Here is a 922746-nt window from a genome sequence, read left to right as displayed (position 1 = left end):
GATAACCGTCAATTCAGGATATTCAGCCTTTACAGCCCTTATGGCCTGCTGTACTATTCCGTCGGTATGATAGGCCTCTTGGGCCCATTCATCCTTTTCAGCCGGTATTCCAAAAAGAATAACCGATTGAATTCCCAGCCGGATAACGTCTTTCAGCTCTATTAACAATTCATCCACTGAAAGGTGAAATTGGCCCGGAAGGGCAGGAATTTCTTTTTTTATTCCCTTTCCATGGACAACAAATAATGGATAAATTAAATCGGATAGATTGACCCGGGTTTCCTGAACCATGTTCCTAAGACCCTGGGTTCTTCTAAGCCTTCTTTGCCTTTTCAACAGCTCCATATGATTATACCCCCTGCCTCTTCAAAATTTCTTCTACCAAGCCTTGGGTTGTATGTACCCTGGCCTGTATGTCTGCCCTTAGGTTAAATTCCTCCAGGGCCTTGGCTGTAACTGGCCCTATGGCTGCTTTGGTAATGGATTGAAGCAGCTCTTTATTTTCTTCTCCCAGTATTTTAATCAGATTTCTGACGGTTGAACCACTGGTAAAGGTTATGATGTCAAGCCCCTCCCTTAGGGTATTGATCAGGGTCTGCCGATTTTCTTCGGGTATGTCGGTCACATATAAGGGAATCTGCTGCACCCTGGCCCCCAGGGCCCTTAGCCCTTCCGTCAGGCTTTTCCTGGCAATCTCTGCCTGGGGCAGGCATACCCTGGCCCCGGGCGTAATAATCCCCTCCAGGGCCTTTAGCATCCCCTCGGCTGTAAAGGTTTCCGGCAGTTGATTCACCACAATCCCCTTTTCTTCAAGGGCTTCGGCTGTGGCACTGCCAATGGCCGACACCTGACAGCCCGACAGCCGCCTAATATCCAGCCCTATGGCCCGTAGCCTCTGAAAAAAGTAATTAACTCCATTGGTACTGGTAAAAACTAAATGATCGGCATCTTCTGCTTCTCTTATTTGTTGATCGACCATGGCCACATCAGGATTTAGGTTTAGCTCAATGGTGGGAAACTCTATAACCTCTGCCCCCAGCTCTTTTAATTGCTCTGTTAACACGCTGGCCTGCTGACGGCTTCTGGTCACCATCATTCGTTTTCCGTAGAGGGGCATTTTTTCATACCAGCTTAGCTTGTCCCTGAGCTTGACCACCTCTCCCACCACGATGATTGCAGGAGATTGGAGCTTTTCTGCTTCTGCAAGGGCTTCAATGGTTTGAAGGGTACCGGTAACCACCCGCTGCCTTGCGGTGGTTCCCCGGTGAACCAGGGCCACAGGGGTACTGCCGGGCTTCCCATGATCTAGCAGCCTTTGAGTAATTTCCTTTAAATTTCCCATCCCCATTAGAAATATCAGGGTTCCCTTTAGTCTTGCCAGGGCTTCATAATCCACCGAAGGGGCCTCTTTAAGGGGGTTTTCATGGCCTGTAATGACATGGAAGGAGGTGCTTACATTTCGATGGGTCACTGGAATGCCCCCATAATTCAAGGCCCCAATGGCTGAAGTAATACCCGGCACCACTTCAAAGGGAATATCTGCCTCTCTCAGGGCCAGGGCTTCTTCTCCACCTCTGCCAAATACATAGGGGTCTCCGCCTTTAAGCCTAGCAACAATCTTTCCTGCCCGGGCATGGCTTACGATTAACTCGTTAATTTCCTCCTGTGAATAGGTGTGATTTTGTGGCGATTTCCCCACATCAATGGTTTGGGCTCCCTGGCTTTTATGCTTTAGCAGGGCCGTATTGATTAATCGATCATAGAGTATTACATCGGCCCTTTTAATGGCGTCTAGCCCCTTCTTGGTTATCAGCCCTTCATCACCAGGTCCGGCTCCAATTAAATATACATAGGGCTTAATCAACATAATCCCCCCTGTTCTTAGGAACTTTTATTTCTGCCAAGAGCCTCCGGGCACCCAGTTGAATCATTTTTTCCCCCAGGCTTTTTCCAAGCTGATGGTAATCCTTAAGGTCACCGGCCATTGATTCCTTTAATACCTGACCTCCGTCGGGGCTGGCTACCATGGCGGTCAGCTTTAGTAGGTGGCCTATTTTTTCTCCATAGGCTCCAATGGGAATATGGCAGCCTCCCTCCATTAGGGCCAGAAAGCTCCGTTCAGCCATTACTGCCTGATAGCTTTCCTCATCATTAATTTTTTGAAGCATATGATAAAGCTCCTCATCGCTTCGGCGTATTTCACAGCCTAGGGCCCCCTGACCCACAGCAGGAACAAATTCTGACAGGGTAAATGCCTCGTCGATTCGATGGGCCAGGCCCAACCGTTTCAGCCCGGCAACGGCCAAAATGACCCCGTCCATTGGCTGGTTTTCTAATTTTTCAAGACGTCCCCCTACATTGCCTCGAATGGGGATGATCTTAAGGTCGGGTCGTATATTTAATAGCTGTGCCTGCCTTCTTAGGCTGCTGCTGCCAATCACCGCCCCTTCTCCCAGCTGTCTCAGGCTAACCTTCTTTTTGGTCACCAGGGCATCCCGGGGATCCTCACGCCTTGGGATGGCTGCCAAATGTAGCTGCTCAAGGGTTTGGGCCGGCATATCCTTCATACTGTGGACAGCCAGGTCAATTCGATTTTCAAGGAGCGCATTTTGTATTTCTTTGACAAACAGGCCCTTACCACCTATTTTATCAAGGGTTTTGTCCAGTATTTTATCACCCATGGTCTTGATTTTAATGACTTCATATTGGTGCTGCGGAAAATGCTCCCTCAATTGCTCTACAATAATTGCTGCCTGGGCCAAGGCCAGTTGACTGGCCCGGGAGCCAATTCTAATGGTTCTCATTTTCTTCACCCTCTTTATATTTAAATGCCTCGTAGATTTCCCAGAGGTCTGCTGTTCCCGTAAGACCAGCCTGTACTAAAATTTCATATAGTTCCTTTCGTTTTACGGAATCTTTTATTTCTAATTGGGCCCTTTCACGGATCTTTCCCAATATATCCACTAAATGACCATGGTCTTTGCCATACCGCTGAGCTAATTCGGCAACAATGGCCCGGGACAGCAGGGGACTTTTCCCCTCCGTTGAAACGGCAAAGGTAAGGCTGTTTTGCCGGTGGATGGCGGGTATAATAAAATCTCCCCTTTCCGGCATGTCCACCACATTAATCATAATGCCCAGGGCCCGGGCTTCCTCACAGCAGGCTTGACTGACCAAGGGATCATCGGTGGCTGTAATGATTAGCTCGCTGCCCCTTAAAAGCCCCTTTTCATAGAATCTTTTCTGCCATTGAATTTTACCCCCTTGTGCTAAGGTCAGAAGATGCGGGGTCAATTTGGGGCTAATGACAGTCACCTGGCCTCCATGCTGGAGCAGGGAATTTATTTTTCGTTCGGCCACCCTTCCGCCCCCCACAACGGTACAGCGTCGACCGGCAAGCTGGAGCATGATTGGATAGTACATATTCATTCCCCCATCAATTTTTGGTATTATGGAAATCAAAAAGCTCGTCTACAATGGCGGCAACCTCTTCGCCCCGTCCCCCGATACCGGCATTTTTCATTTGTAGAATCGGCCTTCTCCAGATTTTTTTAATTAGGCTCTTGACGACCTGTTCTATTTGCCCTTTATCTCGGTCCTCCACATGGGGAAGCTTTTTAAAGAGCCTTTCCAATTCCTCCTGGGTTAACCGGTCGCTATAGCTTTTTATAGCTTCGATTCTTGAATAGATGGGCAGACATCGATACCAATTACAATATTCCTCCACGGCCTCTTGAATCGATTGGGCTGCTTCCCCAACGCATTGCTTTCGAAAGGCCATGCTCTCCTTTGCAATCTCATTTAATTGATCAATATGAAATAGCGTGACTCCTTTTATTTCGCCTATGGAAGGCTCAACATCCCGGGGCAGGGCAATATCCACTATACATAATGAGCCTTTGCCTTTATAGCTTTTTTGAAAGGCCTCCTGCCTCAGTACGTAATGGGGGGCCCCTGTGGCACTGATAATTACATCTACCTTGTTAATCAGGTGGTAGCGTTCCTCAAAGGGGCAATATTGAATTTGTTGATAGCTTTTTTGAAGTTTTTCAACAGTTTCCCTGGTTCGGTTGCATAGGTAAATTTCCTTAATATTTTTATCTATTAAATTTTCTATGGCAATCCGACTCATTTTGCCAAAGCCAATTACCAACACCCGCTTATCGGTTAAGCTCCCTACCTGCCGCTCAATTTGTTTCACTGCAATGGTGCTAATAGACAGGGGATTGTTTGATATTCCCGTTTTGGCTTTAATCTCCTTGGCGGTGGAAATGGCTTCAAGAAAAAGTCTATTTAATACCTTGCCGCTGCTTCCCTCCTCCATGCCAAAATAGTAGGCTTCCTTCACCTGCCCCAGGATTTGATCTTCCCCCAGCACCAGGGAGTCGAAGCCGCAGCAGACATTATACAAATATGTAACTACTAATTTTCCGTCTAAAAAATGATATTGGCCCTTCAGCTCTATTTCAGTAAGCTTAAAAAAGTCTTGATAAAAGCCTTTGAAATATTCACAGGCCCGTGAGGAATCCGCTACCAAAGCGAAGACTTCGCTTCGGTTACAGGTTGAAATAATAATGGCCTCTTTAATAAAGGGATCCTGATTAAAGGCCTCATAGGCCCTTTCAAGCTTTGACTTTGTAAAAGCCACCTTCTCTCTAAGGCCAATGGTAGAGCTTTTGTGGGTAACCCCAAAAACCACTAAGTTCATTTTTAATCACCTTTTCCTCTTATCCATTAATAAACCCCTTGAACTGGGTCAAGGGGTATGCTTTCATCATTTAATACCAGAACACCTTCTATGACCCGTAGAATTGATGTTATTGTTAAATAGGCAGGTCTTCTGGCTCAGATTCATTACTTCTTCTTCCTTCCCGGTTTCCCAGTGGTTACTAAGAAGAAGCTCCTCTTTACAGCGGCGGGACCGCGTGGGATTTTCACCCAACTTCCCTTTTTCATAACATCGATTTGATGTTAAACCTATTTAAAAATGATCTATATTTTTTATTTTCTGTTTCGTTATAACTATATCAAATTAAATGTCCTATACCAAGTTTTTTTTAACTGTATCTTGATACAATCTAATTATGGTTTAAATACTCGGCCGGTCTTTTATCTAACAACAGTGGCAGACAGGCTAAAAGGATTAAAATAATAAAAACTGCAAGGGTTTTAATGGAAAATATTTCATCAATACCGTCACCTAAAAAAGTATATAAAAATACCTTAGGGGTACTTCCCAAAGCCGTTCCCAATAAAAATTGAGAGTAGTTAATTCCTGCCAGGCCTGCACCGTAGCTTATGGGGTCAAAGGGAAAGCCTGGGGTTACCCTCATCATAAACAGTTTTTTTACCACCTTTTCTCCACCCAATTCCTCCAGCTTATCCCTGTGATGCTTTCCAATAATCCTGACAAAAAATTTTTGAAACCGCCCGGCAAAATAACGGCAAAGGGAGGCACCCGTCAAAAGCCCCACTAGGCTTAGAATACTTCCTATCAAACCTCCATAAAGCACCCCTCCCAGTACAAATAGAACCGGACTGGGAATAAACAGAAAGGGTCTAATGGAGGATAGAATAACAAATACCGCTACCCCCCACATACCAAAGGATTCCACCAGGTTTTGCAGCTTTTTTATATCTACAGAACGGCCACCCAGGCCATTTGTAAAAAGAAGATAAACCCCCAGGGCTAGTGCAAGAATTAGGACTAGTCGAAGAATTTTTGTAAATGGCTTCATAACCCTACCCTATTCCTTTCCTAATTGCCTTAATCAGGCCTGCCTGCTACTACTTAGTCTGGGCCTGCTTAAGCCATGTCAAATTATTGCTTCTATATAGATTCTGAATTTCCTGCTTTTTCTAAATCAAAATAAAATAAGACACCGTTCTTTTCATTTCTTACACCAAAATTGCTTTGATGCAGCTCCAGCACACTTTTGACAATGGCTAGACCTAACCCTGTTCCAGGTCTTTCCTCTCCTTTGTAGAAGCTCTCCCATATATAGTTCATATCCTCTTGGGGGATGGGCCTTCCTTCGTTAAAAACCCCTACCCATATTTTTTCACCTTGATCCTTTACCTCTACCCGAACCAATGCATTATGATAGCAGTATTTTACTGCATTATGAATCAGGTTGTTTAATACCTGTTCAATTCGATATTCGTCGCCCAACACCATTAATTCCCGATCAATTGCCACCACCTCTAATCTAAGCTGTTTTTCCCGTTTCATTAATTGAAACTTTGAAAGAATTTGATCGATTCGTTCCCCCAGGTCAAACTGGCTGATCTTAACTTTAAAATTACCTGATTCCAGCTGACTTAGATCCAATAAGTCCTTTACCATGGTACTGATCTTGTTGGTCTCCTCCTGAATAATCTGATAATAGGCTTCCTTTTCTTCATCGTTATTGGCTATACCATCCTGTAAGGCCTCTGTATATCCCCTGATTAAGGCAATGGGGGTCTGCATTTCATGGGACACCCTGCCTACAAACTGCTTTCTCATCTTATCAAGATTCTTCTCTTGAATTAACTCTTGTTTCAAATTTTCAAAGGCCGCCTTCAATTGATCCGTTAAAAAATTAAAGGTTTCTCCCAGTTGCCCTATTTCATCACTACGGGCTTCTTCCCATCGTACATCAAAATTTAAGCGGGCCATTTCAGTGGCCACAGCATTTAGCTTTACCAATGGCTTACTGATGGTTCTGGAAAAAATTCCTGCCAAAAGCAGGGCCAGAAACAAGGCTACTAATAGAATATAGATGGAAAATTGCCGGGAAATGGACACTGATTCCTCGATTGGTTCCAGGGGGGTTTGCAGGGATAAAATATAGTTGTCGGCAGGATACAAAAGGGCCAGCTCACTCATTTGCCCCATGTGGCCTGTTACCTTGTAGTTAACAACCTTGCCCTCCATTGCCGCCTCCCAGGCTTCTCGGGGGTACCCCATCATTCTATCAAAGCCAATTAAATTTCCGGCCTGATAGAGGGTGCTTCCCCAATAATCCATGACTCTGATTCTTCCGCTCATTAGGGCTGCCATTTCTTCCATTTCAGTAAAAAGTTCCTCGGTGAATCCTTCTTCTTTTATCATTCTATTAATTTTAGCTGAATAGTTTTCCATTTGATTAATCTTTTTTCTTTGATAAAATTCTCCATAAAAGTTTGTTTGAAGTATTAAAAGAACACCCATAATCATAACGGTAAACACCACAAAGAGTGAAAACAGCCTCACAAAAATACTTTTCTTTTTCATTCCTTCACCTCAAGGCGGTATCCTGTACCCCTTACGGTTACGATTTTTTTTCCGAAATCCTTTAATTTGTGTCGTAGCCGCTTAACATGGGTATCTACCGTTCTCAGGTCTCCATAATAATCGTATCCCCATACACCATCCAGTAGGCTTTCCCTTGATAGGGCCAAATTGGGATGATGGGCAAAGTAAATCAGTAAATCATACTCCTTGGGGCTTAAACTCAATATTTCTTCATGTAAAAAGGCCTGGTGGGATTTTTTGTCGATACAAAGGGGGCCCATCTCGATTAACTCAAGGGATACTTGCTGCTGACTGCGTTTTAGTAAAGCTTTTATTCTTGCCATAAGCTCCTTAACACTAAAGGGCTTAGTCATATAGTCATCGGCCCCCAGCTCGAAGCCAAAGAGCTTATCACTTTCTTCACTCCGGGCTGTCAGCATTATAATCGGTACTGTACTGGTTTCTCGAATCCTTTTACATATTGTCCATCCATCGTATTGGGGAAGCATGATGTCGAGTACTACCAGATGGATTTCATTTTCCTGCCATAGCTTAAGGGCCATTGCACCATCGGCGGCTTCAAATACGTTGACCATTTCACGCTTTAAATAGGCCGCAATTAGCTTTCTCAGCTTTTCTTCATCCTCAACAACGAGTATATTGGTCCCGACCATGGCCTTCACCCCTTTCATATTGTACTAAATCAATTTGAGATTATACCGACTTACAATCTCCATACAGCTCTCGTCATTTAAATGCCACAGGGTATTAGCGGCAATAGTTTGTAAAAAATACCGGGCTGGTATTGAATTTCCCAGTGCCTGGTATTTATATTATAACCTATTTAAGTTGTTGAATAAATACCAGTATCTATAAAATGCCGGCAATCCTGCAAAGTAGAAAGCTGAAACCGGCATTGAGTAGTATTCAACAGCCTACTATTATCTAAAATTTCGATAGTCATACTCAAAATGATATTTCCTCATTGATTCAATAGACATGATATGGCAGGGAAATAATTTCCTGTCATATCCAAAGACTCAGGTAGGGCTATTTATTATCTTCCATCAATTCATTATAATACTTTTTTGTGACACCTCTGTGACAGAATGAAGACTGAGTGTGAATATAATAATCTTAATATTTCACTGCCTTTTCATTTTCAATCTAAAATGGTAAAATGATAGTAATCCATGTCTTGACTTGTTGTATTTTGTCTAATTCTGGAGATAAAAATGATCGATAAACGGAGGATGCTAAAGGTGAAGAAACTAATTTACATATTAATACTACTGATGGGTCTGGGAATGGTATCAGCCATTCTGCTACCTTCCTACCTTTCCGTTATAACAATTGATGCACCTACAGAAATTGTCATTCCCCAGGGAGCCTCGATGAACTATGTGGCCGATATGCTTTATGAAAAGGGCATGATTCGGAGTAAACTATGGTTTAAGTACCAAGCTAAAAATAATGAAGTTGATCGAAGCATTAAGCCAGGCACCTATGTATTTGAAATCGACAACACCCTTGAGGATGTTTTTAACTTGCTCATAAAGGGACAGAATGAGGCGCCTATTGTTCTTACCATACCTGAGGGGTGGACTTTGCACCAAATAGCCGAACGGGCAGAGACTTTAGGCTTTGGTCCTGTTGAGGAATTTATCGCCGCAACCAGAGAGTACTACAAGGAAAAGAATTATGACTTTGAAACTGATCAGCTATTTTTTGAGATGGAAGGATACCTGTATCCTGATACTTATTATTTCAATGAAAATCAAGGTGTAAAGGACATTGTTGCTCGATTAGCCAGCACGATGGAACAGCAGTTTTCGGAGGATGATCTTCAAAGGGCCAAGGAGCTAGGGCTTACCATGCATGAGGTTTTAACCATTGCCTCTTTAATAGAAAGGGAGGCCTATCATGATGAAGAAAAGGCAGCCATCAGTGGTGTAATCTACAATCGAATGAAGGCCAATATGCGGCTTCAGATTGACGCCACAGTTATCTACGCAATCGGTGAAGGTAAAGAACATATTAATCGTGTTCTGTATTCCCATTTGGAATATGATCACCCTTTTAATACCTATGCAAATTTAGGATTGCCCCCTGGCCCCATTGCTGCCCCCGGAAAGGCTTCAATTCATGCCGCCTTGTATCCGGAATCCCATGACTTTCTATATTATGTTTTAGGCGAGAACGGTCATGTATTTGGAAAAACCTACGAAGAGCACTTACAAAATAAGGCTGCTTACCAAAAAATGATTAACGGCAGCTAGTCCAGTGAATAACAAGTTTTAGCCGTAACGGGCTACTATAGCCATACAATCAATTATATCTTGCCCCGGTCATATTGAATGACTGGGGTATTTTTTTTATTAAAAAAAAGAATTGACTGGTTATTGAAAAATTAAATAAATTATATGGAACGGTCTAATTCGATACTGCATAGTTTACTAGTGGGAAAAAAGAAATATTGGCTTTTATAATCCCAGAGAAAGGTTAAAAAGTCAGCATACAATGTATTAATCTATTGATTCACAACAAGTGTTTAGGTTATCTCCCTTTAATTGCTTTTTTTACACTAAGATTTTTTTTTTTTTGAAGGAGGTACGATTCTTTTATGGATGATACCCGTAATTATTATTCTCATCGGACTGGTGTTAGACCCCATGTTGAGTCAGACCATAGATATGTTTCAAAGTCTAGATGTGGTCATCGACCAATTTGTCCGACTGGTCCTACGGGTCCCACCGGTCCTACAGGCCCCACTGGCCCTACTGGTCCGACTGGCCCTACCGGTCCCACCGGTCCTCAAGGTATAGCTGGCCCAACCGGTCCTACTGGTCCTGCCGGCCCTGCTGGTGCTACCGGTGCTACTGGCCCTACTGGCCCCGCTGGCCCTGCTGGTCCGACTGGCCCTACCGGTCCTACTGGCCCCGCTGGCCCTGCCGGCGCTACCGGCCCTACTGGTCCCGCTGGCCCTACCGGCGCTACTGGCCCCGCCGGCCCTGCTGGTGCTACCGGCCCTACTGGCCCCGCTGGCCCTGCTGGTGCTACTGGTGCTACCGGCGCTACTGGCCCCGCTGGCCCTGCTGGTGCTACTGGTGCTACCGGCGCTACTGGCCCCGCTGGCCCTGCTGGTGCTACTGGCGCTACTGGCCCCGCCGGCCCTGCTGGTGCTACCGGCCCTACTGGCCCTACTGGCCCCGCTGGCCCTGCTGGTGCTACCGGCCCTACCGGCGCTACTGGCCCCGCTGGCCCTGCTGGTGCTACTGGCGCTACCGGCCCTACCGGCGCTACCGGCCCTACCGGCGCTACTGGCCCCGCTGGCCCTCAAGGTCCTATTGGTCCTCAAGGCCCTGCTGGTCCTCAAGGTCCTATTGGTCCTCAAGGTCCTGCTGGTCTTCAAGGTCCTATCGGTCCTCAAGGTCCTATTGGTGCTACAGGTAGTACTGGACCTGCTGGTCCCACTGGCCCCACTGGTGCTACTGGAGCCACTGGTGCTACTGGTGCTACTGGCCTGCAAGGTCCTATTGGTCCTCAGGGTCCTGCTGGTCCTCAAGGTCCTGTTGGTCCTCAAGGTCCTATTGGTGCCACTGGTGCTACTGGAGCCACTGGTGCTACTGGAGCCACTGGCCCCGCTGGCCCTGCTGGTGCTACTGGCGCTACTGGTGCTACTGGAGCCACTGGCCCCGCTGGCCCTGCTGGTGCTACTGGCGCTACCGGCGCTACTGGCCCCGCTGGCCCTGCTGGTGCTACCGGTGCTACCGGCGCTACTGGCCCCGCTGGCCCTGCTGGTGCTACTGGTGCTACCGGCGCTACTGGTCCTACTGGTCCTGCCGGCCCTGCTGGTGCTACTGGCGCTACCGGCGCTACTGGCCCCGCTGGCCCTGCTGGCGCTACTGGCCCTACAGGCCCTACTGGCGCTACTGGTCCTACTGGCCCTGCCGGCGCTACTGGTGCTACCGGACCCCAAGGTTTATCAGAATATGCTTATATTTATAACACAACTGCACAAACCGTTGCAGTTGAAGCCGACATCACCTTTAGTAATAATGGCTTGATCCGAGGCAGCATTACCCATGCGCCAGGAACTGCCTCAATTATTATAGGTACAGCAGGTGACTATTCCGTATGGTTCTATGCAGCCGGAATAGAACCTAATCAATTCACCCTATTCTTAAACGGTGTTGCTGTGGCTGGTGCAACCTATGGCGTAGAAGCCGGAACTCAGCCTAATCCTGGTTGGGTCATTATCACTGCAAGCGCCGGCGATATACTAACGGTCAGAAACCACACCAGCGAAACACCTGTAATACTTCAAACCTTTACAGGCGGAACAGAAGCCAATATCAATGCATCTATTCTTATTCAAAAAATTGACAGCTAACATTTTTCCGGTAGTCTCTATAACAATTCAGCAGGGTAATTGAAAATAATTACCCTGCTGTCTCTAATTATTATTTGCTTTCAAAATAAGTACATTAACAGAATAAATTTCTTTTGGGGTGATTTTGTGATTACAATTAGTCTATGTATGATTGTAAGAGATGAGGAGCAGGTTATTGGCAGATGTCTGGACTCGATTAAGGACCTTGTTGATGAAATGATTATAGTCGATACAGGTTCGGTTGATGGTACAAAGGATATTGTCAAGGCTTATACTGATAAAGTTTATGATTTTCAATGGATGAATGATTTTTCGGCAGCAAGAAATTATGCCTACTCTATGGCCACCATGGATTATATTCTATGGCTGGATGCTGATGACGTGCTACTTAAAGAGGATCGTATGAAATTTAGGGTACTCAAGGAAACCCTCGACCCAACAGTAGATGTTGTTATGATGAAATACAATGTCGGTTTCGATGAGCATGGTAATACAACCTTATCATACTATAGAGAGAGATTATCAAAAAGAGAAAAGCAATTCAAATGGCATGAGCCAATACATGAATATTTGGAAACATCAGGGGTTATTATTAATTCAGATGTTGCTGTTACTCACAGGAAGGAGGGGGCAGCTGATCCCGACAGAAATCTAAGAATCTATGCCGACCTGTTATCTCGCGGTACTTCCTTAAGCCCCAGGGGGCTTTACTATTACGCGAGGGAGCTTTATTATCATGGTCACTATGCCGCGGCGATAGATTATTTCAATCGCTTCTTAAATACGGAACAGGGTTGGGTTGAAGACAACATATCGGCCTGTTATCATCTTTCAATATGCTACTACCATCAAAATGACAGGCCCAACATGCTTAAATCTCTTTTAAAGAGCTTCCACTATGATTTACCTAGAGCAGAAATTTGCTGTCAAATGGGCTTTTATTATATGGATGCTGGGGAATACAACAAGGCAATTCAATGGTATAAACTGGCGACTCAACTACAGGAGCCTGCCAATAGCTGGGGATTCATACTGCATGATTACTGGGGATTTATACCCAATATTCAACTATGTTTATGTTATTATGAAATTGGTGACATTTCCGAAGCCATCAGGCATAATATGAAGGCTTCAGAGTTTAAGCCAAATGATCCTGCCGTCCTTCATAATAATGAATATTTTAGACGCTACTTGGCTAAGGTAGCCGTTGAATAAGAGCTACACCCGCCATTAGCCCAAATAATAAGCCCCTGTTCGTCACCGATAGATTCAGTACATATAACACCTTTAATCGTTGTCTGTGCTGAACCTATACCTGTGATATCAGGGGCTTTGAAAGGGCTGATGGCTTTTAATTTAATTACAGGCTTTCAATATTTACAACATCGTAACCGACTTCTGAAATAGCTGCCCTCAAAGTTTCATCTTCAATGGGCTGAGACATTTCAATTATTGCATTTTTCCCGGCTAAATCTACCTTTACATCTGTGATTCCCGCCACTTCAATTAGGGCATTTTTTACATGATTTGCACAATGTCCACAGGACATACCTTCAATACTGATTTTCCTTTTCATTTTTTCTCCTCCTATTTAATTATTTTAAATTTATATTTTTAGCTAAAGAGTTGGTTTAAATCGTTTTAGCCTTAATGCATTACTAAGAACCGATACTGAGCTTAAAGCCATAGCCCCAGCCGCAAACATTGGGTCCAGTAATGGGCCTCCGAACAGGTATAAAATACCTGCTGCCAAGGGAATTCCGGCACTGTTATAGGCAAAGGCCCAAAACAGGTTCTGCTTAATGTTTCGTATGGTACTTTTACTTAACTGAATGGCTGTTACCACATCCAGCAAATCACTTCTCATTAATACAATATCGGCTGATTCCATGGCCACATCAGTACCTGAGCCTATGGCAATTCCTACATCGGCCTGGGCCAGGGCTGGCGCATCATTCACACCGTCTCCCACCATGGCCACCTTCTGCCCCTGATCCTGAAGTTTCTTAACTTCATTGGCCTTATCTTCAGGCAATACTTCAGCCAGAACGATATCGATTCCAACCTCCCTGGCAATTGCTTCCGCTGTTCGCTGATTATCTCCTGTAATCATAGCAACCTGTATTCCCATATCATGAAGCCGCTTGATTGCCTTACGGCTATTTTCCTTTACCACATCTGCCACAGCTATTATTCCCACCAGACTTTCCTCAATGGCCACATACATGGGGGTTTTGCCTTCTGTTGCCAACCGATTTGATTCTGATTCCAGATCAAGGGGAATATTTTTTTCAAGCATCAGCTTCTTATTACCCAACAGCAGGTTTTTTCCTTCAATTTTTACTTCAATTCCTCTGCCGGGGATGGACATAAATGATTCTACCTTTTTAAGGGGCAGATTTTTATCTTGCTGGGCTTTTACAATGGCTTCCCCCAGTGGATGCTCGGAACCTCGTTCTCCAGAGGCGGTCAGGCTTAAGAGCTCATCCTCTGAGATGTCCCCCCTTGAAATAATGTCCGTTACCCTGGGCTTTCCTTCGGTGATGGTTCCTGTTTTATCAAAGACTATGGTTTTTATCTTATGGGCAGTTTCAAGGGCCTCGCCGCCCTTAATTAATACACCGTATTCTGCCCCCTTTCCTGTACCCACCATTATCGCCGTTGGTGTTGCCAGGCCCAGGGCACAGGGGCAGGCAATCACTAACACTGAAATAAAAATAGTCAGGGCAAATACAGTGGAATGGCCCGTTACAAACCATAGTATTGACGCTATAATTGAAATACTAATTACAATCGGCACAAAGTAGCCTGAAATAATGTCTGCCATTTTAGCAATGGGAGCCTTGGAGCCCTGGGCATCCTCCACCAGTTTGATGATTTGAGATAAAACTGTATCCTTTCCCACCTTGCTGGTTTGAAACTGAAGGCTTCCATTTTTATTGATACTGCCTCCAATTACTATGTCACCAACATGCTTTTCAATGGGTATACTTTCACCCGTCAGCATCGATTCATCAACAGAGCTGTAACCCTCTATCACGACACCATCCACCGGTATTTTCTCTCCTGGCTTAACTAAAACAATATCTCCCACCTCAACCTCTTCAATGGGAATAACCATTTCCTTTCCATCATGTATCACAAGGGCAGTTTTGGGCTGCATTCCCATAAGCTTTTTAATGGCCTCTGAGGTCTTTCCTTTAGAAACCGCCTCCAGGTATTTACCCAAAAGAATTAAGGTGATAATTACGGCAGCCGTTTCAAAATACAGCTCCATTACCATCATGTGATTACCGGTTAAAATTTCATAGATGGCATATAACCCATATATAAAGGCAGCGCTGGTACCTATGGCTATTAATGAATCCATATTGGGGCTTCTTCGATAAAGGGCTTTAAAGCCTACTGTATAAAACTTGTTTCCTGCAACGATGGCCGGTATCGTTAATATAAGCTGAACCAAAGCAAATCTTAAGGGGTAGTGATGGGGGTCAAGAAAAGCAGGTAAAGGGGCTCCCATCATGTGACCCATGGCAATGTATAATAATGGAGCAGTAAAGATAGCTGACAATAAAAACTTCTTCCAAAGGGTCTTGATATCCCGCTGACGTTTCTGGGCTTCCTGATCGGTACTCTGTTGAATTTCAAGCTCCAGGGGTTCATAACCGGCCTTTTTAATGGCCTGTTTAATCTGGGAAATTCGAATTAAGGTGCTATCATAATGAACGACTGCCTTTTCAGTAGCCAAATTAACATTGACAGTTTTAACACCCTCCAGCTTTTTTAACGCCCTTTCAACTGCACTGGAACAGGAGGCACAGGTCATTCCTGCCACCGGTATGGTAATTTCTCTTACTGTTTCCTCTTCCTTTAATTGATAGCCAATTTGACTCACCTTATCAATGATTGCTTCAAGGCCTACCTGATCAGCATTGTATTTTACTGCCAGCCTTTCGGTGGCTAAATTTACCGTAGCGGACTCAATTCCCTCAAGCTTCCCGAGGGTTCGCTCGATGGCCTTGGCGCAGGCTGCACAGGTCATACCTTCCACCATCAGACTTTTATTAATTGATCCCATATACTTCCCTCCCTTATTTCATTAGCTTTTTAAAGGTTTTCAGTACCTCTTCAATGGCCTCTTCTTCGCCATTTTTCAATTGATGTACAATACAATTCCTCAGGTGACTTTCCATTAATACCATTGAAATGGAGCCAAGGGCCGAACGTGAAGCCTCTATTTGATTAATGACATCATAGCAATAGGTACCCTTTTCAATCATATTTTTAATTCCTCGAATTTGCCCCTCTACCCTGTTTAAGCGATCCATTAAGGATTTTTGAACCTTAAGGGACTCCTCTGAGGACCTTTTTACGGAATGATCTTGCTTGTGACCCATTGAAGCACCTCCTTTATTTTAATATACCATACCCCCCTACCGTATATCAAGGAGAATTTTTTAGGATGACGTTATTTTTATATAATCCCTTAATGATCATATGCTTATTCCCCCTAAAATGATAAAAAGACTACCTAAAAGGAAGCCTTTTTGATTCTTATTTTTGCTCGGTTTCTTCATTATTTTTTTCTTGTCCAATAGTAGTTACCGAAGCAATGATAGATTGGGGGTCCTGGATAATGTGAAATTCTTCACCGACTTCCATATCGGCAATTCTAAGGGCATCGCCTGTTCTAAAATTGGATATATCAAATACCAGTTTTTGAGGGATGCTGCCGGCATAGCATTCTACTTCAACCTCATTAAGCTGCTGCTGTAAGATTACACCGCTTTTTTCTACATAATTCCTGCCTGTTAACACGATAGGTACCTTCACATGGATTTTGTCATTTTGATTAATCCGTTGAAGGTCCAGATGGATAATTTCCCGTGTTACCGGATCTCGCTGAATTTCCTTTATCACGACTGAATAGGTTTGATCACCTATGTTTACCTGGAGCATTCCTGTTTCCCCATAGGTTCTGATAAAAGATTCTGCTTCCTTTTTATTTATTTTTACAGGCAGGGTATTCATATCCTTGGCATAAATTACAGCAGGAATGTACCCATCATGTCGTATTCGATGACTGTTGTTTTTTCCTACGCTGCTTCTCACTCCACTATTAATTAAGTCCATAAAAACACCTCTCCTTATTCATTTATTTATGAATTATTGCCAACGACAGTTATTTTATACAGTCTGGCCCTTAGGAGAGGTGTGATTGAATTATATTTCTTCTTCTACCGGCTGCTCCAGCTTTGTTGTGTAAACCAGGGAAGCAATGACGGCCTGTTTATCTGTCAATATCTCAACGTACTCATTTGCTGCCAATAATAAATCAGATACGGTTAAGTTGTCTTTTTCCAGCAATAGTTTTGCATCTACTTCTACTCGTTCGGGAATGTATTTGGGATAGGTTTGTATTTCGATTTCTGGTGTTTGAATTTGAAGTATTCGATCGCTGTTTTCTACCTTTTCTTTGTTGGTGATATAAATAGGAAGGGTTAGTCTGACTTTTTCATGTTCATTCAAGGTCTGTAAATCCAAGTGCAGTAATTGGTTTTTTAAGTTATCCCGTTGAATCTCTTTGATGATAGCAAAGGTCGTCACATCTTCAAAATTTAATCCCAGGCGAAGGCTTGTTCCATATTGGGAAAGTAATTTTTCCAGCTCCCGTTCCTTTAGGTAAATAAGTTGTGTGTCCTTCCCTCTGCTGTATACCACGGCTGGTACCTTTCCACTCTTTCTTTCCTTCGCAACACTGTTTTTTCCAACCATTTCTCTTTTAAATGCTTGAATCTGCGGTGTTGCCATTATTATTCCTCCTTTAGATGTAAAATATGGTGCTTATTACTATTAAATCAAAGTTTTAAGAAAACTTCAATAAACTTCTATCTTAATATAGAAAAAATCCCAGTTCTTGACCGGGAAAAACTAAGTTAATCAACTGAACGCAGTATTCTTTCTGCTATATCCATCAGGCGCATATCCCCTACCTTTTTATCCAGGGCGATAAAGATACACTTGATTTCTTCAAGGCCTTCGTCATAATAGTAGGAATAGCTGTAACAAATGAATTCGTCTGGTATAATACCTTCAATCATTGCTACCTTTTCATCGGCCAGGCTCATCAGCTCTTCAACTAAATCTTCTTCCTCGATGGGCCCTAGATCGTCAAGTAAAAGGTCTTCCTTTAGCTCTGCTACATTTTGTATAATTTGATAGATCAAGGTATCATCTCTTTTTGATCCCTTTGTTAAATCCTTTACTAGCTTAAAATGATATTTTTGTTTTATTTGCTTAAGTATATCTTCACTATCGAAGCATTTATTCCCTGCTACTACATAGCTCATGGCTAATCCTCCTCTATTTTTCACCTAATACCTTTCATTGCTCTTTTAAGTATCTGTTAATGTCTATTCCCACTTCCGACGATTCTCCAATAATCCTCTACATTTCGATAGACACATTCAATTGACGCCTGGGAAAGTTGCTTCATCATCTCTTGATTGAGCTTGATAAGCTCCCTTTCTTCTTCCTCAAGGGTTAAATAATCAAAGGGATACTCCGATTCCACCAGGCTTGTACCTTTTACTGGCTTTATTTTAAAGATCTCGGAATTTAAACCCATTTCTCTTTTTCCATTATTAAGAAGTATATATTTCGCCCTGGTATTTTGAATTCTGATGATTAGATAAATCTCCCAGTTCCTTTCCATAGGCCAGCATTTTTTTAACCAGAGCATCATATTGCTTCATTTAATCACCTCTCTTTATTTATTAATTCTAGTTTCAGGGCGGTAAATCCTGCTAAAAAACTTTTTTGCCACTCAGGTGCATTAGGAATTCACTGCGGCAACAAAGGATGTCACTGGAATTGTCAGTATTAAACCAATACTACCGCTTAGGGCCCGTATAATTTCGGTGGCTATGAATTGAGAATTAATGGCTGCTTCTACTGACATATTTGAAAGGGCAAGGAAAAATAATAGTGGCAGGGATGTTCCGGCATAGGCCAATATTAGGGTGTTGGTCATGGTGGCCATGATATCCTTTCCTACCATGAAGCCTGACATGATTAAAGAGGAAACGGAAACCTTAGGATTGCTCCGTTTAATTTCATGAATGACTGAGGTGATGGTCATGCTGACATCCATAACTGCTCCTAAGACTCCGATGGTTATACCGCTGTAGAGCAGCCCTCTATAGTTAATTGCCACATTGGTTTGGGTTATCAGCATTTGAATGGTCTCATCTGAAAGGCCGTTTAAGTGAATACGGTTGCCGAAATACAGGGCCAATATTCCTGAAATCAAGGTACCTCCAATGGTGCCCAGAATAGAGCTGAGGCTTTTTTTTGTGAAACCGTCGATTAATATAAAGCTGACAAATATAATGATGCAGCATACCAGTACTGTGGTAAATATAAAGCCATGGCCCTTTAAAATCATTGGTAAATATATTTTAAAAATGCATAGCCCCGTTATAATTAACGATACAAATGATCTAAGCCCCTTAAATCCACCAATAATCATTAATAATAGGAAAAACATAATAAATAATAGTAGCAGGGGCCCTTCCCTTACTACATCCACAAAGGAAACTCCTAATAGCTGATCACCCTCAATCGTGAGCTGAATAAATATTTTTGTATTATTTTTTAAACTAATATCGTATTCAGAAAGGGCAATGGGCTGGTAGGCAAAGCGCAAATGCTTTCCCTTCAGTGCTCCCTCCAAAACCTTCACCTCTAAAACCTGAGGTGTGCCTTCCTCTGGCTTGGCTTCTTCAATGGATAAAACCTGGGCCTTCACCTTAACATATTGCCTATCGATTCCGTAGGCTACAGAGCTGAAGCATAAAATACCCATCAATACAATCCATAATATTTTCAGGCCTTTGTTCATTTCAAGAATTCCTCCCTAATTATCGCCTACTAGCATATATATTAAGGAGCATTACAACATATTAGCAATTATTCATTAAATTCATTGCCTTCTATTACTATTAAATTTTAATTTTTATCATTTACTTAAAAGGAAAATAAATGAGAATACTACCCTCCTTTGGTAGCATGAAAAAAGAAAGGATTTTCAGGTGAATCAAAGGCTATTGCATAGGATCTTTTTCAAGCCAGGTCTTATTAATAATGAAGGATTGATTATTGCAATACAGGCACTTTCGTTGTATTCCTTGGCCGTATTTGACCTTGTCTCCCACCCAATCCAGCTTATTTTTTTCACTTTTTTCAATAACTTTTTCAGAGCCGCAGTTGCTGCAGATTACTTTAAATCCGCCCATGACTTTGACCTCCTTTTATTGCTGTTTACTGATTTTTTTTATTGGATACTAAATTTAAACCTCTCGAAAGCAGCTTAATCACATCAACGTTAGTTCGATAAATCAGACTTCTAAGGGAAGGAGTTTTCATAACGGTTAACAGCCGATCAAAATCTTCATTGGTGGCAGCATTTAATAAAGGCCTCAGACTTTTAAGCTGCTGGCTTTTTTTCCTCACGCTTCCCAGCAGCTGGTCAATATCATAACCCTTCGCAATACTTTTTGCCACCATTACCCCCGAAACAATTGCATTAAACTGGCCAAAGCCCAGAAAAGGTTCAACTCCCCCTCCGGCAGCTCCAGCAAAATAGACCTTCCCTACCCTGTTGGTGGTCACCAAACCGGCATGGTGGGGAATAGACCATGATTCAACCATATTATACTGCTTTAAAATGTCACGGCTCTCTAAAAACCGACGCCAGTATTGATTAAGCTCATTCTGTTGAATACCTTGAACCACATGGGCAATGACTGCTTTATTTTTACTATAGGGTGCCAGGTAAATATAGGCACCCTTTGTTAGGTCATTATCGAGCCACATCTTTAACGTATCCGGTTCAAAATCTCCCTCAAAGACACCTCCGCTAAGCCACGCCCGCATTACCTCCTGCCAAATTCCGTATCTTGTTGGGGCAAACCAGTGCCCATCTGCTGCCACAATAAAATCAAAATCCTTTTCTATATCCTCTGGATGCACATTACAATTAAAATGCACTTGTGATTTTACCTGTTTATGTAATTGATTTTTAACGGAATTTTCCTCCTTGCCACGAATCATAAAGTGACCCAGCTGCCCTGAAACGGTAGCTTGATTGTTGGGCGAATAGTGAATCACCTTTCTGAAGGGGCCCAGGGGCTTTAGCGTAATTCCCAGCTGCTGGTTTATATATTGAATAGGGTCTGAAACAGGGCGGGTTAATAATCCTAAAAATGCCGACACATGGGGATGATATTCGCCAATGAAATCATTTCTTTCAAATATGGTGGGGTAAATACCATGCCTTTCTAATTCAATGGCGCATGACAAGCCTGCGGTGCCCGCACCTATAATCGCTACCTTCACCTTAACACGCTCCTCGCAACGAATGTTTTGATTGTCTTATTTTTTACATATGAGCGTTTAATATACTATCCTAAGGCCTATTAAAATTAAACTGAATAAGGAATAAATTATAAATTAAAACAAATAATAGCACTAGAGCAAAGTCTTCCTTTTCAAGACATAAAAGGATGCTTTGTTGAAAACTATATATATATCTTTAATTCCATTATGAAAAAAAGAGCTTCTCTATAGATTTATAAAAAACCTAAAGGGGAAGGTACCAGACCATGAAAAAAAATAGAGGAACTAAAAGACCAATTAAAATTGGAAATACTTCAAGCCAAAACCAAATTAAAAATAAAAAGCTCCGAAGCGTTGTAGAAACAATAGAAAAGAAAAGCGTGGCTGACCTGGAAAATCACCTGGTATCTGAAAATTTACAGGAAAATTACGATATAATCAGCAATATTTTTGACAACAGCTTTGGCTTTACCCTGCGAAAATTTAGTATTGGTGAAAACAACACCGAAAGCTTTATTATATATATTGATGGTATGGTCAATCGTGAAGCCATTCACGAAAATATATTAAAGCCATTGATGACGGAATTTAGTTATCCTCATGATCATGCTAGAATTCATCATGAGAGTTTTTTATCTGACCTAAAGGACACCTTAATTTCAATAAGTGATGTAACACCTATTCATTCCATAAAAGAGGCCGTTAAATTCGTTCTTTTGGGTCATTGTGTACTTTTTGTTAACAATAACGATGTGGCACTTTCAATGAATACCCTGGGGATCGAATCACGTTCGGTTTCTGATCCAATTGTAGAAACCTCCCTCAGGGGGCCCATGGAGGCCTTCGTTGAAAACATACAAATCAATACTTCTTTGATTCGCAGGAGAATACGAACCCCCAACTTAAAAATGGAAAAATTCACTGTGGGTCGATTAAGTCAAACCGATGTCGTTATGTGCTACATAAAGGGTATTGCCAACGAAGGTATATTGAAGGAAGTAAAGGAGCGTATTGAGAAGATTGATACCGACATCATCCTGGAAGGAGGCCAATTGGAATCCTTCTCAGAAGACAGCTGGATATCACCCTTTCCTCAAACTGAGATTACAGAAAGGCCCGATTCCTGTGTCGCCTCCCTGGCTGAAGGACGAATAGTTCTGGTAATCAATGGGAGTCCCTTTGTGTTGATTGTACCCGTTACCCTAAGCTATTTTTTCACAGCGGCCGAGGATTACTACCACAAATTTTATTTTGCTTCCTTTGTCAGATTACTAAGGTATTTTGCCTTTTTAATTACACTGGTGCTGCCTTCCTTTTATGTGGCAATTACCACCTATCATCAGGAAATGATTCCCTCTGTTTTGCTAATCTCAATTGCCAATGCCAGAGCTGAAATTCCTTTTCCTGCAGTGGTAGAGGCGTTATTTATGGAAATTACCTTTGAAATTATTCGAGAAGCGGGGGCCAGGCTGCCCATCTCCATCGGCCAGTCCCTGAGTATCGTTGGTGGTTTGGTTATCGGCAGCACTGCTGTGGATGCAGGATTAGTTTCTCCAGGGATGGTCATCGTAGTGGCCGTTACTGCCATTGCGTCCTTTATTATTCCTAAAATCAATTCCTCAAGGGCCATCAGTGTCCTTAGGTTCCCCATACTGTTTCTGGCATCCACTATGGGGATCTTTGGGATCATTGTGGGCCTGCTGATCCTTTTAATCCATTTGGCATCCTTAAGGTCCTTCGGAGTTCCATATTTATCACCCTATACCCCCCTCAGCTTGGAAAATTGGAAGGACAGCTTTATTAAGCTACCGGCATGGTTCATTTTCAAACGGCCAGCCTTTTTGGAACCCGAAAATTTAGTCCGAACCGATCTGGACTCAGAACCCAAGCCGCCCAATACAACCAATTACATGGATGAGGAGAACTGATTATGAAAAAAAAATTAATCTTACTTTTCACTATTATCTTTCTTTTGCTACCTTTGACAGGATGCTGGGGACAAAAAGAGATCAATGAGTTAGGTATTGTTCAAGTAATGGGAGTCGATTTAGAGCCCGATGGAAATTACCGGATATCGGTACTGGCGGTAATTCCCATTGGTGGCCTGCAGGAATCACTGGATTTATCAGGCGTATGGCTTGGCAGTGCAGTTGGGAAAAGCATCAATGATGCCAGTAAAAACCTGAGAAATGTCGCTTCAAAACGACTGGTATGGATCGACAACCGCATAATCCTTATTGGAGAAGAGCTTGCAAGGGAAGGTGTAGATGAAATTTTAGATTATTTCATGAGAAATCGAGAAATAAGGTATAGAAATTATGTAATGGTATCGGAAGGAAAAGCCTTAGACATCATGTCTATTCCTGCTGATGCAGAAGCTAATTTACCCGAGGAGCTATTGGGCATTATCCAAAATGTTCAAGATTGGACCAAGGCCTATGTTCCTGATCTGAATGCCTTTTTAAATTGTTACCTGGATCAAGGAATAGAGACCGTTGCAGGAAGGCTGACCTATTCTTCTGTTGACTTTGAAACCTATTCAACTGCTAAGGAAAATTATGGAGAAGTAATTGAAAGTGAGAAGAAGAAGGTTATAGCCGACAGGGGATGTGCTGTATTTAAAGGGGATAAGCTGGTGGATTTTTTGGGGAATATAGAGACCCGAGGCTACCGCTTAATTACTGGAGAAATCAATGCTGGAGCCATAACCATTAATGATCAGGAGCAAATGGTCAGCATGGAAATAAGAAATGTTAAGAGTAATATTACTGCAGAGGTGGATAATGATATTACCTTTACGATTCATCTCAAAATGAGCGGGGATATTATCGAAAATGCTTCTGATCACAATATTATAAACCAGGCTACAATTGATCAATTAGAGAAAAAATTTGAAAAGGAGATTGTAAAGGAGTTGGAATATACCGTAACCCAGGCACAAAATGAGTATAAGTCAGATTTTCTGGGCTTTGGGAGGGTCTTATACAGAAGACACCCCGATGTGTGGCGGGAAATTGAGCAAGATTGGGATACGATCTTTCCCAATGTAACTGTAAAATATGATGTTGATGTCAGTATCGATAGAATGGGAGAACGCTTTTAAACATTTGAAGGGTGATGATTCATATGTTTTATATCATAACCATATTTTTTATCCTTATTGGATTTTTTGAAATTAGAAAGCTGGTAAAAGATAGGATGAAAAAAGAATTATTGATGTACCTGATTATCATGACGATTGCCATCTATTATAGCTATGGGGCCCTATTGAAGTGGAACTTACCAAGGCCGGGAAAAGTAATCTCTCAACTATATGAGCCAATTTCAAATTATGTTTTTGCTCAAACCAAACATAGAACGAAGTACTAAAAAATGGAGCAGAGATCAGTACTGCTCCATTTTATTAATTTGAGGAGGTGACCTTCTATGAGTCTCAGCGGAAACACCCTTGCGGTAATAATCGGTGCTTCCATTTTTACAATCTGTATCATAACCGCCATAATAGCACAAAAATGCCTGTTTGGAAAAGTAACTAAAGGCCGGGATATAAAAAATAAGCATAATGATTCTTAAACTGATTTACCACGTTTTTTTAATAGAATTGCCGCCAGGAATAAAAACAGTCCTAAGCCATACTGGATAAAAATAGCGATAAAGGGATAGGAATAATAAGCAAATTGTAGCATTTCAATGTCGGTTTTAAAGGAATTGACACTCAGTGCAAAGGCAATAAAAATGGTGGGATAAACCAAAGGCTTATAGCTGGGTATGTTTACGACTTGAGAAATACCCACGCTTGAGGCCCAAATAAGACTGGCAGAGGTTAAAATACCTGCGGCAATGGCTATAGACATCCAAATAATTTCAACCCTTTCAAAAAAGTTACCCAGTTGAATATATTTAGTAATTTGAAGCCCTGGGTTTACCATATTGGCAGTTTGCTCAACCCCAAAAATGCCAATACTGGTAATCACCATCATTAAAATAACCAGCATCCCCATTGTAATGGCTGTAAACTTACCTAAAAAGGCCTTTTCCGGCCGATTACAGATGGGAATATACATCCCCATAATCAGGCAAACCCCAAAGTAAGTAAATAAAAAAGGCGTTCCCGTTAAGGCCGGGTAAAGGCCATTGTATAATTGGGGCCTTAATTGATCTATCTTAATCACGGGAGACAGTAAAATAAACAATACAATAAAGCTTAAAAAATATAGAGGGCCTAGAATTTCACTGACCCGGGCCATACTCTCTATTCCCCTTTTAACTCCATAGCCAATCACTAAATATCCAACCCCCACTGGAATACTAACGGGCATTGAAGGTATAAAGGCATTACTCAATAATAAAGCCAGGGCCCTCATGATATTGGAGCTGACCAGCAGAAAATAAAGTGGAAACATAATACCGATGATTTTTCCAAGATAGCTGCCTAAAATACTCTGGCTATATTGAACAAAATTTTCACCGGGGAATCTAAGCCCCATATAGGTTAAAATTATGGCAACAATTACATCCAGAAACCATGCTCCCAATATGGCAAGCCACGCATCCTGGCGGCTGTGCATCACCAGAAATCCAGGAATTTGTAATGTTGAAAAGGAGGTAACTATTGAAAAGAGCAGCCATATATATTGATGAATACTAATTACTTCTTTTTCCTTTAGCTTCATTTCTTTCCCACCCTTAAAATTTATTAAAAATAGTCTCACCCAGAGGCCTTAGGACAGAATGAATTACCTCTAATAGGGTTAGAACCTCCATTTGACATAATATATAGGTTATAATTGGAAACATTACCATTACCCCAACGGTAATCAATTCCTTCCACCTTCGGTTTATGTATAGTGAAATACCATCAGATAAGCATAGCAGAAAAAAAACCAAAAAAAACGAAAACAAAAGCATATGCTATTTCTCCTTTAATCCATGGCTTTTACTGAAATAATTCTGTAGAATAAGGTTTATCTTAATTACTTTATTATGTTCAAACTAACCTTCCCTTATTCGATGGCAAGCACTCAATTTTTGACGATATGATTATAAATTTTAGCCAAAAAACTACTATGTTTCAGCTTAAAAACTGGATTATTATAAATTAACTGCTTAATACCTGGGGTTTTTAATAGTAGTATTAGCTTATCAAGATCATTGTTGTCAAAGGTGTTCAGGGCCTTTCTGAACTCATAGAGTCTGAGCATATCCGCTTCTATCGGTTTTACCAATTTGTTATAGTCTAAATTTCTTGCAATGGCCTGGCCCGCCAGTAAGCCACTTTCAATGGCATTAAGCTGGCCAAAACCCAATAAACTGTCGGTAAAACCTCCTGTATTTCCTATAAAATAGATATTATCTAACTGATAAGGCCATACAAAGCCACACTGATGCTCTGCATCTCTTATTTCAGTGATGTGGTAGTTTAGTTTCTCTGTAGAAAGAAAAAGGTCCCAATAGTGGTCTATTTCGCGTTGACTAATGCCGTTAATAATTAGCTTGACGGCAGCCTCCTTGGGGCCATTGGGAATCAGATAAGCAAAGGCATTTTTAGCATATTCGGTATTTGACCACATTGATACTGCACTGGTGTTAAAATTTCCCACCACACTGGCCGAACGAAATTGGGCGATAAAGATATCTGTCCAAACATTCAACTGCTTTGCAATATTGCTGTCTCCGGTAGCAATGACGATATGGTCAAAATCATTTTTTATATCTTCTAAATGGATCAAAGTATTAAATTCAATGGGAAGCTGTACCTGGGAGTAAATTTGATTGGCAAGGGCATGCTTATCTTTCATTCTATTGATGATATACCCCAGATTTCCCTTCACCACAGCCTTAAATCGAGGACTAAACATTACAATTTCCTTTAGGTGGAAGGTGGGCTTAATCACTAAGCCATATTTTCTTTTAAAAAGCACTAAGGGATCAACAATAGAACGATTAAAAAGGTGCATTGTAGCACAGGAAAAACAAATTTGTTCTCCTATATGGCTCTTTTTTTCAAAGATAACGGGGGTTATACCATGCTTTTTTAGCTCAAAGGCACAGGCTAAGCCCGAAATACCGGCACCTATTATTGCTACCTTCATTATGAACACCTTCCTTAAACGCTTCTGTATATGACTGATTGTAAGTATATTTAAATTTGTAATGGCTCTTTAAGAATAATATTTGCGTTTATAAGGAAAAATATTAATACTTTATTTTAAATAAGTTGGGGAGGAAGAAAATTGGAAAAGCTCTCACAGGAATATATTTTAATGATGGTTTTTACCAATGCATTAAACCGGGAAAAGCTACTGGTATCTAAATACAGGGCATATGAAGGGGCTCTGAAGAATAAGGAATTAAAGGAAATGGTTAAGGAATTTTATGGTACTGCCCAGGAGCATTTAAAGCTTATGAAGGATAAAATGATTAAACTGGATATTAAATAACGAAATTAGGTGAAATTATGAAGGAAGTAAATATTCTAAAGGACATTCTTCAAAGTCGAATAACCAATCAAAAATTTTATAATGAAAATTTGATAGACATTAGAAATCCAGAGGTACGGGCCTTATTTACCCAGCTTCGGGACGACGAAATGCGGGCCATTGTTAAGCTGCAGCAGAAAATTGAAAGGCTGGAAGCACCTTCTGGTATCATTTCAAAGGTATTTCCCCCTCGACCTAAATTTTAATAAATTATTTCTTAAACTGGATGGTGGTACAGGATGGAATGGGTAATCGTTTTTATAGCCAACTGGATATTGTTTTTTCTGCTGGTTGATTGGAAAAAGCTAAAGCTTAATATTTGGTGCGGCATACTGGCTGTAGCCCTGCAGTTTGCAGTAGATGTACAGGCTATCAATTTAGGCTGGTATGAGGTCAATGATAAGGTGATACCCATTTTGGGTTCTTCCGTATTTTTTGTCATCGGTCCGGTTTTAGTTATTGGAACCCTAATAGCTCAATATCATCCAAAAAAACGATGGCTGCAGGTTGTCAATGTATTGGTATTTGCTGTTCTTTATTCTATTTTTGAGCTTATGGTGGTAGCAAGAGGAGCCCTTGTATATCATAACTGGGATTATGGGACTAGCTTAGTAGTAAATACCGGCGTTATGGCTATATTAAGCTGGTTTACCATTGTTGTGTTAGATCAAAAAGGAGAGATTACATCATGAGTCTTGGTTTATACATTTTTTTAATCATTATATTGGGGTTACTGGTGTTGGGTTGGTTTAAAATAATGGAAAAGTATGGGGGTTAAGGCATGAAGGTAGCCATTATTGGTGCAGGAAAGGCAGGGCTTTCCTGTGCCCACGAATTGGAGAAATACAATATACGGCCAGTGGTATATGAGAGAAACAGCTACATTGGTGAGCAATGGGGCCATGCTATCGCCACAATGGAAATTGCCCAAAGGCCGGTAAAGGATGCCCTTAAATACTTTAATGATCATCTGGGAATCAATATAAAACCTTTAAACACCCTTAACCGGGTGATTCATATTTCACCCAATAAAACCACTGTCATACGAGGAAATCTAGGATATTTATATAAGTCAGACAGAGATACGGATTCAGTAAAATATCAGATCTATTCCAAGCTAAAGAATACCCAGGTATTATTTAATGAAATAGGTGACTATGAACAGCTAATGAAGGAATATGACCATGTTGTTGTGGCTACAGGAAACCCTTCCTTTAGCGAGGAACTAGGCTGCTGGCAGAAGTTTGTAAGGGCCTATGTAAGGGGGGCCACGGTGCTGGGGAATTTTGATCCAAATACCTTGATTGTTTGGTTAAATAAGGATTATTGTAAAAACGGCTATGCCTATCTTACTCCCTTTAATCATCAAAAGGCCTCTATAAATTTAATTACCACCGATGTAGACGAAAAGGAAATCGATTACTATTGGGAATTATTTTTATATGGTGCCAATATTCAATATGAGATTATTGAGGAATACAAACTTGAGCATAACCTGGGTATTGCCTACCCCCGGATCTACAAAAATTTAATACTGACAGGCAATGCAGCGGGGGGCGCAGACCCTTTCTTGGGCTTTGGGCTATATAACGCCTTGACCATGGGAGTTGCTGCCGCCAGAACCATTGCCAAGGGATGGGATTATGAAAAGCAGATTAAAGGGGTCATTCAAAGAAATCTACAGCTGAAAAGATTTAGAAAGGCCTTTAATAATTTAAATAACAAGGATTATGATAACCTGATAACCGCCATCGGGTTACCTGGTATTCGTCACTTAATCTACGGTACTTCTTTAAATATCACTAAAACGGGGGCCTTGGCCATTAGTTTAATGGAAAGGCTTAAATCAATAAACAATAAAAATTAAGTGTCAATTTTTTTATTGAGGTAGCTGTAAAAATAATAGACCCATAAATAGGTAACAATGTATGTAAGCAATGACCAGGGAAACATTCGCCACCGTACAAACACAACTGTTTTGGTCAGTAGACTTAAATACTCAAAAACTAACATTCCTATGATCCATGCACCCGTATAAAGCAATACGGGTATTTTATTTTTGGGTAAAAAGTGGGTATAGATCATGTTTAATATCGGATACACCAAAATCCCTGCCAGGGCTATATATAAGGGGGAAGCTTCTTTTTTGATGTAATAATATAAATTATAGTATTCACCCAGTATGATTTCATAAAAGAGCGAATATGCCATGGCGGCTATGCCAATTATAACATGGGGTAATTTGATTGGTTTTCGAAAATTGATGATAATAAAAATAACCCAGAGTACGGCTATAGAGCCATAGAAAAATAGATTTGCCATTAATTCATAATCCTCCTTTTTTGCTTCAAGTCCTTTAGATAAGAGACCACCAGTAACAAAAAGGGAATCCCGGCAGCAACTGTAAACATATAAAAGGGATAAATATAGTGGAAAAAATGAGTGATATCCGCCATTGTTCTGGCAAAGATGATTGAAAAGCTTACAATAACGACCCCCACTGGTGTCACCATTGGACGATAGGTTTTCAGCTTCAAGAGCTGTGATAATCCAAGAACTGCCGAATAGTAATACAAAACAATATTGATAAAAATACCGGCAATCCAAACCAGCATGATCAACACATCGAAGCGTTCAAGAAATGGACCCAAATCTACAAATCTTACATATTCCAGTGCTGAAAACAATAATTTTTCAGTAATTGGCCCAAAAATAGCAATTGCAAGGACCCCTATCATCAGCCCCTGACCCAGCAGTACGGTTACAATGTTAATGTGCTTCCTAATCTTCTTTTTTTCTTCGTCTTTAACATAGGGTATAAGCTGTAAAAGAATAAAGGACTTTAATAGCCATGTTTGAACCAGTAATCCGCCCTTAAGGGGCGGTACCCAACCATCATACAATATGGGTAAGAACCGCTGAAAATCCATCTGCGCAACATTAAGAATACCTGTTAGCAATAATACAATGACCCCGATGGGCAGCAGCACCTCATTTACCCTGGCAATCACTTCGATTCCGCCATAGACACTATAGGCTGCCACTATCATAATGGTAATACTAAAGAGGTAAATAGGGGCATCTGGATTAAAGGAGGTAACAAATATTTCTCCCAGCTTCCTTACTACGGTACCTGTAAAAAAAATTAAGGAATAAGCATAGATAAAGCCTACCAATTTCCCCAAGGGAACACCCAATATATCAACGGCATATTCTACGATGGTCTTGTTGGGATATTTAAGACCCAATGTCAAAAACAGATTAACTAAAATTAAGGAGCTGATTGTTCCTATAATTACAGCAATCCACGAATCTTGTTTGGCTTCCTGGGCAACAAAGGCTGGTAACAGTACATCAGCGGTGGCAATAACAATGGTAAAGATTAAAAGTGTAAGCTGAAAAACAGAAATTTTCCCCTTTTCCTGTATACCAACTGAAACTGATGTTTTTCCCATAGTATAATCATCCTTATTCCATAATAGTCCTATGGTTTATTATTGCCCTGGGGCGGAAGAAATATTCTTTCGGTAGAAAAGGTAAAGGAACCATCTTGTCAGATTGATGATTCCTGCTGAAAAATTAAAATTGAGCCTTTAACCTTCTTTTGAGCATAGCCCTTAATACTCCTTTAGCTGCCCAGAAGCCAATACCGAAGGTGATTAGGGTGGGAATGATTATAATCAAGGGCTTGGCCAGTAAATCTGCCATGGCTCCCCCCAGGGTATAGGCCATCATATAGAAAACCATGGGTATTTGTATGGCAGGAAAAAAGCCCGCCGCCATTAAACAATTTCGCTGATGTTTATAGCCCCCCAATATTAGGCCCCATAGAAGATCTGTCAATAAACCGGAAACAATTGAAACTAACAGCATCAATACTGAAAAAACACTTAAAATAACCCCTAAGATTATTCCGATTATCGTAACCGTTCCAAACTTTTTAGTATAATTGGCAACTAAAAGAACCCCGCCCCCATAAACAGGTGCTACTAAGAGAGCCCGATAGGCAGGCAAAGGCAGTATTCCCATTATGGGAATCAGCATATAGGCCGCAACAAACATTAAGGCTACTGTCAGGGTGACAAAAATCAGCTCTTTTAGTTTAAATAGCTTCATAACAACAATCTCCCATTCGCTTCATAATCTCTATCTAATTATACTTTAAATTTATTCCCTTTCATGTGATTTAAATCAAATGAAGTAGATGTTATGAATTAAGCTGGTACAGAATCGACTCGATCCCCTCTCTCTCAATCTTATGGCTGAACCGCTGGCCCGATGTGATACATTGAATATAGATTTTCACTAACCTGTTTAATAAATGGGAGAGCTCTTCTATTTCCTGAACCTCTGCCAGGGGTCGGGCTAAATGGGGATGTCGTCCTAATCTGCCTCCAACAATTACCCGGAAGCCCCTTTCGCCATCTACAATTGAGCGAGTGGGGCAGGCCCGGCTACATCTTCCACAATCAATACATTGAGCTACATCAATTATTGGTTCATTCTTTACCTGGATTAATCCTTCAGGACAAGCCTTACTACACTTTTTACAGCCAATGCAATGACCTTGATTGATATGGGGCCTTGCATAACCAATAATACCGATATCTTTAATTTGGGGCTGAGAACAGCAATTAGGACAACCACTAAGGGCGGCCTTGAATCGTTGATGATATAGAAAGGTACCCTTCACCTGCTTTTCAATACTAGCCTCTAATTGACTGCGTTCAACGATTTCTTCTATCAATATGGCCACCCCTTTGTCATCAATCAAAGTCAAGGGGCAGCCACAATGACCGCCGCAAAGTTTAATCTCTTTATATTTTGTATTTTTTACTCCTTCAAGGGATGTGTCTAGCCGGCTAAGGTCTACCATCTCCTTTCCCTTTGCCGCTTCCAAATCTACCACCTCTACTACTTGCTTTCCCCTTGCCATGGCCACTTCCTCTGCTTTTTTTCTAGCAAAACCCTGAACAAAGAAAGGCGCTTTTTTAATTCGAGCTTCTGCCTCCTTCGACCATATCATTTGTCCTTCCTCCTAAGCATAACTATGAATACTTGGTAATAGCGTATTGACACCAATATAGGTGAATAGTACACAGATAAAGCCAATTACACTGAATACAGCTGCTTTTTTGCCCCTCCAGCCTTTAGAAATTCTAGCATGTAGATAGACAGCATAAATAATCCATGTAATAAATGACCAGGTTTCCTTTGGGTCCCATGCCCAATACCTGCCCCAGGCCTGTTCAGCCCAAATGGCCCCGGTTACCATCACAAGGCTGAGGAATAAAAAACCTAAACCAATGGCCCGATAGCTGATTAAATCAAGCTTTTCCAGGTCAGGAATATGCATTTTGAAAAAGTGTTCCCTTGGAAATTTTTCTTTTAATAAATACATACCTGATACACCACAGGCTACCCCAAAGGCTCCATAGCCAATTATTGCCGTGGCCACGTGCAAGATGAGCCAGTTGCTCTGTAATGCCGGCATTAGGGGCCTTATATCCTTAGATTGCATCGCTGCATAGCCAATAATCAGAAATACAATGGGTGCAACAAAGGTTCCCATGGCTGTAAAGCTATATTTATGCTCAAAAATGATAAAGCATAGAGCCACTCCCCAGGCGAAGCAAGTGGCAAATTCGTATTGATTGGTTAACGGAAGCCGGCCCGCTGCCAATCCCCTGGTAATCAACGCAATGGTATGGAATAACCAGCCCAGCCGAATAAGCAAAGTGGCATATCGGCCGTATTTTTCACCCCGCATGACAAAAAATAAAAAGTACAGCACCATGGAAATTCCATACATTGTAATGGATACATTAAACAGGCTGCTTTCTAAATGTATATATCTTTCAAGATTCAACTCCGGCACCTCCTATATCAAAAGTATTGATGACTTTTCTCAGCTTTTCTATGTAAAACTGCTGCCCTTTAGTGCTATCGGCCCAAATAATGGTCTTTTCATCCTTCGTCTTTAATACCTTTAGCTGCTTGGGATGAAAATAAAAGGAAAATAAAATGCCATGAAGCAGTAAAAGTCCTCCTAATTTAGCTCCGCCGATACCGGGGTCGCTGACAATTTGCAGCAGGGTAAAATGCCTTGGCTCATTGACCACAAAGCTGTACTCTTCCCACTGAATTGGCACATTCATTGATACTACATTCATGTCAACTCTTATTCCTTCATAAAAGAGAACATATAAAAGATGGGGGTTATTGCTATAGGGACTGATAGTGGCCGGCATGGCACCCGTATTGATATAATCTGGATAAAAATTGACAAATTGAAGGGCGATTCGTTCATGATCATCTACATGAATTTCATTTTGGTACAGTACCCTCTCGGCAATTTTTTCACCATTTTTTAATAAGGTCATATCTACGGCCCAACCGGTACCATTTTGATAAATACTGAAATCCTTAGCCCGATAGGGATGATTCACCGAAAGCTGCCCGGAATCTATATTATCTTCATTTTTTAGTGTGATGCGGCTGATATATTGGTTAACGGTATGATCTTCCCTAAATTGTATCTCAAAATCATCAATTGTTAACAAATAGTCAGTCTTCTCGATGGGCTCTGTTACTCCTGGTACCCCATAAACATATGTATTAAAACCTAGAAGCTGCCCGATTAAATATGACAATATAATAATGAGAAGCCCCACATGGGTTAGCCAGGAACCGAGGTAGCCAAGATTGTTTTTTTTACCACAATAATAGATTCCCGATTCTGTGTTCTCCTTTTTTATTCGATAAAAGCCTGCCTTTCGAAACAGCCTTTCTACATCGATGGGTTTATCAAACTCCCTTTTAAAAAGGTAATTCTCCCTTTTCATCTCGTCTGTTAAAGCTGGAAACCGCCGTATTCTTTTAAATAGAACAGGAAATCGAATAATACTGCAAAGAATCAGATTCAATGACAGTGCCAGCATCATAGCAATAAACCACCATGATTGGTATAGCCGATGCAGACTCAGGGTAGAAATTAGCATATATACAAAGGCATTATATTCCCTTTCATAGTATATTAAAGGGTTATTTTGAGGTATAATGGTACCTGCAATTGAAGCAACCCCAATAATCAGCAATAAAATCATTCCAAATTTCATTGAATAAAAGGCGCTCCAGATTTCCTTCAGGATATGCTCCTTTTCCTTTTTCATTGTAACGCTCCTTTATTGAGTTGGGGCCACATATGCAGCCCCTTCCCTTATTGATATTCTTTCAGTAGCTCTAATCCTCTTTCGGCATACATTTGAGCCTCATCAAGGGTTTGATGGGTAAATTCTGGATTATGGAAACCTGTACTGTTTTCAACAAATACAAAATCCCATCTAAGCTGTGCCTTCCTGTGGCAATCCCTTATTTCATCCAGCTGTGCCTCAGTGTATTGATCTCCTTCTACTGCTGTCTCCAGCTGATGAATTAATTCTACAATGATATCGCTCACCTCGTTGGTTCGATCCTCAACACTTTGTTGAATCTCCTCTACTCTAGTCACCAGTTCTTCAGCCGATTCACTATGGCAGGTCAGACATGAAGCCTCAATGTTTTTCAGCGGACTAGTCCAATGGTGGGAGCGATAAAGCTCTCCTGCATCATTTTGAACCTGGGGCATGTGACAGTCTATACAGCTTAGTCCCATCTTGCTGTGCAGGCTTCCCTGATAGGTTTCAAATTCTGGATGCTGTATTTTGATTAAAGGTGTTCCTGTAGTAGGATGAATCCAGTCAGAGTAGCCGGCATCATCATAGGCTTTTTCAATTCCGGCAAGGGTGATACCGTTTTCCCATGGTACCACAACTTCCTTTGTCTCTGGGTCCATGTAATACTCAATATGACATTGAGCACAGACCAGGTCTCCCATGTTAAAGTCCATTTCAACCTTCTCCAAGGCCTCTGTTAGGTGACTCCTTGTCAGAACCACTTCACCAGGGGTATTCTGGTGGCAATCATAGCAGCTAATGGAATTGGTTACCTGGGCAGCGATTTCATCAAAGTCCATGGCATGAACCGCTTTACCATATTCATTGATTAATTCCAGGTAATCAGCCGTCTTACAGCTTAAACAGGAGGCCCCGGGCTTAGGTCTTGCCGTATGAATCACATCCTCCAGGGAATAGACATGCCCCCTTGCCCTAAGATATTCTTTACTAAACCCCATTCCTGCATATAATGTCTTTAGATTCGGATAGAGCTCTAAGTAGTCCACAGGCACCGAACCGCCAAAGGTCGTAGATTCCATTTCGGCATTTTTTAAGTAGCTTTCATATTCATTGGAATAGGTATCTTTCCAAAAATCAGCTGCCATAATTTCGTCAGGGCTAATTTCTGTTTCCTGGACCCTTGGAGTACAGGCCATAAATACAAAAACAGAGAAAAGTAAGAAGATCACCAGTTTATTTTTTTTCATATTTTCACCTCCCCCTTACAACAATTGGTAATCATTGTTATTATACTAAATTTACCATTTTTATGTTGTGATTTTAATCACAATATCCATTAAATAAATAATTATCATGAGAATAGCCCGATTATCCCATATTTATACTAAATAATGGGAAAATAATCGGGCTATTTACCGCGTACAAGGAAAATCCATATTATTGAATTGTTGAAAATGAGAGCTTTCCTATAGCTTATAAAAAAAGAAGCGGCTAAACCGCTTCTAGGTAAATTAATCTACTGTATATGGAATTAATGCCATATGTCTGGCCTTCTTAATGGCTTGAGTTAAGTCTCTTTGATGAATGGCACAGTTTCCAGAAATTCTTCTTGGTAAAATTTTACCACGCTCTGTAATGTACTTTTTGAGCTTTTGAACTTCTTTATAATCAATATGGGTTGTTTTATCTGCACAGAAAGAACAAACCTTCTTTTTTGTTCTACGCTTTCTCTTATTGAGCATTCTTTTCCCTCCTTCTAACTAGAATGGAATATCTTCATCATCGTCTATGGCTTCGAAATCATTTAAATCTATATCAGTTGAGTTAAAATCGTTAAATTTACCCGGCTGGGATTGATTCTGAGATTGGGGGTTTCTATCTCCCCATTCAAGAAATTCTACCTGGTCAGCTATTACCTCGGTAACATAGCGTTTTTCACCGGTTTGGGTTTCATATGACCTACTTTGCAATCTTCCCTGAATACCTACTAACCGTCCCTTCGCCAAGTAATTAGCACAGTTTTCAGCAGTTTTTCCCCATACAACAATATTGAAAAAATCTGCTTCCTTTGTTTTTGAAAAGGTTCTATTCACTGCAATACTAAAGGTGGCCACTGCTTTTCCGCTGGTAGTAAATCGTAACTCTGGGTCTCTGGCAAGCCGCCCGATTAAAACAACACTGTTCATCGTTACTCCACCCCTTTAAATTACGCTTCTAATCTGACAATCATATGTCTGATTACTTCATCAGCAATCTTTAGGTTTCTATCCAGCTCCTTTGGAATATCGGCAGCAGCATTAAAATTTACTAATACATAGTAACCTTCATTGATCTTGTTAATTTCGTAGGCAAGCTTTCTTGTTCCCCACTCCTCAACATTTTCAATTTCACCGTTGGTTTCAACGATTCCTTTGAATTTTTCCAATAACTGCGTTCTTTTTTCCTCTTCAGTGCTTGGCTTTAGAATGTACATTAATTCGTACTTGTTCATTATTTTCACCTCCCTTTGGACTTAGACGGCCCTGCTTTTAACAGGGCAGAGAAGATTTTCTCACATTAAAAAATTATATCATTTGTATCATTAAAAAGCAATGATTTTTATTGAACTATACAATAGCCAGTTTTTTTTGGAAGTACTTCTTAAAGGCCCGTTTGCATTTTAACGCAGCCGCAATTTCCAGGTCTGGTGGCGCTTTAGCCTTAAGCTTTAGTTGTAATGTATCTTCTTCCATTATACATTCCACCTTCTCGATGCTTCCATGCTCGCTTCGATCCAGCTTTTCTGCAATATGAACCAAAAGGCTGAGTTTTTTAATCATCTCATAATCCTTCTGATCAATTAGCATTTGAAATTGTCGCCAATCCCCCTTGTATTCCAGCTCTCGGTGCAGTGCAACAATTAAGGCACAAAGCACCAGCTCCCGGTTTCTAAGGCCGTTTAACCTGGAATTTAACACCAGGTAAAACCCATGCTTATGATAATTATAGTAATCTACATAGGTGCCAATATCGTGAAGCAGGGCTCCCACAGCCAGGAGCTTTCTTTCCCCGGCTCCAAGCTGATGCAGCTCCTTTGTTTGGTCAAAGATCATGAGAGCAAGCTTTTGAACATGGTAGCTGTGCTTAAGATTAGCATGATAGTTCTTTAGTGTATTATTGACACTATGAAACAAAACATTCTCTAATATCCTATTTTGCTTTGATTTTAAATATTGTTCAAAAAAAACCCCTTCACGAAGGCCATTTCCACTGATTATTAGCTCCTTTGCCTTAAGATACTGCATTAGCATTTTAATAGGAACCATCCCGCCCACAATGATGTCTGCCCGTTCTTTATTAATACCTGTAATGGCCCTTCTTTGACGGAGGTCTGCCTTGGCTACCCTGCTGTAAATATTATAAACCTCCTTAGCCGCAAGGCGATAATTATGTAAGCTAGACAAGGGAAATCCAATTTGATTCTTGTCTATTTTTCCAAAGGTTCTGGCCGTTCCACCCAATCCTACCACCGGTAAATGAGAGTTTTTGCTGAGCCATGGCACAGTTTTAAGCTTTTCCAGGATATACTCCTCAAGCTTTTTTAATTTTCCAGGTGAAATTTTATCCTTTTCCAAAAATACTTCACTTAGGAGAACCGCCCCGAAGGGAAAACTAATGGACTCTTTAAACCGTCGATTTTCAACAAGGGTCAGCTCTGTGCTGGCGCCACCCACATCTATGATAATGCAGTCGGCAATGTCAATGGTATTGATTACGCCCAAATAGCCGTAATAGGCCTCCCTTTCCCCTGTAATAACCTGAAATTCAAGCCCTGTTTCTGTCCTCACCTTCTCTAAAAAAAACTGTTGATTTTGAGCATTTCTAACGGCTGCCGTAGCAATCAAACGTACCTGATCAACTTCATGAATTTCGATTAGTTTTTTAAAAAGTCTGAGGCCATCAATGGTTCTCTTGATGGCCCTGGGCCTTAAGGTCATTGTTTCTCCCATTCCCTCACTCAGCCTCACCATTTCCTTTACCTGATCAAGCATTTTATAAGAGCCATCTTCATAGACCTTCATAATAATCATTCTTGCAGAGTTTGAACCCAGGTCTATGATGGCGAGCTTATTTCCCACCTATCCATCACCTTCTTCATCAATATAATCTTACTGAATGCTTTATCCCTTCATCTCGGGAATATGCTGAATCCATTGGTGGTCTCCCCCCGCCTCCAGGCCATTTTCTAAGGCCCTGGCTAAAAAATAGGCTTGGCAATCTAGCAGCTTTTTCCCTCGTTTGTCTATTTTTTCATAGTTTCCTTCATTATTTAATATACTTGCCCTTACGTTATCCATTAATTCAATTTGGAGCATATGTATAATCCGTTCCTTTATTTTTGCCTCCATAACCGGGAAAAGTAATTCAACACGACGGTCCAGGTTCCTTGGCATCCAGTCAGCACTGGACAAATAAACCGATTCCTGATGGTTGTTATAGAAGTAGAAAATTCTGCTATGCTCTAAAAATCTCCCCACAATGCTTCTTACGGTAATGTTTTCACTCAGCCCCTTTATGCCTGGCCTTAGGCAGCAAATTCCCCGAATAATTAAATGAATTTTAACGCCCTCCTGCGAGGCTCCATAGAGGGCTTCAATGATTTCGGGATCTACCAGGGAATTCATTTTGGCAATGATTACCGCCTTAAGCCCCTTGACAGCATACTTTTTTTCTCTATCGATTAAGGCAAGAAATTGATCCCTCAGGTTTCCGGGGGCTAATACACATTGCTTAAGCTCCGGAGACCGTGTATACCCAGAAAGGAAATTAAAAATGGCTGTGGCATCGGCTCCAAATTGAGGATGACAGGTGAATAAGCTAATATCGGTATAAAGTCTGGCGGTTAAATCATTATAGTTTCCTGTTCCCAGATGAACATATCGCTGAATTTTACCCTGTTCCTGCCTGACCACCAGGGTTATTTTACTATGGGTTTTGAGCCCCACTAGGCCATAAATAACATGGCACCCGGCTCTTTCAAGCTGTTTAGCCCACTGTATATTGATTTCTTCGTCAAACCGGGCCTTAAGCTCCACCAGTACCGTTACCTGTTTTCCTGAAATAGCTGCCCTTGCCAGGGCCTTAACAATAGGCGAGTCACCGCTGACACGATACAAGGTCTGTTTAATTGCCAACACCTGGGGATCCTTTGCAGCCCTTTCTATAAAATCTACCACTGGCTGGAAGGATTCATAGGGATGATGCAAAAGGATGTCTTCTTTTGAAATTGCTTTAAAAATATTATCGTAGCTTTTAACTGACTTAGGAAGGGGCGCCCTATATTGGGGGTAACGAAGGGATTCAAATTCCTTTAAATTGTATAGCTCCATTAAAAATCCCAAGTCAAGGGGGCCATTGATATAATAGATGTCTTGTCTATGAATTTCCAGGGCCGCCCTTAGGATTTCCACCAATCTTTCATCGGCATTTTGCCCCACCTCAAGGCGAACGGCCGCCGCCCATTTTCTCTTTTGAAGGGATTTTTCAATTTCCTTTAAAAGATCCTCTGCCTCTTCTTCCTCTATGCTTAAGTCTGCATTTCTGGTGATTCGATAGGGCATAACGGCTATTATTTTCTTCCCTTGAAATAAGCTATGTATTTCCTGGCGGATGACATCCTCTAATAAAACAAATGCAGCCCCCTGACCCGGCAATTTAATTAGCCGGGGTATCACCAAAGGAACCTGAACCGTTGCAAATACCCATTCATTCCTTGATGCCTCGCTTTGTAACAGCACCGCTAAATTCAAGCTTTTATTTAAGATCAATGGAAAGGGCTTTCCTGAGTCAACTGCCATGGGGGTTAAAACAGCAAATATCTGATCATTATAATAATCTTTAATAAATGCCTGTTCTACAGCATCCAGCTCCTTGATTTTTTTTATAATTATTCCCCTTTGACGGAGCTTTGGCAGTACACTTCTATTCAGTGTATTATATTGATCATACACCATTTGATGAACACGAAGAGAAATTTCCTTTAACTGCTGACCCGGTGTCAGCCCCGATGGGTCCTTTTTATGAAAACCTGCATTCACTTGATCCTTCAGCGAGGCTACTCTAACCATAAAGAACTCATCTAAATTTGAATTAACAATTGATAAAAATTTTAATCGTTCCAGAAGGGGATTGCTTCTATTCTTTGCCTCCGTTAAAACACGATCATTAAAGGACAACCAGCTTAGTTCCCGGTTAATAAACAATGTTCTTTGTTTCATTTGATCCTCCCCTACCCTTGGTCTATATAAAATTATACACCTGTTTTTAATTTTTTATATATACCCATTTAGTCCATATATATTTAGCTTTATTTATGATCGGTATAGGCAATTCAGCTTTCTGTTTTCACGGTTACCATCATTTTATTGATACTGGTATTATTCAACAACTTTTATTTTTTAATTAACTAAAAAAATTAATTAAAATTATGTATAGAAATAATTCATCCAGGCAAAGCTATTATTGAGATAGCCCCCACAATTAACATTTATTCATCCCAATCTCCCCCTTACAATGCACAAGGGAGAACGGCTTAAGTCCGCTCTCCCTTGTGTTTTTTATGAGGACAATACTTCTTTTAATAAAGTGCCCAGTCGTTTAATTCCCTCTTTGATTTTTTCCTCAGGCATATTGGAATAGTTCAATCTAAAGGTATTTTCCTTTCCTCCGTTAGGAAAGAAGGAGCCCCCTGGCACAAAGGCCACATTTAATTCCAGGGCTTTTACCAACAGATTCTTTGCATCAATATGGTCGGGTAAAACGACCCATGAAAATAATCCCCCCGACGGATAGGTATATTGTAAGTTATCAGGGAAGTATTCCTTTATTGCTTCCATCATCACATCTCGTCTTTTTCGATAAACATCCTTGATCTTTGAAATATGATCATCTAAATCGTAAAGCTCCAAGAACTTATCCAGCTCCCTTTGGGCCATGGAGTTGGTATGCAGATCTGCCCCCTGCTTTACATAAATGTATTTTTGAAGCAGTGCCTTCTCAGCTGATACCCAGCCGATTCTTAGACCGGGGCAAAAGGTTTTTGAAAAGGTTCCTAAATAAACGACTCTTCCTTCGGTATCAAAAGACTTGACTGAGGGAGGTCTTTCTCCTTCAAATCGTAGCTCCCCATAGGGGTTATCTTCAATAATCGGTACATCATAACGGTTGGCCAGTTCCACCAGCTTCTTGCGCCTTTCAACAGACCAGGTTTTTCCGGTTGGATTTTGAAAATCTGGAATAATATAAATCAGCTTCACATTTTCTCGACTGGATAGTACCGTCTCCAGCTCATCCATCAGCATACCTTCTTCATCGGTGGTGACTTCAACAAATTCCGGAGAATAGGATTTAAATGCATTGATGGCACCTAAATAGCTTGGGCTCTCACAGACAACAATATCCCCTTCATCTAAAAATATCTTACCGGTGAAATCCAAGCCCTGCTGTGAGCCACTGGTAATCAAAATATCCTCTGCACCAGCCTTAATTCCTGTTTGGGCCATGCGCTTGGCAATCTTTTCCCTTAACGGAGGAAATCCTTCCGTGGTGCTATATTGCAGAGATTGGGTTCCTGATTCATCTAAGACCAGTTCGGCCACCCGTTTCAATTCTTCAACAGGAAATAGCTCTGGCGCCGGAAGTCCTCCCGCAAAGGAAATCACCTCAGGTTTCTCTACAAGCTTTAAAATTTCCCTGATTTCTGAAGCCTTTAAATTATCCATTCTTCTAGCATATTTAATTGCCATTACAAACACCTCCGATTTAGTAATATCAGGAATGAAAACGTTATCAACCCCTTATATTATATCATCTTTTAAAACTAACTCCTACAGAATTTATTATTTTTGTCAATTGATTCAATTTTTTTAATAATTAAAAAATAACCTTATTTTTCAACAGTTTCCTTAGGAATTAACTTTTTCAGCCTTCTTTCCAATTCTGTTCTGGCAAGCCATATTTGCTTTTCACATTTTATGCATTTGATTCTAAAATCCGCCCCGGTTCTCATCACTTCAAAGTGATGATTACCACAGGGATGCTGTTTCCTTAGCTCAACCACGTCTCCAACCTCTATCTTAACTGCCATATGCTTGGTCAGTAATCGTTCCTGACCCTTCACCTGCCTTTCATGAATATTCATAGGTTTTAGGACTCTTTATGGATGATAACCCTTCGTGGGTAGGGTATTTCGATTCCAGCCTTATCAAAGGCTTCCTTAAAGGCTTTACGCATTTGCCGTTCCACAGCCCACTGTTCCATGGCAATTGATTTTGCCACTACTGAAATCACCACCTCTGACGCATCCAGCCTGGTCACCCCCAGGACAGTGGGTCCTTCTACAATGGCATCATTCTCATTCTTAAGCCTTTCCGAAGTCTGCTTCAATACCTCAATGGCATGGTCTATATCTTCCTCGTAGGTTATTGACATTTCCACCAGGGCCCTCATATTACCATTGCTACGGTTGGTTACCTTTTTAATTTCTCCGTTGGGAATAATGTATAAATTGCCATTAAATCCCCTGATCTTGGTCACTCGAAGGGCCATTTCTTCGACAATTCCATCAACCCCGTCGATTTCTACATAGCTTCCTACGCCAAATTGGTCTTCAAATAAAATAAAAAAGCCTGTAATAATATCCCTTACCAGGTTCTGGGCACCAAAGCCAAAGGCCAGTCCCCCAATACCTGCTGCGGTAATCAGGGCAGTTACATCAGTACCAAAGGACTTCATAATGGTTGTAAAGGCAATAAAATAAATTAGATATTTTATTATGCTGTTGATCAGCCCCTTCAAGGTCTCTAGCCTTGGAATATCCATTTTAAATTTTGCTTTTTTCTGGGATTCAAAGAACCGATTAACAATGGAATGTAACAACTTTATTCCAATCCGGGCGATACAAAGTACGACAATCACATTAATTACTTTTCCTAAAACCAAGGTCAGCTGTTCAGGATTTTTGATAAAATCCATGGTTTCATTGAACATTTGCTTGATTGAATCTATAAACAAAACATCATCCCCTTTATTATTTCTAATCAGTCTACGGGCCTGGCCTCTCTTACTCCATTATGCCTGATTAATTCAAAAATGCCCTTCGTATTAATTTTTCCTTCTGCTGCCAATCCTTTCACTTCCGTCAAAAGCTTTTCATCAAAACCAATAGACAGGCCACAGCTGGCTGTAATTTCCCTGGGGGTAGGCATAATCGTAAAGGAATACCCCATCTTGTTAAGCTCTTTTTCTGCAGTCAGGGCAAAATGCGTAGATTCGAATACCATTACATAAAAACGACTATCGCTCATTTTTTGTCTCCATTACAATTTAATTGTATTTTTTGCATGATTCATTTTTTCAACGATGGTATACATATTACCTACTCCTCCCACCACCAGCTTGTCCTTTAATTTATAATAGTCTAAACAGGCACCGCAGGATAGTATTTCAACCCCATTGGCCTCCAGCATCCTAAGCTGTGGAATGGAATCGGAGCCCTCAACGGTTAAATTTACACCACTATTAAGAAAAATAAGGGTTTTGGGATAGGGGAGGGTTTCAGTCAGGGCATAGAGGTAGCCCTTCATCAACATTTTCCCCAGCTCCCGGCTACCATCTCCAAGGCAGTCGCCGCTAACGACAATAACCAAATCCTTTTTCGGGCTGTCATCCGCTTCGATATCCATTCCTTCTAGCTCAGCCATCGAGTGTTCCTTATAAATATTAATATAATAGGAGCCCTGATTTTCCTGTACATCTACCTTAAGGGTCAAGTGGTCGGCCAACCTTGATATTTTCTCCAGATCCTTCCTATTATCTACAATTGTGGTGACCACACCTTGATCAATAGAGGCCAACGCTTTCTTTGTATAGATTACCGGTAGGGGATCGGTCATTCCCCTGGCATCCACCTGCCTATTCATGTATTTCCCTCCAGCCCTTGATTTATTTATATCCATAGTATACCAATCCCAGCGGGATTCTTCAATGTATTGTACCCATTATCAATTATTTTTATGGAAGCACCTGCTATCATTAAAACAAATACATAGCTTAATTAATTTTTAAATTAATTATTTTTATTTTTTTATTATTATTTTTTTGTTTTTTTAACTTTAATATTGACATATTTTATATTTCACTATATTATTAACCTATAGATGAATGGATGTTAATATTATCCATACAATAAGGAGCGATGAAAAATGAGAAAAGAGGTTTTAGGGAAATGTCCTATTTGTAATCACGATATGACTGTCACAAGACTTCACTGTGCCCATTGTAATACAACCATCGAGGGGGAGTTTGAATTATGCAAGTTTTCAAAGCTCACCCAGGAGCATAGGGATTTTATAGATGTATTCCTTAAAAATCGAGGAAATATTAAAGAAATAGAAAAGGAGCTGGGAATTTCTTACCCCACCGTTAGAAGCAAGCTGGAAAATGTAATTCAAGCCCTGGGCCATCGATCTGCCCCTGTGGTAAAGGTGAATAAAAAGGAGATACTGGAAAAGCTAAGCCAAGGTGAAATCACCGCTGAAGAGGCTGCTAATTTATTAAAGGAATAATTACTGTTAAGGGAAGGGAGTGTTATTATGAGTGAAGAAAGGTTAATGATTTTAAAGCTGTTAGAAGAAGGAAAAATTACTGAAAAGGAAGCAGAAATGCTGCTGAATGCCCTTGGTGAGGAGGAATATGAACAATTTACCAAGGATACCCACCATCGTCATGAAAGGGATGATTTCTCCTTTAGAGACTTTATTAAGGATGAGGATGAAAACCTTGAACGTAAACTTGAGAATCTGGGAAAAAAAGTGGAAAGCCTTGGATCTGAGCTGGAAAATAAATTTGAGGGCTTTGGTGAAAATCTAGGTAAGCGAATGAGCGATTTAGGGAATGAAATTGCTGATAAATCTGTGGACTTTGCTGAAAAGCTGGTGGGGGTAATCGGTAATCTCGTAGAAAATGGAAACTTCAAAGGTTTCTATTGGGACCCCGGCAATCGGCACCGATCCTATGAAGAAACCATTGAGCGGGACATTTCAGATATAAGGGATCTATCGCTTATTTTTAAAGCGATCAATGGAAAGATCACCATTAATCAGTGGGATCGGAACCAAATTCAGGTAAAAGCCTTTATTAAAGCCGACGCTGAAAGTTATGAATCTGCCCATCCCATTCTGGAGGTTAAAGAATCGGAAGGCTCCCTGGCCTTTACTTATAAAAATTTAGAAAAGCTAGGCCTTCAGCTTCAAGTCAATTTACCAAACCGAGCCTATAAGACAATAACTGCAGAAACGGTCAATTCATCGATTATCATTGAGCGGCTTCAATGCGAAAGGCTTTCATGCCGTACTAAAAATAGCTCCATTCAGCTGCATAGTGTCAAGTCGTCGGAGGAGATTGGATGCACCAGTGTTAACGGTAAAATTGTGCTTGATGGAATTGTAGGAAATAAGCTTTGGGCGGCCACTAAAAATGGCAAAATTACTTTATCAAATGTAGAGGCTACCCAAATAGATCTTCTTTCTTCAAATGCTAAAATTACTGCCGAACATTTAAATTATAAAACCTTAAATTCATTTAAAATGAAAACCTCAAATGGCGGAATTTATATTTCTGACCCATTGCCGCCACGACAAGTTAATTTTGATCTATTGACCAGTAATGGAAAAATTGAGCTTCCCTCATCGGTGGAATACAGCGAAAATATTAAAAGCCATTCTACAGCTAAGGTAATAGCCCTTTATAAGCACGAGGATACGCTCAATGAGCCACTTCAGCTTAAGGCCTATACTACTAATGCCAATATCGTTCTTTTTTAATAGACCCCTAAAATAAAGCCACGAAGGCCATGTGCTGTTCGTGGCTTTATGCTATTAGATTACACTTTTGTTAGGATAAATTCTCTTTAATTTAGTTCTTATAAACAAGAACTTTTCTATAGATAATAAAAAAGCATGGAGGTTATCCATGCTTAATTTTTTATATTATGTAATGCTGTGCACCTCACTTCGACAGGTTGCCATAGGCGATACTCAAGCAGTTAGCTCTAATTAGGCCACCCTACGGCACACGAAAGTGATCACTTACCGTTGCTTCCTTCCGGACCTGGCGGGGTTCGTAAGCTCCCGTTGCGTAGGACCCAATTTTCATCACCACTTACTTCAGCCGGCCCTACATACAACAAACCTAGGTGAGGGATTAAACCCTGCTATAGCGGATTGCAGGTTACAGGGCACCGCTACCTCCCCGTCTAGCACAGCAAACTATTAAACTTTTTAATGGCGGAGAGAGCGGGACTCGAACCCGCGGGGCCTTTCGGCCTTACACGCTTTCCAGGCGTGCCCCTTAGCCAACTCGGACACCTCTCCATAATGATTTATTTTTGCCTCAATGTCTTGAAAAAATCCTTCATTATTTCACTGCACTCTTCTTCCATTACACCAGTAATGATTTCTGTTTGATGATTGAATCGAGGCTCATTAAGCAAATTCACCACAGAACCACAGGCACCGGCCTTTGGATCCATTGCACCGATTACTACCCGGTCAATCCTACTTTGTAAAATGGCCCCTGCACACATAGGACAGGGTTCTATTGTAACATACAGGGTGGAATCTGTCAACCTCCATCCCCCTAGATTTTTACAAGCCTCTTGAATTGCAATGATTTCTGCATGGGCCAAGGAATTTTTCGAGGTTTCCCTTAGATTATGACCAACCCCAATGACCTGATCATTCCTCACAATTACAGCACCAATGGGAACCTCTTTTTTTTCAAAGGCTTTTTGGGCTTCCTTCAGGGCTAGCCTCATATATTCCAGATTCAATGGGTATTACCCCTCCCATGATAGAAATCGAATTAATAGCCAAGTTCGATTATAGCATAAATTGTTCAGTTAGACAACTAAAATATATTATCTTTGAGGCTACTAAATGGTTCAAGTACCAATTATTTGCTTCTCGTTATTCTTAATTTAACTATTAAATTTTTGACCTTGCTAGTGGTACTAATAGAGAAGTCCTACTGAAGGGACTCATTTCATGCTACAATAGTGTTAGCAACATTGAAAATTTTATTCCATCGGCTTTAAACCCTCTTATTGTATGTTTTTTAGGGGTAATTTCTTACTGTTTGTGGCATGATATTTTGTAGAATATATTTAAATAGGCATACCTTTTCCGTTTTTGCTGAACTAAATTATATAATATACATAATATGAAGGAGGGTTTTTATGAAGAAAGTTGCAATTGTTGGTACACTAGACACAAAGGGGCCTGAGCTTCAATTTATTAAGCAAATAATTGAATCAAAGAACCTTAACACGCTAGTAATTGATGTAGGGGTGAAGGCTCCATTTTTTAACCCAGACATTACTAACGCTGAGGTGGTTAAGGCGGCTGGTTCAGACATTACAGAATTGATTGAGAAGAATGATCGAAGCTACGCTATGGAGGTCATGTCAAAGGGGGCCTCCGTCATTGGAAAACAGCTTTTTGAAAAAAACAGCTTTGACGGCGTCATTAGTATTGGGGGGTCGGGGGGATCATCTCTGGCCGCAGCCTTTATGCGATCATTACCGGTAGGGCTACCCAAGCTCTTGGTCTCAACCATGGCCTCAGGTGATACAAGGCCCTATGTCGGTGTTTCTGATTTAACAATGATGCATTCTGTTGTTGATGTTTCAGGCATTAACTCCATTTCCTCGGCGGTACTTTCCAACGCCGCCCATGCAATTGTAGGTATGGTGACCAATGAGGTTAAGCGGCCGCCCGATAAAAAACCGATTATTGCTGCCACCATGTTTGGTGTGACTACTCCCTGTGTTACCCAGGCCCAGGCAGTATTGGAAAAGGCAGGCTACGAGGTGGTTGTTTTCCATGCCACAGGAACCGGCGGAAAAAGTATGGAAAGCTTGATAGAATCGGGCTTTATTAACGGTGTTTTGGATTTAACCACAACAGAGTGGTGCGACGAGCTGGTGGGTGGTGTGCTGGCGGCCGGGAAGGATCGGCTGGAGGCAGCAGGTAAATTGGGGATTCCCCAGGTTGTTTCGGTGGGGGCCCTCGACATGGTCAATTTTGGGCCCTATGAGACGGTACCCGAAAAATTCAAAAATAGAAATTTATATAAGCATAACCCTACGGTCACATTAATGCGTACAACAGTGGAGGAATGCAAAGCCTTGGGTAAAATAATTGCTGAAAAACTAAACCGGGCCAAGGGTCCAACGGTGCTACTTCTGCCCTTGAAAGGTGTATCTGCCATTGATGTAGAGGGACAGGCTTTTTATGGGCCTGAAGAAGATGCGGCTCTATTTGAAGCCCTTAGAAGCAGTATTGATCCGGAGGTTGTTGAATTGATTGAGCTGGATACCGATATTAATGACAGCAGCTTCGCTGCCTTTGCGGCGGAAAAGTTGATGAATCTGATGCAAAAATAAATCTAGAATAGAAACGGGAGGATTCAATAAATGAGATTAACACGGGAAACAGTACTTAAAAACTTAAAAAATCAGGTAGAAAAGGGGAAACTGATTATCGGTGCCGGAGCAGGAACCGGAATTTCAGCCAAAAGTGGTGAGGCCGGCGGAGTTGATTTAATTATTATCTATAATTCTGGCAGGTATCGAATGGCAGGTCGTGGCTCCTTGGCTGGGCTGCTTCCCTATGGTGATGCCAACCAAATAGTAATGGAAATGGGCCGGGAGGTATTGCCTGTTGTTAAAAATACACCTGTCTTAGCAGGGGTATGCGGAACTGACCCCTTTAGATTGATGGATGTGTATTTGGAAGAAATTAAAAATGCAGGCTTTGTAGGAGTCCAAAACTTCCCGACGGTGGGCTTGATTGATGGTGTCTTCAGGTTAAACCTAGAGGAAACCGGTATGGGCTATGACCTGGAGGTGGACATGATCAGGCAAGCCCACCTTAAAGGGCTGTTGACCACTCCATATGTATTTAGCACAGAAGATGCTGTTAAAATGGCCAAGGCAGGGGCAGATATTTTAGTGGCCCATATGGGCTTAACCACAAAGGGCACCATTGGGGCTCAAACTGCCCTGTCTTTAGATGACTGCGTCAAACGGATACAGGAGATTCATGATGCCGGAAAAGAAATTAACCCCAAAATTATGGTAATCTGTCATGGCGGCCCCATTGCTGAACCTGAGGATGTAAAGTATGTATTATCAAGGACCAAGGGCGTAGTGGGCTTCTTCGGAGCCTCCAGTATTGAACGTTTTGCCACTGAAGTAGGAATCAAGCAGCAAGCAGAGGCCTTTAAAAATATTACATTGTAAATTAAAATATTTACCAGGCAAAAGCCCCTGCTTAATCGTAGCCAGGGGCTTTTGCTCTTGCTGTTTTTAAAATAACCGAGCGGCTTTAATCGCTTCCTTCTTTGCTTCCTGTAATATATTATCTAAAGATGCTCCCTCAATATCCAAGCCCTCTCCACGAATTGCCTCAATCCGTCTGATTCCAAACATTCTACATAATCCTTTAAAGTACTCATACCCAAAATCAGCCGAATTGATATAGCCCCCTGCCGTTGTAATGTACATCATTTTATCTGCCCGGCAGAGTCCTTTTTCGCCATCCTCTGTATAACAAAATGTAATTCCGCTAACAGCCACATGTTCAATATATACCTTTAACACGGCAGGAAAGGATAAATCCCAATAGGGTGCGCCGATGACTATTTTATCGGCAGCGGCAAATTGACGGGCATAACGAAATATTTCATGGTCCCTATTGTTTTCTTTAAGTAACTGATTCCTTTGATCGAGCATAGCAGAATGATAAGGTTTCAGATTTTCTTCCTCCAGATTAAGGGTAATCACTTCCACATCGGGATTAAGGGCCTGGTATTCCTTCAGAAACTCACGACACAGCCAATGGGTTCTTGATATTTCTGAACCACGGACACAGGCATTTATAAACAAAATCTTCTGCAAAGACAACACCTCCTTCATTTGAATTATAAAAGACTTCTTACTACATTGCTTTGCAGAAACTATACAAATTATACAAAGTTTATGCCCCATTTTAAAGATAATCTATATTTAGTATACCATTAAAATATAAAGCAAAAAGACTTGAACTACAAAAGTCCAAGTCTTTTTGCCTTAATTTAATTGGTGTTCCCGGCGGGAGTCGAACCCACGGCCTACTGCTTAGGAGGCAGTCGCTCTATCCTTCTGAGCTACGGAAACCTATTCAATATTTATTTTGACACATAAAATATTGTAGCACAATTTTAAGCATAGGTCAATGGTAAGGACTTTCTATAGAAAAACAATATCGCCTTATTTATTAAAGAAAGGTAAAATAAACCAGCCTGGCTGGTTTACTTTACCTTTATTAGCTCCATCCCCATAAAGGGTCTTAATGCTTCGGGAATGGTTACACTGCCATCTTCATTTTGGTAGTTTTCCAATATGGCTGCCAGGGTTCTGCCGACGGCCAAGCCGGAGCCATTTAGGGTATGAAGGTAGGCTACCTTGCCCTTAGGCTCTGGACGATACCTAATATTGGCTCTTCTGGCCTGGAAGTCTTCAAAGTTGCTGCAGGATGAAATTTCTACATATCGGTTGTAGCTGGGCATCCATACCTCAATATCGTATTTAAAGGCGGCTGTAAAGCCCAGGTCTCCGGTACAAATCTTGACAACCCGATAAGGGAGCTTTAATAGCTGTAATACCCTTTCGGCATCCTGTGTCAGCTTCTCAAGCTCTTGATAGGATTCTTCGGGTCTTACAAATTTTACTAGCTCAACCTTGTTAAATTGATGCTGACGGATTAAGCCCCGGGTATCTCGCCCTGCTGAGCCCGCCTCTGACCGGAAACAGGGGGTATAGGCCACATATTTGATGGGCAGCTCATCACCTTCAATGATTTCATCCCGATGCAGGTTGGTGACGGGTACTTCTGCTGTTGGTGCTAGGAAATAATCCTTTTGGGCTATTTTAAAGGCATCCTCTTCAAACTTGGGAAGCTGCCCTGTACCTGTCATACTGTCCCGATTGACCATGAAGGGGGGCAAAATCTCTGTATAACCATGATTTGATGTATGAAGGTTTAACATAAAGTTAATCAAGGCCCTTTCCAGACGAGCCCCAGCCCCTCGATACACTGTAAATCTTGCTCCGGTTATCTTGGCAGCCGCTTCAAAATCTAAAATATCTAAATCTGTTCCTATATCCCAATGGGCCTTTAATTTAAAATTAAAGTTCCTGGGTTCTCCCCATTTTCTAACCTCAACATTATCATCATCGGTATCTCCCTGGGGAACTTCGGGGTGGGGTACGTTGGGAATTCTTAGCAGTACCTCCTTTAAGGTATCCTCCACCTCCTTTAGGCGACCATCTAATGCCTTAATATCAGAAGAAAGGACCTTCATCCTTTCCATAATTTCCGCAACGTTCTTACCTTCCTTTTTAAGCCGAGGAATTTCCTTCGACACTGTATTTTGTTCATTTTTCATCTGCTCTACCCTTTGAAGCAGGCTTTTTCTTTCATCATCTAACTGAATTACCTCATCAAGGCTAAAGTCTGCCTCACCTCTTCTAGCCATGGCTGCCTTTATTTCTTCTAAATCAGTTCTGATTCGCTTTACGTCTAACATCTTGATACCTCCTTAATTTAGTTAACAAAAAAAGCCCAGTCCCAATAAGGGACGGAGCCTATCTTCCGCGTTGCCACCCTAGTTAATTAGATTCGTAATCTAATTCCCTCAAAGCACGATAACGGATGCCAGCCGAAATTTCCTACTTATGATTTCAGTCTTTAGCTCCAGGACGGATTCAACAGCTCGCCTAATCGGTTTTCACCTACCACCGACTCTCTGGTTAAGCTAACCTGTTTACTGCTTCCCTTCATTGCCTTTAGTCTATCAATTAATCTGTATTTTACCATAGATTCATTAAGCTCGCAATGGATAAATTTAAATTACTTTGGTTAGTTTGTGAAACTGTTTCATTTTTTATCCTTTAATATTGCTTAGTATATAAATTTTTTTATTGGTCAATAATCCAGCTAAGAAACCAATACAGGGGGGAATAAAAAAATGAATGAACTTGAGATTGTTGCTCAAATAGGTGATTTAAAGGAGCTAGATTATCAGAATACCCTGGCCATCGCCTCGATCATTGAACTATTAATAGAAAAAAAGGTAATTACACAAGAGGAATTGGCCAAAAAAGCCCATGGCTTGGACCAAATCAGCTTCATAAAATAATATAGTTAAGATAAGGGCCGGAGGGATTTCCGACCCTTTGTAATTACATACACACTATCTCGTGAAGTGATATATTCCGGCAGACATGTATCTGTCAGCACTATCGGGAAAAATTACGGCAATCTTAACTGGCTTCGTTGCCTTGGCAGCCTGTCTTAGTACAGCCACCATGGCTGCCCCCGAAGAAAGGCCCCCCAGCACGCCTTCTTTTTTGGCAATTTCCCGAGCCATTGTCAGAGCTTCTTCATAGGAAATTTTCTCAACTTCATCCACTAAACTTAAATTCATTATTTGGGGAACAGTTAAATTACCAATTCCTTCGATTTTCCCTATATCCAATTGGGGCTCTCCTCCACCAATAACTGAGCTGATGGGGTCTGCAATCACCCCTTTAATATTGGGGTTCTGCTCCTTTAAGTATTTCATGGTTCCGGAAAAGGTTCCTCCGCTGCCTACACCTGCAACAAATATATCAATGTTTCCATCTAATTGATGGTATAATTCCGGACCGGTGGTTAAATAATGGGCCTGTGAATTATCATTGTTTTCAAATTGATTGGGCATATAGGCATTTTCAATAGATTGCACTAGCTCTTTGGCCTTGGCCACCGCCCCGTCGGTTCCCTTTTCATAGGGTGTATTGACGATTTTTGCCCCCAGGGCCTCCATAATCATCTGTTTTTCCATTGAATACCTTTCGGGGATACAAATAATAACCGGATACCCCTTTTGTGCTGCCGCCATGGCCAATCCGATGCCTGTATTGCCTGAAGTTGCTTCAATAATTGTCGTACCCTCGGTTATATGCCCCTGCCTTTCAGCCTGGGTCAGCATATGATAGGCTGGCCGGTCTTTAATGCTAAAGCCCGGGTTAAACATTTCCAATTTAGCATAAACCTCCACATGGGCCGGCAAATTAAAATTACATAGTTTTAACACTGGCGTATTTCCAATTAGCTCTGCAATACTCTCAACGACTTTTTTCATTATTGAAAATCCCCCATTTCTCTTCTGTACCAGTAGTATTTTCTTTAAGGTTAAAATCTATAAGGATATTAGCTTCTAAGTTTTAGAAGAAGTATTTATCTGTACTTCTAGTATGTTCAAAAAAATAATTTGATCTCACTATTATCTTATCCTTTATTGCATAAATCGTCAAATTTCTTATTGCCAGGCTGCTAAAAAATCCTCCTTTAAATCTTCAATATCTTCTATGCCAACACTTAATCGAACCAGTCCATCGTTGATTCCTACTTGCTTCCTCTCGTGGGGGGGCATAAAGGAATGGGACATTTTGGCAGGTATTGATATTAAGCTCTCAACCCCTCCCAGACTGGCCCCAAGGGTAATATATTTTAACTTTGTTATCATTGATTCAGCCAACGTTTCATTAAATAGCTCGAAGCAGAGAACCGCACCAAAGCCTGATGCCTGGAAACGGCAGATTTGGTGCCCCGGATGGTCTTCAAGGCCAGGATAATATACCTGCTTTACCTCTGGTCTGGTTAAAAGCCATCTGGCAAGCTTATCGGTATTTTCCTGTTGACGGTCCATTCTAACCCCCAGGGTCTTTAGGCCCCTTAGCAGCAGCCAGCAGTCATGGGGACTCAAAACCGCCCCTACAGACTTTTGAACGGTATAAATCTTCCTGGCCAGGGCCTCATCCTTAACCACCACCAGTCCCCCTAAAACATCACTATGGCCCCCTATATATTTCGTTGCACTATGGATGACAATATCTATTCCCAAGGTTAACGGCCTTTGAAGATACGGTGTCATAAAGGTATTGTCTATAACTGTTATCAGCTTATGATCCCTGGCTATGGCCGCAAGGCTCTTTAAGTCCACAATCTTCAAAAGCGGGTTGGTGGGACTCTCTACATAAATGGCCTTTGTATGGGGTCTAATCGCCTGTATAACTTCATCTTGATTGGTGCAATCAACATAGGAAACCTGCAGATTAAACCCTTCAAATACTTCCTTTAGGGCCCGGTAGGTGCCTCCATAAACATCTCTGGAAACCAGTATATGGTCGCCCGCCTTAAAGGTCATAAAGACTGATGAAATTGCCGCCATACCAGAGGAAAAAGCAAAGCCCCGTATCCCTTCCTCCAGCTCCGCCATCATAGCTTCCAAGGCCTCACGGGTAGGATTTCCTGTTCTGCTGTATTCATATTTCTGTTCTGTATCGAGATCTTTTAGCTTAAAGGTTGAGGAGTGATAAATTGGAACGCTTACACTGCCAGTTCCGTCATGATATTGTCCCAGATGGATTAGCTTGGTGTTTTTTTTCATGGACCTAACTCCTTTATATTAATTTTTCCAACTCTATTATAATAGATATTTAATGACTAATGTAAACTTTCATAAAAAAACCTATTGGCCTTAGCCATAGGTTTTTTTATGAATAACTTTCCTGCTTCAGTTTTTTCAAAATATCCTCCAGCTCGCTCAAATGGCTGCCATAGGTTGTCCAATCTCCCCTCTGCAGGGCTTCCTGGGCCTTATCATAAGCTTCATTTGCCTTTTCGATCAATATTTTTATTGTTTCAATGTCTTCCTCGAAATCAATTCCGGGGATTTTTGATTGGTCTTCTTGATCAGGAGGTGCTGCTTCACCGAAAATCTTCTGTAAAGCTAGCTCCAAGGTATCCGCCATCACTACCTGGTCTTCGTAGGCTACAAATACCTGCTTCACCGACGGAATACTGATTTGATTTGTCGATTGAATATAAAGGGGCTCTACATACAGTAGGCTTTCCTCTATGGGTATCACCAGCATATTCCCTCGTATCACCTCAGAGCCGCCTTCTCCCCATAGGGAAAGGCTGGAAGCTATATTGGGTTCAGAATCGATTTTCCCCTCTATTTGCATGGGGCCTGAGATATTTCGGTCCTTAGGCAGTTGGTAAGCGATGATTTCACCATAATGGGCTCCGTCATTCCTGGCTGCCAAAATGGCTGTTAGGTTGCTAAGATTTCGAGGGGTATAATTTACAGTCAAAACAAATTCTTCCCTTTCCTCATTGGGGAGCTTCATAACCATATATTGTGATTCTGCAGGCTGCTCCAGCTCATAATATTTTTCATAGGCTAAATGCCATACATCCTCTTGATTATAAAAGACATTGGGGTTAGTCATATGATAAATACCGTACACCTGAGACTGTAGATCAAATAAATCCTGAGGATATCTGATGTGAGCCCTCAGTCCCTCATCCATATGATCTAAGGGCTGAAACAGTTCAGGAAAAATTTTTTCATAGGTTTTGATAATGGGGTCTGTTTCATCTGCAATATAGTATTTTACATCTCCATGATAGGCATCAATAACAACCTTTACGGAATTTCTCATATAGTTTACTCCATCCTCCCCAAAGGGAGTGGCATTGGGGAACCTGTTGGAAGCTGTATAACCATCTATGATCCAATAGAGTCTTCCCTCATTAATGACAATATAGGGGTCTTCATCATACTGAATAAAGGGTGCAATTAAATTTGCCCTCTCATGGATATTTCGATGGGTTATGATTCTACTTTCAGAGGTAATACTTCCTGAAAGCAACAGCTTCATTGTTCCTTCCCGATAGCTGTAGAGCAAACGATTAAGGAAGTTAAGCGGGATTCCGGCACTTCCTTCATACATTGTCTCGGCATTATCATTTCCTACGGGATAATCAAATTCCTTCTCCTGGGTATTGACAACGATATAGTGATTGGTTAACTCACCAAAATAGATTTCAGGTCTTTCTATCTGTATGTCAATATCACTGACAGGGGGAATATTTCTTATAGATAATTGAGGCTGCCCTTGGCTGGTAACCGCATTCACCGGAGAAAGGGCCACACCATAGCCGTGGGTGTACTTCAAATGCTGATTGATCCAATTGCGGGCATTATCATCGAACAGCTCAATGTTTAACTCCCTTGGCCCTAAAAATACTTGGGTATAGCTGTCGTTAATCAAATAACGGTCGATATCTACATCCAGAAACTGATAATAAAACCGTATGGCCTGGAGCTGATTGAAGCTCTCTATTGTGGGTCGATAATCATTTAATCTGATGTTATTAATGGTTTCCTTATTGTTTTGTATGTCTTGGATTGTAAGACCATCTTTCACTTGAAATTCCTGAACCTGTATTTTATCTAAATCATAGGCCATTCTTGTATATGCTATGTTATTTTCAATAAAGGGAAGCTGCTTGGCCCTTTGGTTTGGCGTAACGACTAAGTTATCTACCGCCCCCGCAACGATATTCCCAATAATTGTGATCAAAATCAGGCTTAGGGGACCGATTATTGCCAGCTTTAATTGTTTTTTTCTATAGGCCCACAGGATTCCTAGGGCAGTAAGCAGTGAAATAACCAATTGTACTCGGTAGAGCTTTAAATTAACCAACACTTCAGTATACCCCGGGCCAAAGATAACACCCCGTTCTGCCCCCTGGGCGAACATAATATCATAGGCCCCTAGGTAAAAATCAATGGCTAGTATTATAAAAAAAACTGCTGAAACAATTACCAACTGCTTTAAAGCTACCTGCAAAAGATCCCGAAGTAAATTATTTCTCCACTTAAATTTACCATCTACCTCATACAGGGTCGGCCTTCTAAAGGTTATGATTAAGAAATAAAAAACTACAGTTAATATTACCATTAAAAACAAAAGTACCATAAAAATTGCCATCATCTCTTTAAGCAGGGGCAATTTAAATAAATAGAAGGAAATATCCTTATTAAATATAGGATCAACGATATCAAAGCTGTTGGCGTTTTGATAAACTAAAATATCAAGCCATCTACTGCTAATGAGTGATGAGGCGATCAAGCCCATCAATATAGATGGAAGGACAATAATCTTATTCAGTAATCCTTCACTGACCGATATATGATAGGATTGGATTTTGTCATAGTAGTTTTTCTTTAATGACCTTAAATAATAATAGCTTATTAAAAAAAACAGAATGAAAACAGGAACTGCTATTTTTAACTGGCTGGTCATTTTTTGAGTAAATACCGATGCATAGCCTAAATCGTTAAACCATTGATAGTCTGTAATCATATTTACCAGTTGATTGAAAAATAAAAATAAAGTAATTAATAAGCTGCAATTAAAGTTACAATCACTTTTTGTTTTTTCTTCAAGGGCTTCCCTCCTCGTTATTATATAATATTATTTTTTACCCCAAAAAAACTCCGATAGTATTTTTAATTATACTATCGGAATTGGTATATTACAAATTATCCTGTACATTTAAATTATTAAATTTTTAAGATTGCTGCTCTAATTTCATATCTCCCGGCTTGATCCAATTCTTTTTTCTCATCAATTCAGCTATTACCAAGGTGAATAGAGCCGGCAACAGAAAATGTATTAACCCCATCTTCAGCAATACCAATACAGCCTGATCTCCATTCTCCACAACCATACTGGTGAAGGTTCCAAATTGACCTACCAGCCCACTGGTTCCCATTCCTGCTCCCACACTATTGTTTTCCATCTTTAAAATTGTCGTGGCTATGGGCCCCAGCAGGGCGCTGGCCAAGGTTGGAGGAATCCAAACGAGAGGGTTTTTAATAATGTTTGGCACCTGCAGCATACTGGTACCTAATCCCTGGGCAATCAACCCTCCAAGACCATTTTCCCGATAGCTTGCCACTGCAAAGCCGATCATTTGAGCTGCACATCCAACTGTGGCAGCTCCTGCCGCCAAGCCGCTCAAACCTAAAGAAATTGCCAGGGCTGCACTGCTGATTGGCATAGTGAGAACCATCCCCATAACTACTGAAACGATTATTCCCATGGGAATGGGCCTTTGAACCGTCGCTTGGTTAATAATACTGCCAAGGCCCGACATTAGGGCCTGAACAGCTGGGCCCATCAGTATACCCGCCATGGCCCCTGCTGCAATTGTCATGGCTGGAACCAAAACAATATCCACCTTTGTTTTACCTGCAATTAATTTCCCCACCTCAGCACCCACAAGGGCTGCCACGAAGGCGGCGGCCGGTTCTCCTATCCTTATTAAATAAATTCCTGCTTCATTTTGATAAGCTGTACCGGCTCCTATGGCCCCGGTAATAATTGATGCAAAAATAGCCAAGGCTGGTGCTCCTACAGCATAGGCCACTCCTGCTCCTATGGCCGGACCCATTAAATACTGAGCAACCTGCCCGAATTCTATAAGTGTCTGTATTCCCGACAATTCACCGATTTGCTTTAGTATCACCCCAATAATGAGTGATGAAAATAGCCCCAGTGCCATTCCATTGAGTGCCTTTGTTAAATAGTCCTTCAAAGAAAATTTATTATTTTTCACTGCCTAGCCTCCCCTGAAATCAATAAATGTAAGTGGTGTAAATTCAGCTGTCTTGTCACCTAATAGTAAAAATATATCACAGCTTCACGCTTCAATCAAGTACCCTTTTTCTTGAAGAACCTTTTTTATTCGGTTGTAGCTGTCTTCATCAGGTACTTCAAGGGTATGAAAGTGAACACCATCGGTTAAGGATGAAAGGGGCTCTGCCTTTTCTGATCGAATTTTATTCATAAACTCCTCTAGCTCTGTTTTATAGCTGATATCTATAATACTTCTAATTTCCCCATATAGAGGATGTTCTACAATTACATCAATAATTCGAGCACCGTTATCTATCATAACCTGAAGCTCTTCCTCCATCTGTTCATAGTTCTGGTGTTTAGTAATAATTGTTTTCAATAGTTTATCCTTATTATGCTTAAGTAGAACATATCCCTGGGGGGTTGCAATAATTTCTGTCCCTTGGGCCCTCAGAATGGCTATATCCTGAACGATTACCTGTCGGGAGACCCCAAAGCCTTGAGCCAGGGCTGTTCCTTTGACAGGTTTATTTACCTGCTGTAATCTGTCTACAATTGCTATTCTTCTTTCCTCGCCATTCATGTGAATCACCAGCCCTTTTACTTTAATTTCAATGGTATAGTATCAAGATCATGAGAAATCAATAAAAAACATCATTTACTGAAATCATTATATATTAATTCAAGCATATGTACAAGTGATCGCTCGTTTTAAAACCATAGATGGATTAGATTAAGAATTTTCACAGGCACAAAAAAACCCTTCAAACAAAATGAAAGGGCAAAAAATAAAATTATGCCGCAACGTCCTACTCTCCCAGGAGGCTACCCTCCAAGTACCATCAGCGCAGAAGGGCTTAACTACTGTGTTCGGGATGGGAACAGGTGTGACCCCTTCGCTATTGTCACGGCATAATTTTATACTGTTGTTGAAGGTTGTTCCTTCAAAACCACACAATGTCAAGTAAGCTGAATATATTTTTTGGTCAAGCCCTCGACCTATTAGTATCGGTCAGCTCAGTACATTACTGCACTTACACCTCCGACCTATCAACCAGATAGTCTGTCTGGGGTCTTACTCCTTTCGGATGGGAAATCTTATCTTGAGGGGGGCTTCGTGCTTAGATGCCTTCAGCACTTATCCCTGCCATACATAGCTACCCAGCGATGCCCTTGGCAGAACAACTGGTACACCAGAGGTATGTCCATCCCGGTCCTCTCGTACTAAGGACAGCTCCTCTCAAATTTCCTACGCCCGCGACGGATAGGGACCGAACTGTCTCACGACGTTCTGAACCCAGCTCGCGTACCACTTTAATGGGCGAACAGCCCAACCCTTGGGACCTAATACAGCCCCAGGATGTGATGAGCCGACATCGAGGTGCCAAACCTCCCCGTCGATGTGGACTCTTGGGGGAGATAAGCCTGTTATCCCCGGGGTAGCTTTTATCCGTTGAGCGATGGCCCTTCCACTCGGAACCACCGGATCACTAAGCCCGACTTTCGTCCTTGCTCGACCTGTATGTCTCGCAATCAAGCTCCCTTATGCCTTTGCACTCTACGCACGATTTCCGACCGTGCTGAGGGAACCTTTGGGCGCCTCCGTTACTTTTTAGGAGGCGACCGCCCCAGTCAAACTGCCCACCTGACAGTGTCCCAAGACCGGATTCACGGTCTATGGTTAGAACTTCAGTACTACAAGAGTGGTATCCCAAGGATGACTCCACCAAAACTGGCGTTCTGGCTTCTAAGTCTCCCACCTATCCTGTACATGTAGTACCAAAATCCAATGTCAAGCTACAGTAAAGCTCCACGGGGTCTTTCCGTCCTGTCGCGGGTAACCAGCATCTTCACTGGTATTACAATTTCACCGGGTCTATTGTTGAGACAGTGCCCAAATCGTTACGCCTTTCGTGCGGGTCGGAACTTACCCGACAAGGAATTTCGCTACCTTAGGACCGTTATAGTTACGGCCGCCGTTTACTGGGGCTTAAGTTCTGTGCTTTGGTTGCCCTAACACTTCCCCTTAACCTTCCAGCACCGGGCAGGCGTCAGCCCCTATACGTCGTCTTTCGACTTAGCAGAGACCTATGTTTTTGCTAAACAGTCGCTTGGGCCTATTCTCTGCGGCCGGATCAGGCTTACGGAGTAAATCCTTCACCTATTCCGGCACCCCTTCTCCCGAAGTTACGGGGTCATTTTGCCGAGTTCCTTAACAATAGTTCTCCCGTTCGTCTTAGGATTCTCTCCTCACCTACCTGTGTCGGTTTGCGGTACGGGCACCTAATAATCTCGATAGAGGCTTTTCTTGACAGTGTGGAATCAATCAGTTCGCTACTTAAATTTCGCTCCCCATCACTTCTCAGGATATGTTAAGACGGATTTGCCTATCCTAACTCCCTACCAGCTTAGACGCACACAACCAACGGTGCGCATGACCTATCCTACTGTGTCACCCCATCTCTCAAGCGATTACAGGTGGTACAGGAATCTCAACCTGTTGTCCATCGCCTACGCCCTTCGGCCTCGGCTTAGGTCCCGACTAACCCTGAGCGGACGAACCTTCCTCAGGAAACCTTAGGTTTTCGACGGGCAGGATTCTCACCTGCCTCTCGTTACTCATGCCAACATTCTCTCTTCTGTAAAGTCCACTGCTCCTTCCGGTACAGCTTCAACCCTTACAGAATGCTCGCCTACCACGCTGACGTAATCATTACTACTTTCATAAATAGCTTTGCTTAAGGTATTTGGCGAAAACTTTGATTTAATCCTAGCGGATGGCTAAGTTTGTTTTCGCTAAATGTCCTCATGCGTCAGCATTGGATCATAAAAGTACTAATGATTACGTCAGCATCCATAGCTTCGGTGATACGTTTGAGCCCCGGACATTTTCGGCGCAGAATCACTCGACCAGTGAGCTATTACGCACTCTTTAAATGAGTGGCTGCTTCTAAGCCAACATCCTGGTTGTCTGTGCAACTCCACATCCTTTTCCACTTAACGTATACTTAGGGACCTTAGCTGATGGTCTGGGCTGTTTCCCTCTTGACTACGGATCTTATCACTCGCAGTCTGACTCCCAGGTAAAAGATAACGGCATTCGGAGTTTGATAGGTTTTGGTAACCGGTGAAGGCCCCTAGACCATTCAGTGCTCTACCTCCGCATCTCTAAACCTGAGGCTAGCCCTAAAGCTATTTCGGCGAGAACCAGCTATCTCCAAGCTCGATTGGAATTTCACCGCTACCCACAGCTCATCCGGTGACTTTTCAACGTCAATCGGTTCGGACCTCCACGAAATTTTACTTCCGCTTCATCCTGTCCATGGGTAGGTCGCCTGGTTTCGGGTCTATGGCATGAAACTAAGCGCCCAGTTAAGACTCGCTTTCGCTACGGCTTCGCACCTGAAGTGCTTAACCTTGCTTCATACCATAACTCGTTGGCCCGTTCTACAAAAAGTACGCGGTCACACATAAAAAGTGCTCCCACAGCTTGTAAGCAAAGGGTTTCAGGTTCTATTTCACTCCCCTTCCGGGGTTCTTTTCACCTTTCCCTCACGGTACTATGCGCTATCGGTCACCAGGTAGTATTTAGCCTTGGGGGGTGGTCCCCCCAGCTTCCCACAGGGTTTCACGTGTCCCGTGGTACTCTGGAGCACAGTCAAAGGCCTTCTTGTTTCATATACAGGACTATTACCTTCTATGGTGGGCCCTTCCAGACCTCTTCTATTACAATAGCCGCCTTCTTAAGACTGTGTCCGCAACCCCGATAGAGTAAACCCTATCGGTTTGGGCTCATCCCATTTCGCTCGCCGCTACTAAGGGAATCGATTTTTCTTTCTCTTCCTCAGGGTACTTAGATGTTTCAGTTCCCCTGGTCTACCTTCATTTACCTATGGATTCAGTAAATGATACTTGAACATTACTTCAAGTGGGTTTCCCCATTCGGAAATCACCGGATCAAAGCTTGCTTGCAGCTCCCCGATGCTTATCGCAGCTTACCACGTCCTTCGTCGGCTCCTGGTGCCAAGGCATCCACCCTCTGCCCTTATTAGCTTGACCATGCTAATAATCGTTCAGTTAATGATCAACATTAACTTAAAGAGTAATTGATGCATACAACAGCTTACGCTGTGTATTATTCTCAGCTTTACTTTTAAACATTGTGCAGTTTTCAAGGAACAAAAGCAGCTGGCCGAAATTTATAATTTCGTGACAGTCCGCTTAGAAAGATTTTTAGGTCTTTCAAAACTAAACAGTATAGCTTAAGCCTAAGCTCCTTAGAAAGGAGGTGATCCAGCCGCACCTTCCGATACGGCTACCTTGTTACGACTTCACCCCAGTCATCGACTTCACCTTCGACAGCTTCCTCCTTACGGTTAGATAGCTGGCTTCGGGTGCTTCCGACTCCCATGGTGTGACGGGCGGTGTGTACAAGACCCGGGAACGCATTCACCGCGACATTCTGATTCGCGATTACTAGCAACTCCAACTTCATGTGGGCGAGTTTCAGCCCACAATCCGAACTGGGACCGACTTTATGGGATTGGCTTCAGATTACTCCTTCGCTGCCCTTTGTATCGGCCATTGTAGCACGTGTGTAGCCCTGAACATAAGGGGCATGATGATTTGACGTCATCCCCACCTTCCTCCGAGTTATCCCCGGCAGTCTCTCTAGAGTGCCCAGCCAAACTGCTGGCAACTAAAGACAAGGGTTGCGCTCGTTGCGGGACTTAACCCAACATCTCACGACACGAGCTGACGACAACCATGCACCACCTGTCTCCTCAGTCCCCGAAGGGAAGACTCCGATTAAGGAGTGGTCCGAGGGATGTCAAGTCCAGGTAAGGTTCTTCGCGTTGCTTCGAATTAAACCACATGCTCCGCTGCTTGTGCGGGTCCCCGTCAATTCCTTTGAGTTTCACTCTTGCGAGCGTACTCCCCAGGCGGAGTGCTTAATGCGTTAGCTGCGGCACTGAGGTTTGACCCCCAACACCTAGCACTCATCGTTTACGGTGTGGACTACCAGGGTATCTAATCCTGTTCGCTCCCCACACTTTCGTGCCTCAGCGTCAGTTACAGTCCAGAAAGTCGCCTTCGCCACTGGTGTTCCTCCTAATATCTACGCATTTCACCGCTACACTAGGAATTCCACTTTCCTCTCCTGCACTCAAGTCCTACAGTTTCAAAGGCTTACTACGGTTGAGCCGTAGCCTTTCACCCCTGACTTGTAAGACCGCCTACGCACCCTTTACGCCCAGTGATTCCGGATAACGCTTGCCCCCTACGTATTACCGCGGCTGCTGGCACGTAGTTAGCCGGGGCTTCCTCCCAAGGTACCGTCAAATTTCTTCCCTTAGGACAGAGCTTTACGACCCGAAGGCCTTCATCGCTCACGCGGCGTTGCTGCATCAGGCTTTCGCCCATTGTGCAATATTCCCCACTGCTGCCTCCCGTAGGAGTCTGGACCGTGTCTCAGTTCCAGTGTGGCCGATCACCCTCTCAGGTCGGCTACTGATCGTCGCCTTGGTGGGCCATTACCCCACCAACTAGCTAATCAGACGCGGGCCCATCCTGTACCGATAAATCTTTGACCTTAAAAAGATGCCTTAAAAAGGTATTATGAGGTATTAGCAACGGTTTCCCGTTGTTGTCCCTCAGTACAGGGCAGGTTGCCCACGCGTTACTCACCCGTCCGCCGCTAGCTAAATATCTAACATTCAATACTCAATTCCCACCTGATGGTTGGCACTGTAGGCGTTAAGCCCTCATTCGCTGCCAAAGGGGCTTCATTCGCGCTTGACGCTGGCGCTCAATCCCCTTAAAAAATCGAATACTCAATGTTAGATATTTAGCCCGCTCGACTTGCATGTGTTAGGCACGCCGCCAGCGTTCATCCTGAGCCAGGATCAAACTCTTAATCAAAAAAAATTCTGGGTGTCATTTAAAATGACTTTTATATGCTGGCTTAATATCTATACTGTTCAGTTTTCAAAGACCTGTAAATTCAAGGCCCAAGGCCTCGGCGCCACCAACGGGGCACTTTAACTACTATATCACAACCAGGTGATCTTGTCAACTCTTTTTTTAATCTTTTCTTCCGAGAGGTCTATTTCATTGCCTGTCAGAAGCGACTTATTTACTATACCACCTTCCAGAAATACTGTCAATACCTTTTTAATCACTTTTTTTATTTTTTTATTCTTTCTATCTAAAAGGGCTCCAGCTTTACAGCTTCAGAGCCCTATTCCTTCAATCTACTCTATTCTACTGGCGGCTTCATACAGGGTTTCCGCCAGGGTTGGATGGGCATGTATGCTTTCGGTAATATCTATAATCTTAAGCCCCTTGCTGACAGCCAACAGCCCTTCATGGATTAAATCTGAAGCATGGGGCCCTAAAATTTGTACACCAATAATGGTTTCTTCTTCATCACATATAATTTTCACATAGCCGTCGGTTTCTCCAAGGGCCAGGGCCTTACCATTTCCAAGGAAGGCGGCCTTACCGACTCGATAGGATATGCCTCTTTTTGCTGCCTCTTCTTCCGTTAAGCCCACCTTGGCATACTCGGGCAAGACAAATACACAGCTGGGAATGTGGTCATAATTAATCTTTCGATTGGCCCCCGCCATATTGTCAACAGCAATAATTCCTTGGTGGTGAGCAGTATGGGCCAAAAGACATTCTCCTGTCACATCCCCTATGGCATAGATGCTTTCTATATTGGTTCTCATGCCACGATCTATTTTTATTCCCCTGGTGTCATATTCAATACCCAGGGAATCCAGATCAAGGCCCTTCCAGCTGGCCCTCCTGCCAATGGCCATCAGTACAGTATCTGCCTCTAATTGCTTTGTTCCCTTACTTGTTTCACAGTATACCACAAGCCTTGATTCCTGTTCCTCTATGGCTGTAATTTTATGTTTGGTAAATAAGTCTATTCCTTTTTTCTTTAAATAAGCACTTAGTCGCTTTCTAATGTCCTTATCGGCAAACATTAAAATATCTTCTTGCAGTTCAACCACTTTAACCTTTGCACCAAGGGCATTGTAGATTACAGCCCATTCAAGGCCTATTACACCGCCCCCTACAATAACCAGCTCTTCTATATCTCGGCTTAAATCCATTAAATCATCGCTGGTCACCACCCCAGGCAGGTCTACTCCGGGAATTGGCGGAATAATCACCTCAGAGCCGGTGGCAATAAGAATATATCTTGTTTCAATGGTGGTGACTTCCCCAGTGTTGGCTATCACCTGTACTTCATTGGGTCCAATAATTTTGCCCTCACCCTTTATTACCTCTACCTTAAGAAGGTTCATTTGCTTTTCCAGGCCTTCCCTTAGTTTTAGAACAATTTCCTCTTTCCGTTTTCTCATGGCCTCCAGCTTAATTTCAAAGCCCTTTAATTCTATGCCATACTCACTGATGTGATTAAGGGTATCAATTATTTCGGCCTTTCGGAAAAGCACCTTGGTTGGAATACAACCCCGATTCAAACAGGTACCACCCAATTGGTCCCTTTCGATTAATGCAACTTTCCAGCCTAATCTGACTGCTTTTTCTGCGGCGGCGGTCCCCCCTGGCCCACCGCCAATGATTACTAAATCCTTCAAGTCGACTCCTCCTTATCCGGGGATTACCCTACAGGTTTTAAATATCCTGCCACTTAATAATTGGATTTCTTGCAGCCTTTACTTCGTCTAATCGTTTCACAGGGGAATGATGGGGTGCATCATAAAGCAGCTGAGGATTTTCCTCGGCCTCTTTAGCAATTTTGATCATGGCCTCTATATATTCATCCAGGGTCTCTTTACTTTCCGTCTCGGTAGGCTCGATCATCATGGCCTCCTCTACAATTAAAGGAAAATAAACCGATGAGGGATGCATACCATAATCTATCAATCGCTTGGCAATGTCCATTGTGGAGACACCGTATTTTTTCTTCATACCCTTCCCCGATAAAACAAATTCATGCTTACATACTCCATTATAAGGCAGGTCGTAGACCTTTTTCAATTTCTCTTTTAAATAGTTAGCATTTAAAACAGCCATTTCACTAACCTCTTTTAATCCGTCGGCTCCCATGGTTAAAATATAGGTGTAGGCCCTTACCAGCATGGCAAAGTTGCCATAGAAGCTTTTAATTTTACCAATGGAATTGGGAACGTCATAGTTAAAAAGATACCGATCTTCCTGCTTTTCTACCAATGGTACTGGTAAGAAGGGCTGTAGAATGGATTTTACTCCTACCGGTCCTGAACCGGGGCCGCCGCCGCCATGGGGTGTAGTGAAGGTTTTATGAAGATTTAAATGAACCACATCAAAACCCATATCACCTGGCCTGGTATAACCCATAATGGCATTCATGTTGGCTCCGTCGTAATATAAAAGGCCCCCGGCACCATGGATAATATCAGCGATTTCCTCTATATTTTTTTCAAATATTCCCAGTGTGCTGGGGTTGGTCAGCATAAGCCCTGCTGTATCTTGGCCTACCACTGCCTTCAATGCCTCTATATCGACGCTCCCATCTTCATTGGATTTGATCTCAATGGTCTTAAAGCCTGTCATAGTGGCGGTGGCCGGATTTGTACCATGGGCCGCATCGGGAACAATAATCTTGTCTCGATGGTAATCTCCTCTTTTTTTATGGTATTCATTGATCATCATTAATCCTGTTTTTTCTCCGTGGGCCCCGGCGGCAGGCTGTAAGGTGAAGGCATCCATCCCTGTGATTTCCTTCAAGGCTTCCTGAAGCTCATACATAAGTTGCAGTGCTCCCTGTACATCTTCCTCTCTCTGGTAGGGATGGATATTGGAAAAACCTGATAGCCGAGCCATGTCTTCGTTGATTTTGGGGTTGTACTTCATGGTACAGGAACCCAGGGGATAAAATCCTTTATCGATATGATAGTTTTTAGCAGATAGATTGACATAGTGGCTAAAAACCTCACGCTCACTTACTTCAGGTAAATCAATTTCGGTTTCCCTTGTCAGGTTATGGGGAATTTCATAATCAGGGACATCGTTTTCAGGCACGGTAAACCCATTTTTACCCTTTTGAGACAGCTCATAGATGATTTTATCGTACATTTTATCTCGCCTCCTTGATTAATTGACAAAGGGTATCAATCTCTTCCTTCGTCCTTTTTTCTGTTACTGCAAAGATACAAAGGTTTTTAAGATCAGGATACTCCCTTGTGCCATGATATCCGCCAATAATTTTATTTTTTAACAACAATTCATTCAATGCCTCTACATCACCTTCATAAATCAAGGCAAACTCTTTAAAGAAGGGTTTATTGAAGGGATCTTTAAATTTCCCTGTTTTTAAAAGCTCTTCATAGGCATAGTGGGCTTTATTGTAGTTGACCCTGGCCAGCTCCTTCATTCCTTCCTTTCCCACCAGTGAAAGATAAACGGTGGCGGCGGTGGCGTTTAAGGCCTGATTGGTACAGATATTTGAAATTGCCTTTTCCCTTCTGATATGCTGTTCTCTGGTTTGAAGGGTCAAAACAAAGCCCCTTTTTCCATCTAAATCATTGGTGATTCCGGCAATTCTTCCCGGTACCTTTCTGATCAGGTTGTTTGTAGAGGTGATAAAGCCTAAATAGGGCCCGCCAAAGGATAGGGGGATTCCCAGGCTCTGACCTTCACCAACTGCTATATCTACACCAATTTCTCCCGGTGTTTTGAAAAGACCTAAAGAGATGGGGTCTGTGCTTAAAATGGCAATAGATTTATTTTCATGGGCAAGGGCAGTTAATGCTTCTACCTCTTCTATTAGTCCAAAAAAATTAGGGCTTTGATATATCACTGCGCTGACATCCTTGTTCAGCTTCCGCTTTAAATCTTCGAGGCAGGTTGTTCCATCCTTCATATCAATCTCTGTATATTGAATGCGTGATGCTTCCAGGGAGGATTTCAATACCCTTCTATATTCCGGGTGAAGGCTTTTGGATATAAGTATTTCTTTTTTTCTATTGGCTGAAATAGCCATATAGGCTGCCTCATAGATGGCTGTGGCACCATCATAAACAGAGGCGTTGCATACATCCATTCCCGTTAAACCACACATCATGGATTGAAATTCAAATATAGTCTGAAGGGTGCCCTGGGCAATTTCCGGCTGATAGGGGGTATAGGCGGTATAAAACTCTGAACGACTAATGATATGCTTTACCGCTGATGGAATGTAATGATCATAGGCACCGCAGCCTAAAAAGGAGGTATATTGGTCAAGGCTCTGGTTTTTAGCCGCCAGCCTGGTTATATACTTTGAAACCTCCAGCTCGGATTTATGAGGGGGTAATGACAAGGGTCGTTTTAGCTGCAAGCCTTCGTCAATATCCTCAAATAGGGCTTCAATACTATCGACACCTACTTCTTTAAGCATTTCCTTCTTCGTTTCCTCTGTAGATGGAATATACGGATACATTTTAATTCCTCCCCTTTTTATTTTTTTGTTTGGCTATTTTGTAAGACCTGATATTTTAAGGCTAAAGATGAAAATATCAAGCCACATATTGCTGCTAATACCCTATATTATGTGGTTTGATATTCTTTTAATACAAATATAAAATACCGGGCAAAACCAGCCATATATCGGTTTAATTACCCTTGTTTTAATGGCTTAAACCCCTTCTTTATTTATTGGCACAGACTAGCTGGCCTTTACCTCTACATTACATTGGTGATACAGAAAAGTAATGGAATTATTGTATTTTAGGAGGGCGGGCTTTATTATTCCATAAAATGTACTATATTAGCTGTTTCATCCTTAATACCTTTGATTAGGTTTTTCTTACTGCTCATAATCACCGTTACCCCCGGGCCATGGCCTGATTTGATACAATCACTATGGACAATAACGCCAATTGACACTGCTCCCTTTAAGTACTGTCTACCATTGGTATTATCACAATCCCTCAATAATACCAGGTCACCGAATCTCAGTTTGTTAATGCCATAGGCCTCATTGGCCTCCTGGTCTCCGGTCATAATATCATAATCACCTGAAAATGCAGTAGAAGATCCGATACCTGAACCCATTAAATGGGCGGGAATCTCTGTTACCACCGGCACCGTCAGCTGGCCATCTGACTCTTTAATTCCCAGTCTTTCAAATAGGCCTGGGTCAATGTTCATACATGTCACTTCATTGAAGCCTTCAATGGCTAGTCCCTGGCCCTGGGCTTTAATTAAAATGGTATCCCCAATGGCCATTTTGTTCAATTCCTTTTCTTCAAAATAAATTAATACATGATCAATTCCTCCATGCTTTCCTGTAACATAGCCTGTGGCACCCTTGGCATCGCCGGTAATCACCTTAGCCTCATTGCCAATACAGGCAAAGAGATTTAAAGCAGCATTTTCATTGCTATTTTCATTTTGAATACTAACTCCCGGTTCCACATGATCCCCAACCCACCCTACACAGGGATCACCAACCTTCACATTATAAGTAATTCCTCCGGTGGCGGGAAGCACCTGGGCCCTTCCATTCCAATCAACCCGATAGGGGCTGATGACTTTAGGGCTATGAATTTTTCCCTGGACTGACTGAATAATTAATCGATCTTTGTTGGTTTTAAACAATGGGCTTCATCCTTTCCATATAAAAATATTTAGTTAATCTAAATTTCTATACAGGATGTCTTTATCCTCCATTTTAGTTGGAAATTTATATAGGATTGCTTATTAAATTAAGAAAAACCTCTAACAATACAAGATTATTAAAGGTTTTTCAAGCGTAATGATCTTTTCATAACAAATGACTCGTCAGAGGTTTTGAAAATTCTGTATTTCCACGGTATTATCTATCAATTATTCTTCTTTACTTTTATTAATTTTCTCTAATAAAATGTCTAATTCAAATAAAGGTTCTTCATCTACTTGATTAGTATAATACTTTTCCATATCATCCTTTAATATTGTATCAAGCACTTCTAGTTTATTGTCATGAATCTCAAAAATTCCTTGAGTCCCACCTAAAACAAAATATTGATTGTAAATATCTCCTTGCCTTTTTAATGCAAGTACATAAGCTTTATCATCTTTAACTACATTCTCGCCTTTTAATTGTAATACTTCAATTACATCATTCTCTACCTCTCCTAGATATATCTCTTTAACTTTAACTTCGCTTATTATTGACATGCCTGCTTCATGCTCCCTTTGATTTATTACTTCACCCATAATTATAATTTGCGCTTCATCTATTAGTTGGTCTATAGTATCAACAGTGTTGATATATAATGCCGATACAGTATTAGGAATATTATATTGAATGTTTGGTTCCTCTAGAATATCACTTGTTCCATTGCTATTATTCCTAGTGTTATAATATACGATAACACCCAAACTAATTATACATAGACTTGTTAATACGATTATAAAATTTTTGAATCTAATCGTTTTCATAGTCTTCCTCCTTAATATGCTTGTTTAAGATGATTTCTGGTACTAATTTAATTATAAAAATTCTATTATGTAAAATGTTTTAATTATCCTCTTTCATCATTGTACACTAACTCAATTGAAAAATGTATAAAATTAAAAGGCACCCTACAGGTCTTTGCAGAGTGCCATTTTAGATTATAATAAAGGATTTTCGTCCATCGCCTTTAAACGGTTCCACCGACGATCTATTTCCTGTTGAATTGCCATTAACTGATCTTCATGGTCATCCTGTAGTAAATGCTTCATGACCCCCAGTCGGCTAAAGAATTTTGAAACAGGCATTTTTTTATTGGATCGTTCAGGATCATAGGTAATTTTGGTAATACCATGGTATATTTCAAATAATGGGAAGTAACAGCTTTCTACAGCAGTACCGATAACACTTCGCTGTTCCTCAGGGGGACTCTTCCAGTTTAAAGGACAGGCTGAAATGGCCTTTACATAGGCCAGCCCCTCGTGTTGAGCCACATATTGAGCCTTGGCAGCCTTTTTTACATAATCTACAGGATGAGACTCAGCTACAGTAGCAATGTAGGGTATATGGGTACCGGCCATAATCATGGGAGTATCCTTATGGAAGGTACTTCTTCCGCCCCTTTGGAAGGTACTTTTACCTGGGAACTTGGGTCCCACAATAGAGGTCTTACTCTCTGCCATATGGGGTGTTGTATAGGATAGTTGATAGCCTGTATTCATATAACCCCCGTTATCGTACTCAAAAATAATCATATTGTGGTTTCTCAGGGCCGTACCAATGGCTGGCCCCATTCCTATATCCATTCCACCGTCACCGCTTACCATGACGAAGGTAATTTCTAAATTCTTTGGTATTTCTCCTCTTCTTTGCTTTTCATGGAACATCTCTACCACACCGCTAAGGGTTGCTGAACCATTTTGAAATAAGTTGTGTATATAGGTTGATCTGAAGGATGTATAGGGATAACCGGTGGTGACAACCATTCCACAGCCTGTTTGAAATAAAAATACAACATAGCCCTTTAATCCCTTGGTAAAGAGGTTTAAATTGGGGAATATTCCGCAGCCGGGGCAGGCCTGATGACCAGGGGCGATTCTCTTGGGCATAACGGTCAGGTTTCGAGTATTAACCCCCTTTACAGATAATGTATTGGTTTTTTCGTCCCTTTCCACCGTTAAATGGTTTTCAAAATAATCGCTGACAACATTTTCTACATATTTCTTGGGCTCATAATGCCGATTGCCCTCATAGGCACCCACATAATCAAAGGGGTTAGTTACTTTTTCTTCCCTTGCCACCTGCAATGCTTCTTCTAAAAGGGCCACTGCATCGTCTACATATAGCTCTTTACCCCCCAGCCCATAGATTCTGCTGAAAATGAGTGTCTTATTTTCCGGGTCATCCTTTAGCGTGGCTCTGATCTCGATACTCATGTTTCCAGCCTTGGCTCCGTAGCTTTCCTGACGATCTGCTACACAGAGGCCCTTAACGTTTTTAAATACCTGCTGTATCTCGTTTTTAGGCCAGGGGCGAATCACATTGGCTGAAACAACCCCCACCTTTTTCCCTTGCTTTCTAAGTAAATCTACCGCCTCAGTGGCCGTATCGAAGGAGGAATTTAGTATGAACAGACAGGCCTCGGCATCCTCTACTCTATAGGTTTCCAATAAACTATAATATCTTCCCGTTAACCTCCCGTATTCTTCAAAAACCCTTGGCAATACTTCATAGGCTCGATCCATTGCCTTACTTAATTGTACCTTATTGTTAATCAGGTCCGGCTCATTCATGTAAGGGCCGATGGTAACAGGATTTTCAGGATCAAGGGCCGTATACTTGGGTCGATATTCGCCTATAAACTCCTGAACATGCTCCTTTTCTTTGAATATATCGTTCCTTCGTTTCTGATGACTGGTAAAGAACCCGTCACTGGTAATGATAACCGGCAGCATTACCTCTTCATGCTCTGCTACCTTGGTACCTATGATGTTAAAGTCGTAAACCCGCTGAGGGTCCTTGGCCATTAAAATGATCCATCCGGTATTTAAGGTGAACATTATATCACTGTGATCACCCTTTATATCGAGGGGACCCGATACACTTCTGGCCACCACATTTAACACCATGGGGGCCCTTGTTCCCGATTGAACGGGCAATTGTTCCAATGCGTAAAGTAACCCATTGGCAGAGGTAGCATTAATGACCCTTCCTCCAGCCACCGCTGCACCATAGCAAATTCCTGCCGCTCCATGTTCTCCGTCTCCTGGTATAAGGACAATTTCATGATGTCCTTCTGCCTTATGGGAACTTAATTCCTCTGATATACCAGTAGAGGGGGTAATTGGAAAGTAACCCATCACATGAAAATTCATTTGGGTTGCCGCCAGGGCAGCCATTTCGTTACCATTTTTAAATACTGCTTCCTGTGGTCTCATTTGTTTTCTCCCTTCCTTTACAATTTTGCCGTAATCTTTTCCACCTCATGGTCTGCCTCAAGCTCCTCTGTTAAGGCCTCCACCGGGCAGACGTCAACACAGCGTAAGCATCCCTTGCAGAACTGGTAATCCAGCCCTAAATTGTACATTTGAATTTTCCCTTTATCGTCTTCCTTGGGAACAAATTTAAAGCAATAATCAGGGCAGGTGGTTTCACACATACCGCAATGTATACATCTTCCTTCATGAAATAATGGAATTTTTCCCTGACGGCTGGATTGATTGTTCTTTACAATACTACTGCCTGCCTCGATAACAACGCCGCCGATGGGTGCATTTTCATATCCCCATTGGCTCTTTCCCTCTTGAAAGGGGATGAAGGGATATTTTCCATCCTCATCAAAATCCTTTATCTCTATTTGTTCGTAGCCTGCTTCAAAGCCTCTTAAATTTGCCTTTAACTGATTTTCATATTTTTTCCCCAGGGTTTCTCGAATGGCCTCCTTCATTGCTTCTTTATCCATAAATTCCATGGCCCTGGTAATGGCTCCAATCATAACTGCATTCATTCTTACCTTTTCTTCATAGGCTATTCGGATGGCATCCACTGTAATTATCCTGCCCCCAGCCAGCCTGAGATAATCCCTGGCAGCCTCTGGTCTTTTATCAGTATTGATAACCACTGTGGCATTGGCTTTGACTCCCGCCGTAATGGGCAGTCTTGCCACCAGATTTTCATGAAAAACCCCTAAAATATGGGGCTCTGTCACCGGACTATTAATACGTATTGGATGATCATGATCACAATAACGAATGTAGGCGCTCACCGGTGTACCCTTTTTTTCTGAGCCATAGCTTGCAAAGTTTGAACCATTAAAGCCCATTCCCACGACTCCGGCTTCAGCAATGATCTTGCCGGCCACATTGGCTCCCAGGCCGCCTATACTTTCTAAACGAATTTCAAAGAACCCAAACTGGTTCTTAATTGGTATGGTCCCCTTCTGCACAAGAAATTCCTCCTTCTTTCTGATTGATAAAGCAATATTTTAATTTAATTCTTGAATATAATTTTTTAATGCTTCGCCTTCTTCTTCCTTACATTTCAGTATTTTTATGTTTTCTGTATCAAAATTCTTCAGATATACTGTAAATAAATGATCTCGCTCATCAGTTTCATAAAATATACATCGGTATCCCTTTTCATAGGAGCTTTGGAAATCTTGAATAATTGGTGGTTGGTTTTTATCCTTCATAGCCCTGTTCCTTTCTTTTATAATTGCTCTACCAGTTTTGCTATCTAAAAATAGAATAATCAAAAGCCCTTAACTTTATACACCTTCAATCAATTAGCATAGGTTCTTCCGGTTTTTCTTTAAATTATTGGGCAAACAAAGTGAAATTACGTAGTTCTAATTGGTGTAATAATAAAATAAAGTCTACCCTTGAAAAGCTTTAAATGGGTAGACTTTATTAAAATACATTACAGATATTAAAACTTTCCAATAATTTATATTAATTTATCCTTTCCTATCCATGTATTATAAAAAATCCATTAAAGTTTGATTAAATATTCAGTAATTTTATTGACCCGATAATTTATTTTATAGTATAATATGATAACCATAAATTTACTTATAATGGCAACAACTGTTTAATTGAATATTTCGCTGAATTCTTAGGAAGCGGGGGAACCAATTTTTTGGGGTGAATCCCTTTTTAGGGTAGGGTCAAATACCTTTCGATCCGAATCCGGCAGCTAACCTCGTAAGCGTTGAAGGGAAGAAGCTAGCATGGTATACCTTTTGTGTATACCCACTTTTAATATGCCTGGGCTATGGTCTTCCATAGCTCTTTTTATGCCCTTCAACCCACTTTCTTATGATTTGATCCAGCAAGTTTTTATCTGTTTTCAAAGGCTTTTCATGTTGGTGATCAATTAGATGTAATGTAAAGAAAGGCGGGACATATTAAGATGAAAAAGATATTGAAGGATCTTAGCTTTGCAATTATCGGTGCTGGTAGCGGAGGTCAGGCTCTGGCAGGTTATTTAGCCGCCATGGGCTACAGGGTTAATCTTTATAACCGAAGCATAGCTAATATTAAAGACATTGCAGATAAGAAAACCATCAGGCTTACCGGTACAATCAACTGTACTGGTAAACTGAACATGGTAACCGACTGCCTGGAAAGGGCTGTGAGTCACACCGATATTATTATGGTGGTTTTACCTGCCAGCGCTCACCGGGAAATTGCCCTACGGCTGACCCCTATTGTCACCCCAAATCAATATATTGTTTTAAATCCCGGCAGAACCGGTGGTGCCCTGGAATTCAATTCAATTTTTAATATGCACCATTCCTATAAAAAAATATGTATTGTCGAAGCCCAGACATTGCTGTTTGCTTGCAGAATACAGGCTCCAGGGGTAGTGAAAATCTTTAGTAAAAAGAGGGAGGTTAAGGTGGCTGCCTTTCCTGCCATTGAAACCATGAGCTTCATTCGATTAATAGAGCATCCATTTCCGGAATTTATGCCTGTATCCAACGTTTTAGAAACCAGCTTTAATAATATCGGTGCCGTCCTGCATCCAATCCCTACTGTACTAAATTGTGGCCGTATTGAAGATACCCGGGGAAATTTTCAATATTATATTGAAGGGATTACACCCTCGATCGAAAGGATTATTCGGCAGGTAGATGAGGAAAGAATTCAGGTGGCCAGGGCCCTGGGGGTTGAGGCAGTATCTGTAATGGATTGGTTAAGCAGCACCTATCACACCCAAGGTGATACCCTTTGTGAGGCCTTAAGAAATACCAAGGGATATTGGGGAATTATGGCTCCTTCAACCATGGATACCCGTTATATTTTTGAAGATATTCCCCAAAGCCTGGTGCCGATTTACGATATGGCCCTTCATCTGGGTATTGATACCCCTACAATCGCCTCGATTATTCACCTGGCCTCTACAATTCACAATGTTGACTACCTTAAATATGGCAGAGGCGTTAAGGAAATGGGCCTTAGCAATTTATTAACCACAATGGATATTCTTCATTATGTTGAAACAGGAGAGTTTCCTGTCATGGAAGAAAGGCTGGTGAACCTATGAAAAGAAAGCTCCTGGGGGCAGCAATTGGAACCTGTGTTCATATAGGCGGTATTGTAAACTTTTTCAGGCAGGCGGAAGAAGAAGGCCATGAGACAATCTTTTTGGGCGCTGCCGTTTCCATTAAGAACTTGGTGGCGGCGGTTATTCAACATAAACCTGATACTGTTTGCGTTGGCTATCGTCTAACGCCGGATACCGTTGTACCCTTACTGGATGAGCTTGGCCAAATCATTATTGAAAGTAATCAGCTTCAAAAAATAACCTGGATTTTTGGCGGTACCCGGCCTGTGGCTCAAATAGCAATGAACTACCCATTCTTCAGTAAGATATTTGATGGTACTGAAGACCTTGATGATACAATTCAATATCTAAAAGGAAACCATCTTAAAAGGGTCGATGAGTGGTATCCGCAAACTTTAGTTGAACGTATCAGCAGTAAGCAGCCCTACCCTATTCTAAGGCACCATTTTGGCCTGCCCTCTTTGGAAGATACCTTTGAAGGAATAAAAAAAATAGCTGATGCAAGGGTTTTAGACGTTATTTCCATCGGCCCTGATCAAAATGCCCAGGAAAATTTCTTTACCCCCGAGAAGATGAACCACGACTTCGACGGGGCCGGTGGAGTACCCCTTCGAACAAAAGAGGACTTTGAAAGGCTTTATGAATGCTCCAGGAGGGGAAATTACCCCCTGCTTAGGTGCTACAGCGGCACCACGGAGGTATTTCAATTTGCTTCTTTGCTAAGGGATACAATTCGCAATGCCTGGTGTGCCGTTCCTTTATGCTGGTACAATGTGCTGGATGGCCGTGGCCCCCGTTCTGTGGTTGATTCCATTCGGGAGGGTCAGGCCCTTATGGAATGGCATGGTGCTAATGATATTCCCCTGGAGGTTAATGAAGCCCACCACTGGAGTCTGAGGGATGCCCACGATACCATTGGCGTTGCCATGGCTTTTCTGGGAGCCTATAATGCCAAAAAAATGGGCATTAAAAGCTATATTGCTCAATTCATGTTTAATGTTCCCCCGGCTATGCATCATAAAATGGATTTAGCTAAGATGCTGGCTAAGATTGAGTTAATTGAATCTCTTGCAGATAATCATTTTACAGTATACCGCCAGGCCAGGGCAGGGCTGGCCAGCCTAAGTGCCGATTTAGATGTGGCCAAGGGACAGCTGGCGGCTTCTACCTATTTAGCCATGGCAATTAAGCCCCACATTATACACGTAGTAGGCTTTTGTGAAGCTGATCATGCTGCAAAGCCTGAGGATGTCATTGAAAGCTGTAAAATAGTCAGGGGCGTCATTCGCTCAACCCTTCATGGTATGGCAGATATGACCCAGGATAATGAGGTAATGACCCGAAAACAAGAGCTAATCTTAGAGGCACGTTATTTGCTTGATATGCTTAAGAACCTATACCCTCTATCTCAAGACCCCTGGGCTGAGGCTGAGGTATTGGCTGATGCTATAAAAAGAGGAATTATCGATGCTCCCCATCTAAAAGGAAATTCATATGCCTATGGTGGCCTGGAAACCAGAATGATTGATGGTAAATGTCTGGCCTATAGTCGACAGTTCAATAGGCCCGTCTCTGAGAAGGAACGCCTGGAGCTTCTACTCAATAAAGATCAAGCAGGCTTTGCTTCTGCATAAAAAAGGTAATTCCTGATTAAGGAATTACCTTTTTTTCTATTTTATTGTATGATCAAATTCCCATTTTATATCCTTTAGCAATGCTTCGTTAGTAAGTATATCTGCTGCGGTCATCACCAGGGCATAAATGGTTTGCATCATGGAATCATAGGCCAGATCTGTGTCGGTTGCATCTCTAAATTCAACGGTATGGGCGGGTAAATCTTCTTTACATATTTGAAAATATGGATGTATTGTCGGTACCAGCTGGCTCACATTACCTATATCAAGGGAGCCTGTACCCTCCCTTTGGGAATGAATTTCTTCAATGCCTACTTCTTTGCACCACTTATAATAAAGATCTGATAGGGCTTGATTTGTCACCAAGTTGTCATAGCTGGCCTCGTAATTACTTATTTCCAGCTCAGCTCCTGCCGCCAGGGCCCCACCCCTGGCACAATTTTTTACCTTTTCAACCAGCTCCATTAAATAGGTCTTGGTAGTGGCCCTTACATAAAACTGGGCAATGGCCAGCTCTGGAACAATATTGGCTGCCTTTCCTCCCTCTGTAATAATGCCATGAATTCGGGCAGTAGGCAAGATATGCTGTCTTAGGCTGTTGATATTGACGAAGGTATGGATGGCAGCATCTAAAGCGTTGATACCCTTTTCCGGTGAAGCCGCCGCATGGGCTGACCTTCCCTTAAAGGTAAACTGAAGAGCCTCCATAGCCAGGGATGAACCACTTCGATAATGCTTGCTGCCTGGATGAACCTCCAGGGCTATGTCTACATCCTTAAAGGCTCCCTTCTCTGCCATGATCACCTTTGCCCCACTGGTCTCTTCGGCAGGAGTACCATAAATCACCACCCTGCCCTTTAGGTCTTTAATAATCTTACTTAATACAATACCGGCCCCTGTGTTGGTGGCCCCCAACAGATTATGGCCACAGCCATGTCCGATACCCGGAAGGGCATCATATTCCGATAAAAATGCAATAGTTGGCCCTGGCTTTGAACTGTCATAGACTGCTTTAAAGGCGGTTTCTATCCCCAAATAGCTCTCTTCTACCTCAAAGCCGTGGTTTTTTAACAGTTCAACATGGGCTCTGCAGGCTTTATACTCTCCATAGCCCGGCTCTGGATTGGCTAAAATATATCGGCTGAGCTGAATTAGCTCTGCCTTGATCTTTTTCCCTGCTTCCTTAACCCGATACAGCATGTTAATTCCTCCTGTCTGTCAATTCCTCTTTTCTGATTACCCTTCCCAGCCTATTATGAATGATTTTATTCTGATTAACTGCTATTTTACCATTTATTATTACCTGAGAGATTCCCCTTGGAGGCTTAGTCGGCTCTATAAAGGTGGCTTCATCACCAATGGAATTTGGGTCAAAAATAACCAGATCGGCATCATAGCCCTCTTTAATCTCTCCCTTATTTGGTAAACTCAATCGTTTAACAGGCATGCGAGTCATTTTTTCTAAAGCATCAATCAAGGTAAGATACCTCTGTTCCCTTACGTATTTACCCAGAACCCTTGGAAAGGTTCCCGCCGCCCGGGGATGCCCCTGACCCTTTCTTAATAAACCATCACTGGCCACCATCACAAAGGGAGCCTGGAGAGCCCTTACTACCTCTTCTTCATTCATTACAAAGGCCGTAACAATCATTTCGGGGTATTCCCTTCTCACTTTGTGAAACAATGCTTCATCACAGCTTTTTCCTCTATAAGGAGCCTCCATTAAAAGGATGCTGTCATAGGATTTATTCCAAAGCTCAAAGCAACCTTCATCAAATACTGCCGAACCGATATAGGTGCTAAAGGCATGATACGGATAACAATCGGCAGTAATATCGAGTCCATTCCTTCTGGCCCGTTCAATTACCATTAAAGCCTCCTCCATCATACCATAGGCAGTACAGCTGCCTATATGGGAAATCTCCATCGGCAGGCCTGTTTCCTTCGAAATCGCTATTAATTCTTTGATTGAGTCAATTCCATGGCGGGCATCCTTTCTATAATGGGCAGATAATAAAATTTTTGAGCCTCGAAAGGGTTCTAATAAATCGATTACCTCATCAAAGGTGATTCCCGGAGTGTATTCCAAGCCAAAGGAAATCCCAATGGCACCACTTTGAAGGGCAGCTTGGGCCTGTTCCTTCATAATTAATATTTCTTTTTGAGATGATTTTCTATAGATGTCGTTGCTACCCACCTGTTTTCTTAAATAATTATGCCCTATGAAGGAAAGATAATTCACTGGCGCCCCTTGGGCATCAATATATTGAAAAAATTCCTCAACTGACTGTCTATTGTTGCCGCAGTTTCCTGCTACACAGGTGGTAACCCCCATTTTCAGCATTTTATTGGCAATGTCATAGTCATCCCCATCATTACTTTCGCCGATCACCTCTTCATGGATATGTATATCGACAAACCCTGGAGAGATTACCTTTCCCTTTGCATTGATTTCTGTCATGGCTTCACCCACTTGGCTGCCAATATAATGAATTTTTCCATTTTTAATTCCAATATCATTTTGTATTAGCTGATGATGTTCAAAATCCACGATTTGCCCATTGATTATCTTAATATCGTACACGGCCTCATCCTCCAATATTCTATGGATTGATAGCAGAATAGAGCTATAAAGCATAGACTTTATAGCCCTACTGTAGCCTGCATCAATTAAAAGGATCAAACAACAAATTTTAACTGCGTTTTTATTTATCGGGCTAGTCAGTCAAATCCACAAAAATTCTGTATGATTTTCCCATATATTTCAACAGCATCAACAAGTTCACTAATTGCTATACGTTCATCCTTGGTATGGGAATACCCTATTTTACCTGGTCCATAAACCACCGTTGGTATTTTTCCAAAGTTTGAGAGTAAAGCTGCATCGGTCCATCCTCTTTGCCTGGTGATGTCAGGCTCCCTGCCAATAACCGACTGAATGGCTTCCTTTACCGCCCTGGCAATGGGTTCCCCGGGTGAGGTAATCAAATATAAATGGTCTAATGTCAGCATATTATTTGGCATTCTTCTAATTTCTGCTTCAAAATCTGGGTCTTCTGCCTTAATTGAGTTAATGATATCTTCATATTCCTGGATTACTGTTTGAACATTTTCACCGGGAATATAGCGACGGTCGATTTGAATACGACATTCATCGGCCACGCTACTGGGTTGGGTTCCACCCTGAATAACGCCAAAATTCATAACCGAAGGGCCCATATACTCATTGTACCGCCCTTGAAGCCTGGGGTAAAGCTCTCCTTTAATTCGATGGATTAAGGTTGCTGCCTTCTCAATGGCATTCACCCCCAGATGGGGAACACCGCCATGGGCAGCCCTGCCCTTAATGATGATTTCTAACCATTCTAGCCCCCTATGGCCTAGGGCGTATTCATAGTCAGATGGTTCACCTACCACTGCGCCATGGGCCTTAATACCAGATTGAATAAGATATTCACTTCCCTCACTTCTTTCTTCCTCTCCGATTACTCCGGTAAAAATGACATCACCCTTTAACTTGATACCAGCTCGCTTTATGGCCACCATGGTCATAAGCATACTGGCAATTGGCCCCTTCATATCTACTGCACCCCGCCCCCAGATACAGCCATCTTTAATTTCAGCCTTAAAGGGATCAATGGTCATGTGATAGGGCGGTACGGTATCGGTATGACCATTGAGTAGTAGGTTTTTTCCAGTGCCATCTCCCCTTAAATAGACCATTACATTGCATCTTTCACCATCAACAGAAACCAGCGCCGCTTCAAGACCTTGCTGTATACAATACTGATAAATATAATGGGCCACATCTCTTTCTCTAAACTCCACATCCTTATGGCTGGGTCGCTGTATTAAAGCCTGGGTTAATTGAATTAGCTCTGCCTTTTGGTAATGCTCCTTTAACCAAATCAATCCTACCTTCCCCTCCTTTTCTAAAAGGGTCCGAAGTTTATCATATTAACAAATAACATAACAATTGCACCGGTACCTAACCAAATAGCCATCAGGGGCCATAAAAATTTAACCCATTTTTCATAGGAAATTTTTGCAACCGACAGAACTCCCATTAAAGCTGCCGAAGTAGGTATAATTGAATTGGTAAATCCGTCTCCCAGCTGATAAGCTACTACTGCAGTTTGCCTTGTAACACCGATTATATCCGCCAGCGGCTTCATAATGGGCATTGTGACAGCAGCCTGACCTGAGCCAGAGGGGATAAAGAAATTAATAATTACCTGTACCCCATACATTCCAATGGCGGAAATACTCCTTGGCAGGGATTGAATCGCCATGGCAAGGCCATAAACGATGGAATCAAGGATTTTGCCATCCTGCATTACAACCAAAATCCCTCGGGCTACTCCAACCACCAGCGCACCAAAAACAATGGACTTTGCCCCTACGACAAATTCCTGGGCTAATTGGTCAGGACCCAGTTTTCCAAGCAATCCCCCAATGATACCCATGGCCAGGAAGGTAGCGGCTATTTCAGTAATATACCAATCCCAATTAAAGACACCCACAATAATAAACCCAAATCCTACCAGGATTGTGGCTAAAACTAAATAATGCTGGGGCATTAGCCGAGGAAGGTTATTAATATCGATTATAAGATTCTTCTCTTCCTGCTCCAGCTCATATACGACACTGGCAGTAGGGTCCTTTTTAACCTTTTCGGCATATTTGATCAGATAGATCATGGTAATGGCCAGAAAGAGGCCCATCAATACTAGCCTTAATTCAATCCCTGAAAACATGGGTAATTCAGCAATCTGCTGGGCAACTCCAACGGTGAATGGATTCATAAAACCTGATATAAAACCACAGGCAGCCCCTAGGGTAATCATGGCCGTTCCTGTAATGGCATCATACCCCAGGGCCCTGGCCAGGGCAATGCCAATGGGAATAAATACAATTGTTTCCTCTGACATTCCAAAGGTGCCGCCACCAATTGCAAAGACAATTAAAAACATGGGAATTAGTATTTTTTCCTTTCCATGAAGTCCCTTAGCCAGCTTTCCGATACCCGCTTCAATGGCACCTGTAGCCGTAATCATTTGAAAAGCACCGCCGACTATAAAGATGAAAAAAATAATATTCTGGGCTTCAGCCATTCCCTTGGGAACAGCCTTAAATAGCTCAAAGAACTTAATTGGGTTTTGTTCTACCTGATGATATGACCCAGGATCAACAACAATTCTATCTGTTGCTTCATCAAGAATTCGGTCATACTCCCCTGCAGGAATAAAGTAAGTTAAAAGAGCCATCAGTAAAATTACTGAAAATAAAATAACATAGGTATGGGGTACCTTAAATTTTCTTTTTTTCGTTGCATTTTGTACCAAATTGATAACCTCCTTTAGGAGTAACTATTTTTCTTTGACAAAGTGTTAATAAGATTATATAATGAATTTGCATATATGGTAAAAGGGATGATTTAGTATTTAGCCATAGGTCCCATTTATGGCTTGTATCTTCCTTTTACCCTTCTTTTTCTAAATTCTTAACAATTTTACCTCCCTTCTCATTTTTGTTTTTTATATCTGTTAATATTTTCACCTCCTAGGGTAATAGTTTACTTATTCTAGCTGCTGCTTCAATCAACACCCTAATACTGTATTTAAGCTTCTCTTCTGTCATTAATGCTTTAACGGCAGCCGCAGCAATACAAGCAGTTATTTTTCCATCTTTATTAAAAACCGGTGCACCAATTCCCAAGGCTCCCTTGGTATTTTCTTCATCACTAAGGGCATAGCCCTGCTTACGGATTCTTTCGTATTCTGCTAACAATTGTTCTGGATCTGTTATTGTATTTTGATTTTTTTTCTCTAGCCTGGTTGTGTATACAATTTGTTTTAATTTTTCCAGCGGTTCATAAAATGCCATAATTGTTTTTCCATAGGTCCCACAATGAATGGGATAAAAGCTCCCTGCCCTGTAGCCCATTTTAAAATCGGAATTCTGCTCATTTTCATATAAATTAATGATCTTGTCCTCATCTAAAATTGAGTATCCCACCGACAGCTTTAATCTTTCAGCTACATCATCTACTATTTTATAGATTTCTTCCATATAATGATTGCGATTTAAATAGGCTGAACCTACATGATAGCACATGGGGCCCAGTTTATATTTCTTTGTTTTAGGACATTGCAGTACATACATATGCTCTTTTAATATGATCAGATCGCGATGAATGGTTGTACGATTGATATTTAACTTTTTACTAAGCTCTAATACGGTAAAGCTGTAGGGCTCCTCGGCAAGCTTTTGCAAAATTAACAGGGCCTTTTCCAGTGAATTAAGTCGATTATTCGTTAATTCCATATTAACCTCCGGAAATGTTCATTATATGAACTAATGTTTAGTATATGAACTTAATTATAAATTCTTTTTTCTTTTTATAATTCCTGCTTAAACTTTAAATTTATTTGAATTTTTAGAAATGTTTTTTTATGTTTTTTATTTTGATTTTATGCAAATATGTAAAATACCTTTTTTATTTATTACAATGTTTTCCTTGAAATCACAATTATTTTCTTAAACATAAAAATAACAGCCCAATGTATTTAACATAGGCTGTTGTTTAATATTCATCTGGATTTGTCAACTATTTGTAAGATTCCTTTCTCATTGTTTCTAATACCTTCATAAATAAATTTAAGGTTTCTCTTCTTTCTTCTTCTGTATCTTTAACTTCTCTTCTTTTAGATCTATATGACTTTTTCTTTAGCTTCAATTCTTTATATTCGTTTATTGAAATTACCTTTCCCTTATTCAAGACTACCACTTCCTTTTCTTGATTCTAAAATCTCAAGACTTCACAATTAACTTTTTAGCCCCAAAGAATTTGTAATTTATCTATACTATTATTTTCTACTAATAATTTAAAAATCCTGCCTATCTCATATACTAATTCCTGGTTACCTATACTGGTCATATAATAAGAACATAAAAAAGTCCCTTCAAATCGAATTGAAAGGACAAAAAATAAAATTATGCCGCAACGTCCTACTCTCCCAGGAGGCTGCCCTCCAAGTACCATCAGCGCAGAAGGGCTTAACTACTGTGTTCGGGATGGGAACAGGTGTGACCCCTTCGCTATTGTCACGGCATAATTTTATACTGTTGTTGAAGGTTGTTCCTTCAAAACCACACAATGTCAAGTAAGCTGAAATATATTTTTTTGGTCAAGCCCTCGACCTATTAGTATCGGTCAGCTCAGTACATTACTGCACTTACACCTCCGACCTATCAACCAGATAGTCTGTCTGGGGTCTTACTCCTTTCGGATGGGAAATCTTATCTTGAGGGGGGCTTCGTGCTTAGATGCCTTCAGCACTTATCCCTGCCATACATAGCTACCCAGCGATGCCCTTGGCAGAACAACTGGTACACCAGAGGTATGTCCATCCCGGTCCTCTCGTACTAAGGACAGCTCCTCTCAAATTTCCTACGCCCGCGACGGATAGGGACCGAACTGTCTCACGACGTTCTGAACCCAGCTCGCGTACCACTTTAATGGGCGAACAGCCCAACCCTTGGGACCTAATACAGCCCCAGGATGTGATGAGCCGACATCGAGGTGCCAAACCTCCCCGTCGATGTGGACTCTTGGGGGAGATAAGCCTGTTATCCCCGGGGTAGCTTTTATCCGTTGAGCGATGGCCCTTCCACTCGGAACCACCGGATCACTAAGCCCGACTTTCGTCCTTGCTCGACCTGTATGTCTCGCAATCAAGCTCCCTTATGCCTTTGCACTCTACGCACGATTTCCGACCGTGCTGAGGGAACCTTTGGGCGCCTCCGTTACTTTTTAGGAGGCGACCGCCCCAGTCAAACTGCCCACCTGACAGTGTCCCAAGACCGGATTCACGGTCTATGGTTAGAACTTCAGTACTACAAGAGTGGTATCCCAAGGATGACTCCACCAAAACTGGCGTTCTGGCTTCTAAGTCTCCCACCTATCCTGTACATGTAGTACCAAAATCCAATGTCAAGCTACAGTAAAGCTCCACGGGGTCTTTCCGTCCTGTCGCGGGTAACCAGCATCTTCACTGGTATTACAATTTCACCGGGTCTATTGTTGAGACAGTGCCCAAATCGTTACGCCTTTCGTGCGGGTCGGAACTTACCCGACAAGGAATTTCGCTACCTTAGGACCGTTATAGTTACGGCCGCCGTTTACTGGGGCTTAAGTTCTGTGCTTTGGTTGCCCTAACACTTCCCCTTAACCTTCCAGCACCGGGCAGGCGTCAGCCCCTATACGTCGTCTTTCGACTTAGCAGAGACCTATGTTTTTGCTAAACAGTCGCTTGGGCCTATTCTCTGCGGCCGGATCAGGCTTACGGAGTAAATCCTTCACCTATTCCGGCACCCCTTCTCCCGAAGTTACGGGGTCATTTTGCCGAGTTCCTTAACAATAGTTCTCCCGTTCGTCTTAGGATTCTCTCCTCACCTACCTGTGTCGGTTTGCGGTACGGGCACCTAATAATCTCGATAGAGGCTTTTCTTGACAGTGTGGAATCAATCAGTTCGCTACTTAAATTTCGCTCCCCATCACTTCTCAGGATATGTTAAGACGGATTTGCCTATCCTAACTCCCTACCAGCTTAGACGCACACAACCAACGGTGCGCATGACCTATCCTACTGTGTCACCCCATCTCTCAAGCGATTACAGGTGGTACAGGAATCTCAACCTGTTGTCCATCGCCTACGCCCTTCGGCCTCGGCTTAGGTCCCGACTAACCCTGAGCGGACGAACCTTCCTCAGGAAACCTTAGGTTTTCGACGGGCAGGATTCTCACCTGCCTCTCGTTACTCATGCCAACATTCTCTCTTCTGTAAAGTCCACTGCTCCTTCCGGTACAGCTTCAACCCTTACAGAATGCTCGCCTACCACGCTGACGTAATCATTACTACTTTCATAAATAGCTTTGCTTAAGGTATTTGGCGAAAACATTGATTTAATCCTAGCGGATGGCTAAGTTTGTTTTCGCTAAATGTCCTCATGCGTCAGCATTGGATCATAAAAGTACTAATGATTACGTCAGCATCCATAGCTTCGGTGATACGTTTGAGCCCCGGACATTTTCGGCGCAGAATCACTCGACCAGTGAGCTATTACGCACTCTTTAAATGAGTGGCTGCTTCTAAGCCAACATCCTGGTTGTCTGTGCAACTCCACATCCTTTTCCACTTAACGTATACTTAGGGACCTTAGCTGATGGTCTGGGCTGTTTCCCTCTTGACTACGGATCTTATCACTCGCAGTCTGACTCCCAGGTAAAAGATAACGGCATTCGGAGTTTGATAGGTTTTGGTAACCGGTGAAGGCCCCTAGACCATTCAGTGCTCTACCTCCGCATCTCTAAACCTGAGGCTAGCCCTAAAGCTATTTCGGCGAGAACCAGCTATCTCCAAGCTCGATTGGAATTTCACCGCTACCCACAGCTCATCCGGTGACTTTTCAACGTCAATCGGTTCGGACCTCCACGAAATTTTACTTCCGCTTCATCCTGTCCATGGGTAGGTCGCCTGGTTTCGGGTCTATGGCATGAAACTAAGCGCCCAGTTAAGACTCGCTTTCGCTACGGCTTCGCACCTGAAGTGCTTAACCTTGCTTCATACCATAACTCGTTGGCCCGTTCTACAAAAAGTACGCGGTCACACATAAAAAGTGCTCCCACAGCTTGTAAGCAAAGGGTTTCAGGTTCTATTTCACTCCCCTTCCGGGGTTCTTTTCACCTTTCCCTCACGGTACTATGCGCTATCGGTCACCAGGTAGTATTTAGCCTTGGGGGGTGGTCCCCCCAGCTTCCCACAGGGTTTCACGTGTCCCGTGGTACTCTGGAGCACAGTCAAAGGCCTTCTTGTTTCATATACAGGACTATTACCTTCTATGGTGGGCCCTTCCAGACCTCTTCTATTACAATAGCCGCCTTCTTAAGACTGTGTCCGCAACCCCGATAGAGTAAACCCTATCGGTTTGGGCTCATCCCATTTCGCTCGCCGCTACTAAGGGAATCGATTTTTCTTTCTCTTCCTCAGGGTACTTAGATGTTTCAGTTCCCCTGGTCTACCTTCATTTACCTATGGATTCAGTAAATGATACTTGAACATTACTTCAAGTGGGTTTCCCCATTCGGAAATCACCGGATCAAAGCTTGCTTGCAGCTCCCCGATGCTTATCGCAGCTTACCACGTCCTTCGTCGGCTCCTGGTGCCAAGGCATCCACCCTCTGCCCTTATTAGCTTGACCATGCTAATAATCGTTCAGTTAATGATCAACATTAACTTAAAGAGTAATTGATGCATACAACAGCTTACGCTGTGTATTATTCTCAGCTTTACTTTTAAACATTGTGCAGTTTTCAAGGAACAAAAGCAGCTGGCCGAAATTTATAATTTCGTGACAGTCCGCTTAGAAAGATTTTTAGGTCTTTCAAAACTAAACAGTATAGCTTAAGCCTAAGCTCCTTAGAAAGGAGGTGATCCAGCCGCACCTTCCGATACGGCTACCTTGTTACGACTTCACCCCAGTCATCGACTTCACCTTCGACAGCTTCCTCCTTACGGTTAGATAGCTGGCTTCGGGTGCTTCCGACTCCCATGGTGTGACGGGCGGTGTGTACAAGACCCGGGAACGCATTCACCGCGACATTCTGATTCGCGATTACTAGCAACTCCAACTTCATGTGGGCGAGTTTCAGCCCACAATCCGAACTGGGACCGACTTTATGGGATTGGCTTCAGATTACTCCTTCGCTGCCCTTTGTATCGGCCATTGTAGCACGTGTGTAGCCCTGAACATAAGGGGCATGATGATTTGACGTCATCCCCACCTTCCTCCGAGTTATCCCCGGCAGTCTCTCTAGAGTGCCCAGCCAAACTGCTGGCAACTAAAGACAAGGGTTGCGCTCGTTGCGGGACTTAACCCAACATCTCACGACACGAGCTGACGACAACCATGCACCACCTGTCTCCTCAGTCCCCGAAGGGAAAACTCCGATTAAGGAGTGGTCCGAGGGATGTCAAGTCCAGGTAAGGTTCTTCGCGTTGCTTCGAATTAAACCACATGCTCCGCTGCTTGTGCGGGTCCCCGTCAATTCCTTTGAGTTTCACTCTTGCGAGCGTACTCCCCAGGCGGAGTGCTTAATGCGTTAGCTGCGGCACTGAGGTTTGACCCCCAACACCTAGCACTCATCGTTTACGGTGTGGACTACCAGGGTATCTAATCCTGTTCGCTCCCCACACTTTCGTGCCTCAGCGTCAGTTACAGTCCAGAAAGTCGCCTTCGCCACTGGTGTTCCTCCTAATATCTACGCATTTCACCGCTACACTAGGAATTCCACTTTCCTCTCCTGCACTCAAGTCCTACAGTTTCAAAGGCTTACTACGGTTGAGCCGTAGCCTTTCACCCCTGACTTGTAAGACCGCCTACGCACCCTTTACGCCCAGTGATTCCGGATAACGCTTGCCCCCTACGTATTACCGCGGCTGCTGGCACGTAGTTAGCCGGGGCTTCCTCCCAAGGTACCGTCAAATTTCTTCCCTTAGGACAGAGCTTTACGACCCGAAGGCCTTCATCGCTCACGCGGCGTTGCTGCATCAGGCTTTCGCCCATTGTGCAATATTCCCCACTGCTGCCTCCCGTAGGAGTCTGGACCGTGTCTCAGTTCCAGTGTGGCCGATCACCCTCTCAGGTCGGCTACTGATCGTCGCCTTGGTGGGCCATTACCCCACCAACTAGCTAATCAGACGCGGGCCCATCCTGTACCGATAAATCTTTGACCTTAAAAAGATGCCTTTAAAAGGTATTATGAGGTATTAGCAACGGTTTCCCGTTGTTGTCCCTCAGTACAGGGCAGGTTGCCCACGCGTTACTCACCCGTCCGCCGCTAGCTTCCGCTCAACACTCAAAACTCAGTTCACTTTGTAACATGTGTTGTCACTTAAATAACCCGTGAAGGACTCCATACTTCCGTCCTTGACGGTGGCTATTTAGACAAAATACTGAATTCTCAGTGTTGAGCGTCAGCCCGCTCGACTTGCATGTGTTAGGCACGCCGCCAGCGTTCATCCTGAGCCAGGATCAAACTCTTAATCAAAAAAATTTCTGGGTGTCATTTAAAAATGACTTTTATATGCTGGCTTAATATCTATACTGTTCAGTTTTCAAAGACCTGTAAATTCAAGGCCCAAGGCCTCGGCGCCACCAACGGGGCACTTTAACTACTATATCACAACCAGGTGATCTTGTCAACTCTTTTTTTAATCTTTTCTTCCGAGAGGTCTATTTCAAAGCCTGTCAGAAGCGACTCATTTACTATATCATTTTTTATATATGTTGTCAATCATTTTTTTATAATTTTTATTTTCTATCTGACAGGCATATTATTATCTTGGGTTATGCTTAGCTTTAAAATTAAAATTTACCTATTCCATGCTTCTAAGCAATTCTTTTCTAAACTTTTCGATTATCTTTTTTTCCATTCTTGAAACCGTCATTTGGGATACTTGAAGTTCATCGGCAACCTGCATCTGGGTTTTGTGTCCGAAGAAACGATCTTTAAGTACCTTCTTTTCTACTTCATTTAATTTATCCATGGCCTTTTCCAAAAAATCACGATTTTCTATTGAATCATAGTTTTTATCGGTTTCTCCAATTAAATCCATTAATTGAATGTCTTTATCTTCACCATCATTATCATAGGTTAAATCCAGGGACTTCGGCGTATATACCTGACTGGCCTCCATTGCTTCAATAACTTCCTCTTCGGTACATTCCAAATATTCTGCTATGTCCTTTATCATTGGTGTTCGTTGAAGCTTTTGATGCAACGTGTTTTTAGCCGCATTAATCTTTTTTGATAATTCCTGAATACGTCTGGGAACCCTTATGGACCATCCCTTATCACGAAAATGCTTTTTGATCTCTCCAATAATAGTTGGCGTCGCAAAGCTGGAAAATTCAAAGCCTTTACTAATATCAAAGCGCTCAATTGCAAAAATCAGACCCAATGATGCAACCTGATAGATGTCTTCATAATCAATACCTTTATTAATGAACTTTTTAGATAGAATTTCAGCTATATACAGGTAACGGCTAACCAGCTCATTCCTTATCTCTAGTTCCTTATTGATACTGTATTCCTTAAATAGCTCCTTTTCATTCATATTTTTAAGGGATCGATTTTTATTATATTCAGTAGCCTTTGCTACATTCTTCATCAGTGACCATCCCCCATATATTTTGTCATTGTTATCGTTGTACCATTACCTATATCTGAGGTAATCTCAACATTATCCATTAATGAACGAATAATAAAAATCCCTAAACCTCCCTCTTTATCCTGATTTAAATGATTTAAATCAGGGCTTTGGATTTCCTTTACGGCACATCCTTTGCCACTGTCACAGACTGAAACTGTCAACTTGTTTTCATCAATCATAAAGCTCACATGAAAATTGTCATAATCATTCATACCATGGGTAATGGCATTGGTACATGCTTCTGCCAGGGCCACTTTAATATCTTCAATTTTTTCAATATCAAATCCCATTCGATTGGCAATTGCAGACACAGTTAACCTGGCAACACTAACATATTCCGGTTTATTGGGTATTGATAATTTAATTTCATCCTTATTAATTTTATTCATTTTGCTTTGCTCCTTTTTATTATCCATAATTATTTAAAATTTCACCCCTCGATAATAAAAATCTTATCTAATCCGGTAATGTTTAATAGTTTCTTGATACTGGGCTTAATGTTATAGATAATTATGTTTTTGTTTTCCTGCTTTAACCTCTTTAATGCTCCAATCAAAACGCCTAGTCCTGTACTGTCAATATACTCTAATTGCTCGGCATTAATTTTAATATTTTCCTTCTTCTCTTCAATGATTTTAATAAAGGCATCCTTTAGCTGTCCTGCAGTATAAATATCGACTTCCCCTATTAAAGCCATATTCCATTGATTTTCCTGTTCATCATAGTTTTTACTGATTAATAAAGACATGACTCGTTTACCCCCTCATAGACTCTGCAAATTTTTACTTACCCAAATTTGAACCTGTTTAAACATTTAATAAAAAGGATTTTTTGATGCATTTGAACAATATAAAGATATGAAAAGTCATCCTTTGCAGCTAATTTATCAATTGTAGCAGAACAACAAAGGATGACTATATGATTATACCATTAAACCGAACTTACGAAAAGGTCAATTCTTTATGCTTTGCCCTATGGTTACATTGTCTTATAAAAATATGATATCCTATTGCTTTATAAATATTTCTTGGATATCATCCAAAATCCATTCCATTGCTGCCGTACTGTAATCATTCCATCGCCCATCCTTAACCAGGTAAACCCGATCATTTTTAACGGCCTCAATATTTTTCCAAATAGAATTTTTTAGTTCATGATATCTTTCCTCATTTTCAGTATCCTCTACGATAATAAATATATAGTCTGCATCCTCTACAAAGCTTACCACCGCTTCTTCGGAAATGGCCTCTGTACTGGTGACAGCCTTGGCATTTTCTGTTGGTACAAAACCGGCTCCATTGTACAAGCCTTCAAACACCTTTGTCTCATGTTGATATATATTTTTATCCCAAAACTGTATGACTATCGCTGTAGGTTCATCTTCTACATAGGGTTTTAGCTGTTCCTGCAATTCCCTTGACCTCTCTTGGTATTTTTCAAGCCAGGCCCCCTCTTCAGCCTGTCTGCCTAGGGATTGACTTAAAAAGCTAAGTAATTCCAAGGGAGTTAACCCCCATTGAGTTACTAAGGTAGGGGCAATTTTTCTCAGCTCTGAAATTGAACTGGCATCATAGTAGCTGCTAATGATGATTAAATCAGGCTCCAGACTTAATATTTTTTCAAAGCTAATTTCTACATCTCCAACACTTTCAATTCCTAGGCTGCCATCGGGATCAAACTTATTAATATAGTAATCTGATGATGCAATAGGCTTTAGGCCTAAAGACATGATTTCGCCTACATTATGTAGTGCAATGATTCTTTCGGGGTTCATGGGTACCTTAACGGTTTCTCCCTGGGCATCGATTACTGAACGAATTCCTTCTTCCTCAATCAATTTTTCTTTATTTCCTTCCGAGCTGGTGGTATGATCTACATTGTCACTACAGCCAGCTAATAGACTTATTATTAAGAGAAAGCCTATCGCTAATGATAATATTTTATTCTTTTTCAACATTCCCACTCCTTATACTTTGTTGATATTAATAATCATTATTATCATATCACATTTTGGTATTATGTCCATAATTATATTAAGAAAATTGATCATATTAGAAAAAGACCAGAGGTACTGTACTAGCCCTCTGGTCTTTTAAAACTGTCTATTCCATTTCCTTTTCATGCTGAGGAATTAATGCCACTGAAACGATCTTCTGTTCCTCATAGGTTTTCATTAGGGTTACTCCCTTGGTGACTCTGCCCATCCTAGATATTTCCTTTACATTTAAGCGAATAACGGTTCCATCATTATTAATTAGCAGAATATCATCTTCATCATCAACAATCTCGGCTCCTACTAATTTTCCTGATTTTGCGGTGATATTAAAGGTTTTTACACCCTTTCCACCCCTTGATTGCAGTCGATATTCACTTAAGCCGGTACGCTTACCGAAGCCCCTTTCGCTTACAACCAGAATATCCTTATCTTCATTGGTGATTTCCATGGCCACAACCTCATCATTTTTTGAAAGGGTAATTCCCTTTACTCCCATGGCTCCTCTTCCCATATCTCTGATTTCTTTTTCACTAAACTGTATTGCCATTCCATTGGCTGTGACAAATACAATATTTTGATTTTCATTTGTCATTCTAACGCTGATCAGCTCGTCATCTTCACGAATATTAATGGCAATCAATCCAGTTTTTCTAGTATTTTCAAATTGACATAGCTGGGTCTTCTTGATAATTCCCTTTTTCGTGGCCAGTACCAAATATTCTTCATCACATTCACGCTTCATGGGAATGACTGCTGCAATTTTTTCATTCGGTGTAAGCTGAATGAGGTTAACAATGGCAGTTCCCTTTGCCTGACGTTTCGCCTCTGGAATTTCATAGGCATTAAGCCGGTATACCTTTCCCTTGTTGGTGAAGAACAGGATATAATCATGACTAGAAGTAATAATTAGTTTTTCAACAAAATCCTCTTCCCTTGTGGTAACACCTGAAATACCCTTACCCCCTCTTTTTTGGCTTTTATAGGTATCTAAGGGTAGACGCTTAACATACCCAAAATGGGTTAGGGTAACCACCACGTCCTCTTCAATAATCAAATCTTCAATGTTGATTTCCCCTTCATCAAGGACAATGGCTGTTCTTCTGTCATCACTGTATTTCTCTTTAATTTCAGTTAATTCATCCTTAATGATATTTAAAACAAGGCTTTCATTGGCCAAAATTTCTTTAAGTTCCTTGATTAATTTAATTAAATCTTGATACTCCGCTTCAATTTTATCTCGCTCTAAGCCTGTAAGCCTTTGCAGCCTCATATCTAATATTGCCTGGGCTTGCTTTTCAGACAGGCTAAAACGCTCAATTAAGCCTTCCTTGGCCACATGAACATTTTCTGAAGCTCTAATTAATGCAATTACTTCATCTAAATGATCGAGGGCAATTTTTAATCCTTCTAAAATGTGGGCCTTTTCTTCAGCTTTTCTTAGATCATACTGGGTTCTTCTAGTAATGATCTCTTTTTGATGATTGATGTAATGGTACAGAATCTCCTTTAAATTTAATATTTTGGGCTCTCCGTTAACCAGGGCAATCATAATAATGCTGAAGGTATCTTCCATTTGAGAATGCTTGTACAGTTTATTTAAAACTACATTGGCATTGGCATCTCGCTTTAGCTCAATAACAATTCTCATTCCGTTTCTGTCGCTTTCATCCCTAAGGTCAGAGATTCCTTCAATTTTTTTATCCCTTACCAGCTCTGCAATTTTTTCGATTAGCTTTGCTTTATTGACCTGGTACGGTATTTCTGTAACGACGATCTGCTGTCGATTATTTTTTAGCTCTTCAATGTCGGCAACAGCCCTGACCTTTACTCTTCCACGACCTGTGCGATAGGCCTCCTTGATTCCTTCGGTACCCATGATCTGGGCCCCTGTGGGAAAGTCTGGCCCCTTTATATGTGTAATTAATTCTTCTATTTCTATAGCTGGGTTGTCAATCATATGAACCAGCCCATTGACAACCTCCCCTAGATTATGGGGCGGAATGGAAGTGGCCATTCCAACGGCAATACCATTGGAACCATTAACCAGCAGATTGGGAAAACGGCTTGGTAAAACAGCCGGTTCCTTTAAGGTGTCATCAAAGTTAGGTGTATAGTCAACGGTTTCCTTTTGAATATCCCGAATCATTTCCAGGGCAATTTTGGATAGCTTCGCCTCGGTATATCTCATGGCGGCAGCACCGTCTCCATCTACCGAACCAAAGTTACCATGTCCATCCACCAATAAATAACGGGTTGAGAAATCCTGAGCCAGTCGAACCATTGCATCATATACTGCCGAATCGCCATGGGGATGATATTTACCCAATACATCCCCCACAATACGGGCAGATTTACGGTAGGCCTTGTCTGGCATTAAACCAAGCTCAACCATAGAATATAAAATTCTACGATGAACTGGCTTTAATCCATCTCGAACGTCTGGTAAAGCCCGTCCGACGATAACACTCATGGCATATTCAATATAGGATTTTTTCATTTCATCTTCTATACCGATAGGGACAATTTTGTCATTTTCTTCTATCATTGTTTACCCCCCTATTAAATATCTAAATTCTTTACATATTTTGCATTTTTTTCGATGAAATCTCTTCTCGGCTCAACCTTATCCCCCATCAGGGTGTTGAAAATTTCATCTGCCGCTGCGGCATCTTCAATGGAAACCTGAAGTAGGGTTCTTGTGGCGGGATTCATAGTAGTATCCCATAGCTGTTCAGGATTCATTTCACCAAGTCCTTTATAACGCTGGATTTCAGCCTTTGTATCTCTGCCTAACTCATCTAATATTTCATTTAATTCTTTTTCAGAATAAGCATATTTTTCTATTTTACCCTTTTTAATTTTATAAAGGGGTGGTTGGGCAGCATAGATATAGCCTAATTCGATCAAAGGCTTCATATATCTAAAGAAGAAGGTTAATAGCAGCGTTCTGATATGGGCACCATCTACATCGGCATCGGTCATAATGATAATTTTATGATATCGCAGACGCTCTGTGCTAAAATCTGCCCCAATGCCTGTCCCAAAGGCAGTAATCATTGAGCGTATTTCGTTGTAATTAAGAATTTTATCTAATCTGGCCTTTTCGACATTTAGAATTTTTCCTCTGAGGGGTAGAATAGCCTGGGTACTACGATCTCTACCTTGCTTTGCACTTCCTCCCGCTGAATCTCCCTCAACAAGATAAATTTCACTGAGGGCAGGGTCCTTTTCTGAGCAATCAGCTAATTTTCCAGGTAAAGAGGTGTTTTCCAATACACCCTTTCTTCTTGTCAGCTCCCGGGCCTTTTTGGCAGCCTCTCTGGCTCGCTGGGCCCTAAGGGCTTTATCAATGATGATCTTTGATTCACTGGGGTTTTCCTCTAAAAAGGCTTCTAAATATTCTGCCGTAACGGTTTCAACTATTCCCCTTATTTCACTGTTTCCCAGCTTTGTCTTTGTCTGGCCTTCGAATTGAGGGTCTGTAAGTTTAACTGAAACGATTGCCGTTAACCCTTCTCTGATATCTTCTCCCATAAGGTTGGCATCCTTATCTTTAATTAACCCTATTTTTCTGGCGTAATCATTAATAATTCTGGTTAGGGCTGATTTAAATCCAATTAAATGGGTTCCTCCCTCTTGGGTATTGATGTTATTGGCAAAGCTGAAAATGTTCTCAGTGTAGGAATCTGTATACTGCATGGCAATTTCTACAACTGAATTTTCTCTTTCCTTTTCAAAATAAATTATTTTATCGTGAATTATCTCTCTATTTTTATTCAAATGCTTTACAAATTCAATAATACCGCCATCGTAATGGAAAACACTTTCTTTTTCCTGTCCTTCCCGTTCATCCCTCAGGATGATTTTTACACCTCTGTTTAAAAAGGCTAATTCCCTAAGTCTATATTCAAGGGTTTCAAATTTATAATTGGTTTCATCAAAAATTTCCGCATCAGGCTTGAAAAGGGTTGTGGTTCCTCTTCCATCGGTTTCACCGACTGCTTGTACATCTGAAAGGGGATTTCCTCTTTCATATCGTTGTCTGTACAATTTGCCATCAATCCTAATCTCTACCTCTACATACTCTGAAAGGGCATTCACCACTGAAATTCCCACACCATGGAGTCCGCCAGAAACCTTATAGCCTCCACCGCCAAATTTACCGCCGGCATGAAGCACCGTCATGACAGTTTCCAGGGTTGATTTACCGGTTTTAGGATGTATATCAACGGGTATTCCTCTCCCGTTATCAATTACTCTAATGGCATTGTCCTTTAAAATCGTGACATCAATTAGATCACAATAGCCTGCCAAGGCTTCATCGATACTATTGTCCACCACCTCATAAACCAAATGATGCAGCCCCCTGGGACCAGTTGACCCAATATACATTCCAGGCCTCTTTCTAACTGGTTCAAGGCCTTCTAAGACCTGTATCTGTTCTGCACCATAATGCTGTACATTTTTTTCCATAACATAACCTCCTAAACAACTTTAAGTCTATTGAAAGCTCTCTCTATTGGATATACAGAAATAATCTGCTGACAATAAGTGACCGCTAAATTCAGTAACAAATGTCTAGCAGATTAGAATTTTTCAATATCTTCTATAAATCCGGCCCTTTTTTGTAGGGTCAAAGCTGATATGGGGGAGTAATATACAATGGTTTTTTTAATTAAACCACCTTTTTTGGTTGATTTCATTACTTTTTCTGTAACCACAAAGGAACGGGCCTCTTCATGGGCTATTTCCTGTACAAACCCCTCATCTTTGCAGACTTCTAAAAATTGTTGACTCCCTTTTGCCTTTAGTGTGGATTGTATATCAAAAATACCGATTATGTCTTTGACAGGTACCACAACCTCTCCTCCAAGGTGGAGAAACATATGCATCACCCCTGTTCATTTTCCATTCCTCTATTATAACCTTATTCTTACAGGAATAAAAGACTGTCGCTTCATATTTTCTAAATTTCGTCGAATTTCCTTACGATTCCTTGTGAAACATAATAAATATTTCGGTTTTCCACCTGCTCAACCTTTAATTGTTCTATCATGGTGGTGGTTATAAAGGTCTGGATGTTTTTTAAATTATGAATTAGATAATTCTGACGCTGTAAATCCAGCTCACTCATGACATCATCCAATAGCAGTACAGGATATTCCCCCACCTCGCCCTTAATAAGCTCCAGTTCTGCCAGCTTTAACGAGAGAACTGATGTTCTTTGCTGGCCTTGGGAACCAAAGTTTTTAACGTCCATTTGATTAACCTTAAAAATCAGCTCATCCCGATGGGGCCCCACCAGGGTGATTCCCCGGGCAATTTCCACGGCCCTTTGCTCCTTTAGCCTTTCTAAAAACTTTTCTGTTATTTCAGCTAGTTCATCTTTTTCATGTAGGGCTACATTACTATCATATTGAATTTCGAGGGTTTCTTTTTCTTCTGTTATTTTACGGTGCATCAACCTGGCCAGTATACCGATTCTCTTTATAAACCTTTTACGATAAAGCATGATTGTTGAACCAGACTTGACCAGCTGTTCGTTCCAGATTTCTAGATCTACTTTTTTTCCCCGGCTCTCTCTTAATAGCTTATTTCGCTGCTGCAAAATTCTATTGTATTGATTGAGGGTATAATAATATTTAGGATAAATTTGTGAAATTTCGTTATCAATGAAGCGCCGTCTTTCTCCTGGTCCTTCTTTAATAATTTTCAAGTCATCAGGAGCAAAAATAACAACATTTAAATTCCCCAATAGCTCCCCCCTTTTCACCAAAGGGATTTGATTAACCTTCATTTGCTTCTTTGCCTGGGTATCCAGCTTGATCTCTATGGTTGTTTCACCAGCTAGCCGATTAAGCATTACCCTAGTGTAGGCCTGTGATTTATATATCTTGATCATTTCGTTATCCTTACTGGTTCGAAAGGATTTCCCCATGGCTGAAAGGTAAAGCATTTCGATAATATTGGTTTTCCCTTGGGCATTTTGGCCAACAAATATATTTAGTCTTGGATGAATTTCTAATTTAAGTGTTTCGTAGTTTCTAAAATTAACGGCCTTTATTTCTTTGATGATCATGGATTAACCTCCTATTTCATCCTAATAGGAAATAGTACTTTAAGTAACGTGAATTTCTATATCATTGATTTGAACCACGTCTCCAGGCCTGATCTTCTTTCCTCTTTGAGATATGGTTATACCATTCACTTTAACTTCGCCATTTAATATTCTGAGCTTTGCTTCACCACCGCTGCCAACGACATCACTGAATTTTAAAAGCTGATCCAGCTTAATAAATTCTTCTTCAATTTTAACCTGCTTTTCCATAGTAGGCCTCCTCTGCAAAAGCTACTTCCTTCTGGAAATAGCTTAGTTTTAATCAGTATCTATCTATCATCTAAATGATTTCCATCGGTATAAAAATATAAACCCAGCTTAAGCTGGGTCTTAGTTGGCTGATAATCGAACTGGCAATACTAAGTAAACGTAATTTTGATTATTTACCGGCTTAATAATTCCGGGGCTGATATTGGTTGTAAACTCTAAGTAAACCTCTTCTTCATCTACTGCCTTTAAAGCATCAATAAAATACTTGGAATTAAAGGCAATCTCCAGGTCGGCCCCCTCCAGCTCTATACTGATTTCTTCATAGACCTTTCCTATTTCAGAATTTGAGGTAATCACCATTTTATCATCATTAATAGTAAATTTCACTAGATTGTTTTTTCCTTCTCTGGCCAATAATGAAGCCCTTTCAATACTGTTAAGCAGCCTTTTGGTGCTGACCTTAATCTGAGATTGATGTTCCTTGGGTAAAATTTGATTATAATTAATAAATTCTCCTTCCAATAGCCTTGAAATCAGCTTGGTATTCCCTATGGTAAACAATCCTTGATTTTCTGTAAAGATGATATTAATAGGTTCATCATCGTCACTGTTCATGATTCTGCTGATTTCATTCAGGGTTTTAGCGGGAATTACCACTCGATTGGAGTCAACACTATTGATTTTACCGCTTCGTAGTGCTAATCGATAGCCGTCAAGGGCTACCATATTTAATCTGTCATTTTCTATTTCCATTAAGACTCCCGTTAAAATAGGCCTTGATTCATCCTGTGAGGTGGCGAAGACTGTTTGTCTGATCATATTTCTGAATAGTTCCTGAGAAATTTGATGACACTGTTCCTCTTCAATCATAGGCAGCTCTGGAAAATCTGTTGCATCACTGCATAGAATGTTAAACTCAGTTGTGTCACATTTAATTAACAGTTGATTATTTTCTTGAAGTTTCAGCTCTACATCTTCATCCGGTAGCTTTCTTATGATTTCACTAAAGAGTCTTGCATCAATTACAACGGTACCTTCTTGATGTACCTGGGCCTCTATGATGTTTTCTATTCCTATCTCCAGATCTGTGCCCACTAGCTTTAAATTGTTTGAATAGGCCTCTAAGTAGATTCCCTTTAAAATAGGTAACGTTGTTTTAGTTGAAACTGACTTTTGAACAATTGATATGCTATGCATTAGATTTTTTTGAGAACATATAAAATGCATGTGGATAACCTCCCCGGCAATTATAGAGATAAAAAAGATAAAAATATAGTAGTAATAGTAATAGGGCCTGTTAATTTGTGTATAAGGGCCTAAGATGCTGTCAGGCATGGCCAAGTAAGCTGTGAATAATATGTTAATACGCTGCACCTATTTATCCACATAATCAAATCCCTTAAAGGATTTTCATAGTATCAACAGGCTATTCACAAAATAATGTGCACAATTATAAATCCCCTTTCAGGTCTTTAATGATTGATTCCACCAGTTCCTTTAAGTTGGCATCTGCCTTGATGTCATTAACAATCTTTTCATGGGCATGCATAACCGTTGTATGGTCTCTTCCACCAAATTCTTCCCCAATTTTAGGCAGGGAAAGGTCAGTCAATTCCCTTGTAATATACATGGCAATTTGTCTTGGGTAAGCAATGGCCCGAGTTCTTTTTTTGGAATCAAAATCCTCCAGTTTAATGTTGAATCTTTTAGAGACAACCTCTTTAATTAAAGGGATATTCAGCTGCTTTGGCTTGGAAGAAAAGATTTCCTTCAGGGCTTCACTGGCCAAATCAACTGTAATATCACTATTGGTTAAGGATGAATAGGCCACAATTCTGATTAAAGCCCCTTCCAGCTCACGTATATTGGCCTGGATTTTCTTTGCAATATAGATGGTAACTTCATTGGGAACATCGATATTCTCCATTTGAGCTTTTTTACGAAGGATTGCAATTCTCGTTTCAAAATCTGGTGCTTGAATATCTGTAATCAGACCCCACTCAAAGCGTGACCTTAAGCGATCTTCGAGGGTTGGAATTTCCTTGGGGGGACGATCACTGGAAATAATAATTTGCTTATTTGATTCATGCAAGGCATTAAAGGTATGGAAAAATTCCTCCTGGGTTCGCTCTTTCCCGGCAATGAATTGTATATCATCTACCAATAATACATCGACATTACGGTAACGATTGCGAAATTCAACGTTTCTGTCGTCTCTGATGGAATTAATTAGTTCATTAGTAAAGGTTTCTGAGGAAACGTAGGCTACCCTGACCTTTGGATCATTTTCCAATATGTAATGACCTATGGCATGCATTAAATGGGTTTTACCCAATCCAACGCCTCCATAAATAAAGAGTGGGTTATATGCCTTGGCAGGTGCTTCAGCCACAGCCACAGAAGCTGCATGGGCAAAACGGTTACTATTACCAATAACAAAGGTATCAAAGGTATACTTAGGATTAAGATTGGTAGAAGAAATTGTAGGGTCTAACAACTTCTTTTGTTTTGTCTGCTCCTTTTTCAAGTTCTTAACGTTTTCTTCTGTTGGAACGATAAAGGACACTTCAAATTTTTTAGAAGTTACCTGCTTGATGGCATTGTCAATCAGTGTTGCATAACGAGTGTTTAGAATACCCTTGGTAAAGTCATTTGGAACGGCCAGTATAATTTGATTTTCATCCATTGAAATGGGTTCGATTGTTTTAATCCAAGTATTAAAGCTAACCTCTGTCAATTCAGACCTAATAATGTTTTGCGTTTTATCCCAAATTTCAGATAGGTTGTCCAGCATAAAACAGCCCCCTAACTGCTGATATATATTTTAAAAAATTATGGACAATAATAGTAAGATGAGTGAATTGAATCACTTAGGAAATAAAAATTCATGTTTTTATCCTCAATCTTATCCACATAAAGGGAAAAATTAAGAAAAAATTAATGATAAAAAAGATAGACCATGTTATAAACAATAATGATTAAATTAATGTGGATAATTTGTGATTAATGGGGTCTATTTCATTATATAAAATAGTTATCAACAATAGCAATGATTATTTTTATGCACAAAAAAAAATAGATGTGCAGATACATAATTATTTATAATCTGGGAAAATTCTAAGTTATGCACAAAGCTATCCACATAATGTGTATAAATGTGATTAATGTTAATAGTTTTTAAAAAGTTATCAACAAGCATTAATATAATATCAAATTATATCGGGGTTTTCAACAAAATTTAAAAAATATCCACAAAAAAAAACTTTACACAACAGATTTATCCACAGATTCCAAATTGCTTTTATCTTGACAGCCCTTATCAATATCGTTATAATCTATTTGTGTCAATATTTTTAGGTACTCTTTAGGTAGTATTATATTGAATATTATATTGATTAGATAGAAGTACTGATTAGTACTTTGAAGGGGGTGTTTTTCGTGAAAAGAACCTATCAGCCTAAGAAAAGACAAAGAAGTAAGGAACATGGCTTCAGAAAAAGAATGAGTACAAAGAATGGTAGAAACGTTTTAAAAAGACGTAGACTAAGAGGCAGAAAGAGATTGACTGCATAAGGGCCGCACTATGTGGCCTTTTTCTGTAATTATGGGAGTTGGTAAAAAGAATGAAGGCCAACAATTTCTTAAAAAAAGATCGCGAATTTAGAATCGTTTACAAGTCTGGAAAATCGATGGCCAATAAACTACTAATTATATATGTGGCGAACAATAGAAGCGATACGACTCGCGTTGGCTTTACTGTTTCAAAAAAGGTAGGAAAAAGCGTTGTTCGAAGCCGTGTGAAAAGACTGATGAAGGAAAGTTTTCGATTAAATCAAGAAGGTATTTCTAAAGGATACGATATTGTCTTTGTGGCCAGAGCTGGATGTAAGGAAGCTACATATAAAGAAATTGAAAGTGCAATGCTTCATTTATTCAGAAAAATGAGACTGCTTTAGGTATTGATGGGTATGGAGTGATGAATGAATGGCAAAAATTTGTATAGGGCTCCTTCGCTTCTATCAAAGAAGGATTTCTCCATTGAAAGGACAAACCTGTCGTTTTTATCCAACTTGCTCTACCTATAGTATAGAGGCATATCAGCACTATGGTTTTTTTAAAGGAACCTATTTAACCATTAGAAGAATTATCAGGTGTCATCCCTTTCATCCAGGAGGTTATGACCCATTAAAGAAATAACTTGCGATTAGGGGGTTTTGAATTTGAGTGCCTTGGCAAAACCGTTGGGTCTGTTGCTGAAAATGATATATGATATCATAGGCAATTATGGCTTATCAATTATTATATTTACGATACTAGTCAAACTATTGATGGTACCCTTAACCATTAAGCAAATGAAGTCAATGAAGGGAATTCAGGAAATTCAACCAAAGCTGAAGGAATTACAGGAAAAGTATAAAGATGATAAGGAAAAGCTCAATGTAAAAACAATGGAGCTTTATCAGGAGTATAAGATTAACCCCTTTGGAGGCTGCTTGCCGCTTTTGATTCAATTTCCAATTTTAATTGGTCTGTTTGCTGTTTTAAGAGAGCCTGGTATTTATGTATTTGAATCGCAGGCTGCCTATGAGGCGATTAATACCGCTTTTTTATGGATGGCAAATTTAACTGATCCAGATCCATGGATTCTACCAATTTTAGCAGGATTATTAACCTTTTTATCCAGCGTAACAATGGCAGGAGCCAATAAATCAGACCCATCTCAAAAAATGATGACTTACTTTTTCCCAATTTTAATCTTCTGGTGGGGCCGGGGCTTCCCAGCAGGATTAAGTCTTTACTGGGTTGTAAGTAACGGATTTCAGGTAGTCCAACAATTAGTTCTTAAACGACCTGTTGCAGGGACAAAGGAGGGTTCAAACTAATATGAACTTGATTGAAATCACCGGAAAAACTGTTGAGGAAGCTATTGAAGAGGGTCTTAAGGAATTAAAAAAAAATAAAGATCAGGTCAAAATAGAAATACTTGAAAAGCCAACAAAGGGTTTTTTAGGAATTATTGGCACGAAAATGGCTCGAGTAAGATTAACAGTCATCGATCATCCTGAGGAAGATGCAAAGAATTTTTTAATGGATGTAATGAAATCGATGGGGATTGAAGCATCAATTGAAGTTCAGTTAGTAAAGGATAGTTTAAATATTCAGTTAGAAGGACCCAATATGGGAGTGATTATCGGTCGCCGAGGTCAGACCTTAGATTCTCTGCAATATCTTGTTAGCCTAGTGGTGAATAAAAATCGCGATAATTATTTAAAGGTATTCATTGATACAGAAAATTATCGGGAAAAGAGAGAAGAAACCTTAATCAGGCTGGCCAATAAAATGGCCCGAAAGGCTAAGAAAATAGGGAAAACCGTAATATTAGAGCCAATGAACCCCTATGAACGAAGAATTATTCACTCTGCTCTTCAGGGAAATCCCTATGTACAGACCTACAGTGAAGGTGATGAGCCCTTTAGAAAGGTTGTCATTACACTGAAAAAATAGAGTTGACCCAGTATAGTTACTGGGTTTTTTCTAATGTAGGGGGAAGATTTTTTAAAATAAGGAATTTGTAATGGAACTTGTATTATTTTGGTATAATAGGGATAATAAAAAGGCAGTTGCTTCAATTCAATTGATCAATACGAATAGAGGTGTATTTTTATGTTTCTTGATGATACAATTGCGGCCATTGCCACAGCTCCGGGGGAAGCTGGGATTGGTGTAATTAGAATTAGTGGGGAAAAGGCTTTAGAGGTAATTGATTTACTTTTTAAATCAGCAGGAGGAAAAAAATTAAGTGAGTTTTCACCAAGGCGTCTTACCTACGGGCATATTTTTGACCCTGTAAAGGGGGAAAAAATAGATGAGGTATTGGCTGTCTATATGAGTGCGCCAAATACCTACACAAAGGAAAATGTTGTGGAAATCAACTGCCACGGCGGTATGATACCGGTAAAACGGATACTGGAGCTGATTTTGCGTCAGGGTATTAGGGCCGCAGACCCGGGGGAATTTACAAAGCGTGCCTTTTTAAACGGTAGAATTGATTTAGCCCAGGCTGAAGCAGTTATGGATTTAATCAGTGCTAAAACCGAAAAGGGCTTTGATATTGCCCTAGATCAGCTGGAGGGGAGCTTGTCTAAAAGGGTTGAAGGATTTCGTAACCAGGTGTTAGAGCTGTTGGCCCATATGGAGGTTTCTATTGATTTTTCAGAGGAGGACGTAGATGAAATTACCCTTGACTTGCTGCTGGAAAAGAGTATAGCCTTGGAAAAGGAAATGGAACATTTGCTTTTAACTGCAGATACAGGGAAAATATTAAGGGAGGGTTTGAGTACTGTAATTGTTGGAAAGCCCAATGTAGGAAAGTCTTCCTTGCTGAATGCCCTCTTGAGGGAATCGAGAGCCATTGTTACAGAAATACCCGGCACCACCAGGGATGTAATAGAGGAGCAGCTTAATATTAGGGGAATTCCCTTAAAGCTAATTGATACTGCTGGAATTAGAGAAACAGAGGATATTGTTGAAAGAATAGGTGTTCAAAAAACCAAGGAATTTTTTAATCGAGCCGATTTAGTTATTTTGATGCTGGATGCCTCGCGGGATTTAACCGAGGAGGATTTAGAAATTATCGAATTGATTAAGCATAAAAGATCTATGGTTATTATCAATAAGACAGATTTACCCAATCAGGTTAATGAAGAAAAGATTCGACAGTTAATAGGGGAAAAGCCTATTATTAAGGTATCATTATTGGAAAACCACGGCCTTGAAGCTATAGAAGGCTGTCTGGAGGAAATGGTCTTTCAAGGGCCCTTGAGGGCAAAGGATCATCTGTTGGTAACCAATGTAAGGCATAAAAATGCCCTTGAAAGGGCACTTAATAGCCTTCGGGAGGGAATTGAGGCCATTAGACAAAAGCTACCCATGGATTTTATCGAGGTTGACTATAAAAACACCTGGAATTACCTTGGTGAAATAACCGGTGATACAGTGGGTGAGGATTTAATTGATCATATATTTAAGAACTTCTGTATTGGTAAATAGACTATGTTACAACAGTAATAATTAAAGATGGAGGAGAAACAATCAGATGAAATATCTTGGAGGTTCGTATGATGTAATTGTCGTTGGAGGGGGACATGCAGGCTGTGAAGCAGCCCTGGCCGCAGCCAGGATGGGTCAGAATACCTTATTGCTAACCCTGACCCTGGATGCCATTGCCATGATGCCTTGTAATCCCTCGATAGGTGGAACCGGTAAGGGTCACCTGGTGAAGGAGATTGATGCCCTGGGCGGAGAAATGGGAATTAACATTGATAAAGCCTTTATTCAAAGCAGAATGCTAAATACTGCAAAGGGACCGGCTGTTCATTCCCTTCGGGCCCAAGCAGATAAAAATAAATATCATTTAGAAATGAAAAAAACCATTGAATCGCAAAAAAACTTAGATTTAGTTCAAGGGGAAGTAGTGGACCTGATTGTTGAGGATTCCACCGTTAAAGGTGTGCTTTTAAGAACGGGAGCCCAGTATAACGCCAAGGCTGTTATACTGGCCACAGGGGTTTATTTAAAAAGCAAAATATTTATTGGTGAGGTTAACTATGAATCGGGGCCCAACGGGCTTTTCCCTGCCCAGTTTCTTTCGGAGCGTTTGAGGGCTTTGGGGTGCGATTTAAGGAGATTTAAAACCGGAACCCCTGCAAGAATCCATCGTGATACCATTGATTACGACAAAATGACGATTCAACCTGGTGATGAAAGGGTTGTACCCTTTTCATTTATGAATGATTCTCTGGAAATAGAGCAACATCCCTGCTGGTTAACAAGAACAACTGAGAAAACCCATGAAATCATAATGAATAATCTGAACCGCTCTGCCTTTTATCGAGGAGATATGGAGGGGGTAGGACCCAGGTATTGTCCTTCTATAGAAGATAAGATTGTTCGCTTCAATGATAAGCCCTCACATCAGCTTTTTATTGAACCTGAGGGACTAGATACTAAGGAAATGTACGTTCAGGGCATGTCAACCAGCCTGCCTGAAGAGGTACAGCAGCAAATGCTTAAATCGGTTATTGGCCTGGAAAATGTGAAAATGATGAGGCCGGCCTATGCCATTGAATATGACTGTATTAATCCTACCCAGCTCAAACCATCTTTAGAAACAAAGCATATTTCTTATCTATTTTGTGCAGGCCAATTTAATGGAACCTCTGGCTATGAGGAGGCGGCTGCCCAGGGTTTGATGGCAGGCATTAATGCGGTACTTAAAATTCAAGGAAAGGAGCCCTTTATTTTAGATCGTTCAGAGGCATATATTGGTGTAATTATTGATGATTTGGTAACAAAGGGCACTAATGAACCCTATCGGATGATGACCTCAAGGGCAGAATACCGTTTGGTATTGAGACAGGATAATGCTGATTTGAGGTTGACAGAAAAAAGCTATCAATTAGGTCTGGCCTCAAAGGAAAGATATGATAGAATGACCTTGAAAAGACAAAAGATTGAAGAGGAAATGCAGCGATTAAAGAAAAAAACCGTATCACCCCAGGTGGCCAATTCCCTGTTGGAATCACTGAACAGTACGCCTCTAAAGGCAGGAATAAGCCTTTACGACCTGTTAAAACGCCCCGAAATTAACTATAGCCATATTAGAAGGTTGGAGGAAAGGGAAGAGGCATTGTTGAGCGAGGCTGAAAAACAATGTGAAATCGTGATTAAATATGAAGGCTATATTGAAAAGCAAATGAGGCAGATTGATCAATTTAAGAAGCTGGAAAATAAACGTATTCCAGAGGACATAGATTTTAATAAAATTGATGGGTTAAGGTTGGAGGCAAGACAAAAGCTGACCAATATACGCCCCCTTTCTGTGGGCCAGGCCTCGAGAATATCAGGGGTTTCACCTGCTGATATTTCTGTATTGCTGGTATATTTAGAGCAAAGAAGAAGGCACAGGGGAGGGGAGAGCTAATGGATTTGGAGGAATTATTATATAGGGGCTGCCAGGAGCTGGAGATAGAAATAGAAAAAGAGATGGTTTTACAGTTAATTAAATATAAGGACATACTGCTGGAATGGAATCAGAAAATGAATTTAACAGCCATAGAGGAGCCCAAAGAAATTGTCATTAAACATTTTTTAGATTCCCTGACCTGCCTGATGACAAAGCAATTAACCAGTCAGGGAAGCTTGATTGATGTGGGAACAGGTGCGGGTTTTCCTGGAATCCCCTTAAAGGTACTTTTACCAGATTTAAAATTAACCCTGTTGGATGCTTTAAATAAAAGGATAAGTTTTTTAAAGGAGGTTTCGGATCAGCTTAACCTTCAGGATATTACCTTTTTACATGGCAGGGCAGAGGATTACGGACAAAATAAGGAGCATCGTGAACAATATGATTTCGCAGTGGCTAGAGCCGTTGCTTCAATGAATGTACTGGCCGAATATTGCCTGCCCTTTGTTAAGATAGGCGGATATTTTATTTGTCAAAAGGGGCCTCAGCTGTCAGCGGAACTAACGGAGGCTAAAAGGGCCCTTTCGGTTTTAGGGGGTAATGTAGTGGATGAAATGACTATTCCATTGCCCTTCAGTGATATTAAGCATCGAATTGTGGTGATAGAAAAGGTTAGGCAAACTCCGACAAAATATCCAAGAAAAGCAGGAAAACCAAGTAAAGAACCTATAATATAAGGGAAAAGGGTAGTTTTTTGTAAAACGAAAATTAGAATTAAGCCCCTTTTATTGCAGGACTCAACTTTTTTTTATCGAATATTTATAATTGAATTCATGAAGAAGTGAGGGATAAAATCCATGAATACTGCCGAAAAACAAGTGATTGAAATCGCCATTAATAATATTATTCCTAATCCATATCAGCCCCGAAAAGCCTTTACGAAAATCAGCCTTGAGGAATTAAGCCAATCTATAAAAGCCTATGGTATTTTACAGCCCATCAGCGTTAGACAAATTGGAGAAGAAAAATATGAGCTGATAGCTGGTGAAAGACGATTGAAGGCAGCCAAACTGGCTAACTTGAATAGTATTCCAGCCATTGTACATCGTGATTATAACGACAAGGATTCTGCAGTTTTGGCCATTATAGAAAATTTGCAGCGGGAGGATTTAAACTTTCTGGAAGAGGCAGAGGGCTATCAAAACTTAATTCAGGACCATGGATTCACCCAGCAGGAATTGGCACTTCAAATCGGAAAAAATCAATCGACAATTGCCAATAAGCTTCGAATTCTTCGTTTAAGGCAAGATATTAAAAACATGTTATTGGAGCATAATTTAACGGAAAGGCATGCCAGGGCCCTGTTAAAGCTGCCGGACGACGATTTAAGAAAGATTGCCCTGGAAAAAATCATTAAATATGATTATAATGTTAAACGAACGGAAGAAATTATCCAAGGGCTATTAGAGGAAATAGGGAAAGAAAAGGAGCCAAAGGCCAGTCAAAAAATACGAAGCTTTATGAATTATAGAATTTATATCAATACAATCAAGCAAGCCTATGAAGCCATTAAGGATAAACAGGAAAAGGCAGAATTTAATCAAATAGATAAAGGTGATTACATAGAGGTAACTGTGAAAATACCAAAAAACTAAATAATATTAAAAAAGATTACTAGGGGGGATAGTAATCTTTTTTTATTATTATAGCTTTCCTAGCAATGTTAAACAGCCTATAATGATAAAAACTACCCCGGCAGCCATCTGAAGGTAATGGGGGTTAATAAATTTATTAAGATAAGTGGCGGCTAAAACCCCCACCAGGGAGCTCATAATTAAGGCTAAGGAAGAACCAATGAAGACGGGCCAAACTGATTTTGATTGAGAGGCCAATAGCATTGTCTGAATTTGAGTTTTATCGCCTAGCTCTGCTAAAAAAACAATGACAAAGGTGGTAAAAATAATTTTAAGCATATGTTTGCCTCCTATTTAAGCTGGTTTATATATTGAATTTAATTTTGCAACAAGGAGTGCTTTTGAAAATTCAATAGAACAAAACCTTGTTCTATACTATGTATGTTGTTGAGAAATTAGAAATAATTATAAAAAATTACACTATAAAATAATACATATGAAGATGGTAGTATCTTTTTTTTCTGATTATTGATAAAATATGAATTAACATGAAATAACGATGATAAATTTTAAATTATACAAAATATCTTGATTATAGGAAACCAAAGGGAGTGTTTGTCTTGGCTAAGGTGATTGCTGTATTTAATCAAAAAGGTGGTGTTGGTAAAACAACGACCAATGTGAATTTAAGTGCATGTATCGCTCAAAAGGGTAAAAAAATATGCATAATTGACATTGATCCTCAAGGAAACACCACCAGTGGCTTTGGCATTGACAAAGGGAATCTTACCTATAGCATTTATGATGTAATTGTCAATGAAGTAGATTTAAAGTCAGCCATTTTAGAGACCCAATATGATAATTTGCATATTGTTCCCTCCAGTGTACAACTGGCAGGGGCAGAAATTGAGCTGGCCTCTGTAAATAATCGAGAAATCAAATTAAGACAATCGATTGATACCATCCGAGCAGATTATGACTATATATTTATCGATTGTCCACCTTCCTTGGGATTACTAACAATCAATTCCCTGGCTGCCGTTGATAGTGTTCTAATCCCTATTCAGTGTGAATATTATGCCCTTGAAGGGGTAAGTCAGCTTATGAATACAATTCAGCTGGTTAAACGAAGCCTTAACCCCAATTTAGAAATTCAGGGGGTTGTTTTAAGTATGTTTGACGGCAGAACGAATCTATCGATTCAAGTGGTAGATGAAGTGAAAAATTATTTTAGAGGTAAGGTTTATACCACAATTATTCCCAGGAACGTGAGGCTAGCCGAAGCACCGAGCTTTGGACAACCTGTAATCTACTATGATGAAAAGTCTAAGGGGGCAGAGGCCTATATTGAATTGGCCGAGGAATTTTTAGATTTAGAGGAGGATGTGATATAGATGACGAAGGCAAAAAAGAGGGGCCTGGGAAAGGGGCTGGAGGCTTTAATTCCCCAGGTGGTAGAAATAGAAGCAGAAAGTTCTCAAAATGAGGAGGACAAGATTTATTCTTTAGATATAAATCATATTTATCCTAATATAGAACAGCCCAGAAGGGATTTTGATCGGGAAACTATTTTGGAATTGGCTAACTCGATTAAAGCCCATGGTTTTATTCAACCAATTATCGTATCGAAGGAGAAGGATGGTTATCAGATTATTGCTGGTGAAAGACGCTGGAGGGCCGCCAAGGAGCTTCAATTAAAGGAAATTCCCTGTATCATTAGACAGTATGAGGCAAATAGGCTTCTAGAAATTGCATTAATAGAAAACCTACAGCGGGAGGATTTAAGTGTCATTGAAGAGGCCCTTGCCTATAAAAAAATATTAGAGCAACATAATCTTACCCAGGAGCAGCTGGCTGAGGCCCTGGGAAAAAGCAGGCCCTACATAGCCAACACATTAAGACTGCTTCATCTAGATCAAAGGGTCATTGAAATGATCAAAAATAACCAAATTACCAGTGGTCATGGACGGGTTTTATTGAGGGTAAATAATCAAGAAAAGCAATATCAACTGGCCCTTTATATTGAAAAGGCCGGGTTAAATGTCAGACAGGTGGAGGAATTGATTGCTTCCCAGAAAAATACCGTTAAGAAGAAGGAAAAAAAGCAAAAATCCTATGAGCTGATGGAACTGGAGGATAATCTTAAAAAGCTATTCGGAACCAAAGTAACCATTTCTAAGGGAGCTAAAAAAGGAAAAATAGAGATTGAATACTATAATGAGGATGATTTGGAGAGAATTATTGAGATATTAGATAAAAGATAGGTTTAAGTATATTTCTTAATAATTTTAATAGGGCTTGTTTCACGTGAAACACACAAAACAGAGGCCGCCATTTAATTAGTGACAATACAAAAAAATGATGAATATAGTATAAAAGTAATAAGAGATCCGTTGAAAGAGAGGGGAAAATGGGTGATTTATTTAGACAATGCCGCCACCAGTTACCCAAAGCCGGAAGCTGTTTATAATGCTATAATAGGGCAAATGAAGGAAGCCGGGGCAAATCCCGGCCGATCAGGGCATAAGATGGCCCTTGAGGCAGGGAGACAAATTTTTACTGCCAGGGAAAACATTGCTAAATTATTTAATATTGAAAATCCCATGCAGATAGTCTTTACGGGAAATGCCACCGAATCACTGAATTTGGCTATTAAAGGAGTTTTAAAGGCAAATGACCATGTCATTACCACCAGTATGGAGCATAATTCAGTGTTACGTCCAATCAAGACCCTAGAAAGCCTTGGAGTGGAAAACACGATTGTTCAATGTGATTCAATGGGAAAATTAGAGGCTAAGGACATAAAAAATGCCATTAAAAAAAACACCAGGCTTATTGTTATGACCCATGCTTCAAATATAACAGGTACCTTGATGCCCCTTGAGGAGGTGGGTCAAATTGCCAGAGAAAATAATATTCTTTTTCTGGTGGATGGTGCTCAAACAGCAGGAGTCTATGAAATAGATGTTCAGCGCTTCAACATAGATTTACTTGCCTTACCAGGCCATAAGGGCTTGATGGGACCCCAGGGAACTGGCATACTCTATATCAGAGAAGGGGTAGAGGTTATGCATTTTAAAGAGGGAGGGACTGGAAGCAGGTCTGAAGAATTAATTCAGCCAGAAATAATGCCTGACCGGTATGAAAGCGGCACTCCAAATTCCCCTGGAATTGCAGGTCTATCCAAGGGGGTAGAGTTTATTTTATCTGAAGGCCTGGATTCCATCAGGAAGCATGAGGAAGCCATCACTCAATACTTTATTGATGAGCTAAAAAAAATTGATGGAGTCAAAATATATGGTCCTCAGAACAGTAAAGAACAAGCCGCAGTCGTGTCAATTAATATTAGGAACGAGGATTCCTCTGAAATTGCATACATTTTAGATCGGGTATACAATATTGCCGTTAGACCGGGGTTACATTGTGCCCCCTATGCCCACAAAACGATAGGAACCTTTGAACAGGGAACTGTACGCTTTAGCTTTGGATATTTTACAAAGAGAGAAGAGCTTGAGCAGACGATTATTGCCATCAAAGAAATTTGTAATCAATTGGTTTAATGATTCATATTCTCCCATTTAAAGCTGTAGGCAATTCAATTGTCTTACAGCTTAAGTGGGAGTTTTTTTATGGGGGGCTTAGGTCAGTGGCACGACCTTTTATGTTACTCTACGATTATTTATATAATTTAGCTTGAAGGAAAATACAAAAACATAGTAGAATTATAATAGTTATCCAACTATCCAACCGATTTCAAATAAGCCTTAAATGTTTCACCATGCAGTTGAGAGAAGGGAGAAATGATATGCAGGGGTTAGTTACCTTTATTGAACAATATAGTATACCTATTATCATTGCTTGCTGCTTAATGAACATATTACTTGTTTTGCTGCTAAGCATTAATTATGGTATTACTGCCAGTTTAAGAGATAAGTATAAAAAATTAGTAAAGGGCACCAATGGTAAAAATATTGAGGGAATCTTAATGGAGCACATGGAAAGGGTTGAGGCTGCTAAAGAAGAACAGGAGCGATTATATCGAAAACTGGATATTTTAGAAAATAGAATGAGTTTTTGTGTACAAAAGGTAGGAATTATTCGATATAATGCTTTTCAGGACACCGGAAGTGACTTAAGCTATTCAATTGCCCTCTTAAATGCTAATAATGACGGTGTCATCATATCGGGAATTCATGGCAGAACGGAGACTATTTCTTATGCTAAGCCCGTTAAAGGCGGAGTATCTACTTATCCTCTATCAGTAGAGGAGTTACAAGCCTTAGATAGGGCTAAGGAAAATGTTTTGGATCACATTGAGGTAAAGGGGTCAAGAAGTAATCGAGAGGTAAGTTAAATGGCTAATTTGTCGTATCTATTTATTGTAAATCCTGTTGCCGGAAAAAATAGAGGAAGTAAACTAATTCCTATCATAGAAGACTATTGCCGGGAAAAAGCTATAACATTTAAAATTGTTAAAACTGAGGAAATTGGTGGAGCTACAGCAATAATAAAGCAATATATTAAAGAATATTACGATATCTATATAGCAGTAGGCGGTGATGGAACGGTTAATGAAGTGGTTAATGGAATTGTAGAGAGTGATAAAATAATGGGTATTATCCCTTGTGGTACTGGAAATGACTTTGCAAAGTCATTGGGCATACCAAAGGACCCACTGGAAGCATTGAGTCAGATTATCAACGGAACACCCAGGTTAATTGATATAGGAAAGGTAAATAATCATTGGTTTATCAATATTGCATCAATTGGACTAGATGCTGAAATAGCAGATTATACCAATCGGATAAAAGCTTTTTTTAATGGGGCCTATGCCTATATCATTGCCTTTATTAAGGTCCTTTTTTGTTTTAAGCCTTTAGAGGTTCAATTTAAAGAGGGACAAAGGGTTTATTCTAAACAGGTTATGCTGGTGGCCATATGTAATGGAAGCTACTATGGAGGAGGAGCTAAAATTGCTCCTAATGCAATCCTGTCTGATGGTTATTTTGATGTTTGTATTGTAGAAAAAATGGCCAAGCTTAAGCTTTTGGTATTATTCCCCAGTGTTTTTAAGGGAAGGCATGAAGCCTTTAAGGAAGTCAAGATTTACCGAACAAAAAGTATGACCATTAAAGGAAAAGAACTGGTAAAATTAAATTTAGATGGAGAAATTATTAATATCTTCGATGCAACCTTTCAACTTATAGCTTTAAAATTTAAAATAATATGCTAAAAGAATGAAAGTACAGTAGATCAGTATTAAATTGACTACTGTTTTTTTTATTTAAATATAGATAATTGAATCAATACAGTATAGAGAAATTTCAACAAGAATTGGTACTCCCACGATTACTTCAACATAAAATGGTATGGTATTTAAATTTAACGTCATTGAAGGTATGAAACAGCCCTTTACTAGGAAAAATATAGTAAGGAGGTGTTGTTATGAAAAGGGTAGCTGTACAGGATAATTTGGAATCGATCCGAGGAAGCTTAATCAAAAGGGGCTATCATGTAGTTTCCTTTGATTTTACAGGTCCTGTTGATGCTGTTATTTATACAGATCAGCACGGAGGCCTTGAAAACATCAACAATGGGGTAAACAGTAACGAAATGGGGGCGGTTTTAATTAATGGAAAGAACAAGGGGATTGATGAAATCATCTACATTATAGAAAAAAGAAGATATGGAAGCCTGTTTAGCTGAGAATTTGAACAGGCTTAATACAGGCATCCCCCCTCTGTTGTATATTCCCATAATACAGCAGAGGGGGGATTTTTTATCTGCATTCTGATTTAAGGCTATGTTTCCTGTATTGAAACCTCAGCCAGTTGCTTTGAATTTAACTTCCATAGTGCAAATTTTATGCCTTCAGCGATGGTCTCTGCCATTTTCATTACCAGGCTAAGGCGGGTATTTTGAAGAACAAGATATTCCATGTAGCCGCTCAGATTAACAATACCGGTAATATGGATATCGCCAACGCTGGGCAGATCCTTATTTACACCGGCCCCTGGTTTAAGGGGCCCATGGCCGATCTTAATGAATCCGATACGTTCCATCCTTCCGAGGCAAGCGTCGATGGCGACAATAAAGGGGTTTTGATAGGTTTCCTTTATTTCGGAAATCTTATCATGCAGATTTTTTGCATGTACAGGCTCATCTAAGGTTCCCCATAAATAGACATCTTGATAACGCCTTAGGGAATCCTGAAGCTTATAACCAATTAACGGACCTAAGGCGTCACCGGTTGAACGATCTGTACCAATACACAGGATCACAAGCTCCTTAAAGGGAAGCCGATAATAATGGGCAATATAATCAATCAACAGCATACTAAAATCTATATGAGCCATGGGAATATTAACATCGATCGAGTCCTTTAATTCAGGTTGAAGCATAGACATTTTGTTTCCTCCCCAGTATATGTGTTATGAGCTTGTACCCTACTCAGTCTTCAGCATATGTAAAATCATATTAAGAATAAGCAAAAAATATGATTTCTACTCAAACAGTTTTCCCGAAAAATAGCTTTTGATACTGTAAAATATAGGGTTTGATGACAGGAAGACCTACAAGACAATTTTCATATTCAGGCAAAGGCTTGGAATATATTTATATACAGAACTCATATTGTACTAATAGATGGGGGGAGAACGATTTGACCAGGAAAAAATCAATATACACGTTGGCCAGCGTTTACATAGGTACGGTGATTGGGGCAGGATTTGCCTCAGGGCAGGAGATTATACAGTTTTTTGGAAAGCACCAGAAATTAGGCATTCTAGGAATGTTTTTGGCAACAATTTTATTTATGCTCTTGGGCCTATGGATTTTGACAATGGTCTACGACAAAAGAGTCAAGGATTTTGCACATTTAATTGATCTTCACCTGGGAAATAATAAAAGCCTTGGAATGAACCTGCTATTGGCAGTGGTTTTACTCATTAGCTATTATGTGATGGTGGCAGGGGGAGGGGCTATTATAGAAGCCTACTTTAGTGTTTCTAATATCTATGGAGTTTTATTGATGACAGCACTTTGTTATTTTACCTTTTGTTATGGGATGAATGGCATAGCTAAGGCCAATCGGTTTATTGTGCCCATATTAATTATATTGGTGATTTTGTTTTTTATATTAACCCTTAACCAAAACACCTATTATTTTAGAGAATTGCTGAAGGAACCAGTAGGCCTCAAAGAGAATCTTCTAAAAGGTAAATGGTCATGGGAAAAAATTTATAATGTAGCCGGATGGGCATGGTCAGCAATATTATATGTTGGCTTTAATAGTTTGTCTGCAATGGTAATGATGGCAGGATTACGACCATTTATATATGACAAAAAGGCTGCCAGGCTGGGAGGAATCTTAGGGGGCCTTGGCCTCGGATTGATGGCCATGGCCATATTACTATGCTTAATGAGTGATTATTCTGCTGTTTATCAGTTGGAGGTTCCGATGATGGCAGTAGCTCAACGGTTAGGGGGGGGATTTAAAAAGACCTATAGTCTATTTCTTTGGATTTCGATGTATACCACAGCCATTGCCACCGGCTTCGGTGCTATTCAAAATTTCACACTGATATTTCATTTGCCCAAGGGCTTAACCCGAACAGTGGTGGTTTTATTGGGAATTCCCTTTGCTCTATTTGGATTTAAAAAATTAATTATGATCTTTTACCCTTTTTTTGGATACTTAGGGATATTGTTATTAATGGTGTTGGGCTTGAAAGGAAAAATAAGGATATAATTAGGACGTTTTCCTATTGGATTGAAGGATTTTGGGTGGTTAATGATGAATATATATATTAAGGATTGTTGAAATAAATACCAGTAAGTAAAAAAACCGCAATCATGTAAAATAGAAGGGCCCATTGTCCCATTGTGAAATGGTGCATTTCCTCATAAGTAATTAATATATTCAACAACCTAACAATAGAGAAAAATGTTTCACGTGAAACAGGAGGTAAAAGATGAATTCAAAAAAGAGAATTCTTTTTATCATGACGGTTGTATTAGTAATATTGTTCATTATAAACCCTAGAACCCTGGCATACTTTGAAAGTAAATTTGGTAATCCCGATCAGCAGCTAACCTTGCTGAAGGAACTGGAGCTTCCCCATAGCAGTCAAATAAAATATGCCAGACTAGGGCAACAATTAATTCAATATTGGGATGGCATTTTATATTCCTATGACATGGAAGGCAATCAAAACTGGAGCGTTTCACTAGGAGCAAGTAACCCTGAAATGATTACCAGCCATAATGAGGTTATATTAGTTGACAGCAGTAAAAAGGAAATAATAAAGGTGAACAATCAAGGTCAGTTGATCTATTCTATTCTGGCAAATGAGTCAATCGCTGATATTAAGCTCTGTAATGAAGGGTATGTTCTAGTGTATTATACACCACAGGGAGGTCCCCTTAGAAGCTTTGAGATTTTTGATAGTAAAGGAAATCGGTATGGAGAAATTACCGTTAGTGAAGGCGAGGTTATTAACAGTACCATATCAGGAAAAGAAAAAAAGGTTCTAATATATACTACCCAGGTGGCTAAGGGGAATATTGAAGGCAGTCTTATGGAATTTGACCTGAAGGGTAATCTGCTGGCAATAGAAAGTATGGGGCCGGGGATTCCCTTAAATGTTAATTTTGATGATAATGGAAATCGAAAAATAGTCTATACCGATAGGGTTATGTATGGTGGTAAAGATGAGGTTAAATGGACGTTGGATGAAGAGGGGCTTCAATCGATTGCAGAGGAAGGAAAGCTAATGGTCCTATACTTTAAAAAGGCAGGAGGAATTGGCTTTTTTAAGAAGTCTGAAGATAAATTAAGAATTTATGATTTTCAAGGTGATTTAATGGGTGAAACTGTTTTAGAGGATCAGATGAAGGGATTGGATCTGTTGGAAGGGGAAATTGTCAGCTATTCAGATCGTAGTATTTATCTTTTTAATGATCGGGCAGAGCTTAAAATGAATTTTAAATACAATGGTGATATAGAGCAGGTGTTTATGCTTCCCCAGGGGAATATGGCAGTTATCACCAAGGAAAAATTGGCTTTTTATAAAATTCAGTAGTAGGAGCGAATATTATGAGCTTATTAGATATCATTATAGGTGTTATTTTATTATTTAATCTATTTCAAGGCTATCAAAAGGGACTTGTATGGACCTTATTTGGCCTGACAAGCTATATAATTGCCTTTTTAGGGGCAAAATGGTATCACTTGAATTTGTCTGTCTGGATTCAGGCTAATACAGGCATATTAGATAAAATCAGAACCTTTGTGGATGGCAGGTCAGAGGGATTTTTGGAGCAGTTTTTTATCAGCAGCCTAGAAAACAATCAGCCAAGCTCAGGCCTTTGGCAATGGATGGACCAGCACTTTGTTCAAGAGGCAAGCCTGGGAGGAATTGCCCATCAAGGGGTGGAATTTTTAAAAGAAGAAATCATAATGAATATAGCAACTAGTATTTTAAATATTCTTTGCTTGCTGTTTCTTTTTATTGCCATAAAGGTAATTATGAGCTTTGTGGCCAGAATATGCAATCAGCTGTTTAAACTGCCGATATTAAGTACCTTTAACAAGGTCGGCGGTCTTTTAATAGGTGCTGTTAAAGGTTTATTACTGGTGGTGATTACCTTTACAATATTTGTTGCAATGGCCATGGCTTCACCCGAAGGCTGGGCAGCTGGACTAATTGAGAAATCGGTGTCGGTACAGATGTTCTTTAAGTACGCTATGCCTTTTATTATTTAATAAAATCTAAAAGAACTGCCTATATGATCTGACAGGCAGTTCTTTTTTTAACTATTATTGATGTTGTATTAGACCTTCACTCAGATGACCTAAAACCTTCGACAGGTTATTCTGATATAAAAGAACCAGCTTGTGTAATGCCCGTGTAGCACCGATATATAGTAGCTTTACGTCAATGGGGTTTAACTGATAGGTGGCTTCATTAACATCCCACAGTATAACGGAATCAAACTCTAACCCCTTGGCAAGATAGGAAGGAATGATCACCACCCCTTCTTTAAAATCGGTGGTTTGATCTGTTAGTAAATACACCTCTTTTATTTTTTTGTTGAGCAGCCCATATACCTTTTCTGTCGTGGTCAAATCCTTGCATATAACGGCCACTGACTGGTACTGCTCCTCCTTTAGGTGGTGAATGGTTTTGATTACCGTTAGAACCATATGGGCCTCGTCGCTACACTGAATCAAGCTGGGTAGGTCACCATTTCTAAATACAGGCTCGGCTAAAACCGGCTTAAGGTCATCACATTTTTTAATAATCTCATTGGCAAAATTGACAATCTCTACGGTGGAGCGGTAGCTTGTGGTTAGTATATGATAATGGTAGTCTCGATCTTTAAAAACCCGTTTCATAGACTTCTCCCAGTTTTGTATGCCCTTATAGGAATAGATGCCCTGGGAAAGGTCTCCCACAAAGGTAAAGGAATCGTTGATGCAAACCTCCCTTAGGGCAGCCAGCTTAAACTCGTCCATATCCTGAGCTTCATCAACGACAATATGGTTATACTTATTTTTGTCATCCAGGCCAAAGAGCTTCATTTTAATATAGGCCAGGGGGGCCAGGTCTTCATTGTCATAGAGGTTATCCTTTAATTGTAATGTAATCTTTTCAATTGCACGGTTCAATAAATCTTCTCCTACAGGGGACCCAAAGGCTTTGATTATTTCCTGGCTTTGAAAGGCTTCCTTGTAAAAGGTGAATACATCTAATGGGGGAAGGGAAGCAATATAGGCATCTACTCCCTTGGCAATGGATTTTTTAAAATGCTTCATTTTTTCATCCCGCTCATCGTAAATTTGTATCAATTGGGGTCTTAAGGCCTCAATATTCGTACTGGTTTGCCTGATGGACTGGAGCCTTTCCTCATAAATTTGTTCGATTCTCTCGTAATATTCTTTAATATCGCTCTTAATTTTATTTTTCAAATACTCCTTGAGCTTTAAAATCCTCTCCTTCAGTGCTAAATGCAGATTACTGGTAATAAAGACCTGATAAATTGCCTTAGCCTCCAACACCTCAACCCCTTCAATCGATAGACTATGGTTAGGAATTATACTATGCTCCAGCTGCCTAATCAGATTATCAATTACCTTTTTAAATAATATAGAGCCCTTTATTTTGGCTGCAGTAGCCATAATTCGACCTGATTCGTCACGACACTTCATTAAATCTTTCAATTGGTCGATCCGATGGGTTAGTTTCATTTTTTTCTGAATAATGGTCATAGCCCAATCCTCGAAGGTTGTTTGGAAGACATCCTCCACCCCTAAATCGGGTAAAATTTCAGAAATATAGTTCAGAAACAGCCTATTGGGGGCCACTACCATATAGTTTGGGTTGTGTATGCTTCTGCGGTTATTATAGATCAAATAAGCCATTCGGTGCAGGGCTATGGTGGTTTTACCTCCGCCGGCTACCCCTTGAACCACCAGGGGCTTTAACATGTCGCTACGAATTACCTTGTTCTGCTGATCCTGTATGGTCGCTACAATTTCCTTTAAACGCCCTTGGTTAGAACGGCTGAGGGCCTCGATTAAAAAATCCCCTCTACCCTTTAGGCTGTCTTCGATTTTACTTTCCGAGGTCTGCTCGTCGTAGATCTCTTGAAGGCATCCAGAGGATATTTCGTATCTTCTTTTTAAGAACAATTTACCCCGAATTTCACCCCTGGGGGCCTTGTAAAATACCTCTTGACTATGGCCGCTGTAATAGATATCAGCAATGGGGGCCCGCCAATCGACAACAATAGGAACTTCCCTTTGCTGGTCATGAAGGCCGTGCTTTCCAATATAGATTACCTCTTGCTCGTCCCTTCCATTTTCCTGAAAATCAATTCGTCCGAAATAAGGTGTTGATTGGGCATAGTCCATGATCTTTAAATCCTTAGCGGTATATTGATGAAGCTGCTGCTTTGCTACAAGTCTTTCATCCTGAAGGTGGCTGACGGTTTTCCGAATCTCAAGAACTTCTTTTTTCAATATCTCCTCATGGGCTAGCAAACGTACCTTTTCTTTTTTTACCCAATCAATTGTTTTCTCCAGATGCTGACATTCACTTAAATAATTAGGGTGCTGGCTGGCCGGCATATTATCCCTCCTTTAAAAAGTTGTGTTCTTGAACATGTAAAAATATTGTATGTGATTCCATCATGAAAGACAAATTCCTCTTAGGGGGGGCTAGAGGCTTTTAAGTGGTCGAAATTGAGAAAGGTGTTTTTTTCTCTCTAATTCAAATTAATACTTGCCAGATTACAACTTTTTTGGTACACTATTGTTATTAGGAATGCCAAAAATCAATAGAGATAGGATAGCTTTTTCCATTGGAAGGCTATCCTTTTTTAATTATTAATCTGAAGTCATTTAAATAGGATATAATTCACCGGGCTGATGGAAGAAAAAAAGGCCTTCAACTACATAATCGCAGTTGAAAGACCCTTGCAGAGTGCATTTTCAGCTATCTTAAATAACCTTTCAGTCATTAACCAGGGGAATAAGGATATTGCCCGATAGTGTATATGCTTATGTTCTGTTCGCTTCATCAGAAAAAGAGCCATAGAAGGTGGTTTTCGATAGATCAAGACGCTTGCTGTGATAAGGATGGGGCGAAGCGTCGTCACTGGGATAACCGAGTAATAGCAATACAACAGGGATGATATTAGCAGGAATATTAAAGGTTTCTCGTATAGCCTGGGGGTCAAAATGTCCTACCCAAGTGGAACCTATCCCTAAATTCGCTGCCTCTAGCATCATGTGTGTTGCAACAATGCTGGCGTCAATATCGCCGCTGTCTTTGTTGTCATATTTCCTTTTCCAACTTACATTTTCATCATAACAGACCAGCAGGGCCAGGGTTTGCTGAAAACGATAGGGAGTGCAATGTTCTAATTTAGATAAATCTTCGTCACTGTTTAGAACGAGAATTCGCTGTGGTTGATAATTCACAGCAGTAGGAGCCACTCGGCCGGCCTCTAATATCATATTTAGTTTTTCCTTTTCCACCTTGACATCGCTAAATTTCCTGACAGAATAGCGATTTTTGGCCAATTCTAAAAAATCCATATTATTACCTCCTTGTTAGCTTATAATTGATAATTACTACGCAGTTAAAACTTGAATTATTCCCTAATGAAATTTTCATAAGCCAGGCGGAGGAGGAGCAATATCGAGCCATATGGCGACCGATGACAACGAGGCTGTATAGAAATTTAACCAGGGATAACCTAGAATTTAATTGCGACGGGGTACTAGGTAAAGTGTATATGGTTATATTCAATTATTCAAGTATGAACATTTTTGTTATAAACTATACTTTTGGTTAGTATGGAGGTGTTGTTATGGATTTTGAAAGCAAGTACGGAAAATGCCCGATATACTATACGATTTCTATAGTGGAAGGTAAATGGAAATGGGTTATTCTGTATAAGATTTACCAATTCAAGGTCATACGTTACAATAGACTACGGGAGGAACTACAGCCCATAGCCCATAGAACCTTGAGCAAACAACTCAAGGAACTAGAGGCTGACAATTTGGTTCATCGAGAACAATATAACGAAGTACCGCCCAGAGTAGAGTATTCACTTACAGAAGAAGGAAAAACACTGATCCCTATTCTTGAGCTTATGGCTGAATGGGGTAAACAGCGCTTAGATGACCAAATGGAGGATTAAACAGGTATCGATTATACTACTGGTGTGCCATACAGTATATGACCGAAAACGCCCCCAAAAACATCTGAGGGTCTGTTTTAATTTTGAAAAATAATGAGAGATACTAGGGGCCTTTTGCAAAGAAAATAATGGGTAATTTCAGCCATTAAGATGTATTTCAACGGCCCACTATGATATAATAAAAAATATTGAAATAGACTGTAGGTGATAAATTTGGCATATCAAGCTCTATATAGAAGATTTAGGCCAGTTGTTTTTGAAGATGTGGTGGGACAAGGCAGCATTGTGACTACCTTAAAAAATCAAATCAAAACCTCTAAAATTTCCCATGCCTATCTTTTTTCCGGCACCAGAGGAACCGGAAAAACCTCCACAGCGAAGATTTTTGCCAGAGCGGTAAATTGCTTGAGTCCTGTTGATGAAAACCCCTGTAATAAATGTGAGGTTTGCAGGGGCATTATGACAGAAAATATAATGGATGTATTGGAAATAGATGCCGCCTCAAACAATGGAGTCGACCATATTCGAGAAATACGTGAGAATGTTAAGTACCCACCTTCAAAGGGGAAATATAAGGTCTACATCATTGACGAGGTTCATATGCTAAGTGGAGGTGCCTTCAATGCACTGTTAAAAACCCTTGAAGAGCCTCCCTCCCATGTGATCTTTATATTAGCCACCACTGAGCCCCACAAGCTGCCGGCCACCATTTTGTCACGGTGTCAGCGTTTTGATTTTAAGCCTGTGAAGCTGCCGGAAATTGTTGGACTCTTAACCCGTATTTGTCAGGCCACAGAAATTTCCTTTGAAGAAAAGGCGTTGAGGGTTATTGCACAGAATGGAAAGGGAAGCCTGCGGGACTCTTTAAGCATTTTGGAGCAATGTATGGGCTTTAGTAAAGGGAATTTAACCTATAATGAAGTAATCAACACCCTGGGACTTACCGATGAAGAGGTTCTGTATCAGCTGGCCCAGGCCATAAAGCAAAGGAATCCTGGTGGGGCCCTGGAGATGATTCAGAGCCTAATTGCAGAGGGTAAGGATGTTCAATTGCTAATTAAGGATTTGATTACTCATTTTAGACAGCTTCTGATGCTGAAGCTAAAGGTGGAATCAGATAGCTTTTTCTGTACCGGGGAGATTCAGGAAATGCTGACTGAACAGAGCGGACAGTTTACTGAGGAGGAGCTGACAAGATGTATTTATCAGCTTTCTGATGCAGAAGGAAAGGCAAAATATGCAGCACAGCCCCAAATTATACTGGAGGTTGTGATTGTGACCCTATGCCGACCAGAAACGGAAAATTCCCTAGAGGCCTTAAGCCTTAGAATAGATGCCCTTGAGGCTGCCATTAAGAATGGAAATATAAAGACAGCGGCTGCCGTCAATGAGGATATTCATAAGACAAGACAGCAGCTAACACAAAGGGCTGTTAAGGCCGCTGAAAAGAATAGTTCTGAAGCAGTTGTTAATAATAATGAAATAAAGGCCCAGCCGCCAGAGGCAAAGGATGCCCCTGTTTCAACAAGCCCGCCTGATTTAAAGGTAATACAGGGAAGGTGGAATGATATTCTTGAATCTCTAAGATTGAAGAAGAAGGCACAAATAAAGGCCTTTTTAATGGAGGGGCAGCCCGTAGACCTGCAGGGAGACCGTTTGGTGATTAGCTTTCGAGATGGCTTTGGCTTTCATCGCGAGGCCCTTGACAAGGATAAAAACAAAGAGATCATATGTAGTGAAATCATGGAAATTACCGGCCAACGGGTGAGCCTGTCCTTTGTTATGGAAAATCAGCTGGGTAATTTTCAGCCCCAGGAGGCTGACCCCATTGATGAGCTGAAGGAAATGCTGCCCAGGGGAATGTTGGAAATTATAGAGGAGTAGCAAGGTTGGAAAAATTTATGATATAATACTCCTTGAAAGTGAGCTAAAATATTTCAGGGGAAGAATTAATATAATGATAGGAGGAGTTTACATGGCAAAAAGAGGATTTCAAGGAATGGGTGGAATGCCTAATATGAATAATATGATGAAGCAGGTTCAACAAATGCAAAAGAAGATGGAGCAAACCCAGGAGGAATTAAACAATCGTGAGTTTGAAACCAGTGCAGGTGGCGGAGCCGTAACCGTTAAAATTAATGGTAAAAAAGAAGTTTTAGCAATTGAGATTAAACCAGAGGTAGTTGACCCAGAGGATGTGGAAATGCTGCAGGATTTGGTGATGGCAGCAGTCAATGAGGCCATTAGAACGGCTGAAGAAGTGGTAACAAAGGAAATGTCAAAGATTACAGGTAATATCAGTTTACCCGGTTTATTTTAATTGAAGGCCTGGTGGACTAAATGAATTATTATTCAGCACCCATTGCCGCCCTGATTGAAGAGTTCAGTAAATTACCCGGAATTGGTAGAAAAACTGCTCAACGATTAGCCTTCCATGTTATCAGCCAACCCCAGGATTCTGTTGAAAGGTTGTCGGATGCAATAATTAATGCAAAGCGAAGCGTAAGGTATTGTAATATTTGTACAAACCTGACGGATCAAGAGGTCTGTTCTATTTGCAGTGATCAATCTCGCCATAAGGAATTGATCTGTGTGGTTGAAGACCCTCGAGACGTGGTGGCCATGGAAAAAACAAAGGAGTTTCGGGGCTATTATCATGTATTGCATGGGGCCATTTCTCCCCTTGATGGAATCGGCCCGGAGGATATTAAAATAAAGGAGCTGTTAAGCCGAATTGGAGCAGATCCCGTTGAAGAGGTAATTTTAGCAACAAACCCCAATATAGAGGGAGAAGCCACTGCTATGTACATAGCCAGGCTGCTAAAGCCTATGGGCATAAAGGTAACTCGTATTGCCCACGGTATACCTGTGGGGGGAGACCTGGAGTATGCCGATGAGGTGACCTTAACCAAGGCCCTGGAGGGGCGTCGTGAGCTGTAGTAATTTAATTGAAGACTTGAATTTACAATAAATTTCTTTTAAAAAGCAAAATGTCTGAAACAAGAAAATGAAGTACTGCTAGGAACATGGCTCAAGCGGAATAAGACATCTCCGTTAAGCCATGTTTTTATATTAGATAAAGATATAGAAAAGGCTTTAGTAAAATATATATGGCGGTTACCCAAAGCTAAAATTTATAGGACTCGTTTCTATCCTCTGAATATTAAAGCGGGATGGAGATAGTGTCATGTAAGGTCTGCATTCTAATGATGAAATAGTAATAAAATATTTTTTAATATCTGCTAGTTTATTGTAAAGAAAATTTAGTGTACAATAATAATAGGATTTATTTGAAATGATATACATAAATAAGGGGGAAGGGGGAGTTTGTATGGCTGATGATAAGGTATTTGAATTGTTATCAAAAATGTATGGTGAAATGCAATTAAAATTTGACCAAATTGATAAAAGATTTGACGAAGTAGATAAAAGGTTTGATGGAGTAGATAAAAGATTTAATGAAGTAGACAAAAGATTTGATGAAGTAGACAAAAGATTTGATAAAATTGAGGGGAAGGTAACAACCTTAGAATTTGAGCTGAAGGATACAAAAGCAACTTTAATGGATGGATATACTACCCTATACGAGAAAATAACTGTATTAGAGGATAAGGTTGATAAATTGTCTGATAGAGTGGATGGTCAAAGTGTTGAGATAAGAGTAATAAAAAATGATAGACTGGCTAAGTGATTGAAAAGAAGGTGTAGTTTAAAAAAAGAATACATAATTTCACTAGAAATCACACTTTATAGGGTGTGATTTTTAATTTGCTAAGGGGTTTCTTGCAAATCCTTTGGTGAAGTGTTATCTTATTCATAAGGAAAAACCTACGTGACTGCTATGATAGAAGATAACACTTTTATTAAATTGCCTAACAACAGATTAACATATACACTAGATAGTGAAATGAGGGGATTGTCTATGTTACTTCAAAAAGTCGCCCAAGGGGTTCAACAGATAGCGGAAGCTATTGCGGCTACTGTTAATAGTAATGTTACTATTGTAGATTCAAATCTAGTTCGGGTAGCAGGGACAGGTCCTTATCAAAAAAAGATCCAAAATTATATTCCCCATGGATCTGCCTTTATCAAAGTACTTACCAGCAAAGAAACTATTCTTATTGAAAATCCGGGAAAAGGAAATGTTTGTTTAAATTGCACTTCAAGGGATAATTGTATAGAAACCTTTCAAATCTGTACACCAATAATCTGGCAGGATCAAGCTATTGGTGTTATTGGTATTTTTGCCTTTAACGAGAAACAAAAGAAATACCTGCAGGAAAGACAGGAGAACTTCCTAATCTTTTTAAAGAAAATGTCGGAGCTTTTGGCCAGCAAAGTAGGAGAGGCGGTTCTTTATGAGGAAATAGCAGCTAATAATAAGGAGCTGGATGCTGTTATTCAAAATGTGAATCAAGGTGTTATCTGTGTTAATGCCAAAGGTAAAATCAAAAACATTAATCCTAAAGCCATTAATTTATTGGGGCTTACTCAATCCACAATAGAGTTAACGGAAATGTATATTCAAGATATTTGGCCTGGATCCTTAATGTTAAAGGCGATAGAAAAAAACCAGGATATATTGGACAAGGAAGAGTATCTTAAAGAAAGCGGTTTTTTAACAACGGTAAAGCTAATCTATCAGGAGGGTAATATTTCAAGGGCTGTATGTACCTTCACCGATCTGGAAAACATTCAGAAATTTGCCTTTCGAGCAAGGGAGAAAAACAGAGATTTCAATTTTGACAATATCATTGGAGTCAGTTCTAAGCTTCATGAAATAAAGAAAAGAGCCAGACAAGTGGCTAATTTTGATTCCACAACACTTATTGTGGGAGAAAGTGGAACAGGAAAAGAAATTTTTGCAAGGGCAATTCACAATGCCAGCCCTAGGGCTGATCATGCCTTTATCGGTATTAACTGTAGTGCTATTCCAGAAACGTTGTTGGAAAGTGAGCTTTTTGGCTATGAAACAGGGGCCTTCACAGGGGCCAATAGTAAGGGAAAGCCAGGAAAAATTGAATTGGCCAACAAGGGAACCTTTTTCCTAGATGAAATAGGAGACATGCCATTATTTTTACAGGCGAAATTATTAAGGGTTTTGCAGGACAGAAGGGTAACAAAGATAGGAGGCGTAAAGCCCATCGAGTTGGATGTACGAATCATGGCGGCAACCAATAGAAATTTGGAGGAGTTAATTGAAAAAAAGATGTTTAGAGAAGATCTATACTATCGTTTAAATGTTATTCCCATCTATTTGCCGCCCCTTCGAGAAAGACAGGAAGATATTCCCGTAATTGCTGAGCATTTTTTAAATACCTATAATAAAAAATTCCAAAAAAGCATCCGGGGCTTTACTGAAGATGCAATGGAGTTTTTACTAAGTTATTCCTGGCCAGGGAACGTAAGGGAACTGGAAAATATCGTTGAATATGGCATCAATTTTGCACAGGGTAGTTATATTACCCTAGAGGACATAAAGGATCGCTTCAGACCGTTTTTAGACACCAGAACTAAGACCTTAAAGGAAATGGTCAATGATTATGAAAGGGAAATCATTGCAAAATACCTGGATCGCTTCGGGTGGAGTGATGAAGGAAAAGAAAGTGTAGCCAAGGTTTTAGGAATAAGCCGGGCAACATTATACAGAAAGCTATCTCAAAAATGAGATGGTTTTTCTCTTTTTTGAGACCTAAAAATGAAATGATATGCTCCCAAATCTAAATAAAGAGGGTAAATTACCAACGATGGCAAGTGACAATTAATTGGCATAAAAATTGCTCATAGTTTTCAGTGTACTTTAACAATTAAAAAAGGAGGTAAGAAACTATGGATCCAAGTGAGATTTTAAATAGGTTAAAGGAGGAAGTTGTTCAGGCCATGGGCTGCACAGAGCCCGTTGCAATTGCCCTTACTGCTGCCCACGCCTTTAAATTGGTGCAGGGAAAAGTAGAAAATATAAAATTAAATGTAAGCTGTAATATTTATAAAAATGCTAAGGCTGTTGGTATCCCTGGAACAGTGCATACGGGGGTAGAAATGGCTGCGGCCTTAGGGGTTTCCATCAGCAAACCAACCTATGATCTGAATATTTTATCTTCACTGACGAAGGCTGATTTAGAGAGCGCACTGCAATTACAGAAGAAGACCCCTGTTGAAGTAGAGGTGTTGTATGATTCACCAAAGGTTTATATTGATGTGAAGATCAATACTGATAAAGGCATTAGCAGGGCCATAACCTCAGGTCGGCATACTAGCCTGGTACTGCTTCAGAGAGGAGAGGAGATCCTGCTTGATAAGAGAGATCAAGAAAACATCTGTAAAGAAATCGTTGGACTAACTAACCATACATTAAGAGAATTAATAGAAAAGGTTTTAAGCATACCCACTTCTTCTCTGGAGTTTCTGCAAAAAGGGATTGAATTAAATATGGCTATGGCTGAAGCCGGGTTAAAGATGAACAGGGGAATGAAGATAGGAAGCTGCTGGAAAAGCCTAACAGAAAGAGGCCTTTTAGGCACTGATTTAAACAACGATATCTCATGCTATACGGCAGCAGCCTGCGATGCTCGAATGGATGGTGTTCAATTACCTGTTATGAGCAGTGCTGGAAGTGGTAATCATGGGTTAGTAACGATTATTCCTATCGCCAGGGCGGCGGAGCGTCTGAAGGTTCCCCATGAAAGAGTAATGAAGGCCTTAGCCATAAGTCATTTAGTAAATATTTATATAAAAGAGTTTACCGGAAGATTATCTCCAATATGTGGATGTAGCGTAGCCGCCGGTGCTGGGGCCAGTGCTGGGCTTACTTATCTTTTAGGGGGAGGAATGGAGGATATCGATAGGGCTATTGTTAATATTATATCCAGCTTAGCGGGGATGATTTGTGATGGGGGGAAGGTAGGCTGTGCTTTAAAGCTTTCTGCCAGCGCCAGTATGGCTTGGCAAGGGGCCCTTTTAGCTCGAGAGGGAATAAAGGTTCCAGCAGGTAATGGAATTGTAGCGGCTACCCTGGAGGAAACCTTACGAAATCTAGGCAAGGTAAGCCAGGAGGGAATGGCACAGGTAGATAAAAGTGTAATTTTAGCCATGGATAGCCAATGCTTAGAGCTAGTTTAGTATGGAAGGCCTACAGCAAATGATAGCAAATTATCTTTATTTTAAGAGCAATAGCCCGGGGCGACTATCTTACTTAGGATTATATAATAAGTTTCATATGTGCAAAGATATTTTAGATACCAGGAGGATTTCAACAAGATAAGGCCGAATTTCTATAGATCACATTATTCAAAAAGGGGAATCAGAGAGTGCAGGTTAAAATATTAGCACTAGATGAAGTAAGGGAAGAAGTACTTAAATATGCAGTGATAGTCGCCTCATTTCAAAATAAGTGGATATTCGTCAGGCACAGGGAAAGAAGCACCTGGGAGATACCTGGAGGCCGCAGGGAGCTTGATGAGACAATTTATGATACGGCCAAAAGAGAACTATATGAAGAAACCGGGGCAACCGCCTTCCAATTGCAGGCGATTTGCGACTATTCTGTTAATCGTCAGGATAATTGGTCCTACGGCCGGATATTTTACAGCCAAATCGAAGGGCTGGGGCCACTGCCCGATATGGAAATAGAGGAGGTAAGGTTTTTTGATGGACTGCCGGATCATTTAACCTATCCTGAGATACAGCCCCTGTTATTTAATCATATATTAAACTGGAAGCAAAATAACGCACGTTAGAAAGCCAGAGAAAAAGAAAAACTAAAAAAGCCAGACCATTGGTAGGGGTAAGAAAAAACCCAAAGCCATGGCCTGGCTTTTTAAATTTGTTACTATTTTACTATTCTTTTATATATTAACATATGGTAGAATGATTTCCAATTACAATAACATCAAAGACCTTTAATTAACAGGCTCAGAACCTTAATGTCATCAAAAATCAAGCAGTTGTTTTTCCTATTTTATTACTGATTAAATGTCCTAAAATTAAGGCTAAGGTACTGGGGCATTTTAAATTAAACTGCCCAAAATGTATTGTAAGGGAGCCAGAAGAGAGAGGAAATTCTATGGAAAACAAAAAGTATTTTGATGAACTGATACTAGAAAAAAAAAGAGAGGCCTCGCAGCTACAAAATTTAATAGAGAAGCAGAAAGAGGAAAAGAAAATTCAAGAATCGATTAAATGTGGAAAGGCAACGGTGGCAGATAAAGAAGTAGAATTTGAAGAAAGAAAGCTATTTGATGGGCTGATATCAATTGCCATTCCCAAGACTTTTTCCTATAAGGAATTAGATGGAAGCTATCGGATGTTTCATAGTCAAGCCAATGATATCAACATAATTTTTACCCTGGGCGAGGGCTTCGCAGAGGATTTAACCATACCCTCCTATAAAAGCCAGATGGAGGCAATGCTCCATCAAGAATTAAAGGCATTGATCAAGTGGGTTGAAGAGGGTTTTATGATGCTGAACGGCCTTAAAATAACCTATACAGCCTTTACAACCCCGGTGGAGGCCGACATTTGCTATAATTTTGTCTTCTTTACCAAAATAGCAGATCAAGCCCTGGTGGTGAATTATAATTGTACCGGAAAAATCGTTGAGGATTGGCACCCTGTAGGAAAAGGAATTATGAATTCATTGAAAATCAATAACTAATTATCAAGGAAAAGAGGTGAAGCAGAATAATGCAGCAATTACAGGACTATTCAAGGTTGAAAATTTCAATTAATGGTGAGGCTTTATCGCTGGCGACAATTGAGGATTTAAAAATTGAAGCACAGATTAATCAGCATGGAAAGCTAACCCTTGCAGCGATTTTACAGGAGAATGATAAAAGCATTCCTTATCTTTATCAGGTATCAGCCAATTCAGAAATTAAAGTACATATTGAAGATGAAGAAAATACAACGCTATTTATCGGTATCATTACGGCCCTTGATGTTAAAACCGTACATCAGGTGGGTTACATTAGCCTGACGGCCCTGACCTATAGCTACCTACTAGATATTACCCGTAAGAGCCGATCTTTTCAAAATGCTAGCCTCACCTATGGTCAACTGGCAAAAAGGGTGTTACAGCACTATGACCATGCCTATACCATGTTCCCCGATTCCACCATTGAAAACGAGGTTACCGGAAAGCCCTATGTACAATATCAAGAAACAGATTGGGACTTTTTAAAGCGATTGGCCTCTGATCGTAATATTGGTCTGGTACCAGCCGCGACCCAGAGAAATATTAAATTTTATTTTGGATTTAATGCCTTAAGGAATTTCGGCCATATAGACGAATTAGTAATAAACCACCACGTCTCAAAGGATTTGGAAACCTACAAGCTAATGGCAGAAAATCAAAAGCAGGATCTTACAGAGGAGGATTACATTATATATCATGTACAGTGCATTCAGCTTTTTGAAATTGGTAATCAGGTAATCTTTCAAAAGAAAAAATTCTATGTTCGTTCTTTCGAAATCCTCGTTAATAATGCCATAATAACCTATCACTATGAGCTGTGTCAAAGAAAGGGCTTGAGCCAGAAAAAGATACAAGCCCGGCATTTGACAGGCTTATCCCTTGGAGGCAGCGTGATTGGCGTTTCAAAGCATGATGTAATGGTGAAGTTAGATATTGATCAGGAGCAGAGTAAAAATGAAGCCTATTGGTTCCCCTTTACCAGTGTTTACAGCTCCAGCAATAATACAGGCTGGTATTTTATGCCCGAAATAAATGATCGTGTCAGGCTCTACTTTCCCGACCATCAGGAGGAAAAGGCGGTTGTAGTTAATGCCACAGCCATTTCACCATCACAAAAAAATACCAACGTGAGATATATTCATACCAAGTATGGGAAGGAGATTAGGCTGGCCCCAGATGGAATCTATATCACGGGAAAAAAAGGGGCTCTGTTTATTAAGCTGAATGAGGAGGATGGAATCGAGATTAGTGCCGATAAAGCTATACTCATCGAATCCCAGGAAGAAATTAAAATTGTATCTGAAAAAACAATTGATATTACGGCAGGGGAGATTAATATTGGTACCGGTCTTGATGAGGGTGGAACAATTGAAATTAACGAAAATATCAACATCTCTGGAAAGCTTGTAAAGGTAAACGAGCAAAATTAAGGGGGCGAAAATGAACCAAATAGAGGCAATCAGACATTTTAACGAAAAATATGGATACCCTTACTTGCTGGAAAGGCTTAAAGGGTTGAAGCAGCTACTATTCACCCAGCAGACTGCCCTTCAGAGCAGCTTTGTGAAGGCCTTTCAGCAGCTCTGTCAGGAGGTTATTCAAAAACAGAAAACAAAGAAAAAGGGAAAAATCAAGTATATTAACATTTCCTTTCTAAGAATTGGGATAATTAACCGATGTCCTAGCTTGATTATGGAGGCTTACGACGAAAATTGGTTTTATGATACTAAGAGACTTAGGGTGGCCTACGATGGCTCCTGGCTTTTAGAACCCCTTTGGAGCTACCATGAAAATTTGGAAAAAGAGATGAAAAGGTATGGCGGTACCCTTAAAAGCCATGATGTAGAGGCAATTTTATTGGAAAATTCCCACCACTTTATTACGTTTTTAGTATCATTGGCTCGACATAGTATTGAAAAGGCTATAGAAACCGCTGAATTTAAAACCATGGAAAAAGAACCCGTCTATTATATATTGGCCGGGGAGTATAGAGATGCCAGCGACATCATTTATTGTAATGAAAACACCCTGGTACAGCCTGAAGCCAAGGAAATAGGTAATCACTTTCAGAAGGCTGAAAGGGTCTTTATCCATGAATATCATAGAGGGCTTAATCTAACCCATCAAAAATTTACCTATGGAAATTTAAGCTACAGCTCCTTTAAAGGCAGTTGGCTGACCAGTAGTCAACTGATAGGCGCCATTTTACTGGGCACTAACTTTAAACAAAGCCGTTTAAAGGATTGTAATTTATCAGCTGCAATCCTCCATGATAGTAGCTTTGAGGGGGCAGAAATATTAGATTGTACATTTGAAAAAACCTTTGCAGATGTCAGGTTTGCACCACAATTTACTATCCCAACTGGCTGCTTTGGGGTCAGCTTTAAAAATTCCCAAATTAGTGATACCAGCTTTACCGGCGCTATTCTGGTGGGCGCCAAATTTTCAGGGGCAACATTAACTAGAGTCGAATTTAAGAACTGTGATTTACAATATTGTGATTTTTCAATGTCGAGACTTGAAGAGGTGGATTTTACGGGAGCTATACTGGATCATTGCATATTTGATCGAAGTCAGCTTGATGCCTTAGGCCTTACAACTGATCAATTAGAAAAGATTACACTGAATTAGGGTGGTTACTATGGAATATTATCAGATTCAACAAAATGAGAAGCTTAAGGGCAGCATTACATTAAACAGAGAATATAAGAAAATGCTTGAATCAGCCCAACATCAAGATGAAGCCCTGGTACTGTACTATGATTCAAGGGAGTACGGTCAAATGGATTATATCACCCTTGGCAGACATACTCTGGTTTCAGATCGGCTGATGAAGCTATTAAAGCAATATGAAAATGAAATTCTCTTTAAACTGATTTTTATAATCAATCAGAATAGTAGGGAAAGAAATCAATACTGGCTTATGGAGGTACCACAGCTTCAGTGTCTTTCGAAAAAGACGGAATTTTATCCTGATGGCACTATCAAGCGCCTGGTGATTGATGAAGAACTGATAAAAGACAGGGCAATCTTTACCATAGACAGCTCTGCCAGACAGTATAGCAGAATAAGAACCCTAGTTAATCTTGCCGTAGCAGAAAGTATTTTAAGAAGGGGAATTGCAGGTATTACCTATGAAACAGTTGCAGTAGAACAGGAGGAGGCCTATGTCAGCAGAGAAGGATGAAAAAATTTATGTAGTGAGGGGAGCCAGGGCCAAATGCAGCCTGGGGAGTATGACCTGCAGGCTAATGATTCCCCTATGTCATGGTGTCTATATTGGCGGAAAACCCCAATTAAATATAAACGACTATCAGGTTGGGCTAAATATATCTCACTTCGGATTTTGTCATAGTAAAATACCCTTCGACCGGGAAACCGGTCTGGATGATCAAGGCAATGTTGTTTGTCTGTGCTTTCCAGAAATAACAGGGCCATGGGTAGGTGGCCAGGATAATGATCTGATAGATGGGGCTCCAGCCCTCACCACAAATTGCATTAATAACTGCTATTTTGGAGGAACCATTACCATAGAACACCATGAACAGCATGAATAACTTAGTACAAAGGAGTATAAACCATGGGGGACAAAAGCTACATCAATTTTAGCCAGCTCAGGGTAATTGGAAGCCTTAAGCTGGAGGAACTGATTGACGTTACTATTCACCGGGAGATTAATCAGCATACCCGGGCTACTATTGTTGGTATTATTAATGAGGATGTGAAGGATACTTACATTCAGCAGGTGACTCAGGAGGATGAAATTGGCCTGGTTTATTATACTTCTGAGGGGAAGGAAAATAGGCTCTTTTGTGGGGCTGTCAGCCGGATTGAGGTTCATGGTATTCAAGGGGTTTTTTATGCTTCTATCGAGGCTATTTCAGGCTCTCATCTGATGGATGTTGTCAGGAAAAGCCGCTCCTTTCCCAGGGAGGCTACTTGCACTGATATTCTTAAAGCAATTAAGGCTGATTATCATAAGGGGGATTTTATTGAAATTTTACCTGAAAATCCTCCCCTTGATCGCCTTTTGGTACAATATGAGGAATCTGACTTTGAATTTGTTAACCGGCTGGCTTCTCAGTTGGGGGCGGTGGTCATTCCAGAGGATCTTTTTAACAGGCCTCGGTTCTTTTTTGGTATTCCTCAACGGGATGAAATTGTATTAACGGAAGATGGCTATGGGCTAAATAAAAATTTTTCTGCCTACCTAGAGTCTCGTTTTAATTACAATAAACAGGCATCAGAAAGTGCCTTCACCTGCTTTCAGTTTACTTCGGGAGAGGTGCTCAAACTGGGTGATTCTGTTCGGTTCAATGGGTATAAGCGGGTTGTGACTCGGATTCATACCCAGGTGATTGGAGGACAGCTTTCTCATACTTATTCTTTAACGCCTGTGGCAGGGCTGGGGCAACGGAAAGGGAAGAATGTAAAGATTAAGGGCTGTAGTCTAACGGGTCAAGTAAAGGATGTTCAGGGAACGAAGGTAAGGGTACAGCTGGATATTGATGAAGACCGGGAAATTCAAAACTGGTATTCTTACATAACTGAAAGCAGTAACGGGTTATATAGTATGCCCCTGGTGGGGGATACGGTACAAATATATTTTCCTTCTGATGACGATGAGGAGGCCTTCGCCCGGGGAAGTTATCCTAAAAGCACTGCTAATCTAAACCCCGACATTCGGTATTGGGCTAATCCCCAGGGCAGAAGGATTGAATTTAGTCCAGGTGGCCTTGAATTCAAGGTTATAAATGATACAATTAACAATAGGAAGATTGTAATAAATTTGAATGACAGCCTGGGAATTAAGGTAGTTAGTCATAAACCTATATTGATTGGTGGTGACGGGGCTGTTCATCTTAAGGCCAGGTCTATTTCTATTCAGGCTAAGGAGGCTGTTAACCTCATGGCCTGGCCCAAGGCTCGACAGGGCGTGGTGCCACTGCTGGCCAAGGGAATTATGCTGACTCCTACGGATATATCGATTAAGGGGCGAGATCATTTTTTTTCGGGCTATGAAAGACTGAGCTTTCCTTTTGAGGAGGAGCCCCGGCCTGCTTTTTGTACTGCTGTAAGGAAAAATCCAGAGAGGAAGAGCCGGTTAAAAAAGATGCTGGTTGGTGTTGGCATAGCTCTGGTTGTGGTTGCTGCTGCTGCTGTTATTGTTTTTGGTGTTGGGCCTGCTTTATTGGCGTTGGGGAAGGTAGCTTTAGCTGCTGTACCTGTTATTGCCAAAGCAGCACCCCTGCTGGCTAAGGGGAGTGCTTTATTAGGTAAGATGTTGCCTGTTATTAAGGCTACAGGTCATTTTTTGATAGGGGGACTAATTATAGCCGGGGTGCTGGGCAGGGAACATGAAAGCCAAGAGGAAACGGATGAAGCTCTAGCACTGGAGGAAATCAAAGACGAGGGTAATTATCAGGTGATGCTGACATATTCTACTAATCCACTGTTAAAGTACAACAGCTTTGACTGTATCCCTTCTATGGCGATGTATGCTGATGCTCTGATGGCTGAATCTAAAGGTAAAGACTACATCCTTCAAGAGGTTTGCAGGGCCATATTACCTAATAATCTTGCATTAATGAAGCCTGCCTTAGAAAAAGAGGATAAGGGACTCCAGGCAGGGGTCGTGTATCTATGGGATCGAACGAAAGCCTTGGGTCACGGTGGCCTTAATATGATTAAAAATAATGTAAAGGCCATACCTGACGTGGTTAAGACTTCTTTATATGGTTGGGGTATGTTGATTAATGCTGCTGTTGCTCCCTTTGACCAGGAACAATTTGAACAAAATATGATTTATTTGGCCGATCAAACAAAGGGTTTTCGACAGGGAATAGATTACACTATCGATAACTTTTGGGATAAGGAGAAGAATCCGATTACAGCTCCCTTCTATTATCTGATTCAAAATGGTGAGGTCTATCTGGACCCCAATACTCCCTATGATGAGCTGGTGGCCTATAATGAAAAGGCCTATCAAACTGCCCTGATGATGATGGGTATGGAGAAATTCTCAAACAGCATTAAAATAAGCCCGAACGGATTAAAGGTAATGGAAGCCTTAACCCCGGAAGGGGTAATTGTAACTAATCTAATCTATGATGCTAATGCTGTGACTATATCCTATGGCCAGGCTACCCAAGGAATGGCTCTGATGGCTGCTGCTAACGGTGGGAATGATGGTGGTAATGGTAGCGGTAGCCAGGAGGATGGGGAGAGCGAAGCTACTAAGGAAGAAATTGAGGGTTCGGGGCAGCTAGATTCAAATATATACAAACCGGTAAATTATGAGGGAACTGTTAAGGTGAATGGAGAAATACGAGATGTAAGTAGAAGGGTATATCAAAGAAATGATATAGATATAAGCTATTTGGATGAAACAACAGGTTTGACAAATTTAGAAAGAATGCAAGCAGGAAAACCACCAATAGGTTCAGATGGAAACCCTATACAGTTACATCATGTACTACAAAAAGAGGCAGGTCCCATGGTTGAAATACGGGAGGTTACCCATCAACAGTATTATTCGCAATTGCATGGTTTAATTGAGAATGGTGCAAGCTTTAGAAACAATCCAATCTTAGATAAACAGTATAATAACTTTAGGTATAAATATTGGAAATGGAGAGCCAGACAAATAACAGGAGGTAACTAATATGTTGGACGAACTATATAATATAATAAAGAATAACGAGAGCAAAGGCGATTTTACTTACGTTGAAGTAACAAATGACATGTTAAATGAGGCAGAAAAGGAATTAAAATTAAAGATGCCAAAGGAATACGTTTGGTTTTTACAAAAGTTTGGACATGGAGGTATTGGTGGCATTGAAGTCATAGGAATTGGAAAAAATAAAACTTTAGCCTTTGTAAAAGAAACCTTAAAATATCGTATGTATGGATTGCCAAGTGAATTGATAGTAATTGAAAATTGTGATGAGTGGGTATATTGTATTAATTCTATTGATGAGAAGATTGTAATGTGGTCGCAGGTTAATAGCAGGTATACTGAGGCATATGATAATTTTGAGGCATATCTAAAAGATAGAATTAATGATATGCTAGAAAATATATGATTTAAGAAATATTTTAAGAACGCAGATACACTCAAGCTGACTTACAGCACCTACACTAGCCACGAAAACGCCACTGCGGGTGAGCGGAAGGGGCCCATTTAGGGCACCGGTTGGTAAACATCAAGTACGGAATGATGAAAAATAAGACAGAGTATCGGGAACCGATTCGAGAAGAAGAACAGTAATTTTTCTATTTAAAAACAGCACGAAGAGGTCGAAGACGTGCTATAATTTTTTTAATTGAACAAAGACATTACGGTTCGTCGCATATCTCAGTATTCCACCTGAGGGGACGGGTGAAGCCGTACCTCAAAATATAAGTAAGGTGCATGTAGTCAGTGGAAAATCCTTAGATCATGCGAACGTCGGAGATTCCACATACAATCCTAAAACAGGTGCTGTATCAAAAGTAAAAGGTGAAGGACATGGTCAAGCGATATTGACTTTTTAGAGAAAAATGTAATTCCATATAATATTGAAAAAAACTTACGATAACGGTGTTTGAATTGGAAATATTCCAGATCATAAAAATCCTTTAAAAAGAACAGGAACAGGCCAGTCATGGTTCCCAGAAACTTGGGATACAACAAAAATTAATAATGCAGGGGATTACGTAGTTAATTTGCATAAGGCGAACCATTATTGATGGTGTTCCGATATATGGAATGTACGATGGTGTTGAAGTTGGAGTGATATACACTAATGGTAAACCTGCAACCATATTCCTAATTCTATTCAACCATAGAAAGGAAAGAATTTGTGCTGAATGAAAAAGTGACAGATTTAATTTGTGAAGGTATGTTATTAGACATAAACGATCCATCAATCGTTGATATTTGGGATGAATTAACACATTTACTTAGTGTTGAATTTAGAAAATACTATTAATTATTTAATGGATGTAATGAAAAGGAAATTGAGTTTTTATCTGCTGTTTTTGAAGATGTTGCGTATAACCTAAAAAGTAATAGATACATAATTGAACTTGAAAATCTTAAGAATAAATTTCCCAACCTAAACTTAGATTCAATAATTAGTTTAGCTAAAGAATATTCAGAATAGAGGAATTTATAATATGTTTAATGATTTCTATGCATATCGTAAAGAAGTACGCAAGAAACTTGGACGTTCTCAGCTTTATCCTGAAAACTCAAATCATTATAAAATCGGAGATAATAAATATTTTTCAAGATAATAAAGTATTTACAGAAAAATATTTAAAAAATCTTACTTTCAATGAAAAACAGGCTTTAGAATCATTATTCGGAAATATTAGTCGAATAAAATAATTGTATGTTGTTATTTTTAGTTGGACTTGTATCGAAGATACAAGTCCAATGGTTATAATTTGTCTATATGTTTTAGAACCTTCACCCCCATCCATAAATCCATTCAGGGTATAGAAAACTTCTTCTAAGGCAAACCGGTGTGTGAAAAAGTCTATGTAATTCTCAATCCAAAGTTGTACTAATATTATTTTTGAGTTTAGAAGAAAGTTTCCTAATATTAAGTTAAATATTATTACTAAGGATTAGAAATGTGAAGGGGGAAATAAGAAATGGATTTAACTTATTGAAATTATAGAATATATGCAAGATTCATTTGACAGTCTATACAAAAGAGCCAATTTACACTGCTAAAGACACTTTTTATGCATCACTAGAGGATTACATAACATATTGATAGCTCGAAAAAAATAGCTATAAAGTTAGAGTATAAATGCTATCCAATGTGGATTTATGATAACAAATCTGTAGATAATGATTTGGTCGAAGAATTAATTAATGATATAGATTATGACGATCTCATAAAAGATGAATAGGATTAAAGCTAACTATTTTAGGCCTGAAGGGTTCAGATAAAAAGGCATGGAACTATGTTCGTGATGACTATTTTAATGGAGATCAGGTGGCAGCAGATGCTTATTATGAAGCATCGAACCAATTAATGATGTCTGGCTTGGGAATGATATTTTTCAGCCAATACGTATATAGAGCGGCCTTGCCCATGGCTTTATATGCCGATGGATTGCTGATGAGTAAAACAATGGAATATAATGTAACCCACTTTAGATTATATGATATAAGGGGAGTTGCAGCCAAACCACCAGGGGGAAAGGTAAACTTTGTAGTAGGAGGAAATATTGGTGATTTAAAGACTAGCCTAAGTAATCAAGGTATAAACCATCATAGCATCGGGTTAGGAAAGTATGGTGTTCTTTACGGAAATTACGATTTCAAGCAAATACCCAGCCTCGGATGGAATAACCTGCCAAGCATAGGAACTGGTGGTGTGCCTGCTATGTATGACCCTAATATAATGGGGGGTTTGCCACCAGCAGAATTGTTGCTGCTTAATAATCCGGCATTGAATGGACAATTGCCAGTCCCTAGTCATTATGGCTTAAATGGGCTTGATTTACCCAAACTACCAGGGTTAAATAATAATCAGGGTTATAGGGGTCATGAATTTGGTGATTTTAAAGAGTTATTGGATAATGGGAATGAGATAATTGAGAGGTCATATGAAATCGCTAAAGAGGGGACTGGTAAGATACCAAAACCAGGTGACCCCAATTTTATGGGGCCGCTTAAAGAAGTTGATGCTGCAAGGGCAGCCAATTGGATGAAACCTGATGGTACGACCTGGTGGCCACCAAATGATGGGGCTGTTCCAGGTACAGAGAAGACTGTGGCGTTACAAAGAGGTACAGAATTTGGAAGAATAGGTGGTGATGGCGAAGTTATGTAGCTCCACCTAACACATCACCAGAGAAACTAGCACTTAAACCAGGTACAGATACATCAGTATATAATGAATATAGAGTTATTAAAGACATACCTGGAGTTCAACAGGCAGAAGTTGCTGGATGGTTTGATATGCCAGGAGGAGGAACGCAGTTCAAATTGCCTGCTTCAATTAAAGATTTAATAGATGGTGGATATATTGAATTAATTATTAAAAATTAAGGTGGTGATATAAGTGTTCAGATTAGATACTAAAGACTTGGAGGCTCATATTTTAAAAGAAATAAAACCGATTCAAGAATTAATAAATTTAAAAGAACTTCATTTTACTAAAAATAGCTCAGGTAGTGAAGAAGGGACTTATATTTTTTCAGATCAACAGGGATACCATTTTGTTTATAGTGAAAGAGGCAATGAAACGAAACATAAAGTAACTGATAATTTATTTGAGATTACTTTTTGGACTATAAATTCTTTAGTTGGTTCTATTGCTTTTGAGCTAATGAAAAAAAATATTAAAAAAGGTGAAAATCAAAGAAAATATATTTTTGAACAACGCTTAATACTTCTTGAAAGAATTGGTACTAATTATAAAAAAGCAGGTGAAATAGAAATCGATGAGATTTTAAAAGAAAATCCTTTATAATTTATTATTGTAGCTTTTAATTTAATATATATTTTATCTCATATGGATAAATGGGATTTTCTGCAAGTGTGACCCCAGTTAATACCCCAATGCCAAGAATCCTACCCCGGTGAAAAAGTCCTCTCAGCCCACATTGCGGGCTGATGTTAGCCGAGTCGGGGAAGTTTTTGACCCCGGCTCTTTAACCTGCATCTTTTTCAACCCCATGGCTTACCCCTGTTTTAGCGTAAGAAATGAGCGGAAATTTTCCGATACCATTAGTTGCAGATGTGCGACCTAAAGCATTGCGAAAATTGGCATATATGCGACATTTCCCTGATAAAGCAACAGGAAGAAGAACAGCCAGTAGCATCAATCCAAACATTTATCAGATAAAATGAAAAACACGATTCTTTTTAAATATGCCAACAAAGCTTAGTAATGCCTGAATGGCATAGATGTCCCGCCATCAGTTTCAAAGGTCACACAGGGGCAATATTTTGCGACACAGGGCAAAGTGAAAGTGGTATATTGAATTTGATTCACCAGAAACTTAACCAGACCCGTCTACCCCATGGTTCATGGTGAACCATGAATTTACAGGAACCTGTTTCTATGGTAAAATGGTGCTGCCGGGGGTTACAGGGGGTAAAAATACTCTTTCTGTAGCTCCCTTTTCTGTTCTTTTTTTCTGTCCTTCTATTATCTGGCTCAAAATGGTGAGGTCTATCTGAACCCAATACTCCCTATGATGAGCTGGTGGTCTACAATGAAAGGCCTATCAAACTGCCCTGATGATGATGGGTATGGAGAAATTCTCAAACAGTATTAAAATAAGCCCGAATGGATTAAAGGTAATGGAAGCCTCAACCTCGGAAGGGGTAATTGTAACTAATCTAATCTATGATGCTAATGCTGTGACTATATCCTATGGCCAGGCTACCCAAGGAATGGCTCTGATGGCTGCTGCTAACGGTGGGAATGATGGTGGTAATGGTAGCGGTAGCCAGGAGGATGGGAGAGTGAAGCTACTAAGGAAGAAATTGAGGGTTCGGGGCAGCTAGATTCAAATATATACAAACCGGTAAATTATGAGGGAATTGTTCCTCATTGCGAGTATATATTAAGTGGCTTCAACATACTTTCGGATATTGAATAGAAAAGAGGGGTTATTATCAATAATATAAATATTCTATCAAAAGAAGAAGTTTTAAAAGAAGGAATAGAATTTACGGGAGATGTTTGTTATTCCGGAGAGTATGGTCAACAGATATATAATTTTCCTATGGAAGAAGGAGGGAATCCAATAACTGGGTTAGTTTTTGAGAGATATATTAATGGTAATATAAATTATTATAGCTACTATAAAAATGGTATTCAAGATGGTGAGTGTGTTAACTTTTATGAGACAGGGGAGCCAAAAAGATACTGTATTATGCGAAGAGGACAAATTTTGGGAAAAAATATTGTATGGTATAAAAATGGTAATATTAAATTAATAGAATATAGCAAGTATGGGATAGTATGTTCTTATGAAAAATTTGATGAACAAGGAAATATGATTGATAGAAAAATAGAACCTAATAATGTCGAAAAGACTTTATTGGAAAAATATAAGAAATTATATGAAAGGTCAGAATAGAAATGATAGCGATGTATAAAGAAATACAAGATGAAAGTGAAGCAATTGGAATCAAAAAAAATTGAATAAATTTATTATGTTAAATAGTCGTCTAGATTATAAAGAATTACAAAAAAGTAGAGGGTTGATATAGCATATTGGAAAGAACCAATTAAAGAGTATGCTGTATGTTGTATTGTAGTAATTAATTATAACACAAATGAGGTTTTAGAGAAAGTACATGTAGTGGGACAAATTAACTTTCCATATATTTCAGGATGCCTTGCATTTAGAGAACTGCCATTAATTTTTAGAGTCAGTTAAAAAGTTACAACATGCGCCAGATGTATATTTTTTTGATGGCAATGGATATTTACATCCTAGACATATGGGGGTTGCTACACATGCATCAATATATCTAAAAAAACCAACAATAGGTGTTGCTAAAAGTTATTATAAAATAGATAATAATGAATTTACAATGCCTGAAAACTATAATGAGGCATATACGGATATCATAGTGCATGGTGAAGTATATGGCCGTGCATTGAGAACTTGTAAAGATGTAAAACCTATTTTTATTTCCATAGGCAATTATATTGATTTAGATGCTACAACAGAAATAGTAAAAAAGCTAGTTGTAAAAGGTAGTTATATTCCTATTCCTACTAGGTTTGCAGATATTGAAACACATAAATGGCGAACATTTTATAAACAAATGAGCCTGTCAATAGAGACAGCAGTGTAAATGAATCAATTTTTTTCTTACAAATATAAACTCAAGGACGGAACAATAGAAACGTGAACAGGATACGTAAGGTTTATGAGCATTCGAGAAAAGGCGAAGTCAAGTTTAAATTTGTTGGTACTAATAATCTAGGACAGATAACCACTTACCATGTTGAAAGCGGAAAAGATTTTTGGAAAATGTTAAATGGGAACAAAGAGAAGGTTATTAACCCAATTCCTTAAATAAAGAGGTGATTATGTGGAATATAATGCAATTGTTAAGGGATTCAATGAGCATGTTGAGGAAGAGGTGATAGTGGAAATCGGGGGGGTTGAAATAACTGGTTTCATGCCCTTTGGAATCTCCTTTCAGCCAGAAGAAAAACAAGAATACTTAGTATCATTGGGGTTTGTCGTGCTTGATGATATTGAAATGCAAAAAATAGAACAATTAGACATGGGGTTCTACCGTATTGATAACAGCTTTGCTTATTTTATCAGGGGTTACTTTGATTTTGACAAACGTACTATCAATGCAGGGCTTATAGTTGAACTCGAGGAAGAAATGGTTGACGGTCTTGCATATTTTGACGGATGCTATGTCCAAATTAGAGTTGACAGAATAAATATTGATTTTCTAAACGAGTAAATCATGCTTCTCATGTTATCTTGGTGGGGACTACCCAGTACCAAGTGAATTGCTTTAATTCATCATTACCAACATAACCTTTGTTCCACCAGTAATTCCTGTTTAACATAATGGATCTCTTCGTTAACTATAAACAGAGGTTGAACAATTATCAGGTGATGCTGACATATTCTACTAATCCACTGTTAAAGTACAACAGCTTTGACTGTGTCCCTTCTATGGCGATGTATGCTGATGCTCTGATGATTGAATCTAAAAGGTAAAAACTGCACCCATCAGGAGGCTTGCAGGGCCATATTACCTAATAATCTTGCATTAATGAAACAATACAGGAGAGTCCAAGGTAGTGAAGGTACTGCTCCAAATCAGTCAAGCCAGCCACTAGTTAAAATTAAAGAAAATGGAATACCTATTTTAGATTATAGTAAAGGAGCATCTAATTCATGAGCGATAATAAATTAAGCATTATATCAGAGAAGTTTGAAAATGAAAAAACAGGAGAAAAAGTCGAAGGTATTACAATTATAATTGATGGAAAATTAAAAGATATGCTTGATATTATAATTGAAAAAGAGGGCATTTATAGTGACTATAAAGAAGTTATGCGTGATGTACTTTTTTCTGGTATAAATAATTATGTAAAGAAGTATAAAAGTGGAAATAATTCTCCGCCTATCAGGTAACAATACCTTAGAAGAGAATTATAATGAACCTTTGGAGATTTGGAAAATTAAATCCATCAGGTTTATGGGTTTCCTGTTTTCCTGATTAACTGGTACAAATTTTACTGGAGTCGTTCATAACCCCGTAACTCTTTCGCATAAATGGGCATTCCCTGTAAGTGCGACTCCGGTTACGACCCCAATGGCAAGAATCCGACCCCGATGAAAAAGTCCTTACAGTCTGCTTTGCGGCCTCTTGATGTAACCCGAGCCGGGGGAGGTCTTTGATCCCGGCTCTTTAACCTGCATCATTTTCTACCCCATGGTTCATGGTGAACCATGAATTTACAGGAAACTGTTTCTATGGTAAAATGGTGCTGCCGGGGGTTACAGAGGATAAAAATACTCTTTCTGTAACTCCCTTTTCTGTTCTTTTTTTCTGTCCTTCTATTATCTGGTTCAAAATGGTGAGGTCTATCTGGACCCAATACTCCCTATGATGAGCTGGTGGCCTACAATGAAAGACCTATCAAACTGCCCTTATGATGATGGGCATGGAGAAATTCACAAACAGTATTAAAATAAGCCCGAACGGATTAAAGGTAATCGAGGCTGTAACCCCGGAAGGGGTAATTGTAACTAATCTAATCTATGATGCTAATGCTGTGACTTATCCTATGGCCAGGCTACCCAAGGATTGGCTCTAATGGCTGCTGCTAACGGTGGGAATGATGGTGGTAATGGTAGAGGTAGCTAGGAGGATGGGGAGAGTGAAGCTACTAAGGAAGAAATTGAGAGCGCGGCATCTGAAGTTAAGATTTTAGGAAAAGGATCAACTGGCCGTACAACGGAAAATAACCTAACGGAGCAGCTTGCCATGAAAGAAGTTAAATCTAATCCTTTAGAGGGGGCAAAGGAATTAACTTCTGTGAAAATGTCTGATCCGAGATGGCCTGCAAACGATGGTTGGGTCAAGATGAGTAAAAACGTTAATGGTGTAGAAGTCCACTATGTATATAACACTAAGGCAGGCACATTTGTTAATTTCAAATTCAAGTAAAAAAAGCGAGGTAAAATAATGAACGAAGATAATATAATATTTGATTCGAATGGCAAAAAGTTAGCTATAGAACACTTATATACAGTTGAGAATTACTTTACATTTAATATCAAGGTGGAATCAGGAGAATTTACAGGAGCATCGCATTTTTGCATTTCAAAAGAAAATATATTGGTAATTGTCGAAGCATTATCAAAGATGCATGAGACACTTTCTGGATGCTCTAAAATAAGTGATAGTGATTCAGATGCATATATCAACCTTGAGATGGATAAATCAGGACACATATCCATGGCAGGACAAATTGGTGGAAGCCATGAAGAGCATAACATGAAGTTTAAATATACTACAGACCAAACCATCCTATCTGGGTTGATACAAAAGCTCAAGTCGAATCTGTAGATTTGACATAACTACGCTATTTAAAAATAAAGGTACACCTTTACAGACACCCTATGAATCTGCCTTTAACCTGCTGTTCTACAGAATTTTGGCAATGCATTGTTGAAAATTTGAAGTTTTCTTCAAAGAAGAAAGATTTAGATTTAATAAAGCTCATTAAAGAAATAAATATTGGAACTAATGAAAGACCTATTTTAATAAATAGGGATAATGCAATTGAATATCTTAAAAGTAAATGTATAATGTATAATATTTAACCTAATCCAAAACGTCTCTATCCTGACTGCCATTAGCGTTGCAAAAGACGGATGCCGTGAAATCATCGGTGCTGCCGAAAGATATGAAAGAGGATAAACAGAGCTTTCCTTCTTTGTAAGTCTAAAAGAACGAGGGCTATGTGGCGTACGATTAATTATTGGTGATCGTAACCTGGGCATGTTTGAAAAATGTTATAATGTGATTGAGGGATATTCTGTTGCAAATATTTGCTCGTTAATTGATGCGTTAGACCTAGAGCACTCTGATTACAGCGAGTTCGAGCCTGATGAAAATGAAAAAGTGCTTTCTGTTAGGAAGTACGCACTAAAACAAAATGCAATCAAAGAGCTACAAATATTTAGAGTAGAGAAAAGTCAAATGGCTATCTTTGTATCTGAAAAAGTAAAGGAGGAAATAGAGAAAAATAATATTACTGGTTGTGACTTTCTTGAAGTAAGAGTTTGTTTAAAATTCCACTAAACATTACCCCATCACCCATCAGTCAGCGTCATCTGCAATTTGATTTTTTCTTTCATTTGGTTTAAAAATTTTTCCGGCCCCAAAACCTGAACTACAGGGCCAAAGCTCAAGACCCTAATTAAAAGTTCCATTTCATCCTGAATATCGTAATAAATCCTGCATAGATAAGTATCTGTTTCCTCTTCATATTCCGTTTCCTTTTCCATTGAAGCGAATTGAAGCATGCACCGCTCCAGGGCATTGCGCCCTTTATAAATTCTTAGAACCAGAGGACTGAGGGCCCTTTTCTTTCTATGGTACCAATTGGGGTTGTAAGGGATATTTGTAGGGTAAAGCGCCTCAATTCGAGCCACATTTAATATGACAGGCTCATATTGACCTTTTTTCACTTGGAGGCCAAGCATTCGGAATTTATCATCCTTTGAAGAATAGTTTAACTGCTGGGGTAAATAATGATGACAGCTTCGATTACCTTTGCCGCTGTTATATTTCAGCTTAAGTATAGATTGGCTTCTGATTCCATCTACAAGCCCACGGAAAATATGAATATAGCAGGGATCATCATAGGGATCTCCATCAGTGGCCTGGTCAAAGATATAAATATCCTTTGAGGTAAAAAGAGGAGGTACATCAGCCAGAGCCTTCGTTAACAGAGTGATTTCATTCTGATCTAAAAACAGCTTAACCCTTTTATCCTCAAGTAACGCCTTAAGCCAAGCCTGTTGTAGACGTGTCATAGGAAGTAAAAAGCTGTTGGAACCCAATTTAGAGAAAAAGTAATCCTCCTGCTTCTCAAAGAAATGCCATTCCTTTTCTAAAAGGGGCATCATAAAAAAGCCACTGTCAGAAAAAGCAGTTTCGTTAATAATAGCTGATATTTCTTGATAGGTCATAAAGGCTTTTTTTCCAGCCTCTTCTAAAACTCTTCTCATGGCTTTAAAATAACAGCTGTATATTTCAGAAAACAACTCCATCTTATTCACTTCCCCAATACATTTGATATAAAGAGGTCATATCCTGGTTAAATCGATCAATTACCTCTTGATTGTTAGATTCCAGTTTTAGTATTCGGCCCGTAAAGGTTTTGATCCAGGGGGTCATTTCCGTTGCATCAAAGCATTTCTTTGTATATAAAAAGGTGTTGGGGCCTATCCTTTCAAGACTGCCGCCCCTGCCCTCTCGATTGATTCGATCAATTACGTAGGTCTCCTTCCTTTCATCAATCCACAACTTCATAATCAGCTGATCACATCGATTCCTACCTCCGAAACTGACACCCCATATTTGGTCAAGGTTGTTATCAAGCTTTTTCTTCATATCCTTTGCCTCGGAATAGACCTCAAGCAATTGAACTGATTTGATATAATCTAACCTGAAGCAGGAAAAACGCCCGCGCTTAACCATATACAAACAGACATACCTTCTTCCCGTTGCTGCACTAATAAATATTTTTAAGGGAATCCCCTCATGGGTAGTTAAGCGTTCCACTTTTTCACTAAAGTTTTGAAAACAGATTTTCCTATTTTCATGCATCGCTTTTAAAATTTCAAACAGCATTCCATCTTCTAGGGTGTGGACAATGTAGTGATGTTGAAATGTGAAAAGCTCATTGCCATCCACTTCATTATCCAGAATAAAGCTGCCTCATGGAAAAACTTCACTCCAACCCCTAATAGAGACATATCCGCTACCAGGTCTTTAAAATAAAGCGGAGACAGACTGTAAAAAACAATTTTTCCCCTCTGCCCCCTTAAAAGTAGTCCTGCCCTGTGGTATTCTACACATTTATTGCGAACAGTCTGGGCATCAAAGGTTACACCACTCTTCTTACTGATTGATTCAGTCAATTCATTGACAGAAAAGGAGCCCTTACCTTGAAAAGCATCCAGCAGATAAAAATGGAGTATTATATCGTTATTAGTAAAGCTTTTTGACTTCCAAGCAGCATAAAGGGGGTTCGTTTTAATTTGAGATGAATCAAGGGAGATAACAGTATTTTTTCCATTGCGGTTATATCCCCACCTCATATAATCACCTAAATAGCTCTCAATTCTACGTTTTTCATTGTCATAACTTCTCGATGATTTTCTTTTAAACTGGGAGCGAGACTTGAAACCATAGATGTAAAAATCCCTCATATAGTCCCTTATTTTATCAAAATTTCTTATCAGTTCACTAAATCCTGCCATAATTAAGCCCTCCCATTATTTTCATTTTAATCTAGTTTAATTATGTTCGCAAACTTTTTTAAATGATTCAATCATTCGACCTATGCTATTCTAAATGCAAGCAAATACATAGGCACAAAAGGAGAGGATTATATGTTTGTCATTTCTAATGAAAAAACAAAAGTACCTATTAAAATATGGCTGCCCGATGAAAGTAATTTAGAAGAAGGATGCCTTGAACAGGCATATAACCTGGCCAATTTGCCATTTTTACATAAATGGGTAATACTAATGCCCGATACCCATACGGGAAAAGGCATGCCTATTGGCGGCGTGATTGCAACTGAGAATGTGATTATTCCCAATGCTGTAGGGGTAGACATTGGCTGTGGCATGGGATTTATCGGTACCGATCTTTTGGTAGATGACATTAAGGATATACATACTGGAAACGGAGGTCTGATTCAGGCCATGATAGGAGATATTCTTAGAAACGTTCCAGTGGGTTTCAACCATCACAAAAAAGCACAGTTATGTAGAACCCTGGATCAAGCCAAGCAGGAATTAGACAAATATCAGGTCAATCCTGGGCTGATAGAGCATATTGAAAGAGGTTATTTTCAAGTAGGGACCTTGGGCGGAGGAAATCATTTTATTGAGCTTCAGGTGGATGATGAGGGGTTTCTCGGCATCATGGTCCATACGGGGAGCCGTAACCTTGGAAAGCAAATTTGCGAATACTTTCATAACAGAGCAAGGGAATTAAATAAAAAGTGGTATTCCATGGTGCCAGATCACCATCAGCTTGCCTTTTTGCCCGTTGATACAGAGGATGGCAAGCAATATATTCATTGGATGGAGCTGGCCTTAGATTTTGCTATGGAAAATCGAGCCCATATTATGGATACTGTCAAAGGGATTCTTGAGAAATATATTAAAAAATTTACTAAAATAAATTTTTCTTACACCCAAGAGATTAACTGTCATCATAACTATGCCTCCCTGGAACATCATTATGAAAAGAATGTATGGGTACATCGAAAGGGAGCCACCAGGGCAAGGCAGGGAGAGCCGGCAGTTATCCCCGGTGCCATGGGCTCCTATAGCTACGTAGTAGAAGGCCTGGGAAATGAAATGAGCTTTCATACGTCTTCCCATGGAGCCGGTAGACAATTTTCCCGCACTGCCGCTATGAAGGAGTTTACTGTGGAACAGGTGATGGTTGACTTAAAAAGCCAAGGTGTTATTTTAGGAAAGCACAGTAAAAAGGATGTACCTGAAGAAAGCCGTTTTGCCTATAAGGACATTGATGAGGTAATGGAAAACCAAAGAGATTTGGTGAAACCTTTAAAGCGGCTTAAAACAATTGGCGTTGTTAAAGGATAATTCATAAAATATAGATTTCTTAATCCTGATGCGTAGGGTTCAAAGGCCCTTGCGGCATGGAGGCGTTACCTGTCATGTACCGGATTAAGAAAAAGCAGTATATCTGCATATACGGAGGTTCGATTCCTCCCTCAGTCGTGAGTAGCCAAGGGGTAAGGCGTGCAGCTCAGTTGGTAGAGCAACTAGATTGCTCCGCCGAGGAAATGGTAAGGCCATTTAGGCTGTGGTTCGAATCCACCCAATCATTCACAGGAGAATGGAAAGAAAAGCCCTGCCTGATGGCGATAGCAGCCAAAGGGCGGTGCCTGAAGTTACCAGTAATAGGGAGGATACCGCCTTGACTGAACCTGTTCCATGATTACTAAAGGGTAATAGCCGATCAGGTTACAACATTGCTTAATTCCTGTTGCGTAATAAAGGTTGCGGGCTTTTTCAAAGCCATTCAAAATGGAAAAGGAGCTGATTTGTTTGAAGGTAATAATTAAGGACAATGAGCGAGGTTTTTTATTTAAAAATGGTATATTTGTCAGAATGTTAACACCAGGAAAACATCATATCTGGAAGCTGCTTGGTGAAAGTTTACAGGTATTAAAGGCTGATGGTTTAATCAAGCTGGCAGATTTGGATAACTCTATTTTTCTTCGAGATAAAGACTTTAAAGAAAGTACAGTACACATAGATGTACCCAATGGCTACATGGCTATTCACCTGGAGGAAGGGAAAATGGTCGGTACGTTGCCTACCGGCAGCTATTGTTTTTGGAACATTTTCAGTAAACATACCTTTCTGCTGGTAGATAAAACGAAGCCTAAAATGACAGAAATTGATGCTAAAACCCTCTCGGCCCTTTCCCCAAAGGAATACATAAGGATTGAAGTGCCCAATGGCTACGAAGGACTTTTATACTTTGACAGCGTCTTTCAGAAAAAACTGGACTGTGGTACCTATTTCTTTTGGAATGGTAGTGTCAGGGTAAACTGGGAGCTGGTAGACTTACGTACTCAGCAGCTTGATATTGTTGGTCAGGAAATCTTGACGGCCGATCGAGTCAGCCTTCGCATTAACTTTGTCTGTACCTATAAAATAACCGACTCAATCAAGATAATAACAGAAATTAATGACTACAGAACCCAGATTTATGGACTGACACAGCTAATCCTTCGGGAATATGTGGGGAAGTATCGCTTTGATGAACTTTTAGAGCAAAAAGAAAATATCTCCAGTTTTGTTCTGGAAAAGCTGAAGGCCCAAGAAACGAATTTATATGTATCCTTTTTAAGCAGTGGTCTGAAGGATATTATTCTGCCCGGGGAAATTCGAGAGATTATGAATACGGTTTTGGTGGCTGAGAAAAAGGCCCAGGCCAATGTCATTACCAGGCGTGAGGAAGTGGCCTCCACACGAAGCCTATTAAATACGGCCAAGCTGATGGAAGAAAACACCACCCTTTATAAACTAAAGGAGTTGGAATATCTGGAAAGGATTTGCGATAAGGTAGGGAACATCTCTGTAGGTGGCGGAAATATACTCAATCAGCTTAAAGAGCTGTTGATGGGCCGGTGAAATCTGATATGTTAAACTAACTTAGACAAAAAGGCCTTCTACAAAGGAATTTAGTATTGTAGAAGGCTTTTAGATATTTACTTTCTATAACTTTTATAGTCAAATAGCAAAAGTGCTGGTCCTTTTATAGTCAATGGCCAATTTATTAAAAATATAGTAAAATCAAATTGATTAAAGGCAAATTATTAATAAGAAGCTGCAAGTTTTAATTATAGTAGGCTGATTGTAAATTGATTCAAGTAAGGAAGAAGGGGGAGACAGAGATGGAGGCAAGGATTAAGGCAATGATCGATTCAGAGGACCCTAAAAACCCCTATACCGACGAGGAGATTGCCAAGCAGTTGGGGATATTTAGGGAGATAGTTACAGAATTCAGAAAAAATCATGAAATTCCCAGCTCCAGAGAAAGAAGAAGGGGGCTTTTACTGAGGGAAGCAGAAGAAATACTTTATATCCACCCAAATATATCGGATCGGAACTTTACAAAAATCTTAAATGAAAGGGGCTACCGTATCGCACGGTATGCCGCGGCTAAAATAAAGGCCGAAGCCTTGGAAGCCTTGCAGCAGGGAAATAAGGTAAATGCTCCGAAGGCACCAAAAACAGCAGTAGAAAAAGTAATAGATGAAGAAGACCCCTTTAGGGCCTTAATAGGATATGAAAAAAGTTTGCGGCTGCAGATCAATCAAGCCAAGGCGGCTATTTTATATCCTCCGTCAGGCCTTCATACCCTATTACTAGGGCCTTCTGGGGTAGGAAAGAGCTTGATGGCGGAATTAATGCATCAATTTGCCAAGACCACCCAAAATTTTTCAAAGGATGCCCCCTTCATGATATTTAACTGCGCTGACTATGCCGATAACCCTCAGCTTTTATTATCTCAGCTATTTGGCCATAGCAAGGGGGCCTTTACGGGGGCAACAGAGAGCAAAAAAGGAATCGTAGAGCTTTGCCATGGCGGGCTATTATTTCTGGATGAAATACATCGGCTTCCTCCCGAGGGCCAGGAAATTCTGTTTTATTTACTGGATAAAGGGCAATATCGAAGGTTAGGGGAAACCGAAATTGTCAGAGAAAGCAGGGTAATGATTATTGGTGCCACCACTGAAAATCCTGAAAGCTCTTTATTACTTACCTTCAGAAGAAGAATTCCAATGGTGATTGAACTGCCTGCGATCAGCCAGCGACCCTATTCTGAGCGATATTATATGATTAAGAACTTTTTTTTACAGGAATACATACGACTTAAAAAGGATATTTTGGTGGGAGCAGATGTTATAAGGTGCTTTATGTCCTATGATTGCCCCGGCAATATTGGGCAGCTTAAAAGTGATATTCAGGTATGCTGTGCCAGAGCCTTTCTTCAGTCTACCTTAACCAATTTGAATCGTATTAAAATACGCTTTCAACATATTCCCGACCATGTGAAGGACCAAGCCCTGAGCTTTAACCAAAAGGATACTGAGCTAGACAAATATACCAGAGAAGACCTGGTGGTTTCAGCTAAGGGAGTCGAAAATCAAACGGAGGATTACAGCAATGTTGGAAGAGACAACATTTACCAATTTATAGAAGAACGGTTCAAGGAATTGAAGTCAGATGGATACAGCGATGAAGAGATTAACAAGGTAATTGGTCAGCAGGTAGAGCGGCAGCTGATTCGGTTTGCATCTATGGTGAATCTTTCCTCTACAAATCAGCAGGAGCTGATCAATATTATTGGTGAGAAAATTTTAGACATTACCCAGGAAATTTATCAGCTTACCAAAAAGCATATACCAGCTATTCAAAAAGAAATCTTATATCCCCTGGCTATTCATCTCAGCTCTTCCTATGATCGTATTTTAAATGGCAGAGAAATTGTTAATCCTAATTTAGATATGGTAAAGGGCAGCTATGAAGTGGAATTTAAAGTGGCAAAGAAAATATCCATGCTATTGAAGGACCGGCTTATGGTAGATTTTCCAGAAGAAGAGACGGGATTTATAGCCATGTACCTTAAAAACTTCCAGCAGCAGCTTAAGCCTACGGAGGGAAGGGTGGGGGTAATCGTCCTTTCCCACGGAAGGGTAGCCACCGGAATGGCCGAGGTGGTTAACCGGCTTTTAGGGGTGGATTTTGCCGTTGGCCTGGATATGGAGTTAAGCGATTCTCCTGATATGATGCTGGAAAAGGCCATTAAGCTGGTGCAACGGGTTAATCAGGGACGAGGCTGTATTTTATTGGTGGACATGGGTTCATTAACAACCTTTGGTGATATCATTACGGCCAGAACGGGAATTCCCACAAGAGTGATCGGCAGGGTCGATACCCTTATGGTACTGGAATGTGCCAGGAGGGCTCTATTGAGGGAGGATACCCTGGATCGAATTGCCGATGAAATCGACAATAAAAGAGGTGTGGTAAGGGGCAATGGCGTACAGGAAAAAAATTTGACAAGGGCAATTATTACCCTCTGCATCACAGGAGAGGGCTCGGCCCTCAAGGTAAAGGAGTACATTGAAAGCTCAATTTTAAATACAGAAAAGAATATAGAGCTGATTCCCTTAGGCTATATGAATCAGGAGGATATTTTGGTGACCCTGGATCGAATCGCCAGAAATTATCAAATCCTGGCTGTTATCGGAACCATTAACCCGGGATGGCGGGAGGTTCCCTTTATTTCAATGGAAGATTTAATTATGGGGAAGGCCGTAAAAAGATTAAAAAAAATTACCCGAAGGGAAAACCATTTTAAAAACACCCTGCCAGAGGTCATTACCTCGGAATTAATTCAGCCAGAGGCAAAACATCGCTATAAAAATGAGGTGTTGGATGCTATGGGCCAACAGCTTTTGGAAAGGGAGCTGGTGGAGGATGGATTTCTCCTTAGCTTGTACAAAAGAGAAGCCATGGGTACCACCTACTTAAAGGGTGGAATCGCCATACCCCATGGAGAAAGCCAGTACGTTACAAAACCAGCCATAGCCGTTACAAAACTGGCCAACCCCATAGACTGGGATGGTGTTAACCAAGTAGATATTATTTTTTTAATCGCCCTTAAGGATGACTCAAAGGAATATTTTGAACAGCTGTATCGTATTATTGCCAGTCAGGAAGCCCTTCAGAGGGTTCGATCAGCAAAAAGTCAGGAAGAAATCATGGCGGTACTATTTAAAAATACAATACCAGACAAGTAGTCTGGCACAATATTTGCTCAAGGATAATAGTGAGATTAAGGAGGTGAGTAGATGAATGCAGCAGCCTTTCCTAAGATCACTATTATTTTGCGTGGATACGAAAAAAGGCAGATTAGAAATGTAATAGAGATTTTGACAGAAAGTACCATTAAAGCAGTAGAAATCACCATGAATACCCCCGGGGCCCTGGAAATGATTGAAACCTTTCAAAGAGAGTTTAAAGACCAAATCTTAATTGGGGCAGGCACAGTCAATACCCTGCAGCAGGCAGAGGCGGCTATTCAGGCAGGAGCTAGATTTATTTTATCTCCCATTGTGCTGCCCAAGGCGGTAATAAATCTGTGCAAGGCCAATTCAGTAATTTCTGTATCAGGGGCCATGACTCCCACAGAAATATACCAAGGCTTGGAGGCAGGGGCAGACATTGTAAAGGTATTTCCGGCGATTAGCTGCGGTGCTAGGTTTTTTAAGGATGTGAAGGCACCCCTTGGTAACATTCCCCTCATGGCTGTGGGAGGAATCACAAAGAACAATGCAAAAGAATTTTTAAATCTTGGGGCAGATTACCTGGGAATTGGTTCGGGAATCTTCAATAGAGAGGACATAATCAATGGGAACCTGAAGGGGTTAAGGGGGTCTCTCAAAGCATTTGAAGCAGAAATAGGCTAGGAGGCAAAAATGATGGGCACAGAATTGTATTTTGAAAAGGATTTAATTTTTAGAGACTTAACCTTTAGTGAAAATCTTGAAGCCTTAAGATTTTTATCTGACAAGCTTTATCAAGGGGGGTATGTAAAGGAGTCTTATCAAGAAGCTATTGTAGAAAGGGAAATGAACTATCCCACCGGGCTTCCGTCGGTAGATATCAAAATTGCCATACCCCACTGTGATTATAAGCTGGTTAACAGGGCAGCCATTGCCATAGGCATTCTTAAGGAGCCGGTCATTTTTCGTTCAATGGATGATCCAGAACGGGAGCTGGAAGTTCATATTATTATGATGCTGGCCCTGGATCAGCCCCATGGGCATTTAAATATGCTACAAAAAATTATTAACCTTGTTAAGGATCAAGAAGTTTTAAAAGGGATTTGTAAAGCAGCAAGCAGCGAAGAAGTAATGGAAAAGCTAAAACCTTATTTGCTATAACGTAGCGGAAACTAAATTCTAGGAGGCGTAAATGATGAAAAGAGTACTAGTTGCGTGTGGAAATGGTATTGCAACCTCAACAGTAGTGGCCAGTAAAATAAAAGAAGCCTGTGAAGATAACGGTATCAATGTGTCGGTTACTCAATGTAAGCTGATGGAAGTTCCCTCTAAGGTGGCAGATTTTGATCTGCTTGTTACCACTGGGAAATTTGAAGGTTCTGAGGTTAGTATCCCGGTGGTAGGCGCCATTGCCCTTTTAACGGGCTTTGAGGAAGAGTCTGTTTTGGAAGAAATTATAGGACATTTAAAATAAATGAACAATTAATTTATTATGGGAGGGTTATAAATGTATAATGCGTTTAACATTTTACTCAATGCCGGACCAACGGTTATGCTTCCAATCATTATCTTTGCCATCGGACTTATTTTTAGAGTAAAGCCTGCAAGAGCCTTTCGATCTGGTATGACAGTGGGGATTGGCTTTGCCGGAATTCGGTTGGTTATTAACCTACTCTCCTCAAACCTCGGCCCTGCTGCCCAGGGAATGGTAGAGAATTTCGGTATTAAGCTGGATATTTTAGATGTGGGATGGGGGGCCATTGCGGCAGTAACCTGGTCGTCACCCATTATTCCAATTTTAATCTTTGGTATTCTGGCTACAAACATCGTCATGCTGATATTAAAGAAAACCAATACCCTTGATGTAGATATTTGGAATTATCACCATATGGCCATTGTAGGAATCATGACTTATTATGTCACTAAAAGTGTTCCCCTAGGCATCGCAGCCACCCTGACCATGGCCATTGTCACCTTTAAAATGTCAGACTGGACAGAGGACCTTGTCAGCGATTTCTTCGGACTTTCCGGGGTCTCCCTTCCAACGGTCTCTGCCCTTTCTTCTATGGTCATTGCAGCACCTTTGAATATGCTGCTGGATAAAATACCTGGAATAAATAAAGTGAATTTTACAGTGAAGGATGCCAAAAAATATCTGGGCTTCTTTGGTGAACCCATGATTACAGGAATGCTGCTGGGCGGTGTTATAGGAGCCCTGGCAAAATATGATATTACTAAGATTTTGAATGTGGCAGTTAATATGGCGGCGGTAATGGTACTAATCCCCAAAATGACCTCCCTTTTTATGGAGGGCTTGATGCCTATATCAGAAGCTGCAAAGAAATTTACCAAGGATAAGTTTAAGGGAAGAAAGTTTCTGATCGGTTTAGATGCAGCCGTTGTGGTGGGGAACCCCGATGTGATTACCACATCCCTGATTGTGATTCCCCTCACCATAGCGTTGGCTGTTATTCTTCCGGGAAATCGCGTGCTCCCCTTTGCTGACCTGGCGGTGGTGCCCTTCCGGGTGGCTATGGTGGTGGCTCTAACCCAAGGAAACCTTCTAAAAAATATTATAATTGGCTTGGTTTGTACAGGTGCTATTCTTTTGGCAGGAACCAATACAGCACCGGTATTGACTGATTTGGCCAAGGCATCGGGAATTGATTTATCTATGGCAGCAGGAGCAATGATTTCATCCTTTGCAGCCACCAGCTTAACCTTAAGCTTCATCGTGTATAAAGTATTTACAGGTAATTTAATTATCACCGTACCGGTCTTTTTCCTTGCCTTTATAGGGGTATGGGTATATATCGAGGGCAAGAGGAAGAAAAAGCAGGCAGCAGTAATTTCAGCAGAATAGGGGGAGGATAGAAATGAAGATTACAGGAATAAAGGTATATAAAATCAAGCCTAGGTGGATTTTTATTAAAATTAGTACAGATGAAGGTATAGACGGATGGGGCGAGATGATCTCAGGAACCAAGACAGAAACCGTTGTGGCCGGGGCCTACGAAATGGGCAATACCTTGATTGGAAGAAATCCCTTTGAGATAGAGCGCTTATGGCAGGAGCTGTATCGTTCCTTCTTTAGGGGCGGCCCCATTCACATGACAGTCCTTTCAGGAATTGAAATGGCCCTATGGGATATTAAGGGGAAATTCTACAATATACCTGTTTACGAATTTTTAGGAGGGGCTGCCCGGGATCGAATCATGGTCTATTCATGGATTGGCGGAGACCGACCCGCTGAGGTGGTAAAGGAGGCCTTAGACAGAAAAAACAGAGGCTTTCAGGCAATTAAAATGAATGCCACAGAGGAGCTGCATTATATCGATTCCTTTAAAAAAATACAGGCCGTTGTTGAGCGAGTAGCATCTATTAGAGAGGCTGTAGGCTATGATTTAAATATAGGGGTAGATTTCCATGGAAGGGTACATAAGGCCATGGCCAAGGTATTGGCCAAGGAGCTGGAGCCCTATAAGCTAATGTTCCTGGAAGAGGTGGTGCTACCAGAAAATGAAGAAGCCTTCCGGGAGGTGGCCAAGTATACATCCACTCCTCTAGCAACAGGAGAAAGGCTCTATACTCGATGGGAATTTAAAAATATTTTAAAGGATGGCGTAATCGATATCATTCAGCCTGATCTGGCCTTGACAGGAGGAATATTAGAAGGGCGAAAAATAGCCGCCATGGCTGAGGCCTTCGATGTGGCAGTGGCCCCCCATGCTCCCTACGGACCTATTGCCTTGGCAGCAACCCTGCAGATGGATGTATGTACTCCCAATGTATTTATTCAGGAGCAAAGCCTGGGCATACACTACAACAAGGGCTTTGATCTTTTAGACTTCATCAAGAATAAAGAGATTTTTCAATACAAGGATGGTTATGTCAAGATTCCTACAAAGCCAGGCCTGGGCATTGACATCGATGAAGAATTTGTAGAAAAGATAGCGTTAGAGGGCCTGGTGTGGACCAACCCCAAATGGAAGAACTATGATGGTACCATTGCAGAATGGTAATGGGCATGGCAGTTGATAAATAACAAAATGAGCTTCGGGGATCTAGCCAATAAAGTTAAACTTCAATGGTTTATAAGGAAAACCATCAAAGAACAAGGCAATTCTCTGTATAAGAGATAATGAAATAAATATTTGATAGAATTGAGTTTCCCTTTCCCCTTCTGATATAATAGGAATTGTAAAAATCTAGATCATCAGGGGGATACCAATGAGAATTATCGATATAAACAAGTGGAACAGAAAGCAGCATTTTGAATATTTCAGCCAGCTAGATTACCCGCATTTCAATGTTTGTACCAATGTAGACATAAGCAGGTTTCTTCAATATATAAAAACCGAAAAAAGGCCTTTTTTCATCTCATTGCTCTATGTTGCCACAAAGGCCGCCAATTCTGTAGAGGTGCTGCGCTATAGAATTAAAGAAAAAACGGTAATTGAGCATGAACGGGTTCATCCGGCCTTTACTATGATGACTGACCATGGTGTCTTTAGCTTTTGTTCCTCAAGATATACTGAGGCATTTGCGGTATTTAAAGAAAATACTGCAAATGCCATAGAAGCAGCGAAGGGATATATTAATATTGAAGACCGACCCTTGGAAGATGATGTACTTTATATCACCAGCTTGCCATGGGTGTCCTTTACCAGTGTTACTCACCCCATTCATATGAAGCCAACCGATAGCGTACCTCGAATTACCTGGGGAAAATATTTTGAAGAAAACGGAATAATCAAGCTTCCCTTTTCCCTTCAGGCCCATCATGCTCTGGCAGATGGTGCCCATGTAGGACAGTATTTTGAAACATTACAGTGTTTGTTAAATGAACCAGAAAAGTATTTATACTAATAGATATTGCTCCTCTCTTTTAAAGTCTGATACTAAAAGAGAGGGGCTTTTTTATAGTTAAGAAATCTCATTAATTTAAATAAATCAAATAAAAACAAAAAAATTTCAAATAATATGTTTAAGGTTCAAATGCAAAGGTATATATAAAACAGATATAAATTGTAATGATTGCAAATTTAAATCAATTACAAATTTGAATCAATTACAAAAATTATTGTCATAGGAGCTGATGGCATGAGGGTTTCAATCGAAAATATAAGTGAATATTTACAAAAGAATCATATCAAGCCATCCTATGCTCGAATTAAAATACTGGAATACTTGGTTGAAAAGGATTCCCACCCAACGGCAGAGGAAATATACCGGGCCTTGGTGAAGGAAATTCCAACTCTATCAAAAACCACAGTATATAACACCCTTAAGCTTTTTATTGAGGCCAATGTTGCAAGAGTCATAACAATTGAAGAAAATGAGGCCAGGTATGATGCCGATATTGGCAGCCACGGGCATTTTAAGTGCAATGAGTGTGGAAAAATCTATGACTTTAAGGTCTCAATGATCTCAGAGGAGATTGAAGCTTTAAGGGATTTTAAAATCAGTGAAAAAAGTGTTTATTATAAAGGCATTTGTCATGAATGCCTGTCAAATAAAAATCAAAAAAATTAAGGAGGAATTACAATTATGAACGTACAAATTGGATTAGAGGCAAAGGGAAGAGAAGAAGTATCAAAGGTATTAAATCAGTATTTAGCTAACCTGCATGTACTATACACCAAGCTGCACAATTACCATTGGAATGTAGAGGGCAAGAGTTTCTTCCAACTACATTCAAAGCTAGAGGAGCTGTATGATCATACAGCCGAGGAATTAGATGCTGTTGCAGAAAGAATCTTAACCCTTGGCTTTAGACCAGCGGCAACCATGAAGGACTATTTAGAATTGGCCACCCTTAAAGAAGCTCAAAGTGAAGCCATCGCAGGGGAGGCGGTTATAAGTGCCCTGAAAGAGGATTTCCAACAATTAATTGGTGAATTAAGAGGCGCTTTAAATGTAGCCGATGAACACAACGATCAAGTGTCTGTTGACCTATTTGTAGGTGCTTTGGAAAATCTTGAAAAGACACTTTGGATGTTTAGAGCCTATTTAAGCTAATTAGATAAAAACCCTCATATAAAGCACCAGACCCTAGGGTAATTGCCCCGGGGCCTGGTCTTTTTTTTGTGCCGAACCCGCTATTCTAAACTTTTTCGGAGTCATACCGGTAAACTTCTTAAACTGGGTTGTAAAATAGTTTTGACTGTTAAAGCCCAGTAAAATAGCAATGTCTAATATAGATTTATCAGAATGAGTAAGTAAAAACTTACTTTTTTCAATTCGGGCGTGGGCCAAATAATTTGAAAAGGAAAGCCGGGTTTCCTTTTTAAATTGCGTACAAAAATAGCAGCGACTCAGGTTGACATGTTCTGCAACCCGTTCAAGGGTCAGGTCTTCCCCCAGATTATTATGTATATAATTGATGGCTTTAATGATGTGGGCATCGCTGGCCCGGGTTAATCTTGAGGTCACCTGTGTACAATAGCCCCTTATTAATATTCTACCTAAATTCATAAGGGTCGCCATGGTACCAGCATTTTCTATGAGCTTAACAAAGGATTGGTTTTTTGCCTTTGCAGTGTAGGGCGGTACACCCTTCTTAATAACATTATGACATAGTAGAGCCGACAGTGAAATCAAATGGTTTTTTTGAGAACGAAAAGCACACCTTTCATCCAGTGCATATAAATGCCTGTTATCAAATAACTCATCAAATAGCCCCAGGGCCTCCTTTACCTCACCGTTTACGACCTTATCAATCAAGGAGAGTTCAAGCTCATAATGCTCATAAATCTCATTGATATTTGGCTTGGGGAAACAAATATCCGTAATCATGATCAACACTCCAATAATGATAATTATTCTTATATAATAATATCATACGCTATTTTCTAAAAAAAAGAAACTGAAAAATAAATTATAAAAAATCAAAATATATTAAAAAAGTTTGTAGAATGAATAGGATAAGATGTATGGGTGAAGTATTTGATAGAAATTATCATTTAAGGAGATGTTTCAAATGAAAAAAGCCATAGTGTTTTCTTCTGCCACGGGCAATACCAAAAAGATTGCCTACGAAATATTAAAGGCCATGCCCGATACAACTAAAATATATGATTTGAAGGAAGTAAGTCAAGAAATAGATGCAGATTTTTTAGTTTTGGGCTACTGGGTAGACCGGGCCAAGCCTAATAAAGAAATGCTGGCCTTTATGGAAGGATTAAAAAATAAACATGTAGCCACCTTTGGCACTCTGGGTGCCTACCCGGATTCAGAGCATGCCCAGGCCACCCTGAAAAATGTTACTGAAATCCTTGAGAAGGATAATATCCTGTTGGGAGATTTTCTCTGCCAGGGAAAAATTAATCCTAAAATAACAGAAATGTTTAAAAAAGCCGGTGCCAGCGGGCCCCACCAAATGACGGAGGAAAGATTAAAAAGGCATCAGGAGGCAGCAAAGCATCCCAATGAAGAAGATTTTGAGGCAGCCAGAAATTTCATCAGGGAAATATTAAGCCAGCTTTCTGAGGTGAAGCAGTCATGAAGAAAATAGCCATATACGGTAAAGGGGGAATAGGAAAATCCACCACCGTTTCAAATCTGTCGGCCGCCCTAAGTCATTTAGGCTACAGGGTGATGCAAATAGGCTGCGACCCCAAGGCTGATTCAACGAAGAATTTGATGCGGGGTGCCTTTATTCCCACTGTATTAGATGTTTTAAAGGAAAAAAATGATGATGTTGATCTAAAGGATATGGTATTTGCAGGCTACAATGGTGTATTGTGTGTAGAGGCCGGAGGCCCTACCCCCGGGATTGGCTGTGCAGGCCGGGGGATTATTACCGCCTTTGAAAAGCTGGAGGAACTGAATGCCTTTGAAACCTACCAACCAGACATTGTCATTTATGATGTTTTAGGAGACGTGGTTTGCGGCGGCTTTGCCATGCCCATCAGGAACCAGTATGCCAAGGAAGTCTATATTGTTACCTCGGGTGAAATGATGTCGATGTATGCAGCATCCAATATTTCCAACGCAGTCAGGCAGTTTAAGGCCCGGGGCTACGCAAGGCTTGAGGGATTAATTTTGAATGCAAAAAATGTTGAGAACGAACAGGAGCTGGTAGAAAAGCTATGTCAGGAAATTGACACCAGCATCTATCATTATATCCCTAGAAACAGCCTGGTGCAGGAGGCAGAAAATGCAGGTAAAACAGTGATAGAAGCCTTCCCTGACAGCGAAATGAGCCAAATCTATTTCCAGCTGGCTAAAAAAATAATGGAGGGATCAGAGGAATGAAAAAAATTATACTAATGGGCTTGCTGGCAGCGGTACTGATGATAGGCTGTGGCAAAACCACCAACACCGAGCCAGGAACAGCAGTACCCCAAGGGCCCCAGGCGGAGGCCCAGCAGCAGGAATTAAGGGTTATTGCAGGCACCGTTGCAGCGGCAGAGATTTTAGATTTGATTGATGTGGATGTGGTGGGGGTAGTGTCAACCGAAAAGGCATTGCCCGAAAGATTTAATGGTATCACAGAAATTGGTATGCCCATGAACCCTGATTTAGAAAAGGTGGTTTCCCTAAACCCGGAGCTGTATATTACCGATGCAAGTCTGAAGGAAAGCATCGAAGCCCTTTTTGAAGGACAGAATATCGAAACCATGTTTCTTTCCAACAACTCCTATCAGAACATTTTAGAAAATATTGAAAGCCTAGGTCAGTATTTTGGTAAGGAAGAAAAGGCTAAGGCAGTATTGGATGAAATGAAGGAAAGGGAGCAGCAGGTATTAAATTCAATTGAGGGGAAAGAGGCCCCAAGGGTACTGGTGATCTTTGGTACCCCTGAAAGCTTTATGCTGGCGACAAAGCACTCCTATGCGGGGGGGCTGGTAGAAATGCTGGGCGGCATCAATGTAACCGATTCATTAGGAGAGGCCAGACCCATGCCCTATCTGCCCTTTAGCCTTGAAACCATTGCAGACCTAAACCCTGATATGATATTAAGGTTAACCCATGCTGCTCCTGAGGTCAGCAGGGCTGCCTTTGAAAAGGAATTTGAAAAGGGCTTCTGGGTGAACCTGGAGGCGGTTAAAAATCATCGTGTTTACGATTTAGATCCGGAATACTTTGGGGTAACGGCCAATATCAGAGCTATTGAGGCCCTGGAAAAAATGGCAGAAATACTATATCAGTAGGAGACTAAAGAAATGATAGAGCTGAAGAAGGGGAAAAAGCCCCTTACCATTGCCGTTTCTTTTCTGCTGCTTATACTGATTGCCTTCTTTTCAATCAGAATGGGCAGTGTAGAATACAGCTATGACCGTATATTTAGTGCTATTTTCAGCAGTGAAATGTCTGCTGACAGAAATATCATCATGAATATCAGGCTGCCCAGAATTTTTATTGCCATGATGGTGGGTGCCAATTTGGCTGTGGCAGGGGCCTTGCTTCAGGCTGTTATGCAGAACCCTTTGGCTGACCCCGGTTTAACCGGGGTTTCTTCCGGGGCAAGCCTGATGGCCATTATTATCATGCTGCTTTTACCCCAATACAGCTACCTGGTTCCCCTAGTGTCCTTCATAGGTGGGGCCATCGCCTGTGGGCTGGTCTATAGCCTGGCCTGGAAGGACGGCATCAAGCCCGTAAGGATTATCCTGGCGGGGGTGGCGGTCAATGCCATTTTAGGGGGAGGAACCTCCCTGTTATCCATTTTGCATAGTGATAAAATTCAAGGTGTTTTACTGTGGGTCAATGGCAGCGTAACGGGAAAAACCTGGTATGATGTACGGGTTTTGGCCATTTATAGCCTCATTGGGCTAACATTGGCCATGCTATGTATTAGAAAGGCCAATATTTTGCAGCTGGGAGACGAAATGTCCAGCAACCTTGGGGTAGACATTAACCGGTACAGGGTGCTGATTTCTCTGGTTGCTGTATTTATTGCAGCCATTTCAACCGCCCTGGTGGGGGTAATCGGCTTTGTTGGTTTAATTGTTCCCCATATTGCCAGGCTGTTAATTGGGTCAGATTACAAGCACCTGCTTCCCTTTAGCGTGATATTGGGCAGCAGCCTGCTGCTATTGGGGGACACCTTTGCCAGAACCGTTATGAATCCCATTGAGCTTCCGGTTGGGGTGATTATGGCGGTCATTGGGGGGCCCTTTTTCCTGTATCTTTTAAGAAGGGGGCATGCTTGATGATAGAAGCTAAAAATTTGTGTATTGCCTATTCAGAAAAGGTAATTGTACAGGATTTCTCCTTTAAGGTTGAGCCGGGGCAAATGGTTTCCATCATCGGCCCCAATGGCTCGGGAAAGTCAACCCTGTTGAAAACAGTTTCACGATTTTTAAAGCAAAAATCGGGCTTTGTGTATCTTGATAAGGAAGATATGGGTAGTATGAATGTCAAAAGCATTGCCCGTAAAATATCTACCCTATCTCAGCACAATAAAAGCCCTGAGGATATTACCGTAAAGGAATTGATCTATTACGGGAGAATGCCCCATAAAAGGTGGTTTCAACCTAAAAATCACGAAGATGAGGAAATTATCCGCTGGGCCATCAACCATACCTCCCTACAGGGCTTTGAGGATAAGCGAGTAATGTCCCTTTCAGGAGGAGAAAGGCAGCGGGTATGGATCGCCATGGCCCTGGCTCAAAGGCCCCAGGTTTTGTTATTGGATGAGCCCACCACCTACCTGGATATTTGTCATCAGCTGGAGGTGATGGAGCTTCTGCGGAATCTGAACAAGGAGCTGAAGCTGACGGTGATTATGGTACTCCATGACCTAAGCCAGGCTGCCAAGTACAGCCACAGGGTGGTAGTCATGAAGGAGGGGGCCCTCATCGCAGAGGGAAGCCCCGTTGAAGTATTAACTGAGGATTTAATTGAATCGGTCTACAACGTTGAGGTGTGTATCCGCAGGGATTTATTAAAGGATGAATTTATTATCCACCCCATTGGCGTTTGTAAAGGCTGTGAAGAGAGGTGCGAACATGAAAAAATATGATTTGACGGGCCTGGCACGTTTAGCAGACATTCAGGCCAATGAAGACATTCAATCCCTTTCCCATGCCATTTTCCCAGGGACCCATTGCCCCCTCTTTGGGGTGGCCATGATTGCTTCCTTTATTGAGGATTTGGTGGTTTTGGTGGTGGGCACCCAGGAGTGTACCTATTATGCCAAGGACTTTGCTCATCTAAGGCAAAAGGGAAGGGATAATTTTTATTCGGCTGTAGCCAGTAAGCATGACATTACCTTTGGCTGTGAGGAAAAAATTAAGGAAATCATTATTGATATTGATCAGAAAATCAAGCCCAAAGCAATTATGATTGTAACTACCTGTGTGATGGAGCTGATTGGTGAGGATTTTGAAGCCATGGGGCAGGCCATGTCCCATGAGGTGGCGGCAAAGCTATTGGTGGTACCCACCGAGCATTTTAAATGCAACAGCCATATACCTGGAATGGAAAGGTGCCTCGAAAAGCTGGTGACTCTGATGGAGCCCCAGGAAAAAAGGCCTAAAACCGTCAATATTTTAGGCCATCGTCAGCATGGCATTGAAGAAACCGAGCTAATTAAGCTGCTAAGGGAAGAAGGGGTTGACATTCATTCCGTTGTACCTTCAAGCTGTACCATTGCTGAGCTTAGTCAGGTTCCAGGGGCTCAACTGAATATTGTAACGGATTTTGTTGCCCTGCCCTTGGCCAAAGCTATGAAGCGGGATTTTGATATAGATTATATTTACTTCGACAGGCATCTTTCCATCCACCGGATAAAAGCCTGTTATGCCAGGCTGGAATCAGCCCTTGAAATCAAGCTGCTGGATAAGCTCCAAGGGCAAGAGGCACAATTAAGGAACCTGATGGAGGAAGCCAGGGCCATGTTAAAGGATAAAACCTTTATCTATGGCAACACCCCCATGATGGCGCTGGAGGTAGCCAGCTTTTTGTGTGATTTGGACATGACCCCCCTTTTAGTACAGGTCAGGGAGCTTTATGAGAATGACGGCATCTATATGGATGAAATCAAGGAAAAGGGTCAAAACCCCTACATCAGCAGAATTGCCAACATTGCCCCCATGCAGTCAATCTATGACCAGCTGAAGCCAGATTTTTATATCGGTCATGAAAACCCAATGAATTTAATAAAACGAAACATCGTACAGATCACGCTGGATGATGCAACCAAAAAGCTGGGCTTTGAAATTCCCCTCTATGCTATTAAAAAGATTATGTTAAGCTATGGTCAACAGGAGGAAATGAAAGCAAAAATGATGGCCATGGCTTCAAAGGGAGGTATGCGACATGGAGCTATATAAATTTTTTCCTATTCCCTCTGATCGAATGGGTACCCTATGGACCCTCAGCACCATAGCAGATATTTTCATTATTGAATTCGGCCCGGCAGGCACCACCCATTTTGCCCAGGAGGGAATGATGCAGTTAAATGGCAGCCATAAGGCCAATGTCTATACAACCCATATCGACGAGACCGACATTTCCTTTGGCACCCATGAAAGACTTGAAAAGGCAATAATTGAAATTGACGAAAATCATCACCCTAAATATATTTTCATTATGGCCTCCTCCATCTCGGCAGTGATTGGTACCGACATTGAAAGCGTATGCTATGAAATGCAGCCAAGGGTAAAGGCACGGTTAGTTCCGATTACCACCGGTGGCTACCACGGAGACCATACCCTGGGCATCGAAAAAACCCTAAAGCTCCTTTGTCAGCAGCTTGTTCCTAAAAATCAACCGACAAGAAAAAATCATTATGGCTTGATTGGCACTAATGTGGATCAGTTTAACTTTCTCTCAGATGCAGAAGAAATTAAGGCCATCATGGAGGATGGCTTTGGGGCCCATTGCAGCACCCTCTTTACAGCCTACACTACCCTTAGTGAAATCGAAGCCGCCGGCCAGGCAGAATTTAATCTGGTCCTGAGGGCAGAGGGAATAAAGGCAGCCAAGGAATTGCAGGATAACCACGGCATTCCCTATCATCATGGCAGGCCCTATGGGTTAGCCGGTACCGTTTCTTGGATCAGGGCTATTGAAGGAGCCTTTAAAAAGCGGGTGGACGAAGGCTACCTAAACCAATGGATTAGTAGAATTAAAAGGCACCTGATGAGTTACCAGTTTATGCTTAGAGAAAAGGACATTAAAGATGTTGCTCTGGTAGGGGATTACGATACAGTAATTGGCCTGGCGGATTTTATGGAGGAGCTGGGGCTTCGGGTTAACAGGATTATTGTAAAGCACAAGCTATCTGCTGAAATTAAGGACCAGGTTCCTGAAAAATGGCAGCCCTTCTTGGTAAGCCAGTGGAGTGAGGCCGAAATTGAGGGGTATCTTAAGGAAACCCCTCTGTATCTTTTAATGGCCGACGGGGCCTCACTGGAATTTAAGCATCAAAGCAGGCTGACGATGCAAATCGCCAATCCCAATCTGCTAAAGCATACCATTTACCCCTATACCCCCTTTGTGGGCTTTAAGGGTGCTCTGTATTTAATTCAATGTCTTTTCGAGCTTGACAAGGCCCGGGAGCTGGGGAAGAAATATTAAAAAAAGAAAAAGCCTTCTTCCAAATATAAATTGGAAAGAGGCTTTTTTATACTGGTAATGGAAAACCTGTTCTAGTATGGTAAATTCTAACTTACTTTTAATTCTTATTTAACAAGTTGGCTACTCTTTCTGCTTCGGTCTTATGCTTTTCTAAAGTAGCAGCTAATTCTTCAGAGGATTCACTTTCATTATAAGGCTTTAATTGCGTTTTAACATTTTTATAATTAAATTCAATTCTTTCAAGTTCTTTGTTTAAATTATCTATATTGTGATAATCATTTTTATGGAGTTTACTTTCTGAATTGGCATACTGAGAATTATTAATTGGTTCATTGATATTGGATTTATCCCCATAAGAAGATGGTACAAACACGGAAATAATAAATAAAATTAGTAACACACTTTTAAACTTAGCGCTTATGTTCATTTGGATTTTCCTTTCTTTGGTATGAATATGATTTAATTGAAATTGTTAAGTATGGCTAAGGATGCTGAGAACAATAATATTCTCTTGTAGCTATAGTAGTACCACAACAGCATTTATACCAATACATTGTACAACCACACCAACCTGTTTTTGATTCTGTGTAACACATTCTACAGGAATCTCCTCCATATCCACAGGTGTGATGCTCTATAATCATTGGCTCTATATGAGAACAGTTTTTAGGGCTATCAATATTATGTATTTCACTGATTGCAGTAACTTGTAGACTCATTGTCAAGATTAATATTACTATCACTAATACAATCTTTTTCATCTTATTTCCTCCTTTAATTTCTATGGGTTTGACACCAATATTTTATTTGATTCATTACTTTACCACAGCAACATTTGTATGTAACAATTTGGCAGCCACATGATTTTAATAAAAACTGGTCAAAACAATCATCACAACTTGACCCACCTCTTCCACAAGTATGATGTAGAATTTCAGTAGGACTATAATCTTTACAATTAATAATATTATCTAATTCATTAAGGTGCTCAATAGTATTTGATTCGTACGCATAAGTAAATGATGAAGAGAAGAAAATCATTAGCACTAATAAAATAGCGAGTTTTGTTTTCAGCATTTTAATTTCCTCCTTAAAATTTAATACTGTATCAAATATAAACTTGATTATCTCTTATGACTATTACATGGTAAAAAATCAGTTACAATTGTATTGCCACAACAACATTTATAATGTATACTTGCACATCCACAATAGTTTTTGTAGGTATAATAATATTCGCAAGGTCTGCAAGAAGTTCCTCCATATCCACAAGTATGGTGTTCATCATACATTGGTCTAAAATCGTATTCCTCAATGGGAATGCGGTCTTCATATATATCTACTAAAGAAAAGACGCTTGAATTGGTAGCTAAAACTTGTGTACTGGTCATAATTATTAATAATAGTGTGAGTATTAAAGTTTTTCTCATTTTTACCCTCCTAAATTTAAAAATAAATTTGTGGATTCTTTTTACACCTCATCATAATATTATTTTTAACTAAACCCCCCCCTTTTTAATTAAATCATATTGATATCTCAACAAGTAAAATTGCTATAAATAATATAAGATTTTATATAGGTATAAATACAGTAAATTTTAGATGTTTTACTGGAAGATTAATTACAATATAGCAAATTTTTACTATAATGTCAATATATAAGATGTGTTTCGAGACACTAAGTAATAGCAAATAAAATACTGATAAATGAAAAAGAAAAAATTTCACATTACTCATATATATATCCTTTTCGAGAAATGATGATGTAATCAATACATTTTTAATAATGTAAGGTTTAGCCCCCAATTAACGCACCTTAACCTTAACTTTAACTTGAAAGAAAATCGTTAAAAATAAATTTTAGTATAATATGGAAGAGTCAAAAATTTAATAATGCTAAATAACTTTTAATTCTGGCTCGGGGTAATTCTTCATCATTTAAACGATAATACATTTTACGTGCAAGGGCATAGGCTTTAACATCACCATATTCATCATATAATTCCTTAAAGCCGGTTTTAGTTAAGCCCTTGTTGTAAATATTTAAAAAGGCCACATTTTTTTCATCTTGAAAATAATAGACGGTATAAAAGTCTGAAGGATTCATCTGTCTACTAATGGGCCCTATTTCCATGCGGTTATATAAATCCACCATTTGAGAAACATCTTCTTTCTTGGTTAAAATGGTTACTGAACTATCGATACCATAATGAATATGAACCCTATCTGCTGAAATTGCAGGCCTGCGATTGCCCCTTGAAGGATTGTGAAAATCGGCACTGTTTATTATTGTAACTAGTAAACAGAGAATTACAGCCAATATTAATTTGGTTCTTTTTATATTAAGCATTATACACACCTCAGTAATAAAATAATTTGCCGAAGGAGCTTACAAAACTAGCTACTAAAATTATAGCAATGATCGCTTACAGTTACAGATCCTGGCATGTTGACTTATAGTTCTTTTTATAGAGGGAAACAAGTCAGTGTATAAGGGATTTAACTAACTAAAAACAAATGCTTCTAAATTATTTTACAATATCAATTTAATTGTAAAGTGGCTACTCTTTTAACTTTTAAAATTAAATTTAGCAATATTATTGAAAATATTTCGGTTGGAATAAGAATCATAAATAATTTATAATGTTCAGCTCTATATTTTATTAAAATAAAACTTAAACAGTAAATAATAAAGCCAATTAATAAAGATAGAATAACATTCTTTTTCTCAATTTCATTTATGTATTTCTTGCTAAATACTATATAGAAAAATTCTAATAAAAAAATTACTGAAAATACTATGTTTAGAATCTTGGTTACGCCGATTATGATTAATTCATTGTCTACAATAGGTCTTTCTAAATACCATAAATAATATTCCTTGCTTACGCTCTTAAAGAAATTATTTGCTACAATTATAATATCATTGTAGTAAATTAACATAATCATAAAAAAACAATTAAATAAAATTATTGAAATTAAACAAATCATTAGTACTTTATCTCTTTTCTTCATCATCATATCTCTTTTCAATAATTAGTTGTTTTTTAACAGTTTGAAAAAGTTTTGTTTGTTGATTCGATAGAACATAAACAGTCACTTCCATCTAGTAAGTAATGATGTTGGCTGTTCTAATTGCCTTAACAAACCAGAGCTTACAAAACTTGCTACTCAAATTATAACATATAATACCATAATTAGAAATTATATTATAATCATTCCACAGTACTATTGTTTAATTCCTAAATTAAATTTAAACAAATTTTTTGTTATAATCATAATAGAATATTAATTACCGATGTTAATTTGAAAAGCAGATCATACATATTTTTTCAAAAGGGAGTATAAAAAAATGAAAAAAAGTATTCCAATATTCCTTACTTTTGTAATACTTCTAGGTTTTGGGCTAAGTGGCTATGCTGTATCTGAGCCCAATCCCCACAAAGCAGGAATGAGGCTAATAACCTATGAAGAACTGGCAACCCTGCCAATTGACCAAACATATAATTACGAAGATATTCTAGAGGATAAATATATCAATGGAATCATTACAAAGGAAGAAATGGCTGAACTAAAAAGCCAACATTCTAATGGAAATTATCATGTTAGTTCAAATGGAATAGTTAGATACGTCAAGCTTAAAATGGATGATTACAGGTTTAATAACGGACTCACCAGATATGTATTGACACCAATTTTTTATGTAGGGCTATATTATACTTCAGATTCAGAGCCAGATAGGATTATTTCCCTTGATGAGCCGCATGTTCAGACTTTAAAAGGAGCAAAATGTATATTCACTGGAAATATATTTTATCGCTTAGAAAGTGGAAATTCATTTTATTATGGTGTATATGGAGATGTATATAAAACCCGAGCATTCAGTAGTAGCGCTGAGGTTGGAAGTGGATTATTTAAAGTAAAAGTTACATACTCTGATGAGTTTATAAAAAATATAGATTTTGATGGTAGATATTATTCACCAGCCCTTGAGCCTTGATATAATATAATCTAAAAGAAAAGCCTATTAAAAACTTTTGATCAGAATGAAACGAGGATTAACATCAGTTGGGAATGATAAATGGATACAAGCAATAATTAGCATAAAAAATAGTTGCAAAACACAACAGTTTTACATTACAATTATTATGAGGTGATACAATGAATAATCAAGAGGCTCATTTTCTAAGGGAGTTAACCAGGCTGTTGGTTAGAAGACTGGGAATTTTGGAAAAGGTTGAGGGGGGCTGCTGTGGCATTACCGTTGCCCAATGTCATGCCATTGTTGAGCTGGGTAGAAGCCAGCATATCACTTTAAATGAGTTAGCAGAGCTTTTAGCCTTGGATAAAAGCACCATGAGCCGTACAATCAATAATTTGGTTGACAGGGGCCTGGTGGAGCGGGAGCTTAACCCTGAAGACCGCAGGTATGTCAGTATTAAGCTGACGGAAGAGGGGTTGGCAGTTTTTCAGCAAATTGAAGCATCTATGGAGGAATATTATCAAAGGGTTTTTGCCTCTATACCTACGGAAAAACGAGATGTTGTTTTGGAAAGCCTAAAGCTGTTAATTACTGCTGTAGAGCAAAATAAATGCTGTGAATAAGAAGGGGGTAAAGAACTATGGAAAATGGAATGAAGGAACAGGTCAAGGCCTACTACGGTAGCATTGCCAAAAATGCTGGGAAAGGTAAAGATAATAGCTGCGGCTGTGGAACCGACTGCTACGTTGATGCTACAGAACCGTCTTTTCTATATGATGCAAGCTTTCTGGAGGGGCTTCCAGAGGAAGCCATGGAGGTGTCGCTGGGCTGCGCTAATCCAATGGGCATGGCAGCCATTAAAAGGGGTGACACTGTACTTGATTTAGGCAGTGGCGGCGGGATTGATGTGTTTATTGCCTCTAAATATGTAGGTGAAGGCGGCAAGGTCTATGGGCTGGACATGACGGATGAGATGCTGGCGCTGGCCAATCAAAACAAAGAAAAGATGGGTGTCAAAAATGTTGAGTTTATAAAGGGCTATATAGAAGCCATTCCCTTGCCTGACTGTACCGTAGATATTATCATTTCCAATTGTGTAATCAATTTATGTGAAAGCAAGGAAAAAGCCCTTCAAGAGGCCTATCGGGTTTTGAAGGAGGGGGGCAGGCTGGCCATAGCCGATGTGGTGGTGCTGAAGGACATACCCGAAGCCGTTAAAAAAAGTGCAGAAATGTGGGTGGGCTGTATTGCCGGGGCCCTTCATATAGAGCTGTACCAAAATATTCTTAAAGCAGTAGGCTTTAAAGACATTGAAATTACTCCTGCTAATATCTATTCCAGGGAGGTTCTTGAAGAGCTGGCCAGAAGCAAAAACTTAAGCGATGTTTATAAGGGTATAGATCCAGACCTGTTGGATGGTGCCTTTGCCGGGGCCCTCATCAAGGCGTGTAAATAGGAGGCAGCCAATGGATTATCAATTAAGGGAGGCTGGCTTAGGGGATATAGCCGCCATAACCAAAATATATAATGAAGGAATAGAAGATCGTACAGCTACCCTTGAAACCAGGCTTAGAAGCGAGAATGAAATGAAAGACTGGTTCCTTACCCGGAGTGAAAGATACAGGGTGGTGGTCATTACCGATGCCCAGGGAATTGTAAGGGGCTGGGCCTCAATTAATGTATTCAATTCCCGATGCTGTTATGATGGAGTCGGTGATTTATCGATTTATATTGAAAGAGCATTCAGGGGTAGGGGATTTGGTAAGCCTTTACTAAATTATTTATTAAAGACCGCCGCCCAGCGGAACTTTCATAAAATAGTTCTGAGTACCTTCGAGAACAATCAAGCCGGTAAAGCCCTCTACCATTCTGTAGGATTCAGGGAGGTCGGTACCTATATGAAGCAGGGGAAATTAGATGGTGCATTTATTAATATTACCATCATGGAAAAATTGCTGTAAAGCATACTATAGGAATAAGAGAAAAAGCCAGGGTTTTTGCGGCCCCTGGGCTTTTTTTTATTATTGCGATTAATCAATAACTCGCTTTTAAAATTTTTTTTAAAAAATTTTGTATACAAACCAGGCTCATCCCAATGAAAAATAATGGGCCTGATATTCAAAAAAATGAGAGGCTCATTAAAGCTACCTTCATTCTAAAAGAGGAAAGGAATTTGTAAAAATTGCCAATGATCCAATGTCATTATTCAACTAAGGGTGAAGATCAGTGTAACGACCAATGGGCCAGGTAAATGTTTTCACATATTTTCGCCTTAATAAAAAAATATAAATAATACCAATAGGTCCAATTTGTTAAAATTGGACCTATTTATTATGGATATTTCTATCATTCCACTTGCAAATAACAGAAAAAAGGGAGGATGAAAGATTGAAATTACAATGTTTCATTTATTAAAAACAGGAGAAATACGGTTTAAATGACAGCAAAATTGAGAATTAACAGATTGGATTTGCTTGAAACCGTTTTATTTATTAAAAATTCAAGTATATAACGAAATATAGGTATCGACAAATTTTTGAAAATGATAGATTATGAAGTAAATTGGAGTAGTAAATTGGACTAGTCCAATATGCAAACAAAGGTTGGAAACGAGGTGGTGAATGACTGGATGAAAATTGAAAGAAAAAGCGGCGTACCAATTTATACACAAGTAAAAAACTGTATCATAGATGATATTGAAAATGGCAGGTTAAAAATTGGTGAAAGGCTGCCCACCGAAAGGGAATTGTCCCAGAAACTGAAAGTAAGCAGAAATACCATCTCTGCTGCCTATAACCTGTTAGAGCAGGAAGGGGTATTGATATCCTACCAGGGCAGGGGAACCTTTGTTGCAGAAGAAGGGAAGACATGGAAGCAGCATACGACAAAAAACAAAATTGTTAGGTTAATTGATATGGCCTTGGAAGAAGCCATGGAGACGGACTTAAATGCAAAGGAGTTTATCGCCCTGGTACAGGAAAGAGTAAAGGAGAAGGAGCTGCTGATTAAAAATATAACTGCAGTATTTGTGGAATGTAATATAGAACAGGCGAAATTCTTTGCAGATGAGTTAAGTCGAGTGACAGGCCTTAATGTACTGCCCATGACGGTGGCAGAAATAAAAGACGGAAACGAAGCCAATGAAAAGGTCATTAATCAATCCCAGATTATCATTACTGCCTTTAATCATGTGAATGAAGTAAAGGGTTTAATCGGGGATTTAAAAAAGGAAGTGTACGGTGTTGCCAGCAATCCTAATCTGGAAACCATTGTAAAAATTGCTAAATATCCTAAAGGAACAAGGTTTGGGCAGATTACCCTTTCAAGGGAATTTTACTTTAAGGTTCAATTTGCAATAAAATCCGCCGGCCTAGAAATCCTTACGATGGATGGTACCACCAGTAGGGACGAAAAGGAAGTACTGAAGATAATTGATAGTTCCGATGTAATTATCGTTTCACCTGGAAGGGGAGAAGAGATCAGGCGGCTGGTTGGCAAAGAAAAAGACGTTATACAATTTGATTATGTCTTAGATCAAGGTTCAGTTAAGGCAATCCTAAACAGGATTATGGAAATAAAAAATCATCTATAAAGAGGAGAGAAAAAGCGATGAAAAAAAATATTGTACTGGGTGTTATCGGAGCGGATTGTCATGCAGTTGGAAATAAGGTATTAGATCATGCCTTTACGGAAGCTGGCTTTGAAGTAACGAATATAGGCGTTCTTAGCTCCCAAGAGGATTTTATCAATGCGGCTATTGAAACCAATGCATGTGCCATTTTAGTATCATCTCTTTACGGTCATGGCGAAATTGACTGCAGAGGATTAAGGGAGAAATGCGAAGAGGCAGGGTTAAAGGATATATTATTATATGCCGGGGGAAATCTTGTGGTTGGAAAGCAGGAATGGGAACCCGTTCAAAAGCGATTTAAGGATATGGGCTTTAATCGAGTATATGCTCCGGGAACTTCGCCAGAAGCGGGCATAAGGGATTTAAGGGAAGATTTAAAAATTATCTAATATAAGGGTGATAACATGAATGCGCTATTACTGATAGACTTTGGCAGTACCTATACAAAGCTTACTGCAGTTGATATGGATAACGAAGAGGTTATCGCCAGCTCGAAGGCATTGACTACCGTACAAAGCGACATTATGATTGGTTTTCAAAATGCATACAGTATATTGAATGAAAAGTGTAAGGACAAGAGCATTCAATTTAATGAAATGCTGGCATGTAGTAGTGCTGCAGGGGGATTAAAGATGATTGCTGTTGGGCTGGTTCCAGACCTTACGGCTGAGGCAGCAAAGAGAGCTGCCCTGGGGGCAGGCTCAAGGATATTAGAAGTATATAGTCATGAGCTGACGTTAAGAGAAATAAGGGATATGATTCAAAAGAAGCCCGATATTATTTTGTTAGCCGGCGGTACCGATGGGGGTAACAAAGACTGCATCCTACATAATGCAAAGATGATTGCCATGAATATTAAGGATGTGCCCGTGGTGGTTGCAGGTAATAAGAAGGCCAATGATGAGATCGAAGAAATCTTTATCCAGCAGGGGATTGATTATATCATAACCGATAATGTTATGCCAAAGCTCAATGTATTAAATGTTGAGCCTGCCAGGGAGGCCATTCGTGACATCTTCATGAAAAAGATTGTAGAGGCAAAGGGAATGAAGGGTGTAGAGTCCTTTATCAATGGTATTTTGATGCCAACCCCAGCGGCAGTTTTAAATGCGGCAAAAATATTGGCCAATGGAACCGATGAAGAAGAGGGAATCGGTGATTTAATTGTCGTAGATATTGGAGGAGCCACCACAGATATTCATTCCATAGCCGACGGAGAACCAACAAAGCCCGGCGTTATGAAAACCGGGTTACAGGAGCCCTATGCCAAGCGAACCGTAGAAGGGGACCTAGGGATGAGGGTCAGTGCTGAATCTCTTTGGCATACGGTGGCTACAAAAAAAATTAAAAAATTTGCGCCAAATTTGCCCTACAATGTTCAGGAAAGATGCAACTATCTTGCCCAGCACGTCAATGAAATCCCTAAAACCCCTGAGGAGATAGCCTTTGATGAGGCCATGAGTATGGCAGCAACAGAAGTAGCCATGGAAAGGCACGTCGGTGTCATAGAAGATGTCTATACACCCATGGGAAAGGTCTATTCCCTGACTGGAAAGGACTTATCCGAAACTAAATATGTAATTGGTACAGGTGGTGTATTGATCCATAGTAAGAATCCAGGAAAGATATTAAAGGCCGCCTTATACAGTGAAGAAAATCCTAAATACTTAAAACCAGTCAATCCAAAGCTGTTGATTGACAAAGCCTATATTCTTTCTTCGATGGGCTTAATGGCAGTGAAGTATCCTAATCAAGCAATTAGAATATTAAAAAAATATCTTGCAAAGGCATAGTGGGAGGATAATAATGGAACTTAAAAACAAAAGGCTAAGTGAAGAAGAATTTATGAAACAAAGGGAAGAAGTATTGACCCATTGGCCTACGGGTAAGGACGTAGATCTTAAAGAGGCTGTAGATTATTTAAAAAAAGTCCCCAAGCATAAAAACTTTGCTGAGAAGCTTAGAAAGGCAAAGGAAGAAGGCGTAACATTGGCTCAGCCAAGGGCAGGGGTTGCCCTGGTGGAGGAGCATATCAAGCTTTTACAATACCTTCAAAATGAAGGGGGAGCAGACCTTCTGCCCAATACAATTGATAGCTATACAAGACAAAATCGATATAATGAGTGTGAGATCGGAATTCAAGAGAGCATTAAGGAAAATCGATCCATGTTAAATGGGTTTCCTGTAGTCAATCATGGGGTAGGGAATTGCCGAAAAATACTAGATGCAGTAGAACTGCCCCTACAAGCAAGACATGGTACTCCCGATGCAAGATTATTGTCTGAGATTATCCATGCAGGGGGCTGGACCTCCAATGAAGGTGGTGGAATCTCCTACAATATTCCCTATGCAAAAAGCGTTAGCCTGCAAAAAACAATCCATGACTGGCAATATTGTGACCGGCTGGTTGGTATGTATGAAGAGATGGGCATTGAAATCAATAGAGAGCCCTTTGGCCCCTTAACAGGAACCCTGGTACCGCCCAGTATGTCAAATGCCGTTGCCATTATTGAAGGCCTACTGGCGGCCGAGCAGGGGGTTAAAAATCTAACACTAGGGTATGGACAATGCGGAAACCTGATACAGGATGTAGGTGCCATTAGAGCCCTGATAGAACAGGCAGAGGAATATTTCAGAACCTATGGTTATCAAGTAGAGCTGACAACAGTATTCCATCAATGGATGGGAGGCTTCCCGGCTGATGAATCAAAGGCATTTGGTGTAATTTCCTGGGGGGCAGCCACTGCAGCCCTGGCCGGTGCAACAAAGGTAATCGTCAAAACACCCCACGAGGCCATTGGGATTCCTACAATGGAAGCCAATGCCCAGGGAATCAAGGCGACAAAGCAAACATTAAACCTATTGAAGGGCCAAAGATTACCAATGTCAAAAGAGCTTCAAATGGAAATAGAGCTAATCAAAGCAGAAACTAAATGTATTTTAGACAAGGTATTTGAATTGGGTAAAGGAGACCTGGCTGTAGGTACAGTGAAGGCCTTTGAAACAGGGGTAATGGATATACCCTTTGCACCAAGCAAGTACAATGCAGGTAAAATTCTGCCTGCAAGGGATGACAACGGAGCTGTTCGCTACCTGGAGTTTGGCAATATACCTATGTCAAAGGAAATTAAAGATTTCAACAGACAATTATTAGAGGCAAGGGCTAAAACAGAAGGAAGAAATGTCAGCTTCCAAATGGTTGTTGATGATATATATGCTGTAGGTAAAGGTACCCTGGTAGGTAGACCAGAAAACAAATAAAAATTTTGGAGGAACGTTAAAATGAAAATTATTGACATAATATGTTCAACAGGAAGAACTGGCTTTTACTTTGACGATCAAAGGGCCATTAAGCAAGGTGCAAAGCATGAAGGCTTTACCTATGTGGGAAAACCTGTTACCGAGGGTTTTACAAGTATTAGGCAGGCGGGCGAGGCAATTTCCGTTATGTTCATTTTAGAAGATGGACAAGTGGCTTATGGTGACTGTGCCGCAGTTCAATACTCAGGGGCAGGTGGAAGGGACCCGCTATTCCTGGCAGATGAATTTATTCCGATTATAGAGGCACATATTGTTCCTAAACTGGTTGGAAGGGAGCTTACCAGCTTTAAGGAGCTGGCTGAAGAGGTTGATAATATGACCGTAGCAGGAAAGAGACTTCATACAGCCATTCGTTATGGTATTACCCAGGGAATTCTTGATGCAGTTTCTAAAGCCAAAAAGGTAACCATGGCAGAAGTAATTAGAGAAGAGTATGATACAAATGTTGAATTTAAAAGAATTCCAATCTTTACCCAATCAGGAGATGACAGATATAACAATGTCGATAAAATGATTATTAAAGGAGCAGATGTGCTGCCCCACGCCTTGATTAATCATGTGGAAACCAAATTAGGTAAAAATGGAGAAAAGCTTAAAGAGTATGTTGGCTGGTTAAAAAACAGGATAGAAACCCTAAGGGCCAGTAAAGAAGATAACTTTATCATGCATATTGATGTTTATGGCACCATCGGCCAGGCCTTTGACAATGATACCGAAAAAATGGCCAATTACCTTGGCGAACTGGAAAAGGCAGCAGCTCCCTTTAAGCTTCGAATCGAAGGACCTATGGATGTTGAGAACAGAGAAGGACAGGTAAAAGCCATGAAGGCCCTGAGAGTGGCCTTAAAATCTAAGGGTATCGGGGTTGAGCTGGTGGCCGATGAATGGTGTAATACCTGGGAAGACATCAAGCTGTTTGTAGACGAGGAAGCAGCAGATATGATTCAAATTAAGACCCCAGACCTTGGCGGAATCAACAATATTGTAGAATCGATCCTATATTGTAAGGAAAAGGGTGTAGGGGCCTACAGTGGTGGAACCTGTAATGAAACCGACAGATCTGCTCAAGTTTGTACTAATGTTGCCATTGCCTGCGGCGCAGATCAAATTCTGGCAAAACCGGGAATGGGTGTTGATGAAGGATTTATGATTGTCAATAACGAAATGAATAGAGTGCTGGCGTTGGCAAAAAGAAGAGAACCTGCACTGGCATAAAGAAGAATAAATTAATGGGAGTGCTGTAAAATGAGAGAAATCCACGTCTCTGAAATTACCAAAACCGTAAAAAAACTATGCATTGATGCCAATTATTATCTGACTGAGGACATCAGGGCAAGACTAGAGGAAGCCAGGACCAATGAAGACTTTGCTATTGCACAAAATATCCTGGACGTATTGATGGAAAACGCAGATATCGCTAAAAATGAAGCAAGACCCATGTGCCAAGATACAGGGATGGCAGTGGTATTTTTAGAAATTGGTCAAGAGGTACATGTCGTTGGAGGCAGCCTGGAGGATGCCATCAATGAAGGCGTAAGACAGGGCTATACAGAGGGATACTTAAGAAAATCTGTGGTGGGCGACCCTATTGAAAGAATCAATACCAAGGATAATACCCCTGCTATTATCTATTATGACATTGTTCCGGGTGACACCTTCAAGGTGATCGTTGCACCAAAGGGTTTTGGCAGCGAAAATATGAGTCAGATCAAAATGCTGAAGCCATCGGATGGTATTGAAGGAGTAAAGGATTTCGTTCTCAAGGTAGTCAAGGAGGCAGGGCCAAACCCCTGTCCTCCTATTGTTGTAGGAATTGGAATTGGAGGAACCTTTGATAAGGCGGCCTTCCTTGCTAAAAAAGCCCTGTTAAGATCTACAGATGAAAGAAATTCTAAACCCTTTTATAGAGAACTGGAAAAAGAGCTGCTTGAGGCCATCAACAGCCTGGGAATAGGGCCCCAGGGCTTTGGCGGCAGAACAACAGCCCTGGCGGTAAATATAGAAACCTACGGAACCCATATTGCAGGATTACCTGTTGCAGTAAATATCAACTGTCATGCAACAAGACATGGGGAAGCCCATTTATAGGAGGTTTGTAAAATGAGTAAAAGAATAACAATGCCCCTCACCAGGGAGAAGATTGAAGACCTGAAGGCAGGAGACAGTGTTTTACTTACAGGAACCATCTATACTGCAAGAGATGCTGCCCATAAAAGGCTTGTGGAGCTTTTAGAAGCAGGTAAGGAGCTTCCCTTTGATATAGAAGGCCAGGGAATCTACTATGTGGGGCCCACTCCAGCCAAGGAGGGACAGCCAATTGGCTCTGCCGGCCCCACCACCAGCTATCGAATGGATGCCTATACACCCCAGCTTTTAGAAAAGGGGTTAAAAGCCATGATTGGTAAGGGAATGCGGAATGAGGAAGTCATTGAAGCCATGAAAAAACATGGGGCTGTTTACTTCGGTGCCATAGGGGGTGCCGCTGCCTTAACGGCTAAATGTGTTAAATCGGCAGAAGTCATTGCCTATGAAGACCTGGGGGCAGAGGCCATCAGAAGGCTGTATGTTGAAGATCTCCCACTGGTTGTGGTAATCGATGCAAAGGGAAATAACTATTATAAAATAGGACAGCAGGAATATTTAGAAACACAAAGGTAGGTGTCGGCAATGAAGATTAAAGCCCCAGCAAAGGCAGGTACGATGGAATCCAATGACATATATATTATGGTTCAGCCCAATGATGAGGCGGGGATTACCATTGACCTCGAAAGTATTGTGATGAAGCAGTTCGGAAAGCAAATTAAAAAGGTGATTTTGGAAACCTTAGAAAACATGGGAATTAAGCATATCCATGTTGTTGCCAAGGACAGAGGCGCTCTGGATTACACCATAAAAGCAAGGGTAGAAACCGCCGTGAAAAGGGCGATGTAAAGGGGTGATTTCATGGAGAGATTAAGAAGAACCATGCTGTTTATGCCGGGAAACAACCCCAGCATGCTGCAAAGTGCTGGCATTCTTGGGGCCGACAGTATCATACTGGACCTTGAAGATGCAGTCAGTATAACAGAAAAGGATGCCGCCAGAATTTTAGTCAGAAATGCCATCAAGGAAGTTAATTTTTATGGTACCGAGGTTGTGGTAAGAATTAATCCCCTTTCATCGGGCTTTGGCGTAAAGGATGCAGAGGAAATGGCAAGGGTGAAGCCCGATGCTATCATGGTGACAAAGGCCACCGAGGAGGACGTGTCGGCTGTATGCCAAATTCTAACAAAAATTGAGCAGGAGGAAGGCTTTGAGCCAGGGAGCATTAAGCTTTTTCCCTTAATCGAAACCGCCTACGGTCTTGAAAATATACACAGTATTATCGAAGCATCTAATCGAGTAATTGGAATATTGCTGGGGGCAGAGGATTTAACGGCTGACCTGGGAATGAAAAGAACCAGAGAAGGAGAAGAAATTTTCTACGCAAGAAGTAAAGTGGCCGCTGCCTGTAGAGCCCATAAAATAGACGCCATTGATACCCCTTTTGCCGATATGAATGATTGCGAAGGCTTTGCCAGGGATATTCGACGCTGCAAATCCCTGGGGATGACAGGAAAGGCCGCAATAAACCCGAGACAGGTAGATACCATTCATGAAATTTTTGCACCTTCAGAGGATGAAATAGACTATGCCCAAAGAGTCATTCATGCCATGAAAGAGGCTGAAAAGGAAGGAAAGGGAGTATTCTCTTTGGATGGAAAAATGGTAGATGCACCGATCATTGCAAGGGCTGAAGGTATAATTAAAAAAGCAAGGCTTGCTGGCTTGATAAAGGAGTGGTAGATATGAAAAACATACTTGGAAGAGAAATTCCTGAATCTATCCAAGGCTACGGAACCGTCAGACCATTTAAGGGAGCCTTTGCAAGCCTGGGAGAGATAGAAAAGAAATCTGTGAAGCTAACATCTCAAGTACCGGGGGAAGATAAGGTATTGGCCACGGTTGAAGAAGCCATCAAAAAATGCAATATACAGGACGGTATGACGATTTCCTTTCATCATCACCTGCGAAATGGTGATTTCGTATTAAATATGGTTTTAGAGGAAATTGCCAAAATGGGAGTGAAGAACATAACGGTGGCTGCCAGCTCCATATTCCCGGTACATGCTCCTCTGGTTCAGCATATGAAAAATGGTGTTGTAACCGGCATCTATGCCAATTATATGTCAGGACCTGTGGCAGAGGCTATTTCAAAGGGAGAATTAAAAAACCCCGCAGTCATGCATACCCATGGAGGAAGGGCCAGAGCCATTGAAGCCGGAGACCTTTCCATTGATATTGCATTTATTGCCGCCCCCACCTGCGATACCTATGGCAATATCAATGGTGTAGACGGGCCAGCCGCCTGCGGCTCCCTGGGGTATGCCATTCCAGATGCGTTATATGCCAATAAAACAGTTGCTATAACCGATAACCTTGTGGCTTATCCCGCTTGCCCCATTGAAATTACCCAGGAATTTATAGATTATGTGGTCAAGGTAGACTGTATTGGAGACCCAAAGGGCATTGTGTCTGGTACCACCCAGATCACCAGGGACCCTGTGGGGCTGAAAATTGCCAGGATGACCGCAGCATTAATTGAAGTATCGGGACTGTTAAAAGATGGTTTTTCCTTCCAAACAGGGGCTGGGGGAACCTCATTGGCTGTGGCTGCCTATGTAAAGGAATTGATGGAGAGGAAGCAAATCAAAGGCAGCTTTGCAGCAGGAGGCATTACCGGATATATGGTGGAAATGTTTGAGGCCGGACTATTTGAATCTCTCTTTGATGTTCAATGCTTCGATTTAAAGGCAGTTGAGTCTTATCGAAATAACCTGAGGCATCAGGGAATGTCAGCCTCTATGTATGGAAATCCCCATAATAAGGGTGCTGTGGTAAATAATCTGGATGTCATGATCTTAGGGGCAACGGAAATAGATACAAGCTTTAATGTCAATGTTACTACGGGATCCAGTGGTATGATTATGGGGGGGTCAGGAGGACATAGCGATACGGCAGCAGGATCAAAGCTGGCCATTGTGGTAACTCAGCTTGTTAAAGGCAGGCTTCCCATTGTGGTAGATAGCGTGACCACAGTTACCACCCCCGGCGAAACTGTTGATGTGCTGGTAACAGAAAGAGGAATTGCTGTTAACCCTAGACGGCAGGATTTAATTGAAAAGCTAAAGGCAACCAATCTACCGGTCATGACGATAGAAGCCCTGAAGGAAATGGCAGAAGAAATGACGGGCATACCAGAAAAAATTGAGCGTGATCAGGAAGTAGTGGCCGTTGTGGAATATCGAGACGGTACTGTAATTGATGTGGTTAAAAGGATAAGGGATTGATCTTATGCAGGATATCAGCATAGAGAAGATAGATTTAAATACTGATCAAAGGATAGAAGTTGAAGGTTTTCTTTCAACTTTTAACCTGTTTTTTGATCAAGATATAGCCTATACGGTGGTGGCAAGGGCCGGAAATAAAATCATAGGAACCTGCTCCTATAGCGGGAATGTTTTAAAGTGCTTTGCAGTACAGGAAGGGCTACAGGGAGAGGGGATTGCCTCAAAGCTGGTAACTCATATTACCAATCAGCTTTTTGACAGGGGCGTATATGAGACCTTTGTATTCACCCAGCCTAAAAATCTTTCAATATTTAAAGGACTTAATTTTAAGGAGGTTCATAGGGTAGAAGAGGTATCTCTGCTGGAGGGCGGCATGGCCAATGTGAAAGCATATACGGAGAAAATGTATCAGCGTAGCGGCCTTTCCCCAGGGAAAAAGGCTGCCCTTGTGATGAACTGTAATCCCTTTACCCTTGGCCATCGGTACCTAATCGAAAGGGCTGCCCAAGAAAATAATGAGGTAGTGGTGTTTATCGTGGAGGAAAACCGCTCCCTTTTCCCCTTTGAGGTGAGGCTTGAGCTTGTCAGAAAAGGCGTAGCAGATTTAAAAAATGTTTATGTTGTGCCCGGGGGAAGCTACATTATTTCCGCTGCCACCTTCCCTTCGTATTTTTTAAGACAAGAAGGGGAGCGGCTTGAAGCTTACACTAAGCTGGATGCAGGTATCTTTGGGAGGTATATTGGGCCTGTCTTTAATATTGAAAAGCGATATGTAGGAACAGAACCCTACTGTAGGGTTACAAGCCAATATAACCGGGCGCTGCAACAAATATTACCTGGCCAGGGAATCGAGGTTGTAGAAGTACCTAGACTGAATAGTCACGATAGGGCCATAAGTGCCTCTGAAGTAAGAAGGCTGATTAAAATGGAAGATTGGAGTAGTATCATAGGTCTAGTTCCTTATACAACCTATAATTTTTTACTGTCAGAGGAGGCAATGCCCATTATAGAGGCAATTAAAAGGAGTGACACGCCCCATTGATTGATGATATTTTGAAGGACAGAGAAAATAGATACAATACCGTGCTGGAGCTAATCAATCAGTATCAATTACCTGTAGTTTGCAGTAAAATTAATTATCCCGGCAGTCATAAAAATACCCCTGAGGCCCTGAAGGCCTTTCAGGCATTGGAGCAGTTAGTCATTTCCGGCTATGGCCGCTATAGCACCTTTACCAAAGTCCTTTCGGGGGAAGACGGCAGGAGCCTATTAATGGTGGTGACGATGACACCGCTGGAGGCTAAAAAAATAGCGTTGGATTTAGAAGATAATCATCCCCTGGGCAGAATCTTTGACATAGATGTCTATCACCAGGATGGCAGCCCAATAAGCAGGGGATTCTTAGGGCTGGAAAGCAGGCGGTGTATTCTTTGTAATGAAGATGCCAGGGTATGTATGAGAAAAAAAAGTCATATCCTTCAAGAGATTATAGAAGGAGTCAATAACTTAATCAGATCAAATTAAAAAAAGCTGCTGCCCACAAGGTTATGGGTAGCAGCTTTTTTAATTGATTATTTTAAGTAAAGAAATTTAAGAATGTAGTAATAATACCAGCATTAAAGAAGTCAATAAACAAGCTTCCCACCAACGGGATGATAAAAAATGCTGCGGGAGCTGGGCCATAATTGCTTGCAATAGATTCCATATTTGCGATGGCATTAGGGGTTGCACCCATTCCAAATCCGCAATGGCCTCCTGCTAAAACAGCTGCATCATAATTTCTTCCCATTACATTAAAGGTGACAAAGTATGCAAATAATCCCATAAGAAGTGCTTGAACAAATAACATGACAACCATTGGGCCAGCCAAGGCAGCCAGTTCCCACAATCTTAATCCCATTAGGGCCATAGATAGAAAGATCGATAAAGCGACATTTCCTAAAATATCTATTTCAGTACTGGGTACCTTATAGATATGGGATAAATCTGATATATTTCTAATAATTACAGCCACAAGCATGGCACCTATGTAAGGTGGAAAGGTGATCCCTGTCTTTTCGATCAACATTGAAACAATTGTACCAAGTCCCATGGCGATAATAATTTGAAATGCTGCTGAAGAAAAATGTTTAGGAACTAAAGCCTCTGTTGTTGCTGCTGCTTCTTCCTTTACTTCATAGGAAGCCGCTATCGTTTTATCCTTAAACAAATTGTTCTTTTCAATTAATCGCTTGGCAATTGGGCCGCCTAACATACTTCCACAGATTAAACCAAAGGTAGCAGAAGCCATGGCTACGGTTGAAGCACCTACGGCTCCTTTATCTTCAAATAAAGGACCAAAGGCACCAGAGGTTCCATGGCCCCCTGTCATAGGTACAGATCCTGTAGAAAGCCCGATTAATGGATTTAGATCGAAGGCCTTTGCAAGGGCAACACCAACAACATTTTGCAAACAAACTAATATGATTGCTAGTAATAAAAATAGTACGACCTGAATACCGCCTTTCTTTAATAGCTTTAAGCTGGCGGTAAAGCCTACCGTTGTAAAAAAAGCTGTCATCAGTATGTTTTGAAGGGTTGTATCAAATTCAAATTTTAAAATATCAGCTTGCCTTAAGCATAATGCAATTATTGCAAAAATAATACCGCCTATAACGGGGGCAGGAATACAGAACTTCTCCAATAGCTTTACTTTTCCTCGAATTGCTTGCCCCAGTAGTAGAACGATTACTGCCAAAGCTACTGATTGAACAGCATCTAGATGTAATAACATATGTCTACCTCCTATAATTAGTTGATAACGTTTTCAATTAATTATAAGGGGTATCCTACTGTATACGACCAGTTGTAACAGGATGCGACCAAAAATGAAGGATAAATTTTATAAAAATTTAATCTATTTACTAAGTATGAAAAATATCCTTCATATTTTTAAATATTCAATTTTGAAATAATCCCCTCTACAAATTTTTTCACGCATATTTTTCCCCGATCCTTTTTCGGATCATTCATATGATTAATCTCTTGTTTTACCTGTTTAAAATCAAATAATAGACCACTATATTCTAAAAACTTACTATTATAGTAATCGTCATTCCCCAGTACAGCGATATTTTCCAGGGCCTTCAAGATGGTTCTTCTAATTCGTTGCTCAATGGTTCTTGTATGAATCACGGTATTATAGAGGAGGCCTTCCTCCTTGGCCAGTTGCCGGTAAATATCCTGCAGCTGATAGTTGACAGGTGGCTTTTTCCTTTTTAAAAAAATAACCTCCTCAATAAACCTGATCAAATCCTTACAACCTGATTCGCTAATAATTCCTATATCTGTAAAAATATAATCAATCTGTTCTTTCCACTTTTCCTTGGTATCGGAATGTTTTTCTTGTTCAATGTGAAAGACTGCATTTTTTATCATTGCTACAGACCTTTCCAATTGAAGGTTTTGACAAACGCCCTTTATAACATTAATTACTTCAATATAATTAATGGGTTTGTGTATGAAGAATAAGATACCATTCTCATAGGCCTTTGATATCATTCCTTCATTATCTACTTGAGAGATCATGATAAATTTACCTTTATACCCCAGAGAACGGCAGGATTGTATGATTTCAATACCGTCCCTTTGGGGAAGGAGAAAGTCAATCAGAACAATATCAGGCTGATAAAACATAATCTCTTCCGGTGCATTCTCGCCGGTATCCAGTTCCTCCATAACCTTACCCAGGTTATTTTTCATAATTAAATATCCTAACATTTTCCTAACATTGATATCATCATCAATAATTAAGTAAGTACTTGTCATCCAATATCACCCAATCAAAATTTGTTTTGGTATTACAATTTCAAATGTCGTTCCTTCTTCTATGTCGCAGGCTACATGGATTTGACCCGTTAATTCATCCACCATACTTTTCACATGAGACAGGCCTATTCCGGTTGAAAGGGTACCCCACTTTTCATTAAATTTAGTGGTAAAGCCCGGATTAAAAATATAGGGAAGAATTTCTTCTTCTATCCCTTCACCGTTGTCAATCACCTGGAATAGAATATGATCTTGATTGCTCTCTTGCAATACTTTAATTTCTCCGTCATCGCCACAGGCATCTATGGCATTGCTAATCAGGTTATTTAAGATGGTAAATAGATGGTAATATCTTTGAATTTGAAAATTATCCCTGTTGTTAAAGGTAATAACGATATTTAGCTTATTTTCCCTTAAATATCGTAGGGTGTTTTCACGAATAATTGCAAACATATCGGCCAGCATCATTCTACCATTATCTTCGTAGTTATCCAAAAAGCTCTCAAAGCCCTTTAAAACCCTGCAATAATCCTTTTTAATCTCATGGATTTCCAGGGCAATTTCCAGAGATTTTTCCTTTAGTGCGCTATCTCCTTTGGTATCCTCGTAAAGGGCATAGCTTTTTTTCATAACGTTTTCAATATCCCGAGTGGATTTTTTTAAGTAGAACATTTCTGCCTGTATATTTGACACCAATAGATTTAGCTGTGCATACTTCTTCCTGTGCTCCCGAGTAATTAAGAAGAGCTCCTGCCTTTTATAAAAGAGAAAAATCAAATAGGCACTTACACTTCTGGTAACCCCAACTAAAATTACCATTTGCATAAATGGAGCAGATAAATTGTCCCCTCTTAAGAATATCTCTGTAATATTACTTATTATATCATTAAAGGCTAAAAAGAACATCGTTTGAAGGAGCCTCTGTTTATTTTCTTGTACTTTTAATAAAGATACCAGTATTCCATAGACAACATAGTAGCCGATTGAAGGGCCATGTAAAAGTAAAACGTCGTAGGGTGTTAGTGAAGAGAATATGATTCCCAATAGGCTTCTTTGTAAGAACACAGCGATCCCTGAGAAGATACAAGTAAAAAAGGGGGAAATCTCCTCCTCCACCAATAAAATTAAATTCAGTGCAATAATCGCCGCCGAAAACCGCAGCGTACTATTAAAGGGGTAAAAATTAATTTCACCAAAGATTGCTACAGCCAGGGCAAAGGCCAGATATTTTTTAAAATGCTTCATAATTTCCTCCAATACTGAACTCTATAGAAAGCATCATTGCCTATGAAAACGTTATACCCATTGATAGTAATAAATTTCCACAGATTTTTTTCTGATTAGAAGAATACAAAAATAATATCATCTATATTTTATCACATTTGGCTTGCCATGGCCTATCCAATCTTTTTTGAATGGATATGGTTAGATTGTATAGCAGGAATCAAAATTGCAGCAATAGAAAAAACCTTCGTTGCTATTTCAAATTTTTAAGCAATAGAGAGGGGAATAATCAAAATAAAATTATTGGTTTTAAATGGATTTATTTGACAATAAAACCAACATTTATTACAATGAAATTACAATTTAAATTCTTATTTTAGTATACACTTAGAATTTAAGGAACCAGTAGAAGTTTGTAGGTTGAATGACAAAATATTAGAAAATTTGATTATGGAAACGATTTATTGTAAAATCATGTTACAGGCAAAGTTAATATAAAACTTATCTGAAATAGTTCACTTTTATAATATATTTATTATATTCTATTGTTTTTTTAGAAGGAGTAGGAAAAGTAAAGCAATCTTAAATAAATTATGAGAGTAGTGTAACAAACCATATATAATCAAGTAAATGGAATTACCAGCGAAGCGAAGAACATTATTTGAAGGCGCTTGTAGATTTTTACAAAGGGAAAGGCAGGCGATAGTGCTCGAAAACAGAAAGGGGCAATATGCATGGGGTACAAGGAGGCTTTGTGTACATTTATAGCCTTATACTATTATGGTATAGATCATTTGAATATTAACTTAAAACATCTTGTTCAACAGGAAACAAAGAATAATAAGCTTATTTTATTTTTCTTGGGTGATGACCTTAAACAAAGTCTGAACCACCACTGGATGCCAGAAATTCATAAGAATCCAGAATTGATTATGGAAAATCCCATTACTTATACTGTACATGCTAGAGAGAATGCGATAGAAAATAATGTTGATAGGACATTGACAGATGCTTTAAATAATGGTTATAGTGGTGTAACCTGGTTTATTGAGGCCAAGCAGTTGATAAAGGAAACCTCAAAGTCAAGTTTTTTAGATTGGCAAAGGAGCATGAATCTTTGTTTTAATGATTCTAAGTGTAGCGTAATCAATATTTTTGACTTTGAGGATTTCTTAGGACATCAAAAATTCATTGATCAAGAGATAATTGATAGCTCTTTGAAAGCCCATCAATATGTCATTCATCAATTAAAGCTTAAGCGATCGAAATACTATATTAAAGAGAAGTCTGCAAAAAAATCTGCAACCTAATAAGCCTTAAAACCTTTTGAATTGATCATAATTGATTAATTAGGCTGCTGGCATTTTTGCCAGCGGCCTCGCTTTTTTCTTAAGAGAAACATGGCAATTAATTTTCCGGTCGACCATAGAATGGAATCATAAAAAAATGGTTATGCTTAGTGGTAAGTAGACTAAAAAAGGGGTGTTGCCATTATGAATGAAGAGAAAATTGGCGGAATCAAAACAACCATTGTAAACGAGTTAAACAGCTTCTTAGGGGAGTTGTATGATCGGTTTCATTTGCGTGAAGATAGGCTAGATGATTCAGAAGCTCTAGTGGGTATGGTTCAAAAAGCCCATGAGGAATGGCAGGATGCAGAAAAATTTTTTAACAGCATCACTGATCCAGACTTGATTGATCATGCAATTTATAGGCTGGAGGCAGCAAAAAGCAGGTATATTTACTTATTGAAGCTGGCTAAAAAGGAGGGGGCTAAGGTGAATTTTCACTAGGCCTGTCATATTCCCCGGGTTCAATAATATAATATAGGGAGTAGACCAGCCGTTTATTTTTCTTTTATTTGATTGGGGTGAAGGAATGAACATGGGAATAGAGCTGAATATTATATTAGCCTACGGGCTAGGGTTAATATTATTGTATATTCTTGGATGGATTTTATTGGTTCCCTTAAAGCTGATCCTTAGATTCCTTTGGAATGGTATCATTGGCGGGATAATATTACTTCTTTTTAATTTGATAGGTGGCTTTTTTAATATTTCGTTGGTCATTAACCCAGTCAATGCTTTAGTGGTGGGTTTTTTAGGAATACCGGGGCTGGTACTTTTGCTGTTAATGGGTAGATTGCTATAATAAATAGAGAAGGCTTTATTTAAAGAGATAACTTCGCTTTGCTTTAAGATCGCCAGCGATCTTTTTTTTGTAGTAAAAAGGATATTCCCTTTTGAAAAAATATTATATAATGTATTAGATAATGATATTTTTTGATTGGGGTGAAATTATGAAAATTGGTCTTAGGACCATAAAAACAGGGATTGCTATAGGATTAACCATGCTGATGGCTAAGCTGCTAAAAATAGAATACCCCTTCTTTGCCATGATCGCTGCTTTTATTGCCATTCAGCCAACTGTATCGGATTCCTGGAGGGTCGGATTAAACAGAATGCTGGGGACCTTTATTGGAGCTGCCATTGGGCTCGTTTTTGTGGTACTGGTGCCGGGAAATTTTGTCTTTGGCGGCCTGGGAATGATACTTTTGATATATATAATGAATAAGCTCCATTGGAATGAGTCAATTAATATCGCTGGGGTTGTTTTTATGGCAGTTTTTTTAAATCTTAGCGAGGGTCACGTTAGCTATGCCATACATCGATTACAGGATACCTTTTTAGGAATAGCCGTCGCCGTTGCTGTAAATTACCTAATTTACCCGCCCACCTATGATAACAAAGCACTGGAAGAGCTGAAAAAGGTCACGAAGGTGATATGGAGCTTCCATGTAAGGGCTATGGATAGGCTATTAAGTCTGGATCAGCAGACAGAGGAAAAAAGCTTATTATCAGAGGGTGAAAAAACAAGTGTAGAAAAGGAGCTGTTGGCTTCAGATAACTTTATACAATTGCAGCATAAGCAAGAAAAATTAAGGCTCTATGAAGCAAATCAATTTCATGAAATCGTGCTTACAAACAAACTGATCAAGGAAGTTTATCAACATCTATTAAATATTGAAGGAATATTTGAAAAGGGAATTAATAGTGAAATACTAACCCTGATTGCTGATGATGTAAATGCACTCAATAAAACCTATAATGATTATCGGGAGCTTGATATACAAATATTAAGCCGACAGAACCGTATCGATTTACAGCCGTTAATTGATGTCATACGTAAGGTTAAGAAGCAATTGAAGTATTCTAAGGAAGTTCATCAGTATGCTACTGATGATGTGGTGAAATTGCTTGTTGTGGTGTATAATTTAGAAGAGGCCTTATCTAAGCTGAATATTATCCTCAGTTTTTAAGCACGTTCATTCGTGCTTATTTATATTATTCGATTTTTTTTCAGGAGGTTTATAATAAACATGAAATGAAATTAAAAAAAGGAAGGAAAACCCTGACTTGAATCGAATAATTCATAAAAGGGAGGCAAGAAAAACACTGATTTGGGGAATAGATAAAATATTGCAATTAACAGGGGTGATATTATGTCAAACGAAAAGGGTAATATTGACATAGGAAGAAACTTAAAGATGATCGAGTTCTTAAAATGTGAGCTGCTCAGCAGCATATCCATGCTATTTGAGGTGTTGACAAAGGGTGTAAAGGACAGCCAGGAGGCACTGCTGGAGATTCTGGCTAATATGATACTGGTGACCTATTCCCTGGGAAAAAGGCTAGGAATTGATTATTATCGAGTAGATAAAAAGGTTCAAGAGATGGCGAAACTGCATATGATAGAGGAACACCATCTGGAAAAATGGTACGGAGACCTGTCGAGCCTGAGCCAGCATTTAAAGAACCACGAAAAATAATGATGTGGGAGTGATTTAAAATTGAGTAATACACTAAATAAGCGGGGATTGGCTGAGGCTGCTATTGTTGGTATTGTTGCAGCCTTCTTGGCAGTTGCCTTTATACTAATACCCCCATTACTTTTACTGGCGATGCTTTTACCGGCTCCTTTCATTGTACTGGTGTCTAGGCATTCAATGGTTTATAGCTTGATTTCATTAGTGATTTCGAGCGTTTTGATGAGTATAATCATTGGACCTGTTTTGGCTGTGATTAATTTACTGATATTTATACCCATGGCCCTTGTTATGGGAGATCTAATTAAAAAAGGATATGAGGAATTCAGTATAATTGGAATTGGTACAGCCATTACGGTTTTAACCATTTTTCTTCTAATACAAATTTTTTCCGTAGCTTTAAATATCAGTGTGATCAATGAAATCAGTCTCATATTACAAGATGCTATCGAGAATCAGACGGAAATGCTCATGAGTATGAACCTACAGGTAAATAATATAAAGGAAATGGTAGATACCTTTATGATGGTATTTCCGGCAGTCATTGTAGTACATGGTATTTTGGTGTCCTTTATTAATTACTTTGTATCCGGAGCCATACTAAAAAAGCTGGATAACAGGGAATTATCCCTTTCTGAATTCAGTAACTTTAAACTGCCAAACAATATTGTGATGGGCTCCTTTATCATTATTTTATTAACCTATTTAACAGGTTTTTTTGAAGGTATCTATACCAATACATTACTGGCCAATGTGCTGGTGATCTTTACCTTTATATTTTTTACCCAGGGGCTGGCCTTTATCAGTTATTTACTTAAGAAAATGAAGATTATAAAACCCCTTCGTATCGCTATTTTAATTGGGATGGTTATTGTTAGCCCCCTAATGACATTGATTTCATTAATGGGTTTAATTGATTCAGTATTTGACATGCGGCGACTAAGAACCAGATAGGCAGGGTCAGGCAGTAGTTATTTAGGAGGAAACTCTATGAGAAATAATCGGTTTTTTAAATTGCTTATACCCGACACCAAAATTTACTTAATTATTATTTCTGTGTTCATAGCCTTAATTTCCTTTTACAATATTGTAATTGGAATTGCAGGTATTTTTGTGTTGGCCTATCTAATCTATTATAATTTAAAAATCAGCAATATTAGAAGAGAGGAATGGACCCGCTATATTGAAGGCCTTTCATCAGATATTGATTCTGCTACAAAGCAGGCTATTTTAAATCTGCCCATTCCCCTGACCATCATCGAATTTGATGGTACCATTACCTGGTACAATTCTAAATTTCTTGAAGTAATTGATCGAAAGGATATACTTGAAAAGGATATTCAGGACATTGTTTCTGATTTTAACCTAAAGAATGTATTGCAAAATAAAAAGGATAAAATCAGTGAAATAAAAATTAATGAACGATATTTTTCAGTATTGTATAATATAATTAAGCTGTCGAAGGAGCATGCCTCAAATTATATTATTATGCTTTACTGGGTAGAGAAAACCGAATATCATCAGCTCAAGAAGAAGTTTGAAGATACAAGACCTGTGGTTGCATTAATTCAGGTCGATAATTACGATGAGGTGATGCAGACCACCGATGAAGCAGTTAGACCTAAGCTGGTGGCAGAAATTGATCATCGGGTTAATGTTTGGGCAAGTCAAATAAATGGTTTGGTAAGGAAGTACACCACCGACAAATTTATTGTTATCTTTGAGAAGCAGTATTTAGCTGCCCTTGAAAGTAAAAAATTTGAAATATTAGATGAAATACGTGAAATTAGCTTAGGTAATAGACTACCCTTAACCTTAAGCATTGGGGTAGGTCTTGAGGGTGATACCCCCTTAAAATCCTGTGAACTGGCCAATGCGGCTAAAGACCTTGCTTTGGGTCGTGGCGGTGACCAGGCAGTAGTGAAGAAAAATGAAAAAATTAGCTTTTACGGAGGAAAAACCAAGGCCGTTGAAAAGAGAACCAAGGTGAAGGCCAGGGTAATATCCCACGCCCTGAAGCAGCTTATTGAACAGTGTGATCATGTCATGGTGATGGGGCACAAGAATTCAGATTTAGATGCCTTTGGATCTGCCATAGGGGTTTATCGAGCTGCCCGAAACCTGAATAAGGAAGCCTTTATCGTATTGAATGGGCCTAATCCTGCCATTAAGGTTTTAATGGACCATATTCTTCAAATGGAAGAATATCGAAAGGCTATTATCTCCAATGAAGAGGCCAGGGCACGGGCAGGCAACAATACCCTGCTGGTGGTGGTAGATACCCATCGGCCCAGCTTTACCGAGTGTCCTGAGCTTTTAAAGATGACCGATAACATTGTTGTAATAGACCATCATCGAAGGGGAACTGAATTTATAGAAAATACCGTATTAAATTACCATGAAACCTATGTATCCTCCACCAGTGAACTGGTTACCGAGCTTTTATATTATATGGAGGATAAGGTAAATGTAAATCAAATAGAGGCTGAAGCCCTGCTGGCAGGAATTGCTGTGGATACAAAGAATTTTACCTTTAAAACGGGGGTTAGAACCTTTGAAGCTGCCTCTTTACTTAGGCGGGCAGGGGCCGATACCGTTATTGTGAAACAGCTTTTTCAAGATGACTTAGAAACTGTTTTAGCCAGGGGTGAAGTGGTTCGGTCTGCCAAGATTATTCGGGAAACCGTGGCAATTGCCACCTGTGAAAATGTTAAAAACATTCAGCTTATCGCAGCCCAGGCGGCTGATGAATTATTAAATATTCGAGGGATTACCGCTTCCTTTGTCTTAGGGAAAAAGGAGGATGGGATCATCTTTATCAGCGGTCGATCCATGGGTGACATTAATGTACAGGTAATCTTAGAAAAGCTGGGAGGCGGTGGACATTTAACCGTAGCAGGGGCCCAGCTGGAGGGTTACACCATGGATGAAGCCATTAAACAGGTGGTAAAGGGAATTGAAGAATACTTTGAGGAAGGTGAAGATAAATGAAGGTGATTTTACTACAGGATGTGAAAGGTCAAGGAAAAAAAGGTGATGTCATTAATGCCAGTGATGGTTATGCAAGAAACTTTTTATTTCCCAAGAACCTTGCTATGGAAGCAACAGAAGGGAATATGAAGACCTTAAATGAACAAAAGCAATCCCAGAAGATGAAAAAGGATAAGGAGCTGGAGGAAGCAAAGGAGCTGGCTAAGAAAATTGACAGTCTTACTGTTGAAATAAAGGCAAAATCCGGTGAAGGAGGAAGACTTTTTGGCTCTGTCACAGGAAAGGAAGTTGTTGAAGCGTTGAATAAGACCCATGGAATTAAAGTAGACAAGCGTAAGCTGGTTTTACCCGAGCCCATTAGGGTATTAGGTGTTACAGAGGTGGAGGTTAAGGTTTATCCTAACGTTTCAGGAAAATTAAAGGTACACGTGGTCGAAGAATAGATTTGAGGGTTGGAGGAATACTCCAGCCCTTCGTTAAATAGGAGGAGCTTTATGGAGGGACTAAATCAGTTTAATAAGATTCCGCCCCACAGTATTGAGGCAGAGCAGTCAGTACTGGGCTCAATGCTTTTAGACCGGGAGGCAATTTTAGTTGCATTAGAAATATTAGGACCGAAGGACTTTTATAAAAAGGCCCATGAGGAAATATTTGAGGCCATCTATAATCTCTTCAATAAAAATGAACCGGTGGATTTAACCACCCTAACGGTGGAATTAAAAAACAGGGGAACCCTGGATGCCATAGGAGGTATTCTCTATCTTACTAGTCTGGCCTCGGCGGTGCCATTAACTTCAAATGTACGATATTATGCCGAAATCGTAGAGGAAAAATCAATTTTAAGGAGATTGATTCATTCCTCAGAGGAAATTATTAACCTTGGCTATGGTTCCGAAGACCTTGAGGTAGAAGATATTATTGAACAGGCCCAGAAGAATATTTATGATTTATCGCAAAATCGTTTTCAAGAGGGCTTTACACCTATTAAGGAACTGCTTTCCAAAACCTTTGATCAAATTGAACAGCTATATGAAAATAAAAAAGGAATTACTGGTCTGTCTTCCGGTTTTATTGACTTAGATCGTAAGCTAAGCGGGCTTCATAAGACAGATTTGATTTTGGTAGCTGCCCGGCCTGCCATGGGAAAATCAGCCTTTTCTCTGAATTTGGCCCAAAATGCTGCTGTTAAGGCCGGGGCTTCAGTGGCGGTTTTCAGTCTGGAAATGTCAAAGGAACAGCTTATGCTAAGAATGCTGGCTTCTGAAGCCATGGTAGATTTAAATAAGATTCAGACAGGTAACCTCAATGAGGAGGAATGGGGGAAGATCGCCCAGGCCATGATTCCGTTGTCTCAGGCACAAATTTACTTTGATGATACACCGGGTATTTCGGTTATGGAAATGAGGTCAAAGTGCCGCCGGCTCAAGCTGGAAAAGGGACTGGACCTTGTACTGGTAGATTACCTTCAGCTAATGCAGGGAGACAGACGTTCAGAAAATCGACAGCAGGAAATCTCTGCAATCTCAAGAAATCTTAAGATTATGGCCAAGGAATTGGATTGTCCTGTAATAGCTCTGTCACAGCTTTCCCGGGCCCCCGAACTAAGGGCCGATCATAAGCCTATTTTATCAGACCTGCGGGAATCAGGAGCCATAGAGCAGGATGCTGACCTTGTCATGTTTTTGTATCGTGATGAATATTATAATCCGGAAAGCGACAAAAAGAATCTGGCAGAGGTAATCATTGCAAAGCATCGGCATGGTGAAACTGGTTCTGTCGAGCTAATCTGGCTGGGTAACTTTCAAAAATTCCTTGATTATGAAAAATTTAGAGAGGGTTAATAAATATTTTTTTAGCCACTAAAAGGGGTAAAATAGTAATATAAAGAAATTTAATTCAGATGTTTAATATTGATAGTGATTTTATTAGGATCAAATCAGAGGTAAAATAGAATATTAGATAATGGGGGGTATCAATGGTTGTTGCAAGGGGGAATTTTACCTATATTGTTAAGCTTCAAAGAGGTCATGTGGATATAATGCAGGACTGGGAAGCCCATACTGACCCGTTGTTTCGTTCCTATACGTTTCCCAAAATGAATCATGCCGAAAGGGACTATTGGTATCATAAAAAAACCTATTCCCTGTCTAAAAAGAGCTATGCTGTTTTTAATGAAGATCATAAAATGGTGGGCTATTTATCCCTTAGAAATATCAAGCTGTTTCGAAGAACCAGTGAGCTGGGAATTGTCTTTGATCCTGGGAACTTGAACCAGGGCTATGGTACAGATTGTTTAAGGGCTTTCATTCCATTTTACTTTGAAAAGCTGAAAATGAGCCGGCTAGACCTAAGGGTAGCAGAATTTAATTACAGAGCCCAGCAATGCTATCTTAACAGTGGTTTTGTAATGAAGGGCCTGGAATATAACGAATTTGAAGATCAGGGCCTTGCTGTATTTAAAGATCCCAGTCTAATGGAATATCGAAGGTATTTTAAGATGGAAAATAGAAGGCTAAAATGTCGGTTTATCCATATGTATATTTCAAAGGAAATGTATATGAAAAACAAGGATAATTATCCACAATATCCACCGAACACCTGTGCATAGTTCTGTGGCATATGTGGATAAAAATTAAAAATCTTTCTATTTTAGATCGTATTATCATAATAAATTGTGTAGTACCAATAAGTATAGCCGTGTAGATAAATTAGACACGAAATGGGGAGCTTAAGAATAAGACTGTGAAAAAGTCTGTAGAAGCTGTGGATAAATTTAGTCCTGTTGGATGAGGGTTTTGTTGATAATTTTTTTCATAAATGATAAAATTAAGACGACACTTTTAATAAAGGAGGTAGTATGAATGGCTAAAATAACTGAAGAAATGACCATTATGGATGTGCTAAGAATGGATCGTGAAACAGCGGCTATCTTTATGCGATATGGATTACATTGTCTTGGGTGCCCAGGTGCGACAATGGAAAGTATTGGAGACGCTGGAAGGGTTCATGGTATTGATGTTACAAACTTAGTTGCTGACTTAAATGCGTATTTTGAAGGCAAATAGGTAAGATAAGAAAAGGGTCGGGGCGTTTTAGCTTTGACCCTTTTTCTGTTTTTTGATTGTTCGGAACCTGTACTGTAAGAATCACTATATTCCTGAAAAATTTCATAAATAAGCCCATATTTGTTGACGATAAGCTGATAATTATCGAATATTATTTTGTATTTTCTAAATAATATTCGACTATTGATTGACCAGGGCGGGTATTTGTGATAGTATTATGGAGGAGTTAATGGACAAAGATAAAATTACGAATAAGGGGTGGAATTTATGCCATCAGTGGTAATTATTGGTGCCCAATGGGGTGACGAGGGCAAGGGTAAGGTTATTGATTATCTTGCCGGCGAAGCCGATATGGTTGTTCGTGCCCAGGGCGGTAACAATGCAGGCCATACTGTAATCGTAGAAGATAAAAAATATACCTTTCATTTACTTCCTTCGGGAGTTTTGTATAAGGATAAGCAAAATGTCATCGGTAACGGTGTTGTATTTGATCCAGAGGGTTTTTTAAAGGAAATTGAAGTATTAGAAGCCCAAGGGGTTGATACCTCAAACCTGATGATTGATGAAAGGGTGCATATCATCTTTCCCTATCATAAAAAAATAGATACCCTGGAGGAAGAAGCCAGAGGAAATGATTTGATCGGTACGACAAAAAAAGGCATTGGCCCCTGTTATATGGATAAAATAGAACGTTCGGGTATTCGCCTTGGTGAAATGATGGACAAGGAGCATTTTAAAGAAAGATTATTTCATCAGGTGGAAAGAAAAAATAAAATTATAGAAAAGATTTATGATGAAAAGGGCTTTGATGCCCAGGAAATATATAATACCTACTGTCAATATGCCGACAAAATCCGTAAATATGTTAAAGATACCACCGGCTATGTTCATGAGGCCTTAACCAAAGGAGACAAGGTATTGTTTGAAGGGGCCCAGGGTACTCTTTTGGATATAGACCTGGGTACCTATCCCTATGTCACCTCTTCACATCCCACCTCAGGAGGATTTTGTATTGGGGCCGGAGTCGGGCCCAAAATGATCGGTGAGGTGATTGGAGTTGTCAAGGCCTATACTACCCGGGTGGGAAAGGGTCCCTTCCCCACAGAGCTGGAAAACGAGGTGGGGGATTTAATTAGAACAAAGGGCAGGGAATTTGGTACCACCACCGGCAGGCCTCGACGCTGCGGCTGGTTTGATGGGGTAATGGTGCGTTATACTGCCAGAGTTAACGGGTTAACATCAATATCTCTAATGCTGATGGATGTATTGAGCGGCTTTGACAAAATTAATATGTGTGTTGGGTACGAATATAACGGAGCGGTCATTGAGAACTTTCCGGCTAATTTAAAGATTTTATCCCAGTGCAAGCCGATTTATAAGGAGCTTGATGGATGGCATGAAGATATTTCTCAGGTTGAGCGCTTTGAAGACTTGCCTAATAATGCTAAAAAATATATAGAGGCTATCGAAGCCTATGTAGGGGTTCCTGTTAAAATTGTTTCGGTGGGCCCCAAGAGAAGTCAGACCATCATTCGTGAAGCGATTTTTTAAATGCTGCCTTTCATACAGGTGTTCTTTTTAAAGAATACCTGTATTTTTTATCTTAATATCAATAATTAAACAATAGCATGATTATTAGCAGTTATCGTAGTATTGTAAAATCCAGGGTGTTTTAAAAAAGCATATCTTTAAAAAATGTTGAAAAACCAACTGCTGATTAGGATTATATTTTTATGGAACGCTAGGGAAGCAGGTTATCATATTATATAAAATCAAATTTTTCGACAAAAAAGTGTTGACTTACGATATAATCTGTCTTATTATATATAACTGTGGGCAATGACTTGATCCATTAGCTCAGTCGGTAGAGCACCTGACTTTTAATCAGGGTGTCCCGCGTTCGAGTCGCGGATGGATCACCACTACATATTTATTTCGGCGGTTCTTGGTAAGGGAGACCAAGGGCTGTTGAAACCTGGCCCCTTGGTCAAGCGGTTAAGACACCGCCCTTTCACGGCGGTAACAGGGGTTCGATTCCCCTAGGGGTCACCAGCCTACAGTAAAAAAGCCTTACTCAATGGGAGTAAGGCTTTTTTTAATGAAAATTAAACCTGCCAGCGCAGGTCGTTTCCATAGAATTTTAAAACGCTGTATCTTGAGAACAAGCGAGATCCGATACGGTCATCATATCTTGAGCCAAAATCCTTTGGATTTAGATTCGTAGAGATAATGGTCTTTCTATTGGCCAATAGCCTGCTGTTAATAATGTTAAATAGCTCGCTGTTGGTGAAGGTATTGGTAATTTCGGTTCCCAAATCATCTATGATCAAGAGGTCGGCATCGAATAATAATTGGTATTTTCCCTTATTCTGTTGATTGTGGAAGCGAATCTCCTCCAGAATTTCAAATATTTTAAAAGCGGTTTGGTAAACCACGATTTTTCCCTTATCTAACAGAGCCTTAGCGATACAGTTTGCTAAAAAGGTCTTTCCAAGTCCTGTAGGGCCGTAAAATAAAAGGTTTTCTCCGTTATCCTTATCAAAGTTGATAACAAAGCCCTCACAGGTATTTAAAATTTCCAGCATGTTTTCCCTGGGGCTGACTTCCTGGCCTTCAAAGGGCTCATTGGAGAAAAGATTAATGTCAAAGGTTTGAAAATTCTCTTTTTCTAGTATCAATGAAAGATTGGACATGGCATAGGCCCGGTTTATTAGCTGCTGCTTCAGACAACGGCATTTTTCACCAGATGCAGTGAAGCCTTGGTCCTGGCAATGACTGCATTGATACTGTATTTCTAAGTATTGAAGGGGTATATTGTTTTCCGTTAATAAAAAGGCCCTTTCCTGCCGAAGTGACTCCAGCCTTGCTCTTAGCTCTAAAAGCCTTGCATCAGGGTCTCCCACCTGATTTAAAATGGCCCGGGATATTGAAAGGCCCGCCTGTTTAATTTCCTGATCTATTTCGGCGACACGGGGAATCTTTAGGTATATTTCCTGAACTCTTTTTTCTCTTTGTTCCTTGGCTTGGTTTCTCTTTTTCTCGTATTCTCTTAATATATTCTGCAAATGTTCAGAAAGCATGTGACTTCCTCCTAGCCCTTGTTTTTATTTCTCTGCTTTTTAAGAATAATTGATTCCAGTTCCTCGGCCGTATATTGGTCAAAACGGCTTTCAGAAAGATGAAATTTCGTTTTAAATCGATTTGGCTTGACCGAAGTGTTCTCTGGGGCTGCCTTTACTGGCTTCTTGTCTAAAACTGCTATATCTTCCACTGTTTTGATACCCTTTTGATACCAGTCGGTTAATATGCGATGAATGTAGCTAATATTGGGATTAGAGGTTTTGCTAGCGCTTTCGCAAGCCTTTAAAATGACATCAATTGAAAATTGGTAGGTGTCAGCCCATTGATCCATAAATTTCATATCTGATTCGGCGGGCTCTCTGAAGTGAAAGCCCAGGGCTTTATAAACCCGGTCATACAGGGCAAAACGCTCACCCTGCCTTGTTAAGTACTCCTGAAGCTGATCTAGGGAAGTTATACCCTGGTCGTACCAGTTTCTGATGACGCCCCCAACATAGTTGACACTTTTAATGTTTTTTTTATGCTTACAATAGCTAAAGGCCTTTACAATAAGGGCTGTATCGATATTATAGCTATGGAACCATTCCAGTATAATGCGCTTTTCATTGGGCACCAGGGGCCGGTTAATGATTTTGTTAATGTCCAGAAACATCTCCTTAATCAGGGGAACCTGATTGGCCTCTACCAAATCCTTTGTGGAAAGACCCTGATCTTGGCTTTGCTCTTGAACCCTGGTAGCTTGCTGGGGTTTATAGTTTTTATCGATATATAATTGCTTCAGGTTGATAAATTCTACAGTATAATTCGGGTCATTTTCATCATCAATATGGTGCTTTTTGATGATCTCCTTACTTTCCCAAAAATCCCATGCCGACAGAACGTCTTCTAGGGGAATGTTGAGGTTTTTGGCAATGGTTGTATTATTTACCGCCGTACATTTTTCGGGGTCTAGGGCATATTTATAGGCTAATAAATAGACCTTCACGTGGGTACCGTTGGCCATAGGCATATAGACATCAATAAAGATATTTTCTATGGCCGTATCCCCCAGATCAATAGAAGGTGCTTTTCGTATAAAACCCATTGTTAAATCACTCCATTATTACAGTCTTATTGTTTATTATAACATAGAACCCGGGGGGAATCCTGTGGTAAAGTTTAAATTTAATTAAGGCACAATTCCCCTTACACCATGTAATAGACAGGCTACAAGCTAATTATGGAATAAAATTAGCAAATAGAAATAATATTTTAATAGCAGTATTCTAGAAAGGGGGATTTCAGTGAATTTAGTACTTAATATGAGAAGAAAGCTGATAACAATGGGTATCGCCGGGAGTATGCTTATTTTAGCCCTTATTATACAACTTATCAGTCATAAACAACCCATTGAGTGGGTCTCTAATCCCGATGCCATTAATATCAGGGCTTTTTATGCCATTGAAGCAGAATACCAGTCTGAAACCAAAACAATACAGGCTACTCAACGTATTACCTTTAGAAACGAATTTGAAGCAACCCTTGATCAAATATATTTTCATATTTACCCCAATGTGTTTAAAGAAAAGGATTTGGCCCCCTTTGAAAACAGTGAATTAAGCTTTGCCTACCCCAATGGCTTCAGTCCGGGCTGGATTGAAATTAAAGGGATGAAGGAGCAAAGCCGGAATATTGATTATAGAGTAATAGGTGATACCAATACAATACTCAGAGCTACCCTGGCAAGGCCTTTGGCACCGGGGGAAGAAACGGTCATTGAAATTAAATTTGATGTTCAGCTACCCAATGCCGTTGGCAGGATGGGCTATGGTGATGATACGGTTAATATCAACAACTGGTATCCAATTTTAGCAGTCTATAATGAGCTGGGTTGGCATTTAGACCCCTATTATCCCATAGGCGATCCCTTTTACAGTGAAGTGGCGGCCTATGAAGTAAAGCTCAGTATACCCGATGATTATATCGTGGCAGCCACCGGGGAATTGGTGAAGGAGCAGCAGCAAAGAGGAAAGAAAATTTATCATCTGAGGGCCGAAAATGTAAGGGATTTTTCCATTGTTATTAGTAGAAATTTTTTAGTAGCCAGTGGGCAGGTAGATGGAATTGAAGTAAACTCCTATACCCTGGATGAGTATAAAAGTAAGGCAGCCCTTCAATTCAGCATAGATTCAATTGAAATTTTTAATCGTCTATTTGGAAAATATCCTTACCAAAAGCTTTCTGTCGTGGCCAGTGATTTTCACCTGGGGGGAATGGAATATCCCAATTTGGTGATGATCAGCAAAGATTTGTATCAAATGAAGGAGGATTTTCCTCTGGAATATGTTATTGCCCATGAAATTGCTCATCAATGGTGGTATGGAATCGTAGGCAATAATCAGGTAAAGGAGCCCTGGTTGGATGAGGCTTTGACAGAATATTCAACTTTAATGTATTTTGAAGAGAAGTATGGGGAACATATAAAGGAACAAATTATGGAAAAAATGATGAAGGCCCAGTATGAAGGCTTTATTGCCCTTGAGCCAGACAAGGGAGAGGGGATTTTAAGAAGTCTGAAGGAATTTGACAGCTCCCATGAGTACAGCAGCATTGTTTATAGCAAAGGAGCCCTTTTTGTTGAGGCCCTAAGGTCAGAAATGGGGGATGAGGCCTTTTTAAAGAGCCTGAGGGAGTATTATTCAGCATATCAATTCAAAAATGCCACCACGAAGGATTTTTTTGAAATCTGCCAAAGTAATACAGAAAAAATACTTGATTATCTTTTTCAGGAGTGGTTAAAGGTTGAATTTGAATAAATGGAGGGAATTAGGGAATAATAATTCCGGAATAGAACACTAGTTTGGGGTTGAATATGACAAATTGAATATTATATAATTATAGGGTGATTATTACGAAAATATTACAAAAGTCCTAGGAATTTTTAAAAAATAGGATTGATGAACTGCACGACAACCGAACACTCTTCAAAATTTTCAAGCTGGTGCTTTTATCCCGGCTTTGAGAGGAGATAATATGGATGAACCAAAGGTTTATGAAGCATCTTCATATAAAATTTAATTTGTACATAAGAAAAGCAAGCCTTAAGACAAAAAATATAAAGCTGTTATTACAGCAAGCCCTTTACAATGCAAAGAGAGCTTATTACAAGCTGAGTCCTCAAAATAGGAAAAAATATACAATCATAGCTGCTTCAATTGTATCTATTCTAATGATTGCCCTATTAACCAATCAGTGGATGAACAATACCCTTCGGGCCTACGAGGTTATTGTAGATGGCCAGGTTATAGGAGTTGTAAGGGAAGAGGAAGATTTTTGGCAGGCTGTTGAGATTGCACAGGATGAAATTAAAACCATTTATCATCAGGAAATAGACCTATCTGAAGATGTTGTGCTGAAATCTACTAAGGCTGATGATGAGGCCTTAACAAAGGAAGCCTATATTATTAATAATATCAAAAGACTCATGAACATACAGATTAAGGCTGTAGCCATTATGGTAAACGGCGAGGAAGTTACTTTAGTAAAGGATATGGAAACTGCAGAGGCTGTTTTAGCGGCCCTGAAGGAACCCTACATAAATGCAGATCAAGACTATGAGGCGGTTGACTTTAAAGAGTCTGTTGAATTGGTAGGTGTCATGAGCAGCAGTGGTGTCATTAGAGATAAAGAGGATGCCATCAATTTAATTACTAATGGCACCGATGAGGTAAAGATCCATGAGGTACAAAACGGCGAAAATACCTGGGTCATTGCCAGAAACCATGATCTTACGGTTGAAGATATACAAAAGGCTAATCCTGATTTAAATCCTGAAAAATTAAAAATAGGGCAGGAAATCAGCTTGGTGGTACCAAAGCCTTATGTTACGGTACTAACTAAAGAATATGTAGAAATGGTTGAAACGGTACCCTATGAAACTGTCTATGAAGAAACTGACTCCCTCTATGAAGGCGATAAAAAGATTATTGCCCAGGGTGAAGAAGGTTCAAGGGAAATAAAGGGTTATCTAATTAAAGAAAATGGTGTTGAGGTGGACCGGGAAATATTAGAAGAAAAGGTATTAGCGGAGCCTCAGATAAGGGTTGTTGCCGAGGGAACAAAGGCTCGTCCTAAAACCATGGCTACTGGTGTTTTTGCAAATCCTTCCCGGGGGACCTTAACCTCCCGCTTTGGCTCCAGATGGGGCTCAATGCATACAGGGATTGATATTGCCAATAAAACAGGTACGCCAATATATGCCGCCGATGGGGGCAAGGTTTCCTTTTCAGGCTCCAATGGTGCCTATGGTAACCTGGTCATTATTGATCATGAAAATGGATACCAGACCTATTATGCCCATTGCAGCAAGCTGCTGGTAAGTAAAGGTGATCGGGTTTATAAGGGTCAGCATATTGCCAATGTAGGAAATACCGGTAGAAGCACAGGCCCTCACCTACACTTTGAAGTAAGAAAAAATGGAACACCGATTAACCCCTTGGGCTATGTAAAATATTAAGTAAAATAGCTTAGCGTGACCAATTTCTGGTCACGCTTTATTTATACCCCGATATCGCTAAACAAAACAAAAGTGACTTATAAAATTAAAATCAATAAAACCACCAATAGTACCCAGAACCAACTACCAAAGCCTGAGAATGAACCAAAGGGGCTGCCGCCGACGGGACTGGAGGGAGGTTTCGGTGAAGGTGAAGGCTTCATGGTGCCAACAATCTTTTTAATATCTAAGAGTCCTGCTCCCTGAACATCAGGACTCAAGCCAAGCTGCAGGGCATTTCCGACAATGGTATCCTTCACCTGATTCGGTAATGCCTGGGGATTTTTTTCATATAGCAGAGCCGCACAGCCCGCTACAATGGGGGTAGCCATTGAGGTACCGGAAAGGCTGGTATAGCCGCTACCCTCGTGGCTTAAAGAATGTATGCTTACCCCTGGAGCTAATATGTCGGGTTTGGTAATTCCGTCAACCGTTGGTCCCCTGCTGGAAAATTCAGCAATCGTTACTTTGCCGGCCTCCTTTGCCTTTCGGTCATCGCAGGCACCTACGGCAATTACACTGGGGCTTATGGCGGGTGAATTAATGGTTGCCTCCTTCGGACCATTGTTCCCTGCTGCCGTAACAACGGTAATGCCTGCTGAAACAGCCGCAGAAACCGCTTGACAAAGGGGATCCTGTCGATAAGAGGTTTTAGCCTTTGTACCTAAAGACATGGTCATAACCTTAATATTATAGCGCTCACGATTTTCTATTGTCCATTGAATCCCGGCAATAACATCTGAAATACTGCCGCCGCCATCTTGATTTAAGACCTTTACACCGATGATGTTGGCGTCTGGAGCCACACCCATATATTTTCCCCTGGAAGAAAAACCGTTTCCGGCAATAATTCCGGCTACGTGGGTTCCGTGGCCATCATCATCATAGGGTTCAGACTTTTTATTGATGAGGTCATGGAAAGCCACAATACGGTTAACCGGTGTGGTTAAATCATAATGGGGATATACCCCCGTATCAATAACAGCCACCCCTACATTTTTTCCCGTCAATCCTGTTTCGTTGGCATAATCTGAACCGACGGTAACGGTGGCAATATCCATTAATTTAAAAGCCATATCATCAAAAAATATCTTTTCTATGATATTCTCCCTGGCAACGCTTCTGACACCCACCGAGGGGAGCTGAACGGCAACGGCATTAATGATATTTAACTTATGCTTGATTGTACCCCCCAGGCTTTTGACAAAGGCCTCCAGGTCTTCACATTCACAATCCTTGGCGGTTATAATAACGGGTATATCCTCTCCTTCAGCCTCCATTAATCGTTCCACCACTAAATCATCAATGATATTTCTATATCCAAACACAGCGGGCCCTCCTTTATTAACATTCTAATATAAGGTATGCCATGGCAGAGAAAAAGTGATAAAAAAGATGAATATTTCAACGAAATCATGTAAATTTTTCCTCGGTGGAAGTTTACATAATTATGTGTTATAATGGTTTAGTATTAACTGTCATACCCTTTAGAAAGGGGGATTATTATGGGAAAGAGAAGGATGCCTTCATCAAATTTCTATCTAATTATCCTCTTGACAATTGTGTTATTCATTTTGCTTGCCGGCCTGAGAACCCAGGTAGTACTTGCATCTGCCAGACCCCTGGTCAGGGGCTTGGAACAGCAGCTTGTAGCTATTCAAGTAAGGAATTATAAACAGATAGAGACAGACCACTATCAAATTAAATATCAAAATATTAATGGAGAAACCCTTGATTTAATAGCAGAAACGGCAGAAAAAAAATACTGGGCCGTCAGTGAAGCCTTTCAATATAAGCCTGATGGCAAAATTACCTTGATCATTTATGATGATCCAGAAGAAATGCTAAAGGTAAATTTTTTAAACAAAGACAATCCTCCAATGGGGGTTTATTTTGGTAATAGCCTTCATATTTTAGATCCAAGCCATTGGATTAGTGATCAGCAAAATATGAAAATAATATTTGAAAGCCAGGGGCCGGTGCTTCATGAGCTGGTGCACCTCTTTACCGATCATCTTGGTGGAGGGAACTTTCCCCTCTGGTTTACTGAAGGGGTAAGCCTCTATTATGAGTATGCTTTAGATGGCTATGAGTGGGGTAAAGAAGTAATTGTTCCGAAGGATTATACCCTAAAGAAGTTATATCACTCCTTTAACCAGCTTGACCAGTACCAGGCCTATACCAAGGCCTTTCGTATTGTCAAAGGCTATGTAGAGGAAAATGGAGAAAAAGCCCTTTTAGAGATTATTAACTCCCTTGGCAGGGGAGCCAGACTTGAGCACTATTTTCCGATTTCTGAATAATTTAATTAGAAGGGTCAGTATACTACCTTGAACCTTAAAGGGCTCAAGTGCCTCCAGGTATCTTTACGGGGCCTCGGGCCCTTGAATATGGTCCACAGGTATTTTTACTGGGTAAATTATTCAAAGCAATAATTAAATATTTTACCAGCAGGAAAATCATGTAGATTAGTAGAATGATAAAATGATGAAATCCTTATGAGGTGATTTAAGTGATGGAGAGAAAAATTCTAATTGTGGAAGATGAGAAGCCCATATCTGAGATCGTTAAGTTTAATCTAGAGAAGGAAGGCTATTTGGTTGAGACAGCCTTTGACGGGGAAGAAGCATTACATAAGGTTGCAAAATTTAATCCTGATTTAGTACTCTTGGATTTAATGCTGCCTAAGCTGGATGGCTTTCAGGTATGTCGGAAAATTCGGGAGAGCTTTTCCATGCCAATCTTAATGCTGACTGCAAAGGAAGAGGAGCTCGATAAGGTTTTAGGCCTTGAAATGGGAGCTGATGACTATATTACGAAACCCTTTGGAATGAGGGAGCTTTTAGCCAGGGTAAAGGCCCACCTTAGAAGAAACAACATTGTTGATGGTGATAAAAAGGGCGGAGTGATGACTTCGGGTGATCTTGTAATTGATTTTAATAAGTATGAGGTAAAAAAGGATCATCATGTTGTAGAACTAACCTCGAGGGAATTTGAGCTGCTTCGATTTTTATCCACCCAGGCAGAGCTGGTCTTTACCCGGGAACAGCTTTTAAAAGAGGTTTGGGGCTATGAATATTATGGTGATATTCGTACTGTTGATGTAACCATTCGAAGGCTGAGGGAAAAAATTGAAGATAATTCAAGTAGTCCCAAATATATAATGACCAAAAGGGGAGTCGGCTATTATTTTAGGAGGGCATAAGTATGTTTAAAAGCATAAGGTGGAAATTTATCACGATTTATTTCCTCCTTGTATTTATTGCCATGGTGATTATTGGGGTTTTCTTGCTGCAGCAATTTCAAGAGTATCATTTAAGCGAAGTCAGCAGTAATCTTAGGGGAATTGCCAACAATGTCAGACTAACCCTGGAAGATATCGACTGGGTTAACAATCGTGAGGACATTCAAGAGAATATCCTCAGATACGAAGAAACCGCAGCAGTGGGGATGGAGATTTATGTTGTTGAAAGGGACAGCAATTTTACCATTATAGCCGGTACCAATTTAACCTATCTGAATCATAATGCAATGGAAATTTTAGAGCCGGATCTAATCATGTCGGCCTTTAATGGAGAATATCGGGAAATGGATGTGTCGAGGGGAGAGGGCGTCAGCACCAAGAACCTTGTTTACCCGGTGCATGATGACCACAGCCGTGTGATTGGTGCCATATACCTTAGAAAAAACTTAGATGTTATCTATAAAACCCTACGAGAATCTACCTGGATATTAATTCGAGCTACCGTTTTAGCTCTTTTTATTACTGTTATACTGGGATATTTAATTGCTAAAAGTATTACCACACCTATCAATGATGTAACCATAAAGGCAGAAAAAATGGCCAAGGGTGATTTTGATCAGGTGGTTGAAATTAAGTCCAGTGACGAGATTGGGCAGCTGGCATCGATGTTTAACTATTTAACGGCCCGTTTAAAGTCGGTACTACAGGAAATGTCCAATGAAAAGCAAAAAATGGATACGATTATTACCTATATGGCCGATGGACTGGTGGCGGTTACTGAAGAGGGTAAAATCCTGCATGCCAATCCAAGGGCCCTAGAGATGCTCAATATAAAGGAGGAGGAGTTAAATCGTATTTCCTACGATTCAATCTTTACCGCCTATAACGAGCGATTGTCTATTGATCGGCTAAAGCAGGGAGAAGGAAACCTTTCTGGCAGTGAAATGATGGTGTTAAACAACAATGTCATTTTACGGGCCAATTATGCTCCCTTTAATAATGAAAAGGGTGCTTTCGGCGGAATTATACTATTGCTTCAGGATGTTACTAAGCATGAAAAGCTGGAAAAGATGAGGAAGGAATTTGTTGCTAATGTGTCTCATGAGCTGAAGACCCCGCTGACAACCATTAAAAGCTATACTGAAACATTGCTTGATGGTGCTGTTGAAAATCTTCAATTGACTACTCAGTTTTTGCAGGTAATTGATAATGAAGCCGACAGAATGAGCAGGCTGGTAAGGGATTTGCTGCAGCTAAGCAATATAGATTATCAAAAAAATAAATGGCATAAGCGTACCATTGATTTAAATAAAATCCTGAAAAAGGCAGTTGTAAAATTAGAGGTTGCTGCCAAAAATAAAAATCAAATACTAGATTTCGAATTAAAAAGTTCTTCCATACCCCTATATGCCGATGAGGATCGAATTGAGCAGGTGCTTTTAAACATCATCAGCAATTCAATAAAATATACTCCCAACGGGGGCCAGATTAACATTACCTTAGAAAATTCCGGAACCCATGGTGTAGTTGTAATTAGTGATACGGGTATAGGGATTCCCAAGGAGGATTTACCCAGGCTTTTTGAACGTTTTTATCGTGTAGACAAGGCCCGTTCCCGGGAGATGGGCGGAACCGGCCTGGGGCTTGCAATTGCTAAAGAGATTATTGATGCTCATCAGGGTTCAATTGAAATTACCAGTATGGAGGAGCAGGGCACCTGTGTTACCATTAAACTGCCCCTGATCGAGGAAAATATGTGTAATTGATTCTTAATTTCCTTGTAATATGGTTGTAATATTATTTTTGTATAATGATAGTATGCTAAAACCATAAAATGTGTTCAGGAGGAATGAGTATGATCAAAAAGGTTATATCATGTACGATTGTACTTTTTATATTAGGAACAGCAAGTGTCTTTGCAAACCCTGAAACAACTGTAGGGGAACCGATAGAGGAGCTTACCATGGCTGAAACAGCCCAATTGGCAGAGGAAGGTCTGCAGGTAATTACTCCTGAGCGAAACCTGACTATTAGTAAAAAGACCATGGTAGTGGAATTAACAGCCCAGGAGGGAATAGATATTACGGTTGAAGTATATTATAATGCAAGTCTGGAACTAGATAAGCAAAAATATGTGTTGGCTTATGACCCAATTAGTATGGAAATAGGCGCCTTAAAACGGGGCTGGGCTGAGGTTGAGCTTAAGAAGGGAAAAAATAAAATTGTTGTTACAGCAACCTATGAAGATGGCTCAACGGAGACCGTTACCCGGTATGTTGATGTGGAAGAGCTTGAGGAAGTAAAGAAAAAGTTGATGGAGGAAAATATTACCGACTCAAACAAATTGATAAAAACCATCACAGGGAGAAAGTAACTGGCGCTGGAGTGAGAAAAGATGAGTAGGGAAAAAATAAAAAGTCTAATATTATTGGTCCTGGTAATTTTAAGCTTTATGTTGACTCAAAGGATTTGGTTTGATTCATCCCTGTCTATTCTCCAGTCTGAAGCCAGTAATGAAAAGGAAAGACAGCATCATATTAAATCTGTTAGAAATGATCTAATTTCACCACAGCAAATTATTTTGGCCTTCGGCGGCGATAGCTTTGGTTCTGGTTCAAGGAACAATGATTATACAGTACTTAATGATCAAGAGATGAAGGTAGCTTGGCAGGAGGCCAAAAATCTTCTTCTCGATTTTTTTACAGGAGAATCTGATATTAAAATATCAACCTATGAGAAATACCTGCAAAATAGTCAGGGGGCTAAGTTTGTTGAGCTGGAATTTGGTGATAATATTCCATCGGTTTTGGTTTCAACGGTATTTGATGCCTATGACAGCAATATTGTACGGAATATACGGGAAATTAAGAAAATATTAATTCCTGCCCGCAACAAGGGAACCATTTTCATCCTCGGAAAGGATGATCATGTTTATGAGGTAACATTACCAGATTATGACAATACAAATTTAGAGGCATTTATAGATGAATATAACAATGAAAAAAGCTTTGTTAGGTATTATACCCTGTTTAGTAATTCTGTCAATAACCTGACCCCCATGCCACTAAATTATAATCGTTCAATACCTCAATATTTTGTGGAAAGTGAAATTGATGTGAAAAACGAGCAGGCAATCATTGAACGAACTAAAAAGTTTTTTAATGGCAATCTGGATTTCGTTAAGACGATTCGAGAAACCAGTGGTGCCGTGGTTTATTTATACGGCTATGGAGAAAGAAGTGTGCGAATCAACAGCAGAGGAAGACTTGAGTACAATGCAGAGGTTGGCAGTGTTTCCAGTAATAATGTGCTGGAATCCCTAGATGTAGCAGTTAACTTTGTGCTCGATCAGGGAGGCTTTCCAGAGGGAGCCTACCTAAAGGAAATCAGACAGCTTGATAAGAGCTATTACTTTGGCTTTGGGTACGACCTGGAGGGATATCCCCTGGTCTTTACCGGCAATAATATGAAACACCCTATTGAGGTGGAGGTTTATGGAAACAGCGTTAAATCCTATAGACGCTTTGTTAGAAAAAAAATGAGCTTGGCCCCGGTTTATGCTAGTGAAGGAATCCTGATACCCCCACGAATTATTGAAAGGAATATTGATTTATTTAAGGAACATTATCTTCAAGATCATCCAAAGGAAGCCAATTTAATAGAGGATAACGAAATATTAGAAAAAATTGAAGCATTACGATTGGTTTATTTTGATAAAACTGAGGAAGTAAAGATACAGTCATTGATTCCTTGCTGGACTTTTGAAATCAATGGGAGAGTGTACTATTTTGACAGCTATAGCGGAAAACTACTCCATAGTAGTCGTTTAAATTAGATGGTGGTGGGTAAACATGGATTGGTCTAAGGCAAAAAATATTTTAATTCTGGCTTTTATCATAACCAACATCTTTTTAATTTACCACATCGGAATGGATATTTTCTATAGCGATGAGCTGCGTCTGATCAGTGATGAATATATTGATTATGTGGAAAATGAGCTGACTCGGCATGGTATTACGGTTAAGGATGAAATTCCTAAGGAAATCTTTACGATGCCGGTACTGGTTGTAAAATATGAACTCTTTGACCATGAAGCCACGGCATTACAGCTTTTGGGAGAAGGCTATAGAAGGGTTGATGAAAACATCTATGAAAATGATCATGCTCAATTGATCATTGAAAGCAATAAACGGCTGAAATACAGCTTGACCGATAACACTGTTGTTGACTACCGTATTGATGATGAAAAGGCAGTAGAAATTAGTAATGAGTTTTTAAAGGAGCACAATCTATACCGAAATGATATCACTTTGAAGCAAGTATATTTGGGTACTGAAAAGGCCTATGGGGATACTCCTCTCTATAAGCTGGTTTACAATCAAACCTATAAAGGAAAATTTCTAGGCGAAAGCTATATTAATGTTTATGTAAACCATAAGGGGGTTGTGGGGATGGAAGCCATGCTTTTAAAGCCCGATAAGACCCAGAACCAAAAGGAAAGAACGATTCCTGCCACAGAGGCCCTGCTAAGAAAAATGAGTCACATTGTTAATGATCACAAGGAGGATGTTGTGATTAGTGATATTGAAATAGGCTATTATTTTAACCCCAACGATGTACAGTTTTCCACATGGCAGCAAATCGAATGGGCTACAGCCTTTCCCGCATGGAAAATAACATTAAAAAATGGTAAAAGCTATTATGTTGATGCGTTAAAGAATTAGGCTAATGATAAAAAAATAAAGGATTTTTGAATATAAAGTAGAAAAAGTATAATGGACTCTTTCTACTTTTTTTGTTATGATTTTTAAGGGTCCTGTATTATTTAGATGTTTTTAATTTCATTTAGCATTAGATATTATTACCATTAACAAATTGTAATCAAAATGATACAATAAAAATCGAAGTGAAATTATGTAAAATAAGGAATATTTAAATTTCAGATAATTGATTCAACCAGGAAAGACACCAGGGAAAAATAAACTAGAGGGTGGTGGATAGCTGACTTAGGTCAGTGAATATATGAGCAAGATACTTATCGAGGGCGGTAGAAAGTTGCAGGGTAAGGTTGAAATCGGAGGCTTTAAAAACGCCGCAGTGGCCATTATACCCGCCGCAGTTTTAGCAGGTGATAAATGTATTATTGAAAACCTGCCTAAAATCAGTGATGTAGGCACTTTGAGCAAAATATTGATAAACCTTGGGGCCAACGTGGTTCAAAGGGATTTAAATACACTGGAGATTGATACAACCAATATGGAGCGATGCTTTGCAGATTACGAGATTGCCAAGGAGCTTCGGGCCTCCTATTATCTTTTAGGGGCAGGGCTGGGCAGATTTAAACGGGCCAGGGTAGTGTACCCCGGAGGCTGTTCCATTGGTACAAGACCAATCGACCAACATATAAAAGGCTTTGAGGCCCTTGGAGCAAAGGTCTCTATTGAGCATGGCATTATTTCTGTTGAGGCGGATCGTTTAGTTGGGACTGAAATTTTCTTAGATGTAGTCAGTGTTGGGGCAACCATTAATATTATGCTGGCTGCCACCATGGCCGAGGGCTATACCGTAATAGAAAATGCCGCCAAGGAGCCCCATATTGTGGATGTGGCAAACTTCTTAAACTGTATGGGTGCCGACATTCGGGGGGCAGGTACAGATGTGATCAGAATAAAGGGTGTAAAGGCCCTGAAGGGCTGTCACCATATGGTTATCCCCGACCAAATTGAAGCGGGAACCTATATGATTGCGGCTGCCGCCACCGGCGGAGATGTCACACTAACCAATGTCATTCCGAAGCATTTAGAGGCTATTACGGCCAAGCTGAAGGAAATGGGAGTAGAAATTATAGAAAATGGTGATTCCCTCAGGGTAGTAGCCAATCGCCCCTTAAGAAATATCAATGTTAAAACCCTGGTTTATCCCGGCTTTCCCACCGATTTGCAGCAGCCTATGTCAAGTCTGTTGACCGTTGCAAAGGGAACGGGTATGGTGACAGAGACCATTTTTGAAGGGCGGTTTAAGCACGTTGATGAGCTAAAGAGAATGGGAGCCGACATCAAGGTTGAAGGTAGGGTCGCTGTTATTCAAGGGGTTAAAAAATTAATGGGCGCTAAGGTTTGTGCCAGTGATTTAAGGGCTGGTGCCGCCCTATTGGTGGCAGGCCTGATGGCAGAGGGTGAAACTGAAATTGAAAATGTTCATTTCATTGAGAGGGGCTATGACAAATTTGAAGAAAAGCTCATAAGCTTAGGAGGCCGTTTGAGGCGAATCTAGGTATAAAAATGTATCTCTCTTGTTGAGCATTGAGATATAAGAACTGGAGGCTAAATAATGACAGTGCGTTTTTGTTCATTGGCCAGTGGCAGCAGCGGTAATTGTCATATGATTACCGATGAACGCAGCTATCTATTGGTTGATGCGGGCCTAAGCGGAAAACAAATTCAGGGAAAGCTCCAGGAGGTGGGAGTAGACCCCAGTAGATTATCCGGTCTGCTGGTGACCCATGAGCATGCAGACCATATTCATGGAGCAGGAATCCTCTCCCGTCGATTCAATATTCCCATCTATGCCAATGAAGGTACCTGGGTGGGGATGGAGCATAAGCTGGGAAAAATCAGCCCAGAAAATATTCGGATTTTTAAAACCAACAACCCCTTTGAGCTGGGAGGCTTTACCGTAATGCCCTACAGCATTTCCCATGATGCCAATGACCCGGTGGGTTTTTCCTTTATCAATCGAGGGGTAAAGATTAGCATTACCACCGATTTAGGCTATATGACAGAGGACATTCAAAATCAGGTAAGGGATTCAGATCTCGTGGTTTTAGAATCGAACCATGATGAAGAAATGCTGAAGGCAGGGAGCTACCCCTACTATTTAAAGCGCAGAATTCTATCAAACCGTGGGCACCTTTCCAACGAAGCTGCCGGCAATGCCATAGTTGATTTAGTTAAAAAAAATGTGAAATTAATTATGCTGGCCCATTTAAGTCAGGAAAATAATTTTCCCGAGCTTGCCATGGCAACCATACAAGGCATATTAAAGGTAAATCAAATTGCAGTGGGCAGTGATATTAAGCTGGATTTAGCCTTAAGAGACAGGGTTAGTAATTTGTACGAGTTTTAAGATTAACTGAATAATCCTTTACATATTACTGAAATGAACATCATTTCAGTATTTTTTATGTAATTTATTAAAATTACTCATCTTGTCACAATACTGACACAATTTCCCTATATACTGTATATATGAAGACTTACAGAGAAACTGTTTAAAGGAGTGTTTAATATTAAGACAGCAGGGTAATTATAGTCAGCAATTTACCAAAAGCTACCTTTATTATTCATGAGTATTTCGCTGTTCACAATGACTGTAATTGGTAATAATAGCTACTAAAGGTGTAAATTAATTTGATTTATTTTTAATACATTAGGAGGTGCTTTACCATGGACATGAATAATCATAAACCCATGGATATGGAAGAGGATGACCAACAGCATACAAAGGAGCTTTACAATGAACCACAAGAAATACTGCAAGAACCGGAACCGATGAAGGAACCGACGGCAATAGAGCATACTGCTCCGATCACATTGGAAAAGCCAAACGACAGACCTGTCAAGAAAAAGTCTGGTATCAGGTACTTAATATTGATTTTGGTGGGGGCCCTGCTGGGTAGCGGGATTACCATGTCGGTTGGGTATTATTATTTACCGCAAATATTAAATTCACGGGGAGTTCCCCTGGGCGGATTACAGCAGCCCATTACGATTAATCCCAGCGCAGACATGTCGGTGTATTCTGCTGTGGCTAAAAAAGCCATGCCTTCAGTAGTAGGTATTACCACAATTACATTACAACGTGATTTCTTTGGTACTAGAAGGGTACCCAGTGTGGGGACCGGCGTAATTGTAGATGCCAGAGGCTACATTCTCACAAATTCCCACGTGGTTGGCGATGGGAATGCACAAGAGCTGACCGTGGTACTGCATGATGGGGAAAAAATCGGTGCCAAGGTGGTATGGCAGGATAGTGACATTGACCTGGCGGTGATTAAAGTAGAAGGCGTGGATCTGCCCGTGGCTGAGCTGGGAGACAGCGATTCACTGGAGGTAGGAGAAATTGCAGTGGCCATTGGAAACCCCCTGGGTTTGAACTTTGAAAGAACCCTGACTCAAGGGGTTATTAGCGGACTCAATCGAAATATTCCTGTTGATAATGGTAATACCATTGAAAACTTAATTCAAACCGATGCCTCTATTAACCCGGGTAACAGCGGTGGACCTTTGCTAAATGCAAAGGGCCAGGTAATTGGAATTAACACTGCTAAAATTCAAAGCGGTGAAGGCCTTGGCTTTGCCATCCCTATTAATACAGCGAGACCCATTGTGGAAGAAATCATTGAAAAAGGTGAATTTACAAGGGTTGTAGTGGGTATTTCGGGTATTAATGTCGATGTATTTGAAAGCTTAACCGGCACTAAGCTTCAAGCTGACACAGGGGTTTATGTAGCAGAGGTTATAGCCGATACAGCAGCAGACCGGGCCGGAATGATGGCAGGTGACATAATTATTAAGCTTGGTGATAAAGAGGTCGGTACCATGGGCTCGCTTCAACGGGAGCTTTATCAGTACAGACCTGGCGATCAAACCTCGATAACGGTCTTAAGAAATGGGCGAGAAGAGGTTTTACAGATTACCTTTGAATAATATGTAGAAAAATCAGGCCTTTGTGCCTGGTTTTTTTGATTTGTAAAAACAGGAAAATTACTATATAATGATTACCATAAAGTAATTGATGCCTGATGGAATGAAGCCTTTAAAATTACAGATAATAAATTTAATAACAATAATCCAAGTGTATTGGAGTGAAAAAAATGTACGTGGTTTGTAATAAGCATTTAGAGGAAGCGATAGATGAGTTTGTTGAGCTATATGAGCAGCCGCCTGATGTATATGAGCTAGATACCCTTTCCTTTTCAGACTGGACAGCACCAACCTCCTGTCATTTTTGCGAAAACGAGCCTAAATATCTAGTTGTCTAGCCGGGAATTACCTCGGCTTTTTTATTGACCTTTTAAGGAGTGGAAATACGTGAATATAACAATTTTAAGCGTTGGTAAGATAAAGGAAAAGTTTTATAGACAGGCCATTGATGAATACTCAAAAAGATTATCTCGATATTGTAAATTACAACTAATAGAGGTACCAGACGAAAAGGCCCCAGAAAATTTAATTGATGCTGAAATGGAAATAATTAAGGATAGGGAGGGGGAAGCGCTGCTTAAAAATGTAAAGGAGGGCAGTTATGTCATTGCCCTGGAAATACAAGGGAAAAGCCTCTCATCTGAGGGCCTTTCAGAGCAGCTCCAGCGATTAGCGCTATCGGGCAATAGCCAGGTATGCTTTATTATTGGGGGCTCCCTAGGTTTGGCAAAATCAGTTCTATCCCGTGCAGACTTCAAGCTGTCCTTTTCTCCCATGACCTTTCCCCATCAGTTAATGAAGGTAATCCTTTTAGAGCAGATTTATAGGGGGTTTAGGATTATGAGGGGTGAACCGTATCATAAGTAGTAGGACACTTTTTTCAAGTGGAAAGATTTATATAGAGATATAGTTTTATAATAACTTATAATATAGATTGGTGTTAGTATAAAAGCATGGACACGAAAAGTAGGATATAATATTTATATCTGAAAGGAAGTGTCCAAATGAAACAAAACGGTAAACGATATGATGATGATTTTAAAAGAATGCTAGTTGATCTCTACAATACAACTAATCATACTTTCAAGAGTCTCGAAAGCGAATATGGCGTAACAGCTACAACAATACAAAGATGGGTTAAGGATCTAACCCCTACTGATCCTACCGATGAAAATTCTCTAAGTCCTCGTGAAATTGCTGAACTCAAGAAGAAAATTGCACAGATAGAACAGGAAAATGAAATCTTAAAAAAGGCTATGGCCATATTAGCGAAAAAATAGATAAAAGTAGCATCTTCGAGACAATAGATATTATATCTAGCAAATATCCTATAAAATCAGTCTGTGAAACCTTAGGTGTTCCTCGTAGTTCTTATTACGATTTTCAAAAGCCTAAGGAATCTCCTAGAATCATTGAAAACAAACTAATTAAAGAGCATATCCTTCGAATCTATATGGAAAGTAAGGGCAGATATGGATCTCTCAAAATCCATAAACAGATGAAAAAGGAGAAGCTATTTGAAACGATACCAAGCCTCAAAAGGGTTCAACGACTCATGAGGAACATGGGTTTATTTGCTGTGGTCAGTAAGCGATTCAAATACAAGAATACGAAGTCAACCAATGAAGAATTGCCAAACCTACTAAAACAAGATTTCACAACAACTGGGCTGAACCAGAAGTGGGTTGCTGATATCACTTATATTCATACTATTCATGATGGTTGGTGCTACTTATCTTCTATTCTTGACCTACATAGTCAGAAAATAGTTGGCTATGAATTCAGCAAACGGATGGATGAATCTATTGTTCTAAAAGCTTTACAGAAAGCAATGCTAAGACAAGGGAACCCTAAAAATGTCATTATACATACCGACCGTGGAAGTCAGTATCTCAGTAAAAATTACATCCAGACCATGGAAAGTTATGAGGCCAAACGATCCTATAGTGCAAAAGGGAATCCATATGATAATGCAGTAATCGAGTCTTTTCATGCTATCTTGAAAAAAGAAGAAGTTTATCGTAGTACCTATAGAACCTATGAGGAGGCTAATTTGGCTTTATTTCAATTTATCGAGTCTTGGTACAACAACAAGAGAATTCATAGCAGCATTGGATATCTAACTCCGAATGAATTTGAGAAACTTGCTGCTTAAAATATCACACTTTTTGTGTCCAAACTATTGACCTAGATCCAAATAGATAAACCAACGAATCATATGATGTTGTAAAGTGCCTTTAAGACCGTGTTCTGTTTCAGGGAGGTTCATCACAGCAGTTTTACTATAGTATCGGATTACAGCCGTATTCCACTGCCACTAAATGGAGACTTAAGTAGAAATTATATAGAACAAGGGACTCTATATCCGGCCTTACATAAATTAGAAAAAAAGGGCTATATAACATCCTATTTAAAGGAGCAGGGTAAAGGGCCAGCAAGAACGTATTATAGATTAACAGTAGATGGTCATAAAGTATTAAGGCAGAAGACAAAAGAATGGAATGGTTTTGTTAAAATGATTAACGATGACAACCTTAATGGATAAGAAAGCTCGGTATCTCCAAAGTCTTCGCACTTCTTTGGCACATAGAATATAACGGAAATTGAGAATATACTTTTAGAATATGAGCTTCATATTCAGGATAAAATCCATCAACTAATGATATGTGGTGTAGATTACAAATGGGCGTTAGAATAGACCTTGGAAGAAATGTCCTTACCACAGGAAGTTGCCCGACTTTAGCAGTCGCTTTTTAGCTTTTATGAAAAAGTCACTTTACCTCTCTCTGGGCCCTCGTCAAATGATCATTTCCGCTTTAACATTTTAATATTTTTTATATATTTTCATTATAAAAATTATAAAAAAATGAATATTCTTAATTAGGGGTTTGATTTTTGGAAAAATAAGTAATATAATAAGGTTATACTTTTGCAATTAATAAATATATTTAAGGAATAACAAATTTTTTTTATTAACTATGTTAACGTTTGCAAATCCAAATAATACTATATTATAAATGTTATTTTTTATTATAAAATGTTAACGTTTGCAATAGGTCATCATCAATAATCGGATCTAGTTTTTTATATATGCATAATCACTAAAGCATAAGAAGGGAGGGAATAGAGACTAACTTCTTAAGATCACTTTGCAAAAAATAAGAAAATAATCAAGGGGGTATTTCAATTGAAACGCAAAAGGTTAATGTCAATGATGATATCGTTGTTTTTAATACTTTCAACGATGTTCTTAACGGGTTTTGCGCAAGACCAAATACTACCATCTGAAGACACCATATTCACTGAAGACTTCCAGGAAGCAACAACGGGAAATGTATTTACAGCATCCTATAGATCTATACCTAATGATTCTTCAAAACCAATGTATATTAGGAAAGGCGGAACTATAACTGTTGAAGATGAGCTATTAGTTTTAGGTCCCAGTAGTGGTGGAAGATTGACAATAGGTGCTTTATCTGATACAAATACAACTTCAAGCAGCACGCCAGGGGGAGTATTAGACCTGAGCCAGCCATATAAAATAATTATAAAAATTGCTGAAGTGGGTAGAGATACTGGTAAAAACTTTCAGGTATATGTAGATAATAATACAACCTCTCAAGGAAATTCAATTCATGGAGGCAGTTCAAAGGTTTTTCAGCAAAAACTTAGTGAGTTAGAACTGGGTGAGCTGACAATACAACCAACTGTAGGAACACAGACTTCATTTATTCAACTACGAACCGAAAGTGGAGGTAATATTAAAATAGACGAAGTAATAATACAAAGATTAGTTGAAATCGAAGATCCTGAAGAACCCCCGTATCCAGAAGACCCTGAGGATCCAGTAGACCCTGGAAGGCCCACTGACCCAGAGAATCCAATAGATTTACCAGAAGGAATCTTTGCTTTGACAGGCTATGCTACGTTAAATGGTGGTACAACAGGCGGGTTTGTACCAGCCAATGGAGAAGAACCTGTAATTGTTACGGCAACTACTGGAGAAGAATTAGAAGGATTTTTAAAATATAAAAGAGATGCTAAGAAATATCAAGACAGAGGTACAATCAATAAGGAGACTGGCGAGGTTTGGGTTGATCCCCCTATGATTATTTATATTGACGGCCCCGTTACCCATGACAATTCACGCAGTAGTAAAATTGATGTTAAGGAAGTTGAAAATTTATCTATTATTGGTGTGGCCGACAGAGGAGAATTTGATGGTATAGGAATAACCATAAGTCGAGCTAATAATATTATAATTAGAAACCTATCTATACATCATGTTCGAGGGGGTTCATCTACTGCGATAGAAATAACAGAATCTAGCCATAATATATGGATTGATCACAATGATTTTTATAGTGAATTAGATGTAGGCAAAGATTATTACGATGGCTTGGTCGATATAAAAAGAAATGCAGAATATATTACGGTTTCTTGGAACAGATTTTACAATCATAATAAAACAATGTTAGTAGGGCATACAGATAATGAAGGTTTAAAGCCAGATAAAATAACATATCATCATAATTACTTTTTTAATCTTAACTCAAGGGTACCATTAATCAGATATGCTGAAGTTCATATGTTTAATAACTACTCTAAAGATATTGTCGATACTGGAATAAATGCTAGAGTAGGGGCTAAAGTAAGAGTAGAAAATAATTATTTTGATAATGTTGGGGCAGGAACAATTGACTCTGCCACAGGGCAAAGGAAAGGGCCTTTAGGGTGGTTTTATGGTAGTCCAAGTACAGGTTACTGGCATGTAAGTGGAAATGTGTTTATTAACTGTCCGGTTAGTGAATACGAATCCACAACAACAATGAATATTCCATACAATTATAGTAGTGTGCTACATTCGGCAGAAGAGGCTAGAGATTTAGTATTACAGTACGCTGGGGTAGGGGTGATTGATGGCTTAGAGCCTCCAGCAATTGAATAACCTGCATACCTATAAAGCTCCAGTTTTAATGTAGTAAATTCCTGACCTTTCACTATCCATATAATGAGTAATATAAAAACAAACCCGAAGCTCAAAGCATCGGGTTTGTTTTTATAGATAAAGAAATCAATGATAGACCTTAAGGGTTATTTGATACCCCATGACAAAAACAATTGACTGGATAAATACCACATTTCCCCCAACCTGGATTGCGGGAAATTTTCATATACGAAAATTGTTCAGCGATTTAGGTATATATCAAAAAATAGATAAAAAACTATTGCATATAACGTTACGTAATATGATTTAATTAAAATGAGGAGTGATGGGAATGAAGGAAAAGAAGCGGTTTTCCATTGGCGAAATAGCAAAATTAACCGGTGTGTCCATCAGAACCCTGCAATATTACGACAATATTGGGCTTGTACCATTAAATAAAGAGGTTACGAATGGACGCAGGTTTTATGATGAGTTAGATTTGGCTAAACTTCAGCAGGTTTTATTCTATAAATCCTTAGGGCTTCCCATTAAGGAAATTAAAGACCTTGTTATTGAAGCAGTTACAGCCGATCAAATTGCTTCTGTTCTCAAGAAACAGCGGCAGGCTTTCTATCGAAAATTAATGGATATGAAGATGAATATATCGTTAATCGAGGCTAGTATTAAAAATTTAGAAAATAAAAAAGGTGTATTTTCCGGTGAATTGATTCAATTGATGATTTCCCTGAATAGGGATACAATCCTTGAATATAAAGAAATTCAATATGATGATAAAACAGAAGGTATTTTTATGAAATACTATGAAGATACTGAGGAAGTAATAGAAACCTATTGGTGCTGGAAAGCCCTTATATTAGAAGCAACTACACATATTTTTAACGGAGTTGACCCTAAAGGAGAAGAGGGGCAGTCCTTTGCAAAAAAGTGGATAGAGATGGTTGCCAATATTACAAAGGGTAAACTGGATTTACTGAATGCCCATAAAGTAGCCTACAATAATCGTGACCAATGGCCAGAGGAAGATCGCCGATTAATGGAGTTTACGGATGAATTTATTGACAAGGCCCTAGAAGCCTATCTGACAATCGATGAGAAGGGAGAGAAGCAGAATGATTGAAATAAAAAATCTTAGTAAAAAATATCAAGATAAGATTGCAGTAGAGAATCTATCCTTTGATATTATGCCCGGGGTAGTGACGGGTTTTTTGGGACCGAATGGGGCTGGAAAATCAACAACAATGAAGATGATTTTAAATTTGATCAGGCCCTCCAATGGAGAGGTAAGGATTGATGGAAAGCACTATATAGAACTGGAGCAGCCCATTTCAAAAATTGGAGCATTAATTGATGCCGATGCAGTCAATCCTAAGCTAACCGCAGAGCAGCATCTGCAATTAATAGCCACAGCAAGTGAAATTTCAGCTTCAAGGGTTGATGAAATCCTTCAAAGAGCAGGATTAGAAAAGGTAAGGCGTAAACAAATAGGTGAATACTCCCTGGGAATGAAGCAACGTTTAGGGATTGCAGCAGCACTCCTTGGAAATCCAGCGACGGTTATATTAGACGAACCCTTTAATGGCTTAGATGTTGATGGTATAAAGTGGCTCCGTAATTTGACTAGAGATTTAGCCAGGGCAGGAAAGGCTGTCTTAATATCAAGCCATTTAATGGGTGAGATTCAGGCAATAGCTGAAAGAGTCATCGTTCTGGCCCAAGGCAAGCTCATTGCAGATATGACTATAGAGGAAATGTCTAAAAAGAGCTTTAGCAGCTATTTAAGCGTTAGAAGCGAAAATAATCTTAAATTGCAAGAATTGCTCAGAAAGAAGGGAGCATTCATTCAGCAAATAGAGCAGGATCAATTAATTGTTAGAAATCTGGAGATGGAAGAGGTAGGTACTGCGGCAAAGGAAGGCAATCTTGCAATATTTGAGCTTACAAAGGTGCAGCCTTCCCTGGAACAGCTTTTTACAGAGCTCACAGATGGTAAAGTTGATTATATCTCTGAAAAAAACCAATACAAAGAAGGGGTGAGGATAGATGACCGTTAAATTAAAGAAGGTTTCCTTTAAGAATTTAATTAAAGCAGAGTATCAGAAAGTTATGTTTCTAAAATTCTCAAAGACCTTTCTAGGTATTTTAGTGCTTACCAGCCTAGCCATGGGTTTGATTTTTTCCCTTACAACCAATGTGACCCAGGGGAAATCAATAGCACAGATGTCTCCCACAAATATAATATCTGCCAGTATGTTGGGGATAGACGTTGCCGCCATTATGTTAATCATTTTTACTGCCCTTTCCATATCAAGTGAATTCTCAACAAAATTAATTCATGTTTCATTAGCAGTAACGCCAAACCGAAAAAGATTTTACTATAGTAAGTTTCTTACCTATGGTTTATTGGCCGTAGTAATAAGTCTACTTGTCACCTTTTTAACATTTATTGCAGGGCAATTGGTACTAGTTTCCAACGGGGTCCCCATGGCTTCTCTTAAGGATAATTCCTTAGTAAAGCTTATAATTGGAAGTGCAGTGATGCCGGTTTTCTATTGCTTATTGACTGTAGCAGCAACCTTTATCTTTAGAAGTAGTGCAGGGGGAATTACCTTTTCCCTGGCTGTCATGTTTATTCCTGCCCTAATTAAAATGTTCTCAAAGAACATCCAAGGGCTAATTTTACCAATTTTACCCCAGTCATCTTTACACAGCTTATCAGGAATTGTTTCTGAAAACCCATATGAATTGCTGGGGAATGGTACCAGTATTCTTCTATTACTTCTGTGGATTGGGATTACTTCTGCTATAGGAATCTTCCAGTTAGTAAGAAAGGATGTTTAAAAATTGAGGAAGAGCAGTGCAGCAATAATCATAGCAACCCCAATAATTGAGACGATGGAGATGATTATTTCAGTTTTCTTTTTAATAACCAAGAGACAGTATTGTTTTATTATAAAGAAGATTAGGTAAAATATAATGAAGTATATGATCCATATTGAAACGCAATAATTTTAAAGTATTCACATAACCTCAGACTAACCTGAGGTTTTTATTTTCATTAAATTGTATTGACTTAATTTAACAAAGATGATATTTTATATTCAACAAGTTAAATATAATTAATTAAATATAACATATTTAATACAAGAAGGAGGGATATAATCTATGAGCTTAAGGTATGGATTATTGGGGCTATTATGCTATCAAAGGATGACAGGATATGAATTAAACAAAACCTTTGAAACATCATTGCAGTTTATGTGGAATGCTAAAGCCAGTCAAATATATAGGGAGCTTTTAAAAATGCAGGATGAAAAATTAGTAACCTCACAAATTGAAATACAGGATAAAAAGTTTGATCGAAAGGTTTACTCCATAACCCCATTGGGAAAAAAGGCCTTCGAGGAATGGGTTAAAAAGTTTCCCCAGGATCTGCTAGCTCCTATTAGAGATGAATTCATTATGCGTATCTTTTTTGGTGAAACAATCGGGTTAGAAAACTTGTTGTTTGAAATTCAGAGGTTTAAAAAGCAACAGGAGGAGGAGCTTGAAATTTTATCTGTGGTTGAAAAATCGGCTAAGGAGTCTTCCATAGAGGATGGATTGGAGGAATCGCTATTTTATTGGACTTTAACCATTAATAGGGCAAGAAAAAGTATTATTGCTGAAATAGAGTGGGCCAATGAAACAATAGCATTAATTAAGAGCAAAAAGGGGGAATCTTAAATGAGGTATATTGAAAAAATAAAGGAGTTACCGATTACATGGGGGATTTTTATCATATCATCCCTTGTATTTCTTGTAGCCCGAATAACAGATCCTGAAAATATAAGATTTTTAGCCTTAATCTATCATGAGTTTTCTCAAAGATGGTATACCATTATTTCTTATGCTGTTGTTCATATAGAGTGGTATCATATCCTATTAAATATGGCTGTCTTGATATTCGTTGGCTCCTGGGTAGAAAAGCTGCTGGGACAAAAAAGGTTTTTCATTTTAATTATACTTTGCACTTTAGCCGGAGGCGTTTCTCTAATCGCACTGAACACCAGTGGTATTGGCTTTAGCGCTGCAGGCTTTGGAATTCTAACCTATTACCATCTGGCTTTCCCATGGGAAAGGGAACTTCCCTTTAATTTGCCTAATATCATTTTACCTGTTTCTTTACTTGTAATTTCAGTCTTGGCAATTGTTTTTCAATGGCTTCCCTCTGTAGGGCATTACCCCCATATTGCAGGAGCAGTAACAGGAGCTTTATTGCTGCCGCTGTTTCGTAAAAAACACAGGGAAATATAGTCTTAAGATATTGCTAAAAACAGTATAAAATATAAACCATATAGCTATGTTGTCATCAGTTGCCATTTTCTGCTGAGCTTCCTCCCTGGCCCCTATGAGATTTCCTGAAAGAATTACAATAAAAATAGCCGAATTAGACTTTGAAGATTTTATGCAAAGTACGGTTATAATTAAAATTGATGGGACTTTAGAAAGCTAATTACTAATTTAAATAATAATCGCCTATAAGGTAAATATACCTTCCTTATAGGCGATATCCTTATAAAGGGGGAAAACTTAATTATATGAATTTAAAAATGAACACCATGGCTTTTTTTCTTATTAGTATATTCACTGCTATTTGTGTATCGTCAATCTCTCTAGTTACTACAATTGAAGAAAATATATTACTTTCTAGAATTAGTCGAGGAGACTATGGTAAGGATGCAATACATTTTTCCATAGATCAAGAAAGTTGGAGTTATAAAAACCTAGTTGATATAGCTCAATACAGTAACTTTAATGATTTTACTCTCATTTATGATGATTATGAAAAAAATCTAAGACAAATTTACATAAAGGGTAGAAGTGACTCACCACCTATAATAACAGGTCGTTATTTTTCTTCAAATGACTTTAATAATGGACAGTCAGTTGCTGTAATTGGCCAAAATCGGCTACAAGAAGTAATAAAAAAGAACGGAAAACAGTGGATAAAGGTTGAAGATAAGTTGTTCGAGGTTATAGGCGTAATGGGTTATCATATAGCCACCTTACTTGATGATAGGATAATTGTAAATGCAGATGCAATTTTTCAGAAGGGAAGAAATAATATCTATATTTTAGATGTTTATTCAGGAAATATGAAGTATTCAAGTTTAGACATATATAATGGACTAAAAGAGATGTGTACAGTAGATAACTTAACACCAATAAGACAAATAGATATTGACCCTATTGGTGTAGATAGATTATTTAAGAATTTAATAAGCAATACAATTGTGTATGCGCTTTTGATGATTTCTTTTATCCTCTGTAGTATCTCCATATCTATTGAGTGGATAAGCAAGCAACGAAATAAAATCGCAGTTATGCGGTTAATCGGATGGAATGATAGGAAACTGAAACTGTATATTTATAAACATTATCTTTTCTTTGCTATTTTAGGTGTAGGAATGGGTCTAATATTTATCACACTTTCAGATATTAAAATTACAAATATGATATCTATTATTATTATATCTATAATTAATATAATATTGGGATGGTTAATAACAGTACCACCCATTAAAAAAATGCTAAAAATATCAGTAACAGAGGTGATGAGGTGATGGCTATAGGAAAATTAAACTGGGAGATAACATGTAATGAAATTAAAAGAAATGTTAAAAAGAACATTATTATAACTTTAATATTAATATTACAATGTACTGTATGTTTTACTCTTATTGCACTAGTAATAGCAAATACATTAACTGCATCTTCTAGCGTAAACCACCTCAAAGAGTATATAGGCAATAAATCGTACTATTCCCTGCATGATGATGCTGATGATGATGGTAGTTATCAAAAATATATAAATTCTGAGTTAGAATATTTTAAACTCTATAAATTTGTAGACGAATTAAGGAATAACAAAGACTTTTCATTTATCAGTACTATTATCCAACCTGTAGAACTTTTTGGAAAGGACATTCCAGAAAAATTTCGGTATGGATATGAAGAGGGGATAATAGAAGAGCCCTTTATACTGGATAATGAATTTTTAATTGGTGTAAAAAGTGTCCAAGTATCTAAAAATGTATTTTCTGAGTTTGATATTTCTGTAGATGAAGGTAGAAGTTTTTTAGAACAAGACTTTGTATTGGGAAACGATGGTCGTGGAAAAGTGATTCTTGGAAATCAATATAAGGATTATTATGGTATAGGAGATAGTTTTGAATGTATCTATTTATTTGAAAAAATGAGTTTTGAAGTAATTGGATTTTTACCGCCTGATACTTATATACCAAGGAATGGTAGACTATTATATGTGGATAGATATATAATAATACCAGCATTTTCAGAAATAGATATTGATAGATATCAAGACCTTGCTCAAATTGCATTGTTGCAGCAAGCTAATGGGCAGATAGTTACTTCAAAAACAAATCTTGATGTACCAAGGCTTGTAAATGATTTATCTGATAAATATAATACCTTACGATTTAGAGTGTTTGAAATAGGAAAAACAGAGGTCTTTAATACAATAACATTATCAGATGAAATCGTTAAAAAAATTTTATTAATAGCTATTATATTGATAATTTTTACTGTGGTAGGGCTATCAACAAGTATTTTAGGTCGGGTACGAGAAAATTATTATAGATATGGTGTACACTTAATAAGCGGCGCTACTTTACCTGACATTATATATCAAATGGTAGGGATAATATTATTTATAATTGGTTGTGCTCTTTTTACTTCTTTAATAATTTCTATTATTTTAACTGGATTTGGCTTGCAATTAATCATGGTTATATTTGTAGCAATGATTGTATTTATATTAGCAAGTATTATACCTACTATTATAATAAATAGGCTAGATATAAATCATTTGATTAGGAGGAAAGAATAATGACGATTATAAGGCTAAATGAAATAAATAAACATTATGGTAAGGATCAAGCTAAGATTTATGCATTAAAAAACATCTCCCTTTCAATTGAAGCAGGTGAAATGATAGCAATTGTTGGGAAAAGTGGCTCTGGTAAATCCACACTATTAAATATTATAGGCGGGCTAGACATCCCTAATAGTGGACAATATTTGTTCGAAGGTAAGGAGATTAGCGGATTAAAACCAAATGCATTAGCAGAATTTCGTCGCCAAAACATTGGTTTTATTGTTCAGCATTTTGCATTGATAGATGATATGACGATATTTGATAATGTTGCATTACCTTTAAGATACAATAGACTATCAAGTACAAAAATTAAAGAAGTTGTTAAGGAAATACTAGAAAAAATGGAAATTAGCGATAAAATGAACTTATATCCACCACAACTTTCAGGTGGACAATGTCAACGTGTAGCAATTGCAAGAGCATTAGCCTGTAATCCAGTAGTATTACTTGCAGATGAACCAACAGGAGCTTTGGATGAAAAAACAAGTTTACATATATTGGAGATATTTAAAAAGCTAAATGAACAAGGTATTACTATTATTATAGCGACTCATGATAAGGATATTGCAAACTCATGTAAAAAAATTATTCAGTTGAATGATGGTATGCAGAATAATGAAATTTTACTTCACAATCATTTATCTTAGACTATTTGGGTATTATATCATGTAGGCATCTCTTAAATCCATAGTTATCTGATATCTATTTGTGGGATAATCTCCTTAGATTAAAAATGTTATCTAAGGAGGTAATTATGTCTCCATCAAAAATATGACCTAGATGGAAGGATCACTTCACTTCCAGTTTCTCAAAGAGCTTTTTATTGTTTGTATTCAAACTATTGGAGAAACAATAGCTTGAGTCTAGATTTTAACATAGGGTCTTAATTTATTCTTACTTGTTTTGATGGTATCCTGCTAGATGCCCTTATTTCCTGATAGACAGTAATAATATATTAAATCTCCTTTTCCTATTGGGCTTCTACCTAGGTCATAAGACACATCTTTTTATTTTCAAATCGACTCGACTTGGTAACTCTCCTTTTTCTCCTTTGTCAATCTATGATCCTGTTTTTATAACTATATTGAAACTGATATAATATTGTGATCAGTGAACTAAAAGCTCATTACAATTATCCGTAGGGCATTACCCCCATATTGCAGGGGCAGTAACAGGAGCTTTATTGCTGCCGCTGTTTCGTAAAAAACACAGGGAAATATAGTCTTAAGATACTGCTAAAGACAGTGGCCTCCATATCCTGGTCTGTAGAGATACAATACAAATGGGTATGCCCTAATACCATAAAACTCTATAAAATTCTACCAGAAGAAAAAAAATATCAAGGCAGGATTTCAATCAATAAAAACAGAAGCGTATTATATAATAGTTTTTAGAAAGGATGTGGGATAATGGCAGATATCTATATAAACTATGGTACAAATTTACAGGAAATGACCTTTAAGCTGATGGAGGCTGCGGAGATTGGACAAAAATTAAAACCAAATATAAAGGTTGGTATTAAGCCAAACTTGGTTGTTTCAAGGCCAGCCGATGAAGGCGCCACCACCCATCCAGAAATTGTAGAGGGAATCATTCAATATGTGCAGGCGGCAGGGGTTAAGGATATTAGCATTTTGGAAGGCTCATGGGTGGGAGATAGTACAAAACGGGCTTTCGTTAACTGTGGCTATGCTGCCCTAGCAGAAAAATATGGTGTTCGATTGATAGATACCAAGCAGGATAAGGTAATCAAGATAAACCACCAGGGGATGGCCTTGAACGTCTGTGAAAGTCCCCTTAAGGTGGATTATTTGATTAATGTGCCCGTACTCAAGGGGCATTGTCAAACCGGAATGACCTGCTGTATTAAAAATCTCAAGGGCTGTATACCCGACAGTGAAAAAAGGCGTTTTCATACAATGGGATTGAATAAACCCATTGCAGCCCTGGGAAGTGTTCTAAAGCCGGCATTACATATCGTTGATTCTGTATGTGGTGACCTATCCTTTGAAGAAGGGGGAAATCCGGTGACGGCCAATCGAATTATGCTGGGCTTTGATCCGGTGCTTTTAGATTCCTTTGGAGCCCAGCTAATGGGATACCAGCCAGATGAAATTGAACATTTGCGACTTGCTAAAATTGATGGTGTAGGCAGCTACGCAGGGGCTGATACGGAAATTCTTGAACTGAATGCCCACAACAAGCCCCAGGTTTGTAGGCAGCATAGCAATACAGTAAAACGCCTTAGCCGTTATATAGAAGCCGACAGTGCTTGTTCCGCCTGCTATGCTGCTCTTATTTATGCCCTTGATAAGGCAGGTGGAGTCGAGGGGCAGAAATTCAAGATTGGGCAGGGTTTTCAAGGAATACAGCTAGAGGGAATCGGCATAGGCAATTGTACGTCAGGGTGTAGCACCTATGCAAAGGGGTGTCCCCCTAGGGCAAGTGATATTGCAGAGATGATCAGACGGCTAAGGTAGATAGGTCTAACAAACCAGGGGATGAATTATTAAGTACCTAATTATTCTTTAACCAATTAAGCAAGACAATGGCATGATTATAAACCGGGTCCCTTGCACCATACAGCAGGGTGACGGTTTCGTTCAAACCCATGGGCTTTAACAGCTTAACGGCTTCTTTGCACACGGGGCTGGTAGAAAGCTCGTGCTCATACATTTTGCGAAATTCTTCGTGCCTTTCCGGCTTATGATTATAAGCCTTGCGAAGCTCTGGGCTGGGAGCAATATCCTTTAACCATAAATCCAGCATTGCTTGATCCTTTGAAACACCCCTGGGCCATAGGCGATCTACTAAGACCCTTTTCCCATCCTCCAATGAAGCAGCTTCGTAAATTCTCTTTATCTTAAAGGGCATGATATATCCTCCCCTAATCAATTCATTAGCTATAAGCTAACCCAAATTATTATATAATTTTTCTAAGAAAAGATGGCGGCACCAATGGTGGCTGCTATCTTTTATATTACCCCAATTCTAAAGAAAAAGTCTACAGGGCCATAAGAATCCATTCCTAAAAAACTATTGACAAATAGAATTAGTCATGTCATGTTGTGGTAGACATAGGACTAATGGTCATAAAATCTAGTTAAGGGTTTAGGATAATGAGAGAGAGGAAAAGTATTGGAGCATGACAGTTTTATAATCTTAGATAAAAGACAGGTTTATATAAACAGATTAGGTATACAGCTAAAAGATTAAGTTGCTTGGCGAGAATGGTATTTAATCTAAATTCAGTAGGTCGCCAAGCTATGGTTAAATAATAGGTAGAGCCTTTCCGAAAGGAAAATGGCAAAGCGGGAGTTAAGACCACAGGAGAATAAGTCTAACAATTAAACTGATAGCCGATGCCCCATATGGTCTTTAGGTATTTTGGCTCCCTAGGATTCTCCTCAATTTTACTCCTAATTCGTTTAATGTAAACCATGATGGTGTTGTCATCAATGGCACTGTATTGCCATACCTGTCTGTAAAGCTGTTCCTTAGTAAAGACCTGCCCGGGGTTTTCCATGAAAAACTTAAAAAGAGCCAGCTCCTTTGCAGTCAGGGTTATTTCCTGCCCATCCTTATAGACACGATAATGGGCCTGTCGAAAGGTAAAGGGCCCCACGTGGAGATCATTTGTTTTTTTATCATTGTATTCCTTGCTTCGTCTGATGAGGGCCTTCGATTTGGAAATTAAAAGGGCAGCACTAAAGGGCTTGGTTATATAATCATCTGCCCCCAGCCCCAGGCCCAATACCTTGTTATGCTCCTCAAGCTTTCCACTAAGTAAAATGATGGGGGTATGAATTTGTTGGCTTCGGATGGTACGAATGACTTCAAATCCATCCATATCGGGCATCAAAATATCCAATAGAATTAAGTCATACGAATGATGTTTTATTAGGTTCAGGGCTTCCCTGCCTCCCGAGGCCAGGGTTACCTCCATATTTTCCCCCTGGTAAGCAGCGTAAATGGCTCTTTGAATCATTTTCTCATCATCCACTACCAATATTTGTTCACCTGGCATATCGTCATGATCATCTGTATTTCCGTAGCTTCCTTGGGTAAATACAGCCTGACCCATTCCCTCCCTCCATTTTCTAAGCATCATACAGGAGATTTTCCATATATTTATCTAATTTACATTAATGATTTTTATTTAAAAGATTGTAAAAGACCTCTTTAGTTAAACTTCTAACAACTCTATTATAATGAAAATAACCTCCTTTGTCATCCCCCACCCCTGGCAATCCTATGTCTGGCTTATACCCTTGCTATACCTTCTCCCTATGCTATACTATTAAATAACATGAATTGCAATGGGGGATTTTATGAGAAGCCGGCTTTCAAAGAGAAAAATCATTGGATTAATCATTATTGTACTGGTGGGACTGGTCGTTATTAGTGTTTCTATTTTTATGATCTATAACACCCATAAACAGTCAATTGTCAATCAGCAAAAAGAGCAAATTATCACCACCGCAGAAACCGCATCCAGAAGCCTGGGGGTCTTTTTTAAAGAAAGAGTAAAGACCATGGATTTATATTTTGACGGTGTGCTGGGTCATGTACAGGCTGCGGATGACCTTTACCAACAATTAAATGAAATGCTTGCCCCTTATGAGGAAAGCGAAGCCCAGTATTTGCAGGAGGTCACCTTTTTATCTCCATCAGCCTTGACTCCAGGAGAAAAACTACTGCTCACAGGTCAAACGAAAGCTGTATTGGGGGAGTATACCCTTGAAAAAGAAGGCTTCTTTGTGCTGACCCTGTATAAGCCCCTTTATATTAATGAAGCACTGGTGGGATACGTAAAGGCAGGAATCAATTTAAACGCAGTATACGACGAAATTCTATACCCAATACAAATAGGCCAGCACGGCTATTGTACAGTTAAAGACAGAGCCGGAATCATTCTCATGCATGGCACTAAAAGTCAAATTGGTATTAATTCCAGAACAGACCGTAAGGCTAACTACCCTGACCTGGACCCTGTAGGAGTAGACCGATTAATAGAAAATCAGATTCGAGGAGAGTCAGGAAGTGATTTAGTATTGTCTTACTGGTGGGATCAGGTGGAATTGGGCAAGGTAGAAAAAATTATTGGCTACACCCCGGTTTATGTATTAAAGGATTTTTGGGTAGTGAGTGTCATAATGGATTATTCTGAAATCGAAGGGCCCCTGCAGCAAACCCTGCGCATGAGTATATTGGTAGGTATCGTGTTGGTTCTTTTCTTTAGCTATGTGGTATTTTATATTACCAGGGAATTAAAAAATATACAACGGCTTCAGCTTGAATGGCACTATCAGGCGGAACTGTATGAAGCTGCCCATCTGCTAAAGCAGCAGGAGGAAAAGGTGCAACAATATGATCGACTGCAAACCCTGGGTATATTGACAGGAACCATTGCCCATGAATTTAATAATTTAATGACTCCTATTACCATTTACTGCGATCTCTTGATTCAAAAGCTAAATCACCTGCCGCAGGTTAAGGAAGACCTCAATGAAATAGCCATAGCGGCCATGAGGTGTGCTGATTTATCGAAGCAGCTGCTGGCCTATGGAAGAACAGAGGCGGTATCAGCCCCAATAGATAACTGTGATGGGGCCATAGCAGCAAAAAACTCCATGAAAATGATTGAGAAGCTAACACCCCCAGAAATAGAACTTAGCTATAAAATTAGCCATGAGCCATTGATTATTTCGATAAGTCCCGGTGAATTAAATCAGATTCTGATCAATCTTTGTACCAATGCCTATCAGGCCATGAAGGGAAGGGGGGGCAAACTCAAGGTGACCTTCCTGAGGAATGGCAAGGGACAGGCCCAGCTCATCGTCAAAGATACAGGCTACGGAATGGATCAAGAAACCATGGACAACATGTACGATGCATTTTTCACCACCAAGCCTTCCAATGAAGGAACCGGCCTTGGCTTATCAGTTGTTCATAGATTAGTGACAAAGCAGGGTGGAAGTATAAGGGCGGAAAGTACCCTAGGAGAAGGAACTACCTTTATCATTAACTTCCCCATTATTGAAGGCTCCTCCAGCGTCAATCTTAATAATCGTTCCTCTGATGACGAGATAAAAAATAAACCCTTAAAAATTCTAATTTTAGATGACAAGCCAGAGATCATTAAATCCCTTAAGCGGGGGCTGGGGGTTACCAACTGGAAGATAGCAGGCTATACAAACCCTGGTCTGGCCTATGGCAAATATAAGGAGGAGCCTGAGAACTTCGATATTTTATTAACAGATGCAGCCATGCCAAATATGAACGGTTTTGAATTTGCAAAGGTGATCAGGAGCATTAATCCTAAGGCAAAAATAATATTAATGACAGGTTATATAGACGAGGATCTGGAGGCATATCTAAGGCAGCGGGTTATTGATTCATATATATTAAAGCCCATTACCATCAATGAACTCCTTGAAAGGGTTACGAAGCTAATGAACTCAAAATAGCAGCGGCAGCATCATGTTTCCTATTCAAAATATAATTCTGACAGGAAATTAAGAAATCAGTCAGAGAATAGCCAGATTTTTTCATTACAATTGTTTGTATATGATAATAATATATCAAACCAATACTTCAACCTGCAAACTGGCTCAGATGCGCCCTAGTACAGCTGGATGAAGTATAGAGAAAAGGAGACAGCTATGAAAAGAATACTGGCATTATTAATCACCTTTCTATTAATTTTTTCATTGGCTGCCTGTGGAGGTCCAAAGGAGGCCATAACAGAGGGAGCCAAATTTAAAGCCGGAACCTATGAAGGAACGGCAAAGGGCTTTGGAGGCGAAATTGTTGCAACAGTCCAATTGTCAGAGGAAAAAATTGAGACAATCACGGTGGTAGGAGATCATGAAACACCGGGAATTGGATCAGCACCAATTGAAACGCTGCCAGCATTAATGCTGGAAAAACAAAGTGTTCAGGTCGATACCGTTACCAGTGCCACCGTTACCAGTCTGGCGGTGATTGAAGCCGTCACCAATGCTTTAAAGAGTGCAGGGGTTGATGTTGATTCTTTAACGCCCCTGGAGGTCGGTGAAGGGATTAAAAAGGAAGAGACCCTGGATGTCGATGTCGTAGTGATTGGGGCCGGCGGAGCTGGTATGACAGCTGCCATTGAATTAAAAAATGCCGGGGCCAATGTTGTAATAGTGGAAAAAATGCCTATGGTGGGTGGAAATACCATTAAGGCCACTGGAGGAATGAATGCGGCAGAAACAGCCCTTCAAAAAGAATTAGGTGTAGAAGATACCGTTGAAACCTTTATTGAAGATACCATGACCGGCGGTTATCAGGTGAATAATCGGGAACTGGTTACGATCATGGCCAAAAATTCTTCCGATGCCATTGATTGGCTGACTTCCATCGGTGCGCCGCTGCCAGAGCTATCCTTTTCAGGGGGAGCCACCAACAAACGAATTCACCGTCCTGCAGAGGGAGCCGGAGTAGGGGCTTACCTGGTAGAGAAATTCTCAGATAACCTGGATGCTTTGGGAATTGAAGTCTTACTAAATACTACAGCAACAGAAATACTGATGGAAAACGGCAAAGCAGTGGGAATAAAGGCAGAGGGTAAGGATGCCAATTACACCATTAACGCCAAGTCAGTTATTTTGACAACAGGAGGCTTCGGAGCCAACGAGGATCTATACACTAAGTACAAGCCAGAATTAAAGGGCTATGTAACCACAAACACGCCAGGTGCTACGGGAGACGGCATTGTTATGGCAGAGGCAGTGGGGGCCAATCTGGTGGATATTGGAGAAATACAAACCCATCCCACTGTAGAGCAGACTACCAGTATAATGATTACAGAGTCTGTTCGGGGCGGCGGAGCCATTTTGGTGAATCAAGAGGGTAAGCGATTTATTGACGAATTAAAGACCCGTGACGTGGTTTCCAAGGCAATTGTTGAACAGGAAGGAAACTACGCATACATCATATTTGACCAACTGTTAAGGGATAACCTAAGTGCCATAGAAAAATATGTTGAAAATAATATTACCCAACAGGCAGATTCCATTGAGGAATTGGCTGCACTAATCAATGTTGATCCAGCCACACTGTCTGAAACCTTGAGTACCTGGAATGAAGCTGTAGCAGCCCAAAAGGATGCCGAATTCGGAAGAAGCACCGGTATGGAAAATAATATTACCCAAGGGCCCTATTATGCAATCAAAGTAGCTCCTGGGGTACACCATACCATGGGCGGAGTAGAAATTAACACCAGGGCAGAGGTAATCTCCACCACAGGAGATGTAATACCCGGCCTGTTTGCAGCAGGTGAAGTAACCGGAGGCATCCATGGTGCCAATCGAATTGGCGGTAATGCTGTGGCCGATATCGTAGTCTTTGGTCGAATTGCAGCAGCATCTGCCCTTGAATACCTTAACCAATAAACAATTAAATTGAATTCTCTTGAAAAGCCTCTTTGAGTGAAAGCCAAGGAGGCTTTTTTTCTTTGAAAATTATTATTCCAAAAATACTAATAGGAATCATAGCATAATGATTTAAAACATAGGTAATTATGGGGAAGGAGTCAGCTTTAGTAAATTCAAAATGGCCATTTGAAAATACTTATAAAATAAAAGGGAGGTTAGAAGTAATGAGATTAGAAAAGCTGCGAATCGAATATCAGCAAAACCCGTTGGGAATAGATTGTAAAAAACCAAGATTTTCATGGCAAATTAAATCTGAGAAAAATAATACCAAGCAGGTGGCCTATCAAATTATTGTAAAGGAAGGCGAAACAGTCGTTTGGAATACCAATCAGATTAATGGTGATACCTCAATACATATCCCTTACTCAGGTGAGCCTTTAAAACCAATGACAGAATACAAAGTACTTGTTGATGTATGGGATAACCATCAAGAAAAGGGGCATATAGAGGGAAAATTTGAAACGGGCAAAATATCAGGTGGCAATTTTACAGCAGACTGGATTACCCATACCCTGGGTAATATTGATGCCTGCCCAATTTTTGTAAAGGCATTTAAAGTAGAAAAACCCATTGAATCAGCTAGAATTTATGCCACCGCCCTGGGGCTTTATGAGCTTCAGCTAAATGGCCAGCGGGTAGGGGATTTCTACTTTACACCAGGATGGACCAGCTACCATCATAGACTACAGTATCAGACATATGATATTACCAATATGATCATGAAAAGCAATGTTTTAAAGATGACAGTGGCTAACGGCTGGTATAAGGGGAGATTTGGTTTCGAGAACAAATCGAATCATTATGGAGATAAGGTAGCTGCCTTAGCGGAAGTAAGAATAAAATATAAAGATGGTAATGAGGATATTATTGGAACAGACACAACATGGAGGTGCATAACCGGGGTCATTAGGTACAGCGAGATATATAACGGTGAAGTAATTGATTCAAATTTTATTGATACAGAGCTTAAACCGACAGAAACATATAACTATAAAAAGGAGGTCCTTGTAGGGCAGGAAAGCGAGCCCGTAAGAATAACCAAAAGACTTAAACCAATCGGCCTAATTAAAACTCCTAAAAATGAAATTGTGCTGGACTTTGGACAAAACATGGCCGGCATTGTGGAGGTAAAGGTAAATTGTAAAAAGGGTAATAAGATAATCATAAGGCATGGGGAAGTTTTAGACAAAGACGGCAATTTTTATACAGAGAATTTACGGGGTGCTAAGGCGACAGAAGTATATGTTTGTAAGGGCGGAGAAGAGGTTTTTCTGCCGCACTTTACATTCCATGGATTCCGCTACATTTTGGTGGAAGGTCTGGGAGAATCCCTTAACCTTGATAACTTTACTGCCTGCGTATTACATACGGATATGGAAATAACAGGAGGTTTTGAATGTTCAAATCAATTCATCAACAGATTACAGCAAAATATTGAATGGGGGCAAAGAAGTAATTTTCTTGACATACCCACCGATTGTCCCCAAAGAGATGAACGCTTGGGGTGGACAGGAGACGCACAGATCTTTGCACGAACAGCTGCATATAATATGAATGTTGCCTTGTTCTTTTCAAAATGGCTTAGGGATTTAGACGCAGATCAAACAAAGGAGTTCGGTGTACCTTCCATTGTGCCCAATATTATGGGGAAGCATGAAGGGGCAGCTGGATGGGGAGATGCTGCTACAATTATCCCCTGGACAATGTATCAGGTGTATGGAGATCTAAAATTCTTAGAGGATCAGTACGAGAGCATGAAGGGCTGGGTTGATTATATTCAATCCAGGTCAGAAGGCTATTTATGGCAGACAGGATTCCAGTATGGAGACTGGTTAGGACTCGATAAAGAGGAAGGGAGTAACAGAACAGGGGTAACGGACATATACCTGGTAGCTTCTGCCTTTTACGCCTATTCAACAGAGATTGTATTTAAAGCGGCAAAATTGCTTGGAAAGGAAGGGGATTATAAAAAGTATTACGAGCTGTACAATAATATTTTAAATGCCTTTAATGATGAATACATTACGAAAACAGGACGTTTAGTGAGTGAAACACAGACAGCCTGTGTCCTAGCCTTATATTTTAACCTGGCTAAAAAGGAATACAGAAACAGAATCATTACATCCTTAAAAAATAACCTGGCTGACCATAAAAATCACCTTGTTACCGGTTTCATAGGCACATCCTATTTGTGTCATACATTATCAGAAAATGGCCTTCATGAAATAGCGGGAGAGCTGCTTCTTAAGGATGACTATCCATCGTGGCTATATGCAGTAAAGAAAGGCGCCACAACCATATGGGAACGATGGAATTCCATGCTGCCCGATGGCAGCTTTGAAGAATCGGGTATGAATTCCTTTAACCATTATGCATATGGTGTCATAGGTGACTGGTTATATCAAAGGGTTGCAGGAATTCAGCTGCTAGATGTTGGATACAAGAGAATAAGAATAGCGCCGACCTTTATAAAGGGCCTTACTTCTGCAAAGGGGACCCTGGAAACAATGTATGGACTCATCAGTGTTTCTTGGGAATGTTGCAATGGAAAAATTACAATTGATATTATTATTCCGCCAAATACAACCGCAGAAATAGTCCTTCCAGAAAAGGCAAGGCCCTTAGAGGTAGGCTCAGGACGCTATCACTTCAAATATAATACAACCACAAATCTTGAAATGGATAATTGCTCAAAGGGATCAGCCCAGGAGAACGACTAGATGATCTATTACAGCTGATATCAATATCCATTGACGATAAATTCCATATGTTATATGATATAGATGAAAAATAAAAAGAAAGTAATAGGTGCCTCTTTTGAGGAGAATAGGGAATGAAGTGTAAATCTTCAACGGACCCACCACTGTGATGGGGAGCTTTACTGAAAAACGCCACCGGATATTTATCTGGGAAGGCTCAGTGAGCAAAGAACCAGAGTCAGGAGACCTGCCTATATACTTTATGAAACGTGGATGATGGAAAAGTCTACAGTTTATTGTGATTTCAATAAGCTGTAGACTTTTATTTTTTAAATTGATAGAAAAGTTCTCACTTATAATAATTAAATTAAAGAGAACTCCATATAAAATTTCAACAAGGGAGAGGATTTTATGAATCTGTTGCAAAAGACCATTGGTATGATTGAATCGCTGGACAAAGAAATGATGGAAAAGGCTAGAACAAGGGTGGACAACCTAATTAAACCGCCAAAGAGTCTGGGGCGATTAGAAGATTTAGCGGTGCAGCTGGCAGGTATTACCAAAAATATCCACCCTATAGTGGATAACAAAGCAATTATCGTAATGGCGGCGGATCATGGGGTGTATGAAGAAGGGGTGGCTGGTAATCCCCAGGTAATTACAGCTATACAAACGATGAACTTTACCAAAGGAGTTACTGGCGTATGCGCCTTGGGAAAGGCTTCAGGGGCCAAAATAGTTGCTGTAGATGTAGGGGTAAAGGCAGATCTGGAACGAAACAGTGGTTTAATTGCGAGAAAAATAAAATATGGAACAGATAATATGACCAAGGGGCCTGCCATGACCCGGAAAGAAGCCATAAAATCCTTGGAAGTGGGAATTGAAATCGCTACTGATGAAATTAAAAAGGGAGTTAATCTATTGGGAACCGGTGAAATGGGCATCGGTAATACTACTGCCAGTACTGCAATTGTAGCAGTCTTTGGAGGAATTAACCCTACCGAGATTACAGGAAGAGGATCTGGAACTGGTGAAGGTGGAGTTGAGCACAAGGCCAAAGTAATAGAAAAGGCCATTGCTTTAAACCGACCTGATCCATCGGATGGTATTGATGTACTGGCTAAGGTTGGCGGTCTTGAAATTGGAGGAATGGCGGGGGTCATGCTGGCAGCAGCGGCCAATAGAATACCGGTTGTGGTGGATGGTTATATCTCAAGTGCAGCAGCACTAATAGCCACAGCAATTGCCCCAAAAGTAAAGGACTATTTGATACCATCCCATGCATCAGCAGAAATAGGTGGTAAAAAAGCCTCCCAGTTATTAGGTCTTCAGCCGATGATCTACATGGATTTATGTTTGGGAGAAGGCTCTGGGGCGGCCCTGGTCTTTCCAATTATTGAAGCAGCATGTCACATGATTAATCATATGGTTACCTTTAAAGAAGGCATTGGAGAAATATAGAATTACTACAGTTTAAAAATGTTAAAACAGCAATACCTTTAAGTCATATAGCCTCAATATACTATGGGGTTTTCAATGACCAATGCCATTTCACTTAAGCTTCCATGACTTCTACACTATGCTGAAAGTTATAGCATGGTAGATTGTTATTCCGGTGGAAAGATATATTGAGGAGCTGGTAAGGGTTGAAATACACTGGAATTTATTAACCATAAATGAAAATTTCACTTGTTTTCACATAATAAGGTTGTTAAATAATAATCAATAGAACCATCAAATATGGCTGAATCTAAAAAATGTTGAGCGTACAATAGACTTTCTCATGGCTAGATATGCTGGTGAAATTTAATAAATTGTAACATTTTATCAAATCCATCATTTATCTGAGAGTTTATTTATCGGTGAAATAGAAAAGGCCAAAGACTCCTTAAGAAAGGTATTTAAGCTAATAAAAAGCCTAAGAGAAGGGCCACGTAAAGATAATATAGCTGAAACATGCCAATATTACGACAGTCTGATTGAAGCATGGGAAGCATATAACCGAGAACAAACCCGCCTATCCTTCCCTGCGTGGTGCGAAAGTAAGGGAAAGGTCTTTGGCCTGTGGAATGTTGCTTATTATCAGAAATGAAGGTTTATCTATATGCTAATATAAAAGTACAGCTTTAAATAATGATTAAATTGTTCAGGAGGTACAAGATGATATACATTGAAACCCCCAGATTAGTTTTAAAAGATTAGATTTAGAGGTCTTTAGAAGTGACTTCATTTTAACAAGGTTGGAACTCTTTTACATTGTTAGAGATTCACTTTTAGGTAAAAGTAAAGGTAATCAAAACATAGTGACAATGAGGTGAAAAGCACGATCGATGGATTATTATGAATCATTCAGGTTTAGGTTTGTATCTATTATCACGCAGTTGGCTTCCATAAAATTCATTAGATTCTTTACATTTCCAAATCAAAGAAATATACTAAATGTGTAAGAAGGTCTGATAATGTTTTTATTAGAGTTAAAATCTTTTTTGAATTTTTGTTTATGTCCAAATTAGGCTATTAACATAAATATTTTAGTGATACTTTGATAAAAAATAGGGGGAATACTTGTATATGAAGTCTAAAATAATAGTTTTAGTAATATTAATTATAATCATTCTAACTCCAATTTTCATCTATAATGTTGGAAAAATCTATTATTCACACGAAAAAATATATGAATTAATTTGGGAAATTGATATACCTTCAGATTTTAAAGAAATGTATCATGTTTCAGATAAACGTGGTTTTCGAGGTGATGGAATAAGATATACGATTTTTGAAGTAAAAAATATGGAACAATCTTCCATTCCAAGCTCTACTAAAGGGACGAGGGAAATACAAATACTTAGTGGGGATTCTAAAAATGTAAGAAATAATGAGCTTGAGCAATTTGTTAATACTATCGTAATGGAATTAGGTATACCCGAAAATAAAAGACCTCAGTTTCATAGGTATTATATATGGCAAGAGTTTGTAAAATATAATGATACGTTAGTTATTATCTATTTCCCCGAAATTAACCTAGTATATTTTGCTGAAAAACTAATATAAGAAAAAGAAGATAGTTTATAATATATCAATATTTGTCAGATCCCGGTTAGTCAGTGGCTGATGTAAGCCTTTGGCCAATATAGTATAATAAAAGTACAGCTTTAAATAATGATTAAATTGTTCAGGAGGTACAGGATGATATACATTGAAACCCCCAGATTAGTTTTAAGAGATTGGGAAAAATCAGATTTAGAGGCCTTTAGAAGGCTAAATGCAGATCAAAAAGTAATGAAATATTTTCCTAAAACACTTACAGCCCAAGAAACAGACACCTTCTACGAAGCTATTAACAAGGAATTTCAAGAATACAAATTTGGGCTGTATGTCGTTGAGGTAAAAGAGAATAAAGAATTTATCGGCTTTATCGGCTTCCACAGGGCAACCTTTGATGCTGACTTTACGCCCTGTATAGAGATTGGTTGGCGCTTAAAAAAAGAAGCATGGGGCAAGGGGTACGCAACAGAAGGAGCCAAGGCGTGCCTGGAATATGGTTTTAAAGAGCTGGGCTTTGAAGAAATTTACAGCTTCACTGCAAAAATAAATATACCCTCACAAAATGTAATGAAAAAGATCGGAATGGGGTATGTGAAGGACTTTAATCATCCGCGCCTGGAAAAGAATAGCGAATTATATAGACATGTACTTTACAGTGTTAAAAAAAGTTAAAATAGGTGCTATTTAGAAAGAGGGCGCTTCAAGGAGCCCCTTTAAAACTAAATTTCAGCAATGACCCTGCAGGGAAGTCCAGAAAAACCCTTCCAATTGACAGGAAAGGTATAGACCTTGAAGGGCTGATCTGGTACTTTTTTTAATAGCACATCTAAGTTGTCCAGATTTTCAATAATAAACACACCCCTGTCGGCACAATATTGATCTATACGGGGGTGATTATCAGGTTTTTTAGCCCCGGCCATATCGACTCCAATAAAGCTGACTTCCTTGTGAATCAAATAGTCAACTAACTCATCAGACAATTCTATATAGCTAGAAAAATACGGAATGGTGCCATAATCATACTGTTTTAAGATACCAGAATAAAACATGACAAAATCGTTTTTCTGTACGGAGCTTAAGTCTACATCCTTAAGCTTTACCTCTCCCGTTGCGATATGGCTGATATCAAATACTCTCCCCATAGTAATTACGCTTTCAATAGGAAATTCACCATTCATAACATCAAAATGGGTTCCTATATGGCCAGACTTATCAAGGGAAGAACCGACCTGTGAAATTGACCCTGCCAAATCATCAATTACGGCTTTTTTTACCTCATAGCTTAATTCAATTTTCATAAATTTATACCTCCATTCAAATTTTGTTTCCGAGGAAACAATTATTACCGTTATCATATCACTTTATTGTTTCCTTGTAAACCATTTGTCGAATGATTGATATTTTGAGATTAAAAATGCTATAATATAGATATTTCCCAGGAAACTAAAGGCAAGGAGTAAGTGTTATGAAGAAAAAATTCACTGAACTAGAAAAAAACAAAATGATTAATAAAATGGCATCAGTCATTGACTATTTAAGAAGTTTTGAAGCGCTACATGAGCAATCCTTTAAAGAATTATTAATTCAATATGATTATAAGCATATATACGAAAAGAACCTGTTGCTTTCAGAGTTTCATATAATAGACTGTATCGGTAAGCACTCATTACCGAATGCTACATTTATAGCCAAGGAATTAAATATGACCAAGGGTGCCATTTCAAAGCTTACGGCTAAGCTGATGGAAAAAAATCTAATTAAAGGAAACCGATTGGAAAATAATAAAAAAGAAATCTACTATTCCTTAACGCCCATTGGAAAGGAAGCATTTGAGGTACATCGAAAACTACATGAAATAGAAGAGGAAAGGCTAGTAAAAATTTTTAGTAAATATGATAAGCAGGAGCTAGATGTCATTTATCGTTTTTTAGACGATATTATAAAGGAACTATGATGATAGGAACAGCAGGCAGGCCTTGTCAAAACCAAGGGCTGCCTGCTGTATTATTTATGCCAGGCTGAGGGTAACAATGCCTGTGATCATTAAGCATATGCCGATCAGCCTGATTTTGTTTAAATCCTCAGAGAGCAGCTTAAGGCTGTAAAACTAAAATGGAGATAAGAAGGCTATGCAAGGCTCTTATATTCAACAGGCAATCTCTTAAATTCAGATTTGGGGTTGAACAATCGAGGATTTTGACCGATATATTTTATATACAACCATTATTAAAAAAAACAGAACGAATTCGAGGTGAATGGTATGCAGATGATTACTTTAAAGAATGCATTAAACAACCTATATTACAAGGAGACTCCAAATAAAACCGAGCAAAGTTCAAAGGATCAAGAAAAATCAACTCTGGAAATGTTCAGAGAGGCCATGGAGGGAACAAATTTTAAGTCGGAAGAAGAAAAAATGGCCTATGAAGCTAAGCTAAATGAAAAGATCAAACGGGGGGACAAATTATCAGAGCGAGAGATGAGCTACCTTCAAAGAACAAACCCTATAATGTACTTTCGCGTTAAAAGGGTTCAAGTGCAGAGGGAATTACTGGAAACCAGACTAAAGCAATGTAGATCGAAAAAGGAAGTAGAAGAAGCCTATCATCAAGCCACATCGATGATTCATTCAAAGGATCCCGATAAGCAGTTATTGGTCAAGGCCTATGACAATGTAACTAGAGAATTTAAGAAGACCAGGGAATATCAAGCCTTGCCCAATGATATAAAGGAAGATCGAAAGGAAGAAGCCAAAAGGCGTAAAGAGCAAAGAGAAGCCTTTAACAGCCATAAAACAATGAGAAAGATATCTACCTTCGATATGTCGGTATAGAATTAAGTCCCAAAACTCCCATCCTTCCTATGGTGGGAGCTTTTTTAGAGCCAAATATCGGTCATTCCCCCGAAGGAGGGTTTCGACACTAAAGCAGCGAATGATATTCTAGGGTTAAGGTTGTTGATAGGTATTAGAGGAAATAAAACGGATATTAATCAGGTTAAGGGAGGAAAACCAATGATCTATGTTGCTTTACTGCGGGGAATCAATGTAGGGGGAAAGAACAAGGTTGACATGAAGCGGCTAAAGGAAGCCTTTATGGAGGCTGGAATGAAGTCTGTCAGCACATACATTAATTCAGGAAATGTAATTTTCATAGATAATCAGCGGACTAAAGCAGAGATAGCCGGCATACTTGAGGAGGTTATATTACATTACTTTCAGTTGGAAATAATGGTATTGATACGAAGTATAGACGATTTTAAAGATATGATAAAAATACTGCCAACAACCTGGAAAAATGATAAGGAAATGAAATGCGATGTATTGTTTTTATGGGAAGAAATTGATCAAGGGGCGATACTAAATGAGTTGACAATCAAGCCTGAAATTGACACGGTTCTCTATACTCCAGGGGCCATTCTATGGTCTGTTGATAAAAGGAATGTTACCAGAAGCGGCCTATCAAAGCTGGTAGGGACAAACCTGTATAAAAAAATGACCATTCGAAATGTCAATACGACTCGAAAAATCTATGACATCATGCAGGATACAAAAGAACTGGAATAATACCGTGATTCTACTGTCGGGGCTGCCATACTGTCGGGTACCCTTTATAGGGCTATAATACTATTTTGTATTCTTTTAGCATATTTAAAGGGAGCATACTACATCGTATAGAATAATTTAATACCTTAAATTCTAAGGCCCAGGCAGTCAGGTTAAGATTTATAATTAATATTTCAATACATACACAATACATAATAGTACTATCATTTTAGGAGGGACATATATGGCAATTATAGGAATTGATTTGGGAACCACCAACAGTCTGGTCTCCTACTGGGCCGACGGCGTTTCTAAAATCGTACCAAATTCCTTAGGAGAAAATCTTACACCCTCGGTTGTAAGTATAGATGATCAAGGTGAAATTTTAGTAGGACAAATTGCTAAGGAACGACAAATTACCCATCCCGAACAAAGTGCTTCTGTTTTTAAAAGAAGTATGGGTACCAAAAAGCTATACAAGCTGGGCACAAGGGAGTTTTTACCCGAGGAACTATCGGCATTGATTATTAAGGCCTTAAAGGAGGATGCCGAGCATTACCTGGGTGTACCTGTTGATGAGGCGGTAATCAGCGTACCGGCATATTTTAGTGATGTACAGAGAAAGGCAACCAAAAGAGCAGGTGAGCTGGCAGGCCTGCGGGTGGAACGGTTGGTGACAGAGCCAACAGCTGCGGCCATTGCCTATGGCCTCCACCTGGAAAACGCCGATACAAAGTTTCTTGTATTTGACCTGGGGGGCGGCACCTTCGACGTTTCGATTCTGGAGCTCTTTGACAATGTCATGGAGGTAAGGGCCGTAGCCGGCGATAACTACTTAGGGGGAGAAGACTTTACAGAAATATTGGTAAACTTATTTCTAAAGCATCATCAGCTCACCCTTGGTCAGTTGAGCCGTAAAGAGCATGCCATGCTGAAAAAGCAGGCAGAGGTGGCCAAAAGGGCCTTTAACCAGAATAAGGTGGTTAGCATTACTTCGTCCATAAAGGGAGAGATGCTATCGCTTGATATTAGCCTGGATGAATATGAGAGGGCTTCCAAAACATTATTTCAAAGATTAAGGACTCCGGTTGAGCGGGCATTGCATGATGCTTCCCTTAAACTTACAGACATTGAGGCGATTCTTTTGGTAGGAGGGGCCACCAAGCTGACATTGATACGTTCCTTTGTAAGCAAGCTATTCGGCAAGCTGGCTTACATTAACATTAATCCCGATGAGGTGGTAGGCCTTGGGGCAGGTATTCAGGCGGCTTTAAAGGGTCAAAATGCCCAGATTGACGAGGTCATTTTAACCGATGTTTGCCCCTATACCCTGGGTACCAGTATTTCGGTCAGAAGGGCCCAGGGCTATCATGAACCAGGGCATTTTCTTCCCATTATAGAGAGAAATACCACCATTCCCGTCAGTAAGGTTGAACGCCTTTATACCATACACGATTATCAAAAGAGTATTAATATCGATATTTTACAGGGGGAATCCCGATTATCGAAGGACAACATCTACCTTGGCGAGCTAAATATCCCCGTGCCCGCCCAGCCCGGGGGAAAAGAGGCAGTTGATGTGAGATTCACCTATAATATAAACGGTATACTTGAAGTAGAGGTGAAGGTGGTTTCGACCGGATTATCCAAAAGCATCATTATAGAAAAAGAGCCCAACAGCATGACCCAGGAAGAAATCACTAAATCAATGGAGGCCTTGGCCCATTTGAAAATACATCCCAGAGATAAACATGAAAATACCCTGATTTTGGCCAGAGGTGAGCGATTATATGAAGAAAATATCGGGCAGATTCGGTATGAAATCGGCCGGGGTCTAAGGGAGTTTGAAGATGTGCTGAATAAACAGGATTCAAAGCTGATTCAGGAAACCAGAAAAAAGCTAAAGGATTTACTGGATACAATAGAGGAAAGGGGAGACTTTTAAATGGATTCCTTTCAAAGGCTGGGCATTGAGCCGACTAAGGATATAAGAGCAATAAAGGGGGCCTATGCTAAAATGCTAAAGGTATATTCCCCAGAAAAGGACCCCGATGGCTTTCAAGCCCTTAGGGCGGCCTATGAGGAGGCCATAAAACGGGCAAAGGAGGAAGCCCCTTTAGAGGCTCCCCTGTCGCCAGTTGACCAATTTATGAAGGATGTCGAGGATACCTATTTAAACTTTGAAAAAAGAATTAATGTCCAGCACTGGGAAGCCCTGCTGGAGCGTGATGTTTGCTACAATATCGATACCGGTCAGGAGGCTATGCACAAAATACTCTCCTTTCTAATGGATCATTACCAGCTACCCCATCAGATATGGAAGCTCCTTGACGACCATTTCTCCTGGAACAGTAAACGAGATAAGCTCTTTGAAGGGTATCCAAAGAACTTTATTGACTTTATCATATATAAGGCCTCAAACGATGACTTCTTCCATTACGAGTCGCTGTTAAGTTCGTCAGAACGGGCGGATGAATTTATCGAAGCATACCATTATGCCAGGCGTTCCTTAGATGAGGTGGATCTTTATCATGCAGGAAAGGCCTTGAAGGATGCAGAGGAAATTTGCCCGGGTCACCCAGATTTACAGCTATTACAGGCAAGGTATGTAATGGAGTGCGGAAAAGTTGAAGAAGCCTGTCGTCTTCTGACAAATCAGCTAGAGGCAGACCCCGGTAACTTTTTTGGCTATATTATGAGGGGGAACCTATATGTAAGAATCGGCAGCTTAACGAAGGCCTATGAAGATTATAAAGAGGCCCTTACCATACAACCCGACTATACGGATCTATTGATCTCGCTGGGGAAGTGCTGCACTTATCTTGAGAAATATGAGGAGGCACTGGAGTACCTTAGTATTTTAAGAAATAAGCTGCCCTACAGAAGAGATATCTGGGTACTGTATCATTCAGCCAATGCCTTTCATTTAGAATACCTGATTGAGCAGGCGGTCATCAATCAAGATGATATTGAATTAAAGGGAAGGCTGGCAGAGGCCTATTTAGATAACAACCGTCTGGAGGAAGCCTACGAATTATTAAAAAGTCTGGATTCCCAGGGGCTGCTAAACAGCCGGAACTATGTGCTGCTGCTAAGAGTATTGCTGGGCCTGGGCAAAAAAGAGCTGGCCTATTCAAAGGTCATGATGGGTAAAAAACTCTTCCCCCATGACTATAATATCGCATTTTATTATGCATACATCTTAGATCAATTAGGAAGGTTAGAGGAGGCCATTCAATATTATGATCAAGCCATTGAATTGAATCCAAAGGATGAAGTCTCCTATAACAATAAAGCCTATCTTTTAAATAAGCTGAATAGACATGCCGAAGCCCTGGAATGGATTAACCAAGCCATCGCCTTAAACCCAGCCAGTGCCCATGCCTATAAAAATAAAGCAGAAACCCTGCTGGGGCTAAGGTTGTATCAGGAAGCCTTTGAAGCCTGTGAGGAGGCAAGAAGTAAAAATCCATATTTAGAAGAGGTTTATGTAATTAAAATGAAGCTGTTTATTGCAGTGGGGCAATACGATGAGGCCCTTTCCACCTATCGAAGCGCCATGGAATACGATTTGCGGGATAGTCGGCTAGTCAATGAAAGGGCTAATGTACTCAGATTGAAGGGGCAATATCCAGAGGCTATTCAGCTTTGTAATGAAGCTCTGGAGCTGGATGAAAAAAATCATGAGGCCTACTATTACAGAGGATTGTGTCATTATTATCAACGAAACTATAATGAGGCCATCGAGAGCTTTGAGCAGGCCATTGCCTGCCATCAACATTATGAAATGGCTTATTATTATAAAGCAGTTTGTTTGTCAGAGGCAGATGAACGGAAAAAGGCCCTGGAGGTTGCTGAAGAGGCCATTGCTTTACAGGGCGGTGAAAGTGACAGGCTTTATTGCCTAAAGGGAGACATTCTCTCTCGGTTAAATAAGCCTCAGCATGCCATTGCGGCTTATCGAAAGGCCATTCAATTGAATCCTAAGCATCCTCCGTACTATGCCGCTGTTGGCTGCGAATTGAATGAAATAGGTGAATTCAAAGAAGCGCTGGATTATTTCAATCAAGCCTTGAACCTCGACCCTTCCATGGTGGGTACCTATATCGATAAATCCCACAGTCTATTTCAATTGGGCGAATATACTGAGTGTATTAAGACCTGTGACGAAGTAATTGTCATAGAGCCCAATCGGATGGGGGCCTATTATAATAAAGCCCAGGCCCTTCGACGCCTTTCTCAATTGGAGGAAGCAGAAGAGGTCTGTCGTCAAGGGCTTGATATAAACAGAAGAGACATAAGCCTATGGAGCCTGCTGACTTATGTCTTATTGGATCAAGGGCTGTATCGAGAAGCTCTGAGGGAAATTAAGCAGGCCATTAAGCTAGACGGTGATTGTGCTTCCCATTATTATGATGCGGGGCAAGCCCTGTTAAAGCTGGAGCAATATGAGCAGGCAATAGAATACTACAATCAGGCAATTGAGCTAGAGCCGGAAATGGTGAGGGCCTATGTTAGCAAAAGCTTGGCCCTGCGTAATCTGAAAAGGCATGAAGAGGCAATTGAAGTATGTAATAAAGCCTTAAAAATCAACCCAACCTACATGGATGCCTATCGAAATAAGGCCTGGGATTTATACCTGTTAAACCACAAGGAGGAATCTGAAAGGGTCTGCCGGGAGGGCCTTGCCGTTGATAGTAGTTACATTAATCTCATTCAGCTTAAATACAGAATTTTAAAGGAATCAAAAAGATATAAAGAAGCCTTGCGGGAGGTTGAGGAAGAGATTAAATTGATGCGTGGCGAGCTGGATGTATTATATCAGAATAAGGGCGATATATTGGCAAAAATGAGGCGTCACCAGGAAGCCCTTGAGGCCTATAAAAAAGCAATTGAATATGACCCCACCTATGGGCCCTACTATAATATGGCCGGCTACGAATTAAATGAATTAAATGCCTATAAAGAGGCCCTGGCCTACTTTGATAAGGCTATTGAGCTTGATCCTAAATTCGTCACAGCCTACATCAATAAAAGCTACGCCCTTTATAATCTTGACCAATACCAAGGGTGTATAGAGGAATGTGATAGGGCAATGGCTATCAAGGCTGATTACATGCTTGCCCATTGTAACAAGGCTTGGGCCTATTACAAGCTGAATAACCTTGAAGAGGCAGAACGCTTCTGCCATAGCGGCCTTGAAATCGCTCCAAATGAGACATACCTGCTGGAGCTGAAGGTGAAAATTTTAAGGGATAAAAAACAGTACAGGGAGGCCCTGGCAACAGCCAATCAGCTTTTAGCCATATCGCCTGATTATAAAGAGGCATTAAGAGTTAAACAGGAATTGATCAAAAGGGTGTAAGGCTGAAAAAATTGATTCAACAACCTATATCGCATAATAGTCTGTAGCATGTTTCTATCTTCACTTGAAAATATGCCGCAGACTTTTTATTTGCTTTTAGGGGAACCATTTAAAGAGATATGACAATATATAAGTGAAGACAAATAAGAAGGGAGGACTTTTATGCTGAAAGGAGAGGTGTCAGTTGGATGCTGTAGAGATAAGGGAGCTGGTGGAGCTTTATGGTAAGGCCGTTTATGGATTTTGCTACAGGTTAACTGGAAGCCAGGCCGATACCGATGATCTGTATCAAGAAACATTCCTTAAGGCCATGGAGCTTTGTCATAAAATCGATAAAAATCATAATCCCAAGGGTTTTTTAATTGCCATTGCAGCGGGCCTTTGGAAAAATAACCGTCGAAAATATGCCCGAAGGCAAAGAATTGCACCAATGGAAGCGCTTCAGGGTGAGGCAAGCCACAATGACCACTTTAAAAATCAGCCGGGACCAGAGGATATTGCTGTTTCCAATGAAGATAAAGCCTTGATTCAAAATGCAGCCCATCAGCTGGATCAAAAACTAAGAATACCGCTGTATATGTACTATACGGCAGAAATGAGCAGCGAAGAAATTGCCTCGGCCCTGAAAATACCCGTAGGAACCGTAAAAAGTAGACTCCACAGGGCCCGTAAGGCCTTAAAGAAAAAGTTAGAAATGGAGGCTGGGAAATATGAAAGATTTTAATAGATTTGACCAACGCCTAAGGCAAGCCCTTTATTCCAACCTAGAGCCAAGCATAGAGTTAAATGAAAAAATATTAAATCAGTTAAAGGAGAATGAAAAAATGAAGTCTGTACATAAAAAAAGATTGTCTATACCATTAATTGCAGCTACAGTTGCCTTAACGATGTCGGTAACCGCCTTTGCAGCCTGGCAATTGCTTAGTCCGGTGGAGGTTGCCGAACAGCTGGAGAATGTTACTTTGGCCCAAGCCTTTCAAGAAGAAGGGGCCATTAAAGTTAATCAATCGGCTACCTCAGGAGAATACATCTTTACCTTGATGGGCATTGTCTCGGGGGAAGGACTAAGTGATTTTCAAATGACGTCCGAGGGAATTAACCCCGAAAGAACCTATGCCGTTGTTTCCATTGCCCGGCAGGATGGCCGCCAAATGCCTGGCAGCCAGGACGAAGCCTATGGAGAGGTACCCTTTTTCGTTTCTCCGTTAATCAAGGGCCAAAAACCATGGCAGGTAAATATAGCCAGCATGAATGGGGGCTACAGTGAATTTGTTGCCGATGGTATTATGTATCGCCTGATAGAGTGTGATGATATTGAAATGTTTGCTGACAGGGGGCTGTACCTTGCAATCAGCACCAGTAGCTTTTACGATATTAATGCCTTCGACTATAACGAAGCAACAGGTGAAATTACGCCAAAGGCTGACTATGAAGGGGCCAATGTCATCTTTGACTTACCCCTGGACTCTAAAAAGGCTGACCATGAAAAGGCAGAGGCCTACCTAAAGAATTTATTAAAAGAGCCTGAAGAGCGCTCTTCCAGGGAAGAAGAATTAATAGATTGGGAAGGGGAAGCAGCCAGTGGAAAGGTGATACCCGAATCAATTAAGGAGGTAACCTACGATAACAGTGGCCGGGCAATTTACGAGTATGAAGGCGCTCGAATCGCCATGAATATTGATACATTATTTGAGGATGGGAAAACATCAAAAATTGTGGCTGTAGAGGAAAATGATAACAAGCGAAAAGCCATTCAGTTGTCTATAGATGCCAATGGTATTGTAACAGGAATGATGATAGAACTAGATTAGGTTAATAAGCCAAAATAGCACCTTAAAGCAGGTAAAGTAAAAATCTTTAGAATCTTGCTATAAAAATGCAGCTGGTAGTAGTTACTAGGTGCAAAGATTCATTTGAAAGAGGGACTTCAATTTTTAAAGGATGCCCTATATAGATATAAAAGGGGTTTGAGACATCCAGAGGCCACTGGGTTTTTAACTACGAGGGCGGCGGGTTTCAATCGACCATGACAAGGATATAAATAAAACAGGGGATTCCCTACTAGGGCCCCCTGTTTCTGTCTATTGTTGTCTATTTAGCTTTATTTATTGGTAGGCACGGTTCATAATTTCAATGGTTTCTTCTAGGGATAGGGTATATCGGTCCAGCTTAAATAAACCGCCCATGGTTCGGTGGGCATTTTCTGCCAAGGCGGGAATATCATCTCTTTGAATCCCGTAATCAGACATTTTAAGCGCCGCCACACCGCAATCCCTTTGAAGCTGTACCAGAGCCTTGACAAAGGCCATGGGTCTTTCAGCTTCGTCCATTGAAGCGACATCTACCCCCATTGCTCTGGCCATGTGGGTTAATCGGTCAGGTACCTTGTCTGCAAAAAATGTATAGTATGCCTCTGAAAGCATAATTAATCCTGCACCATGGGGTAGCTTGGGGTAATGGGCACTAAGGGCATGCTCCATGGAATGCTCAGAGGTACAGCTTGATGTAGATTCTACAAGACCTGAAAGGGTATTGGCCAGGGCCACCTGGGTACGGGCTTCGATATTGCTGCCGTCCTTAACACAGGCTGGTAGATATTTGGCAATTAGCTCAATGCTCTTTAGAGCATAGGCATCGCTGATAGGAGTAGCAATGTTGGCAATATAGCCCTCTGTTGCATGGAAAAGGGCATCAAAGCCTTGAAAGGCCGTAAGCTGGGGTGGAACTGTCAGCATTAGCTCCGGGTCAACCACCGACAACACAGGAAATGTATCTTCAGTACCAAAACCAATTTTTTCATTGGTTTCTTCCTTGGTAATAACAGTCCATGGGTCTGCTTCTGTACCCGTACCGGCAGTGGTGGTTATGGCCACAATGGGCAGGGGAGAATTCACAAGGGGTTGTCCCTTTCCTGTTCCACCACTAATATAATCCCAATAGTCCCCAGGGTTTTTGGCCATGACTGCAATGCTCTTTGCCGAGTCAATGCTGCTGCCCCCGCCTAAACCAATAACGAAATCGCAGCCCTGGGCCTTGGCAAGGGCCGCACCCTCCATCACATGGGATTTAATTGGGTTAGGCAGTATTTTATCAAATACTACATGGTCTATTTTCTTGGTGTTTAAAATCTCTACCACACGGTTTAAATAGCCGTTCCTTTTCATTGAACCCCCTGCTGAAATGACAATCAATGCCTTGTTTCCCGGAAGATTTTCCTTAGCAAGGGAATTGAGCTTACCGGGCCCGAATAAAATTTTTGTTGGTATATGATAGTTAAACCTCATAGAAATACCCCCTTCATTATAGTAAGGTCTATTGAAAATAAAACTTATTAGTATAATGTTATCATAAACAGTAGTAAAGTTATACTTATTTGATAGATTATACCAAAAATAATTGGTTGGAGGGTGAAAGCATGAATAGCTTGAATTTCAGCCGATATCCTCTCATGTCAATGGTTGTGATGGAAATAATGGATGAAAGCAGAAGCTTGTAGAACATGAAGTATCCCTTTAAATAACCGGCGGCTATCCCCCAAGGATATCCCTTAACTGCATTAAGCTTGAAATTTCATAGGTGGGTCGTATTTTGGTTTGATTAATCTTTCTGTCTTGATTAAACCAGCAGGTGTCAATGCCGAAGTTAATTCCCCCCTGGATATCAGAGGTCAGGCTGTCACCTACCATCAATACCCGTTCCTTATCGATGTAGCGAATCCTGTTAAAAAACAATTGGAAAATTCCAGGGTCTGGCTTCGATAGCTGAACCTCTTCAGAGATAACAATGTCTTCAAAGTATTTACCAATGATCGATTGCCGGATTCTATGGTGCTGAACATCCTTCAAGCCATTGGTAATAATTCCAAGCCTAAACTTTCCATGCAGCTCTTCAATCAGCCTGACGGCGTCCTCATATAAAAAAGAGGCTCTGGATAAATGCCTTAGATAAGCGGCGGCAAACTGAGCCACATTAAAATTGGCCCCCAGGCTTAGGGCCAATCGTTTAAATCTTTCTATCTTTAGCTCCTCCTGGGTGATCAGGCCGTTTTCAAGCTCCCGCCAAATGACGCTGTTGATTCCCTGATAAATAGTCAAATGGCGGGATTCATCATAATCAATATTGAATTCAAGCATGGTTTTTTCCAATGCATCCCTTTCAGATTTTTTAAAATCAAAAAGAGTCTCATCGGCATCAAATATTACAATTTCGTACTTCATAGTGATCCTCCCATATTAGCTGTTTTACTAATTATAGCATATTTTTTATGGTGGTCTTATATTGAAAGACATCATAAACCTTAATGATCTAATACAGCTTGGTATCCTTTCTTAGCTGCATTGTCAACCCTCGCATTTAAGACAAGGCCTAAAAGAAATAACAGGGAGCCGATTACCTTACCCTTAGAAAAAACATTTAAATAAAAATAATCTATCGTTGCACTTGCAAGCATTTGACCAATAAAGCGAAGTATCACCACATATACCGCAGGAATTTTAGGTACAATTAGGTTAAACAGATAGGTGGTTAAAACCCCTATAAAACCTCCCAAAAAATAGGGTAGAGGAACAGCTCTTAAGGTTGAGTAAGACGGCATAGATTTTATCATTATGCCGCACAAAAAAGCAGAAGTGATTGTAGCCATTAAAAAGTTAATGATCACCCCATTAATCATACCAATCCTTTGGGCCAGCTTACCGTTTAACATCATATTAATAACAATTGAAACGCCAATTAAACACGAAAGAAATAGATAAATCATTTTTTCCCTCCTTATAAAATAATCATCAGCATTACTCCAAGCGAAATAATGGTGAAGCCTAGCATTTTTTCTTTCTTAAATCCAGCCTGGGGCGTTCCAAACAATCCAAAGCACTCCACCAGGCTAGACATAACCAGCTGACTAAATAAGCTAATTCCAGTAACAAGGGTGATTCCTATTTGAGGAATTACGATATTGTTTAAAAGAATTGTAATTACCCCTAGAATACCTGGTAGAAAAAACATAAGGGGTATATCCTTGAAATTAGAAAGCTTATTTTTTTTCAATACAGATATCATTATAATTAATATCAAACCTGATATATGAAATATCAGGGTACTCAAATAAGGGCCTGTTATACTGGTCAGCATACCATTTAGAAAAACCATGACGGCAAGGATCATACCATTGATAAAACCTAAGCTTTTATACATAGAAAACCCTCCTGTGCTTTACAATGCTTTATAAATAAAATATGATATTTTTATAAAGTTAAATATGACATATGTCAGGTTAGGAGAAGAATAATGAAAAAAATTTTTAACAAAGCCCTTTTAGGTAATTATATAGAAAAACATAAAATAGAAGAAAAATTTGGAGAGAATAATATATTACAACATGCACAGCTTCATTTTTATGAGAGGGAAGAATCAATTTTAAAAGCAGAGACAAAACTGGAATATTATTATTTTCTGGTGGAGGGGAAGGTTAGAGTTTTTTATCTTTTTGAAAACGGTAAATCAATGCTGTTGAAGTTTTATCAAGATTTTAATGTAATAGGAGACATAGAACTCTTGAAAAATAATCCTGTACGCTGTAACATTGATGCTGTAGAAGATACCTTTTTAATTGCCATTCCCACGGCAGTGATTAGGGAGCAATATTTAGACAATATAAATTTTTTACACCATTTAATAGAATCCTTAAGTGAAAAGCTTTATGCCACCATCAATAACAGCTCATACAACTTTGTTTATCCCCTAATCAATAGACTGTCTACTTATTTAGTTGAGCATATGACAGATCAAGATTACATTATTCTAAATTCAACCTTTAACGAAATTGCACAATTTTTAGGAACAAGCTACAGACATTTAAATCGAACATTTAAAGAGCTTGAATCAAAATCGATTATTAAATGTCAGAATAAAACGATCTATATATTAAACGAGGGCCAGCTTCGGGAATTATCTAAAAATCCTTATCTAAAAACCCTATAATGGCTTAATATTAGATAAAAAACCCCCTTGAACCTCTTGGCCGAGATATTCTTAAGGGGTAATAAAAAATTTGGAGGTGTAGCCCTTGATTAAGGTAGCAGGATTGGAATTTTCATACGATAAAAGCACTGATAAGGTAATAAAGGGAATTGACTTTCATATCGAAAAGGGGGAAATTCTAGGGTTTTTGGGCCCCAGCGGGGCAGGCAAAACAACTACTCAACGGATTTTGATAGGTCTATTAAGGGACTACAGGGGTAGTGTACAATTAATGGGAAAGGAGCGGAAGGACTGGGGACAGGAATTCTATGAGAAAATTGGGGTGGCCTTTGATTTTCCCAATCTTTATTTAAAGCTGACGGCAGCAGAAAATTTGCAGTTAATAGGAGGCTATTATCAAAAGGGTACCCAGAAGATCGATGAATTGCTAGAAAGGGTGGGGTTGCTTCCAGACAAAGACAAGAAAGTAGATGGGTTTTCCAAGGGAATGAAAATGCGCTTAAATTTTATACGTTCTCTGCTCCATGATCCAGAATTGCTTTTTTTCGATGAGCCCACCTCGGGGTTAGACCCATTGAATGCTAAAGTTATTAAAAATATGATTTTAGAGATGAAGGCCCAGGGGAAAACAATCTTCCTGACGACCCACAATATGACTGTGGCCGAGCAGCTTTGCGACCGGGTAGCTTTCATTGTGGAAGGCTCAATCCCTGTAATCGACAGTCCAAAGGAGCTTAAGATAAAGCACGGTACCCATACTGTAAAAATCGAGTACTATAGGGGAGACGGCATCAGAACAGAGGAGTTTCCTATGATGGGATTGAAGGAAAATCAGCGGGTCTTCGATATATTAAAGACAAGGGATATAAAGACAATCCACAGTCAAGAGGCAACATTGGAGGATATTTTCATAAAGCTCACAGGGAGGCAGCTTGTATGAGAATCGTAAATGCACTAAAGGCCGATATGAAGTTTCAGTTTAAGCAGGGCTTTTACTTTGTATATGTTGTATTAACATTACTATACATGATCATGATGAGGCAAATCCCCAATCGATTGATTTCCTATGCCGTTCCCATTGTAATATTCACTGATCCATCCTTTGTAGGCTTCTTTTTCATTGGGGGCATTGTGATGCTGGAAAAGGTACAGGGTGTTTTACAATATTTAACGGTAACGCCCCTCAGGCCTGGGGAATATTTGGTCTCAAAGATCATTTCCCTTGCCCTTCTGGCGGAGGCGGCCAGCTTTGCCATTGCACTTGTGACCTACGGCACATCCTTCAATTGGCCGTTATTGTTTTTGGGTGTTAGTCTTACATCTGCCTTCTTTACATTATATGGGTTTATCGTTACAAAGGGCTGCCATAGTATCAATCAATACCTGATCAAAATGATGCCCTATATGTTGGCTTTAATCATTCCAACATTAATTTACTATACCTTCCCCAATCTATGGATGCTAAGGCTGCTTCCCAGTGTAGGGGGCTTCAATTTAATCTACGGGGCCTTTAATGGAATATCACGGCTTGGTTTAATGGCCGATATTATCTATTTAGCAGCAATTAACCTCTTTACCTTTTTTAAGGTAGAGAAGCACTTCATTAAAAATATATAGGAGGCGCAATATGTTGAACACTACTTCTTTAAAGGCTGATCTAAAAATGATTGTCAGGGACCCAATTCTAATCCTTTTCTTTATATTGCCCTTAATAGTAGCCATCACCTTTAAATTGCTCACTGTTTTTCTAACACCTATCCTTAATGTGTCCTTCGGCTTAGATTTAACGCAATACTATGGATATATATTAGCCCTTAGTATACTGGTGACCCCCCTGATGCTGGGGACTGTTTCAGGCTTTCTGATGATAGATGAAAGGGATTCAAAAATTCAGGAGCTGATAAAAATAACACCCATTGGCTATCGGGGCTATCTTCTAAATAGATTGCTGCTGCCCTTCATTGCCAGCTTGGTCTACCCATTGGCAGCTTACTCAATTTTAGGCATTTATAAAATGGAGCTGCTGCGATTGTTATTGATTTGTATTTTAACAGGCTTACAGGGAATCATAATTGCCTATCTCTTATATACCCTGGCGGCCGATAAGGTTCAAGGATTAACCTATTCCAAGGGATTTGGTATTTTTAATATACTAGCCCTGGCGGATATTTTTGAAGTGAAGTGGCTCAGTATGATAGCTGCAATAACACCATTTTATTGGGTAACCAGATTGATTGTCAGCTTTAGTACCCAATCAATCGTAATGGCCCTTCTGATTCATTTAGTGTGCTTATGGGGAATTACCCGACTCGATTCCCCCGTTTAGTCAGCTTATCGGCAATACCAGAGGAGGTATAGGAATCGGGCTTAATACAGCATTTAAAACCCATGGCAGTTACCCAACCGGCAATTTCCTTAATTAAATATCTGGTGTCGCCACCTTCACCGATATCTACATGGACCTCAAGGGTGGCATGAATATTGTTTTTTTCAATAAAGCTAGAGACCTTTCCAGCCAATTCAAGGCTATACTGGGTCTCGGCAAATATCTTTTGTCGTAAATCCTTGATTAACTTCAGCTTTTTTATATCATAGAAAAAAATGCCGCCCTTAGACTTTCGTACCAGGGTAATAACAGAGACCATTTTGGTCAGTCCCTCGTAGCTTTGGGAGTCGGTTCCAATTGAAACAACATAGCTTCCATTTAAATCCTTGCCAGTGTATTCCTTAATTTTTTCACATACCTCTTGAAGCGTCAGCTCTCCATAGGTCATACTTTTCATTCTATACACCTCCAAGAACTTTTGTTATCCATCATATTGATATTATACCCCTTTGGTTCACCTTTTCCATCTTCATGGCATTAAGAACATTTTAAGCTTCGGTTAAATATTGGTGAAGCCGCAAAATATTTTAATATTTTCCCACCAGGCCAAACTATCTATGAGAAATAAATAAAAGTGAAGCCGGAAAGAAGGAAAATTTTTCAAGCCTGTAGAATGTCTGCATAAAGAAAAAATCTGAACCACGGGAAGGGGTAGATGGAGTTGAGTAAGGTTGTCGTTCACGAGTATTCAAATTATACTTTAGAAGGCCTGATTGAAAAGCTTAACAATGGCATAGCGGCCCTGGGGGGATGGGAGCAGTTTTGTAAGCCGGGAGATACAGTATTACTCAAGCCCAACTTAATTGGGCCCAAGCCGCCGGATTCTGGTGCCATAACCCATTACCAGCTTGTTCGGGCAGTAAGTAGAATTTTAAAGGAGCAGGGCTGTACTGTGTGGATTGGCGACAGCTCTGGCGGTGCCATCGCAGGAATTGCACCGACGGCCCAAAGCTTTAGGGTCTCTGGCTATGAGGCAGTGGCCAGGGAAGAGGGTGCTGAAATTAAAAACCTTGATACCGAAGGGGTTGTGGCGGTAACCCCTCAAAGCGGCAGTGAGGAAAAAATGTACCTTGCAAAGCCCATATTTGAAGCAGATGTGGTGATTAATCTACCTAAGCTTAAAACCCATTCAGCGGCCATTTTTACTGGAGCTGTTAAAAATGTCTTTGGTTGTATACCAGGGTTAAGAAAGGCACGATATCATAAAATGGCTCCTGATCCTCGAGATTTTGGTGAGATCATTGCAGATATTCACCAGGCTATTAAAATCAGTCTACATATTATGGATGGTATTCAAGCTATGCAGGGGGAAGGGCCCACAGCGGGAGAGGTCTATCAGGCAAATAAGATATTAATCAGTCCGGACCCCCTGGCATTGGATGTCGTAGCCGCCAAAATGATTGGAATGGATTTGACGGATGTACCTATTTTATCGGCTGCCCAGGAACGTGGCCTGGGGAAAGGCAAGCTTAAGGATATTACTCTTTTGGGTGATTATGAAGAAATACCCCGGCTCAAAGATTTTAAGCTGCCAAAACGTTTTAGAAGCACTAAAAGGCATAACGACCGAATGGTAGTAAAGGTTATTGATTTTCTAAAAACCCAACCGGAGGTAGATATTCGGAAATGTAAGAATTGCAATGTTTGTGTAGAAAGCTGCCCAGTCGAGGCCATTAGTCAATCCACAAAACAAATAAATTATCAAGCCTGTATAGAATGTATGTGCTGTCATGAACTGTGTATGCACCAGGCAGTTAATTTAAAAAGACAAAATTTTCTGGCTAAAATTATTACAAGCCTTTACCGGGGAAGATACAGATAGCACCTAGATGAAGCGAGGCAGAGGAAAACATCACTCAAAGCTAACTATATTGGAAAAAAGATGCCAGCGTAAACCAACTGTCATTAAAAATTAAGTCACCTCCAGTTATTTTGGAGGTGATATCATTTTTTTAAATTGACTTTTTAATAAATACACTTCCAGCGTCAAAATCCTCCTTGTCTTTTTGGCATCTTATAATAATCATAATTGATCATTCCTGATTTGATATAAACATAAAAAGTTCGAGATTTGTTCACAGAATAGACACAAATAAAGCTTAAACTATAATTGCAAGATAAAAAAATAATATTGAGGAGGAATGAATTATGAAAAGAGTATTATCAACTGCATTAGCCTTGGTGCTGACAACATCCATATTTGCGGTACCGGTTTCGGCCCATGAGCAGCCGGCTGAGGAAGTTCAAGTTGAGCGTATAGCCATCAATGGCGAGATTGAGGTTCAAAGCCTTATGGGTACCGTTAAGGAGATTAACGACCTAAGCCTTGTGGTGGTGGACGCAGAGGACAATGAGTACATAGTACCCATTGCCGCCTTTAAGGAGCTGAAGGCATATCAAGATGCCAATGTACAGGTTGGAAACCAAATTGAACTAAAGGGCTTTGAAGCCAGTGAGAGACAAGGATTAATCGGTGAAAGCAAAGGGGGTACGCTGGCATTTAAAAGGGGAGAAGCAACAAATCTTGAAGATATAAAAGAAAGAATTGAGGTATTGGAGCTGGAAGAAGGCAAAATCCTTACTCTGGCAGAAAAAGCAGCTGGAACAATCACCGTTAAGATTCGAGACGGGGTAGTAGACATAAAGGATCTGGCCTCCGATGAAGCCGCTAAGCTGGAAACTGGTGAAAGAATTGAACGGCTAAGGGAAACTAGACAAGAAGAGGGAGACGAACTATTAATGACTGATGGTGATTGTGTCGTAGCCATGACAATCACCCTGGATGGCAATCTATTCTTTGCCAATGAAATGACTATCAATGGTGTCACCATTACATTGCCACAGCAAGTAAGGCCAGCAACTGCAATAGAAGCAAAAGAAATAGAGTAGGTTATTATATAGATCAGCCAATGCCTGCTATGGGCCAACAGCCTAAGCAGGTATTGGCATTTGGTTTTTGGCTTGGAGGGATTTGATGAACAGAAATCTGCTTTTGATTGAGGACGAAAGAAGAATGCGGGAAATCATGGTAGATTATTTTGCTAAGGAAAACTACCATATCTTTGAAGCCGCCAACGGAAGAGAGGCCCTGGAAATGTTTGGGGAAAACAGTATACATTTAGTGATATTAGATATCATGATACCTGAAATAGATGGGTGGGCGGTTTGTAAAAGAATCAGAAAAGAATCTGATATACCGATTATTATGTTGACGGCCCGATCTGATGAGGATGATAAGCTAATGGGCTACGAGCTGGGGGCCGATGACTATATAACAAAGCCCTTTAGCCCAAAGGTATTGGTGGCAAAGTGTAAAACCCTGTTAAAGCGGGTAGAGGGTAATATCGGCAAGGAAGATAATACATTGATTTGTGCCGGGATCGAAGTCAACAGGTCTTCCCGCACTGTTAAAATTGAAGATGAATTGCTTGAGCTGACACCAAAGGAATTTGATCTGCTGGTGTATATGATTGAAAATAAGGAAATGGTGCTAACTAGAGAAAGTATCATTAACCATATATGGGGATACGACTATTTTGGTGATCTACGTACCATCGATACCCATATAAAAAAGCTCCGTAGCAAGTTAAAGGATAAGGCTAAACACATTAATACAATTAATCGGATAGGTTATAAATTTGAGGTGAATAAATGAGAAGAAAGAGTATTACCTTTAAGCTATTTATTATTACGACTTTTTTCTTCATCTTATTTTTATTGATGCAGGCCTTTAGTCAATCCATGTTCTTCGAGGGCTTTTACATACGTCATAAAATTAGCCAGCTTGAAAAAAATGTGATGGAATTCAGTCAGAAATATCGTAAAGAGGCCTGGGATCAAGCTACCGTCACCAAAAATATTAATCAATTTATTAATGAAAACAATGCACAGGTGGTTATTTTGAATGAAAATGGTGCTGCAAAGCATATGGCCTCCTTCAATCTGGTGCTGGAAACAGAAGAGCATGAAGTCATAACCGTACTAATTAACAATATGAATATGCTGGAATTAATACAACAATCAAATCTTAAACCGGGCGATACAGTTGCCATAAGGGGTGTATATGGTGTTGGAAAAAATAACTTGTTATATCCCTACAGCATATCCAGCAATAATCAACGAGATTCATTAGTTGTGGCCGCTAATAGTGTTACATTAAATGATGACCCGATTGACAGGGTTGCTCTAATAAGAGGTGTGAAGCCGGAGCCGACACAAAAAGTTGTTGAAGCCGCTGAGGCTGTTGAGATGAAAACTGAGATCCTGCGGATTAATATGCAGGAAATAAAGGGAACTATCATTGAATTAAATCTGCCGGAGCATAAGGATTATCTGCTTCCATTTAGAGAAAACATGCTTTGGTCAGCTATTGACAACTGGTTCTGGCTTTCAAAAACCAGTGATTTTTCATTGGAGCAGGATCAGATTATCAGTTATCAATATGTTAATCCACTAAATGGTATTGAAAACATTGTACTGGTTAAGCCAATCTTTGAAAATGGTGTGCTAAAGGAAATGATCTTTGCCCTGTCATCCCTTCAGCCCGTTGGAGAAGCCATGAAGGCCATGAAGGCCTATTATATATACGGATTCATTGGAGCCCTGCTGATTATATTACTATTATCCTACATTTATTCCCGATTAATTGCCCATCCTTTAATTAAAATTAATGACGTAGCCATTAAAATGGCAGAACTAGACTTTTCAGTACAATGTGATGTTATGTCTGATGATGAAATTGGCAATCTGGCCAGTAGTCTCAACGTATTATCAACAAACCTAAAGAATAATATGGAAACCCTTAAGGATACAAACGAAAGATTAAAAATTGAAATTGAAAAGGAGCGGAGCCTGGAACGGATGAGAAAAGAGTTTGTTTCTAGTGTATCCCATGAGCTGAAGACCCCATTGGGAATAATGAGGGGTTTTACCGAGGGGTTAAAGGATGGTGTAGCCATGGAAAAACGAGACTATTATTTTGATGTGCTATTAGATGAAATAGAGAAGATGGATGCCCTGGTACTGGATATGCTGGATTTATCAAAGCTGGAATCAAAGGCATATGAGCTATTTACCGAGGAATTTGATATTTTAGCTTTAATTGATACAATCGTGAATCGGTTTAAACAACAGCTGGAAGATAAAAGTATCAAGCTGCATATTAATGATAGCCATTGCTATTGGGTAATGGCCGATAAACGAAGAATTGAGCAGGTCATTGTTAACATACTTACCAATGCCCTCAGGCATACCGACTATAAAAGATCAATAGACATTGTTATTAAAGAGGAAGGGGCTAATATTTTACTTGAAATTGAAAATGAAGGCAAACCCATTCCGCATGATAAGCTAAAGCATATATGGGATCGCTTCTACCGGGTCGAAGCGTCCAGAAATCGACAGGCTGGGGGAACGGGCCTTGGGTTATCTATTGTAAAAAATATATTAGAGCTGCATAATAGTGAATTTGGCGTTATGAATACTGTCAAGGGCGTTAAGTTTTATTTTACCCTTAAAAAATGCGTAGAATAAGCCTTAAGAAAAGAAAAAAGACCATCAGCCTTTAAAATATGCTGACGGTCATATGGGAGTACCGAATATTATATGGGATTACTTTTTTTAATCAATCGATAAACCGGAAGCCCCACCAGGGTAATACCAAAGCCATATAGGGCATAGGTAGTATCGGTTAGAAGGGTGCTTAAAATAATGTAGGTACCGCCAATAATTCCAAGGCAAGGGATAAAGGGATACAGCGGTACCCTATAGCTTCGAGGAAGGTGGTTGAATCGTTTCCTTAAAACAAAAATACCAGAAACAGCCATAATAAAAAACAGCCAGCTTACAAACATTGCCAGGTTCGTTAAGATTTCAAAGGAACCACTAAGCACATAAATAGAGGCTAGCACACCCACCAGTACAAAGGAATTGAGGGGTGTTTCGAATCGTTGATCAATTTTCCCAAAGGTCTTTGAAAAGGGAAAAAGCTGATCCTGGGCCATGGCGAAGGGAATTCTAACCCCTGTCAGTAAATAACCGTTCAGGGCACCAAAGATTGAAATCATAATTCCTGCAGCAATGAAACCTGCCCCGCCATTACCAAATAGTACAATGGCTGCATCTGAAGCAGGCGTACTGGAGGCAATTACTTTATCAACAGGGATAATATTAATAATGGCAAGATTAATCAATACATAAACTAAAATCGTCAGAGATAATCCTAAAATAATAGATCTTGGCAAGTCTCGATTGGGGTTTTTAAGCTCGCCAGACATATTACCGACACCGACCCAGCCATCGTAGGCCCACAGAGTTCCCAGAAGGGCAGCGCCAAAGCCCGCCAAGCCAGTAGTACTGCCGGTGGCCGAGGTGACCGCCCCAAAGCCACCTGCAGTGCCCTTGACCAATCCAAAGCCAATGATAATAACAATGGGGATCAGCTTTGCAATGGTAGAAATAAACTGTACCTTGCTTCCCAGCTTTGTTGATAAAATATTAACTAAAATGAGCAGGTAGATAAGTGCGATGGCCAGGATTTTTTGACTGAAGTCTGATAATGGAATAAAAAAGGTGGCCTGGGTTACAAAAACAATCGAAAGGGCGGCGGTAACCCCTGGAACATAAATCAGTGACTGTACCCAGCCAAATAAAAATGCCCAACGTTCACCATATAATTCCTTTAAATAAATAAAAATGCCCCCGGTCTTGGGAATAGCAGTGGCAATTTCAGTAATGGTCAGGGCAGAAGCAATTGTAACCAACCCACCCAGAGCCCATGCTAAAACTCCCAAAAAAGGGGTACCGGCATTGGCAAAGACAGCAGAAGATTTAAAAAAGATTCCAGAGCCAATAACAACCCCCACTACCATGGTGATAGCCTCACCAAGACCAATTTCCTTCTTTAAAGACCTTATTTTTTCTTGCTTAATTGATACGCTGCTTTTTACTGTACTCACATTTCTCCATCCTTCCTACGCTGTAATGAGTCCTTCCTAAAGCTAATAACTTATATTAAGCATTGATTTCCACATTCATTCTATTGATTTAATTACAGGTTGTCAACCATTATTTTGTTTCATATTTTCTTACTTTACAGTCCTTGCGTTAACAAGCCTATTGAATTATACTATTATGATAGAACAGGGTAGTTGGTTTAGCTGCAAATCAGCCCTACATATCTGTATAAGGAGATGAAGTAATGAAGGAATTATTGGCATTATTTCTTGTTTTTGCCCGTATGGGAGCATTCACCTTTGGCGGTGGTTATGCCATGCTGCCCATCATCCAAAGGGAAATTGTTGAGAAGAAAAAATGGGCCACGGATGATGAGGTTATTGACTATTATGCTATAGGTCAATGTACCCCGGGCATTATAGCCATTAATGTGGCTACATTTATTGGCTACCGAAGAAGGGGGATACCCGGGGCGATTGTGTCTACCCTGGGAATGGTCTTTCCATCTGTTTTGATAATTACCATTATTGCGGCCTTTTTCACACATTTTCAAGATTATGCCGTGGTACAGCATGCCTTTTCCGGCGTAAGAATTGTGGTGGTGGCATTGATTATACAAACTATTATCAAAATGTGGAAGCAATCTATTAAAAACTGGATCGGAATTGTGCTATTCGGTGTGTCGTTTCTGGTAATTGCCTTTACCAGCCTATCTCCAATCTATGTAATTATTTTTTCTGCTGTAGTGGGTATTGTAACCATGGGCAAAAAGGAGGCAGAGCTACAATGATTTATATTCAAGTATTGATTGAATTCTTTAAAATAGGACTATTTTCTATCGGTGGAGGCTTGGCCACGCTGCCCTTTCTTTATCATTTAGCTGAGCAATATGGCTGGATCACCTCAGAGGATCTGTTGAATATGATTGCGGTAGCCGAGTCAACCCCAGGCCCTATCGGCATCAATACCGCCACCTTTGTCGGCTTTCAGACAGGCGGTGTTTTAGGAGGGGTCGTAGCTACGTTAGGAATCGTGACACCGTCCATTATCATTATTATACTAATCGCCCATTATTTTATGAAATTCAGCGAACAGCCCACAGTAAGGGCCGGGTTCAACGGAGTCAGGCCGGCGGTGGTGGGACTAATCGCTGCAGCAGGCTTCGAGGTTGTAAAAATCTCCCTTTTAAATGCAGAGCAGTTTCTCGAAACCTATAATTTTGCTACACTATTAAATTATAAGGCTCTGGCCTTATTTACCGTCATGCTGTTTCTAATTTATCGCTACAAGAAGCACCCGATACTCTATATTGTGGCTGGTGGAATTATTGGCGTTATTTTTCGATATTAAAGAAGCTAAGAACAATCAATGGCGTAGATGCCCTATTAATTGATGAAGGCTCATTGGAGTGGGAGGCTGATGGTGTACTGTATTCCTTCTCAGGTAGAGGAATGGTTTCAAGGGAATCGTTAATTAAAATGGCTGAATCAATAAAATAAAAGTAAATGGCGCCAGGAAATCCTGGCGCCATTTACTTTTATTTAGAAAACGTTATTAAATAGACAAGAATGTTAAAAAATAAATTTAATAAAGCTATTGTTCTTGTGTTCGTTTTTGTTTATAATGAACATAATCAAACAAAAAATAGCGCTTACCTTGTTTGAAACAAACATTTTGAAACAAACATAAGGGGTGTTTTGATCTATGCTGCCTGTTGAAAGAAGGGCTAGAATAACGGAATATTTAAAAGAAAATGGGAAGGTTGTGGTAGAGGAATTGGCAGAGGCCTTAAAGGTATCGGCAATGACCATTAGAAGAGACCTTCAATTCCTTGAGGAGGAGGGCTACGTTACCAGAACCTATGGAGGGGCCATCCTGAAGGAGCACTTAATTAAAGAGGTTTCCTATCAAGAAAAGGCCACCACCAACATTGAAGCCAAAAAGAGCCTTGCTGAATACGCCAGCACCCTGGTGGAGGATGGTTATACCATCATACTGGATGCAGGCACCACCAATATGGAAATTGCCAGGCAAATCGCCCATTTGGATGATTTAAAGGTAATTACCAATGATGTCATGATTGCAGCCTTTCTATATCCCTTTGAAAACGTTACAGTTTACTGCTGTGGCGGAATGATACAAAGGAGTACCGGCACCATGATGGGCAGCCATGCAAAGGAATTTTTCAACGAGATTTTTGCAGATATTATATTTATGGGGGCCGGCGCAGTGGATATTGATTTTGGTGTTACCACGCCCAGCATTGAAAAGGCAAAGCTTAAGCAAATGATGATGAGGGCCGCAGAGAAAAAAGTTTTGGTCAGTGACAGCTCCAAATTTGGCAGAAAAAGCTTTGCCAAGGTTTGTGAAATCGATTCCCTTGATTTAATCATTACTGATTCATCTATGGAAAAGGAGCTTGTTGAATTATTTAAGGAAAAAAAGCTAAACATAGATATCATTGACCAAGCCTAATTTTTACAGCAGCTGTACCCCTCAACCAGCAGTAAGGGAGGAAGACCAATGTCGAGTATTGTAGTAATCGCAGATGATTTAACAGGTGCCAATGCTACCGGGGTGCTGCTTTCCAGGAAGGGCTTCCAGGCAGCCACCTATTTAAACTTAGATGCAGCGGCGCAGGAAAAAAAGAGCTTCGATGCCATTTCCATCAGTACCAACAGTCGTGGCATGGCAAGCCAAGAGGCCTATGAAACGGTTGCCAATACGGTAAAATATTTTAGCCATAATGGTGTAAGGCTCTTTAGTAAACGAATTGATACCACCCTCAGGGGAAACGTAGGGGCTGAAATTGATGCAGTACTGGATTCTCTGACTGGGGATGAAGTGGCTGTAGTAGTGGCATCCTTCCCTTCTTCGGGAAGAATTTCAGTAGGGGGTTATTTACTGGTTAACGGAATACCCCTTGAGAAAACCGATGTGGCAAATGACCCCAAAACGCCGGTTCATACCTCCTGTATTATTGATCTGGTTCAGAGTCAAACTAAGTATCAGGTGGGGTATATTCCCTTGAAAAGCGTATTGGCGGCTGAAGCCGATTTAAAAAAGGCCATCCTGGCAGAAAAGGAAAAGGGTAAAAGGATCATTATTATTGATGCCACCACCGATGATGAAATTAATGCCATTGCCAGCGTCTTGGCAAAAACAGAACTTTCAGTTGTGGCGGTGGACCCGGGTCCCTTTACTGCCCATCTTGCCAAAGCCCTTCTAGGAAGGGAACATGCCGCTGTTCCTGGAAAAAAAGCCTTTTTTGCAGTGGGCAGTGTGACCCAGCAGACTAAACGACAGCTTGAGGAGCTAAAGCTAAAGTATAATCCGTTAATTGTCAAGGTTGATCCTGAGGCCTTACTTGATGATCGATCGGCAGCCCTGGAGATCGATCGGGTGGTATCAGCCTTAATGGAAGGTATCGGTAGGTATCAGGTGCTGGGAATCACCACAAACGGTGGTAAGGTGCTGAATTTAAGGGCTGTTGCCGGCGAACTGAAAATTTCAGAGGACGAAGTAGCCCAGCGAATAGCCATGGGGCTTGGAAGAATCACTGCAACCATGATGAAGGTTAGCAAAGGCTTGATAGGAGGACTTTATACCAGCGGCGGAGATGTTACCGTTGAGGTCTGTCGATGGCTTTCCTCCTCGGGTATTGAAGTAAAGGATGAGGTGTTACCACTGGCTGCCTATGGTCGAATCATTGACGGTGAATATAACCACACCCCTATTATTACCAAGGGAGGCCTGGTGGGAGATGACATGGCTATGGTAGAAGGTATAGAGTACCTTTTGACAAAAATATCAAATGAATATTATTACGATTTATAGAGAAGGGAGCTGTTTAATATGGAAAGACCGGTTATCGGTATACCAATGGGAGATCCGGCAGGAATCGGCCCTGAAATTGTCGTAAAGGCCCTGGCAGAGCCTGCTATACATGAAGTAAGCAGATCGCTGGTTATTGGTGATAAAAATACCCTGACCCAGGCAATGGAAATTTGCAAAGTAAAATTGAGCATCAATGTGGTTCAAGAGGCTTCAGAAGGTGACTACAGGAAGGGCATACTCAACTTAATTGACCTAAATAATGTAGATGTTAAAAGGCTGGAGTTTGGCAAAGTTCAGGCGATGGCAGGACAGGCGGCCTTTGACTATATTAAAAGATCGGTGGAAATGGCCATGTCAGGCGAAATTGATGTTTTAGCCACTACACCCATCAACAAGGAAGCCCTAAAGGCAGCAAAAATTGACTATATCGGCCATACCGAAATTTTGGCAGATCTAACCAATACCGCTGATCCCCTGACCATGTTTGAGGTGGATAAATTGAGGGTGTTCTTCCTATCCCGCCACGTATCCCTCAGCAAGGCCTGCGATTTAGTAAAAAAGGAGCGGGTGCTTGATTATATTCAAAGGTCCTACAGGGCCCTTGAAAGGCTGGGTATTAAGGATGGCAGCCTGGCCGTTGCAGGACTTAACCCCCATAGCGGTGAAAACGGCCTCTTTGGTCGAGAAGAGGTTGATGAGATTGTACCAGCCATAGAAGCCGCCCAAAGGGAAGGAATCAATGTGGTGGGGCCGGTACCAGCAGATTCAGTATTCTATTTTGGGTTGAAGGGCAAGTTTGATGCCATTTTGTCACTGTATCATGACCAAGGCCATATAGCGACAAAAATGGTAGACTTTGAAAGAACCATCTCCCTAACCAACAATATGCCCTTTTTAAGAACCTCGGTAGACCACGGTACAGCCTTCGATATTGCCGGTACAGGAATGGCCAGCCCTGTCAGTATGATCGAAGCCATTAAAATTGCAGCAAAATATGGCCCCAGCTTTAAAAAATAAGAATAGCCAATAAAAGCTTTAAAGCCTAAGGCTTTAAAGCTTTATTGGAAGCAATATGAAAACGTTTCGATAAATATTTAACAATACCTTAAAAGGATTATGAAAGGAGAAATCAAATATGGATGCAGCCGTATCTGGCGGACAAATGATATTGGGCTTGGCCCTTGGTATCATTCTACTATTGATATTAATTTTAAAAACAAAGGTACATGCTTTCCTAGCACTTATTATTGCTGCTTCAGTCACTGGTTTAATCGGCGGGATGCCCGCCAATAACGTTATCACCTCCATTACAAGCGGGTTTGGAAGTACCCTTGGCAGTATCGGAATTATCATTGGATTTGGTGTCATGATGGGTCAGCTCTTTGAAGCCTCTGGGGCAGCCGAAAGGATGGCTCAGACCTTTATTAAACTGTTGGGGAAAAAGCGAGAGGAGCTGGCCCTGGCCATAACCGGCTTTATTGTGTCAATCCCCATCTTCTGTGATTCAGGCTTTGTTATTTTATCTCCTTTGGTCAAGGCCATTTCCCGAAAGACCAAAAAATCAGTTATATCTTTGGGTATCTCCCTGGCATTGGGACTTGTGATTACCCACTCTTTAGTGCCTCCAACCCCCGGCCCGGTAGGTGTTGCCGGAATTTTTGGTGTCAGTGTCGGCAGTGTCTTGCTTTGGGGGCTTTTACTGGCCATACCTATGACCCTGTCAGGGATGATGTATGGCCGTTGGCTGGGCAAGAAAATTTATCAGCTTCCTGGCGAGGGGGACTCATGGCTTCGGCCTCAGTATCAAGAGCCGGTTTATGACAGCCTAGAACAAGGGTCAGATCATGAAAACCTGCCCTCCACCATGATGGCCTTTGCACCCATTATTGTACCGGTAATTTTGATTTTACTTCAAACAATTTCTGCTGTATTGGGCTTAACTGGTCAGGCTGTATCGATTATTAACTTTCTGGGTACCCCCGTTATTGCAGTGGCAATCGGCCTTCTAATCGCCATATTGGGATTAACGAAAAACCTGACCCGGGAAGAAACCCTTGAAAAAATGGAACAGGGTATTCGGTCTGCAGGTATTATTATACTGGTAACAGGTGGTGGCGGAGCCCTGGGAACCGTATTAAGAGACAGCGGAACAGGGGACTATTTGGCCCAATTAATTGCCAGTACCTCTTTGCCGGTGATACTAATTCCATTTATTGTAGCCTCAGCCGTTCGATTAATTCAGGGGAGCGGTACCGTTGCCATGGTTACGGCCGCCTCTATTACGGCTCCCATGATCGCAGGATTAGATGTGAACCCGGTATTTGCAGCCCTGGCTGCCTGCACAGGATCTTTAATATTCTCATATTTTAACGATAGCTATTTCTGGGTTGTTAACCGTATGCTGGGAATTAAAAATGTGAAGGAGCAGATCAGAGTCTGGTCTGTAACCACAACCATTGCCTGGGCGGTGGGATTGGTGAGTCTGTTGGTGGTGAATGCCATCTTCGGGTAGCTTCAAAAAGTATAAAGATAATATAATAAAAGGTAGCCAAGATGAAAACCAGGCAGGGAGATTTCCTCCTGGTTTTTGTCTTGGGCAGAAAAAGAAGTCAGCAGCTTCCTTGTATCAAAAATAAATATATAATATGATAGTATATAGATCAGTAAAAACCAGATGGTTTGAACCATCAAGGAGAAGGTAAAAAATATGCTAGCACAGGCTCGACAACTATTAAAAAAATATTATGGGTATGACTCCTTTCGAAGGGGACAGGAGCAAATTATACAATCAATCCTGAATAGCCACGATACCTTCGGCATCATGCCCACCGGCGGAGGAAAATCCATATGCTATCAAATTCCCGCTCTGATGTTTTCAGGGATTACCCTGGTAATTTCACCCTTAATATCCCTAATGAAGGATCAAAACGAAACCCTGGCCCAATTGGGCATTACCTCGACCTTTATTAACAGTTCCCTGGAGGTCGGTGCTGTAAGGGAACGGATAGAAGGCCTACGCCAGGGAAGGTACCGGCTGATATATGTGGCACCGGAAAGATTGGCCTCTGAGGAATTTAAAGGTCTCATCCAGCAGCTTGACATCAGCTTCATAGCCATTGACGAAGCCCATTGTGTATCTCAATGGGGCCACGATTTCAGGCCCAGCTATCAACTGATAGGCTCTTTTATTAAAGGCCTTCAGAAGCGCCCGGTGGTGGCCGCCTTCACAGCAACTGCTACTGACGAGGTAAAATATGATGTGGTTAATCTACTAAAACTAAAAAATCCCAATACCTTTATTACGGGGTATGACCGAAAAAATTTATATTTATCGGTACAGCGGGGAGTCGATAAAGAAGCCTTTTTATTTAATTATCTTGAAGGTCATCAGCACCAGTCTGGAATAATCTATGCAGCCACCCGCAAGGAGGTAGAAAAGCTTTTTACGAAACTAAAGGCCAGGGGCTATTCCGTAGCAGCCTATCATGGTGGAATGGAGGATACAGCCCGTAGCCAGGCCCAGGAGGCCTTCATATTTGACGATGTAAAGGTGATTGTTGCCACCAATGCCTTTGGCATGGGGATTGATAAATCCAATGTACGTTATGTTATTCATTACAATATGCCTAAAAATATTGAGGCCTATTATCAAGAGGCAGGCCGGGCCGGGCGGGACGGAGAGCCCGGTGAATGTATTTTGCTCTTTTCCCAGGCCGACGTACTGCTTCAGCGCTATATGATCCAGGTAAACCAGTTAAGCGACGAAAGAAAGCAATATGAATATAAAAAGCTACAGGTCATGGTTGATTATTGCCATAGCTCCCAATGTCTGAGAAAGTACATACTTGAATATTTTGGTGAGGTGGGATTGGCAGAACAATGCCAAAACTGTAGCACCTGTACCGACGAATCTGAGCTTGAGGATATCACCATAGAAGCCCAGAAAATATTCTCTTGTATCTATCGAATGAAGGAGCGTTACGGGGTTTCGATGATTGCGCAGGTGCTGAAGGGTTCCCGGGTGAAAAGGCTGACACAGCTGGGCCTGAATCAATTAACGACCTATGGTATTATGGCAGACTATACCCTGAAGCAGATAAAGGATATGACTAACCTATTAATTGCAGAGGGCTACCTGGGGCTGACGGAGGATGAATACCCTGTGGTAAAATTACAGCAAAGGGCTGTAGGGGTATTGAAAAATCAAGAAAAGGTCTATCAAAAAATCCATTACAGGCCATCGGTGGTGGAAGCAGACCAGGGCTTATTAGAACAGCTTAGGAAACTGCGTAAAGATATTTCTGCAAGGGAGCAGGTGCCCCCCTATGTGATCTTCCATGACAGTACCCTGAGGGAAATGAGTGAGGTCCTTCCCGTAAGCCAGAGTCAGTTTGGCAGAATAAAAGGGGTTGGCCAAGCCAAGCTAGAAAAGTACGGAGAAGCCTTTTTACAGCTGATTGATGCCTACATGAAGGAGCATAGGCTTGCGCTCCCTAAGGGCAGGGAAGCCATAAAAGAAAGGATGCCAAACAAGCAGGAGTCCCCAAGTCATCAGATTACCCATGAAATGTACCAAGGGGGAATGTCAATCACTGATATAGCCCGGAAGCGGAATCTCAAGCCCCTGACGGTACAGGAGCATATCTTTAGATGCTATGATGAAGGGCTTGATGTATCCCTGGATGATTTTATCCCCAAAGAGCATGAAGCATTAATTCTCAAGACTATTCAACAGGTAGGGTACGAAAAGCTTAAACCTGTTAAGGAGGCCCTTCCAGAGGAAATTGATTATATGGCCATAAAGGCCGTAATATTAAAATATCTCAAATAAAGGGGATCACCTGACCAATTGTACTATTTGGTCAGGTGATCCCTTTATTTAGGCTGTCAGAGGGCAATATCTCAGATTGCACGTCGAAAGCAGTATTTCTGAAGGAAGAAGGGGTCTCTTTAGTCAGTCTCTTGAAGGCCATATTGTAATAATTTTGATTATTGAAGCCTACTGCCAGGGCCACCTCCAGCAAGGGTAAATCAGTTTCAAGAAGCAGGCGTTTACTTTTTTCTACCCGTATTTCATTTAATATTTGCGAAAAGGTTTTACCCGTTTCTTTTTTGAGGATCGTACAAAAATAACTGCGGCTGATTTTTAGGTACCTTGTAATACTGGTCAGGGTTACAGGCTCATGATAATGAGCGGTAATATAATCTAAAGCCCTTTTTACGTGCAGGCTATGTATTTGCTCCTCCTTAATCTGCAGATGCCTCAAATAGGGGCTTTCAGAACCGATGTTTCTAAGCAGTGTAACCAAATGGGGAATACAATTTTTTGGTTTATATAAAAGATCATTGGAATTTTCAGGCTTACAGGTGTAGGGGCCAATAATATGAATTCCCCGGTGAACTGTCTTAGGACATATCCGGCAGGCAGTAAAATAAAAATCTTCCCGACAGGTGAGGGTGACCAGGTGATCGCCGTCCTCTTCAAGCATTTTTTCTTTTATCTGTTCGTAGAGGTCAAATTGACGAAATAATTCATCATAGCGGGAAGCATACCCCTCGGTATGTATAATACTGCCATCAAAATTATAGGTTCTGATGGGGATATGGGTACAAAGATAAAAATCTTTAAGCATTTTGATAATATGCTTTTCAAAATAACAGTAATTGATCATACCAGCAGCTCCCTTTCAAAATACCTAAATTTAGTTATAAAAATCAAAATATAATTAATTATAATCTAAAAAATAGTGCTATATTTAGTTGAGAAAGAAAATCATAATCATTATCATTTATTATAACAATTAACTTAGGGAGGTGTCAAACTGTCATACAAAATGATGTAAGGAGGAAGCATGAAGAAAAGATATTTAATTTTGGCACTGGTGATATTATCAGTGGCTTCTATTTTGATTGGAGCTAAAAACATTCAGCTTGCAGATATTTTGAAGTTAAATTACGAAAGTCTCCAAATTTTGTTTATAAGTCGTTTTCCCAGACTGATCAGTATTATTGTTTCAGGCATGGGTATGGCCCTTTCAGGCCTGATTATGCAGCAGATTACCAGAAATAAATTTGTTTCCCCTACCACAGCCACCACTGTAGATTCAGCTAAATTAGGGTTTTTGGTTTCATTAATATGGTTTTATTCCGCCTCAACCTTCAACAAGATGGTAATTGCCTTTATTTTTGCTCTGGGGGGAACCTTTTTATTTATGACCATATTGAGAAAAATCAAGTTTAAAAATATGATTTTTGTTCCACTGATTGGTATTATGCTGGGGAGCATTATCGATTCAGTTACGACCTTCTTTGCTTATAAGTACGATCTGATACAAAGTATGAATGCATTGCTCCAGGGTAATTTTGCAATGGTAATTAAAGGAAGATACGAGCTATTGTATTTAAGCATTCCCCTCACCGTAATTGCCTTTGTCTATGCCAATCAGTTTACCGTTGTGGGAATGGGAGAAGCCTTCGCTAAAAACTTAGGTCTAAATTATAACCGTGTGGTGAACGTGGGGGTTGTCATTATTGCATTGATAAGCTCCCTGGTGGTGATTACAGTAGGGCAAATTCCCTTTTTAGGACTCATTATTCCAAATATCGTTTCCCTCTATGGAGGAGACAACTTAAAGAAGAATTTGATGCCAACCGCCTTACTGGGGGCTGTGTTCCTCTTGTTTTGTGACATACTTGGAAGGATTATTATTTTTCCCTATGAAATACCCATCAGTCTGATGGTAGGTGTCATTGGAAGTGTAATATTCCTCTATCTACTGGTAAGGAGGAATGAAGCATGAAGATCAGGGGTCGGCTGGGCCTTTTAATTGCAGCCTTTATTGGGCTGATAGTACTGTTTTTATGCTTTGGGCTGAATCCCAATAGCTGGCAATATGCCCTTTCTAGGAGGATTCCCAAGGTTATCGCCATTGTATTCACCGGTGGGGCCATTGCTCTTTCCACCATCATATTCCAGACCATTACCAACAATCGTATTTTAACCCCCAGCATCCTAGGGTTAGATTCACTTTACATGTTTCTTCAAACCACCGTGGTATTCTTTTTAGGCTCATCAGGTATGGCTATCATTAGCAGTCACACTAACTTTTTACTGTCAGTGGGCCTGATGATGGGGTTTTCAGCCCTTTTATACTATTGGCTGTTTAAAAGAAAATCACAAAATATTTTCTTTCTTCTCTTGGTAGGGGTCATATTGGGGAGTCTTTTTCAAAGTATGTCAAGCTTTATGCAGCTACTGATTGATCCCAATGAGTTCCTCGTTATACAGAGCAAAATGTTCGCCAGCTTTAATCAAGTCAACACCGATATTTTGAAGCTGGCCGCAGTACTGATCGTAGCCTGTATCCTTTATGCGTATCTGCACGTTCACCTACTAGATGTGGTTTCTTTAGGAAGAGAGCAGGCCATTAACCTGGGGGTGCCCTACGACCGGATAGTTAAAAGGATGCTGGTTGTAGTGGCGATGATGGTGTCGGTTTCCACGGCCCTGGTGGGGCCCATTACCTTTCTGGGTATTTTAGTGGCAAATCTTGCCCGGGAATCTTTAAAAACCTATCAGCATAAGTACCTGGTAGCAGGCTCTATGCTGATAAGTGGAGTCGCCCTGGTAGGCGGACAATTCATTATAGAACGGGCCTTAAGATTCCAAACTCCCATAAGTGTTGTTATTAACCTGATTGGGGGCACCTATTTTATCTATTTACTGTTAAAGGAGAGTCAGGGATGATTGAAGTAAAGGAAGTAAGTAAACGATATGGCGCCAAAACAGTACTGGATTCCGTGTCCATTCAGGTTCCTACAGGGAAAATTACCTCCTTTATTGGTGCCAATGGGGCAGGAAAAAGTACACTCCTTGGCCTGATCAGCCGACTAATCGACAAGGATGCCGGGCAAATATGCCTGGAGGGCAGGGATATTGGCCAATGGAACACCAGAGAGCTGGCTAAGAAGCTGTCTATTCTAAAGCAGGCAAACCATATCAATATCAGGCTGACAATCCGGGAGCTTGTGAGCTTTGGCAGGTTTCCCTATTCCCAGGGGAACCCGACAGAGGAGGATCAAGGGTATATTGATAGAGCCATTGCTTACCTAAAGCTTGAAGATATTCAGCATCAGTATCTGGATGAGTTAAGCGGAGGCCAAAGACAGCGAGCCTATATTGCCATGGTATTGGCCCAAAACACAGATTACATCTTACTGGATGAGCCCTTAAACAACCTGGATATGAAGCATGCGGTGGAAATTATGAAAATACTAAGGGCCATGGTAAAGGATTTGGGAAAGACCATCGTATTGGTGATGCATGATATTAATTTCGCCTCCTGCTATTCCGACTATATTGTGGCCATGAAGCAGGGCAAGGTAGTTAAAACAGGTTTTACCGACGAGATCATTGACCAAGGGGTTCTAAAGGAAATTTATGAGATGGATTTCAAAATTCAAGAAATAGAAAGCAATCGAATCTGTATCTATTTTTAAAAAAAACATGAGGTGAAAATATGAAGAAGAAAAGAATGTTAACGCTCTTAATTTTATTGATTAGTGCATTGGCCCTGACAGCTTGCTCCACCCAGGCGCCCCCTGCTGAACCGGCAATCGCACCCGAGAACGATACCGAGGCTGGAGATACCACACCAACAGAGATTGAAATAACCCATGAGCTTGGTAAAGCTACTGTAAAGGTCAATCCTGAAAGGGTATTGGTGTTTGACTATGCCACCCTGGATTCCCTTGATGAGATGGGGGTAGAGGTCTTAGGCTTACCAAAATCCAATATCCCCACCTATTTAGAAAAGTTCAATTCAGATCAATATGAGGATATCGGAACACTATTTGAGCCTGACTATGAAAAGATTTATGAATTAAATCCTGATGTCATCTTTATCTCGGGAAGACAGGCAAGTGTATATGAAGAATTAGAAAAAATTGCACCTACAGTATATCTTGTCATAGATACCGATGATTACATTGGCTCCTTCAGTGAAAACCTAAGAACTCTAGGTAATATCTTTAATCAATCAGACTTTGTTGAAGCAGAGATCAGTCAAATTGAAAGCCGTATTGGCAGTCTGAAGGAGGCAGTGGCAGGTAAGGTTACCGACTCTCTGATTATCATGGCTAACGATGGTTCTTTAAGCGCCTACGGAGAAGGATCAAGATTTGGTGTAATTCATAATGAATTTGCCTTCCCTGCAGTAGATAAAGAAATTGAAATTGCCAACCATGGTCAAAGCGTATCCTTTGAATATATTGTAGAGAAGGACCCCGAATATATTTTTGTCATTGATAGAGCCGCCACCGTCGGCGGAAGCGTTACAGCCATGCAAACCTTAGACAACGATCTAATTAAAATGACCCAGGCGTACCAAAATGACAAAATCATATACTTAGATTCGCAAATTTGGTATGTGGCTACAGGAGGCCTTAAGGGAACCAAAATTATGATTGATGAGATGCAAGCCGCAATACAGTAAAGTCTACAACTCCCCCTTTTTATCTTAAAATAAAGAATGACACCGCCTCGTTTTCATAAAGCGAGGCGGTGTTTTTTTATCAATTGAATATATGGTTTACATATGTAAAATGATGGTATATATTAGGATTATATAAATTAGCCTAGAAAAACCTGAGTTTAGGTGATACAGGGTATTAGGTTAATGCCCACAATATATAAAATAGAATAAGTGGAATAAAAGTCAACCAGTTTTAAAAATATTTTATAAAAAGTTTTAGAGGTGAAAAAATTGAAACATTCCTTCATACTTTTAATTTATTTTCTCTTGGTTTTACTGGCTGTTCTTTTGGCAGCAGCGTGGTATTTCTATCGTGTTGGTGTACAAAGAAGAAAAAAGGACTTTATTCAAAACAATCCAGACATACCCAGGGAATCGGTGGATGAAACTTGGGGTGCAGGTAAGGCATGGCTGGCAGCCCAAAGTCAAACAAAGCTGCATATTGTATCAAAGGACGGATTAACCCTTAAGGCCATTTATTTAACCGCCCAAGGGCCCAGTGAAAATACGGTTATTTTAGTACATGGATATGCCGGTCGGGGGCAGTCGATGGCTTTTTTGGCCCAATATTACTGCGAGAAGTTAGGTTTCAATGTATTAATGCCAGATTTAAGGGGTCATGGTGAAAGTCAGGGGAACTACATTGGCTTTGGCTGGCATGATCGGTTGGATCTTCTTCAATGGATTCAACGGATCATTGACTTAAATCACGGGGCGGGAAAAATTATTCTTCATGGCATTTCCATGGGCGGTGCCACAGTATTGATGACCAGTGGTGAAAGGCTTCCTGACAATGTGGTGGGTATTATTTCTGATTGTGCCTATACCTCGGCCCAGGATATTTTAACCCATCAGCTGAAGAAAATGTATAGGATTCCTGCCATACCATTATTGCCTATCACCAGTTTAATATGCAAGCTGAGGGCAGGCTATTTCTTCAAGGAGGCTTCGGCAGTCAGGCAGGTGGCTAAAACAAATCTTCCGATTCTTTTTATACACGGAACCGACGACAAATTTGTTCCTACCTGGATGGTACATGAGCTCTTTGGGGCCGTAAAAACAGAGCAAAAGAGAAAATTTCTAGTAGAGGATGCAGGTCATGGAAACGCCTACTGGAAAGATACCCAGGGTTATCAAAGGCATATTCAAGACTTTGTTGAGGCCCTTTTAACCCCATAGCCTTCTCTTAAAGCTCCAATAAATTTTTTTATATGTTAAGATCAATCCCATGGATTGGTCTTTTTAACCGAAAAAAATTATAGTATGATAGTAGGGTACATGGTTAATTTGTAGAAACGGAGCCTAGGATATGAAAAAAACCGTCTATTTTGCAACGATTCTTGTGGTAGCTTTAATACAGCTTTTAACCCGGGTAAAAGAGATAGATCGTATACTGTTCATTTTAAAGCCCGTTACCCTGCTGGTATCATTGTTTACGACTACTGAGTTTCATTTTGTAGAAGGGGCAGGCTTTGTAAATGAAGGGCTTCAAGTAGTGATTGGCAAGGCCTGTGCCGGGGGCAACTTCTTTTCTCTGCTGTTTGCCATGCTGGTTTTTAGCTTTATTCCTGTCATTAAAGGTAAACAAAAGCAGCTAAAGGCATGGTTCCTGTTCCTTTTATCGGCCTACGGGTTAACCATAGTGGCCAATAGTTCAAGGATTATCAGCACCTTGCTGCTAATGAGGCTGGGACTTTTGGTTGGCCGGTATCAATCGGCTATTCACCAACTTATCGGAATCGTTTTTTACTTTAGTTATTTGGTAATTGCCTATGTACTTGTTAACAAGATATTGAAAAAAAGGAGGGTTGATCATGGAACGACTCTATAGGCCTTATTTGCTGTTTTTTACAGTTACGCTGCCGCAGCTTTTATTGTTGGTTCTGTTCAGCAGGGTGTATCACATTATCAATACGGAGCTTTCAAAGGAGGCTTTACATAAATGGAAAATTTTCTTTACAGCCCTTATGATTGGCTTGATTGTCATTACCCTTCATGCCATATGGCTTGTGATTAAAAAGAAAAAAATTCCCCCGCTTTGGGCCGCCGAGCTTATGGGCTATGTATTTCTGGTAAGCTTTTATTTCTTCGGAGAAACCAGTATGATTCCTGTCAGCATCGATAGCTGGATGCTAATGGGAATATCCCCCTCGGTGGTAGTTTTAACCCTAATCATGCCGGCCCTGGGTCATGGCATGCTGCTGTTGGTTCATTTACATGTAGAAAGATATGGAGCAGGCAGTCTGTCTAAAGACACCGCTATGATGATGGCAATCCCTTTGATTTGGTACATGGGGGCCAATGTAGTTTTTGGCATCCTGTCTGTTCATTCGATACCCAAGCTAATTCAATCATTGGTTTTAATTATATTTGTGGTAAGTATACTGATGTTCTTTTTTCTTTTTATACGTATTCTCTATGGCATATTAATCAGAAAATCAGACATGTGGCGGAAATACCTATTGGTTGTTGTATCAATTGGGTCATTGACAGGGCTGGCATTGAATCAAACACTATCCAATATGTTTGGTAACTTTTCTCACCCAATATTTTATATATTGAATCTGCTCATCATCATTTTATTATGGTTACCTAAGGCAGAGCAGCCCCGAATCCGTTTGGCACTATTTATTGCCAAGGCCATTACCCTTGCTTATACCCTATATTTTGCAATTGTATTTCTTCCCTATCTGCCCCTTTCAATTTTGGGCATTATTTTCGTTGGTTTGGGGGGACTGCTGTTAATTCCATTAGTGCTTTTATTTATGCATATTCAATCTCTATGGCTGGACTTTGAATACTTAAAGGAGACCTACAAAAGCAAAAGGCTTACAATTGTCTTTGTGGCAGGCCTTATGGTGATTCCTTTAGTCCTGACAGTTACCGTTTACCAGGATCAATATCACCTTGATCGAGGGCTGAACTATGTTTATCGTAGAAGCTACCAGGAACCCCTAAAACAGAAGCTAAATCCATCAGCCATGAAGCGGGCCATAGACAATATTAAGTATTCAGCATCCACCGATTTGGCAGGCTTCGATGGTTTAACCAGAAATAACAATATCCCTTATCTTTCTGCCCTTTACCGGTATTTTGTCTTAGATAATCTGACCATTTCAAGGGAAAAGATCAACCGGTTGGAGGCTATTTTTTATGGTGAACAGGAAGAATTAAATACGGAAAATCAAAATAGTTCAATTACCAGGCGGGTGCGGCTGACTGAAGCCAGATCAGAAACCAGTATTGATGAAGCAACAGGTCATTATCGAAGCTGGATCCATTTGACCTTAAAGAATAATAGCTATGCCCAGGAGGAATACATTACCACCCTTCGCCTTCCCGAGGGAAGCTATATCAGCGATTATTATCTGTATGTGGGGCCCCACAAGAAATATGGACTCCTAGCAGACAAAAGGGCGGCCAATTGGGCCTATCAGCAGGTAAGGAATATCAGAAAGGACCCAGGTCTGTTAACCTATACCAGCAGTGATTTAGTAGAATTTAAAGTATTTCCCTTTGCCCCTATGGAAACAAGAGAGACAGGAATTGAAATTATCCACCGGGCACCAATGGAGCTGTATATTGACGGCAAGACCCTTCAACTGGGTCAGCCCCAGGAGGGGGAGAACCGACTCAATATCGCCCCGCTTCAGGAATATCCCTGGCTTGCCTATATTACCAGGGAGGAAAAGGAAGGTTTAAGGGCCGTGAAACGGCAGCCTGCCTATTATTTTTTAATTGATTACTCCAAGGCCGGTGAAGGGTTGATTCAAGATTATCATCAGCGTGTGGAGGAATATATCAAAGATAACCGGCTGGAAAATACGTCGCTTCAAATAATTGCTGTAAATTATCAAGAGAAGGTACTGGATATTAATCATCATGAAGGGACTTTAAAAAATGAGCTGCCCCTTCAAGGAGGATTCAATCTGGATTACAGCATTAAGAAAATCTATTATCAGCATTATATGGAAAACAGTGATTATTATCCTGTGGTCATTGTCGTCAGCAATTATTTTCATCGGGCCATTAAGCCTGAAAACTTTCAATTTTTTCAATTTACCGCACCAGAGGGCTCAAGCTATTACCACCTGGATTTATCAGGTAACCTATATCGACATTCCCTATTAGATTCACGGCTGCCCATGGACAGACAGGATAAAATTGAAACCCCTTTAGTTTTACACTGGCGTTCGCCAGATGGTAAAAGCTATTACCTGCCCGACAATCAACAGGATACCCTGCTGCTGCTAAGTGAACCGCCCTTAGGACAGGAGGTAATCAGGGAATCAAAATGGAATGCAGGAGTAATACTTAAGGCCATGCATATGGCCCACATGCTTAAGCCGGAAGAAGGGACCCAAATTAATCTGGCCATGGTGAAAAACAGTATTGCCAATGAAGTAATGGGCCCGATGACCTCCTTTATTGTACTTGAAACCGAAGCTCAGGAAAAGGCCATGCTGCAAAGGCAAAAAGATCTGTTGGCCACCAATAAGGCCCTTGATATCAACGATTTTGTTCAAATGGATGAACCATCTTTGTTAATTCTATGCCTTTTAACAGGGTTGTTTATCTGCATTAGAAGGAGAAAAAAGGCCTAATATAAAAGCCGCCATGGATATATTCCGTGGCGGCTTAAATTTCATGAATTAAAATATCTAATTAAATAATGGCAGTAATCTTAAAAAATAAGTAATTTAAGCGCCCTGAGTCATGATCACATCTTCTAAGCGATGATATTGCCGAATATAGCCTTTATAAATTAATTCCTTATTTTCAATGAGAAATAAATCAGTGGTCTTCACCAGCTCTGGCGCCTTATTCAGTTTGAAGATATTACTTTTAATCAGTATTTCATATACAAATTGCGAGCAGAAATAATGATGTCTTCTTTTTAATGGTTTATTCAATAAAACACCAAACAGGCCTAAAAAATTGTATCGGTATTTCTCCTTCTGGGCAAGAAAGATTTCAATTTCTTTCTTAAGGAAGGTCATCTGTTTTCCAGATACCTTTACTCGGTAAATTAAACATTCACTATGGCTGAATTTTTTATAGACACCATCATGTAAATTTTCCTCCACCAGTCCCCCTGAAAAGGGATTGTTGGGATTAGTTCTGCCGAAGGAATACATTTCACGAAAGGTAGGATCAAAGCTAATGGATGCATGCACGTATTTTGTATCCGAAAAAAGATTAATTAACCTGGATAACCAGGTACCGGTTTTTGTAAAAACCAGATAAATATATTGGTCTTGCATAATTTATTATTCCACTCCTTCTGTATTTACAATTTAAAGTTGACAATCCAATTGGTTTAAGGAAACTATTATAAAATTAACATATATATTGTCAGTAGTAAATAGTTATTAATTGGATAAACCATACTAATTTAAACAACCATTGAAAAACCCCCATATCTGGTATTAAAGGAAAATAAATTTCTCTGTAGAATAATAGATAATACAAATATTCATTCAGACAGGAGGAAAGACATGGAGCATAATTACATAGAAATCGACATTGCTCTTCTCCTTTCGAATAGTCTGCGGCTATGGTGGCAGGCCAGGTCGGATTTTCCCCTTCGAGAGGAAACAGACCCCAGCCATAGAAGATACAATCGACGTCAGGTGGAGGCCTTTAGAAAAGAGCTGACTACCGCCCTAAGGCAAAACAATAGTACGGAGTTGGAGCATAAAATTATGAATTTAATTAGAGCCTTAGAAGCTAATATAATCGGCTACCATCAGAGCTGTATCGACTTTTTTTCAGAATGGGGCTATCCAGAGGTAACCGAAGCCTTTATTAAGGAAGCCAGAAGCTTTGATTCAGATATAGATCTATATGATATTTTCCAAGCCATCAGAAATGTTTGGATTATGAATAGCATGCAGATTTTATGGGGCAATAAGGCAGCATTAAGCCCTGCAATTTTCTCCTATAGTATGCTTTATCCCTATAGCGACAATTACCTTGACGATATCGCCGTTCCTCTGGAGCAAAAGCATCAATTTAACCAACGCCTTGGGGCCTGGCTCCAGGGGCAGACACCAGAGCCGGCCTGCCGGCTGGAGGTAAAAATTCTGCAACTGGTTAGAAGGATAGAAGGCCAGTATCCCAGGCATACTTACCCCGGCGTACATGAAGGTCTTTTGGCCATTCATCGGGCCCAGGAAAAAAGCCTTAAGCAGCAAAGGGGCAAAACAATTCCCTATGAGAGCAATATCCTTGACATTACCCTTAAAAAGGGAGGAACCTCTGTTTTAGCCGACGGATACCTGGTAAAGGGCAGCTTAACAGAGGAAGAAGCTAAATTTTTCTTCAATTATGGTGTTTTTTTACAGCTAATTGACGATTTGCAGGATGTCATGACAGACCAAAAACAGGGCCATATGACCCTCTTTTCACAAGTGGCAGGGGCCTTTCCCCTGGATCATTTGGTCAATAAGCTATTTTGGTTTATTGAAGAAGCCCTAGGGGCTTCCAATCTCTTTACAAGCCAGGCGGCCCTCAGGCTGAAGGAAATTATGAAGGAAAGCTGTAAAATGATGGTTTTAGAGGCCATCTCCCATAACCAAGGCCTTTTTACTAAAGACTACCTTAAAAGGTTGGAAGCCTGCTCTATTTTACCCTTAAGCTATTGGCAGAAGATTAAAAGCAAGTTTCAACAGAGCTTTTCGGCAGAGGAGCTGCAAAGGATCGTAGCTGCCCTGGAGTCGAGTTAAATAAAATCAGCCCCGGATCTTCCGGGGCCATTGTAAAAACCTAAGCCTTGTAGGCTTCCAAATATTCATCATAGGTCATTTTCACATCAACCATGCCTTCAGGGGTAATTTCAATGATTCTGTTGGCAATGGTCTGTACAAGCTGATGGTCATGGGAGGTAAAGATGACATTACTCTTATAATCCCTCAAACCATTATTCAGGGCCGTAATAGACTCCAGGTCAAGGTGATTGGTGGGTTGGTCCAGCATTAGTACATTGGCATTGGCAAGCATCATTTTGGCCAGCATACAACGCACCCGCTCTCCCCCTGACAGCACCCTAAGCTGTTTTAGGGCCTCTTCTCCTGAAAAGAGCATTTTGCCTAGAAAGCCCCGTATATAGGTTTCAGACTTTTCATCAGAAAACTGTCTTAGCCAGTCTACTAAATTCAATTCCATATCATTAAAATATGACGAATTATCCTTTGGAAAATAGGCAGTGGTAATGGTAACCCCCCACTTATAGTGGCCACTGTCGGGCTCCAGCTCTCCGGCTAGAATCTTTAAAAGGGTAGTATTTGCCAGTTCGTTGTCTCCCACCAGGGCAATTTTATCCCCCTTGCCGACGGTGAAGCTAATATCCTTTAACAGCGGCTCGCCATCGACAGTTTTTGAAAGGCCCTCTACAATAAGAATATCATTTCCTACCTCTCGAGAGGGTTTAAAGCCAACATAGGGGTATCGTCTTGTGGAGGGTTCAATATCATCAATCGAAATTTTTTCAAGCATTTTTTTACGAGAGGTAGCCTGCTTCGACTTAGAGGCATTGGCACTGAATCGAGCAATAAACTCCTGCAGTTGTTTGATCTTTTCTTCCTTTTTTCTGTTTTGATCCTTGACCATTTGCAGGGCCAATTGGCTTGATTCGTACCAGAAGTCATAGTTGCCGACATAGAGCTTAATTTTTCCGTAATCTACATCGGCCATGTGGGTACAAACCTTGTTTAAAAAGTGACGGTCATGGGATACCACAATAACAGTTCCCTCAAACTCAATTAAAAACTCCTCAAGCCAGCTGATTGACTTAATATCTAAATGGTTAGTCGGCTCATCAAGAATAAGAACGCCAGGCTTTCCGAAGAGGGCCTGGGCCAATAACACCTTCACCTTTTCTGAACCCTGTAAATCGGCCATTTTTTTATCATGAAGCTCAGTGCCAATTCCCAGTCCCTGAAGTAAAGCAGAGGCGTCAGCTTCGGCTTCCCAACCGTTAAGCTCGCTAAATTCGGCCTCCAGCTCAGCCGCCTTCATGCCATCCTCATCGGTGAAATCAGCCTTGGCATAGATTGCATCCTTTTCCTTCATAATTTCAAACAATCTCATATTTCCCATGATAACCGTATCTAAAACCACACAATCATCAAATTGATAGTGATCCTGCTTTAATACCGATACTCTAACATCCGGGGGAATATGTACCTCCCCAGTATTGGCCTCTAGCTCCCCCGAAAGAATTTTTAAAAAGGTGCTTTTTCCGGCACCGTTGGCACCAATCACGCCATAGCAGTTTCCGGGAGTGAATTTTAGGTTTACATCCTCGAAAAGCTTTCGCTCTCCATATCTTAAGCTTAAATTTGTAACATTAATCACGCCATTACCTTCCTCTACTAAATATTCATAAAGCTTTGGCTATTATACCATAAAAGTCAAAAGAAATACAGCCAACCAAGGGTTGATTTACTAGAAGGAGTCCTTTAAGGGCGTGACCTTGACATCATCATAGATAAATTGATGAAGATGGTCGGTGGTCACCGAAAGGTCCGTTGACAATACCCATTTTCTGTCAATCACCTTGCCTTCACAATAGCCGTAGAGAGGAAAGCGGTACCAATCCAATTCGAAGTCAGTTAGCTTATATACCGCTAAAGTGGTTTGAACCATTTCTACAATCGATAAATTTGTTTTCACATAGGGAAGCAGCCTTACTGCCAGGGAAGGATACTGACTTGGCTCCAAATCCTGAATCTTGGAAAAGAGGGCCGACATAACATTATTTTGCCGCTCAGCCCTTTCAAAATCCCCTTCTCCCACTTGTCGAATCCGGGCATAGGCCACTGCCTGGTTGCCATTTAAAAGCTGTAGTCCTTCCTTTTTAAGGGGAGTAGGTACCTCCTTCTTAATCTCGGCCACCTCCTCCATATACTTATTAATTTCGTTAATCTCTTTTTTCTTAATGGTTAGTTCAACTCCCCCCAAGGCATCTACGATATTAGATAAGCCTACGAAATCAACAGTAACATAGCTGTCAATGGACATATCAAAGTTATCGTTAACAGCCCTCATGGCCAGCTCGGGGCCACCATAGGCGTAGGCTTCGTTGATTTTCATCTTTCCCTTGTCCGCCACCTCTACATAGGTGTCCCGCATAATGGAGGACAGCTTTAGCTTTTGGTGGGCGGGGTCAATTGTCAAAATCATAATCGCATCAGATCGAATGGCTTCATACTTTTCCCTGCCGGAGTCAATTCCGAACAGAAGAATGTTAGTGGTTTCCAAGGATGATTCCTGGAAGGTTTCAGCAGAAAAATCCTCTGACCCTGCTTTCTTTGACTCACTTCCCTCACTAGGCTGGTGAAGAAGGAAGGTGGCCAGGGGAAGCGACAATATAATTAAAACTGCAATTAGCCTTTTCTTCATACCTGGCCTCCTAAAAATTATAATGGGAAAGGGTTTTAAAAACATAGCCCTGATCCTGAAGATATTCTATGATTGCCGGTAAGGCGTCGGCCGTTGTTTTCTTAGCATTGGCGTCATGCATTAAAATGACAGCCTGCTTTTTGTTTTGCAGGGTTTCCTTCACCCTTTGCAGTAGCCTTTGGGGGGAAACCTTTTGGGCTTCTGCATCGCCATTTACTACATTCCAATCAATGATATTGTAGCCTGCTGCTGTTGCAGCCTCTCTAAAGGGTTTTCGGCTCTCTCCGAAGGAACCCCCTGGAAATCGAATAATGTTGGATTGATACCCATCAACCAGTATACTGCTCAATGTTTCGTCGGCCTGTCGAAGCTCATCTAAAAAGCTCTGGGGGTCAGCATAGACTTTTTTGTAGTCATGGGTGTAGGTGTGATTGCAAATTAGATGACCCTCCTCTTGAATCCTCCGCAGCAGCTCCGGTTGAGCCTCTGCCAGGTTGCCGATAACGAAAAAGGTTGCTTGAATATTGTATTCCTTCAAAGTGTCTAAAATACGGGGTGTTACCCGTGGTGAAGGGCCATCATCAAAGGTAAGGTATGCCACCTTTTGATTTTCGTCAACCACTATGGGAGCTTTAGGTTCCTCTTGTACAGGGGGCTTCTCTGTATCTACCACCACTACCTCAGAGTCATGATCCACATCTTCATCAGCTGGTTCTGGGTCGATATTTGATGATTGTGACGTTTCGGCCTCAACGACAATTTCCTTAGTAAGGGGAAGCATTGTTCGAAGACCAATTAAGCCCGTAAAGATTATTGTTAGTAGAATGATGCTGAAAATTAGCCTTAAATAACGTTTCATGTTTCATCTCCTCATTTCTTGTCTTTATAATCCAATCTTAACGCTTTTGTACACGAATTAATTTACAAATCAATTAAAATAGATTACGAAAATATTAAGGTTTGCCAATGGGCATAATTAAAACTGGTGGCAGCAAAAAAACTATAGTACAATAGCCTTGAAAGCAAAATGAGGTGATTAAGATGGCATCAGAGCAAAGAAGGGTGCTGATAGTGGAGGATGAAGCTTCCATTAGAAAGTTCCTGGCAATTAATTTAAATAGAAGTGGTTTTCATGTCATAGAGTGTGAAAGCGGAGAAGAGGGCCTTGAAGAGGCGGTAAGGCAGGCCCCGGAAGTGGCAATCTTAGATGTGATGCTCCCTGGTATTGATGGATTCGAGGTATGCCAGAGAATGAGAAGCCTGATACCAGAGGCTGTCATTATCATGCTTACGGCCAAGGGACAGGATATGGACAAAATTATGGGCCTTGAGCTGGGGGCCGACGATTATATGGTCAAGCCCTTTAATCCCCTGGAGCTGGTTGCCCGAATTAATGCAAATTTAAGGAAAATAAACAGGCCTAAGACCTCCACCGGGGATTATATTCAGTTTAAGGAAATCAAAATGGATTTAAAGGGTCAGCGATTTTTTCGCGGCACCACAGAAATCGAGCTGACCCCAACAGAGTTTGCCATTATGAAGGTGTTGATGGAGAGCCCTGGAAAGGCCTTTAGCCGGGATGAGATATTAAACCTGGTGTGGGGAGAGAACTATTTTGGAGACATGAAGACCGTCGATGTCCATGTCAGAAGAATTCGGGAGAAAATTGAGTATAATCCCTCCATTCCTCAATTCGTAGAGACGGTTTGGGGCTACGGTTATCGCCTTCGAGGGGGCGAACATCAATGAAAAGCATTAAGAGAAGGCTGGTTGTCAATTTTGTTTTTATTATTGTTATTACAGTGGTTATATTAGAAGTGTTTTTAATTACCAGCATCAGGCAATATTATTATAAAAATTTGGAGGGGGCACTGTTTAATCAAATTCAAGTATCAGCAGACCTGTACCACCGGTATTTTTCAGATGCCAGCCTGGAGGAAAACATACTGAACAATGTTGACACCTTTTGGAAGCAGACCACTGCCCAGGTACAAATCATTGATTTAGAGGGAAGGGTATTGATGGATTCCATCGGAGTTATACCCAATGTGGTGGATCAGGCGGAGGATGTGAAAAGGGCCCTTAAGGGGGAAAAGGGAAGATGGATCGGACAGGTGTCATATGACACAGAAGGGGTGATGGCTGTTTCGTATCCACTGATTTCAGGAGATAAACAGGTGGGGGTTTTGCGCTTTATTGCCTCCCTTAGGGAAGTAAACAGAGACATTGAGAAAATAGCCTATGTATTCATTGCCTTTGGGGGGGTGGTCATCTTATTAACCGGCCTGGTGAGTGTGGTTTTGGCCAACACCATTGTGGGCCCTCTGAAGGAGGTTACCGATACAGCCGAAAAAATGGCCCGGGGAGATTACCAGGTTCAAAGTCGCAAAAAAAGTGATGATGAAATCGGAAAGCTGTCAGACACATTAAATTATATGGCCAAGGAGATCGTAAAGAAGGATCAGCTCAAAAATGAGTTTATATCCTCTGTATCCCATGAATTAAGAACCCCCCTTACCTCCATTAAGGGATGGGCCGTTACCCTAAAGCAAGACCATAAAGATGGCCAAATCTTAGCAGATGGCCTGGAAATCATCGAAAAAGAAAGTGATCGGCTGACCCTGATGGTGGAGGAGCTGCTGGATTTTTCAAGATTTGTCTCTGGGAAGGTGACCCTAGAAATAAAGCCGGTGAATTTAGCTCAAATTTTCACCCATATTGAGAAGCAGTTAACCCCCAGGGCCCACAGGGAGCAGGTGGAATTTAAGGTAAGTGTAGATTCCTTTCCATCGGTCTATACAGATGAAAACAGGCTCAAGCAGGTATTGATCAACATATTAGACAATGCCTTTAAATTCACTCCCCCCGGGGGAACCGTTATTATGGAGGCCAGATGGCGGTCGAACAACCTGGTGATTGAAATAAGCGATACAGGCTGTGGAATTCCGCCAGAGGAGCTTCCAAAGGTAAAGGAGAAATTTTATAAAGGTAAAACCAGTAAATCTAAAAATGGTATTGGACTTTCCATTACAGATGAAATCATTCATACCATGAAGGGGAGCTTAGACATACAAAGTGAAGTGGAGCAGGGCACCAGGGTAACGGTGACACTGCCCCTACAGGAGGTTGTTTAGGTGAAGAAACTAAAAATACTATTGCTTTTACTAATTATGATTAATCTGTTAGTTGGTTGTGCCGCCACAGCCAATGACCTTTCCCAGCAAATTGTACCCCCCAATAATGCCGCTATTTCCATCAAAGGTACCTGGGAGATTACAGAGGTCTTAAACCATCAGCAACAATCTATTGATCCAGAAGGGGTAGAAGAATGGGTTGGCAAAGAGGTTCAATTTGATAACCAGGCAGTGGCCATTGGTGAAGAGCTGATCCGAAACCCCCGCTATCAGGTGAAGCAAGTGAATCAAAGGGAGTATCTATTGTACCATTATAAGGCCTTTCCGGCGGATTTTAGATTTAAAAACAAAGAAATAGAGGTTATTACCATTATTGATCAGGAGCTCTTTTATTGTGAAGTCATTCAGGAGGATACCGATAAACTGGTGCTTAAAATTTACAATGATAGCTTTTTGCTGGAAAAAGTATCTGAAACTGTAGACGAAAATCTATTGAAAGGGCCGGTGGAGTCTTTAGCTTCAACGGATGAACCGGAGGAGACGGAAGGGTTAATCCGTACCGGCGTTATAATTGGTCTTCGGCAGGAGAAGGAAAAGTCACAGGATCAAATCGAGTATGACTACCGAACCCTTTGGATTAACTCACAAAACCGGGACTTAAATCCTCCAATAGAAATGGAAGAGCTGCTTTTTCCCAGAAGAAGCGGGTTTTGGAGATTAAGTGTTGATCTTATTGAAAAATATAATTATCGGGAGGACTATTTTTCCGCCAATCAAATTTTAACTAGAGAGGTTCCTAAAATTCAAGTGGCTGGAGCCATAGAGCCTGAGCAGGACACAAGGAAGGATTGGCTTATTGAAAGGAAAATTAATTATATTGGGAATGATTATGTTTCTATAGAAGAGGAGGTTACCTTCACCACAACCCAGCAGAATACTAGGGTTGATTCAAGATTGAAGCTGATTCCCATAGACAGCCTTTATAATAATAAGGCTGTCAGCATAGAAGATCTATTGGGGAAAGCTGGTATCGAGGCCTTGGAGGAGGGACTACAGCAGGCGATGGAAGGAATCCCTCAGGAGGCAAATGTCTCATTGGATTCTGGGTACACCAATTTTGGTCTGGAAAGAAGGCTGGGGCACTGGTTTTTCAAGGGAAGATTAAATTATGAAATTAATGGAGAGTATTATTCAAAGGACTACAACATTAATCTAATTCCTCCCCCAAAGCTTGTTGTCTATGATGATCTAAGTATTACCTGGACCCATGTAAAGGACAAGGTACCCAGTGCCATTGATGTCTACACCTCACCCAACGAAGAGCTTGCCCTGGTGGTAACCAAGAACGAGCTGCTGGTCTACGGAATCGTCGCCGGCCGATTGCAGAAGGAACCCCTGGAGCGAATTCCATTAAGGGAAAACGAAACAATAATCATGGCTGAATGGGCTACGGGCCCCTATGTAGAAATCTGGGAAAGAAATATCGGCAGCTATTTGCAGTTTATTCAATTGGACAAGGAGCTGGGGGAATTATATAACAAATCAAGTCCTTAAGAGGGCATAGCTTGTGCTATGCCCTTAATATTCTTAATGTATTGACAAAAATTGGATTGAGAGATAAAATTATTTTGAAAATCAAATTAAATTATGCAGGCAAAGGGAAGGGGGACATTGCCTTGGAAAAACAACAATATTTTCAGGAGCCTGTTGTATCTGTCATTACACGGCGCAGTTCTGTTAGAAACTATCAAAAAAAACCAGTTTCAGATGAGCTAAAGATAAAGATTAATAATTTTTTAAAGGAAAACCAACAAGGTCCCCTGGGGAACCAGGTAAGGTTATTTCTTTTAGATAATCAAGAAATCATAGAAAAAACAGGGGGGAAAATCGGTACATACGGTGTCATTAAAGGAGCCACCACCTATATTGGTGCGGCAGTAGAGAAAAAAGAAGATGCCCTGGTGGATTTAGGATATGTAATGGAAAAGGTAATTCTTTACTGTACGTCGCTAGGACTGGGTACCTGCTGGCTTGGAGGTACCTTTAAGCGGAGCGGCTTTGCCCAGGCGGCGGGCTTAAAGGAAAATGAAATATTGCCAGCAGTAACTCCCGTTGGCTATTCAACCGGAAGAAAAGGGGTAGTAGACAGACTGATTCGTGCAGCAGCAGGATCAAGTCAACGGAAGGCCTGGGAGGAGCTTTTTTTCTTTAAGAACCTTACAGAGCCCTTAGATAAGCAGCAGGCCGGCATATTTTCAGAGGCCCTTGAAATGGTCAGGTTGGGGCCATCAGCTTCCAATAAACAGCCCTGGCGAATTGTCATGGAGGAGGGGAAGCTTCACTTCTATTTACAGGCCGCCAAGGGTTATGGAAAGGGACTGGGTTTTTCTATACAAAAAATTGACGTGGGAATTGCCATGTGTCATCTGGAAATGACCCTTAAGGAATCGGGAATAGAGGGCATATGGAATATCACTTCTACCCGTGAAGACATTCAAGCCAATGGCGATATCAGTTATATAATCAGCTTTATACAAAATATGGTAGACTAGAAGATTCTAGTCTACCATATTTTTAATAACTAGTATTTTCTTTTTAGTCTTCTCTTCACGTTAACAGTTTTAATCGGTGTTTTCTTAGTGGCAATTGTCAGAATTTCAAGCAGAACCACTGGTTTTAGGCATACTATATCGCAATGGCAGGCTTCTTTAATCAATACATCAACGCATTTAATTTTCTTGACAACTACCTTAGCCTTTAATGAATCAAAGTCGACATCTTTACAATGTTTTTTATGGGGGAATGAAACGAATTTCTTGAATTCAAGCACACGCTTCAAGAAGCTCTTTTCCTTATAGCCATTAATAAATTCAATGGTTATATGATATCTAACAACAACGATCCAACCCTTTTTCTTTGGAAATGCGAAGGCCTTAGCATCAATTAATTTAGCATCACAGCATAGAACCTTTTTAACATTGGCTCGAACCTTAATAGTTTGAATGTCCTTGTCGATTTGTTTATCTTTAAATTTAATGGCATCAGCCAATACTTCAACGAAGTTAACCTTTTTTCCAAAGTCTTCTGGGCCGCACTTTGAATCATGCTCAAAGTCATAATCCTTGCCATCCCATTTATCGTCTTTTTCATCTTCCCAGTCATAATCCTTAACTATATCATCAATGGCATCTTCCCAGTCAGAGACCTTTTCATACTCATCATAGTCTTCGTCGTAGTAAAAGTCGTCTTCTTTTTTATCTCTGTCGTCCTTTTCACGCTTTTTGTCACGATCTTTGCAATAGGAATCCTCTTCTTCATATTTGTCATCATGACAGCCACAGTTTTTATCCCATTTTTCATCATCATATTTGTCAGAATAGATATCATCTTTTTCTATTTCTTTCATAATATCATCCAGATTCACATTTACACCTCCTAGGATAAATTAGGGTTTAGGTTTACTCCCACTACATATTATGTGGAAGGCCTTAATTGAGTACTGTATTTTTTATGGTTCTTCTGGGTTATTTTTTTACGATTATTTACCTTAGAATGGTCATGGCCATTAGCTGGCTTTTCCTGGTGGGGGTCATGACAATGACATGGAACCACCTGAAGGGGCCGCATCATATCGTGATCTTCATGCTCCAGGATGTGGCAATGCCACACATAATCCCCTGCTTGACTAAAGTGGGCAATAATTCGAGTAACCTGACCTGCTGTGGCCCTGACCACATCCTTCCAGCCCCTTTCACTTTCCAAGGGTGCAATGGGGGCCCCTGTATATTTGATTTCCCCTGTGGAATTATAATGGTCTACATCAAAGGGAATACGGTCTAAAATTTGAAATTGAACCAGATGTAAATGCATGGGATGGGGAAAGGCAGTCAGGTTTACAAAGCTCCATATTTCTATGGAATCTAAGAAGGGCTTTTCCGTAGCCGGGTCATGCCACATGTGATTATTCAAAAGCAGCATCGGGCGTCCGAAGCGGTCGGTGGAGCCGCTTAATGTCAGAAATCTCTCTTTGGTGGCCATCTGGGGCATGATCGGGTCTATATGGTATAATTCATTTGGAATTTCACTGGTATCTTTACCCTTAAGGGGCAGCAGTACTTTGAATTCCATCACCTGGGATGTGTGGGGATCATCAATATCATTTATCAGCCTAATAGACTGTCCCCTGAACCTTGAAAAGTCAATGATAATGTCGGCTCGTTCAGCTGGGTCAAGATTAAGGGTCTTTAATGAAACCGGCTGACTCATCAGGCCGCCGTCGGTACCGATTTGATAAAAGTCCTGGTCATTGGAAAGCTTAAGGGTATAGGACCTGGTGTTGGAGGCATTCAACAGTCTGAAGCGATACCTTCTGGGCTCCACCTTTAGACGAGGCCATACCTTTCCGTTAACCACAATGGTATTTCCCAGAAAGGCAGGAACCACCGAAGGATTGACAGGGGTGGGAAAGGGAGGCTGTGAAGGATAAAATAGCGAGCCATCACTGTTAAAGGACTTGTCTTGAATCATCAATGGAATTTCATATTCCCCTGAAGGCAGCTTTAACCTGGGCTCTAATCGATCACGAATTAAATAGAAGCCTGCTAAACCTGCATAAACATTTAATCGAGTAATCCCCATGGTATGGTCGTGGTACCATAACGTTGCCGCCTGTTGATGATTTGTATATCGATAAATATTACTGACAAATTTATGTCCTGTTGTTCGTAAATCCCTGGTAAACCATGCATCAGGGTGGCCGTCACTGTCTGAATCAATATAGGCGCCATGTAGATGTACCACTGTTCTGACCTCAGGGGTATCCATAGTACTGTGGAGGGTTCGGTCGATAGGCAAAAAATGTCTGAGGGGAAGCTGATTCACCCATCTGACGACAACCTCTTCATCCCGCATAGTCGAAATGGTGGGCCCTGGGCTAATTCCCCCATAGCCCCAAATGAAGGTTTTGGGAAAGCACCGGTGAAATCTGTGCATGGCTGCCTTCATTTCAATTTGATAATAAGACCTGCTATGCACCCTTGCCCTGGGCTTCAAGACGGGGGGAATCGTTAGTTCATCAACAAATTTCGGAATTGTATCGGGATTAGCAGGATCAACCTTGATTCGAGGCCTAGTTAATTCACTAGCCCTGGTCGAGCCTTTGATTTCCTTAGACATACCATTCACGCTCCATCTTAATACATTTTATAGATGCCGGAAGATATATTTTTTCACTATACTATATGAGGCAGCTAAAGAGGTGTCACTAAAATTTAAAATATCAGGGCAGGAAAATATTCCTTAATTAGAGAAGTATAAAGGCAGCCTAATCATTTTAATAAAGTTCCGAAGGGCAGGATAGAAAAGATGAAAAAATCCGAAGAAATTTACGTCAAAAGAGTCAATAGATATGAAGTCAGAGCTAAAAGACAGGCCAGGCTCATTAATCAAATTGTCCGGTTGAGGTTGGTGGTGGGTCTCATCACCGTAGCCCTGGCAATTTTGCTGGAGAATAGAAGAACAAGCTATCCTCTGTGGGGAATGTTGATCGTTGCTTTAATTGCTTTTATTGTACTGATTTATCAACACCAGAAGAATAAGAAAAGGCTTGAGAAAAGCAAGTATCTAAAGGAAATCAATGAATGTCATCTGAAAAGAATTCAAGGAGGCTGGCAGCAGTTTCCCCAGAGGGGCGATGAGTTCCTTGAGGCTATTCACCCCTACAGTAACGACCTGGATGTTTTTGGTCAGGGCTCCTTATTCCAGTGGATCAATAGCTGTGGTACCCAGGCTGGAAAAAGGCGATTGGCTCGGTTTTTTACAGAGGATTCTCCGAACCACGAGATGATAAAGGAAAGGCAGCAGGCCATTCAAGAGCTGGCGAAAAGGCGATGGTGGCGCCAGCGGCTGCAACTTGAAGGGAAATATATTCAAAATGAGCCGGAATTAAATGAGCTGATTCAATGGGGAAGAGAAAGGAATCAGTTTTATTGTCGGAAAGATGTTCAATTTTTTGTTAAGGCCTTACCCATCATCACCATTGCCAGTGGGGCTTTAGCGCTAGTACAGGTGATTAGCCCCGGGATCTTCATCCTTTTATTGCTGCTGCATTTGATACTATTAATGGCTGATATATCCAAACGAAATCGTACCTTAAGTCTGGCCTACAGGTTCAAGGTTCAAATTAGAATTTACAGAAAAATTTTAGATCATTTTGAAGGCAGTACTTTTTCCTCTGATCATATCAATGAACTAAAAGGTAGCTTAAAAAATCAAATGGGCATTACAGCCCGGGGGCAACTGACAAGACTGGAAAAAATAGTAGATCAGGTTGCCAATCGCAACAATATGGCTTTTTTTCCTATTAACCTGCTTACCCTCTGGGATTACCAGTGTACTGTAGCCCTTGAAAAATGGAGGCAGCAGTCAGGGGAATCCATAGGCCAGTGGCTGTCGGTGATTGGTGAGGTTGAGGCCCTTTCAAGCCTTGCCACCATTCCCCATGATTACCCTCAATGGGCCATACCCAATATTGTCGGTGAGCCTTCGGTATTTTCTGCCCAGAGCCTGGGGCATCCCCTTTTGACCAACCGGCAGGTTGTTAATGATGTGGCTTTCGATGCGCCTGCCCAGGTGCTTTTAATTACAGGCTCCAATATGTCGGGAAAAAGCACCCTTCTACGAACCATCGGTGTGAATCTGGTTTTGGCCTATGCAGGGGCCCCCATTTGCGGCAAGGCCCTCACCTCATCAGGCTTCAGGCTCTATACCTGTATGCGGGTCAGTGATAATCTGGAAAAAAGCATATCCTCCTTTTACGCTGAGCTAATGAGAATTAGAGAAATCGTTGAAGCCGCCAAGGGGCAGGGACAAGTACTGTTTATGCTTGACGAGATTTTTAAAGGAACCAACTCCCATGACCGACACCTGGGGGCCAGACTTCTAATTAAGCAGCTCATTCAATACAATGGTCTGGGCCTGGTCTCAACCCACGACCTAGAGCTGGCTGACCTAGAGCAGGAAAGCAGTGGTAAGGTAAAAAACTATCACTTTCAAGAAACCTATCAAGGTAATGAAATCAAGTTTGATTATCGACTTAGACCAGGGGTGTCGACTACCCGAAATGCCCTATACCTGATGAAGCTGGCAGGGGTAGAGATAGAAGTATCACCTGAAATATACCGATGAAGAAGGAGGCACCATTCATTGAATAAAAGAAAAAATACTTCAAAACTCCAATCACCCATTCTTCCTCCCAATATTCCCCTCATGCTATGCCCTGGTGTTCTTCAAAGCCATGATGTACTGGAAGGGGGCCTAATCGCCGATTGTGAGATGGCGTCCATCACGGCTGAGGGGGTTACCTTTAATCAGATGATCTTTAAGAATGTAGTATTCAAGGACGTATCCTTAAAAATGGCCGATATAACCGATGTACGCTTTGAGGGCTGCGACCTGTCAAATGTTGATCTATCGGGTGCCATTATTCATCGGGTAGAATTCGTTAATTGTCGGATGGTGGGTACCAGCCTTAGCGAGGCCACAATTCATAATGGCCTGTTTCAAGCCATAAGGGGCGAGTATGGTTTTTTTCGCTTTCTAAGGGCCAAGGCCGTTGGATTTCGGGAATGTCAGCTTAAACAGTCAGATTTTCAAAGGGCCACCCTTTCAAAGGTCATCTTTGAAAATTGCGATTTAACCCAGGCCCAGTTTTCCTTCGTACCCCTGGAGGGAATGGACCTAAGCAGCTGTGAAATTGCCGGCCTTGGGGTTAGGCTGGAGGACCTGAAGGGTCTTATGGTTTCTCATCTACAGGCATTGGAATTATCCAGGATGATGGGGATTAAAATTAAGGAGTAGTTAAAATTAGAGCACGGTATCATTTTTTATGTTGTAAGGCAATAGACTTGAAGCAATGGAAAAATTGATATATAATTAAGTTGGAAATATATTACTTATAGGAGGTGGGCATGTTGAAAACTAAAAAGTCAGCAAAGCAAATCATTAAGAAGGTACAGGAGGTAATGCCATTTGAGCTACAAAAAGGGCGAAGATGTATTGCCGGCCCACCTCTTACGAGAGGTACAAAAATACATTAATGGAGCTTTAATCTATATTCCCAGGGCTGGCAAAAGGGCAGGCTGGGGCCGTTTAAACGGCTCCAGGGAAGCCATCAAGAAGCGTAATGAAGAAATTAGGGCCCTTTTTCAAAAGGGTCACGATGTTGAAAAATTGGCAGCACAGGTTCATTTAAGTGTAGAATCTGTCAAGAAAATTGTTTATGGGAAAAATCAATTATAATTAAATCCTTCCTATCAATTTTGTTTTAAGTGTGGCAAAATAAACTTGACCGGTCAATAATCAGGAAGGGAGATGATCAATTTGAAAATAGAGGTGGCTGTAATTTAATACGGCAATAACCCAATAATGGATGCCTTTGGCATCCATTATCTTTGTCTTTTTTTGGAATCGGTGGCCTTCTGGGCTGGAATTTCCGGCGGCGGTGACGGGGGACCTGCCAAGGGATGGCGGGGGGCATGAACCACCGTAATACTGTTAAGCAGTACCTCTCTTTCAATCACACGGTTATTTTCATCAAACTTTTCTCTGATTTCTGCCCTGGGTACTACCACCGTGACCTCGTGGGGAATTTCGGGATCGGTAATTCGGGTCATTTTAATGAGTAGTCCGGGCAATTCCACCTGAATGGAATCATTTTGGGGTGGTCTATATTGAAAGCGTGCTAATAATCCTTTAAAAGACATTATACTCCCTCCTATACACCAGTCTATTCCCCAGGACAGCACTGAGTGAGGAATTGAAATTTTAAATGGAAGGGTGTATGATTGATAAAATAAGGTAAACATTACAAATAAGAGGAGGTGAGTCCCGTTGTATCGAATTATGATTGTAGAGGATGATCAAAAGCTGGCGGCCATAATTGATAAATCCCTAAGAAAATATGGCTACGAACCCATTTTGGTCAAGGAGTTTGCAGAGGTGGGCAAGGCCTTTCTTCAAATTAAGCCCCATCTGGTTTTAATGGATATTAACCTGCCCTATTACGACGGCTTCTATTGGTGCCGAGATATTCGGGTTCATTCCAAGGTACCGATTATTTTTATATCTGCCCGGGACTCAGACATGGATCAGGTGATGGCCATAGAAAATGGAGCAGATGACTATATTACCAAGCCCTTTTCCCATGATTTGCTGCTGGCAAAGGTGAAGGGCGTACTCCGCAGGGTCTATGGAGAGTACGCAGAAAATGATCAACTGGATGTTTTTGAGGTAGAAGGCCTATACCTGTATAAAAATTTCAATAAGGTCAGCTTCCAGGGAAAGGAAATAGAGTTAAGCAATAAGGAATTTTTACTGTTATACACCTTATTACAGCAGGTAAACCAAATTGTATCAAGGGAAAAGCTGCTTCAGATCCTTTGGAGCGATACCGATTTTGTCGATGACAATACGCTGTCAGTGAATATTACCAGGCTCCGGAAACGGTTAGAGGAGCTGGGAATTCAGGATGCCATCGAAACCAAGCGGGGGCAGGGCTATCAGCTTTTGAAGGTATGGAATGGTGCAAGGGGGCAAAAAAATGAATTTTAAGGCCTTTTTAAAGGATCGTATGGGCTATGGAATCATGTATTTGTTTAATACCCTGTTGATTATTTTGGTAATGAACCTGACCCTGATATTACATGATAGGGAATTGCCACGGGAAAATATAGGGTATGCCTTTATCCTATCGGGGGTACTCCTATGTATATATTTAGCCTTTGAATATTTTAGATCAAGGCCCTTCTACAGGGCTTTAAATAAGGTGGCTGGCTCCAATGACCTAAAGGCTTTATTGAGTCTTTCAGAAGTAACCAGCCAGGAACATCTGCTTTACAAACAAGCCTTTTTAAGTTCCTATCGGCTGTATGAAGATTCCCTTTCAAAATATCAAGATAATCATAAAATGTATACTATATTAATTAACCAATGGGTTCACCAGATGAAAACCCCCATTTCTGTGATCCAATTGCTGCTTGAGGATGATCACGGTGATCATCACGAAATACGGGAGAGTATATTAGAGGAGACCCAGCGAATATCCCATGGGTTAGAGATTATGCTATTTCATGCTCGCCTTAATCAATTTAGTTTAGATTTTTATGTTGAGCCGGTAGACTTGGTTGCTTTAAGCCGTAGTGTGGTCAATGAGCATAAAACCGCCCTGATTAAATACTCCCTTTTTCCTAGAGTTGTAGCAGAAGCCCAGGAAGTAGTGGAAACCGATAAAAAATGGATTCGCTTTGTCATCAATCAAATCTTTGTCAATGCCATTAAATATTCTAAGGCAGCAGAAAAGATTAATCAGTATATTACAATAACCATTAAGAGGGAGCCCAATCGAGCTATTCTGACCGTCAGTGATGAGGGAATCGGTATTCCGAAAGAAGATCTTTCTAGGGTATTTGAACCTTTCTTTACGGGGAAAAATGGTAGAAGGACGGCAGAATCAACGGGAATGGGCATGTATTTATCAAAGCGGGTCTGCGATGAGCTGGGCCATAAGCTCTTTGTTGAATCCAGAGAAGGGATGGGTACCAGCTTTTCAATCCTATTTTACAGGGGAAAAAATCTTTTTAATCTGACAAATTTGTAAGATTATGATTGAATAATGAAAGGGAAATCGATAGGATGATTTCTCTATTTTTTTTTATAATAAATAAGAAATCACTTTTATAAAGGAGGAACTACAGGATGCCTATATTAAAAGCGCAAAATATATCTAAGATTTATGGTAATACCAAAAGCGGCCAGGCAGTTAAGGCCTTGAATAAGTTTAATATTTCCATAGAAAATGGGGAGTTTGTTGGCGTCATGGGGCCATCAGGCAGCGGAAAAACCACCTTGCTGAATATATTGGCCACCATAGACAGTCCCTCGTCAGGAGACATCTTTATCAACGGAACCAATCCCATGGAGCTGGGCGAAAGGGATACGGCCCTTTTCAGAAGAAGAGAGCTGGGATTTATTTTTCAGGACTTTAATTTGTTGGATACCTTATCGGTGAAGGAGAACATTATCCTTCCCCTGGTATTGGAAAAAAGGAAGAAAAAGGATATAGAAAGGGCACTGGACGATATTGCTGACCTGCTTAATATTAAGGATATACTTCACAAGCGGCCCTACGAGATATCGGGAGGACAGCAGCAGCGGGCTGCCTGCGGCAGAGCCTTAATTCACCAGCCATCAATAATCTTAGCCGATGAACCAACGGGTAATTTAGACTCAAAGGCCTCCCACGATGTGATGGAATCTTTAAGGAGCTTAAATGAGGAAAGGCAGGCGACTATTATGATGGTAACCCACGATCCCTTTGCCGCCAGCTTTTGTCATCGTATCGTCATGATTAAAGACGGTAGCTTCTTTTTGGAAATAGTCAAGGGGCAGAACCGTCAGGCCTTTTTCCAGGAAATTATTGATTCCCTTTCACTGTTAGGAGGTAATTACAATGACCTTGCGTGAGATTGCCTTTAAAAATATTAAAGGGAACTTTAATAAATACCTGATGTATTTATTGAGTAATACCCTGGTGGTGATGGTGTTTTTCATCTTTGCCAACTTCATCTTTAATCCTGAAATTGCATCGGTTGAAAGTATGGGAACCAGGGGGGCGTTGGCTGCAAGGGCCATGCTTTTATGTGAATATGTCATCATCATTTTTAGCCTTTTCTTTACTTCCTATTCCATTTCCAGCTTTTTAAAATCAAGGGAAAAGGAATTTGGGCTATTGTCCCTCTTTGGCTTAACCAAGGGGCAAATCAGAAGCTTTGTGATCTATGAAAACCTGATTATTTCATCTATATCCATTGTTTCAGGGCTTCTTTTGGGGATTCTTTTTTCAAGACTGTTTTTTATGGCTGTTTCTGCTATTTTATATTTTGACTCTGCCACGCCTTTTATTATTTCAACCAAGGCCATCGTGGTAACAGCAGTAGCCTTTTTAGTCCTGTTTCAGGGAGTAAGCTTTATTGCTGCCCTTAGAATCAAAAACAGTAATATTGCCGGTCTTTTAAAGGGAGCCAGGGTACCCAAGAAGGAACCTAATTTTTCAGTTTTTAAGGCAATCCTTGCGATATTGTTTATTGCCATAGGCTATGGTATGGCCTTTTTTTCAGGAGTTGCCATATTTTTCACCATGTTTCCCATCCTTTTTTTTACGGTAACGGGTACCTATTTTTTATTCTCCCAGTTTAGCGTTTTTTTCTCTAAAAGACTGAAGAAAAATGAAGGTCTTTACTATAATGGGATTAATATGCTAACCCTTTCCCAAATCATTTATAAAATTAAGGATAATGCTACCATCCTTTTTATAGTCGCTGTACTGGGGGCAGTTACCCTGACGGCCTCGGCAACGGTATATTCTTACCAACAGAGCCTAAAGGTCGGATTAGAGAAGAATTATCCCCAGAATATAAGCTATGTTGAGGTGGGGGAAGATACCCACGAAGTGCTGCCGGCAGGAACCGTTGAAAGGGTATTGGAAGCCCATGGTCATGAGCTAGATTTTTATAATCGTACACTAATGATTCCGGCCCAAAATGCTCGAGAAATGAGTCAGGAAGAGATGACAGAAGCCAATCAGCAATATGCCCTTTCCAACTTTAACGATTTTTATTTAATTTCAAATAGTGAATACAACAGGCTGGCTGAAAAATATGGAAGAAAGCAGGTTGAGCTTCAGGCAGGAGAAGTATTTGTCAATTCCTATCATTTTGTAATTGGCGAATATGTAGAAACCTTTCAGGAGGAAGAATTGACATTGAGGGTAAAGGAAGAGGAAATACCCTTCAGGCTGGCAGGGCAGATCAATGGCAGTGTATTAAATGCCGATTTGAGCAATACCAATGTAGCTGTTATCAGTGACCAGGATTTTGACCGGCTTATCAGTCAAATCCCTCAGCAGGAAAGACTGGTGTATTACGGCTATAATATTAAAAACTGGCAGCGGGCTGAGGCAGCTGTAGTTGAAATTGCCTCTATGGTATCTGAGGGATCAAATAGCTTCCAGCAGCAAATAACCGATTTCGTAGCCATCATGCAAGGTGCTGCTATTCTGCTCTTTATAGGAAGCTTTATTTCAATTTTATTCTTTATTGCCACAGGCAGTATTATCTATTTTAAAATGTTTAATGAGCTCTATCAAGATCGGCAGCAGTTTATTTCATTGAGGCGAATTGGAATTACCAATGGCGAAACAAAGAAAATTATATCTAATCAAACCTTTATTATTTTCTTTCTTCCCTTCCTGGTAAGCTTTATCCATTCTGCCTTTGCCATTAAAACCTTAAGCGATTTACTATTTACAAACTTAACATTCTATTATTTAACCATTGCAGGTATTTATTTGGGGCTTCAAACCCTTTATTATTTCTTTGCAAAGTATATGTATGTCAGACAAGTTAAAAGAATTTTGATATAGGGAGGGCCGTAGGGCTCTCCTTTTTTAAATATGAAGTTTCCTATATATTTACAAATTACGACATCAAGTTTGCCAATCATTATGATAAAATGGGCCTGAAGAATATGGAACTAAAAGGGGGAATCAAGTTGAAAGGGAGTGAAAAATTTATTCAACAATGGGGTAAAACCCGAAAAAAGGGACAAATGAGATATGTATTAATTTGGAGCATATTAATGGCATTGGGGATCTTTACAGGCTCTGTTCTTGGTAGCCTCTTAAACAAAGGTCCATACTTTATTGAGAATCTACTTTATGTCAATGGACCTTATTTTTTAGGTGGACTGGTTGGTGGAGCCATTGGGGCCTTGGGAAAATGGAGCATGAACGAAGAAAAATACAATCATTTAGTCAACAAAAATAATGAATAAGAGGTTCGATACCAGTAAGAATTCTTATTGATAGTTCAGAACAAGCAAATAATTTATTTTAAAACCCCTGGTAAAGATAAATTTTAGCGGTCAAATTTTATGTATACTTAACAAAAATTAAATACTTGGATTATTTAGAGCTTTGTCGCCCTCAAGTACAAAATCCAGTCAATGGAGGAAATCATGCCAGGGGCCCTTTCTTTATTACAGAATAAACGTCTCCGTACTCATGAATACCTATGAAATGACTTTTTTTGGATAAAATGAAATCATAGTTCCTCACTTTAATAAAGATCCGGACAATCCGAGCTACCTTAGTAAAGGTGGCACTGCGTTTCACGGTATCAATTACCCTTTCATTCTCCTTAGTAGATACAGACAGATCAAAAACAGTTCAGATAATGTCAGAGCAATAAGAATTCTAGCAATAACTATATCAATTTAATATTATCAGAAATATTAGAATAGTTATGAATTTAAAAGAATTTATGAGTTATTTCAGGGTAATTTATTCTTATAAAAGCCGAGAAGGATTGAGTTATATATTATTATTTTGTTATAATCAATTAAATTAAACAATCAATACCATTTATTCCTTTTTTAATAATGTATGGAAAAAATTTAAAATTATAGATTTATATAACAAAACACCAATATAAAAGGAGTGTGATATTTATTGTTAATTAAAAACCAAGTATTATATTAAAGAAGAGAAAATTAAACAAGGGAGGAAATTTTATGAAAAAAGTTACAGCATTAGTAGTTTTGTTTGTTATGTTAACCATCATGCCTTTATATGCAGCTTCATCAGACAACTATTCAATTGAAAGTGGAAGCCAGGTACATATAATAAATGTAATGGGTGAAACATCCATATATCATCATAGTCAAGACTGGAATAAAATCATAAATCTTGAGGCAATGAATTCATTTGATTTAGTTTCTTATACTCAAGATGAATCTAATATAGTAAAAGTAAATGGAATAGAAAGTGCTACAATTGAAGAAGGAAAAATAGAAAAAAATACTGAAATTAGACCAATGAGGCGAGATTATATTGCTGAGGAGGATTCCTTTTATGATGCAAGTGAATTTACGAAATATTTAGGCGCTTCTTACAAGAATCTACGTTTCAATAACGTACTAATTGCATTAACTAAAGCTGTTATAGTAGCTACATTGTTGACGGTCTTAAAGGTAAAAGGACTTGCTAACCTTATTGCGACGCTCGTTATTACAGGGCTTGATGCTTCTTTACAAGATTCTTCTGCATTATACTATATTGAACATAAATGGAACCATGAATATTTAGGATCATTAGCCCAGAGAATTAAAAGAGATTTTTATTTCTTTGAAGATTATACTAGATATATTGAATCTGTAGTAGAGCATTCTATATTTGTCTAGATAAGACGTAATTTTAAATCTAAAATATAGTGCATAAAAGCACTATATTTTAGATTTAAAAACTACAAAAACAGGAGGCAGAAAAGATGGGAGTTAAGGGACTGCTTGTACTTGCAATTTTTACAGTAATAAATTATTTAATTATTATATTGTTACTAAAGAATTGGATTAAAAAAACAATTAAGAAGTCAACGGGTGTTTGGTGGGGGTATGCATTAATTCTTATCGGAATTGCCATTATGTCTCAATGGAGATTTTCATTATTGGAGCATGGAATAATAGGTTTCTATATAAATATGTATATAGCGTCACTATTTTTTTCTTTTTGTTTTGCAATTGCATATATTACCGATAGAAAAGGAAAGATACGATGAAAAGAAAAATATACATAATAGTGGTTACTGCATTTATTTTAATTGTATTATTGGGTGGAATTTATATCATAAATTGCAAAAATATAGAGGGAAACTTATTTGTAGTCAATATAGATAATAGTTTTGGTATTATTGATGAAGCTGGTAAATATATATTAAAGCCTTATTATCATTTCATTGATAGTAACTATGAAGAATACTCTAGAGTAATGCATTTTTCTAAATGGGGATTTATTGATTCAAAAGGAAAAATTAAAATACCTATTAAATATGATTATGTTTTGAGCTTTTCAGAGGGTTATGCAGCAATTAAGCAGGAAAATAAATGGGGATTTATTAATAATAAAGGAGAAATGGTTATTCAACCTATCTATGATTATGTTTCTCCTTTTAGGAATGGCATTGCTGTGGTAGCACTAGATAACAAACATTTATTCATTGATAAGGAAGGTAATGTATTATTTGACAAGGTTTATGCATATGCAAGAAACTTTTCAGAAGGAAAAGCCTTTGTACAGGATGATAAAACACTTATAACAAGTTTTATTGATTCAAATGGTGAAGAATTGATCTCTCTTAATTCAAATGTTGCTGCTAGTGATTTTAATGAATCAAGGTCAATTATAAAATATCCCAATATTAATGGAGAGATTAGATGGAAAATAATTGATGAAAATTTTAAATCAATCTATGAGGACCTTGATGTAGTGACAAATTATAAAGATGGAGTAGCATTTTATGGCGTTAAGGGTATTGATGGGATAATTAAATGGGGGCTTATTGATAAAGACGGTAATAAAATTACAGAAGCAAATTTTTGTGACGCGAATATTAATTCAGATGGATATTATGGTGCTTCAATAGAAGTATCTACAAATGAGATAAAATGGGGATTTATCAATAAGCAAGGTGAATTCACTATAGATCCTATATATGACTTTGTTGGTAGTTTTTATAAAGAATTTGGTATTGTGTGTGAGTCTACATCTGAAGGTGAAAAATGGGGTGTTATCGATATTTCCGGAAATAACATCTTAGAGATTAAATTTGATATGATATATCCACTATTTACAAATCAATAATTTTGAATATTAGAGAAAAACCCCTGGAAAGAATACATCTCCAGGGGTTTGAATATATGCGGCCAACATAGGTCGATAACTTTAGGGTAAAACCCTGCCAACGCTGCCAAAATTTAAGGGGTAAATAATATAGAAAAAATGATAGACAAGGGGCATTAATCTACAAATTACGACATCAGTTTGCCAATCATTATGATAAAATGGGCCTGAAGAAATGGAATTCAAGGAGAACGGAGGAGGCCTATGAAGCTCTTTCTAAGAATATTCTGCTGTGCATTTGCTGTTTTTACAGTGATTTTTTTCATTCTGGGGGGCTATTTCTATAATATATACGATGCCATCAAGGTAGAGGTAGAGGTGGCCATGCCGGATGATTTTGAATTCATTTCCGATGACGGCAATCAAAACACGGAACGGCTAAATATCTTGTTTCTAGGGGTGGCGGAATATTCCCTCTCTGATACCATTATTTTGGCCAGCTACTGCCCGGTAAAGAAGCAGGTAGATTTAATCAGCATTCCCCGGGATACTTATTTCCATAGGGAAGGGTACAATAGTGCCCAGCAGAAAAAAATCAATGCCGCCCATACAGTCAGGGAAAATAAAGGCCAATCTTCCATGGATGCCGTGTCGAAGCTGATGAATATGCCGGTTCACGGGTATGTTAAGCTAGACTATACAGCAGTAGAGAAAATAGTTGATGTGGTAGGGCCGATTGAGGTAGAGGTAACAGAAAGAATGTATTATCGTGATCCTAAGGATACACCCCCGCTACTCATTGATTTTAAGCCAGGAATTCATCGGCTAAATGGAAAAAAGGCAGTAGAATATTTAAGGTACCGTGACCCTTTGTTAGCCGATATCGGAAGAATACAGCGGCAGCAGGACTTCGTTTTAAAGGTGATTAAAAATTCAATGTCCCTTACTAAAATTCCTAAAATTGCAGAGGTGGCTAAGGAGTATACCGAAACCAGCATTGAAATATCAGAAATGCTTAAATTAACTCCCATATTTTTAAGCATGAATGAAGAAGACTTCATTACCCACACCATAGGGGGAGAAGGAAAAACGATAAATGGTGTAAGCTATTACATACCAGATTATGAAGAGATAAGAAAATTAGTCAGGCAATTGTATGAATAAATGCACTTTTGAAGGTAACTAATAACAAATAAGAAGGTGATAAGTATAAAATTATTATTTATCTGCAGCCGCAATAAATGGCGTAGTCTGACGGCAGAAAGGGTCTTTAGTGAATACGGATATGAGGTACGATCAGCAGGAACGGAAGCTAAGGCTAGAATAAAGGTAACCGAAGGACATATTGGTTGGGCTGACCTAATCTTTGTGATGGAAAAAAAGCATTTGAGAAGACTAAAGAATCAATTTCCAATCAAATTACAGAACAAACAAATAATCTGCCTAAATATACCGGATGAATACGTCTATATGGATGAAGAATTGATAGAGATTTTAATTTCCAGGGTTTCGGAATATATTGATGTTTTAAATGAATAATTACAAAACCCCTGGAAAGGATAGGCCTCCAGGGGTTCAATTTTATGGTATATTATTTAACAACAATTAAATCCTTGGTAAAATGATTTAATACCTCGCAGCCTTCCTCCGTTACCAAGACCAAATCCTCTATACGAACACCAAATTCCCCAGGCAGATAAATACCGGGTTCAATGGAGAAAATCATGCCAGGGGCTAATTTTTCCTCATTAACAGAAGATACATCTCCGTATTCATGAACATCAATACCGATGGAATGACCTGTTCGGTGGGTAAAATATTGGCCATAGCCCCTTGCTTCAATAAAGCTCCGAGCCCCACGATCCACCTCGGCAAAGGTTGCACCGGGTTTTACGGCAGCAATGGCCCTTTCATTGGCCTCCCGTACAATTTCATAGACCTCTCTGGCCTTGGCAGATACAGACCGATAAAAAACAGTTCGGGTCATATCAGAGCAGTAGGAATTTTTTTTGCAGCCAATATCAATAACTATGCTGTCTCCCTCCTTCAGCAGGCTGTCATCAGTTTCATGATGTGGGTCTGAACCGTTGGGGCCATAGGCAACAATGGGCGAGAAGGAATGGCCTTCGGCCCCAAGGGAATGATAGATGTTCGTTAGCATTTCAGTCATGGATTTCTCGTCCCGCTCGGCAGTCAAGGCGGCAATCAGCTCCTCCATGGCACGGTCGTTCAGCCTTGAAGCCTCCTTCATCAGTATAATTTCTGAAGAATCCTTTATCATCCTTACTCCATCAATTAAGGGAGAACCATTAACATAGCAAAGGGGCCTTTTTTCCATCAGGGCCAACAAGAATCCCGCCGACCAGCTTTTATCAATTCCCACCTGTCCCTCGCCGGTAAGAAGCTTACTTAGCAGCTCAATGGCATCTTCACCGTCTCGATACCAGATTTTTTCCACGCCTAAATCCTCAGGGGCGGGAAATAAGGAATTAATTAAAAAATGGTGGCCGCCATCAGCACTTAATAATAGAACAATTAAGCGTTCCTGAGGATGAAACCATTTTCCGGTAAAATAAAAAATATTCGATGGGTCGGCTACAACCATGTGGGCGACGTGATGGTGCCTCATTTTTTCCAATAGGGCGGCTCTTCTGGCTGAATACATTAAAATCCCTCCTGTCTAAATATTGGTTAATCATATCTACTAACTGTAATAATGTTTTATATAATAAAAAGACTTCTTATTAACACAGAAATTATTATAAATCCTGTTAGATAGAAGTCTTACTATATTAGATAATTATTTTGACCTTGAAGTTTAATTTCCTGATGCTCTACTCCCCCGGTGAGGTTGTCGACCTTAATATTTAATTCTTGAATTCCTTCAGCATTTTGCTTATAGCCATCATATAAGGCCTTATGGTTATCATCCATTTTATGCTCAATTCTTATAATATCTTGCTTAATTTCTACAATATCTTGCCTTACCTCATTAACGCCTTGCTTTAGTCCGTTTACTTCTTGTTTTACTCCGTTTATGTCTATTCTTATTTCCTTTATTTCACCATTGATATTATCAATTTTTCCGCTTAAATCTACATACATTTTTTCCAGTGAATTAAAGACTTTTTCATCCATACGATCAACCCCCCTTTAATTATATTTTATCATAGTATTATCCTAATAGAATATCAAATTTAAAATTATTCATTTATCTCCTATAGTCTTAAGAGCGCAAAAATAGCATAAATATTTTGCTCCTTGTGGAAGTACCTGGAAAATGATATGATATTATAAGGGAATATTTAACTATATTTGGGTATAGGACAAGGAGCTAATCAATATGGAGGTAATTATTATTCCACTTCTTTTCGTAGCAATGGCTGGAGTCTTTTTTAAGGGGCAGCTAAAAAAGGTCAACTCAATTAAAATACTCCTGTTGGGGATAGAGTGTACCATTTTAGGGGCAGTTTTTTATATTGGGGGGCCCTTTAATTTCTATGTAGGGATTTATGGGGCATCAATGTACCTCATGACAACCGGCTTTTTTGTTAGCCTATTAGGCTTTTTGATTGGAAATAACCAGTCTTAAGAAACTACATCAGGAGGGATTCTATGAAAAAGACAAGGATAATTGTGGTTTTAATCATGATTCTGGCGTTAACAGGGTTAACAGGGTGTTCCAGAGAAGCCGCCAACGATATACAATATAATAGCTCCAATACTGCAAACGGAGCAATGTTTGACACCGACGGGCAAAATCTGTATATAGCCCTCAATGGTATTTATCGATTTGATAAAAATCTTCAAAGCCAAGATACAGTGACAGCGGAAGGTTTCGTAACACTGGTTTTGGATGGTGACTGGATCATTAGCAGGATAAATTCCGGTCATAGCAGGGGGATATACATATTAAAAAAAGACGGTACTAACCTTGAACAGCTTTCAGATATACCTGGAGCTTACCTTAACAAGACAGGTGAAAACCTTTATTTTGTTCATGATGGCATATATCAATTAAATGTTGAGACCCGAGACATTGAAAAGCTGTCAGAGGATGATGCACAATTTTTAAGTTTCTATCAAAATCAACTCTTTTACAGTAATGCAGCCGATGAGGGTAGAATTTATCGATTCCCCCTGGATACCTTAAAACCCCATCAATTAACCCAGGAGGCTGCCACCTTTATGGTAATGGAGGGTGAGTGGATATATTACAGTACCGATGGAGCCCTTTATCGGATCAAAGACGATGGCAGTGGAAAGGAGGTCGTACAGGACAATTTTGAAGCCATTGTAACGAGCATGGCGGTAAAGGATGAAATCGTTTATTTTAGTGTTAGAGATGTGGCGGCCGGCGGATGGAGGCTATACAGAGCGGCACCCCAGGAAGATCTCGAGCTTTTGCACGAAACTCGTAATCAAATCAGTAATCTGCATTTAATCAATGACTATTTGCTCTACCGGGAGTCTACCAATCTTCACTGGATTAACCTGGCCAATGGTGAAAAAGGAATTTTAGAGGGAATAAATTGACAACCGCTGTCAAATACTATAAAATAACTAAAAACAAGTGAGTGTACCTAAGGCTTTATACAGGCTGAGCGGTACAGGGAACACATCCTACACGCAGTTGCCCCTGCGGAGTCACTTTTGAGTGATTCCCCAGGGTTTTTATATTATATACTTTTATAAATTGCGGATCAGTTTAATTTCCGTACTGTATTTTAAAAAAGTCTACCTATAGATTTTTCAGAGGAAGACTTTGTTCATATTGCTAAGGAGGGAAATACATGTCAAAGGAAACAAATTCATCAACGACTGAAGAAGTGGTATCGAATTATATTTACCGAATTGTTGAACAGGATATCGAGGAAGGAGTTTACCAGCGGCAGATCTGTACACGATTTCCTCCTGAGCCCAATGGCTATTTACATATCGGCAGTGCCTATGCCATTAATGTAAGCTATGGGGTGGCTGAAAGGTACCAAGGTAAATTTAATCTCAGGTTTGACGATACCAACCCGGCCAAAGAAGACCAGGAATTTGTCAAGGCCATTATGGAAGATATGCAATGGATGGGCTTCGACTGGAAGGATCGGTTATTTTTTGGGTCAGATTACTTCCAAGCAATCTATGAGGCTGCTGTCAGGCTCATTAAAAAGGGTAGTGCCTATGTTTGCGATCTAAGCCCCGACGAAATGAGAGAATATCGTGGCACATTAACTACACCGGGCAAGAACAGTCCCCATCGAGATAGGAGCATCGAAGAAAACCTAATGCTATTTGAAGCTATGAAGGAAGGAAAATTTCCTGAGGGTAGCCGGGTACTTCGGGCGAAAATAGATATGGCCTCCCCCAATATTAATTTAAGAGACCCGGTTCTGTATCGAATTCAATATATAAGCCATTATCGTACAGGAGATCAATGGTGTATTTATCCCATGTATGACTTTGCCCATCCTTTGCAGGATGCCATAGAGGGAATTACCCATTCCCTTTGCTCTATAGAATTTAAGGATCACAGGCCCCTTTATGAGTGGGTACTGAAGGAACTGGAAATCTCTAATCCACCAAAGCAAAGGGAATTCGGCAGGATGAACCTTAAGGGGGTTATCACCAGTAAACGATATTTAAGGCAGCAGGTTGAGGAGGGCTTTGTTACAGGATGGGATGACCCTCGAATGCCAACCCTTCGGGGGCTTCGTCGGAGAGGCTATACGCCGGAAGCGATTAAAGGCTTTCTTTCAGAAATAGGTGTATCCAGGGCGGAAAGTGTGGTGGACCCTGCCATGCTGGAGCATAGCCTACGGGAGGATTTAAAGCTCAAGGTACCGGTAACAATGGCTGTACTAAGGCCTTTAAAGGTGGTCATCACCAACTACCCCGAGGGTCAGGTGGAGTGGTTAGAGGTGGAAAACCATCCTGAAAATCCAGAACTGGGAAAGAGAAAAATACCCTTTACCAGAGAGCTGTATATTGAGGAAGCAGATTTCATAGAGAACCCACCCAAAAAGTACTTTAGGCTGTTTCCGGGTAATGAAGTTCGATTAAAGCATGGCTACTTTATTAAATGCAATGAGGTCATCAAGGAACCGGCCACAGGAAGGGTCCTTGAGCTTCACTGTACCTATGATCCAGAGACCAAAAGTGGTACAGGCTTTACTGGTAGAAAGGTGAAGGGTACAATTCATTGGGTATCGGCAACGATGGCCCAAAGAGCAGAGGTAAGACTATATGGGCCCCTGTTGCTTGAGGCAGAGGGCCAGCAGAATTGGAAGGATCGTTTAAATCCAGACTCTCTGCAAATTCTAAAGAACTGTTATGTAGAGCCTGCAATGAAGAAGTCAGGGCCAGAGTCAAGGTTTCAATTTATGCGACATGGTTATTTTATTGTAGATTCCCAGGATTCTACACCGGGACAACTAGTATTTAATCGAATTGTAGAGTTAAAGAGCTCCTGGAAATAACAGGTTTATAGGCTGATGGAATCGTTTGGAGCTGTAGCTTCAGGAAGTTGTTACATGCTTAACAATATATACTTCCCTTATGGTATAATAGATGGTGGGAACCATGATGATGCTTTTAGGGGGACAAGTATGAACCTACAATATTTGCGGTCGTTTTATGTGACAGTAAAATTAAATAGTATTTCAAAGGCGGCCAGGAGCCTGCATCTTACTCAGCCGGGCTTAAGTATTCAAATTCAATCCCTTGAAAAGGACCTGGGGGTAACACTGTTGACCCGAAGCAATAAGGGGGTTGAGCTAACCGAGGCGGGGGAGATTGTTTTTGACTACGCAGAGACGATTCTTTCCATGAAAGAAAACATTGAGCGGGATCTGCAAAATCTAAAGGATAACAAAAAGGGCCTGCTGCTGGGCTCCTGCAAGGCCATTGGAGAGTTTGCCCTGCCCTGTAGCCTGTATATATTTAAGCAGGAGCATCCTCGAGTAAATATTCAGTTCGATATCTCCAATACAGATGAGATTATTAATAAAATCAAAAATCGTACCATTAACCTGGGGATCATTCAAGGCAACCCCATGGATGAAGCTCTGTATACAGAAAATATCACCTGTGACAGGCTGTTATTGGTGGCATCGATCCCTTCACAGAGGGAAGAAATTTCACTGAATGAGTTAAAGAATCTGCCCCTCATCTTCAGGGAGCCAGGCTCAGGAGCCAGACAAGCTATTCAACAAATTTTAACCACCAGGGGAATTGATCTGGAAGATTTAAATGTAATCTACGAGTTAAATTCCATGGAGGCCATTAAGGCTTCTGTCATCTCAGGCAAGGGGATTTCCTTTATTCCAGAGCTGACAATTAAAAGAGAGCTCAAGGATGGGATACTAAAAGAAATTAAAATAGAAAACATTGATTTTTATACCCACTATTACGTAGCCTATCGAAAAGATCATTGCTTAAATTCCGAAGAAAATCAATTTATTCACTTCATTAAGTCGAGCAATCGTGGTTTTTGCTAGCCTTATAAAAGATACCTATACAGAATTTTACAACCGATCCAGGCGCCTACGAACATAAAGGCGCCAAAAACCCATCCATGCAGCGAAAATGAGGGTATAGCACTAAAATAGGCCCCAATATTACAACCAAAGCTGATTCTAGAAGCATAACCCATTACCAGGCCGCCCCCCAGGGCAAAAAAGGCCTGCTTTTTATTTTTTAATGGTTTTAATTTCAGCTCAGAGGCCAATAAAACAGCCAAAAGAGAGCCTGCAATAACAGCCAGGTTTAATATAGAAGCATCATTATTAAGCAGTCCTTCTCCCATTTTAGGCCCATTGTTGTAGACTGAAAAATAGTACCATTCCCTTGGGTGAAGCCCTACCCTTTCTAATAAATAGGCGCCCCAATATAAAAAGCCCGAGGTAATGCGCCAGCTAGAGCCGGTAAGGGCTAAAAGTGCAATATTTAACAGGGCCAGCAGGCATCCCCCCAGCCAATAGGGCCAGGGACGCTTAAAAATTCGGTAGTATAGCTTCAAGTTTTCCAGCTCCTTTTATTTCCTCTTTTCAATGTAAATCTCCCATTGACCCTCACCCAATTCAACATAGTCATACAAATGGCCCTGCTTTTTAACCCATTCAATCACATTGGTAATAGAGCAATTATGATCTGTTTCCATAATTAAAACGTCCCCAACCTCCATGTGATTTAGCCGCTTTAGGGCCTTCAGCAGGGGAATGGGGCAGGCCTCATGCATACAATCCAAATAATATTCCGCCATTCAACTTCCTCCTATTGAGTCATCATGCTGTACTTTTTATCAAACCAACAGGCCAGGCAATATAACAGTGCTAATAAAATCAATTGCAGTAAAAGACTGGCCTTTAAGCCAATGTATTGGGGAAAATAAATTACAGGAGACCTGGCGATAAGATGGGTATCCCAAAAAGAGAAGTGCCATCCTCCCAGCAGGGCACCTATAATAAAGCCAATTAAAACCAACAGCTGCATAATATACCCTTCGCCAACACGCATTAAGGTGCCCGAGGCACAGCCCCCTGCCACCACCATGGCAGCCCCAAAAAAAACTGCTCCAATGATAGTGTGAAGCCCTACTGGGTAGATTTGTCCCGGCAGCATAAGGGGGTCGTAGCTGCCTGCCATAACAGCAGGATACTGAAGCCAGTAGAAGCCCAGGCTGGAAATCATCAAGGCAATGATGACGGCCCTTAATACCGATGTGCTTCCCACCATAATGGGGTCACGAAAGCTGGCAGTAAAACAGAAACGGGAGCGCTGTAGGGTGAAGCCTATTAAAATTCCAATAATCCAGTAGGTACCTCGGTCAAGGTAATGGTGAAGCCCCAGGTAGATTATGAGGATACCCAATGAAAAGGCAATACCATAGGGAATCTGACTGGGTCTTGGTGCCTGCTGCTTTAGACGTTGTCTCTTGATTTGTTCAATTTTTTCAGAAGGCATCGACATCGCTCCTGGAAATTATAATCAGTACATTTTGTTAAATTATTAGCTATATTTATATTATAAACAAGAATAACCTAATTTTCCATCCTGTAAAGAGCTGATAAAAAAGAGAGGTATCAATGGAAGCCTCTCTTAAGGAAAATAGTTGTAATGTTTTTACTATACCAGCTCATTAAGCATGGTAACGACCTTTTTGGCAACGTCACCGGTCAGGCGGCCACAGCGTTCCTTTCTTTCAGGGTCAGTATAGGCACAGCCCTGCACCTCCATGAAATTACCCACTGAATCAGCGCAAAGAACAGAGCCTGCCAGGGTGGTAGGTAATTCCATATCGTTCGGTGTAAATTCCGGGAAGGGGAAATCCTTGTACCACTTCCATAAATCAGCAACAATTTTTTTACCGGTATCGGCATCGGTTAAAACGCCGATGGCCACTGCGGCTCCGCCAAGGGCTCCGCAAAGGGTGCCTAATCCTGCATACCCCCCAGCCGCCAGGGTCATAGATTCTGTAGGAATCTGATTATAGGGGTATCCCTCCAGTTCAGCCAATTCACCGATAATTCCTTCGTAAACTCCGTAACCACATCCTGCTCCCGTTTGATAAGCATCATAGGCCCGCTTGGCCACCTTATCAGGGTCAAGCTTTATATAGGGAAAGGGCCATTGAGGCTTTTCCACCGTTGCCACATTGGCGGCCGGGCTTGTTTGACCACAGGCAGTTAATAATCCACCGACGCCCCCTAATACGGCGGCCCCTGCAATGGTGGTGCCCACTCCTTTAATAAAGGCCTTACGACTGATGGTTTGATCACTTAATTTAGTTGACATGATATCCACCCCTTAACAATATAATTGGTAGGATTATTAGTAGTAAAATGATAACTATGACATAACATTAACAATCCCTATATCAATTATATAATAGCCTACGGATGATTAATAATTAGACTTTTTTATCGACTATAACATATTTTTATGGCTAGATTAAAAAGGGGAAAAGGAAATTTCAAATCAATCGGTCAAAATTTCTAATCTAATTCTAATTTTTCTCTAAGGTAACTTTAATACCGGCTGGATATAATCATGACATAAAATAAATAATAAAAAGGAGGAAGTTAAAATGACTAACCAATTGGAACAAATTGATCTATTAAGAAAACGGGCCAATGTTGGCTATGAAGAAGCCAAGCAGGCCCTGGAACAGGCCCAGGGAAGCTTGGTAGACGCATTAGTTTATTTAGAAAAGCAAAACAAAATAAAATCAGAGGCAACAGTACAGGGAGCAGGAGTCATTGACCAAGGCTTGGTAACTATTAAAAGGTGGGTAAAAAAAGGGAACCGAAGCCGATTTATCATTAGAAAAAAGGACGAGGAAATAATTAACCTATCAGTAACCGTTACAGTCATTGCTTCTATTGTCGCACCGGTAATTCCCATGGTGGGAATTCCCCTGGCTTTAATCACCAATCATCGGATAAAAATTATGAAGCCTAACGGGGAAGAAGCCGGAGTGAATCGAATGATCGAAAAGGTTTCAGACAAGGTGGTTTCCCTTACAAAAGAAGTTGAGGTAGAATAAAGTAAAAAAGCGACAGGGAAGGTTGGCCTGCCGCTTTTTTTATACGCTACTATTGATAATTAACATTTCGGGTATGAGAAAATACAATTGTAAGCTATAATAAAAGGAGAAAATCTAAGGGAGGCAAGGGCATGGTAAAAATTTTGGTCATAGAGGATGAAGTTAAAATTGCAAGATTTCTGCAATTGGAGCTGGAGCATGAGGGATACGAAGTAATAGTAGCCCATGACGGCCCTTCAGGCCTGGAGGCCGCCTTGAGGGGCGACTGTGACTTGATTTTACTTGACCTGATGCTGCCAGGGCTAAGTGGAATGGAGGTTTGCCGTAGAATTCGAGCCGCCTCAGAGGTACCTATTATGATGCTTACTGCTAAGGATCAAACGATGGACAAGGTCATTGGATTAGACAGCGGTGCCGACGATTATATTACTAAGCCCTTTGCCATTGAAGAATTACTCGCAAGAATTAGAGTGATTTTAAAACGAAGATCCTATGGTAAAAATACTGATGTCTTAAAGTTAAATGGGCTGACCATTGATCGTAAGCAGCATGTTGTAACCTATGAAGGAGATAGGATTGAGCTTACCAAAAGGGAATTTGATTTATTAACCTATCTGATGGAAAATGTCAATATTGTATTGTCACGGGACCAGATTTTAGAAACGGTATGGGGCTACGATTATTTAGGTGATACCAATGTAGTAGATGTCTATATACGCTATCTAAGGAGTAAAATTGACGAGCAATACCACATCAAATTAATTCATACCGTCAGAGGGGTGGGATATTTAGTAAAAGATGAAGCTACGAACCGGTATTAAGATTATCATTAAGAAGGCAGGCTACATTCTTTTTCTATTGGTTAAAACTTTTTTCAGCGGTATAATTGGTATATTGAAGGGAATCAAGAAACGTTTTCGATTTTCAATAACCTTTAAAATTACGGTGGTTTATGCCTTTCTATTTACTACCCTGTTGTTTTTAATTTCCTTCAGCGTAATAACGGGTTCGGCCTATTTTTTAATGCAGCAGGCCCGGCAGGATCTGCAAAAAAGCTATCATGAATTTGCCAGAATAATAGAGGAGCGGCCCCATAATTATGAAGCTGCCTTAACAAAGCTAGTGGAATCAAGCGACTTTACCGTAAATCTCTTTGATAAAAAGAAAAAATTGATTTTCACCACTAATCCTCAGTACAAAACCCTGTATCAGGGAAAGCCGCAACGGTTTGCCCCATTTTTGGCCTATTCAGAGGAAATTATAATCGAAAACCAGCCCCATTTCCTTCAGGGAATAAGGGATGTATCGAATGAACGAATCTATATCGGTATTTTAATGTCATTGCTTATTGTCAGTAATGGTATTGCTTTGGTTATTACCCTAATGATGGGGGCCAGGGCCAGTAAAAAAATGCTGAAGCCGATTGAAAAAATGACCAAAACAGCCCAGCATATATCAGTTAATGCCCTGGATACAAGGCTGGATGTCAGCGGTGCCCAGGATGAGCTGAAGGAGCTGGCAGAGACCTTTAATGAAATGCTGGATCGAATTGAAGCCTCCTATCGCCTTCAAAATCAATTTGTTTCAGATGCTTCCCACGAACTGAGAACCCCCATTGCAGTTATTCAAGGCTATAGTAATATGCTGGACCGATGGGGAAAGGAGGACCCAAAGGTATTGTCAGAGTCTATTGAGGCAATTAAAAGCGAATCAGAGGCCATGAAGGATCTGATTGAAAAGCTGCTTTTTTTGGCCAGGGCCGATAAAAACCTTGAGATTTTGGTCAAGGAAGACTTTTCATTGGATGGGTTAATTGATGAGGTCATCAGGGATACCCGCCTTATCGATTCATCGAAGCATCAAATTTTATGTGAAGTGAATGACCCGGCGACCCTTAATGGCGACCGAAAATCCATTAAGCAGCTGCTGCGTATTTTAATTGATAATAGCTTGAAATTTACCCCTCCGGGGGGCAGGATCACTATTAATCTTATAAAAAGCAGAAAACAGGCAGTTATTGAAATTATTGATACGGGAATTGGTATTGCCCAGGAAGACCTGCCCCATATATTTGAAAGATTTTATCGGGCAGACAAATCCCGAACAAAGGAAATGGGGGGCCAGGGTCTTGGATTATCCATAGCTAAATGGATTATTCACCATCATGGAGGGAAAATATCGGTGGAGAGTAAGCTCCAGGTGGGAACTAAAATTAAAATACTTCTGCCTATTCAAGCATAGAAGCCATAGTGATTGGCTTCTATGCTTGTTTTTATTTAGGTATTCCTATGATTTAAGAAATATTTAAGAATTTGTTTATAGGGAGTATAGAATCCCTCTGTAAAATTAAACTAAATACAAATAACAGTGACGGTTGAATCGGCGGGAAAAGGATTTTATCAATGCTTTATTTACGATATAATTGGTATATCACAGTTTTCTTATGGGAGATCAGCCCAGGGATGCGAACATCGAATAAGAGCTAGGAGGCAATTATGTCTATTAAAGATAGGTTAAGATTATCGTATTTGGCAATGCTGGTGATACCAATTATTTTAACCCTTGTAGTTAGTGGTTTGGCAGGCCGATATTATACCGGTGACATGCTTAAGTCTTTAGGTGGAGAATATCCTATTAATCCTCTAAATGATGCCCTCACCGAGAGAAACAGACTATTTGCGGAAATCAAACAGACCTCACTGTTGAATCCTGAAAAATTGGTAGACAAGGATTTTCTTAGCCGCCTGGAAGAGCGGTTTATTATCTTTGATTCAGGAGTAATTATTCGACGGGAAAAGGAAATTATTTATTCCAGTCCCATGCTGGAGGGCTTCAATTATGAGGAGTATCTTCCTAAATTCGGAGAATACATGGAAGACATCATGGTTCCCCTCCATGGAAAACACAAGGAATTACTCATTAACCAACACGACTTCTATTTTTCTGACCACACCAAGGGCACTCTTTTTTGGGTAATGAACATTAAACCTCTAAAAAGGGCCTTTCAGCAGATTACAGCCACCATGACCATCTTTGTGATGGGAATACTGTTTTTAACCAATGTAGCCCTGACCTATTTAGTATCTGGAAGCATCATCCGCCCCCTCAACAGACTGAAGGCCTCGGCCTATGAAATTAAGGAGGGAAACCTGGATTTCCAGATAAAGGATGATTCTAAGGATGAAATTGGAGAGCTGAATCGGGCCTTTGAAGAGATGCGGGCCAGGCTAAAGCACTCCCTTGACAAACAAATACAATATGAGAATAATCGAAAAGAATTGATTTCTAATATATCCCATGATTTAAAGACCCCTATTACCAGCATCAAGGGCTATATTGAAGGTATTCGGGATGGTGTGGCCGATACTCCCGAAAAAATGGAAAAATATATTAATACCATTTACAATAAGGCAGTAGATATTGATCGTTTAATTGACGAGCTATTTCTATATTCTAAGCTTGATTTAAACCGGCTGCCCCTGAATCTAACCCCGATTTCTCTAGGGAAGTATTTAGACGATATTATTGAGGAGCTGCGCTTTGATCTGGAAAAACAGCAGCTGCTTATTGATTATATACACCCAGAGGAAAGTGTTGAAGTAATGGCCGATGGTAAGCAGTTAAAACGGGTTATGGTCAACATTATAGAAAATGCCGTAAAGTATATGGATAAACCAAATGGCAGGGTCATGGTCAGACTTGATGTTGAGGGTGATGAGGTGATTGTGGCAGTAAAGGACAACGGAATGGGTATTCCAGAGGATGCCCTACCCTTTATATTTGATCGATTTTACCGAACCGATCCCTCAAGAAACAAACAAACCGGTGGAAGTGGCTTGGGGTTGGCCATTGCCAAACGGATTATTGAAGAGCATGGAGGCCAAATGAAGGCTGAAAGCGTCTTAGGTGAAGGAACAACAATCTACTTTACCCTTAAAAAACGATAGGTGGTGTGGCTATGAAAAAGATACTGATTATAGAGGATGATATCAGCATTGCTGAGCTACAAAGGGATTATTTAGACATTAGCGGCTTTGAGGTTACAATAGAAACCGATGGCGAGAAGGGCCTAAAACGGGCCCAAGAGGAGGATTACGATCTGATCATATTAGATTTAATGCTGCCCAGGGTAGATGGCTTTGAAATCTGTCGTCAAATTAGAAGCAACAAAAATACCCCTATATTAATGGTTTCGGCGAAAAAAGAGGATGTCGATAAAATTCGAGGCCTGGGGCTGGGAGCCGATGACTATATGACAAAACCCTTTAGCCCCAGCGAGCTGGTGGCCAGGGTAAAGGCCCATTTAATGAGATATGATCGTTTGACGGGAAAAAAAGAGTCAGCCAATGATATTATTGAAATAAGAGGCCTTACGGTGGATAAGTCGGCCCGAAGAGTGTATATTAATGGAACAGAGGTCACCCTGACCTCCAAGGAGTTTGATCTCCTACTATTTTTGGCTTCTAATCCCAACCACGTGTATACCAAGGAGGAGCTGTTTGAGAAGATTTGGGGACTAGATTCCCTGGGAAATATTACAACTGTAACGGTGCATATTCGAAAGCTGCGGGAAAAAATTGAAGTTGACCCCTCTAACCCTCAGTATATTGAAACCATCTGGGGGGTAGGCTATCGATTTGAAGTATAACTATAATGGAGTCCCTTAATGGGGCTCTTTTGCTTTATACAGGTGTAAGTGCTATAATATAGCCATATATCGTCTAAGGAGCTGATAAAATGCAACAGGCGGAACCCATTATTGAAATTAAGGGGCTCACCATGAGCTATGGCAGCAAGGAAGTATTAAAGGGGATTGATTTAGAAATTTATCGGGGGCAGATTATTGGCTATATTGGCCCCAACGGCGCAGGAAAAAGTACAACGGTTAAAATTATGCTGGGCATGGTAACGGGCTATGGCGGGCAGATTAAAATATTTCAAAAGGACATAGCCCAGGAACCAACCGAGTATAAGTATAAAATTGGTTATGTACCAGAGACCACAGAAATCTATGACAGTCTAACGGCCCAGGAATATTTGCATTTTGTAGGGGAGCTGTATGGCCTTACAACCCACGAGATCGATAAAAGGGCCATAAAAATGATGAGCTTGTTTGGTATAGAAGGGGTATATCAGGCCAGAATCAGCTCCTATTCAAAGGGAATGAAGCAAAAGCTGCTAATTATTGCCAGTATGCTGCATAATCCTGATATTTTGTTTTTAGATGAGCCCTTAAGTGGTCTTGATGCCAATAGCGTTATGATATTCAAGGAAATTCTGACTGCCCTGGCTGCCCAGGGTAAGACAATCTTTTATTCCTCGCATATCATGGAAGTTGTTGAAAAAATCAGCAGTCGAATTATACTTATCAACAATGGAAAAATTGCTGCAGACGGAACCTTTGAAGAGCTGAAGGCCATGAGTATGGAAGGTTCTTTAGAGGAAATCTTTAATCAGCTGACCGGCTTTAACCAGCATCGGCAAATTGCAGAGGAATTTGTCTCAACCATACAAGGGGGCTAGGCTATGAATGAATTTAAGATCCTGAGGCTGTTAGATTTAATTCAGGGGCTTTATCGGAGCCTTGGTGTAGATTATCCCGTCATGCGAAAAATATTAAAGCTAAAGCTGCTGATGGATGAACGGCGTGTTCCTACCATATTAAAACAAAACAATAATAAGGCTCAGGGAAACCTGTTTAAAAAATCCCTTCTGGTGTATGGGATTACGGGCTTGTTTCTAGCCATCTTTATTCCCTTGCCCTTTCCGTTATTCTATAAGATGAATCTAGTCTTTGGTATGTTAATTTTTATGGTGATGTCAGTTATGGTGTCTGACTATTCCTCGGTACTATTAGATATACAAGAGAAGAACATCTTACTGCCCAAACCGGTGAATTTAAAGACCATTAACGCCGCCAAGGTAACCCATATCATCTTTTATCTTTCTACCATCTTAATGGTAATGGCAGGCCCCAGTTTGGTATTTGGCAGTATTCGCTATGGCCTGGCCTTCGGCCTGATTTATTTGATAGAGCTGATGTTAATTCTGGGACTGGTTATTTTTCTCACAGCCATACTGTATTTTTTTGTACTTCAGTTCTTTGATGGTGAACGGCTAAAGGATATGATCAACTTCTTTCAAATAATCCTTGCTGTGGCCATGATGCTGGTTTATCAATTGATTGGCAGGGTTTTTGAATTTGTTAGCTTTGATGTAACCTTCATACCTAAATGGTGGAGCTACCTATTGCCTTCCACCTGGTTTGCGGCCCCCTTCATGATTTTCATCGAGGGTCAGCAGGAGCCTCATTTTATCGCCATGTCCCTTATGGCCCTGGTGGTTCCCCTGGTTCTTTTAGTCTGTTATCTTAAGGGAATTGCTCCCTATTTTGAAAGAAATCTTCAAAAACTAAATAACCATGGCGGAAAAAAGCCTAACAAGAAAATTAATCAAAAATGGGGTATTGCCAAGATAATTCGAAATCCTGTCGAGAGAAGCAGCTATGGTTTTTCCAAAGCAGTTCTGAAAAGTGAACGGAGTCTGAAGCTAAAGCTATACCCTAATCTGGCCTTTTCAGTGATGGCACCCCTGATTATTTTCATAAGACCATTAACTGAAAGCAGCTCCTTTTCCCAACTAAAGCAGGAAATTACCAATGGAAGGTATTATCTGTTTGCCTATGTTTCAATCATGCTCCTGGGCAGCTGTCTTGCGCTGCTTCATACCAGTGAAAGACCCCAGGGGGCCTGGCTTTATCAGGTTTTGCCCGTTGAAAAACCGGGGGATGTTGTCAAGGGAGCCCTAGAGGCCTTCTTCATTAAAATGCTGTTACCGCCATTTTTATTGATATGCCTTTTATATACGGTTTTTTACGGATTGCCGGTTATCCCCCAGCTAATGGTGCTGCTTTTAAACCTGGTATTACTGCTGATGATTATCTTTAACCGCAGTCATAAAAGCCTTCCCTTCAGCAACGATTTTGAATATATCAAGCACAGTGGTGCTACTGTTTTTCTGATGATAATGCCTTTTTGCGGCTTGTCGGCAGCAATCCATTGGTTTTTCATCGACAAGGGATACCCCTTGAGTATCTATATGGCCCTGATCCTGCTTTCTACTTATATATTGTGGAACAGAAGCTTTCGCTTTACCTGGCAGGATTTAATGGCAGATCAGAATGAAGTATAAATAAGCAAGGTCATTGGGCGAGCTCGTCCAATGACCTTTTTACTATTGCTCATTTGCCATCTGGTAAATTTTAATAATATCCTCCAAATAAAGGGGTTTTAGGGTTCCTACAACCCGTTTTCCGTAACGGCAGCATTTCTGGGCCATTTCCTCAATCTGGGCCTGGCTGAGCTTGCCAACGCCCAATTGCGCCAAGTTAACGGGCATTCCTATTGCAGCAAAGAAATTCTCAGTTTTTTGAATTCCTTCCAGGGCTGTTATTTCAGGATCAACGGGATCAAGCAAGCAGTCCCATACATTAATGGCGTATTGTACAAAGCGGTTTATGTCAGACTTCATGACATAGCGGGCCCACCAGCACCATACGGCAGCCAAACCAGCACCGTGGGCTACATCAAACATACCGCTCAGTTCATGCTCAATGGCATGGCAAGAAAAATCGGCATTGGCCCCCAGACCTGTTAAATGGTTATGGGAAATACTGCCGGACCACATTACTTCAGATCTGGCTTTGTAGCTTTTGGGGTCGGCTAAAGCAATTTTCCCATATTTGATGGTATTGCGAAGTACCTGCTCTGCAATACGGTCTGTAAGCTCATTTCCCTTATTGGTACAGAAATAGCGTTCAATGGTGTGCATCATAATATCAACAATACCACAGGCTGTCTGGTAGGGAGGTAGTGTATAGGTCAGCTCAGGATTCATCAGAGCAAATTTGGGTCTGATTAAATGGCTGTTAAAGCCCTTTTTAAACCATCCTTCTTCATTGGTAATCACACTGGAACTACTGGTTTCGCTGCCAGCAGCTGCAATGGTTAAAATGGCCCCCACAGGCAAACAGGCAGTGGGAACAGCCTTGCCATCATAGATATCCCAAATATCAATTTCAGGGTTGGCCAGGGCCAATGCAATAGCCTTGGCTGAATCAATCACGCTGCCTCCGCCAACAGCCAAAAGAAAGTCTACCTTTTCCCGGCGGCATAGCTCTGTGGCCTGCCGAACTAAAGAAAGCCTTGGATTAGGAACAACACCACCTAAAGTAATGTAATCGATGCCGCACGCCCGAAGACTTTCCTCAACCCTGCCTAAAAGGCCCGATGCCTTGGCGCTGTTTCCTCCGTAGTGAAGCAGCACCTTGGTACCGCCCCAGGTACGAATCTCTTGTCCCGCTCGATCTTCTACTCCCTTTCCAAATATAACCTTAGTGGGAGAATAGAACTCAAAATGATTCATGAAATTCCTCCTTCCTGTTTATAGCGTAGCTCCCTGCCCCTTAATATGGGACACCATTTTTTTGTCCTCCTCATTGATATGGCTCACTAGCCATTCCACAATTAAAAGCTTTAGTCGGTCTATTAGCTGTTGGTCAATGCCTCCTAGACCTATTTCCTTAGTAATTGTATGTAGCTCGTCCACCAAATACCGGTGATGCTTACGATGCTTTTCAACCTCGGGGTAGTGGTATTGAAGCATTAGCTTTTCCTCTTCGCTAAAATGCTTATTCACATATTGAACGAGAAAGGAAAAGGCCTCCTTAACCTTTGATGCAGGTGTATCGTCTTCAAAATTAAAAATCTCATCTGCCTTTTCAAAAATTGCCTGATGCTCTTGATCGATGGAGTCTACACCAATGGCTAAATCTTTTGTCCACCACAGCAAGTTCATTCCTCCCTTATCATCAAAATTGCTAATATTTATTATCATTGTATCATCAGATGAGGACAAAGGGAACGTAAATTTTCCTGCAAAAGGTCTACAATCATTGAAAATTAATAGATTGTTAAGAATTAGAGCTATTGTGATGCCCCTTATCATAGGATATAATATAAGTGTATCAATCATTCCACCAGTTGAACAATCAACCAAGGAGGGGAAGCTTAATGGAGCTGGTTACAGGCTTGTTTAGATTTTTTTATATTTTCCTGATCATTCGGATGGTATTGAACATCTTTCTGAATATCAAGCACAGAGCCATTATTAAGGAACAAATGGAAGAGGCTCAACGAAGGGCCTTGATAGAGGCTAGAGAAGAAGCTGAAGTAAAAAAAGAACCCATTACAATGGTAGAGGATAAAATATGCGGTACCCATCTTCAAAAAGAAAAGGCGTATATTATTATGAAGGGTGAGGAGCCCCATTATTTTTGCAGCTGGGAATGCAGAGATAAATTTATTCGTGAAAATCTAGATTAATATTAGTTAATTTGTGGTAAAAGAAATAAGGGAATGTAAAACCGCGAGAGGAGTACGATAATGAATATCTCTTTTTTTCTGACACCAAAAAAAGACGTTGTTTATGCTTCAGTTAATTCAACAATGAGACAAATATTAGAGAAAATGGAATATCATCGTTATACAGCCATACCGTTAATCGATGAAGAAGGTAAATATGCAGGTGCCATTACAGAAGGAGATCTTCTTTGGCAGCTAAAGAAAACTGCTGATCTGGATGTAAGGAAGCTGGAACAAATTAACTTAAAGGATGTGCCTAGGCATAGAATGAATAAATCTGTATCGATCAATTCCAATGTTGAGGATTTAATTATGGCAACCACTTATCAGAATTTTGTACCGGTGGTGGATGATCAGGGAATTTTTATTGGGATTATCAAACGAAGTGATGTAATTCGTTATTTCCATAAAATGCTCCGGGAAAAGGGGCTGCTTCAGGAATTACCTTCGAAAACTAAAGAGGAAGAATTTTGGGTGCTCCATTCCAACGAGGTAAAGGAATTGGTTGGAGCAAAGGGATAGTTAGAAGCAATGGAAAAAGCAGGTGGACAAACCTGTTTTTTTCATTGTCTGCTATTCAAAAAAACTTTATAATAATCTGGAACATTTATCACTATAGGCCGTCTAATTAATAAGGTGGAATTCACCTTTCTATTGAATGCAATAGAAGCTGCCTATAAAGAAAAAGGAGGTAGATTTTTATGAAACGAAAGCTAATCGTCGGAATGACAATACTTAGCCTGACAGGGGCGATGCTATTGGGGTGTACCGGCAACAAAACACCCAATGAAGAAAACCCCCCGGAGCAAAAAAACAACGAGGCAGCCATCATGGAAGAATTTGATGCCCTGGTAAAAAATCAAGATCTGGCAGGGATGATTGAACATTTACAGGAGCATATCGACTCCCTTACAGAGGAAGATGCCACTGAGATGGTTCTTGAGCTGGAAAACGTACAAAAAGAACAATTATCCGCCCTTGAGGAACGATATTTTTCAGATGGAACCATGCAGGGAAAACTAATGGAAGTCTATGAAAAAAATCAGTGGTCCTTAGATTTAGAAAAAGTTGAAGATGAAGATTTAAAGACGCTTTTGACAGACACCATCAATCAGGGGTATAAGGTTGAAACTGCTGAAGGAACCTTTTTCCCGATCATTGATTATGGCATCACTGCCCAATTTGGAGATTATTTGAAGCAGGACATTAAGGATTATTTGGAATTAATGAAGACAGAATCAGACAATGTAGCAGTGAAGGACGCTGCAATTATCATTGAATGGTCAGAGGTGGCCGACAGAGCCTTGAAACAGCAGGAATTTTTAGCCCTTCATGGAGAGTCAGACAGGGCTAAGGAGATTTCACTACTCTTTGATCAATACGCCAATCTGTTGGTTTATGGAGCCAATAATACCCCGGCCTTTTCCTATGACAATAAAAAGCTTGAGCCGGAATTAGAAGAGATTTACCAGAACCTTGCCGACGGTGAAGAAGGTACTTTAAAAACCCTCTTCGTGGACTATTTAAAGGTATTGGAAAGGAACCAGTTTACCATAAACGACGAGATTAGTGCATATCGAGATCAAATGATTGATTCACTTAACGATTGATTGAATTGAATATTCCATAAAAAAACACCTGTTGCCTAACTGGCAGCAGGTGTTTTATATTACTCTAAAATATAATATGGGCAATGAATACCACAATCGGCAAGGTAATTAGTGTCCGTTCGATAAAAATAATGATTAAATCCTTCAGGGAAACAGGTACCTTAGAGCCCAGCAGTAGTCCCCCTACCTCTGACATATAGATTAATTGGGTAACAGAAACACAGGCAATGACAAAACGGGTCAGTTCACTTTCAATTCTGCTTCCAATAACAGAGGGTAAAAACATATCCGCAAAGCCCACCACAAGGGTTTGGGCGGCCTCGGCGGCCTGGGGCACCTGAAGGGCCTTTAATAATGGAATAAAGGGAAGTCCAAGCCATTGAAAGACTGGGGTAAATTCTGCAATAATCAAAGCCAGGGTACCAAAGGCCATAACAATGGGTGTAACACCAAGCCACATATCCAATACGTTTTTGAAGCCATCCTTAAAGAATTTTGTGTAGTCATTATTTTGTTCAGCCCTGGCAACAGCTTGATTTAATCCCCATCCAAGGGTGGAATAACCCTTGGGTATTTCCTCATTGGTTCCTTTGGCAGCCTCCTGAAAATAGGTATCAGGCTTTTTAGAAAGGGGAGGAATTCGGGGAGTAATAATGGCGGCCACAAAGCCTGCAAAGGTAACGGTTAAATAAAAGGGAAGGAATAAATGCCCTAAATTCACCTGTGAAATGACCACAAGACTAAAGGTAATTGATACAGCTGAAAAGGTGGTACCAATAACAGCCGCTTCCCTCTTGGTATAGTATCCCTCTTCGTATTGCTTGCTGGTTAACAGTACCCCAATGGTACCATCTCCAAGCCAGGAGGCAATACAGTCAATTGATGACCGGCCTGGGAGCTTAAAGATAGGTCGCATGAACTTGGTTAATAGGGTACCGACAAATTCCAATAGACCGAAATTCAGAAGCAAGGGCAAAAATAATCCTGCAAATAAAAATACTGAAAACAAAACCGGCAATAAATCAAACAGCAGCATACCACCGGTATCACCAGACCATATCCACTCTGGCCCAATCTGCAAAAGGGTTGAAATGGCAAATATACCACCAATTAGCCTCGAGATAAACCAAAGGGGGCCCACGTTAAACAGCGTACTAAAAAAGCTGCTATTTATTATAAAGGCCGGCTTAAATAACTTTGTCAGCACCGTTCCTACTAAAGTAATGGTGATTAATACCACTGTAAGGGTGGGAAGCACCTCAGAAAAATTATCTAAAATAAAGTTAGATAGTAGTGCAATAGGAATAGTGATCTCACCATTAATAGAGATAGGCACCATAAATAACATGACCCCGATTAAAGAGGGGAGTATAAATTTCAGTAATCCACCCGATGAAATATTATTTTTGGTCATGAAAACACTCCTTATACTAGTATCCTGCGTCATTTAAATGATCAGAGATAATCCGTTAATTTAGTTGACGCAGGGCATTGTGTAATATTTATGCAATGATATTAATTTTAATACTAAATGCATAAATATTCAATAGCTTTCATACACCAATCTTCTCAAAAATCATTAATTTTTTGTAATGCTTTTATATGTAAGTAAAGAAAGCATTACTGTGCAATCCAATATTTAGGTTGAAAGTAGTCGGTATAAATTCCGTAAACCCCCAAGTCCCTTAGGGATTCATAAGCCCATAGGTCGTTAACTGTATGAACATAGGTGGGAATTCCCAGTTCATTAAGGGCCTGGGGCAGCGTAGAAAGATCCCGCTCTAGGGGAATGGTCAGAGCAAAAAGGGGATTGTTCACTGCGAAGCTGATAACCTCTTCTTCAGTGGTATTCATACGGTACAAGGTTAAAATGATATTTTCATAGCCAAAGTTTTTCACCCTGCTATACTCATCAAAGCTATAAATCTGAGGAATCACCTGCTTAGCCATTTCAGGGTAATAATGTTTTATCCAAGCCAGGGTACGGGCATTATCTTCCTTAACATCTGTAATAATAAATGCATCGGGGTGCCTTTCAAGCCATGCCGATAAATCAGCTAAGCTCATGGGAGTAAGGCCAAAAAGGGTAGGCATGGTTTTAAATTCCTCCAGCGAAAGAACGCCTCTGGCGCCGGGGAAAATACGACTGACCATTTGTCCCCAGTCATGAATCAAAACGGGCTGTCCATCCCTTGTCCAATTAAAATCCAGCTCAATTAACCGAAATCCATTTTTGTAGGCAGTATCCAGGGCCTCCAGAGAATTGGTGTAACGAAAGCCGTAGATTGCGCCTCCGGCATGAGCCACCAGGGGCTGAGGTTCAGGAACAAGGGGAGCTTGATAGGTATTGCTTTCCTGAGAAAAGACCATCTGGGGCAAGGCCACCAGCATGACAACCAATAAAACTAAAACCTTTTTTTTCATTTTAAAATGCCTCCATATTATGTTTAATATACATTTAGTATAAGGGTTTAAAAAGGAAATGACAATGGAAGAGCCAACGGGCTAAAGGGTAGAATTAATAGCTTTAAGTATAAGCGATAATAATCCTATGCTTCCTAAAATATAAATGAGATAACCTTTTTTATTACCCTTCGCTATTACTTCTTTAGTCGCTATTAGGAATAAAATTAGAATTAAAAAAATAAAGCCTAGGTTAAAAAAAATATCTATGTCTCTGTAAACAAGATATAGAAAATTAAAAATGATGGTACCCATTAAAAAAACTTTATCTAATATGGTGTACAACTTTGAATCCTTATTTCTTAAAACCAGCAAGCTTCACATCTCCTCCAATAACATTTATAAAAACACTTTTTTATTATAGCATATGAAATTTATGATGTGGAAGTTGAGCTATTAATAATTATATAATACAATATTTCCATAGTGCAGGAAATAATAGAGGGTTTATTAGGAGAAAAAACAAATGATGAAAAAAATTTTTATCTATATTAGTGCAATAATGATGATCGTATTTTTAATATACTTTTATCGCCAGGCTTCCTATAGTAGCATCATTACTTCAGGATTCATCATAGAAAAATCAACAGATGGAGACGTGAATTACATAGATCTAAAAAAAGTAGGAGAAACAAAGGAAGAGTTTGTTATTGACAGAATTATAGTAAAAGAAAAAAATACATGGAATTTAATAGATGTAAACAAGGCTTATTGGATTGTTTATTTTAGCAGAAACGGGAAAGATTTTCAATTAGAGGAAATTCAAGTTAATGAAGAATTTGAGCATATTTTTAAAGAAGAGTTTGGTATTGCTGATTAGGTATTAATAAAAAAATTGAAGGACTATCGAGTCCTTCAATTTTAAGTGATGAGGTAAAACTATAAGGAGCAAAAGCATCTATTTTAATTGCTGATACCTTTCGTTGACATAATTCCAGTTAACCACATTCCACCAGGCGCTAATGTAGTCGGGTCTTCGGTTTTGGTAGTTAAGGTAATAAGCATGCTCCCAAACATCAAGGCCTAGTAAAATGCGCTTTCCTTCCATTATCGGGCTATCTTGATTGGGGCTGGAAACCACCTCTAATTTTCCAGAAGCATTGATAATCAGCCAGGCCCAGCCGCTGCCGAAACGGGTGGCTGCTGCCTTGTTGAAAAGCTCCTTAAACTGATCAAAGCTGCCAAAGGTCTGATTAATTTCTTCCAACAGCTGGCCCTTTGGTAAGCCGCCTCCATGGGGGCCCATCACCTTCCAGAAAAGGTTATGGTTATAATAGCCACCGCCGTTATTCCTTACGGCCTGCTGAATTTCCTTGGGAAGCTGATCAAGGGATTGAAGCAGTTCCTCGATGTCCTTTCCCTGAAGCTCGGGGTAAGGCTCAAGGGCGGCATTTAAGTTGTTAATATAGGCCTGATGATGCTTAGTATGGTGAATTTCCATGGTGGCCGCATCAATGTGGGGCTCCAGGCTATCATAGGCATAATCTAATTGTGGTAATTTATAAGTCATTGAAATTCCTCCTTAAAATCTTTTCCGTATTTGAATCTACTGGTAATATACCCTTGGTTTATAATAATAATCATTATCAATTAAAATTTATTTTTAAATTTTTCTATTGACATCAATGGGTGAATCAAATATAATTATCAAATAAATCGAATAACTCTTATCAAGAGAGGTGGAGGGAAGGGCCCAATGAAACCCAGCAACCGGTATCGTACCAGGTGCTAATTCCTGCAGTCATAATGGCTGAAAGATAAGGGAGGAAACTGTTAACAGGCCTCTTTTATAAGGGGCTTTATTTTATTAAAGTATAAAAGTATTTCTTGAAAACACAATTAAATAGCTCTTATCAAGAGAGGTGGAGGGAAAGGCCCGATGAAGCCCAGCAACCAGCACAGCCAGTGCCAGGTGCTAATTCCTGCAGTCGTTGAGACTGAAAGATAAGAGGCCTAATTATTTTTAAGCCCCTTGATCTTTTAAGGGGCTTTTTTTCTTATAGATCAAATATATATCAAGAAAGGAAGATTGACATGGCTGAAATCAGCAGTCGCTTAAGCTATTTCACAGATTCAATTATCAGAAGAATGACCAGAATCGCCAATTCCTACGGAGCAATTAATCTTTCCCAGGGGTTTCCTGACTTTGATCCGCCCCGTGAATTGATAGAGGCCCTGAAAGAGGCTGCTGAGAAGGGGCCCCATCAATACGAAATTACCTGGGGCTCCCAGGCCTTTCGGGAGGCGTTGGCACAGAAACAATCTAAGCTGATGGGGATTGAAATTAATCCCCAAACAGATATCGTAGTTACCTGTGGCAGCACCGAGGCCATGATGGTGGCCGTAATGACCCTGTGTAACCCCAATGACAAGGTCATCGTTTTTTCACCATTTTACGAAAACTATGCTGCCGATGCAATTTTATGCGGGGCAGAGCCCATCTATGTTCCTTTAAAGCCACCCCACTTTACCTTTGATCGAAATGAGCTGAGAAATGCCTTTCAACAGGGGGTTAAGGCCCTTATCCTTTGTAATCCCTCTAACCCCACGGGTAAGGTCTTCACCCTTGAAGAATTGGAGTATATAGCCAGCCTGGCAGAAGAATTCGATACCTTTGTAATTGTTGATGAAGTTTATGAGCATATTGTCATGGAGCCCCACCGACATATCTATTTTGCAGCACTGCCGGGTATGTATGAAAGAACGGTGTCCTGTAGCTCACTTTCTAAAACCTATTCTATTACCGGCTGGCGGCTGGGGTATTTGATTGCTCCCGATCACATTACCGAGGGGGCAAGGAAGGTTCACGATTTTCTCACGGTAGGGGCCTCGGCTCCTCTACAGCAGGCAGCCCTGGCAGGGCTGAGGCTCCCCGATGAGTACTATGCATCACTACGGGCAAGCTACAAAGAAAAACGGGATCTTTTTCTAAAGGGGCTAGATGAAGCGGGCCTTCGCTACACCACGCCCCAGGGGGCCTATTATGTGATGGTGGACATTTCAGAGTTTACCCAGGATGATGATGTGGAATTTTGTGAATGGATGGCCCGGGAGGTGGGGGTTGCGGCTGTACCGGGCTCCAGCTTCTTCAAGGAGGATATACGTCATTTAATTCGGTTTCATTATGCTAAAAAAAATGAGACCCTACTGGCGGCCATTGAACGTCTGAAGCTGTTAAGGGAAAAGGCAGGGCTTAAGTATCGTAATCAGGAGGTGATTTAATATGCGGCAGTATCATTTCAAGTACGGAAGTCGTCAGTGGGAGGTTGCCCTTAAGGAGGAAAACATTATTAATATCTTGACTCCAAAGGACTCTAGCCCCATAGATAAGATAGAAGAAAAGATTAGAGAAAGGCTTGATCGGCCAATAGGAACCGGCCCCCTTAGGGAGCTTGTCAAGGCTAAGGATAAAATAGTAATTATTGTCAGCGATATTACTCGGCTTTGGATTAAAACCGCCGTATTCCTGCCGGTTATTGTGGCATATCTCAATGAATTGGGAATAGAAGATGAGGATATCACCGTCATCATTGCCCTAGGTTCCCATAGACCCTCAACTGAGGAAGAAAAAAGGGCCATTGTGGGTGATGGCATCTATGAAAGAATTGAAATCATTGATCATAATTGTAATGATGAAGACCAACTATGCTATTTAGGGGAATCGAGCCGAGGCACCCCTATTTATATTAATAAAAAAGTCGTAAAGGCCGATCGGGTAATTTTAACAGGGGGGATTGTCTTTCATCTCTTCGCTGGCTTTGGCGGCGGTGCTAAGGGTATCGTCCCCGGTGTGGCGGGAATACAAACAATTCAGCAAAACCATAGACTGACCTTCCTGCCTGGGGAAGGAACCGGGCTGAACTCCAATGCTTGCTCCAATAAAATTGAAGGAAATCCCATGCGTGAAGATATTACGGAAATATGCCGGAGGGTGGCCCCGGATTTCCTCTTTAATGCGGTATTAGATGCCAACGGCCGCTTCATTGATTTTGCTGTGGGGGATTTTGAACAGGCATGGCTGAAGGGCTGTGAAACCATTCGGCAGCTCTACGGAATCAATATAAAGGAGAAGGCAGATATCATTATTGCCTCTGCCGGGGGGTATCCGAAGGATATTAATTTATACCAAACCGTCAAGACCATGGATAACTGTATTTACGGCGGTAAAGAAAACAGTGTGATGATACTGCTTTCAGAATGCAGAGACGGCCTGGGGGCAGCCGAATTTATGGAGTGGTTTCAATACCAAACCCTCGATGAAATGGAATCTGCCTTAAAAAAGCATTTTACAGTACCAGGTTACGCTGCCTATAAAACGGCCTATGCCGCCAAGTATCGGAAAGTCATTCTAATTTCCTCCCTGCCAAAAGATACCGTCAAGGAACTGGGAATGATTCCGGCCCAAGACCTTAATGAGGCCCTTGACCTGGCATATCGGTTTAGTCCGCCCAACCCTAAAATTTCACTAATGCCCTATGGAGGAAATACCCTGCCGATTTTTGAATAAAATAATACCCCGGTCTAAGGCTAACGGCCAGACCGGGGTTTAAATTGGCTAAATTTAATTAAAATTCCACAATCCATCCCTCTGGGGCTTCAACCTCACCGAATTGAATACCGCAAAGAGTATCGTAAAGCTTTTTGGTAATAGGCCCTACCTCTGTTTCACTATGGAATACATGAAGTTTGCCCTTGTATTCAATACCACCAATGGGAGTAATTACTGCCGCTGTGCCGCAGGCACCGGCTTCTTTAAATTCGTCCAGCTTGTCGACGTACACATCCCTTTCTTCGACCTCCATGCCCATGTATTCCTTTGCCAGGTGCATAAGAGAATACTTTGTAATACTTGGCAGAATTGAAGGAGATTTAGGGGTAACAAATTTATTATCATGGGTAATACCAAAGAAATTAGCTGCTCCCACCTCTTCAATTTTAGTATGGGTCATAGGGTCAAGGTAAATACAATCAGCAAAGCCCTTTTTCACAGCCAGCTCATGGGGATACAGGCTGCCGGCGTAGTTTCCTCCCACCTTGGCCGCTCCGGTACCGAATGGTGCTGCCCGGTCATAGTCAGAAATAATAAAGTTTACAGGAGCCATACCGCCCTTAAAGTAAGGACCTACGGGTACGCAGAATATACAGAATAGAAACTCAGGCGCTGGCTTTACACCAAGATTGTCCCCTACCCCAATCACAAAGGGTCTTAAATACAATGTTGCGCCGGTACCATAGGGAGGAACATAGGCTTCGTTTGCCTTTACAACTTGAATACAGGCATCAATAAATTTATCTTCTGGTACTTCAGGCATCATGATTCGTCTACAGCTATTATTTAAACGCTTGGCATTTTGATCAGGTCTAAATAACTGAATTTTTCCGTCCTGACGGCGATAGGCCTTCAAACCTTCAAAGCATTGTTGTCCATAATGTAATGCTGTTGAGGCCTCACTAATTGTAAGGGTGTTGTCCTCCACAAGGGAGCCCTCATCCCATTGCCCATCCTTCCATTTTGAAACGTAGCGTAAATCAGTCTTCATGTAGCCGAATCCTAATTTGCTCCAATCAATGCTAACAGTTTTCATCGAATCCCTCCACTAATAAAATTCTAAAAAGCTGCAACCAGGGGAATGAAAAGGTTTTCATAACCCTATTCACTACTTTATACATTTATTATAGCATAAATTTCATAAAATCAATTAAAATTAGCTGTAAACCACTATATTCGTAAAATTTTAAATATTATAGAGTATATACAGTATTATATATTTTTATCATTCAATCATTGTTGGAAAAGATTAATAAATGATAAATTTCAACAGAGCCCTTGTAAAATTTTTGTTAATTCAATAAAATAGAGGTTAAGCATAATGGTGTCATAGCCAACCAGCTTATGGTCTATTTAGTTGTAAAAAAGAAAGGGTGACCAATATGATTGATACTTTAAAGGAGCGACTTTCCAGAGGATTTGGTTGGGTACTGCTCTTTATTATATTAACACTGGTAAAGCAATTAATGGTTGAATCGATGATGGGTATACCTTGGCCTGGCTTGGGAGCTTCCGCTCTAAATCTCCTGCTAATTGTCATATTGTATCATATCATTGCTGCCATGTCCCCCAACAGGCTCAGGCCCTATGGTCTCTTGGGATTTTACAGTCTGATTACCCTTCTGCTATATGCAGATTTAGTACATTTTCGATATTTTCAGATGCCGATTTCAGTTTATTCCTTTCAGCTGGCCAGTGCAGTAGGCTCGGTAAAGGGGAGTATTCTGCAGCTGGTTCATTTTAAGGACTTACTTTTGGCTGTTGACCTGATTGTGCTGGTATTTTTAATGATAAAAAGAGGTAATGAGGCCCATGTCCTCAATAGGAGTCAACGGTTGAGGCAAGGGGCTTTGGCCCTGGCAGGTCTGATTTTATTAGTGGCTGTTAACAGCGGCCTTTCTATTGGATTCCATACGCCGGAGCGGCTTGGAATATTGAATTATCATTTCTATGACCTACAACAATATATAGGAGGTCAGGCCTCCCAGGAAGAAGGCAGCCTTCAGGCTTACCTGGATAAAATAGCAAAGACAAGCCAAAACCAAAAACACTTTGGTGTCGCCGCTGAGCGGAATGTTATTGTCATTCAGGTGGAATCGATGCAAAATTTTGTATTAAATCTGGAGGTAGAAGGACAGGCCATTACTCCTGTGATGAATAGCATGATTGCTGGTGACAGTCTATATTTTCCCCACTATTACCAGCAATTGGGGAGGGGAAATACATCAGATGCCGAATTTGTCAGTCAAAATAGCCTGTATCCATCAATGCATACCTACTCCTTTAAGGAATATGAAGGACATGACCTCTATTCTTTGCCTATTTTGCTGAAGGATAGGGGCTATGAAACCATAGGCTTCCATGGTAACACGCCGGATTACTATAATCGGGAGGGAATGTACCCTCAATTGGGCATTGATACCTTTATCAGCAGTGCCGAGCTGGAATCAGACGAAGTAATTAGCATGGGAATCAGTGACGGCTCAGTATTCAGGCAATCCCTAGACTATTTAGAGGAAATGAATGAGCCCTTTTACAGCCTGTATGTCACCCTAACCAGCCATGGGCCCTTTAAAATACCCCAAGAATTACAGGCCCTAAGCTTTGAGGGCCCTATTAAGGACACCCTGCTGGCAGATTACCTTCAGTCAATTAATTATTTTGACAGGATGCTGGGAGAATTTATTGAAGGCTTGAAGGAGAGGGGAATCTATGACAATACCATTATCGCCATCTATGGTGATCATTTCGGTATTGATATAAGAAATGATGAACTAAAGGCAATGGCCTCCGAGCTTCTTGGGAAAGATTATGATTATGATGAGTTTTTAAAGGTAGGGCTGCTGCTTCATATACCGGGACTTGGAAAGGCAGAAACCTATGAGATCGCCGGCGGGCAAATTGATTTTTACCCAACTATGCTTAATCTATTGGGGGTACAAAGCCAAGGATTATTTCTAATGGGCCAGGACCTGGTAAATGGAATCGAAGGCTTTGTGGCGAGTCAAACCTATATGATAAAGGGTTCATTCATTGACAATCAAACTATATTTGAGATGTCAAGGGATGGCGTTTTTGAAAACAGCAGGGCCTGGAATGTTCATACCCATGAACCGGTGGATGTAAAAAGCTGTCGGGAAGGCTATGAGCGGGCCCTACAGGAAATTAACCTTTCAAATTACGTACTGCATAATAACCTGGTGCGGGAGGTAAATGAAGAATTTGAAAGGAATCAAATGATCCACTATGTAGATATAGAAGACTATTGGGCTAAGGAAGAAATTGTTGCCCTGTTTGAGGAAGATGTTTTAAAAGAGGCAGTAGATGGAAGATATTATCCAGAAAGACCAATTTTAAAGGGTGAGCTCATTACCATGCTGGGCAGAGCCTTCCATTGGCTAGACAATGCTGATGAAACAGGGGATGATGAACACTATGCTCAACCCTATATCGAGGCAGCCCAGGCCCAGGGGCTCCTTACCAAGGATGAAAATCGCAGCTTTGAACCTGATGAGGAGGCAAGGTTTGACGATTTGCTTCGGTGGATGAAGAAATTTCCCCAGTACAAAGAGGTTATCTTAAACTATAAAACCAATGAAAAAAAGGTTATTGAGCGGGGAGTGGCGGCAAAGCTGATCTATGAATTTACCCATATGGAAGATGGACTCAATAGTTAAAAAGTTGAAAAGACACAGGCAGGATCCTTACCACGCCTGTGTCTTTTTTAATTAAAAGCAAAATGCCTTTTACCTAAGGTAAAGTTAAAATATAGGGAAGGAATGATGATAGGCCCTATCTTCAATTTTATCATATGTTGAAGGGCAATTTTTGTGATAATTAATTATCATCTAATTTAATATGGCAATAGCCCTTGGGGTTTTTAACCAGGTATTTTTGATGATATTCCTCAGCATCATAAAAACAAATCAGTGGCTCTATTTCAGTCACGATGGGGTAGCTATATTTATTCTGCTGTTCATTACGGGTTTTTTCAATAGTTTCCCGGTCGGCTGGGTCGATATAGTAAATACCTGTTCGGTATTGATGACCAATATCGGGGCCCTGACGGTTAACGGCTGTAGGGTCAATAATCCCCCAGAAACGGTTTAGAAGGGCTTCAAGGCCAATGGTTGATTCATCATACATCACAAAGCATGCCTCAGCATGGCCTGTATGGCTGTTGCATACCTGTTCATAGGTGGGACTTTCCACATGGCCGTTGGCATAGCCCACCTTCGTTTCAAGCACCCCTTTGATTCGGGAAAGGTATGCCTCTACGCCCCAAAAACAGCCCCCCGCAAATACAATTTCCTTCATGCTTTTTCACCCTCTCTTTTTATTAGCTTCCCATAATATACCCCAACGAGAGATACCTTACCATCAAAAATACAAAAACCAAAAAATTACAAGGGATTCCCTAGTAAATGTAGAAATATAGGAATATAAGGATTAAACCAGCGTTAAATGTAGAAATATAGACAAAAAGGGAGAGAAGGATGAGAAGTAATCGAATGAAAAAATTCAAAAAGCAAAAGAAAGTTATTAGATCAATCCTGCTAATTATTATTGGCCTGGTGGCAGTTTTTTTTCTGTGGAAGCAGCCCTTTCGGGTTGTCGCCGATGAATACCAGGGTAAGGTGGATACGGCGGCGTTGATGGATATGGATGCCATAGGGGCCCTAAAGGAGCTTGAGGCCATCGGAGGTACCCCGAAGTCCAGGGAATTGGATATTTTAATGGCCCTGGGTAAACGGAAGGATGCCATTGGTTATTTGGCTAATTTATCTCTGGGGCAGTATGCCGCCGGTGAAGGGAAGGATGCCAGTCAATATTATGAGCAGGCCCTTGCCCTTTACAGTACCCGGGAAATTAAACTGAGGCTGGCCGGTGAAATTTTGGCCCAGGGAAGAAGAGAAGCCGCAGAGGAGCACTATGTTGCCCTGCTGCCGGATCACGATGCCCTAAAGGCCCTTGAGGACATGGGAGTGGCTTCTCAACAAATCGCTGGGTATTTAAAGGACAAAGGCCTTTGGAAGGCTTTGCTGAATTATATCGAAGAAGCAGAAAAGCTAAATGAAAATCAATGGGAAGCCAGGGATTTGCAAAAGGCCATGGCCCTGGCAGGGCTGGGGCGCTATGAGGAAGCGCTGTTGATATTGGAAGCACAGCAAGCCCAGGGGGGCCTTGATGAAGAATTAAGCTGGTGGTATGGCAGAGCGCTGGAGGCCCAGGGAGACGAAGCCGGTGCCATCAAGCAGTATCGGGCCCTGGGAGAACGAGGTGCCTATCGGTTAGGGCTGTTGCTTGAAAAAGGAGAAGAACCCATTCAGGCCGCCCATACCTTTACAAAGAGTAAGGAACGAAACAGCCTTTGGAGAGGAGCAAGGCTTTGGGATCAGCTGGGAGAATGGGAGAAGGCTGTTGAAGTCTACCGGGAATTAACCCAAACTCCAGGAAACTATCAAAAAGATGCTGCCTATCGTGCCTATATTCTGCTCAACCGAAATGGACAGGCAGAGAAGGCTGAAGAGATGGTAGCCCTGCTTAAGGATCAGCCTGCCTGGATGATGCGCCTGGGCCGAGAAGCTGAATGGCCCCTTGAAGAAGTAGTAGAGGATGATCATTCCGGTATTGTAGCCAAGATTGAGGCATATCACCGTATTGGAAGGGAAGACCTGGCAGCGATAGAGCTGGCCATTGCAGAAGGTCATGGCGATTATCAAACAAAGCTTTCCATAGGAGAGTGGTTTCTAGCCCAAAATAACTATAGTGAAGCGGTAAAATGGGGAATTCGTGCCCTAAGGGATACCCCTGGAAAGGGGGCCTATTACCTGACCTATCAACGGCCCTATGAGGATTTAGTACTGGGGGCCGCCCAGGAGTTTCAGGTGGACCCTTATTTAATCTGGGCAATCATGCGTGAAGAGAGTCATTATCATGCCCAGGCCAACTCATGGGTTGGCGCCAGGGGGCTCATGCAGATCATGCCTGCCACAGGGCAGGAGATTGCAGGGCGCCTGGGGGTAACGGTGAAGGACGAAGATTTATTGAAGCCTGAAATTAATATTCGATTTGGCACCTACTATATAAGCCGAATGATAAATATGTTCTCGGGGGATCTGGATAAGGCCCTGGCGGCCTATAACGGAGGTCAGGGGAATGTTAGAAAATGGGAAAAAAGCGATTTGGGTACTCACCCCCAGGATTTCCCTACGGCCATTACCTTTTTAGAGACCCAGCAATATATTACCAAGGTACTTAACAGCTACTATACCTACCTTTGGTTATATCAGTAATTGTCTTTAAGAAAAATTAACTTAAGAGGCCTTAAATTATAATGACTTTTCCTTGAAAATGGATTATAATTTTTATTGCTAACCAACAATCCATTGAAAGGACTTTCAAAAATGAAGCATGAAAGAAATTTAACAGAAGGAAGTATTTCAAAGGCCCTAATTGCCCTGGCGCTGCCCATCATGGGCACCTCTTTCATTCAAATGGCCTATAATATGATTGATATGATATGGATAGGAAGACTAGGAAGCATTTCTGTGGCTGCCGTAGGGGTTGTAGGCTTTTTTACCTGGCTGGCCATGGCCTTTATTATGCTGCCCAAGATAGGTGCAGAGATAGGGGTTTCACAATCCCTTGGGAAGGGCGATAAAAAGGGTGTAAAGCGTTATGTTCGCCACACCATACAGCTGATAGTCTTTTTAGCCCTGGTCTACAGCCTTGTACTTATCCTTTTTCGTGACCGACTGATTGGATTTTTTAATCTGGAGGACCCGGAGGCTGTTACCCAGGCAAGGGATTATTTTACAATCATTACAGCTGGCCTTATTTTTTATTTTGTCAACCCTGTATTTACAGGTATACTGAATGGTCAGGGGGATAGCAAAAGTCCCTTTAAAATTAATGTAATAGGTCTGGTAATGAACATCCTATTAGACCCGGTGCTGATCTTTGGCCTTGGGCCCATTCCCGCCATGGGGGTCAGGGGGGCTGCCTTTGCCACTGTTTTTTCGCAATTAGTTGTAAGTCTGTTCTTTATCAGCTCTCTTTTTAAAAAGGGAATATTGTCAAAGGACCTGGATCTATTTAAAATGCCAGATTGGGGATTCTTAAGGGCAATTATTCGGTTAGGGCTGCCGGCAGGACTTCAAAGTGGATTATTTACCATTTTTGCCATGGTGATTGCCAGAATTGTATCCCAATGGGGTGATACTGCCATTGCTGTTCAAAAGGTGGGTTCCCAGGTAGAAGCCATCTCCTGGATGACGGCGGGGGGCTTTTCTACGGCATTGGGTACCTTTGTGGGGCAAAATTTTGGGGTGAAAAAATGGGAACGAATTTATAAGGGCTATTTTATTGGTTTGGCCATTGTTGGCGGTATAGGCATTGGCGCTACCTTGCTTCTGGTATTGGGGGCCAGACCGGTTTTCTTCTTCTTTATTCCCGGTGAAGAAGCAGGCATTGCCTATTTACGGATCTTAGGGCTTTCACAGCTATTTATGTGCATGGAAATTGCCACTACCGGAGCCTTTAATGGCCTTGGAAGAACGGTTCCCCCATCGATTGTAGGAATTGTAATGAATGCCTTAAGAATTCCTTCAGCCTTGATACTTTCAAAATACCTGGGTTTAAATGGGGTATGGTGGAGCATCAGTAAGACCAGTGTTTTTAAGGGAATGATTCTAACCACTTGGTTTATAACTCTGCTGGTGAAAAAATACCGCCAGGCTGGTAATCATAGGGGAACGGAACCCCACCAGCAGAATTTATCCCTTGAAGGCTAAAAAAGAAAAGGTTGATGGTATCAAATCCCATCAACCTTTTTCAGTTTTACTGTTTCCTCCAGGGCCTTAGACAATTGATCGGCACAGGAGGTATCCTTATTGCCACAAGGAATTCCCCTTAGTTTTTCAATGGCTTCATCTACCTCCATGTTTTCAATTAGTCGGGTAAGGGCCAGTAGGTTGCCAGGGCACCCTCCATGAAAAACCACGTTTTTGACTCTGTTTTGATCAATGTGAAAGGTAATCTTTTTACTACAGACTGCAGTCGTGGTATAGCTGTACATAATATACCCCTCCTATAATGTTCTCTATTTAATATTAAAGAATTGTCCAGGGGGTGTCAAGCTACGGCGTAACCCCACTCTTTGAAAATTGATCCATTGGAAAAACCTCCCTTTTCTGCCTTTGTTCTAACACGATTTTAGAGCATATGTCATAAGACCTGCCAGTGGAAGATGATCTTTCCCCTTTAAGAAAATAGTACCTGGGGCCTATCATCAAACTGCCTGTTGACATATACCGGGATTGCCCCTATGCTTTAAAGATAAGGAAGGGATTTTACTACTATTTTTATATTTGATGAATATATTTTAAATATAACTTGTCTACAGAATTGATAAGGGGGAAAACAATGAAACGGGTTAAGGTAAAGCACCTATTGATGATTGCTGCCCTGGTTGTAACTGTAAATGCCATTATCATGGCAGAATTTTTTCAAAGAAGACAAGAAATTATCCTGTCGGCTGCCGCTGTAGAGGCAAGCCCCAATGAAATAGAAGAAATAGAGGATAAGAAGCAGCATGATCCTGAAGCAGCCATAGAACAGGAAGAAGCCCGAAGAATGGTAAAGGTTACCCAGGATGATTTGGATCAAATATTCCAACAAAGAGAGGAACGAGTGGCTTATTTAACCTTTGACGATGGGCCTTCCCCCAATAATACCCCCAGGATTTTGGAGATTCTTGAGGAGGAGGGAATACAAGCCACCTTCTTTGTTTTAGGAAAACAGGCAGAAATGTTTCCCGAATTGGTTAAAGAAATCCATTCAAAGGGCCATGTAATTGGAAACCATACCTATTCCCATCGATATAAGCAAATTTACAGCAGTATAGAGGCCTATATGGAGGATTTAAAACGAAGTGAGGTTATTCTTAAGAATATATTGGGTCATGACTATGATCTAAGGCTAACAAGATTTCCCGGTGGCTCCTTTGGAAAGGGGAAGGCTCCCTTTCGTGAGGCCCTGAGGGAGGCAGACTACGTACACATTGATTGGAATGTATTGAATGGTGATGGTGAAGTCGTTACCCCTACAATCAAATATCTGATGACACGTTACAAGGCCACCCGAAAGGATTCTGGAGCCATGGTTATACTAATGCATGATTCCCATTCAAAAACCACCACCGTTGAAACATTGCCGGAAATCATACAGGATTTAAAGGAATCGGGCTATCGGTTTGATATATTGCCCAGAACCGTCGAAGCTCCAGCGGTTACAAAACTTGATGACAGCCACCTGTTTTAGGTGGCTTATGTATTTTAGCATGATTATGCTAGAATATAGATAAGTGGCTTACTGGTTTTGAAATTGATGATAGGGCAGGGGGGAAAATATGCAGAAAACCCAGATAAAAACAATAAAGGTCTCCGTCAGACAGCTGGTGGAATTTGTTATGAGGGGTGGCGATTTAGATAGTCGTTTAATGGGGAGTGATCGAGCCCTTGAAGGGACCCGGGGACATCAAGCTGTACAAAAGGGTTATGGCCCCCAGGATCAAGCCGAGGTGACGCTGACCTATTCCACAACTCTAAGGGACTGTGAAATAGAGGTTAAGGGCCGAGCAGACGGAATTTTAATCGAAGAGGGTCAAGCTATTATTGATGAGATTAAAACTGTTACCAAGCCATTGGAGGGGCATGAAGAAATGGATAACCAGCTTCACTGGGGGCAGGTAATGGTATATGGCTTTATTTATGGCCAGCAGAAGGAATATCAGGAAATTACCCTACAGTTGACCTATTATCATATTGCAACAGAGGAAACCAAGAGGGCCAGAAGGGTGTATCAGCTCCCAGAACTGGAAGCCTTTTTTTACGATTTACTTGATGCCTATATCAGATGGGGAGAACAGATTATTCAATGGCGTCAGGTCAGAGACCAAAGTATCAGCCAATTAGATTTTCCCTTTACAAGCTATCGAAGGGGTCAGCGAAACCTGGCTATTGGAGTTTATCGAACCATAAAGGAGAAGAAACGGCTCTTTGCCAAGGCTCCTACAGGAATAGGAAAGACCATGTCAACCCTCTTTCCTGCCATTAAGGCCATGGGTGAAGGGCACTCTACCAAAATCTTTTATCTGACGGCTAAGACAATTGCCCGCACAGTGGCTGAAGAGGCGATAGAAAAGCTGCTTTCCAAGGGGTTAAGACTAAAGACCATTACCTTGACGGCCAAGGATAAAATCTGCTTTGAAAAGGATGCCCGGTGCAACCCTGAAGAATGTGTTTATGCAAAGGGGCATTTTGATCGGCTTAATCAGGGCCTTCAAGACCTGTTCCAGGCTACAGATTGCTATACCAGAGAAGTTGTTGAGCTGTATGCCCAAAAGCATCAGTTGTGCCCCTTTGAATTTTCCCTGGAAATAGCCCTGTGGGTTGATTGCGTGATCTGTGATTATAATTATGTATTTGATCCAAGGGTGTATTTAAAACGATTTTTCTGGGAAAACAAAGAGCCCTTCACCTTTCTGATCGATGAAGCCCATAACTTGGTAGACCGGGGCAGGGAAATGTTTTCTGCCGCTTTAACGAAGCAGGCCTTTCTTGATATGAAAAATATAATGAAAGAACAGGGACAAGCCGTAGCAAAGGCTGCTAATCGGGTGAATTCTCAAATGCTGAAGCTAAAAAAGCATTGCGGTGAAGAAGCTCTCGTTGTCGATAAAAGGGCTCCGGAGGAAATCTACAGCAGTCTCTATCAATTTATTGAGGTAGCTGAAGCATGGCTGTTGGAGCATGACAGAAACCAAGGGCATGAAGCCCTGTTGGAGCTATATTTTAATGTAGTTAGCTTTTTAAAAATATCAGAGCTCTATGATGAACGATATGTAACCCTTGTGGAGCAATCAGGGCGGGATCTCAATGTTAAGCTTTATTGTGTTGATCCGTCCTTTCTGTTAAGGGAAGCAGTCAATCGAGGAAGCGCAGCGGTTTATTTTTCCGGAACCTTGACCCCAATAGACTTTTATAGGAACCTATTGGGGGGTGAAGAATCAGACTATGTCGTCACTCTGGGCTCCCCCTACAAAAAAGAAAATTTACAGGTACTAATAGCCAATCGAGTATCGACAAAATATAAACAACGCCAGAAAAGCTATGAAATCATAGCAGACTATCTTTATCAGGTCATTCAAGCCAGGGCGGGAAATTATTTTGTCTTTTTTCCCTCCTATCAATATATGGATGCAGTATATCAGTGCTTTGGAGAAAAGTATCAACAGATTAGAACCCTTAAGCAGGCACCCCTTATGATGGAAGAAGAACGGGAAGCCTTTATTAATGAATTCACCAGTCAAAGGGAAGAAACTTTGGTGGGATTTGTGGTTTTAGGGGGAATTTTCTCAGAAGGAATTGATTTGCCGGGGAAGAGCCTCATAGGGGCCATCATCGTTGGTGTTGGTTTACCCCAAATATGTCCCGAGGTGGACGTGATTAAGGATTATTTTCAAGATAAAAACAATAACGGCTATGGCTATGCCTATCAGTACCCCGGTATGAACAAGGTTTTGCAGGCAGCTGGTAGAGTTATCAGAACAGAGACGGATCAAGGAATTGTATTGTTGATTGATGACCGGTATACCAGTGAAAGCTACCAGAAAATTTTACCCAGGGAATGGTACCACTATCGTCTGATTAGCAGGCCCAAGGAAATTAAAGATATTTTATATGACTTTTGGAATCAGAAACAACCCAAGCTTTAACTGCCATTGAAAGATCATTTTTAACTGATTTTTAACATAATGATAATCATGCTATTATTTTAAATGAGATAAGATTAAATAAAGGTCATTACATTTTTGATAATGGAGGGCTGTCAATGTTAAATGGATTGAAAATTAGGGAGATGAGAAATTCTAAGGGATATACCGCCGGCGATATGGCTCGTTTTACTAAAATATCCAAGAGCTATATAGAAGAGCTGGAAAGGGGCGATAAGTTAAATCCTTCCCTCGACAAGGTCGTTACCATTGCCAGATTTCTAGGAATAAAGGTGGATGAAATAATTATAGATGTTGAGTAAAAAGCTTCAGGCGACAGATAAAGGTCTGCCGCCTGAAGCTATTTTTAATTAAATAAATTCATGTTGTGAAATTGGGCCTGAAGCATTTCCCGATGAATACGGGCATGCTCTAGCCTTTCTTCTCGACGGTAGGCTTTTTCCCTGTTTTCCATACGGTGCTTCACCTTGTCGATACTAACATTTATATTAAAATGACTCAGTTTTACCGAAAAATTAAATATTGACATTCTTATAATAACCTCCTGAATTTGTTAATTCATAAATAACAATCCTCAAAAATTTCCTTTAACCTTAAATATACATTCATGCTAATAACCTCCTCTTTAGTATTTGGTAAAAAATTCAAAATTATACTCCCTAGATATGATATTCCCACCAAAGCATAATATGCCCTCCTTTTTATTTTTGACACAAAAAAACCACAGAGATTTCCCTATGGCATGAAAAAAACATGGAGTCAGCAAAAAAAGACATACTGCATCCTGTATTTGTACATAATAATAGCCATAGGAAGCTTACACAACCTATGGCTCATCAAACGTAATAAATAGTTTTAAAAACCTATTTAAACTGAGACATAGGCCGTGTAAAAATAAACATTGAATTTTTTTCTATAACAGTGCCTGCATTTTTAATCATTTCACACGACCTCCTTTTCTTAAAGAATAATTTGTGGGTTTTTACCTACAAAGGTATTATATTCTAAAATAGGAAATAATACAACCAAAAGTTGGAATTGTCATAAAATTGTAATATTCAATCTTAAAAATGCAGCAGCAGGTCCGTTTATAAAAAGTTAAAAAGAGGGAAAAATAAAAGCTCTATCCTGTATAATGAGGTGATTTATGGAACCATTGGTTGCTGTGACCCGAAATCAATTAATTGAGAGTATCCACAGGGGTATGATTTGTGTTTTAGACCAGGATAAAAATTTAAAGTTTCATTTGGGCAACCCTGAAACCCTAATCTATATCCGTTCAACCGCAAAGCCCTTTCAAGCCCTGCCCCTGGCCATGTCGGGGGCAATGGATAAATACGACGTTACCCTAAAGGAGCTGGCTATAGCCTGTGGTTCCCATAGCGGTCAGCCCTTTCATTGCGAAACAGTTCGGTTATTTCTTAAAAAACTTTCCCTTACAGAGGATGACCTGGACTGCGGCAGTGCCCAGCCCTACAATGAACAGGAAGAAAAGGCCCTGATCGAGCAGGGAAAAGACCCTTTACCAATACACAATTGCTGTTCGGGAAAGCATGCAGCCATGCTGGCCCTGTGCAAGTATTATGACTTTCCTACAAAGGGCTATATTGAGGCGCAGCATCCCGTTCAGCAGCTTATTCATGAAACCCTGGCTGATTTGCTGATGGTTCAAAAAGAAACAATTCCCGTGGGGATTGATGGCTGCGGTGTTCCTGCCTTTGTCATGACCCTGCGGCAGCTGGCCTTTCTCTATGCCAGACTGGCCGATGAGCAAAGTACAGATCGGTATGGTTCGGGTTTAAGGCTGATTAGAAGAGCTATGCTGACTCATCCGGAAATGGTTAGCGGTGAAGGGGAATTCTGTACCGAGCTGATGAAACATGGAAAGGGAAGGGTGTTGGGAAAAATAGGCGGCGAAGGAGTTTATGCCGTTGCCTTGCCGGAATCTGGACTGGGAATTGCCATCAAGGTGGCCGATGGCAACGAACGGGCCCTGTATCCTGCCGTGGTGGGGCTGTTAAAGAAATTAAATGTACTGGATGAAGCCACGGTAAATGGCTTAAGGGAATGGGCTTATTCTCCAATAATAAACCACAGGGGTACAGTGACTGGTTATGCTTCAGCTATTTTTCAAGCAGACGTTAGGCTAGGGCAGGAATTCCCGTGGGAAAAGGGAAAGTAATAGAAGATGAGCTTCTGTATGGCAGGGCCATTTCCAGAAGCTCATTTTTTAAATGAATAGCTGCATATTAGACTGTAGCGCATCCTTTAAATATTCCTTGGCATCAACGATCTGTAATTCAGGAATAAACTCATCCTCCTTTAACCCCATTATTTCAACGGAAAGTTTACACCCGTAGAATTTTACCTCTTTTTTTCGGGCACCCTTTAAAAAGGCCGACAAACTGGGGGCATCATCCTCATCCATCATCTCCTTGAGCATTTCCTTGCCGATTCCAGCAAAGTTCATCTTTGATAGAGGCAGTTCTTCAGGCCCCTTGGGTGTCATCATACCAAAGAGTTTTTCAAAGGTGCTTTTGTCCTCCAGGGTATATTTTTCAGGGTCCCTTACCAGAAAAAGGCCCCAGAAGGCAAAGAACATGGTAACCTCAACCCCCATTTCACGGGCGGTATTTGCCAAAATTAATGCAGCCATGGCCTTATCATAATCCCCACTGAACATGATTAAATTCATCTTCTGTGACAAAATAAACAGCTCCTCCTTCAACTGGTATAACCCATTGAGGCTAAATAACCTATGGGCCACCTGTATTTATTTAAATCTAGTGTGCCCCAGGAGCTTAAAAATATTTAAATAATGCAGGGTTCTGGCGGGAAAAATTCTAAAAATAGTCGGGAATACCCTGGTAATGGGCAAAATAATAGGATGAAAAGGTGGAAATATGTTTTAGCAAATAGACGAGCCGGTCTATTTCTTCATAGGTATTGTAGCAGCCGAAGCTAATACGAACCATGCCTGGATGATACAGAGTAGGATCTTTAATTCTTAAATCAATTTCCTCCTGGCTAATTCCCATAAGGGTCTGTATATAGGGCTGGGCACAGAAACAGCCGTTTCGCAGGGCAATTCCTCCCTCCATTGAGAGGATTTTAGCCAATAGATCATGGGGAAAGCCCTCAAGATTAAAGGGGATAATTGAAACCCGCTGATCAAGATTCTCCACATCACCATAGAGTCTCAGGCCCGGAATATCCTTGAGGCCTTCCATAGCATAGGCCATTAGACGTTTTTCATGGGAATCAATATTTTCCAGCCCCATTTCCCTAAGACAGGTAATGGCTGCCTTAAGGGCGGCCACCCCCATTAAATTGGGGGTTCCGGCCTCCTCCCGCTGGGGAAGCTCGCTCCAGTAAACACTGTGGGGAGTCACCAAAGAAACCGTGCCGCCACCGGGCATATGGGGGGCCTTATTTGACAGTTGGTGCTTAGGGCCCACCAAGACTCCCGTTCCGAAGGGAGCATACATTTTATGGGCGGAGAAGGCCAAATAGTCTATGTGTTCTGGAGTATGATGGGGTTTCATGTCAAATGGCGAGTGGGGAATCAATTGTGCGCCATCGACGAAAATCTCTGCACCATATTGATGGGCAAGGGCGGCAATCCTATGTATGGGGTTCTTATAGCCGCTTACATTGGAGGCTCCTGTTATGGCCACTAGCCTTAGGCTGGTGTTATACTTTTTCAGCTTCAGCTCCAAATCATCCATTGATAATCTTCCCTTGGCATCGGTAGCAATATGATCCACCTGAAAGAATCGACGCCAGGGCAAATCATTAGAGTGATGCTCCATGGCCGAGGTTAATACCACCTTCCTTTGATTATCTGAAGCTAGCAAATAGGCAGCCTTGTTAATGGCCTCGGTGGTATTTTTAACAAATAAAATCGTATCTCGCTTTAAATCAGCCTTAATAAAGTGGCCTACTGTTTCTCTGACAGACTCATAATATCGAGAAACAAATTGAGACTTATAGCCAGATCCCCGGTGAACAGAGGCATACCATGGAGCAAGACTGATAATTTCCTCCATTACCCTTAAAAAGGGTGGTGTTGTGGCGGCATTATCAAAATTGACTGCCTTTACATATTGACCATTTCTTAGGGGAACCATTGTTTCATTACCTAAAACCAGGTGCTGATAAGGCAGATTTTCCTTTTTATAGACCATTCCTGTCACCTACTCAAAATTTTCTTTCTAATCATTTTATGTAGCAGTCATTTTTATGTGATACGTAATGATATACTTTTCATTGGTACCTTACTACTGAATCAAAAAAGATCAGTACACCGATTACATGTTAGGCGTACCGATCTGGTAAAGCTCTATACAATTCTGCTAAGGATAAGGATGGCTTCTTATAGTTTAAATTTACTGATCAGCCCATTAAGATCCTGGGCCATCTGGGCAAGCTCTTGGCTGGCATTGGCCACCTCTTCAATGGCTGCCGTTTGTTCTTCGGTAGAAGCTGAGGCTTCCTCTGTTCCTGCGGCATTTTCCTCTGCAATGGCAGACAGGCTTTGTATAACCTGTAGCATTTGATCCTTCATGTCATTCATACCTTCACTCGAAAGGTTTAGCTTATTGATAATATCCTTGGTGACTTCTACAGCTTCAGTAATTCCCTCAAATTTTTCCTTGGCCTCCTTAACGCTGACCGACTGAGTGTGCATGATATCTGTTTTAAGCTGCTGCATGGTGGAAACAGCATTGTTTGTTTTCAGAATTAAATCTGAAACGATTTGTTTAATTTCATCGGTAAATTTGCTTGATTGCTCGGCCAGCTTTCTTATTTCATCAGCTACCACCGCAAAGCCCCTGCCGGCTTCGCCTGCCCGGGCGGCTTCAATGGCGGCATTTAGTGCCAATAGGTTAGTCTGATCAGCAATACTTTGAATCATTTGACTTGCTGCCACAATTTGTTGGGCCCCTTCGTCAGTATCGGTAATGACCCCGTAGATTTCGGCTACAGCTTGATTGCTTTCATCGGTCTTTTCCACCAATACTCTGATGGTTTCCATTCCCTCATTCTTGAGCTGAATAACCTGATCCGATGAAGCATTTAAATCCATCATATAGCTTTGATTTTGTTCTAAGGACTGGCCCATTTCCAGCATGGCCGTCGCCCCATTTTCAGTATCTCTGGCCTGGTCAGATGCTCCCCTGGCGATCTCCTCAATCGTTGTAGCAACTTCATTTGCAGCCATTGCCGATTGCTGGCTGGTTGCGGTCAATTCCTGGGAAGCTACAGAAACCTCCTTTGAAACCCGTTCCACATTTTGTATCAGATCCACAAAATTTCGCTGCATAATATCCAGGGCTCTGGTGACCCTTCCAATTTCATCCTTACGGCTTAAATAAGCCTTGTCAGCCTGGCTTTCATCAGCGGTTAAATCAAAGTCAGAAAGCTTCTCTATATGCTTGGTTAATAAAACAATAGGACGACTGATACTGCTACTGGCAAAATAGGTAATCGTAATCCCTAATATAATGATAAGGGTTACACTGACTAATAGAATTATAATTAGTTGATTAATTCTTCCCAGCACTTCGCTGCTTTCTACACTTAAAACAACCATCCAGTTGCTTCCTTCAATAGGGGCATAGCCCACAAAACGCTGCACTTCATTATAGGTGTATTCGCCAATGCCCAGCTCTCCCTTGAGGATTTTATTTTCCAGCAGGTCGACAAAGGCTGCATGATCAGGATTGTCACGGTTTGCCTCCAGCATATTGGTTTGTTCAATAACCAGATTATAATCGGGGTGGCCCTCAATCGTACCATCACTGTTTAAAACATAAGCGTAGCCCGTTTCACCGTAGCTTATTTCCGAAGCAAACTCACTGATGGAATTTCCATCCCTTCGGCCGTAAAGTACACCGACAATATTGCCGTTTTGCCTGACGGGAACAGCAAAGACTACGATAACCTCGCCAGAAATACGACTGACCAGCAAATCTGAAACAGCAGGCTTCCCAGATATCGCTTCAATAAAATAGGGGCGGTCGCTAACATCAGCTTTAGTACCTTCAGTATCAAAGTTGATTGATTGGCCATTCTGATCGGCAAAGGCAAAGCTAATATAGCCGCTTCGATTAGCTTCCCTTTCAAAGTAGGCAACCTTGTCCTCCCAGGCCATATTATTATCTAATATAATATCCTGTGCAGCTATGGCCTCCATGTAAAAAAGCTGTTCATCTAATTGAGAGCGGAGCAGCCTGGCAGCGCTCGCAATTCCCAATTCGATGCCTCGCTCTGCCTCGGCCCTTACGGCCTTTGACCCATAGCCAATAGAAACAAATCCTAAAACCAGCGATGTAATACCAAGTAGTACCGTAAAGGTTATAATCAATTTATTTTTAATGGATTTCATGATAAGTCACTCCTTTTGATTTTATATTTTATTGCAACGTTTTCAAGGGATAAAGCAGTTAGAAATTATGGAAAAATTAATCATGATTGAATGGAATTACCATATGTATTGTGAAGAATAACCAGCTGAGGGCAAAATATTTTGCTACCTTCTATTTTTGTAATGACATTTTAATTTGAACGTTCAATTAAACAATTGTTTTTAATCATATACCATATTTCGACCTAAACAAACATGTTTCTACAGCACCAGAAAAAAATAGGACTTTAAACATAAAAACCCCACTGAACATTTGAATGTTCAGTGGGGTCAAGAAGACCTATATTAATTATGAAGGATTCATTTCCACCTGATATTGGTTTTTGAGCTCCTCTACCCGGTCATAATAAACCTGTTGCTGCTTTAGGGCCAACAAATGCTGATTCAACTGGGGTTCAACGGCATCAAAGGGTGTTGTTTCAGCGGGTTTCTTTTCCAGTACCTTAATGATATGGCTACCGAACTGGGTTTTAACAGCCCCCGTCATTTCACCGGGAGCCATTGAAAAAGCCGCCTCCTCAAATTCTGGAACCATTTTGCCCCTGGTGAAAAAACCAAGGTCACCGCCCTTGGCATTAGAAGGACACTTAGAATATTTTTTAGCAGCCTCCTCAAAGGACAGCCCTTCGTTTATTTCTGCAATTACGGCTTCGGCAGCGGCATCATCGGCCACAAGAATATGACTTGCTCGAACTGATTCAGGATTAACAAATCGCTCAGTATTCTCCTCATAGTAGGCTCGAACTTCATCCTGGCTAATGCTGACATCCTTTAAAATCAGATTAAGGGCATATTGCTTCAAAAAGTTTTCCTTCAAAGCCTCAACTTCCTTTAAAAAGTCCTCCTGCTCATCAAGCTGATTGGCCTTGGCATCAAGATAAAACAACTCCTGGCAAATTAATTCATCAACTAACTTCTTTTTCCCCTCTTCTGAAGAGAACTGCAAGGCCCTTTGGGAATCAAGACTCCTCAATACCCTTTCTACGTCTGCCTGGGTAATTTTCCTTCCGCCGACTGTGGCCAGTACCTGGTTTTTTTCCATTAATAACGCTCCTTTTTAATAGATTTCTATGCCATCATATCAAAAAAAGCCCGTCGTGTAAAATAACATAAACCAATAAAGGCCCTCTGCATTCAATTTCCTTGCGATATTGAAAGTAGGCGCCTAAAAAAATAACTATGAAGGTATTAATTTACCCTGGGAAGTTAATGATACAAAATAAGAAAATATGAATTGTTATTATGATCAAGTAATAATATCAGATAATAATGCTATGTGCATTGAAATAAGCTGCATACAAGACATTAATCGTTGACAGTTTCAGTATATTTTCTTGACGTGACAGATAGAAGTCGATATACTTGATACAAGACAAAATTAATGGGACAGTAAAGACAGACCTGCTAAAAAATATTCTTAGTGAGGAGAAGATTGAATGAAACTACCGGCATTACGAATTGGTGAGCTAATAGCAAGTGTTCCTATTCTGCAAGGGGGAATGGGCATTGGTGTTTCCCTATCCAGGCTGGCTTCGGCCGTTGCCAACGAGGGGGCTGTCGGAATTATATCGGGGGTTCAGATAGGCTTTCGGGAGCCTGATTTTGAAAGCAATTGCAATGAAGCCAATATACGGGGACTAAAAAAAGAAATTCAAAGGGCAAGGGAATTGAGTCCTGAGGGAATTCTGGGGGTAAATCTAATGGTGGCACTTAACAACTACAAAGAGATGGTTAAGGCTGCTGTTGAGGAAAAAATAGATCTAATTATTTCAGGTGCAGGCTTGCCAACAGATCTACCTGCCCTGGTCAGGGGTTCTAAAACAAAAATTGCCCCCATTGTTTCATCGGGCAAGGCTACAGCCCTCATTACTAAGCTCTGGGAAAAGAGGTTTGATTATATTCCAGATTTAGTGATTGTAGAGGGGCCAGAGGCGGGGGGCCATTTAGGCTTTACCATGGAGTCCCTTAAGAATAAGGAGCATCAAAGCCTTACAGAAATAATTAAGGATGTCATAGAGGCCTTAAGGCCCTATCGGGAAGGCAGTGGTAAGGAAATTCCTGTGATTGCTGCCGGTGGAATTTACAGCGGGAGTGATGTAGCACAATACCTGAGGTTAGGGGCAGCCGGTGTACAGATGGGAACCCGCTTTGTTGCCACCGAGGAATGTGATGCCAGCCAGGCCTATAAGGACTGCTATTTAAGGGCAGAAAAGGAAAACATTCAGCTGGTGAAGAGCCCTGTTGGTATGCCAGGAAGGGCTATTCAAAACGAATTTATCAAACGAGTGTCGGTGGATAAGGAGCCTATCAATAAATGCTATCAATGCTTACGTCCCTGTAAGCCCGCTGAAAGCCTCTATTGTATTTCAACGGCGTTAATTAAGGCCGTTGAAGGAGATACAGATAATGGGTTGATTTTTACAGGCAGTAATGCCTATCGACTAAAGAAAATAGTAAAGGTAAAGGAGCTGCTTAGGGAGCTTGTCCAGGAAGCTGAGCTAGCTCTTATATAAAAGCCCCTATTTAAAAAGCCAGCCCTTCGGTATACCTGAAGGGCTGGCTTTTTAATCGGAACAATATGCTATTAAGGGAATCTTAATCTATTAACCGTGGTATAATAGCAGTGTAAAAAACTGCCATCAATAAATGAAAATTGAAGGATAAAAATAAAATATTTCATATGATTAAAAAAATTGCAAAGGGAAAAAGATTTAATGTGAATTTTTAATAATGAAAAAAGTGGAAGACGCCAATGTTGAATTGATAAAATATGATTGAAACAATAGGAATTTTATTATATAATTTATCTTAATATTAGTTCAGATAAATATGAATACAAGCGAATAAAAATACATTATAGTATTATAAAATTTAAAAATTTGAAGGATTAGGAGTGTTAGGAGTCATGGCTATTCAAAAATTTAAGCGAGTGCTGGTTGCCAATCGTGGCGAAATTGCCATACGTATATTTAGAGCCTGCAAAGAGTTGAGTATTCGTACTGTTGCAATTTATTCAAATGAAGACAAGACTTCCCTTTTCAGGACCAAGGCTGATGAATCTTACCTGATTGGAAAAAACAAAGGCCCGGTGGAGGCCTATTTAAGCATTGACGAAATCATTAACCTGGCGTTAAAGAAGGGAGTTGACGCCATTCATCCGGGCTACGGTTTTTTGGCGGAAAATCCTGAATTTGCAAGGAAGTGTAAGGAAGCAGGAATTGTTTTTATTGGCCCGGATTATGGCATGATTGAAAAGCTGGGAGATAAAATTCAGTCTAAGCTGGTGGCTAAGGAAGCCAGGGTTCCTGTTATACCGGGAGTAGAAAGGCCCATCACTACTGAAAGGGAGGCCAGGGAATTTGCAGCTTTTTGCGGCTATCCTGTCATGATTAAGGCGGCTGCCGGGGGTGGCGGTCGAGGAATGAGAATCGTTCATCGGGAGGAAAGTTTGATTGAGGCCTTCTATAGCGCACGAAATGAGGCTAAAAAGGCCTTTGGTGTAGAAGATATTTTTATCGAAAAATATTTAGAAAAGCCCAAGCACATTGAGGTTCAAATTTTAGGTGACCAGTATGGCAATATTGTACACCTTTATGAAAGAGACTGTTCAATTCAACGAAGACATCAAAAAGTCATCGAATTTACCCCGGCCATTACCTTGACAGACCAAAAACGAGAAGAAATCTGCCAGGATGCAATCAAAATTGCAAAGGCTGTTAACTATAGCAACGCTGGAACAGTGGAGTTCCTGGTAGATAAACATGGAAACCACTATTTCATCGAAATGAACCCCAGAATTCAGGTGGAGCATACCGTGACCGAAATGGTTACAGGCATTGACCTGGTTCAGAGTCAAATTTTAATTGCCCAGGGATACCCTCTACATTCCAATGAGGTGGGAATTGACTCCCAGGCCGCAGTTCAGCCCAGGGGCTATGCCATTCAGTGTCGTGTTACCACGGAAGACCCAATGAACCAGTTTGCCCCTGATACTGGAAAAATAGATGTATACCGAAGCGGCTCAGGCTTTGGTATTAGACTTGATGGGGGGAATGGCTTCACCGGAGCTGTTATTAGTCCCTATTATGACAGTCTGCTGGTAAAGGTAACCTCCTGGGCAAGAACCTTTGAAGATGCCGTCAGAAAATCAACCCGTTCCATCAAGGAATTATCGATTTCAGGAGTAAAAACCAATACCGGATTCTTAATTAATGTACTAAATCATGAGGATTTTTTGAGAGGAGCATGTCATACAAATTTTATAGCAGAAAATCCCTCGTTGTTTGATATAGCAGCTAAATCTGATAAAGAACTGAAGGTATTAAAATATTTGGGCAATAAAATTGTCAATGAAACCCTTGGTGTAAAAAGGGAATTTGATGTGCCTGTGGTACCCAGGGTGGTTCGGCCGGAAGATTTAAGGGGAACCAAGCAGATTCTGGATGAAGAAGGGCCCCAGGGATTGATTGAATGGATTAAACAGCAGGAAAGCCTGTTATTGACCGATACCACCATGAGGGATGCCCATCAGTCTTTAATGGCCACCAGGGTAAGAAGCAGAGATATGATTAAAATTGCCAAGGCCACCTCGGTATTGGCTAAGGAGCTTTTCTCCATTGAAATGTGGGGAGGTGCCACCTTTGATGTGGCCTACCGCTTTTTAAAGGAATCTCCTTGGGAGCGATTGGAGGAGCTAAGAAGAAAGATTCCCAACATACTATTTCAAATGCTCCTGAGGGGCAGCAATGGGGTTGGCTATAAGAACTATCCTGATAATGTAATCCGTGAATTTATCAAGCAATCTGCCAATTCAGGCATAGATATCTTTAGAATTTTTGATTCCCTCAACTGGTTAAAGGGAATGGAGGTAGCCATTGAGGAGGTTATTCAAAACGGGAAGGTTGCAGAGGCCTGTATTTGTTATACAGGAGACATTTTAGATAACACCCGAGATAAATATTCATTAAAATATTATGTAGATATGGCTAAGGAAATTGAAAAAACAGGAGCCCACATTTTAGGAATTAAGGACATGGCTGCCCTGCTTAAGCCCTACGCAGCCCAAAAGCTCATTAAGGCCCTGAAGCAGGAAATCAGTATTCCAATTCACCTTCATACCCACGATACCAGCGGCAACGGTGTGGCAACTCTGTTAATGGCTGCCGAAGCTGGGGTGGATATAGTTGACACCGCCTTTAACAGCATGTCGGGCCTAACCAGCCAGCCAGCCCTCAATTCCATTGTGGCTGCCCTGGAAAATACCTCCAGAGACACCCTGATTAATCTGGAAGCCGTAGAGGAAATATCCAACTATTGGAGTGCAGTAAGGCCAGTCTATAGTCAATTTGAATCAGAGCTAAAATCGGGTACCACCGAAGTGTATAAATATGAAATTCCCGGGGGGCAATATTCTAACCTGAAGCCCCAGGTTGAGAGCTTCGGGCTGGGTCATCGCTTTAAAGAAGTGAAGGAAATGTACAAAACAGTCAATGAAATGGTGGGCGATATTGTCAAGGTTACCCCTTCCTCCAAAATGGTGGGAGACATGGCCATTTTCATGGTTCAAAATGATCTAACCCCCGACAATATTTTAGAAAAGGCAAAGGACTTACCCTTCCCCGATTCTGCTGTGGCCTATTTCAAAGGAATGATGGGCCAGCCAATGGGAGGCTTCCCAAGTGAGCTTCAGCAATTGGTATTAAAGGGGGAAACACCCATAACCTGTCGGCCTGGTGAGCTGCTTGAGCCTGAGGATTTTGAAGGGATTAATCAGCATCTTAAAAATAACTTTGACATGACACCTGATATGAAGGATATTTTAAGCTACGCCCTTTATCCAAAGGTATTTGAAGATTATCTAAACTATAGAAAAGAGTATGGAGATTTAAGCCGGATGGGAAGCGATGTATTTTTTCATGGTCTCCATGAGGGTGAAACCTGTGAAGTAGAGATTGCAGAAGGGAAAATACTCATTATTAAACTGCAGGAGATCGGAAAGGTAGACCTGGATGGATACCGCAGGCTGGTCTTTGAGGTAAACGGAAACCGCAGAGAAATTAAGATCCACGATAAGGCCAGTGGAGTTGAAAAGCAACAGAGCTTTATTCAATTGGCAGACCCGGAAAACAAGCTTGAAGTCGGGGCCAGCATACCCGGAACCGTACTAAAGATATTGGTAAAGGAAGGCGATACCGTTAAGGAAGGTCAAAGCCTGATGATCATTGAAGCCATGAAAATGGAAACCAACGTTCAGTCCACTATAGGCGGGATCGTAGATTCGGTGATTGTTAAAGAGAACCAGCAGGTGCAGGCAGGAGAACTGCTCTTAAAGCTAAGGGAATAATTTCGCTGTATGCACCTAAATTAAAGGAGTCAGAAAGGCCGGTCAACCCAAATGTTAATTAAACTAAAGGTTGCCGGCTTTTTTATGTTTTTAAAATGGGGGTATATGCTTGTTCTGTTTGGGCCGATTAAACCAACAATTTATGCAAAAAAGCTTAGTATTATGCTAAAAATTTAGAGGGAAATAGGGCTCGGCAATAGAATAGGTAAACTGCGTATAATATTAAATAGAAAAGAACGAAGTATTCCTTTAGAAAATTTAAATGACAGCATAATTTTTGATTATTGGTATTAATGCCCTAAAAGAGTGAAATTCAAAATTAAAACAATTATAAAGATAAAGGGTGAGAATAAAAGTTGTTTATGCTATAGTATTAATATGCAAATATAATGTTGGTAATACAGGAAAAAATTTACTATAATATACTAGATAAAATTTTTAATAATTGGAAATGAGGGTAAGCTTTAATGGAAAATGTAAATGATGAAATAAAAATGCTCAAGATAAAAATAGAGGAGGTAAGGGCTGAGCTAAATCAAATGATCAGGGGCAACGACAAGCATGCATTTAATGAAGAGATTATTAAATTAAGTCAGACATTGGATGACCTGCTGATGGAATACATCAAAAAGTCTGCAAAAAAATAAGCCTTTTAGTGAAATACAGTTCGATATAAATTCTTGGGTACACTACCCTTTGTTCATTTCTCATAATACGTATTATAATAAAATTCTCTTTCTTCCCTGACTTTAAATTAAATAGTAATAGGAAGAAAATAAAATAAAGAAGGTAGTAAAATATATAGGGCTAAAGCTATCTTTTCAATTATATAACGAGGTCTGTGTGAATAGACTACATTATAGATTTGAAAAGGGGTTGGGAGCTTGTATCATAAAAATATTTTTATTGTTATGAAGTTACATTGGAAGAGAATTGGAGTTATTTCTACGATTATTATTTTTCTGATGGCAGCAATAGCGATATTGTTTAGCAAAACTTCACAATATTGGCCGATTTTTAATAATACTTCAACAGGGGCCGTAGTCATTGATCCTGGACATGGAGGGATTGACGGAGGTTCTAGCCATGGTGACCTGTTGGAAAAGGATATTAATCTTGAAGTTGCGTTAAAGCTTGAGGCCATATTGAAGGAGATTAATGTAGAAACGGTTATGACTAGGGATGAAGATATTTCCCTGGAATCGAAAAGTGAGCTTAGGGCCTCTCGATATAAAAGAGATTTGCATGCCAGAAAGGAAATAATAGATAACGACGGCGCACTTTTTGTCAGTATCCACGTGAATGCCCATAAAAATTCCAATTCAAGGGGAATCTATATTTTTCATTATCCTAATGCTACAGCCAGCAGACAATTGGCTGAAGCAATCCAGGTTTCCATTGAGGAGCAGGTTGTTAATCAGTATCTAAAAACTGATCAAATTAAAGTTCAAATCAGTGGAGCAGACTATTATGTATTAAGGGAGTCAAAGATTCCAGGGGTAATTGTAGAAATAGGCTTTATTACCAATAGTTTAGATCGAGAGCTAATTCAAAGTGAAGAATATCAATATCAAATGGCCCGTGCCATGGCCCAGGGAATAATCAATTATTTAACAGAAAAAAAATGAAACCATATAGCAATAACAGAAAAAAGGGTAGCCATTGATCATAAAGATTGAATGGCTATTTCTAATACCCCAAAATATGTTGTATTACTGATATAACGATATTATTCTTTGTTGTAGTTGTTTTTCAATCCTGACGATGGTACATTTTTGTTTTCATCAGCATAAAATAACCTCAAGTATGACGTTTATTTCTATACTAATAGGATACCTTTCAATGCCTTTGAATTCAATAAAAAAGTAAGAAATTGATTAATGATAAAGTTTATTAAAGGAGAGGAAGGATACATGCGTGTGATGGATATTGAGTTTAAAAATGATCGTGATTATTTTGGAGGCTCCCGCCGTAGAGAAATTAAGAGAAGCAGTACCTTATACAGTAAATATTCTAAACCCTGGTGGAATACAGAACAGGTGGAGCTAGACAAGATGAAGGGCTACGGAATAATGATTTTTAAGGGACAGGGATCAATGAAACTTACAGAATCGGCGAAGCCTCCCGAAACAGTAGAGGAGTCTGTACCAAAGGCCTCGTTGGAATCAGCACAGCCTACAGCTGCTTCATTAGAAAAAACTGCTGGCTTTGCTGCCAATAGTAATGGAGCAACCATCGCTGTAATTTTAACCGGAACCGCCGTACCCTTCCCCGATTCCCAGAGCTTTTCCCACGATATTACCATTAACCAAGATAATACTGTATTCAGTGTTCAGTCAACCGGAAGATACTATATTAGCTATAGCATTAACCTGGTTGAAGCACAAATGTTAGGAGCAAGACTAATGGTTAATGGGGAGGCTGTTAAGGCCTCAACCATCGAACCAATTAACGCTATGAACACCTTCAGGGCCGAGGTGATGCTGGAATTAACAGAAGAAAGCAGCATATCCCTAGAGATATTCGGTATACTGGGAGTAGCCATTTTACAAAGCGGTGTCGGGGCAACCATCACCCTTCTGAAATTAGATTAAATAATTATTAGAACACCATATTAATTAAATTCTAGGTTATCCCTGGTAATAGAAGGCCTGCTTTAACAGGTCTTCTAAGTCTTTTTGACCATTAATGGAATAATTACTTCATATAAATAAAGAATTAAGCAGGAATATTAAAGAATATGAAGAAATTAATGAGTAAATTAGATCGTCTTTATATTGTATTGTTTTATCGGCCCTAGTACCTAATTGCCAGGGGCTGACAAAATTTTTACATCTGGGCTTGAATATATTTATATATTTGATACAATGAAAGAGAAAAAGTAAAATCGACCAGTAAATTTAAAATACTGTATTCCAGAGTAATTACTAATAATAATTTTTCTGGAAGAAAAAGAAAATTTGTTGTCGGAATGGGAAGGAAAACGTTTTCCGTAAAAAAATATAGAACTGTTCCAAAAATTTCACTATAAATCATTCAAATTTTTTTATATAATAGAAGAGGTATACAAGATACACATTATTTAATTTTTGATGCAATGTTAAGACAACAAACAGCCTTTACTGGTCTGACAACATACACGTCAAAAATTATTTAATAATTTTTTACTATTTAATCCAATGTTTTTTGGCATAATTAAAATTAAAGGAGGAAACAAAATGGCAAGAAAGATGAAAACCATGGATGGTAATGCTGCTGCTGCCTATTGTGCTTACGCATTTACTGATGTTGCAGCAATTTACCCTATTACTCCTTCATCAAACATGGCAGAAAATGTAGATGAATGGAGCTCCTTTGGTCAAAAAAATATTTTTGGTCAAACAGTTAAAGTAACTGAAATGCAGTCAGAGGCTGGTGCAGCCGGTGCCGTACATGGTTCTTTAGCGGCCGGTGCATTAACAACCACCTTTACAGCTTCTCAGGGGCTTTTATTAATGATTCCCAATATGTATAAAATTGCAGGGGAATTATTACCCGGTGTATTCCATGTAAGTGCTCGTGCCATAGCAGGACATGCCCTTTCAATTTTCGGTGATCATTCCGACGTAATGGCTGCAAGACAAACCGGATGTGCAATGCTGGCCTCTGGTAGTGTTCAAGAGGTTATGGATTTAGGAAGTATTGCCCATTTATCAGCAATCAAGGGTAGAGTTCCCTTTGTACACTTCTTTGATGGATTTAGAACCTCCCATGAGGTACAAAAAATTGAAGTGCTGGGCTACGATGAGCTGGAAAAGCTTCTTGATTGGGAGGCACTAAAGGCCTTTAGAAATAACGCTTTAAATCCAAATAACCCTGTATTAAGGGGAACAGCTCAAAATCCTGATATCTTCTTCCAGGCAAAGGAAGCATCTAACAAGTTCTATGACGCAATACCCGACATTGTAAATGATTACATGAAAGAGATTTCCAAATTAACCGGTAGACACTACGCACCATTCAACTACTATGGCGCACCCGATGCAGAAAATATTATAGTTGCTATGGGCTCTGTTACCGATGCCATTGAAGAAACCGTTGACTATTTACTGGAAAAGGGTGAAAAGGTGGGGGTTGTTAAAGTACACCTATACAGACCTTTCTCAGAAAAATACTTCTTCGATGTATTACCAAAAACAGTGAAGAGAATTGCAGTTTTAGATAGAACCAAGGAGCCAGGTGCCCTTGCTGAACCATTGCACCTAGACGTTAAATCAATGTTCTACGGAAAGGAAAATGCTCCTTTAATCGTAGGCGGAAGATATGGCTTAGGCTCTAAGGACACCACACCATCACAAATTATTGAGGTATACAACAACCTTAAGGCAGATAAGCCTAAGGATCGTTTCACCATCGGTATTGTTGATGATGTAACCCATACTTCATTGCCTGTAGCTGAAAATATTAACGTGGCCCCTAAAGGAACTATTCGATGTAAGTTCTGGGGATTAGGTTCAGATGGTACTGTCGGAGCCAATAAGAGTGCCATTAAAATCATTGGTGATAACACCGATATGTACGCTCAAGCCTATTTCTCCTATGACTCTAAAAAGTCTGGCGGGGTAACTATTTCCCATTTACGTTTTGGTCATAAGCCAATCAAGTCAACCTATTTAATTGATGAGGCTGACTTTGTTGCTTGCCATAATCAAGCCTATGTAAACCAATACGATCTTCTGAAGGGCCTTAAAAAGGGCGGAACCTTCCTATTGAACTGTATTTGGTCTCCAGAAGAGCTAAGCGACAAGCTGCCTGCTTCAATGAAAAAGTATATTGCTCAAAATAACATTAATTTCTATACAATTAATGCCACCGATATCGCCAGTGAAATCGGATTAGGCGGAAGAATCAACATGATTTGTCAAGCAGCCTTCTTTAAGCTGGCAGACGTAATTCCTGTTGAAGATGCAGTTAAGTACCTGAAAAAGGCCATTGTAGATTCCTATGGCAAGAAGGGTGAAAAGGTAGTTAACATGAACTACGAGGCAGTTGAAAGAGGTGTAAACGCCTTAACTAAGATCGATGTACCAGCAGACTGGGCCGGTGTTGTTGAGGGAGAAGCTGCTGCTGCCAAGGAAGAGCCTGATTTCATTAAAAATATTTTAAGACCAATGAATGCCCAAGCAGGAGATGACCTGCCTGTAAGTGCCTTTATCGGTGCAGAGGACGGAACCTTCCCATTAGGTACATCAGCCTATGAAAAACGTGGTATTGCCGTTCATGTACCTGAATGGATTTCAGAAAATTGTATTCAATGTAATCAATGTTCCTTTGTTTGTCCCCATGCTGCCATTAGACCGGTTCTGTTAGACGAAAAGGAAGTGGCCAATGCACCAGAAGGCTTCAAGACCTTAAAGGCAATGGGTAAGGAATTTGAAGGGCTGCAATATAAAATTCAGGTAAGCCCATTGGATTGTACAGGCTGTGGAAACTGTGCAGATATTTGTCCTGCTAAACAAAAAGCATTGGTAATGGAGCCAATCGAACCACAAATCGTTGCAGAAAAGGAAAACTGGGATTATGCGGTAACCGTTACTGATAAATCTCACCTAACAAATATTGAAAGCGTTAAGGGAAGCCAGTTCTCTCAACCATTGTTCCAATTCTCAGGAGCTTGTGCCGGTTGTGGAGAAACACCCTATGTTAAATTGATTACTCAATTATTTGGAGATCGAATGATGATCGCCAATGCCACAGGATGCTCCTCAATTTACGGCGGTAGTGCGCCATCTGTACCTTATTGCAAGAATGCTGACGGCAGAGGGCCAGCCTGGGCTAACTCCTTATTCGAAGATAATGCCGAATATGGTTATGGTATGTTCCTGGCTGCACAGCAAATGAGAGAAAGACTGGCAGATCTGATGAAGGCTGGTCTGGAAGCAGATTTCTCAGCAGAATTAAAGGATGCCTTTAAATTCTGGTTGGAAAATAAAGACCAAGGAAAAGCATCTAAAGAAGCAACCTTTAAGCTTCTTCCATTGCTGGAAGCTGCCAAGGGTAATGCCATAGTTGATGAAATCCTTGAAAAGCAACAATATTTAATCAAGCAATCTCAATGGATTCTTGGTGGAGACGGTTGGGCCTACGATATCGGCTTTGGCGGTCTGGATCATGTCATAGCCTCAGGAGAAGACATCAATATTCTGGTAATGGATACAGAGGTATACTCCAATACAGGCGGACAATCCTCCAAAGCCACTCCAACGGCTTCAATTGCCAAGTTTGCAGCCTCAGGTAAAAAGACTAAGAAGAAAGACCTTGGTATGATTGCCATGAGCTATGGTTATGTTTATGTAGCGCAGGTTGCCATGGGAGCAGACAAAAACCAATTAATCAAGGCTATGAAAGAGGCAGAAGCCTATAATGGTCCTTCTATCGTTATCGCCTACTCACCTTGTATTGCCCATGGTATTAAGGCTGGTATGGGTAAGACCCAGGAACAGGCTAAAAAGGCTGTAGAATCTGGATACTGGCATCTATACAGATTCAATCCAGAGCTTAAGGAGCAAGGTAAAAATCCATTTATTCTTGATTCAAAAGAGCCTAAGACTTCCTTTAAAGAGTTCCTAATGGGAGAGGTACGATATGCTTCCCTAATGAAGGCCTTCCCAGAGCAAGCCGAAGAGCTGTTTGATAAAGCTCAAAAAGAAGCAGAAGAAAGATATGCCGGCTACAAAAAGCTTGCTCAATAATTGGTGACTGTTTTTAACGATCTAAAAAACGGTAGCTTTCAATAGAATGATAATATTATAGAAAAACAGCATTGCCGAGGCAATGCTGTTTTTCTATTGATTCTGGGAAAATAAAAAAGTACCCACATCATGCGGATACTTTAAAGGTAAATGGTACGATGCCAACTATTCCTTATTTCATTAATGGGCCTATATATAATACATTAAATAATCCTGCTGCTTTAAATAATAATTTTTCATGTCCTCCAGGGTGATTTGATCAACCAGATCATTGATAGATTGATTTATTTTATTCCACAGATTTGTAGTCAGGCAACGCTCAATGGGGTTGTCCTCCAGGGTTTCCTCGGCCACCACCAATTCCCCTTCAAGGACCCTGAGCACATCACCTACTGTAATTTTAGAAGGATGATCGGCTAAAGAGTAGCCCCCCTGTGCCCCCTTAACACTTTTTACGATTCCCTGCTTTTTTAAGCTAGAGAAGAGATGCTCCAGGTAGTTAACCGAAATTCCCTGTCTATCAGCTATCACGTTGAGTGGAACATGGCCCTTTTCCCATTCCAGAGCAAGGTCAACCATTGCCACCAGACCATATTTACCCTTTGTAGATATTTTCAGTTTTCTCCACTCCTTTATTAATATTTATCAACTTTAGTCAATATACTAATGGAATAGGCATCATTTGTCAACGAGTAATGGACAAATAACCCTAAGTTGCTATAAACAAATTCGCTGAAAAAAATCTTCTAACTCTATCATAACAGTAAATTGGTAAAATTGATAAAAAATTATTGACAAAATTCGTAAATGAAATATAATAATATTAATAAATCCGATAAATTTAGTAGGAAAAGTAGGCATTATGAAAAGGGGGAATCGTTTAATGGCAAAGATTGCACAAAACTTAACTGAATTAATTGGTAATACACCTTTGCTGGAGCTGGCTAACTACAATCAACAGGAAAAGATTGAGGCAAAGATCGTTGCCAAGCTCGAGAGCTTTAATCCGGCAGGCAGCGTAAAGGACAGAATTGGCTATGCCATGATTAAGGATGCAGAGGAAAAAGGACTGATTAAACAGGATACCGTTATTATTGAGCCAACCAGTGGTAACACAGGTATTGCATTGGCCTATGTGGCTGCCGCTAAAGGATACCGATTAATTTTAACCATGCCCGATACCATGAGTATTGAGCGAAGAAACCTATTAAAGGCCCTGGGGGCTGAATTGGTATTGACACCTGGGGCAGAAGGAATGAAGGGTGCCATTCAAAAGGCTGAAGAGCTGGCGAAGGAATTAAAGGAGCCTACCTTTGTACCCCAACAGTTTAAAAATTTAGCGAACCCTGAAATCCATCGAAAAACCACCGCCGAAGAAATCTGGAAGGATACCGACGGTAAGGTAGATATTTTTATTGGTGGAGTCGGTACTGGCGGAACCATTACCGGGGTTGGAGAAATCTTAAAATCCAGAAATCCCGAAGTAAAGGTAGTGGCCGTTGAGCCAGTTGATTCACCGGTTTTATCTGGTGGGAATCCCGGGCCCCATAAAATTCAAGGAATTGGTGCAGGATTTGTACCTGATATCTTAAACACATCCATAATCGATGAGATTTTCCAGGTGAAAAATGAAGAAGCCTTTGAGGCCGCTAGAAGGGTGGCAAGGTCAGAGGGTCTGCTGGTGGGTATTTCCTCTGGTGCAGCCCTTTACGCAGCCACAGAAATTGCCAAAAGGCCTGAAAACAAAGGAAAGGTAATTGTTGTCATATTACCTGATACAGGTGAAAGATACCTATCTACAGCCTTATATCAGGAATAAAAAATATTAGCCATATAATAGCTGCCCTTCCGATTCTGGTGGGGCTGCTATATTCTGTATAAAATTTATTGACACCCATGTCAAAATATTCTATAATTTATAAAAATAACATGATATCAATACTCTTATCAAGAGCGGTGGAGGGACTGGCCCGATGAAACCCGGCAACCAGCGTATGAATATACGCCCGGTGCTAATTCCTGTGGCGAAGGCCAAAAGATAAGAGAGGAACCGAAACCTCTTTAATCTTAAAGGGGTTTTTTTTATTTTGAAAAAAGAAAGGAATGGTGAAAAAATGAATTACAGCTTAGATACCAAAATTGTCCATGGTGACGAAAGCTATGATTTACAAACCGGTGCCATCAGCTTTCCCATTTACCAGAGTGCCACCTTCAGACATCGGGGCTTTAACGATTCCACAGGCTTTGATTATTCCCGTGAAAAAAACCCCACTCGCCATCAGGCTGAAAAGGCAGTTGCAGTTCTAGAGGGAGGCCAAGAGGGCTATGGCTTTTCTACAGGAATGGCGGCTGTAGCGGCCTTAATGGAGGTTTTTGAGCCAGGTGATCATTTAATTGTTTCAGACGACCTATATGGAGGCACCTACAGATTGTTTAAGGAATTAGGCGTAAAAAGGGGTTTGAGCTTTACCTACGCTGATACAAGCTGTTTGAAAAAAGTAGAAGGGGCGGTGACAGAGAAAACCCGGGCCATCTTTATAGAAACCCCTACCAACCCTATGATGAAGATTTCGGATATCAACAGCATTGCTGAAATTGCCAGGGCCAATAGACTGCTAATGATTGTAGATAACACCTTTCTAACCCCCTATTGTCAGCAGCCCCTTAGCCTGGGGGCCGACATTGTACTTCACAGCGGTACTAAATTTTTAGGGGGCCATAACGATACCCTGGCCGGCTTTATTGTCATAAAGGAAGGAGGCCCCCTGGCCGATCGGTTAAGGGAGGTACAAAAGACCACCGGTGGGGTGCTGGCCCCCTTCGATAGCTGGCTTCTTTTACGGGGAATCAAGACCCTGGGAATCAGAATGGAAAGGCAGCAGCACAATGCCATGAAAATTGCCCAATGGCTGCTTCACCATAAAAATGTGGAAAGGGTCTATTACCCAGGCCTGGAAAGCCATCCCGGCTATGAAATTTCAAAAAAGCAAGCCACAGGCTTTGGTGCCATGCTTTCCTTCTCGGTTAAATCAGTCGATCATGTAAAGAAAATACTGAATGGAGTGAGGCTCATCGCCTTTGCAGAAAGCCTTGGGGGTGTAGAAAGTCTGATTACCTACCCCTTAACCCAAACCCATGCCGCCATACCAAGGGATATTTTAGAGGCCCAGGGAATTACCGACAAATTGCTGCGGCTGTCGGTGGGGATCGAAGCACCAGAGGATTTAATTCGAGAGCTGGAAAGGGTAATGGGGTGAGAAGATGAAATTTGAAACAAAACTAATCCATAACCAGTATAGTAAAGATGCTGCCACAGGGGCCCTGGGGGTTCCCATTTACCAGGTATCTACCTTTCATCAAGAGGATATTGAACACTTTGGCAGGTTTGAATATTCAAGGGTTGAAAACCCCACCCGTACAGCCCTTGAAGAAACCATCGCTCAATTGGAGGGAGGGGCCTTTGGCTTTGCCTTTGCATCGGGCATGGCGGCCATATCGTCGGTCCTTTCAATTTTCAATCAGGGGGACCACCTACTGGTATGTCAGGATGTTTATGGGGGCACCTATCGGGCCTGTACCACCTTTTTAAAAAACCATGGTATTGAAGTCACCTTTATTGATGCCCAGCGGCTTGAGGAAATAGAAGGCAGTATTCAGCCAAATACCAGGGCCCTTTATTTAGAAACCCCCTCTAACCCATTGCTGAAAATAACTGATCTAAAGGCGGCCTCAAGGCTGGCGAAGGCCCATGGACTATTGGTAATAGTAGACAACACCTTTTTGTCACCCTATCTGCAACAGCCCTTAAAGCTGGGGGCCGATATTGTAGTGCATAGCGCAACAAAATTTATTGGGGGCCACAGCGATGTGGTGGGGGGCTTGGCGACGGTGAAGGATGTAGCCCTGGCCAGAGAAATAAAGCGAATACAGGGGGGCTTTGGTGCCATTCTGGGGCCCCAGGACAGCTGGCTGCTGCTAAGGGGGATCAAAACCCTCAAGGTTCGAATGGACTATCAACAGCAAAGTGCCCAGAAACTGGCCCAATGGCTGGAAAATCACCCTGATGTGGAAAGGGTCTATTACCCTGGGCTTAAGCATCACCAGGACAGAGAAATTCATTTTTCCCAGGCCCATGGGCCTGGGGCGGTATTGTCCTTCAGGCTGAAATCCACTAAAGATGTTAGAAAGTTTCTGCGGAGCCTGAAAATTGCGGCAGTGGCTGTCAGCCTGGGGGGAGTCGAAACCATTGTATCGTATCCAGTTAAGATGTCCCATGGAGCCATGCCCCCTGAAAAAAGACGAAGGCTGGGAATTACCAATGATTTAATTCGGGTTTCCCTGGGCTTAGAGGCAACGGAGGATATTATAGAGGACATTGGGCAGGCCCTTACCGCCAGCTAAATGGGGCAGCCTGGTCATTAGGGAACGAGGTCATTGAACCGCTTATATAATTATGCTATGATTGATATACAGGTAACAAAAGCTTGAGCCTCGAGATGATTTCGAGGCTCATTTCTATCAAAGCAAGGTTTTTATTTAGGACTTTTATCAGATTGATGCCTAAAAAATGGATTGACGTGTATAATATAAAGAAAACAATTATGAAATGAGGGAGCAGAATGCTGGGACTAACCCTTGAGGGGGGCGGTGCCAAGGGGGCCTATCAGATCGGTGCCTGGCGGGCCTTTCGAGAGCTTAATATAGAGTTTCAGGGCATTACGGGAACCTCTGTGGGGGCCTTGAACGGGGCCTTAATGATTCAGGATGACTTTGATTTGGCCTATGACCTCTGGTATGAAATGACCCCAAACCATGTTTTAGATATTGATGACAGAATCTATGAGATCATTGCAGATTACGAGCTTAATTCAAACAACCTCCAGCTTTTATTGGATGAGCTGAAAAGAGCTATAAAGGGCCATGGATTAGATACCAGACCCCTAAAGGAGCTGGTCTACAAGCACGTAAAGGAAGAAAGGCTGCGTCAGTCGAAGCTTGATTTTGGCTTTGTAACCGTTTGTTTAAGCGATAAAAAACCATTGGAAATTTTTAAAGAAGAGGTTCCCATGGGAAAAATGGGTGATTACCTTATTGCATCATCCTATCTTCCCATCTTTAAATCTAAAAAGCTTGACGGAAAGCTGTTCCTCGATGGGGGCTTTTATAATAATCTGCCCATTGATATGCTTTACCAGCGGGGCTATCGAAAGGTGGTTGCAGTTCGCCTTTTGGCCAGGGGCAGGGTGAAAAAAATAGACTTTCCCGATTTAGAGGTTATTTACATAACCCCCAGGGAACCCCTGGGAAGTATGATTGATTTCACCACCGAAAGGGCAAGACAAAACTTAAAGCTCGGATATTTAGATACCATGAAGGCAATGCGGAGCCTTCGAGGAAAAGAATATTACCTTGACGGCGTCATTGATGAGGAACAGGCCTTTCAGTATTTTTTAGGTCTGAAGGAAAACTGTATAATGGATCTGGCTACCCTGCTGGGGCTACCCCAGTGGATGCCCTTAAGTCGTTTAAAAATGGAAGAATTGATCCCCCGGCTGGCCCATTTAACAGATGCAGGAAAGGGGGCTACCTATGGCGAAATAATGGAAGGAATTTTAGAGGCTATGGCAAGCCAGCTTAAAGTTGATCCCTATACCATTTACACGCCAGAGGAATTAAACGAAAAGGTTACCAAGGCAAGCTTTCAAGAGGGCGTATCGTCGTCGGGGCCTAAAAATAACTTTATATTAAATGAAATTCTATTAAGATTAGATAAAGAAAAGCAGCTGAAGGAAGTTATCAAAATATTGTTAGGCCATGGGCAGTTTATCAATCTTTAAGATGAGTTCCAAGGGGAGGAAAACAAAGGATGACGCTGATCAATACTTTAACGGCCGTTATCGGCATAATGACAATTTTAATCAGTATAGTTATACTGTTGGAAAATAGAAGTCCATCCAGAACCGTGGCCTGGTTAATGGTACTGATTCTATTACCGGGGGTTGGAATCTTTATATATTTATATATAGGTCAGAATCATAAGAAAAAGAAGACCTTTATCAAAAAATCCAAGAAGGACTATAAAATTATGGATAACCTGCTAAAGGAGCAGGCATCCTTTACCGCCTATTCCAATCTATTTCATGAGGCCTTTGATGATATCAGAGGGAAGCTGATTCCCCTATTGATGAAAAATACCCATTCCCCCATTACTGTCAATAATAGTGCCACCATTTTACAAAATGGAGAAGAAACCTTTAGTACCATAATAGAGGCCATCTATGCCGCCAAGGAGTCAATTCATATTGAGTATTTTATTATTAAAGACAGTGTAATTGGTCGGCAAATTCAAGGGGCCTTGATTGAACAGGCCCGGGCTGGCCTGACGGTACGGTTAATTTACGATGCAGTGGGATGCTGGCGGTTAAGAGAAAGCTTCCTGGGCCCCTTAAGGGAGGCGGGCGTACAGCTTTATCCCTTTCTGCCCGTTTCGATTCCCTTATTTGGTCACCGTTTAAACTATCGAAACCACCGAAAAATTATCATTATCGATGGTAAGGTCGGCTTTTTAGGTGGCCTTAATATTGGCGATGAATATTTGGGAAAAAATCGAAGGCTGGGCTTTTGGCGAGATACCCATTTAAAAATACAGGGCGAGGCGGTCTATGTGCTACAAGCCATTTTTTTAATGGATTGGTACTTTGTTTCTGGGGAGGAGCTGGACGACCCCATCTATTTCCCCAAGCAGGGTCATTGCGGCGAGCAGCTGATTCAAATTGCTTCCAGTGGGCCCGATTCCCAATGGGAATCAATTCATCAGGCCTATTTTACAGCGATTAATTCCGCTACCAACAGGGTTTATATGATGACCCCCTATCTAATTCCCGATGAGGGCATTTTAATGGCCCTAAAAACAGCCGCCATCAGGGGGGTAGAGGTAAGGCTGCTGTTACCCAGTATTCCCGACCACAATACGGTATTTTGGGCCTCTAAATCGCACTTTACCGAGCTTTTAGAGGCAGGGGTCAAGATTCATCAATATCAGAAGGGCTTTGTGCATGGTAAGGTGATGGTGGCAGACGATTACTTTGCCAGTATTGGAACCGCCAACCTGGATATTAGAAGCTTTCATTTAAATTTCGAGGTCAACGCCTTTATCTATGATAAAGAAGTGAATCAAAGACTAGTAAAGGATTTTCAGCGTGATTTTAATGATAGCACCGAAGTAACCCTAGAGGCCTACAAAAAAAGGCCTACCCTGGATCGCTTTAAAGAATCCCTGGCAAGGCTGTTTTCACCAATTCTATAGCAAAGTTTCATCAATATAATCAAAAGCTCCCATCTATTATTTTATAAGATTGGGAGCTTTACCTTATTATTTTTCTTTGATTTGTTGTATGAACCCCTCTGTTTGGGCTGACATTTTCCTGAATAGTAAAATTGAAGTTAAAATATAATTAATATTGTTACATACGTGAAACGGTGAAGCCAACAGCTAAAAATATATTACCCTGACATTTCATATTAAGTTAATCAAAACTAGATATTTAAAGGTATTTACTCGTATCAAGGAATATCATACAGTCACAATATATATTGACAAATTGTATAAATATGGTTAAACTAGCCTTAGAAGTAATATTTTTACTTTTCTGATAATATCTAAGGGGGGAAGGGTAAACCAATGAATATAGTCAGCACGGGGGAAAAAATCAAAAAGCTACGAACCGACATCGGCTTAAAGCAAGATGATATTTCAAACGATGAAATCACCAGAAGCTTAATCAGCATGATTGAAAACAATAAGAGAAACCTGACCTATAGAACAGCTAAAATCATTGCCACAGAGTTAAACAAATATTACGTCAACCTGGGAGCGGAAATTACACCAGATTTATTGATGGAATCAGAGGTTCAACAGGCCCAGCGAATTATTCGAGAAAAACTGGATGAAATGCAGCAATTGCTGGAAAATCCTACACCGGGTACAGAGGGCCAGGTTTATCAAAGTTTCCAAAAACTAATAGATTTTGCGAAGGAATGGAAGCTGGAAGAAATGATAGCCGAGCTACATGAGGCAAGGGGAGGATTTTACTATAGGACTTATGAATATAATAAGGCATTAGCAGATTATTTTGATTCTGTTGGCTATCATTTACACAGAAGTAATTTCGACAAAATAACTTCAATTTATAACATGATTGGTAGTTGCCACTATCAGTTAAACTTACCAGAGCAAGCGTTAATATATTATGAGATAGTTGACAAAATCATTAAAGCACATAAAGTCAGTAATTTTAATAAAATTAATACATTTGTTCATGGAAATAAAATATTATGCTATCGAAAACTGAAAAGATATACTAAGGCTTTAAGAGTTATAACTGATTTCAAAGCATTTTATAAAAGTGAAGACCGGTACTTATATGAAGTTCTCTTAATGGAAGCTAATACATACCTAGATATTCAAAATTACGAGAAAGCCCAAAAACTTTACGACAAACTACTAAAAAAATCAGATAAACTGACACCTGCTTTATTATTTTTATTATATGAAAACTATGCAGACCTTGCTCAAAGATGTGGAAAGTATCAACAGAGTCTAGATTATATTAATTCTGCTTTTAATTACATTAACGAAGCTGACCCGAATGATGGAACGTATCTTTATGTAAAAAGGGCAAGAGCATACTGGAAACTAGGAAGAATGAAAGAAGCTAATGATTTAATTGATGAAGGACTAAAAATGGCAGTGAAAGTGTCTAAAATTGATGTAATAATAGATTTAACTGTATTACAGGTTCAAATGGAGATAAGTGCTAATAATTATGGTGCGGCAGAAAGGAAGCTGGGTTTATTAAAGGAATATATAGAGCAACATGGTATGAAAGAAAAGATGGACGAAATACATTTGTACTATATGAAAATTTATTGTAAAGAGCAGGATTATGAAAAGTGTTTAGGATATATAGATAGCTCACTACAGCAAAAAAGTAAATATATTTTATAAGGGGGAAGGTTAAGTGAAAATAGGAAAGAAACTTATTACGTTTATAATATTTACATTGTTTTTAAGTCAATTGATGTTAGTAGAAAGTAGAATTTCGCCTAGTAATAGCACTACCTTTGAGTCGCCATTATTTGCTATATCTAATCCTGTAACCACTTATTCTGATCCAAATCCAATGATTGATTAAATATAATTCATTAGGATTTTAATACGAAACCTATATATTTACCTTTTAATATATTCTATAGATGAATTGTACTAGAGTTAGGGAACCTCTAACAATAGGTAGATAAATAAAATTAAAAACGATAGAAAAGGGGAAATTATTTTGATAAAAAAACTTACGGTATTAATCTGCTGTTTAGTTATTTGTGGACAGTTGGCAATTACTCAAGCCTTTGTGTCAGGCGAATATACGATGGGTTTTACGGGGAGTAGTAATAATCCCATAACTACACTTTCTGACCCTAACCCTACAACTGAATAACTCGGCAGATATAAAACTTAGGAGTAGGAAGTCAATGTTTTTATTTATATTTTAGGAATCATCGAATTGGGCAGTAATGATATAATTAATTTTTAAAAGGAAACATCTGTGTACTTAAAACACAGGTGTTTCCTTTTTTTATAAAATGCAGGTAACATAGCACTGTATCAGCTTATAAACTGTTCCAAAATTCCTTTTCAGTAATTTTTAATTGATTTTTTAATATAAAACGCCATACATTAATTGGTATTTCCTTATGGGTGGCATGGCTGATCTTTGTTTGAAGAACGGTGCCATCCATTAACACTTTTTCATAATACCAATGGTCTGAATTACGAATCATTACCCAACCGTTTTTATCACAGTACTTTTTTAGGTCTTTGAATTTAGGCGGCAAAGCTATAGCTCCAGTAATTCCCTGATCTCATCATCATTATCGCATAGCATGACTCTCAAAACAAAAGGAAAATGATCACGGCGGTTAGGCGAATGAAAAAATAGCTGAGATCGCTGAAAGTAATCCTCTGCATACTGCTTTAAATCAATAATTAGCTCATTAATAGCTTCTTCCTGGGTATTGGCATTTGCATAGATTTCTAGTTTATCAATAATTAAGGTAGTGGAACCATCGTCCTCAACAATAATCTCGGGTTTTAATGAAAAATGAGAGAGTATTATTTTTTGCATATCTAGTCGTAGTAAAAGAACTTCCTCGGTTTTCTTACGATTAATAATAGTAGGCTTAAAAGCATTAAAAACTTCATCATACAAAGATGAAAAAGTTTTTCTTGCATCTGATAAATTTCGTTCAATTAACATAGACATTCTCCTTTCACCTCCATATTAACATAATATGTACAAATTGTACAGATAGTACATTTATTATTAACAACGATAGGGGTATTTATTATCAGATTAAAAATAATTACTTTAAAATTATATGAAAAAAGCCTGATTCTCAGCAACGGGCTTCTTAACAGATAGCCATTGATTGACAATAATGTATATTAGCTATACAATATCCTTATGGAAAAGAATATGATAAAAATCTGTGAACTTTTGATCAATGTAATTAGCGAATTTTATGAAAAAGACAGCCAGGCACGGAACTTTGGCACCGACGTTGAACTTTATCATTCAGAAATCCATATGCTACAATGTATCGAAGAAAATCCTGGTATGCATATTTCTGGAATTGCCCGAATGATGGGTGTCACCCGAGGGGCCGCCTCTCAAACGGCAAAGCGGCTGGAACGAAAGGAAATGATTGTCAAGGAAGCCTGTCTTGGTAATGATCGAAAGGTTGTCTTGCGGTTAACCGAAAAGGGAAAGGTTGCTTCATACAACCATAAAAATGCCCATGAAGAGTTTACTGCCTTAATCTCTAAGATTCTGACTGAGGCGAGGGAAGAACAACTAGAGTTTTTACACCATTTTCTTCTTCGCTTTCAAGCATCCTTGAAGGGAGGATAATTTTTTATCCATAATGTATAGCATATATACATTTTTATTATTACTAAACTACTACTACCTTATCGCAGTGATGCGTTGAGTTATTTCCTGTGGAAATCTAACTGGGGATAACTGGAATTTTGCGATGGGGACTAGCATCGAAAAGAGGATTATCATGAACAAAGAATACTTAATAAATGAAAAACCACTGAAGGCTTTATTAGTTTTTGCAATTCCAATGATTATTGGTAATCTATTTCAACAATTCTATACGATGGCTGACTCTGTATTAGTAGGCCGTTTTGTCAGCGAAGATGCCCTGGCCGCCGTAGGGGCTTCTTACTCTTTAACAAACGTGTTTATATGTATTGCCATCGGAGGCGGTGTAGGGGCTTCGGTAATAGTCAGCCGTTATTTCGGAGCAAGGGAATACAAGCGAATGAAGGAATCGGTCTACACCGCCCTACTTTCCTTCCTCGTCATGAGTATTATTTTGGGTATTATTGGATTTTTTGCCGGAGAACAGATTATGCGGCTTCTAAATACGCCGGAAAGCATTTTAGATATGGCAACGGAATATCTGGCCATCTATTTCCTGGGGCTTCCCTTCCTGTTTATGTATAATGTACTTTCCGCCATGTTCAATGCCATTGGCCGCTCCCGTATTCCTCTATACCTGCTGATTTTTTCATCTGTATTGAACGTTGTTCTGGACGTTTACATGGTACGTTCTATGCATATGGGGGTAGCGGGTGTGGCCTGGGCAACCTTAATAGCCCAAGGCATATCTGCAATCATCTCCTTTGTATTATTCAGTAGGGAAATGAAGGCGTATCCCATCAAAAAATTGCAGCTTTTAAACTGGAAAGAATTAAAAAACATGACGAATATCGCATTTCCTTCAATTTTGCAGCAGTCAACGGTTTCCATTGGTATGATGCTTGTTCAGTCTGTTGTCAATAGCTTTGGTAAGGAAATGCTGGCAGGCTTTTCAGCTGCCATGCGTGTAGAAAGCATCTGTATTGTACCAATGGCGGCAATGGGAAATGCTATTTCAGCCTATACAGCGCAAAACATGGGGGCAGGAAACGATAAACGGGTGCATCAAGGCCTTCAAATGGGGAGCTGCATCGTTGCGTTTTTTGCAGTTTTAATTTGCATTATCCTAGAAAGCTTTTATCGTCCCATTATCTCTCTGTTTTTAGGAAGTGACGGTACTCAGCTTGCCCTTCAGACAGGAACAAATTTTCTAAAATTTATGGGTTGGTTTTTTATTTTAATTGGGCTAAAGATGGTTACCGATGGCATATTGCGAGGTGCCGGCGACATGAAAATGTTCACTATTGCCAACTTGGCGAACCTGACTGTTCGTGTTAGCGTTGCAGTGATCATGGCACCCCGTTTTGGTATCGCCATGGTGTGGTATGCAGTTCCTGTTGGTTGGCTCGTAAACTTGATTATTTCCTATGCAGAATACCGAACCAAAAAGTGGCAGCGTATTTCTGTTAGCGAAAAGTATTCTTATTAACAGAGCTTCTCGCACCTTGAAACATACCCTTTCTAACCCTAAAACTTAATAATCACCTTCTGTATTTTTAGCGGACAAAGGCTTCACCAGGGGGCACTTAATCCATTCCTCGATGGTTGTCAAGGATTATTTTGTCGAAACTAAACGAAATGGTTTCATGCGCCTATTGTAGCCTTTCATCTAAAAGGATATAGTAGAATCAATAAGAAAATTTCGTAAGCTAGATGAATGTTTGCTAGAAATGGCAGTAAGGTGGTGAAAATTAATGTCGTTAACCATGGGAGAGAAATTGCGTATACTAATTAAAAGAGAAAAAATAACCATAACCGAGCTGGCAAACTTACTGAATACCTCCAGTCAAAATCTTTCAAACAAATTATCTCGTGATAACTTTTCAGAAAAGGAGCTTCAGCGAATTGCCCAGCTGTTGGGATGTCGGTTTGAGGGGTTTTTTATCTATGACAACGGAGAACGAATTTAATGCTAAGGGAGGTTGTTAAAAGAAAAATAACATAAAAATGTTATTGACTAAGTATATTAAATATAATACAATACGTATATGTTTTAAGTATACAATTATCATAATCGAATAATAACAACTCTTATCCAGAGAGGTGGAGGGACTGGCCCGATGAAACCCGGCAACCGTACTTAAGTAATTAAGTAAAGGTGCTAATTCCTGCGAAACAAATGTTTCGAAAGATAAGAGAGCCAATATTTTAATTTTGTCTCTCTGTCTTTTCAGAGAGTTTTTTTATTGTTCAAAAAAGGGGGGACAGGACAATCGTATATTAGTTCAATTAAAATGCTTTAGAACAATAATCAATTAGCTAATTAAAGTAAAGGAGAGATTGAAATGAAAAAAATGGTAATCTTAGGTTTAACGGTCTTTTTATTAGTTTCCCTGGTGGGCTGCGGTAGCAAAACAGCAGATAGTAAGCCCCTTAGTACAGAAAAGCTGGTTATTGGTGTAAGCGCTGGCCCCCACGAGCAGATTATGGAAAAGGTTAAGGAGCTGGCCGCCGCAGATGGCCTTAAAATAGAGCTTAAGGTATTTACGGAGTATGTTATGCCCAATATCGCCCTGTCAGAGGGAGAACTGGATGTTAACATTTTTCAGCATAAGCCCTATTTAGATAAATTTAAGGAAGATCGTGGCCTAGACCTGATTGAGGTTGGGTATACCGTTAATTTCCCCATGGGAATCTACTCAGATAAAATAAAGGATGTTTCTGAATTAAAGGAAGGCGACAAGGTGGGGCTGCCCAATGACCCAACCAATGGTGCCAGGGCTTTAATATTATTTGAAAGCGCAGGCCTGATTAAACTGAAGGAAGGTGTTGGGGTTGCCGCAACGGTCAATGATATTACAGAAAACCCCCGTGGTTTAGATTTTATAGAGCTGGAGGCCTCGCAAATTCCAAGACAATTAAATGAACTGGCGGCGGCGGCCATAAATAGTAATTTTGCCATTGAACATGGCTTTGTACCAACAACAGATTCGATTTATATTGAGCCAAATGATTCCCCCTGGGTGAATATTGTTGCTGTAAGAACAGAGAACAAGGACGATGAAGTGATTAAAACCCTGCTTCAATATTATCAATCTGACGAAGTAAAGGAATTTATTGAGGTTCAGTTTGAGGGCTCTGTTGTACCTGCCTGGTAAATGGCCTAAAGGAAAGGATTGATACACCTTGATCAAATTAGAGAATATCGTAAAGGCTTTTCCTACCCCAGGGGGGGAGCTGAAGGCAGTGGATCATGTGTCATTGGAGGTTCAAAAAGGGGAAATTTATGGAATTATCGGCCATAGTGGTGCAGGGAAAAGTACCTTGATTCGATGCGTTAACCTGCTGGAAAAGCCCACCGCCGGTGAGGTCTATATAGAGGGTGTACCCATTACCAACCTGGCTCCGGCGAAGCTCCGGGAGGTACGTCGGAAGATAGGAATGATATTTCAGCACTTTAACCTGCTAAAGACCGCCAGTGTCTACGATAACATTGCCATTCCCCTTAGATTGACCGATGTACCAAGGGAAGAAATCGATAAACGGGTAATGAAGTATTTATCAGTAGTGGGCCTTGAAGGGAAAAAAGATGCTTACCCGTCGCAGCTTTCTGGGGGTCAAAAACAACGGGTAGCCATTGCCCGGGCCCTTTCCCATGAGCCCGAAATATTATTGAGTGATGAAGCCACCAGTGCCCTTGATCCCGAAACCACAGAATCCATCCTGGAGCTGCTGTTAAAAATCAACCGCCAGTTTGGTATCACCATCCTATTGATTACCCATGAAATGAATGTGATACAGAAGGTTTGTGACCGGTTGGCGGTGATGGAAAAAGGTGTCGTGGTGGAGGAAGGAAAGGTGTTAGATATCTACGGAGACCCCAGGCACCCAACCACTAAAAAGTTCATCAATAGCCTGTTCCCGGAATTTTTGTCTAAGGAAGCCCTGGCCCAAGAGCAAGCCGACGGGTTAACTGTATTATTGTCCTTTGTGGGAAATGCCGCCGAGCAGCCTGTTCTGGCCCAGGTTGCCAAACAATACGAAGTCTTTCCCAATATATTGTCGGGTAACATTCTTCAATTGAAGGATTCCCAATATGGAAGGCTTATTGTCAAGCTAGAGGGAAATGAAGGGGAAGTTAGAAAAGCAGTCGACCATCTTAAAAGGGGCGGCATTAAAGTAGAGGAGGTGCGCTGACATGGATAAAATTACACTGTTTTATGATCGATGGGGTGCGGTGATCGGGAAGGCCACCGTAGAAACCTTTCAAATGGTTCTCATTGCCATGTTGTTTTCAGTGCTGATCGGCCTGCCCCTTGGGGTGCTGCTGGTGCTTACCAGAAAGGGGAAACGGCTGGAAAACAAGACTATTGCCCTGACTTTAAACACAGTTATTAATGTAATACGTTCACTGCCCTTTATTATATTACTGTTCTTTATTATACCCTTTACAAAGCTATTGGTAGGTACCTCCATTGGGGTAAAGGGGGTAATTGTGCCCCTGGTGGTCTATACGGCTCCCTATATTGCCCGATTGATGGAATCGGCCCTGTTAGAGGTAGATAAGGGAGTTTTAGAGGCCTATGAGGCCATGGGGATCAAGACCAAGGATATCATCTGGCATGTGATGATAAGGGAGGCAAGGCCCTCTATTGTTCTAGGCCTAACCATTGCCGTCATTGGTTTAATTGGTGCCACCGCCATGGCAGGGCTGGTGGGGGCCGGAGGACTGGGGGATCTGGCCTACCGCTTTGGGCACCTTCGTTATGAGGTTGACGTCATGTATACCACTGTAATCATTTTAATTATATTGATTCAGGGAATACAATCCTTTGGTAACCGACTGGCTGCAAAGCTGAAAAGGGATTAATACTTTAATACTCATGAAAAAGCCAGTCACCTACAGTATAAAGCTGGGGTGGCTGGCTTTTGCTATTTAGTAATTATTCTACAATGATTTCCTTGGTATTTTCCCACAGGCCGTGGATATTACAGTAGCTGACGGCATGGAAGGTACCAGATTTTTTTAATTTCACAGTCGTTAAACCAACGGGCTCGGTAAAGCTGTCACCCTCTCCGTGGGCAGAAAATTGGAAGCTGGCAATTTCAACAGGAAATTTGGCACCTTCTGGGTGGAAAAATACCTTGAACCAGGCAATGTAATGCTCAAGGGTGTTGGGGTGTCCAATGGCATCACCAATTGACACCTTTAATTCAAATTTTTCGTCCGCCTGAACCCTTTCAGGGGCGTGAATAACTGGAACGTGCTTTTCCCCTTTCCAATCACCAGTTTGTAAAAATTCGCCTAAGCTTTTCATGACAAGACCTCCTTTTATAATATAACAAAATGGCTTACAAGTCTATTTATAACCAAAAAACAAAAAATATAACAACTTTTTTCCTGACTTAAATATTTGCGGCTACAGTAGGATTTTGTGCTTATTTAAGGCAGGGTTATTAGTGGTGAACTTAATATAAAAAAGGAAAGATTAGGTACATAATAGGATTGCATCATACCAGGGTTTATATTATAATATTGGGGAAAATAACAGTGAAGAGGAGTCGTTAAGATGAGTATACATGAAGAGTGGAAAGAATTAGCCTTTACAGAGAAGGATGAGGCTTCTACCCAGGCTTTTTGGAAGGAATATTGTGATATTGAAAAGGGTATTTACGAGGCCCTTTTAACCTATCGGGATATTAAAACCGAAGGAACCCTAAAGGAACTGGCGGAGCGATTTGAGGTAACGATAGTTTATTTTATGGGCTTCCTTGACGGAATTAATGACAGCCTGGTAAGTCCCCTGGATTTAGAGGCCCTTACCGAAGATACAGCCATTGAACTCAACATAGATTATGAAAAGCTATATTACAATATGCTGGCGGCCCAGGCAGAATGGCTATATACCTTGCCACAGTGGAATGAAATCTTAACCGAAGAAAGAAGAAGGGAAATTAAAAAGGAATATAGCAGCTCAAAAACGGTGGTAAAGGGTGAAAAGATAGGAAGAAATGACCCCTGTACCTGTGGAAGCGGTAAAAAATATAAAAAATGCTGCGGTCGATAAAATGAAAGCTGTTGGGGGAGCCTCAACAGTTTTATTTTATCTTGATTAAGTGTAAAATATTGTTAGTCAGAGTAAAATTAATTATGGTGGGTTTAATTAAGAAGGCGGGGGTGACGGCAGTGAAGCAATATGTATTGAAGGAAGAAGAAATGAAGCAGCTGGACAGACTTGCCATGGAGGTTTATCAAATGCCCGGTATACTATTGATGGAGCGGGCGGGACTAGTAGTAGTAGAGGAAATAGTAAAAACCCATAAAGAAAAGGGGCCCGTTATTATTTTATGTGGTGGTGGCAACAACGGTGGTGACGGCTTTGTCATCGGCAGGGAGCTGTATAATCGGGGCTACAAGGTAGAGGTGATTTGCAGTGTTCCACTGGATACCATTAAGGGAGATGCCAAGGTCCATTTAGAGATAATAAAACAGCTTCCCATCGCTATTACCGTTATAAGCCAGGACACTCAATGGCCTGAAATGATTAATAAACTGAAACAGAGCAGTCTGCTGGTGGATGCCCTCCTGGGGACAGGCTTAAAGGGGGGCCTTAAGCCAGTACTGAAACAATTGATTGAGATAATGAATGCTTCGGGAAAGCCTGTAGTTTCTGTAGACATTCCTTCGGGAGTCAGGGCAGCGGATGGACAAATACAAGAGGTGGCCGTCAGAGCAGAAAAAACCGTTACCTTTCAGCTTCCAAAGCTGGGAAACATCATGTATCCTGGGGCCGCCTTCGGGGGCAGGCTGGTGGTAAAGGATATAGGCATACCCAGAGAAGCCATTGACCAGTTTACCTATCAGCATGAGTTAATTGACATGGGTAATCTGAGCATCTTTTCGAGGCCCCGGGAGGCAGATACCCATAAGGGAACCTATGGCAGCGGCTTGATTATTGCCGGCTCCCTGGGCATGACGGGAGCGGCAGCCCTGTCAGCCAGATCGGCCCTGCGAACGGGTGCAGGTCTGATTCGCCTGGGGGTTCCTGAAAGCCTCTGTGGTATTGTAGCCACTATGGTGGCAGAGGCCATTACGGTACCTCTTAGGGAATCAAAAAAAGGTTTTTTGGGAATCGCAGACATTGATAAAATTCTGGAGCTGATGCAAAAAAGTAAAGTCGTTGCCCTGGGGCCGGGATGTGGCCAAAGGGAGGAGCTACAGGATCTATTGAGAAATGTACTGGAAAAAAGTCAGATGCCGGTTGTGATTGATGCCGATGGCCTTAATGCCCTGGCAAAAAAGGTCTCAATGCTGAAGACAGCCAATTGTCCTGTTGTTTTAACTCCCCATCCTATGGAATTCAGCCGCCTTAGCCAGTTACCAATGGAGGTGATCAAGGGGCAGCCTATTGACGTGGCCAGGGACTTTGTCCAAAAATGGCAGGTAATATTGGTATTGAAGGGAGCCAGAACGATAGTGGCCGCCCCCGATGGCAAGATTTACATTAATACTACGGGGAACCCGGGCATGGCCACTGCCGGCAGCGGCGACGTATTAACGGGGATGATTGTCGGCTTGATTGCCCAGGGGGTTACTGCCCTTGAGGCAGCCCAGGGGGCCGTATGGCTCCATGGAAGGGCGGGGGATTTGGCAGCTGACAGGCTAGGTGAGGCTGGAATGATTGCCGGCGACCTAATTGATCAGCTTCCTCTAGCTATCAAAGCATTAAACGGTAGTATTTAGTGCATACAAAAACCAGTACCTTTAAGCTATAGGGTACTGGTTTTTTAAAGATTTTTTAAGAAAGAAATGGCTCCAGAGCTATTTTTGATAGCCTGCCACCAGCATTTTTCCTGCTTCAATTTGCCTGGTAACCTCACTGCGGGCGGTACCGCCAAAGGTGGCTCGCCGATCGACGGCGGCCCTGGGGGTCAGAATCTCAAGTATATCTGCCTCAAAAACAGGCTGAAATTGTCGCCACTCCTCCAGGGTCAAGTGTTCCAGGGTTTTTCCTTCCCTTATACAATGCTGAACAATATTCCCTACAATTTCATGGGTTTCCCGGAAGGGAACCCCCTTACTGACCAAATATTCTGCCACATCGGTAGCCAGTAGAAAGCCCTTTTCCAGATGGGGGGCGATTTTATCCTCCTTGGGTCGAATTCCCTTAATAAGGGGGGTTAAAACCTCAAGAACCATGCTGACGCTTTCAATAGCTTGGAATACCGGCCGTTTATCCTCCTGTAAATCACGGTTGTAGGTAAGGGGAAGGCCTTTGATATTGGCCATCAAATCAAAAAGGCCGCTGATTACCCCACTGGTTTTCCCCCGGGTCAGCTCCAGGGCGTCAGGGTTTTTCTTATTGGGCATCATGCTAGAGCCGGTACAAAAAGCGTCAGGAGGCTCAATAAAATCAAATTCAGAGGTACACCAGATAATTAAATCCTCGCTAAGGCGGCTGGTATTTAATAATAGGGTAGAGGCAGCAAACAGAAATTCCATCAAATAGTCCCGGTCAGAAACCGTATCAAGGCTATTTTCAGTGTTGGCCTCAAAGCCCAGCAGGTTTTTTGTGTAGTCACGATCTAAAGGAAGGGTTGACCCTGCCAGGGCGCCGGCTCCCAAGGGATTTACGTTGGTAGTTTGAAAGGACGCCTCAAAACGCTTGTAATCACGAGAAAATTTCCAGAAATAAGCCATCCAATAATGGCCCAATGAAATGGGCTGGGCATGCTGTAGATGGGTAAAGCCTGGTATAATTACATCCAAATCCGCCTGGGCCCTTTCAATCAGCACCTCCATGAATTTCAACAGCTTACCCTGTACCTCCCTAATAACCTCCTTCATATAAAGCCGATAATCCACAGCCACCTGATCATTTCTGGAACGGCCCGTATGAATTTTGGCCCCAAGGGGACCCAGCTTTTCGATTAATCTCGATTCAATGTTCATATGAACATCCTCAAGGGAGATTTTAGGGACAAAGGCGCCCGATACAATTTCCTGCTCAACTTCAGACAGGCCGGACAACAGGGCTTCCAGCTCAGATTCAGACAAAATCCCTATCTTATGGAGCATTTTGGCATGGGCTCTGCTGCCCTTAATATCGTGGTGGTAAAAGCGCCAATCCATGTCTAGTGATTGGCTGAATTGAAGCATAATTTCAGCAGGAGAGTCAGAAAAGCGGCCGCTCCATAGGGCCTTTTCACTAAATTGTTTCATGTTGAAGCCTCCTTGTGTTGTATAAATATACATTAAATTCATATCGATAGTATCTACAGTAATTGAATAAACACATATATAATAAGAATAGATGAAAAACATCAGCAAGTCAATACATAAATATGCATGTTTGATTAATAGCCAGATCGTAGCATTGGGATGGCAGGTATGATAAAATAAATAATTATGAGAATTATTAAAGGAGGTACATATGAAACTGACAGAACTATTTGCAATACAGCGGGAACTAGATGATAAAATACTAAGGGAACACCAGCTTAAGGGCCAGGATTTAATTCCCCCTAAGCTGTTGGCCCTACAGGTGGAGCTTGGGGAGCTGGCCAATGAGACAAGGTGCTTTAAGTATTGGAGCAAAAAAAAGCCCTCTGAAAAAGAGGTAATTTTAGAGGAATATGTTGATTGCCTGCATTTTATCCTAAGTATTGGGCTGGATGGGGGCTTTACCGATCTTTCCATGACCAGTGAAGAACCAAAGGTACCATTGGTTCAGGGATTTCAGCAGGTATTTACCGAAATTATCCATTTTAAGAACCATATGAATGAAAAGAACTATAAAACCCTCTGGAATTACTTCATGGCCCTGGGCCAGGCCTTAGGCTTTACCCTTGAAGAAATTGAAGCCGCCTATCTTTTGAAAAACCAAATTAATCATCAAAGGCAGGCCGAGGGATATTAGACCATGGCCTTCTGATGAATGACCCTTTCCTGCCAGTTGCCCTTCCAGTAGATTAACATTCCCACCATACTGATAAAAAGGTTGCTTAGCAGCATGGCGTACCAAACTGCGTTGGAGCCCCAATTGGTATAATAGCGGAATAAAACGATCATGGGAATTCTTAAGAACCAAAGGCGGCCCATTTCCATAGTCATACCGTAACCCGTATGGCCTGAGCCCTGGAAGGTACCAATTAGTATTTGAAAAATTCCCATGAGGGGCAGGCTAAGGCAAATTAGCTTTAAATACTCAATTCCCTGGGTTAGTACCTCGGGGTCGTCATTAACAAACAGTGCCACTACCCGGGTAGAGCTTAAAAACAGTACGATTCCCCCAATCACCATGAATATGGTAGAAAGGCAGACACTGGTTCTAAAGGCTAGCTTGGCCCGTTCCTGTTGATCAGCCCCTAAATTCTGACCCACAATCGTGGCCATGGCATTGCCTATGCCCATGGCGGGCATCAGCACCAGTGAATTGATTCGATTTCCCACGGTAAAGGCGGCCAGGGTGGCACTGCCATAGGAAATAACAAAGGCGTTTAAGACAATAAAGCCCATGGCTGAACCCGATTGACCAATGGTGGCGGGCAGACCAATTTTGATAATTCTTAGGAGTAGGTCTTTTTTTAGCTTTAGGTTTTTCTTCGTTAAGTAAACGCCCCGTCGATGGGCAAAAAGGGTATAGATGGCATAGAAGGCGAAAATAGCCCTTGAAATGATGGTGGCGATGGCAGCCCCCCTGATTCCCAGGCCAAAATTAAAAATAAAGATTGGGTCTAGGATGATGTTCAGCACCACACCACAAACATTTAGTACCATGGGTGTAAAGGTGTCTCCCTGCCCCTGTTTAATGGCGTTGTAGACGAAAAATAGGAAAACCACCGGCATATCTAAAAACATAATACTCAAATATTGGGCGCTTAGCTCAAGTACCACAGCATCGGCCTTAATAAAGCCCACCATTAGGGGGGCCGCAAAAAAGCCCAGAATTCCCAAAACTACAGAAATAATGAGGGCAAAGGTGAAGATTTGGCCTGCCACTAGCCGGGCGCTTTCTGCATCATCATTTCCTGTGTATTGAGAAATCATGGCAGTGCCGGCGACGTTCATACCCATTCCCAAGGAGATTATTAAAAAAATAAAGGGGAATACCAGACCCATGGCTGCCAGCTCATTGGTTCCCAGTCGGCCTACCCAAAAGGTGTCAGCCAAATTATAAAGGGTTTGAATTAAATTGTTCAGCATAATGGGGCCTGCCAAAAGCATGATCACCCTGGGCATAGAGCCGTTTAAAATCAATTGTCTTTTATCGGCGTAATTCATAGGACCTCCTTAAATGTTTAGTATGTCTAAATATATTATAGCATTTTAAGTCATATAATCAATTCAGAAAAATAAGAAAATATAAAAGCAAAATAAAGGCCAGCAGTAAAGGAAAATCCTTGTCTGCTGGCTTTGCAAAATCCACCTTATATTATTCTTCTATTTGAGGAAAGGAAACAGGCTCATCAATACCAAAAATCTCAAACCAACCATTCATATAGGAGTTCATCTTCACTCCCATCATGTCCATATCCATCAATTGACTCATTTCAAAATATTCGTAGACCTTGGTATCTTGATTGATGTAATAGGTAATGTTCATATGGATATTGGTATTTTCTACGGTTTGGGCAATCATTTCCTTAACCATGGCCTTAAATTCTTCCTGATTAAGCTCGGCAGGCAGAGCCTCGCCGGTCATTTGCTCCAATAGCTCGCCTTCAAAGAGTAGATCCATTGATTGATTTAATATTTGGGTAAATAGTTCTTTATAAGAGGCTGGGTCTATATTAATTTCAATTACATAATATTTTTGACCATTTATTTCGGCATCCCTTGAATAATGGGCATATTGGCCGTAGGCCTCCAATTGATCCGATGGGATGGAAGGTATTCCTTGCTGTACGCCTCCTTGTAAACCTTCGATCATGTCCATAAGGGGATTCATGTCCATTTTAATCCATTCCTGACCCTCCCCTTGACGTATGTAGGCGATACGATCCTTTATGAAGGTTTCACTTTCTTCGGTATGCTTTAAATCCCCCTCTTGAGTAGTGGCCGTTACCATGGTGTAAACAGTTTCTGGTGTCTCTACATGGGCCTTCATCAGCATATCAATGGTTAACTGCTGGGATTGGCCTGAAGGCTCTGTCAATTCCATGTCCATGATCATATAGCCTTTTTGCTGATAGGTTAGCTTTTCCTGTAATTTCTTTTCTGTCAATACAAGCATTTCTGTGGCTGAAAGGCCTTCACGGATTTGACTTGATTGAAATTGATTTAATAACTTTTCAAGCTCAGGAGCCGTAAGCTTTGCCTTGGGATTTAGGGCTTCTGGCCCATTTTCTAAAATACCCAGCTCAACAGCATGAAGTACGTAGGGCTTGGCCCAGGAACCAATTTCATTACTGTCAGTAAAATTCAGCTCCTCGTCAGAAGCCACAAGGTTGACCTCACCTAAAAGTCTGGTCAATATAATGATGGCTTCTTCCTTTGTAATTGAGGCATCGGGACGGAAAAGACCGCCATTACCTGAAATAAGGTTTAATTCATGGGCAACTGCCACATAGGGGATATCTGCTTCCTCGGTAATATCGTTAAAGGGTGAAGTCCCGTTGGCAGGGATGTTTAGCTCTAATGTATTTAGCACTTCCTTGATAAATTCCAGCCGGCTGACGGTCTCTACCGGCTCTCCATAGGCCATAGCTGGCAGCATTAATAATAGAGCCATTAATAAAGCAGTGAACATTTTAACTCTTTTCAATTGATTCAACCTCCTTAGGTTTTGTTATTTTAATATGTACCCACTTTAAATCATATTAATAATTTTATCAGAAATGACAACAGTAGACAAATGAATATACACGTCCTTATTTTAGCAGAAAAGAATATTTTAAATATTTTGACTTGAGCTGCAATTAATTATAAAATATATATATAAAATTTGTTTTACATATCAATTACAGAAAGCTATAAAAGGGGGAAATGTATTGAATAATAATCAATTAAAAGCCTTGGTTGAGCAGTATAATGGACTAGTAAAAAGAAGAAAGCAATTTATTGAGGTTTTAAGCCTGCTGCAATGGGATCTTCTGACAAAGGCGCCTAAGAAAACGATGGATGAACGTTCAGAAACCATTGGAACAATTTATACAGAGGTATTTAAGCTGACGGTTTCTGATGAGCTGGAGGCTTTGTTGGGACGGCTTATGGAGAAGGAGAATTTTGAAGGGCTGTCTGAAACCTTACAAAAAGCCATTATTTATGATAAAAAGCAAATGGACCGCTATAAAAAAATTCCCCCAGAGCGCTATGGGGCCTACAAGACCCTTACGACAAAGGCCCAGGGCGTATGGGAGGAGGCAAGGGAGAAAAACGATTTTAAAATGTTTCAGCCCTACCTGGAGGGAATTGTGGCATTTCAGCGGGAATTCATTGAATTAAGAGGTTATCAGGGGGATCGGTATAATGACCTGCTGGAGGATTATGAGCCGGGTATGACTACAGAAGTTTTAGATCAGATTTTTGCCTACATAAAGGAAAAAACTATCCCTCTTTTAAGGCAGATTATGGCAGCTAAGTCTGGGCCTCATGCAGAAGTTGTAAAGAGAAACTATCCTATTCAGGGGCAAAGGGAGCTGTGCTTAAAGGTTCTGGAGGCCATGGGGTATGATTTTAACAAGGGAAGACTGGATGTCAGTACGCATCCCTTCACCATTAAAATTAACTCCGGTGATATACGTATTACCACCCGTTATGAGGAAAATTTCTTAAACAGTGGACTGTTTTCTACAATTCATGAAGGCGGCCATGGGCTATACGAGCAAAATATTGATGAGGCCCTTCTTGATACCTCCCTGTCGGAGGCGGCATCAACTGGCATTCATGAATCCCAATCAAGATTTTGGGAAAACATTTTAGGAAGAAGCAAAGGTTTTTGGAACTACTTTGGCCCCATTGTTCAAAATACCTTCCCTCAAAGTCTGAAAAATACTACCGTTGAGGAGCTGTATCGGGCGGTTAACAAGATTGAACCTTCATTCATTCGGGTAGAGGCCGATGAGGTTACCTACAACCTGCACATTATTCTACGGTATGAGCTTGAAAGGGATTTAATCGATGGCGTAATTACCGTAGCAGATTTACCAAGGCTATGGAAAGAAAAAATGGAGGCCTATTTGGGAATTACACCCCCCAATGACAGGGAAGGGGTGTTGCAGGATATCCATTGGGCCGACGGTATGTTTGGCTATTTTCCCACCTATTCCCTGGGTAATGTTTATGCAGCCCAATTTACCAAAAAACTGAAGGCCGATCTTCCCAATTATGATGAGCTGGTGGAGTCTGGCAACTTTAAGCCAATTTTAGCCTGGCTCAAGGAAAACATCCATCGACATGGGGCCCTGTTGGAGCCTTCAGAGCTGGTTAAGAAGGTGACAGGCGAAGAAATTAATCCCCAGTATTTTGTTGAATATATTGAAGCAAAATATAAGGGAATTTATGAAATATAAGGTTCGTTGAACGATTAAAAAACCCCCTGACGTCAAAATAATGAGCCAGGGGGTTTAATAAGTACTATTGGATAGCTGCGTTAGCTAAGGCGTTTTCTACGGCTTCCTTCCATTGACTGGATGAACCGGTTGCACCTGTAAAGGAGTCAACATCAGTACCATTGGCTTCCACAAATGCTTCTGCCATAGCAGTTTGAGCTTCGTGGAAAGCTTCATAGGCATAGTCTTCATCTTTAAATGCTTCTTTTTCATCTGCAAAGGTTGTTTGCTTTAAAACTACCTCTGTAATTACATCATCTTTAATTGTAACTAATGCCACACCACGGCCCTTATCGTCAGCCTCTGAAGCTGCCATAAAGGTTCCGTCAAAGTATTTACCTTCCATACCTTCAGTAGAAGCTAAGGCCAAGGCTCTTTCAACTGCTTGCTTCCATTGGGTACTTGAACCAGTTGCTCCGGTGAAGGAATCTACTTCAACACCATTGGCTTCAACAAATTTTTCTGCCATGGCTACCTTCGCCTCATGGTATGCCTCGTAGGCATAATCTTCACCCTTTTCGTCACCAAAACTGTTAGTTTGAGTCAGTTCTACATTAACAATTTTATCATCTTCAATGGTGATGGTTGCCTTTGCATAACCCTTTTCATCACCATCAGAAACCCCTGTATAGGTGCCATTTGAATATTTTCCTAGGGTTTCTTCTACCTGTTCGTTGTCAGTATCGTTTCCAACAGGTTCATTGTCTGATGGAGTAGAACAGGCTGCTAGGTTAAGTGCCAGCACCGCAGCAAGTGCTGTAAGAAGAAGTTTTTTCATGTGCATTGCATAAATCCTCCCAAATAATTTTATTCAACCAAGAACCATTATACATTAACAATAACTATAAATAAATAAATAACGAACAATATTTTTTTAAATTTTACGTAACAATTAGCCTGAAAGCTCCTTTTACCTGATTCTGCCGGGTTATTTAAAAGATACGAAGGATAAAGAAATTTTAGGGGCAATAAAAAATAAAAGGATGTATCCTCGACACATCCTTTTATTAAATAATATATGATTGATTTAATTAACCCATCATGGCAGCAAGATCATCATTAACGTTGCTGATTAGCTTTAGGTTAAAGGTATCCTGTAGTACGCTGAGTACACCGGGAGTTATGAATTCCGGAGGCTTAGGTCCGATATAGATATTTTGAATGCCTAGGCTAAATAATCCAAGTAAAATGGCCACAGCTTTTTGCTCAAACCATGATAGCACAATGCTAAGAGGTAGTTCATTAACTTGGCAATCAAAGGCATTGGCCAGGGCTAGGGCTATTTTAACAGCAGAGCCAGAATTATTACATTGACCCAGGTCGATATATCTTGGAATATTGGTTCCGGGAACAACACCGTAGTCTATATCATTAAATCTGAATTTACCACAGGAGGTTGTCAGGATAACGCACTCCTTAGGAAGTGAGGTGGCCAGTTCCCGATAATATTCTCCACCCTTACCGGGGGCATCACAACCGGCGATAACAAAGAAACGTTTAATTTTACCGGACTTTACTGCGTCAACAATTTCAGGGGCAATGCTTAATACTGTCTCGTGGTGGAAACCTGTTGTTAAAGTCTTATCTGATTCAACGTTGGCCTTGGGTAGTGAAAGGGCCTTTTCAATAATTGGTGTAAAATCGTCATTTTCAATCTTTTGAACTCCCTCTAGGCCGGCAACGTCATAGGACCAGAATCGGTCTGAATAGCTTCCCTTAATTGGCATTAAGCAGTTGGTTGTACCTAAAATACATCCAGGGAATTCTTCAAATACTTTTCTTTGGTCGAACCATGCTTTACCTACATTTCCCTTTAAATGAGAATATTTTTTAAGCTGTGGGTAACCATGGGCTGGCAGCATTTCAGAGTGGGTATAAATATTAATTCCCTTTCCTTCGGTTTGCTTTAACAGTTCTTCCAGGGCAAATAAGTTGTGGCCTGTCACTAAAATAGCATGACCCTCAACCTTATCTTCAGATACTGTTACTGGTTGGGGAATACCTAACAGAGAGGTATGGGCCTTGTCTAATAAATCCATCACCTTTACAGTGGCAGAGCCCACCTTCATGGCCATATTAATATGTTCTTCAAGATTAAAGTTTGAATTGGTCAGAGTTAGGTAAAGGGCTTCGTGGGTGATTTTATCCACCTCTGGGTCTCTGTAGCCTAATTGTGCTGCATGGGTTGAATAGGCAGCAATCCCCTTTAATCCAAAAATAATGGTATCCTGAAGACTGGCAATGTCTTCGTTTTTACCGCAGACCCCAATTTTCCCCGTACATCCGCCCTTTGGCGTTTGTTCGCATTGATAACAAAACATGATATAGCCTCCTTTATATTTTTATGTGAAATTCCTTTCAAGCTTCTATTTTCTTTTTGGGTACATTCATATCATACGATATAATAGCCTGGTAAACTGTGACATATATCACGATTATACGTGATGATTGTCAATAGAAGCTAAAGGGCCAGAATCTAAAAAATAGATTCTGGCCTTTGGTTTATTTCAACAGCTTAATTCTGCAAAAACAATAGTTGTAAATAGCTTGATTACCGATATCGGAAACCCCTGAAGAGGTCAGCCGGTTAACGGCCTGGTGCTTGAACCACCAGCCCTCGTAGATCATCATAACATCCTTTGGAATTCCTGTATTGGCAACAGCCCTGGCCTCAATTTCTCCCTCGGAAGATTCAATTAAAATCCTCTGGTTAGCTTGAATTCCATAATACTTCATGGTATCTTCCGACAGATACACTTCAGGAATAAAGTCCGCCTCAAGGTCAACATTGTGTTGTGAATGAAGGGAATGCTTGGGATGAAGGCTTAATAGCTGTAACGGATAGTTGGGGTCAACCTGTCTTTTGAAATATTTCGGCTCGGCAAAATGAAATTTACCCGTAGGAGTAGCAAATTTTTTGGTTTCCCAGGGCACTTCATTTCCTTCTATTTTCAATGCCTTTCCCTGTAGCTCAGCCAGCGACATACCGGTATTGTTAATCAGTGGAGCCAATGCCCTTTCAAGGTAGGCATTTTTATTGGGATAACGCTGAAGAAAATCCTTCATGTCCAGCGCCTTTGCCAACAGACTGAAAATTTCAAATTCTTCCTTTACTCCTTCTCGGGGAGGAACCACCTGCTGGGTGTAAAAGAAATGAGAATGCCACATGGAGGAACAGAGAAAATCCTCCTCTTCAAAAATGTGGCTAGCGGGCAGTACATAGTCAGAATACTGGGCTGTGTCTGTCATGAACAGGTCAATAGTTACCTTAACAGGAATTGACTCAAATGCCTCGATGGTCTTATTGGTGTTGGGCAATTGCAGCAGTGGGTTAGCCTTGGTAATGAACATTAGCTTGATTTGGTCCCTTCGATCCTTCAGGATATATTGGGGAAAGTGGGCCCGTATAAAGCTGGGCTGCCCCTGGGGCTGAGTATTTTTTGCGTAATCCCAGTCAATCCACTGGGAAACAAATTGATTGCCATAGTTGACCCCTCCGCCGGGAATTCCAATATTCCCCGTTAGGGCCCCCAGGGCATCAATATAGCGTATATTTTGTCCGCCATTGGGGTATCGCTGCAGGCCATAGCCAAGAAAAATAGAAGCGGGAGAATTTAAGGCATAGAGCCTGGTAAGCTGAAGGACTGCTTCGGCGGATAGTCCTGTAGCCCTAATTAATTCCTCCAATGAAATGGCTTCAAGCTTTTTTTGATAGGTTTCAAAGCCCCAGGTATATTTATCAATAAAATTTTTATGATACCACTGGTTTTGAAGTATTATTTTTGCCATTGCCATGGCCAGGGCGCCATCAGACTCTGGCTTGATCTGGTAATAATGGGTAGCCATTTGGGCCGTGGCGGTTTGAATGGGGTCAATGACAATCAGCTTTGTGCCCTGTTCCTTGGCGGCCTTTAGAAATGGAACCAGGTGAACGTTGGTATTGACAGGATTTCTGCCCCATATCAGAATAACCCTGGAATGAAGGGTATCTTCTGGGGTGTGGCTCAATACCTTGCCAAAATCTTCTTTTTGAGCGGCAATTCCCGCCCCCCAGCAAAGGCTGCCCGTTGGAACAGTGACACTTCCAAGGGCATTAAAAAAAGCCCGGTCAATTTCCTTTGAAAGGCCCCCATGGCCCGATTCACTATAGTGAAGAATTGAAGAAGCACCATAAAGCCTTAAAGTATCCTGCAGCAGGGCAGCAATTTCATCAATGGCCTGGGCCCAGGTGAGCTTTGTCCATTGCCCATTAACCTTTTTCATGGGGGATGTAAGGCGCAGGGGGCTATTAAGGCGTTTTAGGTGATAGGCCCCCTTCTGACATAAAAACCCCCTGGTAACAGGGTGGTCTTTGTCCCCTGTCACTCGAACAATTTCATGATCCTCCGAAAGTTCAACCTGTATACTGCAGGCATCCCAGCAATCTAAGGAACAGGCGGTCTTAATGGTTTTCATGGCTAGACAGATCCTTTCCTAGGTATTTTACAATTGATTGGTTGTTGAATATAAAATCTTCCGTTTCTATTTAACAGCATTGTCGACATTTTACCGAAACTGGTATTGATTCAACAACTTATTTATATGAATATAGAATATTTTATCATAGAGCCAGGGGGGAAAGAAGACATTATTTGATCATTAATTTAATGATTGATCGTCCTTTAGGGGGGTATCTTGAATGATAAGTAAATAATCATAATTTAAGAAGAGGAAGGAGAAGGGTCTGGTGGAAAGAAGAAGGAATGCAGTTACCATGAAGGGTAACCCCATTACATTACTGGGAAGGGAGCTGAAGGTAGGGGATACTGCCCCTGATTTTACAGCCCTAACAAAGGATTTAAAGGCCTTTGGTCTGAAGGACATGGGTAATCAAATTAAACTGATTAGTGTAGTGCCGTCTATTGATACGGGGGTTTGTGATTTACAAACCATTCGATTCAACGAAGAAGCGGCATCTCTAGGGGACACCCTTGTGGTGACCATTAGTATGGATTTACCCTTTGCATTAAGCCGGTATTGTGCCAGTAAGGGAATAGACAATGCCATTACCCTGTCAGATCATCGGGAGGCCTCCTTTGGTTTAGCCTACGGATATTTAATGGAAGAATTACGACTATTGTCAAGGGGTGTGGTGGTGATTGACAGAGATAACCGAATACGCTACATTGAATATGTTTCAGAGGTCGGCTCTCACCCCGACTATGATAAGGCCCTTAAGGCCGTTTCAGAATTAGATTAGCAAGGAATGGAAAACAGCATGCCACTAAAATAAATGTGGGTTCAATGCTGTTTTTATTTTTTTTTTTGATTTTGGCCTGATGAAGCCCGTAAAGTGACATTTAATAGGCATAGGGTTTGACAGGAAACAATATTATGAGATAATAGAAATGAATTGATGGAAAATTTTCAAAATTTACTGACATATATACTGTTTCGGTGTAGGTTTGCTACAAAAGTATAAGGGAGTTGGTGAGAGATGGATACAAAGCCCTATATTCAAAGATCCCATGAAAGATGTATCAAGATGGGCATAGACTCAAATCGGGTTTATAGTACGAAAATATTAAAGGGTCAAGCCCTCCAGCAAAAGCTGGAGGAAAATCAGGAATTGATTGTAACAGCAGGGCCCTTTATGAAGCAGCTATACAACTTTGTAAAGGGCTCGGGCTTTTTTGCCATTCTAACCGATGGAGAGGGCTGCATATTGGATATTATTGGTGATGAAGATGTATTGGAAATAGCCTTTGGCTTAGAAATGGTTCCGGGTGCCTATATGGATGAGGAGCACATCGGTACCAATGCCATGGGTACGGCCCTGGCGGAGGGGGTACCGGTACAGGTTTCAGAGGGGGAGCATTTTATTCAGGCCTACCATCGCTGGACCTGCTCGGCGGCACCCATACGCAACAGCCATGGCAAGATTATAGGGGTGCTAGATTTAACAGGCTTTAGCCATTTGGTCTATTCCCATACCCTGGGCATGGTGGTGGCGGCAGTTAACGCCATTGAAGAAATGCTAAAAAACAATAGTATCCATCGAAATCTGCTGGTAGCCAAAAAATCCTTTGAAACCATTGTTAATTCCATTACATCAGGGATATTTACCGTAGGGCCAAAGGGCTACATTAAAACCGTTAACAAGGCAGCCGTTCAAATGCTTGGCTACAGCCAGGAGGAGCTGATATGCACAAATGTAAGGGGAATTTTAGAGGGGTGGAACGGTATACAGGACAGTGTAGCCAATAATATCCATTACATTGAAGAGGAAGCCTATTTGAAGGGAAAAAAGGAGAAGCTTCATTGCACCCTGAGTGCCTATCCCATTGTCGATAAACAGGGGAAGATTCAAGGAATCGTCTGTGTGATCCGGGAAGTAAAGAAAATGAAGCGGGTGGCCAATAAGATGGTGGGCAAACAGGCCTACTATACCTTTGACAATATTATTGGCCGCAGTGAGCCCTTTTTGAAGGTATTAAACTATGCAAAAAAAATTGCCGACAGTCCCTCAACAATTTTAATTACCGGGGAAAGCGGAACCGGCAAAGAAGTATTTGCCCAATCAATTCATAACCAAAGCAGCAGAAGGGATGAGCCCTTTGTTGCGCTGAACTGCGGGGCGTTGCCCAGAAATTTAATTGAATCAGAGCTGTTCGGCTACGATGAAGGGGCCTTTACAGGGGCAAAGCGGGGCGGACAATTTGGTAAGTTTGAACTGGCCGATGGGGGGACCCTGTTTTTGGATGAAATCGGTGAAATGCCGCTGGACATGCAGATAAGGCTATTGAGGGTCTTAGAGGAAGGAAGACTTTTTAGAATTGGCGGCAGCCAGGAAATCAAGGTGGATGTTAGAATTATTGCCGCCACCAATAAGGATTTAAAAAAAGAGGTTGAAAAGGGCACCTTTAGGAAGGATCTGTACTACCGGCTGAATGTGCTTCCGCTGAAGCTGCTGCCCCTAAGGGAGCGTAAGGAGGATATTCCCCTCTTGATTGATTTTTTCATGACGGTCAAATCCCTTAAGCTGGGAAAGAATCCGGCGAATTTACCACCGGCTGTCATTCAAAGACTGGCGGAATATCCCTGGCCCGGTAATGTAAGAGAGCTTGAAAATAAAATCGAGCAAATTATTAATGCAGAAAATAACAGCCTGGTCTGGGAGCTTTCGGAAGGAACGGGCTATGCCCCCATGGAGCGGAGCAGTAAGGAGGAGGAAAGCCTGGATCAGGTTGAAAAAAGGCATATTACCAATATGTTAATTAAGTATAAAGGGAATATCAGCTCGGCCGCAGAGGCCCTGGGGATTGGCAGAAATACCCTTTATAGAAAGATGAAAAAATATAAAATAGATTGTTCTAAAATGGAACAGCGTAACGATGTGGAACAGGTATCGGAGAATAAAGTGTTTCAATATGGAACATAAATATTGTTGCTACAGGATATAATTCATCTTCTTAATTTTTTATATTTAAATAAAAACCTTGGTAAATCAAGGGATAAGGCTGCTGAAAGGGCGGCCTTTTTATTATGGCACGGGATTTGCAAGTTATTATGATTGAATGATTGAAAAAATCTTAAGGGGGATGAATATGTACGGATACACTGGTAAAATATTACGAGTAAATTTAAAGGAACGCTCCTATCAAGTAGAGCCCTTGGACATGGAATTGGCTAAAAAATTTATCGGAGGTCGTGGTTTGGGTGAAAAATATCTGGCCGATGAGGTCGATCCCATGGCAGATGCCCTTAGTCCAGAGAATAAGCTGATCTTTGTCACCGGGCCCCTCAGTGGAACGCCAACACCCACCGGAGGAAGATATATGGTGGTTACCAAATCGCCCTTGACAGATACCATTGCCTGTTCCAACTCTGGAGGCCGCTGGGGTGCAGAATTGAAAATGGCAGGCTACGATATGATCATCATTGAAGAAAAGGCAGATGAGCCGGTTTACATTCATATTCACAATGATGAAATCAGTATTCGAGATGCCGCTCATCTTTGGGGCAAGGTAACCTCGGAGGTAACGACTCAATTGGTTAAAGAAATCGGTGACAGTAAGGTCAAGGTGGCCACCATTGGACCAGGCGGTGAAAAGCTATCAAGAATTGCAGCAGTTATGAATGATACAGACCGGGCAGCAGGCCGCTCAGGGGTAGGAGCTGTTATGGGCTCCAAAAATTTGAAGGCCATCACCGTTCGTGGTACCGGCAAGGCAGCGGTTTATGATGCTGTAAAATTAAAGGAAGTTGTAGCCAATTGCAATAAGAAAATCCGTGAAAATGGTGTTACCGGTCAAGGGCTTCCCAATTATGGAACGGCAGTATTGGTGAACATTATTAATGGGAACGGAGCATTCCCAACCAATAATTTCCAAAAATCCAGCTTCTCGTTGGCAGAGGAGATTAGCGGAGAAACCCTGGCTGAAAAGTACCTGGTAAAGCGGGTTGGGTGCTATGGATGCCCAATAGCCTGCGGTCGTCATTGTAAGGTGGGGGATCTGGAAAGCGGTGGTCCTGAATATGAAACAATTTGGGGCTTTGGTGCCGACTGTGGTATATCTGATTTAGAGGCAGTCATTAAGGCCAATTATTGGTGTAATGAAATGGGGCTGGATACCATCTCTGCCTCAGCCACCATTGCTGCCGCTATGGAGCTGTACCAGAAGGGTATTATTAAGCCGGAAGAACTCAATGGGGTTCCCCTGGAGCTGGGAAATGGAGAGGCCATTATTGAGTGGACTAAGCTAATGGGTCAAAGAGAAGGTTTTGGTGATAAGCTGGCGGAGGGTTCTTATCGTCTATGTGAAATGTATGGGGTTCCTGAATTGTCAATGTCAGTTAAAAAGCAAGAGCTGCCTGCCTACGATCCCAGGGGAATTCAAGGGCAGGGCTTGGCCTACGCAACCTCCAACAGAGGCGGATGCCATGTGCGGGCTTACTTGATTTCACCCGAAATTTTAGGGCTTCCCGAAAAGCTGGATCGATTAAGCCTTGAGGGTAAGCCTGAATGGGTTAAAATATTCCAGGATCTAACTGCCGCCATTGATTCCCTTGGCGTGTGTCTGTTTACATCCTTTGCCCTGGGGGCCCAGGACTATGCTGATATGATGAATGCAGTCTGCGGAACAGACCATACGGCAGAATCAGTATTGGCAGGCGGAGAGCGGATCTGGAACCTTGAAAAGCTGTTTAATCTGGGATCAGGCTTAACATTAGCCGACGACACCCTGCCAAAGCGGTTATTGGTGGAAGAAATAGCAGACGGCCCTTCAAAGGGTAATGTAGCTCAGCTGGATAAGCTTCTGCCGGGATATTTTGCTGCAAGGGGCTGGGATGAAAAGGGTGTTCCCACAGAGGAAAAACTAGCACAGCTGGGACTTTTAGCGAAGGCCAATGCCTAATTAATAATAGATTGAAAGGGGCCGTTAAAAAGTCAGCCCCATAGGCAGGTAATTAAGGCCGGCAAACAAGCGTAGCAATACGTAAGGATGCCGGCCTTTGCTACCATTACATTATAAGGGAGTAGTTTTATGAAGGACTTAGGGTATCATGTTACATATCATAAAAGTAAAACAATTAGAAAACTATACCTAGAGCTGACAGATCGCTGTAATTTAGATTGTACAATATGTTATCGAAAAAGCTGGAATCGCCCCTTCCAGGATATGACTCGGAGAACCCTTCAGCAAATCTATAAGGAGCTGGAAACCCTTGAAGGCTTGGAGGAAATTGTGTTGGGAGGAATTGGTGAACCCACCTGTCATCCAGATATAGTAGCGGTTTTGGAAAGACTCAAGGGGTACCATTTGCACATGACAACTAATGGCACCCTTATGACAGATTCCTTAATGGAGGCCATGGTTAATTGTCTGAATGAAATCACAATCTCCGTTGATGGAGTTGACCATTATTACAGCCAAATCAGGGGAATACCATTGACTAAGGTAGTGAATTCCATTGAAAGACTTCAAAGGGCTAAAAAAATTTCCGGCAGCCCATGGCCTGAGGTACAGCTGCAATTTGTATCCTCGGAAAAAAACATCGACAGCCTGTTTCAGGTCATTGACCTGGCAAAGGAATTAGACTGCCATAGGGTAATTGTATCTAGCCTGATTCCCCAGGTAATGGATAATAAAGATCAGATACTCTACCAGGTAGAGCCAAACCCCAGCCTGAAGGAGCTGTGGAACCGGGCCAGAATCTATGGTCTTAGAAAGGGTATTACCCTGAAGTTGCCCCATACCAGCCTTAAAACCGAAAGGGAATGCAGCTTTATGAATGACGTAACCACCTTCATTAGTGCTGAAGGTGAAGTAATGCCCTGCTATCGGCTATCCCACGATTATGAGGAATTTGTTTTTGGAAGAAGGAAGCAGGTCAGTAAACATTCCTTTGGTAATATACTGGCCAAACCCTTGCTGGATATTTGGAATAGCAGTGATTATCAGCAATATCGGTATGTGGTACACAATAACCTGTATCCTTCCTGTATGGATTGTGATCTGGCAGAGGGCTGTGAATTTCCCAAGGGTACCGAAGAAGACTGCTACGGCTGTCGGCCCAGCTGTGCCGATTGCCTTTGGTCAAGGGGTTTTGTCATTTGTCCATAGGATATAGTTACCAAAAGCTACTTTTAATAAGGATAACCTTTAATTTAAAGGTTATTTTTAATTGACTTTTTTTGTCTACTCATGTACCTTAAATTTAAGGAGTGGGTAAAATGGAAAAATTCGAAATACTAAAAAAAATCAAGTGTTTCTTTTTTAATGAACCCTATATATCAAAGCTAGATGAATTTCAGGTGGCTGAAGGAACCCTGCTGATGCACATCAGCGATACGCCCCTGGATACCCTTCCCTATGTAAAAAAGGCCATTCAAAAAATTAATCCACAATATATTGTGCATACTGGGGATATGATAGACAATATAAAGTTAGAGATTCAACCAAAGCACATTAATGAGTACCATAGAGGTCTTAAGATTGTGGTAAAGACCCTTGAAAACAGCTCCGATGCTCAGTTATTCTATGCAATAGGGAATCATGACGATGAGAAGCTATTGAAAAAAACAATCAACAGGGGAACAATTTTGCAGGAAGGTACCATACAGCTGGATAATTATTCCTTTTATATTAATCATTATTTTATTGAAGAAGCACCACCTGCAGACTTTTATCTCTATGGGCACAGTCCAGTGCCCGGTCATCATCAACGTAATCATCAAATCGGCTTGAACGGCATACTGAATATTAATATAATTAATCTTACCACCCAGGATATCATTCATCTTGATTATCCGCTGGGAACCAACCGTTTGAGAAGGATGGAACGGGGTAAAATTGGACTGTAGAGAAAGGGGGGTAACTAATGTTATTTTTAAGATTGGGACCCAGGTTTTTATTCATTCGTACGATGGATATTCCGGCTGTTAAATTCTTTTTAATCCATGCCCTTGGGGGAAAAAGTGTTTCCTTTCATGGAGGAAATGATGAGGCTTCGGAAGACAGCACCCTGTGCTTTTTAACAGCCCCTGGGAAGGTTAGCACCTCAATTGAGGATGCAGATGAGATTATTCTGGTTAATGAGGTATCGTCATTTTGCCTTGCCAGTATTATCAACAGCCATGTAGAAGAGCTCATTGACCGTGTTGATATGGGGCCGGCCTCACTGGTAATGAGGGTTGCGGGGGATGAGAAAAAAATAATTCAGCGGCTTCAGGAGGAATACCAGGCAGAGACAGTTGATTGGGAAGAAGGAATACGAAAGGGCGAACGGGCTAATACACTATTGGGCTTAACAAAAAAGCCAATTAATTCTATTTTATCAGAAAATGATTTTATTCATCCAAACCTCTTGCTGCCCCATCCCGTCACTATTATTCAAAAGAGACTCCGAATCGAAGGACTGCGCTTTATTACTCAAAGTCTTGAAAGCGGACAATGGTATGAGCTTCGTATCAATATATATGATTCAAAGGGGCGTTATCAGGAAAATTATGATCGACTGGTCTATATTTTGTCTAAGCTGGAAATTGGCATGATATTAGGGGAAGCCTGGACCAAAGACCATGCCCTGGCCCTGTTATCGGTGCTTGCCTTCCAGGTTAGGCTTTTTACCTACTATACGCCCCATGAAGTGAAAAAGCTGTTAATGGCCCTGGAATTTAACCTGGCCGGAGAACGGCTGGTTGATTTTGATCTATACTATCGAAACAGAAAAATATCCTGGGTTGATATTGATAAAAGAAGGGGCAGGCGCAACAAGGCCACAGAATGTATCAGACTTAGACAGGAACTGTACGAAAAGATGGAGCAGAGGGATATAGCCCTATTAGAGGCCATGGAAACAGGCCTAAATGAAGGATAATCCACCAGCCTTGGCAATACTGCCGGGGCTGGTATTTTAGAAATTTTTAAAAAATTAATTTTATATATTTTAAGATGGGGTATATAGAAAAAAATAAAAGATTCAACACGGAGAGGGAGGTTTGAGTATGAGGTATCGCTGGTTAATAGAAAATCGTAAATCCGTCAGACAATTCAAGGAGGCAGCCGTTAGCCAGGAAGCACTTAAGGAGCTAATGGAATATAGTCAACAAATTAAGGGTTTGGTGGACGTAAAAACAAAATTCCAGTTGATTGATCAGGGGTGGGAAAAGAGCCAATTACTAAAGGGAAAGGTCGGTTATGGAGGAAACCCCATTGATGCCCCTTACTTTATAGCGCTGCTTAGTCAAGAGGGAGATCATTATTTGGAAAATGCCGGTTATATGATGGAGGAGCTGCTATTAAAGGCAGTTTCATTGGATCTGGCAACCTGTTGGGTTTCAATTGGAGGCCAAGAAGTAAAGGAAGCCCTTGGTATCGACAGCCCGCATCAGGTGGTGGCCCTGGCCGCCATTGGGTATCCAGAGGGGCAGTTCCCCTATACACCAAAATCCACAACCATGAGGGTATCCTTAAACGAATTTGTTTTTCACCGAAGATGGGATCAAAAACCATGGATTGAAGAATTAGAGATGAGAGGGTTGGCCAGAATATTCTATCATATTAGAATGGCCCCCTCGTGGAAAAATTCTCAGCCCTGGAAGCTGATATTGAATGAGAATGAAATTATCTTAGTGGTGGAAAGGGAATCCACTCAAGGGAATCCGTTGCTGGATGCAGGCATCATGATGCTTTATATGGAAAGAATGTTTAACGAGGAAGGCATGGTTGCAAAATGGAGCCTGCATAAGAAAGAAAAAAGAAAAGAATATGAAGCCTATGGTATTCCCAAAAACTATCAAATTGTTGGCTCTTTGTATATTTAGATTGATATAATTGCATTTATAAATGATTTTTCAATAGGTTTGGTATTGGCGTATGGATTATATAGACGCTGCTGCCAAACCTTTATTGCTGCAAACCATTCATTATCATGACAGGTTGAAGTATTCCCGGGATTATGCTAATATGTTTTCTATACAGATACAAATGTACACTGATGGAGGTGATGGTTATGACAGGAGAAAAAAATAAGTATTATATTGTGGAAGAATCGGTATTGCCAGAGGTTTTTTTAAAAACCCTTAAGGTTCAAGAAATTTTGTCAAGGGGAGAAGCCGGTACAATTCAGGAGGCGGTGGAAATAGTGGGGATGAGTCGAAGCGCCTACTATAAATATAAGGATGCCATACGACCCTTCCATGAAATTACCAAGGGGAAGATTATGACAATCTCCCTTCTTGTAGAGCATACTTCGGGAATTCTTTCCGGTATTTTAAATCAAATTGCCCAGGCCAGGGGCAGTGTACTAACGATCAACCAAAATATTCCCCTTCATGGGGTGGCAAATGTTACCATATCCTTTGAAACAAAGGAAATGCTGCAGGAGGTGGATGTCCTTGTAGAGCAAATTGGAGCCACCAGGGGAGTCAAGGAAATTAACGTAGTTGCAAGGGAATAGGAACGAAAAAATACAGTCTGGAGGCGGTAAAATGTGGCAGGGTGTGATTCATCAGTACAGGGATTTATTAGGGGTAAAGCCCGACCAAAAAATTATAACGTTAAATGAAGGAAATACGCCATTAATCAGAGCAGAAAATATTGAAAAAGGCCTTGATGGAATCGAGCTTTATTTAAAATATGAGGGGTTAAACCCTACGGGCTCCTTTAAGGACAGGGGGATGACCATGGCAGTTACCATGGCTATGGCTGAAGGAAGCCGGGCGATTATCTGTGCCTCTACAGGGAATACTTCGGCTTCAGCGGCTGCCTACGGGGCCAAGGCGGGAATCAAATGCTTTGTACTGATACCCAATAATAAAATTGCCCTGGGAAAATTGGCCCAGGCGATCCTCTATGGAGCAGAGATTATTCCGGTGGAAGGAAATTTTGATGAAGCCCTTAATCTGGTGAGGGAAATTGCCCGGGAAGGCAGGGTAACACTGGTTAATTCCGTTAATCCTTACCGGTTAATGGGGCAACGGACAGCAGCCTACGAAATCTGTGATCAGCTGGAGGGAAAAGCCTTAGACTATCTTGCCATTCCGGTGGGAAATGCCGGTAACATATCGGCCTATTGGGCGGGCTTTAAAGATTATTACTTAAAGGGGAAAATAGATAATCTACCCTCCATGCTGGGGTTTCAGGCTGCCGGTGCCGCCCCCCTGGTGAAGGGAACGGTTGTTGAAAATCCTGAAACCATTGCTACAGCCATACGAATTGGGAATCCTGCCAGCTGGGAGCTTGCTGTGGCTGCCCGAGACGATTCAGAGGGATTAATCAATGATGTGACCGATGAAGAAATTTTACAGGCCCAGAGTCAATTGGCAGGTCAGGAGGGCATTTTTGTAGAACCTGCCTCTGCTGCCAGCCTGGCGGGGGTTATTAAGCTATACCAAAAAGGCTTCTTCAGTAGGGGGCAGCGGGTGGCCTGTGTGTTAACAGGAAACGGTCTAAAGGACCCTGCTGTGGTTCTACCCAAGGAAGAACTGAAGGTCTATGGAGTGAGCCTGGAAGAAATCAAGGCCCGAATCCATGGTGCCCTGGAGGGTGAATAAAATGGTTAAGGTTCAAATTCCGGCCACAACGGCCAATGTAGGGCCAGCCTTTGATTGTCTGGGTATTGCCCTTTCCATGTATAATACCGTAGAGGCTGAATTCATTTCTGATGGTCTAATAATCGAAGTCAGCGGCAGAGACAGCCAAGGGGTTGAAAAAAATGAGCATAACCTTGTCTACCGTAGTATGAAATATTGCTTTGATCAAGCAGGTTACCGGCCAAGGGGCTTAAAAATTAAACAATATAATGAAATTCCCATTTCCAGGGGCCTGGGCAGCAGTGCCGCCTGCATAGTAGCCGGTCTTATGGCTGCCAATTTATTGATGGATAAGTACTTTAATCAGCAGGCGCTGCTAGATATGGCCGTTGAACTTGAGGGGCATCCAGACAATGTAGCCCCGGCCCTTTTGGGGGGCGTAGTGGTTTCTGTCAGGGGAGCGGCCCATACCGATTATATTAGGTTTCCTGTTGATCCACGTTTGACCTTTTATACGGCCGTTCCCGACCAAGGCCTTAGCACGGAATTAGCCAGAAGTGTTTTACCAGAGTCGGTTTTCCATCAGGATGCAGTCCATAATGTAGGGAAAGCAAGTCTACTGGTGGCCGCCCTATTGTCGGGGGAATTGGACAAAATCAATAGTGCCCTTAAGGATCAGCTTCATCAGCCCTTTCGCTTAAAACTGATGCCTTCATTAGAAAAAATTTTTAAAGAAGCGGCAGGCCATAAAATAGAAAATATTTTTTTAAGTGGTGCAGGGCCAACGGTAATTTTATTAGAATGGCAGGAAGCCGGCCATGTTGAAGGATTTAAGAAAATCTTAAGTCATTTACCCGAAAAGTGGGATTTAGTCGCCCTTAAAGGTCATAACTAATCTAGGGCGTGTCTGAAAACCCACTCAAGGGCATCTTTCACCGCTTTTTTGTCCCACGCAGCGTTGCTTTTCCTTGACGTACTCCTGGTATGCCTTCAAAAAAGCGCCTTGCTTGGAACAAAAATTCAGTAAAATCTGCACCCTTCGGAGTATTCAGACACACCCTAATCATTTTGTTTTTTTCTAGTTTGGATAAAGCCTTAAATTCATTTTAGGCTTTATTTTTTTATTGAAATGACTAATCGACAATTTCCTGGGAAAAATAAAGATAAATTCCATGGAAGAGGTGGAGGTCATTGAAGAAAAAAATAACCTGGGTGATGATACTACTATTAATCATATTAAATGGCTGTGGGCAACAAAAGCGGTCTATACCCCCGGCAGATACTAGTCAACTGCAAAGGGCAGAGGCGCTGGAGCAATTTAAAGAAATCACCGGGTACCAGGCCAAAGGCGGAAAATTTTATTTTACCGCCATGCCAGAGGGAAATTTAAGCTATTATTCATTTGATTTTGCCACTGGCAGGTTGAGTCTTCATTTCGATCAAATACAACAGTTCCTATCCTTTATCCCCCTTGATCATCAACGGGCAGTCTATGTTGATATGGACAACCAATTATATTATCGGAGAGATAATGAAAATATTAAGCTGGATGAGGAAATATCGGGTTTAAATAGTCCAAATGTTTTGGTTTCTCCCGATGGCAAGGGGGTCTTATATACAAAAAAAGTTGAATCAAAGCATAGCCTCTATCGGTATATGTTTGAGGAAGGGGGAAGACCGGAGAAAGTCATTGATGAAATGGAGGAAGAGGCCTTTAATACCTTTCATTTCACAACCCAATGGAGCAATCATAGTCATTATTTTATCTATTACCATCAGCAGGTCTATGATCATCGAGGGAAGCTGGTGGCCACCCTGAATGGAACCACTTCCAAATGGTCGCCTGATGACCGTCATATAGCCTTTATTAAAATGCCAAGGAATAAGGATTTAAATGAAATTACCATCGGAGATTGGCATACCTTTGTGGGAAGAGAGCTAATTTTATTTGACCTAGAGAACCATACAAGAACCACCCTCTTTAGAGAGGAGGAGGGCTTCATTGACCCCATCGAAAATATACAATGGAGCCATGATGGAAGTCGAGTGGCCATTTCCCAGGGGGAAATTATCAAGACCGAGGAATATTTTGAAAGACTAAATTATGATAAAATATTAGTATATGATTTAAAGGAAGATGAAAAGCTGATTCTGGAACCAATGGATTATAATTTTTATGGCTTTGTATTTAACAATTTTATCTACGGTACAAACCTGGGAGTCAAGGAGCCCTTGGCGCTGGTAAGCATTAAAGATAATGAACGAAGAAAATATGATGATGCCATTATTTTGAACAGTAAGGATATGTATTTTATTACCCACCAGGACCAAGCCTATATGGTGAGGAATAAAACCCTCGTAGAATTCAATGCCCAGGGGGAAGAAAGGGAATTGATGAAATTTCCCTGGGAGGTTTTTTCTGTCTTTCTCGATGATGAAACCAATACGATGGTAATTATCAACCGGGCTGGGGAAGTATATCTCTTAAAAATATAAATAATTTTGGGTTTACATAAATTTATGTTTTAGGAAGTTAATTATGGGGTAAGTTAAAATATAAACCTCCTATACAATAAAAAGCTTCAGCCCATAAAACCCACATTTAAGTGGGTTTCGGCCTGTAAAATATTGGTTTAAGGGAGTCAGCAGATTAGTTTACGCTTAGGCTGACTTTTCTTGATTTAAAACAAGTGAGAATAATAACGATGAAAGGATTTTGATTTTTGATGATTTTGGTGTACTATGGAAGTATTACTTAAAGGATTTAGGGATGTAGGAATGTACTCCATTGTATAAAAATTTTCATATTTGAGGTGAATGAGTGGATGGAATATGCGTGTAAGCTTGAAACAATACAAAAAATCATTAAACAAGGTGAAAAACATAATGATAAACTCCTAATTGGTATGGAATTTGAACATATTGTGGTCAGGGAGGATACCCTGGAGACGGTAAACTACTACGAAGACAATGGAATACAGGAAATACTGAAGGCCTTACTTCCCAAGGGGTATGATCCTAAATATGAGAAGGAGTATTTAGTGGGCCTGGAAATGGACTACGGGGTCATTACCCTGGAGCCTGGAGGACAACTGGAGCTAAGTATAGCTCCCTGTGAAGGGCTGCGACAGGCGGATGAGCTATACCAGGCCTTTCTAGCCGATATTCTCCCCCTATTAAGGAAAAATGGCCAGCTTTTAATGGCCGTTGGCTATCATCCCAAAACAAAAATCAGTGAGCTTCCCTTTAATCCGAAAAAACGATATGAATATATGTCAAACTATTTTAAAAAGACCGGTCAATATGCCCATAACATGATGAAGGGGACAGCGGCGCTTCAGGTTGCCATAGATTATCGTGACGAGGCAGACTTTATCAAAAAATATCGGGTTGCAAATTTTTTATCTCCTGCCCTGGCCTTAATTTCTGATAATTCTCCTATATTTGAAGGTACCCTCTATAATAAAAACAGTGTGAGAAGTGTCATCTGGCAAAATACCGATGCTGACCGAAGCGGAATTGTTAAGGAAGTCATGGATACAAGGTTCGGCTATGAAGCCTATGCTAATTACCTATTACAGGTGCCTCCTATTTTTATTGCCAAGGCGGGTCAATATATACCCACTGAAGACAAGACCATCGGTAATGTGTTAGATGAGCATGAACTGACTGAGGAAGAGCTGGAGCATGTTTTTACAATGGTTTTTCCCGATGTAAGGGTAAAACGATATATTGAAATCAGAATGGGCGACTCCCTTCCCTATCCCCTGAATTTATCCTATGGAGCTTTAATCAAGGGAATCTTTTATCAGCCCGAGGCTCTGGAGGCCCTCTATGAAAAGAGCCTTGCTGTAAATAACGAGACCCTTGAAAAATATAAGGATAGTATGATTGAACAGGGCTTTGATGCTGAGTTTTCAGGCCAGCCCCTTAGACAATTTATCGGTGAACTGTTTGATATGGCCGAGGCTGGCCTTGACAAAGAAGAAAGGGAATATTTAAAGGCGTTAAAAATGATGATCAAGTCTGGAAAAAACCCAGCCATGGTATCGAAGGAAGCCATTCGGCTGAGGGGAATGGAAGGATTGGATTGGTGTGGTTTAAAAGGGGGGAGTAAAAATGTTAGCAAAGAGGTTATTTAAGGAGTACCAGGAGAGGGTACTGCAAAATCCTGAACAATTTCGAGAAAGCCTTAAGGAGGTAACCGCCAGAGTGGCCCAGTCGCCGGCAAAGTATAAAGGAGAGCCGGTGGAATTTTTATATCAGCCAATGTTTTTTGCCCAGGAGGACATGGAACGATTTGAAGCCCTTACAGGGAAGCTGATGAAAATTTTAAATAAGGTGATAGACCAATACCTTGAGAATGAACAATTTAGAAGCTATTTTGGTTTTTCACCTCTTCTTGAAAGGCTGATTTTGAAAGACCCGGGTTATCAAATGAAGGTACCCATGGGCAGATTTGATATTTTTTATCATTACAATGATCAATTTCAATTCTGTGAGCTCAATGCCGACGGGTCATCCGGCATGGTGGAACAACGAGAGCTTGAGCAAATTCTGGCTGATTCATCGGCCCTGAAGGGTTTTGATGGCCAGTATCATTATGAGGGCTTTGAGATATTTGATTCCTGGGTAAGGGCATTACTTACTAATTACAAAGAATATAGTCAATCTGAAGATAAGCCCCAGGTAGCGATTGTTGATTTTATGAAGGCTAACCCACCCAGTGAGTTCCTTGAGTTTCAGAAATCCTTTGAAAAGGCCGGCTGCAAAACCGTTATTGCCGACCCCAGAGAGTTAACCTATGTCAATGGCAAGCTATACTTCAAGGATTTTAAAATCGATTGCGTCTATCGAAGGGCTGTAACCTGGGAAATTATTGAAAATGCCGATTCGGTAAGACCGTTAATAGATGCTTATCTAGCCGGTGATGTATGTGTTGTGGGGCCTTTGAGGTCTCAGGTGATTCATAATAAGCAAATCTTCGCCATACTCCATGACCCTGAAAAGACCCCCTTCCTGAACCAGGAGGAAAGGGAATTCATTAAACAGCATATACCCTATACGAGGATTTTTGACAATCAAAATAGCCAGCTGGTACAAGAGGCGATAGAAAATAAGGATCGTTTGGTATTAAAGCCCATGGATAAATATGCCTCCAATGGTGTTCGGGTAGGGAGCGACTATTCCCTTGAAGAATGGAAGCGTATCATTTCAGAGGAGGCAAGGGAGTCGTATCTGCTACAGGAATTTTGCCAGGTACCCAAGCTACCCATGGCCCGGATCGATGAAAAGAATGTGGAATTTATTCCCCACAATTATATTATTGGTCTTTTCATGTATAATGAGAAGCTACAGGGAATTTATACGAGAACGGGTACCCAGAATATTATTGGCAGCATAGTAGAATGCTTTACAGTACCCAATTACTTATTTAAAGAAAAAGCTACTATTTAGTAATACCGGCCCCTTAAAGGAGTGAAGTCTTTGAGAAATATTAAAATGATCATAGAATACGATGGTAGCCGGTATCGGGGGTGGCAGCGGTTAAAGGATACAGATCAAACTATTCAGGGTAAGCTGGAGAATGTGATCGGTAAAATGACCGACAGCCATGTAGAAGTAATCGGCTCCGGAAGAACCGACCGGGGCGTACATGCTTTGGCCCAGGTGGCTAACTTTCACACCGAAAGTAGGATGCCTGAAAAGGAGATGTTGAGTTACCTTAATCATTATTTACCTGAAGATATTGTAGTAAAGGAATTAAGGGAGGCTTCCGAAGGATTCCACAGCAGATTCAATGCTACGGGGAAAAAATATGTCTATAACATATGGAATCATTGGATTCCTTCAGCCTTTTATCGAAAATACAGCTATCATGTGGCGGAAAGCCTGGATATGACGGCAATGGAGGCTGGGGCTCAAAAACTCCTGGGAACCCATGATTTTATTGCCTTTTCATCCCTTAAAAAAACTAAAAAATCCACCATTAGAACCATCAAAGACATAAGCTTCAGCAGGAAGGGAAGCCTGCTGGAAATTTCCTTTATAGGAGATGGATTTCTATACAATATGATTAGAATAATGGTGGGAACCTTAATCGAGATAGGATCGGGGAAGCTAAAGCCAGAGGCAATTGATGACATTTTCTCGGAAGGGAAAAGAGACGCAGCTGGAATTACTGTACCAGCCCAGGGGCTATTTTTAACAGAGGTTTATTACAATTAGATTAGGGCGTGTCTGAAAACCCACTCAAGGGCATCTTTCACCGCTTTTTTGTCCCACGCAGCGTTGCTTTTTCTTGACGTACTCCTGGTATGTCTTCAAAAAAGCGCCTTGCTTGGAACAAAAATTCAGTAAAATCTGCACCCTTCGGAGTATTCAGACACACCCTAGCTTGAAGCCAGAGATATTCTCTGGTTTTATTTTTATGGTTTCAAGGCAACACTAATGAAAAAAGAGGTGATGCCATTGAACACATATTTACTGGTTTTTTTTAGAATTTTAACCATTATGTCACTGCTGTTGACTGTCAACCTGCTCCTGACAGGAAAAAGGCTTGTGGGAGAAATGCCGATATTTGATTTTTTAGTGGTTATTACCATGGGCTCCCTGGTGGGGGCCGATATTGCCGACCCCAATATTGAGCATTTACCAACGGCCTTTGCTTTGGTGGTTTTGGGCATATTTCAATTTACCATGAATAAGTTCATTTTGAACAGTCGCAAATTCTCCAAACTGGTCACCTTTGAACCAACCTTGATCATGGAAAACGGACAGTTTTTGGTGAATAATATGAAAAAAATCAGGTATACCCTTGATGAGATTTTAATGCTGATGAGGGAGAAGGATATATTTGATTTGAAGGATGTTCAATACGGAATTATTGAGCCCAATGGGAAGCTGACGGTTCTGAAAAAAGCAGAGCTGATGCCCCTAACCCCAAAGGATATGTCTCTTTCGGTTACCCCCCATGATATACCCATTCCCGTTGTGCTGGAAGGGCGTTTGGATGAAGTCGGAATCAAAGAAGCAAACCTGGATAAAAATCTTATTCTAAGGCTGTTGAAGGAGCAAGGCTACGAAGCCATCGATACCATATTTTTTGCTGCCTATAGTCTTCAGCAGGGGCTTCAGATTTATCCCTACCAGCGAAATAATAGCAGCATTGATATACAGCATTAGTACTATATGATTAAAAATTTAAAAATTACAGAATTTTAATGGTTATCCTTCTTTAAATCATGTATAATTATAGGAAAAAACATAAGGATGAGATGAATGAAGCTTAAGCTCGATCAAAGGTATTTTAAATATTCCCTCTATGCTTTTTTTACCGTTGCCATGTCAATTATTTTTTACCTATTATTAAATAATCTAGGTTATTACATGGTGAATGCAAGGATATTTCTTCAGTTTATCAGGCGAATTCTAAGCCCCTTTATTATTGGCTCCTTTGTAGCTTATCTGTTGAATCCTGCCGTCCGCTGGTTTGAAGGTGAGGTTTATATTAAGGTAGCTTCATTGAAGCAAAGAAAAAGATTATTGCGCTTACTCAGTGTGGTGACGGTGTATTTGATTATGATAACATCAATTACCATGCTGATTGTGGTGGTGGCGCCCCAAATTGGCAACAATATATCAGATTTGATCAGAAGTGTTCCAGAATATGTTACATCCACCACCAATGTGATCAATCGTATGGTTGAAGACATCGAAAATTTCAGCAGCTATAATATTTCTGCCCAAATTGATTCCAGAATAAGGCTGCTATTTGATGACTTTACATCAATATTGGAAAAAAGCCTCAGTAATTTATTTTCCAGTATCTATAGTATCACCTCGGGACTCTTAAATGTGGTGTTGGGGTTGATTATTTCCTTTTATATGCTGATGGATAAGGAAAGCTTTAAGCTGGGAATTGAAAAGCTGTTAAGGGTCGTTTTAAAGGATGAAACCGTGGAGCGGGTAAAAAACTTCGGAAGGGAAGTGGACGACCTCTTTGCCAAATTTATTGTAGGTAAATCCTTAGACTCCTTTATAATCGGCTGTCTATGCTTTATAGGCCTTTCTCTGATGGGGCTTCGATATACACTGCTAATTAGTGTAATTATAATGGTTACCAATATGATTCCTTACTTCGGCCCCTTTATTGGCGCTGTACCAGCAGTAATTATCACGTTGTTTTACAGTCCTATCAATGCCTTCTGGCTGAGTATTTTCATATTTGCCCTGCAGCAATTTGACGGATTAATCCTAGGTCCTAAAATACTGGGAGACAGTGTAGGGGTAAGCCCTTTTTGGATTATTTTGGCCATCACTGTGGGGGGAAAACTGTTCGGTGTCCTGGGAATGTTCCTGGGAGTGCCTGTGATTGCCATTATTCGATTGGTCATTAACCGCTTTATTGATCGACAGCTGGAAAGGAAAAAACTGAGAGTTCAAAATAAACTAAATGAACAAAGTATTCCCTTAAAAGATTGATAAGTAAACCCTCTTGAAATACAATTTAAAAAAGCATAGCATTTTCTATCTATGATAAAAGAACAGTAGGCTAAAGGTTTTACCTTCAGTCTACTTTTCTTTTTGAATTTGATGGGTCGGTCGTTTATAGCGATAATTTAGATAAGCCCCAGTTAGAATGAGAATAAAGCCCAGTAAGGTAAGGGGATCGGGAATTTCAAGCCATAGTACCAGTCCTATAATAATGGAAAAAAGCGTATTACCATAGGAATATATAGATAAGTCTGATGCTTCAGCATAGCGGTAGGAATAGGTCATTAAAAATTGAGCGCCGGTGGCAAAAACACCAATTGACAGCAATGCCGCCAGCTGGGGCCAGGTAGGCATGACAAACTGATTAAAAAATGGAAGGGCACTTAAGGTGGATAGGGTAGTAAAGTAAAATATAATTATTTGAGGATGATCTGTCAGCCTTAAGTGCCGAACGGTTGTATACCCGCCGGCTGCAAAAACTGCCGAAAGTAGACCAGCCAAGGCTGGTAATGGCATAAAGCCAGGCTGTGGCTTTACAATTAGAAAAATACCTACAACAGCAATAGAAATGGCTAAACCCTGGATTTTTTCAATTCGTTCCTTTAGGAAAAGGGTGGCCAATATTAATACAAAAAATGGATTCAGCTGATTCAAGATAACGGCATTGGCCAACGGGAGTCTGTCAATGGCGTAAAAATAAAGAAAGACTCCCGAAAGCCCTAAAATAGAACGATAGATCAGAAATGGCTTATTATTTCCTTTAAAGCTATGGCCCGATCGATAGATCAGTATGGCACTGACCACCATACCAACAATATTTCTAAAAAATACCTTTTCCATTGTGGGAAAATCACCGGCCGCCTTGACGGCCGTAGCCATTAAAGCAAAGCAGAGGGAAGATAAAATCATTAATATTATTCCCTTATTTCTTTGACTCATGGTAAGTTCCTCCTTAAGTTCTTTTTTATGTCTAATGGTCATTATCGTATTGAATCCTTCCTTTCGGGAAAAATAAAAGGAAGCGGGAGGTGATAAAATGGACCTGTGGAGTCCCGAGCGTGTATATTTTGAGCCCACAGCCAGAAATACGGAAGTGGGAAAAAGAATATTGGGTTATTGTAAGGATAACGGCATAGAAATACTGGAGACTACCTCTCACAACCAGGTCAGAAACTTACCCGGGAAGGATGAGAAGGCAAAATATGCGGCCGCTAAAAAAACCTTGATTGTTGGTATCAAGCGAAGCCTAAAGCTAGAGGTATGTCGGCCTTCAGCCGATTATCAGTTTTCCTTAATGACCAACTGCCCCGGCACCTGTGAATATTGCTATTTGTTCACAACTCAAGGGCAGAAGCCCTATGTCAGAGTTTATGCCAATATTGAAGAAATATACGGAGCAATTGATCACTATATAGAAAAAAAATTACCCCATGCCACTGTTTTTGAAGCAGCCAGCACCGGTGACCCACTGGGGGTTGAACATATTACGGGAACATTACGAGACACCATTATCCACTTTGGCACTTTAAAAAAAGGAAAGCTCCGTGTTGTCACGAAATTTTCCAATGTTGATTCCCTGTTAGATATACCCCATAACAGCAATACACGTTTTCGTTTCAGTATTAATTCAAATTTTGTCATTAAAAATTTTGAACACAACGTATCTAATCTATGGGACCGATTCAGGGCAGCAGAGAAAATGTCCAGGGCGGGCTACCCTTTGGGCTTTATTATTGCACCCATTATACTTCATGAAAATTGGAAGCAGGAATACAGTGAGCTTTTTCAGGGCCTAAAGGAAAGTCTTGGGCAAGGTGCCAGGGGGTTTATGACCTTTGAGCTGATTCAGCACCGATTTACAATAAATGCTAAAAATATCATCGAGGAGCGCTTTCCCAATACAAAGCTTGAGATGAACCCTGAAAAAAGAATTAAAAAATGGGGAAAATACGGTCGAGTGAAGTATGTTTATCCAAAGGATGAGGCCCAGGAGGCCAAGGAATTCATTAGTAACTTAATATTAAAGCATTTTCCCCATGGTCATATTCAATATTTTACGTAGCTTTTTTAAAAGTCATATACCTGACCAATCTCTAATACCTTGATTAAAGCAGATGTAACCCCCGCTGCAAAATCTTGATGGGGTGCATTGATAATAGGGAAGGTATTATAATGCATTGGAATAGCTACCTTCGGTTGAATAAAGTCGACAGCTCTGATGGCGTCCTGAACGTCCATCGTAAAATTTCCACCGATGGGAAGCAGGGCCACATCAATTTTTTCGGGGGCCAGTAGCTGCATATCCATGGTCAGGCCCGTATCGCCGGCATGATATAGTTTTTTTCCTTCTGCCTCAATTAAAAATCCACCGGGGTTTCCGCCATAGATTAGTCCCTCAGGGGTTTCAATGGCGGAACCATGTAGGGCAGGGGTCATTTTAACCCTTCCAAAGGGAAAATCGGTTCGTCCGCCAATATGCATTGGATGGCAATTAAGGCCCAATGACTTTAGATAGTGGCAGATTTCGTAGTTACTAATTACCAGTGCATTTGTCTCCTTTGCAATTGAAACTGCATCACCAAGGTGATCAGAATGGCCATGGGTTATAAAAATATGAGTTATATCCTTTATTGAAAAAATTGGTTCAAAGGCTTCAGTAGAATAAAAGGGGTCAATTAAAGCCCTCATTTGGCTAGTTTCAACATAAAAGGCGGCATGGCCTAAAAATTGTATTTTCATCATATCTCCTCCCTTTCAACATTATGGCTACCACTATTATAACAAATTTATTATAATTTACCCATCCATTATTATACCCTTATAAGTTTTTAACTTTTTTTTAAGGAAATTTTAATAGAAGGCTGTTAAAATGAAATTAAGATTGATTTGGTCATTATAAAACCAAAGACAAAAATAAAAGCAATAAATGTTGCAACCTGGAGGTTATAAGAATGAGAAAAAGGGTGATGATTTTAACTGCCTCAATAGGCTGTGGGCATGACCAGGCGGCTGAAACCTTAGCTAAAAAGTTTAAAGAGCAGGGGGAAGGAATTGAAACAGAAATTATTGATTTTATGGAAATGATGAATACTTCCATCAGTCATTTAATTAAGAGCAGCTACTTAAAAATGATCGACTTATTTCCAAGTTGGTATCATCTTCTTTATCAAAACACAATGAAAATTAAGAATAACAGTAAAGTCAAGAGCATTTTTATTTATCGATATGAAAAGAAGCTATTACAGTTAATTGAAAAGAGACAGCCAGATTTAATTCTTTTTACGAATCCCTTTCCATTAATCCTTGTCTCTGATATGAAAAGAAAGGGAATCATGAATGTAGATACAGCCACTGTTATAACTGATTATACAGCCCATAGTGTATGGCTGGATCAAACCGTTAATTATTATTTCGTAGGCAGCAATAGCCTAATGGAGGATTTAGTTAGAAAAGGAATTAGAAAGGATTCCATTTCGGTTACAGGAATCCCCATTCGAAGCGAATTTTATAAGTATCTTGACGAAAAAAGGATATTAAAGGGACAGGGCTTGTCACCAGCTTTGCCAACTTTGTTGATTATGGGAGGGGGCCTGGGGCTAGGACCCCTGGATGAGATTATTCAGGTACTAAATAAGGTAAAGGCCCCCCTTCAACTTTTGGTAGTGACAGGGAAAAATCAGGAGCTATTAGAATCTCTGCGGGGGCAATGTCGAAAATCCAATCATCATGTTAAGCTTTATGGTTATTATAAAAATATAAATGAGCTGATGACAATTTCAGACCTGTTAATTTCAAAGGCAGGGGGGATAACCATGTCTGAAGCCATTCAAAAAGAGCTTCCTATTCTAATAACCCATCCAATTCCAGGGCAAGAGGTGGGTAATGCCCAGCACTTATCAGCCTTAGGGATTGCAAAGCATATTGAAGATTTGGAGGATTTAGCCACTACAGTGGATGACCTGTTATTCAAAAATCCCCTCCATTACCAGGGCATGAAGGCTCAGCTAAGGGGCCTTAGGAAGCAGGATGCCGCCGGGGCCATTGTTAAAGAGCTGGTGAAAAACACCTTTAAAAATAGTGATAATGTAGTGAATCAACCTCAAAACCTATGACTTTTAAAACATCTATACAATTAATATAGATGTTTTTTTTAACTAAAATTTAACAGCCACTTAATAATCAAATAAAGCCAGGGCGATATATTTAGCTTGAGGAAAATTTTAGATAAAAAAAGAGGGGTCTGGGGGCGGAAATTATCTATCTTATTTAGCTGGAGGAAAAAATTGATGAAAAAAATGAACAACCCCAATGGAAAGGCGAGGCTTCAGAAGTTAAAGGGCTGGTTTTTATCACTTCATTTAAATGATTTCAAAATTCAAAAAAAGCTATTGTTTATGGCCCTGGTTACAGGACTATTACCGATGATCCTCATCAGTACCATCAGTATTCAAAGCTCTAGTAATAAGATCGAGGATGAAATAGTAAAGGGTAATCATTTGTTCACAACCCTGACCATTGATCGGATGAATGAGTACTTTTATAATCGAGAAGGCGATGGCAATATATTGGCCGGCTCCAGAACCATCAGTGACGGAATCGATAGGCTTAATTTGCTTGATACCGATGAAGAAGAGAAGGAAGCCATCATGGAGGAATTTACATACTACTTAAGTGATGTGATTGAAAAGCACCAATATACAGATATCTTTCTGACCAACCTGTATGGCGAAGTGATTTTTAGTTATCGGTATAACCGAAACGATATCGCCCCTTTGGTCTTTTCAGGGGATTTTTCAAGCAAGGCCATGGCAGGGCAGCAAAATTGGTCTAATATTTTTTGGAACAGCTTTATTAAAGATAATCTGATGGTGTTAGCTACTCCGGTATATGCCCCCCAGGATACGCTGGGGAACGCCCCTATTGGAACGATCAATATTGTTTTAAACCAGGGGAGAATCAACGAAATTGTACAAAATGGGGTTGATAAATTGGCCCCGGGGGCTGACTCCTATTTAATTAATGGTGAAGGACTATTTTTAACCAATACAATGAAGGAGCCCTTTCATGAGGCGGCGGCTTTGAAAGAAGAATTGGATTCAATGGCAAAAACCCTTCTTCAGGAACCCATAGCCAATCAAGATTTTAATTTTACTAAAACCCTGGAATACAGGTCATACACAGGTAAGGATGTTATAGGTACCCTTTCAGTGGTTCAAATTGGAGACAGCCCTGTGGGTTTAATCATCGAGGTGGATAAGGACGAAGCTTATCGAAGCATTGAGGATCTAAGAAACACACTACTAATAATTGCTATTCTAGTAATATCCATCTGCACTGTTATTGCGGCCAAGCTGGGCCGAACCATAACCGGGCCAATAAAAGCTGTAATTGGCCGAACCAGTGATATTGCCAATTATCAACTACAAAATGAGCTCAATCTAGAACAGGTTAAAAGGAAAGACGAAATAGGCGATTTGGAAAGGGCAGTTATCAAAATTCAAAACAATCTTCGTAAAATCATTACTGCTGTGGAAAGCTCTGCCCAGCAGGTGGTCAGCTCATCAGAGGAGTTAAAGCGTAACACACTACATGCTTCCCTGGCGGCCGAGACCGTAGCTGTGGGAATTAGCGAAATTTCCCTGGGCTCGGCCGATCAGGCCCATATTGCTCAAATAAGTGCCAATAAGACAGAAGAATTAAGCAATATAATAGAAAATAATCTTAAAGACTTAAATGAAATGACCCTGGCTGCCAAAGAGGCAGGGGAGGTTGTACAGTCGGGGCTAAATGTGATTAAACAGCTGTCGGATATAACCCTTGAGGCAAAAAAAGCCAATGAAGAAGCCCAGGCAAGTATTCAAAAATCATATGAAGGTACTAAGGAAATTGAAGAGGCCAGTAAATTGATTATGGCCATTGCAGATCAAACCAATTTATTGGCCTTAAATGCTGCCATTGAGGCTGCCCGGGCTGGGGAACAGGGTAAGGGCTTTTCAGTTGTGGCAGAAGAAATTAGGAAGCTGGCAGAGCAGTCTAAGGTATCTTCTAAAATTATTAATGGCATTATCCATAGGCTCAGGCGAGGTACCATGGAGGTGGTGGATACCATGGAGGGCTTAATCAATATTGCCGGCCAACAGAGGGGATATGTGGATTTAACCAGGGATAAATATCTGGAAATCGCCGATGCCATTAGAATTTCAGGGGAAAAGGTTAAAATACTGAATGTTTCTAGCCAAAGAATGAATGGGATGAGAACTGAGGTGGAGGCGGAAATATTGAAGCTAGCTCAATTATCAGAGCAATACTCAAGTAATACTGAAGAAATTTCAGCTTCTATTGAGGAACAAAGTGCTTCTATGCAAGAGATATCAAGCTCAAGTGAAGGGCTAGATACCCTGGCTCAGGAGCTACAAAGGCTGGTAAGGAAATTCAAGCTTTAACGACATAACATGTTCTTAACAAATGATTAACTCGGCGATAACACTGCCCGTTGGGTTATTCGATATAGTATACATGTAAGATATATAAAAAATATCGTTAGGGGGATTTTTTAATGCTTAAAAAGATCTTTATGTTATTACTCATTGCGGCTTTAATGGTGTCTGTCGTTGCATGTGGTGGAGGAAATGATCAACTAACAGACAATACACCAAATCAAAATGAAGTGGAAAATGAAACTGATGACGGAGCAGCCCTTGAAGGAGCAGTAATTATTGATGGATCTGGTACAGTATATCCGTTAATGGCCCATATTGCAGAGGAATATATGACTAACGTACAAAGCAAGGTCAGCGTTCAAGTAGGACGTGCCGGTTCCAGTGCAGGCTTTAAAAAGTTCATACCGGGAGAACTGGATTTTGCAGATGCCTCAAGGGAAATCAAGAGTGAAGAGGTGGCTGAGCTGGAAGCCCAAGGCCTAAAGATGGGAGAAGATGTATTAGAATTTAAGGTAGCCCTTGATGGTTTAACCATGGTGATTAATAAGGAAAATGATTGGGCAACCGAAATGACCAAGGAAGAAGTAATTGATATGTACCTTTCAGGCAAGCATAAAGAAGATGACAAGGTGCTTTGGTCTGATATTCGACCAGACTGGCCCCAAGAGGAAATTAAATTTTACGGACCCAATGAAAATCATGGAACCTACGAATTTTTCTATGAAGTGATCCTTGGAAAGCAGGAAATGGTTAAGACTGCCAATCTTCAACAGGAATATTCCACCCTGGTAGATCTTGTTTCAAAGGATAAAAACGCCATTGCATTCTTTGGCTTCGGTTACTACGTAAACAATCAGGATAAACTGACAGCAGTCAAAATTGACTTTGGTAATGGGCCAGTTGAGCCTACACTGGAAACCATCGGTGAAGATTTGCCCTATGCCGGCTTTACCCGCCCTGTCTTTACCTATTTGAATGCCAGATATGCAAAGGAAAAGCCACAGGTCCTTGATTTCGCTAAATATGTTGTTTCACCCGATGGAGCCCAAAAGTTAGCTGGTGAAAATGGATTTGCACCACTGCCTGCTGCCCAGTATGCTGAATATGCAAAACAATTAGATGCACTAAAGTAATGGTTTTTATATAGTGTGGCTTTAAGATGAGAAGGCTTGGCTTCTCATCTTAAAGCTGTTTATAATACCTGTAAAATTACCCTGGCGTTAAAGATAGTTTTTGAATAGTCTGGAAAGGAACCGGTGAAATGAATACGACTACTAATGTTAGAGAAATGATTCAAAAGAGCTTTTCTCAGAAAAAGAGGGGATCAGAAAGAATCATGCCAATTATTTTTTTATTGGCAGCCTCTATTTCTGTTGTGACAACAATCGGTATTGTCTTTACCCTACTTTTCGATGCCCTAAAGTTCTTCAGTAGGGTTCCCCTTAGGGAAGTGTTTAGTACCCAGTTGGCCCCCTTAAGTGCGAACCCCTCCTTTGGTATTTTACCATTGATCAATGGTACCATTATAACCTCAGTAATTGCTATGTTTGTGGCCATACCCATCGGGTTAACTGCTGCATTATTCTTAAGTGAGTTTGCATCAGAGGGCTTGAGAAAGGTCTTAAAGCCTATTATGGAGGTGCTGGCGGGGATTCCCACCATTGTTTACGGTTTTTTTGCCTATTCCTTTGTGACTCCCCTGCTAATGAAGCTGATTCCCGGCCTAGAGGCTAAAAATGCCCTGAGTCCGGGGCTGGTGATGGGAATTATGATTATTCCCATGGTTGCTTCCCTTTCTGAGGATGCCATGAACGCCGTTCCCAATGCCATGCGGGAAGGAGCACTGGCTTTGGGCTCTACAAAGCTGGAGGTAGCCATTAAAGTAGTGATTCCGGCGGCATTTTCAGGAATTATTGCCTCCTTTGTGTTGGGTATTTCAAGGGCTATCGGTGAAACAATGATTGTGGCCATTGCCAGTGGCAGCTCAAAGGCCTTTACCTTTGATTTTACCCAATCAATGCAGACCATGACTGCCTATATTGTAGAATTTACCAGTGGTGATGCTGGAAGCGGAACCCTGGGCTACTATAGCCTGTACGCTGTGGGACTTTTACTGTTTGCCTTTACCCTTTTAATGAACTTACTGGCACAATATATCTCACGTAGATATAGGGAGGAATACTAATCATGAATGCGGAAATCATTCAACATCAACAACATCAAGAGGAAGAAAAATCATATTTTAACAGCAGGGCAGTTAAGAGCAGAATGAAAAGACGTGTTGTCCTTGATCAGGTGGCTAAGGGGATTTTTATTTTATCCACCCTGTTTGCACTGCTGGTACTGGGAATATTACTATATAGAATTATCAGCCAGAGTATCGGCTGGCTAAATTTGAAATTTTTGCGAAATAACCTTTCAATTTTTCCAGAAAAGGCTGGAATTAAAGGGCCTATCCTGGGCAGCCTTTGGCTGATGGCCATTGTGGCTCCCGTAACAATCATTCTGGGGGTAGCCACAGCGATCTATCTAGAGGAATATGCCGGCAATGGAAAGCTTCAGGCCTTTATCAAAACCAATATCTCTAATTTGGCCGGTGTTCCATCTGTAATCTTTGGTTTGTTGGGTTTAACGGTCTTTGGCAGGCTGTTTAATTTGGGCTCTAGTATTCTGGCCGGGGGATTAACCATGTCTCTATTGGTGTTGCCCATTGTGGTTGTTGCTGCCCAAGAGGCTATTCGGGCGGTACCAGGCTTTTTAAGGGATGCCTCCTATGCCCTGGGGGCTACTAAATGGACCACCATCAGAACCGTTGTCTTGCCTGTGGCCATGCCAGGAATCTTAACCGGATCGATTTTGGCTTTGTCTAGGGCCATCGGAGAAACGGCTCCCCTGGTTGTACTGGGAATTCCAACATTAATCTTAAAAATACCAACCGGGGTGATGGATGATTTTACAGCTTTGCCAATTCAAATCTATTATTGGACCTTAGATACAGTCCTTACTCCAGAATATGCGAACCTGGCTGCTGCCACCATCATTGTTTTATTGGTCTTATTATTTATGATGAACTCTGTCGCCATTCTAATTAGAAATAAGTTTCAAAAACGATACTAAAATAGGAGGACTTACCTTGACTACTGGGAATATTAAAAATCATGATAAAAAGGAAAAAGAAATCATATATGATGTGAATGATTTAAATCTTTGGTATGGGAATGAACAGGCCCTTAAACATCTTGATTTTACCATAGAAAAAAATGAGGTAACGGCAATTATTGGCCCATCAGGCTGCGGTAAATCAACCTTTATTAAAACATTAAATCGAATGGTAGAGATCATCCCCACCGTCAGAACTACAGGTGAAATTTTATACCATGGTAAAAATATATTTGATAAAGCCTTTCAGGTTGAAGAGCTAAGAACCAGGGTTGGTATGGTATTTCAAAAGCCTAACCCCTTTCCTAAGTCTATTTACGAAAATGTTGTATATGGGCCCAAAATCCACGGTATTCGGGACAAAAGAAGGTTAATGGAAATTGCCGAAGCCAGTCTGAAGAGTGCGGCGCTATGGGATGAGGTAAAGGATCGGCTTCATGATAATGCCTATGGGCTTTCAGGGGGGCAGCAGCAAAGGCTTTGTATTGCCAGGTGCCTTGCGGTACAGCCCGATGTTTTGTTAATGGATGAGCCCACCTCGGCCCTGGACCCCATCTCGACCCATAGGATAGAAGGCTTAATTGAAACCTTAAAGAAGGACTATACAATTGTTATTGTAACCCATTCTATGCACCAGGCGGGTAGAATCTCTGATAAAACAGCTTTTTTCCTTTCGGGAGAAGTCGTTGAATTTGGTGATACCACAGCAATATTTTCAAATCCAAAGGATCAACGGACCGAGGACTATATTACAGGGCGATTTGGTTGATTTTATTTTAATAGATCAATAGGATTGCGGAAGGAGAAAATATGAGAAATCAATTTATTACTCAATTAAAGGATTTAAATCTGAAAATATTAAAAATGGGGGCTATGGTTCAAGAAATTATTGAAGAAGCAATTAAGGCGCTAATGGATCAAGATTTGGAGCTGGCAAAAAAGATATATGATATGGATGATCAGATTGATGCCTTGGAATTAGAAATCGAAATGGAATGTATGAGATTGATTGCCCTACAGCAGCCCATGGCAAAGGACTTACGATTAATTGGAACGGCACTTAAGATTATCACCGATTTAGAACGCATGGGGGATCACGCTGTTAATATTGCCAAAACCACCCTTGAAATCGGCCATGAGCCATTTGTTAAGCCGTTGATTGACCTGCCCCAGATGGCAAAGCTGGCCCAGGCGATGGTTAAAAAGAGTCTAGATGCCTTTATGGATTTAGACGTTAATAAGGCCAGAGAGGTGGCCGCTGACGATGAGGCAGTAGATGAGCTGTATCTTAAAATCTATACTGAATTAATTAATAAGATGATTGAAAAACATTCAATTATCCGCCAGGCAACTAATTTAATCTTTATTGGAAGATATTTAGAGCGAATTGCTGACCATGCCACCAATATCGGGGAAAGAGTAATTTATATAGTAACAGGAGAGAATGTAGAGATTAATTAATGGCAAATATAAAAGCCTCGAGCTAGCTCGAGGCTTTTATAGTATTGATAAATTATTTAGCCTGACTCAAGGCGCTCTTAGCAGCTTGAATAACGGCATCAGCAGTGACAGTTGCACCACTGGCTACATCAGATCCCTTAAGATCAGCTGACTGTCTTTTTACAATTTCCGCAGCAACTTTTTTTGCACCTTCACCGCCTATTTCAGGCGTTTCATTTTCACTAACAGCTACATTCGTAATTTTACCGCCAGAAATTGTGATGGTAACATTAATCGGTTCACCATAGAAGCTATCATTGGTGGAAGCCTTGTAAGTACCATCCTTGAATCCAGATGCTGCTGGCTCGGAAGCAGGCGTAGTTGCCGCAGGCTCATTGGCGGCAGGTGTAGAAGGTGGAGCGGGCTGTTCAGCAGAAGCAGGCTCATCTTCTTCTACTTCCTCAGGAGCTTCAGCTGCTTCCAGGGGAGCCGGTGTTCCTTCTAAGGCTTTAATAATTGCCTTTTTAGCAGCTTCGCTGGAATAAGTAGCTCCGGTTACAACGTCGGCATTCACATCCTGGTTGTCAATAACTTGGGCGATTACTGCATCGATGGCTTCGTCACCAAGGCCTTCAGTTTCACTTTGATTTAAAATATCTATTTTGACAATTTTTCCGTCTTGAACTTCAACACTCAATTCAATTTCACCCTTGAAGCCTTCCTCAGATGCTGTATAGACACCATTTTCAAGGGCTCCAAGATCAATATCCACTATTTCTGCAGTGGCATCCTCTGATTCTTCTTCAGAGTCTCCCATGCCTAAGGCATTTTTCACCGCAGCAATGGTTCCTTCACTGGATTTAGTCGCCCCAGAAACCATATCGACATTTAATGATTGAGTTTCGATAATGGCAGCAGTAATTTGGTCAATGGCAACATCTCCTAAGCCAGCAGTTTCACTATTTTCAAGGACTTCAATATTTGTGATTTTTCCGCCCTCAACCACCACGCTTACCTTGATATCGCCGCCAAAGCCTTGGGCAACCCCTTCATGGGTTCCATCGGCAAAGGCACCGCCGCCACTGGCAAGGGCTAAGGCCGCCTTAATCGCTTCGATGGTACCTTCACTTGACTTGGTAGCACCGGAAACTACTTCAACATCAGCAGTTTTTCCGGCAATAGCCGCCTCGATGATCTGATTGGCAGCATTATCACCCAAACCAGGAGTATCATCAATTTCCAGCAGCTCAATGTTGGAAATTTCTCCGTTTGCAATCGTTACCGCAACTTTAATATCCCCATTAAATCCTTGCCCTACCCCTTCATAGGTTCCATCCACGTAGGTAGAAGGAGTTGAAGCGGTCTGCTGTTTTAAAAACATCCCCCCAGCCACTAAAGCAATGGCCAGCAATGGCAGGATAACAATTGCCATTTTTTGTTTCTTATCCAAAACAAAGCACCTCCATAATTTTTAAATTTATTAATGCCTTTATCTGTATACAACACTTATATAATATCATAATGCCTTATTATTTTAAATAAATTTTTAACTATTTTAAATGAAAAAATAAGATTTTATATTAAAAACGAATTGGTATCAATGAAAATTTCATCTTAAAGGCGCCGCAATAGGTTAATAACATAACGACGAATAAGGGGATTCGTTTTCTTTTCAATATCACGAATAATAGTACCCTGCGTCAATTTAAATGACGCAGGGTACTAGATTGACAATGGATATAGACCTTGATCGGATTAACGTTTCAAATGGTTATCATTATGATACGACTGTCTCAGACTGCTTTTCAATGGTAGGAATGGTTATTCCCAAAAATCCGTAAATAACGTTGATAATTGGTACTAACAGGTTAAAGAAGGCATAGGGCAGGTAAACCACAGGAGAAACCCCTAGGGTGGTGGCCATAAAGGCTCCACAGGTATTCCATGGAATTAAGGCAGAGGTAACGGTACCTGAACCCTCCAGGGCTCTGGATAATACCTTGGGGTGAATTCCCCGTTCGGCATAGACATCCTTATACATTCTGCCGGGGACAACAATAGCTAAATATTGCTCTCCGGTTAATAGGTTGACTACAATACAGGTGATAACGGTGGCAAAGATCAGTGAGCCGGTTGATTGTGCGAAGTTCAGTATCGATTCGGCAACGGCATGGAGCATTCCCGTGCGCTCCATAACACCACCAAAGGAAAGGGCAATAATAATTAGCGAAACAGTCCACATCATGTTGTCCAGACCGCCGCCGTTCAGCAGCTCGTTGACGACACCATTGCTAGTTTCAATGGAAAATCCATAATGGGCAGCCCCAATGATATCACCCAATGAAGCACCCTGGAACAAGGCTGCGAAACCGCCTCCCAGAAAGACTCCAGCGATTAATCCCGGCAAGGCTGGTATTTTTAAAACAACTAAAATGATTACAACGATGGGGGGAATCAACAGCAAGGGAGAAATTGTAAAGTTTTCAGCCAGTGTTAACAATATACCGTCAATTTGGCTGGTATCGAGGGTGGCTTTAGCGTAGCGTATACCGATAATTCCATATAGAATTAAAGAAATAATCAAGGCCGGGGCGGTGGTATAAATCATATGCCTAATATGATCAAATAGTGAAGCGCCTGCCATGGCCGGTGCCAGATTGGTGGTATCTGATAAAGGAGACATTTTATCACCAAAATAGGCCCCGGAAACGATTGCTCCGGCCACAAGCCCGGCGGGCATATCTAATCCATAACCAATCCCTAACAAAGCGATTCCTACGGTTCCAGCTGTGGTCCAGGAACTTCCGGTTGATAAAGAAACAATACAACAAATAATGGTGGTGGCCACGAGGAAGATACCAGGTGATAAAATTTGCAATCCATAGTATATCATTGTAGGAACAGTACCACTTAAAATCCATGTACCAATGATGCTGCCAATAACCATTAAAATTAAAACTGCCTGCATGGCCATTTTTATCGTGTCAATGATGCCTTCTTCCAGCTCGTTCCAGCTATAGCCCAGCATAAAAACCGCAACAATGGAAGCAACTACAGTGGCAAAAATCAGGGGAATGTGAGGATCTGCCCCAAAGACTAAAATACCAACAGACAAGGTAATCATTAAAATAAAAATCGGAATTAGTGCATGGAATAGGGTCGGATCCTTCTTCTGTCTTAAACTCATAAATTCTCCTCCTTTAAATAATTTTATCTTAACGCCACAATACATATATGTGCTTTAAAGATTAGTCAGTAATTGATTGTATAAAAATACACATATAAGATATCATAGCATATCTATTAAAAAAATTCAAATATATTCGGAATATTGTAAATAATAATTCATATCAGTTACATAATAGCATGGTTTCGGTAGAAGCGTATTCATAATACAAGAAAAAAATGTCTGTTAATAACGAAAATTGAAATATATGTTCAGATACCTATTTGTATAATAGAAAATAGCCAGGAGAAAATGAAGCTGAGGAACAAATATAACTATACAATAAAGAGAATAAAAATTCAATCCTTACAAAAGAAAAATTCATATCCAAACTCCTTTCAGCCCCTCCATATTAAGGGATTATATTTTTTTTCTATATTTTGTAAGCGGTTTAAAGTTTAGGAAAAAATATGAATAATCATATAAAAATTTGTTCTCTATAGAAAGCAGATTATTTGTTTAATAATATTGGTGAAATATAAATAGATTAGGGTGTGTCTGAATACTCCGAAGGGTGCAGATTTTACTGAATTTTTGTTCCAAGCAAGGCTACTTTTTTGAAGGCATACCAGGAATACGTTAAGGAAAAGCAACGCTGCGTGGGACAAAAAAGCGGTGAAAGATGCCCTTGAGTGGGTTTTCAGACACGCCCTAGTAAGGAGCAAAATAAAAAAGTCAGCCTAACATTAAATGTTGGCTGACCTTTATAAATTAAAAAGCCTTATTTCTGTTTTTAATTTTATCACTTAACGGCCATAGCACAGGTTGTGCCATCCTCTAATATTTTTAAAATCTGGAGCTTGTCCTTTCTATTAAAAAAAATCTCTATAAAGCAATTGCTGCAAAAATATCTTGATTTACTTAACTTACCTGTATCTTCATTACCACATATAGGGCATTTCATAAAAAATCCCTCCCCCAATATAATACATTTTTCAAACCTTTAGAGAATCAAAATAGTGATGTAAAAAAATATAGATGTGTCAATATTATTATATAGGAGAAATGCCTCTTTGACAAGAATTATTTTGAAAATCAAATTATTCGTTATTGAAATTGTACCGATATTAGTTATATAATTGTGTATTGGAGAAAGGAAGGTTGATTTGTTTTGCCAAATGAAGAAATTTCAAATTTGATTCATGGTTTTTTTATTTGCTTTGGCAGCTGGCTAAGATATCAATTTAAAAACCAATTAAACTGTGAGTATCATTTATCAGTGTCACAATTTAAAGTACTATACATGATAAAGGATATGAAGATCTGTAGTATGTCTAATTTAAGTGACGAAATGGAAGTCAGTAAGGGAACCATGACCACCACCTTGAATAAACTGGTTGAGTATGGCTTTGTAAAGAGGAGCAGTTCGGCCCGGGATCGTAGAACTGTTTTTGTGGAGCTTACCGATAAAGGGTATACTGTCATTAAAATGCTTGAGGAACAGCTTCAGCTTTCCCTTTTAAAAATTATTGATCAATTGGACCACCAGAAGCAGGCAGAGGTTTATTCAGGACTTACTATTTTAAATCAAATTTTTAAAGATAAAAAATGTAGATATTAATCATTAATACTTAAGCCTTACCAGCCCAGGCCCTTCTATTTTATTAGAATGGTACTGGGCTTTGTTATTATGTAAGGGATATTATCCAGGGTAACCTACTAATTATATGAAGACGGATAATGGAATATGCACCAGGAATCACATCTATTCATATGATATAATACATCAATTTTATTAGAGGCGGGAGTATTCCCATGCCTCGATTCAATTTAGTCATTAATCACTAAAAATAGAATCTCCTTTAGATCAAGCATTGGTCTACGGGTCAAGAACCGAAACGACTATTTTTTTATCTATTGGGAAAGTTTTCACTTATCATAATTAAAGTCGTCCTTTCAATCGTTCAAAGGAAGACCTTGTTCTATTAAAGAAATTGATGATAGTTAAAAGCCAACCGGGTTCAAAAGATTAAAGGAGGTAAAGATTGTGAGAGAAATCAATAGTTTAATTGTTAATATATATGATTCCAAAGAAAATAACGTGATTACAAGAAATATAGAAGGTTTCATTAAAGAGCTGGTGGCCTACAGTATGCCACTATCTTTTCATATTGAGGCATTAAAGTGTCAAAGTATTATTATGCGTACTGCTGTGCTGCGTTATTTAAATTCTAAAGAAAGGATAAAGACAGCCCATATCAAGAATGGAATTCCCCATAGCCTTTTTCCTGAATGGATGCCCCTAGAGGAATATCGTAATCAATGGGGAGCGAAATACGATGAGCAGGTTCAATTGATTAGCCTGGCGGTGGAGGAAACCGCAGGAAAAATTATTACATTTAATGATAATCCCATTGATGCCAGGTATCATGCCGTTTGTGGAGGGGCAACAGAAAACAGCGAAAACGTAACGGGCAATGTTGTACTATATTTAAGAAGAGTACTTTGCCAATATTGTCAGAATAGCCCATACGAATTGAATTATAAGGATATTCCCATAGAAGAGGTGGAATCCAGGTTAGGGATTCGATTTTCAAAGGGCGATTCTACAAAAAATAGAGCCATTGAGGGAATGTTGTATGATATTGATCGTGATGAGACGGGTAGAGTCAGAAGTTTAAAGGTTGCGGGCAGAGAATTTGACGGAATAGAATTAATGAGAAGGCTGGAACTGGATTCCACCAGGTTTAGCTGGCAGCCTCAGTTTATACGCTTTTTAACGAAGGGGAAAGGAGAAGGCTTGGGTCTTTGCCAGTATGGGGCCAATCAGATGGCTCTGGAGGGGAAGAAGGCCGAAGAAATTCTAACATACTACTATACCGGTGTAAAAATAGAAAAAATTGTTGTTCCATGTATAAAAAGTCCGCTATTGGGCAAGGTATTAGTAATTGATGCTGCCCATGGCGGTGAAATGGGAGAAGATCATGTCAGCCCTAAGGGAACCAGAGAACGGGATATTAATCTTGATATAGCCAAAAATCTTGAAAAAAGGCTGCTGGAGCTGGGGGCAACGGTTTATATGACCAGAAGAGAAGATGTTTATGTGCCTGTCACCGAAAGAGCAATGCTTACCAATAATGTCAAACCTAATTTCTTTTTATCCATTCATCAAAACTATCTTAGAAATTCCAATTTATCGGGTACAGAAATTTACTATTATCGTGGAGATAGCGAAGCTAAAAATCTTTCAGAAATCATCATTGATAATTTAAGTAAGCTCAATCTGGCAAACAGAGGAGTGAAAACTGCAGACTTTTTCCTGTTGAGGGATATTAAAGTAAGTGGGCTGCACATAGAAGTAGGGTATTTATCGAACCCCATTGAAGAAGAACGACTACTGGATGAAAAATTTAGGCAGGATATTGCCAATTCCATAGCTGATTCTATTGTGTCATATTACCAATTAAACCTGTAATTGATTGAATAAAAAAGTATTCAGTGGGCCGGCCAACTGAAACCCAAGGTATTTTATAGCTGTTTTATCTTGTAATTTGAAATTGATTATGTCTATCTCTTGCCTGGTTGTTTAAATAAAGCTTGTCAGGTTTAGGGCTTTGTTTACTATTGTCAAATTTAAACCTTGATGGAATCTTTGAGGAGGCCGGCCTCAATTATATTCCAGATTAATTACTGTCTTATACTTAATTATTTTGCATTATTGGGCAGGTATACAGAATACTATTAACAATAGAAGAAAAAAATTTTAAAAAATTTTAAAAAACCCTTTACAAATGTGGGTGTAAGGTTATATAATGTTTTATTACCCATTTGACACCATGTGGATAATATGATATAATTTGATGTGAATAAGTGAAAGAAGGTGATTTTTTGGCAACCAGAACTACCTTAAATGAAATTAGACAGAATATTGAGGTGTTTGTAGGACAAAAGGTTACACTTAAAGCAAATAAGGGCAGAAAAAAGACCCTCGTTAGAGAAGGCGTATTAGAGAACACATATCCAAATATATTTGTTGTCAGAATCGATGGGGGATACGATTCAGTACGTAGAGTATCCTATAGCTATTCAGATATTTTAACTGAAACCGTAGAAATTACAATTTGTAAGGACAATAAACAAATAAAGGTAAGCTAATTGGACCACCAGTAGGGTGGTTTTTTTTTGACTTTATAAAATGAATAAATTCAAGATGTCTCCAGCAGAAATGATGGAAAGGGAATCTCTGATTTTGATTTTAATTGACAAAAGAATATCAATGTATACATTATGCGAATAAATATTCAATTCATGTATAAAAATATAAAGAATATTAAAAAATAGCCACTTGATTTATGTATAAAACTTAGGTATACTATTTTTGAAATAGTAAAAACATTCAATCATGCCATTCAATTCTGAAAGGGGCTGGAGGGATTGGGACGCAAATCATTCATTAATGTAACCTCAGAAATCGGAAAACTAAAGGCTGTATTGCTCCATCGGCCAGGTAAGGAGCTGGAGCGGCTGACGCCTGAGTATCTTCATGAGCTGTTATTTGATGACATACCATGGCTAAAGGAAATGCAAAGGGAGCACGATTTGTTCGCCAAGGCCATGGAATCAAGGGGGTGCGATGTTTATTACTACGAAGATTTATTGACGGAATGTATCAGTGATGAAACGGTTAAAAAATCCTTTGTTCATGATGTGGTAAAAAATTGTAATATTGCCCATGAAGAACTTGAGCTGCTGATCATAGAATATATGTTATCTAAAAGCAATAGAGAAATTGTAGAAATATCGATCTCAGGTCTGCACAAAAAGGATGCTCCAGAGCTTAAATGGGAGTTTCATCTGGTAGATTATATTAAAGAGCATTATCCTTTTTATATAAATCCACTGCCCAATCTTTATTTTACCCGTGACCCCGGAGCGGTTGTCGGAAATGGTCTGGTCATCAATAAAATGAAGACCCCTGCCCGTGATAGAGAAACGATGTTTTTAGAGTATATCTATCAATATCATCCATTATTTGATAATCGATTGACCCCCCGCTGGTATGACTATAAGGAAACCTACAGCATTGAAGGGGGCGACATATTAGTTTTAAGTGACAAGGTACTGGCCATTGGCTGTAGTGAGCGGACCTCTGCCAGAGGAATAGAAATACTGACCCAAAGAATATTACAAAATACAGAGTTTGAAAGGGTCTTGGCGGTACAAATCCCCTTTACGAGGGCCTATATGCACCTTGATACGGTTTTTACCATGATCGATCATGACAAGTTTACCATATACCCAGGTGTCGAGGATCAATTGATTGCCTACGATCTTAGCCTGGGAAAAACAACCCCAAAGGTGACCTTAACCAAAAATCTGACAGAGGCCCTGAAGCGTGCTCTGAAACTCCCTGCGGTGGAACTGATACAAAGTGGTGGCGGTGACGAAATTACAGCTGCCAGGGAACAGTGGAACGACAGCACCAATACACTGGCCCTTGCGCCGGGAGTTGTGATTACTTATAATCGAAATGAGGCTTCCAATGAAACCCTTAGAAACCATGGAATAGAAGTAATTGAAATTGAAGGCTCTGAGCTGGTAAGGGGCCGGGGCGGGCCAAGATGTATGTCAATGCCCCTGGTAAGGGAAGTTTTATTGTAGCAGCCTTAAATAATAAGACAAAGGAGGAATCACGATGCCTGTCAATTTGAAGGGAAGAAGTCTATTGACCCTAAAGGATTTTACACCTCAGGAAATTCGATATCTGTTAGATTTGTCAAGGGATTTGAAGGCCAAAAAAAGAATGGGAATTAAGGGGAGTTTATTGGCTGGAAAGAACATTGTCCTGTTGTTTGAAAAAACCTCCACAAGAACAAGGTGTGCCTTTGAGGTAGCTGCCTTTGATGAAGGAGCCCAGGTTACCTTCCTGGGAGCCAACGATTCCCAAATTGGTAAAAAGGAATCATTGGAGGACACCGCCAGGGTGCTGGGAAGATTTTACGATGGCATTGAGTTTCGAGGCTTTAAGCAGGAAACCGTAGAGATTCTTGCCGCCCATTCCGGCGTACCGGTATGGAATGGATTAACAGACCTTTATCACCCAACCCAAATTTTAGCAGACCTGTTGACCATTACCGAGCACGTCAATAAGCCCCTTAACAAGGTGAAATTTGCCTATGTTGGTGACGCCAGAAACAATATGGGCAATTCTCTTATGATTGGGGCGGCTAAAATGGGAATGGATTTCAGAGCAGTGGCACCCAAGACCTTGTTCCCTGCCGAAGCCTTGGTTAAAGAGATGAAGGAGGTTGCCAAGGAAACCGGAGCAACCATTACCTTAACTGAAGATATTGGTCAGGGAGTGAAGGATGTCGATGTCATCTATACTGATGTATGGGTGTCTATGGGTGAGGAAGATCAATTTGAAGAAAGAATTCAGCAGCTAAAACCCTATCAGGTTAACATGGATATGATTAATTTGACAGGAAACCCGGATGTAATCTTTATGCACTGCCTGCCTTCTTTCCACGATTTAGAAACCAAGGTGGGCAAGGAAGTATTTGATCGTTTTGGCCTCAAGGAAATGGAAGTAACCGATGAGGTATTCAGAAGCAAGCACTCTGTCGTATTTGACGAGGCAGAAAATAGAATGCATACAATCAAGGCAGTCATGGTGGCGACCTTATAGGCAGCTGTACCAATCTAGGCCCTGAAAAGGGAAAAAGAAACAAAAGAGCAGCTAGATATGGAAGGATGCAAGGCGTAGTAGATAGTCTTCCATGTCTTTTTGCTATGCCCAAAATAAAGAAAATATCGATTTGACATGGCATCATAATTATATCAATACAATTCAAAAACGTTTTTAACCTCTAATCCTATCCTATGTAAAGGAGCGAGTGTAAAATGATACAGCGAAAAAGCAGAATTGTCCTGGCACTGGGAGGAAATGCATTACAGGCTGATCCCCAAAATACTGGGGCAGAAGCCCAGCTTAAAACCGCAAGGGAAACGGCAAAACCAATTGTTGACCTCATTGAAGAGGGCCATGAAGTAATATTGGCTCATGGAAATGGCCCTCAGGTGGGGCAAATTGTCGCCACCTATGAAGGGGCAAATCACCATGATCAAGGCTTTTCTGTTATGCCTTTTCCTGAATGTGGCGCCATGAGTCAGGGCTATATTGGTTATCATCTTCAACAGGCAATTGGCGAAGAGCTGATGAAGCGGAATATTAATAAATGTATCGCCAGTGTTGTCACCCAGGTGGTGGTTGATCCAGAGGACCCCGCCTTTAATCATCCCTCAAAGCCTGTGGGCTCCTTCTTTAACGAAGATGAGGCAAAGCGTTTGATTGAAGAAAAGGGGTATACCATGAAGGAAGATTCAGGCCGAGGCTGGCGCCGGGTTGTCCCCTCGCCCCTTCCCATAGATGTAATAGAGGCACCTGTGGTCAAATCCATGGTGGAAGCAGGTCATGTGGTAATCACCGTCGGTGGAGGCGGAGTGCCGGTATTGAGAAAGGGAAACCAGCTTCAAGGTGTGGCGGCCGTTATTGATAAGGATTTTGCCTCTGAAAAAATTGCAGAGCTTTTGGAAGCCGATTTACTGATTATCTTAACTGCAGTTGAAAGGGCCGCCATTTACTTTAATACCCCCCAGCAAAGGGATTTAGGCCAGGTGACTGTTAAAGAGATTAAGCAATATATTGAGGAGAATCATTTTGCCCCGGGTTCGATGCTTCCTAAAATAATGGCAGCTGTAAGGTTTGTAGAATCCAGGCCTGGTCGAAGGGCATTAATCACATCTCTTGAAAAGGCCAGAGAAGGTTTGATGGGGAAAACAGGAACCATAATTGTAGGAGAATAGTGGATTATAAGCTAAGGTGAGGAAAAACATCCTCACCTTTTCCATTAGCACTTTATACTAAAAGACTATTTTAATACGATCATACTTCTTCAGACCTAACTATATTTTATTTCTGAGTTTAATCAGATGAAGCATTACTGACGAAAATACCATTCACTACACCATCATAATGATTAATCTTAATTATTTTAATATTACTAAATATATCTTCGTCTATTTTGTCGGTATATGTGTATTTATATGCAATTCCCAAGCCTGTATCTTCGTCTTCTCCTACAAAAAAAACTTCTACGGATTTGTCTTCTGGTGGAATAACGACAATATATAGACCATCGCTACCCTTAATAGTAAAGCTGGAGTTTGAACTAATATTACCTTGAATTTCATCCTTTACAAATTGCGGTGACGCTTCATATGAAAGAACATCGAAGGAAACCTCATTGTAGTACCGATCATTGGTTAATTTAATCATAAGCATGATCATCAGTAAAACAATCAAGACACTGGTAGCAGTAAACATTTTCTTTTTCATATATTATTTCTCCTTATAAACATTATCCGTTTATCCTTTCAAATACAATTGTATAAAAAATATACTTAAATGTCAAATGTTAGAAAATCTACTGTTGAATAGTCTTTTCCAGGTACTTGTTTTTTTCCATTTATATTTAATCAGGATAAGGACTCAATCGATTCAGCTTTAAAAAAATATTGATGAATATCTTTCCTTTTCACTTCTTTTTTACTATACAGCATCATATATATTATAGAGCTTTAATTGGACGAACTCAGAGCCTATACAAACTTTATAACATAATTTATGATGAGCTAAATATTAATATAATAAGACTTTTTAATATCTGGAAGGAGGAAAGAAAATGCCTGTAGAGCTGCAGAAGGATATGTTTACTGTAGATCAAATTATTGGTCAAGAAACTGCCCAGGCCATCATAGAGGGAGATATCTTAGTGCCTGATATTAAGCCTGATATAACAAGAATTATCTCTGTTGATGGGGCAATGGAAGTAACCAAAAAGGAAGTACTGGAAAATAAAATTAATGTTGAGGGTGTCATCAAATTTAAAATTTTATACGTTTCAGACAGAGGAGAAGAGCCGCTATATAGCATAGATAGCAGTACCGTTTTCAAGTATGCCATTCCCATTGAAGGCATTACTTCAAAAATGAAGGCAGAGGTACAGGGCGACCTGGAGCACATTGAATACGTCATTAATAATGAGCGAAAGATCGGAGTTAAGGCAGTGGTTAATCTTTTTGGTACTGCCATAGAGGGTGTTCAACAGCAGGTAGCAAGGGAAGTAACGGGTCTAGAGGATATCCAGGTGTTGAGGGAGGAATTTCAGTACACAGAGGTGGCGGGCGAGGCCGTATCAGAAGCCCTGGTAAAGGATACCTTTGAGCTGGAGGACCAGGAGTCCCCAGTTAAGGAAATTCTGAAATGGAACGCTGTGGCAGTTGAGAAGGAAACGAAAATATCTGAGGATAAGGTAATTGCGGCAGGTACGTTATTGGTGGAACTATTGTACATTGCCGATGATGAAATGAACAGCTTAAATATTTTAAAGAAGGAAATCCCCTTTACACACTTTACTGAAATCGCCAACATCGACGATAGTATGAAATATAAGATTAAGCTCAGTGTTGAAGAGCTATATACCGATGTCAAGGAAACGCTCCAGGGGGAAAGAAAAATCATTGAGGTAGAAGCGGTAACAAAGTCGGCCGTTAAGGTACTGGATACCCGTACCAGGGAACTGATCGTTGACGCCTATTCTCCCAGTAAAAGCCTAAAGGTGGGTAAAAACCTGGTCAGCCTTAAGGAAAATATAGGGATGAACCGATCCCACGTCATGCTTCGTGAAGCCCTGGATGTACCGACTACCCAGCCAGAAATTGATCGCCTCTTTTCAGTACAGGTAAGGCCCTTGTTGACCGATTATCACATTGTAGATGAAAAAGCAGTAATAGAGGGTATATTAGAGGCTTCTGTAATTTATGTTTCCCAGGAGGATTTGCAGCCCCTCTATAGCTTTAAACAGGAGATTCCCTTCAGGCACTATGTTGATATGGTCGGACTCATTGAAGGAATGGAGGCTAATATTGACCTGCAGCTGGAGGAGGTAGATTATCATCTTCTCAATGGAACCCAGGTAGACATTAAGGTTACAGTGGGGGCAAGCTGCGAGGCCTATACCCATAAATATATTGAGGTAGTTCATTCCATTGAAGAGCTGGAGGAGTCCCAGGACCCGGCAAAGCGACCCAGCCTGACGGTATACTTTATGCAGCCTGGAGACACCCTGTGGCAGGTGGCTAAAAGGTATCAAACGACGGTGAAGCAAATTTTAGAAAGCAATCAATTAGTATCACCCGAGGATGTTACCACTGGAGATTACATTTTAATTGAAAAGGTTCACAATTTTAACTTTTAGAAGGCCGCTTTAAGCGGCCTTTCAAACTGTATAAGGGTGTACAGGCCGTTGGGTGGCTTTCCTTAGGAAGCACGGAAAACTCCAAAAAAATTGTAAAAGAAGCAAATCTTTTGCAGGAGAAGGGCGTCTTATTATATAATATATACAGTTAGGTATACATGAAGGAGAGAATAGGATGCAGCGGATACAATTAAAGTCTAGAGCTAAAATCAATTTGTCCCTTGATGTCTTGAGCAAACGGCCCGATGGATATCATGAGGTACAAATGATTATGCAGCAAATAGATTTATTCGATACGATCACCATTACTGAAAGAAAAGATAATGATATTACAGTTAGAAGCAATTGCGAGTATATACCTAAGGATTCGGGCAATATTGCTTATCAGGCGGCACAAATCCTTCGCAGACAATTTGAAATTCAACAGGGAGTTGATATCTATATTGAAAAAAATATCCCTGTGGCGGCGGGACTGGCAGGGGGCAGTTCAAATGCTGCCGCTGTTTTAAAGGGACTTAATCGACTGTGGAGGCTGGGTCTTACAACCGAGGATATGATGAAAATGGGGGTGAAAATTGGGGCAGATGTTCCTTTTTGTGTATTGGGAGGAGCTGCCTATGGAACAGGAATAGGTGAAGAATTAACGCCCATAGAGGGGCTTAAAAATCTGTGGATGGTCATCGCTAAGCCTGCAATATCTGTTTCAACAGCTGAAGTATATGGACAGCTGAATTTGTCTAAAATGAAAGATAGACCCGATACGATGATGTTATTAAATTTTATTGAATGTGGTGATGTAGTGGGCCTGGCAAAAAACATGAAAAATGTTCTGGAAACCGTCACCGAATCGAAATACCCAATCATAAAGGAAATTAAGAGTAAAATGATGGAGTACAATGCCCTGGGAAGCATGATGACAGGGAGTGGACCAACAGTCTTTGGCATTTATAAAAGCTTTGAGCGGGCAAAATCTGCCTATGAAAATCTTGCAATTATATATAAGCAAACATTTATGGTACAAAGCTATTGTAGGAGGAATGAGGATGAATAATTTACAAAATTTAAAAATTGAAGGATTTAAGCCCCTTAGGGAAATCGTTTTTGAAAATTTGAGGGAGGCTATTCTTGAGGGGAAGCTGGAGCCAGGCCAAAGAATGATGGAAATACAACTGGCTGAGCAGCTTGGAGTTAGCCGGACCCCTGTTCGAGAGGCCATTCGGAAGCTGGAATTAGAGGGGCTTGTCGTGATGATTCCCAGAAAGGGAGCCTATGTGGCTGATGTATCAATTAAGGATATTATGGAGGTATTGGAAATTAGAGTTGTCATTGAAGGTCTGGCCGCTTCCTTGGCAGCTGAAAGAATGACCGACGAGGAGCTTGATGAACTGGAAATGCTCTTTTATCAATTTAAGCAATGCTATCAAAAGGATGATATTGAGGGAATGATTCAAAAAGATGTAGAATTTCATGACAGAATTTTTACTTCGGCCCGGAATAATAAGCTTACCCAAATTTCTCAGGGGCTAAGTGAGCAAATCTACCGCTTCAGAGTAAACTACATTTCTGAATATAATAAGGCCAAGGCTTTGGTAGAGGAGCATCAAGCTATCTTAGAAGCACTGCATCAGCGGGATGCAGAAAAGGTATATGAATGTGCAACTAAGCACATAGAAAATGTTAGCAACCACATGATGGAATCTGTACTGCATATTAAAGAGTAATTATGTAGGAGGCAATCTAATGAATACTGTAATTTTAGCTGGAGGCAGCTGGGTCAATGAAGAAGAACCCAGTAAGGCGTTAGTAAAATTAAAAAACAGGCCTATGATTCATTATGTAATTGATGCGCTAAAGGCTGCCGATGAAGTTGATAAAATTATGGTTATTGGAAATGTTGATTCTCTGAAGCCCTTAATAGCCCATCAGGTAGATCTGCTGGTTCAGGATAGGGGTTCCATTATTGATAATGTTCTCGAGGCAGTTAAATATTTCATTGAAGATGAACATCTGTTAATTGCAACAGCCGATATTCCGCTGTTAAAGGCAACCAACGTAAGCGGATTCCTTAAGGCTGCCTTAAGGCAGCCGGTGGACATATTTTATCCGATTGTTGAAAAGGGACTTTGTGAAGGAATGTATCCTGATTTAAAGCGTACCTACGTGACTCTGAAGGAGGGAACCTTTACAGGGGGAAATTTATTTGTTGTTTCCCCCGGAGCCATAGAAAAAATTGAGAAAATGGCCAGGGCAGTTGTAAGACATCGTAAAGACCCGTTGAAAATGTGTAAGCTGCTGGGAATCAGGTTTGTTTTTAAATTACTGATGAAGCGTCTGTCTTTATGTGAATTAGAAGCATACCTTTACAATAAGTTTCATTTAAGGGGCAAGGCCTATATCAGTCATTCCCCCGAAATTTGTCACGATTTAGATCATCCCGAAGATAAGGTTAAAATTGAAAACTATTTGGTATAATCCGAGGTTATCATACCTTGGATTTTTTATAATCTACAGGAAAGTTCTCACTTAAATGGTGGTTGAATAATACCGGCATCCTAAAAAAACGGCAATCAAAATAGAAAGCTAGGTATTCAACAGACTAGTAATTAAATTAAAACAAATTTTCCAGATATAGCATTTAACAAAGTCATCCTTTGAATCTTCCAAAGAATGACTTTTTTTATTGGCAAATGGGCTATTTTCGATTTATTGCATATAAAGGCTTTAATTTGTAAAAATTATAAGAAGATTAAAAAAGAGGGTGATGGATTGGAGATATTTTCTTTATCTAATTTGCTAGAGAAAATAAGAACCGTTTATGATATTTATATCATTTTAATCGTGGTATTTGTCGGGTTGTTTTTGCTGTTAATCGATGCCCCCCAGCTGAGAAAGAAAGAATTCGACAAGGAGTATAAATTAGCCAAGTATATGGGATATATTTATTTAATTGGTGGAGTTTTAGGCTACGTTGCAGTTAGTATCTTTAGATAAGGAGACTAGAAAATGGGGTTTTGGAATAGACTATTTGGAAATAAAGAGGAAAAGGAATCAGCTGAAAAGCTGGTTCCCCATAGGGAGATTAATAAGAATTTAGATTTGATCAAGGCATTGCTTAAGGATTGCGATGATATTATTTATCGAGAATTGGAAGTCGGCCAGGACCATGGCCTTAAGGCTGCGCTGATTTATATTGACGGCATGTCTGATAAAATGCTGCTGAATGAGTTCGTTTTAAATAATCTGATGACCACAGTCAGAATGACTCCCCCCGAGGCAGAAGCAATTAAAGTTCACATGGCGAATCAACTAAAGAGCCAGGCCCTGGCTGTTAGTGAGATGAAAGAAGTCGAAACCATTGATGATGCCATTACGAACCTGTTAAGTGGAGAAGCACTCCTTTTACTGGATAATTATGATAAGATCATCATCATTGCAGCCAAGGGTTGGGCTGCCAGAAGCGTTACAGAGCCAGTAACGGAAGGGGTTATACGGGGGCCCAGGGACGGTTTTACCGAGACCCTTCGAGTCAACACAGCTCTGTTAAGAAGAAGAATTAGAGATACAAGACTAAAGGTAAAGGCAATGCAGGTGGGACTTCGGTCTAAAACCGACGTGGCGGTTTTTTATATAGAAGATATTGTAAATCAGAAGGTTCTGGATGAGGTATTAAACCGTTTGGAAAAAATTGACCTGGATTCCATCCTAGATAGCGGCTATATTGAGCAATTTATTGAAGATAGCTGGGCTTCTCCCTTTCCCCAGATCAGGAATACCGAAAGGCCCGATGTGGCCGCTGCATCCCTGTTAGAGGGAAAGGTTGTGCTTATTGTTGATAATAGTCCCTTTGCCCTGGTACTGCCGGCTAGTATTAATTCCATGCTTCAATCACCGGAGGATTATTATGAAAGATGGAATATTGCCACGGCGGTAAGGCTTTTAAGGTATTTTGCCGCTATTATATCCTTGCTGCTGCCGGCCCTCTACGTATCGGTAAGTACCTTCCATCCCCAAATGATTCCGTCTCAGTTGGCCCTGGCCCTTGCAGGCAGTCGCCAGGGGGTCCCCTTTCCCGCCATTGTAGAGGCCTTAATTATGGAAACCACCATAGAGCTTTTAAGGGAAGCTGGGGTCAGACTGCCGGGGCCCATTGGTGCCACCATTGGTATCGTTGGAGGGCTAGTCATTGGTCAGTCAGCGGTAGAGGCAGGAATTGTTTCCCCTTTGATGGTAATTGTTGTGGCCATTACAGCCATTGCCTCCTTTGCAGTACCCAGCTACAATCTTGCCATTGGCTTCAGATTACTAAGGTTTGCCTTCATTTTTTCAGCAGGCTTTCTGGGGCTGTATGGAGTAACCTTGAGTATGCTCATATTACTCATACATCTGTGTGGATTAAAAAGCTTTGGTATTCCCTACCTGTACCCCTACGTTACCTATATCGACAACATTGAAGATATGAAGGACACTTTTATCCGTTTTCCCTGGATTAGTATGAATGACAGGCCCCATACGGTCAACGAAAAACAGCGAAACCGCTTAGATGATAAAAGACCAGAGGATTTTGACAAAAAGGAGGAAGAATAATGTACCGTAACAACGATAAAATTTCTCCCTCCCAGCTAGGCAACATTATTATTTTAACTGTCGTGGGAACAGGTATTTTGACCTTGCCCAGGAGCCTGAGCGAGGCGGCCGGTACCAGTGGCTGGTTAATACTGGTGATTGGTGGTGCCATTACGACAGCTGTTGTCTACGGCCATGGGTACATCGTTAAAAAAATGCCGCTAACCAGCTATAGAGATATTATAGCCAGTAACCTGTCAAAGCCGGTGGCCTATATCTATATAACTTTTCTACTGATTTACCTGATTGTGTTAAATGGGTTTTTAACCAGAATTTTTGCAGAAGTAGTTAAAATGTTTCTGCTTTTTAATACACCTATCGAGGTTATTATTTTAAGTGTGTTGCTGGTAACGGTGTTCTTAGCTAGAAAGGGAATTGAGGTACTGGGGCGATTAGCAGAATTTTTACTGCCGATCATTCTGCTGCCCACCATTATTCTATTTTTACTGCTGCTTCAAGACAGCAGTATCAATAATCTGTTGCCGATATTAGATATCAGCTTTATGGAAATTGTTAAGGCGATTCCCCTGGTGCTATTCAGTTATCTGGGCTTTGACTTAATTTTAATATTTGGAGCCTATGTCGTTAAGCCCGAAAGAATACCGAAGGTAACAAGCAGAGCGATTATTATCATAACCATGTTTTATATTGGATTAAATACCACCACGTTGTTGGTTTTTGGTAATGAACAGACACAAAATCTTATTTGGCCAACCTTGAGCTTATTTAAAACCATTGAGCTGCCGGGTCTATTCATTGAAAATGTCGAGGCATTTGTAATGGCCATGTGGGTGTTTACAGTTTTTATGTCCATTGCGCCGGTATTTATGGGGAAGGTTATTATCCTAGAACAGCTTTTCAAAAGTAGAGAAAACAATTATTTTGCCCTTCCACTGGTACCCATTGTTTATTTTTTTTCATTGCTGGGAGAAAATCTGGGAGAGGCATATGCAATCCTTGACGTGTTTACCCAATATGCCTCCACCATTGTGGCTTTTGGCTTTCCCTTATTAATATTAATTAGCATATTAATCAGAAAACGGCTGAAAAAGGAGGGTTCCCATGATAATTAATAAAGGGCATACAAAAATATTGATTATTATAATCCTGTCGATGCTTTTAACAGGCTGTTGGGATAGTGTTGAAATAGATGAAAGAGCCTTTGTGATGGCCCTGGGGGTCGATCGTTTTGAGCCAGAGGACGATGATTCCCCCTTAAGTAAAGGTACAGGTGATGAAGGATTAGAAGCACTTATCCGTGGAGGTGAGAAAAACATTGAAACGACCTTTGTTTTTCCTAAACACACCTCCGCAATATCGGGTGAAATCGAAGCATTGAATGTCGTGATGAGCAGTGTAGGTGAATCGGTTTATATCAGTCGGCAGCAAATTGCCTCTAGGGCCGATGCCCTATTATTTTTAGGGCACCTTGAAACATTGCTGTTGGGTGAAGAATTTGTTAAAAACAAACAGCTATTTAAGGAATTTTTAGATGCAGGAGAAAAGGAGCCTATGCTAAGTCGACGGGCTGCTCTGGCAGTGGTAGAGGGCAAGGCCAAGGATGCCTTACAGGTGCAATCTAAACTGGAGCCCAATATTGGCGATCTTTTAGCAAATTTGTTGTCAGGAACTTCACGAACAGACCGGGCCCCCATGATGGATTTTGGTAAGATTCTTACCAGTCTAAGGGAAAATGGAAATGCGGTGATACCTAGAATTACCTATTCAGAGGATGAAATCAAGGTGGCAGGGGCAGCTGTGATGAAAGACATGAGCTTTGTAGGCTGGCTGGGAGAACTGGAATCCCTGGCAATCAACATATTACATAATCATGTGAAAAGCTACGGCTTGCATAGCTATGTAGGGGAGCAAATTGTTCCCTTTGATGTGACCAATTCCAATACAGATTTTAAAATGTTAATGGATCAGAATAAAATAAAAATGCAGGTCAATGTTGTGGCAGAAGCAGATGTTGAGCAATTTTATTTTAATGCTCAAGCAGATTTATTGGACCCCCGGTTTATTGAAGAAATTCAAAAAGAGGCAGGCAATACCATTAAGATTATGCTAGATCATACCATTAGCCAACTACAAAGTGAGCTTCAGGCAGATGTAATTGGTTTTGACGATTATATTAGAAAGCACTACCCTAAGCTTTGGCGAGAAATAGAAAAGGATTGGGATACGATCTTTCCAAATCTACAGGTGGAGGTTAACGTAGACTTAAAAATTAGAAGGGTAGGCTTATCTAGGTAGAGGAAATTTGCTGTGGGTCTGTATATTATTTCCCCGCCTTGTACATACTGTGAATAGAACAAACAAATGGAGAAGCAGGGGGAAACATTATGAATAAGAAAAAAATAATATTTATTGTCCTAATAGGGCTATTGGCTTTAGTGCTGTTACCAGAAGCAGGCCAGAGCGGGCAGCTTAATAAAGAAAGCCTGATACGCTTCCACGTACTGGCCAATAGCGATTCGCCGGCAGACCAAGCACTCAAGCTAAAGGTACGGGATCAAATTATGAAGGAAATGTCGGATTCCTTAAAAAATGTGAAAAGCATTGAGGAAAGCAGAGTAATTATTTCTAAGGAGCTGGATCATATTCAAGCCGTGGCCGCCCAAGTGGTGGCGGAAAATCAGGAAAATTATGCGGTAACAGTTGCTTTAGAAAAACAGACCTTTCCCACTAGAAAATATGGAAATCTCATTTTTCCTGCAGGAGATTATGAGGCCCTGCGAGTAATTATTGGTGAAGGTCAAGGGCAAAATTGGTGGTGTGTCATGTTCCCACCCCTTTGCTTCATTGATGTGAAAAGTGGCCTTGTAGATGAAAAAACAAAACAAGAGCTAAAGGCGGTACTCTCTGAAGATGAATACCAGTTGGTCTTATCAGGTATTAATGAAAGAGAATTGCCCCTTCAATTAAGGTCAAAGCTTTGGGATTTAATCGTAAAATCGAAAAATCAAATCAGCAGGCTGGCAGCCTTCTTCTAGCTAAAATGATAACGAACCTAAATTCCCCCTTCATGATAAGAAGGGGGAATTTTTTAAAGCCAGTAAGTAAGGGCATCGACAATTGGCATTCCCTCACCGCCAGCGGCGACTTCTAGCACATAAACAAGCTGACCAAGAAGTAAAAAAGATAGTAGTCCTTTAAATTTGCTCACATTCACACCTCCCATTGGGTTTATTAATTAAAATATATGGACGAGAGGTGTTAATTATGTCACGCTTGAATAGTTAAGGTGTTAATATCGGTAGTACTTACTAAATCCAAATACTTTTTGCATTGGCTTAATTGGTTCGTTTCAAAATAATAGCTGGCGATTTTACAATTGATTTCTGTGAATTTTGAACGGATTCCCTGTTGATTGACAATGTTGTTGGCCTTCATTAAGTAGGCCTCACTTTTGTCAAAATCCTTATAATAATTTCGGTACATGTCGGAAAGGAGTAAGTAAATATCAATAATATTTTCAATTTGCCCTGATACTTCGGCTGCCTCAAGGGCACGAAACAGAAGTTCAATGGCTAAATCCGGCTGTTTTAAATCTCGATAGCATTCTGCCAGCTCACATAATAGAAAAGGGGGAATTCTAGAATCGGTGCAATCCATTAAGTCATGGGTTTTGTTAGCGTATTTCAGGGCTTGGTCATATTTGTCCATCTTTCGATATAAAACCGAAAGATTATTATAAGTTAGTGCCAACGTGTTGATTTCTATTTCCTCCGCCTTCATAAGTAGCTTTTCATATAGCCTTTCAGCCCTTTCAAAATTCCCTAAATCCCGGTAGGTACTGGCCTCCATTAAAGTAACCTGATCCTTGGCGTATTCATCGGTGGTTTCCAATTCCTTAAAGCTCTGAATAAATTGAAGCACCAGATCATATCTTTTACCCTTTCTATGACAAATGATAGAATTATAGGTTGTCAGCATTTTAATTCTTTTCAGGTTTGGTAAATTGTTTTCGGCGGCAATGGCAAAGGCCCGGTGATAGTATAAGAGCGCTTCATCGATAAAAAGTTTCATTAAATAACAATTTCCGATACGGTTGTAAATACGAGAAACTTCTATATATTTTTTAGATTCTAAATAGTATTCTAGGCAACTGAAGAAATCCATCAGTGCTTGATTATATTTTGATGTTTGATAATGAAAATCACCTCTTTTCATAAGAACCTTAGACCCATAGTCCTTCATAGACCACTCAGCGGCTAAATTCATAAGCTGGTCAAACATCTCGTAGGTATGGTTGAGATCAACAGGTTTATTATTTTTGATTATGCTATCTATCGATTGCAACTGAGTGTCAATGATTCTTCTTACTTGGTCTTCCTTGGATTCCATCAGAAATTCTGCAGTGATGGTTTTGCCTACATGCTTATAGTACTGATTTAGCCTTCGGGCAATTATTTTAGCCGTTTGGGGACTGAGAACACGTTTTTCATTTTCTATCATACTGATCAGACTTCTGGTAACCTGATTATCCGTTATTTCATCCTGCTTTAAGCCAATATCCCTACGGAGTTTTTTTATTTTTTCACCTGGACTTAAAATATTCAAGATGACCCCTCCCCTTAAAGTTAATAACAATTCTAAATATAATATATATAATATTTAACCAATAATCAATATATCGTGTTAAAACAATCAATTTACTTTAAAAAAAGGTGGTTTATTAAGCCTGCGCCAAGAGTTGAATAATAGTACAAACAAGAGTAGAATATTAATAGTAATAGGAAAGAGGGTGCATAGATGAAGAAAATTAATGTAATGGTAGTATTCGGAGGAAAGTCTGGGGAGCATGATGTGTCTTTAATGTCGGCTGCTTCCATATTACGGGCGATGAATACTGAAAAATACAATATTATTCCCGTGGGGATAACGAAGAATGGCATTTGGAAGCAATGTGAATGTACGATAGAAGAAATTGAGTCTGGTCACTGGGAGAATGGTGTTAATCTGGTTTCAGAGATTCAAAATTCTCAGCAGAATACCTCGCTGCCTGCTCAATTGAATTGCGGACCTTTATCGCTTTCAAGTCAGCAAATCGAAAATATAGATGTGGTTTTTCCTGTTTTACATGGGCCCTTTGGTGAGGATGGTACCATTCAAGGGCTATTGGAAATGATGGGTCTACCCTATGTAGGGGCGGGGGTATTGGCATCAGCCGTAGCAATGGATAAGGGGATGACTAAAAAGCTGCTGGAGGCCTCTGGAATTCCCCAGGCAAATTACTCATTAATTAAGCGAAAGGATTTTCAAAAAAATCCTCATTTTATTGTTGAACAGGTTGAAGCTCAGTTTCAATACCCGGTATTCGTTAAGCCGGCTAACTTAGGCTCCAGTGTAGGCATATCAAAGGCCAAAAATCCTGAACAGCTTATTAAAGCCCTTCAATTGGCTGCGAAATATGATCGAAGGATAATCGTTGAAGAATTTATCAACGGCAGAGAAATAGAATGTGCGGTTTTAGGAAATGATGAGGCGATTGCCTCTATCCCGGCAGAAATCATTCCTTCCCATGAGTTCTATGATTATCAGGATAAATACTTCGATGGTACCAGCCAATATGTTATCCCTGCTCAATTGTCAGACCAGATAATCGAAAAAATCAGGCAAATGGCCGTAGAGGTATATCAATTACTGGATTGTACAGGTTTAGCCCGGGTGGACTTTTTTGTAGAGAGGGGAACTGATCGGATATTGCTTAATGAAGTCAATACGATGCCCGGTTTCACCAAGATCAGCATGTACCCTAAAATGTGGGAGGCCACCGGACTTCCCTACGAAAAACTAATTGACCGTCTGATTGAACTGGCCATCGAGCGCCATCAAGATAGAATTTGAATATTTGAAAATAAAGATTAATAAAAAGGTTGGGAAGATAATGGATAAGCAAATGATTAAGGTTGTAGGGATTCAACGGGATCCTCGGGGCGAAGAAAGTGCCATCGAATTATTTACAGAGGCAAAACGCTATCAAAAAAATAATGCTGTTTACATAGTTTATGAAGAAAGTGAAATATCGGGAATGGAAGGCAGCACCACCACCTTGAAAATTGAGGGCAATAACCGTGTTTCAATGAAACGCTATGGCAGCGCAGACAGCCACATGGTCTTTGAGTTGGGCAGACACTTTAGTGGTGATTATAGAACCCCCTACGGAGATTTTAAGATGGAATTGAAAACCAGGGGATTATCAATTGATTTAAAGGATGATGAAAAAAGGGGTAAAATAGAAATAGATTATGATATGATGATCGTTGGACTGGCGGAAACCCAAAATCGATTAGAAATTACACTTTCATAGAGGATCTAAAGGGGGCGATGGATGATTAATTCATTGCCCCTTTAAAATTTCCTCTTACGGCATAGATTCACATTTAACCATGCACGTTAAAATAAATTACTTACAGCCTATTGAATACCCAAGGTACCATTGAAGAATAGAAGAATTGCCAATACACCGCAGACTCCCAAAGTAATGGCATAGAACCTTTCTTTTCCTGGGAACGCTTCCTTTTCTCCTGCTTCTTTCCTTGCTCTGTAATAAAAATAAAGGCCAGGTAAATACATCATCAAAATAATGAACATATCCTTTAGGGCAATGAAAAGAATGGACCAGATTTGAAATGCACTGGCAATTAATCCAATGACCAATTGGCTTAAGTTTCTGTCTTTAAAGGATATCTTAATTTGATAAAGTCCTAGAAATAACCAGGTCATAAAAATTGATACGGTTCCAAGGGTATAGGCGAAGTGATAGGCCTTATCAGTGAAGGATACGGTTAAAATAAAGATGTTGGTAATAATGGTTGTCAGGACTAGTGCACCTGTAGGGGCTCCATTCTTGTTTAATTTGCCCCATTTTTTAGGGAGTAAGCCATTATTGGCCATAGACTGCATGGTTTCAGAGGGCAGAATTGTCCAGGAAAGCCAGACTCCCAGAAGGGAAATAATTAATCCCACATTAATTAAAATGCCCCCCCATTTTCCTACAATCAATTCAAAAACATAGCCCATTGCAGGCTGCCTGGAAATGGCTTGAAGCTCAGCCTGGCTCAAAACGCCAAAGGGAAGCATAGAAGCAAGTATATAAACCAGCAACAGGCCAATTAAACCTAAAACAGTGGCTTTACCGACATCTGATTTTTTCTTTGCTCGGGAGCCGACTACAGAAGCCCCTTCAATACCAACGAAGACCCAAAGCATAACCATAATACAGCTTAAGACCTGGTCTTTAAAGGTAACAGCAACACCTGCTTCATTGACCAGGTTGCGGCCAGAGAAGTTCTCAAAGAAAACGTTGCTGTCAAAAACGATTATCGAAACTACAATAAAAATAAATAGAGGAACTAATTTAGCAAAGGTTGCTATAGCATTGAGTATACTGGCATTTTCTACACCTCGATTTACTAAATATGCCATAAACCATAAAACAATTGTTGCAAAAATAACGGAAGGAATATTTTGTCCTCCTTCAAAGATGGGTATAAAATAACCAATGGCACTCATTAAAAGCATAGCGAAGGCCACGTTTCCAAGCCAACAGGTAATCCAATAGCCCCATCCACTGACGAATCCTGCAAACTTACCGAACCCTGCTTGAGCATAGCCGAACATTCCACCCTCTAAGTCAGGCTTTTTTCTAATAATATTATTAATAGATAGTGATAAGGCCAACATTGAAGTTCCTACCAGCAGCCAGGCAAACAAAGCTGGGCCTGGTGCAGAACCAGATAGATCTGCCATCATACCAAAAATGCCACCACCAATGGCAGAACCCACAACAAGACCAGCTAAACCAATTATACCAATACCTTTTTGTTGATTATCAACAAGCTGTTGACTATTTTCCATGCATATTGCCTCCTCATACAAATTTGTTTTGGGGGTCATTTTCTGCTCCCCTTGTGCCCATTACAATATCATGGTTCCCTTTGGATTTTTGTCCATAGATTTCATTTCGAGTACCGGATCATTACAGAGCCTCTTAAAATGACCCTTCCCTGCTCGATGAATGAAATCGATTTCCCGTTGCCTGTAGGTAGCTGTGTCTTGTTTTTTCCATAGGCCATTGTACTTTTCTGGTTCCTTAGGCAGGGCTTGCTCTTCATTCCTGATGGGAATGAAGAATCTGATTGGCTGACCTAGATGCTTGACAGACATTCTTGACTAATACTATAGCTTAATTTCAGTTCAAAAAGTAAAAAGAAAAGGAATGATCATTATTCCTTTCTTTAATGATTATTTGATTGGCCTTTAAGGAATGGTAAAATGATAAAAAAAGAGCGGGAGGCAAAGTAGAGGGTAACGGAATCATCCCCAATTAATCAGCACTTTACTGTTTTTATTAAACTGGGCTTGCTTTAAAATTAAATCATAACAGTTGATTATATGATTATCGTAAGCTGTGGATTTGTTTCGAACTACATGGATAGGCTCTTCCTTGGTCAGGGTTTCTAATATGACAATTTCCTCTGATTGTATAAATTGTTGCAGCCTTCCTGACCTGACAATCCCCAGTATGTCTGCTTGAAGAATTGCTTCTTGGGTAATTTCATCGCTGCTGCAATGAATAATGGTGGGTTGATTCAAATACTTATCAAAAAAATTGTGGTAGTTAAACTTTTCTGCTTGATCAATAATGACAGGGTATTTTTCTAAATAATACTTTAAATCCTGGTTTGCTGCGTAGTTCTTTTTAGAAATACAAATACACATCCCTTCGTAGCCAATACAATCATGAATTAAATCAGAGGATGTTATTATTCCCGAAACAATACCCAAATCAATTTCCTTTTTTAATAGCTTTCTAATGGTACTCTCATTGCTAGAGGCATTAATTTCAAAGGTGATTGTCGGGTCCAGTCTAATCATTTCCTTGATTACAGGAATAAAGTAACGAAAGCCATAATAGTCATGGCCCTGAAACTTAATGGTACGCTTGGCCCCTTGTTTAGGGGAAATATCATAGGTCATATTTATTTCTCTGATAATATTAATGGTATGCTTGTATAAACGCTCTCCTGCATGGGTTAATACATACTTCCCGTTATGCTTTGTAAGTAATACTGTTCCCAGTTCATCCTCAAGGCTTTTAATATGCTTTGTTACGGTAGGCTGAGAATAATTCAACTTGATGGCGGCCCGTGTCAAGTTCAATTCCTCTGCAACTACCAAAAAGGTCTGTAAGGTACGAATCTCCATTTTGACTTCCCCCTTGCATGTCATTTAATTCCCACATAATTATAATATATGATAAAAGAACATTTGCCAATTAAGTAATATAATGGTATCAATAAACCTGGTGATTGTAGGTTATTGAACCATATCAATCTAAGGGGGAACAAAGTTTAAATCCTTGCGTCTAATGATTGAATACCACTTAAAAGGAGGGTCAAAATATGAAAAAAAGAGTTGCATGGGTGATTATAGCATCCCTAGTGGCAACAGGGGCCTTGACAGGATGCAGCACTCGGCCTCCTGAAGAAAGTCAGATAAAACAGGAACAAGATCGGGAGCAGGAAAATCCAGAAAATGAAACCCGGCTATCCGAATCAAAGGAACAAACAATTGAAATAGAAGGAATGGAGGAAACCGTTGTATCTTATTATTACAATGGCGGTATTTTTAAAACCTATGTTCCAGAGGATTTAATTGTTGAAAATGCCAGCTCTGGCGAAGGAGATGTCTATTGGTTCTATGCCAATTATAATAATGAGAAAAAAGACGATGTATACCTGCAGCTATTTTTCTTCCCAGAGACCATAAAGGAGCAGCCCCAAATGGTTGGAGAAGGGGGAATGCTGACCCTTCAAGGGTTCGACGGTGAGGCTGTTGAAGCCGAAAATCGCCTGAAGGATTGGTCGATTGAAGAGTACCATGGAAATAACGGTGAAGCCTATGCTTATTTAGGAAAGCATCATGACAGGTATTTTGTTTTTATTTTAAGGCATCCGGGGGAATTCGCCGAGGGTTTTGTACCTAGAGCCAGCTTGGTAATGGAAAATTTATATTGGTCAGACGATAAACCTTTAGAAGAATAAACATTGAAATATTATAAAGGTCCCTTAGATCAGCAGCAGGGTAGCTTAACCAGAACCCTTTACAGTTAGCGATCTGGGGGCTTCTTTGTATTGAAGGACAAATGTTAAGCCAGAAGGAAACATTTAACTAAAGCCCGATGAAAGAGGATGAAAAAAGCAGATTAATTTGACTCTATTCAATGAAAATAATATATATAAAAAAATTAATTTTCAAAAAAAGATTGCATTTCTATTTAATTATGGGTATAATACTTCTAAATATAAAAAGCCATTCATGAAAATGCATTGATGGGGAGAGTAAGTACAAAGTGTGGCGTCGAAGCGAGTTGGGGATGGTGAAAGCCCAATACAAAGCCTGTACTGAAGAACACCCCTGAGCAGCTAACCGAAATCCCCCGTGGGAGAGTAGACTTAGTCGGTCGCTGACCGTTATATCAGCTAGGTATCGATACACTGTGTCCGTACTGATTAAGAGAGCCTTATTAAGGCTAACTAGGGTGGCACCGCGAGAAGCCAACAGAATCCCGTCCCTATACCAATGGTATAGGAGCGGGTTTTTTTATTGCCCTAAATTAAAGAATGGACTAAAGGAGAGCTGAAGGAGGGAATTTTTATGCAGCGAAGCTATGTACAAGATGTTAGCGAGAAAATTGGTGAAGAAGTACTGGTAAAGGGATGGATTCATAAAATTTATGACATAGGTCAAATCAGTTTTGTACAATTAAGAGACAAAACCGGCATTTTACAGCTGGTGGTGGAAAAGGACTTAAGGGAGGGTCTGAGGCTTGAAATGGCCATTGAAGCCCGGGGTGTCAGCCATTTAAATGAAAAGGCTCCTGGTGGTGTTGAAATTCAGGTAAGCAGCCTTACTGTAGTGGGAAATGCCCATTACGATACTTTGCCCTTCCCTATTAACAACGGAGCCGTAAAGGCCAATCTTGAAACCCAATTGAATCATCGAAGCATCAGCCTTCGGTCCCCAAGGGTCAGGGCACCCTTTAAGGTTCAGGAGGAAATTGTTGAGGCCTTTAGAAGTTTTTTAAAGGCCAGACACTTTACTGAAATCCACACACCCAAGCTAATTGCCTCGGGAACCGAGGGAGGCTCTGAAATGTTTACGGTAAATTACTTTGATACTAGGGCCTTTTTAGCCCAAAGTCCCCAGTTTTATAAGCAAATGATGGTGGGGGCAGGCTTTGAACGGGTTTTTGAGGTAGGCCATGCCTATCGGGCAGAGCTTCATAATACCTGGCGACACTTAAATGAATATGTCAGCCTCGATATAGAAATGGGTTTTATTGAAAGCGAAGAAGATATTATGGACTTAGAAGAGGCCTTCTTGAAATATTTAATGGGGCATTTGAATAAGACCTGTGAAAAGGAATTAAAGCTATTTGGAATTGAACTGCCTGAAATTAAATCTATTCCCAGAATTCCCTTATCCGAGGCACAGCAGGTTTTGCTGGATCAATACGGAAAGAAGTCACCAGTAGGGAACATTGATGCTGAGGGGGAAATGCTTTTTTCCCAATATGTGAAAGAGGTTTACCAAAGTGATTTTGTATTTTTAACAAAATATCCGGCGGCTAAAAGGCCCGTTTATACCATGCCTGATGAGGCATTACCCGGCATGACCAAGAGCTTTGACCTGATTTATAAAGGGCTTGAAATCACCACAGGGGGTCAAAGAATTCATGATTACGAGGCCCTGAAGGCCAACATGGTGGAATTTGGCTTAAACCCCGAGGACTTTGATTTTTATGTTGATAGCTTTAAATATGGCATGCCGCCCCATGGAGGTTTAGCCATAGGCCTGGAGCGGATCACCATGAAGCTCCTTGAATTGGATAACATACGTCAGGCAACCCTATTACCAAGGGATTTAAAGAGAATAACACCATAGGAGGGAGCAAGGATGGAAATTACAAGGGAAGAGGTTCAATATATTGCTAAGCTGGCAAAGCTAAGGCTGACAGAGGCTGAAGCGGAAAAAATGGCAAAGGAATTTGAGGCCATACTGGGTCACTTTCAATCAATTGATAGGTTAGAGCTTAATGATTCCAAGGCTGTCGATCTGAAACCGGTGCAACAGACGGTATTAAGGGAGGATCAGGCAACTATTTTTAAAGATAAGAAAAAACTCTTTAAAAATGCGAAAAAAGTGCGGCAGGGCTACATTGAAGTACCCAGGATTATTGAATAGGGAGGTGGCAGTATGCAAATAGAAACCATGACCGTAGAGGCCATAAGGACAGGAATTATTGAGAGAACCTTCACCGCAGAAGCGGTGGTGAAGGCAACATTAAAGCAAATTAAGGAAGTAGAGCCTCGAATAGATGGGTTTATTACCCTTTGTGAAGAAGAGGCATTAATCGCCGCAAAAAAAATAGATGAAAGGGCTGCCAGGGGTGAAAGCTTGGGCAAGCTGGCGGGAGTACCAATTGCATTGAAGGATAATATCTGTACCGATGGGATTTTGACCACCTGTGCTTCTAAGATGCTGGAAGATTTTATTCCACCCTACGATGCTACTGTGGTAAAGCGGCTAAAGGAAGCCGATGCCATTATTATAGGTAAAACTAACATGGATGAGTTTGCCATGGGGTCAACCAATGAAAATTCTGCCTTTAAAAGAACCAAAAACCCATGGGATCAAGATCGGGTGCCAGGAGGATCATCGGGAGGCTCGGCTGCAGTGGTGGGGGCAGGAATGGTACCCCTGGCCCTGGGCTCAGATACGGGCGGGTCTATCAGGCAACCGGCCGCCTTCTGCGGTGTGGTGGGGTTAAAGCCAACCTATGGATTAATTTCACGCTTTGGCCTAATTGCCTTTGCTTCCTCCCTGGATCAAATCGGGCCCATTGGAAAAAAAGTTAAAGATTGTGCCCTTGGCCTGGAGGTTTTGCAGGGAAATGATTCCATGGACAGTACCAGCGTCCAGCAGCCCATCGAGACGGATTATCTGAGGGACCTAGACAAAGGGGCAGCAGGCTTGAAAATAGCTGTTGCCAGGGAATTTTTCCAAGAGGGGCTAGACCCTGAAATTTTAGCATCCCTTCAAAAAAGTATAGAATTATTTCAGAAATTGGGTGCTGTTGTAGAAGAAATCTCATTGCCCATTAACCAGGAGGGGCTTTCAGCCTACTACATTATCTCTTCAGCCGAGGCCAGCTCCAACCTGGCACGCTTTGACGGCGTACGCTATGGATACCGGCCGGTGGAATTTGAAAAGCTGGAAGAGTTAATGGAAAAAACCAGAACCGAGGCCTTCGGAGACGAGGTGAAGCGTAGAATTATGCTGGGTACCTATGCTCTTTCCTCTGGCTATTATGATGCCTATTATAATCGGGCCCAGGCTTTAAGAGAAAAAATTATTGAACAGTTTGAAAGGGTTTTTCAGTCCTATGATATAATTTTAAGCCCCACCACCCCCACCTTACCCTATCGGTTGGGTGAGAAGCTGGATAACCCCTTAGAGATGTATTTAGGCGATATCTATACGATTAATGTAAACCTGGCTAAGTTGCCGGCCTTGTCAATGCCCTGCGGCTTTAGTGAAGGTGGTCTGCCCATAGGCCTTCAATTGATTGGCAAAGCCTATACAGAAAAAAAACTGCTTCAAGCTGCCTACGCCCTTGAACAAAGCCTTGATCTTACAGGAAAAAGACCCCAATGGAAGGAGGAGAAATAATGGCTTGGGAAACAATTATTGGTATTGAGGTACATGCAGAGCTGCACACCCAGTCAAAAATCTTTTGTAATTGTCCGACCACCTTTGGGGCCGCTCCCAATGCCCATACCTGCCCCATTTGCCTGGGTTTGCCGGGAACGCTGCCGGTTTTGAATAAAGAGGTGGTTGATTTAGCCATTAAAGCTGGGCTAGCCCTTAATTGTAGTATTAACCTGGTGAACAAAATGGATCGTAAAAATTACTTTTACCCGGACCTGCCAAAGGCCTATCAAATTTCTCAGTATGATCTGCCCATCTGCAAGGAAGGCAGTGTAGAGATTGAGGTGGAAGGGGTCAAAAAAACCATTAGAATTAATCGGATTCACATAGAAGAAGATGCGGGAAAATTGGTGCATCTTGAAGAAGAAGCCGTATCTCTGGTGGATTATAACAGAGTAGGGGTGCCGCTCATTGAAATTGTATCAGAAGCAGACATGCGTTCACCCCAGGAGGCAGTGGCCTATGTGAAAGCCCTTAAGGCGGTACTGGAATATGCCGGGGTTTCTGACTGTCGAATGGAGCAGGGCTCCCTCCGTTGTGATGCCAACATTTCTATCCGAAAAATGGGGCAGACGGAATTAAACTCCAAGGTGGAAATTAAAAATATGAACTCCTTTAAAGAGCTTTTAAGGGCCATGGAAAAGGAGGAAAAACGGCAAAGGGAGCTGTATAGCTTTGGGGAAGGTCACAAGGTTGTTCAGGAAACCCGCCGGTGGGACAGTGGTAAGGGTAGAACCATTCCCATGAGAAGCAAAGAGGATGCCCATGATTATCGGTATTTCCCCGAACCTGATTTAACTCCGATATTGCTTCAGCAGGCCCAGGTGGATGCAATCAAAGCAGATCTACCCGAGCTGCCCGCCGCCAAGGAGGTCAGATTTGTTGAGCAATACCAATTGACTGAAAAGGAAGTAGCCATACTGGTAGGCAATAAGGCCTTAAGTCAGTTCTATGAAGGGGTTGTAAAGGGCGGTGCTAATCCTAAGATTGCTGCCAATTGGGTCTTGGGGGACCTGCTAAGGCTCTTGAAGGAACAGGAGCAGGAGGATGTTATTCCTTTGAAAGAGGCTGACCTGGTAGCCTTGCTGAAGCTGATTGACGAGGGTAAGATCAGCGGTAAGATAGGAAAAGAGGTCTTTGAAGAAATGTTTATGACTGGCAAGGACCCCATGTCTATTGTGGAGGAAAAAGGCCTAAGCCAAATCAGCGGTACCGATGTGCTGGAAAAAATAATTGATGAGGTGATGGAGGCTAATCCCCAATCCCTTGAGGATTATTTTTCAGGGAAAACCCAGGCCTTGGGCTATTTAATGGGGCAGGTCATGAAGGCCACTAAGGGCCAGGCCAATCCTCAAATGGCAAAGGAGCTGCTTCAGGAAAAATTAGAGACTCGGAAAAATAGCTAACCTCCTTTTTATGTATGATTTAGCCGAATTTGGATATAAATATTGAAAGATAACTGATATTAACAGATCCAAAGGAGGCGGTTAAGGGTGAAGAAATTAAATATGCTGCTGTTTCAGATATGTCTGATGATGATTGTGACCGCATGTCAGCCTCAGGAGAAGATTCCCTCTGAGGTAGATGAGGGGGAAATTCGGCAGTATACTTACCATGAAATAAATGCGCAAGAAATTACAGGCTTTCAAATTATTCATGATCTGGAAAGAACACCGGTCTTACAGGATGAAGCCCTATTTAAAGAGGTGGCCAATATCCTTCGGGAAACAAGGCCCCTTGAAGAAGGAGCTGCTTCAGAAGAGGTGGTCACAGAACAGGGAATGGTGGTTTATTTAAAGGAAGAAAGGGAAGAAAGTAAAGAGCTGGTGATTTATCTGGCAGAGCAGAATCAGCGGCTGACCCTTGGGCCCACGGGTATGGAATATGTTATAGAATCTAAAGCCCTTCGGGATTTTATTACCCGGGATTTTCACAGTGAATTTGTCATTGTAGAAGAAGAGGTGCTTCCAGAGGAGGCAAGGGAATGGCTTGAGGGTTTTGGAACGAAAAAGGGGGCCTATGTTTATCAGCATCCTGATGGTACCTATATTAAAATAATTGCTGGCGAAAAGCCCACCGGAGGCTATTCCATCAAGGTGACGGACTACGATCAAGAGGCTTACCCCAGGAGAATTACCATCGAGGAGGTTACGCCTGGGGCGGAAGATACAAACACCCAGGCCCTTACCTATCCAGAGGTGATGGTTAGGGTTAAATCAGACCAAGCCTCTCAGTATCAAGTGGTCACCATTGATGGGGAAAAATATGAAATGGAAGAAAAATTAATTTTTGCCGGGTTGGAAAAGCCCGAAAAAAATAGTGAAATAACAAGCCCCCTTCAGGTAAAGGGAAAAATCATTGCCTTTGAGGGGTCCTTTGTGGTAAGAATAATAGATGCCTCCGGTAAGATTGTTCATGAGGCTGTGGTACAGGCTGAAGCCGGGGGGCCCCAGTGGGGAAGCTTTGATGACGAAATTGTCTTTACAGCTCCAGACTCAGAAACGGGCAGTCTTGAACTGGGGGAATACAGTCAGGAAAACGGATCGTTTCAATTAAGACTTAAAATACCCGTGAGGTTTAAATGATGATTAACATCCCAGAGAACATGCTCTCATTTGTTTCTGGGATGTTTTTTCAATAGTTGTTATTCTGTGGGTACCTCTCATGAAAGATTCCCAAGGGAATAATATATCATTGAATGGTCAAAGATTTTTGTGTTTGATATAATTGAAGGAAAAAGGGGGACATCATTATGGAGGATAAAGCGCAGCAGGAACGGGTTTTAAAGGCTTATCAAATGGGAAAAAAGCGTTATATACTGGTTCATGGAGTTTTAAACTGGGGGATCAGTACAGCTATCATTTATCGAATATTATTGGTATTAACAACCCAAGGCTTTTCAATTGAAAAACTACTGAAGGGTCTTTTCTCTATTGAAACCCTTTACGCCCTAATTATTTTTTGCCCTGTTGGACTTTTATGGGGTCTGTTTATGTTCAAATGGATTGAAAGAAAGGTGAATGAATATGAAGCCCATAAAAAAAAGAAAAAGAGAAAATAGAGCGAAAGAAAAATCCAGCACATGAGTTTTAATACCAGTGCTGGACTCCCTATCATTTTGGTTTTAAGAAGGTTTTTTTAAATTATTATAAACACCGCAAAAGGCACCAAAAAGGATTCCTGTAATGGGGAAAATAACCCAATTGATATGCCAACTACCGTAAACTAGGCCGCTTACAAGGAAAATACATAAGGCAACGGGCCATACAATGGAAGCCACTACACCAATGACCCTGTCTTCTTCTTTCACTTTAACATCAAATTCTTCCTCTTGAAGTAATATGTTGTAGCCTTCCTTTTGAGTACTGGAATAAATTAAAATATAAATCGCCGTGGCGATTAATAGCAATAGGGCCACTACACCATAGATTGTTACCTTCTCACCAAGGGAAGAGGCGGCAATAACAGTAATGGGAGAAATAATACATAGCCCTATACCTATAATGGTACTGATGGTTAGGGTAGGTAAATAATCTTTTTTCCGCTGTTGGATTTCCATTTTAAGCTGGGTGGGCAGATGAAAAACACCATTTTCCAGGTATTGATAGGGTTCTAATTTATTGGAAGAATAAACAAATAGACCAACGGCTACTGTAATCAAGGAAAGTAGAATAATAAGCCCAAGGGTAATACCCAGGCTTGAGGCCGTGCTGCCGGTAAGGCCGATCAATAAAATTAAAATGGCCGGGCCTAATATACAAAAAAATACACCTAAGCCAATACATTTCCCAGATTTCTTTTTAATAAATAAAAAATCCTCTGCTTCATCCTTTGAAACAGTGGGAGCTGCTGGAGGCGTATCTTCCACCTTAATGCCTAATTCATCAATAAGCTCGTCAATGTTGCCAAATTCTGAGATAACAATACCGATGGCTTCATTTTCAGATTTGCCATCATGCTTTAGCTCAAGATATTTTTCCTCCATGCTGTACAAAAGCTCCTGTTTAATGTGAAGTATTTCCTTTGTTTTAGGCAGATTGGCAAAAAGATTGTCCAGATAATTTTGAATAGTTTCCAATTTACTTCATCTCCTTTATAAATCGATTGATAACATCCTTCGTTAAATTCCATTCAGCACATTTTTCCTCATAGTAGGCCAGTCCCTTTGGAGTAATACGATAATAGGTACGTCTTTTTCCAAAGGTTTCATCTAAATAAAAGGCTTCAATATAGCCGTTCTTTTCCAGCCGGTTAAAGGCAGAGTAAAGGGTAGTCTCCTTTATAATGTATTTTTCCTTTGAGTGTTCTCTAATTTTTTTAGAAATTTCATAGCCATAGGATTCACCTTCAAGGAGTATGCAGAGGATAATTGTATCATTGTAGCCTCTAATAACGTCGCTGCTGATCAAAGTCTTTCCTCCTTTACTATTTACTGCACCTGTCGTAGTAATCTAATCTTACCATAATTACTACGACAGATAAAGTAGTTTTTTGAATTTTTTTGTTTTTTATTAAAAAATGTAATTAAAAGCTGTAACGAAAGCCCTGTTTTGGTGACTAATCTATAGAAAGGGGGATTTTCGTGTCTCAAATAGAAAAGCTATATCAACAGTATAGTCAAGATTTATTTAATTATATAATGAGCCTGACACATCATCCGACCCTTTCAGAGGACTTGGTTTCTGAAACCTTTTTGACAGCCATCGGGGCCCTTCCAACCTTTAAAGGAGAATCCTCCATTAAGACATGGCTTTTTGGTATTGCCAGAAATAGATGGTTAAGGCATTTGAAAAGACAACGACCCACTGTAGAATTCAATGACTTGCTTTCTATTTATGTTTTAGATTCTGTTGAAGAAAGTATGATTAACCTGGAAACCCTTAACAGAATAAAAGAAATTCTAGATCAGCGGGATGAAAGAACCCGAACCATTGTCTATATGCGGGCAGAGGGCTACGCCTACAGTGTCATAGCGGCAAAGGCAGGCGTTACTGAAAGCTCTGCCAGGGTCATTGATTTTAGAACAAAAAAATGGCTTAGATCCGTACTGAGAAAGGAGGAACTATTATGACAAGTGAAAATTCCAATATATCCTGCGATGTATGTATGGATTTAATTCCCCTGGTAAAGGATCATGTTGCCAGTGATGATAGTGTCAAACTGGTCTATGATCATATTCAGGTCTGTGAAGACTGCAAAAGGATCTTTCATGAAGATCAGACAGATGAAACAGTCAATTATCAGCTTGATGATCAGAAAATCATTTTCAAAGTAAAAAGAAGCTTATTTTTAATGGGGATGGCACTACTCGTATGTGGTACAATATTGGGGGTTTTTCTGTCTAATACCCAGGGTATGTTTTACAACTTTATTTTAATGCCTGTCATAGGCTGCTTATCTTATCTGATTTTGAAAAAAAAATGGATTTATGGGCCCTTCGGTGTTTTTCTGGCCTCCTATAGTTGGATTCTATTGCAAATGATTTTTGAAGGAAATATACTTGAAGAAGGAGGGCTTCTCATATTATCGGCCCCTTTAATTCTAACTGGTATTTATACGATTCTTACCCTGATAGGAGCAGTAATTGGCGCTTTACTTAAATTTGCCTTGAGAAAAGAGGAAAAGCTATGAATAAGAAAAGAATGGGCTTAAAAATTGGAGCCTTTATATTGGCCATGATATTGATTGGAATAATTGGCTCTCTGGCCAATGCCTTTTTAGGCAATCCCGTTTCGGCGGCCCTGGCCGCTAGGGCCGTAAGAGCCTATGCTGAGGAGCATTATTCTCATCTTGACTTAGTACTTGAAAGACCGGTCTATAATTTTAAGTTTAATGAATATATGGTCAGGGCAAGGTCTAAAACCAGCATCGATACAAGATTTAATATTTCTTATCGTAGGGGTAAAATTATTCGGGATGATTATGATGTCAATGTATTGAGGAAGTATAATACCTTAGCTCGTTTAGAAAAGGAGCTTGAACAGGAAATTACACCGATTTTGGCAGCAATACCTGAGCTTCAAGACCTTGAAGTCAGCCCAATGGTCGAGAAATGGGAATACGAAGAACAGAATGAAGCTGTTCAATTAGATATGGAATATGATCAATCCTTACCCATTGACTTTACCCTCTATATGAATGCTTTCCTAGAGGATGAAACGATGGAAGGAATTGAGGCCATTTTGGTCAGGGTTCATGAAGTGCTGGCCGGGGCAGGCTATGGTTTTACCAGCTATAGCCTGTATCTGAGAGGTGATGAGACTGCAATTAATGTGATTAATGTTACGCCGGATGATATAGAAAGTGGTGAGCTGTTGCACCGATTAGAATTCGCCCTGAACCACCCGCCGGAGGAGGTTGATAAAAAACTGCTAAACCAATCATCTACTGAAGAGGACGATATTGATTATGAGGAAGGGCTTCAGATAAGGATTTACAAAAAAAGTATCAATTAGCAACATTGATAGTTAAACCAAGGGAATATTTTTTCGGTTGGATATGTAGTTGGTGTTTTATATGAGAAACAAGTAGATAGCCACTCAATAAGCAAAAAGAAAAGCCGGCAAACCTGTATTGATATACGGGTGATGCTGGCTTTTCTAACATTAAGTAAGGAAGACCAAAGTTATATTAGGCTCGGTGTACAAGGTAGTTACAATTAAGTATGACTGTTCAGCTCTATGGCAGCCGTGGGTTGAAAATGATCAATATAAATACTGAAGCAGGTAATGGCTAATAATAAAATTAAAGTAGCAATAAAAATATGTATACGTAGTCTTTTCATCCTTTGCCTCCCATCCTTTTAGCAGATATAGTTCATTATAGCCTAAGTTGGGTGGAAATCAAAGGAAAAATGCTTGACATTCCCCGACAGTATCAGAAAGATTAACTTAGATTGCCGCTGATATATTCTTTAATTGACGAATTTAGACAGAAATAATATGATAAGGTGAGATTAAAATTGCCAATAATGGGAGGGAAACCATGAATCAAATACAATTAATTGCCACGGCTGCCTTTGGATTAGAGGCTGTGGTGGCAAGGGAAGTAAAGGCTTTGGGCTACCAGGAGGTGGCGGTGGAAAACGGAAAAGTTACCTTTCAGGGCGACCTTTCTGCCATATGCAGGGGCAATCTCTGGTTAAGGAGCGCCGATCGGGTTTTGGTGAAGCTGGGGGAGTTTAAAGCCCTTACCTTCGATGAACTCTTTGAAAAGACCAAGGCCCTGCCCTGGGAGCAATGGATTCCAGAGGATGGGGAATTCCCTGTGGAGGGGAAATCGGTACGATCAAAGCTTTCCAGCGTGCCAGACTGTCAGGCCATTGTAAAAAAGGCTGTTGTTGAAAAGCTAAAGGCCAAGTATAAGCGGGAATGGTTTGAAGAAACCGCTGCCAAATATCGAATTGAGGTGGCACTCTTAAATGATATGGCTACCCTGACAATAGACACCAGTGGAGCAGGGCTCCACAAGCGGGGCTACAGAACCCTTTCTAATCGTGCCCCCTTAAAGGAGACACTGGCGGCAGGCCTGATTCAACTGAGCTACTGGAATGCAGACCGAGTATTGATTGACCCTTTTTGCGGCTCCGGTACCATTCCTATTGAGGCAGCCTTGATTGGAAAGAATATTGCACCGGGCATTAACAGAAACTTTGCCTCAGAGGAATGGCCTGTGATTCCCCGGGAGCTTTGGCGAGAGGCCCGAAGGGAAACCCATGACCTGGCAATGTTTGACCGCCCCCTTAGGATCTATGGGTCAGACATAGACGGTGAAGTATTGAAGCTGGCCCGGTACCATATAGAAGAGGCCCAGCTGGAGACAGATATTCATGTTCAAAAGCTATCCGTTGCAGAGCTTCGTTCCAGATTTGACTATGGCTGTATCATCTGCAACCCACCCTATGGTGAAAGACTGGGGGAACAAAGGGAGGTAGCAGCACTCTACCGAAAAATGGGTGAGGTTTTTTCAAAGCTTGACACCTGGTCCCATTACATCATAACCTCCCACCCGGAATTTGAAAGTCTTTACGGAAAAAAGGCAGGTCGAAGAAGAAAGCTGTATAACGGAAGAATTGAATGTACATATTATCAATATCCTGGCCCAAGACCACCCCAGGAGTAATGAAAGGCACTGTCTGCAACAATAGAGCAGACAAGTGCTTTTTTGCTATCAAAACTTCAACAATAGTAAATTATGACTGGTATAGCCCATCATAATTTTAATTCAATTTGAAATCTTTTATTAAATCTGATAAAATACTAACAAGAAGTGCCGAAAAATGGGCTTAAAAAGCCGAAAAATGGGCGGTGGGTCTATGAGTAAGATTTTCAATGGCAGAATGATGAAAATGGTACTTGATCAAGTGGTTGAAGGAATTCAAATTATTGATAAAAAGGGGAAAATTCTCTTTTGTAACAGGGCCGCTGCAAGGCTTGACAATGTTAATCAGGAGGAGGCCATTGGCCGTTCCCTCTTAGAAATCTATCCATCCCTCACCCTGGAAACCAGCACCCTGCTGCAGGTCATCAGAACTGGAAAACCCTTAATGAACATTCAGCAAACCTTCGTCAATTACTTAGGAAATAAAATCACCACCATTAATTCTTCCCTTCCCCTTTATGAGGGTGAACGAATTGTGGGGGCCCTGGAAATCTCTCGAGATATCACCGCAGTAAAGGCCCTTTCAGAAAAGGTGGTGGAGCTTCAAAAAAAGCTGTTGAAGGAAAATCCAGCCCATAAAAAAGCGCCCAGGGGAACGGCGAAATATACCCTGGTTGATATCATTGGTCAAAGTCAGGAAATGTTAAGTTTAAAGGCTCGGGCCCTCAAGGCCGCACAAAATCAATCCTCTATCATGGTTCATGGCAGTACGGGAACCGGGAAGGAGCTCATTGTTCAATCGATTCATAATGCCAGCCAAAGAAGAGATAGGCCCTTTATAGCCCAAAACTGTGCCGCCCTGCCTGCTACGCTTTTAGAGGGAATCTTATTTGGTACTGTCAAGGGCAGCTTTACCGGTGCTGAGGATCGACCAGGTCTACTGGAGCTGGCCCATGGCGGAACTCTGTTTCTGGACGAAATTAATTCCATGCCCCTGGAGCTTCAGGCTAAGCTGTTAAGAGTTCTGGAGGAAGCCACCATTAGAAGGATAGGGGATATTCGTACCAGAGAGGTTGATGTTAGAATTATTACTGCTATGAATATGGACCCCTTGGAGGCAGTGGAAAAAGGATATCTTAGAAAGGATTTATACTATCGCTTAAACGTGGTTTCCTTAAGGGTACCCGACCTGAAGGAGCGCCGTGAAGATTTACCTGCTCTGGTAGAGCACTTCATTGATCGGTATAATGAAAGGCTTAAAAAGCAAGTTCAACAGGTCAGCGGCCAGGTATGGAAAATATTTTATCAGTATTCCTGGCCCGGCAATGTCAGAGAGCTGCAGCACGTGATAGAGGGAGCAATGAATGTGTTGGAGGGCTACGAGATTCAAGTAACGGATTTACCCCAGCATTTATATAAAAATCTTGGTCAGGGGGAAAGGCAGCCCACCACTGCCTCCCTTAGAAAAAGTCTTGAGGCCGCAGAAAAAAAAGCCATTGAAGAGGCTCTGCTTCAGGTCAGGGGGAACGTAACCCTGGCGGCTCAACATCTGCAAATACCCAGACAAACATTACAATATAAGATGGCTAAGCATAGCATTAAAAAGGCCCCCTACTGGCAGCATCGTCAGTAAGGTCAATTGGGTAGATTTAGTTGTAGCCTGAAACAGTTCCTATAAGAATTGTTATATTAAAACAATTGCCCAAAATCAGGCGATTGTTTTTTATTTTTTGATGGTTTTTATTCAAAAAATATGCCTTAAAATAATTCAGATTCAGTATTTTCAACGAAAAGCCATTGAAGAGTACTTTCCATGATGAGTGGCATACTATTTGCAGAAGGTAGTTTCAGAAAGCACCACTTGTATTGCAGCAGCAATCATAGTAAATTGATTTAATTAATTTGTAAGGGGGAGATTGTGTGAAAAAAGGATGTCCATATGGTACCCATCGGGTAATTGAACCAAAGGGGGTACTGCCTCAGCCTGCTTTAAAAATTGACAACACCATGGAAATTTACGACAACGAGATTTTAATTGATGTAATAACCCTCAATATTGATTCTGCCAGCTTTACACAGATTAAGCAGGAGGCCGGGGGCGATGAGGAAAAAATTAAAGAAATTATGCTCAAAATCGTTGAAACCAGAGGTAAGCACCAAAACCCTGTAACGGGCTCCGGGGGAATGCTGATTGGCACCGTTGAAAAAATCGGTGATGCCCTGGTGGGAAAAACCGATTTAAAGGTAGGTGATAAAATTGCCACCCTGGTATCATTGTCCTTAACACCCTTAAGAATTGATGAAATTGTGGCCATTAGAAAGGACATTGATCAGGTAGATATTAAGGGTAAGGCAGTTTTATTTGAGAGCGGAATTTACAGTATTATACCAACAGATTTGCCAGAAAACCTGGTATTGTCTGTTTTAGACGTGGCTGGAGCCCCTGCCCAAACGGCTAAGCTTGTTAAGCCGGGCGATCGAGTGGTTGTAATCGGCGGTGGGGGAAAGTCAGGCATGCTGTGCTTGTATGAAGCTAAAAAGCGAGGGGGCATTACAGGCCAGGTAATTTGCGTGGGGCCCGATGAGGCTTCCATTCAAAAAGCCAGGGAATTAGAGCTGGCCCATGATTACTTAATCGCAGATGCCACCAATGCAGTTGAAATGATGAAAAAGGTTAAGGATATCACCCAGGGAGAAATGGCCGACATCGTTATTAACTGTGTCAATGTCCCTAACACCGAAATGGCCAGTATTTTGGCGGCAAAACCCGATGGGCTGATTTATTTCTTCAGCATGGCCACCAGCTTTACCAAGGCAGCCCTGGGGGCTGAGGGGGTGGGTCAGGATACCACCATGATTATTGGAAACGGCTATACCAAGGGCCACAGTGAAATAGCCCTACAGATCATGCGAGAAAGTGAAAAGCTGAGAAAGGTCTATGTAGAACTATATAGTTAATATAAAATTGAAGGGAGAGGTTACATGCGTGATTACAAAAAGGTACCCCTATGGAAGGATGTTACGGAGGAGCAATGGAATGACTGGAAATGGCAGGCGGCCAATCGTATTACAAAGCTAGAGGACCTAAAGAAAATTATCCCTCTAACTGAAGAGGAAGAGAAGGGCATTACAGAGTGTCTTAAAACCTTGAGGATGGGAATCACACCCTACTATGCCACCCTGATGAATCCAGAGGATCCCAACTGCCCCATTAGAAAGCAGGCCATTCCCATTATGAAAGAGATCCATAAGAGTGAAGCCGATATGGAGGACCCCCTCCACGAGGATGCAGATTCACCAGTACCGGGCCTCACCCATCGCTATCCAGACAGGGTGCTGCTGTTAATTACCGACATGTGTGCCATGTACTGTAGGCATTGTACCAGGAGGAGATTTGCCGGACAGCAGGATAAAGGGCTGCCCCTTGATCGGATTGATGCCGCCATCGAATATATTAGAAAGCATCCAGAGGTACGAGATGTGCTTTTATCAGGGGGAGACTGTCTGCTGGTCTCTGATGAACGGCTGGAATATATTATTAGTCGCCTGAGAACCATTGAACATGTTGAAATTATCAGGCTGGGCTCCAGAACCCCGGTGGTAATGCCCCAGCGAATTACCCCGCAGCTGGTAGAAATGCTTAAAAAGTATCATCCTATTTGGTTAAACACTCATTTCAATCATCCAAAGGAATTAACCCCTGAGGCAGAGGCAGCCCTGGCCCGATTAGCCAATGCCGGAATTCCCCTGGGCAATCAGTCGGTGCTTTTACGGGGAGTTAATGATTGCGTTCACGTGATGCGAAGGCTGGTTCACAGGCTGGTAAAAAATCGTGTCAGACCCTATTACATTTATCAATGTGATCTTTCCATGGGTATCGGGCATTTTAGAACACCGGTGGCCAAGGGAATTGAAATTATAGAAGGCTTAAGGGGCCACACCTCGGGCTATGCAGTACCTACCTTTGTGGTGGATGCGCCGGGCGGGGGCGGTAAAATTCCTGTAATGCCCAACTATGTTATTTCTCAATCTGCCAACAAAATTATTTTGAGAAATTATGAAGGTGTGATTACCACCTATACAGAGCCCGGGCATTATGAAGATGCCTGTCAATGTGATGTGTGCAGAGGTGAAAAAAAATACCGGCTACAGGGTGTGGCAGGTCTTCTTGCGGGAAACCAAATTGCCCTGGAGCCTGCTAAATTAGAAAGACATCAAAGAAGCTAGGGAAGCTGGGGGCCTTTGGGCCTCCTGGCTTCAGCGAAGGGGAGAAAGGCATGACCCTGCTTAATCTGATTAAAGACCAATATAAAATTGTTTCTGTCGTGGGTATGGCAAAGAATGCAGGAAAAACCGTAGCCCTAAGGAGTCTGATGGATCAGGCCCAGGGCCAGGGGATTCCCTTGGGGCTCACCTCCACCGGCCGGGATGGAGAAAGCCTTGATATTGTAACCATGACTGAAAAACCAGTGCTGGATGTACCGCCGGGAACACTCATCAGTACAGCAGCCGATGCCCTGGCCAGAAGTCAAACAAGATTGGAAATACTTGAGGTGACAGACCTCAATACCCCCATGGGTAAAATTGTAATTGGCAAAACTATTAACCAGGGGCTGGTGGAGCTGGCTGGCCCAGAGACCAATCGGCAAATACGACTGGTGGCACAGAAGATGCTGGCCTATGGAGCGGCTCTGGTTGTTGTTGACGGAGCCATAGACAGAAAGGCAGCTGCGGCCCCAGCCATCACTGAAGCTACTATTTTGGCCACAGGGGCAGTTCTCAGTCGAGACATAAACAGGGTTATAGCGGAAACAGCCCATCAGGTGGAGCTATTTACCTTAAAATCTCCCCAAGATTTATTATTAAAGGATCAAATGAGGAATATAATGGCGTCGGGGGCCTATGGGGTAATTCATAACGACGGAAGATTTGAGAAGATTCCCATTACCACGGCCCTAAGGGGAGGCCGGATCATTGGGGCGACCCTTACCGACAGCAGCCGTTATGTTATCTTGCGGGGCAGTCTGGTGAAAAGCACCCTGGAAGACATCTCCCAGACCTCATATTATTTTCAGCAGGTTATTTTTGTGGTTCAGGATGCCACAAAAATTTTTATTGAGCCTAGGGACTGGAAGCATTTTAATAAAAAGGGCTTTACCATTCAGGTCTTGGACGAAATTAACCTGGTGGCGGTTACTACCAATCCCTATGCACCCCAGGGATATTATCTTGATCCCCGGGAGCTTAGGGATAAAATGAAAAGGACCCTGGCTCCCCTGCCGGTATTTGATCTTTACTTGGAGGAGGAATAGCATGAATAATTCCCTAATGTCCATAAAAACAGAGCAGGAGATTGGTCTTAGGGCCATCCTCCAGCGTATCAATACCCATACTCCCTACGGAAAAAAGGCCAGGGAACAAATGGCGCCATTTTTCCCGGGGCAGGAGGCGGTGCTGGAAAGGGTATTTGATCAGGTGACTCTTCTGATAAAGACAATTGATCAGCAACCAGCCCTTTTAAGGCTGCTAAAATCCAGCTTTAGTACCATAAAGGACATAACGGGCTCCTTAAGCCGGGTTAAAGGTCATGAAATATTAAATGAAATCGAGCTATTTGAAATTAAGTGTCAGATTATGGATATGAATCTGATGGGGAAGGCGCTTCAGCCATACCTAATGGGCAGTTTGGCAGAATACCAACTGGAGCCATTAACAGAAATTGAAGCCCTTTTAGACCCCGAAGGCTATGGTGTAAAGAGCTTTTATTTGTATGATTCCTATTCTCAGGAATTAGCCAAACTTAGAAAAGAAAAACAGCAATTAGAAAAAAAAATTCGCCATGAGGAAGCCTTAATCCATCAGGAAATTCATCGTGAAATTGGAATCAAGCCAAGGCCCAACGGCGAGCTGCATCTTCCAAAGGCCCATTATGATAAAATTGAAGCGCTTCAAAAATCCCCCAGGCTTTATGTGGCCTCAGAGGGGCTACAGGGAATTGTTTTTAAAATCATTCAAAGCCAGGAAGTTCACCGGCTTCAGGAAGACCTGGAGAATATCAGAGCATTGGAAGAGACCGAGGAGCTTCGGGTAAGGGGCATGCTGTCACAGGAAATCGACCGCCTAGCTGAACCCCTAATTAAAAATATTAACAGGCTGGGCGCCCTAGATTTATTGTTGGGAAAGGTTTTGTTGGCTAAAAAAATAAAAGGGTGCCGACCTCAGCTCCAGAAAGAACCTCATATGGATATTAGGCAGGGCAGGCACCCTGCTGTAGAGGAGGCCCTGGCCAATAGAGGCCTTCAATACACCCCGGTTGATCTTTCATTAGGTCAAGGGGTTACTCTGATTACAGGGGCCAATATGGGCGGGAAAACCGTCACCCTCAAGCTCCTTGCCCTGGTGGCAGCCATGGCCCAATGGGGACTCTTTGTTCCTGCCGAGGCCTGTACCCTGGGGATGGTGGAATTTATCCACTTTTCCACTGGTGACAATCAATCTATGGAGTCAGGTCTATCGACCTTTGGGGCCGAAATGAAGGAATTAGGTCAGGCCCTTAAAAAAAGCCAGACTAGGGGACTCATCTTAATTGATGAGCTGGCCCGGGGAACGAATCCCCAGGAGGGCTATGCCATAACCTACTCGGTAATTGAATATTTAAAGAAAATGCCTGCTACCTCAGTAATTACAACCCACCATGAAGGGCTTGGCCATGTTGAGGGCATTTCCCAGCTACAGGTTGTGGGACTTAGAAATGTAACCCTGACAGAGCTAAGGGCGGCCTTTCAAACCTATCAGCATCATGATCAGGTGCTGCAAAGATATATGGATTTTCGTCTGGTACCCATGGCTGAACCGGGGGAAATCCCAATGGAGGCATTAAAAATTGCCGAGCTAATGGGGATTGATGAGGAAGTGCTTCAACGGGCAGAGGAAATTCTTGCTGCCAGGCTTAAAGGGGAGCAAAAGCTGTATGGAATGAATTGATGTCAGAGGAGGGGTTCTATGGAAAGTAAGTTAAATCTCGACCAAGAAATTATTAATAGAGCCAGGAATGCGGCTAAGCACATTGCCGATGAGGTACAGGAATTTATTGATCTGCATACCACCGTCAGCGTAGAGCGAACCATAGCCAGGCTCATGGGAATAGATGGGGTAGACGATACAGATACGCCTTTACCCAATGTGGTGGTGGACCATATTAAAGAAAATGGTGGTCTGGGCCAGGGAATTGCCTACTGGCTGGGAAATGCCATGGTACATTTTGATTTGAGTCCCCAGGAAATTGCAGAGGCGGTGGCAAAGAAAGAAATTCATTTACTGAGGGTTCCCGGTGAGTCGCCAAAGGCTATTCAAGAGCGGATTACACCTATCGTTTTAAAAATGGTAGAAAGGATAAGGGAAAATCGACTAAGACGTGATGCCATGATCAAGGGGCTGGGAGAGGGAAAAAGACCCTACTTGTACGTAATCGTGGCTACGGGAAACATTTATGAAGATGCAGTACAGGCCCAGGCCGCTGTCCGTCAGGGAGCCGACATTGTTGCAGTGATCCGGTCGACGGCCCAAAGTCTTTTAGACTATGTGCCCTATGGTGCCACCACCGAGGGCTTTGGCGGTACCTTTGCCACCCAGGAAAACTTCAAGATTATGCGTAGGGCTTTGGATGAAGTGGGAGAAGAGGTGGGGCGATATATTCGCCTGTGCAACTATTGCTCTGGTCTGAGTATGCCTGAAATTGCAGCCATGGGGGCCTTGGAAAGGCTGGATGTAATGCTGAATGATGCCCTCTATGGTATTTTGTTTAGAGACATTAATATGCAGCGTACCTTGATTGACCAATTCTTTTCTCGTGTTATTAACGGCTATGCTGGAATTATCATTAATACAGGCGAAGACAATTACTTAACCACCGCCGATGCTGTGGAAGAGGCCCATACGGTGCTGGCTTCCCAGTTTATCAATGAACAGTTTGCCCTAAAGGCAGGAATTCCCGAAGAGCAAATGGGCCTGGGCCATGCCTTTGAAATGGACCCTAATCTGACCAATGGTTTTTTACTGGAGCTGGCCCAGGCCCAAATGGCAAGGGAAATTTTCCCCAAGGCTCCTTTAAAATACATGCCCCCCACCAAGTTTATGACAGGGGATATTTTCAAGGGCCATGTACAGAATGCCCTCTTTAACCTGGTGTCAATCTGGACAGGACAGGGAATTCAATTATTGGGGATGCTGACGGAGGCAATCCATACCCCCCATCTTCAAGACCGGGCCCTGTCAATTGATAATGCCCAATATATTTTTAATAACTGCCAAGACTTAGGCAGCGAAATTGTCTTTAAGGAAGACGGTATCATACAAAAAAGAGCCCAATCGGTTTTACAGGAGGCAGCTGCACTACTGGAGCAAATCGAATACGATGGACTCTTTAAAACCATCGAGGAAGGAAAGTTTGGTGGCGTCAAACGCTCAAGAACCGGCGGCAAGGGGTTAGAGGGAGTCATCAGGAAGGCCCCCGGATACCTCAATCCCTTCGTTGAAATTATGCTTGAGGAGGGTTCGTCATGGAAATAGAAAAAATTGATTATTCACGGGTTAAGCCCTATGGCGATACCTTAAATGACGGAATGGTGCAGGTAAGCTTTACCCTGCCGGTGCCCTACGGTGAGGAGGCCAGAGAGGCCGCCAGGCAGCTGGCTGGCAAAATGGGCCTTGAGGAACCCTCGGTGGTTCATATGAAGGGGCTTAGCCAGGGCTACACCTATTTTATAGTCTATGGGAAATGTGTCCATACCGTAGATTACAATGCCATTGAGGTGGTTAAGGTAGATGTAGAAACCCTGTCAATGGAAGAGGTAGAGGAATTTATTGAAAGCCAAATTGGCAGGCCCATTGTGGTGGTGGGGGCCTGTACCGGAACCGATGCCCATACCGTGGGAATAGATGCCATAATGAATATGAAGGGCTATGATGGTCATTACGGCCTTGAAAGATACAAGGGCATTGAAGCCCACAATTTAGGCAGTCAGGTTTTAAATGAAGACCTGGTGGCCAGGGCTATCGAGCTAAAGGCCGATGCCATTTTGGTTTCCCAGGTGGTAACCCAAAAGGATGTACACATTCCCAACCTGACTCAATTGGTGGAGCTTTTAGAAGCAGAAGGACTCAGGGATCAAGTGGTATTGGTCTGCGGTGGCCCCAGGCTGAGTCACGAGCTGGCCAAGGAGCTGGGCTACGATGCTGGCTTTGGAACGGGTAGCTTTGCCGAGGATGTAGCCACCTTTATAGTACATGAAATCGCCAACAGGAAAATGGGATTGGTGTAATTAATTGTCGTCGACCCCCAATAGCGTAAAAAACACGGGGGATCGACGACAATTTTATTTGAAGCTGTATTTAAGCCATTGGAATGGATAGCCGGAAATATTAGAGAAAATCGCCAGACCAATGACAGCCTGGTTTACCTTTGACAAAATATAGTAAAGGTGTTAAACTCAATGTATGTAACGGGTTTAGAAAGTACCTATAAGGAATTGAAACTAAACAATAAGTAAATCATTCCGAAAACTATGATGGCGTTTAGAAAGTACCTATAAGGAATTGAAACCTGAGGCTGGAGTAGAAAAGAGAGCTGATTTACTAGGTTTAGAAAGTACCTATAAGGAATTGAAACCTATATCTGAAGGGGGTGAGTTTTCCCGCCAAAACGTTTAGAAAGTACCTATAAGGAATTGAAACGCGGTTGCGATATTGTCTGAAAAACCCTGTACGCCTGTTTAGAAAGTACCTATAAGGAATTGAAACCCTGTTGTATGGGTGAAAATCAGTAATAAGTTAATCGTTTAGAAAGTACCTATAAGGAATTGAAACAAAGCTATAGGCGATATGACAACAGTTGAATTTGCAGGGTTTAGAAAGTACCTATAAGGAATTATGATTTTTCCTTAGCCATCTGACTTTTAAAAGATTAGATGGCTTTTTTACGCCCATTTTTAACCATGGAAATTGGTATAAATAACCTGACCTATGGTAATAATTACAAAAAAACAAATGGGGTGAAATCATGTCAAAGGAAGCAACCATTAGACAAATTGTTTTGGTCACCGATGGTGAGTCAAATATGGGTGGTGACCCGGTATTGGCAGCAAGGGCCGCCCTTCGGCAGGGAATAACGGTCAATACAGTGGGAATTATCGCCCAAAACCAGCAGAAGGAAAAGCCCTTCGAGGAAATTGTGAACATTGCCAAGGCAGGGGGCGGCCTATACGAGTACAGCTACATTGAAGCCCTGTCTCAAACGATACAGAGCTTAAGCTACCAAACCGTTAGCTCGACCCTTAAGGAAACCGTCAATAGGCAACTAAAGGAAATAATCGGTTCAGACCTGTCTCAAATGGCCCCAGATTCAAGAAGTAAAATACTAAACTACATAGACGAGTATTCAGAGGAAATTACAATTTACTGCTGTATTCTCTTGGATTGCAGCGGCAGCATGACCACCAAAATTCAGGCAGCCCGCCATAGTATTATGGATTTGGTTGAATCCTTCAGGGGAAGAAGGGGAACAGTTCATTTGGCAGTGGTGGGCTTTCCGGGCGATGGAAAGGCCAGTACCATCGTACTGCAAAACTTTGGTGAAAATCCCCAGCAATTAGAGCGAAGTCTTTATAGAATCAAGCCCGGTGGAGCAACACCAACGGCATTGGCCATTGAACGGGGAATAGAGCTAATTGAAGAATACACTGGAATCAAGCAGCATATGGAACCCCAGTGCTTAGAAGAATTTATCGGGTAGGGAGCCATCCCTACCTTTTTTATCAATAAAATTATAATTAACAGGTGAGGCCATGAAAGGAAAAATGCTGATTGATGTCCCTTATATAACGGGAAAATGGTCTAAAGAACGCTTTAAGGTAATTAAACCCCTTGGAATGGGGGGGACTGCAGCGGTTTATCTGGTCTATGGAGAACAGCAGAAAAAGTATTTTGCCCTAAAGGCCGGTACCGAAAACCTATCAATTAATCGAGAATACCATATGTTAAAGCAGTTTGAAAAAACTTCATTTGTGGTAAATGTATATGGAATAGATGACTGTGAGGTTCATGGAAGATTACTGCACTTTTTACTTTTGGAATATATTCCTGGACTCAACCTGAAGGCTTACTCCAGGAATAAGCCCATGGAAGCCCAGTTATGCCTGACGATATTAATGGTAATGCTTAAAGGCCTAGAATATTTCCATAGGATGGGCTACATATTAGGAGATTTAAAGCTGGAAAATATTATGATAGATGAAAAAAATCATCAATTGAAGCTGATTGATCTGGGAGGCGTGGTGAGACTGGGGGAAGGAATTAAGGAATACACCCCGGCCTATGATCGAGCCTGCTGGCATTGTGGCATCCGAAGGGCCGAAATTTCCTATGAATACTTTGCTTTGACCATGATGTTGATTCGGCTTTTGCTGGGTGAAAAGCTCAATCCCTATCGTCAGACCAAGAAACAGCTGATGGGGCAAATTATGGCCCTCTCCATCAGCAATGATTTAAAGCAATTTATAGTACGATCCCTCAATCAAGAAAAAACCTTACTAGAAGGGTTTGAAAAGCGAATTAATGAATTATATAATATAGAAGGGCAGTGTGCCCTGAAAATGAAAAAAAAGAAGCTTGATATCAACATACAAAGATTTTTTGCAGCCAGCCTAGGTCTGATGCTGTTAACTGTTCTATTGATTTTCTTAACAAATTATTAAATAAAAAGATTGTTGGCTGATATAAAAGGAATATTTGAAAAAACAGAGAAATAATTTATTTAGAAGAATGAGGGATGACCCATGACAGTAATTGACAAAATAAAAGAAACCATTGATTTAAATCATTTATTAAAAAGGGGAGATAAGGTAGTTGTTGCAGTTTCAGGAGGGCCCGATTCAGTGTGTCTGCTCCACGGCTTATATTCCCTTCAAAAAGTTTATGATATACAGCTCTATGCTGCCCATTTGAACCATAATTTTAGAGGAATCGAAGCCCATAAGGATGCCCAGTATGTTACACAGCTTTGTGAAGGCTTGAATATTATGTGCTTTGTAAAAAGCGTTGATGTTCCCGGCTATGCCAAGGAAAAGGGGCTGTCCATGGAAGAAGCCGGCAGAATTCAACGGTATCGCTTCTTTGATGAAATTGCCCAAAGGGTCGGGGCAGAAAAAGTTGCTGTGGCCCATAACTTAAATGACCAGGCTGAAACAGTATTAATGCGCCTGATCAGAGGTGCAGGACTTCAGGGTCTATCGGCAATACAGCATCGACGGGATCAAATTATCAGACCCCTGTTGGATGTCAGCCGTCAAGAAATTGAAGCCTATTGTCAGGAATATAAGCTGCACCCTAGAATTGATCAAAGTAATCTTGAACCAATTTATCACCGAAATAAAATAAGGCTTCATCTTATTCCCCATCTGGAATCAGAATATAATCCCAAAATCATTGAAGCCCTTGGCAGAACTGCTGCCCTTTTAAGGCAAGACCATGATTTTATCGATCAGCAGGCCAGAGATATGTATAACATATTAAAAACCAATGAAAACCAAAAGACAATCAGCTTTGCCATTCATGGACTCATTAATTTACATACGGCTCTTTTAACCAGAATTTTTCGATTAACAGTGGAAGAATTAGCGGGAAAGGGCGAGGGGATTGAATTTAAGCATATCGATCTATTACAAAATTTCTTGAAATTAGATGGAAGCGGTAAACAAATTCAATTACCCCTGGGAATAACCGTAAAAAAAAGCTATCATCGGGTCATATTTACAACCAATGTTACTGAAGCGGAGCAAAGGTTTCATTATACCGTGGAAGCACCGGGCGAAACCTATATACAGGAGTTAAACGGTACTTTTCGTTTTAAAATATTAGAAAAGAAAGAATTGAAGGGCTATCCTAAGGAGCCTTATTTAAAGGCCTTTGATTACGATAAAGTTTCTAAGGGACTGCACATTCGAAATCGTCGGGAAGGAGACCGATTTGTCCCTCTGGGAGCAAAGGGAAGTAAAAAGCTAAAGGATTTTATGATTGATCATAAGGTGGAAAGGGAAAAAAGAGAACAGGTTCCTATATTATGCGATGGCGAGAATATTATGTGGGTCGTTGGGTATCGTATTAGTGAATTATATAAAATAACTAATAAAACCAAAAGAATTTTGATGGTAGAGTACCTGGAGGCCAGTTCAGAAGCCTTGTAGAGGTGAATTTTGTGAAAGTTGTTTTTAACAACGTAGTATGGTAAAATATTAAAATGCAGTAGACTAAGAACTAGCATTTATTGAGAGGAGGACTTTTGTTGAGGAAAATTTTCCGAGGAGCCAGCTTTTACATCTTCGTATTCATTGCACTACTGCTCTTGATACAGCTATATGGAAAGCCGGGGCCTTCACCTGTAGACTTAACATTTTCAGAACTATATAAGGCACTAATTGATGGTAACGTCAAGCAGGTTCATATTGTTGAACGTTCTATAGAGGGAATTCTCGTAGAAGGAGATAAACAGTTTAAATCCTATATTCCCGATGTGTACAGTACAGAAAACTTTACCAGAATACTAGAGGAAAGAATGGATCAGGACCCTAATTTTGTGGTTGAGGCAGAACCGCCAGCTGGTACACCCTGGTTTATAGAATTACTGCCCTCAATATTTATGATCTTGATTTTTGTTGTATTTTGGTTTGTATTTATGCAGCAATCCCAGGGGGGCGGCAGTCGAGTCATGTCCTTCGGGAAAAGCAGAGCAAAGCTTCACAAGGAAGATGAGCGCAAAAAAGTTACCTTTGACGATGTAGCCGGCTTGGATGAAGAAAAGGAAGAGCTTCAGGAACTGGTGGATTTCTTAAGGAACCCTCGCAAGTATATTGAATTGGGTGCCAGAATTCCTAAGGGAATTCTGATGGTAGGTCCTCCGGGTACCGGTAAGACCTATTTAACCAAGGCCGTTGCTGGAGAAGCCGGAGTTCCCTTCTTTAGTATCAGTGGCTCAGATTTCGTTGAGATGTTTGTAGGGGTAGGTGCCTCCCGTGTAAGGGATTTATTTGAACAGGCAAAGAAAAATTCCCCTTGTATTATATTTATTGATGAAATTGATGCCGTAGGGCGAAGAAGAGGTGCCGGGTTAGGCGGTGGCCATGATGAAAGAGAGCAAACCCTCAATCAGCTATTGGTTGAGATGGATGGCTTTGGAATCAATGAAGGGATTATCATTGTAGCCGCCACAAACCGTCCTGATATTTTAGACCCTGCCCTATTAAGACCTGGTCGATTTGACAGGCAGGTGGTGGTAGGTGTTCCCGATATCAAGGGTAGAGAGGCTATTTTAAAGGTTCATGCCAAGGGCAAACCCATGGCAGAGGATGTTCAAATTGATGTGCTGGCTCGACGAACTCCAGGCTTTACACCAGCTGATATAGAAAACCTAATGAACGAGGCAGCCCTATTGACAGCAAGAAAAAATGAAAAGAAAATTAGAATGGCCACCATTGAAGAGGCTATTACAAAAGTAATTGCCGGGGTAGAAAAGAAGAGCCGGGTGATCAGTGAAAAGGAAAGAAGGCTTACTGCCTATCATGAAGCCGGGCATGCGGTGGTAGCAACCTTAACCCCCAATATGGACCCAGTACATCAGGTAACCATTATACCTAGGGGCAGGGCCGGTGGCTTCACCATGATTCTGCCAACCGAGGATAAATACTATACGACTAAAACAGAGATGGAATCCCATATTGTTCATCTTTTAGGAGGAAGAGTAGCAGAAAAACTGGTATTAGATGATATTAGTACCGGAGCCTCCAATGACCTTCAGCGGGTTTCAGCAATTGCCAGGGCCATGGTTACCCAATATGGTATGAGTGAAAAGCTGGGTTCAATGTCCTTGGGCGGCAATGAAGAGGAGGTCTTCCTTGGTAGAGACATGATATCAAGGCGAAACTACTCTGAAGAGGTGGCAGCTGAAATTGACCGTGAAATTAAGCGAATTGTTGATCATGCATATCAACAGACTGAAAAACTTCTAAGCGAAAATATAGATAAGCTGCATATCATTGCAAAGGCCCTTCTTAAGCTGGAAACCCTTGATGCAGATATGTTCGATAAAATATTTAAGGGTGAATTAGTCATTAATGACGAAGATAGCATCGAAGATATTGAAAAGCGATTTAAAGAGCTTAAGGCATCTGAAATCAAGCTTGAGAAGAAGGATGACCCATCCGAAGCTGCAGAAAATAAGCAGGTTGAGGCTGTCGATTTAGCCAAGGAAGTTAAAGAAGTTGAAGATGAACCAAAGGAAAATCAAGATAAAAAGGATTAGAAAAGGGCCTCCAGTGTAAGCTGGAGGCTTTTCAAATTCACGGCATTATGCCCTTGGTATCTTTTTTAAGAATTATTTAAATTTTGAGAAGGAATTTAATAAAAGAAGAAGAATATAAATAAATATAAATAATTTTTTAACAAAGTATTTGCTGTGTGAAGATTTTAAAATGTCATATTAACTTCATTTGTCTCCTTAATATTGCTGGGTTTTTATTGAAGAAATCCTCCATTTCTTCCCCCGTAAAAGCCAAAAAGCCATAGATAATTTTCTATGGCTTTTTGATTTATGGGGGCTATAATAAAACAACAGAGGGGGTGAAAACGTTTACAAATAGGAAAGTATTCTTAATGCAGAAAGGAAAAGAGAAAGGGTTTTAAGAAAAAAGTTACAAAGGGGGAAAATTAAATGCGGTTTGATATTGTAGCATGGATTACCAGTCCGTATATTTTAATGGCAGTTGCAATTTTTACTGGGGTATTGTTTGGTAATATTAAAATAGGTAAGTTTAATTTTGGGGCCTCAGGTTGTTTGTTTACAGGGCTTATCATAGGATGGCTGGTTTACCGATACGGCCTTAGTATACCAGAAGGACATGAGGGCTATCAGGCGGCTCAAAGCATGCTCTCTGCCGGTGTCATTTCCCAAAGCTTTTTTACACTGTTTCTAATCTTCTTTGTGGTGGCGGTAGGGCTACTGGCAGCAAAGGATTTAGGGGCAGTATTAAAAAAATACGGTGGAAAATTTGTCGTTCTGGGCTTTCTTATCACCTTGGCAGGTGCTGTTGCCACCTATGGAATGGTGTTAATTAGCCCTGCTGACAATCCCTATGAGGTTTCGGGTGTCTATACCGGTGCTATGACCAGCTCCCCCGGGCTGGCGGCCGCCATCGAAACCGCCCGAAATCATGCAACGGAACGGGTAAATGCCTTTGAAACGGCTGATCCCTACGAAAAAGAAAAATTTATAAAAATCCTTGATCCCAATGGAGAGCTTAATATAGAAACCCTTAACGATCTTACCAATGAACAAAAAGGGCAGTTCATCAAAAATGCAGAGGCAGGTATTGGCCTGGGATATGCTGTAGGTTATCCCTTCGGCGTTTTGGTAGTAATATTAGCAATCAATTTTATTCCAAGGATTTTTAAAATTGATTTGGAGGAAGAGCGTAGCCGATTTAAAAAGGAAATGGAAGAGGCTCGGGCTTCGGTCAAAGGAACAAAAGAAATACCTGAAACCAGCTTTGATATTATCGCCTTTACCATAGCTTGCTTTTTTGGGTATTCCATTGGAATTATTGAAATTTATTTAGGTTCTCTACTGGGGTACTTCAGTTTAGGAGCCACCGGCGGTGCCTTGATCGGGTCATTAATTCTAGGGTATATTGGAAAAATTGGGCCCATAAACTTTCGCATGAATTCCAAAATCCTAAGTGTGGTAAGGGAATTGTCCCTGTGCTTTTTCCTGGCCATTGTTGGATTACGATATGGATATCGTGTTTTTGAGGCAATCATGGGAACAGGAGGTTCACTGGCTATAATTTCCCTTTTTGTGGGGTTAATGGGGATTTTAATTGGATACCTGGTAGGGCGGTATATCTTTAAGCTGAATTGGATTATGCTGGCCGGAGCCATTTGTGGTGGAATGACCTCTACACCCGGCCTTGGAGTGGCCATTGACTCATTGGAAAGTGACGACCCTGCCGCGGGCTATGGTGCCGTATATCCCTTTGCCCTACTGGGAATGGTTTTATTCACCATAATACTTCACCGATTGCCTATGTAAATTTAATACGATTTAACGTAAAAAGGGTGGTAGTGAAAGAAATTCGGTTAATATTTACAGTAATTTCCTATAAACTAAGTGCTGGACCATAATATAAGTCCATATCCTACTTGATATTTTATTTCTAAATTAATACAATAGAAGTGGTGAAATAAATAAGAAAATGGTGATGGAATGAAACCCTTTGAAATATTTATCAGTGGCTATGCTAAACTACCTGGTGGTACCACTGCTGAAGAACTGTACAAGGTGGTGGCAGTGGGATTTCTAATAGACAAAAATACCGGAAAAATACTAGATGCCGATTGCTCATTGGTGACAAGGGTGGCAAAGGACCATGTACGAAGAATTTTAGTAGGAAAAAACATTCTTGAATTTGAAGAAATTGAAAAGGCCTTTAATGAATATTATTTTGGTTCCGTTAAAAAAGCGCTGATTTCTTCAACGAAACGGTGTCATGAGAAATTTAAGATGATTTTAGATCAGCAAGAGGTAGAGGATTAATTAGAAAGTACAGTAAATTAAATAGAATCCTTTGATTTAACTTATTATCTACGAAAGCAAAATGACCCTTTGCTTTACCAGTAGATATAGTCCAGTTAGATATACTGCCCCAGGGGGTGGTGTATCTATTTTTTTTAGAATAATAGCTTGCTATAAATAACCTTAATGAAAGGGAGGGACTCCATATGTTAGATGAGAGAATCAGAAGAAGTGAGTTAAAGGACCGAATTATGTCTGCTGAAGAGGCAGCCCTCATGATTGAAGATGGAATGACGGTGGCCACCAGCGGTTTTACACCATCAGGGTATCCGAAGGCTGTACCCTTGGCCCTGGCCAAGCGTGTAGAAGCTGGGGATCCTCTGCAGATAACCTTGCTTTGTGGTGCTTCGGTGGGAGATGAGCTGGATGGTGCCCTGGCCAGGGCAGGTGCCTTAAAGAAGCGATTTCCTTATCAGACCAACGAAAGTCTTAGAAATGGAATTAATAACGGACAAATAGGCTATCAGGATATGCACTTGAGCCATGTCACCCAGTATATGGACTACGGATATTTTGGTAAAATACATATGGCTATTGTAGAGGCCATTGCCATTACACCAGAGGGAGGAATCATACCTTCCACCTCTGTAGGCTTAACGCCTCAGGCCATTAAAAATGCCGATGCCGTAATTGTTGAGCTCAATACTGCACAGCCCATGGCTTTAGAGGGAATCCACGATATTTATATGACAGAAAAACCACCGAACCGAAAACCCATTCCCATTATTACCCCCATGGATCGGATCGGTACCCCGTATATTCCTTGCGACCCCGACAAAATTAAAGCCATTGTCATTACCGATCTGCCCGATAAGGTCAGACCCCTGGGGCCTATTGACGAGCCTTCCAGGTTAATCTCAGGATATATTATGGAGTTTTTCAAAGAAGAAGTAAAGAGAGGAAGATTACCCCAGAACCTGTTACCGCTTCAGTCAGGGGTAGGTTCAGTGGCCAATGCCGTGCTGGGTGGTCTCATTCATTCTGATTTCAATAATTTAACCTGTTACACAGAAGTGATTCAGGACTCCATGTTTGATTTAATCGATGCCGGAAAAGTAGCCATTGCTTCGGGTACCGCCCTGACCCCCTCGGAAGAAGGACTTAAAAGGCTTCATAAAAATATCGATCATTATGCAAAATATTGCATTTTAAGGCCCATGGAAATTAGCAACCACCCGGAAGTGGCAAGAAGGCTGGGGGTAATTGCCATGAATACTGCCATTGAGGTTGATATCTATGGTCACGTTAATTCAACCAATATTATGGGCTCTAGAATGATGAACGGAATTGGAGGTTCAGGTGACTTTACCAGAAATGCCTATTTATCGATCTTTACCACCGTTTCAACGGCGAAAAATGGAGACATTTCCTCTATTGTTCCCATGGCTTCCCATATTGATCATACAGAGCATGATGTGGCTGTGGTGGTAACGGAACAGGGTCTGGCAGATCTAAGGGGAACAGCCCCCAGGGAGCGGGCGAGAAAGATCATTGAAAATTGTGCCCATCCCCAATATAGACCGCTATTAATGGATTATTTAAAGGAGGCGGAAAAGGGAAAATACAAGCATGAGCCCCATTTACTCAGAGAAGCCCTATCCTGGCATGCCCGTTATCTTGAAACAGGCTCTATGAAGGTAACAGGCGATGAAGAGGAAGCTGCTATTCCAGCCCAGGAGCTGGTCTAAAAAAGAAAAGTATCCTTCAATAATTAATAATGACTTATTGTAGAAATATTATGAAGACAGTTGCAGGAATTTTAAAAAAACTGTAGAATTACTGTAGTGACTATGCAGTATAAATTTCAAAATATGCAGGTAATGAATTATAAATTGCAAAATATAGAAATTTATATTTCATTATATTTTTAAGATTCGTAAGAACCTATGGAAAATATCGATTGTATAAACAAAGCATTTGTTAAGATTGGTTTTATTGAAGGATTTAAGCTGTATACTTCATCAGGTAATAATTAGAAAATATAACCAATTAAAGGGAGGAAATTTGATGTTTGACAGGGAAAAGCTAGAAAAAATTAAAGAAAAACAAACAAAGTGGAACGGGGAAAAGATTGCTAAAAGCCTTCAAAAATTTCCTGAGCGAAAAAATAAGTTTGTAACAGGCTCCAATCAAGAGGTGGATAGGCTATATAGCCCTGTGCAGCTTGAGGATTTTGATTATAATACTGACCTGGGCCTTCCGGGAGAATATCCCTTTACTCGGGGGGTACAGCCAACCATGTATCGTGGTCGATTCTGGACCATGAGACAATATGCCGGTTTTGCCACAGCAGAGGAATCTAATAAGCGCTATAAATATTTATTAGAGCAAGGACAAACAGGCCTTTCAGTTGCTTTTGACCTGCCTACCCAAATTGGTTACGATTCAGATCATCCCCTTTCAGAGGGAGAGGTTGGAAAGGTAGGAGTTGCCATAGATTCCCTAAAGGATATGGAAATACTATTCGATGGTATTCCACTGGATAAGGTTAGTACCTCCATGACAATTAATGCCCCTGCCTCAGTGCTGTTGGCCATGTACATAGCTGTAGCGGAAAAGCAAGGGGTGGGGCCAGAGCAGCTAAGGGGAACCATTCAAAATGATATTTTAAAAGAATATATTGCCAGGGGGACCTATATTTTCCCAACTGGTCCTTCGATGCGACTAATTACAGATATATTTGAATACTGTTCAAAGAATGTACCTAATTGGAATACCATTAGTATTTCAGGCTACCATATTCGAGAAGCTGGCTCCACTGCCATACAGGAGGTAGCCTTTACCCTGGCCAATGGAATTGCCTATGTAGAAGCGGCCATCAAGGCAGGCCTTGATGTCGATACCTTTGCACCACGACTTTCCTTTTTCTTTAATGCCCATAACGATCTTTTAGAAGAGGTAGCCAAATTTAGAGCAGCCAGACGACTTTGGGCAAAAATTATGAAGGAACGATTCCATGCACAAAATCCTAAATCAATGCAGTTAAAATTCCATACCCAAACGGGAGGATCGACCCTAACGGCTCAACAGCCCGACAACAATATTGTTAGGGTTGCTATTCAAACCCTGGCGGCAGTATTGGGAGGAACCCAATCATTACATACAAACTCAAAGGACGAGGCCCTGGCCCTTCCAACAGAAGATTCCGTCAGAATTGCCCTTAGGACTCAGCAGATTGTTGCCTATGAAAGCGGTGTGGCTGAAACCATTGATCCACTGGCGGGCTCCTATTATGTCGAGAGCTTAACTAATTCTATTGAAGATGGGGCGTTAGAATATATCAATAAGATTGATACCCTTGGGGGCTCTGCGGAGGCCATTGAAAAGGGGTACATTCAAAAAGAAATTATGGATAGCTCCTATGAATACCAAAAACAGGTGGAAAACGGTGAGCGAATTGTTGTTGGGATGAATAAATTCCAAATTAAGGAGGAGGCACCAAAGGGATTACTACGGGTAGATCCTTCTGTAGGTGAGCTGCAAAAGAAAAAGCTTGATCAATTAAGAGGAGAACGAGATAATGCTTTGACTCAGGAAAAGCTTGACGCATTAAGAGAAGCAGCACAAGGTGACGCTAACTTAATGCCCTATATTTTAGAGGCTGTTAAGGCCTATGGAACCCTTGGCGAAATTTGTGGTGTATTAAGGGAAGTCTTTGGTGAATACCAGCAAAGTGTTATATTATAATCTATCATGATCAAGATAAATCGATATTAGGAGGATGAATATATGTCAAGACCCATTAGAGTATTAGTTGCGAAGCCTGGTCTGGATGGTCACGACAGGGGTGCTAAAGTAATTGCAAGGGCCTTAAGGGATGCCGGAATGGAGGTTATCTATACTGGCCTTAGGCAAACCCCGGAGCAAATTGTTCAAGCCGCTCTGCAGGAGGATGTTGATGTAGTTGCTCTAAGTATTCTTTCAGGGGCCCATAATCATCTGTTGCCCAGGGTAGTGGAATTGTTAAAGCAGGAAAATGTGTACGATGAAATATTGGTGCTGGGTGGCGGCGTCATTCCAGATGAAGATATACCTTTTCTAAAGGAGAATGGCATTGCAGAGGTATTTACTCCTGGAACACCAACCCAGGTAACCATTGAATTTATTCACAATAATTTGAAGCGTAGCCTTTAAATAATGCTTAAAAATTAAAGCCTATTGAAACCAATTTTGGGTGGTGTAGCTGTGAATTTAGCTGAAAGAATTTTAAAACATGATAAGCGGGCTGCTGCCAGGTTAATCACCATGATTGAAAATAATGATCCTGAAGGAACTGAAATCCTCTCTAAATTGTATCAGCATACGGGAAAAGCCCGGGTGATCGGTATTACTGGCCCACCGGGGGCAGGAAAAAGTACCCTGACTGATAAGCTGGCCAAGCGTTTTCGGCAGGAGGATAAAATAGTAGGAATTATTGCAGTTGATCCCACCAGCCCCTTTACAGGGGGCTCAATACTGGGGGATCGAGTTCGAATGACAGACCTATATACAGATCCGGGGGTTTTTATCAGGAGTATGGGAACACGAGGTCACCTGGGCGGCCTATCTAAGGCTACCCTGGGGGCCATTAAGGTACTGGACATCTATGGTGCCGACTACATATTTATTGAAACTGTTGGAGTAGGTCAGTCAGAGGTAGATATTGTAAGGGCTGCTGATACGGTGCTTCTGGTAATGGTGCCGGGACTGGGGGATGATATACAGGCCATTAAGGCAGGAATTATGGAGATTGGTGATGTATTCGTGGTAAACAAGGCTGATCGAGAGGGAGCCAACCGCACCCAGGTTGAACTGGAGATGATGCTTGATTTTAGCCATGGTGACTGGAAACCGCCGGTTACTCAGGTGGTGGCCCTTCAAAATAAGGGCATTGAAGCGCTCTATGAAAATTTAAATAAGCACCTTAATTACTTGGAAAAGGAAAATCGTCTGTTGGAAAAGAGAACAAAGCAGGTGGAATATGAAATTATGGATTTGATTCAGCATAATTTAATGGAACGCCTTACAAATAGTGAGGAAAATAAAGCAGAAATTCGACGTTTGGCCCAAAGCGTGGCCCGGCGTGAGAAGGATCCCTATGGTGTCAGTGCAGCATTATTTAGACGAGTTTTAGAAAATAAAGGTTAGGAGGGTGTATATGAAGGTAGGTAAGCTAGATCATATTGGAATTGCAGTAAAGGATTTAGAGCAGAGCTTAAAATTTTATGAGGGCATTTTAGGCTTGAAATGTGTTGATACAGAGGTGGTTGAGGAACAGAAGGTGAAGGTAGCCTTCTTACCTGTCGGCGATACTGAAATCGAATTATTGGAATCTACCCATGAGGATGGACCCATTGCTAAATTTATTGAAAAAAAAGGTGAAGGAATACAGCATTTAGCTTTTCGTGTAGAGAATATCGAAAAAGCCATTGAGGAAATGAAGGCCATGGGAATTAGAATGATCGACGAAAAACCCCGTTACGGTGCAGGTGGAGCAAAAATTGCATTTTGTCATCCTAAAAGTACCAATGGTATTTTAATTGAATTGAGCCAACGGGAAGGTTAAGAAATATTAAAAAAAATATTATTCTCAAAAAAATATCGACTAGGTATTAATACCTGGTAATAATTTTGGTATAATAGGGTGAAAGCATCTTTAGCTTTTCGCATTTCAATACAATAGGAGGGTTAATATGGCTGTAAACAAAATAGAAGCACTTCGTCAGCATAAAGAAAAGCTTCAACAGGGGGGCGGAGCAAAACGAATTGCCAGTCAGCATGAAAAGGGTAAGCTTACGGCAAGGGAAAGAATTCATTTGCTCTTTGATGAAGGAACCTTTGTTGAGTTAGATAGCTTTATGAAGCATCGCTGCGTTAACTTTGGAATGGAAAAAGTAGATGCCCCTGGAGAAGGGGTGGTAACAGGCTATGGTCAAGTAGAGGGACGGCTGGTCTATGCCTATGCCCAGGACTTTACCGTAGTAGGAGGTTCCCTGGGGGAAATGCACGCAAAAAAAATCTGCAAGGTGTTAGATATGGCCCTGAAAATGGGGGCCCCGGTGGTGGGCATGAACGATTCCGGCGGAGCCAGGATACAAGAGGGAGTCGATGCCCTGTCGGGCTATGGCCAAATCTTCTATCGAAATACCATTGCATCGGGGGTAATTCCACAGATTTCCGCCATCATGGGCCCCTGTGCCGGGGGAGCCGTTTATTCACCAGCCCTGACAGATTTCATCTTTATGGTAGATCAAACCAGTCAAATGTTTATTACAGGACCCCAGGTCATAAAAACAGTCACCGGAGAAGAGGTCAGTGCCGAGGCCCTGGGGGGCGCCATGGCCCACAATCAAACCAGCGGCGTAGCCCATTTTGTTTCGGCCAACGATGAGGCCTGCATTGCTGATATCAGAAGACTGTTGAGCTTTCTACCCTCCAACAATCTGGAGCAGCCCCCGGTCTTTGAAGTAACCGATGATATTAATCAAATTATTCCGGAGCTGGACGAAATTGTTCCAGACAATCCCAATAAACCCTATGATATGAAAACCGTCATCGCCTTAATCGCAGATCATGGAGATTTTTATGAAGTACAGCCCTATTATGCACAAAATATGATTACAGGCTTTATGCGAATCAATGGCCAAACCGTAGGGGTCATTGCCAACCAGCCCAAGGTATTGGCAGGGTGCCTGGATATCAACGCCTCAGACAAAGCAGGGCGATTTATCCGAACCTGTGATTGCTTTAATATTCCATTATTAAATCTAGTCGATGTACCAGGATTCCTGCCGGGAACCGCCCAGGAATACGGCGGGATTATCCGCCACGGGGCCAAAATGCTCTATGCCTACAGCGAGGCGACCGTACCAAAGATCACCCTGATCGTCAGAAAGGCCTATGGCGGAGCCTATTTAGCCATGTGCAGCAAAGATTTAGGAGCAGATTTAGTGATGGCCTGGCCTTCAGCAGAAATAGCAGTTATGGGGCCCGAGGGGGCAGCCAACATTATCTTTAAAAAAGAAATAAGCGAATCAGAAAATCCACAGGAAACCCGCTCAGAAAAAATAGAGGCCTACAAAAATGAATTTGCTACACCCTACAAGGCAGCAGAGCGGGGCTATGTAGATGATATAATTGAACCATCGGCCACCCGGCCCCGGTTAGCAGATGCCCTAAATATGCTGGCCAGTAAAAGAGAGTCTAGACCTCCCAAAAAGCATGGAAATGTACCCCTATAGGGAGACCCTGAAAAAGAGGTGAAGATAGAATGAGCTTGTTAGAGAAACTACACTATGCAACAGATTCCATGACCTTTGGAGAAAGGCTCCTGGCCAGCCTGCAGGTGACGGTGCTGGGAGTAGGAATTGTGTTCGTAGCCTTATTATTGTTATATTTAGTCATACAACTCATGTCCAACATATTGGCCCCCAGAAAAGCACTACCCGAGGCCAAGAAGCCCCCGGTAAGCCCTGAAGTGACTGAAGCAGCTCAAGAAGAACCAGCTACAGATGATGGAGAATTGGTGGCAGTCATAACAGCAGCGGTGGCAGCCAGCCTACATACCAGTACCCATAACATCGTAGTAAAAAACATTGTACGTATGGGTACCCAGGCTAGCCCCTGGGCCAGTAGCGGATTACGAGACCAACTTAGGGGCTAGACAAATAATAGCTTACAAAATACCCCGAAAATGAGGAGGAAATAGATCATGAGAAAATTCAACATTTCTGTTAATGGTGTCAGCTACGAAGTAGAGGTGGAGGAAATTAAAGAGGGTACGGTGGCCAGTCCAAGGCCTGCAGCCTCGGTGGCGACGCCAAAGCCTGCGGCAGCGGCTAAGCCTGCACCGGCGGCTCCTGCTCCTTCGGCAGCCCCTGCCGGTGCCACCACAGTAACAGCCCCCATGCCCGGAAACATCTGGAAGGTTCTGGTGAAGGAAGGAGAAGCTGTTAAGCAAGGCCAAGTGTTAATTATATTAGAAGCCATGAAGATGGAAAATGAAATTATGGCTCCTGCCGATGGTACCGTGGCCTCTATCCATGTAAAAGAAGGTGCAGCAGTCAATGGTGGTGATCTTCTGGTGGCCCTTAAATAAAGGCGAGGAATAAACGTAGAAGACATCTAAACCAATTGAAAGGAGATGCACCCATGGTAGAAGTACTAATAGAATTTTGGGAATCCACAGGCTTTGCCAATATGACCTTACAGCATATGATTATGATTGGCATATCTTGCTTTCTGTTATATCTTGCCATCGCTAAAAAATTTGAACCCCTGCTTTTGGTTCCCATTGCCTTTGGTATGCTGTTGACCAATCTCCCCCTGGCGGGGCTGATGGATCTGGGTCATACCACCCTGAAGGCCCTGAATGAGGGAACCGCCGGTCAGGCGGCCGAGCTTCTGGCCAACCCCACTGCCGAAACCCTATTAAAGGGAATTCCGGTTCAAATCTATACCGAAACCCCCGGTGGCCTGCTTCAATATTTGGCCATCGGTAATAAACTGACTATTTTCCCGCCCCTGATTTTCCTGGGGGTTGGGGCCATGACCGACTTCGGGCCGCTGATTGCCAACCCCAAGAGTCTGTTTTTAGGGGCGGCAGCCCAGGCTGGAATCTTCTTTACCTTTACAGGGGCCGTTTTGATGGGCTTTAATGCTATGGAGGCCTCATCCATCGGCATCATCGGTGGAGCCGATGGGCCTACAGCCATCTTTTTAACCTCCCGGCTGGCCCCCCATCTATTGGGGCCCATCGCCGTGGCGGCCTACTCCTATATGGCCCTGGTGCCCATCATCCAGCCCCCCATTATGAAGGCCCTCACCACCAAGCGGGAGCGAATGATTAAAATGGAACAGCTTAGGACCGTCAGCAAGGTGGAAAAAATCGTATTTCCCATCCTGGTGACCATTGTGGTATCCCTGTTACTGCCTTCAGCTGCTGCCCTGGTGGGGCTTCTAATGTTCGGTAATCTACTAAAAGAATGTTTGGTTACCGACAGGCTTTCCAAGACCGCCCAAAATGAGCTGGTTAATATTGTTACCATCGTACTGGGACTGGCGGTGGGGGCCACCGCCAAGGCAGAACAGTTTATCAAGCTCGATACCATTCAAATCATTGCCCTGGGGGTGGTGGCCTTTGGTGTGGGTACCGCCGCAGGGGTATTGCTGGCTAAGCTGATGAATAAAATACTTGGGGGCGACGCCATAAATCCCCTGATCGGTTCAGCCGGTGTATCGGCAGTCCCTATGGCCGCCCGTGTTTCCCAGGTGGTGGGACAAAAAGAAAATCCTAGCAACTTTTTATTGATGCACGCCATGGGCCCCAATGTGGCAGGGGTCATTGGCTCTGCTGTGGCGGCAGGGGTACTGCTGTCGATGTTCGGTTAATTAAATAGGTTTACATAAGCCTAGAGATTAAAGGGAATATATCCTTTAATTTCTGGGCTTTATATTTACCTGCTTTAATGGTGCTTAATCAATCTGGTAATTGTTAAAAGAGGATAATTTGTATAAAATAATATTAAATATGAACAAAGCCTTCCTTAGGAAGATTCAAAGGAGGACTTTGTTGAAATCTACGTACGGAAAGACTTTTTACTTAATTATTATTTGAAGTGAAACTTTCCAATAGGATGATAAAAAAACAGGTCTGGGGGAAAAAAATTGAAGGAGCAAATACTAAAGGAGCTATACAATTACAAAGATGGTTATCTTTCAGGTGAGGAATTAGCCAACCGCTTTGGAGTAACAAGAACGGCCATTTGGAAGCATATTAACAGCCTGAAGGAAGAAGGCTATCAGATAGAGACCCTTCATAAAAAGGGTTATCGTTTGTTGGAAAATGAAGAAAAAATGGTACCAACAGAGCTATTGTCGAAATTAAAGACCCAGGAGATCGGGCAAAATATGATTTATTTAGATTCAATCGATTCCACAAACAATTATGCTAAAAAAATTGCCCTGGAAGCTACCCACGGAACGATTGTAATTACCGAAGAACAGGTGATGGGCCGAGGAAGGCTGGGGAGAGGCTGGAAATCACCCAAGGGACAGGGAATCTGGATGTCACTTTTACTAAAGCCTTCAATTCCCCCTACTGAGGGAGCCAAGCTGACTCAAATTGCTGCCGCATCGGTTTGTCTTGCCATCCGTCATGTGGCGAATGTAGATGCCTTAATAAAGTGGCCCAATGATATTGTCATCAGAGGGAAAAAGGTTTGCGGTATCTTAACGGAGATGGCGGGCGAGTTAAACGAAGTAGCTTATTTAATTGTAGGAATGGGTATTAATGTAAATATTATGGAATTTCCAGAAGACCTACGGGAGAAGGCCACTTCCCTCAGGATGGAGCTGGGCTTTAAAATTGAAAGAACGAAGTTAATTATAGAAATTTTAAATCAATTTGAGCTGTTATATCAGTATTACATTGAAAATGGTTCCCTGATTAAAACCGTTGAGGTTTGTCGTCAATATTCTGCATTATTGGGAAAAAAGGTTCGGGTTATCCAGGGGCAAAAAGTAACCTTGGTTAAGGCCATTGATATTACTGAAGAAGGGCTGCTTAAAGTGGTGGACGTCGACGGAAGGGAAAGCACCCTGTTATCAGGAGAGATTTCTGTTCGTGGGGAGGAGGGGTACGTGTAAAATTCTTTGATTAGTTTTTGGTATAGTTTTTGCAATAAAAATAAATAGACCACAAAAATAATTTAATATAACGAGGAGGAAGAAATATGAAGGAAATTGTAATTGCCAGTGGGGCAAGGACACCAATAGGCAGCTTTGGTGGTGCATTGGCCAATGTTTCAGCAGTGGATCTGGGTGCGATCGTTATCAAAGAGGCTTTGAAAAGAGCCAATGTAAAGCCAGAGCTGGTGGATGAAGTATACATGGGCTGTGTACTTCAGGCAGGTCTGGGACAGGGGGTAGCCCGACAGGCTTCCGTTAAAGCAGGAATTCCTCAGGAGGTACCAGCCACAACAATTAATATGCTGTGCGGTTCGGGGCTTAAGACAGTTTCAATGGCGGCCCAAACCATTATTGCCGGTGACAATGACATTGTTGTAGTAGGAGGAACTGAGAGTATGAGCCGGGCCCCCTATGTATTGCCAAAGGCCAGGTGGGGAGCAAGAATGGGTAATGATCAAATGATAGACACAATGGTGAATGATGGATTAACCGATGCCTTTCATCAATATCATATGGGAATTACAGCAGAAAATTTAGCAGAAAAATATGGTTTAACCAGGGAAGAACAGGATCAATTTGCGGTTGAAAGTCAAAATAAAGCAGAGAAGGCCCTCTTGGCAGGCAAGTTTAAGGATGAAATTGTCGCCGTTGAGATTCCCCAAAGAAAAGGAGACCCAGTGGTGGTGGACACCGATGAGTATCCCAAGGCTGGTGTAACAGCAGAAAAGCTTGCTAAATTAAAGCCTGCTTTCAAAAAAGATGGCACCGTTACAGCAGGAAATGCATCAGGTATCAATGATGGTGCTGCTGCCCTAGTATTAATGACAAAGGAAAAGGCTGATGAATTGGGAATTGAGCCTCTAGCTACCCTGGTATCCTATGGTAACGCTGGAGTTGATCCTTCCATTATGGGGATCGGACCAGTTCCTGCAACTCAAAAGGCCTTGAAAAAAGCAGGGCTTACCATAGAAGATATGGATTTAATTGAAGCCAATGAAGCCTTTGCAGCTCAGGCATTATCTGTTGGTAAAGATTTAAAATGGGATCCCAAAAAGGTTAACGTCAATGGGGGTGCCATCGCCCTGGGCCATCCCATCGGAGCCAGCGGTGCAAGAATTTTGATCACTTTATTGTATGAAATGAAAAGAAGCTCAGCGAAATATGGCCTGGCAACATTGTGTATTGGCGGAGGAATGGGAACCGCAGTAATTGTCAAACGATAATTAAAAAAACGGCAAAAATCCAATTAACTTTGGATTTTTTGCTGTTTTTTTGTTAATTTTAAATGTATGATAATAATATAATGAGTGAAAAATTGGGCTAGGAGGTGAAGAAAGGTGAAAGGCAGGAAACAACAATATTTAGACATGAATTTTTTGGATATCACAAAAATTGAGCTGGAAGCCCATTCAGAGGAGCTGGCACTACTATTCAATCTATATAAAAACATTTTTAACGATATTTATAATTGGATGGTGGTGGTAGATACCGAGGGCTATATTATTATGATTAATAAGAAATACTGTGAATTCATTGGTATCAAACAAGAGGATGCCATTGGCAGACATGTTACAGAAGTAATTGAAAATACCAGAATGCATATTGTTGTCAAGACAGAGCAAAAAGAAATTGGAGACATTCAAGAAATCAAGGGAAATCAAATGATTGCCGATAGAATTCCGATTTATCAGAATGGTAAATTGATGGGGGCTGTGGGAACCGTAATCTTTAAAGACCTGGTGGAATTTGACGTCTATGTCAAGAACATTCTAAAAATGGAAAAGCAGCTAGAGTTTTATAAAAAAGAATTGAAAAAGGCGCTGGGAAGCAATTATACCTTTGAGCATATTGTAGGGAACAGTGTTGCGGTTAGACGAGCCAAGGATTTAGCCCAAAAGGTTGCCTTATCGAAATCAAATATATTGCTGTTGGGGGAAAGCGGTACAGGTAAAGAACTATTTGCCCATTCCATTCATAATGCCAGCCCCAGGGGCGAATACCCCTTAATTAAGGTGAATTGTGGGGCAATTCCATCAGAACTGTTGGAATCAGAGCTGTTTGGTTATGAACAGGGAGCCTTTACCGGTGCCAAAAAGGGGGGCAAGCCAGGAAAATTTGAGCTGGCTCATCGCAGTACCATTTTCCTTGATGAAATAGGTGATTTACCTCTAAATATGCAGGTGAAAATATTGCGTGTGATTCAAGAACGAGAAATTGAGCGAATTGGCAGTGTAAAAAGCCAAAAGGTGGATGTAAGAATTATTGCCGCAACCAATCGAAATTTAGAGGATATGGTAAAGAAAAAGTTGTTTAGGGAAGATCTATATTATCGCTTAAATGTTATTAGTATTAATATTCCTCCCTTAAGGGATCGAATCGAGGATATTCCCCTGTTAACCCGGCATCTGATGAAAAAGCTGGCAAGTGAAATGGAGCGGCATGTAACAGAAATTTCCCCTGCTGCACTGGAGGCTTTAACCAATTATCATTGGCCAGGGAATATTCGAGAATTGGCAAATTTGATCGAAAGAGCCCTTAATTTAGTGGAAAAGGAAGCTATGATTAACTTAGATCATTTTCCCTACTATATCCGTAAGGTGGCTAAGGTTGATACAACAACTGCTGTCGATAGCCTAGAGGTAAATTTTGATGGTACCCTTAAGGATATTTTTGAAGAAATTGAGAAAAAGGCCATTCAAAAAACATTGATGCAATATGAGGGAAACAAGTATCAAACTGCAAAAAAGCTAGGGATTAGTCGAACGAGTCTTTACGAGAAGATTAAGAAATATGGTTTAGAAAATGTTAATTAAATGAACAGTGTAAATAAAAAGTACAAAATCATTTGAAATATTTTTTTTGTAAAACTAAGTTATTGAAAAATCAATAAAAGGGCCCTTGTAAAAGGGGAAAAAAGTTAGAAAAATCAGAAAATCAGTGTAAAAAAATTGTACACTTCTAAAAGAAAAATTTAAAAATCCTCCTGAATCATGAAATTTATAGCAAAAAATGTCTAAATATGATTGAATGATCCTAATATTATATTTGGCATGGAACTTGCAAGCTATAAAGTTGAGCAATCATGGAAGGAGGATTTTAAGTGGCAGTAAAATTTATGACAGCAGAAGAGGCTGTAAAGCTAATTGATTCAAACAGTACCTTGGCGACAGGAGGCTTTGTAGGAAACGCGGTACCAGAAGAATTAGAAATTGCCCTGGAGAGAAGGTTCCTTGAGACGGCAGAACCTCGAAATTTAACTTTGGTATATGCTGCCGGTCAAGGAGACGGAAAAGGAAGGGGCTTAAACCATTTAGGCCACGAGGGCTTACTCAAAAGAGTGATCGGAGGCCATTGGGGCTTGGTTCCCAAGGTTCAGAAGCTGGCCTTTGAAAACAAAATAGAAGCCTATAATTTTCCCCAGGGTTCAATTTCACATCTTTTCAGGGATATTGCAGCCAATAAGCCCGGAACCATCACCAAGGTCGGTTTAAAAACCTTTGTAGACCCAAGGGTTGAGGGAGGAAAGCTGAACGAAAAGACAAAAGAGGACATGGTAGAGCTTATTGAGGTGTTAGGAGAGGAATATTTGCTTTATAAGGCATTTCCGATTGATTTTGCCTTGATTAGAGGTACCTATGCCGATGAAAATGGAAACGTTACCATGGAAAAAGAGGCAGGTACGCTGGAAGTGCTCTCTATTGCCCAGGCGTGTAAAAATTCAGGCGGAAAAGTCATTGTCCAGGTTGAAAAGGTAGTGAAGGCAGGCAGCTTAGATCCCAAGCTTGTTAAAATCCCGGGTATTTATGTAGACACCATTGTCGAAGTAAAGGATATGGCAAATCATATGCAAACCTTTGCGGAATCCTACAATGCCAGCTATACTGGAGCCACAAAGGTACCTGTAAACTCTGTAAAGCCCATGGCACTGGATGAAAGAAAAGTTATTGCAAGAAGGGCCGCTATGGAACTGGTGCCCCAGGCTGTTGTTAATCTGGGAATTGGTATGCCTGAAGGGGTTGCAGTGGTTGCCAATGAAGAAGGAATTGGAAATGAAATGGTCTTAACCGTAGAGCCAGGACCAATCGGTGGTATTCCTGCAGGTGGATTAAGCTTTGGGGCGGCGATTAATCCAGAGGCTATTATTGATCAACCCTATCAGTTTGACTTTTATGATGGTGGTGGCTTGGATGTTGCCTTTTTAGGATTAGCCCAATGTGATAAGACAGGCAATATTAATGTAAGTAAATTTGGTCCTAAAATTGCTGGTGCAGGCGGATTTATCAATATCACTCAAAATGCCAAAAAGGTTGTTTTCTGTGGTACCTTTACGGCAGGTGGACTCGATATTGCCATTGAAGACGGAAAACTTAAAATTAACCAAGAGGGTAAGGTTAAAAAATTCCTTAATCAGGTTGAGCAAATCACCTTCAGTGGGGAATATGCCATAGATGAGAACCAAACAGTTCTTTATATCACAGAAAGAGCAGTATTTGCTTTAAGTCCTGAAGGTATGATGTTAACTGAGATTGCACCTGGAATCGACTTGAAGAAAGACATCCTAGAACAGATGGAATTTCAGCCGGTAGTCAGCCCAGAGCTAAAATTAATGGACGCCAGAATTTTTAACTCAGAAAAAATGGGATTAATAATTTAGAGAGCGGAGGGAGAAAAATGTTAGGAATAATAATTGGTCTGGCCTTATTAATGTTTTTAGCCTATAAAGGGATGTCTATTATTTGGGTGGCACCAATTTGTGCCATGGTGGTTGCCCTTACAGGGGGCTTGGAATTACTGCCAGCCTATACGGGCTCCTATATGGAAGGCTTTGTAGGCTTCGTATTATCATGGTTTCCGGTATTTATGCTGGGTGCCATATTCGGTAAAGTAATGGATGAATCTGGTGCGGCCCGTTCCGTTGCCCACTGGATCACCTCTGTTATTGGTAAGAAAAGAGCCATTCTGGCGGTTGTTGTAGCCTGCGCTGCATTAACCTATGGCGGTATTTCATTATTCGTTGTTGTATTTGCAATTTATCCTTTAGCAATTGCATTATTTAGAGAAGCCAACATTACCAGAAAGCTGATACCGGGTTCTATTGCCCTGGGGGCCTTTGCCTTCACCATGACAGCCATACCTGGTACCCCACAAATTCAGAACCTAATCCCTACAGATTATTTCGGAACAACACCAATGGCTGCTCCCATTATGGGTACAGTGGCTGCACTAATTATGTTTGGGGGCGGAATGCTGTGGTTAACCTACCGGGAGAAAAAACTCACGGCAGCAGGGGAGGTTTTCACCGAGCCTGATAAGAAGGTAGAAGCAACCGAAGCGGCAGAATTGCCAAATCCACTTTTATCAGCCCTGCCGCTATTTACAGTGGTGATCCTGTTAAATGCCTTTGATTTAAACATCGTAACTTCGTTATTGGCGGGAATTGCAGTGGGCTTAGTATTAAATTTCAAACGTATTCCTTCAATGATTGCCACAATCAATAGCGGCGCTTCGGGTTCAGTTCTGGCCATTATTAATACCAGTGCTGCGGTTGGCTTTGGGGCTGTGGTTAGGGCAGTACCTGGCTTTGAAAGCTTAACAAATTTAGTGATGGGAATCAAAGGAAATCCATTGATTTCAGAGGCGGTAGCAGTCAATGTTTTAGCAGGAGCAACAGGTTCTGCCTCTGGGGGAATGGGAATCGCCCTGGCTGCTCTAGGTGAAAAATATATGGAATTAGCTGCCAGCACCGGTATTCCTCCGGCGGCATTCCACCGAATTGCGTCCTTATCAAGTGGTGGATTAGACACATTGCCCCACAATGGAGCTGTATTGACCCTGTTAGCTGTAACTGCCATGACCCACAAGGATTCCTATATTGATATCTTTATGACTTGTACTGCCATACCGGTGTTATCGGTTATTACAGCAATTATTTTAGCCAGTGTAGGTCTTGTATAATAAAGAAATTATTCTAATTTAAGAATTTAAGAAATAAGATGGTCAGCCCCTGGTCGAGCTGCGACAACTGCGGGGCATTGATAATGGGGCTGCCCTTATATTGTAACAGGGTGTGATGGCCATTGCTTAACAGGCATGGCATAGAACACAATTTATTTAGGAAGGCCTGCTGCCCTATAGCAAAGGGAAGGCTGAGTTTTTCACAGATAAAAGTGGAGGGATACTATGAAAATTGGTGTTATTGGTGCAGGAACCATGGGGGCAGGAATTGCTCAGGTACTAGCTGAATATGAATATGAAGTCGTTATGAGGGATATTAATGAAACCTTTGTAAAGCGGGGAGTGGGAATTATTACAAAAAATCTCGACAAAGGTGTTCAGAAGGGCAAGCTGACTGAGGCCGACAAAGAGCGGATTTTAGGTAGGATTACTGCCACCACAGTCGTAGAGGATTTAGGAAATGTTGATATTGTCATTGAAGCGGCAGTTGAAAATATGGAATTGAAAAAGAAGATCTTTGCTGAATTGGATCAAGTGTGTAAGCCTGAGGCCATCCTGGCTACCAATACATCCTCTTTGTCAATTACAGAGATAGCCAGTGCCACCAGCAGGCCCCATAAGGTCATTGGCATGCATTTCTTTAACCCGGTTTTTATTATGAAGCTGGTAGAAATTATCAAAGGGATTGCCACTTCAGAGGAAACTAAATTAACCATTATGGAGCTAACTAAGACCATCGGTAAAACACCAGTGGAGGTAGAAGAAGCACCAGGCTTTGTGGTAAATCGTATCTTAATTCCTATGGTTAATGAAGCGGTGGGAATCTTGAGTGACGGTGTAGCAACAGCCGAAGCTATTGATGAGGCCATGAGGCTGGGAGCCAACCATCCCATAGGACCCTTGGCGCTGGCTGATTTAATTGGTACTGACGTCTGTCTTGCCATTATGGAAACACTCTATAACGAGTTTGCAGATACAAAATATCGGCCCCATCCTCTACTGAGGAAGATGGTAAGAGGCGGTTTCCTGGGTAGAAAATCCGGAAAGGGTTTTTATACCTATTAACCCAATTTTTTTACTAATCAATATAAGATGAAGAAACAAAAAAAGTCTATAAATATTTTTTAAAACTGATGGATAAATTTGTAATTTGATATATAATTAAGATAAGTAGGTGTAATTTTTTAAGGAGGCGAAGCAATGAAATTTGAAAACAAGGTAGTGGTAGTCACTGGAACTGCCCAAGGGATTGGAAAGGCCACCGCATTAAAATTTGCCCAAGAGGGAGCCAAGGTGGTAGTAGTTGATATCAAAATGGAAATGATGGATGAGGTTGTTTCTGAAATTAAGGCAATGGGTGCCGAAGTATTGGCCTACGAAGTGAATGTAGTCAATCGTGAGCAGATTCAAGCTATGGTTGATGATGTGGTGGGCAAATGGGGTAAAATTGATGTATTGGTGAACAATGCAGGTATTACTGCCGATAGCCAGCTGCTGAAAATGACTGAAGATGCTTTTGATAAAGTGATTGCTGTAAACCTGAAGGGCGTTTACAATTGTACTCAGCTTGTGGCCCCTGTCATGGTGGAAAATGGCGGTGGTGTTATTTTGAATGCCTCTTCAGTAGTAGGTCTATACGGAAACTTTGGCCAAACCAACTATGCTGCTACCAAATTTGGCGTAATTGGTATGACTAAAACCTGGGCCAAGGAACTAGGTAAGAAGGGTATTCGAGTAAATGCCATAGCCCCAGGCTTTATTGCAACACCAATGGTGGCTAAAATGCCAGAGAAGGTAATTGATATGATGAAGGGCAAATCTCCCCTTGGAAGACTTGGAACACCAGAGGATATTGCCAATGCCTATGCATTCCTTGCCTCCGATGAGGCCAGCTTTATTACAGGAACTACCCTAAGTGTTGATGGCGGTGTTGTAATATAGACTGTCAACAAATAAAACGGTGTTCATAAACTGGACAACATATAGACGGCCTAGTTAGACTAGATACCGGGGTGGGACTGTACAAAAAATGTACAGTCCCTTTTACAAAAGGAATCTTTGTAGTTATTTTAATAACAATTAGAACTTGGTTTTAAAGATGATTGGAGTCTATTTAATCTTATAAATCTATAAAATATAATGGATATAAGGTGGATCTATAAAAAATTTTAAATATTTATGTCAAATAAATATCAATCTTACGAAAACTGGCACAGATATTGCGATATAATTGTAGTGAAAATAATAAAGTAAGGGGGCATTACAGTGGTAGGTAAAAAGATTAATGAATTAAAGATTGGTGACAAAGGCTTCTTTGAAAAAACCATTACCGAAACAGATGTCTATTTATATGCAGGTATAAGCGGAGACTTAAATCCGGCCCATATTAATGAATCCTATGCCCAAGACAGCCTTTTTAAAGAGCGAATCGCCCATGGCATGCTGACGGCGGGGCTGATTTCTGCAGTATTGGGAATGCAGCTACCCGGACCGGGTACCATATACCTTGGGCAGGAGCTGAAATTCCATGCTCCGGTAAAATTTAACGATACAATTCAGGCCAGTGTAGAGGTAATTGAAATTATGGCTGAAAAAAATAAGGTCAAGTTAAGCACTGTGTGCAAAAACCAGCGGGGTGAGGTTGTTTTGTCTGGGGTAGCCACGGTAATGCCGCCAAAATAAACTCATAATCCAGCAAATTAATGAATGGAGGAATTATAAATGAACTTTAGTTTATCAAAGGAGCATTTAATGCTTCAACAGCTATACAGGGAATTTGCCCAAAAAGAAGTAAAGCCCTTGGCAGAGGAAGTAGATGAGAAAGAGGAATTTCCTGTTGAAACCGTTAAAAAGCTGGCTCGTTACGGGTTTATGGGAATCCCTTTTCCAAAGGAATACGGAGGGGCCGGGGGTGATGTCCTGGCCTATGCCATGGCCGTTGAAGAGCTTTCCAAGGTATGCGCCACTACAGGGGTAATTGTTTCAGCCCATACTTCTTTGTGTGCCGCACCTATTTTTGAATTTGGCACCAAGGAGCAAAAAGAGAAATATTTAATCCCCCTGGCAAAGGGTGAAAAGCTTGGCGCCTTTGGGTTAACTGAGCCCAATGCAGGAACCGATGCTTCAGCTCAGCAGACTACAGCCCATCTTGAGGGTGACCACTACGTTTTAAATGGCAGTAAAATCTTTATAACAAATGCGGGTTATGCTGATATCTATATTATTATGGCCATGACCGATAAATCCCAGGGCACTCGAGGTATTTCTGCCTTTATTGTTGAATCCGACACAGCGGGCTTCAGTATTGGAAAAAAAGAAGCGAAGCTGGGAATAAAGGGATCTTCCACCTGTGAGTTGATTTTTGAAAATTGTAAAATACCCAAAGAGAATCTTTTGGGTAAGCTAGGAAAGGGATTCGGAATAGCCATGAAAACACTGGATGGAGGACGGATTGGAATTGCCGCCCAAGCCCTGGGAATTGCCCAAGGAGCATTGGATGAAACCATCGCCTATGTAAAGGAAAGAAGACAATTTGGAAAGCCAATTTCCTATTTCCAAAATACCCAATTCCAATTGGCAGATATGGGAACCAAAACCGAGGCCGCCAGGCTACTGGTCTATAAAGCCGCCTATTATAAAGAGCAAGGTCTCCCCTATTCCAAGGAAGCAGCCATGGCGAAGCTTTATGCTGCTGAAACAGCCATGGAGGTTACAACAAAGGCGGTACAGCTTCATGGTGGCTATGGTTATACACGGGAATACCCCGTTGAAAGAATGATGCGGGATGCAAAGATTACAGAGATCTATGAAGGTACTTCAGAGGTTCAAAGGATGGTAATCTCTGCTAGTCTGTTGAAATAGAGGAGGATAATAATATGAAAATCATTGTTTGTATTAAGCAAGTACCCGATACAACCGAAGTAAGATTAGACCCCCAGACAGGAACCTTGATTCGGGATGGCGTGCCCAGCATTATTAATCCTGATGATAAGAGTGGTCTGGAAGCTGCCCTGAGAATTAAGGATGAAATCGGGGCCCACGTGACGGTTTTAACCATGGGTCCTCCTCAAGCCGATGTGGCACTTAGGGAAGCCCTGGCCATGGGGGCTGATCGGGCGATACTACTGACAGATCGAGCCTTTGCAGGGGCTGATACCTGGGCTACTTCCACTACCCTGGCTGCGGCCATTAAAGAATTGGAATATGATCTTGTAATTGCAGGAAGACAGGCCATTGACGGTGATACGGCCCAGGTAGGACCTCAAATTGCTGAGCACTTGGGCCTTCCCCAAGTAAGTTATGTAGAGGATTTGAAGCTTCAAGGAGATTCATTAATTCTCAAACGGGTCTTTGAAGATGGCTATCATTTAATAAAGGTAAAGCCCCCTTGCTTAATTACTACCCTGAAGGAAATGAATGAGGCGAGATATATGAGTGTCGGCGGGGTATATGATGCTTATCGTACTAAGGAAGTCGAGGTTTGGAATCTGAGCAATATCACCGTTGATTTGGAAAATATAGGTCTTAAGGGCTCGCCTACCAAGGTGAAGAAATCCTTTACCAAGGGAGCCAAAACAGCAGGAAAGGTTTTTGAGGTTGATCCAAAGGAAGCAGCAGAAATCATTGTTGATAAGTTAAAAGAAAAATATATTATCTAGTTAGGAGGAAGACTATGAGCTCTTTAGAATATCAAGGTGTATGGGTATTTGCAGAACAAAGAGATGGTGAATTGCAAAATGTAGCTCTGGAACTGCTGGGAAAGGGAAGGGAACTGGCAGATCAGCTTAAAACCCAGCTAACGGCCGTGTTATTAGGGCATGAAATTAAAGACCTGTCTAAGGAATTAATCTACTATGGGGCCGATCAGGTAATTACAGTGGATGATCCAATGCTGAAGCTGTATGTAACAGAGCCCTATACTAAGGTGATGTGTGAGGCAATTGAAGCCTCTCGACCTGAAATAATTTTGATTGGTGCTACGGCCATAGGCAGAGACCTGGCTCCAAGGGTGTCGGCCAGGATTCATACCGGTTTAACTGCGGATTGCACAAGCCTGGAAATTGAAGAAGAAACGAAAAATCTACTGATGACCAGGCCCGCCTTCGGGGGAAATATTATGGCCACGATAGTTTGCCCAGAGCATAGGCCACAAATGTCAACCGTTCGGCCTGGTGTTATGGTGAAAGGGAAAAGAGATGATGCTAGAAGGGGCGAAGTGATTGAATTTAGCACAAGCCTCAAGGAAGCCGATATGAATGTTGAAATTTTAGAGGTTGTTAAAGAAACCAAGCAAAAAGTAAAAATTGAAGAGGCTAACGTGTTGGTTTCTGGCGGACGGGGCATTGGCAAAAAAGAAGGCTTTGAATTATTGAAGGAATTGGCAAAGGAATTAGGCGGTATGGTTTCAGGCTCCAGGGCAGTGGTGGATGCCGGCTGGCTGGAAAGGGATTATCAGGTGGGGCAAACAGGAAAAACCGTCAGACCCGATCTTTATATAGCCTGCGGTATTTCTGGGGCTATTCAGCACGTAACCGGTATGGAGGAATCAGAGCTTATTATTGCCATCAATAAAAATGCGACTGCCCCCATTTTTGAGCTGGCCGATGTTGGTATAGTTGGCGATGTCAACAAAGTGATTCCTGCGGTAATAGAGGCTCTCAAAAATTCAAAAAAATAGGAATAGCCTTGAATAATATTATTATTGCAAAATCAATTAGAAACTGTTAAAATGGTACGGTAAAACAGCCAGTATCTCTTTGAACTGGACTAACCACCATATAGTAATTTTATTAAATCAGTCCAACATCTTAGCTGAGTTGGAACGGAGGTATAAAAATGAAAAATAAGGCATTATCGCCGAAAAAAATGGCCATCGCCGGAGTGTTAGGTGCCCTTACGGTTGTATTAAGCGTCACACCCTTTTTAGGATTTATTCCAATTGGTACCATAAGCGTCACTACGATGCATATTCCGATAATTATTGCAGCGATACTAGCAGGGCCCCAAGTGGCATTGTTTGTGGGACTAATCTTTGGAATCAGCAGCTTTATTCGGGCTACACCGGGGTTTTTCAGTGACCCGTTGGTTTCTATTCTGCCCAGGATTTTTATCGGCTTAACGGCCTACTATAGCTATAAGCTGACCAAAAGCCCGGTAGTGGCAGCCATTATAGGAACGGCAACCAATACCATAGGAGTTTTAACAATGGTTTATCTCAGGGGCTATTTGCCATTGGCGGTGGTAACGGCTACGGCATCAATCAATGGTACCGCTGAAATCATTATTTCATCTATCATTGTATATGCCATTATAAAAGTGCTGCAAAAAAATAAAGCAATCAAAAGCATATGCTAGATAGAAGGTGAATAAATGATTTTAGTATTTGATGTGGGTAATACAAACATCGTTTTGGGTGTCTATCATGACAGAGAGCTGGTGGATTTTTGGAGAATTGCCACTGATAAGAATAAGACCTCCGATGAATATGCCATGTTGATTAATCAATTATTCCAACATAGCGGGGTAAACATAGAGGAAATTGATGATGTCATTATTTCATCCGTCGTTCCCAACATTATGTATTCCCTGGAGCATACAGTCAGAAAGCTATTTAATATAGAGCCTTTAGTGGTAGGCCCCGGAATTAAAACCGGTATGAATATTAAGTATGATAACCCCAAGCAGGTGGGGGCAGATAGAATTGTGAATGCTGTTGCTGCCTATGAAAAGTATGGGGGCCCCCTAATTATTGTCGATTTTGGCACAGCAACAACATTTTGTGCCATTTCCCCAAAGGGTGATTATTTAGGTGGAACCATTTCTCCCGGTATAAAAATATCAAGCGATGCCTTGTTTCAACAGGCAGCAAAGCTGCCCCGGGTGGAATTGGTTAAGCCGGGAAAGGTAATCTGTAAAAACACTGTTAACAGTATCCAGGCGGGGATTATATATGGCTATGTAGGTCTTGTGGAATATATTATTAAAAAAATGCAAAAGGAATTAAGGCATGATAATATTAAGGTGATTGCCACCGGTGGGCTATCAAGCCTCATTGCCAGTGAATCAGATTGTATTGACATTGTTGATAAGTTTCTAACCCTGGATGGATTGAATATTATCTATGAGCGAAATAAAGAAGAAGCAGAGAAACGTAAAGCCATAAAGGAAATGGAATAGACTGTCATATGCCCAGCCCTCACCAACTGTTAGCAGTGGAGGCTGGGCAGCTTTATGCTTCAATATGTCTTACTAGCTTGACTTATTTTCTGTGTTAAATAACATGGTTTATACCCTGTAAAGCAGCCCTATACTAAGATATAATATATAGGTAATTGGACATGATATAACAGAGGTGAACATATGAAAATTGGTAACATTACATTGGAAAACACAGTTTTTTTAGCACCCATGGCTGGCGTGACGGACCTGCCTTTTCGCTTGATTTGTAAAGAGATGGGCTGTGGAATGGTCTATACTGAAATGGTCAGTTCAAGGGCCCTTTATTATGGAGATAAAAAGACAGAGGCCCTGTTAAACATTGAAGAAGCAGAGAAGCCCGTTGCTATTCAGATTTTCGGCTCAGAGCCTGAAATAATGGCCAGGGCAGCGTATTATTTAAATGAAAGGGAAAATGTTATTTTAGACATTAATATGGGCTGCCCCACGCCTAAAATTACTAAAAATGGAGACGGCAGTGCTTTGATGAAAAATTCGAAGCTGGCGGGAAAAATTATTAAGGCTGTGGTAAAGGAATCAATCAAGCCTGTTACGGTAAAAATCCGTAAGGGCTGGGATGATAACAGTGTCAATGCCGTTGAGATGGCCAGCGTGATTGAAGAAAGCGGTGCCTCCGCAGTAACGGTTCATGGAAGAACACGGGAACAATATTATTCGGGTAAGGCTGATTGGGAAATTATTAAAGAGGTAAAGGCAGCAGTGAAGATTCCTGTCATTGGAAATGGTGATGTATTTTCCTTGGAGGATGCGGCGGCCCTTTTAAGGAAAACCCATTGTGATGGAATAATGATTGGTCGAGGTTCCCAGGGAAATCCATGGATTTTCAAACAGATTCATCATTATGCTCTAACAGGGGAAATGATGCCTGAACCTAGCCTTGAGGAAAGAATTGCTGTTATAAAGAAGCATATGGATTTAGTGATAAGCATGAAGGGGGAGTACATTGGGATAAGAGAAATGAGAAAGCACATCGCATGGTATATGAAGGGCTTTAAAAATAGTGCCCAGCTGCGAAATAAGATTAACCATGTTGATTCATATTTAGAGATGCTGAATTTGCTGAATGGGTACCTGGCTGAAAATCAGGTTAGATAATTTGTTGCGCACCTCCGTATAAGCTTTTGTAATTAGACAATAATACAAAGGGAAATTATAAGGGAGGAAGCACAATGAAAAGAATTGTGAGTATTAGCCTGGGTAGCAGTAAAAGAGATCATGCTGCCATAATAGAAGCATTTGGTGAACGGTATAGTCTGGAGCGAATCGGAACGGATGGCTCATTAAACAGGGTCATTGATTTAATTCGTCAGCTGGATGGACAAGTTGATGCCTTTGGTATGGGGGGGATAGACCTATATTTATGGGGAGGGAACAGGCGCTATATCATTCGGGAAGCCCGAAAAATTAAAAATGCTGCTAAAATGACACCCATTGTTGATGGGGCTGGCCTTAAAAATACCCTTGAAAGAAGGGTAATATATCATTTAAATGCTGATAAAAAAGTACTGTTTAATAACAAAAAGGTATTAATGCCTTCTGCCATGGACCGCTTCGGAATGGCTGAAGCCATTGATACCTGCGGTGGAAATTTAATAATTGGTGATTTAATCTTTGCGCTGGGGCTTGAAATACCACTATATTCTTTAAAAAGCCTTCATCGAATTGCCAGTATATTGGCTCCCATCGTATGTCAGCTTCCCTTTAGATTCTTGTACCCCACAGGAAATAAGCAGGAACAAGAAAAGTATCATACTGTTTCTAGGTATTATGAACAGGCGGAGATTGTGGCGGGTGATTTTCACTATATCAAACGTTTTATGCCGCCAAGCCTAAAGAATAAAATTATTATTACCAATACGGTGACAGAGGCAGATATTGAAACTTTAAGAAACAGAGAAGCCTCTATGCTAATCACGACTACACCTGAGGTAGCAGGAAGATCCTTTGGTACAAATGTACTTGAAGCATTATTGGTAGTGGTTGCTGCCGAAAGAGGACTGCCTCCTGTGGAACAGCAATATGAGGTCTTATTAAATGAACTGGCCCTACAGCCCAGAATAGAATATTTAAATCCTGTTGATGAAAATAGTATGGAATAATCAACGATTTAACTTGACAATTTTAATACCCTATCTTATAATATCTACAACATATAGCAAAACAAGCACTGCTTGAGTCAGTGCTTGTGGCTTGTCAAGGATATAATTTCCATTTGATTTTAAAGAATAAAATAAGCTCAGGGACATATATTATCTAACATCATACATATATATAATGTAGTTTAAGACCAGCATCAATGTTTTTCCAGTTAAAACTAATAGGCCAAAGGAGAGGGATAGCATGATGGATAGAGATGTTGTATTGACGGTTAACGGATTAAAGAAGATTGAAGAAGAACTGGAACAATTAAAGACAGTTAGAAGGAAAGAGGTTGCTGAACGGATTAAACAGGCTATAGCCTTTGGAGATATAAGTGAAAACTCTGAGTACGATGAAGCTAAAAACGAACAGGCTCAAGTTGAGGAACGAATATTAAAATTAGAAAGCATGCTAAAAAAAGCCCGGGTAATTGATGAAGATGATATCAGCATTGATGTTGTCAGTATTGGGGCAACTGTTACTGTGAAGGACATTGAATTTGATGAAACAGTGGAATATACCATTGTAGGCTCAGCAGAAGCAGATCCCTATGAATTAAAAATATCAAATGAATCCCCTGTAGGGCGGGCTCTGATTGGGAAAAAAATCGGAGAGGTTGTGGAAGTTCAAATACCAGATGGTATTACGAAATATGAAGTACTACAAATTAAAAGATAGTTTGGGGGAGAACAAAGGATGATGCAGGAAGAAAATTTGAATGAGCTCCTTAAAATAAGAAGGGAAAAATTAAGGCAGCTTCAAGAAGCAGGCATGGACCCTTTTAAAATTGAAAAGGTGAACATTACCCATTATAGTAAATTTATAAAGGAAAACTTTGAAACCCTTGAAGGACAAGCTGCTACGGTGGCAGGCCGAATTATGACGAAACGGGGCCATGGAAAGGCCAGTTTTATAAATGTTCAAGACTATGAAGGGCAAATACAGGCCTATATCAGACAGGATATGGTCGGAGAAGAAGTCTATAAGCAGTTTACCTCCTATGACATTGGCGATATTGTAGAGATCGTCGGAGAAATCTTTCGAACCAATAAAGGCGAAATTTCTATTAAAGCGGAATCAATAAGACTGTTAACTAAGTCATTGCAGGTGCTGCCTGAAAAATGGCATGGCTTAAAGGATCAGGATTTAAGATATCGACAAAGATATGTTGATTTAATCGTAAACCCTGAGGTGAAGGAAACCTTTATAAAAAGAAATAAGATTATTAAAGCTGTAAGGGAATTTTTAGATGAAAAAGGCTATCTGGAGGTAGAAACCCCCATTTTAACATCCGTTGCTGGTGGTGCTGCCGCTAGACCCTTTATGACTCATCACAATACCCTGGATATTGATATGCAGCTTAGAATTGCCAATGAGTTATATCTAAAAAGGTTAATTGTTGGCGGCTTTGATAAGGTGTATGAAATGGGAAAAATGTTTAGAAATGAAGGTATATCTATTAAACACAACCCAGAGTTTACCAATATGGAGCTTTATGCTGCCTACCATGATTACAAGGATATGATGGAAATTACTGAAAATCTAGTAGCCTATTGTGCTGAAAAGGTTAACGGCTCTACAGTTGTCAACTATCAAGGGGTGGAAATTGACTTTAAGCCGCCCTGGAAAAGAGTTTCAATGCATGACTTGGTCAAGGAAAAAACAGGTGTTAATTTCTATGATTTTGATACAGATGAAGAAGCCAGAAAAATTGCTAAGGAGCAATTACATTTAGAGGTAGAGCCTCACTTTACAAGGGGACACCTTGTCAATTTGGCATTTGAAGAATTTTGTGAGAAGGATTTAATTCAACCTACCTTCGTATTACATCACCCTGTTGAGGTATCGCCATTGGCTAAGCGAAATCCCGACAATCCTTTAATTACCAATCGATTTGAGGCCTTTGCAAATACTTGGGAAATTGCCAATGCTTTTTCTGAATTAAACGACCCAATTGATCAAAAACAACGTTTTGAAGCACAATTACTGCAACGAGAAGCTGGTGATGATGAGGCCCATCCAATGGATTTAGACTTTATTAACGCCCTGGAAGTAGGACTTCCCCCTACCGGTGGTCTTGGGGTTGGTATTGATAGAATGATTATGCTGTTGACAGATTCACCTTCTATACGGGATATTATTTTATTCCCAACAATGAAGCCCGTAGAATAATATAACTTTCTTTTAAGACCAAAGCCCGCCTATGGCGGGCTTTGACATTTCAACCGAATTTTTTTTAACTTTTATTTATAAAACCAATTGACTTTCATATTACTATGTGTTATATTCTTATATGTTGTTCGAAGCAGGGTCAAATCATTCTAAAAAACGATCCAAAAAACTTAAAAAAGTTATTGACAAAGACTTTGAATAATGATATAGTATAAAAGTCGCCACTTGATGGCGCAGGGGTGAAAGCCCTCTAAGGTCTTTGAAAACTGAACAGTATAGATATTAAGCCAGCATATAAAAGTCATTTTAAAATGACACCCAGAAATTTTTTTGATTAAGAGTTTGATCCTGGCTCAGGATGAACGCTGGCGGCGTGCCTAACACATGCAAGTCGAGCGGGCTGACGCTCAACACTGAGAATTCAGTATTTTGTCTAAATAGCCACCGTCAAGGACGGAAGTATGGAGTCCTTCACGCGTTATTTAAGTGACAACACATGTTGTAAAGTGAACTGAATTTTGAGTGTTGAGCGGAAGCTAGCGGCGGACGGGTGAGTAACGCGTGGGCAACCTGCCCTGTACTGAGGGACAACAACGGGAAACCGTTGCTAATACCTCATAATACCTTTTAAAGGCATCTTTTTAAGGTCAAAGATTTATCGGTACAGGATGGGCCCGCGTCTGATTAGCTAGTTGGTGGGGTAATGGCCCACCAAGGCGACGATCAGTAGCCGACCTGAGAGGGTGATCGGCCACACTGGAACTGAGACACGGTCCAGACTCCTACGGGAGGCAGCAGTGGGGAATATTGCACAATGGGCGAAAGCCTGATGCAGCAACGCCGCGTGAGCGATGAAGGCCTTCGGGTCGTAAAGCTCTGTCCTAAGGGAAGAAATTTGACGGTACCTTGGGAGGAAGCCCCGGCTAACTACGTGCCAGCAGCCGCGGTAATACGTAGGGGGCAAGCGTTATCCGGAATCACTGGGCGTAAAGGGTGCGTAGGCGGTCTTACAAGTCAGGGGTGAAAGGCTACGGCTCAACCGTAGTAAGCCTTTGAAACTGTAGGACTTGAGTGCAGGAGAGGAAAGTGGAATTCCTAGTGTAGCGGTGAAATGCGTAGATATTAGGAGGAACACCAGTGGCGAAGGCGACTTTCTGGACTGTAACTGACGCTGAGGCACGAAAGTGTGGGGAGCGAACAGGATTAGATACCCTGGTAGTCCACACCGTAAACGATGAGTGCTAGGTGTTGGGGGTCAAACCTCAGTGCCGCAGCTAACGCATTAAGCACTCCGCCTGGGGAGTACGCTCGCAAGAGTGAAACTCAAAGGAATTGACGGGGACCCGCACAAGCAGCGGAGCATGTGGTTTAATTCGAAGCAACGCGAAGAACCTTACCTGGACTTGACATCCCTCGGACCACTCCTTAATCGGAGTCTTCCCTTCGGGGACTGAGGAGACAGGTGGTGCATGGTTGTCGTCAGCTCGTGTCGTGAGATGTTGGGTTAAGTCCCGCAACGAGCGCAACCCTTGTCTTTAGTTGCCAGCAGTTCGGCTGGGCACTCTAGAGAGACTGCCGGGGATAACTCGGAGGAAGGTGGGGATGACGTCAAATCATCATGCCCCTTATGTTCAGGGCTACACACGTGCTACAATGGCCGATACAAAGGGCAGCGAAGGAGTAATCTGAAGCCAATCCCATAAAGTCGGTCCCAGTTCGGATTGTGGGCTGAAACTCGCCCACATGAAGTTGGAGTTGCTAGTAATCGCGAATCAGAATGTCGCGGTGAATGCGTTCCCGGGTCTTGTACACACCGCCCGTCACACCATGGGAGTCGGAAGCACCCGAAGCCAGCTATCTAACCGTAAGGAGGAAGCTGTCGAAGGTGAAGTCGATGACTGGGGTGAAGTCGTAACAAGGTAGCCGTATCGGAAGGTGCGGCTGGATCACCTCCTTTCTAAGGAGCTTAGGCTTAAGCTATACTGTTTGGTTTTGAAAGACCTTTAAGGGTTTTGATACAAATCCAAAATGAATGGAAAAATTCCCAACATTATAAAAAAGACAAGGGCTTATAGCTCAGCTGGTTAGAGCGCACGCCTGATAAGCGTGAGGTCGGTGGTTCGAGTCCACTTAAGCCCACCACAATAGAAGTGAGAAATGAGACGCGAGAAGCGAACAAATTTGCCTCTCGCATCCTTTGTCTTACATCTAGTATTGTTCCTTGAAAACTGCACAATGTTTAAAAGTAAAGCTGAGAATAATACACAGCGTAAGCTGTTGTATGCATCAATTACTCTTTAAGTTAATGTCGATCATTAACTGAACGATTATTAGCATGGTCAAGCTAATAAGGGCAGAGGGTGGATGCCTTGGTACCAGGAGCCGACGAAGGACGTGGTAAGCTGCGATAAGCATCGGGGAGCTGCAAGCAAGCTTTGATCCGGTGATTTCCGAATGGGGAAACCCACTTGAAGTAATGTTCAAGTATCATTTACTGAATCCATAGGTAAATGAAGGTAGACCAGGGGAACTGAAACATCTAAGTACCCTGAGGAAGAGAAAGAAAAATCGATTCCCTTAGTAGCGGCGAGCGAAATGGGATGAGCCCAAACCGATAGGGTTTACTCTATCGGGGTTGCGGACACAGTCTTAAGAAGGCGGCTATTGTAATAGAAGAGGTCTGGAAGGGCCCACCATAGAAGGTAATAGTCCTGTATATGAAACAAGAAGGCCTTTGACTGTGCTCCAGAGTACCACGGGACACGTGAAACCCTGTGGGAAGCTGGGGGGACCACCCCCCAAGGCTAAATACTACCTGGTGACCGATAGCGCATAGTACCGTGAGGGAAAGGTGAAAAGAACCCCGGAAGGGGAGTGAAATAGAACCTGAAACCCTTTGCTTACAAGCTGTGGGAGCACTTTTTATGTGTGACCGCGTACTTTTTGTAGAACGGGCCAACGAGTTATGGTATGAAGCAAGGTTAAGCACTTCAGGTGCGAAGCCGTAGCGAAAGCGAGTCTTAACTGGGCGCTTAGTTTCATGCCATAGACCCGAAACCAGGCGACCTACCCATGGACAGGATGAAGCGGAAGTAAAATTTCGTGGAGGTCCGAACCGATTGACGTTGAAAAGTCACCGGATGAGCTGTGGGTAGCGGTGAAATTCCAATCGAGCTTGGAGATAGCTGGTTCTCGCCGAAATAGCTTTAGGGCTAGCCTCAGGTTTAGAGATGCGGAGGTAGAGCACTGAATGGTCTAGGGGCCTTCACCGGTTACCAAAACCTATCAAACTCCGAATGCCGTTATCTTTTACCTGGGAGTCAGACTGCGAGTGATAAGATCCGTAGTCAAGAGGGAAACAGCCCAGACCATCAGCTAAGGTCCCTAAGTATACGTTAAGTGGAAAAGGATGTGGAGTTGCACAGACAACCAGGATGTTGGCTTAGAAGCAGCCACTCATTTAAAGAGTGCGTAATAGCTCACTGGTCGAGTGATTCTGCGCCGAAAATGTCCGGGGCTCAAACGTATCACCGAAGCTATGGATGCTGACGTAATCATTAGTACTTTTATGATCCAATGCTGACGCATGAGGACATTTAGCGAAAACAAACTTAGCCATCCGCTAGGATTAAATCAAAGTTTTCGCCAAATACCTTAAGCAAAGCTATTTATGAAAGTAGTAATGATTACGTCAGCGTGGTAGGCGAGCATTCTGTAAGGGTTGAAGCTGTACCGGAAGGAGCAGTGGACTTTACAGAAGAGAGAATGTTGGCATGAGTAACGAGAGGCAGGTGAGAATCCTGCCCGTCGAAAACCTAAGGTTTCCTGAGGAAGGTTCGTCCGCTCAGGGTTAGTCGGGACCTAAGCCGAGGCCGAAGGGCGTAGGCGATGGACAACAGGTTGAGATTCCTGTACCACCTGTAATCGCTTGAGAGATGGGGTGACACAGTAGGATAGGTCATGCGCACCGTTGGTTGTGTGCGTCTAAGCTGGTAGGGAGTTAGGATAGGCAAATCCGTCTTAACATATCCTGAGAAGTGATGGGGAGCGAAATTTAAGTAGCGAACTGATTGATTCCACACTGTCAAGAAAAGCCTCTATCGAGATTATTAGGTGCCCGTACCGCAAACCGACACAGGTAGGTGAGGAGAGAATCCTAAGACGAACGGGAGAACTATTGTTAAGGAACTCGGCAAAATGACCCCGTAACTTCGGGAGAAGGGGTGCCGGAATAGGTGAAGGATTTACTCCGTAAGCCTGATCCGGCCGCAGAGAATAGGCCCAAGCGACTGTTTAGCAAAAACATAGGTCTCTGCTAAGTCGAAAGACGACGTATAGGGGCTGACGCCTGCCCGGTGCTGGAAGGTTAAGGGGAAGTGTTAGGGCAACCAAAGCACAGAACTTAAGCCCCAGTAAACGGCGGCCGTAACTATAACGGTCCTAAGGTAGCGAAATTCCTTGTCGGGTAAGTTCCGACCCGCACGAAAGGCGTAACGATTTGGGCACTGTCTCAACAATAGACCCGGTGAAATTGTAATACCAGTGAAGATGCTGGTTACCCGCGACAGGACGGAAAGACCCCGTGGAGCTTTACTGTAGCTTGACATTGGATTTTGGTACTACATGTACAGGATAGGTGGGAGACTTAGAAGCCAGAACGCCAGTTTTGGTGGAGTCATCCTTGGGATACCACTCTTGTAGTACTGAAGTTCTAACCATAGACCGTGAATCCGGTCTTGGGACACTGTCAGGTGGGCAGTTTGACTGGGGCGGTCGCCTCCTAAAAAGTAACGGAGGCGCCCAAAGGTTCCCTCAGCACGGTCGGAAATCGTGCGTAGAGTGCAAAGGCATAAGGGAGCTTGATTGCGAGACATACAGGTCGAGCAAGGACGAAAGTCGGGCTTAGTGATCCGGTGGTTCCGAGTGGAAGGGCCATCGCTCAACGGATAAAAGCTACCCCGGGGATAACAGGCTTATCTCCCCCAAGAGTCCACATCGACGGGGAGGTTTGGCACCTCGATGTCGGCTCATCACATCCTGGGGCTGTATTAGGTCCCAAGGGTTGGGCTGTTCGCCCATTAAAGTGGTACGCGAGCTGGGTTCAGAACGTCGTGAGACAGTTCGGTCCCTATCCGTCGCGGGCGTAGGAAATTTGAGAGGAGCTGTCCTTAGTACGAGAGGACCGGGATGGACATACCTCTGGTGTACCAGTTGTTCTGCCAAGGGCATCGCTGGGTAGCTATGTATGGCAGGGATAAGTGCTGAAGGCATCTAAGCACGAAGCCCCCCTCAAGATAAGATTTCCCATCCGAAAGGAGTAAGACCCCAGACAGACTATCTGGTTGATAGGTCGGAGGTGTAAGTGCAGTAATGTACTGAGCTGACCGATACTAATAGGTCGAGGGCTTGACCAAAAAATATATTCAGCTTACTTGACATTGTGTAGTTTTGAGGGAATATTCCTCAAATTAGATGGAGGCTAAAAAGTCTCATGATTCCCTTGAATTCATAGAAGGAAAGGAATCAATCGATTTTTAGCTAGAGCGACTGCCACGAAATCATAGATTTCGGCCATCTGTTTATGTGTAGTTTTGAAGGAACAACCTTCAACAACAATATAAAATTATGCCGTGACAATAGCGAAGGGGTCACACCTGTTCCCATCCCGAACACAGTAGTTAAGCCCTTCTGCGCTGATGGTACTTGGAGGGCAGCCTCCTGGGAGAGTAGGACGTTGCGGCATAATTTTATTTTTTGTCTTTTTATAAAAATTTCCTGGTAAATCCTTGAGTTAAAATATAAAAGTTTTAATTCATTAATAGCTTGCATATGCTATAGAAGTGGACAATAAATTGGCATAAGTTGGTTTTTTACATTTTGTTTTGAAGACTTATATTTAGATAAAAATAATGATATAATGATTTTACATAGCAGAAAAGGGGGGATTTCGTTGACTTTTCGTGAATTATTTATGTTGGGCTGTAGCTTTGAAGCGTTTGTAGATAAGGATCAGGATATTAATCGAGAAAAAACCCTGGAAATATTGGAAAATATCATACTTGACGAAGAAATAATACATAAAATAAGTGCTATAAGAAACCCGGTTTATATTTTGGCATTTGCAGAAATATGGTGTCCGGATTGCATGATTAATGTACCTGCATTGAAAAAAATGGCGACGATTAACCCTTTAATTGAATTTAAAATTCTTCCAAGGGATGAATATGAATCCTACTTAACAGGCTATAGACTTGGTGGAAAGGTAAAAATACCAACCTTTATTATTTTCAATGAGAAGTTTGAGGAGCTGGGGCACTTTATAGAGACCCCCAAGGTATTACGAGAAATGGTGGCAAAGGGAAATGAACTGGAGGTTGTTGTCGCCAAAAGAAAATATCGTAAGGGAGAATATGTAAAAGAAACAATTAATGAGATTATTAATATAATCCTAAAGAAATAGCCATTATTAAAAAGTCACCTCTAGATATTAGATTTCATATTAATATTTGGAGGGTATTTTTTTGCAGGGCTATTTTTTGTCATGTAAAAAAATGATGAGAATTGTCAAGGGCTGTGATATAATGGAAAGGACAATATAAAGGGGGGGCATCATGCATTATATTAGAAAAAATAAATTTTTAATTGTAATCGTATTGGGGGTTCTTGTTACAGCCGTTGCCCTGGGATTAAATTATAAGAGAATTAAAGAAGTGACACGAAACCTGATGCCATCAAGTCAGATTTGGATGAATGATGACTTGGAAAAAATATATTTAAATAATAATGATTCATTTATACAGCCAGATATTAGCTGGGAGCCTTATCGCCTGGAACGGAAGGTAAAGGGAATTTTTATGACTGGACACAGCATAGGCTTATCCAGCCGATTTGATCATACAATAGACATGACTAATCAGTCGGTTATCAATGCCTGGGTAATTGATGTAAAGGATGATCTTGGAACAATGACCTATTCCTCTGATATTCCCATGGTAAAGGAGGCAGGTGCCGACCAGCTCGTTAAGGTAAGGGATTTTCATGAAGCCATGGAGGCATTGCGAAAAAATGATATTTATCCCATCGCACGAATCGTTACCTTTAAAGACAGACAAATTACAAATGCAAGGCCAGACCTGGCTATTAAAAGTAATACCGGAGAAGTTTGGCGGGATCGTAAGGGAGACGCATGGTTAAATCCCTATAATAAAGAAACCTGGGATTATGTGATCGCCATTGGGAAGGAGGCTGCCTCAAAGGGCTTTAAGGAAATTCAATTTGACTATGTTAGATTTCCTACAGATGGAAATCGTGCCATTATAGATTATGGCGCGGCTGGTGAAGAAATGACCATGGCAGAAGCCATAGCTGCTTTTTTGGAATATGCTAGGGAAGAATTAAGAGACTATGGCGTGGTGGTTTCAGCAGATATTTTCGGGTTGGTTACGACAGTATCTGACGATATGGGACTGGGTCAGCATTTAGAAACCCTTTCCACCGCCACTGATGTCTTAGCGCCAATGGTTTATCCATCCCATTATGCATTGGGCTCCTATGGGGTACCTAAGCCCGATCTAGACCCTTACCAAATTGTTTATACCAGTATGAATACTGCCAGAGAACGAGTAGAAGCGGTTGAAGCTCAAAATGAAAAGGCCATTTTAAGACCGTGGCTTCAGGATTTTACTGCTTCCTATCTAGGGGCTGGTTATTATCAGGCATATGGAACGCAGCAGATCAAGGAGCAGATAGATGCCGTCTATGACGCCGGATTAGAGGAATGGATTTTATGGAATGCTGGTAATCGATATACCTGGGATGCCCTTATAAAATAAATAAATCTATTATGAATACCTTTTAGGCCATTGCCATGAAAGGTATTTTGTTTTCTGTAACCTATTTTAAATAATAGATATTAAAAATGAAATTAATAGCTTTGAGGATAAAAAACTCAAAAAACAAGAAAATATAACTAAATATCAACTAAAGAGCGGCCCGTTACTTTTGACATACAAAACAGAGGATGATACAATATTTAGTATAGCTTAGCGATTATATATACTAAATATTGATTTTGCTACATAAGGAGGGCTAGCATGATAAAGGTAATAAAAAGAGATGGAAATCTGGTTAGCTTTGATGAAACCAAAATCATCAATGCCATAGAGCGGGCAATGGCCGAAACCAAACAGGGGATTGATCATAGTCTCAGCACTGCAATTACTCAAGAAATACAGGGCATAATTAAGGACTACCAGTTCCCTGTTCACGTTGAAGAAATTCAAGATATAGTCGAGAATATGTTAATGGACAGCGATCGAAAGGATGTAGCCAAACGCTATATCATTTATCGAAATGAACGGGATCGCGTCAGAAGCACGAGAAAGAAAAAAGAGGAGCAGCTTTTGACCGATGAATTTATTAGTCAGTATAAGCATAAGCCCTCACCAATGGGACAATTGGGAAATTTTGTATACTATCGAACCTATTCAAGGTGGCTTCCCGAAGAAGGAAGAAGAGAATACTGGTGGGAAACAGTTCGCCGTGCCGTAGAATATAACTGTAGCCTGGTGGCCACCACAAGGGAAGAAGCAGAGAGGCTATTTGACAATGTATATAATCTTAAACAGTTCCTTTCCGGTAGAACCTTTTGGGTAGGAAACACACCCGTTGCAAAGCATTATCCCATGGCGAACTATAATTGTTCCTTTTTAACGCTGGATAGCTTTGATTCCTTTAAAGACCTATTTTATTTACTGATGATTGGTTCAGGGGTAGGGGCAAGAATTTTAAAGGATGATGTAGCTCAAATTCCCAAGGTTAGAGCAGATTATGAAATTATCCATAAAGACTATTCCCCTGTTAATCCTTCAGAAAGGGAAGACAGTACCAGCCTGGAGTTTTTCCATAATAATACAGTAAAGATAACAGTAGGTGATAGTAAGGAAGGCTGGATTCAATCCTTAGATTTTTATTTTAAAATGATCTATAGCAATGAGTATAGAAATATTAAAACCATTATTGTGAGCTACGATCATGTCAGACCCAAGGGAGAGAAGCTAAAAACCTTTGGGGGAACCGCCAGCGGTCATGCCAGCCTGAAAAATATGTTCTATAAAATAAATAAGGTAATTCAAAAAAGAGGTTTTATTGAGGAAAGTAAAAGATTTAAGCTTAAGCCTATTGATTGTCTGGATATTGCCAATATTATCGGGGAAAATGTAGTGGTGGGCGGCGTAAGGCGCACCGCAGAAATGATCTTAATTGATGGTGATGATCAGGAATGTATAGAAGCAAAATCAAATTTATATAAGCAAATAGACGGCCAATGGATTGTAGACAAGGATATTATTCATAGACAAATGAGCAACAATTCCATTTATTATACCGAAAAACCCACAAGGGAACGGCTCCATTGGCAGATGGAAAAGATGCGTTATTCCGGAGAGCCTGGCTGGGTAAATGCCCAGGCGGCTTCTAAGAGAAGACCCAATATGAATGGGGTGAACCCCTGTGGAGAAATTCTATTGGATTCCAACGGGCTATGCAATTTAACCACCATTAACACCTATTCCTTTGTCAGGGCAGATGGAACACTGGACGAGGAGGGGCTTTTGGAGGCTCAGCGGCTTTCAGTACGGGCAGGATATCGTATGACCTGTGTTGAGCTTGAGCTGCATCATTGGGATGCTGTTCAACAACGTGACAAACTGGTGGGCTGCTCCCTTACAGGGTGGCAGGATATGGTCAATGCCCTGGGACTTTCTGGGGAGGAGCAGGCTGTACTGCTAGAAAAGCTCAGAAAAACTGCTCATCAGGAGGCAGAACGTTATGCCAATGAAATTGGGGAAAATAAACCATTGTTGATTACCACCGTAAAGCCTGAGGGAACATTGAGCCAGCTGCCCACAGTTTCCAGCGGAGTTCATTATTCCCATTCCCCCTACTATATTCGACGAATTAGAATCAGCTCCCATGACCCCCTGGTTAAGGTATGTGAGGAGCTAGGTTATCCGGTTTACCCTGAAGTGGGACAGGATTGGGAAACCTGCGCCACCAAGGTGGTAGAATTTCCGGTTAAGGCGCCGGAGGGGAAAACCAAATACGATGTTTCTGCCATCGAGCAATTAGAAAACTACAAACTTTTTATGAAGCATTATGTGGACCATAATTGCTCCATAACCGTTCATGTCAGAAACCATGAATGGGAGGCTGTAGAAGAGTGGGTGTGGAATAACTGGGATGATGTAGTGGCCCTGTCCTTCCTTTCCTTGGAGGATAATTTTTATAAGCTGCTGCCCTACGAGGCCATAGATAAGGAAACCTATGACAAAAGAATTAAAGAAATGAAGCCCTTTATTCCTTCCTTGATTACCAAGTACGAGAGGAAGGAAGTAGAGGTTGAAATTTTAGATAACGATAACTGTGAAAATGGTGTTTGTCCCATTCGGTAATTGTAAAACCGAGCTTGACTCTTTTAAGAGAAAAGCTCGGTTTTAATTTGCCAATTTCATATAGCTTCGTTGTCGTCAGCCCCACATTGCCCAATGTGGCTTCCTACTCTGCTTTACCCTTGGGAAAATTTGCTACAGGCCTTATCTCGCCATTCTAGTCAAAAAGGATTAATGCCATAAATTCTAAATCTACTGTTCCTGTATTTTCAATGGAATGAGCTTCACCATTTTTTGTATAAACTAAATCCCCTGTAGCCACGGGCTTCAATATACCGTTATCATCCACCACACCTTTACCGGCTAAAATATAATAGGCCTCAAAATCTCCTTGATGTTGATGATTCCCTACCGAACAGCCTGGCTTGAGGGTCATTCTTGCGTACAGGCGTCCCTTATTGGCAAATTCCTCACCTTGAAGCAGGTGGGTGATTTGTACCGAACCCTTTCCGTTCATCATTGCTTCCCTTACTTCATTTTTTAATTCATGGGGTTTTTTAATCATCGAATGTTCCTCCAATTATTTTAATATTTCCTTCATATTAAACAACAACATTATACCAAAAAATTTAGACAATGATAATGGCATGTCCGATTGTTTAATATCAATAACAACCCCTATTAAACCTTTGGTTTAAAATTCAAAAAAAAGAGGCTTGATAAAAGCCCCTTAGCCCTTATTCCCCAAGTAAAATTAGTCATCTGTAGGCCCATTGATCCTTTCACAGTTATTTAGGCGATGACACCACAGGCCAGCCTTTTGCCGGAGGCACCTGAAGGCTGAGTACGATAGTCATCAGGATTTTGATGAATAATGAGGGCTTTGCCAATTACATCCTGAGGTTTAAAACGATCAGTAAAGAAGCACATCCGAGCATAACCATGGTTTGAAAACAGTACGGGGAAATCCCCTGCATGGTTACCGTGGGGTTGATTATCAGGATTCCAGTGTTCCCCTGCAGCCATAAAGGGTTCATTTGGGTCACCTACCTCACAGGTACCATATTCATGTATATGATAACCAAAGGGGCCAATAGGCGGCTGGTCACCAACAGCGGGCTGAAAGGGAGGGAGTCCTTCTACATAGGTACAAACCTCTGTTCCACCCGCCACATCGTAAAAGTAAACAACGCCTCTTATGCCTGGGGCCAGAGGCCCCCCTTTAATATGGGCAGAGGGAATATATAAGCTGGGGTAGGGCTGGTAACCAGATGGGTAATACATTTGATTCATTTTAAAAGCCTCCTTTACACTAAAGATACATATACTATCTTTCTAGTATATTCCAATGGGGTGTGTTAAGATGATTAAAAGAGAGAGATTTTCGCAACCAAGGAGGTCTTTTTATGGGTGATGAACGATTACAGGACAAAATTGTTGAACTGGAGAGTATAATTGAAAACCTAAGCTATGGTATTTACATTACCGATGGGGAAGGGAATACCCTGCGGGTAAATCCTGCCTACGAGGCCATGTCAGGGTTAAAGCAGCAGGAGTTAGTCGGAAAAAATATGGTCACCCTGGTAAAGGAGGGATATTTTTCTGAATCCGCCAGCTTAATTGTCATTAAAAGCAAGGCACCAGCGACTGTGCTTTATCGGGTAAAGACCGGTAAGCATCTATTGGCCAGAGGAATCCCTGTTTTTTCACCCTCAGGAAAAATTATCAGGATTGTCAACAGTGTTTGGGATATCACAGAGCTTTTGAATCTTCAGGCCCAGCTTGAACGAAATAAATCTATGGTCTCTTCGCACTACCACGATGTGAATATTATGCCCGATGACGATTTTGTATGCCAAAGTAAGTCAATGCAGCAGGTTATTGAAATTGCCCTGAGGGTAGCTGCTGTAAACTCAACCGTTCTAATTTTAGGAGAATCTGGAGTCGGAAAAGAGATCATTGCTCGATTTATACATAATGCCAGCAACAGGGCAGGAGAGCCCTTTATCAGGGTAAATTGTGCTGCTATTCCAGAAAACCTGATAGAATCTGAATTGTTTGGATACGAAAAGGGCTCCTTTACAGGAGCATTACGGGAAGGAAAGGCAGGTTTGTTTGAGACCGCAGCAGGCGGCAGTATTTTTCTCGATGAAATTGGTGAAATGCAGCTTCATGTACAGGCCAAGCTGTTAAGAGTGTTGCAGGATATGGAAGTGACCAGAGTGGGGGGGGTTAAGCCTATTAAAATCAATGCCCGGATTATTGCGGCAACCAATCAAAATTTGAAGGAAATGGTTAAGGAAGGAAGATTCAGACAAGACCTTTACTACCGGCTAAATGTGCTGCCCATAATGATTCCTCCCCTAGCGGAACGAGTAGAGGATATCGAACCATTGGTCATTTTCTTTTTAAGCCGTTTTAATAAAAAGTATCATACAGAAAAAACTATAACAGATGATGCCATGCAATTATTAAAATGCCATGCTTGGCCTGGAAATGTCAGGGAGTTGGAAAACTTTGTTGAAAGAATGGTTGCCATTAAGGCAGAAACGGTAATGACGAGGAAAGACATTGAGGAATTATTGATGAGTCACCAAAGAGATGAAGAAAGACAAAACCGAAGATTTACGCTGAAGGAGAATCTTGAAAGAATTGAAAAAGAGATGATTTTTGAAGCGATTAGTAAATATCGTACCACGAGAAGGGCAGCCGAGATCCTGGGAATAGACCAATCTACCTTGGTGAGAAAAATGGCTAAATACAAGAAAAAGTGATGTCATGGTGCATCAGATTGATGTAAATTCGCATCGACGAACGACCCCTGTTGAAGCCATAAAGTATCAATTTGATGCAGTATTGCATTTTAACTTCTATTAAAGGGCTTTTTTAGCCGATATAGATGATTGCCTAAGGATTAAGCTATGTTTCAATATTATGAAGACAGAAGCCGGAGGAAAGGATATGGTTCATTAAATAGAGTAATGATGGCACCATATTTGCAATAATATATAGCAGTGTGATTTACATGAATGTAAATGGTTTAACAAATATTGAAGGGAGGAGCAGAAGTTGAGCAAAGTTATCAGTAAAGAAGAGGCCGTTAATAAAATTAAGGATGGAATGGTTTTAATGATTGGGGGCTTCCTGGCAAATGGAACACCAGAAGAAATGATTGATGAAATTTTGGCGACGGGAAAAAAGGATTTTACCATTATTGTAAACGACACCGCCTTTGCAGACAAGGGGGTTGGAAAGCTGGTGGCCCATCATAGAGTCAAAAAAGTCATTGCATCCCACATTGGAACCAATCCTGAGACCGGAAAGCAAATGCATGAGGGGAAACTGGATGTTACGCTGGTTCCCCAGGGAACCCTGGCGGAGCAAATTAGGGCAGGGGGAGCAGGGCTGGGAGGAATTTTAACCCCTACAGGAATTGGAACGGATGTTGAAACGGGTAAAGAGAAGATCACAGTGGAAGGAAAAACCTATTTGCTAGAGCTTCCCCTTCGGGCTGATATAGCCCTCATTAAAGGCAGTAGAGTAGATAGGGCTGGTAATATTTACTATAATCAATCTACAAGAAATTTCAACCCCATAATGGCTACTGCAGCAGATTTAGTCATTGTTGAGGCAGAGGAAATCGTAGAGGTGGAAGAAATTAACCCCAATGACGTCATGACTCCTGGAATATTTGTAGATATGGTAGTAAAAGGGAGGGATTAATGATGGATAGCCGAGAGTTAATAGCAAAAAGAGTGGCAAAAGAATTAAAGAACGGTGACGTGGTGAATTTAGGAATTGGTGTGCCCACCATGGTGGCGAATTACATTCCTGCTGAAATTGATATTATCCTTCAGTCAGAAAATGGTTTTGTGGGAATGGGGCCCAGTGCTGCACCAGGCATGGAAGACCCTGATTTGGTTAATGCAGGTGGGACCCATGTCACAGTTAAAAAGGGAGCCGCCTTTTTTGATAGTGCCATGTCCTTTACCATTATTCGGGGAGGCCATGTGGATGTTACTGTCCTGGGGGCCCTGCAGGTGGATGAAAAGGGAAATTTGGCCAATTGGATGATTCCTGGAAAAATGGTGCCAGGCATGGGTGGTGCCATGGACCTGGTGGTGGGAGCCAAGCGGGTCATTGTAGCCATGGAGCATACGGCTAAGGGAAAGCCCAAAATACTAAAACAATGTACCCTTCCCCTCACAGCCCAAGGACAGGTAGATTTAATCGTAACAGAAATGGGGGTAATGGAGGTTACTGAGCAGGGGCTGCTGCTGAAGGAAATTGCACCGGGGCTAACGGTGGAGGCAGTGATGGCAGCTACAGAAGCAGAGTTAATCGTTTCAGATGCTCTGACCCAGATGAAAGTATAGTGGATGAGTAAAAATACCAATCAATGGGCTAATCTTGTTGTTACATATTATGGATCCTTACTTTAATGATATATCAGACCCGATGATTGGCCTCGGTATCAATATAAGATTCTTGACATACAGTTAAATTTAAAATATAATAACTCTAATTTCATAACATTCTATTGAGAGCGGTGGAGGGACTGGCCCTATGAAACCCGGCAACCTGCTTCGGCGAGGTGCTAAATCCTGCAGCATGCCCCAGGGCATGGCTGAAAGATAGATGAGTCATTATGTTTTTGAAGCCTCTTCTGTCGCAGAAGGGGCTTTTTTAATAGATTAATTAGATTAGGAGGAATTAAGTTGCCCATCAAGATACCCGATGACTTACCGGCAGTAGAAGTCCTGTCAAAGGAAAATATTTTTGTCATGACCCAAAAGCGTGCCCTCACCCAGGATATACGACCCCTTAAGATTGTTATCTTAAATTTAATGCCAACCAAAATTGAAACAGAAATTCAATTACTTCGCCTATTAAGCAATTCTCCCCTTCAGGTGGACATTACCCTGCTCAATCCCGGCAGTCATCGTTGCAAAAATACATCAGAGGAGCATCTGTTTAAATTCTATAACACCTTTGAGGATATTCAAAGGGAGAAGTTTGATGGAATGATTATTACAGGCGCCCCAGTAGAGCAGCTTGCCTTTGAAGAGGTAAACTACTGGAAGGAACTGTGTGAAATTATGGACTGGAGCTTGTCTCATGTTTTTTCAACCCTCCATATATGCTGGGGAGCCCAGGCAGCTCTGTACCATCATTACGGTATTCCTAAATATCCATTGAAAAAGAAGATGTTCGGTGTTTTTTCCCATCGGGTTCACGAGAAGGACAATAAGCTCTTTCAAGGCTTTGATGATCTGTTTGATGCTCCCCATTCACGTTATACCGAAACAAGGGAGGAAGATATACGGAAGATTAAGGAGCTTAAGCTATTGTCTGATTCCGAGGAAGCCGGTGTCTATATTGTTTCTGCCCATAAGGGCAGGCAAATTTTTATTACAGGCCATTCTGAATATAGTGCCTTAACGTTAAAAAATGAGTATGAGCGTGACCTTCAAAGGGGCATGGCGATTGAAATACCCCGTAACTATTTTCCGAAGGATGATCCTGGTCAAGTGCCCCTGGTCAGTTGGCGCAGCCATGCCAATCTGCTTTTTAGTAATTGGTTGAATTATTATGTGTATCAAGAGACACCCTATAATATTATCGAGATAAAATAATGGTTGCCATTTATAGGCTTATTTGCTATAATTTACGAAAGTAAAATGGCCATAAAAAAAGCATGGCGAATACGAAAAACGATCATGACGGGAAGTAGTAGATGATTTATTGATTAAAGAGAGCTGTCGGTTGGTGTAAGGCAGTATCAAAAATCCTTGAACTGGTCCCTGAATCACAAGGGTGAAGGAATAGTAGCCTTTGTCGGCATAGACCGTTATCTATTGAAGTGAATCTCCTCATATATTTTTATGATGGCGATTAATTAGAGTGGTACCGCGACCCTTCGTCTCTAAACAGAGATGGAGGGTTTTTTAATTGTGAACTTTAATAATAAGGAGGGCTGACTTTGAAACAATATGAACCTAAAGAAATAGAAAAAAGATGGCAGCATTTTTGGGAGCAGCATCAAACCTTTGTGGTAAAGGAGGATATCGATAAGCCCAAATATTATGCCCTGGTGGAATTTCCCTACCCATCGGGAGAGGGGCTCCATGTAGGGCATCCAAGGTCCTACACAGCCCTTGATATTGTTGCAAGAAAAAGACGCTTAGAGGGGTACAATGTACTCTATGGCATGGGCTGGGATGCCTTTGGCTTACCAACGGAAAATTATGCCATTAGACACCAGATTCACCCGAAACGGGTTACTGAAAATAACATAGCAAGATTTAAGAAACAGCTTAAGGACCTTGGCTTCTCCTTTGATTGGACTCGAGAAATTAATACAACTGACCCAGCGTATTATCGATGGACCCAATGGATATTTATCAAGCTATTTGAAGCAGGCTTAGCCTATAAGGCAGAAATGCCAATTAATTGGTGCACCAGCTGTAAGGTGGGGCTGGCCAATGAAGAGGTGGTAGAGGGCTTATGTGAGCGTTGTGGTGGAGCCGTTTGTTGCGTCTTGGCCCGTTCTATACCAAATCACTTTTTAAGCTGATTTGCTGTTGATACCGTAATACTGCTTCAAGATTTTTTATGCGGCCTTTTAGTTCACTCAGAGGGGGTGTTCTGGGGCCAAAACCAGATAGGCGACTCAGAATAGTATACATAAATCCAGCATCTTCATGATGCTGGATTATACTATTTAAGCATATTGATTCCCTGAAGAATTTTGGGTACCACCTGTTTTTTTCTTGAAACAATTCCCTTTAAAAAGACACCCTGGCGGGGCTCCACATGGAAGGACTGGGAAATGATGGCGGGGTTATTGGTTTCATAAAGAAGGTAGGACCCTTCCTTTAATATATCAGTAATTAACAACAACGTTAGGCCATGATTCAGGTTTCGATGTATTCTGTGAAGGTAATTGGTGAAATCATCCTGACGGTTGAATATGTCATCAATATCCAGCGTAAATACTTGACTGATGCCAACCCGATAACCCTCTAAAACAAATTCCTTGAAATCCTTATGGAAAATTTCTTCTATTTCCTGGCCCTCTAAAGAGGTTCCAGCTTTAAACATGTCCATTGAAAAGGCCTCTAAATCTAAATCCAAAATGTCATTTAATTCCTTTACAGCGTTTTTATCCTGGAAAGTGGTGGTGGGAGACTTAAAATTAAGTGTGTCTGATAAAATCCCCGCCATTAATAGGCCTGCTGTGGTGTAATCAATTTTAATCCGATGCTCCTGATAAAGCTGGTGGATAATGGTACAGGTACTACCCACAGGGTTATTTCTAAAGTAAATTGGAATAGAGGTTGAAATATCCCCAAGCTTATGGTGATCAACGATTTCCAGGATTTCCGCTTCCCTTAAGCCTTCTACACTTTGGGCATACTCATTATGGTCTACAAGAATAACCTGCTTCTTACCGCTGTTCATAATATGCTTTCGGTTAATAAAGCCGATGAAGGTATTATCATCATCCACCACAGGATAATTTCTGAAATGGGTATTCCCCATGGCGTCCTTAACCTCATCTAAATAATCTTCAGGGTTAAATTTAATAATTTCCTGGGTTCTCATTATAGTGGAGACATAATTACATTGATTAATTATTTTTGAAGTGTAGTAGGTATCATCAGGTACAGAAAGAATGGCAACATGATTGGCCGCTGCATGTTTTAGGTGCTTCGCCGGAATTTTTTTATCACCCGTCACAATAATTAATTGAACTCCCGCTTCAATGGCGTATTCAATAACATCATAACGATCTCCTACAATGACAATATCATCTTGGCTTAAAATTCCTTCGATTGATTTAAAGTAAAAGGCCATAATTGAAAGTCGCCCTTTAATCAGCTGATCCTTGTTGCCAGTCAAAAGGGTTCCCTTTAAATCATGAATTAAATTTTCAAAGGAGGTTTCAAGCTGATAATAATCTCCTCTGATCAAACCCATGGCGATATCCTTCATACTGACAATTCCCAGCAGCTTCTTGTTCTCATCCACAATAGCCAGGGTCTCTAACTGTTCGTTGACCATTAATCGGTAGGCCCATAAAATGGAAGTGGTTGGAGGAATGCCACGGCCTTTATCGGGCTTTAAGTCACTTACCTGGGCCTTAACATCCTTCAGTAGCCTAGGTGGGGCGGCCTTAAAAAAATTCAGTACAAATTGTGTTTCCTTGTTTATATTACCTATCACGCAGGGAACAGCGTTCTCATTTAATTTATTTTTTAAATTTGACAGGGCAATGGCCGAGGCCACCGAATCAGTATCTGGGTTTTTATGACCAAAGATTAAAATTTCCATCACAATTCTCCTTTTCATCCTTATCTAATGTATTATATCAAAAGGCAGATAAAGATAAAGCAATTGTGAAAAAATAAATTTTACATTTATTTTAAATGGAAGAATCATACAGAAATTATTTAAAGAAGGCAGGAATAAAACTAATTTTGTAGAATACAATGCTATGAGCTGGAAATAAGAGGGGGAATAAGAGTATGATTCAACCGATTCAACCGAGGGAGCGAATAGAGGTATTGGATATCGTTAGGGGCTTTGCCCTCTTTGGGGTATTACTGGTAAATATGGCATCCTTTAAGGGCTTGCTGTTGTTCCCGGTAAATACACCTACTGAATTTAGTTCTATATTAGATCAAATAGCCGCATGGTTTATTCAATTGTTTGGTGTGGCAAAGTTCTATACCATTTTCTCCTTTATGTTTGGCCTGGGCTTTTATATTTTCATGGATCGAGCCCTTCAAAAGGAGCTAAATGCAAAAAAGCTATTTAGAAGAAGGCTGTTATTTTTGTTTTTACTTGGAATAATTCATCTTTGCTTTGTATGGTCGGGAGATATACTTCATACCTATGCCATAGGAGGCTTGTTCCTGACCGCTTTCTGGAACAAAAAACCAGACACAATTAAAAAATGGATAATCTTCTTTATTATATTTAGTGTCGTGCTATTAAGTGGTTTATTGGCTATTCAATATATGACCATTAATCAAGTACCACCAGAGTTGTTTCAATCTCAACATGAATATCTAAGACAGGCATCGATGGATATCTATCAAAGCGGCAGTTATCTTGAAATTCTCCAGTATCGTCTAATGGCAGAAGCTCCAACAATGCTCATTAACAACCTAGCTTCTGTTCTGATGGTTTTGCCTTTATTTCTAATGGGCCTTTATGTAGGGAAGAAGGGAATTATAAGCAATTTGCTTCTCTATGGGCAGCAAATTAAAAAAGTATTTTATACAACGTTAATAGTAGGAGGCTTTCTAACCCTATTGATTATTATATTCATACTAAATCCTATGAGAATGAATAATATCCTTGCTCTGGGAATCAAAGAAATCATTATTTATTTGGCGGGTATAACCATGAGCTTCTTTTACATAACTGGTATCATTATATTATTATTGAAGGGTTGGCTGAACAAATTGTTAAAGTCTCTGGCCTATACTGGTAGAATGGCTTTAACCAACTATTTGCTTCAATCCCTTGTAGCCACCCTGATATTTTATAATTATGGGCTAGGTCTGTTTGGAAAAGTAGGGCCCTTCGTCGGAATGATTTTCACAGTAGTGATTTTCTCGGTGCAAGTATTGTTAAGTAAATTTTGGTTGCTTCGCTATAATTATGGTCCTGTGGAATGGTTATGGAGGCGCTTCACCTATGGTAAAGCAGTAGAATTACATAGAGCTGTCAATTAAAATTAAATAATAAAAGTACTTAAACTCAGGTAGCCTTTGGCTGCCTGTTTTTTGTTGTATATCGAAAACCCCCGGTTCTACCGGGGGTTCCAAAAAGCTTTAGCTATGAGCAGAAAAAATAACCTCCTTTTGTTAGAATAAAAAAGGTTCGCCAACCAATTTTAAAAACAAAAGGAGGATCCGAAGTGGATAAGAATAGTCTATCACATACTACCTGGAGTTGTAAATATCATGTAGTTTTTGCACCCAAATATAGAAGGCAGGCTATATATGGGAAGATCAAAACTGACATAGGAAAGATTCTAAGGAAGTTATGTGAGCAAAAAGGTGTAGAAATACTGGAGGCAACAGCCTGCGTGGATCATGTACATATGGTGATAGCAATACCACCCAAATATAGTGTTTCAAGTGTGATGGGGTATTTAAAAGGAAAAAGTTCACTAATGATATTTGATAGACATGCGAATTTGAAATACAAGTATGGAAATAGACATTTCTGGTGTAGAGGTTATTATGTGGACACGGTAGGACGCAATGAAAAAGCAATAAGAGAGTATGTGAAAAATCAAATACAAGAAGATATAGCTAATGATCAAATCAGCCTACAAGAATATATGGACCCGTTTACGGGAGAGCAAGTAAAGAAAGGCAAAAAGAAGTAAAGAGCTGCTTAAGCAGCAGCCCGTAAATGCAAGCAGTTGGCGAACCATTCAAAGAGCCTTAAGGCTCAAGCGAGTAACATGCCCTTCTAGGGCTGAGCAAACTACCCGCTGAGCGGGTAGTTTTGATTTAGCCCACAATTGGGGTTATTTGAGAAACTAAAATTCATTCTTTAACTAAATAATAACAAATTAAATTTAAATATAACATTACACATTTAAAAAAGTTTACATATATGGTAAGATAGTATTTATTATGGAAAAAATACCATATCAATCAAAAGAAAATGAAATGTAAAGGGAAGGGAGAAAAAAGATGAAGAAGAAAAGGCTGTTGATTATCGCGTTGGTTATAGCTATGTTATTACCAATAACAGGCTTACATAACGGAGTGGAGGCTTTACAAAAAGAACCCTTCAGTGACCTGATTAATCACTGGTCCAGGGAGTATGTCTTACAGCTAACAGAAAAGGGTATATTTCAAGGCTATGCCGACGGCACCTTTAAACCCAATAACAATATTACTGTGGCAGAGTTTATAAAAATAGTCGTTGTAGCAATGGGACATGACCTACGCCCTGGGCCAGGAGATAGGTGGTATATTCCTTTTAAACAAAAAGCAGAAGAAATTGGATTGATTCAAGGGAATGAAATTGGCTATTTCGAGTATACGCGCCCTATTACCCGGGGTGAAATGGCAAGAATCCTTGTAAGGGCCACCGGTGATGGGGTCGATGACTATGAAAAATTTATTGATAACTATGTCGACTATACAAAAATTCCAACGGCGTTACGGGAATATGTTTTGAAGGCTACTGCCTTAGGGTTGATACAGGGCTATGAAGACAGCGAGTTCAAAGCAGATAAAAATGCCACCCGGGCCGAAGCCAGTACCATGATTACAAGGTTGATTGAGCCAGATCGAAGAGCCGAGCCCATTGTCAAGAAAGGCTATAGGCATATAACAGAGTTTGAGAGAGAGCTGTTATCGAAGTATGTTAGTGAGGATCAGGGGGCTTTGATTTATAGAGTAGATAATGCTTTTGAAAGAGTAGAGTACGTATATAAAATTGCTTCTGCCGACCTTCCTGTCCGGATAGGCAACCACATTTTGTATAGTATTGAGCCGGAAATTGAGATTGTAGGTACAGGAAAAAATCCATCATTTATAGTGTATCAATCAGTTGAGTTTTTTCCGCCTTATAGGGGGTTATATTTAAATGTTGCAAATAAGGACTATAGTCGATTGAGAAATAGGAACGGTTTAGATGAATGGACCCCTAGATTAGCCTCCATTCCGTTGATAGATCAGTATGGCAATCAAATTTATAAAACATTTTATCCTGTAATCTCTTCAAATGATAAAGACGGTTGGCAAACGTATAGGGGCGAGGACTCCTACCATCTAATTTTTAATGATACAAAAAATAATTATGCTGTCATTGTTGAAAATGCCTTTAACCAATAGGTGATATGAAATCTTAAAAAAGGAAGGTGAATGTGTTTGCTAAAAAGGATGATGGCCCTATTTCTATTGGTGCTTACATTTTCAACTGCAATTTTTTCCTGTATAGATTTCGAATATTATTCTTATGCCGGTGTGGTTTCGGCAGAAATTTATGATGTAGGGTATATTGATTGCTGGACAAATTCGGCAGGAGTGTGGATATGGGGAGCAGATCATGCAGGGAATCCAATTCATCCTATTCCTAAATATGCCGGCGGTGGTAGCGTTTCCTATACCTTTAAAAGGTCTGTTCCTCCACAATTTGTAGGGAAAATTACTGGAATCAAAAGTATTGAGTATGATCATAATAACGAAAATTTACCTTATGCTATAAAAGAAGAATACATTCAAATTCAACCTAGCTATTCATTTGGCGATACCTATATAGAATTTCAAGTGGAATTAGTCTATCTTGAATCTAATGAATATGAGGGTATGGGGAGGAACATCAGAGAAGATTGGCAAGCCCCTTTAGTTCAAGGAAGAAGATTTTACATGCCCATTATCATCCATCTTGAATACGAAAATCATCTGGACACCATTGTGGCAAAATACCAGGATGAAAATGGAGGAACCTTGAAACCAGATGATAAATATAACCCAGAAAATGAAGGCTATTTCACTGTATATGCAGCAGAAATTGATAACTATGAACTAATTTCTAATAGTCAGGCTTCATTTTGGATTAGCCAGGAGGGAATAGAGCATGTAGCTGTTTTCGTGTACAGGTCTACAGGCGGTGACCCCCCTGACCCGGGAGGCGGCGGAGAAGAGGGGAATGTAACCATTACCTTCAGCCCCGATTCCACCCAGGCAATCGGCGGAAAAACCCGAGACAACAACAGCTATTGGGTTAACCAAGATATACCCGTTACCGTCAGTGCCACAGGAGAAATTACCATGACCAACACCGCCAGCCGGAGCTATAGCTACACCTATCAATGGGAGGAGGTTATACCGCCTAACCCCGATGGCACAGGTGGCGGCACCGTCACCCGTACCGGCACAGGCTCCGGCAGCGAGCAGCAAGAATACACCGAAAAATTCACTCCGGCGAGACTGAAAATTGCAGGCACCGCAGGAGTTGATACCACCATACCCAATGGCAGCAACGTGACCATTACCAAAGAAGAAAAAAATATGAAGCTGACAGCCCAAGTAGCAGGCTGGAATCGAGGGGCCAGAGAATGGATCGAAACAGGCGAACCCAATCCCTCACCGCCCCAGGGAACAGTTGTTTCAGCCAGATGGACAGGGGGGCAGCCACCGACGGGGCCAGAGCCCACCGACACCTTCCCGGCAGAGTCAGGCCACTATTCATTAGACAAAACCCCACCAGTCATACGAATCAACTACAGTCCCCAAAAAGATTGGTGGAGCAACAGCGACTTCCATATAACCATCCAGGCCGACGACCAATCCCAGCAGGGAGCAGCCAACGTATCAGGCATGAACAACAGCCATATAGACATTACCAATAACAGCTATACAGGCAACAAGCCCTATATGGGCAAAAGAGACATACCCCATAGCCACAGCAGCAGCTACAGCTATAGCCAAAGCATCACCATCAACCAGGACGGCCTTTATCAAATCCCAATAACACTTCAAGACCTGGCAGGCAACAAAGGCATCATAGAAATCAACGGCAGAACCGTCACAACCAATGGCACCTGGACCGAGGGAGACCTGCCCCTGGACAAAACCAATCCCGAGCCGGCCAGGTTCAGCATGACCCCCAACAACCCCTTCGGGGCCACCAAAACCATTGACAGAGTTCCGGTGAAGCCTCCGGCCTATACCGTCTCCCAGGAGCCCCCAGGCTTCGAATACACCCTGGATCAGAATCAAAACAAAATACAAATCCACCTGGACGACAACCTGTCAGGAATCGGCAGCCATGGCCAATACAACAGCCACACCGACAGCAGTCGACTACAATACGCCTGGTCCAAGAGCCATCAGCAGCTCACCGAGCCGGGAGGCTGGCAAAACTACCATCAACACTACAGCAGCACCAACAGCCTGCTAAGAGAGCACATACAACCCCGGTGGAATCCCCCGGACTACACCCAACACCTGGGCCGCAGCACCCAGATACTAGACCCCCATCTGGGAAGCCCCCAGTACAGCCAGCAAAAAGAAGGACTATGGTACCTGCACATCAAACAGACCGACAGAGCTGGAAACCAGACCATCACCGTTAGTCCGCCCATTTACATCAACAAAATCAAAAACCTGAGAATCATAGGAATTGCCGACTACAAATGGGAGGCCATCTTCCAAAACCATAACCGGCAGCCCACCCCCCTACAATACCAGGGAATCAGAACAAGAGAATTCCCCATCTACACCAACCGATGGGGCCACGGCACCGCCCTGGGCTATCAGACCCGGTACAAAATAGACACCATAGGCTACGAAGATCCCCAGGACCAAATCCAAATCCAGGTACAATACCATGCCCTGGACAACCAGCGGAACCTCTACAAAAATGTAGACATCTACCTCCTGAACAAAGCAGGAAAATACGTCAGAATAGACGACATCAACAATCCCCAATGGGATGAACAAGTCCAATACTATTACCAACAATCCAGAAACATCATCCTAAGGCCCCAAAACAAAGAAGCCATCCCCTACGAAGCTGACAGAGAAGAAGGCAGCCAGCAAAGAATCCGTCACAGCCAGGATCAGGCCAAAGAAAAATACAACACCTACGAAAGCCACCTGTTTCTGCCCTATCATGCCAAGTTTGTCAGAAGAGGCTATCCCTTAGACCTGTTCCAGAAAAGAGGACTACAAGAATACCAGGTACTCATCACCTTCCAGGTGACCGGTAAAAAAGGCCATCAAGCCATAGCAGAACTAGACTACACCCAAAAAGAAGACCAGTGGGCCAAAGACAACAAATGGCACCAAAGCCCCCCCACCGAATACAACAGCTATGGAAAAAACCGGCCCACCAACGCCGACCTATTGGGAAAGGGCATCAACAAAGGAGAAGTAATCTGGTGGGATCTATACCGCACCATACAGGATGATTTTCAGTTGAATCGGTATTGGTAAATACAAATATAAAAATGCCCATCAATGATTGAAGCATCATTGATGGGCATTTATTTGTTATGCCAAAACTTCCTTAAGCAGCTCAATAAATCGTTGGTTTTGTTCCATGGTTCCGATCGAAACTCGGATATAGGTGTCAAACATAGGACGAATAATCATACCCCTTTGCTGAAGGGCTGTAAAGATCGCCTGACAATTTTTCTTTACATCAATAAAAATATGGTTGGTTTCAGAGTGGGCATACCAAATACCCATTTCATCAAAGCATTGATATAAATATTCCTTTCCCTCTTTATTAATACGATAGCTTTCCTTAATAAAATCATCATCCTCAAGGGCTGCTATGGCAGCAATCTGAGCAACGGTATTGACATTGAAGGGGCCCCTCACCTTATTGAGCTGATTAATAATTTCTTCAGAGGCCATCGTATACCCTACCCGCAGGGCGGCTAAACCGTATATCTTGGAAAAGGTGCGCATAATAATGATATTGGGGTATTTATCCAGTAGGCTAAGGCTATTTTTAGGATAATCATCCCGGGTTACATATTCGTTATAGGCTTCGTCGTAAATCACCACTACATCTTTTGGTACCTGGTTTAAAAAGTCCAACAGGGCTCCTTCAGTAAACATGGTACCGGTGGGATTATTGGGATTACATAGCCAGATTAACTTGGTTTTATCAGTAATGGCCTTTTTCATAGCATCAAGGTCATATGTAAAATCCTTTAAAGGAACGGTTACAGGAGTTGCACCCATCATAATGGTGGTAGACAAATATCGGGGGAAGGTGACATCAGCCATAATTACTTCGTCCCCTTTATTAACAAAGGTTTTGGAGATAATATCCACCATTTCATCAGACCCGCTGCTGGGAAGAATTTGATTGCTTTTCAATCCAAGCTTCCTGGCGATGGCCTCCTTTAAATCCGTTGCATTTCCATCGGGGTATAGATTAAGCTCCTCGAGACTTTTCATAATGGCATCCTTTGCCTTTTTTGAGAACCCAAGGGGATTTTCATTTGAGGCAAGCTTAATCACATCAGATAATCCGTATTCCCGCTTGACGTCCTCAATGGGCTTACCAGGCTTGTAGGGTACCAGATCTTTGATTTCGGGTCGAAACGTTATTGGCATAAATAAACCTCCTTCGTTTTGTAAAAAAATTTTAGAGCTTATAATTTAATTATAGCATATCTAAAAAAAATATATAGTCAGATTATTAAGAACAAAATCATTTTATATTTAAGATCAAGATTGTATATTAATTGAAACTGAGAAAAAGGAATATTTTTTTTGAACAAGCATATAAATTATTTTCAAGGAGGAAATTGTAAAATTTTGATAAAAAAAAAGGAGTTCGTAAAAAAGTATAGAATATTGAATCTATCAAAAGATTCTTAACTTTACATTATGAGGGGGTAATTATAATGAAAAGATATGAAGCCGATCGAATCAGGAACATTGCCTTACTGGGCCATGGTGGATGCGGCAAAACATCAGTAACAGAAGCAGCACTTTACTCGGCAAAGCAAATAACAAGAATGGGCAGAGTTGAGGACGGAAACACAGTTTCTGACTTTGACAAGGAAGAAACTGCAAGAAATATTTCGGTGAGTACCTCTGTGATTCCTATAGAATGGAAGGATCATAAAATAAATTTGATTGACACACCAGGATATTTCGACTTTATAGGTGAAGTACAAAGTGCCATAAAGGCTGCCGGCGGAATTATTATTCTGGTTGATGCCACTAGTAATATTGAGGTAGGAACTGAAAAGGCTTGGAACATTGCTGCTGAGAAAAAGACCCCAACTTTTATTTTTGTCAACAAAATGGATCGTGAAAATGCTGACTATCAAAAAGTGCTAAATGAGTTAAGAGAAAAGTTCGGAAAAAAGATTGCACCCTTTCAAATTCCCCTGGGAGACAAAGAAAGCTTTGCTGGCAACGTTAACATCGCTAAAATGGTGGCCAGGGAGTATGATGGAAAAGACTGTGTCGACAAGCCTATTCCAGATTCCCTAAAGGATCAGGCAATGGAAATCAGAGAAATGCTGCTGGAATCTGTTGCAGAAAGCGATGAAGTATTAATGGAAAAATATTTTGCCGGTGAAGAGTTTACAGAGGCTGAAATTCAAGAGGGTCTGAGAAAAGGAGTAATTTCAGGTGATGTTGTTCCCGTCATATGTGGTTCGGCCGTTAAGAATATCGGAATCCATACATTACTCGATATGATCAATGATTTTTCGCCTTCCCCCAAGGATATGCCTCCTAAACAGGGCAAAAACCCCCATAATGATGAGTTGGTTGAAAGAACTCTGGAACCCGGGGAACCCTTCTCTGCCCAGGTATTTAAGACAATTGTTGACCCCTATGTGGGTAAAATATCGCTGATAAAGGTGATTTCTGGTGTTCTGAAAAGTGATATGGAGGTATTGAATGCCAACAAGGACCAAAGAGAGAAAATCAGCAACCCATTCATTTTAAGGGGAAAAAACCAAATTGAAGTAAAGGAAGTGATGGCCGGAGATATAGCGGCTGTTGCCAAGCTGCAGCATACCATCACCGGTGATACCCTTTGCAGTATCAATGATCCGGTAATTTATAGCGATATAGAATTTGTAGAGCCCCAGCTATACCTGGCTGTTGAGCCAAAAGCCAAGGGAGATGAGGAAAGAATCATACAAGGCCTTCAAAGACTATTGGAGGAAGACCCAAGCTTTGTACTGGAACGGAATAAGGAAACACGGCAAACCATCATAAGAGGCCAGGGTGAGTTGCATATTAAGGTAATAGTCAGTAAGCTAAAGAATAAATTTGGTGTTGATGTAGAGCTGAAGGATGTTACGGTTCCCTATCGTGAAACCATCAAAGGCAAATCAGATGTCCAAGGAAAGCATAAAAAACAATCGGGGGGTCATGGGCAGTATGGAGATGTAAAAATCAGATTTGAGCCCTCTAGCCAGGAATTTGAATTTGCAGAAGAAATTTTTGGTGGCTCTGTACCGAAGGCTTATATTCCAGCAGTAGAAAAGGGATTGCGGGAATGTCTTGATTGTGGGGTTTTGGCTGGTTATCCGGTGGTAAATGTAAAGGCTACCCTCTACGACGGATCATATCACGATGTGGACTCCTCGGAAATGGCTTTCAAAATAGCTGCTTCCCTGGCATTTAAAAAGGGAATAGAACAGGCAAGGCCGGTGCTGCTGGAGCCCATTGTGGAGGTTAGAGTGAGAATACCCGAAGAATATATGGGAGACGTAATGGGAGATTTAAATAAAAGAAGGGGTAGAATAATTGGAATGGAGCCCCAGAACAATGGAGATCAATTGGTCATTGCAGAGGTGCCTCAATCAGAAATGTTCAAATATGCCACTGATTTAAGGTCAATGACCCAGGCCAGAGGGGTTTTTACCATGAACTTCAATCGATACGAAGAGGTACCCCAGGCTATTAGTGATAAGGTAGTGGAAGCTGCCAAGGCAGCAAAAGAATAAATTTAAGCATGTGCAAAGATTGCACATGCTTTTTTTTTTCTAGTACCCAGTGTCATTTAAATGCCGAGATAAGGCCTGAGACAAGCTTTCCAAGAGGAAGGAAAAAGAGGAAAATTTGACCGGTGATCATCTGTTAATTGAGGTAACGCAAGGAACTGGGAATTAAAAAGTTAGAAAATCTAAGATAATGAAAGAAAAGTTAAAAAAAATCAACTTAATGGTCTTATAGCTGTTTAATATTGTAAATAATGAGAAATTACTATAATAGAAAGAAATTGATTCTATTATGGCCTTGGTCTATAATAAAGTCAAGGAAGGTCAAAGAAGGTCAAAGTGAGGTGAGAGGATGGCGACAATCAGTGATCTTATAGAGGCTTTTCTAAAGGATCTAATGGATGAGCAAAATTCGATAGAGATCCAGCGTAATGAGCTGGCGAAGTACTTTCGGTGTGCCCCTTCTCAAATTAACTATGTTTTAATGACCCGATTCAGCCCGGAGCAAGGCTATGCCACCGAAAGCCAACGGGGGGGCGGTGGTTATATTAAAATTAAAAAATTAACCTTTTCTACAGGCCACGGTGCCTATTATATCATGACAAAGGAAATCGGAGACCGGCTCTCACAATGTGAGGCCTATCGTATTATAGATTTTTTGTTTCACCAACAACTCATTACCAAGAGAGAAGCTGCTTTGATGAAGGGTGCCCTTGATGATAGGGTGCTTTCTGTCAGTAAGGAAAGGGATGAAATGAGGGCAAGTATTTTAAAGGGAATGTTGGTAATATTATTAGAATAGGGGTGATATCATGCTGTGTGATGACTGTCAAAAAAGAAATGCAGTAATTCATATGACTAAGGTAATTCAGGGAAAAAAGGAAGAGGTTCATCTTTGCGAGGTATGTGCCAAGGCCAGGGAAAATAAACAGTATGCGATGGATTTTTCCATTCAGAATTTTTTAGCCAATTTATTGGATAGCAATATTAATACTCAGTTTAACCTACCTAATTATCAACCGCTTCAATGTCCCCGTTGCGGTACTACCTTCAGTACATTCAAGCAAACAGGAAGGCTCGGCTGCGACCTATGCTATGATGTGTTTTATAATCATATTCATCCATTAGTACGCCGAATTCATGGTACTGCTAATCATGTAGGAAAGCTGCCCAAAAGTGCGGGAGGTACCATTCACTTAAAAAGAGAGCTGAAGCTTTTAAAGAATCAACTACAAGAGGCGGTAGAAAAAGAAGCCTACGAGGAGGCAGCGGCCCTTCGTGATCAGATAAGACAAATAGAAAATCAGTTAAAGGAAGCATAAGGGGGGATTAACATGCCAAAATGGTTAAAGGAAACGGGACCGGAATCTGATATCGTCATCAGCAGTCGGGTCCGAATTGCCCGTAATGTGGCAGAAATACCTTTTCCCCAGCTATTGGATGAAGAGACTGGGCAAAGGGTTATTCAGCAGGTATACGAGGCAGTAATTGGAGGTAACACAGCCCTGAAGAAAGACTTTAAGCTAATCGAAATGAAAAACCTCAATAAAATAGATCGATTAAATTATGTTGAAAAGCATCTGATCAGCCCAGATTTGGCGAAAAAGTCACCCTTGGGTGGTGTACTGGTAAACAGTGAGGAAACCATCAGTATTCTAATTAACGAAGAAGATCATGTTCGTATTCAATGTCTGTTGCCGGGACTTCAATTGGAGGAGGCCTGGAGCCTGGCAGATAAGGTTGATGACCTAATTGAAGAGCGTGTTCCTTATGCCTTCAATGAACAAATAGGCTATTTAACCTCTTGTCCTACCAATTTAGGTACAGGGATTAGAGCATCAGTCATGATGCATTTGCCGGCCCTTCACATGACGGGCTATATAAATGGTGTTTTTCAAGCCTCCAGCCAGATAGGTATTGCAGTTCGAGGAATTTATGGTGAGGGAACGGAATTTTTAGGAAGCATATTTCAAATCTCCAATCAAGTAACCCTGGGCCTGTCTGAGGAGGAGCTGATTAAAAACCTGAAGGACGTTTCAAAACAAATTATCCAAAAAGAAAGAATGATCAGAGAAAACTTACTAAATGAGAAGCGAATGGAGCTGGAAGACAGAGTTCATAGGGCCTATGGCATCTTAACCAATGCCAGAGTTATTTCTACGGGTGAAGCCATGAGGTATATCTCTGACGTCAAATTGGGGATTGGAATGAACCTGGTGGAAGGTGTCACTTTGGAAAAATTGAATCAGCTAATGGCAATGATTCAAATAGGATATATACAAAAACATTTTAGCCAGGAGCTGACAGAGGCTGAACGAGATATAAAACGGGCAGAATTAATAAGAAGAACATTAAAATCTTAGGAGGTGTAGATTATGTCCATATTTGGAAGGTTTACTGAAAGAGCACAAAAAGCGATTTTATTATCTCAGCAATTCGCTCAGGAAATGAAGCATAACTATGTTGGAACGGAGCATTTGCTAATGGGATTAATTCAGGAAGGTCAAGGAATTGCCGCCCAATCCTTAAAAAATTTAGGTGTTAATATTGAAGGAATAAAAGAAAAAGTTTCGACCTCTATTGGCTATGGAAAGGAAAATACTGAATTATTGGGCTTTACACCCCGTACAAAGCGAATTTTTGAGTTGGCCATCTCTGAGGCAAGAAGCTTAGGTCAAAATTATGTAGGAACCGAGCATTTACTGTTGGGCTTAATCCGTGAAGGAGAAGGGGTGGGGGCCAAGCTGCTTTTGGATGAAAATGTGAATTTTGAGGCTGTACGAAAGGAAGTTATCAAGCTGCTTAGCAACGGAGGCAATCATCAAGGCCATAAGCCTGCACTTGGGAAAGGCGCCCCATCGACCCCGACATTAGATCAATTTGGAAGGGATCTAAACCAATATGCCCAGGAAGGTAAATTAGACCCTGTAATTGGAAGATCTGAAGAAATAGATAGGATTATACAGGTTTTAAGTAGAAGAACCAAAAATAATCCCTGCTTAATTGGAGAACCAGGAGTAGGAAAAACAGCCATTGCCGAGGGCTTGGCACAAAAAATCATTGAGGGGAATATTCCAGAGCTGCTGAAGGATAAACGGGTAGTAACAATTGATTTACCTTCCATGGTGGCAGGCTCTAAGTACCGGGGTGAATTTGAGGAACGGCTGAAAAAGGTCATGGAGGAATTAAGGCAGGCTGGCAACGTAATATTATTTATAGATGAAATTCACACCATTGTGGGGGCCGGAGCAGCAGAGGGAGCCATTGATGCCTCCAATATACTAAAGCCTGCCCTGGCAAGGGGAGAGCTTCAGGTGATCGGAGCAACAACCCTTGATGAATATAGAAAGCACATAGAAAAGGATGCCGCCCTGGAAAGAAGATTCCAGCCCATCATGATTGATGAGCCCACAGTGGAGGATTCAATTAAGATTTTAGAAGGTCTCAGAGACCGTTACGAGGCACATCACCGGGTAAAAATTTCCGATGATGCCCTTCGAGCAGCAGTTGAATTATCCCATCGGTATATTACCGATCGGTTTTTACCTGACAAAGCCATTGATTTAGTCGATGAGGCGGCGTCTAAAATCAGACTGAAGACCGTTACTGCTCCACCAGATCTAAAGGATTTGGAAGAACAGCTTGAGCAGCTGAAAAAGGAAAAAGAGGAAGCCATCAGTATTCAAGAATTTGAGCGGGCAGCCAAGATAAGAGATGAAGAAAAGAAGGTTCAGGAATCCCTTCAACAGAGGGAACAAGAATGGAAGACCAAGAAGCATTCCCGTGAATCAGTTGTGGAGGCAGAAGATATCGCCACTGTGGTTTCCAACTGGACGGGAGTACCGGTTAATAAGCTACAGCAGCAGGAATCAGACCGATTATTAAAATTAGAAGAAATTTTACACGATCGGGTGATTAGTCAAGAAGAAGCAGTTAGATCTGTAGCCCGGGCTATCCGTAGGGCAAGGACAGGATTAAAAGATCCTAAACGTCCTATTGGCTCCTTTATCTTCCTAGGCCCCACCGGGGTAGGAAAAACTGAGCTTTCCAGAGCCCTGGCAGAGGCCATGTTTGGTGAAGAAGATGCTATGATACGGATTGATATGTCAGAGTATATGGAAAAGCATACTGTATCAAGGCTGATCGGTTCTCCTCCTGGTTATGTAGGGTATGATGAAGGAGGGCAATTGACAGAAAAGGTTAGAAGAAAGCCCTATTCAGTCATTTTGTTTGATGAGATTGAAAAGGCTCATCCCGATGTATTTAATATTTTACTTCAAATTTTGGACGATGGACGTTTAACCGATGCCAAGGGTAAAACCGTGGATTTTAAAAATTCCGTTATCATTATGACCTCCAATGTGGGAGCCCACACCATTAAAAAGCAAAAAACCCTGGGCTTTGTGGCAGCTCAAACAGATGCTGTCAAGGGAGAATACGAAAAAATGAAGGAAAATGTAATGGATGAATTAAGAAGAACCTTCCGGCCTGAATTTTTGAATCGTATTGATGATATTATCGTGTTCCATAGTCTTGAAAGGGAACACATTGGTCGAATTGTAGATATAATGCTCAAGGACTTAAATGAGCGGTTGAAGGGATTAAATATTGAATTGGAGGTAAGTCCTGAGGCGAAGGAGTTTATTGCAGAAAAGGGCTTTGATGCTCAATTTGGAGCAAGACCCCTGAAGCGGGCCATACAAAAAATGATAGAGGATAATTTGTCAGAAGAGCTGTTGAAGGGAACAATTAAAGAGGGAAATAAAGTAGCTGTTCAGGTAGAAGAAGATGAACTGGTTTTAATTGGTAAATAGTCAAATCAATAGGGGCCGTGGCCCCTATTTCATTTTTGTAAGGATTGAATAATTTTGTTTCCTTGATTTATATGCTACAATAAAAATTAGAACGATTTACATATAAGGGGGGTGTGAATGTGGCAAAGGTGAAAACAAAATTTTTATGTAGAGAATGTGGCTATGAAAGCCCTAAATGGCTGGGGAGATGTCCTGGCTGTAATCAATGGAGTACCATGGAGGAAGAGCTGGTTTCGGGAAAGAAAGAAATGCGGCGCTCCCCAACAATTCAGGGACAATCACGCCCTCAGCCTATTCGCTCAATCAAATCTGGTGTTCATGAACGTTACGACACAGCCAATGATGAGCTTAATCGAGTTCTGGGGGGCGGCCTTGTAAAGGGCTCCCTAACTTTAATTTCCGGAGAACCGGGGATTGGGAAATCAACTCTGATTCTTCAGGCCGGCAGTAAAATTGCCGAAAAATATGGTAGGGTGTTGTACGTTTCCGGTGAGGAATCAGAGGAGCAGATTAAAATGCGGGCTGAAAGATTGGAAGCCATGGCAGAAAGCCTCTACATTGTTTCGGAAACTAATGTTGATATTATTGAACGATATATTGAAGAGATCAAGCCGATTTTCATCATTGTCGATTCAGTTCAGACCCTTTATAAAGAGGACTTATCCTCTGCACCTGGCAGTGTGTCCCAGGTAAAGGAAAGCGTCAATAATCTCATGAGAATTGGAAAAAGTGCCCATATCCCGATGTTTATCGTGGCCCATGTGACCAAGCAGGGAGAATTGGCGGGGCCCAGGGTATTGGAGCATATGGTCGATACGGTTTTACATTTTGAAGGAGAAAGAACCCAAGAATTCAGAATATTGAGGGCATTAAAGAATCGTTTTGGAACCACCAGTGAAATCGGTGTTTTTGAAATGCGTGAAGAGGGGTTGGTGGAGGTGGGAAATCCGTCAGCCATGCTGTTGGAATCCTTAACCGAGGCAGCAGAGGGGGCGGTTGTTGTGGCAACCGTAGAAGGGACAAGGCCCCTGCTGGTTGAAATACAAGCCCTGGTCACGCCAACCAATACGGGCTTTCCCAGGAGAACTGCTGTAGGAATAGACTTAAATCGATTAAATTTAATTATTGCAGTTTTAGAGAAGAAAATGGGTTTGCCTCTGGTAAACTATGATGTATATATTAATGTTGTAGGTGGAATCAAGCTTGAGGGTACCAGTGCCGACTTAGGGGTAGCCCTGGCCATCGTATCCAGTTTGAAAAATATTGTCATTCCATCCCGTAGGCTACTGGTGGTGGGAGAAATTAGCTTGACCGCCGACATCAGACCCGTGGCTAACCTGGAAAAAATGGCCAGGGAAGCAGAAAAAATGGGCTTTGAGGTTTGCATACTGCCCAGTAAAAATAGTCAAAAATTAAGTCTTAACAGCATAGAATTAAAGACGGTCAGTAATATTTTAGAAGCCATCCGGCTAATAAAAGAATAAAATAAAAAAAATCAATATAGCCTTCCCAAAGCAGGTTAAGCTTAGCCTATTTAGGAAAAACTACAGCTATAGGGGATAGGCCTAGTTTTGAGAAAGGAGGACAGAACAATTGAAGGAAGAAGAATTAAAACAAAAGCAATTATTAGATACAATAAAAATGCTTTCCCCAGGTACACCCCTCAGGGAGGGGCTGGAAAATATTTTGAAGGGAAAGATGGGAGCCCTGATTGTGGTGGGCGATAGTGAGGCTGTCATGGATATTGTAGACGGAGGCTTTGCCATCAATGTAGACTTTTCCCCTGCCTATGTTTATGAACTGGCAAAAATGGATGGTGCAATTATTTTAAGTCATGATGTAAAGAAAATACTCTATGCTAATACCCAATTAATACCAAACCCTGATATTCATTCATCTGAAACAGGAATACGACATCGTATTGCAGAACGGGTCGCCAAGGAGACAGGCGAAGTCGTGATCTCAATTTCCCAGCGAAGAAATATCATATCTCTTTACCAGGGATATACGAAATATATTGTTCAAGATACCGGCAGAATCTTAACAAAGGCCAATCAAGCCATTCAAACCCTTGAAAAATATAAGGTTGTTTTAGACATGGCAATGAATCACTTAACTGCATTGGAATACGAAGACTTGGTAACAGTTTACGATGTGGCTGTGGTGCTGCAGCGTACTGAAATGGTTATGAGAATTGTAACAGAAATTGAAAAGTTTATCTGTGAGCTTGGAAATGAAGGTCGGCTAATTAGTATGCAGCAGGAAGAATTGGTGGCCAATGTGGCTATTGATGGAAAGCATGTTATTAATGATTATAACTTGAATAATGAAGGCTCCCATCAAGCAGTAACCAAAAACATCAAGGCCCTTTCCTCTGAGGAGCTTTTAGACCTAAATAATATTGCTAAAATACTGGGATATGAAAGTAATGCGGCTACCCTTGATACACCTGCTACTCCAAGGGGCTATCGTATTTTAAATAAAATTCCCAGGCTGCCGGCACCAGTCATTGAAAACCTTGTTAAGCAATTTGGTGAATTGCAGAATATTATTAAAGCCTCAACCGATCAGCTGGATGATGTAGATGGTATCGGGGAAATTAGGGCCCGGGCCATCAAAGAGGGCTTGACCAGATTAAGAGAACAGGTTATGCTGGGAAGACATATTTAAATGTAAAAAACTGGGATTAATTCATCCCAGCTTCAAGGCAACCTCAATACAAATGCATATTTCATCTCATTTTTACCTGAATTTCGCTGCTTTAGGTTAAGCAGCTGAAAAGTAAGGTGAATCATTAGATAGTACGGCCTTAAACGTAATCGTTTGAGGTCTTTTTTTATAGTAAACCGTAGTGACCCAGGGTTTTTAACTGCTCATAGTGATTTTTCAGCATATCCTCGATATCAATAGAAAAAACATTGCAAAGGGCTGCCAAATAAAAGAGGTTAGCAGATAATTCCTTCTCAATTTTTTCCTTACAAATATCACATAGCTCCCCTTCAATATGGTCGCTCATATAATCCTTCATCTCTGAATAGGAAACATCCTCAGGTACATCCTGTTTCTCACAATTAAGCTTAATGCAGCCACAATAGGTGGCCGATTTGGCAACGGCCCGATTTACTTTTGCGGTACACTCTTGTAACTTGGTTAAGATGTCTAAGGTACTTCGATGACGAATTAAAACATCATTAACGATTGCTTGAAAATTGTTTATTGTAAAGTCTTTCATCGCGTCAGCTCCTTGGGTTTATTTTCCTCTTTATGTAATGTTATTACTTTGGTGGCAGATGCCACATAATCTTTTCGATGAAATAAAACAGGGTGATGTTAAAAAATGTTATACTTAGCTTTACTAATATTATAAGGCGATTATCTTTCCTTTGTCAATTACTGAAAGGGTTTTTTATGTAACCCATTGGCTGAAAATCTAAAGGGCGCAAAATCAAGGGACAGTATTAATTTTAGGTAAGGGAAAAGGGGACAGGGTAAAATATTTGAAGAATTATGTCATAAAAACAATTGACAAGTATATAGTGATGTGATAAAATTGAAATTTATTTGACATCAAATTGGTTCTGTTGTATACTATATTTAGTTTAATATAGGCTTGATTAGGGGGGTAACGGATGTTTAGTATAGGGGACAAAATTGTTTATCCAATGCATGGGGCTGGTATTATAGAAGCCATTGAAGAAAGAGAAATATTAGGAACCCGGAGGAAGTACTACATTATGAGGATTCCCTTAGATGATATGCAGGTAATGATTCCAATGGATAATATTGAAGGAATTGGTATTCGCCAGGTAATTAAAAAGGATGAGGTAGAAAGTGTAATGGCTGTTTTAGAAGCTAACGAAACTAAAATGCCTCAAAATTGGAACAGGCGCTATCGAGCCAATATTGACCGTATTAAAACAGGTGATATTTTCGAGGTTGCAGAGGTCGTAAGAAATCTAGTGCTTCGGGATCGTGAAAAAAGCTTGTCAACCGGGGAGAGAAAAATATTAAATAACGCCCGGCAAATCTTAATCAGTGAAATCATCTTGGCAGCAGAATTACCCGAGGATCAAGTTATCACCCTGGTAGATGAAGCCATAAAGGAGTAGAAATAACTAAATATTAAGCTCTTCTTAAGGTTTTCTTAAGGTTTTGCTGTTATAATGGGAAAAATGATAAAAAAAATCATAGATGTGATTTTAAAATTTGTAAAAGGGGAATAATGAAGGATAGGAGGTGGTTTAATGATTAATAAAATCATTAGAAGTGTATTAACGGTGTTAGGGAGCTTATTAGGTTTTACAGTATTCGCATTTATAATAAATCTTCTAAATTTAGAAACGCTGCAGAATAATTTAGCAACTTATATTACTGGAATCATAGTATCATGTTTAATTGGTGGAGGAATATTATTTATCACCGCTCCCTGGATTATTAAAAAGGGTCAAGGCTTGGCCGGTTGGATTGAAAAAGAATTATCAAAGGTCCCCTTGGTCACCATGATATTAGGGTCGGTAGGGCTGATTACCGGCTTGATCATTGCCTATTTGGTCAGCAGAATATTTGTCGTCATACCAATCCCCTTTGTAGGGCCTGTATTATCAGCCATCCTATATATTTTTATGTCCTACTTGGGAATTAGCATTGCAACCAAGAAAATGGATGAAATAACTAATCTACAGTCATTATTCAAAAAAGGTGTTAGTAAAGATAAAAGCAAAAAAGACCAAAAGGTATCCCCTAAAATATTAGATACCAGTGTGATAATTGATGGTCGTATTGCTGATATTTGTAAGACTGGTTTTGTGGAAGGGCCATTGATCATTCCCGAATTTGTATTGGAGGAGCTTCGACATATCGCCGATTCCTCAGACTCTTTAAAAAGAAACCGAGGACGAAGGGGTCTTGACATTCTTAATAGGATTCAAAAAGAGCTTGATATTGAAGTTAAAATCAGTGGTCAGGATTTTGAAGATATTTCAGAGGTCGATACCAAGCTGTTAAAGCTGGCTCAACTGATTGATGGCAAGGTATTAACAAATGACTATAACCTAAATAAAGTGGCCGAATTCCAAGGGGTTCCGGTGTTAAACATTAATGAACTGGCCAATGCGGTGAAGCCAGTGGTTCTGCCTGGTGAGGAAATGCTTGTTCAAGTAATTAAAGATGGTAAGGAGTCAGGGCAGGGCTTAGCTTACTTAGATGATGGCACGATGATTGTTGTTGACTGCGGAAAGAAATTTATTGGTAAGAATATTGATGTACTGGTAACAAGTGTACTTCAAACGGCCGCAGGAAGAATGATTTTTGCAAAGCCTAAATCGATGGTTGATAAATCGGCATAATCCAAAACCCTCTTTGTACTTGTACAGGGAGGGTTTTTGTTATTAAAAAAATAATAGCTGTAAATTAATTGACGTTGGCATCAGTATCGTTTACTATAAACTAAAAAGCAAATACAAGACGAGTTTAATTAAGACGGTATATTTTCTATAGGATGGATTAGCACACTGGGGGGGAGCAGTGATGGGAAAAATAAAAACCACGGCCATTATTGTAGCGGCAGGAAAGGGAACACGAATGGGGGCCAATATTAACAAGCAGTATATTCAGTTATTGGGTAAGCCGTTATTGGCCCATACGCTGTCTGTATTTGAACGCAGCCCGCTGGTGGAGGAAATCATTTTGGTGGTGGGGAAGGATGAGATACCCTATTGCCAAATACATATTGTTGAAGGGTATCGATTTAAAAAGGTGTCAAGGATTGTAGAAGGCGGGAAAGAACGCAGGGAATCAGTATATAAAGGACTGTTGGCTGCTGAAAGCTTCCCTGAGCTGGTGGTGGTCCACGATGGAGCCAGGCCTTTCCTAACAGAAGCAATGCTTCAAGAGGTTCTAAGGGAGGCTAAGGAGGTAGGGGCCGCCATTTTAGCTGTGCCGGTAAAGGATACAATTAAAGTAGTAGATGAAAAGCAGTTGGTTGTCAGTACCCCCTTCAGGGAAAGCCTTTGGGCAGTACAAACGCCTCAGGCCTTTAGGTATAGCTTATTAAAAGATGCCCATTGTCAGGGGCAGCTGCCGGGAATAACCGATGATGCCATGCTGGTAGAAGCCCTGGGGCATCCTGTAAAGGTGGTAATGGGCAGCTATAGCAACCTAAAAATTACTACTCCGGAGGATTTGCTGCTGGCAGAGGAAATAATCAAGAAGGGAGAATCCTTATGAATATAAGAGTTGGATTAGGCTATGATGTTCACCGTTTAGTGGTGGGCAGAAAATTAATCTTAGGGGGGGTTGATATCCCCTATGATAAAGGATTATTGGGTCATTCCGATGCAGATGTACTGCTCCATGCTATTAAAGATGCCCTTCTGGGGGCGGCGGCCCTTGGTGACATAGGAAGACATTTTCCCGATACCGATGTGCGCTATAAGGATTCCGACAGCCTGGAGCTTTTAAAAAAAGTAAAGCAGCTTTTGGAAACAAAGGGCTATCAAGTAAATAATGTGGATGCCACCATCATTGCCGAAAGACCCAAAATGGCCCCCTATATACAGGACATGAGAGAAAATGTGGCCCAGGCGTTAAAGATCGACGTAGATAGAATCAATATCAAAGCCACCACCACAGAGGGGATGGCTTTTACTGGAAAGGGAAAGGGAATTGCAGCTCAGGCCATTGCCAGCCTGGTAGGGAATTGATAGAATTAATCTCTTTCATTCAGGGCATATTGTTAGCAAGAGCTATTGACAGATGAAGAGCTTTTGGGTATGCTATAAAAAAAGAATATCAAAACGTTGAGAGGAAATAGTATAAAATCAATGCTTTGTAGAGAGAAAACCCATGGCTGAAAGGTTTTTAGGCTAGATTTTAGAACCCGTCCTTGAGTTGCTGACCGAAACAAAAGTAAGTTAGCCGGTGGGGGCCGTTAAACCCTTAAGGGAATCCGTTAAGATACAATGGATTAATTAGAGTGGTACCGCGGGAAATATAGCTCTCGTCTCTATTAAACAGAGATGGGAGCTTTTTATGTACTTAAAAATAGAAGGTGAAGGGAGTTTAAAGATGAGTAAGAAGGAAAAGCAATTTGTCAGTGAAATAACCCCCATGGAAACAGACTTTGCCCAATGGTATACTGATGTCATTTTAAAAACCGATATGGTGGACTATTCACCGGTAAGGGGCTTCATGGTAATTAAGCCCTATGGTTACGCAATTTGGGAAAATATACAGTCCTACCTGGACAAACGCTTTAAGGAAACAGGTCATAAAAACTGCTATTTTCCTCTGTTGATTCCGGAAAGTCTGTTGAAAAAGGAAGCAGAACATGTTGAGGGCTTTGCCCCTGAGGTGGCCTGGGTAACCCATGGTGGCCAGGAGGAGCTGGCCGAGCGTCTTTGTGTTAGGCCCACTTCCGAAACCATCATCTGTGAAATGTATAGTAAATGGCTAAAATCCTATCGGGATTTGCCCTTCCTTTACAACCAATGGTGTAGCGTGGTTCGTTGGGAAAAAAGTACACGGCCTTTTCTAAGAACATCTGAATTTTTATGGCAGGAGGGTCACACGCTCCATGAAACCGATGAAGAAGCCCAGGAAGAAACCCTGCAAATGCTGAATATTTATCGGGAAATGGCAGAAGAGGTCTTAGCCATGCCAGTTGTAGTTGGTCAAAAAACTGAAAAGGAAAAGTTTGCCGGGGCCCATGCCACCTATACCATGGAAGCCCTGATGCATGATGGCAAGGCTCTTCAGGCAGGAACCTCCCACAATTTAGGACAGCATTTTACCAGCGCCTTTGATATCAGCTATTCCGACCGGGATGGAGAGCTAAAGCATCCCTATCATACCTCCTGGGGGGTTTCTACCCGTTTAATTGGCGGAATTATCATGACCCATGGCGATAACCGGGGGCTGGTATTGCCTCCAAGGGTAGCGCCAATTCAAGTGGTGATTGTACCCATTGCCAGCCATAAGGGCGGTGTAATGGAAAAGGTCGATGAGCTGTTTAACCAGCTAAAGGCAGAATTTAAGGTAGAGGTAGATGACCGGGAAAATTATTCGCCAGGCTGGAAATTTAATGAATGGGAAATGAAGGGGGTTCCCTTGCGAATTGAAATTGGACCCAAGGATATCGAAAAAAATCAAGTGATGTTCTTCAGGCGAGACACCCTGGAAAAGGAAGCTGTATCAATGGATAATATCCAGGCGACGGCTTCTAAATGGCTGGAGGATATTCAAAATAACCTGCTGTTAAAGGCTAAAAAAATGCGGGATGAAAAAACCTACTATGTGAAAACCATGGAGGAATTAAAAGAGGTCATGGAAAAAAGACCAGGCTTTGTTAAGGCCATGTGGTGCGGTGACCGAGATTGTGAAGACAAAATTAAAGCTGAAATCAGTGTAACCATTCGGTGTATTCCCTTTGAGCAGGAGGATTTAGGTGAAGTTTGCCCCTTCTGCGGTAAGAAGGCCACCAAAATGGCCTACTATGCCAAAGCCTATTAATTAATAGCTGTATATTTAATTAGCTCCTTGAATTCTCAAGGAGCTTTTCTTGTATAATCCCCCAGTGGAGTGGAAAAATAAGAAAAAACCTGGGAGGTTAAAATATGAAAAAGTTACGAAAAGGGCTGGTCTGGCCCATGGTCCTTATTTTCTTTCTAATTAGCAGTATACAGGGCTGGGGTGCTGAAGAAAGGGTGGTAACCCTGGGGAATGATCTAAACCAGCAGCAGCGACAGCAAATGCTGGACCTCTTTGGGGTAGAAGAAGAGGAAGTCAAAATACTGGTGGTGACCAATGAAGAGGAACGAACCTATCTACAGGGGATTGCTTCAGAGGAGCAAATCGGCTCCAGAGCCATCTCATCAGCCTATGTTGAGGCCCTTAACCCTGGGGCGGGAATACAGGTTCAAACCTATAATTTAACCTGGGTAACGGCCGGCATGTTTCAAAATGCCCTGGTGACCGCCGGGGTTAAAGATGCTAAAATTATTGCGGCAGCCCCCGTTAATGTTTCAGGCACCGCGGCCTTGACCGGAATCATAAAGGCCTTTGAAGCCCTTAAGGGCCAAAACATCAGTCAGGAACAAAAAGAAATTGCCAATGAGGAGATTGTAAAGACCGGTGAATTAGGTCAGTCGGTGGGGCAGGAAAGGGCCACCGAACTAATTCAAACCATTAAACAGGAAATTGTTGAAAAAAATATTAAGAGTCCTGAGGAAATTAGGCGAATTATTATTGAGATTTCAGGAAATTTGAACATCAATTTAAATGAACGGCAAATTGAAGACATAACCCGTTTAATGGAGGGAATTTCCCGTTTAAACCTTGACACCGATGAGATTAGACAGCAGCTACGGGGGATTACTGAACAGCTGGGGGAAATAGCTCGGCAAAATGAAGAAGTCAGGGGCCTGCTTCAACGAATTATTGATCTGATTAAGGATTTTTTTAACTCCCTTATTGGGATGCTTACAGGAAAATAGACAAGCTTCCGTAAACTCAAAGGACATAATCCGGCTTGCTAGGGCCCGTAGAATCAGTTATAATTAAAGAATAAAAAATTAAGGGAAGCTATAGGAGGATTCATATGTCCGTAAGGGTTAGATTTGCACCAAGTCCAACAGGATTTGTTCATATAGGCAGCCTGAGAACTGCTCTGTATAATTATTTATTTGCCAGAAGAAATGGCGGTAAATATATTTTAAGAATTGAAGATACAGACCAAAGCCGTTTGGTGGAGGGAGCCGTAGAGGGCATGCTTCGGGCCATGGCCTGGGCAGGCATTAACCATGATGAAGGAGTAGCCGTTGTTGATGGTAAAATGGTAGATCAGGGAGATTACGGCCCCTATGTACAATCCCAAAGGTTAGAAATCTACCAAAGGTATATTAATGAGCTTTTAGAGAAGGGCCATGCCTACCATTGTTTTTGTTCCAAGGAACGAATTGATGAGGTAAGGGAAAAACAAAAGGCCGCAGGGGAGCTGCCCAAATATGACGGTCACTGTAGAAATCTGTCTAAAGAAGCCGTAGCGGCTAAAATTGCCAACAAAGAGCCCTATGTCATACGTTTAAAATTACCTGAAGGTAAGGATATTGCCTTCTCTGACGTAGTACGGGGCAATGTGGTGGTCAATACCGCTGATATGGACGACCAGGTATTAATCAAATCAGACGGTTTTCCTACCTACCATTTTGCTGTAGTGGTGGATGACCACCTGATGGGAATTACCCATGTCATTCGGGGTGAGGAATGGCTTATTTCTACACCGAAGCATGTATATCTTTACGAGGCCTTTGGCTGGCAGGCACCTCAATACGTTCATTTGCCCAATATTTTAAACAATGAAAAGAAGAAGCTCAGCAAGCGTCATGGAGATGTGGCGGTGGAGGATTTCATTAAAAAGGGCTATTTACCGGAGGCATTGGTTAACTACATTGCCCTGGTGGGTTGGAGCCCGGAGGATAATCAGGAAATTTTCAGCCTTGAGGAGCTGGAGGCTAAATTTTCCTTAGAAAGGGTTTCAAAAAGCGGCGGTGTTTTTGATGTTAATAAGCTGAATTGGGTAAATTCCCATTACATTAAGGAAAGTGACAATAATCGTATTACAGATTTAGCAATTCCTCACCTGGTGAAGGCAGGCTATCTTACCCAGGAGGAGGCAGAGGAGCGGTATGACTGGTTAACCGAGGTAATTGGAATACTAAAGGAAAAGCTCTCCTATGTGGCAGAAATTGTTGATTATGCCGATATTTTTTTCAAGACAGAAATAGAACCAGAGGATGAAGACGCCAGAGAAATATTAAAGGATGAGTCCATGGCCCAATTGCTTAATGCTTTCGAAGAAAAGGTAAAAGGGGCACAGGTTATTGATGCAGACTTCGGTAAAGGGGCTTTAAAGGCCATACAAAAGGAAACCGGGCTAAAGGGGCCCAAGCTTTTCAAGCCTATTCGGGTAGCCATCACAGGGAAGTCCCATGGGCCTGATATCAATCAAATTATTAAAGTTTTAGGGAAACAAAATCTATTGTCACGAATAGAATATGTAAGAAATCATCTTTTATAGTTAAAGGCGAAGAACAGGAGAAGTAAATTGTGCTGAATTACAGAGAGGGGCTATCATTGGCTGAGAATAGCCCTAAGGGTAGGTACAATTGAAATGCACCTGGGAGCCATTGCCTGAAGGTTAGTAGGGCAAATCGGGTAGTTCCGTTATCGACCCAAAAGAGAATTGCCATTGGGCATTTAAGTAGAGTGGAACCGCGGATACCCGTCTCTAGGAATTACCTGGAGATGGGTTTTTTTAATCTATAGGAAAGTTCTTACTTAAATTAATTAGTAAAGAGAGCTTTTCCGTATATAGATTTCAACAAAGTCGTCCTTTACATCTTCTAAGGGAAGACTTTGTTCTTGTTAGATACAATATAGGAGGGTTTTAAGATGTTTGGTTTCTTTGAAAGGGTTAAGGATGATATACAGGCCATATTTGAACGGGACCCTGCTGCCAGAACTACCTTAGAGGTACTATTATGCTATCCCGGCCTCCATGCCATTATACTTCATCGAATTTCCCATTCCCTGTATAAAAGGGGCTGGGTACTGGTGCCCAGAATAATCTCCAATATTTCAAGGTTTTTTACAGGTATAGAAATACACCCCGGAGCAACCATTGGCAGAAGACTTTTTATAGACCATGGAACAGGGGTTGTGATTGGGGAAACCGCCGAGGTGGGAGATAACGTCACCATTTACCAAGGGGCAACCCTGGGGGGAACCGGCAAAGAAAAGGGAAAAAGGCATCCCACCATTGGCAACAATGTGGTGATATCCTGCGGCGCTAAGGTGTTAGGACCCTTTAAGGTAGGGGATAATTCAAAAATTGGAGCAGGGTCAGTGGTGTTAAAGGAGGTTCCCCCCAATTGTACCGTGGTGGGGGTACCCGGCAGAGTCGTGGTAAAGGATAATGTCAAGGTTTCCTCAGCATATGAAATTGACCTTGATCAGGTAAAGCTGCCAGATCCCATTTCTGATGATTTAGATACAATGAAGCAGCAGCTGCAGCATTTGCTTAAACGAATTGAAGACTTAGAAAGGAGCGAAAAAGGATGAAATTATATAATACACTGACAAAGCAAAAAGAAGAATTTGTTCCCATTGAGCCGGGAAAGATTACAATGTATGCCTGCGGACCAACGGTATACAATTACTTTCATATAGGTAACGCCCGAACCTTTATGACCTTTGACGCCATGCGGCGATATTTTCAATATCGGGGCTTTCAGGTAACCTTTGTACAAAACTTCACCGATGTAGACGATAAAATTATTAAAAGGGCCCAGGAGGAAGGGGTATCTCCCACTGAAATCAGTGAAAGGTATATTCAGGAGTACTTTAAGGATGCCGCCAGCCTGGGGATTTTACCCGCCGACATTCATCCAAAGGTAACAGAAAATGTTCCAGAGATCATTGAATTGATTGATCAGTTGGTTAAAAAGGGCTTTGCCTATCCTGTTAAGGGAGACGTTTATTTTGATGTTTCAAAATTCCATCACTATGGAAAGCTGTCGAAGCAAAGTATAGAAGATCTTCAATCTGGAGCCCGTATCGAGGTAAACGAACAGAAAAGAAATCCTCTGGATTTTGCCCTGTGGAAGGCGGCCAAGACGGGAGAACCAAGCTGGGAAAGCCCCTGGGGCAATGGAAGGCCCGGCTGGCATATCGAATGCTCCGCCATGGCAAAGAAGTATTTAGGAGAAACCATTGATATCCATGGTGGGGGCGGCGACTTGGTTTTCCCCCATCACGAAAACGAAATTGCTCAAAGTGAAGCAGCCTTTGGCAAGCCCTTTGCCAACTACTGGCTCCATGTGGGCTACTTGAATGTAGACAATAAAAAGATGTCGAAGTCTTTAAACAACTTCTTTACCCCCAGAGAAATTGCCCAAGAGTACGATTTAGAGGTGATTCGCTTCTTTATCTTCTCTGCCCATTACCGTAATCCCGTTAACTTTAGTCAGGAGCTGGTGGAGGCGGCCAAAAACGGTCTGGAAAGACTGTATAACACAAGAAATAATTTAAGGCACCTAATTGACAACACTAAGGAAGAAGCTCTCAAGCAGCCCGAATGGGTTAAAGTATTGCCTGATTATCGCCAAAGATTTATTGAAGCCATGGATGATGATTTCAATACAGCCGATGGTATTGCCGTCATTTTTGAGCTGGCAAGACATATTAATAGCCATGCCCTCATCAGCAGCAATCAAAGAGACCTTAAGGAGGCCCTTGATTTACTGATGGAATTGGCAGGTGTATTGGGGCTATTGGAAAAGCAGGAGGATACAAATCTTGAGGAGGAGCTTGAGACCTTAATCGAAGAACGGCAGCAGGCCAGAAAAGAGAAAAATTTTAAGCGGGCTGACGAAATCCGAGACCTGCTTAAGGCTAAAGGAATTGTATTGGAGGATACCCCCCAGGGTGTGAAGGTAATCAAGGTTTAAGATAAAGAAAAGCAAAGCTCGGCTATTATCTGAGCTTTGCTTTTAACGTAATTCCCATGGGGTGAATTTGAAGTTAGCGGTGATGTACGTAACGATACTCTCGAGTATTGTATCTTTCGCTGAAACCGCAGCTTGAACAAATGTCTTGATAATAATGGTATCTCACTTGCTCACTAACTACGCAGTTTCGATGGTTGTCGGGGCAAACGAAGGTATCGCTTATCTCCCAATCAGATGTACCGATTTTATTGTGTGTAAGCCAACCATCGCACTTGGGGCATAGGTTAGACTTAGCTTCAAATTCCTCTTGCGTAATGTCCAATTCTGATAAATCAATGTACCCGTGGGAGTGTTCACATTGATGGTCATGATAGAGGATATCGGGTGAAGCCTCCTGTTCAACGGTTTGGGCGCCGACAAAAACAAAGGAAGATAGAGAAATCAGCAGCACCAGGATGAATAGCCTTTTCATTGGTAAAACCTCCATTCATCTGTATAAATTTTTTAACAGTCTATACCTGTAGAAGAATTTAACCCCATGGAATATAAAATACAGGTACATACTAATTATACAATAATTTCCATTGGTTGCAAACCATAATGGTGAAAATTTGTAATTATATACTATTAGAAATCCTGCCTTAATCAGGAGGAGCTTAAGGCCTTAATCAAAAAACGGCAGCAGGTCAGAAAAGAGAAAAATGAAATCAGTCAATCTGTAATAACTAGTCCGAACAATGGCTTAACCCGCCTTGGGAAAAGCAAGTTAAATTGGCTTTTCCTATGGGCGGATTTTTAAATTTTATCTTCAATTCGGCAACAGCTTGAATGGCAAGAAATTAATTGGTAAAGTACTTGATCACTCACGAATCTCAAAACCTAAATGATACTGAGGTAATCAAGTTCTTCAAGTGGGTTGATTTTTAAAATTATCGACAAATGATTTTCCCCACTTATCCATTGATTCTAAAATAGGTATTAATTCCTCCCCCATTTCAGTAAGTGAATATTCAACCATTGGGGGAACTTCATGATAAACAGTTCTATTAACCAATCTATTTTGTTCTAAGTCTTTCAATTGCTGACTTAACATCTTCTGAGTTATTTCAGGAATTAACCTTCTAAATTCATTATATCTTATTGATTTATGGAGATTAAGATTCCAAATTATAAGAGCTTTCCACTTACCGCTTAAGATCTCTAATGTGACTTCTATCTCACATCTATAATTGTTGCAGCTAACTTTATTCGATCTATCTTTTGGCATACTTTCACTCCTTCTAGAATTAATATTTAAAAATACATCATTTATATATTATATCACTAGAGTTGAATTAAAAACTAAATTTGTAAACTCTTAACAATAGCAGAAAATGGCATAAAATATGCAAGGAAATGATACCAAAGTATCAACATTTAATCAACTGTTTAAACCCATTTTGAGCTTTTTCTCTTTTTCTAAGAAGATAATTTTATTTTTAAAGGTTGATAAGATAATTATATCATATAAAAAAGCCTTCATTAATGTACTTGTAATGTTAATTCTATACTTAGAATTTAAAGTTGTATTACAAAAACTTTTCAAAAATTTCTTAGACAACTTCGCATTTCATACTTTTTAGAAACTGCCCTACCGAAAAGTGCCTTCTTTTTTTTTCAAATTAGAATGTTTATACTAAGACTTGTCTGGAGGGACATAATCAAAATTTAATTTAAAGGAGGAATAGTAAATGCAAAGATTTACTATACCAAGAGATGTTTATTTTGGATCTGATGCACTAGATCATTTAAAAGATGTAAAAGGAACTAAGGCCATGTTAATTATTGGTTCTGAAAGATTAATAAAGGATGGAACAGTTCCTAAAATTCAGGATTTATTAAAAGAATCAAGAATTGAAACTACAGTATTCTCTGGTGTTGAAAATGATCCTTCTGTCCCAACTGTTAATAAGGGGGTTGAAATGATGAATTCATTTAAACCTGATTTAATAATTGGTATTGGTGGAGGATCACCGATAGATGCCGCTAAAGCAATGTGGATATTTTATGAATATCCAAACTTAACTTTTGAAGAAGCTGCTAAACCATTTAACTTACCAGAGCTACGTCAAAAAGCAAAGTTCATAGCTATACCAACCACAAGTGGTACTGGTACTGAAGTCACTTCATTTTCAGTCATAACTGACAATGAAACCCAGATTAAATACCCAATAGCTGACTATAACATCACTCCAGATGTTGCTATAGTTGATACTGCTTTAGTTCAAAGTATGACTCCAAAATTAATTGCTAACACTGGTATGGATGCTTTAACTCATGCTATAGAAGCTTATGTCTCAACTGCTAGAAATCCAATAACTGATTCACTAGCTATGAAATCAATAGAAATGACAGTTGAAAATTTAGTTAACTCATTTAATGGGGAAAAAGAAGCTAGAGAAAACATGCATATATCCCAATGTTTAGCTGGGATGGCGTTTTCTAATGCCATACTCGGAATCGTTCATTCAATGGCGCATAAAACAGGCAAAATATTTAATATAGCCCATGGATGTGCAAATGCAATATACTTGCCATATGTTATAGAATTTAATGCTAAAACAGCTGGAAATGCTTACGCTGATATAGCTAAAAGATTAGGATTAAACGGAAATACAACAGACGAATTGGTTGAATCATTAATTAAACTTGTTAAAGATTTTAGAGTCGCTATGAATATGCCACAAACCTTAGCGGAATTTGGGTTATCAGAAAGCTTATTCAAAAAACACTTAGATGAAATTTCTAAAGCAGCAGTAGCGGATCCTTGTACAGGTACAAACCCAAGGAAAATTTCTGCAGAAGAAATGAAAAAATTATTTGAAGCTGCTTATTATGGAGCAAAGGTAAATTTTTAAGTCTATATAAAAAGTTCTAGTTGGGTATTAACCAACTAGAACTTTTTAAGATATGTGGTTAGAATGTTTAAATTTATATCGTATTTTTAGAGAAACAGATATAATGAGGAGGGTAACCTATAAGTTTGATTATTATTTAACAATTATGAAAATTCAGAGAATGTTCGGTTGAATTTGGTCATGGGGATATGATAAAATTAACTCTGATATCTGTCAGCAATATTATAATCCTAATTAGGCAATTAGAACAATTAACCAGAAGACGATAATGTTATCAGTAGGGAGGATCATCATGTATAAAATTGTTGGGAAGGCAGACTTAAATCCCCAGGTAACTCGAATGGATATTGATGCTCCGGCCATAGCCAGAAAGGCAGAGCCAGGGCAATTTATTATACTGAGGGTCAATGAAAGTGGGGAAAGGATACCATTAACTATTGCAGATTACGATCGTGAAGCAGGTACCGTTACCATCATTTTTCAAAAGGTGGGAAAAACCACCAGATTGTTGGGAGCCATGGAGGAAGGGGAATTTATTTTAGATTTTGTTGGCCCCCTGGGGGCTGCCTCCCATTTAGAGGGCTATCAACGGGTGGCTGTCATTGGCGGAGGCCTGGGAACAGCCATTGCCTTTCCCCAGGCCAAGAAGCTCCATAGTCTGGGGGCAGAGGTGCATTCTATCATTGGATTTAGAAATCAAGAGATGATTATTTTAGAGGATGAGGTCAGGGCAGTAAGTGATCGATTGGTGGTAACCACCGATGACGGTTCCAATGGTCGAAGGGGCTTTGTTACCGATGTCCTTAAACAACTGATAGAGGAAGGGAACCAATACGACCTGGTCATAGCCATTGGGCCCTTAATCATGATGAAGGTGGTTTGTGATTTAACCAGGCAATACGACATTAAAACCATTATCAGTATGAATCCTGTCATGATAGACGGAACAGGTATGTGTGGCGGATGCCGGGTTACCTATGATGGTCAAACCAAATTTGCCTGTATCGACGGCCCCGATTTTGATGGACACTTAATCGATTTTGACGAGGCCATGAGGAGACAGCGAATGTACTTCGATCAGGAGAAACGCTCATTGGAAGCACATCAATGCACGATGGGAGGGCTAATCAATGGCTAATATGGCACTTGAAAAGGTAAAAATGCAGGAGCGGAACCCTAACACACGGAATCAAGACTTTTTAGAGGTTGCTCTGGGTTATGATGAAGCCATGGCAAGGGAAGAAGCCTCCCGGTGCTTACAGTGCAAGCATCAGCCCTGTGTAGGGGGATGCCCGGTGAATGTAAAAATACCAGATTTTATCAGTCTTATCGCAACGGGAGACTATGAAGGAGCCTACCATAAAATTAAAGAGACCAATTCCTTGCCGGCGGTATGCGGCAGAGTGTGTCCCCAGGAGAACCAATGCGAAGCCTGCTGTGTCAGGGCAAAGAAGGGAGAGGCCGTGGCAATCGGAAGATTGGAACGCTTTGTGGCGGATAGGAATATGGAATCACCCGGAAAGGAAGCCCCGCTGCCCAAGTCCAATGGCATTAAGGTGGCGGTTGTCGGTTCGGGGCCGGCAGGTCTTACCTGTGCCGGGGACCTGGCCAAGCTGGGCTATAAAGTAACCGTCTTTGAAGCCTTTCATACACCTGGAGGTGTATTGATGTACGGCATACCGGAATTCAGACTGCCGAAGAAGATTGTACAAAGAGAAATCCAGCAGTTAAAGGCGTTAAACGTTGAAATTCAGACTAATATGGTGATCGGCAAGGTCTATTCTGTAGATGAACTGATGGAGGCCGGCTATCGGGCAGTTTTCATCGGATCAGGGGCAGGCCTGCCTAACTTCATGAATATACCGGGGGAAAACTTGAACGGAGTATATTCTGCTAACGAGTTTCTGACAAGAATTAATCTAATGAAGGCCTATGAATTTCCAGACTATGATACCCCAGTTTGGGTAGGTAAACGGGTGGCAGTCATCGGCAGCGGGAATGTGGCTATGGATGCCGCCAGAAGTGCCAAACGCCTGGGGGCAGAGGAGGTCTACATTGTCTATCGGCGATCTGAGGCAGAAATGCCTGCTCGATTGGAGGAAATACATCATGCCAAGGAGGAGGGGATTCAGTTTAAGCTCCTAACCAATCCAACGAAAATCCTTGGTACCCAGGAGGGCTGGGTAAGGGCCATAGAATGTGTTGAAATGGAATTGGGGGAACCGGATCAATCAGGAAGAAGAAGGGTCCAGGCCGTTCCAGGCTCAGAATATGAATTTCCCGTTGAAACCGTCATTGTGGCCATCGGTCAATCCCCCAACCCTTTAATTAAAAGTACAACCGAGGGATTAAAAACCCATTCATGGGGGGGAATTGTTGTAGAGGAAGAGACAGGTGCCACCAGTAAAGCAGGCGTCTATGCTGGGGGCGATGCCGTAACAGGGGCTGCTACGGTCATTCTGGCCATGGGAGCGGGAAAAACCGCTGCCAGGGCGATACATCAGCAATTGATGGAAAAACGATAAAATATTATGAAGTAATTTTGAGAAGGCCTTAAGCTAGGGCCTTCTCTTTTAAATATATCAAATATCTTAAGGGAAATAACCTCTTTTTTAGGGTAAAGGTATTCTTTTCCTAATTCTTAAAAAATTCAATGTAAAATTGCTAAAAGTGCCGGTATCACATATAATAATAATTAGGAAAAAGATAAAAAAAGGCAGGTTAATTATGGAATCCTTTATAAAACAGATGATGAAGGGAAACACGATCAAAACAGAGCAAGAGGTAAAAATGATGGCACCCCTGGTATTGGCCTATATGGGGGATGCCATTTTTGAGGTTTTTATTCGTAACTATTTAATACAGACAATGACGGTTTCAGTCAATGCCCTTCACAAGACCGCAACGAAATATGTAAAGGCCAAGGCTCAGGCAGAAATTGTACATGCCCTTGAGCCCCAGCTGTCAGAGGAAGAATGGGGAATTGTCAAGCGAGGCCGTAACCAAAAATCAGCTACGGTGCCTAAAAATGCAGTATTGTCTGATTATCGCTATGCTACGGGCTTTGAAGCCCTGCTGGGATATTTATTTTACAGAGGAGAGGTTGAAAGACTACTGGCCTTGATGATTCGATCCGTTGAGATCATCAATGAAAACATTGACATACTTGAAAAGGGGGATAACAGCCATGGACAGGAGGGCTAAAACCCTGGTGTTGGCCACAGCAATACTTTTTTCTGTCTTATTGATAAAATCTTTATGGATTGACCCAGTGGGAAATTTGGCGGGAGACCAGAACCGATATGGGGATTTTGCCCTGGAGGCAGCAGCTGCTGTCCATCATCCTATTGTCCTTAAGCCCCCCGTTATTACCTATCGGCTTATTGAGGTGAGCCACGAGGCTTCTGAGGGAGAAATTACTAAAATTCTAATCAATGAGGGGGGAAATTCCTATTTAGAGGAGCTTGAAGGAAAATATGCAGCAAAGGTTAGAATTTATTTTTTAGGGGTATTCCCCTATCGTGACATCAAAATTGAAGGGGGAATTGAATAATGGAAGCAAAGTTAAAGGTCACCCTGCTTACCCATACACCGGAACCGGAAAAAATCCTGGCGGCAGCAGCGAAGCTATGCTACTCCTCCAGTAATATAGAGGAGCTTTTAGAAAATCAGAAACCTGAAACCATTGGAAACTTCATTGAAATGCTGGCCCAAATGGGGCACGAATCGCCCTTTGAGCATATTAGCTTTACCTTTGGTATTGAGGGGGTGTCCAGAAGCCTGACCCATCAACTGGTAAGACATCGAATTGGCTCCAGCTATTCTCAAAAAAGTCAGCGTTATGTCTCTGAGGGTCAGTTTGAATTTGTCGTTCCGCCTGCAATAAAAAATAACCCCCAGGCCCATGGGGTATTTGTTGAAGCCATGAAGCAGCAGCAGCAGGCATATGATCAACTGGTTGACCTGCTGTTTCAGCAGCACTATGAAAAGCTACTGGCAAAAGGTGTTGATGAAAAACAGGCAAAGTCAAAGGCCAGCAAACAGGCCATTGAAGATGCCCGCTTTGTGCTTCCCAATGCCTGTGAAACGAAAATCGTAGTGACCATGAATGCCAGGGCATTATTTAACTTTTTTCATCATCGCTGTTGTAATCGTGCCCAATGGGAAATCAGGGCTCTGGCCATTGAAATGCTGAAGTTGGTAAGACAGGTGGCCCCCAGGGTTTTTCGCCATAGTGGACCAAATTGTCTAAATCAGCCCTGCCCTGAAGGGAAAATGACCTGTGGCAGCATAAAAGAAGTAAGGAACTTCTTTCAGTTGCTGTAATGGCTTATAAAAGTGGCTCTCATGAGGGAAAATAAATGCGGCGCATTTACCAATAAAAGAGGAAGTGAAGAAATGAGAAATGATAAAATCATAGGAAGAAACCCGGTAATAGAGGGGATCAAGTCAGGCAGAGAAATTGATAAGATTTTGGTGGCCAAGGGAGCCGGTGAGGGGTCTGTTAAAAAAATCATGGCCATGGCCAAAGAAAAGGGAATTCCAGTTCAGCAGGTAGAACGACAAAAACTCAATGAATTATCTGAAGGGGAGACCCATCAAGGGGTTATTGCCTTTGCAGCGGCCCATGATTACGTAGCGTTGGAAGACATTTTAGAGGGAGTAAAACAAAAAGGAAAGGAGCCTTTTTTGTTGATTTTAGATGAAATTATGGACCCCCACAATTTGGGCTCCATGATCCGGACAGCCGATGCTGTTGGTGTAGACGGTATAATCATTCCTAAAAGAAGGGCTGTGGGGTTAACCTCAGTGGTGGCCAAAACCTCTGCCGGAGCCATTGAATATGTTCCGGTAGCAAAGGTTTCAAATATTGGGCAAACCATAGACAAGCTCAAAAAAATGGGAATTTGGGTCACCGGGGCCGATATGGCAGGAGAAAAGGAGCATTATTTAATGAATTTAAAGGGGCCCATCGCATTGGTCATTGGCAGTGAAGGCAGCGGCCTGTCACGACTGGTGAAAGAAAAATGTGATTTTTTGGTGAAGCTGCCGATGGTTGGCCAGATCACTTCCTTGAATGCCTCCGTTGCTGCAGCCGTGCTGATGTATGAAGTTCTTCGTCAAAGATCAATTGGTTCTTAGATTGGTAGAATTGACGTGAGGGCAGTGAAGGAACATCTATTAATTGATGGCTATAATGTCATTAATGCATGGCCCCAACTGAGGGAAATTAGCCGGGAAGACCTGGAGGGGGCACGGCGTCAGCTCATTGAAATGATGGCAGAATATCAGGCTTATAAGGATCTTAAGGTGACCATTGTCTTTGATGCGCACCTGGTGAAATACAGCATGGAAAAGATAGAACATCAGATGGGGGTTACCGTGGTTTTTACCAAAGAAAAGGAGACGGCCGACGGATATATAGAGAAGAAAATTATCGAATTATCTAAAAGAAATCGGGTTCAGGTGGTAACCAATGATTGGCTTGAGCAGCAAATGATATTGGGCAGCGGTGCTACTCGAATTTCTGTCAGGGAGTTATTGCTGGATTATGAGAGAATCAAAGAAAAAATTACAAAAAAAACTGAAGAAATCCAATTAAAAAAGGATTACCTCTCAAATCGACTGGATCAATCTGTTTTAGAAAAACTCGAAAAATTCAGACGCAAGCTGTGAAATGCCTTGACTTTACATAATTTGATAGGTTATAATTAAAGCAGGTTTTTGGGCATTTTTATTATGGTGGAGGCGATGTGTGTGGGTATTGGTGTTGCAAAAAGAGATATAATAGAATCATGTTCAGAATTACCAGATGAGGCGATCGTCGAAGATGCTAAAAATGGCGATATTGTTGCCCTGGAGCTTTTGATTAAAAAGTATCGAAATTTTGTACGTGCTAAGGCCAGGTCCTATTTTTTGATCGGTGCAGACCGTGAAGATATTGTTCAAGAAGGAATGATTGGCCTTTACAAGGCAATCCGGGATTTTAGACCGGACAAGCTTTCTTCTTTTAAAGCCTTTGCTGAATTATGTATTACAAGGCAGATTATCACAGCTATTAAAACTGCTACTCGGCAGAAACATATCCCTTTAAATTCCTATGTATCTTTAAATAAGCCAATTTATGACGAGGAATCGGATCGAACGCTACTGGATGTCATCTCAGGTCAAAAAATAACTGATCCCGAAGAACTCATTATTTGTCGTGAGGAACTGGGGCATATTGAAGGGAAAATTGGAGAAATTTTAAGTGATCTGGAGTGGAAGGTACTCATGCTGTATTTGCAGGGCCGTTCCTATCAAGAAATTGCGGCAGACCTGGACCGTCATGTCAAGTCAATTGATAATGCCCTACAACGGGTAAAGCGTAAGCTGGAACGTTATTTAGAGGTCAGGAATACCTGAGCGGTTTTGGTAAGGGACTTCCCGGAAATGGTATTGACAATGGAGTAGGATACATAGTAAAATATTCTACGAATAGTATGGAGATTGATTTCCGTGCAAAAAAGGCCTTTCTTAAAGGCCTTCAAAATTGCACATTCTTCAATGGGGTCGACATAGATACACCCGGCATCGTGTCCATAGCCCATGAAGATCAAATCCATCAAATAAGCCGTATGTGGTGAATGAATTAATTATTTTTTGGATACCATCTTAATATTTAAGGAGGAGAAAAAAATGGCGAAAGCAAAATTTGAAAGAACCAAGCCCCATGTAAACATAGGAACAATCGGACACGTAGACCATGGAAAGACAACCTTAACAGCAGCAATCACAATTACATTAAACAAAAGATATGGAACAGGGGGAGCAGTAGCCTTTGACCAAATCGACAAGGCACCAGAGGAAAAGGAAAGAGGAATCACAATATCAACATCCCACGTAGAATACGAAACACCAAACAGACACTATGCCCACGTAGACTGCCCAGGCCATGCTGACTATGTAAAGAACATGATTACAGGAGCAGCCCAAATGGACGGAGCGATTCTGGTATGTTCAGCAGCAGACGGACCAATGCCTCAAACAAGAGAGCACATCCTGTTATCAAGACAGGTAGGGGTACCATACATCGTAGTATTCTTAAACAAATGCGATATGGTGGATGACGAAGAGCTATTAGAATTAGTAGAAATGGAAATCAGAGATTTATTGAACATGTATGAATTCCCAGGAGACGATACACCAATTGTAAGGGGATCAGCACTACAAGCATTAAATGATCCAGATGGAGCATGGGGAGATAAGATTGTAGAGCTGTTTGAAATCATAGACGGATACATTCCAGAGCCAGAAAGAGATACCGACAAGCCTTTCCTAATGCCAGTAGAGGACGTATTCTCCATTACAGGAAGAGGAACAGTAGCAACAGGAAGAGTAGAAAGAGGTATCGTAAAGGTACAAGACGAAGTAGAGCTAGTAGGCTTGGCAGACGAGAAGAGAAAGCTGGTAGTAACAGGAGTAGAAATGTTCAGAAAGCTACTAGACCAAGCCCAAGCGGGAGACAACGTAGGGGTACTGTTAAGAGGGATCCAAAGAACAGAAATTGAAAGAGGACAAGTATTATCAAAGCCAGGAACAATCAACCCCCATACAAAGTTTAAGGCAGAGGTATACGTATTAAAGAAAGAAGAGGGAGGAAGACATACACCCTTCTTTGACGGATACAGACCCCAATTCTACTTTAGAACAACAGACGTAACAGGAAGCATCAAGCTGCCAGACGGAGTAGAAATGGTAATGCCAGGAGACAACATTGCAATGGAAATCGAACTAATCAGCCCGATAGCGATTGAAGAGGGATTAAGATTTGCGATTCGTGAAGGCGGAAGAACAGTAGGAGCCGGTGTTGTTGCTTCTATTACTGAGTAATAGGCTAGTTGTTGAATTAGATGGGGAAGGGACTAGGGGAAGCCTAGTCCCTTAAAAGTAATTGTTGGTAAATAATAGGAAGTCTAAAGGGCTATACTAAAATAAAATAAACCAACCCTTATGTAAGGACTGGAGGGCCCGGAGACGGGGAAATTTTTATTGACACCAAAATAAAAGTATGATAGATTTTATTAGGTACCAATATATAATCGAAGCACCTGTGTGTTGTAGATAAATTAAACAATATTCATATTTATGTCGGCTTTTTCTAGGAGGTGTAACAGTGCGAGTTAAAATAACATTGGCGTGTACGGATTGCAAACAAAGGAATTATAATACTACCAAGAACAAAAAGAATAACCCTGATCGTATAGAAATGAAAAAATATTGCAAGTTTTGCAAGACCCACACAACACACAAAGAAACAAAGTAGTTAGTATGAAAAATGTACTATAAGGATGTGAATTAAATGAGCACCCAACCCAATACTAACAAGGAAAAATCCAGAAGTGCTGGAAAGTATTTTAAAGGTGTTAGATCCGAACTTAAAAAAGTGAATTGGCCTAACCGTAAAGAATTAATTAACCATACTAGTGTTGTTGTGGTCACCTGTGCCATGATGATTGCTCTTCTATGGGTTTTAGATACTACCTTTGGTTTTGGCTTAAATTTGATACTTAAGTAACAAATTATGGTAAAAGGAGGGGAGAGTTATCTATCAGATTTTGATAGAGGCTCCTTGAAAATGACCCAAGACGCAAAATGGTACGTTGTCCATACCTATTCAGGCCATGAGAAAAAAGTAAAGGTCAACATTGAAAAAATGGTTGAAAATAGAGGGATGGAAGACGTAATTTTAGAGGTAAAGGTACCAACAGAAGAAAGAATCGAAATTAAAAATGGCAAGAAAAAAGTCAAGGAAACTAAGCTTTTCCCTGGCTATGTTATCGTGAAAATGATTATGACCGATGAATCCTGGTATTTAGTTAGAAACACCAGGGGTGTAACCGGTTTTGTTGGACCCAGCTCTAAGCCGATCCCCTTAACCGATAAGGAAGTAAGGGATATGGGTGTAGAGGAAATCAGACATGAAATTGACCTGAAGCTAGGAGATACCGTACGGGTTATCTCTGGTCCCTTTGAAAGCTTTATTGGTTCAATAGAGAACATTAATCTTGAAAAGCAGACCTTTAAGGTGCTTATTTCAATGTTTGGTAGAGAGACGCCTGTTGAGCTTGAGTTTCATCAGGTTGAAGCATTATAATTAAGTTTTGCTTATTTAAGCGAAAATTAATTCTATAGATAGCTTATTATGGCAAAAGCATTATGAAGAATTATTAAGGAGGTGTAAAATAAAATGGCAAAAAAAATAGTTGGACAAATCAAACTACAAATTCCTGCAGGTAAGGCTACACCAGCACCACCAGTTGGACCAGCATTGGGTCAGCATGGTGTTAATATAATGGGCTTCTGTAAAGAGTTCAATGCAAAAACTGCAGATCAAGCTGGACTGATTATTCCAGTGGTTATTTCTGTTTACCAGGATCGATCCTTTTCATTTATTACTAAAACACCACCAGCTGCCGTTTTAATTAAGAAGGCAGCCGGCATTGAAAGTGGATCAGGCGAACCTAATAAGAAAAAGGTTGCTAAAATTTCAAAGGCGAAAGTTAAGGAAATTGCAGAATTAAAAATGCCAGACTTAAATGCTGCTTCCCTTGAATCTGCCATAAGCATGATTGCGGGAACAGCAAGAAGTATGGGCGTTGTTGTGGAAGAATAATTCAGATACGTGTTATGTGGGAGGTTCTCACAAAAAACCGTTAATACCACAGGGAGGTTAGTTATATGCCAAAAAGAGGTAAGAAATATCAAGAGGCCAGTAAGCTTGTTGATAATACAAAATTATATGATGTAAATGAGGCGGTTGAATTAGTTAAAAAAACTGCCGTTGCTAAATTTGATGAGACCGTTGAGGCTCATATTAAGCTGGGTGTTGATTCAAGACACGCTGACCAGCAGGTAAGAGGTGCCATTGTGCTTCCCCATGGAACAGGTAAAACTGCAAGAGTATTGGTATTTGCCAAGGGTGAAAAGGCTACTGAGGCTCAAAATGCAGGAGCAGACTATGTTGGAGCAGATGAAATGGTGGCCAAAATCCAAGGAGAAAACTGGTTTGACTTTGATGTGGTTGTGGCAACACCAGATATGATGGGTGTAGTAGGTCGACTAGGTAGAGTGTTAGGACCAAAGGGCTTAATGCCAAACCCTAAATCCGGAACAGTTACCTTCGATGTAGAGAAGGCTGTTAAGGAAATTAAAGCTGGTAAGGTAGAATATCGACTAGATAAAACCAACATTATTCACGTACCAGTTGGAAAAGCATCCTTTGATAGCGAAAAGCTGGCTGACAACTTCAAAACCTTGATGGAAGCCATTGTTAAGGCTAAGCCTTCGGCTGCTAAGGGCCAATACCTGAAAAGTATTACCCTAACCAGCACAATGGGACCCGGTATTAAAGTAAATCCAAGCCGGGTAGCTGAATAGTTGTCAACTAATTAAATAAATTTTAAAATTTTCCATTGACATAATATATAATAACTGATAAACTGACTAGAGTTAAAAGAGAATATTTTGCCATAGACAGTAGGTGCCCCAGGCTTAAATACCCTACCGAGGCTTCTGATAAATGAAAGTAAAAATCAGCCTCCTTGTGTCTATTACCAGGAGGCTTTACTTTGTTGGCAAAATATACGATAACTAAGTCGAAGGAGGTGGAGGTCCACATGTCAAAGGCTATTGACATTAAAAAGGAAGTTGTGGCAGAGATTACCGAAAAGTTCGAAAAATCCACTGCTGCAGTACTTGTTGATTATCGAGGACTAAAGGTTGAAGAAGTAACAGAACTAAGAAAGCAATTCAGAGAAGCCGGTGTTGAATACAAGGTGTATAAAAATACCTTGATGAGACGAGCTGCTAAAGAGGCGGGCTTCGCAGAATTGGAAGAAAAATTAGTAGGACCCAATGCAATTGCATTTAGCTATGATGATCCTGTGGCACCAGCAAGAATCATCGATAACTTTATTAAAGATCATAAGAATCTTGAATTAAAGTTTGGTGTGGTTGAAGGAGCTTTCTATGATGAGGCCCAAATGCAAGCCCTTGCCAAGGTTCCATCGAAAGAAGTGCTTATTGCAAAATTACTTGGCAGCTTAAAGGCGCCAGTGTCAAACTTCGCTTACTTAATTAAAGCTTTAGCTGAAAAGAAAGAAGCCGAAGGTGCTTAAAAAAATAATATTAAAGAAAAATATCGGAGGTGCTGAACATGACAATTGAGCAAATTTTAGAAGCTATTGAGAATATGAAGGTTTTAGAGTTAAATGAATTAGTAAAGGCAGCAGAAGAGAAGTTTGGTGTATCTGCAGCTGCTCCAGTGGCAGTAGCCGGAGGTGCAGTAGCTGGCGGTGCAGCAGCTGAAGAACAAACAGAATTTGAAGTAATTCTTGACAATGCTGGTGCATCAAAAATCAACGTAATTAAAGTTGTAAGAGAAATTACAGGCTTAGGCTTAAAGGAAGCTAAGGAAGTAGTAGACAATGCGCCTAAGACTTTAAAAGATGGTATTGCTAAGGAAGAAGCCGAAGCAATTAAAGCTAAGTTAGAAGAAGCAGGTGCATCGGTTACAATTAAGTAATCAAAAAATATATAAATATAAAAAGGGACTCCAGTAAACTGGAGTACCTTTTTATGTATTTTTGACTATAGAAAAAAATGCCCCCCTAGTTTTCTCAAGGGATCAAAAATCAAACCTATCTACAGATTTATTATACTACAAATTCATATCAATTTCCAGCGTTAACTTTAGCGAGATTAATATTTTAGTAAAGCCTAGCAGGGATACAAATTATTGACAAGCAAAAAACTGCTATGATATAATTATATATTGCATCAAACTATTTAATAACCCCTATCAAAAAATCATGTATAATTCTAAAAAATGGTGTCAATAGTATAAAATACGGCACTATGTAAAATATGTAAAAAAACCAAAAGTAATATTTTGCTTTTGGATATTTTCATTAAATGCAAAGTCTCCTTGAATCAGTCAAGGAAGTCAGGCTTTGTTTAATACATAAGGGAAGTGATAGTCATAAGCTAAAGGACTTGAATTTCTGTGTATTATGTATTTATAAAAAGGGTTATTGTCTATTACCTTTATATCAAGGAGTGAAATTAAAATGCCACATCCTGTACAAGTTGGTAAAAAGATTAGAATGAGTTATTCTCAAATTGATGAAGTTCAAGAAATTCCAAATTTGATTGAGCTTCAAAAAGAGTCCTATGATTGGTTCCTGGAGGAAGGGTTAAGGGAAGTTTTCAGTGATATTTCACCAATAGAAGACTACACTGGAAACCTCATCCTGGAATTTGTTGATTATTACTTAGAAAGTAGCCCTAAATATGACGTTGCCGAATCAAAGGAGCGGGATGTCACCTATGCGGCCCCCCTTAAGGCAAAGGTTCGATTAATTAACAAAGAAACCGGCGAAGTAAAGGAACAGGAAGTCTTCATGGGTGATTTTCCTCTGATGACCGATACAGGAACCTTCATTATTAATGGAGCGGAACGGGTAATTGTAAGCCAGCTGGTCCGATCTCCCGGTGTTTATTATGGAAAAGAAATTGACAAAACTGGAAAATCGCTGTTTTCTGCAACCGTCATTCCTAATCGTGGAGCCTGGCTGGAATATGAAACTGATTCCAATGACATTATTTCTGTTCGTATTGACAGAACCAGAAAGCAACCTGTAACAGTCTTATTAAGGGCCTTAGGGTATGGCTCCGATCAGCAAATTAAGGATCTTTTAGGTGAAGATGAAAGACTGCTGGCGACCCTGGAAAAGGATAATACCAAAAGCGTTGAGGAAGGTCTCCTGGAAATTTATAAGAGATTAAGACCCGGTGAGCCTCCTACCGTAGAAAATGCCAGGTCTTTATTAAACACGCTGTTTTTTGACCCAAAGCGATATGATTTGGCAAAGGTTGGACGTTATAAATTCAATAAAAAATTATCCTTGGCCAATCGTATTATGGGTAAACGGGCAGCGGAAAATGTAATTGATAAGGCAACAGGGGAAATTTTGGCCGAAGAGGGACAGAAAGTTGATCGAGAAACCTCTCTTTTGATTCAAAATACAGGAATTAACGAGGTATTGGTCTATTCTGAAGACAATAAGCCCATCAAAGTAATTGGAAATCATTTCGTTGATATTCATAAGCACATTAGTTTTAATATCGATGACCTGAAAATAAAGGAAAGGGTCTATTATCCCGTTTTAAAGGAAATTCTTGACTCCTTTGAAAATGAGGCTGAAATTAAAGAAGCGATAAAAGAAAGAATTCGGGAATTAATACCTAAAAATATTATTATTGCAGATATTATTGCCTCAATTAACTATGTATTTAACTTATCCCATGAAATCGGTAATGTTGACGATATTGACCATTTAGGAAATCGAAGACTTCGTTCTGTAGGAGAACTACTGCAAAATCAGTTTAGAATTGGTTTATCCCGTATGGAACGGGTAGTAAAGGAACGGATGACCATTCAGGATGTTGACCTGGTCACCCCTCAGGCCTTAATTAACATCAGGCCCGTTGCAGCAGCAATAAAGGAATTCTTTGGAAGCTCCCAATTATCTCAATTTATGGATCAAACTAACCCATTGGCTGAGTTAACCCATAAAAGAAGGCTTTCAGCCCTGGGGCCAGGGGGATTATCCAGGGAGCGGGCCGGATTCGAAGTTCGGGACGTCCATCAATCCCATTATGGGCGAATGTGTCCCATCGAGACGCCAGAAGGACCCAACATCGGCCTGATTAACTCCTTAAGTACCTTTGCCAGGGTGAATGAATATGGCTTTATTGAATCGCCCTACCGTAAGGTAGACAAAAAACGAATGGTTGTTACCAAAAATATAGAATACCTGACAGCCGATGAAGAGGATTTATTCATTGTAGCCCAGGCCAACGAACCTTTAGACGAGGAAGGCCATTTTGTTAACAAACGTGTTACCTCCAGAACCCGCTTTGGTGGAATTGACATAGTTCCTGCCGAAGAGGTGGATTTCATGGATGTATCTCCTAAGCAGGTGGTTTCAGTGGCTACAGCCATGATTCCCTTCCTTGAAAATGATGACGCCAACCGGGCTCTGATGGGATCAAACATGCAGCGTCAGGCTGTTCCCCTGTTAAAAACCGATGCGCCAATTATTGGTACAGGAATGGAATATAAAGCGGCTAAGGATTCAGGGGTTGTAATCGTAGCTAAAAACAGTGGTATTGTTGAAAAGGCAACGGCCAACCAGATTATTATTAAAAGAGACGACAATGGACAGAAGGATGTCTATAAGCTATTGAAATTTAAACGTTCCAACCAGGGAACCTGTATTAATCAACGACCTATTGTTAATAAGGGGGAAGTGGTTAAGGCAGGCGACGTCATTGCCGATGGCCCCTCAACAGATCAGGGTGAAATTGCTCTAGGCAGAAACTGCCTGATTGGCTTTATGACCTGGGAAGGGTATAACTATGAGGATGCCATTTTAATTAATGAAAAGCTGGTTAAGGAAGATGCTTTAACATCAATTCATATAGAAGAATATGAGGCCGAAGCAAGGGATACAAAGCTAGGGCCTGAGGAAATCACAAGGGATATTCCCAACGTCGGTGAGGAAGCCTTGAGAGACCTTGATGAAAGAGGAATCATTAGAATTGGAGCAGAGGTACAGTCCGGTGATATTCTAGTGGGTAAGGTAACCCCTAAGGGAGAAACAGAGCTAACAGCAGAGGAAAGACTTTTAAGGGCAATATTTGGTGAAAAGGCCCGGGAGGTTCGTGATACTTCTCTGAAGGTACCCCATGGTGAGTCTGGAATCATTGTAGACATCAAGGTTTTCACCAGAGAAAACGGTGACGAGCTGCCTCCAGGTGTCAATGAAATGGTTCGGGTTTACATTGCCAAAAAGCGAAAAATTAATGTTGGTGATAAAATGGCGGGACGCCATGGAAATAAAGGGGTTATCTCCAGAGTACTTCCAGAAGAGGATATGCCCTTCCTGGCTGACGGAACCCCCCTTGAGATCGTACTCAATCCCCTGGGGGTACCCTCCCGTATGAATATTGGTCAGGTATTGGAGGTCCACCTGGGGCTTGCAGCTAAGGCCATGGGCTGGAAGGTGGCCACACCGGTATTTGATGGAGCTAATGAGTGGGATATTATGGATGCCCTTGAAGAAGCCGGCTATCCAAGGAGCGGAAAGCTGACATTATATGATGGAAGAACCGGGGTGCCCTTTGATAATTCTGTAACCGTTGGTTACATGTACATGCTGAAGCTACACCATTTGGTAGATGATAAAATCCATGCCAGAAGTACAGGCCCCTACTCCCTTGTTACACAGCAGCCTTTGGGTGGTAAAGCCCAATTTGGCGGACAGCGTTTTGGTGAAATGGAGGTTTGGGCATTGGAAGCCTATGGCGCTGCCCATACCCTGCAGGAGTTGTTAACGGTTAAGTCCGACGATATTGTAGGACGGGTAAAAACCTATGAATGTATTGTGAAGGGAGAAAATATTCCTGAACCAGGGGTTCCCGAATCCTTCAAGGTACTCATCAAGGAGCTTCAGTCCCTATGTCTGGATGTCAAGGTGTTAACTGAGGAAGATACAGAAATTGAAATCAAGGAATCCATTGATGATGATGCCGGTGATTTGACAATGGAACACAGCGAGCTTGCCCAGGGTGTCGCCATCGATAATGAAATTGATGAAGATGAAGACACGGAGCTGGAAGAGGAAGAAGAGGTAGATACAGACATTGAATTTATGACAGAGGATGACTTTGAAGCATCAGATTTTCGTGAGGATTTTTTAGCCGACGATGATGATGTAGACAGCTATGACGATGATGACTATAATTAATAGTTGCTTAAGCTTAAGCAGGCTTATTAGACTATAGGAAGGGAGAGAGACTCCTTGTACGAATTAAATAACTTTGAATCGATTCAAATTTCTCTGGCTTCTCCGGAAAAAATCAGGCAATGGTCTAAGGGTGAGGTAAAAAAGCCTGAAACCATTAATTACAGAACCTTAAAGCCAGAAAAGGAAGGCTTATTCTGTGAGAAGATTTTTGGCCCCCAAAAAGATTGGGAGTGTCATTGTGGTAAGTATAAAAGAGTACGATACAAGGGGGTTATCTGTGATCGTTGCGGTGTTGAAGTGACGAAATCCAAGGTCAGACGGGAAAGAATGGGGCACATTGAGCTGGCTGCCCCTGTTTCCCACATTTGGTATTTCAAGGGAATCCCTTCTCGAATGGGATTACTGCTTGATATGTCTCCCCGTTCTTTGGAAAAGGTTCTATACTTTGCAGCTTATATTGTAATTGATCCCGGTGAAACGCCTTTATCGGAAAAGCAGATTTTAACTGAAAAGGAATATGGCGAAGCCATTGAAAAGTATGGACATCGCTTTAGAGCCGGTATGGGCGCAGAATCTATTAAAGAGCTGCTACAAAAAATTGATTTGGAAGCCCTTAGTAAAGAATTAAAATACAAGCTCAAGGAAAGCACCGGGCAGAAAAGGGTTCGAACCATACGTCGTCTCGAGGTGGTGGAGGCCTTCAGAACGTCTGGAAACCTACCTGAGTGGATGATACTGGATGTGGTTCCTGTTATTCCGCCGGAGCTTCGACCCATGGTACAGCTGGACGGCGGTCGCTTTGCCACATCAGATTTGAATGACCTTTACAGAAGGGTAATCAATCGTAATAATCGATTGAAACGCCTTCTTGATCTTGGGGCCCCAGATATCATTGTTCGAAATGAAAAGCGTATGCTTCAAGAGGCAGTGGATGCCTTGATTGATAACGGCCGTCGTGGCAAACCTGTTACCGGTCCTGGTAACAGACCCCTTAAATCCCTTTCAGATATGTTAAAGGGAAAGCAAGGTCGTTTTAGGCAAAACCTGTTGGGAAAACGGGTTGACTATTCTGGCCGTTCTGTAATTGTGGTGGGACCAGAGCTTAAATTCTATCAATGCGGTCTGCCTAAGAAAATGGCTCTGGAGCTGTTTAAGCCCTTTGTAATGAAAAAGCTGGTAGAGGAAAACTTTGCCCACAATATTAAAAGTGCTAAACGAATGGTAGAAAAGGTAAAGCCGGAGGTATGGGATGTACTGGAAGAGGTAATCAGTGAACATCCGGTACTGCTAAACCGTGCCCCAACGCTGCATCGTCTAGGAATCCAAGCCTTTGAGCCTATTTTGGTGGAGGGTAAAGCCATTAAGCTTCATCCATTGGTTTGTACTGCCTACAATGCAGACTTCGATGGTGACCAGATGGCGGTTCACGTTCCCCTATCAGTGGAGGCCCAGGCAGAGGCTCGATTCCTGATGCTATCACCCAATAACATTCTGGCGCCGAAGGATGGCCAGCCCATTACCACCCCTACCCAGGACATGGTATTGGGAAGTTATTACCTGACTATAGAGGTACCAGGCGCCAAGGGTGAAGGAATGATCTTTAAGGATTTTGAAGAAATGCTAATGGCCTATAATACAGGGGCGGTGGATCTCCATGCCAGGGTAAAGGTTCGAAAAAGATTAAACCCTGATGATAGAGGCCAATTGGTGGAAAGCACCGTAGGAAGATTTATCTTCAACGAAAAAATGCCCCAAAATCTCGGCTTTGTTGACCGAAGCCAGGATGCATACAGCCTTGAGGTGGACTTTTTATGTGATAAAAAGGCATTGGGAAAGGTAATTGACAAATGCTTCCGAAAGCATGGCAATACCCTTACCTCCATTATGCTGGACTATATTAAACAAACGGGCTTCCAGTTCTCCACCAGGGGAGCTGTGACCATAGCCGTAACTGATATGGATATTCCAAAGGAGAAGGCAGAGCTGATTTCTCTGGCCGAGGAAAAGGTCGACAAATATGAAAAGGCCTTTAGAAGAGGTCTAATTTCCGATGAGGAAAGATACGAAAAGGTTATTGAAACCTGGACAGAAACCACTGAGAAGGTAACCGAGGCCCTGATGGCCGGCTTGGATCGATTAAACAACGTGTTTATTATGGCCCATTCCGGTGCCCGGGGTAGTAAAAACCAAATTAGACAGCTGGGTGGAATGCGGGGCCTAATGGCCAACGCCACCGGTAGAACAGTGGAAATTCCGATTAAATCTAATTTCCGTGAGGGCTTAACCGTTTTGGAGTATTTTACCTCTACCCACGGGGCCAGAAAGGGATTGGCCGATACTGCCTTAAGAACCGCCGACTCTGGCTATTTGACAAGACGTCTGGTGGATGTCAGTCAGGATGTAATCGTCAGAGAGCTTGACTGTGGTACTGAAGAAGGAGTTTGGGTAAAGGCCTTTAAAGACGGAAACGAGGTTATTGAAGAGCTATATGACCGTATTGTGGGCCGACATGCCCTGGAGGATGTAAAGCATCCCGAAACAGGCGAGGTAATTGTGAAGGCCAACGAGCAAGTAACTGAAGAGGATGCAGAGGCCATCATTGCCGCAGGAATCGAAAGGGTTAAAATGCGGTCGGTACTGACCTGCCATACAAGACACGGTGTGTGCGGCACCTGTTATGGCCGTAACCTTGCCACAGGAGAAGCCGTTAAGGTGGGTGAGGCAGTGGGAATCATTGCAGCCCAATCCATTGGTGAGCCAGGAACTCAGTTAACCATGAGAACCTTCCATACCGGTGGGGTGGCAGGAGCCGACATTACCCAGGGTCTTCCCCGGGTTGAGGAGCTCTTTGAGGCTCGTAAGCCCAAGGGTCTTGCCATTATCAGTGAAATTGGCGGTACGGTAGAAATCGGAGAGTCAAGGAAAAAACGTGAAGTGACAATTAAGTCTGAAAATGGAGAAAGCACTACCTATACCATTCCCTACAGCTCCAGAATCAAAGTGAAGCCCGGTCAGGTTATTGAGGCTGGCGACGAAATTACAGAGGGTTCCGTAAACCCCCATGATATCTTGAGAATTAAGGGCGTAGAAGGTGTGCAAACTTATATCATTAAAGAAGTGCAGCGGGTATATCGGCTTCAAGGGGTTGACATTAACGATAAGCATATTGAAGTAATTGTACGTCAAATGCTAAATCGAGTAAAGATTGAAGAACCTGGAGATACCGAGCTTTTACCGGGAGCGCTGGAAAGTATCTTTACTGTAAATGATGCCAATAAGGATGTCCTGGAGCAGGGACTGGAACCAGCCACCTATAAAGAGGTGCTGCTGGGAATCACAAAGGCCTCCCTGGCAACTGAGTCTTTCCTGTCGGCGGCTTCCTTCCAGGAAACCACCAGGGTATTGACAGAGGCAGCCATCAAGGGAAAAGAGGATCATCTCATCGGCCTGAAGGAAAATGTAATTATTGGAAAGCTCATTCCAGCGGGAACAGGCATGAAGCGGTATAAAAATATAGCAATCGAGGTTGAATCCTTAGAGGAAGAAGAAGAAATCCGTGAAACCCTTTAATTAACAAATAAACAGTTGACACCTATTTTATCTAGTGTTAGAATATTATAGTGTGTTAAGCTGTAAGAAAGTTGACTTTTTTAGAATCTGGGGGATTACTCAATCTCCCAGATCATTAAAAAGGGAGGAAACTTTAATGTTAGAAAATCTACAGCACGAAAAGAAGATTATAGGTATTAAACAAACCGCCAAGGCATTAAAGCAAGATCGGGTTAAAACCCTGTATATTGCAGAGGATGCTGAACCCCATTTAACACAACACCTGGTGGAGCTTGCCCAGGAAAAAAACATAGAGGTTATTAAAATTGATTCTATGAAAAAGCTGGGAAAGGCTTGTGAAATTGAAGTAGGGGCAGCTGCCGCAGCGGCATTGAAGTAAAGGTTATGTGTAGCCTGGAAAAGACAATTTATCTTTTTTATTAAAGATAAATGTTTTTCTATGTTTAAAAAGCTTTATTATTTTGGAAGGAGGTGCAATAGATGCCAACAATAAGCCAATTAGTACGTAAGGGTAGAAAAGAAGTTACAGACAAATCAACATCACCAGCTCTGCAAAAAGGCTTTAACTCCTTAAGGAGAAAAACCACAGACTTAAGTGCGCCACAAAAAAGAGGAGTTTGTACTTCAGTTAAAACCGTTACACCTAAAAAACCTAACTCAGCCTTAAGAAAGGTTGCCAGAATTAAGCTAACAAATGGAATTGAAGTAACAGCTTATATTCCTGGTATTGGCCACAATCTTCAGGAACATAGCGTTGTTCTGATTAGAGGTGGTAGGGTTAAGGACTTACCAGGGGTTAGATACCATATTGTAAGGGGAACCTTAGATACTGCAGGTGTTGCAAACAGAATGCAAGCAAGATCTAAATATGGTGCTAAGAAGCCAAAGGCTGGTAAGGCTGCTGCAAAAAAATAGGATTGTCGGAGCGACAATGCATATAGATCAAATGCCGCTATCAAAATAGGGTAATTGAAATTTAAATAGCATTGAGTGCGCACGAACGGCACACCTTCGGGGTGTCGAGTACCTATGAACAATCAATAATTGAGGAGGGAAGTAAAGTGCCAAGAAAAGGAAACGTACCAAAAAGATTAGTATTGCCTGATCCAATTTATGGAAGCAAGGTGGTAACAAAGCTGATCAATAACCTAATGCTGGATGGCAAAAAAGGAATAGCTCAAAAAATTGTCTATGATGCCTTTAGTATCATTGGTGAAAAAACAGGTGAAGATCCTCTGGAAGTCTTTGAGAAGGCCATGAATAATATCATGCCGGTTCTTGAAGTCAAAGCAAGACGTGTTGGTGGATCCAACTACCAGGTACCAGTTGAAGTTAGACCCGAAAGAAGACAAACCCTGGGTTTAAGATGGTTAATTAACTATTCTAGAGCCAGAGGCGAAAAGGGAATGACTGAAAGATTGGCGAAGGAAATCATGGATGCGGCCAACGGTGTAGGAGCTTCTGTTAAGAAAAAAGAAGATACACATAAAATGGCAGAAGCCAACAAAGCATTTGCTCATTACAGATGGTAAAATTATGTTTAAAATAGCATAAGATGGTTATGCTATACTGGTAGCATCGGCAAATGCTGTAATTTGTTTGGAAGGAGGATAAATGTGCCTAGACAGTTTCCACTAGAAAGAACCAGAAATATTGGGATTATGGCCCATATTGATGCCGGTAAGACAACAACTACAGAGAGAATATTGTTCTATGCCGGAAGAATTCGTAAATTAGGAGAAACCCATGAGGGTGCTTCTCAGATGGACTGGATGGAGCAGGAGAAGGAAAGAGGTATTACAATTACTTCTGCAGCCACCACATGCCAATGGAAGGATCACCGAGTAAACATTATAGATACACCAGGTCACGTGGACTTCACCGTTGAGGTGGAACGTTCCTTAAGGGTGCTTGATGGATCTGTTGCTGTATTTTGTGCAAAGGGTGGGGTTGAGCCTCAATCAGAAACCGTATGGAGACAGGCGGATAAATACCAGGTTCCAAGAATGGCCTTTGTCAACAAGATGGATATGCTAGGAGCCAATTTTTACAATGCTGTTCAGATGATGAAAGACCGCTTGGGTGCCAATGCTGTTCCAATTCAATTACCCATCGGTGCAGAGGACAATTTCCAAGGAATTATCGACCTTGTTAAAAATGTAGCCTTCTATTACATGGATGATCTTGGCCAAAATATAGAAGAAAGAGAAATTCCCGATGATATGAAGGAGACAGTAGCCAAGTATCGAGAGGAATTAATCGAGGCAGTTTCTGAAACTGATGAGGAATTAATGATGAAATACCTTGAAGGTGAAGAACTCACAGAGGAAGAAATTGCTGCGGGAATCAGAAAAGGAACAGTTAATGTTCAAATTACCCCAGTACTTTGCGGTTCCGCTTACAAAAACAAAGGGGTACAAAGATTGCTTGATGCAATCGTGGCTTATATGCCTGCTCCAACAGATATTCCTGCTATTAAGGGTGTTGCTGCCGATACAGAGGAAGAGATTGAAAGACATGCTGATGACAACGAACCCTTCTCTGCGTTGGCCTTCAAAATCATGGCAGACCCCTATGTAGGTAAGCTGGCTTTTTTTAGAGTTTATTCAGGAAAGCTGAGCTCAGGGTCCTATGTGCTTAATTCAACTAAAAATAAGAAGGAAAGAATCGGTCGTATTCTTCAGATGCATGCCAATACCCGTGAAGAAATTACAGAAGTATATGCCGGCGATATTGCTGCTGCCGTAGGCCTTAAGGATACCACTACCGGAGATACCCTGTGTGATCCGGACCATGCGGTAATTCTTGAATCAATGGAATTCCCAGAGCCGGTTATTCGGGTTGCCATTGAGCCTAAGACCAAAGCAGGTCAGGAGAAAATGGGAATCGCCCTGCAAAAACTGGCTGAGGAAGACCCAACCTTCAAAACCTATACTGATGAAGAAACAGGTCAGACAATTATTGCAGGAATGGGTGAGCTTCACCTTGAAATCATTGTTGACCGTTTAATGAGAGAGTTTAAGGTTGAGGCCAATGTAGGTAAGCCTCAGGTTGCCTATAAGGAAACCATTACCCAAACCTGCGAGGTAGAAGGAAAATATGCCCGTCAGTCTGGTGGTCGTGGTCAATATGGCCATGTTAAAATCAGAATGTCACCTCAAGAGCCAGGCCAAGGCTATGCCTTCGTTAACTCAATTGTTGGAGGAACCATTCCTAGAGAATACATTCCTGCTGTTGATGCCGGAATTCAAGAAGCCATGATGAATGGTGTGTTGGCCGGATACGAAGTAGTAGACTTTAAGGTCGAGCTTTATGATGGTTCATACCATGAGGTTGACTCCTCAGAAATGGCCTTTAAAATTGCAGGTTCAATGGCCTTCAAGGAAGGTATGAGAAAGGCCAAGGCTGTATTACTTGAGCCATACTTTAAGGTAGAGGTTACAACACCAGAGGAATATATGGGTGATGTAATTGGTGATTTAAACTCAAGACGTGGTCGTATTGAGGGAATGGAGCCAATGCATGGCGGGGTACAGATTATAAAAGCCTTTGTACCACTGGCTGAAATGTTTGGTTATGCTACAGATCTTCGTTCTAAGACCCAAGGTCGTGCAGTTTACTCAATGCATTTTGATCACTTTGAGCAAGTACCTGCCAGCATTGCTGAAAAGGTAATGGCAGGCAAGTAATGAATGGTTTGTAATAGAATAGCAGGGGCTGATAATATCCTGCTCTTCTATTTACATAAACCACTAATGATATAAAACTTATTATATGATTTAAGGAGGAGAAAAAAATGGCGAAAGCAAAATTTGAAAGAAGCAAGCCCCATGTAAACATAGGAACAATCGGACACGTAGACCATGGAAAGACAACCTTAACAGCAGCAATCACAATAACATTAAACAAAAGATTTGGAACAGGGGGAGCAGTAGCCTTTGACCAAATCGACAAGGCACCAGAAGAAAAGGAAAGAGGAATCACAATATCAACATCCCACGTAGAATACGAAACACCAAACAGACACTATGCCCACGTAGACTGCCCAGGCCATGCTGACTATGTAAAGAACATGATTACAGGAGCAGCCCAAATGGACGGAGCGATTCTGGTATGTTCAGCAGCAGACGGACCAATGCCTCAAACAAGAGAGCACATCCTGTTATCAAGACAGGTAGGGGTACCATACATCGTAGTATTCTTAAACAAATGCGATATGGTGGATGACGAAGAGCTATTAGAATTAGTAGAAATGGAAATTAGAGATTTATTGAACATGTATGAATTCCCAGGAGACGATACACCAATTGTAAGGGGATCAGCACTACAAGCATTAAATGATCCAGATGGAGCATGGGGAGATAAGATTGTAGAGCTGTTTGAAATCATAGATGGATACATTCCAGAGCCAGAAAGAGATACCGACAAGCCCTTCCTAATGCCAGTAGAGGACGTATTCTCCATTACAGGAAGAGGAACAGTAGCAACAGGAAGAGTAGAAAGAGGTATCGTAAAGGTACAAGACGAAGTAGAGCTAGTAGGCTTGGCAGACGAGAAGAGAAAACTGGTAGTAACAGGAGTAGAAATGTTCAGAAAGCTACTAGACCAAGCCCAAGCGGGAGACAACGTAGGGGTACTGTTAAGAGGGATCCAAAGAACAGAAATTGAAAGAGGACAAGTATTATCAAAGCCAGGAACAATCAACCCCCATACAAAGTTTAAGGCAGAGGTATACGTATTAAAGAAAGAAGAGGGAGGAAGACATACACCCTTCTTTGACGGATACAGACCTCAATTCTACTTTAGAACAACAGACGTAACAGGAAGCATCAAGCTGCCAGACGGAGTAGAAATGGTAATGCCAGGAGACAACATTGCAATGGAAATCGAACTAATCAGCCCGATAGCGATTGAAGAGGGATTAAGATTTGCGATTCGTGAAGGCGGAAGAACAGTAGGAGCCGGTGTTGTTGCTTCTATTACTGAGTAGTAAGATTGTTATAGCAGCATAAGGACTACTAAAATTTAGAAGAAGAGGTTTCTCTTCTTCTAAATTTGTCTTATAGAAGGTATAATTTTCCTAAAGTAAGACAAAATAACAGCAGAATTTTGGAATAAAAATTATATTAAAAAAGAAGGTTTCATCACGCTTATGAATATTAAGCTAAACGAAAGAAGCTCACTTTAAAAAAATCATGAAATTATTGAAAAAACCTTGGTGAAACTAGAAATTTAGCTTGATATTTTATTTCCAATGTTATAAAATATATTAGTGTGTGTTAGGACTGCGATGAAGCGGAAGGTTGCTAAAAAGGAAATTTTCGCTGAGAAATGTCTTGATCAATGAATCGGGCGACAGGATCAAAAACACGTAAATAGGGGAATCGAGGTTTTAAAAAAAATCTCAACACACCCGGAACAGTGTATAATGGTCTCGGTCGTACGTAAAAAAAATCACGTGCGATGCAAAGGAGGGGAATTCTATGGCTCAAGCCAAGGGTAAACAAAAAATTAGAATCAGGTTAAAGGCGTATGATCACAAGGTATTAGATCAATCTGCTGAGAAAATTGTTGATACTGCTAAAAGAAGCGGTGCAGAGGTTTCTGGTCCAGTACCACTACCTACTGAAAAGCAAGTTATCACTATCTTAAGAGCGGTACACAAGTACAAGGACTCAAGAGAGCAATTCGAAATGAGAACCCACAAAAGATTAATTGACATTTTGAATCCAACGCCCAAGACTGTTGACTCATTAATGAGATTAGATTTACCAGCAGGTGTTGATATCGAAATCAAACTGTAATATCGCTGCTGACACTAAGATAAAGAGATGGTTTTAATTCATCCGGTCTTAGTATGATTATACGGATCGTGTAATCCGCTGTAAGATTATAGGAGGTGTAAAATATGAAAGGTATTTTAGGAAGAAAGGTTGGAATGACTCAAATCTTCAATGAAGAAGGACTAGTAATTCCTGTAACCGTAATAGAAATTGAGCCCAACGTTATAACCCAGGTGAAAACAACAGAAAAGGAAGGCTACAGTTCAATTCAAGTGGGTTTTGGTGCCATTAAAGAAAAAAATGTGAATAAGCCTTTAAAGGGACACTTTGAAAAGGCCGGTGTTCAAGCAAAACGAATCCTAAAGGAATTCAGGGTAGAAAATTCCGCTGAATTTACAGTGGGTCAAGAGCTGAAGGCTGACCTGTTTCAGGCAGGTGACAAGGTAGATGTTACTGGAACCTCGAAAGGTAAAGGATTCCAAGGGGTTATTAAAAGACACGGACAACGTAGCGGCCCAAGTGCCCATGGTTCCAGATACCATAGAAGACCAGGTTCAATGGGAGCTGCGACATTCCCCGGCAGAGTTTTTAAAGGTAAAAAACTGCCAGGACACATGGGAAATGTACAAATTACCATTCAAAATCTTGAGGTTGTTAAAATAGACGTCGAAAGAAATGCCCTGTTGGTAAAGGGAGCGGTTCCAGGACCAAAGCGTGGATTATTAACAATTAAAGAGACAATCAAGTCAGGAAAATAATCTAACTACAGAAAGGAGGATTCAACATGCCTAAAGTAGCTGTTTTTAATATTTCAGGTCAACAAGTCAGTGAAATGGAATTAAACGACAATGTATTTGGAGTAAAAGTAAACGAACATGTATTATATGAGGTAGTTAAAAACCAATTAGCCAATAAAAGACAGGGAACTCAATCTGCCCTAACCCGATCAGAAGTACGAGGTGGTGGTAGAAAGCCTTGGAGACAAAAAGGAACCGGTAGAGCAAGACACGGTACAATTCGTTCTCCGCTATGGTCAGGTGGTGGTGTGGTATTTGCACCAAAACCAAGAGACTATCGATATACACTGCCAAAGAAGGTAAGAAGATTGGCGATGAAATCAGCCCTTACCTCTAAGGTGAACAGCAACGAACTGATTGTATTGGATGAGTTGCAGCTAACAACACCTAAGACAAAGGATATGGCTAATATCCTAAAAAATCTAAAAGTAGATAAAAAAGCGTTAATCGTGATGGCCGAAAAGAATGAAGCCGTAATTAAATCAGCCAACAACATTCCAGGTGTTGAAACAACCCTAGTGAACACTTTAAACGTATATGATATCTTAAAATATGATAAATTTATCATTACGAAGGATGCTGTTGAGAAAGTGGAGGAGGTGTACGCATAATGACGAATCCACATGATATCATTATTAGACCGGTAGTCAGCGAACAAAGCATGGACCAAATGGCCGACAAGAAATACACATTTGTGGTAAGAAAGAAGGCCAACAAGACTGAAATTAAAAAAGCCGTAGAAAAGGTTTTTGGTGTTAAGGTAGATAAAGTAAACACAAGCAACATGCTTGGAAAATATAAGCGAATGGGTGCCAACGTTGGTAAAAGAGCAGACTGGAAAAAGGCTGTTGTTACATTGAAGCCCGACAGCAAAGAAATTGAATTCTTTGAAGGCATGTAACCCATAGACTGGAAATAAGAAGGAGGGAATTAGAATGGGTATTAAAAAGTTTAATCCTACTTCGCCAGCGATCAGACAGATGACGGTGTCTACCTTCGAAGAAATCACAAAGGTAGAGCCCGAAAAATCCTTAGTTGAGACCCTGTCTAAATCCGGTGGTAGAAATGCACATGGTAAAATTACCGTTCGTCACCGTGGCGGTGGAAATAAAAGAAAATACAGAATTATTGACTTTAAGCGAAATAAGGATGGTATTGAGGCAAGGGTTGCTTCCATCGAATACGATCCAAACCGATCCGCTAATATTGCTCTATTAAATTATGCAGATGGTGAAAAGAGATATATCATTGCTCCAAACGGCCTAAGGGTTAATGATGTTGTTGTATCGGGCCCTGATGCAGATATTAAAGTAGGAAATGCATTACCTTTGAACAACATTCCAGTAGGTACTGTGGTTCATAATATTGAAATGAAGCCCGGTAAAGGCGGACAAATTGCCAGAGCTGCTGGAAATTCTGCCCAATTAATGGCTAAGGAAGGTAAGTATGCACTATTAAGATTACCATCTGGCGAAATCAGATATATTAGTATCAACTGTAAAGCCACCATTGGACAAGTAGGAAACCTGGATCATGAAAACATCACCATTGGTAAGGCTGGTAGAAAGAGAAACATGGGTATCAGACCTACCGTAAGAGGTTCTGTTATGAATCCAAATGACCATCCTCACGGTGGTGGTGAAGGTAGAGCACCAATCGGTAGACCATCACCAGTTACACCTTGGGGTAAGCCTGCACTTGGATACAAGACTCGAAACAAGAAAAAGGCTTCCAGCAAGTTTATCGTTTCTGGCAGAAAGAAATAGGATAAATGCCTATAGATAAGCCATATAAGGTTTCTGAAGGGAGGAAAAGTAATGAGTAGATCAGTGAAAAAAGGACCTTTTATTCATAAGGGATTATATAAAAAAATCGAAGAAATGAATAAAAATGGGGAAAAGAAGGTTATTAAAACTTGGTCAAGGGCCTCCACAATTTTCCCAAATATGATCGGACACACGCTGGCTGTGCATGACGGAAGAAAGCACGTGCCTGTTTATGTCACTGAGGATATGGTTGGACACAAGCTTGGTGAATTTGCCCCAACTAGAACCTACAGAGGACATGACGATAACGAAAAAACATCTAAAAGAAAATAGAAGAACTTTTCATTATGAAAGGAGGTTGTCATTGTGGAAGCAAGAGCAATCGCTAGGTTTGTAAGAATCGCCCCAAGAAAAGCGCAACAGGTTGTAGACATTGTTAGAGGAAAACAGGTGGATGAAGCTTTAGCAATTCTTAAATTTACCCCTAAGGCTGCAGCACCTATCGTATATAAATTGATCCAATCAGCAGCTGCAAACGCTGAAAATAACAACAATATGGATAGAGAAAAGTTGTTTGTTGCAGAAATTTACGCCAATCAAGGACCAACCATGAAACGATTCAGACCGAGGGCTCAAGGTCGTGCAACGACAATTAGAAAGAGAACCAGCCATATTGGAGTTGTTGTAAAAGAAAAATAAGATCAAGGAGGGAAAAGAATGGGCCAAAAAGTTAATCCCCATGGGTTAAGAGTTGGAATTATTAAAGACTGGGATACGAAATGGTTTGCCAATAAAAAAGACTTTTCAGGCTTTTTATTAGAAGACCATAACATCCGTAAATATATCAAGAAAAAGCTGTTTTTATCCGGTATTGCCAAAACAGAGATCGAAAGAGCGGCCAATAATCGTGTAAAGGTAAATGTTCATACTGCTAAGCCAGGTATGGTAATTGGTAAGGGTGGTCAAGGAGTTGAAGACCTTCGTAAGGACCTTGAGAAGCTGACTGGTAAGCAGGTAGTAGTGAACGTAGTAGAGGTGAAAAATCCTGATATTGATGCACAGCTTGTGGCAGAAAGTATTGCTTTCCAATTGGAAAGACGGGTTTCCTTCAGAAGAGCCATGAAGCAGGCAATGCAAAGAGCCATGAGAGCAGGAGCCAAGGGTATTAAGGTTGCCACTTCAGGAAGATTAGGTGGTGCGGAAATGGCCAGAAGAGAAGGCTATAATCAAGGAAATGTGCCACTTCATACCCTAAGAGCAGATATTGATTACGGATTCCACGAGGCTGACACCACCTACGGAAAACTTGGTGTTAAGGTTTGGATCTACAAGGGTGAAATTCTGCCAACTAAGGGAAGAGTAACAGAAGAAGCGGCAGAGGCTCCCAGAACAGAAGATAGAGCTAAGAGGGGCAGAAAAAGAGAATCGAAGTAAATATCGGCCTTACAGAAAGGAGGAATAGTGCATGTTAATGCCTAAAAGAGTCAAACGTCGTAGAGTGCATAGAGGCAAAATGTCGGGTCAAGCCCACAAAGGGAATAAGGTTTCATATGGAGAGTATGGTATTATGGCTTTAGAGCCAGCCTGGATTACATCTAATCAAATCGAAGCAGCCCGTATTGCCATGACCAGATCGATTAAAAGAGGGGGTAAAGTTTGGATTAAAATCTTCCCTCATAAGCCAGTAACAAAGAAGCCTGCTGAAACCCGTATGGGTGCTGGTAAAGGTTCGCCTGAATTCTGGGTGGCAGTCGTTAAGCCAGGTAGAGTTATGTTTGAAATTGCAGGAGTTTCAGAAGAAAAGGCAAGAGAAGCCATGAGACTTGCTATTCATAAACTGCCTATTAAATGTAAGTTTGTAACACGTCAAGAATTAGAAGCAAAGGGTGGTGAAGCTGATGAAAGCTAATTCTTTAAGAGATATGACAGAAGTTGAATTGAATCAAAAGTTAAACGATCTGAAAGGTGAGTTATTTAACCTGCGTTTCCAGTTAGCAACAGGCCAGCTTGAAAACCCTTTAACAATTCGAAATGTCCGTAGAGATATTGCGAAGGTTAAAACCATTATCCGTGAAAGAGAAATAAAAAAAGTAAAGGCATAATAATTCGAGGGTATGAAAGGAGGCCAATTACATGGAAAGAGGGCTTAGAAAGACCAGAGTAGGTCGAGTCGTCAGTGATAAAATGGATAAGACAATTGTTGTTCTTGTTGAAGACTTTGTACGTCATCCCCTTTATGGGAAAGCAGTAAAAAGAACAATCAAATTTAAAGCACATGATGAACAAAATGAGTGCGGCATTGGTGATCGTGTAAGAATTATGGAAACTAGACCCCTATCTAAGGATAAAAGATGGAGACTAGTGAAGATCGTTGAAAAGGCGAAATAATTTTTTGATGCGAAGGGAGGTCCTACGATGATTCAACAGGAATCAAGACTTAAAGTTGCAGATAACTCTGGTGCTAAGGAGTTGCTTTGTATCCGAGTATTAGGTGGTACAAGAAGAAGATATGCAAGAGTGGGTGATGTTATCATCTGTACAGTTAAAAGTGCAACACCAGGGGGTGTTGTAAAAAAAGGCCAAGTTGTTAGGGCTGTGGTCGTAAGAACATCTTCAGATATTCGACGTAAGGACGGTTCTTATATTAAATTTGATGAGAATGCGGCGGTAATCGTAAAGGAAGATAAACAACCGGTAGGAACTCGGATCTTTGGGCCGGTAACAAGAGAACTTAGAGAAAGAGACTTTATGAAAATCGTCTCATTAGCTCCAGAAGTATTATAATCAAGGAGGTGTCATTTAATGCACGTCAAAAAAGGTGATACAGTAGTTGTCATTTCTGGCAAAGACAAAGGAAAAAAAGGCAAAGTACTTCAGGCCTATCCCAAGAAAAATCGCGTAATTGTTGAAGGGGTTAATATTGTGACAAAACACCAAAAACCCAACCAACAAATGCAGCAAGGGGGCATTATTCACCGGGAAGCTGCTATCCATGCGTCTAATGTAATGATTTTTGATAAAAAGGCGAACCAAGGCGTTCGAGTTGGATATAAAGTGTTGGAAAATGGTGAAAAGGTTAGAGTAAGCAAAAAGACAGGAGAAGTTTTAGATTAACCTGAATGAAGGGAGGTACATTTCAGCATGGCTAGATTAAAAGAAAAATATATAAACGAAGTTAGTCCAGCACTAATGGAGAAGTTTGGATATAAAAATGTGATGGAAATTCCTAAGCTAGAGAAGATTGTCGTAAATATGGGTGTGGGTGAAGCTAAAGATAACTCAAAAACCTTAGAAGGAGCCGTGAAGGAATTAGCTGAAATCACCGGCCAAAAGCCAGTGATTACGAAGGCTAAGAAATCCGTTTCTAACTTTAAAATTCGTGAAGGTATGCCTATCGGAACTAAGGTTACCCTTAGAGGCGAAAAAATGTATGATTTTGCAGATAAGCTAATCAACATTTCCCTTCCCCGGGTTAGAGACTTCAGAGGTGTCAGCATTAATGCCTTCGACGGAAGAGGAAACTATGCCCTAGGAATTAAGGATCAACTGATTTTCCCTGAAATTGATTACGATAAGGTAGAAAAGGTTCGTGGAATGGATATTGTTTTTGTAACATCAGCAAAAACCGACGAAGAATGCCGGGAACTGTTAAGTTTAATGGGAATGCCTTTTGCAAAGTAGAAGAGGAGGGAAAAACGAGTGGCGAAAAAATCTTTGATCGTTAAACAATCGAGAAAACCCAAATATAAAACTCGTGCCTATACGAGATGTACTATATGCGGAAGACCTCATGCTGTATTAAGAAAGTTCGGTATATGCCGTATTTGTTTTAGAGAATTAGCTTATAAAGGCCAAATACCAGGTGTAAGAAAAGCAAGCTGGTAGAATTGGGGAGGAGGTAAAGAAAATGACAATGACAGATCCAATTGCAGATATGCTGACCCGTATTCGAAACGCAAATGCTGTAAAACATGAAACTGTTGATGTGCCTGCATCAAACTTAAAAAAGGAAATAGCTAACATCCTTTTAAATGAAGGCTTTGTGAAGGGCTTTGATGTAATAGAGGACGGAAAACAAGGTATTTTAAGAATACAGCTTAAATACGGAAAAGATAAAGAAAAGGTGTTAACTGGCATTAAGAGAATTTCGAAGCCAGGACTAAGGGTATATGCCAAGAAGGACGAGATTCCAAGAGTATTAGGTGGATTAGGAGTAGCAGTCATCTCTACTTCAAAGGGAATCGTAACCGATAAGATAGCAAGAAAAGAAGGCATTGGCGGAGAAGTAATCGCTTATATCTGGTAGTCGCAATCAATAGATAAGGAGGTGCAAGCATGTCAAGAATAGGTAATAAGCCGATTGAAATACCACAAGGTGTGGAAATTAATATAGATGAAAAAAATGTTGTTACGGTTAAAGGGCCTTTGGGCGTTTTATCGGAGCAAATTCACAAGGATATCGAATTTAAGACAGAGGGAAACCAATTAGTGGTTTTAAGACCTACAGAAAATAAAAAGCACAAATCATTACACGGCCTTTCAAGAACTTTAGTTGCCAATATGGTTCAAGGGGTAACAAAGGGCTTTGAAAAGAAGCTTGAGCTTGTAGGGGTAGGTTATCGTGCCAATAAGCAAGGCAAAAAGCTTGTATTAAACCTTGGTTATTCCCATCCAGTTGAAATGGTGGAGCCTGAGGGAATCACCGTTGAAGTACCTAGCCAAACTGAGGTTCTTGTAAAGGGAATCAATAAGCAGAAAGTTGGAAACTACGCTGCGAAGATTCGTGAACAAAGAAAGCCTGAACCATATAAGGGCAAAGGTGTTCGATACGCTGGTGAAGTAATCAGACGTAAAGAAGGTAAAACTGGAAAGTAATTGAAAGGAGTGATACGAGGTGTTTAAAAAGGTAAGCAAAAACCTTACAAGAAAGAAAAGACATACAAGAGTTCGTGGAAAAGTCTTCGGTACTCCTCAACGTCCAAGATTAAACGTGTATCGAAGCTTAACCAATATCTACGCTCAAATTATAGATGATGTCGATGGAAAAACCCTAGTTGCTGCTTCCAGCCTGGATAACGAAATTAAAGGGAAGGTAAACAGCACTGGTAATCAAGAGGCCGCCAAGCTGGTAGGTCAATTAGTTGCCAAGAAGGCACTAGATAAGGGAATCGAAACAGTTACCTTTGACCGTGGCGGCTATATTTACCACGGAAGAGTGAAGGCCCTTGCAGAAGGAGCCAGAGAAACCGGTCTTAAGTTTTAATAAGAAGGAGGGAAATAGATGCAACGAAATAAGCTGATCGATGCAAGTCAATTGGATGTTAAAGAGCATGTGATAGATATAAGACGTGTCACCAAGGTTGTTAAGGGTGGTAGAAATTTTAGATTTGCTGCATTGGTGGTTGTTGGTGATGAAAACGGACATGTGGGAATTGGATCCGGAAAAGCAATGGAAATTCCAGACGCTATCCGTAAGGGAATTCAAGATGCTAAAAAGAACATGATTCAGGTGCCTATTGTTGGTACGACAATTCCCCACGAAGTTATCGGACACTTCGGAGCAGGTAATGTACTAATTATGCCTGCAAAGGAAGGTACCGGTATCATCGCCGGCGGACCAGTACGTGCTGTATTGGAGCTGGCAGGACTTAAGGATGTAAGAGCAAAATCTCTTGGTACAAATAACTCTAGAAATATGGTTAATGCAACAATCGATGGATTAAACCAATTAAAGAGGGTTGAAGAGGTTGCAAAACTAAGAGGTAAGTCCGTAGAAGAACTCTTAGGTTAGGAGGGAAAATCCATGGCGAAAGCGCTGAAAATAAAATTGGTAAGAAGTACCATTGGAACGCTGCCTAAGCAAAGAAAGACAATTGAGGCTTTAGGCTTGAAAAAAATAGGCCATACTGTAGAGATTGTAGATAATCCTCAGACAAGAGGAATGGTTGAAGTCGTAAAACACTTGGTTGAAGTGACTGAAATCTAGTTGAATTAAAGGAGGTGTAGACATGAAATTACATGAACTTAAACCTGCTAAGGGTGCTGTCAGAGGTACTAAGAGAAAAGGTAGAGGTACAGGAAGCGGTCTTGGTAAAACTGCCGGCCGTGGTGCCAACGGACAAAACGCCAGAAGCGGTGGTGGTGTAAGAGTGGGATTTGAAGGAGGACAAATGCCTCTTATCAGAAGAATCCCTAAAAGAGGATTTACAAACGTATTTAAGAAGCAATTCAATACAGTGAATGTTGATGCTTTAAATATATTTGATAATGGTACAGAAGTGACAATAGACCTTTTAAAGGAAAAGGGAATTGTTAAGAAGATTGAGAAGGACGGTCTAAAAATACTAGGCGATGGCAACTTAGAGAAGAGCATTACGATCAAGGCTCAAAAATTTACAAAAGCAGCCGTTGAGAAGATTGAAGCTGCTGGAGGAAAGGCAGAGGTGATCTAAGGTGATATCGACCTTAAGAAATGCTTGGAAAATTCCAGAACTAAGAAGTAAAATCCTATACACCCTGATGATGCTGGTTGTATTTCGATTAGGATCAGTAATTCCTGTTCCAGGTATAAACATCGATGTTGTTAAAAGCCTGGTTGAAAATGCAGGATTACTGTCTTTCTTTGATTTGTTCTCTGGTGGCGCCTTTGGTAATATGACTATTTTTGCCTTGAGTATTACACCGTATATCACCTCATCTATTATTATGCAGCTTTTAACAATTGCTATTCCCAGCCTGGAAGAAATGGCGAAGGAGGGCGAAGAAGGCAGAAAGAAAATTGCTCAATACACCCGGTACGGAACCGTAGTATTGGCCTTGATTCAAGCATTGGCCATTAGTATCGGATTATTTGGCAGTGCATTAATCTCAAGGGATTTCTTCAGTGTAACTGTTGTGGTACTAACCTTAACAGCAGGTACTGCCTTCTTGATGTGGTTAGGAGAACAAATTACTGAAAATGGAATTGGCAATGGCATTTCATTGATAATCTTTGCCGGTATTGTGTCTAGAGTTCCTCACAACATTAGACAAACAGTATTCCAATTAAGGCAAGGAACATTATCAATCGTATCACTGATTGTTTTCCTATTATTCTCTGTTCTAATTATAGCAGGTGTTGTGGCAATTTCAGAAGGAACAAGAAAAATACCAGTACAATATGCCAAAAGAGTAGTAGGGCGAAAAATGTACGGTGGCCAAAGCTCCCATATTCCATTGAAGGTGAATCAAGCAGGGGTAATTCCGGTGATCTTTGCAATGTCTTTACTATCCTTTCCACAGACCATTGCAATGTTCATGGGACAAGACAGCTGGTTAGCCAGATTTGTTTCAACCTGGTTAAATCCTAACAGCGTTAATCCCGCAGGAGTTATTATATACTCTCTGCTAACTGCAATATTAATTATATTTTTCACCTATTTCTACACAGCCATTACCTTTAATCCTGTCGAAGTGGCTTCAAACATGAAGAAATATGGTGGATTCATTCCAGGGATCAGACCTGGAAAGCCTACCTCAGACTACCTAAGCAAGGTATTAAATCGAATCACCTTAGCCGGAGCCGTATTTCTAGCTGTGATTGCCTTATTGCCCACAGCAATTATGCAAATTACAGGTATGGCGATTGCCTTTGGCGGTACAGCATTACTGATTGCTGTTGGGGTAGCCTTAGAAACAATGCAGCAAGTAGAAGCTCAAATGTTAATGAGGCATTATCAAGGCTTCTTAAAATAAATGGGTCATGGGAAATTTCCCATGGGTCTAAATCTTCATACCGGGAGATGGTATCATGAGAATTATATTACTCGGCCCCCCAGGAGCCGGTAAAGGAACTCAAGCAGCATCTATCGCTGAGGAATTTAGCATTCCCCACATCTCCACAGGAGACATTTTTCGTTATCACATCAAAGAGGGTACTGAGCTTGGTAAAAAGGCCAAATCCTTTATGGATCAAGGTCTGCTGGTTCCCGATGAATTAGTGGTGGCTATTGTAGAGGATCGCCTTAAGCAGCAGGACTGCCGTGACGGCTTCCTCTTAGATGGCTTTCCACGAACAGTAGTTCAAGCCGAGGCTTTAGATGCAGTAATGGAAAAAATGGGTGTGTCTCTGAATAAAGTGATCAATATCGAAGTAGATAAGCAGATCCTTGTGGAAAGAGCAGTAGGGCGAAGAATTTGCAAATCCTGTGGTGCTACCTACCATGTCAAGTTCAACCCTTCAAAGACCGGTGAAGCCTGCGAAAAGTGCGGTGGCAGCCTATATCAGAGGGATGATGATAATGAAGCAACCGTCACCAGGCGTATAGATGTGTACTTGAATGAAACAATGCCGCTGATTGAATACTATCAAGGTCGTGGCAAGCTTGCAGTAATCGATGGACAGCAACATATTGATAAGGTCTACCAGGATATTGTCAATGTGTTAAAAGGAGAAGCATAATGATTACCCTCAAATCTCCACAAGAAATCAAGCTCATGCGAGAAGCTGGTAGAATCGTTGCTGAGACACATGAATTAATTAGAAAGGCAATTAAACCAGGGGTTACAACCAAGTATTTAGATGCCATGGCAGAGGAATATATACTAAAAAAGGGAGGGACTCCTGCCTTTAAAGGATACGGAGGTTTTCCTGCCAGCATATGTGCCTCAATTAATCATGAAGTAGTTCATGGAATACCTGGATTAAAAAGGCTGGAAGAGGGCGATATTATAAGTATAGACATTGGCGTGCTCCTTCAAGGCTATTACGGAGACTCGGCGAAGACCCACGGAGTTGGGCAAATCAGCCAGAGGGCGCAGCAGTTAATTGATGTGACTCGGGAGAGCTTCTATCAAGGCTTACAGTTTGCCAGAGAAGGATATCGTCTGTCAGATATATCTAACCGCATACAAACCCATGTTGAGGCCCAAGGTTTTTCAGTCGTTAGAGATTTCGTTGGTCATGGAATAGGTACTCAAATGCATGAGGAGCCCCAAATTCCTAATTATGGTCCTCCAGGCAAGGGACCAAGGCTAAAGGCGGGTATGGTCTTAGCAATTGAACCTATGATTAATGCAGGTACTTATGAGGTAAAGGTATTAACTGACGGATGGACAGTGGTCACCCTTGATGGTGAATATTCCGCCCATTATGAGCATACGGTGGCAATTACGACGGATGAACCTGAAATTTTAACAGTCTTATGATGTTGATAAACGAGGTGACAATGTGGAATATAACGATTTAAGTATTGGTCAGGTGGTACGTTCAACCAAGGGAAGAGATCAAAACCATGTATTTATTGTAATTGGCAAAGTAGATGAGGATCATGTTCTAATTGCCGATGGGGATCTTCGAAGGATGGAAAAGCCGAAAAAGAAAAAGGTTAAACACCTGGCAAAGTTTAATATTATTTCACATGAAGTGAAGGACCGTATCATAAACCAAATAAAGATCAATAATGCTTTCGTTAGAAAAGAGCTGGAAAGATTGGGAGTAAAGTCCCCGGATTAAGGATTGGAGGTTTGATTGCCAAATGTCAAAGCAAGACGTGATTGAGGTAGAGGGTACAGTTAAAGAAGCGCTGCCCAACGCCATGTTTATTGTTCAGCTTGAAAATGGGCATGAAATCTTAGCACACATATCAGGCAAGTTAAGAATGAATTTTATTAGAATATTACCGGGAGATACGGTAACGGTTGAATTATCTCCTTATGATTTGACTCGTGGTAGAATAACCTGGAGAAAGAAGTAGTTAGGAGGGACTTGTAATGAAGGTGAGACCATCAGTGAAACCAATTTGCGAAAAGTGCAAAATCATTAAAAGAAAAGGCAGAGTTATGGTGATCTGTGAAAATCCTAAGCATAAACAAAAGCAAGGATAAGGTAAAATAGGCTGGTATTATGTCATCATTGATGATATAATATAATATTGTGATAATTAGTTATACGGGGAGCGGCTGATCAGAGAAATCTGATCCCTGTAGACTAACTATTATAAATAGATTATTTAAAATTGACAATTAAGTAAACAACCACTATATTAAATTGTATTTTGTAGGATAAAGATCTAGGAGGTGTAAGCGTAAATGGCCAGAATAGCTGGGGTAGATTTACCAAGGGACAAACGTGTAGAAATTGGTTTAACTTATATATTCGGAATCGGTAGAAAAACTTCCAATAGTATTTTAGCAAAGGCAGGCGTGAATCCTGATACAAGAATTAAGGATTTAACAGAAGAAGAAGTTAATGCCTTAAGAAAGGAAATTGATGCCGGTTACCAAGTAGAAGGGGATCTAAGACGAGAAATTGCTTTGAATATTAAACGTCTAAAGGAAATCAGATGCTACAGAGGAATCAGACACATCAAAGGACTTCCTGTTAGAGGACAAAAAACAAAGACAAATGCCCGTACTCGTAAGGGACCAAAGAAAACTGTCGGTCGTAAGAAGAAAAAATAATAGATAAGGAGGGATAATCGGCATGGCAAAAGTTGCAAAAAAGAAAACCACTCGTACAAGAAGAAGAGAACGTAAAAATATAGAACGAGGTCAAGCGCATATTCAATCAACCTTCAATAATTCAATTATTACCTTGACTGATATGCAAGGAAACACCATTGCTTGGTCCAGTGCTGGTCAATTGGGCTTTAAGGGTTCAAGAAAATCCACTCCCTTCGCTGCTCAAATGGCTGCTGAGGCCGCTGCTAAGGTGGCAATGGATCATGGATTAAGAACCGTTGAGGTTTATGTAAAGGGACCAGGAGCTGGTCGTGAGGCTGCCATTCGTGCGTTACAGGCAACCGGCATTGAAGTAAATCTAATCAAGGATGTTACTCCAATTCCCCATAATGGCTGTAGACCACCAAAACGCAGAAGAGTTTAGTATAGATTAGGAGGTGTAAGTAAATGGCTAGATATACAGATGCAGTATGTAGATTATGTCGTCGTGAGGGCATGAAATTATATCTGAAGGGTGAGCGCTGCTACACCGATAAGTGCTCCATTAACAAAAGAAATACCCCCCCAGGACAACATGGAGCAAGCAGAAAGAAAATGTCAAACTACGGAATTCAGCTTAGAGAAAAGCAAAAAGCAAAGAGATTCTATGGCGTACTTGAGAGCCAATTCAGAAAATATTTTGAAATGGCCGATAAGCAAGCTGGAATTACAGGTGAAAACCTATTAAGAATTCTGGAATCTCGTTTAGATAATATGGTTTACAGACTTGGCTTTGCCAGTTCTAGAGCCCAGGCAAGACAATTGGTAGTACATGGACACTTTACAGTAAATGGTCAAAAGGTAGATATTCCTTCCTATTTAGTAAAGGTTGGTGACGTGATTGCTGTTAAAGAAAGGTCCAAGAGCTCTGATAAGTTTAAAGGTTTAGCAGAAAGCTTTACTGGTTCAGTGCCCAACTGGTTATCAGTAGATATGGAAAAATTAGAGGGAAAAATTGTTTCATTGCCTTCAAGAGAAGATATCGACCTACCAATTGCCGAAAATCTAATCGTAGAGTTATATTCTAGATAATGATTTTTTGGAATCAGTTACCCTCGAGATAATAGTAAAGAGACTTAAAGGAGGGTTTATAATTATGATAGAAATGGAAAAGCCTAAAGTAGAAATTGTAGAGGTCAGTGACGATAATACCTATGGAAAATTTGTAGTTGAGCCTCTAGAAAGAGGATATGGCACAACACTTGGTAATTCCCTAAGACGAATTATGTTGTCTTCCTTACCAGGTGCTGCCGTCACCTCTATCAAGATCGATGGCGTACTTCATGAATTTTCAACGGTTCCCGGGGTGAAGGAGGATGTAACAGAGATCATTCTGAATATGAAGGATTTATCTGTTAAGCTTCATAGTAACGAACCCAAAACCGTTCGAATTGAGGCTGAAGGAGAAGGCGTTGTAACAGCAGGAGACATTATAGCCGATGCAGATGTGGAAATTCTAAATCCTGACATGCATATTGCAACCCTTGATTCTGATGCCAAATTAATGATGGAAATTAACATTTCTAACGGAAGAGGATACATTTCTGCCGAAAACAACAAACATGCAGGAATGCCCATTGGTGTCATCCCAGTTGATTCTATCTTTACACCTGTAAAGAAGGTAAGTTATGCTGTAGAAAATACAAGGGTTGGTCAAGTAACCGATTACGATAAATTGATTATTGATGTATTTACCGATGGCAGCATTAAACCTGACGAGGCAGTATCCCTGGCGGCAAAGATTATGAATGAGCACTTAAATCTCTTTATTACCTTGACAGAGCATGTCAATGATGTAGAAATCATGGTGCAAAAAGAGGAAGATAAAAAGGAAAAAGTGCTTGAAATGACCATTGAAGAACTTGATCTATCTGTACGCTCCTACAATTGTTTAAAGCGTGCAGGAATCAATACAGTGGAAGAGCTTACCCAAAAATCTGAAGAGGATATGATGAAGGTAAGGAACCTCGGAAAGAAATCATTGGAAGAGGTGCAAAAAAAGCTTGCTGAGTTAGGCCTAGGCTTAAGACCAAGCGACGATTAACAAGTAAGAGGTAAGGAGGGATCAACATGGCTCAGTATCGTAAACTAGGACGTGAATCTGCACATAGAAATTTAATGCTAAGAAACTTAGTCACCAGCCTACTTAAAAGTGGTAAAATTGTTACCACTGAAGCAAAGGCTAAGGAAACAAGAAGATTAGCAGAAAAGATGATTACCCTCGCTAAAAGAGGAGATCTTCATGCCAGAAGACAAGCATTAGCGTTTATCACTGATGAAACAGTAGTTAAGAATTTATTTGATGATGTAGCGCCTAAATACCAGGATAAAAACGGTGGTTATACCCGTATAATGAAGCTTGGACCAAGAAGAGGCGATGCAGCAGAAACCGTTATTTTAGAATTAGTTTAAGCTTAAATAGATGGGAGGGATTAAGTGTGGCACTTAGTCCCTGTTTTTTTATAAAAAAAATTATTTGAAGCCCCTGGCAGATTGAAAATGTTTTTCATAAAACCATGGTTTTTTAGGTTAAAATAAGATATAATAATTATGATTTCAAGGTTACAGGCATTAACAGACCTTGAAAGATTGATCTTATAATGAATAAAGAAGGGATCTCAATGGGCAATATGATTGAAATTGATCGCGTTAAATATCAATATCAAAATAATGAAAAGGAAGTTATCGCCCTGAATGAAGTTGAACTTAAAATTCAGCAGGGCGAATTTGTTGTTATTATAGGGCATAATGGTTCTGGCAAATCTACCTTGTCAAAGCATATGAATGCATTACTGCTGCCCTCGGGCGGTCAGGTGCTGGTTAAGGGAATGAATACAAAGGATGAAGAAAAACTATGGGAAATACGGCAGACTGCCGGTATGGTTTTTCAAAACCCTGATAACCAAATCGTTGCTACCATTGTAGAGGAGGATGTGGCCTTTGGGCCAGAAAATTTAGGCGTTGAGTCTGAAGAAATCCTAAAGCGGGTAGAAGAGTCCCTTGGGGCTGTTGACATGTTAAGCTACCGGAATAAGGCACCTCATCTCCTATCGGGAGGGCAAAAACAGCGGATTGCCATAGCCGGTGTCATTGCCATGAAGCCCGACTGCATCATTTTAGACGAGCCTACTGCCATGCTGGACCCGGCGGGCCGCAGAGAAGTAATGAATACGGTTAAAAAGCTAAATAAAGAAGAAAATATTACAGTTGTCCATATTACTCACTTCATGGAGGAGGCCGTGGACGCCGATCGGGTCATTGTCATGGAAGAAGGACGGATCATATTAGAAGGTACTCCCCCAGAGGTTTTTTCCCAGGTTAAAAAATTAAAGGAATTAGCCCTTGATGTACCACAAATGACTGATTTGGCTCATGAATTAAGGGAGGCAGGCCTCAATCTGCCTGATGATATACTTACAGTAGACGAGATGGTGATGAAATTATGTCAATTAAAATAGAAGGCCTAACCCACATCTATAACCCCAATAGCCCCTTTGAAACCAAAGCCCTGGATAATATTAATCTAGAGATACAATCAGGCGAATTTATTGGGCTGATTGGCCACACTGGTTCAGGAAAATCAACCTTAACCCAGCATCTAAACGGACTATTAAAACCCCATAGCGGCAAAATATTCATTAATGATGTTGATATTACCGATAAGGGAATCAAGCTAGGAGAAATACGAAAAAGGGTAGGACTCGTATTTCAGTACCCAGAGCACCAGCTATTCGAGGAATCAGTCTTTAAGGATATTGCCTTTGGGCCAACCAACCTGGGATTAAAGGAAGAAGAGGTGGCACAACGGGTGAAGGAAGCCATGGAATTGGTTATGCTTAATTTTGATGAATTGAAGGATCGTTCACCCTTCGAGCTAAGCGGCGGGCAGCGAAGACGGGTAGCCATTGCCGGCGTACTGGCCATGAAGCCTGAGGTACTAATTTTAGACGAGCCCACCGCCGGCCTTGACCCAAGGGGGCGTGATGATATATTAGATCAAATTAAGCGCTTTCATCAGGAAATGAAAAATACAGTAATCTTAGTTTCCCATAGTATGGAGGACATTGCCAAACTGGTGGATCGTATTATTGTCATGCATCGGGGAACCGTGGCCTTAACGGGTACTCCGGGGCAGGTTTTTCAAGAGGTAGATACCCTTGAATCCATTGGCCTGGGCATCCCCCAGATTAGTTATTTGGTGAAGCGATTAAAGGAAGCCGGTATCCAGCTTAGAGAAGATATATTTACAGTGGAAGAAGCCAGGGAAGAAATACTGAAGTGGGTAAGGAGTCGAAAGCATGCTTAAAGATATTACCATAGGACAATATTATCCAACGGGGTCCATTATACACCAGCTAGATCCCAGAACCAAAATAGTAGGAACCTTTGCCCTTATTGTGGGGCTGTTTATTGTCAGCAATTTTATTGCCTATGGCTTTGTTACGGCCTTTATCCTCGGCTGCATACTGATTTCAAAAATTCCAGTGAAGTATATGCTTAAGGGCATTAAACCCCTCAGGTTTATTATCCTAATCACCTTTTTAATTAATATATTCATGACAAAGGGTGAAATTATATTAAGGCTGGGGCCATTGAATGTAACCGCCGAGGGCCTGTATCAAGGCATATTTATGGCAATCAGGCTGATTCTTCTGGTAATGGGAACCTCTATCCTAACCTTAACCACCTCTCCCATTGCCCTGACCGATGGTATCGAAAATCTATTGAAGCCCTTTAAAAAAATTGGAATTCCAGCCCATGAGCTGGCCATGATGATGACCATTGCCCTCAGGTTTATTCCAACACTGCTAGAGGAGACAGATAAGATTATGAAGGCCCAGATGGCCAGGGGGGCCGACTTTGAAAGCGGGAACATCATTAATCGGGCAAAGGGCCTGGTGCCCCTTTTAGTACCTTTATTTATCAGCTCCTTTAGAAGGGCCGACGAATTGGCCATGGCAATGGAGGCCCGATGCTATCGTGGTGGTGACAACCGAACAAGGATGAAGCAGCTTCAGATGACAGGTAAGGATTATTCAAGCCTTGCGGCCATTACAGGGCTATTACTGATATTAATTGCCATAAGAACCTTTATGTAATATTGACCTATTGGTCAATTATAATTCAATCCCATTATCACGTTGACAGGGTGAGATCGTTGAGAAATATCTTAATAGAAATAGAATATGACGGCACCAATTATTATGGGTGGCAGTTGCAGCCCAGGGGGAAGACCATTCAGGCAGAAATCATTAAATCCTTAAGAAAGCTGACAGGTACTGAAGTGGCAGTTCATGGTGCAGGCAGAACCGATTCCGGAGTCCATGCCCGGGGCCAGACTGCCTCCTTTATGCTGGAGAACAGTATTCCCACCGAAAGAATTCCCCTGGCCATGAACAGACTACTGCCCATGGATATCAGCGTCAGGGCGGCCCATAATATGAGTAAGGATTTCCACGCCCGATACAGTGCCATAGGAAAGCGTTATAGCTACCAAATTTTCCAGGGGGTTAACCGTAGTGCTCTGCTAAGAAATTATAGCTATCATGTAATGAACTCCTTAAATTTGGAAAGAATGAAAATAGGGGCAGCGATGCTGGTGGGTACCCACGATTTTAAGGGATTTATGTCTACCGGCAGCAACGTTAAAAATACGGAGCGAACCATTCATACCATAGATTTTAAAGAACAGGGAGAGAGCCTGTGGATTTCCTTTGAAGGCAATGGCTTTCTCTACAACATGGTTAGAATTATGGTGGGAACCCTGATAGAAATTGGTTTGGAAAGAAGGCCCCTTGATCATATTGAGCTGGCTCTAACGCACCAAAACCGTAGTTATGCCGGGCCTACGGCTCCGCCCCAGGGTCTGTTTTTAGATAAGGTATTTTACCATGAATTAGAGCCATAGGCCAGGATGGATAAATTGCCAAGGGTATGATTTTACCCCTTGACACGCTAGGTAGGTTGTATTACAATATATACAGTGTGTAAAATCGATCCACTCGCCCCGGATCTTGACACATAGATGGAACGGCAAAATTAAGCTTTGATACGTATTAAGGAGGGAAAATGATGAAGTCATATATGGCTAAGACTAATGAAGTAGAAAAGAAGTGGTACCTGGTTGATGCTGAAGGCAAAACCTTAGGTCGTTTAGCCACAGAGGTTGCTACTATATTAAGAGGTAAACATAAACCAGAATATACACCCCATGTAGATACAGGAGACTTTGTAATCATCATTAATGCAGAAAAGGTTGCATTAACAGGTAAAAAATTAGATCAAAAGTTCTATACTTATCATACAGGCCATCCAGGTGGATTAAAACAAATATCCTTCAGAAAAATGCTTCAGGATAAGCCAGAACAATTGGTGTACAATTCCATTAGAGGAATGCTACCTAAAACAAGATTAGGCAGACAAATGGTTAAAAAATTAAAGGTGTACGCTGGCGGACAGCATAACCATGAAGCGCAAAAGCCAGTTAAACTTGAGCTATAAAAAGGTTGAGGTCGAAAGGAGGAGTTATTGAAGATGGCAAAATTAGCTTATTACGGAACAGGTAGAAGAAAAAAATCAATTGCTAGAGTTAGATTGGTTCCAGGTGAAGGGAACATCACAATAAATAAAAGAGATATTGAAGAATATTTCAATTATGAAACCTTAAAAAGAGAAGTAAAGCAACCATTGGCATTAACCGATACATTAAGCAAATATGATGTAATTGCCCTGGTTAATGGTGGTGGCTTCACAGGCCAAGCAGGTGCCTTAAGACATGGTATTGCCAGAGCACTGGTAAAATCAGATGAAGAATTAAGAGCTGCATTAAAAAAGGCAGGCTTCTTAACTCGAGATGCAAGGGCTAAGGAAAGAAAGAAATACGGCTTAAAGGCAGCAAGACGTGCGCCTCAGTTTTCAAAGAGATAATTTTATTTCAATACAAAATCTCCAAATCATTACGATTTGGGGATTTATTTATTATACCGGTCACCTATGCTATACTGAGATAAAAGGTCCACCGGGGGGAGTTAGGATGAAGAAATTATATATCATTTTTAAACTATTGATTATTTTTAATTCCTTAACGAATCTACTATGGCTAATGTACGAAAGCCCAGTCTACATTTATGCTATCAACCTGCTCATTTCAATGGTTCCTGTAGTCGTTATTTTATTTACCAATGGGAAGGGGCAACTAAAATGGCTATTATATGTCTTGCCAGTAGTATTGATCTTTGAGCCTGTTATCGTATATACCAAATACGCATCTATTCCCCTGACATTTTTGGCCATTGTAATGGGGATTGTAATTTATACTTTTTTATATCATTACTACCATTATGAATATGATTACCTGCAGGATTAAATTTTGAAATCAAAGATAAATAAAAAAATAAAAAGTGTAACAAAAAATCCCTCAAATTATGGTGTTTGGGGGATTTTATTAATTAATCTTTAATTTCCTTAAAAAGCTCGTAGGCCTTTTTTTTCGCCTCTTCCAAAATCTCAATTCCCAAAGGGGTAATTCCATAGTATTTACGAACCTTTCCCTCGACGATCCTTTCCTCCATTTGTAATAGGCCATTAGATTCCATACTGTGCAGCAGTGGATAGAGGGTGCCCGGACTCATATCATAGTCATGCTCCTTCAGTTCTTCAATCATCCATGAACCGTAAAAGGGCGAAACCTTAGCGTGGTGTAATATATGGATTTGAATAAACCCCAGAAAGAACCTTCTAAGAATTTTAGCTTGCATAATAAATCATCTCCTGATACAATTTACTTATCGAAAACCGATATCGAATATTGATATAATTATAGCATATGTTTTTATAGCAATTCAATAGATAATAAAAAAGAACAAAAACCTAACTAGGTAAAAAGTTATTTATGGAAGGCGGTGTTAGGTATGAAGGAAATTTTTTTGTACTTTATAAAAATAGGATTTTTAGGGTTTGGTGGGCCGATGGCCCATATCGCCATGATGGATGAGGAATTGGTTGAAAAGCGGAAATGGCTCTCAAAGGAGGGTTTTTTAGAGGGAATTGCAATATGCAATATGCTACCGGGGCCGGCATCTACTCAACTGGGAATCTATATGGGCTATGTCAAAGGAGGATTATGGGGCGGAATCATAGCCGGTACAGCCTTTATTTTTCCAGCCTTTATTATAATGGTAGCATTAAGCTATTTATATTTTAACTATGGTACCTATCTACAAATACAGGGAATCCTCTATGGCATCAATCCCCTGGTGATTGCCCTGATTAGTATCTCCCTGATAAAAATGGCAAGGAAGTCCATAGCTGACCACGCAGGGGTTATAATATTAATTGTCAGTGCATGTCTTGTCTATTTTTTTAACTTCAATACCATATTGGTTATGCTTTTGGCAGGGTTAGTTGGAATAACCATATACCACCTGCCTAAGGGCGGTAATAGGGCTTATGCTATAGCCCTACTTCTGCCCCTTCATTCCAGCTTAACAAGGCTGTTTACATTTTTTCTAAAGGTGGGTTCCTTTATTTACGGCGGCGGATTAGTGATTATTCCCTTTATAGAGCAAGAGGTGGTTCAACGGCTTGGATGGCTAACTCAGCAGGAATTTTTGGCGGGTATTGCCCTGGGAGAAGTGACTCCGGGGCCCGTTGTAATCACTTCTGCCTTTATAGGCTATGGTGTCTACAGTTTTTTGGGAGCGGCTGTTGCAACACTGGCTATTTTTTTACCCTCCTTTGTTTTCATATTGGCAGCAGCCCCCTATTTAAAAAAGCTAAAAGATATACGTTGGATAAAAGCTTTTTTAAAGGGGGTCAATGGGGCAGTCATAGGAACCATTTTGGCTGCCAGTCTGAAGCTGGTACCCAATGCCCTGGTGGATCTCTGGACAGTACTGATTGCCCTGGGGGGATTCGTAGCCTTAATGAAATATAAGGCTAATATATTGTTCAGTGTAAGCATTTCAGGAATCCTAGGAGTTGTCATAACATATCTCATCAAATAGAAGCAGACCCTTTAACCTACCCAAACGGCTAGTATCCTGTGTCAGTTAAAAGACGAGATAAGGCCTGAGACAAATTTTCTAAAAGTAAGGTGTAGGAGGAAGCCATATCGGGCAATATGGCGACTGAAGACAACGCAACTGTTTTGGGAAATTTGGCTAGGGATAGTCCGTTAATTTAGATGATGCAGGATACTAGTATTTCATAATGAAGAATACTGGTCTTTTTTTATGGTTTCTTTATTTTTCCCGGGAAATAGGTCGAACAGTTGAGGTAAATAATAAAACATGTCGGATAAACAATAATTAACCGAAGGAAAAGTTTCCAATATATTTTCATGACCCCAATCGTATAGCTTACTATTATTTGCCATATATATAGACAGAGAAGAATTTCGGCGGGAGGGGTCATATTGGTTTTTTTCATTAGAAAAAAGTGGCTGGTGTGGATCGGTGTAATAATCAGCTTATTACTCATTATGCTTGTTATAAAATTTACTAAAAATGAAACCATAGCAACAATGAATTTACCTGCAACGGCTAAGGTAGTCATAATTGACCCAGGCCACGGAGGAATTGATCCGGGTGCCGTTGCAAAGGACGGAACCATTGAGAAGGACATTAATTTAAGCATCGGGCTCCACTTAAGGGAATATTTAGAACAAAGCGGTGCCTATGTGATCATGACAAGGGATACAGATAAAGGACTATATACGAATTCCAGTAAAAATAAAAAACGTGCAGATCTGGAAAAAAGAAAGGAAATCGTTCAAAACAGTGGTGGGGATTTATTTATATCCATCCATTTAAATAGCTTTACCCAAAACAGATATTATGGAGCCCAAACCTTTTATCCAAAGGAAAATCTTTTGGGTAAGGAGCTGGCCCGAATCATACAGGAGGAACTAATCAAAAATCTCGATACCGAGAATACCCGAGTGCCCTTGCCTCGTGAGGATATCTATATCATACGGGATTTGAATCTTCCCTCGGTTCTGGTGGAATGTGGATTTTTGTCTAATCCCCAGGAGTTAAAAAAATTAAAGGATTCAGACTACCAGAAGAAAATAGCCTGGGCCCTTTATGTAGGTATCCAGCGATATTTTAATGAAGCTCGTTAAAAATTGAATGTGTATAAAATTTGTGGATAATGTGCATAACTTCAGAGCAATAGAAAATTATATCTTTAATTCAAAGGTGAAAGCCAAAATGTAAAGAGGTCTAATGTGCACAAATTATCCAGAAACATGTGGACAAAATATAACCCATTAGACCCTTCTCATTATTATAACAATGATAAGGCTATTTTTTGAAATACACTATTAAAAAGTTTTACCAGGAATAATTGCATCAATTATTCCAATGACTAAGGCACCTAAAATGGCCCCTAAAGGTGTAACTCGCATGGCGGGCACAAAATACTGGGTGGCATAAAGGACGATGGCTGCCACAATAAACCCGGTGATTCCCCTTCCAAAGGGAGAAGCATCAAATTTGGCAATTCTAAAAATGAGATAATCAATTAAGCTGATAATGGCTGCAGCAAGTAGAATACTACCCATGCCTCGTATTGAAAAACCTGGTGTTAGAAAAGCAGCTACAGAAATAACAATGGCTGAAACAATAAATCTGATGATAAAGCTAATCCAACCATTGGAATTAGCTGTACGACTATCTCTTCTTTCTTCAGACATAAAACTACCTCCTCAAATAAGATTTAAATATAGCATTTGATAAAAATAATATTTTATTCAAATTTTCTCTTTTTTTTTTGAAAAAAACAAGTTAAAAAGGTCAAAAGGAGGTAATCATTTTGAAAAAGACCTTAAGGGTAGTAACATTGTCAAAAGAAGTAATCATTTATATGATTTTAGGATTTATATTACTTTTGCCAATCAATTTTTTTTATGTTTATCAAAATACCAACACATGGAGGGTTAATAGAGATCATCAGGAAGCTAAATATCAGGTTGCCATTATCATAGACGATTTCGGAAACAATCAAAAGGGCACCGAAGAAATGCTCAATCTTGGAATCCCATTGACTTGTGCAGTCATTCCTTTTTTAGAGCATAGTGCCGAGGAGGCTGAAAAGGCCTACCAATTAGGCCATGAGGTAATCATTCATTTACCAATGGAACCACACCACGGTGATCCCCGATGGTTGGGAGAAAGGGGTATTACAGTTAATCTATCGGCGGAAGAGGTAGAACAAATCGTAAGGGCCGCAATTGATCATATTCCCCAAGCCGTAGGCTTAAACAATCATATGGGATCAAAGGCCAGTGAAGACAAACGAATCGTATCGGCTATTGTAGAGGTGCTTCAGGCAAATAGCATGTATATTGTAGACAGTAAGACAAGCTACAAATCAGTCATCAAAAAAGTTGCAGCAGAAAAGGGAGTAATGGTTCTGGAACGCAGCGTATTCCTGGATAATGAAAAAAATAAAGAAAAAATAAAGGATCAATTAAGGCAATTAGCCCAAATTGCCATTAAAGAGCAAAGCGCCGTAGCCATAGGCCATGTAGGACCAGAGGGAGGGTTAATCACTGCCCGGGCCATTAAAGAAATGGAAGAAGAGATGAAGGAAATGGGGATTGAGTTTGTAAAGGTATCGACCCTGCTGGGAGGCCATCAATAGGGATTTTATAGCAGTTTAAAGGCATGAAATTGGGTAATAATTAAGATAACTAATAAAGGAAGAAGGTATAGTAATGGAAAAATGTAGTGGTTGCCAACATTATAAAGATGGGAAATGCAGCACTACCCAATGTACGGTAGAAGAAAATCACCTGGGGGAATTTAAGCATATTATAGGCGTTATGAGTGGAAAAGGAGGCGTTGGAAAATCCTCGGTAACCGCTTTACTGGCATCGGCCTTAAGGAAAAGTGGGGCCCAGGTAGGGGTACTGGATGGTGATATAATGGGACCAAGCATTGCTAGACTTTTTGGAGTAGAAGGCCCCGCCATTGGTACAGAGGATGGTATAAAGCCGGTATTATCAAAAACTGGAATCAAAATTATGTCTATGAATCTTTTGCTTCCCAAGGAAACTGACCCGGTGATTTGGAGAGGCCCTGTGATCAGCGGTGTCATTAAGCAGTTTTGGCAGGAGGTAGATTGGGGTAAACTGGATTATTTGCTGATCGACTTTCCGCCGGGAACGGGGGACGTTGCCCTGACGGTCATGCAATCTATCCCATTAAAGGGGATCATAATGGTAACATCGCCCCAGGGATTGGTGCAAATGATTGTAGAGAAGGGTGTGGCTATGGCCAACAAGATGGAAGTTCCAATTATAGGTCTATTAGAAAATATGAGCTACGTACAGCCACCAGGGTACCCTGAAGCCTATTATCTGTTTGGAGAGGGAAAAACAAAGGAAGTATCAGAGGCGTTAGGCTTGCGGTTTTTGGGGCATTTTCCCATCGACAGAGAGCTGACAATCCTGTCGGATCGAGGAGAGATTGAAACATATGAGAGTAAGCAATTCTTAGAATTAGCTAAAGACCTGATGAAATTAATGGATTAGAAGGGCTTGAGTCGGTAAGTGTACCGGGCTCAGGCCCTTCTTTTATTTAAATAATGACTTAGAATTGTTACAACTAGTAACTGGAACTGATTGTCAAGAATAATGATTTGACCCTCTAAATAAAGTATTGGTATGGCTCCAATAATTATCATTTGGGCTGATAGTATGATTTTGCTAGAAAAAATAAAAATGATAAACAAGAAAAAGAAGGAGTTAGTAAACATTTGTAGAATTATTAATTAAATAAAATGCCCATGGTGTTGTAACGAATGATGCCTTATATGTTGAAAATATAAGTATTAGGGGTTCAGAAAGGGAGAGAGAAAAATGACTGAATTGTTGATGTTAGAGATTAACGAAAAAGAGGGAACCGTCAAAACACATTCAGTGGGACATTTGTTTACAGAAAGAAATCCAGCCGGGGGTTACCAGGACGATCCAAATGAATTTAAAGACTCTGTAAGAAGTCAAACGAAACTAAAGCTTAACCGGAGAATTAGGGAAGAATTGGCGGAACACCTTAAAATGAAAATGGAGGAATGGCTTGCAATTGGAAAAGGGCAATATGCCCGTGGGGAATATCGGAATGCCTTAAAATGCCACAGTGAAGCCCTGGAATACGGTATTCAGCTAGGAGATCAAAATGAAATGGCCCGTTGCCATATAGAGATGGGGCTATGCTGCTATCGGCTATCTATACTTGATCAGGCCCTATATCATAGTCATAAGGCTATAAAATTAATCCAAGAAAAATCTAAACTACCCGACGAGATATACGGGCAGGCCTGTTATATTGAAATTTTATGCTATCATCAAAGTAAAGATTTTTCTCGATTAAAGGATGCCTTAAACCGCTTTAAAGCCCTTGAGAATCTTCCTAAAAACCATGTCCAGCGAGTCAGGCTAATTGAGATAGAGCTATTACTTAGTACAGGAGAGGCAGAGGCCCAGGTCTTGCTAAAAAGCATCGAGGAACTGAAAAAGGATATGGTTTTAAAGGCCGATATCATCAACCATCTGCTGATTGCTTCCAAGCTATATCAGCGCCTTGACCAGACAGAGCATTCAATCGCTTTGCTTAAGGAGGCTGAGACCATGGCAGCATCCCAGGGGATCATTGGAGAATTAATTGAAATTTACAGCATGTTGGGAGAATTACTGCTGGGCAATGGAGAGGTTGAGGCCGGAAAGTCCTATTTTAATAAAATTAGAAAAGTGGTTGTATGAACAACACTAGGTTTTCTGTACCCGATGCTAAGGGTACATTTTTTTTATAATACATAGGAAAAGGTATACTGCGATAAATTGTGGATCAGTAATTATTTCCATAATGCTTCTTAAGAAGGCCTACCTACAAACCTTCAAAGGAGGACTCTATTTTTTCACAACAGACATTGTAAGTTAAGGTGCTGATTGTTATAATAAAAGGGTTCCAGAAGAGAAGATGAGGTGATTAAATGGAAGAAAAAGCAGATGTAATGGTAAAAAGAGCAATTGTTCATATACTTGACCCCAATATAGGGATGCCGGTTCTATCAACCGTTGAACATCCTTCCAATACTGATATCTATGAATTTTTAGAGACCCATATTCAAAAAATAATGAAGGATCCCAATTTAAAGCCTGCTACCTTTAGTGATGAAGCATATGAGGTTAAGACAGCCATAGAAGGAATAAAAGAAGATGTAGATTATTTTGTACAGGGCTCCTCTACACTGGCAAAGATCCTTTACGAAATCATGCTAAAGCATGTGACCATACCGGCTGCCGACATGGTGGTTTGTATTTTTGAAACAATGGATGAAAGCTACCTGGGAATATTAAAATGTAATTACAAGTATTCCTATATTCATTATACAGAGGATACAGAGGATGGGAGAATCAATAGCATACTTAAGCAGAAAACAGCCCTTCCCGGGAATGGTCAAAAAATTGAAGAGGTAGCCGTTATTAATTTGAATAATATGCATATAAAGCTATTAGAAAAGGAATATGAGCTGGATGGAGAAAAACAATATTATTTTTCTCAACTTTTTCTCAAGTGCCACAATAGGCTATCAGACCTTCAAAAAGCCAAAGGTCTAAAAAAGGCAACTGAACTATTTAATAAAAAGTTTTGCAATCATGACATACAGCTATCCGACCAATTTGGTAAAGAAGTATTAAAAAGCATTGAAGAAACAGGAGAGATCGATATTCCTCAAATCAGTGAAAAGGTTTTTGGAAATAACCATGAAATGAAGGATATTTATCGAGAGCATATTGAAAAATCTGGTTTCATAGAAGAAAGGGTAGAACTCGATAACGAGGCTGTACGAAAGGTTTTTAACAAAAGAAAAATTAAAACCGATACAGGGATTGAGATAAATCTATCACTGGAGGATGAAAACAATAACCTGGAATTTATCAATCATCCTGATGGAACCATATCGATCATCATTAAAAATATTAATTCCATCAGCTATAAGTGACATTGAAAATAATTTTGTTGGAAATAATAATAAAATGATTTGGGGGCAAAGGGCCCTCTTTTTATTATCCCCTTTATAGAGGCTAATAAGAATAGCTTACATATCAACTTATATGATAATAAGGTAATTGGCCCTTTAACGAAAATAGCCCAGAGGGCTGTACAAATAGATACTAGACAAATGATGGAGGGGGTATTGAAAAATGGACAGATCAAAACAATTAGGGGAAGAAAAGATCACAACCCTGCTGAAAAAATTCTCCATTCCTGCCATTATTGGTATGCTAATTAATGCATTTTACAATATTGTTGATCGAATTTATATTGGAAATAGCGCTGATTTAGGAACCCTTGGCCTGGCTGGAATTACCATTAGCTTTCCCATTGTCATGGTCATGATGGCCCTGTCTGTGTTAATTGGAATAGGCGGAGCAACACTTTTTTCCATTCGATTAGGTGAGAATAAAAGTCATGAAGCTGGAAAAATTCTGGGCAATGCTGCTACACTGATTATCATCGTCTCAGTTATATTCACCCTGGCGGGATTAATATTTCTGGAGGAGCTTCTGGCATTATTCGGAGCCAGCCCCGAGGTAATGAGCTATGCAGGAGAATATATGAGAATCGTACTTTTCGGTGCAATCTTTCAAGGCATCAGTATGGCAGGAAATAATTTTATCCGAGCCGATGGAAGTCCGAAAATTGCCATGATATCCATGCTGTTGGGAGCTGGCTTTAATATTATATTTGACCCCATATTTATTTATCGTTTCCGTTGGGGGATGACCGGGGCAGCACTAGCCACCATTGGAGGACAAGGTCTTTCAGCCCTTTGGGTAATATACTACTTTATGGGAAAAAGAAGCTCCCACAAAATCAGCTTTAAAAATATGAAACTAGATTGGAACCTTTCAGCCCAAATAATGGCCACTGGTATTCCGGCCTTTCTGATGCAGATTGCCAATAGTCTTCTCAATATAATATTGAATAAAAGCCTTGCCTTTTATGGCGGTGATGTAGCCATATCTGCCATGGGAATCATTAATAGTGTTCAAACCCTGATGCTGCTTCCCATCATTGGAATAAATCAAGGAGCCCAACCAATATTAGGCTATAATTACGGGGCCCAAAAAAACCATCGGGTCAAGGAAACCTTGAAATGGGCAATTTTAAGCGCCACCATCATCGCTCTGGTGGCCTATTTGGGAACAAGAATATATTCAAAGGAGCTAATCACTCTTTTCAATCAAGATGAAGATTTGATCAGCTTTGGCTCAAGGGCTATGATCATATGGTTTTTCTTCCTGCCCGTTGTTGGCTTTCAAATGGTTAGTGCCAGCTATTTTCAAGCTGTAGGTAAGGTGAAGCCAGCAATCTTCCTTACCATGACTAGGCAGGTAATTCTATTAATACCAGCCCTGTTAATTTTACCTCAATATTATGGTCTGGAGGGTATTCTCTATGCGGCTCCCTTTGCCGATATCACTTCGGCCCTAATAACAGGAATTGGACTGACACTTGATCTTAAGCCCTTGGGAGGATTTCAGAAGAATGAAACTTAATCTTTTTAGTAGAAGATGATTTTAGAGAAATCCCCCCTGTGTTTTTCTTGCAAAACATTGAGTTCCTCTAAAAACAAAGGGATTGTAGGATTTGAATTGACCTTTCTCCAGGCCACCACCAGTTCATCCTCATTATGGTGCCCCTCTATGGGAATGAAGCGCAGGCTAGGACTAGATTGAGCCTCAAGGCTTCTTGGTAAAATAGCAATACCGATACCGGCTGCCACCAATAGCAGTACAGTATGAATTAATCTGGGTTCAGCCACAATATTGGGAAAAAAACCGTGATTAGCACACATCAATAGGGTTTTATTCAAGCCCTGGGGAGATTCCTCTCGATTTAAAACGATAAAGCGCTCCTGGGCCAATTCTGCAATACTAATGTGCTTACGAAGGGCCAGGGGATGCTCACAATGGACAACCACTGAGATAGGCTCTGTGGATATTTTTTTTCGTTCAAGTCCACCAATATTATCTAACCCAAAGGATAGGGTAAAGCCCACATCCAGTTCACCCGAGCTGAGGGACTCTATTAATAGACCGTGATTGTATTGATCTAGGTTCAAATCTATCTTCGGGTAGCTTTTACGAAATTGTCTTATCAAATAAGGTAAAAAGTTCCTTTCAGTATAGCCTAAAAATCCAATCCGAAGGCTGCCAATAATGCCCAATTCAGCTTGGCGGGTCTTTTCAACTGCCTCCTCAGATCGTTTTACCAAATTGATAGCTTCCGTCAGCAATACCTCCCCTGCACTGGTGAGTTTTACAGATCGTTTATTCCGGATAAACAGCTTGACGCCTATTTTCTTTTCAAGATCAGCAATTTGCTGACTGACAGCCGATTGGGCTATAAACAGTTCCTTAGCGGCTTCGGTAAAATTCAACTTTTCGGCCACAGCAATAAAATAACGTAATTGCCGCATATCCATAGATTATTCACTCCCTTCATAATATTTCTTTAAAAAGATTCCTCCTCCTATGAGAAATAATATCATTTTAATCTATTTTGTTCAATATAAATCAGTTTTACTTATTACTGATATAGCATTCTAATATTTCACAATGGAAGCAATTTTCTGTATTCTAATAATATAGGGCTTTTGCCACTTAAGGCTAGGGTAATGGAAAAAACGTTAAAGGATTAATTTTTGGAGTGGACATGTAAACGTTTTCATTCATGGTTACAAAATTGTTTTGATTTCAAGAATATTTTACAATACTTCAAAGGTAAAGTTAACAAAAAATAGAATACAATTATTATACAAAAGGAGGAAGCGGTATGTCCCACCTGAACAAAATACTTGCAATTAATCCCGGTGCCACCTCAACAAAAATTGGACTTTATGAAGAGGAAAGCTTAATATTCAAAAGAACCCTTGAACATTCAGCACAGGAATTAGACAAATCTCCCAGTATCTTCGACCAATATTCCTATCGATTAGAACTGATAATGGATATTTTAAAGGAGGAAGCCATTGATATAGCGACGTTAACTGCTATTGTAGGTCGAGGGGGGTTGTTAAAGCCCCTGGCAGGAGGCACCTATGAGGTTAATGAGGCTATGGTGGAGGATTTAAAAAAGGCGGAAAGGGGGGAACATGCATCAAACCTGGGGGCTGTAATGGCCTACAATCTTGGCCGACAGCTCAATATCCCGGCCTTTATAGTCGATCCCGTTTCAGTTGATGAAATGGAATCCGTAGCTAGAATTTCAGGCTTGGCAGAGATCGAAAGGATCAGCTTATCCCACGCTTTAAATATGAAGGCCGTTGCCCGCAAGGTGGCTAAGGCAATGGGGAGCAGCTATGAAGAAGTAAATTTAGTGGTAGTTCATCTGGGAACAGGGGTTTCCGTTACCCCCCACAGAAGGGGTAAAATGATTGATGTCAATAATGCCAAGGCTGAAGGCCCCTTCAGCCCTGACCGTTGCGGTGGACTACCGGCAGATCAATTGGTAAAGCTGTGTTTTTCAGGAAGGTACAGCTATGACCAGCTTAAGGCCATGGTTAGCAGTAAGGGGGGCTTTTATTCCTATTTTGGCACAAAGGATGCCAGGGAGGTGGAGGCCATGGCTGATGCAGGAAATCCTAAAGCAGCCCTCGTTTTAGAAGCCCTTATATATCAAGTGGCTAAGGAAATCGGAGCCATGGCGACAGTTTTATTAGGTGAAGTGGATCGAATCGTTTTAACCGGGGGGATTGCCTATTCCAAGCGGGTTGTTGAAGGAATTACCAGGCGGGTTCAATTTATTGCCCCTGTCGAGGTGATTCCAGGGGAAGAGGAGCTGGAGTCCCTTGCTTTCGGAGCCTTAAGGGTAATGAAGGGCGAGGAAAAAGCATTAACCTATCAATAAGATGAATTCAAAAGGAGGGAAAGAAATGGCCAAGGTGAAGATATTAGAGGAATACTGTAAAAGCTGTGGGCTATGTACAGATGCCTGTCCGAAGAAAATACTGGAAATAGGGAAAAAAACAAATTCAAAGGGATATTTTACAGTTCACTGTATTGATCAGGATAAATGTATAGGATGCACCCTTTGTGCAACGGTTTGTCCCGATGTTGCCATAGAGGTTTATAAATAGATGGAAAGGAGCGAATAGACAGATGGAAAAGGTACTCTTAAAGGGTAATGAAATCATTGGTGAAGCCGCCATTCGTTCAGGATGTAAATTATTTTTTGGCTATCCCATTACACCATCAACAGAGATAATAGAGTATTTGGCAAAGGAGCTCCCCAAGCATGGGGGAAGTATACTTCAGGCAGAGGATGAAATTGGAGCCATTAATATGTGCTATGGGGCCGCCTGTACCGGTACCCGGGTAATGACAGCCTCTTCAAGCCCAGGAGTCAGCTTAAAGCAAGAAGGGATCTCCTATAGTGCGGCAGTGGGACTGCCCATGGTGATTGTCAATGTAAACCGATGTGGGCCAGGGCTTGGAGGCTTGGGTCCGGCCCAGTCCGATTATTTTCAATCTACCAAGGGAGGTGGTCACGGAGATTATCGCTTAATCGTATTGGCCCCTTCCAATGCCCAGGAGCTTTATGATTTTACTATGGATGCCTTTGACTTGGCCGACCAGCATCGCAACCCGGTATTGCTGCTTACCGACGGGTTTTTAGGGCAAACCATGGAGCCGGTGCTATTAAAGGAAAAGCCAAAAGCAATGGAATATGATCGAAGCTGGGTGGTAGATGGCTGTAAAGGCAGGAAAAAACGTATATTAGCTAGCTACTCCTTGACCAATGAGATCGGAGAAGCCAATAACTTAAAATGGGAAGCAAAATATAAAAATATACAGGAAAAGGAGCAGCGTTGGGAGGAATTCAATACAGACGATGCAGACTACCTATTGGTCAGCTATGGTACAACGGCCAGAATATGTAAAAGTACTGTATTGAATGCCCGAAAAAAGGGGATCAAGCTGGGATTAATTCGGCCCATCACCCTGTGGCCCTATCCTGAAAAGGCCTTTGCCCCCTATAAGGAAAAAATTAAGGGAATTGTTACCGTAGAGCTTAATACAGGCCAGATGATCGAGGATGTTAAACTGGCGGTGGAATGCAAAGTACCAGTACACCTGTATCGCAGGCAAGGAGGCATGCTTCCTACGGAGCATGAAATACTAGACTATGTAGAAGCCACATTTGGCTTGGCTGAGGAGGTGTAATGATGGAAAAAGTATTCAGCAGAACAAAAGGGCTGACCGATGTTCCTTTCTCCTTCTGCCCGGGCTGTACCCATGGAATCATCATGAGGTTAATTGCCGAAGTATTAGAGGAACTGGATATTATTGAAGATACCATTGGGGTTTCCCCTGTTGGTTGTGCAGGTTTTTGTCAGGATTTCTTCAGCTGTGACTTTGTAGGGGCTGCCCATGGTAGGGCCCAGGCTGTGGGGACAGGAATAAAAAGAGCCCTTCCAGAGAAGATGGTCTTTACCTATCAGGGAGACGGTGATATTGCCGCCATTGGAACCCAGCATGCGATCCATGCCGCAGCCAGAGGAGAAAAAATCACCTCGATTATGGTAAATAATGGTATTTATGGTATGACAGGAGGTCAAATGGCCCCCACAACCCTGGAGGGGATGAAGACCACCACAAGCCCCTATGGAAGAAATGCCGTTCATGAAGGGGTGCCTATGGATTTTCCAAAATTAATTGCAAATCTTCAGGGTGCAGTCTATGTGGCCTCTGTTTCAGTGGATTCTCCCAAAAATATCAATCAGGCTAAAAAGGCTATCAAAAAGGCCTTCCAGGTTCAACAGGCCGGATTAGGCTTTGCCATGGTCAGTGTCCTGTCTACCTGCCCTACCAACTGGGGATTGAGCCCTGTTGAAAGCCTAAGATGGCTGCGGGAAAATATGATGCCGATTTATCAGATGGGTGAGCTTAAAGCAACCGAGGAGGTGAATAAACTATGATGGATAAAATAATACTTGCTGGCTTTGGTGGGCAAGGAGTTATGTTTCTGGGAAAGGTCCTGGCCTACGGAGGAATGGGGTCAGATCTTAAACTTTGCTGGATTCCCTCCTATGGCCCGGAAATGAGGGGTGGAACCGCCAACTGTTCAGTAATATTATCTGATGAAGAAATTTACTCTCCGGTTATAGACTATGCTGATTGCGGTATTGTCTTAAATAAGCCGGCCTACGATAAATTTGTGTCACGAATTAAGCCGGGAGGCGTACTGGTAGTAAATTCATCCCTCGTTGAAATTGATCATACAAGGGATGATATAAAAATTATTCAAATTCCTGCCACAGAGTTGGCTAATGAGATTGGGAACAGTAGTATCGCCAACATGGTTTGTCTGGGGGCCCTTTTACCAAACCTGAAGCTGATTGATTTTAAAAAGATAGAAAAGGCAATGAAAAAATTAACCCAGAAGCGACCAGAGCTTTTAGAAATCAATTTGACGGCTATTAATAAAGGCTATTCGTATCAATAGAATATTGAAGCTGTTTAATATTATTAAAAGCCCCGGTAGACTGACGGGGCTTTTTGTCATGTAATCAGGAAAGTTGTCAAAGGGGCTTAAAAATTGTAGTAAAGTTTAGTATTAACTGTTATAATAAAACATATTTATAGTTTAACAACAATGAAGGTCATGATTGAATATAACATTTTTAATATCGATAATAGCAAACTTTTTGAAAGAAAAGGACGCAAAGTCATGGGTCTAAGGGTACAGCTGTATCTATGATTGCCAGATTGCCGAAATATTTTAAGGATTAACCTATATCTTTAATGGGAAAATTAGGCAACTGCATTGGTTGCTTTTTTTATTTACTTTAAGGAAACAATGGGCAAAAGTCTGCCTTTAATAAAATAAAAGCTAGGAGGAGGTATAAAATGAAAAAACAAATTCAGAAAAAAGGCATTCGAAGTTCTTTAAAGACCAAATTAATTACCATGTCGTGTCTTCTTTTGGTAATACCGCTTTTGGCCGCCGGTTTGATCAGCTATGGTATCGCAAAGAGCGAGCTTAACAAAAAAGGGGAAGTAATACTTAAAAACAGTGTCGTACAGGCTATGCAGCTGATCGATGCCAAGGCTGAACAGGTAAAGCTGGGCTTGATAGACCTGGAGACAGCCCAGGAACAGGTAAAAACCTATCTGTTAGGCCCTATGAATTCAGAAGGAAAAAGACCGATTAATCGCAATATTGATTTGGGCCAAAATGGCTACTTTATTATTTATGATGAACATGGCTTGGAGGTAGCCCATCCCACACTGGAGGGAGATAATGTTTGGGAGGCTGAAGATAAAAGTGGAAATGGCTTTAAGCTGGTTCAAGAGCAAATTAAAATTGCCCGGAATGGCGGCGGATACGTGTACTATGCCTGGACCTTACCGGATTCGGAGCAAATAGGAGAAAAAATTTCATATCAGGAGCAGGATCCGCACTGGGGCTGGATTGTATCGGCCGGCTCCTATATGAGTGATTATAACCAGGGCTCCAATGCAATTCTTAAGGCAATATTACTGATCATTGTGGGGGCCATTTTACTGGGAGTCATTGCTATTATTTTATTTGCCAAGCATCTAACTGACCCAATCCATAAAATAAGCAAGGGCTTAGGGGAAGTAGCCCAGGGCAATTTAATCATAGAACCCCTTGTAGTGAAAAATAACGATGAAACAGGAAGACTGGCCGAATCCTTCAACGAAATGCTTGACAATATGAAGAAGCTCATATCTACTGCCAGAGATTCATCCTCTACGGTAATGAAATTTTCTGATTCCCTGGCCACCATTACGGAGGAAACCTCCAGGGCCATTAATGAAGTGTCTTATACCATTCAAGAGGTTGCCCAGGCTGTTGGAGAAGAAGCCAGGGGTACAGAAAATGCCGTAAGTAAAATGGACCAATTATCTGCAAGTATAGAAAATGTCAATAATGCTGCTGTCCATATGAATGATGTAGTAACCGAAACGGGAAGCTACAGTACTAAGGGATTAGAAAAGGTATCTACCTTAATTCATAAGAAGGATGACAGCAATCGTGCGACCGAAGAAATCAACGAGGCAATCCTTAAGGTAAATGACAGTACCGGTAAAATACATGTCATTACAGATACCATCACTCAAATTTCCCAGCAGACAAATTTACTGGCACTCAATGCCTCTATTGAGGCCGCCAGGGCTGGTGAGGCAGGTAAAGGCTTTGCTGTGGTGGCTGAGGAAATCAGGAAGCTGGCAGAGCAGTCTGCCAATGCTGTCAGCGAAATTAACAGTATTATAGAAGAAATCGATCAATATTCCAATTCCTCTGTGAAAACCATGGAATTGGTAAGGGCAGCCTCAAGGGAGCAAAACAATGCAGTGGACGAAACCAGAAATGTCTTTGAAGAAATATCCAATGCGATTGAGGAGCTGATCATGGTGGTTAACGAAATTAATCGTGAAAGTAATACCATGAAGCAAATGAAGGATGATATTGTGGTGATCATGCAAGAGATATCAGCATCAACCCAGCAGACTTCAGCAGCAACGGAAGAGGTTTCGGCCTCATCAGAAGAGCAGCTGGCGGCGGTGGAAGAGGTTTCTCACCATGCGCAGCAGCTGAAATCCTTGTCGATAGAACTGGAGGATGTAATCGAGCAATTCAAGCTTTAGGAAAATTCATTAAGATTTGAAAGGCACGCAGGGTAAATTACCTGTCGTGCCTTTTTTGCATACCTATTACTATTTTTAATCCAATTAATCAGCCATATTACAAAAAGCATCATTGCTAATATCATTCAATTAGCAAAGTTCATTGTTCAAATATACGCTATTAAGTTTTAATTTGGTATATAATACAATTAATGATGAAATTAGGCCTTGGCTAAGAGAAGGAAGTGATCAATATGAAAATCAACAGTTTAGAAAAAAGCATTTTTGATTCCCTCTATGCTGGTGTGCTGATAGCAGACCAGGCATGTATTGTCAGGTATATCAATCCATCCTATACTCGGATCACGAGGGTACTGCCCGAAGAAATTATAGGCAGGCCCTTGTCAGAAGTCAGGCCCGGTGCCCAACTGCCCAAGGTAATTAAAACTGGCCATCAAATCTTAAGAAAACCACGGAGGGAAGGTAATTCGGAATATATTGTAAATATGGTACCAATTATAGAGAACAATCAAATTATTGGTGGTATCTCAATCTTAAATGAAATAAATGACGTATATAAGCTGTCCCAGGAATTAAACCGATCCAATATGATGATTAAGACATTGGAAAAGCATGTAAAGCGTATGGGTAAGGCAAAGTATGACTTTGAAGATATAATTAGTATAGACCCTAAATCCCTTGAAACAAAAAGATTAGCCAAGAAAATTGCCCTAAGCAACTCCAACGTACTAATAACCGGTGAAAGTGGTACGGGAAAGGAGCTTTATGCCAATGCAATTCATGGAGCCAGTGATCGACAAAATGGGCCCTTTATTGCCGTAAACTGTGCTTCCTTTGAAAGTAACCTGCTGGAAAGTGAGCTATTCGGCTATGAAGAGGGGGCCTTTACAGGGGCTAAAAAAGGAGGAAAGATTGGACTTTTTGAGGTTGCCAATGGAGGAACCCTGTTTCTGGATGAAATTTCAGAAATAAATTATGGACTCCAGGCAAAGCTGCTAAGAAGCCTTCAAGAAAAAACCATTCGCCGTCTAGGGGGATTAAGCGAGATTTCCATTGACATTAGGCTCCTTTGCGCCACGAATAAACCCCTGGAAAAGATGGTTGAAGAAAGCAGCTTCAGAAAGGATCTGTTTTATCGAATTGCAGTGGTGCCAATATCGATTTTACCCTTAAGGGAAAGACCAGAGGATATTTTGCCCCTGGCCGAAGGCTTTTTAAAAGATTTCCTCAGTAAAACCAACAGGAGCTTAACTCTTTCCCAGGACGCCATGACAATGCTTTATCATTATAATTGGCCCGGTAACATCAGAGAATTAAAAAATTCCATTGAATTTGCCATTAATATGGCGGAGGATGAGGTAATACAAGCTGATCATCTTCCCAAAGCCATACAAAAAGAAGGCATCAAAAAGAATATTATTAAATTAAAATCATTGGATGAAGCGATCCGGCAGGCCGAGCTTCAGGAAATTAATAAAGCCCTGATCATCTATGGAAATACAGTAGAAGGGAAGAAACAGGCGGCACAGGCCCTGGGGATCTCCCTCGCAACCCTGTACAATAAGCTAAAGGAATAATGGTTTTTCTAAGATTTTAGAAATTTTAACTTTTAATTCTAATATTTTAGAAACTGATATGGAAGAAGATATTCCAGTAGATAAAGCTGCCATTCTATAAAAATAAAAACAAGGGAGAGTAAAAATTTCTAAATATGTAGAAATTTTTACTCTCCCTTGTTTTTAAAATGCCCATCATTAAAACGTAAGACAAAGAAAGAAAAGGCTTAGGACATTGCAACTTCAGCAAAAAAGAATTAAGAAAAATAAATTTTTAACAAATCAGGACCTTTGGCACAACAGTTGCAACATAGCGAAATTGACTAATAAAAAATATAGGAGGGATTTTGAATGCTTGCATTACTTGGCTTTTTAACTATTGTCATTCTTTTAGCACTGATTATGACCAAAAAGGCTTCGCCGGTTGTAGCATTGGTAGTTGTGCCAACCATTGCTGCCTTTGTTGCTGGCTTTGGAACCGAAGTGGGCACCTTTATCATTGACGGAATCAAATCCATTGCACCAACAGGTACCATGTTTATCTTTGCGATCCTATTCTTTGGTATCTTAACCGATGCCGGTACCTTTGAACCTATTATCAATAAAATATTAAAGATAGTAGGCCAAGATCCAATAAAAATAGCCATCGGTACAGCCATATTAGCTATGCTGATCCATCTTGACGGCTCTGGGGCAGTTACCTTTTTGGTAACGATTCCAGCCATGCTGCCCCTTTACGATGCCCTGGGTATGAGACGAACAACCCTAGCTACAGTGGTGGCCCTGGCAGCGGGAACCATGAATGTCGTTCCCTGGGGAGGCCCAACCCTTAGGGCATCAACGGCTTTGGAAATACCAGTGGTTGAATTATTTAATCCACTTTTAATTCCTGTTTTGGCCGGGATTATATTTGTCCTCTTTGTGGCATTTCTACTGGGTAAACAGGAAAAATCAAGGTTAAGCATTAACAACAATAAAAATATTCAAATCGATCGTAAGATCGACGAAGAAAAATTAGCCTTGGCAAGGCCTAAGCTGTTCATTGTCAACATTCTCACCATTATAGCGGCCATCGCTGTACTCATTATGGATAAGCTGCCGGCAACAGTCATATTTATGCTGGCCTTCTCATTCTCGCTGATTGTCAACTATCCAAGGGTAGAGGATCAAAGAAAACGAATTGATGCCCATGCCAAGGCCGCCCTTATGATGGCCAGTATTCTCTTTGCAGCAGGGGCCTTCATTGGAATCATGCAGGGCTCTGGCATTATTAAAGAAATGGCGGCCTTTACCGTATCAATTATTCCAACATCCATGGGTAGGTTTATCCCATTGATCACTGGAATCTTTTCCATGCCGGCCAGCCTACTATTTGACCCAGATTCCTTTTATTTTGGTGTGATGCCGGTACTTTCCCAGGCAGCAAAGGAATTTGGAATTTCCGGCTTAAGTGTAGGCAGGGCAGCAATTTTGGGGCAAATGACCACTGGCTTTCCAGTAAGCCCTTTAACCGGAGCTACCTTCCTGCTAACGGGGTTAACCGGAGTTGACCTGGGGGAACATCAAAAGAAAACCATTCCCTATGCCTTTGCCACCACCATGGTAATGCTGATTATTGCCCTTGTCATGGGCGTAATAGAAATATAAATAAAGGAGTTTAGTACCAGAAAACTGATTGGAGGAATTATACATGAAGACAATTCGTATCGGCTCAGGAGCAGGCTATGCCGGTGACAGACTGGAGCCGGCCCTAACGCTTATGGAAAAAGGAAACCTGGATTATATCATATTTGAATGTCTGGCTGAGAGAACCATTGCCATTGGCCAGGAGCAAAAACTAAAAAATCCTAATAAGGGCTATAATGAACTGCTGGAATATCGAATGGATCAGGTATTGCCTTTAGTAAAGGAAAAATCCGTTAAAGTGATTACCAATATGGGTTCCGCCAACCCGGAGGCAGCAGCTGAAGTGATTAGGGAGATCGCCCTTAAAAAGGGAATAACAGGCCTAAAAATTGCTGCAGTTTTGGGAGACGATATATCCGATCGAATACAACAATATATGGATTACGATGTATTAGAATTAAATACGAAATTGAAAGCAATTGAAAATAAGATTATTTCAGCCAATGCTTATATCGGAGTAGAAGGAATCATAGAGGCCCTAAAAAAGGGTGCAGATATCATTGTAACAGGCAGAGTGGCTGATCCCTCCCTGGTCTTGGCTCCAATTATGTATGAATTTGACGTGAAAGAGGATGATTACGATCGAATAGGAAAGGGAATTATGACAGGTCATTTACTGGAATGTGCAGGGCAAATCACTGGAGGCTATTTTGCTGACCCCGGCCTTAAAGATGTACCGGAACTTTGGAATTTAGGGTTTCCCATCGCAGAGATCAGCGAAGATGGGGAGGTAGTCATTACAAAGGTTGAAGGAACCGGCGGACAGGTCACTACAGCCACCTGTAAGGAACAGTTAATCTATGAAATTCATGACCCAGCCGCCTACATTACCCCCGATGGTGTGGCGGACTATACCAATATTACCATGGAGCAAATTGGAAAGGATCGTGTGCTCATTAAAGGAGCCACAGGAAAGCCTAAAACCGATACCTTAAAGGTTAGTATAGGCTATCAGGATTGCTTCATTGGAGAAGGAGAAATAAGCTATGGAGGAAGCAATGCCTATGAAAAGGCAAGGCTAGGGGCAGAAATTGTCGTCAAAAGACTAGGCAGCACCGGCGTGAAATATGATGAATTAAGGGTTGATTATATTGGCGTCAATTCCCTTTATAAGGAGCATATTAGCAACGGCATGTTTACAGTACCCCCAAAAAATACCGAGGTTAGGTTGCGGGTATCGGGAAGAACTGCCACGAAAGCCGAAGCCGTAAAAATTGCCAATGAAGTAGAGGCCCTCTATACCAATGGACCTGCCGGGGGTGGTGGAGCAACCAAGTCGGCAAAGGAAATTGTCTCTATTGCATCTATTTTTATACCAAGAAGTCATATAAAAATTAAGGTTATCTACAGGGAGGTATAACATAATGAAGCTAAAGGAAATTGCCCATTCAAGAACCGGTGATAAGGGAAACATTTCAAACATTTCACTGATTGCCTACAGAGAAGAAGATTATGAATTGTTGAGAGAAAAAGTGACAGAAGAAAAGGTAAAGGAATGGTTTAAGGAGATTGTTCAAGGAGAGGTGAAGCGTTACGAGCTTCCCAGACTGGGGGCTTTGAATTTTGTAATGGATAAGGCCCTTGGCGGCGGTGTTACCCGCTCTCTGGCCCTGGATAAGCATGGAAAGAGTTTAAGTAGCGCTTTACTGGAAATGGAAATATAAAATCTATTAAAGGGAAAATGAGGTGATTGAAATGAAAAAAATAATTGAATTAGAAGGGGCCCTTGGTATGATCAAAAGGGGTATGACGGTTATGATTGGAGGTTTCCTAGGGGTTGGCAGTCCAGAGACACTTATTGACGGGCTGATCCAAAAGAAAATTACAGATCTAACCATCATTGCCAATGATACCTCCTTTCCCGAGGTTGGAATCGGAAAGCTAATCACCAATAAGATGGCGAAGAAAGTAATTGTATCCCATATTGGTACCAATCCTGAAACCGGACGACAAATGAATCACAAAGAAATGGAAGTCGAACTGGTTCCCCAGGGGACATTGGCAGAGAGAATCAGAAGTGGTGGAGCAGGCCTGGGGGGCTTTTTAACCCCCACTGGAATTGGTACAGTGGTTGAAGAGGGGAAGGAAAAAATAACCCTTGGTGGAAGGGAATATTTATTGGAGCTTCCCCTGAGGGCTGACGTGGCTTTAATTCTGGGAGCAAGGGTTGACGAAAAGGGAAATATCTATTATGACAAATCAGCCAGAAACTTCAACCCAATCATGGCCACTGCAGCGGATTTAGTGATTGTTGAAGCCGAAGAAATTGTACCAGTGGGTACTATTGATCCAAACGATGTCATGACTCCGGGAATCTTTGTGGATGCCATTGTGAAGGGGGGAAGGTAATATGAATATCAAGGAGCTGATAGCAAGGCGGGTTGCCCAGGAGCTTAAGGACGGCTATGTTGTTAATCTTGGCATTGGATTGCCTACCCTGGTGGCCAACTATGTTCCGCAGGAAATTGAAGTGGTGCTTCAATCAGAAAATGGGTTTGTAGGTATGGGCCCAACCCCTTCACCGGGCCAGGAGATTAAAAACCTAACCAATGCGGGGGGCCAACCGGTTACCCTGATGCCGGGGGCAGCTTACTTTGATAGTGCCATGTCCTTTTCTATTATCAGAGGAGGCCATGTGGATGTTACTGTGCTGGGAGCCCTTCAGGTGGATGAAAGGGGAAACCTGGCCAATTGGATGGTTCCTGGTGCCATGGTACCCGGTATGGGAGGCGCCATGGATTTAGTAGTGGGGGCTAAAAAAGTAATTGTGGCCATGACTCATACAGCCAAGGGAACTAAAAAAATTATGAAGAACTGTACATTGCCCTTGACTGCTAAGGAACAGGTAAATCTAATTGTTACAGAAATGGGTGTAATGGAGGTGGTCAATCAGCGGTTAGTTTTAAAGGAAATCAATCCACAGTTTACAGTGGAGGACGTACAGTCCATGACTGAGGCAGAATTGATCATAGCCAAGGATTTAAAAGAAATGAATCTGGCTTAAATTCAGGGCGTGTCTGAAAACCCACTCAAGGGCATCTTTCACCGCTTTTTTGTCCCACGCAGCGTTGCTTTTCCTTGACGTACCCCTGGTATGCCTTCAAAAAAGGGCCTTGCTTGGAACAAAAATTCAGTAAAATCTGCACCCTTCGGAGTATTCAGACACACCCTAGTATGTTTAATTCCAAGGAGGAAATAGAATGAAGGGTGAAGTTGTAATTGTAAGTGCTGTAAGAACCCCTATTGGGAGCTTCAATGGTTCATTGGTCAATGTATCACCGGCTGAACTGGGGGCTATTGCCATTAAAGAAGCGGTCAAAAGGGCCGGTATCGAATCAAAGCAGGTGGACGAAGTGTTCATGGGCTGTGTATTACAGGCAGGCCATGGGCAGGGAGTGGCCAGACAGGCTGCGGTAAAGGCAGGGATTCCTGTAGAGGTGCCGGCCTCTACAATTAATATGATATGCGGTTCAGGATTAAAAACCGTTTCCTTGGCAGCCCAATCTATCCTTTCAGGGGACAATGAGGTTGTCGTGGCGGGTGGAACAGAAAATATGAGTCAGGCAGCCTATGTCTTGAAAAATAGCCGGTGGGGGCAAAGAATGGGTCATGGAGAAATGATTGACACCATGATTAACGATGCCCTGACCGATGCCTTTCATCTTTACCATATGGGAGTAACAGCCGAAAATGTTGCCGAAAGGTGGGGAATCTCCAGAAAGGAACAGGATGAGTATGCCTGCAGCAGCCAATTGAGGGCAGCAAAGGCAAGGGATGAAGGCAAGTTCGCCGAAGAAATTGTACCTGTAGTGATTCCCCAGCGAAGGGGGGAGCCTGTGGTATTTGATACTGATGAGTACATTAAAGGGGATAGTACCATAGAAAAATTATCGAAGCTGAGACCAGCTTTTAAGAAGGAAGGTACGGTTACCGCAGGAAATGCTTCTGGAATCAATGACGGAGCCGCAGCCCTGGTGCTGATGAGCCGGAAAAGGGCAGAGGATTTGGGAATAACCCCGGTCGCAACAATTCTGTCCCATGCTTCCGCAGGAATTGAGCCTGAAATCATGGGGGCGGGGCCCATTCCAGCCTCCATTAAGGCCTTGAAAAAGGCCGGGCTGACAGTAGACCAGCTGGATTTAATAGAGGCCAACGAGGCCTTTGCGGCCCAAGCCATGGCAGTAGTAAGGGAGCTGAAGCTGAATATGGAGAGGGTTAATGTCAATGGCGGTGCCATAGCCCTAGGCCACCCTGTGGGGGCCAGCGGTGCCAGAATACTGGTAACCCTGCTGCATGAGATGAAAAGACAACACCTTCAGCTTGGCCTGGCCACCCTTTGTATCGGTGGCGGCATGGGTGAAGCCTGCATTATAAAAATGAATCCCCCTATGTTACGTTAATTTCTGATAATAATAAAGATCATGTAGGCAGCATAGCCCAATGAAAGAAAAATTCCTTCATATTTAGACAGCCTTGATTGGGATGCTGAGAAACAGAGCAGAATAAATGTCAGTAAAATCATGATGATTGCATCAACGAATATTTTGCTATTGAACACAAGGGGGGTAATTGCAGCGGAGGTCCCCAGGATGAAAAAAATATTAAAAATATTACTGCCGACAATATTACCCAGGGCAATTTCACTTTTCCCTTTCCTGGCAGCAGTTATAGAGGTGATCAACTCAGGTAGTGAAGTTCCCAGAGCGACAATGGTTAAGCCCACTAGGGTTTCACTCATTCCGAAGGTATAGGCAATTTGAACACTGCTGTTGACCACCAGCTCACCGCCTAAAATAATTGCCGCTAACCCCCCTAAGGTGAAGAGAACATCCTTAGTTAAAAGTTTGGTCTCAGCATCATTATTTTTAATAATTGCCTGATCACGGCTATTTTTAGCCACCTCGAAAATATAATAAAGAAAAATACTAAAAAAACATAGTAAAATAAGACCGTCACCTCTAGTAATTAAATTAGTGCTGAATTTCTGCAGCTGTCGATCAGCCATAAGGATCAATAAGACAATACTACCCAGTAAGGCAAAGGGAATTTCCTTTCTAATGGTTTCTCGCTGTACCTTTAAGGGATTAATCAAAGCAGTGGCCCCGATAATAAGAGAGGTATTAAAAATATTACTGCCGATTACGTTGCCCAGTGAGATATCTCCGCTTCCCCGAAGGGCAGCTGAAATACTGACCGCCGCTTCGGGAGAACTGGTACCAAAGGCAACAATAGTTAAACCAATTAGTATGGGGGGAATCCTTAAAAAAGCAGCAATTTTAGAGGCCCCCTCAACAAAATAATCTGCTCCCTTAATCAGTAATAAAAAACCAATTAACAAAAATAAGTAAACCATCAGCAATCTCCTCCTGAATGATATAATCTAATAAAATGGCAGCGGTTTATCATGTATTTTAAAACCAAGGGCCATTAAATATACTTGTTAAATAAAAAGACCTTTAACATAAATTTATCATGTAGATAAATCATGTTAAAGGTCTTGCTACTTTATACTAAAGGATAAAGCCAGACAGAAAAAACTGCCACGATGTTGACTTTATCAGTCCCGAAGGACAGCTACTCCCCTTCAACCAAGGTTTCATTTTATTTTATATTAGTATCGTAACAAATATTATTCTAAAAATCAACAATAAAAATTAATCTAACCAGGCTAATAATTGACCTGTTTTTCCTAGTCACTGCACTAAATCCTATTATTCTTGTATGGAGAGCTTATCCTTAAGCATATATTTAATTGTATGGTTGGGAGGGATAAGTTATGAAGCGAAGAAAAAGTAGAAAAAATAGATTTACTTTGATAATCTTACTGCTGATGGCAATAGCTGCAGGGGTCTATAGTATATATAACTACTTTACAAACGACGGTAAGGTAGAAGGCTTAAATGAGTATACCCTGTGGGAATACCAGATGCTGGACGAAAACCCAGATTACAATGATTTAAAAATACTGATTGATATTGCGGAAAAAAGACTATATCTTTTAAATGGCAATGAATTAATCAAAAAATATACCATAGCCAGTGGTAGAGAAGGGCATCCATCCCCCATCGGATCGTGGAAGGTGGTTCAAAAGGCAAAATGGGGGGGAGGCTTTGGTACCAGGTGGTTGGGATTAAACGTACCCTGGGGCAGATATGGGATTCACGGTACCAATAAACCCAATTCTATTGGCTACAATGCCTCTGCCGGGTGTATACGAATGCACAATCGAGATGTGGAAGACCTTTATCAATATGTGAAGCAGGGTACACCGGTGGCCATTGTCAATGGGGCCTTTGGCCCCTTTGGTTACGGGTTAAAGTCCCTGAAGCCTGGGGATTTTGGGGCAGATGTGGTAGAGGTTCAAAGACGTTTACGGGCCCTGGGCTACTACCAGGCAGATCATTTAGACGGAAAATACGGTCCCATGATGGAGTCAGCCATATATCAATTTCAGAAGGACCACGGCATACCTAAAAGTCCCGTGATTACCTATGAAACCCTCAAGGCCCTGGGGATTGTTCTGATGGAATAGTGCGTGGCTTTACAAAAAAATAACCTGAAAATAATTTAAATTCAATCCTCCCGTTGTACTATAAAGGTAAAGCAGAAGGGGTGGTATAACGGTGAGCACAATAACAGGACTTGTTAAACGTAGCGATATTATAATATTCTATCTTTTAAATAACCGGCTACATTGCCACTGGTTAGATCAGCTTATGAAGAAGATTACCCTTTTAGGAGATATACCCTTTGGGGTGGCAGTTCCTACTTATTTATTTCTGAGCAGTCGAGAGGATTGGAGAAAGGTTGCGCTGCAATTGGCAATTAATCTGATTGTTAGCCAGAGCATTGTTCAAAGCGTGAAGCGGCTGGTCAATCGCCCACGACCCTATTGTAAGCTTGAAAATGTAAATATGCTGGCTATGGTGCCCTGTCAATATTCCTTTCCATCGGGCCATACCTGCGCCGCCTTTATTCTGGCCCTCACCATTATGACTTTACACCCATTCGTTAAAATAATCTCCCTGGGTCTGGCAACCCTGGTGGGAATCTCTCGAATTTATCTAGGGGTCCATTATCCCAGTGATGTAATCATAGGCAGTTTAATCGCTCTGGTTACAACCTTCATTACCACCTGGATTTTTTAAAGGATCAAAAAAGAAGCAAGTCTTTAAAACATACTTGCTTCTTTTTAATGGGAATGAATGTTAAATTGCACGGTCATACTGGGCCTGATATAATCTGGCATACAGGCCATTTTGGGCCAGTAATCCATGATGGGTGCCTTCCTCCATAATCCCTTCCTCTGTTAAGACCATAATTCGATCAGCATGGCGAATGGTAGCCAGTCGGTGGGCAATGACCAGCGTAGTTCTGCTTTCAGAAAGCTTGATGAAGGATTCCTGAATCACCTTTTCAGTCTCATTATCGAGGGCTGATGTGGCCTCATCTAAAATTAAAATAGGTGGGTTTTTCAAAAAGATCCTGGCGATGGAAATACGTTGTTTTTGTCCCCCCGACAGCTTAACACCCCTTTCACCAATGTAGGTATCATAGCCGTTTTCTAAAGACATGATAAAATCATGGGCATTGGCCAGCTTGGCCGCCTCTACAATTTCCTCAAGGGTAGCATCAATCTTTCCGTAGGCAATATTATCTTTAATGGTGCCTGAAAACAGGAACACATCCTGTTGAACAATTCCAATATTTTTTCGCAGCGACTTTTGAGTAAATTGGCGAATATCCCTACCATCGATTGTAATGCTGCCCTGAGTGATTTCGTAAAATCGGGGGATTAAACTACACAGAGTTGTTTTACCTGAACCGGAGGGGCCTACAAAGGCCACTGTTTCTCCAGCCTTAATATTGAAATTAATATTTTCTAAAATACTCTTATGGTCGTTATAACTGAAGCCGACATTTTGGAAGGCTATTTCACCCTTTAGGCGGCCAGCTTCCACGGCATTCTTGGAATCAGTAATGTCAGGCATAATATCAAGGGTTTCTGTAAAGCGCTTAAAGCCTGACATGCCCTTTTGATAGTTTTCAACCAGGATGCTCATCCGGTGTATTGGCTGCAGAAACATGGAAACATAAAGCAGAAAGCCCACAAGGTCCCCCGCAGAAAGGGAGCCCTGATAAATGAAAATACCACCAAAGACGATAACGATCAAATTAATAAGGTTAGCAAAAAAGTTAATTCCTGCATAAAAATGTCCCATTATTTTAAAGGAATTTTCCTTAGACATTCTGAAATTATAGTTGCCCCGATCAAATTTTTCCCTTTCATAGGCTTCGTTGGTATAGGATTTGACAACCCGAACCCCTGAAATACTATCCTCTACCTGGGCATTTATATCGGCAATTTTTAGCCGCATATCCCGGAAGGCCACCTGCATTTTTTTATTTTGCAATATCGAAAAGATCAGCATGATTGGAATAATAGAAAAAATAATGAGGGTCAGCTTCCAGTTAATATTGATCATAATAATAAAGGAGCCAAGCAGGGTAACCACTGCAATAAATAAATCCTCAGGTCCATGATGGGCCAATTCCGAAATCTCGTTTAAGTCATTAACCAAACGTGACATGATGTGGCCGGTCTTAGTGTTGTCAAAAAAATTAAATGATAGCTTTTGTATGTGGTTAAAGAGATCGTTCCGCATATCGTATTCGATTCGAACACCAAGAACATGACCCCAGTAATCGACAATGTAATTTAATATGTAGCGAACAATGTAAAGGATCAAGAGTCCGCCACCGGCAAATAAAATCCAGCGAAGGTTTCTGGCTGGTAAAATATCATCTACCATTAGACTGACCACCATGGGGAAAATCAAGTCCAACAGAGCCATTATAAAGGCGCAGGTAAAATCAAGTATAAATAGAGGTAGATGATTTCGATAATAGGGTATAAAGCGTTTCATAGTAAATCCTCCTTATATTCTTCGACTCCCTAAGAAAACATTATATCATAGATAGGGAGGTTTTTGAATATAAATACGAACTCTTGTTTCCTATAGTAATTTCAGGTAATATTATAATAATACTAACAAATTGAAGGAGGAATCCCCATGATCATCTACAGAAAAATACAGTCGGAGGATTATAAAGACATAGTTGAAATCTGTCAAGACATTTGGGATGGGGCAGATTATTTACCAGATTTTTTTGAAGGGTGGCTCCTTGATGAAGGATGTTTTTTAGGGGGAATTGATACAGAGACGAATCAGGTTATCGTGGTGGGAAAATATTCCATTTTGCCAGATGGAAGCGGATGGCTGGAGGGGTTAAGGGTACACCCTCGATATCGTGGGAAGGGCCTTTCTAAAGACATTATTTTAAGGCTTTTGAATATGGCTAAGGTGGATTTGGAAAAGGGGTTGATCAATAAAATTGCCTTTTCAACCCATATCAGCAGTGCAGCCAGTATTCATACGATGAAACAGTTGAATTTTAAACTCAGACAGGAGCATATTACCCTGACAAAGGATTATGATGCCCTGGATACTGGTTTAAGACTTGAGGATTTTCACGAAGAACCATGGGGGATCAGCTTTGAAGCGTTTCAACAGCTAAAGTATTTTCAAGACAGAGATCAATATATTCCCCTGGCTTTTGTTTTTCAGACCCCTAATTTCAATGTATTTCAAGAACTCAAAGAATCAGGGGCCTTTGTAAAAATCAATGGCGTGCCAGGCATTTATAAATTTAAGGGAGAGCCCTATTTCATTGCCCTGAATGATGATTTTGACAGCATTAATACCTTTATGAACTACTATTGCCTAAAAAATCGTGATCGGTGTAAATTTACGCCTATTACCACCATTTTGCCAAAACGATTAGACCTCATCAGCCAGCTTAAGCAGGCTCACTTTACCGTAATGAACAACTGGCAGCCGGATTATTATTATTTTGTCTACGAGCCATAGTTTAAATGATTGATTCCTTTGAATAAATATCAGAAAACTCGACATTAATTTTTTCTACATAGCCGCAGGACTCATGCTTTTCAGATTCCGCTTCATTTTCATTATCTTGAAGTGCAATCCCCGGCAGATAAATGGTAAAGGCCGTTCCCTGACCCAATTGGCTTACCACTTCAATTGAACCTCCATGAAGCTCCACAAGGGATTTAACCAGTGACAGGCCGATACCGCTGCTGTGCTGATCTTTATCCAGCGAACGGTTAATCTGCTTGAAGCGTTCAAAGAGAACATTCATTTTTTCTTGAGGAATACCAACTCCTGTATCTGAAACCACCACTTTAATACGTTCATTTTCATCCATAAGCCTCACTTCAATATGGCCACCTTTGGGGGTAAACTTGACTGCGTTTGAAAGGAGGTTTAACATAATCCTTTCAATTTTATCAGGGTCGCAGGCAATAACCTTTTCCTCTACATCGGTATCAAAAATTAGTTCAATAGACTTGTTCTCAATATATTCAGCCACCGACAGGGTAATACTTTCAATCAAATAAACAATATCTTGGTTTTTCAGGTCCAGCTCTAAAAATCCAAAGTCGATTTTTGATAAATCAATAATGTTGTTTATCAACCTCAGCAATCGATAGCAATTTTGCTTCATAATATGAATATATTTCTTAGCACTATCCTTTTGATTTATATTCATAGGCTCTTCAATCAGCAGACAAAAAAGCTGTAGGGTCGAAAAAATCACATTAATTGGTGTTCTTAGCTCGTGAGACACGTTTGAGAAAAATTCTGTTCTCAGTTGATCCCGGCGTAAGGCTTCTTTAAGCTGCTGGGTCTTTTCATCTATTTCATGTTTAAGCGATTCTACTATTTTTTCCTCTCTTAAATCCCTAATGGTACACATCGCTGCGGCTTTGCCATTATTTTTGAAGTATTGAAGGGTAAGCCTGACAGGAATTTGTTCGCCGTTTTTAGCTAGGTGAACACTTTCAATAGAGGCATACTTATCTTTCCTTAATTTAGAACAAAGTAATTTTACTTGCTCTTGATCCAACCCCTGGTCTATATCCAAAAAGGACCGATTAAGCAGTTCCTCCTTGGTAAAGCCCAATTGCAGCTGCGCCCTGGGATTGACATCGATGATTTCATTAGGATAAAACCCTTGATCCAAATGGTATAAAAGAATCCCATCATTGGCATGAAGAAAAAGATTACGAAATTTCCGTTCACTCTCCCGAAGCCTATGATGGCTTTGAAAAAACTGCTGATAAATATAAACACCCAAAATAAAGGTGATCATTAGGGTAACCGAGGTGATAATGGCTTTCTCCAAATTTGCAGCGGTAAAATTAAGCAGTTGGCCAGGCAATGAAAAGAAATAGAAGGAATAAACGATAGTCATGAGGGTACTGACCAAGCCTAGAATAATTCCGCCAGAAAAAAGGGCAAAGTAAATGGCAAGGGAAAAAATAGTTGCATGATGCAGCATCCCAATACCCCTTTGGTTCAGATATTCAAATGACAGAATGACGATTACGGTCAGAATGATTCCCTTGAGCTGGCTAAGTCTTAGAAAATCCTTGGTAATAAACCACCCCAATTGGGAATTTTTTTGTAGATTACCATGGAACTGATGCATGAACATTCCCCCAATCATAATAATGTTACGGACAACGAAATTAACAGTTTTACATTTTAAAAAATCATACATGTGACACAGTGTACTTCTATAAAAAGGGAAACATTCCTGCATGAAAAATTCACAATGTTTCGACTCCTTACTACGAGAAGAATTAATATTTTTTGTCAAAACAAGTATATACCAATGAATCGACAGGTTAACTGAACATTTTAGAGTTAGTAGATATTGAATTTTAATATGAAGGAATAGATAGATAAACATACAATTGATCAATTTTTCATATTTTGATAATAGGAATTACCCCTCAAGTAAAGGAGATGAAAGTATGTGTGGAATTGTCGGATGGGTAGATTTCAAGAACAATTTGGTAGAGCATAGAAAACTGATAGAAACAATGGCCGATTCCCTGGCCCATCGAGGACCGGATGCTTCAGGAATTTTTATGAATCAAAATGCTTTGCTGGGCCACAGACGCCTGACGGTGGTTGATCCCGAAGGGGGTGGGCAGCCAATGACAAAGGTACTGGGGGAAAAAAGCTACTCGATCGTATATAATGGCGAGCTTTACAATACTGAAGAATTAAGAGAAAAACTATCGGCACGGGGTTATGCTTTCGAATCCTATTCCGATACCGAGGTATTGCTGACGGCCTATATAGAATGGGGCCCCGACTGTGTCTTAGAGCTTAATGGGATCTATGCCTTTGCAGTTTTAGATGAGGCAGAAAAAATGCTATTTTTAGCCAGAGACAGACTGGGAGTTAAGCCACTATTCTACAGCACCCTGTCAACCGGACTAGTGTTTGCATCAGAATTAAAGGCATTGCTGGCCCATCCTCAAATTAGTCCCCAGGTTGGGGAGGAGGGGATTATGGAGATCATTGGGCTCGGTCCGGCTCGTTCCCCCGGTCAAGGTATTTTCAAAGGGATTCACGAGGTACCTCCGGCCCATTATTTAATCCTCCGGCAGGAACAAAAAAAGCTACAAGAATATTGGCAGCTGGAAAGCAAGCCCCATGAAGACGACCTAAATTCAACCATTGAAAAGGTTCGGGAATTGCTGGTAGATGCAGTGGAAAGACAGCTGGTTTCTGATGTTCCCCTTTGTACCTTCTTGTCGGGAGGTTTAGATTCCAGCGCCATTTCAGCCATTTCGGCCAGGGCCTATAAGCGGGATACCCGGGGTCAGCTGAATACCTTTTCCATTGACTATGTGGATAATGATTTATATTTTCAGCCCAGCGAATTTCAACCCAATTCCGATAAACTATGGGTAAAAAAGATGACCCATACAATTAACTCGAAGCATCATGACATATTAATTGACACGCCTCAATTGGTGGCCGCCTTAAAGGATGCTGTATTGGCCAACGATTTACCGGGGATGGCTGATGTGGATTCATCCCTGTTGCTTTTTTGCAAGGAAGTCAAAAAACAGGCTACTGTTGCCCTTTCGGGAGAATGTGCTGATGAAATCTTTGGCGGATACCCATGGTTCAGAAAAAAGGAAGACATAGAAGCCACAACCTTTCCCTGGTCAAAGGCAACTGCCGAACGGGTAAACCTCTTGAGGTCTGAAATGAGGCACTTACCTGTCATTGATCATGTACAGACTCAATATCACGATACCTTGAGGGAGGTGCCGGCATTAGAGGGAGAAACCGAAGAAGTACACCGAATGAGGGAAATTTCTTATCTGAACCTAAAATGGTTTATGATTACCCTGCTAAATCGAAAAGACCGGATGAGTATGGCCAATGGTCTGGAGGTCAGAGTACCCTTTGCGGACCATAGAATTGTAGAATATGCCTGGAATATACCCATAGAAATGAAATATTGCGATAACCGGGAAAAGGGGTTATTAAGAAGGGCCTTGGAGGGCATCCTACCAAAGGAAATATTGGATAGAAAAAAGAGTCCCTATCCCAAAACCCATCATCCTGGCTATCTAAAGGCAGTTCAAAGAGAAATGAAAAAGGTATTGGCCGATAAAAATGCACCCCTTTGGAATATAATTGACAAGGGGAAAGTATGGGATATTGTCAATACTTCTGGTGCTTCCTTTGGAAAGCCATGGTATGGTCAATTGATGACAGGGCCTCAGCTGCTGGCTTATCTTTTACAGGTTAATATTTGGATGAAGGAATACGGGGTAATACTGGTATAGCTTCAAGATAAGAGAAATAAAAGGAAGCAGTTATCTATACAAGCTTAAAAAAAGCAGGTATAATAAAAGAACAAAGTCATGCCTTGAAGAATTTATAGGAAGACTTTCTTGAAATACATTGCAGAAATTATAGCTTATCTACAATTATAAGAAAATATAATTTCCTATTGTATTATAAATAGCAAAAAGAAATTATCAAATTTGAGGTGGAAGATGACTGGAATAAAAGTACGAAGGATAAAACTAAAGGAAGCCAAAGAGCTGGGAATCGATTCCTGGAACCGATGGAATTGTGAGCCCGATCAATTTGATTGGGAATACCCCGAGGAAGAAACGGCCTATTTTTATGAAGGTGATGTAATCATTACAACGCCCCATGAAACCATCCAGCTTACAGGTGGAATGCTGGTAACCTTTCCCAAGGGGTTAAAGTGCCACTGGAATGTAAGAGAAAGAATAGAGAAGGTATACACCTTCCACTTCGATATGGGGGCCATAGACAATTAGTCAGTAAAGAATAATAATAAATTGATTGTCTAAAAAGCGGTGGCATGACTACATCGCTTTTTAGCTTTCTTTCAATTAGCCTAATGGTTGTATTCCTTTTTCATGGTTACCAATAATCTTGTCTAGACTCAATCTAATATTCTCATTTGCTCGCCACCATATTCCACGCCCGAGGCAAGGCCCCAGTCACTCATCAAAACCTTTCCCGTATCAACTTCTGTTAATTCAAGGAAAACCCGACCTAGAAGACTTTCCTGAACCAATGGGATCATTTTCCCATTCCTTGGCCCACGGCACAAAATAAAGGAATCCTTCAAGGTTTTAGTAATAATCCGAAGTATATGGCTTTTGCTTCTTAGATAAATTTCAACATCTTCACCATGGGGGATGATTTTCATAACGGACCTATTCATGGTAGTAAATTCATAAAAGGTCTGATTGAAAGAAAGGCCCACTAAAAACCCCCTAAAGCTGGTAAACCAAAGTGGTATGTGACCGATGGAACAGCTAAGGGCAGCATCTGAGTTGGAGAAGTGGTTTGATTGAATCCAAATCCAAGAATAGGGAAAGGCATTTCCCCAGTTCTTTTCAATATAACCCTTGCCTCCATCTAAGCAATATACCCTATCGTCGATGGTGATGTTTCCCATCAGGGTCATATCAATGGCACAAACCTGACTATAGCATTGTAAAAAGGGTATTAAATTAAAGTAGCCCATGCTGCCTGGAGAAAGGAATTTACAGGGCCATTGCTTTAACCCGGTAAAGCTGATCATTCCCTTAATGCACTGCTCAGGTGTGTCTAATTGTAGCTTAATCCCCCTTAGAGAAAAGGAATTTTCCTTTATCTTTACCTGAAAGGGTTTTTGCTGTGGAACAAAATCCAAGATAGGAAACCGGTGATAGGTATAACTCCCCCTAGAACCCTCCAGTATCTGTAAAAAACAGTGGGCCTCTTTGGGATCCTTATCATGGAAAATACCTGGAATCAATGAAAGGGCTTCTGTGGCATTTTGATTCACCAGCTTGAAATACCAGCCCTCGAACTGATTCCAGGGGGTTCTTCCGTGATACAAATTTGGTTGGAGCATGGCCTTTAACAATAGTATTCCTCCCTGAAAAAGCTGTTTTTTTAGTATAGGCCAAGATCATAATAAATTAGTCAAATTCATAGAGAAAAGATGAACTAATCTAATAATAAAGATATGATACCGAAGAAGAGGAGGACTGATAAAATGGAACAAAATATAACTTTAAAGGAAATGCAAAAAATAGTGGATGAATACATTGGTCAATTTGAGGAGGGCTATTTTTCTCCTCTGGCCCTAATGGCCAGGTTGACTGAAGAGGCCGGAGAACTGGCTCGGGAAATAAATCATTATTATGGAGAAAAGCCTAAGAAAAAAAGTGAACCCTATAATACTGTAGATATGGAGCTGGCAGACTGTATGTTTATTCTCATATGCTTTGCTAATTCCCTCAATATTGACCTGGAGGAGGCTTTTTTCAGTATGATGGAAAAATTCAACACACGGGATAAAGACAGGTGGACAAGAAAAGAAAAAAATAGGTAAAGGGAATTATATACTTATGTAGAATTGTAGAAATGTAACAATAGTAAATAAAAACATATTTGAATGACATCAATCATTACAAATGGGGTGTAAAATGAAAAAGAGATTATTAATTTGTGTTACAGTGTTGCTCTTCTTTTCTGCAGTAATTGTATTATTAGGTACCTATGGTCTATTCAGCTACCACACCCAGCGGTTTATTATTGCGGAAATGGCCCTTGTCATGATTACATTCACCGTACTGATTATTACAATTAATCTTTTTATTTCAAAGTATCTTTCCAAGCGCAATAAAAATTATGAAATGAATAAAAAAATTCTGGAGAGTATCATTGAAATCAGTGATTCAATACTGACGGTCAAAAAAATTGAAGAGCTGTTTCAATTAATATTGAAAAGGGTCGTACAAATTATCGATGATGCAGAGATGGGCAGCTTAATGATTTTAAAGGATAATCATTTAGAATTTAAAGCAGTGGTGGGCTTTGACTATGAAAAAATTAAGTCGATAAAACTAAACCTGGAAGATACCTTTCTTTATCGCATGGGTAAGGGAAAGATACAGCATGCCTGTATCATTAGAGGAATAGAAAAATTTAATAAAGAAGTCTTCGATGAAAAGCTGTATCAATCCTTTAATGAATCGAATTTTTTTATAACCAAGTCAGCAGTCAGCGCTCCAATACTGATTAATGGGGTACTTTATGGCATGATTAATGTTGACAGTACCCGAAAAGATGCCTTTGTAGAGGCGGATCTTTTGTTGATGGAATACTTTGCATCCCAGGTGGGAACAGTCATCAGAAACCATCAATTGGTAGATAAGCTCATGTATTTGTCGCAATATGATAAACTGACCGGGGTCTATAATCGAAGCTACTTTGAAGAATTACTAAATCATAGATTAGCAGCAATACAAAAAGAATGTGGTACCTTTACGATAGCTATATTTGACCTCAATAATTTAAAGGTTGCCAACGATACCTATGGACATCAGATAGGAGATGTACTCATCAAAAATTTTGCAGATACCCTAAAGCGACACATGGATGAAGGGGATTTATTTGCCAGATACGGAGGAGATGAATTTATCGCCGTATATTTTAATCAAAGCAAGGCACAGGTTAACGAAAAGATCAATCAGCTCATAAAAGGCTTCCGAAAAGAACCCCTGAGGATCGGGAAAGAGACACTTCATATTGAATTTAGTTTTGGTACAGCCCTCTATCCGCAAGACTCCAGGGATATAGACAAGATCATTTCAATAGCAGATAATACCATGTACTGCCATAAACAACAGACAAAAGGCCTTGATAAATGTCAAATTTAAAAACCCAGCCATAGAAACTTTGCCAGGCTGGGTTTAATATCTGAACTAAGATGCAATTGTCAGCCAACTAGTGTTACAATGACAATGATGATTCCTACTATCCAGGTATAATACGAGAAATAATAAAGCTTCTCTTTCTTGATAAAATTGATGAGGGTTTTGATAGCCAACAGACCTGCCAGGAAAGCCGACAGAACTCCGGCTAAAATAATACCAAGGGAAAAGTCTCCCAGACCAACCTCCAATACATCCTTTACTTCGAAAACAGTGGCCCCTAAAATCGCTGGTATAGAAATTAAAAAGGAGAATTTAGTCGCCAGCTCCTTATTAAAACCTAACAGCAGCGAACCAACAATAGTTGAACCGGAACGGGAAATACCAGGGGTTATGGCCAAGCCTTGGAAGGTTCCCACCAGGGCGGCATCGGTCCACTTCATTTGGTTCACATTTTTCTGACCTTTATGTATTTTTTCAGCCATCCATAATAGCGTACCTGTAACCATCAATGCCAGCCCCACAATCAGCTGAGAGGTAAAAAGGCCGGCGATCAGGTCTTTAAAGATAACCCCCATTAAGCCAGTAGGGATCGTAGCCACAATAATAAATAGACCAAGCTTTCTGTATTGATTTTGAAGTTTTATCCCTTTACCTGTGATAAATTCCTTAAGCATTTTAAGAAACTCAACAATAATATTGACGATATCCTGACTATAGACAAAAAGCACCGAAATTAGGGTACCGAAATGCAGCATAACCGAAAAAAATAGTATTCTGTCCTCAGGAACCTTAAGAAGGCTTTGGGTGATGGCCAGATGACCTGAGCTGCTGACTGGCAAAAATTCTGTTAATCCCTGTACAATCCCTAAAATTATTGCCTTAATAATATTCACTGAAACACCTCCTGAAAAAAGTATATTCACTAATGTCGATTATAACACATATCATATAAAATAGTATTAACAAAAATTAAATAATATTAAATCAGTATAGTGTATTATAAGGGGGAGGCAAACATGAACCTTCCAAAGAAAATCAACATGGGTGATCAACTGGGGATTACGGCTCCCGCCAGCCCATTGGAGGAATCCCTGGTCTTGAAGGCAAAGGAGCAGCTGGAAGCCTGGGGATTTAAAGTTAAGCTGGGAATCACATGCTTTGAAAATTACGGTTATCTTTCAGGTTCAGACCAAATAAGGGCCCAGGAACTGAATGATTTTTTTTATGATTCCAATATTAAGGGTATAATTGCCCTGCGGGGTGGGTACGGTACCCTTAGAATATTGGATAAGCTCAACTATGATATCATTAAGAGGAATCCAAAGCCATTCGTAGGCTTTAGCGATATAACTGCGCTACATATCGCTTTTAATCAACGATGTCAATTGGTTACCTTCCATGGCCCTATGGCTGTACAGATAGCCCAGGGATTGGACCCCCTTTCAAAAACCTGCCTGCTTCGATCCTTGGGGTTTACGGGGGCCCCGGCTTTTGAAAAATTAGAGCCTTTAGAAAATGTAAATTTCATTATTCCCGGTACCGCCGAAGGCCCTATTGTTGGTGGAAATCTTTCATTGGTGGCGGCTACCCTAGGAACTCCCTATGAAATCGATACAAAAAATAAGCTACTTTTTCTAGAGGAGGTAGGGGAGGCACCCTATCGAATTGATCGGTTGTTGACCCAGCTGGGCCTGGCAGGGAAGCTTTCAGATGCAGCAGGATTTATTTTAGGTGATTTTAATCAGGAGCAAGCCACTGAGCCTTGGCCGGTTTTCTACGAAAGACTTAAGCCCTATTGCAAACCCGTTATATGGGGAATCAGGGCAGGGCATTGCACGCCTAATATTACCATTCCCCTGGGGATTAGGGCCAGAATTTCATCTTGCGATCAATCATTAAAATTCTTAGAGGGGGCAGTTTTACATGATACTACAACAGATTATAAAGGATGAGGCAATCAATATAAAAGAATGGCTAATAGGAATACGCCGAGATTTTCATCAACATCCTGAGCTATCTACTGAAGAAATGAGAACTCAAAAAAAGATTATAGAATACCTGGAGCAAATGGCGATTCCCTATAAAACCTTTCAGCATCACTATGGGGTAGTGGGGCTGATTCAGGGAAAACAGCCTGGCAAAACCGTCGCCTTAAGGGCAGATATGGATGCTTTACCTATGGATGACCTGAAGGAAACCCCCTATCGTTCAATTAATCCGGGTAAAGCCCATGCCTGTGGCCATGATGCCCATATGGCTGTTCTTTTAGGGGCGGCACGACTACTGAATCAACATAAAGAACATTTTAAGGGTAATGTCGAATTAATATTTCAGCCAGCAGAAGAAACCATCGGTGGAGCCGAGCCCATGATCAAGGATGGCGTACTGGAACATCCCAAAGTAGATACCATTTTTGGGCTTCATGTTACACCAGAAATCCCCGTAGGGAAAATCGGAATCAAATTTGATCAAATGAATGGCTCATCTGATGCCCTGGAGCTGACTATCAAGGGGAAAAGCAGCCATGGGGCCTATCCTCAGGACGGGGTTGACGCCATTTTAATTGCATCTCAAACAATTAATTTACTTCAAAGTATCGTCAGTAGAAATACAGATCCCCGGGAGGCGGCAGTCATTACCCTGGGCACCATAGAGGGTGGTACTCAGGCCAACATTTTGGCAAAGGAAGTAAAAATAAAGGGAACCCTTCGGGCAGTGATGCCCAGGGTTAGGGAAAAGACCATCGAACGAATTCGATCTCTGGTGGAATCTACGGCCCAGGCCTTGGGGGGACAGGGAATTGTCAAAATTATACCTGGGTATCCGGCCTTAACCAATCATGAAGAAATGGTTAATCTGGTTAAAGAGAATGGTGAAGCTTTATTGGGTAAAGATAGGGTCATTAGCCTAAAGAAGGTCAGCCTGGGGGTAGAGGATTTTGCTTATTTTCTAGAGCAGGTACCGGGGGCCTTTTATCGTCTTGGCTCCGGAAATCAAGAAAGGGGAACCATTCATCCCTGCCACAGCAATCTGTTTGATATTGATGAAGACTGTCTGGTAATAGGGGCCGCCCTACAGGCTTTGAACGCCCTGACCTTTTTAAATAAGGAGCAGAAATAGAGCTATAAAATTATGGGGCAGTTATCATCTTCCAAAAAACCGCCGGGTACAATCAAATGTTGTACCCGGCTTTTAACTTTTAAGCCCTTTCATACTGAACAGGCCACTTCATTTCATAACCTAATTCCCTTGCTGCTAAAAGAGGCCAGTAAGGATTCCTCAACAGCTCCCGCCCTAAATAAACCAAGTCACCCCGCTGATTTTTTACGATTTCATTGGCCATTTCAGCCGAGGTAATCAGCCCTCCAGCAATGGTGGGAATACCGGTTATTCCCTTAATCGTTTCTGAAAAACCAATTTGATAACCAGGGTAGGAATCAATTTTGGCCGGGACCACTGCCCCGGAGCTCACATTAACCAGATCGATTCCATAGGGCTGAAGCATTGAAAGAAGCTGAGCCAGATCCTCAGGATGATTTCCTCCCACTTGATAATCTTCAGCAGAAACCCTGACAATTAAAGGATATTCCATGGGCCAAACCTGTCTGACAGCCTCAAGTATTTCCTTTAAAAACCTTACCCTGTTCTCCGGCGAGCCGCCGTACTCATCTGTACGGTGATTGGATAGGGGGGATAAAAATTCATTAATCAAGTAACCATGGGCACCATGGATTTCAATGATATCAAAGCCCGCCTCCAGGGACCTTTCAGCAGCCCGTCGAAAGGCCTTAACTACCTGGTGAATCTCGTCCTTATTTAAAGCATAGGGGGTCTGATAATCCTGACTATAGGCTATGGGGCTGGGAGCCACGATGGTTTCCCCATTAATACTGCATTTTCGCCCGGCATGGGCCAACTGAATACCAACAGCACTGCCATAGCGCTTACATTTTTCTACCAGCTCCCTTAGACCTGCAATATGACCATCATCCCAAATGCCTAAATCTCTATCAGAAATACGTCCCCTGGGCTCAACGGCGGTGGCCTCCAGTAAAATTAGACCCGTTCCGCCAACGGCTCTGGTGGTGTAATGTAAGAGATGCCAATCCTTTACAATGCCATCATTATCGGCGCTGTACTGGCACATTGGAGCCATAACAATTCTGTTTTTAAGCGTCAAGTTTTTAATGGTTACAGGTGTAAATAAATTCATCGTTTCCACCATTCCTTTCATTCCTTCATTAAAATTAAAATACCCTTTATCCTTTTAAATTAAGCAACACAAATAAAAACAACTTCAATTCATAATATTGGGCGATAGGGCAATAATATAACGAAGAAATACAGGGCAGGAGTGATAAGATGTTAATTATATTTTTAAGGGCGTTAATACTATACGTGGTGGTTGTAGTCGTCTTTAGAATGATGGGTAAAAGACAGGTGGCTCAGATGCAGCCCTTTGAGCTGGTGATAGCCCTTTTAATTGCAGAATTAGCAGCAACCCCTATGGAAAATACAGCGATTCCCTTAATCTATGGTATTATTCCCATTCTCACCCTCCTGGCAGCCCAGGTGATTGTTTCATTCCTCTCCATTAAAAGTGAAGGCTTTCGAGAATTAATTTGCGGTAAACCAAGTCTCATTATTAGTAAAGGGCAAATCGTTCAAAAAGAAATCAAAAGGCTCCGAATAAATATGAATGATCTATTGGAACAGCTTAGGGGGAAGGATTACCCCAACCTAAGTGATGTGGAATATGCTATTTTAGAAACGAATGGACAGCTGAGCATTATCCCGAAGGTAAAGAAAAGAAATGTAATTGTAGAGGATCTGGATTTAAACCCTGATCATGAAGAGCTGCCCATTACCCTTATCGTTGATGGTAAAATCATGAGACATAATCTGAATAAGTCGGGGCATAATGAAGATTGGTTAAGGCATATGCTGAAAAAGGAAAATATTGATCGGGTAGATGAGGTGTTTTTTGCTTTTTTGTCTTCTAATCGAGAATTTTTTGCCCAAAGAAAACAAATATAAAGGGGTGATCAGATGAAGGTCGTTGTCTCTACCACAATTCTAATTATCCTATTTTTCATAGGCTCCCTACTATTCAGTAGCTATGTCAACAATAGCTGTGAGGAATTACTTGAACCAATCGAAGCATTAACTGATGCCATTACTTTAGAGGACTGGGCAAAAACAGGGGATGCCTATGATAAGCTACAAGAAATCTGGAATCAGAATAAAGGGGTATGGGAATACCTGCTGGAGCACCAGGATTTAGACAGAGTAGGTTTGTCATTGGATAAGCTCAGTCAATATTTGGCTGTACAGGATAAAACCCTGTCCCTTATAGAATTAACAGAGCTTAAGTTTAATATTAGTACCATTGCTAAAAAAGAATCCTTCAGTTTAGTGAATTTATTTTAAACATTCCCCATGGTGAAAAATTTATAAAAAGTGGTTTTGAAGAAGGATTATACCGATACTTGTCAAATTTAATATTAGCAAATCGTATTGTAATGCATTTGGGGGAGGCTAAAATGAAGGTTAAAAATTATCAATCACAAAGAAAGTGGGAAACAAACGATTCAAAGGCAAAGAATGATTTGGATAGAGCCCTCCTGATAGAAATTTTTAAAGAGGTGTTTCGAGACCTAAAGGGATACTATAGCGCCATGGGAATTCAAGTGACATTGGCCCCCATTCATGGGAGCAGCCTTAAAGGAAAAAAACTGATTCAAGAAAATAATGAATTACTCGAGTTAAAGATCAATATTGAGCTATATGGTGAATCGGTAGGAAAAATTAAATTGTTAATTCCCGAAAATAAAAAAGCCTTAATCAAGCCGGCGGCTCAATATGCTGAAATGGCTGCAGAGCTAATTAAGGAGAAATATTACAGCCGCTATAATTCAAGACAGCAGCAACAATTTCATCGAGAAATCGACTTAATGTTTATAGAGTCAAACAATTTAATCTGTAGTATTGGAATGGATGGCTATTTCAAGCGAATCAGTAAATTGTGGATCTATAATCTGGGCTATCCGGAGGAAGAATTATTGGGAAAGCCCTTTACCTTTTATGTCCATGAGGAGGATCAGGATTATACCAATCGATTCCTGGAGGAAATAACCCTAAAGGGGATTTCAGGACACTTTGAAAATCGCTATCGAACCAAATGGGGAACGACCCGCTGGCTTTCCTGGAGTGTCCTTCCCTTGCCCTCACAGGAAACCCTATTTTGTTTAGTCAATGATATCACCGATATTAAAGAATACCAAAGCAAAGTGCTTCAAAATGAAGCCCATTTCAGGGCCACCTTTAATCAGGCTGCTGTGGGAATCACCCACCTAGACCTGGCAGGTAACTGGATCAAGGTCAATGAAAAATTTTGCAATATCATTGGCTACAGCCTTGAGGAAATCAAGGGAAAGACCTTTAAAGACATTACTTATCCGGATGATATAAAACGCAGCATCGACTTTTTCGATAATATCTTAAGGGAAAATGCCACCAAAACCTCAATGGAAAAACGGTATATCCATAAGGGGGGCGGCATAGTTTGGGTTAACTTAACGATTTCTGTTGTAAAGGGCTCCAGTAACGAAGCTGAATACTTCATCGCCATTATAGAAGATATCACTTCTCGTAAAATAGCAGAGGCTGCCCTTAGGGAAAGCCAAGAATTCTATAAAAGCATATTCCAAAATAATAAGGCCCCTAAGCTGCTCGTCTGCCCTTCAACAGGGGAAATTGTCGATGCCAACAGAGCTGCCTGCGAATTCTATGGGTATAGTCATAAAGAAATTACTGCCATGAATATTCAGCAAATTAATATCTTGTCAGAAGATATGATTCAACAGGAAATGGATTCAGTGATGTCAGAAAAATATAAGCATCTTTTTTTCAGACATCGTCTAAAATCAGGAGATGTGCGGGATGTGGAGGTGTTTTCTACCTTTATCAGCAACGATAAAAGACCCTTGCTCCACTCAATTATCCATGATATTACCGATAAAAGACAAACCGAACAGGAACTCAAGAAGCAGGAAGCGGTTATTTCAACCATGAATGCAAGGCTTCTTCGTGACCTGGAATATGCCAAGGAAATCCAGCTGGCCCTTAATAATTTCACGTTGCACAATACGGCTGTAAGCTGTACCGGGCAGTATATTCCCTTTGAAAAGGTGGGGGGCGATTGTCTGGGTATCTTTGAAATAGATGAATTTAATATCGCCTTTTACATAGGCGATGTGGCGGGCCACGGGGTGGCTGCCTCTCTGACATCGATTTTCTTGCATCAGTTTATGAATGAAAATAGAACCGTCAATAATACAGCACTGCTTATGTCGCCCAGAGAACTATTGAATCAGCTGTATGTCACCTATAATCATTCCTCCTTTCCCGAGGACATCTATTTGGTTATGATGTATGGTACCTATAATCGGCTTACAAGGCGATTGGTCTATGCCAGCGGAGGCCTCAACACCAAACCAATGATATTAAGGAAAAATGGTGAAATCATTAGCCTGGAAGGCAAGCAGCCCTTTCCCATTGGAAAATTCAGCGAGCTATACAAGCCCCAGTTTGATAATTCTACCCTTTGGGTAGAGCCCGGGGAGCGGCTTTTAATCTATACCGATGGCCTGTTGGATTTAAGCATTAAAGATAGAAAGGCCTTTGATATTAAGAATTTGTTAAAAGAAAATAGCCATCATACAATCGACATACTAAATAATCGGCTTTTTCAGCAAATAAAAATGAATCACAAAGAAGTATCGGATGATATTGCTTATTTATTGCTGGAGTTTAAATAAGTTGATCGTGGTATTTAAAAAACTATTTTTTTAACCTTATACAATAATTTTTCCGGTAGTGGAAAAACTATATGTAAATGATCAAGGTAGGAGTGATGAATTTGGATATCAAAAGGGCAGAGCAGATATTTACCTCTATGGATAAAATACCGGTACAGTATCAGGGACGGCCAATCTGGATTGCCGCATTAAATGCTAAAGATCAAACAGCCCAGATAAAGCAGGACCTTTTTTCAGATGAAACATGGGAAGTACCAGTTTCAGAATTAAAGGAAGGAAAATAAATTTAAAACCGCCCCAGGGCGGTTTTAAATTTATTTTGCCAGCAATTTGTTTAATTCATCCTTACGATCCAGGGCATACAGGTCATCACAGCCTCCAACAAAGGTACCTTGAATAAATATTTGAGGAACAGTATCCCATCCAGTTTGTTCCTTAACCCTTTGAAAGGTAGCTTCATCATAAGTAACATCAATTTCCTGAAAGTCAGCTCCCTTTGCTTGTAATAATGCCACAGCTCGCTTACAGTAGGGGCAGTAATTTTTAGTATAGATAACCACCTGGTGCATAAAAAAACCTCCTTTAAAACGTACTAAATATATTTTACCCTAAAATATATTACTAAAAACAAATTTAAGATGAATAATGAACAAGCTATGCATGGAAAATTATTTACCGGAAACAATATAACTGGCTACAACCCTGATAAATACTTGACAATAACGATTATTATAAAACAAAAAATATTTTTTAAAAATAATTGTTTAAAACGAAGTGGAAGGGGATATATATAAATTGGCTATTAATTAAAATTTAAACATAGGAGGTATTGGTTAATTATGGCACAAAGAATGGTAGGTTTAAAGGCACCCCATTTCGAAATGAAGACAGTAGATGGGGCGGGAAAAGAATTCGGGAAGGTTTCTTTAGATGATTACAAGGGTAAATGGCTGGTAATGTTCTTTTATCCATTAGATTTCACCTTTGTTTGCCCAACCGAAATTAAGGGAATCAATGCTAAGGTGGATGAATTCAAGAAGCTTAATGCAGAGGTCCTTGGTGTAAGTACCGACAGCGAACATTCCCATAAGGCTTGGATTAACGCTGCCCAGGATCAAGGTGGTCTAGGACAGTTAGCCTTTCCCCTGGCATCTGATATGACCCAAAAGGTGGCCAAGGATTATGGTGTATTGGTAGAGGAAGAGGGAATCGCCTTAAGAGGGCTATTTATCATCGATCCTGAGGGAATACTACGATACGCCGTTGTACATGACCTGAATGTAGGTAGAAGTGTAGACGAAACCTTAAGAGTTCTTCAAGCCTTAAAGGCAGGGGGCCTGTGCCCAGTTGACTGGAAGCCTGGAGAAGATTTGTTATAGTATAACCTTAAAAAGGAGGCCAAATTTCGCGGCCTCCTTTTTAAATTCACATAACGATTCCTGATGAAAATTTTCATATCTCCTTAAATGAAGGGTGTACGATCAATTGGGCATAGCCCGGTAACCCTTCAATTTCCCTTCTTTTATTTGATTTTTAACAGCAAACAGAACCATTCTTCATTAGAGCAGCTTTTTTCCCGCCTTATCCAATTCAAAAGAAATAATGATCGTATTCGATATGTTATATTTTTTTACATTTAGAGGTTGTTGGTTAATATCATTATAGTAAAAAACCCTGCAATCATGCAAAAATAGAAAGGCCAGTCGCACATTGTGAAAGGGCTCAATTTGTTTAAGAATAATTTTCAATAGCCTACTTTAAAACAGAGGAAAAAATGACCCATTGTAGATGTTTTTTGATTATGTTAACATGTGATACAGAGGAACTATATGCAGCTTACATAAAGGAGAAAAAAATGGATAATAAAAATAACTTTGTACAGGATCTTTTATTATGGTTTAAAGAAAATAAACGGGATGTACCCTGGCGGAAGACAAAAAATCCCTATTTTATTTGGGTTTCAGAAATTATGCTGCAGCAGACAAGGGTTGAAACCGTAATAGATTATTATCAACGGTTTATTGAGCATTTTCCTACGGTACAGGCCTTGGCCGAGGCAACCGAGGAGGAGGTCTTAAAGCGTTGGGAGGGGTTAGGCTATTATTCACGGGGAAGAAATCTTCATCGAGCTGCCCAAAAAATTGTTCAGGAGCATGGCGGGAAGCTTCCTGATCAGTTAGGAGACTTACTGAAGCTGCCTGGGATAGGAGATTACACAGCGGGGGCCATAATGAGTATTGCCTTTAACCAAGCTATTCCTGCAGTTGACGGAAATGTACTGAGGGTTTTCAGCCGTTTAGCCTGCATCGAAGGGGATATTTTGGATAAAACAACGGTGCAGGAAATTCGCCAATTGGCAGCAGAGGTGATGCCCAAAGAAAATTGTGGTGACTACAGTGAGGCATTAATGGAACTGGGGGCGCTAATCTGTATACCCCAGGGGCCTAAATGCCACCAGTGTCCTGTTCAAGGCCATTGTGAAGCCTACCGGGCTGGCAAACAGCAGGATTTACCTATTCGTATTAATAAGACAAAGGTAAAAAGGTTAAATAAAGTTGTTTTGTGGCTTGAATATGAAGATAAGGTGCTGGTGAAAAAAAATCCCCAGGAGGGGCTTTTAGCCGGACTCTGGGTGCTGCCTACCCTGGAAACAAGTCAGGTAATGAATGAAGCCCAAAGCCTGTCAGGACTTGAGCAGTACTTTCCCGGTATAACAGGGGTATGTCATCAAGGAAAAACCACCCATATTTTTACCCATCAACGATGGGAAATTGATATCATTTCAGCCCACTCCAGTGCTGCCGACATTTCCATTGAAAAGGAGGGCTATCAATGGATAACCAAAAATAAAGTAAGAGAACTGCCGCTACCTACCTTGTATCGAAAAATTATTAATACCCTGGCAGAAAAAAACTAAAAACCTTTCATTCAATTATTAAAAAATTTGTGCAAAATGACAATGGCCTTTAATTAATTTTTTGATATACAATAGGGTTAAAGAATATACAGGGGGGATTCTATATGGCCAGTTTAACTTTAAAAAGTATTTTCAAAACCTACTCAGGAGAGGTAATCGCAGTAAAGGATTTGAATTTAGAAATACGGGACAAAGAATTTTTGGTCCTTGTGGGGCCCTCGGGCTGCGGTAAGTCGACTACCCTCAGGATGATAGCGGGCCTGGAGGAAATCAGCAGGGGCGAGCTTTATATCGACGATAGATTGGTCAACGAAGTCGCTCCAAAGGATCGAGATATTGCAATGGTTTTTCAAAATTATGCCCTCTATCCCCATATGTCGGTCTATGACAATATGGCCTTTGGATTAAAATTAAGAAAAATGTCCAAGGAAGAGATAAAAAGAAGGGTTGAAGAGGCGGCGAAAATTCTTGACATAGAAGAATATTTAAATCGAAAGCCAAAGGCCCTCTCTGGAGGACAAAGGCAGCGTGTGGCCTTGGGAAGAGCCATTGTCAGAGAGCCTAAGGTGTTTCTGATGGATGAACCACTTTCTAATCTCGATGCCAAATTAAGAGTTCAAATGAGAACAGAGTTGGCCAAACTCCATAAAAAGCTCCAAACAACCTTCATTTATGTTACCCATGACCAAACAGAGGCCATGACTATGGGAGACAGAATTGTCGTGATGAAGGAGGGCGTTGTTCAGCAGGTGGATTCACCCTTAAATCTGTATAATCATCCCCAGAACATGTTTGTTGCGGGCTTTATCGGAAGCCCCCAGATTAATTTTATTCATGGAACATTAAAAGAATCAGAAGACGCTGTTATATTTGAATTTGGTCAAAATGAAATTAAAATGCCTGAGGACAGGGCCAAAATACTAAAAAATAGAGGCTATATAGGACGAAGGGTGGTTTTAGGTATTCGACCGGAGGATGTTCACAATGAGGAAGACTATGTAAAGGAGCATCAGGATACATCCCTGGAGGCCACCGTTGAAGTTACAGAGTTAATGGGAGCAGAAATATATCTTTATATGAAGTTGGGAGAAGAAAGCATAACGGCCCGTATCAGTGCCAGATCCCATGTAAGCTCCGGAGACTCCATAAAATTAGCCCTTGACCCCAAACGAATACACCTCTTTGATGGGGAAGACGAGACGGCAATTTTTTAATAGTGCAGAAAGGTTGTTCTATGAATAAGCTAAAGGAAATATTTCAACAGATTAATCGTCAGATGAGCTGCCCCTTGGCCCTGACAGACCATGAAGGTAATCTGATAATCAGCTCAGGGGCCTGGCAGGAAAAACTCCATGGGAAGTACTACCCCATTGAGGCGCCTCAGGGGGATATACTTAAGCTCTATGGGACAGAGGCCCTTTCAAAGGAGACGCTAAAGCTGCTTACACTGGTGATTGAGCAGCATATAAAGGAGCTGGCCATTGCAGAGCGGGGAGAAATCCTTGCTCGGCTGGCAACAGGACAACAGCTGCTACCCGGGCAGCTTCGCACCCTATTATACACCAACGGCCCTTTTTATTTAATCTGGTTACACGTAAAGGAAAAAGAGAGCCTTACGGAAATAACCCAGCTATTATGTCAATGGCTGGCAGAAAGCAAGCATTATACCATCGCTGCCCTGGATGAAGGAATTTTGTTACTGGCCGAAGCGACGGGTGACTCAAATGAGCTGCTAAAGACGGCGGAGCTCATTCGGGATACCATTAATTCAGAGCTTTATTTGGATCTCTATATTGCCGTTAGCGGCAGATTAACAGACATAAATGATTTAAGTAATCAATTCCTTAGCTTGAAAACTATTTTAGAAATAGGAAAAACCTTCGATGAGGGCAGACGCATTTATTTTTCAGAGGGCTTACTATTAGAAAAAGCGCTTTTGATGATTCCAAGGGAAGCAAGAAAAAAAATATTAGTTGAAGTATTCCAAAAATTAGGATATGATGAAATGGAAGATGAAATGATCCAGACAGCAAGGGTCTTTATCGATCACAATTTAAGCCTGGCAGATACAGCCAGAAGTCTCTATATCCATCGGAATACCCTGGTATATCGACTGGATAAAATACAAAAACAAACGGGAATAGATTTAAGAAATTTTAAAGATGCTATGCTATTTAAGCTGTTTCTGTTGCTTAAAAGAAGTAGTTGAGCTGAATCATGATAATAAAAGGCGGTGGTTTTTAAAACTACCGCTAATATAAAAAAAATTAATGCAAGCGGTTGCATAAAGGAGATGAGTATATGAAAACAGTAAGAAAACCAAGGGTAGCCTATTTCTGTATGGAATATGGATTAGACAATCAGTTTAAAATCTATTCCGGAGGATTGGGTATTCTGGCGGGAGATCATTTGAAGGGAGCCAGGGATTTAGACCTGCCCCTGGTGGGTATCGGGATTAAGTGGAGGCAGGGCTACGTTGAACAAAGGATTTCAGGCGGTAGATTGCTGGATTGTTATCAAAAATATGATTATGATTTTCTGGAAGATACCCAGGTAAAGGTGAAGGTAAGAATAAGGCAAAGTGAAATTTATTGTAAGGTATGGAAAGTAACCTGCTTTGGAAACGCCCCATTATATTTATTGGATACCGACATAGAAGAAAATCATGAGCGCTGGATAACCAGCCAGCTATATGGAGGCTTCAGTGAAGATCGAATTGCCCAGGAGATGATACTGGGAATAGGTGGAATTCGAGCTCTAAGGGCCTTGGGGCTTCAAATCGACGTTTATCATTTTAATGAAGGCCATGCTGTACTGGCAGGCCTGGAGCTGATTCGGGAAGAAATGGAGGCCGGCTTATCCTTTGAAGATGCTTGGGAATCTGTTAGAAAAAAAACTGTATTTACTACCCATACCCCTATTAAAGCAGGGAATGAGCATCATTCGATAGAAACCCTTCTGTATATGGGGGCCAACCTGGGCTTTTCAGTGGATCAAATGGCAAGAATAGGTGGTGTGCCCTTCAATATGACTGTGGCTGCCTTAAGGCTTTCAAGAAAGGCCAATGCCGTGGCGGCCCTTCATCGGGAAACCGCAGCTGAAATGTGGCGGGATGTTCCTGGGGCTGCAAAAATCGTAGGAATTACCAATGCCGTCCATCGGGGAACCTGGATGGATCCCAGAATTCAACAGGCATCCCATAATGCCCGGCAGCTTTGGGATGTACACATGACAATTAAAAAAGAACTGATCGGATTAATTGATCAGTTGACAGGGGTCAGACTGAATCCTGATGCCCTTTTAATTGGATTTTCCAGAAGGGCGGCGGCCTATAAACGAAGTAATCTGATATTTAAGGATGAAAAAAGGCTTGAAGCCTATTTAGAAGCAGGTACCGTTCAGATCATCTTCTCCGGGAAGGCCCATCCCCTGGATGAATCAGGTAAAGAGATTATCCTGAATCTTGTGGAGATGTCTAAAAAGTATCCCAGGAGTGTCGTTTTTGTTGAAAATTATGACATGAAAATAGGTAAAGCCCTTACCAGGGGCTGCGATCTTTGGCTTAACAACCCCAGAAGGCCCAATGAGGCCAGTGGTACATCGGGAATGAAGGCGGCCATGAATGGCGTTTTAAATTGCTCTATATTAGATGGATGGTGGCCTGAGGCCTGTCAGCATGGTGTAAATGGCTGGGCTATAGGAGACGAAAGGATATCTGCAGATATAGTGCGACAGGATGAAAGGGATGCCGAGGCCCTCTACAGGGTATTGTTGGAGGAGGTAATACCCACCTATTACCAAAAGCCGGAAAAATGGCAAAAAATGATGCTGGTCAGCATTGAGACCACTAGAGAATATTTCTCAGTAGATAGAATGCTTAAAGAATACTATGACATTTTATATACATAGAAAAAATATCAGGATGGGGGGTGTTAAAGATAATGGAGAGATCAGCAGGGGTTTTATTGCATCCCACCTCACTACCTTCAGACCATGGCATAGGCGACCTTGGGCAAAGTGCATATGACTTTGTCGTATTTTTACAAAACTGTGGCATGAAGCTATGGCAGATTCTTCCTTTAAATCCACCTGGCTATGGAGAGTCACCCTATCAATGCTTTTCTGCCTTTGCAGGCAATACCCTTTTAATTAGCTTGAATCAATTGGTTAATGAGGGGCTTTTGAAGGAGGATGCACTGGCTGATTCGCCAGGTTTTCCAGCAAATAAGGTGGATTTTGAAAAAGTGAAGGCCTATAAGGACAAGAAGCTCCGAAGGGCTCATGAAGTCTTTATTGAGAAGGAAAAGCACCAGGATTATCATTTGTTTATACAGAATAATCAAGACTGGCTAATGGATTATGCCTTTTTTATGGCTCTAAAAACCTACTTCCATGGAAAACCATGGAACCAATGGGATCAACCAATTGCAAAAAGAGAACTGAAGGCTGTGGCTCATTACAGGAGTCTTCTTAAGGAAGAAATAGAATATCAGATTTTTTTACAATATACCTTCGACAGACAATGGAATCAACTGAAATCCTTTGCCAATAAGAGAGGAATTAAGATCATAGGGGATCTTCCCATCTTTATTTCCTATGACAGCAGCGATGCCTGGGTGGCCCCCCATATTTTTGAGCTGGATGCAGGTGGAAATCCCCTTTTGGTGGCAGGGGTTCCTCCAGACTTTTTTAGTAATACCGGCCAAAGATGGGGAAATCCCCATTTCAGGTGGAGTCAAATGGAAAAAGACGATTTTTTATGGTGGAGAAGAAGATTTAAAAGACTCTTTGAGCAGGTAGATATCATCAGAATTGATCATTTTCGAGGCTTTGAAGCCTATTGGGAAATCCCGGCCCAGGCTAAAACAGCCCAGACGGGAAGGTGGGTTAAGGCCCCTGGTCAACGGCTTTTTCAAAGTATTCGACGACATCTGGGAGAAATACCAATTATTGTTGAAGATTTAGGCTACATTACGCCGGCGGTAACAAAGCTCAAAAGACAATTTTCCTTTCCCGGCATGAAGATACTGCAATTTTCCTTTAATCAAAAAAACCCTAGGAATAACCGCCCCCATGGCTTTGAAAGACAATCGGTTGTCTATACCGGTACCCATGACAACGAGACGATTTTAGGTTGGTTCAAAGGCCTTATTAAGCATCAAGAGATGAAAACACTGGCCTATTTAAAAAAATATCACCAAATTCATGAGGGCCTGCCTGATCAGGAGCTATGCAATAGATTAATTGAAGTGGCCCTCCAAACCAGTTCAGTCTATGCCATTATCCCCTTGCAGGATATTCTTGTCATCGATAATACCGGGCGAATGAATTTTCCGGGTACCGTAGGTGGTAATTGGCAGTGGCGGTTTAAAACAAAGGATATAACCACAGAAAGGGAGGTTACATTACAGGCATTGGTGAAAAAACACAGACGATAAATGGCTTCAGCCTTCCAAGGATATTTAAAAGTAAAATAAAAAATGGTACAATAATACAATAAATCGAAGGAAATAGAGGGCAAGCCCTAAAAAAGGAAGATTAAAATGAAGGTGACAATTAAAGAAGTAGCTAAGCAGGCCAATGTAGCTCCATCGACGGTTTCAAGGGTTCTTAAGAACAGCCCCATGATCAGTCAGGCCACAAAGGATAAAGTCAATGAGGTGATTTCTAAGCTGGGGTATCATCCCAACGAAATTGCCCGAAGCCTGGCAAATCAATCGACCCAAACCCTTGGTATGGTATTGCCGGCCTCTGCTGAGGATACCTTTGGAAACCCCTTTTTCACACAATTCATCCTTGGGGTGACTAGATATTTAGAAGCCAGAAACTGTTCCCTATTACTGTCATCGGCTAAAAATGAGGCTGAAGAACTGGGGCAGATTACAAAGGCAGTGAATTCAAGGCGGATAGATGGAATGATATTACTGACTATTCGAGAAGAAGATCAGAACATAGCTTTTTTAACGAAAAAACAGTTTCCCTTTGTGGTGGTGGGGACACCCCGATCCTTTAAGGAAATACTGTGGGTCGATAATGATAATCAAAAGACTATGCTGCAATTAACTCGACACCTTTTGAAAACCGGACATAGGAATATTGTCTTTCTGGGAGGGAATCAAAGGCTCCTGGTAACCCAGAACAGACTAGAAGGCTACAAACAGGCCCTGAAGGAATTTAAGATTCATCCTCGGCCAGAGCTGATCCTGGAAGTAGGCTTTACTGAAGAAGAGGGCTACCAGGCGACCAATCAGCTATTAAAAAGGAATGAAAAAATAGATGCCATCATGACTACAGATGATCTCATCGCCTATGGCAGCATCAGAGCTGTGAAGGATCATGGGCTGTCTATTCCCCAGGATATTTCCATCACCGGCTTTAATAATACTGTTTTGGCACAGTATCTTACCCCCAGTCTGACTTCGGTAGAAATCAATGCAACAGAGCTGGGAAATCAAGCTGCCAGAATCCTGTGGGAAAACATTGTGAATCGTAATTTTTCCTTAAAAAATTATATTGTAGACAGCCAGATAATACTTCGAGAATCAATTAAATAGTAATTTCCCCGGTATCTTGGAATACAGGCTTGATTATGTGTTCCAAGGAAATCGGGGTTTTTTAGTTTGAGGGTCTTTCTATGAAGCGAGGGAAATTGAGGAAAAAATAGCAAATTTTATATTGACAGAATTTTCTATTTGGATTATACTAATACTAGGTTATGCAAACGGTTGCATTAAAAATGTAATCATACTCAATTAATTAAAAAAGGGGGAAATAAAATGAGTAAAGAGAAAAGAAAACAAATCAGTTTATTCATGTTATTGGCAATGCTCTTAATGATATTATCAGGATGCACCAGTACCGATGTCTCAAGTGAAGCAGAGGCCTTTGATCCCGAAAAGGAAGCCCTGATTAAGGTATGGCATAGCTGGACCGACCAGGAGGAGCAGGCCTTAATCAAGGCCACAGAGATGTTTAAAGACCAATATCCTAATATCAGCTTTTCACTTTTATATACGCCAAACGACAATTATAAGGATAAGCTCAAGGCTTCTCTTCAAACAGGCGATGGGCCTGATTTATTCTTTGGTCCCCATGACTGGACAGGGGAATTCGCAGTGGGGAACCTGATAGACCCAATTGATGACTATGTTAAAGAGCAAAAACAGGATTATATCGAAAGTACCTACCAGGCTGCGGCCTTTAATAATAAACATTATGCCTTCCCCCTTTCCATGGAGACTGTGGTATTAATTTACAATAAAGATATCGTTCAAACCCCTCCCACAACCATTAGCGAGCTTACCGCCTTGACAAAGGAGTATACTGCTGGTGATCAATGGGGGCTGGTAATAGATTTGAATAATACCTTCTACAATACCTATGGTTTTTTTTCTGGTTTTGGTGGAAGCATTTTCAAAGATGATCAAGGAACACCCAACTTTAATAATCAAGCCTTTGTCGATTATTTAGATTTTTTAGATCAGCTGAAAAATAAAGACAGGGTGATTCCCCAGCAGTTGGATTATGGTACTGCCCAGGCCCTATTTGTCGAGGGCAAGGCGGCCTTTTATATTAATGGCCCATGGATCTTCGGTCACCTAGATTCTGAAGGTGTGAACTGGGCCGCCACTACCATTCCCAAAAATGACCTGACAGGTAAAGAATCTAAACCCTTTATGGGAATCAAGGTGGCTTATTTGCCAAGAACCTCCTCTTCAAAGGGGGCAGCGGCTGAATTTGCCAAGTTTATGGCTTCGGCAGAAATTACTGGTCTTTTTAATGAAATGGTGGGAACAATCCCTGCCAACAATAAAGTAGAACAGCTTAGCCGATGGTCAGACGAATTAATTCAGCAGCAGGCCGCCAGTGCTGAGGCAATGCCGGCAATTCCTGAGATGGGGCAGGTATGGAATCCAGTAAAGGATGCCATCAATGCAGTATTGGATGGCAATCAGGCCCCCGAAGCCATAGCAGAAAAGGTACAAAATGAGGTAGAAAAGGCAATTCAAGAGGCTAAAGGGGAATAAATCTAAAGGGGTCTGAGGAAGTATCCTCAGACCCAAACCATCAGGTAACAACTTACAATATAAAGTAAGGGAAAAGGTGGAATTCAAAGGTGAAAACAAATTTGTCTACGACCCCATATTCAAGACTTTCGAAGGAACAGGAAACCCTATGGGGAAGAATGAAAAAGGGTAAAAGGGCATATTTCTACGTTATGCCAGCCATGCTGGTGGTAATACTTGTTTCACTAGGGCCTATACTGTATGGCATTGGTCTTTCTTTTTTTAATGCCAATCTCTATACCATGGGTCAAGGAAACGTTCGTTTTGTAGGGCTTAGAAACTATATACGGGCCATTGGCGGGTTAGATGCAGAATTTTTCAGAGTACTCATGAGAACCTTTGTATGGACCATCATTAACGTATTCTTCCATGTATCCATTGGACTATGCCTTGCATTACTCTTAAATCGACCAAAGCTCAGGGGAAAGGGAATCTATCGAACCATTATCATTTTACCCTGGGCCATTCCTCAATTTGTCACCGCTCTGGTATGGAAGATGATGTACAATGAACAGTTTGGCTTATTTAATCATATCCTGGCACGGCTTGGTATAGGCTCGGTATACTGGTTATCCCACCCGCAGATGGCATTAATTTCAGCTATTATTGTCAATATATGGTTGGGCTTTCCCTTTATGACCATGGTGGCAACAGGGGCACTACAAAGCATCCCCAGGGATTATTATGAGGCCGCTGAAATTGATGGAGCTACTCCCATACAAAAACTGAAAAATATTACCCTTCCGTTATTGAAGCCGGCCATGCTGCCAGCAACCATACTGGGAACCATATGGACCTTCACCAACTTCAATGTCATTTATTTGATAACGGGAGGCGGGCCCAACCGGGCAACAGAAATTGTGTCTACCTATCAATTCAATATTTTAACTCAACAAAATGCCTATTCAATGGCAGCCACCTATTCAGTCATAGTATCGGGGATTCTGATTGCCATGACATTAATTAACATGAAGGTAACGAAGGCTTTAGCCCAGGAGGGAGTAGAGTAATGTCCTATAGAATAAAAGAAAAAATCAGCTATATATTGACTCACTTTTTTATGATTACGGTCTGTTTGGTTTCAATGATTCCCATATGGTGGGTACTCCACACCGCCTTTGACAATAGAAGCACCCTTGTTAGTACAGAAATGAGTCTTATTCCGCAAACTCCAACTCTACAAAATTTTTCAGAGGTATTAAGTCATCCAAGCTTTTTAATGTGGCTAAAAAATAGCTTTATTTTTTCAGCAGGTACAACCGTATTTTGCTTAACCCTGGCTACCCTGGCAGCCTATGCCTTCTCTCGCTTTAACTTTCCTGGAAAAAGGGCAGGTCTGGCCTCCTTTGTCATTTATATGATGCTGCCGGCAACGGCCTCATTGGTACCCCAGCTATTCCTTATTCAGCTTTTGGGAATAAAAAATAGCTATATGAGTCTGATACTGATCTGGTCTGCGGCCAATATGGCCTTTGCCGTATGGAACCTAAAGGGTTACTTTGATACAATCCCCAGGTCTATAGAGGAAGCAGCTATTGTGGATGGCGCTTCACCCCTGCAGATTTTTCTTCTAATAATGCTTCCCTTGGCTAAACCGGCCATTGCCATCACTGCGATATTTATCTTCACTGTTCCCTGGACAGATTACGTAACCTCCTATTTATTCTTAACCGATGGAACCATGTATACCCTGGCCCAGGGCTTATTTGGCTGGGCTGCAGACTTTAAAACCGTATCATGGGGGGTTTTTTGTGCTGGCTCCATCATTATGGCTCTGCCCTTAACCGTGATTTATATGCTATTTCAAAAATATATTGTCAGTGGTTTAACCGTTGGGGGGGTAAAGGGCTAAAAAGGAAAGCGTCTTACAGATAAAAAACCTTACCGGAATCTATTGTTAGATTCGGTAAGGTTTATGTCTGTAAGTTTTTATATTATATATTGATATCCTTAATTGATTTACCCAGACCATAGAGTAAAAAGGTTGAAATAACCGATACAATTCCCTGGGCCAGGGCTCTGCCTGGAATTAAGACTAAAAAGCCTGTACCATAAAGCTGAGAAAGCCAATAGCTGTTTAGCCCCAGGGAAACAATGATATAAACCAAAAGATTAGAAGCCCCAATGGTGATGAATGAAAATCGTTTTTGAGGACATATCATTGCCACAAGGCCGGGAATAACACAGGTTAGGGCTGAACTTAGGGTAAAGCCAGGATGAAAGGCTCCCTGTGAAAGGATCAGAACCCCCAGTAAATCACTGATGATTCCCGTTAAAGCCCCTGCCAAGGGCCCCAGCAACATACCGGAAAAAACCAACGGGATGCTTCCAAAGCCCAAGCGAATGGTTCCACCCGCCAGCATAATAGAGGCAAAGCGAGTAAGGATAATATTTAAAGCAGCTAAAAAAGATGCCATCACCAGCTTTTTCGTTGTCATTCTGCCCCTGATCAATGCTCGATGGGTTTCATTTTGAGAGATTCCCATAAGAACACCTCCTTTCTCTTAAGTTAGGCATAGGCCCCACACCTAAGAGAAATAGAATGAATCTCCCAAATGTGACAGCGGACGCGGTATTACATCGCGAATAAAAACTATTCTTCGTTTAGGAGCAACTTCCCATCTCCTAACACTTAACGCGTAATACCTACTCTGCCTACCATTCCATCATATAATGAACCAGTTATTCTGTAAATACTCAACCAGAAACAGGCAAAAATAATTTGTTATATGCTGTAGAAGAAGTTAATTTAAACTGGAATCAGAATACTTTTAATTAAATCAGTTGAAGCATGAAGCCATTTGCCCAAACCAGTATTCAGCTCAAGCCAATAAATGATCAGGCCAAAAAGCAGGGCAGGAATAGTGGTAATTATGGTGGCCCAAAGGGCTGAGCGACGGTCAATTGCCAGTAGGGGCAGTAGTGCATCACCATCCTGTGAAATAGCATTGGCAAACAGGGCTGCAAAGGGAACCAGTCCCCTGGAAAATAGTGCAACAAAAATGATCTGAGGCCCGCAGCCAGGAATCAACCCAACAGCTGCACCAATTATAATTGATAAAACCCCTGTTGCCAATAGGGCTGATTCAATAAGCTGTTCACCTGCAGCATAGTCTCCACTCCCCATGGCCAATACTAAAAATTCGTAGGCCAGAAATCCAATAAATACCCAGGTAATGACAAAAGCAGTGTCCTGAGCATTGTGAATAAAGGTTTCCTTTAGGCTCATCAGCTTTAGCTCAGCCTCTTCATGGGTGTCGTCCTGTAAGAACTTTTTTCCCATAACCATCATGGCGATAGAAAAAATTGTTCCTGTTACGCCAAAAATCAGGCCTAAATTAGGTATAAAAAGCTCATTTACATCCACCTGTAGTAAAAGTAAAACACCCAAAATTAATCCAATAAAAATAAAACCCCAGTAGAGATAATAGGCACCATGGGTAAATTTATATCCTAGGGTATTTTGCTCCTGGTGGCCCTTTAAGCTATGGTGAAGCATTAAATCCAGCTCATCACCCTCTTGATGGCCGATGTGGTCAATGCTTGTCTTGTCTCCCTTTCCCATCAAGGTCAATTCATGTTGATGAACGTGGTGGTCAATGGCCTGATGCTTTTCCTTAACCGTTTCAGCTTTAAGTTTTCTTTCATTGTATCGGGTCAAAATAGTATCACCAATAGAGGTCTTATCTACCAGGTATCCGGTGATAATGGCTACAATCAATGATAGAATACTCACCAATATATATTGAATTGGGTTGCTGGCAATTAAAACAAAGGCAGAATCCCCCATGGTTGCTATCAAAGTGGCAATTACGGTTCCAAAGGTAACTACCTTTTTAAAATATAGCGGCATGACAAATATTGCACCACCGCAGCCGGGGGTTAATCCCAACAGGGCCCCGATAATGGGCTGCCATTTTTTTGATTTTTCAATGGTAGCTATGAAACTTCCAGACATTTTATAATTAATAAAGCCAAATATAATCAAAACACTTCCAACAAAGGCGCCTACCTCAAGGAAGGCGCCTTCCGCACTGTCTAATATTAGTTGAAGCAGCTGCAAGTTAATCCCTCCTTTAGTCTTTCTTTAATTATACCCTGACTAAAGGAGCAGTAACATACTATTTTAGCTTTCTTTTATTAATAATATTTTCTCGTATTTCCTCATCCTGATGAATTTCAGAGGAGATTTCCCAATGAATGACATAGGTTAGTACCACCCTTAAAATAATAATGGCTGCCAACACCTTTATTTCACTCAAGGTACGAACCAAGATAGTCCTGAGAATTTCTCCCCCCAGCTTAAATTCCAATCCCAGGGCCAAGCCCTTGGCAATTTCAATTTTAATACATGTATCATTGAATTTTAACTTTTGCCTGATGTAGTTAAAAAATCCCCGTATGCAGGAATAGGCAATAATAAATATTCCAATTCCCTCTAAAAGATAAATAATATAAATGGCAAATGTCTCAAGATAGTGCTCAATGTTGAAGCTCATCCTTTATCCTCCGGTAAATATCATTTTATTTTAGTATGCCCATATAATGTTGAAGCATGAAATTAAAAAAGTCTAATTAACCCCATTACAATCAAAATGATTCCGGGAACGACGGCGGTTCGTTCTCCCAGGTGTATACCCAAATAACGCTTTCCCAGGTGTATGCCAAATAGAAGCAGTATAAAATTCATAATGGCTGCAATCAATAAGGTCAATACAATAGCGGCAATAGAGGTAATTGAAAGGGCAATACCCACTGCCAGGGAATCAACCGCCAGGGCAAAGCCGAGTATTACGGCCTCTTTAATATCAATAACACCAGAAATATCCAGGTCTATTTGAGTCGGGTCCCTTAAAATATTAATAGCAATCCCCAGAGATTTTATACTGATGGTGGCAATGGCAGTAGCCTCTGCTAAGCTCTCCCTTGGATAACGATGATTCAGATAACCCTGAATTAAATACCATATACCAATTAATAAAATAATAAAAGAACCTAAAAGGTCGGTAGATCTTGGGGGCAGAAACCTGCTTAAGAAATTGCCTGCAAAAAAACCACATCCCAATAATAAAACAGAAATGAAATTTAGGACGACAATTGATCGCAGGGGTACTTTGATACGTTTGATTCCAAAGGCTACACCAACACTAAAGCTATCTATACTAACGGCCGCTGCAATGAAGAAAGCCTGTAGCATAAGAACCCTCCTTTTGTCATTATTGACTACAATATGTAAAAAAAACAATAAAGGTACCAATCAATATTTGCTAAAGGCCATAAGGAGCTTATAATTACAGGCATAATTTAATTTTTTATAGACATTTAAGAGGTGTTGAATAAATACAAGTATAGTAAAACATCTGTAATCATGTAAAATAGAGGGTAAGTTGCATATTTATAAATGACCCATTTTCGTATAGGGAATTTTCTAACATAATAAGTCATTGAATACTAAGCAGGAAAGTTCTTATTTTATATATCAATAACTAACTTAAAGAGTAGATATAATATATTTCAACAACCCATTGGGTTAAAGAATATCTATAATATAAGAGCAGTAGCATAATTACTTTTTAGACTTGTTGTTAATGGAATTTTATGATATTGTATAAATGACAAAATAATATGACCTTCAGGGCAGGGTGAAATTCCCGACCGGCGGTAACGCGTATGCGAAGCCCGCGAGCCGAAAGGCAGATCTGGTGTGATTCCAGAGCCGACAGTACAGTCTGGATGGAAGAAGGTAGAGAAGACAAAAATATCAAAAGCTAGTATTCAGCTATATATTTTTGTGTTTTCAGGATTAAATTAAAATTATCATGCCCTGGGGTTTATGCCTCAGGGCTTTTTATTTTGAATATTAAAGAGGTGAATTTAATGGATGAAAAAATGATGGAAAGGGCCCTTCAGTTGGCCGAAAGGGGATGGGGAAAAACCAGGCCTAACCCCCTGGTGGGGGCGGTTGTTGTGAGGGATCAACAGGTGATTTCTGAAGGCCATCATGATCGGTTTGGAGGAGACCATGCAGAGCTGGCGGCACTGAAAAAAATCGATTTCCAGGGGGAGGGGGCTACCCTTTACGTCAATCTTGAACCCTGCTCCCATCATGGAAAAACTCCCCCCTGTGTAGAGGCCATCATAAAATCTAAAATCAAACGGGTGGTGGTGGCCATGACAGATCCCAATCCCTTGGTGGCGGGTAACGGCATTAAACTTCTTAAAAACCATGGTATTGAAGTGACCCTTGGCGTATTGAGGCATCAAGCTGCCACATTAAATGAAATTTTTATCAAATATATTACCCAGAGAAAACCGTTTTGTATTTTAAAAACTGCCATGACCCTGGATGGGAAAATTGCCACAGTGACAGGAGACGCTAAATGGATTTCTGGTCAGAAATCCAGGGCCTACGTACATCATATTCGAAATCGGGTTTCAGGAATTATGGTGGGGGTCAATACAGTCATCGCTGATAATCCCATGCTCAACACTCGAAAATCCGGTCAAGAGGTGACGCACCCCACTAGAATTATTGTTGACAGCCATTGTCGTATCCCCTTAACCTCTCATGTTGTAACCACAGCCAAAGAACAGCCAACCATTATAGCATCCACAAGGGATGTTGATTCCCATCGAATTGCCCAGCTAAAGGAGCATCAGGTGGAGGTAATACAATTACCAAGTCGAAACGGACGGGTAGATCTGGTATCTCTAATGGCAGAGCTGGGAAAAAGGGAAATAGACAGTGTTCTCTTAGAGGGAGGCAGCACCTTAAATGGCAGCGCATTGGAAGCATCTATAGTCGATAAAATTATGGTTTTTGTTGCTCCTAAAATTCTGGGAGGGGAAAGGGCCCCTACACCAGTTGGCGGTAATGGCATTAAGCAGGTTATTGACGCCATTCAACTGGAAAATATAACAGTAAAAAGCTATGCAGAGGATATATTGATAGAAGCCTATGTAGAAGGGAGAGACAATAATGTTCACAGGGATTATTGAGGAAATCGGAACAATTAATAGACTATCTCGAAATGGTGATGGAGCCAGGCTGTTAATCAATGCAAAAAAAGTTCTTAACGATGTAAAGCTAGGTGACAGCATAGCAACCAATGGAGTCTGTTTGACGGTAACTGCCTATAATAGCCATAGCTTTCAGGTGGATGTTATGGCAGAAACCATGAGAAGAAGCAATCTGAGATATTTAAAGGTGGGTAGTCCTGTCAATTTAGAGCGGGCCCTAAGGCTGGGTTCAAGGCTGGGCGGCCATTGGGTCACCGGACATATTGATGATATGGGAACTATTGTATCCTTTCAACAGGAGCATAATGCCCAGTGGATCACCATAAAGCCCCCAAAGACCCTGGTGCGGTATATGATTCTTAAAGGTTCTATCGCCATAGATGGTGTCAGCCTTACTATTCAATATGTCGATTCAGAGGAATTTAAAGTATCCATTATTCCCCATACAAAGGATGAGACCCTTCTGCTTCGTAAAAAAATAGGAGATTCAGTAAACCTGGAATGTGATCTGATCGGAAAGTACGTAGAAAAGCTGATAAAAGTTCAAACAGAGGAAAAGAGTCAAAATAGCGGGCTTACCATGGAAGTGCTAACTCAAAATGGGTTTAATTAATGAAAGAAGGAGGTCAATTATGACATATCAATTCAATACGATTGAGGAAGCCATCGAAGATATTAAAAAAGGAAAGATGATTGTTGTCATTGATGATGAAGACCGGGAAAATGAAGGAGATTTAGTGGCGGCAGCGGAAGTAATCACACCTGAGATGATAAATTTTATGGCTCAATATGGCAGAGGCTTAATATGTCTCCCCATGACGCCGGAACGTTTAAGTGAGCTGGAGCTACCCCAAATGGTGACACGAAACACCGATGATTTTGGAACCGCCTTTACTGTTTCCATAGATGCAGCCGAGACCACCACAGGCATATCAGCCCATGAGCGGGCCCTAACAATTCAAAGGGCAGTGGCCTCCGGCGTAAAGCCCGTTGACTTTAAGCGACCTGGCCATGTTTTTCCCCTGGCAGCCAAGGCTGGTGGCGTATTAACAAGGGCTGGACATACCGAGGCGGCTGTTGATTTAGCAAGGCTGGCAGGATTTTATCCAGCAGGTGTTATTTGTGAAATTATGAATGAGGACGGCACCATGGCCAGGGTACCACAATTGATGGAATTTATTCGAAGGCATAAGCTGAAGCTGATTACCATAGCTGATCTAATCGCTTATCGCAGAAGGCATGAACAAATCATAAAGCGTGTAACAAGTGCTGCGATGCCAACTAAATTCGGAGATTTTAGAATTTATGGCTATGAAAATAAGCTGAATCAAGAGCATCATGTGGCCTTGGTGAAGGGGGAGATCAGTGGTGATGAGCCCATACTAGTCAGGGTCCATTCAGAATGCCTTACAGGTGATGCCTTTGGCTCTTTAAGGTGCGATTGCGGAGACCAATTGAACAAGGCTATGAAAGCCATCGAGGCAAAAGGGCAGGGAGTATTGCTGTATATGAGACAGGAGGGAAGGGGCATTGGCTTAATTAATAAGCTAAAGGCATATCATTTGCAAGATCAAGGCTACGATACGGTGGAAGCCAATTTGGCCCTGGGATTTCCTGCGGATATGAGGGATTATGGGATAGGTGCTCAAATTTTAAAGGACCTGGGAGTTAAAAAGATCAGACTAATGACTAATAATCCAAGAAAATTAGCGGGTCTTACCGGATATGATCTTGAGATCGTTGACAGAGTACCTATTGAAATGAATCATCATGAAAAAAATGAACATTATCTAAGAGTTAAGCAACAAAAATTAGGACATATGCTTAAATTTAAGGAGGGAAAATAATGAGTGTATATGAGGGAAAATTAATTGCAACTGGGTTGAAAATGGGAATAGTTGTAGGCAGATTTAATGAATTGATTAGTAGCAAGCTGCTGTCAGGAGCAATTGATGCATTCCAAAGACATGGGGGAGACAAGGAGGATATTGATATCGTATGGGTTCCAGGGGCCTTTGAGATTCCTGTAGCCGCAAAAAAAATGGCTAAATCAGGGAGATACGATTCAGTAATTTGCCTGGGAGCAATTATTCGAGGGGCCACACCTCATTTTGATTTTGTTTCAAATGAAGCAGCAAAGGGAGTCGCTGTAGTTGGCTTAGAAACCGAAATACCAACGATATTTGGAGTGTTAACGGTAGACACCATTGAGCAGGCTATTGAAAGGGCAGGTACAAAGCAAGGTAATAAAGGATTTGAGGCAGCAGTTACAGCAATTGAAATGGCCAATCTATTTAGGGAGCTTTAAGCTCCCTTCGATTTATTAAAATATTGAGAAAATTGCATAGACATAATATAATAAAAAAAGTATATACAAAAAGGTTCGATTTTGATATGATTTTATCAAAAAGATGCAAGTTAACGAATTAGGAGGAAAATATAATGCAGAAGTCGGCAGAACTTAAACTACAGGGTCAAGAGGCAGCAAGACAAGAGGTCTGCAGTTTTCCAAAGGTCAGTGAAAAGGTTAAATTTAATGTGATGTATGGCTATGGGCTGGTGATCCTGCTATCAGCTTTTATTTTCAACACACCAGCTGAAATAATGACAGGGCTTGCTAGAATATTACTCGATCCCAGTACTTTAGTTTCAGATTATATGAAGATAGGAAACATTGGTGCCGCCTTTTTTAACAGCGGGATTCTAATCCTAGTCTCGGTCTATGTTGTTAAAAAAAGCAAAGTAAACATGAATGGAATTGCCATTGCTGCGGTTTTTACTGTAGGAGGTTTTGCCCTTTTTGGGAAAAATCTAATCAATGTATGGGCCATTATACTGGGGGTCTATTTATACAGTCTTTATAGGAAAGAAAATTTCGGAAAGTATATTATTGCTGCCCTTTTTGGCACAGCCCTGGGCCCCTTGGTAAGTCAAATTAGTTTTGGTTTTACTTTGAATCCCGTCCAATCAATTATAGCGGGAAATATATTAGGTATTATTGCCGGCTTCATGGTGGCACCCCTGGCTGCTCATTTTGTCAAGTTTCATCAGGGCTTTAACCTATATAATATTGGATTTACGGCAGGAATGATAGGTACTTTGTTCATGGCTGTTTTAAGGGCCTTTGGCTTAGAAAATGAAAGGAAAACCGTACTGTTGGAGGGGCATAACTTAAGCCTGGGAATTTATCTCGGAATATTCTTTGTATCCATGCTGGTACTGGGCTTTTTCTTTAATATGAAATCCTTCAAGGGCTTCAATAGCCTTACCAAAAGGGTTGGTAGGGCACCAGAAGATTTTATTTTATTAGACGGCTTTGGAACAACGTTAATTAATATGGCGCTTCTTGGTTTGATCAGTACCCTGTATATTTTGGCCGTTAAAGGGCAGCTTAATGGACCCACCATTGGAGGTGTGTTAACCATTGTTGGCTTTGGAGCCTATGGAAAGCACGTAAAAAATGTCATACCCGTTATGGCGGGGGTATTACTTGCCGCTTTTTTAATGACATGGGAAATTAATAGTATTGGAGCTCTTTTGGCGGCCTTATTTGGCACGACCCTGGCACCAATAGCAGGTCAGTTCGGTTGGAAGGGCGGCTTGGCAGCAGGATTTCTCCACATGGCTATGGTGATGAATGTAGGAGGACTTCATGGAGGCATGAACCTGTATAATAACGGTTTCTCAGGAGGAATAGTGGCTGCCATCCTTGTACCTGTATTAGAAAATTTAAAAAGGGAGGAATGATATGGAACAAGATAAATTGAAGGTTTTAAAAATCGTTAATGAATTGGCTATACACTGCATGGCCCTTGGCGCAAGCCATTTAGAAATTACAATAAGCAATATAGATAATGATCAGGAAAAGAAAAAGGCCTGCTTAAAATGCAGCATTACACATCTTGATCAGGTGGAATTGGAAAAACTGAAGGAACAGTTGGCCGTATCCCGTCAAGAGGAATTTGAAGATTATTTGTGGGGACTGGCAGGTCAAAGTCTTGACTATCGAAGACTTAATCTTGTAGGAATGATGATAGATTATGCAGATGTCACCTATGAGGATTCAATATTAAAGATCACCATCTATAGGTAGCTTCCGGTAGACAAGCGGCTAAATGATTTACATCAGAAAAGATAGATTTTAAATTAATTAGATTAATTAAAAATTATATAAGATGCTTCTATTTTGAATATGCGGGGCCGCCTTTACTTTGGTTTTTTAGAAAAATTGGAATAAAAAACCTGTTGAAAGGAAAGTATAAAAGTGATATATTAATCAAGCTGTCTGTTGAACATCAGCAAAGGATCATTGTATACTGCTTATAGATGGTATCGTCCCTAATACATCATTTTTTAATAATGATAATAGAGACGATAAAAAATTTCAAAAAAAGCCTTGACAGCATGGCAGAATAAATGATATGATGTTTAAGTTGTCGCTTTAAGACAGCCGAGGCCTTGGGCCTTGAATTTACAGGTCTTTGAAAACTGAACAGTATAGATATTAAGCCAGCATATAAAAGTCATTTTAAAATGACACCCAGAAATTTTTTTGATTAAGAGTTTGATCCTGGCTCAGGATGAACGCTGGCGGCGTGCCTAACACATGCAAGTCGAGCGGGCTGACGCTCAACACTGAGAATTCAGTATTTTGTCTAAATAGCCAGCGTCAAGGACGGAAGTATGGAGTCCTTCACGCGTTATTTAAGTGACAACACATGTTGTAAAGTGAACTGAATTTTGAGTGTTGAGCGGAAGCTAGCGGCGGACGGGTGAGTAACGCGTGGGCAACCTGCCCTGTACTGAGGGACAACAACGGGAAACCGTTGCTAATACCTCATAATACCTTTTAAAGGCATCTTTTTAAGGTCAAAGATTTATCGGTACAGGATGGGCCCGCGTCTGATTAGCTAGTTGGTGGGGTAATGGCCCACCAAGGCGACGATCAGTAGCCGACCTGAGAGGGTGATCGGCCACACTGGAACTGAGACACGGTCCAGACTCCTACGGGAGGCAGCAGTGGGGAATATTGCACAATGGGCGAAAGCCTGATGCAGCAACGCCGCGTGAGCGATGAAGGCCTTCGGGTCGTAAAGCTCTGTCCTAAGGGAAGAAATTTGACGGTACCTTGGGAGGAAGCCCCGGCTAACTACGTGCCAGCAGCCGCGGTAATACGTAGGGGGCAAGCGTTATCCGGAATCACTGGGCGTAAAGGGTGCGTAGGCGGTCTTACAAGTCAGGGGTGAAAGGCTACGGCTCAACCGTAGTAAGCCTTTGAAACTGTAGGACTTGAGTGCAGGAGAGGAAAGTGGAATTCCTAGTGTAGCGGTGAAATGCGTAGATATTAGGAGGAACACCAGTGGCGAAGGCGACTTTCTGGACTGTAACTGACGCTGAGGCACGAAAGTGTGGGGAGCAAACAGGATTAGATACCCTGGTAGTCCACACCGTAAACGATGAGTGCTAGGTGTTGGGGGTCAAACCTCAGTGCCGCAGCTAACGCATTAAGCACTCCGCCTGGGGAGTACGCTCGCAAGAGTGAAACTCAAAGGAATTGACGGGGACCCGCACAAGCAGCGGAGCATGTGGTTTAATTCGAAGCAACGCGAAGAACCTTACCTGGACTTGACATCCCTCGGACCACTCCTTAATCGGAGTTTTCCCTTCGGGGACTGAGGAGACAGGTGGTGCATGGTTGTCGTCAGCTCGTGTCGTGAGATGTTGGGTTAAGTCCCGCAACGAGCGCAACCCTTGTCTTTAGTTGCCAGCAGTTCGGCTGGGCACTCTAGAGAGACTGCCGGGGATAACTCGGAGGAAGGTGGGGATGACGTCAAATCATCATGCCCCTTATGTTCAGGGCTACACACGTGCTACAATGGCCGATACAAAGGGCAGCGAAGGAGTAATCTGAAGCCAATCCCATAAAGTCGGTCCCAGTTCGGATTGTGGGCTGAAACTCGCCCACATGAAGTTGGAGTTGCTAGTAATCGCGAATCAGAATGTCGCGGTGAATGCGTTCCCGGGTCTTGTACACACCGCCCGTCACACCATGGGAGTCGGAAGCACCCGAAGCCAGCTATCTAACCGTAAGGAGGAAGCTGTCGAAGGTGAAGTCGATGACTGGGGTGAAGTCGTAACAAGGTAGCCGTATCGGAAGGTGCGGCTGGATCACCTCCTTTCTAAGGAGCTTAGGCTTAAGCTATACTGTTTAGTTTTGAAAGACTTTAAGCAGATGGCCGAAAGTTAAAATAACTTTCGTGGCAGTCCGCTTAGTTAAAAATTCTGGAATTCATAACAATAGTTTTGATGCAATACAAATGAATGGAAGAATTTTTAACATCATAAAAAACCTGGGGGCGTAGCTCAGTTGGGAGAGCACCTGCCTTGCAAGCAGGGGGTCAGGAGTTCGACTCTCCTCGTCTCCACCATTGTTCCTTGAAAACTGCACAATGTTTAAAAGTAAAGCTGAGAATAATACACAGCGTAAGCTGTTGTATGCATCAATTACTCTTTAAGTTAATGTTGATCATTAACTGAACGATTATTAGCATGGTCAAGCTAATAAGGGCAGAGGGTGGATGCCTTGGCACCAGGAGCCGACGAAGGACGTGGTAAGCTGCGATAAGCATCGGGGAGCTGCAAGCAAGCTTTGATCCGGTGATTTCCGAATGGGGAAACCCACTTGAAGTAATGTTCAAGTATCATTTACTGAATCCATAGGTAAATGAAGGTAGACCAGGGGAACTGAAACATCTAAGTACCCTGAGGAAGAGAAAGAAAAATCGATTCCCTTAGTAGCGGCGAGCGAAATGGGATGAGCCCAAACCGATAGGGTTTACTCTATCGGGGTTGCGGACACAGTCTTAAGAAGGCGGCTATTGTAATAGAAGAGGTCTGGAAGGGCCCACCATAGAAGGTAATAGTCCTGTATATGAAACAAGAAGGCCTTTGACTGTGCTCCAGAGTACCACGGGACACGTGAAACCCTGTGGGAAGCTGGGGGGACCACCCCCCAAGGCTAAATACTACCTGGTGACCGATAGCGCATAGTACCGTGAGGGAAAGGTGAAAAGAACCCCGGAAGGGGAGTGAAATAGAACCTGAAACCCTTTGCTTACAAGCTGTGGGAGCACTTTTTATGTGTGACCGCGTACTTTTTGTAGAACGGGCCAACGAGTTATGGTATGAAGCAAGGTTAAGCACTTCAGGTGCGAAGCCGTAGCGAAAGCGAGTCTTAACTGGGCGCTTAGTTTCATGCCATAGACCCGAAACCAGGCGACCTACCCATGGACAGGATGAAGCGGAAGTAAAATTTCGTGGAGGTCCGAACCGATTGACGTTGAAAAGTCACCGGATGAGCTGTGGGTAGCGGTGAAATTCCAATCGAGCTTGGAGATAGCTGGTTCTCGCCGAAATAGCTTTAGGGCTAGCCTCAGGTTTAGAGATGCGGAGGTAGAGCACTGAATGGTCTAGGGGCCTTCACCGGTTACCAAAACCTATCAAACTCCGAATGCCGTTATCTTTTACCTGGGAGTCAGACTGCGAGTGATAAGATCCGTAGTCAAGAGGGAAACAGCCCAGACCATCAGCTAAGGTCCCTAAGTATACGTTAAGTGGAAAAGGATGTGGAGTTGCACAGACAACCAGGATGTTGGCTTAGAAGCAGCCACTCATTTAAAGAGTGCGTAATAGCTCACTGGTCGAGTGATTCTGCGCCGAAAATGTCCGGGGCTCAAACGTATCACCGAAGCTATGGATGCTGACGTAATCATTAGTACTTTTATGATCCAATGCTGACGCATGAGGACATTTAGCGAAAACAAACTTAGCCATCCGCTAGGATTAAATCAATGTTTTCGCCAAATACCTTAAGCTCAAAGCTATTTATGAAAGTAGTAATGATTACGTCAGCGTGGTAGGCGAGCATTCTGTAAGGGTTGAAGCTGTACCGGAAGGAGCAGTGGACTTTACAGAAGAGAGAATGTTGGCATGAGTAACGAGAGGCAGGTGAGAATCCTGCCCGTCGAAAACCTAAGGTTTCCTGAGGAAGGTTCGTCCGCTCAGGGTTAGTCGGGACCTAAGCCGAGGCCGAAGGGCGTAGGCGATGGACAACAGGTTGAGATTCCTGTACCACCTGTAATCGCTTGAGAGATGGGGTGACACAGTAGGATAGGTCATGCGCACCGTTGGTTGTGTGCGTCTAAGCTGGTAGGGAGTTAGGATAGGCAAATCCGTCTTAACATATCCTGAGAAGTGATGGGGAGCGAAATTTAAGTAGCGAACTGATTGATTCCACACTGTCAAGAAAAGCCTCTATCGAGATTATTAGGTGCCCGTACCGCAAACCGACACAGGTAGGTGAGGAGAGAATCCTAAGACGAACGGGAGAACTATTGTTAAGGAACTCGGCAAAATGACCCCGTAACTTCGGGAGAAGGGGTGCCGGAATAGGTGAAGGATTTACTCCGTAAGCCTGATCCGGCCGCAGAGAATAGGCCCAAGCGACTGTTTAGCAAAAACATAGGTCTCTGCTAAGTCGAAAGACGACGTATAGGGGCTGACGCCTGCCCGGTGCTGGAAGGTTAAGGGGAAGTGTTAGGGCAACCAAAGCACAGAACTTAAGCCCCAGTAAACGGCGGCCGTAACTATAACGGTCCTAAGGTAGCGAAATTCCTTGTCGGGTAAGTTCCGACCCGCACGAAAGGCGTAACGATTTGGGCACTGTCTCAACAATAGACCCGGTGAAATTGTAATACCAGTGAAGATGCTGGTTACCCGCGACAGGACGGAAAGACCCCGTGGAGCTTTACTGTAGCTTGACATTGGATTTTGGTACTACATGTACAGGATAGGTGGGAGACTTAGAAGCCAGAACGCCAGTTTTGGTGGAGTCATCCTTGGGATACCACTCTTGTAGTACTGAAGTTCTAACCATAGACCGTGAATCCGGTCTTGGGACACTGTCAGGTGGGCAGTTTGACTGGGGCGGTCGCCTCCTAAAAAGTAACGGAGGCGCCCAAAGGTTCCCTCAGCACGGTCGGAAATCGTGCGTAGAGTGCAAAGGCATAAGGGAGCTTGATTGCGAGACATACAGGTCGAGCAAGGACGAAAGTCGGGCTTAGTGATCCGGTGGTTCCGAGTGGAAGGGCCATCGCTCAACGGATAAAAGCTACCCCGGGGATAACAGGCTTATCTCCCCCAAGAGTCCACATCGACGGGGAGGTTTGGCACCTCGATGTCGGCTCATCACATCCTGGGGCTGTATTAGGTCCCAAGGGTTGGGCTGTTCGCCCATTAAAGTGGTACGCGAGCTGGGTTCAGAACGTCGTGAGACAGTTCGGTCCCTATCCGTCGCGGGCGTAGGAAATTTGAGAGGAGCTGTCCTTAGTACGAGAGGACCGGGATGGACATACCTCTGGTGTACCAGTTGTTCTGCCAAGGGCATCGCTGGGTAGCTATGTATGGCAGGGATAAGTGCTGAAGGCATCTAAGCACGAAGCCCCCCTCAAGATAAGATTTCCCATCCGAAAGGAGTAAGACCCCAGACAGACTATCTGGTTGATAGGTCGGAGGTGTAAGTGCAGTAATGTACTGAGCTGACCGATACTAATAGGTCGAGGGCTTGACCAAAAAATATATTCAGCTTACTTGACATTGTGTGGTTTTGAGGGAATATAAGCAGATGGCCGAAATTTATAATTTTGTGGCAGTCGCTTAGTTAAAAATTAAGTTGCTCATATCCTTAGGTTTATGATATACTAGATGAGCTAATTAATTTTCAACCTCAAAAATTTAATTAAAAAATGCCGTGACAATAGCGAAGGGGTCACACCTGTTCCCATCCCGAACACAGTAGTTAAGCCCTTCTGCGCTGATGGTACTTGGAGGGCAGCCTCCTGGGAGAGTAGGACGTTGCGGCATGAATGTTCCAGAGTAGCTCAATGGTGGAGCACCCGGCTGTTAACCGGTAGGTTGGAGGTTCGAGTCCTCTCTCTGGAGCCAAAGCATGGCCCCTTGGTCAAGCGGTTAAGACACCGCCCTTTCACGGCGGTAACAGGGGTTCGATTCCCCTAGGGGTCACCATCATTTAGATTTGAGAAATGAGAAGTTGGAAGTCAGAAAGAGATTTTATTGGGCGCATAGCTCAGCTGGGAGAGCACCTGCCTTACAAGCAGGGGGTCACAGGTTCGATCCCTGTTGTGCCCACCATATTTGAATTTGTAAACAACATGTATTATGGCCCGGTAGTTCAGTTGGTTAGAATGCCAGCCTGTCACGCTGGAGGTCGAGGGTTCGAGTCCCTTCCGGGTCGCCATATTAATTTAATATGCTGGTGTAGCTCAACTGGTAGAGCAGCTGACTTGTAATCAGCAGGTTGCGGGTTCGAGTCCCATCACCAGCTCCATAAGTGGAGGGATTCCCGAGTGGCCAAAGGGGGCAGACTGTAAATCTGTTGTCGACGACTTCGAAGGTTCGAATCCTTCTCCCTCCACCATTTAAAAATACATGCGGGTGTGGCGGAATTGGCAGACGCACTAGACTTAGGATCTAGCGGGCGACCGTGGGGGTTCAAGTCCCTCCACCCGCACCATAAAAGAAAAATCACTTCGATATATGCGGAAGTGGCTCAGTGGTAGAGCATCGCCTTGCCAAGGCGAGGGTCGCGGGTTCGAGTCCCGTCTTCCGCTCCATTAAATGTGACTCATTAGCTCAGCTGGTAGAGCACCTGACTCTTAATCAGGGTGTCCAGGGTTCGATCCCCTGATGGGTCACCATTTGAAAAGCAATATCAGTAATATCGCGGGGTGGAGCAGTTGGTAGCTCGTCGGGCTCATAACCCGAAGGTCACAGGTTCAAGTCCTGTCCCCGCAACCAAATTTATATAATTAACTTTATCAATCGCTTTCTTTTTATAAAATAAAAGAAGCGATAAAAAAATCTTTAAAATCACTTGACAAGAAACGTCAAAAGTGATATAGTATAAAAGTCGCCACTTGAGGGCGAAGGGGCCTAAGGCCTTGGATTTACAGGTCTTTGAAAACTGAACAGTATAGATATTAAGCCAGCATATAAAAGTCATTTTAAAATGACACCCAGAAATTTTTTTGATTAAGAGTTTGATCCTGGCTCAGGATGAACGCTGGCGGCGTGCCTAACACATGCAAGTCGAGCGGGCTGACGCTCAACACTGAGAATTCAGTATTTTGTCTAAATAGCCAGCGTCAAGGACGGAAGTATGGAGTCCTTCACGCGTTATTTAAGTGACAACACATGTTGTAAAGTGAACTGAATTTTGAGTGTTGAGCGGAAGCTAGCGGCGGACGGGTGAGTAACGCGTGGGCAACCTGCCCTGTACTGAGGGACAACAACGGGAAACCGTTGCTAATACCTCATAATACCTTTTAAAGGCATCTTTTTAAGGTCAAAGATTTATCGGTACAGGATGGGCCCGCGTCTGATTAGCTAGTTGGTGGGGTAATGGCCCACCAAGGCGACGATCAGTAGCCGACCTGAGAGGGTGATCGGCCACACTGGAACTGAGACACGGTCCAGACTCCTACGGGAGGCAGCAGTGGGGAATATTGCACAATGGGCGAAAGCCTGATGCAGCAACGCCGCGTGAGCGATGAAGGCCTTCGGGTCGTAAAGCTCTGTCCTAAGGGAAGAAATTTGACGGTACCTTGGGAGGAAGCCCCGGCTAACTACGTGCCAGCAGCCGCGGTAATACGTAGGGGGCAAGCGTTATCCGGAATCACTGGGCGTAAAGGGTGCGTAGGCGGTCTTACAAGTCAGGGGTGAAAGGCTACGGCTCAACCGTAGTAAGCCTTTGAAACTGTAGGACTTGAGTGCAGGAGAGGAAAGTGGAATTCCTAGTGTAGCGGTGAAATGCGTAGATATTAGGAGGAACACCAGTGGCGAAGGCGACTTTCTGGACTGTAACTGACGCTGAGGCACGAAAGTGTGGGGAGCAAACAGGATTAGATACCCTGGTAGTCCACACCGTAAACGATGAGTGCTAGGTGTTGGGGGTCAAACCTCAGTGCCGCAGCTAACGCATTAAGCACTCCGCCTGGGGAGTACGCTCGCAAGAGTGAAACTCAAAGGAATTGACGGGGACCCGCACAAGCAGCGGAGCATGTGGTTTAATTCGAAGCAACGCGAAGAACCTTACCTGGACTTGACATCCCTCGGACCACTCCTTAATCGGAGTTTTCCCTTCGGGGACTGAGGAGACAGGTGGTGCATGGTTGTCGTCAGCTCGTGTCGTGAGATGTTGGGTTAAGTCCCGCAACGAGCGCAACCCTTGTCTTTAGTTGCCAGCAGTTCGGCTGGGCACTCTAGAGAGACTGCCGGGGATAACTCGGAGGAAGGTGGGGATGACGTCAAATCATCATGCCCCTTATGTTCAGGGCTACACACGTGCTACAATGGCCGATACAAAGGGCAGCGAAGGAGTAATCTGAAGCCAATCCCATAAAGTCGGTCCCAGTTCGGATTGTGGGCTGAAACTCGCCCACATGAAGTTGGAGTTGCTAGTAATCGCGAATCAGAATGTCGCGGTGAATGCGTTCCCGGGTCTTGTACACACCGCCCGTCACACCATGGGAGTCGGAAGCACCCGAAGCCAGCTATCTAACCGTAAGGAGGAAGCTGTCGAAGGTGAAGTCGATGACTGGGGTGAAGTCGTAACAAGGTAGCCGTATCGGAAGGTGCGGCTGGATCACCTCCTTTCTAAGGAGCTTAGGCTTAAGCTATACTGTTTAGTTTTGAAAGACCTTTAAGCAGATGGCCGAAAGTTCAAAATGAACTTTCGTGGCAGTCCCGCTTAGTTAAAAATTCTGGAATTCATAACAATCAGCTTGTTGATCGCAATACAAATGAATCGGAAGAATGTGGTTAACGAGTCCACTAAGAACACCTGGGGGCGTAGCTCAGTTGGGAGAGCACCTGCCTTGCAAGCAGGGGGTCAGGAGTTCGACTCTCGCTCCGTCTCCACCGATTGTTCCTTGAAAACTGCACAATGTTTAAAAGTAAAGCTGAGAATAATACACAGCGTAAGCTGTTGTATGCATCAATTACTCTTTAAGTTAATGTTGATCATTAACTGAACGATTATTAGCATGGTCAAGCTAATAAGGGCAGAGGGTGGATGCCTTGGCACCAGGAGCCGACGAAGGACGTGGTAAGCTGCGATAAGCATCGGGGAGCTGCAAGCAAGCTTTGATCCGGTGATTTCCGAATGGGGAAACCCACTTGAAGTAATGTTCAAGTATCATTTACTGAATCCATAGGTAAATGAAGGTAGACCAGGGGAACTGAAACATCTAAGTACCCTGAGGAAGAGAAAGAAAAATCGATTCCCTTAGTAGCGGCGAGCGAAATGGGATGAGCCCAAACCGATAGGGTTTACTCTATCGGGGTTGCGGACACAGTCTTAAGAAGGCGGCTATTGTAATAGAAGAGGTCTGGAAGGGCCCACCATAGAAGGTAATAGTCCTGTATATGAAACAAGAAGGCCTTTGACTGTGCTCCAGAGTACCACGGGACACGTGAAACCCTGTGGGAAGCTGGGGGGACCACCCCCCAAGGCTAAATACTACCTGGTGACCGATAGCGCATAGTACCGTGAGGGAAAGGTGAAAAGAACCCCGGAAGGGGAGTGAAATAGAACCTGAAACCCTTTGCTTACAAGCTGTGGGAGCACTTTTTATGTGTGACCGCGTACTTTTTGTAGAACGGGCCAACGAGTTATGGTATGAAGCAAGGTTAAGCACTTCAGGTGCGAAGCCGTAGCGAAAGCGAGTCTTAACTGGGCGCTTAGTTTCATGCCATAGACCCGAAACCAGGCGACCTACCCATGGACAGGATGAAGCGGAAGTAAAATTTCGTGGAGGTCCGAACCGATTGACGTTGAAAAGTCACCGGATGAGCTGTGGGTAGCGGTGAAATTCCAATCGAGCTTGGAGATAGCTGGTTCTCGCCGAAATAGCTTTAGGGCTAGCCTCAGGTTTAGAGATGCGGAGGTAGAGCACTGAATGGTCTAGGGGCCTTCACCGGTTACCAAAACCTATCAAACTCCGAATGCCGTTATCTTTTACCTGGGAGTCAGACTGCGAGTGATAAGATCCGTAGTCAAGAGGGAAACAGCCCAGACCATCAGCTAAGGTCCCTAAGTATACGTTAAGTGGAAAAGGATGTGGAGTTGCACAGACAACCAGGATGTTGGCTTAGAAGCAGCCACTCATTTAAAGAGTGCGTAATAGCTCACTGGTCGAGTGATTCTGCGCCGAAAATGTCCGGGGCTCAAACGTATCACCGAAGCTATGGATGCTGACGTAATCATTAGTACTTTTATGATCCAATGCTGACGCATGAGGACATTTAGCGAAAACAAACTTAGCCATCCGCTAGGATTAAATCAATGTTTTCGCCAAATACCTTAAGCTCAAAGCTATTTATGAAAGTAGTAATGATTACGTCAGCGTGGTAGGCGAGCATTCTGTAAGGGTTGAAGCTGTACCGGAAGGAGCAGTGGACTTTACAGAAGAGAGAATGTTGGCATGAGTAACGAGAGGCAGGTGAGAATCCTGCCCGTCGAAAACCTAAGGTTTCCTGAGGAAGGTTCGTCCGCTCAGGGTTAGTCGGGACCTAAGCCGAGGCCGAAGGGCGTAGGCGATGGACAACAGGTTGAGATTCCTGTACCACCTGTAATCGCTTGAGAGATGGGGTGACACAGTAGGATAGGTCATGCGCACCGTTGGTTGTGTGCGTCTAAGCTGGTAGGGAGTTAGGATAGGCAAATCCGTCTTAACATATCCTGAGAAGTGATGGGGAGCGAAATTTAAGTAGCGAACTGATTGATTCCACACTGTCAAGAAAAGCCTCTATCGAGATTATTAGGTGCCCGTACCGCAAACCGACACAGGTAGGTGAGGAGAGAATCCTAAGACGAACGGGAGAACTATTGTTAAGGAACTCGGCAAAATGACCCCGTAACTTCGGGAGAAGGGGTGCCGGAATAGGTGAAGGATTTACTCCGTAAGCCTGATCCGGCCGCAGAGAATAGGCCCAAGCGACTGTTTAGCAAAAACATAGGTCTCTGCTAAGTCGAAAGACGACGTATAGGGGCTGACGCCTGCCCGGTGCTGGAAGGTTAAGGGGAAGTGTTAGGGCAACCAAAGCACAGAACTTAAGCCCCAGTAAACGGCGGCCGTAACTATAACGGTCCTAAGGTAGCGAAATTCCTTGTCGGGTAAGTTCCGACCCGCACGAAAGGCGTAACGATTTGGGCACTGTCTCAACAATAGACCCGGTGAAATTGTAATACCAGTGAAGATGCTGGTTACCCGCGACAGGACGGAAAGACCCCGTGGAGCTTTACTGTAGCTTGACATTGGATTTTGGTACTACATGTACAGGATAGGTGGGAGACTTAGAAGCCAGAACGCCAGTTTTGGTGGAGTCATCCTTGGGATACCACTCTTGTAGTACTGAAGTTCTAACCATAGACCGTGAATCCGGTCTTGGGACACTGTCAGGTGGGCAGTTTGACTGGGGCGGTCGCCTCCTAAAAAGTAACGGAGGCGCCCAAAGGTTCCCTCAGCACGGTCGGAAATCGTGCGTAGAGTGCAAAGGCATAAGGGAGCTTGATTGCGAGACATACAGGTCGAGCAAGGACGAAAGTCGGGCTTAGTGATCCGGTGGTTCCGAGTGGAAGGGCCATCGCTCAACGGATAAAAGCTACCCCGGGGATAACAGGCTTATCTCCCCCAAGAGTCCACATCGACGGGGAGGTTTGGCACCTCGATGTCGGCTCATCACATCCTGGGGCTGTATTAGGTCCCAAGGGTTGGGCTGTTCGCCCATTAAAGTGGTACGCGAGCTGGGTTCAGAACGTCGTGAGACAGTTCGGTCCCTATCCGTCGCGGGCGTAGGAAATTTGAGAGGAGCTGTCCTTAGTACGAGAGGACCGGGATGGACATACCTCTGGTGTACCAGTTGTTCTGCCAAGGGCATCGCTGGGTAGCTATGTATGGCAGGGATAAGTGCTGAAGGCATCTAAGCACGAAGCCCCCCTCAAGATAAGATTTCCCATCCGAAAGGAGTAAGACCCCAGACAGACTATCTGGTTGATAGGTCGGAGGTGTAAGTGCAGTAATGTACTGAGCTGACCGATACTAATAGGTCGAGGGCTTGACCAAAAAAATATATTCAGCTTACTTGACATTGTGTGGTTTTGAGGGAATATAAGCAGATGGCCGAAATTTATAATTTCGTGGCAGTCGCTTAGTTAAAAATTAAGTTGCTCATATCCTTAGGTTTATGATATACTAGATGAGCTAATTAATTTTTAACCTCAAAAATTTAATTAAAAAAATGCCGTGACAATAGCGAAGGGGTCACACCTGTTCCCATCCCGAACACAGTAGTTAAGCCCTTCTGCGCTGATGGTACTTGGAGGGCAGCCTCCTGGGAGAGTAGGACGTTGCGGCATGAATGTTCCAGAGTAGCTCAATGGTGGAGCACCCGGCTGTTAACCGGTAGGTTGGAGGTTCGAGTCCTCTCTCTGGAGCCAAACGTGCCGAAGTGGCGGAACTGGCAGACGCACAGGACTTAAAATCCTGCGGTCCCTCAAGACCGTACCGGTTCGATTCCGGTCTTCGGCACCATATTTCAGTGACTTAAAAAATGGCGGCATAGCTCAGCTGGCTAGAGCGTTCGGTTCATACCCGAAAGGTCACAGGTTCGATTCCTGTTGCCGCTACCAATTTTGTTGTGGGCGCATAGCTCAGCTGGGAGAGCACCTGCCTTACAAGCAGGGGGTCACAGGTTCGATCCCTGTTGTGCCCACCATTTAAGTTCCACTTAGGTTATTGGTAAAAAGTAGATTTGACATTTAATAAAAATAATGATAAGATATATCTTGCGGCCTTATTTTAAACATGCGGGTGTAGTTCAGTGGTAGAACTTCAGCCTTCCAAGCTGACCGCGAGGGTTCGATTCCCTTCACCCGCTCCACTAAAAAATGTGCCCATAGCTCAGCAGGATAGAGCAACGGCCTTCTAAGCCGTGTGTCCGGGGTTCGAATCCCTGTGGGCACGCCATAAATATGTTGTTGGGATATAGCCAAGTCGGTAAGGCAACGGACTTTGACTCCGTCATTCGCAGGTTCGAGTCCTGCTATCCCAGCCATTCTGATCCATTAGCTCAGTCGGTAGAGCACCTGACTTTTAATCAGGGTGTCCCGCGTTCGAGTCGCGGATGGATCACCAATAAATTTTGGAGAGGTGTCCGAGTGGTTTAAGGAGCTGGTCTTGAAAACCAGTGACTCCGCAAGGGGCCGTGGGTTCGAATCCCACCCTCTCCGCCAGCATTAAATTTAAATTGGAGAAGTACTCAAGTAGGCTGAAGAGGACGGTTTGCTAAACCGTTAGGTCGTGTAAGCGGCGCGCGGGTTCGAATCCCGCCTTCTCCGCCAGTTTAACCGGGTGTAGCGCAGTTTGGTAGCGCACATGGTTTGGGACCATGGGGTCGGGAGTTCGAATCTCTCCACCCGGACCATATAGATTAGGGCCTTTAGCTCAGTTGGTTAGAGCATCCGGCTCATAACCGGCAGGTCCGGGGTTCGAGTCCCTGAAGGCCCACCATCTAATCTATTGTTTATTTAATTATTAATGAAGAAACTCTAAAGTAGGGGTGTAGTTCAGTTGGTAGAACAGTGGTCTCCAAAACCACGTGTCGTGGGTTCGAGTCCTGCCACCCCTGCCATTTAACCGGGTGTAGCGCAGTTTGGTAGCGCACATGGTTTGGGACCATGGGGTCGGGAGTTCGAATCTCTCCACCCGGACCATAGCAAGGATGTGGGCTTATAGCTCAGCAGGTTAGAGCGCACGCCTGATAAGCGTGAGGTCGGTAGTTCGAGTCTACTTAAGCCCACCATTTCTACAAGCCCAGATAGCTCAGTCGGTAGAGCAGAGGACTGAAAATCCTCGTGTCGGTGGTTCGATTCCGCCTCTGGGCACCAATGATATTTATCGCGGGGTGGAGCAGTTGGCAGCTCGTCGGGCTCATAACCCGGAGGTCGCAGGTTCAAGTCCTGCCCCCGCAACCACAAGGCCCCTTGGTCAAGCGGTTAAGACACCGCCCTTTCACGGCGGTAACAGGGGTTCGATTCCCCTAGGGGTCACCATTTTAAGAAATCAGAGGTCAAGTCACTTTTGACCTCTAGGATATGGGCGCATAGCTCAGCTGGGAGAGCACCTGCCTTACAAGCAGGGGGTCACAGGTTCGATCCCTGTTGTGCCCACCAAAGACAAAATTAGAAGTTAAGAATTTTTTTCTGGCTTCTAATCTTTCTATCTTAATTACTAAATATAGTGGCCCGGTAGTTCAGTTGGTTAGAATGCCAGCCTGTCACGCTGGAGGTCGAGGGTTCGAGTCCCTTCCGGGTCGCCATTAATGCGGGTGTAGTTCAGTGGTAGAACTTCAGCCTTCCAAGCTGACCGCGAGGGTTCGATTCCCTTCACCCGCTCCAATAATTTTTTTAAAAAGGCACTTGACATTGATAATAGAAGGTGCTAATATGAGTAATGTCGTAACGAGCTTTTCATAATCACAGGTCTTTGAAAACTGAACAGTATAGATATTAAGCCAGCATATAAAAGTCATTTTAAAATGACACCCAGAAATTTTTTTGATTAAGAGTTTGATCCTGGCTCAGGATGAACGCTGGCGGCGTGCCTAACACATGCAAGTCGAGCGGGCTGACGCTCAACACTGAGAATTCAGTATTTTGTCTAAATAGCCAGCGTCAAGGACGGAAGTATGGAGTCCTTCACGCGTTATTTAAGTGACAACACATGTTGTAAAGTGAACTGAATTTTGAGTGTTGAGCGGAAGCTAGCGGCGGACGGGTGAGTAACGCGTGGGCAACCTGCCCTGTACTGAGGGACAACAACGGGAAACCGTTGCTAATACCTCATAATACCTTTTAAAGGCATCTTTTTAAGGTCAAAGATTTATCGGTACAGGATGGGCCCGCGTCTGATTAGCTAGTTGGTGGGGTAATGGCCCACCAAGGCGACGATCAGTAGCCGACCTGAGAGGGTGATCGGCCACACTGGAACTGAGACACGGTCCAGACTCCTACGGGAGGCAGCAGTGGGGAATATTGCACAATGGGCGAAAGCCTGATGCAGCAACGCCGCGTGAGCGATGAAGGCCTTCGGGTCGTAAAGCTCTGTCCTAAGGGAAGAAATTTGACGGTACCTTGGGAGGAAGCCCCGGCTAACTACGTGCCAGCAGCCGCGGTAATACGTAGGGGGCAAGCGTTATCCGGAATCACTGGGCGTAAAGGGTGCGTAGGCGGTCTTACAAGTCAGGGGTGAAAGGCTACGGCTCAACCGTAGTAAGCCTTTGAAACTGTAGGACTTGAGTGCAGGAGAGGAAAGTGGAATTCCTAGTGTAGCGGTGAAATGCGTAGATATTAGGAGGAACACCAGTGGCGAAGGCGACTTTCTGGACTGTAACTGACGCTGAGGCACGAAAGTGTGGGGAGCAAACAGGATTAGATACCCTGGTAGTCCACACCGTAAACGATGAGTGCTAGGTGTTGGGGGTCAAACCTCAGTGCCGCAGCTAACGCATTAAGCACTCCGCCTGGGGAGTACGCTCGCAAGAGTGAAACTCAAAGGAATTGACGGGGACCCGCACAAGCAGCGGAGCATGTGGTTTAATTCGAAGCAACGCGAAGAACCTTACCTGGACTTGACATCCCTCGGACCACTCCTTAATCGGAGTTTTCCCTTCGGGGACTGAGGAGACAGGTGGTGCATGGTTGTCGTCAGCTCGTGTCGTGAGATGTTGGGTTAAGTCCCGCAACGAGCGCAACCCTTGTCTTTAGTTGCCAGCAGTTCGGCTGGGCACTCTAGAGAGACTGCCGGGGATAACTCGGAGGAAGGTGGGGATGACGTCAAATCATCATGCCCCTTATGTTCAGGGCTACACACGTGCTACAATGGCCGATACAAAGGGCAGCGAAGGAGTAATCTGAAGCCAATCCCATAAAGTCGGTCCCAGTTCGGATTGTGGGCTGAAACTCGCCCACATGAAGTTGGAGTTGCTAGTAATCGCGAATCAGAATGTCGCGGTGAATGCGTTCCCGGGTCTTGTACACACCGCCCGTCACACCATGGGAGTCGGAAGCACCCGAAGCCAGCTATCTAACCGTAAGGAGGAAGCTGTCGAAGGTGAAGTCGATGACTGGGGTGAAGTCGTAACAAGGTAGCCGTATCGGAAGGTGCGGCTGGATCACCTCCTTTCTAAGGAGCTTAGGCTTAAGCTATACTGTTTAGTTTTGAAAGACTTTAAGCAGATGGCCGAAAGTTAAAATAACTTTCGTGGCAGTCCGCTTAGTTAAAAATTCTGGAATTCATAACAATAGTTTTGATGCAATACAAATGAATGGAAGAATTTTTAACATCATAAAAAACCTGGGGGCGTAGCTCAGTTGGGAGAGCACCTGCCTTGCAAGCAGGGGGTCAGGAGTTCGACTCTCCTCGTCTCCACCATTGTTCCTTGAAAACTGCACAATGTTTAAAAGTAAAGCTGAGAATAATACACAGCGTAAGCTGTTGTATGCATCAATTACTCTTTAAGTTAATGTTGATCATTAACTGAACGATTATTAGCATGGTCAAGCTAATAAGGGCAGAGGGTGGATGCCTTGGCACCAGGAGCCGACGAAGGACGTGGTAAGCTGCGATAAGCATCGGGGAGCTGCAAGCAAGCTTTGATCCGGTGATTTCCGAATGGGGAAACCCACTTGAAGTAATGTTCAAGTATCATTTACTGAATCCATAGGTAAATGAAGGTAGACCAGGGGAACTGAAACATCTAAGTACCCTGAGGAAGAGAAAGAAAAATCGATTCCCTTAGTAGCGGCGAGCGAAATGGGATGAGCCCAAACCGATAGGGTTTACTCTATCGGGGTTGCGGACACAGTCTTAAGAAGGCGGCTATTGTAATAGAAGAGGTCTGGAAGGGCCCACCATAGAAGGTAATAGTCCTGTATATGAAACAAGAAGGCCTTTGACTGTGCTCCAGAGTACCACGGGACACGTGAAACCCTGTGGGAAGCTGGGGGGACCACCCCCCAAGGCTAAATACTACCTGGTGACCGATAGCGCATAGTACCGTGAGGGAAAGGTGAAAAGAACCCCGGAAGGGGAGTGAAATAGAACCTGAAACCCTTTGCTTACAAGCTGTGGGAGCACTTTTTATGTGTGACCGCGTACTTTTTGTAGAACGGGCCAACGAGTTATGGTATGAAGCAAGGTTAAGCACTTCAGGTGCGAAGCCGTAGCGAAAGCGAGTCTTAACTGGGCGCTTAGTTTCATGCCATAGACCCGAAACCAGGCGACCTACCCATGGACAGGATGAAGCGGAAGTAAAATTTCGTGGAGGTCCGAACCGATTGACGTTGAAAAGTCACCGGATGAGCTGTGGGTAGCGGTGAAATTCCAATCGAGCTTGGAGATAGCTGGTTCTCGCCGAAATAGCTTTAGGGCTAGCCTCAGGTTTAGAGATGCGGAGGTAGAGCACTGAATGGTCTAGGGGCCTTCACCGGTTACCAAAACCTATCAAACTCCGAATGCCGTTATCTTTTACCTGGGAGTCAGACTGCGAGTGATAAGATCCGTAGTCAAGAGGGAAACAGCCCAGACCATCAGCTAAGGTCCCTAAGTATACGTTAAGTGGAAAAGGATGTGGAGTTGCACAGACAACCAGGATGTTGGCTTAGAAGCAGCCACTCATTTAAAGAGTGCGTAATAGCTCACTGGTCGAGTGATTCTGCGCCGAAAATGTCCGGGGCTCAAACGTATCACCGAAGCTATGGATGCTGACGTAATCATTAGTACTTTTATGATCCAATGCTGACGCATGAGGACATTTAGCGAAAACAAACTTAGCCATCCGCTAGGATTAAATCAATGTTTTCGCCAAATACCTTAAGCTCAAAGCTATTTATGAAAGTAGTAATGATTACGTCAGCGTGGTAGGCGAGCATTCTGTAAGGGTTGAAGCTGTACCGGAAGGAGCAGTGGACTTTACAGAAGAGAGAATGTTGGCATGAGTAACGAGAGGCAGGTGAGAATCCTGCCCGTCGAAAACCTAAGGTTTCCTGAGGAAGGTTCGTCCGCTCAGGGTTAGTCGGGACCTAAGCCGAGGCCGAAGGGCGTAGGCGATGGACAACAGGTTGAGATTCCTGTACCACCTGTAATCGCTTGAGAGATGGGGTGACACAGTAGGATAGGTCATGCGCACCGTTGGTTGTGTGCGTCTAAGCTGGTAGGGAGTTAGGATAGGCAAATCCGTCTTAACATATCCTGAGAAGTGATGGGGAGCGAAATTTAAGTAGCGAACTGATTGATTCCACACTGTCAAGAAAAGCCTCTATCGAGATTATTAGGTGCCCGTACCGCAAACCGACACAGGTAGGTGAGGAGAGAATCCTAAGACGAACGGGAGAACTATTGTTAAGGAACTCGGCAAAATGACCCCGTAACTTCGGGAGAAGGGGTGCCGGAATAGGTGAAGGATTTACTCCGTAAGCCTGATCCGGCCGCAGAGAATAGGCCCAAGCGACTGTTTAGCAAAAACATAGGTCTCTGCTAAGTCGAAAGACGACGTATAGGGGCTGACGCCTGCCCGGTGCTGGAAGGTTAAGGGGAAGTGTTAGGGCAACCAAAGCACAGAACTTAAGCCCCAGTAAACGGCGGCCGTAACTATAACGGTCCTAAGGTAGCGAAATTCCTTGTCGGGTAAGTTCCGACCCGCACGAAAGGCGTAACGATTTGGGCACTGTCTCAACAATAGACCCGGTGAAATTGTAATACCAGTGAAGATGCTGGTTACCCGCGACAGGACGGAAAGACCCCGTGGAGCTTTACTGTAGCTTGACATTGGATTTTGGTACTACATGTACAGGATAGGTGGGAGACTTAGAAGCCAGAACGCCAGTTTTGGTGGAGTCATCCTTGGGATACCACTCTTGTAGTACTGAAGTTCTAACCATAGACCGTGAATCCGGTCTTGGGACACTGTCAGGTGGGCAGTTTGACTGGGGCGGTCGCCTCCTAAAAAGTAACGGAGGCGCCCAAAGGTTCCCTCAGCACGGTCGGAAATCGTGCGTAGAGTGCAAAGGCATAAGGGAGCTTGATTGCGAGACATACAGGTCGAGCAAGGACGAAAGTCGGGCTTAGTGATCCGGTGGTTCCGAGTGGAAGGGCCATCGCTCAACGGATAAAAGCTACCCCGGGGATAACAGGCTTATCTCCCCCAAGAGTCCACATCGACGGGGAGGTTTGGCACCTCGATGTCGGCTCATCACATCCTGGGGCTGTATTAGGTCCCAAGGGTTGGGCTGTTCGCCCATTAAAGTGGTACGCGAGCTGGGTTCAGAACGTCGTGAGACAGTTCGGTCCCTATCCGTCGCGGGCGTAGGAAATTTGAGAGGAGCTGTCCTTAGTACGAGAGGACCGGGATGGACATACCTCTGGTGTACCAGTTGTTCTGCCAAGGGCATCGCTGGGTAGCTATGTATGGCAGGGATAAGTGCTGAAGGCATCTAAGCACGAAGCCCCCCTCAAGATAAGATTTCCCATCCGAAAGGAGTAAGACCCCAGACAGACTATCTGGTTGATAGGTCGGAGGTGTAAGTGCAGTAATGTACTGAGCTGACCGATACTAATAGGTCGAGGGCTTGACCAAAAAATATATTCAGCTTACTTGACATTGTGTGGTTTTGAGGGAATATAAGCAGATGGCCGAAATTTATAATTTTGTGGCAGTCGCTTAGTTAAAAATTAAGTTGCTCATATCCTTAGGTTTATGATATACTAGATGAGCTAATTAATTTTCAACCTCAAAAATTTAATTAAAAAATGCCGTGACAATAGCGAAGGGGTCACACCTGTTCCCATCCCGAACACAGTAGTTAAGCCCTTCTGCGCTGATGGTACTTGGAGGGCAGCCTCCTGGGAGAGTAGGACGTTGCGGCATGAATGTTCCAGAGTAGCTCAATGGTGGAGCACCCGGCTGTTAACCGGTAGGTTGGAGGTTCGAGTCCTCTCTCTGGAGCCAAAGCATGGCCCCTTGGTCAAGCGGTTAAGACACCGCCCTTTCACGGCGGTAACAGGGGTTCGATTCCCCTAGGGGTCACCATCATTTAGATTTGAGAAATGAGAAGTTGGAAGTCAGAAAGAGATTTTATTGGGCGCATAGCTCAGCTGGGAGAGCACCTGCCTTACAAGCAGGGGGTCACAGGTTCGATCCCTGTTGTGCCCACCATATTTGAATTTGTAAACAACATGTATTATGGCCCGGTAGTTCAGTTGGTTAGAATGCCAGCCTGTCACGCTGGAGGTCGAGGGTTCGAGTCCCTTCCGGGTCGCCATATTAATTTAATATGCTGGTGTAGCTCAACTGGTAGAGCAGCTGACTTGTAATCAGCAGGTTGCGGGTTCGAGTCCCATCACCAGCTCCATAAGTGGAGGGATTCCCGAGTGGCCAAAGGGGGCAGACTGTAAATCTGTTGTCGACGACTTCGAAGGTTCGAATCCTTCTCCCTCCACCATTTAAAAATACATGCGGGTGTGGCGGAATTGGCAGACGCACTAGACTTAGGATCTAGCGGGCGACCGTGGGGGTTCAAGTCCCTCCACCCGCACCATAAAAGAAAAATCACTTCGATATATGCGGAAGTGGCTCAGTGGTAGAGCATCGCCTTGCCAAGGCGAGGGTCGCGGGTTCGAGTCCCGTCTTCCGCTCCATTAAATGTGACTCATTAGCTCAGCTGGTAGAGCACCTGACTCTTAATCAGGGTGTCCAGGGTTCGATCCCCTGATGGGTCACCATTTTATTTGCCCAGATAGCTCAGTCGGTAGAGCAGAGGACTGAAAATCCTCGTGTCGGTGGTTCGATTCCGCCTCTGGGCACCAATTTAAAAAGACGCCAACTATAGGCGTTTTTTATTTTTTTGAACTGTAATATTCTCAATAAAAAAATTATAAATTCATATGAACAAGAAAGGCATGGTTAAAATATACCATGCCTTGCCGGCCCAAGGGCGGCTTTTTTTTTATTATCGAATAAAACTTGATAAAAATGGAAATTACTCTAAATACAAAGGAATCATAATCCTTTAATCATAAAGGAAAGGAAGTTATAAAAATGCAAAAAATTGCAGAAGAAAGGTTAATTTCAATTGATTCAGCCTTAGAGATGACTCAGGCGGAAACCGAGGAAGGACATAGGAGCTATATCAATTCCCATTTTGTTACATTACTAAAGCTTTTGGGCCTTAATAAAAAGTTCATAAAGGCTAAAGGAAATAAACTGTGGGATGAAAACCACAGGGTATATCTGGACTTTTTAGGGGCCTATGGAGCCTTAAATCTTGGTCATAATCACGATGGAATTATTGAGAGTCTAAAGCAGGTAATGGAATTACCGAATTTATTACAAACCTCAATCAACGCCATTCCAGTGGCCTTGGCAAAAAATTTGGCTTTAATAGCGCCTGGTGATTTAAAGCATACTTTTTTTTGCAATAGTGGTGCTGAAGCTGTGGAAGGGGCTATTAAACTGGCTAAAATAGCTACGGGTAAAGCGAGAATAATCTATTGCAAAGGCTCCTTCCATGGAAAGTCGATGGGGGCCCTTTCAGTAACAGGAAGAGATAAATATAAAAAATTTTTTAATCCATTAATGCCAATGACTGAACAGGTTATCTATGGAGACCTTTCTAGCCTACAACAGGTAGTTGACAGGTATGATGATATTGCAGCCTTTATTATCGAACCAATCCAGGGAGAAGGAGGGGTAATCCTTCCTCCAAAGGGTTATTTGAAAGAAGCTGCTGACATTTTAAAGACTAAGGGAATTTTACTGATTATAGATGAAGTTCAAACAGGGTTAGGCAGAACTGGTTATTGGTTTGCCTGCCAACAGGAATTAATAGAGCCAGATATTCTTTGCATAGCTAAATCCCTTGGTGGCGGCATTATGCCAATCGGAGCCTATATGGCAACAGAAAAAGTATGGAAGAAAGGATACGGAAGCCTTGACAAATGTCTGCTTCATACCTCTACCTTTGGAGGAAATACATGGGCCTGTGCTGCTGGCATTGCCACTCTGGAGATAATTCAGGAGGAAAATCTCATAAATCAGGCTGCTGAAAAGGGAGAATACTTCCTTGAAAAGCTAAAAAAATTGCAAAAAGAACACGGTTTGATTAAAGAAGTCAGAGGAAGGGGACTCATGATTGGGATCGAATTTAAAGAGCTGGGGAGTAGCTTTATGAGAAAATATATGCCTGGAGAAGATCTTTTAACTGAATACACAGGTGGAATGATTGCCTCTGAACTGCTTAATCAATATCAAATTGTTACAGCTTACACGCTAAATAATCCACAAGTGATTAGGGTGGAGCCTCCTTTAATCGTCTCCTATGAGGAAATAGACTATTTTATAAATAGTTTAAAAAGCATACTACAAAAAAGGCTCAGCTTGACAGGAATGACCCTGCAATCTGGAAAGAATCTTTTCAATTCCCTGACCAAGGGGGTGAAATAATGGACCGGTTTGCATTTTTAATACATCCCATTCATATTAATGATATCTACCGAAAGTATAAATTATTAAAGTATCTTCCAGAGGCCCTTGTAGAAAAAATTATTGAAAAAATCCCGCCCTCACCGGTTTCCTCCATTAACAATTTAAGCAGTGCTGAAAAGCAGGCGGAGGGTTGGTTTATCGGAGTACCCCTTACATCGAAACAGATGCTGGCATTACCAGAGGACCAGGTGATTAATAAAATCATCAAGGCTGGAAAAATCGCTGAAGAATTGGGCGCCCAAATATTAGGACTAGGAGCCTTTACATCCATTGTAGGGGATGCAGGAATCAGCATTGCCAAGGCTTTAAATATTCCCGTAACCACAGGAAATACCTATACCGTTGCAGCGGCCTATGAAGCCACAAGGGAGGCCTGCCGATTGCTTGGAAGGAAGCTGTCTGATTGCGTAGTAGCAGTTATTGGAGCCAACGGATCAATTGGCAAGGTCTGCGCCGAACTGGCATGTCGTGAAGCGACCGAAATTCATTTAATAGGCAGGAATATTCACCAGCTTAATCAGCTTAAGGATCAATTAGAAAAAAAATATTTAAATAAGCATATCTATGTTAATACCAGTATCAAACAGGGAATTGAAAACGCTGATGTTGTTATTACCGTCACCAGTAGTGTTCATGAGATTATCGAACCGGAATTTATTAAAACCGGTGCTGTTGTTTGTGATGTTGCAAGACCAAGGGATGTTTCCAGGCAGGTACAAGAAAAGAGAAAGGATGTTTTAGTCATTGAGGGTGGTGTGATCGAAGTACCAAAGGGAACCAATTTTGGTTTTAATTTTGGTTTTCCGCCTGGTCTGGCCTATGCATGTATGGCAGAAACTATGATATTGGCACTAGAGCAAAAATATGAGTGCTATAGCCTGGGGAGAGAAATAGAACTAGAAAAGGTTGATGAAATAAAAGGACTGGCCCAGAAGCATGGCTTCCGGCTTGCAGGTTTAAGGAGCTTTGAGCGGGTGGTCGATAAGGCCCATATTGAAAAGGTGATTAAAAACATAGACCTTGCTGTAAAGCAGGGGAGTTAAATTTAAGAAAATAAGGATCATTGAGTGATAAAACCCATGATCCTTATTTTGTATCAACAAGGTTGGTAGGTCGCTCTGCTACTTAAAATACTACATTGGAATTTTATCAATCCTGCTTTATAAAGGAATCCTTAATAAAATCGATAAAAATTTTAGAGGCATTAGATAAATATCTATTCCTTTTCCAGACCAGACCAATGGGAATATGAATAGTTTGTTTTAAGGAGCGACCGATAACTCGATCATCATTTTCTATAATCTCCTTTAGCAATAGTGAAATTCCAATCCCCTTCGATACAACACTCTTGATGGTTTCCAATTGATTGGATGATAAAATGACATTGGGTTTGATTCCACAGCTGTTAAAGTAATCCATTATTTTTTTTCGATGATAAAAGCCCTCTTTGAGCATAATCATCGGTTCATCCTTTATATCTTCCATACTTAGCTGTGGCTTTTCGCATAGGGGATGGTACTTATTCAAGCATACCAGCATTTCACTTTTCAACAGTAATAGACTTTCCAGAGAATTAGCAGATTCAGGTAAAATAATAATAGCCAGATTAAGCTCTTCATTTTCAACCATTCTAGTGGTTGTAAGGGAGCCCTCCTCTACAATGACCAGTTCAATTTCAGGATAACAGTTTTTAAAGGAAACAAAAATTTTAGGAAACAAAAAAGTACCGATCATTGGTGGAACGCCGATTTTCAAGGTTCCTTTTTTCAAATCCTTATAGTCCTGCATTTCAGCCAGGGTGTCCTCCATTGAATTTAAAATGCCCTCTACATGCTCCAGAAAAAATTGCCCTTCAGGGGTAAGTCGCAATTGCTTTTTGCTACGATCGAAAAGCCTGACTCCCAGCTCTTCTTCAAGGTTTTTGATCGAGTTAGTTATAGAGGGCTGAGATACATGAAGCTTTTCTGCCGCCCGGGTAATCGTATTTAATTGACAAACCGTTCTAAAATATTGAAGCTGCCTAAATTCCATTCCATATCCTCCTACCATAGCTTAAAACTATTATATCATAGAAAAAATATAATATTAATTTATAGGTTGTTTTGATATGATATATTTATCCATAGAAAATGAAACTTTATATCATTAGAGCGAAATTTTGATATTATCAAATATCAAGCACAAAGACTTTAAACATGATGAATAACATTGGGAGTGGCAAAGAAAAAGTAAAAGGAGGAAGTATAATGTTAGATTATCAGAGCTTGTCCCTTAAAATTCATGAAGAAAAAAAGGGGAAATTATCGATTGAGAGCAAGGTAAAGATTGAAAACAAGGATGATTTAAGCTTGGCCTATACCCCTGGGGTGGCAGAGCCCTGCAAGCTGATTCATGAAAATAAAGAAAACGTATACAAATATACAGCCAAGGGTAATCTGGTTGCAGTTGTAACCGATGGTACCGCCGTATTGGGTTTAGGTGATATTGGGCCCGAGGCTGGCATGCCCGTTATGGAAGGGAAGGCGGTTTTGTTTAAGGCCTTTGCAGGGGTTGATGCCTTTCCAATTTGTCTGGATACCAAGGACGTTGATGAGATTGTGGAAACCGTTAAAAGAATTGCGCCTACCTTTGGAGGGATTAATCTTGAAGATATTTCTGCACCCAGATGCATAGAAATAGAGGAGCGCCTGAAAAAAGAATTGGATATTCCGGTCTTTCATGATGACCAGCATGGTACGGCCATTGTAGTATCGGCAGGGCTTATCAATGCATTAAAGCTTGTTAAAAAGAGTATTAAAGATGTCAATATTGTTGTTAACGGTGCTGGTGCTGCAGGCAGTGCCATTGTAAGGATGCTGATTGCATTAGGTGCAGCCAATATTATTGTTTGTGATAAAGAGGGAATCCTTTACAGGGATTCAGAGGCCAACAACAACTGGCTTAAGGTTCAACTGGCTGAAATCACCAATAGACAGGGAAAACAAGGTGCCCTAAGGGATGCTATGAAGGGGGCCGATGTATTTATAGGCGTATCTGCTGGAAACATTGTGGATGAAGAAATGGTGGCCAGCATGAATCCAAATGCCATCGTATTTGCCATGGCCAATCCCATTCCGGAAATTATGCCTGATTTAGCAATTAAGGCAGGGGCCAAAATTGTAGGGACGGGTAGATCAGATTTCCCCAATCAGGTTAATAATGTTTTGGCCTTCCCGGGAATATTCAGGGGTGCTTTGGATGTCAGGGCAGCTGATATCAATGATGATATGAAGGTTGCTGCTGCCTATGCCATTGCTAGTATGATACCAGAGCAAGATTTAAAAGAAGATTATGTTATACCCGATGCCCTGGATAAAAGGGTTGCTGAGGAAGTCGCCAAGGCAGTGGCCGAGGCAGCTAAGCGGTCAGGGGTCGCCAGGATTTAGATTTTTTTCAATGCATTTAGCGATTGCTAGAAATTAAAAATGGGCTGTCTTTTAAAGACAGCCTATTTTATTCCACTATATAATGTTTTTAATTTCCTCTTCCTTTTCCTGACCCTCCATTCTCTTCAAGGCTCTGATGGTTAAGGGTAATGTAAAGAGATTAATGAAGCCTTCTGCATCCTGTTGATTATATACTTCATCTTCTCCGAAGGTTACAAATTCTTCGTTGTATAGGGAATAAGGAGACGAAGTGCCCACAGCTAGGCAGGTTCCCTTATACAGCTTTAGCCTTACCAGCCCACTAACATATTCCTGGGTGCTATCAACAAATTGATCAAGGGCCTCCTTTAAAGGCGTAAACCATAGCCCATCATATACCAATTGGGCATATTTTTCTGCAACGATCTTTTTAAAATTCAAAGTTGCACGATCCAGTGTCAGTTTTTCAAGGGCCTTATGGGCCTGGAACAAAATTGTTCCCCCTGGGGTTTCATAGACGCCCCTTGATTTCATTCCCACCAGACGGTTCTCAACAATATCAATTACACCGATTCCATTGGCACCGCCAATTTCATTTAAGTAGGCAATCATATCAACAGGATTATATTTTACACCATCAATTGCTACAGGAATGCCCTTTTCAAATTGAATCTCCACATAGGTGGGTTCATCAGGGGCATCCTCTGGAGCGGTAGTCATTTTATAAATACTGCTGTCATGTTCATTCCATGGATCCTCAAGATTTCCGCCTTCATGGCTTAGATGCCAGATATTTTGATCACGGCTGTAGATATCCTTCTTTGTAACAGGAATCGGAATATTATTTTTTAAGGCATAGTCAATACAATCTTCCCTGGATTTCAGGTTCCATACTCTCCAGGGGGCAATTATTTTAAGCTTAGGATTCATTGCCTTGATGGTAGCTTCAAAGCGTACCTGATCATTTCCTTTTCCTGTGGCACCATGGGCAATTGCAACGGCCCCCTCCTTCTCAGCGATTTCAACTAGTTTTTTTGCAATTAAAGGTCTGGCAAAGGAGGTACCAAGTAAATAATCATCCTCATAAACCGCATGGGCCTTTAGAGTAGGAAAAATATAGTCGGTAACAAACTCTTCCCTTACATCCACGACATAGGCCTTAATAGCACCTGTAGAAAGGGCCTTCTCTTTAACTATGCTTAAATCCTCCCCCTGACCTACATCAACACATACTGCTATAACATCATACTGATAAGTATTTTCCAACCATTTTAGAATGACCGATGTATCTAAACCACCAGAATAGGCCAACACGACTTTTTCATTCTGCATAATTTTTCCCTCCAAATAATCATCTTATAAATAATATTATAAAAGGATGTGTATAAATATGCAATCATTTTTTGATATATTTATTCAAAAATATTTTCAAATTATATTTTGCGTATTCTGGATAAGCAAGGATCAATACCAAATTTAAAATTTATTAGTGAGGAAAATTAAATATTCAACATTTACGTATAAATAGTCATCAAATCTTATTCAATGACATAAATATTCAATCACCATTTTTATAATTTGGAATACCCTATAATAATAAATAATGTTTTGGAGGTGCTAAAATGTCGTTGCCAAAGGATAAAAGAAATAGCCTGCTGTTCTTTTTTCTTTTATTAGCAATTATACTAATAAATAGTGGCCTTTTTAACAAAGATGACACGAGCCTATTATTTTTCTATTTAATTTTGGTGATATTATTTACCCGGTTTTATGCTGGTTAATAAAATAACAAACCCACTCTACTATAAAATTACTTATTTTCAAGGGTAGCGAAAAAATGATATATTAATTTGGAATTTAATCCCATAAACTCATCTGTTGGGATTATTTTTTTTATAAAAAATACTGTTAAATTTTAAATTTATAATAATAGATTATGGTTTTTGAGAAGTACATTTAATATTTAAATTAGATGTGTTTCAATTTAGCGCAGTTGTACAATAATAAAACTATAAAATGCACCAAAAGGGAACAAGAGAGGACTGTTGATTATTTAACAATAAAGAGAATATTCTGAAAAAACCGCTTTCTGGTTGATTTTCATAAACTGGCATACGTATTGCTTTAAAGGGAGGTGAATTAAAAAAAATTAAGGAGGAATAACGATGGAAATTGCAGATCAAGTATTTGGTTATTTTATGCCTACAGTAAATTTAATGGGCCCCGGTTCAGTAAAGCAGGCTGGCCAGCAGGCAAAGGGACTGGGAGCGACAAGAGCATTAATTGTAACCGATTCAGGTCTTTTTAAGATGGGAACTGCTGATCAGGTAAAGAATATAATTGAAGATTCGGGACTTAGTGCAGTTATTTTTCCAGGCGCCCAGCCCAACCCTACTGATACAAATGTTCATGATGGTTTAAGGGTATTTAAGGAGGAAAAGTGTGATTTAATTGTTTCCCTGGGGGGAGGATCAGCCCATGACTGTGCCAAGGGAATTGGTATTGTGGCGGGAAATGGAGGCCATATACGGGACTATGAAGGAATTGATAAAAGCACAAAGCCAATGATTCCATTAATCGCGATTAATACTACTGCAGGTACAGCCAGTGAAATGACCCGTTTCTGTATTATAACCAATACCAATACCCATGTGAAAATGGCCATTGTTGATTGGCGATGTACAGCCACTGTATCCATTAATGATCCTGTATTAATGATTAAGATGCCGGCTTCCTTAACTGCCGCCACAGGAATGGATGCCCTAACCCATTCTGTTGAAGCCTATATGTCTACAGCTGCTACCCCCCTGACAGATTCTGCTGCACTAATGTCCATCAAACTGATCGGGGAAAATCTGCGGCAGGCTGTAGCCAATGGAGAAAATTTTGAGGCAAGGAACAATATGGCCTATGCTCAATTTCTTGCCGGCATGGCATTTAACAATGCCAGTCTGGGTTATGTCCATGCCATGGCCCATCAATTAGGAGGGTTTTACGATTTGCCCCATGGTGTCTGCAATGCCATCCTATTGCCCCACGTAGAACGGTTTAATCTGATCAGCAACCCCAACCGCCTGGCAGATATCGCCCAGGCCCTGGGGGAAAATATTACAGGGCTTTCTGTTAGGGATGCCGCCGAAAAGGCCTTGGACGCCATAGTCAGGCTTTCAAAGGATATCGGAATCCCACGAGGGTTAAAGGAATTGGGTGTCAAAGAAGAAGACTTGAAAATTATGTCACAAAATGCCATGAAGGATGCCTGCAGCCTAACAAACCCAAGAAAAGCATCCTTAGATGACATCATCCAGATCTTTAAAGATGCCATATAATCGTAATCTTAATAAAAGAAGAAGTCCATTGGTTATTGCCAATGGACTTCTTGCTTACTGTATAAATTATGGATTTAAATAATTGTATACTTTTTTAATTAAACAATAATATAGCAGATGTGGGGAATGCTGATAATAAGTGTGAAGATATCATTAAAAAATCATTAAAATAAAGGTAGACCATTTAAGTAAAAGAGAAATTATAGTAAACTATTACTAGTGGGTATTTGCTGTTATTGTAACAATACTTAATTTATTAAAAAATAATTAAAAATATGAATATAATTTCCTATCTTTTAGGAAAGGATTTTATTTGAAAGTAGGGAAATATAAAGATATGGAATGATTTTAAATTATAAGGCCAAGAGGTGTTGAGCGTGCAGCAATTAATAGAGCTATTTAGATATATAGGTATAAAAGATATTGTTGATATGGCCATTGTAGCCTTTGTTTTTTATAAGCTGTATATGCTGATTCGAGAAACCAGAGCAGAGCAGCTGATAAAGGGAATCCTGGTATTATTAATTGCAACGCAGGTAAGCGAATGGCTTCAATTACATGTCATCAACTGGATTTTGCGAAATACCATTCAGGTTGGGGTCATTGCCCTTTTAATTGTGTTTCAGCCAGAGCTCAGACGGGCTCTGGAATACATCGGAAGAACCAAGTTTTTGACGAAATCAATTGTTGATATTGAAGATGAGGAAATCAAAATGACTGCCGATGAGGTAACAGAGGCCGTTGCATCTCTATCAAGACAAAAAATTGGCGCATTAATCGTTATAGAACGGGAAATAGGCTTAAATGAGGTGCTGGAAACGGGAACCAAGATCAATGGGAAAATTTCAAGGGGTCTGCTAATTAATATTTTTATCCCCAATACACCGCTCCATGATGGTGCAGCCATCATTAGAAAAACTGAAATTATGGCAGCCGGTTGTCTATTGCCTTTGACTGAAAATACCAATTTAAGCAAGGAGCTTGGTACTAGACACCGGGCCGCCATTGGCATATCAGAGCGTTCCGATGCCCTGGTGGTGGTGGTTTCGGAGGAAACAGGGGCCATTTCAGTTGCTGAATATGGGAAGCTGAGCCGCTTCCTGGATGTAGAGGCCCTCAGAGGAATGCTGATGGATGCCTTTAAGACAGAGGAAAATCCCCAGTGGCAATTTATTAAGTTGAAATGGAGGCAGAAGGATGAATAATTTCTTTAATCGTAATCTAACCGCCAAAATTATTTCGATACTTTTTGCCTTGGTAATGTGGACCTATGTAATGGGGGAAATTAATCCTCCGGTTACTCAATCTTTTAATGATGTACCGGTTCAGCTGGAAAATCTGGATCTTTTAAAGGAGCAGGGCCTGGTGATGGTGGGAAATACAGAGCACAACATACGAGTTGTTATCAAAGGAAGAAGGGATGAGGTTTATAGTATCTCAAAGGAAGACATTAAGGCTTCAATAGATTTGTTAGGTTACCGGATAGGAACCAATACCATTCCTGTAGAAATTAATAGCTTTGCCAATATAGAAATTGATTTTTCACCAAAAACAATCCGGGTGGAGCTTGAGGAAGTGATTCGGCGACAGAAGGAGGTTGACCTGGTCATTTCTGGAAAGCCAAAGAGTGGGTATGTATTGAACGAGGCCCAGTTTAAGCCCACCATGGTTTCGGTAGAGGGGCCAGAGAGCTTTGTTAATACCGTAGATCGAGTGGTGGCAAGGCTAGAGGTAGGGGAAGCCTCAGAAAATATCGTTGCCAGCCTCCCGCTGAAGGCAGTTAATCAAAAGGGGCAAGAAATTACAGCAGTAGATGTTAAGACTGGCTATATTGACGTCTATTTACCCATAGACAGGCTTAAAACAGTTAAAATTGAACCTAATATTAATGCTGTGGCAGCTCCGGGCTATGTAATCAGTAAGATAGAGATAAAACCCAATCAGATTGCCATAAGGGGCCAGGATGAGGTGATTTCCGGCTTAACAGCAATTGAAACGGAGACTTTGAATTTTAACAATTTAACCCAAAATCTGGAGCAGGAAATAAGCTTTAAGCTGCCAGAGGGAGTTGTATTATTTGATGAAGAGCCAGTTACCTTGAAAATTGAAGTAAAGCCAGCAGTAGAAAAAAGCTTTACCTTAAACCGATCTAATGTTACCTTCCAGGGCTTGGAGGAAGGGCTAGCTGTAGATCCCACGTCAATTCCTGAAGAAATAACCCTTAAAATGGTTTTAGCAGAGGACTTGTCTGATTCCATTAAAGAATCAGATATTGAATTAGTGTTGGATTTAGCAGAATTAGATGAAGGAGAACACCAAATTGTACCCCAAGTGACCATTGATGGAATCACTTCAGAGCAGTTAAAAAGTACTACCATCGAGCCAGGCAGCTTCAATATTCGCATTATTCCAGAAACCTAATACAAGCATCAGATAGATTGAGGTGGTAGCATGAAGAAGGAATTAGATGTTATATTAAGCAGTACCCATGATGCCATGATTGCAGTGGATATAAAGGGAAAAATTACGCTGTTTAATCGGGCAGCTGAAAAATTAACAGGTCTTACAGAAAGCCAGGTGATGGGTCAGCCTATTGAAAAATATATTAGCAGCACCAGGCTGCCCTATATTTTAAAAACAGGGGAGGCTGAATTAAATCAGAAGCAGCCCCTGGGCAATACTTATATTATTACCAGTCGGTTGCCTGTAAAGGATGAGCAGGGTAAGGTTATTGGAGCAGTGGCGGTTTTTCGTGATATCAGCGAAATAATCGATTTGAATGATCAGATTTATGAGCTAAAGGAAATGCAGAGCTTGCTGGAGGCGGTTTTTAATTCCACCCAGGATGCCATCACGGTATGTAATGAAAAAGGCCTTCATGTACTGATTAATCCAGCCTATAGCCGTTTGACAGGGCTAAATCAAAGTGAAATCATTGGAAAGCCCGCCGCTACAGATATATTTGAGGGAGAAAGCATACACATGCAGGTTTTGCAAACCAAAAAACCGGTGAAATCGGCCCGCTTAAAAGTAGGCCCCCATGCCCGGGAAGTACTGGCCGATGCGGCGCCATTAATAGTGGATGGCGAGCTTAAGGGAAGTGTAGGCGTTTTACATGATGTGACAGAAATTAAAAAACTGAATAATGAGCTGATGCAGGCAAAGCAGATTATACGAAAGCTCGAGGCCAGATATACCTTTGATGATATTATCGCCAAGGATGAAGGGATGCTGGCGGCCATTGAAAAGGCCAAGGAGGCAGCTCTAACCCCTGTGGCGGTTTTGCTTAGAGGAGAAAGCGGTACTGGTAAGGAGCTTTTTGCCCATGCAATTCACAATCTTTCAAAACGAAAGTATAATCAATTTGTCAGGGTGAACTGTGCCGCCATTAGTGAATCTCTGTTGGAAAGCGAGCTGTTTGGCTATGAGGAGGGGGCCTTTACGGGAGCCAGGAAGGGTGGTAAGATTGGCTTGTTTGAAGAGGCCCATGGGGGGACCATTTTTCTGGATGAAATTGGTGAAATTCCTTTAAGTACTCAGGTGAAGCTCCTTCGGGTATTACAAGAAAAGGAGATTATACGAGTAGGGGGAACCAGTCCTATCAGTATCGATGTGAGGGTTATTGCAGCAACCAATTTACCCCTTGAAAAGGCTATTGAAAATGGGAAGTTTAGAGAAGACCTGTATTATCGGTTAAATGTATTTCCTATTTTCATTCCTCCCTTAAGAAAAAGAAAAAAGGATATTTATCCCTTGGTTCTTCATCTCATTGATAAATTCAATCAGGAATTTGGGCGAAACGGGTCGGATATTTCACCAGAAGCCCTGGAGAAGCTAATGGATTACGATTGGCCCGGGAATGTACGGGAGCTGCAAAATTATATAGGTAGAGCCATCATTAATTTAAAATACCATGAACAGGTGATTACCAAGGATCAGCTTCCTAAATTCTTTGATAATGATCGGGAGATCCTTTCCAATGCTTTAAAGAGTAATCCGAGCTATTTCCAGGAGGAAAAGCTAACATTAAAGGCGGCCATAGAAGCAATGGAAAAAAATCTGATACTGGAATGTCTTAGAAAAAATAATGGCAATCGAACAGCCGCTGCCAGGGAATTGGATATATCGTTGCGCAACTTATATTATAAGATGGAGAAATATAAAATAGAACAATCATGAAAAAAGTTGCATAGAACCATGCAGCTTTTTTCATGCAAAACTTTGCATACAATTAGTTAATTGGATATTAGTGCTATAAGAAACTGTATTTTCCAAGAATCATTATTGAAATTTCAACAAAAAACAATTTTCAATCGAGCAAATAATTTGGCATAGCTTTTGCAATGCTAATAATAGCAGATTTCGTAAACAATTGCTTTTCATAATTAGGTAAGAATGGCATCATGAATTTCATATCGAGATGAGGTGAATCAAATGAAAGAATATGTTCTGGTGATAAACCCCGGTTCAACCTCAACCAAGGTTGCTATATTCAAAGACGAAGATAATATTTTACAGGCGAATTTAAACCATTCCCCAACAGAATTGGAGAAATTTAAGAGTGTATCAGAGCAATATGACCTGAGAAAAGAAATTATTTTAAAGTGGATGAATGAAAACGATTTCCAGTCAGGCCAGCTTAAGGCTGTGGTTGGTCGAGGCGGTTTATTAAGACCAATGCCAGGGGGAACCTATGTGGTGACAGAGGCCATGTTAAAGGATCTAAAAACAGGATACCAGGGGGAGCATGCTTCCAACCTGGGTGGTCTGATTGCCAAATCCATTGCAGAGCTGGCAGGGGTAGAGGCTTTCATTGTAGACCCTGTAGCAGTGGATGAATTTGAGCTTGTAGCCCGGATTTCTGGACTACCTCAAATTGAAAGAAGATCCCTGGGGCATGCCCTGAATATTAAGGCCGTTGCTCATCGGGCTGCTGCCAGCTTGGGTAAGGGTTTAGATGAAATTAATTTGATCGTGGCCCATTTGGGTGGGGGCATTTCAGTTGCTCCGGTAAAGCAGGGCAAGCTGGTGGATTATAATAATGCCAATGAAATGGGACCCTTTTCCCCCGAAAGAACCGGGGGGCTGCCGGTGGGCGATTTGGCAAAGCTATGTTTTTCAGGTAAATATACTGCCGATGAAATGAAGCGAAAGCTCAGGGGCAAAGGTGGCTTAGCGGCCTATACAGGGAAAAATGATGCCCGTGATGTTGAAAAGCTCATCGAGGCTGGGGATGAAAGGGCAAAGCTTGTTTATCTTGCCATGGCTTATCAAATTGCAAAGGAAATCGCCTCAATGGCAACAGTGCTAAAGGGTAAGGTGGATGTCATTGTCTTAACCGGTGGTTTAGCCTATTCCAAAATGCTAATGGAAGCAATTATTGAGAGAGTTGCCTTTATTGCCCCCATAAAGATTTATCCAGGGGAGGATGAAATGAAGGCATTAAATGAAGGTGCCCTAAGGGTGCTTTCAGGGCAGGAAAAAGCAAAGATCTATGAAAAAGAGGTGGAAATTAATGATTAAGAACTTTAAAGAGGTTATGGAAATTGCCCGTCAAAGAGGGCCAAAGGTCATTTCCGTTGCCTGTGCTCAAGACCAGGAGGTACTGCTGGCGGTCAATGCAGCTAAAAAAGAAGGAATTGCCGATGCAATTCTGGTAGGAGATCAAGAACAGATTACTAGCATTGCCAAAGAATTAAAAATAGATGTAAATCAATTTGAAATTATTGATATTAAAGATCTGGCGGAAGCATCATTAAAGGCTGTTGAGCTGGTTTCCAGCGGTAGAGCCCATATGGTTATGAAGGGGCTGGTAGATACCTCTATTATCCTGAAGGCCGTTTTGAATCAGGAGGTAGGTCTTAGAACAGGGAATGTGTTAAGCCATGTAGCTGTCTTTGATGTAGCTGGCTACGACAGGCTATTTTTGGTAACCGATGCCGCCATGAACATAGATCCAGATCTTCCAACTAAAAAACAGATTATTGAAAATGCAGTAGAGGTAGCTAAGGCACTGGATATAGAAATACCCAAGGTAGGGGTAATCTGTGCTAAAGAAAAGCCCAATCCTAAAATGCCTGATACAATGGATGCCCAGGCCCTTGAAGAAATGAATCAAAAGGGAGAAATTATAGGCTGTGTTGTGGGGGGGCCCTTTGCCCTAGACAATGCAATTTCAGTGGAAGCAGCCAAACATAAAGGAATTGACCATCCGGTCGCAGGCTATGCCGATATTTTACTTGCTCCAGATATCGAGGCGGGTAATGTATTATATAAATCCATGGTGTTTTTTGCAAAGGCTAAAAATGCAGGAGTGATTGTGGGTGCCAAGGCTCCGGTGGTATTGACCTCTAGGGCCGATAGCGATGAAGCCAAGCTTTACTCCATAGCCCTGGGTGTTCTCTGTGCAGCTAAGCTATTTCAATAGAAACGATTATAGAGAGGTGGATTCAAAGGTGAGTGAAGTATATCGTATATTAACAATTAATCCTGGTTCAACATCGACTAAAATTGCCATATTTGATAATGAAAAACCAGTATTTGAGGAAGTATTAAGACATTCCAATGAGGAAATCGCTAAATATGAAAAAATCTTTGATCAATACGAATTCAGAAAAAAGGTTATTCTTGAGGCCCTAAATGAAAAGGGAATGAACCTGACTAAGCTGGCGGCCGTGGTAGGCCGGGGCGGTTTGTTAAAGCCCATTGCTGGAGGCACCTACGAAGTAAATGAAGCCATGCTGGAGGATTTAAAGGTTGGTGTTTTAGGAGAGCATGCCTCTAATTTAGGGGGCGTTATCGCCTATGAAATTGCCAATCAGTTAAATATCCCTGCCTATATTGTAGACCCCGTTGTGGTGGATGAAATGAATGATATTGCACGAATATCTGGAATGCCTGAATTAGAGAGGAAGAGTATCTTCCATGCTCTGAATCAGAAGGCGGTGGCAAGAAGAGCTGCCAAGGAAGCAGGGAAAAAATATGAAGATATGAATTTCATTGTTGCCCACTTAGGCGGCGGAATCTCTGTTGGAGCCCATGAAAAGGGACGGGTCATTGATGTAAATAATGCCCTAGACGGTGAAGGACCCTTTTCGCCGGAAAGAGCAGGAGGACTACCGGTGGGTGATTTGGCCAAGCTTTGTTATTCAGAGAAATACACCCATGCTGATATTAAGAAAATGATCAAGGGAAATGGCGGTTTAGTAGCCTACCTGGGCACCAATGATGCCAGGGATGTTGTTAAGATGATTGAAGAAGGCAATACTAAAGCTGAGTTGATTTATAAAGCTATGGCCTACCAGGTTTCCAAGGAAATCGGTGCCTGTGCAGCAGTATTGAAGGGTAAGGTAGATGGTATCATTTTAACCGGCGGAATTGCCTACGATAAAGATTTTACCCAATGGATCAAGGAAAGTGTAGAATTCATCTCTGAGGTAATTATCTATCCAGGAGAGGATGAAATGATCGCCCTGGCAGAGGGAGGATTAAGGGTCCTTCGCAATGAAGAAGAACCCAAGTCATATCAATAAAGGTGATGTTTATGCTAAATGATAAACGAATCAGAATCATCATCGGCCATTATGGCAGCGGCAAAACAGAATTTGCTGTAAATTATGCCATTAATCTGGCAAAGGAACAGAAAAAGGTGGCTTTGGCAGACCTGGACGTGGTTAATCCATATTTTCGAAGCCGTGAAAAGCATCAATTACTGGAGCAATACGGTATTAAGGTGATTTCCAGCTATGTCAAGGGCTCGGGCTCAGATTTGCCTTCAGTCACGGCAGATGTATTGGGTCCCCTGCAGGATCAAAGCTGTCATGTGGTGCTGGATGTCGGGGGCGACTCCATGGGTGCCCGAACCTTGGGGCGTTATCGAGAATATTTTACCGGTGATGATTATGACATGTTCTGTGTCATCAATGGGAATCGGCCCGAAACCCAGGAGCTTAATGGTGTAATAAAACACATTACCACCATTGAAGGAGCAGCCCGGGCCCGGGTGACAGGGTTAGTCAACAATACCCATCTATTAAGGCATACGACGGTAGAAGAGGTCTTAAAGGGGCAAGGGCTGTGTAAAGAGGTTTCTGGTGCATTGAATATTCCCATTAAATATGTAGCTGTACTGGAAGAACTGATAAATCAGCTTCCCTATGATCTTGAGGGATCAATTATGCCAGTAAAAATGATCATGCGGGAAGACTGGATGTAATACTGCCGGAGACTTTGGTCGATGAAGGCTTTTGTTTCACCTATACTTTGAAGGAGGGTTGTAAAATGGCTAAAAGAAGAGGACTTGTAAAGTTTGAAGAAAATCGCTGTAAAGGGTGTGAGCTTTGTACAACTGTTTGTCCTGTCAATATTGTTAAAATGAACAAAGATAGAATCAATGTAAAGGGGTATCATCCTGCCTCAGTTGATGAAATGGAAAAATGTATTGCCTGTACAAACTGTGCCACAATTTGTCCTGATGCAGTAATCACAATTGAAACAGTTGAAGAAAAATAATAGATAAATTTTGTAAGGAGGGAAACAGATGGCGAAAGTATTAATGAAGGGTAACGAAGCAATTGGTGCTGCTGCAATTAAGGCAGGCTGTAAGTATTTCTTCGGATATCCCATTACACCCCAAAATGAATTACCTGAATTTATGGCTAGAGAATTACCTAAAATAGATGGTGTTTTTGTTCAAGCTGAATCAGAGGTGGCTGCCATTAACATGATTTATGGAGCCGCCGGTACCGGAGCAAGGGTAATGACCTCTTCATCTTCACCAGGAATGGCCCTGAAGCAAGAAGGAATTTCCTATATTGCAGGAGCAGAGTTACCCTGCGTTATTGTCAATATCAGTAGAGGGGGCCCAGGGCTAGGAGGAATTCAGCCTTCCCAGGCAGACTATTTCCAATCCACCAGAGGGGGCGGAAATGGTGATTATCGACACCTGGTATATGCACCAGCTACCCTACAGGAGGCTGTGGATTTAACCATGGAGGCCTTTAATGTAGCTGATTATTACAGAAACCCGGTAATTGTTTTGGGCGACGGTATGATTGGTCAAATGATGGAGCCTGTAGAATTTAATGAGCCGACAAAAAGAGAGCTTCCTCCAAAGGATTGGGCCACTACAGGAACAGAAGGAAAACGTAATCCTAATATTATTAATTCCTTGGCCCTGGATCCAGCAGAATTGGAAAAACACAACTGGAAGCTTGAGGCAAAATATAAGGAAATGGAAGAAAAAGAAGTTCGATACGAAATGTACAAAATGGATGAAGCAGAAATGGTATTGGTGGCCTATGGCACCACTTCAAGAATTGTTAAAAATGCCATTGATGCCTTAGAAAAGGATGGTATCAAGGTAGGGCTAATTCGACCCATAACCCTATGGCCCTTCCCTAACAAGGCCTTTGAACAGATTCCGGCCACAGCAAAGGCGGTTATGTCTGTTGAAATGAGTACAGGCCAAATGATTGACGATGTTAAGATTGCAGTTAACGGCAAGCTGCCTGTTCACTTCTATGGTAGAACCGGCGGAATGATTCCGACTCCTGAAGCAATCATAGATAAGGTGAAGGAAATTTTAGGGGGTGCAAAATAATGGCAGTTGTATTCAAAAAGACAGAAGGTTTAACCGATAAGCAATTTCACTATTGTCCTGGATGTACCCATGGAATTATTCATAGATTGGTAGCAGAGGTTTTAGAGGAATTGGGTGTTTTAGGAAAAGCCATCGGAGTGGCTCCCGTAGGCTGTTCAGTATTGGCCTATGACTATTTTAACTGTGATATGCACGAGGCAGCCCATGGTCGAGCACCGGCTGTAGCCACCGGAATTAAAAGAGTATTGCCAGACAATGTGGTCTTTACCTATCAAGGAGACGGAGACCTGGCATCCATCGGAACAGCGGAAATTATCCATGCCGCCCATCGTGGCGAAAAAATCACTACGATCTTTGTCAATAATGCCATTTATGGTATGACAGGGGGACAAATGGCGCCTACAACCCTAATCGGGCAAAAAGCCACTACAGCACCTCAAGGTAGAAGTGCTGCTCATTCTGGTATGCCCTTAAGGATGTCAGAAATGCTGGCTACAATTGATGGTGCGGTCTTTGTAGAAAGGGTTACCGTACACAACGTTCCAGGGATCAGAAAGGCTAAAAAGGCAATCAGAAAAGCCTTTGAGGTTCAATTGGAAGGCAAGGGCTTTGGTATTGTAGAGGTACTTTCCACTTGTCCTACTAACTGGGGCTTAACTCCTGTGGAATCGTTGAAATGGTTAGAAGAAAATATGATTCCTTATTATCCATTAGGAAATTTTCGAACACCAGAGGAGGGAAAATAATATGATGACTGAAAAAATTATTATGGCTGGCTTCGGAGGTCAGGGCGTTATGTCTATGGGTCAGCTCTTAACCTACGCTGGTATGATTGAAAACAAGCAGGTATCCTGGTTACCCTCCTATGGACCAGAGATGAGGGGAGGAACAGCCAACTGTGCCGTAATCGTATCCAGCACTCCGGTGGGATCACCCATTATTACGGAGGATGCCACTGCTGCCATCATTATGAATCTTCCCTCATTGGTAAAATTCGAGCAAAATATTGTATCCGGTGGTAAGCTTCTAATCAACAGCTCATTAATCGACCAAAAAACCAGCAGAGATGATGTTGAGGCCTACTATATTCCAGCCAATGAAATTGCCAATGACCTTGGCAATAGCCGTGTGGCCAACATGGTAATGCTGGGAGCCTATTTAGAGCTAACTAAGGCAGTCGAAGTAGAATCTGTTATTGAAGCCTTTAAAAAGGTATATGGGGAAGGTAAGGCCCACCTGATTCCTTTAAATAAGGAAGCCCTTGAAAGAGGTGCACAAGAGGTTAGAAAGTAAAAGTTCAATATAATGAAAGCATACAAAAAGAGCATGGTTGTCATTCCATGCTTTTTTTGTATGTAATAGGAAAGTTCTCTTTTTAAATATTTGAAAGACTGTCTTCCTTATAGGTCTCAATAAAGTCGTCCAATCTTCCAAAGGAAGGCTTTGATCTAAAGAATGGTCATGATTGGGCTGGTGTACCGATCATGATATTGTTTCATACAATAGTTTTAAAGACCATTAATTGACAAGCAAAATTCAACCACTGGTCACTAAGGCCTGTTTATGGTAAAATGGAAAAGATAGGCCATTAAAGGAGGATTGCAGATGGGAAAATTATTTGGAACAGATGGTGTCAGGGGAATTGCTAACCAGGATTTGACACCGGAATTAGCCTACCAGTTGGGAAGAGTCGGTGCCTATGTATTGTTAAAGGACAAACAGCAAGGTAAAGCCGTTATTGGAAAGGATACCCGCCTTTCAGGAGATCTGCTGGAATCTGCCATGGCGGCAGGCTTTATGTCTATGGGGGTTGAGGTCATATCCCTGGGAATCATTCCTACTCCAGCTGTTGCCTACTTAACCAGAGCCCTGGGGGCAGACTGTGGAGTGGTGATTTCTGCATCCCATAACCCTGCAGAGTACAATGGTATCAAATTTTTTAATCATCAAGGCTTTAAATTGCCGGACGAAATTGAAGACAAGATAGAATCATATATATTAAACAAACTTGATGTGCCTCATCGGGCCATGGGCGATCAGGTGGGTCGCCTAACGATTATGAAGGATGCTGCTGAGGAATATATTAGCTATTTGAAATCCACCATCAATCAATCCTTTAAGGGATTGAAAATTGCCCTTGACTTGGGGAATGGAGCTGCATATCAGGTAGCACCAAGACTTTTTAAGGAGCTGGGAGCTACAGTATATGCCATTAATGATCAGCCCAATGGATTAAATATTAATCTAAAATGCGGCTCAACCCATCCTGAGGTGTTACAGGTCTATATGCAGGAGGTAAAGGCTGATATAGGCATTACCTTTGATGGTGATGCTGACAGGGCTATTGCAGTTGACGAAAAGGGTCAAATTGTTGATGGTGATCATATAATGGCAATATGCGGAAGCAAGTTAAAGAAGCATGGTGCCTTAAAAAAGGACACCATTGTGGCTACAGTTATGAGCAACATTGGTCTGGATATTGCCCTTAAGGAAAGGGGCATGGCAATAACCAAAACCAAGGTTGGAGACCGTTATGTTTTGGAAGAAATGCTGCAAAATGGTTACTCCCTGGGAGGAGAACAATCAGGTCATATTATCTTTCTTGACTATAATACCACTGGCGACGGTCTGTTAACCGCAGTACAATTGGCTGACACCATCGTAGAGGAGAACAAGGCCTTCTCGAAATTAAGCAGCATGATGACTGCTTATCCTCAGGTACTGGTTAATGCCAGGGTATGCAAGGATAAAAAGAATGCCTATTTGGAAGAACCAACCATTGTTCAGGAAATTAATCGAATCGAGGCTCAGCTTCAGGGCCAAGGAAGGGTATTGATTCGTCCCTCGGGAACTGAACCATTGGTAAGGGTTATGCTGGAGGGGAAGGATCAGACCCAGTTAAATGATTTGGCAGTTGGTTTGGCAAAGATGATTGAAATGAAGCTCAATTAAGTTTATAATAAGAGGGAGCGGTCAGCATAGGGCTGACTGCTGCCGACCATTTTGAAAGGGGGAATGCCAATGAACAAGGCTACAACTAAATAAGGAAAATCAAGCGCCAGAGCTCGGCAAGATTTTGACTGAGCTGACGAGGAACAGGGTTTATCGAAAAATTCGGCGGATGCCCTGCGGTGTTTTCACCACCGAGAAAGTGCCTACAAAACTATCGAGCGATCGATAGGACAAAAGGGTTCGAGTGAAAGGTCTGTGGAGGGCTTTTTTAAGCTTTTTTCAGAGGCTTTTTTGTGTTGCCTTTTTTGGGGCTACTGGCTCAAAGCTGGAAATCTACTGATAAATGTTTTATGAATGAATGGATCGGCAAAAACTAAAATTAAAAGCTATCTCGAAAGGAGAAAATTATATGTGCGGAATTGTTGGCTATATAGGAAATAAAGAAGCTACCTCAGTTTTGGTAGAGGGTTTATCCAAGCTGGAATACAGAGGCTATGACTCAGCAGGCATAGCTGTATATAATGAAGATGGAATCCACATTCGTAAATTTAAGGGAAGGCTAAGTGTGTTGGCAGATCATCTTGAAGCAGAAACCCTACAGGGGCAAATCGGAATCGGTCATACTCGATGGGCCACCCATGGCGAGCCTTCTGACCGTAATGCCCATCCCCATACCAATGTGGCAGGAAATATTGCTGTCATCCACAATGGGATTATTGAAAACTATATGAAAATTAAGGAATGGCTGATTGAAGAGAAATCAATAGAATTTAAATCAGACACCGATACAGAAGTTATTGCCCACCTCATTGATCATTATTATGAGGGTGATCTTTTAGAGGCGGTCAATCGTGCCATCAGAAAGATGGAGGGAGCCTACGCCATTGGAGTCATTTGCAAGGACGAACCGGATAAAATTGTGGCTGTACGAAAGGATAGTCCCCTAATTGTGGGGTTGGGAGAAGGGGAAAATTTTATTGCCTCAGATATTCCTGCCTTGTTGAAATACACCCGTAAGATGCATCTGATTGAAAATGACGAGGTGGTGCTTTTAAGCCGTGACCAAGTGAAAATTTATAATGAACTAGGTCAGCAAATGGATCGAGAAGTATTCCATGTCACCTGGGATGCCGAGGCAGCCGAAAAGGAAGGCTACGAGCATTTTATGATTAAGGAAATCCACGAGCAGCCCAAGGGAGTCTCGGAAACCCTGTTAAGAAGGCTAGACAAGGATGAAAATATTGTATTGGATGGTATTAAGCTGACCAAGGCTGACCTGGACAACATTAATCGTGTCTATATCGTGGCCTGCGGAACTGCCTACCATGCAGGTCTAGTAGGGCGCTATGCCATTGAAAAATTTGCTAAAATCCCTGTAGAGGTAGATGTAGCCTCTGAATTCCGTTATCGTGACCCCTTTGTAGATGAAAATACCCTTTTTATTGCCGTCAGCCAATCCGGAGAGACCCTCGATACATTGGCGGCCTTGAGGGAGGCCAAGAGGAAGGGAGCCCGAATTTTATCCATTGTCAATGTAGTGGGCAGCTCTGTAGCCAGGGAATCAGATGATGTATTTTATACTTGGGCTGGACCAGAAATCGCAGTGGCCTCTACCAAGGCCTATACCACCCAGATGGTGGCCATGTATTTGATTGCCCTTCATATGGCCAGCATCAAGGGAGTCATTACCCAAGAGGACTATAAAAAGGTAATAGACGAATTAAAAACCATGTCCGACAAAATAAAGGATATTTTAGATCACTACACCAAAATCCAGCAGTTGGCCGATGGTCAATTCAATAACGAGAGTGTTTTCTTCATGGGCAGAGGCCTGGATGTCCATGTGGCCCATGAAGGTTCATTGAAGCTCAAGGAAATTTCCTATATCAATTCCTTTGCCATTGCAGCCGGGGAGCTAAAGCATGGTACCATTGCCCTTATTGAGGAAGGAACCCTGGTTATAGCCCTGGCCACCCAGGATCACCTCTACGAAAAAATGCTTTCCAATATTCAGGAGGTTAGGGCCAGAGGCGCCTTTGTGGTGGCAGTGGCCAAGGAAGGAAATAAAGAGGTTGAAAAGACTGCTGATGTGGTGCTTTATATACCTGATACCATGGATGAATTAACCCCAATTTTAAGTGTTGTGCCGCTACAGCTTCTAGCTTATTATATTGCCGTTGCCAGGGGCTGCGACGTTGATAAGCCTAAAAATTTAGCCAAGTCAGTGACGGTTGAGTAGGGGTTAAGGTTTCTTAGCCTTGCAAAAAAGGCGAATCTATTAGAAAACACATTATTTTAAAATGATTGTATTTTGTTAGTATGGATTTGTCAAAATACAAAAATTGTAGTTTTAATTGTCGTCGACCTCCAATAGCGTAAAAAACCCTGGAGATCGACGACAATTTTTCTGTTTACTAAAAGTATTGAAATATCAACTAAACAAGTTGTTTCAAGGGGAGAAAATCAAAAAAATTGGAGTAAAAATGACTTTTGACAATTTTATAAAAATGTAGTAAGATCAATATGTGCAATGGGTTTTAGAGATACCTATAAGGAATTGAAACCGTTTTCCTCAAATAGCTCTGGATTGGCTTGTGCATAGTTTTAGAGATACCTATAAGGAATTGAAACGCTTCTCTTGTTTCTGCCCTAGCTTGCTGGGCTTCCAGTTTTAGAGATACCTATAAGGAATTGAAACAGGACTTGTTTGCTGAACAGTTAATGTGATTAATCCGTTTTAGAGATACCTATAAGGAATTGAAACTTTAGCCAGTAGCAAAAGGGAAAGGATAGTAAAAAACCAAGTTTTAGAGATACCTATAAGGAATTGAAACTAATTAGGATTTCTTTTGTTGTAACACCTTGATATCAGTTTTAGAGATACCTATAAGGAATTGAAACGGAACACCCAAAGAAACTTTGGGCATAGTAACATGGTTTTAGAGATACCTATAAGGAATTGAAACATTTATTCGACAGAACCGCATCATATACAAATGATGGTTTTAGAGATACCTATAAGGAATTGAAACCCTGATTCCAAATCCTTTAGTAATTCCACAGTTTCCTTGTTTTAGAGATACCTATAAGGAATTGAAACAAATAATCACTAAACATATTAGGATTGGCCCATCCCGTTTTAGAGATACCTATAAGGAATTGAAACTAGGGTAATCCGCAAATTCGCACTGCCCAACAGTCTGTTTTAGAGATACCTATAAGGAATTGAAACCGAAAAGGTGTCGATTGGCTTGCCCGCCTTGACGAGTTTTAGAGATACCTATAAGGAATTGAAACACCCCATTCCTTCGGCTTTGTATTGGTTGAAATTCTCCAGTTTTAGAGATACCTATAAGGAATTGAAACGGAATCACAGGAATATAATCCATAGTACGTATCCTAGGTTTTAGAGATACCTATAAGGAATTGAAACGGCAGCTTGAAGGACTGAAACTAGAAAGGTTTTCTCCGTTTTAGAGATACCTATAAGGAATTGAAACTTGATAATCACAATGTAGAAATAGGTATATTTGGCGTTTTAGAGATACCTATAAGGAATTGAAACATCTGCAAGCCCGCAATAGCACTCAATAAATCTCCCATATGCAGTAAGTTTTAGAGATACCTATAAGGATTTAAAGCTGTCTTTTGATGAATATATAATAGCCGAATTCTACAGTGATCTGTGAGTTCGGCTATTATATTTGAGTGAAATATACTTCTGTTAAAAATAATCTAAATATTCATAATCGATTGATTAAGAAAGGTACTAATTAATAAATGATTATGATAATATGGTAGTATACAATATTCTATGGAAGCAGAGGTGGGAAGGGTGAATTTAGATAAATTTAAAGGCAAGCTCATAAAATGTGCCATGCATATGGAATTTGGCATAGCCTTATGTATTGTTTTGGCAATTCTGCTGGGGCTGGTAATTTTGTTTAAATACTTAGCAATTATTGCGGTTTCAGACATTGAAGGCATCTACAACATCTTTAAAGCATTTCTAAGTATTGCCCTATTACTGGTAATTGGTGTAGAGATGGTTTTGATGCTTCTCACCCATTCTTCAAGGAGTATATTAGAGCTGGTGCTATTTGCAATCGCAAGAAAAATGTTGGTTTATAGTGAAACCATGCTTGATTTAATATTAGGCACAATAGCCATTGCTATTGTTTTTATCATTCAGAAATATCTAGTGCCTGCTAATTCTACCCTTGAAAAGGGCCAACTTAATGTAGATATGCATACAATTCAAGATGAATATGAATATTCCGATGGTATGATTGAAGATAAAGAAATGCTTACGGATAGATTAATTAGCCACCTGTATGAAGAATCCGGAACTCCCCTTAGGGAGGGGGCAGAATACAGCACGGGGAATATCTATATGAAGATCATGAAACTAAAGGATGGTACCATAGAAAAGATTAAATTTAAAGAAAAAAAGCAGAGTAAAGAACGGGGTTAATTATTACAACAAGTTTTCTATATTTCAGGCTTTTAAAGAACAGACAACTCTTTAAAGGTCTTTTTTATTTCAGTTATTTACTGATATTGGTAAAACCCTGATTGCAGATAGCATAATCAACAAACCAGGGGCTTTACCTGCTTAAAGGGATTCTTATTTTTATAAAGGGGAATATTCCGTAGAATTTTGTTTGATACAATTTCTATAATGATTATGATATGAGGAGAAGTTCTAGTGCTTAGCCTTATAGTATAATTCTATCCTTCAGGATTAGAATATTTTGCTGACGATATATTCCTTACGTGGTATAATTTAGTCATACTCCGAAAGGAGGTGAAACTTCGATCAATGACTCAACAACAAAAGAAAACAGTCACAGAAATCTTACTGGCAGTTGCTGCACTTATTACGGCAATTGCATCTCTAATCAATGCAGTAAGATAGCGAAAAAGCAGGTGTTGCAGCACCTGCTTTTTCATTCCACTCCGATCAATGACCTAAAATATATGCTTATACTAAGAGTATAACTAAGTAAAATGGAAAGTGCAAGAGTTTAAGCAAAATTTTATGCTGAAATTTTAGCCACATTATTCAATAGAAAAATTTCAACTAACCTTATCCTTCTTCATCATATTATAAGTATGACCAATTTAAAGCGCTTTAAACACTTTAATTTTAATAAACATTATTAAAGTAAGGGGAGTAGTGATCTATTTTTTACGTAATTTATTCTGAATATCCTTTAGTTTCCATATAGGGATCGAATCCCCATTATACTTTCTCCAATAAACAAAATCATATTTATCCAGGCTACTGAAGAAAGCAATCTTTTCTTTTGCTTTTTCCTTATATTCATCGGTATAAAACCCAAAAACCTCTGCTATGGCAGCTGGCTTCATTGAATTGTAATCAAGAAGTAAAAAAATCCGGCACATAGCCATTCCATTGCTTGATAGTTCTTGGATCTGATTGTGTTGGTCTATCAAAAAGCATCCTCATTGCTATAATTGTTCTGCAAATTCTGCCTCTGCCTCGCTCTCAACGAATATTCCGTAACTTTTTAAGAAGGAGAACTCAATAGAGATAAAAGCAGGATTATTAAAGAAATTGAAAAAGCCATTGTAGAGGTTGACTATAGAGAATTCTATTTAAGAAGATTGTAGCGGAATCAAGTATATCGAGAAAGAGGGAAGTCGAGTATAGAAATCCATGTGTATATTGATAATAAACTCGATTCCAAATTCCCGTAGTAGGTGCAGGAGAAATCCTCGTTTGCGCGGGAATTGCTTGTTAGTGGGACGTTTAAGGAATAAGTGAAAAGGATAAATAGATTTCTTAACAGAAAAAGAATAGATAAAAGTATTGATTTAAAGGTATTGAAAGAATGTATAACACAAAAATTACTACCATAAAAACAGCTATCACAGAAAATAAATTTCTACTATAAAAACATGGTTCAAGTAAGAACATCTACCTGAAACCATATTTCTTCTTTTATAACATTTATACCTTTTTGTACTTTCTAATTATATCTGAAATGTGTCAGTAATAAAAAATTCACCCTGTCATAAATAATTAAGGGGTGATCGTCGGAATGGTAATTGTATTAAGAAGATTAAAATTTTACTTACTATTAATTTTGATACTGGCAATTATATTGATGGGTTTATGGATGATAATTTCGAATAAAAACAAAACTGTTCAACCTGCAATGGGTGGATATATCCATACCAATAATAAGTCAGAACAGGAGCTTACACAAGTTGTATTTAATTCTAATGAAATAAATGATGATACTGAACGCTTCCAGCGTCCATCCAAGGAATCAGTATTAAAGCTGAAATATGATGCTAAGGATTTTATTCATGCTCCAATTGAATCGCCCTATATTCAAACAACTTTTAATACACCTGAAGATGTAATTCAGGCCTATTATGCTATATTAAAGGATGCAGAGAATATGAGCGTATATCATGGTGGATGTGGTACCATAGGATGGTCAAAAATTCCATATCCTTATGCTTATGAACTTCTAACTAAGGATGCCCAACAGAAAATGACTTTAGAGGAGTTTGTAGAATCCTTTGCTGGAATTGGACATATGACCCTACTTAAACTCTATCCTGCGTATCAGCCTTCAAATACTAAAGATAAGATAAAATATTATATGGTGGAAATTGAAGTAATTACAGGGCCATCTTATAAAGAGAATGAAGATAATCAACTGCAACCCAGTTTTTTTGCTTATTATTATGGGCTGATCACAACAGAAAAAACGCCTACTGATAGCTGGAAAATTAAATCAATCGATTATATTCCTGAAGATTTTCTATGTCATCCATTTCACCACTGGGATTACGATGCCAAGTTCCTTGTAGGAATTATCTATGAAAATTGGTATGGACTTATTGACAAAATAGAAAAAGCTGAAAAGGTTGATTCAATGATATATGTTTATGCTTCTGGAAATGGTCATAAGTACAGGCTTGATTTTGTAAGACTTACAAATGGTGATGATGTTCTATTGCATGAAAATATACTGGAAAAGGGACAATGGAAAGAAGTAAACCTGCTGAAAGAAGAACATCAAGTTTATAAATTTTCTATTTTGAATCCAAACTTAAAGATAAAATAAGATTTAATCCATTATTACGAAAGGCTCTGATAAGGATATAATGATGTAGAAACTATATATTAGAATTTGAAAACCCACTGTTTTGTGGGTTTTGCTTTGCAATTAAAATAAGTTTGGTCAGTGATACTCCGTCTCTAAAAGAGACATAATGATTATTGATTCAAATTGGCCTTGATTATAAACACACTCCCTTAAAATTCCCTCTTCAACAAACCCCTCAGATCGATATAGCTCCTGGGCACGGCTGTTTTTTACCCGAACATCAAGCCATAGCCTATGGGCATTTAACTGTTCGAAGGCAACATATTTAATAAACCTGAGGGCCTGTCTGCCATAGCCCTTTCCCTTGCTGGCAATAACAATCCGTTTAAATTCAATATTACGATGGGGATTTGTCAGGCCCGCCATAATTATGTAGCCTACGGGGACTTCGGTGTCACTTTCCACCAAAGTTAAATGCAGTATATCCTCGTTGGTTAGGGCTGCTTTGTGCCTTTCCCTTGACCATTGATCCACAAATTGAGCATTGTGGGGGTCTGCCTCGGCACCAACGACAAAATCTAAATCCTGCTCCAATGTATTTCTTAATTTCAAAGTATCGGAGCTTAAATTAATGAGCTTCATAAAAATTTACTCCTTTCATTTACTTATAGAGTAGAGAACAGCACTTAAATTCAAAATATTTATGGTTACATTATACAGCTTATATGACACCAAGGCTATAGAAGGATAAATATTACCCTTAAATTTGAATGAAGAGTGAACAAGACAGAAGGAATTTTAAAAATATTATCTAATAGTTAAATAATAGAAAAATTGGTGGATTTTATACCCCATATTAATTCTGATGATTGATAAAAATTCCCAAGCTGTTGATAAATTCTACCAAACAGGATATAGAAATAATAAAGTGGCCCATTAAAAAATAAAAACTAAGAAGCTTGATCGGCCAGTGAAGGGGGCTGAATTCAGCTTTAAGTTTATTTTATTTATAAGCCGCACCATGGCATAATTTTTGCAATTGCTTTAATTTTAGGAAATTTAAAATAGGCCGATGGCTAAAAAAGGGGGATATAAAATGAAAAAGGTAATTAATCATCCTGAAAATGTCGTAGAAGAAATGTTGGAAGGAATCGTTAAGGCTCACCCGGAGTATGTAAAGCGATTAGAGGGCTTTGATGTATTGGTTAGGGCCAAGGGGCCTGTTGCGGGAAAGGTTGCACTGGTAAGCGGCGGTGGCAGCGGCCATGAGCCATCCCATGGCGGCTTTGTGGGGGAAGGAATGCTCCATGGGGCTGTGGCCGGAGCCGTCTTCACTTCACCCACACCAGATCAAATCTATGAAGCCGTAAAGGCAGTAGATGGCGGGGCAGGGGTCCTTTTGGTAATAAAAAACTATACCGGTGATGTTATGAATTTTGAAATGGCTGGAGAAATGGCAGCAGCAGAGGGAATTAATGTAGCCAGTGTTGTGATCAATGATGATGTAGCGGTAGAAAACAGCACCTGGACCACCGGGCGACGGGGCATTGCAGGAACAGTGTTAATTCATAAGATTGCAGGAGCAGCAGCAGAAAAGGGTATGCCTTTGGAAGAAGTAAAGCGGGTGGCAGAAAAGGTGATTGCCAATGTTAAATCAATGGGAATGTCCCTTACCCCCTGTACAGTACCGGCAGCAGGAAAGCCCAGCTTTGAACTGGAGGCCGACGAAATGGAGGTTGGTCTAGGAATTCATGGCGAGCCGGGCACCCACAAGGAAAAAATAAAGCCTGCATCAGAAATTACAAAGGATTTATTAGATAAAATTCTGGCAGAGCTGGAATTAAAGGAATCAGACCAAGTGGCGGTTTTAGTTAACGGGCTTGGCGGCACTCCCCTTATGGAGCTTTATATAGTCAACAACGAGGTAAACAAGCTGTTAAAGGAAAAGGGAATTCATATCCATAAAACCTTGGTGGGTAACTATATGACCTCCTTGGAGATGGCGGGCTTTTCCATAACTGTATTAAAATTAGATGAGGAAACCCGAGAATTATTAGATGATAGAGCAGATACACCTGCCTTTAAACAGCTATGAATTTAGATCCCTAGCAGGGAAAAGAAAGGTATAATAGATGGACTCAGGGAAAAGCGAGGAGATATCAGATTAACCTAGACCCGGATGGGGTCAGACAGATCATGTGCCAAAGTAAAGAAGAAACGGGGGAGGAATCAATATGCTTACAAGGGATCAGCTCTTGGAAATTCTATCTGAAATAGCTGAGGTTATTGTAAACAATAAACAATATTTGACTGATTTAGATGCTGCAATTGGAGACGGTGATCATGGAATCAACATGAGCAAGGGCCTCAAAGCGGTGGCTGAGAAGCTGGATACAGTGAGGGATAAGGACTGTGGAACTATTCTAAAAACAGTAGCCATGACACTGATTTCCACGGTAGGAGGTGCATCGGGGCCATTGTATGGAACGGCCTTTCTCAAGGCTTCAGCGGTGGCCAATGGCAAAGACGAACTATCCAATGAAGATATAATAAAAATGTTTGATGAAGCCATTCAGGGAATCATGATGAGGGGAAAGGCACAGTTGGGAGAAAAGACCATGCTGGATTCTCTGATACCGGCCTATGAAGCTTTGAAAAAGACCTTAGAGGCAGGGGAATCGCTGCCCAGTGCCTTCGATTCAGCCAGAAAAGCAGCAGAGGAAGGGGTTGCCCACACAAAAACCATTAGAGCCACAAAGGGACGGGCCAGCTACCTGGGGGATCGAAGTATTGGTCATCAAGACCCGGGAGCAACCTCAGCCTACCTCATGCTTAAGGTAACAGCAACCCTTTTAAATCGATAGGAGGCGTAAAAATGGTAGGCATTGTGATTGTTTCCCACAGTGAAAAAATAGCCTTGGGTATTGCTGAGCTTTGTAATCAGATGACCCAGGGGAATGTAAGTATAGAAGCGGCCGGTGGAACGACGGATGGGAGAATTGGTACCGACGCCATGAAAATAATGGAGGCCATTCAAAGGGCAGATACAGGAGACGGCGTGGTGGTGCTAATGGATTTAGGCAGTGCGGTAATGAGTACCGAGCTGGCTCTAGACCTATTGGAGGACAAGCTTAGAGAACGAGTTGTGTTGGTCGATGCACCTATTGTAGAGGGCAGTATTAGTGCTGCGGTTCAGGCTTCAATCGGGAGCATGCTGGAGGAGGTAAAGCTAGGGGCCTTGGAAAGTAAAGGGATGGTAAAACTTTAGTAGTTAATAATGCTGAGGCTGAAGTGGGCTTTCATGCCTTATATGTAATTGAAAGGGCCATTAGCCTATATGATGGCTTTGTCATATAGGTGTTTAATTTAGGCTGCAAATGAAGGATGTTGATTTGCAGCCTTTTGTATTTGTGGTGAAACTATTAGAAAATAACCTGAAATTAATTACATTATATTCATTTAAAAGGCGAAATTTCTTTGAAGTAAATTATCCAAGGGTAAGGAGGCAGCTGGAACATGGCAAATATTCGCAGGGCTAAGAAGGATGAAAAGGCAGTATTAACTAGGATAGCCATTGAATCAGAAGCCTATTGGGGGTATGATAAAGAATTTATGACAAAATTTGAAGCCATCTATGCTGTAACTGATCAGATAATCAGCGACAATGCCACCTATATCATTGAGGATCGTGGAATTATAGGCTTCTATAGTGTTCAGCTTAATAGAAATGAAGCAATGCTGGAATATTTCTATATAAGGCCTACATTTATAGGAAAGGGCTATGGAAGGAAGCTGTGGAAGCATCTGGTTTCAAACTGCATCAATGCTGAAGCAAAGACCATTGAAATTATAACAAGCCCTCAGGCTAAAGACTTTTATATAAAAATGGGGGCCTTACAGGTTGGTCATGTCGTATCCCTAGTTCAAAAGGAGCGGCAAATACCAAAATTGATCTATACTATTTTCAAATAACATGCTACTAAGTAAGCATCTTATCGATAAAAAAGGCAAGACCTCTGCCACGATGGGATGCTCTTATTATTTTTCCGAAGGGCAATTTACCCAAAGAAAGAAATCGTTTTCCAAAAAATAGGCGTGCAATCCCAGTATTAACAGCTATTTAGATTTGTCACTATTACTTATCGACTTATACTCATATCTTCGGCTTGTATAGCAAGGTATACTAACATATAATTAATATTGAGAATATTTAAAACATTTCTGCAGAAATGTCAGTATTTAATCATGTCATAATTAAATAAGGGGGTTATCTGCATGTCAAATCTTAGTGCAAGCACGTCGATTGGATCACAAAATAATACCCAACAGAAAATACAGAAATTCGGCAGATTTTTAAGCGGAATGGTTATGCCCAATATCGGAGCCTTCATCGCCTGGGGAATTATCACCGCCCTCTTCATCCCCACCGGCTGGGTACCCAATGAAAACCTGGCATCTCTGGTTGGCCCTATGATCAATTTTCTGCTACCCCTGTTAATCGGCTATACCGGTGGAAAAATGGTGGCCGATGTCAGAGGTGGGGTTCTTGGCGCCATTGCCACCATGGGGGTCATTGTCGGGGCAGATGTGCCCATGTTTATTGGTGCAATGATAATGGGGCCCCTGGGGGGCTATGCCATCAAGAAATTTGACGAAGCGGTAGAGGGAAAAATACCGGCAGGCTTTGAAATGCTGGTCAATAACTTTTCAGCAGGAATCATTGGTACCTTGTTGGCCCTGCTGGCCTATTTAGGCATAGGGCCCGTAGTATTGGCATTAAACAGTGTGTTAAAGGCAGGGGTGGAGGTAATTGTAAATGCAGGGCTCCTTCCCTTAACTTCAATATTCATTGAGCCTGGAAAGGTATTATTCTTAAATAACGCCATGAATCACGGCGTATTGGGGCCCCTGGGCCTTCAGGAAAGCGAGGCCCTAGGAAAATCCATCTTCTTTTTACTTGAAACAAATCCCGGGCCAGGCCTGGGAATATTACTGGCCTACTGGATCTTTTCAAAGGGGATGGTGAAGCAATCGGCCCCTGGGTCAATCATAATCCACTTTTTAGGCGGTATTCATGAAATCTATTTCCCCTATATCCTAATGAACCCATTATTAATATTGGCAGTCATCGCAGGGGGAGCCAGTGGTGTATTGACCTTCAGCATACTGGGGGCAGGGCTGGTGGCCACCCCATCACCCGGAAGCATCTTTGCCCTACTGGCCATGACCCCAAGGGGAGGGTACTTCCCGGTATTGGCGGGGGTAGCTGTGTCGACGACGGTGAGCTTCCTGGTAGGGGCCTTCTTTATCAAAAGGGCCAGCCATAAGATGGATGAAAATGAGCTAGAAGAGGCCAAGGAAAAGGTTAAGGGCCTGAAGGGTAAAAAGGGAAAACTGACAGTGAATCAAATTATATTTGCCTGCGATGCAGGAATGGGCTCCAGTGCCATGGCCGCCACCAGCCTGAGAAACAAGCTGAAGAAGGCGGGAGTAAATATTTCTGTAATCAATTGCGCCATAGAAGATATTCCGGTAGATTCGGAAATCGTTATCACCCATGAAAGCTTGACCGACCGGGCCAAAAATAAGGCACCCGGTGCAGAGCATATATCTATAAAAAATTTCCTGAATAGCCCGGAGGTAGATGAGCTGTTAAAGCGATTGTCATAATATTAATAAGAACAGTGGAAATTCTATTCCACTGTTCTTACCCTGCCAAAGTCATAAATAAAAATAGTTCTAATTACAATCGTAAATAATAAATAAAATACAGAATGAAGCCGATAGACAGTGGCAGTTTAATTAAAGAATTAAATTGACAGCTTTAAGGCTTATCTGGCGGTTTAAGCCAAATGGTCCCATGGGGAGGAATTTTATGAAAAAGATTAAAATGACCACCAGAAAAAAGGATATATTAAACAGGCTTTGTAAAGAACAGGATTATATTACCATTGGCATCATCGCCCAGGAAATCGGGGTCAGCACCAGGACAATTTTAAGGGAATTGGAGGAACTGGAGGGCTGGCTTGGGGAAAAAGAATTGAATCTGGATAAAAAAACCGGGGTAGGAATTCGGCTGGATTGCTCAATAAACCAACGACAAGGGCTGCTGGCTGAGATTGAAAAAGAAAATACCATTAAGACCTTTACGCCTGAGGAAAGACAGACTATTATCGCCAGCGAACTGCTACAAAAAAATGAACCCATTAAGCTGTATTATTTAACGAAAATATTAAATGTTTCAGAAGGTACAATCAGCAATGATTTAGATAAGCTGGAAGAATGGCTGGCAGGCTATCAGCTTAATTTAATCAGGAAGCCTGGCCTTGGAGTATATGTGGAAGGCAAAGAAAAACATAAACGCAGGGCAATTGTCAATTTGATTTATGAAAATGTAGAAGAAAAACAGCTATTAAATTTTGTAAAGGAAAACATTGCTAATGCCCCGGCAAATCTCGGGAGTATTGAAATTAAAACAAGGAATAGACTATTGAATTTAATCGATAAAGAAACCATTGGAAAATTAGAAGAATTGATTTATCAGGCAGAGGATGAAATGGGATACAAACTGGCCGACAGCGCCTATGTAGGTTTAATTGTTCACCTGGCCCTGGCCATAAAACGGATTAAAAATAATGAAAAAATCACGATGGATCAGGATTTTTTAAAGGAGCTGAAAAAAAATTCAGAGTTTTTAATTGCCAAGGCCCTGGCTGATAATATTTCAAATCTTTTTAATATAGAAATCCATGAGGATGAGGTAGGCTATATCACCATGCACCTGATGGGATCAAAAAACAGAGGAAATGTCAGCAAAGGGTCAGGCACAACCATCAGCAACTTCGAGCTGGTAAAACTGGCTAGAGAAATTATTAAAACAGCAGAGGCAGAAACAGGGCAGTTTTTGGGGAATAATGAGAAGCTCCTTGAGGGGTTGGTTAATCATCTTGAGCCAGCATTAAAGAGATTAAAGCTAAAAATGGATATAAGAAATCCATTGTTAGAGGAAATTAAGAGCCTTTATCCTCAGTTGATTAAAATTAGCGAAAAGTGTGCCGGAGTGATTGAGGAATATTTAGGGGAAAAGCTTCCGGAATCAGAAATTGCCTATATTGCCATGCATCTAGGAGCAGTTATCGAAAAAAGGGAAATACTGCCGAAAACCATTTACAGGGTGGCGGTGGCGTGTCCCAGCGGAATTGGTACTTCCAGACTTCTGGCAGCTAAAATAGAAAGGGAATATGACATTATACAGGTGGTAGATATCATTTCAACCCTTCATGTAGAGGAAAACTGGCTGAAGCAGGAGGAAATAGATTTTATCATTTCCACCATGTCTATTGAAAATACCAGTATTCCGGTGGTAATTGTCAATCCCCTGTTGTTAGAAGTAGATAAAAATAAAATTGATCGATTGATCAGTCAAATAAAGGGAGTCGTTAAACCAGGGCGTGAAAAAAGAATTCCTTCCCTCAGCCTAAAGGATAAGCTAATTCAGCTTCATTACTATAGTGAGGGAATCATACAAATATTAGATCACTTCTTTCTACAAAGCTTCAGTGTAAAAGAAATAGAAGAATTAATTACCTTGATTAGTGAGGCAATCGTGGATGACAAGGATCGGCAAAATCAATTAAAACAAGACCTGCTGCTGCGGGAGCAAAAGGGAGGAACATTGATTACCGGAAAGGGAATCAGCCTGCTTCATTGCAGAAGCACCAGTGTAAAGGCCCTATACTTTGGGGCAGTTAGGCTAATCAACAAACTGTCCTATCCCAATGGAAGGGGAAAAAAGGAGGAAATCGATTTAGTTATTGTGATGCTGGCGCCAGAAAACAGCAACCAGGCGCAGCTTGAGGTAATTAGTGAAGTAAGTAAGCTGATCATTGACAGACCTCAGTTTTTAAACCTTCTGAGGGAAGGCTTACGGGATGAAGCCTATCTGGAAATCAGCAGTCGTTTGAATGAATTCTACCAATTCAAAAGCAATCAATGACAGGAGAGATTTACATGAATGAAAATATCATCACTTCAAATAATCATGCGGAGAGGCAGAGTCAGGAAAAAATACAGAGATTCGGCAGATTTTTAAGTGGAATGGTTATGCCCAATATCGGGGCCTTCATCGCCTGGGGAATTATCACCGCCCTCTTTATTCCGACCGGCTGGGTACCCAATGAAAACCTGGCATCTCTGGTTGGCCCTATGATCAATTTTCTGCTACCCCTGTTAATCGGCTATACCGGTGGAAAAATGGTGGCCGATGTCAGAGGTGGGGTTCTTGGCGCCATTGCCACCATGGGGGTCATTGTCGGGGCAGATGTGCCCATGTTTATTGGTGCAATGATAATGGGGCCCCTGGGGGGCTATGCCATCAAGAAATTTGACGAAGCGGTAGAGGGAAAAATACCGGCAGGCTTTGAAATGCTGGTCAATAACTTTTCAGCAGGAATCATTGGTACCTTGTTGGCCCTGCTGGCCTATTTAGGCATAGGGCCCGTAGTATTGGCATTAAACAGTGTGTTAAAGGCAGGGGTGGAGGTAATTGTAAATGCAGGGCTCCTTCCCTTAACTTCAATATTCATTGAGCCTGGAAAGGTATTATTCTTAAATAACGCCATGAATCACGGCGTATTGGGGCCCCTGGGCCTTCAGGAAAGCGAGGCCCTAGGAAAATCCATCTTCTTTTTACTTGAAACAAATCCCGGGCCAGGCCTGGGAATATTACTGGCCTACTGGATCTTTTCAAAGGGGATGGTGAAGCAATCGGCCCCTGGGTCAATCATAATCCACTTTTTAGGCGGTATTCATGAAATCTATTTCCCCTATATCCTAATGAACCCATTATTAATATTGGCAGTCATCGCAGGGGGAGCCAGTGGTGTATTGACCTTCAGCATACTGGGGGCAGGGCTGGTGGCCACCCCATCACCCGGAAGCATCTTTGCCCTACTGGCCATGACCCCAAGGGGAGGGTACTTCCCGGTATTGGCGGGGGTAGCTGTGTCGACGACGGTGAGCTTCCTGGTAGGGGCCTTCTTTATCAAAAGGGCCAGCCATAAGATGGATGAAAATGAGCTAGAGGAGGCCAAGGAAAAGGTTAAGGGCCTGAAGGGTAAAAAGGGAAAGCTGACAGTGAATCAAATTATATTTGCCTGCGATGCAGGAATGGGCTCCAGTGCCATGGCCGCCACCAGCTTAAAGAAGAAGCTGAAGGAAAAGGGATTAGCAATTGAAGTAATTAATTGCTCCATTGATGAAATTTCAGGTGATGCAAAAGTAGTAATCACCCATAAAAGCTTAACTGATCGGGCCAAAAACAAGGCACCCGGGGCAGAGCATATATCGATACAGGATTATTTTAATGACCCTCAATTAGATCAGCTGATCAGCAGACTACAGGCAGGAGCCCCAGATGCTTTTCAGGAAAAGGCAGTGTCAGAAGAAGAAAGCAATGAAATATTAAAAAAATCAAATATTAAGTTGGACCTAAAGACCGTTGATACAGAGGCAGCCATTCGGATGGCAGGACAGCTATTGGTTGAAGGAGGGTATGTGGAAGCACCCTATATCGAGGCCATGCTGGAAAGGGAACAGCAGATCAGCACCTATATAGGAAAGGGAGTTGCCATTCCCCACGGAATCGGCAGTGCAAGAAAGTATATTAAGAAAACCGGGATGGTTGTATTGCAGTTTCCCGAGGGAGTGGCATTTGGTGAAGAAAAGGCCTATCTGGTAATTGGTATAGCAGGGGCCGGCAAGGAGCATCTAAGTATATTATCTAATATTGCCGCCACGCTGGAGGATGATGATACTGTAGAGGCGATTAAAACCACAAGGGACCCCCAGGCCATACACGAAAAGTTCACCATTGACCTAGAGTAGGAGATCATAGACAATTTTAGAAATTGAGGTGAAGGTATGATTATAACATTAACATTAAATCCGGCCGTGGATAAGACCATCGAAATCAGCAATTTTACCCTTAACCGAGTCAATCGGGTAACCAGTGCCCGATTGGATGCCGGTGGGAAAGGAATCAATGTATCAAAAGGAATTCATGGGCTGGGAGAAAAAAGCAAGGCCCTTGGGATTTTAGCCGGAAGATCAGGTCAGTTTATTAAAGACCAATTGGATCAGCTCTCAATAGAGAATCAATTCCTCTTTATTGAAGGCGAGACTAGAACCAATATCAAAATAGTAGACCGCCAAGTCGGTACCAATACCGATATCAATGAGCAGGGGCCAGACATTTCTGTAGAGGACTTAAAGCGAATGGAAGACATGACCCTGAACAATTTAAAAGAGGATGATATCCTGGTGCTTTCCGGAAGCGTGCCGGGGAACGTGGGGTCGGATATTTATCGGTCCCTTGCTGACAGGGCAGGGGAAATGGGAGCGAAGGTCATACTGGATGCCGACGGAGCCCTGTTAAAAGAAGGATTAAAGGCCGGGCCCTATTTAGTTAAGCCCAATATACACGAATTAGAAAGGCTATATAACAAGAGAATTGAAAGTACAGAAGAGGCCATTGTCCTGGCAAGGGATATCTTTCAATATGGCGTTGAGAGAATTATGATTTCACTGGGGGAAGAGGGTGCTGTTTTCATGACCCCTGAACAGATTTTTAGGGTTCAAGGTATGAAGGTTCCTGTTATTAGCACTGTTGGAGCCGGAGATGCCATGGTAGCCGCCCTGGCTGTATCCATTGAAAAAAACTATTCAATGGATCAAACCATTCGCCTGGCCAGTGCAGCCAGCGCCGCCAGTGTCATGACAGCTGGAACCGAAGCCGGTAGGCCAGAGGTGATCGCTGAATTAGAGAAGATTGTAACCTATATCGAACAAGCATAATAGAGAGGTGGTAAGTATATGAAAACCAAGGCAGTAAGATTATATGGTGAGAAGGATTTAAGATTAGAGGAGTTTGAGCTTCCTCCCATTAAAGAAGATGAAATACTGGTTAAGGTTATTACCGACAGCATTTGTATGTCAACCTATAAAGCTGCAATTTTAGGTAAAAACCATAAGAGGGTACCCGAAGATGTTGCAGAAAACCCCATTATTGTTGGCCATGAATTTGCCGGTGTAATCGTAGAGGTAGGTGAAAAATGGCAAAATCAATTTAAACCCGGCGACAAGTTTGCCATTCAACCTGCCCTCAATTACAAGGGAAGTATGGCCTCACCAGGCTATTCCTACCAATATTTTGGCGGAGACTGCACCTATACTATTATTCCCCAGGAGGTAATGGAGCTGGGGTGCCTGCTGCCCTATGAAGGGGAAGCCTTCTACGATGCCTCCCTGGCAGAGCCAATGTCGTGCATTATTGGAGCCTTCCATGCCACTTATCATACCATCACCGGTCAATATGAACATGTAATGGAAATTGTAGAAGGGGGTAAAATGGCATTGCTGGCAGGCTGCGGGCCCATGGGTCTGGGAGCCATTGACTATATTATTCATCGAGACAAAAAACCAAGTCTATTGGTAGTAACCGATATCGACGAGGAACGAATAGAAAGGGCTAAGACCATTTTTACGGCAGAGGAAGCAAGGAAGAACGGGGTAGAATTGATCTTTGTCAATACAAAGAATGTCGAAAATTCTACAGACTATCTAATGGAGCTGACCGGTGGAACGGGCTATAACGATGTTTTTGTCTATGCACCTGTTAAGCAGATAATAGAGGAAGGCGATAAAATACTGGCCCGAGACGGTTGTCTGAATTTCTTTGCAGGCCCCACCGATACCAATTTTTCAGCCCAATTAAACTTCTATAATGTTCATTATGCATCGACCCACATCGTTGGAACCAGTGGTGGCAATACCGATGATATGAAGGAATCACTGGAAATGTCGGCGCAAAAGAGAATTAACCCTGCGGTTATGGTGACCCACATTGGTGGTCTTAATGCGGTTTCCGACGCCACCTTGAATTTACCCAATATCCCTGGGGGCAAAAAGCTAATCTATACCCATTTGGATATGGAGCTGACAGCCATCACAGATTTCGAAGAAAAGGGTAAAACGGACCCCTTCTTTAAAAAATTGGCTCAAATTGTTAAACAGCACAAGGGGCTATGGTCAGCAGAGGCAGAGGCCTATTTACTAGAGTATTATAAAAAATTAATTTAAACCTAAAGATAAATTTAGTGAAAAAGATTAAATAATAGAGATATATAAGGGCTTACCTTGTATGTCTCTATTGCTATTTATAAATAAAAGTTCATGTCGAAAAAAACACAAAATTTATAATATAATGTTGCATTATAGCATTGCATAGGATATACTAATTAAAAAAAGGATAATATGCAAAAGCTGACATATAATGAATACTCAGCGCGATCGAATTTGTTAAACCCTGTAGCAAGTACTTAGATTAATTCAATAGAGGGCAAACTAATCGAAAGGTTAGGACGCAAAGCCATGGGCCTTCATTTGTTAAAAATATGGCAGCCGGTTGCATTGATTGCTCAAGCCCCTTTTGTTTTAAAGAGAAAGGGGCTCCTTTACATTCACTCTAATCTTCACCAAGGTTTGAGCAATCATAAATCATAAAAGAAAGAGGGTTTAAAAAATGAAAAGTATTAAAACAAAATTAGTTCTATCCTTTTTTATTTTGATCTTGGCAAGCTCTTTATTCATTGGCTTTTTCTCGATGTCTATGGCGGGGGATGCCCTGACCGTTGAGGCAGAAGAAACCCTTGAACTGATGGCAAGGGAGGGGGCAAAGCTAACGGAAAGCAGAATGCAAACTCAAATTCTAACCCTGGAAATGATTGCAGGAAGAAGCGATATACAAACGATGGATTGGGAGCTTCAACAGCCAATATTGCAAAGGCAGCTGCCTAAAACGAATTTTTTGGCCCTGGGGGTCGTTTATCCTGACGGAACAGTCTACTATAACAATGGGACCACCCTTTACATAGGAGATAGAGATTATGTAAAAAAAGCTTTAAATGGAGAGTCTAATATATCTGATTTAATCGTAAGTAAAGCTACCCAGGAATTAGTTGTTATTATGCAGTACCCATACAGGATGACAGCGGTAATGTCATAGGCGCCTTAATAGGCAGGCGGGAAGGGGAAGCCATCAGCAATATTACTAATAGCATGGGCTATGGTGAAACAGGCTATGCCTATATGATTAATGGGGAAGGAACCGTCATCGGACACCCTGAAAGTGATAAAGTCTTCGATCAATTTAACCCCATTCAGGAAGGTCAGAAAAATAAGGAATTAAAACCCTTGGGCAATCTAATTGAGAGGATGCTTAGTGAAAAGAATGGAGTAGCCGCCTATCACTTTGAAAATCGAGATCTTTATGCAGGCTATGCCGCTGTCAATGGAACCAGTTGGATTTTAGTGATTACGGCCAATCAGCAGGAGGTATTAGAAGCGATACCCACCATGCAAAGAAATATATTTATCATGTTGCTGGCTGTTTTGGCAGTCAGTTCAATCATTGCCTATATAATTGGCAGCAGCTTGACCAAGCCTATTGTGAACATAAAAGAAGAGGCAGAGAGACTATCAAGTTTCAATATCAGCAGAGATGTAGAGGCTTCCATGCTTAGGAAAAAGGATGAAATAGGGATATTAGCCAGAGCCTTTCAAAATATGATTATCAGTTTACGGGATATTGTAAAGGAAATTAACCTATCGGCTGAACAGGTGGCACAGGTTTCAGAAGAATTAACAGCCACTACGCAGCAGGCCTCTGTTTCATCAGAAGAGGTATCCAGGACAGTAGAAGAAATTGCCAAGGGTGCTTCAGAGCAGGCCCAGGGTACCCAGGCCGGAACCAATAACATCTTCAAACTAAGTGAGGTCATTGAAAAGGACCACAGCTACCTTGAGGAAATGAATACAGCGTCGAACCAGGTGGCCCTGGCGGTCGACTCAGGGTTAGAGGAAATCACCCAGCTGTCAAAAATCACCGATGAAAGCAGCAATGCCATCGAAGAAATTAACGGAGTCATTTTGAGAACCAATGAAAGCTCACAGAAAATAGGTGAAGCTAGTAATATCATTGCTTCCATTGCAGAGCAAACTAACCTGTTGGCATTAAATGCTGCCATTGAGGCAGCCAGGGCCGGAGAAGCAGGAAAGGGCTTTGCAGTTGTAGCAGAGGAAATTAGAAAGCTGGCAGAGCAATCCACAGAATCAACTCAAACAATTGATGAGGTGGTTAATGAGCTGCAAGGGAATTCCCAGGAGGCGGTTAAGACCGTGGAACGGGTTATACACATTTCAAAGGAGCAGTTAAATTGTGTTGGCAATAGTAAGAATCAATATATACAAATTAAGGAGGCAATGGATCAAGCAGCCAAAATTGTAGCAAGGTTAAATGTGTCGAGTCGAGAAATGGAAAATATGAAGGACGATATACAAGAGGAATTACAAAATCTTGCAGCCATAGCCCAGGAAAATTCTGCATCCACTCAACAAGTGGCGGCCTCGATGGAGGAACAAACCGCCGCCATGGAGGAAATATCCAGTGCCAGTGAGGGGTTGTCTAATTTAGCCCAGGAGCTTCAAGGAATGATTAACCGTTTTCAATTGGAATAAAAGATGGTCAATCTGTAACGGTTTTGGCAGCAACGTAAAAGATAGAGGCTTTCTAAAGACCGAGGCATAGGTGCGATACCTATGCCTTTGTTGAATTAAAAAAACAAAAACAATAATAATAGGACGGCTCGTCTCATATGATAGATTAGGCAGGCCAGATGGTTGCGAACCATTATACCCTATGCTATCATTATAGTAACATAAAACAATGACATGCTTAATTAAATCTTAAAGTTCTTAGGTCATCATTATAGACTTAATACAGCTTTAAAAAGACATAAATGTAACCACTAACTTCAAAATCTATAGATACGAGGGGGAAAAGGATGAAAACTGCGTTAAATTATTATACCAGATTCCATACATCTTTAGTAAGTGAAGACATGAAGAAACAGCCCCAGGAAAATGACATATTTGAAGAAAAGGGTTACCACGAACGATTTGACTTAAAGGACCTGGTTGACTTAAAGCTGCTTCAAAACATACAGGAGAAGCTGGCGGAGGTTACAGGGCTGGCCTTTGTAACGGTGGATTTTAGAGGTGAGCCCATCACTGAAAGGACATCGTTTTCAGACTTTTGCTTTGCTCGAAGGGAAATTGAGGAATATAAAATAACCTGCTGCCTTTCAGATGCCCATGGAGGCTTGGAAGCCGCCATTTGGGGAAAACCATATATCTATCGGTGCCCTGCAGGACTGGTGGATTTTGCTGTTCCCATTGTAGTTAGGGGGCAATATCTGGGGGCGGTGCTGTGTGGCCAGGTAAGATGCCCTGACAGCGAACGCTTTGTTGATATTGGTGATTTTGTTAAATCCGATACCAAATGGAAAAGTGACGCCAGCTTTACAGATAAGTATAATCAAACCCTGTCGGTTGAATACGATAAGATCGTATCTACGGCCGAGCTGGTTTATCTTGTCATTAATCAATTGGTGGAAAAGGAAGTTGTCAATATTATTCAAGAGGAGCTAAACCGTAAAAACCTACACCTGATGAAGGAAAAAAAGGCCCGGGTAGAGCTGGAAAAGGAGCTGAAAATTTCAGAGCTTAAGGCCCTCAAGGCCCAGATAAATCCACATTTTATGTTTAATGTATTAAATTCCATTAATAACCTGGCCCTGGTGGAGGGTGCCAAGCAAACCCAGGAAATGGCCTACCTGTTTTCTAATCTGCTTCGATATAACCTGGAGAATGCCGATCATGCAGTCTATTTAAAGGACGACATAGAAAATATAGAGCGGTATTTAAAGGTGCAAAAAATCCGTTTCGGCTCAAAGCTCAGCTACACCATCAACATGGACAAGACCCTTGAAAATCAGAAAATTCTGCCTTTCATTTTGCAGCCCTTTGTAGAAAATGCTGTGAATCATGGAATCGTTCCCAAGGAAACCTCCGGGCAAATTAATGTTTCCGCCAAGCTCCATGGTAAGGATATTTTGATTAGAATAGAAGATGACGGACTGGGAATGTCTCCGAGAAAAATTGAGAAAATATATCATTTTGATCAGGACCAATACGAGGGAAGCTCTCTTGGAATAGGCATTCAAAATACAAGAAAGCGTTTGATACAAAGCTATGGTGAAGAATATGACATTCATATAACAAGTCGGGAAAATATTGGAACCACTGTTGAAATAAAAATCCCCCAGGATTTTAATGAGAGGTTTATATAAATGTTTAAGGTACTCCTTGTGGATGATGAATATTTAGTGAGAAGGGCCCTTCAGATTGTCATTGATGAAATGGAGGAATTTGAAATAGTAGGTGCGGCAGAAAATGCAAAGGAGGCCATGGGCCTCTACGAAAGCCTCAAGCCCGATTATGTCCTGATGGATATTATGATACCGGGTTTTAATGGTTTGCAGGTTAGTCAATGGATTAAAAATAAAAATAAGCACACCACGATTATAATTCTCACCGCCTACAGTAACTTTGAATTTGCCCAGCAGGCCATACAAATCGGCGTAAATGATTATCTATTAAAGCCCTACTCACCGGAAAAAATTAAAGAGGTTATGTTAAAGTACCGGGAAAATCACATTAAGGGTTTTTCTCTGGCAACAGGGCTCATTAAGAGCATCTCGGCCCGTGATTTTCAAAAAACCATGAAAGAGATTCCTCTGGTAATTGAGACAATTTTTAAGAATAAGGGCAATACCAGGGAAATTTACGATGCCCTCAAGCAATTACTCTGTGAGGTTTTGGACGAAATGCACTGTATGGACAAGGGCTATCGCACCTTTTATGAGAATAAATTCATGATCGCAGAAGGGACTTGTAAAGACCAAAGCCTGGCTGAATTTTGGCTTTTTGATTTAGTCGATGAAGTATACAGACAAAAAATAATCCAGAATTATCCTCAATTTATCAGGGTTTTTTCCTATATAGAAGAGAATATGAAGCAGGAAATCAGTCTACAGCAAGCATCAAATCAAGCTATTTTAAGCAGTAGCTACCTAAGCCGCCTGTTTAAAAAAGAGCTGGGTATTAATTTTGTCAGCTATATTAACCTGAAAAAAGTAAGGGCAGGAAAAAAATATTTAAAATTCAGCGATATGACCATTAATGATGTGGCCTTTGAGCTGGGCTATAATGAATCCAGCTATTTTTGCAAGGTATTTAAGGGAATAGAGGGGATTACCCCAACCCAGTATCGTGAAGGACTAAAGGAAGGTCACCCATAGCTTTAATATTAATTCCATAGTATAGAAATATGAAAGAAAGCTAAATAGCTTTCTTTTTTTGTCTTTTTGACCATGACAAAATTTTATAATGAACAAGACAAAATTCTATTATTGCCACTGGGCCTTGCAGGGTTACCATTAACCCATGGAAGGGAGTGATATACAGTGGGATTACTTCATATAACCTCGGAATCAGTAACAGCCGGTCATCCCGATAAGCTATGTGATCAAATATCAGATGCAATTTTAGATGCCTATCTGGCCCAGGACCCCATGGCCCGGGTTGCCGTAGAAACCATGGCTTCCGACAACATGCTTATGATTGTGGGAGAAATTACTTCTTCCGCAGAGGTAAATGCAGCTTCTGTAGCCAGGGGCGTAATCCGCTCAGTGGGTTACACCGACAGGGCCTCGGGCTTGGATAGTGAAAAATGCCTAATCGTCACCAACATCAATGAACAGTCACCCGATATTGCCATGGGGGTTGACTGTGGCCTGGAATATAAGGGGCAGCCAGACCTTGAGTGGCAGCAAATGGGGGCAGGAGACCAGGGAATCATGTACGGCTATGCCTGCAGCGAAACAGAGGATTTAATGCCTCTACCCATTCATCTGGCCCATAGGCTAAGTCGTGGTCTGGCCCGGGTCAGAGAAAGAAATCTGCTTCCCTATCTGCTGCCCGACGGAAAAAGCCAGGTGACGGTGGCCTATAATGAAAAAGGCAGGCCGGTGGCCATTACGGCAGTGGTAATTTCAGCCCAGCATAGAGACAATATAGAACTGAAAATGCTTAAAAGGGACATTATGGAGACAGTAATTCAACCAGCCCTGCCCAGGGAGTTGATTAGTGAAAGAACAAAATTTTACATCAATCCCACGGGCAGATTTGTTATAGGGGGCCCCAGGGGCGATTCGGGTCTAACGGGCAGAAAACTGATGGTAGATACCTATGGTGGGTTAATACGCCATGGGGGAGGGGCCTTTTCGGGAAAAGATCCTTCTAAGGTGGACCGGTCGGGGGCCTATATGGCCCGTTATGTGGCTAAAAACCTTGTGGCAGCAGGATTGGCAGATCAATGTGAAATTGGTGTGGCCTATGCCATTGGTATGGCCCGGCCCGTATCAATTTATTTGAATACCTATGGAACAGAAAAAATTAGTCTTAAAGAGCTTGAAGTACTTATGGAAAAACACTTTGATTTCAGCGTAGGGGCAATTATACAGGGACTGAATTTAAGAAGGCCCCTTTATCAAGCTGCTGCTACCTATGGTCATTTTGGCGGCAGTTATCGGAATTTCCCCTGGGAAAGTACGTTAATATCAACTGAATTAAGAAAGGAAGCCGGCCTTTAGCAGGTAAAAAATTTACCGAATATTGAACAAATTATTATTACTTGCCAAATGAAAAAAGACCATAAGATAGAGACAAGTAGCAATTAATTATGAAAGGAGCGTTTTTGAATATGAGTAGTGATGCATTAGGTATGGTAGAAACTAAAGGTCTGGTAGGGTCCATCGAAGCAGCCGATGCCATGGTAAAGGCAGCCAATGTCAGATTAATTGGTTATGAAAAAATTGGGTCAGGGCTGGTAACAGTGATGATTCGTGGTGATGTAGGGGCCGTTAAGGCTGCAGTAGAGGCTGGAGCTTCAGCAGCAGAAAGGGTTGGAGAAGTGGTTTCAAGCCATATTATTCCAAGACCCCATGGGGAGCTTTCTATGATTCTTCCCAAGGAAAGCAGAGAATAATCAGCTTAAAATTGAGAGAGGAAGTGTAAGAAATGATCAGTGATGCATTAGGAATGATTGAAACGAAGGGGCTTGTTGGAGCCATTGAGGCCGCCGATGCCATGGTGAAGTCCGCCAACGTCAGGCTAATTGGTTATGAAAAAATTGGGTCAGGCCTGGTAACAGTGATGATACGAGGAGACGTAGGAGCAGTAAAGGCGGCAGTGGATGCTGGTTCATCGGCAGCAGGACGGGTAGGAGAGCTGGTCTCCAGCCATGTGATTCCAAGACCCCATACAGAGCTTTCCATGATTCTTCCGGTAGAAGAATAAAATGAGGGGGAAATTGTAGATGAAAGAGGAATTGATTGAAAAGATCATGGCTGATGTGATGAAAAACATCAATCAGGAACCAGAACCATGTCAAAAACAGAGTGATCAGCCCAAGGGCTGCTGTCTGACAGAATTTGTGGGAACAGCCATTGGTGACACCATTGGACTTGTAATTGCCAATGTTGATGCCCAGCTGCTGGAAGTAATGAATGCCGATAAAAAATATCGTTCAATTGGTATTTTAGGAGGACGCACCGGGGCAGGACCCCACATTATGGCAGCTGACGAGGCAGTTAAGGCAACTAATACAGAAATTATTGGCATCGAGCTGGCCCGGGATACAAAGGGCGGAGCGGGCCATGGGTCATTAATTATTTTTGGTGCAGAGGATGTATCCGATGCCAGGAGAGCCATTGAGGTAGCCCTAGAGGAGCTGGAAAGAACCTTTGGGGATGTGTACAGCAACGATGCAGGACACTTGGAATTTCAATATACTGCCAGGGCCAGCTATGCCTGTAATAAAGCCTTTAATGCCCCCATGGGTAAAGCCTTTGGGCTGATTGTTGGAGCCCCAGCGGCCATAGGAATTCTCATTTCAGATGCTGCTGTCAAGGCAGCCAATGTAGAGGTTGTGGGTTATAGTTCTCCGGGGAAAGGTACCAGCTACAGTAATGAAGGTATTCTTATGATTAGTGGAGATTCAGGAGCCGTCAGGCAATCAATTATTACAGCCAGGGAAATAGGTCTAAAGGCCTTGGAGGCCCTGGGAGGAAGGGCTAATTCCTCAACCAAACCCTACATTTAGTAAGTCTACCCTTTAATTGAAAGGAGAATCGAAATGGATACAATCACAAGGGGCTTCAGTGAGCCCACAAAACGTATAGAAAAGCTAAAGGATCAAATTCTTCAAGCCGTTCCCCGTATTGAAACAGAAAGAGCATTGATTATTACAAGGTCCTATCAGGAAACCGAGGGAATGCCTGCAATTATGAGAAGGGCCAAGGCCTTGGAAAAACTATTAAATGAGCTTCCTGTCATCATTAGAGAGGATGAGCTGATTGTGGGAAGCCTGACAAAGGAGCCCAGGTCGTCCCAAGCTTTTCCTGAGTTTTCAAATAAATGGCTTAAGGATGAATTCAACAGAATTGGAAAACGGGACGGAGACGCCTTTCAAATATCTGAAGAGGCAAAAAAGGAGCTGGAGGAGGTCTTTGCCTATTGGGACGGAAGGACCACCAATGAGCTGGCTACCTCCTATATGCCCCAGGAAACCATAGACTGTATGACAGCAAACGTATTCACCGTTGGCAATTACTATTTCAATGGAGTAGGGCATATCTCCGTAGATTATGGAAAGGTACTGAAGAAGGGCTTCAAGGGAATTATCTATGAAGCTGCCGAAGCAATGGCCAGGGCCGATCAGAGTGATCCGGAGTATATTAAAAAGGAGCAATTTTTAAAGGCCGTAATCATCGTATGTAATGCAGCCATAACCTTTGCCCAGCGATATGCTGAAGAGGCCAGAAAAATTGCAGGCTTTGCCGTAGGCCAGGAAAGAAGAAACGAGCTGTTGAAAATTGCTGAAGTCTGTGAGCAGGTGCCGGCCAATGGTGCCCGTAGCTTCTATGAGGCTTGTCAATCCTTCTGGTTTGTTCACGCCATTATCAACATTGAATCCAATGGTCACTCCATTTCACCTGCCCGCTTTGACCAATATATGTACCCTTATCTTGCCATAGACAAGGAAATCAGCCAGGAAAAAGCCCAGGAGCTGGTGGATTGTATCTGGGTAAAGCTAAATGACATCAACAAGGTTCGAGATGAGGTTTCCACAAAGGCCTTCGGGGGATATCCCATGTTCCAAAACCTGATTGTAGGGGGACAGACCGCCGATGGTAAGGATGCCACCAACCGACTTTCCTATATGGCCATAGAGGCCACTGCCCATGTAAGGCTATCACAGCCCTCCTTTTCCATCCGGGTTTGGGATAAATCTCCCGACGAGTTTCTGATAAAGGCCTGTGAGCTAAGCAGAATGGGGCTGGGAATGCCAGCTTATTATAATGATGAAGTGATAATCCCGGCTCTAATCAATCGTGGGTTAACCATTCAGGATGCTCGGGAATATGGCATTATCGGCTGTGTTGAGCCTCAACGACCAGGAAAAACCGAAGGGTGGCACGATTCCGCCTTCTTTAACCTGGCCAAGGTCTTGGAAATCACCTTGAACAACGGAATGTGTGATGGAAAGCAATTGGGCCCCAAATCAGGCGAGTTTACTACCTTCCAATCCATAGAAGAAATTGTAGCGGCCTACCGAAAGCAAATGGAATACTTTGTGTATCATCTTGTGAAGGCTGATAACTGTGTTGACCTGGCCCATGCCGAAAGGGCACCCCTACCCTTTTTATCCTGCATGGTAGACGACTGTATCAGCCGGGGAAAATCCCTTCAAGAGGGGGGAGCCCATTATAACTTTACCGGGCCCCAAGGAGTAGGGGTCGCCAATGTGGGCGATTCCTTTATGGCCATACAAAAACTGGTCTTTGAAGAAGAAAAGCTGACCCTGACCCAATTAAAGCAGGCCCTTGATACCAACTTCCATCAGGGGGTAGCTCAGCCACAGGCAGAGGAAGCAGACCCCACCTATCAAATGGTGCTGGCAGCAGTTAAAAAGGTATTGGGAGAAAGCGGTGCCATTGCCACCGATATGGATGCCCTGAAAAAAGCCGTTAATGTAAATCTTGGGCAATCCACTGGAAAGGCTATCGGGGAAGCAGGTGACATACAGCAGCTTTTGATCCACGGCGCACCTAAGTTTGGTAATGATATTGATGAAGTAGACATGTTGGCCCGGGAGGGAGCCCTCATCTATTGTCAAGAGGTTGAGAAATATACGAATCCAAGGGGCGGAAGATTCCAGGCGGGTCTGTACCCTGCTTCCATCAACGTGCTGATGGGTACCCATGTAGGGGCCACCCCCGATGGCAGAAGTGGCGGTCAACCCCTGGCCGACGGTGTTTCACCCGTCAGAGGGGCCGACAGCAGTGGCCCTACGGCAGCCACCAATTCCGTTGCCAAGCTGGATCATTTTATTGCCTCCAACGGTACCTTGTTAAATCAAAAGTTCCACCCTTCGGCAGTACAGGGGGAAAATGGTCTGTCTAACCTGGCCGCCCTGGTTCGAAGCTATTTTGATCAAAAGGGAATGCATATCCAGTTTAATGTCATTGATAAAAATACCCTGATCAAGGCCCAACAAAATCCGGAACGCTATCGGGATCTGGTGATCCGGGTGGCGGGCTATAGTGCCCAATTCATCTCTCTGGATAAGGCAATACAGGATGACATTATCAAAAGAACAGAGCACATGTTTTAGACACTATTATGTCAGATGGGAGCCCTCCCATCTGACATTGATTTAAGAAAGAGGTGGAAAAATGCAAGGGTCAATTAACGATCATCAGCAGGGTATCGTATTTAATATACAAAAATTCTCTGTCCATGATGGGCCAGGCATCCGTACCATTGTGTTCCTAAAGGGGTGCCCCCTTTCCTGCCAATGGTGCAGCAACCCCGAATCTCAATCAACGACACCTGCGGTGATGTTTTATGAAAAGAACTGTGTAAGCTGCGGCAGGTGTGTTAATGCCTGCCCAAAGCAGGCTATTGATCCTGCCCTGAAGGGAATCATTAACCGGGAACGATGCAATGATTGCGGCCTGTGTGTTGAGGCCTGCCATTATAAAGCCCTGGTGATGTCAGGCAGTGCCATGACGGTACGGGAGGTAGTGACAGAGCTGAAGAAGGATACCATTCATTATCGAAGATCAGGGGGCGGTATCACTATTTCTGGAGGAGAGCCATTTTTGCAATCTGAATTCCTGCTGGAGCTTCTTAGGGCCTGTAAGAATCAAGGGTGGCATACTGCCATCGAAACAACAGGCCTGGCAACAGAAAAACAACTGGAAGATATCATCCCCTATATAGATTTGGTGTTGCTAGATATTAAACATATTGTACCAGAAAGGCACGAAGATCAAACGGGGGTATCCAGCCTGCCCCTATTGAAAAATGCAATCAAAATTGGAGAGCTGGCAAGGGAGGTAGCTGTGCGTATTCCCGTAATCCCCGACTTCAATGGCGATGAAGATAGCATCAGCCAAATTGCACGGTTTATCAGACATATAAAAAGCGTCAGCCGAGTCCATTTACTGCCCTATCACAGACTAGGCGACAGTAAATACGATGCCTTGGGAAAGAAAAACCCTATGGAGCTTGGCCATAAGGCCCCCACTCCAGAAGAGTTGGCCCATTACCAAAGCATCATAGAAGCCCAGGGCTTTCAATGTGTTATAGGTGGATAATCGAAGGGAGGAATAGACATGACATTACTTTCAATGGGGCTGCTGGAAACCGTAGGCCTGACAGCCGGCATCGAAGCAGCTGATGCCATGGTTAAGGCCGCCAATGTCAGACTAATCGGCTTTGAAAATACCAAGGGAAACGGATTAATCACTGTTAAGGTGGAAGGAGACGTAGGGGCAGTTCAATCGGCTGTAGAGGCAGGTGCCTTGGCGGCGGCCAAAGTAGGGAAGGTATATTCCAAACTGGTTATTCCCAGGCCCTCCCCTGAAATAGAAATCCTTAAAAAATCAGATTGGGCCTCTTCTTCCCATGAAATGAAGCCAAAGGCCTTGGCTGAATCCCCCCAGGCAGCAAAGGAGAATCACAATGTTTCCCCCAATCACCAAGAAGATCAGGAGACACTAAGCATCGATAGTAACCAGGAGCAGGAGCCGACCTGCAATCTTTGCCATGACAGTCGATGCGGCAGAAAAAAAGGAGAGCCCCGGTCATGGTGTATTCACGCTGAAGGGGAATAAGCGAAATAAGCCTTAACTGTCAATTCTTTAAAAGGTGTGATAATACATGGATATAGATATTAAAAAAATAGAAAAATGGGTCTATGAAATTATAGAAAAAATGAATCTTTCGACCCATCAGGTACCGGTGGGGGTATCCAACAGACACATTCACCTGAGCCAGGGGGATTGTAAGGTGCTGTTTGGAGCCAACCATACCTTAACCCCCCTTAAGGCCCTGAAGCAGCCAGGGCAATATGCCGCTGAGGAAACCGTAGACCTGCTGGGCCCCAAGGGAACGATCCATCGGGTGAGGGTATTAGGGCCCCTTCGTAAGCAAACCCAGGTGGAAATTTCTAAAACCGACGGCTTTCTTTTGGGAGTCAATGCCCCCATCAGGGAATCTGGTGATTTAAAGGAGAGCCCCGGGGTAATCATCAAGGGGCCAAAGGGGCAGGTGGAAATTAAAGAAGGGCTGATTGTAGCCCTTCGCCACATCCATATGCCAGAGGATTATGCCAGGTTAAATCAATATACCGATGGAGAAATGGTATCGGTGGACTTTCAAAATACCGAAAGGCCTACCACGTTTCATGGGGTTAAAATCAGGGTTTCGCCTGTCTTTTCCCTAGAAATGCATGTCGATACCGATGAGGCCAATGGAGCAGGGCTGAAAAACGGCTCCATCGGAACCATCGTCAGGCAGGATCAAAATCAATCCAAATAGATAGTTTTTGGAGGTGTGTCAATGGATATTGAAGCCCTGGTAAAACGGGTTATCGAAGCGTTAAGGGAGCAAGAGGCCAGAAAGCATCAATTATTGATCTTAGTCAATGAAAATAACGAAGGCCTTGATACTATCCTGAAGCTAATCCCCCAATTAAAGAAACAGGGGACAGAAATTAAATTTTTAGTTAGTCCCCATCTCCATACCCAGTGGCATCAAATTGCACCGGGGGAAGAGGCCCATTGTCAGCCTATAGATCAAGACAGAAGGGCCCTCGTTGATGGGGCCTCCCTGATCATTGGGGCTGCCCTTGAATTTAGTTCCCTGGCAAGGGTAAGCATGGGACTCCAGGAGACACCGATAGAAAGAGCCATGGCAGATACGTTCCTGTCAGGTAAGAAGCTGCTGCTGCCCATCGAAGGAATTTTGCCGTCCATAAGCGAAGGCACCAGTCAAGCCTATATGAAAATGATTTGCACCCATTTAAGAAGCATGGTTTCCTTCGGGGCAAGGCTTCTGTACTATCGTCAATTGCCCCATGCAGTAATGGAAGAGCTTAAAGCCCAGTCCGACATCCTCTACCTGGAAAAGCCCTTAGTGAAGGAAGCTGATATGGCCTGTGTCAAGCCTGGTGGAACCATTTCAATTGCCCCGGGCAGTACCCTGAGCCATGGGGCCAGGGAGGCTGCCAGAAGGGCAAAAATAAAAGTATATAAAAGGTTGGTGTAATAAATGTTCATTGGTAAGGTAGTGGGAACCATTGTGTCAACCAGTAAGGTTAACAGCCTTGTGGGAAAGAAAATACTGATTGTTCAGCCCCAAACCGCCCAGGGAAAGCCCTGTGGTCAGCCGGTTGTTTCCATAGATGCCATTGGTTCAGGCTTTGGTGAGAGGGTGCTGGTAACCACCGGCAGCGGAGCAAGGGAAGCCTTTAATGAGGCCCAGGCCATAGACAGTGCCATTGTAGCAATTATAGACAGTATCGAGATTGATTTGGAGGTTGAAGAGGATGACACAATATAAAGATGTAGAAGAAATTGTAAAGCAAATACTAAAAACAGCCTGCCCGGAAGTCAAGCCCCAGGGAAAGGAGCTTAAACAGCAGGCAGCAGAAGGCGTTTTTAATGATGTGAATAGTGCAATTGAGGCGGCAGCCCAGGCCCAAAGAGAGCTGAGGGGCTACAGTCTTACCCAAAGGAACCTAATGATTGCATCCATTAGAAGGGCATTGCTGCCCCAGGTAGAAAAGCTGGCGGCCATGGCGGTGGAAGAAACGGGCATGGGTCGATACGATCATAAAGTATTAAAAAATAAACTGGCCATCGAAAAAAGCCCGGGGGTAGAGGATTTAGCCACTGAGGTCAGCACCGGTGACGGAGGAATGACCCTCTATGAAAGGGCCCCCTATGGTGTCATTGGCTCCATTACTCCCTCCACCAACCCCACAGAGACCATTATTTGTAACGCCATCGGTATGATTGCCGCAGGCAATAGCGTGATGTTTTCTCCCCATCCTGGCGCTAAAGGGGTTTCCAGCTTCACGGTTCAGGTTATTAATCGGGCCATTCAAGAGGCCGGTGGGCCCGCCAACCTGGTGACTACCATTGCTGAACCAAGTCTTGAAGCCACCGATGATATGCTAAGACATCCTAAAATCAGACTCATCTGTGCCACAGGGGGACCAGCCATTGTTGAAAAGGCCCTTTCCTCCGGCAAAAAGGCCATAGGAGCCGGAGCAGGGAATCCTCCCGCTGTGGTGGATGAAACAGCAGACATTCATCAGGCAGCCCGGGATATTGTTGATGGCTGCAGCTTTGATAATAATCTTCCCTGTATTGCAGAAAAAGAGGTTATTGCAGTGAATTCCATTGCAGACAGGCTAAAGGAGGCCATGACAGCCTATCTGGCCTATGAAATCACAGATAGAGGGCTGTTAAAGAGGCTTGAACAACTGGTCTTGAACGAAAAGGGAACCATAAATAAAAATTACGTGGGTAAGGATGCTGCCCATATTATGGAATGTCTGGGAGTCAATATTGGTGACAATCGGGTAATCCTGGTTGAGGTTGAGCAGGGCCATCCCTTTGTACAGGAGGAACTCATGATGCCAATTTTACCCCTGGTCAGGGCCCAAAATGTAGAAGAGGCCATTGAAATCGCCGTACAGGTAGAGCACGGTAACCGTCATACCGCCATAATGCATTCAAAAAATGTAGATCATCTGACCAAGATGGCCAGAGCCTTGGAAACAACTATCTTTGTAAAAAATGGCCCCTCCTATGCCGGCATTGGCTACGGAGCAGAGGGACATTGTACCTTTACCATTGCAGGTCCCACGGGGGAAGGTCTGACCTCGGCCAAAACCTTTACTAGAATTAGGCGGTGCGTTATGCATCAGGGTCTTTCAATTAAGTAGATTGGAGTGGAGAACATGGAAAATCAACTGTTTACCCTTATTCAAGGGGCAGGAATCGTCGGAGCAGGCGGTGCTGGGTTTCCGACCCATGTTAAGGTAAAGGCAGAGGCTGAGTATGTAATTGTCAATGGTGCTGAGTGCGAACCCCTGTTACGGGTGGATCAGCAGCTGATGGCCTGCCATGGGGCTGAGGTCCTATCAGGCCTTCGGGCTGTTGTCGGGGCTGTTAAGGCCAAAAAGGGAATCATTGCCTTGAAGAAAAAATATACGGAGGCCATAGAAGCCTTAAAGACTGCCATTAATGCGGAGGACAACATTGAGCTTTTCCTTCTTGATGACTTTTATCCAGCCGGTGATGAACAGGTCACAGTTTACGAGGTATTAAAGCGTATTGTACCGGAGGGAGGAATTCCCCTCCAGGTCAATACTATTGTTATCAATGTAGAAACCCTGCTGAATATCCATGGGGCCCTGGAAGGCAGGGCCGTTACCCATAAATATGTCACGGTAACCGGAGCGGTGAGAAAGCCCGTTACCCTTAAGCTGCCCATTGGCATTACCTATGAAGAGGCAATTCAATTGGCAGGGGGCCCTCTGGTGGAAGGTTATCGTGTTATTGACGGCGGGCCCATGATGGGAAGGATACTAGATGATATTCAAGGGCCTATTACAAAGACCACAAAGGGAATCATCATTCTGCCCCAGGATCACCCCTTAATCATTGCCAAGAAAAAAAGTCTCGAAGTGGTGCTGAAGCAGGCCAGGGCTGCCTGCTGCCATTGCTCCCTGTGTACTGAAATATGTCCCAGAAATTTACTGGGTCATGGCATTCGCCCCGACAGACTTATGCGAATAGCCAGCTATGGCAGTATGTGTGAAGCAGGATCAGCTACTGAGGCTTTTTTATGCTGTGAATGCGGCCTTTGTGAGCAGGCCTGTGTAATGGGGCTGCAGCCCTGGAAGCTGAATGGCTACCTGAAAAGCAAGCTGTCTGATTCAGGAATCAAAAATCCAAATAAAAAGGCTCCGGACGATGTAAACGAATTTAGATCCTATCGTAAGTTTCCAGTGAAAAAGCTAATCGCCCGATTGGGGCTGACAGGCTATCAGAAGGGGGCCCCCTTGGAAGAAATCAATGGTAATCACTTTGAAAGGGTTGCCATTAAATTAAAGCAGCATATTGGGGCGGCAGCCGAGGCCGTAGTACTTCCAGGGGACCTTGTCAAGGCTGGTCAGGTGATTGCCTTGATAAAGGAAGGTCAGCTGGGTTCAACCATTCATGCCAGCATTGATGGCAGGGTAGAAGCAATTGATGAAGGAATGGTTATCATCAATAAGATTTAAAAAGGATCTTCGGCAAGGAGGTGACATAAATGAAAAAATCCATTGGATTAATAGAGTTTAAAAGCATTGCCAAGGGCATTGAGGCCACCGATGCCATGCTAAAGGCGGCCAATATAGCCTTAACCCTGGCCACCCCCATTTGTCCTGGTAAATATATTACCATTGTCAGTGGTGATGTAGGAGCCGTAAACAATGCCATCGAGGTGGGAAGGCTAGCCGGGGCAGGCTTTACGATCGATGATGAGGTCATTGCCAATATCAGTGAAGAGGTTTTTGAAGCGTTGACAGGCACCATAGAAATTGAAAAAATTACTTCCATTGGGATTATTGAAACCATATCTGCCATCACTTCAATGATAGCAGGTGATGTGGCGGTTAAGGCGGCCAACGTACGGCTTTTGGAAATCCGACTGGCCAGGGGCTTGGGAGGCAAGGCCTTTGTGATCTTTACTGGTGAGGTGGCCGCTGTCAAACAGGCCATTGATGCCTGCGAAATATCACTAAGGGAGACCGGCAGCATGATCAGCGGTGTGACCATTCCATCACCGAGCCCTGACCTGCTATCAAAGCTGGTATAGCAGTCAGCCAATGGCAGGGGGAAGCCATAAAAGAAAAGGTCTTGAAAAAGCCTTAAAGCTATGCTATAATTAATTGAATTTTAGGAATGGAGGGTTGTCTTAAAATGGCAAGTTATATTAGATTCCGATTTACAACTTTGTGCCAGTAATTAAATAGCTCAAAGGCTCTGCCTGGGGGTAGAGTAATCGGGATTGGTCTGCCTATTTTTAAGGAAACCCTATAGGAATGAAAATAGTATGTGAAAAATAAGGACGGATAAATCTGTCCTTTTTTGTTTTTGTTTTACCTTAAAATAGATTATATCAATGATGTAGAGATACAATTTTTTATTTTGTATTTCTATATTTTGTCGACCATGCGACTACGCTGTTAAAGCTAGAGTTATCCTTAACCAAGGATAATCTAGAATTAATTGCGATGGATACTAGGAAACGTCCTTGCACAGGTGCAAAGGGTTTTTATGTCTTTGTTCATGTCGTCCTCCAATTACTTTACCCTTCAGAAGCAGTGCTTCATTAGAAAGGGTGGATGAATATGAAAAGACAAAATAACCAACAGGTAAATGTTAGAAGACAAGATAAAAATCATAGAAGGGTTCGTAAAAGCAAAGCCGGGCCGAATTTTTCAGGACAGCATCTGTTGCATCATAAAGGAACAATTGAGAGAATCATAGACCTGGCTCAGCTTGAGCCCCAGGATACAGTGGTGGAAATTGGACCAGGCAGGGGGGCCCTGACAAAGCACTTAATAGAGAAGGCCGACAGGGTAATCGCTATTGAATATGATCAGAATTTTGTTAATTATCTTCAGGAAAAATTTAAATTAGTCAATAATCTTCATATTATTGAAAGGGATTTTTTAGAGGCCCATTTACCTCAAAAGCCCTTTCGGGTGGTTGCCAATATTCCCTATTCCATTACTACCCCGATTTTGCAAAAACTCCTTACCGGCTTCAATGCCCTTCAAGGGGCGGTACTGATGATGGAAAAGGGAGCAGCCAGGCGCTTTACTGCCAATGCCATAAAAACACCAAAGGTATTGTATTGGAGAATGCAATATCAATTTACACTGGCCTTTGAGGTGCCTGCCGATTATTTTTCACCACCCCCTCGGGTGGCTTCGGCAGTCGTAAAGATAGAACCCAGAGAAAGACCCTATCTTTCTATTGGTCAGCAGCGACAGTTTATGGCACTGGCGGCCTATGCCTTAAAAAGGCCAGAAATGCCCTTAAATGATGTCTTGAAAGGTGTTTTTACACCTGCCCAAATTAGTCATCTGACAAGGGACATGGCAATCTCATCCCATCAGTCTATCTGTACCTTAAAGGAGCATCAGTGGAATATTTTATTTAACAGTATGCTAAAACACGTTGTGCCCCATCGTTGGCCAAGGTAAAGGAGCAAATAGCCTTGAACTAATTAATATGATTATAATAGATGTATAGGAATGTTGGTCAAACCACCATCAATATGATTCTGAAAAAGCTGTAAGAAAGTAGCGATACCTTCTTACAGCTTTTAATATGAAGTATGATTAAAATAATTGCCAATTTATTATTTGAAAAGGATAGGAAAAAGGATAATAGACAACAAAAAGTGAAGAATTTCACTTAAATTTGTTTTTTATAAAGTATACGGTTCATAATATACTTTGTCAATAATTTGATAATGATTACTAGAGTGAAAAGCCTGAGCCCTTAATACCAGGGAGGGATAAAGATGGTTAATGGGCTCCAGCAAAATATAATCTCTAACCCTTCGATATTTTCTGCAAATAAGCTCACCACTAATTTCAAAGATACCAATTTCTCCATGTTCTACGGTATCTTTTTTTCGAATAAAAAGGATTGTTCCCATGGGAATAATCGGCACCATACTATTATCCCTGATAATCAGGGCGAAATCCGCAGGGGGACTGCCATGGGTGAGGGGGATTAAATTGTTACTAAAAATCTTTGTTTTAGAAGGTTCATCTTGTGAATTTTTTTCAAGGATAAAAGAAGTATTTTTTATTCCTTTATATTTCTTTAATTTATATCCTTTAGCTTGTTCCTTTATTTTATTAAAATATTGCGAAGCTTTAAATTTTGCATACTCAAGAATCTCGCTGATTTGTTCCATAGGCAGGGCTTCCAGGGTATTAACTAATTCAGCATAATCGTTTAAATTAAAACCCTTTTTATTTAATTCATTATTGATTGGAAAGGTTGAAGGGATTTTCACATGATCTTGATTAGGGCTACTTTCTTTTTTTAAAAATGGAATCTTACCTTCAGGCTTCGCACTTGATTTCATCCTATTCGGATCATCATTGACAAATTCTCTTCCCAATAGAAGCCAATCCGTTGAAACATTAAAGAAATTAGCAATGGCAATTATCGTATCTATACTGGGTCTACGCTCATTTCTCTCATATCTGCTTAAATTATCAATTTTTAACTGATTCATAAGCTGTCTTTGGGTTAAATTGTGCTTGTTTCGTAAATAGGCTATTCTTTCGCCTAAGGTTTCCATGGATAGCATCTTGGTCCTCCTGAAGTCATATTGACATCTTTATTTTTTAACAACAGATTTTAACATATTATTTCAATTATTGACACAATGTCAAAATGACATTACAATAAAACTAAACGGTGAATATATACACTTAAAATTTATCAGAATAGGTTACAAAAAACAATGAATTTTTAAATAGGTAGGCCTAATTGTGTATTGAGCACAAAATGTTTTTTCAAGTAATTAAGTTCTACTTACTGCATTAAGGATTGCTGCATTAATACTGATACTGAAAAAGTACACTTTTTTAACCCCGGTCAAATAATAGCGGGCTATAAAATTGAAGGGTTTGCTGAAGCTTTTTAACCTATGTTAACTAGTGCTCGTTTTAGATGGTCTATAGTAGCGTATAGGTTAGTAAAGGAGGAATGTAATGAAGGCAATCAAGCATAATAAACGAAAGTTAACGGAATTTGGTGTATGGGTAAAAAAAAGATTGATTGAGCTTAATATGGATCAAAAACAGTTGGCGGCTTTATTAGGAGTCAGTGAAAGCTACTTGACAGATGTTTTAAGGGGTAGTAAAAAGGGCCTTAAATACATTGGCAAAATTAATAAGGTTCTGGCCATTACAAAAAAGGAAACAGGGTAGGTAGAAGGGATTTCGTATAACATTAGAAAAGATGAAATAGTTGTAACCTTACGATAGATAAATTTATATTACCGAATACCAACCAGAATCTAGCTGCAGGGTTATTCCCTGAGATAGCGAAGTGAAAAAAAGTTAAATTAAGGAGATTAGGATGGAGAAGAATGATATAGCCTATGGAATTACCTTTAGAAAATTAATTGAACTTTTCCCCAATGCCCTATATGTAATCAAAGATGATGTAATTATTGACTGCAACCAAGCTTCCCTCAGACTCCTGGGGTACGATAATAGGGCTGAACTAATCGGGCGATCTCCTTATGAGCTTTCTCCACCACTGCAACGGGATGGACAACCCTCTAAAATAAAGGGAGATACACTGCTTGACCAGGTGAGGTCAGGGGAGGAACTGCAATTTTACTGGACATATCGAAGAAAAAACGGTGAATCCTTTATGGCCCGTGTTATGTTACATAATATTAAAGGTTTTCTTTATGCAGTGGTGATTGATATAGATGAAGAATTTAAGGAATTTGAAACGATCATAGAAAAAAATCAATATGGCTATGGCTTAGTCTTTAAGCAGCATAAAAGACTGCTTGAATTATTTAAAAAGGCCTTCAATAACAACTCTGAAGGGGTGATCATTTTAAACCTCGAAGGAAAAACTGAATGGATCAATAATGCTTTTCAGGGGATCACAGGGTATGAATTAGAGGATTTAAAAGGAAAAGTACCCTATTTAATACAATCAGAAGGTCAGGGGGATACCTCTTATCAAGAAATGTGGAATCAATTAGCAAGCGTAGGCAAGTGGAGTGGAGAGATTTGGAGTAAAAACAAAAGCGGAGAGCTTCGTCAGGCTTGGCTTAGTATGAATGCCATAGACGAAAATTTAAAGAATAATTCACATTTCATAGGTATCCTCAAGGATCTTTCTGAGAAAAAAATGATTGATAATAAAGTAAAAAATCTCGTTCAAAAAGATATCTTAACAGGTCTAAATAATCGCAGCTATTTTATTGAAAAGCTGGATGAATTGATTGAAAAGAATAAAGCAGAACAGGTACCCTTTGCCATTTTATGCATAGATTTAAACAATTTCAAGGAAATTAATGATTCCCTGGGTCACCATATGGGTGATCTGGTATTGAAGGAATTTGCCGGGCGATTAAGTAAGTTAATGAGAAGTGATTTTATATTGGCAAGGTATAGTGGTGACGAGTTTTTGATTTTATTAAACGGTATCAAGGAAATAAAAGAGGTAGAAGAATTTTCAAAAAAGGTTATTTCCGAGATCAAAAAGTCCTTTAAAATTGAAAAGACCATTCTATATCTATCTGCCAATATCGGTATCAGTATGTACCCTAAGGACGGTACTGATTCTGACAGTCTAATTCGTTGTGCTGACATTGCTATGTTTAATGCCAAAGAAGTAAAAAAACACAGTATATGTTTTTATAATAAGACTATGTCAAAGGAAGTTGAGGATAAGTTTTTGATTGCAAATTATTTGAATCAAGCCATCGAAGAGGGGGAATATTCCCTGCTGTACCAGCCAATATTTGATTTGAATAATCATCAAATTTTGGGGGCAGAGGCATTATTAAGGTGGGAAAATAAAGATTTGGGCATGGTTCCCCCAGACAAGTTTATACCCATTGCAGAAAATACCGGGCAAATATGGCGCATTGGAGAATGGGTCATGGAAACTGTACTGGCCCAGCTTAAAAGCTGGCTAGACAGTGGGTATCGATTAATACCCATTGCCATTAATATATCTGTTAAGCAGCTGGAACAAGAGGACTTTCATGGCGTGTTAAAGGATAAATTAATGAGAAACAAAATTCCTGTCAAATATCTGGAGCTTGAAATAACCGAAAGTGTTTCAACAGGAAATTTAGAGGTCATCATGAATAACCTGGCTGAGCTAACCAGGGTTGGCTTTAAAATATCCATGGATGACTTTGGTACAGGCTATTCCTCCCTGGGCCATATTAACCTCTTTCAACTGGATAAAATTAAAATAGACAAGGTATTTATCCACGATTTAAAAAGATCCTCTAAGCAAAGAGAAATTATCAAGGCCATCATTACCATGGCAAAAAGTCTGGAAATGAAGGTGGTGGCAGAAGGAATAGAAACTAGAGAGCAATATGAAATATTGTCGGAAATAGGCTGTGATTTGGGGCAGGGTTATTTTCTCAGTAAACCCATTAAAAAGGCAGTATTTGAGCAATTTTTAAAAGCTAATGGGAAAGCTAAAGGAATTTTATCAAGTAAAAGATTGGCGAAGGGTGACATTAATTGTATAATAAAAGGGAGAGAAGTAAGGAGTGATTAACCCATGGCAATTTTAAAAAACGACTGGGGTCCCCTTTTGGATACTGCCTTTCGTTCATCAAGTTATCTTAAACTGAGGCAATTTTTAATACAGGAGTATAAGACAAATACCATCTACCCCGATAAATATGCGATCTTTAATGCCCTCCATACCACTCCCTATGAAGCTGTTAAAGCAGTTATTTTAGGGCAGGACCCATACCATGGTCCCGGGCAGGCCCATGGTTTGAGCTTTTCTGTAATGCCGGGTATAAAACCGCCCCCCTCCCTGCAAAATATTTATAAGGAATTAGCGGATGATTTAGGTTGTTCCATACCTAATCATGGTTATCTAATAAAATGGGCAGGGGAAGGGGTTTTAATGCTTAATACGGTATTAACTGTCAGAAGGGGGCAGCCCAATTCCCACCAGGGCATGGGATGGGAAAACTTTACCGATGAAATTATTGGACTTCTCAATAAAAGAGAGAGACCTATTGTCTTTATATTATGGGGAAAAAATGCCCATGATAAAGAGCTATTGATCACCAATAAGAACCATCATATCATCAAATCACCTCATCCCAGTCCATTTTCGGCCCATCGTGGTTTTTTTGGAAGCAGGCCCTTTTCCAGAACCAATCAATTTTTAAAGGAAATAGGCTCAAAGGAAATCGACTGGCAGTTACCTGATTTATAATTAATATATTTGCAGCCACCTACATAGAGGAATGGGCTGCATTTTTAATTCCATGAAAAAAGTAATTGGAAGAATAAAAAAACAGATTGAGGGAAGAATTAACAACTAAAAATAGTTTTTTAAGCTATAATAAAAGTATAAACAAAAAAGAAGGAGGAACAGCCTTGATAAGTAAAAATTATTCCTTTAAGGAAGAACTGGCCAATAGCATTACCCATGGAATCGGGATACTGTTTGGGGTGGCGGCTCTGGTGGTATTATTGATTATTGCGATACAAAAGCGAAGTCCCATGGCCATTACAGCCTTTAGCATTTATGGCTTCTGCTCCATTGCCCTGTATACCTCGTCAACCCTGTACCATAGCTTTCAAAATCAAAAAATCAAAAGGATTTTAAGGGTATTTGATCATGCTTCAATATACCTTTTCATTGCTGGTACCTATACTCCCATTGCACTGCTGGCCTTAACCGGTTATTGGCGGGTAGGTATTTTAGTTGCTGTATGGACCATTGCCGTGCTGGGGATTCTGTTTAAAATCATAACTTATAATCAGTTTGATAAGCATAAAATCTTTTCCCTTGCGCTATATATTTTAATGGGTTGGTTGGTCATAATTGCCGTTAAGCCAATGATCGCCGTGACACCAAAGGGCTTCTTTGCCTGGCTATTGGCAGGGGGGCTGGTTTATACAATCGGTACAATTTTCTATGCCATCAAAAAAATACCCTTTAACCATGCCATTTGGCATCTGTTTGTCCTGACCGGCAGTGCATTTCACTTTGTTGGCATCTTAAAATATCTTGCTCTGGCTTAGACTGAAGCTAAAAAAGGCCTGGATAGCAGATCTGTCCGGGCCTTAAATTATTGTTTAAATAATATCAAAAAATGCAAATAGTGTCATATTGACTTTGTTGACCCATTCGGTTATCATATTATAGTTAACATGTTAATTTTACGGGGAGGGAAGCTTTGTGAGGGAAATGAAATTAGGCTGCTTGTTGAACAAAGCATCTCACCTGATGAAGTGGAAAATTAACGAAGGACTAAAAAGCTATCAGCTGACCTCAGCCCAATGGGCTGTGTTGATGGATTTGTTTATGCAAGAAAAGAAACAAAATTCTATTGAAAATAATGCACCTGCGTTAATTGCAGAAAGACTTCAGGTAGAGCGCCCGGCCATTACAAGAATTATTGACCGTTTAATTGAAGAGGGCTGGGTCAACCGATTAAAGCACCCAAGCGATCGACGTTCCCAGCTCATTTCCTTAACTCCTAGGGCAAAAGAGGCCATTCCAGAAATAGAGCAGGTTATTAAAGGGATTACCCGCCATACCATGGCGGGCTTTTCTGAAGAAGAAATTATTGAGCTGGAGCAGTTTATTACCAAAATCATTAACAATTTAGACAGTAATAGGCCCACAGCAGATTAGTACCCTATGACAGTTAAAACCTGTATTTAATTGAAACGGGGTACTAGATACCAGTTGTTTTAACAAGAGACAGAAGGAGAGATTACTATGGATCATTCAAAAAACCTCGGAGAGGAAAGGGTACTTACATTACTGATTAAATTTTCAGTTCCAGCTATTATTGGTATGCTGGTAAATGCATTATATAATGTGGTAGACCGAATATTTATAGGAAATGGAGTAGGTACTTTGGGGATTGCCGGAATTACAATTGGTTTTCCCATTATGATATTTATATTAGCTTGTACAATGCTGATTGGCGTAGGTGGCAATTCCTTAGTTTCCATTAGATTGGGCCAACAGCGGAAAAAAGATGCAGAATTAATTATGGGTAATTCACTGGTACTGTTAATAGGTATTTCCATTATCATTACCGTGGCGGGCCTAATTTTTATTGAGCCATTATTGAGGCTTTTTGGGGCTAGTCAGGATGTATTACCCTATGCTAAAGAATACCTTCAAATTATTTTATTAGGAACCGTATTTCAATCCATTGGCTTTGGTATGAATAACTTTATTCGTTCAGAGGGAAACCCCAAGGTAGCAATGCTGACCATGCTAATTGGAGCCATTATGAATACATTGCTAGACCCAATTTTTATTTATTTATTCAAGTGGGGAATAAGAGGAGCGGCTTTGGCTACCGTCATTTCCCAAACCCTTTCTGCAGCCTGGGTAATGTACCATTTCCTAGGAGGAAAGAGCATATTAAAAATTCATGCCAAAACCCTAAGGCTTCACTGGCCCAGCGTTCAAAAGATTCTTTCCCTGGGAGCAGCTCCCTTTGCAATGCAATTGGCGGCCAGCGTACTAAATTTGATATTAAATAAAAGTCTGACCACCTATGGAGGAGACCTTGCCATATCGGCAATGGGAGTAGTATCAAGTATTTCCACCTTGATTCTAATGCCTATCTTTGGAATTAATCAAGGAGTACAGCCGATTATTGGCTATAATTATGGTGCTAAGAAATTTGACCGGGTGAAGGAGGCCCTCAAGCTGGGCATATTGGCTGCAACGGTCATTGTATGTGTTGGCTTTGTTGGAATTAGGCTATATCCTGAAAAATTTGTGTCATTATTTAACCGGCATGATCAAGAACTGATTGCCTTTGGTACGAAGGCCTTAAAAACCTTTATGCTGCTCTTACCTATTATAGGTTTTCAGGTTATTTCGGCCAACTATTTCCAAGCCATTGGAAAACCAAAGCAGGCAGCCTTTTTAAGTCTTTCAAGACAGGTACTTGTATTAATACCAGCCATATTAATCCTTCCCAGATTTTTCGGAGTGGATGGTATATTGATGTCAGGTCCCGTGGCCGACGGTGTTGCCTCTGTTATTACCGGCATATGGATTATAATGGAGCTGAAGAACCTTGACAAGCAGCATCAGGAAACAAAAGGAGCCAAGGAGCTTAAGGAGGGCTACAGCACTCCATAATAGATGAAGCTGAAGAAACTCAAAAGTTGATTTCTTCAGCTTTTTTGTTTGAAAATAAACGACAAAATAATATGATTTTCGACAAATATATGGTATCCTTTCCAATGTAATGCTATAATGAATCAACTGTATTTTTATTAATTGCATTCCTTTACTAGCGTGTAAAGAACAATTGGAGGTAGAAATGAAGGATAGCAAGATACAATTGACCCGGATGCCTGACAAAATACCTGATCATTTAAAGAAAAAATATATTGATATTAAAACAGTAATGGTCGGCATGATTCATTTTGGCCCAGTGGGGTTATTGTTGATTCAATTCAGAGGTATTCAGCTTAGCCGGGGGATACTTTTTTTTATGATTGCAGCTTTGAGTTTGATAATATATTTATGCTTAAGAAAAATTAAAGGGTTATTGGAAAAAATAAAGGAAAGCAATCATAGAATAAAGATACTTAATGAAGCCTTCAAGAGAACGGAGGAAGCCCTGATGGATAGAATTAGTGAGCTGGAGCAGGCTAAATCTCACCAAGTCAGGCTAGAGACCTATTTAAAAAAGGAACAGCTACTCTCTAAGCAAATTATGAATAATTCAAATATACTCATCTGTGTTTGGAATACAAAAGGGCAAATTATAAAAATGAATGGATATATGGAAACCCTGACGGGCTATTCTCTGGAGGATTTTATAGGTAAAAATCCACTGAAGGTATTGATTCCCCGGTCCCATCAGGAAAAGGCCAGAATGGTTTTTCAAACCCTGCTTCATGGAAAATCAATGGAAAATTATGAGGGGCAAGTTCAGTGTAAGGACGGCAGATTGTTAGATATTCTTTGGAATAATAGCATCCTCCATCAGGAGGATCATTTAGTGGTTGTGATCTCCACAGGAACCGATATGACGCAGTATAGGCAGGCTCAGGAAAAAATTTACCAAATGGCCTATTACGACCCATTAACCGGGCTTCCCAATCGTATGTTACTGGAAGCAGCCTTTAAGGAGCATAGTAAGGCCCTGGGCAATCTGGCACTATTATACTTTGACTTAGATAATTTTAAAGTAGTTAATGATACCCTGGGGCATGTCTACGGCGATGCGCTTTTAAAAGACATTACCGCTGCGCTGCTTCAGTTGAAGGGAGAAAATGATTTGCTGGCTAGGCTGGGGGGCGATGAGTTTGCATTGCTAATGAATCAATATGAAGATCCTGTGGTGCCGATAGAAAGGGCCCAGGCAGTGGTGGAAGCCCTTGAGAAAAACTGGGTGGTGGGTTCACAGGAATTTTACATATCAGGAAGCATCGGAATTGCCCTTTATCCGGAACATGGTACCACCTACCAGATGCTTTTGAAAAATGCCGATACGGCCATGTATGTTGCTAAAGGCAAGGGTAAAAACTGCTATGAATTATTCGAAAGAACCATGGCAGACAAAATTGTTGAATCAATGGAAATAGAAAAAAGCCTGCGATATGGCATTAAGAATAAAGAATTTTTACTGTATTATCAGCCCCAATACGATTTAAAGACAGAAGAAATTACCGGGATGGAGGCCCTAATCCGCTGGAATCACCCATTTAAAGGAATGATATCCCCTTATTATTTTATCTCTGCGGCAGAAAGAACCGGATTAATTCGTCAAATTGGGCGGTGGGTAATTTACGAGGCCTGCAGCCAGAGTAAACAGTGGAGGCTTAGGGGCCTTACTCCAGCCAAAATATCTATCAATCTTTCGGCAATTCAAATGAAGGATAAAAATTTTATTGAAGACATAAAGAGTATATTGGAGGAAACCGGCGCTGAGCCAAAGGATATTGAATTTGAAATTACCGAGCATGCTGCGATAGAAAACTTTGAAAAGATTATATTATTATTGCACCAGCTGCGGGAGATGAACTTCAAAATTGCCCTGGATGACTTTGGAACAGGCTATTCCTCTTTAAATTACTTAAAACTGCTGCCCATTGACTATATAAAAATTGATCGTTCCTTTGTGGAAAACGTAACGGCCAATCTTAAGGAGCAGGCCATTACTAAATCATTGATTAAGCTGGCCCAGGAAATGAATTTAAAGATTATCGCTGAAGGAATTGAGACCGAAGAACAGCGGCAATTTTTAAGAAACATAGATTGCAACGGGGGACAGGGTTATTTATTTGGAAGGCCGGTACCAGCCAAGGAAATGGAGCTGAAATTACGCCCTACGACTCAAAAAATTAACGAATTTAAATAAAAAGTTAATTATTTCCACATGTCTGCATAGTATATACTATTAACTACTGTGTTGATGGGAGGGTATTTATGAATATCATACAGAATCCTGTACAAATTGTTACCCAAAAATTATTGTCCTCTGATCCAAACCTGGTTGTGCATTACCCCGTGGTGGTGGGAATGATTAATACAGTTGCACAGCAACGAATCAATCATCGCATATTGACCCTGGTCAATAAGTTAATTATAGAGCAGGGCTACTATCAAAGCCCCAACACCTCGATTCAAGGCTGGTACGAAATCAAGAACAACCAACGGGGAATACTAAGTTTAAGTATTTCAAACTATGCGTATCCTTATCACGCAGCCCACGGGTTAACAATCATTAAGTCTTTAACCTTCAACATTAATACTGGCAAAACCTACGAGTTAAAGGACCTTTTCAAGGCCGATAGTAACTACGTAAAGGTATTATCAGACATTGTGGCGGCACAAATAAAGGCTAGAGAAATTCCCTTGCTGGATGAATTTAAAGGAATTTCACCAGAGCAGGATTATTACATTGCCGATAAAAGCCTTGTGATCTATTTTCAATTGTATGAGATTACCCCCTATGCCTATGGCTTTCCCTTCTTCCCCATTTCAGCCTACGAAATTCAGGGAATATTAAGGGAAAACGGACCATTGGATAAAATGATAATGAATTAGAAACAGGTTAAAAAGTTTAAATAGAGGCTCCCGTTTGGGGGTCATTTTTTTTATGTTTCCACAAGCTATCAGTTAGAAGGTATTTGGAGGAAAGAATCTTATCTATAAACATTTTCCATAAAATACTTGTAAATTATTCTGCCACGTTGTAATATAATAGGAATATTATGTTCATGGGTAATACAATTTAGGGGAGACCGTGAATAATAAACATCAAAGGGGGAATCAGGATGAGAAAAAGAAAAACATCCTTAGTGTTAGGAATAGGGCTGCTGCTTATAGTCATCTACGTATTGCAGCCAATCTTTGGATCAAAATAAATTAGATAACAGCAGAAATCGAAGGGCTTGACCCCTTGGTCAATATCTGATATGGTTATATTAACCATATTTTTATAATCTAGAGAAGTTCCTACTAATTAAAGAGGCTTTCTATATATAGATATCAACAAGGTCGTCCTATAAAGCTTCCAAAGATGACTGGTAATCAATGCAAGAGAAGGATAATCCGGGGGAGGAATAAATTTGTACGATACCTTTAATAAGTTAACACCCCAGCGAAAAAATGAAATTATTCAGATATGCATTGAAGAATTTGCTGCAAAGGGCTATCGAGGAGCCTCAACAAATCATATTACTCAACGGGCAGGGATATCGAAGGGAATTCTATTTCATTACTTTGGTTCAAAAAAAAACCTATATCTCTATGTAGTCAATCATATTGCCACTCATTTTATTCAAATGCTGGAAGAAAATATAAAGAGGGTGGATCAAGAGGATTTTTTTGAAAGGATCAAGGAAATTATTTTGATCAAGCTAAAAACCTTTCTACCCTACCCTATTGAATATCGTCTGTTAATGAAGGCCTTTTCCGAGCCTCCCGGTGAATTGAAGAAGGAAATGCAGGAGATGTATTTTCGTGTTTACCGCTCCTTGAATGTTCTCAATACTGCCTTTTATTCACGCCATATGGATCCTTCAAAGCTGAGAAGTAATATTAATATAGAGCATGCGGTGGAGCTAATCAATATTATTTTTGACCAGCTTTTTCAAAAGTATTTAAAACGATATCGCGGCAAGCAAGGAATTTTGGAAGACAGTCAGCAGCTCATTCAGGATTTAGACTCCTATATAGAGGTGCTTAAATATGGAATATATTCAAGGGGGGAAGGCTATTGAAGACAGTCTTAACGGATTGTACCGGTGTGGCTGTTATTAGCGGCCAAAAGGTACTATTGGGCCTTCGGGCCGATGGGCAGGGCTGGGGACTGGCTGGAGGAAAGCGAGAGGCTAATGAAACCATGGAGGAATGTGCCCAAAGGGAGCTTTTTGAGGAATTTGGCTTAAGGGCAAGACATCTTACACGATTGGGCACCGTCGAGGCACCTGTTCGTATCAAAGGAAAGCCTGCCCTGGTAGGGCCTTCGATCTATAGCTGTGAGAGCTTTATAGGAGAAGTAAGGATTGAACCGAGGGAAATAATTGAATTTGGTTGGTTCACCATTGATGAAGCCCTTCTCTTAAGCCCTATATTCCCACCGAGTCGAGAGGGGCTAAAGCTACTGCTAGAAAAACTGCCCCATCTCAATAAACAATAAGGCCAGGTCTGGCAATCCAATGCCAGGCATGGCCTTTTAAATTTTAATCCTTGGTAGAGGATACTTTTGTTCCTTGAGGCAATCCCCAGCGGGTAATCAGGAAAGAAAGCCCTATAAAGAAAACCGCTATGACCACACCAACCATATCAATCAATACATCGATCCGACTGCCGTGTCGGCCAGGAACAAAGGTTTGACGATATTCATCAATCACCGCCAGAAGGCTTGCACCAGCGGCAGCCAGAAGTACTGCTCGATAAGAGCGATTGACATATTGATGAAGCAGTAAAAAAAGAGAAACAGTGACCATGAAAAAAATAAATACATGGGCCAGCTTTCTTAAAATAAATTCAATAATAACCGGGTTGGCCCTGGCATAGCGATAAAAGTCCTGGCTGATGGTTTCCAGGGGTCTTAATTCATTGGTATGCATAGGCAGTCTTTGGGCAATCCATTGGGACAGACGGGTAATTGATAAATCATAGCTCCTTAATAAATGATTAATCTGTCTGACCAAGGGAAGCACCCGAAGCCCGGGAATAGACGAAAGAAAAAAGAGTAAGCCCACCACTAATATAATAATCATCCAAGCATGTTTCTTCTTCATTGGCTCATGTCCTTCCTAGTGTGCAGAATAAGTTTCTATTTCCTATTATACCCTTACGTAAAAAAATTAGTAAATGAGGACATGTTTTTTTATACCAAGATAGCTGATGGTGGCGGGCCATGGTAAAATAAAAGGGTATAGATAGTGATACTACTATTAAAAATTAAAGGAAGATACAGGGGGGATACCCATTGAAAATATTTCATACCAGTGATTGGCATATTGGCAAGCTGGTTCATCAGATTCATATGACAAAGGATCAGCGGGAAATATTGGCTCAATTCATTGCATTAGTAGAGGCGGAAAGGCCCGATGCCATTGTAATCGCAGGAGACCTCTATGATCGATCGGTACCGCCGGTTGAGGCAGTCGAGCTTTTAGACGAAGTTTTTTCCAAGCTGCTGTTGGATTTAAATACACCTGTTCTAGCTATTGCCGGTAACCACGATAGTCCCGACCGGTTATCCTTTGGCAATAGGTTACTGGAAAATAAGGGCCTCTACATATCAGGGAAGCTGACAGCCAACCCAAGGCCCATTACGCTTCAAGATCAATTCGGCCCAGTTAATTTTTACCTTGTTCCCTATGCCGACCCTGCAACGGTCAGGTCGGTATTGGGGATAACGGAAATCCAAAACCACGACGAGGCCATGGAAGCCATTATTAAACAAATAAAAGGACAAATTAACTACCAGGAACGGAATATACTGGTGACCCATGGGTTTGTCATAGGTGGATCAGACCCCGAAATCAGTGAGTCTGAAAGGCCCCTTTCGGTAGGGGGAAGTGAATATATCCAGGTAAAGCACTTTGAAGATTTCCATTATACGGCCCTGGGGCACCTTCATAGTCCCCAAAAAGTGCAGTATGACCACGTTCGTTATGGCGGCTCCCTGATGAAGTATTCCTTTTCCGAGGTACATCAAAGAAAAACCATCACAGTGGTGGAGCTGGATGAAAAGGGGCTTGTGTTTGTTAAAGAAAGAAGCCTGAAGCCCCCTCGGGATATGAGAAGAATACAGGGGAAGATTAAGGATTTACTGGACCCTCAGGTCTATTCCGATACCAATATAGACGATTACCTGATGGTTACCCTGACCGACGAAGGAGAACTTTTAGATGCTATTGGAAAGCTACGGGCAGTTTATCCTAATCTGTTAAGACTAGAAAGAAGCGCCTACCAATATAAGGGCAAGGGCGGCAGCATTTCAGCCGGCAAAGATCATCAACAAAGGTCCAAGCTGGCCCTGTTTAATGAATTTTATGGGGCTGTAACGGGTCAAGCTTTAACAGCTGAGCAAAGTCAAATATTAGGTGAAGTACTGGAAGAAATGGCAGCAGAAGAGAGGAAGTGTTAGCATGAAGCCATTAAGGCTAATCCTGGGGGCCTTTGGCCCCTATCCGGAGGAGGAGGTAATTGATTTTACCAGACTTGGGGAGCATCGTATTTTTTTAGTGACAGGCCCCACCGGAGCAGGAAAAACCACTATCTTTGATGGTATTGCCTATGCCATCTATGGAGAAGCCAGTGGTCAGGAACGGGATGGTGAAAGCCTGAGAAGCCAATTTGCCGACCTCCGCTCCCTAACCAGGGTAGAGCTTGAATTTGAGCTTAGGGGAACCAATTACCATATTAAGCGAATTCCCCGGCAGGAAAAGGCCAAAAGCAGGGGAGCCGGAACGACTTTACAAAATCCAGAAGCAGAGCTGATCATTGGTAAGGGCCCCGAGGCCAGGGTAATTTCTGGGATTAATCCAGTAAAAGAGAAAATACAAGAGATCATGGGAATAAGCTGTGAGCAATTCAGACAGATCATGATGCTTCCCCAGGGAGAATTTCGAAGGCTCCTGACATCCGATAGTCGGGAACGAGAAAAGATTTTACAGCGAATATTTGGTACAGAAAAATACAAGGAGCTGGAACGCAGGCTGACAGAAAAGGCAAAGGCCATGAAGGGTGAAATTCAATACCTATTGATGAAGCGCCATGATCAAATTAAGCAAATACAATATGAGCCGGGGTCTGAGCTGGCAGTCCTGGCGGAGGCCAGGGATATTAATATTCATGGCCTATTGGATGAATTAGAAAGAACCATCCAACAGGATGAGGAAAGAATCAAAGAATTTTCTCTGAAAATACAGGAACACGACAGTACCCTTAAGACACTGCAAAGGGAAATGATTCAGGGGGAGGTTAACAACAAAAGGCTAAAGGAGCGAGATCAGCTTTCAATCATGATTGAGCAGCATCAAGAGAAGGAACCCTATATTAAGGAGCAGGAGAAGATACTGCAAGCTGGTCAAAGGGCAGCAATGATTATCCCGATAGAAGAAAACTACCTTCAGCGGCAAGCCGAAATAAATAAAAGAAAAGCCCAGCATGAAGGCATTTTACATAGGCTTACGAAGGCCCAGGAGCAATTAGATGGTGCTTTAAATCATTATCAAGCTGAAAGGGAAAAGGAGCCGGTCCTTGAAAAAATAAACCAGGAGCTTACCAGGCTAAAGGGGTTTTTAGAGAAGGTAGAAAGATTAAGCAGCCTGGAAGATTCCTGTATACAATTGGATAAAAGCCTTAAGGAGGCAGAGGAAGGCCTTGAAGGAAACCGGAAGGCCCTTAAGAATCAGCGGGAAGAGGAAATGAAGATCGTAGAACAGGTGGAAGGGCTACAGGCCGACCTGGTGAAACACGCAGAGCTGATGGGCAGGCTGGAAAAGGCCCAGGAGCTTTGTTTAAGACTTAAGCAATTGGATAATGACAACAGTCTCCTTAATGACTATGCTATACAATACAAAAGACTAAAGTCTGACTATGAAAAGCTCCAAAATAAATATCATGAATCTAAAAAACAGCAGGATGAACTGCATGAAGCCTGGTATCTGGGGCAAGCCGGCCTTTTGGCTGACACCCTTAAAGCAGGAAGCCCCTGCCCCGTTTGTGGTTCCACCCATCACCCCCATCCAGCAGAGTCGGCAACGGGGGTTCCCACAGAGATACAATTGCGGGAGGTAAAGGAGCAAATTCAGGAGCTGGAGCTTCAATTAAGAAAAAAGCAAAATGAATTCATGAACCTGGAGGCCGATGGAATTGCCCAGAAAAAACTGGTGAAAAAGGAAAAGGAAGAGCTAAGCAGGGTACTATCTGTTGACATTGATGAGTTAAAGCAGGCTCAAATGAGGGAATGGATAAACAAGCAGCTGAATATGGCAGATCACGAAAGAGAAATACTGGAACGGGAAGCCCTTAGAATAAAGCAGCAAAAAGCCCGACAGGCTCCTTCGGAGGCCAGGCTCAGACAGATTAGAGATGGTATCAGAGCCTTAGAAAAGGCGTTGGAGGAACAGCAGACCCACTACACAGCGTTATTGGGACAGGTTCAGAGCCAGAGGGCCTTGATTGCGGCTTTAAAACAAGAGATACCAGAAACCATCAGAAGTAAAAAAAGCCTTGATCAGGCCATTTCAGACTACGAGGCAACCTACCTGGCAGGTACAAGGGCCCTGAAGGAGGCTGAAGAGAAATATCAAAATGCCCGGCTTATTATGGAAAAGGAAGGGGCACTGCTTAAGGAGAGTCAAAGTAACCTGGAGGAGGCCAGCCGTCAGGAGCGTCTTTCCCTTGAAAAATTACAGCAAGCCATAGCCCAGGGGGGGTTTGAAAATATCGGCCATTATCAGGAGGCTAAATTGCCCCAGGAGAGGCAAGGTGCCCTGGAGGAAGGGGTAAGGAACTTCTATGAAACGTTAAAATCTTTGGAAGACCGATACCAAGAAGCAGTTTTGGCCACAGCGGGAATAAAAATCATAGATCTTGGAGCATTAATCCAACAGGAACAGCAGATTAAGGAGCAAAGAAGCCGAATCCTTCAGGCAGAAACGGCCCTTCGGGGCAGGGTTGAAAAAAATACTACGGTACTGAAGGGCGTTGTTGGGGATACTGAGGAAATTGCCCAGCGGGAAGAGACCTATCGAACCCTGGGACATCTGGCAGAGGTGGCCAGGGGGAATAATAAGGAAGGGATGACCTTTGAACGATATGTTCTGGCAGCCTTTTTAGACCAAATTGTACAGGCGGCCAATGAACGGCTTCTTAAAATGACAGACAGGCGCTACAGCCTGGCCAGAACCGATGAGCGGGCTCGAAGTAACGCCCAGGGGGGACTGGAACTGGAGGTATTTGACTATTATACCGGTAAGGCCCGGCATGTTAAGACCCTTTCAGGGGGGGAAGGCTTTAAGGCGTCCCTGGCCCTGGCTCTGGGATTGGCAGATGTAGTACAATCCTATGCCGGTGGAATCAGCCTTGATACCATTTTTATTGATGAGGGCTTTGGTACGCTGGATCCCGAGTCTCTTGATAATGCCATTGAAGCCCTGATGGAATTACGGCAGCAAGGGCGTCTCGTAGGAATTATTTCCCATGTGCCTGAGCTAAAGGAGCGAATCGAGGCAAAGCTTGAAATTATACCGGGGCATAGGGGAAGTAAGACATTATTTAAGATTGGTTAAAGCATTGTAGCCTTCTGAAATGAAAATTGTATTTATATTGTATCTATTTTGTATCTATAATATAATGAATTTAAGGCATACTTTACCAATTGTATGGCCTAAACCTAACTGAAGGAAGTGGTACAATTGCGTAAAAAATTAGTCATGACCCCTGGTCCCACAGAGATCCATGAAAGTGTTAGAAGGGCCCTTTCAAGGTCCATTACCAATCCTGATCTCGATGAAGACTTCTTTGAATTTTATAATGAAACCTGTCAAAGGCTTAAGCAAATAGTAAAAACAAAAAATGATGTACTTATTCTGAATGGTGAGGGTATTTTAGGATTAGAGGCTGCCTGTGCCTCCCTGATAGAGCCCGGGGATCGGGTGCTTTGCCTGGATAACGGGATATTTGGCCATGGCTTTCAAGACTTTGTCAAGCTCTATGGTGGCGAAGCGGTAACATTAAAATTTGATTACCGGCGGGGAATAGACCCGGAACAATTGGCAAACTTTCTGGAAAAAGATCATCAGTTTAAATTGGCTACCCTGATTCATTGTGAGACTCCGTCGGGAATTACCAATTCCATTGAAGCCCTTTGCCCTCTTATAAAGTCCTATGGCATCATCACAGTGGTTGATTCAGTCTCCGCCGTAGGAGGAGAACCCTTACAAACTGATGATTGGAAAATTGACGTCCTTTTAGGTGGGTCTCAAAAATGTCTTTCAGCCCCTCCGGGATTAACCTTTTTAAGCATTAGCCAGGAGGCCTGGGACAAAATACAGAGTAGAAAGACACCCATTCAGGGCTATTATGTCAATTTAGCCCATTGGGCTAATTGGTATGAAAATAAATGGTTTCCCTATACGCAACCCATTTCAGAGCTATATGGCCTGAGGGCCGCTATAGATCGCTGGCTGCGGGACCCAAACCCCATTGGTCGCCATGAAGGCTTGGCTCGGTCAGTCAGACAGGCTTTTTGGCGGGCAGAATTCACCCTGTATCCCCTGGACAGTTTTTCCAATACCGTTACTACAGTAATGCTGCCCCAGGAAATCAGCTTTAAAAGCCTTTATCAAGAAATGAATCAGGACCATGGCATTTTGATTGGGGGTGCCCTGGGTTATTTAAGGGATCAAGTCTTTAGAATCGGCCATATGGGTGAAAATTGCCATGAAGATAAGCTATACATAACCTTGAAGGCATTAGACCAGGTTTTGAGAAAACGTGGTGCAGCGCCGGCAGGAAAGCTTCATCATTACTTAATTCAGGCAATAGATGAAATTTATTAATACTTTCTAAGACCGGCTAACTCTGTTAAAATCAGGGTAGCTGGTCTTTTTAAAAATATGATTATATTTTTTGCAGGGTTTTTTTTCGTTGGTTCGTCTATATTATGTCAGAAGGGAGGGGAGCCATGGAAAAAATAGATATCGCTGTTCAAAGAAGCCTAATGGGAGATCAACAGGCCCTTCGGGAAATTATCGATACTTATAAAAATTATGTATTTGCAATTATCTTAAATGTGGTTAAGGATTCCCATGAGGCTGAAAATCTCTCCCAGGAAACCTTTATCAGTATGTACCGCTCCCTTTCATCATATCGAGGGAGCAACTTTAAAACCTGGCTAGGTAGGATTGCAGCCAATAAGGCCATAGACTGGAATCGAAAAAAGCAGCGGGAAGGGGTGGGCTACAAAACTTATTTGCAGCAATTAGATCATGAAGGTTTTTTCAGAGGGCCTTCAGTTGAAGAGCAACTGTTAAAGGCCGAAGATTTTAAAAGGCTAAGGGCCCTTTTAGAGGAGCTGCCTGATAAGTATAGTCTAATTTTAGAGCAATACTTTATTGAGTCAAAAAATTACAAGGAGATTGCAAAAAAAGAGGGAATCAGTGTCAGAACAGTGGAATCCCGCTTATATCGAGGAAAAAAACTGCTTCAGCAGGCATGGAAGGAGGAAGGATGAGGTGAAACATTACAGTGAAGACAGATGGCTAAAATACATTAACGGCCAGGTAGACCAGATGGGAAGAGAAGCGATGGAAGAACATATGGATCATTGTGATCAGTGTCTAGCGACTTATCTTAATTTGATCGAGCAGACAGCCCTAATCCAAGAGGCAAAGCTGCCAGAAAGCTTTACCGATCAGGTGATAGACAGGATCGATAAAATCAGCCAGCCTGTTAAAATATCCCAAAAATCACCGCAGGGCAAAAGAAATATATTAATTGGGTATTATGCTGTTGCTGTATCCATTACCATCCTTCTAATGCATAGTGGATTTTTTAGGGCTATGGAACATATCCCAAGGACTACTGCTGAAATAGGTACTAATAAGGGCTGGGTAGAGGAGATTTTTATCAGTGGTTGGACTGACCGGCTGATGGATTCAACCTTAGAAATCATGAATTATGTAGATTTTAAAAGAGGGAGTGAAGATAAATGAGACCAAGAAGAAGCTTTTTTTCTCTGTTGCTATGCCTCGTACCGGGGGCGGCACATCTTTATTTGGGATTGAAAAAACAAGGGATCCAATTAATGACCCTTTTTGTGATGCCAATATTTTTTACCGATATATTAAAATTTAGTGCTTTTTTGAGTATTGTACCCATCATCTGGTGCTATAGCTTTTTCGATGCCTTAAGAAAAGTGAATGGATACGATGAATTGGAGGACCGCAGCCTGTTTATCTTTGATTGGATTTCAGACGAAGGATATGTGTCAAGGGAAAAACACCGGCTGCTGGCCTATGGATTAATTATTTTGGGCGGCATTTTAATATTCCAGCGGATATTAATGCCTATGGTGTCCAGATTTATTAATTGGGAAACAAGGGAGTATATCGAGATCAGTACTATTTCGATTCTACTGATATTAGGTGGGGTTAAGCTATTGGGTACAGGAAATAAAAAGGAAAAGGAGCAAAATCGAATATGCGAAGATGGAGAGTAGGGACCTTAACCATGGGAGTTTCCCTGATTGTCCTTGGTATTTTACTGTTGATATCTTTGTTGGGGGGCAATGATATAGTCACAAAGGTGATGACCTATTGGCCTATTATTTTGGTCATGATTGGAGGCGAAATACTGCTGCTTCTATTCAAGGATAAAGAGGGACAGGAAAAAATAAAGTACGATGGCTTTAGCATTGTAATGATATTTTTAATCTTTATCTTTAGCATGGGTTTCTATTCCCTTTCAGCTTCAGGAATATTTCAACATTTAACAGCGGCTGTCAATAGCCATAATTATACCGTAACCCTTCCCATGCAGTCGGTGGAGCTGGCACCCAATATCCGAAAGGTGGTGGTAGTGCACCCTGGCAGGGCGAGTATAGAAATATCAGGTACCGATGAAGAAAACTTTTTATATCATACTGCAGGAGAAGTCTTTGCTTCCTCTAAACAGCAGGCCCAGGAGCTGCTGAAGGAAGGAGGGGTTTCCTTTGAAACCCAGGGAGAGGAGCTTTACATCTATTTCTCCTCCTTTGAACGAATAAACTATATTCATCAGGGAATTAATAACATAACGTATCGACTGGCCATTCCCGCAGGCTTGGATGTGGAGGTGAAGAGCTACCCCTATCGAAATTATTACTCAAAGGTCATGATTGAAGGGGATGCTGTTACAGGTAATTGGCTGGTAAAGGATATTAGTGATGTACAGGTGACAGTTCATGAAAGGGATAATTTTACCCTTGAGGTGTTAGCAGAGTCCTATCAAGAGCTAGGGGGAAATATTAACTGGCAGCAGCATCAAGAGGATGAGGAAGATTATATAACCGCCCAGGCCCTGTTTGGAGAAGGGGCTCACCGGTTAAATATTTACAATGCCAATGTGGAAGCCCTATTGCTTCCATAAACCTGGGTTGGTGGTTGTTGGATTTAGGTCTGTCGGTTTGGATGGATGGAGGAGCTGGAGCAGGCTTGCCAAAGCTCTAATGTATCTGTGATTATAGCAGCAGGTATGGGGCTATGAAAATTCAGGTGGAATCATAAAAATGTAAGAAAACAATAGGGGTACGGCGATGTGATAGAAAATACATCGCCGTACCCCTATTTACTGACACAGTTTCGCCCCTTCTTTTTGGCACGATAGAGGGCCTTATCGGCATTTTTCAAAACCTCCTGGGGAGTCTTAGCCGAGGTACCTTTACCAGCTACTCCCAGGCTAATGGTGACAAAAAGCCTTTTACCAGGAGCGGCCTTCCTTTTCACTGTGGCAGGCTTCTTTCTTGGGCGATTTTTGGCCCTTAGGATAAAGGGCCGTTTGGCTACCCTTTCCCGAAGCTCCTCCAGATGAGACAGAGTATCCTTTAGCTCCTTGCCGGGGAAAAGAATAGTAAATTCCTCACCGCCATAGCGAAAGGCCTTACCACCTCCTGTAACCTGTCTAAGGCAGGCAGCCACCATTTTTAAAACCTCATCCCCCACATCATGACCGTGCTTATCATTGAATTTTTTAAAGAAATCAATATCTACCATGGTAATGGTGTAAGTACCACTTAATTTTAACAGCTCCTCCTTTAACGCCCGCCTTCCCGGCAGCCCTGTTAATTCATCCATATAAGACATACGGTAGGAGTCCTGTATAATGGCTAAAATAAGGGTTAAACCAGCTGCAGTAAAAAAAATCCAGAAGGCCGCCGGCACCCATAAATACATTGGAATAAGCCCCAATATCAAGCATATGATAAAGTAGGGGTCAGAGTAGGCAGGCTTATATAAAAGCTTTACAATAAAAAGCCCCAGGGTTAAAAGCACAGTAATAAAAGCGGACTGGCCCATAGGCAAGGACCATGGCACAGGAAACAATTCTATCGATAAGAAGTCAATGATTGAAGCTTTAGGTGCCAGGATGATCCAGCTAACCAGGGCAAGCTGGGCCCCGATCCATAAAAACCGTAGAATTCCCCAAAGGGTTAAAAAACCCCTTTCCTTCAAGATCGAAAAAAGCAATAGATTGAGGGGTAATAATAGACCCGTTACCGTAAGCAGCGTATTGGTTAAAAAAATAGAGGAATCTGTACTAATGACATAGGAAAAGGTGGCAAATAAAATTTCGAAAATTAACAGGGCAAAAAATATTCTGCTGCGATTAAACCAAAGGGCCAGTCCCATTCCCAATAAAAAAATACCATAGGGAGCATAGGGAAGAATAATCCATAGGGTGGGTGAAAGGCTATGTAGGTTTAAATAGGTGAGAAGGGCGACGATCAATATACCCGTGGGAAGAACCAGTGATAATAGTAAGCTTCTAATGTTTTTCAATGGGTGTCATCCTTTCTGCTTCAGTCCGTTGTGTATGGCCTATTATATCAATCAGCCAGCATTAATACAATAGATAGCTGGTTCTATTCACGACTTTCCAGAAAGACATAAAAAAGTCAGCATTTTTAAGTTGCTGACCTTTGTGGGATGAATCACTTTTATTAATCAATTCTAATTTTAGCATAAACAATTTTACCGATAATTTTGATCTTTTTATTTTGAAGCTCTTTGACCGTAAAGATTTCAGGTTGATGCATGGAATTATGGGAATCGGGCATTAAAACAACCGTAGTATCAGTTTTAAAGAGCCTTTTGATGGAAATCTCCTTGTTGGCGCTTTGTAAAACAATGACATCGCCGTTTTCATATTGCTGTTGGCGTTTAACTAAAATTAAATCACCGATATAAAGACGGCTTTTGGTCATCCAATCACCGGTTACCTTCAGATAAAAACAGTCCTCACCAATCAGCTCGTGGTCGGTAATGTACTCGTAATAGTCAATTTCCTCCTGTACGAAAAATGGCTCTTCATTTCTAAGCTGATTGTAGACCGGAATTCGTTTAATATTTCCAGTATGCTCACTATCTGATTCTCCTGGGGTTGGACTGGTCTTTAAATAAGGATAAGCAATTGAAACCAGTTGATTTTCAAAAAGGCGAAGGGCAGCTTCAACCTTTTTTAGCGTTTCTACCTCGGGATTCTCAATTAAATCATTTTCCAGTCTAGATATAGTTGTATTGGAGAGACCAGAGGCTAAAGCTAGCTTCCGTTGACTGTAGCCCCGTTCCTTCCGAATCAGTTGTATGTATTCTCCTACAGTCGGTTGCGCGTTCATAGATAACCCCCTCCTATAAAATCATTATAGCAGGAAATGTTACATCGAAGAAACACTTTTATAATAAAGTATCAAAAAAACGTTGCATACAAATTACAATAATGGTATATTTTAGATAAGGGTTTGTAAACTTAAAGCACCAAACGTGGAGGTGATTGAATGAGATTAATTCTTAGAGTAGAAAAATTGCTTATTTTACAGCAGCGGTTAAGATTAACTGATACGGCCATGGCGAAGAAGATAGGAATCAGCAGACCACAGCTTTGGAGGGCAAAACAGCGTCAACCGATTGGAGAGAAATTTATTGCAGGTTTTAAAAATGCCTTTCCTGAAGTTAAACTGGATGACTTTTTTATGATTGAACGGGAAAAGGACATTAAAGGCTACAATAATAAAGAAGATTAGCTTTTCTCTCTTAATTTAACAGATTTCAAGGCAAAAAACAAGGACCTTCACAAAAACTGACCAAATATATTTTGTAAAGAAAAACAATCGGATATAGGCCGTAGCCCAGGAGCCAGAAAGAAAGGCTCCTGGGTTTTTCTGTGGCCAGGATGGGAAAGCTATAGGGTAAATAGACTTGCTAAGTTGATAGTCATATCATAAAATGTTTACAGAGGAATGACCTGAAAGGAAGTTAATCAATGAAAAATAGAAATCAAATAATTGTAATTGGGGGCGGTGCCGCCGGTTTAACGGCTGCCATAGCCGCCGCAAGAAACCGGGCCCAGGTCACGATTTTAGAACAGCTTAACCGGGTGGGTAAAAAAATATTGGCAACAGGTAATGGCCGTTGCAATTTAACCAATATCCATACAGGAATTCAGTATTATCATGGTAAAAACCCTAAATTTATTCATGGGGCCTTTGGTCAGTTTGATGTACAGCAGACCATGGATTTTTTTGAATATCTGGGGATCCACTGTAAGGTAGAGGGGGGTGGGAAGGTATACCCCGCATCAGATCAAGCCACTAGTGTTTTGGAGGTACTTCGGTATGAGCTTCAGCGGCTGGGGGTTAAGGAACGCTGTGAAGCCGAGGTGGTGGCGGTGGAGGCCGCAGGGTCAGGCTTCATAGTTACCCTAAAGGATGGCGAAATTCTCAAGGCCAATAAGGTTATTGTGGCCACCGGTGGTATGGCCAGCCCCCAGTTGGGTTCAAATGGCAGTGGCTATCATCTTTTAAAGTCCCTGGGGCATCATTTAATCAGTCCTAGCCCTGCATTGGTTCAGTTGAAGCTGAAAAGTCCCTTTCTTAAGCAGCTTATGGGAGTAAAATTTATAGGTCAGGCCACCCTGGGGACAGGAGAAAGGGTCATAAGAACAGAGGACGGGGAAATTCTATTTACCGACTATGGCATTTCGGGTCCCCCTATTTTACAACTAAGCAGGATGGCCGTTCAAGCCCTTAACCAGAATAACCATCCCTGGCTGAGGCTTGATCTATTTCCTCAGTTCAGTCCAGATCAGCTTATGGAACTAATTCAGCTGCGACTGGCCTATCAGCCTGAAAAACCCCTGGATTTCAGCTTTGTGGGGCTATTAAACAAGCGGTTAATCCCTGTAATGTTGAAAACAGCAGAAATTAATCCCATTACCATGTCGGCCAGGGCCCTCAAGCCCCATGACCTTTCAAGGATTTTATCCCTATTAAAGGGATGGACCTTCGACGTTATCGGAAGCCAGCCCTGGAGTCATGCCCAAGTTACCGCCGGAGGAATGGATGTTGGCCAGGTGAATCCCAAAACCATGGAATCAAGATTAGTAAAGGGGTTATATTTAGCAGGTGAGCTGCTGGATATTGACGGAGATTGCGGTGGCTTTAATCTTCAGTGGGCCTGGTCATCGGGTTATGTGGCTGGAGATCATGCCTCTCAATCAATCGGCGATTAGAAGAAAGGGTGAAAAAATGCTCCGGATAGCAGAAATTAAAATACCAATCATGGAAGAACAGAAGGAACAATTAAGAAAAATTCTTATCAAAAAATTAAAGATCAAGGAAGCCGCCCTGAAGGACTATCGAATCTATAAGAAGTCTATTGATGCCAGAAGAAAGGATAATATACAATTTGTCTATATTGTTGATGCCGAGGTGGAGGATGAAAAAAAGGTATTGGCCCGGTGCAGGGGAGCCCATGTTTCAGAAACACCAGATATGGCCTATCGTTTTGTTACCCCAGGCTCAGACAAGCTAGCCCATCCCCCGGTGGTTATCGGTACTGGTCCTGCCGGCCTATTTGCAGGGCTGATATTGGCCCAGATGGGTTATTGCCCTGTGATTGTGGAAAGGGGAAGGGCGGTTGAGAAAAGAAGCCAGGATGTAGATCTATTCTGGGAAACGGGAAAACTAAACCCTGAATCAAATGTGCAATTTGGTGAGGGGGGAGCAGGAACCTTTTCCGACGGGAAGCTCACAACACAAATCAAGGATTTACGCTGTCGTAAGGTATTAGAAGAGCTGGTGGCGGCCGGGGCTCCAGAGGAGATTATTTATTTCAGCAAGCCCCATGTGGGAACAGATCATTTGCGCAGGGTGGTTAAGGCCCTTCGACAACAAATTATTGCCCTGGGGGGACAGGTTCTTTTTGAGCATAGAGTAACAGATATGAAGATTCAAGATGGACATATTGCTGCCCTGGAAATTAACCATAACAGCCTTATTCCTGCCGAGGCAGTGGTTTTAGCAGTGGGTCACAGTGCCAGAGATACCTTCCAATTACTCTATGATCGTGGGGTGGACATTCAGCCTAAGCCCTTTTCCATTGGGGTGAGGATTGAACACCCCCAAGCTCTGATCAACCAAAGCCAATATGGAAGTGCTGCAGAAACCGGAAGGCTGGGGGCCGCCGACTACAAGCTATCTTATCATTGTCAAAACCAACGGTCTGCCTACACCTTCTGTATGTGCCCCGGTGGCAGGGTGGTGGCGGCGGCATCTGAACCGGAAACCGTAGTAACCAATGGAATGAGCTATTACGCCAGGGATTTGGAAAATGCCAATAGTGCCCTGCTGGTAGGGGTAAATCCCCAGGATTATGATAGTGATCATCCCCTTGCAGGGGTATTTTACCAGCAAAAATGGGAAGCAATGGCCTATCAGGCGGGAGGAGGCGGCTATCGGGCACCAGCCCAATTGGTAAAGGATTTTCTGGCCGGGGTGCCCTCAAAGGAATTGGGCAGTGTTACACCTTCCTATACCCCCGGAATTCAACTGACAGACCTACGTAGCTGCCTGCCGGACTATGTCGTCGAAGCCATGAAGGAGGCCCTATTGGAGCTGGATAAAAAGCTCAAGGGCTTTGCCCTGGGGGATGCCATCATGACTGGAATCGAAACAAGAAGCTCTTCTCCCATTAGAATTATGAGGAACGAAAATTTAGAAAGCAATATAGGGGGGCTATACCCTACAGGGGAAGGGGCAGGCTATGCCGGAGGAATTATTTCTGCAGCCGTAGACGGCATCAAGGTGGCTGAAGCCCTGGCCAGGCGATTTGCTCCAATAGGAGGAGCGGGGAAATGAGAATCGGTATTATATCCGATACCCATCTTACCCATAAGACCGCAGCCAATCTACCAGAGGGGATTCCTGCCGCCCTCAGGGAGGTGGATTTATTAATTCACTGTGGAGATTATACCCACAGGGAGGCCCTTGAATATTTTCAAAGGCACCATAACTTTGCCGGAGTCTGGGGGAATGCCGATGATCAGGATATTCAGGCCATTCTGAGGGAAAAGCTGGTGATAGAAGCTCATGGCCATCGAATAGGTGTATTCCATGGCCATGGAAGCCACAGAACTACCCAAGACAGGGCCCTGGAGGCATTTCAGGGGGAATCGGTTAATATTATCGCCTATGGCCACAGTCATCAGCCCCTGATTCAGACGAAAGGGGGAATTTTAATGTTAAACCCCGGTTCCATTACCAATAAGAGAAAGGAACGACTGTTTTCATATATCCTGTTGACTTTAGCAGAGGATATAAGGGCAGAGCTTTGCCTTTATTATAGATAGCCAAATTTAAAACCAAAAGGGAGTGTAAAAATGAATGGGAAAAGGAGCTTGGTGATTTATTATTCTTTAGAGGGCAATACAAAATTGATTGCCGAAACCATTGCCGAAGCTGTTCAGGGGGAGCTGCTGGAGCTAAAACCAATTAAAGATGTTCAACCGACGGGATTTATGCGATATGTCTGGGGTGGAAAGCAGGTTATATTTAAAAATAAGCCTGCCCTGCAACCATTAGATAAGAATCCTCAGGAATATGATCAGATTTTTTTAGGGACCCCCGTTTGGGCGGGTACCTATGCCCCGGCTCTAAACAGCTTCTTTGCTCAGGTTCCCCTGACCGGAAAAAAAGTTGCGCTGTTTTGCTGCTATGGCGGCCAACCGGGCAGAACCTACGAAAGCATTAAAAAGGCCATTCCCCAAAATCAATTCATAGGGGAAATTGGGCTGAAGGACCCTAAAACCCACGAACAACAGGCTCAATTGGAGCGGGTTCGACAATGGGCGGCAACAATGTCAGCTAACCTATAACAGACTGCATGTGGGCGGCAAATTGTCGGGCCTTGTCTTGAATATTGGGTATTTTTAAAACACTACCGGGGTCATTGGCCGTCTCCATTAAGGCAAATCGGGGTGGCAGGTAGAAGCCTTTATTGATGTTCAAGGCGTCTATCAGCTGCCTTGCAATGGAATCACTACCGGAATTTCCCGAGACGATAACGGTAAAAATAGCCTTGTCGTAAAATTTGATTTGCCTGTACAGGGTGGTTAAGCGATTGATTACAGCCATTAGATTAGAAGAAATCGAGTCATTGTAATTGGGGCAAATCCATACCAGGATATCTGCCTCCTCCACCGCAGGCAAAATCTTTTCTGTCATGACCCCTCCATAACGGCAGCTTTTTCTTTGGCCATATTCAACACAGGCCCGATAGGAACAGCCGAAGCAATCAAAGACGGATCCATTTTCCACATAGAGCTCCTGACAGGGCCATCCTTGAAGATTGTCTGCAATCAGCTGCCAGAGGGTCAATGTATTGGAGGTGGCCCGAGAACTGGAATGAAGGTAGACAAGCTTAGGATTTTTGAAGGTCAGGGGTTGGTGCCTTAGCAAACGATTTCCCAACTGCCTTGACAAGGTTAGGGAGATTTCCCCAAGGCTTAAATCCATTGTTTTTTGCCAGGTGGCAAAATTTTTTAAGGAATCGGTAGCCTCCACCATCGGATGCCCTATGAAGCTGGCGCCCAATTGATTGGTAATAAAAATCAATTGAGCGGCAGCACTTTTTGTATAAAGCTCTCCCTGGCTATGAACCAATAGGGCGGCGGTAGCACCGTCTAAAGGTGCTTTGTCCCTTTGACAAAGGGACTTAAGTATATCCATCATGGGGTTAAACCCCCCGCAGGAGTCGATCTCCAGAGCAAAGATAATCTTTTTGTTTTTTAAATTCGTCAATTCAGATGGTTGAGTAATGGTCATATGCTCGATTTCTGATAGGGCAGCCCCAGCCATGGCCCTCAATTGCTGAGTAACCTGCCCGGGCATGATCAAATAAATCATAGTAAGGCCTCCAATCGATCATAGGTATTTTGCAGCCTGCCTACTAAGGGCGCCGGCAGCCTTAATTGCTCCAGCTCGGTACCGGCAGCCCCCAGGCGATTTTTGGCTCCCATATAGACACCGCCCATAAAGGTGGCGCTATAGTGCCATTCTCCCCTAATGGTGGCTAGAATCGAAAGGGCGCCAGAGGAAAGGGCCGGGGCAATATAGGGCTTAAAGCCGGTTTTTCGAACTGCTAAATTGGCTGTACGGGCTTTTTCCGTTAAGATCAGGGAAAGGGACTCATTATAATTTTCAATACTGTCGGCTATAACCAAATCTGCTCCGTGGGGGCCAAAGGCTCGGCCTTCGCTGATGTAATGGCTCATTTCAGCATGACGGCCGGCATAATACAGGGCCCTGGCATGCATGACCCCCAGTCCGTAGCCTCGAATTTGCTCCGGCACCAGCCCCCGGCCATCCCAATGCCCCGAGACATTCCGATTACTGGCCAGGAAAACAGATTTACACAATAGATCAACAGGATCCGAAACCACAGCAAAAATTCCCTTAAAATGTCTCTCTCGGGCCATGGTACCGTATAAATTGATAATCTTGGCGTTTTCCTCCAGCTGGACCATCCTGACGTCTACCTTTTCCTCCCCCAGGGCAGGAACCCTGGCGGCAATACAAAAGGCAAATAGATCACAATCAAAAACCTCCTCCTCCCGTAATATATGTACCGGGGGCATGGGTACAGGGCCTGGGCCATTGATCTGGTTCAGCTCAAATTCCCAACGCTTTAGCTTGTTTTCATCCCGATCGTATATGCCCAGGGCTTCAATGGAATCTGCCCCCATCAGCCTCAGGCCTATTAAAAGGGTACCGCCCACATCTCCTAGGCCCGCCACATTAATACGCCACTTCCCAGGTAAAGACCGACTTAATCCCTCCTGCCAGTTATCATAGGCTGTGTTTAATCCAGTTACCTGGCCTTGAGCCATTTTCTTTAAAAGCCATTGAGGGCATATAACCTCATTCTCCTCCCCCAGCTGAAGAAGCCTTAAATCCTCCTGGGGCAGATTCAGTTGGCCGGAATGGGTTATAGCATAGCTTCTTCTTGAAGCAGCAGGGGGTAAGGGCTTTATGAAATAGATGATCCCCTGGTCCCTGGCGGCCTCCTCCTCAGAAATGGAAGTCAGCCCCGCCTGCTCCTGGGGGGACATGGAAAACATCGTTCGATCATGATATCGATAAAAATACATGTTAGCTCCTCCTTATATCACCGGTAATGATACTGTGTTCCAGCCTTCTCAATAGCTCCAGATCATTTTTCAGATAGCTTGACGGGTTCAGGCTTAAGTCATAAAACATATTTTCCCCGGGGTCAGGGCATCGGGGAAAGAGAAAAACATCACTCAAAAGGGAAAGGGTCAGCCTTCTCTCATTAACTCTCTGATACTCATGCTCCAGCACCTCTAAAATATCAATGGCATTTAAAATCGATACCTCCGATAGATCATAGACCGATTGGTTGGTGACCCCCGTAATGAAATGGGGAGAGGTATAGGGTAGAATCAGGTTAATGGAGGAAAGCAGATTTTTTTCAGGATATACCCCCCGCCAAAGGGTGTCTCCACCGATAAAGGGATACAATAGATTTTCATTAAACCATAATCGAAGCTTGGGGATAAAGTAGGCACTGTCCACCTCACGATTTTGAATTTCCATTAGCTCCTTGCCTTTACCCGAAAGAATTCCCACAATAATCTTTCGAACCTCCACCTGCTGGGCCTTTAACAGGGGGTCAATTCCCTTAATTCGATAGCCCTTGTTTAGCAGGTCATCCACCAGAATCACCGGCCGGTTAAAGGAACCAATCATCTTAATCTGGTTGGCCAGGTCAAGATAATAGGGGTAGGGACCAATGGTAAAGCCCTTCATGTCAGGCTGAAAGAGTTTTTCCACATGCAGTGATTTTGTGACTGTATTGGGAACAATAGCTCGGTTTAAGATGTTTCCAAAGGGAACACACATTAAATCCCCTAACTTCCTCGGTTGACTTGGGGTTGTCGATACACCGTTTTCCTTACAAATTTTCCGTACCAGGGTTTCATCGATGATTCCTCTGTCAAAGGGAAGCACCAGGTGTCCGGGGTAGAGCCTGTTAAGGGCCTCCTGCAGGCGAATTCTGGTTTTGGCTATCACCGCCTTAACCGCTTCGTTGCTATGGAAGGGCTCCTTAATAATGGTCTCCAGATCCAGATTCAAGGTACAGGGATAGGTCATATCCACAGCCAAAATGGGCTTCCTGGTATCCAGAGTCACAAAGCCATAGCGTTTAATCAGGTCAACCAGGGTCTTATCGACTCTGCTCTCCATGGTGTGGTGATAAATCCCATAGCCATAGTCATTTTTTAGGCAATAGGCCAGGGTTTCGGTCAAAAGCCTTTGATAATGCAGCGTGGTATTTTCTGTTTCATTAATAAACAAACCATTGATAGCCACAATTCTTCCCTTGTATTGATCCCGAATGATTTCGCTGATTTGACTATTTTTAAATTCCTGATAAATTTCCTCAGAGGGTACCCAGTTGATAGGGGTATAGGCAATGGGGCGATTGCCATCGGCAATATCCCGTAAAATAACGAGCCGAGCCTCAGGCTTTTTCAATATCATGGTCAAGGTCTCCAGGGCCCCACGCACTCCCCTATGGAAGCATTCTATCAGGGTTTCCACCAGCTCCCTGGGGGGATCGGCCACCACCTCGATATCGATTGAGATGGTTTGAACAACAGACTTATACTGGGGTTCCCGGCGATAAAGGTTGTTTTCATAGATATATTTTTGTGCCAAGGGATCAATAAGTCTTGAAATATCCCGATTTTCGTCAATATAATTTCGAATCTGGGTTGAGCTGATTTCCTCAAGCTGCGGAGGAAGATTTAATGTAATTACCTCCCCCTGAATTTGCTTCAGGGCTTGCTTTAAAAGGTCATCCTGACTTTGAGCCTCCCCATCCCTGCGTTCAAAAATAATATGGGAAAAATGGTGAATGGAATGGGGCCTGGGGGGCACCTGATAGGCCGACGCATTCAAGACCACGTCACTTCCCACCACAATAAATACCTTTTCATTCCCCAGGTTATCCTCTAATGTCTTCAAATCGGCAGGATTGGCAATGTTAGTGGGAAAATTCTCAGGGTAAAGGTAAATATTCATTTCATCGGCAATAGACATATTAATAATATTCTTTCGAATCAGATTCGGCTGGGTTCGCTTAGACCACGAAAATTCATCCACCGCCAGGTATACCTCAAAGCCCAGGTCTCTAATGGCCCTGGAAATTTCCTTATGACCCAGGGTAAAGGGGTCAAAGGTACCAGGGAACAAGGCCACCCGTTCTGGTACATCAATCTGAATCCTTCCATAATGAAAGCTGTAGTCGGCAATAAAACGATAAATATGATTAAGGCCTGATGAATTGGTCAGGAATAAAAGCTGGGTTTCTTCGGAATCTGCCAATAGTGTAAGGATTTTCTTGGCTGTAGCCTGAAAAAGAACATACTTTTCTGCTAAATTAAGCTGCTGGCTGCCGAAAATCCCCTTGCCGATCACACTGAAGGAAATCTGTCGAATCTGTAGATCATCATGAACCAGGCCGTTTAATAGTATTCCCAGAAGCTTACTGCGTCTTTTCTCATAAATCTCAGTCGATTCCGAAAAGGAGTCGGCATATTTGGGGTAATTGGCAATCATAATCCCCAGGGTTCGAAGAAGCAGAGCCTTAATTTGATTATTGCTTTGCTTAAGCTTTTCATTAAGATCCTCGATGATTTCATCCAGCTCGAAGGGTGGCAGGTAAAGAAGAATTTGGCCCAAATAGTTGGGAATGTACTTGGTAAATTGATATCCCTCAATTTCCAGGGCCCGCAGCAGCTCAATGGCCAGGTCATTACGCTGCTCCAGGGGCAGTTTGGGGAACAGGGCCACCAGGGCCGAGCCTGCTCCGTTTCGAACACTTTCCACGGCACTGACCTTTAGTAAATTACAATAGTGGATGGCAATGTACAGACCATTCATATTATTGTATTCCAGAAAATATTCCAGAAGCATCTTCACCTGAACCTTTTTGGTTACCCAATTGGTGGCAGTCTTTAGATTACTAAGAAAAATATTGGAGATTTGATTGAGGTCCTTTAGGCAAAGCCAATGATAAGCCTCAATGGCGGACTCCTTCCATTGGAGCTTCTTGGCAATTTTAAGCCTTAAGTAATTTTCGGCGGCGCTGCCATTCTTTGGCTTTTCATTTAGAAGCTCCTCCAAGGAAGTCAATAGTCTATCCCTTTGCTGAAGCAGGGGAATAAGACCATTAATGGCATCCAGGGCAGCCACCTTTAAATCCTCATTCTGGCTTAGATAGCATCTTTCTATATAGCTTAGTATGGTTGACTGGGCCTTCTGATCATCCTCCAGTGGTATTTGCCTGATAACATCCAGCAAATAGATATTACTGTCGGTCTCGTCAAAGGTTTTAGGACTATAATAGGCCAGAATGACCTCCTTAAAGGCAGATACCTGCTGGGGGCTGCAGGTCTGAAAAATAGAGGTAATCAAAATCTTGATACTGTAGCCCATCCATTGGCGATGCAGGGGAATAATGGAGTAATGGGGATAAATGAAATTTTTAAGATATTTCAGTAGTAAGCTGCTGCTGCTGACCTCTGCTGGGGGAAGAGTCACCCCCTGGGGTATTTCCTTTCGATAATCTTCATCAAAGAGGGCAATTAAGGTTCCCATCAGCTCTGCACATTGCCTTCGTATATCCTCCTCGTGGTGGGTCAGCTTTTCATAAAGAAAGCGAAGGGTGATGAGCTTTTGCTTCTGGGTAAGGTAGGTAGAATACTCCTGAAGTACATCAAGGTATTCCCTCAGGTTTCTGGGGTCCTTTTCGCTTCTCACCACCTCAAGAATCTCATTTAATGAAGTTTCGTTACGGAATTGATGCATCAGGTGAATATTGTGATGAATGGCCAGGTATTTTAAATGTTCAGTTACTTCATCTCCCTTCATCAGGGCGTAGTATTCCTGGTGGCGGTGGGGCTGAAGCTCTCCCTTGGCATCATGCTCCAGCTGCAGGCCTAAATGCAGCATAAAGGCTTCAAAATCCCTTAGCTTGTCATAGACCCTGGTATAGCGTCGTTCCTTCTGGGTATCAACATTATCCAGCTTATTTAAAATTACCTCAAAGGAATCCTTTAACGAAAAGAATTGCATTTCATATTTACCTTCTGAAACGGCAATATTTTTAACACGAAAATCTGAATAGATTAGGATCAACGATTCAAGTGACAAGTTTTCCAGCTCTAAATCCCAGGTAGAATGGTTCAGGGCTATATGGCCGATATAGGTAATTTCGTGGCCTTTAAACCAGAGGTCGGTATAATAATAATGAAGATAGGCCACCCGGTTTCCTTCACTGCTTTTACAGCCGAATTTTCCCAAATCATGGCCCGCCGCTGCCCCGGAAACCCTGCCCAGGTCAACGGGGATTCCTGCTGTATAGAGCTGTCTGCCTATTAAAAGGGCCAGGTGATGAACACCACAGATATGATCCAGGGTATTATGGCCCATTACCTCTTGGTTCAGTTTCATCATTTCATAGATAAACTCCTCCTGAAAGGCCCTTTTAAACAGGCTGTACTCCTCAGATACGCCGTAGCGCTGCTCCTCCTCCTCTGTCAAAAAGTGCAGCGGATAACGGCTCATAAAGCTCTGATCCTTTGAGAGTCTTTGAAAGTGGCAAATCACCCTCAATATATGAAGGTAATAGAGGGCTCCCGCCTCCCATTCCTCTTTTAGGGAAATTTCAACTGAGTCAGGAAAGGAATAGCTGAGGGCATATTGATAAATATAATAAAGGGGTTCCTCGGGGCCCCGTTGGTTCCAAAGCTGGTGAAGGGTATCGTGGCATAGGGCGTAGACCGCCTGACAGCTATAGTCCTTTTCCTTGGCTATTCGAGAGACCTCACCGATAAAAAGGGGTGATTCAATTTGGCCCCGAATATAGTCCTTATCCAGCTTTAATTGGGCTAAAAAGGCCGGATTCAACAGTTGGCCCGCAATTCCTTGGTATAACTGACGAGGTGTAATCATTTTATTTCCTCCCCGGTCGATATTTTTTATCCTTTTGTTCTTTCAAAAGTTTGAGTGAACTTTCCAAAATAAAACGATTGCTATTATTCATTATATCCTATCGGTAAATTATTAATAAAGAAGTTTCAAAGAGAAATAAAATATAATCTAAACAAACCAGACAAGATTAAAAGGATTTTAGCCTCTCGAGTCGAAAATGAAAAGATAGCTTTAATAAGGAAGCCGTTGAGGGGGGAAAGAATGAAAAAGCTAAATGAAAAAAGAATATTAAGCAGAAGAGAATCAAAAAAAGCTATGGAAACCTGTGAAAGGGTTGCTGTCTTAATAACAGAGATTCTATCAAAAAACAAGCTGGAGCAGGGGGGAAGGGAACAGGTTTACGACATGTTTTATCAGCATTTGGGTAATCTGGAGTACTTTGTCATGATGGATTCCTCTGGCTTGGCCCTATGCCATACCAACCGTCTGAGGGAGGGAATTGTCTTTGACGACGAGGTGGCGAAAAAAGAGATTGCCTCTCAGGAATCAATTTTGCAGGTATACCATCGAAATACGGGGGAAATTCTGGTTGATGCAGCCTGCCCGATCTTTATCAAGGGACGGAAGGAATATACCCTTCGGGCCGGTCTGGTAATTCAGCAAAAGCGATTATGGCTCAAAAATTTTGGTATTCAGGTGGTGCCCTTAATCGGTGCTCTGGCCATCACCAGTCTAGTAAAGGAAACTAATCTGGCTATTTCCTTGGGACTACTGGGGGGCCTTGTACTGGCATCCATAACAGCCTACTTTACTGCCTTAAGTCAAAAACATCAATATGTTGCCCTACAGCGGGGAATGCAGAGCCTGGCCCAGGGGAACCTTACCTACTATCAGGAAGCAAAGAACAGAGATGAGCTGGGGCAGCTAACCTTTGAAATCAATAAGCTGGCCTTGGGCTTGAAGACACTAATGGGGGATTTTTCCCATATTACCGAAAGGGTCACCAAGGCCGCCATAGAGCAGGAGGCTGCCACCGATGAAGTTAGTAAGGGAACTGAAAACATAGCGGCCACCATTGAAGAGGTGACGGCGGGCTCCCAGGAGCAGGCTTCGTCGGTTCAGCAGGTGGCTCAGTTTATGAAGCAAATAATTGTAAATATTAGGGAAATGGAAAAGCAGATTAACCAAACCCTTCAATCCTCGCAAAATGGAATGAGGCAAATGCAGAAAGGAAACGAAGCCATTGAGGTCTCTATGGGGCAAATGAAAAAAATAGATCAGACCTTTAAAAGCTCTGCCCTGGTGATTGAAGATTTAGCCGATAAATCTGATCAAATCGGGAATATTATTAATACCATTACAGCAATTGCCGAGCAGACAAATTTGCTGGCCCTAAATGCCGCCATTGAGGCTGCCCGGGCAGGAGACCACGGAAAGGGCTTTGCCGTCGTGGCCGATGAGGTTAGAAAGCTGGCTGAAGATTCAAACCAAGCCGCCGGAGAAATTATGAACATCATTACCGAGACCCAGGCAAAAACCAGGGAGGCGGTGGAGGCTATCCATCAAGGGAGTCAGGAGGTTGAATTGGGCAACAGGGTGATCAACCAAACCGGTACCACCATAAAGGCCGTCTCCAGGGTATTGCAGGATACAACTGATCAGATGCAAAGCAACAAAAGGCTGGCAGAGGAGCTGATGAAATCAGGAGAAATTTTGGAGGAGGATACGGAAAGAATCAGTGAAATTTCCCAGGCCACCTCCCTGGCAATGCAGGATATTTCAGCCACCATTCAACAGCAAACGGTAATGGCTGAGCAAATTTCCAACAGTGCATCGCAATTGACTGCCGTTTCAGAGGAACTAAGGACCTGGATTCAACGCTTTAAGCTCAATTAGTTCCTGATACTGTTGAATTGACAGAAAAATGGAACAAAATTCTACAGCTATCGTCTATTAAATAAGGAGGTGCTTAGGAGATGAAAAAATTCACTATATTAATGATAATCCTGGCATTGACATTATTGGCGGGCTGTGGAGGCAAACCGGAGAATCCCAGCATTAGGGGAGAAATCACCAGTATGAGCCGAGATTATTTGGATGCTCGAATCCGGGGAACCATCCTGGTGGAGGGAGAGTCGTCAACGGATACCGGCTATGATTGGGCCAGCATCAGACTGACCCGTGATACTATTGTATTGAATGAAAACAATAAAAGAATTGAAATAGAGGATATTAAAGAGGGGCAGCAGGTGGCAGTCTGGTTTACGGGGGCTGTGGCAGAATCCTATCCCGTACAGGCAACCGCCGCCAGAGTTAAAATAATTTCCGACAAATAAATAAAATTATATACTTGACAATTCCATAGAAAAAATAGTAAGATACTTAGAAATCATGATTTAAATATGCTAAAGAATGAAATGCAGTGAAGGGAACCAGTAAATTTGTCTAAGGGAATAGAGAGCCGGCGGTTGGTGAAAGCCGGACCTAAGGCTGATTGAATCCATCCCAGAGCAGATAGGGAAAGAACCTATTCCGGCTTGAGCCGTTATCTCAATTGAGTTTATCAACCTTTGATAAAGAAACAAGGTGGCACCGCGTAATCAATTCCGCCCTTGGCTAATAATAGCTAAGGGCGGTTTTTATTTATAATATTAGCTTTATCAATTTAAAGCAGCATTACGAGAAAGTAAGGGGGAGTTAACATGAAAATACTGGTGGCAGAAAAAATATCAGAAAAGGGGATTGATAAGCTGGTAGAGCTGGGGGGAACAGTAGATGTTCAGTTTAATTTAGATCGAGAGAAGCTGTTGGAAATCATTTCTGATTATGATGCCATTGTAGTGAGAAGTGTAACCAAAATTAATGAGGAATTCTACGAAAGGGCCAAAAACCTCAAGGTAGTGGGCCGAGCCGGAAATGGAATTGATAATATTGACCTGCCCGGGGCCACCAAAAGAGGAATTATTATAGTGAATACACCAGATGCCAACTCCGTTTCGGCAGCGGAGCTAACCATCGGATTAATGCTGGCCGCCGCCAGAAAAATTCCTGCGGCAGACCGTTTATTGAAGCAGAAGAAATGGGACAGAAGCGGCTTCAAGGGGGTGGAGCTGAATGGTAAAACCGTTGGGATTGTAGGATTGGGTAGGATTGGTTCCCTGGTGGCCCAACGGCTAAGGGGCTTTGACATGAGGTTGATTGCTTATGACCCCTACATTACTGATGAACGCTTTGAACGCCTGGGGGTAGAAAAGAAGGAGACCTTGAAGGAGCTTGTAATGGAATCGGATTTCATTACGGTCCATACCCCCAAAACCGAGGAGACCAACGGTATGATCGGGGAGGAACAATTTAAAATTGCCAAGCCCGGGTTAAGGGTAGTCAATTGTGCCAGGGGAGGAATTATTGAGGAAGCAGCCCTGGCCAAGGCCTTGAAGGAGGGAACCGTAGCGGCGGCAGGAATAGATGTACTGGTGGGGGAACCCAACACCACCTCTCCCCTTCTGGATTTAGAAAATACCGTTATGACCCCCCACATAGGGGCAGATACCCTGGAGGCCCAGAATAACGTGGGAATTACCATTGCCCAGGAGGTCATTCATGCCCTAAAGGGAGAAATGGTACCTAATGCGGTGAATTTACCCACCCTGCAGCACCATCAGCTGAATCAGCTAAAGCCCTATATGGGACTGGGGGAAATTTTGGGGAAGCTCTATCATCAAATAGAAAGGGAGGCTGTAGAAGGAATAGAAATCATCTATCAGGGTGAGGTGGCAAGGCTGGAAACCGAAATGATTACCCTGGCAGTGCTGAAGGGGTTGATGGAGCCCATTTTAAAGGAGCGAATCAACTATGTAAATGCCAGTCAAATGGCAGTCATGAGGGGGATTCAGGTGATCTCAAGCAAAACTAATGAGGCTGAGCATTTGCTCAATCTCATTCAGCTGAAAATTTCTACCAAAAACAATTTATATACCTATTCCGGCACCATATTTGGCAAGGGAGAAGCCAGAATTGTTGAAGTCAATGGCTTTAGCTTTGATGTAACCCCCAGCCCCTTCATGCTGGTGGCAGAAAATCTTGATCAGCCGGGGATGATTGGAAAAATAGGAACTATGCTGGGCAAAAACCAAATTAACATCGCCACCATGCAGGTAAGCCGAAACCTGAAGGGAAAAAAGGCCATGATGGTGTTGACCATTGACTCCGAGGCCAGCAGGGAAGACCTTCGGTTAATTGAGCAGGTGGAGGGAATTACAAGGGTTAGCTTTGTAAAGCTGTAAAGGAGGGATATAACATGAAAAACTACCATATAGCCGTCATACCTGGGGACGGAATCGGAGCTGAGGTAACAGCGGAGGGGCTGAAGCTATTAAAGGTCTATGCTGAATTAAAGGGAGACATCTCCTTTTCATTTGAAACCTTTCCCTGGGGCTGCGAATACTATTTACACCATGGACAAATGATGGAGGAACAGGGGTTGGCAATATTAAAGGAATTCGATGGAATTTTACTGGGGGCCGTGGGCTTTCCCGGCGTACCTGATCATATTTCTCTCCATGGCCTGTTAATCAAAATACGCCAGGGCTTCAATCAATATATTAACCTGCGGCCTATCAAGCTGCTGCCGGGGGCTCCCTGCCCATTAAAAAACAAGGGACCAGCCGATATTGATTTTGTCGTAATCAGAGAAAACGTAGAGGGGGAATATTCAGGCGTGGGGGGAATCCGTTTCCCTGGCCGCCCTGAGGAAATCGCCCTGCAAACCTCGGTCTTTACAAGAAAAAATACGGAAAAGGTAATGGAATACGCCTTTAAGCTGGCCCGACAACGGAATAAAAAGCTTACCAGCGTGACCAAATCCAATGCCCTTAATTATAGCATGGTGTTCTGGGACCAAATCTTCAGCGAGGTTGGCGACCAATATCCTGACATTAAAACCGAATCAACCCATGTCGATGCCGTTTCCATGTACTTTGTACAGAAGCCGGAGGCATATGATGTGCTGGTGGCATCAAACCTGTTTGGGGATATTATTACAGACCTGGGAGCCGCCCTTCAGGGGGGCCTGGGCTTTGCCGCCAGTGCCAATCTTAACCCTGAAGGGGAATTCCCCTCTATGTTTGAGCCTGTCCATGGCTCTGCCCCTGATCTGGCTGGAAAGGGGCTGGCTAATCCCATTGCCATGCTATGGACGGTGAAGCTCATGCTGGATCATTTATTAAAAACAGATACATCAGAAATTTTACAGGCCATAGAAGCCACCCTTTTAGAGGGTAAGACCCTAACTCCAGACCTGGGAGGCAGCGCCACTACAGCCCAGGTGGGTGATGAGGTTATCGAAAAGCTAAGGAGCATAATGGGAGCATAGTCAATATAAGAATAAATACTAGTCGAAATGTATAAAGATTCAGTTGACAATGCCCTACACCTGTGCTAAGATTATGGAGAATGTGAGTCTACCTTTAATTTGGTCCAGAGAGGCCAGAAAGGAATGAGTGCAGATGAAACGGCCATGCCTATTTTTGAGCTGTCAATTTTTACAATCTAAATTTAATTATTTTAAATATTACAGAGCAATGGAAGGGAAATTTGATTAATTTCCTTACTATTGCTCTTTTTGTTATGCCTCCATTCCTTTAGACCACATTGCCACAGGAGGGAGAAGATAAGATGAAAAAAATACTCATTAAAAATGGGCGAATCATTGATCCCGCCAGTCAAATTGATGAAGTAAAGGATTTGTACATTGAGGGGAAGCACATTAAAGCCATGGGAGATTCCCTTACCCTGGAGGCTGATGAAATTATTGATGCTACAGGCTATTGGGTGGTGCCGGGGTTAATTGATGTTCATGTACACCTGAGGGAGCCGGGCTTTACCCATAAGGAGACAATCCTGTCAGGGGGCCTAAGTGCGGCGGCGGGGGGCTTTACCACCATCTGCTGCATGCCCAATACCAACCCCGTTATTGATAGTCCCCAGGTGGTAAAGGAAATTCAGGAAAAGGCCCAAAGGGCCCCAGTGAAAATTTTGCCCATTGCCAGCATCACCAAGGGGCAATTGGGGGAGGAACTGGTGGGTTATGGTGCACTGGTACCCCTGGGTATTTGCGGCTTAAGTGAAGACGGCAAAACCGTTATGAACAGCAGCCTGATGAAAAGGGCCCTGGAAAGGGCAAAGGAATATAACCTGCCGGTCATGGCCCACTGTGAGGATCATTACCTGGCGGCTGGGGGTGTAATGAACGAAGGGGCATTGGCCAGGGCCCTGGGGCTTCGGGGAATTCCCCCCGAGGCAGAGGATGTCATCACCTGCCGGGATACCCACCTGGCCCTTCATGCAGGGGCAAGGCTTCATCTTTGTCATATCAGCACCAGGGGAGCTGTGGGTCTTTTAAGGGGGGCGAAGCAGTTAAGCAGCCTCATTACAGGAGAGGTAACCCCCCATCACTTTACCTTGACTGAAGAGGCTGTAAGGGGGCTGGACCCCAATACTAAAGTGAACCCGCCCCTTAGGAGTCAGGCAGATGTGAAGGAGATTTTAAAGGCTTTACAGGATGGCACCATTGAAATAATTGCCACTGACCATGCCCCCCACCATCCCAATGAAAAGGCCCAGGGCTTTGAAAAGGCCCCCTTTGGTATTGTAGGCCTGGAAACAGCATTGGCCCTCGGTATTACAGAGCTGGTTGAAAGGGGAATATTGACCCCCATGGCACTAATTGAAAAGATGAGTACCAATCCCGCCAGGCTTTTGAACATAGCAGGGGGCACCTTGAAAGCTGGTAGTCCTGCTGATATAACCCTGATTGATCCCAGGGCAGAATATGAAATCGACAGCAGCCGGTTTTATTCCAAGGCCAGAAACACCCCCTTCCAGGGAAGAAGGGTTAGGGGAAGGGTATGCTATACCCTGGTGGACGGCAGCATTGTATTTCAAAATACTGGCCTTCGGGCTTGATCAGAAAAATAAGGAGGCTTAAAAAATGATTGATCAGCTGATAGAAAGAATTGAAGCAACCCAAAATCCTTCTGTGGTGGGGTTAGACCCAAGGCTCAGTATGATCCCAGCTCCCATTCGCCGGGAGGCCTATGAAAAATACGGTAAAACCCCCCAGGGGGCAGCAGCGGCCTTTTATCAATTTAACAGGACAATCATAGACCATATCTACGATGTGGTACCGGCAGTAAAGCCTCAAATTGCCATGTATGAGCAATATGGGGCCCCGGGCCTTGAGGCCTATATTAAAACCCTTCAATATGCCAGGGAGCGGGGAATGATCGTGATCGGCGATATAAAAAGGGGTGACATTGCCTCCACTGCCCAGGCCTATTCCGACGGTCATATCGGCAGGGTTCAAATTGAAGACACCGACCACGAGGTCTATGGTACCCATTTAATCACCTTAAACCCTTACCTGGGCTTTGATGCCATAGAGCCCTTTTTGGCAGACTGTAAAGAGTTTAATCGGGGCCTGTTCATTCTGGTGAAGACCTCCAACCCCAATAGCGGTCAAATACAAAATCTTGATGTAGGAGGCAAAAAGCTCTACCAGGTGGTGGGTGACCTGGTAAGGGAATGGGGAAGCCAGCTTATGGGAAACCGTGGCTATAGCCAGGTTGGTGCAGTGGTGGGGGCCACCCATCCGGCTGAAGCGGCGGCCCTAAGGGCCCAAATGCCCAATAACTACTTTTTAGTGCCGGGCTATGGAGCCCAGGGGGCCAAGGCGAAGGACCTCAGGGGATGCTTCAACAGCGATGGCCTGGGGGCCATTGTCAACTCCTCAAGGGGTATTATTGCAGCCCATACCACCGAGGCCAGCAAAAGGCGATTTAAAGAAACAGACTTTGCCCTGGCCGCCAGGGAAGCAGCTTTGCAAATGAAGGCAGATTTACAACGGGTGATGAATCAATCAAGATAAAGAAATGACAGCGTGAAAAATAGATGAGGTGAAAAGATGAAGGCAAAGCTAATATTAGAAAATGGTGCGTTCTTTCAGGGGCAGGCCTTTGGATACATGAAGGAGGCCGTAGGGGAAGTGGTTTTTAATACAGGTATGACGGGCTATCAGGAAATATTGACAGACCCCTCCTACACAGGTCAGATTATCACCATGACCTATCCCCTCATAGGCAACTACGGCGTTAATTTAGAAGATCGTGAGTCAGCCGCCCCCAAGGCAAGGGGGCTAATTGTCAGGGAATGGGCCCAAAGGCCCAATCATTGGCGTTGTGAAATGGACCTTGACGGTTACCTGAAGCAAAACCATGTACTGGGCCTGGCCGGTATCGACACCCGGGCCCTGACAAAGCTTTTGAGGAACCATGGCACCATGAAGGGAATCATTACCCTGAGGGATTTAGCCCCCTCTCAGGTGCAAAATAAATTTGAGAACCTTCAAAATTATCATGCCGTAGAGCAGGTTACCGCCCCGAAGGCCTATGAGCTGGAGGGTACGGGAAAGCGGGTCGGGGTACTGGATTTTGGCGTAAAGGCCAACATCCTGCGGTCACTTCAGGCCAGAAATTGTCATGTTACCGTTTATCCAGCCTTTACTGCTCCAGAGGAAATACTGGAGGGTAACCACGACGGTATTCTTCTTTCCAACGGGCCCGGGGACCCAAAGGACCTTCCCAGGATTTTAGACACGATTCAAAAACTAATCCAACACCAGAAGCCAATATTCGGAATCTGCCTCGGGCATCAGCTTTTGGCCCTAGCCCTGGGAGCCGATACCCATAGGCTGAAATTCGGCCATCGGGGCTGTAATCATCCTGTAAAGGACCTAACGACCCAGCGGGTTCACATCACCTCCCAAAACCATGGCTATGTGGTCAGGAAGGAAAGCCTGCCCCGGGAGGCTTCCATTACCCATATCAATTTAAACGACGGTACCGTTGAGGGAATCCAGCATCAGCACCTGCCCCTTTTCAGTGTACAGTTCCATCCCGAGGCCTCCCCCGGGCCCATGGAAAACGACTATTTATTTGACCGATTTATGAAGCTGATGGAGGTGAAGCACCATGCCTAAAAAAGAAGAAATAAAAAAGGTACTGGTTATTGGTTCAGGCCCCATTATTATAGGTCAGGCGGCAGAGTTTGACTATGCCGGAACCCAGGCCTGCCAGGCCTTGAAGGCAGAGGGCCTGGAGGTGGTTTTAATCAACAGCAACCCCGCCACCATCATGACTGATAAGGAAATTGCAGATAAAATCTATATCGAACCCTTAACGGTGGAAGTGATCGAAAAGGTCATTAAAAGGGAACGACCCGACAGCCTCCTGGCTGGGATGGGAGGCCAAACGGCCTTAAATCTGGCGGTGGAGCTGAGTGACCTTGGCATTTTAGAGAAATATGGTGTCAATATGATCGGTACCCCCATTTCGGCCATTAAGGAAGGGGAAGACCGGGAGAAATTCCAAAGGCTAATGGCCCGTATCAATCAGCCGGTCATACAGGGGAAAATTGTCACCAGCTTGGCAGAAGGGATTAGCTTTGCAGCAGAGATCGGCTACCCGGTGGTGGTCAGGCCCGCCTATACCTTGGGAGGAACCGGGGGCGGTATCGCTGAGGAGGAAGGAACCCTAAAAGTAATTTTGGCCCAGGGCCTACAGCTTAGCCGGGTAGGACAGGTACTGATAGAAAAATGTATTAAGGGCTGGAAGGAGATCGAGTACGAGGTCATGCGTGACCATTATGGCAACTGTATCACCGTATGCAATATGGAAAACATCGACCCGGTGGGGGTCCATACGGGGGACAGCATTGTGGTGGCCCCCTCCCAAACCCTAACCGATAAGGAATACCAAATGCTAAGGAAGGCCGCCATGGATATTATCAACGCCATTCAAATAGAAGGGGGCTGTAATGTTCAATTTGCCCTCCACCCCAGGAGCCTGGAATATGCAGTTATTGAAATCAACCCCAGGGTGAGCCGCTCCTCGGCCCTGGCCTCTAAGGTAACGGGCTACCCAATTGCCAAGGTAGCAGCTAAAATTGCCCTGGGCTATGGCTTAGATGAAATCATCAATGACGTAACGGGGAAAACCACCGCTTGCTTTGAGCCGACGCTGGACTATGTGGTGGTAAAGCTGCCTAAATGGCCCTTTGAAAAGTTCACAGGAGCAACCAAAAATCTGGGTACCAAAATGATGGCTACAGGAGAAACCATGGCCATAGCCAACAGCTTTGAAGGGGCCCTGTTAAAGGCCATACGCTCCTTAGAGAATGGTCAGTATTCCCTGGATCGAAAGGCCTCCAGGGAAAGAAGCCTTGAAGATTTAAGGGCCCGGGTTCAAACCCCCGATGATGAGCGGATTTTTGACATTGCAGAAATCCTTAGAAGAAATTATCGTGTCGATAAGGTCTGTGAAATTACTGGAATGGATGTCTTCTTCATGGAAAAAATCAGGGAATTGGTCATGTTAGAGGAAGAACTCAAGGCGTTAGACATGGCAGATTTAACAAAGGAAAAGCTGCTGAGGCTTAAGCAAAAAGGCTTTTCAGACAAGGGAATTGCTCAGCTCATGGGTAGAAGCCCCCGGGAAATCTACGCCTTAAGAAATACCTATGGAATCCACGCCGTCTACAAAATGGTAGACACCTGCGGCGGTGAATTCGACGCCCAATCCCCCTACTACTATTCCACCTACGACCAGGAGGATGAGGTGGTGGTCAGTGACAGAAAAAAGGTCATGGTCATTGGCTCTGGCCCCATTAGAATTGGTCAGGGAATTGAATTTGACTACTGCGGGGTGCATAGTGTCCTGGCCCTAAGGGAAATGGGAATTGAAACCATCATCGTCAACAATAACCCCGAAACCGTCAGCACCGACTTTGACATTTCTGACAAGCTCTACTTCGAGCCCCTCACCGAGGAGGATGTACTGAATATTGTTGAAAAGGAAAGGCCCCATGGGGTGGTGCTTCAATTCGGAGGGCAAACCGCCATCAAGCTGGCGGGCTTTTTAGAGGAAATGAACATTCCCATTCTGGGAACAAAGCCTGAGCAAATTGATATCGCTGAGGATCGGGAAAAATTTGATGCCCTAATGGGAAGCCTGGGCATTGCCAGGCCCAGGGGAAGGGCCGTGTGGTCCCTGGAGACAGGCATGAAGGAGGGTGATAAAATCGGCTACCCTGTGCTGGTAAGACCCTCCTATGTGCTGGGGGGCCAGGGGATGGAAATTACCTACCGTAAAGAGGAGCTAAGGCAATACCTACAAGGCGCCTTTGAAAGGGATCATAAAAACCCCGTCTTAATTGATCGATATCTAATTGGCCGTGAACTGGAGGTTGATGCCATCTGCGATGGTGAAAGCATCTTAATTCCCGGTATTATGGAGCATTTAGAACGGGCGGGAATCCATTCCGGCGATAGCGTTACCCTGTACCCCAGTCAAAATGTATCGAAGGAGATAGCGGAGAAGATCCATGATATAACAAAAAAAGTTGCCCTGGCCCTGAAGGTGGTGGGGATGATTAATATTCAGTTTGTTGAATATGAAAATGAAGTCTACGTAATTGAGGTGAATCCAAGGTCTAGCAGAACCGTACCCTATATTAGCAAGGTGACAGGGGTACCCATCGTTAAACTGGCCACCCGGGCCATGATGGGGGAAAGGCTGTATGATATGGGCTATGGAACAGGCATATACCCTGCCCCAGATCATATTGCCGTAAAGGTGCCCGTCTTTTCAACGGAAAAGGTGCCCATGGCGGAGGTGAGCCTGGGACCCGAAATGAAGTCCACAGGCGAGGTGCTGGGGGTGGGTAAATCCTTGGAAGAGGCCGTTTATAAGGGCTTTATAGGGGCAGGAATTGAAATGCCCCAGGAAGGGGGGCAAATCCTGGTGACTATTAAGGATGACGACAAGGAGGAATTTCTCCCCATGGCCCAGGCCCTTATTAGCATGGGGTATCGGCTGCTGGCGACCACGGGAACCGCCGAATATCTAAACAGTCATCACCTTCCCGTCACCACCGTTAAGAAGATTTCTGAAGGGGTGCCCAACATTTTAGATACCATAGGAAGCGGCCTGGTGAATCTGGTCATCAATGTGCCTACAAAGGGAAAGGATAGTACAAGAGACGGCTTTAGAATCAGACGGGCGGCAGTGGAGGCCTCCGTCAAGGTATTAACCTCCCTTGATACGGTAAAGGCCCTTCTTCAAGTCAAAAAAAGAGGCCTCACCATTGATTCCCTTGAAGTCATTAACCTGGGGGTGAAGGAATGAAGCAAAAAGAGCTTGGATTTATAAAGGAAAACCGAATAATGGCTCCTGGCATTTTTGAAATGCTGATTGAAGCCCAGGGGGTAGCAGAAAAAGCCAGGCCAGGGCAATTTCTAAATCTGTACTGTGGCAGCCACCACCTGCTCTTGCCCCGACCCATCAGTATTTGTGAAATTTTTCAGGAAAGGAAGGAAATAAGGCTGATCTATGGTGTGGTGGGGAAGGGTACCAAAGCCCTTTCACAGCTGCGGCCGGGAATGACGATCAGCTTTATGGGGCCCCTGGGCAAGGGCTTTGAATTATGGAATGTTAAACGACACCTGGTGGTGGGCGGGGGAATCGGTGTTCCCCCCCTGCTGGAGCTGGTGAAGCAGCTAAGGGGAGAAGTAACGGTGGTACTGGGCTTTCGCCATGAAGGAATGTTAATCAAGGAATTTGAAGCCCTAGGGGCCAGGGTGCTGGTGGCCACCGAGGATGGCAGTCAGGGGATAAAGGGGACGGTAACAGATATACTTAGAACCATTGATTTAAGTAAAACAGAGATGGTTTATAGCTGTGGCCCCAGGGGAATGCTAAGGGCTGTGGCCCAGTGGGCCCAAGAGAAGCAAATTCCTGCCCAGCTTTCCTTTGAGGAAAGAATGGCCTGCGGTATAGGGGCCTGTCTGGTTTGCACCTGTAAAATACAACAAAGCTCCCAGGTAGATTGGGAAAATATGCGGGTTTGTAAGGATGGGCCGGTATTTTGGCGAGAAGAGGTGATTTGGGAATGAATCAGCCTGATTTAAGTATTCAGATTGCCGGGGTAGAAATGAAAAATCCCGTAATGACGGCCTCGGGAACCTTTGGCTCGGGTAGGGAATACGGAGAATATGTTGATTTAAATCGACTGGGGGCAGTAGTGGTAAAGGGAATTGCCAGTACCCCCTGGAAGGGGAATAGCGCCCCAAGGGTGGCTGAAACCTATGGAGGCATGTTAAACAGCGTCGGACTGCAAAACCCAGGGGTAAGGGCCTTTATGGAAAAGGATATTCCCTTTTTAAGACGATACGATACCAAAATCATTGTCAATGTATGCGGTAAAACCCTGGAGGAATATTGTGATGTGGTGAAAAGGCTCCAAGATGCCGATATTGACCTGCTGGAGCTGAATATATCCTGCCCCAATGTAAAGGAGGGGGGCGTTTCCTTTGGAACTGACCCCCATATGGTGGAGCTGGTCACCAGGGAAGTGAAGCGATATGCCAGGCAGCCATTGATTGTGAAACTAACCCCCAACGTTACTGATATTGTCACCATTGCCAAGGCAGCCGAGGCCGGGGGAGCCGATGGTATTTCTCTGATTAATACCCTGTTGGGAATGGCCATCGATATTCACCGCAGAAAACCCATATTGGCCAATATAGTGGGGGGCCTTTCAGGGCCAGCCATCAAGCCTGTTGCCCTTAGAATGGTTTACCAAGTAGCTAAGGCTGTTAAGCTGCCCATTATCGGAATGGGAGGGATAATGAATGCTGAAGATGCCCTGGAATTCATGATGGCAGGGGCCACAGCGGTGGCTGTGGGAACGGCTAATTTCATTAACCCCAGGGCCACAATCGATATATTAGAAGGAATAGAGGGCTATTTAAGGGAAAGTAAAGAGGAGCTGGAAGCATTAAGGGGAATCATTTAAAAGGAAGGGATGGATGAGGCATGATAGAACGAGAAAGGGTGCTGAAGATTTTAAAGGAAACACAGGTGCTGTTGGAGGGGCACTTTCTGTTGACCTCGGGCCGACATAGCAGTCAATATATGCAATGTGCCCAGCTTTTACAATACCCGGAATACACAGAGGAAATAGCCATAGGCCTGGCCCAGGCCTTTCAAGGGGATCAAATCGACATAGTCATCGGGCCAGCCATGGGGGGAATCATTATCGCCTACGAATTGGCAAGGAAGCTAAAGGCCCGGAACCTGTTTGCAGAGCGGGAAAATGGAAAAATGACCCTCAGAAGGGGCTTTAAAATTCCCAAGGGGGCCAGGGTGCTGGTGGCAGAGGATGTCATCACAACCGGAGGCTCTGTCAAGGAGGTCATGGAAATCGTAAAGGAACAGGGGGGCGTGGTGGCAGGGGTGGCCGTTTTAGTAGACAGAAGCAACGGTAAAATAGACTTTGGTACAAAGCTTCAGGCGGCCCTCACCACCGAAGTCATTTCCTTTGATCCAGAGGAATGCCCCCTGTGCAGGGAAGGAAAGCTACCGGCAATAAAGCCAGGGAGCAGGAATATATCTTAATCAACATGAGATTTTAGAACTAGCAAGGCCGGTAGATTGTAGTTTACTACATTTCTGCCGGCTTTAATTTTATAATCAGCCATTTTAGTTTATAGAAGGAGGTTTTGGAATAATTTGAAGGATATGCTATAATAAGATGGATTTGGAAGTTTCGAGCCGACAGTTAAATATATTTTAAAAATACTTAGGAAAAAAAGGAGGTAACGACTTGGAAAGAGAATTTGAAATAATTGGATGTGTATCTGTACCAGAAGAGGTATCATATGATTTGTTTTATGATAAATTTATAGAATTCATTGAATCAAATAATTGGTTGTTTGGTGGTGGAATAAACGAAATCGTTGATGGTTATTACATTAATCCAGACGGGACAAAAGGGAAACATGTTTTAGATGATGATGATTTAAACCCTGACATTTAAATCAAGCTATAAAGAAAAAACGAAAAGTCCATTACTGAAATTGATAAATATGAACAATGAGCCATTAGTTTTACCGAAATACAATATATATCTACTAAATAAAATTGAATCATTAATTAAAGTACAGAACAGATATACTCTGATGTGTTGGAATAATAAATGGGCTAACTACTGATAAAGGGGAAAGGCAGGAAGTTGCATGAAACCAATTAAAACCACGCTGATTATGGGAGGAATTCCAGTCACAGAATTTCAGGAATACTTCACTGCCCTGGGTGGCCAAACCCAGGATAGGTCATTATATATGGGCAAAGGCTGGCGAGTTAGCCTATATTCTTATTTTGAAGCCCTCGGCTCCTTTTCAGTAGAACGGACGAAAATTGTTTTTGAAATTGAAGCAGATAAATCTGATCAAATGATAGAGGATTTTCGCCTGGCCTTCTTACGGGCAGGGGGATAAAGAAGAGAGGGTCTTAGACCCAAAGCCTTAAAAAGTAATTCTATTAATAAAACTATAGAAAATAACCCTACATTGAAGTGTAGGGCTTATTTGCATGGCAAATTACTGGTTTATCAAGCTTGACAGGTAAGCTTCTTCCATTGCCTTAATATAATTATCCTTTGTTAAGGCAACAGACCCTACTGTTAACTGCACCTCAGGAAAGTCACCATTTTCATTTTTAATTTCCTCAAGGCTTTTCCCTTGGAACCATTCTTCAATCTTATTCATTTGCTGCAAGGAGTCATTGTCCAGGGTCAAGGATTCTACAGCTGCGTTGGTTCCAGCAGTATACCAATTTACTCCGCATGGATTTACCAGGCCAGAATCAATCATTTGGTCAATTTTATTTATTTCTTGCTGTCTAAGGGCCTCTAAAACTCTATCAGTAGAAATTCTTCCTTGGCCGTCAGTATATATTATTTTTTGATTGGCATTAAAGGTTGCTTCAACAATTCGTCCCTCCTGGTCAAAGGTAGCTGCAGCTATAATGACTGTTACGCTTCCCTGACTGAAGGCCTCCTCTTCTAAAATAACAGGGTCATCTTCAGAAGGGGTAATGATCAAGAATGAACCGATCCCCCGATGAAAATGATCTTCTGTTCCATTCAATATTTCCCCAGTTATTGTCTTTTCAACCCCACAACCAAACAAAAATAAACTGGTTATGAGAATAAGTACAACATATGGCATGGTTTTTCTCATATACATTCCCCTAAAAATTTATTTATTCTTATTATACACTATACGGCCATAATATGGTGTAACGGTTTTCCAAATGTAATTTTCCTCAGAAAATAACTTAAGCTGAGGTGTTATAGTAGTGACACGTTAAAAGTCAAAAAAGTAAATAATCTTTTTCTTGACAATATTTTAAGACAATTGTAGTATATAATTAAGACATTTGACTTACGAGGTGAAATATGAAAAGGCTACCAGAAGCAGAATTTGAGATTATGAAGATCGTTTGGGAAAACGAGCCGCCCATCACTACAAGCCTGGTTATGCAGCGGCTTGGAGTAGAGCGAAGTTGGAAAATACAAACCATCGTTTCTCTTATGCAGCGGTTGATTGACCGTGGTTTTTTACGTAGTGAGAAGCATGGAAAGGAGCGTGTTTACTATCCAATTATAGATCGTGCTGACTACCTGCATTTTGAAACCGGATATTTTATGAAGCAATACCATAAAAATTCTTTTTTAAATTTAGTTAATACATTGTATGAGTACAATGATATTTCAGATGAGGAACTCGATGCTTTGTTACAGTGGATAGAGGAGAGGAGGAGTTGAAATGCAAAGCTTTCTTGTCACCCTCTTGCTTCGCTCCTTTGCCATGGCGTTCCTTGGCCTTTTCTATATGTCTGTAACGCCGATTCTTTTAAAACGTTATCATGTCAAATGGTGTTACTATGCTTGGCTGATTATTATTGTAGGCCTTATTCTACCGTTTCAGTTACAAATTAGTTGGCCAATGGGAGAAATAGCACTGCCAGTACAAAATGTAACTAGGGCGACAATGAAGGGCTTTCCGGACTATATTTCGTACACTCATAATTGGGAAGATTCATTGATTCATGGTTTTTCGGGCTTCTCTGTTTGGAAAATTCTAATGGTCGTGTGGATTTTGGGGATTGTTGTATTTTTTACATACCATGTTATAAGGCATTATCGTTTCATGATAATGGTTCGGCGATGGAGCCATGAAATAACGGAACCAAATATACTCAATGTACTTCATGATGCTAAAGAAAAAATGAGCATGGGTGTAAAAATAGAAATTAAGGAATGCCATTGTATATACACGCCGATGCTGGCGGGTTTTATCCGACCATCTATTTTCCTTCCGTCTGACATCTATGCTTCCGAGGAAATGCTTGCTATACTGAAACATGAGTTAATCCATCTGAAACGTCGGGATTTGTGGTACAGGGCTCTGGTTATCGTCGCCGTGGGTATCCATTGGTTTAATCCGCTTGTACATTTTATTGCCAGAGAAATCGCTGCTTTGTGTGAGCTTTCCTGTGATGCTGAAGTGGTGGCAGGGGCCGATATTAATCTGCGAAAGCAATACGGTAGAGGCATTCTCTACTCAAGAAAAAAAGTTCGAGCCAAAACTGTATTTTCCACAGCTTTTGCAGGCCAGAGAAATATAGAAAGGAGGATTGTTGCAATTATGGACATAACTAAAAAGAAAACAGGATTTATCATGATTTGCTTGTTGTTAATCTTTTCCCTTGGAGCCTTTGGGGCGAGTTCAGTTTTTTCTGTATCTGAAGTCCCGGTCAGCTATATAGACAATACATTTATGAAGGAGCGGATATTGAACGGTTCGGCTTCTGGTAATTTCAACACAGACGGATATATCATATACCCGGCGGATCTGGATATGGATACCGTGCCTTCAAAGCCGGCGGAGAGAAGGGACATTTATTCTGACAAGGCTCCTGCGGGTACATCATTTAGTGAACTTCGATACCGTTATCCTTTTGAAATGGTACAAAAGGATAAGACAGGACGAAAATATACAACAAGGGTATTTTTTGATTACGACTATATACTGTCAGGAAGCATTGATTATGAAGAACTAAATTTTCTAATAGGATCATACCTCACAATATTTAAGTCTACTTTCGAGTCCGCTTCTTTTGAGGAGCTTATTCAGGAGGAGTGTATCTATACGATGGTCAAGGATTGTAAGGAATATGTGGATGAGAACTCAGATCCCCGGGTGCGCTTCCGGTTCTACCTCAGCGGTATCGGCGGTGATGCACCCATTAATGTGCCGCATGAAAAATTAGCTGAGCTGAATACGTTCAATTAGAAATGAAAAAAAAACCTGTGGAATGGTGTACATTTGCTATAACTTATGAATAGTGTGTATAGAACAAGAGTAATGTCTACATTTATGCCATGGTGTTATAGGGGGGGGGATGCCTATGACTGTATAAGATTAAGCTGTATGAATGGGTCAACAGAAATATGGTTAATTAGAATGGAGGGTACACTAATGAAAAAGTTATTTTCTTTTTTATTGGCAGCTCTACTCTTTGTAGGGTTTCCCGCAACTACATTTGGACAGGTAACAAATGTAGGCGAGGCAGATTTTAATTTGTATATTGATTACTGGAACACGGCTGAGCAGGTATATGTGATTAATGGGATCGAATTTAAGGTACTTGCTTCTGAACCTATTACACCAAAAGCCAGATTTACTGCCTCTAAAACTGTCGAGATGCGCGATCTTTACAATGATGCCAAGCTTGGTAGCGTTTATGTCTGGGCTTCTTGTGTAAACGATGGGACCTATGTTTCAGCCAGTTCATATGGGTCTTCAATAATTAACAAACCAACCTCCTCTGACTTGCGTGTTACTAGCACGACTATTTCAGACAATGGCACTACGCTGCTTTCTGTTCAATCTAATATTGCATATACAGGTTCTCGGGGTGAGAATGCATTTGGTGCTGTCACGTTATATGTCAAGGGGGATGGCACATACTTTTAATAGCCTGTTTTTTCACAATTAAGGCCGGAGGCTTTATAGCCACTGGCCTTAATTGTTCCGTGGAATGGCAAGTGATGAGAAAAGAAAAATTAACTATGACGAGCTCTTATTTAAAAGAATCTAGCTTTTCAAAGCCTGCTAAGTTTAATGTTTTGGTAGAATGCCTTAAAAGATATACAGTAATTTATAGTCATGAACGATAATCACTTTTAGGATAAGGAAAGGACATCTGCTTCTTAAGGAGAAATTTTTTTGACTTAAGAAATTGACGGGGATTGAATATTTTGTTAATCCTAATCAATATTTAATCGCTTTTTAAATTGATCACTATTTATTTTTATCATAATTTAAACTACATATTTTTCTTAAATAAACCATAAATACTTAAATCTCTCAAAATGTTTAGCTGATAGATATGGTGTCATGAGTTAATAATAGTACCTCCTAGGCCCAGCTATTGGCAGTTAATGAAAATCGTTCTGGCAGTATCATCCCAATGCACCTCAGTCAATAGGCCTTCACCGATAAAGCGTAAGGGAACCATTATTCTGCCGTCATGAATGGCTATGGGGACACCTAAGTCCACTGCTTCACCATTGATATAGGCTGTGTTTTCTCCCACCGTAAGACTAAGAATCCTTTCTTCTTTTTCAATGGTGACGGTTTGGGTGGCTTGATCCCAATGGGTGGTTGCTCCAAAGAGGTAAGAAGCTCCTCGAATGGGAATCATTGTTCGATTTTTTTCAATATATGGCGCTACATCAAATTCAACCTCTACACCGTTGCATACCACCCTAATGTCAGATGGTTGGTTATGTTGTGGTTTAAAATAATAATTAATGGTGGTTTCGTCAGAGCCAGTCAATATGATACCGCCATTATCATCTAAAATTTGATAGGTCCATACATTCCCCTCTATGTCGATATAGGGCTGTTCAATTTCTTGCCAATTTCCGTTTGATTGATCAATCACCCATTGAGAATTTTTATCCAGTGTAAGCTGATAGAAGGTATTGTGGCCAGGATACTGGTTCGGCACAATGGGGTAATATTCATCAATTAAAAAGTAAAGGCTTCCATCGCCATTTTCAAAGGCTTTATAGATTTTTCCGGCGGCGATTTGTTCAATCTTAGTATGATCGGTTAAGTTAAGCAGACCAATATGGGGGTATAATCTTATGCCAACAGAGGCCCATAGTTTTCCGCCGACACTGGCAAGTGAAGCAGTTTCCAGCATCTCCCCTTCAGGGGCAAGGTCGTACATGACCAACAGGTCAGCCACCTTAATATCCTCAAATTCTTTGGCACGATAAAGGTCACCGTAATGATTAATGTAATAAAGTTGATCTTCATGCTCAACAAAATCCATCATAGAAGGATTTGAAATTTCATAGGTCTGAGTATGTTCACCATCCCATCGGTAAATCAAATTTTCTGTGCCTTGATACCAAAGTATACTATCCCTTCCATGCTTTACTGTTGAAGAAAGGCCATAGGTCACCGTAGTAATCTGGCCATCCCGATCAATTTTGCAAGACAGTCTGTCCCACTGACCAGATAGATTTAACCACATACTTCCATTACTTCCGATACTCATGGAATCTATTGTGTATCCCTTTAATTCCGCTGTATCTTCTATACAGATTATTTTAGCCGTAGAAAAGTCTTCCTTTCTGACCCTTAATACTGCCATACCCTTTTTATTTTCTCCATCAGACAGCAAAAAGTAGTAGTAGTCTTGCGCTTCCTTCATATCTGTAATGATAAGCGCTCCTAAATCATCGACATTGAGCTTTTTTAGTTCACTGATGGGTAATAGGTTTATCATATTGATTTGAACCGTGGCCCTTGATGCGGCCATGGCTGAAAAAGGATGAAGGGTCAAAATAAAGATTAACACCAATAAAATCATACCTTTTATTTTCATTATATTAATACTCCTTCCTTTTATATTAAGATTACCCAATGATAAAACCAGGATTGTTTTTCCAAATCAAGTTAAAGATACCATAATATTTGTTTCAGCTCAATACTTTAGCTTACAAATTACTTTGATTTTGCTGTTTTCTAAATACTTCTCTTTCTCCTAATCAATAGATTTTGATCTTAAATAAACCTTAATCATTCCGTAAAGAGTTACATTAAAATATATGCTAAATTATATTTACTAAGCATTGGCAGTTAATTGAAAGATAATCTATAACGATGGGAGAATAATAAGATGAAAGCCAAAATAATGATAACAACCTGCATCATGGCCATTGTACTTACGGCCTGCGGTAGCCAGTCAAAAGAACTTGATGACGTTAATAGAGAAAAAAATGAGCCTGTGCAAAACCAGGCTTCTTTGTCGGCAGAGGATGAAATTGAGCCGGTAGAAGAAGAAAATGATTATACCAGAATAAAAGCGCTGATGGAGGGGTATGAGGTAAATTTAGTTAAAGCTATTAATGAAAATGATTTTAGTTTGGTAGAGCCCTATCTTTTAGAAGAAAGCCCCCTGTATCTTTCTCAAAAAGAACTGGTGGCTAATTTGTCGGAACGAGGGATTCTGGAAGAATACCATTCCCACGAGGTGGGATATGTATATCCAGAAGATGATGAAAGCTATCGGGTAGAGGTGGTGGAAACCATTAAGATTAATTATCCTGAACAGGGCGAAATAATAAAGGACTTTCAATGGATATATACTGTAAAAAATCATAACGACACCATGAAGCTCAGCGATATCCAAGAATGGAGCAGCTTTGAAGAAGACTTGCTACAAAGGCAGGGGCGAGCCAAGCCCGATGGTTATTATGCCTGGGAGGCATTGACACTTTTTGAAACAGACTTAGTACATACCTTAAATGGTGGTGAATCGGGTTTAGAGAAACTATTAAAGGATCAAAAAGTGATTGCTGATTATCAAGCTTTAATAGCGAAGCTGAAAGAAAAGGGAACTGAATTCCAATTAATTGAAACAAATTATGAAGAGCTGGGTAGTGGGCTGCCTTTAATTGCTAAACCGCAAATAACCCTCAAGTATCGAGATAAACAGGGCGCTAGTAAAGAAATAAAGCTGGTACTGACAATGGAAGTAGAGGAATATTATACTGGAAATTCTATTGTTTATGGTGGCTATGCTAAAATTAGCGAATTAAAGGATTTTAAAATAAATTAGCAAAGAATTGCTTGAAACAATCAGATTAGATTATTAGTCTGATTGTTTTTTATTTGAAATAAACTTTGACATTAAAGGATAGAAATAATAATATTATACTATAAAGGTATAAAAGTACAATTTTTATGAAGGGTGAATAGTATGGCTACACAAAGTGAAATTAAATATAATCGATTAATGGAAAAGGCCGAGGAGCTGTTTTTAGATTTGGGATACCGGGCTTTGTCAATGGATCAAATTGCTGAGGCAGCAGGAATCAGCAAAATGACTATCTACAAGCATTTTCCCTCCAAGGAGGCCTTGTTTAAGGAGGTGATTCTTTCCTTAATGGAGCGTGTCTCCTATGAAATCGAGGAAGCACTTCAGCAAATACCAGGCTGTCTCGAAAAAATAGATTTTTTAATGAACTATACCTTTGAAGAGAGTAAACGCTACTCCCTTGCCCTTTATCATGATATTATCTCGATTCCCTACGTAACGGAAAAATTAATTGATGAAAAGATAAAGTTAAGTAGAATCATGTTTGAAAAAATTATAAAGGATGGGGTTAAAACAGGAGAGATCAGGCCCGGTAATGTTGATTTTTTGACCGATATGCTGATGATGGTGATAGAGGCCTTTGGTGAAAAGTATTTGAATAAAATTAATAGTAAAGAAGATATGAAGGAAATTACGGCAAATTTTTATGACTTTTTAAAATACGGCCTGATTGGACGACCGGAGGTGGAATAATGGAAGAGAAAGTTCTAATGCAGGTGGAAAACGTCAGCAAACATTATCATATGGGTGAAATGACAGTGACTGCAGCAAAAAATATTAACCTGAAATTGTATGAAGGGGAATTTGTCGTTATTTTAGGCCCCAGTGGTTCAGGAAAGAGTACACTGCTCAATATTTTGGGGGGAATGGATTTGCCCACCGAAGGCAGGGTATTGATGGAGGAAGAGGATATCACCCAATATAACGACAGGAAGCTGACGGTATACCGAAGAGAAAAGGTGGGCTTTGTTTTTCAGTTCTATAACTTAATGGCCAATTTAACAGCTCTAGAAAATGTAGAACTAGCGACGGAAATATGTAAAAATGCCCTGGAGGTGGAAGGGGTTTTAGAGGCCGTAGGGCTGGGAGACAGAAAAGAACATTTTCCTGCCCAAATGAGCGGGGGTGAACAACAACGGGTGGCCATAGCCCGGGCGGTAGCGAAAAATCCTGCCCTATTACTATGCGATGAACCAACGGGGGCGCTGGATTTTGAAACAGGAATCAAAATCCTTTCCCTTCTGAAGGAGATTAACGTAAAGTATGGCAAGACTGTGGTTATTATCACCCACAATATGCCCATCGGAGCGATGGCCGACCGTGTAATTAAAATGAGAAGCGGCGAAATAATTGAATCCTGGGTAAATCAAAATCCAATCCCCCCCGAAAGGATTGAATGGTAATGAAAAAATTAGATAAAAGACTCTTAAGGCTGATTAAGAAGTCAAAGGGTCAGTTTATATCCATCGCCGTTGTGATCATATTGGCATTAACAATCTATGTCTCTCTGAGTATGGTGGGGGATAACCTAAATCATTCCATAGCATATTACTATGACCTTACCAATTTTGCCGATGTCTCTGTGGAGGTAATGCGGATTCCCAAGGGGGCCATTGAACAGCTTTATACAATAGAGGGAGTCATACAGGCCCAGGGAAGAATTAGTGAAGACGTACCCCTGGGGGTGGAAGATCCCAACGAAAAAGTACGGGTGAGGGTAGTTTCTCTGCCTGAAGAAACCGGCAGTATTAATAGCCTGTATACCATTGAAGGTAGAGAACTGGGAGCAAACCCCAAAACAATCGTAGTACTGCAGCAATTTTTCGAGGGTCGCAGCATGAACCTGGGGGAAACCATCAGACCTTATATTGCCGGGAAAGAATATCCCATGGAGGTCATAGGGGTAGTGGGCAGTCCCGAATACATCTATCTAATGGAAAACGAGCAAAGCCTGCTACCGGCCCCTGAGAAATTTGGTGTTATCTATGTTTCAGAGGATTTTGCCCAATCCTCCCTGGGCTACCAGGGCAGCTATAATGAGGTAATGATTAAAATTGATCAACAATACCTTGATCAAATTGACTTGATTATAGAGGACATAGAAGACCAATTAGATCAATATGGTATTCGGCGCACCATTAAACGAGATAACCATCTCAGCCACAGCATGATGATGCAGGAGGTAGAGCAACTGGAAATGATGGCCACAGCCGTAACATTGTTATTTTTGATCGTGGCTGCTGTCATCATCAATATCATGCTATCAAGAACGGTGAAAAATGATAGGATGGCCATTGGAGTTATGAAGGCCCTGGGCTACAACAATTTTCAAATTATGGGTCATTACACCAAATTTTCCTTGACCATTGGGTTAGTGGGTTCAATTATCGGAATTGTTCTGAGTATTCCCTTATCCATAGCCTTTACCAATTTATATATCCTGTATATGAACATACCATTGCTAGAAATGACCATCTACTATCAGTATATAGTCTACGGCATTATCTTAACCACCATCTTCTGCATTATATCAGGCCTGATTGGTGCCAGAAGCGTTATTAAAATATTACCTGCCGACTCCATGAGACCAGAGGCACCCAAAGCAGGAGGGCGGATTTGGCTGGAAAAAGTTAAACCCATTTGGAATCGAATTACCTTCAGCTGGAAGATGGTCATTAGAAATATAGTAAGAAACAAGCGAAGGGCTGCCTTTTTAGTTTTGGGAATTGCCCTGACCTATGGCATTATTATGGTACCCGTTTTTATGTCTTCAGTATTTGGCAACATGTTTCAGCTGCAGTACAGTGAGTTTCAAAGGATGGAATATAGCATAGATTTTACCCGCCCAATGGGAGTTGATACCCTAAAGGAGCTGAAGCAGTTAATTAAAATAGATTATATGGAAGCTAAAACCGAATTCCCCTTTGAGTTGAAAAACGGGACAAAAAAAGAAACCGTCAGCGTTATTGGTCTTAAATCCGATACAGCCCTCTATCACTTTAAGGAGACTACTGGAAAGACCATCACGATACCCAGGGAGGGAATTATTTTAACAGAAGGATTGGCCAAAGCCCTTGGGGCCCAGGTAGGGGATAAAATACTAATGAAAAACTTTATGCCAGATCAAGAAGACCGGTGGATAGAAGTCAAAGGAATTACCGAACAATATTTGGGCAGCAACGCCTATATGGAAATCGAAGCCTTGAATGAAATACTGGGGGAAAGAGAGATCGTTACCGGGGCCTTGGTCAATTCAGGAGATGAAGTCTTAACTAAGCTGAAAAATGTACCCAATATTAGCCAGGTACAATCGGTAGAAGATATGAAAAATAGCTTTTTAGAATTTATGGATATGATCATTTATTCCGTAGGGACCCTAATGCTCTTTGGCGGAATTTTAGGCTTTGCCATTGTCTACAATACCACAATCATCAGCATTGGGGAAAGAACCATGGAATTTTCATCGCTGCGGGTATTGGGGTTTGAAAAAAAAGAAATATATAGAATCATCAGTAAAGAAAACAGCTTGCTGACACTACTGGGTATCATACTGGGAATCCCATTGGCCTATGGCATGTGCCAGGGAATCGTATCCAGCATGTCAACAGAGCTCTACACCATTCCAATGATCATTAATTCCAGCAGTTACCTGATAACAGCCTTGGCCACCATCATATTTGTTGCTCTGGCCCAGCTGGCCACAATTAAAAAGATCTATCGCCTAAACTTTATGGATGCCCTCAAAAATAGAGTATCCTAAAGACTTTACTGCCCAAAGGCAGTGATCAATAGAATATAGGTAAGGACGGAGATGAAAATGAAGAAAAAAATAATCGGAATCATCGTAGCAGTAGCGGTGCTGGGAACAGCAGGATACTACTTATTTACTCAAAATACAGCCATTACAGTAACCACAGCACCAGTTAATCAAGGCTCCATCGAAAAATATGTAGAAGAGCTAGGTGTGGTCATGACAGAAAGAAGAGAAACAGTTTATGCTGCCGCCACAGGAAGGGTAACAGATGTACTGGTTAATATAGGAGATTCGGTACAAAAAGGAGAACTGCTGCTAAAAATAGAAGAGCAACAGCTACTAAGAGAAATACAAGGTATTGAAGCCCAGGAAGCCGCCCTTCAGGCCCAATATCAAGAGGCCCTAAAGCCAGTAGATCAACGGGAAATAGAAAGACTTAAGCTGGAGCTGACAAACCAGGAAAACGCATTAGTCGAAGCAGAACGAACCACAGAAAACCAGAAAAAGCTCTATGAAGCAGGAGCCGTCAGCCATGAAGACTATCAAAATGCCCTCAATCAACTGGAGGCCCAAAGAAATAACCTAGAGAAGCTTAGTTTAGAGCTGGAAATATTAAGTAACCCTCATACAATCAATATTGCAGCACAATATCAGGCCCAGCTAAAGCAATTGGCAATCCAAAAAGAGGCACTGGAAAGTCAAAAAGAAGAATATAGCATCGCCTCACCCATAGAAGGAACCATCATGCTCAAAAATATTGAAAAAGGTAGCTACCTGCAGCCGGGAATGCAGCTTTTTGAGATAGGGAGCCCTGATAACCATTATATCGAAGCCGATATACTGGTATCAGACATAGCCAATGTTAATGAAGGAGATAAAGTATTGATCAGTCATCAAAATTTGGGAATTGAGCTGACAGGTACAGTAAGAAAAATACACCCCCAGGCCTTTAGTAAAATATCAGATTTGGGAATTGAACAAAAGAGGATAAAAGTAGAAATTGAAATACAAGGACGAGAAGCCAACCTGAGGCCGGGCTACGATTTAGATATAAAAATTGTCACAGAAGAGAGGGACAAAACCTTGATTATACCTGAAAACGCCCTGTTCCAGCAGGAGAACCAATACTATGTCTACGTCAAGAAAAATAACCGGGCTGTTCTGAGAGAAGTTCAAACAGGAATCGAAAGTCAAAAACAGGTTGAAATTATCAGTGGATTAATGGAAGGAGAACGGCTAATTCTTTCGTCCAATGAGGAATTAAAGGACGGGGCAAAGATTAAAGAGTAGGCGGGGGATTAAAAGCTCCGAATAAAGAAGAGGCAGTCTTTAAACAGGGCTGGTGTGAAAGATATAAAGGCAGTACAGGCACAAAATGTTAGAAAAATTATTAAATGAAATATAGATGTATTGCTTGGTAATTGTTAAATTAATAAAGTTCTTTATTCATTCCCCTTATAGTGGGCGCTGTAAAGCTGTCTGTATCTATATAAGGGGGTTTTTGTTTATGGAATTTTATGTAAAAAAAATTAAATATTTTTTGTACTTTTAAATAGAGTTAAGTCAAAATATAAATATTAAGCTGATTTTAACGGCCAGAAGCCCGTAAGAAAAGTATGAAGTAATATGAAATGCAATAGAGGAAAATACTGCAATTGTGGAGAATACTTCCAGTAGAGCATAATTATAGGGGGCGTTTTGATTGTCAATTTCTATTGCCATTTGTGATGATAATAAAGTACAGGTAGAATTAATAGCAAGCTACTTACAATCCTTTAAATTTCAAGAAAAGATAGTCCATCACCTCTATTATAACGGTGAAGACCTATACCAAGGTTTTCAGAAAATAAACTATGATATTGTTTTTTTAGACATAGAGATGGGGGGACTTAATGGAATCGAAATAGGGAGAAAAATAAGAGAATTAGATAAACGGGTGCTTTTGGTATATTTAACGGGGTATAAGGAATATGCCTTGGAGGCCTTTGAAATCCAGAGCTTTCACTACCTGATAAAACCGATTACCAATGAGCGATTCAACAAGCTAATGGAGCAATTAATCAAAAGGCTGGCTGAAATAAGATTATATCAAAAAGAAAAAAAGAAAAGCTTCGTTTTTAAGGCAAAGGATCAACTACATTATTTAAACACAGACGAAATTATATATTTTGAGAAAAAGCAAAGAAAAATAGTTGTCAATACCACTACAGGCAGCTACGAATATTTTGCCACTACAAAACAGTTATTGGAGGAATTAAATCCTGAAGATTTTATTCAATGTCACCAGGGGTTTATCATTAACCTGAATCGCGTTTCGAGACTTGCAGGCAACATAATTTATTTAAAGGGATATGATGATAGTCTTCCTGTCAGTAGAAGATTTAAGAAAAATGTTCTTCTTGCCATTGAGAAGAAGCTATTTAGGGAATAGGGGGGAGACCATGGAGTATTTTGTTTTACTTGTAACAAATTTTGCTGATGCTTTTTTAATCTATTACTTTGTCAGTGAAATGGTGGAATGTAAAGGAAAGAGAGTCTTTTTCTATACGGCGGTTTTAGTTCAGTGCTTTATCAACTCCTATATCAATCTTGCTCTGGGATTGGCTGACTTTAAAGGTTTTATATTTATGTTTATCACCGCCTCCTGTATATTGTACATTTTAGTTAAGGGACAATTTATTAGGGTAACGTTAATTACCATCATAGCCATGACTTTAATGGGAATTATCGAGCTGGTAACCGGAGGTGCCATGTCCTTTATCTTGAAGGTTCCAACTGCCATGCTGCTTGAACACAATGGCTTTAGATTAATGGGAATTATGATTTCAAAAACGGTATTCTTTTTACTGGCCAGGTATACTTGCTTTAAACTGAGGGTATTTGGAGAAATTAAAAGGAATCAATATTACACCATTATATTGCTGCTATTATTTAACCTAATCATAATTTTTATGGCCTTTACCTTCTATAGCTTTGTTGATGACCTGGCAGGACACGAAATGTTTTATATTATAGGAATGGGATCAGGAGCCTTGCTATTTAATTTTTTAATGCTGGTGATAATAGGGCGCTTAATTGAGTACAGTCAAAATGAAACAGCCTGGAAAATGCGGGAAAAGGAATATCGTAATCATTTTTTCTATACCAAAAATATTGAAGAAATGGTTAACACCATGAAGGCCCAAAGGCATGACTTTAACAATTTTATCAGTACCCTACTGGGGCTAATACAGCTTGAAAAATATGACGAGGCTAAAAAGTACATTCTATCATTAACCGACGAGGTGGCAGCCGTCAATGATGTGGCAGATAATCAAAATCCCGTTATTACTGCATTAATTAATATTAAAAATGAAAGAGTAAAAAGCAATAATATAGCCTTTGATTATTCCATAGACCTGCCCTTTCGCTTAACAATTAAAGACATAGATATCACCGTGATATTAGGAAATTTAATCGATAATGCCATTGAGGCCTGTCAAAAAATCGAAAAGGAGAAAAGAAGGATTTATCTTGAAATCAATACAAATAAAGACATGCTGATCATTAAAATTATTAACAATAAAACTAATCAGGAGGTACTACAGAAAACAAAACGCTTTACCAGTAAGGTAAATCGTAAGGACCATGGCTTTGGACTATATAATATACAGCAGATTGTCAAAAAGAATAACGGTATTATTAACATAGAGGATGTAGGTGATGAATTTAAGGTAAAGATTGCCCTTCCTTTAGTAACCAGTAGACCGGAATAACTGGTTATTTTTATCGTAAAGAAAAAGCCTTGTCAATTATGACAAAAAAACGACCACTTTTGCAAAGGAGGTTGCAGGATTTCGTAAGGAATGGTATATTTTGTATAATACAATTACCTTAAAAAAGGGTGATCAAAATGATTGAACAAGCCTCTGTTAAATTGGCAGACAAATTAATAAAAGAAAAGATTATAACCCTGGAAGACAAAGAGGTATACAGCTATGGTTTTCAGCTTTTACTCTCGATGATATTAAAGGGAACCGGTCTTGTTATATTGGGGATGGTAACAGGGTATTTGACGGAAACCGTTATTTTCGTCTTGTCCTTTGGTTTATTGCGAATTTTTGCAGGTGGTGTCCATGCCCATTCATACTTTAAATGCTTTGCTGTAACCGTTGTCTTGGTATATGGAAGTATTTGGCTGAGCAGCTTAATGATTGGTTATAGTTCAGTAGTTTTAACTCTATCAATGATCCTTATTCTTTCAAATATAATGGTCCTATTATTTTCACCTATTGATTCACCAAATAAGCCCCTTTCTGAATCGGAAAAGAGAAAAAATCGTCATAGAAGCATTATGGTTATTACCATAGGCAGCATACTGATTTTGATTAGTTCTATACTCATACCAACATTTCAATATCATTCAGTCATTGCATCCTTGGGCTTCTTAATTGAAGCGTTGACCTTAATAAAGGTAAGTAAAATTAAACAATTGATGAGGAGGAGTAAAAATGAAACTGTTATTTAATGGTTTGGCTATGGCCGCTGAAGGATTAGTGAACTTTAATGTTTCTACCAACTGCTTTATGTTTTTTTATCAGCCTCAAGTACCCAAAAAGCTAATTAAATAGTTGTAAATAGACATTCATAGGTGATTCAACGGGTAAAAGAAAGGGACAAGGAATAAGGATTATTTATAAGCAAGCATTAAAAATAGTACAGTATAGTAAAATTTACAGCCAGTGTGTAAAAAGCACTGGTTGCTTTGTGAATAGATGATATGGTTATCAAACAGGGTCTTAAAAGCATCGCCTCAAAGACCCTGTTTTTTAGCATTCTGTAAAGGTGGGTATTTTCTATGTATTAACGATCACACTGAAAGCCTCCAATCCTTATTGCCAAAAAATATAAGGAAATACAAGTAAAAATAGTTTATAATGAAAAGTAAGTAACTATGATCGTTTAAGGGGGATTGCGATGGAAAAAATTAAAGGTAAATTAGAAGACTTATTTGTTGTTAAACAAACAAAATACACCGGAAAACGGATTTTCTTTACCTTTGCTCTGGTTATTCTGATGGGGATGAGTTTGCCAATATACTTTATGTTTGAGGATTATAACTATGAAAAGTATCTTATAGAGTATGAAATGGTAGATGCCAATATTAAAGCCTATTATAAAGCGGAAGGGCTATACCCAGCTGCAGAGGGCATTAAATGGGATAATGAAAAGAACCTGAGATATTTTTTCGAAGATAATCATTTTAATCTTAATAGAAGGCTTTATTATGTGGATATTACGCTGATGCCCAATATATCTGAAATCAATTATACCTATATTATCGATATTGATACAGGAACCCTATTTACCAGCGAATTTAAAATATATCATTTCAAAAGATGGCATTTTGCAAGGAAGTTTTAGTTAACAAAGCAGCTAGTACCCTGCGCCGTTGTAATGGCACAGGGTACTAGCTTTACATTATGGTGGCTGATATTCTGTGGATTTTTTATTTGAATCCAATAAATATCACAGAGCTTGACTATAATAAATAATAGATACAAACTTATTTTTAATTTTTTCGTTATAATATTGAATAGCATCTAAAAATGATTAAGGAGGCAGGTAAGATGGTTAAAATCGAACACCTGACCAAAAACTACAATAAGGGGAAAATTAAAGCAGTTGATGACCTCTCGCTTCATGTAAAGCCCGGAGAAATTTTTGGTTTCCTCGGCCCTAATGGTGCTGGGAAAACCACTACGATTAAGATGATGGTGGGCCTTTTGAATCCAGATGGAGGTAAAATAGAAATTAAAGGCTATGATAATCAAAAAGACACCATTAATGCAAAGATTAATATTGGCTATGTGCCCGATAGTGCCAATGCCTATGAACGATTAACAGGGGTCGAGTATATTAACTTTATCGCCGATGTATATGGGGTGTCAAAGGAGGTCAGAAGAAAACGGATGGAATATTTTCTTGAGACCTTTGGACTAAATGATGCGGCCGGTGACCTGATTAAAAGCTACTCCCATGGGATGAAGCAGAAAATTGTGTTAACTGCTGCATTAATTCACAACCCGGCCCTATGGATTTTGGATGAGCCCCTGGTGGGATTAGACCCTAAGTCGGCCCATCAGCTTAAAATACTGATGCGAGAGCATTGTGACCAGGGAAACACCGTTTTCTTTTCCACCCACGTGTTAGAGGTGGCAGAAAAGCTTTGTGACCGAATTGGTATTATTAACCGGGGAAAGCTTATTGCCATTGGTACCCTTGAAGAGCTAAGGCAGGGAGATCAGGCCGAATCCCTGGAAAATATTTTCCTGGAGTTGACTGAAGATGAATAGAATGTTGTCATTAATTAAAACTAACCTTCGGGTAAACCTTGGCATTTCTGCCATTAAGTATTCAGCCAGAACAAACAAAAAAAAGCTGTTGAACTATGGCCTGGTTTTAATCGCAGTGGCAGTTGGAATTGGTTCCCTGATGGCCCTGTACAGTGTTTTAATGAATGAAATTTACTTTGCTGCCAGTCAATTAAATCAACCGGAGCTGGTAATTACGATTTCCTTTCTTGCAGCCCAGATACTGGTTTTGTTATTTGGATTTTTCTACGTAATGAGTGTGTTTTATTTTTCGCAGGATCTAGACCTTTTGGTGCCTTTGCCCCTACGACCCTATGAGGTTTTAGGAAGCAAATTTGTCGGGATTATGTTTTATGAATATTTAACCCTGCTCCCTATTTTGCTGCCGCCCCTATGGATCTACGGCAGGGGAACCAATCAAGGGATTATCTATTGGATCAAGGGACTGTTGGTGGCCTTAGCCTCCCCAGTGCTGCCCCTGGTGCTGGCAACCCTTATAGTGGTCATATTGATGCGCTTTATTAATCTGAAAAAGCGTAAGGATCTTCTGGCCGTATTAGGGGGGATTGCAGTATTTCTTTTTGCCATGGGCTTTAATCTCTTTGTTGGTAATCGACTAGAGGGGATGGATCAAGCCTATTTTCAAAGGCTCTTAAGCGGTCAGATGGACTTAATAAAGCTGGTGGGCCAACGGTTTCCTCCCAGCATCTGGGCGACCCTGGGCATTACCCAGGATGGAGCAATGGGCCTTGGCTACTTAGCCCTTTTTATGTTGGCTTCTGCATTATTGTTTTTATTCCTGCTCTGGATTAGCAACTTAATTTTTTATCGAGGTCTTCTTTCAGGCCAGGAAACAAATCGAAATCGCAAAGTCTTAACGTCAGAGGAGATCAATAAAAAATACAATCAAAGCAAAAGTCCTGTGATGGCTATCTTTTGGAGAGAGTGGAGATTGATGCTAAGGACCCCTGTCTATGTGTTGAATGGCCTGATAGGAGCCATCCTTGGGCCAATTATGATTATTTTAGTTCTTTTCAGCGGACAGCAGGAGGGTTTTCAACAGATGCTAATGCTGGTACACAGTATCCCCCCAATCTATCTTGTACTGATTGCCAGTGCCTTTATTATTTTCAGCAGCAGCATGAATGTGGTGGCGGCCACTACCATTTCAAGGGAGGGGAAGGATTTTTGGATTTCAAAAATGATTCCCATGGCACCAAGGAGTCAAATAAAGGGTAAGCTGCTCCATTCCCTGGCCATCAATTGTATAACAATTTTTGCCAGCCTGATTGCGTTGGTCGTAGTTTTCAGGCTTCCCCTGCAAGAGACCTTGATAATTTTAATCCTTAGCTTTTTAGGATCATTCCTGATGATACTGGTGGGAATCATCATTGATTTAATTAGGCCAAAGCTTGAATGGACCAATCCTCAGGAGGCTGTTAAACAGAACTTAAATGTTTTCTTTCATATGCTGGCCACAGCAGCCTTCCTATTGCTGTGCTTCCTGTTAACAAGGCTGCTATTAAAAACCAATGTGTCACCATTGGTGATTTATCTGATTTTTGCTTTAATTATACTGGGATTATCTATTATTGGCCTTTCCATGCTCTATAGATTAGCCGATAAAAAATATCAAAGACTTGAGGCATAAGAGAAAATTCCCATTGAAAAAAAGTGGTCTCCCTGCAAGGAGACCACTTTTCTAAAACAGCTGAATCTTTACAATTATGCATTGAGTATCTTTGATTCCTCTGTTAGAACCTCGTTCATACTGCCTGTACGATACCCCAATAGATCCAGGGTAACATAATCAAAACCAATTTCCCGCATATAGGTGCCAACTTGATCCATCAGGTCCAGATCAAAAAATCGTACCCGTTCGCCCTTCGCCACCTCAATACGGGCAATTTTCTCATGATGTCGTACTCGAATTTGCTTAAAGCCTAGATCCAGTAAGTATTGTTCTGCCAGCTCTACCATTTTCAGCTTTTCCATGGTTATTTCATTGCCGTAGGGGAATCGGGAAGAAAGACAGGCAAAGGCAGGCTTATTCCAAGTGGGAATACCCATTTCCTTTGATAATTGGCGAATATCATCCTTGGTTAGCTGGGCTTCCTTAAGGGGGCTGATCACCTTCAATTCCGAGGCAGCATGCATACCGGGCCGGTAATCTGAAAGATCATCAAAATTTGAGCCGTCCAATACGTGCTTTAGACCATGCTCCTGGGCCACTGATCGCACTTTGGTAAATAGCTCATGCTTACAATAATAGCAGCGATTCACGGGATTTTTTGAAAATCCATCAATCTCCAATTCCTCTGAAACTATCACCACATGCTTTACCCCAAAATCCCTGGCATATTGCTGGGCTTCCTTGAACTCCCTTTCAGGGTAGGTGGATGACCTGGCAGTGACGCCAATAACTCGATCTCCTAAAACATCATGGGCTACCTTTAATAAAAAAGTACTATCTACCCCTCCAGAAAAGGCGATGGCAGCACCTTCAAGGTTTTTCAAGATATCCTTTAGCTGGGTTAATTTTTGCTGAAGCTCCATATTTTTAATCCTCCTTTAAAAACGACGTAACATACCAAAATCTTGGTACTAGCTTACCATATTATCAAAATAGATTCAATTATTATGATTTAAACAATTGAAGAAAAAGTATAATATTAGGTAAAAAGTGAGAAAAAGGAGAAGGCAATGGCTGATGACAGGCCAGGCTGCATCAGACAAGTAGCTCTAAAAATAGCTCACGATTGATAAATATTATTTTAACCCTTCAAACAATATAGTATAATAGTCTGGTCTACAAATATTGTGAAGGAATGAGATAATGGAAATTAGATATATTGATCGGAAAACAGGAGAAAAAAGAATCGAAATGGTTCCCGGAGACAGGTTAATTCGATGGAGCTATGAAAGCAGCATTGGCAATAGCTTCTTAGAGCTGTTAATTAAAAAGCGATTTTTTTCTAATTTAATGGGGAGGTTTATGAATACGGCCTTGAGTAAAAAGAGGATAAAGGCCTTTGTTGAAAATCACGGAATCAACATGAAGGAAGCCCTTCAAGAAAATATTGAAGGGTACCGAAGCTTTAACGATTTTTTCATCAGAGAGCTGAAGTCTGCTGCCCGTCCCACAGACCCAGGGGCCCATCGGCTTGCTTCGCCTGCCGATGGGAAGCTTTTAGCCTACGACAATATTGATATCCATGGGCTTCTTCAGGTCAAGAAGATGGAATACTCGCTGGCAGAGCTGATTGGAAAGGAAGACCTGGCAGCAGAATATCATGGTGGGGTCTGTATAGTGGTACGGTTGGCTCCGGCAGACTATCATCGGTTTCATTTTCCTGACGACGGAATTCCCCAAAAAAGCATACCCATCAAGGGAAATTACTACTCGGTGAATCCTAGGGCCCTTAATAAAATCCCAAAGCTCTATTGTCAAAATAAAAGAGAACTGACTATTTTTGAAAGTAAACATTTTGGAAAAATATTATTGGTTGAGGTGGGAGCCACCGGGGTAGGCAGTATTGTACAAACCTATCAACCTGAAGCCATGGTTGAAAAGGGGCAGGAAAAGGGATATTTCAAATTTGGGGGTTCGACAACGATTCTGTTTATCAAAAAGGATCAGATAGAAATTGATGAGGATTTATTAAATCATACAGCCCAGGGCTATGAAACCAGAGTAATCATGGGCGAAGGCATTGGTACTGCCTTAAATTATCATCAAGTATAATGAATACATAAAAAATGACGACACGGGGTCGTCATTTTTTATGTATTATTTTTCTGTTACAAAGGTAGTGAACAGATCAGTTTTGGCTTTACAAACAGGGCAGTTATCCTTTAAATCACCTGTCAGCGTATAGCCACAGACATCGCAAACATGTACAGTATCAGCGTCGAAGTCTTTTTTAGCATCTACAGCAGCCTTGGCATCTGAGAACAGCTTGCTGTGACACCTTTCTGCCTCTAATGCAAATTGAAAGGTACGAATGCTGCCCTTTTCTTTTTGTAGCTCGGCCACAGCAATGAAGGCAGGATACATTTGTTCAATTTCATGGTTTTCTCCATCAATGGCACCCTGTAAATTTTCTGAGGTGGTGGTTAAACCAAAGCCAGCGCCGGCAGTAACAGATGCATCTCCAACTTCATTCTTTAATTCTCTGAAATGATTCCCTGCATGGATTCGCTCTGCATAGGCTACAGCCTTAAATAGGTTTGCTACATTGGGATAGCCTTCCTTTGCAGCAAATTCGCCCCACACTAAATAACGCATATGGGCCATACTTTCTCCGCCAAATGCAGATTTTAAATTAGATTCGGTCATGTGATTCATAAAAAAATTCCTCCCTTTAAAAATAAATCGACGCCAATCAATAGATCAAGTGGACGCCCTTATAACAATTACCCCCTATGGCTAAATTTAAACAAAGAATTTTATATCAGTATAAAGGACTTTTATATTCCAATATAGAAATTAAATAAATTACAGGGTCGAGCCTGTTGAAGGAAGATTGATGGGCGATAGGAGGCTATAAAAATGAAAAAGGATGAATTGACCACCCCAAGGGAGCAAATTTACATTGGAATCAAGAGAGCCCTTAAGCAGGGAGCCATTGGTGCACTGGGGGCCGGGGGAATTGGATTTATCTATGGCCTTGTCAGGAACCTTGACCCGGTTGGTGGTGCCATTAGGTTAATTTATATTCTGGGCGTATTGATGATCCTCCTTGCACTGTTCAGTGCCCCGGCTTTGTTTCAACTCTTTGAGGGCCGTAAACAGACCTATTCCAAGGAGGAAGTACAGCTTTCCATGAAGGAACGGAGAGAAAAAATGAGGAGGCAATGGGTAGCTTATTTAAGAGCCTTTGTGGTGCTTGCCATTGCTGCCCTGTTGGAAACCCTTAAATTTTATGTGTTTTAGGAGGAAGTCATGCTAATTAGGCAGTTAAAGGAAATAGATAAGCGTCACCTAAATCAACAGGTAGAAGTTGTTGCCATGGTGGTGGAGCTGAAAATTAAGACCACCAAAAACGATAAAAAATATGCAGATTTTACCCTTCAGGATGCCAGCAAAAGGGTAGAGGCAAAGTGCTGGGATTATGAAGAAAATCAAGATTTTCTGCAGGAATTGAGGGATAGTGAAATACTAAGGCTAACAGTGCTGGTAGGGGAATACCAGGGTCAACTACAGCTAACGGTGAAGCAGATGGCCAGAGTAGCAGAGGGCCAGGTGAAAGTAGAAGACCTGCTGCCGGTTAGTGATTGGGGAATTGAAACCTTGAAAAAGGGGCTGATTTATTTTTATGAAAAGGTGGAGGCGCCCCATCTCAGAGAGCTATTAGATCGGATGATTTTCAATGAGACCTATTTTGAAAAATTTATAACCTATCCTGCTGCCCGCCAGGTTCATCATAATTTTTATAACGGTTTGCTGCAGCATGTTTTAGAGGTGCTAAAGTTTTCATATTCTGTAGCTATGACCAAAAAGCTTTCCCAAAGACAGATAGACAGATTAATTGTCATGGGATTGCTTCATGACTGGGCTAAAATATATGAGTACAAGCCCCTACCAGCCATAGGCTTTACAGAGGAGGGTACCATGCTGGGGCATATTTTTTTAGGCGCCCATGAAACCCTGAATGTAATTAATCAAATAGAGGACTTTAATCAAGAGGATAAGCTCATTATTCTCAATGGCATATTAGGCCATCATGGTAAGCTGGAATATGGTTCCCCTGTGCTGCCCAAAACCGTAGAGGCACAAATTTTACATCATGCCGATAAAATGTCAGGGGACATCGAGAGCATTTTATCCTTTATGAAGGAGGAAGAAGCTAAGGAAGAGCCCTTTACAGGTAAGCTTTGGAACATGGGAACAGAATATTACAAAAAAGGATAAAGATCACCCGGCAGGCTGTAGCATTTTCCCAATTCAGTCTATGCTGGGTTTTTTGATTGATTATGATATAATTTACTTAATAAACCCTAAGAATAGAGGTGAGACAATGGGTGTAAAGTATATTTTGGGTAGAAGCGGAACGGGAAAAACCACCTACATATTAAAGGAAATCAGAGAAAAAATCATTGAGAAAAAACAGCAGAAGCTGATATTGTTGGTGCCGGAGCAGTTTACCCTGCAGGCTGAAAGGGATCTGCTGGAAAAGCAAGATCTAGAGGGAATCATGGAGGCAGAGGTGCTGAGCTTTTCCCGATTAGCCTACCAGGTGTTTAATGAAGTGGGGGGACTAACCCAAATTAATATAAATGATATTGGTAAAAACATGGTCATTAGAAAGCTGTTGGAGGAATTGGGTAAAGACTTGACCATCTATCAGAAAACTGCCAGGCAGGAGGGCTTCGTACTGAAAATAAATGAATTAATCAGTGAAATGAAGCAGCACGACATTTTACCCGAAGAGCTGAAGCTCTTAGATACCTTGAAGGAAGAACCTTTGCTAAGGCTAAAGCTAAAGGATTTTTCTTTGTTGTATGAGTATTTTAATCGCTATCTTGAAAATGCCTATCTTGATACCGAAGACCATATCAATTTACTAATTGAAAAAATAAAAGATACCAAATTCCTTAATGACGCAGAGATCTGGATTGACGGATTTCATTATATGACTCCCCAAACCCTGAGGATTATTGCCGAGCTGATGAAAAAGGCCCGGCAGATTAATATTGCCCTTACCCTTGATCCTAATCCCCATTCCCGGGAAGGTGACCTGTTTGCCGTGACAGAGGGAACCCTTAAGCAGATCAGACACCTGGCCCAGCATTTGGAAATCAGGGAGGAACAGATCATATTAACCCACCAGAAGGAAATAAAGCCGCCGCAGCTTGCCCATGTGGAAAGGGAAATCTATGCTTATCCCTATCGAAGCTATGAAGGTAGGGGGAATGAAATAGAGATATTTTCTGCAGCTAATCTTTATACAGAAATAGAGAAGGTGGCCGGTCAAATTCTTTCCCTGGTAAGGGATCAGGGCTATCGGTTTAAAGATATAGCCATCGTAAGCGGGGACTTAAATAGTTACAGCATGATTATTAAAAGGGTTTTTCAGGAATATGAAATACCATGCTTTATGGACGAAAAGCGGGACATCATGGATCATCCCCTGGTGGAGCTGATATTGGCCGCCATTGATATTGTTAGCCGGGGTTTTCAGTATGAGGATGTCTTTCGATTCCTTAAAACCGGCTTTAGTGATTTAAGTAAGGATGAAATCGAAGAATTGGAAAACTATGGGATTGCCTACGGCATAAGGGGCAGCCAATGGGAAAAGGAGTTTACAAAGGGACAGGATGAGGATCTAGGCCGTTTAAATCAAATTAGAAGTCAATTTTATCAGCCCCTGGGAACCTTTAAGGAGAATGTCAAAAAGGCAGGCAGCGTGTTGGAAATTACCAAAGGGCTATTTAATCTACTTCAGCAAATGAAAATGGAAGAAAAGCTGGAAGATTGGATTGAAAAGCTGAAGGAGCTGGGGCGCTATGACTCAGTTAATGAAAATACCCAAATATGGAATACTGTTATGGCGATTTTTGACCAGCTTTCCGAGATTTTAGGTGATCGAAAAATTTCCCTCAAAGAGTATAAAAAAGTACTGGAATCTGGTTTTGGTGCCTGTGAAATTGGGGTCATACCGGCCACCGTTGACCAGGTTTTGGTAGGAAACCTAGATCGTTCCCGAAGCCACGATATCAAAGCCCTTTTTGTAGTGGGAGTCAATGATGGTATCCTGCCTTCCCTGCGAGAAGAAGAAGGATTGCTGTCTGATCAGGAAAGGCAGCTTTTAAAGGAGCATGGTATTACATTGGCAGTCTATGGGGAAGGTAGGCTGGCGGAAGAAAAGCTTGCCATTTACATGGCCCTGTCTAAACCGAGCCAATACCTCTGGTTGAGCTATGCTGCTGCAGATCAAGAGGGAAGGGCCCTAAGGCCATCTATTATCATTGATCGCTTTAAAAAGCTGTTTCCTAAAATACATATCAAAAGTGATCTGGTTAAAGTAAGTCAAGATTCTATCAATTATGTGGCTACTCCCACCAGTACCTTCAAATATTTGGTCGAAAATATGCGGTTGAAGCTGGATGAAAAGGAATGTTCTGACCTGTGGTGGAAGGTATTGGCCTGGTATCATGATAATCCAGAATGGCATAAGCGAAAGGATTTAATGGTTAAGGGCCTGTTTCATGAGAATCAGATTCATTATATACCCAATACCAAGGCCAGGGAGCTTTATCAGACTCCTATCCATACCAGCATCTCGAGGCTTGAGCGATTCTCAAACTGTCCCTTTTCCCATATGGTGGCCTATGGCTTGAAGCCCAGGGAACGAAAGGAATATCAGCTGAAAAGTCCAGATATTGGCAGGTTGTTTCATTATTCCCTGGAGCTTTTCGGCAGATACCTTCAGGCCGAGAGGCTGGAATGGAGAGAGCTTGAAAGACAGCAATGTGAGCAGATTGTTGATACCCTCATCGATGGAATTTCTGAGACCTTTGAAAATGGTATATTAAACAGCACCCATCGTTACCGGTATATGGTAAATCGATTAAAGCGCATTAGTAAGCGGGCCCTATGGACCCTGACAAACCATCTGAAAAGCGGCAATTTTAATCCCATGGGCCATGAAATACAGTTTTCAAACCAAGAGGGAGCCACCCTTCCGGCTATTATCATCGAGCTGGAGGATGGGGAGGAGATATTTTTACAGGGCGTAATTGACCGGGTTGATGTCTATACCGATGAAACAGGGCAATATATCAATATTATCGACTATAAATCTGGTAATCGGGATTTTAGTCTGAGTGATGCCTATTATGGTCTGCAGCTGCAGCTATTGGTCTATATGGATGCAGTACTTTCAGTTGAGTCCTTTAAAAATGTTAAGCTCTACCCCGGAGGAATATTCTATTTTAAAATTGATGATCCCCTGATTAAAACCACTGATCTGGCCTCAGAGCATATTGAAAGGGAGATAAACAAGGCCCTGAAACTAAGGGGAATGGTACTTAAGGACCTGAAGGTTATAAAAAATATTGATATCGATATAGACGGCAGCTCAGATATTATTCCCGTCAGGCTTAATAAAGGTGATGAAATCTCAAAGACCTCGTCGGTTCTAACGGCAGAGGACTTTCGATCTATGCTGAATCATATTCGACATATTATCAAGGAAATTTCCAGGGAAATATTGAAGGGGAATGTCAAAATTTTGCCCTGTAAGAAGGGAAAGCAGGTATCCTGTCAATATTGTCAATATCAGTCCATTTGTCAATTTGACGGCCTGTTGGAGGACAACGTCTATCGGATTATAAAGGAACTGAAGGATGAGGAAATACTGGACAAGCTAAAAATAGAAGGAGAGGTGTTGGCGGATGCCTAAATGGACACCGGAGCAGCAGGCGGCGATAACATCTAGAGGGAGTAATTTATTGGTGGCCGCCGGGGCAGGTTCTGGAAAAACAGCGGTTTTGGTGGAACGGATTATACGGCTGATCATTGATGATGAAGTCAATATAGATGAACTGTTAATTGTTACCTTTACCAATGCAGCTGCCGGAGAAATGAGGGAACGGATTGCAGCAGCCATAGTCAGGGAGCTGGAAGGTAACCTTGAAAAAGAAGGCCATATACGAAAGCAAATGACCCTGCTGGGCCGAGCCACCATTGCCACCCTCCACGCATTTTGTATTGAGGTGCTGAAGCGGAATTTTCACCTCATTGATATTGACCCGGCCTTTAGGATTGGAGATGGAACAGAAACCTCAATACTACAGGCTGAGGCCCTGGATGAGCTACTGGAAACAGAATATGAAATGGCAAACCCCTGCTTTTTCAACCTGGTAGAGGCCTTTGGGGGGAATCGAGAGGATACTCCCCTTAAGGAGCTGATTTTAAAAATATACCATTTTGTACAAAGTAAGCCCTATCCTGATCAATGGCTTCAGGAGCAGGTAAAGTACTTTCAAATGGATTTAATCGAGCTGGAAAAAAGCCATTGGAGTCACGTCATCAGAAGCAATATAGCCATTCGTTTGGAGGGGGCCAGGGAGCTGTTTCAATTGGCAAAATCCCTTTGTCAAAGACCAGGTGGACCGGCAGTCTATCTGACAGCCCTGGAGGAGGATTTAAAAATCATTGAAGACCTAGGGACTTCCCTAAGGGAAGGACTTACTCAATTGTATAGGGCCTTAATGAATATTAAGCACAAAAACCTGGGGCGAGCTTCCCGTGAAGACGATGAAGCTCTTAAGGAAGAAATTAAGTCCCTGCGGGATCAAGGAAAAAAGATATTAAGCAAGCTGAAGGAGGATTACTTTAGCCTTTCTCCCGAAGATTACCAGGAAGATTTGAACCGGATGGCCCCGGATATGGAATATTTAGCAGACCTGGCGAATCGCTTTAGCCTGGCCTACCGGGAAAAAAAGCTGGAAAAGGGAATTGTTGACTTTAATGATTTAGAGCATTATGCCTTAAAAATACTGGAGGACCCCCTGGTGGCCAGGGAATATCAAAATAAATATCGGTATATTTTTGTTGATGAGTACCAGGACAGTAATATTGTTCAAGAAACGATCATTAATAGAATAAAGAGGAAAAACAATCTATTCCTGGTGGGGGATGTTAAGCAGAGTATTTATCGATTTCGACTGGCTGATCCCGGCCTGTTCATAGAAAAGTATGAAGCCTTTCAAAAAGATTCCACAGCCCTTAACCGAAGGATAGACCTGGCAAAGAATTTCAGAAGCAGAGGTGAAATCTTACAGGCGGTCAATTATGTTTTTAAAAATATCATGAGTAAAACCCTGGGAGAGGTCGATTATACTCCCGAAGCCTACCTTTATCAGGGAGGCAGCTTTATGCCCCTGGATGAAAACCCTGTAGAGCTGCACTTAATTGAAAAGGAAATTGAGGCGAGGGAATTGGACGAGGAGCTGGAGCTGCTGGAGGACATAGAGGTAGAGGCGAGGATGGTGGCTTCAAGAATCAAGGAGCTGTTAAAGGAAGAAATCTTTGACTCCCGACAAAATACTTATCGTAAAATTGATTACCAAGATATCGTAGTACTTTTGAGAACCACCCAGGGGTGGGGAGAGATTTTTTTAGAAACCTTTACGAGGGAAGGTATACCAGCCTACGCAGATGCTAATACAGGCTATTTTGAAACCATTGAGATCAACTTATTTATGAACCTGTTGAAGGTTTTAGATAATAAACGACAGGATATCCCCCTTATTAGTGTCATGCGATCCCCCATGGGTGCCTTCACTACCGAAGAGCTAATTGATATTCGAATTGCCTTCCCCAGAGGCAGCTATTTTGAAGCCATTAATCAATATGTACAGGAGGCCCAGGGGCCCCTTCATGATAAATTAAAGGACTTTATTGACAGGCTTGCTCAATGGGCAGAAGCCGCCCGTTATATGAAGCTGGAGGAATTTATTTGGAAGCTGTTAATGGATACAGGCTTTTACCACTATGTGGGGGCCATGCCCGGAGGTCAGCAGAGACAGGCAAACCTGAGGATACTACTTGACCGTGCCAGTCAATTCCAAAAAACCGCTATTAAGGGCCTCTTTAATTTCATTCATTTTGTTACTAAGATCCAGGGCAGTAAAGGGGACATGGGATCAGCCAAAATACTGAATGAAAATGATAATGTTGTCAGAATGATGAGTATTCATAAAAGTAAAGGGCTGGAATTTCCAGTTGTAATTCTAGCAGGAATAGGGAAAAATTTCAACCTGAGGGATACCAATGACCGAATCCTTTTACACCGGGAGCTGGGTCTGGGGCCATCGTTTATAGACACTGACCTGCGGGTCACCCGGGATACCCTTGCAAGAATTGCCATGAAGGACCAAATCAAGCTGGAAAGCCTATCAGAAGAAATGCGGGTACTATATGTAGCCCTTACCCGGCCCAAGGATAAGCTGATTTTGGTGGGTTCTGGTAGAAATCTTCCTAAGCTCTGTAAAAAATGGAGTCAGGGAAGCAGTACCTATCGGTTGTTTTCCAGCAAATCCTACTTAGAATGGTTGATTTCCGTTTTAATGCTTCATCCCCAGGGGGAACCCCTCAGAAGCCTGGCGGAAGCTACGGTGGATGGCAGTCAATTGCCCCAGGAGGAATCCCAATGGAAAATTAAAATCATTCATCGAGGCAGCTTGAAAATTGAAGAGCAGGAAAAGATTCACCTAAAGGATCAAATGATGGAATGGCTCGAGAATCCACCAGCTGATACAAATTCCCGGGAGTATAGAGAGGTAAACAGACGTTTAAATTGGGTTTACCCCCATCGGGAGGCCCTGTATATTCCTTCAAAGCTATCGGTAACCGATATCAAGCTGGCACAGTTTAGAAGGCTTGAAAGCCTGGGACATAAAATACCGCCTCTGGTGAAAATGCCGAAGTTTATTGAAGACAGCAAGGAATTTACAGCGGCTGAGAAGGGAACCATTTTGCACTTTGTCCTACAGCATTTAGATTTAAAGAGGGTTGAAAGCATCGAAGTAATTAAAGAACAATTGGGTGAGCTTCAGGATCGGGAGCTGTTGACAGGACAGGAGGCCCATACGGTGGTTCCGGAAAAACTGCTGTCCTTCTTTGAATCTGATATTGGAAAACGAATGTTAAGGGCAGAAAGGGTCTATCGCGAGGTACCCTTTAATATCAAAAAACGTGCAGGTGACGTAATTGAAAATTTAAAGGATTCCAATGAAATCCTGTTGGTACAGGGAATAATAGACTGCTATTTTGAAGAGGCAGGGGGGCTGGTGCTGTTAGACTACAAAAGTGATTTTGTATTGGGGGAAGATCGGCGTAATATTAAAGCCAGATACCTTACCCAGCTGCAATTATACCAGGAGGCTCTGGAAAGAATAACGGGTCAGGCTGTGCTAGAGAGATATCTTTATCTTTTTTATACTGATGAAGTATTAAAGCTTTAATGGCAGACTTTATTTTTTCTCAAACTGACTTTTAGATTTCTTCATAATTGGGTATCTTAAAAAAAGAAAATGGTGTGTACATGAAATTAGGTTGATTGAAATTATAAAATAAAGAAAAGAGGGATTGGGCTATGTTGGCTAGGGAAATTATGACCAAGGATGTAATTACGGTAAAAAGGGAAGATACGGTTGAACATGTTATTAAGCTGCTGATGGAGCATAATGTCAGCGGCTTGCCGGTGGTAGATGAAGAAAACCATGTTGTGGGAATGATCACTGAAGGAGACCTGATTTATCGTAGTAAGAAGCTGCAAATTCCCAGTTATTTTACGATTTTAGACAGCTATATTTTTCTGGAAAGTACTAAAACCATTCAAGAGCAGATTAGAAAAATGGTTGGCTATCGGGTAGAGGATGTAATGACTGAAAAGGTTATTTCAGTTGATGTGGAAGAAAATATTGAAGAAATTGCCACCTTGATGGCGACTAAAAAGGTCAATCGGGTACCGATAACAGAAAATGGAAAGCTAGTGGGGATTGTTAGTAGAAGAGATATCATTAAAGCCTATGCCGACAGTTAATGCGAAAAATGTAATTCCTATGATAAATTAAATAACCCCATGGTATTTTGACTTTGCCTTCAAAATGAATTTGAAGGCAATTTTTTGTAATCTCTATTCCAAATATTTCCATGATTATAGTAAAAAATTAACTACTAATTATGGAATACCTTTAATAATTGACATGCAATTGTCAAAGTATTACAATAAAATAATAGAATAATAAAAAAGCGAGGGGAATGGGGGAGTTTCATGAAAAGAAAAATAATAGCTTTACTGGCCTTTATCGCTACTGGCTGCGGTTTATTAATAAGCGCTGTTATGATTAATCGAGATATATTAACTGCTCTGTTGGCAGGAATCGTAATTATTTTTTATGGGCTGGGGCTATTGGGTCATTACCGGGAAATTACACATCAACCAAGGGAGGAAGCAAAATGAAATTAGATAAAGAAAGGCTTCAAATACTTGGTTGCTCCCTAGTGGCGGTGATAATTACATGGTTTCTTAATCATGAAATGGGCTATGGTGCAGTTGTTGCCAGTGGCTTAGTAGGCGTATTGGCAGCCATACTGCTGCCGGGCAACCTGGCAGGCATCACCTATGCAGCATCCTTTGTGGGTATGTCATCTACCAAGGTGATCCCATCCCTCACCGGAGCTGCCCTTGCTGGAATCATTGTGGGAATTGTATTGTCCCTTACCACTGAGATTTATGCAGGAATTGGAGGCAAGGGGGGAACATCAGCTGCCCTGTCTACCTTAATTACTAGGGCTATTATGAATCTGCTGGGTTAGGAGAGAAGAAAAAATGGAAAGCCTATATATAATTGTTGTTTCCATATTGGCAGCAATTGCCACCTATGGTATCAGTGTTTACATGAAAAAAGGGGCCGTTTTTGGCTCTGCCGTTGTGACGTTGGTTTCTGGAATCGTATTTCCATATTTTTTCCCTGCCCTGGGCACTAAAATGGCGATCATGGCTGCCTGTTCATCCTACGGAGGTATGGTGGCTGTAAAGTATGTACCAAGGCTGGGGGAAATGGCGGCAGTTGGCTTTATTATGGGAATCATCTATATAATTACGGAAAATGCATATGTTGGCATCGGCGGAAGGCTGGGAACCATTGCCGCCATAGCATGCTTTACATGGTTTGGTATAAAAAGGGTTTATACAATGCTTGGTTCTTCTGAAAGCCAGGAGCAGGCCCAGGATACCAACCTCAGTTAAATAAATAGCTTAAGCCCTCTGAATTGACAGCAGGAAAATCGGCCCGGCCGTTTTTCTTAGAGGAAAGACGGGGGCTTTATTTATGTCATATTTTATTCCAGTCTTCATCTTCCCAATGAATCATTGAATAAAATAGAAATCTACTGTACAATAAAAGAGACATTTTCTGAACAAAAAGCAATAATTCCTTCAGAATTGAAACAGGATTGATATTTTAGGAGGTTTATAATGAAATCATTTAAGATGCTCTTTCAAAAAAAATCCTTATGCTTATTACTGCTGTTATTTTTATTTTGGTTGATATTATCCCCCGGCCTAACCATTCAGTCTTTCGTTAGCGGGTTAATTATTTCAGTTATTGTAGTCTTAACTAATCAGGACCTGCTGTTTGAAGAAAGGGAAACCTCTTTTTATTCACTAAAGGGAATCGTCAGGCTGATTAAGTTCATAGGAGTCTTGATAGTTGAAATTGTGAAGGCAAATTTAGATGTTGCCAAAATAGTACTTAGTCCCTCAATGCCCATCTCACCCTGCTATGTTAAGGTGCCTGTAAAGCATAAAAAGGTTTTAAATAAAGTATTGTATGCCAACAGTATAACCTTAACCCCCGGAACGCTTTCAGTAGATATTAACGAAGATGAAATTTTGGTCCATGCCCTTACCAAAGCGGCCGCCGACGGAATGGAAGAAAATCAGCTAGAGAAAAATACCTTGCAACTGGAGGAGAAATAATGATGATCGAGCAAGCATTTTTACTGGTTTCAATTTTTTTAGCACTATTAACCTTTATCAGCCTTTACCGAGCCTATGTGGGCCCCACTCCAGCCGACCGTGTTGTAGCCATTAATGTCATATCCACCAAGGTTACGGTATTGATTACAGTTCTGGCCCTGTTGACCAGACAGGATGCTTTTGTGGATGTAGCCCTGGTTTATGCCATGATGGGCTTTATAGCAACGGTTTGTGTATCTAAATATATGGAAAAAGGCAAATTGCTTTAAGGAGTGAAGGGAATGGAATTGATAATAAATACACTGGTGATTTTACTAATCATTGGGGGTGCCTTCTTTTTTCTTGTGGGAACTGTAGGTTTAATCAGAATGCCCGATGTTTTCTGTCGTATGCACGCCACCACCAAATGTGACACACTGGGGGCAGGACTGTTGCTGTTAGCCTTAATTATATCCCGGGGCTTTAGTGTAATCAGCTTAAAGTTAATTATGGTAATCGTTTTCATTTGGATTACCAACCCCACTGCTGCCCATATCATTGCTAAGGCCCAATGGAGAAACGAAAATACCCAATAATTCATTTTGAAAGAAGGTGGATTTTGATGGCCGTTTTAAATGTAATACTAGTTATTTTTTTAATTGTCTGTGCCATAGCTGTAGAAAGGACCAAGGATCTTTTGGGGGCGGTCATTATTTTTGCTGCCTATAGCTTGATTATGGCAGTACTATGGCTGCTGATGCAGGCGCCGGATATTGCTTTGACCGAGGCCGCCATTGGGGCCGGGGTGACTACTATTTTATTTATTGGAGTAATCAGCCGAACAAGGAGGATGGAGAAATGAAGAAACTGCTATTTATTTTTGTTTTAACAGGTTTATTCCTCTTGTTGGTTTCCAGTATTTTAAAAATGCCATCCCTTGGAAGTGTTGAAAACCCCTCCTACAATGAGGTTACTCACTACTATATAGACCATACCCTGGAGGATACCAGTGCCCCCAATGTTATTGCCGCTGTCATTACAGATTATAGGGCCTTCGATACCTTGGGGGAAACAACAGTCCTCTTTACGGGTATTGCTGCGGTGATTTCGGTACTACAGATTAATCATAAGAACAAGGGGGAAAAGCATCATGGATGATATAATAGTTAAAACCATTACAAGGCTGATTATACCCTTTATACAGATTTACGGTATTTTTATTATTCTTCATGGACATATTTCTCCCGGCGGTGGATTTTCCGGTGGTGCTGTTTTAGGGGCCAGTATGATTTTATTTACCCTGTCCTTTGGACTGAAGAGGGCTACGAAAAAGGTCTCCCATAAAACATCAGCCATTGTGGAATCTAGCGGAATACTATGGTATATCTTAATTGGACTGTTGGGAATTGTTTTAGGTGGTGCTTTTCTTACCAATAGGGGAGCCGGTTTTTTTATGGGCTTACCAGGAAACCTGATAAGTGCAGGAATGATTCCTCTGTTGACCATTGCAATAGGAATAAAGGTGGCCAGTACCATGATCACGCTATTCCATACTATTATTGAGGAGGATTAAAGGTGGAATTATTAAATTCAATAATAGATCATATCAATTATATTGCGGCTGTAGCCCTGTTTGTTATCGGACTTTATACTGTTTTAACCCATTCCAACCTGTTGAAAAAAGTAATTGGGATTAACATTATGGAGACCTCAATCTTTTTATTTTTTGTATCAATTGGCTATGTTCACGGTGGGAGATCCCCCATTAAGCTGATGACTACAGGGCAGGCTACCTATGTAAATCCGCTGCCCTCGGCCCTAATATTAACAGGAATTGTTGTTGCCGTCAGTATTACAGCCTATTCCTTGAGCTTGATTATGAAGCTATATAAGGCCTATGGTACCATGGATATCGATGAAATAATGGAAATAAGGAGTGAAAAGACCAATGTATAGCCAACATTATCCTGTACTAATTTTACTCCTTTTACTTTCTACTGCTGTGATCATTCCCCTACTGGGTCAAAATGGCTTTTCAAAACTAAAATTAATGATTATGACTTCGCTGTCAATGGTCTGGGCCCTTTCTGCCGCCACCCTGCATCGGGTTTATCAAAGAGGTGCCTTTGTCTATCACTTTGGAAACTGGAGCCCTAAAATCGGGATTGAATTTATTATAGACGAATTTTCAGCCTTTATGGTTCTGTTTATTGTTTCCATTTCATTTTTAATACTGATTTATTCCTTAAAGGATATTGAACATGAAATTGATCCAGGGCAGTTCGGAAGCTATTATACATTAATTTTTGTTTTGCTGTTTTCCATGGTAGGTATTACCCTTACCAACGATTTGTTTAATATGTACGTATTTATGGAGATACTTTCCCTTACCTCCTGCAGCATTATATCTATAAAACGAAAGAAAGAAAATTACCTGGCTTCATTTCGTTATCTGATGCTGAACACCATCGGCTCCCTTTCGGTTTTATTGGGAATCGCTCTATTGTATATGGTCACAGGCCATTTGAATATGATAGAGGCATCTAAAGCCATTGGTGAAGTGTGGCAGCTATATCCTACCAATATTTTGGTTGCTATTGGCTTTATGCTAACGGGTATGGCCATCAAGGCGGCGGTATTTCCCTTGCATATCTGGTTGCCCGATGCCCACTCCAATGCGCCGACCCCTTCCAGTGCATTGCTTTCGGGGGTAGTGGTGAAGGTCTATGTGTTTACAATTATTAAAATACTCTTTAGGGTTCTGGGAATCAATATTATTACTGCCCTCGATATTCCCACCTACATTACGTATTTTGCAGCCATGGGTATGATTATGGGCTCCATTTTTGCCATTGGCCAGAAGGATATTAAGCGGATGCTGGCTTATTCCAGTGTAGCGCAGATCGGGTACATATTCCTGGGATTGGGCCTTGGAACGGTTCAGGGCTTATCTGCTGCCCTGTTCCATGTAATATCCCACGGTCTGATGAAATCAGCTCTCTTTTTAAGTGCCGGGGCCATAATCTATAAAAAGGGCAAAAGAGATATTCGAGACTTTGACGGAATTGGCTATGAAATGCCCATTACCATGGGGGTTTTTACCATTGCAGCCTTTGGAATGATTGGAATTCCGGGAGTCAATGGATTCATGAGTAAAATCTATTTAAGCTTTGCTGTATTAGAGGCGGGAAAACCAATATACTTAATTATTATCCTGCTGAGCAGTCTTTTGAATTCCTTTTATTATTTGCCCATTATTATTTCTGCCTTCTTAAAGGAAAGCAAGGATCGTAAAAATGTAATGGTGGTGGAGGACATACCCAAAAGAATGCTCCTGCCCATGGTTTGCATTGGTCTGGCCTGTATTGTCATGGGATTTTTACCAGACCTGGTAATGAATTTTATTCAAAAAGCCGTTCCAACCTTTTTAACATCAGGTTTTTAACTTTTCATCCAGCGTTTTGAAGATTTTTGGTGAACTAAATACATTGTGATCCACCGGCACCTTTTCAAAGGAAAGGGTGCCTTAGTGTGAGAACAATTATTGATTAAAAATAACTAAAAAGATACCCTAAATGTATTGCAAATTAAAGGGAAGAAGAGTAGAATAGGAGTAAGAGGAATAAAATGTTAAAGTTATAACGATATGAATGTTAAAATTCCTCAAAACCCCTCCTATTAAACCATACTTACCTAAATAATTAACCTTTAGATAAAAAGACCTTTATACTTAGTCGATGCGTTAATTTTAAAGTAAAGGAGGAATAAAATGAAGAATGGTGATTTAATAATCAGTCCTGAAGGTGAGGAAAAGGGAATAAATAGCCCTCTGAGTCATCATAAAATGGATTTTTTTTCTGTTAATACCTTGATCATCTTAATTGTATTTATTTTATTAACAGTGCAATATTTACTTCTTCATACCAGTCTGGGCAGGTATATTTTTACCGAAATACTACACAATCCAAAGCTCCCTATGATTATTTTGCTGCTTCCCTTCATTTCAGCTCCATTATCGGCCTATTTGGGAATGAAATCAGAGGATTACCGTGATATTATCATGGTTAACATGACCTTTATCACCCTGCTGCTGGTATTATTTTTATATTCCGATGTAATGAAAGAAACCCTTTTGATACAAATGCCGAAAATACTTGGCTTCGGGCTAAATTTCAGGATTGATTTCCTGGTTTGGATGCTGCTGTTGGCAGCCTCGGTCCTATGGCTTCTGGCTTCAATCTATGCCCACAACTATATGTTTGAAGAGGAACAGCATCGAAGCCGCTTTTATTTTTGGATGTCCATTACCTTTGGTGGTGTAATTGGGGCCCTTATGGCAGAGGATTTATTGACCATGTTTTTATTCTTTGAGGTCATGTACCTAAGCTGTTATTTCCTTGTGGCCCATAACCAGTCCAACAGCGCCCTAAGGGCAGGAAATCGTTATATTTACCTGGGGGTTACCGGGGGGCTAAGCATTCTATTTAGTATGAGCCTCCTGTATTATCATACAGGTACCTTTAAGATCGCAGAAATGGGAGAAGGGGTCAGTACCCTATGGCAGGCCAACCAGACGGCGGCGCTGGCCGCTATGGCCTTTATGCTCCTGGGAATTGGTGTTAAGGCGGCTATATTCCCGCTGCATTTTTGGTTGCCGGAGGCCCATTCCAGTGCGCCAACTCCCTCCAGTGCAATTTTGTCTGGAATTGTTTTAAAGGTGTACTTGTTTTCTTTGATGAAAATATTAATCAGGATATTAGGCCCACAAGTAATGAATGAGAGTGGTTTGCCCTGGCTATTGACCCTTTTAGCCACCATAAGCATGATTATGGGCTCTATTTTAGCCATCGGTCAAAAGGATATTAAAAAAATGCTGGCTTATTCCAGTGTTGCCCAGGTGGGCTATATATTATTGGGAATTGGCCTGGCCAATCAAATGGGCTATCAGGCAGCCCTGTTTCATATGATAACCCATGCTTTAATGAAGGGAGCCCTGTTCTTTTGTGCAGGGGCAATTATCTATCAAAAAGGAAAAAGAAATGTGAAGGAATTCCAGGGAATAGGCTATGAAATGCCCATCACCATGGGAGTGTTTTCCGTTGCAGCTTTTTCAATGATTGGTATTCCAGGATTAAACGGGTTTATGAGTAAATGGTATTTAAGTATGGCAGCCCTTTCAGCCGGTAAGCCTATATTTGTTATCATGATCATGATCAGTAGCTTTTTAAATGCCATCTACTATTTGCCAATTATTATTACAGCCTTCTTAAAAGAAAATAATAGCCGTAAAAATGTTCTTACCATCGACCAGGTTCCAAAAACAATGCTGGCACCCATGGTTTTATTAGCCACAGGATGTGTCGTATTGGGGTTCTTTCCCCAATGGTTAATGGGCTTTATTGAACGAGCAATAACCCTTTTCTAAGGACACGGCCTAGAAAATCAATGGAGGAGATTAAAACATGAAAAGTTCACAGGAGCTTTCGGCTCACCTATCCCCGGAGATTGCCAAAAGACCCCTAAAGCAAAGTGGAAAACTAAATTCATTTACGTTGGATAGTATGGTTGTCTTTTTTTCAGCAGTGCTGGCGGTTATCGCCTTTGTGGCCCTGACAACCACTGATATTGGTCAAACCCTGGTGAAGCAGTACCCTTCAGTTAAAAAACTGGGCGATTTTCTTTCCACCTATAAGGGCCTGCCAATTTTGACCATTTTGATACCCATGATAGGAGGCCCCATTGAAACCTATTTGGGAATGAAATCAGAAAATTTAAGGGATGCTACGGTGGTTAACACCAGCTTTATTACCCTCCTATTGGTATTGGCAATGTATCCCCAGGCCCTGGCCGGCACCTTAACCTATCATATCCCAAAGGTTTTGGGCTTTGGACTTTATTTTAAGGTTGACATGCTCAGCTTTACGGTCATTACCATTACCTCGGTCTTATGGCTTTTGGTAATGATCTATTCCCATGATTATATGCTTTTTGAGAATCACCGAAATCGCTTTTACTTTTTTATGTCAATCACCTATGGGGCTATTTTAGGTACCGTTATGGCCGGTGATATCTTTACCATGTTTCTGTTCTTTGAAATTATGACCTTCAGCTCCTATATGCTGGTTTCCCATTGTGAGCATAAGGAATGCATAGAGGCGGGCAACAACTACATTTATATGGGGGTATTGGGAGGCTTAAGTATTCTCTTTGGAATGATTTTGCTATACTTGAATACCAATACCCTGGAATTTGTTCCGCTGGCTTCAAAATTTCAACAAATGGGAGCTATGAAGTATATTATTATCGGTTTGTTTATTTTTGGCTTCGGAATTAAGGCCGGTATGGCCCCGGTTCATGTGTGGCTACCAAAGGCCCACCCCGTTGCACCGACTCCTGCCAGTGCATTGCTGTCGGGCATTATGATTAAAATAGGTGCCTATGGTATTTTAAGGGTGACCACCAGCTTTTTCTTTCCATTGCAGACTGAAATAGAAGGCTATCAAGATCTTTTATGGGGGCCTGCAAAATCTTTGGGGGCAGTGGTCATCTGGTTGGGAATCATCACCATGGCCCTGGGAGTATTCCTGGCCCTACAGCAAAGCAACATGAAAAAAATGCTGGCTTATCATAGTGTCAGCCAAATGGGCTATATTATTTTAGGAATAGGGGTAGCTGTTTATCTTGGCCACAAGGGGGCTATGGGCTTTGCAGGCAGTATTTATCACATTATTAACCACGCCCTATTTAAATCACTGCTATTTATGGTAGCCGGAGTCATCTATTTGAAAACCCATGAGCTGGATATGTATAAACTGGGGGGCTTTTGGCGAATCATGCCCTTCACCGCAGCCGTCACCCTGGTGGCTGCCCTGGGGATTACAGGAATGCCTGGTTTTAATGGCTTTGCCAGTAAATCAATATTACACCACGGCATTATTGAAGCCTATGAATATGGTCATTGGTCCTTTAAATATGCAGAAACTGCCTTTACCATCATCAGTGCCGGAACAGTCTGCTCCTTTATTAAGCTTTTTGGCTTTGTATTTCTGGGTAAGCTGCCTGATAAATACAAAAACCTGAAGGGAAGCTACCGTACAATGGATATGGCCATGGGGGGACTGGGCCTACTAATTATAGGGGTTGGCCTAAGGCCTGATTATCTGTTGAATAAATTTATTATTCCAGCTGCCAGATCCATCACCTTCGATCCCCACTTTATCGATAAGTATTTAGTTAACATGAACTTCTTCAATTCCCATGACATGATGGGAATGGTCTGGGTATATTTATTGGGGGCCGTCATTTTCTATTTGGGAATCAGGTTTCATTTATTTCATCTGCACTTTCCCCATTGGCTTAAGGTGGAATATATTGTGTTTTATCCGCTTAACAAGGTACTTCAGTTTATCTGTAAGGTCATGGCTAAGAAAGAGGAACAGGGTATTGAAAAGCATGATGCCATTGAAGGAATGGGGGATGCCCTTTGTGCCATTGTCGAGCGACAGGAGGCGGAAGCACAAAAAAAAGAAGGAATCATCAATCGATTTCTTACCACCATTGGCATATTCACAGATCGGTATGAAATGAGCCTGATACGGAGTGATGTAGTAATTTATTCCATCATTTTAACGGGAATTCTGGCGATATTAATAATATTTGGTTAAGTTCTAGCTGATTACGGGCCCTGGGAAGGTATTACCTTTCCAGGGCTTATTTTTTCGGCAGGCCCAGTAAAAGGCCAAAAATATTGACAGCACAGTGGTAAATAATGTATTATGAAAGAACCTATTCAAAAAATGCTATTTTCTAATAATCAATTTATCTATTTGAATTTAGATGATAGTATTTGACAGGAGGGTTAATAAAATGAATATTCTTGAGATTGTTGTTTTGCTATGGCTTCCTGCATTGGTTGTGGTTTTTGGTTTACTGGATGCCCTGGTAATACCCTTGTTAGGAAACGATCACCGGTTATTGAGAAGAGTTCTGGTAAATGGGTTTATCTTCCTTACCACAGTTTTAATTATGCTGACCTATAGGCAGGTAATTGAAGCGCCCATTGTCTACCGTTTCCCCAGTATTTTTGGTCAGGGAATTTTCTTTAAAATTGATTTGCTAAACTATATTTTGATGGTCTTTGCAGGTATTATTTTTATGGTTTCAGCCATCTATAGCCTTGAAGATATCAAGGGGCAAGGAGAACGGGTCTATTATTCCTGCTTTATTATTGCCTACGTGGCCACCCTGGGTACCCTCATGGCAGGGGACCTATTAAGCTTTTTTCTATTTTTCGAGGTGATGACCTTCAGCACCTATGCCCTGATGGTTCATTACCGGGGAACGAGTACCCTTGAGGCGGGAAACGTTTACCTTTATATGGGCATTATTGGCGGATTAAGTATCTTAAGTGGAATTATATTGCTTTCAGCCTATACCCAGAGCTATGAATGGACCAATCTAGCATTGAATTTCAGTCAAATGGGGCCCATTAAATATATCATCGGAATGCTGTTTATATTGGGCTTCGGAATTAAGGCGGGGGTGGTACCCTTTCATTTTTGGCTGCCCAAAATCTATCGAGAGGCGCCTGTTTCGGTAAATGCCGTATCTTCAGGAATTTTAACGAAGGTGGGTGCCTATGGTATTTTAAGAATTGCTACGGTAGTCTTTTCTGTCAGTACAGCCGAGGCCAGCACTGCTGGCCCTGCTCTGTGGGAAGCCTCAAAAAATATTGGAGTTGTGGTGATTTGGCTGGGCATTATCACCATGGTGGTGGGGGTTTTTATGGCCCTACTACAGGGAAATATGAAGCGAATGCTGGCTTATCACAGCATTAGTCAAATGGGCTATATCATTATGGGAATTGGTGTAGCAGCCTATCTTGGCTATCAGGGAGCCACAGGCTTTGCAGGCAGTATTTATCATATGATTAATCATGGATTTTTTAAAGGGTTGCTCTTTATGGTGGCCGGTGTGGTCTACTTGAATACCAAGGAGATGGATATGTACAATTTAGGGGGCCTATGGCGAAAAATGCCCTTTGCTGCGGTCATGGCCTTGATTGCAGTTTTGGGAATTACGGGGATGCCCGGCTTTAACGGTTTTGCCAGTAAGTCTATTTTACATCATGCCATTATAGAAGCCTATGAATATGGACATGAATCCTTTCGATATGCTGAGTTGATTTTTAAACTGGTGAGTGCAGGAACAGTCTGTTCCTTCCTGAAATTTTTCAGCTTCATCTTTCTGGGAAAATGCCCCTCCCAGTATGAGGATATAAAGCCCCGCTACCCACGGATGGCCACTGCCATGGCAATATTGGCCATATTTATCGTAATCATAGGCATGCGCCCCAGTATGCTGTTGGAGGGACTTATTGTTCCTGCGGTCAATTCCTTCACCTACGATGCCTCCTTTGTAGAAAGCCATTTAACCGGATTAAATTTCTTTAAAGCGAAGGAAATTTTGGGTATGATATATATATACGGAATAGGAGCCTTGATTTTTGTGGTGGGGGTTAAACTTGACCTGTTTCATGAACACTTGCCCAGTTGGCTTAATGCCGAAAGGCTGATTTATCGGCCTATTACCCATGTGTTTGGTGAATTACCCGGTCAGTGGACACAGAAATATGAAAAGCCTATGATCTTAGGGGACGTATTTATCTATGCCACGCTGTTAACTGCCATATTGGGGCTTCTGGTGTTTTCCAGCTTTTAAGGCCAGAAACCAGGAAAGGAGTCTTGGAATGAAATTAGGATCCCATGTATCGGTATCAGGCAAGGGCCTTCTCGCTGCTGCTAAAGAGGCCATTTCCTATGATTCAGATACCTTTATGATTTATACAGGTGCCCCGCAAAATACCATCAGAAAAAAAGTAGAAGATATGTATGTCGATGAGGGCCATCAGCTGATGAAGGAGGCGGGAATAGATGAGTTCACTATTCATGCCCCCTATATCATCAATCTTGCCTCCCCCAAGGAGGAACTCTATAAAATGTCTGTTGAATTTTTGCAAAAAGAAGTTGCAAGGGCTGAAGTCATGGGAGGAAAATACCTTGTATTGCATCCCGGTTCCCATGTGGGGGAGGGGGAAGCCCAGGGACTGAAGCGAATTGCTGAGGGTCTCAACGAGGTTATTACCAAAGACCAACATATTTATATCGCCCTTGAAACCATGGCAGGCAAAGGAACAGAGCTAAATTATAAGTTTGAACATACAGCTTTTTTATTGGAAAAAATTAAGTATCATGAAAAGCTGGTGGTCTGCTTTGATACCTGTCATACCCATGATGCCGGCTATGATATTGTCAACGATTTTGACGGGGTATTGGATTCCTTTGACCGGATCATCGGTTTAAACCGCTTGCAGCTATTTCATATCAATGGGTCACTGAACCGGTGCGGGGCTCGAAAAGACCGCCATGCCAATATTGGAGCCGGGCCGGATAACCCCAGGGGAATCGACCAAATCGGGCTTAAGGCCCTGAGATACATTGTACATCATGAAATTGCCAGGAATAAACCCTGTATTTTAGAAACACCCTGGTTAGATAAAAAGACAAACCTTTATCGGGAAGAAATTGCCCTGTTAAGGGAAAAATAAAAGCCCCAAAGAAATTTGGGGCAAGACCTCTTCCGGGCTATTGGCTGCTATCTGTGGTAGACTCGAAGGGGCTGATGGCCATATTTATGTTTTTCATCACAATGGTGGCCTTCAATAGTACCAAATCTGGTTCTTGATTAGTAACTTCCTGCTCTAAATCATCAATTGAGAGCATTAATTTATGAACGACATCCGAAGCATCCTTTTCAAGTAATTTCGAGCGAAGTCCTTCAGCCACTTCCTTAGCTTCTTCAACCTCCAGCTTCGATTCCTCGTATTCTTCCATCGCAGTTAAAATGGCAGCTTGTCTGATATGATAGCTTAGCTTGTAAAGCTCACTAGGCACCCGATGTCGAAAATAGCTGCGATATTTACTCAAATCACTCATAATACCGTTTAGCTCCAGCATGCCCTCCATTTTTTGCCGGGCCTTCAGCTTAAGGGTGGCTTGGTTCATTTTCGATTCGGTTTCACGAAGCAAGGCTTCAGGAACGTTTACCTGCTGTAAATGGGCTTCTACCACATTCCATTGGCGATGAAGCTGATAAAGATTTTCCTCCAACTGATACCATACTTCCTGAATGTCATCAGGGGGTTCCTCCAGCTTAATAATTTCAGATTCAATTTCCTCTTCCTTTAAAAGGGGAATCAAAATACTTTCTTCGGCGATGTACATATTGGGGTCTACCTTTTTCTTTGAGGCTGTGTCCTTTTCCTCCATGGTCTGATCGATCTCTGTCTCCATTTCAACCTCCAGCTCTACCTTTTCCTTTTCCTCAATGGATTTTTCAATACCTGCTATTCCGTCGACCACATATAGCATTTCCAGTATTCGCTGCTCCATTTCAGTAAAGATCTCCGGTAACTCCGGGGTTTTATTCTTACTCTCCTCAGGGGCAGGTTTTTGTGGGTTGTTTTGACATCCGGCCAAAGAAAAGAGCAGTAAAAATATGACCCATAGTGCGATGCTTCCTTTATGGTTTGTTTTCATCCTATCACCTCTGAAATATTTTTTCCATAAATATAAAAAACATAACCACGAATTATTCTTTAGGATGATTATCTAAAAGGCCATGATAAATTAGTACTTAAGAACCGGCAGGAAAAGGTTTGCTGATTAGCGAATTGTAATAGATATAGAAACCCGAAGAAAAGAGGAAATATATGTTTTCAAAATGGCGGAAAAGAAAAGTATTAGATAATAAAATAATCAAGAAAAACAATGTGCCGGTTTTAATTAAAGATAAGGGCTGGTGTGAAATATTTTTAGCCAAGGGCAATCGAAGGATCAACAGCCTGTCAAAGCAGCTAGAGGATTTATTATTGGAAGAGGCCAATCTTAAAAAGGAGCTTCAAGAGGTTAAAAAGCAGCGGGAGGAAGCTATGCAGCAGATCCTTTTATTATCAGATTTAATTAATAGTAAGGGACAGGAAGAATCGCTGAATGAGCTGGAGGCAGTGAAAGAAAAATTTAGTCAATTAAACGAAGAGCTCGATCAGCGTTATGCTGAGCTAGAAGAATATCCTCCTAAAATTGAAGCCCTTAACCTGGAACTGCTTGAAGAAACCGTAGAAATCGCTTATAATGATTTATTAAAGGGAACCGCTGATTTAAATCAGACCAATGCAGAAATCAATCAATATCGAGAAAAGTTAAATCAACTTAGGGAGCATAAGGAAGAGCTGGAAAAGAAAATGGATTATCTCTATTCCTTCATGCATACCATGGTGGGCCCCAAGGAGATGAGTCGCCTGGATATCCATTATTTTAAGGAAAACAAAGAAAATGAATAATTTTTGGGCAAAAGCAAGGTGCAACATCGCCAAGTCTGCGATGAAGCCCTTGCTTCCTTTAATTTTGTAATAATTTTGAGTATTTAAAAAAATGTCCAAACATGATAGGATAAAAATAGAGAGGTGTGATTCATGATTAAAGGAATTGGCATCGATATTATTGAAATAGCTCGAATCAAAAAAGCCGTTGAAAAAAATCCTCGATTTTTGGAACGATTTTTTACTCCCGGTGAACGGCAGCTCCTTAAAGAAAAGGGAAATCATCCCGCCAGCATTGCGGGCTTCTTTGCCGCCAAAGAAGCAATTGTAAAGGCCTTAGGTACAGGCTTTCGCAATATGAAATGGCAGGATATAGAGATTCAGCGGAACCCCCTGGGTAAACCTACAGTAAAATTTCATAATAACAGCAAAAAAATCGCATATAGTAAAGGTATAGAAGAAATTTTAATTTCTATATCCCATAGCAGGGAAAATGCTGTGGCCCAGGCAATTGCCATGGCCAGGAATAAATAATTATTCCGTCAGGGGGGAAGACAAGGTGAAATGGGGTAGGCTTGTGTTGATGCTTATACCCTGCCTGCTGCTGACAGCCTGTGGGCAGCCCACCAAGGAAGAAGTTTATTATGATGCACAGAAGCGATTAAGTGAAATCAAGGCATATCAATGCACTGCCCTGATAAAGGTACAACGGGAAAATGAAGAAAGGGAATATGTTTTTCGGCAGACCTTTCAATACCCCGATCGTTATCATTTGGAGGTATTGGCTCCAGAGGAGCTAAAGGGCAATGTGACGGTCTCCAATGGTAAAACCACATGGCTTCACAACCCTTCCATTAATCAATATTGGCGGCTGGAACCCTTTGAAAAGAGCCAGGAGCAGCTTATGTTTATAGGTTATTTTATGAGAAATCTTTTTGCTTCAGAGGAATCAACCCTGGAGCAGCGTAAAGTGGAAACGGGGGAACAGGTGGGGATTACCACTCCTCTACCGGGGGGCGGTTACTACTTTCAACAGCAGCGCCTATGGATCGATGTAGACAGCCTAATGCCCCAATCCCTTGAAATTGTAGACGAAAGTGGAATGATAAGATTCAAGGTTGAATATGAGAATTTTGAATTGAATCCTGAGCTTGATGATGAAATTTTCCAGCCCAAGTGGGAAGAATAAACCAACAGCCTATACTGGTATAGGGGGAGAATCATGGAACAACAGCTTTTACGGCCCGTCTGGGCAGAAATTAATCTTGATCATTTAAAGCATAATTTGAATGAAGTGAAAAAAATCATTAAAAAAAACACCCTGGTTTGTGCCGTCGTCAAGGCCGATGCCTATGGCCACGGCGCCAGGGAAATTATCAACACCCTGGTCAACCATGGGGTAGACCGGCTGGCAGTGGCTACCATGACGGAAGGGATTCAACTAAGAAGGGTAGGGGTGAAGCTGCCGATCCTGATTTTCGGTTATACTCCTGTTGAATGTTGGCAGATGCTCCTTCAATATAATTTGATTCAAACAGTCTATACCATGGAGCAAGCGAGGTATCTTTCAGAACAGGCTGATAGTATAAATCAAAAATTGAAGGTACATCTAAAAATAGATACGGGTATGTCACGCCTTGGTTTTATCATGGAAGAAGGCATTCAAGGGATTGAGCAGGTATGCTGTCTTCCAGGCCTAGAGGTGGAGGGAATCTACACTCATTTTGCAGTGGCTGACGAGAAAGATAAAACCTATTCCTATCGACAGTTTAATCATTTTATGACTATAATAGATCAATTAGAGCAAAAGGGAATTTCAATTCCCATCAAGCATGCCTCCAATAGTGCTGCCATCATTGATTTGCCAGATATGAACTTAGATATGGTCAGACCTGGAATCATGCTTTACGGAATGTATCCTTCAAAGGAAGTTGACCATGAACGGGTCAAGCTCAAGCAGGTTATGACCTTAAAGGCCAAGGCTGCCCAGGTCAAGGAACTGCCCCCAGGTCGGGGAATCAGCTATGGTTTAATTTACCGAACCAAAGAAAGACAAAAGATTATGACCCTTCCCATAGGCTATGCCGATGGCTTTACCCGGCTTTTCACCAATCGTTCCCAAGTATTGGTGGCAGGGAAAAAGGCTCCGGTGGTGGGGCGAATCTGTATGGATCAAATGATGGTGGATGTTACGGGGCTCGATGTAGAAATGGGACAAGTGGTTACCATTATTGGCGATGATCCTCAAATTGGAAATACTGTCGATGAGCTGGCCCATCAATTACAAACCATCAATTATGAGATTGTCTGCATGATTGGAAGAAGGGTACCACGGCTCTACATGGAAAATAATAGCCTTTTACAGGTTCGTGATAGTTTGTTAGAATAAGGAGGGTTCACGTTTTTTAAAGGGGCTGACTTGGCCATGGAAGGGAAAAAAAGCTATTTTTTTCTCTTCGCGTATAATTTAGTCATTATATTGACACAATTTAAATGAAAATATATAATTGGGTATATATTGCTCGTCTATAAGAATACTAATATAAAGTATACCATTTATAGTATTTTCCTTTCAAAAAATCTTTTCATTCATTAATTCTAGGAGGTGCGAAATGGCTGATTCAAAACGGATTATGATAAGCCTACCCGACAGCCTGTTAAAGGAAATTGATTACATCGTTTGTAATGAAAAAACGAATCGTAGTGAATTTATCAGAAAGGCCATGCATTTATACATTCGTGAAAAAACCAAGGTTGAGCTAAGAGAGAAAATGAAAAAAGGCTATCAGGAAATGGCAACCATTAATCTGTCCCTTGCAGAACTAGGATTAAGCTTGGATGTGTCTTCGTTGGAAAAATACGAAGTTAAAATGGCGGAGTGTGAATAGCGTGAATGTTAAAAGAGGAGACATTTATTATGCGGATTTAAGCCCTGTCATTGGTTCAGAGCAGGGGGGAGTAAGACCTGTCTTGGTGATACAAAACGACATTGGAAATCGGTATAGCCCGACGGTCATTATTGCTGCCATCACATCCCAAATCAATAAAGCCAAATTACCGACCCATATAGAGGTTGCCGCAACTGATTATGGGCTGCCGAAGGATTCGGTTATTCTCTTGGAACAAATTCGAACCATTGACAAGCGTCGATTGGAGGAAAAGATTGGACACATAGATGAAGAAATGATGGAAAAGATCAATGATGGGTTGATGATTAGTTTAGGATTAATAGATTTTTAACAAGGCTTAAGAATTTCTTAGGTCTTTTGTTATGATTGCCGTCATTTTCAACTTCAATTCACTGTGAATATGTAGTATAATAATAAAGATCAAAGGCAAGAAGACCAAGGCAGGAGGTAGACAAATGAAAAAGTTAAAGGGAATGATCATAGGTTTATTGGCCCTTACAGTCGTCCTATTGGTTGGACAAGTGGTTTATGCAGCCGCTAAGGAGCCTGGCACTGCTGATGATCCTTTGGTAACCTTATCTTTTGTTGAACAAAAGCTGGAACAAATAAAGTTTTATGTCGACGAACGGTTAAAGGGAACTCCTCAAACAGGCGAGGGTACCCCAGAAGGGGCTGAATTGGTTGTTGTGGAATTAAAAAAGGGTGAAGCATTAATTGGCGCCCAGGGAACAGAAATTATTCTGCGTTCCGGCGATGCAGTGGCCATTGACAGCCCATCGGGAGGACTGGCCGATGTAACGGGGGCCAGAGACATTACGGCCGATGAAGCAATACCTACAAACCATTTAATTATCATACCAAGGGATGATGGTAGAGGCGTTCGTGCAAAGAACGATACATTTTTTATGGTAAGGGGCAGTTATACTATTCAGCAGCCCTAGTACACCTAAATTAACGGATTACCCCTAGGCAAATTTCCTTCCTTCGTCTGACCCCTGGAAAATTTGTCTCTGCTTTATCCCGACAAAGACTTCCCTGAACGAAGTAAAGGAAGTCTTTTTTATGGAAAAACTATTGAATAGAAGTTGGTGAAGCGATGAAAAAAAGAATTGAAGAGATACCCTATTTACGAGGAATGGCCGGATTGGCTGTGGTGATGGTACATTTATCTGCAATTCCCATCGATACCCTGGGAAAGGACAGCCTTGCCATGGCGCTCTTTACCTTGATTAATCGGGGGTTAAAGTTTACTTCGCCCGTATTTATCTTTATAAGTGGGCTGATCTTTTTTTATAGCTACAAAAACAGACCCTTTCAATATTTCAGCTTTTTAAGAAAACGGTTAAATTCAGTTTTAATCCCCTACCTGGGGTGGAGTCTGTTTTACTATCTGTTTTATGTGGGCCGGGGAATCTATGTATTTGATATAAAGTTCCTGATCAATGGCCTTTTATTGGGCAGAATCAGCTACCATTTTTACTTCATGGTGATTATTATACAATTTTATCTATTGTTTGGGCTGTTTTATCACGCCTTTAAACGATTTAATCCCCATGTGCTTTTGATTGCTGCTGCCATCATTAATTTGATATCCTTAAACTATTTAAATATTCAGTACTCAGATCGTTTTTTTACAAACTATATTTTCTTCTTTAGCTTTGGCTGCTATTGGGCCTATTATTTTGATGAAATCAAGGTACTGTTGAAAAAGTATGCCAAACTGGTCTATGGGGCCTATGGGGCTGCCGCGTTATTGTACGCAGGTCAGTTCTATTATTACTATGCCATGGAACGACCCATTAACGTGGTATACGTAGATTTAATGTGGTTTATTTTTTGTACTGTATCCATCTGCTTCTGCTATCAAATCAGCAGCTTGATTGTGCCAAGGGCTACTGAAAAAATCAAGGCAGTTGGTCAGTTTGTTTCCCGATGCAGCTTTATCACCTATCTGAGCCATCCTTTTTTTATTTACCTGTCAGAGGGGATGCTGAACCGGTTGGGGCTGCTATCCATTTCCAGAAGGTTTTTGCTCAACGTGATGATTGTCTATGGTGGTGTTTTTCTGATGGAATTCATCTATTTAAGGTTGATTCTGCCTTTCCTTAAAAAGACATTTCAATCCCGGGCCATGGCAAATTCCTAATAGGTTTAAGCAAACTATATCAAACTATGTAAAGAAGTCAATCGTGTGGAAAAAAATAGCCAAAATTAAAAAGAAATCTTTACAGGCTTAAATATAAGTAATATATTTATAAAGTAAACAATAGAAAAGAAGATAAGATATAAAAAACCATAAAGGATGTGACACGATGAAGGGGATAAAAATTTTGTTAGTGGTAATGTTGGTCAGCCTTCTGGTTATGGGCTCATTACTGGTGGGCAGAGGAAGAATAGAAGGCGATAACAAAAGTGTTGAAGTTGTTCTGGACTACTACGAGTTTGCAGAGATGGCCAGACAATCAGAGCAACCCCTGTCATGGTGGTTCAACTACTTTAGCAAGGAAGGAATTCAGTATGTGGCCTTAAGGGAAGAATCCCTAAGCTCCATGGTGGAGGAGGGAAAGCCCTTAACCGTAACAATGATGGGAAACCTGGTGAAGGAGCTGAATTGGGACGAGGAATACCCGGAGGCCTTTGTTAATTCTGTTGATCCTGAGAAAGTGAATCCCTATGATGTAGTAGCATATACCGATTCAGAAGAATTATATGACTTTATTGCCAAGGGATTAAAGGAGCGTTATCCAGAGGACCGCTTTGAGTTGTTTCAGGGTCAGGATGACTACGTTATTGTCATTAAGGGTACCCTGTATGATGCATTATTTATTGAGAATCAAAGCTTAATGGAAACCTCAGGCAAGGCCTTTGTCAGTGAATCAAGGCTGGAATCCTCCAAGCTGACCCGGCTGGGCCTGGGCCTTGACCCCGAAAAGGTGGCCATAATTCAAGAAAATGGCCTAGCAGTCATGGCAAGGCCCTATAGCTATGGTGATTGGTCCACTGAAAAGCATATTAATGCCACCCTGGCAGAATATGAAGCCTATGGAATTGACCCGCCGGTATATATTTTCGACGGCCATCAGGTAATGGGATACCCTGAACATTTAGATCCCGTGGCAGAGCATATGCGAAATGAAAAAATCAAAGTCGGTTTGATTGAAACTGGAGTACAGCGTCAGCATATGGAGCAGGAAGGCATTAACCTTTTAGCCGACGCCGTATCGTATAATGCCGTCAGAATTTATTCTCTGCAAAAGTATGTACAGGAACGCTTCCAATATGCTGGCTATGACGGTGCCGAAGAAATAGAAAATACCCTGTATCGAGCTGTAACAGAAAGAAATATTCGGCTGATTTATTTAAAGCCCTTTAAATACGACAATTATCGTTATGTTACAGAGGCAGAGGAATATTCAATTATGTTGAATCATTTTGAAGAGAGGATTGCCGAGCATGGTTTGACCTTAGGGGAAAGTAGTACCTTTGAGGTTCCCAAAATCAGGGTAAGACACTATACCCTGCTGGGGTGGGGAATAGCCGCCGCCGGCGTACTGCTGCTTCACTTGCTTTTTGGGCTTAAAGATAAACAAATACTGATTTTATTGGCCCTTTGCCTGTTGGGGGTACCTGCCATGATATTGGTTATGCCATCTCTGGCAGACAAAATATTGGCATTGGCGGCTTCAATCATTTTTGCCTCCTTGAGTATGGCCTATTTCTGTCAGGAAACCCATAGGCTCCTGGAAAGTGAGGACAAGGGGGATTGGAAAAAAACCATACTACCTGTATTGAAGGGAGTCATCGTTACCTCGTTAATTTCGGTCATTGGTGCTTTTTATGTGGCAACCATACTTTCAGATATACGATATCTGCTGGAAATGGATATTTATCGTGGTGTAAAGGTAAGCCAGCTTATTCCCTTTATTTTCTTTATCATGTTTTACCTTAAATACTATGGCTATAAGCGTACTGAAGCCAGTACTCAGCAGAGAATGGGTATCTATTGGGAACTGAAAAAGCTATTACTGGAGGATATCAAGGTAATTTATGTGTTGATTGGGGCCGTTGTTCTGTTTGTCGGTTATATTTATATGGCCAGAACGGGGCATGAAACCACCGTACAGGCTTCGCAGCTGGAAATTTTAGTAAGAAACATGCTGGAAAACAAACTTTTGGCCAGACCCCGTATTAAGGAATTTTTGATTGGAATCCCAGCCCTGACCCTGGGAATTTATGCAGCAAAGCGAGGCTATAAAAATATCATCATCTTTGCAGCAGGCTTTGCAGCCGTATTGGGACAAACCTCCATCATTAATACCTTCAGTCATCTTAGAACACCCCTTTATTTATCTGCGGTGAGAACAGTATACGGGATTATCCTTGGAGTAATCATCGGTACGATCGGGATACTTCTATTGGAATTGATAAGACTATGCCTAGGCTATATGAAAAATAAATATGGAATTGAATAATTATCAAAGCACTGGTCCCATTCCAAAGCCAGATATATCTCCTAGAGAGGAAGAGACAAATGAAGAAGGTATTGTTATTCGGCTACTATGGCTACCAGAATACTGGAGATGAAGCGATATTAAAGACAATAGTAAAGCAAATAAAGGGAGCCATGGCTGATGTTTCCCTGAAGGTTCTAACCTATAAGGCTGAAGAAACAGAAAAAAAGTACAAGGTATCAGCTGTTAGTCGAAATCGTTTTATGGAGTTGATTCGAGCCATTAAAGAAAGCGATGTTGTAATCAGCGGGGGCGGCTCAATTTTGCAGGATGTTACCAGCAGCCGCTCCCTGCTGTACTATTTGGCCATTATTTGGCTGGCAAAAAAATTAGGAAAAAAGGTCATGTTTTATGGCAATGGCTTTGGACCCATCACAAAGGTATATAATAAAAAGTTGGTAAAATATATTATTAATCAGGTGGATGTGATCACTGTCCGTGACTTTCAGTCAAAGGAGGCCATGAAGGCCCTGGGAATTCGCCATGAGATACAGGTTACTGCCGATGTTACCTTTGCAATGGCGCCCCTATGCCGCAAGAGCGGCAGGAATATTCTATCAGATGAAGGCCTGGTACCCGATAAAAAAATCATTGGTATTTCGGTTCGTCCCTGGCGAGGAATGGAAAATTATAAACGAATTATAGCCAATACCGCTGATTACTTGCAGCATTTAAACTATCAGGTTCTATTTATACCAATGCAGTACCCCCATGATCAGAAATTATCCGTTGAAATTACTAATTTAATGAAAAATAATGCCTATGTTTTAAGCAGGCAGTATGAACCAGAAGAGGTGCTCTCGGTGATTAGCGAATTAGACCTGTTAATTGGCATGAGGCTTCATTCCCTGGTTTTTGCAGCCATTGCCAGGGTTCCCATGGTGGGAATTGAATATGATGATAAAATTAAAAGCTTCTTGGAGCTGGTAAATCAAAAAAGCGGCGGTATAGCCGAATCCCTTGAGGAGGTTGCCCTGTGGTCAACCATTGAAGAGGTGTTAAAGGACAACCAAAGGCATCGGGAGCAGCTTGAAAAGGTAACCGCTGATTTAAATAAAAAAGCCAATCTAACAAAGGAAATCCTTAAGGAATTTATGACAAGGGGAGAATAGCCTATGGAAAGAAAACGAATAAATATGCTTAATGTGCCCATAGATGCCTTAAGTGAAAAGGAAGCCTTTAAAAGGGCCGTTGATTTTTTAGAAGCAGATACCCCTAAAACTATTTATACACCAAATCCCGAAATTGTCATGCTGGCCCAGGATGACCCCCAATTAATGCAGATTTTAAAGGACGGGGATTTAGTGGTTCCCGATGGCATCGGACTCATTATAGCTTCTAAGCTGAAAAAGCGGGGGCTGTTGGAAAGGATACCGGGGATCGATTTAATGCATAGAATTCTAGTGTATTGTGGACAAAGAGGAAAATCGATCTATATTTTAGGTGGAAAGCCAGGCGTGGCTGATGTGGCAGTTATGAATATACTGACCCAATACCCCGGTATTAAAATTGCTGGCTTTCATCATGGCTACTTTAAGGAACAGGATGAAGCTGGAATTGTCAATGATATTAATGAATCGGGGGCCCAGGTGCTATTTGTTTGTCTGGGGGCTCCCAAACAGGAATATTGGATTAATCGTCATCGTAATCAATTGACAGCCCAGATTTTAATGGGAGTCGGGGGAAGTGTCGATGTATACGCAGGTACGGTTAAACGGGCCCCTGAAATCTATCAAAAATTGGGGTTGGAATGGCTCTACCGGCTGATTCAGGAGCCCAGTCGATTTAAACGGATGCTGCTTTTGCCGAAATTTTTAATTAACTTTATACTAAAAGGGTAAATTAAATAATGAAGTGTTGGAGGTGGAAAAAGTGCTTAAGCAAAAATATAGAACAGTCATCGAATATATTGGACTAACCATTGGAACTGCATTAATGGCCTTTAGCCTAAACTTTTTCCTGGAACCCAATGCCATTGCCCCTGGTGGAGTAACGGGTCTAGCCATTGTCATATATCGTGCTACCGGTATTCCCATTGACATTACTAACCTTGCCATCAATATTCCGCTGTTTATTATGGGAATTCTGGTGCTGGGCAAGGTCTTCGGAATCAAGACAGCCTATGCTACCATTTCCCTTTCAGGATTTATTCGATTATTTCTAATGATTTTTGGCCATGGCGCCATGGTGACAAGGGATTTGCTCCTGGCCACCATCTATGGTGGTGTGATTATGGGTATGGGCCTTGGACTGGTATTCCTCTATGGAGGGACAACGGGAGGTACCGACCTGGCAGGGGCCATTTTAAACAAATACTTTCCTTCCATCAGCACCGCCAAATTCATGATGGTTTTAGACCTGATCATTGTAGTAACGGCCGCCCTGGTGGAAAAGAACATAGAAACTGGACTATACTCTATCATTGGTCTGTTTATATTGGTAAAAACCGCGGATTTTATTGTAGAGGGTCTGGGATATGCAAAGGCATTTTATATTATCTCCGCTAAAACCGATGAAATCGGCAAGAAAATACTAGACGAGATAAGTAGGGGTGTGACGGTTTTAGAGGGACGGGGAATGTATACAGGTACCCGGCGAGATGTGCTGCTGTGTGTTGTTGATAGAGCCCAGGTGGCAAAGCTGAAAAAACTGGTTTATCAGGAGGACAATAAGGCCTTTATTATGATTTCCACCATTCATGAAGTACTGGGAGAGGGTTTTAAAGAAATAAAAAATTAATAAAGAGGAGGAGAAAATTTTCATGAGGGACTATGGGTTTTTGCAGGAAAAGGCAGTAAATATCAGAAGGTTAATTATTGAAATGCTACAGGAAGCAGGGTCAGGGCATCCTGGCGGGTCACTATCGGCGGCTGATATTTTAGCTGTTTTGTATTTTCATGAAATGAAGGTAGACCCCCAAGAACCTAAAATGGTGAATCGGGATAAATTTGTACTGTCAAAGGGGCATGCGGCCCCCGTTTTATATGCCGCCCTGGCAGAGAAGGGCTTTTTTCCAAAGGAAGAATTACTTAAACTGAGAAAGATTGATGCCATGCTTCAAGGTCACCCTGAAATGAAGAAAACACCGGGGGTTGAAATGTCAACTGGTTCATTGGGGCAAGGTTTTTCAGCCTCCTGCGGTATGGCTTTGGCAGCCAAACTTGACAAGAGTCCCAGCAGAATCTACACCCTTTTAGGAGACGGTGAGCTGCAGGAAGGAATAGTTTGGGAAACCTCTATGGCGGCTGCCCACTATGGCTTAGACAATTTAACGGCCATTGTTGATTCCAATGGGCTTCAAATTGATGGTCCCAATGAAGAAGTAATGAGGGTTCAGCCTCTATTCGATAAATTTAAAGCCTTTGGTTGGCATGTCATAGAATGTGACGGCCATTCCCTGGAACAGATTATTAATGCCTTTGAAGAGGCCAGGGCTACCAAAGGAAAGCCAACAATGATTTTAGCCAAAACCATTAAGGGTAAAGGTGTATCCTTTATGGAAAATCAGGTGGGCTGGCATGGAAATGCCCCCAAGAAGGAAGAAGCAGAACTTGCATTAAAGGAATTGGGAGGGGAAAGATAATGAGTAAAATGATTGCTACAAGAGATGCCTATGGAGAAGCGCTAATTGAGCTGGGGCAGGAAAATGATCAAGTAGTGGTTTTAGATGCTGATTTGTCTAAGTCAACTAAGACCCATGGCTTTAGTAAGAACTTTCCCGATCGTTTTTTTAATGTAGGGATTGCAGAGCAAAACCTCATGGGAATGGCTGCAGGCCTTGCTACGGCAGGGAAAATCCCCTTTGCCAGCACCTTTGCCATGTTTGCCACTGGAAGGGCCTTTGAAATTATCAGAAACTCTATATGTTATCCTGAACTAAACGTAAAAATCTGTGCCACCCATGCCGGTATTACCGTTGGTGAAGACGGGGCCTCTCATCAATCAATGGAGGACATTGCCTGCATGAGGGCCATACCCAATATGACCGTAATTGTACCGGCCGATGGGGTGGAAACAAAAAAAGTAATCCATGCCATAGCAAAATATCATGGCCCTGTTTATGTTAGGTTAGGCCGATCAGGGGTACCCGTTATTAATGACGAAAACTATGATTTTGAAATAGGTAAAGGTGTTGTACTAAGGGACGGTAGGGACATGACCATTGTTGCGACGGGTATTATGGTCAGTAGAGCCCTGGAGGCCGCCGAAGCATTGAAGGAACAGGGGATTGATGCCAGGGTAATTAATATCCATACCATTAAGCCCCTCGATACCGCCCTAATTGCCCAGGCTGCAAAGGAAACAGGAGCCATTTTAACAGTGGAAGAACACAATGTCATTGGGGGCCTTGGATCAGCCGTGGCCGAGGCAGTGGTAGAAAACCACCCCGTACAAATGAAAAGAGTCGGTATGATGGATACCTTCGGTGAGTCTGGAAAGCCCAACGAATTATTAGAAAAGTATGGCCTTACATCCAAAGCGATTGTAGAGGCTGCTACTGAGCTTAAAAAAAGAAAATAAATCAATTTAGAGAAAGAGTAGAGACAGTATAGTGCTGTCTCTTTTTTTGCTCTTTTGTCTCTATCTTAAATAATATTTCCCTTAACAATTGAATATTTCACCATAACAATGAATAGACATAGAACAGAGACTAGTTTAAGGAATGAGGGGAGGGGCGTACGATGGGCTCAAAATTCAAATTACCCAAGTTTCCAAGGGTTAATTGGAAGCTGATTATTGCAGTTATTTTGATAATCCTGTTAGTTGTACTGGTGGTTAAGTGTGTACCTAGGTTCTTATCGGGTGGTGAACAAACTGTGGGCTATGAAATTGTTGATACAAATGAAACGCCTGAAAAACTGGAGCAAATAATACCAAGGTATAAGATGCTGGAAAGGGCACTGGCGACAAAGGTAGATGAATCAGTATACGTAATTGTAACAAGAGGAGAAAAATTAACCGGTGGCTATACGGTTGATATAGAAAAAATGACAATAGTAAAGGAAAAAGAGGAAGATAAGCTGGTGGTCTATGCAGTATTTAAAGACCCAAAACCAGAAGAGTTGGTTCCGCAGGTAATCACTTATCCCTATATTGTCTTAAAAACAGATTTGAAGGAATTGCCCCAAAAAATCGATCTACAGGTAAAATATCTTGAATAACTCCTTTTTTCGTCGGTTACCAGTAAAAGGTAATCGACGTTTTTATATATATGAATGACATTTTTAGAGAGCCTTGAAATAAATACATTGATCTAGCAATCTAACTTGTAAATTCATTGTATTTTTTATAATCAATATCAAAAAACCCTGCCGTAGCAAAATATGACAAATCTCCTTATATTACCAAGATGTAGAATAAATTTCATCAAATTGTAATGTCTCTGTAATAGACATTTACTACAGTTGATATATAATAGGATTAGTCAATTACATGCTAAATTATGGCCAGCAGGGGAGGAAACACAGAATGAAGCAATTAAGAAAAAAAGCAGTAACAGTAATAACTGGCTTGCTGCTGCTATCCTTTACAACCAGCGCATTTGCCAGTAACGCCTTTTTTGAACGGGTAGAATCTGAAAGATTGTCGAGAGGGGTAACCCAAAAGCATATACAACGATTCACCCAGAATGGTTGGCTAAATGCCAATGTACTTTATGTAGATCTAACAGATGAGACTTCAAAACTAGATATTCTGCAAAGCAGTAACGGCTTGACAACCAAGGATACCTTAACGTCTATGGCCAATAAAAATCCAAATGTAATTGGGGCAATTAATTCAGATTTCTTTTATTTTTCAAATCCGGATTCTCCCATGGGAATGATGATTAAGGATGGAGAAATGGTCAGCAGCCCCATACTAGTAAATAATTTTGCAACCCTTTACGTAACAGATCAAAATACAGGGTTTGCAAACTACTTAACGGCCAGCATGAAAATTATCAGCGATAAGGGAAAAGAAGTAGAAGTCCAGGCCATTAATAAAATTACCTGGGAATATCGAATGACAACCATCATTGATCGTAATTGGGGAACCCATTCTCCAGGGGCAAACGAAGCTCGACCAGACCATGTAGAGGTTGTGGTGATCGATAATAGGGTTGAAGAAATTAGAAAAGGTCAAGGCCCTGCTGAAATACCTGAATCAGGCTATATTATTTTTGCCACCGGAATGAGGGCAAATGATCTGTTGCAGAACTTAGAAGTAGGTGATAGGCTAGACCTCAAAGTGAGCATGAATCCTGATATCGATAGTATCAAATTGGCCATTGGCGGCGGTACGCTGCTGGTTTCAAATGGACAACCTGTAACAAACTTTACCCAGGATGTATCAGGAAATCATCCAAGAACAGCTGTAGGAATTACCAAGGATCGACGCCAGCTTATCTTAGTCACCGTTGATGGCAGACATACCTCTTACAAGGGGTTAAACGGCCAGGCCATGGCAAATCTAATGATTGAACTGGGAAGCCATGAGGCTATTATGATGGATGGCGGCGGTTCAACAGGAATGGTTACCAGGAGCTTGGGTGAATTTAAAACCGGTCTGGTGACAACCCCTTCAGATGGTTCGGAACGTAGAATTATTAACAGTCTTGCAGTTGTTACCACTGCTCCCACAGGGAATGTAAATGGTCTTAAGGCCGAATTGGAAAACGACTATGCCTTTTTAAATGCACCCAAAAAGATAATTGCTAAGGCCTACGACAGTAACTTTAACCCCGTTGCAGTTGACAATACCAAGCTCAATTATCGATTAGTTCAGGGCAGCGGCAGCTTTTTAAACAATAGCTTTATTCCCACCGCAACAGGAGAAGCAATTGTTGAGGTGGAATACATGGGGGCCACAACCGAGGTTAAGCTCAATGTGATGGGTGAACCGGCATACCTGGAAATCACCCCCAGTGCCATTCAGCTGGCCCAGGGTAGAAGCACCAATCTATCGGTTGTGGGAGTAAGTGCCCTGGGACACCGAGCTAAGATAGCCGCCGAGGCTATACAATGGACCGATATAAAGGGACTGGGAACCGTAGTCAATGGTGTATATACTGCCGGTAACACCACAGGTGAATCAACCCTACAGGCTAAATTAGGCAATACCGTTGTTTCAGTACCAGTAGCCATTGGTACCCAGGATAAAGTAGTAGATTTCTTTGAGGAATTAAAGCTGACCTTCAGCGGTTACCCAGAAGGGGTAACGGGTAGCGTTAGTTTAACCGATCAAGGGAGAAACGGCACCAAAGCCCTTCAATTGCAATATGACTTTACCAGTTCAGATGGAACTAGAGCGGCCTATATGAACTATGCCAATGGTGGGCTGACGCTTCCGGGAGCACCAAACAAAATAGGCGTGTGGGTATATGCTGATCAGAAGTCAACCCAATGGATTCGGGGAAGAATTACCGATGCCAAGGGAGCTCAACACATTATAGACTTTAGAAAGGGTGTTGATTGGACAGGGTGGAAGTACCTGGAGGCTACAGTGCCTTCTGGAGTAGCTGCACCAGCTAAACTTGACAGAATTTATGTGGCCGAGCCCGATACCAACCAAAAAGTAAAGGGAACCTTGATTTTTGACGATCTGCAGGTAAGCTATGCAGGAGGTAGTACAAATAGTACATCCAATAAAGAAATTAAAGACCCACTATATCGCCCCTATGAAGAACAAGGAAAAACCATTATGGTTCACAATGGGCTCCAGGCACCAAAGGAAACACTGTATGACAGATTAGCCATTAATAATCTGATCGAAAAGGCCAATCGTCAAAAGACCCATGTGCTATTTACCGGTACGGCAGATCAAAAAGCCACCAGCAAAATTACCAATACAATGATTACAGCCAATGGAGGCTATTCAAAGCAGGAAATAGATGATTTATTAATTGTCAAAATGGATAACAGTAAAAATGGCTTTAGGGCAACAGATTTCAATCAATGGCCTTGGTTTAAGGATCTGATTGAAAAAACCTCAAAAAATAATGTGATGATCCTGCTGCCTAAACCAATCAGGGGTGAAAATGGCTTTGCCGATTCCCTGGAGGCCGACCTGTTTGAAGAAATTTTAACCCAGCAGGCAAAGGCAGGAAAGAACATTTTCGTGCTTTATGGAGGTAAGGAGCTGAAGGTTGAGCCAAAGGACGGTGTACGTTATATCTCAACTGGCACCTATCAAAGCAATACCACTGAAATGCCCTCTGAAACAAATCAATATATCGAATTCAATCTAAACGGGTCGACTCTGACCTATCAAATTAAATCGCTTTTTAACTAAAATACAACAAAAACCGCTCCGGCTGCCAAGGGGCGGTATTTGTTGACTTCAAATCCCCCCCTTTAGACATAAAATTATAAAAAACATAAATATTAGGCACAAAAAAGAATACTAAAGCGAAAAAATAGGAAAGAAAAAATATTGTTAATTTGCTGAAAAATAGGTATAAATAAGATAAAGCGATAGGGGGGAAGAAAATGATCAAGGAAAAAAGCCGATTAGCAGGAGCTCAACTGACCAGTCCCTGTAGAATCGAAGATATTAATTTTTACACTACGGCAGATTTATCACCATTAAATGACATAATCGGCCAGGAAAGGGCTGTAGAGGCCCTGGCCTTTGGCCTTAGAATGAAGAAAAAGGGCTACAATATTTATATTTCAGGAATCAGCGGAACAGGCCGCAGCAGCTATTCCAATTCCATTACAGAAAAATTGGCGGCCGAAATGCCTGTGCCCAACGATTGGGTTTATGTGTATAATTTCAAAAATCCTGATCGGCCCAGGGCTTTAAGCATGGAGGCAGGGCTGGCAATCCAGTTTAAAAAAGATATTGAAGGAATGATAGAGCAGTTGAGGGAGCAGGTTCCCTCTATTTTTGAAGGTACAGAATATGAAACCAGGAAAAATGAAATTTATCAATCCTTTCAAAGGGAAAATCATAAAATTGTTGAGGAATTAAATCAAATTGCCCAAAATTACGGATTTATTTTCAGAGAGTCGGAGCATGGCTTGGTGAGCATTCCTGTGATGGAAGGAAGACCCATGAAGCAGGAGGAGTATTCCAGCTTACCCCCGGCGGAAATAGAGCGAATCAGAGAAAATTCCAATCAGCTTAACCTAAGTACCGTAGAAACCTTTAATCGGCTCAAGGCCATTGAAGAAGACTTTCAAGAAGGCTTAAGAAAGCTAGATGAGGAGATGGGCTACAAGGTTATTAATTTCTGTATTAATCGATTGGTTCAGCGATACGGTCATCGTGAGGAAATCGTAAGCTATATTAATCAGTTAGAGCAGGATATTGTGGAGCATATAGGGCAATTTAAGGGTAAAAATCCTCCCCAGGGGGAGCTTTCCCAAATGATGATGCAAATGAAGGATGAAGAGAGCTTTTTTACCCGTTATAAGGTGAATCTCTTTATTAATAATTCAGAGCTTAAGCATGCCCCCATTATTAACGAAAGTAACCCCACCTTCAATAATATTATGGGAACCATTGAATATAAAAATGAAATGGGGATTTTAAAGACTGATTTTACCCAAATAAAGCCTGGAGCCCTTCATATGGCCAATGGCGGCTTCCTCATATTAAATGTAAAAGAAGTCTTAACCCAGCCCTATGGATGGGAAACATTAAAGCGGGCCCTCAAGACAGGAGAAATTAATATTGAGTCCCTCAATAAGGTCACAGGGTATGTAGTCACTTCAACCCTAAAGCCAGAGCCTATTCCGCTGGATATTAAGGTTATTTTGATCGGGGACGACAGTATTTATCATGCCCTCTATAGTATGGACGAAGACTTCAGGAAGCTCTTTAAAATTATGGCGGATTTTGATGTAGAAATGAAAAAGAACGAAGAAAATATTTACAAAATGGCTAGATTCATTGCCAGCCATTGTGAAAAGGAAGGCCTAAAGCATTTTGATAAAAATGCCGTTGCCCGGATTATGGAATACAGCTCCAGGCTGGCAGACCATCAGGAAAAGCTTAGCTCAAGGTTTAATCAAATAGTAGAAATACTCTATGAAGCAGATGCCTGGGCCCAGATTGATGAAGTTCCCCTCGTATCGAAGGAACATGTTGAGAAGGCCATTCAGCAAAAAATCTATCGCAATAGTAAATATGAAGAAAAGCTAAATGAAATGTTCAAGGATGGCTCTCTTCTAATTGATGTATCGGGATATAGGATAGGCCAAATCAATGGCTTGGCAGTTATGGGAACCGGCGAATACAGCTTTGGAAAACCAAGTCGAATAACGGTTTCCACCTATAAGGGTAAAACAGGAATTATTAATATAGAAAGGGAAGTGAAAAAAAGCGGTAGTATTCACGACAAAGGAGTTTTAATTTTGAGTGGTTATCTGGGGCAGAAATATGCCCAGAGGCATCCCCTTTCCCTGGGGGTCAGTATTAGCTTTGAACAGAACTATTCAATAATTGATGGTGACAGTGCCTCCAGCACAGAGCTTTATGGAATTTTATCCAGCATTGCTGGTGTTCCCATTGATCAATCAATTGCTGTGACTGGCTCAGTAAACCAAAATGGAGAAATTCAGCCCATCGGGGGAGTCAATGAAAAAATCGAGGGCTTTTACGAAGTTTGCAAGCTTCTGGGCTTTACAGGTCAACAGGGGGTTTTAATACCCAAACAAAATATAAAAAACCTCATGCTTAAACGTGAAGTAATAGAGGCAGTAGAAGCAGGAACCTTCCATATCTATGCCATCGGCCACGTAGAGGAGGGCATTGAAATACTAACAGGTGTTCCTGCAGGGCTCCAGGACGAGCGGGGAAATTATCCTCCAGGAACTATTAACTATCTGATTATGGAAAAGCTAAGGGAAGCATCGGAGGAAAAGGAAAAGTCAAATTAAACCAAGGGCTGTCCTAAATAGTGTTTACTATTTAGGACAGCCCCTTCTTATTATTTACAGAGGATCAGCCGGTCCTCCGTTACAATTTTTTCTACGGGTATATCATAGGAGTCATTGGGCACCTGTTCAATCATTTGAACCTCATGGGCCAGGCCAATGGTGGGTACCCCTGGGGTTAGGGTGGGTAAAAAGCGATCGTAGTAACCGGCACCGTAGCCAATACGGTACCCTCTGGTATCGAAGGCCACACCGGGAACCAGAACTAAATCTAATTCCTGGGCAGAAAAGGGGCGAAGGGCCTCTTTTTTTGGCTCCAACACACCAAAGTTACCAACCTCCAGGTCATCCTCGAGGCTCAATAGCTCTGAAACAATCAATTCCTTTGTTTTAGGTACTGTCACTGGAATAAATACCCGCTTCCTGTGCTGAAAAAGGTCTGAAATAATCTGTTGAGTCATAACCTCCCGTTGAAAGGATAAATAGAGCATGACATTTTTCGCCTTTAAGTATTCAGTCATGGTGACCAGTCGTTCCAATATTTGGTGACTGTTTTTGATTACAGTTTCTGGAGATAAAGCTTCACGCCTTTCAAGCACTGCCTTTCGTAGCTGTTTTTTCATGGGGAGCCTCCTTTAATTAATCTTTGTCATTATATTGTAACAAAACTTTAGGGGTTGATTCAATTGAAATATGGGTTAGAGTATTGGTATAATAATAAAGTAAAATACTGTAGCAAAATGAAAAAATACGATTGATTCCTATATATGGTATCATATCCTGAATAAATTAGGTACAATTTACCATATTTTTATGCTGATTATGGCAGGAGAACTGGGTTTGGTGTCGAAAGTATTTATGTAGAGTACAGGAGCTGATAAACTTGATCGAATTTCGGAACATAAACAAGACCTATGGAAATGGTGTTCATGCTTTGACGAATATTAATCTTAAAATAGAAAAGGGTGAATTTGCCTTCCTGGTTGGCCCCAGTGGAGCAGGAAAATCAACCTTTATAAAACTGATTTTAAAGGAAGAAGACCCTACCTCGGGGGAAATTTACATAGGAAACGAAAACATTACAAAATATTCAAGAAGAAAAGTACCCTATTTAAGAAGAAATATAGGTGTTATTTTTCAAGATTTTAGACTATTGCCCAACAAAACGGTTTTTGAAAATGTGGCCTTTGCCATGGAAATTATCGAAGCTTCCTCAAAGGAAATACGCAGGCAGGTACCGATGCTGCTGGGAATGGTAGGATTAAGTGACCGGGCTTCTCAATACCCCCACCAGCTATCGGGTGGAGAACGGCAGCGGGTTTCCATTGCCAGGGCCATCGTTAACAATCCCTCGGTCTTAATTGCCGATGAGCCTACGGGAAACCTTGATCCAGAAACCGCCTGGGAAATTATGAAGGTGCTTCGACAAATCAACAGAAGAGGGACAACTATTCTCATGGTTACCCATGCTAAAGACATTGTAGATGTAATGCAGCAACGGGTCATTGCCCTGGAAAAAGGCCGAATTATTCGAGACCAGCAGAAGGGGGCATATGGCTATGAAGATTAGAACCGTTAAATATATCTTTAGACAAGGAATTGTGGGCCTATGGCGTAATCGTGGTATGAGTATTGCCTCCATTGGCTCTGTGACGGCTTCTCTGGTATTGTTGGGAATTATCATTACCTTAGTTTTGAATATCAACAATGCTGCAAGCATGACTCAAATGCAGTTTGATACCATTCAGGTCTATTTGTACGAAGAGCTTTCCGAAATGGAAATGGCAGGGCTTAAATCTCAGCTGGAAGCCATTTCAGGAGTGCGAATTGCTGAATTTATTTCAAAGGAGCAGGCCCTACTGGATATGAAGGAAAGCTGGGGAGAGCAGGGCTATTTATTGGAATATCTTGAAGAAAACCCTTTGCCCAATTCCTATATTATTCACATGGAACAAATTGAGGCAGCCGATGGCATTGTAGAAGCACTTCGACAGTTTGAAGAAATTGAAGAGGTTAAATATTATAAGGAAATTATTGAGAATTTACTTAGAATAGCAGGCTTTATCCGTACTGTGGGGATGGTGCTGATTGTTACCCTGGTCTTAGTAGCAATGTTCATTATATCCAACACCATAAAAATTGCCTTAAATGCCAGAAGGCAAGAAATTAACATTATGAAATATGTGGGTGCAACCAACTGGTTTATCCGATGGCCCTTTATCATGGAGGGAGTTGTACTGGGGATCGTGGGTGCTGTAGTGGCGATCGTCATTGTCTATTATGGTTATCAGTCAGCCTTTGATGCCATAGCCAGCCGTTTCACCGTACTGCTTAGTGCCTATCTAATACCCATTGAGTCCATGATAAAAAAGACCATTGTTATGTTTACTGTCCTCGGCGGTGGTGTCGGGGCTCTGGGAAGTATTATATCCTTAAGAAAGCATTTAAAGGTTTAAAGGGGGGAAAATACCGGTGAAGAGAAGTAGATTGATGATTTTATGCTGTGTGCTGACATTAATGGTGATAACAGGTTTTACAGCCTATGCCAATGATGCCGGCAAATTACAGGACAAACTTAACAAAAAAATCAATACACAGAGGCAGCTTAATAATCAACTGAAAGAAAATGAGAAGGCACAGGAAAGTGTTGTGGCGCAAATTGAAAAGCTGGAAAAGGAAATTGAGCAGACACAAAATGAAATTGAGCAATTGCAAAAGGATGTAAAGGCCACAGAGACAAAAATATCGATTGTTACCGATGAGCTGGTGGCTGCTGAAGAAAACATTGGCGATAAAAAAGATCTTTTGGGCTCTCGATTGAATGTAATGTACAAAAATGGAAACATCGGTTATGCAGAGGTGTTGTTAAGCTCCAAGAACTTTTCAGAGCTATTGTCTAATTTAGACATGGTCAAGCGGATTGTTGAGCATGATGTGGATCTTTTAAAATATCTACAGGAACAAAAAGAAATTATTGAAGATAAAAAAGTACAATTGGAAACTCAAAAAAGTCACCTGCTTAGCCTGAAGAATCAAGTGGAGGGAAAGAAACAGCAGCTTGTGGTGTCAAGAGGCTTACAGGACGAAAAGCGCAGGGAGCTTCTAGCTGATAAAAAAGCCCTGGAGGAAAGCGTTGATCAATTGGCAAAGGAAGCCAAAGAGCTTGAAGGCCAGATCAGGAAGCTAACTGCTTCATCGGGAAAATATGTTGGGGGACAATTACGGTGGCCGGTGCCAGGGTATACAAGAATTTCTTCACCCTATGGCAATAGAATTCATCCCATCCTAAAAACAAACAAATTCCACTCGGGAATTGACATACCTGCTCCAAAAGGAACCACCATCATTGCAGCAGGGCCAGGTAAAGTAATACATTCTGGAAATTTAGGCGGCTATGGAAAAACAATTATTATTGACCACGGCGGGGGAATTGTAACCCTTTATGCCCATAACTCAAGGCTGATGTATTCTGTTGGAGCCGAGGTTAGCGGCGGTGACAAAATTGCTGAAGCCGGCAGTACAGGTCTGTCAACAGGGCCCCATTTACACTTTGAGGTAAGAAAAAATGGTTCCTATGTTGACCCACTTCCCTATGTCAGGGGAAATTAAATAACAGAGATAAAACCCTAAGGAAAACAAACCCTTAGGGTTTTTTTTATTGTAGGTGAAGTGGGATTTTCGTGTTATTGATATTAGTAAAACCAGTTAAGCGTAAATTGTCCTACGGAACAGTATAACGACACTAACAAGTATAGTAGATTTTCAAAATATAATGTTAAATTATGTCGAATAATGATGTTAAGTTATGCATACAACTTAATTTAATATAAAGGATTATGTAATAATTTAACGAATATTATATATAGTGTTAATTTTAAACATTAATTTTTAAGGGAGGAATATATTTGGGTATCAAATCAAGATTTAGAATGTACATATCATTAATTCTTGTGGTTTGTATTTTGATTTCGAGTACATATATAACCACGTTAGCAAGTGTTACTAATGTAGCTATCCCTTCGGATATAAAGGTAACAGTAACACCGAACAATATTCTGATTAAATGGGAAGAGGTGGAAGGAGCAACAGGCTACGAGATAGAGGCCGATGGAGAAACCATTGAATTGGGAATAGCTACAGGCTATACCCATGAAGGATTAGAGCCAGGAACCCCACATGAATATCGAGTAAGAGCTAAAGCAGGAGAAATAGTTAGCGTGTGGAGTAAAATGGTTTTTGCAGAAACCCTGGAAGAAGAGGAAGAAGAAATAACAGAAAAAATTGATATAGGAATTCCTCAAAATGTGGGAGTAGAGACATATGAAACAAAAGTAGAAATAAGCTGGGAAGAGGTGGAAGGAGCCACAGGCTACGATATAGAGGCCGATGGAGAAACCATTGAATTAGGAATGACCACAAGATATACCCATGAAGGATTAGAGCCAGGAACCCAACATGAATATCGAGTAAGAGCAAGGGTAGAAGAAGTAGTTGGTGAATGGAGTCGAAAGGTTATTGCAGAAACACTGGCGGAAGAGGAAGAAGAAATAATAGAAGAAATAGCCATAGGGATTCCTCAAAATGTGGAAGTAGAGGCATATGAAACAAAAGTAGAAATAAGCTGGGAAGAGGTGGAAGGAGCCACAGGATACGATATAGAGGCCGATGGAGAAATCATTGAATTGGGAATAGCTACAGGCTATACCCATGAAGAATTAGAACCAGGAACCCAACATGAATATCGAGTAAGAGCCAAATCAGAAGAAGTAGTTAGTAAGTGGAGTAGAATAATTATTGCAGAAACACTGGCAGAAGAGGATGAAGAAATAATAGAAGAAATAGCCATGGAGATTCCTCAAAATGTGGAAGTAGAGGCATATGAAACAAAAGTAGAAATAAGCTGGGAAGAGGTGGAAGGAGCCACAGGCTACGATATAGAGGCCGATGGAGAAACCATTGAATTAGGAATGACCACAAGCTATACCCATGAAGAATTAGAGCCAGGAACCCAACATGAATATCGAGTAAGAGCCAAATCAGAAGAAGTAGTTGGTGAATGGAGTCGAAAGGTTATTGCAGAAACACTGGCAGAAGAGGAAGAAGAAATAATAGAAGAAATAGCCATAGGGATTCCTCAAAATGTGGAAGTAGAGGCATATGAAACAAAAGTAGAAATAAGCTGGGAAGAGGTGGAAGGAGCCACAGGCTACGAAATAGAGGCCGATGGAGAAATCATTGAATTGGGAATGGACACAAGCTATACCCATGAAGGGTTAGGGCCAGGAACCCCACATGAATATCGAGTAAGAGCAAGGGTAGAAGAAGCGGTTGGTGAATGGAGTCAAATAATTACAATAAAAACAACAATCTATACAATTACAATAGGAATACCTGAAAATATAAGAACAGAAATAACAAGTAATAGCGTTCTTTTAATATGGGATGAAATAGATGAAGCAACTAGCTATGATATAGAAATTAATGAAGAGATTTTAGAAAACATTAAGAGTACTAAATACTTACATGAAGGGTTAAAAGCCAGTACAACTTATTCATATCGAATAAGAGCAAAGAACGATATGGAGGTAGGTGAGTGGAGTGACTTGATAAAAGTCACAACAAGCTCTAGTTTCAGAGGAAGTGGAACAAGTGAAGATCCTTTTTTAATTTATACAAAAGAAGATCTGATTTCGATAAGTGATAACCTAGATGCTCACTATATTCTAAGAAATAACATTGACCTAGAAAACGAGGATTGGGAACCAATAGGAAGTAATAATATGCCCTTTACAGGTAGCTTTGATGGCGGAGGCTATACAATCAGTAATTTAAAAATTGATAAAGCATTAGAGAAGTATGTGGGTTTATTTTCTTATGTAGAGGATGCTACTATAAAAAATTTAAAGATGGAAAATGTAGAAATACAGGGGAAAAGAAATGTAGGTACATTAGCGGGGGCAACAGGTGCAGACACAATTATTGAAAATATTCAAATAGAGATGGGCAATGTTAATGGAGAATCATTAGTTGGTGGTCTAATAGGAAATGCTTACAATACTAATTTAAATAAAATAGTAACGAATGTGAACGTTAATTCAACAGCAACTGATAGTTATGTAGGCGGATTAGTTGGATATTCAGTAGGATTAAGAATAACTGAAATCTATACAGTGGGAACTGTGAGTGGGAAGAATTATACAGGTGGATTAATCGGAAAACTTGGATCAGGAAATATAGAAAATAGTTTTGCCTTAGGAGATGTTATAGCTAGTTCTGGAAATTGTATTGGAGGATTAGTGGGGTATATGAGTGGTGGAAGAATAGAAAATAGTTACTTCTCTGGAAATATACTAGGTAGTAGTACTGAAAAAGGTGGACTGGTAGGAAAGAAAGGTGATAGAGAAAAAATTGTAAATAGTTATTATGATGGATACAAAAGTAACATAATACAACAAGATGATTACAATGTCAGTAGATTGACAACAGGTATGAAAAATAAGGAGACATATATAAATTGGGATTTTGAGAACATTTGGGAGATTGATAATAATCAATCCTATCCTTATTTAAAAAATCTACCTAAGCCCAATGAAGTTTTTGAAAACTTACCTGAAGGAGATGTAGCAGGCGGGATAGGAAGTGTGGAGAATCCTTATTTAATAAGCACAAAGGAACTGTTCAATAATATAAGATATGAAATTAATGGTCATTTCAAACTAATAAATAATATAGATTTAGAAAGCATAGAATGGGAACCGATTGGAAGTTCAGACGCAGTATTTGAAGGTAGTTTAGATGGAAATGGATATACAATCAGTAATTTAAGCATTGATAAAGCAACAATGAATTATGTTGGATTATTCTCCTCTGTGCGAAATTCTACAATACAAAATTTAACTATTGAAGGTATTGAAGTATTAGGTGATAAACGAGTGGGAGCATTAGTAGGAAATATTATAAAAAATACAACTATCGAAAATATTCTTATAAAGAGGAACAATCTTAGTGGAAACTCCGAAATAGGAGGATTAGTCGGATATATAGATGTTGATGCAAATATAAAAAATATTCAAGTTAATGCAGGTAATATAAATGGGAAAAGACGTGTCGGTGGCTTAGTGGGTTATATGAAAAACGGCAATTTAAGTAAAATAGCAACAAATGTTAATGTATATGCAACTAGTAGCCAAGCAGGAGGGTTGGCGGGTTACGTATACAAAGGAGAAATAGCAGAAAGTTACACAGTAGGAAATGTGAGTGGATATACTGCAGGTGGATTGGTTGGAAGTTTTTATGGAGATTCTATAAAGAATAGCTTTGCCTTAGGAGATATTGAAACAGATGGAAATTATGTTGGCGGTCTTGTAGGAAGTTTATATGGACTTAGAACAATGATAGAAAACAGTTATTTCTCAGGTAAAGTACTAAAAAACGGTATGGAAAAAGGCGGATTAGTGGGAAATATGGACAGTGGAGTAATTGTAAATAGTTATTATGATGGATACAAAAGTAACATAATACAACAAGATGATTACAATGTCAGTAGATTGACAACAGGTATGAAAAATAAGGAAACATATATAAATTGGGATTTTGAGAACATTTGGGAAATTGATAATAATCAATCCTATCCTTATTTAAAAAATCTACCTAAGCCCAATGAAGTTTTTGAAAACTTACCAGAAGGAGATGTAGCAGGGGGGATAGGTAGTATAGAGGATCCTTATTTAATAAGCACAAAGGAACAATTAAATAATATAAGATTTGATTTAGAATCTTACTATGTAATAGTTAATGATATAGATTTAAATGCTGAAGAATGGTTGCCTATTGGTGGTTACAGAACTCCTTTTAAGGGTAATATAGATGGCGGAGGATTTGTGATTAAGAATCTCATGATGACTGGTGAAAGCAAATTTTCAGGATTAATTGGTTATGCCCAAAATACTGTAATCAAAAATATGAGAATAGAAAATGTAAATGTCGTAGGTGGAGACAATACTGGAGCATTAGTAGGTATGTTAAGAGGTGAAAGTATTATTGAAAATAACTGGATAATAGGCACTGGAAGTGTTAAAGGGACATCTTCGGTAGGAGGACTAATTGGGCATGCAGAAAATGGGAAAATTATAAAGTCACTTTCAACAATCGATGTTGAAGGGGGGGGCAGTTATACGGGAGGACTGATAGGGTACTCCTCTGCTGTCATTGAAGAGAGTTACGCTTCTGGAAATGTTTTTGGTAAATCACGTACTGGGGGTTTAGTTGGATACTTAAAAAACAACTATAAATTATACGAAGGAATTAAAAATACATTTGCTTTAGGAAATGTATCTGGTACTCACTATGTAGGAGGTTTAATTGGTTATTCTGATAGAAGATATTATGTTGTAAACTGCTATTATTCTGGAAAAGTTACGGGAATAGACTATATCTCTTCCTTAATTGGTTATGAGGAATATAATCTAAGTAAAGATTTATATTTCGATCAAATTTCAAGTGGGTTTGATACACCAGCTGAAAGTGCCAGAGCAACAACACATTTATTGAGAAAAGATAACTATATAGAATGGGATTTTGAAAATATATGGGATATTGATGAAAATAAGTCTTATCCATTTTTAAGGGGACTGTATATTCCAGATAATATTTCTAAGCAAATAATACCACAAAAAATAAAGGCAATACCTGGAGAAAGAAATATAGAAATCAATTGGGAAGAGATAGATGGAATAACAGGATACGATATAGAAGTTGATGGAGAAATCATCGAATTAGGAATGCAGGCCCAATATCTTCATGAAGGGCTAGAGCCAGGAACGGTCCATGAATATCGGGTTCGGGTAAAAATAGATAGTTATACTGGTGAGTGGAGTACTTTATTAAAAATAAGTACAAACCTAAGCAATGGTGAGGGAACACTAGAAAACCCATTCCTAATCTATACCGAAGCAGATTTAGATAATGTTAGGGTAAATCCCTCAGCTTATTTTAAATTGGTAAATGATATAGAAATAACTAAAGAAAATTGGGAACCAATAGGAAGTAATAATATGCCCTTTACAGGTAGCTTTGATGGCGGAGGCTATACAATCAGTAATATGAAAATTTATAGAGAAATGGACTCTGTGGGGCTATTTGGTAGTATCCAAAATGCTACCATAGAAAATTTAAAGATTGTTGATGCAGATGTTAAAGGGCTAAATCGTATCGGGATTTTAGTTGGAGAGGCAGTAGGAAACGATAACAAGATAATTGATGTAGTAGTACAAGGGTCGTCGAGTACCGAAGGTGTTCAATATACTGGAGGATTAATTGGTTATATAGAAGGTGGACAGGTTATAAGTACCTCCTCCTCTGCTTTAGTTAACTCTAGCAGTCATTACATAGGTGGATTAATTGGGCATTCACAGGCAGAAGTTATTTTAAGCTATGCAACAGGTGATGTAATTAGTACGGGGAGCTATGCAGGTGGTTTAGTAGGGGCCATGAGTAATGTTAATGGTAAGATAGAAAGAAGCTATGCTTCAGGTAATGTAACCGCAGTTTCATATGTTGGCGGATTAATTGGAAGCCTTAATGGAGGCAATAGAACAGTTAGAATACTTGATAGCTTTGCAATAGGTAATATTAGAGCGACAACCTCAAGCAGCTCCTATGTCGGCGGATTAATTGGATATTCAGCAGGAACCTCTTCGACAAATTCAATTATAATTAAAAATTGCTATGCTGTTGGTACAGTGACAGGATCAAGTAGTTACCGTGGTGGCTTAATTGGCAGAAGTAGTAATACAACAATAACCTATAGCTTCTTCGATCGTAGCACTACAGGGATAACAAGTCCCAGTGCCCAGGCAAAAACCACCGAGCTTTTAAAGTCAAAAGCTACTTATATTGGATGGGATTTTAATCAAGTCTGGCATATTGCAGAAGGTCTTTCTTATCCAATTTTAATGGAACTACCAGCGCCAAACCATGAGCATATTATTCAACCAGAGTCAGCTCCAGCAGGACTAAGCTTGGTAGAAAGAGGACGAAATTATATTTCTTTGAATTGGGAACCGGTAAATTGGGCAGATGAATATGAAATACTGGTGAATGACGAAGAAATTCTTGCTACAGATCAGGTAAGCTTCAAACATGAAGATTTGATGTCGGGTAAAGTGTATCAATATAGAGTAAGGGCTAAGGCCTCTGACAGAATAAGCTGGTGGACAGAAGCTGTCACAGTTCAGACTGTTTTTGATGTTCCTACATTAACGGCTATGCCATCTAACCAGACTATTATATTGAATTGGTCAGAAATAAACGGTGCTGTATTCTATATTTTAGAAATGAATGGAGAAGAAATAGAATTAGGATTAGTGACAACATATAATCACGAAAAACTTGAAACAGGAAAACAGTATACCTATAGAGTTAAAGCTAGCGGTGAATATGAAGATGGTGAATGGAGCGAATTAATATCAATAATGTCAGTATTGCCTGCCCCTGAAAGTATATTAACTGACATTAAGTATACAAGCGTAATACTAAGATGGAATGAAGTCCCATTAGCTGATGGTTATAACATTGAGGTAGACGGAACAGTATATGATATTGCCAATACCTTAGAATATACACATAGTGATTTATTACCTGGAACAACACACAAATACAGACTTCAAGCTAAGAATGAACAAGGAACAGGGCAATGGAGTGATGAAATCATTATTCAGACCCCTCTTTACATGGAGGGATCAGGAACCGAAGAAGATCCCTATATTATTTTAAATTCTACCCATTTAAAAGAAATGAACAATCAACTTAATGCCTATTTCCGGCTAGGCACAGACATTGATTTAAAAAATGAATTGTGGGAGCCAATCGGAAATACAACTATGCCCTTTAAAGGGAGCTTAGATGGGAATGGATATGAGATTAAAAATCTAAAAGTTGATAAAGAGGCAGTAGATTATGTTGGATTCTTTGGTGTGACCGAAAATGTAGTGGTAAAAAACCTGGAGATCGTCGGAGTTGAGGTTAGTGGAAGAAGATATGTAGGAGCCTTGGTAGGGCAAATGAAGGGGACTAACAGTAAAATTGAAGAGGTCTCCATCAAAGAAGGAACGGTAACAGGAGAGAGCTATGTAGGAGGCTTAGTAGGAACAGCGGAAGCTGGAGAAGTGAGGAAAGCAAATACTGGACTGACTGTTACAGGAAACAGTAGCACAGGGGTGAATGTTGGGGGACTAATCGGAAATGCCAGCATATTCATCATCCAGAGCTATGCAACAGGGCAGGTTCAATCATCAGGTCAAAATGCAGGGGGCTTGGTAGGTTATCTAAATGGTAATGTGGGCCGGATTACGGAGAGCTATGCAGCAGTAAATGTTAACGGAACGTTCAATGTAGGAGGACTTGTTGGTAATGTCAATAGAACTGTAGCGACCTTTGTTCCAATCGAAAACAGCTTTGCCCTAGGAACAGTACAGGGAAGTAGCAGCGAAATTGGCAGATTAGTTGGACGAGTTTATGGGTCAAGTGCTAGTCACGTGGCGGTGAAAAATAGCTATGCTGGGGGAGAAGTGGTAGGTAGCGAAAATAAGATAGGAGGAATTGTAGGCTCAGCTAGTTATGCAATGATTAATAATAGTTATTATGATGGGATTGCATCAGGAATTGTGCCTACGAGATTTTTTGATAATAGTCGATTAACAAGCAGTATGAAACAGGAAAAAAACTATGAAGACTGGGACTTTGAAACTATATGGGGAATAGATGAGGGCCAATCCTACCCCTATTTAAAGAATCTTCCAATGCCGGTAGGGGTGGTGGAAGGCTTGCCAGAAAACGATGTGGCAGGAGGAAAAGGAACAGTAGGAGACCCTTACATTATTAAAAGTAAGGAGCAGCTAAATAATATAAGGTATGAGTTGACAGCCCACTATAGGCTAGGATCAAACATAGACTTGGAAAATGAACTGTGGGGGCCAATTGGAGATATGGCCGTGCCTTTTAAAGGTAGCCTAGATGGAGCAGGACATGAGATAAAGAATTTGAGAATTGATAAGGAAAATATTGATAATATTGGATTCTTTGGTGTGACCGAAAATGTAGTGGTGAAAAACCTGGAGATCAACGGAGTTGAGGTTAGTGCAAGAAGATATGTAGGAGCCTTGGTAGGGCAAATGAAGGGGACTAACAGTAAAATTGAAGAGGTCTCCATCAAAGAAGGAACGGTAACAGGAGAGAGCTATGTAGGAGGCTTAGTAGGAACAGCGGAAGCTGGAGAAGTGAGGAAAGCAAATACTGGACTGACTGTTACAGGAAACAGTAGCACAGGGGTGAATGTTGGGGGACTAATCGGAAATGCCAGCATATTCATCATCCAGAGCTATGCAACAGGGCAGGTTCAATCATCAGGTCAAAATGCAGGGGGCTTGGTAGGTTATCTAAATGGTAATGTGGGCCGGATTACGGAGAGCTATGCAGCAGTAAATGTTAACGGAACGTTCAATGTAGGAGGACTTGTTGGTAATGTCAATAGAACTGTAGCGACCTTTGTTCCAATCGAAAACAGCTTTGCCCTAGGAACAGTACAGGGAAGTAGCAGCGAAATTGGCAGATTAGTTGGACGAGTTTATGGGTCAAGTGCTAGTCACGTGGCGGTGAAAAATAGCTATGCTGGGGGAGAAGTGGTAGGTAGCGAAAATAAGATAGGAGGAATTGTAGGCTCAGCTAGTTATGCAATGATTAATAATAGTTATTATGATGGGATTGCATCAGGAATTGTGCCTACGAGATTTTTTGATAATAGTCGATTAACAAGCAGTATGAAACAGGAAAAAAACTATGAAGACTGGGACTTTGAAACTATATGGGGAATAGATGAGGGCCAATCCTACCCCTATTTAAAGAATCTTCCAATGCCGGTAGGGGTGGTGGAAGGCTTGCCAGAAAACGATGTGGCAGGAGGAAAAGGAACAGTAGGAGACCCTTACATTATTAAAAGTAAGGAGCAGCTAAATAATATAAGGTATGAGTTGACAGCCCACTATAGGCTAGGATCAAACATAGACTTGGAAAATGAACTGTGGGGGCCAATTGGAGATATGGCCGTGCCTTTTAAAGGTAGCCTAGATGGAGCAGGACATGAGATAAAGAATTTGAGAATTGATAAGGAAAATATTGATAATATTGGATTCTTTGGTGTGACCGAAAATGTAGTGGTGAAAAACCTGGAGATCAACGGAGTTGAGGTTAGTGCAAGAAGATATGTAGGAGCCTTGGTAGGGCAAATGAAGGGGACTAACAGTAAAATTGAAGAGGTCTCCATCAAAGAAGGAACGGTAACAGGAGAGAGCTATGTAGGAGGCTTAGTAGGAACAGCGGAAGCTGGAGAAGTGAGGAAAGCAAATACTGGACTGACTGTTACAGGAAACAGTAGCACAGGGGTGAATGTTGGGGGACTAATCGGAAATGCCAGCATATTCATCATCCAGAGCTATGCAACAGGGCAGGTTCAATCATCAGGTCAAAATGCAGGGGGCTTGGTAGGTTATCTAAATGGTAATGTGGGCCGGATTACGGAGAGCTATGCAGCAGTAAATGTTAACGGAACGTTCAATGTAGGAGGACTTGTTGGTAATGTCAATAGGACTGTAACAACCTTTGTTCCAATTGAAAACAGCTTTGCCCTAGGAACAGTACAGGGAAGTAGCAGCGAAATTGGCAGATTAGTTGGACGAGTTTATGGGTCAAGTGCTAGTCACGTGGCGGTGAAAAATAGCTATGCTGGGGGAGAAGTGGTAGGTAGCGAAAATAAGATAGGAGGAATTGTAGGCTCAGCTAGTTATGCAATGATTAATAATAGTTATTATGATGGGATTGCATCAGGAATTGTGCCTACGAGATTTTTTGATAATAGTCGATTAACAAGCAGTATGAAACAGGAAAAAAACTATGAAGACTGGGACTTTGAAACTATATGGGGAATAGATGAGGGCCAATCCTACCCCTATTTAAAGAATCTTCCAATGCCGGTAGGGGTGGTGGAAGGCTTGCCAGAAAACGATGTGGCAGGAGGAAAAGGAACAGTAGGAGACCCTTACATTATTAAAAGTAAGGAGCAGCTAAATAATATAAGGTATGAGTTGACAGCCCACTATAGGCTAGGATCAAACATAGACTTGGAAAATGAACTGTGGGGGCCAATTGGAGATATGGCCGTGCCTTTTAAAGGTAGCCTAGATGGAGCAGGACATGAGATAAAGAATTTGAGAATTGATAAGGAAAATATTGATAATATTGGATTCTTTGGTGTGACCGAAAATGTAGTGGTGAAAAACCTGGAGATCAACGGAGTTGAGGTTAGTGCAAGAAGATATGTAGGAGCCTTGGTAGGGCAAATGAAGGGGACTAACAGTAAAATTGAAGAGGTCTCCATCAAAGAAGGAACGGTAACAGGAGAGAGCTATGTAGGAGGCTTAGTAGGAACAGCGGAAGCTGGAGAAGTGAGGAAAGCAAATACTGGACTGACTGTTACAGGAAACAGTAGCACAGGGGTGAATGTTGGGGGACTAATCGGAAATGCCAGCATATTCATCATCCAGAGCTATGCAACAGGGCAGGTTCAATCATCAGGTCAAAATGCAGGGGGCTTGGTAGGTTATCTAAATGGTAATGTGGGCCGGATTACGGAGAGCTATGCAGCAGTAAATGTTAACGGAACGTTCAATGTAGGAGGACTTGTTGGTAATGTCAATAGGACTGTAACAACCTTTGTTCCAATTGAAAACAGCTTTGCCCTAGGAACAGTACAGGGAAGTGGCAGCTATATTGGCGGATTAGTTGGACGAATTTATGGGTCAAGTGCTAGCCACGTGGCGGTGAAAAATAGCTATGCTGGGGGAGCCGTTATTAATAGCAGTAATTATAAAGGCGGCTTATTTGGAACAATCAGCTCAGCCAATTATATAAGCAGCTACTTCAACTCAACATCAACAGGTATTACAACGCCTACCACCCAAGCCAGAACAACGGAAGAAATGATTCAGCAAATAACCTTTGTTGATTGGGATTTCTCAGAGGTATGGGATATAGAGGATGGAAGTTCCTATCCATTCCTTAGGGTATTACCAGTACCTGATCATGAGAATATGCCAGACAGGTTGATGCCAGTAGGGTTAAGGGCTGAAAAAATCGAGTCTAGATCAGTTCAGTTAACCTGGAGACCAGTTAATTGGGCGGAATATTACGATATAAGCGTAGATGGTGTGGTAGTAGCCTCAGTAACAGAGCCAGCTTACCTGCATGAAGGGCTAACACCTAGTACAGTGTACGAGTACAGAGTAAGGGCTAGGAACAGTGAATTAGTCAGTAGCTGGACACCTACATTAAAGGTCATAACACCACTGGAGGTGCCGTTAAACTTAACTGTAGAAAGGGTAGCCAATGGCTACAAGCTTACGTGGGATGCAGTGGATATGGCTACAATTTATGATATGGAAGTTAATGGCACAATTATCAAACATACATCAGACACCACCTTTATCCATGAAAATCTTGCTCCTGGTAGCCAATATGTATATCGAGTAAGGGCAAGAAATAGCATCATTAATAGTAAATGGAGTGAAATGCAAGTGATATTGCATTGGGCTGAAAGTACCCATGGACTGGCGATCACGGCGGTCAACTGGTTAACAGATGCTTCGACAGAGGATGAAGTAGAGATAGTTATTAAGGCAAAAGTGGAAGATTTATACTCAGTAATGTTTGACTTAACCTATCAACCACAAAACATGAAGTTTGTTCCAGGCAGTCTTGAAAATCTTGTATCGGAAGACGATATATACGATTATACTACAAGCAGTCAGCATACAGGCAAAATAAGAGTGTTGATATCCCGTACAGGGGATGTTGAAGGAAAAGAAGGCGAATTTGATTTAGTTCGGATTAAGTTAAAGGTAGCCACAGAAGATATGACTCAGTTGATCATAAACGAAGCAAAGCTGGTTAATGCTTATGGAGAGTACATTAACATTCCTGCAGTTCCAGCCCTAAATTACAAGGTACTACCAGAGTTTGAATTATTTCAAAATCAGTAAAGGGGGAAATGGAGATATGAAGAGAAACAAGACTCAGATAATTAATATATGCATTCTGTTTTTCCTTGTTATACTGATTCTCCCAATGTTTACAAACGTTGCAGAGGCCAGTACACCAGGTAAAAGCGTAACAGATGAAATTGTTAATAGTATTAATAACTTTCCAGATAAAAAGCAATATGACTCTGGTGGATACACAGGAGTGTTGGATAAGTACGGGTCTGTTCAACAAATTCTGGTGGAGCCAGAGGACAGGAGAACAGAAACAATTGAAATCTATACTGGTACTACCTATCCAGCCAATAGCTACCGCTATAATCAAGGTGGATATAGTGGTACTTTGACTAGAGTACAGGTAATTAGTGAAGAACTTGGCGGGGGAGGAGACTCAGGAGGAGAAACGAATGAGCCTCCTCGCCAGGAATTCATTAGAAGAGAAATGGAAAATATAGCAACTTCATACTATGATGAAAATGGCACCTTAATTAGAACAGAATATTCCTGGGATAATAGTAGTGATCATCCAACACTTTACGTAAATGATGGAAATTATGAAGGAGAAATTCCCAGGGTAGACCATTATTCAGATCCACCACAGACCTTTTATAACCCTGATGGCAGCTATAGAGTGGTCAGACGATTTGTCGGTATCTATGAAGGATATGTGAATGTAAAACAGCAGCCAGGTGGGGGCAGCAAGACAGTTTATACAGGGGTATACAGTGGCACTGTAGTTAAGCCCCCTGTATATGAGTATAAACAGCAGTATAGAGGAACAGCCTATACTATGAGTACAATAGAGGCTAATTATGGATCCCCGGCAAATTGTGAAATGGTGAATGAGCCTGTCAATATCGTAACAGGTAATTACTACGCCACAGATCAGGATTTATTGATTCCTGATCTGGGCTTACCCTTGGAAATTAAAAGGTATTACAATTCTCTAGACACTAGAGAAGGCATAATAGGCCAGGGGTGGCGATTAAATTACGAAACAGGAATTAAATTTGAAAACGGATACAGTACAGCAAAGGTCATCTATCCTGAGGGAAATACAGTAGAATTTACATTAGTTGGAGGCAGCTATCAAGCACCCGAAACTATATTTGATACTTTAACAAGAAATATTAACGGAAGCTTTGAGCTACGCCGTCAAAACAAAACAATCTATAGCTATAACTCAAGCGGTAAGCTTACGGCAATTACAGATAAAAATGGTAATCGTCAAACCATCCAATACGATGCTGCTGGCAATTTATTAAAGGTTATTGGAGCCAGTGGCAAAAGCCTTAGCTTTACAACAGAAGATGGAAGAATTAAAACCATCACTGATCCCATTGGAAGGACCATTGTCTATAGTTATTCAGGTCATGATTTAACTCAAGTTAAGGATACAGGCAATGGTATAACCCGATATAGCTATGGTGAGTGGGGAATTACTTTCATAACTGACCAAAACAACAAAAGATTTATTGAGAACATTTATGATGATTTCGGAAGAATTATCTATCAATACGACGAGAACGATAATAGAATTACCTATGATTATGACGATTACAATAGAATCAATACCTATTATGTTAACTCAACCGGCAGCAGGGTTCGTTATCAGTATAATGAAAAGCTTTATGTTACACGTATCTCCTACGAAGATGGAAGCTATGAAGAATATGGTTATGATCAATGGGGAAACAAAAATAGTATCAGAGATAGAAACGGCCATACCTCCCACTATGTATATGATCAAAGGGGGAATCTTCTATCAGTAACCTCCCCTAAACCCTTTAATTATGTATCAACCTATCGGTATGATGCCAATGACAATCTTTTAGAATTTAAAGGACCAGAGGCTTCCGTCAATACCTATGAGTATGATGCCAATGGTAATCTAGTCAAGGCTACAACAAAGCTTGATCAAAGTACAAGCGCCATTACGATTTATACCTATGACACCTATGGAAGGCTAATAAGTATAAAGGATCCTGAGAATAATATAACCCTACTGGAATATGAAGGTTTAAACAGTAGCCCAATAAAAATAACTGATCCAGAGGGTGGAACAGTCGAGTACGGCTATGATCTCTTAGGTAGAAGAACCAGTGTATCTACTATATTAGGCACTACTGTCTTTAACTATAATAATAAGGATAAAATAGAGAAAATTGTTGATCCGCTAGGGAACATTACCAGATTGAAATATGATAACCGAGGAAATCTTATTAAACAAATTAATCCTGAGCAGTATAATACCCAGACCGATGATGGCTTGGCCTATACCTATGGATACGACGGCATGGATAGATTGATTAAGGAAATTGACCCCATAGGAAATGTAACTGCATCAATCTACAATGATGAGGGGCAAAAAATTAAGGATATTAACCCAAATTACTATAATGCTGCCACTGGGGATGGAATCGGAACCAGCTATCAGTATGACAGCAGTGGACGAATCATTAAAATAACCAATCCAACAGGTAAAAAGTCTAGAATACTGTACGACCCAACGGGTAATATAGTCAAGCTAATTGATGCCAATCACTACAATGAAGCCCAAGATAGTGGAATAGGCTATGAATATCTCTACGATAGTCTTAATCGGCTTATTACCGAAAAAAACCCTGAAGGCAATGTGATCCGAAGATTGGTATATGATGCTGAGGGCAGAATTATTAAGGAAATTGATGCAAAGGGATATCTTTCTGCATCAGATGATCAAAACCGATATGGTATAATCTACAAGTATAACTTGGTAGGTTGGCTGATAGAAAAACGAGAACCTTTAAAACAAGAAAATGGAAGCATTTATTATCAAGTGACAAAATACAAGTATAATAAAAATGGAAGGCTAATAGAGGAACGCCTGTCAAGGGATTATGCTCTTTTAACAGGGGAGCCCACAAGCTGGAATGTCATTACATATACTTACGATAAAAATGGTAGAGTAAAATTAGTGACCGATTCTACCGGAGCAAGAATGGAGTATTTATATGACCCGCTAGGAAATGTAATTCAAGAAAAGCTTAAAATTAGTAATGATAAATACAGCGTAACAGGATACGAGTATGATGCTGCAGGTCGTATTGTAAGAACCTGGAAGGAAATAGATGCAATAGATTTGGCAGAGGGTGGAAGCGGTAAAGTACTGGCAGAAACCCACTTAGAATACGATAAGAATGGCAATATAACTAAAATCGTATCGCCTGAGGGATATGTCACACGACTTTCCTATGACGCCGCCAATAGACTAATTGAAAAACGGGTGGAGGTAAATGCCCATAGTGTCAACGTAAAAGGAACCACTGCCTCGGTAAAATCTCAGCGAACCCATTTATATCAAGGGCAGACAAATGAATTTCAAGTGGTTTTAAATCCAGATGAAACTGTTAGCAGCTTTAGCCTACAAATAGACTACGATACAAAACTATTTGATTTGGTAGGCAGTAATGGTAATAATGGAGCAATCGTTGATACTGCTACACCAGGAAAAATATTAATTGATGCCACAGATGGTAACTACACTCGACCTGAAACGGTGGCCACCTTTACATTGAAAGTAAAGGAAACCGTCGCTGGTACCAGTGGAATTGTAATCAATAATCAGTCTGCCTATAGTAGTGATACAGGAACTTATCCCTTTAGTGGCTTAACAGGAAAGACCGTATTTGCCAATGGACCTGATATGAATGGGGATGGTAAGGTAGAACTGGATGATTTTACCCTAACTGCTCTATTAAAGGACATAACAAAGGATCATCAGCTATATGAAGAAAAGTTTGATATAGACTACAATGGTGTTATTGATACAACAGATTTAGATTTTATCAGAGATTGGATTTTTCAAGACCGTAGTAGTCAATTAACAAGAGTGGCACTAGAAAAGCTGTTACTGCAATATACTGGTGCTGTATATGATTTAAATGAATCGATGTCAGAACGAGTTACAACTTATCAATATGATAAGGCAGGGAATTTGATTAAGGAAACTGATACTAATAATAAAAGCGTTGAATATAGATATGATGCCTTTAATCGATTAATCTCTGTTAAGGACAGATCAGGGGCAACATCAAGAATCTTTTATGATGAGATGGGCAATGTGATTAAAGAGGTTGTACCAGAAAACTACAATGCTTCTCAGGATGATGGCCCAGGAACAGTGTATACCTATGATACAATGAATAGGCTGACAACGGTCACCAATGAAGAGGGAGAGGTTGTACAAAAGAATGTTTATGATCTCAATGGCAATATCATCAAAATAATCGATGGCAAGGGGTATCTGGCAGCTGGAAATGAATCTTCAAGATATGGCCTGGAATATAGTTACGATATAGGAAATCGACTTATAACCGCTATTACACCTGAGGCTAAACAGCAGGGAAAAACAACGGCTACCTACACCTATGATGCTCAAAATAACCTATTGGGTTATACGGATGGTGAGGGTAACACCACTACCTACTATCGAGACGATTGGGGAAGAGCTACCAGAATAGTTGATTCAGAGGGTGTTAATACCTATTACCAATATGACAATGCCGGTAATGTAACATTAAGCAGAGACGGAAAAAATAACAGTACTAGATATAGCTACAACAGTTTAAATCAATTGGCTTCAATTACTGACCCCTCTAATCAGACAATCACTTATAGGTATGATAAAGAAGGTAGAATGGTCAAGGAAACCAATCGAAATAACAAAACTATTTATTACGAATACAATCAGGATCATAATCTAATTTCTGTTGAAGTAGCAGGAAATAATGAAGACCAGTGGTATTACTACAACACAGATGGTACACTGTTAGCGGCGGCTAACGACACCGGAATAGATGTATTTGAATACACCCCAGAGGGATATTTGAAGAAGAAAACAAGAAATGGAAAAAGCCTGCTGGAATATACCTACAATAAGAACGGCAGTGTTACAGAAATAGTCAGTCAGGGCCAAAGTACCCAATATAGCTATGACTCTTTGGGGAGATTAGAATCTGTAAAAGAAGGAAGCCAACTATTAGCTACCTATAGCTATAACGTTGACAACACCCTATCGGCTATACAATACGGAACTGGAGTCAGAGTAGATTATGGTTATGACCGAGATCAAAATATAACCAGTATCCTGCAAAAAAATCCCCATGGGGAGATTATCAATAACTTGAGCTATACCTATGATGTCAGGGGAAATCAAGTTAGTAAAAATGAGAACGGAGAGACTACCCATTATACCTATGACAAAGTTAATCGATTGAAGGAAGTGGAATATCCAAGGGGAATCGTAGAAACCTTTACCTATGATAATGCTGGAAACCGGATAAGAAAACAAATTGGAGAAGAGATAACCACCTACGATTATGATACCAGAAACCGATTAACAAGAAGTACAAAAAATGGTACAATAACCACATATAATTATGATAACAACGGAAATTTACTAAAAGAAACAACAGCAGGGCAGGTTACCACCTACACCTACGACAGCTATAACAAAGTAATTAAAGCAGCATTACCCGATGGAAGCTATCAGCTAAATCAATATGATGCAATGGGGCTAAGAGTAGGTTTAACAGAAAATGGAATCAGTCATCAGTTTATCTACTCAGGAAGAAATGTAATAGCAGAGGTGAATAGTAATACAGGGGGTGTAACAAGATATGTTCGAGGCAATGGACTGATAGCCACCGAAGACTATAGAGGAATAACCAGCTATTACCTTCTTAACAGCCATGGAGACGTTATTAACCTGATTAATAAAGAAGGAGCAATATTAAACGCATATCAATACGATGCCTTTGGAAACACCACAAGCTATGCAGCCAAGGTCAATAATCGATTCCTATATGCAGGCGAGCAATATGACCCGGTAACAGGTCAATACTATCTAAGGGCCCGATATTACGACCCAGAAATAGGAAGATTCACCCAGGAAGACCCCTATCGAGGAGACGGATTGAATTTATATACCTATGTACATAACAATCCGATCAGGTATATTGACCCAAGTGGAAATATGATTGAAGATGGAAATGAAGGACTTTATTCTCCTTCAAAACCAAGCTCTATCAGTAGTACGAAGAGTAGTGCAAAAAATAGCATAACCAATGCAATAACTAATGTTACTAAGAGTAATGCATCTAATGCATCTGCTAAATGTGATACTAAGGGGACGGGTGATGATAGTGTGTATTTAGGACTTGGTTCGGTTACAGTTGGAAGTGGTAATTACTTTGGTGGAACAATAGACCCTTATAATTTAATTAACATGACGAAGACTGATATATTAGAAAATCTACCTCAAGGTTGGCGATATACAGAACATAATGGGTTTGTTCATGTTCGTGATACAAACACGAATGTAAGAATGAGGATTGATCCACCAGATGCAAAAACACCATACGATCATGTACACCTATATAACAAGAAAGGGGAATCGCTAAATAAAGACTTAAAGGTAGTTAATAACAAATCTAAAGAAGCTCACATAGAATATAAAGGGCCTAATGACAACGATAGAGATAAAGGAAGTGGTGGGAATGGGTCTGGTGGAAAGAAATTAGAGCCAGGTAAAGTATATTTGACTGATGGTGGATATATTAAGGTAGATGATAATGGAGATATAAACTTTATTGATATAAACCCAAATCAATATCCAATACCAATACTACCAATGCCAATATTACCAACTGTACCAATGCCTGTTTCCCCACCTGTAGTTATACCAGTATTTTAAGTAAAGTGGCAGAAAAATGGAACGGTTAACCCTACTCCGAAATGAACTCGATTAGAATAACCATACTAGTTAGGAATTTTTGCGTATATCTCAATAAACAAAACAGAAACGCTGTATTAAGATACCAATTCTTGTATGGTAAATTTATTTTATTTAAAGGAGGACCTATGTTAAATATACAAGAAAAGCAAGATATAATTGATAAACTTGATTATTGGGATGCAAGAGTATTAGAATTATCATGTAACCATTTCGCAGATGAAGTGACCTTAGTGTATGGTGAAGATAGTGAAACGATACGGTATAGCTTTAATGAATGTTATAAAGTTGTTTTTGAACATTCAATAAAATATGAGAAAGAAATTCCTGTGAAAATAATGAAAGTTTCTCAAATACCATACTTCCTACAGGATGTGAAGGTAGGAGTAATAGAGGAAAATAATACATTTTTATACACATGTAAAATATTTATGCCTCCATTAACGGTGGAAATATGGTGTAAAGATATACTAATACATCACGATAAGTAAAACTATTTAAAAGCAAGATTTTTGCAAAGTATTTCTTAAGGGTATGAGATAAAAAAGAAAGCCATAGTACCATCATAATTGTAAGTATTATGGCTTTCTTTTCTCTATGTTTAAAAAGACGACCAAGGGGATGGTACTTATGGTTGAATCACCTCCAAATATATGGTAACATATTTTGACTGAAGTAATCTCTATACATAAATTAGGGGAATAACATCTTGATTTGAAAAAACATTATACTTACGTCTAGTAAGGCCACTAAAACCCCCATGTTTTAAAAATATAAAAACAAATTATCGCTATCAAAGTAACTTCTAAAAACCAAAAAATATTATCACCTTTTAACGTGTTTAAATCGCCGTATAACAAGCTTTTTACAGGTCAGTGGGGTAATAATATACTAAGACAAGTTCTGTGCAATATATGAAAAAATATAAGCCCCGTCAAATCAACTTTACTTCTATGTTTATATGTATATATTGCTATATTGTATATTCTATAGTAATGAAGATTTGATTTCGATGGGGCGGTTTTTTACCTTTCCTCAAGCATGGTTCAAGCCATGTGTTATAATTATCTAGTCAAAATAGTTGATTCTTTTAATTAATGGGAATAGTAAAAGTGTATATACTATATATTTTGCCACCCTTGGTATGAGATATTTTTCATACGGGGGGTGGCTTTTTTCTTTTTTTAAAATTTCATAAGGATGCATCCAATATGTCCTCTAGTATCTGATTTTATGTTAACCATATTTAAAAGTGAAGAAAAGTTTAGTAATCCAGTATGAATACTCTAGGATAATTCATTAGATTATGTTGAAAAAAATTTAAGATATTGCATTACATAAAAATATAAAATAATCTTCATTTTTAAGCAGTTAAATCTTCTTGTCTTTAACATTTTGTCACTTCCCAGTACTTTTATATGTTCATTATTTTTAGAGAAATTAAAGGTTAAAAGTATACCCCTCGCTTCGCTCAGGGACCTTCAGTTCGCTACGCTCACCAAAGGTTCATCTTCTTATTCTGTAAATCTAAAAAATGACAAAAGGTTGGGTAAATAATTTACTCTGCAATCTTTTGGCAAGGGCATGGGGTTTACTCCTGCATTTTGAAGTTTTGATATATAACTTCTGATGGTATTATCACTTTTATCAGATTTTTTTATAGCCCCAGTTATGCCATGTTCATAAACAAGCTTTTGAAAATGTATAAGCTTAGTTACCATGCTATTGGTATAACTGCACTTTTCAAGTATAAACCTGCTTTTTCGTGTAGTGTAGTAATCACCCCTATACAAAAGGGGAAGGAGTACGTCTTCAAACATACATTTTCTCATGACATCACTAAAATAATTCTTCAGACAAACTTGGAGACCATAATTTTTGTTTCGGCTAAGCTTTTGTAAATGCCTACTCTTTAGCTGTATTTCCAATCTCAGTAAATCAGTATATTCCCTCCAATGTAATCCTAAAACTTCCTTTGCCTCTTTATCATATAAATTAAGATTATAGTTTCTGCCTTTGTAATATGTAGATGTAGCATAATTATTACGGTATCTACGGCGGTAACAATATCTTAGCTTTTTTAAGATACCCACATATATATCCTTATAGGGGGTTTTAATATCCAGCTTGTAGTCTATCCTACTAAGTTTTAAATCAGAAAAACATAGCCGCCCCAAGTAAGAAGATAAGACCTTATCAATGGCTGTTACAATACTAACATAATCTTCATCAAATACATATTGTTTATTTAATACTACAGCAGGAGTAACAACAATTTGTAAAAGATTGAAGTCTAGATAATACTTCATTGATATACCTTCTATAGGCTGTAAAGTCCATATAAATCTTTTATTACATTTATGAGGTTTAAAATACTCTTTAATAGCTTTGATATCCTTTTCAATTGGTTTGTAATACATCTGAAACGTATCAATCATGTGTAGTTCCGCTCCCTCCTATACTTGTTGTAATACTAAAATTATTGAAATGAGTTTTTAGTGGGGGCGGTTTAGTATTTATGTATTAGAAGCTTAACAGGGTTTAAAGTGTTGGTATAAGAGAGTTTGAAGTGGTATTTGTGTGAGTTTTTCTGAGTTTGAAGGTTTATATTTATAGACGATGGGGCAATTCATAGTTCTGTAATATATAGAACACATAAAGAAATCCTCGACAATAAAACTACAAGGAAGTTTTCAAAAAAAAGATAAATAAATTTTAAATATTTCTAAATTCACTATAGTTTTTGATACAAAAAACTGTATAGATAAATAGATTAGTTATAACTAAGAGATGAACTAGCATAAGAGTACAGAATTGTATACCTTTATAGACGGCTGAAAATACCATTGTTTTCGGGTATATAAAACCCTCAAATCAACTTTTCAAACGTTGACATTTTCAGGTCGACCTTTGTAAGCGGTCAATCATATAATATACTTGAAGATCAGGTATAGGTAGGTGAATAATATGCAAACAAAGGCTTTTGGCTATGTCAGGGTAAGCAGTAAAGACCAGAATGTTGATAGACAGGTTAATGAAATGCTTGCTATAGGTATTAATGAACGAGACATATTTATAGACAAACAATCAGGCAAAGACTTTGATAGACCAATGTATCAAGCCCTTAAAAGCTATTTAAGACAAGGAGACAAGCTCTATATCAAAGCTTTAGACCGCTTCGGCAGAAATAAAGAGCAGATATTAGAGGAATGGAGAAACATCACTAAAGAAATAGGTGCAGACATTATCGTAATGGATATGCCCCTATTAGATACTACCAAATATAGAAATGTATCTGGTTTAGAAAACCTTATTACAGACATTGTATTACAGCTATTAAGCTACTTTGCAGAAGAAGAAAGGTCACGTATAAAAACAAGACAAGCTGAAGGAATATTGATAGCAAAAAGAAAAGGAGTAAAATTCGGTCGCCCTGCAATAGAATACCCACCAGAATGGGACTATTACTACAGTATATGGAAACAGGGAAAAGCAACAGCAGTAGAAACATTTACAAAGCTTAATTTGAAAAAGGCTACCTTCTATAAGCTGGTAAAAAAGTACGAAGGTAGAGAGTAAGAATAAGTATATTTTAAGTAATTACCACGCAAGGAGGGAGAATCCATGAAAGTAAGATTATTAACCGTATTTAGTGTAACCGCCAATGATAGTGAAGTGCCCCAAATCAGATTACAAGGAAAGTGGTTAGAAAAACTGGGGTTTCGGTACGGTAAAAAAATTATTGTAGAAGAAAAAGCAGGGCAGCTATTAATAAAGCTTGTTGCTATAGAAGGAGAGTAAATAAAAGAATGGATAGGCTTTCGTCCCAATGCGGGTCTAATATATAGATTTATTAATATAGACTAACGCTCGAACTAAGGTTGCCGACATTCTTTTAATTAAAACTAAAGAGAGGAGTGATACCTTGCATTATAAATTAAAGCATATATATGTAGGGGTAGACTTACACAAAGATCATCATACTGCGGTAATTATAGATTGTTGGCATAGTAAATTAGGTGAAATTAAGTTTGATAATAAGCCATCGGAGTTTCCTGCTCTAATTAAGGAAGTAAAGAAGTATACCAAGAAAGGCATTACTCCTGTCTTTGGTTTAGAGGATGTAGGGGGCTATGGTAGGAGTTTAGCAGTATATCTAATAGAAAATAACTACCCAGTGAAGGAAGTAAATTCAGCCCTATCCTACGCAGAGCGTAAGAGCTATCCCACCACCCAAAAGAGTGACAGTTGGGATGCCAAATGCGTAGCAGATGTATTATTAAATAAGCTAGAGATATTACCCGATGCTAATCCACAGGATATATATTGGACATTAGGGCAGATGGTAACAAGAAGAGATGCTCTAGTGAAATCACTAACAGCACTGAAGAATCAACTGCATACTCAATTGAATCATAATTACCCTAGCTATAAGAAATTCTTCTGTGATATAGATGGAGTAACAGCCCTAGCCTTTTGGGAGAAGTATCCCGCCCCCCACCATCTAAGGGATATCAAAGTAGCTGATTTTACAGAGTTTCTATTAGAAAAGAGTAGAAATTCCTGTTCAACCAAGAAGGCAGAAACAATATTAGAGCTAATGAAATCAGATGGGGATACCGAAAGAGAGTATCAAGAATATAGAGATTTTCTAATACAAAGCCTTGTAAGAGATATACAGTTTAAGAAGGAAGAAATATCAAAGGTGGAGAAGGAAATCTCTAACCTAATGAAAAAGCTAGACTTTAAGCTAGAAACAATGCCAGGAATAAATACAGTAACAGCATCCTCCTTAGTTGCAGAGATAGGAGATATCAATAGATTTTCTAATGCTAATAAACTAGCAAGATTCGCAGGGATAGCCCCAGTAAATTTTAGCTCGGGGGGCAAGGGTAAAGATCAAAAGAGTAAGCAAGGGAATAGGACACTACATGGAATCTTCTACTTCCTAGCAGTACAACAGGTACAGATATCTAAGGGAAGTAAAATCCCTAGGAATCCAGTATTCTATGAGTATTACCAAGGGAAGATATCGGAAGGTAAGACTAAAGGACAAGCATTAGTATGTGTTATGAGAAGGCTAGTAAATATTATCTATGGCATGATGAAGAATAAGACTTCCTACCTAGCCCCGCCACTTCCACAGAAAGAGGCAGTTTGATATAATGGTGATAACTGGTAATGTATTGTTATCACCATATTAAAAACCTAAGTCACGATTACAACTTAGGGGACGGGTAATGGTGCAACTTATATGAGTGATGCAGAAGAGATTCAAGCAGGCGGTGCTTTGTTAAGTGAAACAATCGATCTTCTAATAGATTATAAGGCACGTAATGAGAGAAAAGTACAAGAAATGATATTAGAAAATGCCAAAGAGATGGTATCACTACTGTATAAGATTGATGAAAATCATCCAGATTTCAATAAGCAAGTTGAACGACATGTACAGATGACTAATGATGCCTATAGAATGAGTAAGATTATGGCTTTATCAACTGGATATGATTTACAATATAACTTGCCTAATAAAACTATAGGGAGTAATAGCGATGGTAAAATTGAACATTATTATAGATCAGGCGATCATGCGCCAGCACATGTACATGTTACAGATAGTCAAGGTAATACAGTAAAAGTAGGGCAAAATGGGAAACCATTATTAGGTGAGCCTGAATTAAATAGGCAGCAACAACAATTGGTTAATACTTACAAAAAAGAGATAAGGAAAGCGATTAGTAACATAATGAAATGGCATAAAAATAGGTAATGTAGTATTAGTTAAATGAATTATAATCTACTATCCCAATTTAAATGTGAGGTATTAAAATGAGTTTAGAGGAAATAAAAAAAATAAATTTATTAGCCAATGATTTATCAGTGAGTAAAGGTGAATTTATTGATAAAGTTAATAAAATTTTAAACCAGCTTGATATTAGTGATCAATTAGTGATTCATGAAACTTTAACTAAAGAGGCAACAGGTAAGATTTTTAAATACTTAGATGAAATCAATGTTCATAAACATGTTAAAGAGCATATTGTATGGCATTATTATAGTCAAATAATTGATGAAATTTCAGTAGTTAATGATAACTTTATTCGTGAGCTATTGAATGAGTATTATAAGACAGAATCGTCTATTATTATTAGTTTACTAATAAAATTAATTAAAAAAGAAACATTAAGTGCAAACCAAGTAAAATTGATTTCTCAAAATATAGATTCAAAAGAAGTTTTAAAAAAGGCGTTAGAATTTCAAGTTAGAGAGTCTGTTAAAAAGGGAGGGCTAATTGAAAGAGATTGTGTAAAAAAGTTAATGGACTTAAAAGCATATGAGACATTAGTTTATGCAGTATATAATAATTCCGTAACTTTAGAAGCATATAGCGAATTCAAAGAACCAGGTAAGGGTGAATTAGATAGAAAATGGAAGTTGCGTCTATTTAATTTAGCTGTTTCTAAATTAAAGGAATTACGATAATAAAGTTTATGTATTTAAGAGTATGGAAAAAAGATAAAAGAAAATATAATAGTTAAAAATTAGCTTTCCAACCTTTTTAAAGGATGCTTAAATATATTCGAGATGAAAATTTTAAAGGGACAAAGAGACAGGTATCTTGTCCCTTTCTAAGTGAATAGACATATTTTGATATATACGAAGAATTGCAGTACTACAGTGGCATATGAGTATGATGGAGAAAGATTAACAACGGAAATTTACTAAAAGAAACAACAGCAGGGCAGGTTACCACCTACACCTACGACAGCTATAACAAAGTAATTAAAGCAGCATTACCCGATGGAAGCTATCAGCTAAATCAATATGATGCAATGGGGCTAAGAGTAGGTTTAACAGAAAATGGAATCAGTCATCAGTTTATCTACTCAGGAAGAAATGTAATAGCAGAGGTGAATAGTAATACAGGGGGTGTAACAAGATATGTTCGAGGCAATGGACTGATAGCCACCGAAGACTATAGAGCAATAACCAGCTATTACCTTCTTAACAGCCATGGAGACGTTATTAACCTGATTAATAAAGAAGGAGCAATATTAAACGCATATCAATACGATGCCTTTGGAAACACCACAAGCTATGCAGCCAAGGTCAATAATCGATTCCAATATACAGGCGAGCAATATGACCCGGTAACAGGGCAATACTATCTAAGGGCCCGATATTACGACCCAGAGATAGGAAGATTCACCCAGGAAGACCCCTATCGAGGAGACGGATTGAATTTATATACCTATGTACATAACAATCCGATCAAGGTATATTGACCCAAGTGGAAATATGATTGAAGATGGAAATGGAGGATGTTATTCTCCTTCAAAACCAAGCTCTATCAGTAGCACGAAGAGTAGTGCAAAAAATAGCATAACCAATGCAATAACTAATGTTACTAAGAGTAATGCATCTAATGCATCTGCTAAATGTGATACTAGAAAAAATAAAGTGAATAATAAGATCACTCAAATAAAGGAAGCGGAACAAGATTTTATAGCAGGTGCAGCAGTAGCAATAGACAACAATTTATTTTTCAGTGGAGCGCAGAATATAACAGGTCACACAGAATTTTCAGACACTACGGCCTTTAAATTAGGTAAAATAACAGGCGATATAGGGACTACAGTATTAGGAGCAGCAGGAACAATTGCAGGAGGAATGGAGATAATAGGAGGAGTAGCAGGTGGGGTATTGGCAGCACCAGCTACTGGGGGACAATCAATTATAGTAGGAGGCGCTGTAGCACTAGAGGGAGTTGGCTTGACAGCGGCAAGATTGACAGTTACAGGAGTAAGTGCCAATAACTTAGCAAAAGATGTAGCAGCATTAGCTTCTGGAAATGGTTCTACTGGGGGGAGTAATGGTGGAAATATTAAAAATTTATATAATTCCATTAAAGAAGCTCCTAAATATCCTGACGGCTTTAAAGCGGTCAAAATGGAACAAAGAAAGCCAATATAAATAACAATGATGTATTAAATGAGCTGAGAAAAGTTGAGTCTGGACAGTGGAAAAAGGTTTATAAAGATGGTTATGTAAATGGGAAAAAAGCATCTATTCACTATTTTGAGAGTTCATCAGGTAAAGTATTTGATGTAAAAGTAAAATCAGGGTGGAGTAACAATTAGGAAAGTAGGAGGATTATCCGATGGAATTAAATGTTAGTTTGAAAACTAAGGCTGATATTGAACGTTTTATATTAATTGCAAATATTGGAATGATGGTTGCAATTAAAGAGGGAGTAATTAGTATTGAGGAAGCAGAAAATTACCTTTATAGTCCATGCTCTGTTAAAATGATAAGGGATTTGGGTATAAATAAGGATGTAATTAAACTGCTAGAACTGGGATGTGAACTAGAAGATGTTGAAAGTCTAATTACTGATAAATTAAATAATTCTATTGATGAAATAAGTTTTAAGTCTATTGAATTATTACGCTTAGTACCAAAACCAGTTTTACCCTTAAAAAGGTGGATTGATTAAGAAGTAGTTAGTTTTTTCAAAGGCTTTCGTTTATATGATAACCTTCTATAAAATGGTAGACGACAGCGAAAGGAAGCGGAAAACGAAAGAAGCAAAGGGACGAGGGACGGTTATTATGTTTCCATTCCATTATGACGAATAGATTAATCATCCTACTATCTGAAATGTCAAAGGTACAAAGTAATCTACAACCTCCAACAAAACCAATAAAAGGGCTGTCGGAAATAGCCTCCATAAAAAAGATCAGTACACTCTTGAGGGAGGGTACTGATTTTTTTGCAAAAAAAAGAAAAAAAGATGGCTAATCGCAACCATCTTTCCTCCGTTACATTGTATAATGTAACTATCATGAACAATAAAAAATATGTAAATAGCCAATAGCCAAGTGGACGTTTTATTTGCCATGTAAAGAAATGATGGAAAAGATATCTGAGACTCCTCAATCTTAATTTATAAGCTAAATTAAAAAAGAAAAAGTAAAATTATAACTGTTTAATGAAGTAGACTGCAAGGGGGAATAATAGGTATGAAATTTTTTACAAATGAGTTATGGTGTAAGATAAATAGTGAAGATGAAAATGAACGATTAAAAGCTGAAGAACAATGGGAAATAAATGATAAAGCATACTCAAAAGAATTCAAGGTTATTAAAGAAAAACTCCCACCTAAGTTTTTGTTAGAATACTTGCAAAATTATGGATTTCATGATTTTAGTGTCTCTAAAATTGAAATAGTGAGACTTGAAGAGGATTCAAGTTTGAATTTAACCATTGTAAATGGATTGACGAATTGTATAATTAATTACGGTGGGGTAAAAAAAGTATCACTAAGTTGGGATTTGATGACTGATATGCTAGCTTCTTGTGATTGGGGTTATGATGAATTTTCTATAGTTGATGATACAACAATGTCTCATGAGATATTATTTTCTACAGGTTCAAACTTGTTAGTCTATTTCCAGAAAATAAAGTTAATAAATATATAACTTTAAAAATAGCATGGATAAGGTGTATTTATGATGATAAATTAGTAATTTATATTCAACTATATACATTAAAAATTAATCAATATAACTGAAAGGACGGTTTCTTTACACCTTGAAGTCATAGTACTACTTAAATGTTAAGGACTATGACTTTTTTCTATTCTATTTGATTCTATCATTAATGGACCTGTCAAGAAATTTGTGTAAAGTTATTGCCTAGTATCGTAGATGTTGGGTAATTCTGTCTTTAAATAATACCACTAGCTGATTGAGTACTTTTGCCCAATTCTGGACTGGTCGATCCCATGTTTTCTTAATATCGGTGACTCTAAGATAGACCAACTTGAAGAGTGCTGTCTCACTGGGAAAGGCTCCTTTTCGATTGGTTACCTTCCTTAATTGGTTATGATAGCTTTCTATGGTATTGGTTGTATAGATGATTTTTCTAATATCACTGGGATAGTTAAAGAGATTTTCTACCGATGCCCAGCTGTTTCTCCATACCGCTAACGCGGCAGCGTATTCTTTCCACTTAGTCTCAAAGTCTTGGAATAAGCTGTTAGCTTCATCTAAACTAACCGCTCGATAGACTCCTTTGATATCTTTAGCAAATTCAGCCCAGTGCTTACGGGGGATATATCTGGTGCTATTTCTCATGAGATGAACAATGCACCGTTGTTGGATTGCACTAGGATAGATGGCTCCTATGGCTTCTTCTAGCCCTGGAAGTCCATCTAAAGAAATGAAGATTATGTCCTCTACACCACGGCTCTTGATTTCTTCTAGTATCTGTAGCCAGTGTCTACTGCTTTCATCTTCGGATAACCAAAATCCTAGAACATCTTTACGACCCTCTGGATCAATTCCTATCACGTTATAAAGGGCTTTCTGGCCCGTACCTGACTCTGTTTTTACTGGTGTGTACATGGCATCTACAAATACAAAGGGGTAGCACCTTTGTAGCGCTCTATTACGGAATTCTTTGATAAGGGGAATAATTTTGTCGGTAATCTTTGAAACTGTTTCATGGCTGATATCAAAGCCATAAATGTCTTGGATTGTGGCTTCAATATCTCTTTGGGATTGTCCTTTTGCGTACATAGCCAGGATTTTTTCTTCAATTCCTGCGACATCCTTCTGGCCTTTAGGAACGATGGCAGGATCAAAGGAGGCTTCCCGGTCTCTTGGAACATTAATCTGAGTATCTCCCAACTGACCGATCACGGTTTTGGTACTGTGACCATTACGGCGGTTACTGGTGGTCGCTTGTTTGTTAGCATTTTTGGCGTAGCCAAGGTGATCATCCAGCTCTGCTTCGAGCATGGCCTCCAGGGTATCAGCAAACATGTCCTTAAGAGCCTCCTGAATGTCCAGGGCAGACTTGATCTCATAGTTTTGAAACAGATACTTCATTACTTCGTCAGAAGCGGGATTACGTTTTTTCTTAGCCATAGTGTAAGCCTCCATTTTGAATTAGGTAGATTATATCATAAATCTACTTTACACAAATAATCTTACACCCTCGTATCCCGCCCCCCCATCATCTAAAGCATACCAAGATAACTGATTTCACAGGTTTTCTACTAGAAAAGACTAGAAATTCATGTTCAACTAAGAAGGCAGAAACAATACTAGCGTTAATGAAATCAGATGGAGAAACAGAAAGAGAGTATCAAGAATATAGAGATTTTCTAATACAAAGCCTTGTAAGAGATATACAGTTTAAAAAGGAAGAAATATCAAAGGTGGAGAAGGAAATCTCTAATCTAATGAAAAAGCTAGACTTTAAGCTAGAAACAATGCCAGGAATAAACACAGTAACAGCATCCTCCCTAGTTGCAGAGATAGGAGATTGAGATATTGGCACAGGAATTATATAATGGTTATGGCTCTTGTAGTGAGGGGACGGGTAATGATATAGATTTATCTAAACTTAAGCCTGAAGATGTAACAAGGGAAATTGCTGAATGGTTAATAGCAAACCCGGTCAATGTGTTTGCAACCCAACATCCATACATGACACAAGCCCTCACAGTGTATTAGCACTTTTTTATGCAGGTGGATTTGTCATGGATGATGATGGCGTTTACCATGCTAGACAGGAATGGTCGCTCCAGAGCTTTGAATATTCAGGGTACAATGATTTTTATGATACCGTTTTTCATTACGCTACAAGTATGAATAAGGCAAAATTCCAATTTAGTGACGATGATGGTAACGATTATAATTTGTGGGCATGGAAAGGAGACTATTTGAACTTAGGTGCAGGAGCAGAAATGGGTATATATAAAAGAATGGGTGATACTGAACACTGGCTTGTTGACCAAAGTCTTGCTATGCCAATGACTTTATCATTGGACTATAACGGAAAACAAATAATATCTTATGATCCCAAGAAAGTTGATCCCAAAATATTTGATCCACTACGCAAAAGCACAGATAAATGGTGGGTGACAGGCTTTAATCCCGATTATCAAGACGTGAAAGCCAGCCAGCTAACAGCTACTTACACAGTCGACTTTTCTGGCAAACAAGATTTGTATATGACTTTATTGAATCAAGGGATTACTTGACAAATAAAGATAAATGGTCGATATCAAAAGATAATAAATATTACTAACTTTTACATTTAAGTAGGAAGGAATAAATAGCCTATGCGTAAGTTTATAATTAGCTCAATACTTATACTTAGTATGTTATTATTGAGTTCATGCTCGTTAGGAGGGTCAAGAACGAAAATACTTAACAAAGATAACGATGAAACAAAGGCAAATGCACGACTGGAACAAGTGATTGAGGCTATTAAAAATCAACATAAAGATACTTTGAGGGCGATGTTTTCAAAACAAGCTATAGATGATGCAGGTGATTTTGATGGAGGAGTTGACCATTTATTCGTATTCATCCAAGGGAAAATTGATTCATGGGAAAAATTAGATGGCCCCACAGTTTTTGAATCAAATGATCATGGACATGAAAAGAAAGAAGTCAGTTCATATTATTATGTAAACACCGATAAACAAAAATACTTCTTTTTACTGCGAGATTACCCCGTTGACACAGACCACCCTGATAATGTTGGCCTATATATGCTCTTGGTTGTAAAGGCAGAAGATGAAAAAAATATATATGATAGCGACCAAAAGATATTATATGATGGTGACCAAAAGATATCACACGCAGGAATCTATTTACCAATAAAATAACATAAGTTAGAAATAGCCACCCATTAATTAAAATTCGATTAGTGGCTATTTCTGTTTACATAGATTCTTATACAATTCCAGAGTTACAGCCGCTGACATATCTAATTACGCTTTAAATGCTGTTCTTATTTTCTTCTGAAATTATGGTCACCAGAAATAGCTGCGGAACGGGTTCTTGAAATCTTTGCAATGATAGAAAACGATGGCGATACAAGGAAGGATTATCAAGAGGAAAGGGATTTTATTGTCAAGAGCCTTGTAAAGAGCATCAAGAATAACCTTGAGCAAATTAAAGAGGTTGACCTTGAGCTTGAGAGAATAATCCCGCTAGCTGGCTATAAATTACGCACAATGCCGGGAATTGACCTTGCAACTGAAGCGCATCTTATCTCAGAAATCGGAGATATCGACCGATTCCCCGATTCTGATAAGCTTGCGCGGTTCATGGGGCTGGCTCCTGTATCCTTCAGTTCTGCCGGAAAAGGTAAGGATGAACGATGCAGGAATGGGAACAGGGTTTTAAATGCAATATTCCACTTCCTTGCAATCCAGATGGTGGCTGTGTCAAAGGGAGGAAAGCCAAGGCACCCGGTATTCAAAGAGTATTTTGAACAGAAGGTCAAGGAAGGCAAGAACAAACCACAGGCGCTTGTATGCGTGGCAAGGCGGCTTAAGAGGATTATCTACGGCATGATGAAGACCAAGACAGAATACAGACCGATTGATAAGGCTGACAGAGAAAACTGATTTTTAAATGAAGGCTTAAAGCCCTGGAAGGAATTTGCTTTTTTTGATTGAGATATTGGTACAGGAATTATATAATGGTTATGGCTCTTGTAGTGAGGGAACGGGTAATGGTGCTAGAGTTTTCTATAGGATTGTTGATGGTACTATAGAAATACTAGGTAAGTCTAGCAAAGCAAATGAACAGAAGGTAATTGATATTTTAATAAAAATGTACAGCAATTAAGGTATTAGTTCTAAGGAGAGAGATGATATGCTAGTCAAAAAAATTAGTTTTCCAACCTCATTAAAGAAAATTAAAGATATTCAAGATGACAATATAGACGTTTTTGTTGAACTAGACGATGGCTATACTTATTCAGTGGTTGTAATTACACAAAAAAACCTCTTAACTCAAATGAATAAATCCAACAAAGATTTTGTAGAGCCTAGTTGTCCATTAATAATAGTGAGAGAATTAACAGAAGTAATAATTAAGGAAGCGATTCAAGCATATGCTGAAGGTGATGCATATTGGATTAAACTAAACCATTTATCGACTGAATTTGATATAAAAGTATTAGATGAAATGTTAGAAAAACTAGCTGAATAATTCTCTAACGATTCAATGTGGTAGGTAAGTTTTAAATCACCTTTGACATCATCACTAAGACTAAAATTTAAAACCATAGTATTCTACTTTTTTCTAGGACACTTTTATAAATTCGAACCATAATTATTTTTAACCCTGAATGAGAGAGAACGAAGGTAGGTAATTATTTACCCACTATGTCATTTGACAGGTGGGAGATAAGATAATATCAATATCTCTAAAATGTAGTGCATTCCTTACTTAAGTATTGACTATTTCGGTGTATGAATGATTACTCTCCTTCAGCAGTGTTGAGCAATTGAAAAAAATGAAATTATTTAAAACGTAATACAGCTTATTATTTTAATCACTCTGCTTCAAGCACTGCAGGGTGATTTTTTTAGAAATTAGAGAGCTAAATTAAATAAGTTAACTATTTAACGAAAATTTCTTTAATATTTGTTCCATTTAATAAATTATGACAGTATTTTTATAATTTGTTCCATCTTCAACAAGGTAAAGATTATTTTCAAATCAAAATCATAATAATTCCTTCTGACAAGTGTAGTATATTAATATATTTGGAATTTTCAAAAATAGTAACAAAATAAAAATTTGTACAAGCCCATAATAATTACAAAATTTTACATACAAATATGGTAAAATGATCATTGAAAAGGAGGCGGTACAATGGAAATTAGAGCATCAACTTTAAAATGATTGGTTAAATATTTAACAACAGATACCTAATTAATAAGGAGGAGATTTTGATGAAAAGAAAAGTATTTAGTGTGTTGGTAATTTGCTTGATGGTATCAATGTTTAACATGAGTGCCTTTGCCGTTAGCATTGAGAATGACTATTCATCAGATTTACTGTTTGAACCTATTGAAGTTAATGATCAGGTAATCAAAATAATAGAAGATCTAAAGGCGCAACAGGCGGCATACGAGCTTAACGGTGATGTTCAGCCAATGGCACCAGCGCCACCTTTGACTTACCTGGAGGTCTATGCAGCAATTTCAACGAATTATCCTCAATATGAGTATTTTTCAGATAATCAGCTTCGATCTGTGCAAGATCATGGTGGTGGAGAAATGTATATCGTAACGGTAGAATTAGGATATGGTCATCAACGGTTTGCCAGAATGAATGGAACATTACTTAGTTCAATCCAATATCAAGCTATCGATTTAGATAATGACAGTATTATTGATGGTTGGTTCTACTGGTGGGATGCCAGCAATTATGAAAGCGGAAACTTCAGCTATCAAAATACTTCATCTAATTACCCCTGGAATACAATGTCAGATTCCATCTATATACAATAAATACTAAATGAAAATCCCCGTAAAAGGGGATTTTCTACATACCACAGAAGCTAAATGAGGCGATTTAAAATTTTAAGAATATCATTATTTTGTACATAACCGTCAACATTTCCCATTTTAAGGTCTCTGTTAGCCCTTGCTTGATATTCTGCAATCCAATTCCGCCTTCCATCTTCGTCGGTAGGAGTCAAATTAATATCTGACCTAGTAAGTAGTGTGCATCTGCCAGGATCAAAGGTTAAAGTAGAATGAGTAAGTAAAGAAATCTCCTCAGCTTCATATAATTGAGTTGAAATATTGCATAGCTCCTCAAAGGAAGCATTCCGAATATTAGAATCCTTAGCAATCTCATCCCAAATGTTTGAATTTTTGTCAAGGCCATTCTTTGCAGCTTCTAAGTACAGGTCATCATTGTTGTTTCCCTTTATTTCCTTTGAAAAGGTTTGAAAGGTCGGCTGATACCCGCCATAAATTTTCATTATTATAACACCCCCTGCAGCTTAAATTTTTGTTTTCATATTATATAACAATTATCGGAAAAATTTGTATTCTCTTTAATGTTTTTCCATAAATTTTTATTACTTTTTTCAATTTTTTTAAAATATCCTGATCCTGATATAGAATTAAATCAGTGTTGCGGTTGTCGAAAAGAATAAATAAAAATAATTTTATACAAATGAATAATTCAAACCTCCAGGGGTAAAGAATAGAAAAATAATATATTACTGAAACGGAGGTTTTTAGATATGTCAATTAATTTTTATGATGCGGTAGAAAAAAGGCGTTCCTATTATGGAATTAGCAAAGAAACGGTGGTTTCTGATGAAAGGCTGCTGGAAATCATAGAGTTTGCTGTAAAACATACACCCAGTGCATTTAATTCACAGAGCGGACGGGTAGTGGTGTTGCTGGGCGAAAATCATGACCAGCTTTGGGATATTACGACAGAAACCCTTAGAAAAATTGTACCAGCTGATAATTTCCAATCTACTGCTGATAAAATGAAGAGCTTTAAGGATGGCTACGGAACGGTACTATTCTTTGAGGATGAAAGCATAATAAAAGGATTACAGGAAAAATTCTCACTTTATAAGGATAATTTCCCCATTTGGGCCCAGCATGCTACAGGGATGATTCAATACGTAGTGTGGACTGCTTTAACCAGTGAAGGCTTTGGAGCATCGTTACAGCATTACAATCCGTTAATAGATGAAGAGGTTAAGAAAAAATGGGGAATTCCAGAGACCTGGAAGTTGATTGCTCAAATGCCCTTTGGCAAGCCCACTGCTGAGCCGGGAGATAAAAGCTTTGAGCCCCTTGATAAACGTATTAAGGTCTTTAAATAATTTAAATTAGATTAGGGTGTGTCTGAATACTCCGAAGGGTGCAGATTTTATTGGAATTTTAGTTCCAAGCAAGGCGCTTTTTTGAAGGCATACCAGGAGTACGTCAAGGAAAAGCAACGCTGCGTGGGACAAAAAAGCGGTGAAAGATGCCCTTGAGTGGGTTTTCAGACACACCCTAAATAAAGTATCGTATAAAACAAAGGGTAAAATTCAGGCCCTTTGTTTTTTTGTCTTTAATATTAAGATGGTAATCTAAGCCATAAAAATCGGCGTAATTGTTAATTTTCACTAATTCCATTAATTTTTTTTCAATACAAGAATGCATATGGTATAATAAATTCTAATAAGTTATACAATAGAAGAATAAATGCCATTGACTAAAGGGGAGAAAACAATGATCAGTAAGAAAAAGGCAATAATTGGAGCAATCGCTATTGTTCTTTTAACCACTATTTTAAATGTAACCGTAGGGAATTTTATAGCCGTTAAGCTGGATCAAAAATATATTATTTCCGAGAATACCTATCAGTATTATCAAAATATACAAAACCAATATGGAAAGCTCTTTCAATTGAACGACTACCTGTTAAATAATTATTATCAAGAGCTTGATCAGGAAACACTGATCGAAGGGGCCATTGAAGGGATGTTTGACAGTATAGGTGACCCCTACACAGATTATATGACTGCAAAGGAGTTTAATGATTTAATGACTAGAACCTCTGGCAGCTACGGAGGGATTGGCGTGATCGTAACGCCTGGAGAGGATGGATATGTTACGGTAGTATCACCTATTGAAGATACCCCAGGAGAAAGGGCAGGAATCACAACGGGTGATAGAATTATAGCGGTTAATGGAGAGGCTGTAACCGCTGATAAGCTGGATTATGCAGTGGAATTAATGAAGGGTGAGCCGGGAAGCAGTGTTGTGCTAAGTATTAAGCGTGAAGGCAGGGCAGAACCCTTTGATGTTGACATAAAGCGGGAAGAAATTAGAATACAAACTGTCAAATCTGAAGTGCTCAACGACAACATTGGCTATATCCGGATTTCTACCTTTGACGAGAAAACGGCAGCAGATTTTAAGCAGCACCTAAAGGAATTGGAGCAAAAGGGAATTAAAGGCTTAGTATTGGATCTTAGGAATAATCCCGGAGGATTACTGGACCAGTGTATTGAAATTGCCGATACCCTTCTGGGGGAACAGGTAATTGTCTATACCGAGGATCGCCATGGCGTGCGGGAGGAAGAAAGGTCTAATAAAAGCAAGGTAGATTATCCCCTAGTGCTGTTGGTTAATAAGGGCAGTGCCAGTGCCTCTGAAATCTTAGCAGGGGCTGTAAAGGACGGCGGAGAAGGAACCATTGTAGGTACCACTACCTTTGGTAAGGGGCTGGTTCAACAGGTGAAGCCATTATCCGACGGAACAGGCTTTAAATATACCGTATCACAATATTTTACTCCTAACGGTACTAATATCCATGGTACAGGCATTGAGCCCAATATAGTGGTGGAGCTGCCGGAGGAATTAGCAAATGCCTCCAATATCGAACAAAGCGAAGACCTGCAATTACAAAAAGCTATTGAGGTCATTAAAGAAAAATTACAGTAAGGCTCGGCTCTTAAATCCCCATCATTGATGGGGATTTACCTTTACAAAAAAGGGTATTATGAAAGATAGATATTTTTGAAAACTTTTATTAAAAGGACGTTGACAAGAATTTACAGCAGGAGTATAATTAAATTCAGAACATACGTTCTTAAATTGGATTTAGATATGATTTTCATGCTCCAATCGATAGGTTGAAGTAGAGATCAATTGATAATTTGGACTTAATTATGTTAACCTAATATGATATAATAGTAAGCAGTATTGAAAAATCAATAAGGAGCTATTTTTATGAATAAATTTGAAATTGTGTCAGATTACCAGCCAACAGGCGACCAGCCCAAGGCCATAGAGGCCCTGACCAACAGCATTGTGAAGGGGAATAAACATCAAACACTGTTGGGAGTAACGGGTTCAGGTAAAACCTTTACCATGGCCAATGTCATACAAAATGTGCAAAAGCCCACCCTGGTTATCGCCCATAACAAAACCCTGGCTGCCCAGCTATGCAGCGAATTTAAGGAGTTCTTTCCTAATAATGCTGTAGAATATTTTGTCAGCTATTACGACTATTATCAGCCAGAGGCCTATGTAGTTCATTCCGATACTTATATTGAAAAGGATGCTTCCATTAATGATGAAATAGATAAATTGCGCCACTCCGCCACTTCTTCCCTGCTGGAGCGGCGGGATGTTATTATTGTGGCCAGTGTCTCTTGTATTTATGGCCTGGGAGATCCGGAAGAGTACAAAAAGCTGCTGGTTTCTTTACGAACGGGAATGAACAAGGATCGTGATCAGGTTTTAAGACAATTGGTCGATATACAGTATGAGCGAAACGATATTAATTTTGTCAGGGGTGCCTTTCGGGTAAGGGGCGATGTCGTGGAAATCTTCCCCGCCTCCTCGTCGGAAAATGCCATTCGGGTTGATTTCTTTGGCGATGAGATTGAGCGCATTACCGAGATAAATGCCCTAACAGGAGAAATAATTGGACTTCGGAATCATGTTTCGATTTTCCCTGCCTCTCACTATGCCACCGGGGCCGATAAAATCGAGGTGGCCATTCACAATATAGAAAAGGAACTGCAAGAGCGGGTAAAGTATTTTCAGGAAAGAGACAAGCTCCTGGAGGCCCAGCGAATCCAGCAAAGAACCATGTATGATATTGAAATGCTAAGGGAGGTAGGCTTTTGCCAGGGAATAGAAAACTACTCCAGGCATCTAACTGCCAGAAGCCCCGGTAGCAGGCCCTTTACCCTGCTGGATTACTTTCCCGATGATTATTTGATCATCGTGGATGAATCCCATGTGACCATTCCCCAGGTCAGAGCAATGTACAACGGCGACAGGGCCAGAAAGGAAACCCTGGTGGAGTATGGCTTTAGGCTTCCCTCTGCCTTTGACAATAGACCATTGAAGTTTCCAGAATTTGAATCCCTGGTCAATCAAATCGTCTATGTCAGTGCTACACCAGGACCCTATGAATTAGAAAAACAGGGCCCGGTGGTGGAGCAAATTATACGGCCCACAGGGTTATTAGACCCAATCGTTGAGGTTCGGCCCGTAAAGGGACAAATCGACGATCTGGTTGGAGAAATCAATCTGAGAATTGCCGCCCAGCAGCGGGTGTTGGTGACCACCTTGACGAAGAAAATGGCAGAGGATTTAACCAAGTATTTAAAGGATATGGAAATTGCAGTACGATATCTGCATTCCGATGTCCATACCTTAGAACGGATGGAGATTATTCGTGACCTGCGTCTGGGGGAATTTGATGTACTGGTGGGAATTAATCTGCTGAGGGAGGGGCTTGACCTGCCCGAGGTTTCACTGGTGGCCATTTTAGATGCCGACAAAGAGGGCTTCTTACGATCAGAGACCTCTTTAATCCAGACCATAGGCCGTGCCGCCAGGAATGTAGAGGGAAAGGTAATCATGTATGCCGATATCATTACCAATTCCATGAAACGGGCTATATCCGAAACAGAGCGTAGAAGAAGCCTTCAAAGTGAATACAATAAAAAACATGGTATTGAAGCCAAATCAGTGGTGAAAAAGGTTAGAAATGTAATTGAGGCCACTATTGCAGCTGAAGAGACTGAAAAATACAGTATACCTAAAAAGTCAGAAATGACAGCCCAAGAGTGGCAGACAGTGATCGAGAAGCTGAAAGCGGAAATGATAGAGGCAGCTGAAAACCTTCAATTTGAAAGGGCTGCAGAGCTTCGGGATAAAATCAAGGAAATCGAACGTGAAAAACTTAAGATAAAAGAGGTGTAAAAGTGGCACGAGACAAAATTATTATAAAGGGTGCAAGGGAGCACAACCTAAAGGACATTAATGTTGAAATTCCAAGAGAAAAATTAGTAGTATTAACCGGATTATCAGGCTCAGGCAAATCATCCCTGGCCTTTGATACTATCTACGCCGAGGGCCAACGACGCTATATGGAAAGTATTTCTTCCTATGCAAGGCAGTTCCTGGGTCAGATGGAAAAACCCGATGTTGATTATATTGAAGGCCTTTCCCCGGCCATATCCATTGACCAAAAGACTACCAGCAAAAATCCCCGTTCTACCGTAGGAACCGTAACCGAAATCTATGATTACCTGCGGCTCTTGTTTGCCCGGGTAGGTACACCCCACTGTCCCGTTTGCGGTGTTGAAATCAGTCAAATGACGGTGGAGCAAATCGTTGACAGGCTGATGGAATTTGATGAAGGCACCAAGCTTCAGCTCTTGGCTCCGGTGGTCAGGGGAAAAAAGGGCGAGCATCAGAAGATACTAGATGATATTAAAAAGGATGGCTTTGTCAGGGTAAGGATTGATGGAGAAGTAAGGGACTTACAGGAAGAAATCAAGCTGGCTAAGACCAAAAAGCATCATATTGAGGTAGTAGTTGATCGGATTGTGATCAAGCCTGGTTCCGAGCAGCGAATCGCCGACTCCATTGAAACGGCCCTAAAGTTAACAGAGGGAACAATTATTGCTGATATCATTGGAAAGGAAGAAATTTTATTTTCCACCAAGTTTGCGTGCCCTGAGCACGGCATTGGTATCGAGGAAATGGCACCCCGTATGTTTTCCTTCAACAGCCCCTATGGGGCTTGCCCGGAATGTAATGGAATTGGCCATATGAAGGTGGTTGACCGGGATTTAGTTCTGCCGGATCTTAATTTGACCATTCGCCAGGGGGGCGTGGCCCCCTGGACATCAGCCAATGGAACGTCAGACAATACCTATTATTTTAAAATGGTAGAGACCCTGGCTCAAAAATTCGGGGTAGATATAGATACCCCCTTAAAGGATCTGCCCGATAAATTTATACAGGTATTGCTCTATGGCTCGGCCAATGAAAAAATTACCTTTCAATACGAGTCCAAATATGGAGGCACCAGAACCTATGAGTCGGTTTTTGAAGGGGTTATCCCCAACCTGGAACGAAGGTACCGGGAAACTGCCTCAGAGTATATGAAGGAAAAAATAGAGGAATATATGAGTGAAAGCCCGTGCCAGCTGTGTAAAGGAGCCAGGTTAAAGGATACAATTCTGGCGGTTACCGTTGGCGGCAAAAACATTCATGAAGTAACAGAAATGTCTATTGGGGAAGCCAAAAAGTACTTTGATGAGCTTCAGCTGGATGACAGGAAGCTCTTTATCGCCGTACAGATATTAAAGGAAATTAAGGGAAGATTAGACTTCTTAACGGATGTGGGGCTGGACTATTTAACCCTATCCAGAACAGCCGGAACCCTTTCCGGTGGGGAGGCTCAACGGATTCGCCTGGCGACCCAGATTGGCTCCAGCCTGGTGGGGGTACTCTATATTTTAGACGAGCCCAGCATAGGGCTCCACCAACGGGACAACGACAGGCTGATCAAAACCCTCCGAAAGCTCAGCGACATAGGAAATACTGTTATAGTGGTGGAGCATGATGAGGATACCATCCGAGAGGCTGATCATATTATTGACATAGGCCCGGGGCAGGAATCCATGGGGGCCACGTGGTTGCTGAGGGTACCCTGGAGGATATTATTAATACTAAGGATTCCATCACGGGTCAATATCTAAGCGGTATAAAGGGAATTGAAGTACCTAAAAAACGAAGAGAGCCCAACGGAAAATGGATTGAAATTAAAGGGGCTTGTGAAAATAACTTAAAAAATATTGATGTGGAAATTCCCCTGGGGGTATTCACCTGTGTTACTGGGGTATCGGGATCAGGAAAAAGTACCTTGATTAATGAAATACTCTATAAAAAAATAGCCCAGGAACTGAATAGGGCCAAGGCTAAACCAGGAAACCATCGAGCCATCAAGGGCCTTGAGTATATTGACAAGATTATAGAAATTGATCAATCCCCCATTGGCAGAACGCCACGATCGAATCCGGCCACCTATACCGGGGTCTTTGACGATATCCGTGAAGTCTTTGCCCAGGTGCCCCAGGCTAAGATGCGGGGCTATCAAAAGGGTCGCTTTAGCTTTAATATTAAAGGAGGCCGTTGTGAAGCCTGCAGCGGCGATGGTATTATCAAAATTGAAATGCACTTCCTGCCCGACGTATATGTACCCTGTGAGGTCTGCAAGGGGAAACGCTATAACAGAGAAACCCTGGATGTAAAATACAAGGGAAAAACTATTTCTGATGTATTAGAAATGAATGTCGAGGAGGCAGTGGTCTTCTTTGAAAATCTGCCCAAAATTAAGAGGAAGCTGCAAACCCTCTATGATGTAGGGCTGGGCTACATCAAATTGGGGCAACCCTCAACTCAGCTTTCTGGAGGTGAAGCCCAAAGAATTAAGCTGGCCAGTGAGCTAAGCAAGCGAAGCACGGGAAAAACCCTTTATATCCTGGATGAGCCTACCACCGGTCTGCACTTTGAAGATATTCATCGATTGATTGACGTGCTGCAGCAGCTGGTAGACACA

820 protein-coding genes, 49 tRNA genes, 18 rRNA genes, 1 other RNA gene, 5 pseudogenes, 2 CRISPR repeat arrays, 12 riboswitches and 7 other annotated features (1 of these 914 only partly in view) are annotated in these 922746 nt (G+C 41.1%); of the genes and pseudogenes, 693 read left to right on the top strand and 200 right to left on the bottom strand.

Going from position 1 to position 922746, the window contains the following annotated elements; all coding sequences use genetic code 11:
• The 8 genes from hemB to ACYQ1I_RS06935 all read right to left on the bottom strand — a co-directional run.
• Nucleotides 1–339 carry the 5' end (the start) of a porphobilinogen synthase gene (gene hemB, locus ACYQ1I_RS06970; RefSeq protein ID WP_459765312.1) on the bottom strand. 636 nt of this gene lie to the left of the window's left edge, so the window shows 339 of its 975 coding nt (coding positions 1–339); its start codon is at nt 337–339; its stop codon lies beyond the left edge, outside the window.
• Between the two features lie 10 nt (nt 340–349).
• Entirely contained in the window at nt 350–1864 is a 1515-nt protein-coding gene (gene cobA, locus ACYQ1I_RS06965; protein WP_459763713.1) for a uroporphyrinogen-III C-methyltransferase, read from the bottom strand.
• A complete protein-coding gene (hemC, locus tag ACYQ1I_RS06960; protein WP_459763711.1) occupies nt 1857–2804 on the bottom strand; it encodes a hydroxymethylbilane synthase in 948 nt (315 codons plus the stop codon). The genes cobA and hemC overlap by 8 nt, the downstream gene beginning before the upstream one ends.
• Nucleotides 2791–3423 carry a precorrin-2 dehydrogenase/sirohydrochlorin ferrochelatase family protein gene (locus ACYQ1I_RS06955; RefSeq protein WP_459763709.1) on the bottom strand — a complete coding sequence of 211 codons (633 nt, stop codon included), beginning with the start codon at nt 3421–3423 and terminating at the stop codon, nt 2791–2793. Before ACYQ1I_RS06955 ends, hemC begins: the two co-directional genes overlap by 14 nt.
• A gap of 13 nt (nt 3424–3436) precedes the next feature.
• Nucleotides 3437–4708: a glutamyl-tRNA reductase gene (hemA, locus tag ACYQ1I_RS06950; RefSeq protein ID WP_459763707.1), complete on the bottom strand. Its 1272-nt coding sequence runs from the start codon at nt 4706–4708 to the stop codon at nt 3437–3439.
• A gap of 105 nt (nt 4709–4813) precedes the next feature.
• Nucleotides 4814–4996, bottom strand: a riboswitch (cobalamin riboswitch).
• A gap of 82 nt (nt 4997–5078) precedes the next feature.
• The gene (locus ACYQ1I_RS06945; RefSeq protein ID WP_459763705.1) at nt 5079–5738 is read right to left on the bottom strand and encodes a TVP38/TMEM64 family protein; all 660 of its coding nucleotides are present in this window, start codon (nt 5736–5738) and stop codon (nt 5079–5081) included.
• Between the two features lie 92 nt (nt 5739–5830).
• Entirely contained in the window at nt 5831–7258 is a 1428-nt protein-coding gene (locus ACYQ1I_RS06940; protein WP_459763703.1) for a sensor histidine kinase, read from the bottom strand.
• A complete protein-coding gene (locus ACYQ1I_RS06935) occupies nt 7255–7932 on the bottom strand; it encodes a response regulator (protein ID WP_459763701.1) in 678 nt (225 codons plus the stop codon). The genes ACYQ1I_RS06940 and ACYQ1I_RS06935 overlap by 4 nt, the downstream gene beginning before the upstream one ends.
• Nucleotides 7933–8520: 588 nt before the next feature.
• Here ACYQ1I_RS06935 and mltG point away from each other — a divergent pair.
• The 3 genes from mltG to ACYQ1I_RS06920 all read left to right on the top strand — a co-directional run bounded on the left by mltG (nt 8521) and on the right by ACYQ1I_RS06920 (nt 12866).
• A complete protein-coding gene (gene mltG / locus ACYQ1I_RS06930) occupies nt 8521–9537 on the top strand; it encodes an endolytic transglycosylase MltG (protein ID WP_459763699.1) in 1017 nt (338 codons plus the stop codon).
• A gap of 344 nt (nt 9538–9881) precedes the next feature.
• Entirely contained in the window at nt 9882–11651 is a 1770-nt protein-coding gene (locus ACYQ1I_RS06925) for an exosporium protein (protein WP_459763697.1), read from the top strand.
• A gap of 147 nt (nt 11652–11798) precedes the next feature.
• A complete protein-coding gene (locus ACYQ1I_RS06920) occupies nt 11799–12866 on the top strand; it encodes a tetratricopeptide repeat-containing glycosyltransferase family 2 protein (RefSeq protein ID WP_459763695.1) in 1068 nt (355 codons plus the stop codon).
• Between the two features lie 145 nt (nt 12867–13011).
• Here the strand turns inward: ACYQ1I_RS06920 and ACYQ1I_RS06915 are convergent, their stop codons facing one another.
• The 10 genes from ACYQ1I_RS06915 to ACYQ1I_RS06870 all read right to left on the bottom strand — a co-directional run bounded on the left by ACYQ1I_RS06915 (nt 13012) and on the right by ACYQ1I_RS06870 (nt 21050).
• On the bottom strand, nt 13012–13227 hold the full coding sequence (locus ACYQ1I_RS06915; RefSeq protein ID WP_459763693.1) for a heavy-metal-associated domain-containing protein: 216 nt from the start codon (nt 13225–13227) through the stop codon (nt 13012–13014).
• Between the two features lie 42 nt (nt 13228–13269).
• Nucleotides 13270–15729: a heavy metal translocating P-type ATPase gene (locus ACYQ1I_RS06910; RefSeq protein WP_459763691.1), complete on the bottom strand. Its 2460-nt coding sequence runs from the start codon at nt 15727–15729 to the stop codon at nt 13270–13272.
• Between the two features lie 13 nt (nt 15730–15742).
• Nucleotides 15743–16048 (bottom strand): metal-sensitive transcriptional regulator, encoded by a 306-nt coding sequence (locus ACYQ1I_RS06905; RefSeq protein WP_459763689.1) that lies wholly within the window; start codon nt 16046–16048, stop codon nt 15743–15745.
• Between the two features lie 157 nt (nt 16049–16205).
• Complete coding sequence (locus tag ACYQ1I_RS06900) at nt 16206–16784, bottom strand: 50S ribosomal protein L25 (RefSeq protein ID WP_459763687.1); 579 nt, start codon at nt 16782–16784, stop codon at nt 16206–16208.
• A gap of 90 nt (nt 16785–16874) precedes the next feature.
• Nucleotides 16875–17462 carry a 50S ribosomal protein L25 gene (locus tag ACYQ1I_RS06895; protein WP_459763685.1) on the bottom strand — a complete coding sequence of 196 codons (588 nt, stop codon included), beginning with the start codon at nt 17460–17462 and terminating at the stop codon, nt 16875–16877.
• A gap of 125 nt (nt 17463–17587) precedes the next feature.
• Complete coding sequence (locus ACYQ1I_RS06890) at nt 17588–18001, bottom strand: hypothetical protein (protein WP_459763683.1); 414 nt, start codon at nt 17999–18001, stop codon at nt 17588–17590.
• A gap of 56 nt (nt 18002–18057) precedes the next feature.
• Nucleotides 18058–18279 (bottom strand): hypothetical protein, encoded by a 222-nt coding sequence (locus ACYQ1I_RS06885; protein WP_459763681.1) that lies wholly within the window; start codon nt 18277–18279, stop codon nt 18058–18060.
• A gap of 207 nt (nt 18280–18486) precedes the next feature.
• On the bottom strand, nt 18487–19554 hold the full coding sequence (locus ACYQ1I_RS06880) for a YibE/F family protein (RefSeq protein WP_459763679.1): 1068 nt from the start codon (nt 19552–19554) through the stop codon (nt 18487–18489).
• A 202-nt stretch (nt 19555–19756) separates the two neighbouring features.
• Nucleotides 19757–19948 (bottom strand): hypothetical protein, encoded by a 192-nt coding sequence (locus ACYQ1I_RS06875; protein WP_459763677.1) that lies wholly within the window; start codon nt 19946–19948, stop codon nt 19757–19759.
• A gap of 25 nt (nt 19949–19973) precedes the next feature.
• Complete coding sequence (locus tag ACYQ1I_RS06870) at nt 19974–21050, bottom strand: NAD(P)/FAD-dependent oxidoreductase (RefSeq protein WP_459763675.1); 1077 nt, start codon at nt 21048–21050, stop codon at nt 19974–19976.
• 266 nt (nt 21051–21316) lie between these two features.
• Between ACYQ1I_RS06870 and ACYQ1I_RS06865 the strand changes: the two genes are divergently transcribed.
• The 4 genes from ACYQ1I_RS06865 (at nt 21317) to ACYQ1I_RS06850 (ending at nt 24623) form a co-directional block, all read left to right on the top strand.
• Nucleotides 21317–22978, top strand: a complete 1662-nt coding sequence (locus tag ACYQ1I_RS06865) for a spore germination protein (RefSeq protein WP_459763673.1) — start codon at nt 21317–21319, stop codon at nt 22976–22978.
• A gap of 2 nt (nt 22979–22980) precedes the next feature.
• Nucleotides 22981–24153: a Ger(x)C family spore germination protein gene (locus tag ACYQ1I_RS06860; RefSeq protein WP_459763671.1), complete on the top strand. Its 1173-nt coding sequence runs from the start codon at nt 22981–22983 to the stop codon at nt 24151–24153.
• A 95-nt stretch (nt 24154–24248) separates the two neighbouring features.
• Nucleotides 24249–24419, top strand: a complete 171-nt coding sequence (locus ACYQ1I_RS06855) for a hypothetical protein (RefSeq protein ID WP_459763669.1) — start codon at nt 24249–24251, stop codon at nt 24417–24419.
• A 57-nt stretch (nt 24420–24476) separates the two neighbouring features.
• Nucleotides 24477–24623: a hypothetical protein gene (locus ACYQ1I_RS06850; RefSeq protein WP_459763668.1), complete on the top strand. Its 147-nt coding sequence runs from the start codon at nt 24477–24479 to the stop codon at nt 24621–24623.
• On the opposite strand, the gene ACYQ1I_RS06845 is transcribed toward ACYQ1I_RS06850, so the two are convergent.
• Together ACYQ1I_RS06845 and ACYQ1I_RS06840 are read right to left on the bottom strand one after the other, a co-directional pair.
• The gene (locus tag ACYQ1I_RS06845) at nt 24620–25723 is read right to left on the bottom strand and encodes a GerAB/ArcD/ProY family transporter (protein WP_459763666.1); all 1104 of its coding nucleotides are present in this window, start codon (nt 25721–25723) and stop codon (nt 24620–24622) included. The genes ACYQ1I_RS06850 and ACYQ1I_RS06845 overlap by 4 nt on opposite strands.
• Before the next feature lie 348 nt (nt 25724–26071).
• Complete coding sequence (locus tag ACYQ1I_RS06840) at nt 26072–27142, bottom strand: NAD(P)/FAD-dependent oxidoreductase (RefSeq protein WP_459763664.1); 1071 nt, start codon at nt 27140–27142, stop codon at nt 26072–26074.
• A gap of 141 nt (nt 27143–27283) precedes the next feature.
• On the opposite strand from ACYQ1I_RS06840, the gene ACYQ1I_RS06835 reads away from it, so the two are divergent.
• From ACYQ1I_RS06835 to ACYQ1I_RS06820, 4 genes are all read left to right on the top strand, one after another.
• Nucleotides 27284–27490, top strand: a complete 207-nt coding sequence (locus ACYQ1I_RS06835; RefSeq protein WP_459763662.1) for a hypothetical protein — start codon at nt 27284–27286, stop codon at nt 27488–27490.
• A gap of 17 nt (nt 27491–27507) precedes the next feature.
• A complete protein-coding gene (locus ACYQ1I_RS06830) occupies nt 27508–27735 on the top strand; it encodes a hypothetical protein (RefSeq protein WP_459763660.1) in 228 nt (75 codons plus the stop codon).
• Nucleotides 27736–27768: 33 nt separating this feature from the next.
• Nucleotides 27769–28221 carry a hypothetical protein gene (locus tag ACYQ1I_RS06825; RefSeq protein WP_459763658.1) on the top strand — a complete coding sequence of 151 codons (453 nt, stop codon included), beginning with the start codon at nt 27769–27771 and terminating at the stop codon, nt 28219–28221.
• A gap of 89 nt (nt 28222–28310) precedes the next feature.
• On the top strand, nt 28311–29396 hold the full coding sequence (locus tag ACYQ1I_RS06820) for an NAD(P)/FAD-dependent oxidoreductase (RefSeq protein WP_459763656.1): 1086 nt from the start codon (nt 28311–28313) through the stop codon (nt 29394–29396).
• Here the strand turns inward: ACYQ1I_RS06820 and ACYQ1I_RS06815 are convergent.
• The 17 genes from ACYQ1I_RS06815 to yedF form a co-directional block, all read right to left on the bottom strand.
• Complete coding sequence (locus tag ACYQ1I_RS06815) at nt 29393–29851, bottom strand: hypothetical protein (RefSeq protein ID WP_459763654.1); 459 nt, start codon at nt 29849–29851, stop codon at nt 29393–29395. The two genes, ACYQ1I_RS06820 and ACYQ1I_RS06815, sit on opposite strands and share 4 nt — an antisense overlap.
• Entirely contained in the window at nt 29851–30984 is a 1134-nt protein-coding gene (locus ACYQ1I_RS06810) for a GerAB/ArcD/ProY family transporter (RefSeq protein WP_459763652.1), read from the bottom strand. The genes ACYQ1I_RS06815 and ACYQ1I_RS06810 overlap by 1 nt, the downstream gene beginning before the upstream one ends.
• 124 nt (nt 30985–31108) lie before the next feature.
• A complete protein-coding gene (locus ACYQ1I_RS06805; RefSeq protein WP_459763650.1) occupies nt 31109–31645 on the bottom strand; it encodes a hypothetical protein in 537 nt (178 codons plus the stop codon).
• 91 nt (nt 31646–31736) lie between these two features.
• The gene (locus ACYQ1I_RS06800) at nt 31737–32555 is read right to left on the bottom strand and encodes a 4Fe-4S binding protein (RefSeq protein ID WP_459763648.1); all 819 of its coding nucleotides are present in this window, start codon (nt 32553–32555) and stop codon (nt 31737–31739) included.
• A 12-nt stretch (nt 32556–32567) separates the two neighbouring features.
• Nucleotides 32568–33398: a c-type cytochrome biogenesis protein CcsB gene (gene ccsB, locus ACYQ1I_RS06795; protein WP_459763646.1), complete on the bottom strand. Its 831-nt coding sequence runs from the start codon at nt 33396–33398 to the stop codon at nt 32568–32570.
• On the bottom strand, nt 33388–34701 hold the full coding sequence (locus ACYQ1I_RS06790; RefSeq protein WP_459763644.1) for a cytochrome c biogenesis ResB family protein: 1314 nt from the start codon (nt 34699–34701) through the stop codon (nt 33388–33390). The genes ccsB and ACYQ1I_RS06790 overlap by 11 nt, the downstream gene beginning before the upstream one ends.
• Before the next feature lie 47 nt (nt 34702–34748).
• Nucleotides 34749–35951, bottom strand: coding sequence for an ammonia-forming cytochrome c nitrite reductase subunit c552 (locus ACYQ1I_RS06785; RefSeq protein WP_459763642.1), 1203 nt, complete (start codon nt 35949–35951; stop codon nt 34749–34751).
• A gap of 264 nt (nt 35952–36215) precedes the next feature.
• On the bottom strand, nt 36216–36446 hold the full coding sequence (gene rpsR / locus ACYQ1I_RS06780; protein WP_459763640.1) for a 30S ribosomal protein S18: 231 nt from the start codon (nt 36444–36446) through the stop codon (nt 36216–36218).
• 18 nt (nt 36447–36464) lie between these two features.
• On the bottom strand, nt 36465–36890 hold the full coding sequence (locus ACYQ1I_RS06775) for a single-stranded DNA-binding protein (protein ID WP_459763638.1): 426 nt from the start codon (nt 36888–36890) through the stop codon (nt 36465–36467).
• 20 nt (nt 36891–36910) lie between these two features.
• On the bottom strand, nt 36911–37195 hold the full coding sequence (rpsF, locus tag ACYQ1I_RS06770) for a 30S ribosomal protein S6 (RefSeq protein ID WP_459763636.1): 285 nt from the start codon (nt 37193–37195) through the stop codon (nt 36911–36913).
• 115 nt (nt 37196–37310) lie between these two features.
• Nucleotides 37311–38822 (bottom strand): exopolyphosphatase, encoded by a 1512-nt coding sequence (gene ppx / locus ACYQ1I_RS06765; protein ID WP_459763634.1) that lies wholly within the window; start codon nt 38820–38822, stop codon nt 37311–37313.
• 42 nt (nt 38823–38864) lie between these two features.
• Entirely contained in the window at nt 38865–40961 is a 2097-nt protein-coding gene (locus ACYQ1I_RS06760; protein WP_459763632.1) for an RNA degradosome polyphosphate kinase, read from the bottom strand.
• A 339-nt stretch (nt 40962–41300) separates the two neighbouring features.
• Nucleotides 41301–42488 (bottom strand): aminotransferase-like domain-containing protein, encoded by a 1188-nt coding sequence (locus tag ACYQ1I_RS06755; protein WP_459763630.1) that lies wholly within the window; start codon nt 42486–42488, stop codon nt 41301–41303.
• 140 nt (nt 42489–42628) lie between these two features.
• Nucleotides 42629–42883, bottom strand: coding sequence for a DUF951 domain-containing protein (locus ACYQ1I_RS06750; RefSeq protein ID WP_459763628.1), 255 nt, complete (start codon nt 42881–42883; stop codon nt 42629–42631).
• Nucleotides 42884–42888: 5 nt separating this feature from the next.
• Nucleotides 42889–43755, bottom strand: coding sequence for a mechanosensitive ion channel family protein (locus ACYQ1I_RS06745; protein WP_459763626.1), 867 nt, complete (start codon nt 43753–43755; stop codon nt 42889–42891).
• Between the two features lie 26 nt (nt 43756–43781).
• Nucleotides 43782–44048 carry a putative Se/S carrier protein gene (locus ACYQ1I_RS06740; protein ID WP_459763624.1) on the bottom strand — a complete coding sequence of 89 codons (267 nt, stop codon included), beginning with the start codon at nt 44046–44048 and terminating at the stop codon, nt 43782–43784.
• A gap of 12 nt (nt 44049–44060) precedes the next feature.
• Complete coding sequence (yedF, locus tag ACYQ1I_RS06735; RefSeq protein ID WP_459763622.1) at nt 44061–44663, bottom strand: sulfurtransferase-like selenium metabolism protein YedF; 603 nt, start codon at nt 44661–44663, stop codon at nt 44061–44063.
• Between the two features lie 282 nt (nt 44664–44945).
• Between yedF and ACYQ1I_RS06730 the strand changes: the two genes are divergently transcribed.
• Nucleotides 44946–45308, top strand: coding sequence for a DUF2089 domain-containing protein (locus tag ACYQ1I_RS06730; RefSeq protein ID WP_459763620.1), 363 nt, complete (start codon nt 44946–44948; stop codon nt 45306–45308).
• A 27-nt stretch (nt 45309–45335) separates the two neighbouring features.
• Nucleotides 45336–46565: a DUF4097 family beta strand repeat-containing protein gene (locus ACYQ1I_RS06725; RefSeq protein ID WP_459763618.1), complete on the top strand. Its 1230-nt coding sequence runs from the start codon at nt 45336–45338 to the stop codon at nt 46563–46565.
• A gap of 175 nt (nt 46566–46740) precedes the next feature.
• Here ACYQ1I_RS06725 and ffs read toward each other — a convergent pair.
• The 3 genes from ffs to tadA all read right to left on the bottom strand — a co-directional run bounded on the left by ffs (nt 46741) and on the right by tadA (nt 47557).
• An RNA gene (gene ffs, locus ACYQ1I_RS06720) (signal recognition particle sRNA large type) lies at nt 46741–47005 on the bottom strand.
• Nucleotides 47006–47025: 20 nt separating this feature from the next.
• Nucleotides 47026–47114, bottom strand: a tRNA-Ser gene (locus ACYQ1I_RS06715).
• 8 nt (nt 47115–47122) lie between these two features.
• The gene (gene tadA / locus ACYQ1I_RS06710; RefSeq protein ID WP_459765310.1) at nt 47123–47557 is read right to left on the bottom strand and encodes a tRNA adenosine(34) deaminase TadA; all 435 of its coding nucleotides are present in this window, start codon (nt 47555–47557) and stop codon (nt 47123–47125) included.
• A gap of 420 nt (nt 47558–47977) precedes the next feature.
• Between tadA and ACYQ1I_RS06705 the strand changes: the two genes are divergently transcribed.
• Together ACYQ1I_RS06705 and ACYQ1I_RS06700 are read left to right on the top strand one after the other, a co-directional pair.
• Nucleotides 47978–49186 (top strand): Tm-1-like ATP-binding domain-containing protein, encoded by a 1209-nt coding sequence (locus tag ACYQ1I_RS06705; protein ID WP_459763616.1) that lies wholly within the window; start codon nt 47978–47980, stop codon nt 49184–49186.
• Nucleotides 49187–49216: 30 nt separating this feature from the next.
• Nucleotides 49217–50044, top strand: a complete 828-nt coding sequence (locus ACYQ1I_RS06700; RefSeq protein ID WP_459763614.1) for a phosphoenolpyruvate hydrolase family protein — start codon at nt 49217–49219, stop codon at nt 50042–50044.
• A gap of 66 nt (nt 50045–50110) precedes the next feature.
• Here ACYQ1I_RS06700 and ACYQ1I_RS06695 read toward each other — a convergent pair whose 3' ends face one another.
• From ACYQ1I_RS06695 to serS, 3 genes are all read right to left on the bottom strand, one after another.
• A complete protein-coding gene (locus ACYQ1I_RS06695; RefSeq protein WP_459763612.1) occupies nt 50111–50701 on the bottom strand; it encodes an NAD(P)H-dependent oxidoreductase in 591 nt (196 codons plus the stop codon).
• Between the two features lie 181 nt (nt 50702–50882).
• Nucleotides 50883–50959, bottom strand: a tRNA-Arg gene (locus tag ACYQ1I_RS06690).
• 134 nt (nt 50960–51093) lie between these two features.
• Nucleotides 51094–52371, bottom strand: a complete 1278-nt coding sequence (gene serS / locus ACYQ1I_RS06685) for a serine--tRNA ligase (protein ID WP_459763610.1) — start codon at nt 52369–52371, stop codon at nt 51094–51096.
• 44 nt (nt 52372–52415) lie between these two features.
• Nucleotides 52416–52634, bottom strand: a binding site (T-box leader).
• Nucleotides 52635–52812: 178 nt separating this feature from the next.
• Between serS and ACYQ1I_RS06680 the strand changes: the two genes are divergently transcribed.
• Nucleotides 52813–52983 (top strand): hypothetical protein, encoded by a 171-nt coding sequence (locus ACYQ1I_RS06680; protein ID WP_459763608.1) that lies wholly within the window; start codon nt 52813–52815, stop codon nt 52981–52983.
• A gap of 54 nt (nt 52984–53037) precedes the next feature.
• Here ACYQ1I_RS06680 and ACYQ1I_RS06675 read toward each other — a convergent pair whose 3' ends face one another.
• The 16 genes from ACYQ1I_RS06675 to ACYQ1I_RS06600 all read right to left on the bottom strand — a co-directional run bounded on the left by ACYQ1I_RS06675 (nt 53038) and on the right by ACYQ1I_RS06600 (nt 75519).
• Nucleotides 53038–53970 carry a PLP-dependent cysteine synthase family protein gene (locus tag ACYQ1I_RS06675; protein WP_459763606.1) on the bottom strand — a complete coding sequence of 311 codons (933 nt, stop codon included), beginning with the start codon at nt 53968–53970 and terminating at the stop codon, nt 53038–53040.
• Between the two features lie 177 nt (nt 53971–54147).
• Complete coding sequence (locus ACYQ1I_RS06670) at nt 54148–55278, bottom strand: trans-sulfuration enzyme family protein (RefSeq protein WP_459763604.1); 1131 nt, start codon at nt 55276–55278, stop codon at nt 54148–54150.
• A 106-nt stretch (nt 55279–55384) separates the two neighbouring features.
• On the bottom strand, nt 55385–58048 hold the full coding sequence (locus ACYQ1I_RS06665) for a UPF0182 family membrane protein (protein WP_459763602.1): 2664 nt from the start codon (nt 58046–58048) through the stop codon (nt 55385–55387).
• 208 nt (nt 58049–58256) lie between these two features.
• Entirely contained in the window at nt 58257–59306 is a 1050-nt protein-coding gene (locus tag ACYQ1I_RS06660; RefSeq protein WP_459763600.1) for a PTS sugar transporter subunit IIC, read from the bottom strand.
• A gap of 84 nt (nt 59307–59390) precedes the next feature.
• Nucleotides 59391–59909 carry a transcription repressor NadR gene (locus ACYQ1I_RS06655; protein ID WP_459765308.1) on the bottom strand — a complete coding sequence of 173 codons (519 nt, stop codon included), beginning with the start codon at nt 59907–59909 and terminating at the stop codon, nt 59391–59393.
• Between the two features lie 213 nt (nt 59910–60122).
• Nucleotides 60123–60239, bottom strand: a 5S ribosomal RNA gene (rrf, locus tag ACYQ1I_RS06650).
• 69 nt (nt 60240–60308) lie between these two features.
• Nucleotides 60309–63385: ribosomal RNA gene (locus tag ACYQ1I_RS06645) — 23S ribosomal RNA — on the bottom strand.
• Nucleotides 63386–63607: 222 nt separating this feature from the next.
• Nucleotides 63608–65248: ribosomal RNA gene (locus tag ACYQ1I_RS06640) — 16S ribosomal RNA — on the bottom strand.
• Between the two features lie 332 nt (nt 65249–65580).
• On the bottom strand, nt 65581–66942 hold the full coding sequence (gene lpdA, locus ACYQ1I_RS06635) for a dihydrolipoyl dehydrogenase (RefSeq protein WP_459763598.1): 1362 nt from the start codon (nt 66940–66942) through the stop codon (nt 65581–65583).
• Between the two features lie 37 nt (nt 66943–66979).
• On the bottom strand, nt 66980–68422 hold the full coding sequence (gene gcvPB, locus ACYQ1I_RS06630) for an aminomethyl-transferring glycine dehydrogenase subunit GcvPB (RefSeq protein ID WP_459763596.1): 1443 nt from the start codon (nt 68420–68422) through the stop codon (nt 66980–66982).
• 1 nt (nt 68423) lies between these two features.
• Entirely contained in the window at nt 68424–69767 is a 1344-nt protein-coding gene (gene gcvPA / locus ACYQ1I_RS06625) for an aminomethyl-transferring glycine dehydrogenase subunit GcvPA (RefSeq protein ID WP_459763594.1), read from the bottom strand.
• 305 nt (nt 69768–70072) lie between these two features.
• On the bottom strand, nt 70073–70927 hold the full coding sequence (locus ACYQ1I_RS06620; RefSeq protein ID WP_459763592.1) for a DUF4438 domain-containing protein: 855 nt from the start codon (nt 70925–70927) through the stop codon (nt 70073–70075).
• Between the two features lie 228 nt (nt 70928–71155).
• The gene (locus tag ACYQ1I_RS06615; protein ID WP_459763590.1) at nt 71156–71752 is read right to left on the bottom strand and encodes a hypothetical protein; all 597 of its coding nucleotides are present in this window, start codon (nt 71750–71752) and stop codon (nt 71156–71158) included.
• 174 nt (nt 71753–71926) lie between these two features.
• On the bottom strand, nt 71927–74203 hold the full coding sequence (locus ACYQ1I_RS06610) for a thiamine pyrophosphate-dependent enzyme (RefSeq protein ID WP_459763588.1): 2277 nt from the start codon (nt 74201–74203) through the stop codon (nt 71927–71929).
• A 17-nt stretch (nt 74204–74220) separates the two neighbouring features.
• Nucleotides 74221–75210, bottom strand: a complete 990-nt coding sequence (locus tag ACYQ1I_RS06605; protein ID WP_459763586.1) for a 2-oxoacid:acceptor oxidoreductase family protein — start codon at nt 75208–75210, stop codon at nt 74221–74223.
• Nucleotides 75211–75249: 39 nt separating this feature from the next.
• Nucleotides 75250–75519 carry a hypothetical protein gene (locus ACYQ1I_RS06600; RefSeq protein ID WP_459763584.1) on the bottom strand — a complete coding sequence of 90 codons (270 nt, stop codon included), beginning with the start codon at nt 75517–75519 and terminating at the stop codon, nt 75250–75252.
• Between the two features lie 339 nt (nt 75520–75858).
• A riboswitch (cyclic di-AMP (ydaO/yuaA leader) is annotated at nt 75859–75989 on the top strand.
• Between the two features lie 186 nt (nt 75990–76175).
• Here ACYQ1I_RS06600 and ACYQ1I_RS06595 point away from each other — a divergent pair.
• Both ACYQ1I_RS06595 and ACYQ1I_RS06590 read left to right on the top strand, forming a co-directional pair.
• Nucleotides 76176–77312 carry an NAD/NADP octopine/nopaline dehydrogenase family protein gene (locus tag ACYQ1I_RS06595; RefSeq protein WP_459763582.1) on the top strand — a complete coding sequence of 379 codons (1137 nt, stop codon included), beginning with the start codon at nt 76176–76178 and terminating at the stop codon, nt 77310–77312.
• Nucleotides 77309–78967 carry a hypothetical protein gene (locus ACYQ1I_RS06590; RefSeq protein WP_459763580.1) on the top strand — a complete coding sequence of 553 codons (1659 nt, stop codon included), beginning with the start codon at nt 77309–77311 and terminating at the stop codon, nt 78965–78967. Before ACYQ1I_RS06595 ends, ACYQ1I_RS06590 begins: the two co-directional genes overlap by 4 nt.
• Nucleotides 78968–79003: 36 nt before the next feature.
• Here the strand turns inward: ACYQ1I_RS06590 and ACYQ1I_RS06585 are convergent, their stop codons facing one another.
• From ACYQ1I_RS06585 to dnaA, 20 genes are all read right to left on the bottom strand, one after another.
• Entirely contained in the window at nt 79004–80167 is a 1164-nt protein-coding gene (locus ACYQ1I_RS06585; RefSeq protein WP_459763578.1) for a M20 family metallopeptidase, read from the bottom strand.
• Between the two features lies 1 nt (nt 80168).
• Nucleotides 80169–81551 (bottom strand): N-acyl-D-amino-acid deacylase family protein, encoded by a 1383-nt coding sequence (locus ACYQ1I_RS06580; RefSeq protein WP_459763576.1) that lies wholly within the window; start codon nt 81549–81551, stop codon nt 80169–80171.
• A gap of 137 nt (nt 81552–81688) precedes the next feature.
• Nucleotides 81689–82879, bottom strand: a complete 1191-nt coding sequence (locus ACYQ1I_RS06575) for a M20 family metallopeptidase (protein WP_459763574.1) — start codon at nt 82877–82879, stop codon at nt 81689–81691.
• Between the two features lie 20 nt (nt 82880–82899).
• On the bottom strand, nt 82900–84312 hold the full coding sequence (locus ACYQ1I_RS06570; protein WP_459763572.1) for a YfcC family protein: 1413 nt from the start codon (nt 84310–84312) through the stop codon (nt 82900–82902).
• A gap of 217 nt (nt 84313–84529) precedes the next feature.
• A complete protein-coding gene (locus tag ACYQ1I_RS06565) occupies nt 84530–85294 on the bottom strand; it encodes an IclR family transcriptional regulator (protein ID WP_459763570.1) in 765 nt (254 codons plus the stop codon).
• A gap of 283 nt (nt 85295–85577) precedes the next feature.
• Nucleotides 85578–85748 carry a hypothetical protein gene (locus ACYQ1I_RS06560; protein WP_459763568.1) on the bottom strand — a complete coding sequence of 57 codons (171 nt, stop codon included), beginning with the start codon at nt 85746–85748 and terminating at the stop codon, nt 85578–85580.
• Between the two features lie 217 nt (nt 85749–85965).
• A 5S ribosomal RNA gene (rrf, locus tag ACYQ1I_RS06555) occupies nt 85966–86082 on the bottom strand.
• Between the two features lie 71 nt (nt 86083–86153).
• Nucleotides 86154–89230, bottom strand: a 23S ribosomal RNA gene (locus ACYQ1I_RS06550).
• Nucleotides 89231–89452: 222 nt separating this feature from the next.
• Nucleotides 89453–91079, bottom strand: a 16S ribosomal RNA gene (locus ACYQ1I_RS06545).
• A gap of 328 nt (nt 91080–91407) precedes the next feature.
• Nucleotides 91408–92202, bottom strand: coding sequence for a SigB/SigF/SigG family RNA polymerase sigma factor (locus ACYQ1I_RS06540; RefSeq protein ID WP_459763567.1), 795 nt, complete (start codon nt 92200–92202; stop codon nt 91408–91410).
• On the bottom strand, nt 92202–92633 hold the full coding sequence (locus ACYQ1I_RS06535) for an ATP-binding protein (protein ID WP_459763565.1): 432 nt from the start codon (nt 92631–92633) through the stop codon (nt 92202–92204). Before ACYQ1I_RS06535 ends, ACYQ1I_RS06540 begins: the two co-directional genes overlap by 1 nt.
• Nucleotides 92634–92674: 41 nt before the next feature.
• Nucleotides 92675–92992 (bottom strand): STAS domain-containing protein, encoded by a 318-nt coding sequence (locus tag ACYQ1I_RS06530; protein WP_459763563.1) that lies wholly within the window; start codon nt 92990–92992, stop codon nt 92675–92677.
• Between the two features lie 258 nt (nt 92993–93250).
• Entirely contained in the window at nt 93251–94198 is a 948-nt protein-coding gene (locus tag ACYQ1I_RS06525; RefSeq protein WP_459763559.1) for an ABC transporter substrate-binding protein, read from the bottom strand.
• A 148-nt stretch (nt 94199–94346) separates the two neighbouring features.
• Nucleotides 94347–96782 carry a DNA gyrase subunit A gene (gene gyrA, locus ACYQ1I_RS06520; protein WP_459765306.1) on the bottom strand — a complete coding sequence of 812 codons (2436 nt, stop codon included), beginning with the start codon at nt 96780–96782 and terminating at the stop codon, nt 94347–94349.
• 17 nt (nt 96783–96799) lie between these two features.
• Nucleotides 96800–98713 (bottom strand): DNA topoisomerase (ATP-hydrolyzing) subunit B, encoded by a 1914-nt coding sequence (gyrB, locus tag ACYQ1I_RS06515; RefSeq protein WP_459763557.1) that lies wholly within the window; start codon nt 98711–98713, stop codon nt 96800–96802.
• Nucleotides 98714–98826: 113 nt separating this feature from the next.
• A complete protein-coding gene (gene remB, locus ACYQ1I_RS06510) occupies nt 98827–99126 on the bottom strand; it encodes an extracellular matrix regulator RemB (protein ID WP_459763555.1) in 300 nt (99 codons plus the stop codon).
• A gap of 80 nt (nt 99127–99206) precedes the next feature.
• Nucleotides 99207–100319, bottom strand: coding sequence for a DNA replication/repair protein RecF (gene recF, locus ACYQ1I_RS06505; protein ID WP_459763553.1), 1113 nt, complete (start codon nt 100317–100319; stop codon nt 99207–99209).
• Between the two features lie 39 nt (nt 100320–100358).
• Nucleotides 100359–100568: an RNA-binding S4 domain-containing protein gene (locus ACYQ1I_RS06500; RefSeq protein WP_459763551.1), complete on the bottom strand. Its 210-nt coding sequence runs from the start codon at nt 100566–100568 to the stop codon at nt 100359–100361.
• A 120-nt stretch (nt 100569–100688) separates the two neighbouring features.
• Nucleotides 100689–101795, bottom strand: a complete 1107-nt coding sequence (dnaN, locus tag ACYQ1I_RS06495; RefSeq protein WP_459763549.1) for a DNA polymerase III subunit beta — start codon at nt 101793–101795, stop codon at nt 100689–100691.
• A gap of 223 nt (nt 101796–102018) precedes the next feature.
• Complete coding sequence (gene dnaA, locus ACYQ1I_RS06490) at nt 102019–103362, bottom strand: chromosomal replication initiator protein DnaA (RefSeq protein ID WP_459763547.1); 1344 nt, start codon at nt 103360–103362, stop codon at nt 102019–102021.
• Nucleotides 103363–104006: 644 nt separating this feature from the next.
• Between dnaA and rpmH the strand changes: the two genes are divergently transcribed.
• From rpmH to ACYQ1I_RS06445, 9 genes are all read left to right on the top strand, one after another.
• Complete coding sequence (gene rpmH / locus ACYQ1I_RS06485) at nt 104007–104141, top strand: 50S ribosomal protein L34 (RefSeq protein ID WP_459763545.1); 135 nt, start codon at nt 104007–104009, stop codon at nt 104139–104141.
• Between the two features lie 50 nt (nt 104142–104191).
• Complete coding sequence (rnpA, locus tag ACYQ1I_RS06480) at nt 104192–104524, top strand: ribonuclease P protein component (RefSeq protein ID WP_459765304.1); 333 nt, start codon at nt 104192–104194, stop codon at nt 104522–104524.
• 28 nt (nt 104525–104552) lie between these two features.
• On the top strand, nt 104553–104765 hold the full coding sequence (yidD, locus tag ACYQ1I_RS06475) for a membrane protein insertion efficiency factor YidD (RefSeq protein WP_459763543.1): 213 nt from the start codon (nt 104553–104555) through the stop codon (nt 104763–104765).
• A 23-nt stretch (nt 104766–104788) separates the two neighbouring features.
• Entirely contained in the window at nt 104789–105451 is a 663-nt protein-coding gene (locus tag ACYQ1I_RS06470) for a YidC/Oxa1 family membrane protein insertase (RefSeq protein WP_459763541.1), read from the top strand.
• 1 nt (nt 105452) lies between these two features.
• Nucleotides 105453–106073, top strand: a complete 621-nt coding sequence (jag, locus tag ACYQ1I_RS06465) for an RNA-binding cell elongation regulator Jag/EloR (RefSeq protein WP_459763539.1) — start codon at nt 105453–105455, stop codon at nt 106071–106073.
• A 159-nt stretch (nt 106074–106232) separates the two neighbouring features.
• Complete coding sequence (mnmE, locus tag ACYQ1I_RS06460) at nt 106233–107618, top strand: tRNA uridine-5-carboxymethylaminomethyl(34) synthesis GTPase MnmE (protein ID WP_459763537.1); 1386 nt, start codon at nt 106233–106235, stop codon at nt 107616–107618.
• Between the two features lie 46 nt (nt 107619–107664).
• Nucleotides 107665–109551 (top strand): tRNA uridine-5-carboxymethylaminomethyl(34) synthesis enzyme MnmG, encoded by a 1887-nt coding sequence (gene mnmG / locus ACYQ1I_RS06455; protein ID WP_459763535.1) that lies wholly within the window; start codon nt 107665–107667, stop codon nt 109549–109551.
• A complete protein-coding gene (gene rsmG, locus ACYQ1I_RS06450) occupies nt 109551–110270 on the top strand; it encodes a 16S rRNA (guanine(527)-N(7))-methyltransferase RsmG (protein ID WP_459763533.1) in 720 nt (239 codons plus the stop codon). The genes mnmG and rsmG overlap by 1 nt, the downstream gene beginning before the upstream one ends.
• A 120-nt stretch (nt 110271–110390) precedes the next feature.
• Nucleotides 110391–111188 (top strand): ParB/RepB/Spo0J family partition protein, encoded by a 798-nt coding sequence (locus ACYQ1I_RS06445; protein ID WP_459763531.1) that lies wholly within the window; start codon nt 110391–110393, stop codon nt 111186–111188.
• Nucleotides 111189–111236: 48 nt separating this feature from the next.
• On the opposite strand, the gene ACYQ1I_RS06440 is transcribed toward ACYQ1I_RS06445, so the two are convergent.
• Nucleotides 111237–111506, bottom strand: a complete 270-nt coding sequence (locus tag ACYQ1I_RS06440) for a TMEM165/GDT1 family protein (RefSeq protein WP_459763530.1) — start codon at nt 111504–111506, stop codon at nt 111237–111239.
• Between the two features lie 281 nt (nt 111507–111787).
• On the opposite strand from ACYQ1I_RS06440, the gene ACYQ1I_RS06435 reads away from it, so the two are divergent.
• The 6 genes from ACYQ1I_RS06435 (at nt 111788) to ACYQ1I_RS06410 (ending at nt 116873) form a co-directional block, all read left to right on the top strand.
• Entirely contained in the window at nt 111788–112561 is a 774-nt protein-coding gene (locus tag ACYQ1I_RS06435) for a ParA family protein (RefSeq protein WP_459763528.1), read from the top strand.
• Nucleotides 112562–113431 (top strand): ParB/RepB/Spo0J family partition protein, encoded by an 870-nt coding sequence (locus ACYQ1I_RS06430; protein WP_459763526.1) that lies wholly within the window; start codon nt 112562–112564, stop codon nt 113429–113431.
• A gap of 150 nt (nt 113432–113581) precedes the next feature.
• Complete coding sequence (locus ACYQ1I_RS06425; protein WP_459763524.1) at nt 113582–114727, top strand: aminotransferase class V-fold PLP-dependent enzyme; 1146 nt, start codon at nt 113582–113584, stop codon at nt 114725–114727.
• 245 nt (nt 114728–114972) lie between these two features.
• Nucleotides 114973–115521, top strand: a complete 549-nt coding sequence (locus ACYQ1I_RS06420) for a DUF4446 family protein (RefSeq protein ID WP_459763522.1) — start codon at nt 114973–114975, stop codon at nt 115519–115521.
• On the top strand, nt 115522–116400 hold the full coding sequence (locus tag ACYQ1I_RS06415) for a diacylglycerol/lipid kinase family protein (RefSeq protein ID WP_459763520.1): 879 nt from the start codon (nt 115522–115524) through the stop codon (nt 116398–116400).
• 212 nt (nt 116401–116612) lie between these two features.
• Nucleotides 116613–116873 carry a YkuS family protein gene (locus tag ACYQ1I_RS06410; protein WP_459763518.1) on the top strand — a complete coding sequence of 87 codons (261 nt, stop codon included), beginning with the start codon at nt 116613–116615 and terminating at the stop codon, nt 116871–116873.
• 95 nt (nt 116874–116968) lie between these two features.
• Here ACYQ1I_RS06410 and yyaC read toward each other — a convergent pair whose 3' ends face one another.
• A complete protein-coding gene (yyaC, locus tag ACYQ1I_RS06405; RefSeq protein WP_459763516.1) occupies nt 116969–117574 on the bottom strand; it encodes a spore protease YyaC in 606 nt (201 codons plus the stop codon).
• Between the two features lie 254 nt (nt 117575–117828).
• Between yyaC and ACYQ1I_RS06400 the strand changes: the two genes are divergently transcribed.
• The 3 genes from ACYQ1I_RS06400 (at nt 117829) to ACYQ1I_RS06390 (ending at nt 120933) form a co-directional block, all read left to right on the top strand.
• Complete coding sequence (locus tag ACYQ1I_RS06400) at nt 117829–118917, top strand: YkvI family membrane protein (RefSeq protein WP_459763514.1); 1089 nt, start codon at nt 117829–117831, stop codon at nt 118915–118917.
• 223 nt (nt 118918–119140) lie between these two features.
• A complete protein-coding gene (locus ACYQ1I_RS06395; RefSeq protein ID WP_459763512.1) occupies nt 119141–120250 on the top strand; it encodes a DUF5711 family protein in 1110 nt (369 codons plus the stop codon).
• A 14-nt stretch (nt 120251–120264) separates the two neighbouring features.
• Entirely contained in the window at nt 120265–120933 is a 669-nt protein-coding gene (locus ACYQ1I_RS06390) for a CvpA family protein (protein WP_459763510.1), read from the top strand.
• Between the two features lie 54 nt (nt 120934–120987).
• On the opposite strand, the gene helD is transcribed toward ACYQ1I_RS06390, so the two are convergent.
• Nucleotides 120988–123300 carry an RNA polymerase recycling motor HelD gene (gene helD / locus ACYQ1I_RS06385; protein WP_459763508.1) on the bottom strand — a complete coding sequence of 771 codons (2313 nt, stop codon included), beginning with the start codon at nt 123298–123300 and terminating at the stop codon, nt 120988–120990.
• A gap of 300 nt (nt 123301–123600) precedes the next feature.
• Between helD and ACYQ1I_RS06380 the strand changes: the two genes are divergently transcribed.
• Nucleotides 123601–123723 (top strand): hypothetical protein, encoded by a 123-nt coding sequence (locus ACYQ1I_RS06380; RefSeq protein ID WP_459763506.1) that lies wholly within the window; start codon nt 123601–123603, stop codon nt 123721–123723.
• Between the two features lie 9 nt (nt 123724–123732).
• Here the strand turns inward: ACYQ1I_RS06380 and ACYQ1I_RS06375 are convergent, their stop codons facing one another.
• Nucleotides 123733–124272: a nitroreductase family protein gene (locus ACYQ1I_RS06375; protein WP_459763504.1), complete on the bottom strand. Its 540-nt coding sequence runs from the start codon at nt 124270–124272 to the stop codon at nt 123733–123735.
• A gap of 275 nt (nt 124273–124547) precedes the next feature.
• Between ACYQ1I_RS06375 and ACYQ1I_RS06370 the strand changes: the two genes are divergently transcribed.
• The 18 genes and pseudogenes from ACYQ1I_RS06370 to ACYQ1I_RS06285 all read left to right on the top strand — a co-directional run bounded on the left by ACYQ1I_RS06370 (nt 124548) and on the right by ACYQ1I_RS06285 (nt 144053).
• Nucleotides 124548–124883: a winged helix-turn-helix transcriptional regulator gene (locus ACYQ1I_RS06370; RefSeq protein WP_459763502.1), complete on the top strand. Its 336-nt coding sequence runs from the start codon at nt 124548–124550 to the stop codon at nt 124881–124883.
• Between the two features lie 213 nt (nt 124884–125096).
• Complete coding sequence (gene dnaX / locus ACYQ1I_RS06365; protein WP_459763500.1) at nt 125097–126767, top strand: DNA polymerase III subunit gamma/tau; 1671 nt, start codon at nt 125097–125099, stop codon at nt 126765–126767.
• A 91-nt stretch (nt 126768–126858) separates the two neighbouring features.
• Nucleotides 126859–127203 carry a YbaB/EbfC family nucleoid-associated protein gene (locus tag ACYQ1I_RS06360; RefSeq protein ID WP_459763498.1) on the top strand — a complete coding sequence of 115 codons (345 nt, stop codon included), beginning with the start codon at nt 126859–126861 and terminating at the stop codon, nt 127201–127203.
• 20 nt (nt 127204–127223) lie between these two features.
• A complete protein-coding gene (gene recR, locus ACYQ1I_RS06355; protein WP_459763496.1) occupies nt 127224–127823 on the top strand; it encodes a recombination mediator RecR in 600 nt (199 codons plus the stop codon).
• Nucleotides 127824–128214: 391 nt separating this feature from the next.
• Nucleotides 128215–128574, top strand: coding sequence for a hypothetical protein (locus ACYQ1I_RS06350; RefSeq protein ID WP_459763494.1), 360 nt, complete (start codon nt 128215–128217; stop codon nt 128572–128574).
• Nucleotides 128575–128805: 231 nt separating this feature from the next.
• Complete coding sequence (locus ACYQ1I_RS06345; RefSeq protein WP_459763492.1) at nt 128806–130551, top strand: sigma 54-interacting transcriptional regulator; 1746 nt, start codon at nt 128806–128808, stop codon at nt 130549–130551.
• 161 nt (nt 130552–130712) lie between these two features.
• Nucleotides 130713–132002, top strand: coding sequence for an L-cysteine desulfidase family protein (locus ACYQ1I_RS06340; protein ID WP_459763490.1), 1290 nt, complete (start codon nt 130713–130715; stop codon nt 132000–132002).
• A gap of 188 nt (nt 132003–132190) precedes the next feature.
• Nucleotides 132191–132619 (top strand): NUDIX hydrolase, encoded by a 429-nt coding sequence (locus ACYQ1I_RS06335; RefSeq protein WP_459763488.1) that lies wholly within the window; start codon nt 132191–132193, stop codon nt 132617–132619.
• Nucleotides 132620–132945: 326 nt separating this feature from the next.
• On the top strand, nt 132946–133536 hold the full coding sequence (locus ACYQ1I_RS06330; protein WP_459763486.1) for a hypothetical protein: 591 nt from the start codon (nt 132946–132948) through the stop codon (nt 133534–133536).
• Nucleotides 133537–133565: 29 nt separating this feature from the next.
• Nucleotides 133566–135005, top strand: a complete 1440-nt coding sequence (locus tag ACYQ1I_RS06325) for a contractile injection system protein, VgrG/Pvc8 family (RefSeq protein WP_459763484.1) — start codon at nt 133566–133568, stop codon at nt 135003–135005.
• A gap of 10 nt (nt 135006–135015) precedes the next feature.
• Nucleotides 135016–136206, top strand: coding sequence for a pentapeptide repeat-containing protein (locus ACYQ1I_RS06320; RefSeq protein WP_459763482.1), 1191 nt, complete (start codon nt 135016–135018; stop codon nt 136204–136206).
• Between the two features lie 10 nt (nt 136207–136216).
• Nucleotides 136217–136762, top strand: a complete 546-nt coding sequence (locus ACYQ1I_RS06315) for an imm11 family protein (protein ID WP_459763480.1) — start codon at nt 136217–136219, stop codon at nt 136760–136762.
• Entirely contained in the window at nt 136743–137132 is a 390-nt protein-coding gene (locus ACYQ1I_RS06310) for a DUF4280 domain-containing protein (RefSeq protein WP_459763478.1), read from the top strand. The genes ACYQ1I_RS06315 and ACYQ1I_RS06310 overlap by 20 nt, the downstream gene beginning before the upstream one ends.
• A gap of 23 nt (nt 137133–137155) precedes the next feature.
• A complete protein-coding gene (locus tag ACYQ1I_RS06305; protein WP_459763476.1) occupies nt 137156–140239 on the top strand; it encodes an HNH/ENDO VII family nuclease in 3084 nt (1027 codons plus the stop codon).
• Nucleotide 140240: 1 nt separating this feature from the next.
• Nucleotides 140241–140660, top strand: coding sequence for an SMI1/KNR4 family protein (locus tag ACYQ1I_RS06300; protein WP_459763474.1), 420 nt, complete (start codon nt 140241–140243; stop codon nt 140658–140660).
• 1908 nt (nt 140661–142568) lie between these two features.
• Nucleotides 142569–143411, top strand: coding sequence for a hypothetical protein (locus ACYQ1I_RS06295; RefSeq protein WP_459763472.1), 843 nt, complete (start codon nt 142569–142571; stop codon nt 143409–143411).
• A gap of 50 nt (nt 143412–143461) precedes the next feature.
• Nucleotides 143462–143629: pseudogene (locus tag ACYQ1I_RS06290) on the top strand (TNT domain-containing protein); the annotation flags it as partial.
• A gap of 13 nt (nt 143630–143642) precedes the next feature.
• Nucleotides 143643–144053, top strand: coding sequence for an Imm63 family immunity protein (locus ACYQ1I_RS06285; RefSeq protein ID WP_459763470.1), 411 nt, complete (start codon nt 143643–143645; stop codon nt 144051–144053).
• 181 nt (nt 144054–144234) lie between these two features.
• Here the strand turns inward: ACYQ1I_RS06285 and ACYQ1I_RS06280 are convergent, their stop codons facing one another.
• Nucleotides 144235–144417, bottom strand: coding sequence for a hypothetical protein (locus ACYQ1I_RS06280; RefSeq protein ID WP_459763468.1), 183 nt, complete (start codon nt 144415–144417; stop codon nt 144235–144237).
• Between the two features lie 409 nt (nt 144418–144826).
• Here ACYQ1I_RS06280 and ACYQ1I_RS06275 point away from each other — a divergent pair, with 409 nt between their 5' ends.
• The 12 genes and pseudogenes from ACYQ1I_RS06275 (at nt 144827) to ACYQ1I_RS06220 (ending at nt 149893) form a co-directional block, all read left to right on the top strand.
• On the top strand, nt 144827–145096 hold the full coding sequence (locus tag ACYQ1I_RS06275) for a hypothetical protein (RefSeq protein WP_459763466.1): 270 nt from the start codon (nt 144827–144829) through the stop codon (nt 145094–145096).
• A 221-nt stretch (nt 145097–145317) separates the two neighbouring features.
• Nucleotides 145318–145674, top strand: coding sequence for a toxin-antitoxin system YwqK family antitoxin (locus tag ACYQ1I_RS06270; RefSeq protein WP_459763464.1), 357 nt, complete (start codon nt 145318–145320; stop codon nt 145672–145674).
• Nucleotides 145675–145803: 129 nt separating this feature from the next.
• A complete protein-coding gene (locus ACYQ1I_RS06265) occupies nt 145804–145977 on the top strand; it encodes an endonuclease V (protein WP_459765302.1) in 174 nt (57 codons plus the stop codon).
• 4 nt (nt 145978–145981) lie between these two features.
• Nucleotides 145982–146401: pseudogene (locus ACYQ1I_RS06260) on the top strand (endonuclease V); the annotation flags it as partial.
• A gap of 240 nt (nt 146402–146641) precedes the next feature.
• Entirely contained in the window at nt 146642–147031 is a 390-nt protein-coding gene (locus ACYQ1I_RS06255; protein ID WP_459763462.1) for a hypothetical protein, read from the top strand.
• Nucleotides 147032–147171: 140 nt separating this feature from the next.
• On the top strand, nt 147172–147294 hold the full coding sequence (locus ACYQ1I_RS06250; RefSeq protein WP_459763460.1) for a hypothetical protein: 123 nt from the start codon (nt 147172–147174) through the stop codon (nt 147292–147294).
• A complete protein-coding gene (locus ACYQ1I_RS06245) occupies nt 147278–147478 on the top strand; it encodes a hypothetical protein (protein ID WP_459763458.1) in 201 nt (66 codons plus the stop codon). Before ACYQ1I_RS06250 ends, ACYQ1I_RS06245 begins: the two co-directional genes overlap by 17 nt.
• Nucleotides 147475–147714, top strand: coding sequence for a hypothetical protein (locus ACYQ1I_RS06240; RefSeq protein ID WP_459763456.1), 240 nt, complete (start codon nt 147475–147477; stop codon nt 147712–147714). Before ACYQ1I_RS06245 ends, ACYQ1I_RS06240 begins: the two co-directional genes overlap by 4 nt.
• 521 nt (nt 147715–148235) lie before the next feature.
• The gene (locus tag ACYQ1I_RS06235; RefSeq protein WP_459763454.1) at nt 148236–148400 is read left to right on the top strand and encodes a hypothetical protein; all 165 of its coding nucleotides are present in this window, start codon (nt 148236–148238) and stop codon (nt 148398–148400) included.
• A gap of 170 nt (nt 148401–148570) precedes the next feature.
• Entirely contained in the window at nt 148571–148753 is a 183-nt protein-coding gene (locus ACYQ1I_RS06230) for a hypothetical protein (protein WP_459763452.1), read from the top strand.
• 18 nt (nt 148754–148771) lie between these two features.
• Nucleotides 148772–149155, top strand: coding sequence for a WapI family immunity protein (locus ACYQ1I_RS06225; RefSeq protein ID WP_459763450.1), 384 nt, complete (start codon nt 148772–148774; stop codon nt 149153–149155).
• 435 nt (nt 149156–149590) lie between these two features.
• Complete coding sequence (locus ACYQ1I_RS06220; protein ID WP_459763448.1) at nt 149591–149893, top strand: imm11 family protein; 303 nt, start codon at nt 149591–149593, stop codon at nt 149891–149893.
• An 11-nt stretch (nt 149894–149904) separates the two neighbouring features.
• On the opposite strand, the gene ACYQ1I_RS06215 is transcribed toward ACYQ1I_RS06220, so the two are convergent.
• The 3 genes from ACYQ1I_RS06215 to ACYQ1I_RS06205 are packed head-to-tail and all read right to left on the bottom strand — an operon-like array spanning nt 149905 to nt 152082.
• Entirely contained in the window at nt 149905–150867 is a 963-nt protein-coding gene (locus ACYQ1I_RS06215; RefSeq protein WP_459763446.1) for a WYL domain-containing protein, read from the bottom strand.
• A 1-nt stretch (nt 150868) separates the two neighbouring features.
• Nucleotides 150869–151426, bottom strand: a complete 558-nt coding sequence (locus tag ACYQ1I_RS06210) for a WYL domain-containing protein (RefSeq protein WP_459763444.1) — start codon at nt 151424–151426, stop codon at nt 150869–150871.
• 32 nt (nt 151427–151458) lie between these two features.
• Nucleotides 151459–152082, bottom strand: a complete 624-nt coding sequence (locus tag ACYQ1I_RS06205) for a hypothetical protein (RefSeq protein ID WP_459763442.1) — start codon at nt 152080–152082, stop codon at nt 151459–151461.
• A gap of 132 nt (nt 152083–152214) precedes the next feature.
• Between ACYQ1I_RS06205 and ACYQ1I_RS06200 the strand changes: the two genes are divergently transcribed.
• From ACYQ1I_RS06200 to ACYQ1I_RS06150, 11 genes are all read left to right on the top strand, one after another.
• The gene (locus ACYQ1I_RS06200; RefSeq protein ID WP_459763440.1) at nt 152215–153447 is read left to right on the top strand and encodes an RtcB family protein; all 1233 of its coding nucleotides are present in this window, start codon (nt 152215–152217) and stop codon (nt 153445–153447) included.
• Nucleotides 153448–153915: 468 nt separating this feature from the next.
• Nucleotides 153916–155010, top strand: a complete 1095-nt coding sequence (locus tag ACYQ1I_RS06195) for a slipin family protein (protein ID WP_459763438.1) — start codon at nt 153916–153918, stop codon at nt 155008–155010.
• A 263-nt stretch (nt 155011–155273) separates the two neighbouring features.
• On the top strand, nt 155274–158189 hold the full coding sequence (locus ACYQ1I_RS06190; protein ID WP_459763436.1) for a sigma 54-interacting transcriptional regulator: 2916 nt from the start codon (nt 155274–155276) through the stop codon (nt 158187–158189).
• 51 nt (nt 158190–158240) lie between these two features.
• Complete coding sequence (locus tag ACYQ1I_RS06185) at nt 158241–158858, top strand: bifunctional 4-hydroxy-2-oxoglutarate aldolase/2-dehydro-3-deoxy-phosphogluconate aldolase (RefSeq protein WP_459763434.1); 618 nt, start codon at nt 158241–158243, stop codon at nt 158856–158858.
• Nucleotides 158859–158870: 12 nt separating this feature from the next.
• Entirely contained in the window at nt 158871–159335 is a 465-nt protein-coding gene (locus tag ACYQ1I_RS06180) for a PTS sugar transporter subunit IIA (protein WP_459763432.1), read from the top strand.
• 34 nt (nt 159336–159369) lie between these two features.
• A complete protein-coding gene (locus tag ACYQ1I_RS06175; protein ID WP_459763430.1) occupies nt 159370–159648 on the top strand; it encodes a PTS sugar transporter subunit IIB in 279 nt (92 codons plus the stop codon).
• A gap of 33 nt (nt 159649–159681) precedes the next feature.
• Nucleotides 159682–161037 (top strand): PTS galactitol transporter subunit IIC, encoded by a 1356-nt coding sequence (locus ACYQ1I_RS06170; RefSeq protein WP_459763428.1) that lies wholly within the window; start codon nt 159682–159684, stop codon nt 161035–161037.
• Between the two features lie 13 nt (nt 161038–161050).
• Nucleotides 161051–162196: a galactonate dehydratase gene (gene dgoD, locus ACYQ1I_RS06165; RefSeq protein ID WP_459763426.1), complete on the top strand. Its 1146-nt coding sequence runs from the start codon at nt 161051–161053 to the stop codon at nt 162194–162196.
• A 208-nt stretch (nt 162197–162404) separates the two neighbouring features.
• The gene (locus ACYQ1I_RS06160; RefSeq protein ID WP_459763424.1) at nt 162405–163043 is read left to right on the top strand and encodes a CatA-like O-acetyltransferase; all 639 of its coding nucleotides are present in this window, start codon (nt 162405–162407) and stop codon (nt 163041–163043) included.
• A gap of 234 nt (nt 163044–163277) precedes the next feature.
• The gene (locus tag ACYQ1I_RS06155) at nt 163278–163709 is read left to right on the top strand and encodes a Fur family transcriptional regulator (RefSeq protein WP_459763422.1); all 432 of its coding nucleotides are present in this window, start codon (nt 163278–163280) and stop codon (nt 163707–163709) included.
• Between the two features lie 15 nt (nt 163710–163724).
• Nucleotides 163725–164195 carry a Dps family protein gene (locus tag ACYQ1I_RS06150; protein ID WP_459763420.1) on the top strand — a complete coding sequence of 157 codons (471 nt, stop codon included), beginning with the start codon at nt 163725–163727 and terminating at the stop codon, nt 164193–164195.
• Nucleotides 164196–164228: 33 nt separating this feature from the next.
• Here ACYQ1I_RS06150 and ACYQ1I_RS06145 read toward each other — a convergent pair whose 3' ends face one another.
• Nucleotides 164229–164972: an AraC family transcriptional regulator gene (locus ACYQ1I_RS06145; protein ID WP_459763418.1), complete on the bottom strand. Its 744-nt coding sequence runs from the start codon at nt 164970–164972 to the stop codon at nt 164229–164231.
• A 184-nt stretch (nt 164973–165156) separates the two neighbouring features.
• Here ACYQ1I_RS06145 and ACYQ1I_RS06140 point away from each other — a divergent pair, with 184 nt between their 5' ends.
• Genes ACYQ1I_RS06140 through ACYQ1I_RS06110 form a run of 7 tightly spaced genes read left to right on the top strand, consistent with a single transcriptional unit; the run spans nt 165157 to nt 171707 of the window.
• Nucleotides 165157–165681 (top strand): flavodoxin family protein, encoded by a 525-nt coding sequence (locus tag ACYQ1I_RS06140; protein WP_459763416.1) that lies wholly within the window; start codon nt 165157–165159, stop codon nt 165679–165681.
• Nucleotides 165678–166433 (top strand): nucleotide-binding protein, encoded by a 756-nt coding sequence (locus tag ACYQ1I_RS06135; protein WP_459763414.1) that lies wholly within the window; start codon nt 165678–165680, stop codon nt 166431–166433. Before ACYQ1I_RS06140 ends, ACYQ1I_RS06135 begins: the two co-directional genes overlap by 4 nt.
• Entirely contained in the window at nt 166430–167332 is a 903-nt protein-coding gene (gene isdE, locus ACYQ1I_RS06130) for a heme ABC transporter substrate-binding protein IsdE (RefSeq protein WP_459763412.1), read from the top strand. Before ACYQ1I_RS06135 ends, isdE begins: the two co-directional genes overlap by 4 nt.
• A gap of 12 nt (nt 167333–167344) precedes the next feature.
• Nucleotides 167345–168334 carry a FecCD family ABC transporter permease gene (locus tag ACYQ1I_RS06125; RefSeq protein WP_459763410.1) on the top strand — a complete coding sequence of 330 codons (990 nt, stop codon included), beginning with the start codon at nt 167345–167347 and terminating at the stop codon, nt 168332–168334.
• Entirely contained in the window at nt 168334–169146 is an 813-nt protein-coding gene (locus ACYQ1I_RS06120; protein WP_459763408.1) for an ABC transporter ATP-binding protein, read from the top strand. The genes ACYQ1I_RS06125 and ACYQ1I_RS06120 overlap by 1 nt, the downstream gene beginning before the upstream one ends.
• The gene (locus ACYQ1I_RS06115) at nt 169133–170458 is read left to right on the top strand and encodes a nitrogenase component 1 (protein ID WP_459763406.1); all 1326 of its coding nucleotides are present in this window, start codon (nt 169133–169135) and stop codon (nt 170456–170458) included. The genes ACYQ1I_RS06120 and ACYQ1I_RS06115 overlap by 14 nt, the downstream gene beginning before the upstream one ends.
• Nucleotides 170445–171707, top strand: coding sequence for a nitrogenase component 1 (locus ACYQ1I_RS06110; protein WP_459763404.1), 1263 nt, complete (start codon nt 170445–170447; stop codon nt 171705–171707). The genes ACYQ1I_RS06115 and ACYQ1I_RS06110 overlap by 14 nt, the downstream gene beginning before the upstream one ends.
• A 97-nt stretch (nt 171708–171804) precedes the next feature.
• Here the strand turns inward: ACYQ1I_RS06110 and ACYQ1I_RS06105 are convergent, their stop codons facing one another.
• The 6 genes from ACYQ1I_RS06105 to ACYQ1I_RS06080 all read right to left on the bottom strand — a co-directional run bounded on the left by ACYQ1I_RS06105 (nt 171805) and on the right by ACYQ1I_RS06080 (nt 174722).
• Complete coding sequence (locus tag ACYQ1I_RS06105) at nt 171805–172134, bottom strand: hypothetical protein (RefSeq protein ID WP_459763402.1); 330 nt, start codon at nt 172132–172134, stop codon at nt 171805–171807.
• Between the two features lie 55 nt (nt 172135–172189).
• Nucleotides 172190–172468 carry a hypothetical protein gene (locus ACYQ1I_RS06100; RefSeq protein ID WP_459763400.1) on the bottom strand — a complete coding sequence of 93 codons (279 nt, stop codon included), beginning with the start codon at nt 172466–172468 and terminating at the stop codon, nt 172190–172192.
• Between the two features lie 13 nt (nt 172469–172481).
• The gene (locus tag ACYQ1I_RS06095; protein ID WP_459763398.1) at nt 172482–172784 is read right to left on the bottom strand and encodes a hypothetical protein; all 303 of its coding nucleotides are present in this window, start codon (nt 172782–172784) and stop codon (nt 172482–172484) included.
• Between the two features lie 47 nt (nt 172785–172831).
• Nucleotides 172832–173137 (bottom strand): hypothetical protein, encoded by a 306-nt coding sequence (locus tag ACYQ1I_RS06090; RefSeq protein WP_459763396.1) that lies wholly within the window; start codon nt 173135–173137, stop codon nt 172832–172834.
• A gap of 449 nt (nt 173138–173586) precedes the next feature.
• Nucleotides 173587–174057, bottom strand: coding sequence for a hypothetical protein (locus tag ACYQ1I_RS06085; RefSeq protein ID WP_459763394.1), 471 nt, complete (start codon nt 174055–174057; stop codon nt 173587–173589).
• Nucleotides 174058–174248: 191 nt separating this feature from the next.
• Entirely contained in the window at nt 174249–174722 is a 474-nt protein-coding gene (locus tag ACYQ1I_RS06080) for a hypothetical protein (RefSeq protein ID WP_459763392.1), read from the bottom strand.
• Nucleotides 174723–175059: 337 nt separating this feature from the next.
• On the opposite strand from ACYQ1I_RS06080, the gene ACYQ1I_RS06075 reads away from it, so the two are divergent.
• From ACYQ1I_RS06075 to citX, 16 genes are all read left to right on the top strand, one after another.
• On the top strand, nt 175060–175707 hold the full coding sequence (locus tag ACYQ1I_RS06075; RefSeq protein ID WP_459763390.1) for a hypothetical protein: 648 nt from the start codon (nt 175060–175062) through the stop codon (nt 175705–175707).
• 161 nt (nt 175708–175868) lie between these two features.
• A complete protein-coding gene (locus ACYQ1I_RS06070; RefSeq protein ID WP_459763388.1) occupies nt 175869–176312 on the top strand; it encodes a MarR family winged helix-turn-helix transcriptional regulator in 444 nt (147 codons plus the stop codon).
• A 17-nt stretch (nt 176313–176329) separates the two neighbouring features.
• Nucleotides 176330–177145 (top strand): arsenite methyltransferase, encoded by an 816-nt coding sequence (gene arsM / locus ACYQ1I_RS06065; protein WP_459763386.1) that lies wholly within the window; start codon nt 176330–176332, stop codon nt 177143–177145.
• Nucleotides 177146–177155: 10 nt separating this feature from the next.
• The gene (locus ACYQ1I_RS06060) at nt 177156–177650 is read left to right on the top strand and encodes an arsinothricin resistance N-acetyltransferase ArsN1 family A (protein ID WP_459763384.1); all 495 of its coding nucleotides are present in this window, start codon (nt 177156–177158) and stop codon (nt 177648–177650) included.
• Between the two features lie 629 nt (nt 177651–178279).
• Nucleotides 178280–179281, top strand: a complete 1002-nt coding sequence (locus ACYQ1I_RS06055) for a GntR family transcriptional regulator (RefSeq protein ID WP_459763382.1) — start codon at nt 178280–178282, stop codon at nt 179279–179281.
• A 17-nt stretch (nt 179282–179298) separates the two neighbouring features.
• Entirely contained in the window at nt 179299–179709 is a 411-nt protein-coding gene (glmS, locus tag ACYQ1I_RS06050) for a methylaspartate mutase subunit S (protein ID WP_459763380.1), read from the top strand.
• Nucleotides 179710–179724: 15 nt separating this feature from the next.
• Nucleotides 179725–181113 carry a methylaspartate mutase accessory protein GlmL gene (glmL, locus tag ACYQ1I_RS06045; RefSeq protein ID WP_459763378.1) on the top strand — a complete coding sequence of 463 codons (1389 nt, stop codon included), beginning with the start codon at nt 179725–179727 and terminating at the stop codon, nt 181111–181113.
• 13 nt (nt 181114–181126) lie between these two features.
• Nucleotides 181127–182581: a methylaspartate mutase subunit E gene (locus ACYQ1I_RS06040; protein ID WP_459763376.1), complete on the top strand. Its 1455-nt coding sequence runs from the start codon at nt 181127–181129 to the stop codon at nt 182579–182581.
• A 21-nt stretch (nt 182582–182602) separates the two neighbouring features.
• Nucleotides 182603–183856 carry a methylaspartate ammonia-lyase gene (locus ACYQ1I_RS06035; RefSeq protein WP_459763374.1) on the top strand — a complete coding sequence of 418 codons (1254 nt, stop codon included), beginning with the start codon at nt 182603–182605 and terminating at the stop codon, nt 183854–183856.
• 30 nt (nt 183857–183886) lie between these two features.
• Nucleotides 183887–184729 (top strand): fumarate hydratase, encoded by an 843-nt coding sequence (locus ACYQ1I_RS06030; protein ID WP_459763372.1) that lies wholly within the window; start codon nt 183887–183889, stop codon nt 184727–184729.
• Nucleotides 184730–184741: 12 nt separating this feature from the next.
• On the top strand, nt 184742–185299 hold the full coding sequence (locus ACYQ1I_RS06025; RefSeq protein WP_459763370.1) for a Fe-S-containing hydro-lyase: 558 nt from the start codon (nt 184742–184744) through the stop codon (nt 185297–185299).
• 9 nt (nt 185300–185308) lie between these two features.
• Complete coding sequence (gene citD / locus ACYQ1I_RS06020; protein WP_459763368.1) at nt 185309–185572, top strand: citrate lyase acyl carrier protein; 264 nt, start codon at nt 185309–185311, stop codon at nt 185570–185572.
• Nucleotides 185573–185584: 12 nt separating this feature from the next.
• On the top strand, nt 185585–186466 hold the full coding sequence (locus tag ACYQ1I_RS06015) for an HpcH/HpaI aldolase/citrate lyase family protein (RefSeq protein ID WP_459763366.1): 882 nt from the start codon (nt 185585–185587) through the stop codon (nt 186464–186466).
• Nucleotides 186467–186468: 2 nt separating this feature from the next.
• Nucleotides 186469–188010: a citrate lyase subunit alpha gene (gene citF, locus ACYQ1I_RS06010; RefSeq protein WP_459763365.1), complete on the top strand. Its 1542-nt coding sequence runs from the start codon at nt 186469–186471 to the stop codon at nt 188008–188010.
• Between the two features lie 4 nt (nt 188011–188014).
• Entirely contained in the window at nt 188015–189052 is a 1038-nt protein-coding gene (citC, locus tag ACYQ1I_RS06005; RefSeq protein ID WP_459763363.1) for a [citrate (pro-3S)-lyase] ligase, read from the top strand.
• Nucleotides 189049–189534: a citrate lyase holo-[acyl-carrier protein] synthase gene (citX, locus tag ACYQ1I_RS06000; protein ID WP_459763361.1), complete on the top strand. Its 486-nt coding sequence runs from the start codon at nt 189049–189051 to the stop codon at nt 189532–189534. Before citC ends, citX begins: the two co-directional genes overlap by 4 nt.
• 52 nt (nt 189535–189586) lie before the next feature.
• On the opposite strand, the gene gltS is transcribed toward citX, so the two are convergent.
• From gltS to ACYQ1I_RS05985, 3 genes are all read right to left on the bottom strand, one after another.
• Entirely contained in the window at nt 189587–190783 is a 1197-nt protein-coding gene (gene gltS / locus ACYQ1I_RS05995) for a sodium/glutamate symporter (protein ID WP_459763359.1), read from the bottom strand.
• 158 nt (nt 190784–190941) lie between these two features.
• Entirely contained in the window at nt 190942–191817 is an 876-nt protein-coding gene (locus ACYQ1I_RS05990; RefSeq protein WP_459763357.1) for a DNA-binding domain-containing protein, read from the bottom strand.
• 6 nt (nt 191818–191823) lie between these two features.
• Nucleotides 191824–193062, bottom strand: coding sequence for an ATP-binding protein (locus ACYQ1I_RS05985; protein WP_459763355.1), 1239 nt, complete (start codon nt 193060–193062; stop codon nt 191824–191826).
• A gap of 713 nt (nt 193063–193775) precedes the next feature.
• On the opposite strand from ACYQ1I_RS05985, the gene ACYQ1I_RS05980 reads away from it, so the two are divergent.
• The 14 genes from ACYQ1I_RS05980 (at nt 193776) to ACYQ1I_RS05915 (ending at nt 204975) form a co-directional block, all read left to right on the top strand.
• Nucleotides 193776–194351: a hypothetical protein gene (locus ACYQ1I_RS05980; RefSeq protein WP_459763353.1), complete on the top strand. Its 576-nt coding sequence runs from the start codon at nt 193776–193778 to the stop codon at nt 194349–194351.
• Nucleotides 194352–194534: 183 nt separating this feature from the next.
• Nucleotides 194535–194834 (top strand): DUF2508 family protein, encoded by a 300-nt coding sequence (locus ACYQ1I_RS05975; protein WP_459763352.1) that lies wholly within the window; start codon nt 194535–194537, stop codon nt 194832–194834.
• An 85-nt stretch (nt 194835–194919) separates the two neighbouring features.
• Nucleotides 194920–195192, top strand: coding sequence for a pro-sigmaK processing inhibitor BofA family protein (locus tag ACYQ1I_RS05970; RefSeq protein WP_459763350.1), 273 nt, complete (start codon nt 194920–194922; stop codon nt 195190–195192).
• 148 nt (nt 195193–195340) lie between these two features.
• Complete coding sequence (locus ACYQ1I_RS05965; protein WP_459763348.1) at nt 195341–196360, top strand: FUSC family protein; 1020 nt, start codon at nt 195341–195343, stop codon at nt 196358–196360.
• 183 nt (nt 196361–196543) lie between these two features.
• Complete coding sequence (locus ACYQ1I_RS05960; RefSeq protein ID WP_459763346.1) at nt 196544–196870, top strand: MazG-like family protein; 327 nt, start codon at nt 196544–196546, stop codon at nt 196868–196870.
• Nucleotides 196871–196891: 21 nt separating this feature from the next.
• Nucleotides 196892–197821, top strand: a complete 930-nt coding sequence (locus ACYQ1I_RS05955) for a DUF2232 domain-containing protein (protein WP_459763344.1) — start codon at nt 196892–196894, stop codon at nt 197819–197821.
• Nucleotides 197822–197857: 36 nt separating this feature from the next.
• Nucleotides 197858–199858, top strand: a complete 2001-nt coding sequence (locus ACYQ1I_RS05950) for a DHH family phosphoesterase (RefSeq protein ID WP_459763342.1) — start codon at nt 197858–197860, stop codon at nt 199856–199858.
• Entirely contained in the window at nt 199855–200301 is a 447-nt protein-coding gene (gene rplI, locus ACYQ1I_RS05945; protein ID WP_459763340.1) for a 50S ribosomal protein L9, read from the top strand. Before ACYQ1I_RS05950 ends, rplI begins: the two co-directional genes overlap by 4 nt.
• Nucleotides 200302–200352: 51 nt before the next feature.
• Complete coding sequence (gene dnaB, locus ACYQ1I_RS05940) at nt 200353–201699, top strand: replicative DNA helicase (protein WP_459763338.1); 1347 nt, start codon at nt 200353–200355, stop codon at nt 201697–201699.
• Between the two features lie 134 nt (nt 201700–201833).
• A complete protein-coding gene (locus ACYQ1I_RS05935) occupies nt 201834–202466 on the top strand; it encodes a GNAT family N-acetyltransferase (RefSeq protein ID WP_459763336.1) in 633 nt (210 codons plus the stop codon).
• A gap of 253 nt (nt 202467–202719) precedes the next feature.
• A complete protein-coding gene (locus ACYQ1I_RS05930) occupies nt 202720–202923 on the top strand; it encodes a DUF1858 domain-containing protein (RefSeq protein WP_459763334.1) in 204 nt (67 codons plus the stop codon).
• Between the two features lie 267 nt (nt 202924–203190).
• Nucleotides 203191–204474: an adenylosuccinate synthase gene (locus ACYQ1I_RS05925; protein WP_459763332.1), complete on the top strand. Its 1284-nt coding sequence runs from the start codon at nt 203191–203193 to the stop codon at nt 204472–204474.
• Nucleotides 204475–204769: 295 nt separating this feature from the next.
• Nucleotides 204770–204845 (top strand) — tRNA-Lys (locus ACYQ1I_RS05920).
• Nucleotides 204846–204900: 55 nt separating this feature from the next.
• Nucleotides 204901–204975 (top strand) — tRNA-Glu (locus ACYQ1I_RS05915).
• 53 nt (nt 204976–205028) lie between these two features.
• On the opposite strand, the gene ACYQ1I_RS05910 is transcribed toward ACYQ1I_RS05915, so the two are convergent.
• Together ACYQ1I_RS05910 and ACYQ1I_RS05905 are read right to left on the bottom strand one after the other, a co-directional pair.
• Nucleotides 205029–206003: an ATP-binding protein gene (locus ACYQ1I_RS05910; RefSeq protein WP_459763330.1), complete on the bottom strand. Its 975-nt coding sequence runs from the start codon at nt 206001–206003 to the stop codon at nt 205029–205031.
• A gap of 11 nt (nt 206004–206014) precedes the next feature.
• The gene (locus ACYQ1I_RS05905; RefSeq protein ID WP_459763328.1) at nt 206015–207088 is read right to left on the bottom strand and encodes a DnaD domain protein; all 1074 of its coding nucleotides are present in this window, start codon (nt 207086–207088) and stop codon (nt 206015–206017) included.
• 199 nt (nt 207089–207287) lie between these two features.
• On the opposite strand from ACYQ1I_RS05905, the gene ACYQ1I_RS05900 reads away from it, so the two are divergent.
• Both ACYQ1I_RS05900 and ACYQ1I_RS05895 read left to right on the top strand, forming a co-directional pair.
• Nucleotides 207288–208799, top strand: coding sequence for a M1 family metallopeptidase (locus ACYQ1I_RS05900; RefSeq protein WP_459763327.1), 1512 nt, complete (start codon nt 207288–207290; stop codon nt 208797–208799).
• 221 nt (nt 208800–209020) lie between these two features.
• Nucleotides 209021–210499, top strand: coding sequence for a peptidoglycan DD-metalloendopeptidase family protein (locus tag ACYQ1I_RS05895; protein WP_459763325.1), 1479 nt, complete (start codon nt 209021–209023; stop codon nt 210497–210499).
• 77 nt (nt 210500–210576) lie between these two features.
• Here ACYQ1I_RS05895 and ACYQ1I_RS05890 read toward each other — a convergent pair whose 3' ends face one another.
• Entirely contained in the window at nt 210577–211866 is a 1290-nt protein-coding gene (locus tag ACYQ1I_RS05890; RefSeq protein WP_459763323.1) for a S8 family peptidase, read from the bottom strand.
• Nucleotides 211867–212043: 177 nt separating this feature from the next.
• On the opposite strand from ACYQ1I_RS05890, the gene ACYQ1I_RS05885 reads away from it, so the two are divergent.
• From ACYQ1I_RS05885 to ACYQ1I_RS05775, 23 genes are all read left to right on the top strand, one after another.
• Nucleotides 212044–212841, top strand: a complete 798-nt coding sequence (locus tag ACYQ1I_RS05885) for a peptidase MA family metallohydrolase (protein WP_459763321.1) — start codon at nt 212044–212046, stop codon at nt 212839–212841.
• Between the two features lie 212 nt (nt 212842–213053).
• Entirely contained in the window at nt 213054–213743 is a 690-nt protein-coding gene (locus tag ACYQ1I_RS05880; protein WP_459763319.1) for a response regulator, read from the top strand.
• 2 nt (nt 213744–213745) lie between these two features.
• Entirely contained in the window at nt 213746–215548 is a 1803-nt protein-coding gene (locus tag ACYQ1I_RS05875; RefSeq protein ID WP_459763317.1) for a sensor histidine kinase, read from the top strand.
• A gap of 89 nt (nt 215549–215637) precedes the next feature.
• Nucleotides 215638–216156 carry a hypothetical protein gene (locus ACYQ1I_RS05870; RefSeq protein WP_459763315.1) on the top strand — a complete coding sequence of 173 codons (519 nt, stop codon included), beginning with the start codon at nt 215638–215640 and terminating at the stop codon, nt 216154–216156.
• 21 nt (nt 216157–216177) lie between these two features.
• Nucleotides 216178–217617, top strand: coding sequence for a two-component system activity regulator YycH (gene yycH / locus ACYQ1I_RS05865; RefSeq protein WP_459763313.1), 1440 nt, complete (start codon nt 216178–216180; stop codon nt 217615–217617).
• Between the two features lie 16 nt (nt 217618–217633).
• Nucleotides 217634–218506 (top strand): two-component system regulatory protein YycI, encoded by an 873-nt coding sequence (yycI, locus tag ACYQ1I_RS05860; protein ID WP_459763311.1) that lies wholly within the window; start codon nt 217634–217636, stop codon nt 218504–218506.
• Nucleotides 218507–218804: 298 nt separating this feature from the next.
• Nucleotides 218805–220055 carry a UDP-N-acetylglucosamine 1-carboxyvinyltransferase gene (murA, locus tag ACYQ1I_RS05855; RefSeq protein WP_459763309.1) on the top strand — a complete coding sequence of 417 codons (1251 nt, stop codon included), beginning with the start codon at nt 218805–218807 and terminating at the stop codon, nt 220053–220055.
• A gap of 57 nt (nt 220056–220112) precedes the next feature.
• Entirely contained in the window at nt 220113–220907 is a 795-nt protein-coding gene (locus tag ACYQ1I_RS05850; RefSeq protein ID WP_459763307.1) for an MBL fold metallo-hydrolase, read from the top strand.
• 320 nt (nt 220908–221227) lie between these two features.
• Nucleotides 221228–222490 (top strand): serine protease HtrA, encoded by a 1263-nt coding sequence (gene htrA / locus ACYQ1I_RS05845; RefSeq protein ID WP_459763305.1) that lies wholly within the window; start codon nt 221228–221230, stop codon nt 222488–222490.
• 167 nt (nt 222491–222657) lie between these two features.
• Nucleotides 222658–222825 carry a CxxH/CxxC protein gene (locus tag ACYQ1I_RS05840; RefSeq protein WP_459763303.1) on the top strand — a complete coding sequence of 56 codons (168 nt, stop codon included), beginning with the start codon at nt 222658–222660 and terminating at the stop codon, nt 222823–222825.
• 49 nt (nt 222826–222874) lie between these two features.
• Complete coding sequence (rlmH, locus tag ACYQ1I_RS05835; protein WP_459763301.1) at nt 222875–223354, top strand: 23S rRNA (pseudouridine(1915)-N(3))-methyltransferase RlmH; 480 nt, start codon at nt 222875–222877, stop codon at nt 223352–223354.
• Between the two features lie 137 nt (nt 223355–223491).
• Nucleotides 223492–224642 (top strand): IS3 family transposase gene (locus ACYQ1I_RS05830; protein WP_459763299.1). Its coding sequence is split into 2 segments (ribosomal slippage): nt 223492–223729 and nt 223729–224642, totalling 1152 coding nucleotides; the frame shifts between segments, so codons are not numbered across the junction.
• Between the two features lie 90 nt (nt 224643–224732).
• A complete protein-coding gene (locus ACYQ1I_RS05825; RefSeq protein WP_459763297.1) occupies nt 224733–225032 on the top strand; it encodes a PadR family transcriptional regulator in 300 nt (99 codons plus the stop codon).
• Nucleotides 225033–225674: 642 nt separating this feature from the next.
• Nucleotides 225675–227435: a pectate lyase family protein gene (locus tag ACYQ1I_RS05820; protein WP_459763295.1), complete on the top strand. Its 1761-nt coding sequence runs from the start codon at nt 225675–225677 to the stop codon at nt 227433–227435.
• A gap of 331 nt (nt 227436–227766) precedes the next feature.
• Nucleotides 227767–228552 (top strand): MerR family transcriptional regulator, encoded by a 786-nt coding sequence (locus ACYQ1I_RS05815; protein WP_459763293.1) that lies wholly within the window; start codon nt 227767–227769, stop codon nt 228550–228552.
• Nucleotides 228545–229486 carry an ABC transporter ATP-binding protein gene (locus ACYQ1I_RS05810; protein WP_459763291.1) on the top strand — a complete coding sequence of 314 codons (942 nt, stop codon included), beginning with the start codon at nt 228545–228547 and terminating at the stop codon, nt 229484–229486. The genes ACYQ1I_RS05815 and ACYQ1I_RS05810 overlap by 8 nt, the downstream gene beginning before the upstream one ends.
• Nucleotides 229476–230273: a hypothetical protein gene (locus ACYQ1I_RS05805; RefSeq protein ID WP_459763289.1), complete on the top strand. Its 798-nt coding sequence runs from the start codon at nt 229476–229478 to the stop codon at nt 230271–230273. Before ACYQ1I_RS05810 ends, ACYQ1I_RS05805 begins: the two co-directional genes overlap by 11 nt.
• Before the next feature lie 324 nt (nt 230274–230597).
• Nucleotides 230598–231158 (top strand): PadR family transcriptional regulator, encoded by a 561-nt coding sequence (locus ACYQ1I_RS05800; protein WP_459763287.1) that lies wholly within the window; start codon nt 230598–230600, stop codon nt 231156–231158.
• On the top strand, nt 231159–231728 hold the full coding sequence (locus ACYQ1I_RS05795) for a rhomboid family intramembrane serine protease (protein ID WP_459763285.1): 570 nt from the start codon (nt 231159–231161) through the stop codon (nt 231726–231728).
• 284 nt (nt 231729–232012) lie between these two features.
• On the top strand, nt 232013–233038 hold the full coding sequence (locus ACYQ1I_RS05790) for an ABC transporter permease (protein WP_459763283.1): 1026 nt from the start codon (nt 232013–232015) through the stop codon (nt 233036–233038).
• A complete protein-coding gene (locus tag ACYQ1I_RS05785) occupies nt 233038–234324 on the top strand; it encodes a hypothetical protein (protein ID WP_459763281.1) in 1287 nt (428 codons plus the stop codon). The genes ACYQ1I_RS05790 and ACYQ1I_RS05785 overlap by 1 nt, the downstream gene beginning before the upstream one ends.
• On the top strand, nt 234324–235019 hold the full coding sequence (locus ACYQ1I_RS05780) for an ABC transporter ATP-binding protein (protein WP_459763279.1): 696 nt from the start codon (nt 234324–234326) through the stop codon (nt 235017–235019). The genes ACYQ1I_RS05785 and ACYQ1I_RS05780 overlap by 1 nt, the downstream gene beginning before the upstream one ends.
• 762 nt (nt 235020–235781) lie before the next feature.
• Nucleotides 235782–236852, top strand: a complete 1071-nt coding sequence (locus ACYQ1I_RS05775) for a DUF362 domain-containing protein (RefSeq protein ID WP_459763277.1) — start codon at nt 235782–235784, stop codon at nt 236850–236852.
• Nucleotides 236853–236889: 37 nt separating this feature from the next.
• Here the strand turns inward: ACYQ1I_RS05775 and ACYQ1I_RS05770 are convergent, their stop codons facing one another.
• Together ACYQ1I_RS05770 and ACYQ1I_RS05765 are read right to left on the bottom strand one after the other, a co-directional pair.
• Nucleotides 236890–237246, bottom strand: coding sequence for a DUF488 domain-containing protein (locus ACYQ1I_RS05770; protein ID WP_459763275.1), 357 nt, complete (start codon nt 237244–237246; stop codon nt 236890–236892).
• 466 nt (nt 237247–237712) lie between these two features.
• Entirely contained in the window at nt 237713–238456 is a 744-nt protein-coding gene (locus ACYQ1I_RS05765) for a response regulator transcription factor (RefSeq protein WP_459763273.1), read from the bottom strand.
• Between the two features lie 247 nt (nt 238457–238703).
• Here ACYQ1I_RS05765 and ACYQ1I_RS05760 point away from each other — a divergent pair, with 247 nt between their 5' ends.
• The 6 genes from ACYQ1I_RS05760 (at nt 238704) to ACYQ1I_RS05735 (ending at nt 249250) form a co-directional block, all read left to right on the top strand.
• Nucleotides 238704–240842, top strand: a complete 2139-nt coding sequence (locus ACYQ1I_RS05760; RefSeq protein ID WP_459763271.1) for an ATP-binding protein — start codon at nt 238704–238706, stop codon at nt 240840–240842.
• Between the two features lie 195 nt (nt 240843–241037).
• Nucleotides 241038–242792, top strand: a complete 1755-nt coding sequence (locus ACYQ1I_RS05755) for a flavocytochrome c (protein WP_459763269.1) — start codon at nt 241038–241040, stop codon at nt 242790–242792.
• Nucleotides 242793–242998: 206 nt separating this feature from the next.
• Entirely contained in the window at nt 242999–245554 is a 2556-nt protein-coding gene (locus ACYQ1I_RS05750) for a family 78 glycoside hydrolase catalytic domain (protein ID WP_459763267.1), read from the top strand.
• 69 nt (nt 245555–245623) lie between these two features.
• Nucleotides 245624–245802: riboswitch (cobalamin riboswitch) on the top strand.
• A 142-nt stretch (nt 245803–245944) separates the two neighbouring features.
• Nucleotides 245945–246994 carry a nicotinate-nucleotide--dimethylbenzimidazole phosphoribosyltransferase gene (gene cobT / locus ACYQ1I_RS05745; RefSeq protein ID WP_459763265.1) on the top strand — a complete coding sequence of 350 codons (1050 nt, stop codon included), beginning with the start codon at nt 245945–245947 and terminating at the stop codon, nt 246992–246994.
• Between the two features lie 1110 nt (nt 246995–248104).
• Entirely contained in the window at nt 248105–248584 is a 480-nt protein-coding gene (locus ACYQ1I_RS05740; RefSeq protein WP_459763263.1) for a hypothetical protein, read from the top strand.
• A 135-nt stretch (nt 248585–248719) separates the two neighbouring features.
• On the top strand, nt 248720–249250 hold the full coding sequence (locus ACYQ1I_RS05735) for a GNAT family N-acetyltransferase (RefSeq protein WP_459763261.1): 531 nt from the start codon (nt 248720–248722) through the stop codon (nt 249248–249250).
• A gap of 47 nt (nt 249251–249297) precedes the next feature.
• Here ACYQ1I_RS05735 and ACYQ1I_RS05730 read toward each other — a convergent pair whose 3' ends face one another.
• Nucleotides 249298–249876, bottom strand: coding sequence for a cyclase family protein (locus tag ACYQ1I_RS05730; RefSeq protein WP_459763259.1), 579 nt, complete (start codon nt 249874–249876; stop codon nt 249298–249300).
• Between the two features lie 167 nt (nt 249877–250043).
• On the opposite strand from ACYQ1I_RS05730, the gene ACYQ1I_RS05725 reads away from it, so the two are divergent.
• The 8 genes from ACYQ1I_RS05725 to ACYQ1I_RS05690 all read left to right on the top strand — a co-directional run bounded on the left by ACYQ1I_RS05725 (nt 250044) and on the right by ACYQ1I_RS05690 (nt 259298).
• Entirely contained in the window at nt 250044–250532 is a 489-nt protein-coding gene (locus tag ACYQ1I_RS05725; RefSeq protein WP_459763257.1) for a MarR family transcriptional regulator, read from the top strand.
• A 22-nt stretch (nt 250533–250554) separates the two neighbouring features.
• Nucleotides 250555–250683, top strand: a complete 129-nt coding sequence (locus tag ACYQ1I_RS05720) for a hypothetical protein (RefSeq protein WP_459763255.1) — start codon at nt 250555–250557, stop codon at nt 250681–250683.
• 155 nt (nt 250684–250838) lie between these two features.
• A complete protein-coding gene (locus ACYQ1I_RS05715) occupies nt 250839–251411 on the top strand; it encodes a hypothetical protein (protein WP_459763253.1) in 573 nt (190 codons plus the stop codon).
• A 180-nt stretch (nt 251412–251591) separates the two neighbouring features.
• Nucleotides 251592–252143: a DUF1697 domain-containing protein gene (locus ACYQ1I_RS05710; protein WP_459763251.1), complete on the top strand. Its 552-nt coding sequence runs from the start codon at nt 251592–251594 to the stop codon at nt 252141–252143.
• 223 nt (nt 252144–252366) lie between these two features.
• Nucleotides 252367–254067, top strand: coding sequence for an Hsp70 family protein (locus tag ACYQ1I_RS05705; protein ID WP_459763249.1), 1701 nt, complete (start codon nt 252367–252369; stop codon nt 254065–254067).
• The gene (locus ACYQ1I_RS05700) at nt 254068–257487 is read left to right on the top strand and encodes a tetratricopeptide repeat protein (RefSeq protein ID WP_459763247.1); all 3420 of its coding nucleotides are present in this window, start codon (nt 254068–254070) and stop codon (nt 257485–257487) included.
• A gap of 184 nt (nt 257488–257671) precedes the next feature.
• Nucleotides 257672–258211, top strand: a complete 540-nt coding sequence (locus ACYQ1I_RS05695; protein ID WP_459763245.1) for an RNA polymerase sigma factor — start codon at nt 257672–257674, stop codon at nt 258209–258211.
• Nucleotides 258198–259298 (top strand): hypothetical protein, encoded by a 1101-nt coding sequence (locus tag ACYQ1I_RS05690; protein ID WP_459763243.1) that lies wholly within the window; start codon nt 258198–258200, stop codon nt 259296–259298. Before ACYQ1I_RS05695 ends, ACYQ1I_RS05690 begins: the two co-directional genes overlap by 14 nt.
• A gap of 294 nt (nt 259299–259592) precedes the next feature.
• Here ACYQ1I_RS05690 and ACYQ1I_RS05685 read toward each other — a convergent pair whose 3' ends face one another.
• The 4 genes from ACYQ1I_RS05685 to ACYQ1I_RS05670 form a co-directional block, all read right to left on the bottom strand.
• Nucleotides 259593–260771 carry an iron-containing alcohol dehydrogenase gene (locus ACYQ1I_RS05685; protein WP_459763241.1) on the bottom strand — a complete coding sequence of 393 codons (1179 nt, stop codon included), beginning with the start codon at nt 260769–260771 and terminating at the stop codon, nt 259593–259595.
• A gap of 243 nt (nt 260772–261014) precedes the next feature.
• Entirely contained in the window at nt 261015–261704 is a 690-nt protein-coding gene (locus ACYQ1I_RS05680) for a YjjG family noncanonical pyrimidine nucleotidase (protein ID WP_459763239.1), read from the bottom strand.
• An 80-nt stretch (nt 261705–261784) separates the two neighbouring features.
• Nucleotides 261785–262246 (bottom strand): DMT family transporter, encoded by a 462-nt coding sequence (locus tag ACYQ1I_RS05675; protein ID WP_459763237.1) that lies wholly within the window; start codon nt 262244–262246, stop codon nt 261785–261787.
• 11 nt (nt 262247–262257) lie between these two features.
• Nucleotides 262258–262680 carry a DMT family transporter gene (locus ACYQ1I_RS05670; protein ID WP_459763235.1) on the bottom strand — a complete coding sequence of 141 codons (423 nt, stop codon included), beginning with the start codon at nt 262678–262680 and terminating at the stop codon, nt 262258–262260.
• A 93-nt stretch (nt 262681–262773) separates the two neighbouring features.
• On the opposite strand from ACYQ1I_RS05670, the gene ACYQ1I_RS05665 reads away from it, so the two are divergent.
• From ACYQ1I_RS05665 to ACYQ1I_RS05650, 4 genes are all read left to right on the top strand, one after another.
• Entirely contained in the window at nt 262774–263466 is a 693-nt protein-coding gene (locus ACYQ1I_RS05665; RefSeq protein WP_459763233.1) for a Crp/Fnr family transcriptional regulator, read from the top strand.
• A gap of 85 nt (nt 263467–263551) precedes the next feature.
• Nucleotides 263552–264406: an ABC transporter ATP-binding protein gene (locus ACYQ1I_RS05660; RefSeq protein ID WP_459763231.1), complete on the top strand. Its 855-nt coding sequence runs from the start codon at nt 263552–263554 to the stop codon at nt 264404–264406.
• A complete protein-coding gene (locus ACYQ1I_RS05655; protein WP_459763230.1) occupies nt 264403–265083 on the top strand; it encodes a fluoroquinolone export ABC transporter permease subunit in 681 nt (226 codons plus the stop codon). The genes ACYQ1I_RS05660 and ACYQ1I_RS05655 overlap by 4 nt, the downstream gene beginning before the upstream one ends.
• Before the next feature lie 10 nt (nt 265084–265093).
• Entirely contained in the window at nt 265094–265792 is a 699-nt protein-coding gene (locus ACYQ1I_RS05650; RefSeq protein ID WP_459763228.1) for a hypothetical protein, read from the top strand.
• Here the strand turns inward: ACYQ1I_RS05650 and ACYQ1I_RS05645 are convergent.
• Nucleotides 265767–266249 (bottom strand): ribonuclease H-like YkuK family protein, encoded by a 483-nt coding sequence (locus ACYQ1I_RS05645; RefSeq protein ID WP_459763226.1) that lies wholly within the window; start codon nt 266247–266249, stop codon nt 265767–265769. The two genes, ACYQ1I_RS05650 and ACYQ1I_RS05645, sit on opposite strands and share 26 nt — an antisense overlap.
• Nucleotides 266250–266507: 258 nt before the next feature.
• Here ACYQ1I_RS05645 and ACYQ1I_RS05640 point away from each other — a divergent pair, with 258 nt between their 5' ends.
• The 4 genes from ACYQ1I_RS05640 to ACYQ1I_RS05625 all read left to right on the top strand — a co-directional run bounded on the left by ACYQ1I_RS05640 (nt 266508) and on the right by ACYQ1I_RS05625 (nt 271384).
• Nucleotides 266508–267674 (top strand): DUF362 domain-containing protein, encoded by a 1167-nt coding sequence (locus ACYQ1I_RS05640; protein WP_459763224.1) that lies wholly within the window; start codon nt 266508–266510, stop codon nt 267672–267674.
• Between the two features lie 326 nt (nt 267675–268000).
• Nucleotides 268001–268741, top strand: coding sequence for a hypothetical protein (locus ACYQ1I_RS05635; RefSeq protein WP_459763222.1), 741 nt, complete (start codon nt 268001–268003; stop codon nt 268739–268741).
• Nucleotides 268742–268826: 85 nt separating this feature from the next.
• Nucleotides 268827–269507 carry a response regulator transcription factor gene (locus ACYQ1I_RS05630; protein ID WP_459763220.1) on the top strand — a complete coding sequence of 227 codons (681 nt, stop codon included), beginning with the start codon at nt 268827–268829 and terminating at the stop codon, nt 269505–269507.
• On the top strand, nt 269504–271384 hold the full coding sequence (locus ACYQ1I_RS05625; protein ID WP_459763218.1) for a sensor histidine kinase: 1881 nt from the start codon (nt 269504–269506) through the stop codon (nt 271382–271384). The genes ACYQ1I_RS05630 and ACYQ1I_RS05625 overlap by 4 nt, the downstream gene beginning before the upstream one ends.
• 68 nt (nt 271385–271452) lie before the next feature.
• Here ACYQ1I_RS05625 and ACYQ1I_RS05620 read toward each other — a convergent pair whose 3' ends face one another.
• Nucleotides 271453–272808: an APC family permease gene (locus ACYQ1I_RS05620; RefSeq protein ID WP_459763216.1), complete on the bottom strand. Its 1356-nt coding sequence runs from the start codon at nt 272806–272808 to the stop codon at nt 271453–271455.
• Between the two features lie 242 nt (nt 272809–273050).
• Here ACYQ1I_RS05620 and ACYQ1I_RS05615 point away from each other — a divergent pair, with 242 nt between their 5' ends.
• The 8 genes from ACYQ1I_RS05615 (at nt 273051) to recQ (ending at nt 281474) form a co-directional block, all read left to right on the top strand.
• A complete protein-coding gene (locus tag ACYQ1I_RS05615) occupies nt 273051–273596 on the top strand; it encodes a chromate transporter (RefSeq protein WP_459763214.1) in 546 nt (181 codons plus the stop codon).
• On the top strand, nt 273593–274156 hold the full coding sequence (locus ACYQ1I_RS05610) for a chromate transporter (protein WP_459763212.1): 564 nt from the start codon (nt 273593–273595) through the stop codon (nt 274154–274156). The genes ACYQ1I_RS05615 and ACYQ1I_RS05610 overlap by 4 nt, the downstream gene beginning before the upstream one ends.
• A 53-nt stretch (nt 274157–274209) precedes the next feature.
• Nucleotides 274210–274305: a hypothetical protein gene (locus tag ACYQ1I_RS05605; protein WP_459763210.1), complete on the top strand. Its 96-nt coding sequence runs from the start codon at nt 274210–274212 to the stop codon at nt 274303–274305.
• A gap of 205 nt (nt 274306–274510) precedes the next feature.
• Nucleotides 274511–275281 (top strand): DeoR/GlpR family DNA-binding transcription regulator, encoded by a 771-nt coding sequence (locus ACYQ1I_RS05600; protein WP_459763208.1) that lies wholly within the window; start codon nt 274511–274513, stop codon nt 275279–275281.
• Nucleotides 275282–275329: 48 nt separating this feature from the next.
• Nucleotides 275330–276643, top strand: a complete 1314-nt coding sequence (locus ACYQ1I_RS05595) for a four-carbon acid sugar kinase family protein (protein ID WP_459763206.1) — start codon at nt 275330–275332, stop codon at nt 276641–276643.
• A gap of 18 nt (nt 276644–276661) precedes the next feature.
• Nucleotides 276662–277660, top strand: a complete 999-nt coding sequence (pdxA, locus tag ACYQ1I_RS05590) for a 4-hydroxythreonine-4-phosphate dehydrogenase PdxA (protein WP_459763204.1) — start codon at nt 276662–276664, stop codon at nt 277658–277660.
• Nucleotides 277661–277778: 118 nt separating this feature from the next.
• Nucleotides 277779–279155 carry a GntP family permease gene (locus ACYQ1I_RS05585; protein ID WP_459763202.1) on the top strand — a complete coding sequence of 459 codons (1377 nt, stop codon included), beginning with the start codon at nt 277779–277781 and terminating at the stop codon, nt 279153–279155.
• Nucleotides 279156–279350: 195 nt separating this feature from the next.
• On the top strand, nt 279351–281474 hold the full coding sequence (gene recQ, locus ACYQ1I_RS05580) for a DNA helicase RecQ (protein WP_459763200.1): 2124 nt from the start codon (nt 279351–279353) through the stop codon (nt 281472–281474).
• Between the two features lie 31 nt (nt 281475–281505).
• On the opposite strand, the gene ACYQ1I_RS05575 is transcribed toward recQ, so the two are convergent.
• Nucleotides 281506–282315 (bottom strand): helix-turn-helix transcriptional regulator, encoded by an 810-nt coding sequence (locus ACYQ1I_RS05575; protein ID WP_459763198.1) that lies wholly within the window; start codon nt 282313–282315, stop codon nt 281506–281508.
• Nucleotides 282316–282495: 180 nt separating this feature from the next.
• Here ACYQ1I_RS05575 and ACYQ1I_RS05570 point away from each other — a divergent pair, with 180 nt between their 5' ends.
• From ACYQ1I_RS05570 to ACYQ1I_RS05540, 7 genes are all read left to right on the top strand, one after another.
• Nucleotides 282496–283443, top strand: coding sequence for an ABC transporter permease (locus tag ACYQ1I_RS05570; RefSeq protein ID WP_459763196.1), 948 nt, complete (start codon nt 282496–282498; stop codon nt 283441–283443).
• Nucleotides 283440–284390, top strand: coding sequence for an iron chelate uptake ABC transporter family permease subunit (locus ACYQ1I_RS05565; protein ID WP_459763194.1), 951 nt, complete (start codon nt 283440–283442; stop codon nt 284388–284390). The genes ACYQ1I_RS05570 and ACYQ1I_RS05565 overlap by 4 nt, the downstream gene beginning before the upstream one ends.
• Entirely contained in the window at nt 284387–285142 is a 756-nt protein-coding gene (locus ACYQ1I_RS05560) for an iron ABC transporter ATP-binding protein (RefSeq protein WP_459763192.1), read from the top strand. Before ACYQ1I_RS05565 ends, ACYQ1I_RS05560 begins: the two co-directional genes overlap by 4 nt.
• Nucleotides 285143–285162: 20 nt before the next feature.
• Complete coding sequence (locus tag ACYQ1I_RS05555) at nt 285163–286137, top strand: siderophore ABC transporter substrate-binding protein (RefSeq protein WP_459763190.1); 975 nt, start codon at nt 285163–285165, stop codon at nt 286135–286137.
• A gap of 270 nt (nt 286138–286407) precedes the next feature.
• Entirely contained in the window at nt 286408–287355 is a 948-nt protein-coding gene (locus ACYQ1I_RS05550) for an alpha/beta hydrolase (RefSeq protein WP_459763188.1), read from the top strand.
• 130 nt (nt 287356–287485) lie between these two features.
• On the top strand, nt 287486–288007 hold the full coding sequence (xrtK, locus tag ACYQ1I_RS05545; protein WP_459763186.1) for an exosortase K: 522 nt from the start codon (nt 287486–287488) through the stop codon (nt 288005–288007).
• A complete protein-coding gene (locus tag ACYQ1I_RS05540; protein WP_459763184.1) occupies nt 287991–290780 on the top strand; it encodes an MSEP-CTERM sorting domain-containing protein in 2790 nt (929 codons plus the stop codon). Before xrtK ends, ACYQ1I_RS05540 begins: the two co-directional genes overlap by 17 nt.
• Nucleotides 290781–290876: 96 nt before the next feature.
• Here ACYQ1I_RS05540 and ACYQ1I_RS05535 read toward each other — a convergent pair whose 3' ends face one another.
• Nucleotides 290877–291440, bottom strand: coding sequence for a hypothetical protein (locus ACYQ1I_RS05535; protein ID WP_459763182.1), 564 nt, complete (start codon nt 291438–291440; stop codon nt 290877–290879).
• A gap of 234 nt (nt 291441–291674) precedes the next feature.
• Between ACYQ1I_RS05535 and ACYQ1I_RS05530 the strand changes: the two genes are divergently transcribed.
• The gene (locus tag ACYQ1I_RS05530; protein WP_459763180.1) at nt 291675–292904 is read left to right on the top strand and encodes a hypothetical protein; all 1230 of its coding nucleotides are present in this window, start codon (nt 291675–291677) and stop codon (nt 292902–292904) included.
• Between the two features lie 40 nt (nt 292905–292944).
• Here the strand turns inward: ACYQ1I_RS05530 and ACYQ1I_RS05525 are convergent, their stop codons facing one another.
• The 3 genes from ACYQ1I_RS05525 to ACYQ1I_RS05515 all read right to left on the bottom strand — a co-directional run bounded on the left by ACYQ1I_RS05525 (nt 292945) and on the right by ACYQ1I_RS05515 (nt 296440).
• Nucleotides 292945–294534 carry an ABC-F family ATP-binding cassette domain-containing protein gene (locus ACYQ1I_RS05525; RefSeq protein ID WP_459763178.1) on the bottom strand — a complete coding sequence of 530 codons (1590 nt, stop codon included), beginning with the start codon at nt 294532–294534 and terminating at the stop codon, nt 292945–292947.
• A 90-nt stretch (nt 294535–294624) separates the two neighbouring features.
• Complete coding sequence (locus ACYQ1I_RS05520; protein ID WP_459763176.1) at nt 294625–295581, bottom strand: LCP family protein; 957 nt, start codon at nt 295579–295581, stop codon at nt 294625–294627.
• A gap of 10 nt (nt 295582–295591) precedes the next feature.
• The gene (locus tag ACYQ1I_RS05515) at nt 295592–296440 is read right to left on the bottom strand and encodes a polysaccharide deacetylase family protein (protein WP_459763174.1); all 849 of its coding nucleotides are present in this window, start codon (nt 296438–296440) and stop codon (nt 295592–295594) included.
• A gap of 182 nt (nt 296441–296622) precedes the next feature.
• On the opposite strand from ACYQ1I_RS05515, the gene ACYQ1I_RS05510 reads away from it, so the two are divergent.
• From ACYQ1I_RS05510 to ACYQ1I_RS05495, 4 genes are all read left to right on the top strand, one after another.
• The gene (locus ACYQ1I_RS05510; protein WP_459763172.1) at nt 296623–297330 is read left to right on the top strand and encodes a response regulator transcription factor; all 708 of its coding nucleotides are present in this window, start codon (nt 296623–296625) and stop codon (nt 297328–297330) included.
• Nucleotides 297327–298715, top strand: a complete 1389-nt coding sequence (locus tag ACYQ1I_RS05505) for a HAMP domain-containing sensor histidine kinase (RefSeq protein WP_459763170.1) — start codon at nt 297327–297329, stop codon at nt 298713–298715. The genes ACYQ1I_RS05510 and ACYQ1I_RS05505 overlap by 4 nt, the downstream gene beginning before the upstream one ends.
• The gene (locus ACYQ1I_RS05500) at nt 298716–300269 is read left to right on the top strand and encodes a hypothetical protein (protein ID WP_459763168.1); all 1554 of its coding nucleotides are present in this window, start codon (nt 298716–298718) and stop codon (nt 300267–300269) included.
• A 122-nt stretch (nt 300270–300391) separates the two neighbouring features.
• Nucleotides 300392–301267 carry a nitroreductase family protein gene (locus ACYQ1I_RS05495; RefSeq protein ID WP_459763166.1) on the top strand — a complete coding sequence of 292 codons (876 nt, stop codon included), beginning with the start codon at nt 300392–300394 and terminating at the stop codon, nt 301265–301267.
• A gap of 29 nt (nt 301268–301296) precedes the next feature.
• Here the strand turns inward: ACYQ1I_RS05495 and ACYQ1I_RS05490 are convergent, their stop codons facing one another.
• Nucleotides 301297–302139: a hypothetical protein gene (locus tag ACYQ1I_RS05490; RefSeq protein WP_459763164.1), complete on the bottom strand. Its 843-nt coding sequence runs from the start codon at nt 302137–302139 to the stop codon at nt 301297–301299.
• A gap of 50 nt (nt 302140–302189) precedes the next feature.
• Nucleotides 302190–303890, bottom strand: coding sequence for a multicopper oxidase family protein (locus tag ACYQ1I_RS05485; RefSeq protein WP_459763162.1), 1701 nt, complete (start codon nt 303888–303890; stop codon nt 302190–302192).
• A gap of 189 nt (nt 303891–304079) precedes the next feature.
• Between ACYQ1I_RS05485 and ACYQ1I_RS05480 the strand changes: the two genes are divergently transcribed.
• From ACYQ1I_RS05480 to ACYQ1I_RS05470, 3 genes are all read left to right on the top strand, one after another.
• On the top strand, nt 304080–305900 hold the full coding sequence (locus ACYQ1I_RS05480) for a MutS family DNA mismatch repair protein (RefSeq protein WP_459763160.1): 1821 nt from the start codon (nt 304080–304082) through the stop codon (nt 305898–305900).
• A gap of 18 nt (nt 305901–305918) precedes the next feature.
• Complete coding sequence (locus ACYQ1I_RS05475) at nt 305919–306572, top strand: pentapeptide repeat-containing protein (RefSeq protein WP_459763158.1); 654 nt, start codon at nt 305919–305921, stop codon at nt 306570–306572.
• Between the two features lie 171 nt (nt 306573–306743).
• Nucleotides 306744–307013 (top strand): CD3324 family protein, encoded by a 270-nt coding sequence (locus ACYQ1I_RS05470; RefSeq protein ID WP_459763156.1) that lies wholly within the window; start codon nt 306744–306746, stop codon nt 307011–307013.
• 146 nt (nt 307014–307159) lie between these two features.
• On the opposite strand, the gene ACYQ1I_RS05465 is transcribed toward ACYQ1I_RS05470, so the two are convergent.
• Complete coding sequence (locus ACYQ1I_RS05465) at nt 307160–307477, bottom strand: hypothetical protein (RefSeq protein WP_459763154.1); 318 nt, start codon at nt 307475–307477, stop codon at nt 307160–307162.
• Between the two features lie 127 nt (nt 307478–307604).
• Here ACYQ1I_RS05465 and ACYQ1I_RS05460 point away from each other — a divergent pair, with 127 nt between their 5' ends.
• The 10 genes from ACYQ1I_RS05460 (at nt 307605) to ACYQ1I_RS05415 (ending at nt 316983) form a co-directional block, all read left to right on the top strand.
• Entirely contained in the window at nt 307605–308324 is a 720-nt protein-coding gene (locus ACYQ1I_RS05460; protein ID WP_459763152.1) for a response regulator transcription factor, read from the top strand.
• The gene (locus tag ACYQ1I_RS05455) at nt 308314–309369 is read left to right on the top strand and encodes a sensor histidine kinase (protein WP_459763150.1); all 1056 of its coding nucleotides are present in this window, start codon (nt 308314–308316) and stop codon (nt 309367–309369) included. The genes ACYQ1I_RS05460 and ACYQ1I_RS05455 overlap by 11 nt, the downstream gene beginning before the upstream one ends.
• Nucleotides 309370–309467: 98 nt before the next feature.
• Nucleotides 309468–310235, top strand: coding sequence for an ABC transporter ATP-binding protein (locus ACYQ1I_RS05450; protein WP_459763148.1), 768 nt, complete (start codon nt 309468–309470; stop codon nt 310233–310235).
• Nucleotides 310222–312192, top strand: coding sequence for an ABC transporter permease (locus tag ACYQ1I_RS05445; RefSeq protein WP_459763146.1), 1971 nt, complete (start codon nt 310222–310224; stop codon nt 312190–312192). The genes ACYQ1I_RS05450 and ACYQ1I_RS05445 overlap by 14 nt, the downstream gene beginning before the upstream one ends.
• Nucleotides 312193–312320: 128 nt before the next feature.
• Entirely contained in the window at nt 312321–312602 is a 282-nt protein-coding gene (locus ACYQ1I_RS05440; RefSeq protein ID WP_459763144.1) for a hypothetical protein, read from the top strand.
• 738 nt (nt 312603–313340) lie between these two features.
• Nucleotides 313341–314009 (top strand): hypothetical protein, encoded by a 669-nt coding sequence (locus ACYQ1I_RS05435; RefSeq protein WP_459763142.1) that lies wholly within the window; start codon nt 313341–313343, stop codon nt 314007–314009.
• 86 nt (nt 314010–314095) lie between these two features.
• Nucleotides 314096–314383, top strand: a complete 288-nt coding sequence (locus ACYQ1I_RS05430) for a hypothetical protein (protein WP_459763140.1) — start codon at nt 314096–314098, stop codon at nt 314381–314383.
• On the top strand, nt 314380–315465 hold the full coding sequence (locus ACYQ1I_RS05425) for a WG repeat-containing protein (protein ID WP_459763138.1): 1086 nt from the start codon (nt 314380–314382) through the stop codon (nt 315463–315465). The genes ACYQ1I_RS05430 and ACYQ1I_RS05425 overlap by 4 nt, the downstream gene beginning before the upstream one ends.
• 243 nt (nt 315466–315708) lie before the next feature.
• Nucleotides 315709–316608 (top strand): LCP family protein, encoded by a 900-nt coding sequence (locus ACYQ1I_RS05420; protein WP_459763136.1) that lies wholly within the window; start codon nt 315709–315711, stop codon nt 316606–316608.
• Between the two features lie 36 nt (nt 316609–316644).
• Nucleotides 316645–316983 (top strand): low molecular weight protein tyrosine phosphatase family protein, encoded by a 339-nt coding sequence (locus ACYQ1I_RS05415; RefSeq protein ID WP_459763134.1) that lies wholly within the window; start codon nt 316645–316647, stop codon nt 316981–316983.
• A gap of 52 nt (nt 316984–317035) precedes the next feature.
• On the opposite strand, the gene ACYQ1I_RS05410 is transcribed toward ACYQ1I_RS05415, so the two are convergent.
• On the bottom strand, nt 317036–318109 hold the full coding sequence (locus tag ACYQ1I_RS05410) for a M24 family metallopeptidase (RefSeq protein WP_459763132.1): 1074 nt from the start codon (nt 318107–318109) through the stop codon (nt 317036–317038).
• Nucleotides 318110–318231: 122 nt separating this feature from the next.
• A complete protein-coding gene (locus tag ACYQ1I_RS05405) occupies nt 318232–318582 on the bottom strand; it encodes a hypothetical protein (protein ID WP_459763131.1) in 351 nt (116 codons plus the stop codon).
• Between the two features lie 205 nt (nt 318583–318787).
• Between ACYQ1I_RS05405 and ACYQ1I_RS05400 the strand changes: the two genes are divergently transcribed.
• The 4 genes from ACYQ1I_RS05400 (at nt 318788) to ACYQ1I_RS05385 (ending at nt 322934) form a co-directional block, all read left to right on the top strand.
• On the top strand, nt 318788–319036 hold the full coding sequence (locus ACYQ1I_RS05400) for a hypothetical protein (RefSeq protein WP_459763129.1): 249 nt from the start codon (nt 318788–318790) through the stop codon (nt 319034–319036).
• A gap of 23 nt (nt 319037–319059) precedes the next feature.
• A complete protein-coding gene (locus ACYQ1I_RS05395; RefSeq protein WP_459763127.1) occupies nt 319060–319980 on the top strand; it encodes a DUF5050 domain-containing protein in 921 nt (306 codons plus the stop codon).
• A gap of 257 nt (nt 319981–320237) precedes the next feature.
• Entirely contained in the window at nt 320238–321914 is a 1677-nt protein-coding gene (locus tag ACYQ1I_RS05390) for a glutamine--tRNA ligase/YqeY domain fusion protein (protein ID WP_459763125.1), read from the top strand.
• Nucleotides 321915–322043: 129 nt separating this feature from the next.
• Nucleotides 322044–322934, top strand: a complete 891-nt coding sequence (locus tag ACYQ1I_RS05385; RefSeq protein WP_459763123.1) for a LysR substrate-binding domain-containing protein — start codon at nt 322044–322046, stop codon at nt 322932–322934.
• Between the two features lie 2 nt (nt 322935–322936).
• Here the strand turns inward: ACYQ1I_RS05385 and ACYQ1I_RS05380 are convergent, their stop codons facing one another.
• The 4 genes from ACYQ1I_RS05380 to ACYQ1I_RS05365 form a co-directional block, all read right to left on the bottom strand.
• The gene (locus ACYQ1I_RS05380) at nt 322937–323455 is read right to left on the bottom strand and encodes a YeeE/YedE thiosulfate transporter family protein (protein ID WP_459763122.1); all 519 of its coding nucleotides are present in this window, start codon (nt 323453–323455) and stop codon (nt 322937–322939) included.
• A gap of 15 nt (nt 323456–323470) precedes the next feature.
• A complete protein-coding gene (locus ACYQ1I_RS05375) occupies nt 323471–323698 on the bottom strand; it encodes a sulfurtransferase TusA family protein (protein WP_459763120.1) in 228 nt (75 codons plus the stop codon).
• Nucleotides 323699–323709: 11 nt separating this feature from the next.
• Nucleotides 323710–324399 (bottom strand): YeeE/YedE thiosulfate transporter family protein, encoded by a 690-nt coding sequence (locus ACYQ1I_RS05370; protein WP_459763118.1) that lies wholly within the window; start codon nt 324397–324399, stop codon nt 323710–323712.
• Between the two features lie 162 nt (nt 324400–324561).
• Nucleotides 324562–325230 carry a C-GCAxxG-C-C family protein gene (locus ACYQ1I_RS05365; RefSeq protein ID WP_459763116.1) on the bottom strand — a complete coding sequence of 223 codons (669 nt, stop codon included), beginning with the start codon at nt 325228–325230 and terminating at the stop codon, nt 324562–324564.
• Between the two features lie 292 nt (nt 325231–325522).
• Here ACYQ1I_RS05365 and ACYQ1I_RS05360 point away from each other — a divergent pair, with 292 nt between their 5' ends.
• The 7 genes from ACYQ1I_RS05360 (at nt 325523) to ACYQ1I_RS05330 (ending at nt 333172) form a co-directional block, all read left to right on the top strand.
• The gene (locus ACYQ1I_RS05360; RefSeq protein ID WP_459763115.1) at nt 325523–325981 is read left to right on the top strand and encodes a DUF4342 domain-containing protein; all 459 of its coding nucleotides are present in this window, start codon (nt 325523–325525) and stop codon (nt 325979–325981) included.
• 131 nt (nt 325982–326112) lie between these two features.
• Nucleotides 326113–326802, top strand: a complete 690-nt coding sequence (locus ACYQ1I_RS05355; protein ID WP_459763113.1) for a response regulator transcription factor — start codon at nt 326113–326115, stop codon at nt 326800–326802.
• Nucleotides 326780–328222: a sensor histidine kinase gene (locus ACYQ1I_RS05350; protein WP_459763111.1), complete on the top strand. Its 1443-nt coding sequence runs from the start codon at nt 326780–326782 to the stop codon at nt 328220–328222. The genes ACYQ1I_RS05355 and ACYQ1I_RS05350 overlap by 23 nt, the downstream gene beginning before the upstream one ends.
• Before the next feature lie 254 nt (nt 328223–328476).
• Complete coding sequence (locus ACYQ1I_RS05345; RefSeq protein WP_459763109.1) at nt 328477–329928, top strand: sensor histidine kinase; 1452 nt, start codon at nt 328477–328479, stop codon at nt 329926–329928.
• Between the two features lie 11 nt (nt 329929–329939).
• A complete protein-coding gene (locus ACYQ1I_RS05340) occupies nt 329940–330629 on the top strand; it encodes a response regulator transcription factor (RefSeq protein ID WP_459763107.1) in 690 nt (229 codons plus the stop codon).
• A gap of 89 nt (nt 330630–330718) precedes the next feature.
• Nucleotides 330719–331504: an ABC transporter ATP-binding protein gene (locus ACYQ1I_RS05335; RefSeq protein WP_459763105.1), complete on the top strand. Its 786-nt coding sequence runs from the start codon at nt 330719–330721 to the stop codon at nt 331502–331504.
• Nucleotides 331505–331507: 3 nt separating this feature from the next.
• Nucleotides 331508–333172: a hypothetical protein gene (locus ACYQ1I_RS05330; protein WP_459763103.1), complete on the top strand. Its 1665-nt coding sequence runs from the start codon at nt 331508–331510 to the stop codon at nt 333170–333172.
• Nucleotides 333173–333214: 42 nt separating this feature from the next.
• On the opposite strand, the gene ACYQ1I_RS05325 is transcribed toward ACYQ1I_RS05330, so the two are convergent.
• Together ACYQ1I_RS05325 and ACYQ1I_RS05320 are read right to left on the bottom strand one after the other, a co-directional pair.
• On the bottom strand, nt 333215–334405 hold the full coding sequence (locus tag ACYQ1I_RS05325) for an iron-containing alcohol dehydrogenase (RefSeq protein ID WP_459763101.1): 1191 nt from the start codon (nt 334403–334405) through the stop codon (nt 333215–333217).
• A gap of 18 nt (nt 334406–334423) precedes the next feature.
• Nucleotides 334424–334831, bottom strand: coding sequence for a bacteriohemerythrin (locus tag ACYQ1I_RS05320; protein ID WP_459763099.1), 408 nt, complete (start codon nt 334829–334831; stop codon nt 334424–334426).
• Here ACYQ1I_RS05320 and ACYQ1I_RS05315 point away from each other — a divergent pair.
• The 4 genes from ACYQ1I_RS05315 to ACYQ1I_RS05300 all read left to right on the top strand — a co-directional run bounded on the left by ACYQ1I_RS05315 (nt 334803) and on the right by ACYQ1I_RS05300 (nt 337013).
• Nucleotides 334803–335078, top strand: a complete 276-nt coding sequence (locus ACYQ1I_RS05315) for a hypothetical protein (protein ID WP_459763097.1) — start codon at nt 334803–334805, stop codon at nt 335076–335078. The genes ACYQ1I_RS05320 and ACYQ1I_RS05315 overlap by 29 nt on opposite strands.
• Nucleotides 335053–335364 (top strand): hypothetical protein, encoded by a 312-nt coding sequence (locus ACYQ1I_RS05310; RefSeq protein ID WP_459763095.1) that lies wholly within the window; start codon nt 335053–335055, stop codon nt 335362–335364. Before ACYQ1I_RS05315 ends, ACYQ1I_RS05310 begins: the two co-directional genes overlap by 26 nt.
• Before the next feature lie 60 nt (nt 335365–335424).
• Complete coding sequence (locus tag ACYQ1I_RS05305; RefSeq protein ID WP_459763094.1) at nt 335425–335925, top strand: CBS domain-containing protein; 501 nt, start codon at nt 335425–335427, stop codon at nt 335923–335925.
• 179 nt (nt 335926–336104) lie between these two features.
• On the top strand, nt 336105–337013 hold the full coding sequence (locus tag ACYQ1I_RS05300) for a hypothetical protein (RefSeq protein WP_459763092.1): 909 nt from the start codon (nt 336105–336107) through the stop codon (nt 337011–337013).
• A 64-nt stretch (nt 337014–337077) separates the two neighbouring features.
• Here ACYQ1I_RS05300 and ACYQ1I_RS05295 read toward each other — a convergent pair whose 3' ends face one another.
• Both ACYQ1I_RS05295 and ACYQ1I_RS05290 read right to left on the bottom strand, forming a co-directional pair.
• Complete coding sequence (locus tag ACYQ1I_RS05295) at nt 337078–338427, bottom strand: YjiH family protein (protein WP_459763090.1); 1350 nt, start codon at nt 338425–338427, stop codon at nt 337078–337080.
• Nucleotides 338428–338633: 206 nt separating this feature from the next.
• Nucleotides 338634–339437, bottom strand: a complete 804-nt coding sequence (locus ACYQ1I_RS05290; RefSeq protein WP_459763088.1) for a glycerophosphodiester phosphodiesterase family protein — start codon at nt 339435–339437, stop codon at nt 338634–338636.
• A gap of 505 nt (nt 339438–339942) precedes the next feature.
• Here ACYQ1I_RS05290 and ACYQ1I_RS05285 point away from each other — a divergent pair.
• Nucleotides 339943–340296: a hypothetical protein gene (locus ACYQ1I_RS05285; protein WP_459763086.1), complete on the top strand. Its 354-nt coding sequence runs from the start codon at nt 339943–339945 to the stop codon at nt 340294–340296.
• Nucleotides 340297–340374: 78 nt separating this feature from the next.
• Here ACYQ1I_RS05285 and ACYQ1I_RS05280 read toward each other — a convergent pair whose 3' ends face one another.
• Nucleotides 340375–340986, bottom strand: coding sequence for a superoxide dismutase (locus ACYQ1I_RS05280; protein WP_459763084.1), 612 nt, complete (start codon nt 340984–340986; stop codon nt 340375–340377).
• 154 nt (nt 340987–341140) lie between these two features.
• Nucleotides 341141–341240: riboswitch (SAM riboswitch) on the top strand.
• A gap of 83 nt (nt 341241–341323) precedes the next feature.
• A riboswitch (SAM riboswitch) is annotated at nt 341324–341427 on the top strand.
• Nucleotides 341428–341510: 83 nt separating this feature from the next.
• Here ACYQ1I_RS05280 and ACYQ1I_RS05275 point away from each other — a divergent pair.
• Both ACYQ1I_RS05275 and larAH10 read left to right on the top strand, forming a co-directional pair.
• On the top strand, nt 341511–342698 hold the full coding sequence (locus tag ACYQ1I_RS05275) for a pyridoxal phosphate-dependent aminotransferase (protein ID WP_459763082.1): 1188 nt from the start codon (nt 341511–341513) through the stop codon (nt 342696–342698).
• A 1-nt stretch (nt 342699) separates the two neighbouring features.
• On the top strand, nt 342700–343983 hold the full coding sequence (larAH10, locus tag ACYQ1I_RS05270) for an NPN-dependent 2-hydroxyacid racemase, LarAH10 family (protein ID WP_459763080.1): 1284 nt from the start codon (nt 342700–342702) through the stop codon (nt 343981–343983).
• A 58-nt stretch (nt 343984–344041) separates the two neighbouring features.
• Here larAH10 and ACYQ1I_RS05265 read toward each other — a convergent pair whose 3' ends face one another.
• Nucleotides 344042–345061 (bottom strand): branched-chain amino acid aminotransferase, encoded by a 1020-nt coding sequence (locus tag ACYQ1I_RS05265; RefSeq protein ID WP_459763078.1) that lies wholly within the window; start codon nt 345059–345061, stop codon nt 344042–344044.
• 346 nt (nt 345062–345407) lie between these two features.
• Here ACYQ1I_RS05265 and ACYQ1I_RS05260 point away from each other — a divergent pair, with 346 nt between their 5' ends.
• Nucleotides 345408–347702, top strand: coding sequence for an LTA synthase family protein (locus tag ACYQ1I_RS05260; protein ID WP_459763076.1), 2295 nt, complete (start codon nt 345408–345410; stop codon nt 347700–347702).
• 160 nt (nt 347703–347862) lie between these two features.
• Here ACYQ1I_RS05260 and msrA read toward each other — a convergent pair whose 3' ends face one another.
• Nucleotides 347863–348342 carry a peptide-methionine (S)-S-oxide reductase MsrA gene (gene msrA / locus ACYQ1I_RS05255; protein ID WP_459763074.1) on the bottom strand — a complete coding sequence of 160 codons (480 nt, stop codon included), beginning with the start codon at nt 348340–348342 and terminating at the stop codon, nt 347863–347865.
• A gap of 179 nt (nt 348343–348521) precedes the next feature.
• Here msrA and ACYQ1I_RS05250 point away from each other — a divergent pair, with 179 nt between their 5' ends.
• Together ACYQ1I_RS05250 and ACYQ1I_RS05245 are read left to right on the top strand one after the other, a co-directional pair.
• Complete coding sequence (locus tag ACYQ1I_RS05250; RefSeq protein WP_459763072.1) at nt 348522–350321, top strand: lytic transglycosylase domain-containing protein; 1800 nt, start codon at nt 348522–348524, stop codon at nt 350319–350321.
• Between the two features lie 111 nt (nt 350322–350432).
• Complete coding sequence (locus ACYQ1I_RS05245; protein WP_459763070.1) at nt 350433–351821, top strand: MATE family efflux transporter; 1389 nt, start codon at nt 350433–350435, stop codon at nt 351819–351821.
• A 20-nt stretch (nt 351822–351841) separates the two neighbouring features.
• On the opposite strand, the gene ACYQ1I_RS05240 is transcribed toward ACYQ1I_RS05245, so the two are convergent.
• Nucleotides 351842–352105, bottom strand: a complete 264-nt coding sequence (locus tag ACYQ1I_RS05240) for a TIGR03905 family TSCPD domain-containing protein (RefSeq protein ID WP_459763068.1) — start codon at nt 352103–352105, stop codon at nt 351842–351844.
• Between the two features lie 347 nt (nt 352106–352452).
• On the opposite strand from ACYQ1I_RS05240, the gene ACYQ1I_RS05235 reads away from it, so the two are divergent.
• The 3 genes from ACYQ1I_RS05235 (at nt 352453) to ACYQ1I_RS05225 (ending at nt 356124) form a co-directional block, all read left to right on the top strand.
• Complete coding sequence (locus ACYQ1I_RS05235) at nt 352453–353349, top strand: polysaccharide deacetylase family protein (protein WP_459763066.1); 897 nt, start codon at nt 352453–352455, stop codon at nt 353347–353349.
• 88 nt (nt 353350–353437) lie between these two features.
• Nucleotides 353438–355804 carry a helicase C-terminal domain-containing protein gene (locus ACYQ1I_RS05230; protein WP_459763064.1) on the top strand — a complete coding sequence of 789 codons (2367 nt, stop codon included), beginning with the start codon at nt 353438–353440 and terminating at the stop codon, nt 355802–355804.
• Nucleotides 355805–355920: 116 nt separating this feature from the next.
• Nucleotides 355921–356124: a helix-turn-helix domain-containing protein gene (locus ACYQ1I_RS05225; protein WP_459763062.1), complete on the top strand. Its 204-nt coding sequence runs from the start codon at nt 355921–355923 to the stop codon at nt 356122–356124.
• A gap of 44 nt (nt 356125–356168) precedes the next feature.
• On the opposite strand, the gene ACYQ1I_RS05220 is transcribed toward ACYQ1I_RS05225, so the two are convergent.
• Complete coding sequence (locus tag ACYQ1I_RS05220; protein ID WP_459763060.1) at nt 356169–356351, bottom strand: hypothetical protein; 183 nt, start codon at nt 356349–356351, stop codon at nt 356169–356171.
• A gap of 618 nt (nt 356352–356969) precedes the next feature.
• Here ACYQ1I_RS05220 and ACYQ1I_RS05215 point away from each other — a divergent pair.
• A complete protein-coding gene (locus tag ACYQ1I_RS05215) occupies nt 356970–358004 on the top strand; it encodes an asparaginase (protein ID WP_459763058.1) in 1035 nt (344 codons plus the stop codon).
• 48 nt (nt 358005–358052) lie between these two features.
• On the opposite strand, the gene ACYQ1I_RS05210 is transcribed toward ACYQ1I_RS05215, so the two are convergent.
• The 4 genes from ACYQ1I_RS05210 to ACYQ1I_RS05195 form a co-directional block, all read right to left on the bottom strand.
• Nucleotides 358053–358517 (bottom strand): DsrE/DsrF/DrsH-like family protein, encoded by a 465-nt coding sequence (locus ACYQ1I_RS05210; RefSeq protein WP_459763056.1) that lies wholly within the window; start codon nt 358515–358517, stop codon nt 358053–358055.
• A gap of 148 nt (nt 358518–358665) precedes the next feature.
• Complete coding sequence (locus ACYQ1I_RS05205) at nt 358666–360009, bottom strand: aminotransferase class V-fold PLP-dependent enzyme (protein ID WP_459763054.1); 1344 nt, start codon at nt 360007–360009, stop codon at nt 358666–358668.
• A 188-nt stretch (nt 360010–360197) separates the two neighbouring features.
• Complete coding sequence (locus ACYQ1I_RS05200) at nt 360198–362213, bottom strand: methyl-accepting chemotaxis protein (protein ID WP_459763052.1); 2016 nt, start codon at nt 362211–362213, stop codon at nt 360198–360200.
• Between the two features lie 328 nt (nt 362214–362541).
• Nucleotides 362542–363294 (bottom strand): peptidylprolyl isomerase, encoded by a 753-nt coding sequence (locus ACYQ1I_RS05195; RefSeq protein ID WP_459763050.1) that lies wholly within the window; start codon nt 363292–363294, stop codon nt 362542–362544.
• Nucleotides 363295–363688: 394 nt separating this feature from the next.
• On the opposite strand from ACYQ1I_RS05195, the gene ACYQ1I_RS05190 reads away from it, so the two are divergent.
• From ACYQ1I_RS05190 to nifJ, 6 genes are all read left to right on the top strand, one after another.
• Nucleotides 363689–364765, top strand: coding sequence for an NAD(P)H-dependent flavin oxidoreductase (locus ACYQ1I_RS05190; RefSeq protein WP_459763048.1), 1077 nt, complete (start codon nt 363689–363691; stop codon nt 364763–364765).
• A 392-nt stretch (nt 364766–365157) separates the two neighbouring features.
• Complete coding sequence (locus tag ACYQ1I_RS05185; protein ID WP_459763046.1) at nt 365158–368595, top strand: pyruvate carboxylase; 3438 nt, start codon at nt 365158–365160, stop codon at nt 368593–368595.
• 467 nt (nt 368596–369062) lie between these two features.
• Complete coding sequence (locus ACYQ1I_RS05180; RefSeq protein ID WP_459763044.1) at nt 369063–369242, top strand: aspartyl-phosphate phosphatase Spo0E family protein; 180 nt, start codon at nt 369063–369065, stop codon at nt 369240–369242.
• A gap of 264 nt (nt 369243–369506) precedes the next feature.
• A complete protein-coding gene (locus ACYQ1I_RS05175; protein WP_459763043.1) occupies nt 369507–370223 on the top strand; it encodes an N-acetylmuramoyl-L-alanine amidase family protein in 717 nt (238 codons plus the stop codon).
• Nucleotides 370224–370508: 285 nt separating this feature from the next.
• Complete coding sequence (locus tag ACYQ1I_RS05170; RefSeq protein WP_459763041.1) at nt 370509–371189, top strand: BclA C-terminal domain-containing protein; 681 nt, start codon at nt 370509–370511, stop codon at nt 371187–371189.
• Between the two features lie 624 nt (nt 371190–371813).
• Nucleotides 371814–375326: a pyruvate:ferredoxin (flavodoxin) oxidoreductase gene (gene nifJ, locus ACYQ1I_RS05165; protein WP_459763039.1), complete on the top strand. Its 3513-nt coding sequence runs from the start codon at nt 371814–371816 to the stop codon at nt 375324–375326.
• Between the two features lie 189 nt (nt 375327–375515).
• Here the strand turns inward: nifJ and ACYQ1I_RS05160 are convergent, their stop codons facing one another.
• Complete coding sequence (locus ACYQ1I_RS05160) at nt 375516–375938, bottom strand: RrF2 family transcriptional regulator (RefSeq protein ID WP_459765300.1); 423 nt, start codon at nt 375936–375938, stop codon at nt 375516–375518.
• Between the two features lie 271 nt (nt 375939–376209).
• Here ACYQ1I_RS05160 and cysK point away from each other — a divergent pair, with 271 nt between their 5' ends.
• The 7 genes from cysK to ACYQ1I_RS05125 all read left to right on the top strand — a co-directional run bounded on the left by cysK (nt 376210) and on the right by ACYQ1I_RS05125 (nt 384520).
• Complete coding sequence (cysK, locus tag ACYQ1I_RS05155) at nt 376210–377145, top strand: cysteine synthase A (protein ID WP_459763037.1); 936 nt, start codon at nt 376210–376212, stop codon at nt 377143–377145.
• Nucleotides 377146–377267: 122 nt separating this feature from the next.
• Nucleotides 377268–377371, top strand: a riboswitch (SAM riboswitch).
• A gap of 42 nt (nt 377372–377413) precedes the next feature.
• The gene (locus ACYQ1I_RS05150; protein ID WP_459763035.1) at nt 377414–378583 is read left to right on the top strand and encodes a trans-sulfuration enzyme family protein; all 1170 of its coding nucleotides are present in this window, start codon (nt 377414–377416) and stop codon (nt 378581–378583) included.
• Nucleotides 378584–378587: 4 nt separating this feature from the next.
• Entirely contained in the window at nt 378588–379727 is a 1140-nt protein-coding gene (locus ACYQ1I_RS05145; protein ID WP_459763033.1) for a trans-sulfuration enzyme family protein, read from the top strand.
• A 218-nt stretch (nt 379728–379945) separates the two neighbouring features.
• Nucleotides 379946–381163 carry a patatin-like phospholipase family protein gene (locus tag ACYQ1I_RS05140; protein WP_459763031.1) on the top strand — a complete coding sequence of 406 codons (1218 nt, stop codon included), beginning with the start codon at nt 379946–379948 and terminating at the stop codon, nt 381161–381163.
• Between the two features lie 29 nt (nt 381164–381192).
• Nucleotides 381193–382632 carry a cardiolipin synthase gene (gene cls, locus ACYQ1I_RS05135; RefSeq protein ID WP_459763030.1) on the top strand — a complete coding sequence of 480 codons (1440 nt, stop codon included), beginning with the start codon at nt 381193–381195 and terminating at the stop codon, nt 382630–382632.
• A 375-nt stretch (nt 382633–383007) separates the two neighbouring features.
• Nucleotides 383008–384333 (top strand): helix-turn-helix domain-containing protein, encoded by a 1326-nt coding sequence (locus ACYQ1I_RS05130; protein WP_459763028.1) that lies wholly within the window; start codon nt 383008–383010, stop codon nt 384331–384333.
• 13 nt (nt 384334–384346) lie between these two features.
• Nucleotides 384347–384520, top strand: a complete 174-nt coding sequence (locus ACYQ1I_RS05125; protein WP_459763026.1) for a hypothetical protein — start codon at nt 384347–384349, stop codon at nt 384518–384520.
• Between the two features lie 472 nt (nt 384521–384992).
• Here ACYQ1I_RS05125 and ACYQ1I_RS05120 read toward each other — a convergent pair whose 3' ends face one another.
• Together ACYQ1I_RS05120 and ACYQ1I_RS05115 are read right to left on the bottom strand one after the other, a co-directional pair.
• Nucleotides 384993–385217, bottom strand: coding sequence for a hypothetical protein (locus tag ACYQ1I_RS05120; protein ID WP_459763024.1), 225 nt, complete (start codon nt 385215–385217; stop codon nt 384993–384995).
• 2 nt (nt 385218–385219) lie between these two features.
• Nucleotides 385220–385639 carry a hypothetical protein gene (locus ACYQ1I_RS05115; protein ID WP_459763022.1) on the bottom strand — a complete coding sequence of 140 codons (420 nt, stop codon included), beginning with the start codon at nt 385637–385639 and terminating at the stop codon, nt 385220–385222.
• A gap of 207 nt (nt 385640–385846) precedes the next feature.
• Between ACYQ1I_RS05115 and ACYQ1I_RS05110 the strand changes: the two genes are divergently transcribed.
• The 6 genes from ACYQ1I_RS05110 (at nt 385847) to ACYQ1I_RS05085 (ending at nt 391181) form a co-directional block, all read left to right on the top strand.
• On the top strand, nt 385847–386293 hold the full coding sequence (locus ACYQ1I_RS05110; RefSeq protein WP_459763020.1) for a MarR family winged helix-turn-helix transcriptional regulator: 447 nt from the start codon (nt 385847–385849) through the stop codon (nt 386291–386293).
• 154 nt (nt 386294–386447) lie between these two features.
• Nucleotides 386448–387800 (top strand): MATE family efflux transporter, encoded by a 1353-nt coding sequence (locus tag ACYQ1I_RS05105; protein WP_459763018.1) that lies wholly within the window; start codon nt 386448–386450, stop codon nt 387798–387800.
• A gap of 265 nt (nt 387801–388065) precedes the next feature.
• On the top strand, nt 388066–388281 hold the full coding sequence (locus tag ACYQ1I_RS05100; protein ID WP_459763016.1) for a helix-turn-helix transcriptional regulator: 216 nt from the start codon (nt 388066–388068) through the stop codon (nt 388279–388281).
• 118 nt (nt 388282–388399) lie between these two features.
• A riboswitch (SAM riboswitch) is annotated at nt 388400–388509 on the top strand.
• A gap of 147 nt (nt 388510–388656) precedes the next feature.
• Nucleotides 388657–389469, top strand: a complete 813-nt coding sequence (locus ACYQ1I_RS05095) for a MetQ/NlpA family ABC transporter substrate-binding protein (RefSeq protein ID WP_459763014.1) — start codon at nt 388657–388659, stop codon at nt 389467–389469.
• A gap of 28 nt (nt 389470–389497) precedes the next feature.
• The gene (locus ACYQ1I_RS05090) at nt 389498–390508 is read left to right on the top strand and encodes a methionine ABC transporter ATP-binding protein (RefSeq protein WP_459763012.1); all 1011 of its coding nucleotides are present in this window, start codon (nt 389498–389500) and stop codon (nt 390506–390508) included.
• Between the two features lies 1 nt (nt 390509).
• Nucleotides 390510–391181, top strand: coding sequence for a methionine ABC transporter permease (locus tag ACYQ1I_RS05085; protein ID WP_459763010.1), 672 nt, complete (start codon nt 390510–390512; stop codon nt 391179–391181).
• A gap of 73 nt (nt 391182–391254) precedes the next feature.
• On the opposite strand, the gene ACYQ1I_RS05080 is transcribed toward ACYQ1I_RS05085, so the two are convergent.
• Entirely contained in the window at nt 391255–391629 is a 375-nt protein-coding gene (locus ACYQ1I_RS05080) for a class II SORL domain-containing protein (RefSeq protein ID WP_459763008.1), read from the bottom strand.
• Between the two features lie 252 nt (nt 391630–391881).
• Here ACYQ1I_RS05080 and ACYQ1I_RS05075 point away from each other — a divergent pair, with 252 nt between their 5' ends.
• The gene (locus ACYQ1I_RS05075; protein WP_459763006.1) at nt 391882–392379 is read left to right on the top strand and encodes an SEC-C metal-binding domain-containing protein; all 498 of its coding nucleotides are present in this window, start codon (nt 391882–391884) and stop codon (nt 392377–392379) included.
• Between the two features lie 41 nt (nt 392380–392420).
• Nucleotides 392421–394055, top strand: a complete 1635-nt coding sequence (locus tag ACYQ1I_RS05070) for an NAD(P)H-hydrate dehydratase (protein WP_459763004.1) — start codon at nt 392421–392423, stop codon at nt 394053–394055.
• A 78-nt stretch (nt 394056–394133) separates the two neighbouring features.
• On the opposite strand, the gene argH is transcribed toward ACYQ1I_RS05070, so the two are convergent.
• Nucleotides 394134–395534 (bottom strand): argininosuccinate lyase, encoded by a 1401-nt coding sequence (gene argH, locus ACYQ1I_RS05065; RefSeq protein ID WP_459763002.1) that lies wholly within the window; start codon nt 395532–395534, stop codon nt 394134–394136.
• 211 nt (nt 395535–395745) lie between these two features.
• Here argH and ACYQ1I_RS05060 point away from each other — a divergent pair, with 211 nt between their 5' ends.
• Nucleotides 395746–396231 carry a dUTP diphosphatase gene (locus ACYQ1I_RS05060; RefSeq protein ID WP_459763000.1) on the top strand — a complete coding sequence of 162 codons (486 nt, stop codon included), beginning with the start codon at nt 395746–395748 and terminating at the stop codon, nt 396229–396231.
• Here the strand turns inward: ACYQ1I_RS05060 and ACYQ1I_RS05055 are convergent.
• Both ACYQ1I_RS05055 and ACYQ1I_RS05050 read right to left on the bottom strand, forming a co-directional pair.
• Entirely contained in the window at nt 396228–397595 is a 1368-nt protein-coding gene (locus ACYQ1I_RS05055) for an MATE family efflux transporter (RefSeq protein WP_459762998.1), read from the bottom strand. The genes ACYQ1I_RS05060 and ACYQ1I_RS05055 overlap by 4 nt on opposite strands.
• A 151-nt stretch (nt 397596–397746) precedes the next feature.
• A complete protein-coding gene (locus tag ACYQ1I_RS05050) occupies nt 397747–399078 on the bottom strand; it encodes an S-layer homology domain-containing protein (RefSeq protein WP_459762996.1) in 1332 nt (443 codons plus the stop codon).
• Nucleotides 399079–399304: 226 nt separating this feature from the next.
• Between ACYQ1I_RS05050 and ACYQ1I_RS05045 the strand changes: the two genes are divergently transcribed.
• Nucleotides 399305–400825, top strand: a complete 1521-nt coding sequence (locus ACYQ1I_RS05045; protein ID WP_459762994.1) for a carboxypeptidase M32 — start codon at nt 399305–399307, stop codon at nt 400823–400825.
• 64 nt (nt 400826–400889) lie between these two features.
• Here ACYQ1I_RS05045 and ACYQ1I_RS05040 read toward each other — a convergent pair whose 3' ends face one another.
• The 3 genes from ACYQ1I_RS05040 to ACYQ1I_RS05030 form a co-directional block, all read right to left on the bottom strand.
• Entirely contained in the window at nt 400890–401648 is a 759-nt protein-coding gene (locus ACYQ1I_RS05040) for an FMN-binding protein (protein WP_459762992.1), read from the bottom strand.
• Between the two features lie 247 nt (nt 401649–401895).
• Nucleotides 401896–403185, bottom strand: coding sequence for a hydroxylamine reductase (hcp, locus tag ACYQ1I_RS05035; RefSeq protein WP_459762991.1), 1290 nt, complete (start codon nt 403183–403185; stop codon nt 401896–401898).
• Between the two features lie 181 nt (nt 403186–403366).
• On the bottom strand, nt 403367–405319 hold the full coding sequence (locus tag ACYQ1I_RS05030; RefSeq protein ID WP_459762989.1) for a molybdopterin-containing oxidoreductase family protein: 1953 nt from the start codon (nt 405317–405319) through the stop codon (nt 403367–403369).
• A 271-nt stretch (nt 405320–405590) separates the two neighbouring features.
• Here ACYQ1I_RS05030 and tpx point away from each other — a divergent pair, with 271 nt between their 5' ends.
• From tpx to ACYQ1I_RS04950, 16 genes are all read left to right on the top strand, one after another.
• On the top strand, nt 405591–406103 hold the full coding sequence (gene tpx, locus ACYQ1I_RS05025; protein ID WP_459762987.1) for a thiol peroxidase: 513 nt from the start codon (nt 405591–405593) through the stop codon (nt 406101–406103).
• A gap of 237 nt (nt 406104–406340) precedes the next feature.
• Complete coding sequence (locus ACYQ1I_RS05020) at nt 406341–408284, top strand: sigma-54-dependent Fis family transcriptional regulator (RefSeq protein WP_459762985.1); 1944 nt, start codon at nt 406341–406343, stop codon at nt 408282–408284.
• Between the two features lie 136 nt (nt 408285–408420).
• Nucleotides 408421–410262 (top strand): aldehyde ferredoxin oxidoreductase family protein, encoded by a 1842-nt coding sequence (locus ACYQ1I_RS05015; protein WP_459762983.1) that lies wholly within the window; start codon nt 408421–408423, stop codon nt 410260–410262.
• A 129-nt stretch (nt 410263–410391) separates the two neighbouring features.
• Entirely contained in the window at nt 410392–411471 is a 1080-nt protein-coding gene (locus ACYQ1I_RS05010; protein WP_459762981.1) for a tungsten cofactor oxidoreductase radical SAM maturase, read from the top strand.
• A 110-nt stretch (nt 411472–411581) separates the two neighbouring features.
• Entirely contained in the window at nt 411582–412211 is a 630-nt protein-coding gene (locus ACYQ1I_RS05005; RefSeq protein ID WP_459762979.1) for a metallophosphoesterase, read from the top strand.
• 17 nt (nt 412212–412228) lie between these two features.
• On the top strand, nt 412229–413227 hold the full coding sequence (locus ACYQ1I_RS05000; RefSeq protein ID WP_459762977.1) for a hypothetical protein: 999 nt from the start codon (nt 412229–412231) through the stop codon (nt 413225–413227).
• A gap of 127 nt (nt 413228–413354) precedes the next feature.
• Nucleotides 413355–414173, top strand: coding sequence for a nitroreductase family protein (locus ACYQ1I_RS04995; protein WP_459762975.1), 819 nt, complete (start codon nt 413355–413357; stop codon nt 414171–414173).
• 188 nt (nt 414174–414361) lie between these two features.
• Nucleotides 414362–414808 (top strand): ACT domain-containing protein, encoded by a 447-nt coding sequence (locus ACYQ1I_RS04990; protein ID WP_459762972.1) that lies wholly within the window; start codon nt 414362–414364, stop codon nt 414806–414808.
• A gap of 31 nt (nt 414809–414839) precedes the next feature.
• Nucleotides 414840–415904 (top strand): threonine synthase, encoded by a 1065-nt coding sequence (thrC, locus tag ACYQ1I_RS04985; protein WP_459762970.1) that lies wholly within the window; start codon nt 414840–414842, stop codon nt 415902–415904.
• Between the two features lies 1 nt (nt 415905).
• The gene (gene thrB, locus ACYQ1I_RS04980; protein ID WP_459762968.1) at nt 415906–416778 is read left to right on the top strand and encodes a homoserine kinase; all 873 of its coding nucleotides are present in this window, start codon (nt 415906–415908) and stop codon (nt 416776–416778) included.
• A gap of 296 nt (nt 416779–417074) precedes the next feature.
• Nucleotides 417075–418379, top strand: coding sequence for a hypothetical protein (locus ACYQ1I_RS04975; protein ID WP_459762966.1), 1305 nt, complete (start codon nt 417075–417077; stop codon nt 418377–418379).
• Between the two features lie 329 nt (nt 418380–418708).
• Nucleotides 418709–420025 carry a glutamate--cysteine ligase gene (locus tag ACYQ1I_RS04970; protein WP_459762964.1) on the top strand — a complete coding sequence of 439 codons (1317 nt, stop codon included), beginning with the start codon at nt 418709–418711 and terminating at the stop codon, nt 420023–420025.
• A complete protein-coding gene (locus ACYQ1I_RS04965) occupies nt 420003–421340 on the top strand; it encodes a glutathionylspermidine synthase family protein (RefSeq protein ID WP_459762962.1) in 1338 nt (445 codons plus the stop codon). The genes ACYQ1I_RS04970 and ACYQ1I_RS04965 overlap by 23 nt, the downstream gene beginning before the upstream one ends.
• A 30-nt stretch (nt 421341–421370) precedes the next feature.
• Nucleotides 421371–422111 carry a tRNA pseudouridine(38-40) synthase TruA gene (gene truA, locus ACYQ1I_RS04960; RefSeq protein WP_459762960.1) on the top strand — a complete coding sequence of 247 codons (741 nt, stop codon included), beginning with the start codon at nt 421371–421373 and terminating at the stop codon, nt 422109–422111.
• Nucleotides 422112–422354: 243 nt separating this feature from the next.
• A complete protein-coding gene (locus ACYQ1I_RS04955; RefSeq protein WP_459762958.1) occupies nt 422355–423068 on the top strand; it encodes a DUF421 domain-containing protein in 714 nt (237 codons plus the stop codon).
• 96 nt (nt 423069–423164) lie between these two features.
• Nucleotides 423165–424367: an AI-2E family transporter gene (locus ACYQ1I_RS04950; RefSeq protein ID WP_459762957.1), complete on the top strand. Its 1203-nt coding sequence runs from the start codon at nt 423165–423167 to the stop codon at nt 424365–424367.
• Between the two features lie 90 nt (nt 424368–424457).
• Here ACYQ1I_RS04950 and ACYQ1I_RS04945 read toward each other — a convergent pair whose 3' ends face one another.
• Nucleotides 424458–425360, bottom strand: a complete 903-nt coding sequence (locus tag ACYQ1I_RS04945) for a DMT family transporter (protein WP_459762955.1) — start codon at nt 425358–425360, stop codon at nt 424458–424460.
• Between the two features lie 55 nt (nt 425361–425415).
• On the opposite strand from ACYQ1I_RS04945, the gene splB reads away from it, so the two are divergent.
• The gene (gene splB / locus ACYQ1I_RS04940; RefSeq protein ID WP_459762953.1) at nt 425416–426441 is read left to right on the top strand and encodes a spore photoproduct lyase; all 1026 of its coding nucleotides are present in this window, start codon (nt 425416–425418) and stop codon (nt 426439–426441) included.
• Between the two features lie 5 nt (nt 426442–426446).
• Here splB and ACYQ1I_RS04935 read toward each other — a convergent pair whose 3' ends face one another.
• Entirely contained in the window at nt 426447–427118 is a 672-nt protein-coding gene (locus ACYQ1I_RS04935) for a metal-dependent hydrolase (protein WP_459762951.1), read from the bottom strand.
• Nucleotides 427119–427330: 212 nt separating this feature from the next.
• Between ACYQ1I_RS04935 and ACYQ1I_RS04930 the strand changes: the two genes are divergently transcribed.
• The 7 genes from ACYQ1I_RS04930 to phoU all read left to right on the top strand — a co-directional run bounded on the left by ACYQ1I_RS04930 (nt 427331) and on the right by phoU (nt 435439).
• Nucleotides 427331–428491: an MGDG synthase family glycosyltransferase gene (locus ACYQ1I_RS04930; RefSeq protein ID WP_459762949.1), complete on the top strand. Its 1161-nt coding sequence runs from the start codon at nt 427331–427333 to the stop codon at nt 428489–428491.
• Nucleotides 428492–428665: 174 nt separating this feature from the next.
• Nucleotides 428666–430822, top strand: a complete 2157-nt coding sequence (locus tag ACYQ1I_RS04925; protein ID WP_459762947.1) for a methyl-accepting chemotaxis protein — start codon at nt 428666–428668, stop codon at nt 430820–430822.
• 113 nt (nt 430823–430935) lie between these two features.
• A complete protein-coding gene (locus tag ACYQ1I_RS04920) occupies nt 430936–431952 on the top strand; it encodes a PstS family phosphate ABC transporter substrate-binding protein (protein WP_459762945.1) in 1017 nt (338 codons plus the stop codon).
• A 128-nt stretch (nt 431953–432080) separates the two neighbouring features.
• Nucleotides 432081–433004, top strand: a complete 924-nt coding sequence (gene pstC / locus ACYQ1I_RS04915) for a phosphate ABC transporter permease subunit PstC (protein ID WP_459762943.1) — start codon at nt 432081–432083, stop codon at nt 433002–433004.
• A gap of 2 nt (nt 433005–433006) precedes the next feature.
• Nucleotides 433007–433936 carry a phosphate ABC transporter permease PstA gene (pstA, locus tag ACYQ1I_RS04910; RefSeq protein WP_459762941.1) on the top strand — a complete coding sequence of 310 codons (930 nt, stop codon included), beginning with the start codon at nt 433007–433009 and terminating at the stop codon, nt 433934–433936.
• 16 nt (nt 433937–433952) lie between these two features.
• On the top strand, nt 433953–434747 hold the full coding sequence (pstB, locus tag ACYQ1I_RS04905) for a phosphate ABC transporter ATP-binding protein PstB (RefSeq protein WP_459762939.1): 795 nt from the start codon (nt 433953–433955) through the stop codon (nt 434745–434747).
• Between the two features lie 41 nt (nt 434748–434788).
• Nucleotides 434789–435439 carry a phosphate signaling complex protein PhoU gene (gene phoU, locus ACYQ1I_RS04900; protein WP_459762937.1) on the top strand — a complete coding sequence of 217 codons (651 nt, stop codon included), beginning with the start codon at nt 434789–434791 and terminating at the stop codon, nt 435437–435439.
• Nucleotides 435440–435491: 52 nt separating this feature from the next.
• On the opposite strand, the gene ACYQ1I_RS04895 is transcribed toward phoU, so the two are convergent.
• The 3 genes from ACYQ1I_RS04895 to ACYQ1I_RS04885 all read right to left on the bottom strand — a co-directional run bounded on the left by ACYQ1I_RS04895 (nt 435492) and on the right by ACYQ1I_RS04885 (nt 439548).
• The gene (locus tag ACYQ1I_RS04895) at nt 435492–436868 is read right to left on the bottom strand and encodes an FMN-binding protein (RefSeq protein WP_459762935.1); all 1377 of its coding nucleotides are present in this window, start codon (nt 436866–436868) and stop codon (nt 435492–435494) included.
• A gap of 327 nt (nt 436869–437195) precedes the next feature.
• Nucleotides 437196–438605 carry a Na+/H+ antiporter NhaC gene (nhaC, locus tag ACYQ1I_RS04890; protein ID WP_459762933.1) on the bottom strand — a complete coding sequence of 470 codons (1410 nt, stop codon included), beginning with the start codon at nt 438603–438605 and terminating at the stop codon, nt 437196–437198.
• Nucleotides 438606–439386: 781 nt separating this feature from the next.
• Nucleotides 439387–439548: a hypothetical protein gene (locus ACYQ1I_RS04885; RefSeq protein WP_459762931.1), complete on the bottom strand. Its 162-nt coding sequence runs from the start codon at nt 439546–439548 to the stop codon at nt 439387–439389.
• A gap of 207 nt (nt 439549–439755) precedes the next feature.
• Here ACYQ1I_RS04885 and ACYQ1I_RS04880 point away from each other — a divergent pair, with 207 nt between their 5' ends.
• From ACYQ1I_RS04880 to arcC, 6 genes are all read left to right on the top strand, one after another.
• A complete protein-coding gene (locus ACYQ1I_RS04880) occupies nt 439756–440205 on the top strand; it encodes a MarR family winged helix-turn-helix transcriptional regulator (RefSeq protein ID WP_459762930.1) in 450 nt (149 codons plus the stop codon).
• Nucleotides 440206–440631: 426 nt separating this feature from the next.
• Nucleotides 440632–442059 (top strand): N-acetylmuramoyl-L-alanine amidase, encoded by a 1428-nt coding sequence (locus ACYQ1I_RS04875; RefSeq protein ID WP_459762928.1) that lies wholly within the window; start codon nt 440632–440634, stop codon nt 442057–442059.
• 413 nt (nt 442060–442472) lie between these two features.
• Entirely contained in the window at nt 442473–442739 is a 267-nt protein-coding gene (locus ACYQ1I_RS04870) for a Veg family protein (RefSeq protein WP_459762926.1), read from the top strand.
• Between the two features lie 279 nt (nt 442740–443018).
• On the top strand, nt 443019–444245 hold the full coding sequence (arcA, locus tag ACYQ1I_RS04865) for an arginine deiminase (RefSeq protein ID WP_459762924.1): 1227 nt from the start codon (nt 443019–443021) through the stop codon (nt 444243–444245).
• Between the two features lie 34 nt (nt 444246–444279).
• Nucleotides 444280–445272, top strand: a complete 993-nt coding sequence (gene argF, locus ACYQ1I_RS04860; RefSeq protein ID WP_459762922.1) for an ornithine carbamoyltransferase — start codon at nt 444280–444282, stop codon at nt 445270–445272.
• 215 nt (nt 445273–445487) lie between these two features.
• Nucleotides 445488–446450, top strand: a complete 963-nt coding sequence (gene arcC, locus ACYQ1I_RS04855) for a carbamate kinase (protein ID WP_459762920.1) — start codon at nt 445488–445490, stop codon at nt 446448–446450.
• Nucleotides 446451–446568: 118 nt separating this feature from the next.
• Here arcC and ACYQ1I_RS04850 read toward each other — a convergent pair whose 3' ends face one another.
• Nucleotides 446569–446982 (bottom strand): hypothetical protein, encoded by a 414-nt coding sequence (locus ACYQ1I_RS04850; protein ID WP_459762918.1) that lies wholly within the window; start codon nt 446980–446982, stop codon nt 446569–446571.
• A 346-nt stretch (nt 446983–447328) separates the two neighbouring features.
• Here ACYQ1I_RS04850 and ACYQ1I_RS04845 point away from each other — a divergent pair, with 346 nt between their 5' ends.
• The 9 genes from ACYQ1I_RS04845 (at nt 447329) to spoIIR (ending at nt 456522) form a co-directional block, all read left to right on the top strand.
• Nucleotides 447329–448903: a DUF3794 and LysM peptidoglycan-binding domain-containing protein gene (locus ACYQ1I_RS04845; protein WP_459762916.1), complete on the top strand. Its 1575-nt coding sequence runs from the start codon at nt 447329–447331 to the stop codon at nt 448901–448903.
• A 175-nt stretch (nt 448904–449078) separates the two neighbouring features.
• Nucleotides 449079–449954, top strand: a complete 876-nt coding sequence (gene ispE, locus ACYQ1I_RS04840; RefSeq protein WP_459762914.1) for a 4-(cytidine 5'-diphospho)-2-C-methyl-D-erythritol kinase — start codon at nt 449079–449081, stop codon at nt 449952–449954.
• Entirely contained in the window at nt 449947–450624 is a 678-nt protein-coding gene (locus ACYQ1I_RS04835) for a GntR family transcriptional regulator (protein ID WP_459762912.1), read from the top strand. The genes ispE and ACYQ1I_RS04835 overlap by 8 nt, the downstream gene beginning before the upstream one ends.
• A 19-nt stretch (nt 450625–450643) precedes the next feature.
• On the top strand, nt 450644–451375 hold the full coding sequence (locus ACYQ1I_RS04830) for a nucleotidyltransferase family protein (protein WP_459762910.1): 732 nt from the start codon (nt 450644–450646) through the stop codon (nt 451373–451375).
• A gap of 294 nt (nt 451376–451669) precedes the next feature.
• Nucleotides 451670–451894 carry a CLC_0170 family protein gene (locus tag ACYQ1I_RS04825; RefSeq protein ID WP_459762908.1) on the top strand — a complete coding sequence of 75 codons (225 nt, stop codon included), beginning with the start codon at nt 451670–451672 and terminating at the stop codon, nt 451892–451894.
• 12 nt (nt 451895–451906) lie between these two features.
• On the top strand, nt 451907–453487 hold the full coding sequence (locus tag ACYQ1I_RS04820; RefSeq protein ID WP_459762906.1) for a spore germination protein: 1581 nt from the start codon (nt 451907–451909) through the stop codon (nt 453485–453487).
• The gene (locus tag ACYQ1I_RS04815) at nt 453487–454599 is read left to right on the top strand and encodes a GerAB/ArcD/ProY family transporter (RefSeq protein ID WP_459762904.1); all 1113 of its coding nucleotides are present in this window, start codon (nt 453487–453489) and stop codon (nt 454597–454599) included. Before ACYQ1I_RS04820 ends, ACYQ1I_RS04815 begins: the two co-directional genes overlap by 1 nt.
• Nucleotides 454589–455782, top strand: coding sequence for a Ger(x)C family spore germination protein (locus tag ACYQ1I_RS04810; RefSeq protein WP_459762902.1), 1194 nt, complete (start codon nt 454589–454591; stop codon nt 455780–455782). Before ACYQ1I_RS04815 ends, ACYQ1I_RS04810 begins: the two co-directional genes overlap by 11 nt.
• Before the next feature lie 89 nt (nt 455783–455871).
• Entirely contained in the window at nt 455872–456522 is a 651-nt protein-coding gene (gene spoIIR, locus ACYQ1I_RS04805; protein ID WP_459762900.1) for a stage II sporulation protein R, read from the top strand.
• Nucleotides 456523–456754: 232 nt separating this feature from the next.
• Here the strand turns inward: spoIIR and ACYQ1I_RS04800 are convergent, their stop codons facing one another.
• Nucleotides 456755–458092 carry a helix-turn-helix domain-containing protein gene (locus ACYQ1I_RS04800; protein ID WP_459762898.1) on the bottom strand — a complete coding sequence of 446 codons (1338 nt, stop codon included), beginning with the start codon at nt 458090–458092 and terminating at the stop codon, nt 456755–456757.
• Nucleotides 458093–458284: 192 nt separating this feature from the next.
• Here ACYQ1I_RS04800 and ACYQ1I_RS04795 point away from each other — a divergent pair, with 192 nt between their 5' ends.
• Both ACYQ1I_RS04795 and ACYQ1I_RS04790 read left to right on the top strand, forming a co-directional pair.
• Nucleotides 458285–459379: a D-alanine--D-alanine ligase gene (locus tag ACYQ1I_RS04795; RefSeq protein WP_459762896.1), complete on the top strand. Its 1095-nt coding sequence runs from the start codon at nt 458285–458287 to the stop codon at nt 459377–459379.
• 40 nt (nt 459380–459419) lie between these two features.
• On the top strand, nt 459420–459842 hold the full coding sequence (locus tag ACYQ1I_RS04790) for a YwiB family protein (protein WP_459762894.1): 423 nt from the start codon (nt 459420–459422) through the stop codon (nt 459840–459842).
• Between the two features lie 107 nt (nt 459843–459949).
• Here ACYQ1I_RS04790 and ACYQ1I_RS04785 read toward each other — a convergent pair whose 3' ends face one another.
• The 3 genes from ACYQ1I_RS04785 to ACYQ1I_RS04775 form a co-directional block, all read right to left on the bottom strand.
• Nucleotides 459950–461392: a basic amino acid/polyamine antiporter gene (locus ACYQ1I_RS04785; protein WP_459762892.1), complete on the bottom strand. Its 1443-nt coding sequence runs from the start codon at nt 461390–461392 to the stop codon at nt 459950–459952.
• Nucleotides 461393–461452: 60 nt separating this feature from the next.
• Nucleotides 461453–461701: a hypothetical protein gene (locus ACYQ1I_RS04780; RefSeq protein ID WP_459762890.1), complete on the bottom strand. Its 249-nt coding sequence runs from the start codon at nt 461699–461701 to the stop codon at nt 461453–461455.
• Between the two features lie 150 nt (nt 461702–461851).
• On the bottom strand, nt 461852–462742 hold the full coding sequence (locus ACYQ1I_RS04775; RefSeq protein WP_459762888.1) for a LysR family transcriptional regulator: 891 nt from the start codon (nt 462740–462742) through the stop codon (nt 461852–461854).
• 197 nt (nt 462743–462939) lie between these two features.
• On the opposite strand from ACYQ1I_RS04775, the gene ACYQ1I_RS04770 reads away from it, so the two are divergent.
• The 7 genes from ACYQ1I_RS04770 (at nt 462940) to ACYQ1I_RS04740 (ending at nt 470372) form a co-directional block, all read left to right on the top strand.
• Nucleotides 462940–463581 carry a hypothetical protein gene (locus ACYQ1I_RS04770; protein ID WP_459762886.1) on the top strand — a complete coding sequence of 214 codons (642 nt, stop codon included), beginning with the start codon at nt 462940–462942 and terminating at the stop codon, nt 463579–463581.
• A 276-nt stretch (nt 463582–463857) separates the two neighbouring features.
• Nucleotides 463858–464116 (top strand) — a binding site (T-box leader).
• 78 nt (nt 464117–464194) lie between these two features.
• Nucleotides 464195–465484 (top strand): aspartate--tRNA(Asn) ligase, encoded by a 1290-nt coding sequence (aspS, locus tag ACYQ1I_RS04765; protein ID WP_459762885.1) that lies wholly within the window; start codon nt 464195–464197, stop codon nt 465482–465484.
• Nucleotides 465485–465496: 12 nt separating this feature from the next.
• Entirely contained in the window at nt 465497–465784 is a 288-nt protein-coding gene (gatC, locus tag ACYQ1I_RS04760) for an Asp-tRNA(Asn)/Glu-tRNA(Gln) amidotransferase subunit GatC (RefSeq protein WP_459762883.1), read from the top strand.
• A 12-nt stretch (nt 465785–465796) separates the two neighbouring features.
• A complete protein-coding gene (gene gatA / locus ACYQ1I_RS04755) occupies nt 465797–467272 on the top strand; it encodes an Asp-tRNA(Asn)/Glu-tRNA(Gln) amidotransferase subunit GatA (protein ID WP_459762881.1) in 1476 nt (491 codons plus the stop codon).
• Nucleotides 467272–468717: an Asp-tRNA(Asn)/Glu-tRNA(Gln) amidotransferase subunit GatB gene (gene gatB / locus ACYQ1I_RS04750; RefSeq protein ID WP_459762879.1), complete on the top strand. Its 1446-nt coding sequence runs from the start codon at nt 467272–467274 to the stop codon at nt 468715–468717. Before gatA ends, gatB begins: the two co-directional genes overlap by 1 nt.
• An 87-nt stretch (nt 468718–468804) precedes the next feature.
• The gene (locus ACYQ1I_RS04745; protein ID WP_459762877.1) at nt 468805–469896 is read left to right on the top strand and encodes a Gmad2 immunoglobulin-like domain-containing protein; all 1092 of its coding nucleotides are present in this window, start codon (nt 468805–468807) and stop codon (nt 469894–469896) included.
• Between the two features lie 167 nt (nt 469897–470063).
• A complete protein-coding gene (locus ACYQ1I_RS04740) occupies nt 470064–470372 on the top strand; it encodes a hypothetical protein (RefSeq protein ID WP_459762875.1) in 309 nt (102 codons plus the stop codon).
• Between the two features lie 63 nt (nt 470373–470435).
• Here the strand turns inward: ACYQ1I_RS04740 and ACYQ1I_RS04735 are convergent, their stop codons facing one another.
• Nucleotides 470436–471389 carry a permease prefix domain 1-containing protein gene (locus ACYQ1I_RS04735; RefSeq protein ID WP_459762873.1) on the bottom strand — a complete coding sequence of 318 codons (954 nt, stop codon included), beginning with the start codon at nt 471387–471389 and terminating at the stop codon, nt 470436–470438.
• 1 nt (nt 471390) lies between these two features.
• Nucleotides 471391–471720 carry a PadR family transcriptional regulator gene (locus ACYQ1I_RS04730; protein ID WP_459762871.1) on the bottom strand — a complete coding sequence of 110 codons (330 nt, stop codon included), beginning with the start codon at nt 471718–471720 and terminating at the stop codon, nt 471391–471393.
• A 173-nt stretch (nt 471721–471893) separates the two neighbouring features.
• Between ACYQ1I_RS04730 and ACYQ1I_RS04725 the strand changes: the two genes are divergently transcribed.
• From ACYQ1I_RS04725 to ACYQ1I_RS04715, 3 genes are read left to right on the top strand one after another with little or no spacing between them, the layout of a single operon-like run.
• Nucleotides 471894–472382, top strand: a complete 489-nt coding sequence (locus ACYQ1I_RS04725) for an RNA polymerase sigma factor (RefSeq protein ID WP_459762869.1) — start codon at nt 471894–471896, stop codon at nt 472380–472382.
• A complete protein-coding gene (locus tag ACYQ1I_RS04720) occupies nt 472379–472942 on the top strand; it encodes a zf-HC2 domain-containing protein (protein WP_459762867.1) in 564 nt (187 codons plus the stop codon). The genes ACYQ1I_RS04725 and ACYQ1I_RS04720 overlap by 4 nt, the downstream gene beginning before the upstream one ends.
• The gene (locus tag ACYQ1I_RS04715; RefSeq protein WP_459762865.1) at nt 472939–473766 is read left to right on the top strand and encodes a YfjL-like protein; all 828 of its coding nucleotides are present in this window, start codon (nt 472939–472941) and stop codon (nt 473764–473766) included. The genes ACYQ1I_RS04720 and ACYQ1I_RS04715 overlap by 4 nt, the downstream gene beginning before the upstream one ends.
• Before the next feature lie 203 nt (nt 473767–473969).
• Here ACYQ1I_RS04715 and ACYQ1I_RS04710 read toward each other — a convergent pair whose 3' ends face one another.
• Nucleotides 473970–474095 carry a hypothetical protein gene (locus ACYQ1I_RS04710; protein ID WP_459762863.1) on the bottom strand — a complete coding sequence of 42 codons (126 nt, stop codon included), beginning with the start codon at nt 474093–474095 and terminating at the stop codon, nt 473970–473972.
• Nucleotides 474096–474295: 200 nt separating this feature from the next.
• On the opposite strand from ACYQ1I_RS04710, the gene ACYQ1I_RS04705 reads away from it, so the two are divergent.
• The 47 genes from ACYQ1I_RS04705 to nrdJ all read left to right on the top strand — a co-directional run bounded on the left by ACYQ1I_RS04705 (nt 474296) and on the right by nrdJ (nt 531709).
• A complete protein-coding gene (locus ACYQ1I_RS04705) occupies nt 474296–475432 on the top strand; it encodes a THUMP domain-containing class I SAM-dependent RNA methyltransferase (protein ID WP_459762861.1) in 1137 nt (378 codons plus the stop codon).
• 193 nt (nt 475433–475625) lie between these two features.
• Entirely contained in the window at nt 475626–477044 is a 1419-nt protein-coding gene (locus ACYQ1I_RS04700) for a sigma-54 interaction domain-containing protein (protein ID WP_459762859.1), read from the top strand.
• Between the two features lie 287 nt (nt 477045–477331).
• Nucleotides 477332–478369: an L-erythro-3,5-diaminohexanoate dehydrogenase gene (gene kdd, locus ACYQ1I_RS04695; RefSeq protein ID WP_459762857.1), complete on the top strand. Its 1038-nt coding sequence runs from the start codon at nt 477332–477334 to the stop codon at nt 478367–478369.
• A 24-nt stretch (nt 478370–478393) separates the two neighbouring features.
• Complete coding sequence (gene kamA / locus ACYQ1I_RS04690) at nt 478394–479638, top strand: lysine 2,3-aminomutase (RefSeq protein WP_459762855.1); 1245 nt, start codon at nt 478394–478396, stop codon at nt 479636–479638.
• Between the two features lie 50 nt (nt 479639–479688).
• Nucleotides 479689–480723: a lysine 5,6-aminomutase reactivase subunit KamB gene (gene kamB / locus ACYQ1I_RS04685; protein WP_459762853.1), complete on the top strand. Its 1035-nt coding sequence runs from the start codon at nt 479689–479691 to the stop codon at nt 480721–480723.
• 1 nt (nt 480724) lies between these two features.
• Nucleotides 480725–482395: a lysine 5,6-aminomutase reactivase ATPase KamC gene (gene kamC, locus ACYQ1I_RS04680; RefSeq protein WP_459762851.1), complete on the top strand. Its 1671-nt coding sequence runs from the start codon at nt 480725–480727 to the stop codon at nt 482393–482395.
• A gap of 18 nt (nt 482396–482413) precedes the next feature.
• Nucleotides 482414–483979, top strand: a complete 1566-nt coding sequence (gene kamD, locus ACYQ1I_RS04675; RefSeq protein WP_459762849.1) for a lysine 5,6-aminomutase subunit alpha — start codon at nt 482414–482416, stop codon at nt 483977–483979.
• Nucleotides 483970–484731, top strand: a complete 762-nt coding sequence (gene kamE, locus ACYQ1I_RS04670) for a lysine 5,6-aminomutase subunit beta (RefSeq protein ID WP_459762847.1) — start codon at nt 483970–483972, stop codon at nt 484729–484731. The genes kamD and kamE overlap by 10 nt, the downstream gene beginning before the upstream one ends.
• A 184-nt stretch (nt 484732–484915) precedes the next feature.
• Nucleotides 484916–485343: a CRISPR direct-repeat array (repeat unit 30 nt; unit sequence GTTTAGAAAGTACCTATAAGGAATTGAAAC).
• Between the two features lie 125 nt (nt 485344–485468).
• Entirely contained in the window at nt 485469–486200 is a 732-nt protein-coding gene (locus tag ACYQ1I_RS04665; protein ID WP_459762846.1) for a vWA domain-containing protein, read from the top strand.
• Nucleotides 486201–486252: 52 nt separating this feature from the next.
• Nucleotides 486253–487161: a protein kinase domain-containing protein gene (locus tag ACYQ1I_RS04660; RefSeq protein ID WP_459762844.1), complete on the top strand. Its 909-nt coding sequence runs from the start codon at nt 486253–486255 to the stop codon at nt 487159–487161.
• 81 nt (nt 487162–487242) lie between these two features.
• Nucleotides 487243–488649, top strand: a complete 1407-nt coding sequence (gene tilS / locus ACYQ1I_RS04655; RefSeq protein WP_459762842.1) for a tRNA lysidine(34) synthetase TilS — start codon at nt 487243–487245, stop codon at nt 488647–488649.
• Nucleotides 488650–488747: 98 nt separating this feature from the next.
• Nucleotides 488748–490760 carry an ATP-dependent zinc metalloprotease FtsH gene (gene ftsH, locus ACYQ1I_RS04650; RefSeq protein WP_459762840.1) on the top strand — a complete coding sequence of 671 codons (2013 nt, stop codon included), beginning with the start codon at nt 488748–488750 and terminating at the stop codon, nt 490758–490760.
• Nucleotides 490761–491168: 408 nt separating this feature from the next.
• Nucleotides 491169–492545: an aspartate-alanine antiporter-like transporter gene (locus ACYQ1I_RS04645; RefSeq protein WP_459762838.1), complete on the top strand. Its 1377-nt coding sequence runs from the start codon at nt 491169–491171 to the stop codon at nt 492543–492545.
• A gap of 174 nt (nt 492546–492719) precedes the next feature.
• Nucleotides 492720–493049, top strand: a complete 330-nt coding sequence (locus tag ACYQ1I_RS04640; protein ID WP_459762836.1) for a DUF3870 domain-containing protein — start codon at nt 492720–492722, stop codon at nt 493047–493049.
• Between the two features lie 185 nt (nt 493050–493234).
• A complete protein-coding gene (gene scpC / locus ACYQ1I_RS04635; protein WP_459762834.1) occupies nt 493235–494776 on the top strand; it encodes a succinyl-CoA:acetate CoA-transferase ScpC in 1542 nt (513 codons plus the stop codon).
• A gap of 319 nt (nt 494777–495095) precedes the next feature.
• Entirely contained in the window at nt 495096–496775 is a 1680-nt protein-coding gene (locus ACYQ1I_RS04630) for an acyl-CoA mutase large subunit family protein (protein WP_459762832.1), read from the top strand.
• Nucleotides 496776–496817: 42 nt separating this feature from the next.
• Complete coding sequence (locus ACYQ1I_RS04625) at nt 496818–497222, top strand: cobalamin B12-binding domain-containing protein (RefSeq protein ID WP_459762830.1); 405 nt, start codon at nt 496818–496820, stop codon at nt 497220–497222.
• Nucleotides 497223–497273: 51 nt separating this feature from the next.
• On the top strand, nt 497274–498215 hold the full coding sequence (meaB, locus tag ACYQ1I_RS04620; protein WP_459762828.1) for a methylmalonyl Co-A mutase-associated GTPase MeaB: 942 nt from the start codon (nt 497274–497276) through the stop codon (nt 498213–498215).
• Nucleotides 498216–498225: 10 nt separating this feature from the next.
• Nucleotides 498226–498633, top strand: a complete 408-nt coding sequence (mce, locus tag ACYQ1I_RS04615; protein WP_459762826.1) for a methylmalonyl-CoA epimerase — start codon at nt 498226–498228, stop codon at nt 498631–498633.
• A 127-nt stretch (nt 498634–498760) separates the two neighbouring features.
• Complete coding sequence (gene mmdA, locus ACYQ1I_RS04610; protein ID WP_459762824.1) at nt 498761–500308, top strand: methylmalonyl-CoA decarboxylase subunit alpha; 1548 nt, start codon at nt 498761–498763, stop codon at nt 500306–500308.
• Between the two features lie 29 nt (nt 500309–500337).
• On the top strand, nt 500338–500730 hold the full coding sequence (locus ACYQ1I_RS04605) for an OadG family protein (protein WP_459762822.1): 393 nt from the start codon (nt 500338–500340) through the stop codon (nt 500728–500730).
• Between the two features lie 48 nt (nt 500731–500778).
• Nucleotides 500779–501165, top strand: a complete 387-nt coding sequence (locus tag ACYQ1I_RS04600; RefSeq protein ID WP_459762820.1) for a biotin/lipoyl-containing protein — start codon at nt 500779–500781, stop codon at nt 501163–501165.
• A gap of 53 nt (nt 501166–501218) precedes the next feature.
• Nucleotides 501219–502457, top strand: a complete 1239-nt coding sequence (locus ACYQ1I_RS04595; protein ID WP_459762818.1) for a sodium ion-translocating decarboxylase subunit beta — start codon at nt 501219–501221, stop codon at nt 502455–502457.
• Nucleotides 502458–502733: 276 nt separating this feature from the next.
• Entirely contained in the window at nt 502734–503714 is a 981-nt protein-coding gene (locus ACYQ1I_RS04590) for a biotin--[acetyl-CoA-carboxylase] ligase (protein ID WP_459762816.1), read from the top strand.
• Nucleotides 503715–503800: 86 nt separating this feature from the next.
• Nucleotides 503801–504979 carry an acetyl-CoA C-acetyltransferase gene (locus ACYQ1I_RS04585; protein WP_459762814.1) on the top strand — a complete coding sequence of 393 codons (1179 nt, stop codon included), beginning with the start codon at nt 503801–503803 and terminating at the stop codon, nt 504977–504979.
• Between the two features lie 114 nt (nt 504980–505093).
• Nucleotides 505094–506569 carry a sigma-54 interaction domain-containing protein gene (locus ACYQ1I_RS04580; protein WP_459762812.1) on the top strand — a complete coding sequence of 492 codons (1476 nt, stop codon included), beginning with the start codon at nt 505094–505096 and terminating at the stop codon, nt 506567–506569.
• 287 nt (nt 506570–506856) lie between these two features.
• Nucleotides 506857–508410 (top strand): acyl CoA:acetate/3-ketoacid CoA transferase, encoded by a 1554-nt coding sequence (locus ACYQ1I_RS04575; protein WP_459762810.1) that lies wholly within the window; start codon nt 506857–506859, stop codon nt 508408–508410.
• A gap of 17 nt (nt 508411–508427) precedes the next feature.
• Nucleotides 508428–509711, top strand: a complete 1284-nt coding sequence (locus ACYQ1I_RS04570; RefSeq protein WP_459762808.1) for a GntP family permease — start codon at nt 508428–508430, stop codon at nt 509709–509711.
• Between the two features lie 225 nt (nt 509712–509936).
• Nucleotides 509937–510776, top strand: coding sequence for a 3-hydroxybutyryl-CoA dehydrogenase (locus tag ACYQ1I_RS04565; protein WP_459762806.1), 840 nt, complete (start codon nt 509937–509939; stop codon nt 510774–510776).
• 135 nt (nt 510777–510911) lie between these two features.
• On the top strand, nt 510912–511652 hold the full coding sequence (fabG, locus tag ACYQ1I_RS04560) for a 3-oxoacyl-ACP reductase FabG (RefSeq protein ID WP_459762804.1): 741 nt from the start codon (nt 510912–510914) through the stop codon (nt 511650–511652).
• A gap of 324 nt (nt 511653–511976) precedes the next feature.
• Nucleotides 511977–512393, top strand: coding sequence for a MaoC family dehydratase (locus tag ACYQ1I_RS04555; RefSeq protein WP_459762802.1), 417 nt, complete (start codon nt 511977–511979; stop codon nt 512391–512393).
• A 39-nt stretch (nt 512394–512432) separates the two neighbouring features.
• On the top strand, nt 512433–513572 hold the full coding sequence (locus tag ACYQ1I_RS04550) for an acyl-CoA dehydrogenase (protein WP_459762800.1): 1140 nt from the start codon (nt 512433–512435) through the stop codon (nt 513570–513572).
• A 14-nt stretch (nt 513573–513586) separates the two neighbouring features.
• Entirely contained in the window at nt 513587–514369 is a 783-nt protein-coding gene (locus ACYQ1I_RS04545) for an electron transfer flavoprotein subunit beta (protein WP_459762798.1), read from the top strand.
• Nucleotides 514370–514383: 14 nt separating this feature from the next.
• Nucleotides 514384–515388 carry an electron transfer flavoprotein subunit alpha/FixB family protein gene (locus tag ACYQ1I_RS04540; RefSeq protein ID WP_459762796.1) on the top strand — a complete coding sequence of 335 codons (1005 nt, stop codon included), beginning with the start codon at nt 514384–514386 and terminating at the stop codon, nt 515386–515388.
• Between the two features lie 158 nt (nt 515389–515546).
• Nucleotides 515547–516065: an ECF transporter S component gene (locus ACYQ1I_RS04535; RefSeq protein ID WP_459762794.1), complete on the top strand. Its 519-nt coding sequence runs from the start codon at nt 515547–515549 to the stop codon at nt 516063–516065.
• Between the two features lie 15 nt (nt 516066–516080).
• Nucleotides 516081–516887, top strand: a complete 807-nt coding sequence (locus ACYQ1I_RS04530; RefSeq protein WP_459762792.1) for a type III pantothenate kinase — start codon at nt 516081–516083, stop codon at nt 516885–516887.
• 183 nt (nt 516888–517070) lie between these two features.
• Nucleotides 517071–518042 carry a tRNA dihydrouridine synthase DusB gene (gene dusB / locus ACYQ1I_RS04525; protein ID WP_459762790.1) on the top strand — a complete coding sequence of 324 codons (972 nt, stop codon included), beginning with the start codon at nt 517071–517073 and terminating at the stop codon, nt 518040–518042.
• Nucleotides 518043–518116: 74 nt separating this feature from the next.
• Nucleotides 518117–519046 (top strand): quinate 5-dehydrogenase, encoded by a 930-nt coding sequence (locus ACYQ1I_RS04520; protein ID WP_459762789.1) that lies wholly within the window; start codon nt 518117–518119, stop codon nt 519044–519046.
• A 241-nt stretch (nt 519047–519287) separates the two neighbouring features.
• The gene (gene greA / locus ACYQ1I_RS04515) at nt 519288–519764 is read left to right on the top strand and encodes a transcription elongation factor GreA (protein WP_459762788.1); all 477 of its coding nucleotides are present in this window, start codon (nt 519288–519290) and stop codon (nt 519762–519764) included.
• An 18-nt stretch (nt 519765–519782) separates the two neighbouring features.
• Nucleotides 519783–521258, top strand: a complete 1476-nt coding sequence (gene lysS, locus ACYQ1I_RS04510) for a lysine--tRNA ligase (RefSeq protein ID WP_459762786.1) — start codon at nt 519783–519785, stop codon at nt 521256–521258.
• 330 nt (nt 521259–521588) lie between these two features.
• Nucleotides 521589–523215: ribosomal RNA gene (locus ACYQ1I_RS04505) — 16S ribosomal RNA — on the top strand.
• 108 nt (nt 523216–523323) lie between these two features.
• A tRNA-Ile gene (locus ACYQ1I_RS04500) sits at nt 523324–523400 on the top strand.
• A gap of 195 nt (nt 523401–523595) precedes the next feature.
• A 23S ribosomal RNA gene (locus ACYQ1I_RS04495) occupies nt 523596–526672 on the top strand.
• 212 nt (nt 526673–526884) lie between these two features.
• Nucleotides 526885–527001 (top strand): 5S ribosomal RNA (gene rrf / locus ACYQ1I_RS04490).
• Between the two features lie 207 nt (nt 527002–527208).
• Nucleotides 527209–527718 carry a thioredoxin family protein gene (locus tag ACYQ1I_RS04485; RefSeq protein WP_459762785.1) on the top strand — a complete coding sequence of 170 codons (510 nt, stop codon included), beginning with the start codon at nt 527209–527211 and terminating at the stop codon, nt 527716–527718.
• Between the two features lie 151 nt (nt 527719–527869).
• The gene (locus ACYQ1I_RS04480; protein ID WP_459762783.1) at nt 527870–529090 is read left to right on the top strand and encodes a putative glycoside hydrolase; all 1221 of its coding nucleotides are present in this window, start codon (nt 527870–527872) and stop codon (nt 529088–529090) included.
• A gap of 261 nt (nt 529091–529351) precedes the next feature.
• The gene (gene nrdJ / locus ACYQ1I_RS04475) at nt 529352–531709 is read left to right on the top strand and encodes a ribonucleoside-triphosphate reductase, adenosylcobalamin-dependent (protein WP_459762781.1); all 2358 of its coding nucleotides are present in this window, start codon (nt 529352–529354) and stop codon (nt 531707–531709) included.
• Between the two features lie 154 nt (nt 531710–531863).
• Here nrdJ and ACYQ1I_RS04470 read toward each other — a convergent pair whose 3' ends face one another.
• On the bottom strand, nt 531864–532211 hold the full coding sequence (locus tag ACYQ1I_RS04470; RefSeq protein WP_459762780.1) for a cupin domain-containing protein: 348 nt from the start codon (nt 532209–532211) through the stop codon (nt 531864–531866).
• Between the two features lie 227 nt (nt 532212–532438).
• Nucleotides 532439–532939, bottom strand: a complete 501-nt coding sequence (locus tag ACYQ1I_RS04465) for a superoxide dismutase family protein (RefSeq protein WP_459762778.1) — start codon at nt 532937–532939, stop codon at nt 532439–532441.
• A 113-nt stretch (nt 532940–533052) separates the two neighbouring features.
• Here ACYQ1I_RS04465 and ACYQ1I_RS04460 point away from each other — a divergent pair, with 113 nt between their 5' ends.
• The 5 genes from ACYQ1I_RS04460 to ACYQ1I_RS04440 all read left to right on the top strand — a co-directional run bounded on the left by ACYQ1I_RS04460 (nt 533053) and on the right by ACYQ1I_RS04440 (nt 538223).
• Complete coding sequence (locus ACYQ1I_RS04460; protein ID WP_459762776.1) at nt 533053–534420, top strand: sigma-54 interaction domain-containing protein; 1368 nt, start codon at nt 533053–533055, stop codon at nt 534418–534420.
• Nucleotides 534421–534715: 295 nt separating this feature from the next.
• Nucleotides 534716–535369, top strand: coding sequence for a CoA transferase subunit A (locus tag ACYQ1I_RS04455; RefSeq protein WP_459762774.1), 654 nt, complete (start codon nt 534716–534718; stop codon nt 535367–535369).
• A complete protein-coding gene (locus tag ACYQ1I_RS04450; protein WP_459762773.1) occupies nt 535369–536022 on the top strand; it encodes a 3-oxoacid CoA-transferase subunit B in 654 nt (217 codons plus the stop codon). The genes ACYQ1I_RS04455 and ACYQ1I_RS04450 overlap by 1 nt, the downstream gene beginning before the upstream one ends.
• 158 nt (nt 536023–536180) lie before the next feature.
• Nucleotides 536181–536287: riboswitch (SAM riboswitch) on the top strand.
• Between the two features lie 77 nt (nt 536288–536364).
• Nucleotides 536365–537282 carry a homoserine O-acetyltransferase MetA gene (metA, locus tag ACYQ1I_RS04445; protein WP_459762771.1) on the top strand — a complete coding sequence of 306 codons (918 nt, stop codon included), beginning with the start codon at nt 536365–536367 and terminating at the stop codon, nt 537280–537282.
• A gap of 75 nt (nt 537283–537357) precedes the next feature.
• Nucleotides 537358–537577, top strand: a binding site (T-box leader).
• A 52-nt stretch (nt 537578–537629) separates the two neighbouring features.
• Nucleotides 537630–538223, top strand: coding sequence for a class I tRNA ligase family protein (locus ACYQ1I_RS04440; protein WP_459762769.1), 594 nt, complete (start codon nt 537630–537632; stop codon nt 538221–538223).
• A 143-nt stretch (nt 538224–538366) separates the two neighbouring features.
• Here the strand turns inward: ACYQ1I_RS04440 and ACYQ1I_RS04435 are convergent, their stop codons facing one another.
• Nucleotides 538367–539983, bottom strand: coding sequence for a putative manganese-dependent inorganic diphosphatase (locus ACYQ1I_RS04435; protein WP_459762767.1), 1617 nt, complete (start codon nt 539981–539983; stop codon nt 538367–538369).
• A gap of 194 nt (nt 539984–540177) precedes the next feature.
• Here ACYQ1I_RS04435 and ACYQ1I_RS04430 point away from each other — a divergent pair, with 194 nt between their 5' ends.
• The 4 genes from ACYQ1I_RS04430 (at nt 540178) to ACYQ1I_RS04415 (ending at nt 546630) form a co-directional block, all read left to right on the top strand.
• Nucleotides 540178–541395: a DUF418 domain-containing protein gene (locus ACYQ1I_RS04430; protein WP_459762765.1), complete on the top strand. Its 1218-nt coding sequence runs from the start codon at nt 540178–540180 to the stop codon at nt 541393–541395.
• A gap of 185 nt (nt 541396–541580) precedes the next feature.
• The gene (gene tnpA / locus ACYQ1I_RS04425; protein WP_459762763.1) at nt 541581–542057 is read left to right on the top strand and encodes an IS200/IS605 family transposase; all 477 of its coding nucleotides are present in this window, start codon (nt 541581–541583) and stop codon (nt 542055–542057) included.
• Between the two features lie 313 nt (nt 542058–542370).
• Nucleotides 542371–543522 (top strand): S-layer homology domain-containing protein, encoded by a 1152-nt coding sequence (locus ACYQ1I_RS04420; protein ID WP_459762761.1) that lies wholly within the window; start codon nt 542371–542373, stop codon nt 543520–543522.
• A 48-nt stretch (nt 543523–543570) separates the two neighbouring features.
• The gene (locus ACYQ1I_RS04415) at nt 543571–546630 is read left to right on the top strand and encodes a hypothetical protein (protein WP_459762760.1); all 3060 of its coding nucleotides are present in this window, start codon (nt 543571–543573) and stop codon (nt 546628–546630) included.
• 57 nt (nt 546631–546687) lie between these two features.
• Here ACYQ1I_RS04415 and hisC read toward each other — a convergent pair whose 3' ends face one another.
• Entirely contained in the window at nt 546688–547767 is a 1080-nt protein-coding gene (gene hisC / locus ACYQ1I_RS04410) for a histidinol-phosphate transaminase (RefSeq protein WP_459762759.1), read from the bottom strand.
• A gap of 293 nt (nt 547768–548060) precedes the next feature.
• Here hisC and fusA (ACYQ1I_RS04405) point away from each other — a divergent pair, with 293 nt between their 5' ends.
• The 7 genes from fusA (ACYQ1I_RS04405) (at nt 548061) to disA (ending at nt 557608) form a co-directional block, all read left to right on the top strand.
• Complete coding sequence (gene fusA / locus ACYQ1I_RS04405; RefSeq protein WP_459762758.1) at nt 548061–550130, top strand: elongation factor G; 2070 nt, start codon at nt 548061–548063, stop codon at nt 550128–550130.
• Between the two features lie 346 nt (nt 550131–550476).
• The gene (locus tag ACYQ1I_RS04400; protein WP_459762756.1) at nt 550477–550926 is read left to right on the top strand and encodes a CtsR family transcriptional regulator; all 450 of its coding nucleotides are present in this window, start codon (nt 550477–550479) and stop codon (nt 550924–550926) included.
• A 10-nt stretch (nt 550927–550936) separates the two neighbouring features.
• Nucleotides 550937–551446 (top strand): UvrB/UvrC motif-containing protein, encoded by a 510-nt coding sequence (locus ACYQ1I_RS04395; protein WP_459762754.1) that lies wholly within the window; start codon nt 550937–550939, stop codon nt 551444–551446.
• 12 nt (nt 551447–551458) lie between these two features.
• Nucleotides 551459–552487, top strand: a complete 1029-nt coding sequence (locus ACYQ1I_RS04390) for a protein arginine kinase (protein WP_459762752.1) — start codon at nt 551459–551461, stop codon at nt 552485–552487.
• Nucleotides 552488–552499: 12 nt separating this feature from the next.
• Nucleotides 552500–554938: an ATP-dependent Clp protease ATP-binding subunit gene (locus ACYQ1I_RS04385; protein WP_459762750.1), complete on the top strand. Its 2439-nt coding sequence runs from the start codon at nt 552500–552502 to the stop codon at nt 554936–554938.
• Nucleotides 554939–555057: 119 nt separating this feature from the next.
• Nucleotides 555058–556422, top strand: coding sequence for a DNA repair protein RadA (gene radA / locus ACYQ1I_RS04380; protein ID WP_459762748.1), 1365 nt, complete (start codon nt 555058–555060; stop codon nt 556420–556422).
• A 109-nt stretch (nt 556423–556531) separates the two neighbouring features.
• A complete protein-coding gene (gene disA, locus ACYQ1I_RS04375; RefSeq protein ID WP_459762746.1) occupies nt 556532–557608 on the top strand; it encodes a DNA integrity scanning diadenylate cyclase DisA in 1077 nt (358 codons plus the stop codon).
• Nucleotides 557609–557774: 166 nt separating this feature from the next.
• On the opposite strand, the gene ACYQ1I_RS04370 is transcribed toward disA, so the two are convergent.
• Nucleotides 557775–558170, bottom strand: coding sequence for a nucleoside triphosphate pyrophosphohydrolase family protein (locus tag ACYQ1I_RS04370; RefSeq protein ID WP_459762744.1), 396 nt, complete (start codon nt 558168–558170; stop codon nt 557775–557777).
• Between the two features lie 397 nt (nt 558171–558567).
• On the opposite strand from ACYQ1I_RS04370, the gene ACYQ1I_RS04365 reads away from it, so the two are divergent.
• From ACYQ1I_RS04365 to cysS, 9 genes are all read left to right on the top strand, one after another.
• Complete coding sequence (locus tag ACYQ1I_RS04365; protein WP_459762743.1) at nt 558568–559047, top strand: CarD family transcriptional regulator; 480 nt, start codon at nt 558568–558570, stop codon at nt 559045–559047.
• 135 nt (nt 559048–559182) lie between these two features.
• Nucleotides 559183–560283 carry a PIN/TRAM domain-containing protein gene (locus ACYQ1I_RS04360; RefSeq protein ID WP_459762741.1) on the top strand — a complete coding sequence of 367 codons (1101 nt, stop codon included), beginning with the start codon at nt 559183–559185 and terminating at the stop codon, nt 560281–560283.
• 181 nt (nt 560284–560464) lie between these two features.
• Nucleotides 560465–561163 carry a 2-C-methyl-D-erythritol 4-phosphate cytidylyltransferase gene (ispD, locus tag ACYQ1I_RS04355; protein WP_459762740.1) on the top strand — a complete coding sequence of 233 codons (699 nt, stop codon included), beginning with the start codon at nt 560465–560467 and terminating at the stop codon, nt 561161–561163.
• A gap of 2 nt (nt 561164–561165) precedes the next feature.
• A complete protein-coding gene (gene ispF, locus ACYQ1I_RS04350) occupies nt 561166–561639 on the top strand; it encodes a 2-C-methyl-D-erythritol 2,4-cyclodiphosphate synthase (RefSeq protein WP_459765298.1) in 474 nt (157 codons plus the stop codon).
• An 87-nt stretch (nt 561640–561726) separates the two neighbouring features.
• Nucleotides 561727–561946, top strand: a binding site (T-box leader).
• A gap of 57 nt (nt 561947–562003) precedes the next feature.
• Complete coding sequence (gene proS, locus ACYQ1I_RS04345) at nt 562004–563446, top strand: proline--tRNA ligase (RefSeq protein ID WP_459762738.1); 1443 nt, start codon at nt 562004–562006, stop codon at nt 563444–563446.
• Between the two features lie 104 nt (nt 563447–563550).
• Nucleotides 563551–564429: a DUF1002 domain-containing protein gene (locus tag ACYQ1I_RS04340; protein WP_459762736.1), complete on the top strand. Its 879-nt coding sequence runs from the start codon at nt 563551–563553 to the stop codon at nt 564427–564429.
• A 104-nt stretch (nt 564430–564533) separates the two neighbouring features.
• Nucleotides 564534–566012 (top strand): glutamate--tRNA ligase, encoded by a 1479-nt coding sequence (gene gltX / locus ACYQ1I_RS04335; RefSeq protein ID WP_459762734.1) that lies wholly within the window; start codon nt 564534–564536, stop codon nt 566010–566012.
• Nucleotides 566013–566227, top strand: a binding site (T-box leader).
• A gap of 159 nt (nt 566228–566386) precedes the next feature.
• The gene (gene cysE, locus ACYQ1I_RS04330; RefSeq protein WP_459762732.1) at nt 566387–567055 is read left to right on the top strand and encodes a serine O-acetyltransferase; all 669 of its coding nucleotides are present in this window, start codon (nt 566387–566389) and stop codon (nt 567053–567055) included.
• Nucleotides 567052–568443: a cysteine--tRNA ligase gene (cysS, locus tag ACYQ1I_RS04325; protein WP_459762730.1), complete on the top strand. Its 1392-nt coding sequence runs from the start codon at nt 567052–567054 to the stop codon at nt 568441–568443. The genes cysE and cysS overlap by 4 nt, the downstream gene beginning before the upstream one ends.
• Nucleotides 568444–568516: 73 nt before the next feature.
• On the opposite strand, the gene ACYQ1I_RS04320 is transcribed toward cysS, so the two are convergent.
• Together ACYQ1I_RS04320 and ACYQ1I_RS04315 are read right to left on the bottom strand one after the other, a co-directional pair.
• Complete coding sequence (locus ACYQ1I_RS04320) at nt 568517–568915, bottom strand: hypothetical protein (RefSeq protein ID WP_459762728.1); 399 nt, start codon at nt 568913–568915, stop codon at nt 568517–568519.
• Between the two features lie 435 nt (nt 568916–569350).
• Nucleotides 569351–569710: a winged helix-turn-helix transcriptional regulator gene (locus ACYQ1I_RS04315; RefSeq protein WP_459762726.1), complete on the bottom strand. Its 360-nt coding sequence runs from the start codon at nt 569708–569710 to the stop codon at nt 569351–569353.
• A gap of 463 nt (nt 569711–570173) precedes the next feature.
• On the opposite strand from ACYQ1I_RS04315, the gene ACYQ1I_RS04310 reads away from it, so the two are divergent.
• From ACYQ1I_RS04310 to ACYQ1I_RS04000, 63 genes are all read left to right on the top strand, one after another.
• Nucleotides 570174–571340: an iron-containing alcohol dehydrogenase gene (locus ACYQ1I_RS04310; protein ID WP_459762724.1), complete on the top strand. Its 1167-nt coding sequence runs from the start codon at nt 570174–570176 to the stop codon at nt 571338–571340.
• A 292-nt stretch (nt 571341–571632) separates the two neighbouring features.
• Entirely contained in the window at nt 571633–572478 is an 846-nt protein-coding gene (locus tag ACYQ1I_RS04305) for a sulfide/dihydroorotate dehydrogenase-like FAD/NAD-binding protein (protein ID WP_459762722.1), read from the top strand.
• 1 nt (nt 572479) lies between these two features.
• The gene (gene gltA / locus ACYQ1I_RS04300; protein ID WP_459765296.1) at nt 572480–573865 is read left to right on the top strand and encodes an NADPH-dependent glutamate synthase; all 1386 of its coding nucleotides are present in this window, start codon (nt 572480–572482) and stop codon (nt 573863–573865) included.
• A gap of 202 nt (nt 573866–574067) precedes the next feature.
• Complete coding sequence (locus ACYQ1I_RS04295; protein WP_459762720.1) at nt 574068–574544, top strand: Mini-ribonuclease 3; 477 nt, start codon at nt 574068–574070, stop codon at nt 574542–574544.
• Complete coding sequence (locus ACYQ1I_RS04290) at nt 574528–574893, top strand: hypothetical protein (protein WP_459762718.1); 366 nt, start codon at nt 574528–574530, stop codon at nt 574891–574893. Before ACYQ1I_RS04295 ends, ACYQ1I_RS04290 begins: the two co-directional genes overlap by 17 nt.
• Nucleotides 574893–575666 (top strand): FAD-dependent thymidylate synthase, encoded by a 774-nt coding sequence (gene thyX / locus ACYQ1I_RS04285; protein ID WP_459762716.1) that lies wholly within the window; start codon nt 574893–574895, stop codon nt 575664–575666. Before ACYQ1I_RS04290 ends, thyX begins: the two co-directional genes overlap by 1 nt.
• A 72-nt stretch (nt 575667–575738) precedes the next feature.
• Nucleotides 575739–576482: a 23S rRNA (guanosine(2251)-2'-O)-methyltransferase RlmB gene (gene rlmB / locus ACYQ1I_RS04280; RefSeq protein ID WP_459762714.1), complete on the top strand. Its 744-nt coding sequence runs from the start codon at nt 575739–575741 to the stop codon at nt 576480–576482.
• A gap of 15 nt (nt 576483–576497) precedes the next feature.
• Nucleotides 576498–577016: an NYN domain-containing protein gene (locus ACYQ1I_RS04275; protein WP_459762712.1), complete on the top strand. Its 519-nt coding sequence runs from the start codon at nt 576498–576500 to the stop codon at nt 577014–577016.
• An 87-nt stretch (nt 577017–577103) separates the two neighbouring features.
• Complete coding sequence (sigH, locus tag ACYQ1I_RS04270) at nt 577104–577745, top strand: RNA polymerase sporulation sigma factor SigH (protein WP_459765294.1); 642 nt, start codon at nt 577104–577106, stop codon at nt 577743–577745.
• A gap of 273 nt (nt 577746–578018) precedes the next feature.
• The gene (tuf, locus tag ACYQ1I_RS04265) at nt 578019–579212 is read left to right on the top strand and encodes an elongation factor Tu (RefSeq protein WP_459762710.1); all 1194 of its coding nucleotides are present in this window, start codon (nt 578019–578021) and stop codon (nt 579210–579212) included.
• A gap of 283 nt (nt 579213–579495) precedes the next feature.
• A complete protein-coding gene (rpmG, locus tag ACYQ1I_RS04260) occupies nt 579496–579645 on the top strand; it encodes a 50S ribosomal protein L33 (RefSeq protein WP_459762708.1) in 150 nt (49 codons plus the stop codon).
• Between the two features lie 36 nt (nt 579646–579681).
• A complete protein-coding gene (gene secE, locus ACYQ1I_RS04255; protein WP_459762706.1) occupies nt 579682–579897 on the top strand; it encodes a preprotein translocase subunit SecE in 216 nt (71 codons plus the stop codon).
• A gap of 60 nt (nt 579898–579957) precedes the next feature.
• Nucleotides 579958–580476 (top strand): transcription termination/antitermination protein NusG, encoded by a 519-nt coding sequence (nusG, locus tag ACYQ1I_RS04250; RefSeq protein WP_459765292.1) that lies wholly within the window; start codon nt 579958–579960, stop codon nt 580474–580476.
• A gap of 93 nt (nt 580477–580569) precedes the next feature.
• Nucleotides 580570–580995 (top strand): 50S ribosomal protein L11, encoded by a 426-nt coding sequence (gene rplK / locus ACYQ1I_RS04245; protein ID WP_459762704.1) that lies wholly within the window; start codon nt 580570–580572, stop codon nt 580993–580995.
• A gap of 65 nt (nt 580996–581060) precedes the next feature.
• Nucleotides 581061–581759, top strand: coding sequence for a 50S ribosomal protein L1 (rplA, locus tag ACYQ1I_RS04240; protein ID WP_459762702.1), 699 nt, complete (start codon nt 581061–581063; stop codon nt 581757–581759).
• A 72-nt stretch (nt 581760–581831) separates the two neighbouring features.
• Nucleotides 581832–581958: a sequence feature (ribosomal protein L10 leader region), on the top strand.
• A 40-nt stretch (nt 581959–581998) separates the two neighbouring features.
• Nucleotides 581999–582499, top strand: coding sequence for a 50S ribosomal protein L10 (gene rplJ / locus ACYQ1I_RS04235; RefSeq protein ID WP_459765290.1), 501 nt, complete (start codon nt 581999–582001; stop codon nt 582497–582499).
• Between the two features lie 38 nt (nt 582500–582537).
• Nucleotides 582538–582906 (top strand): 50S ribosomal protein L7/L12, encoded by a 369-nt coding sequence (gene rplL, locus ACYQ1I_RS04230; protein WP_459762700.1) that lies wholly within the window; start codon nt 582538–582540, stop codon nt 582904–582906.
• A 544-nt stretch (nt 582907–583450) separates the two neighbouring features.
• A complete protein-coding gene (rpoB, locus tag ACYQ1I_RS04225) occupies nt 583451–587194 on the top strand; it encodes a DNA-directed RNA polymerase subunit beta (RefSeq protein WP_459762698.1) in 3744 nt (1247 codons plus the stop codon).
• Between the two features lie 54 nt (nt 587195–587248).
• Entirely contained in the window at nt 587249–590764 is a 3516-nt protein-coding gene (gene rpoC, locus ACYQ1I_RS04220) for a DNA-directed RNA polymerase subunit beta' (RefSeq protein WP_459762696.1), read from the top strand.
• 136 nt (nt 590765–590900) lie between these two features.
• Nucleotides 590901–591143, top strand: a complete 243-nt coding sequence (locus tag ACYQ1I_RS04215) for a ribosomal L7Ae/L30e/S12e/Gadd45 family protein (RefSeq protein WP_459762694.1) — start codon at nt 590901–590903, stop codon at nt 591141–591143.
• A 101-nt stretch (nt 591144–591244) separates the two neighbouring features.
• Nucleotides 591245–591679, top strand: a complete 435-nt coding sequence (rpsL, locus tag ACYQ1I_RS04210; protein ID WP_459762692.1) for a 30S ribosomal protein S12 — start codon at nt 591245–591247, stop codon at nt 591677–591679.
• Between the two features lie 146 nt (nt 591680–591825).
• Nucleotides 591826–592296 (top strand): 30S ribosomal protein S7, encoded by a 471-nt coding sequence (gene rpsG, locus ACYQ1I_RS04205; RefSeq protein WP_459762690.1) that lies wholly within the window; start codon nt 591826–591828, stop codon nt 592294–592296.
• A gap of 84 nt (nt 592297–592380) precedes the next feature.
• Nucleotides 592381–594453, top strand: a complete 2073-nt coding sequence (fusA, locus tag ACYQ1I_RS04200) for an elongation factor G (protein ID WP_459762688.1) — start codon at nt 592381–592383, stop codon at nt 594451–594453.
• 107 nt (nt 594454–594560) lie between these two features.
• Nucleotides 594561–595754: an elongation factor Tu gene (gene tuf, locus ACYQ1I_RS04195; protein ID WP_459762686.1), complete on the top strand. Its 1194-nt coding sequence runs from the start codon at nt 594561–594563 to the stop codon at nt 595752–595754.
• 493 nt (nt 595755–596247) lie between these two features.
• Nucleotides 596248–596568 carry a 30S ribosomal protein S10 gene (gene rpsJ, locus ACYQ1I_RS04190; RefSeq protein ID WP_459762684.1) on the top strand — a complete coding sequence of 107 codons (321 nt, stop codon included), beginning with the start codon at nt 596248–596250 and terminating at the stop codon, nt 596566–596568.
• A 104-nt stretch (nt 596569–596672) separates the two neighbouring features.
• Nucleotides 596673–597305 carry a 50S ribosomal protein L3 gene (rplC, locus tag ACYQ1I_RS04185; RefSeq protein ID WP_459762682.1) on the top strand — a complete coding sequence of 211 codons (633 nt, stop codon included), beginning with the start codon at nt 596673–596675 and terminating at the stop codon, nt 597303–597305.
• A 26-nt stretch (nt 597306–597331) separates the two neighbouring features.
• Nucleotides 597332–597955 (top strand): 50S ribosomal protein L4, encoded by a 624-nt coding sequence (rplD, locus tag ACYQ1I_RS04180; protein WP_459762680.1) that lies wholly within the window; start codon nt 597332–597334, stop codon nt 597953–597955.
• Nucleotides 597955–598245, top strand: a complete 291-nt coding sequence (rplW, locus tag ACYQ1I_RS04175) for a 50S ribosomal protein L23 (protein ID WP_459762678.1) — start codon at nt 597955–597957, stop codon at nt 598243–598245. The genes rplD and rplW overlap by 1 nt, the downstream gene beginning before the upstream one ends.
• Nucleotides 598246–598279: 34 nt before the next feature.
• The gene (gene rplB, locus ACYQ1I_RS04170; RefSeq protein ID WP_459762676.1) at nt 598280–599110 is read left to right on the top strand and encodes a 50S ribosomal protein L2; all 831 of its coding nucleotides are present in this window, start codon (nt 598280–598282) and stop codon (nt 599108–599110) included.
• A gap of 51 nt (nt 599111–599161) precedes the next feature.
• Nucleotides 599162–599443, top strand: a complete 282-nt coding sequence (gene rpsS / locus ACYQ1I_RS04165) for a 30S ribosomal protein S19 (RefSeq protein ID WP_459762674.1) — start codon at nt 599162–599164, stop codon at nt 599441–599443.
• A gap of 33 nt (nt 599444–599476) precedes the next feature.
• Complete coding sequence (gene rplV / locus ACYQ1I_RS04160; protein ID WP_459762672.1) at nt 599477–599809, top strand: 50S ribosomal protein L22; 333 nt, start codon at nt 599477–599479, stop codon at nt 599807–599809.
• Nucleotides 599810–599827: 18 nt separating this feature from the next.
• The gene (gene rpsC, locus ACYQ1I_RS04155) at nt 599828–600544 is read left to right on the top strand and encodes a 30S ribosomal protein S3 (protein WP_459762670.1); all 717 of its coding nucleotides are present in this window, start codon (nt 599828–599830) and stop codon (nt 600542–600544) included.
• A gap of 31 nt (nt 600545–600575) precedes the next feature.
• Complete coding sequence (gene rplP / locus ACYQ1I_RS04150; RefSeq protein WP_459762668.1) at nt 600576–601019, top strand: 50S ribosomal protein L16; 444 nt, start codon at nt 600576–600578, stop codon at nt 601017–601019.
• Nucleotides 601009–601212 carry a 50S ribosomal protein L29 gene (rpmC, locus tag ACYQ1I_RS04145; RefSeq protein ID WP_459762666.1) on the top strand — a complete coding sequence of 68 codons (204 nt, stop codon included), beginning with the start codon at nt 601009–601011 and terminating at the stop codon, nt 601210–601212. Before rplP ends, rpmC begins: the two co-directional genes overlap by 11 nt.
• Nucleotides 601213–601243: 31 nt before the next feature.
• On the top strand, nt 601244–601498 hold the full coding sequence (gene rpsQ / locus ACYQ1I_RS04140) for a 30S ribosomal protein S17 (RefSeq protein ID WP_459762664.1): 255 nt from the start codon (nt 601244–601246) through the stop codon (nt 601496–601498).
• A 27-nt stretch (nt 601499–601525) separates the two neighbouring features.
• Nucleotides 601526–601894: a 50S ribosomal protein L14 gene (rplN, locus tag ACYQ1I_RS04135; RefSeq protein ID WP_459762662.1), complete on the top strand. Its 369-nt coding sequence runs from the start codon at nt 601526–601528 to the stop codon at nt 601892–601894.
• Between the two features lie 18 nt (nt 601895–601912).
• Nucleotides 601913–602224, top strand: a complete 312-nt coding sequence (rplX, locus tag ACYQ1I_RS04130) for a 50S ribosomal protein L24 (RefSeq protein WP_459762660.1) — start codon at nt 601913–601915, stop codon at nt 602222–602224.
• A gap of 27 nt (nt 602225–602251) precedes the next feature.
• Nucleotides 602252–602791: a 50S ribosomal protein L5 gene (rplE, locus tag ACYQ1I_RS04125; RefSeq protein ID WP_459762658.1), complete on the top strand. Its 540-nt coding sequence runs from the start codon at nt 602252–602254 to the stop codon at nt 602789–602791.
• 18 nt (nt 602792–602809) lie between these two features.
• A complete protein-coding gene (locus ACYQ1I_RS04120; protein ID WP_459762656.1) occupies nt 602810–602995 on the top strand; it encodes a type Z 30S ribosomal protein S14 in 186 nt (61 codons plus the stop codon).
• A 22-nt stretch (nt 602996–603017) separates the two neighbouring features.
• A complete protein-coding gene (rpsH, locus tag ACYQ1I_RS04115; RefSeq protein WP_459762654.1) occupies nt 603018–603416 on the top strand; it encodes a 30S ribosomal protein S8 in 399 nt (132 codons plus the stop codon).
• A gap of 29 nt (nt 603417–603445) precedes the next feature.
• Nucleotides 603446–603985 carry a 50S ribosomal protein L6 gene (rplF, locus tag ACYQ1I_RS04110; protein WP_459762652.1) on the top strand — a complete coding sequence of 180 codons (540 nt, stop codon included), beginning with the start codon at nt 603446–603448 and terminating at the stop codon, nt 603983–603985.
• A gap of 19 nt (nt 603986–604004) precedes the next feature.
• The gene (gene rplR / locus ACYQ1I_RS04105) at nt 604005–604373 is read left to right on the top strand and encodes a 50S ribosomal protein L18 (protein WP_459762650.1); all 369 of its coding nucleotides are present in this window, start codon (nt 604005–604007) and stop codon (nt 604371–604373) included.
• An 18-nt stretch (nt 604374–604391) separates the two neighbouring features.
• Complete coding sequence (rpsE, locus tag ACYQ1I_RS04100) at nt 604392–604901, top strand: 30S ribosomal protein S5 (RefSeq protein WP_459762648.1); 510 nt, start codon at nt 604392–604394, stop codon at nt 604899–604901.
• A 12-nt stretch (nt 604902–604913) separates the two neighbouring features.
• A complete protein-coding gene (gene rpmD / locus ACYQ1I_RS04095; protein WP_459762646.1) occupies nt 604914–605096 on the top strand; it encodes a 50S ribosomal protein L30 in 183 nt (60 codons plus the stop codon).
• Between the two features lie 22 nt (nt 605097–605118).
• A complete protein-coding gene (gene rplO / locus ACYQ1I_RS04090; RefSeq protein WP_459762644.1) occupies nt 605119–605562 on the top strand; it encodes a 50S ribosomal protein L15 in 444 nt (147 codons plus the stop codon).
• A 1-nt stretch (nt 605563) separates the two neighbouring features.
• Complete coding sequence (secY, locus tag ACYQ1I_RS04085) at nt 605564–606844, top strand: preprotein translocase subunit SecY (protein ID WP_459762642.1); 1281 nt, start codon at nt 605564–605566, stop codon at nt 606842–606844.
• A gap of 55 nt (nt 606845–606899) precedes the next feature.
• Entirely contained in the window at nt 606900–607550 is a 651-nt protein-coding gene (locus ACYQ1I_RS04080; protein ID WP_459762640.1) for an adenylate kinase, read from the top strand.
• The gene (gene map / locus ACYQ1I_RS04075; RefSeq protein ID WP_459762638.1) at nt 607550–608296 is read left to right on the top strand and encodes a type I methionyl aminopeptidase; all 747 of its coding nucleotides are present in this window, start codon (nt 607550–607552) and stop codon (nt 608294–608296) included. The genes ACYQ1I_RS04080 and map overlap by 1 nt, the downstream gene beginning before the upstream one ends.
• Nucleotides 608297–608318: 22 nt before the next feature.
• Entirely contained in the window at nt 608319–608603 is a 285-nt protein-coding gene (locus ACYQ1I_RS04070; RefSeq protein ID WP_459762636.1) for an RNA-binding protein, read from the top strand.
• Between the two features lie 22 nt (nt 608604–608625).
• A complete protein-coding gene (gene infA, locus ACYQ1I_RS04065; protein WP_459762634.1) occupies nt 608626–608844 on the top strand; it encodes a translation initiation factor IF-1 in 219 nt (72 codons plus the stop codon).
• A gap of 16 nt (nt 608845–608860) precedes the next feature.
• The gene (gene rpmJ, locus ACYQ1I_RS04060; protein WP_025434559.1) at nt 608861–608974 is read left to right on the top strand and encodes a 50S ribosomal protein L36; all 114 of its coding nucleotides are present in this window, start codon (nt 608861–608863) and stop codon (nt 608972–608974) included.
• Nucleotides 608975–609178: 204 nt separating this feature from the next.
• Nucleotides 609179–609550 (top strand): 30S ribosomal protein S13, encoded by a 372-nt coding sequence (gene rpsM / locus ACYQ1I_RS04055; RefSeq protein WP_459762632.1) that lies wholly within the window; start codon nt 609179–609181, stop codon nt 609548–609550.
• Between the two features lie 22 nt (nt 609551–609572).
• Complete coding sequence (gene rpsK / locus ACYQ1I_RS04050; RefSeq protein WP_459762630.1) at nt 609573–609974, top strand: 30S ribosomal protein S11; 402 nt, start codon at nt 609573–609575, stop codon at nt 609972–609974.
• Between the two features lie 23 nt (nt 609975–609997).
• Nucleotides 609998–610621 carry a 30S ribosomal protein S4 gene (gene rpsD / locus ACYQ1I_RS04045; protein WP_459762628.1) on the top strand — a complete coding sequence of 208 codons (624 nt, stop codon included), beginning with the start codon at nt 609998–610000 and terminating at the stop codon, nt 610619–610621.
• A 64-nt stretch (nt 610622–610685) separates the two neighbouring features.
• Nucleotides 610686–611633 carry a DNA-directed RNA polymerase subunit alpha gene (locus ACYQ1I_RS04040; protein ID WP_459762626.1) on the top strand — a complete coding sequence of 316 codons (948 nt, stop codon included), beginning with the start codon at nt 610686–610688 and terminating at the stop codon, nt 611631–611633.
• A 26-nt stretch (nt 611634–611659) separates the two neighbouring features.
• Nucleotides 611660–612001, top strand: a complete 342-nt coding sequence (gene rplQ / locus ACYQ1I_RS04035) for a 50S ribosomal protein L17 (RefSeq protein WP_459762624.1) — start codon at nt 611660–611662, stop codon at nt 611999–612001.
• A 209-nt stretch (nt 612002–612210) separates the two neighbouring features.
• Nucleotides 612211–613047, top strand: a complete 837-nt coding sequence (locus ACYQ1I_RS04030) for an energy-coupling factor transporter ATPase (RefSeq protein WP_459762622.1) — start codon at nt 612211–612213, stop codon at nt 613045–613047.
• The gene (locus ACYQ1I_RS04025; RefSeq protein WP_459762620.1) at nt 613032–613895 is read left to right on the top strand and encodes an energy-coupling factor transporter ATPase; all 864 of its coding nucleotides are present in this window, start codon (nt 613032–613034) and stop codon (nt 613893–613895) included. The genes ACYQ1I_RS04030 and ACYQ1I_RS04025 overlap by 16 nt, the downstream gene beginning before the upstream one ends.
• Entirely contained in the window at nt 613888–614688 is an 801-nt protein-coding gene (locus ACYQ1I_RS04020; protein ID WP_459762618.1) for an energy-coupling factor transporter transmembrane component T family protein, read from the top strand. Before ACYQ1I_RS04025 ends, ACYQ1I_RS04020 begins: the two co-directional genes overlap by 8 nt.
• A gap of 59 nt (nt 614689–614747) precedes the next feature.
• Nucleotides 614748–615497 carry a tRNA pseudouridine(38-40) synthase TruA gene (gene truA / locus ACYQ1I_RS04015; protein ID WP_459762616.1) on the top strand — a complete coding sequence of 250 codons (750 nt, stop codon included), beginning with the start codon at nt 614748–614750 and terminating at the stop codon, nt 615495–615497.
• Nucleotides 615498–615661: 164 nt separating this feature from the next.
• Nucleotides 615662–616090, top strand: a complete 429-nt coding sequence (rplM, locus tag ACYQ1I_RS04010) for a 50S ribosomal protein L13 (RefSeq protein ID WP_459762614.1) — start codon at nt 615662–615664, stop codon at nt 616088–616090.
• Between the two features lie 33 nt (nt 616091–616123).
• Nucleotides 616124–616516 (top strand): 30S ribosomal protein S9, encoded by a 393-nt coding sequence (rpsI, locus tag ACYQ1I_RS04005; protein ID WP_459762612.1) that lies wholly within the window; start codon nt 616124–616126, stop codon nt 616514–616516.
• Nucleotides 616517–616622: 106 nt separating this feature from the next.
• A complete protein-coding gene (locus tag ACYQ1I_RS04000) occupies nt 616623–616955 on the top strand; it encodes a hypothetical protein (RefSeq protein ID WP_459762610.1) in 333 nt (110 codons plus the stop codon).
• An 82-nt stretch (nt 616956–617037) separates the two neighbouring features.
• On the opposite strand, the gene ACYQ1I_RS03995 is transcribed toward ACYQ1I_RS04000, so the two are convergent.
• Nucleotides 617038–617346: a PadR family transcriptional regulator gene (locus tag ACYQ1I_RS03995; protein ID WP_459762608.1), complete on the bottom strand. Its 309-nt coding sequence runs from the start codon at nt 617344–617346 to the stop codon at nt 617038–617040.
• A 153-nt stretch (nt 617347–617499) separates the two neighbouring features.
• On the opposite strand from ACYQ1I_RS03995, the gene chrA reads away from it, so the two are divergent.
• Both chrA and cwlD read left to right on the top strand, forming a co-directional pair.
• A complete protein-coding gene (gene chrA, locus ACYQ1I_RS03990; protein WP_459762606.1) occupies nt 617500–618594 on the top strand; it encodes a chromate efflux transporter in 1095 nt (364 codons plus the stop codon).
• 410 nt (nt 618595–619004) lie between these two features.
• The gene (gene cwlD / locus ACYQ1I_RS03985; RefSeq protein ID WP_459762604.1) at nt 619005–619712 is read left to right on the top strand and encodes an N-acetylmuramoyl-L-alanine amidase CwlD; all 708 of its coding nucleotides are present in this window, start codon (nt 619005–619007) and stop codon (nt 619710–619712) included.
• 201 nt (nt 619713–619913) lie between these two features.
• Here cwlD and ACYQ1I_RS03980 read toward each other — a convergent pair whose 3' ends face one another.
• The gene (locus ACYQ1I_RS03980; protein ID WP_459762602.1) at nt 619914–620285 is read right to left on the bottom strand and encodes a phage holin family protein; all 372 of its coding nucleotides are present in this window, start codon (nt 620283–620285) and stop codon (nt 619914–619916) included.
• A gap of 119 nt (nt 620286–620404) precedes the next feature.
• On the opposite strand from ACYQ1I_RS03980, the gene ACYQ1I_RS03975 reads away from it, so the two are divergent.
• From ACYQ1I_RS03975 to ACYQ1I_RS03955, 5 genes are all read left to right on the top strand, one after another.
• On the top strand, nt 620405–621235 hold the full coding sequence (locus ACYQ1I_RS03975; protein WP_459762600.1) for a divergent polysaccharide deacetylase family protein: 831 nt from the start codon (nt 620405–620407) through the stop codon (nt 621233–621235).
• 73 nt (nt 621236–621308) lie between these two features.
• Nucleotides 621309–622127: an Mrp/NBP35 family ATP-binding protein gene (locus tag ACYQ1I_RS03970; RefSeq protein WP_459762598.1), complete on the top strand. Its 819-nt coding sequence runs from the start codon at nt 621309–621311 to the stop codon at nt 622125–622127.
• Between the two features lie 327 nt (nt 622128–622454).
• Entirely contained in the window at nt 622455–623354 is a 900-nt protein-coding gene (locus ACYQ1I_RS03965; protein ID WP_459762596.1) for a tetratricopeptide repeat protein, read from the top strand.
• Nucleotides 623355–623584: 230 nt separating this feature from the next.
• Nucleotides 623585–624598 carry a nucleoid-associated protein gene (locus ACYQ1I_RS03960; protein ID WP_459762594.1) on the top strand — a complete coding sequence of 338 codons (1014 nt, stop codon included), beginning with the start codon at nt 623585–623587 and terminating at the stop codon, nt 624596–624598.
• Between the two features lie 202 nt (nt 624599–624800).
• On the top strand, nt 624801–626159 hold the full coding sequence (locus ACYQ1I_RS03955; protein WP_459762592.1) for an MATE family efflux transporter: 1359 nt from the start codon (nt 624801–624803) through the stop codon (nt 626157–626159).
• A 5-nt stretch (nt 626160–626164) separates the two neighbouring features.
• Here the strand turns inward: ACYQ1I_RS03955 and ACYQ1I_RS03950 are convergent, their stop codons facing one another.
• Nucleotides 626165–627088: a LysR family transcriptional regulator gene (locus ACYQ1I_RS03950; RefSeq protein ID WP_459762590.1), complete on the bottom strand. Its 924-nt coding sequence runs from the start codon at nt 627086–627088 to the stop codon at nt 626165–626167.
• Between the two features lie 350 nt (nt 627089–627438).
• Between ACYQ1I_RS03950 and buk (ACYQ1I_RS03945) the strand changes: the two genes are divergently transcribed.
• The 13 genes from buk (ACYQ1I_RS03945) to ACYQ1I_RS03885 all read left to right on the top strand — a co-directional run bounded on the left by buk (ACYQ1I_RS03945) (nt 627439) and on the right by ACYQ1I_RS03885 (nt 640923).
• Entirely contained in the window at nt 627439–628512 is a 1074-nt protein-coding gene (gene buk / locus ACYQ1I_RS03945; RefSeq protein WP_459762588.1) for a butyrate kinase, read from the top strand.
• Nucleotides 628513–628537: 25 nt separating this feature from the next.
• Nucleotides 628538–628741 carry a ferredoxin family protein gene (locus ACYQ1I_RS03940; protein WP_459762586.1) on the top strand — a complete coding sequence of 68 codons (204 nt, stop codon included), beginning with the start codon at nt 628538–628540 and terminating at the stop codon, nt 628739–628741.
• 22 nt (nt 628742–628763) lie between these two features.
• The gene (gene vorB / locus ACYQ1I_RS03935) at nt 628764–629828 is read left to right on the top strand and encodes a 3-methyl-2-oxobutanoate dehydrogenase subunit VorB (protein WP_459762584.1); all 1065 of its coding nucleotides are present in this window, start codon (nt 628764–628766) and stop codon (nt 629826–629828) included.
• Between the two features lie 2 nt (nt 629829–629830).
• A complete protein-coding gene (locus ACYQ1I_RS03930) occupies nt 629831–630583 on the top strand; it encodes a thiamine pyrophosphate-dependent enzyme (RefSeq protein ID WP_459762582.1) in 753 nt (250 codons plus the stop codon).
• Complete coding sequence (locus ACYQ1I_RS03925) at nt 630580–631110, top strand: 2-oxoacid:ferredoxin oxidoreductase subunit gamma family protein (RefSeq protein WP_459762580.1); 531 nt, start codon at nt 630580–630582, stop codon at nt 631108–631110. Before ACYQ1I_RS03930 ends, ACYQ1I_RS03925 begins: the two co-directional genes overlap by 4 nt.
• A 182-nt stretch (nt 631111–631292) precedes the next feature.
• A riboswitch (cyclic di-GMP riboswitch) is annotated at nt 631293–631381 on the top strand.
• 133 nt (nt 631382–631514) lie between these two features.
• Nucleotides 631515–633281 (top strand): methyl-accepting chemotaxis protein, encoded by a 1767-nt coding sequence (locus tag ACYQ1I_RS03920; RefSeq protein ID WP_459762578.1) that lies wholly within the window; start codon nt 631515–631517, stop codon nt 633279–633281.
• 233 nt (nt 633282–633514) lie between these two features.
• Nucleotides 633515–634858: a sigma-54 interaction domain-containing protein gene (locus ACYQ1I_RS03915; protein ID WP_459762576.1), complete on the top strand. Its 1344-nt coding sequence runs from the start codon at nt 633515–633517 to the stop codon at nt 634856–634858.
• Nucleotides 634859–635188: 330 nt separating this feature from the next.
• Nucleotides 635189–636484 (top strand): CitMHS family transporter, encoded by a 1296-nt coding sequence (locus ACYQ1I_RS03910; RefSeq protein ID WP_459762574.1) that lies wholly within the window; start codon nt 635189–635191, stop codon nt 636482–636484.
• A gap of 43 nt (nt 636485–636527) precedes the next feature.
• The gene (locus ACYQ1I_RS03905) at nt 636528–637883 is read left to right on the top strand and encodes an acyclic terpene utilization AtuA family protein (protein ID WP_459762572.1); all 1356 of its coding nucleotides are present in this window, start codon (nt 636528–636530) and stop codon (nt 637881–637883) included.
• A 4-nt stretch (nt 637884–637887) separates the two neighbouring features.
• Complete coding sequence (locus ACYQ1I_RS03900; RefSeq protein ID WP_459762570.1) at nt 637888–638187, top strand: AtuA-related protein; 300 nt, start codon at nt 637888–637890, stop codon at nt 638185–638187.
• Nucleotides 638188–638218: 31 nt separating this feature from the next.
• Entirely contained in the window at nt 638219–638872 is a 654-nt protein-coding gene (locus ACYQ1I_RS03895; RefSeq protein ID WP_459762568.1) for a CoA transferase subunit A, read from the top strand.
• Nucleotide 638873: 1 nt separating this feature from the next.
• Entirely contained in the window at nt 638874–639527 is a 654-nt protein-coding gene (locus ACYQ1I_RS03890; protein WP_459762566.1) for a 3-oxoacid CoA-transferase subunit B, read from the top strand.
• A gap of 196 nt (nt 639528–639723) precedes the next feature.
• A complete protein-coding gene (locus tag ACYQ1I_RS03885) occupies nt 639724–640923 on the top strand; it encodes an acetyl-CoA C-acetyltransferase (RefSeq protein WP_459762561.1) in 1200 nt (399 codons plus the stop codon).
• On the opposite strand, the gene ACYQ1I_RS03880 is transcribed toward ACYQ1I_RS03885, so the two are convergent.
• The gene (locus ACYQ1I_RS03880; protein WP_459762559.1) at nt 640920–641876 is read right to left on the bottom strand and encodes a calcium/sodium antiporter; all 957 of its coding nucleotides are present in this window, start codon (nt 641874–641876) and stop codon (nt 640920–640922) included. The genes ACYQ1I_RS03885 and ACYQ1I_RS03880 overlap by 4 nt on opposite strands.
• Before the next feature lie 423 nt (nt 641877–642299).
• On the opposite strand from ACYQ1I_RS03880, the gene ACYQ1I_RS03875 reads away from it, so the two are divergent.
• Together ACYQ1I_RS03875 and ACYQ1I_RS03870 are read left to right on the top strand one after the other, a co-directional pair.
• A complete protein-coding gene (locus ACYQ1I_RS03875) occupies nt 642300–643055 on the top strand; it encodes a L,D-transpeptidase family protein (protein ID WP_459762557.1) in 756 nt (251 codons plus the stop codon).
• A 91-nt stretch (nt 643056–643146) separates the two neighbouring features.
• Nucleotides 643147–643671, top strand: a complete 525-nt coding sequence (locus ACYQ1I_RS03870; protein WP_459762555.1) for a phosphatase PAP2 family protein — start codon at nt 643147–643149, stop codon at nt 643669–643671.
• A gap of 60 nt (nt 643672–643731) precedes the next feature.
• Here the strand turns inward: ACYQ1I_RS03870 and ACYQ1I_RS03865 are convergent, their stop codons facing one another.
• Nucleotides 643732–645450, bottom strand: a complete 1719-nt coding sequence (locus ACYQ1I_RS03865; protein WP_459762553.1) for an ABC transporter ATP-binding protein — start codon at nt 645448–645450, stop codon at nt 643732–643734.
• A 147-nt stretch (nt 645451–645597) separates the two neighbouring features.
• Here ACYQ1I_RS03865 and ACYQ1I_RS03860 point away from each other — a divergent pair, with 147 nt between their 5' ends.
• The gene (locus ACYQ1I_RS03860) at nt 645598–646455 is read left to right on the top strand and encodes a GNAT family N-acetyltransferase (RefSeq protein ID WP_459762551.1); all 858 of its coding nucleotides are present in this window, start codon (nt 645598–645600) and stop codon (nt 646453–646455) included.
• 1 nt (nt 646456) lies between these two features.
• On the opposite strand, the gene ACYQ1I_RS03855 is transcribed toward ACYQ1I_RS03860, so the two are convergent.
• Nucleotides 646457–648172, bottom strand: coding sequence for a sensor histidine kinase (locus ACYQ1I_RS03855; RefSeq protein ID WP_459762549.1), 1716 nt, complete (start codon nt 648170–648172; stop codon nt 646457–646459).
• A 256-nt stretch (nt 648173–648428) separates the two neighbouring features.
• Between ACYQ1I_RS03855 and asnB the strand changes: the two genes are divergently transcribed.
• Both asnB and ACYQ1I_RS03845 read left to right on the top strand, forming a co-directional pair.
• Nucleotides 648429–650270 carry an asparagine synthase (glutamine-hydrolyzing) gene (gene asnB / locus ACYQ1I_RS03850; protein ID WP_459762547.1) on the top strand — a complete coding sequence of 614 codons (1842 nt, stop codon included), beginning with the start codon at nt 648429–648431 and terminating at the stop codon, nt 650268–650270.
• 213 nt (nt 650271–650483) lie between these two features.
• Nucleotides 650484–650777: a cupin domain-containing protein gene (locus tag ACYQ1I_RS03845; RefSeq protein WP_459762545.1), complete on the top strand. Its 294-nt coding sequence runs from the start codon at nt 650484–650486 to the stop codon at nt 650775–650777.
• Nucleotides 650778–650905: 128 nt separating this feature from the next.
• Here the strand turns inward: ACYQ1I_RS03845 and ACYQ1I_RS03840 are convergent, their stop codons facing one another.
• Nucleotides 650906–651880, bottom strand: a complete 975-nt coding sequence (locus ACYQ1I_RS03840) for a tocopherol cyclase family protein (RefSeq protein WP_459762543.1) — start codon at nt 651878–651880, stop codon at nt 650906–650908.
• A gap of 132 nt (nt 651881–652012) precedes the next feature.
• Between ACYQ1I_RS03840 and ACYQ1I_RS03835 the strand changes: the two genes are divergently transcribed.
• On the top strand, nt 652013–652351 hold the full coding sequence (locus tag ACYQ1I_RS03835; RefSeq protein ID WP_459762541.1) for a nucleotide pyrophosphohydrolase: 339 nt from the start codon (nt 652013–652015) through the stop codon (nt 652349–652351).
• 94 nt (nt 652352–652445) lie between these two features.
• Entirely contained in the window at nt 652446–653681 is a 1236-nt protein-coding gene (locus tag ACYQ1I_RS03830) for a sensor domain-containing diguanylate cyclase (protein WP_459762539.1), read from the top strand.
• Between the two features lie 59 nt (nt 653682–653740).
• Here the strand turns inward: ACYQ1I_RS03830 and uppP are convergent, their stop codons facing one another.
• Nucleotides 653741–654571: an undecaprenyl-diphosphatase UppP gene (gene uppP, locus ACYQ1I_RS03825; RefSeq protein ID WP_459762537.1), complete on the bottom strand. Its 831-nt coding sequence runs from the start codon at nt 654569–654571 to the stop codon at nt 653741–653743.
• Between the two features lie 123 nt (nt 654572–654694).
• Here uppP and ACYQ1I_RS03820 point away from each other — a divergent pair, with 123 nt between their 5' ends.
• Nucleotides 654695–655630, top strand: a complete 936-nt coding sequence (locus tag ACYQ1I_RS03820; RefSeq protein WP_459762535.1) for a S66 peptidase family protein — start codon at nt 654695–654697, stop codon at nt 655628–655630.
• Complete coding sequence (locus ACYQ1I_RS03815) at nt 655602–656798, top strand: M20 metallopeptidase family protein (RefSeq protein WP_459762533.1); 1197 nt, start codon at nt 655602–655604, stop codon at nt 656796–656798. The genes ACYQ1I_RS03820 and ACYQ1I_RS03815 overlap by 29 nt, the downstream gene beginning before the upstream one ends.
• 79 nt (nt 656799–656877) lie before the next feature.
• Here the strand turns inward: ACYQ1I_RS03815 and namA are convergent, their stop codons facing one another.
• A complete protein-coding gene (gene namA, locus ACYQ1I_RS03810; protein ID WP_459762531.1) occupies nt 656878–657891 on the bottom strand; it encodes an NADPH dehydrogenase NamA in 1014 nt (337 codons plus the stop codon).
• 149 nt (nt 657892–658040) lie between these two features.
• Here namA and ACYQ1I_RS03805 point away from each other — a divergent pair, with 149 nt between their 5' ends.
• The 4 genes from ACYQ1I_RS03805 (at nt 658041) to ACYQ1I_RS03790 (ending at nt 661782) form a co-directional block, all read left to right on the top strand.
• Nucleotides 658041–658715, top strand: coding sequence for a YetF domain-containing protein (locus ACYQ1I_RS03805; RefSeq protein ID WP_459762529.1), 675 nt, complete (start codon nt 658041–658043; stop codon nt 658713–658715).
• A gap of 12 nt (nt 658716–658727) precedes the next feature.
• Nucleotides 658728–659108 carry a DUF4363 family protein gene (locus ACYQ1I_RS03800; protein WP_459762527.1) on the top strand — a complete coding sequence of 127 codons (381 nt, stop codon included), beginning with the start codon at nt 658728–658730 and terminating at the stop codon, nt 659106–659108.
• Between the two features lie 113 nt (nt 659109–659221).
• Complete coding sequence (locus ACYQ1I_RS03795) at nt 659222–661498, top strand: PAS domain S-box protein (RefSeq protein ID WP_459762525.1); 2277 nt, start codon at nt 659222–659224, stop codon at nt 661496–661498.
• Between the two features lie 101 nt (nt 661499–661599).
• Complete coding sequence (locus ACYQ1I_RS03790) at nt 661600–661782, top strand: H-type small acid-soluble spore protein (protein ID WP_459762523.1); 183 nt, start codon at nt 661600–661602, stop codon at nt 661780–661782.
• Nucleotides 661783–661812: 30 nt separating this feature from the next.
• Here the strand turns inward: ACYQ1I_RS03790 and grxC are convergent, their stop codons facing one another.
• Entirely contained in the window at nt 661813–662067 is a 255-nt protein-coding gene (gene grxC, locus ACYQ1I_RS03785; RefSeq protein ID WP_459762521.1) for a glutaredoxin 3, read from the bottom strand.
• Between the two features lie 270 nt (nt 662068–662337).
• Here grxC and ACYQ1I_RS03780 point away from each other — a divergent pair, with 270 nt between their 5' ends.
• From ACYQ1I_RS03780 to ACYQ1I_RS03735, 10 genes are all read left to right on the top strand, one after another.
• Entirely contained in the window at nt 662338–662877 is a 540-nt protein-coding gene (locus tag ACYQ1I_RS03780; RefSeq protein ID WP_459762519.1) for a peroxiredoxin, read from the top strand.
• 476 nt (nt 662878–663353) lie between these two features.
• Nucleotides 663354–664415: an A/G-specific adenine glycosylase gene (gene mutY / locus ACYQ1I_RS03775; protein ID WP_459762518.1), complete on the top strand. Its 1062-nt coding sequence runs from the start codon at nt 663354–663356 to the stop codon at nt 664413–664415.
• A 104-nt stretch (nt 664416–664519) separates the two neighbouring features.
• Complete coding sequence (locus tag ACYQ1I_RS03770; protein ID WP_459762516.1) at nt 664520–665629, top strand: ABC transporter ATP-binding protein; 1110 nt, start codon at nt 664520–664522, stop codon at nt 665627–665629.
• Nucleotides 665630–665649: 20 nt separating this feature from the next.
• The gene (locus tag ACYQ1I_RS03765; protein WP_459762514.1) at nt 665650–666624 is read left to right on the top strand and encodes a PucR family transcriptional regulator; all 975 of its coding nucleotides are present in this window, start codon (nt 665650–665652) and stop codon (nt 666622–666624) included.
• Between the two features lie 92 nt (nt 666625–666716).
• Nucleotides 666717–668324, top strand: a complete 1608-nt coding sequence (glgP, locus tag ACYQ1I_RS03760) for an alpha-glucan family phosphorylase (protein WP_459762512.1) — start codon at nt 666717–666719, stop codon at nt 668322–668324.
• A gap of 32 nt (nt 668325–668356) precedes the next feature.
• Nucleotides 668357–669853 carry a 4-alpha-glucanotransferase gene (gene malQ / locus ACYQ1I_RS03755; protein ID WP_459762510.1) on the top strand — a complete coding sequence of 499 codons (1497 nt, stop codon included), beginning with the start codon at nt 668357–668359 and terminating at the stop codon, nt 669851–669853.
• 105 nt (nt 669854–669958) lie between these two features.
• Nucleotides 669959–670969, top strand: a complete 1011-nt coding sequence (locus ACYQ1I_RS03750) for a LacI family DNA-binding transcriptional regulator (RefSeq protein ID WP_459762508.1) — start codon at nt 669959–669961, stop codon at nt 670967–670969.
• A 222-nt stretch (nt 670970–671191) separates the two neighbouring features.
• Nucleotides 671192–672442, top strand: coding sequence for a sugar ABC transporter substrate-binding protein (locus ACYQ1I_RS03745; RefSeq protein WP_459762506.1), 1251 nt, complete (start codon nt 671192–671194; stop codon nt 672440–672442).
• A gap of 89 nt (nt 672443–672531) precedes the next feature.
• Nucleotides 672532–673491, top strand: a complete 960-nt coding sequence (locus ACYQ1I_RS03740) for a carbohydrate ABC transporter permease (protein WP_459762505.1) — start codon at nt 672532–672534, stop codon at nt 673489–673491.
• Entirely contained in the window at nt 673491–674333 is an 843-nt protein-coding gene (locus ACYQ1I_RS03735; RefSeq protein WP_459762503.1) for a sugar ABC transporter permease, read from the top strand. The genes ACYQ1I_RS03740 and ACYQ1I_RS03735 overlap by 1 nt, the downstream gene beginning before the upstream one ends.
• 82 nt (nt 674334–674415) lie before the next feature.
• On the opposite strand, the gene ACYQ1I_RS03730 is transcribed toward ACYQ1I_RS03735, so the two are convergent.
• The 4 genes from ACYQ1I_RS03730 to ytaF all read right to left on the bottom strand — a co-directional run bounded on the left by ACYQ1I_RS03730 (nt 674416) and on the right by ytaF (nt 677678).
• A complete protein-coding gene (locus tag ACYQ1I_RS03730) occupies nt 674416–674967 on the bottom strand; it encodes a folate family ECF transporter S component (RefSeq protein ID WP_459762502.1) in 552 nt (183 codons plus the stop codon).
• A 73-nt stretch (nt 674968–675040) separates the two neighbouring features.
• Nucleotides 675041–675137, bottom strand: a riboswitch (THF riboswitch).
• 93 nt (nt 675138–675230) lie between these two features.
• Complete coding sequence (locus ACYQ1I_RS03725; protein ID WP_459762500.1) at nt 675231–676544, bottom strand: putative manganese transporter; 1314 nt, start codon at nt 676542–676544, stop codon at nt 675231–675233.
• Nucleotides 676545–676602: 58 nt separating this feature from the next.
• Nucleotides 676603–676980: a DUF1622 domain-containing protein gene (locus tag ACYQ1I_RS03720; protein ID WP_459762498.1), complete on the bottom strand. Its 378-nt coding sequence runs from the start codon at nt 676978–676980 to the stop codon at nt 676603–676605.
• 62 nt (nt 676981–677042) lie between these two features.
• The gene (ytaF, locus tag ACYQ1I_RS03715) at nt 677043–677678 is read right to left on the bottom strand and encodes a sporulation membrane protein YtaF (protein ID WP_459762496.1); all 636 of its coding nucleotides are present in this window, start codon (nt 677676–677678) and stop codon (nt 677043–677045) included.
• 427 nt (nt 677679–678105) lie between these two features.
• Nucleotides 678106–678230, top strand: a riboswitch (FMN riboswitch).
• Between the two features lie 128 nt (nt 678231–678358).
• On the opposite strand from ytaF, the gene ribD reads away from it, so the two are divergent.
• From ribD to ACYQ1I_RS03410, 61 genes are all read left to right on the top strand, one after another.
• On the top strand, nt 678359–679480 hold the full coding sequence (gene ribD, locus ACYQ1I_RS03710; protein ID WP_459762494.1) for a bifunctional diaminohydroxyphosphoribosylaminopyrimidine deaminase/5-amino-6-(5-phosphoribosylamino)uracil reductase RibD: 1122 nt from the start codon (nt 678359–678361) through the stop codon (nt 679478–679480).
• On the top strand, nt 679461–680114 hold the full coding sequence (locus tag ACYQ1I_RS03705) for a riboflavin synthase (RefSeq protein WP_459762492.1): 654 nt from the start codon (nt 679461–679463) through the stop codon (nt 680112–680114). Before ribD ends, ACYQ1I_RS03705 begins: the two co-directional genes overlap by 20 nt.
• Nucleotides 680115–680133: 19 nt before the next feature.
• Nucleotides 680134–681348, top strand: a complete 1215-nt coding sequence (locus ACYQ1I_RS03700; protein WP_459762491.1) for a bifunctional 3,4-dihydroxy-2-butanone-4-phosphate synthase/GTP cyclohydrolase II — start codon at nt 680134–680136, stop codon at nt 681346–681348.
• Entirely contained in the window at nt 681348–681809 is a 462-nt protein-coding gene (gene ribH, locus ACYQ1I_RS03695) for a 6,7-dimethyl-8-ribityllumazine synthase (RefSeq protein ID WP_459762489.1), read from the top strand. The genes ACYQ1I_RS03700 and ribH overlap by 1 nt, the downstream gene beginning before the upstream one ends.
• 134 nt (nt 681810–681943) lie before the next feature.
• Nucleotides 681944–683248, top strand: coding sequence for a DUF1576 domain-containing protein (locus tag ACYQ1I_RS03690; protein WP_459762487.1), 1305 nt, complete (start codon nt 681944–681946; stop codon nt 683246–683248).
• 1 nt (nt 683249) lies between these two features.
• Nucleotides 683250–683594 (top strand): hypothetical protein, encoded by a 345-nt coding sequence (locus ACYQ1I_RS03685; RefSeq protein WP_459762485.1) that lies wholly within the window; start codon nt 683250–683252, stop codon nt 683592–683594.
• A gap of 459 nt (nt 683595–684053) precedes the next feature.
• Nucleotides 684054–685680, top strand: a 16S ribosomal RNA gene (locus ACYQ1I_RS03680).
• Between the two features lie 173 nt (nt 685681–685853).
• A tRNA-Ala gene (locus tag ACYQ1I_RS03675) sits at nt 685854–685929 on the top strand.
• 123 nt (nt 685930–686052) lie between these two features.
• Nucleotides 686053–689131, top strand: a 23S ribosomal RNA gene (locus ACYQ1I_RS03670).
• A gap of 174 nt (nt 689132–689305) precedes the next feature.
• Nucleotides 689306–689422: ribosomal RNA gene (gene rrf, locus ACYQ1I_RS03665) — 5S ribosomal RNA — on the top strand.
• Nucleotides 689423–689428: 6 nt separating this feature from the next.
• Nucleotides 689429–689503: transfer RNA gene (locus tag ACYQ1I_RS03660), tRNA-Asn, on the top strand.
• 6 nt (nt 689504–689509) lie between these two features.
• Nucleotides 689510–689584, top strand: a tRNA-Glu gene (locus tag ACYQ1I_RS03655).
• A 50-nt stretch (nt 689585–689634) separates the two neighbouring features.
• Nucleotides 689635–689710: transfer RNA gene (locus ACYQ1I_RS03650), tRNA-Val, on the top strand.
• Between the two features lie 29 nt (nt 689711–689739).
• A tRNA-Asp gene (locus ACYQ1I_RS03645) sits at nt 689740–689816 on the top strand.
• 14 nt (nt 689817–689830) lie between these two features.
• Nucleotides 689831–689906: transfer RNA gene (locus ACYQ1I_RS03640), tRNA-Thr, on the top strand.
• A gap of 5 nt (nt 689907–689911) precedes the next feature.
• Nucleotides 689912–689996 (top strand) — tRNA-Tyr (locus ACYQ1I_RS03635).
• A gap of 13 nt (nt 689997–690009) precedes the next feature.
• A tRNA-Leu gene (locus tag ACYQ1I_RS03630) sits at nt 690010–690092 on the top strand.
• Nucleotides 690093–690117: 25 nt separating this feature from the next.
• Nucleotides 690118–690192, top strand: a tRNA-Gly gene (locus tag ACYQ1I_RS03625).
• Between the two features lie 8 nt (nt 690193–690200).
• A tRNA-Lys gene (locus tag ACYQ1I_RS03620) sits at nt 690201–690276 on the top strand.
• A 24-nt stretch (nt 690277–690300) separates the two neighbouring features.
• Nucleotides 690301–690376: transfer RNA gene (locus ACYQ1I_RS03615), tRNA-Met, on the top strand.
• A gap of 230 nt (nt 690377–690606) precedes the next feature.
• A 16S ribosomal RNA gene (locus ACYQ1I_RS03610) occupies nt 690607–692233 on the top strand.
• A gap of 189 nt (nt 692234–692422) precedes the next feature.
• Nucleotides 692423–692497, top strand: a tRNA-Ala gene (locus tag ACYQ1I_RS03605).
• A gap of 127 nt (nt 692498–692624) precedes the next feature.
• Nucleotides 692625–695703: ribosomal RNA gene (locus tag ACYQ1I_RS03600) — 23S ribosomal RNA — on the top strand.
• Nucleotides 695704–695879: 176 nt separating this feature from the next.
• Nucleotides 695880–695996, top strand: a 5S ribosomal RNA gene (rrf, locus tag ACYQ1I_RS03595).
• Between the two features lie 6 nt (nt 695997–696002).
• Nucleotides 696003–696077 (top strand) — tRNA-Asn (locus ACYQ1I_RS03590).
• 5 nt (nt 696078–696082) lie between these two features.
• A tRNA-Leu gene (locus tag ACYQ1I_RS03585) sits at nt 696083–696171 on the top strand.
• A 21-nt stretch (nt 696172–696192) separates the two neighbouring features.
• A tRNA-Met gene (locus tag ACYQ1I_RS03580) sits at nt 696193–696269 on the top strand.
• 10 nt (nt 696270–696279) lie between these two features.
• Nucleotides 696280–696355, top strand: a tRNA-Val gene (locus ACYQ1I_RS03575).
• Nucleotides 696356–696446: 91 nt separating this feature from the next.
• Nucleotides 696447–696520, top strand: a tRNA-Gly gene (locus ACYQ1I_RS03570).
• Nucleotides 696521–696529: 9 nt separating this feature from the next.
• Nucleotides 696530–696606 (top strand) — tRNA-Arg (locus ACYQ1I_RS03565).
• Nucleotides 696607–696618: 12 nt separating this feature from the next.
• Nucleotides 696619–696694, top strand: a tRNA-Gln gene (locus tag ACYQ1I_RS03560).
• 4 nt (nt 696695–696698) lie between these two features.
• A tRNA-Lys gene (locus ACYQ1I_RS03555) sits at nt 696699–696774 on the top strand.
• Nucleotides 696775–696783: 9 nt separating this feature from the next.
• Nucleotides 696784–696872 (top strand) — tRNA-Ser (locus ACYQ1I_RS03550).
• A gap of 16 nt (nt 696873–696888) precedes the next feature.
• A tRNA-Ser gene (locus ACYQ1I_RS03545) sits at nt 696889–696980 on the top strand.
• 6 nt (nt 696981–696986) lie between these two features.
• Nucleotides 696987–697063: transfer RNA gene (locus tag ACYQ1I_RS03540), tRNA-Pro, on the top strand.
• 9 nt (nt 697064–697072) lie between these two features.
• Nucleotides 697073–697149, top strand: a tRNA-Ile gene (locus ACYQ1I_RS03535).
• A 45-nt stretch (nt 697150–697194) separates the two neighbouring features.
• Nucleotides 697195–697270: transfer RNA gene (locus ACYQ1I_RS03530), tRNA-Trp, on the top strand.
• 5 nt (nt 697271–697275) lie between these two features.
• Nucleotides 697276–697352, top strand: a tRNA-Pro gene (locus ACYQ1I_RS03525).
• Between the two features lie 12 nt (nt 697353–697364).
• Nucleotides 697365–697441, top strand: a tRNA-Ile gene (locus tag ACYQ1I_RS03520).
• 9 nt (nt 697442–697450) lie between these two features.
• Nucleotides 697451–697526 (top strand) — tRNA-Phe (locus tag ACYQ1I_RS03515).
• Nucleotides 697527–697537: 11 nt separating this feature from the next.
• A tRNA-Met gene (locus tag ACYQ1I_RS03510) sits at nt 697538–697613 on the top strand.
• Between the two features lie 3 nt (nt 697614–697616).
• Nucleotides 697617–697691: transfer RNA gene (locus ACYQ1I_RS03505), tRNA-Glu, on the top strand.
• 44 nt (nt 697692–697735) lie between these two features.
• Nucleotides 697736–697811 (top strand) — tRNA-Val (locus tag ACYQ1I_RS03500).
• Between the two features lie 69 nt (nt 697812–697880).
• Nucleotides 697881–697957, top strand: a tRNA-Asp gene (locus ACYQ1I_RS03495).
• Between the two features lie 5 nt (nt 697958–697962).
• Nucleotides 697963–698036 (top strand) — tRNA-Gly (locus tag ACYQ1I_RS03490).
• 159 nt (nt 698037–698195) lie between these two features.
• A 16S ribosomal RNA gene (locus ACYQ1I_RS03485) occupies nt 698196–699822 on the top strand.
• A 173-nt stretch (nt 699823–699995) separates the two neighbouring features.
• A tRNA-Ala gene (locus ACYQ1I_RS03480) sits at nt 699996–700071 on the top strand.
• Between the two features lie 123 nt (nt 700072–700194).
• A 23S ribosomal RNA gene (locus ACYQ1I_RS03475) occupies nt 700195–703273 on the top strand.
• Nucleotides 703274–703447: 174 nt separating this feature from the next.
• Nucleotides 703448–703564, top strand: a 5S ribosomal RNA gene (gene rrf / locus ACYQ1I_RS03470).
• Nucleotides 703565–703570: 6 nt separating this feature from the next.
• Nucleotides 703571–703645 (top strand) — tRNA-Asn (locus ACYQ1I_RS03465).
• A gap of 6 nt (nt 703646–703651) precedes the next feature.
• A tRNA-Glu gene (locus tag ACYQ1I_RS03460) sits at nt 703652–703726 on the top strand.
• A 50-nt stretch (nt 703727–703776) separates the two neighbouring features.
• Nucleotides 703777–703852 (top strand) — tRNA-Val (locus ACYQ1I_RS03455).
• A gap of 29 nt (nt 703853–703881) precedes the next feature.
• A tRNA-Asp gene (locus tag ACYQ1I_RS03450) sits at nt 703882–703958 on the top strand.
• Nucleotides 703959–703972: 14 nt separating this feature from the next.
• A tRNA-Thr gene (locus tag ACYQ1I_RS03445) sits at nt 703973–704048 on the top strand.
• Nucleotides 704049–704053: 5 nt separating this feature from the next.
• Nucleotides 704054–704138 (top strand) — tRNA-Tyr (locus ACYQ1I_RS03440).
• 13 nt (nt 704139–704151) lie between these two features.
• Nucleotides 704152–704234, top strand: a tRNA-Leu gene (locus ACYQ1I_RS03435).
• A gap of 25 nt (nt 704235–704259) precedes the next feature.
• A tRNA-Gly gene (locus ACYQ1I_RS03430) sits at nt 704260–704334 on the top strand.
• Nucleotides 704335–704342: 8 nt separating this feature from the next.
• Nucleotides 704343–704418: transfer RNA gene (locus ACYQ1I_RS03425), tRNA-Lys, on the top strand.
• An 8-nt stretch (nt 704419–704426) separates the two neighbouring features.
• Nucleotides 704427–704502 (top strand) — tRNA-Phe (locus ACYQ1I_RS03420).
• Between the two features lie 232 nt (nt 704503–704734).
• The gene (locus ACYQ1I_RS03415; protein ID WP_459762483.1) at nt 704735–706138 is read left to right on the top strand and encodes an aspartate aminotransferase family protein; all 1404 of its coding nucleotides are present in this window, start codon (nt 704735–704737) and stop codon (nt 706136–706138) included.
• Complete coding sequence (locus ACYQ1I_RS03410) at nt 706138–707223, top strand: shikimate dehydrogenase (protein ID WP_459762481.1); 1086 nt, start codon at nt 706138–706140, stop codon at nt 707221–707223. The genes ACYQ1I_RS03415 and ACYQ1I_RS03410 overlap by 1 nt, the downstream gene beginning before the upstream one ends.
• Before the next feature lie 106 nt (nt 707224–707329).
• Here ACYQ1I_RS03410 and ACYQ1I_RS03405 read toward each other — a convergent pair whose 3' ends face one another.
• Entirely contained in the window at nt 707330–708211 is an 882-nt protein-coding gene (locus ACYQ1I_RS03405) for a LysR family transcriptional regulator (protein WP_459762479.1), read from the bottom strand.
• 215 nt (nt 708212–708426) lie between these two features.
• Between ACYQ1I_RS03405 and ACYQ1I_RS03400 the strand changes: the two genes are divergently transcribed.
• Complete coding sequence (locus tag ACYQ1I_RS03400; protein ID WP_459762477.1) at nt 708427–709605, top strand: NAD(P)-dependent malic enzyme; 1179 nt, start codon at nt 708427–708429, stop codon at nt 709603–709605.
• Between the two features lie 75 nt (nt 709606–709680).
• On the opposite strand, the gene ACYQ1I_RS03395 is transcribed toward ACYQ1I_RS03400, so the two are convergent.
• Nucleotides 709681–710916, bottom strand: coding sequence for an argininosuccinate synthase (locus tag ACYQ1I_RS03395; RefSeq protein ID WP_459762475.1), 1236 nt, complete (start codon nt 710914–710916; stop codon nt 709681–709683).
• 833 nt (nt 710917–711749) lie between these two features.
• Here ACYQ1I_RS03395 and ACYQ1I_RS03390 point away from each other — a divergent pair.
• The 15 genes from ACYQ1I_RS03390 to ACYQ1I_RS03320 all read left to right on the top strand — a co-directional run bounded on the left by ACYQ1I_RS03390 (nt 711750) and on the right by ACYQ1I_RS03320 (nt 729940).
• Nucleotides 711750–712913, top strand: coding sequence for an iron-containing alcohol dehydrogenase (locus ACYQ1I_RS03390; RefSeq protein WP_459762473.1), 1164 nt, complete (start codon nt 711750–711752; stop codon nt 712911–712913).
• A gap of 377 nt (nt 712914–713290) precedes the next feature.
• Nucleotides 713291–714118 carry a diadenylate cyclase CdaA gene (gene cdaA / locus ACYQ1I_RS03385; RefSeq protein ID WP_459762471.1) on the top strand — a complete coding sequence of 276 codons (828 nt, stop codon included), beginning with the start codon at nt 713291–713293 and terminating at the stop codon, nt 714116–714118.
• Nucleotides 714111–715334 carry a CdaR family protein gene (locus ACYQ1I_RS03380; protein ID WP_459762469.1) on the top strand — a complete coding sequence of 408 codons (1224 nt, stop codon included), beginning with the start codon at nt 714111–714113 and terminating at the stop codon, nt 715332–715334. The genes cdaA and ACYQ1I_RS03380 overlap by 8 nt, the downstream gene beginning before the upstream one ends.
• A 30-nt stretch (nt 715335–715364) precedes the next feature.
• Nucleotides 715365–717092 (top strand): sigma 54-interacting transcriptional regulator, encoded by a 1728-nt coding sequence (locus ACYQ1I_RS03375; RefSeq protein WP_459762467.1) that lies wholly within the window; start codon nt 715365–715367, stop codon nt 717090–717092.
• Between the two features lie 255 nt (nt 717093–717347).
• Complete coding sequence (buk, locus tag ACYQ1I_RS03370) at nt 717348–718436, top strand: butyrate kinase (protein WP_459762465.1); 1089 nt, start codon at nt 717348–717350, stop codon at nt 718434–718436.
• Nucleotides 718429–719340 carry a phosphate butyryltransferase gene (gene ptb, locus ACYQ1I_RS03365; protein WP_459762463.1) on the top strand — a complete coding sequence of 304 codons (912 nt, stop codon included), beginning with the start codon at nt 718429–718431 and terminating at the stop codon, nt 719338–719340. Before buk (ACYQ1I_RS03370) ends, ptb begins: the two co-directional genes overlap by 8 nt.
• Before the next feature lie 28 nt (nt 719341–719368).
• A complete protein-coding gene (gene buk / locus ACYQ1I_RS03360) occupies nt 719369–720445 on the top strand; it encodes a butyrate kinase (protein WP_459762461.1) in 1077 nt (358 codons plus the stop codon).
• Nucleotides 720446–720456: 11 nt separating this feature from the next.
• Complete coding sequence (locus ACYQ1I_RS03355; protein ID WP_459762459.1) at nt 720457–721128, top strand: nucleotide-binding protein; 672 nt, start codon at nt 720457–720459, stop codon at nt 721126–721128.
• Between the two features lie 65 nt (nt 721129–721193).
• Nucleotides 721194–721424 carry a 4Fe-4S dicluster domain-containing protein gene (locus ACYQ1I_RS03350; protein ID WP_459762457.1) on the top strand — a complete coding sequence of 77 codons (231 nt, stop codon included), beginning with the start codon at nt 721194–721196 and terminating at the stop codon, nt 721422–721424.
• A 28-nt stretch (nt 721425–721452) separates the two neighbouring features.
• On the top strand, nt 721453–722514 hold the full coding sequence (locus tag ACYQ1I_RS03345; RefSeq protein WP_459762455.1) for a 3-methyl-2-oxobutanoate dehydrogenase subunit VorB: 1062 nt from the start codon (nt 721453–721455) through the stop codon (nt 722512–722514).
• Entirely contained in the window at nt 722514–723260 is a 747-nt protein-coding gene (locus tag ACYQ1I_RS03340; RefSeq protein ID WP_459762453.1) for a thiamine pyrophosphate-dependent enzyme, read from the top strand. Before ACYQ1I_RS03345 ends, ACYQ1I_RS03340 begins: the two co-directional genes overlap by 1 nt.
• A 1-nt stretch (nt 723261) precedes the next feature.
• Complete coding sequence (locus ACYQ1I_RS03335) at nt 723262–723807, top strand: 2-oxoacid:ferredoxin oxidoreductase subunit gamma family protein (RefSeq protein ID WP_459762451.1); 546 nt, start codon at nt 723262–723264, stop codon at nt 723805–723807.
• Between the two features lie 312 nt (nt 723808–724119).
• Nucleotides 724120–725466: a phosphoglucosamine mutase gene (gene glmM / locus ACYQ1I_RS03330; protein WP_459762449.1), complete on the top strand. Its 1347-nt coding sequence runs from the start codon at nt 724120–724122 to the stop codon at nt 725464–725466.
• Nucleotides 725467–725875: 409 nt separating this feature from the next.
• Nucleotides 725876–727705, top strand: a complete 1830-nt coding sequence (glmS, locus tag ACYQ1I_RS03325; RefSeq protein WP_459762447.1) for a glutamine--fructose-6-phosphate transaminase (isomerizing) — start codon at nt 725876–725878, stop codon at nt 727703–727705.
• Nucleotides 727706–728000: 295 nt separating this feature from the next.
• Nucleotides 728001–729108: direct repeats of the CRISPR family, unit length 30 nt; unit sequence GTTTTAGAGATACCTATAAGGAATTGAAAC.
• Between the two features lie 172 nt (nt 729109–729280).
• Entirely contained in the window at nt 729281–729940 is a 660-nt protein-coding gene (locus ACYQ1I_RS03320; protein ID WP_459762446.1) for a hypothetical protein, read from the top strand.
• Between the two features lie 710 nt (nt 729941–730650).
• On the opposite strand, the gene ACYQ1I_RS03315 is transcribed toward ACYQ1I_RS03320, so the two are convergent.
• Nucleotides 730651–730926, bottom strand: a complete 276-nt coding sequence (locus ACYQ1I_RS03315) for a hypothetical protein (protein WP_459762444.1) — start codon at nt 730924–730926, stop codon at nt 730651–730653.
• A 608-nt stretch (nt 730927–731534) separates the two neighbouring features.
• Between ACYQ1I_RS03315 and ACYQ1I_RS03310 the strand changes: the two genes are divergently transcribed.
• The gene (locus ACYQ1I_RS03310) at nt 731535–732575 is read left to right on the top strand and encodes a hypothetical protein (RefSeq protein ID WP_459762442.1); all 1041 of its coding nucleotides are present in this window, start codon (nt 731535–731537) and stop codon (nt 732573–732575) included.
• Nucleotides 732576–732692: 117 nt separating this feature from the next.
• Here the strand turns inward: ACYQ1I_RS03310 and ACYQ1I_RS03305 are convergent, their stop codons facing one another.
• Nucleotides 732693–733199, bottom strand: coding sequence for a GNAT family N-acetyltransferase (locus tag ACYQ1I_RS03305; protein ID WP_459762440.1), 507 nt, complete (start codon nt 733197–733199; stop codon nt 732693–732695).
• A 454-nt stretch (nt 733200–733653) separates the two neighbouring features.
• Between ACYQ1I_RS03305 and dhaK the strand changes: the two genes are divergently transcribed.
• From dhaK to erm, 28 genes and pseudogenes are all read left to right on the top strand, one after another.
• Nucleotides 733654–734652, top strand: a complete 999-nt coding sequence (gene dhaK / locus ACYQ1I_RS03300; protein ID WP_459762438.1) for a dihydroxyacetone kinase subunit DhaK — start codon at nt 733654–733656, stop codon at nt 734650–734652.
• A gap of 139 nt (nt 734653–734791) precedes the next feature.
• Nucleotides 734792–735421: a dihydroxyacetone kinase subunit DhaL gene (dhaL, locus tag ACYQ1I_RS03295; RefSeq protein ID WP_459762436.1), complete on the top strand. Its 630-nt coding sequence runs from the start codon at nt 734792–734794 to the stop codon at nt 735419–735421.
• Nucleotides 735422–735432: 11 nt separating this feature from the next.
• Entirely contained in the window at nt 735433–735825 is a 393-nt protein-coding gene (gene dhaM / locus ACYQ1I_RS03290) for a dihydroxyacetone kinase phosphoryl donor subunit DhaM (RefSeq protein ID WP_459762434.1), read from the top strand.
• Between the two features lie 109 nt (nt 735826–735934).
• Entirely contained in the window at nt 735935–736096 is a 162-nt protein-coding gene (locus ACYQ1I_RS03285; RefSeq protein WP_459762432.1) for a hypothetical protein, read from the top strand.
• Nucleotides 736074–736529 carry a GNAT family N-acetyltransferase gene (locus tag ACYQ1I_RS03280; RefSeq protein WP_459762430.1) on the top strand — a complete coding sequence of 152 codons (456 nt, stop codon included), beginning with the start codon at nt 736074–736076 and terminating at the stop codon, nt 736527–736529. Before ACYQ1I_RS03285 ends, ACYQ1I_RS03280 begins: the two co-directional genes overlap by 23 nt.
• A gap of 303 nt (nt 736530–736832) precedes the next feature.
• Entirely contained in the window at nt 736833–738227 is a 1395-nt protein-coding gene (locus ACYQ1I_RS03275; RefSeq protein WP_459762428.1) for a PTS mannitol transporter subunit IIBC, read from the top strand.
• 205 nt (nt 738228–738432) lie between these two features.
• On the top strand, nt 738433–740553 hold the full coding sequence (locus ACYQ1I_RS03270; protein WP_459762427.1) for a BglG family transcription antiterminator: 2121 nt from the start codon (nt 738433–738435) through the stop codon (nt 740551–740553).
• Between the two features lie 14 nt (nt 740554–740567).
• On the top strand, nt 740568–742442 hold the full coding sequence (locus ACYQ1I_RS03265) for a PTS mannitol transporter subunit IICBA (protein ID WP_459762425.1): 1875 nt from the start codon (nt 740568–740570) through the stop codon (nt 742440–742442).
• 36 nt (nt 742443–742478) lie between these two features.
• Complete coding sequence (pfkB, locus tag ACYQ1I_RS03260; RefSeq protein ID WP_459762423.1) at nt 742479–743411, top strand: 1-phosphofructokinase; 933 nt, start codon at nt 742479–742481, stop codon at nt 743409–743411.
• Nucleotides 743412–743429: 18 nt separating this feature from the next.
• Nucleotides 743430–744695, top strand: a complete 1266-nt coding sequence (locus tag ACYQ1I_RS03255) for a zinc-binding dehydrogenase (protein WP_459762421.1) — start codon at nt 743430–743432, stop codon at nt 744693–744695.
• A gap of 248 nt (nt 744696–744943) precedes the next feature.
• A riboswitch (cyclic di-GMP riboswitch) is annotated at nt 744944–745028 on the top strand.
• 109 nt (nt 745029–745137) lie between these two features.
• Complete coding sequence (locus tag ACYQ1I_RS03250; protein WP_459762419.1) at nt 745138–745620, top strand: PDC sensor domain-containing protein; 483 nt, start codon at nt 745138–745140, stop codon at nt 745618–745620.
• A complete protein-coding gene (locus ACYQ1I_RS03245; RefSeq protein ID WP_459765288.1) occupies nt 745569–747131 on the top strand; it encodes a methyl-accepting chemotaxis protein in 1563 nt (520 codons plus the stop codon). The genes ACYQ1I_RS03250 and ACYQ1I_RS03245 overlap by 52 nt, the downstream gene beginning before the upstream one ends.
• 326 nt (nt 747132–747457) lie before the next feature.
• A complete protein-coding gene (locus ACYQ1I_RS03240; protein WP_459762417.1) occupies nt 747458–748804 on the top strand; it encodes a sensor histidine kinase in 1347 nt (448 codons plus the stop codon).
• Nucleotides 748805–749815 (top strand): response regulator, encoded by a 1011-nt coding sequence (locus tag ACYQ1I_RS03235; protein ID WP_459762415.1) that lies wholly within the window; start codon nt 748805–748807, stop codon nt 749813–749815.
• Between the two features lie 165 nt (nt 749816–749980).
• A complete protein-coding gene (gene metK, locus ACYQ1I_RS03230) occupies nt 749981–751168 on the top strand; it encodes a methionine adenosyltransferase (protein WP_459762413.1) in 1188 nt (395 codons plus the stop codon).
• Between the two features lie 110 nt (nt 751169–751278).
• Nucleotides 751279–751563: a BMC domain-containing protein gene (locus tag ACYQ1I_RS03225; protein WP_459762411.1), complete on the top strand. Its 285-nt coding sequence runs from the start codon at nt 751279–751281 to the stop codon at nt 751561–751563.
• Between the two features lie 32 nt (nt 751564–751595).
• On the top strand, nt 751596–751874 hold the full coding sequence (locus ACYQ1I_RS03220) for a BMC domain-containing protein (protein ID WP_459762409.1): 279 nt from the start codon (nt 751596–751598) through the stop codon (nt 751872–751874).
• Between the two features lie 19 nt (nt 751875–751893).
• A complete protein-coding gene (gene pduB, locus ACYQ1I_RS03215) occupies nt 751894–752679 on the top strand; it encodes a propanediol utilization microcompartment protein PduB (RefSeq protein ID WP_459762407.1) in 786 nt (261 codons plus the stop codon).
• Nucleotides 752680–752712: 33 nt separating this feature from the next.
• Nucleotides 752713–755253 carry a glycyl radical protein gene (locus tag ACYQ1I_RS03210; protein WP_459762405.1) on the top strand — a complete coding sequence of 847 codons (2541 nt, stop codon included), beginning with the start codon at nt 752713–752715 and terminating at the stop codon, nt 755251–755253.
• A gap of 61 nt (nt 755254–755314) precedes the next feature.
• Complete coding sequence (locus ACYQ1I_RS03205) at nt 755315–756241, top strand: glycyl-radical enzyme activating protein (RefSeq protein WP_459762403.1); 927 nt, start codon at nt 755315–755317, stop codon at nt 756239–756241.
• A gap of 18 nt (nt 756242–756259) precedes the next feature.
• Nucleotides 756260–756523, top strand: a pseudogene (locus tag ACYQ1I_RS03200) (BMC domain-containing protein); the annotation flags it as partial.
• A gap of 283 nt (nt 756524–756806) precedes the next feature.
• Nucleotides 756807–757466 carry a phosphate propanoyltransferase gene (gene pduL, locus ACYQ1I_RS03195; protein WP_459762401.1) on the top strand — a complete coding sequence of 220 codons (660 nt, stop codon included), beginning with the start codon at nt 756807–756809 and terminating at the stop codon, nt 757464–757466.
• A 21-nt stretch (nt 757467–757487) separates the two neighbouring features.
• Nucleotides 757488–758195: a hypothetical protein gene (locus tag ACYQ1I_RS03190; RefSeq protein WP_459762399.1), complete on the top strand. Its 708-nt coding sequence runs from the start codon at nt 757488–757490 to the stop codon at nt 758193–758195.
• 3 nt (nt 758196–758198) lie between these two features.
• On the top strand, nt 758199–758489 hold the full coding sequence (locus ACYQ1I_RS03185; RefSeq protein WP_459762397.1) for a EutN/CcmL family microcompartment protein: 291 nt from the start codon (nt 758199–758201) through the stop codon (nt 758487–758489).
• Nucleotides 758476–759882, top strand: a complete 1407-nt coding sequence (locus tag ACYQ1I_RS03180) for an aldehyde dehydrogenase family protein (RefSeq protein WP_459762395.1) — start codon at nt 758476–758478, stop codon at nt 759880–759882. The genes ACYQ1I_RS03185 and ACYQ1I_RS03180 overlap by 14 nt, the downstream gene beginning before the upstream one ends.
• A gap of 15 nt (nt 759883–759897) precedes the next feature.
• Nucleotides 759898–761226 (top strand): SLBB domain-containing protein, encoded by a 1329-nt coding sequence (locus ACYQ1I_RS03175; RefSeq protein WP_459762393.1) that lies wholly within the window; start codon nt 759898–759900, stop codon nt 761224–761226.
• Between the two features lie 29 nt (nt 761227–761255).
• Nucleotides 761256–761804 carry a BMC domain-containing protein gene (locus tag ACYQ1I_RS03170; RefSeq protein ID WP_459762391.1) on the top strand — a complete coding sequence of 183 codons (549 nt, stop codon included), beginning with the start codon at nt 761256–761258 and terminating at the stop codon, nt 761802–761804.
• 535 nt (nt 761805–762339) lie between these two features.
• Nucleotides 762340–763200: a 23S ribosomal RNA methyltransferase Erm gene (gene erm, locus ACYQ1I_RS03165; RefSeq protein ID WP_459762389.1), complete on the top strand. Its 861-nt coding sequence runs from the start codon at nt 762340–762342 to the stop codon at nt 763198–763200.
• 227 nt (nt 763201–763427) lie between these two features.
• Here the strand turns inward: erm and ACYQ1I_RS03160 are convergent, their stop codons facing one another.
• Nucleotides 763428–764327 (bottom strand): helix-turn-helix domain-containing protein, encoded by a 900-nt coding sequence (locus ACYQ1I_RS03160; RefSeq protein ID WP_459762387.1) that lies wholly within the window; start codon nt 764325–764327, stop codon nt 763428–763430.
• Nucleotides 764328–764733: 406 nt separating this feature from the next.
• Here ACYQ1I_RS03160 and ACYQ1I_RS03155 point away from each other — a divergent pair, with 406 nt between their 5' ends.
• The 10 genes from ACYQ1I_RS03155 to ACYQ1I_RS03110 all read left to right on the top strand — a co-directional run bounded on the left by ACYQ1I_RS03155 (nt 764734) and on the right by ACYQ1I_RS03110 (nt 775400).
• On the top strand, nt 764734–764952 hold the full coding sequence (locus ACYQ1I_RS03155; protein ID WP_459762385.1) for a helix-turn-helix domain-containing protein: 219 nt from the start codon (nt 764734–764736) through the stop codon (nt 764950–764952).
• A 151-nt stretch (nt 764953–765103) separates the two neighbouring features.
• Complete coding sequence (locus ACYQ1I_RS03150; protein ID WP_459762383.1) at nt 765104–767293, top strand: sensor domain-containing protein; 2190 nt, start codon at nt 765104–765106, stop codon at nt 767291–767293.
• 3 nt (nt 767294–767296) lie between these two features.
• Entirely contained in the window at nt 767297–767971 is a 675-nt protein-coding gene (locus ACYQ1I_RS03145; protein WP_459762381.1) for a uracil-DNA glycosylase, read from the top strand.
• Nucleotides 767972–768135: 164 nt separating this feature from the next.
• On the top strand, nt 768136–768786 hold the full coding sequence (gene trhA, locus ACYQ1I_RS03140) for a PAQR family membrane homeostasis protein TrhA (RefSeq protein ID WP_459762379.1): 651 nt from the start codon (nt 768136–768138) through the stop codon (nt 768784–768786).
• A 166-nt stretch (nt 768787–768952) separates the two neighbouring features.
• Complete coding sequence (locus ACYQ1I_RS03135) at nt 768953–769402, top strand: MarR family winged helix-turn-helix transcriptional regulator (protein ID WP_459765286.1); 450 nt, start codon at nt 768953–768955, stop codon at nt 769400–769402.
• An 87-nt stretch (nt 769403–769489) separates the two neighbouring features.
• Nucleotides 769490–770881: an MATE family efflux transporter gene (locus ACYQ1I_RS03130; protein WP_459762377.1), complete on the top strand. Its 1392-nt coding sequence runs from the start codon at nt 769490–769492 to the stop codon at nt 770879–770881.
• 184 nt (nt 770882–771065) lie between these two features.
• Nucleotides 771066–773114: a putative bifunctional diguanylate cyclase/phosphodiesterase gene (locus ACYQ1I_RS03125; protein ID WP_459762375.1), complete on the top strand. Its 2049-nt coding sequence runs from the start codon at nt 771066–771068 to the stop codon at nt 773112–773114.
• A gap of 68 nt (nt 773115–773182) precedes the next feature.
• Nucleotides 773183–773803: a DUF3298 and DUF4163 domain-containing protein gene (locus ACYQ1I_RS03120; RefSeq protein ID WP_459762373.1), complete on the top strand. Its 621-nt coding sequence runs from the start codon at nt 773183–773185 to the stop codon at nt 773801–773803.
• A gap of 524 nt (nt 773804–774327) precedes the next feature.
• On the top strand, nt 774328–774981 hold the full coding sequence (locus ACYQ1I_RS03115) for a TetR/AcrR family transcriptional regulator (protein ID WP_459762371.1): 654 nt from the start codon (nt 774328–774330) through the stop codon (nt 774979–774981).
• Nucleotides 774978–775400: an NUDIX hydrolase gene (locus ACYQ1I_RS03110; protein WP_459762369.1), complete on the top strand. Its 423-nt coding sequence runs from the start codon at nt 774978–774980 to the stop codon at nt 775398–775400. Before ACYQ1I_RS03115 ends, ACYQ1I_RS03110 begins: the two co-directional genes overlap by 4 nt.
• A 43-nt stretch (nt 775401–775443) precedes the next feature.
• Here ACYQ1I_RS03110 and ACYQ1I_RS03105 read toward each other — a convergent pair whose 3' ends face one another.
• Nucleotides 775444–776007, bottom strand: coding sequence for a VanZ family protein (locus tag ACYQ1I_RS03105; RefSeq protein WP_459762367.1), 564 nt, complete (start codon nt 776005–776007; stop codon nt 775444–775446).
• Between the two features lie 191 nt (nt 776008–776198).
• Between ACYQ1I_RS03105 and ACYQ1I_RS03100 the strand changes: the two genes are divergently transcribed.
• The 7 genes from ACYQ1I_RS03100 (at nt 776199) to ACYQ1I_RS03070 (ending at nt 784357) form a co-directional block, all read left to right on the top strand.
• On the top strand, nt 776199–777365 hold the full coding sequence (locus ACYQ1I_RS03100; RefSeq protein WP_459762365.1) for an exonuclease SbcCD subunit D: 1167 nt from the start codon (nt 776199–776201) through the stop codon (nt 777363–777365).
• Between the two features lies 1 nt (nt 777366).
• A complete protein-coding gene (locus ACYQ1I_RS03095) occupies nt 777367–780516 on the top strand; it encodes an AAA family ATPase (protein ID WP_459762363.1) in 3150 nt (1049 codons plus the stop codon).
• 126 nt (nt 780517–780642) lie between these two features.
• Entirely contained in the window at nt 780643–781788 is a 1146-nt protein-coding gene (locus ACYQ1I_RS03090; RefSeq protein WP_459762361.1) for a pyridoxal-phosphate-dependent aminotransferase family protein, read from the top strand.
• Between the two features lie 125 nt (nt 781789–781913).
• Complete coding sequence (locus ACYQ1I_RS03085; RefSeq protein ID WP_459762359.1) at nt 781914–782462, top strand: RNA polymerase sigma factor; 549 nt, start codon at nt 781914–781916, stop codon at nt 782460–782462.
• 1 nt (nt 782463) lies between these two features.
• Nucleotides 782464–782943, top strand: a complete 480-nt coding sequence (locus ACYQ1I_RS03080; RefSeq protein ID WP_459762357.1) for an anti-sigma factor family protein — start codon at nt 782464–782466, stop codon at nt 782941–782943.
• Nucleotides 782940–783449 (top strand): hypothetical protein, encoded by a 510-nt coding sequence (locus ACYQ1I_RS03075; protein WP_459762355.1) that lies wholly within the window; start codon nt 782940–782942, stop codon nt 783447–783449. The genes ACYQ1I_RS03080 and ACYQ1I_RS03075 overlap by 4 nt, the downstream gene beginning before the upstream one ends.
• Nucleotides 783431–784357 (top strand): hypothetical protein, encoded by a 927-nt coding sequence (locus ACYQ1I_RS03070; RefSeq protein ID WP_459762353.1) that lies wholly within the window; start codon nt 783431–783433, stop codon nt 784355–784357. Before ACYQ1I_RS03075 ends, ACYQ1I_RS03070 begins: the two co-directional genes overlap by 19 nt.
• Nucleotides 784358–784551: 194 nt before the next feature.
• Here the strand turns inward: ACYQ1I_RS03070 and ACYQ1I_RS03065 are convergent, their stop codons facing one another.
• Together ACYQ1I_RS03065 and ACYQ1I_RS03060 are read right to left on the bottom strand one after the other, a co-directional pair.
• A complete protein-coding gene (locus ACYQ1I_RS03065; RefSeq protein ID WP_459762351.1) occupies nt 784552–785766 on the bottom strand; it encodes a GGDEF domain-containing protein in 1215 nt (404 codons plus the stop codon).
• Nucleotides 785767–785927: 161 nt separating this feature from the next.
• On the bottom strand, nt 785928–786602 hold the full coding sequence (locus ACYQ1I_RS03060) for a LexA family protein (RefSeq protein WP_459762349.1): 675 nt from the start codon (nt 786600–786602) through the stop codon (nt 785928–785930).
• 159 nt (nt 786603–786761) lie between these two features.
• On the opposite strand from ACYQ1I_RS03060, the gene ACYQ1I_RS03055 reads away from it, so the two are divergent.
• The 5 genes from ACYQ1I_RS03055 (at nt 786762) to ACYQ1I_RS03035 (ending at nt 791137) form a co-directional block, all read left to right on the top strand.
• Complete coding sequence (locus ACYQ1I_RS03055) at nt 786762–787007, top strand: hypothetical protein (protein WP_459762347.1); 246 nt, start codon at nt 786762–786764, stop codon at nt 787005–787007.
• Nucleotides 787008–787246: 239 nt separating this feature from the next.
• The gene (locus tag ACYQ1I_RS03050; protein ID WP_459762345.1) at nt 787247–788494 is read left to right on the top strand and encodes a BaiN/RdsA family NAD(P)/FAD-dependent oxidoreductase; all 1248 of its coding nucleotides are present in this window, start codon (nt 787247–787249) and stop codon (nt 788492–788494) included.
• Nucleotides 788495–788510: 16 nt separating this feature from the next.
• Entirely contained in the window at nt 788511–790121 is a 1611-nt protein-coding gene (locus tag ACYQ1I_RS03045; protein WP_459765284.1) for an NAD(P)/FAD-dependent oxidoreductase, read from the top strand.
• Nucleotides 790118–790612: a metallophosphoesterase family protein gene (locus ACYQ1I_RS03040; RefSeq protein WP_459762343.1), complete on the top strand. Its 495-nt coding sequence runs from the start codon at nt 790118–790120 to the stop codon at nt 790610–790612. The genes ACYQ1I_RS03045 and ACYQ1I_RS03040 overlap by 4 nt, the downstream gene beginning before the upstream one ends.
• A gap of 30 nt (nt 790613–790642) precedes the next feature.
• The gene (locus tag ACYQ1I_RS03035) at nt 790643–791137 is read left to right on the top strand and encodes a flavodoxin family protein (RefSeq protein WP_459762341.1); all 495 of its coding nucleotides are present in this window, start codon (nt 790643–790645) and stop codon (nt 791135–791137) included.
• Here the strand turns inward: ACYQ1I_RS03035 and ACYQ1I_RS03030 are convergent.
• Genes ACYQ1I_RS03030 through ACYQ1I_RS03020 form a run of 3 tightly spaced genes read right to left on the bottom strand, consistent with a single transcriptional unit; the run spans nt 791127 to nt 798302 of the window.
• Nucleotides 791127–792167 (bottom strand): flavodoxin family protein, encoded by a 1041-nt coding sequence (locus tag ACYQ1I_RS03030; protein ID WP_459762339.1) that lies wholly within the window; start codon nt 792165–792167, stop codon nt 791127–791129. The two genes, ACYQ1I_RS03035 and ACYQ1I_RS03030, sit on opposite strands and share 11 nt — an antisense overlap.
• Entirely contained in the window at nt 792164–793411 is a 1248-nt protein-coding gene (locus ACYQ1I_RS03025; protein ID WP_459762337.1) for a Rossmann-fold NAD(P)-binding domain-containing protein, read from the bottom strand. The genes ACYQ1I_RS03030 and ACYQ1I_RS03025 overlap by 4 nt, the downstream gene beginning before the upstream one ends.
• A gap of 1 nt (nt 793412) precedes the next feature.
• The gene (locus ACYQ1I_RS03020; RefSeq protein WP_459762335.1) at nt 793413–798302 is read right to left on the bottom strand and encodes a cytidyltransferase; all 4890 of its coding nucleotides are present in this window, start codon (nt 798300–798302) and stop codon (nt 793413–793415) included.
• Nucleotides 798303–798542: 240 nt separating this feature from the next.
• Between ACYQ1I_RS03020 and ACYQ1I_RS03015 the strand changes: the two genes are divergently transcribed.
• The 13 genes from ACYQ1I_RS03015 to ACYQ1I_RS02955 all read left to right on the top strand — a co-directional run bounded on the left by ACYQ1I_RS03015 (nt 798543) and on the right by ACYQ1I_RS02955 (nt 813672).
• Nucleotides 798543–800177 carry a methyl-accepting chemotaxis protein gene (locus ACYQ1I_RS03015; RefSeq protein ID WP_459762333.1) on the top strand — a complete coding sequence of 545 codons (1635 nt, stop codon included), beginning with the start codon at nt 798543–798545 and terminating at the stop codon, nt 800175–800177.
• Between the two features lie 80 nt (nt 800178–800257).
• Nucleotides 800258–800617 (top strand): DUF3221 domain-containing protein, encoded by a 360-nt coding sequence (locus tag ACYQ1I_RS03010; protein ID WP_459762331.1) that lies wholly within the window; start codon nt 800258–800260, stop codon nt 800615–800617.
• Between the two features lie 77 nt (nt 800618–800694).
• Nucleotides 800695–800898, top strand: a binding site (T-box leader).
• Nucleotides 800899–800983: 85 nt separating this feature from the next.
• Nucleotides 800984–802564 carry a phosphoglycerate dehydrogenase gene (serA, locus tag ACYQ1I_RS03005; protein ID WP_459762329.1) on the top strand — a complete coding sequence of 527 codons (1581 nt, stop codon included), beginning with the start codon at nt 800984–800986 and terminating at the stop codon, nt 802562–802564.
• A 14-nt stretch (nt 802565–802578) separates the two neighbouring features.
• Nucleotides 802579–803652: a tartrate dehydrogenase gene (locus ACYQ1I_RS03000; protein ID WP_459762327.1), complete on the top strand. Its 1074-nt coding sequence runs from the start codon at nt 802579–802581 to the stop codon at nt 803650–803652.
• A 302-nt stretch (nt 803653–803954) separates the two neighbouring features.
• Nucleotides 803955–805244, top strand: a complete 1290-nt coding sequence (locus ACYQ1I_RS02995; protein WP_459762325.1) for a dihydroorotase — start codon at nt 803955–803957, stop codon at nt 805242–805244.
• Nucleotides 805245–805269: 25 nt separating this feature from the next.
• Nucleotides 805270–806205: an orotidine-5'-phosphate decarboxylase gene (gene pyrF / locus ACYQ1I_RS02990; protein ID WP_459762323.1), complete on the top strand. Its 936-nt coding sequence runs from the start codon at nt 805270–805272 to the stop codon at nt 806203–806205.
• A gap of 36 nt (nt 806206–806241) precedes the next feature.
• Nucleotides 806242–807315: a carbamoyl phosphate synthase small subunit gene (locus ACYQ1I_RS02985; RefSeq protein WP_459762321.1), complete on the top strand. Its 1074-nt coding sequence runs from the start codon at nt 806242–806244 to the stop codon at nt 807313–807315.
• The gene (gene carB / locus ACYQ1I_RS02980; protein WP_459762319.1) at nt 807308–810520 is read left to right on the top strand and encodes a carbamoyl-phosphate synthase large subunit; all 3213 of its coding nucleotides are present in this window, start codon (nt 807308–807310) and stop codon (nt 810518–810520) included. The genes ACYQ1I_RS02985 and carB overlap by 8 nt, the downstream gene beginning before the upstream one ends.
• Nucleotides 810517–811287 carry a dihydroorotate dehydrogenase electron transfer subunit gene (locus ACYQ1I_RS02975; protein WP_459762317.1) on the top strand — a complete coding sequence of 257 codons (771 nt, stop codon included), beginning with the start codon at nt 810517–810519 and terminating at the stop codon, nt 811285–811287. The genes carB and ACYQ1I_RS02975 overlap by 4 nt, the downstream gene beginning before the upstream one ends.
• Nucleotides 811284–812189 (top strand): dihydroorotate dehydrogenase, encoded by a 906-nt coding sequence (locus ACYQ1I_RS02970; RefSeq protein WP_459765282.1) that lies wholly within the window; start codon nt 811284–811286, stop codon nt 812187–812189. Before ACYQ1I_RS02975 ends, ACYQ1I_RS02970 begins: the two co-directional genes overlap by 4 nt.
• 20 nt (nt 812190–812209) lie before the next feature.
• On the top strand, nt 812210–812791 hold the full coding sequence (gene pyrE, locus ACYQ1I_RS02965) for an orotate phosphoribosyltransferase (protein ID WP_459762315.1): 582 nt from the start codon (nt 812210–812212) through the stop codon (nt 812789–812791).
• A 208-nt stretch (nt 812792–812999) separates the two neighbouring features.
• A complete protein-coding gene (locus tag ACYQ1I_RS02960) occupies nt 813000–813212 on the top strand; it encodes a YggL 50S ribosome-binding family protein (protein ID WP_459762313.1) in 213 nt (70 codons plus the stop codon).
• Nucleotides 813213–813411: 199 nt separating this feature from the next.
• Nucleotides 813412–813672 carry a MoaD-like domain-containing protein gene (locus ACYQ1I_RS02955; protein ID WP_459762311.1) on the top strand — a complete coding sequence of 87 codons (261 nt, stop codon included), beginning with the start codon at nt 813412–813414 and terminating at the stop codon, nt 813670–813672.
• Between the two features lie 102 nt (nt 813673–813774).
• Here ACYQ1I_RS02955 and ACYQ1I_RS02950 read toward each other — a convergent pair whose 3' ends face one another.
• Nucleotides 813775–814416, bottom strand: coding sequence for a hypothetical protein (locus ACYQ1I_RS02950; protein ID WP_459762309.1), 642 nt, complete (start codon nt 814414–814416; stop codon nt 813775–813777).
• Between the two features lie 218 nt (nt 814417–814634).
• Between ACYQ1I_RS02950 and ACYQ1I_RS02945 the strand changes: the two genes are divergently transcribed.
• From ACYQ1I_RS02945 to ACYQ1I_RS02935, 3 genes are all read left to right on the top strand, one after another.
• A complete protein-coding gene (locus tag ACYQ1I_RS02945; protein ID WP_459762307.1) occupies nt 814635–815003 on the top strand; it encodes a BlaI/MecI/CopY family transcriptional regulator in 369 nt (122 codons plus the stop codon).
• A gap of 1 nt (nt 815004) precedes the next feature.
• Complete coding sequence (locus ACYQ1I_RS02940) at nt 815005–816534, top strand: M56 family metallopeptidase (protein ID WP_459762305.1); 1530 nt, start codon at nt 815005–815007, stop codon at nt 816532–816534.
• A 186-nt stretch (nt 816535–816720) separates the two neighbouring features.
• The gene (locus tag ACYQ1I_RS02935) at nt 816721–817218 is read left to right on the top strand and encodes a hypothetical protein (protein WP_459762303.1); all 498 of its coding nucleotides are present in this window, start codon (nt 816721–816723) and stop codon (nt 817216–817218) included.
• Between the two features lie 454 nt (nt 817219–817672).
• Here ACYQ1I_RS02935 and ACYQ1I_RS02930 read toward each other — a convergent pair whose 3' ends face one another.
• A complete protein-coding gene (locus tag ACYQ1I_RS02930; RefSeq protein WP_459762301.1) occupies nt 817673–819145 on the bottom strand; it encodes a copper amine oxidase N-terminal domain-containing protein in 1473 nt (490 codons plus the stop codon).
• Nucleotides 819146–819439: 294 nt separating this feature from the next.
• On the opposite strand from ACYQ1I_RS02930, the gene ACYQ1I_RS02925 reads away from it, so the two are divergent.
• From ACYQ1I_RS02925 to ACYQ1I_RS02870, 12 genes are all read left to right on the top strand, one after another.
• Nucleotides 819440–820381: a TcaA NTF2-like domain-containing protein gene (locus ACYQ1I_RS02925; protein ID WP_459762299.1), complete on the top strand. Its 942-nt coding sequence runs from the start codon at nt 819440–819442 to the stop codon at nt 820379–820381.
• A gap of 141 nt (nt 820382–820522) precedes the next feature.
• A complete protein-coding gene (locus tag ACYQ1I_RS02920; RefSeq protein ID WP_459762297.1) occupies nt 820523–821113 on the top strand; it encodes a TetR/AcrR family transcriptional regulator in 591 nt (196 codons plus the stop codon).
• The gene (locus ACYQ1I_RS02915; protein WP_459762295.1) at nt 821113–821823 is read left to right on the top strand and encodes an ABC transporter ATP-binding protein; all 711 of its coding nucleotides are present in this window, start codon (nt 821113–821115) and stop codon (nt 821821–821823) included. Before ACYQ1I_RS02920 ends, ACYQ1I_RS02915 begins: the two co-directional genes overlap by 1 nt.
• Entirely contained in the window at nt 821823–824180 is a 2358-nt protein-coding gene (locus ACYQ1I_RS02910; RefSeq protein ID WP_459762293.1) for an ABC transporter permease, read from the top strand. The genes ACYQ1I_RS02915 and ACYQ1I_RS02910 overlap by 1 nt, the downstream gene beginning before the upstream one ends.
• A gap of 57 nt (nt 824181–824237) precedes the next feature.
• Nucleotides 824238–825464 carry an efflux RND transporter periplasmic adaptor subunit gene (locus tag ACYQ1I_RS02905; protein WP_459762291.1) on the top strand — a complete coding sequence of 409 codons (1227 nt, stop codon included), beginning with the start codon at nt 824238–824240 and terminating at the stop codon, nt 825462–825464.
• A 412-nt stretch (nt 825465–825876) separates the two neighbouring features.
• Complete coding sequence (locus ACYQ1I_RS02900) at nt 825877–826605, top strand: LytR/AlgR family response regulator transcription factor (RefSeq protein WP_459762289.1); 729 nt, start codon at nt 825877–825879, stop codon at nt 826603–826605.
• Between the two features lie 10 nt (nt 826606–826615).
• Nucleotides 826616–827929, top strand: coding sequence for a sensor histidine kinase (locus tag ACYQ1I_RS02895; RefSeq protein WP_459762287.1), 1314 nt, complete (start codon nt 826616–826618; stop codon nt 827927–827929).
• 137 nt (nt 827930–828066) lie between these two features.
• Entirely contained in the window at nt 828067–828681 is a 615-nt protein-coding gene (locus ACYQ1I_RS02890; RefSeq protein ID WP_459762285.1) for an accessory gene regulator ArgB-like protein, read from the top strand.
• The gene (locus ACYQ1I_RS02885; protein WP_459762283.1) at nt 828665–828784 is read left to right on the top strand and encodes a cyclic lactone autoinducer peptide; all 120 of its coding nucleotides are present in this window, start codon (nt 828665–828667) and stop codon (nt 828782–828784) included. Before ACYQ1I_RS02890 ends, ACYQ1I_RS02885 begins: the two co-directional genes overlap by 17 nt.
• A 346-nt stretch (nt 828785–829130) precedes the next feature.
• Entirely contained in the window at nt 829131–829577 is a 447-nt protein-coding gene (locus ACYQ1I_RS02880; protein ID WP_459762281.1) for a hypothetical protein, read from the top strand.
• Between the two features lie 206 nt (nt 829578–829783).
• Complete coding sequence (locus ACYQ1I_RS02875) at nt 829784–830509, top strand: ABC transporter ATP-binding protein (protein ID WP_459762279.1); 726 nt, start codon at nt 829784–829786, stop codon at nt 830507–830509.
• Nucleotides 830502–832178, top strand: a complete 1677-nt coding sequence (locus ACYQ1I_RS02870; RefSeq protein WP_459762277.1) for a putative ABC transporter permease subunit — start codon at nt 830502–830504, stop codon at nt 832176–832178. The genes ACYQ1I_RS02875 and ACYQ1I_RS02870 overlap by 8 nt, the downstream gene beginning before the upstream one ends.
• A gap of 74 nt (nt 832179–832252) precedes the next feature.
• Here ACYQ1I_RS02870 and larE read toward each other — a convergent pair whose 3' ends face one another.
• Nucleotides 832253–833083, bottom strand: a complete 831-nt coding sequence (gene larE / locus ACYQ1I_RS02865; RefSeq protein ID WP_459762275.1) for an ATP-dependent sacrificial sulfur transferase LarE — start codon at nt 833081–833083, stop codon at nt 832253–832255.
• Between the two features lie 280 nt (nt 833084–833363).
• On the opposite strand from larE, the gene ACYQ1I_RS02860 reads away from it, so the two are divergent.
• The gene (locus ACYQ1I_RS02860) at nt 833364–834272 is read left to right on the top strand and encodes a phosphatidylserine decarboxylase (protein ID WP_459762273.1); all 909 of its coding nucleotides are present in this window, start codon (nt 833364–833366) and stop codon (nt 834270–834272) included.
• Between the two features lie 45 nt (nt 834273–834317).
• On the opposite strand, the gene ACYQ1I_RS02855 is transcribed toward ACYQ1I_RS02860, so the two are convergent.
• The gene (locus ACYQ1I_RS02855; RefSeq protein WP_459762271.1) at nt 834318–834875 is read right to left on the bottom strand and encodes a rubrerythrin family protein; all 558 of its coding nucleotides are present in this window, start codon (nt 834873–834875) and stop codon (nt 834318–834320) included.
• Between the two features lie 204 nt (nt 834876–835079).
• On the opposite strand from ACYQ1I_RS02855, the gene ACYQ1I_RS02850 reads away from it, so the two are divergent.
• The 20 genes from ACYQ1I_RS02850 to ACYQ1I_RS02755 all read left to right on the top strand — a co-directional run bounded on the left by ACYQ1I_RS02850 (nt 835080) and on the right by ACYQ1I_RS02755 (nt 856609).
• Nucleotides 835080–835463, top strand: coding sequence for a hypothetical protein (locus ACYQ1I_RS02850; RefSeq protein WP_459762269.1), 384 nt, complete (start codon nt 835080–835082; stop codon nt 835461–835463).
• Nucleotides 835464–835472: 9 nt separating this feature from the next.
• Nucleotides 835473–836441 (top strand): 3'-5' exoribonuclease YhaM family protein, encoded by a 969-nt coding sequence (locus ACYQ1I_RS02845; protein ID WP_459762267.1) that lies wholly within the window; start codon nt 835473–835475, stop codon nt 836439–836441.
• Between the two features lie 106 nt (nt 836442–836547).
• A complete protein-coding gene (gene addB, locus ACYQ1I_RS02840; protein WP_459762265.1) occupies nt 836548–839934 on the top strand; it encodes a helicase-exonuclease AddAB subunit AddB in 3387 nt (1128 codons plus the stop codon).
• Nucleotides 839927–843502 carry a helicase-exonuclease AddAB subunit AddA gene (gene addA / locus ACYQ1I_RS02835; RefSeq protein ID WP_459762263.1) on the top strand — a complete coding sequence of 1192 codons (3576 nt, stop codon included), beginning with the start codon at nt 839927–839929 and terminating at the stop codon, nt 843500–843502. The genes addB and addA overlap by 8 nt, the downstream gene beginning before the upstream one ends.
• 131 nt (nt 843503–843633) lie before the next feature.
• A complete protein-coding gene (locus ACYQ1I_RS02830; protein WP_459762261.1) occupies nt 843634–844083 on the top strand; it encodes a CBS domain-containing protein in 450 nt (149 codons plus the stop codon).
• Nucleotides 844084–844314: 231 nt separating this feature from the next.
• On the top strand, nt 844315–844503 hold the full coding sequence (locus tag ACYQ1I_RS02825) for a hypothetical protein (protein ID WP_459762259.1): 189 nt from the start codon (nt 844315–844317) through the stop codon (nt 844501–844503).
• Complete coding sequence (locus tag ACYQ1I_RS02820; protein WP_459762257.1) at nt 844500–844859, top strand: hypothetical protein; 360 nt, start codon at nt 844500–844502, stop codon at nt 844857–844859. The genes ACYQ1I_RS02825 and ACYQ1I_RS02820 overlap by 4 nt, the downstream gene beginning before the upstream one ends.
• Nucleotides 844860–844872: 13 nt before the next feature.
• Entirely contained in the window at nt 844873–845292 is a 420-nt protein-coding gene (locus tag ACYQ1I_RS02815) for a hypothetical protein (RefSeq protein ID WP_459762255.1), read from the top strand.
• A gap of 228 nt (nt 845293–845520) precedes the next feature.
• Nucleotides 845521–846024 (top strand): Na+/H+ antiporter subunit E, encoded by a 504-nt coding sequence (locus ACYQ1I_RS02810; protein ID WP_459762253.1) that lies wholly within the window; start codon nt 845521–845523, stop codon nt 846022–846024.
• Nucleotides 846024–846293, top strand: coding sequence for an MrpF/PhaF family protein (locus ACYQ1I_RS02805; RefSeq protein WP_459762251.1), 270 nt, complete (start codon nt 846024–846026; stop codon nt 846291–846293). Before ACYQ1I_RS02810 ends, ACYQ1I_RS02805 begins: the two co-directional genes overlap by 1 nt.
• Before the next feature lie 12 nt (nt 846294–846305).
• Complete coding sequence (gene mnhG, locus ACYQ1I_RS02800) at nt 846306–846599, top strand: monovalent cation/H(+) antiporter subunit G (protein WP_459762249.1); 294 nt, start codon at nt 846306–846308, stop codon at nt 846597–846599.
• Between the two features lie 26 nt (nt 846600–846625).
• Nucleotides 846626–846865 (top strand): hydrogenase subunit MbhD domain-containing protein, encoded by a 240-nt coding sequence (locus ACYQ1I_RS02795; protein ID WP_459762247.1) that lies wholly within the window; start codon nt 846626–846628, stop codon nt 846863–846865.
• A complete protein-coding gene (mbhE, locus tag ACYQ1I_RS02790; RefSeq protein ID WP_459762245.1) occupies nt 846862–847161 on the top strand; it encodes a hydrogen gas-evolving membrane-bound hydrogenase subunit E in 300 nt (99 codons plus the stop codon). The genes ACYQ1I_RS02795 and mbhE overlap by 4 nt, the downstream gene beginning before the upstream one ends.
• The gene (locus ACYQ1I_RS02785) at nt 847154–847576 is read left to right on the top strand and encodes an MnhB domain-containing protein (protein ID WP_459762243.1); all 423 of its coding nucleotides are present in this window, start codon (nt 847154–847156) and stop codon (nt 847574–847576) included. Before mbhE ends, ACYQ1I_RS02785 begins: the two co-directional genes overlap by 8 nt.
• 2 nt (nt 847577–847578) lie before the next feature.
• A complete protein-coding gene (locus ACYQ1I_RS02780; RefSeq protein ID WP_459762241.1) occupies nt 847579–847959 on the top strand; it encodes a cation:proton antiporter subunit C in 381 nt (126 codons plus the stop codon).
• Nucleotides 847952–849448 carry a complex I subunit 5 family protein gene (locus ACYQ1I_RS02775; RefSeq protein WP_459762239.1) on the top strand — a complete coding sequence of 499 codons (1497 nt, stop codon included), beginning with the start codon at nt 847952–847954 and terminating at the stop codon, nt 849446–849448. The genes ACYQ1I_RS02780 and ACYQ1I_RS02775 overlap by 8 nt, the downstream gene beginning before the upstream one ends.
• A gap of 324 nt (nt 849449–849772) precedes the next feature.
• Complete coding sequence (locus ACYQ1I_RS02770; protein ID WP_459762237.1) at nt 849773–851428, top strand: complex I subunit 5 family protein; 1656 nt, start codon at nt 849773–849775, stop codon at nt 851426–851428.
• 37 nt (nt 851429–851465) lie between these two features.
• A complete protein-coding gene (locus ACYQ1I_RS02765) occupies nt 851466–853667 on the top strand; it encodes a complex I subunit 5 family protein (protein WP_459762235.1) in 2202 nt (733 codons plus the stop codon).
• A gap of 202 nt (nt 853668–853869) precedes the next feature.
• Nucleotides 853870–855723, top strand: coding sequence for a complex I subunit 5 family protein (locus tag ACYQ1I_RS02760; protein ID WP_459762233.1), 1854 nt, complete (start codon nt 853870–853872; stop codon nt 855721–855723).
• Nucleotides 855724–855751: 28 nt separating this feature from the next.
• On the top strand, nt 855752–856609 hold the full coding sequence (locus ACYQ1I_RS02755; RefSeq protein WP_459762232.1) for a deoxyribonuclease IV: 858 nt from the start codon (nt 855752–855754) through the stop codon (nt 856607–856609).
• A 37-nt stretch (nt 856610–856646) separates the two neighbouring features.
• On the opposite strand, the gene ACYQ1I_RS02750 is transcribed toward ACYQ1I_RS02755, so the two are convergent.
• On the bottom strand, nt 856647–857600 hold the full coding sequence (locus ACYQ1I_RS02750) for a hypothetical protein (protein WP_459762230.1): 954 nt from the start codon (nt 857598–857600) through the stop codon (nt 856647–856649).
• Between the two features lie 173 nt (nt 857601–857773).
• Between ACYQ1I_RS02750 and ACYQ1I_RS02745 the strand changes: the two genes are divergently transcribed.
• From ACYQ1I_RS02745 to ACYQ1I_RS02665, 17 genes are all read left to right on the top strand, one after another.
• Nucleotides 857774–858403, top strand: a complete 630-nt coding sequence (locus ACYQ1I_RS02745; RefSeq protein ID WP_459762228.1) for a hypothetical protein — start codon at nt 857774–857776, stop codon at nt 858401–858403.
• Nucleotides 858404–858535: 132 nt separating this feature from the next.
• Nucleotides 858536–858916: a holo-ACP synthase gene (locus ACYQ1I_RS02740; RefSeq protein WP_459762226.1), complete on the top strand. Its 381-nt coding sequence runs from the start codon at nt 858536–858538 to the stop codon at nt 858914–858916.
• Nucleotides 858917–858941: 25 nt separating this feature from the next.
• Complete coding sequence (locus ACYQ1I_RS02735) at nt 858942–859571, top strand: LolA family protein (RefSeq protein ID WP_459762224.1); 630 nt, start codon at nt 858942–858944, stop codon at nt 859569–859571.
• A gap of 33 nt (nt 859572–859604) precedes the next feature.
• Complete coding sequence (gene alr, locus ACYQ1I_RS02730; RefSeq protein WP_459762222.1) at nt 859605–860771, top strand: alanine racemase; 1167 nt, start codon at nt 859605–859607, stop codon at nt 860769–860771.
• 223 nt (nt 860772–860994) lie between these two features.
• Nucleotides 860995–861270, top strand: a complete 276-nt coding sequence (locus ACYQ1I_RS02725; protein ID WP_459762220.1) for a CopG family ribbon-helix-helix protein — start codon at nt 860995–860997, stop codon at nt 861268–861270.
• On the top strand, nt 861221–861622 hold the full coding sequence (locus tag ACYQ1I_RS02720) for a type II toxin-antitoxin system PemK/MazF family toxin (protein ID WP_459762218.1): 402 nt from the start codon (nt 861221–861223) through the stop codon (nt 861620–861622). The genes ACYQ1I_RS02725 and ACYQ1I_RS02720 overlap by 50 nt, the downstream gene beginning before the upstream one ends.
• Nucleotides 861623–861746: 124 nt before the next feature.
• Nucleotides 861747–862232, top strand: coding sequence for a hypothetical protein (locus ACYQ1I_RS02715; protein WP_459762216.1), 486 nt, complete (start codon nt 861747–861749; stop codon nt 862230–862232).
• 155 nt (nt 862233–862387) lie between these two features.
• Nucleotides 862388–863437 carry an acyltransferase gene (locus ACYQ1I_RS02710; RefSeq protein WP_459762214.1) on the top strand — a complete coding sequence of 350 codons (1050 nt, stop codon included), beginning with the start codon at nt 862388–862390 and terminating at the stop codon, nt 863435–863437.
• Nucleotides 863438–863603: 166 nt separating this feature from the next.
• The gene (locus ACYQ1I_RS02705) at nt 863604–865763 is read left to right on the top strand and encodes a DUF5693 family protein (RefSeq protein WP_459762212.1); all 2160 of its coding nucleotides are present in this window, start codon (nt 863604–863606) and stop codon (nt 865761–865763) included.
• 59 nt (nt 865764–865822) lie between these two features.
• On the top strand, nt 865823–866914 hold the full coding sequence (gene csaB / locus ACYQ1I_RS02700; RefSeq protein WP_459762210.1) for a polysaccharide pyruvyl transferase CsaB: 1092 nt from the start codon (nt 865823–865825) through the stop codon (nt 866912–866914).
• A 3-nt stretch (nt 866915–866917) separates the two neighbouring features.
• A complete protein-coding gene (locus ACYQ1I_RS02695; protein ID WP_459762208.1) occupies nt 866918–867643 on the top strand; it encodes a WecB/TagA/CpsF family glycosyltransferase in 726 nt (241 codons plus the stop codon).
• A gap of 31 nt (nt 867644–867674) precedes the next feature.
• Entirely contained in the window at nt 867675–868541 is an 867-nt protein-coding gene (locus ACYQ1I_RS02690) for a YitT family protein (protein WP_459762206.1), read from the top strand.
• Between the two features lie 22 nt (nt 868542–868563).
• The gene (locus ACYQ1I_RS02685; RefSeq protein ID WP_459762204.1) at nt 868564–869385 is read left to right on the top strand and encodes a transketolase; all 822 of its coding nucleotides are present in this window, start codon (nt 868564–868566) and stop codon (nt 869383–869385) included.
• Nucleotides 869385–870323: a transketolase family protein gene (locus ACYQ1I_RS02680; RefSeq protein WP_459762202.1), complete on the top strand. Its 939-nt coding sequence runs from the start codon at nt 869385–869387 to the stop codon at nt 870321–870323. The genes ACYQ1I_RS02685 and ACYQ1I_RS02680 overlap by 1 nt, the downstream gene beginning before the upstream one ends.
• Nucleotides 870324–870484: 161 nt before the next feature.
• Entirely contained in the window at nt 870485–870964 is a 480-nt protein-coding gene (locus ACYQ1I_RS02675; protein ID WP_459762200.1) for a protease complex subunit PrcB family protein, read from the top strand.
• Nucleotides 870965–871271: 307 nt separating this feature from the next.
• Complete coding sequence (locus ACYQ1I_RS02670) at nt 871272–874073, top strand: phosphodiester glycosidase family protein (protein ID WP_459762199.1); 2802 nt, start codon at nt 871272–871274, stop codon at nt 874071–874073.
• A gap of 197 nt (nt 874074–874270) precedes the next feature.
• The gene (locus ACYQ1I_RS02665) at nt 874271–876667 is read left to right on the top strand and encodes a Lon protease family protein (RefSeq protein ID WP_459762197.1); all 2397 of its coding nucleotides are present in this window, start codon (nt 874271–874273) and stop codon (nt 876665–876667) included.
• 50 nt (nt 876668–876717) lie between these two features.
• On the opposite strand, the gene ACYQ1I_RS02660 is transcribed toward ACYQ1I_RS02665, so the two are convergent.
• Entirely contained in the window at nt 876718–877287 is a 570-nt protein-coding gene (locus ACYQ1I_RS02660; RefSeq protein WP_459762195.1) for a 5-formyltetrahydrofolate cyclo-ligase, read from the bottom strand.
• A gap of 260 nt (nt 877288–877547) precedes the next feature.
• Here ACYQ1I_RS02660 and ftsE point away from each other — a divergent pair, with 260 nt between their 5' ends.
• The 6 genes from ftsE (at nt 877548) to ACYQ1I_RS02630 (ending at nt 900015) form a co-directional block, all read left to right on the top strand.
• Entirely contained in the window at nt 877548–878234 is a 687-nt protein-coding gene (gene ftsE / locus ACYQ1I_RS02655) for a cell division ATP-binding protein FtsE (protein WP_459762193.1), read from the top strand.
• Nucleotides 878224–879120 (top strand): permease-like cell division protein FtsX, encoded by an 897-nt coding sequence (gene ftsX, locus ACYQ1I_RS02650; protein WP_459762191.1) that lies wholly within the window; start codon nt 878224–878226, stop codon nt 879118–879120. The genes ftsE and ftsX overlap by 11 nt, the downstream gene beginning before the upstream one ends.
• Nucleotides 879121–879136: 16 nt before the next feature.
• On the top strand, nt 879137–880273 hold the full coding sequence (locus ACYQ1I_RS02645) for a murein hydrolase activator EnvC family protein (RefSeq protein ID WP_459762189.1): 1137 nt from the start codon (nt 879137–879139) through the stop codon (nt 880271–880273).
• Nucleotides 880274–880569: 296 nt separating this feature from the next.
• Nucleotides 880570–892752, top strand: a complete 12183-nt coding sequence (locus ACYQ1I_RS02640) for a fibronectin type III domain-containing protein (protein WP_459762187.1) — start codon at nt 880570–880572, stop codon at nt 892750–892752.
• A gap of 85 nt (nt 892753–892837) precedes the next feature.
• Nucleotides 892838–899485: an RHS repeat-associated core domain-containing protein gene (locus ACYQ1I_RS02635; RefSeq protein ID WP_459762185.1), complete on the top strand. Its 6648-nt coding sequence runs from the start codon at nt 892838–892840 to the stop codon at nt 899483–899485.
• A gap of 167 nt (nt 899486–899652) precedes the next feature.
• Nucleotides 899653–900015 (top strand): hypothetical protein, encoded by a 363-nt coding sequence (locus ACYQ1I_RS02630; protein WP_459762183.1) that lies wholly within the window; start codon nt 899653–899655, stop codon nt 900013–900015.
• A gap of 1023 nt (nt 900016–901038) precedes the next feature.
• On the opposite strand, the gene ACYQ1I_RS02625 is transcribed toward ACYQ1I_RS02630, so the two are convergent.
• Nucleotides 901039–901962 carry a hypothetical protein gene (locus ACYQ1I_RS02625; RefSeq protein WP_459762181.1) on the bottom strand — a complete coding sequence of 308 codons (924 nt, stop codon included), beginning with the start codon at nt 901960–901962 and terminating at the stop codon, nt 901039–901041.
• Nucleotides 901963–902491: 529 nt separating this feature from the next.
• Here ACYQ1I_RS02625 and ACYQ1I_RS02620 point away from each other — a divergent pair.
• The 9 genes from ACYQ1I_RS02620 (at nt 902492) to ACYQ1I_RS02580 (ending at nt 909006) form a co-directional block, all read left to right on the top strand.
• Nucleotides 902492–903103, top strand: coding sequence for a recombinase family protein (locus ACYQ1I_RS02620; protein WP_459765280.1), 612 nt, complete (start codon nt 902492–902494; stop codon nt 903101–903103).
• Between the two features lie 45 nt (nt 903104–903148).
• Nucleotides 903149–903325 carry a SymE family type I addiction module toxin gene (locus tag ACYQ1I_RS02615; protein WP_081561916.1) on the top strand — a complete coding sequence of 59 codons (177 nt, stop codon included), beginning with the start codon at nt 903149–903151 and terminating at the stop codon, nt 903323–903325.
• 88 nt (nt 903326–903413) lie between these two features.
• Entirely contained in the window at nt 903414–904685 is a 1272-nt protein-coding gene (locus ACYQ1I_RS02610; RefSeq protein ID WP_459765278.1) for an IS110 family RNA-guided transposase, read from the top strand.
• Nucleotides 904686–904778: 93 nt separating this feature from the next.
• The gene (locus ACYQ1I_RS02605; RefSeq protein WP_459762179.1) at nt 904779–905294 is read left to right on the top strand and encodes a hypothetical protein; all 516 of its coding nucleotides are present in this window, start codon (nt 904779–904781) and stop codon (nt 905292–905294) included.
• Between the two features lie 59 nt (nt 905295–905353).
• Entirely contained in the window at nt 905354–906007 is a 654-nt protein-coding gene (locus ACYQ1I_RS02600; RefSeq protein WP_459762177.1) for a hypothetical protein, read from the top strand.
• A gap of 221 nt (nt 906008–906228) precedes the next feature.
• Entirely contained in the window at nt 906229–906810 is a 582-nt protein-coding gene (locus ACYQ1I_RS02595) for an RHS repeat-associated core domain-containing protein (protein WP_488193072.1), read from the top strand.
• Nucleotides 906779–907498, top strand: coding sequence for a hypothetical protein (locus tag ACYQ1I_RS02590; RefSeq protein WP_459762173.1), 720 nt, complete (start codon nt 906779–906781; stop codon nt 907496–907498). Before ACYQ1I_RS02595 ends, ACYQ1I_RS02590 begins: the two co-directional genes overlap by 32 nt.
• A gap of 187 nt (nt 907499–907685) precedes the next feature.
• Nucleotides 907686–908021, top strand: coding sequence for a DUF3969 family protein (locus ACYQ1I_RS02585; protein ID WP_459762171.1), 336 nt, complete (start codon nt 907686–907688; stop codon nt 908019–908021).
• A gap of 526 nt (nt 908022–908547) precedes the next feature.
• Complete coding sequence (locus tag ACYQ1I_RS02580; RefSeq protein WP_459762169.1) at nt 908548–909006, top strand: hypothetical protein; 459 nt, start codon at nt 908548–908550, stop codon at nt 909004–909006.
• 216 nt (nt 909007–909222) lie between these two features.
• Here the strand turns inward: ACYQ1I_RS02580 and ACYQ1I_RS02575 are convergent, their stop codons facing one another.
• The gene (locus tag ACYQ1I_RS02575) at nt 909223–910458 is read right to left on the bottom strand and encodes an IS256 family transposase (RefSeq protein ID WP_459762167.1); all 1236 of its coding nucleotides are present in this window, start codon (nt 910456–910458) and stop codon (nt 909223–909225) included.
• A gap of 188 nt (nt 910459–910646) precedes the next feature.
• Here ACYQ1I_RS02575 and ACYQ1I_RS02570 point away from each other — a divergent pair, with 188 nt between their 5' ends.
• The 8 genes and pseudogenes from ACYQ1I_RS02570 (at nt 910647) to ACYQ1I_RS02535 (ending at nt 914858) form a co-directional block, all read left to right on the top strand.
• Nucleotides 910647–910862: a hypothetical protein gene (locus tag ACYQ1I_RS02570; protein ID WP_459762165.1), complete on the top strand. Its 216-nt coding sequence runs from the start codon at nt 910647–910649 to the stop codon at nt 910860–910862.
• A gap of 4 nt (nt 910863–910866) precedes the next feature.
• Nucleotides 910867–911049, top strand: coding sequence for a hypothetical protein (locus tag ACYQ1I_RS02565; RefSeq protein ID WP_459762163.1), 183 nt, complete (start codon nt 910867–910869; stop codon nt 911047–911049).
• A 26-nt stretch (nt 911050–911075) separates the two neighbouring features.
• Nucleotides 911076–911579: a DUF4474 domain-containing protein gene (locus tag ACYQ1I_RS02560; RefSeq protein ID WP_459762161.1), complete on the top strand. Its 504-nt coding sequence runs from the start codon at nt 911076–911078 to the stop codon at nt 911577–911579.
• Between the two features lie 81 nt (nt 911580–911660).
• Nucleotides 911661–912212, top strand: a complete 552-nt coding sequence (locus ACYQ1I_RS02555; RefSeq protein ID WP_459762159.1) for a DUF5104 domain-containing protein — start codon at nt 911661–911663, stop codon at nt 912210–912212.
• 168 nt (nt 912213–912380) lie between these two features.
• Nucleotides 912381–912959, top strand: a pseudogene (locus ACYQ1I_RS02550) (transposase); the annotation flags it as partial.
• Nucleotides 912960–913002: 43 nt separating this feature from the next.
• A complete protein-coding gene (locus ACYQ1I_RS02545) occupies nt 913003–913182 on the top strand; it encodes a hypothetical protein (protein WP_459762157.1) in 180 nt (59 codons plus the stop codon).
• Nucleotides 913183–913209: 27 nt separating this feature from the next.
• The gene (locus ACYQ1I_RS02540) at nt 913210–913548 is read left to right on the top strand and encodes a hypothetical protein (protein ID WP_459762155.1); all 339 of its coding nucleotides are present in this window, start codon (nt 913210–913212) and stop codon (nt 913546–913548) included.
• 749 nt (nt 913549–914297) lie between these two features.
• A complete protein-coding gene (locus ACYQ1I_RS02535; RefSeq protein ID WP_459762153.1) occupies nt 914298–914858 on the top strand; it encodes a DUF4879 domain-containing protein in 561 nt (186 codons plus the stop codon).
• Between the two features lie 50 nt (nt 914859–914908).
• Here ACYQ1I_RS02535 and ACYQ1I_RS02530 read toward each other — a convergent pair whose 3' ends face one another.
• Complete coding sequence (locus ACYQ1I_RS02530; RefSeq protein ID WP_459762151.1) at nt 914909–915337, bottom strand: hypothetical protein; 429 nt, start codon at nt 915335–915337, stop codon at nt 914909–914911.
• Nucleotides 915338–915604: 267 nt separating this feature from the next.
• On the opposite strand from ACYQ1I_RS02530, the gene ACYQ1I_RS02525 reads away from it, so the two are divergent.
• From ACYQ1I_RS02525 to uvrA, 4 genes and pseudogenes are all read left to right on the top strand, one after another.
• A complete protein-coding gene (locus ACYQ1I_RS02525) occupies nt 915605–916204 on the top strand; it encodes a nitroreductase family protein (protein ID WP_459762149.1) in 600 nt (199 codons plus the stop codon).
• Between the two features lie 394 nt (nt 916205–916598).
• Nucleotides 916599–917816: a S41 family peptidase gene (locus tag ACYQ1I_RS02520; RefSeq protein WP_459762147.1), complete on the top strand. Its 1218-nt coding sequence runs from the start codon at nt 916599–916601 to the stop codon at nt 917814–917816.
• A 288-nt stretch (nt 917817–918104) separates the two neighbouring features.
• Complete coding sequence (gene uvrB / locus ACYQ1I_RS02515; RefSeq protein ID WP_459762145.1) at nt 918105–920096, top strand: excinuclease ABC subunit UvrB; 1992 nt, start codon at nt 918105–918107, stop codon at nt 920094–920096.
• A gap of 2 nt (nt 920097–920098) precedes the next feature.
• Nucleotides 920099–922746 (top strand): annotated as a pseudogene (gene uvrA, locus ACYQ1I_RS02510) (excinuclease ABC subunit UvrA); the annotation flags it as partial.

It is taken from the genome of Alkaliphilus crotonatoxidans, from assembly GCF_054658015.1.
This window is presented reverse-complemented; position numbering and strand designations above follow the sequence as displayed.

Coding starts and splice junctions, on each gene's coding strand:
- hemC (WP_459763711.1), bottom strand. CDS start 2,804: ATGAGAACCATTAGAATTGGCTCCCGGGCCAGTCAACTGGCCTTGGCC.
- ACYQ1I_RS06955 (WP_459763709.1), bottom strand. CDS start 3,423: ATGTACTATCCAATCATGCTCCAGCTTGCCGGTCGACGCTGTACCGTT.
- hemA (WP_459763707.1), bottom strand. CDS start 4,708: ATGAACTTAGTGGTTTTTGGGGTTACCCACAAAAGCTCTACCATTGGC.
- ACYQ1I_RS06945 (WP_459763705.1), bottom strand. CDS start 5,738: ATGAAGCCATTTACAAAAATTCTTCGACTAGTCCTAATTCTTGCACTA.
- ACYQ1I_RS06940 (WP_459763703.1), bottom strand. CDS start 7,258: ATGAAAAAGAAAAGTATTTTTGTGAGGCTGTTTTCACTCTTTGTGGTG.
- ACYQ1I_RS06935 (WP_459763701.1), bottom strand. CDS start 7,932: ATGGTCGGGACCAATATACTCGTTGTTGAGGATGAAGAAAAGCTGAGA.
- ACYQ1I_RS06925 (WP_459763697.1), top strand. CDS start 9,882: ATGGATGATACCCGTAATTATTATTCTCATCGGACTGGTGTTAGACCC.
- ACYQ1I_RS06920 (WP_459763695.1), top strand. CDS start 11,799: ATGATTGTAAGAGATGAGGAGCAGGTTATTGGCAGATGTCTGGACTCG.
- ACYQ1I_RS06915 (WP_459763693.1), bottom strand. CDS start 13,227: ATGAAAAGGAAAATCAGTATTGAAGGTATGTCCTGTGGACATTGTGCA.
- ACYQ1I_RS06910 (WP_459763691.1), bottom strand. CDS start 15,729: ATGGGATCAATTAATAAAAGTCTGATGGTGGAAGGTATGACCTGTGCA.
- ACYQ1I_RS06905 (WP_459763689.1), bottom strand. CDS start 16,048: ATGGGTCACAAGCAAGATCATTCCGTAAAAAGGTCCTCAGAGGAGTCC.
- ACYQ1I_RS06900 (WP_459763687.1), bottom strand. CDS start 16,784: ATGGACTTAATTAATAGTGGAGTGAGAAGCAGCGTAGGAAAAAACAAC.
- ACYQ1I_RS06895 (WP_459763685.1), bottom strand. CDS start 17,462: ATGGCAACACCGCAGATTCAAGCATTTAAAAGAGAAATGGTTGGAAAA.
- ACYQ1I_RS06890 (WP_459763683.1), bottom strand. CDS start 18,001: ATGAGCTATGTAGTAGCAGGGAATAAATGCTTCGATAGTGAAGATATA.
- ACYQ1I_RS06885 (WP_459763681.1), bottom strand. CDS start 18,279: ATGGGTTTAAATTCCGAGATCTTTAAAATAAAGCCAGTAAAAGGTACA.
- ACYQ1I_RS06880 (WP_459763679.1), bottom strand. CDS start 19,554: ATGAACAAAGGCCTGAAAATATTATGGATTGTATTGATGGGTATTTTA.
- ACYQ1I_RS06875 (WP_459763677.1), bottom strand. CDS start 19,948: ATGGGCGGATTTAAAGTAATCTGCAGCAACTGCGGCTCTGAAAAAGTT.
- ACYQ1I_RS06865 (WP_459763673.1), top strand. CDS start 21,317: ATGAAAAAAAATAGAGGAACTAAAAGACCAATTAAAATTGGAAATACT.
- ACYQ1I_RS06860 (WP_459763671.1), top strand. CDS start 22,981: ATGAAAAAAAAATTAATCTTACTTTTCACTATTATCTTTCTTTTGCTA.
- ACYQ1I_RS06855 (WP_459763669.1), top strand. CDS start 24,249: ATGAAAAAAGAATTATTGATGTACCTGATTATCATGACGATTGCCATC.
- ACYQ1I_RS06850 (WP_459763668.1), top strand. CDS start 24,477: ATGAGTCTCAGCGGAAACACCCTTGCGGTAATAATCGGTGCTTCCATT.
- ACYQ1I_RS06845 (WP_459763666.1), bottom strand. CDS start 25,723: ATGAAGCTAAAGGAAAAAGAAGTAATTAGTATTCATCAATATATATGG.
- ACYQ1I_RS06840 (WP_459763664.1), bottom strand. CDS start 27,142: ATGAAGGTAGCAATAATAGGTGCCGGTATTTCGGGCTTAGCCTGTGCC.
- ACYQ1I_RS06830 (WP_459763660.1), top strand. CDS start 27,508: ATGAAGGAAGTAAATATTCTAAAGGACATTCTTCAAAGTCGAATAACC.
- ACYQ1I_RS06825 (WP_459763658.1), top strand. CDS start 27,769: ATGGAATGGGTAATCGTTTTTATAGCCAACTGGATATTGTTTTTTCTG.
- ACYQ1I_RS06820 (WP_459763656.1), top strand. CDS start 28,311: ATGAAGGTAGCCATTATTGGTGCAGGAAAGGCAGGGCTTTCCTGTGCC.
- ACYQ1I_RS06815 (WP_459763654.1), bottom strand. CDS start 29,851: ATGGCAAATCTATTTTTCTATGGCTCTATAGCCGTACTCTGGGTTATT.
- ACYQ1I_RS06810 (WP_459763652.1), bottom strand. CDS start 30,984: ATGGGAAAAACATCAGTTTCAGTTGGTATACAGGAAAAGGGGAAAATT.
- ACYQ1I_RS06805 (WP_459763650.1), bottom strand. CDS start 31,645: ATGAAGCTATTTAAACTAAAAGAGCTGATTTTTGTCACCCTGACAGTA.
- ACYQ1I_RS06800 (WP_459763648.1), bottom strand. CDS start 32,555: ATGATATGGTCGAAGGAGGCAGAAGCTCGAATTAAAAAAGCGCCTTTC.
- ACYQ1I_RS06790 (WP_459763644.1), bottom strand. CDS start 34,701: ATGAAAAAGGAAAAGGAGCATATCCTGAAGGAAATCTGGAGCGCCTTT.
- ACYQ1I_RS06785 (WP_459763642.1), bottom strand. CDS start 35,951: ATGAAAAAAAATAAACTGGTGATCTTCTTACTTTTCTCTGTTTTTGTA.
- rpsR (WP_459763640.1), bottom strand. CDS start 36,446: ATGCTCAATAAGAGAAAGCGTAGAACAAAAAAGAAGGTTTGTTCTTTC.
- ACYQ1I_RS06775 (WP_459763638.1), bottom strand. CDS start 36,890: ATGAACAGTGTTGTTTTAATCGGGCGGCTTGCCAGAGACCCAGAGTTA.
- rpsF (WP_459763636.1), bottom strand. CDS start 37,195: ATGAACAAGTACGAATTAATGTACATTCTAAAGCCAAGCACTGAAGAG.
- ACYQ1I_RS06760 (WP_459763632.1), bottom strand. CDS start 40,961: ATGAAACAAAGAACATTGTTTATTAACCGGGAACTAAGCTGGTTGTCC.
- ACYQ1I_RS06755 (WP_459763630.1), bottom strand. CDS start 42,488: ATGGCAATTAAATATGCTAGAAGAATGGATAATTTAAAGGCTTCAGAA.
- ACYQ1I_RS06750 (WP_459763628.1), bottom strand. CDS start 42,883: ATGAATATTCATGAAAGGCAGGTGAAGGGTCAGGAACGATTACTGACC.
- ACYQ1I_RS06740 (WP_459763624.1), bottom strand. CDS start 44,048: ATGAGCGATAGTCGTTTTTATGTAATGGTATTCGAATCTACGCATTTT.
- yedF (WP_459763622.1), bottom strand. CDS start 44,663: ATGAATAGGCAGGTGGATGCCAGGGGAATGACCGATCCCCTACCGGTA.
- ACYQ1I_RS06730 (WP_459763620.1), top strand. CDS start 44,946: ATGAGAAAAGAGGTTTTAGGGAAATGTCCTATTTGTAATCACGATATG.
- ACYQ1I_RS06725 (WP_459763618.1), top strand. CDS start 45,336: ATGAGTGAAGAAAGGTTAATGATTTTAAAGCTGTTAGAAGAAGGAAAA.
- tadA (WP_459765310.1), bottom strand. CDS start 47,557: ATGAGGCTAGCCCTGAAGGAAGCCCAAAAAGCCTTTGAAAAAAAAGAG.
- ACYQ1I_RS06705 (WP_459763616.1), top strand. CDS start 47,978: ATGAAGAAAGTTGCAATTGTTGGTACACTAGACACAAAGGGGCCTGAG.
- ACYQ1I_RS06700 (WP_459763614.1), top strand. CDS start 49,217: ATGAGATTAACACGGGAAACAGTACTTAAAAACTTAAAAAATCAGGTA.
- serS (WP_459763610.1), bottom strand. CDS start 52,371: ATGTTAGACGTAAAGCGAATCAGAACTGATTTAGAAGAAATAAAGGCA.
- ACYQ1I_RS06680 (WP_459763608.1), top strand. CDS start 52,813: ATGAATGAACTTGAGATTGTTGCTCAAATAGGTGATTTAAAGGAGCTA.
- ACYQ1I_RS06675 (WP_459763606.1), bottom strand. CDS start 53,970: ATGAAAAAAGTCGTTGAGAGTATTGCAGAGCTAATTGGAAATACGCCA.
- ACYQ1I_RS06670 (WP_459763604.1), bottom strand. CDS start 55,278: ATGAAAAAAAACACCAAGCTAATCCATCTGGGACAATATCATGACGGA.
- ACYQ1I_RS06665 (WP_459763602.1), bottom strand. CDS start 58,048: ATGATTACAGACTATCAATGGTTTAACGATTTAGGCTATGCATCGGTA.
- ACYQ1I_RS06655 (WP_459765308.1), bottom strand. CDS start 59,909: ATGAATGGCGAGGAAAGAAGAATAGCAATTGTAGACAGATTACAGCAG.
- gcvPB (WP_459763596.1), bottom strand. CDS start 68,422: ATGTACGATAAAATCATCTATGAGCTGTCTCAAAAGGGTAAAAATGGG.
- gcvPA (WP_459763594.1), bottom strand. CDS start 69,767: ATGTATCCGTATATTCCATCTACAGAGGAAACGAAGAAGGAAATGCTT.
- ACYQ1I_RS06615 (WP_459763590.1), bottom strand. CDS start 71,752: ATGAAAACGATTAGATTCAAAAATTTTATAATCGTATTAACAAGTCTA.
- ACYQ1I_RS06610 (WP_459763588.1), bottom strand. CDS start 74,203: ATGAGACCACAGGAAGCAGTATTTAAAAATGGTAACGAAATGGCTGCC.
- ACYQ1I_RS06595 (WP_459763582.1), top strand. CDS start 76,176: ATGAAAAAGATATTGAAGGATCTTAGCTTTGCAATTATCGGTGCTGGT.
- ACYQ1I_RS06590 (WP_459763580.1), top strand. CDS start 77,309: ATGAAAAGAAAGCTCCTGGGGGCAGCAATTGGAACCTGTGTTCATATA.
- ACYQ1I_RS06585 (WP_459763578.1), bottom strand. CDS start 80,167: ATGCTGTATCGGGTTAAGGAAGCAGGGAAAAAGATCAAGGCAGAGCTA.
- ACYQ1I_RS06565 (WP_459763570.1), bottom strand. CDS start 85,294: ATGGAATTAACGAATAATCGACTTAATTCACTGGAAAAGGCCCTGTTA.
- ACYQ1I_RS06540 (WP_459763567.1), bottom strand. CDS start 92,202: ATGAAGAATGTAGCAAAGGCTACTGAATATAATAAAAATCGATCCCTT.
- ACYQ1I_RS06535 (WP_459763565.1), bottom strand. CDS start 92,633: ATGAATAAAATTAATAAGGATGAAATTAAATTATCAATACCCAATAAA.
- ACYQ1I_RS06530 (WP_459763563.1), bottom strand. CDS start 92,992: ATGTCTTTATTAATCAGTAAAAACTATGATGAACAGGAAAATCAATGG.
- gyrB (WP_459763557.1), bottom strand. CDS start 98,713: ATGGAAAAAAATGTACAGCATTATGGTGCAGAACAGATACAGGTCTTA.
- remB (WP_459763555.1), bottom strand. CDS start 99,126: ATGTTTCTCCACCTTGGAGGAGAGGTTGTGGTACCTGTCAAAGACATA.
- recF (WP_459763553.1), bottom strand. CDS start 100,319: ATGATCATCAAAGAAATAAAGGCCGTTAATTTTAGAAACTACGAAACA.
- ACYQ1I_RS06500 (WP_459763551.1), bottom strand. CDS start 100,568: ATGGAAAAGCAGGTTAAAATTGAAGAAGAATTTATTAAGCTGGATCAG.
- dnaN (WP_459763549.1), bottom strand. CDS start 101,795: ATGCATTTTATATGTTCTCAAAAAAATCTAATGCATAGCATATCAATT.
- dnaA (WP_459763547.1), bottom strand. CDS start 103,362: ATGCTGGACAACCTATCTGAAATTTGGGATAAAACGCAAAACATTATT.
- rnpA (WP_459765304.1), top strand. CDS start 104,192: ATGAAGGCCAACAATTTCTTAAAAAAAGATCGCGAATTTAGAATCGTT.
- yidD (WP_459763543.1), top strand. CDS start 104,553: ATGGCAAAAATTTGTATAGGGCTCCTTCGCTTCTATCAAAGAAGGATT.
- jag (WP_459763539.1), top strand. CDS start 105,453: ATGAACTTGATTGAAATCACCGGAAAAACTGTTGAGGAAGCTATTGAA.
- mnmE (WP_459763537.1), top strand. CDS start 106,233: ATGTTTCTTGATGATACAATTGCGGCCATTGCCACAGCTCCGGGGGAA.
- mnmG (WP_459763535.1), top strand. CDS start 107,665: ATGAAATATCTTGGAGGTTCGTATGATGTAATTGTCGTTGGAGGGGGA.
- rsmG (WP_459763533.1), top strand. CDS start 109,551: ATGGATTTGGAGGAATTATTATATAGGGGCTGCCAGGAGCTGGAGATA.
- ACYQ1I_RS06445 (WP_459763531.1), top strand. CDS start 110,391: ATGAATACTGCCGAAAAACAAGTGATTGAAATCGCCATTAATAATATT.
- ACYQ1I_RS06440 (WP_459763530.1), bottom strand. CDS start 111,506: ATGCTTAAAATTATTTTTACCACCTTTGTCATTGTTTTTTTAGCAGAG.
- ACYQ1I_RS06430 (WP_459763526.1), top strand. CDS start 112,562: ATGACGAAGGCAAAAAAGAGGGGCCTGGGAAAGGGGCTGGAGGCTTTA.
- ACYQ1I_RS06420 (WP_459763522.1), top strand. CDS start 114,973: ATGCAGGGGTTAGTTACCTTTATTGAACAATATAGTATACCTATTATC.
- ACYQ1I_RS06415 (WP_459763520.1), top strand. CDS start 115,522: ATGGCTAATTTGTCGTATCTATTTATTGTAAATCCTGTTGCCGGAAAA.
- ACYQ1I_RS06410 (WP_459763518.1), top strand. CDS start 116,613: ATGAAAAGGGTAGCTGTACAGGATAATTTGGAATCGATCCGAGGAAGC.
- yyaC (WP_459763516.1), bottom strand. CDS start 117,574: ATGTCTATGCTTCAACCTGAATTAAAGGACTCGATCGATGTTAATATT.
- ACYQ1I_RS06395 (WP_459763512.1), top strand. CDS start 119,141: ATGAATTCAAAAAAGAGAATTCTTTTTATCATGACGGTTGTATTAGTA.
- ACYQ1I_RS06390 (WP_459763510.1), top strand. CDS start 120,265: ATGAGCTTATTAGATATCATTATAGGTGTTATTTTATTATTTAATCTA.
- helD (WP_459763508.1), bottom strand. CDS start 123,300: ATGCCGGCCAGCCAGCACCCTAATTATTTAAGTGAATGTCAGCATCTG.
- ACYQ1I_RS06380 (WP_459763506.1), top strand. CDS start 123,601: ATGGAAGAAAAAAAGGCCTTCAACTACATAATCGCAGTTGAAAGACCC.
- ACYQ1I_RS06375 (WP_459763504.1), bottom strand. CDS start 124,272: ATGGATTTTTTAGAATTGGCCAAAAATCGCTATTCTGTCAGGAAATTT.
- ACYQ1I_RS06370 (WP_459763502.1), top strand. CDS start 124,548: ATGGATTTTGAAAGCAAGTACGGAAAATGCCCGATATACTATACGATT.
- ACYQ1I_RS06360 (WP_459763498.1), top strand. CDS start 126,859: ATGGCAAAAAGAGGATTTCAAGGAATGGGTGGAATGCCTAATATGAAT.
- recR (WP_459763496.1), top strand. CDS start 127,224: ATGAATTATTATTCAGCACCCATTGCCGCCCTGATTGAAGAGTTCAGT.
- ACYQ1I_RS06350 (WP_459763494.1), top strand. CDS start 128,215: ATGGCTGATGATAAGGTATTTGAATTGTTATCAAAAATGTATGGTGAA.
- ACYQ1I_RS06345 (WP_459763492.1), top strand. CDS start 128,806: ATGTTACTTCAAAAAGTCGCCCAAGGGGTTCAACAGATAGCGGAAGCT.
- ACYQ1I_RS06340 (WP_459763490.1), top strand. CDS start 130,713: ATGGATCCAAGTGAGATTTTAAATAGGTTAAAGGAGGAAGTTGTTCAG.
- ACYQ1I_RS06330 (WP_459763486.1), top strand. CDS start 132,946: ATGGAAAACAAAAAGTATTTTGATGAACTGATACTAGAAAAAAAAAGA.
- ACYQ1I_RS06325 (WP_459763484.1), top strand. CDS start 133,566: ATGCAGCAATTACAGGACTATTCAAGGTTGAAAATTTCAATTAATGGT.
- ACYQ1I_RS06320 (WP_459763482.1), top strand. CDS start 135,016: ATGAACCAAATAGAGGCAATCAGACATTTTAACGAAAAATATGGATAC.
- ACYQ1I_RS06315 (WP_459763480.1), top strand. CDS start 136,217: ATGGAATATTATCAGATTCAACAAAATGAGAAGCTTAAGGGCAGCATT.
- ACYQ1I_RS06310 (WP_459763478.1), top strand. CDS start 136,743: ATGTCAGCAGAGAAGGATGAAAAAATTTATGTAGTGAGGGGAGCCAGG.
- ACYQ1I_RS06305 (WP_459763476.1), top strand. CDS start 137,156: ATGGGGGACAAAAGCTACATCAATTTTAGCCAGCTCAGGGTAATTGGA.
- ACYQ1I_RS06300 (WP_459763474.1), top strand. CDS start 140,241: ATGTTGGACGAACTATATAATATAATAAAGAATAACGAGAGCAAAGGC.
- ACYQ1I_RS06280 (WP_459763468.1), bottom strand. CDS start 144,417: ATGTTTGGATTGATGCTACTGGCTGTTCTTCTTCCTGTTGCTTTATCA.
- ACYQ1I_RS06275 (WP_459763466.1), top strand. CDS start 144,827: ATGATGATGGGTATGGAGAAATTCTCAAACAGTATTAAAATAAGCCCG.
- ACYQ1I_RS06270 (WP_459763464.1), top strand. CDS start 145,318: ATGGAAGAAGGAGGGAATCCAATAACTGGGTTAGTTTTTGAGAGATAT.
- ACYQ1I_RS06240 (WP_459763456.1), top strand. CDS start 147,475: ATGAGCGATAATAAATTAAGCATTATATCAGAGAAGTTTGAAAATGAA.
- ACYQ1I_RS06235 (WP_459763454.1), top strand. CDS start 148,236: ATGATGATGGGCATGGAGAAATTCACAAACAGTATTAAAATAAGCCCG.
- ACYQ1I_RS06230 (WP_459763452.1), top strand. CDS start 148,571: ATGAAAGAAGTTAAATCTAATCCTTTAGAGGGGGCAAAGGAATTAACT.
- ACYQ1I_RS06225 (WP_459763450.1), top strand. CDS start 148,772: ATGAACGAAGATAATATAATATTTGATTCGAATGGCAAAAAGTTAGCT.
- ACYQ1I_RS06220 (WP_459763448.1), top strand. CDS start 149,591: ATGTTTGAAAAATGTTATAATGTGATTGAGGGATATTCTGTTGCAAAT.
- ACYQ1I_RS06215 (WP_459763446.1), bottom strand. CDS start 150,867: ATGGAGTTGTTTTCTGAAATATACAGCTGTTATTTTAAAGCCATGAGA.
- ACYQ1I_RS06210 (WP_459763444.1), bottom strand. CDS start 151,426: ATGCATGAAAATAGGAAAATCTGTTTTCAAAACTTTAGTGAAAAAGTG.
- ACYQ1I_RS06205 (WP_459763442.1), bottom strand. CDS start 152,082: ATGGCAGGATTTAGTGAACTGATAAGAAATTTTGATAAAATAAGGGAC.
- ACYQ1I_RS06200 (WP_459763440.1), top strand. CDS start 152,215: ATGTTTGTCATTTCTAATGAAAAAACAAAAGTACCTATTAAAATATGG.
- ACYQ1I_RS06190 (WP_459763436.1), top strand. CDS start 155,274: ATGGAGGCAAGGATTAAGGCAATGATCGATTCAGAGGACCCTAAAAAC.
- ACYQ1I_RS06185 (WP_459763434.1), top strand. CDS start 158,241: ATGAATGCAGCAGCCTTTCCTAAGATCACTATTATTTTGCGTGGATAC.
- ACYQ1I_RS06180 (WP_459763432.1), top strand. CDS start 158,871: ATGGGCACAGAATTGTATTTTGAAAAGGATTTAATTTTTAGAGACTTA.
- ACYQ1I_RS06175 (WP_459763430.1), top strand. CDS start 159,370: ATGAAAAGAGTACTAGTTGCGTGTGGAAATGGTATTGCAACCTCAACA.
- ACYQ1I_RS06170 (WP_459763428.1), top strand. CDS start 159,682: ATGTATAATGCGTTTAACATTTTACTCAATGCCGGACCAACGGTTATG.
- dgoD (WP_459763426.1), top strand. CDS start 161,051: ATGAAGATTACAGGAATAAAGGTATATAAAATCAAGCCTAGGTGGATT.
- ACYQ1I_RS06160 (WP_459763424.1), top strand. CDS start 162,405: ATGAGAATTATCGATATAAACAAGTGGAACAGAAAGCAGCATTTTGAA.
- ACYQ1I_RS06155 (WP_459763422.1), top strand. CDS start 163,278: ATGAGGGTTTCAATCGAAAATATAAGTGAATATTTACAAAAGAATCAT.
- ACYQ1I_RS06150 (WP_459763420.1), top strand. CDS start 163,725: ATGAACGTACAAATTGGATTAGAGGCAAAGGGAAGAGAAGAAGTATCA.
- ACYQ1I_RS06145 (WP_459763418.1), bottom strand. CDS start 164,972: ATGATTACGGATATTTGTTTCCCCAAGCCAAATATCAATGAGATTTAT.
- ACYQ1I_RS06140 (WP_459763416.1), top strand. CDS start 165,157: ATGAAAAAAGCCATAGTGTTTTCTTCTGCCACGGGCAATACCAAAAAG.
- ACYQ1I_RS06135 (WP_459763414.1), top strand. CDS start 165,678: ATGAAGAAAATAGCCATATACGGTAAAGGGGGAATAGGAAAATCCACC.
- isdE (WP_459763412.1), top strand. CDS start 166,430: ATGAAAAAAATTATACTAATGGGCTTGCTGGCAGCGGTACTGATGATA.
- ACYQ1I_RS06125 (WP_459763410.1), top strand. CDS start 167,345: ATGATAGAGCTGAAGAAGGGGAAAAAGCCCCTTACCATTGCCGTTTCT.
- ACYQ1I_RS06120 (WP_459763408.1), top strand. CDS start 168,334: ATGATAGAAGCTAAAAATTTGTGTATTGCCTATTCAGAAAAGGTAATT.
- ACYQ1I_RS06115 (WP_459763406.1), top strand. CDS start 169,133: ATGAAAAAATATGATTTGACGGGCCTGGCACGTTTAGCAGACATTCAG.
- ACYQ1I_RS06110 (WP_459763404.1), top strand. CDS start 170,445: ATGGAGCTATATAAATTTTTTCCTATTCCCTCTGATCGAATGGGTACC.
- ACYQ1I_RS06105 (WP_459763402.1), bottom strand. CDS start 172,134: ATGAACATAAGCGCTAAGTTTAAAAGTGTGTTACTAATTTTATTTATT.
- ACYQ1I_RS06100 (WP_459763400.1), bottom strand. CDS start 172,468: ATGAAAAAGATTGTATTAGTGATAGTAATATTAATCTTGACAATGAGT.
- ACYQ1I_RS06095 (WP_459763398.1), bottom strand. CDS start 172,784: ATGCTGAAAACAAAACTCGCTATTTTATTAGTGCTAATGATTTTCTTC.
- ACYQ1I_RS06090 (WP_459763396.1), bottom strand. CDS start 173,137: ATGAGAAAAACTTTAATACTCACACTATTATTAATAATTATGACCAGT.
- ACYQ1I_RS06085 (WP_459763394.1), bottom strand. CDS start 174,057: ATGCTTAATATAAAAAGAACCAAATTAATATTGGCTGTAATTCTCTGT.
- ACYQ1I_RS06080 (WP_459763392.1), bottom strand. CDS start 174,722: ATGAAGAAAAGAGATAAAGTACTAATGATTTGTTTAATTTCAATAATT.
- ACYQ1I_RS06075 (WP_459763390.1), top strand. CDS start 175,060: ATGAAAAAAAGTATTCCAATATTCCTTACTTTTGTAATACTTCTAGGT.
- ACYQ1I_RS06070 (WP_459763388.1), top strand. CDS start 175,869: ATGAATAATCAAGAGGCTCATTTTCTAAGGGAGTTAACCAGGCTGTTG.
- arsM (WP_459763386.1), top strand. CDS start 176,330: ATGGAAAATGGAATGAAGGAACAGGTCAAGGCCTACTACGGTAGCATT.
- ACYQ1I_RS06060 (WP_459763384.1), top strand. CDS start 177,156: ATGGATTATCAATTAAGGGAGGCTGGCTTAGGGGATATAGCCGCCATA.
- ACYQ1I_RS06055 (WP_459763382.1), top strand. CDS start 178,280: ATGCAAACAAAGGTTGGAAACGAGGTGGTGAATGACTGGATGAAAATT.
- glmS (WP_459763380.1), top strand. CDS start 179,299: ATGAAAAAAAATATTGTACTGGGTGTTATCGGAGCGGATTGTCATGCA.
- glmL (WP_459763378.1), top strand. CDS start 179,725: ATGAATGCGCTATTACTGATAGACTTTGGCAGTACCTATACAAAGCTT.
- ACYQ1I_RS06040 (WP_459763376.1), top strand. CDS start 181,127: ATGGAACTTAAAAACAAAAGGCTAAGTGAAGAAGAATTTATGAAACAA.
- ACYQ1I_RS06035 (WP_459763374.1), top strand. CDS start 182,603: ATGAAAATTATTGACATAATATGTTCAACAGGAAGAACTGGCTTTTAC.
- ACYQ1I_RS06030 (WP_459763372.1), top strand. CDS start 183,887: ATGAGAGAAATCCACGTCTCTGAAATTACCAAAACCGTAAAAAAACTA.
- ACYQ1I_RS06025 (WP_459763370.1), top strand. CDS start 184,742: ATGAGTAAAAGAATAACAATGCCCCTCACCAGGGAGAAGATTGAAGAC.
- citD (WP_459763368.1), top strand. CDS start 185,309: ATGAAGATTAAAGCCCCAGCAAAGGCAGGTACGATGGAATCCAATGAC.
- ACYQ1I_RS06015 (WP_459763366.1), top strand. CDS start 185,585: ATGGAGAGATTAAGAAGAACCATGCTGTTTATGCCGGGAAACAACCCC.
- citF (WP_459763365.1), top strand. CDS start 186,469: ATGAAAAACATACTTGGAAGAGAAATTCCTGAATCTATCCAAGGCTAC.
- citC (WP_459763363.1), top strand. CDS start 188,015: ATGCAGGATATCAGCATAGAGAAGATAGATTTAAATACTGATCAAAGG.
- gltS (WP_459763359.1), bottom strand. CDS start 190,783: ATGTTATTACATCTAGATGCTGTTCAATCAGTAGCTTTGGCAGTAATC.
- ACYQ1I_RS05990 (WP_459763357.1), bottom strand. CDS start 191,817: ATGACAAGTACTTACTTAATTATTGATGATGATATCAATGTTAGGAAA.
- ACYQ1I_RS05985 (WP_459763355.1), bottom strand. CDS start 193,062: ATGAAGCATTTTAAAAAATATCTGGCCTTTGCCCTGGCTGTAGCAATC.
- ACYQ1I_RS05980 (WP_459763353.1), top strand. CDS start 193,776: ATGGGGTACAAGGAGGCTTTGTGTACATTTATAGCCTTATACTATTAT.
- ACYQ1I_RS05975 (WP_459763352.1), top strand. CDS start 194,535: ATGAATGAAGAGAAAATTGGCGGAATCAAAACAACCATTGTAAACGAG.
- ACYQ1I_RS05970 (WP_459763350.1), top strand. CDS start 194,920: ATGAACATGGGAATAGAGCTGAATATTATATTAGCCTACGGGCTAGGG.
- ACYQ1I_RS05965 (WP_459763348.1), top strand. CDS start 195,341: ATGAAAATTGGTCTTAGGACCATAAAAACAGGGATTGCTATAGGATTA.
- ACYQ1I_RS05960 (WP_459763346.1), top strand. CDS start 196,544: ATGTCAAACGAAAAGGGTAATATTGACATAGGAAGAAACTTAAAGATG.
- ACYQ1I_RS05950 (WP_459763342.1), top strand. CDS start 197,858: ATGAGAAATAATCGGTTTTTTAAATTGCTTATACCCGACACCAAAATT.
- rplI (WP_459763340.1), top strand. CDS start 199,855: ATGAAGGTGATTTTACTACAGGATGTGAAAGGTCAAGGAAAAAAAGGT.
- dnaB (WP_459763338.1), top strand. CDS start 200,353: ATGGAGGGACTAAATCAGTTTAATAAGATTCCGCCCCACAGTATTGAG.
- ACYQ1I_RS05935 (WP_459763336.1), top strand. CDS start 201,834: ATGGTTGTTGCAAGGGGGAATTTTACCTATATTGTTAAGCTTCAAAGA.
- ACYQ1I_RS05930 (WP_459763334.1), top strand. CDS start 202,720: ATGGCTAAAATAACTGAAGAAATGACCATTATGGATGTGCTAAGAATG.
- ACYQ1I_RS05925 (WP_459763332.1), top strand. CDS start 203,191: ATGCCATCAGTGGTAATTATTGGTGCCCAATGGGGTGACGAGGGCAAG.
- ACYQ1I_RS05910 (WP_459763330.1), bottom strand. CDS start 206,003: ATGCTTTCTGAACATTTGCAGAATATATTAAGAGAATACGAGAAAAAG.
- ACYQ1I_RS05905 (WP_459763328.1), bottom strand. CDS start 207,088: ATGGGTTTTATACGAAAAGCACCTTCTATTGATCTGGGGGATACGGCC.
- ACYQ1I_RS05895 (WP_459763325.1), top strand. CDS start 209,021: ATGAACCAAAGGTTTATGAAGCATCTTCATATAAAATTTAATTTGTAC.
- ACYQ1I_RS05885 (WP_459763321.1), top strand. CDS start 212,044: ATGGGAAAGAGAAGGATGCCTTCATCAAATTTCTATCTAATTATCCTC.
- ACYQ1I_RS05880 (WP_459763319.1), top strand. CDS start 213,054: ATGGAGAGAAAAATTCTAATTGTGGAAGATGAGAAGCCCATATCTGAG.
- ACYQ1I_RS05875 (WP_459763317.1), top strand. CDS start 213,746: ATGTTTAAAAGCATAAGGTGGAAATTTATCACGATTTATTTCCTCCTT.
- ACYQ1I_RS05870 (WP_459763315.1), top strand. CDS start 215,638: ATGATCAAAAAGGTTATATCATGTACGATTGTACTTTTTATATTAGGA.
- yycH (WP_459763313.1), top strand. CDS start 216,178: ATGAGTAGGGAAAAAATAAAAAGTCTAATATTATTGGTCCTGGTAATT.
- yycI (WP_459763311.1), top strand. CDS start 217,634: ATGGATTGGTCTAAGGCAAAAAATATTTTAATTCTGGCTTTTATCATA.
- murA (WP_459763309.1), top strand. CDS start 218,805: ATGAGCAAGATACTTATCGAGGGCGGTAGAAAGTTGCAGGGTAAGGTT.
- ACYQ1I_RS05850 (WP_459763307.1), top strand. CDS start 220,113: ATGACAGTGCGTTTTTGTTCATTGGCCAGTGGCAGCAGCGGTAATTGT.
- htrA (WP_459763305.1), top strand. CDS start 221,228: ATGGACATGAATAATCATAAACCCATGGATATGGAAGAGGATGACCAA.
- ACYQ1I_RS05840 (WP_459763303.1), top strand. CDS start 222,658: ATGTACGTGGTTTGTAATAAGCATTTAGAGGAAGCGATAGATGAGTTT.
- ACYQ1I_RS05815 (WP_459763293.1), top strand. CDS start 227,767: ATGAAGGAAAAGAAGCGGTTTTCCATTGGCGAAATAGCAAAATTAACC.
- ACYQ1I_RS05810 (WP_459763291.1), top strand. CDS start 228,545: ATGATTGAAATAAAAAATCTTAGTAAAAAATATCAAGATAAGATTGCA.
- ACYQ1I_RS05805 (WP_459763289.1), top strand. CDS start 229,476: ATGACCGTTAAATTAAAGAAGGTTTCCTTTAAGAATTTAATTAAAGCA.
- ACYQ1I_RS05800 (WP_459763287.1), top strand. CDS start 230,598: ATGAGCTTAAGGTATGGATTATTGGGGCTATTATGCTATCAAAGGATG.
- ACYQ1I_RS05795 (WP_459763285.1), top strand. CDS start 231,159: ATGAGGTATATTGAAAAAATAAAGGAGTTACCGATTACATGGGGGATT.
- ACYQ1I_RS05790 (WP_459763283.1), top strand. CDS start 232,013: ATGAATTTAAAAATGAACACCATGGCTTTTTTTCTTATTAGTATATTC.
- ACYQ1I_RS05785 (WP_459763281.1), top strand. CDS start 233,038: ATGGCTATAGGAAAATTAAACTGGGAGATAACATGTAATGAAATTAAA.
- ACYQ1I_RS05780 (WP_459763279.1), top strand. CDS start 234,324: ATGACGATTATAAGGCTAAATGAAATAAATAAACATTATGGTAAGGAT.
- ACYQ1I_RS05775 (WP_459763277.1), top strand. CDS start 235,782: ATGGCAGATATCTATATAAACTATGGTACAAATTTACAGGAAATGACC.
- ACYQ1I_RS05770 (WP_459763275.1), bottom strand. CDS start 237,246: ATGCCCTTTAAGATAAAGAGAATTTACGAAGCTGCTTCATTGGAGGAT.
- ACYQ1I_RS05765 (WP_459763273.1), bottom strand. CDS start 238,456: ATGGGTCAGGCTGTATTTACCCAAGGAAGCTACGGAAATACAGATGAT.
- ACYQ1I_RS05760 (WP_459763271.1), top strand. CDS start 238,704: ATGAGAAGCCGGCTTTCAAAGAGAAAAATCATTGGATTAATCATTATT.
- ACYQ1I_RS05755 (WP_459763269.1), top strand. CDS start 241,038: ATGAAAAGAATACTGGCATTATTAATCACCTTTCTATTAATTTTTTCA.
- ACYQ1I_RS05750 (WP_459763267.1), top strand. CDS start 242,999: ATGAGATTAGAAAAGCTGCGAATCGAATATCAGCAAAACCCGTTGGGA.
- cobT (WP_459763265.1), top strand. CDS start 245,945: ATGAATCTGTTGCAAAAGACCATTGGTATGATTGAATCGCTGGACAAA.
- ACYQ1I_RS05740 (WP_459763263.1), top strand. CDS start 248,105: ATGAAGTCTAAAATAATAGTTTTAGTAATATTAATTATAATCATTCTA.
- ACYQ1I_RS05735 (WP_459763261.1), top strand. CDS start 248,720: ATGATATACATTGAAACCCCCAGATTAGTTTTAAGAGATTGGGAAAAA.
- ACYQ1I_RS05730 (WP_459763259.1), bottom strand. CDS start 249,876: ATGAAAATTGAATTAAGCTATGAGGTAAAAAAAGCCGTAATTGATGAT.
- ACYQ1I_RS05725 (WP_459763257.1), top strand. CDS start 250,044: ATGAAGAAAAAATTCACTGAACTAGAAAAAAACAAAATGATTAATAAA.
- ACYQ1I_RS05715 (WP_459763253.1), top strand. CDS start 250,839: ATGCAGATGATTACTTTAAAGAATGCATTAAACAACCTATATTACAAG.
- ACYQ1I_RS05710 (WP_459763251.1), top strand. CDS start 251,592: ATGATCTATGTTGCTTTACTGCGGGGAATCAATGTAGGGGGAAAGAAC.
- ACYQ1I_RS05705 (WP_459763249.1), top strand. CDS start 252,367: ATGGCAATTATAGGAATTGATTTGGGAACCACCAACAGTCTGGTCTCC.
- ACYQ1I_RS05700 (WP_459763247.1), top strand. CDS start 254,068: ATGGATTCCTTTCAAAGGCTGGGCATTGAGCCGACTAAGGATATAAGA.
- ACYQ1I_RS05690 (WP_459763243.1), top strand. CDS start 258,198: ATGAAAGATTTTAATAGATTTGACCAACGCCTAAGGCAAGCCCTTTAT.
- ACYQ1I_RS05685 (WP_459763241.1), bottom strand. CDS start 260,771: ATGAGGTTTAACTATCATATACCAACAAAAATTTTATTCGGGCCCGGT.
- ACYQ1I_RS05680 (WP_459763239.1), bottom strand. CDS start 261,704: ATGAAGTACGAAATTGTAATATTTGATGCCGATGAGACTCTTTTTGAT.
- ACYQ1I_RS05675 (WP_459763237.1), bottom strand. CDS start 262,246: ATGATTTATCTATTTCTTTCGTGTTTAATTGGCGTTTCAATTGTTATT.
- ACYQ1I_RS05670 (WP_459763235.1), bottom strand. CDS start 262,680: ATGTATAAAAGCTTAGGTTTTATCAATGGTATGATCCTTGCCGTCATG.
- ACYQ1I_RS05665 (WP_459763233.1), top strand. CDS start 262,774: ATGAAAAAAATTTTTAACAAAGCCCTTTTAGGTAATTATATAGAAAAA.
- ACYQ1I_RS05655 (WP_459763230.1), top strand. CDS start 264,403: ATGAGAATCGTAAATGCACTAAAGGCCGATATGAAGTTTCAGTTTAAG.
- ACYQ1I_RS05650 (WP_459763228.1), top strand. CDS start 265,094: ATGTTGAACACTACTTCTTTAAAGGCTGATCTAAAAATGATTGTCAGG.
- ACYQ1I_RS05645 (WP_459763226.1), bottom strand. CDS start 266,249: ATGAAAAGTATGACCTATGGAGAGCTGACGCTTCAAGAGGTATGTGAA.
- ACYQ1I_RS05640 (WP_459763224.1), top strand. CDS start 266,508: ATGGAGTTGAGTAAGGTTGTCGTTCACGAGTATTCAAATTATACTTTA.
- ACYQ1I_RS05635 (WP_459763222.1), top strand. CDS start 268,001: ATGAAAAGAGTATTATCAACTGCATTAGCCTTGGTGCTGACAACATCC.
- ACYQ1I_RS05630 (WP_459763220.1), top strand. CDS start 268,827: ATGAACAGAAATCTGCTTTTGATTGAGGACGAAAGAAGAATGCGGGAA.
- ACYQ1I_RS05625 (WP_459763218.1), top strand. CDS start 269,504: ATGAGAAGAAAGAGTATTACCTTTAAGCTATTTATTATTACGACTTTT.
- ACYQ1I_RS05615 (WP_459763214.1), top strand. CDS start 273,051: ATGAAGGAATTATTGGCATTATTTCTTGTTTTTGCCCGTATGGGAGCA.
- ACYQ1I_RS05610 (WP_459763212.1), top strand. CDS start 273,593: ATGATTTATATTCAAGTATTGATTGAATTCTTTAAAATAGGACTATTT.
- ACYQ1I_RS05600 (WP_459763208.1), top strand. CDS start 274,511: ATGCTGCCTGTTGAAAGAAGGGCTAGAATAACGGAATATTTAAAAGAA.
- ACYQ1I_RS05595 (WP_459763206.1), top strand. CDS start 275,330: ATGTCGAGTATTGTAGTAATCGCAGATGATTTAACAGGTGCCAATGCT.
- pdxA (WP_459763204.1), top strand. CDS start 276,662: ATGGAAAGACCGGTTATCGGTATACCAATGGGAGATCCGGCAGGAATC.
- ACYQ1I_RS05585 (WP_459763202.1), top strand. CDS start 277,779: ATGGATGCAGCCGTATCTGGCGGACAAATGATATTGGGCTTGGCCCTT.
- recQ (WP_459763200.1), top strand. CDS start 279,351: ATGCTAGCACAGGCTCGACAACTATTAAAAAAATATTATGGGTATGAC.
- ACYQ1I_RS05575 (WP_459763198.1), bottom strand. CDS start 282,315: ATGATCAATTACTGTTATTTTGAAAAGCATATTATCAAAATGCTTAAA.
- ACYQ1I_RS05570 (WP_459763196.1), top strand. CDS start 282,496: ATGAAGAAAAGATATTTAATTTTGGCACTGGTGATATTATCAGTGGCT.
- ACYQ1I_RS05565 (WP_459763194.1), top strand. CDS start 283,440: ATGAAGATCAGGGGTCGGCTGGGCCTTTTAATTGCAGCCTTTATTGGG.
- ACYQ1I_RS05560 (WP_459763192.1), top strand. CDS start 284,387: ATGATTGAAGTAAAGGAAGTAAGTAAACGATATGGCGCCAAAACAGTA.
- ACYQ1I_RS05555 (WP_459763190.1), top strand. CDS start 285,163: ATGAAGAAGAAAAGAATGTTAACGCTCTTAATTTTATTGATTAGTGCA.
- xrtK (WP_459763186.1), top strand. CDS start 287,486: ATGAAAAAAACCGTCTATTTTGCAACGATTCTTGTGGTAGCTTTAATA.
- ACYQ1I_RS05540 (WP_459763184.1), top strand. CDS start 287,991: ATGGAACGACTCTATAGGCCTTATTTGCTGTTTTTTACAGTTACGCTG.
- ACYQ1I_RS05535 (WP_459763182.1), bottom strand. CDS start 291,440: ATGCAAGACCAATATATTTATCTGGTTTTTACAAAAACCGGTACCTGG.
- ACYQ1I_RS05530 (WP_459763180.1), top strand. CDS start 291,675: ATGGAGCATAATTACATAGAAATCGACATTGCTCTTCTCCTTTCGAAT.
- ACYQ1I_RS05520 (WP_459763176.1), bottom strand. CDS start 295,581: ATGAAGAAAAGGCTAATTGCAGTTTTAATTATATTGTCGCTTCCCCTG.
- ACYQ1I_RS05515 (WP_459763174.1), bottom strand. CDS start 296,440: ATGAAACGTTATTTAAGGCTAATTTTCAGCATCATTCTACTAACAATA.
- ACYQ1I_RS05510 (WP_459763172.1), top strand. CDS start 296,623: ATGGCATCAGAGCAAAGAAGGGTGCTGATAGTGGAGGATGAAGCTTCC.
- ACYQ1I_RS05505 (WP_459763170.1), top strand. CDS start 297,327: ATGAAAAGCATTAAGAGAAGGCTGGTTGTCAATTTTGTTTTTATTATT.
- ACYQ1I_RS05485 (WP_459763162.1), bottom strand. CDS start 303,890: ATGTCTAAGGAAATCAAAGGCTCGACCAGGGCTAGTGAATTAACTAGG.
- ACYQ1I_RS05480 (WP_459763160.1), top strand. CDS start 304,080: ATGAAAAAATCCGAAGAAATTTACGTCAAAAGAGTCAATAGATATGAA.
- ACYQ1I_RS05465 (WP_459763154.1), bottom strand. CDS start 307,477: ATGTCTTTTAAAGGATTATTAGCACGCTTTCAATATAGACCACCCCAA.
- ACYQ1I_RS05455 (WP_459763150.1), top strand. CDS start 308,314: ATGAATTTTAAGGCCTTTTTAAAGGATCGTATGGGCTATGGAATCATG.
- ACYQ1I_RS05450 (WP_459763148.1), top strand. CDS start 309,468: ATGCCTATATTAAAAGCGCAAAATATATCTAAGATTTATGGTAATACC.
- ACYQ1I_RS05445 (WP_459763146.1), top strand. CDS start 310,222: ATGACCTTGCGTGAGATTGCCTTTAAAAATATTAAAGGGAACTTTAAT.
- ACYQ1I_RS05435 (WP_459763142.1), top strand. CDS start 313,341: ATGAAAAAAGTTACAGCATTAGTAGTTTTGTTTGTTATGTTAACCATC.
- ACYQ1I_RS05430 (WP_459763140.1), top strand. CDS start 314,096: ATGGGAGTTAAGGGACTGCTTGTACTTGCAATTTTTACAGTAATAAAT.
- ACYQ1I_RS05425 (WP_459763138.1), top strand. CDS start 314,380: ATGAAAAGAAAAATATACATAATAGTGGTTACTGCATTTATTTTAATT.
- ACYQ1I_RS05420 (WP_459763136.1), top strand. CDS start 315,709: ATGAAGCTCTTTCTAAGAATATTCTGCTGTGCATTTGCTGTTTTTACA.
- ACYQ1I_RS05410 (WP_459763132.1), bottom strand. CDS start 318,109: ATGTATTCAGCCAGAAGAGCCGCCCTATTGGAAAAAATGAGGCACCAT.
- ACYQ1I_RS05405 (WP_459763131.1), bottom strand. CDS start 318,582: ATGGATGAAAAAGTCTTTAATTCACTGGAAAAAATGTATGTAGATTTA.
- ACYQ1I_RS05400 (WP_459763129.1), top strand. CDS start 318,788: ATGGAGGTAATTATTATTCCACTTCTTTTCGTAGCAATGGCTGGAGTC.
- ACYQ1I_RS05395 (WP_459763127.1), top strand. CDS start 319,060: ATGAAAAAGACAAGGATAATTGTGGTTTTAATCATGATTCTGGCGTTA.
- ACYQ1I_RS05390 (WP_459763125.1), top strand. CDS start 320,238: ATGTCAAAGGAAACAAATTCATCAACGACTGAAGAAGTGGTATCGAAT.
- ACYQ1I_RS05385 (WP_459763123.1), top strand. CDS start 322,044: ATGAACCTACAATATTTGCGGTCGTTTTATGTGACAGTAAAATTAAAT.
- ACYQ1I_RS05375 (WP_459763120.1), bottom strand. CDS start 323,698: ATGGCGGAATATTATTTGGATTGTATGCATGAGGCCTGCCCCATTCCC.
- ACYQ1I_RS05370 (WP_459763118.1), bottom strand. CDS start 324,399: ATGCCTTCTGAAAAAATTGAACAAATCAAGAGACAACGTCTAAAGCAG.
- ACYQ1I_RS05365 (WP_459763116.1), bottom strand. CDS start 325,230: ATGTCAACTAAATTAAGTGATCAAACCATCAGTCGTAAGGCCTTTATT.
- ACYQ1I_RS05360 (WP_459763115.1), top strand. CDS start 325,523: ATGACTAACCAATTGGAACAAATTGATCTATTAAGAAAACGGGCCAAT.
- ACYQ1I_RS05355 (WP_459763113.1), top strand. CDS start 326,113: ATGGTAAAAATTTTGGTCATAGAGGATGAAGTTAAAATTGCAAGATTT.
- ACYQ1I_RS05350 (WP_459763111.1), top strand. CDS start 326,780: ATGAAGCTACGAACCGGTATTAAGATTATCATTAAGAAGGCAGGCTAC.
- ACYQ1I_RS05345 (WP_459763109.1), top strand. CDS start 328,477: ATGTCTATTAAAGATAGGTTAAGATTATCGTATTTGGCAATGCTGGTG.
- ACYQ1I_RS05340 (WP_459763107.1), top strand. CDS start 329,940: ATGAAAAAGATACTGATTATAGAGGATGATATCAGCATTGCTGAGCTA.
- ACYQ1I_RS05335 (WP_459763105.1), top strand. CDS start 330,719: ATGCAACAGGCGGAACCCATTATTGAAATTAAGGGGCTCACCATGAGC.
- ACYQ1I_RS05330 (WP_459763103.1), top strand. CDS start 331,508: ATGAATGAATTTAAGATCCTGAGGCTGTTAGATTTAATTCAGGGGCTT.
- ACYQ1I_RS05325 (WP_459763101.1), bottom strand. CDS start 334,405: ATGAATCATTTTGAGTTCTATTCTCCCACTAAGGTTATATTTGGAAAG.
- ACYQ1I_RS05315 (WP_459763097.1), top strand. CDS start 334,803: ATGGCTAAATCTTTTGTCCACCACAGCAAGTTCATTCCTCCCTTATCA.
- ACYQ1I_RS05310 (WP_459763095.1), top strand. CDS start 335,053: ATGGAGCTGGTTACAGGCTTGTTTAGATTTTTTTATATTTTCCTGATC.
- ACYQ1I_RS05305 (WP_459763094.1), top strand. CDS start 335,425: ATGAATATCTCTTTTTTTCTGACACCAAAAAAAGACGTTGTTTATGCT.
- ACYQ1I_RS05300 (WP_459763092.1), top strand. CDS start 336,105: ATGAAACGAAAGCTAATCGTCGGAATGACAATACTTAGCCTGACAGGG.
- ACYQ1I_RS05295 (WP_459763090.1), bottom strand. CDS start 338,427: ATGACCAAAAATAATATTTCATCGGGTGGATTACTGAAATTTATACTC.
- ACYQ1I_RS05290 (WP_459763088.1), bottom strand. CDS start 339,437: ATGAAAAAAAAGGTTTTAGTTTTATTGGTTGTCATGCTGGTGGCCTTG.
- ACYQ1I_RS05285 (WP_459763086.1), top strand. CDS start 339,943: ATGATGAAAAAAATTTTTATCTATATTAGTGCAATAATGATGATCGTA.
- ACYQ1I_RS05280 (WP_459763084.1), bottom strand. CDS start 340,986: ATGACTTATAAATTACCACAATTAGATTATGCCTATGATAGCCTGGAG.
- ACYQ1I_RS05275 (WP_459763082.1), top strand. CDS start 341,511: ATGGCTGAAATCAGCAGTCGCTTAAGCTATTTCACAGATTCAATTATC.
- larAH10 (WP_459763080.1), top strand. CDS start 342,700: ATGCGGCAGTATCATTTCAAGTACGGAAGTCGTCAGTGGGAGGTTGCC.
- ACYQ1I_RS05265 (WP_459763078.1), bottom strand. CDS start 345,061: ATGAAAACTGTTAGCATTGATTGGAGCAAATTAGGATTCGGCTACATG.
- ACYQ1I_RS05260 (WP_459763076.1), top strand. CDS start 345,408: ATGATTGATACTTTAAAGGAGCGACTTTCCAGAGGATTTGGTTGGGTA.
- msrA (WP_459763074.1), bottom strand. CDS start 348,342: ATGAAGGAAATTGTATTTGCGGGGGGCTGTTTTTGGGGCGTAGAGGCA.
- ACYQ1I_RS05250 (WP_459763072.1), top strand. CDS start 348,522: ATGAGAAGTAATCGAATGAAAAAATTCAAAAAGCAAAAGAAAGTTATT.
- ACYQ1I_RS05245 (WP_459763070.1), top strand. CDS start 350,433: ATGAAGCATGAAAGAAATTTAACAGAAGGAAGTATTTCAAAGGCCCTA.
- ACYQ1I_RS05240 (WP_459763068.1), bottom strand. CDS start 352,105: ATGTACAGCTATACCACGACTGCAGTCTGTAGTAAAAAGATTACCTTT.
- ACYQ1I_RS05235 (WP_459763066.1), top strand. CDS start 352,453: ATGAAACGGGTTAAGGTAAAGCACCTATTGATGATTGCTGCCCTGGTT.
- ACYQ1I_RS05230 (WP_459763064.1), top strand. CDS start 353,438: ATGCAGAAAACCCAGATAAAAACAATAAAGGTCTCCGTCAGACAGCTG.
- ACYQ1I_RS05225 (WP_459763062.1), top strand. CDS start 355,921: ATGTTAAATGGATTGAAAATTAGGGAGATGAGAAATTCTAAGGGATAT.
- ACYQ1I_RS05220 (WP_459763060.1), bottom strand. CDS start 356,351: ATGTCAATATTTAATTTTTCGGTAAAACTGAGTCATTTTAATATAAAT.
- ACYQ1I_RS05215 (WP_459763058.1), top strand. CDS start 356,970: ATGGAACCATTGGTTGCTGTGACCCGAAATCAATTAATTGAGAGTATC.
- ACYQ1I_RS05210 (WP_459763056.1), bottom strand. CDS start 358,517: ATGAATTTAATCATGTTCAGTGGGGATTATGATAAGGCCATGGCTGCA.
- ACYQ1I_RS05205 (WP_459763054.1), bottom strand. CDS start 360,009: ATGGTCTATAAAAAGGAAAATCTGCCTTATCAGCACCTGGTTTTAGGT.
- ACYQ1I_RS05200 (WP_459763052.1), bottom strand. CDS start 362,213: ATGAAATCCATTAAAAATAAATTGATTATAACCTTTACGGTACTACTT.
- ACYQ1I_RS05195 (WP_459763050.1), bottom strand. CDS start 363,294: ATGGAAAAAAACCAGGTACTGGCCACAGTCGGCGGAAGGAAAATTACC.
- ACYQ1I_RS05190 (WP_459763048.1), top strand. CDS start 363,689: ATGAAACTACCGGCATTACGAATTGGTGAGCTAATAGCAAGTGTTCCT.
- ACYQ1I_RS05185 (WP_459763046.1), top strand. CDS start 365,158: ATGGCTATTCAAAAATTTAAGCGAGTGCTGGTTGCCAATCGTGGCGAA.
- ACYQ1I_RS05180 (WP_459763044.1), top strand. CDS start 369,063: ATGGAAAATGTAAATGATGAAATAAAAATGCTCAAGATAAAAATAGAG.
- ACYQ1I_RS05175 (WP_459763043.1), top strand. CDS start 369,507: ATGAAGTTACATTGGAAGAGAATTGGAGTTATTTCTACGATTATTATT.
- ACYQ1I_RS05170 (WP_459763041.1), top strand. CDS start 370,509: ATGCGTGTGATGGATATTGAGTTTAAAAATGATCGTGATTATTTTGGA.
- nifJ (WP_459763039.1), top strand. CDS start 371,814: ATGGCAAGAAAGATGAAAACCATGGATGGTAATGCTGCTGCTGCCTAT.
- cysK (WP_459763037.1), top strand. CDS start 376,210: ATGGCAAAGATTGCACAAAACTTAACTGAATTAATTGGTAATACACCT.
- ACYQ1I_RS05145 (WP_459763033.1), top strand. CDS start 378,588: ATGAAATTTGAAACAAAACTAATCCATAACCAGTATAGTAAAGATGCT.
- ACYQ1I_RS05140 (WP_459763031.1), top strand. CDS start 379,946: ATGCTGGGACTAACCCTTGAGGGGGGCGGTGCCAAGGGGGCCTATCAG.
- cls (WP_459763030.1), top strand. CDS start 381,193: ATGACGCTGATCAATACTTTAACGGCCGTTATCGGCATAATGACAATT.
- ACYQ1I_RS05130 (WP_459763028.1), top strand. CDS start 383,008: ATGAATATAGTCAGCACGGGGGAAAAAATCAAAAAGCTACGAACCGAC.
- ACYQ1I_RS05115 (WP_459763022.1), bottom strand. CDS start 385,639: ATGTTAATTGAACGAAATTTATCAGATGCAAGAAAAACTTTTTCATCT.
- ACYQ1I_RS05110 (WP_459763020.1), top strand. CDS start 385,847: ATGGAAAAGAATATGATAAAAATCTGTGAACTTTTGATCAATGTAATT.
- ACYQ1I_RS05105 (WP_459763018.1), top strand. CDS start 386,448: ATGAACAAAGAATACTTAATAAATGAAAAACCACTGAAGGCTTTATTA.
- ACYQ1I_RS05100 (WP_459763016.1), top strand. CDS start 388,066: ATGTCGTTAACCATGGGAGAGAAATTGCGTATACTAATTAAAAGAGAA.
- ACYQ1I_RS05095 (WP_459763014.1), top strand. CDS start 388,657: ATGAAAAAAATGGTAATCTTAGGTTTAACGGTCTTTTTATTAGTTTCC.
- ACYQ1I_RS05085 (WP_459763010.1), top strand. CDS start 390,510: ATGGATAAAATTACACTGTTTTATGATCGATGGGGTGCGGTGATCGGG.
- ACYQ1I_RS05080 (WP_459763008.1), bottom strand. CDS start 391,629: ATGAAAAGCTTAGGCGAATTTTTACAAACTGGTGATTGGAAAGGGGAA.
- ACYQ1I_RS05075 (WP_459763006.1), top strand. CDS start 391,882: ATGAGTATACATGAAGAGTGGAAAGAATTAGCCTTTACAGAGAAGGAT.
- argH (WP_459763002.1), bottom strand. CDS start 395,534: ATGAAACAATTTAGTGAAAAGGCCCTATGGAGCGGCCGCTTTTCTGAC.
- ACYQ1I_RS05060 (WP_459763000.1), top strand. CDS start 395,746: ATGAAACTGACAGAACTATTTGCAATACAGCGGGAACTAGATGATAAA.
- ACYQ1I_RS05055 (WP_459762998.1), bottom strand. CDS start 397,595: ATGAATTACGCCGATAAAAGACAATTGATTTTAAACGGCTCTATGCCC.
- ACYQ1I_RS05040 (WP_459762992.1), bottom strand. CDS start 401,648: ATGCACATGAAAAAACTTCTTCTTACAGCACTTGCTGCGGTGCTGGCA.
- hcp (WP_459762991.1), bottom strand. CDS start 403,185: ATGTTTTGTTATCAATGCGAACAAACGCCAAAGGGCGGATGTACGGGG.
- ACYQ1I_RS05030 (WP_459762989.1), bottom strand. CDS start 405,319: ATGAAAACCATTAAGACCGCCTGTTCCTTAGATTGCTGGGATGCCTGC.
- ACYQ1I_RS05020 (WP_459762985.1), top strand. CDS start 406,341: ATGGATACAAAGCCCTATATTCAAAGATCCCATGAAAGATGTATCAAG.
- ACYQ1I_RS05015 (WP_459762983.1), top strand. CDS start 408,421: ATGATTGAAAAAATCTTAAGGGGGATGAATATGTACGGATACACTGGT.
- ACYQ1I_RS05010 (WP_459762981.1), top strand. CDS start 410,392: ATGAAGGACTTAGGGTATCATGTTACATATCATAAAAGTAAAACAATT.
- ACYQ1I_RS05005 (WP_459762979.1), top strand. CDS start 411,582: ATGGAAAAATTCGAAATACTAAAAAAAATCAAGTGTTTCTTTTTTAAT.
- ACYQ1I_RS05000 (WP_459762977.1), top strand. CDS start 412,229: ATGTTATTTTTAAGATTGGGACCCAGGTTTTTATTCATTCGTACGATG.
- ACYQ1I_RS04995 (WP_459762975.1), top strand. CDS start 413,355: ATGAGGTATCGCTGGTTAATAGAAAATCGTAAATCCGTCAGACAATTC.
- ACYQ1I_RS04990 (WP_459762972.1), top strand. CDS start 414,362: ATGACAGGAGAAAAAAATAAGTATTATATTGTGGAAGAATCGGTATTG.
- thrC (WP_459762970.1), top strand. CDS start 414,840: ATGTGGCAGGGTGTGATTCATCAGTACAGGGATTTATTAGGGGTAAAG.
- thrB (WP_459762968.1), top strand. CDS start 415,906: ATGGTTAAGGTTCAAATTCCGGCCACAACGGCCAATGTAGGGCCAGCC.
- ACYQ1I_RS04970 (WP_459762964.1), top strand. CDS start 418,709: ATGGAATATGCGTGTAAGCTTGAAACAATACAAAAAATCATTAAACAA.
- ACYQ1I_RS04965 (WP_459762962.1), top strand. CDS start 420,003: ATGTTAGCAAAGAGGTTATTTAAGGAGTACCAGGAGAGGGTACTGCAA.
- ACYQ1I_RS04950 (WP_459762957.1), top strand. CDS start 423,165: ATGAAGCTTAAGCTCGATCAAAGGTATTTTAAATATTCCCTCTATGCT.
- ACYQ1I_RS04945 (WP_459762955.1), bottom strand. CDS start 425,360: ATGACCATTAGACATAAAAAAGAACTTAAGGAGGAACTTACCATGAGT.
- splB (WP_459762953.1), top strand. CDS start 425,416: ATGGACCTGTGGAGTCCCGAGCGTGTATATTTTGAGCCCACAGCCAGA.
- ACYQ1I_RS04935 (WP_459762951.1), bottom strand. CDS start 427,118: ATGAAAATACAATTTTTAGGCCATGCCGCCTTTTATGTTGAAACTAGC.
- ACYQ1I_RS04930 (WP_459762949.1), top strand. CDS start 427,331: ATGAGAAAAAGGGTGATGATTTTAACTGCCTCAATAGGCTGTGGGCAT.
- ACYQ1I_RS04925 (WP_459762947.1), top strand. CDS start 428,666: ATGAAAAAAATGAACAACCCCAATGGAAAGGCGAGGCTTCAGAAGTTA.
- ACYQ1I_RS04920 (WP_459762945.1), top strand. CDS start 430,936: ATGCTTAAAAAGATCTTTATGTTATTACTCATTGCGGCTTTAATGGTG.
- pstC (WP_459762943.1), top strand. CDS start 432,081: ATGAATACGACTACTAATGTTAGAGAAATGATTCAAAAGAGCTTTTCT.
- pstA (WP_459762941.1), top strand. CDS start 433,007: ATGAATGCGGAAATCATTCAACATCAACAACATCAAGAGGAAGAAAAA.
- phoU (WP_459762937.1), top strand. CDS start 434,789: ATGAGAAATCAATTTATTACTCAATTAAAGGATTTAAATCTGAAAATA.
- nhaC (WP_459762933.1), bottom strand. CDS start 438,605: ATGAGTTTAAGACAGAAGAAGGATCCGACCCTATTCCATGCACTAATT.
- ACYQ1I_RS04885 (WP_459762931.1), bottom strand. CDS start 439,548: ATGAAATGCCCTATATGTGGTAATGAAGATACAGGTAAGTTAAGTAAA.
- argF (WP_459762922.1), top strand. CDS start 444,280: ATGCCTGTCAATTTGAAGGGAAGAAGTCTATTGACCCTAAAGGATTTT.
- arcC (WP_459762920.1), top strand. CDS start 445,488: ATGATACAGCGAAAAAGCAGAATTGTCCTGGCACTGGGAGGAAATGCA.
- ACYQ1I_RS04850 (WP_459762918.1), bottom strand. CDS start 446,982: ATGAAAAAGAAAATGTTTACTGCTACCAGTGTCTTGATTGTTTTACTG.
- ACYQ1I_RS04845 (WP_459762916.1), top strand. CDS start 447,329: ATGCCTGTAGAGCTGCAGAAGGATATGTTTACTGTAGATCAAATTATT.
- ispE (WP_459762914.1), top strand. CDS start 449,079: ATGCAGCGGATACAATTAAAGTCTAGAGCTAAAATCAATTTGTCCCTT.
- ACYQ1I_RS04835 (WP_459762912.1), top strand. CDS start 449,947: ATGAATAATTTACAAAATTTAAAAATTGAAGGATTTAAGCCCCTTAGG.
- ACYQ1I_RS04830 (WP_459762910.1), top strand. CDS start 450,644: ATGAATACTGTAATTTTAGCTGGAGGCAGCTGGGTCAATGAAGAAGAA.
- ACYQ1I_RS04820 (WP_459762906.1), top strand. CDS start 451,907: ATGGGGTTTTGGAATAGACTATTTGGAAATAAAGAGGAAAAGGAATCA.
- ACYQ1I_RS04815 (WP_459762904.1), top strand. CDS start 453,487: ATGTACCGTAACAACGATAAAATTTCTCCCTCCCAGCTAGGCAACATT.
- ACYQ1I_RS04810 (WP_459762902.1), top strand. CDS start 454,589: ATGATAATTAATAAAGGGCATACAAAAATATTGATTATTATAATCCTG.
- spoIIR (WP_459762900.1), top strand. CDS start 455,872: ATGAATAAGAAAAAAATAATATTTATTGTCCTAATAGGGCTATTGGCT.
- ACYQ1I_RS04795 (WP_459762896.1), top strand. CDS start 458,285: ATGAAGAAAATTAATGTAATGGTAGTATTCGGAGGAAAGTCTGGGGAG.
- ACYQ1I_RS04790 (WP_459762894.1), top strand. CDS start 459,420: ATGGATAAGCAAATGATTAAGGTTGTAGGGATTCAACGGGATCCTCGG.
- ACYQ1I_RS04785 (WP_459762892.1), bottom strand. CDS start 461,392: ATGGAAAATAGTCAACAGCTTGTTGATAATCAACAAAAAGGTATTGGT.
- ACYQ1I_RS04780 (WP_459762890.1), bottom strand. CDS start 461,701: ATGTCTGTCAAGCATCTAGGTCAGCCAATCAGATTCTTCATTCCCATC.
- ACYQ1I_RS04775 (WP_459762888.1), bottom strand. CDS start 462,742: ATGGAGATTCGTACCTTACAGACCTTTTTGGTAGTTGCAGAGGAATTG.
- ACYQ1I_RS04770 (WP_459762886.1), top strand. CDS start 462,940: ATGAAAAAAAGAGTTGCATGGGTGATTATAGCATCCCTAGTGGCAACA.
- aspS (WP_459762885.1), top strand. CDS start 464,195: ATGCAGCGAAGCTATGTACAAGATGTTAGCGAGAAAATTGGTGAAGAA.
- gatC (WP_459762883.1), top strand. CDS start 465,497: ATGGAAATTACAAGGGAAGAGGTTCAATATATTGCTAAGCTGGCAAAG.
- gatA (WP_459762881.1), top strand. CDS start 465,797: ATGCAAATAGAAACCATGACCGTAGAGGCCATAAGGACAGGAATTATT.
- gatB (WP_459762879.1), top strand. CDS start 467,272: ATGGCTTGGGAAACAATTATTGGTATTGAGGTACATGCAGAGCTGCAC.
- ACYQ1I_RS04740 (WP_459762875.1), top strand. CDS start 470,064: ATGGAGGATAAAGCGCAGCAGGAACGGGTTTTAAAGGCTTATCAAATG.
- ACYQ1I_RS04720 (WP_459762867.1), top strand. CDS start 472,379: ATGACAAGTGAAAATTCCAATATATCCTGCGATGTATGTATGGATTTA.
- ACYQ1I_RS04715 (WP_459762865.1), top strand. CDS start 472,939: ATGAATAAGAAAAGAATGGGCTTAAAAATTGGAGCCTTTATATTGGCC.
- ACYQ1I_RS04710 (WP_459762863.1), bottom strand. CDS start 474,095: ATGAAAAGACTACGTATACATATTTTTATTGCTACTTTAATTTTATTA.
- ACYQ1I_RS04705 (WP_459762861.1), top strand. CDS start 474,296: ATGAATCAAATACAATTAATTGCCACGGCTGCCTTTGGATTAGAGGCT.
- ACYQ1I_RS04700 (WP_459762859.1), top strand. CDS start 475,626: ATGAGTAAGATTTTCAATGGCAGAATGATGAAAATGGTACTTGATCAA.
- kamA (WP_459762855.1), top strand. CDS start 478,394: ATGCGTGATTACAAAAAGGTACCCCTATGGAAGGATGTTACGGAGGAG.
- kamB (WP_459762853.1), top strand. CDS start 479,689: ATGACCCTGCTTAATCTGATTAAAGACCAATATAAAATTGTTTCTGTC.
- kamC (WP_459762851.1), top strand. CDS start 480,725: ATGAATAATTCCCTAATGTCCATAAAAACAGAGCAGGAGATTGGTCTT.
- kamD (WP_459762849.1), top strand. CDS start 482,414: ATGGAAAGTAAGTTAAATCTCGACCAAGAAATTATTAATAGAGCCAGG.
- kamE (WP_459762847.1), top strand. CDS start 483,970: ATGGAAATAGAAAAAATTGATTATTCACGGGTTAAGCCCTATGGCGAT.
- ACYQ1I_RS04665 (WP_459762846.1), top strand. CDS start 485,469: ATGTCAAAGGAAGCAACCATTAGACAAATTGTTTTGGTCACCGATGGT.
- ACYQ1I_RS04660 (WP_459762844.1), top strand. CDS start 486,253: ATGAAAGGAAAAATGCTGATTGATGTCCCTTATATAACGGGAAAATGG.
- tilS (WP_459762842.1), top strand. CDS start 487,243: ATGACAGTAATTGACAAAATAAAAGAAACCATTGATTTAAATCATTTA.
- ACYQ1I_RS04645 (WP_459762838.1), top strand. CDS start 491,169: ATGCGGTTTGATATTGTAGCATGGATTACCAGTCCGTATATTTTAATG.
- ACYQ1I_RS04640 (WP_459762836.1), top strand. CDS start 492,720: ATGAAACCCTTTGAAATATTTATCAGTGGCTATGCTAAACTACCTGGT.
- scpC (WP_459762834.1), top strand. CDS start 493,235: ATGTTAGATGAGAGAATCAGAAGAAGTGAGTTAAAGGACCGAATTATG.
- ACYQ1I_RS04630 (WP_459762832.1), top strand. CDS start 495,096: ATGTTTGACAGGGAAAAGCTAGAAAAAATTAAAGAAAAACAAACAAAG.
- ACYQ1I_RS04625 (WP_459762830.1), top strand. CDS start 496,818: ATGTCAAGACCCATTAGAGTATTAGTTGCGAAGCCTGGTCTGGATGGT.
- mce (WP_459762826.1), top strand. CDS start 498,226: ATGAAGGTAGGTAAGCTAGATCATATTGGAATTGCAGTAAAGGATTTA.
- mmdA (WP_459762824.1), top strand. CDS start 498,761: ATGGCTGTAAACAAAATAGAAGCACTTCGTCAGCATAAAGAAAAGCTT.
- ACYQ1I_RS04605 (WP_459762822.1), top strand. CDS start 500,338: ATGAGCTTGTTAGAGAAACTACACTATGCAACAGATTCCATGACCTTT.
- ACYQ1I_RS04600 (WP_459762820.1), top strand. CDS start 500,779: ATGAGAAAATTCAACATTTCTGTTAATGGTGTCAGCTACGAAGTAGAG.
- ACYQ1I_RS04595 (WP_459762818.1), top strand. CDS start 501,219: ATGGTAGAAGTACTAATAGAATTTTGGGAATCCACAGGCTTTGCCAAT.
- ACYQ1I_RS04585 (WP_459762814.1), top strand. CDS start 503,801: ATGAAGGAAATTGTAATTGCCAGTGGGGCAAGGACACCAATAGGCAGC.
- ACYQ1I_RS04570 (WP_459762808.1), top strand. CDS start 508,428: ATGTTAGGAATAATAATTGGTCTGGCCTTATTAATGTTTTTAGCCTAT.
- ACYQ1I_RS04565 (WP_459762806.1), top strand. CDS start 509,937: ATGAAAATTGGTGTTATTGGTGCAGGAACCATGGGGGCAGGAATTGCT.
- fabG (WP_459762804.1), top strand. CDS start 510,912: ATGAAATTTGAAAACAAGGTAGTGGTAGTCACTGGAACTGCCCAAGGG.
- ACYQ1I_RS04550 (WP_459762800.1), top strand. CDS start 512,433: ATGAACTTTAGTTTATCAAAGGAGCATTTAATGCTTCAACAGCTATAC.
- ACYQ1I_RS04545 (WP_459762798.1), top strand. CDS start 513,587: ATGAAAATCATTGTTTGTATTAAGCAAGTACCCGATACAACCGAAGTA.
- ACYQ1I_RS04540 (WP_459762796.1), top strand. CDS start 514,384: ATGAGCTCTTTAGAATATCAAGGTGTATGGGTATTTGCAGAACAAAGA.
- ACYQ1I_RS04535 (WP_459762794.1), top strand. CDS start 515,547: ATGAAAAATAAGGCATTATCGCCGAAAAAAATGGCCATCGCCGGAGTG.
- ACYQ1I_RS04530 (WP_459762792.1), top strand. CDS start 516,081: ATGATTTTAGTATTTGATGTGGGTAATACAAACATCGTTTTGGGTGTC.
- dusB (WP_459762790.1), top strand. CDS start 517,071: ATGAAAATTGGTAACATTACATTGGAAAACACAGTTTTTTTAGCACCC.
- ACYQ1I_RS04520 (WP_459762789.1), top strand. CDS start 518,117: ATGAAAAGAATTGTGAGTATTAGCCTGGGTAGCAGTAAAAGAGATCAT.
- greA (WP_459762788.1), top strand. CDS start 519,288: ATGATGGATAGAGATGTTGTATTGACGGTTAACGGATTAAAGAAGATT.
- lysS (WP_459762786.1), top strand. CDS start 519,783: ATGATGCAGGAAGAAAATTTGAATGAGCTCCTTAAAATAAGAAGGGAA.
- ACYQ1I_RS04480 (WP_459762783.1), top strand. CDS start 527,870: ATGCATTATATTAGAAAAAATAAATTTTTAATTGTAATCGTATTGGGG.
- nrdJ (WP_459762781.1), top strand. CDS start 529,352: ATGATAAAGGTAATAAAAAGAGATGGAAATCTGGTTAGCTTTGATGAA.
- ACYQ1I_RS04470 (WP_459762780.1), bottom strand. CDS start 532,211: ATGATTAAAAAACCCCATGAATTAAAAAATGAAGTAAGGGAAGCAATG.
- ACYQ1I_RS04465 (WP_459762778.1), bottom strand. CDS start 532,939: ATGAATCAAATGTATTACCCATCTGGTTACCAGCCCTACCCCAGCTTA.
- ACYQ1I_RS04460 (WP_459762776.1), top strand. CDS start 533,053: ATGGGTGATGAACGATTACAGGACAAAATTGTTGAACTGGAGAGTATA.
- ACYQ1I_RS04450 (WP_459762773.1), top strand. CDS start 535,369: ATGATGGATAGCCGAGAGTTAATAGCAAAAAGAGTGGCAAAAGAATTA.
- ACYQ1I_RS04435 (WP_459762767.1), bottom strand. CDS start 539,983: ATGGAAATTTTAATCTTTGGTCATAAAAACCCAGATACTGATTCGGTG.
- ACYQ1I_RS04430 (WP_459762765.1), top strand. CDS start 540,178: ATGATTCAACCGATTCAACCGAGGGAGCGAATAGAGGTATTGGATATC.
- ACYQ1I_RS04420 (WP_459762761.1), top strand. CDS start 542,371: ATGAAGAAGAAAAGGCTGTTGATTATCGCGTTGGTTATAGCTATGTTA.
- ACYQ1I_RS04415 (WP_459762760.1), top strand. CDS start 543,571: ATGATGGCCCTATTTCTATTGGTGCTTACATTTTCAACTGCAATTTTT.
- hisC (WP_459762759.1), bottom strand. CDS start 547,767: ATGCCAATAACGTTTCGACCCGAAATCAAAGATCTGGTACCCTACAAG.
- fusA (WP_459762758.1), top strand. CDS start 548,061: ATGAAAAGATATGAAGCCGATCGAATCAGGAACATTGCCTTACTGGGC.
- ACYQ1I_RS04400 (WP_459762756.1), top strand. CDS start 550,477: ATGGCGACAATCAGTGATCTTATAGAGGCTTTTCTAAAGGATCTAATG.
- ACYQ1I_RS04395 (WP_459762754.1), top strand. CDS start 550,937: ATGCTGTGTGATGACTGTCAAAAAAGAAATGCAGTAATTCATATGACT.
- ACYQ1I_RS04390 (WP_459762752.1), top strand. CDS start 551,459: ATGCCAAAATGGTTAAAGGAAACGGGACCGGAATCTGATATCGTCATC.
- ACYQ1I_RS04385 (WP_459762750.1), top strand. CDS start 552,500: ATGTCCATATTTGGAAGGTTTACTGAAAGAGCACAAAAAGCGATTTTA.
- ACYQ1I_RS04370 (WP_459762744.1), bottom strand. CDS start 558,170: ATGAAAGACTTTACAATAAACAATTTTCAAGCAATCGTTAATGATGTT.
- ACYQ1I_RS04365 (WP_459762743.1), top strand. CDS start 558,568: ATGTTTAGTATAGGGGACAAAATTGTTTATCCAATGCATGGGGCTGGT.
- ACYQ1I_RS04360 (WP_459762741.1), top strand. CDS start 559,183: ATGATTAATAAAATCATTAGAAGTGTATTAACGGTGTTAGGGAGCTTA.
- ispD (WP_459762740.1), top strand. CDS start 560,465: ATGGGAAAAATAAAAACCACGGCCATTATTGTAGCGGCAGGAAAGGGA.
- proS (WP_459762738.1), top strand. CDS start 562,004: ATGAGTAAGAAGGAAAAGCAATTTGTCAGTGAAATAACCCCCATGGAA.
- ACYQ1I_RS04340 (WP_459762736.1), top strand. CDS start 563,551: ATGAAAAAGTTACGAAAAGGGCTGGTCTGGCCCATGGTCCTTATTTTC.
- gltX (WP_459762734.1), top strand. CDS start 564,534: ATGTCCGTAAGGGTTAGATTTGCACCAAGTCCAACAGGATTTGTTCAT.
- cysE (WP_459762732.1), top strand. CDS start 566,387: ATGTTTGGTTTCTTTGAAAGGGTTAAGGATGATATACAGGCCATATTT.
- cysS (WP_459762730.1), top strand. CDS start 567,052: ATGAAATTATATAATACACTGACAAAGCAAAAAGAAGAATTTGTTCCC.
- ACYQ1I_RS04320 (WP_459762728.1), bottom strand. CDS start 568,915: ATGAAAAGGCTATTCATCCTGGTGCTGCTGATTTCTCTATCTTCCTTT.
- ACYQ1I_RS04315 (WP_459762726.1), bottom strand. CDS start 569,710: ATGCCAAAAGATAGATCGAATAAAGTTAGCTGCAACAATTATAGATGT.
- ACYQ1I_RS04310 (WP_459762724.1), top strand. CDS start 570,174: ATGCAAAGATTTACTATACCAAGAGATGTTTATTTTGGATCTGATGCA.
- ACYQ1I_RS04305 (WP_459762722.1), top strand. CDS start 571,633: ATGTATAAAATTGTTGGGAAGGCAGACTTAAATCCCCAGGTAACTCGA.
- gltA (WP_459765296.1), top strand. CDS start 572,480: ATGGCACTTGAAAAGGTAAAAATGCAGGAGCGGAACCCTAACACACGG.
- ACYQ1I_RS04295 (WP_459762720.1), top strand. CDS start 574,068: ATGGAATCCTTTATAAAACAGATGATGAAGGGAAACACGATCAAAACA.
- ACYQ1I_RS04290 (WP_459762718.1), top strand. CDS start 574,528: ATGGACAGGAGGGCTAAAACCCTGGTGTTGGCCACAGCAATACTTTTT.
- thyX (WP_459762716.1), top strand. CDS start 574,893: ATGGAAGCAAAGTTAAAGGTCACCCTGCTTACCCATACACCGGAACCG.
- rlmB (WP_459762714.1), top strand. CDS start 575,739: ATGAGAAATGATAAAATCATAGGAAGAAACCCGGTAATAGAGGGGATC.
- tuf (WP_459762710.1), top strand. CDS start 578,019: ATGGCGAAAGCAAAATTTGAAAGAACCAAGCCCCATGTAAACATAGGA.
- secE (WP_459762706.1), top strand. CDS start 579,682: ATGAGCACCCAACCCAATACTAACAAGGAAAAATCCAGAAGTGCTGGA.
- nusG (WP_459765292.1), top strand. CDS start 579,958: ATGACCCAAGACGCAAAATGGTACGTTGTCCATACCTATTCAGGCCAT.
- rplK (WP_459762704.1), top strand. CDS start 580,570: ATGGCAAAAAAAATAGTTGGACAAATCAAACTACAAATTCCTGCAGGT.
- rplA (WP_459762702.1), top strand. CDS start 581,061: ATGCCAAAAAGAGGTAAGAAATATCAAGAGGCCAGTAAGCTTGTTGAT.
- rplJ (WP_459765290.1), top strand. CDS start 581,999: ATGTCAAAGGCTATTGACATTAAAAAGGAAGTTGTGGCAGAGATTACC.
- rplL (WP_459762700.1), top strand. CDS start 582,538: ATGACAATTGAGCAAATTTTAGAAGCTATTGAGAATATGAAGGTTTTA.
- rpoB (WP_459762698.1), top strand. CDS start 583,451: ATGCCACATCCTGTACAAGTTGGTAAAAAGATTAGAATGAGTTATTCT.
- ACYQ1I_RS04215 (WP_459762694.1), top strand. CDS start 590,901: ATGTTAGAAAATCTACAGCACGAAAAGAAGATTATAGGTATTAAACAA.
- rpsL (WP_459762692.1), top strand. CDS start 591,245: ATGCCAACAATAAGCCAATTAGTACGTAAGGGTAGAAAAGAAGTTACA.
- tuf (WP_459762686.1), top strand. CDS start 594,561: ATGGCGAAAGCAAAATTTGAAAGAAGCAAGCCCCATGTAAACATAGGA.
- rpsJ (WP_459762684.1), top strand. CDS start 596,248: ATGGCTCAAGCCAAGGGTAAACAAAAAATTAGAATCAGGTTAAAGGCG.
- rplC (WP_459762682.1), top strand. CDS start 596,673: ATGAAAGGTATTTTAGGAAGAAAGGTTGGAATGACTCAAATCTTCAAT.
- rplD (WP_459762680.1), top strand. CDS start 597,332: ATGCCTAAAGTAGCTGTTTTTAATATTTCAGGTCAACAAGTCAGTGAA.
- rplW (WP_459762678.1), top strand. CDS start 597,955: ATGACGAATCCACATGATATCATTATTAGACCGGTAGTCAGCGAACAA.
- rplB (WP_459762676.1), top strand. CDS start 598,280: ATGGGTATTAAAAAGTTTAATCCTACTTCGCCAGCGATCAGACAGATG.
- rpsS (WP_459762674.1), top strand. CDS start 599,162: ATGAGTAGATCAGTGAAAAAAGGACCTTTTATTCATAAGGGATTATAT.
- rpsC (WP_459762670.1), top strand. CDS start 599,828: ATGGGCCAAAAAGTTAATCCCCATGGGTTAAGAGTTGGAATTATTAAA.
- rplP (WP_459762668.1), top strand. CDS start 600,576: ATGTTAATGCCTAAAAGAGTCAAACGTCGTAGAGTGCATAGAGGCAAA.
- rpmC (WP_459762666.1), top strand. CDS start 601,009: ATGAAAGCTAATTCTTTAAGAGATATGACAGAAGTTGAATTGAATCAA.
- rpsQ (WP_459762664.1), top strand. CDS start 601,244: ATGGAAAGAGGGCTTAGAAAGACCAGAGTAGGTCGAGTCGTCAGTGAT.
- rplN (WP_459762662.1), top strand. CDS start 601,526: ATGATTCAACAGGAATCAAGACTTAAAGTTGCAGATAACTCTGGTGCT.
- rplX (WP_459762660.1), top strand. CDS start 601,913: ATGCACGTCAAAAAAGGTGATACAGTAGTTGTCATTTCTGGCAAAGAC.
- rplE (WP_459762658.1), top strand. CDS start 602,252: ATGGCTAGATTAAAAGAAAAATATATAAACGAAGTTAGTCCAGCACTA.
- rpsH (WP_459762654.1), top strand. CDS start 603,018: ATGACAATGACAGATCCAATTGCAGATATGCTGACCCGTATTCGAAAC.
- rplF (WP_459762652.1), top strand. CDS start 603,446: ATGTCAAGAATAGGTAATAAGCCGATTGAAATACCACAAGGTGTGGAA.
- rpsE (WP_459762648.1), top strand. CDS start 604,392: ATGCAACGAAATAAGCTGATCGATGCAAGTCAATTGGATGTTAAAGAG.
- rpmD (WP_459762646.1), top strand. CDS start 604,914: ATGGCGAAAGCGCTGAAAATAAAATTGGTAAGAAGTACCATTGGAACG.
- rplO (WP_459762644.1), top strand. CDS start 605,119: ATGAAATTACATGAACTTAAACCTGCTAAGGGTGCTGTCAGAGGTACT.
- ACYQ1I_RS04080 (WP_459762640.1), top strand. CDS start 606,900: ATGAGAATTATATTACTCGGCCCCCCAGGAGCCGGTAAAGGAACTCAA.
- map (WP_459762638.1), top strand. CDS start 607,550: ATGATTACCCTCAAATCTCCACAAGAAATCAAGCTCATGCGAGAAGCT.
- infA (WP_459762634.1), top strand. CDS start 608,626: ATGTCAAAGCAAGACGTGATTGAGGTAGAGGGTACAGTTAAAGAAGCG.
- rpmJ (WP_025434559.1), top strand. CDS start 608,861: ATGAAGGTGAGACCATCAGTGAAACCAATTTGCGAAAAGTGCAAAATC.
- rpsM (WP_459762632.1), top strand. CDS start 609,179: ATGGCCAGAATAGCTGGGGTAGATTTACCAAGGGACAAACGTGTAGAA.
- rpsK (WP_459762630.1), top strand. CDS start 609,573: ATGGCAAAAGTTGCAAAAAAGAAAACCACTCGTACAAGAAGAAGAGAA.
- rpsD (WP_459762628.1), top strand. CDS start 609,998: ATGGCTAGATATACAGATGCAGTATGTAGATTATGTCGTCGTGAGGGC.
- ACYQ1I_RS04040 (WP_459762626.1), top strand. CDS start 610,686: ATGATAGAAATGGAAAAGCCTAAAGTAGAAATTGTAGAGGTCAGTGAC.
- rplQ (WP_459762624.1), top strand. CDS start 611,660: ATGGCTCAGTATCGTAAACTAGGACGTGAATCTGCACATAGAAATTTA.
- ACYQ1I_RS04030 (WP_459762622.1), top strand. CDS start 612,211: ATGGGCAATATGATTGAAATTGATCGCGTTAAATATCAATATCAAAAT.
- ACYQ1I_RS04025 (WP_459762620.1), top strand. CDS start 613,032: ATGTCAATTAAAATAGAAGGCCTAACCCACATCTATAACCCCAATAGC.
- ACYQ1I_RS04020 (WP_459762618.1), top strand. CDS start 613,888: ATGCTTAAAGATATTACCATAGGACAATATTATCCAACGGGGTCCATT.
- rplM (WP_459762614.1), top strand. CDS start 615,662: ATGAAGTCATATATGGCTAAGACTAATGAAGTAGAAAAGAAGTGGTAC.
- rpsI (WP_459762612.1), top strand. CDS start 616,124: ATGGCAAAATTAGCTTATTACGGAACAGGTAGAAGAAAAAAATCAATT.
- ACYQ1I_RS04000 (WP_459762610.1), top strand. CDS start 616,623: ATGAAGAAATTATATATCATTTTTAAACTATTGATTATTTTTAATTCC.
- ACYQ1I_RS03995 (WP_459762608.1), bottom strand. CDS start 617,346: ATGCAAGCTAAAATTCTTAGAAGGTTCTTTCTGGGGTTTATTCAAATC.
- chrA (WP_459762606.1), top strand. CDS start 617,500: ATGAAGGAAATTTTTTTGTACTTTATAAAAATAGGATTTTTAGGGTTT.
- ACYQ1I_RS03980 (WP_459762602.1), bottom strand. CDS start 620,285: ATGTCTGAAGAAAGAAGAGATAGTCGTACAGCTAATTCCAATGGTTGG.
- ACYQ1I_RS03970 (WP_459762598.1), top strand. CDS start 621,309: ATGGAAAAATGTAGTGGTTGCCAACATTATAAAGATGGGAAATGCAGC.
- ACYQ1I_RS03965 (WP_459762596.1), top strand. CDS start 622,455: ATGACTGAATTGTTGATGTTAGAGATTAACGAAAAAGAGGGAACCGTC.
- ACYQ1I_RS03960 (WP_459762594.1), top strand. CDS start 623,585: ATGGAAGAAAAAGCAGATGTAATGGTAAAAAGAGCAATTGTTCATATA.
- ACYQ1I_RS03955 (WP_459762592.1), top strand. CDS start 624,801: ATGGACAGATCAAAACAATTAGGGGAAGAAAAGATCACAACCCTGCTG.
- ACYQ1I_RS03950 (WP_459762590.1), bottom strand. CDS start 627,088: ATGGATATGCGGCAATTACGTTATTTTATTGCTGTGGCCGAAAAGTTG.
- buk (WP_459762588.1), top strand. CDS start 627,439: ATGTCCCACCTGAACAAAATACTTGCAATTAATCCCGGTGCCACCTCA.
- ACYQ1I_RS03940 (WP_459762586.1), top strand. CDS start 628,538: ATGGCCAAGGTGAAGATATTAGAGGAATACTGTAAAAGCTGTGGGCTA.
- vorB (WP_459762584.1), top strand. CDS start 628,764: ATGGAAAAGGTACTCTTAAAGGGTAATGAAATCATTGGTGAAGCCGCC.
- ACYQ1I_RS03930 (WP_459762582.1), top strand. CDS start 629,831: ATGGAAAAAGTATTCAGCAGAACAAAAGGGCTGACCGATGTTCCTTTC.
- ACYQ1I_RS03925 (WP_459762580.1), top strand. CDS start 630,580: ATGATGGATAAAATAATACTTGCTGGCTTTGGTGGGCAAGGAGTTATG.
- ACYQ1I_RS03920 (WP_459762578.1), top strand. CDS start 631,515: ATGAAAAAACAAATTCAGAAAAAAGGCATTCGAAGTTCTTTAAAGACC.
- ACYQ1I_RS03915 (WP_459762576.1), top strand. CDS start 633,515: ATGAAAATCAACAGTTTAGAAAAAAGCATTTTTGATTCCCTCTATGCT.
- ACYQ1I_RS03910 (WP_459762574.1), top strand. CDS start 635,189: ATGCTTGCATTACTTGGCTTTTTAACTATTGTCATTCTTTTAGCACTG.
- ACYQ1I_RS03905 (WP_459762572.1), top strand. CDS start 636,528: ATGAAGACAATTCGTATCGGCTCAGGAGCAGGCTATGCCGGTGACAGA.
- ACYQ1I_RS03900 (WP_459762570.1), top strand. CDS start 637,888: ATGAAGCTAAAGGAAATTGCCCATTCAAGAACCGGTGATAAGGGAAAC.
- ACYQ1I_RS03895 (WP_459762568.1), top strand. CDS start 638,219: ATGAAAAAAATAATTGAATTAGAAGGGGCCCTTGGTATGATCAAAAGG.
- ACYQ1I_RS03890 (WP_459762566.1), top strand. CDS start 638,874: ATGAATATCAAGGAGCTGATAGCAAGGCGGGTTGCCCAGGAGCTTAAG.
- ACYQ1I_RS03885 (WP_459762561.1), top strand. CDS start 639,724: ATGAAGGGTGAAGTTGTAATTGTAAGTGCTGTAAGAACCCCTATTGGG.
- ACYQ1I_RS03880 (WP_459762559.1), bottom strand. CDS start 641,876: ATGGTTTACTTATTTTTGTTAATTGGTTTTTTATTACTGATTAAGGGA.
- ACYQ1I_RS03875 (WP_459762557.1), top strand. CDS start 642,300: ATGAAGCGAAGAAAAAGTAGAAAAAATAGATTTACTTTGATAATCTTA.
- ACYQ1I_RS03865 (WP_459762553.1), bottom strand. CDS start 645,450: ATGAAACGCTTTATACCCTATTATCGAAATCATCTACCTCTATTTATA.
- ACYQ1I_RS03860 (WP_459762551.1), top strand. CDS start 645,598: ATGATCATCTACAGAAAAATACAGTCGGAGGATTATAAAGACATAGTT.
- ACYQ1I_RS03855 (WP_459762549.1), bottom strand. CDS start 648,172: ATGTATGATTTTTTAAAATGTAAAACTGTTAATTTCGTTGTCCGTAAC.
- asnB (WP_459762547.1), top strand. CDS start 648,429: ATGTGTGGAATTGTCGGATGGGTAGATTTCAAGAACAATTTGGTAGAG.
- ACYQ1I_RS03845 (WP_459762545.1), top strand. CDS start 650,484: ATGACTGGAATAAAAGTACGAAGGATAAAACTAAAGGAAGCCAAAGAG.
- ACYQ1I_RS03835 (WP_459762541.1), top strand. CDS start 652,013: ATGGAACAAAATATAACTTTAAAGGAAATGCAAAAAATAGTGGATGAA.
- ACYQ1I_RS03830 (WP_459762539.1), top strand. CDS start 652,446: ATGAAAAAGAGATTATTAATTTGTGTTACAGTGTTGCTCTTCTTTTCT.
- ACYQ1I_RS03820 (WP_459762535.1), top strand. CDS start 654,695: ATGAACCTTCCAAAGAAAATCAACATGGGTGATCAACTGGGGATTACG.
- ACYQ1I_RS03815 (WP_459762533.1), top strand. CDS start 655,602: ATGATACTACAACAGATTATAAAGGATGAGGCAATCAATATAAAAGAA.
- namA (WP_459762531.1), bottom strand. CDS start 657,891: ATGAATTTATTTACACCTGTAACCATTAAAAACTTGACGCTTAAAAAC.
- ACYQ1I_RS03805 (WP_459762529.1), top strand. CDS start 658,041: ATGTTAATTATATTTTTAAGGGCGTTAATACTATACGTGGTGGTTGTA.
- ACYQ1I_RS03800 (WP_459762527.1), top strand. CDS start 658,728: ATGAAGGTCGTTGTCTCTACCACAATTCTAATTATCCTATTTTTCATA.
- ACYQ1I_RS03795 (WP_459762525.1), top strand. CDS start 659,222: ATGAAGGTTAAAAATTATCAATCACAAAGAAAGTGGGAAACAAACGAT.
- grxC (WP_459762521.1), bottom strand. CDS start 662,067: ATGCACCAGGTGGTTATCTATACTAAAAATTACTGCCCCTACTGTAAG.
- ACYQ1I_RS03780 (WP_459762519.1), top strand. CDS start 662,338: ATGGCACAAAGAATGGTAGGTTTAAAGGCACCCCATTTCGAAATGAAG.
- mutY (WP_459762518.1), top strand. CDS start 663,354: ATGGATAATAAAAATAACTTTGTACAGGATCTTTTATTATGGTTTAAA.
- ACYQ1I_RS03770 (WP_459762516.1), top strand. CDS start 664,520: ATGGCCAGTTTAACTTTAAAAAGTATTTTCAAAACCTACTCAGGAGAG.
- ACYQ1I_RS03765 (WP_459762514.1), top strand. CDS start 665,650: ATGAATAAGCTAAAGGAAATATTTCAACAGATTAATCGTCAGATGAGC.
- glgP (WP_459762512.1), top strand. CDS start 666,717: ATGAAAACAGTAAGAAAACCAAGGGTAGCCTATTTCTGTATGGAATAT.
- malQ (WP_459762510.1), top strand. CDS start 668,357: ATGGAGAGATCAGCAGGGGTTTTATTGCATCCCACCTCACTACCTTCA.
- ACYQ1I_RS03750 (WP_459762508.1), top strand. CDS start 669,959: ATGAAGGTGACAATTAAAGAAGTAGCTAAGCAGGCCAATGTAGCTCCA.
- ACYQ1I_RS03745 (WP_459762506.1), top strand. CDS start 671,192: ATGAGTAAAGAGAAAAGAAAACAAATCAGTTTATTCATGTTATTGGCA.
- ACYQ1I_RS03735 (WP_459762503.1), top strand. CDS start 673,491: ATGTCCTATAGAATAAAAGAAAAAATCAGCTATATATTGACTCACTTT.
- ACYQ1I_RS03730 (WP_459762502.1), bottom strand. CDS start 674,967: ATGGGAATCTCTCAAAATGAAACCCATCGAGCATTGATCAGGGGCAGA.
- ACYQ1I_RS03720 (WP_459762498.1), bottom strand. CDS start 676,980: ATGAGCTTCAACATTGAGCACTATCTTGAGACATTTGCCATTTATATT.
- ytaF (WP_459762496.1), bottom strand. CDS start 677,678: ATGCTACAGGCTTTCTTCATTGCAGCGGCCGTTAGTATAGATAGCTTT.
- ribD (WP_459762494.1), top strand. CDS start 678,359: ATGGATGAAAAAATGATGGAAAGGGCCCTTCAGTTGGCCGAAAGGGGA.
- ACYQ1I_RS03705 (WP_459762492.1), top strand. CDS start 679,461: ATGTTCACAGGGATTATTGAGGAAATCGGAACAATTAATAGACTATCT.
- ACYQ1I_RS03700 (WP_459762491.1), top strand. CDS start 680,134: ATGACATATCAATTCAATACGATTGAGGAAGCCATCGAAGATATTAAA.
- ribH (WP_459762489.1), top strand. CDS start 681,348: ATGAGTGTATATGAGGGAAAATTAATTGCAACTGGGTTGAAAATGGGA.
- ACYQ1I_RS03690 (WP_459762487.1), top strand. CDS start 681,944: ATGCAGAAGTCGGCAGAACTTAAACTACAGGGTCAAGAGGCAGCAAGA.
- ACYQ1I_RS03685 (WP_459762485.1), top strand. CDS start 683,250: ATGGAACAAGATAAATTGAAGGTTTTAAAAATCGTTAATGAATTGGCT.
- ACYQ1I_RS03415 (WP_459762483.1), top strand. CDS start 704,735: ATGCAAAAAATTGCAGAAGAAAGGTTAATTTCAATTGATTCAGCCTTA.
- ACYQ1I_RS03410 (WP_459762481.1), top strand. CDS start 706,138: ATGGACCGGTTTGCATTTTTAATACATCCCATTCATATTAATGATATC.
- ACYQ1I_RS03405 (WP_459762479.1), bottom strand. CDS start 708,211: ATGGAATTTAGGCAGCTTCAATATTTTAGAACGGTTTGTCAATTAAAT.
- ACYQ1I_RS03400 (WP_459762477.1), top strand. CDS start 708,427: ATGTTAGATTATCAGAGCTTGTCCCTTAAAATTCATGAAGAAAAAAAG.
- ACYQ1I_RS03395 (WP_459762475.1), bottom strand. CDS start 710,916: ATGCAGAATGAAAAAGTCGTGTTGGCCTATTCTGGTGGTTTAGATACA.
- ACYQ1I_RS03390 (WP_459762473.1), top strand. CDS start 711,750: ATGGAAATTGCAGATCAAGTATTTGGTTATTTTATGCCTACAGTAAAT.
- ACYQ1I_RS03380 (WP_459762469.1), top strand. CDS start 714,111: ATGAATAATTTCTTTAATCGTAATCTAACCGCCAAAATTATTTCGATA.
- ACYQ1I_RS03375 (WP_459762467.1), top strand. CDS start 715,365: ATGAAGAAGGAATTAGATGTTATATTAAGCAGTACCCATGATGCCATG.
- buk (WP_459762465.1), top strand. CDS start 717,348: ATGAAAGAATATGTTCTGGTGATAAACCCCGGTTCAACCTCAACCAAG.
- ptb (WP_459762463.1), top strand. CDS start 718,429: ATGATTAAGAACTTTAAAGAGGTTATGGAAATTGCCCGTCAAAGAGGG.
- ACYQ1I_RS03355 (WP_459762459.1), top strand. CDS start 720,457: ATGCTAAATGATAAACGAATCAGAATCATCATCGGCCATTATGGCAGC.
- ACYQ1I_RS03350 (WP_459762457.1), top strand. CDS start 721,194: ATGGCTAAAAGAAGAGGACTTGTAAAGTTTGAAGAAAATCGCTGTAAA.
- ACYQ1I_RS03345 (WP_459762455.1), top strand. CDS start 721,453: ATGGCGAAAGTATTAATGAAGGGTAACGAAGCAATTGGTGCTGCTGCA.
- ACYQ1I_RS03340 (WP_459762453.1), top strand. CDS start 722,514: ATGGCAGTTGTATTCAAAAAGACAGAAGGTTTAACCGATAAGCAATTT.
- ACYQ1I_RS03335 (WP_459762451.1), top strand. CDS start 723,262: ATGATGACTGAAAAAATTATTATGGCTGGCTTCGGAGGTCAGGGCGTT.
- glmM (WP_459762449.1), top strand. CDS start 724,120: ATGGGAAAATTATTTGGAACAGATGGTGTCAGGGGAATTGCTAACCAG.
- glmS (WP_459762447.1), top strand. CDS start 725,876: ATGTGCGGAATTGTTGGCTATATAGGAAATAAAGAAGCTACCTCAGTT.
- ACYQ1I_RS03320 (WP_459762446.1), top strand. CDS start 729,281: ATGGAAGCAGAGGTGGGAAGGGTGAATTTAGATAAATTTAAAGGCAAG.
- ACYQ1I_RS03310 (WP_459762442.1), top strand. CDS start 731,535: ATGGTAATTGTATTAAGAAGATTAAAATTTTACTTACTATTAATTTTG.
- ACYQ1I_RS03305 (WP_459762440.1), bottom strand. CDS start 733,199: ATGAAGCTCATTAATTTAAGCTCCGATACTTTGAAATTAAGAAATACA.
- dhaK (WP_459762438.1), top strand. CDS start 733,654: ATGAAAAAGGTAATTAATCATCCTGAAAATGTCGTAGAAGAAATGTTG.
- dhaL (WP_459762436.1), top strand. CDS start 734,792: ATGCTTACAAGGGATCAGCTCTTGGAAATTCTATCTGAAATAGCTGAG.
- dhaM (WP_459762434.1), top strand. CDS start 735,433: ATGGTAGGCATTGTGATTGTTTCCCACAGTGAAAAAATAGCCTTGGGT.
- ACYQ1I_RS03285 (WP_459762432.1), top strand. CDS start 735,935: ATGAAGGATGTTGATTTGCAGCCTTTTGTATTTGTGGTGAAACTATTA.
- ACYQ1I_RS03280 (WP_459762430.1), top strand. CDS start 736,074: ATGGCAAATATTCGCAGGGCTAAGAAGGATGAAAAGGCAGTATTAACT.
- ACYQ1I_RS03275 (WP_459762428.1), top strand. CDS start 736,833: ATGTCAAATCTTAGTGCAAGCACGTCGATTGGATCACAAAATAATACC.
- ACYQ1I_RS03270 (WP_459762427.1), top strand. CDS start 738,433: ATGAAAAAGATTAAAATGACCACCAGAAAAAAGGATATATTAAACAGG.
- ACYQ1I_RS03265 (WP_459762425.1), top strand. CDS start 740,568: ATGAATGAAAATATCATCACTTCAAATAATCATGCGGAGAGGCAGAGT.
- pfkB (WP_459762423.1), top strand. CDS start 742,479: ATGATTATAACATTAACATTAAATCCGGCCGTGGATAAGACCATCGAA.
- ACYQ1I_RS03255 (WP_459762421.1), top strand. CDS start 743,430: ATGAAAACCAAGGCAGTAAGATTATATGGTGAGAAGGATTTAAGATTA.
- ACYQ1I_RS03250 (WP_459762419.1), top strand. CDS start 745,138: ATGAAAAGTATTAAAACAAAATTAGTTCTATCCTTTTTTATTTTGATC.
- ACYQ1I_RS03240 (WP_459762417.1), top strand. CDS start 747,458: ATGAAAACTGCGTTAAATTATTATACCAGATTCCATACATCTTTAGTA.
- ACYQ1I_RS03235 (WP_459762415.1), top strand. CDS start 748,805: ATGTTTAAGGTACTCCTTGTGGATGATGAATATTTAGTGAGAAGGGCC.
- ACYQ1I_RS03225 (WP_459762411.1), top strand. CDS start 751,279: ATGAGTAGTGATGCATTAGGTATGGTAGAAACTAAAGGTCTGGTAGGG.
- ACYQ1I_RS03220 (WP_459762409.1), top strand. CDS start 751,596: ATGATCAGTGATGCATTAGGAATGATTGAAACGAAGGGGCTTGTTGGA.
- pduB (WP_459762407.1), top strand. CDS start 751,894: ATGAAAGAGGAATTGATTGAAAAGATCATGGCTGATGTGATGAAAAAC.
- ACYQ1I_RS03210 (WP_459762405.1), top strand. CDS start 752,713: ATGGATACAATCACAAGGGGCTTCAGTGAGCCCACAAAACGTATAGAA.
- ACYQ1I_RS03205 (WP_459762403.1), top strand. CDS start 755,315: ATGCAAGGGTCAATTAACGATCATCAGCAGGGTATCGTATTTAATATA.
- pduL (WP_459762401.1), top strand. CDS start 756,807: ATGGATATAGATATTAAAAAAATAGAAAAATGGGTCTATGAAATTATA.
- ACYQ1I_RS03190 (WP_459762399.1), top strand. CDS start 757,488: ATGGATATTGAAGCCCTGGTAAAACGGGTTATCGAAGCGTTAAGGGAG.
- ACYQ1I_RS03185 (WP_459762397.1), top strand. CDS start 758,199: ATGTTCATTGGTAAGGTAGTGGGAACCATTGTGTCAACCAGTAAGGTT.
- ACYQ1I_RS03180 (WP_459762395.1), top strand. CDS start 758,476: ATGACACAATATAAAGATGTAGAAGAAATTGTAAAGCAAATACTAAAA.
- ACYQ1I_RS03175 (WP_459762393.1), top strand. CDS start 759,898: ATGGAAAATCAACTGTTTACCCTTATTCAAGGGGCAGGAATCGTCGGA.
- ACYQ1I_RS03170 (WP_459762391.1), top strand. CDS start 761,256: ATGAAAAAATCCATTGGATTAATAGAGTTTAAAAGCATTGCCAAGGGC.
- erm (WP_459762389.1), top strand. CDS start 762,340: ATGAAAAGACAAAATAACCAACAGGTAAATGTTAGAAGACAAGATAAA.
- ACYQ1I_RS03160 (WP_459762387.1), bottom strand. CDS start 764,327: ATGCTATCCATGGAAACCTTAGGCGAAAGAATAGCCTATTTACGAAAC.
- ACYQ1I_RS03155 (WP_459762385.1), top strand. CDS start 764,734: ATGAAGGCAATCAAGCATAATAAACGAAAGTTAACGGAATTTGGTGTA.
- ACYQ1I_RS03150 (WP_459762383.1), top strand. CDS start 765,104: ATGGAGAAGAATGATATAGCCTATGGAATTACCTTTAGAAAATTAATT.
- ACYQ1I_RS03145 (WP_459762381.1), top strand. CDS start 767,297: ATGGCAATTTTAAAAAACGACTGGGGTCCCCTTTTGGATACTGCCTTT.
- ACYQ1I_RS03135 (WP_459765286.1), top strand. CDS start 768,953: ATGAAATTAGGCTGCTTGTTGAACAAAGCATCTCACCTGATGAAGTGG.
- ACYQ1I_RS03130 (WP_459762377.1), top strand. CDS start 769,490: ATGGATCATTCAAAAAACCTCGGAGAGGAAAGGGTACTTACATTACTG.
- ACYQ1I_RS03125 (WP_459762375.1), top strand. CDS start 771,066: ATGAAGGATAGCAAGATACAATTGACCCGGATGCCTGACAAAATACCT.
- ACYQ1I_RS03120 (WP_459762373.1), top strand. CDS start 773,183: ATGAATATCATACAGAATCCTGTACAAATTGTTACCCAAAAATTATTG.
- ACYQ1I_RS03105 (WP_459762367.1), bottom strand. CDS start 776,007: ATGAAGAAGAAACATGCTTGGATGATTATTATATTAGTGGTGGGCTTA.
- ACYQ1I_RS03095 (WP_459762363.1), top strand. CDS start 777,367: ATGAAGCCATTAAGGCTAATCCTGGGGGCCTTTGGCCCCTATCCGGAG.
- ACYQ1I_RS03085 (WP_459762359.1), top strand. CDS start 781,914: ATGGAAAAAATAGATATCGCTGTTCAAAGAAGCCTAATGGGAGATCAA.
- ACYQ1I_RS03075 (WP_459762355.1), top strand. CDS start 782,940: ATGAGACCAAGAAGAAGCTTTTTTTCTCTGTTGCTATGCCTCGTACCG.
- ACYQ1I_RS03070 (WP_459762353.1), top strand. CDS start 783,431: ATGCGAAGATGGAGAGTAGGGACCTTAACCATGGGAGTTTCCCTGATT.
- ACYQ1I_RS03060 (WP_459762349.1), bottom strand. CDS start 786,602: ATGAACGCGCAACCGACTGTAGGAGAATACATACAACTGATTCGGAAG.
- ACYQ1I_RS03055 (WP_459762347.1), top strand. CDS start 786,762: ATGAGATTAATTCTTAGAGTAGAAAAATTGCTTATTTTACAGCAGCGG.
- ACYQ1I_RS03050 (WP_459762345.1), top strand. CDS start 787,247: ATGAAAAATAGAAATCAAATAATTGTAATTGGGGGCGGTGCCGCCGGT.
- ACYQ1I_RS03045 (WP_459765284.1), top strand. CDS start 788,511: ATGCTCCGGATAGCAGAAATTAAAATACCAATCATGGAAGAACAGAAG.
- ACYQ1I_RS03040 (WP_459762343.1), top strand. CDS start 790,118: ATGAGAATCGGTATTATATCCGATACCCATCTTACCCATAAGACCGCA.
- ACYQ1I_RS03035 (WP_459762341.1), top strand. CDS start 790,643: ATGAATGGGAAAAGGAGCTTGGTGATTTATTATTCTTTAGAGGGCAAT.
- ACYQ1I_RS03030 (WP_459762339.1), bottom strand. CDS start 792,167: ATGATTTATTTGATCATGCCCGGGCAGGTTACTCAGCAATTGAGGGCC.
- ACYQ1I_RS03025 (WP_459762337.1), bottom strand. CDS start 793,411: ATGTATTTTTATCGATATCATGATCGAACGATGTTTTCCATGTCCCCC.
- ACYQ1I_RS03020 (WP_459762335.1), bottom strand. CDS start 798,302: ATGATTACACCTCGTCAGTTATACCAAGGAATTGCGGGCCAACTGTTG.
- ACYQ1I_RS03015 (WP_459762333.1), top strand. CDS start 798,543: ATGAAAAAGCTAAATGAAAAAAGAATATTAAGCAGAAGAGAATCAAAA.
- ACYQ1I_RS03010 (WP_459762331.1), top strand. CDS start 800,258: ATGAAAAAATTCACTATATTAATGATAATCCTGGCATTGACATTATTG.
- serA (WP_459762329.1), top strand. CDS start 800,984: ATGAAAATACTGGTGGCAGAAAAAATATCAGAAAAGGGGATTGATAAG.
- ACYQ1I_RS03000 (WP_459762327.1), top strand. CDS start 802,579: ATGAAAAACTACCATATAGCCGTCATACCTGGGGACGGAATCGGAGCT.
- ACYQ1I_RS02995 (WP_459762325.1), top strand. CDS start 803,955: ATGAAAAAAATACTCATTAAAAATGGGCGAATCATTGATCCCGCCAGT.
- pyrF (WP_459762323.1), top strand. CDS start 805,270: ATGATTGATCAGCTGATAGAAAGAATTGAAGCAACCCAAAATCCTTCT.
- ACYQ1I_RS02985 (WP_459762321.1), top strand. CDS start 806,242: ATGAAGGCAAAGCTAATATTAGAAAATGGTGCGTTCTTTCAGGGGCAG.
- carB (WP_459762319.1), top strand. CDS start 807,308: ATGCCTAAAAAAGAAGAAATAAAAAAGGTACTGGTTATTGGTTCAGGC.
- ACYQ1I_RS02975 (WP_459762317.1), top strand. CDS start 810,517: ATGAAGCAAAAAGAGCTTGGATTTATAAAGGAAAACCGAATAATGGCT.
- ACYQ1I_RS02970 (WP_459765282.1), top strand. CDS start 811,284: ATGAATCAGCCTGATTTAAGTATTCAGATTGCCGGGGTAGAAATGAAA.
- pyrE (WP_459762315.1), top strand. CDS start 812,210: ATGATAGAACGAGAAAGGGTGCTGAAGATTTTAAAGGAAACACAGGTG.
- ACYQ1I_RS02955 (WP_459762311.1), top strand. CDS start 813,412: ATGAAACCAATTAAAACCACGCTGATTATGGGAGGAATTCCAGTCACA.
- ACYQ1I_RS02950 (WP_459762309.1), bottom strand. CDS start 814,416: ATGAGAAAAACCATGCCATATGTTGTACTTATTCTCATAACCAGTTTA.
- ACYQ1I_RS02945 (WP_459762307.1), top strand. CDS start 814,635: ATGAAAAGGCTACCAGAAGCAGAATTTGAGATTATGAAGATCGTTTGG.
- ACYQ1I_RS02940 (WP_459762305.1), top strand. CDS start 815,005: ATGCAAAGCTTTCTTGTCACCCTCTTGCTTCGCTCCTTTGCCATGGCG.
- ACYQ1I_RS02935 (WP_459762303.1), top strand. CDS start 816,721: ATGAAAAAGTTATTTTCTTTTTTATTGGCAGCTCTACTCTTTGTAGGG.
- ACYQ1I_RS02930 (WP_459762301.1), bottom strand. CDS start 819,145: ATGAAAATAAAAGGTATGATTTTATTGGTGTTAATCTTTATTTTGACC.
- ACYQ1I_RS02925 (WP_459762299.1), top strand. CDS start 819,440: ATGAAAGCCAAAATAATGATAACAACCTGCATCATGGCCATTGTACTT.
- ACYQ1I_RS02920 (WP_459762297.1), top strand. CDS start 820,523: ATGGCTACACAAAGTGAAATTAAATATAATCGATTAATGGAAAAGGCC.
- ACYQ1I_RS02915 (WP_459762295.1), top strand. CDS start 821,113: ATGGAAGAGAAAGTTCTAATGCAGGTGGAAAACGTCAGCAAACATTAT.
- ACYQ1I_RS02910 (WP_459762293.1), top strand. CDS start 821,823: ATGAAAAAATTAGATAAAAGACTCTTAAGGCTGATTAAGAAGTCAAAG.
- ACYQ1I_RS02905 (WP_459762291.1), top strand. CDS start 824,238: ATGAAGAAAAAAATAATCGGAATCATCGTAGCAGTAGCGGTGCTGGGA.
- ACYQ1I_RS02895 (WP_459762287.1), top strand. CDS start 826,616: ATGGAGTATTTTGTTTTACTTGTAACAAATTTTGCTGATGCTTTTTTA.
- ACYQ1I_RS02890 (WP_459762285.1), top strand. CDS start 828,067: ATGATTGAACAAGCCTCTGTTAAATTGGCAGACAAATTAATAAAAGAA.
- ACYQ1I_RS02885 (WP_459762283.1), top strand. CDS start 828,665: ATGAAACTGTTATTTAATGGTTTGGCTATGGCCGCTGAAGGATTAGTG.
- ACYQ1I_RS02880 (WP_459762281.1), top strand. CDS start 829,131: ATGGAAAAAATTAAAGGTAAATTAGAAGACTTATTTGTTGTTAAACAA.
- ACYQ1I_RS02875 (WP_459762279.1), top strand. CDS start 829,784: ATGGTTAAAATCGAACACCTGACCAAAAACTACAATAAGGGGAAAATT.
- ACYQ1I_RS02870 (WP_459762277.1), top strand. CDS start 830,502: ATGAATAGAATGTTGTCATTAATTAAAACTAACCTTCGGGTAAACCTT.
- larE (WP_459762275.1), bottom strand. CDS start 833,083: ATGGAGCTTCAGCAAAAATTAACCCAGCTAAAGGATATCTTGAAAAAC.
- ACYQ1I_RS02860 (WP_459762273.1), top strand. CDS start 833,364: ATGGAAATTAGATATATTGATCGGAAAACAGGAGAAAAAAGAATCGAA.
- ACYQ1I_RS02855 (WP_459762271.1), bottom strand. CDS start 834,875: ATGAATCACATGACCGAATCTAATTTAAAATCTGCATTTGGCGGAGAA.
- ACYQ1I_RS02850 (WP_459762269.1), top strand. CDS start 835,080: ATGAAAAAGGATGAATTGACCACCCCAAGGGAGCAAATTTACATTGGA.
- ACYQ1I_RS02845 (WP_459762267.1), top strand. CDS start 835,473: ATGCTAATTAGGCAGTTAAAGGAAATAGATAAGCGTCACCTAAATCAA.
- addB (WP_459762265.1), top strand. CDS start 836,548: ATGGGTGTAAAGTATATTTTGGGTAGAAGCGGAACGGGAAAAACCACC.
- addA (WP_459762263.1), top strand. CDS start 839,927: ATGCCTAAATGGACACCGGAGCAGCAGGCGGCGATAACATCTAGAGGG.
- ACYQ1I_RS02830 (WP_459762261.1), top strand. CDS start 843,634: ATGTTGGCTAGGGAAATTATGACCAAGGATGTAATTACGGTAAAAAGG.
- ACYQ1I_RS02825 (WP_459762259.1), top strand. CDS start 844,315: ATGAAAAGAAAAATAATAGCTTTACTGGCCTTTATCGCTACTGGCTGC.
- ACYQ1I_RS02820 (WP_459762257.1), top strand. CDS start 844,500: ATGAAATTAGATAAAGAAAGGCTTCAAATACTTGGTTGCTCCCTAGTG.
- ACYQ1I_RS02815 (WP_459762255.1), top strand. CDS start 844,873: ATGGAAAGCCTATATATAATTGTTGTTTCCATATTGGCAGCAATTGCC.
- ACYQ1I_RS02810 (WP_459762253.1), top strand. CDS start 845,521: ATGAAATCATTTAAGATGCTCTTTCAAAAAAAATCCTTATGCTTATTA.
- ACYQ1I_RS02805 (WP_459762251.1), top strand. CDS start 846,024: ATGATGATCGAGCAAGCATTTTTACTGGTTTCAATTTTTTTAGCACTA.
- mnhG (WP_459762249.1), top strand. CDS start 846,306: ATGGAATTGATAATAAATACACTGGTGATTTTACTAATCATTGGGGGT.
- ACYQ1I_RS02795 (WP_459762247.1), top strand. CDS start 846,626: ATGGCCGTTTTAAATGTAATACTAGTTATTTTTTTAATTGTCTGTGCC.
- mbhE (WP_459762245.1), top strand. CDS start 846,862: ATGAAGAAACTGCTATTTATTTTTGTTTTAACAGGTTTATTCCTCTTG.
- ACYQ1I_RS02785 (WP_459762243.1), top strand. CDS start 847,154: ATGGATGATATAATAGTTAAAACCATTACAAGGCTGATTATACCCTTT.
- ACYQ1I_RS02775 (WP_459762239.1), top strand. CDS start 847,952: ATGTATAGCCAACATTATCCTGTACTAATTTTACTCCTTTTACTTTCT.
- ACYQ1I_RS02770 (WP_459762237.1), top strand. CDS start 849,773: ATGAAGAATGGTGATTTAATAATCAGTCCTGAAGGTGAGGAAAAGGGA.
- ACYQ1I_RS02765 (WP_459762235.1), top strand. CDS start 851,466: ATGAAAAGTTCACAGGAGCTTTCGGCTCACCTATCCCCGGAGATTGCC.
- ACYQ1I_RS02760 (WP_459762233.1), top strand. CDS start 853,870: ATGAATATTCTTGAGATTGTTGTTTTGCTATGGCTTCCTGCATTGGTT.
- ACYQ1I_RS02755 (WP_459762232.1), top strand. CDS start 855,752: ATGAAATTAGGATCCCATGTATCGGTATCAGGCAAGGGCCTTCTCGCT.
- ACYQ1I_RS02750 (WP_459762230.1), bottom strand. CDS start 857,600: ATGAAAACAAACCATAAAGGAAGCATCGCACTATGGGTCATATTTTTA.
- ACYQ1I_RS02745 (WP_459762228.1), top strand. CDS start 857,774: ATGTTTTCAAAATGGCGGAAAAGAAAAGTATTAGATAATAAAATAATC.
- ACYQ1I_RS02740 (WP_459762226.1), top strand. CDS start 858,536: ATGATTAAAGGAATTGGCATCGATATTATTGAAATAGCTCGAATCAAA.
- alr (WP_459762222.1), top strand. CDS start 859,605: ATGGAACAACAGCTTTTACGGCCCGTCTGGGCAGAAATTAATCTTGAT.
- ACYQ1I_RS02725 (WP_459762220.1), top strand. CDS start 860,995: ATGGCTGATTCAAAACGGATTATGATAAGCCTACCCGACAGCCTGTTA.
- ACYQ1I_RS02720 (WP_459762218.1), top strand. CDS start 861,221: ATGTGTCTTCGTTGGAAAAATACGAAGTTAAAATGGCGGAGTGTGAAT.
- ACYQ1I_RS02715 (WP_459762216.1), top strand. CDS start 861,747: ATGAAAAAGTTAAAGGGAATGATCATAGGTTTATTGGCCCTTACAGTC.
- ACYQ1I_RS02710 (WP_459762214.1), top strand. CDS start 862,388: ATGAAAAAAAGAATTGAAGAGATACCCTATTTACGAGGAATGGCCGGA.
- ACYQ1I_RS02705 (WP_459762212.1), top strand. CDS start 863,604: ATGAAGGGGATAAAAATTTTGTTAGTGGTAATGTTGGTCAGCCTTCTG.
- csaB (WP_459762210.1), top strand. CDS start 865,823: ATGAAGAAGGTATTGTTATTCGGCTACTATGGCTACCAGAATACTGGA.
- ACYQ1I_RS02695 (WP_459762208.1), top strand. CDS start 866,918: ATGGAAAGAAAACGAATAAATATGCTTAATGTGCCCATAGATGCCTTA.
- ACYQ1I_RS02685 (WP_459762204.1), top strand. CDS start 868,564: ATGAGGGACTATGGGTTTTTGCAGGAAAAGGCAGTAAATATCAGAAGG.
- ACYQ1I_RS02680 (WP_459762202.1), top strand. CDS start 869,385: ATGAGTAAAATGATTGCTACAAGAGATGCCTATGGAGAAGCGCTAATT.
- ACYQ1I_RS02675 (WP_459762200.1), top strand. CDS start 870,485: ATGGGCTCAAAATTCAAATTACCCAAGTTTCCAAGGGTTAATTGGAAG.
- ACYQ1I_RS02670 (WP_459762199.1), top strand. CDS start 871,272: ATGAAGCAATTAAGAAAAAAAGCAGTAACAGTAATAACTGGCTTGCTG.
- ACYQ1I_RS02665 (WP_459762197.1), top strand. CDS start 874,271: ATGATCAAGGAAAAAAGCCGATTAGCAGGAGCTCAACTGACCAGTCCC.
- ACYQ1I_RS02660 (WP_459762195.1), bottom strand. CDS start 877,287: ATGAAAAAACAGCTACGAAAGGCAGTGCTTGAAAGGCGTGAAGCTTTA.
- ftsX (WP_459762191.1), top strand. CDS start 878,224: ATGAAGATTAGAACCGTTAAATATATCTTTAGACAAGGAATTGTGGGC.
- ACYQ1I_RS02635 (WP_459762185.1), top strand. CDS start 892,838: ATGTTTACAAACGTTGCAGAGGCCAGTACACCAGGTAAAAGCGTAACA.
- ACYQ1I_RS02630 (WP_459762183.1), top strand. CDS start 899,653: ATGTTAAATATACAAGAAAAGCAAGATATAATTGATAAACTTGATTAT.
- ACYQ1I_RS02625 (WP_459762181.1), bottom strand. CDS start 901,962: ATGATTGATACGTTTCAGATGTATTACAAACCAATTGAAAAGGATATC.
- ACYQ1I_RS02620 (WP_459765280.1), top strand. CDS start 902,492: ATGCAAACAAAGGCTTTTGGCTATGTCAGGGTAAGCAGTAAAGACCAG.
- ACYQ1I_RS02615 (WP_081561916.1), top strand. CDS start 903,149: ATGAAAGTAAGATTATTAACCGTATTTAGTGTAACCGCCAATGATAGT.
- ACYQ1I_RS02605 (WP_459762179.1), top strand. CDS start 904,779: ATGAGTGATGCAGAAGAGATTCAAGCAGGCGGTGCTTTGTTAAGTGAA.
- ACYQ1I_RS02600 (WP_459762177.1), top strand. CDS start 905,354: ATGAGTTTAGAGGAAATAAAAAAAATAAATTTATTAGCCAATGATTTA.
- ACYQ1I_RS02590 (WP_459762173.1), top strand. CDS start 906,779: ATGTACATAACAATCCGATCAAGGTATATTGACCCAAGTGGAAATATG.
- ACYQ1I_RS02585 (WP_459762171.1), top strand. CDS start 907,686: ATGGAATTAAATGTTAGTTTGAAAACTAAGGCTGATATTGAACGTTTT.
- ACYQ1I_RS02580 (WP_459762169.1), top strand. CDS start 908,548: ATGAAATTTTTTACAAATGAGTTATGGTGTAAGATAAATAGTGAAGAT.
- ACYQ1I_RS02575 (WP_459762167.1), bottom strand. CDS start 910,458: ATGGCTAAGAAAAAACGTAATCCCGCTTCTGACGAAGTAATGAAGTAT.
- ACYQ1I_RS02570 (WP_459762165.1), top strand. CDS start 910,647: ATGAAATCAGATGGAGAAACAGAAAGAGAGTATCAAGAATATAGAGAT.
- ACYQ1I_RS02560 (WP_459762161.1), top strand. CDS start 911,076: ATGGATGATGATGGCGTTTACCATGCTAGACAGGAATGGTCGCTCCAG.
- ACYQ1I_RS02555 (WP_459762159.1), top strand. CDS start 911,661: ATGCGTAAGTTTATAATTAGCTCAATACTTATACTTAGTATGTTATTA.
- ACYQ1I_RS02540 (WP_459762155.1), top strand. CDS start 913,210: ATGCTAGTCAAAAAAATTAGTTTTCCAACCTCATTAAAGAAAATTAAA.
- ACYQ1I_RS02535 (WP_459762153.1), top strand. CDS start 914,298: ATGAAAAGAAAAGTATTTAGTGTGTTGGTAATTTGCTTGATGGTATCA.
- ACYQ1I_RS02530 (WP_459762151.1), bottom strand. CDS start 915,337: ATGAAAATTTATGGCGGGTATCAGCCGACCTTTCAAACCTTTTCAAAG.
- ACYQ1I_RS02525 (WP_459762149.1), top strand. CDS start 915,605: ATGTCAATTAATTTTTATGATGCGGTAGAAAAAAGGCGTTCCTATTAT.
- ACYQ1I_RS02520 (WP_459762147.1), top strand. CDS start 916,599: ATGATCAGTAAGAAAAAGGCAATAATTGGAGCAATCGCTATTGTTCTT.
- uvrB (WP_459762145.1), top strand. CDS start 918,105: ATGAATAAATTTGAAATTGTGTCAGATTACCAGCCAACAGGCGACCAG.